A 907,007-nucleotide genomic window follows, 5' to 3' on the forward strand; every position below is an offset into this window, starting at 1 on the left:
CATCGGCGGGCGCAGATCGGCCAGCACATGGCGCACCTCGCGCACCGCCTGGTCCAGCAACTGCCCGATGCCGGTGCAGGCCCGGACCATGCCGGGGGGCAAGGTCGCGCCGAAGGTGGCATGCGCCGCTTCGAGGTTCAGCCGCATCACCGCCAGCGTCTGGCCGACATGGTCATGCAGCGACTGCGCCACACGCTGGGTGGTGAGCTTTTCCTGCGCCAGCAGACGCCGTGTCAGCTCGGACAGCTCCAGCTGGTAGGTCAGCAAGGCCCGCTCCGAAGCGCGGCGCACGCGGATGTCGCGCAGCACCAGCACATGCCGGTGTCCGTCGAGCGAGCGCATGCTGACTTCGGCCGGAAAGCGTGTGCCGTCGCGGCGCAGGTGCTCCCATTCGTCGAGCTGGCTCTGGTCGGACAGCAGCCGGCCGAGTTCCGCCGGCAGGCGTGAACGCTCGTGTTCGGCCAGCAGGGCGTCCAGCGACAGGCACAGCAGTTCTCCGCGGCTGTAGCCGAACAGCGCCAGGGCCTGGGCATTCGCGTCCAGCACCTTCAGCGTCTGGTCGACCAGCAGCACGCCGTCGGCCAGCTGTTCGAACACCAGGCGCCGGTAGGCCTCGGACTCGCGCAGGGCCTGTTCGGCCTGCTTGCGTTCGGTGATGTCGAAGGTGGTGCCGGCCATGTAGATGGCGCGGCCCTGCGCATCCCACATCGCCTGGCCCTGGGTCTGGAACCAGCGCCAGCCGCCATCCGCATGGCGCATGCGGAACTCCAGGCCGTAGTCGGCGCGCTGGCGCAGATGATCGGTGAGGGCCTGGCGGAATCGGCCGAGATCGTCCGGGTGCAGCAGCTGCTCAAAGGCCTCGCGGCTGCGGTCATCGGGCGGCGTCGACATGCCGATCGACTGCCAGAAGTCGGCCGCCACCACCAGCTGCCCGGTGTCGGCGCTCCAGTCCCAGACCTGGCCGTGGCGGGAGGCGAGCCGGTAACGCAGTTCGCTGCGCTGCAGCGCCTGTGCGCTCGCGTGGCGGGCGGTGATGTCCGAGAAATACACCGACACGCCGTGGGGCGACGGATAGACGCGGCACTCGAACCAGCGGTTCCATTTGGCGTAGAAGTCCTCGCGGACGGCGGGGCGCTGCGCCTGCAGCGACTGCAGCAACATGCGCTGGAAGCTGCTGCCCTCGATGCCGGGGAACTCGGTCCAGAACACACGGCCGAGCAGGGCCTGTGGATCGGCATGGCCCAGCACGGCCGCCCCCTTGGCGTTGACATAGGTGAAGCGCCAGTCGTTGTCCAGCACGGCAAACCCGTCGCCGATGCGCGCCAGCACATCGCGCAGCAGCGCATGCGCCCGGTCCTGCGCCTGACGGGCCTGCTCCTCGCGTTCCATGGCCCGACAGCGCCGATCCACGCCGCGCATCAGCACCACATGGAGCAGCAGCGCCGTGCAGCCGACGAACAGCCAGCCCTTGACGGCCGCGGCCACCGCCCGCAGCGCCGGGTCCGCCAGCAGGGCCGACACCACGGAATCCGACAGCGCGATCCACAGCAGCCCCGCCAGCGTGTAATAGAACACCAGCCGCCAGACTTCCGCCTCGGCGCGCGCACGGTCAGTGGCGGCAGTGGCGGCGGCAAAGTGTCCGGGCGGCTCGGGTCGATCGGCTGGTGCGTCCTGGGAAGACATCGGGGGTCAGGCTCCTCAACGGTGACCCCTTCAATTTACAGGTTCGGGGCGATTCCTCACAGGCGAACGTGCGGGCACGCGCACCCGGAATGCCGGCAACACCACGCGGAACACCGATCCCTTGCCGGGCACGCTGTCGATCAGCAGCTCGCCATCGTGGCGCTGCACGACGTGCTTGACGATCGCCAGCCCCAGCCCGGTGCCGCCGGTCTCGCGCGAGCGGCTGCTGTCGACGCGGTAGAAACGCTCGGTCAGCCGGGGGATGTGCTCCCGGTCGATGCCGGGGCCGGTGTCGGTGACACGGAATTCGCCCGTGCCATCCGCCCGGACCGACCACTGCGCCGTCACGCTGCCGCCGGCCGGCGTGTAACGCAGCGCATTGCTCACGAGGTTCCAGAACGCGCTGAACAGCTCGGACTCGGTGCCGCTGAGCTGCGCGCTGCTGTCCACATGCAGCAGGAAGCGGTGCTGCTCGCGGTCATGGGCCCGCGCGCTGACCTCGATCTGCGCCAGCATGTCGCCCACCTCGGTCCAGGTGTCGGCGGCGGGCCGCGGCGCGCCCTCGATCTGGGCCAGCGCCAGCAGGTCGGTGACGAGGTTGCGCATGCGGTCGGTCTGCTGGCGCATCAGGGTCAGCACGCGCTGGCGCTCGGCCCCGGTGAGCGGCAGATCGGACAAGGTCTCGATGAACCCGGACAGCACCGTGAGCGGGCTGCGGATCTCGTGCGAGACGTTGGCGACGAAGTCGCGGCGCATGCGGTCGCTGCGCTCGCGCACGGTCACGTCCTGCGACAGGACCAGCTTCATCGTGCCGCCATAGGGGCGCACGGTGACCGACAGCATCGCGTCGCCGCGCGGGCTGGGAAACCCCACCGCCTCGTCGAAACGCCCGGATTGCAGGTGGTCGACGAAGGCCGGCGCCCGCACCAGGCTGGTGACCCGCTGGTCGCGGTCGCGCAGCATGTCGAGGCCGAAATGGCCAGCCGCCGTCTGGTTGATCCACTGCAAGTGATCCTGCGCATCGAGCAGCAGGATGCCGTTGGGCGAGGCATCGATGGCGGACAGGAAGCTCTCCAGCCGCTGGGCGTGCTGGGCTTCGCGCGCGTCGGCGGCACGCAAGGCACGGTCGACCCGCTGCCCGATCTCGCCGAGGATGCCCGGCAAGACTGGCGCCGGCACCGCCGCCAGCATGCCGTGGCTCGTCCAGCGCAACAACATCCGCTCGCGCCGGTACAGCTGCAAGGCCCAGGCCGTGGCGCCGAGCGCCAGCAGCACACTCAACACCAGGGCCGTGGTCACGCGGCGGCCTGTCCCGTCTGGCCTGCGCTCCCGGCCACGTTCGGGCGCGCCAGCCGGTAGCCGGCACCCCGGACTGTCTCGATCAGATCGGCACAGCCGCAGGGGGTCAGTGCGGCGCGCAGGCGCTTGATGTGGACATCGACCGTGCGTTCCTCGATGAAGACATGGTCGCCCCAGACCCGGTCGAGCAGCTGGTTGCGGCTGTGGACACGCTCCGGGTGCGACATCAGGAAACGCAGCAGGCGGAACTCGGTCGGGCCGAGTGCCACTTCCTCCTGGCCGTGCCAGACACGGCGCGTGGCGGGATCGAGCCGCAGCGCGCCCGCCTCGACCGGCACATCCAGCGCCTCGGGCAGCTTGCGCCGCAGCACGGCGCGGATGCGCGCCAGCAGCTCGCCGGTGGAGAACGGCTTGGTCAGGTAGTCGTCCGCGCCGGCGTCCAGCCCCTGGATCAGGTCGCGCTCCTCGGAGCGGGCCGTCAGCATGATGATCGGCAGCTCCCGCGTGCGGGCGTCGCCGCGCCAGCGCCGCGCCAGCGACACGCCAGACTCTCCGGGCAGCATCCAGTCGAGGATGACCAGCTCCGGCAACTGCTCGGTCACCTGCCGCACGGCGGCGTCGGCGCTGTCGGCGACACGCACCTCATGGCCCTCGTAGCGCAGGTTCAGCGCGATCAGCTCGGCGATCGCCGGCTCGTCCTCGACGATCAGGATGCGTCCCATGGTGTCCAGTCCTTGCGGTGGCGGCTCACTGCACCGCGTTCTCGACGCTGTCGAGCGGCGAGTGGCGCACGTCGGCGCCCTTGACGATGTAGATCACCTGCTCGGCGATGTTCTTGGCGTGGTCACCGACGCGCTCGATCGCCTTGACGACGAAGACGAGGTCGATGGAGGCCGAGATGGTGCGCGGGTCTTCCATCATGTAGGTGATGAGCTTGCGCATCAGGCCGTCGAACTCGGCGTCGATCTCGTTGTCCTGCTTGATGACCTGCAGCGCCTGCGCCGCGTCGAGCCGGGCGAAGGCGTCGAGCGCACGGCGCAGCGAGGTCGTCGCCAGCTGGGCCTCGAAGGACACGTCGGCCACCGGCAGGCGGCTGGACATGCCGGTGGTCATCAGGCGCTGCACCGTGCGGGCGATGCGCGCAGCCTCGTCGCCGACCCGCTCCAGATTGCCGATGGTCTTGGAGGTCGCGATCAGCAGGCGCAGGTCGCGGGCGGTGGGCTGGCGGCGCGCGATGATGGTCGAGAGATCGCGGTCGACGTCGATCTCCATCTGGTTGACCCGGTGTTCCTGGCGGATGACCTGGTCGGCGGTCTCGTGGCTGAAGTGGGTCAGCGCGTAGACGGCCTGTACGACCTGGGCTTCCACGAGGCCGCCCATTTCGAGCACGCGGGTGGAAATGCCGCTGAGTTCGGCATCGAACTGGGTGGAGAGGTGCTTGTCGCTCATGGAATGGTCCTCCCTGGGGTCAGCCGAAGCGGCCGGTGATGTAGTCCTCGGTCTCTTTGCGCTTGGGCTTCACGAAGATGTCCTTGGTGGGGCCGAATTCGATGAGTTCGCCAAGGTACATGTAAGCGGTGTGGTCCGACACACGGGCCGCCTGCTGCATGTTGTGGGTGACGATCAGCACCGAGACCTTGCGCTTGATCTCGCCGATCAGGTCTTCGATGGAGCCAGTGGCGATCGGGTCGAGCGCCGAGGTCGGCTCGTCGAACAGCATCAGCTCTGGATCGGTGGCCAGTGCACGGGCGATGCACAGCCGCTGCTGCTGACCGCCGCTCAGGGCGAACGCCAGATCGTCGAGGCGGTCCTTCACCTCGTTCCACAGCGCGCCACCCTTCAGCGCCGCCTCGACGCGCCCGTCGAGTTCGGAGCGGTTGCGAATCCCGCGCACCCGCAAGCCGTAGGCCACGTTCTCGTAGATCGACTTCGGGAACGGGTTTGGCTTCTGGAACACCATGCCGATGCGCATGCGGACTTCGATCGGATCGACGTCCTTGGACAGGATGTTCACGTTGTCCGGCTTCAGGAGGATCTCGCCTTCGTAGCGGTTGCCTGGATACAGGTCATGCATGCGGTTGAAGCAGCGCAGCAGCGTGCTCTTGCCGCAGCCGCTGGGGCCGATCAGCGCCGTGACCTTGTGCTCCTCGACCGACATCGAGACGCTCTTGAGGCTCTTGAAATCACCGTAGTAGAAGCTGAGGTCACGGACCTCGGCCTTGTTGACCACAGCGGGAGTCGCCGCAGTCCGTTCGAGCGTGTCTGTCACCATTTGATGGTCTTTCGAACCTGGTAGCGCAGGTAGATGGCCAGGCCGTTCATCATGAGCGTCATGAACAGCAGGATCACGCCGGCCGCTGCGGCGTTGACTTGGAAGTCCACATTGGGTCGGGAGACCCAGTTGTACATCTGGATCGGCAAGACGGTGAACTCGGACCAGATCCACTGCATGCTCAGGAACGGGAACTCGCCCGTCACAGGCAACGGCGGCAGGAAGGCGATGAAGGTCAGCGCCCCAATGGTGATGATGGGCGCCGTCTGGCCGATGGCCTCGGCCATGCCCAGGATCACGCCCGTCAGCATGCCGCCGCGTGAATAGGGCACCAGGTGGTCGCTGACCATCTGCCAGCGGGTGGCGCCCACGCCGTAAGCCGCCTCGCGGATGTGGATCGGCACTGCACGCAGCGCCTCGCGAGACGACACGATGACGATCGGCAGGATGAGCAGGGCCAGCGTCAGGCCGGCAGTCAGGATGCTTTCACCGAAGCCGAACTGGTAGACGAACAAGCCCAGCGCCAGCAAGCCGTAGACGATCGACGGCACACCAGCCAGGTTGGTGACGTTGATCTCGATCAGGTCGGTGAACCAGTTCTTGCCCGCGTACTCTTCGAGGTAGATGGCCGCACCGATGCCGATCGGCACTGCCGCCAGCATCGTCAACAGCATCACCAGCGCGCTGCCCACCCAGGCCGACAGGATGCCCGCCTGCGCGGCACGCCGCGAGGGGAAGCTGGTCATGAAGTCCCACGACAGCCGCGGCAGACCATCGATCAAGAGGTCAAGAAAGGCCGCCAGCAGCACCAGTACCGCGAAGGCCGTGAACAGCACGCCGAAGAAGGCGAACAGGTTCTGGCGGAAGATGCCAGACTTGATGCGTGCCCGCATCGCCTGCAGATCCCGGGTCGGCGCGACGGGCGCCTGAGAGTTGACAGTGGTCATGGTCAGTACGCCTTGCGGTAACGACGGCGCAGGAAATGCCCGGTCAGGTTGAGCACCAGCGTCATGATCAGCAGAACGAGGCCTGCCGCGAAGATGCTGCGATAACCCACCGAACCGTGCTCCAGATCCCCCATGCTGACCTGGGCGATGTAGGCGGTGAGCGTAGCGGCCGCATCCAGCGGATTGAAGGTGAAGTTGGCGTTCTGGCCGGCGGCGATCGCGACGATCATCGTCTCGCCGATGGCCCGTGCCGCCGCGAGCACGAAGGCGGCCACCACACCCGAGATGGCCGCGGGCATCACGACCGTGAGCGCCGTCTGCATCTTGTTGGACCCCAGCGCATACGCACCTTCGCGCATGGCCATCGGCACCGCACGCATCGCGTCCTCGGACAGCGAAGCAATGGTCGGAATGGTCGCCACGCCGATCACCAGACCTGGCACCAGCATGTTGAACCCCGGAAGATCCGGCAGGATGGTCGCCTGCAGCAGCGGCGTGACGAAGAGCAGCGCGAAGTAGCCGAACACGATGGTCGGCACCGCCTGGATCAGCTCCAGCGCCGGCTTGATGATTTCGCGGGCGGTGTGCGGCGCAAACTCCGACAGGTAGATGGCAATCACGGTCCCCATCGGCACGGCCACGAGCATCGCGATGAAGGTGATGGTCAGCGTGCCGGACACCAGCGGCAGGATGCCGTACTGCGGGTTCTCGAACAGCGGCGTCCAGACGGTGCCGGTAATGAAGTCCCAGACCGACACAAAGCTGAAGAATCCGATCGACTCATGGACCAGGATGACCGTGATGGCCACCGTGGTGAACACGGCCACCAGACCGCAACCCAGCAGCAGCAGTTCAATGAACCGCTCTTTCAGATTGCGCGAGAACTTGTGCTTCAGCCGCGTCGGATCGACGACTTGCGCTGCGTCTGCACGGAGGGGAATGGCGACCAAGGTTCGCTCCATCTATGGTGAACTGCGACCGACCGACCCCGGTCGGCCCGGACCCTGAACACGACACCCCGTGCGGCGATCACCGCAGCGGGGCCACGTGCAATGCCGCTCCGTGGAGCGGCCAGCAGGATCACTCCTTGGCTTCGAGCGTCATCAGCTGCTCGATGGTCAGCCCCACCTTGTTTTCGCCGCCCATCTTGGTGCCGACACGGCCCTTCTGCAGCGCGGTCAGGTTGTACTCGTAGGCCTTGGCGGGCAGCGGCACGTACTTGACTTCCGCCACCAGCTTCGGGGCCTGCTTCATGTAGAAGTCGGCAAACGCCTTGATTTCGGGCTTGGCCAGTGCCTTCGCGTTGACATAGATGAAGATCGGGCGCGACAGCGGCTGGTAAGAGCCGTTGAGCACGTTCGCAGCACTCGGGGCCACGGCCTTGCCGCCCTTCCAGCTGATCGACAGACCCTTGATCTTGTCCTTGTTCTCTTCGTAGTAGGCAAAGCCGAAGAAGCCCAGCGCATTCTTGGCACGGCTGACACCCTGCACGATGACGTTGTCGTCTTCGCTGGCAGTGAAGTCGCCGCGGCTGGACTTGCTCTTGCCAGTGACGGCTTCGGTGAAGTAGTCGAAGGTGCCCGAGTCGGCACCCGCGCCGAACAGCTGCAGCGGCAGGTCCGGGAACGCCGGGTTGGCGTCGTTCCAGCGCATGACCTTGCCCTGGGCGCCCGGTTCCCACATCTTCTTCAGGTCGTCCATGGAGATTTCGTTGAGCGGGTTGTCCTTGTGCACCACCACGGTCAGCGAGTCGTAGGCCACCGGCAGCTCGACGTACTGCACGCCCGCGGCGCGGCAGTCCTTCATCTCACCGGCCAGGATCGGGCGCGAAGCGTTCTGGATGTCGGTCTCACCACGGCAGAACTTCTTGAAGCCACCGCCGGTTCCGCTGATGCCGACCGTCACCTTGAGCTGCTTGTTGGCCTTCTGGAATTCTTCTGCCACCGCTTCGGTCACGGGGAACACGGTGCTGGAGCCGTCAATCTTGACGGACTGGGCATGGGCCAGGGAAGGCAGCACGCCGGCAGCGGTCACGAGGGCAGCCACGGTGGCCAGTTGGGTCAGCTTGTTCATCAGAGATTCTCCAGAGAGACAAATCGTTGTTGCACGGTTCGCCGCGCGCTCCATCTGATCTGTGCAGATGTCACACCCGGCGTGCAGGCCACTGTAGGCAGAAGCTGTGAAAGTTTCGTGACACCGCCCGTCACAGACCAAGGGCACCCAGAGATCAGCCGCTGGAGCTGAAGCGGTAGCCGATGCCGCGCACGGTGCGGATCACGTCGCCCGCGCCAGCGTCTTCGAGGCAGCGGCGCAGGCGCTTGATGTTCTGGTCGACGGTGCGGGCATCGACATCACTGCCCTCACCCCAGACCGTATCGAGGATCTGCTGTCGCTCGATCGCGTGCTCCGGCCGCGCCATCAGGCACTGCAGCAGCTTCAGCTCCACCGGTGCCAGCTCGACCGGCGTCGTCCTTCCGCCTTGGTGCACGGTCACCAGATGACGCTCAACGTCGATCTCGATCGGCCCCCTGCGCAGGCGCCGGATGTCGTGTGTCAGCAGGTGCGTGATCCCGTCGGACAACTCGCCGGGGGCGTCCAGATCGATCAGCACCACATCCGGCCGCACCTCGCCGGCCAGCCGCCGCGCCTCCTGCGCCGACGCCGCCAGCACCGGCAGGAATCCGGCGAACCGGAAATGGGCCGCCAGCAGTTCCCGCTCCACCACGTCCTCCACCACCACCAGCACCGTGCGCACAGACATGGACCCACCCGATCACCGACAAGAAGCCGTCATGGTGGTCCGGGTGTGTGACAGCGTTTTGACAGGACACGTCAGTGGTTGAAATAAATCCATATTTCCAACAAAATGGAAACATGGAATCTGTTCAGACCCACCCCGCCGCACCCGCCCTGCTCGAATCGACGGCCATCGCAGCCCTGGCCGCGCTGGCCCAGCCGATGCGGCTGCGGGTCTTTCGCGCCCTCGTCGGCGCCGGCCCGGTCGGCATGACACCCGGCGCGCTCGGTGCGCTGCTGGATGTGCCGTCCTCGACGCTGTCGTTCCACCTGAAGGAGCTGATGCACGCCGGCCTCGTGACACAGGAGCGCGACGGCCGCCACCTCATCTACCGCGCCGCGATGGCGCGGATGAACGCCCTGCTCGACTACCTCACCGCGCACTGCTGCGAAGGCGCGGCCACGACCTGCGCCACCCCGCCCTCGCCCGATTGCGGCACCGCGTGTTGCTGAATCCCCTGACCGGAGCCCCACCATGAAGCGTTTTCACGTCCACCTCCACGTCGATGACCTGCGCCAGAGCATCGCCTTCTATTCGACGCTGTTCGCCGCCGAGTCGGCCCGCGTCGAAGGCGACTACGCCAAGTGGATGCTCGACGACCCGGCGGTCAACTTCGCCATCTCGACCCGCGGCACCCAGCCCGGCATCGACCACCTCGGCATCCAGACCGACAACGCCGACGAACTCTCCGCGCTGAAGGCCCGCGCCGAGGCCGCCGACATGGCGCTGCTTGACGAAGGTGCGACCACCTGCTGCTACGCACGCAGCGAAAAGCACTGGGTCACCGACCCGCAGGGCATCGCCTGGGAGCACTTCCACACGTTGGGCAACATCCCCGTGTTCCGCGAAGCGCCGGCCGCGGCCACGGAACCCGCCGCCGCCTGCTGCCCGCCCACGCCGCGCGGCAAGCCGATCGGCATCCCCGTGAAATCCGCTGGTTCGTCCTGCTGCTGACCCGCCCCTGTCCCTCGCGCCATGACCGTCCACATCCTGATCCTCTGCACCCACAACTCGGCACGCAGCGTGCTGAGCGAGGGCATGCTCAACCACCTCGCGGCCCGGCTCGGCCGCGATGTCCGCGCCCACAGCGCCGGCAGCGCCCCGAGCGGCCGGCTCAACCCGTTCGCGCTGCAGGCGTTGAACGCCGCCGGCATCGACACCACCGGCTACCACAGCAAGTCGTGGGACGCCTTCACCGGCCCCGACGCGCCGCCGCTGTCCATCGTCATCACCGTGTGCGACTCGGCCGCGGCGGAAACCTGCCCGGTGTTCTTCGGCGGCACGGGCCAGCAGCCCGTCAAGGTCCACTGGGGCTACCCGGACCCGTCGAACGCCGAGGGCGGCGACGCCGGCAAGGCCCGCGCCTTCGAGCTGACCCGGCAAGCCATCGGCTACCGGATGCTGCAACTGCTCGCGCTGCCGCTGGAGACGATGGACCGCGCCGCGCTGCAGGCTGCGCTGGCCACCATCGGCCAGAGCTGAGCCGGCAACCCGAAAGCCTCGCCATGAACGTCTTCGAGCGCTACCTCACCGTCTGGGTCTTCCTCTGCATCGTCGTCGGCATCGCGCTGGGACAGGCGCTGCCCGGCCCCGTCCAGGCCATCGGCGGGATGGAGGTCGCCAAGGTCAATCTCCCCGTCGGCCTGCTGATCTGGGTGATGGTCATCCCGATGCTGCTGAAGGTCGATTTCGGCGCGCTGCACCAGGTCCGCCAGCACTGGCGCGGCATCGGCGTCACGCTGTTCATCAACTGGGCGGTCAAGCCGTTCTCGATGGCGCTGCTGGGCTGGATCTTCATTCGGCATGTGTTCGCCCCGTGGCTCCCCGCCGCGCAGCTCGACAGCTACATCGCCGGCCTGATCCTGCTGGCCGCCGCGCCCTGCACCGCGATGGTCTTCGTCTGGAGCCGCCTCACCCACGGGCACCCGCTGTTCACGCTGTCGCAGGTGGCGCTGAACGACACCATCATGGTGTTCGCCTTCGCACCCATCGTCGGGCTGCTGCTCGGGCTGTCGTCGATCACGGTGCCGTGGGCGACGCTGATGACCTCGGTCGTGCTCTACATCGTCATTCCGGTGGTGATCGCGCAACTCTGGCGCCGGGCGCTGCTGGCGCGCGGTCAGGCGGCGTTCGATGCGGCGCTGGAGAAGATCGGCCCCTGGTCCGTCACCGCGCTGCTGCTGACACTGGTGCTGCTGTTCGCGTTCCAGGGCGAGGCCATCCTGCGCGAGCCGCTGGTGATCGCGATGCTGGCGGTGCCGATCCTGATCCAGGTGCTGTTCAACTCGGCGCTGGCCTACTGGCTGAACCGGCGGGTCGGCGAGGCGCACAACGTCGCCTGTCCGTCCGCCCTGATCGGCGCGAGCAACTTCTTCGAGCTGGCCGTGGCCGCAGCGATCAGCCTGTTCGGCTTCGAGTCGGGCGCGGCGCTGGCCACCGTCGTGGGCGTGCTGATCGAGGTGCCGGTGATGCTGCTGGTGGTGCGGGTGGTGAACCGGAGCAAGGGCTGGTACGAGGCGGGGCTGACGCGGTGAGCCCCGCTCCGCCGCAGCGCAACGGGCTGCCCTTCGCCTGCGTGCTGGGGGCCTGGCACGCGCACGAGGCCGAGCTGCATGGCTACCTGCGGCACCGCCTGCACGACCCGGCGCTGGCCGACGACCTGCTGCAGGACGTGTTCGTCAAGGCGATGCGTCAGGGTGAGCACTTCTGCGCGCTCGACCAGCCACGGGCGTGGCTGTTCCAGGTCGCGCGCCATGCGCTGATCGACCGCCAGCGCACCCTCCACCCGACCGAGCCCCTGCCCGACGACCTGCCGGCCGAGCCGGCGCCAGCGCCCACCGCGCTCGACCGACTGGCCGACCAGATCGGCCGGGTGCTGCCCCGGCTCGACCCGGCTGACGAGGCGGTGCTGCGCGCCTGCGACCTCGCGGGCCAGCGCCAGCAGGACTTTGCCGACGCCCACGGCCTGAGCCTGAGTGCGGTCAAGTCCCGGCTGCTGCGGGCGCGCCAGCGCCTGCGGGCCGAACTGCTGCGGCACTGCACCGCCTGTTTCGACGCCGAGGGGCGCCTCGACTGACGCAGCGGCCTGCATCCTTTTCGGCGCGACTTCGTCTTCCCGGACAAGGAGCCCTTGTCCATGCTGTCGTCATCCGCTGCGTTGTCCCTGCCACGGCGCCACCCGCAGGCCTTTCTGGTGCTGGCCACCCTGGTCTGGTGGGGGCTGTACCAGTCGCTGATCCCGGTGTCGGAGGCGCTGGTCGGCCTCCTGCCGGTCGAGCGCGACAGCCCGCTCGGAGGCGCGCTGCAGTTCTTCCTCTACGACACGCCCAAGGTGCTGCTGCTGCTCACCGGCGTGGTGTTCGTGATGGGCATGGTGAACTCCTGGTTCACGCCTGAGCGCACCCGCGCCCTGCTCGCCGGCCGCAGCGAGGGCGCTGCCAACGTGATGGCCGCCCTGCTCGGCATCGTCACCCCGTTCTGTTCGTGCTCGGCCGTGCCGCTGTTCATCGGCTTCGTGCAGGCTGGCGTGCCGCTGGGCGTGACGTTTTCGTTCCTGGTCTCGGCGCCGATGGTCAACGAGGTGGCGCTGACGCTGCTGTTCGGGCTGTTCGGCTGGAAGATCGCGCTGCTGTACCTCGGGTTGGGGCTGTCGGTGGCGATCGTCGCGGGCTGGACCATCGGCCGGCTGAAGATGGAGGCACACCTGGAGGACTGGGTGCGCGACATGCCACGGGTGCGGGCCGAAGCGGGCCATGATGGCCTCGGCCTGTCCGAGCGCATCGATGCCGGCTTCGCCAGCGTGCGCGAGATCGTCGGCAAGGTCTGGCCCTACATCCTGGCCGGCATCGCCATCGGGGCCGGCATCCACGGCTGGGTGCCGGAGGACTTCATGGCCTCGTTCATGGGCCGGCAGGCGTGGTGGTCGGTGCCGCTGGCCGTGCTGCTCGGCGTGCCGATGTACACCAACGCCGCGGGCGTGATCCCGATCGTGCAGGCACTGCTGGCCAAGGGCGCCGCCCTGGGCACCGTGCTCGCTTTCATGATGAGCGTCATAGCGCTTTCCCTGCCAGAGGCCATCATCTTGCGCAAGGTGCTCAAGGTCCGGCTGATCGCCACCTTCATGGCGGTCGTCGCCAGCGGCATCCTGCTGGTCGGCTATGTCTTCAACGCGGTGCTCTGACCGCTCCCGCAAACCAGGAGAGATTCCATGGACATCAAGGTACTGGGCACCGGCTGTGCCAACTGCAGAAACACCATCGCGCTGATCCAGCAGGTCGCCCAGGCCCGGGGCGCAGCGATCACGCTGAGCAAGGTCGAGGAGATGCGCGACATCGTCGGCTACGGCGTCATGGCCACGCCGGGGGTGGTGGTCGATGGCAAGGTGGTCCACTCGGGCGGGGTGCCGGCCCGAGACAAGGTCGAGCAATGGTTTCAAGCCTGACGACTCGGGCGCTGGTCGCCGCCACGCTGGCCTGTGCGCTGCTGCCCGCCAACGCCCAAAACAACGCACAGAGCGGCGCACAGCTTGCGTCCGACAAGGGCTGCTACAACTGCCACGGCGACCCGCCAAAGAAAAAGGCCCCGACGTTCGCGGCACTGGCGAAGGACTATGCGCAGTACCGGGGCCGCCCCGAGCAGGAAGCCGCGTTGGCCGAGAAGCTGCGCACCGGCAGCTTCTTCGGCCACATCGACGCCCACGAGCGCCTGAGCGCCGACACCGCGCTGGCGCTGGTGCGCTGGATCGTCAGCGGCAGTCCGTCACCTTGAACTCGACCCGGCGGTCGACGGCGTCCTTCAGGTCGTCGCTGCCGGTGCCGACCAGGTTCTCGCGCCAGCCGACACCCGACGCCTCGATGCGCCGGACCAGCGCCGGATTGGCCGCTTCCAGCTGCTGGCGCACCGCCTCGGCACGCTGGGCCGACAGGGCCACATTGAAATCCTCCGTGCCGGTGCGGCTGGAGTGCCCGACCACCTGCAGGCAGGTCGTGCTCTCGCCCGCCTGCTTGGCGATCTCGCGCAGCCAGTCCGGATAGGGGCGACTGATGGCGGGGTCGTCGATGTAGTCGGTGCGGCCGGGTGCGAACAGCAGCTTCACACCCATCGAGCGCGTGCCGAGCCCGAGCGTGACGATGCGTGCAAACGCCTCGCGCGACTCGTCGTCCTTGCCGGAGCGCACCGACGCCAGGTAGCGCCCGATCAGCGCCTGCAGGGTGTCCGCCCCGGGCAATGTCGCGGCCGAGCGGTACAGCTCCAGCGCACGGTCGAAGCGGCCGGTGTCATAGGCCGACCCGGCCTCGTCGAGCCGCGCGATCGGCACGGTGCGCTCGCGCTCGGTCAGGGCGCGCTCGACCTCCTGCGCCTGCGGCGGCGGCAAGGAGAAGGGGCTTTCGCGGTAGAAGGCCATCGGCGTGCCGTCCAGCGCGGGATCGGAGACCGCCGCCTGGCTGCTCGCCAGCGTGCGCCCGTCCTTCAGGCTCACCAGACGCAGCGCCAGCAGCATCCGGTCCGCCGAGCGCCTTCCGTCCGGCAAGGTGACCGCCGTCAGCGTCGAGTCCAGGCGCACCTCGCTGCCCGCGGCGGCCGCCTCGGTGTAGGGCACCAGCTCCAGCCCGCGGTGCTGGCTCTTCAGGTGGACGGCGATCAGCTCGCGCACCCGCACCGTCGTGACCGTCTGCTGGCGGCTTTCGCTCTGCAGGACCGGCGCGAGGTAGATCCGTGTCGGGCGGTTCAGCAGCCGCGCCAGGTCCAGGCCCTGCTGGCGCACCATGTGCTGCATCGCCTCATCGGCCGCCATGCCCACCGCCGACGCCAGCGGCAGCTCGGCCGTGACACGCGGCAGGGGCGGCGCCGTGGTGCAAGCGGTCAGCACCAGCGCCACCAGCAAGGTCAGGCGGACCGCGGCGCGGGCAGACAGGCGGTCACGGGTGGGGCTGGGTGGGCGGGACATGGCGGCTCCTGGGATGGGCTCGGGGGCGGGGGCGTGGGCAACGGTCAGGCGCAGGGCTCATTCACAGGCCGGATTGCGCTCGCGCTCGGTGTCGGTGGGCTCCAGCGAGCGGCGGCGCAGCCAGTCGATGCAGGCCTCCGACGGCTTGCGGCGGGCCGCCGCGGTCTGCACCGGAGCCGGCTCGGGGCGTGCCGGCGGCGTGGCGGCCGATGCGGCGGACGGACGGGGTTTCGGCTTGGTGTCCGCCGTGGCGGCCGCCTTGGTCGGCGGCGCGGCAGGCGCAGGACCGGCAGCGGACGCCGCCGGTGTGGCGGTACGGGACGGCGGCACATCGGCCAGCGCGGGAGCGGGGATTGTGGCGGACGAAGCCGGGCCTGCCGACGGCGGCGCCGCCTCCAGGATGGCCACGGCGGCCAGGTCCGCCTCCGCAGGCGACATGCCATTGATCCACAGCAGCACGAACACCGCGGTCAGGGACACCAGCAGGCCGGTCAGCGCGACGATGCTTGCGCGGCTGCGCCGGGCGGGCGCTGGCGGCGGTTCGGGCAAGGGCAACGGTGGCGGCGGTGCGCGGCGGGGTTCGGCCACCACCGGCACATGGCGCTCCGACCAGCCGAGCGCCATGCGCAGGGCGGCCACGCTGCTGAGGCGATCGGCCGGCCGCGCCGCCAGCGCGCTGCGCAAGGCGCGTCGGCGCAGCGGATCCGGCTCCGCCTGCTCCAGCGCGGTCCAGCAGTCCGGCTCCTCGGCCTGGCGGCGTGACAGGCCAGGAGGCGCGGAGCCGGTGAGGAGCCAGTAGGCCAGCACGGCAATGCCATGCACATCGGTCCACGGCCCGGTCGTCAGGCCCGCGGCCCGTCCTGCCTCGGTCTGCTCCAGCGCCAGCCACGGCGACAGCGGCTGCCGGGCCGGATCGGTGTCGGGCAGCAGCAGGCACCAGGCGCCGTTGTCGAGCACCTGCACCCGGTCCGGCGTCAGGCAGCCGTGGACCTCGCCCAGCCGGTGCAGCGCTTCGACAGCGCTGCAGCAGGCGTGCAGCCCGGCATCGACGGTGGCGCGGTCCGGCCAGCCGGGGCCATCCTCGGCGACCTGGCGCAGGCTGCGTCCACCCGGCGGCGACAGGCTCACCCAGGACGTTCCATGCGCTTCGCCGCGGTCCTCGATGGCCACCAGTGCGCTGTGGCCCAGCCGGGCGGGATCGGCTGCGCGCGCGGCACGTTGCCAGTGATCGAGCAGACGGGACCAGCGGACCAGCCAGTCGCGGAACTCGGCGTCCTCGCCGTCGAACGGCAGCACCTCCAGACCGACGCGCTGCACCAGCCCGACCGGACAGCTTTCGCGCAGCAGCACGAGGCGGCCGCTGTGGCGCTCCTCGACGGCATAGTCGAAGCCGTCGAGGTCTTCGCCAAGACAGGTCTTGATGACATAAGGGCCCACACAACTGCCTGGTGGGAGCGGGGTCGGGACGGCGGAAACTGCGGAAAATGGCGACATCAGGCGCCAGATTATGGAAACATTGCCCACGTCTGACATTGCGCTCACACGGCTTTTGCCGGGTGTGTTCAGCTGAGCCAAAGCTTTCAGGAATGTCTCGCAATGAAAAATCCATCTGGCAGCGCCTGCATGGACGGGGCATGGCAGACCCGTATCGGCACGCCGAGTGCCCACAGCGACAGCAGTTGTTTCTGCACAACGACCCGCGGGCCAACCAGCGACGCATGCCCCGACTTCCGTCTGGGGAGCCCCCACCTGCGGGAGGCCAGAATTCACGCATGCACCCGACCTGTCACCCCGCGCACCCAACGCCGACCCTCGCTGGTCGGGACGCTTCGCCGGCCCGCGCCTGCGGACGGCGCTCCCGCCACACCCGGCGCTACGTCACCACGCTGATCCATCTGGCGCGGGCGATGGACATCGGGGCCATGGACCGGCTGCAGACCCATGCCCGTCGGCAGGCGCGCGGCGCAGCACTCGGCCTCGGTGCGCTGGCGCAGACGCTGACGGCGCCTCCTCACCCCCCCTTGTTCAACCCCAGCCTCTCCACCGCCCGCTTCTCGGCGGCAAAACCTTCCTTGAGGCTGCGCCCGTAGTCCTCGGCATCGAGGTACACCAGCTCCTGGTCGTATTTCGCCAGTTCGGCGATGTGCGCCGGGTCGTTCATCGCGGCCTTGAACGCATCGTGCAGCACCGCCACCACCGCCGACGGCACCCCACGCGGTCCGACCAGTCCGTAGGGCGACGTGGCCACGATGCCGTGCCCGAGTTCCTTGAGCGTCGGCACCGCCGGCCAGCGCTTCGTGCGGTGTTCGCCGAACGTCACCAGCAGCCGCAGCTTGCCGGAATCGACAAACGGCGCGAACCCGTTGGAGTTGATGCCCACCATCACCTGCCCCGACGACACCGCCAGCATCTGCTCGGAAGTGCCCTTGTACGGCACATGCACATACGTCAGCCCGCGCTTGGCGAACAGCTCGTCGAACACCACATGCGGCGTCGTGCCCACCCCGTTGGTCGAGACCGTCAGCTCGCCAGGATGCGCCTTCGCCCAGGCAAACACCTCGTCCAGCGACTTCAGCGCGCTGCCTGCCGGCACCACCACCCCGAACGTCACCCCGGAAATCTGGATGATCGGCGTGGTGTCGCGGATCGGATCCCAGAGCACCTTCTGGATGTGCGGCGCCCGCAGCGCAGGCTGCGGCAGCTGCGCGATGGTGTAGCCGTCGGGTGAGGCCTGCTGCAGGATCGGCATCGCCAGCGTCCCGCCCGCCCCCGAACGGTTCTCGACCACCACCCGCTGCCCCAGGTGGCGCCCCGCGAGTTCAGCCAGCAGGCGCATCGTCTGGTCCGTCGCCCCACCCGCCGGCCACGGCACCCACAGCGTCACCGGCCGCAGCGGAAACCGCTCGGCCGACTGTGCCATCACCTTGGCACTGACCGGCCCGAACGCCGCCGCACACGCCACACCCAGCACCTGCCGGCGGTTCATCATTGCCATGCCATCAACTCCATCTTCATCGTTCCGCCCAGCAAGAACGTGGTGTTCGCCGGCTCGCTACGCTCCACCCGCACCAGCCCCACCCCGGGGCAGTACCACTCCAGCGTCGTCAGCGGCATGTCGCGCCAGCCTTGCACCGGGTCGGCGAACAGCCTGAGCTTGCCCTCCCCGCGCACCCGAACACATCTGTCGAAAGCACCCGCCGGCGTCTCCACCTTCTCGGCCAGTGCCTCGATCACATAGACCATCGGAATCGACGGGTGGCTGTGGCGGATCTCGGGCGGGAAGTCGGCGCGGCGGCGCAGCAGGTAGGTCGTCGTGCTCGCCTGCCAGGTCGTGCCGACAGCGATCGGCGCCTTCAGCACAAAACGCGGCTGCGGATCGGGCTTCGGCGCGTCCTCCACATCCATCTTGCTGGCCACCCGGTACACGCCCGTGCTGTCGGCGCGCAGCCAGTAGTCGATGCCCGCATCACTGCGCCGCCGGTAGGCGCTGCCCGAATCGAGCGTGCTGTCCCGGCCTGCGTTGCTGAGCACCACCGCCTCGCGGTCGGTGGTGTTGTTCTCCCACTCGGTGGTCAGGCGGTAGGTCCAGGTGCGCCCCTGCTCCAGTGGAAACAGCGAAGCACCCGGCGGCTCGCTGCACCCGACCAGCAGCGCCACCAGACCGAAGGAGGCCAACGCGGTGCGCATCATTTCTCCGGCAGCTGCGGCGCAGGCAGGTCGCGGATCTTCACGTTCTGCTCGTCCGCGCCGGGCCGCAGCCAGCTCAGGCCTTTCGGGCCGCGCTTCGGTTCGGCCGTGCCCACCTGGCTGACCCCCTGGCGCACCTTCTTCATGCCCTCGTTCAGCAGCGCGTGCAGATCCTTGGCATACGGCAGCTTGTAGGCGCGCGGCTGCGGCGCGGGCTTGCCGTTCTCGATCGCGTTGACCCAGACGTACAGGGCGCCCTCCTTGCCCTTGCTCGGCTCCTCGATCACGGCGGCCAGCAGCACGAACTTCTCCGGCAGCGCATGCCGGCTCGGCCAGCCCCAGACGTCCTCCAGCGCGGTGTCGCTCCAGAAATACAGCCCCGTCACCAGCGCCACCAGCCCCGCCTTGGCCCACACCGGCCAGCGCGAGGCCACCAGCGCCAGCCCCAGCACGAACAGCACGGCGACAAACGCCCACAGCACCGCATCGGTCGATGTCATCGCATGCACCTCATCGCGTCAGATCCTTTCCACCAGCGTCTTGGCCAGCGTGTTGACCGCCTCGACCTTGCCTTCGCGGTTCACCGTGAAGCGCACCGCCGTCACCTCGTCGCCCTTGCGCACCACGTTCACGGTGCCGTAGAACACCACCTCGGCGCGTGGATTGACCTTCACCACCGAGACGTTCACCGGCACCGGCTCGCCGTTCTTGCTGTCGTAATAGAAGACGTTGACCGTGTATTCACCCGGCGAGAAGCCGCGCACCGTCACGACTTCCTGGTTCAGCGGGTTGACCACCTGCTGGCCGTTGATGACCAGCGTGTCATTGGCCAGCCCGCGGTCGTCGCGGTCGAGGTGCATCATCCCGCCCTCGCGCTGGCGGAACCAGACGAGGTTGCGGCCGGGATCCTGGACCCAGGTGTCGATGTCGTTGGGGTTCATGTCCGGCCAGGTCACGGTGATGATGAACTCGGCCTTGGCGTCGATCACGCCGGTCTTGGCCTTCGGGTTCATCGCCACGATGGCGATGGCGAACAGCATGACGAAGATCAGCAGCGTGTTGAAGAGCAGGTCGCTGAACGGGTCGATCTCGTCGGAGCGGCGCTTGCGCAGGACGGCCATCAGCGTGCCTCGGCCAAGGTCGCCGCCGCGCCGTCCGCCAGGATGTCCGCCGCCAGCCGGTCGGCCAGCCGGTCCAGCAGCAGCAACTGCAGCCCCAGCCACAGGTTCGCGATCAACCCGACCAGCGTGGTGTAGAGCGCGATCGCCATGCCGCCGGTCATCTGCTGCAGCAACTGCTGGACTTCCGCCAGCTCGAAGCTCTGCGACTTGCCGAGCTGCGACGACATCAGGATGAAGCCGACCACGGTGCCGAGCAGGCCGAGCTTGATCGTGGCCGCCGTGAACCACCAGGCGGTCTCGTGCGGGCCGTGGGTGCGCTCGGCGAGCAAGGCGCTGGCCTCGCCCTGCTGGCGCGACAGGTCATCCAGGTACGCCAACCGCCACCCGCCGCCGCCCGGCTGCGCCTCGCGCTGCAAGCGCCACGCCCGCACGCCGCACCAACCAGTGACGACAGCCGCCAGCACAGCGATCACCACGCTGATGCCGCTCGGGTCACCATCGACCAAGGCCCGCCACCAGCCGTGGCGCTGCATCCACCACGCAGTGAACAGCGCGACGCCTGCCAGCAGCGCCCAGCCCCAGAACAGCCGCTGCGACAGTGCGGCGATGTCGGCCCGGCCCACCGCCGCCGCGCCGAACTCGACGGGCAATCCGGCCTCGACCCGGCCCTGTTCCCGCAGGCGTTGCCAGAGTTTCATCGCCGTCAGCCTCCGCCCCCGCCACCACCGGGCGGCCCGCCGCCGCCCCGCTTGGTCAGCGCGCCAAACCCCCGCTGCGGGTCATAGCCCCAGCTCGCCAGCCCGAAACACAGCGCCAGCGTCCCGAGCACGATCCACGGCGACAGGCCCGGATCCTTGTCGTACATCGCGTAGCGCATCCACTCGACCGCGTGCGTGAACGGGTTGAAGCGGGCGATCTGGTAGACCCACGCCGCGCCCGATTCCTCCAGCTTCCACAGCGGGTAGAGCGCGGTGGACATGAAGTACATCGGGAAGATCACGAAGTTCATCGTGCCGGCGAAGTTCTCCAGTTGCTTGATGTGCACGCTCAGCAGCAGCCCGAGCGCGCCGAGCATCAGCGCCCCGCAGACCGCCGCGAGCAGGACGTGCGGCGTCTGCGGCCCGATCAGCGGCAGCTCGGTGCCGATCGCCCAGGCGATCACGACAAACGCCAGCGCCTGCGCCAGCGACAGCACCGCCGTCGCGGTGAGCTTGGAGAACAGGATCCACGGCCGCGGCAGCGGCGCCGTCAGCAGCAGCCGCATCAGCCCCATCTCGCGGTCGTAGACCATCGCCAGACTGGACTGCATGCCGTTGAACAGCAGCACCATGCCGATCAGGCCGGGCGCGATGTAGACGTCGTAGGCGATGTAGGTGTCATACGGCTCGGCGATCGCCATGCCGAACACGTTGCGAAAACCCGCGGCGAACACCGCCAGCCACAGCAGCGGCCGCACCAGCGCCGACACCAGCCGCCCGGTCTGGCGCGAGAACTTGGCGACCTCGCGCCAGACGATGGCGCGCATCGCCTGGAGCGCGTGGCCGAGGCTGCCGGGGGTGCTCATGAACGGGCCTTGCAGAGTTTCTCGGGCGCGTCGCCGCCGAGGGTGTCGAGCGCATTCTTCGGGTGCAGCACGCCGTCCACCGGCGCGGTGCCGATGACGCCTTGCCCGTCAGTCAGCAGCATCGTCTGGCGCATCTGGCCGTCCCACGGACGAAAGCGCATCGCCACGCCCTTCGAGCCGTCGAGCTCCCCGTCGACCAGCGCCTTCTGCACGGCCGCTGCCGGCCCCTTCGGCGCCGCCACCGCCGCCGCGGCGAGCGCCTTGCCGCCCATCCACGCGCTCCAGTCGGCCGCCGACATCGGGCGCTGCGCGGTCCTGGTGAAGCGGCGCGAGACCTGCGGAGCGCCGAAGCGGTCGTACTGCGCGTGCCAGGCCAACGCGGTGAGACCGGCGTCACCGATCACCGGGCGCGGTGTGGCGGTGCGGTACGGCAGCATCCGGGCGAACTCGCCATCGCTGTCCACCACCCAGACCACGTCGTGCCCGCCCTGCGTGAGCAGCAGCGGGTTGGCGAGGTCACGCTCGCGCGGATCGCCGGACAGCTTGAACGGCTTGGCCCCGCTGAGCTTGAGGCCATAGCGCTTGATGGCCGCCTGCGCAGCGGCGCCGCGCACGGCATCGGCCGGCGACGGGCCGGTGAGCAGCAGCACGTTCATCCACTTGCGGCTGACCAGCGACTGCGCCAGCGCGTCGGCGCGCATGCGCTCGCTGGGGGCGACATGCAGCAGGCTCGGCCGGCAGTCCTGCTGGCGCAGCCGGTCGTCGGCCGCACTCAGGTTCAGCACCGGCAGCTTCACCGCGTCCACCGCCGCCAGCAGCCAGTCGGCCGGCAGATCGGCCAGCAGCGCCACCGCGCCGGCCTTCTCCGCTTTCTGCGCCGCCGCCTTCGCATCGGCCGGTGAGCCGACCTCGACCGTCTCGACCGCCATCGACGCACCCGCCGACTCCAGCTCCAGCTTCGCCTCCTTCAGCGCCACCTGCACGCCGTCCGTCGCCGGGCCGGTCGGGTGACCAAAATAGGCCCGCTCGACCCGCGTGCGGTCCAGCCGCGCATCGTCGGCCGGCACCAGCAGCACCGCCTTGAACGCCGCCGCCTGCGCCACCGCCGCGCCGAGCAGCAGGGCCGCGCCGACCGCCACCCCACGCCGACCACGCCCATCACGAAAAGCCCGTTCACTGCGCGCCACGGCTCACTCCACCACGGCGATGCTGTGCGGCACCCGCCCGACCGCCACCGACTTCAGCGCCTTGGCTCCGGGAACGTCGATGATCGTCATGTCGTCCGACAGCCCGTTGGCCACATACAGCCGGTCCTGCGCCTTGTTCAGCGCCAGCCCCCACGCCCGCTTGCCCGACAGCACGAGGTCCGTCGTCTTGCGGCTCGCCACATCGACGAACGCGACATGGTTCGCCTTGCCCAGCCCGACAAACGCCCGCTTGCCGTCCGCGCTCATCGTGATGCCCACTGGCGTGATGTCGGCCGCGCGGGCGCCCTTCACCTCGAACTTGATCGTGTCCAGCACGCTGTGATCGGCCGTCGAGATCACCGTCACGCTCGCCCCCAGCTCGTTCGTCACCCAAAGCTGCGCGCCGTCCGGCGTCATCGCGAAGCGGCGCGGGCGTTTTCCGGCCTTGATGTTCTTGGTCACCTTGCCGGTCGTGGTGTCGATCACATGCACGAGGCTGGCGACTTCCGACGTGACATAGACGGTCTTGCCATCGCGGCTGACCAGCACACCTTCCGGCTCCTCGCCGACCTTGATCGCCCCGGTGCGCTTGCCGCTGGCCAGATCGACGATGCCGACTTCACCGTCTTCCTCGTTGGTGACATACAGCGTCTTGCCGTCCGGCGTCAGGTCGAAGATCTCCGGGTCATCGCCCAGCCCGATCTTCTTCACCGACTTGCGCGTGGCGAGGTCGATCACGTCGGCCTGGCCCGAGTCGCCGCAGGCCACCATCAGCTGCTTGCCATCCGGCGTGATGACCATGTGCCGCGGACGCTTGCAGGTCGCGACCGTCCCTGTCACCGCTTGGGTCTTCAGGTCAACGATGGTCAGCTTGTGGTCCTTCTCGCTCGACACATAGGCCACCTGGGCCTGCGCCAGCGAGGCCAGCAGCAAGGCAGCAGTTGCCAGCGCCAGCCGCGTGGGTTGGAAGGTGTTCTTCATCGCTTGTCTCCTGATGCAATGGGCCATGTGCAATGGGCAATCTGCAATGTGCAAAAAATCAGCCGGTGGCACGGATGAACGCCGCTTCGAGCCGATCCCCGCCCAGTGCGGCGGTCACCTCACCCGGCGTGCCGTCCGCCAGCAGCTTGCCGCGGTGCAGCACCACCACACGGTCCGCCGCCTCGGCCTCCTCGACCAGATGCGTCGCCCAGAGCACCGTCGTGCCGCGCGCCGCCACATCGGCCCGGATCGCGCCCAGCAGGTCGTGGCGCGACTTCGGGTCCAGGCCGACGGTGGGCTCGTCCATCAGCACCACCTTCGGCCGGTGGAGCAAGGCGCGCACGAGTTCCACCTTGCGCCGGTTGCCGCCCGACAGCTCGCGCACCGGGCGGGCCAGATCCTTGTCCAGCCCCAGCCCGCGACAGCCTTCGAGCAGCCGCTCGGTGGCGACCGACCGCGGCAGACCGTGCAGATCGGCGTGGAACCGCAGGTTGCGCTCCACCGACAGGTCCAGGTCGAGCGACATCTGCTGGAACACCACGCCGATGTCGCGCAGCGCCCGCACCGCCGAGTGGCGCAGCGACTGGCCGGCCACCTCGACCTCGCCCTCGTCGGCGACGAACAAGCCGGTGAGCACCTGGAACAGCGTGGACTTGCCGGCGCCATTCGGCCCCAGCAAGGCCACGAACTGTCCCGCCGGCAGCGCCAGCGTCAGGCCGGCCAGCGCCGTGCGGTCGCCGTAGCGCTTGATCAGGCCCTGGAGTCGGAGCATCGGCACATCGATCGAAACATCGTCATGGGTGGTCACAGGACGGTTTGTACAGGGCCAGCTCCCTGGCGTCGCACCCGGACTTACACCGAGACTGTCACCCGAAGTGCTCCACGGCCGGCTTCAGCGGTGGTTCAGAGGTTGATCTCCATCCGGTCCGCCGCCAGCTCGACCCCGTGCAGCGCCAGCGCGCTGACCGGCAGCGTGTGCCCCGCCTCCCAGCCGGTCGTGCCCATCAGCAGCTTGCGGCGGGCGCCCAGCCGGTCGAGCTGGGCGAACATGGTCAGGTGGTCCGTGTCCGGACCGTCGTGCGCGGGCCAGACATCGACACGGTCGTCGCCGAGCAGCAGGCAGTCGGCCTGTTGCATCCACTCGACCGCCTCGAAGCCGGCCGCCGCCAGGCTGCGTGCGCAGAAGAAGCGCTGGCCCGTCACCAGATCGCGCACCGCCAGCGCGATGGTTTCGCCCACTTCGGCCGATGCGGGCTGCGTGGCATGGCGCGGCAGCGGACCGTCCGTGGCGACGGCGGTGAATTCGAGCGACGGCTGCCCCTCGATGTGGAACACGGCCTCGCGCGACTCGCCCGCCACCGGAATGACATGCCACTGCACGCCGCAGTAATGCTCCAGCAGCGGCAGCACGGGCAGCGTGTGGGTCAGCTCCTCGAACACGGCCGGCGTGGCATAGAGGTGGATCGGCGCGCCGTCGCGCAGGCTCAGCAGACCCGTCACATGGTCCACCTGCGCATCGGTCAGCACGACCGCCCGCACCGCTGCATCCGGCAATCCGCGGTGGCGCAACAGCCGTGCATCGGTCGTGAGCTGTGTCGCCACCGACGGCGACACATTGACCAGCACCCAGCGCAGCCCGTCACCCGACAACGCCACCGCGCCCGGCGTGCGGCTGGACACCAGTCCGGCACGGGCACACTCGGCCAGCGTCACCGCCTCTTCACCACCCTTGAGTACCACCAGTTTCATGAAGCCCCCCTCATGGCCTTCACATTGAACACATGACCGCATGCAAAAAGCCGGCCTCGTCCGGTTTTTGCAAGAGCCATGCCGTCGGCAAACGGGCTGCAAACGCTGTCCGCCCGTCGATAGTCTGTGACTTGTGCAAGCGTCGGGGCGATTTGCACACCAGAACCCGCACCCGGCGCTCTGCAGTGTTCCAACACGGAACACTTTCGTTTCAAACCTGACACAGGGGCAACCCCAATGCCACGAAACCGGACAGCTTCACGCGAGAGATCTCTTCGACTGCTCAACGCGGGGCTGTGGTGGCTGGGCTGGAGCACGGGCGCCGTGGCGGCCATCCCCTGCGCCGGCCCGCCGATCGTGTTGCAGCCGGTGGCCCCGCAGGTCTGGATGGTCCCGGGGGCGGACGGGGACAGCACGCCCGACAACCGCGGCGCCATCTCGAACCTGCTGGCGGTGCGCGAGGGTCGGCGGCTGTGGCTGATCGGCAGCGGACCCTCGGCCACCTATGCCCGGGCGCTGAACTGCCACCTGCAGCGCCTCACCGGCCAGCGGGTGACCGATGTGATCGCGCCGTGGCCCCGGCCGGAGCTGGTGCTGGGACAGGCGGGACTGGCAGGCGCACGGCGCTGGGCGCATGAGGACGTGGCCCAGGCGATGCAGGAACGCTGCCCGCGCTGCGTCGAGCGGCTGCGCCAGCGGCTCGGGCCGACGGCGGCCGACCTCGGCGCCAAGCCGATCGCCCTGCCCGTTCACCGCCTGCACGGCGACCACGGCACGCTCGGGCCGCTGCGCTGGTGGCGGCTGCGGCGCAGTGCGGAGACGTCGGTCACGGTGTGGTCCGTGCCGCGGGCGCGGTTGAGCACGGCGCACGGGCTGCTGTGGGCCGACGGGGCGCCAGATCTGCGGGATGCCGAATCGGGCCACCTGGACGAGGCCTGGCAGCGGCTGGATGCGCTCGGCGACACGGCGCAGTGGCTGCCGGAACAGGGGCCGCTGCTGGACAGCTCAGCGCCGCGGCAGCACCGGGCGTATCTGCAGGCGCTGCGCACTGCCGTCGATCGGGCACAGGAGCGTGGCGCGCCCGAGTCCGACCCGGCGCCCGTGCTGGACGGCGTGGACGCCCGGTTCGGCCAGGGGCAGCGGCACGCGCTCAACTGGCAGCATGTGTGGCGGGAGGCGGAGAGGCGGTGGTGACAGGGCGCGTGGCATTCCTGGTGAAGGCGATGCGGGATCGGGGCGTCGGCTGACGACGCAAGCCCCCTCCCAGCCTCCCCCGCTGGGGGAGGAGCAAGACAAACACGGCACCGCACGGCAAGGCAAAGCGCCGGCCACCGTCATCCGGTCAAGGCCGACGCCGCCCACGGCGCTTGCTCCTCGCCCCTGGACCCTCCCTGACCTCCGCGACACGCGGGCCGTTGACAGGCTGAGGTGCCGCGCTCTCGTGCGGGGGGTGCGGGCCAGCCGGAAACCAGTGTTGTTGTTCCGGTTGCCGGGGGTGTTCCTGTTGCGGTTGGCGGCGCGGGCGTTCGAGGGGTTGTTGTTCCAGCCGCCGCCGCGAAGGACACGGCGCTTCTCAGGGCGCAGGAGCCTTCACGGGCTGACCGTCCGACCATTGCGGGTCGAACCATCCGCCCTTGAAGAGGGTGTGACGCAGCCGCACCGTGTCGGCATGCCGCGCGTGGGCGGTCCAGCTCTGCACGCGGCAATGCACTTCGGGTGCGCCGATCTCGCCTTGCTGCCAGTCGCGGCGCAGGCCATCGAGTCGGCGGCGGAAGCGGCTGACGTTTTCGGGTTTCAGTCGGCGGCGGCCATCGGGCAGCAGCTCGAAGCCGAGGAAGGGCTGCGGCTGCGCGGTCGGCACCACCTGCGTCTTGTCGGGGTGCAGCCGCAGACGTCGGCCGCACAGGTAAGCATCGATGCGCGTGCGCCAGTCGTCGAGCTGCGCGGCGGCGTCGGCGAACAGGGCGAAGTCATCGACATAGCGCACATACGGCGCCCGCAGCACCTCGGTGGCCCAGTGGTCGAAACCGTCGAGGTAGACATTGGCGAAAAACTGGCTGGTCAGGTTGCCCAGCGGCAGACCCCGGCGGCGCTCGGCCACGCTGAACAGGTCATCGCCAGGGAAAAACCACTCGGCGGGTTCCTGCGCGTTCGAGCCGTCGATGATCGTGTCGCACAGCGCCAGCGTGCGCTCGCAGGCGATGCGGCGGCGCAGGTCGCGCTTGAGCACCGCGTGGTCGATGGTGGGGAAGTAGCGCCAGATGTCGGCCCGCAGCACATGGCGGTGGCGGTCGCGCAGGCGCTCGAAGCGGGCCACGGCGCGGTGGGTGCCGAAGCCGGTGCGGTTGGCGTAGCTGTGGTCGATGAAGCCGCGCTCGAAGATCGGGCCGATCACGGCGAACAGTGCGTGATGCACCACGCGGTCGCGGAACGGGGCCGCCGAAACGACGCGGCGTTTGGGGTCACGCACGACGATTTCGAGGTAACGACCTGTACGGTAGCGGCCTTCGCACAACTCACGCTCCAGGCGCAGCACTTCGCGCTCCAGCCCGAAGAGGAAGGACGCCGCGCCGGGCTTGCGGCGCTTGCCGACAGCGGCCCGCTTGGCGGCGGCGGTCAGCGCGTCGAAGCTGGCGATGCGGTCGAACAGGTCATCATGCCGGCGCACCATGGGCGGCCTCCTGGGCCGGGACCATGCCGGTGCTGCGGTCGGCCTTCAGCCAGCCGCCGACCATGCGGCCCACCTCGTCGAGCGTGCGGGCGGCATGGGCGTAGCTTTTCAGGTCGAGGTGCTTCAGGTCCTTGGCCAGCCGCACACCGAAGCGCATCTTCTCCAGCCCCAGGTTCGCGGCGCGCAGGTGCTGCTGGCGCTCGCGGCTGTAGGTGGCGTCGATCAGGCGGTCGAGCACCGCCAGGGCTTCGGTCTGCAGCCGGTCGCCGAGCAGAAACTTCTGGCTGCGGGGGAATTTCTCCAGCGTCGGGATCAGCCAGAGGGTGAACTGGTACATCGCCTCCAGCGCGGGGCCGGTGGTGCGGGCGGGGTTCTGCGGGCGCTCCTGTTTGCCGAAGGGCGTGCGCCTGGGCCGCGAGTCCCTCGGGGGCGCTGCCCCCGGACCCCCGCTGGAGTCCTGCCCATCGTTCGTATTGCTTTGCATATATTATTTAATTACGCAAGGGGTAAAGATGTAAAAGATTCAAGGGGTAAGGGTCCGGGCCAGCCGGAAACCAGTGCTGCCGTCCCGGATGCCGGGGGTGCCCCCGATGCGGCCGGCGGCGCGGGCGCCCGAGGGGCTGACGCCCCAGCCGCCGCCGCGAAGGACACGGCGCTTTTCTTTACAATTTGTTTCCCATGAAACCCCAGTTACCGGCGCACCGTTGTAATCACCATGCCAGCAATCTTGCACCCACTCCCACGCATTGCCATGTAAGTCAAAGAGTCCAAATGCGTTGGGCTTGTAAGTCTTGACCGGAGCCGTGTAGACAAAACCATCCGTGCATTCGGCAATCGTCCAATTGGGAAATTTGGCCTTTCCAGTGCGGTCAGCCACGTTCGCATATCCACACAAATCTTCCGCCTTGTCACCGAACGAGTAGCGAGTCTGTGTTTTAGCCCGCGCTGCATATTCCCACTCGGCTTCGGACAGCAGCCGATAGCCTTGGCCGGTCTTGCCACTCAGCCATTTCGCATACGCCTGCGCGTCCTCCCAGCTCACGCACACCACCGGGTGCTGGTCGGTCTGCTCGAATCCCGGCGCACGCCAGTTCTTGGCCTCATCGAGCTTCCACTCCGTACCCATGAAACCGTAACAACCGCCGCTGGTCTTGTGCCCCGTGGCACTGACAAACGCCGCGAACTGCCCCCGCGTCACCTCCGCCTCCATCACCGCCAGCGGCTTCGCGATCGTCACCTCGTGCTGCGGGCCTTCGTCATCTGAACGGCCCTCCTCTTTGGCCGGTGAGCCCATCATGAATTTCCCCGCCGGCATCACCACCATCCACGGACAGGAATCATCCACGCAATCCTGAAATCGCTTTCTCGGCGGATACGGATCGGGTTTCGGCGCAGGTGGCGGCGTGGGCACAGAAACTGCAGCCACGGGCGCGGCAATCGGTATCACAGTAGAAGGCACGGGTTTCTGATTCACCGCCCAATACCCCCCCGCCGCGCCCACCAGCACCACCGGCACCGCAACTTTCACCCACCCCGGCACCTTCAGCGGCTCCTCCATGTCCTTCGCCACCGACGCCGCCAGTTTCTCCATCCCCGCATCAAAATCCTGGTCCAGGTCCAGCCGAAAGGCGTGCCGATCCAGCAGCGGGTGCAGCTCCGGCGGCAACTCCGCCTCCTGCGGCATCTGCGCCCCGTCGATCAGCACCGGAATCACCGTGATGCCCCGCTGCAGCGCCGTCGTGATCTCCAGCCGCACCCAGTCCCGCGCATCGAACAGCCGCACCGCGCCGCTCTTGTCGTCGCGCACCTGCGCCCACTGCGGCCCCATCAGCGCCAGCAGCACCGCGCAGCCATCCAGTTGGCGCCCGATCTTGTCGCGAAACTGCTCGCCCGGCTTCAGCCCATCCACGTCCATGAACACCCGACCGCGAAACCGCTTGCGCAAGTGCTGGAAGATCAGCCGTGCGTGTGGTTTGCTCTCCTTGCGCCGGTAGCTGATGAAAATCCCCGCCATCTGGTGTCTCCGCCTCGAATTTGAATCCTGAGCGGCATTTTCACGCATGCCACGCGACACCAGTCCACGCCTCTACACTGCTCGCATGAGCGCCACTGCACTGCCCCGCCGCCCACTGCCCATCGGCATCCAGACCCTGCGTGAACTGCGCGAGGATGGTCACTACTACGTGGACAAGACCGGCATGGCTTGTGACCTCGTCGCCTCCGGCAAGACCTGCTTCCTCAGCCGCCCCCGCCGCTTCGGCAAAAGCCTGCTCGTGGACACCCTCAAGGAACTCTTCGAGGCCAACCGCCCGCTGTTCGACGGTCTCGCCGCCGAGTCGCGCTGGGAGTGGTCGAAGTCGCACCCCGTCATCCGCATCGACTTCGGTGAGGGCGAAGTCCACAGCCGGGCCGAACTCGACCAGCGCCTGCTCGAACGGCTCGACGACCATGCCCGCCGGCTGGGCATCGTGTTTCACCACCAGTCGATCAGTGGTCGCTTCGGCGAACTCATCCGCGAAGCCGCCCGACTCGCCGGTCAGCGCACCGTCGTGCTCATCGACGAGTACGACAAACCCATCCTCGACAACCTCGGGAACCACGAGGTCGCCGCCGCCCTGCGCGACGCGCTGCGCAGTTTCTATTCGGTCCTCAAGAGCGCCGACGCCGACCTGAAGTTCGTCTTCCTCACCGGTGTCTCCAAGTTCAGCAAGGTCAGCCTGTTCTCCGGCCTGAACCATTTGCAGGACATCACGCTGTCTCCCCGCTGGAGCGCGCTGTGCGGCTACACCGACCACGACGTGGACACCGTCTTCGCACCCGAACTGCCAGGGTTGGACCGCGACGAGATCCGCCGCTGGTACAACGGCTACAACTGGCTCGGCACCTCGGTCTATAACCCCTTCGACCTGCTGCTGCTGTTCCAGAACCGCCAGTTCCAGCCCTACTGGTTCGAGACCGGTACGCCGACCTTCCTGATCCGGCTGCTCGCCGACAAGCAGTTCTTCACCCCCGATCTGCAGCGCCTGCAGACCAGCTTGGCGCTGCTGTCGAGCTTCGATGTCGACCAGATCGCCCCGGAGGCATTGCTGTTCCAGACCGGCTACCTGACGCTGCACGGCGCTGTCGAGAAGTTGCCCGGGCACTGGTTCTACACGCTCGGCTATCCGAACAACGAGGTCGAGTCGAGCCTGAACGCCGCGCTGCTGTCCGGCTATGGCGTGCCGGAGCACACATCGCTGGCCTCGCGGCTGCGCCTGATCGACGTGCTGCTGACAGCCGATCTGACCGCACTCGAAGACCTGCTCAAAGCCTTGTTCGCCAGCATCCCGCACGACTGGTACCGCAACAATCCGCTGGCGCAGTTCGAGGGCCACTACGCCAGCGTCTTCTACAGCCACTTCGCCGCGCTGGGCCTGGACATCCGCCTCGAAGACTCGACCAACCATGGCCGCATCGACATGGCGCTGCTGTTCCAGCAGCAAGTGTTTGTCTTCGAGTTCAAGGTGGTAGACCACACCGCCAAGGGCGAAGCACTCGCGCAGATCAAGGCGCAGGGCTACGCCGACAAGTACCTCGGTCGCGGCGAGCCCGTCCACCTCGTCGGCATCGAGTTCAGCCGGGCGGTGCGCAACATCGTCGGCTTCGCGGCCGAAACGATGTCACCGCCCCCACGCTGAGCCGCGTCAGCGCGGCGTCTTCCAGCGCAGCTTGCGGTAGATCGTGTTGCGGCTGATGCCGAGCTGCTTGGCCGCCACCGAGATGTTGCCGCCGGCGGCGTCCACCGCGCGCTGGATGGACTGCAGCTCGATGTCTTCCAGCGAGCGTCCGGCCTGGTCATCCTGCCCACCCGCCGGGGTCGACAACGACGGGGACGCGCCCCCCGCTGCCGCGACATCGACCGGTGCCGCACGCACGGCCACCGGCTCGGGCTCGGGCGCCACCGCGGCCGGACGCTGGGCCGCCGCGCGCCGGGCGTCGTCGATGAAATCGTCCGAGAGGTGGTCGCGGGTGATGGACGTGTCGCCTGCGGCCATCACGCTGGCGGTGCGCAGCACGTTGAAGAGCTGGCGCACATTGCCCGGCCAGTGGTAGCCCTGGAACAGGCGCAGCACGTCCGGGCTCAGGCGCAGCCGGCGGTCGGGGTTCTCGCGCTCCAGGATGCGCTCGACCAATGCCATCAGGTCGCTGCGCTCGCGCAGCGGCGGCAGGCGCACCGCCAGACCGTTCAGCCGGTAGTACAGGTCTTCACGGAAGCTCTTCTGCTCGATCATCTCGCGCAGGTTGCGGTGGGTCGCGCAGACCAGCATCACGTCGACCGACACCGCCTTGGCGCTGCCCAGCGGCGTGACCTGCCGCTCCTGCAGCACGCGCAGCAGGTGGGCCTGCAGCGTCAGCGGCATGTCGCCGATCTCGTCGAGGAACAGCGTGCCGCCGTTGGCCTGCACGAGCTTGCCGACCGCGCCCTTGCGCCGCGCGCCGGTGAAGGCACCTTCCTCGTAGCCGAACAGCTCGGCCTCGATCAGCGTCTCGGGGATCGACGCGCAGTTGACCGCCACGAAGGGCTGGCGGGCGCGCTCGGAGTCCTGGTGGATGGCGCGGGCGAGCAGCTCCTTGCCGGTGCCGGTCTCGCCGAGGATCAGGATGGGGATGTCGCGGTTGATGACGCGGCGGATCTTGTCCACCAGCGTGCCGACCTGCGCATCGCCGGTGATCAGGCTCGACAGGCCCGCCCGATCGCTGGCGGCAGGGTTGCGCGCAGCGGGCTCGCGCAGGGGCGCCGCGGAGGGGGTTGCCACAGCGCCTGGGGGGCCGCCCAGGGGGGTGACGTCGCTGACCTGGGTGGGGACGCTTTCCATGCCGAGCCAGACGGGCCGGTTGAAGCGGGCGTAAACATGAAACTGCCGCCCGTTGGACAGATGCACCGGCTGCGGCGGTGGCAACGGTTGCGCCAACGGCAAGCGGAAGCGGTCGACCAGCGCCGAGACGCTGGTGCCGAACAGCGTGGACAACGAGTGCATGCGCAGCGCGGCTCCGCTCAGGCCCAGCTGCTCCAGCGCGCCGCGGTTGGCACCGACCAGCTTGCCGTCCTCGCTGACGGCGAGGATGCCCTCCATCAGCGTGCCGATGAACTCGACACGGCTGTGGAAATGCAGCCGCATCACGTTGCGGTAGTCGTCGGTGAGCCAGTGGTTCTCGATCATCCGGGCGCTCATCTTCACCAGCCCCATCGTGTGCTGGTGGTAGGTGCGCTGGTCGCCGGAGACGTCGAGCACGCCGAGGATGTTGCCGCGCGGGTCGAGGATCGGCGCAGCCGAGCACGTCAGGAAGTGGTTGGCGTGCATGTAGTGCTCGTCGGCATGGACGAGTGTGGGCAGCTCCTCAATCAGCGCCGTACCGATGGCGTTGGTGCCCTTGGTCTGCTCGGACCAGTTCACGCCGGGCTGCAGCGCCACCTTCTCCGCACGGGTCAGAAAATCGTGGTCTCCGATCGAGTGGATGACCGTGCCAGTGGCGTCGCACAGCACCACCATCGAGTTGCTGTTGATGATCTGCTCGTGCAGCATCTCCATGACGGGGGCTGCGTGGGCGTACAGACGCTGGTTGCGCTCGCGGGCCACGGCGAGGTCAGACCGACCCAAAGGCGAAAAATCCAGCCGTTCGATGCGCGACAGGCCCAGCGCGGCGCAGCGCTCATGCGAGTTGTCGATCTTGGACACATGGTTGTGGTCCAGCGGCAATGCCGAGGCGATCGGACGCCGCACATCGCCTTGGACTGCCCGCTGGCGCAACCCGGCCGATGCCGGGGTATAGGGTTTTGCCATGTCTTGTCTCCTGTATATGGTCAACCAGTCACGCGGCAGATGCACTGTCACGCACCCGCCGCTGTCATCTATTCGCACACCCGCGTCGCTTGCCTGTCACAGCCGCTATTTGCCCGCGCTGCTGCCGCGCAATTTAGAAGCAGCCAAGGCGTACTACCTCCGGACAGACCCTTGATTCAGAGCAGCAACTGCAACGTTTGCCGTGCTTGGCACAGCAATTGCAGAAACGATGCCAACTCACTTTTCAAAACACCTCTGGAGACACGAATGGCACGAGGCACATTTTTCCGCGCAGCAATCCTGGCCGCATTCTGGGTCGTGGCCGGTGGCCCGGCCATGGCGCATGGCGATGTCACCCCGCAGGCGGTGGACACGACCAGCCTGCCACAGCTGGGTGACACCTGGCGCACGGAAAACCCGTACCGCAAGAACGACAAGGCCATCGCCATCGGCTCTTCGGCCTACAACCAGAACTGCGCCCGCTGCCACGGCCTCGAAGCCATTTCGGGCGGCATCGCGCCCGACCTGCGCAAGCTGGACAACGACTGCGTCAACGTCAAGGACGAGAAAAAGCGCAACGCCTGCGTCCAGGAAATGGACGACTACTACGTGACGAGCGTGCGCCGCGGCAAGGTCCGCAATGGCGCGGTGTACATGCCGCCCTTCGAGGGCATGGTCAGCCAGGAGGCCATGTGGGCCATGAAAGCCTACCTGGAAACGCGCCGCGAGAAGCCGCTGCCCTGATCGCAGCCCCCAGGCCGATCGACCCCACGAGGCCCGGGGCCGGGATTCACTGACAGAATCCCGGCGCGGGCCTCGACTCCCTTCAGGAGCCGCTTGAACCGAACACCGGCCATCTGCCCGGGATTTCCAGGAGACAACCACATGCGCAACCCACATGCCAAGGCGACGGACCGCCGCCATTTTCTCGGCCAGACTTCCGCACTGGCGCTCGGCTCGCTCGGCGGTCTGCTGGGTGTCGGCAGCGTCACCGCCCAGGAGGAGAAGTCGGCACTGACCCGGGTCCGGGAACGGGGGCGGCTGGTCGTCGGGATCTACAACGACATGCCGCCGTTCCACGTCAAGGGCCAGGGCATCGAGATCGATCTGGCCAAGGCCCTGGCGGGCGCGCTGGGCGTGGACGTGACGATGCTGCCCTTCACGGCCGACGAGAACATGAACGATGACCTGCGCAACATGGTGTGGCGCGGGCACATGCTCGGTTACGGCCCGGCCGACGTGCTGCTGCACGTGCCGGTCGACCGTCCGCTGATGCAGAACAACCCGCGCGTGAGCATCTTCGGCCCCTACTGGCGCGAACGGGTCATGGTGGCGCGTGACCTCGGCAAGCTGCCCGCACTCGACAGTCTCGACCCGCTGCGCACCGTGCGCACCGCGGTGCCGGGCATGTCGCTGGCCGGCTGGCTGATGATCGGCGCGGAGTCGGGCATGCTGCGCGAGCAGCTGACCACGAAGATCCCCGACGGCGTCGTGGCCGCCCAGATGCTGCAGCGCGGCGAGGTTGCCGCGGCCGCCGGTCTGCGCTCGGAGCTGGAGACGGTGCTGCGCGGCGATGCCCGCTTCGCCATCACGCCGATCCCGATGCCCCGCGCACCGAAGGACGGCTGGGCCGTGGGCATGGCGGTCAAGAAGGAAGCCACGGACCTGGCCGAGGCGCTCCAGGCCGGCCTGAACGGCCTGGCCGAGAAGGGCGAGCTGAAGACCATGTTCGCCCGCGCCAACCTGGACTGGAACCGCGTCTGACGTCCGCGGCCGGGCGGGCCGCGATAATCCGCCCATGGAAACCTTTGACGTCGTCATCATCGGGGCCGGCGCAGCCGGCCTTTTTTGCGCCGGTCGGGCGGGCCAGGCGGGCCAGCGGGTGCTGCTGCTCGACCACAGCCCGAAGGTCGCCGAGAAGATCCGCATCTCCGGCGGCGGCCGCGCCAATTTCACCAACCGCGAGGTCACGCCCGCGAACTTCCTGTCGGACAACCCCCGCTTCTGCCGCTCGGCGCTGGCGCGGTTCACCCCGGGTGACTTCCTGGCACTCGTGCAGCGCCACGGCATCGCCTTCCATGAAAAGCACAAGGGCCAGCTCTTCTGCGACCGCAGCGCCGAGGACCTGGTCACGATGCTGCTGCGCGAGTGCGAGGCCGGTGGGGTGGTGCGGCGCCAGCCGTGTGCGGTGAAGGCCATCCGGCAGCGCAGCGGCTTCGAACTCGACACCGAGGCAGGCCCCGTGCAGACACCGCGGCTGGTGATCGCCACGGGCGGGCTGCCTGTGCCGAAGATTGGCGCGAGCGATTTCGGACTGCGCATCGCCCAGCAGTTCGGCCACAGCATCATCGCGCCGCGGCCGGCGCTGGTGCCGCTCACCTTCGATCCGCAGCAGTGGGCGCCGTTCGCGGCGCTGTCCGGCGTGGCGTTGCCCGTGGGCATCTCGACGGGCACCGGCAAGGCCCGGACCCACTTCCTGGAAGACCTGCTGTTCACCCACCGCGGCCTGAGCGGGCCGGCCGTGCTGCAGATCTCCAGCTTCTGGCGAGCCGGTCAGTCGCTCCAGATCGATCTGGCACCCGGCGTGGACCTGGGCGCGCGGCTGCTGGCCGCCAAGCAGACCTCTCGGCGCCAGCTCGGCAACGAGTTCTCGGCCCTGTTGCCCGCCCGCCTGGCCGACGCCTGGCTGCTGGGCGCCGGTCTGGATGCGCAGCGCCCGATGCCCGATTGCAAGGACAAGGATCTGCAGGCCGTGGCCCAGCGCGCACGCGCCTGGGATGTGTCGCCGACCGGCGACGAGGGCTGGAAAAAGGCCGAGGTCATGGCCGGGGGTGTCGACACCCGCGAACTCAGCTCGCAGACGCTGGAGAGCAAGCGCGTGCCGGGCTTGCACTTCATCGGCGAGGTCGTCGACGTGACCGGCTGGCTGGGCGGCTACAACTTCCAGTGGGCCTGGGCCAGCGCGGCGGCCTGCGCCGACGCGCTGGCCGCCGCAGCGTCTGCAACAAGCACCAGCCACACCGATTGATTTGAGCCATGGCCAAGGAAATTCGCCTATAATCTCAGGCTTTGCTGGCAAAGAAGCCTGTTCGAGTCGGCGACACCAGGGTTTCCGGAACCCCGCGTCGGCCACCGAGGGCATAACCGAAGGATCTTTCAGTTCATGACGACTATTCGAGTCAAGGAAAACGAGCCGTTCGACGTGGCACTGCGTCGCTTCAAGCGCACCATCGAGAAGCTGGGCCTGCTGCCTGACCTGCGCGCACGCGAGTTCTACGAGAAGCCCACGGCCGAGCGCAAGCGCAAGAAGGCTGCCGCCGTCAAGCGCCACTACAAGCGCGTGCGCTCGATGCAGCTGCCCAAGCGGCTGTACTGAGTCCGGTGCACTCTGCACAGAAGGCTGTGCAGAGGCCACCAGCGCTCGACGAAAGTCCAGAACCCGCGCGGGACGCCGCTGCGGGTTTTGTCGTTTTACTGACTGGATGACCCCATGACCCTCAAGGACCAGATCACCGAAGACATGAAGACCGCCATGCGGGCCAAGGACACGGCCCGCCTCGGCACGATCCGCCTGCTGCTGGCGGCCTGCAAGCAGAAGGAAGTCGACGAGCGCGTCACCCTCGGCGACGCCGATGTCGTGGCCCTTGTCGACAAGCTCATCAAGCAGCGCAAGGACTCCATCGGCCAGTTCACCGCCGCAGGGCGCATGGACCTGGCCGACAAGGAAAGCGCCGAAGTGGCCGTGCTGGAGGCCTATCTGCCGCAACGCCTGGACGCCGCTGCCATCGACGCCGCCGTGCAGGCCATCGTCGCCGAACTGGGCGCGAGCGGGCCGGGCGCCATGGGCAAGGTCATGGGCGTCGTCAAGCAGCGACTGGCCGGCAATGCGGACATGGGGCTGGTCTCGGCGGCCGTGAAACGTGCGCTGAGCTGAGTCGAGGCGCGAGGCGAGCCCCCACCTTTCTTCGATTCCCGACATTCCAGGAGACACCCCATGAGCACGTCCCTCCCCGTCCAGCGCATCGCAGCCGATGTCTGCGTCGCCCCCCAGCTCAGCCCGGCCGCGATGGCCGAGGCCGCCGCCGCGGGCTTTCGCAGCGTCATCAACAACCGCCCGGACTTCGAGCACGGCCCCGACCAGCCCACCAGCACGGCCATCGAAGCCGCTGCACGCGCCGCAGGACTGGCATACGCCCATCTGCCGGTGGCCGGCGGCTACCAGAGCCCGGACGAGATCGCCCGCTTCGCCGCGCTGATCGCCGCGATGCCACGCCCGCTGCTGTGCTTCTGCCGCAGCGGTGCGCGTTCGACGAAGCTCTACGTCGCGGCCACCCAGGCCGGCTGACCGAAAGCACCGGCGATGGAGTTCGCCAGCCCCACAGGCCAGACCGGCAACGAGCCCCGCGGTCCGCGCCGTCTGCGCAAGAAGATCCTGCTGCTGGCGGTGCTGCCGCTGCTGGCGGCGCTGCTGCTGATCGCGCTGGCGGTGCGGTTCCAGGCGCTGGAGCTGGCCAAGCAGGAACGGGCGCTGGTCGAGTCGGCCTACCTCGCCAGCAAGGAGGCCGAGCTGCGCCACCATGTCGAGATGGCGATGAACATGATCGCCCCGGTCTACGACACCGGCCGCGACGACGCCGAGGCCAAGGCCGAAGCCATCCGCATCCTCAACCAGTTCGACTACGACCGCGGCGACGGCTATTTCTTCGCCTACGACTACAGCGGACGCTGTCTGGTGCTGCCCCACCAGCCGGAACTGGTCGGCCAGAACCTCTGGGAGATCCGCGACCGCGATGGCCGCCCCGTGGTGCAGGCCCTGGTGGCCAAGGCCCGCCAGGGACAGGGCTATTTCCGCTACGTCTGGAACAAGCCCTCGGTCAGGCAGGTCGCGCCCAAGCTCGGCTATGTGATCGGGCTGCAGCGCTGGGGCTGGATGGTCGGCACCGGCATCTACCTCGACGACGTGCAGGCCACGCTCGACCAGCTCGACCAGCAGGGCAGCGCCAACATCGCCAAGACCATGGGCTGGATCGCCGGGATCGCCCTGCTGGCCCTGGCGCTGGTGGGCGGCAGCGCGCTGGCCCTCAACCTCAGCGAATACCGGGCGGCCGATGCGCAGCTGCACCTGATGGCCCGCCAGGTGGTGCAGTCGCAGGAAAACGAGCGCGCCCACCTCTCGCGCGAACTGCACGACTCCACCAGCCAGACGCTGGTCTCGATCAAGCTGCTGATGGACAGCGCGATCGGCCAGATCGGGCGCGAGAACCGCGCTCTGCCCCCGACGCTGGTGCAAGCCCGCGCCCGCATCGACGAGGCCCTCACCGAAGTGCGCGACATCTCGCACCGCCTGCGCCCCGTGGTGCTGGACACGCTCGGTCTGCCCAGCGCGCTGCGGCACCTGGGCGAGGAGTTCGCCGAACACGCACAGCTGGCCTTCTTCATGCGGCAGCACGGCCAGGCGGACGAGCTGCCCGAAGAGATCAAGACCATGCTGTTCCGCGTGACGCAGGAAGCCTTGACCAACATCGACAAGCACGCCGAGGCCAGCCGCGTGGACCTGCGCCTGATCTTCCGGTCCGGCGGCGTGCGCCTCACGGTGGCCGACGACGGCACGGGCTTCGACGTGGCGGCGATCGGCGCCGATCCGCGGCGCGGCATCGGGCTGCGCAACATGCGCGAGCGGGTCGAGTCGGTCGGCGGGGTGTTCAAGGTCCATTCGCGGCCCGGCTCCACCCGGGTCATCTCCCAGCTACCCGCCGATGCACTGCGCCGCTTCACGGCCCCGTCACCGGCCCACCCCGCCCACCCCGGACCCCATGCGCATCCTGCTCGTCGATGACCACCCCCTCGTGCGCGAAGGCGTACGCACCCTGATCCAGGGCCAGGCCGGCCATGAAGTGGTCGGCGAAGCGCCCGATGCCGCCACGGCCCTGCAGCTGGTGGCCCAGCTGCGCCCCCAGCTCGTGCTGACCGACATCGGCATGAAGCACACCAACGGCATCACCCTGACCACCCAGATCCGCGCCCAGTGGCCGGACACGGCGGTGATCGTGCTGAGCATGTACGACAACCCCGAGTACGTGCACCAGGCGATGCAGGCCGGCGCGCGTGGCTATGTGCTCAAGGACGCCCCCTCGTCGGACATCGTCGAGGCCATCGCCGCCGTCGCCGCGGGTGGCACCTTCCTCAGCGAGAGCGTGGCCCGGCCGGTGGCGCGCAGCGACGATCCGCGCCCGCTGCTGTCCGAGCGCGAGGCGGAGATCCTCAACTGCCTCGCGCGCGGGCTGTCGAGCAAGCAGATCGCCGCCGACTACGACCTCAGCGTGCGCACCGTCGAGACGCACCGCCAGAACATCCGCCGCAAGCTGCGCATCGAAGGCCAGGCCGAGCTGATCCGCTACGCCGTGGAACACTGCCGAACCGCTGGCTGATCCCGACCACGACACTGCCGCGCACGTCATGCGTAGTGCCGCGTAGTCGTTAGACCCGATGTGCCGCATCAGGGTTTTCGAGTGTGATAGCGACAAGATTTCTCACCTTCCGAAAACCCGTCCCACATTCCTGGAGACACCATCTTGACTGCCCTCTTGAGACTTTCGGGCTGGATCGATGCGTTCAATGAACGCATCGGCCGCCTGCTGTCGTGGCTGGTGCTGGCCGCAGTGCTGATCAGCGCCGGCAACGCGATCATGCGCAAGGCCTTCAACATCGGCTCGAACGCCTTTCTCGAAATCCAGTGGTACCTGTTCGCCGCCGTGTTCATGCTCGGTGCCGGCTATGCCTTCCTGAAAAACGCGCATGTGCGCATCGACTTCCTGTCGTCGAAGCTGTCCACGCGCACCAACACCCTCATCGACATCGCCGGCATCGTGGTCTTCCTGATCCCGCTGAGCCTGATCCTGATCGACCTGTCGTGGCCGCTGTTCGTGCGGGCCTACGACAGCGGCGAGATGAGCCAGAACGCCGGGGGCCTGATCCGCTGGCCGGTGCTGCTGCTGATCCCGGCCGGATTCGGCATCCTGCTGGTGCAGGCGCTGTCGGAGCTGATCAAGCGCGTGGCCTACCTGAAGGGCCTGCGCGACGAGCCGATGTCGATCGAACACGGCCCGAGCGATGAAGAGAAACTCGCTGCCGAACTCGCCGCCAAGGCCGAGCTGGTCGCCCGCGAAGGAGCGCGTCCGTGATCGAATTTGTCACCCAGAATTTTGTGCCGCTGATGTTCTGCGGCCTGCTGATGTTCCTGCTGACCGGCATCCCCGTGGCCTTCGGTCTGGCGGCCACCGGCCTCGTGTTCGGCTTCGTCGGCATGGAAGTGGGCCTCTTCGGTGGCAACCTGTTCCAGGCGCTGCCGCTGCGGATCTTCGGGATCATGCAGAACGACACCCTGCTGGCGATCCCCTTCTTCACCTTCATGGGGATCATCCTGGAGCGGTCCGGGATGGCGGAGGATCTGCTCGAAACCGTGGGGCAGGTGTTCGGCCCGCTGCGTGGCGGTCTGGCGGTCGCGGTGATCCTGGTGGGCGCATTGCTGGCGGCCACCACCGGCGTCGTCGCGGCGGCCGTGATCTCGATGGGCCTGATCTCGCTGCCCATCATGCTGCGCTACGGCTACAACCGCACCATCGCCACCGGTGCCATCACCGCATCGGGCACGCTGGCGCAGGCCATTCCGCCGTCGCTGGTGCTGATCGTGCTGGCCGACCAGCTCGGCCGCTCGGTCGGCGACATGTACGCCGGCGCGCTGGTGCCGGGACTGATGCTGGTGGGCCTGTACCTGGCCTTCGTCGCGGCCGTGGCGATCTTCAAGCCGGACTGGGTGCCCGCCCTGCCGGCGGAAGCGCGCATCTACCGCGAAGCCAACGGCGCGAGCGGTCACAAGTCGCTGCTCGCGCTGCTGGCCATCTGCGGTGCGGCGGGCTGGGCCTGGTCGCAGGTGCATGAAAGCATCATGAACCCCTGGCTCGACCGCACGCTGCCAGCCCCGGGCGACGAGACGCTGATCCTGTCGATGACCATCGCATCCTTCCTGGCGCTCGGTCTGGCGATGGTCAACCGGGTGACGAAGATGGGCCTGCTGTCGAAGCTGGCCGAGCGCTTCACCTTCGTGCTGATCCCGCCGCTGGTGCTGATCTTCCTGGTGCTGGGCACGATCTTCCTGGGCGTCGCGACGCCGACGGAAGGCGGCGCCATGGGCGCGGTCGGCGCGCTGCTGATGGCGTTCTCGCGCGGCCAGATCAACCGCACGCTGATGAACCAAGCGCTCGACAGCACGGCGCGGCTGAGCTGCTTCGTGCTGTTCATCCTGATCGGCTCGACGGTGTTCAGCTTCACCTTCAACGCCGCCGACGGCCACATCTGGGTCGAGCATCTGTTCACCGACATGCCCGGTGGCGCGATGGGCTTCCTGATCGTCGTGAACCTGCTGGTGTTCGTGCTGGGCATGTTCATCGACTTCTTCGAGATCGCCTTCATCGTCGTGCCGATGCTCGCGCCGGTGGCCGAGAAGATCCTGCCGGAACTGCTGCCGGAGGGCTATCCGGCCGAGTTCGCGCTGGTGTGGTTCGGCGTGATCCTGGCGATGAACCTGCAGACCTCGTTCCTGACCCCGCCGTTCGGTTTTGCGCTGTTCTACCTGCGCAGCGTCGCAGCGAAGAAGGACTACAAGGACCGCGTGACCGGCGAGAACATCCCCGCCGTGGCCACGTCGGAGATCTACAAGGGCTCCATCGCCTTCATCGTGCTGCAGGTCATCATGGTGGCCGTGGTCATCGCCTACCCGGGTCTGGTGTCGGGCGATGCGGCACAGGTCAGCACCATCGACGCCAACCAGGCGCTCCAGGAGATGACCATCGCCAACGAGCAAGCCCCGACCGAGCAGAACATGCAAGGTCTGGAGCCCCCGAAGGGCGCGGCTTCGGAACCCGACCCGATGGACGCCTTCAAGGACTTGCCGAAGACCGGCGAGCAGCAGTAAGCCTGCACAGGCTCCGGACAGCGCGCGGCGCTGTCATGCGGGGGCACGCATTCGTTGATAAGATGACGAAATGCGTGCCCCTTTTTCCTTCCGTTTCTCGTTTCACACCGCGCTCGCGCTCTGCGGCACCGTGCTGCTGGCGGGCTGCAGCACCCCCAGGCCGCTGGCGGCCCCGGCCTCGGTCGCCGCCACCTCCCCCGCCTGGCAAGCCCCTGTGCCCCACGCCGGCCACCCCGCGCAGCTCACCGCCTGGTGGTCGCAGTTCGACGATCCGCTGCTGCCCGCGCTGGTCGACGAAGCACAGGTCGCCCACCCCTTGCTCGCCCAGGCGCTGGCCCGCATCCAGCAGGCCCGCGCCAGCCAGCGCGTGGCGGCGTCCGCTGGCTGGCCGACCGTCGGCGCCAACGTCCAGGCCCAGCGCGGCTCGACCGCCGCCACGGGTTTCAACACCGTCAGCCAGGCCAGTGCCACCGCCGACGCCGGCTGGGAGATCGACCTGTTCGGCGGTGTGCGCCACGGCATCGAAGCGGCCCGGTCGCGCGCAGAGCAAGCGGAACTCGGCTGGCACGAGGCGCGGGTCTCGCTGGCGGCCGAAGTGGCACAGACCTATGTCGCGCTGCGCGCCTGCGAAGCGGCCGTGGCGCTCTACACCCGCGAGGCGGACTCCCTCGGCCGCAGCAGCGCGCTGGTGCAGAAAAAGGCCGACATCGGCTTCGAGGCGCCCGCCAATGCCCGCCTGGCCCTGGCCTCGGCCGCGCAGGCACGCGACCGCGTCACCGTGCAGCAGACCGAATGCGGCCTGGCGGTCAAGGCGCTGGTGCTGCTGACCGGGGCGGACGAAGGGGCGCTGCGGGAGCGGCTCGCCGCGCGCACGGCACGGTTGCCACAGCCCGCCCCGTTCGCGCTGACCACCCTGCCTGCGGCGACCTTGGCCCAGCGCCCCGACCTCGCCGCCGCGGAGCGCGACCTGCAGGCCAGCGCCGCCGAGGTGGGCGTGGCGGACGCGGCGCGCTGGCCGCAGCTGACGATCAACGGCAACCTCGGCATCGGCCTCGTGCGCACCGGGGGCAGCACCTCGGACGCCTTGACCTGGGGCTTCGGGCCGAACCTGTCGCTGCCGATCTTCAACCGCGGCCGGCTGCAGGCACAGGCCGACGCCGCCCGCGCCCGCTACGACGACACCCGCGCCGGCTACGCGCTGAAGCTGCGCGCGGCGGTGCGCGAGGTCGAGGAAGCGCTGCTGCGGCTCGACGCCAGCCAGCGCCGCGAAGCCGACGCGCGCACCGCTGCCGAAGGCCTGCGCAGCTTCCTCGGCAGCATCGAGGAACGCGCCCGTCTCGGCTCGGCCAGCGTCATCGAGACCGAGGAAGCCCGCCGCCTGACCCTCTCGGCCGAGGCCACCTTGCTGGCGCTGCAGCGTGAACAGGTCGCCGCCTGGATCAGCCTGTACCGCGCCATCGGCGGCGGCTGGACCCGCGAGGCCACCACGCCATGACCGCCAGCCCCACCCGGATCGCCAATCCCCCTCGGACGCCCGCCCTTCCCCGTCATTCCCGCGCAGGCGGGAACCCACCCCCCGCCCCCACCATGCCGTCCTGCCTCTTCAAGCCTGCCCAGACGCTGACGCTGACACTGGCCCTGCTCGCGGCCGTCCCGACCCACGCCGCCGACGCCCCCGCTTCCGCCGCCCCCAAGCCCGCGCTGACCGTCTCCGTCACCACGCCCCAGTCCGGCACGCTGCCCCAGTCGATCGCTGCCAACGGCAGCATCGCGGCGTGGCAGGAGGTCGTCATCGGCGCCGAGACCCAGGGGCTGCGGCTGGTCGAGGTGAATGTGCAGGTCGGTGACCGGGTGAAGAAGGGCCAGCTGCTCGCGCGGCTGCAAAGCGACACGCTCGCCGCCGACCTCGCCGCCACCCAGGCGGGCCTGGCCGAAGCCGAGGCGACGCTCGCCGAAGCGCAGGCCAACGCCGAGCGCGCCCGCGCCCTGCAGCCCAGCGGCGCCCTGAGCGCGCAGCAGATCCAGCAATACACGACCGGCGAAGCCACCGCCCGCGCCCGGCTGCAATCGCTCAAGGCGCGCCTGGCCGCCGACACGCTGCGGCTGAACCAGACCCGCCTCAAGGCGCCCGACGACGGCATCATCAGCGCACGCTTGGCCACGATGGGCGCGATTGCCCAGCCGGGGCAGGAGCTGTTCCGGCTGATCCGCCAGGGCCGGCTGGAATGGCGCGCCGAGGTGCCCGCCGCCGAGCTGCACCGGCTGCAGCCGGGCATGGCGGTCAAGGTCGTGCCGGCCGGCGGCAGCGCGGTCAGCGCCAAGGTGCGCCTGCTCGCCCCGACCGTCGACCCGGTCACGCGCAATGGCCTCGTCTACGTCGACCTGCCCGCAGGCAGCACGGCGCGGTCCGGCATGTTCGCCCGCGGCGAGTTCGTCCTCGGTGAGTCCTCGGCGCTGACGCTGCCACAGACGGCCGTGGTGCTGCGCGACGGCTACAGCTATGTGTTCCGCCTCGTGCAAGGCAACCGCGTGCAGCAGACCAAGGTGCAGGTCGGCCGCCGTCTGGGTGACCGGGTCGAGGTCACCAGCGGACTCGATGCCGCGGCGCAGGTCGTGGCGCAGGGCGGCGGCTTCCTCGCCGATGGCGATGTCGTCAAGGTGGTCAAGGTGGTCACGCCATGAACGTGTCCTCCTGGTCGATCCGCAACCCGATCCCGGCGATCCTGCTGTTCATCCTGCTCACGCTCGGCGGCCTGATGGGCTTCCGGGCGATGACGATTCAGAACTTCCCCGACATCGACCTGCCGACGGTGATGGTGACGGCCGCTCTGCCCGGCGCCGCCCCCGCGCAGCTCGAAACCGAGGTGGCCCGCAAGCTGGAGAACGCCGTCGCCACGCTCAAGGGCGTCAAGCACATCTACACGCTGGTGAACGACGGCTCGGTCACCGTCACGGTCGAGTTCCGGCTGGAAAAACCGACACAGGAAGCCGTGGACGACGTGCGCGACGCGGTGGCGCGGGTGCGCTCGGACCTGCCCGGCGACCTGCGCGACCCGGTGATCCAGAAGATGGACCTGGCCGGCGCACCGATCCTGACCTACACCGTCGCCTCCGACCGGATGGACGACGAGGCACTGAGCTGGTTCGTGGACAACACGGTCACCAAGCAGATGCTGTCGGTGCGCGGCGTCGGCGCGGTGTCGCGGGTGGGCGGCGTGACACGCGAGGTGCGGGTCGAACTCGATCCGGCGCAGTTGCTCGCGCTGAACGCCACCGCGTCGGACGTGTCGCGCCAGTTGCGCCAGGTCCAGCAGGACGCGCCCGGTGGCCGCAGCGACGTGGGCGGCGCCGAACAGGCCGTGCGCACGCTCGCCACCGTGCAAAGCGCCGAGGAACTCGGGCGGCTGGAGATCGCGCTGTCGGATGGCCGCCGTGTCCGGCTGGACCAGATCGCCCGCGTCACCGACACGGTCGCCGAGCCGCGCGCGGTCGCGCTGCTGAACGGCAAGCCGGTGGTCGGCTTCGAGCTGACGCGCTCGAAGGGGGCGGGGGAAGTCGCCATTGCCGCGGACGTGCGCGCCCGGGTCGAGGCACTGCGCCAGAGCCACCCGGAGATCACCTTCACCGAGGCCTTCAACTTCGTCGACCCGGTGCAGGAGGGCTATGACGGCTCGATGATGCTGCTCTACGAGGGCGCGGTGCTGGCGGTGATCGTGGTGTGGTTCTTCCTGCGCGACTGGCGGGCCACGCTGGTGTCGGCGATCGCGCTGCCGCTGTCGGTGATCCCGACGTTCGCGGCGATGTATCTGCTCGGCTTCACGGTCAATGTGGTGACGCTGCTGAGCCTGTCGCTGGTGGTGGGCATCCTGGTGGACGACGCCATCGTCGAGATCGAGAACATCATGCGCCACCTCGCGATGGGCAAGACCCCGTTCGAGGCCGCGATGGAGGCGGCCGACGAGATCGGCATGGCGGTGATCGCGACCACGTTCACGCTGATCGCGGTGTTCCTGCCGGCGGCGTTCATGAGTGGCGTGCCGGGCAAGTTCTTCGTGCAGTTCGGCTGGACGGCGGCGATCGCGGTGTTCTTCTCGCTGGTGGTGGCACGCATGCTGACGCCGATGATGGCCGCCTACCTGCTGCGCCCGCCGAAGCATGTGGAGAAGGATCCACGCTGGATGGGCTGGTATCTGGGCATGGCGAAGTGGTGCCTGCAACACCGCATCGTCACCTCGCTGGCGACGGTGGCGTTCTTCGTCGGCTCGTTCATGCTGGTGCCCTACCTGCCGACCGGCTTCATCCCGCCCGACGACCTGTCGCAGACGCAGGTGACCATCACGCTGCCGCCCGGCTCGACGCTGAAGGAAACGACCGCACTGGCCGAACAGGCGCGCCAGCTGGTCACGCGCAACCCGCACGTCAAGCTGGTCTACACCGCGATCGGTGGCGGTGCGGCGGGTGCGGACCCCTTTGCACCGCAGGGCGCGGCCAGCGTGACCAAGGCCGTGCTGACGATCAACATGACGCCGCGTGACCAGCGCCCCGGCATCAGCAAGCAGGACATCGAAGGCGAGCTGCGCAAGCTGGTCGAGGAATTGCCCGGTGCGCGTGTCAAGGTCGGCTTCGGCGGCTCCAGCGAGAAGTACATCCTCGTGCTGGCGAGCGAAAACGGCGCCGCGCTGTCCGACCACGCCAAGGTGGTCGAGCGCGAGCTGCGCAGCATCCCGGGCATCGGCAACGTCGTGTCCACCTCCAGCCTGGTGCGGCCGGAGCTGATCGTGCGGCCGGACGCGGACCGCGCCGCCGATCTGGGCGTGACGACGGCGGCGATCGCCGACACGCTGCGCGTGGCCACCAGCGGCGACTACGACCAGAGCCTGGCCAAGCTGAACCTGTCACAGCGGCAGGTGCCGATCGTCGTGCGGCTGCCGGCCGAGGCGCGGGCGGACCTGGAACTGCTGGGCCGGCTGCCGGTGCCGGGCGCGCGCGGGCCGGTGCCGCTGTCGAGTGTCGCGACGCTGGAGATGGCGAGCGGCCCGGCGCAGATCGACCGCTACGACCGCCAGCGCAACATCAACTTCGAGATCGAGCTGAACGGCGTGCCGCTCGGCGAGGTCGAGCGGCTGGCACAGGCGCTGCCGAGCCTGCAGCAACTGCCGCCCGGCGTGATGCAGACGACGGTGGGTGACGCCGAGGCGATGGCCGAGCTGTTCCAGAGCTTCTCGCTGGCGATGCTGACGGGCGTGCTGTGCATCTACATCGTGCTGGTGCTGCTGTTCAAGGACTTCATCCAGCCGGTGACGATCCTGGCGGCGCTGGTGCTGTCGATCCCGGGCGCGTTCCTGGCGCTGTTCGTCACGCACACGGCGCTGTCGATGCCGTCGATGATCGGCCTCATCATGCTGATGGGCATCGCGACGAAGAACTCGATCCTGCTGGTGGACTATGTCGTGCTGGCGCGGCGCGACCATGGGCTGAGCCGCTGGGACGCCGTGCTCGACGCCTGCCACAAGCGGGCGCGGCCGATCATCATGACGACGATCGCGATGGGCGCGGGGATGATGCCGATCGCGCTCGGGCTGGGGGTGGACCCGAGTTTCCGGGCGCCGATGGCGATCGTGGTGATCGGCGGGCTGATCACGTCCACGTTCCTGAGCCTGCTGGTGATTCCGGTGGTGTTCACCTATGTGGACGACGGGATGGCGCTGGCGGGGCGGCTGTTGCGCCTCACCAGCCGGCAGCCAGCCCGTCCCGCCTAGGATCACTCGCCGCGACATAGCCCTCCACCGCCGGATCGCCCAACCGCCAGATGAACTGCCCCGCGCCGAAGTCCTGGTAGGTGTCGCTGATGACCTCCAGTTGGTGGCCGCGGGCGGCCAGACCCTGCACGGTCGCGGCTGGCATCGTCGCCTCGACGTTGAGCGACAGGCCGGCGTTGCAGCGCCAGCGCGGCGCGTCGCAGGCGGTCTGCGGGTTCTGGTGGTGGTCGAGCATGCGCACGAGAGTCTGCACATGGCCCTGTGGCTGCATGTGGGCGCCCATCACGCCGAAGCCCATGACCGGCTGCCCGTCGCGGCTCAGGAAGCCCGGGATGATGGTGTGGAACGGCCGCTTGCCCGGCGCCACCACGTTGGCGCTGCGCGGGTCGAGGCTGAAGGCATGGCCGCGGTTCTGCAGGCTCAAGCCGTACTCGGGCAGCACCACGCCCGAGCCGAAGCCCATGTAGTTGCTCTGGATGAAGCTGACCATCATGCCGCGCTCGTCGGCGGCGGTGAGGTAGATGGTGCCACCCTTGACCGGCTGGCCGGCGCCGAAGTCCTGGGCGCGCTGCGGATCGATCAGGCGGGCACGTTCGCGCAGGTAGCCGGGGTCGAGCAGGTCGGCGGCGCTGACGGCCATGCTCGCCGGCTCGGCGACGAAGCGGTAGACATCGGCGAAGGCGAGCTTCATCGCCTCGATCTGCAGGTGCTGCCCCTCCGCGCCATCGACGGGCAGGCTGGCGAGGTCCACATCCCCGTGCTGCAGCAGGCCCAGGGCGATCAGCGCGGCGAGGCCCTGGCCGTTGGGCGGGATCTCGTGCAGGGTGTGGCCGCGGTAGTCCTGCTGGATCGGCGTCACCCACTCGGGGGCGAAGCCGGCCAGGTCCGCCAAGGTCAGCGCCCCGCCCTGCGCAGCGGATGCCCGGGCCAGCGCCTCGGCGATCTCTCCTTCATAGAACGCCCGGCCCCTTGTCGCGCCGATCGCCCGCAAGGCCCGCGCCGCGCCCGGCATTGCAAAGCGCTCGCCGACCATGGGCGCACGGCCATGCGGCAGGAACACGTCGGCGAACCCGGGCTGGCGTGTCAGGGCGTCGAGCGTGGCCGCGGCGGCCCATTTCTGCTGCACGACGACGGGCACGGCGTAACCCCGCTCGGCCACCTCGGCGGCCGGGGCCATCAGCGCGTCGAAGGGCAAGCGGCCGAACCGCGCCGACAACGCCGCCCATCCCGCCACCGCGCCCGGCACGGTCACGGCGTCCCAGCCGCGCACCGGGGGGGCGGTGGCGTCCGGGGCGTGGCGGCGGCGGAAGTGGTCGAGGGTCCACGCCTGGGGGGCCGGGCCGGAGGCGTTGAGTCCGTGCAGCTGCTGGCCGTCCCACAGGATGCAGAACGCATCGGACCCGAGCCCGTTGCTGCACGGCTCGACGATGGTCATCACCGCGGCGGCGGCCACGGCGGCGTCGACCGCGTTGCCCCCTTCGGCCAGCATGCGCAGACCGGCCTGCGCGGCCAGCGGGTGGGAGGTGGCGACGACATTGCGGGCGAACACCGGCAGGCGGGCGCTGGGGTACGGGGCCGCGTAGTCGAAGGGGGCGTGGGTGGGCATGGGGCGGGTGTCCTTTCGGCGGGCGGGCTGGTGGTCGTGCGCGGGGATCAGCCGCCGATGGGCGAGCAGAGTTCCACCAGCGTGCCATCCGGACAGCGGACATGCGACACCGTCTGGCCCCAGGGCTTGGCCTCGGGCGGGTTGAGTTCGGTGGCGCCGGCGGCCAGCGCCTTCGCGTGGGCCTCGGCGACGTGGGGCGTCACCAGGGCCAGCTCGAAACCCAGCGGCCGGGCCGATGCACTGGCCGCCACGAACCCGGCCGGGAAGTTCATCTGCGCTAGTGCCAGCGAGGCAAACGCGAGCGTGGTGTCCCCGGTGTCGAGTTCGCCGTAGTCGCCGGCTTCGTGCAGGAAACGGCGGGACAGGCCGAATGCGCGCTCGAAAAAGGACAGGGATTGGGCGACGTCGGGGACGTAGACGATGGTGTAGCCGAGTTTCATGGGGGGTCAACTCCGTGCGAGACAGTCGATTGCGCGTGCTGCGCAACCTCACCAGACGCGCCCAGCAACTCGGCATGGCGCTCGTGCCCGTCGAACCAGTCGCCAAGATCGCCTGACGGACTCATGAATACCTCATCTGATGGCTGACGATGGCTAACGCCCAGGTTAACCGGGAAAAATGCGGAGCATTTTTTCTGCGTTGAACCGCCAGTTATGTCCTGATGCCAGATGCGCAGACCAAGGCACAACTCATTCATAGTGCGACCACATGCGTAGAACCTTGACGATTCGCTGTTCTTGCAGCACTTCATAAACGAGACGATGCTGAATGTTGATTCGCCGTGAATAGGCACCGGATAGATCGCCGACCAGCTTCTCGTATGGTGGCGGGTTTTGAAATGGGTTTTCCTTGATGATGGCCAAGAGTTCTTGGGCTTTGGCCTTCAGTCCACTTGCAGCGATTTTCTGCGCGTCCTTTTGGGCATGCTTGGTGTAAACGACTTCCCAACTCACCAGTCAAGCTCCTTCGAGCAGGCATCGATCGGTTCGGCCATTCCTTCTTTGATGGACTCGCGCATACCAGGAACAGAAAGCAGATAAAGCGTTTCCTGAATTGCTTGCCAGTCCTCAGCCGCCAAAAGCACAGCGTCGTGGCGCTTGCCTGCAATGGTGATTGGCTGATGCGACTCTGCTGCCTGATCCATCAAGCGGTAGAGGTTGGCGCGTGCTTCGCTAGCGGAGAGTGTTTGCATGAGGAACTCCTAAGTTGCAAAGCGTACGTCAATTGGTACGCAATGTCAATCCCAGAGCTTTTGGCCCGCTGAGTCGGCTATGTGCGCTTATGAAAAGGCCGATGCGTTCGACACCGAACTGCACCGTATTACCGGCCGATCCCTGAGCTGGACGAGTGGATTCGGCGGCGCGTGCGGATGTGCTACTGGAAACAGTGGCGCTGGGCGCGCACCAAGATTCGCCACATGGTAAATCTGGGTGTGGCGCTCAAGGCCGCCATCCAGCATGGCGTCAGCAGCCCAGGGCAATTGCATCATCGTGTCTATCAGTAACAAGCCCATTCGCTGGCTGATTCAGGCACTCACGGTCACGCGGACGTCAGGCCAAAGAGCATCTCCAGGTAGTCAGGGCTCCAGGAGGCCCGCTTGTGCTTGAGCTTGACGCTGGCCTTGGTCGATTTCTCCTTCTTGATCAGGTTGAGCGTAAGCGTTCCGCGAAGTCGTCTTGTGGAGAAGGCCGGGATGGCGTAAGCGCACACGAGTCCACGCCATTTCAAGTGGACACGTATGCACTGCGCAATTTGAATTGATTGAGTCGGGTTGAATTCCTGGGACGACGAATTCAGCCGTCAGCCGTCAGCCGTTCAGTCGTCAGCAGGTCTGAGGCTGCCAGCGATGGGGGAGCAGCTCCGCCACCCGTGATGCCTTGTGCGTGGGCAGGCGTGTGAGCACGTCCTGGAGGTAGCGATAGGGATCGAGTCCGTTGAGCTTGGCGCTCTGGATCAGACTCATCACCGCGGCCGCGCGCTGGCCAGCCAGCAGCGTGCCGGCGAACAGCCAGTTCTTCCTGCCAGTGGCCCAGGGCCGGATCTGCCGCTCGTCAAAGTTGTTGTCGATCGGCAGGGCGCCATCGTCCAGATAGCGCGTCAGCGCCGCCCAGCGTCTGAGGCTGTAGTCGATGGCCTTGGCCGTGGCCCCGCCATCGGTCACGCGCAGCCGCTGCGCCTGCAGCCATTCGTGCCACTGCCGGGCGATCGGCACGGCCTGGCTCTGTCGCCGTGCAAGCCGCTGCCCGGCTGTCAGCTCCCTGACCTCGCGCTCGATGCCGTAGAGCTGCCCGATGTACTGCAGGGCGGTGGCCGCCAGCTCGCTCTTGTTGGCCTGGTGCAACTCCACGAACTTGCGCCGCGCGTGCGCCATGCAGCCCACCTCCAGCACGCCCTTGGCGAACAGCGCCTTGTAGCCGCTGAAGTCATCGCACACCAGCGCCCCCTGCCAGTCGCCCAGGAAGTCGCGGGCGTGCTGGCCCGAGCGGGAGTCCGCGAAGTCGTAGACCACCGCCTTCAGCTCGCCCAGCTCCCCGGCCGCATAGGCCCACAGGTACGCCCGCTGCGTCTTGCCCGTGCCAGGGGCCAGCATGGCCACCGGCGTCTCGTCGGCATGCACCACAGCGCCCTGCAGCACTTCATGCTTGAGCGCGTCCACCAGTGGCTGCAGCCGCACGCCGCACACGCCCACCCAGGAAGCCAGCGTCGAGCGGGCAATGCCCAGCCCCGCCCGCTCGAAGATGGTCTCCTGTCGGTACAGCGGCAGGTGGTCGGCATACTTGGCCACCAGCACGTGCGCCAGCAGGCCCGGCGTGGGGATGCCCTTGTCAATGACCGCCGCCGGGATCGGCGCCTGCACCAGGCGCTGGCAGTGTGCACAGGCCCACTTGCCCCGGAGGTGGCGCTCCACCGTGAACACGCCGGGCGTGTAGTCGAGCTTCTCGCTCACGTCCTCGCCGATGCGCTTGAGTTCGCAGCCGCAGCCCGGTGTGGTGCACACGGTGGTGTCCGGTTCGTGGCGGATCTCGCGGCGCGGCAGGTGCGCCGGCAGCGGCGCACGCTTCGGGCGCAGCACCTCTGGCACGGGCCTGCTGGATGACTCGCACAGCTCCACCAGCTCCTGCTCCAGCGCGGCGATGTCGGCCGCCACCGATTCCTCGAACAGGTGTCGCTGCTCGTCACCCAGCTTCTCGCTCTTGACGCCGAACTTCAGTCGGCGTAGCTGCGCGATCTCGGCGCTGAGCATGTCGATCCTGGCGTCCTTGAACACCAGGGTCTGGGCGTCGGACTCGATGCGCACCAGAAGCTGCGTGGTCAGCTCGCGCAACGCCTGCGCCGACATCCCCTCCAGGGTCTCGGCGTTCAGGTGTGGCAGGGCTGCATGCATGGCCGCCAGTCTGCCGCGACCCACGCCATCGATCCAGTCGGGCATCTGCGCATTGCCTTTGCACCCCAAGGCCCGCAAGCCTTCACACCACCGTGATCACTCCGGTATCGCCCACGCGCTGCCAGGCCACGCCCAGGATCAGCGCACTCAACTGGCTGGTGCTCAGTGGCTGACCCACCTGCGCATGCCCGTGCGGCCAGACGAACTTGCCCCGGTGCAGCCGCCGTGCGGCCAGCCACAGGCCCACCCCGTCATGCACCAGCACCTTCATCCGCGTGGCCCGTGCGTTGGCAAACACGTAGGCGTGGTGCGGGCGCGCCTCCCCGAACACCCCCACCACCCGCGCCAGCGTCGTGTCGAACCCCGCTCTCATGTCCAGCGGCGCCGTGGCCAGCCACACCGCGTCGATGCGGATCATCGGCCCCAGTCCTTCAGCGCCTGCAGGCACTGCCCGGCCGCCGACAGCGGCCAGTACAGCGTGAGCACCTGCGCACCGCTGCGCAGCTCCAGCCGAATCTCTGCAGCCGCAGGCGCGGCCGACTGCACCACCGGCAGTGACACGAATGCCGGTACCGCACTCGCTGCGCCAGCTTCCTCGGCAGGCGCGACCAGATCCGGGCCTGCCACCTCTTCGCCTCTCGACAGCGCCACCCAGCGACGCACCAGATTGGCGTTCAGCCCGTTGGCCAGCGCCACCGCAGCGGTGGAGACGCCCGGCTCTTCGCATGCCGCCACGATCTGCGCCTTGAACGCTTCGCTGTAGCGGCCTCGCCGCCGTCCGGGTGATGGCAAATTGATTTGTGATGTGTCCATGTGTCCATCTCCATTTTGATGGACACCATCGTCATCGCTGTGCTGTTGCTGCGCCAGATGACTTTGCGGAACGCTTACGGTCATTCATCCAGAGGCCGATCCGACACTACGGGCCATGGGGGAACGCGGCGACATCATCCGCACCATGCAGCGCGCCATGAGCGGCCAGCAGCGTGAGTTGGCCGTGTTCCAGCCTGGCGCGGATGGCCACACCATCGTAGGCCGCGTCGCCGCTAACTGTCATGAACCGTGCGGTTCACTCTGGATGATGGAAGAGACTTGGGGTGTGCGGGGCGGCGTGGGTAGAGGTCGGTCAATTCTTTGATGGCACTTCGACCGCGATCGCTAACTTGACCCGCTGCCGACCACTCGTACCCAGGATTGCCTGCGAGCGTTGCTTGTTCCCGTTGGGGTCAAGTACGCCTGACAGCCCACATTAAAGAGAGCCGCCGGGCTTGCCCGGCAGGCCGTTGGTCGGCGGCACCTGCGTCGCCCCGCACGCTTGTGATTGTTAATCAAGCTGCAGGAGAGCCGACGATGGATTTGACCCCGATGCACAAGCGCGTGATGGCGCTGGACGTTCACCAGGCCAAGATCACGGCGTGCGCCGTTGTCGAACACGACGACGGCCGTGTGGAGGTGACCAAGCTGGACTTTGGTGCCTTCAAACGCGATCGCCGGGCCTTGGCCCAGTGGGCGCTGCAGATCAGGCCCGAGGTGGTGGTGATGGAGAGTGAGCGGCCAGCCAATCCCCCTTGAATGAGCCTGTTCGGACAGAGACGATGGTGTCCACCTGAACTGACTGGTGGACGACATGAACGAGCAAAGCCCGATCCGAAGAAAGCACAGCGCCGAGTTGAAGGCTCGGGTACTCGGCGAGTGCCGGGAACCCGGGGCGTCGATCGCGGCGGTGGCGTTGGCCCACGGCCTGAACGCCAATCTGGTGCGCAAGTGGCTGGCGGGACGAGGGCTGGGCCGCCCGAACCTGGAGTCGGCCTGTCGTGGTCCAATTTAAACGGACACCTCGATAGGGGATTTTTGACCCGAAGAGGAAAACATGACAGACATGAGCAAACAACCGCGAAGAAAGTTCGACCCGGCCTTCAAGCTGCAGGTGGTGCGGATGATTCGAGAACAGAACGTGAGCCTGAGCCAGGTGTGCCGGGACATGGACCTGGTGGACAGCGCGGTGCGACGCTGGGTAGAACAGTACGACGCGGAGCAGGCGGGTGGGCCCGGGCAGGGCAAGCCGTTGACGGGCGACCAGCAGCGCATACGCGAGTTGGAGGCCGAGAACCGTCGCCTCAAGGAGGACGTCACGCTGTTAAAAAAAGCGTCTGCCTTCTTTGCCCGGGAACTGCGGTGACCTACGAGGTGATCAAGCAGGCGGCGAAGAAGGCCGAGGTGAGCAGGCTGTGCGCACTGCTGGAGGTCAGCCGCTCGGGGTTCTACGCCTGGCGGGTGCGTACCGGTCGACCCGAGGCCGTGTGCGCCACCGGTGTGCGGCTGAAGGCGGCGTTCGAGGCCAGCGGGCGCTGCTATGGCAGCCGCCGGCTCACGGCCGCGCTGCGTTCGCAGGGTGTCGAGGTCGGCCGCCACCGGGTGCGCACGCTCATGAGGCGCCACGCCCTGCAGGCCCGCTGGCGGCGCAAGTTCGTCCACACCACTGACAGTCGGCACGATCTGGCCGTGGCCGACAACGTGCTCGACCGGCAGTTCCAGCCCACCGCCCCCGACCGGGCCTGGGTGTGCGACATCACCTACATCCGCACCCGCAGCGGCTGGCTTTACCTGGCCGCCGTGCTCGACCTGTACTCGCGCAAGATCGTCGGCTGGGCCTGCGCGCCGAGCATGCCTGCCGAGTTGGTCTGCTCGGCCCTGCACATGGCCCTGAGCGTGCGCCGGCCTGCGCCCGGGCTCATCGTCCACTCTGACCGCGGCAGCCAGTACGCCAGCCTCGTCCACCGAGCCATGCTCCAGCAACACGGCATCGTTTGCAGCATGAGTCGCCGGGCAAACTGCTGGGACAACGCCGTCATGGAGCGCTTCTTCCTCAGCCTCAAGACCGAACGTGTCTGGCAGCGTGACTATGCCAACCACGCCGAGGCGGCCTCCGACATCGCCGACTACATCGTGCGCTTCTACAACCCTGTGCGCCTGCACTCCACCCTGGGCTATCTCTCCCCGGCTGACTTCGAGCGCCTGTCCGCCTGAACCCGCTTTTTACCTATCGGACTGTCCGAAAAAACTTGACCACGACAGCCGAGCTGGAGCCGCCGTCGTTGGCCATGAGGGCGGCGGTGAACGGTGCGCCGGGGGCTGGCCGGGCGCCGCAGGGGTCGTTCGTGGCGCTGCAGATGCCCGATGCCGGCGCGCAGGCGATCCAGATCGAGCTGAGCAGCGGCGAGCGGCGGCTGACGGTGAGCTGGCCGCAAGCGCAGGCCCAGGCGTGTGCGGCGTGGCTGCGCGAGCTGGCGGCCGGGGTGACGAAGTGATCCGGATCGACGCGCTGTGGGCGTGCACGGCGCCGGTGGACATGCGCTCGGGTGCGGACCGGCTGCTGGCGTGTGTGGTGCAGACGCTGGGGGCGGCGCAGGCCCACCACGGCTACCTGTTCGCCAACGCGAGGGGCACGCGCATCAAGCTGCTCGTCCATGACGGCTGGGGGGTGTGGTGTGCGGCACGGCGGCTCAACGCGGGGCACTTCGTGTGGCCGCGGGGGCTGGAGTCGAGCACCCCGCTGGCCCTGACGCAGGAGCAGTTCGATGCGCTGATCGTGGGGCTGCCGTGGCAGCGGCTGCACGAGCAGCGGGTGATCACGCGGGTGTGAGCGGATGGCGGGTGCGCAATTGCTGAAGTTGCCGATGGCGGGGCTGGCCTCGTGCGGGCAGCATGGGCGCATGCATGACATGGACACACTGCAGAGCCGAGATCTGAAGGACCTGACGCCACAGGCCCTTCAGGCGCTGGCGCAGCAACTGCTGGTGCGTGTGCAGCAGCAGGCACGCGAGATCGCCCGGCGCGATGGCGAGATCGTGTGGCGGGACGCGAAGATCGAGAAGATCACGTTCGAGCTGGCGCGGCTCAAGCGCTGGAAGTTCGGCGCGTGCACCGAGGCGATGGATGCGCAGCAGCGACAGCTCTTCCTGGACACGCTCGTGGAGGACGAGGCGGAACTGCAGGCGCAGCTCGCCGAGTTGCAGGCTCGACTGCCTGTGCCGGCGGCAGCGGTCGAGAAGGCGCCCAAGCCGCCGCGCCGCCAGGCGCTGCCCGAGCACCTGCGCCGCGTGGAGCATCGCCACGAGCCGGCCGACACCCACTGTCCGGCCCCGGGCTGCGGCGAGCCGATGACCCGGGTGGGCGAGGACGTGAGCGAGCGGCTGGACATCGTGCCGGCGGAGTTCTTCGTGCACCGGCACATCCGGGGCAAGTGGGTGTGCCGGTGCTGTCAGCGCCAGGGCGAGGAGCGCCTGGTGCAGGAGCCCGCCGAGGTGCAGCTCATCGAACGGGGCATCCCGGCCAGCGGGCTGGTGGCCTACACGCTCATCAGCCGGTTCGCCGACCACGTGCCGTACTACCGGCAGGAGGCGATCAATGCGCGCTCGGGCGTGCACACCCCGCGCTCGACGCTGGCCTCGTGGGCCGGTCAGGCCGGCGCGGCGCTGCACCCGCTGTACGAGGCGCTCAAGCGCTTCGTGCTGGGCAGCGCGGTCGTGCAGGCCGACGAGACGACGGTGGCCATGCTGGACCCGGGGGCGGGCAAGACCAGAAAGGCCTACGTCTGGGCCTATGCACGCGGGGAGTTCGACCCCCAGCCCGGCGTGGTCTACGAGTTCTGCCTGGGCCGGGGCGGCAAGTACCCGCTGGCCTTCCTGGGCGGGCTGCCCAGTCCGCCCGGCAGCCAGACCGACCCGCCCGCCGAGAACCGCAAGCCACCCTGGAGCGGCACGCTCGTGTGCGACCGCTATGGCGGCTATGACGCGGTGCTCGACCCCAAGGTCTTCCCGCAGCGCGTCTCGGCGGCCTGCGCCGCGCATGCCCGGCGCAAGTTCGACGAACTCGCCAAGTCCGGCAAGAGCACCCTGGCCACCCAGGCGATCGTGCGCTTCGCGGCGATCTACCATGCCGAGAAGTCGTTCGCCGGCATGGACGGCCCGACCCGCACGACGGCCCGCAAAAGCATCACCGCGCCGCTGTGGCAGGAGCTGCACACCTGGCTCAAGCTCGAACGCGGTCGTGTCGTCGATGGCGGCGCCACCGCCAACGCCATCGACTACAGCCTCAACCACTGGCCAGCGCTGACGCGCCACCTGCTCGACGGGGCGTTACCCATCGACAATAACTACCTCGAACGCCAGATCAAGCCCTGGGCCATGGGCCGCAAGGCCTGGTTGTTCTGTGGCAGCGAACTCGCCGGCCAGCGCGCGGCCGTGGTCATGAGCCTGGTGCAGTCGGCCAAGCTCAATGGGCTCGAACCCTGGGCCTATCTGCGCGACGTGCTCGATCGACTGCCCACCCACCTCAACAGCCGCATCGACGACTTGCTGCCCCATCGCTGGCAGCCTCTGCAAACCACGGACTGATCAGGGGCGCCTGACGGGGGATCGCTGGCCGCTCACGATGGAGAGCACGGGGGTGTACTGGAAGAGCCCGTTCGCGGCGCTGGAGGCGGTGGGGATCATCGCGTGGGTGGTCAACGCACGGCATGTCAAGGCCGTGCCCGGTCGCAAGACCGACATGGCCGATGCGCAGTGGCTGGCCACGCTGGCGCGTGCGGGGTTGTTGCGCGCGTCGTTCATCCCGCCCAAGGATTTCCGCGAGTTGCGTCTGGTGGCGCGTCAGCGCCAGAAGCTGGTGGGCATGTGCAGCGCCGAGAAGAACCGGCTGCACAAGGTGCTGGTGGATGCGGGCATCCGCATCAACGTGGTGGTGGCCGACGTGCATGGCGCCAGCGCCCGGGCGATGGTCAAGGCGTTGATTGCGGGTCAACCCATGCAAGAGGTGCTGGACAAGAAGGGCCGGCTGCGCGCCAGCCGCGAGGCGTTGTTCGAGGCGCTGAGCACCGAGCAGTTCAGCGCCGTTCATCGCTTTGTGGCCGATGAGATCATGCAGCACATCGAGCAGATCGAGCAGCGCATCAATCGCATGGACCAGTACCTGCTGGACGGCCTGAAAGCGTGGCAGCCGCAGCTCAACCTGCTGCAGACCATCCCCGGCATCGACATCCAGGGCGCGGCCATGCTGCTGGTGGAGATCGGGGCCGACATGAGCGTCTTCGGCAGCGCCGAGCGGCTGGCCTCGTGGGTGGGCATCTGCCCGGGCAACAACGAGAGCGCGGGCAAACGCAAGACCGGGCGCATCCGCAAGGGCAACGCCTGGGTGCGCCGGCTGCTGTGCGAATTCGCTCAGGCAGCGGCCCGAACGCGCTGCGCGCTGAAGGCCAAGTTCGACGCCTTGAACATCCGCAAAGGCCACAAGAAGTCCATCGTTGCGCTGGCGCACAAGATGCTGCGAACGCTGTACGCCATGCTGGCCAGTGGTACCCACTACCAAGACAGGACGATTGACTACGAAGCGCTGAGCGTGGCCAAAAACGCCCCGCGCTGGATCAAGATGCTGCGCAAGCACGGCTTCATCGCCGAGCCAGCGACTGCCTGATTCACCCAACCGTCGCCGCTGCACGCGTACCGGCCAGCTTCAGGCCAGGGATCGGTACGTTCGCTCGATGTTGTCTTCCACATTAAAGGGCTGGCAGACGAGCTGTACGACAAGGGCTATCTGGTCATCGACGGGACTGACGGCAAGGCTCACTACGTTGCTCTGCCACCGAGGTCGGAACTTGAGCAATACCCCACAGGCGCAGTGGTGGAAGTGAAAGGTTCTCCCGACGTGCGCGCGGCAGACCGGAACATCGCCGCGCTGTCGGAGAACGGCATCTATCGCACCGACCATCACCTAGCGCTCGCCCAAGGTCAGGCCACGCCCAATCGCGACCCGCGCGAGGTGGTGGCCGCGCATGTGCGCCGGCTCGAAGCCCTGCGCCGCGCCGGCATCGTGGAGCGCGAGGCCGAAGGCGTTTGGCGCATACCCGGTGACCTGGCCGAACAAGGCCGCCAATATGATGTCCAGCGCCTGGGCGGTGGCGTGGCGGTGGTACTGAAGTCGCACCTGCCCATCGAGCGGCAGACCCGCGTGATCGGCGCGACCTGGCTGGATCAGCAGTTGATCAGCGGTGACCAGGGACTGGGCGACCTGGGCTTCGGTGCAGAAACCAAGGCAGCCCTTCAACAACGTGCCGCCTTTCTCATTAAGCAAGGGATCGCACACCAGAAGGGTACGCACACCGTTCTGCCACGCGACCTGCTGACTACGCTTCGCGAGCAGGAGCTAGCAAACGCTGCGCAGGACATAGAAGCTGCTACCGGTCACCCATACCGTCCAGCGACGGAAGGTCAACGCGTCTCGGGTATCTATCGGCGCAGCGTTCAGCTGTTCAGTGGACGATATGCCGTCCTTGACGACGGTGTTGGATTCAGCATGGTGCCGTGGAGGCCTTCACTTGATCGGCATCTCGGCCACCCCCTTGTCGTCACAAGCAGGGGAAACTCGGTGAGCTTCGAGGTAGTACGCGGGCTCAATAGATGAAGCAAGTAGCACACTCGTTGCTGTTCAATACAAGAGCACCTTAGTCACCGGTTCTCGAAACGGTACGAAACCAGCGACTCGCCCAGGTCGTCTGCCAACAGGACTTTGCTCGCCGGCGGAAAGGCACGCTGAACGCAGTCAGCCCTTGGACAGACACGGCATCCCGGACCGATGGGCACCACATCCCGCGGCTGCTGAGGGTCGATGCCATCGGCGTAAACCAGCTCACGGGCGTGTGACAGCTCACAACCCAGGCCAATCGCGAATAGCTTGCGCCGTGACCGGAAACCGCCACCACCCCGTCCCGTGGTGCGAGCAATGCCGAAGAAGCGCATGCCGTCCGGCATCTCCAGCACCTGGGTGAGGATGCGCTCGGGTTGTGCAAAGGCCTCGTGCACATGCCACAGCGGGCATGCCCCGCCATGGCGCGCAAAGTGGAAGGCGGCGGCACTCTGACGTTTGGAAATATTGCCGGCCTGATCCAGCCGCACGAAGTAGAACGGCACGCCCCGGGCCCCAGCGCGCTGCAGGGTTGAGAGCCGGTGGCACACCGTCTCGAACCCCACATGAAAGCGCTGCTGCAGCAGCTCGATGTCGTAGCGGAACCGTCTCGCAGCGTTCAGAAAGTCGCCATAGGGCAGCAGTACCGAACCTGCAAAGTAGTGCGCGAACCCCTGCCGCGCCAGCGCCTGGGTGGCGGGGTCGGTGAAGCCACCCTCGCGCAGTTCGTCGTCGATGGTCTGCCGATGTGCCAGCAGGGCGAACTGGGTGGCCATCTGGAAGGTCTGCTGGGCGTCGCTCAGGCCCGCCGGCAACGCCAGCCTGCGTCCGGCGACGTCGAGGCGACGCAGCCAAGTACTGGCCAGTTCGTCGCCCATGGTTACCACATCCAGGCCGCAACGATCGCGCAGCAGCTCGCGCAGCGCCGGTGCTCGCTGGCCGGGTTCCAGCGTCAGCTCGGCGGCCAGCGACTCCCCCAGTCGGTCCAGCGCGTCCAGGTAGTTGTTGCGACGGTTGAAATGGTCGCGCACCTCCTCGTGCGGCAAGGGCACAGCGGCTTCGTGACGCGGACCCTCGCCCGGCACGCCGCCGCCCTGCTCACCGTAAAAGCGGTCGATGGTCTGCGCGTATTCCTCCTGCAGCCGGGCGTGCCGCTGATAAAGGGTCAGAAAGACGTCCACCAGTTCGGGAGCCTGCTCGACCAATCGCGACAGCGCAGCCGGCGGCACAGGGTCGGCACGCAGAGTACGGTCGTGTAGCGCGCAGTCCAGCTCGGCCAGTTGACGCCGGTCCTGCTCCTCGGAGAACTGGCCCACATCACCGCCAAAGACCTCGGCCAGCTTCAGCAGCACCGACGCGGTCACCGGCCGCTGATTGTTCTCGATCTGGCTCACGTAGCTCAGTGACAGCGACAGGCGCTGTGCCAGGTGCCCCTGGCTCCAGCCGTTCTGCTCGCGCAGCTTGCGCACGCGGGGTCCCACAAAGAGCTTCCGGGCTCCACTCATTTTGCAAACTTCACAAAATTCAATTCAAACATGCAAACGAATTTGCAACTTTTTCTTTTCACATCAATAACCTATTGTTGATTGTGAAACTAGCGGATAGATTCTCTGTGAAATTTCGTTCGCCGTCGAGCGGCTCTTTTTCCAGGAGACACAATGTCCAATTCCCTCATTCCCCAGGTGCCGCTGTTCATCAACGGCGAGTTCGTACAGTCCCGCACGACGCAGTGGCGCGACGTGGTCAATCCGGCCACACAGGAGGTGCTGGCGCGCGTGCCGCTGGCCACGCCCGACGAAGTCAACGCGGCCGTGGCCTGCGCTACCGAAGCGTTCAAGACCTGGCGCAAGACGCCCATCGGCACCCGCGCGCGCATCTTCCTGAAGTACCAGCAGCTGATCCGCGAGAACATGAAGTCGCTCGCCGCCACCCTCACGGCCGAACAGGGCAAGACCCTGGCCGACGCCGAAGGTGATGTGTTTCGCGGACTGGAGGTGGTGGAGCACGCCGCCGCCATTGGCAACCTGCAACTCGGCGAACTGGCGATGAACGTGGCTGGCGGTGTCGATACCTACACCCGGCTGCAGCCGCTGGGGGTGTGCGCTGGCATCACGCCGTTCAATTTCCCGGCCATGATCCCGCTGTGGATGTTCCCGATGGCCATCGCCTGCGGCAACACCTTCGTGCTCAAGCCCTCTGAGCAGGACCCCATGGTCACCATGGAACTGGTGAAGCTGGCACACGACGCGGGCCTTCCCAAGGGCGTGCTCAACGTCGTGCACGGTGCGGCCGAGGTGGTGGATGCGATCTGTGACCACCCGGACATCAAAGCGGTCTCCTTCGTTGGCTCGACCAAGGTCGGCACGCATGTGTACAACCGCTCCTCGCTGGCAGGCAAGCGCGTGCAGTGCATGATGGGCGCGAAGAACCACGCCATCGTCCTGCCTGACGCGCACAAAGAGCAGACCCTCAACGCCCTGGTCGGCGCCTCATTCGGCGCAGCCGGCCAACGCTGCATGGCCACTTCGGTAGTGGTGCTGGTGGGTGAGGCCCAGCAGTGGACTGCCGACTTGGTGACCAAAGCCAAACGCCTGAGCATCGGAAACGGCCGCGACAACCCCGACTTGGGCCCGGTGATTTCGTGCACGGCCAAGGACCGCATCGAGGGTCTGATCGCCCGTGGGGTGGAAGAAGGCGCCACGCTGGAACTCGACGGCCGCCTGCCCGAACTGCCCGGGGCCCTGCGCGAGGGCAACTTCGTGGCGCCCACCATCTTCTCTGGTGTCAAGCCCGGCATGGCGGTCTACGAACAGGAAATCTTCGGCCCGGTGCTCTGCCTGGTGGCTGCGGCCACCCTGGACGAGGCCATCGCCCTGATCAATGCCAACCCCAACGGCAACGGCACGGCCATCTTCACGCAGTCGGGCGCCGCCGCGCGCAAGTTCGAGGAAGAGATCGACGTTGGCCAGGTGGGCGTGAACGTACCCATCCCGGTGCCCGTGCCCATGTTCTCGTTCACCGGCTCGCGTGCGTCCAAACTCGGCGACCTGGGCCCTTACGGCAAGCAGGTGGTGACCTTCTACACCCAGACCAAGACCGTGACCGCACGCTGGTTCGAGGACGACGTCTCGACCGGTGTTAACACCACCATCAGCCTGCGCTGACCAGCCGGGTCTGCCATGAACTTCGAGCTGAACGAGGAACAGTCCGCGTTCCAGCAGGCAGCGCGCGACTTCGCCACGAACGAACTGGCCCCGCGCGCGGCCGAATGGGACGCACGGGGACATTTCCCGAAGGACGTGATCGCACAGGCCGGTGCACTGGGCTTCTGCGGCCTGTACGCCGACAGCGCCTACGGGGGCCTCGGGCTCTCGCGCCTGGACGCCACCGTGGTGTTCGAGGAACTGGCCGCCGCCTGCCCTTCGACGGCGGCCTTCATCACCATCCACAACATGGCCACCTGGATGGTCACGGCCTTTGCACGCCAGGACGTGGCCAGCCGCTGGGGGCCGATGCTGGCCAGTGGACAGGGCCTCGCGTCCTACTGCCTGACCGAGCCGGGCGCCGGCTCAGACGCGGCCTCGCTCAAGACCACGGCCCGGCGTGACGGTGACAGCTATGTGCTCAACGGCAGCAAGGCCTTCATCTCCGGCGCCGGCAGCACGGACGCGCTGGTGGTGATGTGCCGCACCGGAGGCCCAGGCGCGGCCGGCATATCGGCCTTGCTGGTGGGCGCCGACAGCCCCGGCATCCAGTACGGAAAAAAGGAAGAGAAGATGGGCTGGAACAGCCAGCCCACGCGCACCATCAGCTTCGACCAGGTGCGGGTGCCCGTTTCGCACCTACTGGGTCAAGAAGGCGAAGGCTTCAAGATCGCCATGAAGGGCCTGGACGGCGGGCGCATCAACATCGCCACCTGCTCGGTCGGCGCAGCCCAAGGGGCGCTGACCGCTGCACAGCGCTACATGCACGAGCGGCGCCAATTCGGCAAACCGCTGGCAGCCTTCCAGGCGCTGCAGTTCAAGCTGGCCGACATGGCCACCGAACTGGTGGCCGCGCGCCAGATGGTGCGCCTGGCCGCCAGCCGGCTGGACCACCGGCACCCTGACGCCACCACCTACTGCGCCATGGCCAAGCGCCTGGCCACCGACATCGGCTTCGAGGTCTGCAACCAGGCGCTGCAGATCCACGGCGGCTATGGCTACATCCGCGAATACCCGCTGGAGCGGCTGCTGCGCGACTCGCGCGTGCACCAGATCCTTGAAGGCACCAACGAAATCATGCGGGTGATCGTCGCCCGCCGCATGTTGCAAGACCACGCCACGGAGACCATTCGATGACTGAACCTACCTATGCAGGGCTGTTGCTTGAAAAGCGCGGCCACACCGCCATCGTGACCCTGAACAACCCGCCCGCCCACACTTGGACGGACCACAGCCTGTCCGCCCTGACCCGGCTGGTCCAAGACCTGGAAACCGACCGCGACGTCTATGCACTGGTCATCACCGGCGCTGGCGAGAAGTTCTTCAGTGCAGGCGCCGACCTCAAACTGTTCGCCCCCACCGCCACCGGCACCGACAAGGCCACGGCCGCCACCATGGCGCGCCGCTTTGGCGAGGCGTTTGAAACACTGGCCGCATTTCACGGCGTGAGCATCGCGGCCATCAACGGATACGCCATGGGTGGCGGGCTTGAATGCGCACTGGCCTGCGACCTGCGCGTGGCCGAAGAGCACGCCGTCATGGCGCTGCCCGAAGCCTCGGTCGGCCTGCTGCCCTGCGCGGGCGGCACGCAGTGGCTGGCCTGGAACGTGGGTGAGGCCTGGGCCAAGCGCATGGTGCTACTGGGTGAGCGCGCCGACGCCGCCACCGCGCAGCGCATCGGCCTGGTTGATGAGGTGGTGCCAAGGGGACAGGCGCTGGAACGCGCCCTGGCGCTGGCCGAGAAGGTGGGCCAACAAAGCCCCAGCGCCGTGCGCGCCTGCAAGCGGTTGATCCAGGGCGCGCGACACGGGTCGCCACAGCAGACGCTGGTGGCCGAGCGCGAGGCATTCATCGACCTGTTCGACACCGCAGACCGCAGCGAAGGTGTGTCGGCCTTCCTGGAAAAGCGGCCACCGCAGTGGAAGAACGGGTGATGCTCATGGCCGAACCCTCCGTTCTGTTCGATACCCTGCCTACGGCCAGCGGTCACCGCTTCGGGCGCGCCACGCTCAACGCGCCGGCCAGCCTGAACGCGTTGTCGCTGCCCATGGTGGACCTGCTGACCCCGCAACTGCAGGCCTGGGCGCAAGAAGCGTCCATCGCCGGCGTGTTACTCGATGCCGCTGGTGACAAGGCCTTCTGTGCCGGTGGCGACGTGGTCGGCCTGTGCCAGGCCATCCGCGCCCTGCCGCCGGGCCAGGTGCCGCCCGAGGCCACTGCCTTTTTCGAGCGAGAGTACCGGCTCGACCACTCCATCCACACCTACCCCAAGCCCATCGTGTGCTGGGGCCACGGCTTCGTCATGGGCGGCGGCATCGGGCTCATGGCCGGCGCCTCACACCGGGTGGTCACGCAGCGCTCGCGCCTGGCCATGCCCGAAATCAGCATCGGCCTCTACCCCGACGTGGGCGGCAGCTGGCTGCTCTCGCGGATGCCTGGAAAAACTGGTGCCTTCCTGGCCCTGACCGGCGCGCACCTGAATGCCGCAGATGCATTGTTCGCTGGGCTGGCCGACTTTCTGTGCCCGCACGAGGCGCACGCCGACTTGTTAGCCAGCATCGCGGCGGCGTCCTGGCGCGGCGAACAGGCCAGCGACGCAGCGCAACTGAGCCACCTGCTCGAACGCTTGGGCGCAGCCAGCGAGCCGCCCGCCTCAGTGCTGCGCACCCACTTCGACCGCATCAACGCCACCATCGGCCACGACGGGCTGGACGGTATTGCGCCACGCCTGGACGCGCTGGCGCAGGACGCCGACCCCTGGCTGGCTCAGGCCGGCGCCTCATTCGCCAAAGGCTCGCCCACCTCGGCCGTGCTGGGGATGGAACTGCAGCGCCGGGCCAGGCACCTGTCGCTGGCCGACACCTTCCGGCTCGAACTGCAGGCCTCGGTCGGTTGCTGCGCCCACCCCGACTTCGCCGAAGGCGTTCGCGCCCTGCTGGTCGACAAGGACAAGACCCCCCGCTGGACGCCCGCTACCCTGTCCGAGGTCACGCCCGCCTGGATCGAGGACCACCTGCGCCCGAGGTTTGAAGGCCCGCATCCGCTGGCCAACCTGAGCTGACCGACAACTTCACACCGCATTTTGGAGACAGTTATGACCACACTTCCCCGCATCGCCTTCATCGGCCTAGGCAACATGGGCGGCCCCATGGCCGTCAACCTGCACAAGGCTGGCTACACCGTCTGTGCCTTCGATCTGAGTACCGACGCGCTGGAGAAGGCCCGCGATCATGGGCTGGAAACAGCAACCTCAGCCATGGCCGCGATCGACGGGGCACAAGTGGTGGTCTCCATGCTGCCGGCCAGCCAGCATGTGGAAGCGCTTTACCTGGGTGAAATGGGTGTCATGTCCCAACTGGCACCGGAGGCACTGGTCATAGACTGCAGCACCATCGCCCCCGCCTCAGCCCAGAAAGTGGCGGCGGCCGCGCAGGCCTGTGGTCTCTCGATGATCGATGCGCCGGTTTCCGGCGGTGTGGCTGGAGCAACGGCTGGCACGCTGACCTTCATCGTGGGCGGTGACGCACCCGCGCTGGAGCGCGCCCGCCCCGTGCTGCAGGCCATGGGCAAGAACATCTTCCACATGGGCGCGGCTGGCGCCGGCCAGGTGGCCAAGCTGTGCAACAACATGGCGCTGGGCGTGATCATGGCCGTGACCGGCGAAGCCATCGCCCTGGGGGTAGCGCACGGGCTGGCCCCCCAGGCCCTGTCGCAGATGATGGCCGTGAGCACCAGCCGCAGCTGGGCCACCGAGGTCTGCAACCCCTGGCCCGGCGTCCTGGAGAACGCACCGGCCTCTCGCGGTTACAGCGGTGGCTTCGGCAACGACCTGATGCTCAAGGACCTGGGCCTGGCCGTGGAAGCCGCGATGGGCGTGGGCGCCACAATCCCGCTGGGCGAAGTGGCCCGCAACCTCTACGCCATGAACAAACAGGCCGGCCGCGGTGGGCTGGACTTTTCCAGCGTGGTCAAGCTGCTGAGCGACAAGGCATGACCGCTGCCTGATCGACGGCTCGTGGGGCGATAGCCGACATGGCGGAGTACTGAGGGGTGAGTTGGCGGTACTGACCCTGGAACTAAACAACCACCAGCTAAAGCTGGTGGGTTTTCACTACGGACTGAAAGTCCGGATACGCGTCGCCTAAACGACGCGTCCTAGTCGGGCTCCAGCTTGAACTTCTCATCGGGGTTAGGTTCGAAATGGTGCTCCAGGTAATTCTCGATCATCTCTTCTGTCATCTGCCCAACCGTCGCACAAAAATACCCTCGCGCCCAGAAATGCCGCCCCCAGTACCGCTTCTTTATCTGCGGATACTCCTCGAACAGCTTTGCTGCCGTTCGCCCCTTGATTCGCCTCATGATTTCGCTCGGCGCCATACTCGGTGGACAGCTCACCAGAATATGCACATGATCCTTGCTCACCACGCCTTTCACGATCCGAATCTCAAAGGCGTCACAGGTCTCGCGCACCAACTCCCGGACTCGTTCCGCCACCTCTCCCCGCAAAACCTTGTACCTGTATTTTGTCACCCACACAAAATGGTACTCAATCTGAAAAACCGTATGACTGCCATATCGATAGTCCATCTCTGGCCTCCTTCACAGGGCAGTCAATTATCGCAGCTAAAGCTGACCGGCTAAAGCCGGTGGTTTTAACCTTGTGATCGACAATAAAGCAAGGGCTGCACCGCAGCGACTTCAGGCTCGCCCAGCGCTTTCACTTCCCCCACCACGATCAGGTGATCGCCTGCGACATGCTCGGCGTGAATCGCGCAATCGAGCCAGTGCAGGCTATCGGCGATGACCGGGTTTCCCAGAGGTGAAGCCCGCCAATCGACGGCACTCCATTTGTCCGCGCCTTGCTGCGCAAACCGGCTGGACACATCCGCTTGGTCGGCGGACAGGATGTTGACCGCGAAGCGGCCGGCCTGGCGAATGCGGGGGTAACTGAATGAACTGGCCTTGACGCTGAAAGACACCAGCGGCGGGTGCATCGAGACGCTGTAAAACGCCGAGCAGGTGAAGCCGATCGGCTCGCCGTCCAAGTGCGATGTGATCACCGTGATGCCGGAGGCGAAGTGCCCGAGCGCTTGGCGAAAGCGCCCCGGCTCGATGGCGGTGCGATCACGCGCGTTCATCCGGCGGCCAGTTCCCGGCGGACAATGTCGGCGCCGGCGCTCAGGGCCTGCAGCTTGGCTTTGGCAAGGGCGCGCGACAAGGGCGCCATGCCGCAGTTGGTGCAGGGGTAGAGCTTGTCGGCATCGACGAACTGGAGTGCCTTGCGCAAGGTGGCGGCCACTTCCTCGGGCGTCTCCACGGTCTCACTGGCCACGTCGATGGCACCGACCATGACCTTCTTGCCGCGCAGCAATCCGATCAACTCCATCGGCACGTGCGAGTTGTGGCACTCCAGCGAGACGATGTCGATGCTGGAGGCTTGCAGCCTGGGGAAAACCCGTTCGTACTGCCGCCATTCGGCGCCCAGGGTTTTCTTCCAGTCGGTGTTGGCCTTGATGCCATAGCCATAGCAGATGTGCACGGCGGTGTCACACTGGAGCCCTTCAATGGCCCGCTCCAGCGTGGCGATGCCCCAGTCGTTGACCTCGTCGAAGAATACGTTGAAGGCGGGCTCGTCGAACTGGATGATGTCCACGCCCGCGGCCTCCAGCTCCCGGGCCTCCTGGTTGAGGATCTTGGCGAATTCCCAGGCCAGCTTTTCGCGACTCTTGTAGTGCGCGTCGAACAGCGTGTCGATCATCGTCATGGGGCCAGGCAGGGCCCACTTGATCGGCTGGCGGGTCTGCTGGCGCAGGAACTTGGCGTCCTCGACGAAGACGGGCTTCTGGCGCGAGACGGGGCCCACCACGGTGGGCACACTGGCGTCGTAGCGGTTGCGGATTCGCACGGTCTCGCGCCTGGCGAAATCGACGCCGTCGAGGTGCTCGATGAAGGTGGTGACGAAGTGCTGGCGTGTTTGTTCACCGTCGCTGACGATGTCGATGCCGGCGTGCTGCTGTTCTTGCAGCGACAGGCACAAAGCATCGCGCTTGCCATCGGCCAGCTCGGCATCCTGTAGCTTCCAGGGCGACCAGAGTTTCTCGGGCTCGGCCAGCCACGAAGGCTTGGGCAAGCTGCCGGCGGTGGAAGTGGGCAGAAATTTGTTCATGTTGGGTTGCGTGTGGCGTGTTGGGGTTGCATGTCAATGGGCGTGGTCGGCCAACCAGCGCTGAAGCACGGTCTGGTAGGGCTTGATGAAATGCTCTTCGGCGAACTTGCCTTGCTCGACGGCCAGCCGACCGCGCTCTTCGCGGTCGTACACGATGTGCGTCACCGAATGGTCCTGGTTCTTCAGGCTCGGTCGGTAGCAGGCCCCTGCACTGGCGTTGGTGTTGTAGATCTCGGGCCGGTAAATGCGCTGGAAGGTCTCCATCGTGCTGATGGTGCCGATGAGTTCAAGGTTGGTGTAGTCGTTGAGCAGATCGCCAAAGAAGTAAAAGGCCAACGGCGCATTGCTGTGGGGCGGCATGAAGTAACGCACCTGCATGCCCATCTTCTTGAAATAGACCTCGGTCAGCGAAGACTCATCGGGCAGGTATTCAAAGCCCAGCACCGGGTGCTGGTTTCCCGTGCGCTGGTAGGTCTTGTTCTCCGACACGCTCAGGCAGATGACCGGCGGCTTGCTGAAATGCTGCCGGTACGCAGCCGACTTGACGAAATGCTGGAACAGCGTGCCGTGCAGGTCGCCAAAGCGCTCGGGTACGCTGAACCCCACCTGATGCTGGTTGTGCTGCTGCAGCAGCACGCTGAAGTCATAGTCCCGAACGTAGGAAGAAAAGTTGTTTCCCACCAGGCCATCGATGCGCTGGCCGGTCTGGTGATCGACGATGGCCGTTTTCAGGATTTCAATCGCCGGGAATGGCGTTTGGCTGTGATCGCCGGCCATGCGCATCTCGGCGGTCACGATGTCGATCTGCACCGAGTAGCGGTCGGCCTTGGGGTTGTCCCAGTGCGCCAGGGCGTTGAAGCGCTGATCGATCATGCGCAAGGCATTGCGCAGGTTCTCCTGGCGCTTGTGTCCCCGGGCCAAGTTGGCAAAGTTGGTGGTGACGCGCGTGTTGTCCGATGGGTGGTAGTTCTCATCGAAACGGATGCATTTGACGGTGAATTCAAATGGCTGGCTCATGGTAGTTCCTTCGGTCATGCGGTCGTCGCCTCGGCACGCAGCTTCCTGGCGGCCGATACCATGCGCTCCAGCGACGGCGTTACCTCGGCCCACTGGCGGGTTTTCAGGCCGCAGTCGGGGTTGACCCACAGGCGTTGGGCGGGGATGCGTTCGGCCGCCAGCTTCATCAGCCTGACCATGTACGCCTCGCTCGGGATGTTGGGCGAGTGGATGTCGTACACGCCCGGGCCGATCTGATTGGGGTACTGGAAGTTCTTGAACGCGTCCAGCAGTTCCATGTCGGAGCGGCTGGTCTCGATGGTGATCACGTCGGCATCCATGTCGGCAATCGACGCGATGATGTCGTTGAACTCCGAGTAGCACATGTGGGTGTGGATCTGGGTCTCGTCGCGCACGCCGTTGGCGCAGATGCGGAAACTCTCCACCGCCCAGTCCAGGTACTCTTTCCACTGCGACTTGCGCAGCGGCAGCCCTTCGCGCAATGCGGCTTCGTCAATCTGGATGATCTTGACCCCGGTCCGCTCCAGGTCCAGCACCTCATGCCGGATGGCCAGGGCCAGCTGCTGGCAACTGAACGCGCGCGGCTGGTCGTCGCGCACGAAGGACCAGTTCAGGATGGTCACCGGGCCCGTCAGCATGCCCTTCATCGGCTTGTCGGTCAGCGACTGTGCGTAGGTGATCCACTCCACCGTCATGGCCTTGGGACGGCTGATGTCGCCGAACAGGATGGGTGGCTTCACGCAGCGCGAGCCGTAGCTCTGCACCCAGCCGAACTGGCTGAAGGCGTAGCCGTCGAGTTGTTCGCCGAAGTACTCCACCATGTCGTTGCGCTCGGCCTCGCCATGGACCAGCACATCCAGGCCCAGGGCTTCCTGCTCGCGCACGCTGCGTTCGATTTCGGCGCGCATGGCGGTCTGGTAGCGCGCATCGTCCAGACGGCCCGCCTTGTATTCGCTGCGGACATGGCGGATTTCGGCGGTCTGCGGAAAGGAGCCAATGGTGGTCGTGGGGAACAGCGGCAGCTTGAGCAGGGCGGCCTGCTTGGCGGCGCGCACCCCGTAGGCGCTTTCTCGATGGCCCAGCTGCGGCTCGATCCGGGCGACGGCAGCCCGTACCTGCGGATTGTTCACCCGGGGTGACTGGCGACGCGCCGTCAGCGCCGCCCGGTTGGCATCGAGCTCGGCCTGCACGGCGCTACGCCCCTGACGCAGCGCGGTCGCCAGCACCTGCAGCTCATCGAGCTTCTGCAGCGCAAAGGCCAGCCAGGATCGGATGTCGGGATCCAGCCTGGTTTCCTGATCCAGGTCGACCGGCACATGCAGCAGCGAGCAGGAAGGGGCGATCCACAGCTGATCGCCCAGACGCTCGGCGATGGGTGTAAGCCAGTCCAGCACGGCGTTCAGATCGGTCTTCCAGATGTTGCGACCGTTGATCACCCCCAGCGAGAGCACTTTGGTGCCCGTCAGCAGGTTGATCACGCGAAGCACGCCGTCCCGGTCGTTGACCGCGTCGATGTGCAGGCCCGCCACCGGCAGGTTGGCCGCCAGGTAGGCGTTCTCATCGAGCGGCCCGAAGTAGGTCGCCAGCAGAAGCTTGACCCGACAGGCCTTGAGCGCGTGGTAGGCCAGGTTGAAGGCGTGGCGCCAGTCTTCATCCAGTTCGGTCACCAGAATGGGCTCGTCGATCTGCACCCACTCCACACCTTGCGCGGCCAGGGTATCCAGCAAGGCCGCGTAGGCAGGCAGCAAGCGTTCCAGCAAGGCGAGCTTGTTCGATTCGTCCTTGGCCTTGCCGATGGCCAGATAGGTCACCGGGCCAACGATGACCGGCTTGGCCTTCACGCCCTGGGCGCGTGCCTCGGCCAGTTGTTCCAGCAGACGCGAGGCATCGAGCTGGAACTGCGTGTCGGCCGTGAACTCGGGGACGATGTAGTGGTAGTTGGTGTCGAACCACTTGGTCATCTCGCCAGCGGCCACACCGCCACAGCAGTCACTGTGGTCTTCGGTGCCGGCCGCCGAGCGGCCTCGCGCCACACGGAAGGTGTTGTCGAGCACATCGCCGTGAAAGCCCTGTACGCGTTCGGGCAGGTTGCCCAGCGTGAAGCTCATGTCCAGCACCTGGTCGTAGAAGCTGAAGTCGCCGACCGGCACCAGGTCCAGGGCAGACTGGTTCTGCCAGTGGCGTTGACGCAGTTGGGCGCCCACCGCCTTGAGTTCATCGCGCGTGCTCTGGCCCTTCCAGTACGACTCCAGCGCGAACTTCAGTTCGCGGCGAGCGCCGATGCGCGGAAAGCCCAGGTTGTGTGTGGTGACCATGATCGAAACCTCTTGTATGTGTCAGAAAGTCTGGCATGGTAGAGATGGAAAACCGTGAAGTAAAATGGTAATTGTTCAGATATCCATGAATTCCGTTCATAGTCAAATGCTCGAACGCATCCACATGTCCATCGTCCAGGAGGTCGAGAAGCAAGGCTCGCTGACGGCGGCGGCCGAGGTTCTGCACGTCACGCAGTCGGCGCTGAGCCACAGCATGAAGAAGCTGGAACAGCAGCTGGGCACCGATGTCTGGCTGCGCGAAGGCCGCAGCCTGCGCCTGACGCAGGCGGGCCAGTACCTGCTCGCGGTGGCCAACCGTGTGCTGCCCCAGCTGGATCTGGCCGAGGAGCGCCTGCAACAGTTCGCGCGCGGCGAGCGCGGGACGCTGCGCATCGGCATGGAATGCCATCCCTGCTACCAGTGGCTGCTCAAGATCGTCTCGCCCTACCTGGCTGCCTGGCCCGACGTGGACGTGGACGTGAAGCAGAAATTCCAGTTCGGTGGGATCGGCGCGCTGTTCGGCTACGAGATCGATCTGCTGGTCACGCCCGATCCGCTGCCCAAGCCAGGACTGCACTTCGAACCGGTGTTCGACTACGAACAGGTGCTGCTGGTGGGCGCCGATCACCCGCTGGCGCAGCAGGCTTTCGTCAAGCCCGCGCAGTTGGCAAGGGAGACGCTGATCACCTACCCGGTGAGCATCGAGCGGCTGGACATCTACACCCAGTTCCTGATGCCCGCGGCCGTCACACCCCGGCGCCACAAAGTCATCGAAACCACCGACATCATGGTGCAGATGGTGGCCAGCGGACGGGGCGTGGCTGCCCTGCCCCGCTGGCTGGCCGAGGAGTACGCTCAAAAAACCGGCGTGGCCGCCGTGCGCTTGGGCAGCAAGGGCATCGCCAAACAGATTTTTCTGGGTGCGCGCGAAGCCGATCTGGACATCGACTATCTGCGGGCGTTCATTGCGATGGCGGCCGAGTCCAGTGGCGACTGAGCATCGCGTCGTGGCCAGTCGGCGCCACCTCCCGTTCGCTCGCGCTCAGGCCATCGCCGCCGCGCCCTGCAGCGTGCGGCGCAGGGCGTCGTAACCGCCCACGTAGGCCTGCGCGCCGTCGCGTTCGATGAAGGTCTGCGGCAGGCTGCGCACTGGCTGGCCGACCTTGGCCTGTAGGTCTTCTACGCTGATGTCCTGACCCACGGTCAGATACTGGAAGCTGATGGACTGCATCTGGCACAGCAGCTTGCTCTTGTTGCATTCGACGCAGTTCTCTTTGCCGTAGATGATGACTTGCATGGACAGGGTTTCTTTCAGAGGGGATGGGGTGGAGTGGAAAGGGGTGGCGTCAGAAATCGACGTCGAACACCTGGTTTTCGTCGGTACGGGGCTTTGTTGCACAACTCCGCCGAGGCCGAGTTTCCCCTGACCCCAGACGGAGTTACGCCACAGCCTGCGTCACCGGGGTGCCCAGGTGGGTGAAGCGGTTGAGCACCGCAGCCCGCACCTGCAACTCCACCACCTGGCGCTCGAAGGTGCGTGCCATCACCCGCTCGCCCAGCAGCTTGAAGCAGCGCATCTTCGTCTCCACCAGCGAGCGCCGGTGGTAGCCGCTCCACTTCTTCCAGATCCCCCGCCCCAACCGATTCGTCGCTCTCAGGATCTCGTTGCGCGCTGCCGCCCCCGGCCGCTTGGCCTTCCACGGCTGGGCGTTCTTGCGCGTCGGTATCACCGCCTCGGCTCCCCGCTCGGCGATCGCGTCGTGGCAGTCCTGCGTGTCATACGCCCCATCCCCGCTCACCGACAGCACCACCTCCTCGTCCGGAATCTGCCCGAGCAGCTCCGGCAGCATCGGCGCGTCCCCCACGCTGTTGTCCGTCACCTCGATCGCCCGGATCTCCAGCGTCTGGGCGTCGATCCCCAGGTGAACCTTGCGCCACTGCCTGCGGTACTCCGCCCCGTGCTTCTTGGTCTTCCACTCGCCCTCGCCCAGCATCTTGATCCCCGTGGAATCCACCAGCAGGTGCAGCCCGCCCCGGCTCGGCCGCGCCGTGATCTCCACCGTCAGCCGCTTCTCGCGCCGGCTCATCGTGCTGTAGTCCGGTGCCTGCCAGTCCAGCCCCGACAGCCCCAGCACGCTCTGCACGAACCCCTGCGTCTGGCGCAGCGCCAGTCCGAACAGCACCTTCATCGTCAGGCAGCACTGCACCGCCGCGTCGCTGTACGTCGCCGGTCGCCCCGGCTTGCCGCTGACCGGCGCAGCCTGCCACGCCATGTCCCGGTCCAGCCACATCGTCAGCGAGCCCCGCGCCCTCAGCGCCTTCGTGTACGGCGCCCAGTTCTTCGTCACGTACTTCTGGTTTGCTGGCTTGCTCATCCTGTCAGCCTACCTCACCGCTCGACCATCGGCCGGCGGGGTGGGTTGTGCAACAAAGCCCAAACGCTTCTATGTCAGCGCATGCTGCGCTCGCAGGAACGTTTTCTCGACCCGCTGACCCCCAAGGAACGCAAGGAGCTGATGAGGCTCATGAAGGTTCGGGGCGACGCGAACGCCGAGCTCAGCAACACCCCAACCAAGGATTGAGGGACATGCTCCCCCACTCAGCGTCTCGCGGCTGAACGCCAACGCGAGAGCTCACTCCGATCCATACGGCGAGAACCGGCTGCGGTTCTCATCGACATCCAGCGGCTTGCCGATGAACGGGAACGCCCGCTGCGGGCAGCGCTCGCGTTCACACACCTTGCACCCCATGCCAATGGGTGTGGCCAGGTCGGGATCGCTCAGATCCAGTCCCTTGGCATAGACCAGGCGCGGCGCGTGCCGGATGTCGCAACCCAGACCGATGGAAAAAGTTTTGCGCGGTGAGCCGTAGCCGTGACGGCCGCGCGAGACCGAACGGGCGATCCACAAATACGTGCGGCCATCGGGCATGCGGGCGAGCTGCGGCAGGATGCGGTCTGGCTGGCCGAAGGCCTCGTACACGTTCCACAGTGGGCAGGTGCCGCCCGTGCGGCTGAAGTGGAAGTGGGTGGCAGATTGCCGTTTGGAGATGTTGCCTGCGCGATCCACCCGCACGAAAAAGAATGGCACACCGGGTGCACCCAGCCGCTGCAGGGTACTCAGGCGGTGGCACACGGTCTCGAAACCGACGCCGAAACGCTGGCCGAGCAGGTCGATGTCGTAATGCAACGATTCGGCCGCTTGCAGAAACTCGCCATAAGGCAGCACCAGCGCACCCGCAAAATAGTTCGCCAGGCCGATGCGCGCCAGACGTTGTGCGGCGGCGTCGGTGTCGAACGGTGGCACGGCGATAAGCCCGTCGATGGCGTCACCGGATTCGATCAGCGCCAGTTGCGTGCCCAACTGAAATGCCTGCTGGCCGGGCTCAAGCACCTCGGACAGGTATAGGGTCTTGCGGCCCACGTCGTAGCGGCGCTTGAGTTCCTGCACGTCGTCGGAATGCACCACACGCACGCCGTGCTGGCGCTTGAGCCGCTGCACCAGCCAGCCAACCAGGTGCGCCCCTCGCCCCCCGGCCTCGGTTGCCAGTGCTTCGGCCGCCCGGTCCAGTCCGTCAAAGTGGTTCTGGTGCGCAAAGAAGAAGTCCCGCACCAGTTCGAACGGCATGGCGCGGGGAACGACCATTTCCGAGCGGTCATCGCCCACCTGCAAGGCCATGGTCTCGACGCGCTCGGCGATTTCCAGGTTCTTCTGATGCAGTCTGACCAGTGCCCGGGCCACGGCCGGCATCTGCACGGCCAGCTCCCGCAATTCCGGCAGTGTCACCGGCTCCGGCGCATCCATCAGCGCCTCCTGCAGCGCCGCCACCAGACGGGCCTCCTGGTCCTCGGAAAACTCCTGCACATCGACGCCCAGCGTGCGGCTGATCTTGAGCAGCACTGCCACCGTCAGTGGACGCTGATTCTGCTCCAGCTGATTCAAGTAACTGGGCGAGAGACCCAGTGCTTGGGCCATGGCGATTTGCGACATACCGCGTTCGGCGCGCAGCCGCCGAAGCCGTACCCCCATGAAAGTCTTGCGTGTCATTCAGGTCACTCCAAAAACTTCGCAATCTTTGCAAAAACAGTCAAAACGTTCGCATTCATTGGCAATTTTAGTCCTTTACAGCAGCCTAGCACGAAGCGAAGATTGCAAATATTTAACCATCAAACAAAGGCATCGAATGAAGTGGACACAGCACCTGAACGCCGACCCGGTGCACCAAGACCTCGCTGCGAGCGCGCCCCAGGGCGCCGATGCAGCCCGCCTTGACCAGCTCACCCTGACCGAGCTGGTACTGCCCGAGCAGTCCAACCACTACGGCACTCTGTTCGGACCAAATGGTCTGGCTTTGCTGGGCAAGGCCGCCTATTTGGTGGCGACCCGGTACACGCGCCAGGCCGTGGTCATGGCTGGCGCAACGCGCATCGAGTTCCTGCGCCCGGTGCCCGTGGGCGCCATCCTCAAGATCCATGCGGAGATCGTGCGGATTGGCAGGACCTCGATGACCGCGCGCATCAGCGCGAACTTCGACGCAGCCCCCGGCACCCGGGCAGAAGGCGTGCTGCGCGGCGATTTCGAGATGGTCACGGTCGATGAACACGGCCGCCCTGTGGCCGTCAGCGCACCGTATCTGAACCCCGAGCAACTGACCGAACAGGCCATGGCCGCAGCGCGCGGCTGATTCCCCACATCCTCCACACATCCCTTTTCACAGGACCTACCATGAGCGAGACAAGCGCGCCCTTCAAACCCAAGAAATCGGTAGCCCTGTCGGGCGTCACCGCCGGCAACACCGCGCTGTGCACGGTCGGCCGCAGCGGCAACGACCTGCATTACCGCGGCTACGACATCCTGGACATTGCCGAGGTCTGCGAATTCGAAGAGATTGCCCACCTGCTGGTGCACGGCAAGTTGCCCACACGCGCCGAGCTGCGCGCCTACAAGGTGAAGCTGAAGGCGATGCGCGGCCTGCCGGCCAGTGTGAAGGAGGCGCTGGAGAAGCTGCCGGCGGGCGCGCACCCGATGGATGTGATGCGCACCGGTGTCTCGGCATTGGGCTGCGTGCTGCCCGAGAAGGACGATCACAAACTGCCCGGCGCGCGCGACATCGCCGACCGCCTGATGGCCAGCCTGGGCTCCATGCTGCTGTACTGGTACCACTGGAGCACACAGGGCAAGCGCATCAACGTGGAGACCGACGACGACTCCATCGGCGGCCACTTCCTGCACCTGCTGCATGGTGAAAAGCCCAGCGCCAGTTGGGTGCGCGCCATGCACACCTCGCTCAACCTCTACGCCGAGCACGAGTTCAACGCCAGCACGTTCACCGCCCGCGTCATCGCGGGCACGGGCAGCGACATGTACTCGTCAGTCGCCGGCGCGATCGGCGCGCTGCGCGGCCCCAAACACGGGGGCGCCAACGAGGTGGCCTTCGAGATTCAGAAGCGCTATGACAGTCCCGACGAGGCCGAGGCAGACATCCGTCGCCGCGTGGACGCCAAGGAGGTCGTTATCGGTTTCGGTCACCCGGTCTATACCGTCAGCGACCCGCGCAACGTGGTGATCAAGGGTGTGGCTAAGAAACTCTCCGACGAGGCGGGCTCGACGAAGATGTATGACATCGCCGAGCGGCTGGAATCGGTCATGTGGGAAGTCAAGAAGATGTTCCCCAACCTCGACTGGTTCAGTGCTGTGAGTTACCACATGATGGGCGTGCCCACCGCCATGTTCACGCCCCTGTTCGTGATCGCCCGCACCAGCGGCTGGGCGGCCCATGTGATCGAGCAGCGCATCGACAACAAGATCATCCGCCCCAGCGCCCACTACACGGGGCCGGAAGACCAGAAGTTCGTGCCCATCGAAGAGCGTCAGTGAAACTTGAGCCCGGCAGCGCGTCTGCGGCCGGCACGCCCGCCCACGAACAAGACCCCCCATGAATCCCCGACATCGAAAGAACCTGCCCGGCACCGCGCTGGATTACCACGACGCGCGCGAAGCCGTCAACGCCCTGCAACCCAGTGCCTGGGACAGCCTGCCCTACACCGCCCGCGTGCATGCCGAAAACCTGGTGCGGCGCGCCGACCCCGCCCATCTGGACGACTACCTGCGTCAGCTCATCGAACGCAAGCGCGAGATTGACTTTCCATGGTTCCCGGTGCGTGTGGTATGCCACGACATCCTGGGCCAGACCGCCCTGGTGGACCTGGCCGGCCTGCGCGACGCCATCGCCAAAGAAGGCGGTGACCCAGCGGCGGTGAACCCGGTGGTCCCGGTACAGCTCATCGTGGACCACTCCCTGGCCGTGGAGTGCGGGGGCGACGACCCCCATGCCTTCATCAAGAACCGCGAGATCGAGGACCGCCGCAACGAGGATCGCTTCCACTTCATCGAGTGGACAAAGAAGGCCTTCGACAACGTGGACGTGATCCCGGCGGGCAACGGCATCATGCACCAGATTAATCTGGAGAAGATGTCGCCGGTGGTCTACGTCCAGGATGGCGTGGCCTTTCCCGACACCTGTGTCGGCACCGACAGCCACACGCCGCACGTCGATGCGCTGGGCGTCATCGCCGTGGGCGTGGGCGGACTGGAGGCCGAGAACGTGATGCTGGGCCGTGCCAGCTGGATGCGCCTGCCCGACATCGTGGGAGTCGAGCTGACCGGCCGCCGCCAGAGCGGCATCACCGCCACCGACATTGCCCTCGCATTGACCGAGTTCCTGCGCAAGGAAAAGGTGGTCGGCGCCTACGTGGAGTTCTTCGGCGCGGGGGCGGACAGCCTGACCATCGGCGACCGCTCCACCATTTCCAACATGTGCCCCGAGTACGGCGCCACCGCCGCGCTGTTCTACATCGACCAGCAAACCATCGACTACCTGCGCCTGACCGACCGCACGCCGGAACAGTTGAAGCTGGTGGAAACCTACGCGAAGCAGGTCGGGCTGTGGAGCAGCGCCCTCAAGGACGTGCAGTACGAGCGCGTGCTGCACTTTGACCTCTCCACCGTCGTGCGCAACATGGCGGGACCCTCCAACCCGCACCGCCGCCTGCCGGTGACGGCGCTGGCCGAGCGCGGCATTGCCGACGCCGCCAAGCTGACCGCCGGCCGCGCCGACGAAGCGCAGGGGCTGATGCCCGATGGCGCCGTCATCATCGCCGCCATCACCAGTTGCACCAACACCAGCAATCCGCGCAATGTCATCGCGGCCGCCCTGCTGGCCCGCAACGCCAACCGGCTGGGCCTGACCCGCAAGCCCTGGGTCAAATCTTCGCTCGCGCCCGGCTCCAAGGCTGTCGAGCTGTACCTGAAAGAGGCCGGCCTGCTGGGCGATCTGGAAAAGCTGGGCTTCGGCATCGTCGCCTTTGCCTGCACCACCTGCAACGGCATGAGCGGCGCGCTCGACCCTGCCGTCCAGCAGGAAATCATCGAACGCGACCTTTACGCCACCGCCGTGCTCTCAGGCAACCGCAACTTCGACGGCCGCATCCATCCGTACGCCAAGCAGGCCTTCCTGGCCAGCCCACCGCTGGTGGTGGCCTACGCCATCGCGGGAACGGTGCGGTTCGACATCGAGCAGGACGGGCTGGCTGTGGTAGACGGCCGGGAGATTCGCCTCAAGGACCTTTGGCCCAGCGATGAGGAAATCGACGCCGTGGTACAGGCCGCCGTCAAGCCCGAGCAGTACCGTGCGGTCTATGGGCCGATGTTCGCCATCCGCGCAGATGACGGCGAGAAGGCCAGCCCGCAGTACGACTGGCGCCCCCAGTCCACCTACATCCGCCGCCCGCCCTATTGGGACGCCGAGGGCGTGGGCGCACTGGCGGCCTACCCGCGCACGCTCAAGGCCATGCGCCCGCTGGCCCTGCTGCCCGACAACATCACCACCGACCACCTCTCGCCCTCTAACGCGATCCTGGCCGACAGCGCGGCGGGTGAATACCTGGCCAAGATGGGCCTGCCGAAGGAAGACTTCAACTCATACGCCACGCACCGCGGCGACCACCTCACCGCCATGCGCGCCACCTTCGCCAACCCGCAGTTGGTCAACGAAATGGCTTTGGTGGATGGGCAGGTGAAGAAGGGCTCGCTGGCCCGCATCGAACCCGATGGTCAGGTCGTGCGCATGTGGGAGGCCATCGAAACCTATCTCCAGCGCCGCCAGCCGCTGATCGTCATCGCGGGTGCCGACTATGGCCAAGGCTCCAGCCGCGACTGGGCCGCCAAGGGCGTGCGCCTGGCCGGAGTCGAGACCGTGGTAGCCGAGGGCTTTGAACGCATCCACCGCACCAACCTGATCGGCATGGGCGTGCTGCCGCTGGAGTTCAAACCCGGCGTGAACCGCCTGACGCTGCGGCTGGACGGCAGCGAAACCTACGACGTCGAAGGCCCGCTCACGCCGCGCGCTGACCTCACACTGCTGATCCACCGCCGAAACGGCTCGATGGATCGGATCACCGTGACCTGCCGCCTGGACACGGCCGAGGAAGTCTCGGTGTACGAAGCCGGTGGCGTGCTGCAGCGTTTTGCGCAAGACTTCCTGACCTCGACCCGTTCCCCAGAAACGGAAGCACACGCATGAGCACCCGCACGAGTTCAGTTCCGCAGATCAGGATTCCGGCCACCTATATGCGCGGTGGCACCAGCAAGGGCGTGTTCTTCCGCCTGCAAGACCTGCCCGAGCGCTGCCAGGTTCCTGGCACCGCACGCGACCGCCTGTTCCAGCGCGTCATCGGCAGCCCCGACCCCTACGGCGCGCAGATCGACGGCATGGGTGGCGCCACCTCCAGCACCAGCAAGTGCGTGATCCTTAGCAAAAGCACGCGACCCGGTCACGACGTGGACTACCTCTACGGCCAGGTCGCCATCGACAAGGACTTCGTGGACTGGTCAGGCAACTGCGGTAACTTGTCCACGGCGGCCGGCGCCTTTGCCATCCATGCGGACCTGGTCGAACCGGCGCGCATCCCGCAGAGCGGCGTGTGCGTGGTGCGCATCTGGCAGGCCAACATCGGCAAGACCATCATCGCCCACGTGCCGGTCTCGGGCGGGCAGGTGCAGGAGACGGGCGACTTCGAACTCGATGGCGTGACCTTCCCGGCCGCCGAGATTGTGCTGGAGTTCATGGACCCGTCCGACGATGGCGATGAAGGCGGTGCCATATTCCCGACCGGAAATCTGGTGGACGAACTCGTCGTACCCGGCGTCGGGACCTTCAAGGCCACGATGATCAGCGCCGGCATTCCCACCGTGTTCGTCAACGCCGCCGACATCGGCTACCAGGGCACCGAGCTGCGCGAGGACATCAACGGCGACCCGGCGCAGCTGGCGCGCTTCGAGCAGATCCGCGTCGCGGGCGCGCTGCGCATGGGGCTGATCAAAACGCCCGAAGAAGCCGCCACGCGCCAGCACACGCCCAAGATCGCCTTCGTCTCCCGGCCCAAGGGCTACGTCTCGTCGTCGGGCAAGACCATCACCGCCAATGAGGTAGACCTGCTGGTGCGCGCCCTGTCCATGGGCAAATTGCATCACGCCATGATGGGCACGGCCGCGGTGGCCATCGGCACGGCTGCGGCCATTCCCGGCACGCTGGTCAACCAAGCCGCCGGTGGCGGCGAACGCCAGAGCGTGCACTTCGGCCATCCCTCCGGCACGCTGCGCGTGGGGGCCGAGGCCCAGCAGGTGGACGGCCAATGGCAAGTCGCCAAGGTTGTCATGAGCCGCAGCGTCCGCATCCTGATGGAAGGCTGGGTCCGCGTACCCGGCGACAGTTTCTGAAAGCACATCATCTGATCATGTCTACCCGCCAACAACTCAAAGCCCTGGCCGAAGCGCGCCGTGGCGTCATCGTTCCCGGTGCGTTCAACGCGCTATCCGCAAAGGTCATCGAAGACCTGGGCTTCGAGGCCATCTACGTCACCGGCGCTGGAGTGACCAACATGTGGTTCGGCATGCCCGATCAGGGTTTCATGGGTCTGGCCGAGATCGCCGACCACACGGCCCGCATCCGAGATGCCGTGTCCCTGCCACTCATCGTGGACGCCGACACCGGCTTCGGCAACGCGCTGAACGTGCGCCACACCGTGCGCACGCTGGAACGCGCCGGTGCCGACTGCATCCAGTTCGAGGATCAGGTCGCCCCCAAACGATGTGGGCATTTCTCCGGCAAGGAAGTCATCTCCACAGAAGAAGCCGTCAGCAAGATCAAGGCCGCTGTCGATGCACGGCATGACCCACATCTGATGATCATGGCCCGCACCGACGCGGCCGCCACCCACGGCTTTGAAGCTGCGGTGGAACGCGCACAGCGCTTTGCCGAGGCCGGCGCAGACATCCTGTTCGTCGAGGCCGTGACCCTGGCCGACGAGGTGCGCGCCCTGCCCCGGCGCCTGGCCAAACCTCAGTTGATGAACATGGTCATTGGCGGCAAAACGCCCATCTTCAATGCCACCGAACTCGGCGAGATCGGCTTTGGCATCGTGCTCTACGCCAACGCAGCACTGCAGGGTGCCGTGGCCGGTATGCAGAAGGCGCTGACCGTGCTGCGCGACGCCAGGGAGATGCGCGAAGACAGCGGCCTGGTCACCCCATTTTCCGAACGCCAGCGACTGGTGGGCAAACCCGAGTGGGACAAGCTGGAGCAGCAATACAGCTGAATACGTAGCCGATGACCGCAGCTCCGCTTCAATCCCAGGCGCTTTGCGAACAGCTTGCCGAACGCATTCGCGGGCAGATTTACCGTCGAGAAATGCTGCCAGGAGAAGCTGTCGACGAGGCAGCATTGGTTACGCACTACGGTGTCAGCCGAACACCTGTTCGAGAGGCGCTGCGCATCCTGCAGAATGAGGGCTTGCTCACGGCTCGGATTCGAAGAGGGATGTTCGTATCCACTCTCAGCCCGGAAGAGCACGAAGAGGCGCGGGAACTCAGTAGACTACTTCGTGGGTTTGTCGGAGCGCGCTGCGGACACGCCACGCCTCCCGAAGGCTCACTTTCCCACGCGGCTTTGTTGCACAACTCCGCCGAAGCCGAGTTTCCCCTGACCCCAGACGGAGTTACGCCATAGCCTGCGTCACCGGGGTGCCCAGGTGGGTGAAGCGGTTGAGCACCGCGGCCCTCACCTGCAGCTCCACCACCTGGCGCTCGAAGGTGCGTGCCATCACCCGCTCGCCCAGCAGCTTGAAGCAGCGCATCTTCGTCTCCACCAGCGAGCGCCGGTGATAGCCGCTCCACTTCTTCCAGATCCCCCGGCCCAGCCGGTTCGTCGCCCGCAGTATCTCGTTGCGCGCTGCCGCTCCCGGCCGCTTGGCCTTCCACGGCTGGGCGTTCTTGCGCGTCGGTATGACCGCCTCGGCTCCCCGCTCGGCGATCGCGTCGTGGCAGTCCTGCGTGTCATACGCCCCATCCCCGCTCACCGACAGCACCACCTCCTCGTCCGGAATCTGCCCGAGCGGCTCCGGCAGCATCGGCGCGTCCCCCACGCTGTTGTCCGTCACCTCGATCGCCCGGATCTCCAGCGTCTGGGCGTCGATCCCCAGGTGAACCTTGCGCCACTGCCTGCGGTACTCCGCCCCGTGCTTCTTGGTCTTCCACTCGCCCTCGCCCAGCATCTTGATCCCCGTGGAATCCACCAGCAGGTGCAGCCCGCCCCGGCTCGGCCGCGCCGTGATCTCCACCGTCAGCCGCTTCTCGCGCCGGCTCATCGTGCTGTAGTCCGGTGCCTGCCAGTCCAGCCCCGACAGCCCCAGCACGCTCTGCACGAACCCCTGCGTCTGGCGCAGCGCCAGTCCGAACAGCACCTTCATCGTCAGGCAGCACTGCACCGCCGCGTCGCTGTACGTCGCCGGTCGCCCCGGCTTGCCGCTGGCCGGCGCAGCCTGCCACGCCATGTCCCGGTCCAGCCACATCGTCAGCGAGCCCCGCGCCCTCAGCGCCTTCGTGTACGGCGCCCAGTTCTTCGTCACGTACTTCTGCTTGGTCGGCTTGCTCATCCTGTCAGCCTACCTCACCGCTCGACCATCGGCCGGCGGGGTGGGTTGTGCAACAAAGCCCCGCCAGCGCCATGCCCAGCGCACTCAGCCACAGCCACGGCGACAGCGCCACCAGCAGCGTCATCGCCGACACCACCAGCGAGCCCACCCGCACGATCAGGTCGCGGCTGTAGCGTTCGCGCAGGCTCGGGATCACCATCACCGCCACCATCGCCCCCAGTCCCATGCACGACATCAGCAGCGTGAAGCTGCCCGCCCCGCCGCCGAGCTGGCGCGCCACCAGCGGCATCAGCGCGGTCAGCGCCGTGCTCAGGAAAAAGAACACGAACACGCGCAGCAGCACCGAGCGCATGCGCGGGTTCTGCGCGACGTGCTGCACGCCGACGCGCATCGCGCCGACAAAACGCTCACCGGGCAAGGCGCTGACCCGCGGCTCGCTCTTCCAGCGCAGGATCTGCGCGAACGCCAGCAGCGACAGCACAGCGTTCAGCACGAACACCGCCGCGCTGCCCGCCGCCGCCAGCAGCGCGCCCGCCAGCACCGGGCCGATCACCCGCGACAGGTTCATCGCCATCGCCTGCAGCGCCAGCGCGCCGGACAGCTTCTCGGTCGGCACGATGTCCGGCACGATCGCGGCGAACACCGGCCAGCGCGCCGCCAGCCCGACACCGTTGGCAAACGTCAGCGCCAGCAGCAGCGGCGCACTCAAGCCCCCGCCCAGCGACAGCAGCGCCAGCACCGTCGCCACCGACGCCACCCACAGCTGCGTGGACGCGAACCAGCGCCGCCGGTCCACGATGTCCGCCAGCGCCCCGCTCGGCAGCCCGAGCAGGAACACCGGCAGCGTGGACGCCGTCGAGACCAGCGCCACCATGACGGCGCTGGAGGTGAGCTGCGTCATCAGCCACGCAGCCGCCACGTCGTTCATCCACATCGTCAGGTTGGCCGCCAGCCAGGCCAGCCACAGCATGCGGAACACGGGCAGGCGCAGCGGCTGCAGCACGGCGGGCAGGCGGTCGGGGTCGAAGACCATCGGCAAGGCTCCAGAAAGCGCCAGAAAGAAAAAACCCCACCGCGAGGGATGGGGTTTCGAGGGTAGCGGGACTCGCCGAGTCCTGCGTCATCAGCTCAGCAGGATCAGTCGGCGTCCTGGAACGCCTCTTCGCGCTTGTTCTTGATCGACGGCAGCATCACCACCACGATCATCAGCAGCGCCGCCAGCAGCAGACCAGCCGACAGCGGGCGCGTCATGAACGTCGTCCAGTCACCACGCGACAGCAGCAGCGCACGGCGCAGGTTCTCTTCCATCATCGGGCCGAGGATGAAGCCCAGCAGCAGCGGCGCCGGCTCGCAGTTCAGCTTGTAGAAGACGTAGCCGACCAGACCGAAGATCACCGCCATGTACACGTCGAAGTTGTTGTTGTTCAGCGTGTACAGGCCGATGCAGCAGAACGTCAGGATCGCCGGGAACAGGAAGCGGTACGGCACCGTCAGCAGCTTGATCCAGATGCCGATCAGCGGCAGGTTCAGGATGACGAGCAGCAGGTTGCCGATCCACATCGAGGCGATCAGGCCCCAGAAGAGTTCCGGGTTGCTGGTCATCACCTGCGGGCCGGGCTGGATGCCCTTGATCGTCATCGCGCCCACCATCAGCGCCATCACCGGGTTCGGCGGAATGCCCAGCGTCAGCATCGGGATGAACGAGGTCTGCGCACCGGCGTTGTTCGCCGCTTCAGGCCCAGCCACACCACGGATGTTGCCTTGACCGAACGGCACTTCACCGGGACGCATCCGAACCTTCTTCTCGATGGTGTACGCAGCAAACGACGACAGCAACGCACCTCCACCAGGCAGCACGCCCAGCAGCGAACCCAACGCGGTCCCGCGCAGGACAGAGGGGAAAGCATCCTTGAAATCCTGACGGGTCGGCATCAAGCCCTTGACTTCCTTGGTGAACACTTCTCGGTGCTCGGCAGGACGGCCCAGGTTGGAGATGATCTCGCCGAAGCCGAACACGCCCATGGCGATCGTCACGAAGCCGATGCCGTCGGTCAGCTCCGGAATGTCGAAGCTGAAGCGCGGCACCCCCGAGATCACGTCGGTGTTGATCTGGCCGAGCAACAGCCCCAGCAGGATCATCGCGATGGCCTTGACCAGCGAACCGGAAGCCAGCACCACCGCACCGATCAGCCCGAGCACCATCAGCGAGAAATACTCGGCAGGACCGAACTTGAACGCGAGTTCGGTCAGCGGCGGGGCCAGGGCCGCGATCACCAGCGTACCCACACAGCCGGCAAAAAACGAGCCCAGACCTGCCGCTGCGAGGGCCGGACCGGCGCGGCCCTTGCGTGCCATCTGGTAGCCGTCCAGAGCGGTCACGACCGATGAGGACTCACCCGGAACATTGATCAGGATCGCAGTGGTGGAGCCGCCGTACTGGGCCCCGTAATAAATGCCCGCCAGCATGATCAGCGCGGGGGTGGCATCCAGCGCATAGATCGAGGGCAGCAGCATCGCGATCGTCGCCACCGGACCCAGACCGGGCAACACGCCAATCAGCGTGCCGAGGATGGCGCCCATGAGCGCATAGAACAGGTTCTGGAAGGTGACGGCCGTTTGCAGGCCGAGTGCCAGGTTGTCGAACAATTCCATGGATCAGTCCCTTCTCAGGAGCCAAGGCCGAAGACCGTCGGCAGGAGCGGAATGGTCAGACCCAGGCCCTTCGAAAAGACCGCCCAAGAAGCGATGGTCAGCACCGCAGCGTTGATCGCGGCGCCCTTGAGGGTGAACTCGTCGCTGGCGCTCGCCGACATCACCACCAGCAACGGCAATGCAATGAACATTCCCATGCGCGGCAACAAGAAACCGAACAATGCCACGGCACCTAGAATGATGATCAGCGGACGCCAGGCGAAAGCGCCGACAGGGTCGCCGTCGGGGGTGTCTTTGGTCAGGGCGCCAAACAGCACCATCGCACCAAGGATCACCATCAACACGCCCAGTCCGAACGGGAAGTAGGCCGGACCCGGTCGGGCGGAGTTGCCGAAGCTGTAGTCCAGCGAGCCGACGGCAAATGCCACCCCGACCCCCAGGAACATCAACCCCGACCAGAAGTCTTTCTGGCTCTTAATTTTCACGCGTCATCTCCTCAAGAACGGATGGCCGATTCTAGGAACCGTCCCTGCGGGGTCTGCTGTGGATTCCACTTAGCGGGCAAACATCACGCCCGCACCCCCCTCACACCTGCCAGCCCGGCGTCGCGCGCAGCACCTCGTCCAGCGTGGTGCGCCCTTCGGCGACCTGGCGCAGTCCGGCCCGGCGCAGCGGCTGCAGCCCGTCGGACAGGCTCTGGCGACGCAGCTGCGCCAGATCGGGCGCCTCGCACACGGCGCCGCGCACGGCCTCGTCGACCGTGAGCAGCTCGAACAGGCCACGCCGCCCCCGGAAGCCGCTTTGCCGGCAGACCGGACAACCCACCGGGCGGTGCGGCTGGAAGGGCTCGTGCTCGCCCAGCACCGGCACCCCAGGCAAGGCGGCCTGCAGGGCAGGCAGGGTCAGCGAGAGGTCCGGCTGCCGGCAGTCCGGACAGAGCTGGCGCACCAGCCGCTGCGCGAGCACGCCGATCAGCGTCGCGCTGATGAGGTAAGGCGCCACGCCCAGGTCCAGCAGCCGGGTGATGGCGCTGGCGGCGTCGTTGGTGTGCAGCGTCGAGAAGACGAGGTGGCCCGTCAGCGCGGCCTGCACCGCCATCTCCGCGGTGGCGAGGTCGCGGATCTCGCCGATCATGAGGATGTCCGGATCCTGCCGCATCAGGGTGCGCAGGCCGCTGGCGAAGTCGAGGTCGAGCGCGGCCTGGACCTGCGTCTGGTTGAAGGCCGGCTCGATCATCTCGATCGGGTCTTCGATGGTGCAGACGTTGACCTCGTCGGTGGCGAGCCGCTTCAGGGTGGCGTAGAGCGTGGTGGTCTTGCCGCTGCCGGTCGGGCCGGTGACGAGGATGATGCCGTGCGGCTGTGCGGTCAGGCCTTGCCAGCGCTGCGCGTCCTGCGGCGAGAAGCCCAGGCCCTCGACCGGCTGCACGGCGGTCTCGGGGTCGAAGATGCGCATCACCAGCTTCTCGCCGAAGGCGGTCGGCAGCGTGGACAGGCGCATCTCGATCTCGTCGCCCTTCGGGCTGCGCGTCTTGATGCGGCCGTCCTGCGCGCGGCGGCGCTCGACCACGTCCATGCGGCCGAGCAGCTTGATGCGCGCAGTCACCGCGGCCATCACCGTCTGCGGCAACTGGTAGACGGTGTGCAGCACGCCGTCGATGCGCAGCCGGATCACGCACTGCTCGCGGCGCGGCTCCAGGTGGATGTCGCTGGCGCGCTGCTCGAAGGCGTAGGTCCACAGCCAGTCCACCACCTGCACGACGCCCTGGTCGTTGGCGTCGAGCTGCTTGTGCTTGCCGAGTTCGACGAGCTGCTCGAAGTTGACGGTGGCGCTGACCTCGCCGGTCTTCTGCGCGGCGCGCACCGAGCGGGCGAGGTTGTAGAACTCGACCGTGTAGCGCGCGATGTCGAGCGGATTGGCGACGACCAGGCGCACGGTCTTGCGGGTGTGCTGGGCGATCTCGCTGATCCAGTCGACGACGAAGGGATCGCTGGTGGCGATGACCACCTCGGCCGCCCCCACCTGCACCGGCAGCACCCGGCGGCGCTCGGCGTAGCTGACCGACATCACCTCGGTCACCTTGGCTACATCGACCTTGATCGGGTCGATGCGCAGATACGGCAGGCTCACGCGCTGGGCGAGCCAGCGGGTCAGGGTCTCCAGGTCCAGTGGCTCCAGCGTGCGGGTGTGGCGCAGGCCGGCGTTGGCCAGACGCACCAGCGGCGGCTGGGCGCTGTCGCCCGCACCGAGGCGCTGGGCCAGCAGCGCGGCGTCACCAGCACGGACGATCTCGTCCTCCACCAGCCAGTGCAGCAGGCCGCGCCAGGTCAGCGGCCCCTGGTGCGACTGCAGGCTGGGGGCGGGGCGTTGGGGGGTGAGGCTCATGTCGGGCTCCCGGGGTCTGGGGCGGCGGCCGTGGTGCCCGGCTTGCGCCGCGCCGGCGGCAGCGGTCCGAGCAGGCCCAGCCAGCGCACCGCCTTCAGCTTGCAGCGCTCGGCGACCCAGTCCGCGCGGGCACGCAGCACGGCGTCGTCGGGCCGCGGGCCGTTTTTCAGGGCGACGACGATGGTGTTGCCCTCCTCGGTCGGCGTGAGCATCAGCACCTGTCCGCCGCCGGGGGCAAACGCCGCCTCGATGCGCCGGGCACTGCGCGTGAAGCTGGCGTTGCGCCCGAACAGGTTCACCACCAGCACCCCACCCTCGGCCAGCACGGCGTGGCAGTCGCGGTAGAAGGCCTCGTCGTCGAGCACCGGGGCGGCGGCCTGGTGGTCGTAGAGGTCGATGCACAGCACGTCGGCGCTGCCGTGGTTCGCCTCGTCGGCCACCCAGATACCGGCGTCGGCCTCGACCACGTTCAGCCGCTCGTCGTTGGCCGGCAGCCGGAACCACTGGCGACAGGCGGCGATCACCTGCGGGTTCAGCTCGACCGTGGTCGTCGCCAAACCCAGTTCGGTGTGGCAAAACCGCGTCAGCGCCGCCGCCCCGAGGCCGAGCTGCACGACACGCGGGCTCGCTGCCGCCAGCGCCGCGGGCTCGCACAGCAGCAGCCAGACCATCATCCGCTGCACGTATTCCAGCTCCAGCGCGCGGTGCTTGCGCAGCCGCATGGCGCCTTGCACCCACGGCGTTTCGCCCAGGTGCAGGTAGCGCACGCCGTCGAATTCGGAAATGGAGGCGGACGGCAGCGCGCGGGCGGCGCTGCGCTTGGGGCGGGTCGGGGAGGCGGTGGTCATGCGAGATCGTAAAGCGCAAACACGTCGCGCCACGCCGCGAGCTTGCGCTCGAACGACCACCCCGCGTTGGCCGGGCTGGTCGAGGGCAGCCGATGGACCGCGAAACCGAGCGACTGCAGGTGCTGCATGACCCGGGCCGACTCCGCGCCGTTGTGCGCGACCGCGACCAGCCCTGGCGCCTGGGCGCGCAGGCCGGAGAAGTCGTTGACCTCGGCCGCTTCGATCGCCGAGTCGAGGCTGCCCTCGCGGCGGCAATGGGCGTACACGTCCCAGATACCGAGCCCCCGCGCGCGCACGGCGTCGAGCCGCTGCGCATACGGCAGGCTGCGCAGATCGATCGACCAGAGCGCCGACAGGATCGGCCAGAACTGGTTGCGTGGATGGCCGTAATACTGTTGCTGCTGCAGCGAGGCCACGCCCGGAAAGCTGCCCAGCACCAGCAGCCGGGTGTTCGGCGCCAACACCGGGGCGAAGCCGGTGAGACGGGGCGCGTCGTTCATGCGCGCCACCAGGGCGTCAGGCGTGGCAGCGCAGCGCAGGCGTTGGCCGAGGTGATCGCGGCGGTCTCCTCCAGCGTCCAGCCGCGCAGAGCGGCCAGTGTCTCGGCGATGCGGGGCAGTTCGGCCGGCTCGTTGCGGCTGCGCAGACCCTGCGCGCGCTCGGCCGCCGTGCGGTAGCGCCAGTGCGGCGGGATGTCTGGTGCATCGGTTTCCAGCACGATCGCGTCGGCCGGCAGCGTCTGCGCCAGGCGGCGGATCTGCAGGGCACGGTCGAAGGTCAGCGCGCCACCGAAGCCGAGCCGGAAGCCGAGGTCGAGGAAGGCGTGGGCCTGCTGGGCACTGCCGTTGAAGGCGTGTGCGATGCCGCCGCGCAGACCGGCGCGGCGCAGGTGCTTGAGCAGCGCATCGGCTGAGCGGCGCACATGGAGGATCACGGGCAGATCGAACTGGCGGGCCAGCGCGGTCTGCGCCACGAAGAAGCGCTCCTGCACCGCCCAGTCCAGTCCCGCGACGAAGCCGTCCAGACCGATCTCGCCGACCGCGACCAGACGCGTGTCACCGCGGTGCATGTCCAGGGCTGTCTCCAGCTGCATCAGCGCGTCCGGCGGCTGTTGGTGCACGTAGAGCGGATGCAGACCCAGGGCGTAGACACAGGCGCTCGCGCTGGCACTCGCGCTGGCATGGGCCAAGGCCCGCACCGCATCGAAGTGCGCACAGTCGACCGCAGGCATCACCAGCAGCGCGACACCGGCCGCCGCCGCACGGGCACACACGTCCGGGCGGTCCGCGTCAAATTCCGGGGCGTCGAGGTGGCAGTGCGAGTCGATCCAGGTGGGCATGGGCGGGTGGCGTGTCGGGCTGATGCGCCCGACCGCACCCCGCGCCTGGGGCCACAGGGTTCAGCGCGCAGCGTCAGCGTGGATGAGATGGCGCGAGAGCTTATCGCGTGCCTGCCGCATGGCCGAGCGCACCTGCTCGGTGTCCAGGGCCAGCGCATGGTGGTAGCGGTTCAGCACGGCCGTCAGCGCAGCGGGCTGCGCGGGCGGGGCCAGCTCCGTCACCGACACGATCTCGTTGGCGCAGCTGGCCACCAGCTTGATCCAACCCCCCGGGGTGTCCGGGCTGCGCACCTGGCGGTCGAGCGGGATCTGCCGAACCCGCTGGCGCAACGATTCGTTCAGCCCCCATAGGCGAAGGAAGGACTCCGTCAAGCCTTGCAGGTCGACACCCAGCACCGCCAGAGTCGCGGTTTCCTCGCTGAGGGGCTGGCCAGTGCCGACATCGCCAGCAGCCCGGAGTCGGGCGATCTGCTGCAGTTCCTCCGGAAAATGGTAGGCCGCCAGCAGCCGGCCAAGGTGCTGGAACTGCGCGGCCAGCATGGCGGCCTCGGCATCCATGCCCGCCGGTGCGAGGTATTCCGCCAGATGACCCGCGAGCAAGGCGCGTTGCAGGGCGCTCTCCAGTGCACGCACCCCCGCGGGCTTGAGCATGCCGGGCCAGGGCTTCATGCCACTGGCTACACGGCGCAGACCGACTGTGCCCATGAGCTGCATGGCGCGCTTCACCGTGAGAACCGGCTCCTCCGCCGTGATGGCGGCAGCATCCGCCGCATTCGCGGAGCGCAGCAACCCCAGACTGAGCGCGATGTCCTCCAGCAGCACATCGACCACCGTGTCCAGCCGCTGCTTCTCCATGCCAGCGATCGTGGTGATGCGGTTGCCCAGCATGGGGCGTGCGGGCAGGTGTCCGCCGCGCCGGATGCGCTCGGCAAACATGGCATCGAAACCATTGCCGCCCAGCAGCTGGGTCTGGCGCCAGGTCCCCAGCACCCGCTCGAAACTGCGGGCATGCACGAACCGGCGCTGCGGATGCAGGTCGATGGCGCGGTGGATGATCAGGCGCAGCGACACGGGCACGGGCTGCGGCAACTCCGCCGGCAAGCGCAGGTCGATCGTGGTCATCTGGCGCACCAGCGTGGGCATGTCCGGCTCGCCCATCGGTGCGCGCCCCAGCAGCCAGTGCTGGATCAGCAGTCCGCAGGCGGCGATCTCGCGCGACAGCAGATAGCCGAGGCTCGGCGCGGCGGGGACGGCGGTGGAGGTGTTCGGCGGGATCGCTGCGGCCCGGGGCGTCTGCGCGGCGTTGCCCAGCGCCTGCGCCAGGCCGCAGCCCCAGAGGCGCAAGCGACCGCCTGCGTCGACCATGACGGTGTGCAGACCGATGTCGCCGTGCACCATGGCCGCCTCATGGACGTACGACAGCCCGTCGAGCAGGTCATGTGCGCGCCGCACGAGGTCATCCAGACTGAGCACGCTCGCGGCGAGTGACGGTGGCTCAAGATCGATGGGATCGGCGTCGCAGACCAGATAGGGGAAACGGTCGACGCAACCCACCTCCCGCACCGGTGCGATGCGGGGGTGGACGAGTCTGGCAGCGCGCTTTGCATCGTCGACGCAACGCTCCCGCATCGCCGGCAGAGGGACCGGCTGGGTCGAGGCCAGCAGCCGGACGGGCTCACCCGTCCGGTGGTCGATGGCCAGCCACGCGATGGTCAGCGAACTGCGGCCCAGCAAGCGCAGCAGGCCGAAGTCACCAAAATTTCGCAGCACAGGCCCCAGAGCGGGCGCAGGTGCCGTCGTTGCAGCGTCGGTCATGTTGGAGTGGGAATGAGAAATGAGGCCAGAAACACGCCGATTGGACCCGCCATGCGCATCCGGTCAACGGTGGAATTGAGGACCGTTTCGGCGGCGTATCCCGTGAGGCCCCAAGACAGTGTTCGCCACTTGCTCGGGGTGGTGCGCACGGGATCTGCCTGGTTCGTGCCAAAATCAAATCCATTCAGACGGCTGATGTCAGTCCTTCAGCTCTTCAACCATTTCCCTCTCGATGGAACCAACATGAGCAGCCCCCTCATCCAAAACATCACCGACGCCACGTTCGAAACCGAAGTCCTGCAATCCGAAACACCGGTCGTGGTCGATTTCTGGGCCGAATGGTGCGGCCCTTGCAAACAGATGGCGCCCGGACTGGACCGTGTGGCCGATGACCTGGGCAGCAAGGTCAAGATCGTCAAGCTCGACGTCGACAGCAACCAGGCGACATCCGCCAAGTTCGGTATCCGCGGCATCCCGACCCTGATGGTGTTCAAGGCAGGTCAGCCCGTCGCCACGAAGGTGGGCGCGCTCGCGTTCCCCCAGTTGAAGAGCTTCGTCGAATCTCATCTATAATTCGCTCCAGTGGTGTCGGCACGCTATGCCGATGCCACCAGCGAATGCCACTGTGCGCCAGTTGTCAGCGGGTCGGTTCATCGCCACCCGCAAGCGCGTGCAGCGTCGGCTCCCCTACTCCCCTCGTTGAAATTCTCCGGATGCTTGTGCGCGACTTCCTTCAGGGAGGTGGCCGCATGGACGACCCGAGCAGCGGTGGAGCCAGGTCCCGACCACACCCGGTCTGTCCGGCTGGCACCGATCAGACCTGCTTTCAGGGTCCGCCCCTATGCATCTTTCCGAACTCAAGGCTCAACACATCTCGGCGCTGATCCAGATGGCCGAAGCGCTGGAGATCGAGTCCGCCAGCCGTCTGCGCAAGCAGGAGCTGATGTTCGCGATCATGAAAAAGCGCGCCCGTCAGGGCGAGCAGATTTTCGGCGATGGCGTGCTGGAAGTCCTGCCTGACGGTTTCGGATTCCTGCGCTCCCTGGACACGAGTTTCCTCGCGTCCACGGACGACATTTACCTGTCGCCCAGCCAGATCCGCCGTTTCAATCTCCACACCGGCGACATGATCGAGGGCGAAGTGCGCGTGCCGAAGGATGGCGAGCGCTACTTTGCCCTGGTCAAGGTGGACCGCGTCAATGAACTGACGCCCGAGGAGAGCAAGAACAAGATCATGTTCGAGAACCTGACGCCGCTCTTCCCGAAAGAGCAGTTCAGGATGGAACGTGACATCAAGGGTGAAGAAAACATCACCAGCCGCATCATCGACCTGATCGCTCCGATCGGCAAAGGCCAGCGCGCGCTGATCGTCTCGCCGCCCAAGAGCGGCAAGACGGTGATGATGCAGCACCTCGCCCACGCGCTGGTCGCCAACCACCCGGATGTGCACCTGATCGTGCTGCTGGTCGACGAGCGCCCGGAAGAAGTGACCGAGATGCAGCGCACCGTGCGCGGCGAGGTCATCAGCTCGACCTTCGACGAGCCGGCCGCACGCCATGTACAGGTCGCCGAGATGGTGATCGAGCGCGCCAAGCGCCTGGTCGAGCTGCGCAAGGACGTGATCATCCTGCTCGACTCCATCACCCGGCTGGCCCGCGCGTACAACAACGTGCTGCCCTCGTCGGGCAAGGTGCTGACCGGCGGTGTGGACGCCAACGCCCTGCAGCGCCCGAAGCGCTTCTTCGGCGCCGCGCGCAATGTCGAGGAAGGTGGCTCGCTCACCATCATCGGCACGGCGCTGGTCGACACCGGCAGCCGCATGGACGAGGTGATCTACGAGGAATTCAAGGGCACCGGCAACTGCGAGATCCACCTGGACCGCCGCATGGCCGAGAAGCGGGTCTACCCGTCGATCCTGCTGAACAAGTCGGGCACGCGCCGGGAGGAGCTGCTGCTCAAGCCGGAGATCCTGCAGAAGAGCTGGATCCTGCGCAAGCTGCTCTATCCGATGGACGAGATCGAGGCGATGGAGTTCATCCTCGGCAAGATGAAGGCCACGAAGAGCAACATCGACTTCTTCGACATGATGCGTCGCGGCGGCTGAGACCGAGGCTGCACACGCTATAATCTTTGTTTTTCCGCTGTCGGAAAGTGCGTCTGCATGGTGCAGCGTGGCTCCCGGCACACAGCGAGGACTCCCCATGAAAGACGGCATCCACCCGAACTACCGCGACGTCTGTTTCGTCGACCTGTCCAACGGTTTCCAGTTCGTGACCCGCTCGTGCGCCCCGGCCCGCGAGAAGATCACCCTGGAAGACGGCCGCGAACTGCCGCTGTTCAAGCTGGAAACCACCAGCGAAACGCACCCGTTCTACACGGGCACGCAGAAGAGCATCGACAGCCTGGGCGGTCGCGTCGAGAAGTTCCGCAACAAGTTCAAGGTCGGCATCAAGAAGTAATCCAGCCCCCTGGAACGACGCACACCGCGTGCAAGAAAAAGGCAGCTTGGGCTGCCTTTTTTTCATCCTGATCACCTCCATCGCCATCCGTGTCCGCGCATTCCCCCAATCCAGCCCTCGTGACCCAGCGCGCCGTGCAGCGCCTGCCGCGTCTCGCGCTGCTGCTGCTGTGCGCGGCCTATGTCCTGCCGGGGGTGTTCGGGCGCGATCCCTGGAAGAACGCAGACATCACCGCCTTCGGCTACATGACCAGCCTGGTGCGGGGCGAGACACCGTGGCTGCAACCCGCCATCGCGGGCTGGACCGGCACGGAGGGCGGTGTTCTGCCCTACTGGATCGGCGCAGTGTTCATGAAGGTGCTGACACCCTGGATCGACCCGGCGCTGGCTGCCCGTCTGCCGTTTGCACTGTTGCTGACGGGCACGCTGGCGCTGGTCTGGTATGCCACCCTGCACCTCGCGCGGACACAGGCCGCCCAGCCGGTCGCATTCGCCTTCGGGGGCGAGGCGCACCCGGTCGACTATGCACGGGCGGTGGCCGATGGCGCCCTGCTGGCGCTGATGGCTTGCCTGGGCCTGCTGCAACTCGGACATGAGACGACGCCGGAGCTGGTGCAGCTCGCCGCCACGGCACTGCTGCTCTACGCACTGGCCGCGAGTCCCTACCGTCCCGTGCCGAGTCGATGGTCGGCCGTCGCGTCGCTGGCCATCCTTGCGGCCAGCGGTGCAGCCACCACGGGCCTGCTGCTGGGGCTGGCCGGTGGCATCGTCTGCTGGCGATCCAGTTACCCGGATTCCCGCAAGCTGGTGCGCTGGCTGGTTGCAGCCTGTGCGCTGGCCGCCGTCATCGGCACCGCCCTGGATGCCTGGGTCTGGCGGGTCGTGCCAACCGGAAACCTGCTCGCCCTGCCCAAGTTGCTCGCCTGGTTCACGTGGCCAGTCTGGCCCCTGGTGCTGTGGACGGTGTGGCGCTGGCGGCGGCAGCTGCAAAAGCGCCATCTGGCCGTGCCATTGGCCATCGTGCTGGTGACGCTGCTGGTCAGTGCGTCGATGGGCGCCTCGGACCGCGCCCTGTTGCTGGCGCTGCCGGCGCTGGCCGTGCTCGGCGCGTTTGCGCTGCCGACGCTCCAGCGCAGTGTCAGTGCGGCCATCGACTGGTTCTCGGTCTTCTTCTTCACCGTCAGCGCCTTGGTCATCTGGACGGTCTACACGGCCATGCACACCGGCATCCCGGCCAAACCGGCCGCCAATGTCGCCCGACTGGCACCGGAGTTCGAACCCCAGTTCAGCCTGCTGGCGCTGGGCATCGCCGGGGCCGGCACGGTGGCCTGGCTGGCCTTGGTGCGGTGGCGCACCGGACGACACCGCCATGCGCTCTGGAAAAGCCTGGTCTTGCCAGCCGGGGGTGTCGCCCTGAGCTGGCTGCTGCTGATGACCCTCTGGCTGCCACTGCTGGACCACGCGCGCAGCTACCGCCCGCTGGTGCAGCGCATCGCCACACACCTGCCAGACTCCGGATGCGTGGCCACGCAGAACCTCAACCGCAGCCAGATGGCCGCGCTGGAGGTCCATGGCACCTGGCGCTTGTCGCTCGACCCGCGCACCACCGATTGCCGGTGGCTGCTGATGGGGCTCAAGGAGCACCGCAACACGCCCGCCTCGCGTCAGCAACTGCCCGATCTGCCCGGCTGGACGCTGGTGGCGCGGGAACGCCGCCCCTCCGACCGGGACGAGATCATGCTGGTGTATCGGCGCCCGTGACCTTGGGCTCCCGCCCGGACAGCACCCGCACCCGCGAGGCCGGGAAGGTGATGCGGAACACCGACCCCTTGCCGGGCTCGCTGTCCAGTTCCAGCGCGGCGCCGTGGCGCTGGGCGACATGCTTGACGATGGACAGCCCCAGCCCGGTGCCACCCGTCTCGCGCGAGCGGCTGCCGTCGACACGGTAGAAACGCTCGGTGAGGCGCGGCAGGTGTTCGCGTGCGATGCCGATGCCACTGTCACGGACTTCGAACGTGCCGCCGCCCGAAGGTCGCAGCCTCCAGCTCACCGCCACGCAACCGCCCTCGGGCGTGTAGCGCACGGCATTGCTGGTCAGGTTGGTCAGCGCCGACAGCAGCTCGCTGTGGATGCCCGCGATGTCGGCCCCCTGCGCATGCAGGTTGTCCGCGTCCGGGAACTGGATCAGGTGTCGACCGCGGGACAGACCCCGTGTCTCGACCTCGACCTGCGCCAGCAGATCCCGGGTCGACACCCACTGGTCGGCCGAAGGCTGCGGACTGCCTTCGAGTTGCGCCAGCGTCAGCAGGTCGGCGACCAGGGTCTGCATGCGATGGGTCTGCTGACCCATCATGCCCAGCACACGCTGGCGCTCGGCCTCGGACAGCGGCAAGCTGGCCAGCGTCTCGACAAAGCCGACCAGCACCGTCAACGGCGTGCGGATCTCATGGGACACATTGGCCACGAAATCGCGGCGCATGGCGTCAGCCTGCAGGCGCTCGGTGACGTCCTGCGTCAGCAACAGACGCTGGCCATCACCGTAGACCCGCACCAGCAGGGACAGGGACAGGCGGGACTGGTAGTTCGGAAGGCTGATCGCTTCATGGCTTTCACCCGCCTGCAGACCTGTCACGAAGGCCGGAGAGCGCACAAGATTGGTGATGCGCTGCCCGAGATCCCGTTGAGGATCGAGGCCGAGGTGCACCGCGCCGTTCTGGTTCAGCCAGATGATCTGTTCATCCGCGTCCAGCAGGATCACGCCGTTGGGGGACGCCTCGATCGCACGCAGGAACTCCCCCAGGCGCTGGCGCTCGGCTTTCAGCGCCTGTTCTCGCAGCCGCAGGGCGCGCTCGGTGCGGTAGGCCATCTCACCCCACAATTCGCCGTCGCGCGGAGCATCCCCCTCCAGATTGCCACGCAGCCAGGCCACCAGCCGGCCCGCCCGCCGCGCATCCCGCACGCCCGCCAGCAGCAGCCCGCACACGGCACCCGCCCAGGTGCCCAGCACCGGCGCCTCCAGGCGCAGCCCGATCAGGCCACCCACCATCGCCAGCAGGCTCATGAACAGCAATGAAACCAGCCATCGCCGCAGGACTAAGCCCATGGCAGATCCTTTTTCGTCATGGAATCCAGGAAGTCATCACCGCCGCAGCGGCACGGTCCCACCCGTCAGACGGGGGGCGCAGAGAGCGTGAACCGGTAACCGACGCCACGCACGGTCTCGATCAACTGCGCGCAATGTAACGGCAACAAGGCCTCGCGCAAACGTTTGATGTGGACATCGACCGTGCGCTCCTCGATGAACACATGGTCGCCCCAGACCCGGTCCAGCAGTTGGGCGCGACTGTGCACATGCTCGGGATAGGTCAGCAGATAGTGCAGCAGCTTGAACTCGGTGGGGCCGAGACGGCATTCCGTGTCGCCACGGCGGACGCGGCGGGTGGTCGGATCGAGCGCCAGACCAGCAACCTCGACGACGGCATCGCTGGCCAGCGGCGCGCGTCTGCGCAGCACGGCCCGCATGCGCGCCAGCAGCTCGCCCGGCGAAAACGGCTTGACCAGGTAATCGTCGGCGCCGGCATCAAGGCCGGCGATCTTGTCCTGCTCCTGGGCTCGGGCGGTCAGCAAGATGACGGGCAGCTCCCGCGACCGGATGTCGGCCCGCCAGCGCCGCACCAGGTCGAGCCCGGAGGCGCCACCGGGCAGCATCCAGTCGAGCAGCACCAGATCGGGCAGCGCGGCCGTGATCGCCGCCTGTGCCTGGTCGGCCGCAGCCGCCAGTGCCACCTCGAAACCGGCATGCCGCAGGTGGATCGCGATCAGCTCGGCGATGGCCGGTTCGTCCTCGACCACCAGGACGCGGGCCATGTCACCGCACCATGTCCGCCACCGCATCCGGCGTGTTGTGCCGCACATCGGTGCCCTTGACGATGTAGATCGTCTGTTCGGCCAGGTTCTTGGCATGGTCGCCCACACGCTCGATCGCCTTGGCCACGAACACCAGGTCGATGGAGACCGAGATGGTGCGCGGGTCTTCCATCATGTAGGTGATGAGCTTGCGCAGCAGGCCGTCGAACTCACGGTCGATCTCGTCGTCCTGGCGGATGACTTCGAGCGCCTGGTTCACGTCCAGCCGGGCAAAGGCATCCAGCGCCTTGCGCAGCGAAGCGGTCGCCAGACTGGCCTCGACCGACACGTCCGAGACCGGAAAGCGCAGCCGCCCCAGCACGCCCGACTGGACCAGCCCGATCACCGTCCGGGCGATGCGCGCGGCCTCGTCACCGACGCGCTCCAGGTTGCCGATGGTCTTGGAGATGGCGATCAGCAGGCGCAGGTCGCGTGCCGTCGGCTGGCGCCGGGCGATGATGGTGGAGAGGTCGCGGTCGATCTCCATCTCCATCTGGTTGACACGCTCCTCGACGCGGATCACCTGGGAGGCGATCTCCTCGCTGAACTGGGTCAGGGCCTGCATCGCCTGGGCGACCTGCGATTCGACCAGGCCGCCCATTTCGAGCACGCGGGTGGAGATGCCGCTCAACTCGACGTCGAACTGGCTGGAAAGATGCTTGTCCATGGTGTAGGGAACTCCGTCAAGGGGGATGCGGTGCGGCGCTGGACCGGAAAACCGTGGTCGGCCGTCCTCGTGCAATCAGTGTGCCGTGCGCCGCTTAACCGAATCGCCCGGTGATGTAGTCCTCTGTTTCCTTTTTCCGCGGTTTCATGAAGATATCGGACGTCGGCCCGAACTCGACCAGGTCGCCCAGGTACATGTAGGCGGTGTAGTCCGAGCTGCGCGCGGCCTGCTGCATGTTGTGGGTGACGATGACGACCGTGTAGTCGCTCTTGAGTTCGTCGATCAACTCCTCGATCTTGCCGGTGGAGATCGGGTCGAGCGCAGAGCACGGCTCGTCCAGCAGCAGGACCTGGGGCTTGATCGCGATGCCGCGTGCGATGCACAGGCGCTGCTGCTGCCCACCCGACAGACCCGCCCCGCTCTGGTCGAGCTTGTCCTTGACCTCGTTCCAGAGCGCGGCCTTCTTCAGCGCCCACTCGACACGCTCGTCCATCTCCACCCGCGACAGGTTCTCGAACAGCTTCACGCCGAACGCGATGTTGTCGTAGATCGACATCGGGAACGGGGTGGGCTTCTGGAACACCATGCCGACACGGGCGCGGATCAGCGAGATGTCCTCCTTGCTGGTCAGGATGTTGCTGCCGTCGAGCAGGATCTCGCCCTCGGCACGCTGCTCCGGGTACAGCTCGAACATGCGGTTGAAGGTGCGCAGCAGCGTGGACTTGCCGCAGCCGGAGGGTCCGATGAAGGCGGTGACCTTCTTCTCCGGGATCTCCATCTGGATGTTCTTCAACGCATGGAACTTGCCATAGTAGAAGTTCAGGTTGCGCACCGAGATCTTGATCTTCTCGGCCTCGGCTTGGGCAGCCTTGGGGTCCAGGGGCGAAGGCATCGGCGTCATCATTGTTTGTTGCGCAGGAACGTGCGGGCGACGATGTTGAGCGCCAGCACCCCCACAGTGATCAGGAACACACCCGCCCAGGCCAGCTTCTGCCAGTTCTCGTACGGGCTCATCGCGAACTTGAAGATCGTCACCGGCAGGCTGGCCATCGGCTCGTTGAGGTTGCTGGTCCAGAACTGGTTCGACAGTGCCGTGAACAGCAGCGGCGCTGTCTCGCCGGAAATCCGCGCGATCGCCAGCAGCACACCCGTCATCACGCCGGCCCGAGCCGACTTCAAGGTGATCGACAGGATCACCTTCCACTTCGGCGTGCCCAGCGCGTAGGCGGCTTCGCGCATCGCGTTCGGGATCAGGCTGAGCATGTTCTCGGTCGTGCGGATCACCACCGGAATGACGATCATGGCCAGCGCCAGCACCCCGGCGAAGGCCGAGAAATTCCCGACCCGGGCCACCCAGATCGAGTAGACGAACAAGCCCACCACGATCGAAGGCGCCGACAGCAGGATGTCGTTGACGAAGCGCGTGATGCGCCCCAGCCAGGTCGTCTGGCCATATTCCGCCAGGTAGACACCGGCCAGCACGCCGATGGGCGTTCCGAGCAGCGTCGCCAGCGACACCATCGTCAGCGTGCCGAAGATGGCGTTGGCCAGTCCGCCGGTCTCTGCCTGCGGAGGGGGTGTCATCTCGGTGAAGGTCTGCATGTTCAGCCCACCGAGCCCCAGGCGCACCGTCTCGATCAGGATCCAGGTCAGCCAGAACAACCCGAACGCCATCGCCGACAGCGACAGCGTCAGGGCCACCATGTTGACCAGCTTGCGTTTGCGGTGCATCGCGGCGCGCGATGCGTAGAGGGTGTCCTGACGCATCACCGACCCTCGCCTTTCTTGAGCTGCGACAGCAGCACCTTGGAGAACGACAGCACCACGAAGGTGATGAAGAACAGCACCAGACCGAGGTAGATCAGCGAGGCTTGGTGCAGACCAGCTCCCGCTTCGGCGAACTCGTTGGCCAGCGCGGAGGTGATGCTGTTGGCGGCATCGAACAGGGAAATCGAATTGAGCTGGTTCATGTTCCCGATCACGAAGGTCACCGCCATGGTTTCACCCAGTGCACGGCCCAGCCCCAGCATGATCCCGCCGACCACACCAGTCTTCGTGTAGGGCAGGACGACCTTCCAGACCACTTCCCAGGTGGTGGCACCGAGACCGTAGGCGGACTCCTTCAGCATGGGCGGCGTGATCTCGAAGACATCGCGCATCACCGAGGCGATGAACGGAATGATCATGATCGCCAGGATGATGCTGGCCGCCATGATGCCGATGCCCACGGGCGGGCCGGAGAACAGGTCGCCCAGCACCGGCACCCCGGTGAACACGCCTTGCAAGGGTTGCTGGACATATTCGGCCAGCAGCGGCCCGAACACCATCAGACCCCACATGCCGTACACGATGGACGGCACCGCCGCCAGCAGCTCGACCGCGACGCCCAGCGGCCGCTTGAGCCATTTCGGGGACAGCTCGGTCAGGAACAGCGCAATACCGAAGCTCACCGGCACCGCGATCAGCAGCGCGATGAACGAGGTCATCAGCGTGCCGTAGATCATCACCAGGCCGCCATACCGGTCCTGCACGGGATCCCATTCACTGGACCACAGAAACGACAGACCGTATTCACGGATCGCCGGCATGGCGCCGTTCAGCAGGGACACGAGGATCCCGGCCATCAGCGCCAGCGTGAGCCAGGCAGCGCCCTGGGCCAGCACCGCGAACAGCGGATCGGCCCAGGCGTGGCGCTTCACGGTCGGCGCGCTGCGCGCCTCCGAATGCGGCCCCGCGGTCACTTGAAGGCCACTGCCTTGCCGGACGCGTCCTTGATCTCGCCCCACTGCTTGCGCACCAGCGCCTTCAGCGGATCGGGCAGGGACACATATTCGAGTTCGCTGGCCATCTTGTCACCATTGGCGTAGGCCCAGTCGAAGAACTTCAGCGAGGCCGAGCCCTTGTCGGCCTTGGTCTGCACCTTGTGCATCAGGATGAAGGTCGCGCCGGTGATCGGCCAGGACTCCTTGCCGGGCTGGTCGGTCAGCACCTGGTAGAAGGACTTGTTCCAGTCGGCACCTGCGCCGGCTGCCTTGAAGTTGGCGTCGTCCGGCGCGACAAACTGCCCGTCCCGGTTCTTCAGCAGGACATGCGACATCTTGTTCTGCTTGGCGTACGCATATTCGACATAGCCGATCGCATTGGGCAGGCGCATGACAAAGGCCGAGACCCCTTCATTGCCCTTGCCACCTGCGCCCGCGGGCCAGTTCACGGCCGTGCCTTCGCCCACCTTGGATTTCCACTCCGCATTCACCTTGGCCAGATAGTTGGTGAAGAGGAAGGTGGTGCCGGAGCCGTCGGCGCGGCGCACGACCGAGATCGCCGCATCCGGCAGCGGCACGCCCGGATTGAGCGCGGCCAGCGCGGGGTCGTTCCACTTGGTGATCTTGCCGAGGTAGATATTGCCCAGGAGTTCGCCGGTCAGCTTGATCTGGCCCGGCTGGATGCCCTTGATGTTCACCACCGGCACGACACCGCCGATGACGGTCGGAAACTGGATCAGGCCATCCTTGGCCAGTTCGTCGTCCTTGAGCGGCATGTCCGACGCACCAAAATCCACCGTCTTCGCCTGGATCTGGCGGATGCCCGCACCCGATCCGACCGACTGGTAGTTGATCTTGGCGCCAGAGGCCTTGTTGTAGGCATCCGCCCACTTGGCGTAGACCGGTGCCGGGAAGGTGGCACCGGCCCCCGTGGCGTCCTGTGCACTGGCCAGCATGGCCGTGGAAACAAGCGAAACCGCCACCAGAGCCCGACCGCAAACGCTGAATTTCATGAACTGTCCTTGTAGCTGACCACGGCACTCATGCCGGCCGCACGCACTGTAATGTCATTGTGTGACATCTTTGTGACTCGCCACAAAAAACCCCCGGTACCTTGGCAGGTCCGGGGGTTTAGTGCGTGGCCCAGCACAAAGGCCAGGCAAGCATCAAGGCGTCAACGTCTGCGCCATCCGCTCCGCGCAACTGCGCGCCAATCCGGCATCACGCGCCTCCACCATGATGCGCAGCAGAGGCTCCGTGCCAGACGCACGGATCAGCACACGCCCGCTGTCGCCGAGTTCGGCCGTGATGCGCTCCTGCTCGGCCGCCAGCGCCTGGTTGCTCTTCCAGTCCTGGCCGGACGCGAGCCGCACATTGAGCAGCGTCTGCGGAAACAGCTCGACACCGTCCAGTAACTCCGCGAGAGATCGGCAGGACCGCTGCTGCGCCTGGAGCACCTGCAGCGCACTGACGATGCCGTCTCCCGTGGTGTGGCGATCGAGCGCCAGCAGATGGCCGGAGCCTTCTCCACCGAGCTGCCAGCCACGGCGGCTGAGTTCTTCGAGGATGTAGCGGTCACCCACCTTGGCGCGCACGAATTCGATCCCCTTGCGCTTGATCGCCACCTCGACGGCCATGTTCGTCATCAGCGTGCCCACGACACCCGGGACGGCTTCGCCCTGGGCCAGCCGATCGGCGACCATCACATAGAGCAGTTCATCGCCGTTGTAGAGCCGCCCGGCCCCGTCGACCACCTGCAGACGGTCTGCATCGCCGTCGAGTGCAATGCCGTAGTCGGCGCGGTGCTGCTTGACAGCGTCCACCAGCGCTTGCGGCGAGGTCGCGCCCACCCCGTCGTTGATGTTGTAGCCATCCGGCTCGCAGCCGATGCGGATGACTTCGGCCCCAAGCTCATGGAACACATCCGGCGCGATGTGGTAAGCCGCACCGTTGGCGCCATCCACCACGATCTTCAGGCCCTTGAGCGACAGGTCGTTCGAGAAGGTCGACTTGCAGAATTCGAGGTACCGCCCCGGCGCGTCGTTGAGACGGCGTGCACGTCCCAGCGCGCTGGAGTCGCCCCATAGAGGCTCGGCTGCCAGCGCCGCCTCGACCTCTTCTTCCCAGGCGTCGGGCAACTTTTCGCCTCGGGCCGAGAAAAACTTGATGCCATTGTCGGCATACGGGTTGTGCGAGGCGCTGATGACCACCCCCAGGCTCAGGCGCAGGGCACGGGTCAGGTAGGCGACACCCGGCGTGGGCAACGGGCCGGTCAGCAGGACATCGACCCCGGCGGAATTCAAGCCGGCTTCCAGCGCGGACTCCAGCATGTAGCCCGAGACACGGGTGTCCTTGCCGATCAGCACCACCGGCCGCTCATGGGTGGACCGCAGCACCCGACCCACCGCGTTGCCGAGGCGCAGCACGAAGTCTGGCGTGATCGGAAATGTGCCGACAGCACCGCGAATACCGTCTGTCCCAAAATACTTTCTGCTCATGTGAATCCCGTCCCGTCAATCCGTTCAGTCAAGCCGCTGATGTTACCGACGCCAGACGACGGTTCCTTAATGCTGCGCAGGATTGCGCGTCACCCTTCACAGCAAACCTGCCGCAGTCCACACCTTGAGCGCGTCCACCGTCGCCTCGACGTCATGGACACGAAGCACACGTGCACCGCAATGCGCGGCCGCCAGTGCAGCGGCAACACTCGCACTGAGCCGGTCGTCTGCTGCTCGGCCCGTCACTGCACCAAGCGAGGACTTGCGCGACCAGCCGGCCAGCACCGGAAAGCCCAGCTCCAGCAGCACGCGCTGCCCGCGCACCAGCGCAAAGTTGTCTTCCACGCGCTTGCCGAAACCGATGCCTGGGTCAAGCACGATGCGCGTGCGGTCAACGCCGTGCACCATCAGCAGGTCCGACCTTTCCGACAGGAAATCGCGCACCTCAGTGACCACATCGCGGTGAGAGGGGGCCAACTGCATCGTCTTCGGCTCACCCGACATGTGCATCAGACAGATGCCACACCGCGGATGGCGAACGACCACGTCGAGCGCACCTGCAGCCCCCAGTGCGCGGATGTCATTGATGACATCCGCACCGAGATCGAGTGCCCGCTGCATGACCTCAGGCTTGCAGGTGTCGATCGACAGCGGCACGCCCATCGACAGCGCGGCCAGCAGCACCGGTTCGACGCGCTGCCACTCCTGCTCCCAGGGAATCGACGCGGCACCGGGCCGACTCGACTCACCGCCGATGTCCAGCAGATCGGCCCCTTGCCGCAGCAGATGCTCGCAATGGGCAATCGCGGCCGAGGCAGCCGCGCGACCGCCGTCGAAGAATGAATCGGGCGTGACATTGACGATGCCCATGACCCGTACGGTCTGCAGGTCGAGGGAGAAGCGTGTGGTGGCCCACACGACAGGCGTGGGCGTGGGCGTGGGCGTGGGCACAGGTGTGGGTGGGGACAATGTCATTGTCGTGGCGCAATGAAAAAACGGGGCTTGCGCCCCGTTCTTCTTGTCTTGTTGGTGTGTGTCCGTGGTGATCGACCGTGGCCAGGTTCAGGCGGGTGCCGTTGCGTTGCCAGAGCTGATGGAGGGATTCGACGGTCCCCCCGGCGGCTTGTTCACCGACGGAATCCAATCCTTCGGAGGCTTGGGCGGACGCCCGTTCATGATGTCATCGATCTGGTCGGCGTCGATGGTTTCCCATTCCAGCAGGGCCTTCGCCATGACGTGCATCTTGTCCTGACTTTCCTCGATCAGGCGACGGGCCAGCGCGTACTGGTTGTCGATGATGCGGCGAATCTCGGAATCCACCTTCTGCATGGTCTGCTCGGACATGTTGGTGGTCTTGGTCACCGAACGGCCAAGGAAGACCTCGCCCTCGTTGTCCGCATACACCATCGGACCGAGTGCGTCGGTCATGCCGTAGCGCGTCACCATGTCCCGGGCGATCTGGGTGGCACGCTCGAAGTCGTTGCTGGCGCCAGTGGTCATCTGGTTCATGAACACTTCTTCCGCGATCCGTCCACCGAAGAGCACCGAAATCGTGGACAGCATGCGCTCCTTGTCGAGACTGTAGCGGTCCCCTTCGGGCAGTTGCATCGTCACGCCCAGCGCACGGCCTCGCGGAATGATGGTCACCTTGTGCACCGGATCCGTCTTGGGCAGCAGCCGTGCGACCAGCGCGTGGCCCGCCTCGTGGTAGGCCGTGTTCCGACGCTCCTCCTCGGGCATGATCATCGACTTGCGCTCGGGGCCCATCATGATCTTGTCCTTGGCCTTCTCGAAGTCGACCATCTCGACCACGCGACCATTGCGGCGCGCGGCGAACAGGGCCGCTTCGTTGACCAGGTTGGCCAGATCAGCACCAGAAAAACCGGGCGTGCCACGCGCCAGGATGTCGGCGCGGATGTCCTGACCAATCGGGATCTTGCGCATGTGGACGTTGAGGATCTGCTCGCGTCCACGCACGTCCGGCAGGGTCACGTACACCTGACGGTCGAAGCGTCCCGGGCGAAGCAGGGCCGGATCCAAGATGTCTGGCCGGTTGGTCGCCGCCACGACGATCACGCCCAGGTTGGTCTCGAACCCGTCCATCTCGACCAGCATCTGGTTGAGGGTCTGCTCGCGCTCGTCATTGCCACCGCCGAGGCCAGCCCCGCGGTGACGGCCCACTGCATCGATTTCGTCGATGAAGATGATGCAGGGCGCGTTCTTCTTGGCTTGCTCGAACATGTCGCGCACACGGGCTGCACCGACACCGACGAACATTTCCACGAAATCCGAGCCGGAGATCGAGAAGAAGGGAACCTTGGCCTCCCCAGCAATGGACTTCGCCAGCAGCGTCTTGCCCGTCCCCGGAGGACCGACCATCAGCACGCCACGGGGGATGCGGCCGCCGAGTTTCTGGAACTTCTGCGGATCCTTCAGGAAATCCACCAGCTCCTTGACCTCTTCCTTGGCCTCATCGCAACCCGCGACGTCCGCGAACGTCACCGAGTTGTTGGTGTCGTCGAGCATGCGGGCGCGACTCTTGCCGAAGCTGAACGCTCCACCCTTGCCGCCGCCCTGCATCTGGCGCATGAAATAGACCCAGACACCGATCAGCAGCAGCATCGGTCCCCAGGACACCAGCAGGCTGGTCAGCAGCGAAGGCTCGTCGCGGGGCTTGACGCGGAACTTGATGCCGTTGCTGATCAGGTCGCCGACCAGACCGCGGTCCAGATAGGTCGCCGTGGTGCGAATTCTCTTGTCGTCGGTTGTCAGCGCCTCGATTTCAGCGCCACCGGGATTTTCCTGGAGCACCACTTCGCGGATGCGCTTGGAACGCACCTCCTCGAGGAACTCGGAGTACCCGATCTGGTTACCGGCCGTGGCCGTGCGGTCAAACTGCTTGAAAACAGTGAACAGCACCAGCGCTATCACCAGCCACACAGCTACTTTGGAGAACCATTGATTGTTCACCGCGGCTCCTTCTATGATTCGAACACGCCCCAGATCGGGGCCTAGCGTGCCGCCTGGCACACATCTACGCGGTAGATGGAGACGATTCTAGTGCAGTCAACCCCCCGGCAAGCGGATGTTTGACGGGTAACCCTGACCTTGAACAGGGCGGGCGTGCAGTCTCTCACCGGAATTCAGCTTCTCTTGGACGCACTTTTCAGACCTAGACCGACCAGGAAAGTTTCCGCCGATTTGTCGCGTGAAGCCTTGGGCTTGATGGGCTTGACCACGCGAAAATGGTCCTTGAACAGCTTCACCAGCTGCCCATACCCACTGCCGTGAAAGACCTTGCACACGAGCACGCCGTCCGGGCGCAGATGCCCTTGCGCGAACTCGATGGCCAGCTCGATCAGGTGGGCAATGCGCGCCGCATCGCTCACCTCGATGCCGGAGAGATTCGGCGCCATGTCCGACACCACGACATCCACCGCCCGCCCGCCCAGCACACCGACCAGTTGCTGCAGCACGGCGTCCTCGCGGAAATCACCCTGGATGAAATGCACCCCCTCGATCGGCTCGAACTCCAGCAGATCCAGCGCGATGATCGTGCCGTTCAGCTCGCCTGCCGCAGCACCACCGATGCCCGCCTCCTTCGGCGCAAAACGTCTGCGCAGGTACTGGCTCCAGGCACCGGGCGAAGCGCCCAGATCCACCACCACCTGACCAGGCCGGAACAGGTGGAAGGTCTCGTCGATTTCCTTGAGCTTGTAGGCCGCGCGGGCACGATAACCGTCGCGTTTGGACTGCCGGACGTAGGGATCGGTCAGGTGCTCGTTGAGCCACGCCTTGTTGATCTTCTTGCTTTTACTGTCGATCTTCATATCGCAACGATAATAGCGGCATGGCTGCCATCCAATTGACCCCGGCCCAGCGCAAGGAACACCGCGCTGAGGCACACCACCTCGACCCCGTCGTCATGATCGGGTCCGAAGGACTCACTCCTGCCGTTCTCAAGGAGATCGACTCTGCCCTCAATGCCCACGGGCTCATCAAGGTCCGCGTCTTCAGCGACGACCGTGCGGCACGCGAGGCCCTGCTGAGCTCGCTCGCCGACGAACTGGAGGCCGCGCCGATCCAGCACATCGGCAAGCTGCTGGTGCTCTGGCGCCCGCTGCCGGCCAAGGAAGAGCGAGACGGCTCGGCCGACCGGCGTGCTGCAGCGCCCCGCGTGGTGAAGCTGCTGACCTTCTCCAAGAGCGGCTCGCAGCGCGCCCAGGTCAAGAAACTCACTATCTTCGGCAACCAGCGGCTGACCGCCGGCGGCATCGTCAAACGGTCCAAGAAGCGCCTCATCGGTGCCAAGAAGCGCGCCCAGAGCAGCGAATGACCCCACCGCGGGCCACACGCCCGCCCGCATCCTCGACACCTGGACCCCGACATCGGGGTTCTTTCGTTTCTTACCGCAGGTAACGCTTTCCGCAAGACGCTCAGTGTGTCCCGGCGCATCGCCAGACCAGCCCCAGCAACAACAGGCCCTTCAGCGCGAACAGCGCGCTGGAGATCCCGTGCAACACACCGAAGCTCAGCCGCCCCTGCCCTGCACGGGCGGCTTCCATCATGGGCTGCAGCGCGAAGTAGCCCAGCACGGTGCAGAACAGCGCCCCGAGCACCAGCAGCAGGTTCACCGACAGCACCGACCCCTGACCAGCCCGCACGCGCAAGGACGCCAGGCGCCGCTCGATCAGGAACAGCGCTGCAGCAAACCCCAGCGCCGCATGGGCTTCAATGCGGAACAGGTTGCCCGCCAGTCGCCCGGCATCGGCACGCTCCAGCCCGGCAAACAGCACGGGCGCCGCCACGGCTGCCAGCGTCGCCACCAGGCCCAGCCACAACGCGGCCAGCACGGTTCGGAATCGACTCAGCATGGTGGATGGCCAGATCAGGTGTAGCGCACTTCGATGACTTCGTAGTTCTTGGCACCACCCGGCGCATTCACCACCGCGACGTCGCCGGCTTCCTTGCCGATCAGCGCGCGCGCAATGGGGGATCCGACCGAGATGCGACCGAACTTGATGTCCGCCTCATCCTCGCCGACGATCTGGTAGGTCACGGCATCACCCGTCTCTTCTTCCTCCAGATCGACCGTGGCACCGAACACGATCCGCCCGCCCGCGTTGAGCGTGCTGGGATCGATCACCTGTCCGACCGCCAGCTTGCCTTCGACTTCCAGGATGCGGCCTTCGATGAAGCCCTGCTTGTCCTTGGCCGCTTCGTACTCGGCGTTTTCGGACAAGTCCCCCTGCGCGCGGGCCTCGGCGATCGCATTGATCACCCAGGGCCGCTCCACGGTCTTGAGGCGGTGCAGCTCGGCCTTGAGCAGCTCGGCGCCGCGCTTGGTCAACGGAATCGTGGCCATGGTTCTTCTAACTCTCTCGCTCGGTGATCGGATTGGAGGGACAAAAACGAGCCGCCGCCAGCTCCCCTGCGGAGTGCCGGCGGCGGCGTTGACTCAGGGCGCCGAGTTTAGATCAGTTCCGCATGCAGCTCTTGCAGGGAAACAACCGAGAGCCCGTCCTGGTGCTTGAGCGCCTCGGTGGCGGCTTCGCAGCCGGCCATCGTGGTGTAGTAGGTCACCCGGTTGGCCAGCGCGGCGGTGCGGATGTGGCGCGAATCGGCGATCGCCGTGCGCGTCTCGTCCACCGTCGTGAAGACGAGCTGGATCTCGCCCGACTTGATGGTGTCGGCGATGTGCGGACGGCCGTCCTTGACCTTGTTGACGACCTTGACCGGGATGCCGGCGGCGGCGATGGCGCCGGCCGTGCCCTTGGTCGCCACGATGCCGAAGCCCAGCGCGTGCAGGTCGCGGGCGATCGCCACGGCGCGGGGATGGTCCTTGGTCTTGACCGAGATCACCACGTTGCCGCTGCGCGGCAGGCGCGAGCCGGCGCCGAGCTGGCTCTTGAGCATCGCCTCGGCGAAGGTCTTGCCCACGCCCATCACTTCGCCGGTCGAGCGCATTTCCGGGCTGAGGATCGGGTCCACGCCAGGGAACTTGTTGAACGGGAAGACGGCTTCCTTGACGCTGAAGTACGGCGGGATGACCTCGTGTGGCACCTGGCCGTTCGGATCCTTCTGCTCGGCCAGCAACTGGCCGGCCATGCAGCGTGCGGCGATCTTGGCCAGCGGCTGGCCAGTGGCCTTCGACACGTAGGGCACGGTGCGCGAGGCACGCGGGTTCACTTCCAGCACGTAGACGGTGCAGGCATCCAGCCCGGCCGTCACGTCGCCCTGGATCGCGAACTGCACGTTCATCAGGCCGACCACCTTCAGCGCCTTGGCCATCAGCGCGGTCTGGCGGCGCAGTTCGTCCTGCAGCACGGCCGACAACGTGTACGGCGGCAGCGAGCAGGCCGAGTCACCGGAGTGGACCCCCGCCTGCTCGATGTGCTCCATGATCCCGCCGATCATCACCGCGCCGCTGGCGTCGGCGATGCAATCCACGTCCACTTCCACCGCGTCATCGAGGAAGCGGTCCAGCAGCACCGGCGACTTGTCGGAGACACGCACCGCTTCGCGCATGTAGCGTTCCAGATCCTTGTCGCCGTGCACGATTTCCATTGCCCGGCCGCCCAGCACGTAGCTCGGGCGCACGACCAGCGGATAGCCGATCTCGTTGGCCAGCGCCAGCGCGGCGTCTTCGGTGCGCGCGGTGCGGTTGGGCGGCTGCTTCAGGCCGACGGCATGCAGCAGCTTCTGGAAGCGCTCGCGGTCTTCGGCCACGTCGATCGAGTCCGGGCTGGTGCCGATGATGGGCACGCCGTTGGCTTCGAGGTCGAGGGCGAGCTTCAGTGGCGTCTGGCCGCCGTACTGCACGATCACGCCGACCGGACGCTCCTTGTCCACGATCTCCAGCACGTCTTCGAGCGTCACCGGCTCGAAGTACAGGCGGTCGGAGGTGTCGTAGTCGGTCGAGACGGTCTCGGGGTTGCAGTTGACCATGATGGTCTCGTAGCCGTCTTCGCGCATGGCGAGGGCGGCGTGGACGCAGCAGTAGTCGAACTCGATGCCCTGGCCGATCCGGTTCGGACCGCCGCCCAGCACCATGATCTTCTTGTTCGTCGTCGGCGCTGCCTCGCACTCGCCGTCCGTGTTTTCGTAGCACGAGTACAGGTAAGCGGTCTGCGTGGCGAACTCGGCGGCGCAGGTATCCACGCGCTTGTAGACGGGACGCACTCCGAGCACATGGCGGCGGCGGCGCAGGTCATGCTGGTTGGTGCCCATCAGCTTGGCCAGGCGCTTGTCCGAGAAGCCCTTCTTCTTCAGGAAGCGCATCTCGTCGGCGCTCAGGCTGTCCAGCGTGCGCGCCTTGACCAGGGTTTCGGTGGCGACGATCTGCTCGATCTGCGCCAGGAACCACGGGTCGATCGCGGTTTCCTCGAACACCTCGTCCAGCGTCAGCCCCAAGCGGAAGGCGTCGCCCACATACAGGATGCGCTCCGGACCCGCTTCGCCGATCTCCTCGACGATCTCGTCGCGGTCGGTCGAGCGCTCGGTCAGGCCGTCGATGCCGGTTTCCAGGCCGCGCAGGGCCTTCTGGAACGACTCCTGGAAGGTGCGGCCCATCGCCATCACCTCGCCGACCGATTTCATCTGCGTCGTCAGGTGCGAGTCGGCCTGCGGGAACTTCTCGAAGGCGAAGCGGGGGATCTTGGTGACGACATAGTCGATCGACGGCTCGAACGACGCCGGGGTGGCGCCGCCGGTGATGTCGTTCTTCAGCTCATCCAGCGTGTAGCCGACCGCCAGCTTGGCGGCGATCTTGGCGATCGGGAAGCCCGTGGCCTTCGACGCCAGCGCGGAGGAGCGCGACACCCGCGGGTTCATCTCGATGACGACCATGCGGCCGTCCTTCGGGTTGATCGAGAACTGCACGTTCGAGCCGCCCGTGTCCACGCCGATCTCGCGCAGGATGTCGATCGAGGCGTTGCGCAGGAGCTGGTATTCGCGGTCGGTGAGCGTCTGCGCTGGGGCGACGGTGATCGAGTCGCCGGTGTGGATGCCCATCGGGTCGAGGTTCTCGATCGAGCAGACGATGATGCAGTTGTCCGCCTTGTCGCGGACCACTTCCATCTCGTATTCCTTCCAGCCGATCAGCGATTCCTCGATCAGCAGCTCCTTCGTCGGCGAGAGGTCGAGGCCGCGCTTGCAGATGGTCTCGAACTCTTCCGAGTTGTAGGCGATGCCGCCGCCGGTGCCGCCGAGCGTGAAGCTCGGGCGGATCACCATCGGGAAGCCGCTGCCGCCGATCTCGGCCTGGATGGCCTTCTGGACCGCCAGCGCTTCCTCCATCGAGTGCGCGATGCCGGATTTCGCGGAGCCGAGACCGATCTTGGTCATCGCGTCCTTGAACTTCAGGCGGTCCTCGGCCTTCTCGATGGCGTGCTCGTTGGCGCCGATCATCTCGACGCCGTACTTCGCCAGCACGCCGTGCTTGTGCAGGTCGAGCGCGCAGTTCAGCGCCGTCTGGCCACCCATGGTCGGCAGGATCGCGTCGGGGCGCTCCTTGGCGATGATCTTCTCGACCACCTGCCAGGTGATCGGCTCGATGTAGGTCACGTCCGCCGTGTTCGGGTCGGTCATGATGGTCGCCGGGTTCGAGTTGACCAGGATGACCTTGTAGCCCTCTTCGCGCAGGGCCTTGCACGCCTGGGCGCCGGAGTAGTCGAACTCGCAGGCCTGGCCGATGATGATCGGGCCGGCGCCGATGATGAGGATGGATTTCAGGTCGGAACGCTTGGGCATGGGCTTCTTCTGAGTTCTGTGAGTTCTGGGAGTTCTGTCACGCTGAGGCGGTGTTCACGCGGACACCTGCTTCAGGACGTCCATGATTTTGGGGATGTCGCCATCACGGCTGGCGACTTCAAGCTGGTTGTGGTGTGCGGCGACACAGTGGAAGAGATCAAACGAGCGCTTGTCGAGCTTGGGCTTGCTGGCATCGCCGAGGGCCTGCACATGGGCGTAAGCGCGTGCCGCCAGCACCGCATCCTCCCGCTTGACTTCAAGTTCCAGGAATTGGTCGAGCGCGCTTTTCACCGATTCGAGCGGCTGGCGACGAACGCCGCGCAGGACTTCGTAACGGATCAGCGGCGTGATGGCCAAGCGGATGTCCGGCTCGGTCAGCAACTCGCGCAGCCGCGCGCGCGCCGCTTCATGCAGCGCATTGCCCGGCTCGGCGTCCAGGGCGCCGATGAGCAGGTTGGTGTCGAGCAGGTAGCCCGTCGTCATGACGGATCCCCATCCGCTGGCCGATCGAGCAGATCCAGGAGCGCCTGCTTGGCCGCCCGCTGATCAGACGCCAGCAGGTCCTCGCGCTTGAACTGGTTCAGGTCCACGCCAAAGGCGTCGTCCAGCACGTCGGCCAGCAACCGATTGACCGGGGTCGGGATCGGGTGCGAGCGCACCACGCCGTCGGGATCGCGCGCCAGCCGATACGCCTCACCCTCGTGCAGACGAGCGAGCACCAGCGGCGAGTGCGTGGCCACGAAGAAGGTGGTCTTCGGAAAGATCGCCTTCAGTTGCCCGAGGATGCGCGACTGCCACTGTGCGTGCAGGTGGCTCTCGATCTCGTCGATGAACACCACGCCGGGGACGTGGCGCAGGTTCACCTCATTCGTCCACGCGCTGTAGCCCGCGACGATGCTCTGGATCAGCTTGACCAGCGCGAGGAAGCCAGAGCTGAGTTCGGAGAGTTCGCGGTCCTGACCTTCAATTTTCAGGAACACGCGCTCATCGCCGTCGATCTGCAAGCCTTTGGGGTCGATGCGGGCATCTACCTCGTGCAGCGCCTGCATCACGGCGTCGATGTCCACTTGACGGGAGTCGGCAGACTTCTGGTAGCTGTTTACCGACTGCGCTCGGGTCACAAACCATTGACGCGAGTCGTGTCTAGCCCCGTAGTCCCTCAACTTATTCTCGGTCAACGCAGTGAATGCCTCTTCGAAATAGGCCGCACGACGAGAAGCAAAAGTGCCAAGCTTCTGCTTACCAGACAAAACTGCCGGCAAATAAGCGCGAGCGCCAGCAGACAAGAACACCACAGGCGTGTCAGAGAACTCGCCCTGCTGGAGTGGAAAGTCTTCCCAGACCAAGATTGAACCTAAACCGGCACTAGCCACCACGTCGCGCTCACCTACGCGAATCCTAGAAACGCCGAGTGAAGAAAATGGCCGGTCCTTCGCAACCTCAGCAAACGGACTCGAATAGACCATGAACAGCAGGTACAGCGCCTCCAGACACTTCGTCTTGCCGACCCCATTCGCACCCAGAAAAGCGAACACACGGCTGCGCGTGTCAAGCCGAAGCTCGACCCGACCGACCCCTTGCAGGCCCTCGATCAGCACATGGTTCAGCTTTTCCGGACGCATCACGCCGCCTTCTGGGCCGCCATCAACGCGGTGAACCGGTCGAACAGGTAGGCAATGTCGTGGGGGCCGGGCGACGCTTCCGGGTGACCCTGGAAGCAGAACGCCGGCTTGTCGGTGCGGGCCAGGCCTTGCAGCGTGCCGTCGAACAGGCTCACGTGGGTCGGGCGCAGGTTGGCGGGCAGCGTCTCGGCGTCCACCGCAAAACCGTGGTTCTGGCTGGTGATCGACACGCGGCCGGTGTCCAGGTCCTTCACCGGGTGGTTCGCGCCGTGGTGACCGAACTTCATCTTGAAGGTCTTCGCCCCCGAGGCCAGCGCCATGATCTGGTGGCCCAGGCAGATGCCGAAGGTCGGGATGCCGGTCTCGATCAGTTCGCGCGCGGCGGCGATCGCGTAGTCACAGGGCTCCGGATCACCAGGGCCGTTCGACAGGAAGATGCCGTCCGGCTGGTAGGCGAGCACGTCGGCGGCCGAGGTCTTCGCCGGCACCACCGTCACCTTGCAGCCCCGCTCGGCGAGCATGCGCAGGATGTTGCGCTTGACGCCGAAGTCGTAGGCGACCACGTGGAAGGTCGGTGCGGTCTGCTGACCGAAGCCGGGTTGGCCGTCTGCAGCGAACAGCTGCCATTCGGTCTCGGTCCAGACTTCCGGCGCGCGGCGCGTGACGACCTGCGCCAGATCCTGACCGGCCATGCTCGGCGCACGACGGGCCAGCGCGACGGCTTCGTCGATCATCGCCTGCGTCACAACGGTGTCAGCCGGGAAACCCATGATGCAGCCGTTCTGCGCGCCCTTCGTGCGCAGGATGCGGGTCAGACGACGGGTGTCGAGGTCGGCGATGGCGACGGTGCCTTCGCGCACGAGGTACTCCGACAGCGTCATCGACTGGCGGAAGTTGGAGGAACGAACGGGCAGATCCTTGATGATCAGACCGGCGGCATGGACTTTCGAGGCCTCGACATCCTGCGCGTTGACGCCGTAATTGCCGATGTGCGGATACGTGAGGGTCACGATCTGCCGGCAATAGCTCGGGTCAGTGAGGATTTCCTGGTAGCCGGTGAGGGCGGTGTTGAACACCACTTCACCGACCGTGTGACCGGCAGCGCCGATCGAGGTGCCTTGAAAGACCGTGCCGTCTGCGAGTGCGAGGATAGCGGGGGGCAGGACGGGCAGCACGGGAACTCCGGATAGAGCGCACCCAGCGCGGCTTCGGACCGTTCGTGTACTGCGATGGCACACGGGCGACAGGCGCCAGTCCGAAAATGACAATGAAGAGCAGACGCTGGGCGGCGTTGTTGGCGGGCAAACCTGTGGATTATAGCCGGCCGGGGGTTTTCCCGGCCAGTCCCTGTCTTCCAATGGCCTACGAGCGGCCCACGAGCGCATGGCCTCTCGTGCGGTCCTGCGCAGCCCCCCCGTGGATCAAGGGTCGCCACTGGCGCATCGGTACAAGTTGGCCACCAGCGGTGATCAGGTCACCCCCCAATGGGGGCCTCCCCATCGATGCAGGTGTTTTCATTTCGAGTCTGATTGCTAAGGTGACGACAGGAAACGACGCAGCGGGCAAACGCCACGTCAGATTCCCATCCGCAACAAACCTTTGACTGGAAGCTCACATGCAAAAGACCCTGACCTCCCTGGCCGCCGGCCTGCTGCTGGCTGCACTCGGCACCGGCGCCCAAGCCCAGAACCTGATCACCAACGGCGACTTCGAGACCCCCCTGGTCGCGATGGACTCGTTCGAGACCTTCTCCAACCTCGGCGGCTACGCCGCGACGCTGTGGGGCTCGGACTCCTCCAGCGGCACCCACAAGATCGTGGATGTGGCGGGCAACCAGTTCATGCAGTTCGGCGGCGGCGACTCGGCCTACACGTCCTTCGGCGTCACCACCGGTGGCGACTACATGCTGAACTTCGACTACAACGGATCCGGCTTCTGGGCGCTCTACAACCAGGATCTGTCGAGCTACGTCTCGCCCGGCCCGCTGGTCCAGTTCAACGGCACGGGAACCGACATGACCCTGCTGACGCTGTCGGGCAACACCAGCTACAAGCTGTTCTTCGGCTCGGTCGGCGCAGGTCTGCCGGGATTGGTCACCGGCATGGAACTCGACAACGTGTCGATCACGGCCGTGACCCCGGTACCGGAACCCGAGAGCTACGCCATGCTGGTGGCCGGTCTGGGCGTGCTGGGCTTCATGAGCCGTCGTCGCCAGCAGCGCTGAGCGGATCGATGGAGAGGCGGCGTCCGGTGACGCCGCCGCGAAGGGCGCCCTGGGGGGCGCCTTTTTTCGTTCTTCGTTCAGCGGTGTTCACGCATGGGGATGCACGACCACCTTGCCCTTGACCTGACGCGACGCCATGCGCTGGATGGCGTCGCGTGCGCCGTCCAGACCGACCCGCTCGCTGATGACCGGCCGGATGCGCCCCTCGGCAAACCAGGCCGCGAGTTGCTGCATGTTGGCCAGGTGGGTTGCCGGGTCTCGGCGCACCGCATCACCCCAGAACACGCCCAGGATCGCCCGCTCCTTGAGCAAGGTCAGATTGAGCGGCACCTTCGGGATCGCCCCCGCGGCGAAACCGACCACCAGGTAGCGCCCGCGCCACGCCGTGGCCCGCAATGCGGGCTCCGTGTAGTCGCCGCCCACCGGGTCATAGACCATCTGCACGCCCTGCCCGTCCGTCAGCGCATCCACGCGCTTGCGCAGGTCTTCAGTGCTGTAGTTGACGCACTCGTCCGCGCCGACAGAGCGGCACAGGTCCAGCTTGTCCTGGCTGGACGCGGCGGCGATGACGCGGGCACCCATCTGCTTGGCAATCTCGATCGCCGCCAGCCCCACGCCACCCGCGGCACCTAGCACCAGCAACGTGTCTCCGGCCTGCAGATGCCCGACGTCCTTGAGTGCATGCAGCGACGTGCCATAGGTCAGCACCAGCGCGGCGCCGGTGTCCATGTCCATGCCTTCGGGCATCGGCATCACCTGGCGGGCGTTGACGACGGCCTGCTCGGCAAAGGCGCCGTGGCCGCAGAAGCTGATCACGCGCTGCCCGATCCGAAGGTGGCGAACCCCTTCGCCGATCGCTTCGACCACGCCCGCCAGTTCCGCCCCCGGCGAAAACGGCAGCGCAGGCTTGACCTGGTACAGCCCCTGGACGATCAGCGCATCGGGGAAGTTGACCGCCGCCGACTCGACACGGATGCGCACCTCGCCCGCGCCAGGTTCGGGGGCCGCCACGTCGAGCACGCGCAGTTGCGCGATCGGGCCATAGGATTCACAGATCAGGGCGCGCATGGGAGGTCTCCGGCAGGTGGTTCGGCAAGGCCCGAAGTCTGCCGGGGCCGGTGCGGACGCCCTGACACCCGCGTGACAGCTCAGCCGCCGAACGCCAGCCGTCCCAGCCACCACCCCAGCGCCACCGCAGCCAGCGCGCCGAGCAGGTGTGCGGCGCTGTGCAGCAAGGCCAGCGGCACATTCCCCGCTTGCAGCAAGGCCAGCGATTCGCCTGAAAAAGACGAGAACGTCGTCAAGCCACCGAGGAAGCCGGTGACGACCAACAGTCGGCTGTTAGTAGCTTCTGGATGGAGACGGAACCAGACCAGCGCGAGTCCGATCAGGAAGCCGCCCACGACGTTGACCACCAGCGTGCCCAGCGGAAAGCCGGCGACGACGAAACCCAGCCGCAGCCCCGCCTGCCAGCGCAGCAACGCGCCGAGCGAAGCGCCCAGCGCCACCGCAGCCGCCTGCACCAGCATCGGCTGCACCACGTTCAGGCGCCGGTGGCGTTGCCGGAGACGATGCCCCAGCGCTGCAGCGCCGCGTCGTCGCTGACGCGGGCATCGACCCAGCGGGCGCCGTCGGCCGTGGTTTCCTTCTTCCAGAACGGCGCCTCGGACTTGAGGTAGTCCATCAGGAACTCGCAGGCCTGGAAGGACTCGCCGCGGTGCATCGACGTGACCGCCACCAGCACGATCTGGTCGGCGATCTGCAGCGGGCCGACACGGTGGATGACCCGCACGCCGCGGATGTCGAAGCGGCGGAAGGCGTCGTCGATCATCGCCTCGATGCTGCGCTCGGTCATGCCGGGGTAGTGCTCCAGCTCCATCGCGCTGATCGAGCCGGCGTCGGGCTGGCCGGCGTGGCGGTCGCGCACGGTGCCGACGAAGGTGGCGATGGCGCCGACGCCCGCGTCACCGTGGCGCAGCGCGGCGACTTCGGCGGAGAGGTCGAAGTCCTCGGTCTGGATGGAGACGCTGGACAGGCGGGGCGACGGCAACAGCAGCGAGGACGACGACATCGTTCAGCCTCCGGTGACGGGCGGGAAGAACGCGACCTCGGCGCCCGGCGTCAGCTCGGCCGTCTCGGCACACATCGTCTGGTTGAGCGCCGCCCGCAGCGCCCGGCCGCGCGCCAGCGCGCTGGCGTGCGGTTCGCCGCGCGCGATGAGCTGGTCGCGCAACTGGCCGACCGTCAGCGGCGCCTCCAGCGCCAGGGTTTCACCTGCGCCGAGCGACTCACGCAGCGACGCGAAATACTTGATGTGGATCTGCATGGTCATTCCGCCTCAGCCCCGTTCAGCCCAGTTCACTCAGCGGCACAAAACGCACCGTCTCGCCGCGGGCGATCACCTGCCCCGCCGCGATGTCCACCAGCCCGTCGGCCCACACCGCCGAGGTCAGCACCCCGGAACTCTGGTTCGGAAACAGCTCGACGGCGCCCTCGGCGTTCACCCGGGCACGTACGAACTCGCGGCGGCGGTCGGGTTTCGGCCAGTCGAAGGCGGCACGCAGCGGGTAGCTGCGCAGCGCCCAGCTCTCGGCGTGCGCGCCCTGCAGCCGCAGCAGCACCGGCCGCACCGTCAGCAGGAAGGTCACGAAGCTCGACACCGGATTGCCCGGCAGCCCCATGAACCACGCCTCGCTGCCGTCCTCGCGCCGCACGGCGCCGAAGGCGAGCGGCTTGCCCGGCTTCATCGCGATCTGCCACAGGTCCAGCCGGCCTTCAGCCTGCACGGCGGGGCGCAGGTGGTCTTCCTCGCCCATCGAGACACCGCCCGAGGTGAGGATCAGGTCGTTGTCGGCGGCGGCCTCGCGCAGCGCGGCGCGCGTCGCATCCAGCCGGTCCGGCACGATGCCCAGGTCGCGCACCTCGCAGCCCATCGCCTGCACCAGCCCGCGCAGCGTGTAGCGGTTGGAGTTGTAGATCGCACCGGGGCGCATCTGCTCGGGCAGCACCTCGCCAGGCATCACCAGCTCGTCGCCGGTCGAGAACACGGCCACGCGCGGCCGGCGGGCGACCTTCAGCGTCGCGGCGCCGACCGAGGCGGCCAGCCCGAGCGCGGCCGGCGTCAGGCGCGTGCCCGCCGCGAGCACGACGGCGCCGCGCTGCACGTCCTCGCCACGGCGGCGGATCCATTGCCCGGCGGGCGGCACGAGGTTGACGCGCACGGCGCCCAGCCCATCGCCGGCCACGGCCTCGCACTGCTCCTGCATCACGACGACATCGGCGCCGGGCGGCACCTGTGCGCCGGTGAAGATGCGCACGGCAGTGCCGGGCTGCAAGGGCTGGCCGACCACACCGGCCGGGATGCGCTGGCGCACGGGCAGCACGGTGCCGACCGTCGGCACGTCGGCCGCGCGCATCGCGTAGCCGTCCATCGAGGTGTTGTCGGCCGGCGGCACGTCCAGCAGCGAACACACGTCCTCGGCCAGCACGCGGCCGAGCGCGTCGAAGGTGGAGACAGTTTCGGACTGCGCCGAACAACTCGCGGACACGGCGGCCAGCAGCGTCGCCAGCGCGTCGTCCAGGCTCTGCAGCACCGGGCGGCGCGGGGCCACGGCCGTGTCAGCGGACTTCAGGGGCTCGGTAGACATAACGTTCCGGATCGCTTCGCAGGAAATCGGCCACCGCCGCCGGATCGTCCAGATCCAGCAGCGGCAGCCCGGTGGAATGGGGCACGGTGTCCGTGCGGGGGCGGGCGACCGCGACGACAAACGGGTCGTCCGGATACGCCGCCGGGGCGCCGTGGGCCGTGCGCCAGACCTCGACCTTGGGCAGGTCGGCGTGCTTGAAACCCTCGACGATCACCCAATGCTCGACCCCGAACGCGCCCAGGTCGCTCAGCTCGGCGATGAGCTGGTGGACGGACAGATCGGCCTCGACCTCGAACTCGCGCATCAGCGCCAGCCGGTGGCCGTTGGCGACGAGCACCTCGAAGGCGCCGGCCTCGCGGTGGCGGAAGCTATCCTTGCCGGGGCGGTCGATGTCGAAGCGCTTGTGGGCGTGCTTGATGACGGAGACCCGGCAGCCCTGCGCCTTGAGGGCCCGGATCAGGCCCTCGCCGAGCGTGGTCTTGCCCGAGCCGGAGGCGCCGCAGAGTCCGACGACGTTCACAGCGGCACGTGGTCGCGGACGTACTGCTGGATCACGGCGGTGTCGGCCGGCATGACCTGGAAGCGCTTCGGGCGCGATTCCAGATCGGCCAGCGCGGCCGGGCGCGGCGCCTGCACGTCGGCGCCGAGCGCCTCGGCAATCGTGCCCTCGAACTTGGCGGGCAGGGCCGTCTCCAGCACGATCATCGGCACGCCCTCTTCCCGCAGCTCGCGCGCCACCTTCACGCCATCGGCGGTGTGGGTGTCGATCAGCACGCCTTGGCCTGCGTAGGTGGCGCGGATCGTGGCGAGGCGGTCGGCGTGGGTCGAGCGGCCGGACTGGAAGCCGTAGGCCGGGATGCGGGCGAACTCGTCGGCCGACAGCGTGAAGACGCCGTCCTTCGACACCGCGTCGCCGAACAGCGCCTTGGTGCGCGCGCCGTCGCGGCCGAGCAGGTCGAACACGAAGCGCTCGAAGTTCGACGCCTTGCTGATGTCCATCGACGGGCTGGACGTTTCCCAGGTCTCGCTGCTGCCGCGCACGCGGTAGGTGCCGGTGCGGAAGAACTCTTCGAGCACGTTGTTCTCGTTGGTCGCGACCACGAGGTGTTTGACCGGCAGGCCCATCATGCGGGCGACATGGCCGGCGCAGACGTTGCCGAAGTTGCCGGACGGGACCGTGAAGCTGACCTGCTCGTCGTTCGACTGGGTCGCCTGGAAGTAACCGGCGAAGTAGTAGACGACCTGCGCCAGCAGCCGCGCCCAGTTGATGGAGTTGACGGTGCCGATGCGGTAGGCGCGCTTGAAGTCGAGGTCGTTGGAGACCGCCTTGACGATGTCCTGGCAGTCGTCGAACACGCCTTCGACGGCGAGGTTGTGGATGTTCTCGTCCTGCAGGCTGAACATCTGCGCCTGCTGGAACGGGCTCATGCGGCCGTGCGGCGAGAGCATGAACACGCGCACGCCGGCCTTGCCGCGCATGGCGTATTCGGCGGCGCTGCCGGTGTCGCCGGAGGTGGCGCCGAGGATGTTGAGCTGCTCGCCGCGGCGCGCCAGTTCGTACTCGAACAGGTTGCCCAGGAGCTGCATCGCCATGTCCTTGAAGGCCAGCGTCGGCCCGTTGGACAGCGACTCCAGGCACAGGCCTGGCTCCAGCAGCTTGAGCGGAACAATCGCCTCGGTGCCGAAAACCTCCGCGGTGTAGGTCTTGTGGGTCAGGGCGCGCAGGTCGTCGGCCGGGATGTCGTCGATGTAGAGCGACAGGATCTCGAAGGCGAGTTCGGCGTAGGGCAAGTCGCGCCAGCGGGTGAGCGTGGCGGCGTCGATCCGGGGGTAGCTCACCGGCAGGTACAGGCCGCCATCGGGCGCAAGGCCTTCCAGCAGGATTTCGCAGAAACGGCGCTCGGTCTGGTCGCCTCGGGTGCTGATGTATTTCATGCTCGAATTGTCGCAGAGCAGGCGCCTGCGCTCCCAGCGCGCCCTGCGCCGCACCTTGACTTGCCGCGAGCCCGCCCCATCTGCATTCCATCCATGCCCACCACACACCACCCCGCGCTTTCTTCCTTTCCTGCTTCTTGGCAGACCGGTCTGGCCGATGCCCTGAACCAGGGCTGCCACTGCCTGACGCTGGACAAGGACGCCCTCGCGCAAGCCCTCGACCATGCGCTGGGCGAGCCCGGTCTCTCCGTGCTGCTGCGCGAGCGCTGTCCGACGGTGTTTTCAGCCCAGCCCGTGTTCGTGGCCCCGGCGCAGATGCAGCAGATGGCCGAGGTGATCCACGCCATCGAAACCGTCACCGCGCTGCCCGCCTGGCAGACCCGGGCGCTGGCGCAGGCCCCCGAGTCCGCCCGCGAAGGGCTGGTCGGTCTGCACGGGGTGTTTGCCGGCTACGACTTTCACCTGGACGGTGACCGGCTCTCGCTGATCGAGGTGAACACCAACGCCGGCGGCGCCATGCTCAACGCGGTGCTGGCACGGGCGCAGCGCGCCTGCTGCCCCGACATGGAACACATCGTGCCGACGCTCGACAGCGTCCGGGCGTTCGAACAGGCCATCGTCGCCATGTTCCACGAGGAATGGCGTCTGGCCGGGCGGACCACGCCGCTGCGCACCGTGGCCATCGTTGACACGCAGCCGGACCAGCAGTACCTCTACCCCGAGTTCCTGCTGTTCCAGCGCCTGTTCGCGCAGCACGGCCTGCGCGCGCACATCACCGACCCGCAGGCGCTGCGCATCGAGGGCGGCCAGCTCTGGCTTGGCGACGAGGTGATCGACCTGGTCTACAACCGCCTGACCGACTTCTATCTGGTGAACCCGGCGCACACGGCATTGCGCACGGCCTGGCAGCACGGCGCGGCGGTCATCACCCCGAACCCGCGCGCCCACGCCCTGCAGGCCGACAAGCGGCACCTGATCGCCTTCAGTGACCCGGCCACGCTCCAGACACTGGGCGTTGCGGCCGAGCTGCAAGCCACGCTGCTGGCCCATGTGCCCCGGACGCAGTGGGTCGATCCAGCACAGGCCGAAACGCTCTGGGCGCAGCGCCGCACGCTGTTCTTCAAGCCGATGGATGGCTACGGCAGCAAGGCCGCCTACCGGGGCGACAAGATCACCCGCCGCGCCTGGGAAGAGGTCATCGCCGGCCACCACGTCGCGCAGGCGCTGGCACCACCGGGAGAGCGCCAGCTCGCGCAAGACCCGGCCGTTCGGCCGATGAAGTTCGACCTGCGGGTCTACGCCTACGGACACCGGCTGCTCTGGGTGGCGGCGCGGCTGTACCAGGGACAGACCACGAACTTCCGCACCCCGGGCGGCGGGTTTGCGCCGGTCTACAGCGCCGTGGACCCGACCCGTCTGAGCCGGATCCCAGGCGCGTCGGCGCCTCAGCTCGGCGCTCTCACGCCAGCTCTTCCTTGCGCAGACTGACGATCGGCGCCAGCACCGTCTCCAGCGCCTGCATCTGCGCCAGCGCCGCGCGCATCACGCCTTCCTGCGTCTCGTGCGTCAGGATGATGACGTCGGTCTGGTGCTCGCCGTCGTTGGACTCGCGCTGCAGCACGGCGTCGATCGAGATGTCTGCACCGGCCAGGATCGAGGTGATCGCCGACAGCACGCCCTTCTGGTCCGCCACGCGCAGGCGCAGGTAGAACGCGGTACGCACGTCGCTGATCGGCAGGATCGGCGTGGTGTGCAGCTCGTCCGGCTGGAAGGCCAGGTGCGGCACGCGGTGGTCCGGGTCGGCGGTGTGCAGGCGGGTGATGTCCACCAGATCGGCGATCACGGCGGAGGCGGTCGGCTCGGAGCCGGCGCCCTTGCCGTAGTACAGCGTCGTGCCGACGGCGTCACCGTGGACCATCACCGCATTCATCGCACCTTCGACGTTGGCGATCAGGCGCTTGCTCGGCACCAGCGTGGGGTGTACGCGCAGCTCGATGCCCGCCTCGCGGCGCTTGGCGATGCCCAGCAGCTTGATGCGGTAGCCGAGCTGTTCGGCGTAGCGGATGTCCACAGCCGACAGCTTGGTGATGCCCTCGACGTGCGCCTTGTCGAACTGCACCGGCACGCCGAACGCGATCGCGCTCATCAGCGTGGCCTTGTGCGCGGCGTCCACGCCTTCGATGTCGAAGGTCGGGTCGGCTTCGGCGTAGCCCAGGCGCTGCGCCTCCTTCAGCACCACCTCGAAATCGAGGCCCTTGTCGCGCATCTCGGACAGGATGAAGTTGGTCGTGCCGTTGATGATGCCGGCGACCCACTGGATCTCGTTGGCGGTCAGGCCTTCGCGCAGCGCCTTGATGATCGGGATGCCGCCCGCCACCGCCGCCTCGAACGCGACCATCACGCCCTGTTCACGGGCCGCCGCAAAGATCTCGGTGCCATGCACGGCCAGCAGCGCCTTGTTGGCGGTGACGACGTGCTTGCCGGCAGCGATCGCTTCGAGCACCAGCGCGCGGGCGATGCCGTAGCCGCCGATCAGCTCGATGACGATGTCGATCTCGGGATTGGCGATCACTTGACGGCCATCGGCGACCACGGTCACGCCGTCGCCGACGATCTCGCGGGCGCGCGCGACGTTCAGGTCCGCCACCATCGTGATCTCGATGCCGCGGCCCGCGCGGCGGCGGATCTCTTCCTGGTTGCGCTTGAGCACGTTGAACGTGCCGCTGCCGACGGTACCGATGCCCAGCAGGCCGACTTGGATGGGTTTCATGGCAATCAATCTACGTAAATACGTCTCTACGGTCAAAAAAACGGACTGAAAACGCTCAGGTACCGTGGCGGCGACGGTAGCCGTCGAGGAAGCGGGCGATGCGGCCCACTGCGTCGGACAGGTCGTCCGAGTTGGGCAGGAAGACGAGCCGGAAATGGTCCGGCGTGGCCCAGTTGAAACCGGTACCCTGCACGATCAGCACCTTCTCCTCGGCCAGCAGCTCGTAGGCGAACTGCTGGTCGTCCTCGATCGGGTACATCTTCGGGTCGAGCTTGGGGAACATGTACAGCGCGGCCTTCGGCTTCACGCAGCTCACGCCCGGAATCTCGGTGAGCAGCTTGTGCGCCAGGTCACGCTGGCGGCACAGCCGGCCACCGGGCTGCACCAGATCCTTGATGCTCTGGTAGCCGCCGAGCGCGGTCTGGATGGCGAGCTGCCCCGGCGTGTTCGCACACAGCCGCATCGAGGCCAGCATGTTCAGTCCCTCGATGTAGTCGCGGGCGTGGCGCTTGTCGCCCGACACCACCATCCAGCCGGCGCGGTAGCCGCAGGCACGGTAGTTCTTGCTCAGGCCGTTGAAGGTCAGCGTCAGCACGTCGTCGGCCAGCGACGCGATGCTGGTGTGGACGTTGCCGTCGTAGAGCGTCTTGTCGTAGATCTCGTCGGCGAAGACGATGAGCTGGTGCTCGCGCGCCACCTGCACGATCTCGCGCAGCACCGCATCCGGGTAGAGCGCGCCGGTCGGGTTGTTCGGGTTGATGACGACGATGGCCTTGGTGCGCGGCGTGATCTTGGCGCGGATGTCGGCGATGTCAGGCATCCACTCGGACTGCTCGTCGCAGACGTAATGCACCGGCTTGCCGCCCGAGAGCGCGACCACCGCCGTGTAGAGCGGGTAGTCCGGCGACGGGATCAGCACCTCGTCGCCGTCGTCGAGCAGCGCGTTCATGCTCATCGAGATCAGCTCGGAGGCGCCGTTGCCCAGGTACACGTCGTCGACGGTGACGCCCTTGACGCCCTTCTCCTGCGTGTAGTGCACGACCGACTTGCGCGGCGCGAACAGACCCTTCGAATCCGTGTAGCCGGCCGAGTGCGGCATGTTGCGGATCATGTCCTGCACGATCTCGTCGGGCGGCTCCAGCCCGAACACCGCGAGGTTGCCGATGTTGAGCTTGATGATCTTGTGGCCCTCTTCCTCCATCTGGCGGGCCTTTTCCAGCACGGGCCCGCGGATGTCGTAGCACACGTTGGCGAGCTTGCTGGACTTGGCGACGGTCTTGAGCACGAGGGGGATCCTGTTCGAATGAGGGGGAGATGTGCGACAAAAGCTAGAATTTACCGCATCCCGGGCCCATCTCCGGGCCGCCCCCCACTTCCTGGCGCCTGCGCCGCACGCCGTGAAACTCCAGCCCGACCGCATCGAAGGCGTCAACGCCATCTTTTCCACGACGCCTGACGCCGTGTCCGTGAACAACCAGGTGGGGCTGCAGCAGTGGCGCAGCAGCGTCATCGTGCCCTTCAAGGGCGAGGTACTGGCCTGGGCCTGCACCCGGTTCGAAGACCTCAGGCGCGAGGATTTCGATGCGCTGATGGTCTACCAGCCGGAGCTGGTGATCTTCGGCAGCGGGAGCAAGATCCGCTTCGTGCATCCGTCGCTGATCCGCACGCTGATCGACGCCCGCATCGGGGTCGAGTGCATGGACACGCTGGCCGCGTGCCGCACCTACAACGTGCTGGCCAGCGAAAACCGCCGGGTGGTGGCTGCGCTGCTGATGGGCTGACCGGCACCGGCTCCCGCGCGATGGCTGAGCCCATCCTGACGGATGGCCGCAATGGGCCGACTGGACTTATAATAGTCGGCTTATCCCCGTCAGGGATCCTCAGACTCAAAGAAATTGCATGACGCCCGCTCTCAACAAACCTCTTCCGGAACTTGAAGCGAATGCAACCGGCGGCGTGAAATTCACCCCCCAGGCGTTCCTCGGCAAGACCGTGGTGCTGTATTTCTACCCGAAAGACAACACCCCCGGCTGCACCACCGAAGCCATGCAGTTTCGTGACCACCACAAGGACTTCGCGAGCGCAGGCGCCGTGGTGTTCGGTGTGTCCCGCGACAACATGGCCTCGCACGACAAGTTCAAGCAGAACCTGGAACTGCCCTTCGAGCTGATCGCCGACACCGAAGAAAAGCTCTGCCACATGTTCGGCGTGGTGAAGAACAAGATCATGTACGGCAAGAAGGTCAAGGGCATCGAGCGCTCGACGTTCCTGATCGACCCGGCCGGTGTGCTACGTGCCGAATGGCGTGGCATCAAGGTGGCCGGGCATGTGGAAGAAGTGCTGAAGACTGTCAAGGAACTGAAAAACCCCGCTTGAGCACGCTTGGCGGCACAGACGCGCTGTGCATAATGGGTTCATGCGCGTAAGACATGAACCGCATCCGCCGACCAACGAGAAGCCGTACAGCTTGCTGTGCGGCTTTTTCTTTTTCCAGTGACGCCATAGCTCATGCCTCTGCCCAAACCGCCCGCCAAGCGCGGCACCATCCTCGATCCTTCCGCCTTTGATGCCCAGGCGGCACCCAAGCCGGCAAAGCGAACACTGAAGTCCTCGGCCGACGAGCCTGCCGCACTGGAACTGCAGCCTCCACCGCCGCCAGCCGCAGCACCTCCGGTCGTCAAACCCACACCGGCACCGGTCGCAGCCAAGGTCTCTGCACCCGTCGTCGCCCAGCCAGCGCGTGCACCCGCGGCCCGCCCTGCGCCACCCAAGGCTGCACGAACCCGCTCGGCCCGCACCGGTCCGGCCAAACTGTTCGTGCTCGACACCAACGTGCTGATGCACGACCCGATGTCGCTGTTCCGCTTCGAGGAGCACGACGTCTATCTGCCGATGATCACGCTCGAAGAGCTGGACGGCCACAAGAAGGGCATGAGCGAGGTCTCGCGCAACGTCCGCCAGGTCAGCCGTGAACTCGACGCACTCGCCACCAGCCAGGGCGATTCGTCGAAGTTCGACCCCTCGGCTGGCATCCCGCTGGCCCGCACCGGCCACCGCGACGCCGGCGGCAAGCTCTTCTTCCAGACCACCTTCGTCGATTTCAAGCTGCCCGATGGCCTGCCGCAAGGCAAGGCGGACAACCAGATCCTCGGTGTCGTGCAGGCCCTGCGTGGCCAGCAACCCGAACGCGAGATCGTGCTGGTGTCCAAGGACATCAACATGCGCATCAAGGCGCGTGCGCTGGGTCTGCCGGCCGAGGACTACTTCAACGACAAGACGCTGGAAGACGGTGACCTGCTCTACACCGGCGTCATGGCCTTGCCGGCGGACTTCTGGGAGCGCCATGGCAAGACCATGGAGAGCTGGCAGCAAGGCGGCTCGACCTTCTACCGCATCAGCGGTCCGCTGGTCCCCTCGCTGATGATCAACCAGTTCGTCTACCTGGAGAGCCCGGGCAACGCGCCGCTGTACGCCCGCGTCACCGAGATCACCGGCAAGTCGGCGGTACTGAAGACGCTCAAGGACTACACGCACGCCAAGCAGTCCGTCTGGGGCGTCGTGGCCCGCAACCGCGAGCAGAACTTCGCGCTCAACCTGCTGATGGACCCGGACTGCGACTTCATCACGCTGACCGGCACGGCCGGCACCGGCAAGACGCTGATGACGCTGGCAGCGGCCTTGAGCCAGGTGCTCGACGAGCGGCGCTACACCGAGATCATCGTCACCCGCGTGACCGTGCCGGTGGGCGAGGACATCGGTTTCCTGCCCGGCAACGAGGAGGAGAAGATGAGCCCGTGGATGGGCGCACTCGACGACAACCTCGAAGTGCTGGCACGGGGCGAAACGGGTGCGGGCGAATGGGGCCGCGCCGCGACCAATGACCTCGTGCGCAGCAAGATCAAGATCAAGAGCCTGAACTTCATGCGCGGGCGCACCTTCCTGAACAAGATCGTCATCATCGACGAGGCGCAGAACCTGACGCCCAAGCAGATGAAGACGTTGATCACGCGGGCCGGGCCGGGCACCAAGATCATCTGCCTGGGCAACCTGGCGCAGATCGACACGCCCTACCTCACCGAAGGCAGCTCAGGCCTGACCTTCGCCGTGGACCGCTTCAAGGGCTGGCCACATGCCGGACACATCACGCTGGCACGCGGCGAACGCTCGCGGCTGGCGGACTTCGCCTCCGAAGTCCTCTGAGGACGGCTCCCGCCGCATGAGCAGAAAGCGCCTTCGGGCGCTTTTTTCCGTTCTGGCACAGGCCACGCGGTTGACCGATCTCAATTCGTCTCTATCATCGCCCGAAAAAATTTCATTTTCAGCGGAGTTCCCACCCAAGCATGCACGGCAGCGACCATTCAGCCCCGTTCGACATCGCCCGACAGGCCCTGGTCCAAGGCCAGACCTCGCAGGCCCAGGCCGTCGCGACCGACATCCTGGAACGGGCAAAAGCCAATGGCGATCTGCTGACACAGGCGCAGGCACTCCATCTGCTCGGGCAGGTCGCCCATGCAAACGCCGAGCTGCAGGGTGCGCTGTCGCTGGCCCGAGAGGCGGCGCAGCTCTTCCATGTCCTGAACACTCCACGGGATGAGTCAGCGGCCCTGTCGCTGATCGCCCACCTGGCCACCCTCCTCGGCCTGACGGAAGAAGCTGTCGAGAGCGGCACCCTCGGCGTTCAACTGGCCGATACCTTGCCGCCCGGCCCGCACACGGTCGACGCCTACAACTACCTCGGCGTGGCCAGCACCTGGGTCGACGCGGACCACGCGGATGCGGTCCTGTGCAAGGCCATCGCGCTGGCCGAACAGCTGCTGTCACCCGCAGCGGCCGTGCGCCCGATGGCGAACCGGCTGATCAACGAGCTGTATCGGCTGGAGCTTTGCCTGCAGCGTGGCCAGCCCGCCAAGGTCCGCCCGGCAATGCAGCAGCAACTTCAGCGCTACGAGGCGCTCGCCGAGACCATCGCGCGCACGCCGCGCACACCCGCACCGTTCAGTCCAGCCATGTTGCAGGCCACCTTGCAGGCCTCGCGCGCCGGCCTGCTGGCCTTCGAAGGACAGGGCGCATCGGCCCAGGAAGCCGCTCGGCAGATACCGTTCGATTCGGTTCCGGTCTGGATGCGCGGGTTCATGTACCTGATCCAGGCCCGCTGCCAGCTGGCAGCGGGCCACTGGGACGCCGCGCTGGCCACCACGGCCCGGACCCTGGCCATCACCGAGGCCCAAGGCCAGCGCAACTTCGTCCTGCTCTCCCGTTACCAGCGCATGGAAGCGTTCAGGGCCCTGGGCGATGCAGGCCGGCTGATGGCGGAATTCCATGTCTTTCGCACCCACCAGCTCCGCCAGCACACCGAGATCCTGGTCAGCCGCGAACGTTTCGCCGCACTGCGCATGGCCTGGCGCGAGCAGACCCGCACCCTGGAGGCCATGCACAGCAGCTCCCGTGCACTCGAACGCCTGACACTCGAAGACCACCTCACCGGCTTGGCCAACCGCCGCCACCTGGAACACCGGCTCGGCGAACTGCTGCACGCCCTGGACGGGCGAGAAGCCGAGGCTCCGTGGTGCCTGGTGATGCTCGACATCGACGGATTCAAGCAGATCAACGACCGGTTCTCGCATGTGCTCGGGGACGAGGTGCTGCGGCAGGTGGCAGCGCTGCTGCGGGGCGTCATCCGCCAGCAGGATCTGGCTGTGCGGCTGGCCGGAGACGAATTCGTGCTGGTGCTGCACGACACCGGCGAATCCTCGGGCAGACAGGTTGTCACCCGCCTGCACGAAGCGATTGCACAGTTTCCCTGGCACACCGTCCAGGAGGGTCTGTCGGTGCAGGCAAGCATCGGTCTGGCGCAGGCCCGGCGCGGTGACTCCGTCGAGAGCCTGTTGCTGCGCAGCGACCTGCGCATGTACGACGACAAGACCAGCAAGCTGGTCAGCCGCCACGGGGGCGACGTCGACGCGGCACAGCTGGCCGGGTGAAAGACCCCTCAGTCGCCCCAGACCAGCAGCACGTCGCGACCCTGCACCACCAGCTCGATCTTCACACCCACCGGCAGCGTCACCTTGGTCGGCACATGGCCAAACGGCAGCCCGGTCAGCACCGGCGTGTCGCACACCGAGCGCAGGTGCGCCACCATCGCCTTGAGGTGGTAGCCACGGTCCAGCGGCGACTTCTTCCACTGGCTGAAATCGCCCAGCACGATCGCCTTCTGCGCGGCGAGCACGCCCGCCTGGTGCAGCTGCAGCAGCATGCGCTCGACGCGGTAGGGGTGTTCGTTGACGTCCTCGACGAACAGCACACCGCCCTTCACCTTCGGCCAGTGCGGCGTGCCCAGCAGCGAGCACAGCACCGTCAGGTTGCCGCCCCAGAGCGTGCCCTTCACGTCGAGCCCGTCAAAGCCGGCCTCGGTACGGAACCCGACCGCCTCCAGCTCTCCCGACATCGCCTCGCGGAAACAATCGGGGGTCACCTCGTCAAGCCCGCCATCGGCCTCGGCACGGCCGAAGTCGTCGCAGGCGAGCGGACCGGCCCAGCTCGCCGTCTTCGTGTGGGCGAGCAGACCCATCTGCAGTGCGGTCTGGTCGCTGTAGCCGACCCAGCGGGTGCCGCGGGCAGTGGCGTCGGCCAGCAAGCCCCAGTCGATGCGGTCGAGCAGCCGGGTCAGGCCGTAACCGCCGCGCGAGGCCATCGCGACCGACGGCGCCGCCTGCGCGACGCGGTGCAGCGCAGCCAGCCGCAGGTCGTCGTTGCCGGCGAAGCGCTGGAATTTCGCGGTGGCGCTCTCGTCGACCTGCACATCGAAACCGAGTGCGCCCAGGCGCTTGGCGGCCAGCTTGATCGCCGCGGCCTTGGCGACGACACCGGACGGGCTGTAGATCGTCAGGGACGGGTTCACAGCAAGGGTGTCGGCGTCGGGTTCACGCTCAGGATGGCTCATGGGGGGTATCCGGGTGCAGGTGGGGATGCAGGTCGTGTGCGTCCGGTTCCAGCTCGCTCGCTTCGCCGGCGGGAATCTGGGTCGACACATAGGCGGCGTCGGATGGTAGCGCAGCGTCCGCGTCCGCCGCCGGCGCCGACACCATCTGGCGGGCCTGCAGTCTCTGCGCCTTCTGCTCGGCCCTGCGCCGGGCGAAAAACGCACGCAGCAGGTCACCGCACGGGTCGGCCAGCACGCCACCCTGCAGCGCCGTGTGGTGGTTGAGCTGCGGCTGGGCGAACAGGTCCACCACGGAGCCGGCTGCGCCCGTCTTGGGGTCATAGGCGCCGAACACCACTCGCTTGAAGCGCGCGTGCAGCAGTGCCATCGCGCACATCGCACACGGCTCCAGCGTCACGAACAGCTCGCACTCAGGCAGGCGGTAGTTCTCCAGCAGTGTCGCGGCGTGGCGCAGCGCGACCAGCTCGGCGTGGGCGGTCGGGTCGTGCGTGGTGATGGGGCGGTTGTAGCCAGTGGCGATGACCTGGCCATCGCGCAGGATCACCGCGCCCACCGGCACCTCGCCGACCAGCGCCGCGTTCAGCGCCTGGTCGAGCGCCAGGCGCATGGCGTGTTCGTCGGCGGGAGCGGCAGCAGCGGCAGCAGCGGCAGCAGGAGCGTTCAGGGGTTCAGGCATGGGCGGGCATCATAGCCACGCGGTTGCGCCCCTGGTGCTTGGCCGCATAGAGCGCCCGGTCTGCGGCGGCGATGATCGCCTGGGCCGAGTCGCCATGCAGCGGATGGCTGGCCACGCCGATCGACCAGGTCATGGCCAGCTGCAGGTCACCGGCCGGGATCGGCTGCTGGCCCAGCTCGGCGCAGCAATGCCGGGCACGCTCCTCGGCCTGCGCATGCGGCATGCCGGGCAGCAGCACCAGGAACTCCTCGCCACCGTAGCGGCACACGGTGTCGCCCGTGCGCACCTGGGCGACCAGCCGGGCCGCGACCGCCCGCAGCACCTCGTCGCCGGTCTGGTGGCCCCAGGTGTCGTTGACCTGCTTGAAATGGTCCAGGTCCAGCAGCAGCAGGCTCAGCGGCTGGCCCTGCTGCACCGACTGCGCCAGCGCGCGGTCCATGGTCTCCACGAGGTAGCGGCGGTTGAACAGCCCGGTCAGCGGGTCGCGGTGGGCCTGGTCCTCCAGCTGGGCGTGCAGGCGCTGGTTCTGTTCGAGCTGCTGCTGCAGCGCCTGTTCGCTGGTCCGCAGCTGCTGGCGCGCCAGCTGCAGGCGGACCGAACGGTCATGCGCACTCAGCGCCACCAGCGCCACGAACACATGCAGCACCAGCACGGACAGCCCTGTGGCCAGCGCGCTCGCCTGCGGCATCCAGGTCGGATCCTGCAGGAGCAACCCCAGCAGCACACCGGCCCCCGTGGCGAGCACCGCCTCACCCAGGCCACGCACGCCACGGAAGGCCGTCAGGTTGAAACTCGCGCCGATCGGCAGCAGCAGCGTCAGCGCCAGCGGGAATCCCAGCATGGCGGTCCACAGACCAAAACCCACGCTGTCGATCAGCATGTTGATGAACTCGGCCTGGATCGGCTGGTGGGATCGGCGGGCCCACAGGTACTGCAGCTGCGGCCCGATCAGGAACTGCAGCACCAGCCCGGCCCAGGCCAGTCCCAGGCCGCCGAGCGACCGCTCCAGCAGGTGGGCGCCCAGCGCCAAGAACAGCAGCAGGAAGCAGACCGAGCGGTTGCGGTGGTTCATCCGCACGACCCAGTGCACAGTCGACTTCGGTACTGCGGTCATTGAAGGAACCAGGAGTGACAAAACCAGCAGTCTACCGTTCCACCGGACACAGGCCCCACGGCTATCCTCCTGTCCATGCCACGTGTGCCCAAGCCCATTGACCCCCTGGTCCAGGAACAGGATCTGCTGTTCTCCGAACTGGACCCTCCGCCGCGCGAACCTGCCGTGCAGCCGCAGGACGCTGACGAGGCGCTGCACACGCTGGCCCGGCAACTGTCGCCGCGCATCCACCTCGGCACCTCGTCCTAGAGTTTCCCCGGCTGGCGCGGGCTGGTCTGGGCCGGCGCACACAGCGAGACCGCCCTGGCCCGGGACGGCTTGCCAGCCTATGCCCGGCACCCGCTGCTGCGCACCGTCAGCCTCGACCGCAGCTTCTACCGCCCGCTGACCGCCGCGCAGTACGCGGCCTATGCCGCGCAGGTGCCCGAGGATTTCCGCTTCATCGTCAAGGCCCCGGCGCTGGTCACCGACGCCGTACAGCGTGGCCCGGACGGGCGCGGCCTGCAGGCCAACCCGGCGTTTCTCGACCCGCACACAGCCCTCGACACCTTCGTGCAGCCGGCGCTGGAAGGGCTCGGCCACAAGATCGGCGCGCTGGTCTTCGAGATTCCACCGCTGCCGGGCGGACTGCGGCGCGACATGCCAGCGCTGTTCGACCGGCTGGGGCGGATGCTCGCCGCCCTGCCCGCGCTGGCACCCACTGCACCGGAGGGCGTGATCGCCGTCGAGGTGCGCGATCCGGACTGGCTGGTGCCGGCGTTCCGGGACGTGCTGCGCGACCACAGCGCGCGCTACTGCCTCGGTCTGCACCCGCGCCTGCCGCCAATCGACGCGCAGCTGCCGCTGCTACGGGCGATGTGGCCGGGGCCGCTGGTCTGCCGCTGGAGCCTGAACCGGTTGCATGGCGCGCAGGGCTACGAATCGGCCAAGGCCGGCTATGCGCCCTTCGATCGGCTGGTCGATCCCGATCCGGTCACCCGCGAGGCCCTGGCGCGCGTCATCCGCGGCACCGCGGCGGCCGGACACCCGGTCTACGTGAGCATCAACAACAAGGCCGAGGGCTGCGCGCCGCGGTCGGTGATCGCGCTGGCACAGGCGGTTGAGGCACCATGCACGCCATGAACGACGACCTACCTGAACTGCCCCCCACCCCGCCGGGCCGCTACCGCCACTACAAGGGCGGCGAATACGACGTCCTCGGTGCCGCCCGCGACAGCGAGACGCTGGCGCCGCTGGTGGTCTACCGGCCGCGCTACAACGCCAGCGGCCTGTGGGTGCGCCCGCATGCGATGTTTTTCGGGGAGGTGGAGGTTGACGGGCGGCGCGTGCGGCGCTTCGAGCCGGTCAGCGGCAGCGACTGAAACCGCCCCAGCCGACGGTCACAGGCTCATTCCCACTCGATCGTCGCCGGCGGCTTGCTCGACACGTCGTAGGTCACGCGGTTGATGCCACGCACCTCGTTGATGATGCGGCTCGACACCTTCTTGAGCAGGCTGTAGGGCAGCTCCGCCCAGTCCGCCGTCATGAAGTCGCTGGTCTGCACCGCGCGCAGCGCCACGACGTAGTCGTAGGTGCGGCCGTCGCCCATCACGCCGACGCTCTTGACCGGCAGGAACACCGTGAACGCCTGGCTGGTCAGGTCGTACCAGCTCTTGCCCGTGGCCGGGTCGATGGTGGCGCGCAGCTCTTCGATGAAGATGTGGTCGGCGCGCTGCAGCAGGCTGGCGAAATCCGCCCGCACCTCGCCCAGGATCCGCACACCCAGGCCCGGACCCGGGAACGGATGCCGGTACACCATCTCATGCGGCAGGCCGAGCGCCACGCCCAGCTCGCGCACCTCGTCCTTGAACAGCTCGCGCAGCGGCTCCAGCAGCTTCAGGCCGAGCTTCTCGGGCAGGCCACCGACGTTGTGGTGGCTCTTGATCGTGGCCTTCTTGCTGGTGGTGCCGCCCGACTCCACCACGTCCGGGTAGATCGTGCCCTGGGCCAGGAAGGTCGCCCCCTTGTGACCCTGCCCCGACGCCTTCAGCTTGGCGGCCTCAGCCTTGAAGACTTCGACGAACTCGCGGCCGATGATCTTGCGCTTCTGCTCGGGATCGGTGACGCCCTTCAGGTGGCCCATGAACTGCTCGGCGGCCTGGACGTGGACGACCTTAGCGTGCAGCCGGCCGGCGAACATCTCCATCACCATCGCGCCCTCGTTCAGGCGCAGCAGACCGTGGTCGACGAACACGCAGGTGAGCTGGTCGCCGATGGCGCGGTGGATCAGCGCGGCCGCCACCGACGAATCGACGCCGCCGGACAGGCCGAGGATCACCTCTTCGTCGCCGACCTGCTCGCGGATCTTCGCGACGGCTTCGGCGATGTAGTCGCCCATGATCCAGTCGCCCCGGCAGCCGGCGATCTCGCGCACGAAGCGGGTCAGCAGCGCCGCGCCCTGCAGCGTGTGCGTGACCTCGGGGTGGAACTGGACGGCGTAGTAGCCCTTGTCCTCGTTGGCCATGCCGGCGATCGGGCAGCTCGGTGTGGAGGCCATCAGCTTGAAGCCGGGCGGGAGCTGCGTGACCTTGTCGCCGTGGCTCATCCAGACCTTGAGCATGCCGTGGCCTTCGGGCGTGGCGAAGTCCTGGATGTCCTGCAGCAGCTTCGTGTGGCCACGGGCGCGGACTTCGGCGTAGCCGAACTCGCGGTGGTCGCTCCAGCTCACCTCGCCGCCGAGCTGCACGGCCATGGTCTGCATGCCGTAGCAGATGCCCAGCACCGGCACGCCCGCATCCCACACCGCCTGCGGCGCACGCAACTGGTGGTCTTCGTAGGTGCTGGCGTGACTGCCGCTGAGGATGATGCCCTTGGGCGCGAACGACCGGATGAAGTCGTCGGACACATCGTTCGGGTGGATCTCGCAGTACACGTGCGCCTCGCGCACACGGCGGGCGATGAGCTGGGTGACTTGCGAGCCGAAGTCGAGGATGAGGATCTTGTCGTGTTGCATGTCGAACTCAGGCGACCACGTGCGCCGGGTGCGGCGGCGTGGCGGGATGGCGGCGGAAATGGCGCAGGGCGAGCACGGTGGCCGTGATCTGCAGCGCCGAACAGAGGAAGAACGGCGCGCCGATGCGCCAGTCGCCCTGGGGCAGGTGCGACACGAAGCCCAGCAACGCTGCGCCGATCACGGGCGCGAACACGGCGGTCAGGCTGTTGAGCGAGCCGAGCGCGCCCATCGTGCGGCCCTGGGCGTCGTCATCGGCCGCGTTGGAGACCAGCGTCTGCATGGCGGCCTGCACCATGAAGCCGAACACGTTCAGGCCGATGATGGCGTACATCATCCAGCCCTCGGTGGCCGCGCCCCACAGGGCGTAGGTGCAGGCCGACGAGATCAGGCCGACGACGGCGATGCGCTGCGGCGTCGTGCGCTTCAGGGCCACGCGGATCAGGCCGCCCTGCACCAGCACCGACATGACCCCCACGGCGAACAGCGACCAGCCGTTTTCCTTGGGGCCCCAGCCGAACTTGAACGTGGTGTAGAGCACCCAGGTCGTGTGCAGGATCAGCTGCGCCAGACTGGACAAGGCCATCACGACCACCAACGGCCCGATGCCGCGCAACTCGCTCAGGCGGCGCAGCGAGGCCACCGGGTTGACCTTGGTCCAGTCGATCGCCGGGCTGCGGCGCTCCACCGGCAACGACTCGGGCAGCACGAACGCGCCGTAGACCGCGTTCAGCACCGCCAGCCCGCCCGCCACATAGAACGGCAGACTCAGGTCGATCGACCCCAGCAGCCCGCCCATCACGGGTCCGAGGATGAAGCCCATGCCGAACATCGCGCCCAGCATGCCGAAGCGCTTGCCACGCTGCTCGGGCGTGCTGATGTCGGCGACGTAGGCTTGGGCGATCGACGCATTGGCCTGCAAGGCCCCGCTGACCAGCCGCACCGCCACCAGCATCCACAGCGCCGTGGCCAGCCCCGTGACGAAGAAGCTCAGCGCCAGCCCGGTGAAGCCGAGCAGCAGCACGGGCCGCCGACCATGGCGATCCGACAGCGCTCCCAGCACGGGCGAACCGAAGAAGCTGGCCACACCGAAGGCGAACGTGACCACGCCATACCAGAACGCCTGGTCCGCCTGCGAGCCGGTGAACTTGCCCACCAGCGGCGCCAGCACCGGGATGATCAGGCCGATGGCGACCATGTCGATCAGCACGGTGACCATGATGAACGGCATGGCCGCCGTGCGGCCCTTCGGCTTCTCGTCGCGATCGTCGCTCAAGCGCGTCACTCCATGCGGTAGTTGGGCGCTTCCTTCGTGATCTGCACGTCGTGGACGTGGCTCTCACGGATGCCGGCCGCTGTGATCTCGACGAACTCGGCGCGGTCGTGCATGTCGGCGATCGATGCGCAGCCGCAGTAGCCCATCGAGGCGCGGATGCCGCCGGCCATCTGGAAGACGATCGACAGCATCGAGCCCTTGTACGGCACCCGGCCTTCGATGCCTTCGGGCACCAGCTTGTCCGCATTCGGGTTGCTGGTCTCGTCGTTTTCCTGGAAATAGCGGTCGGCGGAGCCGGCCTTCATCGCGCCGATCGAGCCCATGCCGCGGTAGCTCTTGTAGCTGCGGCCCTGGTACAGCACGATCTCGCCCGGCGCCTCTTCGGTGCCGGCGAACATGCCGCCCATCATCACGCTGGAGGCGCCTGCGGCGAGGGCCTTGGCGATGTCGCCCGAGTAGCGGATGCCACCGTCGGCGATCAGCGGCACGCCCGTGCCCTGCAGCGCGGTGGCGACGTTGTCGATGGCGGTGATCTGCGGCACGCCGACCCCGGCGACGATGCGGGTGGTGCAGATCGAACCCGGGCCGATGCCGACCTTGACGCCGTCGGCACCGGCCTCGACCAGCGCCAGTGCGGCCGCGCCGGTGGCGATGTTGCCGCCGATGACGTCGACGTGCGGGTAGTGGCGCTTGACCCAGCGCACACGCTCGATCACCCCATGGCTGTGGCCGTGGGCGGTGTCGACGATGAGTGCGTCGACACCGGCGTTGACCAGCAGCTCGATGCGCTCTTCCGTGCCATCGCCGACACCGACCGCCGCACCGACCCGCAGCTTGCCGTGGCTGTCACGGGCGGCATTGGGGAAGCTGGTCTGCTTGGTGATGTCCTTGACGGTGAACAGGCCGCGCAGTTCGGACGCATCGTTCAGGACCAGCACGCGCTCCAGCTTGTGCTGGTGCATCAGCGCCTTGGCTTCGGCGAGCGAAGCCCCTTCCTTGACCGTGACCAGCCGCTCGCGCGGGGTCATGATCTCGCGCACCGGGGCGTCCAGGCGGGTCTCGAAGCGCAGGTCGCGTCCGGTGACGATGCCGACCACGCGGCCGTTCTCGACCACGGGGAAGCCGGAGATGCCGTGGGCGCGCGACAGCTCGACCACATCGCGCACGCGGGCCGCCGGCGCGATGGTGATCGGATCCTTCAGCAGACCCGATTCATAGCGCTTGACGCGGGCCACTTCGGCGGCCTGCTGCTTGGGGCTGAGGTTCTTGTGGACGATGCCGATGCCGCCCTCCTGGGCGATCGCGATCGCCAGGCGGGCCTCGGTGACGGTGTCCATCGCGGCGGACACCAGCGGCAGGTTCAGGGTGATGTTGCGCGACAGCTTGGTCGCCAGGGAGGTGTCGCGGGGCAACACCTGGGAGTACGCGGGGACCAGCAACACGTCGTCGAAGGTCAGTGCTTTGCCAAGCAGGCGCATGAGTCGGGCTCCAGACGCAAAAGGAGATTATACGGACCCGTTACAGGCGCGCCGGCCGGCCCTGTTGCAGACACACTTCAGGCGCCGGTCCCCCGCAGCCCGCCGCTACACTGGCGCCCATGTTGTCGACCCCCAAGCCCCGACCTGCGCGCCAGGTGCTGCTGGCGCTGCTGGCCGTCCTGGCTGCAGCACTGGCCCAGCCCTGCGCGGCGCAATGGAAATGGCGCGATGCCCAAGGCCGCGTGCAGTACAGCGACCGCCCGCCACCCAACGACGTGCGCGACCGGGACATCCTGATGCGGCCTGCGCCCCCGCGCAGCAGCGCCCCGCCCGCATCGGCCCCAGCGCCGTCCGTTCAGGCGCCCGTGCCCACCAGCGACGCCGCCCTCGAAGCCCGAAAACGCCAGGCCGAGTCGGCCCAGGACCAAGGCAAGCGCGACGAGGAAGCCCGCCTCGCGCGTCAGAAGGTCGAGAACTGCGCCCGCGCCAAGGAATACGCCCGCACCGTCGAGAGCGGCCAGCGCATCGCGCGCACCAACGAGAAAGGCGAGCGCGAATTCCTCGACGACGCCCAGCGCGCCCGGGAGTCGGCGCGCGCCCGCGAGATCATCGCGAGCGACTGCCGCTGACCCGCCGCCGACCCCGCTCGCCCTGCGCCCGGTAGCGCAGACGGCGTGCCTCCTTCGGATCGACGATCAGCGGCCGGCACAGCTCCAGCCGGTCCCCATCCCGCAGCACGGCGGACGGCGGCACCGCCCGCCCCCAGACCGCCACGGTCACCCGCGCCAGATCGAAGCCCGGATGCCGGGCCGGCAGGCCCGCCGCGATCACCGCCTGCGCAGCCGTTGTCCCGGCCGGCAGCACGAAGCACTGCAGATCGACCTGCCGCGGCGCGGGACTGTAGGCGACCTCGACCCGGACCGTGTCGGACGCGGACTCAGCGCTTGCCATGGACCTGCTCGGCTCGGGCGACAAACGCATCGACGAAGGTGTTCGCGATGCGGTCGAACACGGGGCTGACGACCAGCTCCAGCGGCCGGCTGGAGAAGGCATAGGACAGCTCGAACTCGACCTTGCACGCCTTGCCGTCAGGCCCCAGCGGCAGGAAGCGCCAGACGCCTTCGAGCTGCGAGAACGGCCCGTCCACCAGCCCCATGCCGACGGACTGGCCATCGACATGGGTGTTGCGGGTCGTGAAGGCGTGGCGCACACCGGCGTACGCGAGGTGCAGGCGTGCCGTCATGGCCCCCGGCTCCTGCGACAGCACTTCGGCCCGCTGGCACCACGGCAGGAACTGTGGATAGGCGGGCACATCGACCACGAGATCGAACATCTCGCGGGGCGAGTACCAAAGGAGGACGGATTTTTTGACGTGCTTCATACAATGCATGGATTGTATTGAGGCCGCACATGTCCACAGCCCGCACTGCCAGCACTCTCCAGACCACCGGCACCATCGCCGAGAACCGCAAGGCCCATTTCAACTACCACATCGAGGAGCGCCATGAGGCGGGCGTCGTGCTGGAAGGCTGGGAGATCAAGTCCATCCGCGAAGGCCAGGTCCAGCTCACCGACGGCCACGCGGTCATCAAGAACGGTGAGCTGTTCCTGATCGGCTGCCGCATCAACGCGCTGCGCAGCGCCTCGACCCACGTGCGCCCCGAGGCCGACCGCACCAAGAAGCTGCTGATGCACAAGGCCGAGATCAAGCGCCTAATCGGCAAGGTCGAGCAGAAGGGCTACACGCTGGTGCCGCTGAACCTGCACTTCAAGGGCGGTCGCGTGAAGGCCGAGATCGCGCTGGCCAAGGGCAAGGCCGAACACGACAAGCGCGACACCGAGAAGAAGCGCGACTGGGAGCGGGAAAAAGGCCGCCTGATGCGCCACAAGGTGTCGAGCCCGCGCAAGGAGGACTGAATGCGGCTCGTCGCCGACAACGCCGGCCGGGCCGACCAGCGGATCGATGTGCTGGACGGCTGGCGCGGCGTCGCGGTGCTGACGCTGCTCGCGGGCCACTTCGTCCCGCACCTGGGGCTGGACGCACCCGCCTGGTCGGCCAACTTCGGTCGGGTCGGTGTGGAGCTGTTCTTCGCGCTGTCCGGCTGCCTGATGGGCACGCTGCTGTTCGGCCGTGGCATGGCGCTGCGGAGCTTCGCCATGCGGCGCTTCGCCCGCATCGTGCCGTCGATGTGGCTTTTCCTGCTTGTGGCCTGCGGGGTCACCTGGTGGCAGGCGGATCCCTTGCCCTTCGGTGCTGTGGGTCTCGGGCTGGCGGGGGGGCTCAACTTCTGGCCGGTGCTCAGCGGCACCGCGCCGCCCGAACGCCTGGGGCATCTCTGGTCGGTCTGCGTCGAGCTGCAGGGCTATGCCGTGCTCGGCGGGCTGGCGGCGGTGTCACGGCGCTGGCGGCTCGATCCGGCTGCGCTGATCGGTGCGGTGGTGCTGCTGGCCTGGACCGCGCTCGGGCTGCAGGCAGCACTCGGCCTGCCGCTGCCCTACTACACCACCTTCTGGCGGCCGGACGGGCGGCTGAGCGCCATGTTGCTGGGTGCGCTGTTCGTGGTGGCCCATGACCACGGACGCCTGCCGCTCGGCCGCCTGCCTGGGTGGCCCTGGGCGCTCGGCGCGGGGCTGCTGCTGCAGGTGAATCTGGTGCCGGACCTGGCCAAGTACACCCTGGGCGCAGCGCTGATCGCGTTGGGCTGCGCCGGCTTGTCGCGGGCCGCAGGGCCGGGCGCGCGCTGGCTGGGCCATCCGGTGCTGGTCGCCTTCGGCACGGTGTCGTACAGCCTCTACCTGTGGCAGCAGTTGTTCTACGCGGACAGGCATGCGCTGCGCTGGCCTGTGGCGCTGACACTGGCGGTGCTGGCCGGCTTCGCGGCGCACCACCTCTGGGACCGCTGGCTCCACCAGTGGACGCAGACCCGACTGGCCCCCCAGCCGCGACGGCCACGCGCCGTCTGACCGTCTGACGCCCTACTCGGACCGCAGCGCCTCCACCGGATCGAGCCGCGCCGCCCGCCGCGCTGGCATCACGCCCGCCACCAGGCCGATCACCATCGACAGGCCCTCCGCCAGCAGCACGAAGGGCAGCGGCGTGCTCACCGGCAGCGACGGCATCAGCAGATGCGCCCCCTGCGCGATGCCGATGCCGATCACCAGCCCCAGCGCCCCGCCGACCGCCGACAGCACCACCGCCTCGCCGAGGAACAGCGCCAGCACCGTGCGCCGCCGCGCGCCCAGCGAGATCAGCAGGCCGATCTCCGCCGTGCGCTCGGTGACGGCGATGGTCATGATCGTGACGATGCCGACCCCGCCCACCAGCAGCGAGATCCCGCCCAGCGCGCCCACCGCCGCGGTCACCACATTGAGGATGTTCGACAGCGCGCCCAGCATGTCCGCCTGCGTCACGATGGTGAAATCCTCGCGGCCATGGCGCGCCGTCATCAGCGTGCGCGCCTGCGCAACGACCGCCGCGGAAGAGGTCGCGTCGGTGTAGGTCAGGTGCAGCTCCATCAGCCCCGTCCGGTTGAACAGCTCCATCGCCCGCGCCGCCGGCACATAGGCCACATCGTCCAGGTCGATGCCCAGGAACTGCCCGCGCGGCGCCAGCACGCCGATGACGCGGAACTGCTGGCTGCCGATGCGGATGCGCGCGCCCAGCGGGTTGTCCGCCCCGAAGAGTTCGCGCTTCAGGCTGGCACCGAGCACCGCGAAGTTGCGGGCGTGGGCCGAATCCTCGTCCGGCAGAAACTGGCCCGCCGACATCGACAGGCGAAACGAAGGCAGCAGCGCGGCACTCGTGCCGTAGACAAGGCTGCGGCGCACGCGGCCGTTGGCGCCCATCTCGGCGTTGCCGGTGACGCCGGGCGTGACGCCGACGAGGTGCGGGATGCGCTGGCGCAGCGCGTCGGCGTCCTCCAGCGACAGCGGGCGCACCGAGGACGGGAAGCCCGGGTTGGTGCCGCCGGTGGAGACCTTGCCCGGCGACAGCGTGACGACGTTGGTGCCGATCTGGCTGAACTCGGACAGCAGGAAGCGGTGCAGCCCCTCGCCGATCGAGGTCAGCAGGATCACGGCGGCGATGCCGATGGCGATGCCCAGCAGCGTCAGCAGGCTGCGGGTGCGCTGCGCCGTGATCGAGCGCCAGGCCATCGCGAGGGTGTCGGCAATGCGCATGGTAAGCGGCGCCTTCAGCGTTTCGAGAGCGCGGCCACCGGCTCCAGCGCCGCCGCCTTGCGCGCCGGCAGCACGCCGAACAGCACACCCGTGGACAGCGCCGTGCCGAGGGCCGCGACCACCGCCCACGTCGGCGGCCAGGCCGGAAACGCCGGATACGCCGTGCGCACCGCGAACGCGCCCGCCTGCCCGACCAGGTAGCCGACCACGGCGCCCGCCACCGACAGCATCGCCGCCTCGGTCAGGAACAGCGCGCGGATCGTCGCCGCCGGGGTGCCGAGCGCCTTGAGCAGGCCGATCTCGGCCGTGCGCTGCGCCACCGACACCAGCATCACGTTCATCACCAGCACACCCGCCACCGCCAGGCTGATCGCCGCGACCCCCGCCACGCCCGCGGTCAGCGCGCCCAGTACGCGGTCGAAGGTGGCGAGCACGGCGTCCTGCGTGATGACGGTGACGTCCTCCTCGCCGTCGTGGCGGGCCTTGATCTGCGCAGTCACCTGGCGCATCGCGGCGGGGATGGCGTCGCGGTCGCGGGCTTCGATCAGGATGCGGAACAGCGTGTTCGAGTCGAACATCGCCTGCGCCAGCGCGACCGGCACGATCGCCGATTCGTCCGAGTTCATGCCCAGGCTCTGCCCCGACGACGCCAGCACGCCGATCACCCGCAGCCGCCGCCCGCCGATGCGCACGGTCTGTCCCAGCGGGCTCTCGGCGCCAAACAGCTCCGTACGCAGCTTCGCGCCCAGCACCACCACCGGCGAGCCGCGGCCCCATTCCTCGTCGGGCAGGAAACGCCCCTGCCCCATCGCCATGCGCCGCACCGCGAGGTAGTCCGCGGTCGTGCCGAGCACCATCGTCTCGCGCAACCGCCCCGCCAGCGCCACCTCCGACAGGCCCACCGCCAGCGGCGCGACCCGCTGCACCGACGGCAGGCGCCGCAGCGCATGGGCATCGTCGATGGTGAGGTCGCGGGGCGTCGTGCCCATGGCGCTGGTGGGACTGAACCCGCCGGTCTGCGAGCGACCGGGCAGCACGATGACCAGATTCGTGCCGATCGACGAGAACTGGTCGACCACATAGCGCCGCGCCCCGTCGCCCAGCGCTGTCAGCAGCACCACCGCCGCCACGCCGATCGACATCGCCAGCGTCATCAGCAGCGTGCGCACCGGGCTGCCGGTGGCGGCGTTGCGGGCGAAGCCGAGGATGTCGAGCGGGCGCATGTCAGGGGGCCGCCGTCGGGGGCGCCGACGCTGCGGGCGGCGGGTTCGCGGTGTCGAGCTTCAGGCCGCCGTCCTCCATCATCAGCCGCCGGTGTGCCCGGGCACCGAGCGCGGGGTCGTGGGTGACGACGACCAGCGTCACGCCGCTGGCGTTGAGCGCTTCGAGCAGGCGCACCACCTCGTCGCCGGTGGCGCGGTCGAGGTTGCCGGTCGGCTCGTCGGCCAGCAGCAGCGCGGGCTGCATGATCGTCGCGCGGGCGATCGCCACGCGCTGGCGCTGGCCGCCGGAGAGTTCGTTGGGCTTGTGGTTCGCGCGGTTGGTCAGGCCGTATTCCTGCAGCGCCTTCTCGACCCGCTGCGCCCGCTCGCGCGGTGGCATGCCAGCCAGCACCATCGGCAGCGCGATGTTCTCGGCCGCCGTCAGCCGCGGCACGAGGTGGAAGCTCTGGAACACGAAGCCGATGCGCCGGCTGCGCACCGCCGCCTGCTCGTCAGGCGACAGCGTCGTCACGTCGCGGCCTTCGAGCAGCAGGTGGCCGGCGTTGGGCTGGTCGAGCAGGCCGAGGATGTTCAGCAAGGTGGACTTGCCCGAGCCGCTCGGCCCCATCACCGCCACGTACTCGCCCGCGCCGATGCGCAGGTCCAGCCCGCGCAGCGCATGCACCTCGCTGTCCCCAAGGTGGAAGACGCGCTCGATGCCCTGCAGTTCGATCAGCGGCGCGGTCACGGCTTGGCGGCGGTCGGAGCGTCGACGGTGACGCGGGCGCCGGCCTTGACGCCTTCGCGCTCCAGCGAGGTGACGATGCGCTCGCCGCCCTTCAGCCCGTCCAGCACCTCGGTGAACTCCCAGTTCGACACGCCGGCGCGCACCCGGTGTTCGACCAGCGTGTCGCCCTCGACCACCAGCACTCGCCCGCCCTCGCCCAGCGCGGCAGCCGGCACGCGCAGCACGTCCTTGCGCACGTCGAGCACGACCTCCACGTCCGCGCTGTAGCCCACCAGCAGCGGCCCGGTCTTGTCCGGCTGGTCGAAGCTCACGTCGATGTCCACCGTGCGCGCCTGCTTCTCGACCGCCGAGACGATCGGCGCGACCCGCTGGACGCGCCCGGCGAAGGTCTTGCCCGGCAGCGCGTCGATGGTGATGCGCACCGGCTGGCCCGGCTGGATGCGCGGCGCATCGACCTCGTCCATCGGCGCCTTGATGTAGAGGCACGCATCGTCGATCAGGTCGATGGCCGGCGGCGTGGGCACGCCCGGCGGCGACGGCGTCGAGTATTCGCCCACCTCGCCGACGATCCTGGCGACACGGCCGTCGAAGGGGGCGTAGAGGTGCATGCGGCCCTGCTCGACCCGGGTGGCCCCGACGCGGGCCTGGGCCGACGCCACATCCGCCTGTGCGGTCTGGCAGGCGGCGCGGCGGGTGTCGGCCTCGGCGCGGGCGGACTCTTCGCGCGAGACGGAGACAAACCCCTGCTCGCGCAACTCGGACTGTCGCCGCGCTTCCTTGGCGGAGGCCTCGGCCGCCGTACAGGCTTCGACCACGCGCCGGCGCGTCGTCTCCAGCTGCGCGGTGGCCAGCGTCTGCTGCGCCTGCTGGTCGTCGTTCCAGAGCTTCATCAGCAACTGGCCCTTGCGGACACGGTCACCTTCCTTGACGTTGAGCAGCTCAATGCGCCCGCCCATGATCGTGGACAGCCGCGTGCGCTGGCAGGCCTCGACCGTGCCGGCGCGGGTGTTGGCGATGGAGGATTCGACCAGGCCACGCCCCACCTCGACCGCGAGCACGGCGACCGGCTTGGGCTGGCGCAGCCACACGACGCCGCCGGCCAGCAAGCCCAGCACGACCGCCGCGATGACCCCGCGGCGCAGCCAAGGGAAGGAAGTCTGGGAAGGTTTCATCAAGACCATCGCGGTTCGTGCTGCACTGCACACATTCTGCGCGCCAGCCGCCGCCTTGCGTCAGCACCTCGCGGCCAGTTGATCGCGCTCAACAGGCAAACGACTCCCGGAACCGGGCGGCGGCGTCCAGCGTCCCGGTCAGGTGCTGCGCCTCGATGCGCAACATCGTCCCCGACATCAGCCGGAACTCGCAGACCACCGCGCCGCGCCGGTCCACCGGCAGCGCCGAGACATGCGCCGCCGGGCCGGCCGGTGCACCGTCCACCCGCAGCATGCCCTGCGCGATGCCGCCCAGGCACAACGCCGGCGCATCACCGCGCCAGGTGGCCCCATGGAACACCAGTTCGACCGGACTCAGATACCCCGCCACGCCCTGCGGCCCGCACCGCCCGAACGCCGCGGCGAACCGCAGGCGCAGCGTGGTCGGGCTGTCCACGGCCACCCCGGCCAGTTCAGAGTCGGGCCAGTGGAGCAGGAAGGGGGAGAAAGTGGTGTCGGGCATGGGCCACATCATCGCCGCTAGACTGGCCCGATGCGCCTGCAGATCTTCTCCGACCTCCACCTCGAACGCCACCCGCACTGGACACCGACCCCCGCGCCGGGCGCCGACGTGCTGGTCCTGGCCGGGGACATCGGCTCCTACCAGACCGGCTCGCTGCTCCAGGACGGCGATTTCGGGCTGACGCGCTTCTCGCCCGTGCACCATCCGGAGCGGTGGCGGCGGGTGCTGTTCGTGCCCGGCAACCACGAATACGACGGTTTCGAGCTGACGGAGGTCGGCGAGCAGATGCAGGCGCTGTGTGCACGGCTCGGCATCACCTGGCTGGACCGGCGCCGCGTGGTGGTCGACGGCGTGCGCTTCCTCGGCACGACGCTGTGGAGCGACTTCGACTCGATCGGCCCGCGCGCCAAGGCCTTCCGCGCAGCGAATTTCTACCTGCGCAAGAACACCTGCCTGCGCGGCGGCGAGCCGATGCTGGCCGAGTCGATGCGCGAGCTGGCGCTGGAATGCCAGCAGTGGCTGCGCGGCGCGCTGGCCGAGCCGTTCGACGGGCCGACGGTGGTGGTGACACATTTCGCGCCGACGCTGGCCAGCGCCGACCCGCGCTACGGGCTGGCGCCGGGCACGGCGGGCTTCTGCAACGCGCTGGACGATCTGGTGGCGCAGGCCGACCTGTGGATCCACGGCCACCTGCACTGCCCCGTCGACCATGTCACCCGTGGCTGCCGGGTCGTGGCCAATCCGCTCGGCTACGCGGTCAAGAACGAGCAGGCCGACTTCCGCCCGGCGAGTGTGCTCACGGTGACACGGCGCCGCTGAGGACCGGTCGCCGAGGGTCGGCGGATCAGAGGGTCAGAGGGTCGCGCTGGCCAGCGCCGACGCCGGCAGGCTGCGCCGCGCCAGCTCCAGCAGGTGGCGGTGGTGGGTGAAGACCAGCACCTGGCCGCCCTGGGCAAAATCGGCCAGCATCCGCAGCATGTACACCGCACGGTCATCGTCCGAGGTCATCAGCACATCGTCGAGCACCAGTGGCAGGTCAATGCCACGCGCCCGGTGCAACTGCAGCGCCGCCAGACGCAGTGCCAGGTAGAGCTGGTCGCGGGTGCCCTCGCTGAGGCCCTCGACGCCGAGCGTGCGCCCGTCGCGGCGGCGGACCTGCAGCACGGGTCGGTGGTCATCGGCGTCCGGCTCGCTCTGCAGACGGTCGAAATCTCCGCCGGTCATCACCGAGAAATAGCCGGAAGCCGCGCGCAGCATCGGCCCTTGCGCCCGCTCGCGAAACTGGCCGAGCGCCTGGGCCAGCAACGCCTGCGCCAGACGCGCACGCCTCCAGGGCACCAGACTCGACCGGACCGTGGCGGCCGACTGCTCCATCCGGGCGCGGGCCTGCGCGGCGGCATCGCCAGCGTCGATGGCATCCCGGGCGCGGCGGGCGGTCTCGTCCTGCCGGCGGGCCTCGTCGATGCGTGGCGCCAGCGCGGCCAGGGCCTGCTCGGCCCGCTCCAGCTCGGTCTGGACCTGTGCGGCCTCGGCGCTGCCCACCAGCGTGCGCAGTGCCGCTTCATCGCGGGTCGACACCTCGGCGAGCAGCCCGCGCACATGGTCACGCTGCTGCCGGGCCTCGCGGAGCTGCCGGGCGCGCTCCTCGGCGGCCGGCAGATCAGCCTCTGCCGAGACACCGGCCGCGGCACACAGGCCCAGCAGGGCCTCGTCCTGCTGCTGCAGGGCGGCGTCGTGCAGCAGCTGCCGCGCACGGGCGTCGGCCAGCGCCTGCGCGAGCACCTGCCGGCGCCCCTCCACGCGGCGGGCCTCGCCGAGGCGCTGGCCCAGCTCGTCGATCCAGCGGCGCAGGTCGACCGGAGGCGGGGGATCCTGCAGATCCGCAGCCAGCGCTTGTGCCTTGTGGCGCAGCTCGTCGAGCGCACCACAGGCCCGGGCATGGGCCGCCCGGGCATGGCCGAGCTGCTCCAGCAGCAGGCGCAGCTGCTCGCCTTCCTGCAGCCGCGCACGCACGGTCACCCTGTCCGCATCGGTCGGCAGCTGCAGCGCCAGACAGACCGGCGCCAGCGCGGACACAGCCGCTGCGCGCACGGCCAGCAGGCGCTGCTCTTCTTCCAGCGCGCGCGCCTGTTGCGCCAGACGCACAGCCCGCTCGGTCGTGCGCGCCAGCGCGGACTGCTCCGCCCGGGCGAAGCGGTCCTCGCGCTGGCGGGCCAGGGCCAGCAGCGTGGCCAGCGGCGTGTCGGTGTCGGGCAGATCGAGCACCGCACGCAGCCCCTGCCGCAGCTGCTCGGCCAGCGCCTCGGCGCGGGCCGCTTCGAGGGCCAGTGTCTCCGCCTGGTCGGCGGCCAGACGGGCCGCACGCAAACGCGCCTGCCATTCCCGCAAGGCCTCCGGGCTGCACGCAGGCAGTCCCGCCTCCTGCAGGCGCACCTGCCAGGCCGCCGCGCGGGCCACCTGCTCGCGCTGCAGCTGCTGGATCTCCGACTGGCGCAGGTGCTGGTCACGGACCAGGTCGGCGATCTGGCGTTGCAGCGCCTGCAGCTGCGCGGCACGGCCGGCGTCCCGCACCAGGGCATCGACCAGCGCATCCGCCTGGCGCACACGCTGCTCGACACGGTCGCGCAACCCGGCGTTGCCGAGGTCTGCGCACCAGTGCTGCCAGGCCTCGTCGCGTGTCGCGCGGGCGGTGCGCACATCGTCCGGCGTCGGCACCACGCCCTGGGCCAGCAACTGGTCGCGCTCGGCTTCGCGCCCGCGCAGGGCCTCCTCGATCTGCGCCAGCCGCAGGGTCAGCTCGTGCGCCCGGGTCCGCCCATCCCCGTCGGCGCGGACCGCGAGGTCGATGTCCACCTCCAGCACCGGACAGGCGGACCGCACCGCCGCAGGGGTCCAGACCACTGCCGGCCCCAGATCGGCCAGCGCGGCGGCCAGACGCTGTCGTGCCTGGACACACTCCGCCGGCAGCGCGAGCAGGCGCACGAGCACACCGTCCGCACGCACCACCGCGTCGCAGGCCGCGCGCAGGGCCACCCGCAGCGGATCGTCGGCGGGGCGCCAGTCGAGCGCATCGACCGCAGGCTCCGGAGCCGGATCGAGGGCGGGGGCCTGTGCCTGCATGGCGGCCCGGTGCTGTTGCAGCGCGCGCTCGGCCTCGTCGAGCGCCTGCAGCGCGGCATCCGCCTGCGCACGCAGCACCCCACCCGGCACGGCGGCCAGCAGCGACTCCGCCGGTCCGTTCGCGCCGAGGCCGGCCAGCTGCGTCTCCAGCCGCGCCTGTTCGACTTCCGCATCACGGAGTGCGCGCTGGCCCGCGTCCAGCCGCTCGCCCTCGGCCACCAGCCGATCGATCGCCGCCGCCGCCAGCAGCACCGCCGCCGAGGGCTGCAGCGCGTCCAGATCCTGCTGGTGCTGCAACATGACTTGCCGGACAGCCGCCAGGGCCTGCCGGTGCTCGGCGGTGCTGGCTTGCAGCGTCAGGCGGCGGGCGGTGGCCTCGTCGCCGAGCACGGGGGCATCGGCCAGTGCGGCGCAGCGCTGCAGTGCCTGGTCAAGCCGGGCCAGCAGCGGGCCGGCGGTCAGCCGCTCTCGCCACTCGCGGGCTGCGCGCGCCAGGCTGGCCTGGGTGTCCAGCAGCGCAGCCAGTGCCTGGCCGGACGCCTCTCCCCCTCGCTGCAACTCGGCCCACACAGTCGGGCGCAGTGTCGCCTCGCGCAGGACGGCAGCCTGTTCACCGTGCTGACGCAGCGCTTCATTGATGCGGCCCTTGCTGCCACGGGCGCCAGGCACGAAATGGCGGCGGGCTTCCTGGTCGAGCTGCGCCAGGATGTCCTGCAAGCTGCGCACACCGGCACTGGCCTCGAACAGCGCCGCCCCGACATCCCCCTCGCCCTTCAGCAGCGCTTCGCCGCCCTGGCGCAGGCGGAGGTGGTCCAGCGCATAGAGCGACTCGAAATCCGCCCGTTTCAGGCCGCCGGTGAGCTGGTACTCGAGGTCGGCGGAGGCGGGGCTGAGCGCATCGTCCGGGCCACGCACGCTCAGCGTCTGTCCCTTGCCCTTGCGGCGCACGACGCTGACCGTGTGCCCGTCGCGGTCCAGCAGCAGGGCACCCAGGCGCATCGCGGGATGGTCATGCACGAAGTCGTCGGTGCTGCGGACCTCGATGCCGTAGCGCAAGGCCGTCAGCGCCCGCAGCGCAGACGACTTGCCCGCCTCGTTCGGACCACAGATCAGGTGCAGACCGACAGCGCCGTTGCCCAGGTCGAGCCAGCGGTCGGTGAAGGGCCCGAAGGCCTGCAGGTGCAAGCGCAGCAGCTTCACGGGGTCACGCAGCGTCGTCCGGCAGCGCGGACTCCGACAGCCCTGCCCCCAGCTGGGCCAGCACCATGGCCTCGGCGTCGGCCAGCAGCGCGCGCCAGTCGTCCGGCGTGAGCCGCTCGGCGCGGACATCACCCAGATCAGCGGGCAGGACCGGCATGGACCCCAAGGCGGCCAGTGCCCACTGCGGCAGGGCGGTCGCATCCTGCGTCAGCTGGTCGACCAGCCGGACCACCTCGCCCACCGCGTCGGGGCGCGCGGCAGCGGCGGCCCGGTCCAGCGGCGAGCGCAGCTGCAGGAGCACACGCTCGATCCAGACATCGGCCAGGTCGCGCTGGTGCAGCCAGGCGTGCAGCGCAGCCTCCAGGGTGCCGGGCTGGCAGGCCTCCACACGGTGCAAGCGGGAGTCTCCCTGCAGCCGCACCCGCAGCACGTGGAGTCGGTCACGGTCTGCGGCGATGGCCGCCTCCAGTGACGCGGCAAAACGGTCGCACAGGGCGTCGATATCCTCCAGACCCTGGCAGTCGAGGCTCAGCACATGCCAGCGCACCACATCCAGCGCCACGAACTCGGTTTGCGTGATGTATCCGTCCTCGACGGTAACAATTTCGCAACCTTTTGGCCCGATTTCCTGCGCATGCCGCCCTTGCAAATTGCCGGGAAACACGATGCGGGGCGCCGATTCGCGCACGACCTGCCGGGCATGGATATGGCCGAGCGCCAGATAGTCATATCCGGTGGCGATCAGGCGATCGAGCCGGGTGGGGGCGTAGGTGCCGTGGTCGGGACTGCCGGTGAGGCTGGTGTGGAGGACCCCGATATTGAAACAGCCCGCCACCGGCGCGGGATATCCGGGCACCAGATCCTCCGTGACCGCACGGTCCGGAAAGCTGCGCCCATGCACCGCAACCCCTAGCGCGGGCAATACGCGGGTTTGGGCGCTGCGGGAACTGAAGACATGGACGTGGTCTTGCCGAGGCAGCTGCCGGGTGATGATGCTTTCCGCATCGTGGTTGCCTCTGACCACGAAGACGAGAATGCCCGGGGCCGCGAGTCGGGCGAGCTGCGCATGGACAAACAGGCCGGTGCGGAAATCGGTCCAGTCACCGTCATACAGATCGCCAGCCAGAATCACCAGATTCACCTGCTGTCGCAGCGCCAGGTCGACCAGCGCGACAAAGGCTTGTCGGGTGGCCCCGCGCAGGCGTTCCACCGGAGCCCCGTCTCGGGCATCGAGCCCCCGCAAGGGGCTGTCGATGTGCAGATCCGCCGCGTGGAGAAAGCGCAGACGCCGCATGCAGGCTCAGGTGCGACCCAGCGGCTTACTGCGCCTGGTTTTCAATCAGGAACTCGTCCTGCGTGCGGCCGCTTTCCAGGGCAGCCACCAGCCAGCGCGGCTTCAGGCCACGGCCGGTCCAGGTCGATCCCGTCGCGGGATCGCGGTATTTGGCGGCGACCTTGGAGGGCTCCTTGTCCACGCTGGGGGTCGACTTGCGTCCGGTGACGGTCAGGTCCGCAGCAGTGATGCCGTGCTGGGCCATCAGCGTCTTGATCTCGTTGATCACGCTGGAGCGCTGGGCCGACTGGAATTCAGCGATCGATTTTGCGATTTCCTGCTGCTGGCGCAGCAAAGCGTCTTTCTGTGCGATCAGTTCCTGAAGTGTCGTCATGGCTGGTATTGGATTTTGGTGAAGGAAGAGCACATGCTCGGGACGGAGTATGCCGGCTTTTCATCACGGCTAGCCCTGCCAATCCACGAAAAAATATTAATCGTCCGGTATCCATGAACGACCGGCCTGAATACGGCAACCGGATCGCGGGTTATTGGGCTGGCAACTGCGGGATTTCCAGAAGATTCTGGCGGCTTCTGGCACCGAATTGACGCGCCAGATCCGAGGGCAGGCTGGACTTGTGGCGATGGTCGGACCAGAACTGGCGCCAGAGCCGTGCGCCACGCTCGCCATTCCAGAGCCCCAGGGCGTGGCGCATGGCGGTCGGCCAGGCACGCCCGCTCTGGTGCAAACGGTCCAGATATTCGAACCACCGGGCTTCCACGGATTCCCGGCGGTCGGCGGGCCCGATTTCTCCGAAAAACCGCGCATCCCAGCCAGCCATCAGCCAGGGGTCGTGGTAGGCCTGCCGGCCCACCATCACGCCATCGACATGGGCCAGATGGAGCGCGATTTCGGCGTCGGTCCGCACGCCGCCATTGAGCACGACCGTCAGTTGCGGGAAGTCCTGCTTGAGTCGGTAGACCAGCTCCGGCCGCAGTGGCGGAATGTCGCGGTTTTCCTTGGGACTCAGGCCCTTGAGCCAGGCGTTGCGGGCATGGACGATGAACACGCTGCAGCCCGCCTCGGCCACCGTGCCGACAAAATCGCGCACGAAGTCGTAGCGCTCGACCTGGTCGATCCCGATGCGGTGCTTGACCGTCACCGGCAGATCCACCGCATCCCGCATGGCCTTCACGCCGTCGGCCACCAGCCGCGGCTCGGCCATCAGGCAGGCCCCGAACGCCCCCTTCTGCACCCGCTCGCTCGGGCAGCCGCAGTTGAGGTTGACCTCGTCATAGCCCCAGCGCGCGGCCAGCCGGGCACAGGCGGCCAGATCCGCCGGCTCGCTGCCCCCGAGCTGCAGCGCGACCGGGTGTTCGGCCGGATCGAAATCCAGATGGCGGGCCGCGTCGCCGTGCAGCAAGGCGCCCGTCGTGACCATCTCGGTGTAGAGCCGGGTCCGCCGGGTGAGCAGTCGGTGGAAATAGCGGCAGTGGCGGTCGGTCCAGTCGAGCATGGGCGCAACCGACAGGCGCCAAGGGGACTGCGCGGGCGGGCAGGAAGAAGCGAAAGGGGTGTCAGGGGTGTTCACATTCGCATTATCCCGGCAGTCCGCCGGGCCGGCTCTGGGGACAGCGCACACCTGGCCAACACCTGGCAAACGTGATGCTGTTAACGATTGCGATGCAATATTACGTAGTGTTACATTGCCGCATGCCACTCTCTCGCCCACTCTGCCTCATCACCGGCCTGGACCGAAGCGGCATCCCGTCGGCCTGGCAGGGATCCGGACAGGACCGGATCTGGCCCGAGACCAACCGCTTCACCGACCTGTGGCTGGGCGTGCTGTCCGCACTGCGACTGGACCCGGCGGCCTGCCTGCCCTACACGCTGGCGGTGGACTTCCTCGACGACCAGTGGACACAGTTCCGACCGTCGCACGATGACCTGTACACGCTGTATGGCATCGAGGTGCAGACGCTCCTCCTCTGGCGACCCCTGGTCGAACACCTGCAGGAACAGCTTGGGGCCGGGCGGCTGGTCATCGTCGATGTGCCCACCCGGGGCTTGCCGGACGGCGGCGGGGGACTGCTGCATCCCCGCCGCGCCACCGAGACCATCGTCGTCAACGAGATCGACATCGGCGGCGAGCGGCTGGGCTTCTTCCACCGCACGGACTACCGCGTGCTCCAGGGCCCCGAGTACCGGCGGCTGCTGCACCCGGCGTCGGCGCCGGAAGCCGAGGCGCTGGTCGGGCGGGCGGAGGTCATCAACCTGCACGGCATGGTGCGCCGCCCACCCGACACGCTGCGCCACCTGTCGCGCCAGCTGCTGGACAAGACACTGCAGCGTGTGCCGACCCGGCATCCGCTGCGCCGGTGGAAGCGCCGGTTTGCGCGCGAGGTGACACCGCTGCTGGCCAGCGGCCCCACCCATTACCAGCACTGGGCCGAAGCCGGACCGCACCAGCTGGGCGCCGCCTTCGAGCTGGCAGCGCTGTACCTGGTCTGGATGGCGGGCGGCAGCAGCGGCTCCGTTCACCTGCTGCAGGCGGCCGATGCGTTCCGGCAGCTCAGCGTGCTGGCGCGCTCGCTGCTGCTCAAGGGCGCCCGCGCGGTGGAATCAGGCCAGCCCTTCCAGGAATACGACCTCGTCGACCGCATGGTGCGCCACTGGAGCCGGGGCATGGCGCTGCTCGGCGCCGGCGAGATCGTGCTGGACACACCGGTGGTGCTCAGGCCAGGGCCCGCAGCGGGTGGACATGCGCCGGCCACGGGCTGACGAAGAATGCGTCCACCTCCGCCTGCACCACACCGTCCAGATGCGACGGATTCCAGCGCGGGTGGTGGTCCTTGTCGATCACCAGGGCCCGGATGCCCTCGACCGTCTCGCTGGCCGTGCCAGGGCGCAGGTGGAAACAGTGGCGCACCAGGTCACGCTCCATGCGCAGGTCGTCGGCGAGCGTCATCGTGCGGGCGCGGCGGATCTGCTCCAGCGCCACGGCCAGCATCAGCGGCGAGCGCTTGTGAAGAGCGGCCAGCGTGTGGCGGGCGAAATCGCCGGTGTCCGCCGCCAGCGAGGCGGCGATGCGCGCCAGCGTCGGCAGGCTGAAGTGCAGGTCGATGGCCTCGCGCCGAGCCGCCAGCGACGACACGCCCGGCGGTGACGCCACCGCCTCGGCACAGGCCCGCACGGCCTCGGGCGAGGACAAGCCGTCCGAGCCGAGCCGGGCAAGCAGCGCCGGCAGGTCCGCGGCCCGCACGGCGACATCGGCCAGCCCGGCCTCGATCGCCTCCGCTGCGCCCAGCGTCTCGCCCGTCATGGCGAGGTATTCCCCGACATGCCCCGGACAGCGGGACAGGAACCAGCCGCCACCCACATCCGGAAACAGGCCGATGTGGGTTTCCGGCATGGCCAGGCGGCTGTGCTCGGTGACGATGCGCAGGCTGGCGCCCTGGCTGATGCCCATGCCGCCGCCCATCGTGATGCCGTCCATCACCGCGACATAGGGCTTGGGATAGCGGTGGATGAGGTGGTTGAGGGCATATTCCTCGGTGAAAAAATCCTCCAGCCGCGGATCGCCCGCCAGAGCGGCCTGGTGAAAGAAGCGGATGTCGCCGCCCGCACACAGGGCCGGCGGCTTGCCCTCGCGGCCCTGGCCTTGCAGCACGACGGCCAGTACGGCGGGGTCTGCGGCCCAGTGCAGCAGCACGGTGGTCAGGTCACGGACCATGGGCAGGGACAGGGCGTTGAGCGCGCCGGGGCGGTTCAAGGTCAGGAAGCCGATGCGGCCTCGGACTTCGGCCCGCACATGGCCGGCGGCACACAGGTCGGGCAATGGCTGGGGCGGGGCAAACGGGTGGACAGACATGGGGGGCGCAATCCGTGCGGCAGTGGTGATGCAGCCATCCTAGCGACCCTGCGCGCGCCGCCGCGCACAGGCAGTCAATCTGGCTGACCCGGTACCGATTTGTCGCGCAGGGCCACCAGCTCATTGACGAGCAATGCGCCGAGCACCAGCATTCCGCCCGTCAGGGCGGTCGAGTCCGGTGCCTCACCTGCACCCACCCAGGCCCAGAGCACACCGAAGACGACCTCCAGCAGCCCGAGCAAGGCGATCTCGGGCGCCGGCAGAACCCGCGACAAGCCGACCACCAGCAGGCACGGCAGCGCCAGCTGGAACACGCCCAGGCCCGCCAGCAACACCAGGTCGTGCAGGGAGGCCTGCAGCGGCCAGGACAGCGGCAAGGTGCACAGCGCCGACAGCAGCGCGCCGATCAGCACCGCCGGCAGCATGTCCTGCGACTCGCCCGCCACCTCGCCGTGCGAGATGTGCTGCAGCACGGTGAAGTTGATCGCCGCCGCCAGTGGCACGGCCAGTGCCACCGCCATGCCCAGCAGGCTGCGGGCATCGGCCGCCTGCACCTCGTGGCCGAACATCCAGGCAATGCCCGCACCAGCCACCGCGATTGCCACCCAGGTGCGCCCCGGCAACCGGTGCTGCAGGAACAGGCGGGCGAACAGCGCCGTCACCAGCGGGCCGATCGCCATCGTCACCAGCACATTGGCGACGCGGGTCATCGTGAGCGCGACCATGAAAGCCGTGAACATCACCGACCAGCACACGCCCGACACCCAGACCGCCCGCGGCGACTGCAGCAGCCCGCGCCACAGCGCCGGCCCGCGCAGCACGGTCAATGCGACCGCCAGCCCGAGCGCATTGAACGCGCTGCGCCAGAACGTGACCTCGAAACTCTGCGCCGCCTCCAGATGGCGGCTGACCACGCCGGCCGTGCTCCACAGCAGCGTGACCAGCACCATCAGCGACACCGCACGCAGGTGCGACATGGCAATCCCTTCACCCTTCGTCCATGAAAAAAGCCCCGGCGAAGTTCCGGGGCTCGGCACGACCAAGGCCGAGGCGCTCGGTCGGTCAGCTGCGCAGGTGATCAGCCACGGGCCGCGCGCTTGCGCTCATGCTCGGACAGGAAACGCTTGCGCAGGCGGATCGACTTCGGGGTGATCTCGACCAGCTCGTCGTCCTCGATGAACTCGACGCCGTATTCCAGCGACAGATCGATCGGGGGCGTGATCTTGGTAGCGTCTTCCTTGCCGCTCACGCGGAAGTTGGTGAGCTGCTTGGTGCGGGTGGCGTTGACGACGAGATCGTTGTCGCGGCTGTGGATGCCGACGATCATGCCTTCATAGACGGGATCGTTCGGCTTCACGAACATGCGACCACGGTCGTCGAGCTTGCCCAGGGCATAGGTGAAGATTTCGCCCGCGTCCATCGAGATCAGCACGCCGTTCTTGCGACTGGCGATGTCGCCCTTGTGCGGCTCGTAGCCGTCGAAGATGTTCGAGATCAGGCCCGAGCCGCGCGTCAGGTTCAGGAACTCGTTCGAGAAACCGATCAGGCCCCGCGCCGGGATGCGGTACTCCAGGCGCACGCGACCACGGCCGTCCGGCTCCATGTTGACCAGCTCGCCCTTGCGCTCGCCCAGCGCCTGCATCACGCCGCCCTGGTGGGTTTCCTCGACGTCGGCGGTGACCAGCTCGATCGGCTCGCACTTCTCGCCGTTGATTTCCTGGAACACCACGCGCGGCTTCGACACGGCCAGCTCGTAGCCTTCGCGGCGCATGTTTTCCAGCAGGATGGTCAGGTGCAGTTCGCCCCGGCCCATCACCTCGAAGATGCCATCTTCGTCCGTCTCGCTGACGCGCAGCGCGACGTTCGATTGCAGTTCCTTCTGCAGGCGGTCCCAGATCTGGCGGCTGGTGACGTACTTGCCTTCACGACCGGCCAGCGGGCTGGTGTTGACGCAGAAGTTCATCGTCAGCGTCGGCTCGTCCACCTTCAGCATCGGCAACGGCGCCGGGTTCAGCGGGCTCGTCACGGTCACCCCGATGCCGATCTCGTCGATGCCGTTGATCAGCACGATGTCGCCGGGGCCGGCTTCCGTCACCTGCACGCGGTCCAGACCCTGGAAGGTCAGCACGTTGTTGACACGGCCCTTGATGGTGCGGCCGTCCGGGCCTTCCATGACCAGCACGTCCATCGCCGGCTTGATCGTGCCCTGGCTGATGCGGCCCACGCCGATGCGGCCGACGAAGGTCGAGTAGTCGAGTGCCGAGATCTGCAGCTGCAGCGGCGCCGCCGGATCACCGTTCTGCGCCGGCACGTGCTGGAGCACCGTGTTGAACAGGGCCGACATGTCGGGGCCCCACTGCTCGCCCGGTGCGCCCTCGACCAGCGAGGTCCAGCCGTTGATGCCCGAGGCGTAGACGACGGGGAAGTCGAGCTGCTCGTCACTGGCGCCGAGCTTGTCGAACAGGTCAAACGCGGCGTTGATGACAGCGTCTGGCTTCGCGCCCGGCTTGTCGACCTTGTTCACCACGACGATCGGCTTCAGACCGAGGGCCAGCGCCTTCTTGGTCACGAAGCGCGTCTGCGGCATCGGGCCTTCCTGCGCGTCGATCAGCAGCACGACGCCGTCGACCATCGACAGCGCGCGCTCGACTTCACCGCCGAAGTCCGCGTGTCCGGGGGTGTCGACGATGTTGATGTGCGTGCCTTCCCAGCTCACGGCGCAGTTCTTGGCCAGGATGGTGATGCCACGCTCGCGTTCGATGGCGTTGTTGTCCATCACGGTGTCGACGATCTTCTCGTGCTCGGCGAAGGTGCCGCTCTGGCGCAGAAGCTGGTCGACCATCGTGGTCTTGCCATGGTCGACGTGGGCGATGATGGCGATGTTGCGGATTTGCTTGCTCATGGGGTGTAACGCCAGGGTGTGGCCGTTCCGATCATTCAGGTTTCAGGATTCAGGACGGCTGCAGGGCCTGGACTTCAAGAGGACTCAGGAGCCGATCGGCGATCAGCTCGCCAGCCGTGATGTGGGCGCTGCCCAGCAGGGCGCGACCGTCGGGACCATAGACACGCACGCGCTCGGCATCGGCTTGACCCGTGCGGCGGCGCATGCCCGAGAGGAAACGACCGGCGTCTTCAGGGCTCAGATGCACCGCCGGCCAGTCCGACAGCAGCACATCGACGGGCAGCACCCGTGCATCGCGCTCGGCCTCGCCCATCGCCGTCAAGGCGTCGAGCGTGACCGAGCCGCGCAGATCGACCGGACCGCTGGCGATGCGCCGCAGTCCCGCCAGATGGGCGCCACAGCCGAGCGCTTCACCGATGTCCTCGGCGAGCGTGCGGATGTAGGTGCCCTTGGTGCACAGCACGTCGATCACCAGCGTTTCCGGCCGATCAGCCTGCCACGCGATGAAGTCAATGCGGTGAATCGTGACTTGCCGCGGCTGGCGCTCGATGGTGATGCCTGCGCGGGCGTACTCGTAGAGCGCCTTGCCGTTGTGCTTGAGCGCCGACTGCATCGGCGGGAGCTGCGAGATCAACCCCGTGAAACGCGCGCAGGCCAGGTCGATCAACGTCCGGTCCACCTGCACCGGGCGCTCCTCGACCACCTCGCCCTCGCGGTCACCACCGACCCGGCGCTGACCGAGGTGCAGCGTGGCCCGGTAGCCCTTGTCGGCCTCCAGGCTGACCTGCGAGAACTTGGTCGCCGCACCGAAGCAGATCGGCAGCAGGCCGGTCGCCAGCGGGTCGAGCGTGCCGGTATGGCCCGCCTTCTCGGCGCGGAACAGGCGCTTGACCTTCTGCAGCGCGTCGTTGCTCGACAGACCGATGGGCTTGTCGAGCAGCAGCACGCCATGCACCGCGCGGCGCTGGATGCGCACGCGGGGCGGCGGCGAGGCCACCACGTCGGCAGCCACCGGAGTCACGTCGGCAGTCATCGGGATGCGTCGTCTTTCGGTTTGCCGTCGACTGCAGCGTCCACCGGAGCGTCGTCCGGGACACGCTGCGCATTGGCCAGGGTGATCAGCGCACTCAACTCCGCCGCACGTTCGGTGGTGCGGTCGAAATGGAAATGCAGCGTCGGCACGGTGTGGATCTGCAGACGCTTGAACAGGCCGTTGCGCAGGAAGCCGGCGGCCTCGTTGAGCGCCACTTCGGTCTCGCTGGCCTCGCCGGTCAGCACCGAGAAGCGGATGCGGGCATGGGCGTAGTCCGGCGTGATGTCCACGGCGCTGACCGTGACCATGCCGATGCGCGGATCCTTGAGGTCGCGGATCAGCTCGGCCACATCGCGCTGGATCTGGTCGGCTACCCGGAAGCTGCGGTTGGGAATGGAACGCTTGTGTCGCATGGATATCGCATCGAAGCCCATGGCAATCTGCCACGGAAAAACAACGAGGCCCCGACACAACGTCGGGGCCCGGAACGTGGGGGTGCCGCCTTACAGCGTGCGCGCCACTTCCTTGATCTCGAAGAACTCCAGCTGATCGCCTTCAGCGATGTCCGTGTAGTTCTTGAGCTTGATACCGCACTCGAAGCCTTCCTTGACTTCCTTCACATCGTCCTTCAGGCGGCGCACCGAATCGACTTCGCCGGTGTAGATGACGATGTTCTGGCGCAGCAGGCGGAAGCGGCAGCCACGGCGCACCAGACCCGAGGTGACCATCGAGCCGGCAATGGTACCGATCTTGGTCGCCACGAACACGGTGCGGATTTCCGCGGTACCGATGGCCTCTTCGCGCTGCTCCGGTGCCAGCATCCCCGACATGGCCGCCTTGATCTCGTCGACCGCGTCGTAAATGATGTTGTAGTAGCGCAGGTCGACGGCGTTGTTGTCCGCCAGCTTGCGCGCACCGGCATCGGCACGGGTGTTGAAGCCGATGATGACCGCCTTCGACGCGATCGCCAGGTTGACGTCGGACTCGCTGATGCCACCGACCGCCGCGTGGACGATCTGCACCTTGACCTCGTCGGTCGAGAGCTTGAGCAGCGAGGTCGCCAGCGCTTCCTGCGAACCCTGCACGTCGGCCTTGATGATCAGCGGCAGCATCTGTGCAGCGCCCTGGCCCATGTTCTCGAACAGGTTCTCCAGGTTCGCGGCCTGGCGCTTGTTCAGCGTCACTTCGCGGTACTTGCCTTGGCGGAACGTGGCGATTTCACGGGCACGGCGTTCGTCCACCAGCACCATGAACTCGTCACCGGCGCGCGGCACCTCGGTCAGGCCCTGGATTTCCACCGGAATGGACGGACCAGCCTCCTGGGTCGCCTTGCCGTTCTCGTCGAGCATGGCACGCACGCGGCCATAACTCTGACCCGCCAGCACGGCGTCGCCGCGCTTGAGCGTGCCGGACTGGACCAGCACCGTCGCGACCGGGCCGCGGCCCTTGTCCAGACGGGCTTCGATCACGAGGCCCTTGGCCAGCGCGGCCACCGGGGCGCGCAGCTCCAGCACTTCGGCCTGCAGCAGCACCTGCTCCAGCAGCGCATCGATGCCCTGACCGGTCTTGGCGGACACCAGACAGAACGGCGACTCGCCACCGAACTCTTCCGGGATCACGCTTTCGGCGACCAGTTCGCTCTTCACGCGCTCGAGGTTCGAGTCTGGCTTGTCGATCTTGTTGATCGCGACCACGATCGGCACCCCCGCCGCCTTGGCGTGGTGGATGGCTTCCTTGGTCTGCGGCATCACGCCGTCGTCCGCCGCCACCACCAGGATGACGATGTCCGTGGCCTTGGCACCGCGGGCACGCATGGCCGTGAAGGCTTCGTGACCCGGGGTGTCGAGGAAGGTGATCACGCCGCGCTCGGTTTCCACATGGTAGGCGCCGATGTGCTGCGTGATGCCGCCGGCTTCGCCCGCCGCCACACGGGTGGTGCGGATGTAGTCGAGCAGCGAGGTCTTGCCGTGGTCGACGTGGCCCATGACGGTGACCACCGGAGGACGCGGCAGCGCCTCGCCAGCTTCCGCGGCGTTTTCCTCTTCGAGGAAGGCATCCGGATCGTCCAGCTTGGCGGCAAACGCCTTGTGGCCCATTTCCTCGACGAGGATCATGGCCGTTTCCTGGTCCAGCTGCTGGTTGATGGTGACCATCTGACCCAGTTTCATCAGCTGCTTGATGACCTCGGACGCCTTGACCGACATCTTGTGCGCCAGATCGGCCACCGAAATGGTCTCGGGCACATGGACTTCATGGACCTGGACCTCGACCTGCGGTGCAAAACGCTCGTTGCCGCTGTCCTGGCGGTCGCCACGGCGGCCACTGGAGCGGCCCGCCGGCGCACGCCAGCCAGTGCCTCCGCCGGGACGCGGCGGGTCGGTACGGCCCTTCGCGGCGGCGGAGCGCTTCTTGGCGGCGTCATCGGCCCAGCTCGACGACAGCTTCTCCGACTTGACGGCCTTCTTGTCACCCGGCTTCTCGCCCGGCTTGGCGGCCGTGGTCGTGGCCGGCGCAGCACCGGGGGTTCCCGGCTTCGGACGGTGGATCGTGCCCTTGATGCCATCTTTGCCAGCAGCACCGGCAGCCGGCACGGCAGCAGCCGGTGCAGGCTTCGGCTCTTCCGGCTTCTTGGCCACCAGAACCTTGCTCTTGCGGGACATCATGTCGCGGATCGCGGCAGCCTCCGCTTCCGCAGCCTTGCGGCGGCGGTCCTGCTCGATCTGACGCTGTGCGTCACCAGCGGCGGCATCTGCCGCCTTGACGACACGCGCACCGGCGCCGGGCAACGACGGCGCCTGCACACCACGCACTGGCGTCACGGCGGCGGGCGGCGGCGGCGCCACCACCCCACGCGGAGGCACGGGCATCGGCACGCTGGGCGCACGGGCGGCAGGGGGCGCGACAGGCTTGTCGACTGCCGCGACCACCACGGGTGCTTCCACCACCGGCGGCACAGCGGCCACGACCGGAGGGGCCACCACGGCGGGCGCAGCCACCGGAGCCGCAGCGACGCCACGTCGTGCGCCAGCCGGCCCGTTGCCACGGCGACGGGAATCCGCCGCCGCATTCAGGGCGGCCACTTCGGCAGCCGCACGGGCCTGGGCCTCGGCACGGTTACGGGCCTGGGTTTCACGGGCCAGCACGTCCTTGGCAGCCTGGGCCTGCGCCGCCAGATCGGCGTCGCTGACCACGACCGCAGCAGCAGCAGCCTGCGCACGGGCGGCCGCTTCTCGCTCGGCCGCTTCTGCCGCAGCGCGGGCAGCCGCTTCGGCCGCCGCACGGGCAGCCGCTTCGGCCGCCGCAGCAGCAGCGGCTTCCTCGATGGCAGCGCGCTCGGCGGCTTCCTGGCGGGCACGGGCCTGTTCGGCCTGGCGCTCGGCTTCGGCGGCTTCTGCCGCGCGGCGCAGCGCTTCCGCAGCCTGGTCGACGCCGTCGTCCTTGGCCGACGGCTCGAATTCTTCTGCCTCTGACGCCGCCAGTGGCTCCGAAGCCGCAGCGCCGGAAACGAAGTCATCACGTTTGACGAAGGTGCGCTTCTTGCGCACTTCCACCTGGATCGTGCGGGCCTTGCCGGAAGCGTCCGCCTGCTTGATCTCGCTGGTGGACTTCTTGGTCAGCGTGATCTTCTTGCGATCTCCGCCAACCGTGCCGTGCGAGGTGCGCAGGTACGCCAGCAGGCGCTCCTTGTCGGCCTCGGTCAAGGCATCCTGGTCGGATCCCTTGCTCACTCCGGCGTGTTGAAGTTGCTCGAGCACAGTCGATACCGAACTTTTGAGTTCGGCAGCGAACTGGGCAACGGTGGTCACAGCCATGTGTTTGTTTCCTTGGGACGTGCGTCGTGTGCGGTCGGATCGGACAGAGTGAGCGTTCAGGCGGTGAACCAGTGTTCACGGGCCTTCATGATCAGGGCCTTGGCCGCCGCTTCGTCGATGCCCGTCATCTCGGTGAGTTCATCCACGGCGAGATCAGCCAGATCATCGCGGGTGTGAATCCCCCCTTCGGAGAGCTTCGCGATCAGCTCGGGGGACAGCCCCTCCACATCGCGCAGATCCTGGGTGACTTCCTCGACGCGCTCTTCCTTGGCGATTTCCATCGTCAACAGCACGTTCTTGGCGCGGGTCCGCAATTCCTGCACCGTCTCTTCGTCAAAGGATTCGATCTCCAGCATCTCCTGAATCGGCACATAGGCCACTTCTTCGAGACTGGTGAAACCTTCGGCGATCAGGATGTCGGCCACCTCTTCATCCACGTCGAGCCTGTCGACGAAGAGCTTGCGGATGCCGTCGCTCTCCTGAGCCTGCTTGGCCACCGATTCCTCGGCGGTCATGATGTTGATGCGCCAGCCGGTCAGCTCGGAGGCGAGGCGCACGTTCTGGCCGCCACGGCCGATGGCGATGGCGAGGTTTTCCTCGTCCACCACCACGTCCATGGCGTGTTTCTCTTCGTCCACCACGATGGACTGGACATTCGCCGGGGCCAGTGCGCCGATGACAAACTGCGCGGGGTCTTCCGACCACAGCACGATGTCCACACGCTCGCCCGCCAGCTCGTTGGTCACGCCATTGACACGCGAACCGCGCACACCGACACAGGTGCCGATGGGATCGACCCGCTTGTCGTAGGACACGACGGCGATCTTGGCCCGCGAACCCGGGTCACGGGCACAGCTCTTGATCTCCAGCAGGCCCTGCTCGATCTCGGGCACTTCCTGGCGGAACAGCTCGACCATGAACGAGGGAGCCGAGCGCGACAGCACGATCTGGGGACCGCGCAGCGTCGGATCGATCTCGACCATCATGGCCCGCACGCGGTCGCCGCTGCGCAGGTTTTCCTTCGGGATCAGCTCGCTGCGCTTCAGGCGGCCTTCGACACGGCCGCTCTCGATGATGAGATCGCCCTTGTCGAGACGCTTGACGGTGCCGGTGAAGATCTTGTCGCCGCGCGACAGGAAGTCGTTCAGCAGCTGCTCGCGCTCGGCGTCGCGGATCTTCTGCAGGATGACCTGCTTGGCGGCCTGCGCACCGATGCGCCCGATCGGCACGGACTCGACCGACTCTTCGAGGTAGTCGCCCACATCGATGTCGTCGATCTGCTCCTTCGCCTCGAAGTGCAGGATCTCGGCCTCGGCCTGCTGCAGACCCGCTTCATCCGGCACGACGTGCCAGCGGCGGAAGGTCTCGTAGGCACCCGATTCGCGGTCGATGGCGACACGGATGTCGACTTCGCCCTCATAGAGTTTCTTGGTGGCCGATGCCAGTGCCAGTTCGACGGCACCAAACACGACTTCACGATCCACGTTCTTCTCACGCGAGATCGCATCCACCAGCATCAACAGTTCGCGGTTCATTCTTCGTGACCTCCGGATTCCTGTGTCGCCCCGCCCGCCGCCGTGTCTCGTCGGCCGCGCCCCTTGAAATCCACGACCGGAACCAACCGGGCATCACGGACTTCATCGAGCACAAACCCCAGCACCTGGCTTTCCTTGCCTTCATGGAAAACCAGCTCGAGACCTGCAGCAGGGTCGTCGCCCACCACGCGCAACACGCCGCGGTATTTCTTGCGCCCCTGGAAAACCACCTTGAGGGTCAGATCGATTTCCGATCCTGCAAACCGCACGAAGGCATCCAGACGCTTGAGCGGCCGGTCCAGACCAGGAGAGGAGACTTCGAGCCGCTCGTAATCGCAACCCTCCACCTCCAGCACGCGCTGAAGCTGTCGGGTCACCTGCTCGCAATCTTCCACCGTGACAAATTCGCCCGGCCCGGTCGGGTAGACGGCACCGGGTAACCGGTCGATATAGACGCACAGAAGCCCGCGCAGGCCACGCTCGACATCCACGAGTTCGTAGCCCAATCCGGTCACGGTGCGTTCGACAGCCTGCTGCCAGTTCATCAATGCAGTACAAACGGCAGCCTCTTAGCCGCGCAACCACGGTGAACACCCTGCGGTGCTTCCCGTCGTCACGCCAGCCGGCTGCCGCGCTCCTTCCGGTGCCTTGCGGCGGTTCAAGCAAAAAAAATGGGCTGGATTCCTCCGCCCATTCAGCGTTTTAGCGAAAACGCGATGATACCCGACGCCGGCCCCGCGGGCAACCACTGCACACCGACCACTCGGGTGCGTGCGAGAATCCGTTGTTTCGATCCCTGATCCACCGCTCGGAGAGTCCATGGGTTTTCTCGCAGGCAAGCGCCTATTGATCACCGGTCTGCTGTCGAATCGCTCGATCGCCTACGGCATCGCAAAGGCATGCCACCGCGAAGGCGCCGAACTCGCATTCAGCTACGTCGGTGAGCGCTTCAGGGAACGCGCCACCGAATTCGCGCAGGAGTTCGACTCGACGCTGGTCCACGACTGCGATGTCAGCAGCGACGAGCAGATCCAGCGCATGTTCGACGCACTGGGGCTCGCCTGGGCCGGTGGTTTCGACGGCTTCGTCCACTCGATCGGCTTCGCCCCGCGCGAGGCCATCGCCGGCGAATTCCTGGATGGCCTGAGCCGTGAAGCCTTCCGCGTCGCCCACGACATCTCCGCCTACAGCTTCCCCGCCATGGCCAAGGCCGCCCTGCCCCACCTGCGCGAGCGCAGCGCCCTGCTGACGCTGAGCTACCTGGGCGCAGAGCGGGTCGTGCCGCACTACAACACCATGGGACTGGCCAAGGCCTCGCTCGAAGCCAGCGTGCGCTACCTGGCGGCCAACCTCGGCCCGCAGGGCATCCGCGTCAACGGCATTTCAGCCGGTCCGATCAGGACACTGGCCGCCAGCGGCATCAAGGACTTTGGCAAGCTGATGGCCATCTTCGCGCAGAACGCCCCGCTGCGCCGCCTCGTCACCATCGAGGACGTGGGCAACGTCGCCGCCTTCCTGCTCTCCGATCTGGCAGCAGGCATGACGGCAGAGATCACCTATGTGGACGGCGGGTTCAGCCACGTCATGGTCGGCTCGTCTGATGCATGAGTCCGGCAGGCACCACACCATGACCCATCTGCGCGCCCTGCTCGCCGAAGACGACGCCATCCTGGCGGATGCGCTGTGCGCCAACCTGCGCTCGGCAGGCTTCGAGGTCGAGGTCGCCGACAACGGCGCGGTTGCCGAGTACCTGCTGACCCGCCAGACCTTCGATGTCGGCATCATCGACATCGGTCTGCCGCTGATCGACGGTCTGACCGTAGTGCAGCGGGTTCGGGTGGCCAAACCGGCCATGCCACTGCTCATCCTGACGGCGCTCGATGGCCTGCACAACCGCGTGGCCGGCCTGAACGCCGGTGCCGACGACTACCTGACCAAGCCCTTCGACTTCCCCGAACTCGAGGCGCGCATCCGGGCCGTGCTGCGCCGTAGCCAGCCCCCCGCACCCGTCGGCACACCGGCCGAGCCCTCTGACGCACTGCTGGTCGGCCAGCTGCAGTTCGACCGCGACGCCCGCCGCGTGACGATCGCCGGCCAGCCGGTCGACCTCTCGCCGCGCGAATGGTTGCTGCTGGAGCTGCTCCTGAGCCAGCGGCGCAAGGTCATCACCAAGGAACAGATCGCACAGGCGTGGTCCACCGAAGTCTCGGAGAGCGGTGGTCCCAGCTCGCTGGAGGTCTACATCCACCGCCTGCGCCGCAAGCTGGAGGGCTCGGGCGTGGGCATCCGGACCGTGCGCGGACTGGGCTATCTGCTCGAAACCCAGGACTGAGCCGGACACAGGGCACGCGGCAGATCCACCGCCTTGCGCTCGGCGCAGCCACACTGTGCTGCCATGCTGAACCTGCTCCAACCCCTGCTCAACCGGCTGCCGGTGGTCTCTCCCGGCAGCAGATCGCTGCGCCGCCACCTGCTGTCCTGGCTGCTGCTGCCCCAGCTCGTGCTGTGGCTGGCCGCGGCCGCAGTAACCTACAACGTCGCCGTGCGCTATGCCGACCGGGCCAATGACCACGGTCTCTACCTGTCCTCCCGTGCCCTGGCCCGGCAGGTCAAGCCCATCGACAGCGGCCTGCTGGTCGACTTCCCGCGCGCAGCCAAGGACATCATCGAAGCCGACCCCGACGACCGTGTCTACTACATGGTCAGCAGCCCGCCGGGCGAGTTCATCCTCGGCAACCACAAGCTGCCGCCTCCGCCCGAAGCGGCCGACACCCTCCGTCCGGACCGCCCCACCTTTTACGACGGCCAGGTGGACACCTCCGATGGCAGCAGCGTGCAAGTGCGTGTCGCCGCCATCCTGCTGGACTACGGCGAACCCAGCCTGCAGCAGCGGATGCTGGTGCAGGTAGCCAAGAGCCGGGTCAGCCGCGAGGCACTGGCGCGCAACATCCTGATCGACACGGTGCTACCGCTGTCGGTGCTGGTGCTGGCGATGTCGGCGCTGGTGTGGGCGGGCGTGCGCACCGGGCTGGCACCGCTGGCCCGACTGCGCGAGGCGGTCAGCGGACGCGGGCCGAACGACCTGGCGCCCATCGAGCTGCACTCCGCGCCCGAGGAGGTGCGCGATCTCGCGGCAGCCGTCAACACGCTGCTGGCCGCCGTGCACGCCTCGGTAGTGGAGCAGCGCCGCTTCATCAGCGACGCCGCACACCAGCTGCGCACCCCGCTGGCCGGCCTGAAAAGCCAGTCCGAACTCGCGCTGAAGGAAGCCACCGAGCCAGCCCTGCGCGCCCGGCTGGAGCGCGTCCGCGAGAGTGCCGCCCGCAGCGCCCACCTCGTCACCCAGCTGCTCACCCTGGCACGGGCCGAGCCGGAGTCGCTCGCTACGCTGGGACGCAGCCGCTTCGACCTGCGCCGCCTCGTGCAGGACCTGACGGCAGAAATGGTGCCGCGGGCGCTGGGTGAAGGCATCGATCTCGGCATGGATGGCGGAGACACGCCCGATGGCGCCTCCGACCAGGACACCGACGACGACACACCGCTGTGCCCTCTGACGATGGAAGGCAATGCACTGTTAATCCGTGAAGCAATTGTTAATCTTATCGACAACGCCATCCGCTATGCCGGTCGCGGCACGGAGATCACCGTGCGCGTGCGGCCTGATCCGGATCTGCAGGACATGGCGCTGGTGGAGGTCGACGACACCGGGCCTGGCCTGCCGGTGGCGCTGCACACACAGGTGTTCGACCGTTTCTTTCGGGGCACCAACGAGGGGCGAGGCTGCGGGCTCGGGCTGGCGATCGTCAAGGAGATCGTCGAGCGGCACCGGGGGCGGGTGCAGGTGGCGTCGCTGCACCCGCGCGGACTGCGTGTCCAGATACGGCTGCCGCAGAGCGTCAGGGCTTTCACCTAGTGTTAATTTTTTAAAGCAAAATTAATATTCGGGCTTGTTCTCACCTCACCACCGTTCTTGATTCCGGAGTGCACATGAAAAAGTTGGAGATGACCCGCCCCGCGCGTACCCTGCTGGCCCTCGTGGCTGGTCTGTCCATGGCAGGCCTGTCGCAAGCGGGCGAAGTCGAGGTCCTGCACTGGTGGACCTCGGGTGGCGAAGCCAAGGCCGCGTCCGCCCTGAAGGCCACGCTGCAGGGCAAGGGCCACACCTGGAAGGACTTCGCGGTCGCCGGCGGTGGTGGTGACTCGGCCATGACGGTGCTGAAGTCGCGTGTCGTGTCGGGCAACGCCCCGGCCGCGGCCCAGATCAAGGGCCCGTCGCTGCAGGAATGGGCTGCCGAAGGCGTGCTGGCCAACATCGACGACGTGGCCAAGGCCGAGAAGTGGGACAGCCTGCTGCCGCCGGTGGTCGCCAATGTCATGAAGTACAAGGGCAACTACATCGCCGCCCCGGTGAACGTCCACCGCGTGAACTGGCTGTGGGCCAACCCGGAAGCTTTCAAGAAGGCCGGCGCCAAGGTGCCGACCAACTGGGACGAGTTCTTCGTCGCCGCCGAAGCCCTGAAGAAGGCCGGTGTCATTCCCGTCGCGCACGGTGGCCAGAACTGGCAGGACTTCACCACGTTCGAGAGCGTGGCACTGGGCGTCGGTGGCGCCGAGTTCTACAAGAAGGCCCTGGTGCAGCTCGACCAGACCGCCCTGAAGAGCCCGACCATGGACAAGGTGCTGACCACCTTCAAGAAGGTCAAGGACTACACCGACAAGAACGCCCCGGGCCGTGACTGGAACCTGGCGACCGCGATGGTCATCAAGGGCGAAGCCGGCATGCAGCTGATGGGCGACTGGGCCAAGGGCGAGTTCGTCGCCGCCGGCAAGGTGCCGGGCAAGGACTTCGTCTGCGCCGCCGCGCCGGGCACGGCCAAGTCCTTCACCTTCAACGTCGACTCGTTCGCCATGTTCAAGCTGAAGAACGACGCCAACGTCAAGGCCCAGAAGGACCTGGCCGCCGCGATCATGTCCACCGGCTTCCAGGAAGTGTTCAACCTGAACAAGGGCTCGATCCCGGTTCGCCTGAACATGGACCTGGCCAAGTTCGACGACTGCGCCAAGCTCTCCAGCAAGGACTTCGTGGACACCGCCAAGTCGGGCTCGCTGGTGCCGTCCGTCGCCCACGGCATGGCCGTGCCGTCGGCCGCCGCCGGCGCGATCCAGGACGCCGTCAGCCAGTTCTGGAACAGCGACAAGATGACCGCTGCTGAAGCCATGGCCAAGATCGCCACGGCGGCCCAGACCAAGTAAGCCGGATCGGCCGTCACCATGGCGGCCTTCTCCCCTGAGCCACCGGCCCTGACAAGCCGGTGGTTTCGTTTGCACCTGCGGGACACACGACATGGCCTCCCCTAGCGCCGCTGCGCGTCTGGATCACTGGCTGCCCCGGATCGTTCTGGCGCCCAGTTTCATCCTCTCCTTCCTCTTCATCTACGGCCTGATCGCCTGGAACGGCTACCTGTCGGTATCCGCCTCGCGACTGCTGCCCAACTATGAATTTGTCGGCTTCCAGCAGTACACCATCCTGTTCGCGAACGAACGCTGGATGGTCGCGCTGAAGAACCTGGCCATCTTCTCGACGCTGTTCATCGCATTCTCGATGGCGGTCGGCCTGCTGCTGGCGATCCTGCTGGACCAGAAGATCCGCGTCGAAGGCGTGCTGCGCACGGTGTACCTGTACCCGATGGCGCTGAGCTTCATCGTCACCGGCACCGCCTGGAAATGGATCCTGAACCCCGGTCTGGGCATCGAGCACCTGATGCACCAGTGGGGCTTCGAGAACTTCACCTTCGACTGGCTGGTCAACCCGGACTACGCGATCTACACCGTCGTCATCGCCGGCGTCTGGCAGAGCGCAGGCTTCGTGATGGCGCTGTTCCTGGCCGGCCTGCGCGGCATCGACGACTCCATCATCAAGGCCGCCCAGATCGACGGCGCGACGCTGCCGCAGGTCTACTGGCGCATCATCATCCCGAGCATGCGGCCGGTGTTCTTCTCGACGCTGATGGTGCTGGCGCACATCGCGATCAAGAGCTTCGACCTGGTGATGGCGCTGACCGCAGGCGGTCCGGGCTTCGCGACCGACGTGCCGGCGACCTTCATGTACACGATGGCCTTCACCCGCGGCCAGATCGGCCTGGGCGCTGCGTCCGCCACCGTGATGCTGGCGACCGTGGCGGCGATCGTCGTGCCCTACCTCTACAGCGAACTGCGTTCGCAGCGCCGCTGAGCGACGAACGAGGAGCCTTTCCCCATGAAACACATCCACCGACTCGTCCTGTTCGGACTGCTCGCGCTGTTCGCGGTCTTCTTCCTGCTGCCGCTCTATGTGATGCTGGTCACCTCGCTCAAGGACATGAGCGAGATCCGTGGCGGCAGCCTGCTGTCGCTGCCCGCCGGCCTGGACTTCACCGCCTGGGGCAAGGCGTGGTCCACGGCCTGCACCGGCACCGACTGCGGCGGCCTGCAGCCCTACTTCTGGAACTCGATGACGATGATCATCCCGGCCGTGCTCATCTCGACCACGCTCGGGGCGCTCAACGGCTATGTGCTGACGAAGTGGCGCTTCAAGGGCAGCGAGTTGTTCTTCTCGCTGATGCTGTTCGGCGTGTTCATGCCGCTGCAGGTGGTGCTGCTGCCGATGTCGCAGGTGCTGGGCTGGATCGGGCTGTCGGACTCGGTGTGGGGCCTCGTCTGCGTCCACGTCCTGATGGGCCTGGCATCCACCACGCTGTTCTTCCGCAACTACTACCTCGGCCTGCCGGACGAGCTGGTCAAGGCGGCGATGCTGGACGGCGCGGGTTTCTTCCGCATCTTCTGGCGCATCGTGCTGCCGCTGTCCACGCCGATCCTGGTCGTGACGGTGATCTGGCAGTTCACCAACATCTGGAACGACTTCCTGTTCGGGGTCGTCTTCTCCGGCGCGGACTCCAAGCCGATCACGGTGGGCCTGAACAACCTGGCCAACACCTCCAGCTCGGTCAAGGAATACAACGTGGACATGGCCGCCGCGATGATCGCCGCGCTGCCGACGCTGTTCGTCTATGTCGTCGCTGGCAAATATTTCGTGCGTGGCCTGACCGCCGGCGCCGTCAAGGGTTAAGGGCTACGGCTCGAAGGATAGATTCATCATGGGCGCACTTTCCATCCGCAACGTCCGCAAGAGCTACGGCGAGACGCACATCCTCAAGGGCATCGACCTGGAGATCGACAAGGGCGAGTTCCTGATCCTGGTCGGGCCGTCCGGCTGCGGCAAGTCGACGCTGCTGTCGATGATCGCCGGCCTGGATTCGCCGACCTCCGGCACGATCCACATCGGCGAGCGCGACGTGACACACGAGCTGCCGAAGAACCGCGACATCGCCATGGTGTTCCAGAGCTACGCGCTCTACCCGAACATGAACGTGGCCGAAAACATCGCCTTCGGGCTGGAGATGCGCAAGGTGCCCAAGGCCGAGCGCGAGAAGGCCGTAGCCCGTGTCGCCAAGATGCTGCAGATCGAGCACCTGCTGGCCCGCAAGCCGGGCGCCCTGTCCGGTGGCCAGCGCCAGCGGGTGGCGATGGGCCGCGCGCTGGCGCGTGACCCGCTGCTGTTCCTGTTCGACGAGCCGCTGTCCAACCTCGACGCCAAGCTGCGTGTCGAGATGCGCGCCGAGATCAAGCTGCTGCACCAGCGCACGAAGACGACCACCGTCTACGTGACGCACGACCAGGTCGAGGCCATGACGCTGGGCGACCGGATCGCGGTGATGAAGGACGGCGTGGTGCTGCAGTTCGGCTCGCCAGACGACATCTATGCCCGCCCCGCCACGGTGTTCGTGGCCGAGTTCATCGGCTCGCCGGCCATGAACATGGTGCAGGCGCAGGCCAGCGCGCAAGGTGTCGTGGCCCATGGCGTGACGCTGCCGACCAGCGCAGCGCAGCAAGCCGCCACGAAGCCCGGCCAGAAAGTCATCTACGGCCTGCGGCCCGAGGCGCTGAACTTCGCCGACAGCGGCGTGGCCGGCGAGATCACGATGCTGGAGCCGACCGGCCCGGAAACCTATGTCAGCGTCCGGACCGCGGCCGGCATGCTGGTGGTGCGCTCGCCGGGCAAGGTGCTCTACCAGGTGGGGGACCGCGTCCACCTGGCCTGGGGCACGCACGATGTGCACCTGTTCGATGCCGAGAGCCAGAAGCGTCTGGCCGACTGAGCCGGATTGACGTAGGCGAGAAACCGACGGCGCGCTACGATGCGCGCCGTCTCCCCTTGAACTTCCCCCCTCGCCCCAGCCTGCCATGACCACTCGCTCGCCCTTTCCCCGTCTCGTGGCCGACGTCGGCGGCACCAACGCCCGCTTCGGCTGGATCGCCGAGGACGGTGCAGCCATCGACGCCGTGCGCACCCTGCCCTGCGCTGAACACGCCACGCTCGCCGACGCGGTGCGGGCCTATCTGACCGCACTCGGCCGGGGCCAGCCGGGCTCCATGGGCATGGGCATCGCCAACCCGATCACCGGGGACGAGGTGCGCATGACCAACCACCACTGGCAGTTCTCGATCTCCGGGCTGCAGGCCGAGCTGGGGCTGCAGCGGCTGGTGGTCATCAACGATTTCACGGCACTGGCGCTGTCGCTGCCTTCGCTGCAGCCGCACGAGCTGCGGCAGGTGGGCGGCGGCAGCGCGCGGGCCAACGCGGCCATGGCGCTGATCGGGCCGGGAACCGGGCTGGGCGTGTCGGGGCTGGTGCCAGCGGGGACGCAGTGGGTAGCGCTGGCCGGCGAAGGTGGGCATGTCACGCTGCCGGCCACCAACACACGCGAAGCCGCACTGATCGGATTGCTGACGCAACGCTATGGCCATGCCTCGGCGGAACGGGCGATCTGCGGCGCCGGACTGGTGGCGCTGTACGACGCGGTGTGCACGCTCGATGGGGCGATGCCGGAAGCGCTCAGCCCCGCGGATGTCTCGTCACGCGCGCTGGCGGGCAGCTGCGCCCGCTGCACCGAGGCGGTGGCGCACTTCTGCGCACTGCTCGGCAGCGTGGCGGGCAACCTGGCGCTGACGCTGGGCGCGCTGGGCGGGGTCTACATCGGTGGCGGCATCGTGCCCCGGCTGGGCGAGCTGTTCGACCGCTCGGACTTCCGCCAGCGCTTCGAGGCCAAGGGCCGCTTCAGCGCCTATCTGGCGCAGATGCCGGTGTTCGTGATCGATGCCAGCGTGTCGCCAGCGCTGCTGGGCGTGGCGCGGGCGCTCGATCAGGAACTCTGAACCCCGGACCGATCTGAAAACAAGAAAAAAGCCGCAGCGTCTGCGCTGCGGCTTTTTTCATGGGCGGCGGTTGGATACCGCCGGTCCGGTCAATCGACCAGTGCAGCCGTCCAGTTGCCCGGACCCAGCTTGGTCACCTGGACCTTGACATGGGTCTTGAGCGCACTGGCTTGCGTGAAGCCCGGCACCTCGCCGGTACAGCCCACGCAGCTGGTGGAGGGATTCTGCGACTGGCGGGCGTTCCAGGTCTTGGAGAACACTTCACCGGACTTGGCAAACGCCACCTGCAGCGTCAGGTTGGTCAGCGCAGGATTCGACACCGACTCCTGGGCGACCGAGATCTTGTAGACCCCTTCCTTGAGCACGTTTTCGTCACACGAAGCGTAGTAGTGCTCCGGACCGACCGTGGTGCTGTCTGCGTCCAGGTAACCAGCGTCGCCCTGGCGGGCTGCCGTGGTCTGACCACCACCCTTGTTGCGCTCGGCCAGGCCGTAGTAGACATGGGTGCCAGTCGGCTCGATGACGTGCAGGTCCAGATCGTTCTGGATGTCGGTGCCATCAGCCAGCTTGCCGATGGCCGTCGCCGGAACGGACCAGGACAAGGTCGCGGTGATGAAGCCCTGGTTGCTGGTCGGATTCGGGATCGTCAGCGCCGCCATGGTGGTGGTCAGCGACGTTCCCAGCGCTGAGGCGGGCGCGGTGGCCAGCACTTCCTTGCGAACCGTGTTGTCGGTCGGGGCACCCAGCTTGGTGAACGCCTTGTTGGCAAACAGCTCGCCCTGCGAATACGCCACCATCAGCAGCTTCTGGCGCTCCGTGTACAGCGCCTGCGCACGGGCCAGCTGGCGAGCAGCCAGTGTCGTGTTGTTGCCGTCGGCCAGCTGTGCGGTCAGTTCGGTGCGGACCTTGGCAGACAGCGAGTTGACCGTCCCGGGAAAACTGCTGGTGACCGCGAGGAACCGCGCGTCTGCCGACTTGGCCGCCAGCACCGACCATGCATCGGTGTTGCCGGACGCCATGTCCCAGAAGTACTCCCAGTTCTGGGTCAGCGCGCCATCGAGCAGCTTGCGGTATTCACCGGCCAGCGCCTGGAACCGCGACTCGGTCGCGCCGCTCGCGGTGCCGGCCGTGCTGTAGAAGGTTTCGTAGCGGACCGGCTCGGCCTTGCCGGCTGCGGTCGTCGCGGTTTCGGCCGCGCCGGTGTACTTGCCGTGGCGCGCGATCCGCAGCGCAGCGCGCTGGGCATCGGCGTCTTCCGGCGTGGCGAAGGTGCCGTTGTAGTACGCCACGACGTAGCCACCATCGGGCTCGCAGATCGTCGAGGCGGTCTGGGCGATGCCAGCAGTGTTGGCTGCCATCAGACCAAGGCCGACGGCAGCGCCCAGCAGGGAACGGAGGAAGGGAGCGGAGCGGAAATCAGACACAGCCGTCTCCTTCGGGTGCGCGGGCAACGGTGTCATTGACCTTCTCGACATAGGTGAGGTACGCCGTGACGCGGGCGTCGGTGTTGACAGTCACGCGGCGCAGATCGGCCACGGCCTTGTAGCCGGCCTCGATCGAATCCGCTTTCTGCATCACGCATTCCACCGCGTCGCTGGACGCCAGACGCGCAGCGCGCACCGCGGTGTCATCCGTCAGTGTCACGGTCAGCACGCTCTGGTAGGCCTTGGCCAACTGGGTGGCGGCCTTGGACTGGACGGAGGTGTAGGACTGCGCGCCGATCCAGGTCGCCACGTCGTCACGAACACCATCGCCATTCGCATCGGTTCCGGCCACCGCCGTCGAGCGGTCCAGCGTCAGCAGCGTCCCGTTGGTCTGCAACCGGGCCACCACTGCGGACGTTGCTTCAGCGGGAGGGGCTTCGCTTCCCCCGCCTCCGCCGCCACACCCCGTCAGCACACCCAAGGCGACCAGCCCCAGAAGTCGAGTTGTCTTGTTCAGCATCACTTCCACACTCTTTCGGTTTCAGTCTTGTTTGTTGTCTCTTGCCGGACAGTCTCACTGCATGAGCCCACCCACGACGTGAGCGGTTTCCCTGAACAGCGGATCCTGCTGCCCGGCAAAACACATTTTCGAACCGGTAAAGCGCGGTACACACCCTTCATTCGAGTGGTGATGAATTGAACATTTCCATTAATGCCAATTACGCAGCATTCGGCAGACCCGGCGCACCGGCACCCTGCTCGATCAAGGCCAGCAATCCCGCTTCGTCCAGGATGGGCAGGCCCAACGACTGAGCCTTTTCCAGCTTCGATCCCGCCTCGGCCCCCGCGACCACGTAGTGCGTCTTCTTCGAGACCGAGCCGCTCACCTTGCCGCCCGCCGCCTCGATCAACTCCTTGGCAGCGTCGCGCCCCAGCGTGGGCAGCGTGCCGGTCAGCACCAGCGTCAGCCCGGCCAGCGGCTGCGGTCCGGCGTCCGGTACGCCGTCGTGCTCGTCCCAGGTCAGCCCGCAGGCCCGCAACTGCTCGACCACCTCGCGGTTGTGCGGCTGATCGAAGAACGTGCGCAGGCTCTGTGCCACCACCGGCCCGACATCGGCCACCTCGACCAGCTGGGCCTCGGTCGCGTCCATCAGCCGGTCGATGCCGCCGAAATGTTTCGCCAGGGCCTTGGCCGTCGATTCGCCGACATGGCGGATGCCGAGCGCGTACAGGAAGCGGCCCAGCGTCGTGTGCCGGCTCTTCTCCAGCGCGTCGACGAGGTTCTGCGCGCTGCGCTCGCCCATGCGGTCCAGTGCGGCGAGCTTGGCCACGCCGAGCGTGTACAGCTCCGGCAGCGTCCGCACGATGCCCGCGTCCACGAGCTGCTCGACCACCTTGTCGCCCAGGCCCTCGACATCCACCGCGCGCCGGCCGGCGAAATGCAGGATGGCCTGCTTGCGCTGCGCCGGGCAGAACAGGCCGCCGGTGCAGCGCCAATCCGCCTCGCCCTCCTCGCGCACGATGTCGCTGCCGCAGACGGGGCAATGGCCGCCGAGGCGCTTGTACAGGTCGAACGGCTCGCCCGCGTCCGCCGGTCGGCGCTCCAGCACGACGCCAACCACCTCGGGGATCACGTCGCCTGCCCGCCGCACGATGACGGTGTCGCCCGCGCGCACGTCCTTGCGGCGCGTCTCGTCCTCGTTGTGCAGCGTGGCGTTGCTCACGGTGGTGCCGCCGACGAAGACCGGCTCCAGCTTGGCCACCGGCGTGAGCTTGCCGGTGCGGCCGACCTGGATGTCGATCTCGCGCACCGTGGTCATCTGCTCCTGCGCCGGGTACTTGTGCGCGACCGCCCAGCGCGGCTCGCGGCTGACGAAGCCGAGCTGGCGCTGAAGGGCCAGGTCGTCCACCTTGTAGACCACGCCATCGATGTCGAACGGCAGCTGGTCGCGCTGCGCACCGATGCGCTGGTGAAACGCTGACAGCCCGTCCGCGCCCTCCACCACCGCACGCTCGGCGCACACCGGCAGTCCGAAGGCATCCAGCGCATCCAGCACGCCGCTGTGCGTGCCCGGCAGCGCCCAGCCCTGGACCTCGCCCAGCCCGTAGGCGAAGAAGCTCAGCGGACGCTCGGCGGCCAGCGCCGGGTCGTGCTGGCGCACGGCGCCAGCGGCGGCATTGCGCGGGTTGACGTAGGTGCGCTCGCCCTTGTCGCCGCGGGCGATGCGCTCGCGTTGGCGCTCGTTGAGGCGGTCGAAGGCGTCGCGGCGCATGTAGACCTCGCCGCGCACCTCCAGCACCGCCGGCAGCGCCGTGTCCGGCACGTCGCGCAGGCGCAGCGGTATCTGGCCGATGGTGCGGATGTTCTGCGTCACGTCCTCGCCCGTCTCGCCGTCGCCGCGCGTGGCCGCCTGCACCAGCACGCCGTCCGCATAGCGCAGGTTGATCGCCAGCCCGTCGAACTTCAGCTCGCAGGCGTAGCGCAGCGCGGGCGCGTCCTCGGCCAGCGCCAGTTCGCGGCGCACGCGGGCGTCGAAGGTGCTGGCGCCGGTCGCCTCGGTGTCGGTTTCCGTGCGGATGGACAGCATCGGCACCGCGTGGCGCACCGGCTCGAAGCCGTCGAGTACCTGGCCCAGCACACGCTGCGTCGGCGAATCGGCGGTGCGCAGGTCGGGGTGCGCGGCCTCCAGCGCCTGCAGGGCCTGGAAGAGCCGGTCGTACTCGGCGTCGGGGATCTCCGGCGCGTCGAGCACGTAGTAGCGGTGGGCGTGGTGGTGCAGCTGCCGGCGCAACTCGGCGGCCTCGGCGGCCGGGGAAGCGACGCCGGGCGTGGCGTCCGGCGGCAGGGAAGGCGAGGAGAAAAGATCGGTTTGCGACATGCATGCCAGTGTAGGCGCGCCGCTTCTCCCGGCGCCCGGACCCGCGCCGAAGCCAGGGCGGAGGGAACCTTGACACATCTCAATCCCGACGCCGGAAGCGGGCACCAGACTGGCCGTTCTGCCCCTGAACGGACGGAGGAATGCTTGAAAGCGGATGCTGGATCGACCACACGAGACGCACGCAGCCCCTGGCATGCGTCCGAGAGTACCGACGTCCTGCGGGCCATGGGTTCGACCTCCCACGGGCTCGACCAGGCCGAGGTCAGCCGCAGGCTGAAGGTGCATGGCCCGAACCGCCTGGCCGAGGCGCCACCGCCGGGGCTGCTCACACGACTGGCCCGCCAGTTCAACAACCTCCTGCTGATCGTGCTGATGGTGGCCGCGGCGGTGACCGTGGCGATCGGCCATTGGATCGACGGCGGGGTCATCGCCGTGGTCGTGGTGCTCAACGCCCTGATCGGCTTCGTGCAGGAAGGCAAGGCCGAGCGGGCGCTCCAGGCGATCCGCCATCTGCTGTCGCCCCACGCGGTGGTGCTGCGCGACGGCCGGCAGCATGACCTCGATGCCGCGGACCTCGTGCCCGGTGACATCGTGCTGCTGGCCTCGGGGGACCGCCTGCCGGCGGACGTGCGCCTGCTGCAGGCGCGCAACCTGCGCGTCGATGAATCCGCCCTCACCGGCGAGTCGGTGCCGGTGGACAAGGCCACCAGCCCCGTGGCCGCCGAGGCCGCCATCAGCGACCGCCTGTGCATGGGCTACGCCGGCACGCTGGTGACCCAGGGCCAGGCGCAGGCGGTCGTCGTGGCCACTGGCGCGGCCACCGAGATCGGCCGCATCGGGCACCTGCTGGCGTGCGTCGAGGAAGACACGACGCCGCTGCTGGCGAAGATGGCCGTCTTCGGCCAGCGACTGACGACCGTGATCCTGGCGGTTGCCGCGCTGCTGTTCCTGTTCGGCACGCTCGCGCGCGGCATGCCGGCCGACGAGACCTTCATGGCCGCGGTCAGCCTGGCAGTGGCGGCGATCCCCGAAGGTCTGCCGGCCATCCTGACCATCACGCTGGCGATCGGCGTGCAGCGCATGGCGCGGCGCCATGCGGTGATCCGCCGCCTGCCGGCGGTCGAGACCCTGGGGTCGGTGAGCGTCATCTGCTCCGACAAGACGGGCACGCTCACCCGCAACGAGATGACCGTGCAGTCGGTGGTCTGCGCCGGGCAGACGCTGGAGGTGCAGGGAGCAGGCTATGCGCCACAGGGACACCTGGTGCTCGACGGCCAGGCCATCGACACCGCGCGGCTGCCCACGGCGGCCCCGGGGATGCTGCGGCTCGCCGAAGTCGCGGCCTTGTGCAACGACGCCAGCCTGCACGAAGACGGCACGGGCTGGCACCTGGCCGGCGACCCGACCGAAGGCGCCCTGCTCACCCTGGCGATGAAAGCTGGCCTGCAGCCGGGCGCGCTCAGGGCCGAACGCCCGCGCCGGGACGTCATCCCCTTCGAGTCCGAGCACCGCTACATGGCCACGCTGCAGGCACGGGGCGAGGCCATGGTGCTGCTGCTCAAGGGCGCGCCCGAACAGGTGCTGGCCATGTGCACGCAGCAACTCGGCCCCGACGGCGGCGTGCAGCCGCTGGCAGCGCAGGGGTGGCGCGACGCCATCGACGCACAGGCCCGCGCCGGTCGGCGGGTGCTGGCCCTGGCCGAGCGCACGTTGCCAGCCGACCAGCAAGACCTGCAGCACCGCGATGTCGAGCAGGGGCTGACGCTGCTGGGCATCGTCGGCATCATCGATCCGCCGCGCGCGGAAGCCGTCGAGGCGGTGGCACGGTGCCAGGCGGCCGGCATCCGCGTCGTGATGATCACCGGCGACCACGGCGTCACGGCCAGCGCCATCGCCGGCCAGCTCGGCATGGGCATGGACCACCGCGCCATCACCGGACCCGAGATCGAGGCCATGGACGACGCGGCGCTGCGCGAGGCAGTGCGCGAGGCACGGGTGTTCGCGCGGGCGAGCCCCGAACACAAGCTGCGCCTGGTGCGCGCGCTGAAGGCCAACGGCGAGATCGTCGCGATGACCGGCGACGGCGTCAACGATGCACCGGCACTCAAGCAGGCCGATGTCGGCGTCGCCATGGGCATGAAGGGCACCGAAGCCGCCAAGCAGGCCGGCGCGGTGGTACTGGCCGACGACAACTTCGCGTCGATCGCCCACGCGGTCGAAGAAGGCCGCACCGTCTACGACAACCTGAAGAAGACCGTCACCTTCCTGCTGCCGATCAACGGCGGCGAGTCGCTGACCCTGCTGCTGGCGGTGCTGCTGGGCGTGGCCCTGCCAATCCTGCCGGCCCAGGTGCTGTGGGTGAACATGGTCAGCTCGGTCGCCCTGGCGATGGTGCTCGCGTTCGAGCCGACGGAGGCCGACGTCATGCGCCGGCCACCCCGGCCTGCCGGCGAGCCGCTGCTGTCGCGCTTTCTCGTCTGGCGCATCGTGTTCGTCTCGACGCTCTTCCTGGGCGGCATCTTCGCCATGTTCGAGTGGGCGCTGTGGCACGGCGCCAGCGTGGAGGCGGCCCGCACGGTGGCGGTCAACACGCTGGTGTGCATGGAGGTGTTCTACCTGTTCAGCGTGCGCTACCTGAAGTCGCCGTCCTTCACCTGGCAAGGGGTGCGCGGCACACCGCGGGTGCTGGTCGCGGTTGGCGGCGTGTGCGTGCTGCAGCTGCTCTTCACCTATGCGCCGGTGGTGCAGACCCTGTTCCGCACCGAAGCGCTGCCCCTGGTCTGGGGCCTGCGCATCCTGGCGGTGGGCGTCGGGCTGCTGCTGCTCCTGGAGGCCGAGAAGGCCGTGCTGCGGCGCCTCGGCGCAGCAGACTGACTAGCTGAACAGCCGACGGGCGGCCGGCGAGCCCGCGGCCAGCTCGAACTCCACCAGCTTGGCGTACAGGCCCTCCAGGTCTTCCCGGATCAGCGAGAACGCCTCGGCGTTGAGCGGGCGGCCTTCGTCGTCGTTGACATCGGCGTCCAGCGCGATGGCCAGCGCCTGACCGGAGGCGCACCAGGCGTTGAAGGGCTGCTCGATCTGCGGCGTCTGCGGCACATCGAACACCAGGGACAGCTCGGACACCCAGGAGTCGTCCAGATCGTCGGCCAGCGCGGCCTGCGCATCGAACACGAGCGCCAGCACGGGCGGCGCGCCCTCCTCGCGACCGGGCAGGACCAGCGTGCCCGGCACCGGCCCGACGACGAAGCCATGCCGTCCGGCGTGCTGGTGGATCCAGCTCACGGGCCACTGGCCCTGGCGGGCGGTCAGCCGCATGGCGAGCTGGGCATCGTGGTGCACGGCCACACGGTCGAGCGCACGCGCCCGGGCCACCACGTCCAGCATGTCCGGGAACTCGGCCTCGGCCGACAGCGGCTCGGCAAAGCGCTGGATGATCTGGACAAACTCCGAATACTCGATCTCGTTGACGGCGCCCAGCCGGTTGGCCATCTGCAGACCCGCGTGCAGCTCGCCATAGGTCTGGCCAGCCACGGGCACTTCCCATTCCCGGGTCTGGCGGTTGCACGCCTCGATCAGGAAGGGCTTGCCGCCAGCACGGCGGGACGGCGGCCAGTGCGCCAGGATCGCCTCGCCGGACAGCGGCTGCTCGGGCACGATCCGGGCGATCGCGTCGATCAGGCCGTCGATGCGCGGTGCCAGGGACGTGCGCCGCGCCAGCAGATTCAACGCCGCGGGGACATCTGCCAGCCGCTGCTCGATGGCCTCCACCGGTGCGGCGGCGGCGGCCACCCGGCCCCGGTTCTCGTCATCAAGCGGAATCGGCTCGGTCGGTGCGTGGTCCGGCTCGAAGCTCGGCTCCCGGTAGACCGGCGAAACACCGGCCAGCGCGGCCGTGGCATCGGATGCCTCGGGTGCGACGTCCGTGGCGTCGGCCGGTTTCGGCAGGCGCGCCTTGCCCCCGGCGCGGCGGGTCTGCCAGGCGCCATGCCCGACGACAGCGGCGAGCACCAGCCCTCCGACGATGGCCAACCAAACTTGCAATGAATTCATCGGTCCCCGGGTTCCTGGTCATGGCCTGAACAGTGTGTCGCCCACTTCACGGTGGCTCAGCCAGTGAGACGGCTGCCTCCATGTCCACCGCGACGATGCGCGACACACCCTGTTCCTGCATTGTCACGCCGATCAATTGCTCGGCCATCTCCATCGCGATTTTGTTGTGCGAAATGAAAAGAAACTGCGTGCCGGACGACATTTGACGGACCAGCCGGGCATATCGCTCGGTATTGGCGTCGTCCAGTGGCGCGTCCACCTCGTCCAGCAGGCAGAACGGCGCCGGGTTGAGCAGGAAGATCGCGAACACCAGCGCGATCGCCGTGAGCGCCTTCTCGCCGCCGGAGAGCAGGTGGATGGTCGAGTTCTTCTTGCCGGGCGGCTGCGCCATGACCTGCACGCCGGCGTCCAGGATCTCGTCGCCCGTCATCACCAGCCGCGCCTGACCGCCGCCGAACAGGCTCGGAAACATGCGCCCGAAACCGTCGTTGACCTGGTCGAAGGTGGTCTTCAGCAGGTCGCGGGTCTCCAGGTCGATCTTGTGGATCGCGGCTTCCAGCGTCTGCATCGCCTCGGTGAGGTCGGCGACCTGCGCATCGAGAAACTGCCTCCGCTCGCGGGCCGCGCCCAGCTCGTCCAGCGCCGCCAGGTTCACCGCGCCCAGCGCGTTGACCTCGCGCTGGATGCGGTCGATCTCGCCCTGCAGCCCGTGCAGGCGCACGCCGTCCTGCGCGATGCCGGCGGCCAGCGCTTCCAGGTCCACGGCGGCCGCCTGCAACTGCTCCAGAAACTGCGCGCCGCCGAGCTGCGCGGCCTGCGCTTCGAGCTGGAGCTTGGTGATCTCGTCGCGCAGCGGCTGCAGGCTGCGCTCGTGCGCGGCGCGCTGCTCGTCGGCGCGGCGCATCTGCAGCGTCAGGTCGTCCCAGGTCTGGCGGGCCGACGACAGCGCCTGCTCGCGCTCGACCCGCAGCGCCAGCGCCTCCTGCAAGCCGCCTTCGGCCGCGGCGTCGTCGAGCCCGGCAAGTTCGGCGGCGAGCTGCTCCAGCGCGCGTTCGTTGACGGTGAGCTGCTGCGCGGCGGTTTCCAGCCCGCGCTGCAGCTCGCCGCGCCGCGCCAGCAGCGAGCGGGCCGCGAACTGCGACTCCTGCGCCGTGCGCTCCAGCCCGCGCAACTGCTCGCGCGCGTCGGCCAGCCGCCGCTCGGCGCCGATCACCGCGTCTTCCAGCTCGGCGTGGCGCTCCTGCTCGGTGGCGAGCTGCAGGTCGAGTTCCTCGAAACGCGCCTCGCCCGTCATGCGGCGCTCTTCGAGTTCCTCGGTCTGGGCCTCGACCTCGGCCAGCTCGGCGTCCAGCTGGTCACGGCGGCGGGTCACCTGCTCGGCCTGCTGCGTCAGGCGCAGCACCTCGACCTGGAGCTGGTGCGCCCGCGTCTGGCTGTCGGCGGCGTCGCGGCGGGCGCCGGCCAGCCGCTGCGCCGCGTCGGTGTACGCCGCCTCGGCGCGGACCAGCGCGCTGCGGGCTTCGTCGGCCATCAGCGCCTGGGCGCGGACCTGGGTGTCGAGGTTCTCGATTTCCTGCGCACGCGCCAGCAGCCCCGCCTGCTCCGAATCCGGCGCGTGGAAGCTCACCGCGTACGCGCTCACCGCGTGCCCGGCCGGTGTCAGGATCAGCTCGCCGTGGGTCAGCCGGCTGCGCAGCGCCAGCGCTTCCTCGACGTTCGCCGCCGTGTAGACGCCTTCGAGCCAGTCGTTCAGCAGCGCCACCAGCCCCGGGTCGCCCACACGCAACAGGTCGGTCAGCCGCGGCAGCGTGCGGTGCGTGTTGGCGATGGCGGTGGTCGGCGGCGAATAGAAGGCGAGCTTGGCCGGCGGCGGATCAAGGTCGAAACCGCGCACCGTCTCGATCCGTCCGACTTCGAGCGCCTGCAGCCGCTCGCGCAGCGCCGACTCCAGCGCGGTTTCCCAGCCCGGCTCGATGTGCAGGCGCCGCCACAGCCCCTGCAGCCCGTCCAGCCCGTGCCGCGTCAGCCACGGCCGCAGCTTGCCTTCGGTCTGCACCTTGTCCTGCAGCGCCCGCAGCGCGTCAAGCCGCGCCGTCAGCGCCGACTGGCGGGCAGACTCGCCGTTGGCGGCGTTCTGCTGGCCTCGGCGCTGCTCGTCCAGCGCCGGCACGAGGTCGGAGAGTTCGTGCAGCCGCGCCTCGGCGAGTGCCTGCACCTCCTGCGCTCGTTCGAGCTGGGTGCGCAGGTCGGCGAGGCGGTGGTCGTCGGGCGTGCCGAGCTGGCGGCGCTCGGCGGCCAGGCGCTCGCGGCGGCCCTGCAGCTCGCGGCCGCGCTCGTCCAGGTGGCGCGACTGCGCGGCCAGCAACTGGATCTGCTGCTGCACCTCGCTGGCGCGGGTGCGCTGGGTGGCGGCGCGCTGGCTGACCTGGCGCAGCGTGTCCTCGGCGGCGGGCAGCGCCATCGAACGTTCTTCCACCTGCGCGGCGAGGATCTCGCCTTGCTCCTCGGCCTCGGCGAGCTGCTCGGCCAGCGTCTCCAGCTCGGCCTCGGCGTGTTCGCGGCGCAGCGTCCATTGCTGCGTCTGCGCGGCGATCTCGACTTGCCGCTGCAGACCGCGCTGGCGCGCATCGACAACATGGCGAATGCGCTCCTCCAGCCGGCTGACCTGCATCGACGCCTCGGCCAGCGCCCCTTGCGCGGCGTGCAGCGTGTCGCTGGCGTCGTAGTGCGACTGGCGCAGCGACTCCTGCTCGGCCTCGGTCTGGCGCAGCTCGGCGATGCGCAGCTCCAGCGCGTTCGTCGCCGCCAGCTCGGCCAGCCGCACCCGCTCGCGCTCGCTGGTGGCGTCGCGGTGCTTCAGGAACCAGAGCTGGTGCAGCTTGCGCGTGCCCGTCTCCTGCAGCGTGCGGTAGCGCAGCGCGACCTCGGCCTGCGCTTCGAGCTTCTCCAGGTTCGCGGTCAGCTCGCGCAGGATGTCGTCCACGCGGGTCAGGTTCTCACGCGTGTCCTTCAGGCGGTTCTCGGTCTCGCGGCGGCGTTCCTTGTATTTGGACACGCCGGCCGCTTCCTCCAGGAACAGCCGCAGCTCTTCGGGGCGCGACTCGATGATCTTGCTGATCGTGCCCTGGCCGATGATGGCGTAGGCACGCGGGCCCAGGCCGGTGCCGAGGAACACGTCCTGCACGTCGCGGCGGCGCACCGGCTGGTTGTTGATGTAGTAGGTGCTGGTGCCGTCGCGGGTCAGCACGCGCTTGACGGCGATCTCGGCGTACTGGTTCCACGAGCCACCCGCACGGCCTGCGTCATTGCTGAAGGCGAGTTCGACGCTGGAGCGGCTGGCGGGCTTGCGGTTGCCGGAGCCGTTGAAGATCACGTCCTGCATCGACTCGCCGCGCAGCTCGCTCGCCTTCGACTCGCCCAGCACCCAGCGCACGGCGTCCATGATGTTGGACTTGCCGCAGCCATTGGGGCCGACGACGCCGACGAGCTGCCCGGGCAACTGGAAATGCGTCGGATCGGCGAAGGACTTGAAGCCCGAGAGCTTGATCGAGTTCAGACGCATGGTGCTGGGGGGTTGGCGCGCCGCGCCTTTGTGCTAAGTCTTTGATTTATATTGAAATATTGACAGGTAGCCATGCCTGCGAGCGGCGGCGATGATAGCACCGACCCTGCGCCCGTCCGCCAACTTGGGCACACTGTCGGGCTACCCCCACCAAGCCCCCGATGCCTGACGCCCCTGCCCTGACCCCGCGCCGTGAACGCGCCATGCTGCTGACGCTCGCCGCCGTGCAGTTCATCCACATCGTGGACTTCATGCTGATGATGCCGCTCGGCCCGCAACTGACACAGTTGTTCGGCATCAGCGATGCGCAATTCGGGCTGCTGATTTCCGCCTACACGCTGGCCGGCGGTGCCTCCGGGCTGGCGGCCACGGCCTACATCGACCGCTTCGAGCGCCGTCGGCTGCTGCTGATCCTGTTCGCCGGGCTGGCGGTGGCGACACTGGCCTGCGGACTGGCGCCGACCTTCGGGACGCTGATGGCGGCGCGCGTCGCGGCCGGACTGTTCGGCGGCGTGCTGGGCGCGCTGGTGCAGACCATCGTGGCCGACACCATCCCGTTCGAACGGCGCGGTGCGGCGATGGGCATCGTGATGTCGGCGTTCTCGATGGCGACGGTCGCGGGCGTACCGGCGTCGCTGTGGCTGGCGAGCCTGCTGGGCTGGCACGCGCCGTTCGTGGCGATCGCGGGCGTGTCGGCGCTGGTCTGGGTGCTCGCGCTGCGCCAGGTGCCCACGCTGACCGCCCACCTCGGCCCGAAGCAGACCGCCGAGGGCACACTGCACCACCTGCGCGCCGTGCTGGCCGAGCGCAACCACTGGCGCGCCTTCGGGCTGTCGATGCTGATGATGGCGAGCAGCTTCGCGATGATTCCCTACATCACCATCTTCACCACCACCAACCTCGGCCTGACCGCGCAGCAGGTGCCGCTGATCTACCTCGTCGGCGGTGCGGCGACGCTGTTCACCGCGCGGCTGTGGGGCCGGCTGGCCGACCAGTGGGGCAAGGCGCCGACCTTCCGGCTGATCGCGCTGCTGGCCTTGGTGCCGATCCTGACGCTGCCGCAGCTGGCGGGGGTGTCGCTGGTCGGCGTGCTGGTGGTGACGACGCTGTTCTTCGTGCTGGTGTCGGGCCGGATGGTGCCGGGCATGGCGCTCATCACCTCCGCCGTCGAGCCACGCCGGCGCGGAGCGTTCATGAGCCTGAACAACTCGCTGCAGTCGGCGGCGATGGGGGTCGCGTCGCTGGTCGGCGGGCTGATGATCTCGCGCGATGCGCAGGGGCTGGTGCAGGGCTATGAGCGCACGGGGTGGCTGGCGCTGGGCTGCACGGTGGCGATGGTGTGGCTGGTGGGGCGGCTGCAAGTCGTCGCGGGCAACCGCACCGCCTGAAGCCCCCCCGACGGCCAGCCGGCTTGCGCTCAGCGGGTCTGCCGTGCCGTCGAGACCACCACGTTCGGGATGGGCACGCAGCCCAGCGCGCTGGAGACGAACCCCGTGATCGTCTGGCACGGTGCACTGGTCATCGCCGACACCACGTCGGTGCCAGCGGTCACATTGGCGAACACGGCATAACCGGCATTGGCGGTGGTCTTGTCGAGCGAGGCGCTGTTGTCCTTCAGGTTGATGAAGAACTCCGAGGTCGCGGAATTGGCCGCCGAAGTGCGCGCCATCGCCACGCTCCACTGCACATTGCTCAGCCCGTTGCCGGCTTCCAGCGTGATCGCGGCGTTGGTGGTCTTGTGCGTCGGCACGGTGCCGGCCACGACCGGCGACGGATAGCCGCCGCCCTGCACGACGAAGTTGGTCTGCACGCGGTGGAAGACCGTGTTGTCGTAGAAGCCGCTGCGCACATAAGCCAGGAAATTGTTCACTGTGATCGGCGCCAGATCGGGGCGCAGCGTGAACACGACATCGCCGTTGACCCCCGCGCCATTGCTGACCGCCATCGTCACCTGCGGCAGCGACACGGTGAAGTTCAGCGTGTGCAGCACGGCGCCGGTGTCGGTGCGGCGCAGCTCCATTGTCTGGTTGCCGACCGACTGCACATCGCAGAGGTAGTGCAGGGTCGTCGCGCTGCTGGCGTACTGGGTAGTGGCGGCCGGCTGGAGGGTCTTGCAGGCGGTCGAGACGGGGGTCAGGCCCTGGTCGAGCAGCTCGCCCTGGACGGTGATGTGCAGCGATTGGCCGTAGACCGGCGTCTCGGCGCTGGCCGAGGTCACGCGCATCGTGGTCGGGACCGGGGTGACATCACTGTCACTGCCACCGCCGCCACAGCCGGCGAGCCAGGCGGTGCTCAGCAGGGCCAGCGCGGCAGGCCGGGAAAGGAAGGGAGAGAAGGAATTGAAGGGAATGGGCATGATTTGTGGTGTTTATAGCGTCCCCAGGGAGGGCGAACCAGTGTATGCAGCCGCCACCCAAACGCCCCGAGCCCCCGGGGCAATCGACCCGAACCGAGAGAAAAGTCGCGATGTCGCGGGGCAGCGCCGGTACTTTCTGGACTGGCTGCGGATCGACATACTGGTCGAATCCGACGGGCCGGCAACAGCGGCGCGCTTCTTCGGGGTGCAGTTCTATCCGGAAGACCTGCTGAAATCGCCGCGCAATTCAATTCATGCCGCCAGCGCCATCGACTGCTGTGCCTGCCAGCCGACACAGGCCAGCCACACCGTCTTCGGAATAGGCCGGGCGCCCGACAGGTAGTAGCCGAGCATCCGGCGCGAGATGCCGATGGCGTCCGCTGCGGCCGATTGGGTCAGGCCCGTGGCGTGGAGCCAGTGCCACAGGCGCTCGTGGCCGATGCCGCCCGCCTGCTCGGTGGCGAGGTGGCGCAGGTTGTCGGCCGCCAGTTCCAGTTCGTCGTCGATCCAGATGACATAGCCGCCTCGGGCATCCAGGCGAGCCCGGGCGAAGAGGGTCGGGTCGGCGAGTGGCCGCAAGGCCGGGTGAGCGGCGATCACGGGGGTCAGGTCGAGGGGGAGCGTGGCGCCATCGGCGAATGTCAGGCGCAGGTGCTGTGGGTCGGTGAGGCGCAGGGCCGTGAGCGTGTGCTGGGGGTCGTGGATCATGACGGGTTGTACTCCTTGAAGGCGGCCAGGGCGTGGTCGCGGTGGGCAGCAATCCAGGCCAGCGCCTCGGGAATCTCGGCGATGCGTTCGGTGCGGCTGGTCACGGCCAGCGTCGCCAGATCGACCAGCGCGTCACGGCGATCCGCCAGCACGACATGCACATGTGGTGGCGGGTGATCGGGGACGTTGACTCGGATGGTCATGTTGGGCAAGCGGTGGAGGAGTGGCATCTTGGTGTGCTGATGTGCAATGGTTGCACAATCTCCATCGGATTGTCACCGAAAGCCCAAGAATGATGCACGTCCCCATGCCCGATAATCCCGCCCCATGAACCCGCTGCTCTCGCGCCTCCAGCCCTACCCCTTCGAGCGGCTGCGCGCCCTCGTCAAGGATGTCCGCCCGAACCCGGACTTCACGCCCGTCAGCCTCGGCATCGGCGAGCCCAAGCACCCGACGCCCGAGTTCCTGAAGCTCGCGTTGACTTCGTCGCTCGACGGGCTGGCGGCGTACCCGGCCACCGCCGGTCTGCCGGCGATGCGCCAGTCGTGCGCCAGCTGGGTGCAGCGGCGCTATGGCGTGGCGCTCGATCCGGCCACGCAGATCCTGCCGGTCAACGGCTCGCGCGAGGCGCTGTTCTCGCTGGCGCAGACCGTCATCGACCCGACCCGCCACGCCGACCAGGGCGGCCCGGTCGTCGTCTGCCCGAATCCGTTCTATCAAATCTATGAAGGCGCGGCCTACCTCAGCGGCGCCACGCCCGTCTTCGCCAACAGCGACCCGGCGCGCAACTTTGCCGCCGACTGGTCGCAGATCGACGACGCCACCTGGGCGCGCACGCAACTGCTGTTCGTCTGCTCACCCGGCAACCCGACCGGCGCGGTGGTGCCGCTCGAAGAGTGGGCCGAGCTGTTCGCGCTGTCGGACAAGCATGGCTTCGTGATCGCCTCGGACGAGTGCTACTCCGAGATCTACTTCCGCGACGACGCTCCGCTCGGCGCGCTCGAAGCTGCGCAGCAGCTCGGCCGCGACGACTTCCGGCGCCTGATCGTGCTGACCAGCCTGTCCAAGCGCTCGAACGTGCCGGGTCTGCGCTCGGGCTTCGTGGCCGGCGACGCGCAGATCCTCAAGTCCTTCCTGCTCTACCGCACCTACCACGGCAGCGCCATGAGCACGACCGTGCAGCAGGCCAGCATCACCGCTTGGGATGACGAAGCCCATGTGGTCGAGAACCGCGCGCTGTACCGCCAGAAGTTCGCGCAGGTCACGCCCGTGCTGGCCGAAGTGATGGACGTGGCGCTGCCCGACGCAAGCTTCTACCTGTGGGCCAAGGTGCCCGAGACCGTCTTCGGCGGCAGCGACACCGCGTTCACGCGCGAGCTGCTGGCTCAATACAATGTCGCGGTGCTGCCCGGCAGCTACCTGGCGCGCGAGGCGCACGGCGTGAACCCCGGCGCCGGCCGCGTGCGCATGGCGCTGGTGGCGGGGGTCGAGGAATGCCTCGAAGCCGCCCACCGCATCGCCGACTTCGTGCGCGCCAACAGCCACCGTGCCGCCTGAACCCCCTGCGCCCCACCGAATTTCAACCGAATTCCAACCGAATCCGAGAACCCTCCATGTCCGACCTCAGCCAACTCCAGAACGTCATCGAAGCCGCCTGGGAAGACCGCGCCAACCTGTCCATCGCTTCGGCACCGGCCGAAGTGCGTGACGCCGTCAACCACGTCATCGACGCCCTGGACACCGGCAAGCTGCGCGTGGCCGAGCGCCAGGGCGTGGGCCAGTGGCACGTCAACCAGTGGGCCAAAAAGGCCGTGCTGCTGAGTTTTCGCCTGAACGACAACGTGCCGATGGCCTCCGGCGACCTGAACTTCTTCGACAAGGTGCCGACCAAGTTCGCCGGCATGAGCGAAGCCCAGCTGCGCGCCACCGGCGTGCGCGTGGTGCCGCCGGCCGTCGCACGCCGCGGCAGCTTCATCGCCAAGGGCGCGATCCTGATGCCGTCCTACGTCAACATCGGCGCTTACGTCGATGAAGGCACGATGGTCGACACCTGGGCCGCTGTTGGCTCCTGCGCGCAGATCGGCAAGAACGTGCACCTCTCGGGCGGCGTCGGCATCGGCGGCGTGCTGGAGCCGATGCAGGCCAACCCGACCATCATCGAAGACAACTGCTTCATCGGCGCCCGCTCCGAAGTGGTCGAAGGCGTGATCGTCGAGGAGAACTCGGTGCTGTCGATGGGCGTCTACATCGGCCAGAGCACCAAGATCTATGACCGCGCCACCGGCGAAGTCACCTACGGCCGCATCCCGTCTGGCTCGGTCGTCGTCAGCGGCAACATGCCCAGCGCCGACGGCAAGTACAGCCTGTACTGCGCCGTCATCGTCAAGCGCGTCGATGCGCAGACCCGCGCCAAGACCAGCATCAACGATCTGCTGCGCGGCTGAACTGGAACCACGCGATGAGCAGCAAGAACATGGAGCGCATCCTGCGCCTGATGGCCGAAAAACGGGCGTCGGACGTCTTCCTGTCGGCGAACATGCCGGTGCTCATCAAGATCCACGGCCAGATCCTGCAGCTGACGCAGGAGCCGCTGGCCCCCAACCAGCCACGCGTGCTGCTGGGCGAGGTGATCACGGCCGCACAGATGGAGGAGCTGGAGGAGACTGGGGAGCTGAACCTCGGCATCCAGATCACGGGCGTGGGCACCTTCCGCCTGTCCGGGTTCAAGCAGCGGGACTCGGTCGCGGCCGTCTTCCGCTTCATGCCGACCGAGATTCCGGCGCTGGACTCGCTCAACCTGCCGGAGATGCTGAACACGCTGTGCCTGGCCAAGCGCGGGCTGGTGCTGATGGTCGGCGCCACCGGCACCGGCAAGAGCACGACGCTGGCCTCGATGCTCCAGAACCGCAACAAGCAGGTCGCGGGCCACATCCTGACCATCGAGGATCCGATCGAGTTCCTGTTCACCAACTACAAGTCGGTGGTGAACCAGCGCGAGGTCGGCCGCGATGTGCAGTCGCTGCAGATCGGCCTGAAGAATGCGATGCGGCAGGCGCCGGACTGCATCTTCATCGGCGAGATCCGCGACCGCGAGACGATGAGCGCGGCGCTGTCGTATGCGCTGTCCGGTCACCTCGTGCTGTCGACGATGCACGCCAACAACAGCCACCATGCGCTGAGCCGGATCCTGTCGTTCTACACGCCGGAGTCGCGGCCGGCGCTGCTGTCGGACCTGGCCGCCGGGCTGCGGGCCGTGGTCTCGCAGCGGCTGCTGCGTTCGACACAGGGCGGGCGGGTGCCGGCGGTCGAGATCCTGCTGAACACGCAGTTCGTCGCCGAGCTGATCGAACAAGGCAATTTCTCGGGCATCAAGGAAGCGATGGACCGCCTGATGGCCGAAGGCTCGCAGACCTTCGAGCAGGACATCGCCCGTCTCGTCACCGAAAACGTCGTCACCCGCGACGAGGGCATCAGCCACGCCGATTCGCCGACCAACCTGCTCTGGCGTCTGCAGAACGACCAGGTCAGCAGCAAGCGCCAGCAGGAAGAGGAGAAGGAGGCCGAGCCGGGACCGTCCTTCACCGAGATCACGCTGGATGTGGTGCCCGGACAGAACCCGCACGCCCGCGGCAGCTTCACGCCTGCGCCGACGCCGACCAGTCCGCCCTTGCCGGCGCCCCCGAGTTCGGCCTCCATCAAGCCGCTGCCCTTCCTGTCCAAGAAGCGCTGACCGGCGCCGGACCCTGAACACCGCCGCCGGACGCGGCCACCCGACATGCACCTGCCCACCCTCGCCCTGGTCGAGCAACTCATCGCTCGCCCCTCCCTCACCCCGGACGACGCCGGCTGCCAGGCGCTGATCGCCGACCGGCTGCGCCCGCTGGGCTTCGACTGTGTCGACCTGCCGTTCGGCCCGGACGATTTCCGGGTCAGCAACCTGTGGGCGATCCGCCGCGGCGCCGCCGAAGGCCCGACGCTGGTCCTCGCCGGCCACACCGACGTGGTGCCCACCGGCCCGCTCGACCAGTGGACCTCCGACCCCTTCGTGCCCACGCACCGCGACGGCTGCCTCTACGGCCGCGGCAGTGCCGACATGAAGACCTCGCTGGCCGCCATGGTCGTCGCGGTGGAAGAGTTCGTCGCCGCCCACCCGGACCACCGCGGCGCCATCGCCTTCTTGCTCACCAGCGACGAGGAAGGCCCGGCGCACAGCGGCACGGTCAAGGTCTGCGAATGGCTGGTCGAGCGTGGCGAGCGGCTGGACGCCTGCATCGTCGGCGAGCCGACCTCCGTGCGCAGCGTCGGCGACATGGTCAAGAACGGGCGGCGCGGCTCGATGTCGGGCCGGCTGACCGTGCGCGGCGTGCAGGGCCACATTGCCTACCCGCAGCTGGCGAAGAACCCGATCCACCTCGCCGCGCCCGCGCTGGCCGAGCTGTGCGCGATCGAGTGGGACCGCGGCAACGACCATTTCCCGCCGACGAGCTGGCAGATGTCCAACGTCCACGCCGGCACGGGCGCGACCAACGTCATCCCCGGCACGATGGTGGTGGACTTCAACTTCCGCTTCTCGACCGAATCGACGCCGGAAGGCCTGCAGGCGCAGGTCCACGCCGTGCTGGACCGCCACGGGCCGGACTACCGGATCGACTGGAGCCTGAGCGGTCGGCCATTCCTGACGCGCCCCGGCCCGCTGGTCGATGCGCTGGCGGGTGCGATCCGCGCGGTGACCGGGCTGGAGACGGAGCTGTCCACCACCGGCGGCACCTCGGATGGCCGCTTCATCGCCCAGATCTGCCCGCAGGTGGTCGAGTTCGGCCCGGTCAACGCCACGATCCACCAGATCGACGAACACTGCGCGCTGGCCGCCCTCGGTCCGCTCAAGGACATCTACCGCCGCACGCTGGAGGCGATGCTCGCATGACCCCGATTCCCACCAACCTCCCCCGGGCCATGACGGTGCTCGACGTGGTCAACGCCATGGCCGAGCGCCTGACGCAGGCCGGTGTCAGCTTCGGCCACGGCACCACCAACGCCTTCGACGAGGCGGTCTGGCTGACGCTGTGGAAGCTGGGACTGCCACTGGACGAGCTGGACGCGGTGGCCGCCTCGCCGGTGACGCCCGGGCGCCAGGCTGATGTGGAGGCGGTGGTCGCGCAGCGCATCGCCACCCGCAAGCCCGCCGCCTACCTGACCCGCGAGGCGTGGCTGCAGGGTGTGCCGTTCTATGTGGACGAGCGGGTGATCGTGCCGCGTTCGTTCATCGCCGAGCTGCTCGCGGACCCGGAGCTGGGCGAGGCGCTGGACGCCTGGCTGTCCGTCGACACCGACCGGGTGCTGGACCTCTGCACGGGCAATGGCAGCCTGGCGGTGCTGGCGGCGATGGCCTATCCGCAGGTGCAGGTCGATGGCGCCGACCTGTCCACCGACGCGCTGGAGGTTGCGCGCATCAATGTGCGCCGACACGGGCTGACCGAGCGCATCACGCTCATCGAGAGCGACGGGCTGGCGGCCTTGCACGGGCCGTACGACCTGATCCTGTGCAATCCGCCGTATGTGAACGCCGCGTCGATGCAGCAGCTTCCCGCCGAATACCGCGCCGAGCCGGAACTCGCGCTGGCCGGGGGGGCGGACGGCATGGACTTCGTGCGCCGGCTGCTGCAGGACGCGCCGGCGCGCATGCAGCCGCAGGGCGTGCTGGTGCTGGAGATCGGCAACGAGCGCGCCCACTTCGAGGCGGCGTTTCCGACGCTGGAGGTGGTCTGGCTGGAGACGAGCGCTGGCGAGGATCAGGTGCTGCTGGTCACGCGGGAGGCGTTGCTGGGGGCGCTGAGCTGAGCTGAACTGCGCTGTCTTGGGTTGCAGCCGGCTGGCGACGGCCGGACAGACTCGGCTGACGAATGGATCCCCTAGGCACTTCTTCCAGCAGGGTCCGCAGCAGGCCTGCTTTTAAGCCGCGCTGCTCAGTGACCGGTTGTAGTTTCTTCCGCCCGCACCCTGCGCACTGCATCAACAAGCCGCAAGCACCTCGCGGTGGACTTTTATTCGACTGAAAGACATGAAATGAATCGCTGTCGCAATTCATTCGGGATACGTGTCGCTTGACAGAAGGGGAAACCCTTGTAGTTCGAGTTAGGTATCTTCGCTGGGTGCAGCATTGAATTGCTCTGCCTCCATGCGCTTACGGCGATCGTCCAGCAGTTCTTCCTCGTATATCCAGTACTCTGAGCCACTTGCTGCGGTGGTCTGATATCCGAGGCTGTGCAGCACCATCAGCGCAGCTGCTGACAAGCTCATGGTCTGGCCTTGGATAAAGACCCTGCCGCCATCAACAACGGTGGCTGTAATGTTCTCGTCTCGCGAGAAGGCGAGGGTGGCGCCTGGATAGATTCCTAATGCATCGAGCTTAATCCGAGGTCTACGCGCCTTGGCCTTCTCCAAGGCGGCTTTGTCCTCCTGGTCCAAAGGCGCATAGCCTAGTGTTATTTCCTTGAAATCACCGATGCCAATCGCCAGTACAACTTTCTCCGGATCGACGCTGAAAAACTCTCTCTTTGGGTTTAGCCGAGCATCTGCAAACAGTTGGTGAAGGATCTTCTCTAATTTTACGCAGTCCTTCACCTCTGCAGCAAAGTAACACTCGAAGGGCAGTGGGACTCCGCTTGCTGCGCTCAGACTCGCCATACGTGCTTCCACAGTGTCACCGGTACGGCCGATCTTCACTAGGCCGGGCATTGCTTCGTTTGTAAGGAGGTAGATGGTATCGGGCATGAAGTGCCTCTAAGATGCCTAACGCCTTAGTTAACCGGCGCCGGAGCACGAAGTGCGTAGGATACCAACACAGGCCATGAAAATGCCGAAGGCATGGCCTGTGTTGGCGTCCGCGTTGAACGCCCAGTTAGGCTCTGAATTTTTAACTGACTTGTTGACCTTCACTGTTGATGCCTGTCCGCCGATAACTACTGAACGATTTGACTGCTGGTGCAATAATAATCATTTTGCCTTATCGAGCAAGGAGTGTTCCGCCAGTCCAAATATGACAGATATTAACCCAAGTAGTGAAATAATAGAAAACCACAGAGCTATCCATGCGGCCAGCACCAAGTAAATGGATGTGGGTGCGGCTTGTTGAATGATGCCAATTACTAAGGCGATTACAAGTGCGAGAAGCGGCAAGGCTAAGTCTACGTTTAACATCAATTCAGACCCAGTCAACCTGCTGCCCGCTGTCTTTTGCGCAGCAATCTTTTCATGAACATCTTTAACGAAGGCAGCGCTTAATGTAAATATTAGGGCATAGACGCCAATCCCAAATCCTAGTGTGCTAGGAACTATTGATGCCGCGAGGGCGCCTGGCTTGCAATAAGCAGTTTCAAATAAATTTAATACTTAAAATTTAAGCTCAAACTTCTTTCCTTTTCCAAATCCATCAATTATTTCAGTCACATCCTGCTCTAAAATTATCTTGTCCCGACGTTTAGCCTTCATCCATGCGTACTTCATTTTGTGCCAAAGCCGCTCGATTCGATTAAGTTCAGGACTATAGGCCGGAAGGCGATAAAAACTCACACCTTTCTCCGCGAGAGCGGCCATGACATTTATCATTAGCTTGCTCGTATGAATCGATGCATTATCCATAACAATAGTCAGTGGTTTTCCAACATGATGAACAAGATTTTCAATAAATGCAGAAAAAGCGGCTGAGTCAGTAGTCTTCCATAGTTTGTGCGCGTAAAGCTGGCCGGTCGATAGCATTGCCCCAATCACATTGAGTCTGCTTCCACGATCTGCCTGTATCAGGTGCCTCTCTCCTTTGGGACTCCATGCATATTGGTTTGGATGTACCGCATCGAACCCAGTCTCGTCTACATATGCCAGAACCAGCTCTTCGTCTTCTGCCTTCTTCCTCAACTCTGTAAGTTCTTGTTTTGCCTTGATAAATTTGACTTCATCCCGTTTTTTTTAATGACGCCCTTGTTCTCTTCCACACAAAACCAACTGATTTTAGTGCATTACTCAGTGTCGCCGGATGCACCGCATCTCCACCGCATTCAATATGAAAAGCCAATAATTGTTTGGCTGAACTTGGCTCCGCGCGAGCTTTGTTCACAATATTCTGCAACTGTGCTTCTGTGATCTTCGATGGCGCACCACTTCTTGGGCGGTCCACCAAGCTTTCGTAGCCGCGAGCAACCCAATCTCGTTTCGTCAGTCCAACAGTTCGGTCATGGATTCCGACCAGCAAGGCTGTTTCAGCAGTTGACTTGGTCTGATGCAGTGTCAAAAGTGTCCTCGCCCGTTCTCTTTTTCGCCAGTTCTCATCCCTGGCTTCGATTTTGCGAAGTTTTTCCAGATCTTCTGGGGCGAGAGAGAATTCACGGCTCTTGAGCATGATTCAAAATCATTGATGTGGTGTCGCAACTATACACGCAGCGATGAAAATTTAAAAACAATCAAATTTGATTGAGGCTGCTTAGCGGCAAAAGTTAAGGGGGCCTCGCGGGAATCAAAAGTGGCTTTCTTTACAACACCACTAACCGCGCCAGGTTGTTGAACAAAGTAGGTTATTTTGCTCTGCCCCAATGAAGATGCTGCCCTCAAAAGTTCTTTGATAAATTCAGGAACCTTTGACATTCTGCCTTTCGGGCCTGCAGAAGCGCGCACAGATATTTGATGTGTTTTGCTTTCCTAGGACTTACGCAAGTTGAACTCAGTTAGCACAGAGCTTGGACTTTTGTAGCCATCTCAAATGTACGCCATCGGCACTGACGGTCGAGCTATTTCCTGCCGCATGTAATTCGACATCATCGCCTTCTTGATGCTGTAGATATTCGTCCTCATGTCTCTGGCCAGCGCGGACAGATGGTTCCACGCCAAGATGACACAGGCAATGTGATTCCTCTGCGCCCTGGCAGATCGACACTGGCATTTCTCCATGCCCAGCACCTGCTTGACCTCCCGGTGATACTGCTCGATCTTCCACCTGATCGCGCAGATCTCTCGCGTGTCGTCCACCGAAGTCTGTTCCAGATCATTGGTCACCACCCATTCCGTGCGACCGTTTCCCGTCGCCACCCGAAACAGCTTGACCTTGAGGCTGCCTGGAAACTTGTTCACCTTGACGAGCTTGCCGTGCGCGGCGCCTTGGTCGCTCCACTGCAACTCACTGACGGCCTGATAGGGCGCCTGCGCCTGACTGTCATCGACCAGGCGATTGCTCTTGAGCGGGCAGTAGAAGATCTTGCCCGCACGATGGATGTGCACCATCAGCTCCTTGGTGGCGTACCAGGAGTCCATCAGCACCACGCGGAATGGCAGCTTCTTGCCCGTCATGGCCTCGTCGAACATCTCCTGGACGTGCTGGAGCTTGGTCTTGTGGTCCACCTGCGGGGCGAACACTCGCCAGTCGATGATCCAGTAGCGACCGCTGCGGGGGTTGACGTACAAGCAGTTGACCACACCGATGCCCTTGATCAGGCCATGGGCATTGCCGCTGTACTGCCGCCGCACCAGCTCGATCGCATGGGAGTGGTTCTTGTCCGAGACGCTGTCGTCGAACAGCAAGAAAGCGTTCGGATCAGGTTCGATGGATTTCTCCACCTGCTCCCAGACGATGGCAGGCGTTATGTTTTCGTCTTGCAGGTAACGGTTGATGGCGTCATGCGAGAAATGCGGGTGATGGTCGGCGAAGTAGGTTTGGGTATAGTTGGTCTGGGTGGAGATCAGAAACTGACAGTAGTCGCGTCTTGTCGGCTTCATCATGGCTCCTGTTGAGTTGAGGCAAGCCAATTGTAGGCATATTTAATGAATCCGAACAGCCAGTTGAAACAAGATATTTCAGTGCACATCGGGTGCCGGATCAATCCATGGATCAGAATATGGCACTCAAAACTCAGTTGAGTTTGAAAGTTTCTTTTGCGTAAGTCCTATTTCCTTAAGTTCTGCAAGTAATGCATCGGATGCGGGGCCATTGCGGAAACTTAAATTCAACGTTACGACCTTATACGAAAGCGCAGTTTGGAAAACTTCTTCGATAGCATTTGCTCTTGATACAAGATTGACCGTAAGTTCGTGATTGGGAAACGAGGCTTCCTGCACAGGTAAAAAAAAGCGAATGAGCGCATCGACGAAAAATTCTGACTTTGGAAGCGCCGCGCCATCTATTGCCAACAGATGGCGGTCCGTGTCGAATACATATGGGATTTTTATGATCCCACTTACTTCCTTGCCGCTTCGATGCGCACGATAAAGAGTCTTTCCAGTTCTTAATTCGGTTACCTCTGAAGCCTTGGCATATTTAACAAAATATCCATATACATAGCCGCTTGGAAATTTGAAGTCATAAGGGCCAATAAATTTATCTGGGGCAACTTTGTAATGGTAGCTCGTGTGTGTGCTCGCTCTTAAGTGGTTACTGTTTAGCGTTTTCAGCTTTGAGAACAGTTTTCTGTACCCTGATCGCCCTACTTCATTGATGCCATCTTCGTTTGGCAACAGTTGCACATTGAAAATCCTGAATTTCGCCATAATTTATTATTCCTTGATGCCTGTTTTGAAATTGATAGGCGACTGTTGCCGGTTTCCGGAAGCGCTGTCTTTTCCTAAAGTAGTACGTTGATCAATCTGCTAGTTCTACGTCAGTAATTTTCGACATGTGGCTCTGGTGCTGGTTTATGCGGCCTAACGTTGCCGGTTTCCGGAAGCGCTGTCTTTTCCTAAAGTAGTACGTTGATCAATCTGCTAGTTCTACGTCAGTAATTTTCGACATGTGGCTCTGGTGCTGGTTTATGCGGCCTAACGAATGAAAGGGCCATCCCCAAGCCCGCCGCCCCTGCGCCTGAGGTTTTCCCTCATGCACCGAGGCCGGCCCGGATCGACCATGGGGTTGCGTGATTCCAGTCCCGACCCGGTTGCACCAAGGAGATGACCATGAGCACCATTGTCTTTCTCGGCATCGATCTCGCCAAGAACGTGTTTGCCCTGCACGGTGTCGATACCACCGGCCGGGCGTGTCTGGTGCGCCCGAGCGTGCGACGCGACCAGTTGCTGGAGATGGTGGCCAAACTGCCGCCGTGCACGATTGGCATGGAAGCCTGCTCGGGTGCGCACCACTGGGCGCGGCAGTTCGCCAACTTCGGCCACACCATTCGGCTGATGGCCCCCAAATTCGTCGTCCCGTATCGCTTGAGCGGTCGCCGTGGCAAGAATGACGCCGCCGATGCTGCGGCCATCTGTGAAGCCGTGCAGCGGCCGTCCATGCGCTTCGTGCCGGTCAAGTCCGAGTTGTCGCAGTGCCGACTGGCCATTCACAACGTCCGCCAAGGCTGGGTAACCGCTCGCACCGCCACCATCAACCGCCTGCGCGGCCTGATGAGCGAGTTCGGCATCGTCTTGCCGCTCAAGGCTCAGACCGTACGCCGGCAAGCCGCCGAGCACGCCGACAGATTCCCTGGCTGGATGAAGACCGCCTGCATGGACCTGCTCGACGAATTGCGCCGACTCGATGAACGGGTGGCCGAGTACGACGAGCACATCCGCGCGATGGCCCAAGCCGACGACCGATCGAAGGCACTGATGCAAGTGCCCGGTATCGGTCCCACCACCGCCAGCGCGCTGCTGGCCAGCATCGGCCACGGTCACGACTTCGCCAATGGCCGCCAGCTCGCCGCCTGGCTCGGTCTGGTGCCGGGGCAATACAGCTCCGGCGGCAAGCAGCGGCTCGGCAGCATTACCCGGGCCGGCAACCCATACTTGCGCTCGCTGCTGATTCTGGGCGCCCGGGCCACGCTGGCTGCGGCGACGAAGAAGAAGGACCGGATCAGTCGCTGGGCAGTGGCGTTGTCCGAGCGGCGGGGTTACTGGAAGGCTGTCGTGGCCATCGCGGCCAAGAATGCCCGCATGGCCTGGGCGATGCTGGCCAAAGGTGAGGCATTCAAACCCGTGACGTGAGCCGATCCGGCCAGTCGAACCGATTTCGAATCTCTCATCCGACACCGTGAAGGAAGAATCTGCCACCGCGTGATGCCTGCGTTGATGGAACAAGGTCAGACCTGCGTGGGGAGTGCTCGGCTATATTTCGGAGGCAAGCTCGCAAGAGCAACCTCGGCTAACGAATGGAGCCCCCACGCGCGTCTTTCATCAGGGTCAGCGGCATAAGAAGCCGCAGTAAAGACCGGTTGTAGTTTTGCAGTCCGCACCTTGTTCTCCCTGTCGACAAGCTGGTTTCGTGTGCGTTGGCCAGATCGTTTTAACACTGCTCAGGCGGGTTTCAGAGGAATCCGCCCGGAGAGGTTTTGTTGACTTCGCGGGGATGCCCTTGTAGTAATTTAGACCTCACGGCCCTGCCGTCTAACTTGGCCTCTGACGCCTAACACGTCGCGGCGATGCCGTCCAAGTGGTTGTCGGTATTGAATTTTTTCTGCACTCTGCATGGTTTCACTCCCCTAAAAACAGACGCAAACCCTGCAATGCCGAGTTTCGCCGATGCGCCGTCTTGGTCACGGGCGTCAGCATACAGACTGGGGATTTTTCGTCTACGGGGAGTTCCGTGCGACGTGCAAATGCCCGCGGGCGCGGGCATGTTCGGGACAGTTTTCTGTGCGGAATATCACGGCCACGCACAGGAAGCGGCCGGCGGGCAAGCCGCCCGCCCGGTGGATCACTCGGTCGTGGTGACCGCCACCTCAGCACCCGCCTCGGGCACCACCGCCTCGTCGGCCTCGGCCACCGGCAGCGTCCAGCCATCGACCCGCTCGAACACCGCGATCGACTCCACATGCGCCGTGTGCGGGAACATGTTGACCACGCCCGCCGCCACGCAGCGATACCCAGCCTGATGCACCAGCAAGCCCGCGTCCCGCGCCAGCGTGGCGGGGCTGCAGCTCACGTAGACGATGCGCTGCGGCGGCGTGTAGCCGTCGATCGGCGTCTGGCGCACCTCGGCCAGCGCCTTCACCAGCGCAAACGCGCCCTCTCGCGGCGGATCGACCAGCCAGCGCGTCGCCGAGCCATACGCCGCCAGATCGGCCGCGCCCATCTCGAACAGGTTGCGCGCCTCGAACCCCGTCTTCGCGGACAGTCCGTTCAGCGCGGCGTTCTCGCGCGAGCGTTGCACCAGCGTCTCGCTGCCCTCGATGCCGAGCACCTCGCGCGCCTGCGTGGCGATCGGCAGCGTGAAGTTGCCCAGCCCGCAGAACCAGTCGATCACGCGCTCGTCCGCCTGCGCCTCCAGCAGCTTCAGCGCCCGCGCCACCAGCACGCGGTTGATGTGGTGGTTCACCTGCGTGAAGTCGGTCGGCTTGAACGGCATCGTCACGCCGAACTCCGGCAGCGTGTAGGCCAGCACCGGCCCGGCCTTGTCCGCCGCTTCCAGCAGGTGGACCGTGTCCGGCCCCTTCGGCTGCAGCCACCACTGCACGCCGTGCGCCGCGGCGAAGTCGCGCAGCTTCTGCACATCCCCCGCGCTCAGCGGCTCCAGGTGGCGCAGCACCAGCGCGTTCACCAGCCCCTCAGGCGATTCGCCCAGCGCCAGCTCGATCTGCGGCAACCGGTCACGCGCCTCCATCGACGCGATCAGCCCGCGCAGCGGCACCAGCATCGCGCTGATGTGCGGCGGCAGCACCGGGCAGGTCGTCATGTCGGCCACATAGCGCGACTTGCGCTCGTGGAAGCCGATCAGCACCTGGCCCTTCTTGACCACATGCCGCACCGACAGCCGCGCCCGGTAGCGGTAGCCCCAGGTCGGCCCCTCGATCGGGCGCATCACGCGCTCGGGGCGCACCTTGGCGAGGTGCCAGAGGTTGTCCTCCAGCGTGCGCTGCTTGACGGCGACCTGCGCGGACGGGTGGAAATGCTGCATCTTGCAGCCCCCGCAGGCGCCCGCATGCAGGCCGAAGTTCGGACACCCCGGCGTGACCCGCTGCGCACTCTCGCGGCGGATCTCGACCAGCGCGGCCTGTTCCCAGTTGTTTTTGCGGCGGCCGGTCTGGACCCGCACCTTCTCACCGGGCAGCGCGCCGTCGATGAAGACGACCTTGCCCTCGGCATTGCGGGCCACGCCCTGGGCGTCGAGGTCGAGCGCGTCGACCGTCAGCCATTCGTTGATATCGGTCATGAAGTCTCGGGAACGTCTCAGCGGGCCGGCAGCACCTTGGTCGGATCGATCGGCTTACCGCGGCGGCGCACCTCGAAATGCAGCTTCACGCGGTCGGTGTCGCTCGACCCCATCTCGGCGATCTTCTGGCCACGGCGCACGACCTGGTCCTCGCGCACCAGCAGCGACTGGTTGTGGGCGTAGGCGGTCAGCAGCGTCTCGTTGTGCTTGACGATGACCAGATTACCGTAGCCGCGCAGGCCGGAGCCGGCGTACACCACACGACCGTCCGCGGCGGCATAGACCGGATCGCCCAGCTTGCCGCCAATGGCCACACCCTTGCTGCGGGTGTCCTCGAACGAGCCGACCACCGCACCCTGTGCCGGCCACATCCAGTTGACGTTGTCGTCGCCTTCACGGGCGGGCACGGCCGCCGTGGCGGGAGCGGGGGCTGGCGTTGCCGCAGGCGCCGGAGTGGCGGGCGTGGTCGCGGAGGCCGCCGGGACGGCGGGCGTTGCAGGAGCGCCCGGAACGGGCACCGCAGGCGCCGCCACGACCGCAGGCGCAGGCTTGGCGTCGAGGGGACGGGGTTCGATCCGCGGCGTGACGACGGGGCGGGTGGCGACCTGGGTCGGATCCTGGCCCGGTGGCACCACGCGCAGCACCTGCCCGACCTCGATCAGGTCCGGGTTGTCCAGCTGGTTCCAGCGCTGGATGTCGCGCCAGTTCTGGCCCGACTCCAGCCCGACCCGGATCAGCGTATCGCCGGGCTTGACCGTGTAGTAACCGGGCTTTCCGGCGTTCTCGGCACCGGGCGGCACGCGCTCGGCTTCGCCAGCCGTGGTGGCCGGACGGCCCGCACCGCCGCGGTAGTCCACCGGCGCCGGCGGACGCAGATGGGACGCACAGCCGGTCAGCGTGATCGCCAGTGCGGCACTGATGAGTGCCCGAGAGCCGGGCACCTGGAATGGGAAAGTCTTCATGGAGTGATCGGGGAGAACCCGCAGCCTCAGGGTGTGTCGGACGGGGATGAGCGTCACCTCGGAATGGTCCGCAATCGCTGGTCATCGCCGGCGGTCGCTGGCCGTCGCTAGCCCGTGCTAGCCATCACCAATGCCGGATTCTAAAGGGACGAACCGTACCGCTTCATGGATGCGTTGCACGATGCTGCCATCGGAGAGCTTGTCGACCACCATCAGCACCTGGGTGCCCAGCGCAGGATCCTGCACCGGCGCGACCAGACGCCCGCCGCGGGCGAGCTGCTCCAGCCAGGCAGCGGGCAGATCACGGCCGCCCGCCGCGGCGATGATGCCGTCGTAGGGCGCGGCCGGGGCGTGGCCGAGGCGGCCGTCGCCATGGACCAGGGTGATGCCGGGCAGTTGCAGCACGCCGAGATGGCGCTGCGCACGCTCATGCAGCGCCAGCAGCCGCTCGATGGACACCGTCCGCTGCGCGACATGCGCCAGCACGGCCGCCTGGTAGCCACAGCCCGTGCCGATCTCCAGCACGCGCGACAGCGCTGGACCGCCCGGGCGCTGCCGCAGCAGCTCGATCATGCGTGCAACGATCGAAGGCTTGGAAATCGTCTGCCCGAGGCCGATGGGCAGGCTGGTGTCCTCGTAGGCCTGCGCAGAGAGCGCACTGTCGAGGAACAGATGCCGCGGCACCGCCTGCATGGCAGCCAGCACACGCTCGTCCTGACAGCCCGCCGCGCGCAGACGGACCACCATGTTCTGACGGAAGGCCAGCAGATCGCTCTGCCCGGCCGGAACGGAACGCGCCCGGCTGGCCTCGCGGTGGGCGTCGGACAAGGGCCGCTGCGGGCGCAGGGTCTGCGCGTCGGCGGTCGTCATGACGCGCCCGCCTTCGGTGGCGCTGGCCGGTCGCGGCATGCGTTCCAGGCTGAGCGGCCAGCGCCGGGAAGATCCCGGGCGGGGCTTACGCGTGGCCGAATCCGACATGCCGACCCGCGCCCCGCTCAGCCGCCGGAAGGGGACGCGGCCGCCGCGCCGGCCACCCAGCGTGTCCATTCGGGCGTGGCAGCGTGGTGGGTGAGGTCGATCTGCAGCGGCGTCACCGAGATGCAGCCATTGGCGGTGGCATGGAAGTCGGTGCCGACACCGGCTTCGCGGACATCGCCCTGGGCGCCGATCCAGTAGATCGGATCGCCTCGGGGGCTGAACTGGCGCACGACGGGCTCGCTGGCATGGCGCCGGCCAAGCCGCGTGACCTGGATCGGCAAGCTGGCGGCATCCGCCCGGCTCGGGATGTTGACATTCAGCAACCATGGCGCGGCCGCGGGGGGGCGCTGGATCACATCCGCAAGCAAACGCCGTGCGGCGGCCGTGGCGGCCTCCAGGTGCTGCCAGCCGTGCCCGACCAGCGAGAACGCAATGGCGGGCACGCCGAACAGGTAGCCCTCCGTGGCCGCGGCCACGGTGCCGGAGTAGAGCGTGTCGTCGCCGAGGTTGGCACCGTTGTTGATGCCCGAGACGATCAGGTCGGGCCGGGCGTCCAGCAGGCCGGTCAGCGCGACATGGACACAGTCCGAGGGCGTGCCATTGACCACCTGCACGCCATTGGACGCCTTCCACGCCGACAGCGGGCGGTGCAGCGACAAGGCATTGGACGTGCCACTGGCGTTCTGTTCAGGGGCGACGACGTCGACGTCGGCGAACTCACGGCACACCTGGGCCAGGGCCAGCAGCCCCGGTGCAAGGTACCCATCATCATTGGCTACGAGAATGCGCATGCGAAGGATTGTAGGCAGTGTGTCCCGCTGACGCGTGGTCGCCACCCACCTTCTTTCGCGTCGCCGACCCTGTACCCGAGGGACACCTTCGGCCCGCTCACCACGGATAATCGGGCTTCAAGATTCCGTGTCCCACGTCAAGGATTCCATTCATGTCCATCCGCGCGCTGATCGTTGAAGACAACGCTGTCGCCCGCAGTTTCCTGACCCGGGTGGTGCGGGAAAGCTTCAGCGACGAGATCCGCTTCAGCGAAGCCAGCGATCTGGAGTCCGCGCGCGCCTTGCTGGGCGTCAGCGCTGGCGAGATGGCACGCGCCGATGCGGATGGTTTCCGTCTCATCCTGTGCGACCTGGAGCAACCTGACAAGGCCGGACTCGAACTGCTGGCCCAGCTGGGCGACTATCCGGCCATCAAGATCGCCACCACACTGCATTCGGACGACGAGCACCTGTTCCCGGCGCTGCTCTGCGGCGCCAATGGCTATCTGCTCAAGGAGGACCGGTTCGAGGTGCTGGTGGAGGAACTGCAGCGCATCGTGCGCGGCCAGCCGCCACTCTCGCCCGCCATGGCGCGGCGCCTGCTGGGCCATTTCCGGCAGCACGACAGCCGGTTTGCACCACTGGACGCCGCAGACCCCGGCACGCTCGACAGTCTGAATGTCCGCGAGCATGAGGTGCTCAACTACCTCAGCAAGGGCTACACGATCAAGGAAATCGCCCGCCACATGGGCATCAAGTGGCAGGCCGTGAACGACCACATCCGCGTGGTGTACCGCAAGCTCGCCCTGGCGAGCACGCCGGAAGAAGGGCTGCAGGTCGGGCGGCAGGCCGATGCCTGAGTGAGTGACAGCAGGCCTGATTGACTTGCGTGGCCTGCACAATGAAAAAAGCCAGCTTGTTGCCAAGCTGGCCTTTTTGCTGCGTCAGGTGGGGTGGCTAATGGGACTCGAACCCACGACAACCAGAATCACAATCTGGGACTCTACCAACTGAGCTATAGCCACCGCAGAGAAAGAAATTATAGGCCAGGAAATTCGTCCTGTGTCGACTTTCAGGGACTTTTATTTTCAGCCCCTGACACGGGCCCAAGTCATCACTTCGCCGGTGCGGATGCCGGAGCCGATTCGTCGGTCGCCTTGGCCTTGGCGCTGTCGAGCACCACCGCCTTGTAGCGCGTGCGCAGCGCGGCGTAGTACGCCTCGCTTTCGGCCTGCGCCCACAGCTGCGAGACCTGTTCACGGGCATTGTCCAGCGACCCGGCCTCTGCCAGATCGGCAGGCAGCACCTTGTCGATGACGGCCACGGCATACCCTTCGTCGCCCAGGTCCACCCCGATCCATGCCGGCAGCGCATCCGCCTTCGCCTTCAGCACCGCATCCACCACCGCCTGCGGCAGGTTCTGCGGCTTGACACGTGACAGCGTGACCGCAGCGGGCAGCGTGGCGGCGGTCGGCTGTGCCTTCCACTGCGCCAGACGCGCACTGCCTTCCTCACGGGCCGCCTGTGCCGCCTTCGACTGCTGCACGCTGGCACGGATCCGCTCGCGCACTTCGGCCAGGGCCTGCTTGCGCGCCGGCTGGTGCTCGGTGACACGCAGCGACAGCATCTGGTTCGTGCCGATTTCCAGCGCCAGTGCATTGCGCTTGCTGCGCAGGTTGTCGGTCAGAAAGGCCGCTTCGGCGAGCTTCGGGTTGGCCAGCACGCTGCCAGGCTCGGCCTGGAAGCCACGGGTGTAGCGCTCGGCCCGCTGGACAGTCAGCTTGAGCTGGTCGGCGACCGGCTGCAGGGTGTCTTCCTGCTCGACCAGATTGGAGAATTGCTCAGCCGCTTCCACATAGCGCTTCTGCGCCAGGGTCTTGCGCACCTCGTCCTCGATCTCGGCCCGGACCGACTCGAAACTGCGCTTCTCGCCACCCCGGACATCGTCCAGCCGGAGAATGTGGAAGCCGAAATCGCTCTCGACCACGCCACTGACCTCGCCCTTCTTCAGTGCGAAGGCCGTGTCCTCGAAGACCTTGACCATGGCGCCCCGGCCGAACCAGTCCAGATCGCCGCCCTGCACGGCAGAGCCCGGATCTTCGGAGTTCTGCTTGGCCAGCTCGGCAAATCCGGCCGGGTTCTTGCGCACTTCGGCCAGCAGCGCTTCGGCGCGGGCCTTGGCCTTGGCCTTGGCCTTCGTGTCGGCACTGGCCCCCGCATCGACCTTGATCAGGATGTGGCGTGCACGCCGCTCCTGGGGCTGCTCGTAGCGGGCGGCGTTTTCGGTGTAGTACTTGCGCAGGTCGTCTTCCGCCACGCTGATGCTCTTCGCGATGGTCGGCAGATCGAGCACCACATAGTCGAAGCTCACCGATTCGGGCGACTGCAGGCGCGCAGCGTTCTTCGGGTCGTCGTAGTAGGCCTGCAGATCGGCGTCGCTGACCTGCACCTTGGCCAGGTGGTCCTTGGCCGGGAAGGTCTGCACGCGCACTTCTCGGCGCTGGTAGAACGCATCCACCGCCGAGCGCGCCACGGCGTTCGGCACCACGCTCGTCGCGCCCACGCCCAGCAGCACCTGGTTCAGCGCCATGTCCTGGCTGAGGCGCGCGGCGAACTGCTGCGAGGTCAGGCCTTGCGCAGCCAGCAGCTCCTTGCGGACCGTGCCATCGGCATTGCGCAGGCTGGCAAATTGCGGATCGGTCTCGAACAGGCGCTTCAGGCGTGCGTCGGTCGGCACCAGATGCAGGTCACGCGCAGCCGCGAACAGCACACGCTGGCGGATCAGGTCGTCCAGCACGCGCTGGCGCACCTCGGGCGTGTCCAGCAGCTTGACGTCGACATTGGGCATCTGGCTGCGCAGGCGCTCGACCTGGTTGCGGTGGGCCTGCTCCCATTCGGCGCGGGTGATGGCCTGGCCGTCGACCTTGGCCACCTCGTCCTTGCCTTCGGAGAACTGGTCATAGCCCTGGATGCCGAACACCACGAAGGACGGCACGATCAGCAGCAGGAGCAGGAACTGCAGGATGCGGGTATGGCGACGGAAAAAATCGAACATCTGAGCTTCCTAGGGTGCACTGCCAGCAGCAGCGCCAGACACGACAAAGGCGAACCAGGGTTCGCCTTTGAAGAGAAATGACCGCAACGCATCACGGCAGACCACGTGACCGGAACCCGTGTGGTGGGTGCTGAGGGGCTCGAACCCCCGACCTACGCCTTGTAAGGGCGCCGCTCTACCAACTGAGCTAAGCACCCGGGTACCGTCCGTTCGGCAAGTCCGCAACTGTATCAGCTCAAGGCGTCGAGCAACACCTTGCCCGGACGAAACCGCGGGATGCGCGCCGCACGGATGTGGACCGGGGCGCCCGTGCGGGGATTGCGGCCCTCGCGCGCCGCCCGCGTGGAGACTGCAAAGGTACCGAATCCGACCAGCGCGACCGGCTCGCCCTTCTTCAGCGACTGCGTCACACCGGAGACCATGGCATCCACCGCGCGGGCGGCGGCGGCCTTGGAGATGTCGGCCTGCAGCGCGATGTGCTCGATCAGTTCGGTCTTGTTCACGTGGAGCCCCTGAAGCCTCGTTGGAAAGGGAGCGGATTCTAGGAGACAGGTCCGGCCAGTGGATTCAGCGCACCTTGGCCCGGATCTCGGGCAGCGCCTTCTGCAGGTAATACACCATCGACCAGACGGTGAGCACCGAGGCGACCAGGATCAGCACGGTTCCCCACTGCCGGGTGTGGACCACGCCGAACACCAGACCGTCATAGAGCAGGAACGGGATCGCCACCATCTGCGCCATCGTCTTGAGCTTGCCGATCATGTGGACGGCCACGCTGCGCGAGGCGCCGATCTGGGCCATCCACTCGCGCAGCGCCGAGATGGCGATCTCACGGCCGATGATGACCAGCGCCACCAGCGCGCCGACCCGGTCGAGCTGCAGCAGGATCAGCAGCGCCGCGCAGACCAGGAACTTGTCCGCCACCGGGTCGAGGAAGGCGCCGAACGACGAGGTCTGGTTCAGTCTGCGCGCCAGCCAGCCGTCGAGCCAGTCCGTCAGCGCCACGACCACGAACAGCACGGTCGCCATCAGATTGCGCGTCGGCATGTCGATCGGCAGCTCGTAGATGCCGACGATCAGCGGAATGGCGACGATGCGCGCCCAGGTGAGCAGCGTGGGGAGGGTCCAGAACATCCACGCATTGTGCATGGTGTAACGAAACGCCGGCGTTTTGGTCCCTCAACGCAGGGCCCGGTAGATCTCTTCTGCCAGTTCGGACGAGATGCCCTCGACCCCGACGAGGTCTTCCACTGACGCTGCAGCCACCCCGCGCACGCCCCCGAAGCGCTGCAGCAGGCGCGCCCGTTTCTTCGGCCCGACACCGGCGATGTCCTCCAGCCGGCTGCCGCCCGTGCGCACCGAGGCGCGCTTGGCCCGCATGCCGGTGATGGCGAAGCGGTGCGCCTCGTCGCGGATCTGCACCACCAGCATCAGCGCGGCCGAGTCGTGACCAAGGTAGACCTTCTCGCGCCCGTCGGCGAAGACCAGCTCCTCCAGACCGACCTTGCGCCCCTCGCCCTTTTCCACCCCGACCAGCAGCGACAGGTTCAGCCCGAGCGCCGTGAACACCTCGCGCGCCACGCCGATCTGGCCGCGCCCGCCGTCCACCAGCACCAGGTCCGGCAGGCGGCCCGTGCCCTGCTGCACGGCGTCGACCAGCTTGGCGTAGCGGCGCGTGAGCACCTGGCGCATCGCGGCGTAGTCGTCGCCGCCGGTGATGCCGGTGATGTTGTAGCGGCGGTACTGGCCGGACTGCATCTTGTGGCCCTCGAAGACCACGCACGAGGCCTGCGTCGCCTCGCCCGCCGTGTGGCTGATGTCGAAGCACTCGATGCGCAGGCCGTCCAGCCCCGCGTCGATGCCCTCGGGCGCCAGATCGAGCGCCTCGACCAGCGCCCGCGTGCGCGCCTGCTGCGAGCCCTCTTCGGACAGCAGCCGCGCCAGCGCCAGCTCCGCACCCTTGATGGCCATGTCGAGCCAGGCGCGGCGGTTCTCGCGCGGCTGGTGCTGGGCGCTGACCTTGTGGCCACGAGGATCGGTCAGCGCTGCGACCAGGCCGCGCGACACCGGGTGGCTCGTCACCAGCACCGGCGGGCAGTCGGCGCCAAGGTAGTGCTGCGCGATGAACGCATCGAGCACACGGACCTCGACCGGCAGGGCCACCTCGGCGGCCTCGCCCTCCACGGCGCCCTCCGCGCCGGTGCCCTCCTCCGAGACCTCGTCGCCGACATCGACCGCCACCGCATCCTCGACATGCGCCGGAAAGTACGCCCGGTCGCCCAGGTGCCGCCCGCCGCGCACCATCGCCAGGTTCACGCAGGCCCGCCCGCCCTGCACCTTCACGGCCAGGATGTCGGTGTCGCGGTCCTCCTGCGTGAAGACGGACTGCTGCTGCAGCACCTTGGACAGCGTGGCGATCTGGTCGCGCAGCTCGGCCGCCTTCTCATAGTCGAACGCCTCGGCGCAGGCCATCATCTGCGCCTGCAGCCCGTCGAGCACCTCCTGCGTCTGCCCGCTCAGGAAGCGCGTCGCGTTGCGCACGTCCTCGGCGTAGTCCTCGCGCGAGATCAGGTCGACACACGGTGCCGAGCAGCGGTGGATCTGGTGCAGCAGGCACGGCCGGGTGCGGTTGTGGAACACCGTGTCCTCGCAGGTGCGCAGCAGGAACACCTTCTGCATCAGCTGGATACCCTCCTTCACCGCCCAGGCGCTCGGGTACGGGCCGAAGTAGCGGTGGCGACGGTCCACGGCGCCGCGGAAGTACACGACGCGGGGGAACTCGTGCGACACGAACTTCAGGTAGGGGTAGCTCTTGTCGTCGCGGAACAAGATGTTGAAGCGCGGGTTCAGCGACTTGATGAGGTTGTTTTCCAGCAGCAATGCCTCGGCCTCGGAGCGCACCACCGTCGTCTCCATCCGCACGATCTTGCTGACCATGTGGCCGATGCGGGTGCCGCCGTGGTCCTTCTGGAAATAGCTCGACACGCGGCGCTTGAGGTGCTTGGCCTTGCCGACGTAGAGCAGGCCGCCCTCGGCGTCGAAATAGCGGTACACGCCGGGCAGCGCCGGCAGCGCGGCCACCTCGCTCAGCAGCCGCTCGCGGGCGGCGGCGGCCGGCGTTTCGAGCGCGGGTTCAGGGGTCAGGAGGGCTTCGGCCTCGTCGGGGGTCAGGCGGCGCGTCATGGTCGGCGATTGTGCCGCCACCGATAATTCCGCGATGAGCGCCGACACCAACGCAGACACCCCCTCCGCCTTTTCCTTGTCGCCCGTGCTGACGGTTCCGTCGGCGCTGCAGCGCTGGGACGTGTTCTGCCGCGTCATCGACAACCACGGCGATCTGGGCGTGTGCTGGCGCCTGGCGCGCGACCTCGCCGGACGTGGCGCGCAGGTGCGGCTCTGGGTCGACGACGCCAGCGCCCTGGCCTGGATGGCACCGGATGGCGCACCGGGCGTGCGGGTGCTGCCCTGGCGCGACCCGCTGGCGGACGAGGTGCCGGCCGACGTGGTCATCGAGGCCTTCGGCTGCGACCCGCCTGCGGCCTATGTCAGCCGCATGGTCAGCGCCGCCGAGACCGGCACGGCGCCACTGTGGATCAACCTCGAATACCTCAGCGCCGAGCCACACGTCGAGCGCCTGCACGGACTGGCCTCGCCGCAGTGGAGCGGGCCGGGGCGCGGTCTGACCAAGTGGTTCTTCTACCCTGGCTTCACGGCCGCCACCGGCGGCCTGCTGCGCGAACCCGGCCTGCTCGCCCGCCGCGACGCCCACCACCCGGCCACCACCCTGACACGCCTGGGCATCCACCTCGGCGCCGACGACCACCCCGACCATGCGCTGATGCTGCTGTTCGGCTACACGCAGCCGCTGCTGGCGGCCTGGCTCGACCTGCTGGCCGATGCGCCCCATGCGCGCGGCGACCGGCGCGTGCGCACCACGCTGCTGGTCACGCCCGGCTTCAGCGCGCAGCAAGTGCGCGCCTGGCTGCACCAGCGCGGCGCCACCGGCCCCGGCCCGGTGGTGGGCGCGCTGCGGCTGCACTTCCTGCCACACGTCACGCAGGTCGAGTTCGACCGCCTGCTCTGGGCCAGCGACCTCAACCTCGTGCGCGGCGAGGACAGCCTGGTGCGCGCGCTCTGGGCTGGCCAGCCGCTGCTGTGGCAGCTCTACCCGCAGGACGATGGCGTGCACGCCGACAAGCTCTCGGCCTTCCTGGACGTGGCCCTCGACCGGGCACCACCCGCGCTGGCCGCACCGCTGCGGGCGATGGCTCGGCTGTGGAATGGCGCAGGAGATCCCGCCGATCTGCCACGCACCTGGGCGGCGCTATGGCCGGCACTGCAGCAGGCGTGGGGCGCGGACACCGCCAGGCGCCAGCGCCGCTGGGCCGAGCAGCCGGACCTCGTCAGCAGCCTGCTCGCCTGGGCCGAGGCCAGGCAGTCGGGCGGGCTGGGCTAGAATCGAGGGCTTTGCGGTGTGGCGGCTTGCTCACCGCCCCTCACGCACCCTTTAGACCGACACCGAGTCCTCCCGCCGGGACATCGGTCTCCAACGGAAACTCACCCATGAAGATCGCTCAGGAAATCCGCGCCGGCAACGTCATCATGCACGGCAAGGACCCGATGGTCGTGCTGCGCACCGAATACAGCCGCGGCGGCCGCAACAGCGCCACCGTGCGCATGAAGCTCAAGAGCCTGCTGAACAACTCCGGCACCGAAGTCGTCTTCAAGGCCGACGACAAGATGGACCAGATCATCCTGGACAAGAAGGAGTGCACCTACTCCTACTTCGCCGACCCGCTCTACGTGTTCATGGACGGCGAGTACAACCAGTACGAAGTCGAAGCCGAGAACATGGGCGACGCGCTGAGCTACCTCGAAGACGCGATGCCGGTCGAAGTGGTGTTCTACGAAGGCAAGGCGATCTCGGTCGAACTGCCGACCTCGCTGGTGCGCGAAGTCACCTGGACCGAGCCGGCCGTCAAGGGCGACACCTCGGGCAAGGTTCTGAAGCCCGCCAAGATCTCGACCGGCTTCGAGATCCCGGTGCCGATCTTCGTGGCCCAGGGCGACAAGATCGAAATCGACACCCGCACGCACGAGTACCGCAAGCGCGTCTGATCCGACGCCGCGACATCGCGAAACCGGATACCAAGACGGCCCTGCGGGGCCGTTTTTCATGGGGAAATGCGCAAAAATAGCAACATCAAACCACCCAACCGACTGCCCCCGTCAGAGTGGGTCTACTCGTTCTTCGAGATGTCGACCGAGCGCCTGACGGGTCTCACGCTGCAGGTGGGCGCCCTCGGCGGTCCGCACAACAGCCAGATGCTGGCACCGGATGCAGGCCCGGGCACCGACTATTTCACCAGCTGGAACCTGCGCCTGACCTTCGCCCAGGCGGGCAGCTACCAGTTGGCAGCGGACGCCGCCATCACCCAGGACAAGATCGTGCGGCGCGGGGACACGCACGGCACCCGTGAATGCATCGGCTTCGACAACTCGCTGCAGTGCAGCCACTGGACATTCACCGACCGCCTCCACGAAGACAGCGCCTGGACTGAGGTCACCAGTGCCACCAGCCTGCCGATCCAGGTGCAGGTGCAGGCGGTACCCGAGCCCGCCACGCTGGCCCTGTGGCTACTGGGCGGCGGGCTGCTGGGCTGGCGGCGGACGACAAGCGGCAGTTCGGCGAGTCACCCTCGGCCACGCTGAAGAGCGCCCTCTGCCCTCAACGGGCTTGCGCCAGCGCCATCCGGTGCTTCAACTCCGGCAGCAGATCCCGCGCGGCCGCTTCCCCTGCCGCCTGCACCTGCACGAAATAGCGCGTCCAGGGGCTAGTGTCGTGTCACAGCTGACTTGACGGACAGCCTGCGCGAACACATCACCGTCATGCCCGCGAAAGCGGGCACCCACGCAGGGACATGACCGTCTTTGGCGGGCGTAGATCCTCGCATTCGCGAGGATGACGGCACTTGGGGTGCGACAGTGGATCGTTGACGCAACACTAGGCCGCCCGCACTTCGCAGGGCAGACCCAGACCCAGACCGATGCGCGCCATCACGTCGCCCGCCAGGGCCGGCTCCACACCGGGCGCCAGTTGCAGATGCTGCATGACATCGGCCTGGGTGATGCTGGCCATGCCGTGCAGCGTGGACCAGATGAACAGGGCCTGGCGGTCAACATGCGCCGGGGCGTCGGGCTGGTCGCGGTGCAAGGCGCGCAGGCTCTCGCGCAGCAGGTCGAAGGCATGCACGGCGTGCTGCACCAGCTCGGGGTGCTGCGCCGGCTCGGGCCAGGGCGTGCCGAACATCAGGCGGTATTCGAGCGGCTTCTCGCGGGCGTAGGCCAGGTAGGCGTGTCCCATGGCCTCCAGATCCGCCTCGGGCTGGCCAGTGCGGGGGCGCCCGTCCAGGTGCCGGGCGAAGTCGGCGAAACAGCGGCGCATGATCTCGGCCAGCAAGTGGTCGCGGCTCTCGAAGTGGCGGTAGGGCGCCTGGTGCGAAATGGCCAGCTTGCGCGCCACGTCGCGCATGCTCAGGCTTTCCACGCCGTGTTCGGCGATCACCTCGCGTGCCGCCTGCACGCAGGCTTCCTTGAGCGACGGAGCAGGGACAGATTTTTTGTTCATGGGTGCATATTCTGCCTGAGCCGCAGTCAGTAGTTGACAGCGTCTACATGGCTCCAGCACACTGGTTGACACCGTCAACTCAAGAGTCCGACCATGTCCCCTACGTGGCCCTCCCCCTTCCTGGCGCTGCACCGCACGCTGAGCGCACGCCAGCCGCTGCTCACCTGGTTCGCGTGGCTGATGGTGGCGTGCATGGTGCCTGCCGCCGGCCTGCTGGTGCTGGACGATCGCATCTGGCGCGACGTGGCCATCTGGGCCAAACCCTTGAAGTTCATGGCGTCCACGGCCCTGTTTGCGGCCACCACTGCCTGGTGCGTGGGTCTGCTGCCCGAGGCGCGGCGCGGCAGCCGCACGGTGCGGGCGCTGGTCTGGACGGTGGTGCTCACATCGAGTTTCGAGGTCGGCTACATCAGCCTGCAGGCCGCCCTGGGCGAGGGCTCGCACCACAACGTGGGCGATCCGCTGCACGCGGCGCTGTTCGGTCTGATGGCCGTGGCGGCGGTGATGCTGACGGCGACCCAGGCGGTGCTGGCCTGGCTGATCGCACGCCACAGCGCGGACCGGGCCAGCACGCTGACCCGGTCGGTGGTGATCGGTCTGGTGCTGACCTTCGTGCTCGCCACCGTCAGCGGCTTTCTGCTTGGCGGTCAACAGCCCCCGGCCGGCACAGGACTGCCCTTGGTGGGCTGGCACCTCGGCGGGCCCGACGCACGGCCGGCGCATTTCCTGGGCGTGCATGCCCAGCAGTTGCTGCCGCTGGCGGGCTGGATGCTGCAGCAGGGGCGTTTTCAGCGCCCCGATGTCTGGCTCACGGCGGGGACGGTCGGCTATGTCGGGCTGTGGGCTGCGCTGATGCAGGCGGCGCTGGCGTAGCCCTCAATCTTCCCGGACGCTGACCTCGAACATCACCTGCACCTCCTCCGCCCCGCTGGCCTGGCACTTGAAGCGCCGGGCCGCCTGCGTGACGAGGCGGTGGTATTCCTTCGGGCCGGACAGCGGCGTGACGTCGACGATCTGGCTGCCCCGCACCAGCATGCGCACGCGCACGACGCCGGTGATGCCGTAGCGGTCGAACGCGCCAGCCATCGCGTTCTGCATGGTGTCGACGTAGCCCGGACAGGCCAGCCCGACGTCGACACGGGCCGGCGGGGCGGGTGGCGCAGGCGGCACCGGGGGGGCCGGCGGCGCGGGCGGCGCGGGGGGTGGTGGCGGCTTGATCTCAAGCTGCTTCGGCGGCGGCTCGGCCTGCACCGCCTGGATCGCGGGGGCGGGGGGTGTCGGCGCCGGGGTCACCTCAGGTGGCGGCACGTAGGCCTTGGGGGCGGGGGCCGGCGGCGGGGGCGGGGCGTCCTGCAGTTTCACCACCTTCGGCGGTGGCGGTGGCGGTGGCGGCGGGGGGGGCGGAGGTGGTGGTGGCGGTTTCACCTCGTCGAGGATCGCCATCTCGATCGGCTCGCGCACCACGTCGATCGCCTTGCGCGCCAGCCCCGACACCAGCGCCCAGCCGACCAGCACATGCAGCCCGACCACTGCGCTCACGCCAATCCAGCGCGGTGCGCCGGCTTTCGGATCGAACTCCGGCAGGCTGCCCGGCCTCACTGAAACTGCTCCCCACCAACCACGCCGAGCTTGCGCAGGCCGAGCTTCTGCGCCGACACCATCACCGCGGCAAACGTGTCATAGCGCGACTGTGCATCCGGACGGATGTGGATCTCGGGCGGCTCGGCCTGCGCGGCGACGGCCTGCAGCTTCTCCTCCAGCGCCGCCCGGTCGGCCAGCGCCACGCCCTGCCAGTACACGACGTTGGCCGGGTCGATGTCGATCTTCACCACCTCGGGCGGCACGGCGTTGACCGGCGGTTTGCCAGTCGGCAGGTTCAGGTCGGTCGAGTGCAACTGGATCGGGATCGTGATGATGAGCATCACCAGCAGCACCAGCATCACGTCGATCAGCGGCGTGGTGTTGATCTCCATGATCGGCTCGGGATCGCTGCCGGGGGCCAGCCCGTCGCCGGGGCCGAGGTTCATCGCCATGGGGTGTCTCCTGGGCTGTGCGCCGGCTTCAGTTCAGTTCAGCGCCGGCGGCTCGGTGATGAACGACACGCGCGCGATCCCGGCCCGCTGACACGCCAGCACCACCCGCCCGACCGGCGCGTACACCGCCGCACGGTCGCCGCGGATGTGGACCTCCGGCTGCGGCGACTGCACCGACACCTTCTTCAGCCGCTCGACCAGCGCCTCGGCGTTCGGCAGCGGCGTGTCGTGCCAGTAGACCACCCCGCGCGCATCGACCGAGAGCACGATGTTCTCCGGCTTGCTCTGGCGCGGGTTCAGGCGCTCCTGCGGCAGATCGACCTTGACCGAGGTCGTCACGACCGGGATCGTGATCAGGAAGATGATGAGCAGCACCAGCATCACGTCCACCAGCGGCGTGGTGTTGATGGTGGCCATCACCTCGTCGTCGCCCGCCGGGGCGTCGAACGGGCCGGGTGGCAAGGCCATCTCAGCCCTTGGACGGCGAGGCCGGCGCAGCCTTCGCCGACGCCTGCGCCAGCAGCACCGCGTGCAGGTCTGCCGCGAAGCCGCGCACCTCGTCCATCACCGCCTTGTTGCGCCGCACCAGCCAGTTGTAGCCGAGCACCGCCGGCACCGCGACCGCCAGCCCGATGGCGGTCATGATCAGCGCCTCGCCCACCGGCCCGGCCACCTTGTCGATGCTGGCCTGCCCGGCCACGCCGATGGCGGTGAGCGCGTGGTAGATGCCCCAGACGGTGCCGAACAGGCCGACGAACGGCGCGGTCGAGCCGACGGTGGCCAGGAAGGCCAGGCCGTTCTGCAGCCGGCCCTGCACCCGCTCGATGGCGCGCTGGATCGACATCGTGATCCAGGTGTTCAGGTCGATCTGGCCGAGCAGGCCGGCGTGCTTGAGCGAGGCATCGGCACCCGCCTGGGCGATGAAGCGGAAGGGGCTGCCGGCGGCCAGCGTGTCCACGCCCTGCGCGACGCTGGCCGCTGTCCAGAAGGCCTCAGTCGCCTTGGCCTGCGTGAGCATGCGCCGCTGCTCGATCCACTTGACGACGAGCAGGTACCAGCTGCCCACCGACATGATGACCATGACCAGCAGCACGGCCTTGGCGACGAGATCCGAGCCGCTCCAGAGCGCGGCCAGGCCGTAGGGATTGCTTGCGTCCACCGAATGCTCTCCAGAGTCTTGTGGTCCTGTGCGAATGCGGCGCGACTATAGGCCATCCCGGCCGGGTCAGTGCTGGTGCTGCTGCATGGCCGGCCTGGCGTTTAGGGCACGCACCTCGGCGCTCACATCCACCTGGATCCGCTTCTTGTCCTTGCCTTCGAGCACCAGCGTCAGCGGCACCTTGTCGCCCGCGTTCAGCGGCTTGACCACGTCGATCAGCATGACGTGGTAGCCGCCCGGCTTCAGCTCCAGCGTCTTGCCCGGGACGATGTCCAGACCAGGCACCGCCTGCATCATCATGCGGTCCCCTTCCATGCGCATCTCGTGGATCTCGACGATCTTCGCCGCGCCGGACCTGGCCTCGACCAGCCGAACGGCTTCGGTGGTGGTCAGTTGCATGAAGGCGCCGGTGGCCTTCTGGCTCGCCACGGTGCCACGGACCCAGGGCTCCTTGACGGTCACCTGGGCGTGTGCAGCGGTGACGCTGGCCAGGGTCAGCGCAGCAAAAGCGGTGGTGGTCAGGATCGAACGAGAAAACTTCATGGGGAACTCCTTCAGTGGGGAAAACTCAGGTCAAAACGAAAAGTGGGTGAGACAGCGCAACGGACAGCGCATGGTCGGAACTGTCTCATGCGGCCCGGGCATGGGCGGCACTGGTGCGGCTGCGCGTCATGCCGGCTGGCATCTCGCCCGCCCGCAGGTGCATCAGCGGCCCGATCTGCACCGACCGCTGCGGCTCGGCATCGCCACCGGACGCGATGAGCCCGCTGCGGCGCAGGCTGGAGAGCACCCGCGAGGCCGTCTCGGGCGCGGTGTCGGTCAATGCGGCGATGTCGCTCAGGCGCGGCAGTTCGCAGGACATCGGCTCGTCCGCCATGCGTTCGTGCTGCGCCAGCATCAGCAGCAGCGCCCGGATTCGCTCGGACGCAGGACCGAAGCGCAACCGCCCCTGTTCCGCGGCGCGGCGGTGGCTGGCCGCAAGTTGCCGGATCAGCAGTTCCTGCCGCAGCCCCTCCGGCACCACACCCAGCGGGGCGATCACCGTCTCGACGATCGCACGGCAGCAGGTGCTCTGTGGCTGGCCGATCAGGTGCTCGACGCCGAGCAGATCACCGGGCAGCGCGAGGTGCAGCGCACTGTCATCGCCTGCCGGCAGGTCCAGCCGCATCGCCCCGGCCACGACCACGAACGGCCACTGGAAACGTCCAGCCCGGAACACCAGCGCTCCGCGGCGGAACCGCTCGCGCTCCGGGCTGCACCAGGCCAGCAGGTCGTCGTGGCGGGCAGAAGAAACAGGGCTGGAGATCGTGATCATGTCGGGATCCTCGAAACAAGCGTCGGAAGTGTCGGAAGCGTCGGGGGGCACCGCGGGCGCGGTCGTCAGTGGGCCTTGTGCTGGCCGTGGCCTTGGGCGGCATCACTGGCGGGCGGGTGCTGGCCATGCGCGTCCATGCGGACGATGCCGTCGAAGGTGGCGAACTTGGCGCGCTGTGCCGCGGGCAGCTTCGCTTCGGCGGCGGCCAGATCCCGGGCCAATGCCTGCGCGTCCGTGGCATTCAGGCCGGCGTCCTGCAGTGCGGGCGCGTGGCGGATGCCATCCCCCGCGCACAGCACGACACGCCAGCTCCCGTCGCCGTTGCGCGCCATCAGCGCACGGCCGCCGCGCTCGCCCTGCGTCCAGCCCGCCACCGCATGGGCGCCGCGCAGCACGACCGGCGCGACCTGCAGGCGCGCCTCGGGCTTGTCCCAGGTTTTCATCATCACGCGGCGGATGGCATGGGCGTCATCGGCCGCATGGACGGCGACCGGGGACAGCAAGGCGACGATCAGGGCGGCGGCAGGCACCAAGCGGCTCAGGTTCACGTTCAGGTTCAGGTTCAGCATGGGGATCTCCGGAAACAACGGGGTGATGACACAAGGTGAGGTCATCGTGGAAACGAGGCCTGCGTGATCAGGCGCAGCCCGACCCAGCGCAGCGTGCGTTCGGCGCCTCGCTCGGCGCCGGCCTCGGCGATCACGCGCCAGCCTTCGGACGGCTGCAGCGCAACGCTGCCGGCGAGCCGGTGCATCGGCTGGTTCGTGGCGAGACCGGCGTCCAGGGCCACGCCAGTGGCGCCCGGTCCTTCGAGGCGGTGGCGGGCGACCAGCCGCTCGGCGCGCAGTCCAAGCTGCCAGCGGGCATCCAGCGACCAGACGGCGTCGAGCCAGCCGCCCGTGGTGCGACCGCGGTAGGCCGCCGACCCGCTCATGGAATCCAGCGTGCCGCGCTCCTGCTGCGACAGGCCCGCCAGCGTCAACGTCAGCGGCAGGTCGTGCGGCGTCCAGCGCAGGCTCGCCCCGAGCACCACGCTGCGCCCGTCGAAGCAGGTGACGCCGACCAGGCTGCGGGCGCAGTCCGGCTGCGCGTGGGTGTGTCCGGCCGTGGAACTCGCCGCGTAGGCGCCGCGCGACCGAGGCGCCAGCCGCGTCGCGAAGCCGTCGGCGGTCCACTCGCCCTGTCCTGCGCGCAGGTGCAGGCTCGGCGCCACCGCGGCGTCGGCCGAGCCGGGAAAAGCCTTCGCGCGCCACAGGCCGACGCCCACGGTCTGCAGCCCGTCGTCCTGCCCATCGCCACGGCGCCAGCGCAGGTGAATCCCGTCGTCGATCCAGTCGCTATCGGACACCGCGCGTCGGATCAGTGGCGTCTGCGCATGACGGTCGAGGTGACCGGCCTCCGTCAACGCAGCCCCCATCGGCATCGCCATGCGTCCGGCCGACAGGCCGATCTGGTCATCGCCGACAAGGTAACGCGCCTCGCCGGTGGCGGCTTCGACGTGGGCGGCGCCCTGACCGTGCCAGCCCACCGCCAGCCGTGCGCCGAGCTGCACGCCGCTGGCGGTGTCCGCACGGAACGCCCCGCCCGCCATCGCATGTTCGACATGCAGGCCGCGCCGGTCATCCACCGTCTGCCCGCTGCCCAGCACACCAGACCAGCGCGGCATCGGCCAGGACGACTTCGCTTCTATGGCGGAGAGGGCCGCCGCCGCGTTCAGCCGCCAGCCGGCCGTCCCGGGCATGGTGTCTTCCTCGGCCTCGTGGGCGCGGACAACGCCGCTGCCCAGGACACCCGCCGCGATCAGCACGGACACCAGGACACCAAGCGGCCCGCCGCGCAGGATTCGGTTGTTGCACATCGGGCGCCTCATTGGAACGGGTCCGAGAAACGCGGATCGGTCAGCAGATCCTCGTCGGTGAGCGTCTTCAGGAAGGCCACCAGGTCGGCCTTGTCCTGCGCGGTCAGGCTGATCGCGGCGACCAGGTCGCTCTTGAACGGGTTGTTGCGGCCGTCGCCCGCGTGCGGACCGCTGGTGATCACGCGCCCGCCCGCAGCGTAGAAATCGAGCACCTCTTCCAGCGTCGCGATGCTGCCGTCGTGCATGTAGGGGGCCGTCACCGCGATGTTGCGCAGCGTCTGCGCGCGGAACTTGCCCATGTCCTCGGGCTTGCCGCTGAGTTCCAGGATGCCGCGGTTCGGGAACGGAAACTCGCCACGGCCGTCGATGTTGTAGAGCCCCGTGTTGTGGAAGGGCGTGTCCACCAGCCGCAGGCCGAGGTGGCGGGTCTGGTCATTGAAGTTGAAGCTGCCGTGGCAGTGGAAACACTCCGCCTTCTCGCCGTTGAACAGGTTCAGGCCGCGGGTCTCGGCCGCCGTGAGCAGCACCTCGCCGCGCTGCGCCCGGTCGAAGCGGCTGTTGACGGACAGGATCGAACGCTGGAATGCGGCGATCGACTTGATGATGTTGTCCCAGGTGACCGGCTGCGCCTGGCCGGCGTAGACGCTGGCGAAGCGGGCCGGGTAGTCGGCGTCGGCGCGGATGCGGTCCAGCACCTCGGCCTGGTTGCGGTCGTTGACGCCCATCTCGACCGGGTTGTCGCCGAACAGCGGCGCCAGCATCTGCCGCTCCAGGTCGGTGAGCGAGAAGTTGGCCCAGGTCAGCGTGGCGTTGTAGGCGACATTGGCGAGCGGCTGGGCGTTGCGCGGGTGGGCCTCGCCGGTCGAGCCGAGCGAGGTGGTCCGGCCATCGGTGAAGGCGAGCGACTGCAGGTGACAGCTGACGCAGGCCTGGGTGCCGTTGCCCGACAGACGCTTGTCGTGGAACAGGAATCGACCCAGTTCGACCTTGGCGTCGCTCATCGGGTTGTCGTCCGGCACCACCGGCACCGGGAATCCGGCCGGCAGGCGCCAGGTCCAGGACGAGGTGCTCAATCCCGTGTCGATGGCCTGCGTGCCGCCCCCGCCACAGCCGGACAGGCTGGCCACAAGGACCAGCGCCAGCGTGGCGGGGCGCACGCAAGCCACCTTGAGTCGGTTCAGCAGGCGGCTTGCAGCAGTCATGGGGCAGTCGCTCCGCGGGTCACTTGGCGATGGCGCGGAAGATGGTGCCGCCCGACTTGGCACCGGTGAGCGCGGTGAACATCGCCGGGCACTGCGGATCGTCGGCGGCCGACATGCAGCCTGCGGCGGTGCTGACGGTGTTCTGCGTCGCGTTGTTGCCGGCGAACAGCGCCTGCAGGTCCATCGTGATGCGCTGGCTGGTCGGGTTGAACGCGGCGATCGTCACCGGCACCTGGTTGTTCGTGCTGCAGGTGTAGCCGCCCGTAGCCGTGGCCGCCGCATCCGCCACACAGCCGGTGTTGCCCAGGTGGTAGACGAAGGCGTTGGTGTTGGCGACGTTGGTGGTGACACCGGCCGTCGTCGTTGTGGCCTGTGCGCCCGCGGCGGTGATGGTCTGCACGCCGCCGGTGTAGGTGCCGGCCGTCGTGGCGTTCTCGGGGCTGAGTTCGATCTTCAGGAACTTGCGGCCCGCCTGCCATGACCAGGCCATGCCGGGCACGCTGGCGTCGATCGGCTTGGGCGTGGTGGCCAGCGCGGGATTGGTGTGGTTGAGCGCGTTGGGCACGCCCAGCACGAAGGACACGCCGACATAGGTGCCGCTGGGGACATTGCCGGTGAGCTTGGTGTTGGTGCCGCCGGTGGCGCCGCCGTTGGTGCAGGTGCCGTCCTCGAAGTCGATCAGCGCCAGCGAGTCGGTGCCGGCATTGGCCTGCCAGGTGCTCTCGTCGAGCGTGACGGCCACGGCGGTGCCGTCCGCCTTCAGCAGCTTGACGTTCGAGACGTAGAAGCGCAGGTCGGTGAGCTTGGCGTTGACCGCCGCGCCGCCGCGGGTGGCGATGCCGTTGACCTGCGTGTCCGCGCACTTGCCGATGTTCAGCACCGTGCTGCCGACGGTGGCGGCGAAGTCGATGGAGACGCTCTGCGTGGTGGTGGTCGGGGTGGTGGCCGTGGTGTCGTCACCGCCGCCGCAGGCGGTCAGTGCGGCAACAGCGAGCAGGGCAATCGGGAAACAGATCGGGAAACGGAATTCACGGGCGAAAGCGAACGAAGTCATGGTCGTATCCAGACAGGAGATGAGAAGCGGAATGCAGGAAATGCAGCCAGCCATGCCGCGCGGCCGAAGCCCGCCCACTCCTCACGGAGCAGACAGCGTTCGACAACGGGATGACAGACGGTGAAGCGGCGGGACGGAGAACCCGTCAGGCGGACAGCGGAGGTGCTCGGGGAGGGATCTGTGGCCCGACGGGGCGGGGGCGCGGCGCGCGCAGCGGCTCTTCCACCGGGCGCAGGCGCAGCACCGGCCGGTCGAAATCAGCCCGGCGATCCGGTGTCGGCACGTCCACCTGCAGCACGGACACCACGCAGGCGGCGCAGTGCACACCGCCCATGACATCGCCCGGGAGGGCCCGGTCTTCCCCGCGGTCGCGGCTCGACACCGAACAGACCTCGACCATCATTGCCGCACGCACTGGATCGGCGGCGGCGATCAGCCGCGACAACGTCGGCAGGCACGCCGCGACCAGGAGCAGCCAGCAGGCCATCCGGGTCAGTCGTGCCAATGAACGTCGAGGCAATGTCATCCGATGATTATCCAGAAAATTAATACCCGATGACAACACATGCTGAATTTTATTGACTGTTAAACAACAAAAGACAACACTTGTGCGCCCATGCTGCAACCAGTCTCACACGGATCCAAGCGATGAAGACGTTTTTCAAACCCGCGCGCCGCCAGTGCCTGGTGACAGCCATGGCCCTGGCCCTGCCCGGCACGGTGCTGGCCCATGACTTCAAGGCCGGCGACATCGTCATCGACCACCCGTATGCCACGCCCTCGCTGCCGGGCGCCCGCACGGGGGCGGTCTACTTCCGTGGCCTGCGCAACACCGGGCGCCTGCCGGATCGCCTGGTCGGTGCGCGCACCGCCGCAGCGGGCTCGGTCGAGGTGCACCGGATGGTCATGGACGGTGATGTCATGCGCATGGGGGCACTGGACACGCTGGCCATTCCTGCAGGTGGAGCGCTGCCGTTTCGACACGGCGGGCAGTACCACCTGATGCTGCTGGACCTGAAGTCACCGCTGGTGGCCGGTGACCGCTTCAAGCTGACACTGCGCTTCGAGCGCGGGGGCGAGCAGGAGGTGACAGTCTGGGTGCAGCAGCCACGCGAACGCGACGGCAGCCACCGGCACTGACCAGATCAGGGGCCAGGGCCAGGGGTCAGGCTTGGGCGGGAGGCGCCCGGGATGGCGCAGACGGCCAGACGGGCGCACGTCCAGGTGGCAGCAGCGACGCCGTGGTGGGCCGCAGGTGCGGGGCCGGCGGGGCATGGTCCGCGCGGCGATCGGACTCCGGCCAGGCGACGGCCATGGCAGCGGAGAGGCACAGCAGGCAGTGCGCACCACCGGCGGCCTCCGGCCCGGACGAGTCGGACAACGGCTGCACCAGCACGGCCATGCTGGCCGAGCAGATCTCGGCCAGCGCAGCAGCACGGACCGGATCACTCGCCGCCAGCAGGCGCGACGCCGTCGGCGCGACCGCCACGGCCAGCAAGGCCGCGAAGGCCAGCCAGACGAAGCGCATCAGGGAACGACGGACGAGGTGCATCCCGGCACTGTAGCGGGGCGGCCCGCCGAAGGCAACGCCAGCGGTCAGAACCGCCAGTTCACCCCGACCTGCAGCGCCCGCCCCTCGGCGCTGGCGTAGCGCGGGTCATACCCGAGCATGTGCGCCCCCACCGTGCGCAGGGTCAGCGGCGGGCGGCGGTTGAACACATTGCGCAGCCCGATCGACACCTCGGCGCTGCGGGTCGGGCGCCAGGTGCTGGTCCAGTCGACCGTCCAGTGCGCGGCGACGCGGCGCTGCACAGCGGTGCAGGTCAGCCCGTCCGGCGTCGTGACGGCGCAGTCGTTCTCGCTCTGCGGCTGGTCGGCGTAGCCATTGCGCCAGTGGAGCCGGGCCTGGTGCGACCAGCCGCCCCGGTCCAGCGTGGACGACAGTGCCACGATGTGCCGGAACGCCACCCGGTCGTCCACCCCGAAGCGGTTCAGGCTGGAGGCCCAGCGGGTGTCGTCGCCAGGCACCGTGTAGCGCGAACGCAGCAGCCAGGTGCCCTGCAGTTGCTGCGTCCAGCGCCCGACCGGCGAGCCGTGGCGCCAGGCGGCACGCCAGTCGATGCCCTGCGCCTCGATGCGGCCGATGTTGACGGGCAACAAGCGCACGGCCAGCGCATCGGCCCCGGCCGATGCCTTGTACTTCGTGGTGTACAGCGCCGCGTAGCGCACGGGATCCGCCAGGATCAGCCGCTCGCTGACGGCCTGCACCGCGTCCCGCACCTGCACCGACCACAGATCCGCCCCGACGCTGAGCGATCCGGCCGGCTCGAACGCCCCGCCCAGCGACCACTGCCGCGAACGCTCCGGACGCAGGGCTGCATTGCCGCCCTTGACCGCCTCGACCTGGTTCGCGCCTGGCCAGCACAGCGCCGCATAGGGGTGATCGGCCAACCCGTTGGCCGCCGTGAAGGGACAGGCATAGGCGCCGGCCGTGACGCCGGCGTCCTCCTGGGTGCGGGTGATCTGCAGCAGGTCGGGCGCACGGAAACCGGTGCCCGCCGACGCACGCCACAACAGCCCGGGCCGCACCTGCCAGCGCCCGCTGAGCTGCGAGGTGAACTGGCCCGCCGTGTGGCCGATGCGCAGACCGCGCAACCGGTCGTGCGCAGCGCCGAGGTGGTCATAGCGCAGCGCGCCGGTCAGGTTGACCGCCGGGGTGACTGGCAGCAGCAGCTCGGTGTAGGCGCCCAGGGTGTCACGCTGGACATCGTGCGCCTGCTGCACATCGCCGGACAGCAAGGCACCGCTGCGCGCCACGTCCGACAGGGTGCGCCGCCACAGCGTGCGGCGCCACTCGCTGCCCACACCCCACTGCGCCGGGCCACCGGGCAGCGTGAACGGCTCGGTGGTGGCGCGCAGCTCGGCGCCGAAGAGGTCGCTGCGTGTGGTGTCGTAGCGGCCCTGCACCCCGGCGCCGGCCAGCGCCGCTTGCCCGGCCGCGCTCTGCTGGCCGGGTGTGGCGAAGGGGTCGATCCGCCCATCCGCCACCGCCGCCATGAAGGGCTCGCCGAGCAGCCAGCCGCTGCCGTGGTCCTGGCGCTGTTCGCGGGTCGACCAGGTGAGCGCGGACCGCAGGTGCCAGCCCCCCGTGTCGCCCTCGACCCCGGTGCTCAGGTGCAGCGCGTCGTTGGTGTAGTCCACCACACGGCCGCCAAGCTCCTGCAGGCGGTAGTAGGCGGTCGCGCCGCTCAGTCCTGCGCGCTGTTCGTCGGTCAGCCAGGGCTGGATGTGGGAGGTGAATGCAGCGGAGTCGGTCGCCACCGCCACGTCCGCGGGATACGGCGCCAGCCTGATGCGGGTGCGCGAGCGGGCCAGCAGCGCGTCGCCGCGCCAGTCGAAGCCCGACGTGCCCAGCCGCAGCACGCCGCTGGCCATCAGGCTGCCACGCTCGACCTGCGGCTGGTCGACGACCGAGGCGGCGTAGTCGAAGTAACACAGCCCCCCGGCGTCCAGGTGTGCGCCCGGACACTGCCCGCTGGCCTGCAGGCCGGGGTTCAGGTAGACCGACTGCGCATCGCCCGCGGCGTCGGTGTAGTCGACGGCCACGTTGGCGGGTGCGCCACGCAGCGAACCGTTGAAGAACAGCCGCTCCTGGCCCGACGGGTCACGGAAGCGGATCAGGCCGCTGGCCGACACGCGGCGGTCGCTGGCCTGCCGCGCGCGGGCACGGTCGAGGCTGGCCACCCAGGTCAGCGCATGGCCGTCCCGCGCGAGGTCGCCCAGCCCCTGGCCGAGGGCGAGCTGCCAGCCGCCGCCGCCCGGACCCTGCGGCGCCGTGACGCGGGTGTTCACGAACAGCGGCGTCTCGTCTTGCCGCAGGATCAGGTTCACCACGCCGCCGATCGCGTCCGCGCCGTAGACCGCCGAGGCACCATCGCCCAGGATCTCGATGCGCTCCAGCGCCGCCAGCGGCAAGGTGCCGAGGTCGACCACCGAGCCACCATCGCTGGAGGCCATGCGCTGCCCGTTCAGCAGCACCAGCGTGTACTGGGCGCCCAGGTTGTGCAACGAGACGCTGGTGATGCCGTTGCCGTCGTTGCCGACACTCTCGGTGAGCGCCTGGTGGCCTTGCGCCATCGGCAGCCGCTGCAGCAGCTCGGCCACCGAGGTGGCGCCGGATCGTTCCAGTTCAGAACGGCCCATGACCTGCAGTGGCAGGCCGGCATCGGTGATGCTGCGGCGCAGCTGGCTGCCGGTCACCTCGACCCGCGGCAGCGCCTCGGCGGGTTGCGCCGTGGCACCTCCCGCTTGCGCCGCCCCTCCCAACACCACACCGGCGACGAGTATCCGGCTGCGTTCCCAATGCCCGGCCTTCGGAGCGGCACGCCCCCGAGGTCTGCTGTTCATGTTGCTGCTTTCTGAAGTTTTGTAGCGAAAAACTTCAGATTATGAACAAACCGTTCAGCTTATTTGAATAAACGCGCCATCCTCAGCGCCACATCGGCAACCAGGGCACGCGCCAGCATCTGCTTGTCGCAGCGGCTGCCGTCCTCGGGCAGCGCGCGGGCGCCGTCGGCATCGACCAGCAGCAGCGCGTTGTCGTCGCGGCCGAAGGTGGCCGGGCCGAGGTTGCCGACGATCAGTGGCACCTTCTTGCGCAGCAGCTTCTCGCGGGCGTGGTGTTCGAGCTTCTCGCTCTCGGCCGCAAAGCCGACGCAGTAGGGACGGTCCGGCAAGGCGGCCACGGCGGCGAGGATGTCGGGGTTCTCGCTGAGCTCGAAGGTCGGCGCGATCTTCTTGCCGTCCTTCTTGATCTTGTGCGCGGACAGGCTGGCCGGGCGCCAGTCGGCCACCGCGGCCGTGGCGATGAAGAGGTCGTGCAGCGGCGCGGCCGGCAGCACGGCGTCGTGCATCTGCTGCGCCGAGCGCACGTCGATGCGGCGCACGCCGCGCGGCGTGTCCAGGTGCACCGGGCCGGCGACCAGCGTCACCTCGGCGCCGGCTTCGCGGGCCGCGCGGGCCAGCGAGAAACCCATCTTGCCGCTCGACAGGTTGGTGATGCCGCGCACCGGGTCGATCGCCTCGAAGGTGGGGCCTGCCGTGATCAGCACGCGCTTGCCGGCCAGCGGCTTGGGCGACAGCGCAGCGATCAGATCCTCGACGATGGCCTCGGCCTCGATCATCCGGCCATCGCCGATCTCGCCGCAGGCCTGCGCGCCCGCCTCCACGCCCAGCACCAGCGCGCCGTCGGCCTGCACCTGCGCCACATTGCGCTGCGTGGCGGGGTGCGACCACATCTCGCGGTTCATCGCGGGGGCGAGGATCAGCGGCACCGGGCGCGCGTCGGCTGCGCCGCTGGCCAGCGGGCGCGCCAGACAGGTCAGGCTCAGCAGGTCGTCGGCCCGCCCCTGCGCCAGTCGGGCGATGAAGTCGGCGCTGGCCGGGGCGATGACCACGGCGTCCGCACCGCGGGTCAGGTTGATGTGGGGCATGCCGTTCGGTTCGCGGGCATCCCAGGTGTCGGTGGTGACGGGGTGGCCGGACAAGGCCTGCAGCGTCTCGGTGGTGATGAAGCGCTGCGCGCCGTCGGTCATCGCCACATGCACCTCGGCACCGGCCTTGACCAGCAAGCGCAGCAGCTCGGCACTCTTGTAACAGGCGATGCCGCCAGTGAGGCCCAGCACAAGGCGGCGGCCGGCGAGATCGGGGCGGGAACGCAGGGTTTCAGTCATGGGCGGGGAGTCTAAACGGCCCTTTCGCACACCGTGTCCGGGTTCGACCCTGCGCCCCATCCGGGTGCAGCAACGGCGAGACAATGCGGCCCATGCGCACCTTCACCGCCCTCCCGCTGCCCTTCCCGCTGCTGCTGATCGCCAGCGCCGTCCACGCCCAGACCGCGGCCCCCGCCACCGCGCCCGGCACAGAACCCGTGACCCCCACGGCCCCCTCCGCGACACTGGAACGAGTCGAGATCCGCCGCACGGCGCCGTCCGACACCGTGCAGCGCCAGCAGTCCACCGCCGCCAAGACCGTGGTCGGCCGCGAGGAGATCGAGCGCATGGGCGACGCGACGGTCAGCGAAGTGCTCAAGCGGCTGCCCGGCGTGACGCTGGACGGCGGGCGACCCGGGCGGGGCGGCAACGTGCGCATGCGCGGACTGGGCAGCGGCTACACGCAGATCCTGCTCAACGGCGAGCGCATGCCCTACGGCATGTCGCTGGACGCGCTCACGCCCGACCAGGTCGAGCGCATCGAGGTCACCCGCGGCCCCACCGCCGAGACCGGCGCGCAGGCCATCGCCGGCACGATCAACATCGTGCTGCGCGAAGCGGTGCGCCAGCGGCTCAACAACGTCCACCTGCGCCTCGGCCACGACAACGGGCTGTGGACACCGGACCTGAGCTGGACCCGCGCCGACCAGCAGGAAGCGTTCAGCTACAACCTCTCGGCCAACCTGCGCAGCGGACGTGACAGCGACCACGCCGACGTCCGCACCGTGGAAACCCGGCTGGCCGATGGCAGCACGGTGCTGGACGAGCAACGCCTCACCGACGAAGCCTCGCGCCGCCAGACCCTCCACGCCGGCGGGCGCATGCAATGGCGCCTCGGCGCGGGCGAGACCTTCGCGCTGATGCCCTTCGTGATCCTGTCCGAGTCGCGCAGCCAGAGCACGCAGACGCTGCAGTCGCTGACCCCGACCGCCGTGCCGGACTACGCCACCGCCGACCAGGCCGGCACGGGCCGCTTCGCGCTCGGACGGCTCAACGCCCAGTGGCAGACCCGCCTCGACAACGGCCTGCGCCTGGAGCTGAAGGCCGGCGGCAGCCTGAGCCGTTCAGCGGGGGACAGCGTGCGCAACGAGCGCGATGGCAGCCGTGCCGTGCTGCGCCGCGTCGACGACGAGCGGGCGGGCGAAGACCGCGGCCTGAGCACGGGCGGCAAGCTCAGCCGCACCGCGGCCGACGGCGCGCACCTGCTCTCGCTCGGCTGGGAAGCCGAGCACAACCGCCGCGACGAGACCCGCACCACGCTGGAGACCAGCGCCACCGGCACCCGCTCGCTCAACGGCGAAGTCGGCGACACGCTGCAGGCACGCACGCTGCGCACCGCGCTGTGGGCACAGGACGAGTGGACGCTGACACCGCAGTGGTCGCTGCAGGGCGGCCTGCGCTGGGAGGCGATCGACACCACCAGCGACGCCGCCGACGGCCGGATCAGCAGCAGCAGCCGTGTGCTGACGCCGCTGTTCCACGCCGCCTGGAAGCCGGTGGAAGGCGGCAAGGACCAGGTACGCCTGAGCCTGACACGCAGCTACCGCGCACCGACCCTCACCAACCTGATCGCCCGCCGCAGCGAAGCCACCGGCACCAACCTCGAAACCAACCCCGACCGCGCTGGCAACCCGCAGCTCCAGCCCGAGCTGGCCACCGGGCTGGACCTGGCGTTCGAGCACTACCTGTCAGCCGGCGGCGTGCTCAGCATCGGCGTGTTCGAGCGCCGCATCGACCAGCTCATCCGCCCGCAGACCACGCTGGAGACGGTGGGCGGTGTGTCACGCTGGGTGTCGCGCCCGCAGAACATTGGCGACGCAGTGACCCGCGGCGTCGAGCTGGAAGCGAAGTTCCGGCTGAGCGAGGTGATGACTGCGGATGCGCCGCCGGTGGAGCTGCGCGCCAACGTGAGCGCCTTCCGCTCGACCGTGCACAGCGTCAGCGGGCCGGACAACCGCCTCGACCGGCAACCCGACTGGAGCGCGAACCTGGGCGGTGACTGGCGCCTGCGCGGTCTGCCGCTGACGCTGGGGGCCAGCGTGAACTTCACGCCCGGCTACGCCATCCGCCTGAGCGAGCAGCAGCGCAACACCGTGGACACGCGCCGCGTGATCGACGCCTACGCGCTGTGGCGGTTCTCACCCGAGCTGCAGCTGCGCGCCTCGGTGAGCAACGCGCTGCCGCTGGACAACGTCAGCAGCAGCACCGTCACCACCGCCACCACGCAGCAGGTGGCCACCAGCAGCAACCCGAGCACCACCGCCTGGGCACTGCGGCTGGAGATGAAGCTCTGACCCTGGCGCCGCTGGCACGGGTTCAGACCTCGCAGACGACCTGGCGCAGCTTGCCGCTGCGCGGGTCGATCGCCGGCGCCTCGTCGCTGAGGTTGAGGTGCAGGCCGGGCAGTCCCTGCTTGGCGAAATACGCCTGCAAGGCCTGCAGAGACGCCGCGCGCAGTGCCGCCGGATCGGCGCTCAGGCTGACGTCCAGGCGCAGCTCCAGCGCGTCCGCGGTCGTCTGGCGGAGCTGGAAGCGGTGCACGTCGGCGCCCTCCTCCAATGCTGTCGTCACCGCCATCGGCGACAGGTGGACCACCTCGCCCGCCGCGTTCGGGAACCGCAGCGTGTCGTCGCAGCGGCCTTCGACGGTGAACGAGGGCCGGTGGTTGCCACAGGGGCAGTCGTCCGGGTGCATCGTCACGCTGTCGCCGAGGCGGTAGCGGATCAGCGGCTGCACACGGTTGGCCAGATTGGTCAGCAGCACCGCATGCGACGCGGTGCCGGCCGGCACCGGCTGGTCCTGTGCATCGACGGGCTCCATCAGCACCCAGTCGTCGTTCAGGTGCAGGCGGCCATGCGGGCACTCGAACGCGATGGCCAGGCACTCGGAGGCGCCGTAGTCGTTGATGACCGGCGCGCCGAACACCGATTCGATCCAGTCGCGTGTGCTCGCTGCCAGCCCCTCACCGCCGGACCACAGGGCCAGCGGCATCAGGCGCAGACGGCCGGCTTCCTGTTGCCGGGCCAGCTCGACCAGCATGCTCGGGTAGCTGGCCAGAAACGCCGGACGCCAGGCCTGCAGCGCGTCGCAGAGCTGGCCGATCGGCGCCGTGACGGAAAACGCACGCGACTCGCTGCCCGTCACCGGGTTGAAGCGGCACTGGCGCGACCAGAACGAAACGCCCGCGTAATGCCCATCGAGTGCGGCCACCAGCGCGCTGCGCGGACGCAGGCCCCACGGCCCCATCGCACCGGTCGCGGCCAGCGCCCACCAGCGCTGGGTGGCGAAGCGGCGGTCCATGCGGCTTTCGAGCAGCGTCGAATAGACGGCCAGCGCCGCACTGTCCTGCACGAAGATGCCCGGCTCGCCACTGGTGCCCGAGCTGGTCCAGACCGCGTAGCGGCGCAGGAAGTCTTCGCCGATCCGGGCCGGATCGCGCAGGAAGGCCTGCACGCCCTGCAGCGTGATGGCAGGGTCGGTCACCCACTCGTCGAAGGCCTGCATCAGCACCGGCTTGGTGACCGGCGGCAGGTCGGACCACACCAGCGGCGCGGACCGTTCGGTCACGCCGTGGTGGCGCCGGTAGAACGCGCTGCGGGCGTGGGCATGCTGGAGCAGCGACTGGCGGCGCTGCGCCACCAGGCTCGGCTCGGCTGCCCGAGGGCCGAGGGTCGCGCGCGCCCACGGGGTCATCCAGCCCGCCCAGGGCTCGTCTTGTTGCAGGGCCATCGGTTTTGTCTCCTTCATCCGTGTCGACATCTTCGCCCTCATGGTGAGGGCGTCGGCTGACAGGGATCAGACAAACCGGTGCTTCAGGACTGTACCAATCAGGACCAAGCGGCGGCAATCACGGGCGCCAGCGCATCCTGGTAGGCCTGCGACAGCGTGGTCGTGCCGCCCGACGGCGGGCTGAAGGCCGCCATGGCACTGATGAGCCCCTCGACCTGGGCGCTTTGCAGGACACGGCCATCAGCGGTGCGGAACTGCTCGATCTGGCTGGCCGGACCGGCGTCCCAGTCCATCACGTAGACGCGGTCCCAGGTGCCGATGACACTGACTTCGAGGAAGCCGTCGAGCCGCTGGAACCAGAGCTGGTCGGTGGCGATGCCCGCACCGAACTCGACCGTGTCCAGGTTGCCTTCGGTCTCGTCATAGTCCCAGACCACATCCAGTCCCGTGCCACGGCCGACGCGGTACACATCGTTGCCCAGACCGCCCGCCATCGAGTCTGCACCGCCGCCACCCAGGATCGTGTCGTTGCCGGCCGAGCCGAAGATCACGTCCGTGCCGCCGCTGCCATCGATGACGACGCGGTTGCCGAGGATGCTGGCATTGCTGAAGTCCAGCCAGTCGTCCGACCAGCTTCCCAGCAGACGTGTCTGTCCGACCACGGCGGTGGTGTCGATGACCTCGATGCCGTTGTCACCGTCGAAGCCCATCAGGCCGATGTCCACATCCCCGGCGCCCTGCGCGCGGAGGGTGTCCACGCCGCTGGTGCCACTGTCACGGTAGACGTCGAAGCCCTGGAAGGAGCGCCAGCCCCCGGCCAGGTTGCCGGTCACCATGTAGGTGTCGCTGCCGTCGAAGCCGTCGAGGGTGTCGTCACCAGCGCCCCCGACGATCTGGTCGTTGCCCGCGCTGGCGATGATGCTGTCGTTGCCCCCGGCCCCGTCGATCAGCAGGTTGGCGCCCGTCAGCGTGGTGGTGCTGAAGTCGAAGACGGTGGCGCCGTCGCCGCCAAGCAGGCGCACCGTGCCGGTGACGCCCGTGCCGTCGATGGCCTCGATGCCGGTGTCCAGCCAGCCCGACAGACCGATGTCGACCGCACCGGTGCCGGCGGCGACGACGCGGTCGGTGCCGGCGGTGCCGGTGTCGCGGTAGGTGTCATAGCCGTGGAAGCTGTTCCAGCCGCCGGCGAAGTTGCCGGTGACGCGGTAAGTGTCACCCGCCCCGCCGCCGTCGAGCAGGTCGTCATTGCCGGCACCCACGATCGTGTCGGCCCCCGCGCTGCCGAAGACCGTGTCGTTGCCGTAGCTGGCGTCGATCACCAGGTTGCTGCCGGTCAGCGTGGTGCCGCGGAAGTCGAGCACGTCGGCACGGTCGCGGCCCAGCAGGCGCACCGTGCCGGTCGCCCCCGTGGCGTCGACCACCTCGATGCCGGTGGTCTGCCACCCGGCCACGCCGATGTCCACATTGCCGGTGCCCAGCGCGACGACCTTGTCGGTGCCAGAGGTGCCCGTATCCCGGTAGGTGTCGTAGCCGTGGAAGCTGGACCAGCCGCCGGCCTGGTTGCCGGTGACCCGGTAGATGTCGCTGCCATTGCGGCCGTCGAGCAGATCGTCATTTCCCGCGCCCAGGATCAGATCGGCGCCTGCGCTGCCCGTGATCGTGTCGTTGCCATAGGCGCCGTCGATGAGCATGTTGCCGCCGACGAAGCTCACCGTGCTGAAGTCCAGCACGTTGGCCGTGTCGTTCGCCCAGAGCCGGACCGTGCCGGTGGCGCCCGTTCCATCGATCACCTCGATGCCGGTCGACTGCCAGTCGTTGATGCCGATGTCCACGTCGCCGGTGCCGAGCGCAACGATCTTGTCCGTGCCGGTGGTGCCAGTGTCGGCATAGGTGTCGCGCCCGCTGAACACACTCCATCCTGCGGCGAAGCTGCCGCTGACGCGGTAGAGGTCACTGCCTTCACCACCGTCCAGTCGGTCGTCCCCACGGTTGCTGAGGATGGTGTCAGCACCGGCACTGCCCAGCACCGTGTCGTTGCCGGCCCCGGTCTCGATGACGAGGTTGCTGCCGACCATCGTCACGCTGCGCAGGTCGAACAGTTCGGCGCCGCTCTCTCCCAGGAGACGCACCGTTCCCGTGGCGCCGGTGCCGTCGATCACCTCGATGCCCGATCCTGCGTTGAACCCGCCGCGCAGCCCGATGTCCACGTTGCCAGTGCCCACCGCCACGATCTTGTCCGTGCCGCTCGTGCCGCTGTCCTTGAACGTGTCGTAGCCGTGGAAGCCGGCCGTCGTGTTGCCCGTGACACGGTAGAGATCTCCACCGCCTGCGCCGTCCAGCGTGTCCTCGCCGTTGTGGCTCACCAGCGTGTCCGCTGCATCACTGCCGTACACCACGTCATTGCCGTTGCCGCCGTCGATCACGAGGCGCGTGCCCGTCAGCGTCACGCCACGGAAGTCCAGCGTCTGCGCGCCGTTGTCGCCCAGCAGGCGGACATTGCCTGTCGCGCCGGTTGCATCGATCACCTCGATGCCGCTGGCTGGGCCGAAGTTGCCCTTGAAGCCGATGTCCACGTCGCCCGTGCCCAGTGCCACGATCCTGTCCGTGCCGCTCGTGCCCGTGTCCTTGTAGACGTCGTAGCCCTGGAAGTCCTTCGTCGTGTTGCCCGTGATGCGGAAGGTGTCGCCGCCGCCGGCGCCGTCCACCGTGTCGTCGCCCCAGCCGCTGACGATCACGTTGTCCTGCGCGCTGCCGAAGAGCACGTCATGGCCGTAGGCGCCGTCGATGACGATGTTCGTGCCCGTCAGCGTCACGCTGCGGAAGTCCAGCGTCGAGCTGCTGCCGTCGCCCAGCAGCCGCACCGTGCCGGTGGCACCCGTCGTGTCGATTTCCTCGATCCCGCTGGCCGACCCGAAGCTCGCCAGCAGGCCGATGTCCACATTGCCCGTGCCGAGGGCCACGATCTTGTCCGTGCCGCTCGTGCCGCTGTCCCGGTAGGTGTCGAAACTGTGGAAGCTCGCCCAGCCGCCCGCCTCGTTGCCCGTGACGCGGTAGGTGTCGCCGCCGGCACCACCATCCAGCAGGTCGTTGCCACTGCCGCCCACGATCGTGTCCGCCGCCGCGCTGCCGTACACCGTGTCGTTGCCGTAGTTCGCGTCGATCACCAGGTTGCTGCCCGTCAGTGTCGTCGTGCGCAGGTCGATCAGGTTCGCGCTTCCTGTGTCCAGCAACCGCACCATGCCCGTCGTGCCAGTCGCGTCCACTGTCTCGATGCCGGTGGCATCCCAGCCCCGGATCCCGATGTCCACCGCGCCGGTCGTCGTGCCGGCCACCACGATCGTGTCTGTGCCCGACGTGCCGCTGTCCTTGAAGGTGTCATGGCCGTGGAAGCCAGTGGTCGTGTTGCCCGTGACGCGGTACACGTCGCTGCCGCCCGCACCGTCCATCAGGTCATCGCCCGACGAACTCAGCAGCGTGTCGCTGCCCGCGCTGCCATACACCGTGTCGTTGCCGCTGCCCGCGTCGATCACCAGGTTGCTGCCCGTCAGCGTCACGCTGCGGAAGTCCAGCGTCTCCGCTGCGCCCTCTCCCAGCAGGCGCACCGTGCCGGTCGCCCCGGTGCTGTCGATCACCTCGATGCCAGACCCGGACCCGAACCCGCCGCGCAGCCCGATGTCCACATTGCCGGTGCCCACCGCCACGATCCTGTCCGTGCCCGTGGCACCACTGTCCTGGTACCGATCGTAGCCCTGGAAGCTGGCGGTCGTGTTGCCCGTCACGCGGTACACATCGCTGCCCCCGGCACCGTCCAGCACGTCCTCACCAAAGCCGCTCAGCAAGGTATCGCTGGCAGCGCTGCCATACACCGTGTCGTTGCCACTGCCGGCGTCGATCACCAGGTTGATGCCCGTCAGCGTCACGGTGCGGAAGTCGAGCGTCTGGGAACTGCTTTCGCCCAGCAGACGCACAGTGCCGCCGGCCCCCGTCGCGTCGATCACCTCGATCCCGCCGGCTGCGCCGAAATTGCCCCTGAAGCCGATGTCCACGTCACCCGTGCCCACCGCCACGATCTTGTCCGTGCCGCTGGTGCCCGTGTCCTGATAGGTGTCGTGGCCGTGGAAGTTCGACGAACCCGCTGCCTCGTTGCCCGAGATCCGGTAGATGTCACCACCTGCGCCACCGTCCACGATGTCGTTGCCCACGTTGCCCACGATCGTGTCAGATCCGGCACTGCCGTATACCGTGTCATTGCCATGGTTCGCGTCGATCACCAGGTTGCTGCCGATCAGCGTCGTCGTGCGCAGGTCGATCAGGTTCGAGTTGCCCGTGTCCAGCAGCCGCACCACGCCGGTCGTGCCCGTGGCGTCCACCTGCTCGATGCCGGTCGCGTTCCAGCCCAGGATTCCGATGTCCACCGCGCCCGTCGTCGTGCCCGCGACCACGATCTTGTCCGTGCCCGACGTGCCGCTGTCCTTGTAGGTGTCATGGCCGTGGAAGCCGGAGGTCGTGTTGCCCGTGACCCGGTACACATCGCTGCCGCCCGCGCCGTCCACCAGGTCATCGCCCGAAGAACTCAGCAGCGTGTCATTGCCCGCGCTGCCGTACACCGTGTCGTTGCCACCCGCCGCGTCAATCACCAGGTTGCTGCCCGTCAGCGTCACGCTGCGGAAGTCCAGCGTCTCCGCCGCGTTCTCGCCCAGCAGACGCACCGTGCCGGTCGCCCCCGTGCCGTTGATCACCTCGATGCCCGATCCTGCGCCGAACCCGCCGCGCAGCCCGATGTCCACATTGCCGTTGCCCACCGCCACGATCTTGTCCGTGCCGCTCGTGCCGCTGTCCTTGAAGGTGTCGTAGCCGTGGAAGCCGGCCGTCGTGTTGCCGGTGACACGGTAGGTATCTCCGCCACCCGCGCCATCCAGCGTGTCCTCGCCGTTGTGGCTCACCAGCGTATCCGCCGCACCACTGCCATACACCACGTCGTTGCTGTTGCCCGCGTCGATCACGAGGCGCGTGCCCGTCAGCGTCACGCCGCGGAAGTCCAGCGTCTGCGCGCCGCTGTCGCCCAGCAGGCGGACCGTGCCTGTGGCACCGTTGGCATCGATCACCTCGATGCCGCTGGCTGGGCCGAAGTTGCCCTTGAAGCCGATGTCCACATCTCCCGTGCCCGCGGCCACGATCCTGTCCGTGCCGCTCGTGCCCGTGTCCGCGTAGACGTCGTAGCCCTGGAAGCCCCTCGCCATGTTGCCCGTGATGCGGTAGGTGTCGCTGCCGCCGGCGCCGTCCACCGTGTCGTCGCCCCAGCCGCTGACGATCACGTTGCCCTGCGCGCTGCCGTAGATCACGTCATGGCCGTAGGCGCCATCGATGACGATGTTCGAGCCCGTCAGCGTGACGCTGCGGAAGTCCAGCGTCGAATTGCTGCCGTCGCCCAGCAGCCGCACCGTCCCGGTCGCCCCCGTCGCATCAATGACCTCGATGCCGCTGTTCGATCCGAAATGTCCCTTCAACCCGATGTCCACGTTGCCCGTGCCGAGTGCGACGATCCTGTCCGTGCCGCTCGTGCCCGTGTCCTGGTACGTGTCGTAGTGGTGGAAGGATTTCCAGCCACCCGCCTCGTTGCCCGTGACCCGATAGGTGTCACCGCCCGCGCCGCCGTCCAGCACATCGTCACCGCTGCCGCCGACGATCGTGTCCGCCGCCGCGCTGCCGTACACCGTATCGTTGCCGTAGTTCGCGTCGATCACCAGGTTGCTGCCCGTCAGCGTCGTCGTGCGCAGGTCGATCAGGTTCGAATCGCCGTTGTCCAGCAGCCGCACCATGCCCGTCGTGCCCGTGGCGTCCACCACCTCAATGCCGGTGTCCTTCCAGCCCTTGATGCCGATGTCCACCGCGCCGGTCGTCGTGCCCGCCACGACGATCGTGTCGGTGCCGCTCGTGCCGCTGTCCTTGTAGATGTCGTGGTGGTGGAAGCCGGCCAGCGAGTTGCCCGTCACCCGGTAGGTGTCGCTGCCGCCCGCGCCATCCACCAGATCATCGCCCGAAGAACTCAGCAGCGTGTCATTGCCCGCGCTGCCGTACACCGTGTCGTTGCCGCCCGATGCGTCGATCACCAGGTTGCTGCCCGTCAGCGTCACGCTGCGGAAGTCCAGCGTCTCCGCCGCGTTCTCGCCCAGCAGGCGCACCGTGCCGGCCGCGCCGGTGCCGTCGATCACCTCGATGCCCGATCCTGCGCTGAACCCGCCGCGCAGCCCGATGTCCACGTTGCCAGTGCCCACCGCCACGATCTTGTCCGTGCCGCTCGTGCCGCTGTCCTTGAAGGTGTCGTAGCCGTGGAAGCCGGCCGTCGTGTTGCCCGTGACACGGTAGAGATCTCCACCGCCTGCGCCGTCCAGCGTGTCCTCGCCGTTGTGGCTCACCAGCGTGTCCGCTGCATCACTGCCGTACACCACGTCGTGGCCGTTGCCGCCGTCGATCACGAGGCGCGTGCCCGTCAGCGTCACGCCACGGAAGTCCAGCGTCTGTGCGCCACCGTCACCCAGCAGGCGCACGTCGCCCGCAGCACCCGTCGCGTCGATCACCTCGATGCCGCTGGCCGAACTGAAGTTGCCCTTGAAGCCGATGTCCACATTGCCCGTGCCCAGTGCCACGATCCTGTCCGTGCCGCTCGTGCCCGTGTCCGCGTAGACGTCGTAGCCCTGGAAGTCCTTCGTCGTGTTGCCCGTGATGCGGTAGGTGTCGCTGCCACCGGCACCGTCCACCGTGTCATCGCCCCAGCCGCTGACGATCACGTTGTCCTGCGCACTGCCGAAGAGCACGTCGTGTCCGTACGCGCCGTCGATGACGATGTTCGAGCCCGTCAGCGTCACGCCACGGAAGTCCAGCATCGAATTGCTGCCGTCGCCCAGCAGCCGCACCGTCCCCGCAGCCCCCGTCGCGTCAATGACCTCGATGCCGCTGGCCGGACCGAAACTGCCCTTGAAGCCGATGTCCACATTGCCCGTGCCCACCCCCACGATCCGGTCCGTGCCGCTCGTGCCCGTGTCCTGGTAGGTGTCGTAGTTCCGGAAGCTCGTCCAGCCGCCCGCTTCATTGCCCGTGACCTGGTAGGTATCCCCGCCGGCACCGCCGTCCAGCACGTCGTCGCCACCGCCGCCGACGATCGTGTCCGCCGCCGCACTGCCGTACACCGTGTCGTTGCCGTAGTTCGCGTCGATCACCAAGTTGCTGCCCGTCAGCGTCGTCGTGCGGAAGTCCAGCAGGTTCGCGTCCCAGGTGTCCAGCAGCCGCACTGCGCCTGTCGTGCCCGTGGCGTCCACCTGCTCGATGCCGGTCGCGCTCCAGCCCCGGACCCCGATGTCCACCGCGCCCGTCGTCGTGCCCGCCACCACGATCTTGTCCGTGCCCGACGTGCCGCTGTCCTGGTATGTGTCGTGGCCCTGGAAACTGCTCCAACCTGCCGCCTCGTTGCCGGAAACCCGGTACGTGTCGCCACCTTCACCACCGTCCACCTGGTCGTTGCCGCTCCCGGACACGATCGTGTCGGCTGCCGCGCTGCCGTACACCGTGTCGTTGCCGTAGTTCGCGTCGATCACCAGGTTGCTGCCCGTCAGCGTCGTCGTGCGGAAGTCCAGCAGGTTCGCATCCCCGTTGTCCAGCAACCGCACCACGCCCGTCGTGCCGGTTGCGTCGACCACCTCGATGCCGGTGGCGTTCCAGCCCTTGATGCCGATGTCCACTGCACCGGTCGTCGTGCCGGCCACGACGACCGTGTCGGTGCCACTCGTGCCGCTGTCCTTGTAGATGTCGTGGTGGTGGAAGCCGGCCAGCACGTTGCCCGTCACCCGGTAGGTGTCGCTACCGCCTGCGCCATCCACCAGGTCATCGCCCGAAGAACCCAGCAGCGTGTCGTTGGCCGCGCTGCCGTACACCGTGTCGTTGCCGCTGCCCGCGTCGATCACCAGGTTGCTGCCCGTCAGCGTCGTCGTGCGGAAGTCCAGCAGGTTCGCGTCCCCCGTGTCCAGCAACCGCACCACGCCCGTCGTGCCCGTCGCGTCGACCACCTCGATGCCCGTGGCGTTCCAGCCTCGGATGCCGATGTCCACCGCACCCGTCGTCGTGCCCGCTACCACGATCTTGTCCGTGCCCGATGTGCCGCTGTCCTTATATGCGTCGTAGCCATGGAAACCCGCCGCCGTGTTGCCCGTGACACGGTAGAGGTCGTCACCGCCTGCGCCGTCCAGCGTGTCCTCGCCGTTGTGGCTCACCAGCGTGTCCGCGCCCGCGCTGCCGTACACCACGTCGTTGCCGTTGCCCGCATCGATCACGATCCGCGTGCCCGTCATCGTCACACCGCGGAAGTCCAGCGTCTGCGCGCTGCTGTCTCCCAGCAGGCGGACATCGCCAGCCGCACCCGTCGTGTCGATCACCTCGATGCCGCTGGCCGGTCCGAAATTGCCCTTGAAGCCGATGTCCACATTGCCCGTGCCCAGCGCCGCGATCGTGTCGGATCCCGTGGTGCCGCTGTCCGCATAGATGTCATAGCCGTGGAAGCCAACGGCCGTGTTGCCGGTGATGCGGTAGGTGTCGCTGCCCTGGCCGCCGTCCATCTGGTCGTCGCCACTTTCACCGATGAGCAGGTCATTTCCGGCGCCACCCAGCAGAGTATCGTTGCCCGAACCACCCCAAAGGGTGTCATCCCCGTCGCCCGCATTGACCAGATCCGCCTGCCCGTAAGCGAACAACTCGTCGACGCCGGCAGTGCCGCTCAAGGTATCGGCGGTATCTGCTCCGGATACCACGTTGCGCGCTGCGACTGCGGCGGCGGCGATGGCGGCGCGGAGATTGGTCGCGGAATTGACCGTGGTAGCGGCCGTGGCAGTGGCCGTGGTAGTGGCCATGATCTCAGTGGAACGCATGAAAGAACCTTGTCGCCTATTTGAACCAATCCCGCCCCGCAGGATTTCCCGGATGTATGGCCGGATATTCATTTCGACCCCCTAGGCAATTCAGTTTCAGTTGAAGGTTCTGAATCAGAGGAAAATGAAAACCGGCAGTGCTTTATAAACGAAGGCCCCCTGCTTGTAAGGGGAGAGACTCCTGCAATTGGGGGGTTGAGTGACAATTTTTGGTGAATTGATCACACCGAATCAGCCAAGTCCTCGACAGAACTTTGGCAGAACCGTGAAAGCCTGCCGCCATGCGCAGGGACACCGCTGCCGCCCGATCGCCCATCGACGGCACGGCGGCACAGTCGCCTCGACTGGCGCCTGGCTGTTTCAAGGCGCCAGCCTTTTGTCAGAAAAAAGTCAGTGTTGACGAATATCACACCGTCAGCCTGCCGATTATATGTAATTTATCCGTCAGATATTTATGATCCAAGGGTCAGTATTTGGTCAGAATCGACTCCTAGACTGCACTTCGAATTATTCTGATTCAATGGTATCTAGTAGGAGACCTCAATGGCAGATCCTGTCATCTCTCGCATTAGGGCAAACCCTAAATATGCGGAACTCAAACAAAAACGCGGCGGTTTCGGCTGGATGCTGACACTGCTGATGATGGTCGTGTACTACGGCTACATCGCGCTGATCGCGTTCAACAAGGAATTCCTCGCCCAGCCCATGGGCGCGGGCGTGACGACGATCGGCATCCCCATCGGCATGGGCATCATCGTCTTCACGATCATCATCACCGGCATCTACGTGCGTCGTGCGAACGACGAGTTCGATCGCCTGACCCGCGAAATCCTGCAGGAGGTCTCCAAGTGAGCCGTACGTTCAAAACCCTGATGGCCCTGGTCGGGCTGCTGGGCGCAGGGGCCGCGCTGGCCGCTGGCGCCGACATGGGCCAGATCGCCAAGCAAGCGACCAACTGGACCGCGATCGGCATGTTCGCGGCGTTCGTGGCGGGCACGCTCTACATCACGAAGTGGGCAGCCAGCAAGACCAAGTCGGCGGCTGACTTCTACACCGGCGGTGGCGGCATCACCGGCTTCCAGAACGGTCTGGCGATTGCGGGCGACTACATGTCGGCCGCCTCCTTCCTCGGCATCTCCGCCGCCGTGATGGCCACCGGCTACGACGGCCTGATCTACTCGATCGGCTTCCTGGTCGGCTGGCCCGTCATCACCTTCCTGATGGCCGAACGCCTGCGCAACCTCGGCAAGTTCACCTTTGCCGACGTGGCCGGCTACCGCTTCAAGCCGGGTCCGATCCGCGCGTTTGCGGCTTCGGGCACGCTGGTCGTGGTGGCGTTCTACCTGATCGCCCAGATGGTCGGCGCCGGTCAGCTGATCAAGCTGCTGTTCGGTCTCGAATACTGGATGGCGGTCGTGATCGTCGGCGCGCTGATGATGGTCTACGTGCTGTTCGGCGGCATGACGGCCACCACCTGGGTGCAGATCATCAAGGCCTGCCTGCTGCTGTCGGGCGTGACCTTCATGGCCATCATGGTGCTGTCGCAGTTCGGCTTCTCGCCGGAAGCGCTGTTCGCCAAGGGTGTCGCGGTCAAGACCGCCATTGCCGTGAACGCGCAGGCTGCTGCCGTGGCCGCCGCCGCCGCATCCGCTGCCGCAGCCGCCACGCCGGAAGCCGCTTCGGCCGCTGCCGCTGCGCTGGCCAAGGCCGAAGCGATGAACCCCGAGAAGACCGGCCTGTCGCTGATGGGCCCTGGTGGCTTCATCAAGGATCCGATCTCCGCGATCAGCTTCGGCATGGCGCTGATGTTCGGTACCGCTGGTCTGCCCCACATCCTGATGCGCTTCTTCACGGTGCCGGATGCCAAGGAAGCCCGCAAGTCGGTGTTCTGGGCGACGACCTGGATCGGCTACTTCTATGTGCTGATCTTCATCATCGGCTTCGGCGCGATCACGCTGGTGCTGACCAACCCCGAGTACGCCAATGTCGCCAAGGGCGTCATCAACGGCGGCGCGGGCACGGCCAACATGGCGGCCGTGCTGGTGGCCAAGGCCGTCGGCGGCAACGTGTTCTACGGCTTCATCTCGGCCGTGGCCTTCGCGACGATTCTGGCGGTGGTGGCCGGTCTGACGCTGTCGGGCGCCTCGGCGGTGTCCCACGACATCTACGCCACGCTGATCAAGAAGGGCAAGGCGGACAGCAATGCGGAGCTGAAGGTCTCGCGCATCACCACGCTGTGCCTGGGTGTGCTGGCCGTGACGCTGGGCATCGTGTTCGAGAAGCAGAACATCGCCTTCATGGTGTCGCTGGCCTTCGCGATCGCTGCTTCGGCCAACTTCCCGGTGCTCTTCATGAGCGTGCTGTGGAAGGACTGCACCACCAAGGGTGCTGTCGCTGGTGGCTTCATGGGCCTGATCTCGTCGGTCGTGCTGACCGTCGTGTCGCCGTCGGTGTGGGAAGCCACGCTCGGCAACCCGAAGGGCTCGGCCTGGTTCCCGTACAGCTCGCCTGCGCTGTTCTCGATGACCATCGCCTTCGTGGTGATCTGGATCGTGTCGATCATGGACCGCAGCGCGCAAGCGACTTCGGAACGTGCGGCCTTCGAAGCACAGCAAGTGCGCTCGGAAACCGGCCTCGGTGCCGACGGCGCTTCGGGCCACTGACCCCCCGCCCCGTCATTCCCGCGCAAGCGGGAACCCACAAGAACCCGGCAACCCTGCCGGGTTTTTTGTTGGCTGTTTCAGATGCTCAAATGCTCAGATGCCGCAACTTGATGAAGGCCAGCGCCGCCATGACCGCGTCGTTGAGCGCGTCATGGGCATCCCGCCGCGGCAGCTCCAGCTCGGCCATCAGCGTGTCGAAGCGCAGGTCGATGTGCGGGTTCTGCACACGCCCCGCCTGCTGGCGGGTCTTGTAGTCGTGGAACAACGCCGAGATCTCGATCTTCGGCTGCGGCAGCCCGACTCCCAGCATCGGAAACAACACCCGGTTGATCATCGCCACATCGAATTCGAGGAAATACCCGACCAGTGGCCGGCTGCCGATGAAGGCCAGCAACTGGCGCATCGCCTCCTCCGGCTCCAGCCCCTGCGCAACATCCTGCTCGCGCAGGCGGTGGATGCGCACGCTGTCCGCGGTGAAGGCCTTGCTGGGTTTCACCAGCAGCGACAAGGCCTCGCTGGTCATCACCCGGTCGCCGACGATGCGCACGGCGCCGATGGCGATGATCTCGTCCCGCCGGGTATCCAGTCCGGTGGTTTCACAGTCGACTGACACCCATTCATTCGGCGGCGGCGCATCGTAGAGGTAGCGCAGGCCCGGATCCGCCAGATGCCACAGCATCCACGCCCGCTTGAGTGCCGCCCAGCGGCCGGAGATTGGGGCCATGCCGTCCATGCCGTGCGTTCCATGCTGACCGGCGGACATCAGATCACGTCCAGGTGGAAGTGCAGCCGCAAATAGGCCTTGAAGCGCTTGACCACGGCCAGGGTGTCTTTCAGCAGGTCACGGTCCAGGCTACCGAGCTTGTCCAGCGCGATGCCGGCGCTGACCGTACGGCCCTGCTCCAGCGCCTGCAGCCCCGCGCGCAGTTTCAGCCCCATGAAAAAGTGCAGGCTGTCGACCAGGTCCGTGCCCAGGTCGGCGGGCAGATGCCCGCCTGCGAGCAGGGCCTCGATCCGCTCTGCCGTGCCGGTGGCGGCGATCCGGTGCTCGAACGCCAGACTGCGCACACCGTGCACGATCGGGAAGATGCCGGCCTTCTTCAGATCGAGCAGATCCTTGCCCCCATCGCCCAGGTGCAGCAGGCGGTTCCACCAGCCGCTGTCGGTGCTGAAGGCGTCGATGGCCCCGGCAAAGCGCCCGAGCGTGCCGGCGTTGTCATGGGCAAAGCGCCAGACCTGCTCGCGCACGCTCTCCAGAAGCGCCGCATCGCCCGCCACGCTGTGCGCATCCAGGAAGATCGCGAGCGACATCAGATGGTCGGAGGTCGGCGCGAACAGCCATTCGCGCACGGTCCGCGCGAACCCGTCCTCGCTGTCGCGCCAGTCCGGGTTGCTGACCATGATGCGGCCCGGGCACGGCGGATACCCGAAGGTGGCCAGTGCCGCAGAGAACCGGTCACACAGCGTGCCGAGGTCGTGCAGGCATTCATAGCCGTTGCGCAGGATCAGCCCGTTGTCCTGGTCGGTCTTGAGCAGCTGCTCGCCGCGCCCCTCGCTGCCCATGACGAACAGGCAGCTGTTGGCGACCAGATCCGCCGGAGCGATGAGTTGCCAGGCGCGCTCGAACAAGGTCGCATTCAGCTCCTGCACCAGCCGGGCGATCATGCCGACCTTGGTGCCGCTGTGCTCCAGCACGCCGATGAGGCGCGTGATCTGCTCGGCCGCGGCCTGGAGTGCGGCCAGGTCGTTCGCCTCCAGGATCTGCAGCGTGATCAGGTAGGAGTGGTTGGAGAGATAGCTCAGCAGGTCGAGCTGCTGCAGGAACCCGAGGATGTGCTCCCCCTCGGCCACCACCAGCCGGTGGATGCGGTGGCGGATCATCAGCGCCAGCGCGTCGAACAGCGGTGTGCTCGGGCGAATCGTCACCAGCTTGAAATTGGCCAGCGTGCGCACGGGCAGCTGGTCCAGCGGCACGCCGGTCATGATGGCCTTGGGCAGGCTGGTGACGGTGAAGATGCCGAGCCGGGGCGGGCTGGCCGCGGTGTCGCGCACGAGCACATTGGTCGTGCGCTGTTCGTGGAAGACCCGGGCCACCGAGGCCACATCCTGGTCGGCATCGACAAAATGTGCCGCCCGCAGGTACGCCTGGTCGACCCGCGCCATGGTCAGCGACTGGAGTTCATGCTGGCTGCGCCGCTCGGCCAGCGCACCGAGCTTGTTCGACAGATCGGCGAACAGCAACGCCCCGAACGTGGCATTGCTGGCGATCAGCGCCAGGACAGTCGCCCGGGCCAGCCGGTACAGCACCACTTCCTCACTGGCCACGAAGCGGCTGCTGGTCCGGCCCGCCACCAGCCCGCGACCGTCGAAGCAGTCGTCGGGACCAAAGGTGGCCTGGTGCTCGTCGCCCTCCCATTGCTGGACATGGCCCTTGATGACCACGAACAGGTGGGTCGGCTCCACGCCGGGAGCCAGGATGACAGCGCCCTCGCGGAAATACTCGATGTCCACGCTGCGCCGAACGCGCTGACGCTCCTCGGCCTGGAGGGCGTCGAAGGGCGACGCCGAAAAATTGAATGCACTGGGCACGGAACAGGCCTTTCACAGCCAACAGATCCCGTGATTCTCATGGGCACGCCCGGCTCCCGGGCTGCGCGATGTCAAAATTTCGGTGCAGGCAAATCGTCCGGCGAAACCGGCTGGCAGTCCATGCGCAGGTTGCCGAGCAGGTCGCCCTCGGCGTTGAGCAGTTCGCCCTGCAGCACGGCGGTCTGCCGGTCGATCGACAGGCGAGTCTCGGCCAGGCGCTTGAGATCCGGCAGCCAGACAAAAATCTGGCCGCTGAACCAGTCCCTCACGATGTGGCTGCGGGCCTGTGGTGTTCGATAGGTCAGCGTGTAAGCCACCTCGGTCTTCACATACTTCATGCGCTCACCGACAGGCAGCAGGTTGGACTTCTGGATCAGCGCGGTGAGATTGTTGTCCCTCATTGCCAGTTGCAGGTGGGCATCATGGGCAATGCCCCGAGAAGCCACCTTGCCCTGGCACTGCAGATACAGGTGGAACTCCGCCGCCTGCACAGCCCCACCCCACAGGCCCAGCGCCACCACGACCACAGTCGCAGCATGGGCGACGCCCGAACGCTCCCCTGCAGCCAGCGTGCGGTTCATTTCTTTTTCGCCTTCTGATCAACCGCGCGGGACGATTCGGTCGCACCGCCAGACACCCCCAGCGTGCCACCTGCGCCCAGCCCGCCCTTGACGGTCTGGGCCTTGTAGTTGCGCAACGCAGGAACCAGTTTGTTGTAGGCGTCCGCGAAGGCTTGCAACATCACGGTGGAGGCCTGGGTCTTGTTTTCTGTCTTGATCTGTCCTCCACCAAACCGGCCCAGCACCCCGCTGGCCAGACTGGTGTTCTTTCCAGAACCCGCTCCTTGCGCCACAGCCAATTGGATCTTGGCACGGACATCGGACAGCACCAGTTGGACATTGGCGGTTGAGGTCGACTGGCCTGTGCTCAGCCCACCCAGCATGGGAATGGGCAGCAGCGACCCCACATTGAAGCTGCTTGTCTGCTCGGTACCGGCCGACAACACGACCGCACGCAGCACAAAATCGGCGGCCACTTCCTGACCCTGGCCCATGTTGGCACCGTCCCGAACCTCTCCGCTGGTACGAGTACGCCGCTTCTCATCACTGGAGGCGCCCTCTGCCGCACCGCGGTCCACGATGACGAGGCAATTCGATTGCTGAATCAACAGTCGCAACGAATCGATCGAGAACCCGTCGGACTGCCCCTTGCCTTTTGGACTGAAATCCTTGAGATCCTGGAGCAGCAGTCGCAACGACTGGACCGTCGCGTTAGAGGCTGTTTCATCATTTCGGGTATCCGCCGAGGCATTGCCATCCTGCAACCGGACCGTACCGACCGGTTGTGCACACGTCTCCAGCTTGTCGTCGGCACCCACGGCAGCTCCGCCACCAGCCGCGCCAGTGGATGCGGGCGGCGGCGGTGACGTCGGCGCAGTGGCACACCCTGCCAAGGCCATCACGACGCAGGCAGCAGGCCAGATGAGTCGCCCACCTCCGTGTTGGGCGTTGAGCTTGTTGGTTGACAGCACTTCACCGATCGACTTCATTTGCTTACCCCGGTCACCAGAACGTGATTGACATGAATGTTCCACCGGTGAAGCGCCGTGCATGCAGCCACCTGACGACGCAGCAGACTGGGCAATCGCGCTGCGCGCGACACATCACCGTGTGGCAATGTTCATGCACAAAGCGATGCGTGGCAGGTGCCGAAAGTCAGGCTCAGGCCGCTGTCACCTGGATATCGCCCGCCACCAGCGTGCGGAAGCCCGAGGCCAGCGTCGCCACCACGGTCGTACCACCGGCGCCCGTGCCGTTGCTGTCGAAGGTCAGCACGCCGGTCGTCGAGTTGTAGAGGAAGACTGCATTCGCATCGAGCGCAGTCGGTGTTCCCCCCGACACGAACCGGGTGCTCGCCAGCGTGCCCACCGGCAAGGCACCGAAGTTCGCGCTGACGACCTGGATCTTGTCGCTGCCGCTGGTGAAGTCCGTCAGCGTGTCGCCGCCCTGCGCGGTGGTGACAAAACGGAACACGTCCGCGCCCGCACCACCGGTCAGCGTGTCCGCCCCGGCGCCGCCCGTGAGCGTGTTGGCCACCGCGTTGCCGATCAGGGTGTCGGTCTGCGCGGTGCCGATGGCGTTCTCGATGCGGCTGTCGACCGTTGCGGTCACCACGTCGAAGGCGATGCCCAGGCTGTCGCGCACCTGGGCGGCCTGGTTGGAGTAGCTGGAGCCGATGGTCGACCAGGTACCACCGTTCAGGTTGAGCGTGACGCTCAGCGTCTGGCTGCTGGCGTCGATGGTGTCGATGCCGCCGGTGTCCCAGAGGCACTCGTAGACCTTGCTGCCCGCGGTCCAGGTGTAGACGGTGTTGCCCTGGTTGGTCGCGCCGTTGATGCCGTACATGTACTGCAGCGCAGCGATGTCGTTGAGCATGTACGAGGTCGGGAAGTACGAGGAACCGTAGCCGTCGTTGGTGTCGGTGGCGTTGTCCTTGTAGCTCATCACGCTGTATTTCAGCTGGTCCTCGCCGACGACGGGCGCCGGCGAGCCATCGTGCGGGTGTTCCAGTCCCACGGCGTGGCCCAGTTCATGGATGAAGGTGTGGTAGCTGTAACCACCGACCACGGGCGTGGTGTAGGAGCCGCTCGGGCCGAACCAGATGTCGCCCCCTGCCGCTGCCGTCGACGGGTAATAGGCGTGGGCCGTGGACAGCGCCGCGTTCTGCGACAGGGTCCAGCGGATGTCGCCGGCACCGATCGAGGTGTCGGCCACCTCGGTGAAGGTGATGTTGCAGACCGAGGACAGCGCATTCATCGCCATGCGGGCGGCGGCCTGCTGGTTGGCGTTGAGTTCGGTGAAGGGGTTGTGGGTCAGATTCGAGTAGGTGAAGACCGACGCGGATGTCGAGAAGCTGTAGGTGAGCTGCGCACCGGTGCCGATCGCGCCGCCCCATTTGGCCCCGTCGACCAGGTTTTCGATGTTGTCGGACACCGAGGTCGGCACGGTGATGTAGGTGACCTGCGAGATCGAGCTGTTGAGGCCGCCCACGCCGCCCGAGTCGTCGTTGCGGATGGTGCCCGCGGCAGTCGAGGTGCTGATCGTGGCGTTGCTGGCCCCGGACAAGGTGACGCTGAAGGTCTCGTTGCCCTCGCCCACCGTGTCGCCCAGGACATTGAGCGTGATGACCTTGCTCGTCTCGCCGTCGGCGAAGCTGACGGTGCCGCTGGTCGTGCCGCTGAAGTCGGCGGCGCTGGTGGAGCCATGCACCACGGCGTAACCGACCGACGACACCCCCGTGCCGACGTTGCGGGTCACGGTGAAGGTGAAGGGCGTCGTGCCGCTGCTGCCCTCGACCTTGTCGGCGCTGGTCGCCGACAGGCTCAGCACCGGCACGTCATCGTTGACGAGGCGGCCCGCGGCGGTCGCCGTGCCGAGTGTCGCGCCCGTGGGGGCCGACAGCGCGACGCTGAAGGTCTCGTTCCCCTCGATCACCGCATCGGCCACCGCGTAGACCGTGATGACCTTGCTGGTCTCGCCGGCAGCAAAGCTCACGGTTCCCGCGGTGGTGCCGCTGAAGTCGGCGGCGACCGTCGTGCCATGGACCAGCGCGTAACCGACGGACGCGGTGCCGACCCCGCTGCTGCGTGTCACCGTGAAGGTGAACGCGGTCGTGCCGCCGGCCGAGCCTTCGGCCTTGTCCGCGCTGGTGGCAGCGATGCTCACCGTCGGCAGGTCGTCGTTGGTGACCAGGCCGGCTGCGGTCGAGGTGCCAAGCTTCGCGCCCACGGCCGACGACAGCACCACGTTGAACGCCTCGCTCAGCTCGATCGTGGTGTCACCCACCACATTGAGCGTGATGACCTTGCTGGTCTCGCCGGCCAGGAAACTCACCGTGCCGCTGGTCGCGCCGCTGAAATCGTCCGCGCTGGTGCCGACATGCGCCACCGCATAGTTCACCGACGACGTCCCGACCCCGCTGCTGCGCGTGACCGTGAACGTGAACGGCGTCGTGCCAGTCCCGCCTTCGACCTTGCTCGCACTGGTGGCGGCGATGCTCACCGTCGGCAGGTCGTCGTTGACGATGGTGCCCGCAGCGGTGGCCGTGCCCAGCAGGGCGTTGGTCGGGCTGGACAGCACGACGTTGAACGCCTCGTTCAGCTCGATCGCCGTCTCGCCCACCACGTTCACCGTGACGACCTTGCTTGTCTCGCCGGCCAGGAAACTGACCACCCCGCTGGTCACACCCGAGAAGTCGGCCGCCACCGTGTCGACGTTGGCCACCGCCCAGTTCACGGACGACGTGCCCACGTTGCTGGTGCGGGTCACGGTGAAGGTAAACCCGGTCGTGCCGGAGTTGCCCTCCGCCCGGTTCGCGCTGGTGGCGGCGATGCTCACGGTCGGCAGGTCGTCATTCGTGACCAGGCCCGCTGCGGTCGAGGTGCCAAGCTTCGCACCCACGGCCGACGACAGCACCACGTTGAACGCCTCGTTCAGCTCGATCGTGGTGTCGCCCACCACGTTCACCGTGACGACCTTGCTCGTCTCGCCGGCCAGGAAACTCACCTTGCCGCTGGTCGCGCCGCTGAAGTCTGTGGCGGCGGTCGACGTGTGGGCCACGGCCCAGTTCACCGATGACGTCCCGACCGCGCTGCTGCGCGTCACGGTGAAGGTGAACGGCGTCGTGCCGGTGCTGCCTTCCGCCCGGTTCGCGCTCGTGGCGGCGATGCTCACGGTCGGCAGGTCGTCGTTCACGACGGTGCCGGTGGCCGTCGCCGTGCCGAGCTTGGCGCCGACCGGGTTGGTCAAGACCACGCTGAAGGTCTCGTTCAGCTCGATCGTGGTGTCGCCCACCACATTGATCGTCACCACCTTGCTGGTCTCGCCGGAGGCGAAGCTCACCGTGCCCGACGTGGTGCCGCTGAGGTCATCGGCGGTGGTCGTGCCATGCACCAGCGCGTAGTTGACCGACGAGGTGCCCAGGCCGCTGCTGCGGGTGACGGTGAAGGTGAAGCCGGTGGTGCCGGTGCTGCCCTCGGCCTTGCTCGCGCTGGTGGCGGCGATGCTCACCGTCGGCACATCGTCGGTCTGGATGACGCCGGCGGCGGTGGTCGTGCCGAGCAGCGCATTGGTCGGGCTGGACAGCACGACGTTGAAGCCTTCGTCGAGTTCCACCGCCGTGTCGCCGACCACATTGAGCGTGAGCACCTTGCTGGTCTCGCCGGCCAGGAAGCTCACCGTGCCGCTCGTCGCCCCGGAGAAATCGGCCGCCACCGTGCCCACATGGGCCACGGCCCAGCCGACCGCCGCGGTGCCCACGCCGCTGGAGCGGGTGACGGTGAAGGTGAACGGGGTCGTGCCGGTGCTGCCCTCGGCCTTGCTCGCGCTGGTGGCGGCGATGCTGACCGTCGGCAGGTCGTCATTGACGAGGGTGCCGGTGGCCGACGCCGTGCCGAGCTTGGCGCCCACCGGGGTCGAGAGCACGACGTTGAACGCCTCGCTCAGCTCGATCGTGGTGTCGCCCAGCGCCGTGACCGTGATGACCTTGCTCGTCTCGCCCGCGGCGAAGGACACCGAGCCCGACAGCGCGCCGCTGAAGTCATCGGCGGCCGTGCCGACATGCGCCACCGACCAGTTCACCGACGAGGTGCCCACGCTGCTGTTGCGGGAGATGGTGAAGGTGCGGGATGTCGTGCCAGTGTTGCCTTCGGCGAGGCTGGCGGAGGTGGCGGCGATGCTGACGGTCGGCAGGTCGTCGTTGGCGATGGTGCCCGTGGCAGTCGCCGTGCCGAGCAAGGCACCGACCGGGTTCGACAGCACCACGCTGAAGGTCTCGGCCAGCTCGATCGTGCTGTCCGCGACGACATTGACCGTCACCGTCTTGCTCGACTCGCCAGACGCGAAGCTCACGGTGCCGGTCGTGGCGCCACTGAAATCGTCGGCGGTCGCCGTGCCGAGCACCAGCGCGTAGTTCACCGACGAGGTGCCCAGCGTGGTGTTGCGGCTGACGGTGAAGGTGAAGCCGGTCGTGGCCCCGGCGGTGGTGGAGGTGCCCTCGGCCTTGCTTGCGCTGGCGGCGGCGATGCCCACGGTCGGCAGGTCATCCGCCCGGATCAGGCCGGCAGCGGTCGCCGTGCCCAGCTGGGCGCCACCAGGCGCCGACAGCACCACATTGAAGGCCTCGTCCAGCTCGATCGCCGTTTCGCCGACCGCTGTCAGCGTGATGACCTTGCTCGTCTCACCGGCCAGGAAGCTCACCGTGCCGTTGGTCGCGCCGGTGAAATCGGCTGCGCTGGTGCCCATGTGCTGCACCGCCCAGTTCACGCTCGACGTGCCCACCCCGCTGCTGCGGGTCACGGTGAAGGTGAACGGCGTCGTGCCCGTGTTGCCTTCGACATTGTTCGCGCTCGTGGCCGCAATGCTCACCGTCGGCAGGTCATCGTTGATGACGGTGGCCGTGGCCACACTGCCGGTGCCCAGCGAGGAACCGCGCGTCCCGGACAGGCGCACGCTGAAGCTCTCGTTCAGCTCGATGGTGCTGTCGGCGACCACATTGACGGTGATGGTCTTGCTGGTTTCGCCTGCCAGGAAGCTGACCACGCCGCTGGTGGGGCCGCTGAAGTCGGCGGCTGTGGTCGTGCCGTGCAGCACCGTCCACGACACCCGGGAGGCGCCGAGCGCGTTGTTGCGGTTGACGTTGAACGTGAACGGCGTCGTGGTGCCAGCCGCCCCCGTGCCTTCGGCCTTGCTGGCGGCAATCGCCACGATGGACACCGCCGGCAGGTCGTCGTTCAGGATCATGCCAGCAGCCGACGCCGTGCCCAGCGTGGCACCGACCGCGCCCGACAGCACGACATTGAACGTCTCGTCCGACTCGACCAGCGTCTCGCCGAGTGCGCTCACCGTGATCAGCTTGACCATCTCGCCGGCCGCGAAAGTCACCGTGCCGCTGGTGGCGCCCGAAAAATCCGCCGCCACGGTGCTGCCGTGCGCCACCGCCCAGTTCACCGACGCGGTGCCGACATCGGTCGTGCGCGTCACTGCGTAGGTGAAGGCGGATGCGCCGCTCTGCCCTTCCTGGCGGCTGCCGATGACGGCGGCGATGCCGATGCTGCCGACATCGTCGTTGAGGATGGTGCCGGTGGCAGTCGCCGTGCCGAGGGTGGCGCCTTCCGGGCCCGACAGCATCACGCTGAACGTCTCGTCCAGTTCGATCACCGTGTCCCCGACGACGCTCACCGTGATGACCTTGCTCGTTTCGCCGTCGGCGAAGTTGACCTCGCCACTGGTGGCCCCGGTGAAGTCCTCGTCCACCGTGCCGCCATGGATCAGGGACCAGCTCACCGACGAGGCGCCGAGGGCGCTGTCGCGGCTCACGGTGAAGGTGAAGGCGGTCGTGCCGGACGGCCCTTCGGCCTTGCTCGCGCTGGTGGCAGCGATGCTGATGATGGGCACCACGGGATCGGCTGCCACCGGCTGCAGCGAAACAGCCGCCGTGGCCAGCGCATCACCGGAAACGGTGGGGACCAGCGGGCGGGCAACGGCGGAGGGAAGGCTGCGGTTGTTCATGGGCGGCAATCGTGGGAACAGCGGGGGAAAGAGGGACGTTTTTACACAATCTAGCTCCATTTTTTTACTTTTGGGCGTCGTACAAACGGTTGCACCAAAACCCCCTCAAACAGGGGGCGTCGGTTCTCCCTGCAGTGATGCGGGACAATCCCCCCATGTTCTCGACCCTGATCCCTGCACCCGACCAGCCGACGCCCCGCGCCCGGTTCCTGCAATTGCTGGGCACAGCGCTGGCCAGCCGCCAGTTCGTGCGCCTGACGCTGGGCAAGTACCGCGGCGGTGAAGCGGGGCTGGAGCGGCTGCTGGTGCGGCCGGTGATGCTGCGCGGCGCGGCCAGCCTGCAGCTCGTCTACCGCCACACCACCAAGGACATCACCAAGAACCACCCGGTCGCCGAGGCGCTGGCAGTGCTGGACGGGCTGATCGGGCCGGCGTTCCAGAACGCCCACCTGCACACCCGCACGCAGGAGGTGCAGCTCACCGTCAAGGAAAAGGGCGGGCGCGACAAGAGCCTGCTGCGCGTGGGCAAGGCGGCGCCGGCCGAAGGCGCGTCCGCCGAGGACACCGCCGACGACGGAGACGGGGACGGCCGCGACAGCGCCGGCACGGCCACCGCGCACAACCGCGAGAAACACCGCCTGCTCTCGCTCGACCGTCCGTTCTGGGCCGACCTGGGCGTCACCACCGCGCAGCACCAGCTCATCCCGGCCATGTCACGCAAGTGGCGCCAGATCAACAAGTTCACCGAGGTGTTCGCCAGCGCGATGGCGGCCTCCCCGCTGGCGGGGGCGCCCAAGGACCGGCCGGTCGGCGTGTTCGACTTCGGCTGCGGCAAGGGCTACCTGACCTTCGCGATGCACGACTGGCTGCGCGCGCAGGGGCGTGTGCCGCAGGTGACCGGGGTGGAGCTGCGAGAGGAGCTGGTGGCGCTGTGCAACGACGCAGCGGCGCGGCACGGGCTGGACGGGCTGCGGTTTGATGCGGGCGACGTGCGCCACTACACGCCGGTCGGGCTGGACGTGATGGTCGCGCTGCACGCCTGCGACATTGCCACCGATTACGCGATCGACTTCGGGCTGCGCGCCGGGGCGTCGATCATCATGTGCTCGCCCTGCTGCCACCAGCAGGTCCGCCCGCAGATGAAGACGCCGCCGCTGCTGCGCCCGATGCTGCAGCACGGCGTCCACCTGGGGCAGGAAGCCGAGATGGTCACCGACAGCCTGCGCGCGCTGCTGCTGGACGCCGAGGGCTACGACACGCAGGTCTTCGAGTTCGTCTCGCTGGAACACACGAACAAGAACAAGATGATCCTGGCGGTGAAGCGCACCGAGACACCGGAAGGCCACGCCGACACCGTGCGGGCGCAGATTCGCGAGATCAAGCAGTTCTACGGCATTCGAGAGCAGTGTCTGGAGACGCTGATCGCAGCACGTGGTCGGACGTAGCCCGGCACCAGCCTCAGTCCAATGGATTCAGACAACGGCCAAGACCACGGAGCGCGGTACCGGGGTCAATGGCCTGCAGGAGCCCGTGCGGACTTCGACTCGCTGATCACCGTTGCAAGTGCAAGTGTTCAGCACAAGCCCGCGTAAACGGCACCCTCACCGCCTGGATCGTCACGTGCTCAATGCCGAAGTGTTCATGCAGTTCATCGGACGCATGCTTCAGGAAGGTATCGTCGGCATGGCCCTGGGGCATCACCAAATGCGCAGTCATCGCGATCTGGGATGTGCCCATCGCCCACACATGCAGGTCATGCACCCGTTCCACGCCGGGCAGCGACTCCAACAGCATTTGTACGGCATGCAGGTCCACACCTTCAGGCACGCCGTCGAACAACAGGTGCAGCGATTGCCTGAACAGGCTCCAAGTGCCCACCACGATGATCGCTGCGATCAGCAAGCTGACCACCGGGTCCAGCCAAGTCCAACCGAACCACAGCGCCAGGCCACCCGCCACCACCACACCAGCCGATACCAACGCATCTGCAGCCATGTGCAGGAAAGCACCGCGGATGTTGAGGTCGGTCTCACGACCTTGCATGAACAGCCATGCGGTGGTCGCATTGACGGCGATACCAATACCAGCGACCACCATGATGGCAATGCCCTCGACCGCCTGCGGTGTCTGCAGGCGGTGCACCGCCTCCCAGGCCAGCGAGCCCATCGCCACCAGTAGCAACAGGGCATTGATGAAAGCCGCCAGGATGCTGGCGCGCTTCCAGCCGTAGGTGTGGCGGGCATCGGGCTGCAGGCGGCCAGCCAGCGTGCCTCCCCAGGCCAGCACCAGCCCGATCACATCGCTGAGGTTGTGGCTGGCATCGGCCAGGAGGGCCAGCGAGTCGATCTTCAAGCCATAGAAGAACTCGATCGCGACAAACGCAATGTTCAGCGCAATCCCGATGCCGAAAGCACGGTCGAAGTTGGCCGGCTGGTGCGCATGCGCGTGTCCTGCACTCATGGCCTGACCTCGCAGCAGCTTGCCTCAATGGTCTGCGCATCCATCACGGCGTTCCCGGTGACGGAAAACCCTTTGCGTGCGTACTGGGCCAGGCCAGCACCTGCAATCGCTCCTGGTGCATCGCTCAGGCAGCAATCCACTGTTCCACCTTGGTGCGGCTGGGCACGCCACCGGCATGCACCACCTTGCCGTCCACGACCACACCGGGGGTAGACATGACGCCATAGCCCATGATGTCGCGCAGCTCTTCGACCTTGGTCAGCGTGACCGGCACACCTTTTTCCCTGGCGACCTGTTCGATCAGCGCGATGGTGTTCTTGCAGTTGGCACAACCCGTGCCGAGTACCTTGATGTCCATGAGAGTCTCCTGAATGAAGTGGATGACGTGGGTGAAGTGATCGGGATCGGTCGGGCGCGAGCAGAGCGCTACTCGCGCTCCAGTTCGAGGTAGGTTCGACTGGCGTTGCCTGGCATCAATTCGGCTGCGTTCAACAGCCGCATGAACGGCTTGGCGTCGAAGGATTTCACGGCTGCCGTCACGTCGGCGCCACCGTCCACGGCCTGTTTCATGTGCGCACGCAGCGCCAGCAGATAGGCCTGGGTATCGGCCTGTGCGATGGCCAAGTTCGCCACCCGGCCATGCCCAGGCACCAGCACGGGCGGTTTCAGTGCCTCGATGACCGCGAAAGTGGCCAGCCACTGCCGTGTATTGCTCACAGGCAACACACCCAGCATGCGGTCAACGTACACCACGTCGCCCGTGAACAGGACTTCCTTTTGCGGCAACCAGACCATCATGTCACCGGGTGTATGCGCACCACCGCGGTACTTGAACTCGAACACCACACCACCGAGTTCCAGTCGCTCATCGTTGCCCTGCAACCAGCGCGTCGGCAGTGTCGGCACCGTGCCATCGGCCTTCGACCCCAGCACAGTCTTCAGACCCTGCAGGTGATCGTTCCCGCGGCTCTTCATGTCGGCTTCGGCCTGGGCATGTGCAATCAGTTCGATGCCCTGCGCCTTGTACCAGCCGTTGCCCAGCCAGCGATGGTCCTGACCGCCGGTGTTGATCACCCACCGGACAGGCTGTGAGGTCACACGGCCCGCTGCCCGTGCAATGTCCGCAGCACTGCTGGACGTGGCGCCGCTGTCGATCAGCACCGCGCCCGCCGATGTGACGACCAACCCGATGTTGGCGTTCAGTCCCTCGTTCTGAGCAGTGCGTGCGCCGGTGTCGCCCACATGGGCGTAAACACCGTCGCCCACCGGGCGGAATTCGACCTGCACGGCGTGCGCAGTCAGGCTTGCGGCGCTGAGCAGCAAGGCGGTGATCCAGTGGGAAAAACAGCGTTGCATGGCATTCAGACGACAGCGTTGAACACGAAACCGACCAGCAGGATGCCGGTGGCCACGACCGCCCCGAAGGTAGCGATCAGCCGCACCTTGAGCACCTTGCGCAAGATGATCATCTCAGGCAACGACAGCGCGATCACGCTCATCATGAACGCCAGCACCGTCCCCAGCGCCGCGCCCTTGGCCAGCAGCGCCTGCACGATGGGGATGACACCGGCAGCGTTGGTGTACATCGGCACACCCATCAGCACCGCCAGTGGCAGCGACCACCACGGAGCCTCCTTGCCCATGATCGAGGCCATGAAGTCCTCCGGCACCCAGCCGTGGATGGCCGCACCGATGGCAATGCCGGCCAGGATGTAGGGCCAGACCTTGCCGACAATCTCGCGCACGCTGGCAAAACCGGCGTCGATGCGTTCGGCCAGAGTCAGGCCGGCCTCACCCGCAGCAGCGTGCACCTTGGGCATGTCGCGCACCCAGTCTTCCAGGTGCGCCTCCATCTTCAGCCGGCCAATCACCCAGCCGGCGACAATGGCCACCGTCAGCCCCAGACCCAGGTACAGCGCCGCAATCTTCCAGCCGAACAGGCCGAACAGCAGCGCTAACGCCACTTCGTTGACCATGGGCGCCGAGATCAGGAACGAGAAGGTCACGCCCAACGGCACGCCAGCCTGCACGAAACCGATGAACAGCGGCACCGCCGAACAGGAACAGAACGGTGTGACGATGCCAAGGCTGGCGGCCATGACATTGGCCACACCTTCGCTGCGTCCGGCCAGCAGTGCGCGGGTGCGCTCGGGCGTGAAATAGGAATTGATCATCCCCATCACGAACACGACGGCTGTCAGCAACAACAGCACCTTGGGCGTGTCATAGAAAAAGAACTGCAGCGCGCCCCCCAGGTGGCTGTTGCGGTCCACCGGCAAGGCTGCGACCAAGGCCTCTGACGCCGGAATCAGCGACTGGTAAAGCCCCCACCAAATGGCGGCGGCCACCACCAGGAAAGTACGCGGGTATTGCTGCGGCCACTGCTGCGTGCGCTGGGACAGGGTGAGGCTGTTCATGGGAGTTCAAGAGGTTCCTATGGTGGTGAAGACGAACTCCCCACCAAAAGGATGCGCGGCCATCAATTGCGCCCGCAGCACGCCTTGAATTTCTTGCCGCTGCCGCACGCACACGGGTCGTTGCGCCCGGGCTTGATGCCCTCGCGGCGAAAGGTCAGCGCCTGACGGTCGGCGCGGGACGCGGCGCGGCGGGCGGGCGCGAAATGGCGGTAGAGCTGCGCCGCACCCATCACCATCGCCTCGATCACCTCGCTGCGCACTGCGTCATCGAACGGCGGCGGGCGCAGCGCCGCGTCGGGGTCGTGCTCGTGGTGCAGCATCATCATCGGCACCAGCACCTCCCCGGCCTCGTCATCGCCAAGCACCTCCTGCCAGCCTTCCGGCGACACCTGCATGCCGCGCGTGAAGCCGGTGGCCCAGGCGTTGCCGGCGACGCGGCCTTGTGCATCGGCGCTCAGGCGCGGCACGCGGGGCGTGTCCGAGGCATCGGTCCGAACGAGTTCCTCGGCCACCGCGCTCCAGTGGCGCGTGACCAGCCCGACGATCGTGCGGGCCTGGCCTTCATCTTCGAACGAGGCTTCGGCGTCCGCGGTCTCGCCCCAGACCAGCGGCAGCCACACGGCCGGGCCGACCAGATCGGGCGTGCAGTGCAGCGCACAGAAGAAACCGTCGAGCATCTCGACGTTCATCGCCCCGGCGGGCAGGCTGGCGAGGAAGGCGTCGAGTTGGTCGAGTTCGGCCGAGGTCAGGGGGGCGGTCTGGGTGGGGTCGTTCATGACGGGGAGCGTATCACCGCGCCACAGGCATCCGCACGCTGACCACCAACCCCGGCTCGGCCGCCCGCGCCACCAGCCGCCCGCCATGCGCCTGCGCCACCAGCCGGCACAGGTACAGCCCCAGCCCGACCCCGCCGCTGCTGCGCCCACGCGCCGCATCGGGCCGGTAGAACGCCTCGCCGAGCTGGGCCAGCGCCTCGGGCGCCACGCCGGGGCCGTGGTCGCGGACAGTGAAGACCAGCTCGTCTCCCTCGCGGGCCAGGCGCACGTGGAGCGGCGGCTGGCCATGGCGCAGCGCGTTGCCGACGAGGTTGCGCACCAGCAGCCGCCAGCGCGCCGGGTCCACCGCCACAGTGCCGAGGTCGGCGTCCAGATCGAGCGTCAGCGCCACATCCGCCGGCACCTGCTCATGCACCGCCACCTCGACCAGCGCGGCCAGATCGACCGGCTCGCGCTGCAGCGCCGCGTGGCCGGCGGCCAGCCGCTCGCTCTCCAGCAGGTCGCTGATGAGTTCGCGCATCTCGCCCAGATCGCGCAGCAGCGCATCGCGGGATGGCCCTTCCTCGACCAGTTCCGCATTCAGCCGCGCCCGCGTCAGCGGCGAGCGCAGCTCGTGGCTGATCGACAGCAGCAGCGCCCGCTTGGCATCGAGCATGTGGCGCAGCTCGCCCGCCATCGTGTTGATCTGCCCGGCCAGCCGTCCCAGTTCATCGTCGCCGCGCACGGGGATCGGCGCATCGAACTGTCCCTGTCCATAGCGCACCGCCCCGGCCCGGATGTCGCCGAGCGGGCGCAGCCAGTGCCGCATCACGGCATAGGCCACCGCCGTCAGCCCCAGCAGCAGCGCGAGCGTGAACCAGCCGATCGAGCGCGGGCGCTGGCGCCAGGGCACGTCGCCGAGGCCGAAATGCACCGTGTGCCCATCGGCCGTGGTCCGGGTCAGCAGCAGCCAGCCGCGCCCGGAGTCGTCGCCGGCATCGGGCGCGTCGTCGTCCTCGGGATGCATCCTGCGGTGCATCGGGGCACCGCCGTGATGGGGACCGCTGGCGAGCCAGGGCGGCCCCTCGCCGCGGCGCTGTTCGCGCAGCGCGCGCAGGTGCGGGTGCGAATCCCAGTTCACCGCCGGCCCCTGGATGCGCACCGACAGCGGCAGCCGCTCGACCAGCGCCTTGGCTCGCTCGACGTCGGGTGGCGCGCCCAGTTCGTCGGCGAGGCGGTCCACGTAGTCGGCCACCAGCGGTCGCACCAGCGCGCGCCAGCCACCGCCGATCGCCCGCTGCATCCCGCCCGTGAACACCGCCGTCAGCGCCAGCGCCAGCACCAGGAACAGCAGCACCAGCCGCATGCCCAGCGCGCCGGTGAAGCGCCGCCACGCCGGCACGGCCGTGCCCATGACGGTCATGGCCGACGCGCCCCGGCGAAGGTGTAGCCGGCGTTGCGCAGGGTCTTGATGCAGTCGAGCGGCTCCAGCTTCTTGCGGATGCGGCTGATGAGGATGTCGATGGCGCGGGTGTAGACATCGGCGTCGTGGCCGCGCAGCCGGGACAGGATCTCGTCGCGGGTGAACACCTTGTGCGGCTCGCCGGCCAGCAGCGCCAGCAGCTCGAACTCGGTGCCGGTCAGCTCGACCTCGGCACCGTCGCGCAGCACCTGCCGGCGGTCCAGGTCGATCTCGATGCCGTCGAACACCAGGCGGCGGCCGTTCTCCGCGGGCGCAGTCGCCGCGGGGGCCACCGGCTGGCGGCGGCGCAGGATGGTCTGCAGCCGCGCGGCGAGTTCACGCGGCTCGAAGGGCTTGGGCAGGTAGTCGTCGGCGCCGAGTTCCAGGCCGATGACCCGGTCCATCACGTCGCCGCGCGCGGTGAGCATCAGGATCGGCAGCGTGGCGAGTTGCGGGTCGGCGCGGACCGTGCGGCACAGCGCGAAGCCGTCCATCTCGGGCAGCATCACGTCGAGGATCGCCGCATCGAAACCGCCCTCGCGCAGCTTCGCCAGCCCCACGCTCGGGCGCAATGCGCTCTCCAGCGTGAGGTCGAAGCGTTTCAGGTAGGCCGCCAGCGGGGCGGCCAGGTGTTCGTCGTCGTCGATGAGCAGCAGGCGGGGCATGGCCGGATCCTAGCGCCGTGTGTCCGCCTGCTGCCGGTGACGTGTGATGTGCGACGGATCAGCCGCGGTGGCCACCCATCATGCCGCGGCGCATCGGGCCGCGTTCCATGAAGGCGCGGACCTTGGCCTGCTGCTCGGGGTTGAGGCTGTCGTAGAAGTCGCCCATGGCGGTGATGACGTCGGGAGAGGCGGTGCGCAAGGCGTTGGCCTTCTGGTCGATGAGGGCCTGGGCGCCAGCGCGGTCGAACTTGTCGCCCTTGATGAGCGCCTGCATCTCGGCGCGCGGCATCATGCCGCCGCCCATGCCACCACGACCGCCGTGGCCTTCATGGCCCTTCATGTCGCCCTGGCCCTTGCCTTGGCCCTGGCCCTGGCCCTGGCCTTGCCCCATCTGCCCGCCATTGGCGGCCATCATGGCCATGCGCTTGGCGTGCATCGTGTCCATCAGGGTGACGAGCTTGGCCTTCTGGGCGGCGTCGAGCGAGAGTTCGCTGGTGGCGCGCTCCACCATCTTGTCGCGGCGCTTCTGCATGTCGGCTTCGCTGTGGCTGTGGCCCATGCCCATGTGGTGGGCGCCACGGTCGCCACGGCCTTCCCCGCGACCTTCGCCGCCAAACGGGGTGTGACCACAGGCGGACAGGCCGAGCACGAGACCAGCGGTGGCGAGTGCGAACAGGGAGCGCTTGATGAGGGGACGCATGGTGGGGTTCCTTTTGAGGGAGGGAATCGGGTGCAACATGGGATCCATCGTGCCCGTCGCCTGCTGCGCTGTCCTTTCCCGCAGGTATCGGCGTGTTTCGTTTTATGTCGCGGCAGGCTTGGCGTGCGTACCGTGGCGGGCCATGAAGCCCCGGTCGATGCGGTCCTTCCAGCGCCAGACCCAGCGGCCCTGCACCGCCAGCGGCCCCCAGGCGGCGATGGCGCTGCGCTCGCCGAGCGACAGCAGGTTGAGCGTGCGCACCGGCGCAGCCCACGGCTGCGGCGCCCGCCCCGCGAGCCGGCCCAGCACGTTCTCCGCCAGCGCGGCACCCGCCCGCACCGCGTAGACGCCGCTCTTGGGCAGCGGCCCGTCCAGCCGGCTGGCGACATCGCCCGCAGCGAACACCTCGGGATGGGACACGCTCTGCAGCGTCGCCCGGGTCGCCAGCCCGCCGTCCGGCGCCAATGCCAGCCCGCTGCCCTGCAGCCAGCGCGGCGCGACCGTCCCGACCGCCAGCACCACCTCGTCCGCCGCCTGGCGCTGCCCGTCCGCCGTCACCACGGCCTCGGCCGACACCTCGCGCGCCGCAGCCTCGATGCAGCGCACGCCCCGCGCCGCCAACGCCTGCCGGCCCAGCCGGCGCACGGCAGCCGGGTAGTTCGCCAGCAGGCCGGAGCGGCCGGTGACGATCGACACCTCTGCCGCCGCCTCCAGCCGGTGCCGCCACGCCAGCGCCAGCTCGAACCCCGCCGCCCCGCCGCCCACCACGACCACCCGCCGCGGCGGCACCTCGGCCAGCCGGCGCGTGGTGCGGGCCAGCCAGTCCTCGATCGGACGCAGCGTCGGCACAGCGGTCTGACCCGGCACGCCCCAGGCCGCCGGATCCTGCACCGGGCCGGTGTTCACCGACAGCACGTCATAGCCGAGCACGCCGCCATCGTCCAGCCGCACCGTGCGCGCCGCCGCGTCCAGCCCGACCGCCGCCGCGCGCCGCAGCGTCACGCCCGCCGCCTCGGCCAGCGGCGCCAGCGCGATCACGCACTGCGCCTCGGTGTAGTGGCCCGCCAGCCAGCCGGGCAGCATGCCCGAGTAGACCTGCCGCGGCGCAGGCGTCACCAGCACGACCTCGACGTTCGCTGGCCGCTGTTGCGCCAGCGCCTGCAGCACCGCCAGTTGCGCGTGGCCGCCGCCGAGCAGCAGCAGGCGCTGTGGCCGCGGCGCTGTCATCGCTGCAGAGCCACGCTGGCGACGTAGCCGAGGCTGTCTGCGCCGGTGTTGTCGGCGTCAGCCGAGACGGCGATGGCGGTCAGCGGCGGCAGCGCCTCCCCGGCCCCGCCCAGCTCGTCGCCGAACAGTCGGCGCAGATCGGCCGCCACGTCGCGCCGCTCGTCCGCCCAGGCACCGAGCGCATCGCCCTGCCCGCGCACGACGACCATGCGCAGCCGGCGGCTGTAGGCGTTGTCCAGCACCGTGCCCGCCGGCAGCGACGGATCCCAGACATAGCAGACGGTGGCGGCCGGCAGCGCCTGCCCGGTGCGGCTGCGCGCCAGTCGCAGCACCTGGCGCTCGACAAACGGCACCTGCGCCAGCGGCAGGTCGAACGAGGCGCAGACCTTCAGCGCCACATCATCACCGGCCTTCTGCCGCAGGTCGGCCCGCGCATTGGGCCGGTCCAGCCGCCAGCGCCAGACAAGCTGCCCGGACGTCGGCGCCGCGTGCGGCGGCAGGTCGTGGACGAGGTGGCCGTAGCTGCCCTGCGCCTCGACCCGCAGCACGCGCTGGCCATCCAGCAGCACGCTGTCATAGCGGGTGCGCGGCAGTTTCTGCTCCGGCAAGCCACTGAACTGCCAGCCCGGCCCGACCCGCTCCCCCACCAGCAGCGGCGGCACGCCCGCTGGCTGCGGCTGCGCCTGCGCACGCCCCACGCCCCCGACTACCCCGACCACCGCCACCGTCATGCTCGCGAACGCGAGCACCCACCCCAGACGCAGCCCCTGCGATCCCGTCCAAGCCATCTCACCCTCCCCGCCGCCAGGCGTGGTAACGCGCCACCCACCGCAACACCGCCTCCGGCGAGTGCGCCGCCTTCCACCGCCCCGCCGTCAGCTTGGCCGCATCCGACCAGCTCGGGTAGGGATGCACCGTGCCGAGGATCTTGTTCAGCCCCAGCCCGTGTTTCATCGCCAGCGTGAACTCGGCCAGCAACTCGCCCGCGTGCGCCCCAACGATGGTCACGCCCAGGATCCGGTCGCGCCCCGGCACGGTCAGCACCTGGATGAACCCAGCCGTCTCGCGCTCGACGATGGCGCGGTCCAGGTCGTCGAGCGGGTAGCGCGTGACCTCGAACGCCACGCCCTGCGCCACCGCCTCGCGCTGGTTCAGGCCGACGCGGGCGATCTCCGGGTCGAGGAAGGTGATCGCCGGCATCACGCGGCCGTCCACGCGGAAACGTTTGAAGGTGCCGAACAGCGCGTTCACCGCCGCCGACCACGCCTGGTGCCCGGCCGCGTGCGTGAACTGCCACGGGCCGGCGACGTCGCCACAGGCGTAGATGTTGGGGTGCAGGGTTTCGAGGTATTCGTTGGTTTCAATGGTGCGGCCGACCGGGATGCCGAGCGCCTCCAGCCCGAAACCCTGCAGCCGCGCCGAGCGCCCGACCGCCACCAGCAGCCGGTCGAAATCCACGGCCGTGCCGTCCGCCAAGTGCAGCGTGCCCTCGGGCGCGCCGGGGGTGCGCGCCTCGGCCCGCTGCACGGCCACGCCCAGCCGCAGGTCCACACCCGCGGCGCGCAGGCTGCCCGCCGCGAACGCGCTGACCTCGTCGTCCTCGCGCGCCAGCAGGCGCGGCGCCTGCTCCACCAGCGTCACGCCGCAGCCCAGCCGCGCCAGCGCCTGCGCCAGCTCGCAGCCGATCGGCCCGCCGCCCAGCACCGCGATCCGGCGCGGCGCCGCGCGCAGCCCCCACAGCGTGTCGCTGGTCAGGAAGGCCACGTCCTGCAGGCCCGGCAGCGGCGGCACGGTCGGCGCCGCGCCGGTGGCGATGACGATGGCGCGGGTGCTCAACACCTCGCGGGTGCCGTCGGCGGCGGTGATCTCGACATGCCAGGGATCGAGCAGCCGGGCGTGGCCTTGCCGCACGTCCACGCCCAGCGCCGTGTAGCGCGCCACCGAGTCGTGGGGCGCGACACCCTGCACCGCCTCGGCGACCCGGTCCATCACGGCGGCGAAGTCCACCGTCGTCGGCGCCGCCGTCAGGCCAAATTCGCCCGCCCGCGTGACCTCGTGCGCCAGCCGGGCGGCGCGGATCAGCGCCTTGCTCGGCACGCAGCCGGTGTTCAGGCAGTCGCCGCCCATCTGGTGCCGCTCGACCAGCGTGACCTTGGCGCGCACGGCGGCGGCGATGTAGCTCGTCACCAGCCCGGCAGCCCCGGCGCCGATCACGACCAGGTTGCGGTCAAACCGCTTCGGTCGCTGCGCCGCCCAAGGCCGCTGCACGCGGCGGGCCTTCCAGGCGTCCAGCCCCGCCCGCGCGAGCCACGGAAACACCGCCAGCAGCACGAACGCCCCCAGCAGGCTCGGCGACACGATGCCCGAGAGCGACTGCAGCCCACCGAGCGCCGTGCCCGCATTCACATAGACCAGCGTGCCGGGCAGCATGCCGAGCTGACTCACCCAGGCGAAGCGCCGCGCCGGCATCTTCGTCAGGCCCATCACCAGGTTGATGACAAAAAACGGCACCAGCGGCACCAGCCGCAGCGTGAAGAGGTAGAACGCCCCGTCGCGCTCGATGCCGCGGTGGACCTCGTCCAGCCGTGCGCCGAAGCGGCGGGTGACGCTGTCGCGCAGCAGGTAGCGCGCGGCCAGGAACGCCAGCGTCGCCCCGGCCGTGGACGCGAACGACACCACCACCAGCCCGGTCCACAGCCCGAACAAGGCCCCGCCCGCCAGTGTCAGGATCACCGCGCCGGGCAGCGACAGCGCGGTGACCGCCACGTAGACGGCGAGGTAGCCCGCGACCACGGCGGCGGGGTGCGCGGCGTAGAGCGCGGCCAGTTCGGCCTGCCGCGCCTTGAGCGTCTCCAGGCTGAGCCAGTGGCCGAGGTCGAAGAACCAGAACGCGGCGGCGGCGGCCACCACGGTCAGCAGGATCAGCCAGGTGCGTCGGTTCATGGTGTCGTGTCCTTGTCGGGGGCTGCCTGGAGCAGCGTCCACCCGGCACTCAGCCGGGTGAGCAGGGTCAAGCCGCACAGCGCGGCAAAGCCGAACGCCAGCGGCGCAAACGCCGCCGGCCACAGGCACATCGCCGCGAAGCACAGCAGTGTCTCGGTTCCTTCGGTCAGACCACCCAGGTAATAGAAGCCCTTTTGCGGATAGGCCGCGCTGTCCAGCCCCTGCCGCTCGGCCAGGATGGCGAAGGCGAGGAAGCTCGACCCGGTGCCGATGAACGCGGCCAGCAGCACGGCGGCCGCCAGCGCGTTGCGCCCAGGGTCCAGCACCGCGAAGGCCAGCGGCACGCTGGCGTAGAACAGGAAATCGAGCGTGATGTCGAGGAAGGCGCCCCGCGCCGTCGGCGTGGTCAACCGGGCGATGGCGCCGTCCAGCCCATCCGCCAGCCGCCCCAGCGCCATCAGCACCAGCCCCGCCAGCGGGTGCCCCAGCGCCACCAGCGCGCTGCCCGACAGACCCACCGCCGCCCCCGCCAGCGTCACCGCGTCCGCCGTGGCGCCGCGCTGCACCAGCGCCGACGCGAGCCGCTGCACGGTCGGTGCGAGCACCGCGAGCATCAGTCGGTCAAGCATCGGCGTCTCCCAGCGCCAGCACCTGCGCGTTCGGCGGGATGTCGGCCGGGTCGTGCGTGACCAGCACGGCGGGCAGGCCGTGGCGCGCCAGCGTCTGCCACACCACGGCGCGCATCGCCGCACGCCGCGCCGCGTCCAGCCGCGAGAACGGCTCGTCCAGCAGCAACGCCCGCGGCGCGGCCAGCAGCGTGCGCAGCAGCGCGACACGCTGGCGCTGGCCGCCGGAGAGCTGGTGCGGGCGGTGCGCGGTGTGGTCGGCCAGACCGGCTTCCGTGAGTGCGGCCTCGGCGCGGGCCACCCGGTCGGCGCGGCGGCCCGCGGGCATCGCGAACAGCAGGTTGTCGAGCACAGTCATGTGGGGAAACAGCAGATCGTCCTGGAACATCAGCCCGAGCCGGCGCGCCTCGACCGGCAGCGCATGAAGCGGCACCTCGCCCAGCCACAGCCCGCCCGTGGCCTGCAGCGGCGGCGCGGCCAGCCCGGCCAGCGCCTGCAGCAGCGAACTCTTGCCGCAGCCGCTCGGCCCGGTCACGGCCAGCACCGCGCCGGGAGCGACCTCGGCGTTCACCGGCCCGACCAGCACGCGGCCGTGCAGCGTCACCGTCACGTCCACCAGGCGCAGCGCCGTCATGCCCGCCCCGCCTGCGCCCGCCCGACGGCGCCCGCCAGCGCAAACCCCAGCAGCGGCAGCAGCGCTTGCAGCACCGCAAACGCCGCGCCCGTGGCCCGCTGGCCGCCAGCGGACAGCGTGACCGCTTCGGTCGTCACGGTGGCGAGGCGGCCGGCGCCGAGGAACAGCGTCGGCAGGTACTGCGCCACGCTGACCGCGAAACCCACCGCCAAGGCCGAGGCGATGGGCGCGGCGAGCAGTGACCGCTTCACCTGCCACGCAAACGCCAGCCGCGAGCGGCCGAGCGCCTGCGCCACCCAGGCGTGGCGCGGGTCGAAACGCCGCCACGCCGGCAGCAGCGTGACCAGCGCATACGGCAGCGCCATCCAGACATGCACGCCGATCAGTCCGGCGAGCGTCCCATCCAGCCGCAGCGCCAGCGCGATCCGGTAGGCCCCGACCATCAGCAGCAGCCCCGGCACGACCACCGGCACCAGCGCGACGGCGGTGGCCGCGCGGTCCCAGATCGGTGGCGTTGCCTCCAGCCACAGCACGGCGAGTCCGACCGACAGCACCGAGGCCGCCAGCGCCACGACCAGCGTCGTCCACAGCGTGCCGGCGGCGGCGCCGACCTGCGCCCAGGCGTCCAGCGTCCACACGGCCGGCCACAGCGCGGGGAAGCGCCAGACGCCGCTGACCGACGCCAGCACCAGCGCCAAGCCCGCCGCCAGCCAGAGCAGCGCCACCCCCCCCTCCGTCATTCCCGCGAAAGCGGGAACCCACTGTGTCCACCGGCCGCGCCGTGCGTGGGTTCCCGCTTTCGCGGGAATGACGGATGTTGGGCGCGTGCCGCGGACGCGCCGAGCCTGCAGCGCGGGCCGCGCGACGCGGTGCAGCACCGCCAGCACACCCGCCACCGCGGCCATCACCAGCACCAGCGCACACGCCGCCGCTGCCCCCTGCGCATTGCGCGCCGGGTCCGCGTCCATCAGCCACTGCCACGCCAGCACCGCCAGCGTCGGCGGCGCCCCCGGCCCGAGGATCAGCGCCATGTCCACCACCGTCAGCCCGTAGGCCGCCACCGCCGCGACCGGCCACACCAGCGCCCCTCCCCACGCCGGCCACACCACACGCCACCAGACCTGTGCGACCGAATAGCCGAGGCTGCGGCCGAGCGCGAGCTGCTGGCGCACCCGCGGCGCCACGTCCGGCCGCGCCAGCAGCGCCGCGATCGTCCACAGCAGGAACGGCGTTTCCTTGAGCACCAGCGCCAGCGTGAGCGCCAGCGCCTGCGGGTCGTTCACGGTGGTCCAGTCCGGCGGTGCGTCCCAGCCCGCCAGCGGCGCGACGAGCCGGGCGATCCAGCCGCCGGGCATCCACAGCAGCAGCAGCCCGATCGCCAGCGCCGCGTGTGGCACCGCCAGCATCGCCGGCAGGCGCCGCTGCAGCGCCGACCACGCCGGGTGGTCCCACAGGTGCGTCGTCCACCACAGGCTCAGCGCGGTGGCGAGCAGCGTGCTGCCCAGACCGGACACCAGCGAGGCCCGCAGCGCCGGCCCGGTCTGCGGATCGTCGCGCAGCGCCTGCCAGGCCGCTGGTTGCGCCGCTTCGCCGAGCGCAGCCACCAGTGCAACCCCCAGCGGCAACGCCACCAGCCCGACGCCCGCACCCCGCGCCGCCCAGCGCGCCAGCCGCCACGCAAGCGGCGACGGCGCGTTCAGCGAACGTAGCGCCGCAGCCATTCCTGCTCGATCGGATCGACCCAGGTGCCGTGCGGTTCCGGCCACACCGGCGCCACGCGCTGCACGGTGCCCGGCAGCGGATTGGCCTGGAACGCCGCCCGCTCGGCCGGCGTCAGCCGGTCCATCGCCAGCACCGTCGGGTCACCCCACTGCCGCACGTCCGCCTTGCGCGCCTGCGCGGCGGGCGAGAGCAGGAAATTCGCCACCACCTGCGCGCCGGCCTTGGCGCGGGCGTTGAACGGGATGGCGACGAAGTGCGTGTTGCCGACCGTGCCGCCGCTGTGCTGGTAGCTGACCACCGACGACGACAGCTTGCCGGCCAGCATCTCGCTGGCGGCTTCGTTCGGGTTGAAGGTCAGGCTGATCCACAGCTCGCCGTCGGCCAGCATCTGCCGCGCCACCGAATCGCTGGCCGGGAACTGCCGGCCCTGGCGCCACAGGTGCGGGTGCAGTGCGTCGAGCGCCTTCCACAGCGGCGCGGTCACGCGGGCGAAGGCCTCGGCGCTGTAGGGCCGGCCCAGCGCGGCGCGGTCGGCGGTGGTTTCCATCAGCGCCTGCTTGACGAAGGTGGTGCCGTGGAACTGCGGCAGGCGCGGGTAGGTGAAGCGCCCCGGGTGGCGCTGCGCCCAGGCGGTCAGCTCGGCGAGGTTGTCGGGCGGCGTGGTCACGCGCTGGCCGTCGGCGAAGAAGGTGAGCTGCGCCATGCCCCACGGGGCTTCCATGCCGTCCACCGGCTCCGAGAAATCGAGCCGCGTCGTCGGCTTGCCCACGACATCGACCGCCGCGAACGACGGCAACGCCTCCGCCCACGGCCCGAACAGCAGCGCCTCGCGCTTCATCGTCAGGAAGTTCTCGCCGTTGATCCACAGCAGATCGACCGAGCCATCGGCCAGCCGCCCGGCCGCCTTCTCCGCCCGCACGCGCTTGACCACCTCGGCCGCGTCGGTGATCTTGACGTGGTTCAGCGTCACGCCGTGCAGCCGCTTCACCTCGCCGGCCACCCACTGCAGGTAGGCGTTGATGCGCTCGCTGCCGGCCCAGGCGTTGAAGTAGACGGTCTGGCCGCGGGCATCGGCTTCGACCCGTTTCCAGACCGCCGCGTCCGCCGGGGCGGCCCAGGCAAACGGAGCGCCAGCGGTCGCGGTGCAGGCGGCAGCGGACAGGAAGGTGCGACGGGACAGCGAGGGGGAAGCAGGCAGTGGGGACACGGAATCCTCGGAAGTGAACACATTGATCCTGACGGACAGCCGGACGATCATGCCAGCACAGGACGTCTGGCCGGCAGACGCTGCCCGATGACCGCATCCAGCGACCACCGACCCGGCCCCCACAGCACCAGCCCCGCCAGCAGGCTGCCCCAGAAGACATGCAGCGCCAACGCTGGCTCCGGCATCTCGGGCACGCTCAGCACGGCCACGATGTTGACGACGGACAGCCCCAGCGCCGCGATGCGTCCGCCCAGTCCGAGCACCAGCAACACCGGCAACACCAGCTCGCCCGCCGTGCCCAGCGCCGCGGCCAGTGCGGGCGACAGCAGCGGCACCTGGTATTCCTCGGTGAACAGCAGCAGCGTCGTCTCCCAGTCACGCAGCTTGGTCAGCCCGGCGAGGAAAAACACCTTGGCCACGAACAGCCGCGCTGCCAGTTGCGCCAGCGGCTGCAGGGATTCGAGCAGCCCGACCAGCCGGGCATGGGCACGGCGCACGGGATGGAACAGGGGCACGTCGGTCAGCATGGGAATCTCCTCGGGTCGTCAAGTCTTCAGGTCTTCAGGTCGTCACGTCGATGCGCACCAGCAGGCCATCGGCCACCGCGGGCGCGAGCCATCGCTCGACATCGAAGCCGGGCACGCCGAGCGCCGCGGCCAAGGGTCGCGCCTGCCCGAAGGCAAGGCGCAGGAATGCGGCGGTCTGTGCATCGACCTCGGCCACCCGCACCGTCCAGCCCTGGCGCCAGACCAGCGCGGTCTCGGCGCGCCGGGCCGCCAGCGCCGCACGGGCGTCGGCAAACGGGTCGGGCTGCGCGGTCTGCTGCGGGTCGTGGTGGGCGCGCCAGACCGTCACCACCGGATGCGCGCTGGCCACCAGCGCCAGCCCCGGCGCGGGCCGCAGCACCAGCCGGTCCGGCTCGGTGTCGCCCAGGCGCATCAGCGTGGACAGCTCGGCCTCGACCTCCTCCGCCCCCTCGGCCTGGGCCACCGCGTCGTCGAGACGGGCCACGTCGGCCAGGTACGGCAGGTCGGCCAACTGCTCGGCCTCCGCCAGAAAGGCCGGCAAGGTGTCGCCCCACTGCGCCAGATCACCCCGCCCCGGCGGCGACTGGCGCCAGAACGCCCGGGCCATCGGGCCGAAGGTCTCGGCGCCGAGCATGGCCTGCACCGTCGGGTAGCGCGCGCCCAGCGCCCGCTCGGCGTTGACGGCGGCGTTGGCGGTGTAGACCGCCAGGCCGCGCGCCAGATCGGCGCGTTTCGGCGCCCGGGTCCAGCCCGCCAGCGGCGCGGCCTGCCCGCTGCGCAGCGCCTGCATCAGCAGCCGCTGGCGGATCTGCTCGCGCTGGAACGCCTCGGTCGAGATCGTGTCGGTCGTGCCGGTGGCGCTCATGCCTGGGCCTCCTGCTGCACGGCGTCGGCCTGCGCGGCTTCGTCCAGCAGCACCTCCAGCGGCGGCAGGTCGGTGTCCCATTCGATCAGCGTCGGCACCGGGCCGTGGCGCCGCATGGCATGGGCGTAGACCTGCCAGACGGGCGGGTGGACGCGGCTGCCGTGGTCGTCGATGACGAGGGTGTCGGTCTCGACATAGCCGGCCAGGTGGACCTCGCCCGCCACCCCGGGCGCCAGCCGATCGACCCAGGCACAGGCGCGGCGCACGGCGGCGGCCTCGTCGTCGCCCGCGTTCAGCGCGTTGACGACGAGGTTGTTGACATCGAGCAGCACGCCGCAGCCACTGCGCCATGCCAGCTCGTTGAAAAAATCCGGCTCGGCCAGCCCGTCGTCGGCCCAGCCGAGGTAGGCGCTCAGGTTCTCGACCAGGATCGGCCGGCGCAGGTGCTCCTGCACCTGCTGCACGTTGCGGACCATGATCGCGAGCGAGGCGTCGGTGAAGGCGATCGGCAGCAGGTCGCTGCCGTGCCAGACCGGCGCGCCGCGTCCGGGATCGACCCGGGCGAAGCTGGCGTGGTCGGACACGCGCACCGGCTCGGTGGCCGCCACCAGCGCGGCCAGCCGGTCCAGGTGCCACGCATCCAGCCCGCTGGCACTGCCGAGCGACAGGCCGACACCGTGCAGGCTGATGGCGTAGTCCTGGCGCAGATCGGCCAGCACAGCGCGGGCCGCGCCGCCCGGCGCGAAGTAGTTTTCGCTGTGGACTTCGAGGAAGCCGAGCGGCGGGCGCTGCTGGCGCAGCCGAGCGGCGTGGGGTTGGCGCAGGCCGATGCCCGCAGAGGTCAGTGCAGGCATGGCGGACGCCTTACTTCTTCATGCCCATCTTGGCTTCTTCGGCGGTCATGCCCTTCATGTCCTTGCAGGTGCCCTTCGGCACGTATTTCCACTCGCCGGCGTCGTTGTCCATCTTGCTTTGGCCGGCGCAGGAGTGGGTGCCCGAGAGGTTGGCGCAGTCGTTCTGGCCGGCCTTGGCGATGCCGTAGCACTTTTCCTTGGCCTTGTCCTGCGCAGCGGCCGGGGCGATGACGCCGAGGGCCAGGACGGAAGCGAGGGCGGAAGAGAGGATGAGGCGCTGGTTCATGTGGAATCTCCGAAGTCGCGACGACGCGACGGGTTGGGGGTAGGAACGCATCTCGCTGGGCCGCCCGGACGGCGGTGTTGTGCAGCGGACAGGACTCTGTCGCACGGACCGGCCAAGTCCTTACACTGCCGACAAACTTTTTTCGGATCGCCCCCGATCCCGCCACCCATGAGTGACATGAGTGACTTCGCCCGACAGGTCCAGGCCCTGCGCCCCCAGCTGCTGCGCTATGCCCGCAACCAACTGCGCAACGACGCCTGGGCAGAGGACGCGGTGTCCGAGACACTGCTGGCCGCGCTGGAAAAGCCGCAGGCCTACACCGGCGCGGCGCAGCTCAAGACCTGGCTGATCGGCATCCTCAAGCACAAGGTGATCGACCAGATCCGCCGCCACCGGCGCGAGGTCTCGACCACCTCGGACGACGACGACCGGGAAGACCTCGACGACCTGATGTTCCGGGCCGACGGCCACTGGCAGGAAGCGCCCGCCGACTGGGGCAATCCGAGCGCGGCGCTGGGGCAGCGGCAGTTCTTCGAGGTGCTGGAAGCCTGCATGGAACACCTGCCGGGCCAGCAAGGGCGGGTGTTCATGATGCGCGAGTGGCTTGAACTCGACACCGACGAGATCTGTAAGGAAACCGGCATCAGTTCGACCAACCTGTTCGTGCTGCTGCACCGGGCGCGGCTGCGGCTGCGCGACTGCCTGCAGGTGAACTGGTTCAGCCGGCCACGGACACAGCCCTGACCACGATCCGATACGCCCCGACCGAGCCCACGCCATGCGACTTCGCCTGACCTGCAAGGAAACCACCCGCCTCGTGCTCGAAGGCGAGGACCGCGCACTGCCGCTCGGCGAGCGGGTGCTGGTGCGGATGCACCTGGGCATGTGCAGGGGCTGCACGCGCTTCTCGCAGCAGGTGCGGCTGATGCACGGGGCGCTGGACGGCTGGCGCCGCTATGCCGATGGCAAGGACGACACCCCGCCCAGATCCTGAATCAGCGGACGCGCGACCGCGGGAGATCGCCCAGCGCCGTGTCGGTCACCGTCTGGCCATCGCCGGGCACCGGGTGCCGTGATGCCGAAGGGTTCCACACACGACGCAGCCCCTTGCGCAGGGCCGTGGCAGGCGACAGCCGCCCCGTGAACAACCGCCCCAGGACATCGGTGCCGCGCATCCAGCCGCGGTAGAGCCGGCCGGCCATGGCATCCGAGGGCGCCAGCTGCGCCAGCACCAGCCTCGGCCAGGCCGCCCACAGTCCCCGTCGCCAGGCGGTGGCCTGGCGCAGATAGCCGATGGCCTCCTGCCGAAGCCCGAGCGCCAAGGCCCGGTGTCCGACCGCCAGACAGTAATGGCGGCGCAGGCGCAGCGTCTCCTCGTCGGTGCAGTCCGGCCCGGCGAACAGCTCGTCGAAGAAGCCGAGCTTGTTCACCTCGAAACGGTAAGCCCCGCTGCCGGTGGCCAGATGGGCCTGCGCCAGCGGCTGGTTGCCGGCAGCACGTTCGTACTTGATCGCCGAGGGCACCGCGATCATGCTGGCCGGAAAGGCCCGCGCCAGCCGTGCGAGGAAGTGGTAGTCCGCCGCGCTGCGGGTGTGGGTGGCGAAGGGACCGATGTGGTCGATGGCCTCGCGTCGGCACAGGGTGACGGGCAGCCAGTTCAGGTAGCCCCAGCGCATGTGGGGAAAGAGCTGCCCCTGGTAGAGCATCGCGTCGGGGCGGCCGATCGACTCGACGATCTCGCGCCCCCAGTCGCCGACGATGCGCTTGCGCTCGTAGACGCGCAGGTAATCGTCCCGCACACCGGGCGGCAGCAGCAAGGCCCGCGAGCCGATCGCCCGCGCGAAACCACAATAGAGAACACCGATGTCGTGGCGGTCATGCTGAATCGGCGCCGAACCATCGCCCAGGTCTTCCGTGAACTCGGTGGTCACCCATTGCCGGTCGGGATGCGCCCGCAGAAATGCCGTGGTCAGCGCCAGAAAATGCGGCAACCATTCATCGTCGGAATCCAGAAAGGTAATGAAGCGCCCGCGGGCGGCCTGCAATCCGGTGTTGCGGGCAACATACACACCCTGGTTGGCCTGCTCGATGTAACGCAGGCGCGGATCCAGGCCTTCCAGGCGGGCACGGGTGCCATCCGTCGATCCATCGTCGACCACCAGCAGCTCCCAATCTTCAAAGGACTGCTTCAGAACACTGGCAACCGCTCGGCCGACCACATCCACTCGGTTGAACGTTGGCAAAACGATAGAAACTTCAGGCATTTGTCAAGGATCAACCCATCAATCACACATGAATTTACGCAACCTGATCACGGATCGGGTCGCATTGATTGTTCACATTGATCGTAGTCGCAACAAATGGGGCGGTCTACAATGTTCCGACGTTGCGAGAGGCGCTTCATTTTGGATTCAGACTGGCGACGACCAGCCGGGGCAGTCCCAAGCGCGAAAACCCACTTCAGACCATGCAGACTTCCACGACGACATGCCACCGCAGACGCGGGCAGGCGTCACAATACGCCGCGCCATGCCGGCATGGCGTTTTCAGTACGGGAACACTGGGACTGGTTTTCTGCATGAATCCTTGTCGATCAGCGCTGTCCTGCAGGCCCGAACACGTAAATCCCTTTTACTTCGCAGACCACTGCAATTCGGTGCCCGTATGGCGGGTTGGACACCCACCCCGATGGAAACAATAAGTTACGTTGCAGATAATATCAACGCCACGGGAACACTACCCGGGGAGTGGGAGTAACTCGAATGATCAGGATTTCTCGTCCGATTGCGCGCTGGTTCGTACAGGCCCGGTATCCATCGGGGACCAACTTGCTGCCCATCCTGATGTACCACAGGGTGCTGGCCGAGCCGGATCCGCTGCAGCCGGATGTGCCGCACCAGGCCTTGCTGGCCGAACAGTTCCGCACGCTGGCAGGCGCCTTCAATGTGCTGCCCCTGCACGAGGCTGCGGCGCTGCTCCAGCAGGGCCGACTGCCTCCGGGCGCGGCCTGCATCACCTTCGACGACGGCTACCGCGACAACCACGACCTCGCGCTGCCGCTGCTGCGCGAGTTCGGTCTGCCGGCCACCGTGTTCGTGGCCACCGGGTTTCTCAATGGCGGCCGCATGTTCAACGACTCGGTGGTCGAGACCGTGCGCCGACTGGACACCGGTGCCATCGACCTCTCGCGTGTCGGACTCGGCACGCGCCTGGTGAGTGACATCGCCTCGCGCCGCACGCTGATCAGCGACCTCACCAAGGCGGTGAAATACCTCGAACCCGCCGAGCGAGACGACTTCTGCGAAACCCTGTGCCACCGTGCAGGATCCCGTCTGCCCACCGATCTGATGATGGACGACCGACAGGTCAAGGCCATGTCGGATGCCGGCATCGACATCGGCGGCCACACCGTCAACCACCCGATCCTGGCCCGTGTCGACGCGGACGCAGCCCAGCGCGAGATCGACTCCAACCGCGACCAGATCACGGCCCTGACGGGCAAGCAGCCCCTGTGCTTTGCCTACCCGAACGGCAAGCCCAATCTGGACTACACCTCCGCGCATGCGCGCATGGTCAGCAAGGCCGGCTACCTGGCCGCGGTCTCCACCGCCGTCGGCGTGGCGTCCGATGATGCCGACCCCTTCCAGCTCCCCCGTTTCATGCCGCGGGAACGCAGCGCGGCGCAGTTCGTTGCGCGCATGGTGCGCATGGCGACACACCGCCATCGACAGGTTGCAGATTGACTTTCACATCAGAATACAATTTGTCACGTATCAGGTCTGCGGACAGCATCGGATCCGAACGATGACAGAAACTTCTATCGCAGCGGGTCTGCTCCCCCTGCCGCACAGGGCATCCAGATGAGCAACCAGTTCGGTGCCAAGGCCATGCTGCGCTCGGCATTGCTGATGACCGGCTCCACCTATGTCGCCTACGCGGCCGGTCTCGTGGCCAGCATGCTGGTGGCCCGCGCACTGGGCCCGGCAGACTTCGGCCGCTATGCCTACCTGATCTGGCTTTCCGGGGTGCTGGTGATCCTGATGAACCACGGACTCACCACGTCCGCGATCCGGTTTGTCTCGGAGTCGCTCGGCCGCAACGACCACGCCGGCGCGCAGGCGCTCCACCGCTGGTTCCAGAAGCGCCAGGGCTGGTCGATCCTCGTCGTCGGCGCCGTGTTTCTGGCGGGGCTGCCCTTTCTCAAGCCGGCGGGCTGGGAAGGGCATCTCGCCTTGTTCGCGCTGGTCGCGCTGCTGGCGTCCGCCACCAAGGCCTGGTACCTGTTCAGCATCTCGGTCGCAAAGGGCCACGGCCGTTTTGGCGTCGAGGCCGGTTCGGTCAGCGCGCTGAGCCTGGTCAATCTGGCGGGCGCCGGCATCCTGGCCTGGATTGGCGTTCCGCTCGACGGGTTCATGCTGCTGTTCCTGGTGGTGTCGATCGCCCATCCTGTCCTGGCGACCATCCAGTTGCGGCGCGCCAACATCCGCAAGGGCGGACGCGAATGCGAGGAAACGCTGCTGCAGCGGGTGCGGCCGCACCTGTTCTGGACCATGGTGAGCACCTTCGTGTTTGCCTTCAGCAACAAGTCGGTCGAGACTTTCCTGCTGAACAAGCTTGCCGGACCGGAGGCGGTGGGTTTCTTCACCATCGCGGCGACCTTGACCCGCGGTGGCGTCGAACTGCTGTCGGCCGGGCTCATCACCGTGCTCATGCCGATGATGGCGAATGCCTTTGGTGCGGGCGGCCGTGACCGCGTCAACCGCATCGCGGGCGATGCGGTCCGCTATTTCCATTTTCTCGGGCTGCTGCTGGCGGGCATCGGCTTCTTCTGGGCAGCCCCCGCGATCACGCTGATGTACGGCGACAAGTACGCACCGGCGGCCTTCGCCCTGCAGATGATGGTGATCATCCGCGGCCTCACGTTGTCACACGCGGCATTCGGCGCCCTGCTGTCGATCACCGACAACCAGCGCCTGCGGGCCGCAGAGTCCATCTTCGCCGTGGTGGTGAGTGCGGCGACCGCCATGTGGCTGGTGCCGCGCCACGGGCTCACGGGCGCGATCTTTGCCCACATGCTCTCGACCGCCTGCGTGTTCATGTTTTCGTATGCCTGCGTGCGGATCGTGCTGAAAGTGCCCTTGCCGTACGGGGACACCCTGCGCATGACCGCGGCAGCGCTGAGCGCAGCCGCGGTGTCGATGGGGGCCCTCATTGCCACCGATGCCCCGTCATCGCTGCACCAGATACTGGTGGGCGTGCTGTACGTGCTGACGTATCTGGCCTGCTCCCTGATCTTCAAGGTCTGGAATCAGCACGACCTGGCCATGCTGGGCAAGCTGGGCAACCGCATACCCGCCTTCAAGCGTCTGGCATTTCTGCTGATTCCATGGGCGCGGCATGTCTGATGCCTGAATGGACCGAGACTTGAGTAAAACTGAACACGGCGACTGACCGTGTTTGATCCAGGCTCATTCCAGGTGGGAAAACTTCCCTTTTCTTGCGGGTTCTGAAATCATGCGGGAAACCACGGAGCCCAGCCCATGTCAGGAGCCCCTGTCAGACCACCCGGCCTGATCAGCGTCGTCATACCGGCCTACAACGCCCAGCATTCCTTGCGCTCCACACTGGACAGCGTCCTTGCCCAGACCTGGCCAGACCTCGAAATCATCGTGGTGGACGATGGATCGACCGACCACACGGCGGAACTGCTGGCCACCTACAGCGATCGGGTGCGTACCATCCACCAGCCGAACGGAGGGCTCGCCAGTGCGCGCCGCACCGGTGTTGCAGCAGCCCGTGGCGAGTTGATCGCCCTGCTGGATGCGGACGACCTCTGCCGGTCGGAGCGTCTGGCCGTGCAGGCCCGCGTGCTGCAGCGCTGGCCGGATGTGGTGCTGTGCTGCAGTGATTTCGATGCGTTCGACGGGCATGGCCGGGTCGAACAGGCCTTCGCCGCACGCTACTACGCCGCCGTGCAACGGGCGCCGAATGGCATGCGGACGCTGCTCGACCGGGTCGACACGCTGGACCTGCAAGGCTGCTTGCCGGAAGGCTCGGACGAGACGGATCCACACGTGACCGTGTGCAGGGGCAAGGCCTACCGCGCGATCGCCCACGGCAACTTTGTCCACCCGCCCACCATCCTGTTCCGCCGCAGCCTGCTGGCACAGGTCGGCAGTTTCGACCCTGACGCAGGCTCGATGTGCGACTGGGACTGGGTGGCCCGTGTCGCCGGAGCCGGGCAGATCGCCTTCGTGGAGCGCGCCTTGCTCGACTACCGGATTTCGCCGACGCAGATGTCATCGCCGCGCCACCGCATCCGCGCCAGCACCGACACCTTGCGGGTGGCCGAGCGCATCTGCCGGCGCGACGAGGCGCTCTACCTGGCCGAACTGCCGCGCTTCCGGTCCGATCTTGGCTTCTTTTGTGCCGATGCAGCCGACGCCGCGGTCGAACACGACAAGCGCCGGGCAGCGCGGCTGCTCTGGCGCAGCGTGTTCCGCTTCGGCCGGATCGATGCGCTGACGCTGCGGGTCTTGCTCAAGCTGATCGTGCCGGGCTGGCTGCTGCTGGCCAGCCGCCAGCGACGCCTGACCAGTAGTCCCTGAGCGCCGCCAGTCCCCTTGGCAGGCCCTGGGCTGCTCAGTCAGCAGCAGGCGGCGACGGTGTCACCGGCGCTTGTGCCGTGGCGGCAGCCGCCGCGGCGATCTGGCGCTGTCGCCGACGGCGCAGCGCTGCCTCCAGATCAAAGCGCCAGGCCGGCGTGCGCAGTGTCGTCCAGGTCATCTGCTCCTCCAGCGTGGCCAGATTGACCTTGTAGCGCGACTCGCCCGCCATGAAGTCATAGACTTGGTGGCCCTGGCTGGCGTTGTACTGCGCAGCCAGCACATGGGCCACCAGACCGGGACGGGCATGCTTCTCGATCAGCCCGTACTCCAGCCCCGACTGGTAGAAATACACCCGCCCTCCTCGGACGAAGCCGTAGAGGAACGCGAGGTCGTGCTCGCCCACCGCCACCCGCAGCAGTTGCACCCCGCCGTCCAGCAGGTGCCGCTCCACCAGGGTGCGGTGGAAGCGGGTGAAGAAGGCATTGCTGAACGCACCCGGCTGACCCTGCGCCACCCAGTGCGCCTGGTGGAGCGCGGCCAGCCGGTCCAGCCAGTCCAGGCCCTGCGCCACGGTGGACGCTGCCTCCAGCGTGATCGCGCCCAACTGCCCGTATTCCTTCATGCTGCGGCGAATCTGCGAGCGGGTGTTGGCGCTGATGCATTTCAGGAAATCCCCCCCGGCGTCACGCACGGCCTGCAGGTCCACGGCATAGGAATGCCGGACCCAGTCCTCGCGTGTCACCTTGCGCCGCCCCGACAGCTCCACCCCCACCGGCCAGCCGGCACCTGCCAGCCCCGGCAGGCTCACCTCGGTCACGCCCCGCAGCGCGGCCAGCCAGTGGCCCAGCATGGCGGCGCGCACCGCGTCGGCCTGTGTCCGGTCGAGCAGGAAGTCGTTGTGCTCGACGGTGAGGATGTCGCAGTCCGGACGGCCTGTGGCGTGCAGGTGGGCCGTGGCGCAGAACCGCAGGCCGAAGCGCTGGCGCGGTGGTCCGTCGACGACCAGCGCCAGCCCGACGGTCTGCTCGCCTTGACGGGCTTGCAGCAAGCGCGGCTGGACATCGGGCGGCAAGGTGTCGAGCCACACCCCGATCCAGGCCCACGACGTGAAAAAACTGGCGTCCGAACGGGAATCGAGGTCCAGCCATTGCGCCTGCAAGCGGGACCGCTCCGGGAGCGGCGTCAGGGACAGGGTGTACGCGGTTCGGGAATCGGAGGGCGAGGAAGGGGAGGTCCGAACGGTCATGCGCGATGGGGATGAAGTGGGGCCGAAGAGGACAGGAGACAACCTGGCAACGTAGCTGCATTGTCGCCGCCTCGCCCGTCACGCCGATGACGGGCCGCTTGGCCGCCCCTCGGACTCGCCAGATCCCCGGCGCGAAACCCCTCAATTGCGCATCACTTGCGCATCAGCGTGCTCTTGCCGAACAGGCTTTCGATCAGATCGACCGCGAGTTCGGCCGTCCGGTTGCGCAGGTCGAAGGCCGGGTTCAGCTCGACGACGTCCAGCGAGGCGAGTCGTCCGGTGTCGGCGATCATCTCCATGCAGAGCTGCGCCTCGCGGTAGGTCGGCCCGCCAGGCACCGTGGTGCCGACACCGGGCGCAATGTCCGGATCGAGGAAGTCGACGTCGAAGCTGACATGCAGATGGGTGTTGGCATCCAGCGTGGCCAGGGCCAGCTCCATCGCATGGCGCATGCCCATCTCGTCGATGAAGCGCATGTCGAAGACTTCCAGATCCTGCTGGTGCACGAAGCGCTTCTCGCCCTCGTCCACGCTGCGGATGCCGATCTGGCGGATCACCTTGGGCGAGATGGCCGGCACATGCCCGCCGATGTGGGTCAGCTCGTCCGGGCCAAAGCCGCAGAGACAGGCCACCGGCATGCCGTGGATATTGCCGCTGGGCGTGATGGTGCTGGTGTTGAAATCCGCGTGGGCGTCGAGCCACAGCACACGCAGCTTGCGGCCCTGCGCGCGGCAATGGCGCGCCACGGCGCTGATCGAGCCGATGCCCAGACAGTGGTCACCGCCCAGCATGATCGGCAGACGACCTGCCTGCAGTTCCGCCAGCACGGCCTCGTGCGTCAGGCGGTTCCAGTGCGCCACTTCGGCCAAGTGGCGATAGCCGTTCACCGGGGGCTGCCACGGGTTGGCCGGGCCAGACAGGTTGCCGGTGTCGCGCACCGTCAGCCCATGCGCTTCGAGCCGCTCGCGCAGACCGGCCACACGCAGCGCCTCCGGCCCCATCGACGCCCCCCGAGCGGACGCGCCCGCGTCGGTCGGCACGCCGATCAGGGCCACTTCCGGTCTGTGCAGCAGGGCCATGCTCACATGTCCTCGGCGAACTTGCCGGTCTGGGTGTCGGGCAGGTCGAAGCCGTAGTGGGCCGACAGGCAGGCCCAGGCCTCCTCCGCGGTCTCGACAAAATGGAACAGCTCGGTATCACGCGGGCCGATCATGCCGGTCTCGATCAGCCAGTCGAAGTCGATCAACCGGCTCCAGAACGCACGCCCGAACAGCAGGATCGGCCGGCGGCGGGACTTGCCGGTCTGGACCAGCGTCATCGTCTCGAACAGCTCGTCCAGCGTGCCGAAGCCGCCCGGGAAGCACACCAGCGCGATGCTGCGCATCAGGAAATGCATCTTGCGCAGCGCGAAATAGTGGAACTGGAAGCACAGCTCGGGCGTGATGTAGGCGTTCGGCTCTTGCTCATGCGGGAGCACGATGTTCAGGCCGATGCTGCGTCCGCCGACCTCGTGTGCACCGCGGTTGCCCGCTTCCATGATGCCGGGGCCGCCGCCGGTCACGACATGGATCGGCGTCTCCAGCCGACCGGATTCGCGCGTGACGATGCCGGCAAAGCGGCGTGCCTCCTCGTAGAAGCCGCTCATCTGCACCTGGGTGGTGGCGCGGGCGATGGCAGCAGCGTCTCCCGTGGCCTGGGCTTCGGCAAGCCGCGCCGCCGATACCTCCAGCGGCAGGATCCGGGCACTGCCGAAGATCACGACCGTGGCTTCGATGCCCTGCTCGCGCTGCACCAGCTCTGGCTTGAGCAGCTCCAGCTGCATGCGCACAGGCCGCAGCTCGTCGCGCAGTAGGAACTCGTTGTCCGTGAAGGCCAGCCGGTAGGCGCTTTCCGGTCCGCTGTAGCGGGAGGCCGGCTGGGCGGCGAGGGCCTCTTCCTCCGCGCTGGGGAAGTTGCGGGCGATCAGGTCAGGGTGTTGTTGGTCCATGGTGTGCAGTGTGTCGACCCGCGCAGACAGGACACGCGGGGTCGCGTCCCAGGCGGATCTCGGTCCATTCCATGCGGCGTACGTCGAGCATCTGCAGCCGTCCGGCCAGCGACGTGCCGAAGCCGGCGAGGATCTTCAACGCTTCCGCGGCCTGCACCGTGCCGATGATGCCGACCAGCGGCGCGAACACGCCCATCGTGGCGCAGCGCACCTCCGGCACCTCCGCAGACGGCGGAAACACGCAGGCATAGCAGGGATCGGCCGCGCCGCGCGGATCCCAGACCGAGACCTGCCCGTCCAGCCCGATCGCCGCGCCCGAGACCAGCGGCTTGCCATGCCGCACGCAGGCGGCGTTGACGGCGTGCCGGGTCGGGAAGTTGTCGCTGCAGTCCAGCACGACATCGGCCTGCGCCACCAGCGTGTCGAGCAGCGCAGCGTCTGCGCGCTCGGCGATGGTGTGCACGCGCACCTCCGGGTTGATCTCCGCCATCGACGCTGCGGCCGACTGCACCTTGGGCTGGCCGACACGCGCCTCGGTGTGGGCGATCTGGCGCTGCAGGTTGGTGCGGTCCACGGTGTCGTGGTCGACCACGGTGACCGTGCCGACGCCTGCGCTCGCCAGATAGAGCAGCACCGGCGAGCCCAGCCCGCCCGCGCCGATCACCAGCGCATGGCCCGACAGGATGCGCTGCTGCCCCTCCACGCCAATCTCGTCGAGCAGGATGTGCCGGCTGTAGCGCAGCAGCTGGTCGTCGTTCATGTCCAGCTCGACTTCAGTTCGACTTCGGTGTTTCGGGTTTGCGCTCGACCTGCGTCTTCGAGGCCATCACCGGCTTGCCCTTCAACCGGTTGAGCGCCTGCTGCAGCGGGAAGTCATCGGGTGCGCCGTACTCGGGCAGAGCCGAGACGGGCCGGTTCTTGTCACGCGCTTCCTTGGCCTTCGTGTTGGCCTCTTCCAGCTTCTTGAGCGCCTCTTCGCGGGCCTTTTCGCGCGCCGCATCCTTCTTTTCGGCTTCCGGGCCGTTCACGAGGTGCTTGTCCAGATCGGCCTCGCGCAGGCGCAGCGCGGCATACGGGCTGCCTTCGGCGGTCTCGTCGACGGGGATGTCCGGCAGGATGCCCTTGGCCTGGATCGACTGGCCCGACGGCGTGTAGTAGCGCGCCGTCGTGATCTTCAGCGACGTGTTGGGCATCGGCAGGCGCGCCATCTCGCTCTGCACCGAGCCCTTGCCGAAGGTCTGCGAGCCCATGATGACGGCGCGCTTGTGGTCCTTCAGCGCGCCCGCCACGATCTCGCTGGCCGACGCCGAGCCTTCATTGACGAGCACCACCACCGGCACCGTCTTGACCAGCGCCGGCAGCCCGGCCAGCACATCGTTGCCATCGCGCGAATAGAACATCGGCGACGCCTTCAGCACGCTGCGCGACTCGGCGATCTGGCCGTTGGTGGAGACGACCACCACGTCCTTCGGCAGGAAGGCCGCCGACACGCCGACGGCGCTGTCGAGCAGACCACCCGGATCGTTGCGCAGATCGAGCACCAGGCCCTTGAGATTCGGCTCGGCGCGGAAGATCTCCTTCAGCTGCTCGGCGAAATCCCGCAGCGTCGGCTCCTGGAACTGGTTGATGCGGATCCAGGCATAGCCCGGCTCCATCACCTTCGAGCGCACGCTCTTGGTCTTGATCTCCTCGCGCACGATCGGCACGGGGAAGGTGCGGTTCTCGGCCTTGCGGTAGACGGTCAACAGCACCTTGGAGCCGCTGGGGCCACGCATGCGCTTGATCGCCTGGTCCATGTTCAGGCCCTTGACCGGCGTCTCGTCGATGCGGGTGATGAGGTCACCGGTCTGCAGGCCGGCGCGGAAGGCGGGCGAGCCCTCGATCGGCGAGACGACCTTGACGAGGCCCTCCTCCATCTCGATCTGGATGCCGACCCCCGTGAACTTGCCGCTGATGCCTTCGTGGAACTCCTTGTAGGCCTGTCCCTCGAAATAGGCCGAGTGCGGGTCGAGCCCGGACACCATGCCGCCGATCGCGTCACGGATCAGCTTCTTCTCGTCCACCGGCTCGACATAGGAGCGCTTCACCAGGTCGAACACCGCGGCGAGCTGCTGCATGTCCTCCAGCGGCAGGGGCGACAGCGCACTGCGCGCCGTGGCCTGCAACTGCATCGTGGTCAGCGCACCGGCAATGGCCCCAACCGCCACCCAACCCGCAACCTTCAATTTGCTACCCATCTCGGACACCTCTTGCGTTGCAGGCCATGCCAGCCTGCACACCATGAATTGATCGGCCAGTATAGGACCGGCCATGTGCGCCACCGCTGAAGGATCCGCCAAGCCCCTGCACGCATCCGGCGAGAAGCGGGAAATCCGGCCATTCGCCGCACGGGCGCAGGAACCCGGCACGGCCAGCAGGACTGTGCGCGGAAGTGGCTAAACTGCGCAAACACTCCCGCCCGTCCTGCCGAGTCCCCTCTGATGCACACCGCCAGCCTCTCCAGCAAAGGCCAGATCGTCATCCCCAAGGCGCTGCGCAACGAGTTGAACCTGCTGCCCGGCACCCGGTTCGAACTGAGCGTAGACGCCGGGCGTCTCGTGCTGGAGCCGCTGCGCGAGCCCGAATTCGACCTGGAGGCCATCCACGCCGCGGTCGACGTGCTCGCCGGCTGTCTCCACCGCCCGGATGCCGTCGCCACCAGCGCGCCCGAGGACGCAGCGGCCATCGTCGCCCTGCTCGGCGCCGAGGACCGCCGAATGGGGCGGGGCCAGCCATGATCTTCCTCGACAGCTCGGTGCTGGCGCGGCTCATCCTGCGCGACCAGCCTGCCGCCTACCTCGCCGCACGCGAACTGCTGCGCCAGCCCAAGCGCTACGGCGTCACCGGCACGGTACTGCTGGAGCTGGTCTGGCTGCTCAAGAGCAAGCGCATCGGCAACAACGACCTCAGCCGCGCCATCGCCGCCATCCTGGCGCTGCCCAACCTGCACTGCCCCGACATCGAAGCCGTCTGGACCGCCCAGATGGCACATACCGCCGGCATGGACTTCGCCGACGCGCTGCACCTGGCGATCAGCGCCGAGGCCGGCGCCACGGCGTTTGTCACGGCCGATCCCGTGCTGGCGCGCCACGCCGAGCGGCTCGGGCTGCAGCCGCCGGTCACGCTGATCGCGTCTGGATCCGCCCTCGACGCGGCGGCGCCGTCAGGCGGCTGAGGCGGCGCGGATCTGCTGGCGGAGCTGGTGGATCTCGGCGATGCCGTTGGTGTCGCCCATCGTTCGGAAACCGCCTTCGGCTGTGTCCAGCACCGTCAGGGCTTCCTCCGGCAAACCGCCCACGGCGAGCACCTGCGCCAGACATGCCCCGATCGGCGCAATGAAATCGGGCCGCTGCAGCTTCAGACTCAACCCGAACGCCTCCGCCAGTTCATCGTGTATCCCCTGCAACGCCTGCGGGTCACGGACATGATCCCCACGCTGCAGACGCAACAATGCAGTGCGGAAGCGGATGTGCGCCAAGCTGTCGATGTCGCCCAGCCGCTGTGCGACCGGCAGGCGTTCCAGATGCAGCGCCAGCGCCTCATCGAGCTGCCCGCGCGACTGCAGGATGTCCGCAATCTTGCCCTGCGTCACCGCCTTCGAGCGCACATCGCCCAGCCGCTCATACACCGGCAACTGTTCTTCCAGCCGGATCCGCAGCGCCTCATCGAGCTGCCCGCGCGACTGCAGGATGTCCGCAATCTTGCCCTGCGTCACCGCCTTCGAGCGCACATCGCCCAGCCGCTCAAACGCTGACAGCACCTCTGCCTGCAGGATCCGCAGCGCCTCATCGAGCTGCCCGCGCAACTGCAGGATGTCCGCAATCTTGCCCTGCGTCACCGCCTTCTCGCGCACATCGCCCAGCCGCTCATACACCGGCAACTGTTCTTCCAGCCGGATCCGCAGCGCCTCATCGAGCTGCCCGCGCGACTGCAGGATGTCGGCGATTTCTCCATGGGCAATGGCGGCTTCTCGGTCCATGTCGGTGGCGAGGAACAGGGTCACGGCGTGGGTGAACTGTCGCAGCGACTCCTCCGGTTCGGTCGCTTTCAGCAGACGGGCTTGGTACAGGACGGCGGCGGCTTGCTCCTGTGGACTGGTCGCGGTGGCCTGCATGGCGCGGGTGGCGTCCTGTTTCATCCGGTGCTTGCCGAGGCGATTGGCGCAGTCCACCGTGATGTGTGAGAGGCCGTGGCTGGCGGTCGCACCCAGGGCCGCCAGCTTGTCATGGGCCGGGGTCAGCACACTGGCCATGGCCCGCGAAGCGTCGTGGTGCATGGAAAACAGCACCCGCGCCGCCGCTTCCGCCACGCGGTTCAACAGCGTGGCCGCTGGTGCCGGCGCAGCCAAGGCCAGCCGGCAGAAACACAGCGCCCGGGTGTCCTGGGGCACAGCGCCGTTTTCCGTTCGCCAGAGCCGGTCCAGCGGCTCCAGCGCGGCAGCGGACAGCGCCGCCACCTCGGACTCCGGCAGCGCCGGGCACAGCGGCCGGGCCAGCGGGTTGACGGCGGCCTGGGGCGCCGGCGCGCCGCCGAGCTGGCCGAAGTCGTCGAGCAGGCCGAGGTGAATCAGCCGGTCCAGCGCCGCCGCCGCGCCCGTGACACCCGCCGCCGCCGCCACGGCGTCGAGCGCCGGCCGGGGAATCGGCACGCCCGTGTCAAACAGCGTGGCGGACTGCAGCGCACGCGCCTGGTTCGGTGTCAGGCCGTCGCGGTAGACCTCGAACGCCATGCGGTGAAAGAAGTCCAGCAGCGCGTTGTCGGAGTCGGCCGACGCCTGCGCCGCACCGGGGACGTGCTGTTGCAACCGCGCCCGCAGCGCCTCGGGCGGCTGGCCGTGGACGTTGAAAAACGTGATGGCCGCGAGGGCGCGTTCAGCCGCCGCCACCTCGCCAGCCAGCAGCGGGCGGGTCAGCGTCTCCTGCAGGCCCGGATTGCCGGCGGCCAAGTCCAGCGCCTGCTGTTTCAGGCGTTGTAACGCGTCCGAATCCTGCGCCGGCTGCGTCAGCAGGCGCTCGGCGGCGGCGAGCTGTTTCTCGCGGTCGAGTTCGTTCATCGGCTGCAGCGGTACACGGGTCAACCGCGCGGCGAGGTCGCCGCCGCGCTCGTCGGCGAGGCGGAACACATAGCGGCTGGTGAGCAGCAGGCGCGACGCCGTGCGCCCCGATACCCGGTCAAATGCCTGCAGCACGGCCAGCAGCGCCGCCCGCCACTGCGGGTGTTTCACCTCGGTCAACACGCCCGCTTCCTCGGCCCTGGGCGGGGTCAGCACCTGCTCCAGGTCGTCGATGACCAGCAGGATCGGCTGGTCGTTCAACCACCCGGTCAGCCAGTCCTCCAGCGCATCCGCGAGCGCCGTTGGATCGGCCTGCACCTCCTCGCGCCACCGCGCCTTGGCTTCGCGGACCTCCATTGCGCGGGGCAGGCAGTCCTGTACCCGGTCCAGAATTTCCAGCGCGTCATAGCGCCCGAACACCACCGCCACCCGGTGCCGCGCCAGCCGGCTGGCAATGCGCGCCGCGACGCTGGACTTGCCGAGGTTGCCCATGCCGTGCAGCAGCACGCCGGACGTGGTGCCTTCGTCAAAGGCCCGAAACGCCCGGAACACCGCCTGCATGACCCGGCGCCGCCCGACAAAGGCCGACCGGCCCGCCACGGGCACCCGCTGGCGGTGGTCATCGAGAAACGCCTTGTCGTTCGCGCCCCCCGCCAGCGCGTGCGCCGGCCGACGCCGGTCGATCAGCGGCACCGAGCCGCCGTGGGCACCGACGTACAGGCGGGCCAGATGCCAGTGCTGGCCGGTTCGCGGGTCGGCCCGGTGCTGGACCAGCAACGCCGTGCGCGCCCGCGCGGCGGCATGGGGCACGGTGTTGGCCAGCGACAGTTGCCGGTAGAACGCTTCGGCATAGGCCCGGGCATCCCGGTCGTACACCGATCCGTCCCACCCCAGCACATGCGCAATCCCGGACCGGACCAGGCTGCGCACCATCGACTCGACCGGCGTGGCCACCCGCGCCACGCCGCCGGCTGGCCGGGTCTGCGCCGTGACCTGTTCAGCCGTGCGACAGGCCGACAGGAACACCAGAGGCGGTCGGTCACCGCCGCCCAACGCGCCGGACAGTTGTCCGGCATCGACGAGACTCCGCCGGCCGCCATCGTCTTCCAGCGCCAGCAACGGACCACGCTTGGCGTCGATCGTGCCGTGACAGGACAGGTGCAGCACCTCGAACGGCTTGTCGTCGGCCAAGCGACGTTGCAGCGGCTCCAGCGCGCCGGACTCTTCGACCAGCAGGTGCAGCGCCGCGCCCCGTGTGGCCTGCAGGATCGCGCTTTCCTCGCTTTCGAACGACAGTACATGCTCGCCATCGGGCGCTGCGGCCATGAACAGCATCTGCAGGTCGCGGTGAAGCGCGGCCCAGGGGCTGCCCGCCGCCGCCAGCCGCCGCACCACCTCGAACACCTGCACGGTGTCGGCCGCCAGTGGTGAGCCCTCCTGCACCAGCAGCTCCCACGGCGCATCCAGCAGCGCGTCGGCCAGCGGATGGCGCGGCTGGTCGACGAGGATGTCCAGGCACCGCGCCTCCGGCTCGTTCGCCCACGCCGACGCCCACCCGCCGTCCTCGTCCAGCCACTGCCACATCTCGGTGCCGATCTGCTGCAACACCGCCGCCGCCCCGGCGTCGTGCCGCGCCACGGCCTCGTCATAGGCGCGAGCCCACGCCTGCAGCCGCCCGCGCGCGGTAGCGCCGTCGAGGCGGCGTTCGGACCGCGCGGCGTTGTCGGCGCGGCAGTACACGTCGTCGCCCAGGATTTCGATCGTTGCTTTCATGGATGCTCCCCCTCGTCGTTGTCTTCAATCCGGCTTCAATCCGGCTTCAATTCAATCCTGCATCACCCCAGCACCAGCCCGGCCAGAAAGTCCTGCGACGCCACGCCCAGCTTGTGCCGCACCGGCTCGCGCACGGCGGCGTACTGGTCGGTATTGAGCGTGAGTTTCTGCGCCGCCGTCCAGAAGGTCAGCGCCTGCGCGCCCCAGCCGGTAAACAGCACGCGCCGGCGCCGGTCATCGCAGCGAAAGTGAAATGCGCCGAGCGCCATCGACAGCGCGCCATTGGCCGAACGCTGCACGGCGCCGATCTGGAAATTCCCGCCCGTGTGCGACTGGCTGTGGAAGTTGAAGAGCTGCATTGAGCCGTTCTCGTCCGCCAGCGCCTCCAGCGCGCCCAGCGCCTCGGTCAGCACCGCCAACTGGTTCTGCGTCGCCACTGCCGCGATCACGGCCAGCGCCGCCTTGTCGAGCCGCAGTTCGCCCTCGGTCTGGCGGAAGGTGGCGAAGGCGAGCTGCTCGGCGGTCCAGCCGACGGACTCCAGGATCTGCACGTACAGCCCGTACCAATCGGCCACCTGCGTGTGGCGGTCGAATCGCCCGCTGGCCCCGCGCTGCGCGAGCTGCACCGAATAGAGCACGTCGTCGCGCGCCTGCACGCCCACCCCGTCGACGAACGACAGCACGCTGCCCACGTCCACCGCCGCCTGCAAGTCCGCCGGCAGCGCGAACGCAGGCAAGTCCGGAGCCGGTGCCGGCGCCGCAGCCGACGCATCGCGAGTGACCGTGCGCCGAAGGTGGACCGGCACGGCGCGGGACAACACCAACTGGTCGATGAACTCGTGTGCGGACATGGTGTCTCCCTGTGCGAAGCGGGCGCTTGGTGGGGGGTTGGCCCAGTGATGGCGAATTATGCAGATCGGCGCGCCCGCGCCCGCTTCGCTACCATCGCGGCATGACTTTCGTCCACACCGACCCCGACGCCTCTCCACTGGGCAAACCTGTCGCCACCTACCGCGACACCTACGCCCCCGAGCTGCTCTACCCCCTCTCGCGCACCCCCAAGCGCGAAGAGATCGGCCTCACCACCACGAACGCCGACGGCCGCCTGCCCTTCATGGGCGCCGACCTGTGGACGGCATTCGAGCTGTCATGGCTGACGCCGCGGGGTAGGCCGGAGGTGGCGCTGGCGACGTTCACGGTGCCGTGCGAGTCGCCCAACATCATTGAGAGCAAGTCGCTCAAGCTCTACCTCAACAGCTTCAACATGACGCGTTTCGAGTCGCCGGACGCCGTGCGCGAGGTGCTGGTGCGCGACCTGAGCGCGGCGGCTGGCGTGCGGGTGGGCGTGCGGCTGGTGCTGCCGGAGGCGTTCGATGCGCAGCCGATCCACGAGCTGTCCGGCCTGTGCCTGGACCGGATGGACATCGACTGCGACGTGTTCCAGCCGGCGCCCGAGCTGCTCACCGCCGCCTTCGACGAGCTACCCGTCACCGAGACGCTCACCTCGAACCTGCTCAAGAGCAACTGCCTCGTCACCGGCCAGCCCGACTGGGGCAGCGTGCAGATCAGCTACAGCGGCCCGCAGATCGACCAAGCCGGCCTGCTGCGCTACCTCGTCAGCTTCCGCGGCCACAACGAGTTCCACGAGCAGTGCGTCGAGCGGATCTACATGGACATCCTGACGCGCTGCAAGCCGCTCAAGCTGCAGGTCTACGCGCGCTACACCCGGCGCGGCGGCCTCGACATCAACCCCTGGCGCACCAGCCACCCCGCCGCCGCACCGGCCAACGTCCGCAACGCCCGCCAATGAGCAGCACCGAGTTGATGCTGTACGGCATCCCGAACTGCGACACGGTCAAGAAGGCCCGCGCGTGGCTGGCCGCGCAAGGGGTGGCCGTCACGTTCCACGACTTCAAGAAACAAGGTGTGCCCGAGGCGGCGCTGGACGGCTGGATCGCGGCCGTGGGCTGGGAAGCGCTGGTCAACCGCAGCGGTACGACCTGGCGCAAGCTCGACGACGCCACCCGGACCGCCGTCACCGACGCAGCCAGCGCCCGTGCGCTGATGGTCGCGCAGGCCAGCGTCATCAAGCGCCCGGTCGTGCAGTGGCCGGACGGCAGTGTCTCGGTCGGCTTCAGCCCGAAGCGCTTTGCCCAGACGCTGGGGTAAGGCCGAGCAGCTCGAACGCCGCGTCCGCCACCACCGCACCGTTGACCTGCAGCGCCACCCGGTGCTGGCCGGGATAGTAGACGCGGGTCGTGATCGGACGGACCGCGTGCTGCTTCACCAGCGTGCGTGTTTCGCCCGGCGCCAGTGTCAGGTTCCAGCCCTTGAAGACCTTGGGCGAGGTGCTGCCATTGGCCTTCACATGGTGGATGACATAGTCGACCACCAGCGCCTGCGGCCGGCGGGACAGCGAGGTCAGCGTCGCCGACAGGGCGACGCGCTCGCCCAGCGTGATCTGCGCCGGGGTGACGGCCAGGTCCGCACAGCCCTCCAGCGCCGCGCCCTGCCCCCAGGCCACCAGCACCGCCACATCACCCGCCTTGACCAGCGACCGGCTGGCATGGCGCAGCAAGGCGCGGCGCTCGGCCGAGGCCTCCGGGAGGTAGCGCCGCAGCCAGTCCGCGACCACGGCAGGGTGGTCCTTGGCGATGTCGTTGAGGTGGTTCGCCACCGAGCGACGGACATACGGGCTCGGATCATCCTGCAAGGCCGCCAGCAGTGGCAGCGTCGGCGTCGGATCGGCGATCAGCGGGCGCAGCTGCAGCCCCCAGGGCAGACGCGGCCGGCTACCCTCGCTGACGAGGCGGCGCACATGCGGACTGGGGTCGTCGCACCAGCGGCGCAATGTGGCGAACACGGTGTCCGGGTGCCGTAGCAGCAAGGGTCGGATCGCCCATTCGGCCGTGAAGCGCTGGGTCAAGGCATGCAGCGCCTGCAGCGCCCGGTGTGGATCGTCCAGCCCGCGGCGCGCCACCCATTCGCCCAGCGGCCACAGCGCCCAGCCGGCCAGCCCGTCCGGCCCGGTGCGCAGGCTGCCCAGCTCGGCATCGAGGGTGACCGGCGCGAGCGTGGCCTCCAGGATCGCTGCGCCGGCCTCGAACCCGGCGGGCAACGTCGCCTCCAGCGCGTCGGCGATCTGCATCGCCCGGGCCTTCAGCTCCAGCGCATCCAGCCCGTCGAGCGCCAGTTGCTCGAAACGGACACGCTCGACCGAGGGCGCGACCCGCTGGAGGTGCATCCCGATCGCCCTGACCACGGCAGGGTCCAGCAACATCTTGAAAGGTTCAGCCATCGACTCAGACGGAAAATGGCCCCCAGTGTGCACTGAACATTCCCCTTCCCATTCCTTAGGCGAGGATCGGCCCGCGAGGTCGGCCGCTACAGTCTGCGGGTCCACCCACTCCTGCCGCGCCGCACGCCCCTCGCCGTGAAGTCGACTCTCCCCCCGCACCGCCGCCGCTGGCAGGCCGTGCGCACGACAGGCAAGGTGCTGTTCGGTCTGGTGCTGGCCGTGGTGGTGCTGGTCTGCGCAGCGCTCGGCGTGGCCGTTGCCCACCTGTGGCAAGAGCTGCCGCCGCTCGACAAGGTCACCCACTATGAACCGCAGCAGCCCCTGATCGTCTACACCGCCGATGGCGTGCCGATCGGTCAGTTCGGTGCCGAGCGGCGCCAGTTCATGCCGATCGCCGAGATCCCGGCGATGCTGCAGGGCGCCGTGCTGGCCATCGAGGACACGCGCTTCGAGCGGCACATCGGCATCGACCCGATCGGCATCGCGCGTGCGGTCCTGGCCAACCTCGGCGGTGGCATGCGCCAGGGGGCGTCGACCATCACGCAGCAGGTGGCGCGCAATTTCTTCCTCTCGCCCAGCCGGACGCTGGAGCGCAAGCTCAAGGAAGCCCTGCTCGCCCTGCAGATCGAGCAGCGCCTCGGCAAGGCGCAGATCCTGGAGCTGTACATGAACCAGATCTACCTCGGCCAGCGCGCCTACGGCTTCGCTGCCGCCGCCCAGGTGTATTTCGGCAAGCCGCTGTCGGCGCTGTCGATCGCCGAGTCGGCCATGCTCGCCGGTCTGCCCCAGAACCCGAGCTACGCCAACCCGGTCACCAACCTCGCCCGCGCCCGCGCCCGGCAGGCATTGGTGCTAGGACGCATGGAAAAGGTCGGTCTGATCACACCGGAAGAGCGCACCACGGCGCTGGCCGAGGCGCTGGCGATACGGCTGCCCACGCACACCGAGGTCCATGCCGAGTACCTGGCCGAGATGGCGCGCCAGGCCGTGGTCGCCCGCTTCGGCGAGACCGCGAACGCGCAAGGCTACCGGGTCTACACCACCGTGCGGGCGGCCGAGCAGCAAGCGGCGTATGCGGCGCTGCGCGCCACCGTGCTGGACCATGAGCGCCAGCAGCCCTGGCGCGGCCCTGAAGCGCACGAGCCGCTGCCCTTCCTGCGCGGCGCAGAGCTGGAACGGGCAGCCGCCCAGGCCCTGCGCGACCACCAGGACGACACCGACCTGCGGCTGGCCATCGTCACCGAGACCGGCCCGCGGGGCGTCACCGCGCACATGGCCAGCGGCGAGACCGTCCAGCTCACCGGCGCCGGCCTCGCACGGGTGCGGGATGCACTGCTGCCGGATGCACCCCAAGCCTTGGCCGTTCGCCGTGGCGCCGTGGTGCGGCTGGAGCGGCTGGAGGCCGGATGGGCCATCGCCCAGTGGCCGCAGGTGCAAGCCGCCTTCGTCGCGCTGGAGCCGGGCAACGGACGGCTGCGCGCGCTGGTCGGTGGCTTCGACTTCACGCGCAGCCCCTTCAACCGGGCGACACAGGCCTGGCGGCAGGCGGGCTCCAGCATCAAGCCCTTCCTGTACTCGGCCGCACTGGAGCAGGGCATCATGCCCGACACCCTCGTCAACGACGCCCCGCTGCTGGGCGGTGACACCGGCGACGCCAACACCGGAACCGAAACCGAGGCCGGGACCGCCCTCAGCGGCTGGCAGCCACGCAATGCGGACGGCCGCTTCGATGGCCCGGTCACCGTGCGCCAAGGGCTGGTGCGCTCGAAGAACCTCGTCAGCCTGCGGCTGCTGCAGCAGATCGGGCTCGACAGCGCACGGGACTGGATCGGCCGCTTCGGCTTCGACGCTGCACGCCTGCCGAACAACCTGACACTGGCCCTGGGCTCGGGCAGCACCACGCCGCTGCAGCTCGCGCAAGCCTATGCCCTGCTCGCCAACGGCGGCCAGGACACGACCCCGGTCTTCATCGACCGCATCACGGATGCGCAGGGGGTGGTCGTCTTCCAGCCTCCGCCCCTGCCGCCCCACGAAGCCGACAGCCACGCCATCCCGGCACGCAATGCCTTCCTGGTCAACACGATGCTGCAGGACGTCACCCGCGCCGGCGGCACCGCCGCCCCCGCCCAGCGCACCTTGCAGCGCAACGACCTCTACGGCAAGACCGGCACCACCAACGACGCCGTCGACGCCTGGTTTGCCGGCTTCCAGCCCGGTGTCGTCGCAGTGGCATGGGTCGGATTCGACACCCCGCGCAGCCTGGGAGAGCAGGCGTCCGGCAGTTCACTGGCCTTGCCGATCTGGATCGGCTTCATGGAGCAGGCGCTGGCGGGGCGCCCCGAATCGACTCCGGTCGTGCCAGATGGCGTCGTGCGGGTCGGCGACGACTGGCGCTACGCCGAGTGGGCGCTGGGTGGACAGGTCCGCGAGATTGGTCTGGCGCCGCTGCCTGGTCCGGTCGAGCCACCAGCCATGCCCGCGTCCTCGCCCTTGCCCGCGCTCACGCCGGCGCTGTGACCGCCGTTGCGGCCGTGGCCACCTGGTCCAGGTGCGTCAGGTACAGCCGCAGATCGAACTCCAGCTGGTGGTAATCCGGCTCCATGTGGCAGCACAGCGCGTAGAACGCCTTGTCGTGCTCGCGCTCCTTCAGGTGCGCGAGTTCATGCACCACGATCATCTTCAGGAACGCCGCCGGCGCGTCGCGGAACAGGCTGGCCACCCGGATCTCGCGCTTGGCCTTGAGCTTGCCGCCCTGCACGCGCGAGATGGTGGTGTGGGTGCCGAGGGCGTGCTGGATGACCTTGAGCTTGGGGTCGTAGACCACCTTGGCCAGCGGCTCGGCGCTGCGGAGAAAGCGGCTTTTCAGTGCCTGCGTGTAGTCGTAGAGAGCGCGGTCGGTGCGGACCTCATGCGGCTCGGGATGGCGCTGGGCCAGCAGCGCGCCGAGCTTGTCCTGCGCGACCAGCGCCAGCACCTGCGCCTGCAGGTCGGCCGAGTAGCCGCGCAGGTAGTTCAGCGTGGTCACTTGCTGCCCTGGTAGACGTCGCGCGGGTCGTCGAGCGACGCCGCGTTCAGCACCTTGCCGTTGAAGTCGTAGGTGACGCGGAACACCTTGCGCGTCTGGCCATCCAGCCAGCGCCAGTCCCAGACCTCTTCCTTCTTCAGCTGGAAGGCCTGCTTCTCGGCGGGTTGCCCCAGCAGTCTGCGCACCTCCGGCACCGACATGCCCGGCTGGACCTTGGCGAAGTAGCTCGGGTGCAGCACCTGGCGCAGGCCGGTCATCTTGCCGTCCGGACCGATGGTGATGAAGTAGTTGGTGCTGCCCTCGGGCTGGCGGGTGTACTCGAAGACCCGCGTGCCGTCTTCGAGGCGCTGGATGTCGAGCGGCGTGCCGAACTCGCGCATCACGTCCATCTCGCTGGCCACGCCCTCTTCGAGCTTGGCGATCTTCTGCTGGTCACAGCCGACCAGCGCCAGCAGCGCAGCGGCGAGCACGAGCGGCAGCGCGCCGCGGGGGAACAGGTGTCTCATGGCAGTGGTCGCTCCTCGTTCAGACCGTTCAAACCGTTCAGAAAGATGCAATCGGCTTCAACGGGCCGGTGAACGATTCTCGCGCCGCTGGCGCCGGCAAAGGTTCGAAGTCGATGAGCGGCTCGGGCACATCACAGTCGGGCAACTGGTCGAGCAGGTGGCGGATCAGCGTCAGCCGGCCGCGCCGCTGGTCGTTGAAGTCCACCAGCGTCCACGGGGCGTGCTTCGTGTGCGTCGCCTCCAGCATCGCGTCGCGGGCGGCGCCGTATTCGCGGTATTTCAGGCGCGCCTTCAGGTCGATCGGCGACAGCTTCCAGCGCTTGAGCGGGTCGCTGCGCCGCTCGGCGAAGCGCTCTTCCTGCTCGGCCTGGTCCACGGTGAGCCAATACTTGAACAGCAGGAGGCCGTCGTCCACCAGCAGCTGCTCGAACGCAGGCGCCTGCCTCAGAAAGCGCTGCACCTCGTCCTCGCTGCAGTAGCCCATCACCTGCTCGACCCCGGCGCGGTTGTACCAGCTGCGGTCGAACAGCACGATCTCGCCAGCCGCAGGCAGGTGCGCGGTGTAGCGCTGGAAGTACCACTGCGTGCGCTCGACCTCGCTCGGTTTGGGCAGCGCGACGACACGGCATTGGCGCGGGTTCAGGCAGTCGCTGACCGCGCTGATCGCGCCGCCCTTGCCGGCGGTGTCGCGGCCTTCGAAGATGACCAGCACCCGCTTGCCGTGGTGCGCCACCCAGCGCGCCAGCCGGTTGAGTTCGACCTCCAGCGGCGCCAGCGCGTCGGCGTAGCCCGACTTGCCGAGGCGGTCACCCTTGGCGTCCTTGCTGTCCTTGCCGTTCTGACCGTTCTTGTCCTTGCCCATCGCCTCGTTTCCTCGTCTCCTGGTGCAGATGCCTGCGGGTGCATCAGCCGCGTGCCGCCGACTCGGCCAGCACGTCCTTGAGCAGCCGCGCCTTCGCCTTGCGGCCCTTGAGGTTGCCTTTGCTCAGCCGGTCGGCGGCCTGCCGGGCGACCTTGGTGTCCACAGCGACGTAGGTCTGGAACTCGGTGACGTTGATCTTGCCGATCTGGTCCGCCTTGTAGCCCGCCTCGCCCGTGAGCGCGCCCAGCACGTCGCCGGGGCGGATCTTGTCCTTGCGCCCGCCCAGGATCTGGATGGTCTGCATCGGCGGCACGAGCGGCGCAGCGTCCTCGACCTCAGCGCAGAACAGCTCCGCCAGCGGCGACCACACCGTCTCGCGGCCCTGCAGCACCTCGATGCGCCCGACACGCCCCATCTCGTCGAGGCTGGCCAGACTGAACGCCAGCCCTTCCTCGTCCGCTCGGCCGGTGCGGCCGACGCGGTGGGTGTGGACCTCGGTGTCGGGCGTGATGTCCACGTTGATGACGGCTTCAAGCTGCGCGATGTCCAGCCCGCGCGCGGCCACGTCGGTGGCCACCAGCACCGAGGCGCTGCGGTTGGCGAACTGGATCAGCACCTGGTCGCGCTCACGCTGCTCCAGGTCGCCGTGCAGCGCCAGCGCCTCGAAGCCGGACGCGGTCAGCACGTCCACCAAGTCGCGGCAGCGCTGCTTGGTGTTGCAGAAGGCGATCGTGCTCTCGGGGCGGTATTTCTTCAGCAGCAGCGCGACGGCGTGCAGGCGCTGCGACTCGGTGACCTCGTACCAGTGCTGGCGGATCTTGGTCGGCGCGTGGGCCTCCTTGAGCGTGACCTCGCGCGGGTTGCGCAGGAACTCGCGGCTCAGGCTGGCGATGCCCTCGGGGTAGGTCGCCGAGAACAGCAGCGTCTGGCGCTGGCGTGGGCATTGGCGGGCGATCGAGGCGATGTCGTCGTGGAAGCCCATGTCGAGCATCCGGTCGGCCTCGTCCAGCACCAGCGTGTTGAGCACGCCCAGCACCAGGCTGCCGCGCTCCAGGTGGTCGCCGATGCGGCCGGGGGTGCCGACGACGATGTGGGCGCCGTGGGCGAGGCTGTCGACCTGCGGGCGCATGGTGGCGCCGCCGCACAGGGTCAGGATCTTGATGTTGTCCTGCGCCCGGGCGAGGCGGCGGATCTCCTGCGTGACCTGGTCGGCGAGTTCGCGGGTCGGGCACAGGACCATGGCCTGCACGTCCTGGCGCGCGACGTCGAGCCGCGCCAGCAGCGCCAGCGCGAAGGCTGCCGTCTTGCCGCTGCCGGTCTTGGCCTGCGCGATCAGGTCGTGACCGGCCAGCGCGAGCGGCAGGCTGGCGGCCTGGATCGGGGTCATGCGGGTGTAGCCAAGCTGCTCCAGGTTGGCCAGCATGGCGGGCGACAGCGGCAGGCGCGCGAAGGAGTCGGTGGCATTCGGGGTTTCTTGCATGGGCGGATTATCCGGGCAGGCGACAATCCGCGCCCATGCACCGCACCATCTTCGACACCCCCGGGGTCAACACCGTCTTCAAGGCGCTCTCGACCCGCTTTCTGCGCCTGACCGGCTGGCGCGTCGAGGGGACTCTGCCACCCGGCGTCACCAAATGCGTGGTCATCGCCGCGCCGCACACCAGCAACTGGGACTTGCCCTACACGCTGATGGTGGCGTTCGTGCTGGACCTGCGCATCTACTGGATGGGCAAGTGGCAGATCTTCCGCGCGCCGTTCGGCGGGCTGATGCACTGGCTGGGCGGGATCGCGGTGCGCCGGGAAACGTCGAACAACCTCGTGGCGGCCTCGGCGCAGGCGCTGGCCGAGGCCGAAGGGCCGGTGCAGCTGATCGTGCCGCCGGAGGGCACACGCAGCAAGGTGCGCTACTGGAAGACCGGCTTCTACTACATCGCGCTGCAGGCCCAGGTGCCGATCGTGCTGGCCTATCTCGACTACCACCGCAAGGTCGGCGGCCTCGGTCCGGTGTTCCACCCGACCGGCGACATCGAGCGCGACATGGTGGTCATCAAGCAGTTCTACGCCGGTATCCGCGGGAAAAACGCGGACCAGTTCGATGCGCAGGGTTGAACGCAGCGGCCGAGCCGTGCTGATGGCGCTGGTGCTTGCGCCGTCGCTGGCGGTGGCCGGACCACGGGTGCGCTGCCACGTCGACTACGGCGGCGAAACCCGGACCATCGACGCCCGCCCGGTCGCCAGCCCGCTGGCCGTCGCGCCCGTCGAGGTCGGCTCCTACTTCCGTTTCCGGCTCGTGGTGCTGCGCGCAGCGGGCCTGCCGGACGAGGTGCGCATCGAGACGTTCTCGGACCGGGATGACGGGCCGGTGCTGATCCACCAGAGCCGCTACCCCTTGCCGCGCCGCGCAGGCGAGTTCACGGGACATCAGACCGTCTACGAGCCGGTGCGCGATGGCGAACTGCAGTACCGCTGCGAATGGACAAGCCCCTGATGAACCCCCTGCGCAAGACCCTGCGCCCGCTCGCATGGGCCACCCTGATGCTGCTGGCGAGCGCCCCTGCCCTGGCCGCCAGACCTGCGGCGGACACGCCCGTCCGGCTGATCTTTGCAGGCGACGTGATGCTGGACGACGGCCCCGGGCAGACGATCGCCGCCGGTGGCGACCCACTGGCCGCGTTCGACGCCGTGCTGCGTGACGCGGACTTCACCATCGGCAACCTCGAATCCCCGATCGCCACCGTCGGCGAGCCGATGGACAGCAAGATCTTCAACTTCCGCGCCCACCCACGGGTGATCCCGGTGCTGAAGGGCCGCTTCGACGCGCTCGCCGTGTCGAACAACCATTCCGGCGACTACGGCCGTGCGGCGTTCATGGAAACGGTGCAGCGCGTGCGCGACGCCGGCATCGCGGTGTTCGGCGGCGGCGAGAACCTGAAGGCTGCGCATGCGCCACTGTGGATCGAACGCGGCGGCCTGCGCATCGCTGTGCTCGGCTACAACGAGTTCAAGCCGCGGGCGTTCGAAGCCGGCGCCAACTGGCCCGGCATCGCCTGGAGCGACGACCGGCAGGTGGTCGCCGACATCCGGGCAGCACGCAGGGCGGGTGCGGATGTGGTGATCCCGTTCATGCACTGGGGCTGGGAACGCGAACCCCACACCACCGTCCGCCAGCAACAGCTCGCCCGCCGCATGATCGACGCGGGCGCCGACGCCGTGGTGGGCGGCCATCCGCATGTCACCCAGGGCGCCGACACCTACAAGGGCCGGCCGATCATCTGGAGCCTGGGGAATTTCCTGTTCGACGGCTTCGACCTGCCGCCGGCGCGCATTGGCTGGGTGCTGCGCATGACAGTGGACCGCCGCGGCGTGCGGACCTGGGACACGGTGGAAGCACAGATGGATGACGCAGGAACGCCCTTCCCGCGCTGGGACCGTCTGACACCCTGCGGATGGCGGGGTGAACCGACGGTCATGCGCTGTCAGGCACCGCCGCCGCGCTGACTCTCGAAGCTGACCCGCGGTCCTTCGGGCAACTCGATCTTGACCTCCAGCACTTCGAGGTTGTCGTGGCGCTCCAGATGGACCTTGATGTCGTTCGGGTGGATGGCGACGTACTTCGTCACCACGGCCAGCAATTCGCGCTGCAGGGCCGGCAGGTAATCCGGGCTGGCACTGCGCGAAGTGCGCTCATGGGCCAGGATGATCTGCAGGCGTTCCTTGGCGACGGTCGCGGATTTCTGCTTTTCACCGAGCATGAATGATAGAAACCCCATGGGGTCACCTCGCGCCAAACAACCGCTTGAAGAATCCCGGCTTCACCAGTTCGATGAAGCGCATCGGTTTCTCCTCGCCCAGGAACCGTGACACGACATCCTTGTAGGCCTCGGCAGCATCGGCGCCAGCCATGTGGATCACGGGCACGCCCTGGTTCGACGCCTGCAGCACCACCTCCGACTCCGGGATCACGCCGATCAGCTTGATGCGCAGGATCTCGTGGATGTCCTCGATCGACAACATCTCGCCGCCCTGGACACGGGTGGGGTTGTAGCGGGTGATGAGCAGATGCTCCTTGACGGGCTCCCGACCTTCGATGGCCCGCAGTGTCTTGGACGCCAGCATGCCGAGGATGCGGTCCGAATCGCGCACGGAGGACACTTCGGGATTGGTGACCACCAGCGCCTCGTCGGCAAAATGCATGGCCATCATCGCACCCGTCTCGATGCCGGCCGGCGAATCGCAGACGATGTACTCGAACTCCATGTCCGACAGTTCCTGGAACACGCGGCCGACGCCCTCCTTGTTCAGCGCCTCCTTGTCCCGGGTCTGGGAAGCCGCCAGCACGAAGAGGTTCTCGCAGTGCTTGTCCTTGATCAGGGCTTGCTGCAGATGCACTTCGCTGTTGATGACATTGATGAGGTCATACACCACACGGCGCTCGCAACCCATGATGAGGTCGAGATTGCGCAGGCCCACATCGAAATCGATGACGACGGTCTTGTGCCCCCTGATCGCCAGTCCTGACGCAAAGCTGGCGCTGGTGGTGGTTTTGCCGACTCCGCCCTTTCCGGAGGTCACCACAATGATCTTGGCCATCCGTCGAGGTCCTTTCTGTTGATTTGTTTGTTATTTGCCGATTGGGGAAAACATCAGACCTTGATGGGCTCGATGATCAAGGTGTCGCCATCCAGTCGCACCTGAGCGGATTTTCCCCGAACCTCCACCGGCAGCGGCGGATCGGTGGTCTGGTAAATACCCGCGATCGAGATCAATTCAGGTTCCATGCAGGTGGTGAATATGCGGGCATTCACATCTCCGGTGGCCCCTGCAATTGCCTTGCCTCGCAGCGGGGCATAGACATGGATGCTGCCGTCGGCGATCACCTCGGCGCCATGGTTGACCAGCGCCAGCACGACCAGATCGGAACCCTTGGCATAGATCTGCTGGCCCGAGCGCAGCGGCCGGTCGATCACCATCACCGATGACGTGCGAGGCTGCACGGGAGGTGGTGCGGCAACCCGCGCCGGCGGCGGGCCTTCCTGGGGAGGCACTTCGCACAGGCCGGCGTCCCGGGCGGAGGCCATCTGGGCAGGGGATCCACCGCGCACGGCCACCGGCACCATGCTGTAGCTGCGCAGCAGTCCGATCAGACCCTGAAAATCCAGCGCCTCGGCAGAATCCTGAATCTGCGCCAGATCGATGAGCACCGGATCCTGATTGAAAAATTCCGTCGATGGCCCGAGTCGGACCCGCAGTTGTTCGGCTAACTCCGACAAGCGCGGGGACTTCACCACGAGAGCCACCAGCGTGAGCGATGCGCTTTTCAAATCAAACACGGCGGGCAGGTTACCCGTAGAGGCTAGGGCCATGTGACAGCAATCGACATCCGGTAATTCGACAAGTGTACCCACTGGATGCCGGCCCCAAGTCACCGAACGGCACCTTATGGAGAACTGTAGCGGGATCCCATGATTGAATGGTCAAACTGGTGAATTTTCACCGACACATTCAGTTTCATCTTCACCCAGGAATCCACCGCTCTGGCGCGCCCAGAGGCGGGCATAGAGGCCGCCCTGCGCGAGCAGGCTGCGGTGGTCGCCCTGCTCGACGATGCGGCCCTGGTCCAGCACGATGAGCCGGTCCATCGCGGCGATGGTGGACAGCCGGTGCGCGATGGCGACGACGGTCTTGCCCATCCCATTACACACAAGCCCCCATCTCCTTAGCGAAGCGCACGCCCCGCACGAAGGTGTTGACCTCGTGCATGCCCAGCCAGAGGGTCTTCGCACCGGGTTCACCGTCATGCTTGCGCCCCAGGAAGCCGCCGAGCTGAGCGATCAGGCGCACCACGGTGTTGAGCTTCGGGCGCTCCTTCGGGGGCTTCTTGCGGTTGAGGATGAACGCCGCCTGCCACTCGATGTCCTCGAAGAACAGCTCGGCCGGCAACTCGGGCAACTGCCGGCCCAGCCGCATCAGCCGGTTGATGCGCCAGGCGATGATCAGGTACATCGCCAGGGCCGTCTCCAGCCGATCGATGTGACCGAGCTGCAGCCGCTCGACCCGGCAGCCCTCCTTGAGCACCAGGAACAGCAGCTCGATCTCCCAGCGGGCTCGGTACCACTCCACCATCTCGGCCGCCTGCTCCAGCGTCTGGACCGCTCGGTTGCTCAGCAGCCGCCAGATCACCGGCTTGGCCCCGACCGGCACATTCACCTCGCTGGCGATCACGCACGTCATCTCGATGGCTGGCCGCCCCGGCTCACCGGCCTTGTCCGGCCCCGCCGCCTTGAGCACCACGCGCTGCGCCCGCAGCTCCTGCTGCACCACTCGCGCCTTGCGCCCTCGCCCGGCCGGCATCTCGAACACCACCGTGCCCAGCGACTCGCTTGCCATCACCTTGGACCACAGCTTGCCCGCCTGCTTGCCCGGCAGCACCCGGTCATGCTGCGCCCTCACCAGCACGTCCACCGCCCAGCCGCTGCACTGTCCACGCTCGAACAGCGCCATCGTGTCCGACTCCCGGTCCCCCACGCACACCAGCCTCGTCTCGGGCAGCCCCTCTGCCAGCCCCACCAGGTGCGCGTAGCTCTCCACCCAGCGCACTCCCTCGTCGATCTGCCCGTCCTGCCCCTTGGGCTGCCGGGCCCAGTTCCACGCATTCACCAGCCCCAGCGGCTCTCGATGCGGCGTCACCGCGTATGTCGGATGCACGTACAGCCCCCGCCGCGCCTCGTAGTTCAGCCGCCCCAGCCCCTGCGCGCTCTGCCCGTCAAACTCCAGCTCCGTCGTGTCCTGCAAGCACAGCACCACCGCCTGCGCCTGCATGCGCCGAACGCTGGCCTGCGCGTGCGCCTGCAGCACCGCTTCCCCGCTCGTGTCCTCGTGCCCCAGGAACCGGTACGCCGCCTGCGTCTGGCCCCAGTCCCCGCACGCCTTCGGAATGCTCGCCCCAGGGCTCTGCGCCAACTGCTCCGCCAGCAGCACCGCTCGCTTGTCCAGCCTCGCGTCGCCCAGCGACAGCGTCCTCAGTTCTTCTTGCGCCCACTTCGTCATCCCGACAGTTTCCCTCACGTCTCCCCGTCACCTCACCGGACAGACTTGTGTGTAATGGGATGGGTCTTGCCCTCCATCAGCGCATACAGGCTGGCCTGGATCGCCGCCTCGACCTCGGAATCGAGCGCGCTGGTGGCTTCGTCGAGCAGCAGGATCGGCGCGTCCTTGAGCATCACGCGGGCGATGGCGATGCGCTGGCGCTGGCCACCCGACAGCTTCACGCCCCGTTCGCCCACGTGGGCGTCGTAACCCTGACGTCCCGCAGGGTCACTGAGCGTGCGGATGAACTCGGTGGCCTCGGCACGCCGAGCGGCATCGACCATGGCCTCGTCGCCAGCCTCTGGGCGGCCGTAGAGGATGTTGTCGCGCACCGAGCGGTGCAGCAGCGAGGTGTCCTGCGTCACCATGCCGATGTGCTCGCGCAGGCTGTCCTGGGCGACACCGGCGATGTCCTGGCCGTCGATGAGGATGCGCCCGGACTGCACGTCGTAGAAGCGCAGCAGCAGGTTGACGATGGTGGACTTGCCCGCCCCCGAGCGCCCGACCACGCCGATCTTCTCGCCGGGGCGGATGTGCAGCGAGAGGTTGCGGATCACCGGCGGGCGCCCGTCGGTGGCGCCGTAGGAGAAGGTCACGTCCTCGAACACGACCTCACCGCGCGGCACCTCCAGCGCCGGCGCGTCCGGCCGGTCGACCACCGTGCGCGGCCGGGACAGCGTGCCGATGCCGTCCTGCACGGTGCCGATGTGCTCGAACAGCGAGGTCATTTCCCACATCACCCAGTGCGACATGCCGTTCAGGCGCAGCGCCATCGCGGTCGCCGCCGCCAGCGCGCCGACACCGACCTCCCCGCGCATCCACAGCCACAGCGCCACCCCGGCCGTGGCCGCGATCAGGCCCATGCTCAGCACATGGTTGACGACCTCGAAGCCGCTGACGAGCCGCATCTGGCCGTGGACCGTGCCGAGGAACTCGCCCATCGCGCTGCGGGCGTACCCCGCCTCGCGCCGGCCGTGCGAGAACAGCTTGACGGTGGCGATGTTGGTGTAGGCGTCCGAGATGCGCCCGGTCATCAGCGAGCGCGCGTCCGCCTGCCGCTGCCCGATGCGCGCCAGCCGCGGCACGAAGTAGCGCACCGACAGCACATACAGCGCCAGCCAGGCCATGAACGGCCACAGCAGCCACGCATCCAGCCGCCCGGCCAGCGTCGTCATCGTCACGAAGTAGATGACCACGAAGACCAGGATGTCGCAGGTGATCAGCGCCGTGTCGCGCACCGCCAGCGCCGACTGCATCACCTTGGCCGCCACCCGGCCGGCGAACTCGTCCTGGTAGAACGACAGGCTCTGGCCGAGCATCAGGCGGTGGAAGTTCCAGCGCAGCCGCATCGGGAAGTTGCCGGCCAGCGTCTGGTGCTTGAACAGCGTCTGCAGCGCCACCAGCACCGTGCTGCCCATCACCAGCGCGGCGAGCCCGAGCAGCTGGCCGCGCTGCTCCGCCCACAACTGCTGCGGTGGCGTGTGGCTGAGCCAGTCGACCATGTCCCCGAGCAGCCCGAACAGGAAAGCCTCGAACGCGCCGATGCACGCCGTCAGCAGCGCCATGGCCAGGATGTACGGCCGCACGCCCTCGGTGCAGCACCACATGAACGCCAGAAAACCGCGCGGCGGCGGCGATATCTCGGCAGACGGAAACGGATCGACCAGTCGCTCGAAGGCGCGCAGCAGGCGGTTCAAGGCTCAACGTCCCTTCTTGGGGCCGGGCTTGGCGCTGCCGGTGACCCGCGGGGGCAGGCCCGTGTGCTGCGTCAGGATGCGACCCGCGCCCGGCACGACGATCTTCGCCTTGCCCGCCGGCTTGGCGACCGAGGTCTTGATGCCGACCGGCGTCGAATTCTTGCGCCGTGCGCTCTGGTAGCTGCCGTCGGTGGTGGGCTGGTAGGTCGGGATCAGGTGGTGCTTGCCGTTGCCGATCAGGTCGGCGCGGCCCATCTCGGCGAGCGCCTCGCGCAGCAGCGGCCAGTTGTTCGCATCGTGGTAGCGCAGGAAAGCCTTGTGCAGTCGGCGGCGGCGGTCACCGCGCACGATGTCCACCTTCTCGGCACGGCCCGCCTCGCGGCTCAGGCCCTTGAGCGGGTTGAAGCCGGAGTGGTACATCGCCGTCGCGGTGGCCATCGGGCTCGGGTAGAAGGTCTGCACCTGGTCGGCGCGGAAACCGTTCTTCTTCAGCCAGACGGCCAGGTTCATCATGTCCTCGTCGCTGGTGCCGGGGTGGGCGGCGATGAAGTACGGGATCAGGAACTGCTTCTTGCCAGCCTCTTCGCTGAACTTCTCGAACAGCTGCTTGAAGCGGTCGTAGGTGCCGATGCCCGGCTTCATCATCTTGGACAGCGGGCCGCCCTCGGTGTGCTCCGGCGCGATCTTCAGGTAGCCGCCGACGTGGTGCGTGACCAGCTCCTTGATGTACTCGGGCGAGCGGATCGCCAGGTCGTAGCGCAGGCCCGAGCCGATCAGGATCTTCTTCACGCCACGCAGTGCGCGCGCCCGGCGGTACATCTGGATCAGCGGGTCGTGGTCGGTGTTCAGGTTCGAGCAGATGCCGGGGTAGACGCAGCTCGGCTTGCGGCAGGCCGCCTCGATCTCGGGCGACTTGCAGCCGATGCGGTACATGTTCGCCGTCGGCCCGCCGAGGTCGGAGATGACGCCGGTGAAGCCCTTCACACGGTCGCGGATGTCCTCGATCTCACGGATCACCGAGTCCTCGGAGCGGCTCTGGATGATGCGGCCCTCGTGCTCGGTGATCGAGCAGAAGGTGCAGCCACCGAAGCAGCCGCGCATGATGTTCACGCTGAAGCGGATCATCTCCCAGGCGGGGATCTTGGTCGCGCCGTCGTGGCCGCCGTGCTCGTCGGCGTAGCTCGGGTGCGGGCTGCGGGCGTAGGGCAGGTCGAACACCAAGTCCATCTCGGCCGTGGTCAGCGGGATGGGCGGAGGGTTGATCCAGGCGTCGCGCTCACCGTGGCGCTGCACCAGCGCGCGGGCGTTGCCGGGATTGGTCTCCAGGTGCAGCACGCGGTTGGCGTGGGCGTAGAGGACCGGGTCGCTCTTGACCTGCTCGTAGGCCGGCAGGCGAACCACGGTGCGCTCGCGCGGCGGCAGTTGCACGCGGCCGGCGGCGCGGGCGATCGGGATGAAGCGGATCGGCTGGGCGCCGTCCGGCAGCGCGGCGGCGGCCGACGCGCCCTGCCCGTCATCCTTGGCGCAGGTCGTGCCCTGGGCCTCGGCTTGTTCGGCGGTGGTCTGGTAGGGGTTGATGTGCGCGTCGATGCGGCCCGGCAGGTCCACCTCGGACGAGTTCAGCTCGAACCAGCCCTCGGCCGACGGATCGCCGGTGCGACGCATGAAGGCGGTGCCGCGCACGTCGGTGATCTGCTCGACCGGCTCGCGCGCGGCCAGGCGGTGGGCGATCTCGACGATGGCGCGCTCGGCGTTGCCGTAGAGCAGCAGGTCGGCCTTCGAGTCCACCAGGATCGAGCGGCGGACCTTGTCCTGCCAGTAGTCGTAGTGCGCGATGCGGCGCAGCGAGGCCTCGATGCCGCCGAGCACGATCGGCACCTCGTTCCACGCTTCGCGGCAGCGCTGGGCGTAGACCAGCGAGCTGCGGTCCGGCCGCTTGCCGCCGAGGCCGCCGGGGGTGTAGGCGTCGTCGCTGCGGATCTTGCGGTCGGCGGTGTAGCGGTTGATCATCGAATCCATGTTGCCGGCGGTGACGCCGAAGAACAGGTTCGGCTTGCCGAGCGCCTTGAACGGCTCGGCGCTCTGCCAGTCGGGCTGGGCGATGATGCCGACGCGAAAGCCCTGCGCCTCCAGCATCCGGCCGATCACCGCCATGCCGAAGCTCGGGTGGTCGACGTAGGCGTCGCCGGTCACCAGCACGATGTCGCAGGAGTCCCAGCCGAGCTGCTCCATCTCGGCGCGGCTCATCGGCAGGAACTTGGCCACACCGAAGCGCTTGGCCCAGTACGGGCGGTAGCCGTTGAGGGCTTTCAGGGCGCGGGGCATGGCGGGGGCGGTCAGGGTGGCGGCCAAGGCGGGGCTCTCGATGCGTGAAGAAATCAACCCTCGATTGTCTTCTGTCAGCGCCCACACCGCCAGCACGGCCTGCATTCACCTTCCGAAGCGGCGGTCACCCACCGCCACTGGCTCAGAAGCAGCTCAGACGCAGAGGTGCCGGCGCATGCGCGCCAGGCGCTTCTCGCCCACGCCGTTGATGTCCAGCAGCTCGTCGATCGAGGCGAACGGGCGCGCGGCAACCACCGCCTTGGCCAGCGAGCGGTTGAGACCATCGATGGCGACCAGTTGCGCCTCGGTCGCCAGGTTCACGTTCAGCAGGTGCGCATTGCGGGCCTTGGGCTTGGCCGCAGCGACAGTGGCAACCGGTGCCAGCGCTGGTGCTGGTGCTGGCGCCGGGGCGGCGAGCACCACGGGGCGGTGATCGCGGGTCAGCAACCCGTCCTGCGTCCATTCCCGCAGCATCAGCACCAGCGCGGCAGCCGGATCCGTCGGTGCCGACCAGGCACCAGCCAGCCCCTCGCAAGCCGCCTGCCCGCCAAGTTGCCCCACCTCGACACGCCCGAGGCACTCCCCGGCAAACGCCCCGCCGGTGTAAGGCTGCCCCAGCGCCCACAGCTCCAGGCAAAGACTGCCGCTGAGGTTGTCCGCTGCACGGGGGTTGCTGACCGCGACCCTGTCGAGTTCCAGCGCCACACCGACAGGATGCGCCAGCAGCGGCCGGTCGAGCACGAGCGTTGGCTGCAGGAACGACTGCGTCTGCGCAAAGACCTGCTCGTCGTGCACGGACAGCTGCCCGTCGGCCTCGACAGCCGACAGCGTCATCACCATCCGCCAGTCCGACACACCCGACGGCACCGCCGCAGAGGCCACCCCCTCGATCCTCGCCGTGGCGCCATTCGCAGACCCCGGGAAGGTCGAGTGGACCTGTGCGACCAGGATGCGCGGCGCGGTCTCGGCCGCCTCGACGGGCTGCGCCCACAGCATCAGCCACACCTCCGCAGGCCCGCCGCCAACCTCCGCCCAGAGCGTGATCTGGTCTGCGTCGAGGCGGTAGCCGCAGGCGCCCGCGATCTGCAGTGCGCCGTCAGGGGTGGCAATGTCCGAAGGGTGGGGGTTGTTCAGGAGAGTCATGTGCGGAAAGGTACGGAGTCGAGCCAGTGGGCCACCGAGCAGTGTCAATGGCGCGTCAAAGCGCTCAAGGGTAATCCCGAAGCACCAAATTTTCCATGACATTGCAGGGACTGGATTCAAATAAATGCCTCCTTCAAGCACCAAAAAAGTGCCAACTGTCGCCAAAAACAAGCCATTGCACCCAAATGCACTAATAGTGTGCGCAGCCGGCGCAGGCGTCCCCGCGCCTGTCCGGTTGTCGCGTCGAGCATGTCCGGATCAGATCGCTGGCGATGCCTTATGCTGCGAGCCACTTTTCGGCATCTCGCACGCGGCCGGCCGACCGGCTGACGCCGCGTTCCGACCACGGATCGCGACGCCGATGCAGCGTCGGCTCATCCGGGGGATGTCCCGTCCACGCCACGCTCAGGAGCACAGCACGCCATGGCAACACCCAACTATTCCTACGAAAAACGTCAGCGCGAACTTGCCAAGAAGCGCAAGACGGAAGAAAAGCGCAACCGCAAGAACAACCCGGGACGCGAGGACAGCGCCCCCGGCGCCGACGGGGCCGGCCCGGCACTGAACGACGCTGGCCTGCCGCCGCAAGCCGGCGCAGGCGAGCCGGCCAACGCCGGCTGAAGCCTGCACGGGCCGCGTTCGCCTGCGCGCCCGCTCAGGCGGTGCGGCCTGTCCGGTACCGGACCCCCGCCACCAGGCCGAGACCGGCCATCAGCATGAGCGCGGAGGCGGGCTCCGGCACCGCTGGCACGGCATCCCCGATGACCAGCACCTGCCCCACATCCCAGCCCGTCTGCTCCAGCCATGCACGGCCGGAAAATCCATCACTGAAGTGCACCTCGACATAGGCATGGCGCAGCGATGTCCCGCCGTAGTCCAGGTTCTGGCTGTCGACCTCGCCGGTGGCGGCGTGGACGATGCGGTCCAGATCCAGCCCGTCGAAGGTCCAGGTGGCATGGTGCTCCAGCTGCAGCCCGGTCCAGACCTGTGACGAATAGTGGGTGCTGCTGCCGGGCAGGCGGTCTTCGCGTCGTCCATCGGACAGATAGTCTTCCCAGACCGCCACACCGTCCTCCTGCGCGCCCATCGCATACACCAGCCCCGTCACCAGGATGCCGGGCGCGGAATGGTTGACGACTTGCCCCGCCTGCAGATACCAGTCACCGTCCAGCGTCACCGTTGCCGAATGGCCCGCCGCCCAGGCCGGCGCGGCCAATCCCACCCAACCCGCAACTATTCCCGCGATCATTTTCCTGTTCATACCAGTTCCCGTGTTTTCTCAGGGCTGCGTGGCTCAGCACCCGAGCTATTTATGCTTGAAAATCCGAGGTTGCCAACAGGACGAACCGTAACGGGAAGATGCGTCTGGGCCACACCTGATACACCCCCCGAACATGGGGTAACCGCAAGCCAGATATCCGCCAAACACCGAAGAATGCACGGCCGTAACCCCCTGTTTCCCGGGGTTTCAGACATGTTATCAGGTGTTATTTTCTACTTCTGGATGGATTTGCGGCATTCCTGCACACTCGCCGGAATGCGCCACGACAGCACCATTAAGCTCACCGGATGAGCCATTCGTCGCGAAGACGTCGCAGGAATTCCTCTGCAGGCACCGGTCGGCCGAGCAGATAGCCCTGCGCCACATCGCACTGCTGCTGGGCCAGGAACCGGAGCTGGTCCTCGGTTTCCACGCCCTCGGCCACCAGCCCGACCTCCAGGCTGCGGGCCATGGAAATCATCGCGCTCACCAGGCGCGAGCTGCCCGCATCGCGCGGCACATTGACCAGGAAGGACCGGTCGATCTTGAAGCGCTGCACCGGCAGATCGCGCAGATAGGACAGGCTCGAATACCCCACCCCGAAATCGTCGATCGAGACACCGACCCCCAGCTCGGCCAGACGGTTGAGCAGTCCGCGGGCCTGTTCGGTGTCCGTGACGGCCGCGCTCTCGGTGATCTCCAGCTCCAGGGACTGCGCCGGCAGCGCATGCCGGGCAAGCGACTCGCGCACGGCCGTCACGATGTCGTCGTCCGCCATCTGCCGGGTCGACAGATTGACCGCCACCGACAGCGGCCGGCCGGTCTGCTCCTGCCAGACATGCGCGTGGCGACAGGCCTCGTCCAGCACCCAGCGCCCGATCGGCACGATCAGGCCCGACTCCTCCGCCATCGGAATGAACTCGGCCGGCGAAACCATGCCCTGGCTCGGGTGGTTCCAGCGCAGCAGCGCCTCGGCGCCGACCAGCGCGCGGGTCCGGCAATCGAACTGGGGCTGGAAATACAGCTCCAGCTCTCTGTTGTCCAGGGCACGGTGCAGGTCGACCTCCAGCTGCAGCTGCACCGGCGAGTGCTGGCGGTCTTCACGGCGGTGCACATGCAGCTGGCTGCGACCGGCATTCTTGGCCAGGTACATGGCGGAATCCGCCTGGCTCATCATCTCCACGCCATCGACACCCGCCATGCTGTCGTGGGCCGCCAGCCCGGTGATGCCGATGCTGCCGCTCACCCGCAGCCGGTGCCCGTCGACCTCCAGCGGCTCAGACAGCAGCTTGAGTATCCGGCGCGCCACCCGCTCGGCATGGGCCACGGCATCCGGCGCGATCAGCAGCACGGCGAACTCGTCTCCCCCGAGTCGGGCCAGCACCGTCTCCTCGTCAAGCTCGCCACGCAAGCGGGCCGCGATCTCGAGCAGCACCCGGTCTCCGACCAGGTGGCCCAGGGTCTCGTTGATCTTCTTGAAACGGTCCAGGTCGATGATCATCATCGCCAGGGATGCCGGCACGCCGCGGTCGACGCTGAGGCGCCGCTCCTCCAGCGCCTGCACCAGACGCCGCTGGAAGGCCTCGCGGTTGATGAGGCCGGTCAGCGCGTCGTGCTGGGCCAGCTTGCGCATGGCTGCCGCCGCACGCTGACCGGCACTCATGTCCCGCAGCATGCCCAGGCACACACCTTGGGCCCACGCCGTCACCAGCGGCCGGCAGACCAGCGAGAGCGGAAAGCCGCTGCCGTCCGACCGCACGGCCCGCAGTTCGATGCGCAGGCCGGCCTGTGCGGGACCGGCGCCCGCCAGCCCGTCCAGATGCGCCCGCAGAGCCGGCTGCTCGGAGGCCTCGACCAGATCGAACAGGGAATGTCCGGCCAGCGCGGTCCGGCGGAACAGGGCCAGGGCCGCCGGGTTGGCCGCCAGCAGCACCCCCTGCGCATCGAAGGTGATGATGCCCTCGGCGCTCTGGTCGATCACGCCACGCAGGCGGGCATCATCGAACGCGGACTGTTGCTCCTTCAAGCGGACGGCCTTGGCCGACAGGTCGACCCGGCGCTGCTGGTGCCGCAGCAGCAACGCCAGTGACAGCGTGCCCAGCGCACCCGTGAGCAGCACCAGCAGGGCTTCGGGGTGCAGACCGTACACGGTGGGCGGCTGGTGGATCGAGAGCATCCACAGGCGTTGCCCGACCTCGATCACGAAGCGCCGGTCCGGCACGACCACCGCCCAGGCACGCTCCCACGGGGTCACCGCCCCCCGTGCAAGACCGCCACCTTGGTACACCACGGTCTCCGACTGATCGGCGCCGTCGACCGTGCCGATGTCGCTCACGCGCACCCGATAGGGCAGATTGACGCCTTCCGGCATCACGGTGGCGACGAGACGTGCCAGGTCGATGGCCACATTCACCTGGCCCAGGAACGCCGCGCGGCGCCCCTCGACCGTACCCGGATCACCCGGGCCGCCCGTCTGCCGGTAGACCGGCACACCAATGTCGACGCCCAAGAACCCCTCCGGCAGGTGGTGCGGCGGCGTCAGGACACAGAGGTTGCCGTCCCGCGACGCTTCGATCCAGCGCGCACGGTCTCGGTCCACCACCGGGTCGCGCCACTGGCCGGCGGCGGCGGGTTCACGGAAACGGGTGACAAGACCCTGCGCCGGCGTGGGCCAGCCGTCCAGACGCACCGACACCACCTCCGGCAGGTTGGCCTGGATCTGGAGGATCTCGTAGTGCGTCCGGAACTCCTTGCCGGAGACGTCTTCGCTGGCCAGGAACAGCCCCTGGAAACTGCGGGCCACATCGACCAGACGCTTCACATGGCGGTCGAACAGCAGCTCGCGCGCTTCACCGAACACATCGAAGCGGGCCTGCGCATCCGCAGCCAGGCGCCCGGCGATCGCATGCCAGGCGTACAGCGTGACCACACACCCCACCAGCACCAGCACGTGCCCGAGCCAGCGACCTGTGCGGGTATCGCCGGACACCGCGTGCCCGTCTTGTTCGGTGGTCGATTGGCTCAAGGACTTCTTTCCGCGGAACTGGCTGCTGACTGACTGCAACGGGACATCGGCAGCACAGGAAGAACCTGAAGTGCACGAGTCCGGAGTGTAGGCACGCCCTGCCGTCAAGCCCCTCGATCGCAGCCCAACGCCAGATCTGCAACAGGGTTGAGCGGGCGGGCGCAAGTGCTCCACAACTTAAGACGGTGCCGCATATTCACAAAAAGTCACACATTTCGGGTTAATCTTACAAATAGACACCAATAGCGTCCTCCCTCCACCTCGGCCGAATCGCCCCGAACTGCACATGTCACCCACCCACTTTCGCCCGCTGCGCACCCTGTTTCGATGTGGCACGAACGGCACAGGCCTGTTGCTGCTCACCAGCAGCGCGCAGGCGGCGGACGCATCGGCGTGGATGCGTCTTTCGCTGGAAAGCCCGCTCGGCGCCGCCTGGGCGTGGGCACTGGTGGCGGTGATGATGACCATCGTGCTGCTGCTGGCGGCCTACACTTTCCGCCACTACTGGTTCTCGCTGAACCGGCTCTTCGGCGACCAGCGCCACCCCTACGCCAGCATCGTCAGCGCCGACTGGCCCCGCGTGACCATCTTCGTGGCCGCCCACAACGAAGAGGCGGTGATCGAGGACTGCCTGGTCAACCTGATGGGCGTGGACTACCCCGCCGACCGCATGCTCGTGGTGCCGGTGAACGACCGCTCGAAGGACCGCACGCGGGAGATCGTCGACGAGGTCGTCACCCGCTACCCGGGGCGCATCCGGCCCTTCCACCGCGTGGACGGCAAGCCCGGCAAGGCCGCCGCGCTGAAGGACGCCACCGAAACGGTGGACACCGAATTCATCATCGTCTTCGACGCCGACTACCTCCCCTCGCGCGGGCTGATCCGGCGGCTGATGGCACCCTTCTTCGATCCGGAGGTCGGCGCAGTGATGGGCCGCGTAGTCCCGCAGAACTGCGGCGCCAACCTGCTGACGCGGCTGCTCGACCTGGAGCGCTCGGGCGGCTACCAGGTCGACCAGCAGGCGCGCATGAACCTGGGACTGGTGCCGCAGTACGGTGGCACGGTGGGCGGGATTCGGCTGTCGGCGCTGCAGGCGGTGGGCGGCTGGCACGACGATGTCCTGGCCGAGGACACCGACCTGACCTACCGCCTGCTGCTGGGCGGCTGGAAGACCATCTACCAGAACCGCGCCGAGTGCTACGAGGAAGTGCCGCAGAACTGGTCCGTGCGCACCCGCCAGATCAAGCGCTGGGCCAAGGGCCACAACCAGGCGATGTGGCGCCACACGCTGGCGTTGCTGCGGCAATCCGATCTGAGCTGGCGCGAGCGCATCGATGGTGCGCTGCTGCTGGGCGTCTACATCATGGCGCCGGTGCTGATCATCGGCTGGGTGGTGAGCCTGCTGCTGTACTTCACGGTGTCGGTGCAGTGGATCGCGCCGGCCCTGCTGCTGCTGGCCTTCATGTCCCACGGCGCGCTGGGCAACTTCGCTGCCTTCTTCGAGATCGCCGCGGCCACGCACATGGACCGCTCGCGCAACCGCATCCGGCTGCTGGCGTTCAACTGGCTGGGCTTCATCGTCAGCGCGGTGGCGATCGCCCGCGGCGCACTGGAGCAGATGGTGCTCGACCGCATCGGCACCTCGACCTTCCATTGGGACAAGACCATCCGCTACCGCAGCGCCACGCCAAAACCGGGGGCACAGCCATGAAGTTCGCGCTGCTGCTGACCTTGCTCACGCTGGCCGTCATCCTGCTGCCGCTGCTGCCGGCTTTCCGGGAATGGTGGAAGCCGACCGACGTGACGCCGCTGCCCATCGACGAGACCGACGCCCTGGAGCCGGCCTACCTCGCCCGGCGCTTCTCGGAGATGATCGGCCCGGCGCTGGACAAGGGCCTGATCGCGCTGGGCGGCGTGCCGCTGGTGCACCTGCCGGCCCATGCCGTCCACGCGCCGTGGCCCCTGAATGCCCAGGAAGTGCGCACCCAGCGCACCCGGCGCATCTGGCACACCGATGGCGACTGCGTGCTGCCCGAGCGGCTGCACTGCCTGGCCGAGATGTCCGCCCGCGGCGCACTGCGCACCGCGGCAGGCCGCACCTACCGCGCGCTGCTCAGCGGCGCGCAGCTCACCCTGGCGCCGCACACGCGGGTCATCCGCTGGGCGCATGCGCAGAGCCTGGTGATCGGCGACCACTGCCAGCTGCCTGCCCGCATCAGCGCCACAGAGGTGCTGATGCTCGGCCGCGAGGTGAGCTTCTCCCTGCTGCATGCGCCCGCCATCCGCTTCACGGGCCAGGTGCCGATGGACTGGCCAGTCCCGCCCGACGGCCGCTGGTCGATCGGCAGCACGGACGGCGTGCGCTGGGACGCAGCCAGTGGCACAGGCCACGTGCCGTATGCGCTGCATGTGCCACCTCTGCGGCGCTGGCGTGGCGACCTGCACGGCGCCAGCCACCTCTCGCTGGGCGAGGGCTGCGAAGCCGAAGGCAGCCTGCGCTCGACCGGCACGCTGAGCCTCGGCGCCGGCAGCCGCGTCCACGGCGGCCTCATCGCGCGCGGCGAGGTCTATCTGGCGGCCGGCACCACGGTCGGATCGTCCATCGTCTCCGAGACGCTGGTGGTGCTCGGGGCTGGCTGCGTGGTCGGCGTGCCCGGTGCGCACGCCACCGTGCGCGCGCCGCGGGTGGAGATCGGCAAGGGCGTGGTGGTGCACGGCACCGTCTGGTCCGGCCAGCACATGCGCAGGGTCGGGCTGCCGCAGGACGAGGATCTCGATCCGATGGACCCCGCCGGTCTCGGTCCGGCCGTGCGCTGGAACCCGGTGTCCGGCCGCGGTCTGGCCAACGCCGACCTGAAGGTGCCGCCGCTGCGGCAGTGGAGCGGCGATCTGGTCTGCCAGGGTGACCTGGAACTGGGCGCGCGCTGCCAGGTCGACGGCAGCCTGAAGGCCTACGGCGATCTGGGCCTCGGCCCGGGCGTGCGGGTCGAGGGCAGCGTGGTGGCGCAGGGCGACGTGCTAGTAGGCGCGGGCAGCCAGGTGCGCGGCTCGGTGGTGTCGGAGACCGCGGTCGTGCTCGGCCCGGGCTGCACCATCGGCTCGCCCGAGCGGCACGCCACGGTCTGCGCGCCGCGCATTGAGGTCGCCCTCGGCGTGGTGGTGCACGGCACCGTGTGGGCTGGAGCCAGCGGAGATGCCATGGGCGCCTTGCAGATCGACTCGGATGTCGATCCGGAGGACCATCTGCCCGAGCTGCCACCGCTGTCGGCCCTGCCGGGGAGGGCTGCAGCATGAGCGGCGGTTTCCTGTCCCGCACCATGGCCCGGATCGCGACCTGGAACTGGGGGCGCGTGCTGATGGCCGCCCTGCTGCTCGGCGCGGCCGGGGCCACCTGGTGGCAGGCCCGCGCCGACCGGCTGCCCGACAACGTGCAGCAGCTGGTGCTGCTGCTGCCGGATGCCGAGCTGAGCGACCCCGTGCCGGTGCGGGCCTGGCAGGACGCCGCCGAGGAGCTGGGCCTCCACCTGGAGACCCGGACCGCCTCGCAGGTGATGCGTGCCGGCCGGCAGGCGCAGGGCACGGCCTTCATCCTGCCGGACACGCTGCACCGCCGCATGAGCGACGTGCTGATCGGCCACCTGCGCGAGCGCGTGCGGGCCGGGGACACATTGATGCTGGTGCACGACGCCGGGCTGTCGGACATCGACGGGCGCTACCGTGAGGACCGCTCGCGGCTGTCCGACCTGGCCGGGGTGCACTACGGGCTGTACGGTGAACTCAAGACCGGGATGCTGCGCGACGCACCGGCCTGGGTCGAGCCGGCACAGGTCCGGGCGCTGGGCATTCCGCCGGGCAAGCTGGTGCGGGGTGCCGAGGGCCGCCCGTTCACCAGCGCGCAGGCGGCGTCCGACACCGCCGAGCCGCTGTCGATCGCCGGCTACATCTACGGCGAGCTGAAATACCCCACCTTCATCACCCGCGGCTCCTACGACGGCACCCGGCTGATGAACGCTCCGGATGGCAGTCTGGTGGCAGGCCTGCACCGCTACGGTGCCGGGCAGGTGCTGTTCGTCAACCTGCCGCTGACGCAGCTCAAGGTGCGCACGGACGGGCTGCTGCTGCACAGCTTCCTGCAGTTCTTCGCCGAGCGGGTGGTGGGTGTGCCGCAGCTCTCGCCGATGCCCCAGGGACGCGGCGCGGTGGTGATGAACTGGCACGTCGACGACCTCAAGGCGCTGCCAGCGCTGGAGCGGGCCGCCGAGATGGGCGCCTTCCAGCAAGGCCCGTACTCCATCCATTTCACCGCCGGCCCCGACGTCAACGAGGAAGGCGACGCCAAGGGCATGCACCTGAGCAACAACCCCCAGGCGCAGGACTGGGTGCGCCGCCTGGGTGCGGCCGGCCACGAGATCGGCAGCCACGGCGGCTGGATCCACAACTGGTTCGGCGCACGGGCCGACAAGCTCGACCGAGAGGTCGTGGCCTCGCTGATCGAGCGCAACTCGGCACTGCTGCTGGAGGTGGGGGGCCGGCCGGTGCGCGAATACTCCGCGCCGGTGGGCAACCACCCGGCGTGGACCACCGCCTGGCTGCGCAAGCGCGACATCCGCTCCTACTATTTCACCGGCAACACCGGCATGGCCCCGACCCGCAGCTACCAGGACGGCGTGCAGCCACTGCCGGACAGCTGGTCCTACCCGGTGCTGAACTTCGGCGTCTATGCCTCCTTCGAAGAGGCCAAGGCCGACCAGTTGCCTGAAATCGAGGTTGCCGCCTGGCTGAGCGACGTCAGCCGCTTCTGCGCCGAGCAGCGCACGCTGCGGCTGGTGTATTTCCACCCGATCGGGCTGGTGATGTATCCGCAGGCCTTCCAGCGCTGGCTGGAGACCAGCAAGGCACTGGCCGACCAGGGCCAGCTGCGCTGGACGACGATGGCCGACCACAGCGCGTTCGCCAACCAGCGCCTGCGCACCCGCTGGACGCTGACCGACTCCAGCCGCAGCGCCAGCACCCCCAGCCAGCAGCTCGAAGCCCACCACCCGCAGTCCCTCGACGGCATGACCTGGCTGCTGCCGCGCAGCCGCTATGCCCAGCCGGTCGTCACCAGCGGCGAAGCCGTGGTCGACGCCGTGGACGGCCAGTGGCGTGTCGTCGCCAAGGCCGGTGTCGGCCTGCGCCTGCACCTCCCGCTGGAGCCGCGCCGCCCCGGCATGCCGCCCTGAGCCGCTTCAGACCCTGCCTGTCCACATCCCCCTCCCTCCCCTGCCCACGCCATGCAACGCCCCATCCTCATCTCCGTCGGCACCCGCCCTGAAATCATCAAGATGGCGCCCGTCCACCACGCACTGCGGCGCCAAGGCCTGCCGGTGGCTTGGGTCCACACCGGCCAGCACCGCGAGATGGCCCAGCCGCTCTACGCCTTCTTCGGCATCACGCCCGAGCACGAGGTGACGTTGGAGCGCCGCAACGGCCAGCTCTCGCACCTGAACGCGCTGCTGCTGGAGGGCCTGTCGGCCGTGTTCGAGCAGGTGCAGCCCCGCGCCGTGCTGGTCCACGGCGACACGACCAGCACGCTGGCCTCGGCGCAGGCGGCGTTCTACCAGGGCGTGCCGGTCGGCCATGTCGAGGCGGGGCTGCGCACCTTCAACCACCGCGAGCCCTTCCCCGAGGAGATGAACCGCGAGCTGACCGCGCGCCTGGCGCACTGGCATTTCGCGCCGACCGCCCAGGCGGCGGCCAATCTGCGCAACGAGGGCGTGCAGGCGCCCGCCATCCACACCGTCGGCAACACCGCCGTCGACGCCGCCCTGGCGGGCACGGCGCGGGTCACGTCCCTGCTCGCCGAGGGCCACGCCGTGCTGCCGGCCGAGCTGGACCTGCTGCGCGAGGGGCTGGAACAGCGCCACTGGCGCCTCGTCACCGTCACCGCCCACCGCCGCGAGAACTGGGGCGAGGGCATCGAGAACATCGCCCGCGCGGTGTCCGACCTGCTCGATGCCCACCCGGATCTGGCGGTGGTCTGGCCGGTGCATGGCAACCCGGCGGTGAGCGATGCGGTGCAGGCCGCGCTGGGCGACCAGGCACGGCGGCTGGAGGGCCGGCTGACGCTGTGCGCGCCGCTGGAATACCCGGCGCTGCTCTGGTGCCTGCACCGCAGCGTGCTGGCGCTGACCGATTCCGGTGGCATCCAGGAAGAAGGGGCCGCGCTGTCCTGCCCGGTGCTGGTGCTGCGCAACACCACCGAGCGGCCCGAGCTGATCGAGGCCGGCGCCGGCGTGATCGTGGGCACCGACCGGGCCCGCATCGTCCAGACCGTCTCTCGCCTCCTGGGCGACAGTGCCGGCCTGCAGGCCATGCGGGACGCGGTCAATCCCTTCGGAGACGGCACCACGGCGCAGCAGATCGCCGCGGTGCTGCAACACGACCTGGGAGTCTGAGATGCAACGCCATGGCTCCCTTGTCGCCGCGTCCTTGCTGCTGCTCGCCGGCACCGTCGCCGCCCAGGACACCCCCACGCCCGCCCGCAGCGGCCAGATCGAACTCACCCAGCGCCAGAGCCGCTACAGCGCCGGCCTGCCCAGCGCACAGGCCACCAGCCTGCGCGGCAGCTGGGCCCTGGGCCAGGACACCGTGCTCAACGCCGAGCTGCTGTCGGAGAAGAAGTTCGACGCCCGCGGCGGGGTCGCCGCGCTGGGCGCGACCCGCAACCTGGACGCCGACTGGTTCGTCAGCGCCAACCTGACACGGGGCTGGGGCGGCCCGAACTGGGCACGCAGCCGGCTGGATGGCACCGTCTCGCGCAAATGGGGCGCCGACCGCCAGCTCGTGACCACGCTGGGCCTGTACCGCGCCAACTTCGACGCCGGCCGCAGCGACCGCGGCCTGCGGGTGTCGGCGAACTACTACCTGAACCACTTCGTGGTGCTGGAGGGCGGCGCGACCTTCAACAGCAGCCACCCGGGCAAGGTCCGCTCGCAGATGCCCTATCTGGCCGTGACGCTGGGCACCGAGGGCCTGCAGTTCCTGAGCCTGCGCGCCAGCCGCGGCAGCGAGGCCTACCAGAGCGTCGGCACGGCGGCACAGCTGGTCGACTTCGACAGCCAGTCGCTGAGCCTGGACTGGCGCTACTGGCTGGCGCCGGACTGGGGCATGCACCTGCACGCCGAGCGCTACCGGAACCCGAGCTACCGCCGCACCACCGTGGGCGGCGGGCTGTTCCTGCAGCTCTGATCCGTCCACAGCGAGCCCACGGAGTCCTCACCCATGTTCCGCAGATCCCCTCCGGCGAACCGGCCCGATTTCCAGCACTCGGTGCTGCACGCGGTGCTGGGCGAACTCACGCCCCGCGGTGCCCGTGGCGGCCGGGTGCAGATGCACCGCTCGATCTGGGGCCTGCACCTGCCGCCACACCGGCTGGCCGGCTCGGTGCTGCTGGCGCTGGTGCTGACGGCGCTGCTGGTGCTGCTGCGGCCGACGATCGCGGCGCTGTGGTCGACCGAGCTGCTCTGGTGGGTGACGCGCATGGAGCTGTCCGGGCGTTTCACGGCCATCACGGAACACAGCCACCTGCCCTTCCAGATCGCCACCCCCACCCTCATGCTCTTCGTCAATGCACCGCTGCCGACGACGCTGATGTTCAACGCCATCGGTGTGGTGGCGGCCTGGTGGCTGGCAGGGCTGCTGCCGGATGTGGCCCGACCGGGCTGCTACCTGCTGCGCTTCGCCGCGGTCATCCATGGCGCGGCGGTGCTGTTCTTCTGGATCTGGCCAGCGAGCTTTCCGCACTCGGTCAACGAGCACATCGGCAACGGCCTGCAGCAGTGCTGGGCGCTGATGCTGCTGGCGCCGTGGATCCACCTCTGCACCTATTACCTGTTCGCCGTGACCTGGCTGCAGCGCCTGGCGCTGACGCTGCTGACCTGGGCCTACCTCTTCGTGCTGGCGCCGCTGCTGTTCGCGCTGCACGCGCTGGTGCTGCACGCCTGGGGGCCGCTGGCCATGCCGCTGCTGCACCTGCTGTTCGGCGTCATGGTGACCATCATCGGTTTCGTGGCGCTCTATGGCTGGGCCATGGGCTGGGCCAACGCACGCCTGCAGCCCGCCCCCATCCCCTGAAGGAGCACCATGCCCCGCCACACGCCACACCAGCCACACCAACCACACCAGCGCCTGCGAAACGCCCTGACCGCCCTCGCCGGCGCCGCCTGCATCGGCCTCACGCCCGCCAGCGCGCAGGTCAGCGCCAGCACGCCGCCGATGGACAGCCTGTGCCCGCCAGGTGCGCTGGTGGACGCGGCCTTCCGCGACGCGGCGGTGCTGACGATACGCCAGCTGGTCGTGCGCGCCCCGGGCCAGGCCAGCCATGGCGCCGTGCGCCGCGCACTCGCCGCCGCACACATCGACAGCCAGCGCCGCCCCTGGCACCACATCGCGGCTTACGAAGGCAACCTCGGCCTGATCGGCGCGCTGCGGATCGATCCCACCCTGCGCACCGAGGCCGCCGACTGGCTGCGCTGGCAGGTGCGCAACCTGCCCTTGCGGGGTGTGGACCAGGGGGTGCTGCACGACCGCTGGGTGCTGGCCGACGGGTCGCTGCAGTCGACCTGCCCGCCCGACATCGACGCCCGCCACTGCAAGCAGATCGACGCCACCGACAGCACGATCGCCTCGCTGTTCCTGATGGCCAAGGCCTATCTGGACAACGGTGGCGACGCGGCCCTGTTGCGCGAGCCGGCAGTGCGCCTGGCGCTGGAGCGCGCCGCGGTGACGCTGGCGCGGCTGCAGCAGCCCAACGGCCTGAGCTGGGCCAAGCGCAGCCACCCGGTGGCCTACCTGATGGACGCGGTGGAGGTGGCCGCGGGCTGGCGGGCACTGGCCCATGTGCAGGACACCGTCTGGGCCCAACCCCAGGCCGCACAGACCAGCCGCGCCCGCGCCCAGCGCACCAGCAGCGGCGTCGAGCAACAGCTCTGGGATGTGGACACCGGCCTCTGGCGGGTCAGCCTGGACTCCGGCCCGGCGCAGACCCGCCACTGGTATCCCGACACGATGGCGCAGGCCTGGCCGTTGCTGTGGAGTTCACCCGGCCAGCCGGCCAGCTTCAGCGCCTCGCGCGCAGCCTGGCCACGGGCCGCCGCCCGGTGGCGCACCAACGACACCGCCTGGCAGACCCGCAACGTCGATCCGGCCGGCTTCTGGTGGCCGGCCGCCGCGGTGGCCGCGCACTGTGTCGGCGACACGGCCGCGGCGGTGGACTGGGTGGCGCGCGCCCGCGCTGCCTGGCTCCGGCCGGAAGCGCCATTTGCCTGGCCCTTCCAGGTCAGCGACCTGCTCTGGCTGCTCTGGCTCGCTGAACCCGGACCACCGCAGGCCCCGCTGCCCGCACCGACGGCCGCCCCTGCCGACCGACCGGGCGGCTGAAGCACGCCGCCCGTCTTGCTCTTGCCCCCCATTCCGTTCCAACCAACCCCAAGGAGAGTCCCGATGCCAACGAAGCACATCCCCCGAACCCTCACCGCCCTCACCACCGCGCTGGTGCTGGGCCTGGGCCTGTACACGCCCACCGCACACGCCACCTTCATCACCAGCAAACCGGCCCGCGACACGCTGGTCATGCTGGTGCCGGACGGCGCCAATCTGGGCGCCTGGCCGGTCAAGGTCTGGACCGATTCGGCCGCCGAGGAAGGCATCCGCCTGCAGACCATGACCGACTCGGCCTTCCTCGCGCTGGGCAACACCGCCGCGACGAAGATCGCCGGCCTGATCCTGCCCGACAGCGCCCATCTGCAAGCCAGCGACGCTGTCGTGGCTGCCGTGACGCAGTACACCAACCTGGGCGGCAAGCTGATGCTGGTGTATGACGCCGGCGCCCTGACCCCCACTGGCTTCTATGCCCCGGGCAAGTCGCGGTTCTCGGCGCTGGCCGGCGTGGACTACACGCTCTATGACACGCTGCGGGAGCGCCTGGTGGGCTTCGGGCCGGTGGTCAGCGATGCGGCCACGCTCGACTCCCTGCGCTTGCCCCCCGGCAAATACATGACCTGGACCCCACCCACCACGCTGGCCCGCACCGCCAGCACGAGCAGCCAGTTCGTGCAGACCAGCGCCTCAGACCCGGTGGGCACGCAGGCCATGCGCAGCTACATCGAGGCCCGCGCGCTCAAGCGCATCGACGAAAGCTCGCGCAATGTGCGCACCGGCCAGACCCTGGGCACCCAGGCCGTGCGCGATCTGCTCGGCCTCAACAGCCTGCCCGCCACGTCCAGCATCACGCTGGCGCCCAAGGTCAGTGACACGACCCCGGTGAGTGGCACGACCACGACCACGTCCACGACCACCGCGCGGCTCGCCACCACCGCCCCCGCCACCGCCCCGCTGAAGGCCATCAGCAGCTACGGCTACGGCTACCTCGACTATTTCAGCTTCGTCACGCAGGGCACCTACACCGGCACCGCCCACCTGACCTCCCCGGACCACGGCCTGGTCGCCGGCAGCCGCCAGGTCGGCAGCGGCAAGGTGCTGTTCGTCAACATGCCGCTGGGCTATTTCAAGGCCATCGGCACCGACAGCGCGCCGCTGCACGGCTTCCTGAACCTCTTCGCCCGCCAGCATGTGCAGATGCCGACCATGTCGGTGCAGCCCAAGGGCGTCGGCGGGCTGGTCTACAACTGGCACATCGACGACGGCGACGACCTGACCTCGGACGCCAAGTTCCTGCTGGACTCGACCAGCCTGCTCAAGCGCGGGCCGTTCTCGGTCCACTTCACGGCTGGCCCGGACACCGTCACGCTCGGCGACCGCCGCGGCATGAGCCTGGACACCAACACCGCCTCGCAGACCCAGTTCCAGCGGATCAAGCAGCTTCCCGTCAAGCACGAGCTGGCCTCGCACGGCGGCTGGAACCACGACCTCTTCGGTCTGGGCGCCGACGAGACCAATGCCGCCACCTACCTGCCCTGGCTGGAGCTGAACTTCGCGGCGGTCGAGCGCCTGTACGGCAAGAAGACCACGGAATACTCCGCACCCCAAGGCAACAACCCGACCTGGGCCGTCAACTGGCTGGACAGCCGTGGCGTCGTCGGCATGTACTTCGTCGGCGACACCGGCTCGGCCGCGGTGCGGTCGTGGCGCGCAGGCAATCGGCTGAGCAACAAGGTCTGGAGCTTCCCGCTGTCCCCGTTCGAGAAGTACGGCACCTTCGAGGAATTCGAGGAGTTCGGCATCCCCGACACCGCCTCGGGCCAGTGGCTGCTGAATCTGCAGAACTTCGTCGTGAACAAGCGCACCAACCGCATGTTCTACAACCACCCGCCCGGCGCACGCGGCCATCTGCCCGCCCTCAACCCGCTGATGACGGCCGCCGACCGGCTGCAGGCGGCGGGCAAGTTCCGCTGGTACACGATGACGCAGCTGGCCCAGTTCAACGAGCGCCGTCTGGCCACCCGCTGGAGCGCCGCCAGCAACTTCGGTTTCTCGACCTTCACGGTCACGCATCCCAGTTCGCTGGCCGACCAGACCTGGCTGCTGCCCAAGGCGCGCTACGCACGGCCGATCGTCGTCAGCGGCCGCGGTTCGGTCCTCACCACCGACAGCAGCGACTGGGTCGTCACCGCCAGCAGCGGCACCACGATGAGGTTCATCGCCGCCGAACGCTGAGCACTGGACGCCGGGCGCTGCATGGAGCCGCGCCTCCACACGGCGCCGTCATCCCCGGTGGCCGCTGCTGCGTTACGGGCGGACCGCCGGGGATCCCCGACACAGAACTTGAGTCCAGGTACCGGGTGGATTTCTGTCGCAGAATCCGGACGCTCGTCGTCCTTTCCGGAGGTGAAACATGTGGAAACGTATCGCGGTCGTGTGGGCCCTCATCAAGACAGATGCCCGGGTGCTCTGGTATGCCCTGCAGCATCCGCAGTCGCCGCGCTGGCTGAAGTTCGGGGCGGTCGGCATGGTCGCCTACCTGCTGTCGCCGGTCGACCTGGTGCCAGACATGCTGCCGATGCTGGGCCTGGTCGATGACATGGTGCTGATTCCGCTGGTCATGCGCTGGCTGCTGGGGCGTCTGCCGGCCTCGATCCGCGACTATGCCGAGCGGCGTGCGCGCGGCGAGTCGGTGGACAAGACGGGGCGGCCGACGGTTGTGCGGATCGTCGACTGACGTACGATCGGGTCATGAACCTGATCGACTTTGAACTGCGTGGCGAATTCATTCCTCTGGATGCCCTGCTGAAGGCCACTGCGGTGGCCCACAGCGGCGGGGCCGCCAAGACCCTGGTCGCCGAAGGTGCGGTCCAGGTGGACGGACAGCCGGAGTCGCGCAAGACCTGCAAGATCCGGGCGGGGCAGGTGGTCACGGTCGCTGCGGCCCACACCCGCATCCGGGTCCACCGTCCCGCACTCTGAGAGCCCCTGCGGGCAGCTGGAACTTTTCGGCGATCCTGCAGTCTCAAGCTGCACGCTCCACCCAACCCCCACCATTGAGGAAACGATGAACCACTTCTGGCGTACCGCGGTCTGCGTGCTCGCGCTGAGCACCGCCTTGGCTCCTGCACTCTCCGAGGCCAAGCGCCTTGGCGGCGGCAGCTCTTCCGGCATGCAACGCAGCGCGCCGTCCAAGGGCACACCGGCACAGAACACGCCCGCCCAGACACCGCAGACTCCGCAACAAGGCGCCACAGCCGCAGCGCCGATGGCAGGGGCGGCCGCGACCGGCGCCGCAGCCGCAGCGGGCAAACGCTCGTGGATGGGGCCGATCGCCGGCCTCGCCGCGGGCCTCGGCATCGCAGCACTGATGAGCCACCTCGGTCTGGGCGAAGCCTTCGGCAACTTCCTGATGATCGCCCTGCTGGTCATGGCCGCATTGGCCGCCTTCGCCTGGTTCAAGCGCCGCTCGAACGGCTCGGGCCAGCGCCCGGCCCTGGCGGGTGCCGCCGCGGGTGCTGGAGCCGGCGGTGGTTTCGGCAACGCAGCCTCGCAGCCTGACGGCGCCATGCAGCGCTCTGCGCACAGCGTGAGCTGGCCCGGCGCCACCAGTGCCGGCACCCAGGGCAGTGCAGCCGCCAGCTTCGGTCAAGCTGCCGCGGCACCGGCCGCAGCCAGTTTCCCGGCCGATTTCGACCGTGCTGGCTTCGAGCGCATCGCCCGGATGATCTTCATCCGCATGCAGGCCGCCAACGACCGCGCCGACCTGAACGACCTGCGCGAGTTCACGACGCCCGAGATGTTCGCCAGCATCCGCGCCGATCTGCAGGACCGTGGCAGCAAGCCGCAGGAGACCGACGTGGTCGAGGTGCGGGCCGAGATCATCGATTTCGACCGCGAAGCGCAGCGCGACGTCGTCAGCGTGCGCTACACCGGCCTGATCCGCGAGGAAGCCGGTGCGCAGGCAGCGCCGTTCGACGAGGTCTGGCACCTGATCCAGCCGAGCGACCGCAGCCGCAACTGGGCCATCGCCGGGATCCAGCAGGCCGGCTGACGCCCGGCGGGCGCAGCACAGGGGCCGCGGTCAGCCGATCACGACCCTGTTGCGCCCCAGACGCTTGGCCTGGTACAGCAGGTCGTCGGCGCTCCCGTAGAGCAGTTCCAGGGTAGTGCCATGCTGCTCCAACGCAGTGTGGCAGACCGCCACGACACCCACAGAAACGGTCACGGCCAGCGGCTGACCGCCTTTGCCGGGCAACACCAGCGCTTCAGTGGTCTGGCGTAACGCCTCGGCCAGCTCGATGGCCCCGGCCCGATCGGTCAGCGGTAAACCGACGCAGAACTCCTCGCCACCCATCCGGCCGAACACATCCGACGCCCGCAGCCGCAGCCGGACCGCCGCCGAGAAGCGCCGCAGCACCTCATCCCCGATCTGGTGCCCGTGCTCGTCGTTCACCCGCTTGAAGTGGTCCAGATCGAGCAGCAGCAACGCCATCGGCGTACCCTCGCGCCGACAGCGGTCCAGCAGATGGCCAAGCATCGTCCGGGCGGTCGCCCGGTTGTAGCAGCCGGTCAGGTCATCACACGACGCCAGTCGTTGCATCTGCCCCTGTGTTCGCTCGATGTTGGCCAGCAGAAAGCCGAAGCTCGATCCGATCACAGCCAGGAACGCCGTCAGCAAGGTCAGGCTCTGCACCCAGTCAGGATGCAGCAGATGGCGGTAGCGGTCCGGCTCCTGCAGCGCGTGCACCCCTCGCACCACCAGCGCAGTCCAGCACACCATCAGCGTGATGGCCATGGTCCGCAGGGATGGCTCCAACTGCCATCCTTTCCGCAGCAGCACTTGCAGCGTGGGCACCAGCAGCCATGTGAACCAGAAGCTGACCATGGCCGCATAAAAAGCGTAGGGCGTGGTGCGCAGCGCCATCCAGGCCAGCAGCAGCACGCCAGCACCGTAGACCAGCCACCCCGTCAGCGGCGCCTTCTGTTGGTGAACGAACTGGTGCACGGCATGTCCATAGAACACGATCCCCGCACCCAGCAGCGCGTTGCTCAGCAGGATGGCCGGCCCCATCGGCATCCACAGGCGCAGCGGCATGCTCACGAAACCCAGCAGCGCCAACAAGCTGCCCCATGCCCAGATGCGCAATTCGGGCCGCTCCGCCATGAGGGAACGCCGCGCCAGCCACAAGTCCAGCACCAGCATGGCGTAGCTGGTCACCAGGGCGATCAGAACGGTCGGCGAATGGATGTCCATACTGCGGTCTCCACGCGGTGAGGGCGCCGCGTAGCCCCCTGCCCCGCGATCCTTCCGCCCACCCCGTTCACGCTGACCAGTATCTCACCCACCGAAAGTGAAAATACGCCACATGCCATCCGTCACTGCCCCTGACTCGCCGTCCTCTCCTGCCCCCGTACCAATGTCACACCTCGACCGGAGTCTGCTGGATCTGTTGCACCGCCGCCGCACAGCCGCGCTGGGCACACGAACGGTGGAGGGGGAGCCGGCCCTGTCGATAGTCCCGTACGCGATAGACCCGGCGAGCGGCGTCTTCGTGCTGCTGATCAGCGGACTCGCCGCACACACCCGGCAGCTCCAGGACCATCCACGCGCCAGCCTGCTGGTCTGCGACAGCGAGGACCAGGCCGACAACGTGCACGCCCTCGCCAGAGTCAGCCTCGACGTGGAGGCAGACTGGCCGATCGTGGATTCCGGAGACGCCCAGGCCGCGTCGGCCACCTATCTGGCCCGGCACCCGGCAGCGGAGCTGCTCACGCAGTTGCCCGACTTCCGCTGGGTGCGCCTGCGTCCGCTTCAGGCCCGGCACGTGGCCGGCTTCGGTGCCGCACGCACCCTGGATCAGACGCGCCTCTCCGCATTGATCAGAAATAACCCAGACCAAAGACGGTAGATTTAATTCCGGAATTCCTTCACAGTTGCAGCGTGCAATTTTGCACATAGCGACTGAGGACTTCCGCGATGGACATGACTTCGATCCAGAACTTCCTGAGCACGACCGCTCTGGACCTGGGCATCAAGATCCTGGCAGCGATTGCCTTCTGGATCGTGGGCCGGTGGCTGATCGGCAAGGTGGTGGGCTTGATCCAGGCGGGCATGAACCGCAACTCGATCGACCCGACGCTGACCAAGTACCTCGGCTCGATCATCACGATCGCCCTGAACATCACCCTGGTGCTGGGCATCCTGGGTTACTTCGGCATCCAGACCACGTCGTTCGTCGCGATGCTGGCCGGTGCCGGTGTGGCCATCGGGGCGGCCTGGAGCGGCATGCTGGGCAACTTCGCAGCCGGCGCGTTCATGCTGGTGCTGCGTCCGTTCAAGGTCGGTGACTTCGTGAGCATCGGCGGCATGACCGGCACGATCCACGAACTCGGCCTGTTCGCCACCACGATCATCACGCCGGACAACGTCATGACCCTGGTCGGCAACGGCAAGGTCTTCGGCGACACGGTGCAGAACTTCTCCGCACTGCCGGCCCGCCGCGTCGAGCGCACCGCGCAGCTCGCCCAGGGCGTCGACCCGCTGGACGCCATCGCACGCCTGAAGGTGGCAGTCGCCAAGATCCCGAACGTCGCCGCCAGCCCCGCGCCGGAAGTCCACCTGCTCGACTTCAAGCTCGAAGGCCCGGTGATCTCGGTGCGCCCGTACACGCACACCGACAACTACTGGCAGGTCTATTTCGACACCAACGAAGCCATCATCAAGGTCTGCCAGGAAGCCGGCTGGCCGGTGCCTGCTGCCTACCACAAGGTGGTTCAGGGCTGATCGGATCCTGCTGCGGCCAGTTGGCTGGCCATCTGCCGCAGCAGCAGACGTGCCGTGCTCACATTCGTGGCGCACGGCACGTCGTGCACATCGCTGGCCCGCACCAGTGCATTGATGTCCGGCTCGTGCGGCTGCGGCGTCATCGGGTCACGCAGGAAAATCACCACGTCGATCTCACCGACCGCCAGACGTGCACCGATCTGCAGATCCCCGCCCAGCGGGCCGCTGAGCAGCCGCTCCACCGCCAGACCGACTTCAGCCTGCAGCCGCGAGCCCGTGGTGCCGGTGGCACACAAGGCACAGGTGTTCAGCAGACTGCGGAATTCCGTGGCAAGCGCCACCATCTCGTTTTTCTTGCCATCGTGGGCAATCAAGGCAACACGGCAGGGTTGGGGGTCCATCACAGGGAATTCCTCGCTCAAAAGCCCATCGTAGCCAGCGGCAGTTACACCCCCGTCTCAGTCTGTGTTCAATTTGATGATGCGGCGCAACATCAACTCCGGGAATACGCTACAATCGCAGCTGCTGTCTCTGACGCAACTGCCGCGACGTCCTCAACGACCTTCGCATGGCAGCAACGACAACAGGCACAGCTGTTTCGTTCATCCCCTCTGACCTTCCTCTTTCCCCTCATCCCTCCGGCAGACCTGTTTGGTTCTGCGGGGCTGCAGGCGCGGTCGGCGGCGATGCTGTTCGACCCGGGCGGGCTATTTCTCCACCCCCTTAGAAGCTTGCGAGCGTGGCGCGTTGACGGATGACGCCCCATGGACGCTGGCCCGCCATTGCGTTTGTCGCACGTGTTGTGCTGACGGCGCTAGCCTGAACGGCGCCCATCGACGGTGCCAGATGAGAACCCATGAGCTTTGATACCCTTGGCCTGAACGAAGTCCTGCTGAAGTCCCTGACCGATTCCGGTTACGAGACCCCGACCGAAGTCCAGGCACGCACCATTCCCGCCGCCCTCGCCGGCTCCGACCTGCGCGTGTGCTCCAACACGGGCAGCGGCAAGACCGCCGCCTTCGTGCTGCCGGCACTGGAGCGCGTGCTGGCTGCCCGTGCCGATGCCGCCGCACGCGGCGTCAAGGGATTCCAGCCCAACAAGGGCCCCCGCGTCCTGATCCTGACCCCGACGCGTGAACTCGCCCTGCAAGTCTCGAAGGCCGCGATGACCTACGGTCGTCACGTCCAGGGCCTGCGTGTGGCCACGGTCGTCGGCGGCGTGCCTTACGGCGCCCAGCTCGCCGCACTGCGCGGCCAGCTCGACCTGCTCATCGCCACCCCGGGTCGCCTGATCGACCACCTCGACAGCGGCAAGGCCATCCTCGGCCAGGTCGAACTGCTGGTGCTCGACGAAGCCGACCGCATGCTGGACATGGGCTTCATCGAGGACATCGAGCGCATCGCCGAATCGCTGCCGGCCGAGCGCCAGACCGTCATGGTCAGCGCCACCTTCGCCGGTCAGGTCGGTCGTCTGGCCGACCAGATCCTCAAGGACGATGCCCAGCGCATCGAGGTCGCCAACCACACCGACAACCACGCCAGCATCGAGCAGCAGCTCCTGTGGGCCGACAGCCTGGACCACAAGTCCGCGCTGCTGGAGCACATCCTGACCGACAAGGACATGCAGCAGGCGGTGATCTTCACCAGCACGCAGCGTGATGCCGACGATCTGGCGGCCCGCCTGTACGACCTCGGCCACGCCGTGGCACCGCTGCACGGCGGCATGCCGCAGGGCCGTCGCACCCGCACGCTGATGGCGCTGCGCCGCGGCGAGCTGCGCATCCTGGTGGCCACCGACGTCGCCGCGCGCGGCATCGACGTGCCCACCATCAGCCACGTCATCAACTACGGTCTGCCGATGAAGGCCGAGGACTACGTGCACCGCATCGGCCGCACCGGCCGCGCTGGCCGCACCGGTCGCGCCATCACGCTGGCCGAGCGCCGTGACGTGTCGATGATCCGCCGCATCCAGCAGTTCACGACCCGCGCCATCCCGATCAGCATCATCGAAGGCCTGGAGCCGACCCGTGCCGCGCCGGAGATGTTCCCGAACCGTGGCCCGATGCGCGAAGGTGGTCGTCCGCCGTTCCGTGGTGCCCCGGGCCGTGGTGCGCCGGGTGGCGGCTACCGTGGCGCCAACGCGGGTTATGGCGCCCCGCGTCATGATGGTCCGCGTCAGGACAGCCGTTTCGACGGTCCGCGTGGTGGCGATGCTCCGCGCTTTGACAACGACCGTGGGGCTCCGCGCAGCGCGCCCCGCTTCGACAACGACCGTGGCGCTCCGCGCAGCGGCTTCGGCGCCGGCCGTCCGGCCATGCGTCCGCGCAGCACTGGCCCGCGCTGAACGTTCCGTGCAGGCGAAGCCCGCCTCTCCATGAAAAACCGGCCGACCTCGGCCGGTTTTTTTTCGTCCGGGCCCGACCACGTGCGGCTGTGTCGCCAAGTCCGTTCAGTGCCGACGCCACTCGCCACCGCGCCGTGCCCATCCCCGCTGACCACGCTCCCAGCGGTGCGGCTCCCAGTGCTGTCCCGGACGTCGGGCCTCCCAGCGCCCGGGGATCCAGACATGGCGTCCGCCGGACCAGTTCCAGAATCCATCGATCCAGAGATAGCCCACCGCCGGTGGAGGGCCTGGCCGCTCGGTGCGCACCGGCGGCGGCTCGACCACCACCACGACACCGTCGTCATGGTGGGCATGCCGGGGATAAGGGGCGATCACGCAGCCCGCCATGCTGGCCCCCAGCGCCAGCATGGCCAAGCCAAGCATGCGCCGTACCCGAAAAGTCACTGTGGTCGTGGTCATGGCATCGCAGCGCACGGCGGCACTGAAGTGGTCAACATGCCCATGCAACGTGCGGATCACCGCTTGCGCTGACGGCAAGCGCCGGCCGGCACCCTTCAGCGCACGAACTGCCGTCGGACAAAGGCCCAGATCAGCGCCGAAGCATCCGGCCCGGATGGTTCGCTGAACGGGAGCGACCTGGCCCCGCCACTCCAGGCATGGCCCAGACCCGACACCAGACACTGGCTCACCACCACCCGCCGCCCGACCAGATGGTCCGTGACCTGCATGGGCCGCCGCTGGCCGCGCTGGACACGGCGCTCCGCCGTGGCACGGGCCCCCAGCGCCTGCGCCCACAGATTCGCTGCGGCGACGCCATTGTTCGGCGACACCACACCGTCCAGACTGCCGTGGATCACCAGCAAGGGCGGCCAACTGGCCGCGGCCGAACCCGGCGCCTGCGGCTCGGCCCCCCCGAACATCGCGCGCAAGGCGGACAGCGAGGAATCCGCCACTCCGGGCGCCAGGCCCGAATGCATGGCTACGGCCACGAAACGGTCGGGCGACCGGGCGGCCAGCAATGCCGCCATGCTGGCGCCCGCCGACAGGCCGGCGACCGCCACCCGCGCGCCATCAAGCGGGTGCCGCAGCAGCACCTGGTCCAGCGCCAGCAGCAAGGTGGCGGCTTCGGCGTCGGCCAGATGGCTGCGGGTGCCGTACCAGTTCCAGCAGCCCTGCGGATTGGCCAGCCGGTCCTGTTCCGGGTAGAGCACCGCGAACCCCTGCCGGGCGGCCAGGCGGTTCATGCCGGTCAGCGTCGCGAATCCGTCGGCGTCCTGCTGGCAGCCGTGCAGCATCACCAGCAAGGGCACCCGTGCGCTGGCATGCACGCCGGGCGGAAGGTACAGCCGGAAACGCCGTGCACCTGCCGGGCCGAACACCATCCCGCTCGTCCAGTCGCCCGTCCTGGGTGGCCGGTGGCTCTGCGCGGCAACCTGACGGGCCGCCTGCTTGACTGCGCGGTGGACCATCTTGCCCGCCACGGCGCCCATGCGCCGCGCAGAGGCCAGCAGGGGCGACAGCCGGACACGGGTGCGGGCCATGCCTCAGGCACCCTGGGCGCGGATCGGCTCCAGCGTCACCGTGACACCGCCCTCCGTCACCTTGAGGGCACCCGGCCGCAGCCCCATCCGGGCCGCCTGGTCGATGGCGCTCTGCTCGACCTTGTGGACCACCGCACCTTCGAGCAGTTCTTCGGCCAGCAATCCGCCCCAGCGGTTGAGATTGGAGGCCAGCAGGCTCGGCAGGCCGTCGATGGCGAGGTTTTCCCGGCGGACACGGGCCAGGCGGACCGTCGAATCGCCTGCGTCGAAGCGCAAGCCACTGCTGAACATCAGCGAGCCCTTGAAGCTGCGCGAGGTGAGCATGCGCTCCTGCACACCGAGATCGAAGCCCAGCATCAGCCGGTCTTCCGTCGGCAGCAGCCGCAGTTTCGGCGAAGCCAGTCGCACGTCGAAGATCTCCAGCACCCGGCGATTGGCCGGAAAGCGCTCGCTGAGCGCGGCCAGGATCTGGCGTTCGCTCAGCGTGAACTCCCGCGGCCCGGGTGTGGCGCAAGCCGACAGCAGCGCCACGGCCCCCGCCAGACTGCCGGCCCTGCGCAGCCAGTCACGCCGGTTCGGCCAGTGCGGCGCGGTCGCTCGGACCGCCTCGGTGGACACGGTGGATGCAGACAAGTCGAACTCCATTGCAGGACTCCAGGAACAGGACAGGCAGAACAGACAGGCCACGCCACGTCATTCCGCGGACTATACCGATTGACCGAGTGCGCAAAACCCGTCTACATTAACATTACTGACCGGTTAGTCACTTAAAACCATCCCCCTGATCTTGACCTTGACACCGAGCCCCGAGTCCCCCGCGCCCGTTTCGCACCAGCGCCGCAAGGCCGAACGCCCGCAGGAACTGCTGGATGCGGCGCTGAGCCTGTTCGTGGAGAAAGGCTTTGCGGCCACCCGCATCGACGAAGTCGCCACCCGGGCGGGTGTGTCCAAAGGGACGCTCTACCTCTACTACGCCAGCAAGGAAGAGCTGCTCAAGGCGGTCATCGCGCAACGCCTGTCCAGCCAGATCGCCGAAGGCGCACGCCAGGTGGCGCAGCACCAGGGCTCCTGCGCCGAATTGCTGCTGGACGTGCTGGCCACTTGGTGGGAAAACGTCTTCGACAGCGATGCCTCGGGGGTGTTCAAGCTCATCATCACCGAGGTCCGCAACTTCCCCGAGATCGCCGAGTTCTATTTCCGCGAAGTGGTGGAGCCGGGCCAGAACCTCATCGGCGGCGTCGTGCAGCGGGGCATCGAGCGGGGCGAGTTCCGGCCCGTGCAGGTCGACATGGTCGTGCATTCGCTGGTGCTGCCGATGGTGATGCTGTGCATCCACAAGCACTCGCTGGGCGCGTGTGGTGGCATGCAGGCCATGCCGGCGCCACGCCTGTTCATCCGCCAGCACATCGCGCTGCTGCTGAGCGGACTGTGCACCTCCGTCCCGACATCCCCTTTGCCGCTCCACACCCCGGCCACGCCATGAACCGTCCTGTCAAGATTGCCGTCACCGTGCTGGCGGTCGCCGCCGTGGTCCTGGGTGCGCGGCTGTTGCAGAGCCGCAAAGCCGATGCCGCCGCCAGCCCGACGGCCGCCGCCTCGGCCCCGGCGCCTGCCGCGCTGGATCTGCGCGACAGCGATCTGGTGCTGGCCGCCAGCGCCGACCTGGCCCGCACGGTCACCCTGTCCGGCAGTGTCAAGGCGGTGAGCACCGCGCTCGTCAAGGCGAAGGTGGCCGGCGAGCTGCGCAACCTGGGGCCGCGCGAGGGCGACACGGTGCGTGCAGGCCAGGCCGTGGGTGACATCGACGCCACCGAGTTCGCGCTGCGGGTGACGCAGGCCGCGCAGCAGGCCGAGGCCGCGCGCGCGCAACTGGACATCGCCCGGCGCCAGCTCGACAACAACCGCGCGCTCGTCGAACAGAGCTTCATTTCCGCCACGGCGCTGGACACGTCGGTCGCCAACCACGCCGCCGCCCAGGCCAGCCTGCAGGCCGCGCTGGCCGCCGCCGACCTGGCGCGCAAGGCACAGGCCGACACCGTGCTCAAGTCGCCGATCAACGGCACCGTCTCGCAGCGCCTGGCCCAGCCGGGCGAGCGGGTCGCCGTGGATGCGCGCGTGCTGGAGGTGGTCGATCTGAGCCAGCTGGAGCTGGAGGCCGCGCTGCCCGCGGCCGATGCGGGTCTGCTGCGCCCCGGTGCCACGGCCGAGCTGCAGGTCGAGGGGCTGTCCGACCCGGTCAGTGCCCAGGTCGCGCGCCTGAATCCGGCGACGCAGGCCGGCACCCGCGCCGTGCTGGTCTACCTGAGTCTGCAGCCGGCGCAAGGCCTGCGCGTGGGCCTGTTCGCCCGCGGCACGGTGGCGCTGGAGCAGCGCCGCGTGCTGAGCCTGCCGCTGTCGGCGGTGCGGCTGGACGACGCCCTGCCCTACGTGGTCGTGCTCGACGGGTCAGCACTGCGCCGCCGCACGGTGAAGACCGGCGGACGCGGGCTGGTCGAGCGGACCGAGTCGGTCGAGATCACCGACGGTCTGCGCGAAGGCGATCGTGTGCTGCGCGGCAGTCTGGGCACCGTGCGCGACGGCACCCCCGCCCGGCTGGTCGCCGCGGCACGCTGAGCGGAGCGCGCCGCCATGTGGTTCACCCGCGTCTCCATCACCAACCCGGTGATGGCCACCATGGCCATGCTCGCGCTGGTCGTGCTCGGCCTGTTCTCGTTCCAGCGGCTCAAGGTCGACCAGTTCCCGAGCGTCGAATTCCCGACCGTGGTGGTCAGCCTGGAATACCCCGGCGCCTCGGCCGAGATCGTCGAGACCGAGGTCACGCGCAAGGTCGAGGAAACCCTCAACGCCATCGCCGGCGTCAACCAGCTCTATTCGCGCAGCTATTCGGGCACATCGGTCGTCATCGTCCAGTTCAACCTCGACCTCGACAGCCGCAAGGCCGCCGACGACGTGCGCGAGAAGCTGGCCGTGCTCAAGCCGCTGCTGCGCGAGGAAGTGAAGGAGCCCAAGGTCCAGCGCTTCGACCCGTCGAGCCGGCCAATCTGGACGCTGGCGGTCAAGGCGAGCGATCCGGCCCAAGTCAACGCGGTGCAGTTGTCCACCTGGGCCGACCAGACCCTGCGCAAGCGGCTGGAGAACGCGCGCGGCGTCGGCTCGGTGGCGCTGGTCGGGGCGGTGAAGCGCGAGATCAACCTCTACCTGGACCCGCAGAAGCTCGAAGCGCTGGGAGTCGGCGCCGACCAGGTGATGGCCGCGGTGAAGACCGAAAACCAGGACCTGCCCGCCGGCACGCTGCGCGCGGCCGACAGCGAGCGCGTGGTGCAGATCCGCGGCCGGGTGCAGCGCCCGGAGGACTTTGCGCAGATCGTCGTCGCGCGCCGCGGCGCCACGCTGATCCGGCTCGGCCAGGTCGCCCGGGTGGTCGATGGCCCCGAGGAGATCGACTCCCTCGCCCTCTACAACGGCCAGCGCACCGTCGCCCTCGAAATCCAGAAGGCGCAGGGCGAGAACACCATCGAGGTGGTGGACGGCCTGAACAAGGCGCTCGCGGCGGTGCAGGCCAGCGGCGAGGTACCCCCCGGTGTCGAACTCAGCGTCGTGCGCGACAGTTCGCGGCCGATCCGCGCCTCGGTCAACAACGTGCGCCAGACCCTGATCGAAGGGGCCGCGCTCACCATCCTGATCGTCTTCCTGTTCCTGAACTCGTGGCGCTCGACGGTCATCACCGGCCTGACGCTGCCGATCGCGCTGATCGGCACCTTCCTGTTCATGCAGCTCTTCGGCTTCTCGATCAACATGATCACGCTGATGGCGCTGAGCCTGTGCGTCGGCCTGCTGATCGACGACGCCATCGTCGTGCGCGAGAACATCGTGCGCCACGTCCAGATGGGCAAGTCGGCGCATGACGCCGCGCTCGACGGCACGGCGGAGATCGGGCTGGCTGTGCTCGCCACCACGCTGTCGATCGTCGCCGTGTTCCTGCCGATCGGCTTCATGGGCGGGATCATCGGCAAGTTCTTCCACGAGTTCGGCATCACCATCGTGGCGGCGGTGCTGATCTCGATGTTCGTCAGCTTCACGCTCGACCCGATGCTCAGCTCGGTCTGGCACGACCCGGCCATCCACGACGAAGGCAAGCCCTTCCAGCCGCGCACCCTCTACGACCACACACTCGGCCGTGTCACGCACGCCGTGGACCGGTTCTCGCACGGGCTGGGCGAGTGGTACCAGTCGGCACTCGGCTGGTCGCTGCGGCACCCGCTGGCGACACTCGGCCTGGCGCTGGCCACGTTCATCGGCAGCCTCGCGCTGGTGAAGTCGCTGGGCACCGAGTTCGTGCCGAAGGCCGACTACTCGGAAACCTTCGTCAGCTTCAACACGCCAGTCGGCTCGTCGCTGGAGGTGACCGAAGGCAAGGTGCGCGAGGTCGAGGCGATCATCCGCGAGCGGCCCGAGGTGCGCTACACGCTGACGACCATCAACACCGGCCAGGCGCAGGGCAAGATCTACGCGCAGATCTACATCCGCCTCGTCGATCGCAAGGACCGCACCCTCAACCAGGACCAGCTCACCGGCCCCTTGCGCGAACGGCTGGCGCGCATCCCCGGCATCACGGTGACCCACGTCGGCCTGCTCGACGCCGTGGGAGGCAACAAGCCGCTGCAGGTGTCGATCCAGGGCAGCGATCTGGCCGATCTGCAGCGCCGCAGTGCCCTGATCGCCGACAAGCTGCGCAACATCCCCGGCCTGGTCGACCTCGACACCAGCGCCAAGCCGAACCAGCCGACGGTGGCGATCGACGTGCGGCGCGACGTGGCGGCGGACCTGGGCTTGAGCGTGGGCAGCATCACGAACGGCCTGCGCGCGCTGGTGGCCGGGCAGACCATCGGCAACTGGCGGGCGAGCGATGACCTGAACATCGATGTCAAGGTACGGCTGGCACCGGACGCCCGCGACGACCTCGGTGACCTGCAGCGCCTGACGTTCACGGCCGGCCAGAACGCCGATGGCAGCCCTCGCCTCGTCCGCCTCGGCCAGGTCGCCGACGTGCGCGCCGACAGCACCGCCAACCAGATCAACCGCCGCGACCTGACCCGCGAGGTCGAGATCACCGCCAATGTCTACGGCCGCTCGCTCGGCGAGGTCTCGGCCGACGTGCGCAAGGTGCTCGAAGCCGAGACGCTGCCGCCCGGCATGCGCTGGCGCTTCGGCGGCTCGACCAAGGACATGGCCGAGAGCTTCGGCTACGCGGTGTCGGCGCTGGCGATGGGCGTGATCTTCATCTACATGATCCTGGCGTCGCAGTTCCGCAGCTTCCTGCAGCCGATCGCGCTGATGAGTTCGCTGCCGCTGACGCTGGTGGGCGTGGTGCTGACGCTGCTGGCCTTCGGCTCGACGATGAACCTGTTCTCGATCATCGGCGTGGTGATGCTGATGGGGCTGGTGACCAAGAACGCGATCCTGCTGCTGGACTTCGCCATCCGCGCCCGCAGCGGCGAAGCGACCGGAACCCCGATGGACCGGCACGCCGCGCTGCTGCTGGCCGCCAAGGTGCGGCTGCGGCCGATCCTGATGACCACGCTGGCGATGATCTTCGGCATGGTGCCGCTCGCGTTCGCGCTGTCGGAAGGCTCGGAGCAGCGCGCGCCGATGGGCCAGGCGGTCATCGGCGGCGTGATCACCTCGTCGGTGCTGACGCTGGTGGTGGTGCCGGTGATGTACGGCTACATGGACGATCTGGCGGCGTGGCTGCGGCGCCGATTTGCGCCGCCGTCGGCAGTTCGTCAGATCGACGACACAGCCAGCTCCTAAAATGGCAGGTTTCGTTGCGCATGATCCCGAGGAAATCAAGATGAATGTCGAACAAGCCCGCTTCAACATGATCGAGCAGCAGATCCGCCCTTGGGACGTGCTCGATCAGTCGGTGCTGTCCCTGCTGGCCATCGTCAAGCGCGAGGATTTCGTGCCCGCCGCCCACCGCAGCATCGCGTTCACGGACCTGGAGATTCCGCTGCCCGGCGGCCAGGTGATGCTGGCGCCACGCCTGGAGGCCCGCCTGCTGCAGGAGCTGGAACTGCACCGCCACGAGAAGGTGCTGGAGATCGGCACCGGCTCGGGTTTCATGGCGGCGCTGATGGCCCACAAGGCCCAGCAGATCGTGGGCTACGAGAAGCGCCCGGAACTGGTCGCGATGGCACGCGAGAACCTGCGCCAGGCCGCGGTGATGAATGTCGAGGTGCGCCAGGGTGACGGCGCCAAGGGCGATGCCGCCCGCGGCCCGTGGGACGCGATCGTGCTGTCCGGCTCGGTGGCCGAGATTCCGCAAGGCCTGCTGCAGCAGCTCAAGGTCGGTGGCCGTCTGGTCGCGGTGATCGGGGACGAGCCGATGATGCGCGCCCTGCGCGTGCGCCGTCTGAGCGAGCGGGACTTCGCCACCGAAGTGCTGTTCGACACCGTGGCGCCGCGTCTCGAAGGCTTCTCCCAGCCGTCCTCCTTCAAGTTCTGACCACGGACCCACGGACATGCAGCCACTTCGAGTCGAGGCAGTCGCCGCGCTGGTCCAGGCCTGCCAGGCGCAGGGCCAGCGCCCGGTGCTGCTGGACGTGCGCGAACCCTGGGAGATCGCCACGGCGCGGATAGTGCTGGACGGCGCGGCATCGGTCACGGTCCCGATGCAGCAAATTCCCTCCCGATTGGCCGAAATCGATCGGAATCAACCCATCCTTGCGCTCTGCCACCACGGCATGCGCAGCCAGCAGGTGGCGCTGTTCCTGGACCGGCAGGGATACCCCATGGTGTATAACATCACAGGGGGTATCGATGCCTGGTCCCGCCAGATTGATCCATCGGTGCCCGTGTACTGAGTTCCCGTTCCAGTTCGAGGAAGCGTCCATGTCCGTGTTGAAAACTCCCCTGCCCTTCGGCCGTCTGGCCCTTGCCGCTGCTGTCATGGCGGGCCTGTGTGCGCCCGTCTCGGCCCAGAGCCTCAAGGAGGTCTACGAGGCGGCCAAGGCCTATGACGCGACCTACCTGGCGTCCCGTGCCGCGGCCGAGTCCAGCCGCTACAAGGCGGCGCAGGCCGATGCGCTGACACGTCCGACCGTCAACCTGCAGGCCGGCGCCACGCAGGCCGGCACCGATACCCCCCTGTTCGGCACCCGCTCCACCAGCACCGGCTCGCTGGGTCTGGTGGCCGTGCAGCCGCTGTACAACCGCCCCAACGGCTTCACCATCGACAAGGCACGCAAGGCGCTGGACATCGCACAGGCCGACCTCGCCAGCGCCGAGCAGGATCTGGTGGTCCGTGTCGCGCAGGCCTACTTCGATGTGCTGGCCGCACAGGACACCCTGTCCACCGCCCGGGCGTCCAAGACCGCCATCAGCGAGCAGCTGGCCTCGGCCAAGCGCAACTTCGAGGTCGGCACCGCCACCATCACCGACACCCGCGAAGCCCAGGCCCGCTTCGATCTGGCCACGGCCCAGGAAATTGCGGCCGACAACGACGTGCGCACCCGGCGCCTGGCGCTGGACCAGATCGTCGGGCGGCAGGGCCTGCAACCCAACGGCCTGTCGATGCCGGTGAACCTGCCAGTGCAGGCCGACGCGGTCGACGCCTGGGTGGAGCGCTCCGAGGGCAACCCGTCGGTGCGCAAGGCCCGTCTGGCCTATGACATCGCCAAGCTCGAGACGCAGCGCACCGACGCCGTGCGCTCGCCGACCGTCGATCTGCAGGGCCAGATCGGTGGCGCCTACAGCCGCGGCTCCGGCGCCAGCTCTTCCGGGGGCGCCGGCACCTCGCTCAACCACTCGGTCGGCGTGACCCTGAAGGTGCCGCTCTACACCGGCCAAGCGATCGAGAACCAGATCCGCGAGGCGGTCTCGCTCGAAGAAAAATCCCGCAACGAACTGGAAGCGGCGCGGCGCGCCGTGGCGCAGGCCACCCGGCAGGTCTACTTTGGCGTGCAGTCCGGCGCCGCACAGGTCAAGGCACTCGAAGCCGCGGAAGCCTCCAGCAAGCTCGCGCTGGATGCCACCAAGCTCGGCTACCGGGTTGGCGTGCGGGTCAATCTGGATGTGCTGAACTCGCAGACCCAGCTCTTCTCGACCCAGCGCGATCTGGCCAAGGCGCGCTATGACGTGCTGGTCAACAGCCTCAAGCTGCGCCAGGCCGCCGGTGTGCTGACGGCGGACGACCTCGACGCTGTCAACGGGCTGCTGTCGGCGAAATGAGCCGGCGCATGGCTTCGGCCATGCGCAGCGCAGCGCCCTGGTCCTGTCCGGCATAGGCCCGGGCGGCAGTGCCGGCCTGTGCCCGCGCGCCACTGCGCTCTGCCAGCGCGCACGCGGCGGCCACCGCCACGTCCAGGTCTGCACAGCGCCACGCAGCACCCGCCGCGATGGCCCCTTCGGCCGCCTGGACAAAGTTGAAGGTGTGCGGCCCCATGAACACAGGACACGCACAGGCCGCTGCCTCGATCAGGTTCTGCCCGCCCAATGGCGCAAAGCTTCCGCCCAACAGCGCCGCATGGGCGCAGGCGTAGTAGGAGGGCATCTCCCCCAGCGAATCGCCCAGCCAGACCTGCGCCTGCCGTGCCAGCGCACCTGGTCCGCCGCCGCCCCAGGTGCTGCGCCGCACCAGTGTCAGGCCAGCGTCGCTCACCAGCCGGGCCACTTCGTCGAAACGCTGCGGGTGACGCGGCACCAGCAGCAGCAGGGGCTCCGGCTGACCCTTGTCGGCCGCTGCACGCCGGTCCAGCAGCCTGCGCCAGGCCGCCAGCAGCGGTGCGTCTTCGCCCTCGCGCCAGCTGGCCGCCAGCACCACTGGCCGGGCCAGACCTGCGCTCCAGCTTTCACCCGCGGCCAGCAGCTCCGGTGAAGGCCGCTGGTCGAACTTGAGGTTTCCGGCGACCCGCACGTGGCGCACGCCCGCCAGCCGAAGGCGCAGCGCATCGGCCTCCGTCTGGGCCAGCGCCTGGGCCAGCGACGCGGCAGCCGGCCGCAGCAGCGCATCGAAACGCAGCGACTGGCGCAGGCTCTTCTCGGACAGCCGCGCGTTCGCCAGCACCACCGGCACCGCGGCGCGCTGTGCCTCGTGCAGCAGGCGGGGCCAGACCTCGGTTTCCATCAGGATGCCCAGCGCCGGCCGGTGGCGCTGCAGAAACCGGCGCGTCGCGCCCGGCGTGTCCAGCGGCAGCCAGCACTGGTGGTCCGCAGGCCCCAGCAGCGTGGCACCGGCCGCCCGCCCGGTGGCGGTGCCATGCGTGAGCAGCAGAGGCACTTGCGGATACAGCTGCCGCAGCGCCTGGATCAGCGGCTCGGCGGCACGGGTTTCCCCCAGCGACACCGCATGCAGCCAGACCGCCCCAGGCGGGGTGGCCGGCCCGAAACCCAGACGCTCGGGCATCGCCTGGCCATAGAGCGGCTCCTGCCGGGCCCGCCACCACAGACGCATCAGCAGCGGCGGCACCAGCAGCCGCATCAGCACCCCGTAGGCCAGCAAGGCCAGCCGCTGCGGCATGTTCAAGGCGACACCCCACGGGCCATCGCCACACGCTGCCAGGCGGTATCGACCACCTGCAGCGTCGGCACGCGGTCCCCTCCGACGCAGACCTGGTGCGCGTGTCCGTGTTCGGGCAGCGGGCCCGTGCGCCAGGCGGTCGGGAAGTTGTAGAGCTGCACATGCGGCAGATCGAGCGCCACTGCCAGGTGGGACAGACCGCTGTCGACGCCGACAACCCCCTGCGTGCCGCCCATCCAGTCGACCAGCGCATCCAGCCCCATGCGCGGCCAGAGATCGCAGGAGGCAGCGCCGACGCCCGCGGCGATCCGCCCCGCCCGCCGCGCCTCTTCCTCGCTGGCCTGCGGCAGGGCGATGCGCCAGCCGCGCTGCACCAGCGACTGGCCGAAGGCGATCCAGTGCGCCTCGGGCCAGAGCTTGTCGTCGCGGGAGGTGCCGTGCACGAAGACCAGCGTGCGGGACTGCGCCGACGGGGCCACACGGGCCCGCAGACCGAACCGCGGTGGCCCGCTCACCGCGTAGCCCAGCGCCTCGGCCGCCATCTGGCGCGAGCGGTCGACGACGTGGATGTGCGGCGCCAGCGTGATGGCACGGTCAGCCAGCCAGCGGGTGGGCGCTTCCCAGCCCGAGCCATCGGTCCGGTTGCCCAGGGCGTAGCGCAAGCCGCCCGGTGCCATCCGTGCCCGCCGTGCCACCAGCGCGGATTTGGTCAAGCCCTGCAGGTCCAGCACCGCGTCATAGCGGTGCTGCTGCAAGCGGGCGCGGAAGGCCCGCGTCTCGCGCCGCACGTCCGCCGTCCACCAGCGCTTGCGCCAGCGCCGCTGCGCACAGTCGATCACCTCGCCGACGCCCTCGACCCGGCGCACCAGCGGCGCGAAGCCGGGCTCGACCACCCAGTCGATGCACGCATCGGGCAGCGCGGCGCGCAGGTCCGCCACCACCGGCATCGCATGGATCACATCGCCCAGGGACGACAGCTTGACGATCAGGACACGCCGCACGGTCAACAGGAGCCGTCCGCCCTCAGTGTGCAGAGGCCTGCACTTCGGCTTCCGGCATCACCTTGCGCAGCGCGGCCATGAAGTCGTGCTCGATGCGGGCCAGCGCCTCGGCGGTGTGGCCCTCGAAGCGCAGCACCAGCACCGGCGTCGTGTTCGACGCCCGGATCAAGCCGAAGCCATCCGGGTAGTCACCGCGCAGCCCGTCGATGGTGCCAATCTCGGCACCCGGGAAATCGGCCTGGGCGATGAGCTGGTCGACGATGGCGTGCTGGTTGCCCGCCGGCACAGCCACGTTCAGCTCCGGTGTGCTGTAGCTGGTCGGCAGCGCCTTGAGTACCGCGCTCGGATCGTCGAAACGCGACAGGATCTCCAGCAGACGGCCGGCGGTGTACATCGCGTCGTCGAAGCCATACCAGCGCTCGCCGAAGAAGATATGCCCGCTCATCTCGCCAGCCAGCGGCGCACCGGTCTCGCGCAGCTTGGCCTTCATCAGCGAGTGGCCCGTCTTCCACATCATCGGCACGCCGCCCGCCGCACGGATGCCCACCGGCAGGCGCTGCGAGCACTTGACGTCATAGATGATCAGGCAATCGGGGTTGCGCGTCAGGATGTCCTGCGCGAACAGCAGCATCTGGCGGTCCGGGAAGATGATCTCGCCGTCCTTGGTCACGAGGCCGAGGCGGTCGCCGTCGCCGTCAAAGGCAAGACCAAGCTCGAAGTCGGTGGCATGCACGACCTTGATGAGGTCGGACAGGTTTTCCAGCTTGGAGGGGTCCGGATGGTGGTTCGGGAAGTCGCCGTCGACGCGGCTGTACAGCTCGACCACCTCGCAGCCCAGCGCCTTGAGGATGCCGGGCGAGGACGCACCGGGGATGCCGTTGCCGGAGTCGACCACGATCTTCATCGGGCGCGCGAGCTTGCAGTCGCCGGTGATGCGGGTGGTGTACTCGGGCAGGATGTCGTGGGCGGTGATGGTGCCCGGCGTGGCGGCGGTGGTGTAGGTCTCGGCTTCCATGCGGGCACGCAGGCCCTGGATCGTGTCGCCATAGATGGCCACGCCGGCCAGCACCATCTTGAAGCCGTTGTAGTCCTTGGGGTTGTGGCTGCCGGTGACCTGGATGCCGCTGCGGCAGCCGAGGTCGCCGCGCGTGGCCGCCACGTAATAGAGCATCGGCGTGGTCACGGCGCCCAGGTCGATCACGTCGATCCCGGTGGAGGCCAGCCCGCGCATCAGGGCGGCGCTGAGGTCGGGGCCGGAGACACGGCCGTCACGGCCGACCGCCACGGCGCGCTCGCCCAAGGCCAGGGCCTCGGTGCCAAATGCACGGCCCAGATGTTCGGCGAACACGACGTCGAGGGCTTGGCCGACGATGCCACGGATGTCATAGGCCTTGAAGGCGGAAGCGATCACTTGCATAAAGGGGAATCCTGGTTCGATAGAAGAAGCCTGCGCATTGTAGGCAGTGGCCCGTGTCGTTCCACCACCGGCATGGTGGTAAATCCCCGGTGCAGTTCATCAACGCAAAAGTTATCCCGAAAAACAAAAAGCCCGCTCATGGCCATGAACGGGCGATTTTTCATCATCTGACGACAAGTGGCGGAGTGGACGTCCGGGCCGCTAAGGGGTCAGAACGTCTCACCAAAGATCAAATGTTAGCCCAGATTTTGCGGGCAGCACAAGCGATCACTTCTTAACGTCCCACGAAAACTCATCAAATCCCTGTCGCATCCGGGGGTCGTCACGGGGGTCGTCAACTTGGGCGGAGAGCTCTGTAGGGCGGAGCATGCCTCCGTTGAACTGCCGACCCCCGGCCGACCCCCGACTTGTGGGACTGTACCGTGCAAGCAGGGCCCGGTCGATTTGACTGTGCTGCCCCCCAGCCTGTCCAGCGCCGGGGCCACGGGGTCATTCGATGATCGGCACCGGCTCCCGATCCTCGAACGCGGACTGCACGGCCTCGACTGCGCGCAATGCCAGCGCCTTGTCGGCGAGCATTTGGTACTCGTTCGCGAGCTTGCCGGAGACTCGCCAACCGCTTTCCTTGATTGAGCGGATCATGCGGACCGCGTCCTGATGCGGCATCTCGAGCACCTCCTTGAGACGCCGCTCCGCCCGATCAAAGCGCATCAGGACGCGCGCCTCGTCCGCCATCTCGTGACGGATCGTGTGCGCGACGAGTTGGGCGGTGTAGATCGCGTGCTCGGTGAGGTCCGGGTAACGCCAAGCAAGGCTGGCATCCTCGTAGGCGTCAAACGCGAGGTTCGACCGTACGCCGTCCTCGTAGGTGATCATGTCTCCAAAGCGGTAGGCCGTGTCGTATCGCCGCATAAAGGGCCGCGAGAAGGCCTCCAGCACGCGGTCGTACCCGTGGCCGAACTCGCGCACGCCGGTGATGGTCGCCGACACGGGAAGGATTACGCCAGCCGGAATGGCCTTGTCGCGCTGCAAGGTGTCGTTGATCAGGAAGCGGTGGATGCGTCCGTTGCCGTCGCTCATTGGGTGGATGTAGACGAAGCCGAACGCGATGGCGGCCGCCCGCGCCAGCGACTCGCGCCCGCGCGTCGCCTCCTCGAAAACCTTCAGCCCATCCATCATGTCGTTGAGCACCGAGCAGTGCGGACCGATGTAGTGGACGATGTCCTCGCGAATGGTGGCCTGGCCGACGAAGACCGGCGAGCGGCGCACGCCAAGCCGAAGCGCGCTCTCGCCAAGGATTCCCTTCTGCAGCACGGTCAGGCCGTCGCTGCCGAGCGGCTCTTCGAGCTTGCCGCAGTGCTCCGCCATGACGTGGGCGAACCGCTTGACGCGATCGGTCTGGTCCGCCTCACGCTCGATCAGGAAGCTTGCGCGCGATTCCTTGAGCGTGAGCCAAGCTGCGGCGCGCATCAGCACGTCCTCGCCGAACTGGCGATCCAGTTCCGTGATTGCAGCGGAAGGATCGAACTGCATCGCCTGGGCGAGGGCCTGCGAGCGTCGAACGAGGGGGCAGAAGGCCGGTGTACCCGGCAGGTTGTTGTTGACCCGCCAGCGCCGTTCGCGAACGGCCTGCGTACGCGTCAGGTAGGCGCCGCCCGAGACAGCATCGACATAGGTCCCGCCGGTCAGATCTGGAACGTCCAGGCGGCGTCCCGTGAGCCACTCGTAGAAGAAGCCGGCCCGGCGTGCGTAGCGCCCGAACGGCTCCGCACGACACCACGCTTCAAGCGGCTCGGGCCCGCAGGCGGCAAACAGCCTCGCGAAGAACTCGAGGTGGATCTCCTCGTACTTCAGGCCGAACTCGAAGTGCCCGGCAAAGGTATCGGCCGGCCTGTAGACGGCCGGATACTGGTTCTCGATACGCTGCGGCGACTCCCGCGCTGCACGGGCGGTCGCAATGGTGGACTCCACGCGCAGCGGTTGAACCAGCACGATGCCGAACCGGGACTCCAGGGTCTTGAAGCCGATCTGCATGTTACAGAAAACCCTTCCTACCTCCGCAGAAACGTGAACAGATCCGTCCTGCGCCAGGAAAATCGTTGACGCGCAATGGTTACATAAAATCATCTACAGGGGAAGAAAAATGGTGACGGTCGGAGAAATTGCCTAAAAATCGCTTCACCCACCTGGCCAAGACGCCGCGGGCAGCATCGACGTGTAAAGCGTCGCGAGGATGGCCAGCGCACCGCGCGGCCTGTCGGGGCGACAGAGCGCCGGCCATGGTCCCACACCGCCTGCGCGACGTCCGCGACGACCACCACCTTGCGACCATGCACGGCCCCCGGACGCGCCACGCCGCCACGGATCGGCGCGACACAGGACTCCGGCGACATCCTCCGCGACACCTTTCCTCGGCTTCGTACGGGCGCACATCCCGTCCGTACCTGGCAGCGAAGGGCCGCTCTTTGACCTCGAGATGATCGATGTGCCGCGCGAACACAGCTATCGAACGGCCTCCTTCTGGCCGACCCATCGCCGATGATCCTCAGGTTTCGCCGGCCGGCCCAGCGTCGCCATCGGCATCCGCGACCTCAACTCCAGGCTCGTCGCCCTCATCCGCGGCGTCCACCGGATCCGGCTGAACAACGGCGCACCAGGCCGCCCAGTCTTGCATCAGCGCACGGCGACGTTCGAAGAGATCAGAGCGCCGGTAGGCGTTCTCGACGGCATTCCCCACGGTATGCGCCAGCGAGAGTTCGGCCAGTTCCTTCGGGTACTGGGTCATCTCCGCTGCCCAGTCCCTGAAGGTCGAACGAAACCCGTGAACGGTCAGATCCTGACGGCTCATCCGTCGCAGCACCGTCAGCATCGACATGCTCGAGAGCATTGTGTCTTCCCTTGCCCCCGGGAAGACGAGCACCGAGTGCAAGCCCCGGAGCTTCTTCAAGGTCTCCACCGCAGCATCGACCAACGGGATGCGGTGCTCCTTTCCGTTCTTCATCCGCTCCGGGGGAACGATCCAGACTTTCGCCTTGAAATCGACCTCACCCCACGTCGCCCCAAGCACCTCACCCGTCCGGCTGGCCGTGAGAATGGTCAGTTCAAGGGCCCGAGCCCCGATGCCCTTCTGCAGCCGCAATTGCGCGAAGAACGCACCGGCCTCCCGATACGGCAGGGCCGGGTGATGCTTCACCTTCTTGAGCTTCGCAGGTTTCGGCAGCAACTCTTCCAGGTGGCCATGCCACCGCGCCGGGTTGTCCCCCTCGCGGTAGCCTTGCCTGGCGGCCCAGGACAGCACGCGCTCCATCCGTTCCCGGATCCGCGAGGCGGTTTCAGTCTTGGTCTTCCAGATCGGCTGCAGCACCTTCAGCACCATGGGGGTGTCGATACGCCGGACGTAGAGCCGCCCGACGTGCGGCGACACATACGTGCTCAGCGAAGCCTCCCACTGCTTCTTGTGCTTCTCGTTCTTCCAGGCGTCCTGGTGACTCTTGATGTACTCCGCTGCGCAGCGGTCGAAGTCGAGGTTGCTCAGTTGCTCAGCCCTGGTCGCGACGACGAGCGCGTTTCGAACCTCAAGCGGGTCCTTGCCATGCGACAAGCAAACGCGCGCCTCTCGCGCCAGTTCCCGCGCCTCGGCGAGACCCACGGTATGTGTGGCACCGAGGCCCATGTAGCGCTCCTTGCCGTCCCGCTCGTAACGGAAGATCCAGCTCCTCACCAAGGCCTTGGTGATCTGGAGATACAGCCCCTTGCCGTCGGCATAGCGGCCCGGCTTCGAGAGCCGGGCAACCTTGATCGCCGACAGCTTCTCAATTCCACCTGCCATTTCGAATGTCCTCGCGTGCTGCCGGGAAGGACGCTCCCCGATCCAATGCATTCATGAAAACATCCGAAGTTGCGGCTTCAACCCCTCGGAAACAGAGCATCGAAAGCACCCCGGGTGGGGTGGCGGCTCGGGTAGTGGAACCAAGCCCGCGAGCATCAACGGGCGCCGACCGGTTCACGAGCCGTGCCAGAGATCTCCAACCTGCTGAGCTTGGTCGCGATGCGCGACTCCATCGTCGGGCGATCCGCCGCCACGATCGTCACCTTGCCGTCGCAGACGACTTCGTGGTCATCGTGGGCTCGCACGCAGAATGTCGCGCTGCGTTCCCCGACCTGTTCCACCCAGCCGGTCAGCCGAATCGTCGTACCGGGCGGGATCGGCCCGCGGTGCACGAGCTGAATGTCGTGTCCGACAGGCACTTCGACCAAGCCATCGATGTGCCGCTGCATCTCCAAGATGCAGATCGATTCGACAACGGCGATGAGATAGCCCGTGGCGAGGCACTCGATCAGGGTGTCGGCGTAGCCCCTTCCATGCGGAAGCCGCGTGAACAGCGCGCGCGCCGTTTGATCTGATGGAACGACGTAGACCTCGCTAAAGCAAATTTCACTGACACGTTGGTGATCCATTGAGTAGCTGCCGAGCATGAGCCCCGATCAAGTCAAAGGACTGGGAGCCGGCAACGTCACCAAGACCATTGCAGCCGCAGCTGCCGTGGCGACGGCGCACGACTCTTCGGGGTTGGGTTGTAAGGCCCTCCAGCATCGGCAAGTCGAAGTGATCGCGCCACGCAAAATCGCCGAGTCAAATGGCCGATTTCGCGGTCAGCTTCGCCAGTCGACTGGACGGACGCTCATCGCGCGGTGCGCCTATCGCCGCGATGGCGACCCATGGTCTGATCGACGACATTCGATCGCGAAAGCGCAGTGGGCACAGAGACCCGAGTCGCGCGCAAGCGCTGCCTGCGCGTTCCCCGACAGAATCGCCTCGCGCCGAGCAACGAGCGCGAGCACCTGCGCCTCCGACAACAACTCGACGCGGTGCGTCGAGGTCCGCCTTGGCCCTTGCACCAGGACGTAGGCGTAACGAGCCACCGACTCGCCCGTCTCCGACATGAGCACCAGGCGCTGCACCGACAGCTCAATCACGTCGGACAGGTAGGGCCGATGGATACGACGGGTCTTGAGTTCGGCCGGCGTGACGACACCGTTCTGCGCCCGGTACGCCCTATCCACCCTCGCGCTGAGCCTGATCTGCGGCAACTCCAAACGGAACGTCCGTTCCGCATACGCGAGTTCCGCGCCCAACAGTTCGTCCGGCAGTTCACACGCCGCGCCAATCCGCCGGTACGCCCACCGACAACACCATGCGCCGGCGAGCGCAATGAGGACAGTCGCGACAATGTCAGCGGACACGGAACAGCATCCTGAGCCACCGGCCCTGCGAGCGCAGGTACCGCCACGCACTGCGCAGCTTCGCGACGAAGCCACGTGCATTGCAGACATGCCCTGCTGGCCGGAGCGGTTCATCCCCCGGCGCTCGCTTGCCTTCCCGAAGGAACCGCGCGTGAGCACGTCGTCCACGTGCCGTCGCAGCCAGCCCGGCCACCGACAGACGCTGACCGAACCGATGTTCCAGGACCACCATGCGCTCGCACAAACCCATCCGCGCCAGCTCTGAAGCGCTGACGATCGGCTTGAGGGTGGCGGGTTGATTCGCGACGCGTCGGGTCATGGTTGCTCCCCGTCAAACGATGAAGACCGCGGCGCCGCGACGCCTGTTCTCTCGTCCACCTCGCGGCGCCGAGCCTCGACGTCGAGCAACCGATCCACTCTTTGCGCGAAACGCTCCCGGCACCACCAAGGAAAGAGGCCGGCAAGCAGCTCATACAGACTTGCCATCAACCCGAACGGCAGCAACCCATCGACGCCAAGCGCCGAAATCGCGCCGACGAACGCCGCGGACACCAGGATGCCATCCCATGCGTCCGGCCGCCGCCGAGCCGTCAACCGCACGTAGTTTTCGCCGTCGATAGCGGTGTGGTTCACGAGGCCGACCACGGGGTTGGCCCTCGCGCGGGCGATGAGGATGACGCTGATCTCTTCCCCACGCTGCACTGGCAGCGTCCTGGCCGGCAAGGAGCACGGCACCAGCACACCGTCTCGCCTTCGCAACACGCAACCCGTCCCGATCGCACTCTCCACGATCCCACGCACAACCAGCAGCGGGCGATTCAGTGTGAACATCATTGATTCCTTTCCTTCAAGTCTTCCAGCGCGTGACGGTCAGCCGGCGCACGACTGGTCTATTCGTCAACGACGCCGCCGTCGAACATGCTGGCGGTCACGTTGCCGCTCGGCGCAATTTCGTCAAGGCCGTGGTTCCCGGCGGCCAGCGCAAATGCTGCGCTGCCACGCGAGGCCACCCCGCCCTGGGCCAACGTTTGGGCGACCATGCCTTCGTGCGCGAGGAAGCGCAGCCGGTTGATGCGCTTCGTGCCTTTCTTGAAGCGAACCATGTCGTCATAGAGGCTGGGGTCATCGTCCCTCGACAGCTCGAACTGCATGCGCAGCGGCCCCTCACTGGTCGCGGCCTTGTGGTTCACGATTCACCCTCCCCTGATCTCGCGTCCTCCTTCGCCGCTGGCTGCGTCGCGGCCTGCCGCTGCATGTAGGCCATGCCGGCGATCTGGAACCCGCGCACATTGGAGTGCAGCGGGTCCTTGATCCCCAGGATGCGCAACTGCGGAAACGCCTGCTTGACCGCCTTCTTGAACAGATGCGCGCCACCGCCGACCAGCACCACGTTCTGGAAGCTGTAGGTGCCGTCGAACCAGTTCACCATCGACGCCACGGTGCGCTGAGCCCGGGTCTGCAGCATCGGCATCACGCTCGACATGTCGTAGGCTTTCTGGAACACCATCGGGTTCTTGCCGGTGCGCAGCGCAAGGTCGATGGTGTCGAGGTCCTCGTAGGGCATCCCGATGCTGGCGCTGATGTCCTCGGCGACCGCCCTGACCAGCTTGTACACGCCGCCGTTGAGCGAGTGGCTCTTGTTGAGCACCAGGCGCATGCCCCGTGCCACCAGCCAGTCGAAGGTGCGCCAGCCCGGATCGATGATCAGGCTGCGTTCGTTCTCGATGCTGTCGCCCTTCTGATGCTGGGCGACGAAGTCGGCAAGGGCTCCGTGCGGCTGCGCCACGGCCAGCGCCTTCTTGACCACAACGGTCCTGCCGCCGCCGATGTCGTGAGTACCGCTGACGGCACGCTCGAGCGCAGCCTTGTTGACGGCGAACAGCGACACGGGCAGGCCCACGACCAGCAGATCGATGTGGCGAAGCTTCATCATCGCCAGGGCACCGCGCACCAACGCCATGTAGTCCGGCGTGTGGATGTACTGGTCGTGCATCTGCGTGGCGCGGAAGCTGTCGGCCGCCAGGTCGACGTCCGGCCCCACCTCATAGAACATGCCGTCGATGGGAATGACGACGGTCTTGCGCCGCTCGAAAGCCGGATTGAGCGTCGGGTCACGCACTGTGGGGTAGGTGACTGACGGGAAGCTGGCGCAGCGGATCTCGTTGCCGACGACGCTGCTGACGTATTTGGTGTTGCCGTAGCCGACATCCACCGCTCTGACGACATAGTCCATGAAGGGCTCCAAACTCAGGTTGGCAAGTGGTCAGCATCGATTGCCCGCGCCGACCGTTCCACGCAAAAGTCCCCGGCAAAGAGCACCATTTCGACGGCGGCTCGATGCCGGTTCGCTTTGCAACCGGATCCGCGCGGGCTCGATTTCGAGCCGTGCTCGCAGACCGACGCGTAACCCTTACGTGTCGGAGCAGACTTGCACTCGAACCGGCTGCGTCAAGGGTGCCTTCCGCATCGGCACCGTCGAACCGCGGCCGCGCCAGTCGGGTTCGGAGCCAGAGGTAGAAGGAAGCCTTGTCAACCCCAGGTCGAATCCAGGCATTCGCCTCTCACGGCGCGCTAATCGGCACTTTTTGCGCTTGCAAGGGCAAGGTTTCGGGTAGACACTGGCGCTGCTTCGGCACGGTTCAGTTGGCGTACCCGCGTGCATCGCGCACCCAAACGCAAGCCCTTCAAGTGGTGGTCTTCACCTTGGCACCTTCGGTGCCTGTTCCCCCGGGACGCGTCGCGTTCTCCGGTGTTTTCTTCTCAGCGGCGTGGCCCATGGCTTGACGATGGAGCCCGTCCCGACCTTCGCGCTCGACGCAGGGTCCGGATGCAACGCCTTGGACATCAACCGCCCCGAGCGGTGATGTCGTTGCCGGTGGCTCGACCACCGGTGCCTTGAGCATCTTGCCGAGGTCAACCCCTTGGCCTCTCCTCTCGCGCCCGATCAAGGCGCGAATCGCGTCAGCTCTGCGGAGCCGGCGTTCGAGTTCCCCTCCCTCGCACTCACGCACCGACCACTTGGTCGGCCGTGCATGCCCGCACTTCGGTGCGGCGGCACGGCTCGCGTGAACGGCATTGCGCGCCCGTCGCGGAACGGGCGCAGCCAGTCAGGCCGGTGCAGGGAGTGAATTCGCGGTGCCGTTCGGGCACTGCACCGGGGGTCATGCCTCCGGGATTGCCTCGGGTTCCTCGAGAACCTGGTTCGCTGCGGCGAACGCCACATTGCGCAAGACGCGTGCTGGCTGGCGGTCACTTTTACGCACCTCCGCGCGGCCGTCGTCCAGGCGACGGTCGCAAGCCTCTGGCCTGGCGTCGGCGCCCGAATCCCGCCGATGCACGAACGACAGGGTTCCGCTCAAGCAGTCAACGGCACGCCACGACATGGAAACGCACATCAACAACCGACCACCTGACAAGCCCAAGCCTTCGGCATCGCGCGCCCCGCGTGATGGGCCACATCGCACCTATGAACACCCGGCGCTCGACACCGTTCCCCTGAATCCGCGCCGGTGCAGCCATGTGCTGCAGTTGATCCTGAAGGAGCACAACTGGCGCCACAGCAGCAAGCCCAAAGGCGTGAGCCACAAGACCGTCGCCGAACGGGCGCGCTTCTGCTACTGGTTGTTCGACTTCCTGCGCGACCACCCCAAGCACTTCAAGCTCGACCCGCGGTCGTTCAGCGGTCGGCACGTCGAAGCCGTCACTCGATACTGGCAGGACGAAGCGAAAGCCGATCGCATGAGCCCGGCGACGATCCAGACCTACTTCAGCTTCATGAAGACCTTCGCCGGCTGGATCGGCAAGGCGAAGCTGCTGAAGCCGATCGGATGCTACTTCGACGATCCCGCGCTCTACCAGCGCGGTCTGTTCAGCGGCGTCGACAAGTCATGGAAGGCCCAGGGTGTGAATGCGGCCGCAGTGATCGCCGAAGTTGAGGTGTACGACGTGCATGCTGCGGCCTCGCTGAAACTGATGCAGGCGTTCCAGTTGCGCTTCAAGGAGAGCGTGATGTTCCGGCCGCACAGCGACGTGATCACGGCGGCGCAGGCGGGCAAGCCAAATGACGGTGTCGAGTCCTTTCTTGACACGCATCGGGGCACCAAGGGTGGACGGGAACGGCTGTTCCCCATCGACAACGCGACTCGCCAGGGCGCCATCGCCTACGCGCGGCGGGTCGCTGTGGGCGTCAATGACAGCGTCAGCGACCCACGCCTGACGCTGCTGCAAGCGATGCGCCGGCTTCGCTACGTGATGGAGCGGTTCGGCATCACGCGCGCGGGCCTGGGTGTGGTGCCACATGGCTTGAGGCATCAGGGCGCGGCCGAGGACTTCGAGCAGATGACGGGCTCGCCGCCGCCAATTGCCGGAGGCCCTTGCGTCGATCTTGAGCTTGATCGCAGAGCCAGGTTCGAAATCTCTCAACGCCTCGGGCACGGTCGCCTGCAGATCGTGGGGACCTACGTCGGCCGCCCCCTCACGCGGCCGCCGGGCGCGACGGCAAGCCCTCCGGTGACGGAGTTGCTGTCAGAGCAATCTGGCGACAGTGTGGCTGCGGTCAGCAACTGATCGATCAGGACCACCAGCGACCGCTCGATGGCGGGCAGCGCAACTACAAATGGCGCGAACGTCGAGCAGATGGACCGGCCGTCTCATCACAGCGGATCAGCAGTCACCCTGGTGGACTTTGGCATGCAGCGCTGTCAGGCGCTGGCGGACATCCAGCGTGCGTGCTTTCGACATCGTTCCCCCTTCAAGCGGGTCGCGCACGGAATGTGCGGATGGCAGGATTGCAGGAGCATCAGTTGCCGGGTCTGGCGCGACGATGGGCTGCCTCGTAGACGCTCGGCCCGGCCATTCGCTGTGCCGGCAGTATTGGCAACAACGCAACATCCCATGGGGAGTCGCTCGCCATGGCGTCATGCCACGCTTGCGGCACTGCGGGCAAGGGCCGCGCCGCGGCTTCGGCGACCCGTAGCTCTGGCCGGCGGATGCCCATGTCACGCCACCGTGGCAGCGTCAGTGTCGGCCGCAGCCAGGTCGCCCGCGTCATTCCCCGAGCCCGCGTTGTGCACGCTTGCCGGCTTCGGCACCTGCGTCCGCAGGCAGGCCGGCAACCATCCTGATTCCGCCATCGCCTGCACGGCGCCGGCCACGACGGCGTCCTTCTTCAGCCCGACCAGGGGGCTGGCGGCATTGGCGTCGACCGCCTCGGTCACGACTTCGATGACCCGCGCCCTGGACACGTGATCGAGGTACGAGGGGCCGGTGGCCGACCACCAGCGGGTCATGTCCAGCCCAAGGGCTTGGGCGATGGCCCCGTTGCAGGGTTGGTCGGTTTCGGAGCCAGAGATACCTTTGACGGTAACTGCGACGACGAACGTCAGCAGTTGCAGCGCGGTGGCCTGGTCCTGCGCCAGCACCCAGCCGAAGATCGCCTCAGGCTGCTTCGGCAGCCGCTCGATCCAGGCCGCGCGTTCGGCCTGCAGTTGGGCCCACGCCGGGCTGGTCTCCATGTCCTCGGCGGCGGCGCGCAGGTCCGTCGCGCCGTCGGTGGCGGAGATGGACAACACGTCGCTTGCACGGTAGTCGAAGCGCAGCTCGTGCTGGAAGATGTTGCCCGCGAGGTGAGCGGTGACGGCGGCGAGCGCCACGTCCGGCCGCGCCAGCAACTCGGCTTGCACGGCGGCGACGCGGTGGGCCGTGAGCCGGCGCATCAGCTTCTCGGAGTGCACGGGCCGGGTTTTCGCGGACGGCAGCGACACCAGCGATCCGTGGTCACCATCCTCGCTGGCCTGTCGTGCAGCCTGTGCGATGTCAGCGCGATCCTCCGGGCGCAGGAGGCCGCGCTTCACGGCGGCCGTGCCGTCGTTGTCGACGTAGACCACGCAACCGGCTTGCGCCATCAGTTCGGGTGGCCAGACGCTCAGCGAGTCCTCGATGGCGCGGATCTGCTGACCCAGCGCGTCCGCCTCTGATTCCAGCCGGCAGTACGCCTCGTCCCGCGCCGGATCATCGTCCTCTTGGTCGCACAAGGCTTCCCATCTGATCGTTCAGGCCGGTCTGCTGCGCCTGAAGCTTAGCGAGCTGGGTCGCCTCGTCGCCGGTGGGCGCGCGGCGCGTCTTCCGCAGCTCGCCGAACTTGACGAACTCGTCGTAGACGTATCGCGTGCGCACGGCAACCCACTTCCAGCCCTCGACGGCAATCTGCCTGGCCTTCTTCTGCAGCTTGTCGGTGGCCAGCCGCTCCAGCAGCGGAATGTCCAGCAGGTAGGCCTTCCGATCGTTGTCGCAGAACAGGTCGCGCCGCAGTACGCCGCCAGCTTTCTCGTAGGCCTTCAGCGTCACGTAGCGGGCCACCGGATCGCGGTCGGACTCGGCCTCGCCCTGGGTCAGCAGTTGGCGCAGGTGGTCGGCGCGGCGGTTCCACTGCGGCAGCCCGGCCCAGGCCTGTTCCTGCTTGTCGTGATCGTCGACCGAGGCCAGCACCATCAGGCAGTCCAGGCCGATGCCGCCTTCGCGGTACTGCGCCATCAGTTTGGGGCTGACCGCGGCGAGCTTCATACGGCGCTTGACCGTGACCGGGTAGACACCAAATGCAGCGGCCACGTCCTCGACCGCCTTGCCCTGTTCGATCAGTTTGGCGAAGGCGACGAACTCGTCGGCCGGATGCATGGGGACGTGGAAGCAGTTCTCCGACAGGCTGGCGATCAATCCTTTGTCCGCCGGCACGATCAGCACCGGCACCGGATAGTTCTCGGGGATGTCGCCGTTGGCGACCAGCAGCGTCAGCGCTCCGAGGCGACGCCCGCCAGCGCAGACTTCATAGCGACCGCGAGCGCCCTGTACCACGATCAGGTTCTGCAGAACGCCGCTGTCCTTGATCGAGGCCGCGAGTTCGGCAACGCTCATCTTCGGCGTGTTGCCGCCGCCGCGGGCCTGGTGGTCCTCGGACAGGACCAGCTTGTTGAAGGGGACGAAGGTGCGGGGTGACGCTTCGATGATGGCGTCGATCTCTTGTTTGGTGAACTTCATCAGGGGCTCCTGAATGCGGTGGGTGGATCACGCGGGCCGCGTGTCCTTGCATTCAGAATCTCATCGGCCGCTCCGTCTTCAAGGCCGCGATCCGCACTCCCATCGGAGTGGAATGCGTCGGACAACCACGCAATGCAACGTGCTTCGCCAGCGATCTGCCTTTCCTCTATGCCAGCAGCGCTCCGGGAAGAATCCACTCGCCTGCTCTGCGCTCGACGGAGCCGCTTGGTGGAGACCGGCCGGCACGACCTGCCAGCCACTGCGACCAGGGGCCAGCAGCGGCGATGGAAGGCCTCCGGCGCATGACGTTCCTGGTCGCCATCCACGCGGGCAGTTATGTCCTATTGGCAGCAGACAAGATGGAGAGCGTGCGCGTCTTCGATCAGAGCCTTCCGCTGCACAGCACGGCCTCCAAGATCGTCGATACCCCGTTGGGCGCCATCACCGGCGCCGGATTGGTGTCTTTGCTGGATGCTGTGAAGGCGCGGATTCAGGCTGAACCGGTTTCGCACACGGACCAGGTGCTGTCCATCATCCACGACGAGCGAGACCGCGCCCGCGGGCAAGGCAGCGCGAGCGAACAGGATCTCGCCTACACGAGTTGGCTCCTGACCTACCGCGCGCCGGTCGGCGGCGACATCGCGGTGCGATGCGTTGGTTTCCTGCCTGTGCTGGAGGGTCGGCGGTTCGTCGTCGTCGAGCAAGGCATGGTCATGCCGGTCTTTCCTCTCGACACGCCGCCGGAAACCGTCCATCGGGTGACAGGCGACCTGCGCTCCGACGTTCGCGTTGCGGATGAAGGCACCCGTGCGGACAGCCTTCGGCACCACCTCGGCTCGGTGTGCCGGGCACTGTGCGACGTGGCGGCCAGCAGCTCGCAGGTGTCCACGACGTTCGACTTCGCCGTCACCACGCGAGAAGGCACGTGGTGCGCTGCCAAGCGCATTGACGCCTTGCATCCGGCGCTCGATGAGTGGCCTGGGATGGATGACCCATGACGCGATGGCAGCTTGATCCGGCCACCCCGGCGGTTCGAGACAGCGATGCCGCTCCCGGTGCCGTACCTTTGAAGTGGGCGCACGACGCCACCACCGGCGAGCCCCGGTACATCCACGACCAGGAGGTCGTCAGCAAATGCGGCACTTGCGTTTGCCCGGCCTGCCACCTCGAACTGACGCCGGTGCTGGCCGGCCAGCCGATGCGCGTGCGACCGACGGCCCACTTCAGGCACCCGGCCGGAGCGCAGCGGGACGACTGCGTCCTGGTCGCGGCACGTGTGGCGGCGGCGCGCCACCTCGCGGAGCGCGGGTTCATCGACCTGCCTCGCCGGAGAGTCTCCGCCAACGCGCGCGGTTTCAGTGGCGAGGACTACGAGGTCTGGGTCGAAGAACCGGCCGAGCGTGTGCGCGTCTCGTTGGCCCGCATGCGCGACCACGCCACGGCCGTGCTCACCCTGGACGACGGGCGCGAACTGATCGTCGACCTCACGGGCACACGCGCACCAACGGACGATGGCCCTGGCGTGGCCATCGTGACCATGGCCTTGTCGGACCTGGCACTGGCCATGCTGGACGCCCCGGCGATCCGGGCGCGGCTGCGCGTGCTCCCCGATCTGCGCTGGTGTTCACACTGGAAGGACGACGAACTCCAGGCGCAAGGCCGGTCGAGGGCGGAAAAGGCGGCCAGCGACGCGATGGATGGTTGGACCGCTGAAGACGAGGCCGAGTTTGTAGGCACGCTGCCGACCGGCACAGCACCCGCGCTGGCTCAGACCTACCGCCGGGAGACCCTGCTGCATCGCGAGGCCAAGGCCGCGATCGAGCAAGCCGGGGCCATCGACACGCCTGGCCTGGAACTGATCGTCACGCGCCATCCGCCGGATGAACTGGCCGGGGATTGGGACGACCAGACGATACGCAAGGTCTAGATGACCGGCCGGCGACGCCTCGAACTGGACGAGGTTTGCCTGGAGCGGCGGCTTGGTCGCATCGTCCCGGACGTGATCGCCACGCTGGGCGGCCGGCAAAGCTACGTGCACGGCGGCACGCGGACCACGGTGGGTGAGGTGTTCGATGAGGACGCCGAGGACGGCCATTCGCCGGCCTGGCCGGCCACACTGCTGGTTGAAGTGACCGTCACCCACGGCATCGACCACGAGAAGCTTCAACGCATCCGGAAGTTGAACCTTCCCACCCTGGAAGTCGACCTGAGCGCCATGGGCGGCCGCCTCACACGTGAGCAGTTTAGGGATCTGGTGGTCGACCAGATTGTCGGCAAGCGCTGGGTTCACCACCCCGCCCTCGCCGGCAAGTACCGGGTGCTCGAGGCCGAGATCGACGCGCATTCGGTGCGCGCCGATTGGGCCGCACGGATGCGAGAGCTCCACCGCCCACGCTGGCTTGCGAAGCCGGTCGAACACTGGGCGGCCGAGTACGTCGAGGCTGCGACCGCCCATCACGACGGCAACGTGCGGGTCAGGCGTGCGCTGCGATCAACGGAGGCTGCCGAAACGCTGCAGTCCGAACCCCGCGTGGCCGACACCACGTGGCAGCGCCTGGCTGAGGCCGCAGAAGCGCTGCGTGCGCACGGCCTGCCGGGTGGGCTGGACCCGGACATGATCAGCGATACGGGGCTCGTCCCCCGCATCCTGTCGATCCGGCACAACCGGGGCATCGGCTACGCGGTCGACAGCGGCTTCCAGGTGCTCAATGCCATCATGCAAAGCGGTGAAGACAACCGGCGCTGGCACACGCTGTACACCATGGCCGTGAAGACCTACGACCTCCCGCAACACTTCACGCAGAAGCAGGCCGCGCTCTACGCAAGCTGGCGAATGAGCATTGTTGACGGGGTGCAGGCCAAGGACGAGTCCTACCTCCGCCCCAGCACTTACGATGACCTCCTCTGCGCGCTGTTTCCGGACATGGCGGCACGCATCGCAAGCGGCTACGGCGTGCGTGCGGTGCGATAGCGAGCGTCACCTTGCTCGACGACAACCCGCCATACGGCCGGCCTGGCACGCAAACCACCGTCGATTCCAGTGCACTGAGCGCAGGCGCGTGTTCGACGCGCTCAGGTGCCCTGGCGGCCTGATCAACCTGGCGCCCAGGGGCTTCACCGTCCAGCGACACGAGATCCGCTACTCGGTCGCTGCGACCGCTGCGACCGCTGCGAACCACCGCATCGCCGCATCGCCGCATCGCCGCATCGCCGGGCTGCGATGCGGCCGGACGCTGACCCGAGTTGCACTGGATGACGTTTCGCCCGGCGGCTTCGAAGCCGAGCCGATGTCGAAACCCCATCCACAAACGCTCCATTCCGGCTCGACGCCGCCGCCCACGGGCCGTCGAATCAGGCTCCGTCGAACTCGGAGCCCTCCATGAACGCACCGTCGAATCTGCGCCGCCTGCGTGGCGCCCGTATGGCTCTGACTGTCCCAGGCCGCATGCTCAGCCACCTCGCACGGCCCGAAGCCCGGGCGCGAGAAGCTGATGCGCTTGCCGGCCTGCTGGCGCCCTACGAAGGCTTCGACTTCGGGACGTTCCAGATCGTCGAGCACGATGCCAGGACGACGCCGGCCATCGATGAAGTCAGTGCTTTCGACGACTGGCCCGCGCCCGACATCGAGTGGCACTTCGTCCTGTCGTCGGTACTTGAGACCTTCATCGCCGCCGGCCTCGACGAGATCGACGTGCAGATGTACCTGCGACGCCAGCTCGGCATCGACAGCCCCCCAACGTACGAACCCTGGACCGGCTTTGCGCAGGCGCTCGGCCCCAAGCCCGCCGGCATGTTCGCCCTGCCCGGCTTCGAACTCGTCGTGTTCACCCTTGAGGTCCGCGGCCGGCGAAACATCCCAGCCGCCCGCCGCTGGCTGGCCGAGGTCTTCATCCCGCGGTGGCTCGAACCGCTGCTGCGCGGTGCGTCCCGGCTGCCCCGGCACTTCATCGAGCTGGGATTTCGCGACATCCGCCCGAGCTGAAACGCCGCACCCACGATGCGCGGACCTCGACCCGTGCGGTCGGCATCGATGCGCATGCGCACGCCGGCGTCTTGCCCCGCGCCACCGCCTGCCCATACTGCGAACTGCTACCCGTGGATATCGCGTCCACACAGCCTTCACCGCCGCCTGTCGTCAGGCGACCTGAAGTCCAGCCTCGGCTGGCGTTGCGGCCGTTAACCGCCTTGAAGCGACCCGGTCTCGTCCGGGTCATGCCGCCATCGCGGCGTCGAGTTCTGCCCGGCTTTCGCAGTCGGGCGTAGCACCAGGTCCGGATCTTCCGATCCGCGGCCATCGCGCCCTGCCCTTGTGGCGAGGCACCCCGAACGGGAACCCTGTTTCCCGTGCCGGGTGGTGGGTGTTCCCTTTTCCCGAAGGAGAACACCCATGTCCTGTTCGACGAGAGCCTCGCGCTGCACCTGCGTGCTGCTGGGAGGGAACGGCCGCGCCGCGCCCAACCTGGTTCAAGCACGCCCGGTTGCCGCGCTGCTGCAGGCCGCCCCGGTGACTTGCCCCCGCATGGCGCAAGCCATCGAGTCCCTGCGCGCGGAAAGCTGACGATGTTGGTCGGCGTCTACCGCAAGCGCATTGCCGCGACGGCCGTTCAACTGGCCATCGACGACCCCAAGCTGGTCAAGGCAGTGATCGCCCGACTGCGCAAGTCCGGCGACATCGAACCCGACGATCTGGTCTACCTGGACCGCATCGCCGACAACTGGATCAGGATCGCCGAGCAGAACCGCCGGCCCCAACGAGCCTGAGTGGGTGCCACGCACCCCTCGGCCCGCGAAGGCCACGTCAAGCGATGGTGATCGTGATCGATAGATCGGGCCCCGCGTTGATTGGCGTGTCCACCACCCGGTGGACACCTGATCAGCGCCAGCCCGTGTTCCTGCGTGCCGAGTGCCTTCCAAGGTGCCTGCCCACGCCCTTGCAACCCCTGGGGAGTCCATTCCGTCTCCCCAGCCGGGGATGGGTGTTCCCTCTGCACTTCACGGAGATGCACCATGTCCTTCGAGAAACCACGTCCTCGTCCGCGCCGTTCCGGCGTCCTCGACGAGGAAGAGCGCGCCTGGGTGGACTTCTACCGGCGTGTCGGGCGCGAGCCCGCCATCGCTGCTGAAGTCCTGGCCCAGCTGGATGACGATCCGGAGATGAAGCGTGCCCACCTCGCGCTGTACCTGCGTTGCCGGCAATCGCTGGGCACGCAGCAGTTCAGGCAGGCACGCCACCAACGGATCGGGCAGTTCGTCCGCTGGCTTTGCCACGGACTGTTCGTCGTGCCGGTGCAGGCCCTGCACCGCGCATGGCACCTGGGCGGCGATCTGGCCGCCGAATGCCTGCCGGAGCGGATTCCCGTTCCGGTGGAGCCGACGCTGCGCCCGACCCGCAAGGCGACGCCGCGACCGAAGACCGCTGTTGTGACCACGGTAGTTGCCGCCGCACCCGCGGCAGCAGGCGTCGAGGAATCGTCCTCGCGCCAGATCCGGCCCGATGCCGTCGCCAAGGCGGCCGGGCCTGCGATGCCAGGAAGCTCTGCTCCAGGCATGGGCGCGACAACGCTCAGCGTCGTGCCCTGATCGTCGAACCCTCGCGCCCGCCTCCCAGGCGTTGCGCGAGGCGGTCGACACCCTCCTCCGAGCCCACGCCTGTCGCGGCGCGTGCCAACGGTCAGCGTCGAGTCCCTTATGACAACGCGGACCACCCCACTTCACCGACTTGCCCGCGGCAGGTCGCCCCTCACGAAAGGACTTCTTCCCATGACTTCTGCCGCCGACACCCTGCGCGCCATCGAGGCACGCGCCGAACGCGCCATCGTCCAGGAACTGCACCTGATGACGCAGGAGATCCTGCGCCTGCGCACGCACCTGGTCCTCGAAGACCGTGCGCATGCCGACGCCCTGCTGATGAAGCTCGACCACCTCGGGCGCGAACAAGTGGTGGCGCCCCGCGCTGCCGACGAGGCCACAGCCTTCCTGATGCCGCTGCTGCGGCTCGATCCGCTGACCATGGCCGAACCCAAGGCCTACAAGGCCTCGTTCTACAACCGCGAGTACGGCGACCTCGAAGACGTGGTCACCGTCGATGCGTTCGAGACCGGCGTGCAGGTCGTTCGCGACAGACTGCCCGCCGATGGCGAACACGTCATCGAAGCCACCTGGGCCAACGGCCACGGCCTGCTGACCGTGGCCTCGCCGCACGGCAGCGTGCTGGCTCGCCTCGAAACGCTGGACGACGCGATGCCTGAGGCATTGCCGCCGGTGCTCGACGCCTGCCAGGCGCTGCGCCACGGCGACGCTTCGTCCGTCGCGCGGCTGTTCGAGCATGTGCCGAACGAGCGAACGCTCGAAGCAGCCTGACCTTCCGGGTCCGGCCCGCGCAACGCGAGAGAGTTTTTCAACCCCGAGGGGCACGCCTGCCCTTCGGGGGAGGTCGTGCCCCTTCTTGTTCATGAAGAAGTACCGAGCATGACCACCGATTCAACGGCATCCGACGACCAAGCCATCGTCGAGCCGACTCCCCCGGCGCTCGACGAAGCGTCGATCCTTGGGCGCAACAAACGCCTCCTGCTGTCTGCGCTGCGCCAGGTCGGCATCGCCCAGGTCACCATCACCTACGTGGGCATGGGCGACTCGGGCGGCGTGGAAGGCGTCGAAGCCGCAATGCCGGAAGGCACGTGCTTCAAAGCCATGGCACCCGTCACCCTGCATACACAGCGCGCCACCTACAGCGATGGTGCGTGGCAAACGACCGAGGTCGAGCACTCGGTGCCGATCGAGCAAGCGCTGAGGGATTTCGCCGACGAGATCGTCGACTGGCTGCATGGCGGCTGGGAGAACGGCGACGGCGCCTCCGGCAGCGTGGTCTTCGACTGCGCGAAGGACAGCGTGCGCATCGAGCACACCGCGTACTTCACCGACTCCGACTACGAGGAAACGGTGCTGTGACGGCGGCGGCGCCCACGATGCACCGCTTCGCGGTTCACGTGTCGCTGGCCTGCTGGCCGGGGCTGCGCCACGAACAGGCTGCACAGCACTTGTCCGAAGAGATCAGCGAGCCCATGTTCGGACCGCTGTCGACGGCGCACGTGCAACTCGTCCCGCAGAGCTTCGGCATCATGACCGAGGATCTGGCCGATCAGTTGATGTCGGCCTTCCCGCAGGTGCGGTTCAGGCTGCACGCCAACGTGCGCGTGCTGCCCGAGCATCGCGTCGCCGATCTGTCGGGCTTCCAAGTCCAAGCGGATTGGTTTCGGCAAGCCGCCCGCATCAGCCGACGCTTGTCGGCCCCGGCCTACACGGCCCATGCCGGCCTGCGTTCGGAATCGACGCTGCCGGCGATGCTGGACAACGCGCGGCGCTGTGCCGACCTGTTCGGCTGCCCGGTCGGCGTCGAAGGCCTGTACCCGGCCCGCGGCGACGCGTGGCTGGTGTCGAGCTGGGCCGAGTACCGGCAGCTTTTCGAGTCCGGCGTGCCCTACGCGCTGGACCTGTCGCACCTGAACATCCTGGCCACTGCCAGCGGTGTTCGCGACGACGCCCTCGTGCGCGAGATGCTGGCCTGCGAGCGCTGCATCGAAGTGCACGTCAGCGCCAACAACGGGCGCGGCGACTGGCACCAGGTCTGCGATCAAGCGCCCTGGTGGCATCCGCTGCTCGACTCCCTTCACCCCCACGCGGTGGTCTTCTCCGAAGGCAATCACCGCAGAAAGCGATCCACCCCATGAGTTCCATCACCCCGGCCCCTGCGGCCGACTACCGGCTCGGCGCGTCTGGCCAGATCGAGTTGACCGAAGAGGGCGAGGCCGTCGTGCGCGCCTTCCGCGAGGCCGAAGCAGCATTCGATGCCCTGGAGCCGAGCTGGGCCGGCGCCTACCTGGCCAGCCTGTTCGTGCGGCATCCCTGGCTGCAATCGCTGCGCATCGCCCTGCGGGCGTCGGCCGAGTACGACGATCAGGGTGGCAGCTATCGCAGTATCAGCAACAGCGTCTCCGCTGTGAGTTCGATTCCGGGAGCCGCGCTGCCCGAGGATCTGACCGACGACGGTTGATTCGACGAGACCGCTGCGATCAGTGTGATCGAAGCCGATCTGGACGAGAACGACTACTGCCTGTACAGCGCGATCAGCGACGGCCCCGACGGCTGGACTGAGCACGTCCTCGACGTGAGCCGCGACGCGATCTGCGAGTTGCTGGCCTGCACGCCCATCAGCGGGAGCTTGGTGTACCGGGCCGTGTGCCCGTCCCCGGTTGCAGACACGGCGACGCCGTAGCGCCGAGTCCACGTTGATGAAATGAGCGGCGATAGACGCCGCTTCGATATCCACCCCGCGGGGCTGCCCCTGCCGGGTGGCCCCGCCTTCTTTCGGAAGGCATACCTCATGACCACGATCAAGCTGGATCCCCAGCGCGGGCACTACGTGCTCCAACACGCCGATGGCGTCAGCTGCTTCGGCTTTGACAACGCGCGCGACCACACGAACCAGATCGCCGAGCGCCTGAACCGTCCCGACCTTCACTTCGCCGATTCCGACCACGGCGCCGAGAGCGGTTACCGCAAGTACCGGCTGGCCGTCGACGCCTGGTCGACCTCTCCGCAGCACGAGCACACCTACTTCGATCCGGGCACGCACCCCGACGCGCAACGGGCGCTGGAGACCTGCCGCCGGCGAGGCACGATGTGCCGGCTGATCCTCGGTGACCCCGAGACCGGCGAGTCCTGGTTCGACGAGAACGACGTCGTCGGCCGAGTCGGACGCTCCTGCGGCGCGCTGAAGGTGCCGCTGCTCGTGCCACCCGGCGAAGACGGCGGGCCGGCGATTCTCACGGCTTGTCTGTTGGCAGTCATCGATTGGAAGAGCGGCAAGGCGGTCTTCCGCCACCCGCTGTACTGTGAGCCCGAGCTCGGCTTGTTCCCCGAGACCGACGGTCGGTATCGATGGAGCGTTCGGCATCGCGACAAGACGCTGGCGCGCTTCGCCGACTTGACGAAGGCGGCGGCCTACCTCGCCTTCATGCGCGGTGCGACGATCGAGCCGAGAGTGTTCGCGTAGCAGGTCGTTCGGGACGTGCGTCCCGCTCGTCATCGTCGGCACGCACAACCACGCGCGCGCCAGGCATCTGCTTTGCGCGCACCCCCAGGCCCTGCACTGCAGATCCGTCCGACCCAAAAAAAGGACGCCCAAGCGTTGAGGCTCGGGCGTGAATGCACTCTCGTGCACAGGCACAGGGAGGAAGATGCCTGGCTCGGCCGCAGCGTGAGCCGCGCGAGCAGGTTCATTGTCCAACAGCGGGCAAGAGCCTCAACCCCGGCCTCCACGGATGCTGCGCGCACAGCGGTCGGCCTACGGAACATGGGCGCGGCTCGTCGAACAGTCGGCGCGCGAGCATCCAGGCGCGCGCCACACTGTGAGCGCTCCGAACGCTGCATCGCGCAGCGCCCCTGGTGACAAGCCAGCGTCGCAGTCGTCACCTGCCCCATAGCGGCCCAGGCCTGACCTGAGCCCCCCGATCCGGGAACGTCGTTCCCGAGCGGGTCGGCGTTCCCTCTTCCATTCGATTCACAGAGGAGAACGCCATGCACATGGCACAACTGTCCAACGAGGCACTGGCGCGCGAGCTGCTCGCGCCGGTGACCATCGCCAAACCTGGCGTCTGCGTGCTGACCGCCCGCGACGTAGAGAACGATCCCACCAACGGCCTCATCGTCCACGGCCATCCCGCGCTGAAACACAAGCTCGGCATCGCTCGCGAACTGCTGCTGCGTGACCTTGCAGCGGCGATGCAGCGCGGCCCGGTCTTCGACTCGCCGCAGGTGCTGCGCGAGTGGCTGCGGCTGTACTGCGCCCGCATCGAGCACGAGGTGTTTCTCGTGCTGTACCTGGACGCGCACCACGCGCTGTTCGAAGCCGAGGAGATGTTCCGCGGCACCTTGACGCAGACCAGCGTCTATCCGCGCGAGATCGTCAAGGGCGCACTGAGGCGCAACGCTGCCGCCGTGGCGTTCGCCCATCCGCACCCCTCATCGGGATGCGCCGAGCCCAGCCGGGCCGACGAGTTCCTCACCTCGACTCTTCGGCACGCGCTGAATCTTGTGGATGTGAGGGTCATCGACCACTTCATCGTCTCCGGCAACGCCGTGCTGAGCATGGCCGAACGCGGACTGGTGTAGAGCCATGGCAACCGCGTCGCAACCGTCATGCCCGATGTGTCCGGGGCAAGGTCAACTGCTGGGGCAACTCGGCCGACTGCGCTGGTACCGCTGCCGAGACTGCGGCTGGGACTTCAGCCGCGCAGCCCCGAATCGCCCTCAACGCAAGCCCGACTCATCCAACCGTGGAGAACAAAGTCATGCCTGAAGCCCTCGCCGCCCGGCCGCTGAACCTCGCTGAGCCGATGGCCGCGATCTTCGACCTCGCATGCCGTGCAGGCCTCGTGTGGCTGAAGTTCGATGCCGATGCCGGCCTCATCTATTGCCTGCCGACCGGCCGCGATACCGAGGCAGCGGCATGAGCAGGCACCATGTCCAATCCGAGTTCGACAGCCACCCAGTCGTCGTCGTGGCCGGCTACGACCGGCCGACGAAGGAGTTCTTCCTGCAGGTGTTGCCCGACGACGGTGACACCGAAGGCGAAGAGGTGGTCTTGTACAGCAGCCTGCACGAGCCCCAGCGCGACTGGCGCGATCCCGACACCCTGCACGTGGTCGTGGCCGAGTTGCGCCTGAGCTTGCCGCCCGGGATGCTCGATGCAGTGAGCAACGACCGGGCTTCGAACACCGGCAATCGCATCGTCGTTCACCACTTCGATCAGCCGCCGGAGGTGCTGCTGGCTGGTTGACTGTTTCACCCTCACTCACCCCACCCTACTTCACTGATGTGGGGCACCGTGCTGCCAAGCCGGTGCCCCGCTCTCCCTTTCCGGCACCTGCAGCGCTCACCCCGCCGAAGCGCAGCCCAGGGATCAGATCCGCGGCCGCCGATTGACCGATTGACCTTGACACGGGGGCAAGGCCTACGCTGCCAACACTCGGGGCAGTGGTGCCCCGCTTGGAGGCCTGCTATGAACAGCGACCTCGGATCCTGCCTTCGCCTCGCGCGAGGCCTTTTGCAGCTCTACCGTCTGGCCGTCGCGAGTGAGCACCGCGGCGTTGCTGATCACTTGTTGTGCGCCCTGGAGCAGCTCGCGAAGAGCGAAGCTGCGTGCGAGCGCCTGCTCGATCAGGCATACCTGTGGGGAATCAGTCACCATGATTCGACCGACCCGCGCACGCCACGCGCCGAGCCGCAGTGATCGATGCCGGCGCCGGCGGCGGCTTGGGGGAGGCGCGGCCGCTATGCCGCGACCACGAACCTTTGCGCCTCGACTCCGTCCACCTTGAGCGCGTCGAGGTCGATCACGGCGTCGGCCATCGCCGTCAGCTCGGGCGTCTGCGAGACGAAGAACTCGCGCTCGTAGCCACCGAGGCGCAGCACTTCACGCTTCATCGCCATGAACATGCGCTTGCGTTGCGGGTCCAGCGCGCCGTCCGCCTCGTCGGTGAACAACGTCGTGTAGCGGCGGCCGGTGTTTCGCGCCAGGTACAACGCGATCGCGCGGGTCAGGCATGACTCCACGAACGTGCGCTCGCCGCCGCTCATCAAGCTGACGCTCTTGCTTTCGCCGGTGTCGCCGTCGTGCACGACGATGTCGAATCCCTCCTTCTGCTCGCCCTTGGTCGTCTCCAGCAAGGTGTGGATCGACAGCGTGAAGCGCGGCCCATAGCAGGCCAGCAGCAGGTCGTTCGCCAGCGCCGAGAGCGCGGGCCCCGCATCGTCGATCGCCAGTGCGATCAGCCCGTCATTGCTCATGCAGCGCGCGAAGAGGCTCCAGTTGCCCAGCTCGTCCTCGACGCGAGCGCTGCGCGCACGAACCTGCTCGCGGCGCTCTGCCAGCCCGGCTTCTTGTTTGGAGACTTCTTCCAGCGTCTGCATTTCGCGCACCGCCGTCAGCATCGCTTGCTCGGCGGCGCCGAGGGCTTCCCGAGCGGCGCCCAGTGTCCGTGAGGCTTCCGTCACCTGCCGCTCGTCGAAGGCAGGCGACAGCGACGCGAGCGCGTGATCCAGGCGCGCCAGCGCTGCCCCGGCCTGGCTCGCCTGCCGATCCAGTTGCTGCTCGATCGTCTGGCGTGACGCGGCAACCTGTTGGCGTTCGGCGCGCTCGTCGGGTGTTTCGGCAACTGCATCGGCAGCCGCCTCGGGGCCAAGCTCCTGCAACTCCCGTTCGGTCTCGATCAGAGTCGTCTGCGCTTGGGAACACGCCGGTGCCTTCGAGCGCAGCACGGCCAGGCAACTCACCCGCTCGCGTGCGATGGCCTCGTGTCGTTCGGCCCGCGCCAGGTTCTGAGGTGCGCCGGCCAGCGCTTCGCTGCGCAGGCGCGCGGCAATGAGTTCCTGCTGCGCCTCCGACTTCTCGCCCGCCAGCCGAGCCACCTGGGCCTGGGCGCTCGGGATCAGCGCCTGCGCCTCGCGCGCATCGCCCAGCAGCTTGCAGCGGCCCTGCAGATCGGTACCGGCACAAGGCACCTCGCCGGCCAGGCCGAACCGGCACGCGAGTTCCTCGGCCCTGAGCGCTGCGCGGCCTGCCTCCCGCTCGATGCCGGCCACGCGCTGTTCCGCAAGCCGCACCGCCCCTTGGCACTGCGTCAGCGCATGGATCTTCTCGCGACAGGCCTCCGTGCGCGCGCTGCGCAGCACCTGCACGTGTTGCGCCAGCGGCAAGCGCCGGTCCGCACGCTGCACCTCGCCAGCCTCGGCAAGCACCGCCAGGCATCGCTGCCTGGATTGGGTCAGGGCCTGCCGCCGCGAGCGTTCCTGCTGCAGGCGTCCGGCAACCCGCTGGCCGAGCCGCCCCAGCCGCTGCCGCTCGGCCTGATCCTGGGTCTGCAGCGCGCGGCGTGTCTGCGCACTGGTGTCCAACGTGGTTTGGCGCTCGGCGATGAGCTGCACGCGGCGAACCTCGGTGGCCTGAGCCTGCTCGCGCTCGACCACCACGCGGGCATGCAGCGCCTGCACCGCCTCCAAGGCGGCATGCGCCGCCGTCTTGGCACGCTCAGCCGCGAACACGCGCTCGCCCGCTCCTTCGAGTCGCCGGCGCGTCGCCTCGAGGCGCTGACCCTCCGCATCGAGTCCGGACAGGTCCTGGCGGATGGTGGCCAACCCCGCCTTCAACAGGCGCACCGTTTCCGCGGCCTTCTGACCCAGGGCGCGGATTTCCTCCTGCCCGAGCAGATCGGCCAGCAGCGACTTGATCTCGGCGTTGCGATAGGTGCTGAGCTGCCGCTTACCCTGTGCCGCGAACACGGAGGTGAAGAAGGTCTCGGCGCTCCCGCAGATGGCCTCGACGCAGCAGGTGTACGTCTCGACCCGGCCGTCGGACACCGTGCCGTCATCGAGCCGCACCGGCCGCCACACTCCGGCGTCGTCGAGCATGTGCAGGTAGGCCTGGGTGCGTAGGCGGCCATTGAGGCGAATGACGATCTGTGATCGATAGCTGCGACCCTCGTGGGCCCAGGTCAGATCCTTCAAGCTCTCGGGCAGGTACACATGGTCGTAGTAGGAGAAGCCGCCCGCCCCCGCCAGGGCGGCCCGGCTCGGCAGTCCGATGAAGGGCACGAGGCAGTCCATGATCGTCGACTTGCCGCTGCCGTTCGCCCCGACGATGGCGATCAGCTGCGCGTCTTGCGTCAGGCGCTCGAGGTCGAGCGTGATTTCGTCGCGGCCCAGGCCGTCGCGGATGCCGCGGAATCCCTTGAGGGTGAGTGCGAGAGGTTGCATGGTGAGCCTTCAGGAAGCAGGTGTGCTCAGGCTCCCATGCACCGTCACCCCTTCAAGCCCCTGCCCTTCTGCAAGCGACATCCTGGCTCAACTCGACCGAGGTGGAGACTCCCCGCTATGCCGCCGACGGCGAGTCCGCAGTGCGGAGAATGACTCTGGGGCCCGATCCGGACGCGGCCGTCACGCCCTGCCTGCCTCGCGCTCGCGCCGCCTTCGCCGCAGGAGCCAGAGATATGCCGCCGCCAACGCCGCGTAGTTCGCGGCCATGAACCCCGGCGAATTCCACGCCAGCCCGTCGAGGCCCTCGCGCGTGATCGGCCACAGCACCGGCGACGGGTAGTAGTCGTTCGAATGCGTGAACACGTCGATGACGACGTGCGACCACCAGCCCAGCAGCGGAATCCACAACTGCCTCGTCCACAGCCACAGCAGCAGCGTGACCACGCCCGCCGCGATCGCGCTGTGCGTGACGCAGTGCAGGTTGTGCGACAGCCACTCGACCCAGAATGGCAGCGCCGGCTCCTGGCCTGGCGCAGCGATCGCGTAGCCCCGTACTGTTGCCGCGCTGCCGGACCCGAACACCGACCAGCCCACGATGGGAAGCAGATGCGGAACGTCCGGCGCCACCGCGAGCGCCACCGTCGCCGTCGCGGCACGCGACGAGATCGCCCAGCGGCGACGTGCAATCATCACGCCGGCGCCGACCCACAGTGCATGTGCCAGTACATCCATCGACGGCCTTTCCTCTACCGCCCTGCGCGCAGCGCGTCGGCGCGGTCCAGCGACGCGAGGAACTGCTCGGGCGGCTGGAACCCGATCACGCGCAACGCCACCTCCCGGCCCGCGCGGTCGAAGAACACGATCCCCGGCGGCCCGAAGAGATCGAATCGGCGCAGCATGGCCTGGTCGTCGGCGCTGTTGGCGGTCACGTCGGCGCGCAGCAGCAGCGTGTCCTTCAGGCGTGCCTGCACGCGCGCATCGCTGAACGTGAACCGGTCCATCTCCTTGCACGACACGCACCACTCGGCCCAGAAGTCCAGCATCACGGGGCGGCCGCGTGCGGCCTGCAGCCGGGAGTCCAGGTCAGGCACGCTGCGCACCGTCTGGAACGGCAACTCGCGCGCGGCGCCGCTGCGGGCCTCGGCGCGCAGGCCGGCCAGGGGCTGCAGGATGTCGCGATGCCCCGACAGTGCACCTGCCAGCAGCGCCGCCCCCGTCAGCAGGGCCAGCACCCCAAGGCCCTTGAACAGTCGACGATGGCCGGGCGCGTCGACCGGCAGGGGGTCCAGCGCGTGCAGGTAGATCGCCGCGACGATCAGCAGGGCGGCCCACAGCAGTTGCTGCGCGACGACCGGAATCACCGCGCTCAGCATGTAGATCGCTACGCCGAGCATGGCCACGCCGAAGAGCCGCTGCACCGCCAATGTCCACGGGCCTGCCTTCGGCAGCAGAGCTGCCGCCGTCGTGCCGACCGCGATCAGCGGGACACCCATGCCGACGGCCATCGCGAACAGCGCCGTTGCGCCCAGCACGACGTCGTGCGTCTGGCCGATGTAGAGCAAGGCGCCGGCCAGCGGCGCGGCCACGCAGGGCCCGACGATGACGGCCGACAGCACGCCCATCAGGAAGACGCCGGCCGCGCGGCCGCCGCGAACCCGGCTGCCGGCTCCGGCCAGCCGGTTGCGCAGCGCGGCGGGCAGCTGCAGCTCGTACAGGCCGAACATCGACAGCGCCAGCAGCACGAAGACCAGCGCGAAGCCGCCAAGCACCCACGGCGTCTGCAGGTACGCCGACAGCAGCGTGCCGGCAAGGCCCGCGGCCACGCCCGCCAGGGCGTACGTGATCGCCATGCCCAGCACGTAGAGCGCCGACAGGCCGAGCGCATGCCGCCGCGTCGTGTGCCGCCCCTGCCCGACGATGATGCCGGAAAGGATGGGGATCATCGGCAGCATGCAGGGCGTGAAAGCCAGCAGCACGCCGAAGCCGAAGAAGGCCGACACCAGAAGCCAGCGGCTGCCCTGGGTGAACAACCCTCGCACGGCATCGGCGTCCGACGGATCCGGCGCTGCCGGCCGCGCGCGAGTCGCCGAGACATCCGACGCGCCCGCCGCGGGAGCCCAGGCGACCCCGCCAGTCCCGGTCAACGCGACCGTGACCGTCTTCTCGATCGGCGGATAACACACACCCAGCGGCTCGTTGCAGCCCTGGTAGGAGGCGCGCAACTGGACCTCCCGTGCGAGACGGTCCGGGTGGCGTAACGCGACCAGCGCCTGGAACGCGCGGTGGTAGACCTGCACGGTGCCGAAGGTCGGGTCGGCCTTGGGTTCCCCCGCCGGCAGTTCGACGCCGGCCACCGACACCCCGGGCGGATCGGCGACGCTGAAGCTGATGCGGTCGCGATAGAGGTAGTAGTCCTTCGCGGGGGTCAGGGTGGCGACCAGCGTGTTGGCGTCGCGTGCCGCGACAACGATCTGGAAGGCCTGGTCCGGCGGCAGCAGTTCGCCAGGCAGCTTCGTGCCTCCCAGCAAGTTGCGCAGCGAATCCAGGGGGCCTGGCGCCGTGGAACTCGACGGGGCGGGCTGCGCGCGCGCCGTGCCGCCGACATCGGGGATCTGCGCCCACGCCACGGCCGACACGCCGAAGGCCAGGCCGGCCCACAGCATCGTGCGGCGGAGCCGGAGCGCGGCAGCACCGCTCATGCCGCGCTCACCTTCGAGGCCCCCAGCGCACATCCACCGCCGCCTGGATCTTTGCGGCATCGGTGATGCCCTTCTCGCTCATCTCGAAAGCGATCTCGGCCGTGCCCAGGCACACGGCGCAGTCCTCGGCCATCCGGTCCTCGAAGCATTGGAGGCTCGAGCGGTGCACGCCGCGGTTCTCGCACCCGCACCAGCAATAGAGCCGGTTCAGCAGCGCCGGGATCTTCGCCGCGATTCGATAGCCGCGCCGAACCTCGGGCCGCGAAAACTGATCGGCATCAAGCACCGCCGACGCATCGCTGCGGCCGCTGACGACGATGCGAAGTCCGTCGGCGCGCAACATGCCGACTCGCCATCCGTTCGCGCCGGCGCTCGGCACCTCGGCCCGAGAAGCGCCGACGTTTGCGTCTCGCGGCGGCGTCGGGACGAGCCATGTCATCAGCGCAGCCACGCAGACCACCGCCAGCACGGCCAGCAGTGCCAGTACAGCGTTGCGCGCGGTCCCGGGCCTGGCGACGACGCTCGAACTGCGGTCGTGGCCGTTCCGGATCGAGCACTTGTCGTGGGCACGTCGCTTCATGGGCATCTCCTGAAAATGGTCCTCAGGGCTTGGACGCGCGCCGGAGCTCGGCTTCGAGTTGTGCGCGCGGCACCGCGCCGACGAGCCGGGTGCCATCGGCCAGCACCAACGTCGGCGTTCCGTTGATGCGGTGCCGCTTGGCGAAGGCGGCGATCTCGGCGATCGGGTCGGCGCAGTTGGCCGTCCCCACCGGCGCGACGCCGGCCCGCATCACCTCGGCCCAGGCCTTGGTGCGGTCGGGGGCGCACCAGACGGCGCGCGACTTGGCGGCAGCCTCCGGGTGCAACTGGTCGATCGGATAGAGAAAGACGTACACGGTCAGGTCGTCGATCTCCTTCAAGGTCGTCTCGAGGGCCTTGCAGTACGGACAGTCGGGATCCTCGAAGATGGCCAGCTTGCGCGCCCCGCTTCCCTGCACCCACGAGATTGCCAGCCGGGTGTCCAGCGTGTCGAAAGCAATCCGGTTGATCTGGGCCAGCCGTGCGTCGGTGAGGTTGCGCTTTGCCCGGACGTCGACCAGCGGACCGCCGAGCAGATAGCGGCCATCCTCGGTGACGTAGAAGACCTGGCCGTCGACCGCCGCTTCGAGCAGGCCGGGGATCGGCGTGCTGGCGACGGTCGGCGCCTCGGCGTTCGGGAACAGGCGCTGCACCGTCGCGCGCACGGCGGCTTCATCGGCGTATGCCGCAGTGGCCAGCCCGGTGGCCACGAGCGCGATCAGGCTTCGCGATCCCATGCTTCAGGCCTTGACGAGGTAGTTGCGCATCAGGCCCGTGTCCTCGTGCTCGAGCATGTGGCAGTGATAGAGGAACAGGCCCGCGTGGTCCTCGAAGCGCAGCAGCACGCGCACGCGCTCGCCGGGCATCACGAGCACGGTGTCTTTCCAGCCTTCGTCGACGAAACCGGCGCTGACGGTGGTGTACTCGCGGGCGTTGCGGCGCAACAGCGCGCGCGACAGGACCCGGAACTGCAGGCCGTGCACGTGCATCGAGTGCGGCATGGCCATGCCCATCATCGAGCCGCGCCCTTCGTTGCGGAACTCCCAGATCTCCTGGGTGCCGAGCTTGACGGTCTCCAGCTCGCTCGCGCCGAGCATGTCGAAGCCCCGGCCGTTGATGCCCCAGACCATCATCCCCATCGTCGGCTCGAAGACCTTGGGGCGCGCGGCGTTGACCGCCGCGCCGGGATCCGCGGGCGCGATCTGCGTCAGCGCTGCCGGCAGCGTGCCCGGCTGCGCAGGGCCGCCGTCCACCCGGAAGCGCTGCACGTCGAACGCCGCGCCGTCGGGCAGGCCGGCCTGGGCGCCACCCATCATGCCGCCCATCATTCCGCCCATGTTCGTGCCGCCTTCGAAGGCGAGGCTGCGCAGCGTCACCTCGCTGCCCGCCCGGCGGCGGCCGAAGTCCACCCACAGGTCGACGCGCTCGGCCGGCGCGAGCATCACGTAGTCGCGCTGCACGGGCGCGGCCAGCAGGCCGCCGTCGCTGCCGATCACGGTGAGTGGCGAGCCGTCGCTCCAGGCCAGCTTGAGCGTGCGCGTGTTCGCCCCGTTGAGCAGGCGCAGCCGGTGCGGGCGGCGCGCGACCTCGCGCACGACGTGAGTGCCACCGTTGACGAGGATCTGGTCGCCCAGCACGCCCATCATCGAGCCCATGCCGCCGCCCATCATGCCGCCGCCGCCCGAGCCGCCACCCATCATCCCGCCGCCGCCCATCATGCCGCCGCCCATCGTTCCGCGGTCTCGCACACCCGGGCTTGCGGCGCTGCCGCCGGGATAGACGAACTGGTTGTCGCCGTCGAACTCCCGGTCCTGGACGACCAGCGGCAGGTCGTGCGCGCCGCCGGGAAGCTCGAGCGCCGCTTCCTCGTCGTCGCCGACGATGAACAGGCCGGCCAGCCCGGCGTACACCTGCGCGCCGGTACGGCCATGCGGGTGCGGGTGGAACCAGTAGCTGCCGGCGCGGTTGCGCACCGTGAACTCGTAGACGTAGCGCGCACCCGGCGCGATCGCGAAGCGCGGGTGCCCGTCCATGTCGTCGGGCACATGCAGGCCGTGCCAGTGGATGATGGTCGGCTCGGACAGCCCGTTGACCAGGTCGATGCGCACGCGCTGGCCGCGCCGCACGCGGATGAGGGGGCCGAGGTATCCAGCCGCCATGTCATCGATGGCCGCGTGGTCGCCGCGCAGCAGGCGGCCGTGGTAGCGCCACACGCGCGTCGGCGTGCCGGGCCGGATCGACACCTCGCCGGGCTCGGCGCGCAGTTCGAGGTGGACATCGGGCCGCGATCCTGCTTCGGCGCTGCGCGCGGTGCCGGGCCAGCCCAGCGCCGCTGCGGTGAGCCCCGCCAGCCCTCGAGACGATCGAACCAGCACCTCGCGTCGATGGGGGTCTGCGGGCATCGAGGATCGCCCCTGCGGGTTCGCGCCGTGGTCACTCATGGCTTGCTCCGTGGGTGGCGATCGGCTTCCAGGTGCGGCCCGCGTCCCGGCTGAGGTAGACATTGCGCTTGAAGCTGGCGATGGCGATCTCGCTGCGCCGCGCCGGGTTCTGCGCGATGTAGGCCACCGCGTCGTCGCTGAGCGCCGGGATTGCCAGCGCCTGCGGTTTCGCGCCGGCCGTCAGCGCCAGGCGCGCCAGCGCCGCCTGGCCCGCGTAGCTGCTGAACCACAGCTGCGTGCCGTCCAGGTCGAAGGTGACGCCGAGCACCTGGGCTCCGGCCACGAGCCGCTCGAAGCGCCCGCCCGCATCGCGCGACAGGTACAGGCCGTCGGCTGTGCCTACGGCGACGATGCGCGCGGCGCCGGGGTGAACGGCCAGGCTCCTGATCTCGCCGCCCAGGCCGTTGGCCGCGGCGCGCGTCCACTTCATGCCGTCGTCCTCGGTGTGGTACAGGCCCGGCTCGCGCATGCGCGAGTTCGTGCCGGGGTTGACGACGTACACGGAGTGTGTGCCGTAGCTCGTGGCCAGCAGGTGGAAATCCGACTCGCCCTCCAGGCCGAGCATTCGCCAGGTCTTGCCGCCGTCGACGCTCTTGATGAGGCCGAAGGGGTTGGTCAGCCCCGAGCCCGGCGCCGGATGCCCGCTGCTGTACAGAGCGTCGCGCGCGGCCGCGAAGCCCATGTAGTCGTGCGCGGGGCCGTCGGCCTTGGACCATCGGCCCTTGTCGCCGGTCTCGTAGATCGCCAGGCCGTGGTGGCTCGGGATCATGAGCCGGCTGCCGTCGGCGCTGAAGGCGAGGCCGTGCACATGGGTCAGCGTGACCGCGTCGCCGGCGCGCGCGGCACCCATCGCGCCGCTGGCGAACGCCAGCGCGAGCATGAGGGCAGGAAGGTGCTTCTTCAGGTTCGATCGCATGACAGTCCTTGTCGGGTGATGAAGTGGAATTCGTCGGCCACGGGCCGCGTCACTGCGCGAGCAGCCGCGCCACGTCGGCGGCCATCGCCGCGACGTCGCGCGGGCCGCTCATCAGCAGGCGCCGCCGCCCCTGCGGGCCGTAGACGTAGATCGCGCTGCCGTGGTCGACGGCGTAGTGGCCGTGGGCGTCGGGGGCATGCGCGGCGTGGAAGAACTTGAACTCCCTGGCGAGCGCCGCGGTGTCGGCCGGATCGCCGCGCAGGCCGAGGAAGTCCGGATGGAAGGCCGTCACGTATTTCGCGAGCACGGGTTCCGTATCGCGCTGCGGATCGACCTTCACGAACAGCACCTGGACGCGCGCGCCGTCGGCGCCCAGCCGCTGGATCACGCGGGCCAGGTCGGCCAGCGTGGTCGGACAGACATCCGTGCAATGCGTGAAGCCGAAGAACAGCATCACCGCCTTGCCGCGGAAGTCCTGCAGGCTGCGCGGCTGGCCATGGTGGTCGGTCAGGTGAAAGTCGCGCCCCCACGCGACACGGGTGATCTCGGTCGCGTTGAAGGGCGAAGCCGGTGCCCGCCAGGCTGCTTCGATGCGCCCACGGATCAACCCGACCAGGCCCGGGTCGTCCCAGGCGGCGGGGCCCAGCTTGCGGCCGATCTCGTTGCCGTCGCTGTCGATGAGCAGCGTCAACGGCACACCGGCGGTGGCGAGCACGGACAGGGCCGCGCCCGCGCTATCCAGGTACGGCCGCAGGTGCTTGATGCCGGCGCGCTCGAAGAAGGGCCGCACGGCGGCCAGGCCGGTCGGGTCGACCGACAGCGCGAGTACCTCGAAGCCCGGTCCGCCCAGCAAGCCCTGCAGGCGGTCCAGCGCCGGCATCTCCTCGCGGCAGGGCAGGCACCAGGTGGCCCAAACGTTCAGCAGCACGACGCGCCCGCGGAAGTCGTCGAGGGCCAGGGTGCGGCCCGCGGCGTCGGCGAATGGCAGCGCCGGCACGGGGCGTGGCGACGCGTGCAGCTCGATGCCGCTTGCCTTCCCTCGCGCCTTCAGGACGTGCCACGCCAGCGGCGACAGCGCCAGCAGGCCGCCGACGACGCCGAGCGCGAGCCAGGTCCTGCGCCCTGTGGCCGGGCCTGAAGCGGGGGGTGCCTCGACAGGTCTCATGGGCACTGCCGGCGCACGAACGTCGAGATCTCTTCGGGCCGCGAGAAGATGACCGCCGCGCGGTCGCCCTGCATGCCGCTGTCCACCAGGACCGGCTTGCCGGCGGCCGGCCCGTTCGCGCTGCCGTCGGTCTTGAAGCGCAGGTTGAACTCCCACCAGGTCTGCGTTGCGCCGTCGGCGGTGGACACGCGATAGGCGTCGCCGCAATAGCGAATGGCGCTGACCGTGCGCGAGGCCGGCGCGCGTTCGAGGTCGGGCGGCGGTTGGTCGGGCACGGCGATTCGGCCGTCCGAGGCGGCCTGGAGAAAAACCAGCAGGTCGGCGCGCAGGGCGGCATCGGGAACGCCGCGAAAGGCCATCGTGTTGCCCGGAACCAGCGCCTGCGGATTGCGCAGCCAGGCATCCAGCGTGTCGCGTTCCCAGACGATGCCGGCGCCCCGCAAGGCCTCGGAGTAGCGTCCGAATCCCGAAGCGGTCCCGGCCCGTCGACCCCACAGCGCCGCGAGGCTGGGTCCCGTCATGTGGCGGCCGGGTGCGAACGAATGGCAGGCAAAGCATTGGCGGGCCGCCTGCGCGCCTCGTTGCACGTCGCCTGCCGCCAGCACCGGCGCGGCCGCCGACAGGCCCAGGAGCAGCCCGGCCATGCCGAGCGCGCAGCGCCCGGAGCGGACCGGAGCATGGCAAGTCGCTCGGCGACGCATGACCGCCCTACGCTTCCTGCACGACATCGGGCGTCTCGCGCGGCGCTGGCATCTCGGCCTTTGGCTTGGCGTCCGCTGCATTCGCGCCATGGCCGCGCATGGTCAGCATCATGACGATCATCGTCACGGGACAGATCAACGCCAGCAGGATGGGCGCGGATGCCACTACGAAGCCCTGTGCCGCGGGAAAGGCGACATAGGCGGCACCCAGGGCGGCCAGAAGCGTTGCGGCCAGAGTGACCATGGTTTTCAGACTGCACTTCATGGTTTCGATTCCTTGTGGTCTGACGCCGCATCGCTTCCGGCGCGCAGGTGCTGGAACGCCTCGACCGGCATGACTGCCGCGACACCGGCGCCGGGCACGTCGGAGGCGCTCGCCCTCAGGGCATCGAGCAGCGCCGCGACGTGGGCGTCCTCGACGAAGATCTCGAGCTTGGTGTGCTCACTCAGCCAGTCGTCGGAGAAGAAGTTCTTGTATTCGCCGAAGCCCTTCACGCGGCTCAAGGTGATGCCGCTGACGCCCAGTTGGGTCAGCTTCCTCTCCAGCGGTGCCACGCTGTCCGGCCGGACGATGGCGATGACGTACTTGTAGGGCATGAGAACCTCCGGAACAGCCGGCCCCGTCGGGGCGGATGAGGGGCGGCTCAGTGCCAGCGCGTCGATGCGCGCGGGCGAGTGCGCCCCGCCGAATGCCGAGAGCCGCCCAATGGGCGCTCAGCAGCCTTCGCAGCGTGAGGTCAAATGCGGAAGCAGCAGTGCAGGATGGCGTGCGGTGGATCCGCCATGGGCGGCGGATCATCCGGTGCCGCAACGGCGCGAGGGGTCCGAACGGGGAGCACCACGGGCACCAGCGGATACAGGCTTACCGGTACGGCCGTCGGCAGGTCCGGCATGGCCTTGGCGCCGGCATTCTGCTGGCCGGATTGGCAATGCGCCGCGCACAGATTCGGATCCATCGCGCCGCGCCCGGCGTCCTCGGAGGCCATCCCGGCCATCGACGCGTCGGCCATCATCGCTTCTGCCCCGGCAGCACCGGCCCCGACCATCGCCGCTCCGCCGCTGCAGGCGTAGGCTGCCACCGCGATCTGGGCGAACAGCAGCACACCCACCATCAGGCGGGCGATGAACCGGCTCAGGGCGCGCGTTATCGACACAGTACTTCGTTTCGACGGCCGCCGCGGAAGTTCCACGGCGTGGAGGCAAGCATAGCGCGAAGCGCGCCCTTGGTGCACCGGCACGCGACAGGCGCTGTCGCGACTGCCGGGACGCGGCCAGGAGGGCCGACAGCGACAACAGCAGCGGCGCCGTCCTCCTTGCGGCGGATCGGATCGGCCTTCAAGCGGGCGGCCCTTCGCCGATCACGAGCAGGTCATCGGCGCGGCAGTGGTGCGGCGGCACCTCGAGATTGCTCGGCGCGGGAACGTTCCTGAAGACACGCCCGGCGAGATCGAACCTGGAGCCGTGGCAGGGGCAAAAGAATCCGCCCGGCCAGTTAGCCCCGATATCCGCCGCGCCCGGCCCGGCCCGGGCCGGAAGGTCGGGATGCAGCCGAGGTGGGTGCAGATGGCGACCAGCACCGCAAGGTCCGGCCGGATCGAGCGGGTGTCGTTGCGCGCGTCGTCGGGCTGCTGCTCACGCCGCGCCGAACGCGGGTCGGCCAGCAGGTCGTCCTGGCCACGCAAGGCCTGCAGCATCGGCGGCGTCCGGCGCAGCACCCACACCGGCTTGCCGCGCCACGCTACGGTGAACAACTCGCCTGGCCGGATCGTCCGGACATCGACCGGTACCGCCGCCCCGAGCGCGCGCTCGCTCGCTCGCTGGGCGCCAGCGAAGCGACGAACGGCACGCTCGCGGCAACCGCTCCGACGCCGCCCGTGACGGAGGCGACCATGACCCATCGGCGGCGCTCGGCGTCGTTCGCGGAGGATCTGTCAATCAAGCACTCCAGTCGAGCCCGGTCCGCCGGCCAGCTTGTCTAATTCGTCACCCGGCTGGCAGCGCCAGTGATGCAGATCCCAGCCTGTCAGTCGCCGACCCAGCCCGCCGCCCGCCGGGGCTGCGCCTGCCGCTCGAAGAATCCCCAGGGCAGGCTGCGCTGGCGGCTGACGACCGCACGCATGAGCAGCGCGATCACGAGCACGCCAGCGTGCCAGGCGGCCGCGTCGGCCCGCGTGGCATCGGGCGCCACCAGCGCGCGCCAAACGACAAAGCCGAGCGTGCCGTGGACCGCGGTGAAGAGGCCGAGGACGGCATTCACGTGCCAGCTGAGCCACCACCGCGGGTGCAAGGGGGTACGCGACCAGGCGAAATGGAGCATCGCGACGCCGTAGGCCAGGCCAACCCACGACAGCACCGCGGCCACCGGATCGCCCTTGACCAGCCCCGCAGCCAGCACCACGGCGCCGAGCACCGCGACCAGCGGTCCAAGCAAGCGGAAGTGCAGGCCGCGAAAGCGCTCAGGCTGGTTCTTCCAGCGGATGGACGTCCAGGCCACGGTGACCACGGTGCCCACACACGCTGACAGGTACACCAGAGAGACGATCCAGCCAGGATCGAAGGGCACGGGTCGCAGCAGCACCACCGGCAGCACGGTGAGCACGGTGGCCAGCAGGGCCAGGAAGAAGGTCCGGCCTGTACGGCGATGCCCGACGCTGCCCTTGACGCTCAGCAGCGTCCACCAGAAGAGCGCCATGGCCAGGGTGCCGATGCCGATGTGGGCCCAGAGAGAATGGTCGTAGCGCATGCGTTACTCACTCGAAGTTTACGCATGTAAAATAGCATGAAAGTTTACGCGCGTAAAGCGATGACGGAGTCATGACCAAGATCGGCGACGAAACGCGGGCCGGCATTCTTGAAGCTGCCTGGGACCTGATGGCCGAACAGCGACGGCTGGACGCGGGCATGGCCGAGATCGCGGCGGCGGCTGGCGTTTCCCGGCAGACGCTGTTCTATGCCTTCGGCAATCGGGCCGGGGTGCTGGTGGCGATGGCGCGGCACAAGGACACGCAGGGCGACCTTGTGCTGCGCATGCGGCAGATTGCGGCCACCGGGCGCGATGCCCATGCACTGCACGCCTTCGTGGACGCCTGGCTGGACTACCTGCCCGTTGTCTACCCGGTAGCGATCCAGCTGGAATCGGGCTCGCTGTCCGATCCCGACGCCAATGCCGCCTGGCAGGACCGCATCTTCAGCCAGGGCGTGCGAATGGGGCTGGACCGGATCCTCGGCCAGATCGCATCAAACGGCGGTCTGCGCGCGGATCAGGACCCGTCGCGCCTGGCCGACCTGTGCCTGACCCTGCTGGTGCCGTCGGCCTGGCGCTACCTGGTCGTCGAACGGGGCTGGACCGCCCGGGACTTCCGGCGCTCGCGCCACGCGCTGATCGATGCCCTGCTGATCGACGCCTCGCCCGCGCAGCCGCGCCGCGGCGCGCGGGTGGTGCGCCGCTGACGACCGGCCGCGCGCGGGACGGCCCGCACCGCGGCGCAAGGCCGGCCGCATTTGCAACCCCAAGTCGGTGAGCCTGGGGTGGTCGGCGGGCCGGCGGATCAGCAGCAAGCCACGCCCGGGCAGGTGGGCCGGCCAGTCCGTCCCTCGAAGGCCTACCGACACCAGCGCGAAGCTCGAGCAGGCGATCAGCACGTCGCCCGCCGTGCAATGGAGGATGGCCCAGGCGATGCGCAGCCGGTCGGGCTCGTGCCACAAGGTGTACAGCGGCAGCTGCGCGACTTCCCAGCCGAGATGAAACGGCAGCGACAGGCCCGCCCCGACGAGCAAGGCCGCGGCGACACGCCGAACGGTGGGTGGGTCACGGTGCACGGGAAGCTGGAATCTGCGCTTCGACATGGCTCGCCTCAAGGCACCTGCGGCGCCTGCTCGTTGAACTTGTCGTGCCGTGCCCGGACGTCGTCCGGCCACCGGGATTTGATCCACGACAGCGCCGCGACGATCTCGTCGTCGCTGAGCACACCCTCGAACGCCGGCATCGCCGTCGCATAGTTCTCGAGGTTCGCCGCCTTGGCGACGCCGAACTTGGTGATGCGGAACAACAACTCGTCGCGATGGTGCCAGGTGTGCCCGCTGGCATCGTGCGGCGGCGCGGGCAGCAGGCCGTCGGGTCCGCGCGCACGCCAGTTCGGCTGGCCCTGCAGCTGCGCGCCGTGACAAGCCGCGCAACGTGCCTGGTAGACCTCGCGGCCGAGCGCAACCGTGCGGGCGTCGGTCGGACGCAGGGCGTGGGAGCCTGGCGGCTGCAAGGCGAGCTTGCCGAAGAGCACCCAGGCCAGGCCGGCGACCGCCAGCAGGCCGGTGAAGGCAAAGACCAGGCGGCGCTTCGTGGTCGGGACGCCATGGCGCGCGTTCATTGCGGCGCCCCCGTCACCGTCGCGAGGGCGGGGCTGGATGCGCTCGCGGAGGCCGCGCGCGCCGCGCGCCGCCGCCGCATCAGCCGGTACGCCGCCGGGATCACGAACATCGACAGCAGCGGCGCGCTGAGCATGCCGCCGACCATCGGTGCGGCGATGCGCTGCATCACCTCGCTGCCCGTGCCCGCGCCCCAGAACAGCGGCAGCAGTCCGGCAATGATCACGGCCACCGTCATCGCCTTCGGGCGCACGCGCAACACGGCCCCTTCGCGGATCGCGTCGAGCAGGTCGGCGTCGCCGTCGAGACCGGCATCGAGCCGGCTGCCCCAGGCCTGCTTCAGGTACAGCAGCATGATCACGCCGAACTCGGCGGCCACGCCGGCCAGTGCGATGAAGCCCACCGCGCTGGCCACCGACAGGTTGTGCCCCAGCAACCACAGCAGCCACACGCCGCCCACCAGCGCGAAGGGCAAGGTGGCCATGATCAACAAAGCCTCGTCGAAGCGCCGGAACGTGAGGTACAGCAGCACGAAGATGATCAGCAGCGTGAAGGGCACGACCAGCTTCATCTTGGCGGTGGCGCGCTCGAGAAACTCGAACTGGCCCGACCAGCTCACCGAGTAGCCCGGCGGCAGCTTCACCTGCTCGGCCACCGCGCGCTGCATGTCGAGCACGGTGCCGCGCAGGTCGCGGCCGCGGATGTCGACATAGACGAAGCCCGCCAGGCGCGCGTTCTCGCTGCGCAGCATCGGCGGGCCGTCGCTGATGCGCAGATCGGCCACGTCGCCGAGCACCAGGCGCTGGCCGCGTGGCGTGACGATGGGCAGCGCACGCAGCTTGGTCATCGAATCGCGCAGCTCGCGCGGGTAGCGCAGGTTGATCGGATAGCGCTGCAACCCCTCGACGGTCTCGCCGATGTTCATGCCGCCCACCGCGCCGGCCACCACCTCCTGCACGTCGGCGATGTTCAGGCCGTAGCGGGCGGCGGCGTCGCGGCGGATGTCGATGTCGATGTAGCGTCCGCCCGTCAGGCGCTCGGCCAAGGCGCTGGTCACGCCCGGCACATGTTTCACCGCCCGTTCGACCTGGCCGGTCAGACGGTCGATGGCGGCGAGGTCAGGCCCCGCCACCTTCACGCCCACCGGGCTCTTGATGCCGGTGGCCAGCATGTCGATGCGGTTGCGGATCGGCGGCACCCAGATGTTCGCGAGGCCCGGCACGCGCACGATGCGGTCCAACTCCTCGACCAGACGGTCCGGCGTCATGCCGGGCCGCCACTGTTCGCGCGGCTTGAACTGGATCGTGGTTTCGAACATCTCCAGCGGCGCGGGGTCGGTGGCGCTCTCGGCACGGCCGGCCTTGCCGTAGACGCTGCGCACCTCGGGCAGGGTCTTGATCAGGCGGTCGGTCTGCTGCAGCAGCTCCGTCGCCTTGCCGGCCGACAGGCCGGGCAGCGCGGTGGGCATGTACAGCAGGTCGCCCTCGTCCAGCGGCGGCATGAACTCGCTGCCCAGGTGCTGCAGCGGCCAGAGGCTCGCGACGAGCAGCAGCAAGGCCGCCGCGAGCGTCAGCTTCGGGACCTTCAGCACCGCGTCGAGCAGCGGGCGGTACAGCGCGATCAGCGCGCGGTTCAGCGGGTTGGCGGTCTCGCTCGGGATGCGGCCGCGGATCAAGTAGCCCATCAGCACCGGAACCAAGGTGACCGCCAGCGCCGCCGCGGCCGCCATCGCGTAGGTCTTGGTGAAGGCCAGCGGCGCGAACAGCCGTCCCTCCTGCGCCTCCAGCGTGAAGACCGGCACGAAGCTGAGCGTGATGATCAGCAGCGAGAAGAACAGCGCCGGGCCCACCTCGACCGCTGCGTCGCCGACCACGCGCCAGCGTGCCTCGCCTTCGAGCACGTGGCCGGGATGATCGTGCACCCAGCGTTCGAGATGCTTGTGGGCGTTCTCGATCATCACGATGGCCGCGTCGACCATCGCGCCGATGGCGATCGCGATGCCGCCCAGCGACATCACGTTGGCGTTGATGCCCTGCTGCTGCATCACGATGAAGGCCGCCAGCACGCCCAGCGGCAGCGAGACGATGGCCACCAGCGCGCTGCGCAGGTGGAACAGGAACACCAGGCACACCAGCGCGACGACGATGAACTCCTCCAGGAGCTTGCCGGTGAGGTTTTCGACCGCACGCTCGATCAGGTTCGAGCGGTCGTACACGGGGACGATCTCGACGCCTTCGGGCAGGCCGCGCTGCAGCTCGGCCAGCTTGTCCTTCACGGCCGCGATGGTCTGCAGCGCGTTCTTGCCCGAGCGCATCACGATCACGCCGCCGACGGCCTCGCCCTCGCCGTCGAGTTCACCGATGCCACGGCGCATCTCCGGGCCCATCTGCACACGCGCCACGTCGCCCAGCCGCACCGACACCCCGGCATCGGTGGTCATCAGCGGGATGGCGCGGAAGTCGTCCAGCGTCTTCAGGTAGCCGCTGGCGCGCACCGCGTACTCGGCCTCGCCGATCTCGACCACCGAGCCTCCCGCTTCCTGGTTGGCACGTGCGACCGCGTTGCTGACCATCATCTGCGAGATGCGGTAGGCGGCGAGCTTGTCCGGGTCGAGCACGATCTGGTACTGCTTGACCATGCCGCCCACGCTGGCGACCTCGGCCACGTCGGGCACGGTCTTCAGCTCGAAGCGCAGGAACCAGTCCTGCAGCGCGCGCAGTTGCGCCACGTCGTTGCGGCCACTCCTGTCCACCAGCGCGTACTGGTAGATCCAGCCGACGCCAGTCGCGTCCGGCCCGATCGACGACTTCGCCGCGGCCGGCAGGCGCGACTGCACCTGATTCAGGTACTCGAGCACCCGCGAGCGCGCCCAGTACAGGTCCACGCCGTCGTCGAAGATCACGTAGACGAAGCTGTCGCCGAACATCGAGAAGCCGCGCACCGCCTTCGTGCCCGGCACCGACAACATCGTGGTCGTCAGCGGATAGGTGACCTGGTTCTCGACGATCTGCGGCGCCTGTCCTGGCCAGCTGGTGCGGATGATCACCTGCGTGTCCGACAGATCGGGCAGTGCATCCAGCGGCGTGCGCAGCAGCGAAACCACTCCCCAGGCGGTGATCATCAGGCTGGCCAGCAGCACCAGAAAGCGGTTGGCGATGCTCCAGCGGATCAGGTGCGCGATCATTTGGCAGCTCCAGGTGAGGGCGCCGGCGCGACGCGCTGGATGGCGGTGATCTGCGGCATGTCGCCGTCCTGCATCCGGAACTCAACCTGCACCTGGTCTCCCGGCGCCAGATCGCGCGGGCGCTGCGCGCGCAGCGGCAGGCGGAAGTCCATCACCATCGGCGGCCATTTCAGGGAGGCGATCGGCGGGTGATCCAGCGTGACCGTGTCGCCATCGATCGCCTTGATGCGCGCGCCGGTTCGGTGCGCGGGCGCAGCGGCCGCCTCGGGCTGCTGGTTGAGCTTGGCTTCCAGGCCGCGCAGGCTGGCTTCCGAGTCGATCAGGAACTGCCCTGACAGCACAACGCGCTGGCCAGTCGTGAGCCCCGCGGCGATCTCGGTCTGCCCTCCCGACTCGAGCCCGGTCCTGACCTCGACCGGGCGGAAGCCGCCGCCGCTCTCGGCCAGCATGACGACGCTGCGCCGCCCGGTGTGGATCACCGCGTCGGTTGGCACGAGCAGCGTCTTCTCGCGCTCGGGCCGGGCGAAGCGCATCTGCACGAACATGCCGGGCACCAGGCGCGCGCCGGGGTTGGCGAGCTCCAGGCGTGCCTTCAGCGTGCGGGTGCTGGCTTCCACTTCGGGCAGCAGTGCCTGCACGCGGCCCTCGAAGGTCTGGCCGGGTGCAGCCGGGCTGGTGGCGCTCACGCGCACGCCGGGCTTGAGCAAGGCGGCCTGGCTCTCGGGCACTTGGCCCTCGGCCCAGACCGTGCCGGTGCCCTGCAACCGCATGAGCGGCATACCCGGCATCACGGTGGCGCCTTCGCGCACCATCAGCTCGCTGACCACGCCGCCGACCGGCGCAGTAAGCGTCACGCGCGCCAGCACGCGGCCCTCATGCACCACACGTTCGATCAGCGCCTCGTCCATGCCGGCCTGGCGCATGCGTGCGCGGGCCGCGTCGCGCAGCGCGTCCACACCCGGGCCGGTCATGCGCGCCACGGCCAGGTACTCCTCCTGTGCCGCCACCCAGTCGGGGATGTGCAGTTCCACCAGCGGCGCGCCAGCGGCCACGCGGTCCAGCGTTGCGCGCACGTGCAACTTCTCGACGAAGCCCATCGCGCGGGCCGAGACGATCTCCTGCAGCCGCTCGTTCCAAGTCACGCTTCCGACGGCGCCGACCTCGCTGGCCAGCGCGCCTTCGACCACCGGCGCGGTGCGCAGGCCGAGGTTTTGCTGGATGCGCGAGCTCACCGTGACGCCGGAGGCGTCCTCGCCGCCAGCGGACCCCGCATAGCGCGGCACCAGCATCATGTCCATGAACGGCGACTTGCCCGGGGCGTCGAAGTTCTTGCCCGGCACCATCGGGTCGTGATAGTTCTGGATGCGCAGCCCGGTGACGGGGTCGACGTCGCCGGCCTTGAGACCGGCGCGGATGTGCCGGCGCGTCGCATCCTCACCCTGCGGGATGCTCCACTGCGACGGGTCGGCCGGCGCGACCGCCGCGGCCTGCGGGGTCGCAGCCATGCCCATCCCCTGCTGCATGCCCAGCCACCAGGCCAAGGCGCCGACGCTGGCGGTGACGGCCAGTGCGGCCGCGCCGAGGATCTTGGTCTTGCGGTTCATCGTGTCACCCCTTGCGTGTGGCCGGCACTGGCCGGCGCGGCAGCGTTCGGGATCGGTTGGCTGTCCGGTTCGGGGACCAGGAACTCGAGCCGCGCCCACAGGCGCGCGGTCTCGAGTTCCACGTCGATGCGCTCCATGCGCAGCGCCAGCGCCGTGCGGCGCGCTTCAAGCACCGAGGCGAGCGCCGCGCTGCCGCCGCGGTAGGCGCCCAGCGCGGCGTCGATGCGCTGCTGCGCCAGCGGCCCGCGCTCGCGGTCGATCAGCGCCAGCCGTGCCAGGCCGGAGCGCCACGCGTCGAGCCAGCCTTCGGTCTGGGCGAGGTGCTCGCGCGACAGTTCCTCGCGCTCGGCGCGCAACGCCTCGGCTTGCGCGAGCCGGGCGGCGAGCTCGCGATCCTGGCGCTGCGGCCGGTCCCAGGGCAGCGGCAGCGAGACCGCGAACGACACCATGTTCGAATAGCGCGATCCGCGCTGGCTGAACATCAGCTCGGCGCTCCAGTCCGGCTCGCGCTCGGCGCGGGCGACGGCAGCCTCCGCCGTCGCCGTGGCCTCGCGTGCAGAGAGCTGCACCAGGGCGGGGTGGTGTTCCAGGCGATCCGCCACGGGATGGGCGACGAAGGCGTGGCGCTCGAGCGCCGGTGCCTCGGCCAGCGGCTGCTCGTCCGGGCCCCCGGTCCAGCGCGCCAGCATGCGGCGCGTGTTGGCTAGCTCGGCCCGGGCGGCCAGCAGGGCCTGCTCGAGTTGCGCCAGCGCGTCGCGTGCTGCGATCACGTCGGCGTTGCCGCCGCGCCCGCCGCGCAGTGCGGCCTCGGCGGCCTCGGCCTGCAGCCGCGCCTCGTCACGCTGGGCGTGCAGCAGCGCCAGGCGCTGCTCGGCCGCGCGGCGTTCGAACCAAGCGGTGGCGACCTCGCGCTGCACTGCGGCGACACGCACTCGGCGTTCGGCCTGTGCCGCCTCAGCCTCGCGCACGAACCGTTCGGCGCGCGAGCGGCGCTTGTCCTCGCGCGTGAACATCTGCATCAACGCGACCGATCGCATCGTCATGAAGTCGCGCGTGGTGCTGAAACGGTCGGGGCCGTCGATCGGCAGGTTGTCGAGCGAAAGGCGCAGCACCGGGTCAGGGCGCTGCGCAGCGGCGACCGCCATCTCGCGCGCGGCCCGCGCGGTGGCGTCGGCGGCGGCGGGTGATGCAGCGCGATCGACGGCGGCCCGCACCGCGTCGCGGACCGACAGCGGCGCGGCGAGCCCCGCTGATGTTTGCGGCTGCGCGCCTGCCGTGATAGCCAACAACGCCGCCGCGAGCAGGGCGCGCGGCGACAACGGGCGGCTGTAGAGCGGGCGCAGGCACGCCCGCGCACGAGGGGAATGAGGCATGAACCGAACTCCGGAGCACACGTTGCGGCGAACGAGCGCCGGCAACGCGAAAGGCTTGATTGACCTGGCGCTGAAGGCGGCAGGTCACGAGCGCGCCAAAGGCGCGCAAACGCGGGTCAGTTCCCCGCCGGAGGTCGCCAGGGCGTGGCGGTCGGCGCCGAGTGGGTCGAGGTGGGGCTTGCCTCCGGCCCGGTGGACGCAGCGGCAGCGACGGCAGTGCTCGGCATGGACACCGGCGAAATGGCCGGCGGCGCGTTGCAGTCGGTGCCCGACTTGCACAAGTGGCCGGTCGCGGCGTAAGTCTGCAGGTCGTTGCAGCAGTCGGCCAGATCGGTCGGGTCCAGATCGCCTGCAGTCAGCATGGTCTGCATCGCCGCTTCCATCGGGCAAGGCTGCTTCTCCAGCGCGCGCACGGCCTCACCCTGAAGGGCAAGGCCAAGGCACACCAGGATGAAGAGGATGCGACGGATCACAGTCGCAGTTTATCCAAGTCGGGGACGCCCGCCAGACCACCGCGGCCGAGGCCACCGTGACCCAAGCAACGGCGGGAGCCTGCGCGGCGGGGCCGTCGCCACCGATGGCACACGCTTCATCCGGCGCAGCAGGACAGCTGCGAGACGTCTTTGGTGAAGGTCTGCGCGCACAGCTTGAGCCCTTCGACCGTGGTCAGGTACGGGAACAGCTGATCGGCCAGATCGTGCACCGTCATGCGCGCGCGCATCGCGATCGCGGCGCTCTGGATCACCTCGCCCGCCTCGGGCGCGACGGCCTGCACGCCCAGCAGCCGCCCGCTGCCGGCTTCGGCCACCAGCTTGATGAAGCCGCGGGTGTCGAAGTTGGCCAGCGCGCGCGGCACGTTGTCCAGGGTCAGCGTGCGCGTGTCGGTCTCGATGCCCTTGGCGCGAGCCTGGCTTTCAGTCAGCCCGACGGTGGCCACCTGGGGGTCGGTGAAGACCACGGCCGGCATCGCGCTCAGGTCGAGCGTGGCATCCTCGCCGGTCATGTTCAGCGCCGCGCGCGTTCCCGCGGCCGCGGCCACGTAGACGAACTGCGGCTGGTCGGTGCAGTCGCCGGCGGCGTAGATGTGCGCGGCACTGGTGCGCATCGCCGCATCGATCACGATGGCGCCCTGCGTGCTGACGGTCACGCCCGCCGCGTCGAGTCCGAGGCCGCTTGTGCCGGGCGTGCGGCCGGTGGCCACGAGCACCCTGTCGGCTCGCAGTTCGCCGTGATCGGTCGCGAGCACGAACTCGCCGTCGATGCAGTTCACCTGGCTGGCCTGCGTGTGTTCGAGCACTTCGATGCCTTCGGCACGGAATGCCGCCGTGATGGCCTCGCCGATCGCCGGATCGTCGCGGAAGAACAGCGTGTGGCGCGCGAGCACGGTCACCTGGCTGCCCAGCCGCGCAAAGGCCTGCGCAAGCTCCAGCGCCACCACGGACGACCCGATGACCACCAGACGCGGCGGGATCATGTCGCTGGCCAGTGCTTCGGTGGAGGTCCAGAACGGTGTGTCCTTCAGACCGGGGATAGTCGGAATCGAAGGCTGCGCCCCGGTGGCAATCAGGCAGCGGTCGAAGGCCAGTTCGCGCTCGCCACCGTCGTTGAGTTTTACGGCAAGATGGCGGCTGTCCTTGAAGCGCGCCTCGCCGTGCAGCACGGTGATCGCCGGTGTGCTTTCGAGGATGCCCTCGTACTTCGCATGCCGCAGTTCGTCGACACGGCCCTGCTGCTGCGCGAGCAGGCGACCACGGTCGATGGCAGGCGCGCTCGCGGCGATCCCGCCGTCGAAGGGGCTCTCGCGCCGCAGGTGCGCCACGTGCGCCGCGCGGATCATGATCTTCGACGGCACGCAGCCCACGTTGACGCAGGTGCCGCCGATCGTGCCGCGCTCGATGAGCGTCACGCGCGCGCCGCGCTCGGCGGCTTTCAGCGCCGCGGCCATCGCGGCGCCGCCGCTGCCGATGACGGCGATGTGCATCGCTTCGCCGCCGCCAGCTGCCTTCTGGCCGCCGCCGAGCCAGCTGCGCGCCTTGTCGAGCAGGCCGTCGCGCGGCCGATCGGGCGCAGCGTCTGCGGGACGCGCCCGGTAGCCCAGCGCGGTCACCGCCGCCACGAGCGCCGTCATGGGCGTTTCGGGGGCGAGCGTGAGCTTTGCCGTGCCCTTGGGGTAGGACACCCGCGCGGAGTACACGCCGGGGACTTTTTCCAAGGCCTGGCGGACATGCGTCGCACACGAGTCGCAAGTCATGCCGCCGATCACGAGTTCGGTCATGGGGTCGCCTTCAACAGAGAGCTTGTGCAGAGGCTTCAGGCCTGCTTGGCCGGCACCGCACAGCCGTCCGGGCCGCAATGCCGATTCGCCGGCGCGACGAAGTCCCACACCGACACCGCGACCATCGTCGCGAGGCCCGCATAGAGCAGCTTCTCGGCCACCGTGAAGCTGGCGACCAGCACGATGGCCGGCCCGACCATGCCGAGCACGCTGCGATGCCACTGGCGATGGCTGAACCAGCCCAGCGCATTGGCCAACAGCGCAAGCCCTGCGAACAGCGGCAGCAGCACGGTGACGAACAAGGCCTCGAACTGGCTCAGGAAGCCGAGCCCGAGGGCTGCGCCCAGGCTGGCCAGGGCCGGGAAGCAGGCTCCGCAGCCCATCGCCGAGACGATGCTTCCCAGCGAGCCGGCCTTGTCGGCAATGCGCGTCATGACGTTCATGGTGTGGTCCCTCGTTCGCTGCAACGGTTCAGCGCTTGACGCTGGACGGGTAGCCCGCGTTCTCGGTGGCCTGGGTCAGCTTCTGCACGCTGGCCTTGGCATCGTCGAAGGTCACGACGGCCTGGCGCTTCTCGTAGCTCACGTCGACCTTGCTCACGCCGGCGACCTTCGAGATCGCCGTTTTCACGGTGATCGGACAGGCCGCGCAGGTCATGCCGGGCACGTCGAGCGTGACGGTCTGGGGCGACGCTTGCACGGTGGCGGCGCCGACCGTGAGGATGGCGGTCAGGAACAGCTTCTTCATGGGGAACTCCTGGTCAATAGAACAACGGAAGAACATAGGGAAAGGCGAGCGCGATCAGCACCAGCGCGCCGACGATCCAGAAGACGGCCTTGTAGGTGGACCGTACCTGGGGAATGGCGCACACCTCGCCCGGCTTGCATTCCTGTGCCGGCCGATAGATGAGTCGCCACGCGAAGAACATCGCGACGAGCGCGGCGCCGATGAAGAACGGGCGATAGGGCTCCAGCGCCGTGAGGTTGCCGATCCAGGCGCCGCTGAAGCCCAGCGTCACCAGCACCAGCGGCCCCAGGCAGCAGGTAGATGCCAGGATCGCGGCCAGTCCGCCGGTGAAGAGGGCACCGCGCCCGGTTTGTGTTTCGGTCATTCGTTTTTCCTCGGCAAATCTGGAGACCATGGCGTAAGCTTATTGCCGTACTCATGTACGGAGTCAAGCGGCATGGAGAGCGATCAGAACGGACTGATGAACGGCATCACCATCGGGGGCGTCGCCAAGGCGGCCGGGGTCAACGTGGAGACGGTGCGCTTCTACCAGCGCCGGGCTCTCCTGCCCGAGCCGGACAGGCCTTATGGCCGCATTCGGCGCTATGGGACCGAGGACGTCGCGCGCGTGAAGTTCGTGAAGGCCGCGCAGCGCCTGGGCTTCAGCCTCGACGAGGTGGCAGGCCTGCTGACGCTCGATGACGGCACGCACTGCGACGAAGCGCGCCAGCTTGCCGAGATCAAGCTGGCGGACGTGCGCAAGAAGCTGAAGGATCTGCGGCGCATCGAGTCGGTGCTGGCCTCCCTCGTGCGCGACTGCTGCACAAGCCGTGGCACCGTGTCGTGCCCGTTGATCGCTACCTTGCAGAAGCAGTGAATCGCTCGGCGATTCGGTTCGTTGTTGACACGGCGAAATCGACATGCGGCTGATCAACACCGTCGCGCTGCAGCACACCCTCGGCAATCGCCTCCGGCGATTGGCTGCGCATGCTGGCCAGACAGGCGATCAGGGGTTCTGCCCGCACGTCCGCGACCTCCGCCCATCGGCTCACCTTGTCAGCAAGCTCACGCAGTTGGGAGATGCCCGCCGCCCGTGTGCGCACCACCGGCACGATGCGCCCCTCCAGCTTCACCTCTGCGGCTTCCGCCAACGCCGCCTGCAGCGCGGCGCGGTCCACAGCCGATTGATCTTCCTCGGCCACCGTCCACCGCACCCGCACGCTGGCACCGGCCAGTCCCTGCGCGCGCACCGCATCGCGCAACGCATTCACGTCAGGCCGGCCCTCGAACACGATGTCCACGGTGCGCCGCGCCGGCGTCTGCACCAGGTGGCAGCGCGCCGAGTTGGCTTCCACCTCCCACAGCAGAAACCCCTTCGCACCCTCCTCGCCGAAGTGGAACCGCCCGATCGAGCCGGGGTAGGCGATGCACTGGCGGCCCACAGCGCTTTCGCGCGTCCACGCCTGGTGCTTGTGGATGTGGCCGAGCATGAAAGCCTGGGCCTCGGCATCGAATAGCGCACCACTGGTGAACTCGTGGTCGAAGCCAGCCATAGGCACGCCGTGCTCGCTGAGGCTTCCGAACACCGTGCCGTGGGATACGCCAATGGTTGGCGCGCCGCCTGCACGCGCTGATCGATGCATGGGCGCAAAGCCCCGCAGCAAGGCGGTCAGTTGCTCGCCGACCTCTGCCGCCGCCGCTACGCCGCCCACGACCGCCGCAACCGTCGCCTTGTTGACCGTGGGTATGCAGGAGAACAAGGCTGCCGTTCGATCCGGCAAGGCGTCGAAACACCAGCCTGCCGACGGCAGCCACTGCCCTTGCGTGCTCAACGCCACCTGCTCGATGCGCTCGGCGACGTAGATCGCATGCCGGGCACCCAGCAGCCGGAAAGCACCCAATGTCCCCGGCGGCTCGTGCGAGAAGGTGCCCTGCAGCATCAGCACCGGGCAGTGGTCGGCCAGCCTGCGCACCTGCGCCAGCAGCCGCAGCGCCGCCGGCGCGTGCAGGTCCAGCGCGTGATCGGTGCTGTCGCCGGAGATCACGGCCACTTCGACGCCCGCGCCGATGGCGTGGTCGATGGCTGCGCCGAAGCACCTGTCCGCCTCGGCCAGCGTCTTGTGCCCATAGTGCAGATCGGAGAAGTGCGCCACGCGGATCATGCCGCGCTCCCGTCGGCCAATGCCAGCTCGCTCTCGATCTTGTCGCGGTAGCCCTCGGGATCGTGGCGGTAACGCTCGGCCATCTCGTTCCAGGCCTGGCGGCGGCCGTGCCGGTTGAGCTTCCAGCCCGCGCCCCAGCGCCGGGCGGCATACGCCTGGTAGCGCACGGGATCGATGCCGCGGGCCTCGGCCTGGGCGAGCAGTTGCTGGAGCGATGGCGCGCCATCGTCGGGCGCGGGCTCAGGCCCCGGCAGCCCGCCAGTTGCAGGCGCCGAAGCGGCGACCGACCCGGGCGCTTCACCGCCCAGCAGCTGCGTCGCCAATTGGGCCTGCCGGAGCGCAGCGTCTTCGTCCTCGCGCTCCCGGAGCAAGGCCGTCACGTCCACCGGCGCTTCGAGTTCGATGATCCATTGCGGCATGCGCACCGGCTTGCCCTGTTCGTCGATGTGCGCCACCTCCATCAGCTTCTTGGTCAGGAAGAACGTCGCATGCTGCCGATCCAGGAAGCCCGAGATGCGCCCACCGCGAAGGAAGCTCACGGTCTCGAACTTCTGGATCGCGCCGTTCATTGCGTAGAAGCTGTTGGTGTGCAGTTCGAAGGCGCTGATCGAGCGGATGCCCGGGATGAAGAACAGGAAGCGCCCGCTGAGATTGCACTGTCGGTGCTGGTATTCGGGGCAGCGCTCGGGCTCGCACAGGCCGCCGTTGGTCTCGCGTGCCATGGTCTTGCGTCCGCCGAAGATGCGGATCGTGCGCCGGCCGGTATCGTCCATGGGAACCGGCGCGTGGGTCATGCAGTGGCGCACACGGCCATCGGGCGAGTATTCGGACCAGTAGCGCTTCTCGTGCGTGCTCCATGCGGCGAGTTCGTGCGGCATCACGGTCTGCCAGCGGTCGGACGGGAACACCACCGGAAAGCGGTACAGCCGGCGCCCCTCGCCACGATCCTCGGCGTAGGCGTCGAGAATCTGCCGGGCGATGGCCGGGTTCGGAAAGTCCTGCGGCCGCACGGTGAACCAGGCCACGTTGCGCGGTGCGAGCGGGTTCTTCAGTTGCGGCAGCGCCTCGGTGATGGCGTGCTCGATCTGATCGAAGGACTGACCGGCGGCCACGCCCTGCTCGTAGAGCGATTGGGCTCGCGGCTGCGCGGCGGCCTTGGCGGTGAGCACCTTGATACCGGCGCGGATCTTGCCGCCGATGGGGATGCGTGCGTGCGCCTGGCCGAGCACCGTGGGCGGGCCGGCGCTGGCGCTGTCGTTGATGATGGTGGGAACAGGCATGGAGTCGCTCCGTTGGAGAGGTCCATCCATGCTCCACCAGGCTTTTCCCCGTGCAACCCCGAGGCCCCGACACCAGACGCCGGCCAACGCGCACGCACGGCGCGATTCCTGACCGCTCAAATCCCGCGGGCCTGGCGTGCACCACCTGGATGGCGCGGCGCCACCGGATCAGGTACCGGCCTCGTTGCAGGCGGCAGCCTGACGCTCACTGACGCCGTGCCCACGTGGGAAGCTGCGCCACCTCGGTGGCCCCCGGTCGCTTCGAGCCTCAGGGCACGTCCGCCAGCAACCCCCGCTGCTCCATCAGCTCGGCGAGCACGGCCTCCTCGATCGCGTACACACCGCGTGCGGCCCGCCACACCAGCGCCTTCTCCTGCAGCGCAAGGAGCGCCTGCTGCACTGCCGGAACATCCGCCCTCGCCTCGCCCGCGGGGTTGGCCGCCTGCAGCACGGCTTGATAGGCCTGCAAGGTGGCACCCTCAAACGGCGCGTAGTCGGCACCGCGGCGTGCCAGCACCTTCAGCACCGCCGCCTGCAGCGGTGTCAGGCTGTGCACGACACGAAGCAGTTCATCGTTGCTGGCATCGATTTGTTCCTGCACCGCCGCCGCGAAACGCCCCGGCACATCCTGAGGTGCCAGGCCGAACTCGAAGCGCAATGCGTCGGCCGCGGCACCCAGCAGTTCGGGCCGGAAGGCCGCGTGCGTGAACAGTTCCTGCACCACCATCGGATCCAGCGGCGCAGCCAGGCCCACGCGCTCGCAGAACCAGGCCACGTAGTCCGGCCCCAGCGGCGGGAAGTTGACCAGCGGTGCACCGTAGAAAGCCTGGTCGCGGCTGTTGCGCAGCATCGCGAGCTTGTCGCGGTTGGAGCCGGTGGCGACCACGCGCAGGCCCCTGTGGCGGCTGCTGTTGAGCTCGTCGCGCGCGGCCTTGAGGGCGAACAAGGCGTCGTTGCCACGCTCGCTGGTGATGGCGTGCTGCGCTTCGTCGACGATCAACACGATGACCTGATTCGTCTCGTCCGACAGTGCGGCAAGTGCCGCCGACAGCGACACCCCCTCGCCCAGCCCGACGCGGTCGAGCGAGAACGCCACGCCACCGACGGTCACCTTTTCCATGCCGGCGGAGCGGGCCAGGCGCTTGACCACGCCGTCGTGTCGCGACAACTCGGCCCGAACCGCATGCACGATCACATCGCCGGGGTCGGCGCGCCGGTCTTCCCACAGGTCGACGTAGACCACCAGCGCGCCTTGCTTCTCAAGTTGCGGCCGCAGGTCTTCGCGCAGGAAGGTGGATTTGCCGGTGCGCCTGGGTGCCGCCAGGAACAGGCCCGATCCCGACGCCGAGGTCGGCGCCACGAAAAGCACCTTGTTGGCCAGGTCGGCGGCGAGCGCTTCGCGATGGAACACGTCCATGACCGCTCCTCGGCAAGTGTTGAATTACAGTCAATTATAGACAACTATAGAAAGCGAGACTCTCATGGCAGCAGCCAGGCCATCCAGGGCCAGATCGGCTGCCCCTTGCGGTCTGGCTGTTGCACCACCAGCGCCTTCGAGAGCGTGTCGTCGATCGTCGCCTGCAAGCACTCCAGCTGATCGACCAGGTCGCTCCGGGCGTTGAACTCGCGCTCCCAACACAGTTCCTCACGGCAAGCCAGCACCGCGGCCCGCTCGGCCAGTACTTTCGAGTGCTGGAACAGCCAGCGCACGAAGGCGACGAAGTCCGGCCGACGCGACCACAGCGCGCCGTAGGACGAGACATAGTCACGCGCGGTCTCCGGCTCGGCCAGGTTGCTGCCATGCCAGATTGCCAGCGGCATGGGCTCGGCCGTGCCGCACAACACCTCGGCAATGTAGGCATTCGCGAAGAAGCCTCGGCGCAACGCTGTCGCGGCCTGCACCCATTCACCGGCCTGCAGGTGCAGCAGCGCCAGTTCATAGTGGTAAGGCGGGTAGTTGCCGCACTCGGCCTCGATCACCGCCTTGGCACGTTCCGCTTCACCACAGCGAATCAGCTCCGAACCCAGCAGGAAGCGAACGCCCTGGTTGTCGTTCGGGTTGAACGCGAGCATCCGGTCGATGAGCGCCGCCGCATCCTTGTGCCGGTGCAGCCGCAGGGTGCCCAGCACCGCACCGTGCATGGCCCGCAGGTAGGGGCGGTTGTCCAGGTGGCCCCACGCGATGCGCCCGCCAAAGCCCTCCGGGATCAGCCGGTTGGCGCGAGCCAGGCCTGCCAGGCTCGCGTCCAGCGCCTTCTTTGGTTTGCCTTGCTCGATCCACGCGTACGCGAGATGGGCGTGCGCGTCGATGAAATCGGGGGCCTCCTCGATCAGCCTCTGCAGGCCCGACACGTAGGCTGCCTCGCTCGACACGCGCCGTTCGCGTTCGTCGAGCAGCATGTCCAACGCCGCGACCAGCCCGTCGAACGGATCGTCCGGGAAAACAAAGACGCCGGTACCGGCATCCAGAGATTCGAATCTGGCAGACATCTATTTCCTCAGTTTCTTCGAAGCGGCGCAGCAGCGGGTGGTCGCCGGCCCACCGGCAATGCCTGTGACCGCGACGCCAGTCGGCAACGAGCGCGGTCTGCGTCAACGCCATTGTGGGCGACGGATCGCCAGCCACCCGGCCTGCGCCGGCAGGCCATGGCGCGCAGTCACCGCAGTCGCCACACCTCGCCATACACCGGCCCGGCAGACCACTCCTGCGCTTTCGAAGGTGCAGGCCTGCGGGCCGCGTGCCAGCGCCGCACTTGCATCCAACCCGCATGGGCGACCACGACGCACGGCGAAGTCGTTTCCCAAACGGCAACGCGCTCGAACATCGCTTGCAGGCACTCGCCGCCACCGGGCGCCGTGCGCGCAAAGTCCGCGCACCAGGCATCGACTTCCGGCTTTGAGATGGAGTGCCAGGGCCGCCCGTCCCAAACACCGAAGTCCATTTCCAACAACCGGCTGTCGATGCAGTGCCGCCATCCCCAGCGCCGCAGCCAACGCCCCACGTCGGCACAGCGCCGCAATGGCGACGTGTGCACCACGCGGGGCAGACCGTGGCGGCTTGCCGCCGCCTGGATGCGTCGAGCAAGGCGCTTGGCTCGACGGGGATCGACGGGCAGATCGGTGCGGCCGACGCAGCGTCCCTGCGCTCCTTCGGGTCGAGGATGGCGCCAGGCCCAGATCAGCGGCGCACTCTCAACCACCGGCCAACACCAGCAGCACGGCAATCTCGCTCAACTGCTCGGCCGCCCCCAGCGTGTCGCCGGTGTAGCCACCCAGGCGGCGAGCGAGCCACCGGCGCAGCAGACGCACGACGATCACGCAGCTCAGCGCCGCAAGCGGCCAACGAAATACCCATCCCGGGTCACCTGCGCCGGTCAGCTGGCCCGCAGCCATCAGAGCCGCAATCAGCAGCAGCGCCCACCCCATCGCGGCGACCACGCTGCCTCGCGGGACTGCAGTGGCCAGAGCTTTGGCCTTCGCATGCTCAGCGTCGCCGGCATAGGGTAGCCGTGCCATTAACCCAACGGCTGCGGCGCGACCCAACGCATGCGACCCGATCATCACGAGGCATGCGTGCAAGGGATCGCGCTGCGCCAGCGATGCCAGCAGCATGACGCGCAGGCCCAAGCCAAAGACCAGCGCCACCGCCCCGTAGGTGCCGATGCGCGAGTCCTTCATGATGACCAATGCACGCTCGCGAGGCACGTTCCCGCCCAGCGCGTCGAAGGTGTCGGCCAGGCCGTCCTCGTGGAATGCCCCCGTGACCCACGCCGTGGCCGCCACGGCGAGCGAGGCAGCGACGAGCGGTGGCCACCACAGGCTGGCGAGCGCGAGCATGGCTGCGCCGCAGGCTCCGACCAGCACGCCCACCAGCGGAAAGTAGCGCACGCAGGCGTTCAGCCAGCGCGGATCGAACCCGTCGTCCTGGCTGACCCAGGCGGGTATGGGCAGCCGGGTCAGGAACTGCAAGGCGACGAGGAACAACCGCAGTTCGTGGACCACGAAGCACCACGCCGTCATGAACCGCGCTCGCTCACCCCCGCCGAATCGAAGCTCGCCATCTCCTTCAATACGCGGCAGGCCGACTCCAGCAGCGGCCAAGCCAGCGCGGCGCCTGACCCTTCACCCAGGCGCATGCCCAGGTTCAACAGCGGCTCGGCACCCAAGCGTGCCAACCAGCGCGCATGCCCGCTCTCGGCCGAACAATGAGCGAACACGCAGCGCTCCAACACGGCAGGTGCCAGTGCTGCGGCCACGGCCACCGCCGCAGTGGTGATGAAGCCATCGACCACGATCACGCGGCGTTGACGCGCGGCTTGCAGTACCGCACCTGTCATGGTGGCGATCTCCAGGCCGCCCAGCGCAGCCAGAACGTCCAACGGTTCGGTCACCGCGGCGTTGGCTGCCAGCGCTTCGCGCAGTACCGCGAGCTTGCGCGCCAGGCCGGCGTCGTCCAGGCCGGTGCCGCGCCCTACGCAGGCCTGCAGCGGTTCGCCGCTCAGGCGAGCCATCAGCACAGCGGCTGCCGAGGTGTTGCCGATCCCCATCTCGCCCAGCAGCAGCGCATTGCCCGGCAGGCCACTGACCAACGCGGCACCGTGCTCCATCGCAGCCTCGCAGGTCGCGCCGCTCATCGCAGGCCCCTGCGAGCTGTCGGCACTGCCAGCGCCCGTTTTGGCAATCACCAAACCAGGCCGTGGCGCAAAGTCGTGCCGCGCACCGCAGTCCACCACGGTGACGGCCAGGCCATGCTGACGCGCCAGCACGGACACGGCAGCGCCGCCGGCACAGAAGTTCTCCACCATCTGCCAGGTCACGTCGCTGGGGTAGGCGGAGACACCCCGCGCGGCAATGCCGTGGTCGGCCGCGAACACCACAAGCTGCGGCGACACGAGCTGCGGTTGCTCGCGCCCTTGAATCAGCGCCAGCTGTAAGGCCAGCGTTTCGAGCCGGCCGAGCGATCCCTGCGGCTTGGTCTTGCGGTCCAGCGTGTGCTGCACGCGGGCCGCGAGCGCCGGGTCGTGCAGGCTTGCAACGCTCAGGTGCGCCGCTGTCATGTGCGCGCCTGTCATGTGCGGGCCTGCGCGCAGTGGCGAGCCTCCATCGGGCTCTCGTCACGGGCCTTGGTTCCGGCAGCGTGCATGCCCAGGCGCGCCAACAACTGCAGGTCGCCGTCGGTGTCCGGGTTGCCGGTGACGAGCAGCTTGTCGCCGTAGAAGATCGAGTTGGCGCCGGCAATGTAAGCGTTCAGCGAACCCCATCCTTGCGCCGTGCTCGGCGCTGTGGTGAGTTCGGCTACGTGGCTGCGCAGACGGCTCCAGGACAGGGGTCGGCGATGGCTTTGGCCGGCTGCCAGTTGTGCGGCAACAGCTGCGCCAGGTCGCGGTTCTTCAGCGTTGGCAGCCGCTCGAAGACGTCCTTCAGATAAGCCCAAGGGTCATGCCCGTTGAGCTTGGCCGATTCAATCAGGCTCATCAGCACCGCGGCGCGCTCGCCGGCCATCTGCGAGCCCACGAACAGCCAGTTCTTGCGCCCCACGGCCAGCGGGCGAATGGCGTTCTCGGCCGCGTTGTTGTCGATGGGCACCGCCCCGTCGCCCAGGAAGGTCGTCAGTGCTGGCCAATTGCTCAGCGCATAGTCGATGGCCCTGGCCGTGGCGTCGGCCTTGACCAGCAGTTGGCGCTGACCTGTCAGCCAGGCATGCAGCGCATCGGCCACCGGTTTTGATCGTTGCTGGCGCGCCAGCAGCCTGTCGTCGTTGCTGGCGCCCTGGACCTCGCGCTCGATCTCATAGAGCTTGGCGATCAGCGCGACGGCTTGGCCCGCGATCTGGCTGCCGTTGAGCTCGAACGCCTCGAACAGCTTCCTGCGGGCGTGCGCCATGCAGAACGCGGGGGTGATGCCCCGCCTGTGCAGCGCGTGGTAGCCCGAGAAGTCGTCGCTGACCAGCGTGCCGTTGAACCCGGCCAGCACGCGCTGCGGGTGCTCTCCCGCACGGCTGGCGGTGAAGTCGTAGAGCATCGCACGGCCTCGGCCCTGGGCCCCCACGAAGTTCGTCGTGTGGTACACCCAGACATAGGCCTTCTTGGTCTTGCCGCGCCCCGGCGCCAGCAGCGCCACCGGTGTCTCGTCAGCGTGCAGCACGGCGTGGCCGAGGATGAAGTCGGCCAGCGCCGCGGCCAGCGGCTGCAGCCGCACCCCGCAGATGCCCAGCCACTGGGCCATGCTCGAGCGCGGGATGTGCACACCACTGCGGGCGTAGATCTCGGTCTGGCGGTACAGCGGCAGATGGTCGTCGACCTTGGCGATGGCGACTTGGGCCAGCAGACCTGCAGCCGGGATACCCTTGTCGATCATCTGCGCGGGCATGGGTGCGGCCTGGATCGTCTGGCAGCACGCGCAGGCGTACTTGCCGCGGATGTGGCGCAGCACGAAGAACTGGGCGGGCACGCAGTCCAGTTGCTCGCTGACCTCTTCGCCGATGCGCTGCAGGGCCTGGCCGCAGGCGCAGTGCGTAGCGCCGATGTCGTGGTGGCGCTCGACGCGCGGCAGGCCAGCGGGCAGCGCCTGGCGAACGGCCTGGCGCTTGGTACGGGGCGCTGCCGCAGGCGTGCTGCCTTCTGTCTTGGCCGCATCGTCCTCCTGCGCGGTGTCGGCCAGGATGGCGTCGAACAGCACGGCCTGAGTGCTCGCATCCAGGCTCTCGGCCGAGGTGCCGAAGCGCCAGCGCTTCAGGCGTGCGACCTCGAAGTTCAGCGCCTCGATCCTGGTCTGGCTGAACTTCAGCTCGGCCTGCATGCGTTCGATCTGATCGCGCAGCGCCTGCAGCGAATCGCTTGCCGGCACACCATCCGCGGCGGTGTCCAGGGCGGGCGCTGGCGGAGCATCGAGCATGACCAAAGTATGTCCCTCGCGCGTGCGCGCGAGAAGCCAGACATTCACCCATGGACAAACGAGCCAAGCGACCTCCGCGATGCAGGCGGCTCACACCGTGGTGATCGCCCGGGGTGCGGGCATGCTCAGGCGCTGCCACGGCAGGCCGGCCACCAGCCAGTCGAACTGCGCCACGCTCAGCGTCATTGAGCCGCCAGCCTGGGTCGGCCAGACAAGACCACCGCTCTGCAGGCGCCGCGTGCACAGCCACATCCCCATGCCGTCGTAGACCAGCACCTTCAGCCGGTCAGCGCGCCGGTTGGCGAACACATAGGCGTGGTGCGGCTGCGCGCCGCCGGCAAAGCCGCGCACCACCTGCGCCAGCAGCACATCGATGCCCCCGCGCAGGTCGCTCGCCCCCAGCGCCAGCCAGATCGTCTCGATGCGGATCACCGGCTGAACTCACGCAGCCACGTGGCCAGTTCCCGAGCGTGGCTCAGCGGCCAGTGCACATCGACACGGCCCGCGCCCAGGCTCAGCTCGACGCGGATGCTTGCTGCCGTCGGCGCCACCGGCACCCGCACGCCAACAAATCCACCAGCCTGCAGGGGCAGCGCCGCCGCGACCCCATCAAGCCGCGCCCGCCACCGCCCAGCATGCGAACACCAGCTCTGCAACTCCTTGAGTTCAACCCCGTTGACCGCTGCCCACGCCTTGGCCTTCAGCCCAGACTTCCGAAACGCAGCCACCTGCGCCAGGCACCGCTCCAGCCGTTCCCGCTCCATCTCCGCCTCGCCTCCTTCGCCTCTGCAATGGCTGCGAGATTGCCGGGCTCAACATCGGATGGAAAGATGGGTTCGCGGAACGCTTACGATCCTTCGGTGCTGCCGCAGCTGTCGTGCGACGAACGCGCACCCAGGCACTGGCCGGCGCCGACGGCAACACCTGGAAGCGCGCCGGGCCTGTACGCCATCGTCGACAGCAGCGAACGCCTGCGCGCCGTGCTGGCCGCCGGCGTGCGCACAGTGCAGTTGCGCATCAAGCAGCCGCCCGGCGAAGCGGCCCTGCGAGAGATCCTGCGCGACGGCCTGGCTGCGGCTGCGCCCCATGGCGCAACGCTCTACATCAACGACCACTGGCAACTGGCGCTGGAACTCGGTGCGCCCGCACTGCATCTTGGCCAGGAGGATTTGCTCGGCCTGACGGCCGGCGAACGCGACCGGCTGCGCGAGGCACAGGCCCGCGGCCTGCGGCTCGGCCTGTCCAGCCACAGCCTGTGGGAACTGGCGCGCGCGGCGGCCTGGTGCCCGAGCTACATCGCCTGCGGCCCGGTCTGGCCCACCACGACCAAGGCCATGCCGTGGCGCCCGCAGGGGCTGCACAACCTGGCGTGGTGGGTGCGCATGGCTCCTGCGCCCGTGGTGGCCATCGGCGGCATCCTCGGGCCGGCGCAGTTGCAGGCCGTCGCGGCGCAGGGCGCAGAAGGCGGCTGCGTGGTGCGCGGCCTGGGCGACGACCCGAGGCGCACACTGAGCGCATGGCAGGCCGCGTGGCAGGCCGGGCTCGCGCAGCGCGGCCAAACGCAAGCTGCGCCGGTCGATTGGCCGCGGCCCAGCCTTTGATGGCGCGGCGCCGGTCCGGCCGCTGCCTGGCTCACCTGGCCGCCAGCCGAGCGCGCCGCTTCTTCGCCCACACCACCACCCCGGTGATGCTGAGCATCGCCACCACCAGACCCATCAGCGTCACGAACACCCGAAACGGCAGCCCCCACACCTGCGCGATGTGCAGCGTCACGAGCCAGGTGGTGATGGTGTCGCCGGCATGGCGCCCGCTCGGCAACCAGCTGCGGCGCAACTCGCCGGTGTTCGCGTCGAACCACAGCCGCGTGCTGCCGAACTTCTCACGCACGTCGGCGCTGCTGCGCACGCTGTAGCGGTACAGCGCCTTGTGCGGGTCGTAGCTCAGGGCTTGCGGCTCGACCACCTCGAAGCCCAGGCGCCGGCCTTCGGCTGCCATGTGCGCTTGCGCCATGCGATGCGCCTGGCGCCAGGGGATGCCGGGCTCGATCTGGTCGGCCTTGGGGCGTGGCCCGGGCACCGGGCCATCGTCGGTGGCGAAGAAGAGCTTCATCACCGGGCTGTACACGGCGTTCAGGTTGAAGGCAACGCTGCTCCAGGCCAGCACGAACAGCATCGCCCACAGCCACAGGCCGCCGGCGCGGTGCAGGTCGAAGTTGAGCTTGTAGGCGCCGCCGCGCCAGCGCACACGCCACGCCGGCATCCAGCGCTGCCAGCCACGGCGCGCGGCGCGCAGGGCTGAGGTGGCGTGCGACCGCGGCGCCTTGGGCGGCAGCGTCAACCACGCGCCGACAAAGCAGTCCAGCGTCCACAGCAGCGCCACGATGCCGAACACCCAGGTGCCCACCGTGCCCAGCGCAAGTTGCTGGTGCAGCTGGTAGATGAAGGGCAACAGGTTGTGCCAGCCCTGCGAGATGGCGCCCCAACGCCGTTCGCCCACGATGCCGCCGCTGAGGGGATCGATGAAGACTTCGTCGTTGGGCAACATCCGGTGCTCGCGCGATCCCGGGGGAATGGCACCTTCGATGAAAAACACCGCCGAACGGCCGGGCTCGAGCGGACGCAGATCGACATAGTTCACCCAGGCCTTCGGGTAGGCCGCCGCCACCCGCTCGCGCAGGTCGAAGCGGTCCGGCGCTGTCGGTTGCGCCGGTGGCGCGGGCCGCGTTGGCAGGTGGTGAAGCTCGGCAGCCACCACCGCATCCAGCTCGTGGTACCAGACGATGAGACCGCCGGTCAGGCCGGCGAGAAGCAGAAACCCGGCGATCACCAGGCCCACCCAGCGGTGAAAGAGCAACCAGGCGCGGCGACTCATGGGCGGCGACAGCGGCGACACGCTGGCTGATCGACAAGCATCAGAACCTCAGCGCCACACCGAGACGGATCTCCCGCCCGGGCTCGCGCGCGCCGACCACCCCCGCGAAATCCGGGATCGCCTGGAAGTCTTCGTTGCTGCCGTGGTCGAGGTAGTTCTTGTCGAACAGGTTCTTGACGACGAGCGAAACCACCACGCGCTCGTCCGCCCCCGAGCGCCAGCGCGCGTAAACGTCGTTGACGCCGTAGCCCGGCTTGCGCACGGTGCCCTCGCCGGTCTGCAGTGCTGCGATGCGCTGCACGTAGCGCCCCAGCCAGCCGAGGTCGATCTGCGGCGTCACGCGCCAGTCGGCACTGGTGGTCAGGGTGTTGCCCTGGCTGATGCCCAGGCCGTAGTGTTCGTAGCCGTTCAGCCGCGCCCCGTTGAGCGTGGCGCGGTTGTGATGCAACCCGGCACCCACGCTCAGGTTCTGCCAGGTGTAGGTGCTGTGCAGCAGGGCGCCGCGCGACTTCACGTCACCCACGTTCAGCCACAGTGTCGGCCGGCCCACCGGGTCGTTGATGGCGTCGGCGATCACCGTGTCGTAGGCCTTGCCATTGAAGCGCCACGCGCCGCTGGCGTATTCGAAGCCGAGTTCGCTGGTGCGCGCCTTCTCGGCCTTGAGCTGCGGGTCGTATGCGATGCCGTCGAGCTTGAAGGCCTCGCGCACGCCCGGGCCACGCAGTGCGCGAGCGTGGCCGGCCAACAGCGTGAGCTGGGGCGTCAACGCATGACGCAGGCTCAGGTTGGGGCTGAACCCGCTGTCCTTCAGCTGCTGGCCGTTGGGGTCGGTGAGCGCATAGCGGTCGTAGCGCGCGCCGGCACCCAGCTGGGTCTGCGGCGTCAGCATGAAGCGGCCCTGCGCGTACAGGCCGGTGACGGTGCCGCGCTCGATGTCGGTTTCGGGCGCGCTGTCGGGGCCGAGCGTGATGCGGTCGCTGCGCCGATCTACGCCGTAGGTGATCTCGTGCGTACCCGCGCTCGCAGGAAAGCGGCTCGTGTTGCGCAGGTCGAGCCCGCGTGATTCGACGCGGCCGCGATACGGCCCGAAACGCGCGTTCTGGTCGAGCACGATGTCGGTGTCGAACAGGTTCAGCGCCAGGTCGATCAGGCCACCGTCGGGCTGCCAGGCGTAGTTCAGGTTCCAGGTGGCGCGCTCGCTTTCGATGGGGTAGGCGCGGTTGAAGCTGCTCACCACCCACTGTGGGCGCTGGCTGCGGATGCCTTCGTCACCATGGCGCTCGTGGCTCAGGCGCAGCGTCTGGTCACGGCCGATCTGGCCCATCAGCTTGACGAAGTCGAACTGCTGTTGTGAACCGGTGGCGGCGACGGGTTGCCCGGCGCCGTCGTCGTAGTCCTTGCGGTCCTGGCGGGTCAGCGCCGCCAACAGCGACCAGTCGTCGGTGAGTCGCCCGAACACGCTGCCGAAGGCCTTGTGACCTTCGCCGTTGCTGAAGTACTCGGCCTTCAGCAGCGCCCCGGCGCGTTCGCCGGCGCGCAACAGGTCCAGCGGATCCTTGGTCACGAATCGCAGCACGCCACCCAGCGCACCGGGGCCGGCCGTCGCGTCGCCGGTGCCGCCCAGCGCCTCCACCCGCTTGAGCAGTTCCGGCTCGAGCTGCACACGCGCGCTGTGGTGGAAGGTCTGGCCCGCCTGTGGCGCGCCATCGACAGTGATGTTGAGCAACGTGTCCTCAATGCCGCGCAGGTAGATCTTCTGCGCGATGGCGTGTCCGCCACCGACCGCCATCTCCGGCTGCTTGGCGAACACGTCTTCCAGATCGCCGGCCGCGTAGCGGGCCAGCGCGTCGGCGGTGACGACGCCAGGTTCCACCGGCCCGGGCCGACCGCGGTTGCCGAAGATGCCGCGCTCGGGCTCGGCGCGCGCGCGAACCTTCACCTCGCCCAGCGTGGAGGTCGTTGCGCCCGCCGCGGCGGGCGCCGGCGCGGCCACGATCACCCAGGCGTTGCCGTCCTGCCGCGCCGCCAGGCCGCTGCCGGCCAGCAGGCGGTTCAGCGCGTCGGGCAGCGTCATGCGCCCTTGCACGGCAGGCGCCGCCTTGCCGGCAAGCTGTTCACTGTTGGCGACGATGGCCACGCCGGCCTGTCGCGACAGCGCCGCGATGGCCTGCGAGAGCGGCTGTGCCGTGATTTCGACGTTCACTGTTGCCGGCTGGGCCAGCGCCGCGCCAGCGAACGACAGCACGCACAAGGTGCCGAGCGGCGGCAGGGGCTGGGCCAGCGGCGCGCACAAAACTCGGGCTGCGGCTGCGATGGCGATACGGGAAAGGCGGTGATTCAAGTCTGGACTCCGTGCGGTTGAAACTCAACCTCGCGCGGCAGGCAGCCAATGCCTCCGGCAGTCCTTGGAGGACAGCCGGAGATCGCGAGGGACCGCGCGGAAGACGCACCCCACGCCGAAGTCCGGACAGAAATCTTTTCGGCCGCCGGCCAACGCCCGCCGGGCTTCAGCGCCCGCCGCTGTCGCCCCGCCCCGCATTCGTCAGCTTCACGCGGTAGTGCAGCGGCCCGCGTTCCACACGCACCGGCAGCACCGCTGGCAGGCTCTCGACGAAGATCTTCGGTGCCCTGGCGTCGAAGCCTCCGCTGACGCGCAAGGCACGCAGCCGGGGATGCTCGGCCAGCTCGATCGGGTGCTGCAGGTAGGCGTTGAAGGCGGCCACGGCTTCGGCCAGCGGCGTGTCGTTGAAGCTCAACCAGCCGCTGCGCCATGCGGCGGCATCCTCGACGCTGGCCGGCCGCACTGGCCCCAGCCAGGGTTGCGCGCCCGGCTCGGTGTCCGAAGCGTCGACCGAGCGCAGTTCGATCTGCTGGCCCGCCCGGAGCAAGGCCTGCTCGGGGCCCGAGCGCACCTGCACCCGCCCTTCGGCCACCAGCACCCGCACGGCCCCGCCGCGATCGCTGACCGAAAAGCGCGTGCCCACCACCCGCACTTCGCCGGCGCGGGTGAACACGGTAAATGGCCGACCGGCATCCGACGCCACGGTGAACAGCGCGCGGCCATGAAGCAGCCGCGCCTCGCGCCGGTTGCGCCACAGGCTCAGCTCGACGGCGCTGTCGGCGTCGAGCGCCAGCGTCGAACCGTCGGGCAACGTGACACCTGGCATCAACTGCCCGATGCCGGTGGCGAATCGGCGGTCGAACAGTGCCTGCTCGCCGTGCCAGCGCCACAAACCCAGCCCCGCCAGGGCCGCCAGGCCAAGCGCCGTGCCGCCGCCCAGGCGTGACAGGGCACGACGGCGATCCGCGCGCGCGGGAGGCAAGCGGTCGTCGGCAGCGGGCAGCGAGATCGCGTCGCGCGAGGCCGCTGCCAAGTTACCCAGGCCGCCCCACAACTGTTCGGCCTGCTGCAGGGCGCGACGATGCTCGGCGCCAGCCTCGCTCCAGCGCCGCAGTTGCGAGGCCGCCTTGTCGCGGCCTGCCGCGTCGGCTCCGTCGCGCCGCGCCAGCAAGGTCAGCGCCCTTTCGAGCAGCGCCTCGGGCACGGGCGTCGCGCCGGCAGCGTCGGATACATCCACGGCCGTCACGCTGCGCACTCCGCCGTGACGGGCGCAGACGGCAGTGTGCGCGCGGGCGCCACGTCAGACCCCGGCTGCAGGCCCGCCAGGTCGCGCAGGTCCAGCGCGGCCCGCACGACGTTCTTTTCGACGGCAGCCACGCTCGATCCGAGCCGTGCCGCAGCCTCGGCGTGCGTGCAGCCAAGCACGCGCACCAACACGAAGGCGTCGCGGCGCCGATGCGGCATGCGGGCCAGGCGGTCCAGCAGCCGTGTGACCGCTTGGCGACAGATCGATTCGTGCTCGGCGCTGGGCGCCGGCTCGGCGGGGGCGGCGCCGAGCCGCCGCAGCGCCTCGTCCTCCACGGCACGGCGGCGCGCCATGTCGACGCACAAGTTGCGCGCCACCCCAAAGAGCAGCGCGCGCGGGTTGTGGACCACACTGCCCTGCCCGGGTCCCGCCTGGGCGTGCACGAAGACCCGCTCGAAGCTGGCCTGCGTCAGGTCGGCTGCATCTTCGGCATTGCGCAGGCGGCGCTGCAGGTAGCGCTTGAGCTCGCCGTAGTGCGCCAGGCAGTCGGCAAACCAGGTGGGCAAGGCGAGATCCATCCGCGCCGCCTTCTTCAGCGTGCCGAGCAGACGAAGCGCGCCTCGTCCTGGATCGGCGCGTGCTGCGCGGCCATGCGTGCAGCGATCTGGAGCGGTGTACGGCTGTGTGGATCGTGCAGGTTCTCGGCCATGCCGGCTCCGTCTTGCGTGGCCCGGATCGGGCAACAGGGTGGGCGCGGCTGGCGACGGGCTGGCGGCTCGGGACATGAAAGCGGGCACGCTTGGCACCGCAACGACAGACCGCATCATAATGCGACTCGTTCGCATTACACGCAACCCAGAAGGAGCCTGCCGACATGTCCCGTACCGCAACGATTCGCGCCACTCTGCTCGCCTTCGGCCTTGCCGCCGGTGCAGTGGCCGCCCAAGCCCAGGACGCCAAGGTCCTGCGCCTGTACAGCGCCCGGCACTACCAGACCGATGAGGCGCTGTACGCCAACTTCACCAAGGCGACGGGCATCCGCATCGACCGTGTGGATGCCGACGACGCCGGCATCCTGGCGCGCCTGAAGAGCGAAGGCGCGGCCAGCCCGGCCGACGTGGTGTTGCTCGTTGACGCGGCCCGCTTGTGGAAGGCCGAGGCCGACGGACTCTTCGCCCCGGTACGGTCCGCCGTGCTCGAGCAACGCCTGCCCGCCACCTTGCGCGGCAAGGACAGCGGCCAGGGTTCGGCCTGGTTCGGCTACTCGACACGCGCCCGTGTCGTCGTCTACAACAAGGCCGGCGTGAAGAAGGAAGACGTCGACACCTACGCTGAACTGGCCGACCCGAAGAACAAGGGCCGTGTCTGCACACGTTCCGGTTCGCACCCCTACAACCTCTCCCTCTTCGGCTCGATGCTCGAACGTGTCGGCCCCGAAAGGGCCGAGGCCTGGCTGCAGGGCGTGGTGGCCAACATGGCTCGCGCGCCCAAGGGAGGCGACACCGACCAGATCAAGGCCGTGGCATCCGGAGAGTGCCAGGTGGCCCTGACCAACAGCTACTACCTGGCGCGGCTGATGCGCTCCGACAAGGCCGAGGACCGCGCCGTCGTCGACAAGGTCGGCGTCGTGTTCCCCGACCAAGACGGTGCCGGCACGCATGTCAACGTCTCAGGCGGCGGAATGGCGGCCCACGCCAAGAATCGCCAGGCTGCCGTGCAGTTCCTCGAATACCTGGCCAGCGACGAGGCGCAGAGCTACTTTGCCAACGGCAACAACGAGTGGCCGGCGGTGCGCGGCGTCAAGGTCGCCAACCCCGCGCTCGATGCCTTCGGCTCTTTCAGGCAAGAAGCCGTGCCGGTGGCCGCAGTAGGCGCCAATCAGGCCAAGGTGCAGCAGATGCTGGACCGCGTCGGCTACAAGTGACCGGCCGACGCGTCGCCGTTGCGTGAGATCGTGCGCGCCAGCAGGATGACCGGCGCCAGGCCCACGGCAACGATGGCCAGCGATGGCAGCGCCGCCTCGGCCAGGCGCTCGTCGCGCGCCAGGTTGTAGGCCACGACCGCCAGGGTGTCGCTGCCGAACGGGCGCAGCACGAGCGTCGCCGGCAGTTCCTTCATCGTGTCGACGAAGACCAGCAGACCGGCCGCCAGCGCCGAACGCCGCAGCAGCGGCAAGTGCAGGCGGCCAAACAGGCGCAGCGGACCCCCACCCAGCATGCGCGAGGTCTCGCCCACCGCCATCGGGATGCGCGCGTAGCCGGCCTCGACGCTCTGCATCGCCACCGCAGAAAAACGCACGAGATAGGCGAACATCACACCCGTCACGGTGCCCGTGAATAGCGACGACACGCCGCTGTCTGGCCAACGCGACTGCAAGCATGCCACCGGCAGCAGGATGCCGATGGCTACCACCGCACCCGGTATCGCGTAGCCCAGCGACAGCACCCTCGCCGGCAGTGACCGCCGGCCGCGCCAGCGGCAAGGCCACGTCGGCGGTGCGGCGCAGCGGGCCGGCGCCGAGCAGACGCGCGGCTTCGAGCAGATGCTGCGCGCGCTCGCCAAGCGCCGTACGCGTGAGCAGGTAGACATACGGGTAGAGGCTGAAGACGAACAGCAGCATCGCTCCGGGCAGTCTGCGCACGTCCGGCCACAACGGCGCCTGCCCCCCGAACGCGTGGCGCAGCGCGCTTTGCACCGGGCCGCTGAACTGCAGTGCATCGGTATAGGCATACGCCATCACGTAGGCCGGCATCGCCAGCGGCAGCAGCAGTGCCCACTCGAACACGGCCCGCCCGGGAAACCTGCTCAGCGCGACGGCCACTGCCGTGCCCATGCCCAGCAGCGCCACACCCGCCGCGACGCCGAGACACAGCCACAGTGACTGCGTTGCGCATCCGGCAAGTACCGTTTCGGCCTGGTGGCGCAGCAGCGCGTAGGCATGGGCATCGAAGGCCAGCCACGAGGCGAAGATCGCGACCACCGGCAAGGCCAGCAACGCGCAGGCGAGCGTCAGCAGGCCGCGCACGAACCGTCCCCTCGCCCAGACTCGGCGCAAGGCCCGCTCCGCGCTTGCGCAAACAGAATGGGAACGATTGTTGTTGTCATTGGCGTCGATGTCATAGGTGAATGCAACTCCAGCTCGATGGCGTCGACGTCCGCTACGCACGCGGCCGCGGGGAGCGGGGCGCGGTTGATCAGGTCTCGCTCGACTTGCCGGCCGGCCGGATCGGCGTGCTCGTCGGTCCTTCGGGCTGCGGCAAGACCTCGCTGCTGCGCGCCATCGCCGGCCTCGAGCGGCTGGCCGGCGGCAGCATCGCAATGGAAGGGCATTTGCTCGCCGACGCACGCGAAGGCCTGCACGTCGCCGCCGAGCAGCGACGCATCGGCATGGTGTTCCAGGACTACGCCCTGTTCCCGCACCTGAGCGTCGCGGACAACGTGGCCTACGGGCTGCACCACATGCCTCGCGCACAGCGGGCCGAGCGTGTGCGCCGGGTGCTGGACCTGCTGGGGCTTGCCGATGCCGCCGCGCGCGCTCCGCATCGGCTGTCCGGCGGCCAACAGCAACGGGTCTCACTGGCGCGGTCACTGGCGCCGTCGCCGCGGCTGCTGCTGCTGGACGAGCCGTTCTCCAGCCTCGACCCGGACCTGCGCGAGCGCCTTGCGCAGGACGTTCGCAGCATTCTGCGCGAGCACGGCACGACGGCGCTGGTCGTCACGCACGACCAGTTCGAGGCCTTCGCGCTGGGCGACTCGGTCGGGGTGATGAACCACGGCCGGCTCGAGCAGTGGGCCGATTCGTATACCGTCTACCACCGCCCGGCGACACGCTTCGTCGCCGGGTTCATTGGCCAGGGCGTATTCGCACCGGCCCGCATCGTGAGCAACGGCGATGGCCGGCTTGTGCAGACGCCGCTGAGCACGTTGCACCAAGCGGTCGCGCCGCCAGACGATCCTGAAGGCAGCTGCGAGGTGCTGCTGCGTGCTGACGACGTGGTGCACGACGATCAAAGCCCCGTGAAGGCGCGCGTCGAGCGCAAGATCTTCCGCGGCGCGGAGTTCCTCTACACGCTGCGCCTGGGCAGCGGCGAGCAGGTGCTGGCGCTTGTGCCGTCGCACCACGATCACGCGGTCGGCGAGTGGATCGGCATCAGGCCGGACATCGGCCACGTCGTGACCTTCGCTCACCCGGCGCAGACCTGAATCGACGCAGACGGCGCCGGCCGGACAGTGCGCTGGCTCCTGGCGCGCGAACCCATCTTGTAAATGCGAACGCGTCGCATTACACTGCAAGCCTCCGTCCCGCGCATCGACGGCTTGTCCTTCGAAACGCCCCCATGATCGTCTGCCTCTGCCATCGCGTTTCGCACCACGACATCGCCTCGGCCGTGCGGCGCGGCTGCGCCACCTTCGATGCGCTGCAGGACGAGTTGCGAGTGGCCACGGGCTGCGGCGCCTACGAGCCGTGTGCACGCGAGCTTCATGCCGCGTGTGCGCGTGCCCCGGGCCAAGCCCCCGTCCTCTTTGCCGTTGCGCCGCGAGGCCGAGTGCCGGAGACCCTGCATGCCTGACGTCCTTCCCCTGCGACAGCCGACGGCGCCACGTTCCAGTCACGCCCTGACTCCGACCCCTGCCGCGGGATCGCCTGCCCCGTCGCCGGCATCCGATACGCCTCGACTGAGCAGCGCGCAGCTCTTCGGCCAGGGCAGCGAGGTGCACATCGAGCATGGCGACGCGCTGTACCGGCTGCGCATCACCTCGCTCGGCAAGCTGATCCTCACGAAGTAGAAGGAAGCACAAGAGTACACCGCACCTCCTTCTCCGCCCACCCCGCACCCGCCAGCCGGAGCCAGCACCTGCAACACCTCGCCAGGACCACCACGTGCTCACCAAGAACAACGAGATTCCCGGCCTGTCCCCGCTCGCCCTGGCCCTTGGCCTGGCGTGGAGCTTCGCGCCGCTGACTGCTGCCGCGCAGAGCCCCGCAACACCGGTCGCCAAGGCCGACGAAGCGCTGCCCGAGATCAGCGTCACCGCCACGCGCACGCCGCGCAAGGTGGACGAGGTTCCGGTGACCGTCACCGTCACGCCGGCCAGGGACATCGAGAAGTCCGGCGCACGCGACATCAAGGACGTGTTCCGCGACGAGCTCGACGTCACCGTGCGCCAGCAGGCCAACCGCTACAACCAGTCGGGCGGCGCGGCACGCGCCGGCAACGAAGGCATCAACGTGCGCGGCCTCGAAGGCAACCAGGTACTGATGCTGGTGGACGGCATCCGCGTGCCGTCGAGCTTCAGCTTCGGCCCCATCGGCACCAGCCGCGGCGACTTTCTCAACATCGACAGCGCGCAGGCCATCGAGGTGCTGCGCGGGCCGGCCTCCACGCAGTACGGCAGCGACGGCCTGGCCGGTGTGGTCAGCCTGGGCACGCCCGACCCGGTGGACTTGCTGAAGAAGGGTCAGTCGCTCGGTGGATTCGCGCGTTTCGGCTATTCGTCGGTGGACAAATCCTTCAACGTCACCGCTGCCGGTGCGATCAAGAGCGGCGACTGGCGCGCGCTGCTGATGGCGACCCAACGCCAGGGCCATGAGCCGGACAACCAGGGCACGGCCGATGCGCAGAACGCCACCCGCACCACGCCCAACCCGGCCGACACCTCTGCGCCTGCGGTGCTGGGCAAGGTGTTCTACACGCTCGGCCTCACACATGAGTTGGGACTGACGCTCGAAGCCCAACAGCGCAAAACCGACACCGAGGTCTACAGCGGCCGCGGCACCACCACCTCGCGGGGCGTGACCACCACGGTCAACGACATGGACGCGCACGACAAGCTCGAGCGCAAGCGCGTCTCGCTCGAACACCGTTACGAAGACGATGGCGGCGCCTATGTCCAGCGCGCCCACACCCACCTCTACACGCAAGACTCGACGACGCGCCAGTTGACGCTGACCGACCGCACCGTCGCCGGCGCCGCATCACCGCTGACACGCGACTACGACTACCGCCAGAAGCTCACTGGCCTGTCCACGCAACTTGAGAGCAACTTCAGCACCGCTGCCGCGCGCCACAAGCTGAGCTACGGCGGCGACGTCAACCGCAGCGAAGAAACCGCGCTGTTCCCCGGTGTGGTGGCCACCGGCAAGCTCTTCCCCGACACCACCTACACGCTGGCCGGCGCCTTCGTGCAGGACGAGATCGAGTGGGGCGCGTTCAGCATCATCCCCGGCCTGCGCTACGACCGCTTCAAGCTCTCGGCCGACCCGGCCGGCTTCAGCGGCACGGTGGTCTCGCTGTCCGACTCGGCGGTGACGCCGCGGCTGGGCGCGATCTGGAAGATTACGGACGCCTTCAGCCCCTACATTCACTGGGCCAAGGGCTTCCGCGCGCCGACGCCCAGCCAGGTCAACAACGGTTTCGAGAACACCGCCGCCGGCTACCGCAGCATCGGCAACCCGAACCTCAAGCCCGAGCGGGCCGACAGCATCGAAGCGGGCCTGCGCGGGCGCATCGGCGGGCTGCGCTACCAACTGCTCGGCTACGACAACCGCTACGAGGACTTCATCAGCCAGCAGGTCGTCAGCGGCACCGGCATCCCCGGCGTGGACCCGTTGGTCTTCCAGTACGTCAACTTCAGCAAGGCGCGCATCCGCGGCCTCGAGCGCGAGCCGAGTGGCGCCTCGACCCGGCGTGGTCCGTCAAGGCCGGCACCGCACTCGCGCGCGGGCACACCGAGGCCAATGGCGTGAAGACGGCGCTGGACACCGTCGAGCCGCTGCGCACGGTGCTCGGCCTGCGCTACGAGGCGCCCACCTGGGACCTGCGCGCCGACGCGCCGCATGTGCAACACAAGCAGGCCAGCCGCATCTCAACCTCCAGCACGGCAAGCACCGCCGACGACTACTACGCGACGCCGGCCTACACGGTGCTCAACCTCGGCGCGAGCTGGAAGCCCCTGCCCAACCTGACGCTGAACGCCAACCTCAACAACGTCTTCGACACGAAGTACTGGAACTGGTCGGACGTGCGCGGCCAGCTTGCCAGCAGCACCGTGCTCGACGCCTACACCGCACCGGGCCGCAACGTGCAGGTCTCGGCGCGCTACGAGTTCTGACCATGCCCGCCCCCCATCGATCCAACCCAGGAAGCCAGCCCATGGACCTTCAGCACCAAGCCCTCCGCAGCGGATTCCGCCAGGCGCGGCAGACGCCGCGCTCGCGCCACCGCGACATCGCCCAGGCCCTGGGCGTCAGCGAGGGTGAGCTCGTCGCCGTGCACTGCGGCGTGTTCGATCCCCTGGAGTCGCCGCTCAAGGCACGCCGCCTGCGCGGCGAGTGGCCGCAAATCGTCGCGGCACTCGAGGCGCTGGGCGAGGTGATGGCACTCACGCGCAACGAGTCCTGCGTGCACGAGAAGCTCGGCGTTTACAGGAACACCAGCGTCAACGGCCCACCCGGTCACCGGATTGGCCTGGTGCTGGCCGGCGCCATCGACCTGCGTGTGTTCTACGAGCGCTGGGCACACGGCTTCGCGGTCGAGGAGCGCCTGGCCGACGGCGCGGAGCAGCGCAGCCTGCAGTTCTTCGACGCGCAGGGGCAGGCCATCCACAAGGTGTTTCTCAAACCCGCCAGCGCGGTGGCGGCGTACTTCGACCTCGTCGAACAGTTCGGCGACGGCAAGCTGGAAGCCAACATCGAATGCACCGAAGGGCCGGCACCCAAGGCCGAGCGCGCCGACGCCGACGTGGACGTGGCCGGCTTCCACGCCGCCTGGACCTCGATGCACGACACGCACGAGTTCTTCGGCATCCTGAAGAAGTTCGGCCTCACGCGCACGCAGGCGCTGCGCCTGGCCCCGCCCGACTACGCGCACGAGGTCAGCACCGCCAGCGCGCACGAGGTGCTCAACCGCGCCGCGCAGGATGGCACCTCGATCATGGTCTTCGTCGGCAACCCGGGGATGATCCAGATCCACAGCGGCCCGGTGAAGCGCGTCGAGGTCATGGGCCCGTGGGTCAACGTGCTCGACCCCGGCTTCAACCTGCACCTGCGCGAAGACCACATCGCCCAGGCCTGGCTGGTGAAAAAGCCGACCAGCGACGGCCTGGTGCACTCCGTCGAGCTGTTCGACGCGCAGGGCGAGACCATCGCGATGTTCTTCGGCGAACGCAAGCCCGGCCAGGCCGAGCGCTGCGACTGGCGCAACCTGCTGACCTCGCTGGGTTCGGAGTCCGGTGCCGAGGTGCAGGCGTGCTGACGGCGCCCGATCGACGTCGGCGCCGTGCCGTATTCGGCGGTGCCGCAGCGCTGGCATCCGTAGCACTCGGCGCGGGTCGCGATGCGCATGCTGCGGCAGCACGCATCATCAGTGTCGGCGGGGCCTTGACCGAGACGCTGTATGCGCTGGGCGCGCAGGGCGATCTGGTGGGCGTGGACACCACCTCGTTCTACCCCGAGGTGGCGAAGAAGCTGCCGAGCGTCGGCTACCAGCGCACGCTGTCAGCCGAGGGCGTGCTGTCGCTGGCGCCCACGCTGCTGGTGGCCACCGAGGACGCCGGCCCCCCAGCCGTGCTGCGCCAGATCGAAGCGGCTCAGGTACCCATCCACATCCTCGACTCGGGCCACAGCTTCGAAGGCGTGCTCGCGCGCACCCGGCGCCTGGCCGATCTCGCTGGCCGCACTGCAGCCGGCGTCGCACTGATCGAGCGCCTGCAAGCCGAGTGGCAGGCTGCCCGCGCCAAGGTGGCGACGCTGGCCCCCAAAGACCCGACCAAGGCGCCGCGTGTGCTGTTCCTGATGGTGCAGTCGCCCAGCCAGATGCGCGCGGCCGGCATCGGCACCGGCCCCGATGCATTGATCGCCTACGTCGGCGCGCGCAATGCCTTCGCTGGTGTGGATGGCTACAAGCAGTTGTCGCCCGAGGCCGCCGTAGCGGCGGCGCCCGACGTGATCGTCACCACCGACCACGGGCTGGCCAGTGTCGGCGGGCCGGCCAACCTGTTGCGCGCGCCGGGGCTGGCACAGACACCCGCCGGCCGCACGCAGCGTGTGGCCAGTGTCGAGATCCTGCTCGCACTGGGCTTCGGCCCGCGCCTGCCCTTGGCGGTCAGCACCTTCGCCGAGGCGGTGCACAGCCGCACCACGAGTTGAACGAGCGAGCCGCGCAGGACATGGAAGTCTCGCAGTCCCTGGCCTCACCCGCTGAGCAGCGGACCGCGCCCGTCCTCGCCGTTCGTCCGCCGCTCACTATGGGCATCTGGCTGTTCATCACGCTGCTGCTGATGCTGGCGCTGTCGGTGCAGTTCGGTGCCGTGCGTGTGGGCTGGCGCGACTGGCTGGCCCCGTTCACCGCAACGGGCGACGCGCCGCTGGCCGGCGGTGCCTACGTGCTGTGGGATCTGCGCCTGCCGCGCGCCCTGCTGGCCGTGGCGGTGGGCGCTGCGCTCGGCCTGGCCGGCGCGCTGGCGCAAGGGCTGTTCCGCAACCCGATGGCCGACCCCGGGCTGCTCGGTGTCACCGCCGGTGCGGCCTGCGCCGCCGCCTTGGTGCTGACCGTCTTCGCCAGCCTGCACCTGGCGCTGCCGCCGGCATGGCGCTTGTGGGTGCTGCCGGCCAGCGCTTTCGGCGGCGCGCTGGCGGTGTGCTGGGGCCTGGACCGGATGGCACGCTGGCTCACGCCCGGCTCGGTGGCCGGCCTGCTGCTCACCGGCCTGGCGCTGCAGGCGGTGACCATGGCTGTGGTGGGCCTGTGCACCTACGTCGCCACCGATGAACAACTGCGCAGCCTGACCTTCTGGACCCTGGGTTCGCTGGCCGGCGCGAGCTGGCTCGTCGTCGGCGTGATGGCAGCCGCGCTGGCGCTGGTGAGCCTGCGCCTGAACGCGCTGGCCCGCGCCCTCAACGCGCTGGCGCTCGGCGAGGCCGCCGCCGGCCATGTCGGCATCGACGTGCAGCGCCTGCGCACGCGCATCGTCGTGGTGTTGGCGCTGCTGTCGGCGCTGGCCGTGGCCTGGTGCGGCGTGATCGGCTTCATCGGCCTGATGGCGCCGCACCTGGTGCGCGTGGTGGCCGGCAGCGACCAGCGGCGCGTGCTGCCGCTGTCCATGGGCACCGGAGCGCTGCTGCTGCTGCTGCTGGCCGACACGGTGGCCCGCACCGTGGTCATCCCGGCGGAGATCCCGGTGGGCATCTTCACCGCGTTGATCGGCGCGCCGGTGTTCCTGGCGATGCTGCGCGGCGCCGCGCGCAGCCGTGGGGGTGCCGTGTGAGCGAGTCCTTTGCCGAGCGCCTGCCGCCCGAGATGTTTCTGTCGGAGATGAACTGCATGCATGAAGCCGATTCACCGCCGTTCGATCCCCACGCTGTTGTGGCCCCCACCTTGAATGCTCTGCTCGCGCTCGATGCCGCCGTCACCCGGCTGCCCGGCCATCGCATCGGCCCCTTCACCTTGCGCCTGGACGCAGGTGAACGCATCGCCATCCTCGGCCCCAGCGGCGCCGGCAAGTCCACGCTGCTGAAGCTGATGGCCGGCGAGCGGGCGCCGCACGAAGGCCAGGTGGCGCTGGCCCGCCGGCCGCTGCAGCGCTGGGCCCTGCCCTCACTGGCCCGGCGCCGCGCGGTGCTGCCGCAGTCGCACGCGGTGGCCTTCGGCCTGCCGGTGGAACTGGTGGTGGCGCTGGGCCGCGTGGCGCGTGAGCCCGATCCGCAACAAGCCGGCATCGTCGCGCAGGCGCTGCAACTGGCGAGCGCCGCGCACCTGGTCGGGCGCCGCTTCGACACGCTCTCGGGCGGCGAACAGGCCCGCGTGCAACTGGCACGTGTGTTTGCCCAACTGTGGGACGAGCGCGAGGCCTTGCTGCTGGTGGACGAGCCCCTGTCCGCGCTGAACCCCGGCCTGCAGTTCGAACTGATGGACGCGATGCAGGGCTTCTGCCTGGCGCGCGGCCATGCCCTGGCGGCCGTGCTGCACGACATCAACCAGGCGCTGGCCTCGTTCGACCGCCTGTGGCTGTTGCGCGAAGGCCGCCTGGTCGCCGACCTGCCCAGCGGCCGCACCGCCGTCGAGCCGCTGGAAGACCTGTACGGCATCGGGCTGCGCTGTGTCGAAGACGAACACGACGGCCTTGCGGTAGTGCCGGTGCGGCGCGCTCCCGCCCTCATTGCCGCATGAACATCACTGCAGCGAGCCTGATGACGCTCCAGTCCTACAGCCTGTCGCGCCGCGTCCACCGGCAACAGATGATCCGGCACCGCCGCGAGCGCAGCCTGATGCTGGGCCCGTGCATGCGGCTGCAGTTCGAAGACGAGCTGACCATCCGCTACCAGATCCAGGAGGTGCTGCACGCCGAGCGCCCCGAGCTGCCAGATGCCGGCGCCGACGAGATCGCCACCTACGCCCACCTGGTGCCCGACGGCAGCAACTGGAAGGCCACGCTGCAGATCGAGTTGCCCGATGCCGCGCAGCGGCGGCGCGAGTTGCCGCAGCTCAACGAAGCCGCGCACCGCATCTTCGTGGACGTGGCACGCCACCCGCGTGTGTTCGCCTTCGCCAACGAAGACCTGCCCGACCGCCACCGCACCCGACCCTCGGCCGTGCACTTCCTGCGCTTCCAGTTCCCCGAGTCGCTGCGCGCGGCGCTGCTGGGCGGCGCCACCGCCACGCTGGGCTGCGCACACGACCACTACGAGTTCCGCCGCGTCATCCCGCCGGCCAGCATCGAACGGCTGCGGCGTGACCTGGTGCTGCCCACCCACAAGCTCGACCACGCCGTGGCCGAGCGCCCGACCTGACACGAGGTGCCCCAATGTCTCATCCCGAACCCGAAGACCACGGCCCCGGCCTGCTGCTCGCCCGCAGCGACATGGGTGCCATCAGCGTGTGCGGCTGCGGCGTGCTGACCTTGACGCTGCAGTACCTCAGCCTGCGCTTTGAACCCGGCGCGTTCCGCGAACTGCAGGCGCTGCTGAGCGTCGCGCAGCGTCGACTGGACGGCGACCCCGCGATGGGGATCGCTCCTGCCTCCGCGTCGAGCGACGCGCCCGCCGTGCACTGAACCCTTGAAAGGACCATTTCATGTGCAAGTCCGATCCCAATCAGCTCGAAACCCTGGTCCGGCAGGCCGTGGCCGGCACCGGCGCCGTCGTCACCGGCATCGAAGCGCCATCGCTCTGCAACCACGGCTCGCGCCGCAAGCGCCTGTGGGAGCTGGACGGCCACGCACACTGCCCCGTGGTTGGCGTGTGCCTGCCGATCAGCCTGCTGCGCAAGGTGGTCAACAAGGCCCTCGGCGGTCAGGCCGTGGCCGACGACTACGAACTGCACTGCGGCGCGGTGGCCGACTGCAAACAGCGCGGCGCCGTGGCCGAAGCCGTGCAGCGCGAACTCGAGCGCCGCTATGTGCTGGCCGTTCAGAAGGCCGGCAAGCTCAAGACCACCGAGGCCCTGGCGGCGTGGTGGGACGAGGCGCTGCGTTGCCAGGACATCGCCGGCCCGTTGTGGGCCACGCTGACCCACGCCCGCTGCACGCCCGAGCTGGCGCATCGTGTGGAAGGCCAGGTGCACATGCTGCAGCACCAGGTGGGCATGGCCACCCGCATGGACTTCGACCGCTTCGAGGCCCTGCTTGACGAAAACGCCCTGCTCACGCGTGAGCTCGCCGCCGCGCAGCAGCGCAGCACGCGTCAGGTCGAGGAACACACGCGCCGCCAGGACGCTCTGCAAAGCCTGGTCATGCAGCTGCGGGCGCAGCTGATGGCCCGCGACACCGCGGTGGCCGCGCTTCAGGCCGATCTGCAGACACTGGAAGCCGCCTCGCCAGGGCTGAAGACGCGCTTCGAGATGGCGCGTGAATTGGAACGACTGGTCGAACACAACCACAGCCATCAACGCGCCCTGCTGCACGCCCAGCAGGAGTCCGAGCGCCAGCGCCGACGTGCCGACGATCTGGCCGCCGAACTGGCCCAGCGCGACGCCATCGCGGCCGACGCCACAGCCGACACGACCACGCCTGAACTGCCCGCGCGCCTGGATGACCAGGCCGTGCTGTGCGTCGGCGGGCGGCCGGCCAGCGTGCCAATCTATCGCCAGTTGATCGAAGGCACCGGCGGGCGCTTCATGCACCACGACGGCGGCGAGGAAGACAGCGACGCCAAGCTCGACGCCACGCTGGCCGCCGCCGACCTGGTGATCTGCCAGACCGGCTGCATCAGCCACAACGCCTACTGGCGCGTGAAGGACCACTGCAAACGCACCGGCAAACGCTGCGTCTTCGTCGAGAGCCCCAGCCGTGCCGGCCTTGGCCGTGCGCTGCGCTCGCTGGCGGTGGTCGAGGCGCCTTCGCCCGGCAAGGCGTCGAGCACCGCATGAGCGCCTTGCGGCTCGATCCCCTCCCACCCCACACACCTCGGAGACTGGGGATGCACGAACGCCTGCGCACCCTGCTCGAAGTCATCGCCTTCGTCGCGATCGTCTCGCTGATCTGGTTCGCCATTCCCCTGCCTGCCCGCGCGCACGAGGTCGACTGCGCCGGCCGCACCGGCATTGCCCTGGCGCGCTGCGAACGCCACCAGAAGATGGCCGCACAGTGCGGCCCGATCCAGGGCGAAGCGCACTTCGCCTGCGACCGCCAGTTCCTGCTCGACCACCTGCTGGACTGCAAGGCATACGCCGGCGATGCCGCAGCCCAATGCACGGCCGAGACCGCAGCATTCAAGGCCTGCGAGTCCAAGCCGGGCTTGGAATTCATGCGCTGCGTGCGAGGTGCGCTGCAGACCAGTACGATGGGCGCTCGATGACCGCAGAGCGAGTGCAAATGCAGGTGCAATCGCGCCGTCGGCGTTGGCGCCTGGTGTGGATGGCCCTGGCCGCGACGCTGATCGCCCTGTGGTCGTGGCGCACGCCGGCCGCTGAGCCGCCGCCCTGCCCTGCGCAGCCCGGCACGTTGGGTGCAGCGCTGTGCGAGCGCGCGAGGTTGATGGACGAGCTATGTGGTCCGGTCGAGGCTGACATGCGCGGCCACTGTCAGGCCTGTCTGCTCGAAAACAACCCGCTGCCCTGCGAAGACCTCACCGCGGCCGAGGCCCCGCGCTGCCGCGTTGTGCTCGCGGCCATCGACCGCTGCGTCCTGGCGGGACCCACCCGCATCGATGCCTGCCTGCGCCGATCAACGGCCTCGCGAGTCCTTCTCACCACGTTCATAACGCAAGGAAACACCCCATGAAAACCATCGGCGACAAGCTCGAAGCCTTCAGCGTCACCGGCGTCAAACCCGGGTTCAACCAGCATGAGGAGATTGGCGTCTCGGCCTTCGAGCTCATCAACGAGAAGAGCTTCGCCGGCAAGTGGAAGGTCATCTACTTCTGGCCCAAGGACTTCACCTTCGTCTGCCCGACCGAGATCACCGGCTTCGACAGGTTGGCCAAACAGTTCGAGGAACGCGACGCCGTGCTGCTGGGCGGCAGCACCGACAACGAGTTCTGCAAGCTCGGTTGGCGGCGCGAGCACAAGGACCTGAACAAGCTGGCGCACTGGAGCTTCGCCGACGTGACCGGCAGCCTGGTGGACCAGCTCGGCGTGCGCGACCGGGCCGCGGGTGTAGCGCTGCGCGCCACCTTCATCGTCGACCCCGACAACACCATCCAGCACGTCAGCGTGAACAACCTCAACGTCGGCCGCAGCCCGGAAGAAGTGCTTCGCGTCCTGGACGGGTTGCAGACCGACGAGCTGTGCCCCTGCAACCGTTCGGTCGGCGGCGCCACGCTGTGACGGCCTCGGCCTGATCTCCGCATCCCCCACCACAACAACGACAAAGCCCCCGTGCCGCTGCGCGCCCAGCCCGCGCAATGGCCCTGCCCCATGCACAACAAGAACCTCCGCACGCGCCGCCGCGCCAGCGCTGCCCATCCCTCGAACTTTCGCCTGACCGCCATCGCCGCCTGCCTGCTGGCCGGCGCGGCCCAGGCGCAACAGCCACCCTCCGCAAACACCGGCCAGCCGGAACAGGAGACACAGTCACTGCAGGCCGTGGTCGTCACTGCCACCCGCGGCAGCAAGGCGGTGGAGAAGATTCCCGGCGCCATCAGCGTGATCACGCGCAGCGAGATCGACACCCAGGGCCTGATCAGCGAAGACCCGAGTCAGCTGTTAGCCGCCCAGGTACCGGGTTATGCGCCGGCGCGGCAGAAGCTGTCCAACTTCGGCGAGAGCCTGCGCGGGCGCAACGCGCTGCTGCTACTGGACGGCATCCCGCAGACCAATCCGCTGCGCTTCGGTGGCCGCGAGGGCTACTTTGCCGACCCGATGCTCGTCGAGCGCATCGAAGTCGTCAGCGGCGCCTCGGCCGTACAGGGCATGGGCGCCACCGGCGGCATCATCAACACCATCACGCGGCGGCCCAGCCGGCCCGGCACGCGGCACATGGTCGAGCTGAAGTACAGCACCCAGGGCCACGCCGACACGCAGGGCTGGAAAACCGGCTACATGCTCGAACACAAGGGCGAAGGTCCGGACGCCTTCGACGCGCTGGCCTACCTGGGCATGCGCAGCCAAAGCGTGGGCACCGACGGCGACGGCCGCAAGCTCGCCACCGAATCGCTGCACGAGGCCGCCGACGCCTTCGTCAAGATCGGCCGCGACTTCGGCCCCCAGCGTGTGCAGCTGATGCTCAACCGCTTCCGTGCCGATGGCTTCGACGACTGGCTCGACGTGGCCGGCAACCGCAGCACCGGCATTCCCACGAGCGCGCAGCGCGGCAGCCTGGCCTGGGACTCGCCGCGCAACAACGTCACCTCGGCCAGCCTGGAGTGGACGCATGCCAGCTTGGCCGGCGGCTACGCCAGCGCCCAGCTCTTCAAGCAGGACTTCGCCGCGCGCTACAGCGGCGGCATCATCAGCACCTTCCAGGACACCCGCATCGCGCCGGCCAACACGCTGATCGACCAGAGCGAGATCGTGGCCGACAAATGGGGCCTGCGCACGAGCTGGGTGCGGCCCGACCTGGGGCTGGCCGGGCTGGAGTTCACCGCCGGCATCGACCTGCTGCACGACACTTCGTCGCAGCAGCTCACGCAGACCGGGCGCACCTGGGTGCCGCCGCTGCGCTACAAAAGCCTGGCGCCGTTCACGCAGCTCGAGTACGAGATCGGCAACCTCACGCTGCGCGGCGGGCTGCGCGACGAGCGCAACTCGCTGTCGGTGGACAGCTACCGCACGCTGGCGTTCTACGGCAATCGCGAAGTGGCGGGCGGCACGCGCGAGGCGCACGAACTGGTCAAGAGCCTGGGCGGCGTCTGGCGCTTCGGCCACAGCGGCTGGTCCAGCTTCGTGTCGTACAACGAAGGCTTCGGCCCGCCTGATGCCGGGCTCATCCTGCGCGCCGTGCGCACGGCCGGGCAGTCGGTGGACAAGCTGGTCGACCTGCAGCCCGTGGTCACCGAGAACCGCGAACTGGGCATCGCCTGGCGCGGCACGGCGGGCGGCCTGAGTGCGTCGGTCTACGAGTCGCGCTCCGAGCTCGGCAGCCAGATCATCGTGGCCAACGGCATCGGCACCGTGCAGCGTGTGCCCATCGTCGTGAAGGGCTTCGAGTTCAGCGGCCAGTGGCGCCCCACCGGCACGCTGCGGCTGGACGCCACCTACGCCCGCACCCGCGGCCGCACCGCCAGCGCCGCCGGCCAGCCGCTGGAGCTGGATCTGGGCGCGCGCTCGCAGGGGCCGGACAAGCTGGTGCTGGCAGGCCAGTGGGCCTTCGCGCCGGCCTGGAGCGCGCAGTTGAACGTGGCGCGCTGGTCCTCGCGCGACGCCAACGTCGGCAAGTTTTCGGGCACCACCAGCCTGGAGGAGCACTTCAAGGGCTACACGGTGGCCGACCTGGCGCTGCGCTGGGCCTCGCCCTGGGGCGACGTCGGCGCCGGCATCGAAAACCTGCTGAACAAGCAGTACATCACCTACTACAGCCAGAGCCACTACGCCGGCACCAACGACGACTACTACGCCGGCCGCGGCCGCACGCTCACGCTGAGCTGGCGGCGCAGTTTCTGAAGGCCGACGATGCGTCGAACCTTCGCGCTGCTACACCGCTGGGTGGCCCTGCTGGCCGGGCTGCTGCTGGCCCTGCTGGGCCTGACCGGCAGCCTGATGGTCTGGCAGGCCGAACTGGACGCAGCGCTGAACCCGGCCTGGTTCAGCGCCCGGCCCGGGCCCGGCGGGCCGGGCGAGCCCGGCGCCTGCGCAGCGACGCAGCGCCCGGTGGCCGACACGCTGGCCGTTCTGGCCGGTGCCGCGCCCGGCGCGAAGCCGGCGCTGGTGCTGGCCCCGGCGCACCCGGGTGCCGCCTACCAGGTGTGGGAACGCAGCGACCCGGGCAACGGCTTGCGGCGCGAGCACTTCATCGACCCCGCCTGCGGGCGCTACCTCGGCACGCGCCTGCGCGGCGCCTGGCAGCTCGACCGCGCCCACGCCGTGCCTTTGCTGTACGAACTGCACAGCAAGTTGCTCGGCGGCGAAACGGGCCACCTCGTCGTTGGCAGCGGCGCCCTGCTGCTGTTCGGCCTGGCGCTCAGCGGAGTCTGGCTGGCGTGGCCGAAGCGCTTCTCGGTCGAGGCCTGGCGCCGCGTGCTGACGATCAAGGCCGGCGCCTCCGCGCAGCGCTGGTGGTTCGACCTGCACCGCGCGGCCGGCCTGTGGCTGGCGCCGCTGTGCCTGCTGCTGACCCTGACCGGCGCGGCGCTGGTCTTCGACGCCAGCGCGCGCGCCGTCGTCGCGACCGTGTTGCCGGTGGAGCGACTGCCGCGCATGCCGCAGGCGGCGCCAGACAAGTCCGGCCCAGCGGCCGATGCACGGCCGGCGCCCGACGATCTGGTTGCCGGCGCGATGGCGCGGTTTCCGCAGGCGACCTGGTCGCGGCTGACGCTGCCGGCCGGCAAGGACAGTATTGCCGAAGTGCGCCTGCTGCAGCCCGGTGAACCACGCGCCGACACCGGCAGCACCCGCGTGCGGCTGGACGCCGCCGGCCGCATCGTCGCCGTGCAAGACCCCCTGCGTGCCCCCGCCGGCAGCGTGCTGCTGGACTGGGTGTTCCCGCTGCACAGCGGTGAGGCGCTGGGCCTCATGGCGCGTGTGCTGTGGTCGGCCTTCGGCCTGGTGCCGGCGCTGCTGCTGGGCAGCGGCCTGTGGCTGTGGTGGCGCCGAACGCGCAAGGGCCAGGCTGCTGCGACACAGGCGGCGGCTCGTCCGATCCACGTCATCAAACCCCAACCCGAAGAAGCAACACCATGGAACGCCCCAACGCCCTGACAACATCGCAGACGCAGGCGGCGGCGCTGCTGCGCCGCTGGGACCGCATCGGTGTCGGCGTGCGCTGCGGCTACAACCCCAGTTGCCCCTGCGCCGTACGGCACTACCTGGACGCCGGGCGGCGCGTCGTCATCGCCGGGGTGCGGCCCGAACAGCAGGTGATGCAGCGCCTGCTGACGGTGCTGCTGCAGACTGCCCACGACGAGGCGCTGCCCTGGTACTGGCGCAGCGTGTGCCTGGAGCACACCACCCTGCCGATGGCGCGGCTGACCTCGCTGCTGCAGCAGCACGACCCGGTGGCGTGCCACGCCATGCACTGCGCCGTGCAGGCTGCCGGCGATGCACTGGATGCAGCTCCGCGTCGCTCAGAGCGCGCCGAATGACGGCCTGGCAGACCTTGCGCGACACCCTGCCCGACTCGGCCAAGGACATCCGCCTGAACCTCGATGCGGTGGTCGAACGCTCCAACCTGGCGTTGCCCGAGGCGCTGAGTTGCGCGCTGGCGGCGGCGTTTGCTGCGCGTTGCCCACCGCTGGTGGCGGCGCTGCGCGAACGCCTTAAACCACGCGACGCCGAAGCCGCGCTCCCTGCCGCCGCGCTGATGGGCATGAACAACACCTGTATCCCTTCGTCGAGATGGCCGGCGACGAGGCGTTGAAGACCCTGCGGCCCGAACTGCGCATGAACGCCTATAGGTCGCAGGGGATGGGGGATCCGCCTCCGCCCGACCAGTGCCAGGCCCAAGCAGGGCCTACTACTAAAATAATGGTCGATGCACGCATTCCGTACCTACCGCCGATTCCCCAGTTGGATTGCCGCCATGGCGATCCTGCTGGCATCGCTCGCGCCATCGTTAAGCCATGCGCTGGGCTCGGCCAAGGCAGCATCCTGGATCGAGATCTGCACGTTGCAAGGCTCGAAGTGGATCGCGGAAAAGACCGACGATTCGCCGTCGGCGCCGACCGTCAGCCACGTGTTCGAGCATTGTTCGTTCTGCTCGATGCATGCGGCGACCCTGGGCCTGCCACCATCTGCTGAACTCGTGCCATTGCCGATCGAAGGTCATGGCGAGTTTCCTCCTGCCTTCTACGCCGCTCCTCGCACGCCGCATGCGTGGGTGAGCGCGCGTCCACGAGCACCGCCGCAACTCTCCTGATCGTCTGGATGCCGTTCGTCGGGCTTGAGCCCGCAGACGGGTCATCGACCGCCACGGCACGCCTGCCGGGCATCAGGAGAACTTTGTGAATACCTTCGAACGCGTCATGCGTGGACCGAGGCGCGGCAACCGATGCCACGTCCGCCTCTTCGTCGCTGCACCCCTTGTCGCCGTGGGTCTCAGCTACGGCATGGCACTCGAGGTAGGCGCCGGATTCGCGCCGCCACCGTTCCCGCCGGATGATCAAGTCGCGATGCGCGCGCCTGCGCGTCACGTCGAGGGACCTCCCGTCTCGGTGATCACTTCCGGTCGGGCAGTCGCAGGAAGCGAGTTGGAACCCCTGCCGGAGCGCCAGGACGCCGAGCCGCCTTGGCGCTTCGACAACCGCGACGAGTTGCCCATGCGGGACCACTGAGCCGCTCACATCACCGACGCTGCTGACTGCGGCCATGTATCGAACACCCAGGAGAACACCACCATGAAACCCCGCCACCCCGGCCGCAAGACCCTGATCGCCAGCGCCGTCCTGTTCGCGATGACCGCGCAGGCCCAGACCGAACTCCAGCGCGTGGAGATCACTGGCACGTCCCAGCCCTACCAGGCGCCGCCGACCTCCGCTGCAACGAAGACCGACATGCCGATCTTGCTGACGCCGCAGTCCGTGCAGGTCGTGCCACGCGCGGTGCTGAACGACCAGAAGGCCCTGACGCTGACCGACGCGATCCGCAACGTCGCGGGCACAGGTGGCGACTTCGGGTTCAACGGCAGCTCCCAGCCCTTGATCCTCTTGCGCGGCTTCCAGACCGAGTCGATGACCGCATCGGGTCCGATGTCGGGCATGTCCACCTACTACATCAACGGCGTCAAGGTAAAGGGCGTGCCGGTCAACATGGCCAACGTCGATTCGGTGGAAGTGGTCAAGGGCCCGGCCTCGGTACTGTATGGCCGCTCCGAGCCGGGCGGGCTCATCAACGTCGTGCCGCGCGCCCTCTCGGCCACGCCGAGCTTCGGCTTCGAGCAGACCATTGGCCAGTACGCCCAATCGCGCACCATCCTCGAAGGTGGCGGTGCGCTGAACGCCGACAAGACGCTGCTCGGCCGTGCCAACGCTTCGTACGACACCGCGAAGTCCAACCGCGAATTCGTCGAGAACCGCATGGCAGCATTCAGCGGCTCCATCGCGTGGATTCCCGACGCCGACACGCGCGTTGCGCTGACCTACGACCGCAACGCACAGAAGTATCGCAACGACTTCGGCGTCTATGCCGACGGCGACCGGCCGGCCGAGGTGCCGCGTTCGCGGCAGTTCAACAATGCGCCTGAGTTGTCGTCGTTCGACAACCAGTCGCTGACGCTGGAGGCGCAGACCCGGTTGTCGACGGCGTGGACGCTGAAGGCCCGTGCGGTCACGATGCGTGCAAAGGTCAAGGAGCTCGACATCTGGCCGTACCGGGTCGATCTCGGCGCGGGCAGCGGGCCGGCCGACAGCTGCGTGGAGACGAACCCGCTGCAGACGATGTGCCGTTACTACCTGTCCAACCGGCCAGACGGCCGGGTGCGGCTGGATCAGGCGACCTTCGACCTGCAGGGCGACGTCACCTGGGGCGGGCTGAAGCACAAGCTGTTGTTCCAGCTGGACCACTACGAGAACAGCCGTACCGGTGCGCTGGTGTTCGCACAGATCAATGCCGTGGATGTGCGCAACCCCGACTTCGGCGGCACGCCGACGATTGCGCAGACGGGCGCGCCGGGTTCCGACACGCGCGACGTTCAGCGCTGGACCAGCCTGGTGGCCCAAGACCAGATTGCCTTCGGCAACGGGTGGCATGCGGTGTTCGCACTGCGTCACGACCGCACCGCCGGCATCTACACCTCGGACCCGACTCTAGATCTGAACCGGCAGAGCTTCACGACGCCGCGTGTCGGCGTGGTGTACGAGTTCGTGCCCGGCCAGACGCTCTACGCGCAGTACCAGGACGCGGTGGCCGCCAACAATGGCCGCAACCCGGACGGCTCGCCGCTGGCGGCCGAACGTGCGCGGCAGTTCGAAGCCGGCTGGAAGAGCACCGCGCTGGAAGGCCGGCTGAACACCACGGTCGCGGTCTTCGACCTCGTGAAGCGCAACCGCGCCGACTACACGCTGTACCCAGTGATCACGACGATCGGCGAGGCCCGCTCGCGGGGACTGGAGATCGACATGTTGGGCCAGCTCACGAGGCAGCTCGCCGTCATGGCCTCGTACGCCTACCTCGACGCGAAGATCACCGACAAGGCCGCGTATGCCGGCACGCGCCTGGCCAACGCAGCACGCAACTCCGGCAGCCTGTGGGGCCGGTGGATGTTCGATGGGCAGTGGGCGGCCGGCGCCGGCGTTTTCTTCCAGAGCCAGCGCGAAGGCGACCAGTTGAACAGCTTCCAGTTGCCAGGCTACGGCCGGGTCGATGCGATGCTGTCGTACGCGTTCCGTGCCGGCTCGGGCAAAGGCTCGGTGCAGTTCAACCTGAAGAACGCCTTCGACAAGCTCTACTACAGCGGCAGCCACCCGGGAGCGCGCGACTGGATCCAGCCCGGCGCGCCGCGCACGGCGTCGCTGACACTGCGCCTGGACTACTGATGGAGAAGGTCATGACGCACCCAAGACGCGACTTCCTGCGCAATCTCGCAGCAGCCAGCCTGGCGGGCTCTGCCGCAGCGGCAACGTCGGCTGCGGAGCCGGCGGCATCGCAGCCCGAAGTGATGCACGACATGAGCACCATGCCCCCGCAGTGGCAAGGCAAGGAGCAGATCGCGATGCTGCTGTACCCCGAGTTCACCGCGCTCGATCTGGTGGGGCCTCACCACATGTTCACCAGTCTCTGGGGGGCGACGGTGCACCTGGTGGCGGCCACGAAGGAGCCCGTCCGCGGCCAGAACGGGATCACCTTCATGCCCAGCATGACCCTGGATGAAACACCGGCCGACCTGGACATCCTGTTCGTCCCCGGAGGAGACGTGGGCACGCTGAAGGCGATGCAGGACCCGAAGCTGATCGCATGGGTCGCCGACCGCGCACGCCGGGCCAAGCTGGTGGCCTCGGTCTGCACCGGCTCGATGATCCTCGGCCAGGCGGGCCTGCTGCGCGGCAAGCGGGCAACGAGCCACTGGGCCACGCATGCGCTACTGAAGGAGTTCGGTGCCATCCCGGTGGACCGGCGGGTGGTCTGGGACGGCAAGCTCGTCACCGGTGCGGGCGTGTCGGCTGGGCTCGATCTCGGGCTGGCCGTCGTCGCCAAGCTGCGCGACAAGACCTATGCACAGGGCGTGCAGTTGATGGCCGAGTACGCCCCGCAGCCACCGCTGCACGCTGGCACGCCGAAGACGGCGCCGCCAGCGGTGCACCGGATGATGGATTCCATGTTCGACACCCTCCGGGCCGGCATGCGCGCTTCGGCGAAGTCGGCACTCGGCGCCTGACTGCCTCCGCCATTCCGCTGCCGCAGGCTCGTCCAGTTACGTCCGGTCGCATCGGGCGACGCAGACTTTTTGCACCGAAGAACGTCTGCAATCGTGTCGGCCGGAAGTCCGCTTTGGGGTCGACAGTGACGCCGAGAACATGGCCGCAGGGTCCGGCGTTGCGCACAGCAGCGCGCAACGCCTACGGATCGTTGATGCCAGTCGATTAGTAGTGCGACTCATTCGCATTACAATGCGTTGCTCGCAAGGTTGGCTGCCGCTCCAGTGGCGCCGCGCGAACACCCGAAGCCAGCCGCCGCCAGCCTTCGCCCACTGACTTGGCCTGCACGTTGCCCTGACGCGCAGCCGCGCGAGGACACGATGCAAGCTGCCGACGAAGACACCGACCTGCCCCTGCCCAGCCTCGAAGCGCTGGTGGCAGGCACCGTGGCCCTGATGACGTCCTGGGCCGACCCCTGCGTCGACGCACGCATCACGCGGGCCGACCAGCGCTCCCTGCTGGCGCGCAAAGTGGTCTCCAACCTGTTCTTCATGCAGAACCACCCCTGCGCCAGCCCGGCGCTGCGCCAGGTGATGGCCAATGCGCACCAGCGCTGGGTGGGGCTGGCGCAGGTGCCGGCCACCGACAGCCTTGGTGACCACGCTGGCGAACGTTCGGCTGCGTTGCATTGACATTGCACACATGGTCGCCCGCCCCGAGAGCCCCCTCCAGCGCCACATGCGCGGTCCTTTCCACAATCACACGCAACGGGTCACAACGATGAAAAGACAAAAACTGGTGATGAGGGCCTGCGCGATCGCAGCCTCTGCGGCCCTGGGCCCCGTGCACGCCCAAGAGGCGTCGACCGAGAAGACGGAAGCCACACTCGAGAAGATCGTCGTGACGGGCAAGCGTGCCAACCGTGTTTCCAAGGGCGCCACCGGCCTGGCGATGGAGATCAAGGACACGCCGCAGTCCATCAGCACGCTCGACAAGGAGGAGATGGCCGACTTCGGCCTCACCAGCAGCAACGAAGCGCTGGGCCTGGCCACCGGCATCAACGTCGATCTGTGGGAGACCAACCGCGCGAGCTTCAATTCGCGCGGGTTCGAGATCCAGCTGACGCAGATCGATGGCCTGGGCATGAGCAACTCCTACGGCGTCGCGCTGGGCCGCGAAGACACCTTCCTGTTCGACCGCGTTGAGGTGATCCGCGGCGCCAACGGGCTGCTCACTGGCGTGGGCAACGCGTCGGGCACGGTCAACTACGTGCGCAAGCGCCCCAAGAATGCCGACGGCGGCGAGGCCAACCTGAGGCTCGGCTCCTACGGCCTCAAGCGCGTGGCGTTGGACTACAACAAGGTGCTGACCGAGGACGGCAGTTGGGCCGGCCGGCTGGTGGTGGCCCACGAAGACGCGGATTCTCACCTGCGCGCCCTGCACAACAAGCGCACCAGCCTCTACGGTGTGGTCGACGGCCAGATCGGCAGCAACGGCACCCTGACGCTGGGCATCACCAACGTCGATGCCAAGCAAGACTCGCCGATGTGGGGATCGCTGACCCTGCGCCGCTCCGACGGCACCCAGGCCGAATTCCCCGTGGGATCGTCAACCTCTCAGGACTGGACCTACTGGAACAACAAGTACACCAATGCCTTCGTCGAGTACACCCACCGCCTGGGCATGAACTGGGAGGCCAAGCTCACCTACAGCCACCGGCAGAGCGACGAAGCGACCAAGATCCTCTACGCCTACTCGCCGACGGGCACGCTGAACGCGGACAACACGGGCCTGCTGGGCTGGGCCTACCGCAGCGTAGGCGACTCGACCGATCGCATCCTGGATGCCAACCTGAGCGGCGAGTTCTCCGCGTTCGGGCGCCAGCACAGCCTGCTGGTCGGCCTGAGCCAGTCACGGCAGGAGACGGCCGTGGACACCTACGAGCCACAGACCAACTTCCTGGCGTTTCCGGCATTCCCCTTTGGCGGCAACGTCTATGCAGAACCAGCCTGGGACCCACGCGCGCCCAGTACCCGCGGCGAGCAGACGCTGACGCGGCTGTACGGCGCATCACGACTGGCCCTGAGCGATGCGCTGAAAGCCATCGTCGGCGTCAATGCGGTGCGGCTGGAGCGCAGTGGCGCCTCCATCTACGGCAACGCCGCCACCAACACCGTCTATCCCGACACAAAGGAGGTCAGCCCCTACGTTGGCCTCACCTACGACATCACGCCAGAAGCCATGGGCTACGTGTCGTATTCGGACATCTTCCAGAACCAGGATCAGACCGACATCATTGGCGAGTACCTGGCGCCCATGAAGGGCGTCAACGCCGAAGCCGGTGTGAAAGCCGAGTGGCTGAACAAGTCTCTGCTGACCACTTTCGCCCTGTTCACCGCGAAGCAAAAAGGCCTGGCGACCTACGCCGGCATCATCAGCGATCCGGGTGGCCCTCTGGACGGCAAGTACTGGTACGAGCCCAAGGACGTGAAGTCCAGGGGCTTTGAGTTCGAAGCCACCGGCCGCATCAGCAAGGATGCCAAGGTCACCGTGGGCTACACCCAATTGAAGCTGACCGGCCCGGACGGCAACGACATCTATGAGTGGATCCCCCGCAAGACCATGAACTTCCGCTTCGACAGCCGGGTGCCGATGCTGCCAGCCCTGCGCCTGGGGCTTGGCGGGCGCTGGCAGTCCGAGGTGAGCAAGGCCGGCAGCGCCACCCAAGGTGCCTATGTGGTGGCCAACGCCTTCGCCGCCTACGAGATCAACAAGGCGGCGACGCTGCGCCTGAACGTCAACAACCTGTTCGACAAGAAGTACATCGGCGGCATCACCTACGGCGCGATCTACGGGGCGCCACGCAACGGTTCCGTGTCGCTCGAATACAAGCTCTGACGTGGATGCCGGACGAGGCTGCTGCGAAGGGTCGTCGAAGGTCGGTCATGAGCCAGAGCCTGAGCCGCATCTTCCGCGTGCCCGGTCTGGTGGCTGCCGCCAGCGTCGTCGGCCTCGTCTCGGCGCTGGTCGCCAACGGCCCATGGGACCTGCTGTCCTGGCTGGCGCTCGGCCTGGGCGTGGTCATCGCCGCATGGCACGCAATCCCCTGGCGCCGTGCGCAGCAGGCGCATTCGGCAGACTCAGCAGCACTCGCAGACCCTTCGACTCGTGGCTGATCCCGTGAACAATGACGCCCTCTTCCCGCCCCCCGCTCCACCGCAGTCCGACGACTACGACAGCACATCGCCCCTGGCCCGCCGCACGCTGGTCGCGGGCGTGCTGGGTGTTCACCTGCTGGGCGCCTGGGGCTTGCTGCAGGTCGAATCGGTGCGCCAAGCCGTCGGCGAAGTGGCCCCAATGATGGTGGACCTGATCGCCCCGCCGACACCGCCAGCGCCCCCTCCACCGCCGCCACCCAAGTTGGTGAAGCCGCCGCCGGCGCCACCGCCCATCGTTGCCGCAGCGCCCTCGCCCTCACCGGCGCCGCCCGCCTTCGTCGTGCCACCAGCGCCGGCCGAGCCACCGCCGCCCGCGGTGGCCGAGGCGCCCCCGCCACCACCCGCGCCCCCCGCCCCACCGGCCCCGCCGCCACCTCCCAGGACCGTTCCGGCCACCGCAGTGGAGTACATCGATCCGCCCGCGCCCACCTACCCGGCCGCGTCTCGTCGACTCAACGAAAGCGGCCGCGTGCTGATCCGCGTCGAGATCGACGCGCACGGCCGTGCGCGCCAGGTGCAACTCACCCGCTCGTCGGGCTCGAACCGGCTCGACGAAGCCGCTCTGGCCGCCGTGCGCGCCGCGCGCTTCAAGCCCTACACCGAAAACGGCCAGCCCCTGGTTGTCTGGACCACGGTACCCATCGTCTTTGAACTGGAAAGCTGACCATGAACGAACCCACCTCCCTGGGCATCGCCCACTTCCTGTCGCAGAGCGACGCCGTCGGCAAGACACTGCTCTTCATCCTGCTGGCGATGTCGGTCATCTCCTGGGTGCTGATTGCCGCCAAGGGCCTGGCCCAGTGGAGCCGGCGCAGGCGTTCGCAGCAGTTTCTCGGCCTCTTCTGGAAGGCGCGCACGCTGGAGCAAGTGCAGGCGGAGATCGATGCGCGTGGTGTGCGCGATCCGTTTGCCAACCTCACGGCGCACGCCATGCATGCGCGCGGTCATCACGCCAAGTACGGCAGCGCCGAGCTGAGCCAGGCGGGCACGGAAGAAGAGTTCCTCACGCGCACCATCAAGACCAAGCTCGACGAGGAGACCACGCGCCTGGAGAACGGCCTGACAGCGCTGGCCACCATCGGCGCCACGGCGCCCTTCGTCGGCCTGTTCGGCACCGTGTGGGGCGTATACCACGCGCTGGTGGCCATCGGCATGAGCGGCTCGGGCACGCTCGACAAGGTGGCCGGCCCGGTGGGCGAGGCGCTGATCATGACCGGCGTCGGCCTGGCCGTGGCCATCCCGGCCGTGATGGCCTACAACTGGCTCACGCGCAGCAACCGCGTGCTGCTGGCCAGGCTCGACGCTTTTGCTTTCGAGCTGATGAACTTCCTGCAGATGGGGCGCACGCTGCGTGGCGTGGCATCGGCCAACCAGGAACAGGCCGCTGCGGCCAGGCCCGTGCAGACCACCCGCGCTGCGGCCTGAGCGAAGGAACCACGATGGCCTTCGCCAGTTTCGACAACCGGGGCAGCAGCGCGCCCGTGTCCGACATCAACATGGTGCCGCTGATCGACGTGATGCTGGTGCTGCTGGTGATCTTCATCGTCACCGCGCCGCTGCTCACGCATGCCGTCAAGCTCGACCTGCCCAAGGTCAGCTCGCAGGCCAACCAGCTCAAACCCGACAAGGTCGAGTTCGCGATCGACGGCGCAGGCCAGCGCTTCTGGAACGGTGAACCGGTGGCGCGCGACGAGGCCGCGCGCCGCTTCGCGGCCGAGGGCAAGAAGCAGCCGCAGCCCGAGGTGCACCTGCGTGCCGACCAGTCGGTGGCCTACCGCGCCGTGGCCGAGACGCTGGCCGATGCCTCGAAGGCAGGCTTGAGCAAGATCGGCTTCGTCAGCGAGCCCGAGCGACCCTGAAGCGTCACCCCGTCGTCGCATACAATGCGAACGCTTCGCATTTGTGTCTGCGCTTTGATTCGACGCGCACGAGCAGCATAGCCAGCCACGCACCACCTCGCCGCCCGGCCTGGAACGCACCGCCAGCCAATGAACAACACGCGCCACCGCACAAGCGGCAGGCGCCTATCTTGGGCTGGAGGAATTCATGGGTTTGGAAGGGAAACGAGCGGCGACCCGCGCGGTGCTGCTCAACGTGCTGTTTGCAACAGGGCTGGGCCTGGCCGCCTGCGGCGGCGGCGGGGACTCGGATTTGCAACTCGGAAGCGCCGCTGCCGGCAACGAGGCCAAGGGCAACGGTGTGGTGGCGGTCGGCGACCCGGTGGCCAACGCCATGCTGCAGATCACCTGCGCCGGCGGCACGCCGTTCAGCGTGGCGGCCGATGCGAATGGTGCCTTCACCTTCCCGGCCGAGAAGCAGGTGCTGCCCTGCGCCGTGCGCGCCAGCGGCGGCACGGTGGCTGGCGTGGCCAACACGCAGACCCTGCATTCGGTCTTCTACACCTTCGGTCGCGTCAACGTCACGCCGCTGACCGATTTGCTGGTGGCGCGCCTGGCGGCCGAGGACCCGGTGGCCTATGTCGACAGCTTCACCAGCGGCAATCGCAGCGGCAAGATCAGTGCCGACACGGCCGCCGCCGCGAGTTCGGAACTGCAGCAGTACCTGGCGGCGCTCGGCGTGGACACCACCTCGCTCACCAGCTTCAACCTCATCACCGGCAGCTTCACGCCCGCCACCGGTGACGCGCATGACGCGGTGCTCGAATCGCTGGCCGCACGTCTGAGCGCCAATGCCTTGACGCTCACCACCGCGCGCGCGGCGTTGGTGAGCTTCACCCTGCCCGGCCCCTGCTCCGATGCCACCGGCTTTTGCTGGCCGACCACGAGCTACAAGTTGCTGGCCCAGGGCCGCGTCAACGAAAAGGGCGAGCCCGAAGCCAAGTTCCACGAGCACGATGTCGACCTGGCGGTGAAGGCCGATGGCAGCTGGACCAAGACCGTCACACTCAAGAGCGACAAGGTCGGCAAGATCCTGAACTACGACATCGATGTCGCCGCGCGCGGGCTGCGCTTCACCGGCAAGTACCAGAGCGGCAACCCCGGCAACTGCGGCTACGCGACGCCTGCCAGTGAGGCCTGCTACGAGGCCCTGTACGCGTCGATGGTGATGGTGTGCGGCGCCAACGCGGGCGACGACTTCATCCTGATGCCCTACGCCACGGTGCAGAAAGACAGCGCGGCCGAGGTGAAGAAGGAGGCCGTCACGCCCTTGTACGGCCTGACCTTCGGCCGCATCGTGGCCTGCGGCAAAGCCGACACCGTGTTCGCGGTCAGCGCCACGGGGCAGGTCAGCGACGGCTCGGACGCCAGCATCACCGGCCTGATCTCAGCCCACATCGGCAAGGACTGGTCGGCCAAGAAGGTGGAGCGCAAGTTCTGGAAAGTGACCAGCGGCACGCAGACCAAGTACATCGGCATCGAATCGGGCACCAAGAACGGCCAGCCGCACTTCGTGGTGCTGGTGTCGCAGTGAAGCGGGACAAGAAGAACATGAACCAGCGCCACTTTGCGCAGCACGCCGTGCGCCCCACCCTGCTGGCCGTCGCTCTGCTCGCGGCCTTCGCCACCCAAGCCCAGCAGACCGTCAAAGTCAAGGAAACCGTGCTCGACGTGGTGCGCGTCAAGGCCGCCCGCGAGGAAGTCGAGAAACGCATCGAGGCACCCAATCCGGTGGTCGTGATCGGGCGCGAGGACATCGAGAAGACCAACGACCTGACGCTGGGCGACTTCCTGCGCCGCCAGCCCGGCATCAGCTTCACCGGGCCGGCCGGCAACATCAAGGACATCCGCATGCGCGGCCTGGACAAGGGCTACACGCAGATCCTGGTCGACGGCGAGCCCTGGCTGGGCAGCACCAAGGAACGCCAGATCCAGGTGGACCAGTTGCCGATGAGCATGGTCGAGCGGGTCGAGATCATCCGCAGCCCGCTGCCCGACATGCCGGCCGACGGCATCGGCGGCACCATCAACATCGTGCTGCGCCGGGCCAACGCCGACGAGCTGAACGTCAAGCTCGGTGCCGGCGCGGTGTGGTTCAACGGCACGCGGCAGCCGCAGGCCTCGCTGCAGGTGAACTACGCCAAGGTGTGGGACACCGGCCTGTCGCTGGTGCTGCCGATGAACATCAACCACCGGCACGAGCTCAAGACCAAGCCCAAGATCGTCGAGGCCTTCGACGCCAGCACCGGCACGCGCACCAGCCTCACCGAATCGCGCGAGGTCGAGAACAACCGGGTGCGTGAATTCACCCTGGGCCCGCGTCTGACCTACAAGCCCGACGCCATCGACACCTTCACGCTGACCGCCTTCTACAACCTCAACGACGGCCAGAAGCACAAGACCACTGACAACTGGACCTCGCTGTCGCCGGCCGACGGCAGCAGTTTCATCGGCAGCGGCAGCAGCGTCGAAGACGAAGACAAGGATCGCAGCAGCCTGATCGTCGGCGGCCAGTGGCAGCGCAAGCTGTCCGATGTACTGGTGGGCACCGTGGGCCTGGGCACCCAGCGCGCCACCGAGGACAAGCTCAAGCCGAAGACCAGCTACGACCTGCTGGGCAACACCACGGCCACCGAGTTGGAAGACGCCACCGTGCGCGGCAGCAGCCACAAGGCCTATGGCGGCCTGCGCTGGGCGGCCACGCCCGAGCACCTGCTGGCCACCGGCGTAGAACTGCGCGTGGACAACCGCAAGGACAAGAAGCTGAAGGACGGCGTGCAGCAGACCGGCCTGGGCGACCGCTTCGACATCGACGAAACCAGGGCCACGCTCTACCTGCGCGATGACTGGCAGATCGCACCCGAGCACCTGCTGGTACCCGGATTCCGCTACGAGCGCCGCCGTACGGAATCTGTTGCCGGCGACGGCAGCCAGCGCAGCGGCAGCAGCGGCGCCTTCAACCCGAGCGTGGCCTACCGTTGGGAATTCGCCAAACACTGGCGCGCCCGCGCCGCCGCCGCGCAGACGCTGCGCACGCCGAAGTTCGAGAACCTGAGCACCGCGGTCGCCAGCGGCAGCGGCACCAGCACCAGCCCCTACGTCTCGGGCAACCCCGACCTGAAGTCGGAAAGCGCCAAGGGCTTCGACCTGGGCGTGGAGCACGACTTCTTCGGCCGCACGGCGTTCGCGGCGCTGAACTACAGCCAGCGCTTCATCACCAACGCGGTCGAGAAGCAGACCTATCAGGAAGCCGACGGCTTCTACTACCAGCGGCCCTACAACGTGCCCGGCACCAGCCGCACGCGCGCGATCGAGGTCGATGCCCGCCTCGACCTGCGCACCATCGGCCTGCGCGAGGTGACGCTGCTGGCCAACTACAGCCGCTTCTTCTCGCGCAAGGCCGGCAGCACCGACCCGCTGGGCGACCAGCCGCACTATGTGGTCAACACCGGCATGGACTGGCGCGTCAGCGCCATCAACACCCTGCTGGGCTGGCGCTACAACTACCAGGGCCGCGTCTACAAGGCCAGCGGCGAGACCGAGTCGCCGCAGCACCTGCTGGATGCCTTCGCGTACTGGGACATCGACCGCACCTGGTCGCTGCGCGTGTCGGGCAGCAACCTGCTCAACACCAGGAAGACCAAGTACAAGCCGACCACCAACACCTCGGGCGTGCTCACAGGGTTGACGCGCGAGCAGGAGATGAGCGGGCGCGGCCTGCTGCTCACGCTCGAAGCCCGGCTCTGATCCGGCGCCCGACGCAGCGCTGACCCCATGCCCTCCACACCCCACCACCTACACCAGGAGCCCTCGATGGACAAACCCCGCCTTTCCCTCGGCAGCGTGCGCGGCTGGCACCTGTGGGTGAGCATTGCGCTCAGCCTGCCCATCCTCATCGTCGCGCTGACGGCCATCTTCATCACGCACGGCAAGTCGCTGGGCCTGAAAGAGATCCAGGTCAATGCCGGCTGGCTGCCGGGCATGGGTGCGGGCAAGGCCGAACAGGCCGAGTTGCGCGCGTACTGGACGGCGCCCGATGGCGTGCAGTGGCTGGGCACCAAGACCGGCCTGTACCGCGTGCGCGGCGAGCAGGTCGAGCGTGTGGAAGACCTGGGCCGCGCCGACGTGCGGGCGCTGCAGGCCATGGGCTCGCACCTGGTCGTTGCCACCACCAAGGGGCTGTACCGCGTGGCGGTGGACGCCGGCTCGGGTGAGCGCGTGGCGCGCGGTGACTTCTGGTCGCTGGCGGTGGGTCCCCAAGGCTTGCTCGCGGTGGGCAAGGACGACGCGCTGCTGTTGAGCGCCGACGGCGGTGCCACCTGGAGCGAGCACGCGCCGGGGCTGGCCGCCAGCGATCGCGTGGCCGCGGGCATGGGCAGCACGGCATCAGACGGTGCCGTGCCCCTGTCAAAGCTGGTGCTGGACCTGCACACCGGCAAGGCCTTCCTCGGCAAGCAGTACGAATGGCTGTGGATCGACGTCATCGGCGCCACGATGGCCTTGCTCACGATCACGGGGCTGCTGATGTGGTGGCGTGGTCAGCGGCGCAAGGCCGCTGCGCTGTTGGCGCAGGCACAGAGCCAGGTCCAGTCGGCGCTGGAACCCGCTGCGGTCGTGCCCCCGTCCGCACGCCCCGCCTAACGCCGTGATCTGGGGGGCAGCCGCGGCGCTGGCAGGCGGTGCGTTGGTACTGGTCGCAACCGCGATGTTTGGCATCGGCCTGCGGCAAACGCTGCGGGCCACGGCCCTGGCTCGGCGGCACCGCCCCGCGCCGCTGCGTCTGGTGGTGGCCGCGCGCCGCGACCATGGCAACTGCTTCCAACTCACGCTGCGCCGACCCTGGCTCAGCCTGTGGCGACCCTTGCCACGCTTCAACGCCGGGATGTACGTGGCCTTGCAGGCCCCGCTCGGCACACGCGGCAACGCCAGCCGGCGCTACTCGCTGGCCGGCTGGCGGCGCCTGCCCTGGCGCTACGAGCTGGCCATCAAACGTGAACCGAAGGGCCTGATCTCCAACTGGGCGGGCGACACGCTGCTGCGCGGCCACCGCGTGTCGATCCTGCCGCCAGCGGGTGATTTCGTGCTGCCTCGAGGCCTGGGCGGAGAAGTCGTGCTCGTGGCCGCCGGCATCGGCATCACGCCGCTGCGCGCGATGGTGCAGGCATGGGCGGCCGGTCGTCGCAGCACGCCCATGACCCTGGTGTGGTCGGTGCGCCAGCGTGCCGAACTGATGGACTACGACACCGAGTTCCGTGCGCTGGCGGCGGCGCAGCCCGCGCTGCGGTATGTGCCGGTGCTGACCGGCGACGACGCCACCTGGCACGGCGAACGCGGCCGCGTCGACGCATCCCGGCTGCTGGGCTGGTGCCAGACGCGCGACGCACAAGGCGTCTGGATGTGCGCCAGCGCGCCGATGATGGACGCCCTGCGCGCCGGGCTGGTGGCGCAGGGCGTGGACGATGCGCGCATCCACCACGAGGCCTTTGCCGCCGCTGCGAATCAGGACCAGCAATGCTATCGACTGGAACTGCAGCCCTCGGGGCGCGAGCTGACCTTCTGCGGAGAACCTTCGCTGCTGGCGCTGCTGCAGGCCGAGGGGGCGCCGATCGTCAGCGACTGCCGCAACGGCACCTGTGGCAGCTGCATCGTTCAGCTGCGCGCCGGGAGCGTGCGCCAGGTCATCAGCCCCGAGTTCGCAACGGCGCCCAACGAATTGCTCGCCTGCTGTTGCGTGCCGACCAGTGATCTGGTGCTGCGCTGCGCCGCGGCGTGACGCCCTGCTTTCTCAACCACCGAAAGGACTTCACGATGAACAAGCTGTTGCCCCTCCTCGCCCTGACCCTGGCCCTGCAAACCGGCGTCGCATGGTCTGCGGACGGCCCGAAGGGATCGAAGCTGGACCGCATGACCAAGGAGTTGAACCTCAGCGCCGATCAGCAGGCCAAGGTGAAACTCATTCTCGATGCCGAGCACGAGAAGAAGGAAGCGCTGAAGCGCGAGACGCAGGACAAGCTCAAGGGCGTTCTCACGAAGGAGCAGTTCGGCAAGCTCGAGCACAAGTAACCCGACATGCCGTGGCGCCTGCTGGTCATTGCGTTCGTCGGCCCGGTACTGCTCGCCGCCTGCGCCACGACGAGTGCACCCTGGCCCACGACGGTAGTGAGCGTGGACACGATGCGCCCGCTCGTCCCCATGCGCACCCGCGTCGAGTACCGCCGCCGCGACGGCCCGCCGTCCGGCACCGTGGTGCTGCGCATGCTCGTGGACGAGTCTGGCCGGGTCGTTCGCTCGGCGGTGCTGCAGAGCAGCGGCCACGCCGGGCTCGACGAATCTGCGCTGCACGCCGCGCGCGAGGCGCGCTTCGCACCCCACCGCGTGAACGGCGTAGCCACCGCTGTCACCGTGTTGACGCCGATGCACTTCGGGCAGCCATCCCAGTCCCAGGGCACCGAGCCCGCCGCGCCGTGACTACCAGCACCCTTCCCACCCGCGCGCCCCTGCTGGCAGGTGACTTCGAATCCAGCTACCCGGACCTGGTGCGCCTGCTGACGCGCCACGCCGGCAGCGCCGACGCTGCGCGCGAGCTCCTGCACGACACCTGGCTGCGGCTGGCACAGGCCGAGATGCCGCCAGCCGCCAATGCGCCAGCCTATGCCTATGCCACTGCGCGCCACCTGCTGGTGGACCAGCACCGCCAACGGTCCACCGCGCGAGCCGCCGAGGCCACCGCCGCGCAGCCGATGGCCACCGATGCCGACACCATCCCGCGTGCTGCCGCGCATCGCCAGGCGCTGGCAACGGTGGAACGTGCACTGGCGGCGCTGCCGCTGCGCACGCGCGAAATCTATCTGCAGCACCGACTGCTCGACACCACGCAGGCCGAACTGGCCGCAGCGCACGGCGTGTCGCTGGCCACGGTCGAGCGCGAAGTGGCGCGTGCCGCAGCCACGGTGCAGCGTGCGCTGGCGCCCCGGCAAGGCCAGCCTGAGGGTGCGCTACCGTCCGCGCGCCGCCGCGGCCTGGGCGCGCTGCTCGGTTTGGGCGCCTTGCTGGGCAGCGGTGGGCTCCTGTGGCGCCTGTGGCAGGAACAAGTGCCGCATTGGCAGGTGGCGTGGCGCACGCTGCGCGGCCAGCAGGCCCGGCACACCCTGCCCGACGGCAGCCGCGTGACGCTGGATGCGCAGACCATACTCGAGCTGAGTTTCTACGGCGCCCGGCGGTACGGTGTTCTTCACGGCGGAGCCGCGTTTTTCGACGTCGCGCGCGATACGGCCCGCCCATTCGCGCTGGACTGCGGCACGCTGCGCGTCACCGTGCTGGGCACGCGCTTCGCCGTGGAGCGACAGGCCGGCCAGGTGCGGGTGGAGGTGGAGCATGGCCGGGTGCGCGTCGAGCGCATGGATGCAAGCCCTGGCGCGCTTGGCGGTGTCGTCGAACTGGACGTGGGCGACAGCCTGCTGGTCGACACGACCGACGCTGGCGCGCCCCTGCCCGCGCCGCAACGGACCGCCGCCACGGCGCCCTGGCGCGAAGGCCGCCTGGGGTTCGACCGCGCCACGCTGGCCGAGATCGCGGAGCGCCTGTCGCGCTACCACCCGCGCACGCTCGAGGTCGATCCGCGCGTCGCCGGCTGGCGCGTCACCGCCGAGGTGCGCATCGGCCTGGCCGACGAATGGCTGCGCCACGTGCTACCGCGTGCGCTCAAGGTGCGCGTGGTGGACACGGCCGCGGGGCTGCGCATCGGGCCTCGGCGCTGACGGCGAAGAAATCGGTGAGGGTTCGCGCGGGCGCCGCGCGTCATGGTGGTTTTCAACCGCAAGAGCCCCGCAGCCGGGGCACCACCACACCATGACAAGCAACAAGCGCCACAAGCCCGAGTCCCCTGCCCACAAGGATTGCCATAGCCGTGCCTCACCACGGCGCCGCTCATCCTTGGCCATCGCCGCCGCGCTGCTGCTGGCCACCAGCGCTGCGCTGGCCGCGCCGGTAGCCTTCGACGTGCCGGCCCAGCCGCTGGACCGCGCGCTGGCGCTGTTCGCCCGCCAGGCCGGCCTGCAGCTCGCGCTGCCGCCTGCGCTGGCGGCCGGCCTCAGCAGCGCCCGCGTGAGCGGCACGCGCGAGCCGGCCGAAGCGCTGGAGGAGCTGCTGCGCGGCAGCGGGTTGCGAGGGCGCATCGACGGCACGGCGTTGATCGTCGACCAGGCTCGCGCCACCGCGATGGAGGATTCCACACTGCCGGCAGTGAAGGTGACGGCCACCGCGGACAGGGGTCGCGACGGCCATGCGATCGAAGGCTATCGCGTCTCCGACAGCGCCGTCGCGGGCTTTTCCACCCGGCCCATCAAGGACTCGCCGTTTTCGGTCAAGGTGGTTCCCGGCGAACTGCTCGTCAATCGCGGCGTGAACGAGATCAACGAACTCGACAAATACGACGCGAGCGTCGGCAACACCTCGACCACCGCCGGCTGGTTCAGCGCACCCACCGTGCGCGGGTTCGATCTGCACAACTGGAGCAACTATCGCTACAACGGCCAGACCATCTCCAACCAGGTCGCGATGGGCCTGGAGAACAAGGAGCGCGTCGAGATTCTGAAAGGCCTGTCCGCGTTGCAGGGCGGCTTCTCGGCGCCCGGCGGACTCTTGAACTACGCGACCAAGCGGCCGACGGATGTGACGGCGCTGCACCTGCACGCAAACCAGTTCGGCAACTTCGGCGTGCATGCGGACGTAGGGCTCAAGATCGACGACACCTTCGGCATCCGCGTGAACCTTGCGGGCGAAGACGAACGCTCCCACGTCGACCACGTGGACGGGAAGCGGCTCTTTGCGAGCCTGGCGGCGGACTGGCGCATGGGCCCCCAGACGCTCGTGCAACTGGATGTGGAGCATGAGCGCCGCAACCAGCATTCGACACCGGCCTTCAGCCTCGACAGCAACGGCAAGCTGCCCGATGTCGACCCCACCACATTCCTCGGCCAGCGCTGAGCGCGCTTTCCGAGCGAGACCACGACGATCAGCTCCCGGATCGAGCACCGACTTGACCAGCGCTGGTCGGTCACCGGCGCGTTCAACTACGCCGATCAGCGGCGCGACCAGAACAACATCTACCTGCAGGCCATCCAGCCCGACGGCAGCGCAGATGTCTACCTCTACTATGCGCCAGACCAGTCACGCAAGCCGCTGAACGCGAATCTGACCTTCAATGGCCGCTTCGACACGGGGGATGTACGGCACGACCTGTCGTTCGGCTACGCGCACTCGAGGATGTCGGCTCGCTGGGGTGATGGGTTCTGGGGCCAGATCGGCTCGACGAATATCCACAACCCCACCGCGATCAACCAACCGGGCCTGAGCGACAGCGCCTATCCTGCCGCACGCTGGCGCGAGCACGGTGTGTTCGTGAACGATGTCCTCGCCCTCAGCCCCGAATGGGACCTGCACCTCGGCGGCCGCCACGCTCGCATCGATCGCCGCTTCTTCAATGCCGACGGATCGACCTACGGCGCTTATCAGAAGTCCCGGTTCACGCCATCCGTCGCGGCAGTGTTCAAGCCCATTCGCTCGTTGTCCGTGTATGCGACCTATGCCGAAGGACTCGAGCAAGGCGGCACGGCACCGTTGGGCACCACCAATGCCAACGCGGTCATGGCGCCGTTGGTCAGCAAGCAGTTCGAAGCTGGGCTGAAGGGCGAAGTCGGCCAGATGAGCTGGGAGGCAAGCCTGTTCCGCATCGCCAAGGCGGCCGAGTACACGCGAAGCAACGCGGACAGCTCCAGCACCTTCGTGCAGGACGGCCGGCAGGTGCATCAGGGGCTCGAACTGTCGAGTTCCGGCAAGTTGTCCCGGGAACTGACAATGTTCGGCAGCGCCATGTGGCTGGACGCGAAGCTGGCCGACACCGCCGACCCCACGGTCAGCGGCAAACGCCCTGCAGGCGTTGCAGCGCATCGCCTGGCGATGACCACGGAGTACGCACCGCATGGCCTGGCGGGCTGGACCTTCGTCGCCAACTGGTCGCGCACTGGCAAGCGTGCCGTGACGGCGGCCAACTCGGTTTTCGCACCGGACTACGACGTGTTCGGCCTGGGCATACGCCATGAAGGCCGGCTGGGAGGCTATGAAGTGACCGTCCGCGTCAGCATCGACAACCTGTTCGACAAAAGCTACTGGGGAACCGTGTACGACGACTACCTCGTGCCCGGTGCTCCGCGTACGGCATGGGCCAGCATGAGCCTGAGTTTCTGAGGCAACGCACCCATACATAGCTCATCACCAGCCACGGTGCGTCGGATGCCGGGAGCGCTCCGGCACAATGACCGGCGATGTCGTGACTCTCAAGGCCACCCCGCCGCCTCTGCATGCCCTCTCCCACCATCCACCCACTTCGCCCGCGCGACCATGAAGACGCGGCCCGCATCTGCATCCGTTGGCTGGAGGATCGCCACCGCAAGGGCTGGCGCAACGCCTTCGGCGAGCTGTTCGACCTCTGGCGCCCAGATGACGCCGGTGCCGAAAACGCGCTCGACGACGACGGCATCACCATGCTGTCGATCAACGTCGGCGAGTGGCTGATCGCGCGCGGCGAGATCCACGCGCGCGGCGGGCTGCGCGACATCAACGCCTACCTGATCGGCCGCGACGGGCCTTACCTCACACCGGGCCAGCAGCGCTGGATCGCGCAGCTTCGCGAACGCCCGCTGCGCCTGTACCGCGTGACCGGCGTGCGGCCCGGCGCCGGGCTGACGCTGGTGGACGAGTTCGACGCCGACGTGCCCCCGCTCGAGGTGCGTGAGATCAGCGGCAGCCGCAGCGCGACGCCGGGCATGCTGATGGGCGCGCGTGTCATGGCGGTGGGCGAGCCGCCGCACGAACACCTGGAGCTGTCGGGTGCGATCTACCCGTTCACCAAACTGCACGAACCGGCTGCGCTGGCGGCCGTGCGCGACGCACTCGAAGGCTCGGCGGCGCTGGCGCTGCACCAGGACAACCAGCGTGATCTGGCCGAGCGCGAGATCGCCCGCTGCTGGCTGGCGCAGTGGCTCGCCCCGGCGCCGCGCCCGCAGTTGCGCGACGCGGGCACTGGCGAGCCCATGCTGCTGGTCACCGACCACTACCGCGTGCTTGACGCTGCGGCGCTGGCCGCAGCGCTGGCGAAGGAAGCCGACGTGAGCGGCGACGCCGAGCACGGCTGGGTGCGCGGCACCGACATCGGCGGTGGCGCCATGCGCAGCCTGGCGGCCATCAACCCGGGCCAGGCGGCCGACCGCATCTCGGTCTTCTACCGCACGCAGGGCCTGGCCGACAGCGGGCGCGCGTGGTTCGAGCGCGTGACCGCAGGGGCGGTGCGGCACCTCACCCGGGAGATCGTCGACCCCACGTCGGTCATCGGCCGTCCAGACCCTGGCCTCGGCGCGGGGTCGGCCGCGCCTGACCTGCCGCCCGAGGTGTTGGCCCAGGCCATCGAGCAGGTGATGCACCGGCACTACGCCCACTGGTGCGACGAGCCGATCCCGGCCCTGGCCGACCAGACTCCGCGCCAGGCCATCGCCACGCCCAGCGGGCTTGAACGTGTCAAGGGCCTGCTGCGCGAGTACGAAGCCGGCGAGGCACACCAGGCCGCGGCGCAGGGCCGCCGCGCCGTGTCGTACCGCTTCCTGTGGGACGCGCTGGGCATCGCGCCGTGAACACGGCCGGGCCACCCGCCGACGATGCGGCCTTGCGGCCGCTGACCATCGACCTGGACGACCTGGCCTTCGCCTTGACCTGGCACGACGACTACCAGGGCAGCAGCCACTGGCTGAACCTCGACACCGGCGAGGTGGTGTTCGTCGCCGACCCCGGCGACCTCGATTCGATGGCCGAAGACCCGCGCGATGATCAACGCTTCGTGCGCATCGATGCGATCGATTCGTGGCAGTCTTTCCGCATCATGGAGGACTTCGTTGAACAGCTCGGCGATGCCGCGCTGGCGCGGCGCCTGGGCCGTGCGCTCGCGCAGCGCAAGCCCTTCCGGCACTTCAAGGACGAACTGGCGCGCCACCTCGCGCAACGCGAGGCCTGGTTCGCCTTCGAGCACGCGGCGCTGGAGCGGCTGGCGCGGCAGTGGTGCGCCGCTTGCGGCGTGGCGCCGCACTGGACGAGCCGGCGCAAGCACGCCGCGCCCGATGGCGAATCGTGAAGCCACCACCGCGATGGAACACCGACAGCTCGACATCTTCGAAGACGCCCGCGACGTGGCGCTGCGCAACGACCTGGCAGGCGCCGTCGAGCGTTGCGACTCCGACGCCGCGCGTGCAGCCACGGCCGCGCTGCGCAGCGAGTTCGGCGACGACCCGGTGCTGCCGCCGGCGCAGCGCCTGGTCGCGCACATCGAGACGCAGCAGGGCGCGCAGGCGCGCTTCGACGCGGCGCAGGTGTTGGCGTGGCGCGGTGAGCTCGAAGGCGAGATCGATGGAGCCGCCCACGCCCTGCTGGGCGCGCAGGCAGCGCGGGCCTGGCTCGCCGCGCAATGGCGCTGGCTCGCCGACCGGGCACACACGGTGCCTTGGCACACCAGCCACGCCGACGCACACGCCGCGCCGCTGTACCTGCGCGCGGGCGATTGGGCCGCGGCGGCCGAAGCCGCGGTGGCCATCGAATCCTGGCGGCGCATCCCGCTGCCCCTGCTGTGGGTGGTGCACGCGCACTGGCGGTTGGGCCGCATGGACGGGCCCACCGGCGCCTGGCCGCTGCTGGCCGAGGCGCTGTGGCTGGCGCCAACGCGCGCCGCGGCGTTGATCCCGCAACTCGCCGACCCGCGCCTGGACAGGCTGGCAAGCGGCTTCGAGAGCGATTTCGACCCTGCCACCGACGACTGGGCCTGGTTGCCGGCCTGGGCGCTGGTCGATCAACCCGGCCTGCTGGCAACGCTGGCCCCGGCCGATGCGCCCGCGGACTGCGCACCGGCCGATGGCTACGGCCTGGTGGCCGCCTTGCTGCGCCTCGAGCGCCAGGGCAGGCACCACGAGATCGTCGCGCACAGGCGGCGGCTGAAGGCGCTGTCGCAGACGTTGTTCGTGGTCTACATGCGCACGCGTTGACGGCGCACGCAGGCTCGCTGTGAGTTCAGGGCGCTGGTGCCTCGTGCCAGTTCTCGGAAACCAGGCCAGGCACGCGCTCGAACTCGCGCAGGTTGCGCGTGACCAGCACCAGCCCACGGGCGCGGGCCTGCCCGGCAATCAGCAGGTCGTAGGCGCCGATGGGCGTGCCTTGTGCCGCCAGCCAAGCGCGGATCTCACCCGCGTGGCGGGCGTCTTCGGTGTCCAGCGGCAGCACCTCGAAGCGCAGCGCATCCACGAGGGCCATGTTGCGTTCGCGCCGCTGGCTCTTGTAGGCGCCGAAGTACAGCTCATGCATGACGACGGCGCTCACGCCCACGTCTGCCGGGACCAGGGCGCGCAACCGCACAGACACCAGGCCGGCCGGCTCATTGAGCGCGGCGATGACCGCGTTGGCGTCGAGCAGGTAGCGCATGCGGCGGACGCTCAGTCGAACAGCGCGCCGAGTTCGGGCCGCTCTTGCGCGGCGGGCTGCTCACGGGCCGCTTGCTGGAAGTCGGCATCCAGCGGGCCAGCCAAGGCGTCCAGCCAAGCCCAGTCGTGAGCGATGGGTTCCAGGATCACGGCAGCACCGTGGCGGCGGATGCGAACTTCGCTGCCTTCGATGCGAAAGTCCTTGGGCAGCCGCACGGCCTGCGAGCGGCCGGACCAGAAGATTTTGGCGGTCTCCATGCGAGGACTCCAGGGTCGGTTGATGTATAGCAAAAAGATATATCAATCGTCGCCGCGAGTCAATCTATCTCCGCCAGTGCTGGCAAGCACGGAGGCCCGCCCCGGCCCGACCCGCCCTTACCTCGCCTCCATCCGGGCTTGCCCGTATACTGCGATTGGGAACCATTCGCATCATCTGCGCGCGACGCCGCAGGCCCATCATTTCCACCAAGAGACTCCCGTGACCGCCACACACATCACCAGCCGCATTGCCGCCAGCCTGCTCGGCGGCTGGGCTTTCGTCTGGGGCTTTTCCACGCTGGGCATCACCGGCCTGGTGGCGCTGGGCCAGCCCTACGACGAAGCGCGCACGGCTGTGATGCTGCTGGCCTTCCTGGTCTTCCTGACCGCCTTCTGCTGGACCTTTGCCGCTGCGAGCATGGCGCGCGTGTGGGCGGTGCTCGGCGGCGGTGCGTTGCTGATGACCGGCGCGGCTTGGCTGCTGCAACGCAGCCTGGTCTGAACACCTGCCGACGACTGCCGGAGACCCCGATGTTCCAGAACTTCCGCCTCTCGATGGCCTGGCTGCACACCTGGTTCGGCCTGGTGCTGGGCTATGTGCTGATGGCCTGCTTCTTTTTCGGCTCGCTGTCGGTGTTCGACCGCGAGATCGACCGCTGGGCGATTCCGGAGACGCGCTTTGATCCGCAACCCATGCCGTCGTTCGACAAGCTGCTGCTGCCGATCTTCGCCAAGCTTCAACCCAACGAGAAGGGCTATGAAGACGCGCTGAAGCTGTTGATGGACCCGGCGGTGCTGGCCCAAGGCCCGATGCCACCGCGCGCCAGCCTGAAGGCCGAAGAATACTGGGCGTACACGACCCATCGCGACCCGGTTCTGCGCATGGGCGCCGACTTTGGCGTGCCAAATCCCAAAGACCCCGATGGCCACAACCACATCGGTGGCGACATCACCATCGACCCGCGCAGCGGCGCCACCCTGCCCTCGGACAAGCTGAAGATCGGCAGCGACTTCTTCTACCCGATGCACTACAGCCTGCACCTGCACTGGAAGGACCTGGGCTACTGGATCGTCGGCCTGGCCGCGCTGGTGATGCTGGCGGCCCTGGTCAGCGGTGTGGTGATGCACCGCAAGATCTTTCGCGAGTTCTTCACTTTCCGGCCCAAGAAGAGTACCCAGCGCAGCACGCTGGACCTGCACAACCTGACCGGCGTGGTGGCCCTGCCCTTCCACTTTTTCTTCGCCTTCACCGGGCTGGTGATCTTCTCCGGCATCTACCTGCCGGTGTCCGAAACCATGCTGCGTCCACTGGCCCAGGCGCACGAGGTTCAGGAATCAGCCCGCACCGGGCTGCCGCACAAGGCGGCCGGCGTGGCCGCGCCCATGGCCTCGGTGGACGCGATGGTGGCCGAGGCCAAGCGCCGCTGGGCCGCACGCGACATGCCCGGCGAGGTGGGCTTCCTCACCGTCAACCACGTGGGCGACAGCAATGGCTACGTCAGCATCTACCGCGCCGGCAGCGACAGCGTGGCCCTGGTGGGCTACGGCGTGCACTTCAAGGCCGCCACCGGCGAGCTGCTGCGCGAAGACCCGCCGCGCACCGCGGTGGGCAGCATCAACGAATTCCTGACCGGCCTGCACCTGCAGCACTTCGAGCACTGGCTGCTGCGCTGGTTCTACGTGCTGGGCGGCCTGATCGGCTGCGTGTGCATCGCCACCGGCTTCATCTTCTTTGTCGAGAAGCGCAAAAAGCAGCATGCCAAGGCCGGCCTGCAGGGCAGCCGCGTGGTGGACGCGCTGGCCGTGGCCACCGTCACCGGCATGCTGGTGGCGACGCTGGCGATCCTGGTGGCCAACCGCCTGCTGCCGGCCGACCTGCCCGCGCGCGGCGACTGGGAAGAGGCCTGCTTCTGGGGCGCCTGGCTCGTCGCGCTGGCGCATGCGCTGTGGCGCACGGCGCCGGTGCGCGCGGCACGCATCGCGCCCGCCTGGCGTGAACAGTGCTGGGCTGTGGCGGCGCTGGCCGTGCTGGCGGTGCTGCTGAACTGGGCCAGCACCGGCCACCACCTGCTGCACACGCTGGGCCAGGGTAATTGGCCGGTGGCCGGCATGGACCTGAGCCTGCTCGCCACGGCGGCGCTGGCCACGCTGGCCGCACGGCACTTGCGCCGACGCGAGAGCGGGCAGGGTCAGCCACAGCGCGCCGAAGAAGCAGAGCACGACGAGGCCACGACATCGGGCGCTTTGCCCCTGGCGGGTGCCGCCGTGGCCACGAAAGCCGCCCATGGTTGAAACCGCCACGATGAAGCCCCTGCTGCTGCTCGCGGCCTACCTGAGCTGCGTGCTCGGCTGGGCCTGGGTGGCACTGGCGATGGAGTCGCACTGGCAGCAGGTCCGCGCGGACACGAGCTTGCCCGCCGGCACGGTGCGTTTGCTGCGCGCGCTGGGCACGCTGGCTGTACTGGCATCGCTGCTGCTGTGCCTGCGCGCCGACCACGCGTCGATGGCCTCGCTGGTGTGGGTGTTGACGCTGACGGCCGCGGCGCTGACCGTCGCGTTCACGCTGGCCTGGCGACCCCGGTTGCTGGTGCCGCTGGTGGCCTGGGTGCATACCGGCGCCTGACCGGCCCGGGCGCCGGCAATTGCCTCAACTGCAGTGCGCCTTCGACTCATTCTCAACAACAAGGGATCGCCATGCCGCCCGCTCCGGCCGCCGACGCTGCGCTGGCAGCGTTTCCCGACCACTACTGCGGCCTGCTTCGCTTCCTGACACGGCGCACGGGTTGCGCCGAGACGGCCCGTGAGCTGACGCACGACACCTGGCTGCGCCTGGTCGAAGGCAGCCAGTACCAAGGTGTCTCCGAACACGACAACCGGCCGGCGCCGCCCGATGCAGCACCAGCGCCGGGCGACTCGATGCCGCCACACGACCCACGTGCCTACATGTACACGGTGGCCGCGCACCTGGCGGCCAACCTGCACCGGCACCAAGCGCGCGGCGCCCGCTGGTTCGTGCAGCCCGGTCACGCCGACGCATCGGCCGCGGCAGCGGCCGGCGACGTGGCACGCACCCATGCGCTGAGGCAAGCCGTGGCCGCCGTCGAGCAGGCCTTGCATGAGCTGCCGCCGCGCCGGCGCGACATCTTTCTGGCGCATCGGCTGGATGGTGAAGGCCATGCCGCCATTGCCACGCAGCATGGCATCTCGATCAAGACGGTTGAGCGCGAGGTGACGGCCGCGATGGACGCCGTGCACGCCGCCATGCTGCGCTGGCGCGGCGACCCACCGGCCACCACGCCGCTGCGCGGCCGGCGCAAAGCCCTGGCCGGCCTGCTGGGGCTGGCTGGCATCGGCGTCGGCACGGGCGCCACCTGGTGCGCCTGGCAGTTGTGGCGCGAACTGGCGGCCCAATACGAGCTGGCGCTGACCACGCCGCGCGGCCGGCGCCTGAGCCAGCCGCTGCCCGACGGCAGCCGCCTGGTGCTCGACGCCGCCAGCCGCGCCGAGGTGGTGTTCGGCGCCACGCGCCGCACGGTGCGCCTGCTGGCCGGCAGTGCCTTTTTCGCCGTGGCACGCGATGCCGAGCGCCCATTCATCGTCGAGACGGAAATGGCGCGAGTCACGGTGCTGGGCACGCACTTCAGCGTCGAGCTGGAAGACGGCAACGATGGGCGCACCGCCGCGCTCGCCGTGGCGGTGGAGCGGGGACACGTCCGCGTCCAGGGCCTGGCATCGGCACAGGCTGTGGACCTGCACGACGGCGACCGCTGGCGCATCGAGGCCGACGGCAGCGCCCGCGTGTTCCGTCGCACGGACGCCGCCACGGATGACGACGTGGCACCCTGGCGCGACGGCTGGCTGGATTTCCGCGGCACGCCGCTGGCGACGGCCGCGCGCCGGCTGGCGCGCTACCACGCGCAGACTATCCACGTTGACGAGGCGGTGGCCGGACTGCCGGTGCTGGGCCGGGTGCACATCGCCGACGCCCTGGCCTGGCTGCGGCTGTTGCCAACGTCGCTGCCGGTGCGCGTGGGCGTCGCGGCCGATGGCGGCGTGGTGATCGGGCCGGCGCCACGCGCACGCGGCCCGCGCTGAACGAATCGGCCCGCCGCGACTTCGCGTGAGGGAATCGTCGCGTTCAGGTGTTCAGCCTTGTGAGCACGTCCGGATCGTCCGTTGGGGCCATCCGTTCGCACGCCTTCGCATACCCCACAGACCTCACAGGAAGAACCGCCCATGCACCCGCACCCGCACCCGTCCACACGGCGCCATGCCGCCCGCACCCACCGCCGCAGCGCCACCTCCGCCGCGGCCTGCGCCGCTTTGATGGCGCTGGCCCTGCAGGCGCCGACTCCGTCGCTCGCCCAGCCCGCCACAGGCGTTGCCGCCGCCGCCTTCGAGCTGCCGGCCCTGCCGCTCGACGAAGCGCTCGCCCGCCTGGCACGCCAGGCCGGGCTGCAACTGGTGGCCGCCGACAGCCTCGCCAAAGGCAAGACCGGCCGTGCCGTGCCTTCCACCGCCAGCCTGCAAGGCGCGGTGGACCGGCTGCTGCAGGGCACGGGCCTGCGCGGGCGGGTTGACGGCAAGACGCTCGTGATCGAGCCGGCGCCCGTTGCCGCCAACGCGGATGAGGTCACGCTGCCAACGATCAAAGCCACCGCCAAGGCAACGTCTCAAGACTCTTCACTGAGCTATCTGACCAAGCAGAGTGCAAACGGCGCTCTGGGCACCAAATCCGTTCTCGACACGCCGTTCTCCGTCACCGTCGTTGACAGTGAACAGATGCTGGAGCGGGGCGCCAAGTCCATCGGCCAGATCTTCTTCAGCGACCCTTCGGTCTACACCCCGACCTCATCGCGGTCCACCGACTGGTGGGGGACGCAGATCCGCGGGCTGGGGGTTCGCAACAACTACATCGACGACATCCCGGTGCTGCTGTACTGGGGAGGCGATTTCCCCACCGAGGTCGTCGAGAGCGTCACGGCGCTCAAGGGGCTGACCGGCTTCATGTACGGCTTTGGCGACCCCGGCGGCGCGCTGAGCTACAAACTGAAGCGTCCGACCAAGACGCCGGAGACCTCGGTGACCGTGGGCTACAGCAACCCGCGGCTGCTCTCTGCCCAGGTGGACACCAGCCACAACTTCGGGGACGAGCTCGGCGTGCGGGCCAACCTGGCCACCGAGCAGGGCACGGCCTACAACACCAGCAAAATCAACCGCACGGTGGCGTCGGTGGCCGTGGACAAGCAGTTCGGCGCCGCACTGAAATGGCAGTCCACGCTGGTCTATGAAGATAGCAAGACCACTGGCGAACCGCTCCAGTTCTACTTCGACAGCTACGACGTCGCGGGCAGCGGCGGTCAGTTGCCGCAGGTGACCTACGACTACGACAAGATCAACGTCGACAACGCGTACTACAAGACCCAGACCTTGTTGGCCGCCACAGGCGTTGAATGGCGCATCGACGATCAATGGAGCCTGAAGGCCCAGGTCGGCTTCTCGCGCAAGGACCATCGCTCGAACAAGGCCTTTGCCAACCTGCTGGACAAGGAAGGTGACTACAGCGGGGCGATGTACAACTTTGCCGGGCAGCTCGACACCACTTTCACTCAGGCGATGCTGCAGGGCACGGTGTCGGTCGGCGGCATGAAGCATGAACTCGTCGGCGGGCTGGGCCTGCAGCGCAGCACGGACAAGTGGGGCAACGAGTGGTACTGGGAGAATGACTTCAACGGCAACCTCCAGGTGACGCAGACCTTCGTGACCACGCGCACGCCGGACTTCTCGCTGACGCCGGTCAGCGCCGACACCCGCCAGTCGTACGCCTTTCTCAGCGACACCGTGCACTTGGGCCAACACTGGCAGGCCATTGCCGGCCTGCGTTTCACCCACTACGACATGAAGGACCTGGATGGCGACCCCAGTGTCGATTCACGCTATCAAACCCGCAAGGCCAGCCCGACCCTGGCGCTGATTTACAAGCCCGATGCGCAAACCAGTCTCTACGGCAGCTATGTCGAGGGCCTGGAGGCCGGCTCGCGTGTTGGGGGCACGTATGCCAACGCCGGCGAGTTGCTCGGCGCCACCGTCTCCAAGCAGTCGGAGGTCGGCGTCAAACACCAGTCGGGCGCCATCGACTACAGCGCTGCCGTTTTCCGCATCCAGCGCGCCAACCAGATGGATGTGCTCAGGGGCAGCGACCGCTATCTCACGCAAGACGGCCAGGTCTTGTACCAAGGCCTGGAACTGTCGGGCGCCTATCAGGCCACCCGGAACTTGAACCTGGGCCTGGGCGCGATCTATCTCGATGCATCCATTGACAAGGTGTCGGTCGACAACGCCGCTCTGGCAGGCAACACGCCCGCCAATGCGCCAAAGTGGCAGGTCATTGGAAATGCGCAATACAGGGTGCCCGGCATCGCAGGCCTCAAAGTGCACGGCAGCGTTCGCTACTTCGGCGCCACCTACGTGAGCGACAACAACCTGCTCAGCGTGCCCGCCCGCACCGTGGCCAATGCCGGATTGAGCTACGACTTCAGAATGCAGGGCCAGGACTTGACGCTGTTTGCCAACCTGAACAACGTCTTCAACCAGAAGTACTGGGCCAGCGGCGGCTGGTCTGCGGGCAATGTCGGCGAGGCGCGCAATCTGTCGGTCACGGTGAGGGCGCAGTTCTGACGGCGGTGCAGATCGGTGTGCGGCGGCAGTGCGACGAAGCGCAGCCGCTGACTGCTCGCGGCTTGGGTACCCGTGACGGTATCGGCACACTGTTGAAGCCGGCTCGTACTCGAGGAGTCGTGCGACCGCTGCGCTTGATTGGCCTGGGGGCCGCGACTGGCCTGCTGCTGTGGAGTGGGCCGCTGCATGCCGGCGAACCGTCCCCCGTTCAGGCCGTTCGCGTCGCCGCCCCGCCCCGCATCGACGGCCGGCTGGACGACGCCCTTTGGCGCGAGGTGCCGGCCATCGAGACCTTCACCCAGGCCCAGCCGCTGGCCGGCACCCCACCGACGCGCCGCACCGAGCTGCGGCTGGCGCACGACGGGCGCATGCTCTACGTGGCCCTGCGTGCCTACGATTCAGCGCCGCAAGCCATCGCCGCGCGCACGCTGCGCCGCGATGCCGAGGCCATCGAGGGTGATGACCACTTCACCCTGGTGCTCGACCCGCAAGGCGGGGCCCGCCACGGCTTCGTGTTCATGGTCAATGCGCTGGGCGCGCAGCGCGACGGCCTGGTCTACGACGGCCTGGAGGCGCGCTACGAGTGGGATGCCGTCTGGGACGCTGCGGCGGCCATCGACGGCGAAGGCTGGACGGCCGAACTGGCCATTTCCTTGGCGGCGCTGGCCGTGCCGGCCGACGGCCGCGCCTGGCGCATCAACGCAGAACGCTGGGCGGCCAACGGCAGCGAGCTGATGCGCCTGCACGGCGCCGCCGGCGACAAGGCCGTCACCTCGCTGGCCGATGCCGGCCCGTTGGCCGGTGTGCAGCCCGAGCGCAGCGGCTGGGGCCTGCGCCTGCGGCCCACGCTGCGCTGGGTAGCGCAACAGCAGGGCGGCAGTGGCGCGGCCCGGCGCTCGCGCATCGAGCCGGGCCTGGATGCGCTTTACCAGGTCAGCCCCGGCGTCACCGCCGCGCTGACACTGAACGCCGACTTCGCCGACGCCGAGGTCGATGACCGCGTGGTCAACCTCACGCGCTTCAACCTCTTCAAGCCCGAGAAGCGCGCCTTCTTCAACCAGGACGCCGCACGCTTCGCCTTCGGCGGGCTGGACAACGGCGACACCAGCCTGCTGCCCTTCTTCTCGCGCCGCGTCGGCCTGGGCGCTCAGGGCCAGGCGCTGAACCTTGACGCCGGCCTGAAGCTCGGTGGCAGCGCGGGCCCGGTGGAGTTCGGCGCCTTCGCGGCGCAGGTGGAAACAGGCGACGGCCAGGACCGCGCCGCCCGCGTGGGCGTGCTGCGTGCCGCCACCTCGCTGGGGCAGGCGCACCGCGTGGGCGCCATTGCGACGCAAGGCCACCCCGACGGCCTGCGCGGCAGCAGCTTGAGCGGGCTGGACTACCAGTTCCGCAGCAACGACGTAGGCGACGGCCGCAGCCTCAATGCCTTCGTCTGGGCCCTGCAATCCCGCAACGCAGCCATCGGCAGCGGGCAGGCGGTGGGCGCGAGCTACAGCTTCCCGAACCTGGGCTTCTTCAGCGACGCCAGCTGGCAGCGCATCGATGCCAACTTCGAGCCCGCGCTGGGCTTTGTCAGCGAGACGGGTGTGGAGCGCGGTTCAGGCGCCGTAGGCTGGTGGCACAAGAGCGACGACGGCGGCGACCGCGTTGCCCGCGTCGAGTGGAGCGCCCGCCGCCGGCTGGACGGCAGCGAGCGCAGTGGGCTGCTGTCGCCGGTGTGGAAGTGGGGCAATGCGGCCGGCGACTACCTGCGCCCGCAGATCAGCTTCGAGCAAGACCGGCTGTCCGGCCCCTACGCGCTGCTGCCCGGGCTGACGCTGGCTGCCGGTGAGCATCGCTCTCACTATGCCCTGCTGATGGCCGGCACCTCGCCCGCGCGCGAGTGGTCGGTCGATGGCTACCTGCGCTCTGGCGGCTTCTACGGCGGCCAACGGCACGACCTGGAAGCGACCGTGAACTGGAAGCCCAGCCCGCACTGGGGCTGGACCCTGGGCGGCACCGTCAACGACATCCATCTGCCGGCCCGGGCCGACCAGGGCATTGCCGGCGGCCACTTCACGGTGCGCAATCTGTCGCTGCGCCTGGACCACGCCAGTTCCACGCTCAGCAGCCAAAGCCTGCTGCTGCAACACGACAACGTATCCGACCAGTGGGGCCTGAGCCTGCGCGCGCGCTGGACGCTGGCGCCGGGCCGCGACCTGCTGCTGGCCCTGGACCGCGTGCACCCGCGGCCTACCGACGCGGCCAGCCTGCACACGGTGGCGGCGGTGAAACTGGTGTGGAACTGGGAGCGGTAGGGTGTTTGCCAAGACTTGCTCTGGCACCTGCGAACCTGACAGCCTGCATCCGAAGCGCGGACACCAGCAATCCACCGAACGCCCATACCGAGTTGCGCCGCCGAGTCAAGCGACAGGGGCAGGCGCTGCGGCGCACGCGGCCGTGGATTCGGGGCCAGACGCGGTCGGGTGGGTTGGGGCATGGGGGAGCTCTCTCGCGTTGGCGTGAAGACGGCTCGCTTGTCTTCATTGCCCCGCGAGATCGCAAAAGGGATCAGCCATGGGGGGCCGATTTCCGGAAATGCGCGCCCGGCAACTCCTGGAGAATCGGGTGGATCAGGTCGGTCCGCGATACCGCGCAGCCCGGGCCCGCAGCACCGCATGCCGGTGCTCGAACAACCGGTGAACAAACCAGGCCACCAGGCGCCTGGCCAAGCGGGGCCGGAAGTTCAGTTCGTCCACCAGCAGCACGGTCCCCGGGCCCCCTGCGTCGACCACGATGCGGCGCTCATGGCGCCACAGGGCCATCGAGCCCATGGCGGACTGTTCGACGAAGCCGTGGCCGGGGTTGATCTCCTGCAGGGTCAGGTCGGAATGGTCGATGGGCAGCACGCCCGCCAGCAGGATCCAGCTGCGGAACAGCGGAACCCCCGGTGTCGCCGGCAGGTCGGCGAGCGACCGGACGCCGCGCGGCAGCGTCATGCGCATCAGCGGCCACAGCTCGGCGCGAATGCCTTCGACCGACGTGATCCATTGCCACAGCAGGCTCTGCGGCACCGGCAGCCGCGATTCAAAGCGCAAGGTGACATGGCCCTTGTTCATCATGATGAGCGCCTCACCAGCACCACCACTGCCCCACCCCACCAGCGCCGCTGCACTTGGGCGCGGATGGGCAAGGCGGTTTGCAGCATGTTCAGCAGCTTGTCGCGGTCGGCCAGCGGATAGGTGCCGGTGACCCGGAGCGCGGCCACGGCGGGCTCGCACACCCAGCGGCCGGCGCCACCCGGCTCGGCCTGGCGGTTGACCTCGGCGGCAAAGTCGGCCAGCGGCATGTCTTGCGCGACGATCATGCCCTGGGTCCAGGCTGTGGCGGCGGGGTCGGCCTGGCCGGCGCCGAGCACAGAGTCGATCCTGAAGCGGGCCGATTCGCCGGCACGCAGCAGGTGGCCGGCTTCGGGCGCCAGCCCATTTGCGCCGGATGGGCTTCGCGGGAGGATGGACACCGCCCCCTCGTACACGCTGACCAGGCTGGCATCCGGATCACCGCCCCCGGCCAGCCTGCGCACCGCGAACCGGGTGCCCAGGGCCTGGATGCGGCCGTTCGCCGTTTCGACGACGAAGGGCCGCGCAACCCGGCCGACGGTGGCCAACGGGCCGGGCTCGTGTGCAGTGGTCACCAGGATCTCGCCTTGCACCAGGCGCAGCAGCCGCTCGTGCGCCCCGTAGCGCACGTCGAGCGCCGTGCCGGCGTTCAGATCCACCCGGGTGCCGTCAGCCAACGCCAGGCTGCGCCGCTCGCCCGGGCCGGTGCGCTCGTCGGCCACCCACTCGGGCCAGGGGGTGGCCTCGCGCAGCGCCCAGGCCGAGCCACCCGCAAACAGCATCAGCGCCAGCGTCTTGATGGCCTGGCGGCGCCGTGGCGGGTGGGTCTCGCCCGATGCGGCCAATGCGGCGCGCGCCAGATCGGCCGGCATGGCCTGCAGGCGCAGGCCAAAGGCTTCGACATGCTGCCACGCGCGCTCATGGTCAGGGTGCGCGGCCCGCCACTCGCGCAGGCGCACCTGCGTCGCATCGTCGGCCGTGTCGGCCTGCAATTCGACCAACCACTCCGCAGCGCGTTGCCGCACATCGGGCGGGATGGTTCCCCCAGGGACCGGCGGGCTATGCCTCATCGGCAAAGCAGCACAACACCAGCGCACGCGCCACGTAGCGCTTGACCGTCGGCACGGAGACCCCCAGCCGCAGCGCGATCTCGGCCTGCGGCAGGCCGTCGAGCTGGGACAGCAGAAAGGCTTCGCGCACGGCGGCCGGCAGCGTGTCGAGCAGGCGGTCGATCTCGACCAGGGTTTCGAGCAGGATGGCGCGCGTCTCGGGCGACGGCGCCATCGGCTCAGGCAAGGCCGCCAGCGCCTCGGCCCAGGCCAGCTCCAGCTTCTGGCGCCGGTAGTGGTTGGACAGCAGACCCTGGGCGATGGTGCTCAGGTAGGCGCGGGGCTCGCGGATAGCCTCGATGCCTGCGTCATCGCGCCGGGCCAGGATGCGAACGAAGGTGTCGTGCGCCAGATCCGCCGCCTGGTGCGTGCAGCCCAGCTTGCGGCGCAGCCAGCCATGCAGCCAGCGGTGGTGGTCGCTGTAGAGCGACCCCACCTGCTGTCGGACGGCTGGATCGGCAGCGAACACGGAGGAACCTCACACCAGGGTCGGCGCGGGTGCTCGGCACCTTTTGCGCGAATGGGAACTGTTCGCATCTTATCGCAGCGGCCACGCACTCACCGCCGCGTCAGAAGCGGTACGTCGCACTGGCCACCACGTTGCGCCGTGCACCGAGAAAGCAGTCGCCCCGGGTCATGCATGAACTGACGTAATACCTGTCGCCGGCATTGTTGATGTTGAGGGCATAACGCCAGCGCTCAATGTCATAGGCGAACACCAGGTCGACAAGGGCGACGGACGAGACTTGGGGGCTGACACCGCCATTGGCCGTATCGTGGAAGGAGTTGAAATAGCGCAAGCCTGCGCCAGCCGAGAATCCAGTCAGGCCGGCCATACCGAATCGGTATCTCGCCCATACGCTCGCTTGCTGGCGAGGTTGCCCGTCAAGTTGCGAGTCGATCTTCACGTAGTTGTAATTGGCAATCAAATCGAGATCCCGGCCAATGCTGCTCCTCGCTTCCAACTCTACGCCGCGGTTCTTGATCTTGCCCAATTGCTCGTACTCGTCCACGCGGGTTTCGCTGATCCTGTTCTTTTCCTTCAGGTCGAAGATGGCGGCATTCAGTGCAAATGTGCCGCCGGCAGGTGCGTACTTGACACCAGCTTCCCATTGCATGCCTGAAAGCGGCTTGAAGATCCTGCCATTGATGGACGACTGCGGCGTGAACGACTCGGCGTAGCTCAAATAGGGAGTCCATCCCGAATCGAAGCCGTGCATGACCGCCAGCCGCTTGGTGGTGGCCGACGATTCATCCGTGGGCCCTCCTTGCGCGGAGGACTCTACGCGGTCATGGCGCAGCCCTGCCAGCACCGTCCAGGCCGCCATCTTGATCTGGTCTTGGGCGTAGAAGCCGAGCTGGTGCTCCTTGGTCATCGGATTTGCCTTGCGGACCCCTGCCACGGGCGTGCCATACACGGGCGCGTAGGCGTCAATGGTGCTGGATCCGTAGGTGCTCGCGCTTCGTTCACGCTTGCCTGTGTAGTCCGTGCCAAAGAGCAGTTGGTGCTGCAGCCCGCCCGTGCTCACAGACCCTTCCACATGGGTGTCGACGGCCGTGACCCGTTGCTTCGTCAGGCCACTCCACCAGTAGCGGCGCAGCATGCGCTTGTTGACGGGATCGATGCTCCAGCCTCCGGGGCCTGCAGTGGTTCCATTGCCGTAGAAGTCAGCGAAGTGGTAGACGGTGTCGTTCTCGTTGTTCGCGATGCGGAAGTTCTGGCGCAGCGACCATTCCGATCCGAACTTGTGTTCGAGTTGCCAGCCAATGGTTCTGCGCTGGCTATCGTAGTAATCCGTCGGTTCTCCAATGAACAGGCTGTTCGACAGGCGGCCGTTTGGATTTTCGAGCACTGTTCCTTCCCAGGGAAAGAATTGCGAGGTGACGCCGCTCTTGTCGTCCTGGTAGAGACCCAACAGCGTCAGAGAGGTCGACGCGTCGGGCCGCCAGGTGATGGATGGCGCGAGGAGAGTGCGGTTGTCCGGCACGTGGTCCACCTGGGTGTCGGCCTGGCGCACCACGGCAACCAGGCGATAAGCCAGGATGCCGTCTTGGCCGATGGCTCCGGTGAGGTCCATCTGCAGTTGGCGCCGGTTGAAGCTGCCGTACTGCACAGCCACTTCCCGCTGCGTTTCGAACAGCGGCTTTTTGCTCACCATGTTCACAACCCCTGCCACCGTGCCCGCTCCATAGAGCGTGCCAGCAGGTCCGCGAAGAACCTCAAGGCGCTCCAGGGTGTAGGGATCGGCGCGTGCGCTTCGAGTGCCAAAGGCATGGCGCAAGCCGTCCAGGAAGACTGTGGGGTCCGCGCCGCGCACGCGCATCCAGTCCGTCCGTGTGTCCACGCCGTAGGGGGTAGAAAGCACGCCCGCAGCGTAGCTCAAGGCGTCCTGCATGCTGACGGCGCCTGTGTCAGTGATCAGATCCTTGGTCACCACGGTCACGGACTGGGGCGTGTCGAGCAGACTGGTATCGGTTTTCGTGCCGGTCGCGCTGCGCCGAGCCACATACCCAACCACCGGCCCGGTCGCGGTCTCGCGCTCGACGCCTGCCTTCACCCTCACCACCGGCAACACCGTCTCGTCGGCCGCGCGCGGCGCTGTTAATGGCGCCGGTGGCAGGCGCCTCACCAGCAGCCAGCCGCCGTTGTCCTGCCGCATGGCCGCCAGCCCGCTGCCGGCCAGCAGTTGCGCCAGCGCTTCACGCAGCGTCATGCGGCCTTTGAGCGCGGGGGCGCTCTTGCCGGCGGTGAGTGCGGCGTCTGCCGTCAAGGGCGCGCCCGCTGCCGACGCAGCACGGGTCAAGGCGGTGGAAAGCGCGCCGGCCGGGATGTCGAACTCGTGCAGGGCCGGCACCGGCGCCTGCGCAGCGGCTTGCGCCTGCGCCGTGGACGGCTCAACGCTGACTGCCAGCACAGGCAGCGCCACCATGGCGGTGCGGATGGCCAGCGCCAGCAGGCTCGGCCGGGGGGATGCGATGCGGGATGGGCTGCGGGAGGGAGTGCGGGATGGGCTGCGGGAGGGAGTGCTTGATCGGTGATGGTTCTGCACGGTGTTGGGCTCCGGATGAGGTTGTGAGGTCTTCATCCGGTTTGCCCCGCTGCCGCGCAAAAGGGGAACTGGTGCGGCCGTTCCCGCCCATGAAAAGTGGCAGCGCCACCTGCCGTCAGCGCAAACCGATGTGCACACCCCCTGCCGGTGTGCGCTGCACCCGCACCGGCAAGGCACTCTCCAGCGCAGCCAGTACCAGGGGAACGTCGCGGCCGGGGTTGGCGATGGGGTAGACACCGACCAGGCGCAATGGCGCGGCGGCTGGGCTGATGGTGATGGGCACGGTGGTGTAGCGCGACAGCTCGGCCACGAAGGCCGCCAGCGGCACGTCGTCGGCCACCAGTTGCCCGCGCGACCAGGCCTCGCGCGCCGTGTCGGCGTGGCCGTCGGCTGTGATGCCATCGGCAGAAAACCGGGCTTGCCGCCCGGCGGGCACCTCCAGGCTGTCCACACCGCTCTCTACACCGCTGACCCCACCGCTGAGCGCAACGCGCACGCTGCCCTGGAACACGGCGACGTGGCCGCCGCCTGCGTTGCCGCGCACCGCAAAGCGGGTGCCCAAGGCCGTGAGCCGGGCGAACGCGGTGTCGACCACCAGCGCCCGTGCGGGCGACTGCGTGTCGGGCGCAGTCTCGACCAGGATCTCGCCGTCATGCAGCACGATGCGCCGCAGCGCGCGCCCGAAGTCCACGTCCACCGCAGTGGCGGTGTTGAGGGCCAGCCGCGTGCCGTCCGGCAGGCTCAGGTGCCGCTGTTCGCCGGCGGCGGTACGGTGGTCGGCACGGGCCATGGCAAGCTCATGCAGCCAGCCTGGCCATGGCAGGGCCTGGCGCGCCAGCAGGCCCACGCCGGCAACCAGGCCACCCAGGCTCAGCAGGCGCAGCGCCCGGCGGCGCCCGGCATCCTGTGCCCTGGTGAGGGTGTCGCGTAGCGCCTGCGCAGGTGCTGCCTCGGCCGCGTCGGCAAAGGGCTGACTGATGGCCCTGACCCGCTCCCAGACACGGGCGTGCGCGGCGTCGGCGGCGAGCCACTCGCGCCACCGCGCACGGTCGGCATCGCTGGCGTCTTCATCATGCAGCAGGGCAAACCATTCGGCCGCCGCGCGCAGCAGGGCAGGCTCGTTGTCGTGGGCCGCGCTCTCAGCGGCCATCGGTCTGGGCACCGGCAGCGCCGCCTTGCGGGCCGTCGCCAGCCTGCAGGCAACACAGCATGGCCTGCGCCATGTATTTCTTGACCATGCGCTCGCCCACGCCCAGCCGCTCGCCGATCTGCTGGTAGGTCAGGCCGTCAAGCTGCGAGAGCAGGAAGGCCTCCCGGACCTTCGGTTTCAGGGTGTCGAGCAGGCGGGCTATCTCGACCAGGGTTTCGAGCAGGATGGCGCGCGTCTCGGCCGAAGGCGCCATAGCCTCAGGCAGGGCTGACAGCGTTTCACCCCAGGCTTGCTCCAGCTTCTGGCGCCGGTGGTGGTTGAACACCAGGCCCCTGGCCACCGTGGTCAGGTAGGCGCGGGGCTCGCGGAGGTCGTCCAGCGCCAGCGCCTCGCGCTTGGCCAGCAGGCGCACGAAGGTGTCGTGCGCCAGGTCGGCCGCCTGGTGCGTGCAGCCCAGCTTCCTGCGCAGCCAGGAGTGCAGCCAGCCGTGATGGTCGCTATAGAGCGACTGCACATGCTGTTGAAAGACTGACTCGGTGGCGGACACGAAAAAATCCCATCCTGGGCGCCGCCGAAGGGCTGGCGCACAAATATCGAATACGACTCGTTCGCATCTTATCCCGAGCCACAGGAAACGAGCACCGATAGAATCGATGCAACTACTTCTCACTTGCATTTGGTCGCGCGCGTCGTTTTGCTCATGGCACCGCCTGCCCTCGCCGCTCTTCTCGCCAATGAGGCCGATGCTCCACAGGATCCGGCCACGCTGTACCGCCATCACCATGGCTGGTTGCGTGGCTGGCTGCGCAAGCGCCTGGGCAACGCCGCCGATGCCGCCGACCTGGCCCACGACACCTATGTGCGCGTGATCAGTTCGGGCCGGCTGCCGCAGCCGCAGCAATCCCGCCAGTTTCTGACCCAGGTGGCCAACGGCCTGGTGGTGGATCTGGTGCGCCGGCGCCGCATCGAAGCGGCCTATCTCGGCGCCGTGGCCCACCAACCCGAGGCGCAGGCGCCCTCGCCGGAAACGCGCGCCATCGTGGTCGAGGCCTTGATGGCGATCGACAGCCTGCTCGATCGCCTGCCTGCCAAGGCGCGTCAGGCCTTCCTGCTGTGCAAGCTCGACGGGCTGACCTACGCACAGATCGCAGCGCAGCTCGGCGTCTCGGTCTCGTCGGTGGAGAAGTACATCGCCACAGCGCTGCTCGCCTGCCACCTGGCGGTGAGCGCCCAATGAAGGCGCAGCCCGCCGACGACGGCGATACGCTGGCGCTGGCCCAGGCCGCCACGTGGATGGCCCGGCTCTGGTCCGAACAAGCGACCGACCAGGACCGGTCCGCCTGCGCCGCATGGCGCGCCCAGCAGCCTGAACACGAGCGGGCCTGGCAGGCCTTGCACGCGAGCCATGCGCGCCTGGACGGCCACATCGCGGCAGCCTCGCCGGCGGCGGTGCGCAGCACGATCCTGGACCCCGGGCGCGGCGCACGGCAGCCCAACCGTCGCCGCGCCCTGCAAGGCCTGGGCCTCTTCGTCGCCACCGTCGCCACGGGGTACGGCTACCACGTCATCGGCGAGCCGGGTGCGCTGCGGTCGGCGTTCGCGGCGCATCGCACGGGCACGGGCGAGGTCCGCGACATCCAACTGCCCGACGGCACCCAGGTGACCCTGGACACGGCCAGCGCCATCGATCTGTACTTCTCGGCCGACGAACGCCGTGTCCGCCTGCTCGCCGGCCGCGTCCACGTGACCACGGCACACGACCCTGCCGCCCGCCACCGGCCCTTTGTCGTGCAGACGCGGCAGGGCTTGGTGCGCGCGCTGGGCACGCGCTTCACGGTCCGGCAGGAGGGGGATGTGTCCCACGTTGCGGTGCTGCACGGCGCCGTCGAACTGGCGCCCATCGGGACACAAGGCAACGTGGCTCGGCTGGACGCGGGTCAACAAGCATCTTTATCGATGCAAAGCGTGGGCGAACACTACGCGCTCGACGACGCTGCCGCCTGGACCCAGGGAACCCTGATGGCCGAGCGCATGCGCCTGGCCGACCTGCTGGCCGAGTTGGGCCGCTACCGCCAAGGCGTGCTGCGCTGTGACGCCCGAGTGGCCGAGCTGCGGGTCAGCGGCGTGTTCCCGCTGCGCGACACCGACCGGGCGCTGGCCAACCTGACGCTGGCGCTGCCGGTGGAGGTGGTGCGGCGCACGCGCTGGTGGGTGACGGTGCAGCCGCTGCCCTGACTTGACTGCGTTTGTGTCACGCGGCACATCCATGCCGGGCGCGCACTTCAACAGGCGCCAACGCGCCAGGAGCAGCAGTTCATCGTTGACGCGCCCCCGATGGCGCGCACGCCCATCCGTTGAGGGTTTCGCGTCCTCGTTCGGGAACCTTGATGAGAAGCCATCAAAACCCGCAACCTCGGACGCCAGACCCACCATGCCCAAGCACCGACACAACATCGCGAAACAACCCCGGCCCCGCCAGGCAGCGCTGCGCAGGGTGCGCGCCTTCGCCCCCGCCCGGCACCCCTTCGCAATGCTGGGCCTCGCGCTCGGCTGCCTGGCGGGCACCGCTACGCCGCCTGCGTTCGGGCAACAGCCAGCGCTTGCCGCAGCAGAAGTGGCGCGCAGCTTCAGCATCCCGCCCGGCACACTGGACCAGGCACTGAACCGCCTGGCCGCGGCAGCCGGTGTCGAACTGGCCGTGGACGCCGCGTTGACGCGCGGCAAGACCAGCACCGGCCTCAGTGGCGCGTACACCGTGCCCGAAGCTTTTGGGAAACTGTTGCGCGGGCATGGCCTGCAGGCGGTGCGCGGCACGGGCGGGGCGTGGTCGCTGCGGGCGATGCCCGCGCCCAATCAGACAAGCTCCACCACGAGCCCCGCTCCCAACAGTACCAACGACACGATGCTCCCCGTCGTTCGCGTCAAGGCAGATGCCTTGCGCGAGTCCGCAACAGCGCCGGTGACAGGGTACGTTGCCGCACGCAGCAGTTCGGGCAGCAAGACCGACTCCGCGACCCGGGAGATTCCGCAGGCCATCTCGGTGGTGACGCGAGACTCGCTGGATGAACGCGGCGTCTCCAGCCTGGCCGAGTCACTGGAGTACGCCCCCGGGTTCACGGCGCTTGCCTACGGCCATGATGATCGCTACGACTGGTCGATCGCCCGCGGAATCGGCGAGACCGTGGGCAGCAACTTTCGCGATGGCCTGAAGGAGGCGGGATCGGTCTACGCCATCCCCAAGCTGAATCCTTATGGCGCGGAACGAGTCGAGTTCTTGCGCGGCCCGGCATCAGTGCTGTTCGGCAGCAACATCCCGGGCGGCGCGGTCAATTTCATCACCAAGCGACCGACGCGCGAGTCACAGCACGAGTTCCGAGTGCGCGGCGGCGACCTCAACCGGTTAGGCGTCGCAACCGACCTCTCGGGCCCGGTGGACCAGAGTGGTCAGCTTCTCTATCGCCTGGTGGCATCGCAAGAGCGGTACGACCTGCCGACACCCGGGGCAACAAAGTCCGAGCGCTACTTCGCCCCGGCATTGACGCTCAGGCCCGGAAACGATACCGAGATCACATTGCTGGCCAGCTATCAGCAAGACCGAATCGACGGCGACGCCTACCCGTACTCGTACTACGAGCCGCTGGGCAACGCCTACATTCCGGTCGTCGAGAAGGGTTGGGACCGGTTCAACCGGGACCAGTGGTCCGCGGGCGTCCTGGTGGACCATCGAATCAGCGCGAACCTGGCGCTGCACAGCCGCACACGCTACAGCAGGGCACGCCTGGACTATCGGATCAACTTCGCCAACGATCTGCTGGACAACGGCCTCGTCGAGAGAGCGGCTCAACACATCAAGGACGACGGCAAGGTCTGGCAGACCGACAACTACCTGGAGGCCAAGTGGTCGCTTGGCCAATGGAAGAACACCACCATCGCCGGGCTTGATCTCAGCCTGGTCAGGGGTGCCGAGTTCCTGGGGTACGGCATCGCGTCGCCCTACGATCCGGCAACGGGTCAAGGCGTGGGCAGCTTCGTCCCGCCCACGCCGGCGCCGACCTACGTCGCGGACACGCGGCAGACAGGCCTCTACGTTCAGAACCAGGCCAAGCTCGATGAGCGCTTCGTGCTGCTCGTGGGTGGCCGCCAGGATTGGCATCGCATCGACAACAAGACCGACCCGACGGCCACAACGCGCGAGAAGAGCGACGCTTTCACCGGTCGCATCGGTGGCGTCTGGCTGCTGCCTCTGGGCATCTCGCCCTACGTCAGCTACTCGACTTCGTTCCAGCCGCAGGGAGGCGTCAACTACGCCGGTGAGCGCTTCAAGCCGACGACAGGTCGGCAGTACGAGGTTGGCCTTCGCTATGAGCCCGTCGGCGTCAACGCGCAGCTCTCGGCGGCGGTGTTCGACATCCTGCGTCAGAACGTCCCCACCACCGACCCGGACCATCGCGACTTCAGCGTCCAGCGTGGCGAGATCGGTTCACGCGGCCTCGAGCTCGAAGCCAGCGCGAGCCTGCCCAAAGGCATCGACCTGACGGCCAGCTACAGCTACACGGATGCTCGCGTCAAACGGGACACCGACCCCGACCTGGTCGGAAAATGGAACGGCTCCGTTCCACGCCACAAATTCGGCGCCTGGGTGAACTGGCGCCTGCCGTCCGACATGGTTGACGGATTGAGCATTGGCGTCGGCGCTCGCCACAGCAGCAAGATCCCCGACTACGACAACACGCGGTGGGTGGCTGGCGTCACACTGTTCGATGCCCGGGTCGCGTACCGATACGCACAGTGGGAGTTGGCGGTCAACGCGCGCAACCTCCTCGACAAGGTGCACCTCGTCAATTGCAGCTATGGTTCTTGCTACCCCGGAGACAGACGAGAGATCCTCGGCACGCTGACCTACCGTTGGCAATAGCGAGCTTGGCGCCGTATTCACGCCTCGGCATCGCGGGCTTTCATTCACCATTGCTATTGCGACTCATTCGCATATAGACTGCGGCCTTGCATCGGGCGGACAGAAGACAGAAAGCAAGCCGACTGCCCGCCCCGCACGCCAGCCTGCTGCCAGCCGGTGCACCCCCTGCCAAACGGAGGCGCCTCGCCATGTCAGCCTGCCACCCTGCCCGCCCTCGCCGGCGGCCCAAGTTGATCCCATTGCGCCACTCCATCGCCTGGAGACGGCCATGAGAGACAGCGCCCTGCGCGCCTGGGCCGAATGGCTGGCGTTCGCAGCCATGGTCGCTGCCGTGTACGTCTTCGTCCCCGTGTCCGCCTGAGCGCCATGCCCGCTGCGCAACCGCTCGCCGCCACGGCCACGCTCGACGACTGGCACCGCCTCGGCCTGCAGATTCGCCTGGCGCTGCAACCCGACAGCCCGGGCCTGGTGCGTACCTACCTCCTTCACGCCGAGGCGCTGATCGCCCAGGGCCTGCAGCCGCCGTGGCGGGCCCACGAACGCAGCCTCACGCTTCTGCTCGACACCGCGTACGACGCACTGCTGCCCATCGTCTGGCGCATCACCTGCCTGGACGCCTGCTGCCGCCCGCTGGGCCAGCTCGGCCCGCTGGTGCACGACAACGTCACGGCCACCCGCCTGCGCACCCTGGCCTGGCGCCTCGCTTCCTTCTCCTACCGCCCTCAAGAAGCCTCTCGACCATGACCCAGACTGCCGCTCCCGCGTCCACCGCCTCGCGCATCGAACGCGACTCCATGGGTGACATGGACGTACCCGCCGGTGCGCTCTACGGTGCGCAGACCCAGCGCGCGGTGCTCAACTTTCCCATCAGCGGCCGGCCGATGCCGCTGGCCTTCGTGCGCGCGCTGGTGTCGATCAAGGCCGCTGCGGCACATGCCAACGGCGCGCTGGAGACCATCCCCGAGCCCGCGGCGCGCGCCATCGCAGCGGTGTGCGGGGACCTGTTGGGCGCCACCGATGCCGAGCTGATGCACCACTTCCCGGTGGATGTGTTCCAGACCGGCTCTGGCACCAGCAGCAACATGAACGCCAACGAGGTGGTGGCCACACTGGCCAGCCGCAAGCTGGGCAGCGTGGTCAACGCCAACGACCACGTCAACGCCAGCCAGAGCAGCAACGACGTGGTACCCAGCGCCATCCACGTGGCTGCGGCGCTGGCGCTGCACAGCCGGCTGCTGCCCGCGCTCGCACATCTGGTGGAGACCACCCTCGCCAAGGCCGGCGCCACGCGCCAGCACGTCAAGACCGGCCGCACCCACCTGATGGACGCGATGCCGGTGCGCCTGAGCCAGGCCCTCACCGGCTGGGCCGCGCAGGTGCAGGCCGCGATGGACCACCTGAAGACCGTGCAGCCCGCCTTGCAACGCCTGGCGCTGGGCGGCACCGCGGTAGGAACCGGCGTCAACGCCGACCCGCGCTTCGCGCGCCGCTGCTGCGATGCACTCACCGAGATCACCGGCCTGCCCTTCCAGCCCGGTGCGGACCGCTTTGCGTTGATGGGTGCACAAGACGTGGCGGTGGCCGCCTCCGGCGCGCTGAAGACCCTGGCCGTGGCCCTGACCAAGATCGCCAACGACCTGCGCTGGATGAACAGCGGCCCGCTGGCCGGCCTGGGCGAGATCGAGCTGCAAGCCTTGCAGCCGGGCTCGTCCATCATGCCCGGCAAGGTGAACCCGGTGATCCCGGAGGCCACCGCGATGGTCTGCGCGCAGGTGATCGGCAACGACGCGGCCATCACCATCGCCGGCCAGTCGGGCAACTTCGAGCTGAACGTGATGCTGCCGCTGGTGGCGCGCAACCTGCTCGAGAGCCTCGAGTTGCTGGCCGGAGTGGTGCCGCTGCTGGCCGACAAGGCCATCGCCACTTTCACGGTGAACGAGGCGCGTCTGAAGGAAGCGCTGGCGCGCAACCCGATCCTCGTGACCGCGCTGAATCCGCTGATCGGCTACACCCGCGCGGCCGACATCGCCAAGCAGGCCTACCGCGAGGGCCGGCCCATCGTCGACGTGGCGGCCGAACGCACCGACATCCCGCGTGCCGACCTCGAACGCCTGCTCGACCCGGCGCGGCTCACCGGCGAAGACTGAACGGAGCGCGCCCGCCATGCACACCACCACCACGCCAAGGTCATCGTTGTTGCGCTGCCGCGAGCGGCTGCGCTCCCGCTGGGAGCGGCTGCACATCGACGTGCGCTGCGCCCTGCACGCCGGCGAGCCCGCGCGCATCCGCCAGTACCTGCACTGCGGGCACAAGCTGGCCGCGCTCGGCGCCATCGACGAAGTGGCCGCGCAGGCGCAGATGCTGCAGACGCTGCTGCACACCGCGCGCGACGCCGAGCTGCCGAACTTCTGGCGCAGCGCCTGCCTGGAACTGACCGCGGTGCCGCTGCTGCGCCTGCGCCACCTGATCGGGCTGCACGACCCGCTGGCGATGCAGGCCATCGAAGCCGCCGTCAACACCTGCGCCCGGCGGTTGCCCCTTCCTCGCCAACACCTCGGCGCCCATGCCTGATCATGTCTGACCCGCATCGATCACCGCCGGCGCAGAAACAGCCTGTCGGCGTCAGCCACGAATGGAAGCAGCTGACGTTGCACGCGAACATGCTGTTCGAGCACGGCGCCCTGGACGACGCGATCGAGGCCTACCTCAGGGCACGCGAATGGGCGCTCGAACACTTCAACCAATGGCCGAACGCCGACGATGCGGTGACGGCGCTCGTCGTGAGCTGCCTGAACCTGTCGGAAGGGCTGGCCCGCGCCGAACGCATTGCGGAGGCCGCGGCCACGTTGTGCAGCGTGCACGGCGGCATGTTGCGCGCCGCTGGCGATCAGCGGCTGCCGCAGGCGGTGCGCCATGCGTCGCGCAGCCGGCTGCGCGAGACCTACGTCGCGCTGCTGCGCTTCCAGGCCGTGTACGGCGAGCGGCCCGAGATCGCGCGCTGGCTGCACCAGGGCTGCGCTTGTGCCGCACGCACCTCGCGCAGCGCCGATGGCGATGGCGATGGCGATGGCGATGGCGATGGCGATGGCGATGGCTGCGACACCGAATACCCCACCACGGTGCACTGACACCATGCCCACCGTTGCCTCCGCTCCCCAAGTGCTCCCCGCCCTGCTGGCCCTGGGCCTGGCGCTGTTCGCCTGCACGGCGCTGGCGCTGGCCGGCGAGCGGGTGCAGCATGCCCTGTTCGGCCGCAGCCTCACGCCGGCCCGCCGCAGGCTTGTACGCTGCGCCGCGCTGGCCTGCCTGGCAGGCGCCAGCCTGGGCGGCGGCTGGGCCGTGGCCGGCGCGCCGCTGGTGGACCTGCTGACGACCACTGCGCCCCGGCCCCTGGTCCTGCTGGGAGAGGTGCACGACAACGCCCAGCAACATGCCCTGCGCCTGCAGGCCTTCGAGGCCCTGCTCGCCAGCGGTGCCCGCCCGGCGCTGCTGATGGAGCAGTTCGACCGCGAGCGCCAGGCCGACCTGGACCGCTCCCGCGCACAGCCTGGCGCCAATGCCGATGCGCTGATCGCCGCCGCCGCAACGGCCGGCGCGCGCTGGCACTGGCCCTTCTACAAGCCCTTCATCGCGCTGGCTCTGCAGAACGGCCTGCCCATCGTGGCGGCCAATGTGTCGCGCGCCGATGCGCGCCGCGTCGTCGCCGAGGGCCTGCAGGCCATGCGCTTCGACGAGCGCGTGCCGCCCGACATCACGGCGGCACAGGCCGAGATCATCGTCGCCTCGCACTGCGGCGCGGTGGATGCCGCGCAGGGCCTGCGCATGGCCGCCGCCCAGGTGGCACGCGACCAGTTCATGGCCAGCCTGGTCGAGCGGTACGCCGAACGCGGCGTGGTGCTGCTCGCCGGCAACGGCCATGTGCGGCGCGACATCGGCGTGCCCCGCTGGCTGGGCGCACCGCTGCGCTCGCGCGTGCTGGCCATCGGCCTGCTGGAGGAAGGCGACGACTCGCACGCAGCCTATGACCGGACCCTGACCACACCGCGCCAGCCGCGCGAAGACCCATGCGCAGCGCTGCGGCCAGCGCCGCGGCCTGCCGGCGCCACCACTTGATCCACACGCCTTTACATCAAGCCAACCCACGAGCAGAAAACTTCATGAAGACCCGCCGACACCCGCTTCCCCTGCTTGCCGCCCTGCTGTGTGCAGGCCTCGCCAACACGCCCGCGGCAACGGCCGCCGAACACATCGTCAAGATGTTGAACAACGGCAAGGACGGGGCCATGACCTTCGAGCCCACGTTCGTGAAGGCGGCGGTCGGCGACACCGTGGTCTTCACGCCCACCGACAAGGCCGCGCACAACAGCGCCTCGCTGCTGCTGCCCGCCGGTGCCAAACCGTGGAAGGGCGCCGCCGACACCGAAGTGAAGGTCAAGCTGGAGAAGGAAGGCGTCTACCTCTACGCCTGCGAGCCGCACAAGGTGATGGGCATGGTCGGCGTCATCCAGGCCGGCAAGCCGGTGAACCTGGCCGATGCCAAGGCCGCCGCGGCCAAGGAGCAGGCGAGCTTTGTGGTCGGCAAGGACCGCTTCGACAAGGCGCTGGCTCAGGTCAAATGAGGCACCGGCCCGAGGCAGCGCGATCAGCGCCGGCAACCACCGTGCGCTTCGCTGCGAGCCGTCCGTGCACCTTGTCAAACGACACTTCGAGGAGAGACCCGTGATCAACCCCAAGACCCTCGGCGCCGAATTCATCGGCACCTTCTGGCTCGTACTCGGCGGCTGCGGCAGCGCCGTGCTGGCCGCAGCCTTTCCGCAACTCGGCATCGGCCTGCTCGGCGTGTCGCTGGCCTTCGGCCTCACGGTGCTGACCATGGCCTACGCCGTGGGCCACATCTCCGGCGGGCACTTCAATCCGGCGGTGTCGGTGGGGCTGTGGGCGGGCGGTCGTTTCCCGGCGGCGCAGCTGCTGCCCTACATCGTCGCCCAGGTGCTGGGCGGGCTGGCCGCCGGCGCGGTGCTGTACGCCATCGCCAGCGGCAAGGCCGGCTTCGATGCAGCCGCCGGCTTCGCCTCCAACGGCTTCGGTGAACACTCGCCAGGCGGCTACTCGATGCAGGCGGCGCTCGTGTGCGAGGTGGTGATGACGGCGCTGTTCCTCGTGGTCATCCTCGGCGCCACCGACGCCCGGGCGCCGCAGGGATTCGCGCCGATCGCCATCGGCCTGTGCCTGACGCTGATCCACCTCATCAGCATCCCGGTCACCAACACGTCGGTGAACCCGGCGCGCAGCACGGGCGTGGCGGTGTTCCAGGGTAGCTGGGCGCTTTCGCAGCTGTGGTTGTTCTGGGTGGCGCCCATCGTCGGCGCGCTGCTGGGGGCCGGCATCCACCGCGCCCTCGGCCGCGCCCCGGACGCCGCCTGACGGTGGCGGTGCGGCACGCGATGGAAGCGGTGGCGACCCCGGCCGACGCAGGCCGCGCCCTACTGGAGCGGCTGCTGGCGCGGCACTCGCCGTGGCCCCTGGCCGCCCCCGAGCCCACGCCCGCGCAACTGGACCTCGTCTTCGACCTGGCCCTGCGCGCGCCGGACCACGGCAGCTTGCGCCCGTGGCGCTTCGCCGTCGTGCGTGGCCCCGCGCGCGAGGCGCTGGGCGAGGTCTTCGTGCAGGCCGCCCGCGCGCGCGACCCGCAGGGCGACGCCGAGCGCTTCCGTTCCAAGGCCATGGCTGCGCCGCTGATCATCGCGATGGCGGCGCGCGTGCGCATGGGGCACAAGGTGCCCGAGGCTGAGCAGGTCATGGCCGTGGCCGCCGCGGCGATGAACATGCTCAACGCCCTGCACCTGCTGGGCTACGGCGGCTTCTGGGCCACCGGCGCCAACGTGCGCGATGACGTTGTGCGCCGCGCGCTGGGCTTCGGCGGCAGCGACCGCATGGTCGGTTTCCTCTACGTCGGCACGCCGCCGCCGGGCTCGCGCCCGCCGCAGCGGCCGTCGCGCGAGGCGCATGTGCGCGAGTGGGTGGGGCCTTCCGCAGGCCGCGTGGAGCGTGGACTAGGCGTCGGAGGCGACCTCGACAACGTGCGGCCGCGCTGATCTCGACGCGCACACGCACAGAACCCGCGCCGCGCGACGCATCGCGCGACAGGCCTCATCGCGCGAGCACCTGCGTACGACCAGGCACACGAACAATGACCCATACAATGCGAATGCTTCTCATATCCGACATTGCCTGACGCCATCGTGCCCACCACCGACCGTTTCCCGCAGGATGGCTGGGCATCGCTCTACGGCGCGCATCGCTCCTGGCTCGTCACGTGGCTGCGCCGCCGCCTGGACTGTCACCATGCCGCAGCCGACCTGGCGCAGGACACCTTCGTGCGCGTCATCACGGCCCAGGTCAGGCCGGAGCTGATCGAGACGCCGCGCGCCTACCTGTCGGCCATCGCCGGGCGCCTGGTCAGCAACCACTACCGGCGCCAGTCGCTGGAGCGGGCGTGGCTCGAAACCCTGGCCGCGCTGCCCGAGGCTCTGGTGCCGTCCGCGGAGGAACGCGCCCTCGCGTTCGAAGCGCTGCGCCAGCTGGACGCCGCGCTTGCGCGGCTGCCCGCTGCGGTGCGCCAGGCCTTCCTGCTGGCGCAGCTGGACGGCCACTCAGCGCCCGAGATCGCGCGCGATCTCGGAGTCACCGAACGCACGGTGCGGCGCTATCTGGAGCGGGCCTTTGCGGCCTGCATCCTGGAGCTGGCGTGACCACCGGCCGCGCATCGGACCTGCCGATCCGGCCTGCGGTGGCCCGCGCAGCCGCGCGCTGGCTCACCACCCTGCTGCTGGATGGCTTCGACGCGCGCCAGGCCGAGGCCTGCTGCCGCTGGCGCGAGGCCGACCCGGAGCATGCGCGCGCGTGGCAGCGGGCCACCGCGTTGCAGGCATCGCTGCAGCGTGTGCCTGCGGCACTGGCCCGTGACGCCTTACGGCGGCACGCCGACACCGCCCACGCTGCCCAGGCGCAACGGCGGCAGACGCTGCGCCTCGTCGGCGGCCTGCTGTTGGCACCGCCATCCGTCTGGGTGGCCTGGCAATGGAACGCGGCGCCGAGCGCGGACCGGCTCGCCACCGGCACCGGCGAGCGGCGCGACGCCACGCTGCCGGACGGGTCGCGCCTGTGGCTGAACGCGCGCACCGAGTTGCGCGTGGCCTACGGCCCCCACGAGCGCCGGGTCGAGCTCGCACAGGGCGAACTGCTGGTGCAGACGGCGCCCGACCCGCAGCGCAGCTTCCTGGTGCAGACGCGGTCGGGCCTGCTGCGGGCGCTGGGCACGCGCTTCCTGGTGCGTGACCTTGCGGGCGCCGCAGGGCCGGCCGTGCACCTGGCGGTCCATGAGGGTGCCGTGGAGTGGACGGATGCCGCGGGGCGCCGCACCGTGGTCGCCGCCGGGCAGGCCCTGGACCTGGCCGGCGACGCGCCAGCCGCGCGGCGAAGCGACACGGAGACCGACACCGCGTGGACACGGGGCATCCTGGTGGCGCGCGACCTGCCGCTGCCCGAGTTCGCGGTGCGCCTGGCGGTCCACCGGCCCGGCTGGCTGCGCTGCGACCCGGCCCTGCAGGTCTTGCGCATCAGCGGCGTGTTCCAGCTCGATCAGACCGATGCCGTCCTCGACGCGCTGCCGCGCACGCTGCCCGTGCGCGTGGTCTGGCGCACGCGCTGGTGGGCGAGCATCGAGCCGGCGCATGCGCGCGGCGCCTGAGGCCGTCCAGCAGCGCCGCCGGCACCAGCGCCTGACGCGGCCACGCCCGAGCCGCCGTCTGGCGACGGCCCTGCTGTCGGCGGCCCTTGGCCTCGGTGCCGCGCACCTCGGGTCTGCCCATGCGCAGGGCTCGGACGCGCCGACCAGCCCAGGACGCGGCGCGCGCCTGGCCTGGCCCATCGACATTCCGCCAGGCCCGTTGCTCGACGCGCTGGCCGCGTTCGCCGAGGCGGCCAGCGTCACGATCCAGCTCGACGCGCGCCTGGCCGGCGGCCGCAGCTCGCCCGGCGTGCGCGGCGAGCAGGACGTTGCCACGGCGCTCGCCCGCCTGCTGGCGGGCAGCGGGCTGGAGGCGACGTCCACGGACGGCCGCACCTACGTCGTCGTGGCCCGTGCCGGCACCGCCCTGCCGAACCCGCAGCCGCGCGGTGCGGCGTCGCTCACCACCCTGCCCGCCGTGCGGGTGCGGGCACGCCCGATCGATGGCGGCTGGCAGGCCGCCGAGCCGGCCGAGGCCACCCGCCACGCGGGGCCCGACCTGACGCTCGCGCAATCCACTCGCACGCTGCCGCGCGAGTTCATCGACGACCTTGGCGCCGCGCGACTGGACGCGCTGCTGCCCTACGTGGCCGGGGCCAGCCGGCAGAACGACTTCGGCGGCACCTGGGACAACATCGCGCTGCGCGGTTTTGCCGGCCATGAGGACACCGGCATGAGCCTGCTGCGCAACGGCATGGCCGCCAACCGCGGCTACAACGCGCCGCGCGACACGGCCAACGCCGAGCGCTTCGAGTTCCTGCGCGGCCCGGTGGCTGCGCTGATGGGCGCCAGTGAGCCGGGCGGCACGCTCAATCTCATCACCAAGAGCCCGCCCTGGACCGAACGGCGCAGCGCGGAGGCCGGCACCGGCAGCTTCGGCCGCATGCGCCTGACGTTCGATCTGGGTGGACCTTGGCGCGTGCAAGGTGACGCCGGCCACGGCGACGCCTTGGGCGAAACCTCGAGTGACGCCCCCTCCGCAGCATGGCGGCTCAACGCCGTGCGCGAAACAGCAGGCAGCTTCCGCGACCACGTGCGAACCCGGCGCGAACTGCTCGCGCCGGCGCTGGCCTGGAAGCCCGCTGCCGGCACCCTGCTGCGCTACGACGGCGAGTGGCTGCGCCAGCGCGCGCCGCTGGACCGCGGCGTGGTGGCCATCGGCGGCCGGCTCGGCGCGGTGCCGCTGTCGCGCTTCTACGGCGAGCCCGGCGACGGCGACATCACCATCGTCAACCGCACGCACCAGTTGCTGCTCGACCACGACCTCGGTGCCACGCTCGCCGAGGGCTGGGCGCTGCACGCCGGGCTGATGGCGCGCAGCGGCAGCTATGGCGGGCTGACCACCTATGGCCACGGCTACGGCGCCGGGCTGGCATCGCTGAACGACACCGGCTGGCTGTGGCGCCAGCGCCGCGCACGCGACTTCCGTTGGGACGACCGCTCGATGCAGGCCGAGATCGGCGGCCCCCGGCGCACGGCCGGCGGGGAGCACCGTCTGCTCGTGGGGCTGGAGGCGTTCCGCTTTCGCATCGACCAGCGCATGCAGCGCACGCCGCCCTCGCAGTGGCAGGCCGATGGCATCGACGTCTACGCGCCCGCCTACGGCAACGCTGGCGGCATGCCGCAGGACTTCATCGACACGCGCGAGCAGCAGCAGGGCCTGGGCCTGTACCTGCAGGACGAGTGGCAGTTCGCGCCAGCCTGGACGCTCACGGCCGGATGGCGCGCCGACCGCTTCGAGCAGCAGGTGTCGGACCACCTGAGCGGCAGCAGTCGCGCCCGGGCCCTGCAGGCGCGCACGCCGCGGCTGGCGCTGAACTGGCGCTTCGCGCGCGAGGCCTCGGCCTATGCCACGGTGGCGGCCTCGTTCCGGCCCAACGTCGGCGTCGACGCGCAAGGCCACGCGTTCGAGCCCGAGCGTGGGCGCGCCCGCGAGATCGGCCTGAAGTGGGATTCCAGCGGAGGGCAACCCGGCGATGCTCGGCTCACCGCCACCGTCGCGGCCTTCGACATCGTCAAGCGCCACGTGCTGCGCGCCGACCCGGAGCACCCGGACTTCAGCGTCGCGGCCGAGCGCGTGGGCAGCCGCGGCGCCGAGGCCGAATTGGTCGGGTGGCTGAACTCCCGCTGGCGCATCGCCTTCAGCGCCAGCCGGCTCGAACGCGCGCTGCCGCAGTTCGCCCGCGCCAGCGGCTCGCTGCTGCTGATGCACCAGCAGCCCACGTTCGGCGGCGTGCTCGCGCTCGGGGCCGGGCTGAGCCACGTCGGCCCGCGCACCGGCGACGGCGGCAGCCCGCGGCTGCCGGCCTACACGCTGGCGCGGCTGCTGGCCCGCTGGCGGCCGACGCCGCGCTGGAGCATCGACCTCGACCTGGACAACGCGTTCGACCGCCGGCATTACCTCAGCGCCTACAACGACGCCTGGGTCACCCCCGGGCCACCGCGCACCTGGCGGCTGACATGGGGATGGACGCCGTGAGCATCGCCATTCGCCGCCCTTCGCCGACACACCTCGTAGCAATTCCGCGCGCTGCGGCTGTCCGCAAACGACCCGTTGCGTGTCCTCCAGCATGAAGCGGCACCAAGCCGCCGACGCATCCGATCAACCTGGAGGACAGTTCCCATGCACCACCGCTTCCCGAGGCCACGCCTCACCCATGTCGCCACCGCCATCGCAGCCTGGCTCGCCGCCTCGACCCCGACGCTCGCCACGGCGCAGTCCGCGCCGGCACCGAGCACCGAGGCACCTGCAGCCGCCGCGCGCACGTCCGCCGAGCCCACGCTGCCCACCGTGCAAGTGGTCGGCCGCCGCCAGTCGGGTGCCTACCACGACGGCCAGTCCGCCGGCGCCACCAAGACCGACACGCCGCTGCTCGAAGTGCCGCAGGCGGTGCGCGTGCTGCCGCGCCAGCTGCTCGACGACCTGGGCGCGCTGCGCCTGGACGACACGCTGGACTTCGTGGCCGGCGTGAGCCGGCAGAACAACTTCGGCGGCACCTGGGACAACGTGGCCATCCGCGGCTTCCAGGGCCACGAAGACACCACGATGAGCCTGCTGCGCAACGGTATGCCCTCCAACCGCGGCTTCAACGCGCCGCGCGACACGGCCAACCTCGAACGCATCGAGTTCCTCAAGGGCACCCTGGGGGCGCTGTACGGTGCCAGCGAGCCCGGCGGCAGCGTCAACCTCGTGACCAAGCAGCCGCGCTTCACGGCGGGGCACTCGGTGGAAGCCTACTTCGGCAGCTTCGGCACCAAGCGCCTGGCGCTGGACAGCACCGGGCCGCTGAACGGCGGCAGCGCTGCAAACGTCAGCGGCAACGAGCCCACCACGCAGGCCTACCGGCTGAACCTCTCGGTGGAAGACAAGGACGGTTTTCGCGACCACACGCACAGCCGGCGCGAGCTGCTGGCGCCCGCGCTGACCTGGAAGCTGAGTCCCGACACCCAGCTTCGCTACGACGGCGAAGTGCTGCGCCAGCGTGCGCCGCTGGATCGCGGCGTGCCGGTGATCAACGGCCAACTCGGTGCCGTGCCCAGCACGCGCTTCTACGGCGAGCCGGGCGACGGCGACATCACTATCGTCAACCAGACCCACCAGCTCTTCGTCGACCACGCGCTCGGCGCGGACTGGCTGCTGCGCGGCGGCCTGCAGCTCAAGCGCGGCACGTTGGAGGGCCGGGCCACCGAGCCGCACCAGTACGGGCCCGGCGCCCTCGGCTGTTCGACCTCGATGAACACGCAGGACTGGCTGTGCCGGCGCGTGCGCTGGCGCGACTACAGCTCCGATGAAACCTCGCTGCAGCTGGAGGCCACCGGCAAACTGCGCACGGGGGGCATCGAGCACACGCTGCTGGTGGGCGCCGAGGCCGCGCGCTTCGGGCAGGACCGCACGCTGCTGGACCACGCGGGCGGTCAGCGTTACGCCGTGGGCATCTCGGTGTCCAACCCGCAATACGGCCAGGTGCCGGCGCAGACCCTGGGCCCCGTGCTCGCGGCATGGAACGGCGAGCTGAAGGACCACCAGCAAGCCGTCTACGTGCAGGACGAGATCGCGCTCGGCGCGTCGTTCAGGCTGCTGGCCGGGCTGCGCCACGACCGCGCCAGCAGCCGCTTCGAAAGCCGTGTCGATGGCTCGGTGGCCGAGCAGGACACCAGCGCCACCTCGCCGCGCGTGGGCCTGACCTGGCTGGTCCAGCCCGGCTTGTCGGCCTACGCCAGCGTCGGCCGCTCGTTCCGCGCGCAGACCGAGACAGACGCGAGCGGCCAGTTGTTCGCACCTCAGCGCGGCACCGCCAAGGAGCTGGGGCTGAAGTGGGAATCGGCCGACGGCCGCCTGGGCGGCAGCGTGGCGCTGTTCGACATCACCAAGCGCCACGTGCCCCAGTACGACGCCGACACCGACTCCTACATCGAGCTCGACCAGGTGCGCAACAAGGGCGCGGAGATCGAACTGGCGGGATGGATCGCGCGCGGCTGGCGCGTGGCGCTGGCTTATGCCTACCTGGACGCCGACCGCCACCTGACGCAGTACGCGCGCCACAGCGGCAGCCTCTTCGTCGTGCACGAAATGCCGCTGGCGGGCGGCGGCCTGGTCGGCCTGGGCGGCGGCCTCACGCACGTGGGCGCGCGCACCGGTGAAGACCCCTACTCCACGCCGCCGCAGCTGCCGGCCTACACCACCGCCAAGCTCACGGCCTACTGGCGCGCCACGCCCGCACTGCGGCTGTCGCTGGACGTGGACAACCTGTTCGACAAGACCTACTACGCCAGCGCCTACAACCGCGTGTGGGTCACGCCGGGCAGCCCGTGCACCGTGACCGCGGGCCTGCAATACAAGTTCTGAAACGCACCAAGGACAATACGATCATGAACGCACCGAAGCAACTCATCCTGGCGGCCATCGCCGCCTCGCTGTGCGGCCTGGCCCAGGCCCACGGCATCTGGTTCGCGCAGCGCGCCGACCGGCTGGCGATGGTCTATGGCGACGGCGCCGAAGACCTCGACGTGGTCAAGCGGCTGCCCAAAATCAGCTCGGTCGGCGGCACCGACGCGGCCGGCAAGCCGGTGTCGGTGAAGCTGGAGACGGAAGGCCGCATGGCCTTCGTCGACCTCACGCACAAGCCAACCGTTCTCACCGCGACCCTGAACAACGGCCTGTGGTCGCGCGACGCGGCCGGCAAGTGGCACGGCAAGGGCAAGGACGAGGTGCCCGGCGCCACGATCAGCGGCCGCTACCTGAAGTACGCGACCCACCTGGTCGCGCTGCCCGCCGGGGGCGTGGCGCCGGCGCCCGGGCTGGCCTTGCAGATCGTCCCCGTGGGCACGAAGTTTCCGCGCAACAAGAACGAGCCGCTCAGCGTCCAGGTGCTGTTCGACGGCAAGCCGCTGCCGCGCGCGAAGGTCTGGCAGGACGTGGTGACCGACCCCGACGGCGAGCCCCTCGTGGCCGATGCCGACGGGCGCGTCACGCTGCCGGTGCGCAACCAGGGGCTCAACGTGGTTCGTGCCGAGCACGAGAGCGCTTCGGTGGACCCGGGCAAGACCGATCGCACGCATCACTTCGCGACGCTGAGCTTCATGCTCGAGCACGCGCCGGAGTGAGGAAGTGAGGCTGCCGGCAGGCCGAGGGCCGCTGGGCGCGAGGTCCCGGCTTGCGCAACGAGGGCATGACGAGGTCCGGTTCCAGGACAACGGTTCAAAGCCGGCCTCCTCCTGCGCTGGCGGCGACCCGCCGATGGACAATTGCGCTCCATGAGTACCGGCCGGGTCGAGATCGAGTACTGCCGCCAATGCCGCTTCCTGCTGCGCGCGGCCTGGCTCGCGCAGGAGCTGCTCACCACCTTCGAGTCCGAACTCGGCGAGGTGGCCCTCCTGCCAGGGCAGGGCGGCGTGTTCGAGGTGCGGCTTGACGGCGAAGTGATCTTCGCCCGCAGCGCTGCGGGGCGCTTCCCCGAGAGCAAGGAACTCAAGCAGCTCGTGCGCGACGGCATCGCACCGGGCAAGCCGCTGGGCCACAGCGACCGCGCGGCGCCATGAGCCGCTGGTGACCCGAATGCCTCAGCGGGAAATCATATAATGAGAGTCATTCGCATTTAGTCACCCGGGCGCCGAGTTTGCGCCTGCCAGCGCCCAGTGTCCACAGATTCGCTCGTCCTCCCATCGCCGGCCACATTGCCCGCTGCGCCACCCGGCGGAGCGCAGTCGCCGATTGGGCAGCTCTACGCGGACCATCACGGCTGGCTGCTGGCCTGGCTGCAGCGCAAGCTGGGCAACCGGCACGACGCGGCCGACCTGGCGCATGACGCCTTCCTGCGCATCCTGGCCGGCCGCGACCTGCAGACCATCCAGCAGCCACGCGCCTACCTCACCACCGTGGCGCGCGGACTGATGATCAATTGGTGCCAGCGCCAGGCACTGGAGCGCGCCTACCTGCAGGCCCTGGCCGCGCTGCCCGAACCGCAGGCTCCCTCCCCCGAGCAGCGGCTGCTGATCCTGCAGACCTTGCACCAGGTCGATGCCATGCTCGACACCTTGCCGCCTGCCGCAAAGCGCGCTTTTCTGCTCTCGCAGATCGAAGGCCTCACCTACGACGACATCGCGCTGCGCCTGAAAGTATCTCTAGCCACCGTCAAGCGGCACATGAAGCTGGCTTTTGTGCAATGCCTGGCGCTGATGGATTGATGCCGTGAGCACTCAGCACGCCACGTCTGCCATTTGCAACGGCGCCCTGCCCGTTGCCGACGCGCTGCCGGCCCACGTGCTCGACGAAGCTGCCGACTGGCTGGTGCGATTGCAGTCCGGCGCGGCCACCCACGCCGACCGGGCCGCCTGCGAACGCTGGCGCGCGCAAAGCCCCGATCACGCCCGCGCCTGGGCGCGCGCCGAGCGGCTGCTGTTCACACTGGGCGGCCTGCCACCCGCGCTGGCGATGCCCGCACTGGACCGCCCTGCCGGCAGTTCGCGCCGCGCGGCCTTGGGCAAACTGGCGATGCTGATCGGCGCTGCGCCGGCCACCTGGGCGGCCTGGGCCGGCTGGCAATGGTGCGAGGGCCCCGAGGGCTATAACTTTGGCGCCGACCAGCGCACGGCCACCGGCGAGCGGCGCCAAGTCGTGCTGGCCGACGGCAGCCGCGTCACCCTGAACACCGGCAGCGCCATCGACGTCCGCTACGACAGCGAGCAGCGCCTCATCCAGCTGCGCGCCGGAGAAATCCTCGTGCAGTCCCACGCCGACCCGTCGCCCCGCCCGCGGCCGCTGCGCGTGCGCACTGCGCATGGCACGCTGCAGGCACTGGGCACGCGCTTCACGGTGCGGCACTTCGATGGCCGCACGCATGCGGCGGTGCTCGAGGGCGCGGTGCTCGTCACGCCGGTGGCACCGAGCGGTATGCCGCCCGCCTTGCTGCAGGCCGGCGAGCAGGCATCGTTCACACCCAACGCAGTAGGCGCCGTCTCGGCGACGCACGACACCCAGGCAGCCTGGACGCAAGGCCTGCTGCTGGCTGACCGCATGCGCCTGGCCGACCTGGCCGCCGAATTGCAGCGCTACCGCGGCGGCTTCGTGCATTGCGATCCGGCAGTGGCCGACCTGCGGGTCTCAGGCGCCTATCCGGTGGGGACTATGGCCGACACCGAGCGTGCGCTGGTGATGTTGGTGACAACCTACCCGGTGCAGGCCCACAAGCGCCTGCGCGGCCATTGGCTGACTTTCGTGCCGCGCTGACACTTTTTGGCGGCTCGGCTGGCAAGGGCGGTGAACCCCTTCACTCCCAACTCGCCAGGACCAACACCGTGCCCGCATCACACGCTCTTTCCAGCAGCCGCGCCGCCGCGCGCGAACACGCGCTCAGCCCACTCACGCAAGCCCTGCAGGCAGCCCTGCTCGGCCTGGCCGTGGTGGCCGCGTCGGCCGCCCTGGCCCCTGCCGCCCACGCCGCCGAACCGCCGGCGCTGGACAACACCGCAACCAAGACCTACCGCATCGAAGCCGGCCCGCTCGGCCGCGCACTGTCGGCCGCCGCCGTGACATCCGGCCTCGCGCTGTCGTTCGACCCCGCGCTGACCGAAGGGCGCAACAGCCCCGCGCTGGCGGGGAACCTCACCGCACGCGAAGCGTTCGCACGCCTGCTAGACGGCAGCGGCCTCGAAATTGTGCTGCGCTCGGACGGCAGCTACACGCTGCGCCGTGCAGCGGCGCCCACAGTACTGGCCGCGTCGGCCGCGAGCGCAACGACCGCAACGAAGGCTGCAGCCGGTGCGGGCGAGACGGTGCTGCCGGTGGTGCGCGTGCAGGCCGCCGCCATTGAAGGCAGCGCCGACAACGCCTATCGACAGAAGAGCGCCCGCGTCGGCGTGCTGGGCGACAAGAGCCTGAAGGACACGCCCTACAGCATCGAGGTCTACCCGCGCGACCTGATCGACAACCTGCAGGCGCGGTCCCTGGCGGACCTGACCAAGGCCGATGCCGCCGTCAGCCTGGGCTCGGACAACCTGGTGACCGAGAACAACTCGCTGGCCATCCGCGGCATCAGCCCGGACTTCTACACCGGGCAAAAGATCGACGGCCGCAACGTGCGCGCGCGTGCCAGCGACCTGCCGCTGGAGCACTTCGAAAGCGTCGACATCCTGAAGGGCGCAGGCGCGTTTCTGTATGGCTTTGGCGCGCCGGGCGGTGTGTTGAACTACACGCTCAAGCGGGCTGGCAACGAGCCCGTTCGCCAGCTCAATGCCCAGCTGATGGACAGCGGCCTGATGCTGCTGCATGGCGACCTGGCTGGGCGCTTCGGCGATCAGCAGGCCTTCGGCTACCGCGTCAACGCCGTCGGCGAGACCGGTGACACCTATGTCGAGGGCGGCAGTTCGCGCCGTGCCTCGGCCTCGCTGGCGCTGGACTGGCGCATCACGCCCGGCCTGGTGTGGCGCGTCGACGCACTGGCCGCCAAACACGTGCGCCGCGGCGGCTACTGGGCCCTGATCCCCAACTCGGACGGCAGCACCGGCAACTGGGACCCGGGCGCGCCCCTGGCGCCCATCGACGGCAGCAAGCGGCTGGCGCCCTCGTTCACCCGCTATGGGTCCAAACAGCAGACCTGGGGCACCGACCTGAGCTGGCAGGTCGCGCCCGACTGGTCGCTGTCGCTGGCCCATCGCCGCTCGGAAAGCGGCCGCGAGTTCCTGGCGCCGGCCATCTTTGCCGATGCGCAGGGCAACTATTCGATGACTTTCTGGAGTTACGCCAACCGCTTCCAGAGCAGCGACACACAAGCCCTGCTGACGGGCAAGCTGCAGACCGGCCCGGTGCGGCATGACCTGAGCTTCGGGGCCTCGCGCACGCACACACGCAGCCTGTACACCAGCGGCGACGACGGTGGCGACGTCGGCTCAGGCAATCTGGCCCGGCCGGTCGATTTCGCGAACCCCTTCGTGCTCTACACCACGCGCGACGTGGACACCGAATACGACAAGGTGAACCTGCATGAAGTCTTCGCGTCCGACACCTTGCACCTGGGCCCGGACTGGGACCTCATCGCCGGTCTGCGCCGCGGCACGCTCGACGACCACTACAGCGGCTACAAGCGCAGCGCTACCACGCCAACGCTGGCCGCCATCTACCGGCCGCTGCCGGGGCTTTCGGTCTACGCCAGTTATGTCGAGGCGTTGGAACAGGGCGCCACCGCCCCTGACACCGCAGCGAATGCACGCCAGGTGTTTCCTCCGCTGATCAGCAAGCAGCATGAGGTCGGCATCAAGGCCGAAGGGGCGCAGTGGTCGGCCACGGCGGCGCTGTTCCGCCTGCAACGCGGCCTGACCTACACCAGCGCCGACAACGTCTTCAGCCAGGACGGCGAAGCGCGCTACCAGGGCGTCGAGCTGGCGGGCAAGGCGCGCCTGAGCCGCCAGTGGCTGGCCACCGCCAGCGTCATGTGGCTGGACGCCACCGGCCAGAAAACCAGCGGCGGTGCGCTCGACGGCAAGCGCATCCCGGGCGTGGCCCGCCAGCAGATCGGCAGCCTGGTCGAGTACCGGCTGGCCGGCATGCCGCTCACCTTCTCGGCCGGCGCGCGCTACATCGGCAAACGCCCGCTGGATGCCGACAACCAATGGCAGGTCGGTGCCGTCACGCTGCTCGATGCCGGTGCCCGCTTCGAAACCCGATGGGCCGGCACGCCGGTCACGCTGCGCCTGAACATCGACAACCTGGCCGACAAGGCCTACTGGGTGACGCAATCGGAAAGCAGCGGCCTGATGCAGGGAGGCCCGCGCACCGTCAAGCTCGGCGCGCAGTTCGACTTCTGACCATGCGCCCGACCCTGGTGAGGTTGCACCGCTGGTTCGGCCTGGTGATGGCCGGCTTCCTGGTGATGGCCGGCGTGACGGGCAGCCTGCTGGCCTGGAACGACGAGTTGGAGGCCCTTGTCAGTCCGGAACTGTTCGTCGCGTCGCCCGCAGGCCCCGGGCCTGCGCTGGACCCGCTTGAACTGCGGCAGCGCGTGCAGGCTGCCTTTGCGCAAGCCTTCGTGCCAAGGGCACCCTTGCAGATCGAACCTGGCCGGACCTTGGCGTTCCGCCTGCGCGCGCTGCCACCGCCTGGCGGCGGCACAGCGCCGGAACTGGCCGACGACCAGGTGTTCATCAACCCCTGGACCGGCCGCATCCAGGGCCAGCGCAAGTGGGGCGACATCGGCCAGGGCACGAAGAACCTGATGCCCTTCGTGCTGCGCCTGCATGACTCGCTGGCACTCGACATCGTCGGCAGCTACCTGCTGGGCGTGGTCGCGCTGTTGTGGACGCTGGACTGCTTCGTCGGCGCCTGGCTCACGCTGCCGGCACGCGCCTCACGCAACGGCGGGCCCTCCTGGCTGCGCCGCTGGCGGCCGGCCTGGGGCCTGCGCTGGCGCGCCGGCGCGCACAAACTGAACTTCGACCTGCACCGCGCAGGCGGCTTGTGGCCGTGGGCGATGCTCTTCGTGCTGGCCTGGAGCAGCGTGGCCTTCAACCTGCGCGAGGTCTATGAGCCCGTGATGCGCACGCTGTTCACCTTCCAGCAGGACGATGCCCCCCGACGCAGCGGCCCGCCGTTGCTGCAGCCCCCGGTCAACTGGCGGCAGGCCCGCGACATTGGCCGTGCGCGGCTGGACCAGGCAGCACAGGCGAACGGCTTCGCGGTGCTCGGTGAGTACATGCTGATCTACGACCCGCGCACGGGGCTGTACGGCTACTACGCGCGCACCAGCCGCGACGTGTCCGAGCGCTGGGGCATCACCCACGTGGGCATCGACGCCAGCACCGGCGAGATGACCGGCTTGCGGCTGCCTACCGGCGCAGCCAGCGGCGACACCGTGCACACCTGGCTCACCACGCTGCACATGGCCGCCGTGGGCGGCACTGCGATGCAGGTCTTTGTGAGCCTGATGGGCTTGGCGGTGGCCATGCTCAGCATCACCGGCGTGCTGGTCTGGTGGAAGAAACGGCAGGCGGCAGCGCGACGGCGCAGTACCGCAATGGCAACTGCCCCGAACCGGACTGCGCCTTCATCAGCGCCTTGAAGGCTGATACCTGCTAACTGCGACCTGCTGCTCACGGCACTTGCACCTTCCTGCGCCGTCGGCGCAACCCCGTCCACAGCATCAGCAGCGGCACCAGGCCTGAGAGCAGAGCCAAGGCCTCGCCCGGCAGGCCCAGGATGCCGCCCCCATGCACGGGCTCCAGCAGCGCGACGAAACGGTCGATGCCTTGGCGGCCGCCCTCGTCGCGCACACGCAGCACGCGCCCGGAGTGCGCGTCGACAAACAGCTCCACCGTCTGCCCGGCATGCGGCCCCGATGCCGGCACCAGGTCGACTCGAAACGTCCCGCCTTCGGTGAACGGCGCCATGATGAGGCGTGCCTGGGCGCCGGGATACTGCCGCTCAGCGGCCACCCACGCCGCCTGCAGCGGCAGCCTGGGCTGGCCCTCGGCCCCGTCTTCTGATCGATAGCTGAACGATGGGTCGAGCACCGTCTCGAACTGCAGCGCCAGCCCGCTGGTCAGCAAGACCGCCAGCACGAAGGCGCTGGCCAGCCCCACGCCTCGGTGCCAGCGCGCCGCTGCGCTGTCAAAGACAAGGTGTGCCGGCTTGCCGTGCAGTGCGCGCCGCCGGTTGACCCAGTTGGCGATGCCCGCCGCCAACAGCACCAGCAAAGCCATCGCCGCGCCGATCTGGATCAAGCGGCCCACTGCACCCAGCGTCAGGTTCGAGTGCACGGCATACAGAAAACCCAGCGCGTCGTAGCGCGTGCGCGGCCAGTCGCCAAAGGCCTGCACCGCCACCGCGTCGCCGCTGCCGGGATGCAGGCGGGCCAGGCGCCAGCGCCGCTCAATCGGGATCAGCGGGTCGGGTTCGGGCCAGAAGCCCATGATGAGCTGGCCGGCGTCGTCGCCCTGCTTGACACCCAGGCCCACCGCACCCGGATGCTGCCGCTCCAGCCGCTCGGCCATCGCCGCCAGACTGCTGCGCTGCGCTGCGGGCACCGCCATATCGGGGTTGAGCCAGGCGTCCAGCGGGCCGCTGACCACCAGCAGGCTGCCCGACAGACCCTGCAGCACAAACAGGGCGCCAAAGACGTAGGCCAGCCAGCGGTGCAGCTGGCGCCAGACACGCGGTGCCCGCGGCCGGGTCACAGCCGTGGCGGCGGGCGTGGCTGAGGGCGCAGCAACAGGGGCCATCAGAACCTCGTCCGCAACTGCAGCACCGCCTCGCGTGCGGCACCGAGCTGGGCGCCGGCCGCATCGGCATAGGTGCGGTACAGGGTGTCGCCGGCATTGCGCACCAGCAGGCCCAACTCCAGCGCCGGTGTGGCCGTCCAGGTGAGCCCGGCATCGACCACGGTGTAGGCCGACTGGCGCAGCGTGTTCTCGGGGTCGAACCAGTAGCCCCCCACGCGGCGCAGCGTGACCTGCGGCTGCCAGGCACCGCTTTGGCCCCAGCGGGCCGACCACGACAGCCGCAGGCTGTGCGTGGGGGCATAGGGCACATCGCGCCGGCCCAGGTTGCCGGCGGGGTTGCTGTAGTCGTCGTAGCGGCTGCGGTTGACCATGCCACCCACACTGATCTCGTGGGTGCTGCCGAGCGGCATGGCCAGGTCGAACTCCAGGCCACGGCTGGTCGCGTTGCCGACGTTGGACAAGGTTTGCAGGCCCAGCGGGCCGACCCAGCCCTGCACGTCCCGGCCATGGACCTGGTAGATCGTCACGCCGGCATGCTGGCGGCCGCCACGGGCAGCCCACTTCCAGCCAGCCTCCAGGCTGGTGGCCGTCTCGGCACGGTAGGCAATGGCGTCGGCCGTGGAGCTGCCCGCCTTGTTGAAGCCGCCCGGCTTGAATCCTCTGCCGATGCCGGCGAACAAGCGCTGGTCCGGTGCCAGCTGGTAAGTCAGCGCCACGCGCGGCGTGACGGCGCCGTTGCTGTCGCTGCCGCGGTAGGTCACCTCGGTGCCTGGCGTGCCGCCCGTGCGAGCCATGTCCACCTCGGCCCGTTCGCGCGCCCAACGGACGCCGGCCGTCAGCTCCCACGCCGGGGCCAAGCGCCAGGTGCCATCGGCAAACAAGGCCAGGTTGTGCACGTCGTTGACCGAGCGCGCATCACCGAAGGTGTAGGGGCCGTAGACAAAACTGGCCACCTTGCGCTCGAAGCGCAGTTGCTGGTCGGCCACGCCCAGCACCGCGTCGAACACCTCGCCACGGTAGGCGGCGCGCGCCTCTGCAAAGCGGCTGCGCTGGGCCTCGGGCGTGCTGATGCCATAGCTGCCGATGACGCGGTCCAGGTCCACCTGCTGCCAGCCCAGCACACCACTGAGGGTCCAGTGCTTGCCGATCACGAATTGCACGTCTGCAGCCACGTCGTCCACACGGCGGTCGATCAGCGGCTGCATGACCACCGGGCCGACCGCGGCGCGCGACATCGGCGAGAAGGGCACGTAGTACTCCTCGTTGGACCGATAGCGCTCACTGCCCAGCTTGACGCGCGCCTCAAGCGGCAGCGTGGGCGACAGCCAGCTCAGCGCGACACGGCCACCGCGGTTGTGGCGGTCATCGACGTGGCGACCACCGGTGGCCGGGTCGTCCAGCGTGCCGTCCTGGCGTGCGTCGGCCAGGCCCGCTTGCAGCGCCCAGCCGCTGTCGCTGACGCCGGTGCTCGCGTTGCCCGTCACGCTGTGTCCGCGCGGGCCCAACTCAGCGCTTGCTTCAGCTGTCGGCTTGCCGCCGGGCCGGGCGGTCTGCACGCTCAAGACGCCACCGATCGCGCCGCGCCCGTAGATGGCGCCCTGCGGCCCTTTGAGCAGGTCCACCCGCGCGACATCGAGCAGGCCCTGGGCGTAGGCATGCGGCAGCTGGGGCACGCCGTCCACCACCAGCAGCAGCCCCGGGCCATAGAAGTCGGCCGACGCGGCGCCGCGCACGGTGAAGTTGTTGTAGATGCGGCTGCTGCGCCCCATCGACGCAAGCTCGGGGAACACGGCGTCGAGCGCATCGGTGGCCTGCACGCCGGCACGTTGCAACTGATCCGCCGTGGCGCTGCTGACCGCAGCGGGCACGTCCAACGTGGCCTGGGCGCGCTTGGCGGCGACCACGGTGACGGTGGGGAGTTGTGCCCCACCCGGTGCCGACGCCGCCTGCGCTGGCGCGGGCGCTATGGGCACTGCCGCCTGCGCCAACACGTCCGTCGTTGCGATCAGAAAGGCCGCCACGGCCCCGCACCAATTTTTGTTCATGTCGCGCCTCATGCCCGCTTTGTTTTGAATCAGCGAGGCTAGGCGGCACGGCGCTGTGCACGAAACACGATCCGTCGGCACCAAACACGAATGATCTATTTAATAATGATTCTTGTTCGCAAAATTCCGCGCACCCAGCGCACCGTTCCGCCGACCCCTGTTCTTGCCATGCTCAGCACTGCGCCGCGCCGCCTTCGAGTGGAGCACCCCAACCCCCTGTCGCTGGACGATCCGGCCGAGGTGCCCACTCTCGCCGGCATGCGCTGGGCGACGGTGGGCGATGGCCTGCGCGCCGCCGTTGTCGACGGTCAGACCGAGCAGGACATCTGCATGCCCAGTCGCGCCGCGCCACACTTGTCGCTGGCGCTGATGCTCGACGGCCAGGGGCACTTCGCGATGGGTCGCGACTCTCGTGGCGCGCGCTGCGAGTTCGCCGCGGGCCACGCCTTCCTCAGCTGGTCGGCCGAGCACTTCGAGGGGGTGGACTTCATCCCGGCCGTCACACGGTTCCGCTGCGTGATCCTGCAGTTCCGCCCAGGGTTGCGCCGGATGTTCGACAGCGAGACACCGATTGCCCACAGCGGTGCAGAGTTGTGCCGCCATGCCACGGCGCGCGCCTGGGTCGCACGGCTGCCGCTCGATGCTTTTCAGAAGACCATCATCGACGAACTGATCGCGTCGGGCTTGCCGGCTTCGGCACGCGATGCGCTGCATTGGGAGTGTCGTGCGCTGGATCTGCTGCGGCAGGTGACAGAGCGGCTGCGCACGCCGGTTCCACCGCTGGAAGCCGGCCCGTCCAGCCGTCTTTCAGCACGCGATCGGCGCGCCTTGCTCGCGGCCCTGAGGCACATCGAGCAAGCCTATGCCGACCCCTTGCGCGTCGACGACCTGGCACGCATCGCCGGGCTGGGCGTCGGGGCGCTGCAGGATGGCTTCAAGGCGCTGTTCGGCCACAGTGTCTACGCGGCGGTGATCGAACAACGCGTTGCCGAGGCCTCGCGCCTGCTGCGCGGCAGCGCAGTGCCGGTGCACGAAGTCGCGGCACGCTGCGGCTTCAGCAACCCCAGCCACCTGGCGCGGCACTTCAAGCGGCGGCAAGGGATGACCCCTGCGGCCGACCGCGCGACCGGCGCTACCTGACGTTCCACAGCACGGCATGCCCGCAACATCCCACTCGCCCACGCTGCTGGCCGCGCTCGAGCACCACTACGACGAACTGGTGGACTACGTGCGCCGCCGCTTTAACGGGCGCAGTGGTGACGGCGGCTTCGCTCGCGAGGTGGTGCACGACGTTTGCGTGCAGTTGCTGGAAGCGCCGCCGACGCAAGCCGTGCATACGCCCCTGGCCTGGTTGCGCGTGGCGAGCAGCCACCGCGCGATCGACCGCTGCCGTGCTGACGCGCACCGCCTGGCGCTGATCGAGCCGGTGGCCGAGCTGCCGGACGTTCATGCAGACCACCACGACGGCGCCTCGGCATTGGCCTTTCAGCAGCATCTGGCGTCGCTGGTGCGCATCGTCGAGGCACTGCCGCCGCGCGCGCGCCAGGTGTTCCTGCTGCAACGCATCCACGGCGTTCCGCAGCAAGAGATCGCCGAGGCCATGGGCATCTCGCGCAACATGGTGGCGCAGCACCACAGCCGGGCGATGCGCACCATCGCTGCCGAATGGGAGCCGGCGCGCGAGTGGGCGTGTCACGCCGTGCGGGCGGCGGCCCGCGCCGAGCAAGGCCACGGAGTGGGCATCGAATGAGCGCTGACGGCACCGCGGCCACCACGGCCGCCGCCACCGACACACACGGCGCAGCGCCCGCATCGACGCCCCGCGCTGACGTGGCCGCCAACGACGCGCTCGCTCCCTATGACAGCGCGCTGCGCGCCGCGTTTCCCGATCGCGAGGCCTTGCTTGCCGAAGCGCGGACACAGACCCGGCAGCAGCAACGCCAGAGCGCGCGGCGCCGGTCGGCCGCCGGCAGCGCACTGGCCATCGCGCTGCTGTCGGCCGCGTGGCTGATCGACCCCGCCTGGCGCAGCCAGGAATTGCGCACCGCCATCGGCGAGCGCAGCACGGTCACGCTCAGCGATGGCAGTCAGGTGCAGCTCAACACCGGCAGCGTGCTGCGGGTGCAAAGCCACTTGCGCAGCCGGCAGCTGACCCTGGTGCAGGGTGAAGCGCTGTTCACCGTGTCGCATGGCTGGCGGCCGTTCATCGTGCACGCGCCAGGCGCGACCATCCGCGACATCGGCACCGTGTTCAACGTGCGCCAGTCAGCCGCCGGCCTGCAGGTGACCGTGGTCGATGGGGCGGTTGAAGTCAGCAGGGCCAGCGCCACCGAAACAAGCACGCCGCAGGAGGTTCGGGCCGGGCAGGTGTGGTCCTCCAGCGGCACCGGCACCGGCACCAGCACCAGCGCCGCGCGCACTCAGGTGGCGGCAGCGGACGCAACCACCACCACGGCCTGGCGTCACGGCAAGCTCGTTTTCGACGGCACGCCGCTGAGCGACGCGCTGGCCGAGGTGCAGCGCTATCGGCGCGCGCCGATCCGTGTGGCAGACCCGGCTGCGGCGCGCATGCGCATCTCCGGCGAATACGACCTGGCCGGCATCGAAGCCCTGATCGACGCCCTGCCCGCCACGCTGCCAGTGCGGGTGGAGCGGGCGGCCGACGGCAGCGTGAGCGTCGTCAGCCGGCGCTGATGTTTTTTTCTTGCTGCGGACCTCAACAACCCGCTCGCTCAAACGCCATGTCCTGTGAGGCTGCCGATCTGACGGCAGCAGAGGCTTCACAAAGGACACCATGGCCCACCGAACCCGACCGAATCACGCATCTCCCACTGACCACCCACGCGGCCCGCTGGCCCGCCCGGCCGGCGGGCTGTGGCGGCCGCGCCTGAGCGCCCTGGCCGCCAGCCTGCTGCTGGCCGGCGCCGCGCTGGCGCAGACCTCTGCCCCAACCGTCGAACGTGCCTTCGATATCCCGGCGCAGGCGCTGGACAAGGCCCTGAGCGCGCTGGCGCGCCAGGCGGGCGTGCGCATCCTGTTCAGCACCGATCTCACCGACGGCAAACAGGCCGCGGCGCTGAAGGGCACGCTGACGCCGCAGCAAGCGCTGGCGGGTCTGTTGGCCGGTTCCGGCTTGGTGCTGAAGGCGCTGCCGGATGGCGGCTACACGGTGGCATCGCAGCCGGCTGCGGCCGAGAAGGAAACGACGTTGCCGGTGGTACGGGTGACAGCGCCAGTGGGGCGGGAAGCGGCGGCGGGACCGGTGGCGGGCTATGTCGCAAAACGCACCGCGACCGCCACCAAGACCGACACGCCGGTGCTTGAGGTGCCGCAGTCGATCTCCGTCATCGGTCGCGAGGAGATGGACGCGCGCGGCGCGCAGGACGTCATGGATGCCGTGCGCTACACACCCGGCGTGACGACCAACACCTACGGCCCCGACAACCGCGGCTGGGAATACATCCTGCTGCGCGGCTTCGACGCCAGCGTCACCGGCATCTACCGCGACGGGCTCGGCCAGCCGACATTCTTGCCCACCTACTATTTGACCGAGCCTTACGCACTGGAGCGCGTGGAAGTGCTCCGCGGCCCATCGGCGATGGTTTTCGGCAGAGGAGATGCAGGCGGCATCGTCAACCGCGTGAGCAAGGAGCCCGGCGAGCGGGTTCGCGAGATCGAAGTCCAGTACGGCAGCTTTCAGCGCAAGCAACTGGCGTTCGACCTCGGGGATCAACTGGCCGGCAACAGCGACCTGAGCTATCGCCTGACCGGTGTCAGCCTCGACAGCAACGACCAGGACAAATACCCCGACGGTCACAAGCTGAACCGCAAACGCAGCTTCATCGCGCCGTCCGTGCGGTGGCAGCCCAGTTCGACCACCTCGTTGACGGTCTTCGGCGAGTTCCTCCATAACACCACGGCTGAAGACCCGTACTACGCCACCGCAAACTACGTTCTCACCGACATCAAGGTGGGCGACTACAGTTTCAGCCACATGAAGCAGACCCAGAGCGCGATCGGCTACCGCTTCGAAACCGCGCTGAACGCCGTCTGGACTCTGCACCAGAACTTCCGCTACAGCGACATCGACATGAGCCGGCGCGTGGTCTGGGCCGACTCGCTCGGTGACGACGGCCACACGCTCTCGCGCATCGCCCGGACCTGGAACGACCCTGTGAGACAGACATCGCTCGACACGAACGTTCAGGGCAAGCTGCAGCATGGCGACGTGCAGCACACGGTGCTGCTGGGCATCGACTACAGCGACCAGAAGGGCCAGCGGCGGCGCTTCATCGGCACGGCACCCGACCTCGACCTGCTCGCCCCTGTCTACGGCCAGGCCGTGGCCCTGCCCACCACCCCGCTGAGCAATCTCGACCAGTCGACGCGCCAGACCGGCCTGTACGCCCAGAACCAGATCAAGTTCGGCGAGCGCTGGGTCGTCACCCTCGGTGGCCGCCACGACCACGTGCGCCAGATTACCGACGACATCCTGAACACGAGCCTGACCCGGCAATCGGACAACGCGTTCAGCGGCCGCGCGGGCCTCACGTACCTGCTGGGCAACGGCTGGGCGCACTACGTCAGCTACGTCACATCCTTCCTGCCCAACAGCGGTGCCGACGCGAACAACAATCCCTTCGACCCCAGCCGCGGCAAGCAGGTCGAGGTGGGCGTCAAGTTCCAGCCCGCGGGTTCGCGCACCTTGTTCACCGCGGCAGCCTTCGACCTGCGCAAGACCAACGTGATCACCTCCGACCCGGCCACCTTTGAGCAACGCCAGATCGGCAAGCAACGCTCGCGCGGTATCGAGCTGGAAGCCAAGGGCGAGATCGCGCCGGGGCTGAACATCGCCGCCGCCTACACTTGGCTGGACATGAAGGTGCTCGCCAGCGCCGATCCGAATGAAGTCGGCAAGATCCCGCCGCTCGTGCCGAAGCAGTCCGCCTCGCTTTGGTTCGACTACCTGCTCGGCAACGGGCTGGGCTTTGGCGGCGGCGTGCGCTACATCGGCGAACGGCAGGATGACGAGTACAACACCACGGCCCGCAGCGGCATCACGCTTTTCGATGCCGCCCTGCACTATGAGACCGGTTCGTGGCGCTTCGCCCTCAATGTCGGCAACGTCGCGGACAAGAAGTACAACACGATCTGCTACCACGGCGAGTGCTACCAAGGCGCCTGGCGAGCGGCCACACTGACTGCCCGCTACAAGTTCTGATATCGGCGCGAGAAGACTCGAGAACCCGGGCGCCCCGGTGCCTCAAACGGACAAGACCGACGGCGTTCGTTCACGCTGGGCTCAGCCAGTTGATGATCGTCGGTTGTTTCCGCGAAAACAGCGCCACATGCGCATCAACCACCTCGCGCACGCGCTGCAGGCTTGCCGCGTCGTCAACGCTCAGCAGCACGGCAAGCCCACCCTCCACCACCTCGAACTCGCACCGCCCCCACGGGAACAGCACCTCGCCCTGCACCTCGTCGTGCCGGGCCTGCACCTTGCGGCTGAAGTGGAAGCACAGACGCGCCATCACGCGCCGGCTCGGCGGCGAGTGTTGCAGCGAAACAGGCACGCAGCGGTTCAGGCGCGCGTTCCAGGTGCGGCCAGTGGTCACGCCGGCATCGAAGTCACCGCGGCCTTCACACCTCGCCCACCCGCCTCAACACCGTGGTGATGACCTCCGGCGCAATGCGAAAGTCCGTCGCATGGAGCCGGCCGAACACGTCGCGAGCCGAAGTGATGATGCCGCGCGCCTTGGCCATGCCGATCACCGCGGCCGTGCCCGCGACACGCAGGCCGTGTTCGGCCGCGATGTGCCGCCCGGCCCGTTCGTCCATGAGCAGCAGCGCTGGGGCGCCTGCTGCGCCCCGCGCCCGATGCGCGAGCGCAATGCGAATGCACGCCGCCTCGCCTTCGTCCAGGTCGGGCAGCTCGGGCAGGGCCGGGGCCGGCTCCGTCAAGCGCAGCCAGCCGGCGGTCTCTGCAGCGGCAATGGCGGCCTCGCCCGGCAAGCCCTGCCCGGTGAGCACCTCCAAGCGCACCTGTGCCGGCCACCAGACCGCACCGAACAGGTCGCTCATCCACGGCAAGCCATCGACGCGCGCCAGCCCGATCAGCGGGCTGGCGTCGGTCAGGACGAGGCCAGCCACTCGTCGAGCGTGTCCATGTCGCGCGCGGTCTCGCGCTCGTCGAGCCGGATGACGGGGATGCCCAGGCGCGACACATGATCGACAAAGCGGGCCACCGGCATCTGTGCCAACCGGGCGGCGCGCACCAGCGAGAGCTGACCATCGCGGAACAGCGCGGTGGCCAGGGCGGGCCGCACGCCCGGCGCTTCAAGAACGCCGGCCGCCTCGATGCCGACCATCAGCGCATCCGGCCGATCGCGGTTCATGACGATCACCACATCCTTGCGCGCCATGCGCAAGGCTTCGCTCGGGTTGTTCTTCAGGCTGCTGACATTCACCGTTTCCATACCCACCTCTCATGGGAATATTGGATGGGATGAATGCTAACACGCCAGTGCGAACAAGCGCTGCACTTCGGCAGCCCGCCGCGAACGTCAACCCATAGCGCGCGCTCAATCCGGCGCCGATCCCGTACCGACCCGCCGTGCCCCGCGCTTCTTCAGCCAGATCCACACCCCGGTGCCCGCCAGCATCGCCACCACCAGCCCCAGCGCGCACACGAAGATGCGCCACGCAAGCCCGAACACGTCGGCCTTGTGCAGCGCGTACAGCCATTCGGTCACGGTGTTGCCGGCGTGCCGGCCGCTGGGCTGCACGAACAAGCGCTGGGCGCCGGTGTCGGCGTCGAAGTACAGGTCGGTGCGCCCGCGCCGGGCCTGCACGTCGGCACTGCTGTGCACGCGGTAGAGCCAAGCCCCGTGCTGCGGCACGTAGCGCAGGGTCGCGGCACGTTCGACGACCAGGCCTGCTGCACCTGCCTGCGCCGCCATCAGGGCCTCGCCGCGTTCCTGTGCCTGCCGCCACGACAGGCCCGGCCGCTCGCGTGGCACCGGCAGCGGCGGCAGTTCGGTCCACACCGTGCGGTACTCGGGCACACTGCGCGTCACGGCGGTATAGACCGTGTCCCACAGGTTCATGTAGACGCTGGACCAGGCGAAGCCCAGCAGCACCAGCCACAGCCACAAGCTGGTGGCGCGGTGCAGGTCGAACACGCGCCGAAAACCCGTCGCCGGGTGCTTGATCTGCCAGGACGGCATCCAGCGTGCCCAGAAGCCGCGCCTGGCGGATGCCGATGCCGATGCCGATGCCGAACGGCGCGGCGCGGGCAGGGTCAGCACCAGGCTCCACAGGCAGTCCAGCGTCCAGGCCAGGGCCACGATGCCCAGCGTCCACAAGCCCACGCTGTCCAGCGCCAATTCGTAGTGCAGCCGGTAGACGAAGGGCATCAGGTTGGTCCAGCCCTGCCCGAGGTCGCCCCAGCGGCGGCGGCCCAGTTCGTTGCCCGTGTACGGGTCGAGCAGGAGGTTGTCGAAGTCGAGCGTCGTCGTCGCGCCCGCGGCCTGCGCGGGCCAGGGCCGCACACGCGCCTCGGCCTGGTGGGCACTGCGCAGCGTGATCTCGGTGACCTGCGCTTGCGGCGCGAGCGCCTGCGCCCGCTCGGCCAGGGTGGCCAGATCGAGCGGCACGGCCCCGGGCCGCGCGGGCACCGACAGGTGGGGATTGATCAGCGCGTCCAGTTCCTCGTAGAAGGCCAGCAGGCTGCCGGTGAGGCCGACCACGACCAGAAAACCTGCCGTCGCCAGGCCCACCCAGCGGTGCAGCTACAGGCAGGCACCGCGCAGCGTCAGCCCGTGCTTCACAGGTCGACCTTCAGCGTGGCGCGCAGGGTGCGCAGCGCGGCCGGCAGGTTGGTCCAGCGAGCGCGCATCGTGTAGTAGCGCGTGTCGTTGGCGTTGTCGAGGTTGAGCTGCGCCGTGGCGTGGCTTGCGGCCAGACGGAAGGCATAGGCCGCCATCACGTCCAGCCGCGCGTACTTGCCGTCGCTGCAGCTGTTGGCCGCATCACCGTAGCGGGCGCTGGCCGCGTACACGCCACCGCCCAGGCTGAGGCCCCGCCAGGCTTCGTCTTGCAGCGCGTACTTCAGCCACAGGCTGGCCTGGTGGCGCGGCGCATTCGGCAGGCGGTGGCCCTGGTTGCCGCCGTTGTCGCGCGTGATCACGGCGTCGGTATAGGCGTAGCTGGTGATCGCGTTCAGGCCGGGAGACAGTTGGCCTTGCAGGTCGAACTCCAGGCCGCGGCTGCGGGCCTCGCCGATCGACACCGTGAGCTGCGGGTTGTTCGGATCGGGCGTCGGCAGGTTCCGCTTGATCAGCTCGAACACGGCCAGGGAAGCCAGGACGCGGCGATCCAGAAGCTCGGCCTTGAAGCCTGCCTCAACCTGCCGGGCCTTCTCGGGCTCGTACAGCGCGCTCGGCTCGTACGAGAAGCCCGGGCCAAAGGAGGTGCCGTAGCTGACGTAGGCGGACAAAGTCGGCGTCAGCTTGAACAGCGCCGCGAGGCGCGGGCTGGTCTGGTGATCGCTGCGCCGGTCGGTCGCCAGCGGCGAGTAGTACGCCGCCTCCAGCTCGCGCTCGAGCCGGTCGTGGCGCAGGCCAATCAGCAGGTGCAGCGCGTCGCCGATCTGCATCTGGTCCTGTGCGAAGACGGCCAGTGAGCGTGTACGCTGGTTGGCGATGAAGTCCGGTGCCTCGTTGCCTGCCGCGGCGTCCAGCGCGGCAATGTCAACGGTCGATTGCGCAGGTCGATAGGCGTAGAGGTCGATGGTGTCGACGAAGCGGTCGATGGCGTAGTCGCGCGCCTTCAAGCGCGTGGCCTCCGCGCCGATCAGCGCCTTGTGCTTCACGCCCGCGGTGTCGAAACTGCCGGCCAGGTGGGCCCACGCCGTGTGGCTGTCCAGCTTCTCGCGGCCGAACCACGCGTAGCGGTCGGCATCGCGGTCCCCCGGCTGCAGCGCGTTGGCGTAGACATAGAAGCTGCGGAAGGTCTTGCGATTGCTCGACGACAGCAAGCCACCGGAGAGCTGCCAGCGCTCGTCGATCCGGTGCGAAGCGTTCAGGTCCAGCAGCCGGTTGTCGTGCGTGTCGCCCAGCCCGCTTTGGTTGAAGGTGCGCTCGATCGGCAGGTCTGCGAGGCCCCGGCCCACCGCCGGAACGCCGGTGTCGTACACGGCCTTGGCATGCGACACCTCCAACGACAGGTTCACGCGCGTGGCCGCGCTCGGCTGCCAGCTCAGCGCTGGCGCCACGAACAGGTTGCGGTTGTCGGCCAGTTCGCGGTAGCTCCCTGCCGAGAGCGCGGCGGCATCGAGCCGATAGCTCAGCGCGCCGTCGGCATCGAGCGCGCCGGTGGTGCCGGCACGCGCGCGGTAGGCATCGTGCGCCCCGATGCCCAGTTCGACCTCATGGGCCGGCGCACGAGCGGGTTGCCTCGTGACGACGTTGATCACGCCGCCAGGGTCGCTGGCACCGTAGAGCATGGCGGCCGGGCCCTTGAGCACCTCCACGCGCTCGGTGTTGGCCAGCTCGAAACGCGCAAACGGCACACGCACGCCGTTGCGGTATGTGGCCAGGCTCTGCTCGAAGCCGCGCACCACGAAGCGTTCGTAAGCACCGCCCAGGTAGTACATGCTCTGAACGCCGCTGACGTTGCGCACGGCTTCGCCCAGCGTGGTGACCTGCTGGTCGCGCAGCGTGGTCTCGTCGATCACCTGCACGGCCATGGGCGCGTCCAGCAGCGCGGTGTCGGTTTTCGTGGCCGTGCTGGCAGCACGCGGCACTTCGCTGCGCTGGCCCTTGACGGTGACGGTCTGCAAGACGGCCTCGGGTGTGGACTGGGGCGCGGTCTGGGCGCGCGCAACGGGTTGGAAGGCGCAAAGGCCTGCGGCGCACAGCGCGGCGGTTACCGGCGCAAGGCGGGTCGTGTTCGGGGTCATGTCGGTTCTCTTGATACCTGGTGCGCGTTACACGGCCACCGGCGGCGCCTCGTCCAGAGGCAGCGGTGTGGGGTGGACGCAGCGGGATGGCTTGGCGACGGACGCGCGCTTCAGCCACGGCAAGCCGAACCAGGCACGGGGGTGCGCGGCGCGGTCGGCAAGGATCAGGAGAAGCTCGGTGGTGCGCGCGGTTGCGCGCTGACCCACACGTGCGGCGTGCGGGGTGCGCTGAGGAAACGCCCGGGGTGCGCCTGAACAGCCATCGGCGCCCAAACAGTCACCAGCGGCGCCGGCGGCATCCCCAGAACGGCGCTGCGCAGCGAGCAGTACGGGCAGTGCTCGAGCACATGGCCCGGCACAGGCTTCGATGCTGGATCGTCTTGTACCGGTCCGGTCGCGCGAAGGCGCAAGCCGTTGGCGGCCGAACAGACCTCGATCCAGCCGGGGCTATCGCCGGCACGCAGGGCGTGGGACAGCGCAGGCGCCAGCCCCGCCAACAGCAGCGCGATCCCCACGATCCACGTGGTGAAGGCCTGGGTGCTGCGCCGCGAAAACATGCATCCAGTGTAGGTGGGTGGTCGGGCGACGGATCCGCCCCCGACCCGCCCCGGCTCGCCCCATGCGCAACGCTCAGCGGTGGTGCGTCACCTGCCCCCACTGCACCGCCAGCGGCTGCCTGCGCGAAAACAACGCCACATGCGCATCAACCACCTCGCGCACGCGCTGCAGGCTTGCCGCGTCGTCATCAGCGCTCAGCCGTACAGCGAGCCCACCCTCCACCACGTCAAACTCGCACCGCCCCCACGGGAACAGCACCTCGCCCTGCACCTCGTCGTGCCGGGCCTGCACCTTGCGGCTGAAGTGGAAGCACAGCCGCGCCATCACGCGCGCCGGCTCCGCCACGTCGAGCCGGCCCATCTGCTGCAACGCCATCGCGGCACCGCGGGTCAGAACTGCCAGCCCAGTTCCACCCGCACATCGCGCCCAGGTTCGGGGTAGCCCAGCACCTTGGCAAAGCCGGTGTGGTAGGCGTAGGTGGCCTGGTCGAAGTAGAACTTGTCGAACAGGTTGTGCACGGCCAGCTTCAGCTGCGGGCCGCGCGCGCCCGCCGGCTTCCACACGGCGTGCACGTCGTGCACCGCGTAGCCGGCCTTGGTGAGGCGCTGGGTGGGGTCGCTGGCCGGGGCGTAGCTGAGCGACTCGATCACGCGCGTGGTCCAGCCGAAGTCCAGCCCCTGCGCCGGCAGCGCGTAGGCCAGGCGCAGGTTCCAGGTGCGGCCGGTGGCCACGCCGGCACCGAAGTCACCGTCGGACAGCGGCACGCCGTTCAGCTGCGGCTTGCTGTGCGCCACGCTGGCGCCGGCCTGCAATGCACCCACGCGCGTGTCCAGGCCCAGTTCGTAGCCGGTGCTGCGCAACTCGCCGCCGTTGTGGCGGATGGCGTTGTCGTCGGCGTCGAAGGCGTAGGCGATGTAGTGGCCGATGGTCTGGCGGAAGACTTCGCCGCGCAGCACCACCGGGCCGAGCGCGGCGTCGAAGCCCAGTGCCAGGTTGCGGGCGCGCTCGGCCTTCAGGTCGGCCACGTTGCGGTAGCCGGGGCCGTTGTCGAGCAGGAAGGTCTCTTTCAGCCCGGCGCCGCGCAGCGTGCTGCCAGCGCTGGCGTGCAGGTTCAGCGCCTCGGTGGCGGCGTAGTGCAGACCCAGGCTGGGGCTGGCGCCGGTGCTGGAGAAGCGCTGTGCGTGGTCGTCGCGGTAGCGGTAATGGTCCAGCCGCAGCCCGGCGGACAACTGCCAGCGCTCGGTCAGCGCCACGCTGTCTTCGATGAACAGGCCGCTGACGCTGGCCGTCTCGCTGCCGTTGCCGTAGGGCGCCACGCTGCGGTTGGCGGGGTTGAGGGCATCGGCCTCGTAGGCGTGGTGGTTCAGGCCCAGCTTGAGCCGGTGGTTGCCCCAGCGCTGGCTCAGCATCGCGTTCACGCCGCGGCCGGTCACCTGCTCGCCGTAGGTGCGGCCGGTGGCGGTGACGGTGCGCTCGTTGCGGTTGTCGTCGTTGAACAGCGTGGCCTCGATGGCCGGCGCATCGGCGCTGCCGGCGTGGCGGTAGCCCAGCGTGAGCTGGTCGCGCGCATAGGTCTGCGGCATGGGCGCGCCGCTGCGCGCGAAGTCCACCATGTTGGGCCGCAGGAAGCGCACGCCCTCGTCGTTGAAGTGGTTCAGGCCCAGGCTGAACTGATGGCCCGGTGCGGGGCGCCAGTTCAGCTTGGCCAGGGCCGAGTCCTGCGTGGAGCCGCTGTGGATCACCTGCTGGCCCTGGCCGTCCTGGTATTCATCGATGTCCTGCCGCGCCACGCTGACGAGGCCGTCGAAGACCTTGTCGGCGCTTTGCCCGTAGCCGGAGAGCGATGCCTTCCAGCCCTTGTTGCTGAAGCCGCCCAAGCCGACGCGCCCGCCCAGGTTCTGGCCGGCGACCAGCAGGTCGGCGGCGTCGAGGGTGGTGAAGTTCAGCGCGCCGGCCAGCGTGCCTGGCCCGGCGCTGGCGCTGGCCACGCCCTTTTGCACCTGCACTGATTTCAGCAGGCCGGGGTCGATCAGCAAGCGGCCCTGGTGGTGGTACAGGTAGCCGCCCTGCGGCGCGCCGTCGAGCGTGATGCCCAGCAAAGTGTCTTCCAGGCCGCGCACATAGACCTTCTGCGCGATGGCGTTGCCGCCGCCGCCCACGCTGATACCGGGCACCGACTGCAGCGCCTCGCGCGCGTCTTTGGCCTGCGCGTCGGCCAGGGCCTTGGCACTGATCACGTCGCCGTCTTCGACGGGGCGGGCCTTGACGGTGACCGGCGCCAGCGTGGTGTCGGCAGGCGCTACCGCCGTCTGCGCCCATGCGGCCTGGGCGCAGGACAGCACGGCCGCCGTGGCGAGCGGCGTGACTCGCAGGTACAGCGTGCTGGGGCGGTGGGGGGTCATCGAACGGGGCGTGGTGAGGTCAGTCATGGTGGGTGAGATCTGCGAGAATACGTATTCGAGATTGCGAATCATTTGCGTCCCGGCGCTTTGGCCGCAAGCATCCCATGGGTTCGTTCCCGCCGCCTTTGCGCGGCACAGTGCTTTGTTTGAGACACCCGACATCACCGTTGCACCCGGCGCCGAAGGGCCGCAGCCACGCAGCAGCGCCACCTACGACGCCGGCTTTCTGGCGCGGGCTTTCGCGCACCTGGGCGGCAGCTACAGAGTGAACGGGCCGGGCCTTTGCGCGCGTGCGCCGGTGCTGGCCGGTCGGTTTGACCTTCGGCAACTGCGCCACGGGATGAGCCTTCACTGCACCGATACGCAGGACCTGCAGACCCTGAGCACCGAGGTCGAGCAGGAGCCGGGGCTGGGCATCGTGATCCTGCTGGCCGGCCGCATCGACGCCAGCCTGGGCGCGCGGGCGCTGCGGCTGGACGACAGCAGCGGCCCGACGGCAGCGCTGACCTCACTGGCCGAGCCCGACCGCTTCGTTCGCCACGCCCAGCGCGGCCGCCATGCCCGCAAGGTGAGCATCGGCATCGACGCCGCGTGGCTGGAGGCCAACGGCGCCGCAGCAGGCCCGGCCGGCGCGCAGGCCCTGGCCCTGCTGCGCACGCACCTGGCGCAGCGCGCATGGCGCCCTTCGGCCCGCGCGGCGTCGCTGGCCGAGCAACTCGTGCACCCGCCTGCGCTCGAACCGCTGCTGCTCAACCTCTACCTGGAAAGCCGCGCGCTGGACCTGGTGGTCGAGGCGCTGGGCAGCCTGGCCGAGGCACCGAACCGCCCGTCTGCCGCCCTGCGCCCGCGCGATCTGCGGCGCCTGCAGGACTTCATCGCCTGGCTCGACAGCGGTGAGGCAGACGGCCTGTCACTGTCCGAGATGGCACACCGTGCCGGCCTGAACACCACCACGCTGCAACAGCGCTTTCGCGACGCGCGCGGCTGCAGCATCGTCGAGTTCCTGCGCAAACGCCGCCTTGCAGCAGCCCGCCACGCGTTGGAGCAGCAAGGCCTCACGGTCGGCCAGGCCGCTGAGCTGGCGGGCTATGCCAGTGCCGCCAACTTCGCCACCGCCTTCAAACGCCAGTTCGGCCTGCAACCGCACCGGTGCCGCGCCAGCCTCTGATCTGAAGTACCCAGACTCTTCCATCCGTCCGCCCATGAACTCCGCCATCGCCCCGTTCCCCCGGTCGGTACGCCGACTCCTCGCATCCATGTTGACTCTGTGCTGCACGCTGCTCGCCACCTTCGCAATGGCCCTGGTGCCCACCGCCACGCAGGCGGCACCCGAGACGGCCGCCGCAGCAGACGCCGGCCCCACCGTAGTCCACCTGCTCGACTACGTGGGCGTGGACTACCCCGGCACCGTGAAAGACGGCAAGGTCACTGACGCCGGTGAGTACGAAGAACAGCGCGAGTTCGTCACGCAGGCCATCGCGCTGCTGGGCCAGATGCCGCCCAACCCGGCCCAGGCCGGGCTGCAGGAAAAGGCCCGCCGGCTGCTGGCCCTGGTGGAGGCCAAGGCCGCCGGTACCGAGGTGAGCAGCGCCGCCGCCGCACTGCGCTGGGACACCATCCGCGCCTACGGCATCACCGTGGCGCCCAAACGCGCACCCGGCATGGCCACGGCGGCCAAGCTTTATGAGGCGCAGTGCGCTGCGTGCCACGGTGCAACCGGCCGCGGCGATGGCCCGGCCGCCAAGGGCATGGACCCGGCGCCGGCCAACTTCCACGACGCCGAGCGCATGCGCTCGCGCAGCGCCTACGGCCTGTACAACACGCTGACGCTGGGCGTGGCCGGCACGCCGATGCCGGCGTTCAAGGCGCTGTCCGACGACGAACGCTGGGCTCTGGCGCTGCTGGCGGCCAGCATGCGCTTCGGGCCCGAACAGTTGCAGGCCGGCGAGCACGCATGGCGCGATGGCGGCAACCGCGCCGCCTTCGCCGGCCTCAAAGACCTGGTCACGCGCACGCCGGGCGAGACCGTCGCCCGACACGGCGAGGCGATGGAGTCCGTGCAGGCCTACCTGAGCACCCACCCCGAGGCGCTGCAAGCCGCCGGCCCCGACCCGCTGACGCTGGCGCGCGAGAAGCTCGACGAAAGCCTGCAGCGCTATCAGCGCGGAGACCGCGAAGGGGCACGCCAGCTCGCCATCACCGCCTACCTGGAGGGCTTCGAGCTCGTCGAAAACAGCCTGGACAACGTGGACGGCCCACTGCGCGTGGAGATCGAGCGCGAGATGATGGCGCTGCGCGGGGCCATCGGCGACGGCCAGGCTGCTGACCGCGTGGCCGCCCAGGTCGGCCACATCCACGGCCTGCTCGAACGTGCGCAGAGCAAGCTGTCGTCCGAAGGGCTGTCGCCCACCACCGCCTTCCTGAGTTCACTGCTCATCCTGCTGCGCGAAGGCCTTGAGGCGGTGCTTGTGCTGGCCGCCATCATCGCCTTCGTGCGCAAGACTGGCCGGCGCGATGCGCTGGTGTACGTGCACGTGGGCTGGATCGCGGCGCTGGCGCTGGGCGTGCTCACCTGGTGGGTCGCCAGCCGGCTGGTCAGCATCTCCGGGGCCAACCGCGAGTTGACCGAAGGCGTCACCGCGCTCATCGCCTCGGGCATGTTGCTGTACGTGGGCTACTGGCTGCACAGCAAGTCGTACGCGCAGGCCTGGCAGCACTTCATCCGCGACCAGGTCAACGCGGCGCTGGGCAAGGGCACCTTGTGGGCGATGGCGGCCGTGTCGTTCCTGGCCGTCTACCGCGAGTTGTTCGAGATCATCCTCTTCTACCAGGCGCTGTGGGTGCAGGCCGGCCCGGCCGGACACACGGCGGTGCTGGCCGGCATAGGCGCAGCGGCGGCGGCGCTGGCGGTGCTCACCTGGGTGATCCTGAAGTACAGCGTGCGCCTGCCCATCGGCCCCTTCTTTGCGGCCACCGCAGGCCTGCTGGCCTTGCTGGCCGTGGTCTTCGCGGGCAACGGCGTGGCCGCCTTGCAGGAGGCGGGTGTGATCGGCGCCAGAGCCGTCAACTTCGTTGCCATTCCGCTGCTGGGCGTGCACCCCACGGCCCAAGGGCTGGCTGCGCAGGCCTTCGCGCTGGGACTGGTGATGCTGGGGTGGCTGCAGGCCCGGCGTTCAGCGGCGGCGAAGGCGTAGCCCGCGCCGGGCGATGACAAAGATCAGGGCTTGGCGCCCCGGCAGGCCGGGTCGGCACACAGGCCGTACATCGCCAGCGAGTGCTCATGCAGCTCGAAGCCGTGCTGCGCGGCCAGCTCGCGCTGCCGCTGTTCGATTGCAGCGTCGAAGAACTCCTGCACCTTGCCGCAGCGCAGGCACACCATGTGGTCGTGGTGCCGGCCTTCGTTCAGCTCGAACACCGCTCTGCCTTCCTCGAAGTGCTGGCGCGACAGCAGGCCTGCCTGCGTGAACTGCATCAGCACCCGGTAGACGGTGGCCAGGCCGATGTCGGAGCCCTCGGCCAGCAGCAACTTGTAAACGTCTTCGGCAGAGAGGTGGCGCTGCGCGGTGCGCTGGAAGACTTCGAGCACCTTCAGGCGCGGCAAGGTGGCCTTCAGGCCGCTGGTCTTGAGTTCTTCGACTCGGGGGCTCATGCCTGCCTCCATGTGCCTGGCTTGCCGCATTGTCACGCCGGCGCTTCGAGGTTGGCCGCCACCGCGTTGCAGCTGGGTGCGCAGACGCAGTGCGACTTGCCCAGCAGGCTGCGGCTGCGCAGCATCGAGCGCGGGCGGTGCCGGCCGCACAGAAAGCAGGACATGGGCTGCCCGTGCAGGCCGGAGCCGCGACTGAAGGGCGAGCCGCCGGGCTTGTGGTGGTAGGTCAGGCCATCGGCATTGATCCGGGCACGGGTCGAGGTGGTAGCGGTGTCGTCAGGCATGAGTCGGGCATGAAAGGGCACCGGTCGGTTCCGGCGCGGTAGGTGAGGCTCAACGATTGCGAGTGGTTCTCATTTACATTATGGACTACCGCTCATTCATGGGCAAGCCGCGCAGCGCTCAGCCCGGCGAACGGCCACACCCAACCCACCGCACAGCCTGCCCCATGCCACCGCACCAGTCCCTCGCCGCCAAGCGGCTCGCCAAGCAGGCCGCGCTCCAGTGCCTTTGCGGCTGTGGTGATGCCACACGGCCGCGGCTCGCCAGCCATCGGGCGCTCCGCGCCGCAACGACAGCACGCCCCGAAGTTGCCGAGAACTCCCGAACCTCGGCGCCTGCCTTGCATGCCAAGCCCAAGGACACCGCATGACCGACCGCGTCGTCGAGATCAAGGCCTTCGTGCCTGCCCGGGACTACGCGCTGTCGCTGCGCTTCTACGCCGACATGGGCTTCACGCTCGCCTCCGACACCGCGGGCGTCGCCTACTTCCTCCACGGCAACGCCTCCTTCCTGCTGCAGGACTTCTACGACGAGGCCCATGCACGCAACTTCATGATGCATCTGCTGGTCGAGGACGTCGACGCATGGTGGCAGCGCCTGCACGACGCCGGCCTCGCGCAGACCTACGGCGTTCGCCTGGACCGCCCCGAACTGCGCCCCTGGGGCATGCGCGACTTCGTGCTCACCGACCCCAGCGGCGTGCTTTGGCGCATCGCCCAGAACGTGCCCACGCAGCGCCCGAGCCACTGACATGCAGTCAACGCCTCCAGCCACCCAAGCCATCTGGTTCGACGAGTTCGCGGCCACCTCCCGCGACCTGCTGCACTTTCTGCGCCGGCGCACCGGCAGCGACGACACCGCGCGCGACCTGGCCCAGGATGCCTGGCTGCGTGTTGCCGAAAATCACGCGTCCGGTGACGGCAGCGCCTGCGCACCGGCCACGCCGGACCACGCCCGCGCCTGGCTGTTCACCGTGGCCGAGCGCCTGGCCATCGACCATCTGCGCCGCCAGCACCACTGGCAGGCCGAACTCGCGCCGCGGCTGTCGGCCACGCAGGGGCATGCGCCCGACGTGGCCGAGTCGCACGCCTACGCGCAGGCGCTGCACGCGGTGGACCGCGCGCTGGCCACCATGCCCGCTCGCATGCGCGAGGTGTTCGTCGCACACCGGCTGGAGGGCGTACCGCACGACGAACTGGCGCAACGCCATGCCGTTTCACGCAAGACCATCGAGCGCGAGATCACCCGGGCGATGGATCTGGCACAGGCGGCACTTGCGCAAGATGCCGTCGCGCCCGTTGGCAAGGTCCACGCGCTGGCGGGTGCGAATCAGGCTGCACCCCGCCAGGGTCGCCGCAAAGCCCTGGGCGCCCTGCTCGGCGTGGCCGGGCTGGGCAGTTCGGCCAGCGTGGCCTGGCAGCTGTGGCGCGAGTGGGTGCCACAGTGGCAGACCGCGTTCGCCACGTCCGCCGGGCGCATTGGCCGGCTGCCGCTGCCCGATGGCTCCGAGCTGACGCTGGACGCCGACAGCGCCGTGAACGTGCGCCTGCTGGCCGGCCGCCGCGAAGTGCAGTTGCTGCGCGGCGGCGCGTTCTTCGACGTGGCCCGCGACACGGCCCGGCCCTTCATCGTGCTGGCCGGCCCCGCGCGCGTCACCGTGCTCGGCACCCGCTTCTCGGTCGAGATGGGCCCGCGCGGCGTTGATGTCGCCGTCGAATCCGGCCGCGTTGCGGTGCAGGGGCTGGCGCAAGGCCCTGCGCCGCAACAGCCGCTCGAACTGCGGGCCGGCGAAGCGGCCCGCGTCGGTGCCGGCGGCACGCTGGAAGCTGCCCCCGCGCGCGCGGCCGAATCGGTGGCGCCATGGCGCACCGGCTGGCTGGCCTTCGACAACCTGCCGCTGGGCGAAGCCGCCGCGCGGCTCAACCGCTACCGGCCCGGCGCGCCCGTGCGTGTGGGCCCGGCTGCCGCCGCGCTGCCGGTGCTGGCGCGCGTCAACATCGCCCGCAGCAACCAGTGGCTGCAAAGCCTGCCAGCGGTGCTGCCCGTGAGCTTCAGCGCCGACGCCGATGGCGGGGTGACGCTGCGGCGGCGGTGATCGGTGGTGAGCCGTTGCCTGACGCCGGGTGCCGCGCGCCGTGCAGCCCTACGCCGCCACCAGCCGCAATGCGCTGCAGCCGGCGATGGCCTCGAAGTCCCGGTCCTTCGTCAGCAACACCAGCCCGTCGCGCAAGCACAGCTGGGCGATCAGGCAGTCGATCGTCGATCGGATCGTGAATCCCTTGGCGCGGCATTGGCGGTACAGGCGCGCCGCAGCCACGTAGTCGCTGCGCGCAGGTTCCGCCACCGCGTCGAACGCGTCCAGCAGGCCGAGCACCTTGGCGGCTTCGGCATCGCTCTTCAGGCCCAGCAGGATCTCGGTGATCACCAGCCCGGGCAGCGCGATGGGTTCGCCATCGGCAATGGCGGCGGTCAGCCGCTCGGCCTGGGCGGACGCATGCCCGTTGAAGAAGTCGATCCACACCGAGGTATCGACCAACATCACACGCGCCTGTCGCCGCCGCCGCGCTGCGCGCGCCCTTCGCGCTCAGCCGGCGCCACGCGCCCTGCCCGGTCTGCCCGCAACTGCCCCAGATCACCCTGCCACGCGATCTTGCCCCTGAGCGCCAACAACTTCTGCCGCTTCATAGCCTTCACGAACTCGGCCAGAGCGGCGTGGATGGCGGCCTTCTTGCTGGGAAAACCCCCTAGCGCCACCACCTGATCGATCAGCACTTCGTCGAGATCAACATGGGTTCTCATGCACACGCTCCGAACCATTTCGTGGCCACGGATATTAGCAGATCATGTGCATGCCCTGGCGATGCAACTCGGCGGGCCGGGCGCACCTGAACCCAAACGGTTGAGCGCACCGTGAGGGATTCGTGCCGCCCGTTCGTAGTGCAGGGTGAACCCCTTCATTCACCCCGCACTCCGTCGAACCGCCATGCCAACCTTCACGCGCACCAACACGCCTCGCACTTCGCAACGGCACCTGACCCACATTGCTTCGGCCGTCGCGTTGCTGCTGGCCTGCCAGGCCGCCATCGCGCAGACCGCGCCTGCAGCCGCCCCAACATCGGTAACCTTCAATGTGGCCACCCAGCCGCTGGACCAGGCGCTGGCCCGGTTCGCGCGCCAAGCGGGGCTGCAACTGGCCGCCTCGCCAGACTTGCTGCGGGGCCTGCAAGGCCGGGCGGTCAGCGGCGCGCTCGGCGTGCAGGCCGCGCTGGATGAACTGCTGCGCGGCAGCGGGCTGCGCGGTCGCATTGCCGATGGCTTGTTGACGATAGAACGCGGATCGCAGAGAGCCGAAGCGGAGACCACCATGCCGGTGGTGCGCGTGAAGGCCGATGCGGTGCGAGAGACGGCCACCGGGCCGGTGGCGGGCTATGTGGCCAAACGCAGCGCGACGGGCACGAGGACGGATACGCCAATTGTCGAGACGCCGCAGTCGATCAGTATCATCACCGCCGACCAAATCAAAGATCAGGGAGCAGGGACGCTCACCGAAGCACTCCGCTATTCTGCCGGTGTCCGTGCGGAAGCATTTGCGCTCAACAATCGGGATGACTCATTCCGACTACGCGGCGGCAGCGAAGGATCCACTCTACTTAACGGACTTCGCTCGTCCCAATCACATCCGTTCAACCCCTACCTGACAAACGAGCCGTTCGGACTGGAGCGTATTGAGGTGCTGCGCGGGCCTGCCTCCGTAATTGCAGGGCAAAATGGCCCTGGTGGTGCGGTTAACCTAGTGTCCAAACGGCCACAAGCTGACGCCAGCCGCAACGTGGAATTGCAGGTCGGCAACTACGACCACAAACAAATCGCCGTCGACCTCACGGGGCCCCTCGGTGACGATCAGAACCTGTTGTACCGCTTCATCGCGCTAGGCAAGGACAGCAACTACAGCGTAGACCATGCCAAGAACAACCGCACGTTCGTTGCCCCCTCGCTGACCTGGAAAATCCTGTCGGCAACCCAACTGACGCTGTACAGCGAGTACCAGAAGGACGATTCCGGAACGACCATCAGCTACCTTCCCTATCAGGGAACAATTCAGTCGGCCCCGCATGGAAGAATCTCCCCCTCCTTATTCACCAGCGAGCCAAGCTGGGATCGGAACGGTGGCGAGCGTACCCGGTTTGGATACGAGTTCTCGCACGAGTTCTCACCCAACTGGAAGCTACGCCACAACCTACGCCACGATCGAACCAAGGGTGGATATCTGCAGCTCTATCCAAACTGGTGGGAGGGGTTCGTTGACTCCAGTGGCGCATCGGATCCGAATGGAACCTACCTGAATCGCAGCCAATTCGGCTTCGACAACAAGACAAATGTCACCAACGCTGACCTACTGCTTCAGGGGAACTTAGTCTGGGGTCGAACCCAACACACACTCCTGCTGGGTGTTGACGCGATGCGCGCCAATGTCAGCTACAGAACGCTCGACGGCAGTGCGACGCCCTTGGATGTGTACAACCCAGTATATGGCACATTCCCCGAACCCAGTTTTGATGGGCAACAAACCACCAAAGGGAGCATGCGAAATGCCGGGGTTCTCGTGCAGGACCAAATCAAGATTGACGAGCGCTATGTGGTCGTTGCCGGATTACGGCATGACCGCGCCAAGACGACGGACGGCGACCAGGTCACTGACAGTAGTGCAATCTCGCGAAATATTGGCTTGGTCTATCTCGCAAATGGCGGGTGGGCTCCTTATACCAGCTATACCGAATCCTTTGAACCACAGGCTGGTTCAGACAAAACCGGAACTGCGTTCAAACCCAGGCGAGGCAAGCAAGTTGAACTCGGGGTTCGTTGGTCTCCAAACAAGCAGGTAACCGCGAGTGCCGCTGCCTACCAGTTAAAGGAGAACAATCGCCTTGCTACCGACCCTGCTGACCCCAACTACTCCATTCAACGGGGCGAAGTGACAGCAAAGGGCGTCGAGTTGGAAATTGCTGGGCGCTTTAGAGACTGGGATTTGACCACCAATTACACCCATACCCAAGCCCGGGTCACCCGCACAACGCCCGACGACATCGCGGCTCTCGACAAGCAACTTGTGAGCATCCCGAAGCACAGCGCCGCAGCTTGGGCAGTTCATAAGTTTGGCTCTTTCGGGTTGCCAGAACTTAAGGCTGGTTTCGGCATTAGATACGTTGGAAAAACTGGTGATGGGTACGACGATGTGACAGCCCCCTCATACACCTTGATGGACGCCATGGTTGCCTATGAGCCCCATAACTGGCGTATCGCCCTGAACGTCAGCAACTTGACTGACAAGACATATCTCGGCGTTTGCAACTACGGCTATTGCAACTACGGCCCAAGACGGCAGGCAGTGCTGACCGTTGGGTATCGGTGGTAATGACGAGTCCAATCAAGAACAACTCACATGTAGCGGGCCGGCCGCTGCTGCGCTGAGGGCGCGAAGGTGGTCAGCTCTGCGCTGCAAGCTCGCCCACTCGCGCCAGCACGGAGGCCACGACGTCGTTGCCGATGAAGTAGCCGTTCGAGCGCATCCCGGCGAGGATGGGGCCCGCGAGCGGAACCAGACCTTGCAGCTTCGCCAGGCCGACCACCGCCGCCACGCCCATGACGGTGAAGCCACGCATGCGTGCTTCGGCGCGGCCTGCCCGGTCGTCCATGATCAGCAGGGCCGCGGGGTGTATCGCCGCCAGCAGCAAGGCGCTGGCCTCGCCGTCATCCACGCCCGGAAGGCGGGGCTGCCATGGCGCAAGGTCGATCGCGTGACAGCGCAGCCATCCGGCCTGCAGCGCGGCGGCGATGTCGCCCTGGCCGGGGAAGGCGCCGCCATCGAGCACTTCAGCCCGGATCTGTTCGGTAGTCTCCACAGCGCCGAACAAGCCGCGCAACAACGGCAACTGGCCCACGCGGGAGAGCGCGATCAGCGGGCCCGCATCCGCGATGACGACGCGGGTCAGCGCTTCGGCGCCAGCCATCGGGCACCGGTGTCCATTTCCTGCACGGCATCGGCAGGCGAACCGCCGTACAGCGGAATGCCCATGGCGGAGAGCAGGCTCAGCATGTCGGCCAGCGGCACCTGTGCCACCTTGGCCGCCGTGGCCGCCGAGATGTCACCGCCGCGAAACAGGGAAACCGCCAACGCGCGGCGCACGTGCGGCAGATCTGCGATGCCCAGCTGCTCGATGCCGACCAGCACGGCATCCGGCGTATCGCGGTTCATCACGACGACGAGGTCGTTCTTGGCCTCACGCAAAGCCATGGAGGGGTTGGACTTGAGTTGGCGGACGTTGACCGAATGCATGCTTGTTCTCCCCGCTTGTAGGAACATGCAGCACTATACGCCGGATCGCGGGGACGACGGATGAAGGACGCTGTGCGCGCCACCTGACCCCTGGGCTTGGCTGCTGCTGGATTCCGGCGCCGGACACCCGGCCTATAAACGCGAACGGTTCGCATTCACATGTAAACTGGCGAGCCGCCATCCAAGATCCGCCATGAGCGCATTCAACGAAGAGCAGGTGCTGAGCGTCCGCCACTGGACGGACCGGCTGTTCAGCTTCACCACCACCCGCGACCCGGGCTTCCGCTTCCAGAACGGCCACTTCACCATGATCGGGCTGAAGGTGGCAGGCCGGCCGCTGCTGCGCGCCTACAGCGTGGCCAGCGCAAACCATGAAGACAGCCTCGAGTTCTTCAGCATCAAGGTGCCCGACGGGCCGCTGACCTCGCGGCTGCAGCACCTGCGTGAGGGCGACGCCATCCTGGTCGGGCGCAAGCCCACCGGCACCTTGTTGATCGACTATCTGCGCCCCGGCAAGCGCCTGTACCTGCTGGGCACGGGCACCGGGCTGGCGCCCTTCCTCAGCCTGATCCGCGACCCACACACCTACGAGCGCTTCGAGCACGTGGTGCTGGTGCACGGCTGCCGCCACGTGTCGGAGCTGGCTTACCAGGATCTGATCCAGCATGAACTGCCGGCGCACGAATTCCTGGGCTCCATGGTGCGTCGCCAGTTGCACTACTACCCCACCGTCACGCGCGAGCCCTTTCGTCACCAGGGGCGCATCACAACGCTGCTGGCGCACGGCGCGGTCGAGGCCGAATTCGGGTTGCCGGCGCTCGATGCCACCACCGACCGCGTGATGATCTGCGGCAGCCCGGCGATGTTGCGCGACCTGAAGACGATGCTGGAGACACGCGGCTTCCACGAAGGCACGACGCAGCACGCAGGCGACTTCGTGGTCGAGCGCGCGTTCGCCGAGCAATAGCCCGACACGACCCGGCCCGGCCCCACCCCACCCTGCCCGCGTCCACGCCCATGCCTCCCAGCGCAGCCCCTACCTTGCCCGCACCCACCACCGCCGCCGCGGACGCTGGCAGCGGCCTGCTGACGGCACACTTCCCGGCGCTGTACCGCGAGTTGGTGCGCTTCATCGCCCGGCGCACCGGCAACGACGACGAAGCGCGCGACCTGGCGCACGACACCTGGCTGCGGCTGGCCGAGCACGAACGCGCCCCTGGTGCCACCGCCCCGGGCAACACACGCGCCTATCTGTTCACGGTGGCGCACCATTTGGCGCTGGACCATCTGCGCCGCAACCGGCTTCAGCGTGGCGAAGCCTCGGGGCTCGACAAGGTGGCGCCCGACGTGGCCGACAGCGTGATGTACCGGCAGGCGGTGCAGACCGTCGAAGCAGCCCTGCAGGAACTGCCTGCACGAGCGCGTGACGTGTTCCTGCAGCACCGCCTGATGGGTGTGGGGCAAGCCGAATTGGCCGAGCGCCACGGCCTGTCGCGCAACATGATCGAGCGCGACGTGATGCTGGCGATGGACTGCGTGCAGGTGGCCATGGAGCACTGGCGTGGCGCCACCATGGCCGATGGCCAGGTCGCGGCACGCAAGGGCCGCCGCCGCTCGCTGGCCGCGCTGCTGGGGGTGGCCGGCTTCTGCGGCAGCGGCGGCCTGGCGTGGCAGTTGTGGCGCAGCGAGGTCCCGCAGTGGCAACTGGCCTTGGCCACACGGCGCGGCCAGACGCTGCGCCAGCCGCTGCCCGACGGTTCGGTGCTGTCGCTGGACGCCCTGAGCGCCGCAGAGCTCACCTACTACGCCGCCCGCCGCAGCGTGGCGTTGCGCGCCGGCGCCGCCTTCTTCGACGTGGCGCGCGATGCCGACCGGCCTTTCGTCGTCGACGCGGGCAACGCGCGCATCACCGTGCCGGGCACGCGTTTTGGTGTGGAGATCGCCAACGACAGGGTGGACGTGCAGGTCGAAAGCGGGCGGGTTCAGGTTCAGGCCCTCGCCGGCCACGATGGGCGGGCGGCCGAGCCTGTGCTGCTGGGCGCCGGGCAAGCGCTGCGCGTCGTGAGTTCTGCTGCCGCAGGCGGGGCGGCAAGCTACGCAGCGCTGCCCCATGTCGCCGCCGGTGCCGTGGCGCCTTGGCGCAACGGCGCGCTGTGGTTCGACGCCACGCCCCTGAGCGACGCGGTGCAGCGCCTGGCGCGCTACGGCAGCGGCGCGGTGACGGTGGCGCCCGAAGTCGCGACCCTGCCCGTCAGCGGCCAGGTGCGCATCAGCCAGGCGCAAGACTGGCTCGCGGCCCTGCCGGCGGTGCTGCCGGTGCGGGTGTCGCAAAGCGCCGAGGGCTGGCACATCGCGGGGCGGTAGGCGGGTGCCGCCGAGGTCGCCGCAAGGTCCGCGCCGATTCAGGAACTTTCGCACTGCTTCGTCTTGGAAAGGTGCGGCACCACGCCGCGTTCTTTCCTCAGCCAACGAAAGCAACTCGATGAACCTCACTCCCGCAGCGCTCCAGCACCGCCCCTGCCTCAAACCCACGGCCCAGCAGCACGGCCCCGCGCGAGCCCGGCTGCGCTGCACAGCAGCCGCGGCGTTGGCCGCGCTCGGCACGGCCTTGGTCGGCCTGGCGCCGCCCTCGGCTTCGGCGCAGACGCCCTCGGCGGTGCCGTCCGCCGCGGCAACGTTCAACATCCCCGCGCAGCCCCTGGCGCCGGCGCTGGCCGAGTTCGCGCGCCAGTCCGCCCTGCAGCTCGTCTACGCACCGGAGGTCACCCAAGGCAAGCAGAGCCGCACCGTCACGGGCGCAAGGGACACCGCGACCGCGCTGCAAGAACTGCTGCGCGGCACCGGTCTGCGCGCGCGCCAGCTGGGCAGCACCTGGGCCATCGATGCCGCTCCGGCCGGCGCGGCCGCCGAGGCCGAGACGACCTTGCCGGTGGTCCGGGTCAAGGCCGACGCGGTGCGCGAGACGGCCACCGGGCCGGTGCAAGGTTATGTTGCGAAGCGAAGCGCGACGGGCACCAAGACCGACACGCCCTTGATAGAGACACCACAGTCGATCTCCGTGGTGACGGCCGACCGGATCGAGGCCATCGGCGCAACCCGTCTGAAAGAAGCCCTGGCCTACACCCCCGGCGTGAATGCTTCGCCCTGGGGGGACGAGTCGCAATACGACTGGATCTACCTGCGCGGATTTGATGCCTACTCGCCCGGGTTCTACAGGGACGGGCTTCAGCTCCGCAACACCGGAAGCTGGGGCGTGTGGCAGACGGAGAACTACGGCATGGAACGCCTGGAAGTCTTGCGCGGCCCTGCGTCGGTGCTGTACGGTCAAAACGGTCCTGGCGGCATGGTCAACGTCGTCAGCAAGCGGCCTACAGCGGAGCCCATTCACGAACTGCAAGTGCAGATCGGCGACCATGCCCGGCGCCAGTTCGCAGGTGACTTCTCGGGCCCGTTGAACGAGCCTGGCACGCTGCAGTACCGCGTCACCGGCTTGCTGCTCGATGCCGAATTGTCCAGCGGTGGGCTGCAGAATGATCGGCTGTTCATCGCACCGTCGCTGACGTGGAGGCCATCGAGCGCCACCTCGCTGACGCTGCTGTCGGAGTTCCTGCGCATGCGCACAGGCTCGGTGTGGAACTCCTACCCCGCGGCCGGCACCTTGCTGCCCAACCCCAACGGAAAGATCCCGGTCGGGACCTTCATCGGTGAGCGCGACTTCAATCGCTACAACCAGGACCAGTGGATGCTCGGGTATCTGTTCGAACACCACATCGACGACACGCTGGCGCTGCGGCAGAACGCACGCTATGGCCGCTTCGACACCGACTACAAGACCTTCTACAACGGGCAGTTCGCGACGGTGAATGCGGGTGCCCCAGACGATCCGGCGAACTTCCGCCTGATGGATCGCACGCCATTTTCGAGCCGAGAGAACGCCAGGTCGCTCGTCGTCGACAACCAGGCGCAACTGAAGCTGACGCAAGGTGACTGGAAGCACACCCTGCTGTTCGGGCTGGACCTGCAGCGCACGCGTTTTGACGTTGTCGCGCACTATGGGGGAAGCGCCGCGCCGATCGATCTCTACGCGCCCACCTATGGCAGCGCGGTCACAGTGGCGCCATCGCCGTTCCTGGACTCGGCCACCACGCTGTCGCAAACCGGCGTCTACGTGCAGGACCAGATCAAGTTCGGCGACCGCTGGGTGGCCACACTCGGTGGCCGCCACGACAGCGCCACGGTCGAGACGAACGACCGCCTGTCGAACTCGGATTCGCGGCAATCCGACCGCAAGTTCACCAGCCGGGCAGGCCTGGTCTACCTGGCCCCGGAAGGCTGGGCACCCTACGTGAGCTACTCGGAGTCGTTCGCTCCGACGACCACTGTGGATCCGGGCACCGGGCGTCCCTTCAAACCCGAGGCGGGCAAGCAAGTGGAAGCCGGCCTGCGCTACCAGCCGCCCGGCAGACGAGACAGCTACAGCGCAGCCATCTTCGACGTGCGGCGGCAGAATTACGTGAGCTACGACGCGGCCTTTTCACCCCGACAAACGGGCGAAGTTCAGGTGCGCGGCGTCGAACTGGAAGCCCTGCTACAGCCCACAACGCGGATGAACCTGACGGCCGCCTACACCTGGACGCCCAAGGCGGACGTAGCCGCCAGCAACAACCCACTGGAAGTCGGCAAACAGTTGAACGTTGTCGCCAGGCACCAACTCGCGCTGTGGACCGACTATCGCTTAGGTACCAGCCTGACGCTGGGAATCGGCGCTCGCCACACCAGTTCGACTCGCGGTAGCCAGGAAGCGGCGCCCGCCAGCATTCCGGCCTACACCTTGGTGGACGCATCGATCCGCTACGACACGGGGACGTGGGTGCTGGCGCTGAACGCGCGCAACCTCGGCGACAAGACCTACGTCGCCACCTGCGACGGCAGCGGCACCAGTTGTTCATACGGGGAGCCGCGCAGGCTGACCGCAACCGCCACTTATCGCTGGTGAACGGCGCGATTCACCGCCCCTTCGCCTTGCCCGCCCCACACTTGGGGCACAGCCCGTACAGCGCCAGCCGGTGGTCCGTCAGCACATAGCCGTGCTGGTTGGCCACTGCCTGCTGGCGGGCCTCGATGGTGGTGTCGGTGAACTCGTCGACCCGGCCGCAGTTGATGCACACCAGGTGATCGTGGTGCGAGCCCTCGTTCAGCTCGTACACCGCGCGGTCTTCGCTGAAGGCGCTGCGCTCGATCAGGCCCGCTTGCTCCAGCTGCGACAACACGCGGTAGATCGTGGCCATGCCGATGTCGCCGTCCTGCTGCATCAGGTTGCGAAACACGTCGTCGGCGCTCAGGTGGCGCGTCTTGCTGGAGCGGAACACTTCCAGCACCTTCAGGCGCGGCAGCGTGACCTTCAGCCCGGCGCTGTGCAGGCTGGCTTCCTCGTCAATGGCGGGAGGCTTGCGGGTCTTTGTGTTCGACATGAATCGGTAGGCGGCAACGATTTGCCCTGGACGTCCACCTCACTGGCGAAGGGCTAGAGGCGGTCGGTGCCATTGTGGCACCGCAAACCGCAGGCTAGCCAGGTTGGTTAACGCCAGTGCGAATGGAAACGCGTCGCGATTCGAGCACCGACGCTGCGTACTCGGGTATGCGGGTTTTCAGCGCAGGCTCGCACAATGAGCACACGCAAACAACAAGGATCAAGCCATGCAAGGCGATGCCAAGGTTCTGGAGTACCTCAACCTCCAGCTCAGGAACGAACTCACCGCGATCAACCAGTACTTTCTGCACTACCGCATGCTGAAGAACTGGGGTTTCGCCAGACTCGCGAAGCACGAGTACCAGGAGTCCATCGAAGAGATGAAGCATGCCGACAAGTTGATGGACCGCATCCTGATGCTCGAAGGCCTGCCCAACCTGCAGGACCTGGGCAAGCTGCTGATCGGCGAGACCGCGGTGGAAGTGCTGCACTGCGACCTCAAGGCGGAACTCGGCGCCCACGCGGTGCTCAAGGACGCCATCGCCCACTGCGAGTCGGTGCGCGACTATGTGTCGCGCGACGTGCTGCAGGACATCCTGGACGACACCGAGGGCCACATCGACCACCTCGAAACGCAGATCGAACTGGTCGCCAAGGTCGGCGAGCAGAACTGGCTGCAGTCGCAGATGGGCGATGGCGGGGGCGCGTCATAGCGCCACGAAGTGCGGCGTCGGAGCACAGTTCGCCCCAACGACGCGCGCCTCAGGGTCAAGCCGAGCGACGCGGTGCCGCTGGCGTCCCTGCGCGTTGCGCAGCAGGCGTTCGGCGCTTCCTGGCGCAGCCTGCGCAGAGCCCACGCAGCATCAACGGCTCGTCGCTCACGTCGAAGCCGTGCTCGTCAGCGATCTTCTGCCGGCGCAGCCGGATGGCGCGGTCCTGGAAGTCGTCCACCCGGCCGCAGCTCACGCAGACCAGGTGGTCATGGCAGTCGCCGCCGTCGAGCTCGAAGACCGACACCCCTGCCTCGAAGACGTGCTTGCGCAGGGCCCCCGCGGCTTCGAGTTGCGCCAGGATCCGATAGATCGAAGCGAGTCCAACCCGGGAACCAGCGTCGACCACGCGGCGATGGATATCCTCGGCCGAGAGGTGCCGCTTCCGGCTGGAAAGCAAGGCCTCCAGCACGCGCAGGCGAGGTCGTGTGGCCTTGAGCCCGAGTTCGTTCAGTCGTCTGCCGTGCATGGACGTGGTGATCGCGATGTTCAGCTGGCGGGCCGCCGAAACCGTCCCGTGCGCCGCTCGGTCGGAGCAATTGCAGTGCCTGCCCGTTCGGCCCCCGTGTCAACTGGAGCGGGAGCCTGACCGAAGACGTGTGGCCGATCAATCGGTGATTCGACCGGTTTTGCTTGCGCATTGCCTGCGGAGCCGCCAGTGCGCGCAGCGCCCACTCGATACCGATCGACGGCTTATATGCCGTGGCCTCGAAGGTAGCACAGCCGGCACCCTCGGTCGGTGCCGAGCGACAAGACTTACAACCCACTACGTGCCAGCGGCACCCGGAGAGCGACATCCTTCGACCCCGCGGTCGCGCGCGCCTTCGCCGACGTGATCCGCGGTGAGCGCGTGCAGCGCCAGATCGCCCAGGACCAGTTCGCGCTGCTCGCCAACGTCGACCGCTCCTACTACGGCAAGCTCGAACGCGGCGAACGCCAGCCCTCTCTGGCCTTGCTGCTGCGCATTGCCAAGGCCCTGGGTCTGACAGGCGCCGATCTGGTGGCCAAGGTCGAAGCCGCTGCCGCCCGACGCTGATGGCCCGTCACCGAGGTCGAAATCGCCGCGTCTGACGGCGACTTCTCCATCGCGCGAACGCGAGCACCGAGCCGACCATCGGTGGCGTCCCGCCAAGGCATTCTCGCCCGCCGGTCGACTGGTCAACGCCGTGGAACATCAGCACTTCCTGATCGACGGACAGAGCTACGCCGAGTCCGACCTTCGCCTGCAAGCTGCGCTGGCCGCGGCGTACGAGGCATCACGGCGTCCGCGCTGCCTCTGCGTGCCCGATGGCGTGGAGATGTACATCGCCAGGCACCGCGCGTTCATCGTCAAGCGGATGCCGGAGACCGGGCATCTCCACCATCCCGCGTGCCCCTCGTTCGCGCTGCAGGCACAGCAATCGGGCCTCGGCGAGTTGCTGGGCCAGGCCGTGATCGAGCACGCGCCGGATGCCGTCGAACTTCACGTGGACTTCGCGCTGGAGCGCTCACCCGGACGCGCTGTCGCCAGGGGGGAGCCTCATCCACCCGGCGAGGTGCGCGTTCAGCCCAAGCGCATGTCGCTGCGCGCCCTCACCCACTACCTCTTCGAGCGAGCAGGTTTCAACCGCTGGACACCCGCGATGGCCGGCAAGCGTGGACAGGGCGTGATCCACAAGTACCTCGGCGAGGCTGCTGCCGAGATCCGCCTCAAGGGCATGCGGCTCGTTGACCGTCTCTACGTTCCCGAGCCTTTCCATCAATCCACGCACGCCGCAGCTGCCGAGCGCCGCCGCCGCAGGCTGGCCTTCCTGCTCGAGAACCGGAGCGAGCGTCGATTCGCGATGGCACTCCTCATCGGCGAATTGAAGGCCAGCGAAACGACGCACCAGGGGCAGCGGCTGTGGGTGAAACACATGCCGGATGTCCCCTTCTTGATGCCCGCCCAGGCCTGGCAGCGAGCCGAACGCATGTACGGCCCGGCGCTGGAAGCGCGCCACGCCGACGCTTCAGTTCCGCCCAGAGTGGTACTGAGCGCACTGATCTTCGCGCGACGGGAATTCACCTACCAGATCGATTCGCTCAGCCTGATGCTGGTCCACCCGCAGTGGGTCCCTCTGGAGGGTGTTCACGAACTCGCCCTCATCGACGCCTTGATCGCGCAACAACGCCGCTTCCTCAAGCCCCTGCGTTACGACGCGAGGTCGGCCGCGCAGTTTCCGAACGCGCTGCTGCTGGACGCTGGCAACGAACCCGTGGCGCTGCACGTGTCCAGTGACTTCGTGGAGCCGAAGGACAAGGCGGCCAAGGCGCGAGTCCTCGAGGTGCTCGGGCCATCGGCATGGGTGTGGCACACGGGCGAAGCGATGCCAGCGTTCCCGCGGTCCATCGGCAGTTGATGCCGGACCTTAGACCAGCCCGCTCATCAAGTCCTCGGGCTTGCGGGAAGATTGCGGTAGCAGGCCTCGGACGGCCTTGCGCTCGTAGATCCCCAGGATCTCGCCGATCTGCTTCTCGTCGGCGCCGCGCTCCGCCAGGCGTGCCGCCACCGTGCGGCGCACGGTGAGCGCCGACACCCCGGGCATCGCGATGCGGCCGAACACCTTTCGGCACGTCACGAGCATGGCCCGGCACAGGTACCGTGTCTTCCCACGTGCCCCCATGAACTGATCCACGTTGTAGGGCTGCCACTGGTCGTTCAGCAGCAGACGTTCCTCGGGATCGAAACCCAAGTAGGTCGCGTTCCTCGTGCCGATGGAACCGGTGACCCGCCGCCGCTCCTCCAGGTAGGCATCCAGGGCCCGATGCAGACCGGGGCTCACGAAGTACAACGGCCGATTCTTGCGGTTCACCGATACCTCGGCCCGCAACAGCGATATGGCGCGCACACTGCCATCCGCGCGCAGGTAGTCGCCGACGGTCATGCGCGCCAGTTCCAGCGGCCGCACGCCGGTAGCGAAGAGCAAGGCCACCAGCGCCACGTCGCGCGTGGGCATCGGGCTGCGCAGGCGTGCACGCTGCAACGCCAGGCGCACGTCCGCGTCGGACAGCACCGGCGGACTGGGCCTCGGCGCCGGCCGCGACGGCTCGAACCGTGCCAACACCGCCTCGACTTCCGCGTGCCACAGGCGCAACCGCCGCACGTGAACGACACCATCGTCGCCCACGCCCGGCAGATTCAACTCCTGATGCAGCCGCACCGCCAAGGTCTTGACGCGACGCTCGACCGACGTCCTCGCCAGCCCGTGCTCGGCGGCCACGTCCGAGTACGACCGACCCGCCACCACGGCACGGAGCATCGCCACCGAACGCGTGATCGATTCGCTGTTCATGATTCTGCCGACTCCTGTGATGCGCTGCGCCCATCCTCGACGCGCAGCGCGCGATGCGCCACTCAAAAATGGCCACCGAAAACAACCGCATTCACCGCTGGCGTCAGCGTCGACCGATACACCTGCTGCGGGCACACGCATCGTTTTCGGCCATCGCGATCTAATCGTAAGTGGTTCTCATTCACGATTTCTTGCGAACTGTAAGAATCAACCGCAACCGAGCCAGCGCGTGTGCGAGGCGGTTCCTGGCCGGAAGTGAACTTTCCGCACCCACGCCTCCCGGAGGCGGCACCGTGGGTGCGGCGATTCATCGGGCTTCGCCACCTGCAGCCAATCGCTGCGCCAGACTGGCGCCGCATCTCGGCCATTGCGCCGTTGCCCGCCCTCATGGGCGGCCCTGAATGATTCAGGCGTAGCGGTCGTTACCCGCATCGACGTCCTCGGCGCGCAACCGGTCCACCGGCCCGCTCGCCAGCAACTTCATCCATCCCAACCGGGGAGCCCACTCCCCGACGGCGGACGTGCGTGCTCCCCATTTCCACGGAGCACACACCGATGGTTCATCCCATTGCCCCGTCCACGTTGCATCGCGGCTCGATGCCGGAGCGCGCTGGACTCCCCAAGCTGCAGGCCGAGCAGATGTGTCTGTTCGCTGCCGACGCGGCGGCCGAGGTCACTGCGCCGCAAGAGGCGCAACACGCGTCGCAGGACGACACCGGTACGACTGCTGTGCCAGCACAGCGAACGCCCTGGCGTCCCGCAGATCGGCCGGTCGATGCACTCGCAGGTGCACCCCAAATCTCGTGGCCCCGCCTGACCCATGCCGACCTGCTCGGCCTGACCGGCGCCGCCACCAAGTTCGAGGCCAACGTCGCGGCCATCGCATTGCTGCGGCAATGTGAAGCCGAGGATCGCGCCCCGACGGATGCTGAACGCCGCATCTTGCTGCGCTACAGCGGCTGGGGCGGCCTGCCGGCAAGCTTCAACCTCGAAGGCGAAGACCCGTCATGGGTCGAACGTGCCCGGCAGCTGCAAGCGCTGCTGTCAGCCGAGGACCACGAGTCCGCACGTGCGTCGGTCAACAACAGCCACTACACCGAGGTCCATCTGATCGAGGCGATGTGGCAGGCGGTCGGGCGCTTCGGCTTCTCCGGCGGGCGCGTCCTGGAACCCGCCGCCGGCATCGGCCACTTCGTCGGTGCGATGCCACGCGGGCTCGCCGAGCGCAGCACGGTCACGTCCATCGAGATCGACCGGGTTTCCGGACGGATGCTCGAGGCGCTCTACGCGCCGCACGGCGTGGACGTGCGCATCGCGCCGTTCGAGAAGGTGGCACTGCCCGAGCAATGGTTCGACCTGGTGATCGGCAACGTGCCCTTCGGCAAGTACAAGGTCGCCGATCCGAGCAACCGGCCCTATGGCCGCTTCAGCATCCACAACTACTTCTTCGGCCGCGCGCTCGACCTGGTGCGGCCCGGTGGGCTGGTGTGTCTGATCACCAGCACCCACACCCTGGATGCGCGGTACGACGCGGTGCGCGAGTACATCGCTTCGCAGGCCCACCTGCTGGGTGCCATTCGCCTGCCGCAAGGTGCGTTCTCCGGACTCGCAGCGACGGATGTGCAAACCGACATCCTGTTTCTGCGCAGGCGGCATCGCGCGGAGAAAGTGGCGAACGAATGGGTGGAGTTGGGCGCCGTGCCCGATGGTTTGCGGCACCCGCATTGCCATGCGCGCTACCTGCAGATCAACGCCTGGTACGCACAGAACCCCCGGTTCTGCATCGGCCAGGTTCGCCTGCAAAGCAACGGCTACGAGGAAGTGCCCACGCTGGTGTTCGAAGGCAATCTCGAGGTCGAGTTGCGTGAGCGCATCGCGATGCTGCCTGAACACGTCTACGAACCCGCAGCGGTGAAGGCCGCCTCACAGCGGGTGATCGTTCCGGCCGAGCCCGGCGTGCGACCTGGCAGCTACCGCCTTCACCGGGGACGTGTCCATCGCGTCGACGGCGGCGAGATGGTCGATGTCCATGAACAGCTCAACGCCACTCAACGAGCTCGTGTTACCGGCCTGTGCGCGGTCCGCGACCATGCCCGTGCGCTGCTCGACGCGCAACTGGCAGATAGCGGCGACAGCCGTATGGGTCACCTGCGGGCGATGCTGAACGGCACCTACGACCGCTACGTCGCGAAGTACGGATGCCTGTCGACCCGGTCCAACGCGCTGGCGTTCCGGCGCGATGCGGACTACCCGCTGCTGTTGTCGCTGGAGCACTACGACGACGAATCGGGCACGGCACGCAAGGCGGCACTGTTCACTCGACGCACGCTGACGCGGGTGATCGAGCCCAGCACCGCCAGCGAGCCGACCGAAGCGCTCGCGGCATCCGTGCATTGGCGCGGTCGTGTCGATCCTGACTACATGGCGGGCCTGCTGGCTGCACCCGTACCGGCCGTGCTGGACACGCTCGCCGAGGCGGGCCAGATCTTTGCCGATCCGGCCGATGACGAGTGGAAGACAGCCGACGAGTACCTGTCGGGCAACGTCAAGGCGAAGCTCAAGCAGGCGGCCCTGTCAGGAAGCCGGTACCTGCGCAACGCCAACGCGCTGCAGCAGGTCCAGCCAGAAGACCTGCCGCCCGCGGCCATCGAGCCGCGCCTGGGCGCCGTGTGGATTCCGGCGCTCGACGTCGAGACCTTCATCCAGCAGGTGCTGGAACTGAAGGACAGCCAGGTGAGCTACTCGGCCGAGGCCGGCGCCTGGTCCGTGAAGTACAACGATTGGGCCGCGCGCCAGACCGTGAAGGTGACCCAGGAATTCGGCACCTCGCGGATGAACGCAATCGAGTTGGTGCAGTGCGCACTCAACGTACAGGTGCCCACGGTGCGGGACCGTGACCCGGAGACCGACCGCTACTTCGTCAACCCCGACGAGACGTTGGCGGCCCGCGAGAAGCTGGGCCTGCTCAAAGAGCGCTTTGCCACCTGGGCCTTCGAAGACACCGAGCGCCGGGAACGGCTTTGCGGCATCTACAACGCGCTGTTCAACGCGACGCGGCCCCGCCGCTTCGACGGCTCACACCTGAAGCTGCCGGGATTCTCGCGCTGCTACGAACTGCACCGGCATCAACTTGATGCCGTGTGGCGCATCGTGCAGTCGGGCAACACCGGCCTGTTCCACGTGGTCGGCGCCGGCAAGACAGCCGTGTGCGTGATCGCGAGCATGGAGCTGCGTCGCCTGCGTTTCGTCAGCAAGCCATGCCACGTGGTCCCGAACCACATGCTGGAGGCCTACACGGCGGAGTTCGTCCGGCTGTACCCGAACGCCTCGGTGCTGATGGCGAGCAAGGAGGACCTGGAAGGCGATCGCCGGCGCGAGCTGGTATCGCGCATTGCCACGGGCGATTGGGACGCGGTGGTCATCACGCACTCGAGCTTCGAGCGCATCAAGATGTCGCCGCAATTCACCGAGAGATTCATCAAGGAGATCATCCATGAGATCGCGATGGCGATTCGCGCCGAGAAGAACGGTGACCGGTCCAACCGGATCATCAAGCAACTCGAAACGATGAAGAAGAACTGGGCCACGCGGTTGGAGAAACTGCTGGCCGACAAGAAGAAGGACGAGCAACTGACGTGGGAACTCCTCGGCATCGATGCGCTGTTCGTGGACGAGGCGCATCTCCACAAGAACCTCTACCGGTTCACCAAGATGACGCGGGTGGCAGGCCTGCCCATGACGAGCTCGGAGCGCGCGTTCGACTTGTTCCTGAAGACGCGCTACACGATGCAGATTCACGGGCATGCGCAGCGCGGGGTGGTGTTCGCGACGGCGACGCCGGTGGCCAACACCATGGCCGAGATCCACACGATGATGCGCTACCTGCAGCCCAGAAGGCTGGAGGAACTCGGGCTGCAGCAGTTTGACGCCTGGGCGGCAACGTTCGGCGAGAGCGTCACGGCGCTGGAGATCGCACCGGACGGCAGCGGCTACCGCATGCACACACGGTTCGCACGTTTCATCAACGTGCCAGAGCTGATGGCCGTGTTCGGCGAGGTCGCCGATATCCGCACGGCGCAGATGTTGAACCTGCCGGTGCCCAAGCTGCGCGGCGGCAAGCCACGCATCGTGACCTGCCCGTCCAGCAGCGCGTTGAAGGCCTTCGTGCAGACGCTGGTGCACCGGGCCGAAGCGATCCGCGCGGGTCGTGTGAAGCCGCAGGACGACAACATGCTGGCGGTGACCACCGATGGGCGCAAGGCTGCGCTGGACTTCAGGCTGGTCGCACCCGCCGCGTTCTTCGACGGCCAAGGAAAAATCGCTGCCTGCGTTCGCGAAGTGCTGGCCATCTGGCAACGGACGGCGCAGTTCCGCGGCGCGCAGATGGTGTTCTGCGACCTGTCGTCACCCAAGGGTGGCAAGACCTTCAGCGTCTACGACGACCTGCGGCAACGCTTGATCGACACCGGTGTCCCCGAGAAGGAGGTCGCATTCGTGCACGACGCCGAGACAGATGCTCAAAAGGCCTCGCTGTTCAAGGCAGTTCGTGAAGGCCGGGTCCGTGTGTTGCTCGGATCGACAGCGAGGATGGGCATCGGCACCAACGTGCAGACCCGGCTGGTCGCACTGCATCACCTCGATGCGCCGTGGCGGCCCTGCGATGTCGAGCAACGCGAAGGCCGCATCCTGCGTCAGGGCAATGAGTCAGAGGACGTGGAGATTTTCCGTTACGTCACGAAGCAGAGCTTCGATTCCTACAGCTGGCAAACGCTGGAGACCAAGGCCCGCTTCATCGCCCAGGTGATGAGCGGGGACCAGGGCATCCGGTCGCTGGAAGACGTCGAACTGGCGGCGCTATCGTATGCCGAAGTGAAGGCGCTGGCCTCGGGCAACCCACTGGTGATCGAGAAGGCCGGCGTCGATGCCGAAGTGGCCAAGCTCTCGACCCTGTTCTCCGTGTGGCGCAACCAGCGCTACGCCAACGAGAGCGAGGTGGGTCGTTTGCCGATGAGCATTGCGGCGCTGGAGAAGAAGGTCGCGGCGTATGCGCTGGACTTGCCCCGGATCGAAGCACAGACCCTGCAGGGCATCTGCCTGGAACTGGGCGGACGCAAGATCGTGGGACCGGATGCCGTCGGCGATGCGCTGCGCGGTGTCGTCAAAGCCGCCAAGGAAGAGGTCAGTGCCGGCAGCCGAATGATCGAGCGGATCGTGGGCCACTTCGGTGGCTTCGAGCTCGGCCTGTTGGCTTCGCGCGGCGAAGAGATGCCAAGCTTCTACTTGGCGGGGCATTGCCTGTACAACGCAGAGCCCTTTCAAACGGGACCGGCGCTGGTGGCCGCTTTGTTGGCCACGCTGAACTCGGTGGCCAAGCTGCATGCCGATGCGCAGGCTCAACTGCTGACACGCCGCAAGCGCCTGGATGACATCCAGATGGAACTGGCACGACCGTTCGAGCACGAAGCGCGACTTGGTGATCTGATCGCCAGGCAACGTGGACTGCTCAGGCAACTCGACCTGGACAAGGACGAGGCAGGCACGGCGGCAACCGAGGCCGAAGAAGCCTTGCAAGCCGCCTAATCTCGTTTGGATTTCATTTGGACCCCATCACTCTCGCGGTGATGGGGTCTTTTCACGGCCGTCATGCTCGACCGCTGTGTGCAAAGTCGTCAGGCCTTCTTGGCCTTCACTGCCTTCTTGCTCGGCCCTGCGCCACTGGCCTTCGCAAGCTTGCGAGCAGCCGCCTTGGGATCGACCGCCGCCTTGAACGCGGTGCCGGCCGTGAACTTCGGCAGCTTCGCCGCAGCGATCTTGATCTTGGCGCCGGTGGACGGGTTCACGCCGTTGCGGGCCGCGCGAGCGTGCTGCTTGAACGAACCGAAACCCGGGATGACCACTGCCCCGCCCTTCTTGACGGTGGTCACGATGGCATCGAGCAGGGTGTGCACGACGCGACCGGCCTCGGCCTTGGTGAGGGCGTGCTGGCCAGCCAGGTGTTCGATCAGTTCGGCTTTGTTCATGGGTAGTCGGTGCAGTGGCTCCCGCACATGCGGGCGGTGCAATTGTCCGCTACGCCGACCCACCACGCCCCGCTGGCCGGCGACACGCGCGACACGGCCACGCGCATGCCTGATGCGTCAGGAACTGGGCACCTGCTGCGCGATCCAGCGCCTGATCTCCTCGGCCCGCCAAACGGTGACCCGTGGCGAGAGCTTGACCGGCGGCGGGAACGTCCTCGCCTCGACCCGGCGCCATAGCGTGGACTTCGAGATCGGCACGAACTGCAGGACCTGTGACTGACGCAGAAACCCCGTGTCAGGCAGGCGAAGGCTGGTGGGTGGAGGTGGCACCGCCACGGCTTGTGCAGCGGCAGTGGATGGCAATGAGGAAAGCGGTGGTGAACGCATGATCTGCCCCGTTGGCGGCTGGCGCCGCACGAAGGTCATGACCTGCACTGTTGCGGCCGCGCTAGGTCAGGGTTGCGCCAAGCCGATAGGGAACGTCAGCAAGCTCCGCAACACACTCCTCGGAGTCCCGCCGGGAGGTGTGGATCAGGTACACGCGGTCTTCGCAACCGGGATGCCGATGCAAACATGCGGCAATCAGGCATCGGCACAACCGGGCACGGCGCGAGGCGCCGGGATTGGCCGCGAGCGGCACAGGCAGGTGACGACTGCTACGCCGCCTCGCTCAGAGACGGAAGCACCCGAGGTGCGAGCCGCGACGTGATGCGACCTGTCGAGACGGTAGCGTCCTCGGGCCCATGCATCAAGGCGCGCAGCGGCGCGTCGATCACTTGCCGCGCCCGCAACCGGTCTTTGGGCGGATCGTTCGCACGGCGAGGCCATGCGGCGGCGATCAAGCCTCTTTCACTGCGTCCCCGCGCTCGTCCGTGTCCACCGGGTTCGCTTCGCGTTGCGGTTCCTCCTCGGCGCCGTCAAGACCCGCTTCGTCGCCCGACAGAGGGGTGCGTCCATCATCCAGGTCTGCCATCACGCCAGGTGCGGGCTCGGACGCGGCATCAAGCACGGGTGCGAGATCGAGCGAGCCTTGCTCATCCGGTGACGCCGCCGAGCGGTCGCCGCGTCGGCCGGGTACAGCGCCGCCGGCCTGCGCCGCAGCGGCGGCGTCCATTCGCTTGCGCAATTCCGTCGCGAGACGCCGCGCGGCGTTGGCAACGTCACGCACCTGCCGCTTCTGGCCCGCGCGTTGAGTGTCCACCGCTCGCGAGGTGATGACATCGTGGATCTCCAGCGTCTGCAGCAGCGGCATCAGCTGATCCAGCTTGCCCAGTACCTCGAGATAGCGCCGCCCGATCGACGAGAGGATGCCGACTTCGATCTCCAGCGGCTGCGTGTCGTAGGTGGCCACGCCTTCGATGCCATGCGCCTTGAACAGGGCTTCGGCGCCATCGATGGCCTGGTTCAAGGCCTCGGCCGACGCGTCCACCATGTCGCGCAGCACCTGCTCCACCTTGGCCACGCCGTCAGAGTCCAGACGCGTACGCGCGATCACCGAGATGAAGTGCGCGTTCAACTGCAGGGTGTTGAACAAGCGCACGAAGAGTCGTTTGCCCTCGGCGCTGGTGAAACGCGCCATGATCTTGATGCTCGCACCTTCGACGCGCCGGAAATCGGTCTTGGCCTCCCGCGCCAGGATGCGCTCGTTCACTCGGCCTTGGTCGACCTTCACGATGGCGGTCGTTGCTGGTGTCGCTGTCATGGGCATGCTCCGGTCGTGGTTGTGATCGATCGTGGACAGGACCGCGCGGCGCCGCCACTCGAAATTCCCACGCTGCCGACGCCAATTCGCGGTCGGTGACCTGCGCAGCGGCCTCACCACTGTCCGCACCCACGATGTCGTGAATCCGGCAACGTGCTTGTGGCATGCGAGGCCTGGCCCGCCGATGACGTTGACCCGGTAGGCATCAAGCTCTACTGTCCGTTCACGCAGCAGCTGGCCCTGCACCCACTTCGGCAAGCCTTGGAGTTGATCGCCATCGCCGTCGGCGTCGCACCAACCTCGCACGGTTGAGACGACCAACCCGGCGTCCACAGGCCGGCAACCCGACCGGCGAGTTCACCGCATCGACGAAATCTCTCGGGGCGCGACCTTCACCGCGCGCCGACAGCTTTCTCGATCGGCCGTTGGCTCCGATCAGGCGGCTCGTGCCGCCATTCACCCAGCCAGCCCAGGTCGCAAGACCAGAGCAATACCTCAAGCCGTCGGACTCGATCCGACGATCGTCACCCACCGTGGGCACGCCCCCGCCACGGGAAGCCGTGCCTTCATCTCACTCATGGAGGCAGCGATGCCCGACATCAACGCACACCGTCAGGCCGACGGGCCCTACACCGACATGCCCCACCTCGCAGCAGCGCCGGCTTGGTCCGCGCAGTTGGGCACGCCCTGGCTGTTCGATTCGGAAACCACGCCCTGCACGTCCCATCTGCTCGGCAACGACGAGAACCCGGTCGACTGGACGGAGGAAGACGTTGTCTATCTGCATTGGCGGTTGCTGCAGGACGTCAGCAGCCTGAGCGATCCGGACACACCGCTCGAAGACAAGCTCGACACCCTGCGCTGGGTGTTCACCGAGCGCGAGAAGGACGGGCGTCCGTTCTCGTTCACCAGTTGCCTGCGGGTGGTTGGCTGCAGCCCGTTGTCGCCCATTCCCTACTGCGGCCTGGTCGACCCGGAAGAGATCCGCGATCACATCCGCGCAGGCCTCAGGGTCTGGATGAGCGAGACGCTGGCGCGCTACCCGCAGTGGGTGCGCGACGCCGTGCAGCGCAATCCCGAATGGGTCGAACAGCGGCTGACCAAGAACCCGCAGTGGATCAACGAACAGCTCAAAAAACTCACCGTGCAGTCCGACCTGTTCGCGTAAGGCCCTCTGCCGTAGCGCCATCCCGGAGCGGGTGGCGCACTCTTCCCAAGGACAGCCCATGCCGTCGATCAAGAACACGTTCTGCCTCCTGGCAATCCTCGCCGCCTACGGGCTGGCGGCGTACTGGGACGCGAATGAAGAACAGGAAGAGATTCATGCCAGCGCAGCGTTGCCCCCGACGGCATCCGATGGATCGCCACCGCACGGCAACACCCCCACACCCCATGGAGTTCAACATGCTCAGCACTGAACACCGTCAACGCACCGACCAGCCGATGTTCCGTGTCGCGCAGGCCGGTGACATCGAGTACCTCGTCAAGGAGTGCGAGGTGCTTACCGGCCACGCGGGCCGTACCTTTGTCATCGCTGGCGCCGAACGCCTGACCTACCGGCTTCAGTGGCACGCACTGGGCTGCAAGGTGCAGCGCCTCGGCGACGACGACAAGGCGCTGAGCACGCAGTTTCTGCTGCTCCCCGAGTTTCACGACCACAGCTTGTGCGAGGCCCTGCGGGCCGGCCAGCTCTACACGCACCCGGTCACGCGCTGATTCACAGCCGTGCGCCGATCTCATCGCGGTTCGCCCTCATCCGACACAGGACAGGTCGACCGCCCCCACCTCTGACCATCGAGGATTCCATGAAGATACGCATTCGAATCAACGAAGACGGCGCGCTGCGCAACCAACGCTTCGCCTTCTCCGACCGGTTCACCCTGGTCTCCGAATTGCTGCAGAACGCCCGCCGCGCGGGTGCCAGCTTGATCCAGATTCAGCACGACGCCGAAGCCCGAACCCTGCGCGTGCAGGATGACGGTGCCGGCATCGAAGACTTCCAGAAGCTGCTGACCTTCCACGAGTCTGGATGGGACGACGCCACCTGCCAGGAGGAACGCCCGTTTGGTGTCGGGTTCACCAAGTGCCTGTACGCGGCCACGCATTGCACCGTGGCGTCGCGTGGCCATCGCATCGACTTCGACACCGAGAATGCGCTGGCCCGCGCGTCCATCGACGTGCAGCGGATCAATGAACATGCCAGCAGCGCCGTCGACGGCTCCATGGAGCGCGGCACCCGTGTCCAGCTCCAAGGTGTGGACCTGCCCGACCTCGCACAACGCATCCAGACGCTGTGCCGCGGCTTCGAGGTCCCCGTCGAGTTCAACGGCCAGATGCTGATCCGTCCCGACGCGAAGGGCGCACTGCACTTCGTGCGAACGACCATAGGCGAAGTGCACCTGGTCGGCACCCTGAACGGCGAGCACAGCACCGAACTGCAGGTCTACCTGCAGGGCTTCTGCGTCATGCGCCGCCCCAGCTACCCGCTGAGCCACCGCGTCAACGTCATCCACCTCGACCCGAAGGAGTTCATGGCTCGCCTGCCAGACCGCGACACGCTGATCGACGCCGACAAGCAGGAGCAGCGCATCCGGGTCGAGTTGCGGGCCCTGTGGCGTGAGGTGCTGCTCGAGCGCAAGGCAGAACTGTTGCCCGAGCGCTTTGTGGCCGACTTCTACGCCGTCATGCGGTCCTGGTCGCATCTGGACCTTCTCGACGATGTTGACGTGCTGCCGGCCGAGAGCTGCGAGGCCGTCGTCGGCTACCCGATCCAAGTCGATTCGACCGAGCGAAGCTATCTGCAGACGATGACGCGCGCACCGGCAAGGCAAGACATCGAGTCGGGCAAGGTCACGCTGGTCAGTGTCGAGGAAATCGGTGAAGACAACGCCGGGCGCTGGATGTACGCCCGCGCCAAAGGACTCGTCGTGTTCTCGCCCTACCTGTTGGGGCCGACGCACTGGGTGCAGGCGCACGTCCGCTACCTCGACGACGAGGACGTGACCGTGGAGCCGATCGGCGTGCAGGCCAGCACCACGCTGGAAGGCCGCTGGGTCTGGCCGGAATTGCAGTTGTGCCGCAGCGTCCGCGTGACGGTGGGCGGCGATGCGGTGGAGATCACTGATGCCGGCGTCTACAGCGACGGCAGGCTCTACATCCCCGAGGGCGAGACCAGCGGCGACGCCGTGCGCCAGGCCTCGAACTTCATCGACTCGAACGAACAGTTCCGCGAGGACGATCTGGAGGCCGACCGCGAGGCCCTGGCCGATCTGATCCGGCTGCTGCGGTCAGTGAACCCGAAGGACACGCTGAACACACTGCTGGCCGAACTTCGGCTGGAGAAGTACCCCTTGCTGCATGGCAAGGCGTTTCGGGTGACGGTCGGGCAGGTCGCGGGCGAGCACGCCATCGAGCTGATCGACTGATCTCGTTGCGCCTGGGGAGGAAGCTGCGGCTTCCTTTCCCGAACTGGTCGTGCGCCTTCGCCGCATTGCCCGCTCCGGAAAGTCTTCCCCACAGGTAGCTGACACACCTGGCCCGCATCGGCGAGCACCAAGTCAGCCTCGGAGTTCCCTCGCGATGTCCTGAGCCCGATCGACGGGCCGGGTCACTTTCGCCCATCGATGGCGCCCTGCCATTCGCCCGCCTGCTGCATTGGAGTCACACCGGACTGTTCCGGCGCGTCCTTGCCTCGCGGGTTCACCCACAAGGAGTTCACCATGACCAAGGACGAATGCGACGTGCGCGTCCAACACGTCAAGCAACGCGCCGCCGGCCGCTGGACGGAGATCCTGCGCAGCCTGACCGGAGACCACCCCTGCCTCAAGGGCAGCAACCAGGGCTGCCCCGTCTGCGCCAAGGGCAAGGACCGCTTCCGCTACACCGACAAGGACGGTGAAGGCACCTACTTCTGTCACGGCTGCGGACCCGGAGGGCCCTTCAAGCTGTTGCAGGCACTGACGGGCTGGGACTTCGTCAAGGCCCTCGGCGAAGTGGAGCGCTGCGTCGGTGCCATGCCGGCAACCACGCAGTTCAGTGCTGCTCCCCTGGCCGAACGCATGAAGAAGCTCGCCCGCAAGATCTGGGATGAGGCCGTACCCGTGACGCCGGGCGACGAAGTGGACCGCTACCTGAGTGGCCGTGGACTGTCGCTGCCGACCCATCCGGTCGCGCTGCGATTCCATCCGGCGCTGGGCTACTTCGAGAAGACCGAGGGCGGCAAGTCGCGCAAGGTCGCCGAGTACCCGGCCATGCTGGCCCGCATCGATGGCGCCGACGGCCAAGCCGTCACGCTGCACCGGACCTACCTGAGCGGCGGCCGCAAGGCTATGGTTCCGGATGCCAAGAAGGTCTTGTCCTCCGGCATCAACGGCGCGTCGGTGAGGTTGTTCGCAGCCACCGACGAACTCGGCGTCGCTGAGGGCATCGAGACCGCGCTCGCGGTGCATCTGGCCACCGGCAAACCGGTGTGGGCGGCCTTAAGCGCGGGCAATCTGGAGAAGCTCTCTCTGCCGGACTCGGTGCAGCGCGTCTGCATCTACGCCGACAACGACGCTGACTCCCAGTTCGACGGCCAAGCCAGCGCCTTTGCGCTGGCGCGCCGCCTGATGAAGATGGCCCGTCACGTGCCGCGCCAGGTGCAGGTCTTCCTGCCCAAGCAGCCCGGCAGCGACTGGGCGGATGTCTGGTGGGCCCGCGTGAGCGCCGTCAGGCGCGCCGCATGACTCGCCATGTGCTGACGGCCGCTCTCGCCGCCGACGGCATCTGAACCCGCGCGACCTCTCGCGCGTCCCTGAGTTGGGCCTGCTGCCCTTCTCCTCGTCAACCCCACGGGGACGTGCACCCCGCGGATGGGTCGTGCCGTCTCCGTTCCTTCCAATCCAATGGAGTTTGAAATGAAGAACGGACGTTCTCTCGTGAGCCTGGCCCAGGAACTGGAGCGCCAGTTGCACTCGAAGAAGGATTTGGTGGTGTCGTCGTCGCTGTTGCGGCACGACACCGACGATCGCGGTGACACCCGTCTCGTGATCGAAGAGAACAGCGGCGCGGTGCGCTACGGCGTCACGCCGCTGGCGCGCCGGCAACTCGCCGACAAGCTGAAGATTCCGTACGCGTATTTCGAGCGCATGCGCGAAGAGCAACCGGTGCTGCTGGACCGCAACGTCAACACCTGGCTGCAGAGCGACGACGACCGCCGCATGATCCGCACGCTGGATGGTCAAGTGCGCGCGGTGCTGTCGGACCGCTACCGCCGACTGGACAACTTCGACCTCGCCGAGAGCGTGCTGCCCATCCTGCAGCAGTTGCCAGAGGTGCGTTTCGAATCGGTGGAACTCACCGACACCAAGATGTACCTGAAGGTCGTCACGCCGCGCCTGACCTACGAGATGGCGCCCGGCGACATCGTGCAAGCCGGCCTGGTGATCTCCAACTCGGAGGTCGGACAGGGCATGCTGTCGGTGCAGCCGCTGGTCTTCAGGCTGCTGTGCCGCAACGGCCTGATCGCCGCCGACCGCTCGCTGCGCAAGACGCACGTCGGCCGCACGCTGGCCACCGAGGACGAAGGCATCGCCGTCTACCAGGAGGACACGCTGCGCGCCGACGACAAGGCCTTCTTCCTGCGCGTGCGCGACGTGGTGCAGGCGGCGGTGTCGGAGACCACGTTCCGGCAGACCGCGATCAAGATGCAGCGGACGCTGAACATCCCACTCATCGGCGATCCGGTGAAGACGGTCGAGGTGCTGGCCCAGCGCTACACGCTCAACGACAGCGAGCGCAGCGGTGTGCTGCGGCACCTGATCACCGAAGGCGATTTGTCGGGCTACGGCCTCGTCAACGCCGTCACGCACTTCTCGCAGGAGGTCGAGGACTACGACCGGGCGACCGAGTTCGAAGCCTTGGGTGGCAAGCTGATCGAGCTGCCTGCCACCGAGTGGAAGGGGCTCGCCGAAGCGGCGTGATGAACGCCTCATCGTGAGTTCCTGGGGGAGGGACAGCCATGAGCTGCCCTCCTTCTTTTATCAATCCTGCCCGCGCAAACGCTGCTTTGCCTGTCGAGTCAACCGGACCGCCAGAAGCGCTTCAGCCCGATTCCTCCCAGCACCCTTGCCAATCACCCTCAGACCCATCGCGGCGAGCAGCCGGTCCCGGATCATCGGGCGCAGTTTCAGCGCCGCGAGCTTTCCCGCAACGTGGTCGGGCTTTGCGGCCTTGTCGGCAGTGCCTCGCACCGCAGCAGTTCGTGCAGTTGCCTTCATGGCCGCTCCGATAGTCGGTTAGCCATTGCCTCTGGTTGGGGTGATTTGCCGGGGTGCTTCACCGGCAGCACGTCGTGTCCGAGCCCACGAGTTGCCCACCTGGAGTTGTGGGTGCTGCATGGTTGACGGTCAGGATAAATTGATCTTGACCTGGCCTCCTGCTGAAGAATAACTTCCACCTACGGGCATGCAAGGCATCTTGCGACCGATGGCAGACGTTGGTCCGCAGGAGGCGACATGGGGTCAATCGACGGTCTTTCCGAGGTTCAGATGGCAAACCTGTGCCTGCTGATGACGATCCGCGACTGCGTCCTGAAGAACGCCGTCGCCGCCTGCTGCCAATTCGGCATTGCAGAAGACCTGGGCCAGTTGGTCACGGCGCTGTCGCACGCACAGATTTTCTCCATCATCGTGAATCTCGGCAACGAATGCCTGTTTCTGCCTCGCCAGAATCTGAGCCAGCTGCTCTCGCTGCCCCTGCCGCTGTTGGCCCCTCTCTTTGCGGTTCACCCGCCGCGCCCAGCCCCGCTGCCGGAAGCGTCCGAAGCCCTCGCCAGCACGACAAATCAGGCACCGCAGTCTCGCTCGGCGACATGAGGCATTCATGCGCACCGCCCGGAGCAACGCAGCCGCCGAACGCCACATTCGCGCGCTGGAGCTGGCCCGCGACTGCGTACAACTGGGCGCACGCACCCGCACCGTCGAAGTGCTCACCGGGCTGAGTGCCTCGCAGATCAACCGCTTGTTTCACGGCCACCCCAGGCCCTCGCAGCGTGGCCGGCCGCCGGATTCGCGCGAGTGGTACTACACCACCGACCTGCCGAATCGCATTCAGTCTTGCATGTTGGTGTCGATCTACCGGCGCTTGTGCAAGGTCGGCATCGACCCAGCGCGCGCACTGGTACAGGGCTACGCACACTACGTCGCTGCCTGCAAGGGCCGCCCTCGACTGAACATGGATCGCGCCTTCGATCTGGTCTCGCACTTCGACGGCCGCTGGGTGGCATCGCAGCGCAGTTTCTCGCTCGCAACTTGCCCCGCGTGCGCGTCGCAATTCCTGACCGGCCTGCTGGCCAGCAACGGCGCGGCGGCTGAGTGCCCTTTTTGCAAGCTGCTTGAGCGCTTCCCGCGCGATCCCCGCATTCAGGACTCGTTTGCGGCCGTGGAGGTGGGCGAACCACCCGAAGTTCTGCTGCCTATCGGTTTGGTGCTGCGCGCCATGCGCTGAGCCGCCACCTTCGATATGGAGCTACCAGAGATCGACTTTTCAGTGGCATGGGCGCCAGAGATGCGATGACGATGGAGGCCCCAAACGCCGGTGCACACTACATGTCCAATCCTGCCGGCGCTACCCAGACTTCTCCACCAACCCACGGCGCGGGCCCCGCCAACTGGACGCCTTCGGCGCGCGGCGGTGACATCGCCGCGCTGCCCGTGGACCAGATCCTGGCCCCGCACGGCGAACTGCTCGATCGCATCAGGATCTGCTACGGCGTGGATCCACCGAGTTTCGAGCGCGACATCCTGGCCGTCGTGCGTGGCTACGCGGCCTATGTCCACCTGCTGCCGGCCACCGCCAACAACTACTTCAGCGATCCCGGCGGATTGCTGCAACTGGGGCTGGAAGTTGCCTTCTTCGCACTGCAGGGCACCGACGCCCACATCTTTTCCGGCAGGGCCACGATCTCTGCGCGCCGTCATCTGGAGCCGCGCTGGCGGCTGGCCACGTTCATCGCGGGCATGTGCTGCGAGCTCCACTGCACGTTGAACCAGCTCACGGTGTCGGATCCGGCGGGGCAGCGCTGGCCGAGCTGCATCACACCACTCGCGCGCTGGCTCGGGGATGCACGGATCGAGCGCTACCAACTCGGCTGGCAGCCTGGCGCGCCGAGTTGCCGCGCTGCAGGTGTATTCGCCTTGCGCCTCATGCTGCCACCCGACGTGCTGCAGCACTTGGCCGATGGCAATGCGGTCGTCGTGCCTCATCTGTTGTCCAGCATCTCGGGCATGCCGCTGTACGGCCAGCACAACGTGCTCGACGAATTGGTTCGCCGCTCCGCCGCCCTCGTGATCGACCGTCACCTGCGCGCGCGTGCCGTACGAAGTGGGTCGCCGACGCCAGGCCAGCATCTGGGTCAGTACCTCGTCGACGCGATGCGTCGCCTCGTGGCATCGAACGCAGCCTGGACTGCAAATGCCGAGAGATCCCGCGTCTGGTACGCCTCAGACGGCCTGTTCATCGTCTGGCCAGGTGCCGCCCACGACATCCGCAAGTTGTTCGACACCGACCAGATGCCGGGCATGCCGCGCGAACCGCAAGCCATGCTCGACGCCCTGCTGATCGCCGGCGCGGCACAGCCACAGGACGACGGCACTTCGCTGTGGCCTGTCACGCCTCCAGGCGCCAAAACGCCCGTCGAGGCGATGAAGCTCTCGTCGCCGGCCATCCTCTATGTGCCGCCTGTCGAGCCACCGGCGCCTCTGGGCTCGCTGCTGCATCTGTCGGTCGAGGGCCATACCGGACCCAACGTTCGACCCGCCGAAGCAGCTCCGGCCTCGATACCAGCGCTGTCGCTGGCCGCGCCCATGCGACTGGATGTCGCCGTGCGCAAGGCCCTGGACGACATCGTCGCTGAACTCAACGGCCGCGCAGGAGCAGCAGCCGCACGCCGCGTCCCCACCGGGCTGTTCGTCCCTCTTGCCGAACTGCAGGCGCGCGGCATCCAGACCCCGCACGCGATCCGCGCGCTGAGCGACGTCCGGATGCTGGCACCCGGCGATTTCGCTGCGATCCCCATGGCGCATCGCGACGTGGATGGAGCGCCCGTCCCCGGAGTGATCATCGCCGCGCGCCACGTCTCGGGATTCATCGCGCCCGAGGACATTGACCCGCACGAGGGCAGCTGACATGCTGATCCGCCCCTACGAGATGCCGTGGCGCCGGGCCTACGAGGCCTATGCGGCGACCGTCTGGCTGCTCGCCGCGCTGGGCAGTGCCTGGGCGGCCCAGCGTGCCGGCGTGCCAGTCCGGGTGTCGCTGCCGCTGGCGCTGTGCTGTCTTGCGCTGGCGGCGCTGCGCGCACTCCAGTCCCTGCGCATCCTGGTCGCACGCGCGTCGCTGACCGGACGCGCCATGGAAGTCATGCCACCGGACCAGCTGGAGCGTCTGACGCGCGATCCGGATCAAGTCTTCCTTGGCTTCGGCTTCGAGTGGCAGCCGCACCATTCACAGCGTCTCTACGAACTCTCCAAGATCGACCACCGCCAACTGGCCGTTTCACCTCGCCTGCTCAACCTGCTCGGCCATGACGTGCGGCCACAGCCTGATGCGGAGATCGGTCTGCCCTACATCCACGGCGTCGAGCCCATCGAACATCCACAACACCGACCGCTGCAGAACTTCGAGGGCGGCACACTGCTGGTTGGCACGACGCAATCAGGCAAGGGGGTGGCCCTGGCCAACCTGATCGGCCAGGCCATCCGCCGCGGCGATGTGGTCATCGTGATCGACCCCAAGAACAGCGTGCGCCTCAAACGCGCCGCGATGCGCGCCTGCGAGCTGTACCGCGAGCGGGGTTGCTTTCTCGAGTTCCATCCGGCCTTCCCGGAGCGGGGCGCCCGCCTGGACTTCACGTTCAACTGGCAGAAACCGACCGAGCTGCCATCTCGCATCCAGGCCATCCTGCCGCCCGACACGGCCGGAGCCTTCGGCGCCTTCGCATGGGACGCGGTGAACGTCGTCGTGCAGGCGCTGGTGGACCTGGAGGAACGGCCCAACCTCGCCAAACTGGCCCGCTACATCGAGGGCGGCATCGAGCCCGTGCTGGAACAGTCGCTGCGCCGCTTCTTCGAGGCTGAGCTGGGGGCCCAATGGCGCGAGCAGCCCGAGATGAAGCGTCTGCTCAACGAGGCCCACCGCGGCAACATGAGGCGGCCGTCGGAGGCGACCACCGCCGACCTGATGGCCTTCGCGTCCTACTACGAGCACCAGGTGCCGCAGTCGCAGCGCAACAAGGTGATCGACTCGCAACTGCGCGTGTTCCGCCACAACCGCGAGCACTACCAGAAGATCACCGCCAACCTGCTGCCGGTGCTGTCCATGCTGACCTCCGGCGATCTGGGTCGCAGCCTGAGTCCGGACCCCTTCGATGCCGATGACGTGCGCCCGATCATGAACTTCGAGAAGATCGAGCGCGGCGGCCATGTGCTGTACATGTGCCTGGATGCATTGCCTGACCCCTCAGTCGCCTCCGCGATCGGCGCGCTCGCGCTGGCCGACCTGGCTGCGCGCGCCGGCATGCGCTACAACCTGGGCGGCTATCGCCGCATCTCGCTGTTCGTCGACGAGGTGTCGAACGTCATCAACCAGCCCTTGATCGAGATCCTCAACAAGGGCGCCGAGGGTGGCATCTACACCACCTGTGCGATGCAGACACTGGCCGACTTGGCCAAGCGCCTGGGCAGCGAGGACGCTGCGCGCATGGCGCTGGGCAACCTGAACAACCTGATCGCATTGAGGACCAAGGATCGGCCGACACAGGACTTTGTCGTTGAGACCTTTGGCAAGACGGCCATCCACACCGTTCGCGTGGGGCTGAGCCACGGCGGCGACGCGCATCTGGGCGACTTCTCATCCAGCCACTCGACCCAGCTCACCGAGAGCTTCGAGGAGATCGTGCCGGCCGACGTGCTGGGACGCTTGCCCAACCTGCAGTACTTCGCCTCGATCTCCGGCGGCCGGCGCATCAAGGGGCGGTTCACCATCCCCGACACGAGCGCACCCGGCTCGGCGCAGCCAGCAGCGGCGGCAACCGCAACCGCAACCGCAACCGCCAGCGCACCATGATTCGGCTGACCGCGATCGCGTCGTTGACCTTGCTGCTGGTGCTCGTGCTGTACCTGCCTGCGGCCATGCCGCCCGAACGCTTCGTCGCGCAACTGCGCTCGGAACAGCTGATGAACGAGCGCTTTTGGGGGCAACCGCATGCGCTGCGCATCCTGAATCGCATGCTGGATCTGCAGGCGGGCATGGCGGGCGTGAACCCGGTGCCGTCCGGCGCGAACGCCCCCTCGCCCGACCAAGTCCACGCCGCCGTCGCCGACGAGATGGGCCGCGTGAACCAGCGCCTCTTTCAAAACGTCTACTTCCGCTCGATCGACGCGCTGCTGGCGCTAGCCACCTACCGCTTCTGTGCGCTGCTCGAATGGTTGCCCGCGCTCTGGCTGATCGTGGCGGCGCTGTTCGCGGACGGCCTGCTGACGCGGGTAATCCGGTCCATGGAGTTCAAGCAGCACAACCCGGAGGTCTTCGCGCTGCATGCGTGTGCCGCCATTGCCGTCGTTTGCGGCACTGTGCTGGCATTCGTCCTGCCGATCCCAATCGATCCGATGGTCTGGGGCTCGGTCCCGCTGGTCGTTGCGATATTCGTTCGAGGCAGCACGGCGAGCTATCACCGACGGCCGTAAGCCCAGCCGCCGACCGTTCGCGCGCCGATGGCGAATTCGACCTGCCTTGCCCCGAATTGCCGCGCGACGGGAACGACGCCGATGTCTACGCTGGAGTCCATCAAGTCACCGGCCGAGACACACGCCATGCAACCAACCACGCCGATCCAATCGACCACCGTTTCGACTGCGATGCCCGGCCGCACGGACACCGGCGACACGATCGAAACCTTCGTCTGGGTCGAGGAGCATGACTGGCTCTACGCCCTGCTTCAAAGTGGGTTGAACGTGTCGCCGAAGTTCCGCGTGCCCGACTTGATCAGCGCCTGCGTATCCCAGCTCCTCGCGCAAGAGGACGCCTCGGATCGCCTCTTCGGCTACCTCGGCGCTGAGCTGATCATGCGTGCACCCGGCACGCCGCGTCGCAAGGAGTCGATGTGGCGTGACCAGTACCAGCAGTTGCAGGCCCTGCAGCGCTCACCCAGCAACCGCTACCCCAACCCACAATTTCAACTCGACCAGTTGACCACGGCCTGTGTGGCCTTGGCGTGCCGAGAGGACCGGAGCGGCGCGACGACGTTGCGACATGCACGCATCAACATCGTGCGCCGCTCGGCCATCGGCAAGGTGATCCTGTCCGCGTGATCGCGCGCACCCTGGCCAACGGCCATACCCGATTTCAACCCGCCCTCCACCCGTTCCCGACCTGCACACGCGCCAACCCCCCGGAGCCTCATGCCGGGCACGGCATCGTTGACTGACCCCGCCCGGGCTGCACCCGGACTCACCCGCCTCCGACCCCGGCCGCCCCGAGCGACCTCACCCACGTCTCCGCGCTTTGCGGAGTGGTTCGGATCCTACGAGGTGAGCCATGCCGCTTTTGCACGTCGCTACATCGATTCTGCTGATCGCGCTTCCCGGCTGGGCCAGCGCCTGCTGGGACGAGGCTGGCCAACGTTACGGCGTGTCGCCGCAGTTGCTCTACGCCATCGCCCGCGTCGAGTCAAACCTCAATTCGGCGGCCGTCAACCTCACCCATCGTCAGCGCACCGGCAGCTACGACATCGGGCTGATGCAGATCAACAGCTCGAATCTGCCTGCCTTGGGTCGGCACGGCATCACCGAGCGCGATCTGCAGGACCCCTGCACCAACATCCACGTCGGCGCCTGGCTGCTCGCGCAGAACTTCGCGCAGCACGGCGTCAGCTGGCAAGGCGTCGGTGCCTACAACGCCGCCTGCACGCAGCTCAAGGGCAGTGCCTGCGAGTCGGCGCGCAGCCGATACGCCTGGCTGGTCTATCGCCGCCTTCCACGCAGCGGGCCTGTGCAGGCGCAACAGGGCCAAGCCGCTATCGCCTCGGCACGCCCGATCCTCGCCGCACGGGTGTCGCCATGAGCCGAACCGCATTGATGCTCGGCGTGCTCGTCGCCATGTTCTGCGGCCTGTCGCTCGTCGCCTGCGGGCTGTTCGGGACCGACGTCGCGAAGCTCGACTCGCCGCACGCACCAGGGTCCGCATCCGCCACCCACCGGATCACACAACTCGACTTTGCACGCGAGGCCCGATACGCCCATTGCGTGGAGCCCGCCTGTCCCACCGTGACATCCAAGACGCTCGCGGCGCTTCCTGCTCCTGCCGCATCGCGCGTCGTTCCCCAGGCCATCGCCCAAACCGCCAGTGCGGCGCCGGGCAGGGACACCACCCCGCCACCGTCCACGCTGCTCACAACCCCGGCGCCCCACACGCTGGTCCTGCACTTCAGGATCAACAGCGCCGCACTGACGACCGCTCACAAAGCCCTGCTGCGCGACGCGCTGGCAGACCTGCAGCGCACCGATCGAATCGTGATCGCCGGCCGCACCGACGATCTGGGCAGCGAGGCACTCAACCAGTCGTTGGCCTTCGCACGGGCTCTCGCCATTCGCGATCACCTGCTGGACTTGGCGCCGGATTTGCCCGCCCGCATCTCGATCGACGCCAAGGGGCGCTGTTGCTACGCCGTTGCGAACGACACCGAGCCGGCACGCGCGCAGAACCGCCGCGTCGAGATCAGTTTCACGCCGCGAACGGGAAGGACGCCATGACGCCCTGCCCGCCGTTCGAGAGTACCGAGCCACAGCCACCGCGCTGGCTCACGCCGGCCGCAGCCCGTGCGCCGCCGCGCGGCGACGTCGGCCGCACTCTGCGCCGCCCTCAACACCGCATTCGCACCCTGTGTTCCCCTCATTTGGAGCCTCTTCATGAGCACTGCTGTCCTTCGCCCCGTTGTCATCAACCGCAAGCCGCTGGCCGCCTTCGCGCTGCTGGCCTTGCTCACCCTCGGCCTGGGCATCGCGATGCCCGGCTACGCCCTGGACCTGGTGGCCTTCACCGGCATCACCGGCCCGATGGTCTCCGCGCTCACGCAAATCGCCGCGCTCGGCCCAGGCATCAAGGCCCTGGTCGGCTTCGTGGGCTTCGTCGTCGCACTGATCTCGCTGTCCGCGCTGCGCAACTTCGGCCCGGTGCTGTTCTACGTCGGCCTGGCGATCTTCGCGGCGGTCGGTCTCGTGATCGCCGGCGCCATCATGGGCGCGGTGATCTGACGCTGCGGCACCGACGCTTCCTGGAGGCCGCATGCAAGCCAACACCTACATCCCGCGTCGCCTGGACGACCAGTGGAAGATCGGCTTCTGGGACGTCGACGTCGCCGCGCCACTGCTGTTCGGCCTGTTCATGGGCTACATGTCGGGATCGAAGCTGTCCTTCGTCGCATGCCTGGCCGCGGGCATGTTCAGCTCGCGCTGGATCGCCCGCATCAAGGCCGACAAGCACCCGGCCTTTGCCGTGCACTGGCTGTACTGGCACCTGCCCACCAGCCCGATGACGATGTTGCGCGCCACGCCGCCGTCGCACCTGCGGCGCATGGTCGGCTGAAGCCTCGAGGAAACGACCATGGACTTCGACCGGCTCAACGGCGACCTCAAGGAACTGCGTCGCCGCAACCGCGGGCTCGGCCTGGCCGTCGGCGCCCTCGCCATCGGCCAGATCGTCGCGCTGGTCGTGATCCTGAACCTGCTCGGTTCGGTGCGCACGCTGGTCGTGCCGCCGTCGCTCAACAAGTCCTTCTGGGTCGAGCGCGACAAGGCCAGCAGCGAATACCTCGAACAGATGGGCAGTTTCATCGCCTGGCTGGTGCTGGACGTCACACCCTCGTCCATCGACTGGAAGAAGGACATCTTGCTCGGCTACGTCGAGCCTGAACAGCACGGTGCGCTGAAGACCCGCCAGGAACTGGAGGCCGCGCGCCTGAAGCGCATCAACGCCAGCACCGTCTTCGCTCCCCAGCAACTGGTGCCGAGCGAGGACGCGCAAAGCGTGGTCGTGCGGGGCCGATTGCGCACCCTGGTCAACGGCCTGGAGACCGCCAACGACGCCAAGGCCTACCTGGTCGAGTTCAGCTACGCCGGCGGACGCATGCACCTGAAGACCTTCAAGGAGATTCCCAATGCTGCTCCGTAGCTCCGGCAAGCGATCGGGCGGCCACGCCACGCGGCGATGGCTGAACCGGTCGGCGGTCCTCTTCCTCGCCGCGGTCCCCGCCCTGCCTGCGTTCGCGCTGCAGGTGATCGAAGCCCGCGACGGCGTGGCCGTCGAGGCCATCGTGTCGATCAAGGAAGCGACCCGCATCCGCATCGAAGGCGCGCCGATCACCGACGTGTTCGGCAGCATCTATTCGAGCAACTGTGGCGTGCCGCCCCAGGCGTTGGCGGGAACGAGCCCCGGCGTCTCTACGCCCGGCGGCAACGCAGGCCCGCTCGTGAATCCCGCCGGCGAGATCGTGCTCGAGTGCGACCGCGACAAGGGCGAGATCTACGTGCGGCCAATGGGCGAGACATTGGATGGGAAGGGCAAGCCCGTCAACCTGTTCATCTCGTCGGCCCAGGCCACCTACACGCTGCTGCTGCGCCGCGCCGACACGCCGGCCGACACCATCGTCATCCGCGACAAGACCGCGCGTACGGCAGCCGCCGTCGGATCGCCGGCCACCCAGGGCCCCCAAGGCACTTCGGCGAACCACGTCCGCGCGATGAAGGCCCTGCTGGTGGCCATGGCCTCGGACCGCGTAACTCCGGACATACGCGTCGATGAGATCAACCAACCCGTCCAACTCTGGGCGGAAGCCAGGCTCCTGCTGCTACGGCGCTACGAAGGCCGCAGCCTGGTCGGAGAACACTACCAGTTGCACAACGTCAGCTCGACCGTGATGGTGCTGGCCGAGCAGGAATTCGATCGCCCCAACAGCGCCGATGGCGGCCAGGTGCTTGGCGTCGCGATCGAGCACCACAACCTGCGCCCTGGCGAGAGCACCAGCGTGTTCGTCATCCGTCGTGGAGGCACGCAATGAACAGTGCCAACTTCAAACCCGCCGCTGCGCTGCGTAACGGGCTTCGGGATGCACTGCGGCGCATCGTCGAGCGCCTGTCGCCGAAGCAGCGCCAGGTCGCGATGCTCGGTGGCGTGCTGCTGGGCGGCATCGGGCTGCTCTGGCTGGTTTTTGCGGCCAACGACAACAGCGGCAAGGACAAGGCCATCAAGACCGGTACCGGCACGCCCAGCGCCGTCACCAACATCGGCGTGATGCCACCCGGCCAGCAAGTCAACCCGGTGGACCAGTGGGTCGGCACGGCGGGCAGCAAGCTCGCGCAGTACGAGACCGAACGCGAGGAACAGGGCCGGCTCAATAAGGACCGGCAGGCCTTCGAGGCGCGCACGATGCAGCGCTTTTCCGAGTTGGAACAGCGGCTGACTTCGGCAACGCAGGCGGCGGCATCCAACGCGCCGCCGGCAACAGCGCCGGCGCCGATGCCACCCGCGCCGCAAGGCATGCCACCCGCAGCCAGTCTTCCGCCGCCGCTGGCTCGGCCCGGCGCCATGCCGCCAGGCGTGCCGGGTGGTCTGGCCACGCCGACCGCGCCGGCGCCGGCAGCCCCGGTGCTCACCCGCATCACGCTGAGCGACCGAGCCAAGGCGGCGGAGACCTCACCGGCGGGCACAAGCCCCGGCGCGGCTGCGACCAGCGACGCGCGCACCGTCTCGACCTTCCTGCCCGTGAGCTTCACGCGCGGCACGCTGCTGGGTGGTCTGGATGCACCCACCGGCGGCCAGTCGCAGTCGAACCCGCACCCGGTACTGATCCGCCTGTCGGACAACTCGGTGCTGCCCAACCGTTTCCGGGGCGAGTACCGCGACTGCTTCGTGATCGCCGCCGGCTACGGCGACATCAGCTCCGAGCGCGCGTACCTGCGCACCGAGAACCTGTCCTGCGTGCGCGCCGACGGCGCGACCCTGGAGGTCAAGGTCCAGGGCAGCGTCTACGGCGAAGACGGCAAGGTCGGCATGCGTGGGCGCCTGGTCACCAAGCAAGGTCAGATGCTCGCCAATGCCTTGCTGGCCGGTGTGGTGAGCGGCATCGGCCAGGGCGTGTCCAGCGCATCGACCACCTACAGCACCTCGGCACTCGGCACCATCGCCAGCGCCTCCGGCGCCGAGGCCTACCGCGCCGGCATCGGCAGCGGCGTGGGCAAGGCGTTGGACCGGCTCGCCCAGTACTACATCAAGCTGGCCGAGAACACCTTCCCGGTGATCGAGATCGACGCCGGCCGCGAGATCGACGTCGTGATCACCAAGGGCGTGCGCATCGATGTGCCGATGACCGCCTCGGTCGCCACGTCGGTCGAGGCGCCTCGCTCCAACCCACTTCCCACCTCCCGCTACCAGGAGCCTACCGATGATGGCGACTACTGATCGCATGCGCCGCGCATGCTGCGCAGCGCTGCTGCTGACCGTACTCGCGGGTGCCATCGCACCAGCAACCGCGGCCACGCCCGACGAGACCCGACTGCTCGAACGCCTGCGCAAGGCCAACCCCGGCACGCGCTTCACCGAGGTCACGCGCTCTCCGGTGGACGGGCTCTACGAAGTCTGGATGAACGGCAACGTCGCCTACGTCTCGGCCAGGAACCCGCGCTATTTCGTCTTTGGCCGCGTGTTCGACACCCAGACGATGCGCGACCTGACGGGGCCCAAGCTCGCGTCGGCATCGCGCTCGGCACCCAGTCCGGCAACCGAGGTCGCGGTGGACAAAGTGGAGTTCGACCAGTTGCCGCTGGCCGATGCGATCAAGACGGTGCGCGGCAATGGGCAGCGCAAAGTGGCGATCTTCAGCGACCCGGGTTGTTCGTTCTGCCGCCGGCTCGAACCCGAACTGGCCGGCATCGACGACGTCACGGTCTACACCTTCCTCCTGCCCTTCCAGGGAAGCGCCAAGCCGATCGCGATCTGGTGCGCCGCCGACCGCGCACTGGCCTGGCAGCGCTACATGCTTCAGGGCGATGCGGCGTCGCTGAGCCAGACCGCCACCTGCGAGCACCCGGTGGAGCGCAACCTGGCGCTGGCACACCGGCTGGGGGTGCAGGGCACGCCGACCTTGATCTGGGCCGATGGAACACGCACCGACGGCTACGTGGAGCGCAGCGTGCTCGAAGCGCGCCTGAAGCAGGCATCTGCGGAGGTGCGGCCATGAACCGAGCCCATCGCCTGCCGCAGGCCTGCGGCCTGACCGGGCTCATGCTGGCCATTTGCAGCGGCATCAGCGGCTGCATGAACCTGTCCGGCCTGAGCGGCAGTTCGAGCTACGCCTGCAAGGCCCCCGACGGCGTGACCTGCGACTCCGTGTCCGGCACCTACGCCAACGCAGTGCAGAACAACCTGCCCAGCCAGCGTCGACGCGCGAACACGCCGGCGGCCTCCGGCAGCCCGCCGGCATCGGCTCCCACGGCCAGTGTGGTCACCCCCGCCGCTATGACCGAGAGCATCCCGGCCACTCCCGTCTCGCTGCGCTCTTCACCGCGCATCCTGCGCCTATGGTTCAAGCCCTGGGAAGACGCGGATCACGACCTGTACGACCAGGGCTACGTCTACGTGCAGGTCGATGCCGGTCAATGGCAAATCGAGCACGTGCAGCGGCAGATCCGCGCCACCTATGCGCCGTTGAAGCCACCACCACGCGCCGCAGCCACCGAGGCCAAAGACGGCGCCGCGCTGCCCACCAACCTCAAGAGCCTGCCTCGTCCAGTGGACGGTGCATTTCCTGGAACTCCGTCTCCGGTCGCCCCTGCCCCGCGCAGTGGCGACAACAACGAGTAGGGATGAGCACCATGCAAGCAACCACCACCGCTCCTCAGCCAAGCCAACCTCAGCGCCCACCGCTGTTCGGCTTCGGCCAGACCACCAACACCCCGGCCGAGCAGTTCGCGTCCTGGCTGCCCTACTCGGCCTACCTCGCCCCGGAGAAGCTCTTCGTCAACCGCGACAGCCTGGGCTTCATGCTCGAGGTGATGCCGCAGTCGGGCGCCGACGAGCGCATGGCCGAGGTGCTGATGTCGCTGTACGCCAACTGCCCGCCCGGTACCGGCTTGCAGTTCCACCTGTTCGCGTCACCGCACATCCGCGAACAGTTGCGCCGCTACACCAATCTGCGCGTCGAGGACGAAGACCAGACCGAGAAAGCCCAGCGTTGGGGCCGGCCCGCGCGCAACGACAACCTGTTCCGCCGCCTCGCGCGCCAGCGCGTCGGTCACTTGCTGCACGGTGCACAGCATTCGTTGACCACGGGCTTCCACTACACGATCCGGGATTTCCGGCTGATGCTAAGCGTCAGCCTACCCGGCGACGCCGAGGATCTCAATCGCCGCGACGCGGTTCTGGCGCTGCGCGAGTCGATCGCCTCGACGCTGCGCTCGGCCTCGCTGCCGAACCAGGTCTGCGACGCTGCCGACCTGATCAACTGGTGCGCGCTGTTCACCAACCCGGATCGAATTTCTCAGACGGACGCGCCGAACCTGCACTACGACGATGGCCGCGAGATCCGCGACCAGATCGTCGACTTCGACACCATCCAGGATGCGCAGCCCGGCGGGCTGCGGCTGTGGAAGGAGAGCAGCCCGGACGTGTTGGAGGCGCGCTTCTATTCGATCAAGAGTTTCCCCGAACGCTTCGCGCTCTGGCAGATGGGCTCGCTGATTGGCGACCTGATGCAGCCGGCGCTGCAGTACACCGCGCCCTTCCTGCTGACCATGGGTGCTCACGTGCTCGACCCCAACGTCACCAAGTCGGTGGTCACCGCCAACCACGTGCGGGCGACGCAGAACGCCAAGAGCAAGATGGCCGAGGTGATGCCCGACGTGGGCAAGAAGCTGCAGGACTGGACCGCCGCGGCCGAGGCCATCGACACCGGCGGCAGCCTGGTCAGCCTGTACCACCAGCTCGCGATCTTCTCCAGTCCGGCCCGGGCGGTGTCTGCGCACGAGACCGCCAACGCGATCTGGCGCGGACGCGGATTCCAGCTCAACGCCGACACCTACATGCACCGGCAGGCGCTGCTCGCCAGTCTGCCGATGACGCTGTCGGAGCGCTTCCACCGCGACCTTGCCAAGATGCGCCGCGTCTCGCGCAAGACCATGGCCAACGCCATTCACCTGGCGCCACTGATCGGCGAATGGCGCGGCACGCGCACGCCGGCGCTGGTGTTCGGCGGCCGGCGCGGCCAGCTGATGACCTTGGACCTGTTCGACAACGACCTGGGCAACTACAACTTCGCGATCATCGGTGCTCCGGGCTCCGGCAAGTCGGTGCTGATGAACGAGATGGCCTGGTCCTATCGCGCCATCGACGCCAAGGTCTGGATGCTGGACCTCGGCCGTTCGTTCGAGAAGCTGTGCCGCAAGGCCAAGGGCACCTACATCGAGTTCAAGCCCGAAGTCGACATCTGCCTGAACCCGTTCACGCACATTCTCGACATCCAGGAAGACATCGACATGCTGGTGCCGGCCATCTCCAAGATGGCCTCGATGTCGCGGCCGCTGGACGAGGTCCAGTACAAGGCAATCTCGGCGATGGTGCTCAAGCTCTTCCGCCAGTACGGCAACGACCTGACCGTCACCGCGCTGCGCGACGCCTTCAAGACCGGGACCATCGAAGAGCTGGGCGTGCGCGACGACCCGCGCATCCGCGATCTCGCGGTCATGCTCAATCCCTATGCGCGTGGCGGTCAGTACGAGCGCTTCTTCGAGGGGCGCAGCAACGTCGATTTCAGCAACGACTTCATCGTCATCGAGAACGAGGAGCTGAAGCGCCGGCCCGATCTGCATGCGGTGGTGAACATCCTGCTGCTGCACCAGATCACCGGCGAGATGTACCTGACGCGCAACCGGCGCAAGGTGCTTTTCATCGACGAGTTGAAGCAGCAGTTGGGTGACATCGGCGCCGACGATCCGGTCAAGGCCGCGGTGGTCGAGGAAGCGGCCAGGCGCGCCCGCAAGTACGGCGGCTCGCTCGGCACCGCGACGCAGAGCGCCGACGACTACTACGGCTCGGCGCAGATGGAGGCGGCCTTCAACTGCTCGGACTGGGTGTTCCTGCTGCGGCAGAAGCCCGAATCGATCGAGATGCTCGACCGCAAGGGGCGACTCTCGATGGATGAGCCGAAGAAGCGGCTGCTGAATTCCCTTCGCACCGAGCCGGGTGTGTTCTCCGAGCTCTACATCTCGTCGCCGGTCGGCGAAGGCGTGGCGCGCAACATCCTCGATCCGGCCACGCACCTGCTGTTCTCGAACAAGCTGGAGGACAACGCGCCGATCGACGAGCTGCGCGCACAGGGCTACAGCATCGACGACGCGATCGCCGAGTTGCTGCGCCGGCGGGGACACGCGGTATGAGAGCCGCCGTGTCTTTGTCGCTCCAAGCTGCGGCCACGCTGTTCACCGCCGCAGCGATGCTCGCCGCCTACGACCACTGGGTCGTGCGCCCGGCGCTGCGCGTCGGCATCGTCGACGTCGGCGAGGTCTACCGGCAGAAGGAAGCCGAGTTCACGCTGATCCTGACCAAGGCCGGCTCCGACGACGAGCGCCAGAAGGCGATGGCGATGGCGCGCGTCTTCGCGCAGCGGCTGCCGGCAGCGCTGGACGAGCTGCCGCGCGAGTGTGGTTGTCTGGTCGTCCTCAAGAGCGCGGTCGCCGGCGCAACGCCACGCACGGTGGATCTGACGGCCCACCTCAGGCACAAGGTGGAAGCGCCATGATCTTGCGCGACTCCCCCAAGGTCCAGGCACTTGTTCTCTTGCTGCGGCACATGCGGCAGCGCTGGTACCTGTACCTGCCGGTTTTCGCGATCTGGGCCCTTGCCTACCTGCGGCTCTTCGTCGATCCGACGCCGCGCGTGCCGGTGTTGTTCAACTGGACACCCAGCCTGCCGTGCCGGATCGCCTGGCTGCAGCACGGCGCCCACGAACTGAAGCGCGGTGACTACATCGTGTTCGCCTTCGATGGCGAAGCCCGGGCGGCCTACCCCGGCCTGCAGGGGCAGCCCTTCTTCAAGGTCGTGCGTGGCCTGCCCGGCGACCACGTGACCGTCGCCGGCCGCATTGTGTCGATCAATGGCGAGGTCGTCGGCACGGCCAAGACGCACGCCTTCGACCGGCGGCCGCTCGAGCCGATCGCCGAAGTCGTGATCCCGCCGGGGCGCTACTACGTGCAGGGCACCAGCCCCGATTCCTTCGACTCGCGCTACCGCGCCAGCGGTCTGGTGCGCGCCGACCAGGTGCTGGGCACCGTGGTCCCGCTGCTTTAGGGAGGCACGAATGGCACGCTTGCTCGTACCGGTGTTGGCGCTGTGGGTCGCCATTGGTGCGCACGCCCAGCCGGCGTCCGCACCGGTATCCACGCCTACCGCCGGCGAGATTCCGATGGCCGACTACCTCGGCCTGCTCGCCCAGATCTCGCCTGCGGCTCGCGAAGGCACCGAGCTCTACCTGCAAGCCGTCGAGCGGCACTGCCGACGCAGCCTGACCACAGCGGAACTGCGCCGTGCGATGTCGGACGGCAGTGGCGATCCGGTGTTGATGGGCCTGATCCGCGCCAGCCAGCTGCGCGACGCCAAGGCGATGGCCGAACTGGGCCAGCGCATCGAGTGCGGGGGCCGGCGATGACGCAACTCGCACCCTTCGCATTCGCAACGCTGCTGCTGTTCGGCGTGACCGCCCGCGCCGTCGACCTTGGGACCATCGGTCCCACCTACGGCATCACCGAGCCGCACCTGCTCGCCGACATCGAGCGGCGCCTGCGCGAGAAGGAGCGCAGCGGGGAGTTGCAGCGCCTCATCGACGAGGCCCGCGCGCGCGGCGTTGAGGCGGTGAGGCAGCCAGCGCCGGTAGAGGGCCTGCGCGCCACCGAGACCGCAAGGACCTTCTACGTCGACCCGAGCTTCACGCTCGACCGCAACATCGTCGATGCCGGTGGTCGGTTGCTGTTTGCCGCCGGCACACGCAAGAACCCTCTTGACGTGGTGTCGCTGTCCAAGCGGCTGCTGTTCTTTGATGCGCGCGACCGTCGCCAGGTCACGCGTGCGCGCGAGCTGATGGCCGGCAACGGCGCGCCCATCAAGCCCATCCTGACGGGTGGCTCGTACCTGGACCTGATGAAGTCCTGGCGCGTCCCGGTCTACTACGACCAACAGGGCGTGCTGACCCGGCGATTCGGCATCCGGCAGGTGCCGGCGCTGGTCTCGCAGGAAGGACTTCGCCTGCGCATCGACGAGATGGTGACGAGATGAACGCCATCCATCGCGCCACTCGCGCCTTCATGCGCTTTGCCATGGCATTGACGCTACTCGCTTCAGCGGGCCTGTCCGTGGCGTCGGACAGCCTCACCTGCACCGGCAAGTTCCCGAACCCGATCACCGACATCTGCTGGAGCTGCATCCTGCCGATCAGCATCGGCAGCGCGACGATCGCCAACTTCGACGGCCAGGAGGACATCCCGAATCCGTCCAGCCCAGTGTGCAGCTGCGGCGTCAATCCGACCATCGGTTTGTCGATCGGCTTCTGGGAGCCGGCGCGGCACGTCGAGGCAGTGCGCAAGCCCTTCTGCCTGGCGTCCCTCGGCGGCATCGACCTCGACCCGGGCATCAGTGCACCGTCGGCCGCGCGTTTCACGCGACCGGAAGGCGATGGCGACGGCGGCAGCTTCTACCAAGCGCACTTCTACATCAACCCCGTCCTGTACTGGTTGGAGGTCGTCACCGACTTCCCTTGCCTGGAGCGCGGTTCGTTCGACCTCGCCTACATGACCGAGGTCGACCCGCTTTGGAACGACGACGAGCTGACGCTGATCCTCAACCCCGAGGCGGTGCTGTTTGCCAACCCCGTGGCCATCGCTGCCTGCGCGGCCGACTGCGTGGCCGCGACGGCCGGCTTCGGCATCGCCGAGATGTTCTGGTGCGCCGGCTGCCAAGGTGGCCTGTACCCGATGGACGGCCGCGTGCCCTACCACATGGGGGGCGTGCGCACCGCGGCGCTGCTGGCCCAGCGGCTGACCGCCAAGATGCATCGCGAGTTGCTGGCCTGGGGCTGGCACGGCCAGGCGGGCCTGTGCGGGCCCTACTTCCTGCCGGCCATGGACAAGACGGCCTACAAGACCCAGCTCACCTACCCCACCGCCAACACCGCGAAGGACGGCGGCCGCTGTTGCCAGCCCTTCGGCCGCTCGACCATCGTGTGGGGTGCGGGCAAGGAGTACCCGGTGCGTGGCGAAGACTTCGCCTTCATGTTGTTTCGCAAAAGGAACTGCTGTGTGGGTTACTGATCGCCATCGTTTCATGGTCGCGGCGGCGCTGGTGGTTCTGCACACCGCACATGCCCGGACGCCGCCAGTCGTCACCGACGCGGACATCGAGCGCGCCAAGCGCTCGCAGCCCAGCGTCAGCGAACAGGACATGCAGCGGGCGCGCGAGCGCAACCGCATGCCGACCGACGCAGAACTGCGCCGCGTGCCGGTGCCCTCGTCGCCGCGGATCGACGCCTTGCCAAAACCCGCCACCCAAGCTCCGCTGGATCTGGAGGCTTTGTCGCGTGGCTTCGATGCCCATGCCGGTCAACCCGCGCTGGGGGCGCAGCCCGGTCCCGCACTCCTGGTGTTCATCAGCTTCGCGATGCCTGAGGCAACGCTGAGCCGGCTCGTTGACCAGGCGGGCCGCGCCCAGGCCTCGCTGGTGCTGCGCGGTTTGGTCGACGGCTCGCTGGTCCACACCGTCACGCGCGTGCAGCAGTTGATCGGCTCGCGCAAGGTTGCGGTGCAGATCGATCCGCAGGCCTTCGACCGCTACGCGATCACGCAGACGCCATCCTTCGTGCTGGTGCGCGACGGCGCACCAGCGCAGCCCTGCGCCGGCGGTCTGTGCGCACCGGGCGATGCCTTCGTCCGCGCTGCCGGCGACGTGAGCCTGGACTATGCGCTGGCGCACTTCCAGCGCGCGGCGCCGGCGTTCGCGAAGGACGCGGGCAGCTTCATCAAGCGGCTCAAGGGCTGAGGTGGGGCCATGGACACGTTCATCCGCAAACTCATCGTCTGGTTCACGCTGTTCTGCTTCGTCACGACCCAGACGGCAGTGGCCGCAGACCCGCACGCCGAGGGTGTCGCCGCCGGCCAGGCGGCCAACCCGGTCGCACGCGGCAGCGTGACCACGCCCAGCGCCACGGCCGTGATACCCGGCTACACGACCGCACCGCCCGAATCGGCCTACTACAAGAAACCCAACCTCGCCGCCCAGGGCAACGCCCGGCTGGCGCTGTGCGCCACGATGCCGAACGACCCGGTGTGCCAGGCGCAGCGAGGGGCGCTGAACTCTGCCAACACGCCGCGGCCCGCCGTCAGCGCCAACGATCCCGCCGTGCTGGCGGCCCAGGGCATCATGCGCAGCCCCTCGTCGGTGCTCGAGGACCTGGCCTCGTACTACAGCGGCTGCACCACGACCACCACCACCGTGCCGGCGGGCACGCAGCCGCGCAGTTGCCTGCGCTTTGAGGGCGTCGGCAACTACAGCTGCGCGAACACGCTCTCGGTCGGGATCGAACGCAGTACCAACTGCACGCCGGGCGAGTGGTTCGCCCACGCAGCCTCTGGCAGCACGGGACTCGATGCCCAGTGCACGCCGGACCGTCCGGAAACGGCCCAGCATTTCCGAGTCACGCAGGACGGCTCGCCGCTGGTCTTCTTCGACGTCGACATGACGACGCCGGTGGTCTTCCCTCAGATGGTGGCCGTGCTGAGCACGAGCTACTCGATGATCACCGGCCAGCCGATCCGCACCGGCGTCTGGGTGGCCGACAAGTCGTGCTCGGGCACCACCTGCAGCTTGACCGCGATGATCGCCTCCGAACTGCAGGAAACCTGCACCGGCGGCGGCGACTCGGGCACCACCTGCACCGACGTCGAGCCTTTCCTGAAGCACTACGCCGCCTGCCGCGCCGGCACGCAAAGCGGCGACAACATCCAGGACACCGTCTGCCAGGGCGACAGCGGGTGCACGACCACCGTGCTCGACGGCACCAAGTGCTACGCGCCGGCCGGAGGCTGGACGCCCTACGCCGGCTACGACGTCACCGGCACCTATCCGGGCTACTACTGGAACCTCGACAGCGACCGCGCGGTGATCGGCTGGGAGCCGAACCCCGACTACGGGCCGATTCCGACGATGCACTTGAGCTACACCCGGCCGCTGACCAGTGCCACGGCATCGGACCATTGGGACGACCAGTGCCCCGCGCTGGCCGATGGCGGCCGCTGCACGGTCAACTCGGCCGCCGTCTGCATCGACGGGCCGGCCACCAAGGTGATCGATGGCGTCGCAGTGACCCGCGACTGTTGGCAATACCAGAGCACGATGAGCTGCAGCAGCGGCGCGCCGGCCGATCAGTGCGCGCCACTCGTTGCGCAGGGCTGCACCGCAACCGGCTCGGCCTGCCAGCGCACCAACGCCGCCACTGGCGCCTGCGAGGTCTATGAGGACAGCTACAGCTGCCCGGTCGCGGCGCACACGGTCACCAGTGCCAGCAACTGCCCGTCGAGCGTGTTCTGCTTCCAGGGCAGTTGCTTCGATACCTCGTACACCAACGACGCCGACTTCGGCCGCAGCATGTCGATGCTGGAAGCCGCGCGGGAATCCGGCGTCTACCTCGACACCGATCGCATGCAGGTCTTCAAGGGCGAGGACAACCGCTGCCGCGATCGCCTGCTCAAGAACTGCTGCTACTCCGACGGCGCTGGCGCGGGCATGACAAACCAGAGCCTGTTCGGGACTGGTTCGCGCCTGGTTTACGACGTCCTGATGAATTCGGAGAACCAGCAGTTCATCTACCAGGGCATGTCAGCGCTCTTGATGGGCGGCGGGTTCAGCGGCACTTTCACAAGCTACGGAGTGACCGTTGCAGTCAACGGTGCAGCGATTCCCGCAGGCTCGGTAGCGGTCTACTCCAGCGAGACCATGATCGTTGCCTTCGACCCCTGGTCGCTGGTCATCGCCGTGATCATCTACATCATCATGTCGATGATGTCCTGCAACGAGGACGAGGGCAAGCTGGCCATGAAGGAAGGCGCCAAGCTCTGCCACACGATCGGCACCTGGTGTTCGTCGTGCATCCGCATCCTCGGCGCCTGCGTGTCCTGCATCGAGCACACGACCTCCAAGTGCTGCTTCAACTCGATGCTCGCGCGCATCGTCAACGAACAGGGCCGTGCCCAGATCGGCAAGGGATGGGGCGGCGCTGAGAGCCCGGACTGCTCGGGCTTCACGGTGGCCCAGTTGCAGTCGTTGGCCTTCGCTGCGATGGACCTGTCGGAGTTCTACGCGTCACTGGTCCCCACGCTGCCCGACGTCGGTGCGCTGCAGTCCAACAGCGCCGGCCGCGTCCCCACCTGCTACTACGGCCAAGGGAGATGCCAATGAAGGTCGTGCTCCTCGCTTTGCTAGCGGCATGGCTGCCAGCCGCCAGCGCGGCCCAGCAGCGCGTTGCGGTCACCGATGCCCGCCCGCTGCTCATCGCGGCCATCGACGCAGCCGACGGCCAAGCCCGCGGTGTGCTCACCGGCCAACTCGCCGACGCGATCACGCAGCGCTTCAAGGCCACGACGCCGATCTACATCGACGTCGACACCGAGCGGCGCTACGTGCAGGCGGGGTGCCGGCGGCTGAAGGTGCGCTTCTGGCAGGACGGCGTGCAACTGCCCGGTGTGCCCGTGCCGCGCCGGCAGACGGTGGACTTCGGCATCAACTACTGCCGCGACGGCCTGCCGCCGAAGTCGCCGAAGGAGATGCCGTGAACGCGCGCACCCTGCTCGCGATCGCGCTGTGGCTCGTGTCGGCGCTCGCCTCGGCCCAGGAGCCGCCGAGCCGCTTCTGGGGCGATGCCTGGCGCGGCTGGCACTTCTATGAAGACCCGGAGGTCGATCCCGATCGACCGGCGGCACCGCCCAAGACTGCCGTCGCGCCCTCCAAGTCCCTACCAACCGCTCCGGCACGTCCGCCCGAGTTGCAGGAGTTCGAGCGCCTGCAGAAGACGCTCGAGGACGTGCGCAACGTCGCGATCATGCGGCCCACCGAGGCCAACGTGCGCCGCTACATGGAGCTGGAGTCGCAGGTCGTGGCGCGCGCCTCGACCTTCGCCGACGTGGCCCAGCGCGTCGCCTGGTCGACGCCTGAGCTCGATCCGACGGTGCAGGGCCGGCCCGTCAATGCGAAGGCACTCGAGGTGTTCGAGCAGCAACAGCTCAGCGACCGCTCGCGCTCGGTCGCGGACCTCGGGCGTGACCACGTGCTGATCTTCTTCTTCCGCGGCGACTGCCCCTACTGCCACGCCTTCGCGCCGACGCTGGATGCGTTCCAGGCACGCCACGGCATCCGCATCGAGGCAGTCAGCGTCGACGGCGGGTCGATGCCGGGCTTCCCCTTCGCGCGACGCGACAACGGCATCGCGACCGCGTTGCGCGTCACGCAGGTCCCCGCCGTCTACCTCGCCCAGCCCTTCACCGGAAAGATCACCCCGATCGGCTTCGGTGTGCTGTCCGAAGCGCAGCTGCTCGAACGCATCACCGCCGTCTCCGCGCCCGGCTACGACGCGATGCTGCCCAGCGCCACGCGGCAGGTCGCCCTTCCATAGTTTCCCAGGAGTGCTCTCATGACCCACTCGCTCCTCCGTCGCACTGCTGTCGCTGGTGCCTGCATCGCCCTAGCGCTGCAGCCGTTGTCGCTGCATGCCGGCGACCTCAACACCGAGGTGAACAACATGTTCAACAACCTCGGCGCGATCGGCAACTACACAGCACCCGGCGCCTTCCGGGGCCAGACCTTCAACACCTACACCGGCGGCAGCTTCTTCATGCGCTCTCCGAACAAGGTGTACCAGCTGGCGGCCATCCAGTTCCCCAGCGCGAAGGCGGGCTGCGGCGGCATCGACGTGTTCGGTGGCAGCTTCAGCCACATCTCGGCCGAAGAGTTCAAGAACATGCTGAAGAACATCACGGCCGCGCTGCCCGGCATCGCCTTCCAGCTCGCGCTCGAAGCGGTGTCGCCCTTGCTGGGCGGCCTCACCAAGTGGGCCAAGGGCCTGGAGACCTGGATCAACAACGCGCGCATCAACTCCTGCGAGACGGCCAAGGCCATCGTCAGCACGGCGGCCGAATCCGCAGGCTACAGCTCGCAGGAAGCCTGCGCCGACCTCGCGGTCGACATGGGCCTGGAAAGCGACCGCGATGCCGCGCGCCGGCGCTGCGCCACCGACCGACCGAGCATCCTGGCCTCGGCGCGCTCTTCGTCGGATCCGAACCTGAAGAACAAGGCACCCTTCGTCGGCAACCTGACCTGGAAGGCGCTGCAGCGCACCGGGACCTACCTGGACGATGCGGAGCGTGAGCTGAACATGAGCGTCGTCGGCACCGTCATCTTCTATCCGGAAGACGCGGCGCGCGATCCGGAACCGATCGCGCCGACCATCACGTCGATCAGCCAGTTGCTCTACGGCCAGGCCACCGGCGCGGGAACCAACGTGACCCAACACCTGCTGCGCTGCAACGACTACAGCAACTGCGACGTCGTGACGCTGAACACCGGCTACACCAGCACGCCGTTCACGGCGCTGGTCGAGAACATGATGCGCTCGATCGCCGACAAGATCGCGACCCGCACCGCCATCGCGAATAACTCGGCCGAGGTGGGGTTCGTGAACCAGACCACTGAGCCGGTCTACAAGATGCTCTCGATCGGCTCCAGCATCCCGGGCTCGGGGCTGACCGACAGCCTGATCGCGCAGTACCGCGACGTGATCGCTGCCGACTACGCCTACGTCTTCCTCGAACGCAACCTGCGCCTCGGCATGGCCGCACTGGACAAGGACTACCTGCTGCAACAGGGGCAGCGCGAACAGGCCAACGTCGTGCGGCAACGGGCGCAGGCGGTGCTGCAGCAGATCGCGCAGGAGAAGAACGCGCTGTACCAGAAGGTGGGCTCGTTCCGCGCCGTGTCCAGCCACCTCGAGCAGTTGGAACGGCAACTGCGCTCCAGCATGCCGCAGCACGTGATGGACATGCTGGGCCATCAGGCGGCCTACGCCGCCCGCTGAATCGGCTCGCGTGTACTGAGCCATGTGGGAGATCTACGCCTACCAGAATGCCGACAGCCTGTTCGGCATCTTCAACGCGGCTGCGGCGATCCATGCGTCGAGCGACTACGCTGCGGCGCTGGCGGCGGTGGCCTTCTGCGGCTTCGTGGCCGCGCTGCTGGCCTACGCTTTCGCGCCGGAGAAGTTGCAGGGCTGGAAATGGCTCGCAAGTGTCGTGCTGGTCTTCGGCCTGCTGATCGTGCCGAAGGTGACGGTGGGCGTCGTCGACAAGACCGGCGGCTCGGCCGTCAAGGTGGTCGGCAACGTGCCCTTCGGCGTTGCGGTGCTGGGCAGTTTGACGAGCACGATCGGCCACACGTTGACGGGGCTGTTCGAGACCGCCTTCCAGGTCATCCCGGGCATCGGCAGTTTGCCGAGCGAACTCACCTACGAACAGCACGGGCTGATGTTCGGCAATCGGCTGATCCGCGACACCGGCAAGGTAGTGTTCCAGGATCCGAACTTCCGCACCGACCTGATCAACTTCATCAACAACTGCACGATGTACGACTTGGTCGACGGCACGCTCGACCCGGCGACGTTCTCGGCGTCGGCCGACGTGTGGGCGCTGATGGCCACGCCCAACCCGGCGCGTTTCAGCACGCTGACCGGCGGCGGCGCGGTCAACATCGACACCTGCCCGAACGTGTACACCAGCCTCAATGGGCGGCTGCCGGCGCAACTCACCAAGATCCAGGGGCAGTTGGCCTTCGCGCTGAACCCGACGCTGCCAGCAGCCACGGCCGCCGGGGTGATCGCTGGGCAGATTCAGCAGGCCTACCTGAAGAACAGCATCGCCGACGCGGCGGCCACCGCCGCCGACCTGATCCGCCAGAACGCGGTGATCAACGCGATCAACGACACCAGCACCATCATCGGCCAGAAGGTCAACGACCCGGCGGCGATGGTGTTGGCCGTCGGCCGCGCGCAGGCGACAGCGCAGCAGAACGCGACCTGGCTGAACTACGGGAAGGTGGCCGAGCAAGCCTTGCCAGTGTTCAGGAACGTGATCGAGGCGGTGACCTATGCGCTCTTCCCGCTGCTGGTGTTGCTGCTCCTGCTGACCAGTGGGCGCGAGACGATGATGGCGTTCAAAGGCTACGCCGGCATCCTGATCTGGATTCAGCTATGGCCGCCGCTGTATGCGGTGCTGAACTACATGGCCTCGGTGTATGCGGCCTATGACCTGGCGGCGGCGGCCGATCTGGGGACAGGCGTGAAGGCTTTGTCGTTGCAGACAGCGTCGCCGATCTACTCGGGGGCGATCTCGGGCGAAGCGATCGTCGGGTACCTGGCGATCAGCATCCCGTTCATTGCCTGGGCGGCGCTCAAGCGGATGGAAAACTTCGGGACGGCGCTGGTGGGTGGGCTGTCGGGGCTGCAGGGGACGTTGTCGGGGAGCACCGGTTCGGCCGCGACGGGCAACGTCAACATGGGCAATGTGGCGATGGACCAGATGCAACTGGCGCCGAATCGCACGTCGGCGTTCATGGGCAGCCTGCAGAACGATCTGAGTGGGAACACGTTCTCGTCGAATGCGTTGACCGGAAGAACGGCAGTCAGCTTGCTGCGGAATCAAGGGTTCGCGTCGCGTGTGGTGTCGATGCGGGTGTCGGAGCAGGATGTGACCGAGGCGAGTCGTCAGGCAGATGCGGCGCGCAGTGAGGTAGTCTCCGCCGGACAACAGCGCTCTGCTGTACTCACCGAAGCCTTCACCCGTGGTCTGGCCAAGATCCGCTCGGCGCGAAGTTCGTCCGGGTCGACTTCCAGCAGCTTTGAGCAACTCGGCGAGACGATGAACCGGCTGGATCAGATCACACGCGGCGTGTCCGACAGCACTGGCCTGTCCCAATCTCAAGTCGCCAACATCGCCTTTGGGGCAGCCGCACATCTCGGCCTGAGTACGCCTTCCATCAGCCCGGTGTCGGCGGGTGCGTCCGTAAAAGCAAACGCGGGCAAGAACTACCAGACGTCCTTGTCTGCTGAGGAGCGAAAGGTTCTGGGTTCGTTGACCAGCGATCAGATCGCGGAGTTCAAACAGTTCGGCGACCGCGTGTCGAAGGACACCAGCTTCAGCAACGCTGTCGGCAGTGATTCACGCGAGGCCCGGGAGTTGTCTTCACGACTTGCGACAACGGCCTCTCGCTCCGAACGGGCAGACGCCAGCTTCGCGGAGCGCACCGCCCGGGCCGAGCGCTTGTCGTCGGCTCGTGAACATGGCGAAACCTTGTCGATCGACATCGCCCAGGATCCGCGCAACCTGGAGATGTTCATGCGCTACGCCGAGCAGTACGGTGGCAACAGCGCAGCTGCCGGCGCCATGTTCGATGCAGAAATCGCTCGTCAGGGATTACGCCCCACCCGCGTCTTCTCGAACGGGTCAGCCCTGCCAACCTCGTTCGAAGACCTGCATCGTCTCCACGAGCAAGAGGCCCACGAACCGGCCTTCAATCCTGATGTTGTCGGAACGGGGCGTGGGCACGGGCGCCAAGTCAAGCGCTTCAGCAACACGGCGCCCGTCGCCGAGCCGCCGCCGACGGCATCACCCTTGCGCGGCGAGGTTCAAACCCACGCAGCGGACCTACGCCAACAAGCGGGGGCCGCGAGGGACGGCTTCGACTCCAAAGCCGAGATCGTCCCAACGGCTGACGGAACGCTCACGTCGAAGAAGTCGCTGCTGAAGCAGACGGCAAAGCAGGTCGGGAGCGACGCTAGCGCCTCAGTCGAGGTCGCCAAGGATGCGGTCAAGGATCTGTTCAAGAAGAAGCACTGATCAGTCCTGTCGATCCGGGTCGAACATGTGGTGATCGAGTTCCGCGTTCGATGGCTTCATGAACGGCGGATGACCCTTGTCGCGCCAGTAGTTGCGATCCAGTTCCTCCAGAGGAGTGCCGTCAAACGCGTCTTCTGGTTCGACACTTCTCCGCGCGCGCGATCGTCTACCCATGCCGGTCAGCGCTCCACCCAACACGGTGCCGACGACCGCGCCGATCGTCATCATCACAGCCTTGACGCCCCAGTCGTCGTGCAGGGCAGAGAACAGCCCGACGGCCGCGCCGAGCACGATGAACGAGATGAAGATGAGTTTTCGCATTTGAATATCTCCGGCGGAAAGGCTACACGGCTTCCGAGCGTTGGCAACCCCATGCGCTCATCGACATGGCCCCTGCTTTGCTGCCACCGAAATCCTTCGGCTTCTCGCGCCCTCTCGTGTCCTCCGGCCGTACGCCGTGGACATACCGAGATCGCGACGCGAGTCGGCGGTCGCCACCCCAGCAAGTCGCCGCCCAGCAGCGAGAACCGGGACCCGAGGCCGCGAACTCGGGCCAAGCACCTACTTCGCCAGGGACAGCATCGTCAGGACCGTGCTGTCGGGCAACTTGATGGACTGCGACTCGATCGTGAGCCGATACGCACCACCGCCCGAGAGCCAGCGATCGGCGGGTTCCTTGCAAGGGCGAGACAGACCATTCGCGGCGCCGAATGCGATCCCGAACGCATCCGTCTCCTGGTGCAACTCGCCGAGAACAAAGAAGTCGCTGGGGAAGGCTCCATTACGCTGATGCCACAGAAGCCGGGTCTGGTTGTGGCACACGATGCACGCAGGCACCGTCGCTCGCTTGGCCAGCTTGATCGCAGCAGCAGTCAGGCTCGCGTTGAAGTCGTTGGCCAATGTCTTGGCCACATCAAGGTTCGTGCGCTTGCCGAGCGCCCAAGGCACGACCAAATAGTCAGGGAGGATCAGTTGGCTGGCATACGCGTTGGCATGAGCCTCGACCGACTTGGCCTCGGCGTTCTGCGGCCCGATGACCTCCTTCGCACACTGAAACGAGCCCGTCTTGCGGTCGCAGATCCAGTGTGCCAGCTCGTGCGCCAGGGAAAACCTGCGCCGGCCTTCGTAGCCACCCGTGGTGTTGACACTGATCACCGCCTGCTCGGCACTGGCAACCAAGCGTGCCTCGCAGCCATCGAGGTGGCGATGTACCACGCGCGCTCCGCGCGCATTCGCGATGGCTTCCAGGTCGATTTGGTCAGGTTCAACGACACCGTGCGACCAAAGCAGCCGCTCAGCCGGCGACAGCCGCGCAGCGTCAATCCTCACGCGACACCGGATCGATCTTGCCCAAGGCCACCAGATCGTCGTACAGGCTCTCCCAGTCGGCGTCCGACTGCCGTTTGCCGTCACGGAACGCGAGCCCCAAACTGCGGTCGCTGGCGAACGCTTCGTGAATCAGCTGCTTCAGCCGCTCCAGAGGTGGCCGCGCTGGCTGGCCCGGCCTCTGCACCGGGCGGACAGTCATGCGCGCCTTGGCCTGGCCCAATCGCTGCCTGAGCGCCGCCGCGGCGGCGTCCCGCATCGCCGACTTCAGGCCCGCCGCGATCGCCGCGACATCCTCACCATCTTCGACGGCCTCCTTGCGCAGTTCGGCATCGGACGTGTTCAGGATGTCCTCCAGTGCGATGACCCGCAGCGCTGCCAACTCCGCTCGATGGTTGGGCGTGGTCATGCAGACCTCCTTCCGGGAAACAACTTGGCCGCGCCGCGGCGCAGGCGTTTCCTGATGGTTTCGTACTCGGTGGTGTTGAACCCTGCCAGCTCGCGCGCCTTGGCCGGCGACTTGCCCTCTTTGATGCACATCACGAGCCAGGCGACCTGCTGGTCGTCGGCAAACATCGCCTCGATGCGGTCAGCATCCACCTTGGCACGCGCGATCGCTGCGGCCTCTTCTTCGGCATCCAGCGCCTCGCCCTCAACGCTCTGGGTCGAGAAGCCGAGGTAGTCGAGCACGTGATCAGCGCCCTCGCCCTCGAGGGCCAGGCCTTCGAGTCGGTCAGTCCTCGACATGAGGTGCGACTCGCGCGATCCGTCAGCGATGCTCATCATCGTCATGATCATGAACGCGACGAACGGCACCCGCCGCTTGGGCCAATGGCGCCCCTGGTTGCCCACGGCGGCGCCCATCGCGCGGACCACGGCCTCGTTGATGAGCTCGTTCGCGTCCTGGTACTCCGTCCCAAGCAGGAACCCCTGGCCGGCCTTGCGCAAACGAAGGGCGTCATCTTCCGTCAGCGCCTCGATGGCGTCGCGAATATCGTCATCTGTGGCCGGGTCGTCATTCGGCGCGTCGCCTGTTTCCACGGACTCTCCCCGATCTTGATGTATGCGGGTCAAACCCGAAAACCGGACATGTCACCACCCGTGTCCGGCTTCGGAAGGTCGCCCGCATATCTGTATGGAGGGCAATTGTGCCGCCCCGGATGGCATCGCTGCCAGCGAGAACGGCCCCAGGCCGGGACCGATGGCAAGGCAGCCGCACAGAGTTTCGGTCAAGCAGGAACCTCGCCCCATGGAGATCTTCACACTCAACGTCGGACAAGGCCAGTTCGTCATCGTGGCCGGCAAGAAGGAGGCCTTCGTCATCGACACCTTTGTGCCCCTGAGTTCAGGGCAGGACACCGTGTTCGTGAAGGCGGCTTTGAGTTCGATCCTGGCCGGCCGCAAACTTGTTGGCTTGGTCGTGACCGGCTTTGACGCCGACCATTTCTGCGAGGCCGGCATGAAGATGGTGCTGAACAAGTACCGACCGAACTGGCTGATGTACCCCAACTACCGCAAGCGCACGCGCACCGCCGATTTCTGCTTCGACGCGATCAAGGTGCTGGACCAGCAGAAGGACATCGACCACGTGTCGGTGGCCCTGGGCGACAACAACGAGCACTTCTATCAGAAGCTGTGCGCCGAGTTCTCGTTCAAGATCTTCTCGCCGCACCGCGAGGACATGAACTCCTCGAACAATTGCTCGATCGTGTGCAAGGTCACCGAACATGCGACGGGCGGCAGCTACCTCGTCACTGGCGACACCGAGGTCGACCGCTGGGATTCGATCGTGCGCTACTTCGGCCGCTCGCTGCAGTCACATGTCCTGGCGGCCCCGCACCATGGGTCCGAGAACGGCATCTCGGCGGCGGCGCTGTCATGCATCCAGCCGCACACCATCCTGGTCAGCGCCGGCGTGCAAAGCCAGTACGGTCACCCGCACCTGGCTGCGCAGCGACTTTTCCGCGATCACTCCCGTGAGTGGTATGCGACCAACGGCAACCAGGGACAGTCCATTCATACCGTCGTCGACTCGGCGGGCGTGAAGAGCTACAAGTTCGAATAGTAGAAAGGCACGACATGTCTGAAACGCACAAGGTGATCTTCTATCCGGTGGGCAACGGCGACACGAGCCAGATCGTGTTGGACAACGGTCGCCGCGTCCTCTTCGACTTCTGCCACCGCGACAAGGCCGAGGACGACGACACCCCGGAGATCGACCTCAAGAAGCGCTTGCGCGGGGAGCTCAAGGACGCCAAGCGGGAGGATTTCGACGTCGTCGCCTTTACGCACGCCGACAAGGACCACATCCAGGGCAGCACCGACTTCTTCTGGCTGGAACACGCCGAGAAGTACCAGGACAAGGACCGGATCAAGATCAAGGAGCTCTGGGTGCCGGCGGCTATGGTCGTTGAGTCGGCCAGCAACGACGAGCAGAGTGCCGAATTCGTCGTCCTGCGCCAGGAAGCGCGGCACCGGCTGCTGGCCGGCAAGGGCATCCGCGTGTTCTCGAAGCCTCAGGATCTCGCGGACTGGCTGGAACCCGCCCTCAAGGCGCGCGGCGAGAAGCCAGACGCGCGTGATCACCTCATCGTCGACGCCGGCACACTGGTCCCCGGTTTCAGCCTGGACGCCGATAAGGTCGAGTTCTTCTGCCACTCGCCGTTCATCAAGCACTGCGACGACGGTGACATTGTCCGCAACAGCGCGGCGCTGGTGTTCAACGTGCGCCTGAAGTCGGGCAAGGAACTGTTCGACTACCTCGAGGTGGGCGATGCCGAGTGGGAAGACCTCGAAGATATCGTCACCACCACGCGCGAGCACAAGAACGATGATCGCCTGAAGTGGGACCTGTTCAACATCCCGCACCACTGCAGCTACAAGGCCCTGAGCGACGAGAAGGGCGACAAGGAGACCGTCCCCAAGCCCTTGGTCAAGGAACTGCTGCTTGAGGGGCGCGCCGGGGCGTACATCGTCAGCTGCAGCAAGCCGATCAACGACGACAAGAGCGCCTATGAGCAGGTGCAGCCGCCGCACATCCAGGCGCGCAAGGCCTACGAAAGCCACTTGGCCAAGGTGGATGGCCGCAAGTTCCTCGTGACCATGTCCGAGCCGAACGCCAGTCAGCCCAAGCCGCTGGAGTTCGAGTTCACGTCGTCGGGCTTGGCGCTGAAGAAGAGCGTCGTGGTCGGCAGCGCGGCCATCATCACCAGCACCGCACCACGGGCCGGTTGATGCCGTTGCCGTATCACAAACTCGCGGCATTTGCGCCGGCGGATCGTGCGGCGCTGCGTCTGCCGCGCACTATCGAGTTGTGCCAAGTCATCGACCGAACTCGAGACATCTCGCTGCTGCAAGTGTTGAGGTCGATCGACGGCTCGGACCGCGAGGCCTTGGTGGTCGATGTCGAGTGCGACGAGATCCCCAACCGCAATCCGGTCGGCCTGCGCAGTCCCGAGAGGTTGGCGATCGTGGTAGGTGCCGGAGGCAACAGCCCGCCAACGGTGCTGGCATTGCGCCAGGATTTCCCGGGGGTCATGCACCTGAACGCCACGCCGACGGGCGAGCCCCGAAGCCTGTGCCTGTACTTCGAACCCCATCGCTCTGTGATGCGGACCTGGACGGCGCCGAAGTTTCTGCGCCGAATCCAGTGGTGGCTGCTGAAGACCTCGCAGGGGGCGCTGCACGCGGCCGATCAGCCACTGGAGCTGCCGTTATTCGACACCGGCTGGGAACTCGTGATCCCGGCCGATTTCGATCAGTTGCGGCAGCGAGCTGCCCTGCGGTTCTTCGCGTCCTTCATCGAACCGGCGCACCTGCGCGGCACATCGACGTTGATGCTGAGAGCCGTCGTCGGCGGCGATGCCAAGCTCGAGGGACTGGGCGTGGCGATCATCGACTGCCCGCCCATCGTCCAAGGCGGTCGAACGGACATTCCCTCGACGCTTGGTGCCGCAGCCGACGAACTGGCGGGGCGCGGCCTGGATCTACCCGCGATGCTGCGCGACAAGCTGTGGCAGCAGATTCACGCCAAGGGCGAGGCCCTGATGGGCGCGAGCGACCGTTTCGTCGTGATCCTCAACATGCCCGTGTGTCGTGAGCCTGGCGCCCCTGCAGAGCGGACGCAACGGCTAGCGTTGTTGACCGCTGTGGGCCGCCTCGAACTCGGCTTGCGCCTGGGCGCCTACACGCGCGTTGAGGGCCAGGTCTTCAAGGACACACCCATTGGAGGCCGTGCGCCCGCGGAAGGAGATTGGCGGAGTCTGCTGACCCTCCCCGCGGCGGTTCTCGAAGCGCCGAGTCGCCAGGCATTCCGAGCACTGTCCGCAACCCTCAACGATGGACCCGACGCGGCGGTCCTCGTTGGGGCTGGCGCCTTGGGCAGTGAGCTGCTGAACCTGTGGACACGGGCGGGTTGGGGATCTTGGACGATCATCGACTCCGACCACGTGAAGCCGCACAACCTGGCCCGGCACGCGGCGTTCTTCCACCAGGTCGGACAGCCCAAGTCCAGCGCATGCCAGACCCTAGTCGAACGCGTCCACGGCAATGCAGGAGTGGCGCGCGCCATCGTCGCGGACGCGTGTGACCGCAACAGCGCAGAGGTCGACGCTGCGCTCGCCGCCGCCGGCCTGGTCGTCGACTGCTCGACAACGGTGGACTTTCCGCGGCTGACCAGCGCCAGCGCTCACACGGCACGCCATGCATCCGTCTTCCTGACACCCAGCGGCAAAGGCTCAGTGCTGTTGCTCGAAGATCGGGCCCGCCAACGTCGGCTGCGCACCCTTGAAGCGCAGTACTACCGGGCACTCCTGAACCACGCTTGGGGCCAGCACCACCTGGATGGTCACCTGGGCTCGTTTTGGAGCGGCGCGAGTTGCCGCGACATTTCGTACAAGCTGCCGCATTCCAGTGTCGTCGCGCACGCGGCGACACTGGCCGAGCAATTGATCCGCCGATACGTGCAACCGCAGGCGGTCATACAGGCCTGGCATCGCGACCCGGAGACCGGCAGCGTTGAGGTCTTCGACGTGCCGGTTCATGAGCCCATCGTGCAGCTGCGTGGCCAACTCACCGTGCATCTGGACAAGGGCCTGGAAGACAAGCTGCGGCAGCTGCGCGCTGAGAAGCTGCCGGCAGAGAACGGCGGCGTGCTCTTGGGCTACCACGATCTCAACCTGGGCGAGGCCGTCATCGTCGATGTCCTGCCACCGCCACCGGACAGTCGTCACAGCACCGGATATTTTGAGCGGGGCGTCGAGGGGCTGCTGGAGTCGTACAGCGAAGTGCAAAGGCGAACCGGCAATGTCGTGGGTTACCTGGGAGAGTGGCACAGCCATCCCCCAGGGCATAGCGCTCGGCAAAGTCCCGACGACCTGCTGCAGCTATTCAAGCTCGCACTGGGCATGGCCGACGATGGGCTTCCTGTCATCCAGCTCATCGTCGGCGAGCATGAACTCGAACTCTATGCAGGCGAGGTGATGGCATGACAACAACCGCCGCGCCACCCATTGCATTGGCGCTGTCCGGGGGCGGTATTCGGGCCATGGCCTTCCACCTTGGTGTGCTCAAGCGCATGGCCGAGCGCAGCTTGCTCGAGCGGGTCGCTCGCCTCTCGACCGTCTCGGGCGGCAGCCTGTTGATGGGGCTGATCTACAGATCCTGCGACTTCCGGTGGCCGACGTCGCAGCAGTTCTTGGACAAGACCTACCCGTGGGTGGGCGAGCAACTGTGCTCCCGCAGCCTGCAGGCTGGCGCCTTCTTGCAGTTGCTTCGGCCTTGGAACTGGCGCTTCTGCCTGTCGAGGGCCAACCTGCTCGCGCTCGAGCTGCGAAAGAACTGGGGGCTGGACGTCCCGTTGTCGGCGATCGGTCCCAGCCCCGAATGGTCGATCAACGGAACCACGGCCGAGAACGGCAAGCGGTTTCGGTTCAAAGGCGCCGAGATCGGTGACTGGGAACTCGGCTACGCGCAGGCGCCGAACTTTCCGCTGGGCAGTGCGTTGGCGGTGTCAGCTGCCTTCCCTATTGGCTTCGGTCCACTCGCCTTACGCGCTGATGCCTACACCTGGAAGAAGCGGGTCTGGGATGCCCCGAAGGGGAGTGAGCAGGTCGTAGAGGTCGGCACCAAGCGGCTGCACCTCTACGACGGCGGGCTGTATGACAACCTCGGTGCCGAGCCGTTCTTTCATCCGGGCAAGCAGCAGGCCAAGAACGCCGGCGACTACATCATCGTCAGTGACGCCGGGGCACCTCTACCCCCTGGACTTCGCTCGGGCCCGCTGAATCCGTTTCGCGTCAAACGGATGATGGACATCATGTCCGAGCAGTCGAGATCCCTGCGCATCCGAGCCTTCACCAACTACCTTCAGACCAACCCCGGCGCTGGCGCGCAACTTTTCATCGGCACACCCGTCACGGGACCTGATTGCGCGGAAGCTCGATTTGCCCGCTCGTTCCCGACCAGTCTCAAGCGCCTGAGCCGCACCGATTTCGAGCGGCTCGCGGGGTACGGGCACGATGTGGCCAGAGATACAGATACGCACTTCGGTCTTGCCTAGTGCAGTCGCTGCACCGACCGTGGACGCGTTGAGTTGCACCAAACAGCCGCCCTCCGGATCGCCCGTCGATCTCCGTGCAAGCGGCAGTTCTGCTGCGTCGGGCGCAATCCTTCAGAAGGCATGGCACAGCAAAGAAAAACCCGCCACATTGGACGGGTTCGCCAAGGTAGAGGCGCGGACCCTACTCGACAGCCAGTTGCGGGTAGTCGCGGCGCTTGCTGCTCGGGGTTCGCGAGGCCGCTTCCAGTCGTGCCTTGGCCTGCGCGTCCACCCGAGGGATGCCCTTCAGCGAGATCGCGAAGACACGACCAGCCGACGCCTTGGTAGCGAGCCTGGGCGTTTCATCGGGCTTCTTGAGAGCCGAGGCGGTCTTAGCCATGAGCATCTCCGGTTGATACCTTTTCACTGGCATAGGGTACCAGCTTTTGCCAGGACGCGCTGTCGGCCGCGAGGGCAAATGTCATGCGGCGCTGCGAACCATTTTCGTCCCACCACGCCAGATCGGTGGCCAGGACGTCCTGAACTGTTTGGCACTCCTGCAGATTCGGCGCCGCATCCGTCTCCCCAGGCAGGAGTTCGGCATCGAACCCGAGCCTCGGCCAGACCTTGTAGCCGATGTGCCGCGGGCTGAACCCCTTGCCACCGGCGGCTACGAGCGAAATGTGGCCAAGGCCGGCCAGGTGGGCCGTGATCGCGCATAGCGTGAATGCGAAGGTTCCCAGGCTCGGTGGAGTCCTACGCTCGTTCAGGAAGAAGTGATCGACATGCAGACCTTGAATGAACAGGTCCGTCGCCCCTGCTTCTTCGACGAAGAGCCCGGATCTGTTCTTGTGCTGGCTCTGGATGATCTTGTTGTTGATCACCGTGAAGTACAGGCCTGGAGGGGCGTCATCAAGACTTGGACGCTTCTCGGCCTGCTGATGCACGCGGCTGCCGTCGAAGACAGAGAACAGGTGAGCGAACTCCAGCGTGGACAGTTCGCCGAATGGCAGGGCGAAGCGATCCGCCGGCGCCAGATCCGCACCATCGAACCGTATGCCCGTGCCGGTCAGGTACGCCTGCGTGACGCTGTGGTCGAGCAGCCGCTGATGCAGCGTGGCGAGGTGCGCGCGATAGTAGTCGGTGGGTGCAAGCGGCACAGGCGAAGATCGTTCCGAAAGTTCGGATTGTCGACTACGCGCCTGCGCTTCCCATCACTTCGCCGCGACCGTGCCATAGGTACGCTCATCGGAGCGCCGGCGCGCGGGCGCGGTCGAAACGCCACATTGAAAGCGATGCTTGCACCCCGCACAACGGGATCACTCGACAATCAAGTTGGGCGGAGAAAACTTGCGAAAATCTGGCCACAGATGCGCATTCGCCGTCGTCTTTGCGCTGTTCGACTTCAAGAAGTCTCACAGAATCCAACTCACAACCGGGGGTCGAGACGGGGATCGGGCAACAAAAAAGCCGCCTCGCGGCGGCTTTCTCTTTTAAAATCAACAACTTACGAGAAGTTATTGGCGGAGTGGACGGGACTCGAACCCGCGACCCCCGGCGTGACAGGCCGGTATTCTAACCAACTGAACTACCACTCCGCAGTGGCAAAGCGCTTGTGAACGCTTCTGAAACTTGGCGACTCCTAGGGGATTCGAACCCCTGTAACGACCGTGAAAGGGTCGTGTCCTAGGCCTCTAGACGAAGGAGTCAGCAACAAAAATGTCTTGCGACTTGGCGGAGTGGACGGGACTCGAACCCGCGACCCCCGGCGTGACAGGCCGGTATTCTAACCAACTGAACTACCACTCCGCAGTGGCCAAACACTTCTGAAACCTGGCGACTCCTAGGGGATTCGAACCCCTGTAACGACCGTGAAAGGGTCGTGTCCTAGGCCTCTAGACGAAGGAGTCAATTGACTGACGACTGACAACTTGAAATTTGGTGGAGGTAAGCGGGATCGAACCGCTGACCTCTTGCATGCCATGCAAGCGCTCTCCCAGCTGAGCTATACCCCCAAATACATCTTGCGCAACTTGTGGCGGAGTGGACGGGACTCGAACCCGCGACCCCCGGCGTGACAGGCCGGTATTCTAACCAACTGAACTACCACTCCGCAGTGGCACAAAACTTGGCGACTCCTAGGGGATTCGAACCCCTGTAACGACCGTGAAAGGGTCGTGTCCTAGGCCTCTAGACGAAGGAGTCTTCAAACTTTTCCGATGAACCGCGAAGCGCTGTGATGGTGGAGGTAAGCGGGATCGAACCGCTGACCTCTTGCATGCCATGCAAGCGCTCTCCCAGCTGAGCTATACCCCCTTCAGGAAACAATCGACTTGTTTCTTAAATCAGGCGCTTCGTTGTTCAAGCGAGAACGAGATTATGGGATGAATTCAAACGCCTTGCAAGCGTTTGAGCACAGTATTTTTATCGAACAGCGCCAGCACCGCATCGATCGACGGTGTCTGGGCACGCCCGCACACCAGCACACGCAGCGGAATCGCCAGTTGCGGCATCTTCACCTTCAGCTCGCCGATGGTGTTCTTGATGGCCTGGTTGATCGAGGGCGCATCCCAACCTGGCAGTTCTGCCAGACGATCCCGCAGCGCAACCAGGGCAGGACGCGACACCGCATTCAGGTGCTGCGCCAGATCCGCTTCGCTCGGCTGCACATCGACGAAGTAGACCGACAGCCAGTCCGCCAGCTCGACCGTCGTGCTGCAGCGGTCCTTGAACAGCGCGCACATGGCCACCAGTCGTTCGTCGGCGGGCACGCTCAGGCCACGGCTGGCAAACTGCGCCGCCACCAGCCCCGCCAGCACCGCGTTGTCGCACACCTTCATGTGCTGCGCATTCACCCAGCGCAGCTTGGCTTCGTCGAACTGCGCGGCGCTGCGACCCAGGTGGTCGAGGTTGAACCAGGCCACCAGTTGCTCGCGGCTGAACACCTCGTCGTCCCCATGGCTCCAGCCCAGCCGCGCCAGGTAGTTCACCACGCCATCAGCCAGATAGCCTTCGTCGCGGTACTGGGTCACAGGCTTGGCACCGTGGCGCTTGCTCATCTTCTCGCCCTGCTCGTTCAGCACGGTGGGCAGGTGGGCATAGACCGGCGGCTCGACGCCCAGCGCGCGGAAGACGTGGATCTGCCGCGGCGTGTTGTTGACGTGGTCATCGCCGCGGATCACGTGGGTGATGCGCATGTCGATGTCGTCCACCACGACGCAGAAGTTGTAGGTCGGCGTGCCATCTGGCCGCGCGATGACCAGATCATCCAGCTCATCGTTGCTGATCTCGATGCGGCCCTTGACCTTGTCTTCCCAGACCACCGAGCCGCCCTTGGGCGTCTTGAAGCGCAGCACCGGCCTCACACCCTCCGGCACCGGCGGCAGCACCTTGCCCTCTTCCGGCCGCCAGGTGCCGTCGTAGCGCGGCTTTTCCTTGTTCGCCATCTGCCGCTCGCGCAGCGCGTCCAGTTCGGCCATCGACATGTAGCAGGGATAGACCCAGCCCTGCTCCACCAGCTGCGCCAGCACCGCCTTGTAGCGGTCCATGCGCTGCATCTGGTAGAACGGGCCTTCGTCGTGGTCCAGGCCAAGCCACTGCATGCCCTCGATGATCACGTCGACCGCCGCCTGCGACGAACGCTCGACGTCGGTGTCCTCGATGCGCAGCACGAAGACACCGCCGGTGGCGCGCGCCCAGGCCCACGGGTAGAGGGCCGAGCGGATGTTGCCGAGGTGGATGAAACCCGTGGGTGACGGGGCAAAGCGGGTGCGTACTTGACTCATGGTGTGCTCAGATCAGTGACCGACCAGTGACAGGCCACGCTGCAGGTCGTCGGTGATGTCGTCGACATGCTCCAGACCGACCGCCAGACGGACCAGGCCCTGGCCGATGCCCGCCGCTTGGCGCTGAACCTCGGTCAGGCGGCCGTGCGAGGTGGTGGCCGGGTGCGTGATGATGGTCTTGGTGTCGCCCAGATTAGTGGCAATGCTCAGCACGCGGGTGCTGTCGATGACCTGGAACGCCGCGGCACGCGCCGCCTCCGGCGTATCCGCCCGGACATCGAAGGACACCACGGCGCCCCCCAAGCCCGACTGCTGCGCCATCGCCAGTGCGTGCTGCGGGTGCGAAGCCAGACCGGGGTAATACACCCGCGCCACCGCCGGGTGCTGCTCCAGCCAGCGGGCCACCGCCAGCGTGGACTCGCTCTGCGCCTTCATGCGCAGGTTCAGCGTTTCCATGCCCTTGAGCACGACCCAGGCGTTGAACGGCGCCAGCGTCATGCCAGCGGCGCGCATCGTCGCACCGAACACGTCCACGATGAGTCGGTTGGCGCCGCACAGCGCGCCCGCCATCACGCGGCCCTGGCCGTCGAGGTACTTGGTGGCGGCGTGCATCACCAGATCGGCACCCAGCGCCAGCGGTCGCTGCAGCGCCGGCGTGCAGAAGGTGTTGTCCACCGTCAGCAGCGCGCCCGCCTCATGCGCCAGATCGGCCAGCGCCCGGATGTCACAGACCTCGGTCAGCGGATTGGTCGGCGTCTCGGCGAACAGCAGCTTCGTCGTCGGACGGATCGCGGCACGCCACTCGGCGATGTCGGTCTGTGAGACAAAACTGGTCTCGACGCCGAACTTGCCGAACTCCTTGGCGAACAGGCCGATGGTCGAGCCGAACACCGAGCGCGAGCACACCACATGGTCACCCGCCCTGAGCAGGCCCATGATGAGCAGCAGGATGGCGCTCATGCCGGTGGCGGTGGCAATCGCCCCTTCGGCCCCTTCCATCGCGGCCAGCCGCATCTCCAGGCTGCGCACCGTCGGATTGCTGGTGCGCGCGTAGGTGAAGTCCTCCATGTTCGCGAAGCGGCGCGCCGAGGTCGCGGCGTCGGGCTGCACGAAAGTACTGGTCAGGAACAGCGCCTCGGAGTTCTCGCCGTGCTGGCTCGGCGGCAGCGCGGTGCGCACCGCCAGCGTCTCGGGCCTCAGCCCTTCCGGCAGGCTGCGGTCGTCACGCACACCCATGGTCAATCCCCCCGGTTCGGCAGGGCCAGGCGGGAACGGTCGGCTGCCGCGCCCTCCTCTTCCTGCGGCTGGCTGGCACGCTGGGTCTTCATCGCCTCGAAATCGGCCGGGCTCACGTCGCCGGTGATGTAGTGGCCGTCGAAGCACGACGCCTCCAGCCCCGCCAGCGACGGGTTCAGCGACGACACCGCGCGCTTCATCGCGTCCACGTCCTGGTAGATCAGCGCATCGCAGCCGATGTAGTCGCGGATCTCGTCCATCGTGCGGCCATGGGCGATCAGCTCGGCCGAGGTCGGCATGTCGATGCCGTAGACGTTCGGGTAGCGCACCGGCGGCGCGGCCGAGGCCATGTAGACCTTGTTCGCGCCGGCCTCGCGGGCCATCTGCACGATCTCGCGGCTGGTGGTGCCGCGCACGATCGAGTCGTCGACCAGCAGCACGTTGCGGCCCTTGAACTCCATGCCGATGGCGTTGAGCTTCTGGCGCACGCTCTTCTTGCGGGTGGCCTGCCCCGGCATGATGAAGGTGCGGCCGACGTAGCGGTTCTTGACGAAGCCTTCGCGGTAGGGCTTGCCCAGACGCTGCGCGAGCTGCATCGCCGAGGGCCGGCTCGACTCGGGAATCGGGATCACCACGTCGATGTCGGACGGCGGCATCGTGCTGATGACGCGCTGCGCCAGCGTCTCGCCCATGTTGAGCCGGGCGTGGTAGACCGAGATGCCGTCGATGACCGAATCGGGACGGGCCAGGTACACGTACTCGAAGACGCAGGGATTCAGGGACGGCGACACCGCGCACTGCCGGCTGTGCAGTTCGCCGTCGAGCGTGATGAACAGCGCTTCGCCCGGCGCCACGTCGCGCACGAACTGGTAGCCATTGCCTTCCAGGGCGACGGATTCGCTGGCCACCATCCATTCGGCGCCACCGCCAGGGGCCTCGACCGTGCCGAGACAGAGCGGACGGATGCCGTTCGGATCGCGGAAAGCCACCAGCCCGTAGCCGGCGATCAGCGCCACGACGGCGTAGGAGCCCTTGACGCGGCGGTGCACCGCGCTGACCGCCTTGAACACCTCCACGGACGTGAGCGGCAAGTCCTGCGCCGCCGCCTGCAGCTCGTGGGCCAGGATGTTGATCAGCACCTCGGTGTCGCTCTCGGTGTTGAGGTGGCGGCGGTCGATGTCGATCAGCTCGTTCTTCAGCGCATGGGCGTTGGTGAGGTTGCCGTTGTGGACCAGCACCACGCCGAACGGCGCGTTGACGTAGAACGGCTGCGCCTCTTCCTCGCTATAGGCGTTGCCGGCGGTCGGGTAGCGCACCTGGCCGAGGCCGAGCGTGCCGGGCAGTGCCCGCATGTTGCGGGTGCGGAACACGTCCCGCACCATGCCACGGGCCTTGTGCATGAAAAATTTCGTGCCCACGGCCGTGACGATGCCGGCGGCATCCTGACCACGGTGCTGCAGCAGCAGCAAGGCGTCATAGATCAGCTGGTTCACGGGGGACCTGGAAATCACACCGACGATGCCACACATCGCTCACTCCATCTTTTCAAGAAATTCCCAACGGGCACCGGGCCGGACGACGCGGTGTCCTCGTACTTCGTGTTCGTGTTGCGTGTTCGTGCTTCAGGTCACCGCCACAGCTCAGCCGGATGCCGAGGCCGCCGGCTCGGGCGGCATGACCGAGCGCGGGCGCCAATCCCCCGGCAGCCACGGCGCGAGCACCGCCTGCGCCACCGTCAACCAGCGCACTCCGTCCGACAGCTGCCAGGACGGCTGACGTGCCATCGGCGTCAGGCCCAGCATCATCACCGCCACCAGCAGGATGAGCCCGCCGCGCAGCGCACCGAACACCGCGCCCAGCAAGCGGTCGACAGGCGCCAGCGGGGTCGCGTGGATCACCTGCTGCAGCAGCCAGGTCAGGACGCGCCATGCCAGCAAGGTCGCCACGAACGTGATCACCAGCCCCGACAGGCGGGCGATCTGTCCACCCGGCTCGCCGATGTGCAGTGCCGCGGCCACGTCCAGCGCCCAGGCCTGCGACAGCAGCCACGCCACAACCCAGCCTGCCAGCGACATCACTTCACTCACCAGCCCGCGCAAGGTGCCCGCGACCACCGACAAGGCCAGCACCGCCAGCATCGTCAGGTCGATCCAACCGAGGTCACCGAGCACGTGTCACCTTCAGAGCGGCAGCACCGCAGCGTTGAACCCGGCCGCCTTGAGCCGCGCGGCAGCCCGCACCGCCTCTTCCTTGGAATTGAACGGCCCCAGCCGCACCCGTGTGCGGGCCGCACCAGAAGCGGTCACGACGCGCTGTTCGTGCGAGTCCAGTCCCAGCTTGTCGATGCGCCGGCCCAGGTCTCGGGCGGCCGAGGCGTCGGCGAAGGAACCTGCCTGGATCACATAGCGACCGGCCTTGTCGCCGTCGCTGCCCGGCTTGGTGGCTCTGGCCTCCTTGGCATCCTTAGCCGCCTTCGCCTCCTTGGCCGCCTTCGCCTCTCTGGCGTCTTTCGCGTCTTTCGCGGCCTTGGCCTTGCGCACGGCCGCGGCCGCATCACGCGCTTCCTGGGCCTCGCGAGCGGCCTTGGCTTCCCGGGCTTTCTTCGCCAGACGTTCCTGCCGGGCCTTTTCCGCTTCGCGGGCTTGCTCCGCTGCACGGGCTTCACGGACCTTGTCCGCCTTCAGCTTTTCTGCCCTGATCCGCTCGGCCTGGGCCTGGGCCTGGGCCTGGGCCTTTTCAGCGCGCAGCCTGTCCGCCTCCACCTCTGCCTTGGTCTCGGTGATGATGGTGTCCTCGACCTGGGGCTTCTTGCCTGTCCCCGGGAGCATGCCGACCACCGCCGCAGTCCCGGCCGCCGCGGCCGTCGCGGCGACCACCGCAGTGCTGGAGGCGCCCAGAGACGGCGGGGCCAGCTCGACAGGGCCTTGACGCACCAGCGCCGCAGACCCCGCCGCCGCAGGGGAATGGGCCGAGACCGTGGTCGTGCCATCCTCGGTGGTCATGCGGACCTTGAAGCTCTGCGCGACGGGACGCGGGGGCTGGTCGAACAAGGTCGGCAAACCGACCACTGCGCCGCTGACCAGCACCGCCGCGCCGATCAGACGCCGACGCGCACGGGTGCGCAGGGCCTCGACGTTGGCAGGATCCTGGGGCGGCGGCGTGCGCTTGCGGGTCTCGGGAACCGGCGTTTTCTTGCGCTGGAGAAAAGAGAACAAACCCATCTGTTTCAGCCATCAGGCCGCGTTGCTCGGGGAGTGGTGAAGCCGGGGGCGTGTCAGCCGACGTGTGCGGCGCCCAGACGTGGCAGCCCGTGTTGCAAGACACCGCCGACGGTCAGGAAGGATCCGAAGACCACGATTCTATCAGTGGGGTCTGCACCCTTGAGCGCAGCCCCCAGCGCTTGCTGCGGATCGGTGCTGCACTGCACCACGGCGGCCGGCAGCGGCGCAGCGCCCGTCGGACGTGCTGCACGGCTTTGTTCGAGCACCTGACGCAGCCCGTCGGCGGTGGCAGCCCGCGCGGTCGGCAGGTCACAGAGGTGCCAGACGTCGACCAGCGGCAGCAAGGGGCCAACCAGTCCGGCGAGATCCTTGTCGGCCATGGCCCCGAGCACGGCATGGGTGCGCGGGAAATAGCCCATCTGGTCCAGGTTCTGGGCCAGCACCGCAGCAGCATGCGGGTTATGCGCGACGTCCAGCACCAGCGTCGGCTGGCCGGGCACCACCTGGAAGCGCCCAGGCAGTTCGACCAGCGCCAGCCCGTTGCGCACCGCCTGCGCTGGCACCGACAGTCTCGGGCGCATGGCATCCAGCGCCGCCAGCACGCCCGAAGCATTGAGCAGCTGGTTCGCCCCGCGCAGCGCCGGATAGGCCATCGCGTTGTAGCGGCGCCCGCGCCCGCTCCAGTTCCACTGCTGGCGGTCCCCGGCGTAGTTGAAATCGCGACCGAACAGCCACAGGTCAGCGCCCAGCGCCTCGGCGTGTGCGACCACGCTGCGCGGCGGCACCGGGTCGGACACGATCACCGGCCGACCGGGGCGCATGATGCCCGCCTTCTCGCGGCCGATGGATTCACGGTCCGGACCGAGGTAGTCCATGTGGTCCAGATCGACGCTGGTGATGATGGCGCAGTCGGCATCGACGATGTTGACAGCGTCCAGCCGCCCGCCCAGACCGACTTCGAGGATCACCACGTCCAGCGGCTGTGCGGCCATGCAATGCAGGATGGCCAGCGTCGTGAACTCGAAATAGGTCAGCGATTCGCCCTGGCGTGCCGCTTCGACTGCGGCGAAGTGCGGCAGCAGCACCTCGGCCCGGACCACGTCGCCGTTGAGTCGCAGCCGTTCCTCGAAGTGCACGAGGTGCGGCGAGCCGTAGACCGCGGTGCGGTAGCCGCCCTGCTGCAGGATGGCTTCGAGCATCGCGCAGGTCGAGCCCTTGCCGTTGGTGCCAGCCACCGTGAAGACCGGCACGTCGAACTGCAGTCCGAGGCGTTCACGCACACGCTGCACCCGGTCGAGACCGAGTTCGATGGTCACGGGATGCAGGCGCTCGCAGTGGGCGAGCCAGTCGGACAGGGTCTGGGGCATGGTGGACAGGGGATTCTCGAAAAACCGAAGGGGCGTCTCGCGACGCCCCTGTGTGGCATGGCGGCCGTCTCCTGGCGTCAGGACACCGCGTCCGCGCTCTGCCGCTGCAGCATGGCCAGCAGGCGGGCGACGGTCTGGCGCAGCTCGCGGCGGTCCACGATCATGTCCAGCGCGCCCTTCTCGATCAGGAACTCCGAGCGCTGGAAGCCCTCGGGCAGCTTCTCGCGCACGGTGTTCTCGATCACGCGCGGGCCGGCGAAGCCGATCAGCGCCTTGGGCTCGGCAATGACCACGTCGCCCACGAACGCGAAGCCCGCCGACACGCCGCCCATCGTCGGGTCGGTCAGCACGCTGATGTAGGGCAGCTTCGCCTTGCCGAGGCGGGTCAGCGCGGCATTGGTCTTGGCCATCTGCATCAGCGACAGCAGACCTTCCTGCATGCGTGCGCCACCCGTGGCGGTGAAGCAGACGAACGGCACCTTCTGCTCGATCGCCGTCTCGACCCCGCGCACGAAGCGCTCGCCGACCACCGAGCCCATCGAGCCGCCCATGAAATCGAACTCGAAGGCCGCGGCGACCAGCGGAATGCTCATCACCGAGCCGCCCATGCACACCAGCGCGTCGGTCTCGCCGGTGGACTCCATCGCCTCTTTCAGGCGCTCGGGGTACTTCTTGCTGTCCTTGAACTTCAGCGCATCGACCGGCAGGACTTCCTGGCCGATCTCGTAGCGGCCTTCATCATCGAGGAAGCCGTTCAGGCGGGCGCGGGCGTCGATGCGGTGGTGGTGGCCGCACTTGGGACAGACGTTGAGATTGCCCTCCAGGTCGGTCTTGTAGAGCACCGTCTCGCACGACGCGCACTTGACCCACAGGCCCTCGGGCACCGTGCGGCGTTCGCTGGGTTTGGTCTGCTGGATCTTCGGGGGCAGCAGCTTGTCGAGCCAACTCATGCGCGTTCTCCTGGGGTTGTTCCTGGGGAGGGTTGGAGCGTGTCCAATGCCGCACGGATCTCGCGGAGGAAACCGGAAGCGACCGGCACCACCCGCTCGCGCGGTTCGTTTTCAATCAGCTGGATGATACGGGAACCGATCACGACCGCGTCCGAAACCCGCGCCACCGCCACGGCGGTCGCAGCGTCCCGGATGCCGAAGCCGACGCCCACCGGCACGTTCACCTGCGCCCGGATGCGCGGCACCATGCGCGCCACCGCGTCGGTGTCGAGGTGACCGGCGCCGGTCACGCCCTTGAGCGAGACGTAGTAGACATAGCCGGTGGCGATGCGGCCGACCTCGGCCATGCGCTGGTCGGTCGAAGTGGGCGCGAGCAGGAAGATCGCGTCCATGTCCGCCGCGCGCAGCCGGGCGGCGAAGGCCTCGCACTCCTGCGGCGGATAGTCCACGACGAGCACGCCGTCCACCCCTGCCCGCTTCGCGTCGTCAACGAAGCGGTCTGGGCCGTAGCACTCGACCGGGTTGGCGTAGCCCATCAGCACGACTGGCGTCGTCGCATCCGTCTCGCGGAAGGCGCGCACCATCTCCAGCACATGCGCCGTGCTGATGTGCCTGAGCAGCGCACGCTCGCTGGCGCGCTGGATCACCGGGCCATCGGCCATCGGGTCCGAAAACGGCACACCGAGTTCGATCACGTCGGCGCCGGCGGCGACCATGCCGTGCATCAGCTCGACGGTCACGTCCGCATACGGGTCACCGGCGGTGACGTACGGAATCAGCGCCTTGCGGCCCTGCGCGGCCAGGCGGGCGAAGGTGGTCTGGATGCGGCTCACAGCGCACCTCCCTTGACGCTCTGCCCGCGGCACGACGGGCGGCAGTAGAAATCGGCGCCCGACAGGTCGGCGACGGTGCCGATGTCCTTGTCGCCGCGGCCGGACAGGTTGACCAGGATGTGCTGATCCGGCCGCATCGTCTTCGCCAGCTTCATCGCGTAGGCGACCGCGTGGCTCGACTCCAGCGCCGGGATGATGCCCTCGGTGCGGCAGAGGTAGTGAAAGGCCTCCAGCGCCTCCTTGTCGGTGATGCCGACGTACTCGGCGCGGCCGATGTCCTTCAGGTAGGCATGCTCCGGGCCGACACCGGGGTAGTCCAGACCGGCGGACACGGAGTGCGTCTCGGTGATCTGGCCGTTGGCGTCCTGCAGGATGTAGGTGCGGTTGCCGTGCAGCACGCCGGGCTTGCCGAGCTGCAGCGAGGCCGAGTGCTTCAGCGTGTCCAGGCCCTCACCCGCCGCCTCGACGCCGATCAGGCGCGTGCCCTCGAACGGGATGTACGGATGGAAGATGCCCATCGCGTTGCTGCCACCGCCCACGCAGGCGATCACGGCGTCTGGCTGACGGCCTGCAGGGCCGCCGAGTTCCGCGATCATCTCGGGCATCTGCGTCAGGCACTCGGTGCCGATCACGCTCTGGAAGTCGCGCACCATGGCCGGGTACGGGTGCGGACCCGCGACCGTGCCGATGATGTAGAAGGTGTTCTCGACGTTGGTGACCCAGTCGCGCATCGCTTCGTTCAGCGCATCCTTCAGCGTCTTGCTGCCCGACTCGACCGGCACCACCTTGGCGCCGAGCAGGTGCATGCGGTAGACGTTCGGGCTCTGGCGCTTGACGTCCTCGGAGCCCATGTAGACCACGCACTCCATGCCGTAGCGCGCGCAGATCGTCGCGGTGGCCACGCCGTGCTGACCCGCCCCGGTCTCGGCGATCACACGCGGCTTGCCCATGCGCTTGGCCAGCAGCGCCTGGCCGATGGTGTTGTTGACCTTGTGCGCGCCGGTGTGGTTCAAGTCTTCGCGCTTGAGGTAGATCTGCGCGCCACCCATTTCGCGGCTCATGCGGTCGGCGTGGTAGACCGGGCTGGGGCGGCCGACAAAATGCTTCAGCTCGCGCCGAAATTCGGCGATGAACTGCGGGTCGTGGCGGTAATGCTCATAGGCGCCGCGCAGCTCATCCAGCGCGTGGCTGAGGGTTTCAGCGACAAAACTGCCGCCGTAGACCCCGAAATGCCCGCGGGCATCGGGTTGGTCGTATGCAAACATGGTGACTCTCGGGAGATTCTGAAGAATCAGGTTCTTCAATATCCGCTGTCGGCGTCTGCCCGTCGGGCATCGGCTTCGCGGACGGCTTCGCAGAACTGGTGCATCAGCGCGGCGTCCTTGACGCCCTTGCCGATTTCAACGCCGGAACTCACATCCACGGCACAAGGCCGCACGCGAAGCACGCCATCGGTCACGTTGGCAGCATTCAACCCACCAGACAAAACGACCGGACGGTGTACGCCTGACGGAATGAGCGACCAATCGAAAACCTTTCCACCTCCGCCATACCCCTCGACGTGGGCGTCGAGCAGGATGGCCTGGGCACTGGAGTAAGACTGTGCAAAGTCTAACAAATCGAAGCCGGGCACCATGCGCGCGGCGCGCAGATAGGGGCGTGCCGGGGCTTCGCACTGGGCGAGTGTTTCATCTCCGTGGAACTGCAGCAGCAGTGTCGGGATGGCTGCGCAGGCTTCGGCGATCTGCGCCGGCTCGGCGTTGACGAACAGCCCGACCGGCGTCACGAACGGCGGCAGGCGCCGCGCCAGTTGCACCGCGCGGTCCAGCGACACATGCCGCGGACTGCGGGCGTAGAACACCAGGCCGATGGCATCGGCACCCGCCGCCACCGCCTCATCGACATCCCGCTCCCGGGTCAGGCCACAGATCTTGATGCGGGTACGGGCGGCAGACGCCACCAGCGACAGGTCATTCGAAGCGCTCATCAGGCGTCACCAGCGAAAGGGAAATGGAACATCGCACGCGGCGGCCAAGCCAACCAGCGGCGCGCAGCGTTCAGCGCGAACTGCCGCCGGGCAACCAGTCGAAGCCGGCCGTGCGGGTCGGCAGACCGTGGTGCGCATCGTAGCGGGGCCCGAGGAAATAAAGTCCGTCAGGGGCAAAAGTGGGCGCTGCACGCTCCCGGCTGCGCGAGGCGAGCACCTCGGCCACCCAGTCGCTCGGGCGGGTGCCGGTGCCCACGGCGATCAGACAGCCCATGAGGTTGCGGATCATGTGGTGCAGAAACGCCACTGCCTCGAAATCGAAGCGCCAGTAGGCGCCGTGGCGCTCGATGGTGATCTCGCGCATCAGCTTGACCGGCGACAGCGCCTGGCAGTCGGCGGATCGGAACGCGGAAAAATCGTGCTCACCGATCAGGTGTGCGGCAGCGCGGCGCATGGCCTCGCCGTCCAGCGGGCGGAAGGTCCAGCCCACCGAGCCGCGGTCAATCGAGGGTTTGACGGGAGACTCGACCACGATGTAGGCGTAGCGCCGGCCTCGGGCGAGATTGCGTGCATGAAAATCGTCCGCCACCGGCACGCACCACTGGACCGCGATGTCGCCCGGAAGATAGCGGTTGGTGCCACGGACCCAGGAGAACGGGTCGCGGCCGCGGTCGGTGTCGAAATGGACGACCTGGTTGAGGCCGTGGACACCCGTGTCGGTGCGGCCAGCGCACACGGTATGTATGGGCGCCACCGCGAACTGGGTGAGCGCCTTTTCCAGATGGTCCTGAACCGTGCAACCGTCGGGCTGGCTTTGCCAGCCGTGGTAGGCGGTGCCGCGGTAGGTGATGCCTAGCGCGAGGCGCAAGGCGAATCACCCACCCGAACCATCGCCCGCCAGCGCATCACGCCAGCTTGTCCAGCATGGCCTGCGCCTTGGCACGCAGGTCACCGTCGGACTTCTCGACCACTTCCTGCAGCATGTCGCGTGCCGATTCGGCGTCGCCGAAGTCCAGGAACTCCTTGGCCAGCTCGATCTTGCGCGCCAGCGGATCACTGTCTTCGCCATCACCCAGAATCGGGAAGGCATCGACTCCGCCGGGCGATGTCGTGGGCTGCAGGTCGAAATCGAGCGACAGCCCATCCATGTCGATCTTCTGCAGATCGCCGGCTTCGGTGATCGGCTCGCTGATCTCGGGCAGATCATGCAGTTCGAAGTCCAGACTGCTATGCCCGAAGTCACTGGCAGCAGCCGAAGTCGAGGCCCCCGCCGCGACCGCCCCGCCCACAGCCGCACCCGCGGCCGCGCCACCAGCAAGGCCCTGCTTGAGCGTACCGAATGGACTCGACACCGGGGGCAGAGAATCCATCGGACCCGGCACCGAAATGTCCAGGTCGATGGAAGCCGAGCTACCCGACGGCGTATCCGCACCCAGGTCGAAGTCCGGGATCGCGCTGTTCTCGAAACGGGACGGAGACGGCACGACCGACTGCGGCATGGTGCTGGCGCCCAGCATCTCGCCACCACCAGATTCCGCGGCGTACCCCGAATTCGGCTGGCCGCCCTGTTCGTACAGAGGATTTTCCGGGTCGATCGAACGACCCAGTTCCTGCGCCCGGACCCAGTCTTCGCCCTGGCCACCGGTCAGACCGTACAACTCGCCGGCCAGCAACTCGTAGCCCTTGGTATCGCGCCGCTTGGCGTAGACCTCCAGCAGCTTGGTGCGGATGGCGAGGCGCTCCGGATTGGCACGCATCGCTTCCTTGAGGATTTCCTCGGCCTGCAGGTCGCGCCCATAGGCCAGATAGACGTCAGCTTCGGCGACGGGATCGACGTCACCGATGGCATCGATCTGGCTGAGCGAGTAGCTCATCGACGAGGGCGTGCCAGCAGCATCGCGGGTATCCACGCGCTGCCCACCGCTCGCACCGAAGAACGAGTCTGGCTGGAGACGGCTCTCCAGGAAGGAGGTGACGCCAGCCTCGTCCTTGCTCTTGCCGCGCAGCCGGTAGTAGCCCAGACCAGCCAGGATGGCCAGGATCAGGCCGGCCCCTGGCAGCAGCAGCGGGTTCTCGGACAGCGAATCGATCAGCGACGGCTCTTCGACCGGCGCAGCATCCATGGGCATGGCCGGGCGTGATGCCGCGGCCATCACGGGCGCAGGAGCACTGGCGGGCACGGGGGCAGGAGCGGAGGCCACGACAGGCAATGGCTCTGCCGCCGAGGCAGGCACCACCACGGCCGGCGTCGAAGCGGGCGCCGACACCACCGGTTTGGCAGGGACCGGAGCGGAGGCCGATGCAGGAGGCTCGGTGGGCTTGTCCGGCGTCTTGCCCGCCACGACCAGTGATCCAGCAGCAGAGGCCGACTTGCCGGTGCCCGTTGCCGCAGCACCCGACGCCGCCTGCAGCTTCTTCAGCTCGTCCAGGTTACGGGCCAGCTCATTGACACGCGAGCTGGCTTCCTTGTCGGCAAGCTGCTTGACCACCGCCTCTTCTGGCGCAGTGGACTGGCCCTTGCCAGCGGTCTTGGGCTTGTCGAGCTGCAAGCGATCCGGCTTGGCAGCACCGGCCGAGCCGCTTTCCACGACCTCGGTGCGGACTTGTCCGCCAGACTTGCGGGCAGGTTCGGCCGCCTTGGTCTGCTCCGGCACGGCGGCGGCCAGACGCTGCCGGTACGCATTGAAGTTCGCGCTCTGCACCTGCACCAGACGGCGGGCCTCCTTGGGATCGATCCCCCCGAGCTTGTCCGCAGACGGCACGTTCAGCACAGCACCCGACCGGAGCCGGTTCATGTTGTTGCCAATGAACGCCTGCGTATTGCCCTGGTACAGGCCGACCAGCATCTGGTCCAGAGAGAAGCCCTCGACCTGCAGCTTGCTGGCGACATTCGACAGGGTGTCGCCTGGCTTGACACGGTATTCCCCCCCGGACGACGCACCACTGCCAGCAGAGCCCTCGGCAGCAGCGGGTGGCGGCGTGGGCGCAACGGGGCGACGGGTGGGCGCCTTGGCCAGCGGCACGGGCTCGGGAGCCTCGGTCAGCACAGGAGGAGACTGCTTGACCGCCTCTGCACGGGCCGCCACCTCGGACGCTGCCTGCTCAGCCTTGCCCGGACGGGCAGGCGCCGCCACGACGGCGGGAGTGGCTGGCGCTGCTGGTGCGCGGGCGACCGACGGCGGATCAAACAGCAGCGTGTATTCGCGCAGCAGGCGGCCGCTGGACCACGACAGCTCCAGGATCACATCGACAAATGGCTCCTGGACGGAGCGATCGCTGCTGATCCTCAGGTACGGCGTACCGTCGGCGCGGCGCTGCAGCGATACAGCCGTGGACGGCAGGACCGCGTTGTAATCGACACCGGCAATGCGGTAGGCATCCGGCGGTGCAACCCGCACGCGCAGGTTGGCGGCTTCGTCTGGCGTGAGGCTGGTGACGTCAATTTCGGCCCGCAGCGATTCGCCCAAGGCAGATTGGACGCTCAAGCGACCGAGACTCAAGGACCATGCTGATGGCGCAGCACCCAGTGCTGCCACCACCGCGACCACGGCCGCGACTTCTCTCAGAGCCAAACGCCCCGTGCGCTTCGTCTGGGTATTCAAGGCGTCTCCCAAGCTGCGAATCGTGGAACCATTCCGTTTTTTCGCACCAGTCAATACGAGCAATAAGCGCTCAAAATGTTCGAAAAGACAATAGCATCAAGCAGATACAAAGACAAGCTCATGCTCTGCCTGACATTCCGAGCATCTCGCACGATTACCAGCATTGAAAATATGCCCGTTGCCACTCGGCAACGGGCATGGTTCAAACCGGATCAGGCATCGAGCAGGATGCGCAGCATGCGACGCAGCGGTTCCGCCGCGCCCCACAGCAGCTGATCACCGATGGTGAACGCACCGACATATTCCGGCCCCATCGCCAGCTTGCGGATGCGCCCGACCGGGATCGTCATCGTACCGGTCACCGCCACCGGCGTCAGGTCACGGACCGTGGCCTCGCGGGTGTTCGGCACCACTTTCACCCACTGGTTGTCGGCCGCGATCATGGCCTCCAGATCGGCCACGGGCACGTCCTTCTTCAGCTTGAAGGTCAGCGCCTGGCTGTGGCAGCGCATCGCGCCGACGCGCACACAGAACCCATCGACCGGGATCGGTGCCGAATCGAAACCCTCGCCCAGACCGAGGATCTTGTTGGTCTCGGCCATGCCCTTCCACTCTTCCTTGGACTGGCCGTTGCCCAGGTCCTTGTCGATCCACGGGATCAGCGAGCCGCCCAGCGGCACGCCGAAGTTCGCGGTTTCGGCCGACGTCAGCGCACGCTGCTTGGCGATCACCTTGCGGTCGATCTCCAGGATCGCGCTCTTCGGATCGTCCAGCAGCGCGCGCACTTCGGCGTTGAGCGTGCCGTACTGCGTCAGCAGCTCGCGCATGTGCTGCGCGCCGCCGCCGGAGGCTGCCTGGTAGGTCTGGGTGCTCATCCACTCGACCAGACCGGCCTTGTAGAGCGCGCCCACGCCCATCAGCATGCAGCTCACCGTGCAGTTGCCGCCGACCCAGTTCTTGCCACCCTTGGCCATCGCATCCTGGATGACCGGCATGTTGACCGGATCCAGGATGATGACGGCGTCACCGTTCATGCGCAGCGTCGAGGCCGCGTCGATCCAGTGGCCGTTCCAGCCCGCCGCGCGCAGCTTGGGGAACACCTCGGAGGTGTAGTCGCCACCCTGCGCCGTGATGATGATCTCGCAGCGCTTGAGCGCGTCGAGGTCATAGGCGTTCTGGAGTTTCGTCTCGTTCTTCGCCATCGCGGGGGCAGCGCCGCCCGCGTTGGACGTCGAGAAGAACAGCGGCTCGATGAGGCCGAAATCGCCCTCGGCCTGCATGCGGTCCATCAGGACGGAGCCGACCATGCCGCGCCATCCGACCAATCCTACGAGTTTCATGTGATGCCCTTTCCGGATATTCGACCTTCCCCGCCGACTCGCATCGCCGGGGTTGAGAGGTCTGGGCGAGACGAGGCGGAGCCGATCAGCTCTTGGTAATGCCTTTAATGCCCTGGGTGACGGCGGCCACGACCGCATCACCCATCTCGCGCGTGCCCACTCGCGTCGTTCCCTCCGACCAGATGTCGGGCGTGCGATAGCCCTCGGCCAGCACAGCGCGGACAGCCGACTCGATGCGGTCGGCGGCCTCGGGCTGTTGGAGTGAATATCGGAGCATCATGGCAGCGGACAGGATTGTAGCCAGTGGATTGGCGACTTCCTTACCGGCGATGTCAGGTGCGCTGCCGTGGCTGGGTTCGTACAGGCCCTGGCCCTTCGCGTTCAGCGACGCGGAGGGCAGCATGCCGATCGAGCCGGTGAGCATCGCGGCCTCGTCCGAGAGGATGTCGCCGAACATGTTGCCGGTGAAGAGCACGTCGAACTTCTTCGGCGCCTTGACGAGCTGCATGGCGGCGTTGTCCACGTACATGTGGTCGAGCGCGACATCCGGATACTCTTTGTGCACCTCGGTCACCACATCCTTCCAGAACTGGAAGGTTTCGAGCACGTTGGCCTTGTCCACGCTCGTCACACGCTTGCTGCGCTTGCGGGCGGCCTGGAAGGCGACGTGGGCGATGCGCTCGATCTCCGGGCGGCTGTAGCGCATCGTGTCGAAGGCTTCCTCGGCGCCGGGGAAGTGGCCATCGGTGGCGATGCGGCGTCCGCGCGGCTGGCCGAAGTAGATGTCGCCGGTCAGCTCACGGATGATCAGGATGTCCAGCCCCGCGATCAGCTCGGGCTTCAGGCTGGACGCGCCGACCAGCTGCTCGTAGCAGATGGCCGGGCGGAAGTTGGCGAACAGGCCCAGGTGCTTGCGCAGACCCAGGATCGCCTGCTCCGGGCGCAGCGAACGCTCCAGCGTGTCGTACTTCCAGTCGCCGACGGCGCCGAACAGGATCGCGTCGGAAGCCTTGGCGAGGTTCAGCGTCGACTCGGGCAACGGGTGGCCGTGGGATTCATAGGCGGCGCCGCCGACCTTGGCCTCTTCCAGCTCCAGGGGCAGGTCGAGCACGTTCAGGACGCGCACCGCTTCAGCGACGATTTCGGTGCCGATGCCGTCACCGGGGAGAACTGCGATTTTCAGGGTCATGGGACAGTCTTTCTTGAAGAGATTCAGCGCGGTTCAGCCCACCAGACGGTGGTTGAGCCACGGCTTGGCGGCCAGGCGCTCGGCCTCGAAGGCGCGGATCTTGTCGGCATGGCGCAGCGTCAGGCCGATGTCGTCGAAGCCGTTGGTCAGGCAGAACTTGCGGAAGGCCTGCACCTCGAACGGGATCTCCTCGCCGTCGGCCTTGATGACCACCTGGCGCGGCAGGTCGATCGTGAGCTGGTAGCCGGGGAAGGCGTGGACCTCGTCGAACAGTTTGGCGATCACGCTCTCGGGCAGCACGATCGGCAGCAGCCCGTTCTTGAAACAGTTGTTGAAGAAGATGTCGGCGAAGCTCGGGGCCAGGATGGCGCGGAAGCCGTATTGGTCGAGCGCCCACGGCGCGTGCTCGCGGCTGGAGCCGCAGCCGAAGTTCTTGCGCGCCAGCAGCACCGAGGCGCCCTGGTAACGCGGCTGGTTCAGCACGAAGTCCGGGTTGGGCTTGCGCACGACGTGTTCCTGGCCGGGCTGGCCCACGTCGAGGTAGCGCCACTCGTCGAACAGGTTGGGGCCAAAGCCGCTGCGCTTGATCGACTTGAGGAACTGCTTGGGGATGATGGCGTCGGTGTCGACGTTGTCGCGGTCCATCGGCGCGACCAGTCCCTTGTGAACGGTGAAGGCTTGCATGGTGGGGTTCCTTGAATCCGGTGAATCCGCCGCTCAGGCGAGGTGGCGCACGTCGACGAAGTGGCCTTCCAGCGCAGCCGCGGCGGCCATCGCCGGGCTGACGAGGTGGGTGCGGCCACCGGCGCCCTGGCGGCCTTCGAAGTTGCGGTTGCTGGTCGAGGCGCAGCGCTCGCCCGGCTCCAGACGGTCGGCGTTCATCGCCAGGCACATCGAGCAGCCCGGCTCGCGCCACTCGAAGCCGGCCGCCTTGAACACCTGGTCCAGCCCTTCACGCTCGGCCTGCGCCTTCACCAGACCCGAGCCCGGCACGACCATCGCCACCTTGATGTTCGCCGCCACCCGCTTGCCGAGCTTGCGCACGACAGCGGCGGCTTCACGCATGTCCTCGATGCGGCTGTTGGTGCAGGAGCCGATGAAGACCTTGTCCACATGCAGGTCGGCCAGCGCCTTGTTCGGCTCCAGGCCCATGTACTTCAACGCACGCTCGATCGCGTCGCGCTTGACCGGGTCGCGTTCCTTGTCGGGATCGGGGACGCGCTGGTCGATCGGCAGCACCATCTCGGGCGAGGTGCCCCAGGTGACCTGCGGGATGATCTGCGCCGCGTCCAGCTCGACCACGGCGTCGAACACCGCGTCCGCGTCCGACTGCAGCGTGGACCAGTAGGCCACCGCCTGCTCCCACTCGACGCCGGTCGGCGTGAACGGGCGGCCCTTGACGTAGGCGATCGTCTTGTCGTCCACGGCGACCAGACCGGCGCGGGCGCCGGCCTCGATCGCCATGTTGCACACCGTCATGCGGCCTTCCATGCTCAGCGCGCGGATGGCCGCGCCGCCGAACTCGATGGTGTAGCCGGTGCCGCCGGCGGTGCCGATCTTGCCGATGATGGCCAGCACGATGTCCTTGGCGCCGCAGCCGAAGGGAATCTGCCCATCCACGCAGACCAGCATGTTCTTCGCCTTCTTGGCCAGCAGCGTCTGCGTGGCCAGCACGTGCTCGACTTCGCTGGTGCCGATGCCGTGCGCCAGCGCGCCGAACGCGCCGTGGGTGGAGGTGTGGCTGTCGCCGCAGACGACGGTCATGCCGGGCAGCGTGGCGCCCTGCTCCGGGCCGATGACGTGGACGATGCCCTGGCGGCCGTCCATGAAGGGGAAATAGGCCGCCGCGCCGACCGCCTTGATGTTGGTGTCGAGCGTGGTGATCTGCTGGCGCGAGATCGGATCCTTGATGCCGTCGTAGCCGAGTTCCCAGCCGGTGGTGGGCGTGTTGTGGTCGGCGGTGGCGACGATGGAGCTGGTGCGCCAGACCGGGCGGTTGGCCAGGCGCAGGCCCTCGAACGCCTGCGGGCTGGTGACTTCATGCACCAGGTGGCGGTCGATGTAGAGCACCGAGGTGCCGTCTTCTTCGGTGTGGACGACGTGCTCGTCCCAGAGCTTGTCGTAGAGGGTGCGTCCGGTCATGGGGGGCTCTCGTTCGTGGGTGGACAAAGGAATTCGACAAAACGGCGCACGACGGCGGGCAGGACTTCCTGCTCGCGCACGCCGACGAGGTATTCGCGCTGCGCCCAGGGCTCGTCCAGCGCGATCCGGTGCAGGCGGAACAGCCGCGCCAGCCGCTCGGCCACCGCCGAAGGCATCAGCGCGATGCCCAGACCGGCCTCGACGAGCTGCGCGATGGCATCGAAGCCGCGCACCTGCATGCGCGTGCGCAGCGCGCGGCCCTGCTCGGTGGCCTGGGCCAGGATCATCTGCTGCAGCGCGGCGCCGGTGTGCTGGCCGACGAAGTCGAAGTCGAGCAGCTCGGCAAAGCGCACAGAAGTCTGCGCGGACAGCCCGTGTCCGTGCGGCGTGATGAGCACCAGCGTGCCTTCGCGGTAACGCCAGGTCTGCAGTCGCGACTCCAGCCGCGGCGGCACGAAGATGCCCACATCGGCCCGCCCCTCCGCCACTGAGCGCTGCAGCTCGGTGCTGGTCTGGTCTTCGAGGCTGATGCGGATCTCGGGGTGGGCGCGGGAAAACGCCGCCAGATCGGGCGGCAGGCACTCGGCGATCGCGGAGGCGTTGGCGACGACACGCAGGTGGCCGCGGATGCCGCGCGAATATTCAGCCACCTCGTCTTCCATCGCGTGCAGCGATGCGTGCAGGCTGCGGATGTGGCGCACCAGCGCGTGGCCGGCGGCGGTCAGCTCGACGCCGCGCGCACGCCGCTCGAACAGCAGCACGCCGAGGCGGGACTCCAGATCGCTCAGCCGCTTGCTCGCCGCCGCCAGCGCCAGGTGCTCACGCTCGGCGCCGCGCGTGATGCTCCGCGTCTCGGCGATCGCGAGGACGAGGTTGAGCGTGACGAGGTCGAAGCGCATGGGGCGCCTATCTTGCCCCAAGCCGACCGGAGCCACGGTCGGCAATCGACGAGTGAGCCTTCGCCCACAGCGAAGGCTCCGGATCCATGCGCATGCCCCACCCCGCACGGCACACGTCGGCGCAGGCACAACGGAAAAAGCCCTGAAACCACAAGCATTCACTTGCAATTTCAGGGCTTACCCGTTCTGGCGGAGACGGAGGGATTCGAACCCTCGATGCACTTTTGGTACATACTCCCTTAGCAGGGGAGCACCTTCGGCCACTCGGTCACGTCTCCGGCGAAGAAGCGAGACTATAGCCTAGTTTCGCTCGATCTGCAAACTGATCGCGTTCGTCGCCGTGGTCAGGCGTCCAGCCCGAACGCCTTGTGCAGCGCGCGCACGGCCAGTTCCATGTACTTCTCGTCGATCACGACCGAGGTCTTGATCTCGCTGGTGGTGATCATCTGGATGTTGATGCTCTCGTCGCTGAGGGCGCGGAACATCGTCGAGGCCACGCCAGCGTGCGAGCGCATGCCGATGCCGACGATCGAGACCTTGCAGATCTTGGTGTCGCCCACCACGGCGGCGGCGCCCAGCGCCGGCACCACTTCGGACTTCAGCAGGTCGAAGGCGCGCTGGTAGTCGTTGCGGTGCACGGTGAACGAGAAGTCGGTCTTGCCCTCGTGCGAGACGTTCTGGATGATCACGTCCACGTCGATGTTGGCCTCGGCCACGCGGCCCAGGATGCCATAGGCGATGCCGGGCTTGTCCGGCACGCCCAACACGGTCAGCTTGGCTTCGTCGCGGTTGAACGCGATGCCCGACACAACGGCTTGTTCCATCTTCTCGTCTTCCTCGAAAGTGATCAGGGTGCCCGACTTGGCCTCTTCCTCGATGGCGATGTCCCACGGGGTGAAGCTCGACAGGACACGCAGCGGCACACGGTACTTGCCGGCAAACTCGACCGAGCGGATCTGCAGGATCTTGGAGCCCAGCGAGGCCATCTCCAGCATCTCCTCGAAGGAGACGGTGGCCAGACGCTTGGCCTCCGGCACGACGCGCGGGTCGGTGGTGTAGACCCCGTCCACGTCGGTGTAGATCAGGCACTCGTCGGCCTTCATCGCCGCGGCCACGGCGACCGCCGAGGTATCAGAACCACCACGGCCGAGCGTGGTGATGTTCATGTCCTCATCGACGCCCTGGAAGCCGGTGATCACGACCACGCGACCAGCGTCCAGATCGGCGCGCACGCGGGCATCGTCGATGCTCTGGATGCGCGCCTTGGTGTAGGCGGAGTCGGTGCGGATGGGCACCTGCCAGCCGGAGTAGCTGACGGCGTCCATGCCTTCGGCCTGCAGGGCCAGTGACAGCAGACCGACCGACACCTGCTCGCCGGTACAGGCGATCATGTCGAGTTCGCGGGTGACGGCATCCGTCTGGACCGCCGGGGACACTTCACGGGCCAGGCCGAGCAGGCGGTTGGTCTCGCCGCTCATGGCGGAGGGCACGACCACCATCTGGTGGCCTGCGCGGGCCCACTTGGCCACGCGCTTGGCGACGTTGCGGATGCGCTCGGGCGAGCCCATCGACGTGCCGCCATACTTGTGAACGATCAAAGCCATGGGGTTGTGGCTCGCTAGGGAGTCGAAAAGCTCACGATTTTAGCCGGTTCCCGGCCCTGCGGAATCCTCGGTGTCGCGTTCACGCCAGTGCAGCGCAAGCTGCGGCTCGCCAGCGGGCGCCAGCACACGGGCATCCAGCCCCAATCCGGGCACGAACACGAGCCGGTCGCCACAGAACAGCAGCGGCCCGCCGCGTGCCTCGGCGGGCACGCCCGCAAGCTGGTACTGCTTCTTGAGCGACCGGGGCGGCGTGCCGGCTGCACGCTGGAACTGCTCGCCGCCTGAACGCGGTCGGGCCGTCAATGCCACCAGACAATCGGGCGCGACACCGCCCTGCGTGACCGGCTCGATGTGCAGGACACCCCCGTAGGCCGGCAGCGCAACATACCGCTCGGCGCGCAGATCCGGCAAGGCCACCGGAACCGCCAGTCCGGCCACCGGCGCCACGGAAGCCCAGCGGAGCACGCCGCGCCACAGGCGCAGCTCACCCCCCCTGGCCATCGGCCAGCGGGCGTCAAGGCATGTCGGCAGTTCCTGCGACAAGCGGTCCAGCCAGCTCGCCCGCGGCGACTCGCCCACCGTGCGCTGCAGCCACAGGTGCAGCAGGTTGCGCAGCCGCGCACCGCCCAGCGCCACCGCCGCAGCAGCGTCCAGGCCATCCTCCACCGCCACCGCACCGAGGTCGATCTCGGCCAGCGCCTGCAGACATTCGGCCGCATCCTGCGCATGGCGGGCAGCGTCGCCCAAGACCTGGGGCGCCTGCGGAAACGCCTGCGTCAGCGCCGGCCACAGCTGCAGGCGCAGGCGGTTGCGGGCATGGCGGGGATCGGCATTGCTGTCGTCCTCGATGTGTCCCAGGCCGTGCTGCCCCACATAGGCATCGATGGCGGCCCGCGGATGGCGCAACCACGGGCGCCGCCAGCAGATGCCGTCGCGCCAGATGGAGGCCGGCATCGACGCCAGCCCGGCCGCCCCGGCGCCACGCAGGGCCTGCAGCAGGAAGGTCTCCGCCTGGTCTTCCCGGTGGTGGGCGAGCAGCACGGTGTCGCAGCCGGTGGTGCGGGCCATGTCCGCCAGTGCACGGTAGCGCCCGCTGCGCGCCAGCGCCTCGATGCTGTCACCGGTCTTCGGCACCAGATCCAGATGGCGTGCGTGGAACTGCAGATCGGCGCCCTGCGCTTGCCACTGCGCGCAGTGTTCGGCGCAGTGCGACAGCCAGTCGTCGGCGTGTCGGCTCAGTCCGTGGTGGACATGGAACGCATGGATCGGGTGTGGCTGGCCGGTGGCATCGGCCAGCGCCTGCGCTGCGCGCCAGGTCGCATGCAACAGGGCCATCGAATCGCGCCCGCCGCTGCAGGCCACAGCCAGCGGGCGGGGCGTCACGGGCAGGTCAGGCCAAGCGATCAGGCCTTGGTGTCGGTGAACCGACCGTAGCTGCGCAGGCGGTTGTAGCGGTGGTCCAGCAGCTCCTTGGTGGGCAGATCGACGACCTGGCGCAGCGCATCGTTGAGGGCGCGCTTCAGGTAGGCGGCCATCTGCTTGTGGTCGCGGTGGGCGCCACCGACCGGCTCGTTGACGATCTTGTCGACCAGCCCGAGCGCCTTCAGGCGGTGGGCGGTGATGCCCAGGGCATCGGCGGCGTCACTGGCACGCTCGGCGGTCTTCCACAGGATCGAGGCACAACCTTCCGGGGAGATGACCGAGTAGACCGAAAACTGCAGCATCAGCACCTGGTCGGCCACGCTGATGGCGAGCGCACCACCGGAGCCGCCTTCACCGATGATGGTGGTGATGATCGGCACCTCCAGCTGCGCCATCTCGAAGATATTGCGGCCGATGGCCTCGGACTGGCCGCGCTCTTCGGCGCCGATGCCGGGGTAGGCACCGGGCGTGTCGACGAAGGTGAACACCGGCAGGCCGAACTTCTCGGCGACCTTCATCAGGCGCAGCGCCTTGCGGTAGCCCTCAGGGCGGGCCATGCCGAAATTGCGGGCCGCGCGCTCCTTGGTGTCGCGGCCTTTCTGGTGGCCCAGCACCATGCAGGCGCGGCCATTGAAACGGGCCAGACCACCGACGATGGACTGGTCGTCGGCGAACGAGCGGTCGCCGTGCAGCTCCTGGAACTCGGTGAAGATCTCGTTGACGTAATCCAGCGTGTAGGGACGCTGGGCATGGCGCGCGATCTGCGTGACCTGCCACGGCGACAGGCTGGAGTAGATGTCCTTGGCGAGCTGCTGGCTCTTCTTGGACAGGCGGTCGATCTCTTCGGAGATGTCGACGGCCGACTCGTTTTGCACGTAGCGCAATTCCTCGATCTTGGTTTCGAGTTCGGCGATCGGCTGCTCGAATTCGAGGAAATGTTTCTTGCTCATATGCATTGATCCTTCTGGGTCAGTACTTAAGTTTAGTACGTGACGGGCAACGGGTCGAGACTTCTCCAGACATACCAGGTCGCCACCGACCGGTACGGCGCCCACGCATCGGCCACTTCGCGGGCCTCAGCGCGCGAGACAGGTTCGCCGCTGAAGTAGTTCAGGCTGATGCCCTTGATCAGGCCGACATCGTCCAGCGGCAACACATTCGGGCGCATCAGGTAGAAGATCAGGAACATCTCGGCCGTCCAGCGGCCCACGCCGCGGATCGCCACCAGCTCGTCGATGATGGCTTCGTCACCCATGGCATCCCACTGGATCTGCTGCAGCCCGCCCTCGGCGAAATGGCGCGCCAGGTCGCACAGGTACTCGACCTTGCGCGCCGACAGCCCCGCGCTGCGCAGCACCGGCTCCGGCAGCAGCAGCACGGCGGCCGGCGTGATCAGGTAGCGCGAGCCGACACCGAGTGCCACGAACCGCGTCCAGACCGACTGCGCCGCCTTGACCGAGATCTGCTGGCCGACGATCGAGCGGGCCAGCGTCGTGAACGCATCGCCGCGGCTCTGCAGCCGCACCGCACCGAAGCGCTCGACCAGCTTGTTCATCACCCGATCGCGCCGCGACAGATGACCGCAGGCGTCATCCCAGTAGGGCGGCGTGACCAGCAGCGGCTCGCCGCCCTCGTCCACAGGGGTTTTGCGCATGGCGGGCGACTCGGTGGCGATGGCGGGAGCGGACGTCAGGCCTGGACCCACGTCGTGCCCTGGGCACTGTCCTTGAGGACGATGCCCTGCGCGGCCAGTTCGGCACGGAGGCGGTCCGCCTCGGCGAAGTTGCGCGCGGCCTTGGCGGCTGCACGGGCGGCGATCTGCGCCTGGATGTGCGCCTCGTCGACGGAAGACGGACCGACACCGGACTGCAGGAACTGCCGCGGTGGCTGCTGCAGCACCCCCAGCACGCCGCCCAGGCGCCACAGCAGCGCAGCAGTCTCGGCAGAGCGGCTGCGGTTGACCTCGCCCGCCAGATCGAACAGCACCGACACGGCGATCGGCGTGTTGAAGTCGTCGTCCATCGCGGCCTTGAAGCGGGCGGCGGCGGGGTGGGTCCAGTCGATCTCGGCCGGCGCTGTGTCGGGTGCCACGGCGTCCAGCGCGGTGTAGAGCCGGCGCAGCGCGCTGCGGCCGTCATCCAGACCCGCGTCGCTGAAATTGAACGGGCTGCGGTAGTGCACGCGCAGCATGAAGAAGCGCAGCGTCTCACCGTCGTAGGACTTCAGGACATCGCGGATGGTGAAGAAGTTGCCCAGCGACTTGGACATCTTCTCGTTGTCGACGTTCAGGAACCCGTTGTGCATCCACGTCCGCACGAAGGGCTGGCCGGTGGCGCCTTCGCTCTGGGCGATCTCGTTCTCGTGGTGCGGGAACTGCAGGTCCAGTCCGCCGCCATGGATGTCGAAGGTCTCGCCAAGCAGCGCACAGCTCATCGCCGAGCACTCGATGTGCCAGCCGGGACGTCCCGGACCGTAGGCCGAGGGGTACTTGGCATCCGCCGGCTCTTCGGGCTTGGCGGATTTCCACAGCACGAAGTCAAGCGGATCGTCCTTGCCATCGGCAACGGCGACACGCTCGCCAGCGCGCAGGTCGTCAAGCGACTTGCCCGAGAGCCGACCGTAGCCGGGGAAGCGGCGCACCGCGTAGTTCACGTCGCCATTGGCGGCCTGGTAGGCCAGGCCCTTGTCCTGCAGCCGCCCGATCATCGACAGCATCTGCGGCACATACTCGGTGGCACGCGGCTCGTGCGTCGGACGCTCGATGCCCAGCGCACCGATGTCGGCGTGCATGGCGGCCGTCATCTCGTCGGTGAGCTGGCGGATGGTGATGCCGCGCTCGACGGCGCGGCGGATGATCTTGTCGTCGATGTCCGTGATGTTGCGCACATAGGTGACCTGCCAGCCACTGGCGCGCAGCCAGCGCTGCACGACATCGAAGGCCATCATCATGCGGGCATGGCCGATGTGGCAGAAGTCATAGATGGTCATGCCGCACACGTACATGCGCACGTGGCCGGGGTCGATGGACTGGAAGTCTTCGAGCGAACGCGTGAGGCTGTTGTGGATACGCAGGGTCATCGATCGGGTCGCTTGGGGCGCGGAAGCTCAGGAACGGCGGGGCAGTATAGCCCCGGACTTCTGCGCCGGCGCGGCCGGTTCGACCGAGTCCCAAGGACAGGCCGGACTTCAAAATATGCACAATCCGCCCATGAACACACTCCTGGCGCACCGTGCTGGCTGGCTTCTGATGGCCACATTGGCTGCAGTCTCGCTCCCCGCGGTAGCGACCACGGCCTCGGCAGAACCGGTCGCGGTGGCGGCGCTGGAGGAGCGTGTCCAGCGCGAACCAGACAACCCGGAGGCACTCATCGACCTCGGTGTCGCCCTGGCGCGCCTGGGCCGGCTGCCGGAGGCGCGCCAGCGTTTCGACCAGGCACTGCGCACCAGCCCCGTCCACGCACTCGCCCACGACAACCTGCTGCAACTCCAGCTCAACATGGCCCGCCACGCCTACGCCGCCGCGCTGGGCTCCGACAGCACCACGCTGCCCCCGGCCGACAGCGGCCTACAGTGGAGTCCGTCCTACGGCACATCTGCGTCGGCGGCCTCCCGACCCGCCTCCGGGACCAGCCAGGCGCTGGCGGTGGAGGTGCTGCTGGCGTCCGCGCCGCCGGCCATGGTCGCCGCACGGCACGACCGCGCGGCCTGGCTGCGGCCCTTGCTGGCAGCGGTCGTGCTGCTGGCCCTGGGCGCCACTGCGTGGGCCTGGAGCCGGCGTCCGGCTCCCGCTGCTCCGGCAGCGTCGCCGGCATCCACCCTGTCCCCGCCGGCCACGGTCGCCGTGCCGGAACATGAACGCGCCGTGCCCGAAGAGCGCCTGATCGAGGTCTACCGCCTGATCGGACAGGGCCGCTGGACACAGGCGCTGGAGAACGCTGAATCCCTGGTGGCCGACCAGCCCCGCTTCACGCTGGCACAGCTGGTCTATGGCGATCTGCTGCTGGCGCACAGCGGCGTGCTGCGCGGCTTCGGCCGTGGCTCGGCGCAAGTGCCTGGCGGTCAGGAACGGCAGATCACCCCATTGCAGCTGGAGGCACGGCAGCGCCTGAACGCCTGGCGGGAGCCCCCGCCACCGGGCACCGTGCCCAGACAGGCGCTGCTGCTGCCGACCTCGGTGCGCCAGCTGGTGGTGGTGGACGGTCTGCGCTCGCGGCTGTTCGTGCTGGAACACCGTGCGGGCCAGCTTGTCGTGACAGCCAGTCTGTACGCCGCGATCGGCCGCCTCGGCGTGGGCAAGCAGGACGAGGGCGATCTGCGCACGCCCCTCGGTGTCTACGACATCACAGGCCGGCTCGGCCGCCAGCAGGTGGGGGACTTCTACGGTGCCGGCGCCCTGCCACTGAGCTATCCCAACGAGCACGACCGGCGCCTGCGCCGCACCGGCGCCAACATCTGGCTCCACGGCACCCGCGCCGACCGCCATGCCGACGCGCCCTTCTCCAGCAACGGCTGCATCGTGCTGTCCGATCCAGACATGGAGCGCCTGTTGCAGGATCTGGTGCCGCGCCGCACACCGGTGGTCATCGCCGAACGGCTGGAGTGGGTCGCGCCGAAGTCCCTGGCCGAGCCCCGCCATGCCGCGGTGGCTCTGACCGAGTCGTGGCGCCAGGCGCGGATGCAGGCCAACCCGGAGCGCCTGCTCGGACTGTATGCGCGGTCCTTCGACAATGGCCTGCAAGGCTGGGCAGAATGGCAGCAGCAGCTCGCCCGGGAATCGGCCGGCAACGCAGACCGAGAACGCCAGCTGCTCGACCTGACCATCCTGGACGGCTCGGATGGTGCCAACGGCCACCCCGCGCTGTTCATCACCTTCCGCGAGGTGCTGCGCGGCAGCACTGGCGGAACCCTGCGCCGCCAGTACTGGGCCCGGGAGCGTGGACAATGGAAGATCTTTTCAGAAGGAGTGTTGGAATGAGTTCATCTCAGCTTGTGCGCGCTGCGGCGGCCCTGGCCCTCGGTCTGGCCCTCAGCGGGGGCGCCAGCGCCGAGAAGGTGCGCTTGGTCACCTCGATGGGCGACATCGTCGTCGACCTGGACGCCGCCAAGGCCCCGAAGTCGGTGGCCAACTTCGTCGAGTACGTCAAGGCCGGCCACTACGACGGCACCGTGTTCCACCGCGTGATCAGCAACTTCATGATCCAGGGTGGCGGCATGGACCCGGCGATGAAGGAAAAGCCGGTGCGCGCCCCGATTCCGCTGGAAAGCCGCAACGGTCTGAGCAACACCCGCGGCACGCTGGCGATGGCCCGCACCATGGTCCCGGATTCGGCGACCTCGCAGTTCTTCATCAACGTGAAGGACAATCCCTTCCTCGACCAGCCCAACTCGCAGGACGGCAACGGCTATGCGGTGTTCGGTCGTGTGGTCGAAGGCATGGACATCGTGGACAAGATCCGCGCCGTGCCGACCGGCAACGCCGGACGCCACCAGAACGTGCCCGTCGAGCCGGTCCTCATCAAGAAAGCCTCTCTGGAGAAATAACCATGGCAGCCCCCCAAGTCGATCTGCAGACCACCCTCGGCACCATCCGCATCGAACTCGATGCCGAGAAGGCGCCCCTCTCGGCCGCCAATTTCCTGAGCTACGTCAAGAGCGGCCACTATGACGGCACCGTCTTCCACCGCGTCATCAAGGGCTTCATGGTCCAGGGCGGCGGCATGGAAGCCGGCCTGAAGCAGAAGCCCACACAAGGCGAGATCCGCAACGAGGCCAACAACGGCCTGAAGAACAACAAGTACACGCTGGCGATGGCGCGCACCAATGCCCCGCACTCGGCCACGTCGCAGTTCTTCATCAACGTCGCCGACAACGGCTTCCTGAACTTCACCGCCGAAAACGCATCGGGCTGGGGCTACGCCGTGTTCGGCCGCGTGGTCGACGGCACCGCCGTGGTGGACCAGATCGAGAAGGTCCGCACCGGCAAGCGTGGCTTCCACGACGACGTGCCGGTCGAGGACGTGGTCATCACCCGCGCCGTGGTCGTGGAGTGAGCCTGCGCCCGGGGCCGGTCCGCACGCTGCACGCCGCGCCGCACTGGCGTTGCGTGGACCTCGTGTCCGATCTGCACCTGGGCCCGGCCACACCGCGCACCGCCGCGGCGCTGGCCGATTACCTGGGCCGCACCTGCGCCGACGCGGTCCTCGTGCTCGGCGACCTGTTCGAGGTCTGGATCGGTGACGATGCGCTCGACACGCCGGCCGACACCCAGGCCGAGGCCGAGGTGCTGCACCGGTTTGCCGATTTCGCCCGCCACCGCACCCTGGCGATGCTGGTGGGCAACCGCGATTTCCTGCTCGGGGCACGGGCCGCCGCGCTGGCGGGCTGGCAGGTGCTGGACGAGGTGTGCGTGCTGGACGCCTTCGGGCGCCGCACGGTGCTGGTCCACGGCGATGCGCAGTGTCTGGCCGATCAGGACTACCAGCACTTTCGCCAGCAGGCACGCAGTCCGGCGTGGCAGCAGGCGTTTCTTGCGCAGCCGCTCGCGCAGCGCCGCGTGTTTGCCCGTGGCCTGCGCGACGGCAGCGAACACCGCAAGCAGACGCTGGGCCTGGCCGCCTACCCGGATCTGGACCGTGACGCGATGTGCACCCTGCTGCGCGACGCCAACGCCACCACCCTCGTCCACGGCCACACCCACCGCCCCGGCGATGAATCCATCGGTGACGGCCTGAGGCGCCATGTGCTGACCGACTGGGATCTGGACCATGACCCGGCGGCTCCGCGCGCCGAAGTGCTGCGTCTGAGCGCCGGCGGCGCCACCCGTCTGTCTCCCGAGCGCGCCGACCAGCCCCCATGCTGACCGGCTGGCTGGCCCGCTGGTGGACGGCTTGGCGCCTGCAGCGCCAGCAGCGTGTGCTGGCCGAGCGGGCCATCCCGGACGATCTCTGGCTCGACACGCTGCGCGCATACCCGTTCCTGACGCGCCGCCCGCTGGCGGACCTGCTGCATCTGCGGGAACTGGCCACGCTGTTCCTGGCGCGCAAGGAGTTCAGCACGGCGGGCGGCCTCGCACTCGACGACACCATGGCCGTGGCCGTGGCCGCGCAGGCGTGTGTGCCGGTGCTGAAGCTGCCGGGCGGGCTGGACCTGTACGACGGCTTTGTCGGCATCGTGCTGCATCCGCAGGAGGTGGTCGTGCCGCGGCAGTGGAGCGACGAGGCCGGTGTGGTCCACAGCGGCGACGAGGTGCTGGCGGGCGAGGCGATGGAAGGCGGGCCCGTCATGCTGTCCTGGCAGGACGTGCAGATGGCCGGTGACCGCGCCCGGGCCGAGGACGGCTACAACGTCGTGATCCATGAATTTGTCCACGTGCTCGACATGCAGCACGGCGGCGTGGACGGTCTGCCAGCCTTGCCCGACCGGGCGATGCAGGCCCGCTGGCAGGACGTGATGCCGCGCGCGCTGCTGCAGCACCAGGCCGAGGTGGACGCCGAACAAGCGACCTGGCTCGACCCCTACGCCGCGCAAGGGCCCGAGGAGTTCTTTCCCGTCACGGCCGAGGCGTTTTTCGTGGCCCCGGAGGGGCTGCAGGCCGAGTTTCCCGAGGTCTACGCATTGCTGAGCGCCTACTTCGGTCAGGATCCCGCACGTTTCCAAGGCGCACGGGCATGAAAAAAGGGCCGTGAGGCCCTTTCAGAGGCAATGCCCGCCAGCGCTCAGGCGGTTGCCGGCTCGGCCTTGGGCTTGTCGCTCTTGTCGCGTGGCTCGATGTCGAGCTGCACTTCGCCGGCTTCGTTCACGTCGACCGTCAGGCGGCCGCCATCGGTCAGGCTGCCGAACAGCAGCTCATCGGCCAGCGCACGGCGGATCGTGTCCTGGATCAGGCGCTGCATCGGGCGCGCACCCATCAGCGGGTCGAACCCCTTCTTGCCCAGGTGCTTGCGCAGCGCGTCGGTGAAGGTGACCTCGACCTTCTTCTCGCTGAGCTGGCCTTCGAGCTGGAGCAGGAACTTGTCCACCACGCGCAGGATGATGTCCTCGTCCAGCGCCCGGAAGCTGACGATCGCATCCAGCCGGTTGCGGAACTCGGGCGTGAACATGCGCTTCAAGTCGCCCATCTCGTCGCCGGTCTCGCGGGCGTTGGTGAAGCCGATGGTGGCCTTCTGCATGGTCTCGGCGCCCGCATTGGTCGTCATGATGATGATGACGTTGCGGAAGTCGGCCTTGCGCCCGTTGTTGTCGGTCAGCGTGCCGTGGTCCATGACCTGCAGCAGCACGTTGAAGACATCCGGGTGGGCCTTCTCGATCTCGTCAAGCAGCAGCACGCAGTGCGGCTTCTTCGTGACGGCCTCGGTCAGCAGACCGCCCTGGTCGAAGCCGACATAGCCCGGAGGCGCCCCGATCAGGCGGCTGACGGCGTGGCGCTCCATGTACTCGGACATGTCGAAGCGCAGCAGGTCGATGCCGAGGATGTAGGCCATCTGCTTGGCCACCTCGGTCTTGCCCACGCCGGTCGGACCGCTGAACAGGAAAGCACCGATCGGCTTGTCCGGCTTGCCCAGACCCGAACGCGCCATCTTGATCGCGCCGGCCAGCGCGTCGATCGCGTTGTCCTGGCCGAACACGACGCTCTTCAGGTCGCGGTCGAGCGTCTTGAGCTTGCTGCGGTCGTCGCTGGTGACGCTGGCGGGCGGGATGCGGGCGATCTTGGCGACGATGTCCTCGACCTCGCTGCGGGTGATGCGCTTTTTCTGCTTGTTCTTGGGCAGCACGCGCTGCGCCGCACCCACCTCGTCGATCACGTCGATCGCCTTGTCGGGCAGGTGGCGGTCGTTGATGTACTTGGCCGACAGCTCGGCCGCCGCCTGCAGCGCGCCCACGTCGTACTTGACGCCGTGGTGTTCCTCGAAGCGCGACTTCAGGCCCTTGAGGATCTCCACCGTCTGCTCGACGGTCGGCTCGGCCACGTCCACCTTCTGGAAGCGGCGGGACAGCGCCGCGTCCTTCTCGAAGATGCCGCGGTATTCGGTGAACGTGGTCGCGCCGATGCACTTGATCTGGCCGGAACTCAGCGCCGGCTTGAGCAGGTTGCTGGCGTCCAGCGTGCCGCCCGACGCGGCGCCTGCGCCGATCAGCGTGTGGATCTCGTCGATGAACAGCACCGCGTGCGGATGCTCCTTGAGCTGCTTGAGCACGCCCTTGAGCCGTTGCTCGAAGTCGCCCCGGTACTTGGTGCCCGCCAGCAGCGCGCCCATGTCGAGCGAGTAGACCGTCGACTCGGCCAGCACGTCCGGCACTTCGCCCTGCGTGATGCGCCAGGCCAGACCTTCGGCGATCGCCGTCTTGCCCACGCCGGCCTCGCCGACCAGCAGCGGGTTGTTCTTGCGGCGACGGCAGAGGATCTGCACGACGCGCTCGACCTCATGCTCACGCCCGATCAGCGGGTCGATGCGTCCGTCGCGCGCGGCCTGGTTGAGGTTCTGGGTGTACTGGTCCAGCGGCGAGCCCTTGCCGCCGTCGCCCTCGTCCTTCTCGCCTTCGGAGGAGGACGAGGACTCGCCCGCGGCCTTGGTCGGCTCGGGCGGATCGGACTTGCGGATGCCGTGCGCGATGAAGTTCACGACGTCCAGCCGCGTCACGCCCTGCTGGTGCAGGTAGTAGACCGCATGCGAATCCTTCTCGCCGAAGATCGCCACCAGCACATTGGCGCCGGTGACTTCCTTCTTGCCGTTGCCGGTGGACTGCACATGCATGATCGCCCGCTGGATCACGCGCTGGAAGCCGAGCGTGGGCTGGGTGTCCACCTCGTCTGCACCGCCCACGGTGGGCGTGTTTTCCTTGATGAACTGCGTCAGGCTCTTGCGCAGGTCGTCCAGGTTGGCTGCGCAGGCACGCAGGACTTCGGACGCCGACGGGTTGTCCAGCAAGGCCAGCAGCAGGTGCTCGACCGTGATGAACTCGTGGCGCTGCTGGCGGGCCTCGACGAACGCCATGTGCAGACTGACTTCCAACTCTTGCGCAATCATGCGACCTCCATAATGCATTGCAGCGGGTGTGCCGCCTGCCGTGCAGCTGCCAGAACCAATTCGACCTTTGTCGCTGCGACATCCCGGGTATACACCCCGCAGACCGCCCTGCCCTCATGGTGGATCTTCAACATGATCAAGGTGGCGGCGTCGATGCCGTGGTGAAAGTGCTCCTGCAGCACCATGACCACGAACTCCATCGGTGTGTAATCGTCGTTGAGCATCACGACTTGATAGGCGCGTGGTGGTTCGACCCGTTGCTGCTGGCGCTCTTCGACGACAGCGCCCTGCCCATCGGCAGGCGGGGTGGGAGATTTGGGTGTTTCCGGCGTATTGCTGGCCATGGATGCATTCTATCGGTCGCTCGGAAATCCCGCGCTGTGCGGGACAAGCAGCTTGGGTCGGGAGGGTTCCACACAGTGGCGGGCAACCCCAAGAGCGTCACGACTATTGCCGCAACAAGCTCACCTGATTCTTGACAGCTTTTCTCACGATCCCCAAAATCTTGACAAAATTGTTGGGATTTTCGTTGGGAAACTGGAGAACAAAACGATGGCTATTGGCATGGTCAAATGGTTCAACGATGTGAAGGGTTTCGGCTTCATCGAACCCGACGGCGGCGGTGAAGATGTGTTCGCACATTTTTCCGCCATCCAGATGGATGGCTTCCGCACCCTCAAGCAAGGCGCGCAGGTGAGCTACGAACTGGTCGACGGCCCCAAGGGCAAGCTCGCACAGAACATCTGCGCCATACAAGGTGTCTCACCACGGACGGTGCCGCTGGCCCAAGCCGACAACGCAGAGGCCTGACACCACGGACACACGTCCCACATCCAGCCAGGTTCCGCTCCACCAGAAGGAGACGATTTCCTGGGAGTCGCCCTCCATCAGGAGGGTCGACCAAGCTCCCGCAGCTTGCGATAGAGCGACCGCTCGCTGATGCCGAGCTTTCGCGCCAGCTCGGCCCGGCTGCCGCGGTGGGCCTTGAGCTGGGCCTGCAAGGCGGCACGTTCCACACTTCGCAGCGAAGCGTCCGAGGATGGCATCGGCGCATCTTCGGGCGTCAGAGCGGTCACTGCAACGGACGCCGCGGGCAAGGCATCCGAGCCGAGTGCGCGCTCCACGTGCAGGGGTTCGATGTGCGTGCCGTCGGCCAGCAGGGCGGCGCGTTCGAGCACGTTGCGAAGCTCGCGCACATTGCCGGGAAACGTGTGCCGCTGCAGGCACGCCAGCGCGGCGGGAGCCACGGCCATGCGCCGCTGCGGCACCACTCTGGCCAGCAGGGCCACAGCCAGCAGGGGAATGTCGTCCACCCGATCCCGCAGTGGCGGCAACGCGATCGGAAACGTGCTGAGCCGGTAGTACAGGTCTTCGCGGAAGCGCCCGTCGGCCACCATGGCCTTCAGATCGCGGTGCGTCGCGGCCACCACGCGCACATCGGTGCGCCGCAGCTCGGTGCTGCCCACGCGCCGGTAGGTGCCACTTTCCAGCAGACGCAGCAGCTTGACCTGCATCGGCAACGGGATGTCGCCCACCTCGTCCAGGAACAGGGTGCCACCGCTGGCGGCCTCCACCAAGCCTGGCTTGCTGGTGCTGGCGCCGGTGAAGGCGCCACGCTCATGGCCGAAGAGTTCGCTCTCGAACAGCGTCTCCGGCAGGCTGGCGCAGTCCACCACCACCAGGGCATGGGCCGCGCGGGCGCTGGCCTCATGCACCGCCTGCGCCACCAGCTCCTTGCCGGTGCCGGATTCGCCCAGCAGCAGCACGCTGGCCTGCGACGGCCCGACGCGCGACACCAGTTCCAGCATGCGCTGGAAAGCGGCCGAGCGCCCGATCAGGCCCTGGGTCGCGGGCTGCCCCTGCGCCACGCGCAGGGGTTCCATCTTCTCGATGTAGTAGGCCTGCTCGCCGCTGGCATCGCGCAGCGGTGCCAGCTCGATGTTGATGTAGGACTCGCCCTGGGGCGTGTGGTGCAGGTGCAGGACACGCTCTCGCTGCCCCGACTCGCGGGAGCGGGCCAGCGGGCAGCTCTCGCCGGCCTGGTCGCACGGCACGCTGATATGGTGCGAGACCTCGTAGCAGGTGCGTCCGATCACCGAGGCGGTCGGGCTGAACTGGCGTCGGTAGGCGGCGTTTGCAGCCAGGATCCGGTACTGGCGATCGAACAGAATGTGAGGCTCCGGCAGCCCCTCCAGGTACGACACCAGTTCCGGCAGGATTGTGGCCATGGTTCATCCGTTCTGCTGTTTGGCCCTGGGCCACGGGTTGCGGAGGGTCGGCCGGCAGCATGCCCCTTGCCCTGCCTGATTTTGCCATTTTGGCAGTTCTCCGCCATTCTGGCATGCAGGCTTGCCACCATCACGGACAGCAGCACCAGCAGCCTGATCGCAAGCTGTTGATTTTCCAGAACATTTTCCTGATCCGAGCGGTGGCACGCGTCTTGATAACCATCACGGCATGAAGACCCTCCGTGATCCGCTCGTCCGCCACCTCGCCATCGCCGTGGCGTTGAAGCTGGCCGTGCTGTGCGCACTCTGGTGGGTCTTCATCCGGGACGAACGGGTCAGCGTCGACATCGATCGTGCCGCTGCCCATCTGGTCGTCTCTGGCGCCTCTGTCGACGCGCCCTCCCGGCCTACGCCACCCAGCGGAGCACAACCTTGATCTCGGAACAACTCGTCGACCTGTCGCGCCTGCAGTTCGCTGCAACCGCGATGTACCACTTTCTCTTCGTGCCGCTGACGCTGGGCATGGTGTGGCTGCTGGTCATCATGGAGAGCGTCTACGTGATGACCGGCCAGGTCATCTGGAAGGACATGACCCGCTTCTGGGGCAAGCTCTTCGGCATCAACTTCGCGCTCGGTGTCACCACGGGCATCACGCTGGAGTTCCAGTTCGGCACCAACTGGGCCTACTACTCGCACTACGTGGGCGACATCTTCGGCGCCCCGCTGGCCATCGAGGGGTTGATGGCCTTCTTTCTGGAGAGCACCTTCATCGGCCTGTTCTTCTTCGGCTGGGACCGCCTCACCAAGACCCAGCACCTGATGGTGACCACGCTGATGGCGGTGGGCACCAACCTCAGCGCGCTGTGGATCCTGATCGCCAACGGCTGGATGCAGAACCCGGTGGGCGCCGAATTCAGCTACCAGACCATGCGCATGGAAATGACGGACTTCTGGGCCGTGGTCTTCAACCCCGACGCGCAGGCCAAGTTCGTGCACACGGTCTCGGCCGGCTATGTGACGGGCGCGATGTTCGTGCTGTCGGTCAGCAGCTGGTACCTGCTGAAGGGCCGCGACATCGAGTTCGCCAAGCGCAGCTTCCGCGTGGCCTCGGCCTTCGGGCTGGCCAGCGTGCTGAGCGTCATCGTGCTCGGCGACGAGAGCGGCTACACCGTGGGCGAAGCGCAGCAGACCAAGATGGCCGCGCTGGAGGCGATGTGGGAGACCGAGCCCGCGCCTGCCGGCCTGAAGCTCATCGCCGGCATCAACGAACAGGCCCAGAAGAACGACTGGGAGGTCGAGATTCCCTACGTGATGGGTCTGATCGGGACGCGCTCGATCAGCAAGCAAATCCCCGGCATCCACGAGATCAAGGCCAGGAACCGCGAGCGCATCGTCAACGGCATCACCGCCGTGACCGCGCTGGAGACCTTGCGCAAGAACCGCAACGACGAAGAGGCCAGGCGCGTGCTGGAAGCCACCAAGGGCGACCTCGGCTTCGGCCTGCTGCTGAAGAAATACACCACGGACGTTCGCCAAGCGACGCCCGAGATGATCGACCGCGCCATGCACGACACGGTGCCGCGGGTGACGCCGATGTTCTGGAGCTTCCGCATCATGGTGGGCCTGGGCTTCGCGATGCTGCTGCTCTTCGGCCTGAGCTTCTGGAGCACGCTGAAGGGTGAATGCCGCGCCCGGCCCTGGCTGCTGCGCGCCGCGGTGTGGATGCTGCCCGCGCCGTGGATCGCCTGCGAACTGGGCTGGGTGGTGGCCGAATATGGCCGCCAGCCCTGGACCATCTACGGCGTGCTGCCCACGCACATGAGTGTCTCCACGCTCAGCGTGGGCAGCCTGTACGGCTCGCTGGCCGGCTTCATCGGCTTCTACACCGTGCTGCTGGTCGTCGAGGTCTACCTGATGCAGAAGTTCGCCCGGCAGGGACCGGGCTCGCTCGGCACCGGCCGCTACCAGTTCGAATCCGCTCACGCCTGAGGTCCACATCATGATCGACTACCCGACCCTCAAGGTGATCTGGTGGCTGCTGGTGGGCGTGCTGCTCGTCGGCTTCGCCATCATGGACGGCCACGACATGGGCGTGGGCACGCTGCTGCCCTTCGTCGGCCACGGCGACGACGAACGCCGCGTCGTCATCAACACCGTCGGCCCGCACTGGGATGGCAACCAGGTCTGGTTCATCACCGGCGGCGGCGCCATCTTCGCGGCCTGGCCGCTGGTCTACGCCACCGCGTTCAGCGGCTTCTACTGGGCCATGCTGGCGGTGCTGTGGGCATTGTTCTTCCGCCCGGTGGGCTTCGACTACCGCAGCAAGATCCACCACGCCACCTGGCGCAGCACCTGGGACTGGGGCCTGTTCATCGGCGGGTTCGTGCCGCCGGTGATCTTCGGGGTGGCCTTCGGCAACCTGCTGCAGGGCGTGCCCTTCGGCTTCGATGACTACCTGATCAGCACCTACACCGGCACGTTCTGGCAGTTGCTCAACCCGTTCGCGCTGCTGGTCGGCGTGGTGAGCAGCGCGATGATCACGATGCACGGCGGCATGTACCTCGCGCACCGCACCGAGGACGCGGTCCAGCAGCGCGCCGTGCGCGGCGCGGTGGGCGCGGCGCTCTTGATGGTGCTGGCCTTTGTCGGGGCCGGGGTGTGGCTGAAGTTCGGCGGCATCGAGGGCTTCGTCATCACCTCGGCCATCGACCCCGGCGCCCTGCCCGACCCGCTGGCCAAGACCGTGGTGCGCAGCGCCGACGGCTGGTGGATCAACTACGGCAAGCAGCCGATGCTGTGGGCGCTGCCGGCACTCGGCATCGCCGGCGCCCTGGCTGCGGCCGCCCTGGTGCTGGCACGCCACACGCTCAGCGCCTTCGTGGCCTCGGCGCTGGCCATCGTGGGCGTGATCGGCACCGCCGGCGCCGCGATGTTCCCCTTCGTGATGCCCTCGTCGAGCCAGCCCGACGCCAGCCTGACCGTCTGGGACAGCGTCTCCAGCCACCTCACGCTGGGCCTGATGTTCTGGGCCACGCTGATCTTCATGCCGCTGATCGTGCTGTACACCTCCTGGGCCTACCGGGTGATGCGCGGCAAGGTGACGGTGGAGCACATCCGTGCCAACGCGCACACCGCGTACTGAGCAGGCATTCAGCCCCTGCCACCCCCGTTGCCTGGAGCACGCCATGCACCCCACTCTGCACGATCCAGAGATCGCGCCGCACCGCTGCGCCGGTGTGATGCGCGGAACCCCATCGGCGACGCCGCCAACGGAAAGGAACTGACCATGTGGTATTTCGCCTGGATGCTGGGAGTCGGCTTTGCCGTGCTGCTGGCCGTGATGAACGCGATGTGGGGCGAGAACGAAGCGGCCCGCGCCCAAGCCCGACGCGATGGCGATGACGGAGCGCGGCCATGACCGCCACGGCCGTGCCCGCAGAGCCTTGCGTGCCCCGCACCCAGTGGCCCAGCCTGGCCGCAGCGCTGGTGATCATGGTGGCAGGCACGCTGTATCCGCCAGCGATGGCCGATGCGGCCGGCAAGGCCGACCACCCCCTGGCCATGGCGCTGTTCTGGGCCATGAGTGCGGGGTTCGTGCGCGGTGTGGGGTTCGTGCCGCAGCGGTGGGTCTGGCGCGCGCTCTTCTCTGGGTGGTCGTGTGCCGCCGCGCTGTTGCTGGCGGCCGTGCTGAAGCTGCAGCACTGAACCGCGCCCTGAGGGCCACACGCCGAACTCCCGAACTCCCGAACGCCGAACGCCGAACGCCGAACGCCGAGAATCGCGACCATGACCGAAGCCCCGGACTCCCCCGCCGTCGCGACCGATGCATCGTCCACACGCACCGGCATGTCCCGCGATGTCGGGCGGCGCTTGCCACAGCCGGTGCGTGCCGCGCTGCAATGGATGCTGCTGCGCGGCTTGCGTGCGCCTCGACTGCCACACGCGCCGACCTGGACCGAGGGCAGGTTGGGCGTCGGGAGCATGACGCCGTTTCAGGTTTGCGGAGCCCGCGGGCAACAGCTGGCGGCTTGGGTGGCTCTGCCGCAGACGGCCTACGCCGCCCAACCCGTGCCGGTGGTCGTGGCGGTCCACGGCTGGGGCGCCAACGGCTCGACGCTGGCCCCCATGGTCGAGCCGCTCGTGCGCGCCGGCATTGCGGTGGTGTTGTTCGACGCCGCGAACCATGGCGACAGCTCGGCCGAGGCATTCAGCTCGCTCCCTCGTTTCGCCGAGGACCTGGCCGCGGTGCGGAACGCACTGCGCGACCATCCGGCCCTCGACACGGGCCGCATCGCCCTGCTGGGCCACTCGGTCGGGGCAGCCGCCGTGCTGCTGCACACGGCCCGCAACGGCGGTGTGCGGGCCGTCGTCAGCCTGTCGGCCTTCGCACACCCACGCGAGGTGATGGAGCGCTGGCTGCAGGAGCACCACATCCCTCGTCGATGGATCGGTGCGGCGATCCTCGAACAGGTGCAGGAGGTGATCGGCGAGCGTTTCGACCACATCGCACCGGAACACCAGCTGGCCCACATCCCCTGCCCGGTGCTGCTGGTGCATGGCAAGCAGGACCAGACCGTGCCGCTGTCGGACGCACATCGGCTGCAGTCGTTGCTGCGCTGCGGCGAGCTGCTCGTCGTCGGGGGTGACCACGACCTGCGGGCGTCACTGGCCCCGCATGCGGATCAGCTCGTGCGCTTCTTCAACACCCACCTCAAGGCCATCGCATGACCATGTTCGAACGCATGAAACGCCGGCTGCTGCCCGCAGCGCCCGCCCAGCCCGACACCGCAGAGCAACACCCCGCCGCGCACCTTGCACCGCAACCCGTGCCCACCAGACCGCCGGGGCCCCTGGTCATCGACGTGCGCTCGGAACGCGAGTTCCACGCCACGGCCGTCGCGCAAGCCGTCAATGTCCCATTGCCACAGCTGGCGCACCGCATCGGCGAGCTCGCCCCAGACAAGACCACGCCGCTGGTGCTCTACTGCGCCAGCGGGACGCGGTCCGGCATCGCCTGCGGCGTGCTGACGCAGCTGGGCTACGCCCATGTCACCAACGCCGGCAGCTTGTACGCAGCCGCCGAACGTCTGCAGCGCGAGGTGCGCAGATGAACTCCGGCGCCGTGCCAGTGCCGCGCACGCCTCACCCGGCCTGCAGGGCGTCAAGAGGCCCGGCGGGACGGCTTCATGTCACCGCACCGCACAGCGCATCACATGTGTTCGATCATCACCTGCCCGAACCCCGAGCATGACACCTGGGTCGCGCCCTCCATCAGGCGGGCGAAGTCATAGGTGACCCGCTTCGAGGCAATGGCGCGCTCCATGGACGCCAGGATCAGGTCGGCCGCCTCGGTCCAGCCCATGTGGCGCAGCATCATCTCGGCAGACAGGATCTCGGAGCCGGGGTTGACATAGTCCTTGCCAGCGTACTTCGGCGCGGTGCCGTGGGTAGCCTCGAAGCAGGCGACCGAGTCCGACAGGTTGGCACCCGGGGCGATGCCGATGCCGCCGACCTGCGCCGCCAGCGCGTCGGAGATGTAGTCGCCGTTGAGGTTCAGCGTGGCGATGACCGAGTATTCGGACGGACGCAGCAGGATCTGCTGCAGGAAAGCGTCGGCGATCGAGTCCTTGACGGTGATGTCCCGCCCCGTCTTCGGGTTGCGGAACTTGCACCACGGCCCGCCATCGACCAGCTCGGCGCCGAACTCCTTCTGCGCCAGCGCGTAGGCCCAGTCACGGAAGCCACCCTCGGTGTACTTCATGATGTTGCCCTTGTGCACGATGGTCACGCTGGGCTTGTCGTTGTCGACGGCGTACTGCAGGGCCTTGCGCATCAGGCGCTCGGTGCCTTCGCGGGAGACGGGCTTGACGCCGATGCCCGAGGTACCGGGGAAGCGGATCTTGGTCGCCCCCATCTCGTCCTGCAGGAACTTGATCAGCTTCTTCGCCTTGTCCGACTCGGCGGCGTACTCGATGCCGGCGTAGATGTCCTCCGAGTTCTCGCGGAAGATGACCATGTTCACCTTCTCGGGAGCCTTCACCGGGGACGGGACGCCCTTGAAATACTGCACCGGGCGCAGGCACACATACAGGTCAAGTTCCTGGCGCAGCGCGACGTTCAGCGAGCGGATGCCGCCCCCCACCGGCGTGGTCAGCGGCCCCTTGATCGAGACGACATATTCGCGCAGCACCTCCAGCGTCTCGGCCGGCAGCCAGACGTCGGGGCCGTAGACGCGGGTGGCTTTCTCGCCCGCGTAGATCTCCATCCAGTGGATCTGGCGCTCACCGCCGTAGGCCTTGGCCACCGCGGCGTCCACCACCTTGATCATCACGGGCGTGATGTCGTAGCCGGTGCCATCGCCTTCGATGAAGGGAATGATGGGGTGGTTCGGGACGTTCAGCGAGAAGTCCGCATTGACGGTGATCTTCTGTCCGTCGGCAGGTACCGTGATGTGCTCGTACATGGTTCCGTCTCCGTGAAGCGGTGGGCGATCTTGTCGTGATCGGGGTCAAATCGGGGTCGAAAATGATTCTATGTCAGGCACACCAGGCAGCCAGGGTATCGGTCCAGAGCGTGTGCGCGAAGGACCAGCCCACCAGCACCACGATGGTCGCCCCCGCCATCCGCAGCGACAGGGACGCCGGCGACACCTCGCCACGAACGCCCGCGGCACGCAAGGCGGCAGGCACCCAGCGCAGCCAGAGCGCAGGCCCCACGAGCAGCCCGAGCGCACTGGTGCAGGCGAAGACGGCCATGACGGTGGCACCCTCGGCGGGTGTGGAAGCGACCGACGCCATCAGCAGCGCCGCATGCAGCAGACCGCAGGGCACGGCCGGCCAGAGCAGACCCCAGGCGGCGGCTTTCACCTCGCCCGGCATGCGGATGCGGGCTGCGCCGTCCGGCAAGGCGGGACGTCCGCGCCGCTCCAGCCAGACCGCCAGACTCTCGGGCAATGCCCCCTTGAGCAGCATCCACAGCCCCAGCAGCAGCAGGAAGAACTGAAGTCCCGTCCAGACCGGCCGCAGCCAGTCCGCCGAGGTGGCCAGCCAGCGCAGCCCGCCCACCAGCGAAGCCGCCAGCGCACCCGCCACGGCATAGGCCACCACACGCCCCACGAGCAGTCCCGCCACGGCGCCCGATGGCTGCTCCGGTTTGCAGCGCCGGGCAATCGCCGCACAGCCAGCGCCGCACATGGCGGCGCAGTGCGGCGTGCCAGCCAGCCCCATCAATGCCGCGGTCAGCAGCAACGCACCCGTCATCCGATCACCTCGACACCCTCGACACCCTGGATCTGCCTCAGATCACCTTGGAAAAACGCTCCCGGCTGCGGTCCGCCCGCAGATGCCGGTCGAAGACCATCGCCACCGAACGCACGAAATACCAGCCCAGCGGCGTGACCTCCAGCCCGTCTTCGTGCAGCACGACCAGTCCGTCCCGGGCCAGTCCCTGCAGATCCTGCAGTTCCTGGGCGAAGTACTGGCGCACGTCGATGAGGTGCGACAGGGCCACCGACTCGTAGCTCAGCCGCCCGTGGCACATGATGGACATGATCACGGCCCGCCGCACCAGATCATCGCGCGTCAGCGCCAGCCCGCGCACTACCGGCAGCGCATCGCCCTTGAGCAGGTCGTAGTACTCGTCCAGCGTCTTGGCATTCTGGCTGTAGGTGGCACCAATGCGGGAAATGGCCGACACGCCCAGCCCGATCAGGTCGCAGTCCGGCTGGGTGCTGTAGCCCTGGAAATTGCGGTGCAGGCGACCCTGGCGCTTGGCCTGCGCCAGCGCGTCCTCGGGCAGCGCGAAATGGTCCATGCCGATGTACTGGTAACCATGGCTGACAAAGCCGGCCAGCGCCTGCGCCAGCATGCCGACCCGGTCCGCTCCGCTGGGCAGTTCGGCCGACACGATGCGCCGCTGCGGCTTGAAGCGCGCCGGCAGGTGGGCGTAGCCGTACATCGCGATGCGGTCCGGCCGCAGCAGCGCGACCTGGCGCACCGTGCGCTCGAAGCTCTCGGGCGTCTGGCGCGGCAGGCCGTAGATCAGGTCGACATTGATCGACTCGAAGCCCAGCTCCCGCGCGTCGCGCATCAGCGCCTCGACCTGCGCATGCGGCTGCACCCGGTGGACCGCCTGCTGCACCGCCGCGTCGAAGTCCTGCACACCGAAGGAGACCCGGTTGAAGCCGAGGTCTTTCAGCAAGGCCAGCCGGTCGCGGGTGACGGTGCGCGGATCGATCTCGATGGAGTGCTCGCCCTGGGGCAGCAGCCGCACCCGGGAGGCGATCATCCCCACCACATGGCGCAGTTCGTCGTCGTCCAGATAGGTCGGCGTGCCGCCGCCAAAGTGCAGCTGGGACACCTGGGGCGCTTCGCCGAGCGCCTGGCAGACCAGGTCCAGCTCATGCTCCAGCGCCTTCAGGTAGGCCGCCACGCGGCTGTGGTCGCGCGTGACGATCTTGTTGCAGGCGCAGTAGTAGCAGACCGACTCGCAGAACGGGATGTGGACGTAGATCGACATCGGCACCCCCGCGCCACCCACGCCCCCCAGATCCCCGCGCTGGGCCAGCGCCTGCACGCTGTGGCCCGCGGTGAACGCCTCGACGAACCGGTCGGCCGTCGGATAGGAGGTGTACCGCGGCCCCGGCATGTCCATCCTCGCCAGCAGCGCCTCGGTCAATTCCGGCGCCGCCGTGGTGGTCGTTCCCGGACCCGGCGCTCCGGATTCGATCGAAGTGTCAGGGCGGCCACGGAAAAGTGTCGTATGTTCCATCCCACGCACTGTGCCGTCACGGCGCCCGCCAGCCTTGACGCAGCTCAAGTGTGCTGCACAGTGGATGCACAAGAATCAACCAAGCTTGATCAACCGGGTTTGCAACATGCACGAAACGTCTACCACTCCCCGCCTGGACGCCCTCAAGGTCGCCTGCTCGGCCTGCAACCTGCGCGAGCTGTGCCTGCCGGTGGGCCTGTCCGACGAAGAGCTGACCTCGCTGGACAACATGATCGGCACCCGCCGCACCGTGCGCCGCGGCGAGAGCCTGTTCCACGCCGGCGAGACCTTCGCCGCGCTGTACGCGGTCCGCACCGGCTTCTTCAAGACCATCGTCTCCGCGTCGGATGGCCGCGAGCAGGTCACGGGCTTCCAGATGGCCGGCGAGCTGCTCGGCCTGGACGGCATCAGCACCGACCGCCATTCCTGCGACGCCATCGCGCTGGAAGACTCGCAGGTCTGCATGATTCCCTATGGCCAGCTGGAGACACTCTCACGCGAGTTCACGCTGCTGCAGCACCAGTTCCACAAGATCATGAGCCGCGAGATCGTGCGCGACCACGGCGTGATGCTGCTGCTCGGGAGCATGCGGGCGGAAGAGCGCCTGGCGGCCTTCCTGCTGAACCTGACACAGCGGCTGCAAGCACGCGGCTTCTCCGCCTCCGCGCTGGTGCTGCGCATGACCCGCGAGGAAATCGGCAGCTACCTGGGGCTGAAGCTCGAAACGGTCAGCCGCACCTTCTCGAAGTTCCAAGACGACGGCCTGCTCGAAGTGAAGCAGCGCGACATCCGCATCCTGAACCAGCCAGCACTCCAGCTGGTCGTCAACGCGGCCAACTGCTGAGCACCGAGCGCTGAACGGCCCTTCCCGGACTGTTCGGCGCCCGCCTCCTCAGACACTGGTGCGGCGGGCCCTGTCGTGCGGGTCCGACTCGGCCAGCATCATCTGCGTCAGGGCACTGCCCAGCGCGACCGCCCCCCAGAAGACAAAGAAGCCCAGGGTGTAGACCAGCATGCGGTCGGCCTCCAGCACGGGTCCGCCCGGCCAGTGCAACATGCCAGGGTCGACCAGCGAAAACACCAGCACCTCCAGCACGCCCGCCATCAGGAATGCGGGCCACACCACCGCCGCAAGACGGCGCATCGGACCCGACATCGGCGGCACCACATCCGCTGGCTCGCCCGCCTCGAAGCGCTCGACCTCGTCGTCGGGCTCCACGGCCTGCCGCGGATCGCTGGCACTCACTTGACGCCCCCGGTGGCCGCATGGTTGCGGCCCTGCATGGCCGGCAGGTGGGCGGCACCGGACCGGGCCGACGACGCCGTGTCCAGCACCGGATCGGGATTCTGGATCGCCAGTGCGAGCGTGATGAAGCTGGCCACGACCACGACCAGCGGACCACCGATCACCAGCCAGACCATCCTGTACTTCCACCAGGGCATCGTGTCCGAGCCGGGGACGGGGGCGGGCATGTGTTGTGTCGTCATGGAATAGCTCCTGGGTACAAGGTGGTTCGACGGAATTCGCGGGACTGGCGGACTCAGCGCGGCACGATGAAGGTCGATTTCTCGCGCACCACCGCTGGTGCACCGGAAGCCTCCACCCGCTCGACATCGAAATGGATTTCGTGCGAACCCGGGCCGGCCTGGGCCGCCACCTCGAACGCCGCCTGGACCGAGACGGTCACCCAATGGGCTTCCGCCGGGCCGATCTCGACGGCATTGCCCGCGTCCACCTTCAGGCTCGGCAGACCGCTGGCGGTGATGCGGAAGCGCTGTGTCTGCTCGGTGGCGTTCATGATCTGCAGACGGTAGACATTCTCGATGTTGCCTTCGTCGACAATGCGGGCCAGCGATGCCCGGTCGCGCACCACGTCGACCCGGAACGGCGAACGCAGCCACAGACTGGCACCCACCGCGCCGACGATCAGCACCAGGATCACCGTGTAGATCAGCACCCGCGGCCGGAAGGCACGGCGCCACATCTGGGCGCGCGTGAGGTGCTGCTGCAGGCTGTGCTGCGTGGCGTAGCGGATCAGGCCGGGCTCGTAGCCCATCTTGTCCATGATGCCGTCACAGGCGTCGATGCACGCCGAGCAGCCGATGCACTCGTATTGCAAGCCGTTGCGGATGTCGATGCCCGTCGGGCAGACCTGCACGCACACGCCGCAGTCGACGCAGTCGCCCAAGCCCTTGGACTTGGGATCGACCTTCTTGCCACGCGCGCCACGCGGGTCACCGCGTTCGGCGTCGTAGCTGATGATGAGCGTGTCCTTGTCGAACATGGCGCTCTGGAACCGCGCGTAGGGGCACATGTACTTGCACACCTGCTCGCGCATGAAGCCGGCATTGCCGTAGGTGGCGAATGCATAGAACAGCACCCAGAACCACTCCCACGGGCCCAGACCCAGCGACAGCACCGAAGCACCGAGCGAACGGATCGGGGTGAAATAGCCGACGAAGGTGAAACCTGTCCACAGCGCGAACAGGATCCAGACAAGTTGCTTGCCGCCCTTGCGCAGGATCTTCTCGCCGTTCCAGGGTGCCTCGTCCAGGCGCATGCGCTTGGCACGGTCGCCCTCGAAGCGGTGTTCGAACCACAGGAAGATCTCGGTGTAGACCGTCTGCGGGCAGGCATAGCCGCACCACAGCCGACCCGCCACCGCGGTGAAGAGGAACAGCGCGTACGCCGAGATGATCAGGAGACCCGTCAGGTAGATGAAGTCCTGCGGGTAGAGCACCAGCCCGCCGATGTAGAAGCGGCGGGTGAGCAGGTCGAACAGCACCGCCTGGCGGTCGTTCCACTGCAGCCACGGCGTGGCGTAGAACACGATCTGGGTGATCCAGACGAGCGCCCATCGCCAGTTGGAAAAAAACCCGCTCACCGCACGCGGATAGATCTTCTGGGTCTTCTGGTACAGGGCGACGGTTTTCACCGCCGCCTGTTCAGTCGTGGAGGTCTCGGTGCGGCTGTTCATGGCTAATTCTCGGACTGACGCGGACGGCTCGCCTTGATCCGCATCACTGCGGCGTAGCCATTGCGGTCTGCTTGTCACCCTTGTGGGACAAGCTCCAGACATAGGCGGCCAACACCTTGGTCTGCTCGGGTGACAGGCGGGTGGCATGCTGCGGCATCACGTTCGACATGCCGTTGTTGATGATCGAGATCACCGCCGCTTCGCCCCAGCCGTGCAGCCACACCTTGTCGGTCAGGTTGGGCGCACCCATGACCTGCAGACCCTTGCCGTCAGCCCCGTGGCACGCGGCACACGCACCGAACTTGCTCTTGCCGAGTTGTGCGGCAATGGCGTTGTGGGCACTGCCCGACAGGCTCAGCACGTAGTTGGCGACGTTCTTGACGTCTTCCGGCGTGCCGACCGCCGCGGCCATCGGCGGCATCATGCCCTGGCGACCTTCGGCGATGGTCTTGGCGATGTACTCGACGCCCGTGCCACCCAGCCAGTCCTTGTCGGTCAGGTTGGGGAAGCTCTTGCTGCCGCGTGCATCCGAGCCGTGGCAACCAGCGCAGTTGTTGACGAACAGGCGCTCGCCGATGCCCATGGCCTGCTTGTCCTGCGCCAAGGCTTCCGGGGTCATCGCCATGAAACGCTCGTACAGCGGCGCCATGGTCTGGCGGGCCTTGGCATGTTCCGCCTCCAGCTGACCAGCAGAACTCCAGCCGAGCGAGCCCTTGAGGTGGCCCAGACCCGGATACAGCGCCAGGTACAGGGCCGCGAACACGACGGTCAGGATGAACAGGCCCATCCACCAGCGCGGCAGCGGGTTGTTCATCTCGCGCAGATCCACGTCCCAGGTGTGGCCGGTGGAGTTGTCATCGGCCATCACGGTGCGCTTGCTCGCCACCGCCAGGATGAAGACGCAGAAGGCGAGCCCGCCCACGGTGATCGCGATCACGTACCACGACCAGAAGCTCGAAGTGAAGTCACTCATTGGGTGCCTCCGTTGGATGCGTTGGATGTCTTGTTGTCGTCGTCCAGGAACGGAAGCGCGGCGGCTTCGTCGAACGCGGAACGGTTGCGGCTGGAATAGGCCCAGGCAGCAATGCCCAGGAACAGCAGGAAGAAGCCCACAGTCACGAAACTGCGCAGGTCATTGACGATGTCCATGGCCTGCTCCGCTCACTTGGCTGCGACCTTGCCTGCGGTGCCGAGCACCTGCAGGTAGGCAATGACGGCGTCCATCTCGGTCTTGCCCTTGACTTCGTCCGCGGCCTTGGCGATCTCGTCATCGCTGTAGGGCACGCCGACCTTGCGCAGCGAGGCCATGTTGGCGCCGATGCCTGCGTTGGCCGGGGCGTTCTCCAGCCACGGGTAGGCGGGCATGTTGGACTCGGGCACCAGATCACGCGGGTTGATCAGGTGCACGCGGTGCCACTGGTCGCTGTACTTGCCGCCCACGCGGTGCAGGTCGGGACCGGTACGCTTGGAACCCCACTGGAAGGGGTGGTCGTAGACGAACTCGCCAGCCTTGGAGGTGTCGCCGTAGCGCAGCGTCTCGGCGCGGAAGGGACGGATCATCTGCGAGTGGCAGTTGTAGCAGCCCTCGCGCAGATAGACGTCCCGTCCGGCGAGCTGCAGCGCGGTGTAGGGCTTGAGGCCCTCGACCGGCTGGGTCGTCGAGGTCTGGAAGAACAGGGGGACGATCTCGACCAAGCCACCGAACAGGATGGTGACCAGGGTCAGGACGATCATCAGGAAGTTGCTGGTCTCGATCTTCTCGTGACCAGACACGGGGCGGTTAGCGTGTGCCATGGTGTGCTTGTGCTCCGGTTCAGGCGTGGGCCACGACAGGCGGGATGGCAACGGGTTCCACCTTGCCGGCCTGGATGGTCTTCACCACGTTCCAGGCCATGATGAACATGCCCGACAGGTACATCACGCCGCCGCCGAGGCGGATGACGTAGAACGGATAGGTGGCCTTGACGCTCTCGACGAAGCTGTAGACCAGCGTGCCGTCCGGGTTCACCGCGCGCCACATCAGACCCTGCATCACGCCGGCAATCCACATCGCGGCGATGTACAGCACGATGCCGATGGTGGCGATCCAGAAATGCAGCTCCATCGCGCGGATGCTGTACATCTGCTTGCGGCCGAACATGCGCGGGATCAGGTGGTACAGCGAGCCGATCGACACCAGACCCACCCAGCCCAGGGCGCCGGAGTGCACGTGGCCGACGGTCCAGTCGGTGTAGTGCGACAGGGCGTTCACGGTCTTGATGGACATCATCGGACCTTCGAAGGTCGACATGCCATAGAACGACAGCGAGACGATCAGGAACTTCAGGATCGGGTCGTCACGCAGTTTGTGCCATGCGCCCGACAGGGTCATGATGCCGTTGATCATGCCGCCCCAGCTCGGTGCGAGCAGGACCAGCGAGAAGATCATGCCGACCGACTGCGTCCAGTCCGGCAGCGCGGTGTAGTGCAGGTGGTGCGGACCCGCCCACATGTAGGTGAAGATCAGCGCCCAGAAGTGGACGATCGACAGGCGATAGGAATAGACCGGGCGGCCCGCCTGCTTCGGGATGTAGTAATACATCATCCCCAGGAAGCCCGCGGTCAGGAAGAAGCCCACCGCGTTGTGGCCGTACCACCACTGCACCATCGCGTCCTGCACGCCGGCATAGGCCGAGTACGACTTGGTCAGGCTGACGGGGATCGCAGCGCTGTTGACGATGTGCAGCAGGGCCACGGCGATGATGAAGGCGCCGAAGAACCAGTTGCCCACGTAGATGTGGCTGACCTTGCGGATGCCGACGGTGCCGAAGAACACCACCGCGTAGCTGACCCACACGACCGCGATCAGCAGGTCGATCGGCCACTCCAGCTCGGCGTATTCCTTGCCTTGCGTGAAGCCCAGCGGCAGCGAGATCGCCGCGGCCAGGATGACGAGCTGCCAGCCCCAGAAGGTGAACTGGGCGAGTGCGGGCGCGAACAGGCGCGTCTGGCAGGTGCGCTGCACCACGTGGTAGCTGGTCGCGAACAGCGCGCAGCCGCCGAAGGCGAAGATCACCGCATTGGTGTGCAGCGGTCGCAGGCGACCGTAGCTGAGCCACGCGATGCCGTCCGTCAGTTCAGGGAATGCCAGCTGGGCCGCGATCACGACCCCGACCAGCATCCCCACAATGCCCCATAACACCGCGGCGAGGGCGAATAGCCTCACGACCGAATCGGTGTAGACGGGGCCAGCCGTCTGTGTGTTGATTGCCATTGGTTGCTCCTAGGAAACTCTCTCGATCCTCGGCGTGGATTCTTTGGCAGCCGGGATCGCACTGGATTGATCGGCATCAAGCTCGTCACGGTCCGTACGCAGGATGCGTTCGCCCTCGCGCTCGATGTCGTCGAACTGACCACTCTTCAGGGCCCAGGCAAAGACCGCGATGATCAGGAAGACCAGCACCACGGACAGCGGGATCAGCAGGAACAGGATGTCCATGGTTCAGGCCTTGTCCGCCGTGGGGGATGCGTTGCGCCGGGTGAGCCGCAGCGCGTTGAGGACAACGACCAGCGAACTCAGCGCCATGCCGAGACCCGCCAGCCAGGGCGGCAGCCAGCCCACCAGCGCCAGCGGCACCGAGGCGGCGTTGTAGGTGAGCGACCAGCGCAGGTTCTGTCGCACAATCGCAACAGTGCGCCGGGCTGTGTCGAGCAGCACGGGCAAATCCTCGATGCGGTCCGACAACACGATCACGTCGGCGCGGGCCTGCGCGAGCGCGGCAGCAGTGCCCAGCGCGATCGAGACATCGGCGCGGGCCAGCACAGGTGCATCGTTGATGCCGTCACCGACCATGGCCACGACACGGCCCGCGCCCTGCAATGCCTCGACACCGGCGAGCTTGTCCTGCGGCGTGCAGCGGGCACGGGCGTCGGCGATGCCCAGGCGGCGGGCCATGGCCTCGACGCTGGCGGTCTGGTCGCCGGAGAACAGGTGCAGCGACAGGCCGGCCCGCGCCAGTCCCGCGACCCCCGAGATGGCATCCGGGCGCAGCACCTCGTCGAACTCGAACACGGCCACAGGCACCAGACACGGCGTGCCGTCTCCGTCCCCGTCCCCCGTTGCTGCGGCGTCCTGCTCGACACCCAGCCAGACCGCCGGCCGCGCGGGCAGGTCCACCTCAGGCGCGACGCCGCACCAGCCCGGCCCACCCAGACGGACCCGCCGCATCCGGCCGCCGACCTGCGCCAAGGCGTCCATGCCCTGCCCCGGCTGTTCGGTCACCGCCTCCAGCGTCCACCCGGAGGTCGGCGCGGACAGTGCCAGCGCACGCGACAGCGGATGGCGTGACTGCTGCGCCAGACTGCGTGCGAGCCTCTCCAGCGACGCGCGGTCCAGGTCGGGGACCGGCTGCAGCACACGGGTTTCGGCCAAGGTCAGCCGGTCTTCGGTGACGGTACCGGTCTTGTCGAACACGACGTCCTGCACGCGGGTCAGGATCTCCAGCGCATCCAGCCGCTGCACCAGGATGCCGCGCCGCGCCAGCTCGCCCGCCGACGCCAGCAGCGCCACCGGCGCCCCCAGCGACAGCGCGCACGGACAGGTCACGATCAGCACCGACACCGCCACCCACAGCGCACGGCTCGGGTCGATGAACATCCAGGCGCCCCAGGCCAGCGTCGCCAGCGCCAGCACCGCCCACAGGAACGGCCCGGCAATCCGGTCGGTCGCCAGGATGAAGGCAGGTCGCTCGGTCAGCGCACGCTCGACCAGCGAGACGATGCGCTGGTAGCGGGTCTGCGCGCCGAGCTGCAGCACCTGCATCACCACCGGCGCGCTCAGGTTGATGCAGCCGGCCGACACCTCGTCGCCCACCGTCCGGTCGACCGGACGTGATTCACCGGACAGCATGGCCTCGTCGACCAGCGTCCGGCCCTCGACCACACAGCCATCGGCCGCGAACGCCTGCCCGGCATGCACCCGCACCCGGTCGCCCACCGCCAGCACAGACGCGGGCACCAGTTCCCCCTGCCCTTGCGCATCGAGCCGCTCGACCGCGTCCGGCAGGCGCCGCATCACGCCGTCGAGCGACTGCGCCGCACGCTGCCGTGCCCGGGCCTCCAGCACGCGGGCCGCGAACAGGAAGCTGACGAACATGGTCAGCGAATCGAAATAGACCTCGGACCCGAAGATGCCGCCCGGATTGAAGGTGGCCGCCGAACTGGCGACAAAGGTCACCGCGATGCCCAGCGCCACCGGCAGGTCCATGCTGATGCGCCGCTCGCGCAGACCGCGCCACGCGCCGCGGAAGAACGGCCCCGCCGCGAACACGATCACCGGAATGCTCAGCACCCAGCTCGCCCAGTTCAGCAACTGCAGCATGTCCGGCGTGATGTCGCCCGGGCCCGCCACATAGGCCGGCGTGGCGTACATCATCACCTGCATCATGCAGAAAGCCGCCACGAACAGCCGCCAGATCGACTGGCGCGTCTCCCGGGTCGCCAGCGCCACCGCCTGCGCGCCGGTGTCGGGGAAGGCGCCATAACCGGCGCGGCGCACCGCCTCGATCAGCGTCGACACCTGCGTGCGCTTCGGATCCCAGGTGACCACCGCGCGCTGGGCGGCACCGCTGACCTCGGCGGCCTGCACGCCCTCGACGCGGCAGAGCGCATCCTCGATCAGGCCGGCACAGGCGGTGCAATGCATGCCGCTGAGCAGCAGGCGCGACTGTCCCAGCTCACCGCCCTGCCCGTCGTCGATCCATTGGGTATAGGCGGCCTGCTGCTGGGCGTCGTTGACGGCGGCGGCCTGGGTGGGGCTGAGTGCCGGTGCCGCAATGGGCGAGGGAGTGGCCGAGGCGAGCGTGGACATGGATGCGCTATTCTTGAAGCTCAACGTCCAGCACAACATGATTCAAATCAAGTTCTATCGGTTGACCCGACACATGGCACAGAGCGCGCTCGCTGTCCTGGGCTTGTTGTCGCTCGGTGCCAACGCCCAGACTGGCCCGCAGAAGCTGCCCACCACCCAGCTCACGGCCGGCATGCACCTGATCCGCGCCGAAGTCGCCGACGATGATCTGGAGCGCCAGATCGGGTTGATGCACCGGCCGAGCATGGGCGCCAGCGACGGCATGGTCTTCGTGTTCGAGCGGCCGGAGGTGCAATGCTTCTGGATGCGCAACACGCTGATCCCGCTGTCGGCGGCCTTCATCGACGACAGCGGCACCATCGTCAACATCGCGGACATGAAGCCGCAGTCGGACGATTCGCACTGCTCGAAGAAACCCGTGCGCTTCGTGCTGGAGATGAACAAGGGCTGGTTCGACAAGCGCGGGCTGAAGGCCGGCAGCGTGATCGGCGGCGCGGTGTTCAAGCCGGCGGTCACGCGCTGAACCGGCCGGCAATGTGAACCGCAACCTCTGGCTGCTGGCCGCCGCACAAGGCCTGTTCCTCACCAACAACGTCGCCTTCATCGCGATCAACGGGCTGGTGGGGCTGGCGCTGGCGCCACTCGGCTGGATGGCGACGCTGCCGGTGATGGGCTATGTGCTCGGCGGGGCGATGTCGACCTCCCTCGTGGCGCGCACGCAGGCACGGTTCGGGCGCAAGACCTCGTTCCAGATGGGCGCGGCGGTGGCGTTCCTGTCGGCGCTGGCGTGCGCCTGGGCGGCGGTGGGGCGGCATTTCGAGCTGCTGTGCCTGGCCACGGTGGTCGCGGGGTATTTCAACGCCAACGCACAGCTCTACCGCTTCGCCGCCGCCGAGCTGGCCGGGTCCACGGGGCCGGAAAAGGCCGTCTCGATGGTCATGGCCGGGGGGCTGATCGGTGCCATCGCCGGCCCGAACCTCGCGGCCCAGACGCGCACGCTGATGGCCGTGCCGTTTGCGGGCGCCTATGTGGCGCTGGCCGGGGTGGCGTTGCTGTCGATGCTGGTGCTGGCGGCGATCGACTTTCCGCCGCCACCCGTGAAGAAGACGGCCAGCGGCGGCCGCCCGATGGCCGAGATCGTGCGCCAGCCGGTGTTCATCGTCGCGGCGCTGTGCAGTTCGCTCGGTTACGGGGTGATGAACCTGCTGATGGCCTCGACGCCGATCGCGATGGACCAGTGCGGCCTGCCGTTCTCGGACACCGCGCTGGTGCTGGAGTGGCACGTCATCGGCATGTTCGCGCCGGGTTTCTTCACCGGGCAGCTCATCAAGCGCTTCGGCGTGATGCGGATCATGGCGGTCGGCGTGGCGCTGAACGCGCTGTGCATCGCGGTGGCGCTGACGGGAGTGGACCTGCACCGTTTCCTGATCGCGCTGTTCGTGCTCGGCGTGGGCTGGAACTTCCTGTTCACCGGCGCCACGACGCTGTCGCTGCAGGCGTATGCGCCCGAGGAGAAGGACCGGGCGCAGGGGGCGCTGAACTTCTGCGTCTTCGCGGTGCTGGCGGTGACGTCGTTCGCGTCGGGGTTGCTGGTGACGACGCAGGGGTGGGCGCTGCTCAATGTGGGGTCGCTGGTGCCGGTGGCGATGACGGCGGGGGCGCTGGTGTGGATGGCGCGGCGGCGGGCCTGAGTCACCAGCGCGGTCACGCCGAGTGCCGGTGCCGATCTCTACTATCGCAGCGCCCGCATCACCACCTGCGGCTCCCGGTCGATCAGGTTCAGCAGCACGAGCGCTGCTCCCTGCGGCCGGCGGTCGCCGCGCTCCCAGTGCCGCAGCGTCGCCACCGAGAAACCGAAACGCGCCGCGAACTGGTCTTGTGTCAAACCCAGCCGTGCCCGCACGCCCGCCACATCGACCGGGACTGGCCGGTAGACCGTGACGCCGTCTGTTTCGCCACGGGCGTGGGCAGCGGCCTCCTTCAGGCCCTGGCGGATGCTCTCGAATGCGGTGCTCATGGGGTTGCTGTCCTTACTTTGTGGTCCGTTCAAGCCAAATGTCCACCAGCAGATCGACCAGCCCGGCCAGTGCATGGCACTCGGCACGGGTCAAGTTCGCCCGCTCGTTCTTGGCGAACATTGTCAGCAGATACAGCGGCATGACATCACTGTGAACGTAGTAGATCACTCGAACGCCGCCACTCTTGCCCCGACCATCACGTCCCCAACGCAGCTTGCGAACGCCGCCGGTGCCTTCGATCAAGTCACCCGCTCTCGGGTGCTCAGCGAGGTAGGTGACGATGGCGCGACGGTCCTCCTCCGAAAGCAGCTTGGCAGCGCGCTTCTGGTATTCGGGCAGTTCGGCGACGGTCTGCATGGCAATCGAGTGTAATCCAATGGATCAGTCGATTGCCAAGGAAACGCGGTCATGGTTCATCGCGAGGAGGTTTCATCGGTGGCGCGATGGTCCAGAAAACCGGGTTCTGAATGGGGGGCCAACCTGCGCACCAACCGTAGACTGACCTTGCCCTCGGAAACCGTCTCCCATGCTGAGTGATGCAATGTCAGCAAGGAGAACGGAAATGACGAAACCGAAGGCGGCGCCAAGGGCGCGCTACACGTTGGAGTTCAAGCAGGAAGCGGTACGCCTGGTCGAGGGCGGGCAGAGCATCGCGGCGGCGGCCCGTACGCTGGGCGTGGTCGATCAGACCTTGTTCAACTGGGTCAAGGCCAAGCGGCAGGGCAAGCTCACGGGTGCGGACAGCAAGCCCGTGAGCGCCGAACAGATGGAGATTGCCCGGCTGCGTGCCGAGTTGGCGCGGGTGACGATGGAGCGTGACATTCTGGGAAAAGCGACGGCTCACACGAAGCAAAGGCTGCGAAGTGAAGTACGCCTTCATCCAGCGCCACCGGCGCGTGTGGCCAATCTCGGTGCAGTGCCGGGTGCTGCAGGTCAGCGTGGCGGGGTACCACGAGCACTTCGTGCGCCGCGCCAGCAACGCCCAGCGGCGCCACCTCAGCGACGACGCGCTGCTGGTGCACATCAAGGCGATCCACGCTGAGACACGCGCTGGCTACGGCTGGCCGCGGACCTGGAAGGAACTGCTGGCCCGAGGCATCCGGGTGGGCAAGGACCGGGTTCAAAAGCTCATGCAGCAGCACGGCATCCGTGCCAAGGGCAAACGGCGCTTCAAGGTCACCACCGACAGCAAGCATGACCTGCCCATTGCACCGAACCTGCTCAACCGCGAGTTCACGGTGGCCGAGCCCGACAAGGCTTGGGTGGGCGACATCACGTAGATACCGTCGGCGAATTCAAACGCCCCCCGGAGTCAATCGAGCGAAGCGGGAGAGGCGAGTGGCAGCCCGTCTGGGCCTGTCGTCGAGCCAGGCAATGACACGAGTTGTGTTGATGCCGACGGCTGCCAGGACCTGTTGCAACCCTGTCTTGGCCATGCCGATGTAGCGACTGCGACGCATGCCAAATGCCCGCACACCCTGCGACAGGGTCCCCTCGATACCGGCACGAACACGATACCGCTGTTTCCAATCGGGATCGTGCATGCGTGCCCGCGCGGCGTTGAGTGCCTCGTACTGCTCGCGGGGATGGAAGAACAACGTTCGGCGGGCCGCCTTGGACGTCGTGCAGGACGGCCGTGCCTCACAGGCGCCGCAGTCGGCTCGGCCGAACCGGACATGGATGCGCGTCTGCCCGGTCGGGTCTGACTTGGTGGTCCATCCGACCGAGACGTTGCCTTGAGGGCAGGTAACCTGCTCCCGCATCCAGTCGATCGCGAAGTGCGGCAGGTCGTATCCCTGCTCGGCCTTGACAGCCTTGGTTGACAGCCCTCGCACAGGCCCCTGCAGCGAGACACCATGATCGCGCCGGCTGGACACGAGCAGTTCCGCGTTGACGTAGCCCGAGTCGACGAAGTGCTCGTCGGGCAGCAATTCCCGCTGTGCCAGCCGCGCATGAATGCCCGCCAAGGCGTTCATGTCAGGCTCCATGGCCGGGCGCGTCTCGACATGGGTGATCAGATTCACTGCCGTGGCTTCGCAGGTCTCGGTCACATGCACTGAGGTAGCCTGACTTCCGTGGACACCCACTTGACCCGGTGACACGACGAGAAAGACGATGAAGAAGAACCAAAGCTACACAGCAGAGTTCAAGGCGGAAGCGGTAAAGCTGGTGCTGGAACAGAAGCTGTCACACCAGGAAGCAGCCCAGAGAGTGGGCATTCCGAAGGGCTCGCTGAGCAACTGGGTGGCGAGCAGCCAGCGCCGGGGAGCGCAGGCGCTGAAGGCGGCCGAGCCTTCGGTGGCGGAACTGAAGGCCGAGGTCAGCCGGCTGCGCCGGGAACTGGCGCGGGTGGAGATGGAGCGCGAAATCGTAAAAAAAGCGGCCGCGTACTTTGCGAGGGAGTCGCTGCAAGGTACGCGGTCATGAAGGAGCTGCAGGCTCGACACGACTATCCGGTGGCGGTGCTGTGCTCGGCGCTGGGGGTCTCGCGCAGCGGGTACTACGCCTGGTGCGAGAGGCCAGCCTCGGCCCGTCAGCGCGACGACGAGCGGCTGAAGGTGGCCATCCGAGGGGTGCATGCGGCCAGCCGCCAGACCTACGGCACGCGCCGGGTGCTGGCGGAGTTGCGGGCGCAGGGCTTCGAGGCCGGGCGGGACCGTGTGGACCGACTGCGCCGCACGATGGCGCTGCGTTGCCGGCAGAAGCGCTGCTTTCGCGTCACCACGGACTCCGAGCACCTGCTGCCCGTGGCCGACAACCTGCTGCTGCAGGACTTCACCGCCAGCGCCCCTGATCGGATCTGGCTCACCGACATCACCTACATCCGCACCGACGAGGGCTGGCTCTACCTGGCCGGACTCAAGGACATGTGTACCCGAGAGATCGTCGGCTATGCGATGGACGAGCGCATGACCCAGCAGCTCTGCCTGCGCGCGCTGGGCCACGCCCATGCCCGGCGCCGACCCCCGCCCGGGCTGATCCACCACTCCGACCGGGGCAGCCAGTATTGCGCCCGCGACTACCGCCATGCGCTCGATGCACTGGGCATGCGGGCGTCGATGTCACGTCGCGGCAACTGCTACGACAACGCCCCGATGGAGAGCTTCTGGGGGAGCCTGAAGAACGAACTCGTCCACCACCGGCGCTTTGCCACCCGCGCTCAGGCCATTGCCGAAATCACCGAGTGGATCGAGGTCTTCTACAACCGCCAGCGTCGCCACAGCGCCATCGGCAACCTCCCGCCTGCCGTCTTTGCTCGGCAGTTCTATCAACAACTGCGCTCTGCGCATTAACTTCGACTGTCCACGGTTGACAGGACACCTCACACCTTGTAGCCCGACCATTCCATGCCGCGCTTGGTGCTGTAGTGCATCTCTGGGTCGTAGGGCGTCTGGATGCGCTCGCCGACCGGTGGCAGTTCTGCGCCGTCACGCCAGCGCAGCGTGCCGTCGGCGCCTCGGTCGAAATAGGTCCACAAGACCTGCCGCAGCAGGGGCAGTGTCGGTACCTCGCCTGCTGCCGGCGGGGCGGAGGGTTCGTCCAGTGCTCCCAGCAAGCGCACTCCGTCCGCGCCGACTTGCTGCGCGTAGGCCTCCCGTTTGGGTCGGCTCCCGCCAGGCAGTCGCCAATCTTCGGCTCGACGCGCATAGCGTTCGAACCACTCCGGCTGTGCCACTTCGCCGAGCCACTCAGGTGCTGCAACCGCCAGCTCGTTCAGCGTGGCCCGCAGCGTCTCGGTGATCAACTCCAGTAGCCGCAGATCGCGCACTGCCGCCAGCACATGTGTGCTGTCCGTGCGCTGCCGTCCACGGGCCTTGAGCAGCCCGCGGGCCTTGAAATGCGCGAGCATCCTGTCCAGCAACAGGTGCTCGGCCTCTGCCTTGAGCAGCCGGTCGCGGAACTCTGTCAGCACGCTGAAGTGAAATCCAGGATCCGTCAGCTCCAACCCCAGCGCGTACTTCCAGTCGATGCGCGAGCGCACTGCATCGGCCGCCTGGCGGTCGCTCAGATGCTCCAGGAACTGGAAGACGGTCACCAGGGCCAGCCGCCAGGGTGCCAGACCGGGTTGCCCTCGACGGGGGTAGAGCGAGGCGAAGTCTTCATCGCGGTACAACTCGGTGAACTCGTCGCGCAGGCGCGTGATCGTCGTGCCACGTGGAAACGCCGCTCGGGCCACACGTTCGGTCTCGGCAGGGATGCCTTCTATCGGGCTGGGCTTCAGGCTCATCTTCGGGATGCTGTCGCATCGCTGTACTTCGATCCGCAAAGCTTGCCCACCGTCATCGGATTTTGCAATTCGCCGACGGTATCTCACGTACATCGCCACCGACGAGGGCTGGCTGTTCCTGGCCGTAGTGATCGACCTGTTCAGCCGCCAGGTGGTGGGCTGGGCGCTGCGCCAGGACATGGCGCGCGAGCTGGTGATCGATGCGCTGCGCATGGCCTGGTTCAAGCGGCATCCGGGCAAGGACGCCGGCCTGATCTTCCACAGCGACCGAGGCAGTCAGTACGCCAGCAAGGACTTCCGCGACGCGCTGGCCGACTACGGCATCACCGCCTCGATGAGTCGGCGTGGCAACTGCTGGGACAACGCCTGCAGTGAGACCTTGTTCGGCTCACTGAAGGTCGAGCGTCTGCACGGCCAGCGCTTCGAAAGCAGGCGCCAGGCCAAGGATGAAATCATGGCCTGGATGCTCTGGTACAACCGGGCGCGATTGCACTCGACGCTGGCTTATGTCAGCCCGATGCAGTTCGAAGAAAACTGGCTCGCCGGCCAACCCAGGCAAGCCAGCGCGTAGTCCAGCTATGGGATACGGAATCCAGGGGCAAGGTCAGCCTCGCACATGACAGCCCGCATCTCGTCGTCCCAGCGCAGCAGCTCCAGCCGAAGCCGCCCGGCGAACTCACCGTCCCGCTGAAGTTCCGCAATGGTCTCGACGACCTTGCGCCTCGCCGCCTGCGTGTCCGCGCTCGGCGACGCAAGAAAGATCCGAACGGTCGCAACCTCTGACGCTGACATTCCCCATCTCCTGGCTTTTTCTGTCCCACCTGCGCGAGGATGCCAGATCCGGACGACAGTTCCTCAGGTGGCACCGGGAATTCCCATGAAAATCAACCATTGAACGGCTGATATTCAACCACTAAACTCCCTCCATGCACCCCCGCCACATCGCCCCGCGCCTGACCGATGCCCTGGCCGACACCCCGGTCGTCCTGCTCAACGGCGCCCGCCAGACCGGCAAGAGCACACTCGCCCAGACGCTCGCCGAGCCGGGCCGTCGCCGCTACCTGACGCTCGACGATCCGGCGGTCCTCGCCGCCGCACGGCACGATCCCGCCGGTTTCATCCAAGGCTTGAGCGGCCCGGTCGTGCTCGACGAGGTGCAGCGAGCGCCGGAAATCTTCCTGCCGATCAAGGCGGCCGTGGACCGCGACCGCACGCCCGGCCGTTTCCTGCTGACCGGCTCGGCCAACGTGCTGCTGTTGCCGCAGATCGCGGACTCGCTGGCGGGGCGGATGGAGATTCTGTCGCTGTGGCCGCTGTCCAGCGCCGAGCGCGCCGACCAGCCGGCGCGCAACCTCGCCGAGTGGCTGGTGGACGGTGGCCCCGAGCGCGTCGGCACCCTGCCCTGCCCTCGCCCTGCGCTGATCGACATCCTCGTGCGCGGCGGTTTCCCCGAAGCGGCCCAGCGGGCGACAGCGGCACGGCGGCGGGCGTGGTTCGACAGCTACCTGCAGGCGGTGATGCAGCGTGACGTGCAAGACCTCGCCCGGGTGGAGCAGTTGCAGGCGCTGCCGAACCTGCTGCACCTGCTCGCGCTGCGCAGCGGCGGCCTGCTCAACTTCGCTGAACTCGCGCGCGTCAACGGCCTGCAGCAGACGACGCTCAAGCGCTATTTCGCGCTGCTGGAGACGCTGTTCCTCGTTCACCGCCTGCTGCCCTGGGAGCGCAACGCGGGCAAACGGCTGGTGAAGACGCCCAAGGTCTACCTGCCCGACAGCGGCCTGCTCGCCCACCTGACCGGGCAGGACGCCGCATCACTGGACAGTGCGCTCGGCCTGCCCGGCGCACTGATCGAGACCTGGGTGCTGACCGAACTGCTCAAGCACCTGGCGTTCAGCGACCAGGGTCTGACGCTGTGGCACTACCGCACGCAGGCCGGGCAGGAGGTGGATTTTGTGCTGGAGACCCGACAGGGCGCGCTGACCGGGATCGAGGTCAAGGCAGCCGTGTCGCTCGGCGCGAACGATTTCAAGGGGCTGCGCCACCTGCAGGAGACAGAGCCGGCGCGATTCCGGCGCGGCTACGTGCTGTACGCCGGGCAGGAAGTGGTGGCGTTCGGGCCAGACCTCTGGGGCGTGCCGCTGGCGATGTGGTGGACCCCGCTCACCGCGTCTTCGCCGCAATCTTCCCCTTGATCTCCGCCAGCATCGCCAGCCCCATCTCCCGCCCGGCCGCGATCGAGCGCTTGCGGGCGGCGAAGTCGGCGCTGGAGATGCCGTTGAGCCGGGGGCGCAGCACGATGTCGGCCTCCTTCAGCTCGAAGTTGTTGATGCTGCGGCCCATGATGGAAAACGTCTGCAGCAGCATGCGCATCGCGTCGCCCGTGGCCGCGCCGTCCGGTGGCGACGAGATGTCGACCGCGATGACGAACTCGGCGCCCATCTGCTTGGCGAACCGCACCGGCACCGGCGCCACCAGCCCGCCGTCCACATACTCGCGCTCGCCGATCTTCACCGGCTGGAACACGGCCGGCACCGAACTCGACGCCCGCACCGCCGTGCCGGTGTCGCCGCGCCGGAACAGGATCGGCTGGCCGTCGGCCAGGTCGGTGGCGACGATGCCGAGCGGCAGCTTCATCTGCTCGATGGTCTTGCCGCCGGTGTTCTTGCGGATGTAGGTGGCCAGCGCCTCGCCACGGATCGCGCCCCGCAGCGGGAAGGCCCAGTCGGTGATCGTCGCCTCGTCCATGCCGTCGGCCAGCGTGGCGAGCTGCGCGCCGGTGTGGCCCGAGGCGTAGAGCGCGGCGACCACGCTGCCGGCCGAGGTGCCGACGACGAGGTCGGGGCGGATGCCGTTTTCCTCCAGCACCTGGATCACGCCGATGTGCGCAAAGCCGCGCGCCGCGCCGCCGCCCAGCGCCAGCCCGATGCGGGGGGCGCGCACCGCCGGGCGCGGCACGTCGCCGAGGTCGATCGACGGGCCCGTCGGAGCGGTCGGCGCCGTCGTGCAGCCGGTCAACCAGGCCGCCGCCATCCCGCTACCCAGCCCCAGCCACCGCCGCCGATCCACACGCGCCAGGGCTTCAGCGGGCATGGTTTGCGTTTCTTTTTTCATCACAGTTATAAGCTACCTACTTTTATGTACTTTGAAGTAATAAGAGGCGCCGTTAGGATGCGCCCCCTATATGAAGATCCGTGACCTAGACCTCTCCGACAACCCGATCAACGCCGAGCACCAGGCCCTTGGCCTGCCGCCGGTCGAGAACGCGCTGACGCATTCTGCCGATCATCCCGTGCTGCGCTTCGCCATGTGGTCGGTGGTGTTCCTGCTCATGGGCGTGACCATCTACCTCGGCACGCGCCTGTTCAACCAGCCCGATGGTCACACGGGATTCCAGATCATCGCCCAGACCCTGGAAAGCCGCGCCTTCTGGAACGCTGTGGCCGTGGGGCTGCTGGCCCAGACCGTGGACGGCGCCCTGGGCATGGCCTATGGCATCACCTCCACCAGCTTTTTGCTCGCCACCGGCAGCAGCCCGGCTGTCGCCAGCGCAGCGGTCCACATCGCCGAGGTGTTCACCACCGGCGTGTCCGGCATCACCCACATCAAGCTCGGCAACGTCAACAAGAACCTGTTCCTTCGCCTGCTGGTGCCGGGCATCATCGGTGCCAGCACCGGCGCGTGGATCGTCTCCAGCGTCGACGGCAATGCGATCAAGCCGTTCATCGCGGCCTACCTGCTGGTGATGGGCCTCTATGTCATCAGCAAGATCTTCCGCAAGATCCGCACCCGCCACGAGGAGCCGCGCCATGTCGCCAAGCTCGGACTGCTGGGCGGTTTTGTCGATGCAATCGGCGGTGGCGGCTGGGGGCCGGTCGTGACCACGACGCTGGTGGGCACCGGGCACGACCCCCGCATGACCATCGGCTCGGTCAACCTGGCCGAGTTTTTTCTCACCTTCGTCAGCGCCGGCGTGTTTGCCATGCTGGTCGGGGAAAGCCCCTGGCCGACCGTCGCAGGCCTGGTGATCGGCGGCCTGTTCGCCGCCCCGCTGGCCGCCATGCTGACCAAGCGGCTGCACACCAAGGCACTGCTCGCCCTCGTGGGCACGGTCATCTCGCTGATCAGCCTCTACAACCTCTACCAGGCGCTCCAGTAAGCCATGTACCAGTACACCGATTTCGACCGCCAGTTCGTCCACGCCCGCGCCGCGCAGTTCCGCGACCAGCTCGACCGCCACTTCGCCGGCAAGCTGGACGGCGACGACTTCAAGGCGCTGCGACTGCAGAACGGCTGGTACATCCAGCGCCATGCGCCGATGCTGCGCGTGGCCGTGCCCTACGGCGCGATCAGCAGCCGCCAGATCCGCGCGCTGGCCGAGATCGCCCGCGTCCATGACCGCGGCTACACCCACTTCACGACCCGCCAGAACGTCCAGTTCAACTGGATCCCGCTGACGCAGGCCGCCGACGTGATGGACAAGCTGGCCGCGGCCGACCTGCACGGCATCCAGACCAGCGGCAACTGCATCCGCAACACCACCACCGACGGGCTGGCCGGTGTCGCCGCCGACGAACTCGTCGATCCGCGCCCCTACTGCGAGCTGCTGCGCCAGTGGAGCACGCTGCACCCCGAGTTCGCCTTCCTGCCGCGCAAGTTCAAGATCGCCGTCTCGGGCGCCGTGGAAGACCGCGCCGCGATCGGCTGGCATGACGTGGGCCTGCAGTTGCTGAAGAACGACGCGGGCGAGATCGGCTTTCGTGTGCAGGTCGGCGGCGGCATGGGCCGCACGCCGATCATCGGCAGCGTCATCAGCGCCTTCGTGCCCTGGCAGCAGATCCTCGTCTACCTGGAAGCCATCGTGCGGGTCTACAACCGCTACGGCCGCCGCGACAACGCCTACAAGGCGCGCATCAAGATCCTCGTCAAGGCCGAAGGCCAGAGGTTCTTCGACGCCGTGAACGCCGAGTTCGCCGCCATCCTGGCGCACGACACCGACGGTGACGCGCAGATCATCCCGCAGGCCGAGTTCGACCGTGTCGCTGCCTGCTTCACCCGCCCAGCCGCCGTCACGCCGCAGCCCGAGGTGGGCCTGCCCGCCGACCTGCCGCTGGCCTACCAGCGCTGGATCCAGCGCAACGTGCATGCGCACCAGGTGCCGGGCTGGCGAGCGGTGACGCTGTCGGTCAAGCGCGCCGGTCAGGCGCCGGGCGACGTGACCGACGTGCAGATGGACCAGGCCGCCGATCTGGCCGACCGCTACTCCTTCGGCGAGCTGCGCGTGACGCATGACCAGAACCTGCTGCTGCCGTGGATCAAGGCCAGCGACCTGCCCGAGGTCTACGCCGCCGCCAAGGCCGCCGGCTACGCCACGCCGAACATCGGCCTCGTCACCGACATGATCGCCTGCCCCGGCGGCGATTTCTGCGACCTGGCCAACGCCCGCTCCATCCCGGTGGCGGCCGAGCTGACGGAGCGGTTCTCGGATCTGGACGAGGTGTTCGACCTCGGCGAGATCGACCTGCACATCAGCGGCTGCATCAACTCCTGCGGCCACCACCACAGCGGCCACATCGGCATCCTCGGCGTCGACAAGGATGGATCCGAGTGGTACCAGGTCACGCTCGGCGGCTCGGACGGCTCGGCGCACGCCCCGATCGCCGTGCCCGGCAAGGTGATCGGCCCGTCGTTCGCCGCCAGCGAGATCACCGACGCGGTGGAGGCCATCCTGGAGACCTACCGCAGCGAACGCGAGGCCGGCGAGAAGTTCATCGACACGCTGCACCGCCTCGGCCTGGAGCCGTTCAAGGCCGCCGCCAACGCCCAGCGCACCGCCACCGCCCGCCACGCGGCCTGATCCGACCGGACACGACCATGAAATTCATCGACACCCCTCACGACCCGTGGCACACCGTCGGCGGTGAAGACGGCCCCTCGCCCCACCCCGTCGCCCGTGACCACCAGCTGCTGACGCTGGCGCAGTGGCACGCCGTGCGCGAGACCTGGCCCGCGGGCCTGCTCACCGGCGTGATCGTGCCCAACACCGTGGACATCGAGACGCTGGAGGCGGACCTGCCGCGGCTGTCGCTGGTCGTGCTGCAGTTCCCCAAGTGGGTAGACGGCCGCGCCTACACGCAGGCCCGCCTGCTGCGCCGCCGCTACCGCTTCGCGGGCGAGGTCCGCGCCACCGGCGACGTGCTGGTGGACATGGTGCTGCTGCTGCAGCGCACGGGCTTCGACGCTGCCGTGCTGCGGCGCGACCAGTCGCTGGAAGCGGCCGACCGCGCCCTGATGTTCTTCCCCGGCCACTACCAGGGCGATGTGCGCGAGCCGCGCCCGGTCTTCGCCCGTCCGGCCGCCGAAGCGGGCGCCACCGAGTACCTGAACGCAGGAGCCGCGATATGAGCGCCATTGCCCTGTACGGCCGCAAGACGGCCGGCTTCGACGAGCGGCTGGCCGCCACGGTCCAGATCCTGAAGGACGCCGCCGCCGCCCACCCCGGCACGATCCTCCAGTCCACCAGCCTCGGTGCCGAGGACATGGTCGTCACCGACCTGATCGCCAAGCTGGGTCTGCCGATCACGCTGGCCACGCTGGAGACTAGCGCGCTGCACGCCGAGACTGCGGCGCTGATCCCGCGCATCACCGAGCACTACGGCCTGGCGGTTGAGGTGTATCGGCCGGTCGAGGAATCGGTGATCCAGTTCGTGCGCACGAACGGCGAGAAGGCGATGTATGAGAGCCTCGCCCTGCGCAAGGCGTGCTGCGGCATCCGCAAGATGGAGCCGCTCGGCCGGATGCTCGCCGGGCGCACCGCGTGGGTGACCGGGCTGCGCCGCGACCAGTCCAACGCCCGCAGCGAAGCACAGGCCGTGGAGACCGACGACAACGGCCGTGCGAAAATCAGCCCCCTGGTGGACTGGAGCTGGAACGACGTGTGGCACTACATCGCGACGAACGGTGTGCCGTACAACCCGCTGCACGACCAGTTCATGCCCAGCATCGGCTGCGCTCCCTGCACCCGCGCCATCGCGGTCGGGCAGGAGTTCCGCGCCGGCCGCTGGTGGTGGGAGGACGAGTCGGCCAAGGAATGCGGCCTGCACGTCAAGTCCACCGCCGCCTGACCCGATCCGACGAATGAACGCCCCGACGACCATGACCCACCTGCTCCCCGACGTGGACCACCGCCACCTCGACGCGCTGGAAGAAGAAGCGATCTTCATCCTGCGCGAAGTCGCCGGCGCCTTCGAGCGCCCCGGCCTGCTGTTCTCCAGCGGCAAGGATTCCTGCGTGGTGCTGCACCTCGCGGAAAAAGCCTTCAAGCAGAAGCTGTCGAAGCCCGGCGAGCGCCCGGTGTTCGCCGGCAAGCTGCCCTTCCCGCTGGTCCATGTGGACACCGGCCACAACTTCCCCGAAGTCATCGAGTTCCGTGACGCCCGCGTGGCCGAGATGGGCGAGCGGCTGATCGTCGGGCACCTCGAAGACTCGATGCAGCGCGGCACGATCCGCCTGGCGCACCCGCTGGAGTCGCGCAACGGCCACCAGACGGTGACGCTGCTGGAGACGATCGAGGAGCACCGCTTCGACTGCATGATCGGCGGCGCCCGCCGCGACGAAGAGAAGGCCCGCGCCAAGGAACGCATCTTTTCGCACCGCGACAGCTTCGGCCAGTGGCAGCCCAAGGAGCAGCGCCCGGAACTCTGGAACCTGTTCAACACCCGCATCAAGCCGGGCGAGCATTTCCGCGCCTTCCCGATCAGCAACTGGACTGAACTCGACGTGTGGCTCTACATCGCCCGCGAGAATATCCCGCTGCCCGACATCTACTACACGCACAAGCGCGAGATCTACCGCCGCAAGGGCCTGCTGGTGCCCGTGACGCATGTGACGCCGCCGAACGCGAGCGACACGGTAGAGACTGTGGACGTGCGCTTCCGCACCGTGGGGGACATGACCTGCACCTGCCCGGTGGAGTCGGACGCCGCCACCACCGCCGACATCGTGGCCGAGACGCTGCAAGTCACCGTCTCCGAACGCGGCGCGACCCGCATGGACGACCGCACATCGGAAGCTTCGATGGAGCGCCGCAAAAAAGAAGGTTATTTCTGATGAGCACCGTGGAACACATCGACGCTGGTGAAGAACTGGCCCACAAGGCGCTGCGCTTCCTGACCGCCGGCAGCGTGGACGACGGCAAGAGCACGCTGATCGGCCGCCTACTGTTCGACAGCCGAGGCATCCTGGCCGACAAGCTCGACGCGCTGGAAAAGCGCGCCGCCGGTGCGCCGATCGACCTGTCGCTGCTGACCGACGGCCTGGAGGCCGAGCGCGAACAGGGCATCACGATTGACGTGGCGTATCAATATTTCGCCACCAAGTCGCGCAAGTTCATCATCGCCGACGCCCCCGGCCATGAGCAGTACACGCGCAACATGGTGACGGCTGCGGCCGGCTCGGACGCCGCCGTGGTGCTGGTGGACATCACCAAGCTCGACACGGCGGTGGACGAGGTCGTGCTGCTGCCGCAGACGCGCCGCCACAGCCTGCTGGCCCGCCTGCTGCGCGTGCCGAGCATCGTCTTCGCGATCAACAAGCTCGACGCGATCGAGGTCGGCACGCAAGCCGCCTTCGACGCCGTCGCCAAGGCGCTGACCCGGTTCGCCGAGGAAGCCGGCATCACCGTGCGCGGCATCGTGCCGGTGTCCGCGCTGCGCGGCGACAACGTGGCCACGCCTTCGGCGAACTGGGACTGGTACACCGGCCCGACGCTGCTGCAACTGCTGGAGACGCTGCCGGTCGCGGATGAAGCGCACGACGGCAACCTGCTCGTGCCGGTGCAGTACGTCGCCCGCGACGAGGGCCAGGGCACCGGCCACCAGCACCGCGTCATGTGGGGCCGCATCGCCCACGGCTCGGTCAAGGCCGGCGACACCGTGCAGATCTTCCCGAGCGGCGAGACCGCCATCGTCGCCGCCGTGCGCCACGCCGGCAGCGTGGTGGACGCCTGCACCGCCGGGCAGTCCGCTGGCATCGTGCTGGACCGCCAGGTCGATGTCTCGCGCGGCGACTGGGTCTTCACGCCCGGCAGCGCCCCGACGCAGCAGACCTTCTCCGGCACGCTGGCGTGGCTGGACACCGAACCGGCCGTCCTGGGCCGCAAATACTGGGTGCGCCACGGCAACCGCTGGGTGCAGGCCCGCATCACGGCCATCGACCACCGGCTGGACATCAACACGCTCGAAGAAGTCGACGCGCACGAGCTGGCCGTCAACGAGATCGGCCGCGTGCAGATCCAAACCCAGCAGGCGCTCCCCGTCGAGGCCTATGCGGACAACCGCGTCGGCGGCGCGCTGATCGTCGTCGATCCGACCACCAACCGCACCAGCGGCGCGCTGCTGGTCGGCGCCTGAGGCGATGGCGCAGCCTCCCGTTCGCGTGGTCTTCATCGGCGCCGGCCCCGGCTCGGCCGACCTGATCACCGTGCGCGGGCTGAACCGGCTGCGCGCAGCCGAGGTCGTGCTGGCGGACGCGCTGACCGACCCAGCCCTGCGCGATGAAGCCCTGCAGGCCGAGTGGATCGACGTCGGCAAGCGCGGCTTCAGCGCCGAGAGCACCGGCCAGACGCGCATCAACGCGCTGCTGGTCGCGTGCGCGCAGCGCTCGGCCCGGGTCGTGCGGCTCAAGGGTGGCGATCCGAGCGTGTTCGGCCGGCTCGAAGAAGAGCTGGAAGCGCTGCACGCGGCGGGCATCGGCTGCGAGGTCGTGCCCGGCGTGACCTCGGCGCTGGCCGCCGCCGCCGTGTCGCAGCAGCCGCTCACGCGGCGTGGTGTCGGCCGCAGCGTGGCCTTCAGCACCGCGATGACCCGCACCGGCGACCTCGAAGCACGCCGCAGCGCCGACACCGAAGTGTTCTACATGGCGGGCCGGCAACTGCCCTCGCTGGCCGAGCGGCTGCTGGAGGTCGGCTGGGAGGCCGACACGCCGGCGGTGGTGATCTCGCGCGCGGGCTGGCCCGACGAGTGTTTCAGCCGCCACACCATCGCCACCCTCGCCGAGGCTGACACGCTGCACTTCGGCCGGCCCACGCTGGTCACGGTCGGCGCCGGTGCACGTGCCGTGGCACATACGCCTTAAAATCTCGCGTTTCCCCGAACGTCTTCCATCCAACTTACCCGAGTGAAAACCGCGTCATGACACACGTCGTCACCGAAGCCTGCATCCGCTGCAAGTACACCGATTGCGTGGACGTCTGTCCCGTCGATTGCTTCCGCGAAGGCCCCAATTTCCTGGTCATCGACCCTGACGAGTGCATCGACTGCGCGGTCTGCATCCCCGAATGCCCAGTGAACGCCATCCTGCCCGAGGAAGACGTGCCCGCCGACCAGCTCGCCTTCATCAAGATCAACGCCGACCTGACGCCCAAGTGGCCCAGCATCACCAAGCGCAAGGCCCCGCTGCCGGACGCCGACGACTGGAAGAATGTCAAGGACAAGCTCGGCGAGCTGATCCGCTGATCCGCGGATCCGGGACGATGCCCGTGCCCGCCGTGCCTGACACCGTGATCGAGACCGACGCGCTGGTGATCGGGGCTGGTCCGGTCGGGCTGTTCCAGGCCTTCCAGCTCGGGCTGCTCGGGCTGTCGGCGCATCTGGTGGACGTGCTGCCGCAAGCAGGTGGCCAATGTGTCGCGCTCTACGCCGACAAGCCCATCTATGACATCCCGGCCGTGCCCGTCTGCACCGGCCGGGAGCTGACCGAGCGCCTGCTGTCGCAGATCGCTCCCTTCCGGCCTGGGCTGCACTTCGGCCACGAAGTGCAGACGCTGCAGCTGCTGGACGATGGCCGCTTCGCGGTCGGCACCGGATCCGACTGTGGCGCGGGACCGCAGTTCCTGGCCCGCAGCGTGTTCGTCGCAGCCGGCGTCGGCGCCTTCACGCCGCGGCGCCTCAAGGTGCCGGGTCTGGAGGCACACGCGCAGCGGCAGGTCGTTCACCACCCCGAAGACGTGACGCCCTTCGCCGGACAGCGGGTGCTGGTGGTCGGTGGCGACGAGGCCGCCCTGCTGCGCGCGGCGCAGCTCGCCGAACACCCGTGCGCAACCCAGGTGATCCTGTTGCACCGGCGAGACCAGTTCAGCGCCGACGCCGATCTGCTGGCACGGGTGGCCGCGCTGCGGGCGGCAGGCCGTCTTCAGGTCGTGATCGGCCAGATCTCGGCCGCACACACTGCGGATGATCGCCTGCAGGCAGTGACCGTCCTGGGGGTCCAGGGCGATGAAGTCCTGTGGCCGCTGGACGTGCTGATCGTCTGCCTTGGCCTGAGTCCGCGGCTCGGACCGATCGTCGACTGGGGCCTGGAGATGGAGCGCAAGCTGCTGCGGGTCGATCTCGCCACGTTCGAGACCCGCCTGCCGGGGGTCTACGCGGTCGGCGACATCAACACCTATCCCGGCAAGAAAAAGCTGATCCTCTGCGGCTTTCATGAAGCGACCCTGGCGGCCCATGCGGCCCACGACCGCCTGCGCCCGCAGGAGCACGGGCCGCTGCTGTACACGACCAGCAGCGCGCTGCTGCACCGCCGCCTCGGGCTCACCTCCTGAGCCGGGCCTCGCATCGCCCAGGACACCGGCCTCGTCCGGGTGACAGGCCATGGCTGTGACCGCTCGGGGACAGGTCTGTGCGCATTGCCTCACGGCAAGCGGCAGGAATGGCACCGCGCGGCTTCAGCGCACCTGTGGTTGACCGAAGGCGCCCTCACACTTCCAGTGTCAATATTCGCATCTTTGCGGTTCTGGCTTTAGGCTGGTTGTCGGCTGGTGGTTGCACAAGGCAGGTTCAAGATGAGGCAGATGGTTCGGATGACACGGGGGCTGGTCGGCTGGATCCTGGTGGGGCTGTGCGCGGGCACAGCATCGGCCGGCGACGTGCTGGACCGGGTGACCCGCACCGGTGAATTGCGGGTTTGCGTGTGGCCGGACTATTACGGCATCAGCTACCGCAACCCCAAGACCCGGCAGTTCACGGGCCTGGACATCGACCTGTCCGCAGAGTTTGCGCGAGAACTGGGCGCGCGCTTGCGCCACGTCGACTCCTCGTTCGCCACGCTGATCGATGATCTGCTCCAGGACCGCTGCGACATCGCGATGTTCGCGGTGGGCGTGCTGCCGCAGCGGGAGCAGCATCTCCGTTTCAGCCTGCCTTACCTGCAGAGCGACATCCATGCCGTCACCAGCCGCAGCAGCCGGGTCGTGCGGCGCTGGGAGGACATCGATCAGCCGGGGGTCCAGGTGGCGGTGCAGGCCGGCACCTTCATGGAGCCGGTGATGCGCAGCGCCCTGCGCCAGGCGACCATGGTGGTGATCCGTCCGCCCGCCACGCGTGAACAGGAACTCGAAGCCGGTCGGGTCGATGTCTTCATGACGGACTATCCCTACAGCCGCCGCCTGCTGGACAACGCAGAATGGGCACGGCTGGTCAGTCCACCACAGCCCTTCCATGTCGTGCCGTATGCCTACGCCATCCGTCCGGGAGATGATGCATGGCTGGCCCGCATCAACCGTTTTGTCACCGACATGCGCCAGGACGGCCGGCTCGAAAGCGCCGCCCGCCGCCATCGCCTGTCCGAGACCGTGATCCGACCCACCGCCCGCTGAACTGTCCATGCGCCCGAAAGAAGCCACCACCCGCACGACCTGGCTGAGCAGCACACACCTGGTGTGGGCGGGATGCTTGCTGGCCACGCTGCTGGTGCTGCTGGCCAGCGCATTCGCGGTGGTCCAGCGCCAGGACACGGTCGAGCAGGAAATCCGGCGCACCCAGTTGCTGGCACGGCTGCTGGCCGACGAAACCACCCGGACACTGGATGCCGCCAGCCTGACGCTGGCGATGATCAGCCAGCGCATGCAGAGCCGGGATGCGTCCAGCAGCGATCTGCCGGAACGTCTGGTGGAGTCGGTGCGCGGACTGCCGTACATGCGCAGCCTGTCGCTGCTGGATGCCAGTGGCAAAGTGCTGGCAAGCTCGAATCCTGCAGCAGTCGGCGCGGTCATCGATGTGCACCTCCTCGGCCAGCCCGTCAGCGCTGGCGAAGCCTGGCTGGGGCCCTGGATGCCCGGACGCGATCTGACAGACTCGAAACGCAGCCCGTCCGCCACACCAGCGCCACCCGCCCGCGCCCTGCCGGGCGTCGGCATCGTCACCCTGGTCCAGCGCGGCACCACCTCCGACGGTCAGACATTTCTGGCCGTGGCGGCCCTGAACCCGGATTACCTGTCCAACCACTTCCAGCAGATCCTGGGCGAGCGGTCGCTGACCGCGGCCCTGCTCGACTACCAGGGCCGCATGCTGACCGGGACCGAGGGCGTGCTCCGCTTGCCAGGCACCAGCGTACCGAGCCACCGCGCTCTGCAGGAGTACCTGCCGGAGCAGGAGTCCGGCAGCTACGAGGGCCAGGGGCTGGACGGAACAGCCGTGATCACCTCGTTCCGGGCGAGCCGCAAACATCCGCTGCTGGTCGTGGTCGAGGAGCCGATGGTCCAGGTCATCGAGGCCTGGCGCCAGAAGCTTGGCTGGCTGCTGGTGGCCAGCCTGGCCGGTCTGCTGACCATCCTCGTGGCCACTGTCAGCGCCTGGCGCAGCCTGCGCACGCACGAGCACATGGCCGCTGCCCTCGACCGCACGCGCAATCGTCTGGAGGAAAGCGAACGCCACCTGCGCGCGGTGATCGAGGCGGCACCGGCGCCGATGTTCGTGCTGGATCCGCTCGGGCGCTATGTGCTGGTCAACCAGGCATTCGAGGATTTCCTCGGCGTGCGCCGCGATGACCTGATCGGTCAGCGTGCGGACACCGACCCCACCTTGAGCCATCTCGCCTACCACCCAGTGCGGGACGTCGCGCTCTGGGCGGGCGCAGGCCAGAGCAACTACATGGAGAACATCGTCCTGCGCAGCGGCGCCTGCCGGCAGGCCCTGATCGCCAAGGTGGCACTGACCCGCCCGGACGGGCGCCCGGGTGGCGTGATCGGCAGCATCACCGACGTGACCAGCTTCCGCGAGGCCGAGCAGCGTGCGGCCGATGCCATGACCGCATCCGCCAAGGCCCACCAGGCCGAATCGGAATTCATCGGCAATCTCAGCCACGCCTTGCGCACGCCCTTGCAGTCGATCATCGGTTTTTCCGAGCTGGGGGTCATGCGCAGCCGGCACGACAGCCTCCAGCACGAGCTGTTCACCCACGTCCAGAGCGGCGGGCAGCGCATGCTGTCGGTCGTCAACGACCTGCTGGACCTGTCGCGGGTGAAGAACGCGACAGGCACGCTCCACCGCAACAACCTCGATACCCGCGACCTGATCGAGGAAGTCATTCGGCACGCACGCATCGACGCACGCGCCCGCCAGATCGACATTGACGTCCAGCCCTGCGCCAACACCATGGCCAGCGTGGATGCGCTGCGCTTTCAGCAGGCGGTGCGCACGCTCATCGAACGCGCGGTGCGGGTATCGCCGCCCGGAAGCCAGATCGAAGTTCGCGCCTCGCGTGACAACGCAGGCACATTGCACTGGTGGGTGCATGACGCCGGCCCCGGCTTGCCCGACAGCGAATGCGAAACGATGTTCTCTGCCTTCATCCAGCAGCGCAGAGCCGAGGAGGGCTCCCGAGATGGCAGCGGTCTCGAACTGGCCATTTGCCAGCAGATCCTGCGCGGACTGGATGGCGATGTGCGGTGCAAGGCCCACCCCAACGGCGGCAATGTCTGCCAATTGAGCCTCCCTGCCCGGAACCTGACCACCGCCGTCTTGCCAGCCGATAAAGTTGCCTGAAACCATTGCATTACATCAGATGGTTCGACTACAATAGCGGTCTTGTCAGTTGACGCCAAAGCGCAACGCGATTCCCTGATAGCTCAGTTGGTAGAGCGACGGACTGTTAATCCGCAGGTCCCTGGTTCGAGTCCAGGTCGGGGAGCCAAATCACGTAGCGTCAAAGCACTGTCAAGCATGCAATTCCCTGATAGCTCAGTTGGTAGAGCGACGGACTGTTAATCCGCAGGTCCCTGGTTCGAGTCCAGGTCGGGGAGCCAGATACGCAGCACCAAGGCCTGCACTTCCATGAAGTGCAGGCCTTCTTGCTTTCCGGACTGACATGCCACGGACTGTGTGGACTGCGGGCACTCCTCAGTCAGCGGGCTCGGACGCTGATGCTGCAGGCTGGCTGGCCGCTGGCCTCAGCTCGTCGACGGTATAGCCTTCCTTGATCAAGGCATCTCGCAACCATTGCGGTTGCGAACCTTGGCCATCCCAGACCTCCTGGGTGATGGGGTGGCGGTACCGGACTTCAGCACTCACTTGTGGCCGCACCACCGGAATCGGGCGCCCCCGCAATTCGGAAGGCGCGATCCGCCAGAACTCCATGAGCTTGCGGATCTTGCGGATGGCGGCGATTTTCTCGATGTTGTCCTCGTGGTCGACAACCGGGCGTTCGGAGTATTTCATCAATGGCCGACAGCTTGGCACGCTGTAACAAGAGCCGAATAATCGCACAGAACGCCGTCAGGTTCAGCGCCCTCGGCAAGTCGACTATAATTGACATCGACGGGCCTCCCTGCATGGGGGCGCGGCCAAACGGGTCAGGTCGGGAACGAAGCAGCCCTAACCGTTAGCCTCCAGTGCCAGGGTTCAGGCTCGTCACCCCCACCCTACTTGACGACCAGCTGCCAGAGTGCCGTGACCTCCGCGGAACGCGCAGCGTGCAGAGCATCCGCCACATCAGCTGCCTTCGGATGTCGCGGCAGGATCGTCGGACACGCCAAGACACGCAATCCCGCGTGATCGATCCACTCCAGCAATTCTTCGCGTCGACGCAGACCCAGGTGCTCGGCCAGATCGGACAGGATCAGCCACCCCTGCCCGCCCGGTGTCAGATGCGCGGCCAGTCCACGCAGAAAGCCCCGCAACATCCGGCTGTCCGGATCGTAGATCGCGTGCTCGATCGAGGAACTGGGCTTGCCAGGCAACCATGGCGGGTTGCACACCACCAGCGGCGCCCGTCCAGGTGGGAACAAGTCTGCTTTTGTCAGCTCGACCTGCCCCGCAAATCCGAGACGCTGCAGATTGTCAGCGGCACAGGCCAGCGCACGTGCATCCAGTTCGGTGGCCACGATCCGCTGCACACCACGCTGCGCGAGCACGCAGGCCAGCACACCCGTGCCGGTCCCGATGTCGAACGCCAGCGTCCGAGAGGGCAAGTCCGCAGCCGCCACCAGGTCGATGTACTCCCCGCGCACCGGCGAAAAGACACCGTAGTGGGCATGGATCCGACCGCCCACAGCAGGAATCGGCACGCCTTTCTTGCGCCACTCGTGCGCCCCCACCAGTCCCAGCAACTCCCGCAGCGAGACAACCGAGGTCTGACCATCCGGCGCACCATACGCCTCTTCGCAGGCGAGGCGCAGGTCGGGTGCCCGGCGCAGATCCAGGGCGTAGTCCGCCTCCAGCACCATGGTGAGCGCAGACAGCAGGCGCGAGCGCTGAGCCTGCGCCTGGCGGTTGCGATGGAAGAGGTCCGTCACCGCGCCGCCATTCGCCTCGGACACGGCGCCGCGGCGCCCACCAGCCGCCCGGTCCAGGCGACGGCCCATGGCCTGCAGCAACAGCCTTGCGCTGTGGAAATCCCCGCGCCAGAGCAGCACACCCCCGCTGCGTGCGATTCGCAGGGCATCGTCGGCCCGGGTCTGGTCCCCCGCGACCACAACCTGCGACGGAACGGCAGCTCCGTTCTCGGACCTCCAGCGCGCCGTGTGGACACGGTCGGCTTCGGTCCAGGTCAAGGTCGGGAACGCAGGGGACTCAGGCATGGGCATCGGCATGGGTGACAGGCTGTCGACTGGCAAGAAGGCCGGCAGTATCGCCCGAGTGGCAGTAGCATTCTCGGCACACCCACCCGAAATCCTGACAGGAGTCACCCGATGATCCGCACCCTATTGCCCATCGACGGAAGTCCGCAGGCGCTGGACGCCGTGCGGCAGGCCTTGCAGCTGCGCGCACTGGGACTCGACTTCACCGCAGTCCTGCTGAATGTGCAGGAGCCGCCGCATCTCTATGAAGTGGTGCTGGCACCCGATGTCGACGTGATCGAAGGCGCACGCCACGCCGCGGGCGAGCACGCCTTGCTGGCCGCACATGCCCTGCTCGATGAAGCGGGCGTGGCCCACGAATCGCTGGTGGTCACCGGCGATGTGGCGCAGCAGGTGGTCGAACAGGCCGATCTGCTGGACTGCGACCTCATCGTGCTCGCAGGTCGTGGCCAGGAGGTGACGCAGGCCGTGGAGCGCCACAGCCACGTCCCTGTGCTGCTGGTGCCACAGCGGCGCTCGGACCTGGAGGCAGAAGACCTCGATGATCCGGGCGGCGAGCCGACGGATCAGCCCCAGCCCTGACCCTCGCCCTGCCCGCCCGCAACCGATGCGCTCACTTGCGCATCCGGTTCGGATGCCAGAAGAGGAACTTGGCGTAGATGTCGACGTCCTTGGTTTCGCGGATGAAGAGCATGCCCACCACGAAGGTCAGCGCCGCGACCGCGATCGGATACCAGAGGCCGTGGTACATGTCCCCGTTCTGCGCCACCATCGCGAACGCGATGGTCGGCATCAGACCGCCGAACCAGCCGTTGCCGATGTGGTACGGCAAGCTCATCGAGGTGTAGCGGATGCGGGTCGGGAACATCTCGACCAGCGTGGCCGCGATCGGGCCGTACACCATCGTCACCAGCAGCATCAGCACCACCAGCACCGCGACGACACCGACATGGTTGATCTTGTCCGGATCGGCCTTGCGCGGATAGCCAGCCGCTTCCAGGGCATCCGGCAGATCCTGCTTGCGGAAATGGGAGATGTCGACCAGGTTCTCGGACTCGAAGTTGTCCCCTGCCGCGTTCAGGCGCCCATTGGGCGGCTTCAGCACAGTGGTCCCGACATGCACTTCGGTGGGTGATCCCGACGGAAGCGACACATTGGTGTAGCTGGCGGACAGCTGGGCCAGCGCACGCTTGGCGATGTCACACGAGGAGGTGAAATCCGTTTCCGTCGCGATGGGGCTGCCCTGGAACGAGCAGGTCATCGGGTCGGCCTTGACGACGATCTGTACCCGCGCCTGCGCTGCAGCCAGGTCCGGATTGGCCAGCGAGGTCAGCATCTTGAACAGCGGGAAGTAGGCCACGCAGGCGATCAGCAGCCCGGCCATGATGATCGGCTTGCGGCCGATGCGGTCCGACAAGGTGCCGAACACGACGAAGAACGGCGTGCCGATCAGCAGCGCGATGGCAATCAGGATGCTGGCAGTGTTCGGTTCGACCTTGAGCACGCCGGTGAGGAAAAACAGCGCGTAGAACTGCCCCGTGTACCAGACCACGGCCTGACCTGCCACCAGACCGAACAGCGCCAGCAGGATGATCTTGAGGTTCTTCCACTGCCCGAAACACTCGGCCAGCGGGGCCTTGGACGTCTTGCCCTCTTCCTGCATCTTGCGGAAGGCGGGCGACTCGCTCATGGACATCCGGATCCACAGCGACACCCCCAGCATCACGGCCGAGAGCGCGAAGGGAATGCGCCAGCCCCACTCGGCGAACTGCGCCTCGCCCAGCACGCTCCGGGTGGCCAGGATCACGACCAGCGACAGCAACAGCCCGACGGTGGCGGTCGTCTGCACCCAGGCGGTGTAGGCGCCGCGGCGGTTCTGGGGCGCGTGCTCGGCCACGTAGATGGCTGCACCACCATACTCGCCCCCGAGCGCCAGGCCCTGCAGCATGCGCAGCACCACCAGCGCGATCGGCGCGAAGGCGCCGGCCGTGCTGTAGGTCGGCAGCACCGCGACCAGCGCAGTCGAGACCCCCATGAGGATGATCGTGGCCAGGAAGGTGTACTTGCGCCCCACCATGTCGCCCAGGCCACCGAAGATCACGGCCCCGATCGGTCGCACGATGAAGCCGGCCGCAAAGGCCAGCAGCGCGAAGATGAACGCGGAGGTCGGATCCAGCGCGGTGAAGAACTGCTTGGCGATGATCGCCGCGAGCGCACCGTAGAGGTAGAAGTCGTACCACTCGAAGATGGTGCCGAGCGAAGAGGCCACAATGACCTTGCGCTCCTGCGCAGTCATCGGAGTCGGGGCATCGTGGTAATCCGCGGCGTTGTCGTTGTCGACGGCGCCATCACGGACATCTTGCGGGTTGGACATGCTGTTCTCCTGCCGGGGCGAGCGGTGCAAGCGCCCGCGCACGCGGCGCTGTGGTCAATGCAAGGCAGCAGGCGGCGGCACGGTGCCGGGCGCGCCAGCGATGGGGGTCAGATACGCAAGCCCTTGATGGTGGCCAGCAGGCGCCGGGGCGAAAACACCGCGGCTTCCGGAACGGCCTCGGCCACATCCAGTCCACGCTTGAGCACATGGTCTGCACCGGCGCGGCCGAAGGCGTCGCCCAGCGCCAGATAGACCACCCGCGTCAGTTCGGCCAGATCGGCGTGTGTGCCGGGCAGCTGCCAGTCGTGCTGCAGGGCTCGGCTCCAGCCACTGCGGAACTGCTGGCGCACTGCCGGGGCGGCCATGCACTCCTCCAGGCGCTGCAGGGCATCCTTGCGCACCTCGTCCAGCGCTTCCCGGTGGTGCCGGTACACCTCGTCCACGATGGCCCGCATCAGCGCACCAAAGATCACGGGAGGCTCCTCGGGCACCTGTGACTGCACGGGTGCGGCGGCCTGTGCAGCGGCCAGCGCCACCGCGACCGGATTGATCACGGGCGCAACAGCAGCAGCAGCAGCCGCCGCGACGGGGACAGGGACCAGCGCCGGTGCAGGCGGCGCAGGAGGACGGGCCGCGGCGCGCGCAGCCTGCATGGCAGGCCAGGGATCCAGCGGCAGCCGGTCGGAGCTTTCGCGCAGCGCCTTGTAGAAACTGTTGTAGAGCCGCTTGACAGAAGCCACATCCAGCAAATTGCGCTGGGCCACCGCGTCGACGAACGCGATGATGTCCGAAACGTTCTCGCCCCGCATCGTCTCGTGCTGCAGCCAGAGTGCCTCGGTCAGCGCAGCTTCATCGAGAAGGTCCGAAAAGACGGACACCGCTGCGCGGCGTCGGGTTGCTTGCATGTCGGCCATGTTCAGACACCCCCACGTCGGTCTTGAATTGAAAATTTCATGCTATCCCGTCGAATGCAGTCGGATCGGCCTCTGACCTGTCAAGAAAGATGCTCAAGAATTATCCGAAAACATCAAATCCTGACATAAATTCACGCGACTTTTCAGGCTGCCCCCCGATTGATGGATCGGTACTGCAGCGTTTTTCACATTGACGCCGACTACAGGGCTATATCGACAGAAGCACAATACTTTCAAGCCGTAACAACAGGGCGAGAACAGCAGGGCGAGGAGTGTCCTCGCCGGGCGCGGTCAGCCTCTTCGGCGCAGACAGGCCGACAGGAAGTCCGAAAGGATCGGACTTCCATCCAGCTGGGTGGCATGGCTCACCCGCTGCGCCATGAACTCCGGATGCCACTGCATGCCGAACACATAGCTCGGACCGTTCCAGCGGATGGCCTCGACCAGTCCGTCCGGCTGCGCGCGCGCCTCGACGGTGAGGTTGCGCCCGAGATCCTTCACTGCCTGGTGGTGGATGGAATTGATCACCGTGGCCTGCACCCCGGGGTACAGCGCTGACAGCCGAGTCCCCGGCACGATGGCCATGGCATGGAACTGCTGGTCGTACTGCTCCAGGTGCAGGTGGCGGACCGAGGATGGCGCCTGGGTGGGGATGTCCTGGTAGAGCGTGCCGCCCAGCGCCACGTTGATGAGCTGGCAGCCCCGGCAGATGCCCAGCACCGGCTTGCCCGCCGCCACGAACGCCTCGAAGAGGTCGATCTCGTAGCGGTCGCGGATGCGGTCTCCGCTCCATTCCGGGCGCATCGGCGTCTCGCCGTAGCTCTCGGGCGCGATGTCGTTGCCGCCCTGCAGCACCAGCCCGTCCAGGTGGCTGGCGTACTCGGACAGGCTCATCTCGCTGCGCGCGATCATGCCGTCCGACTCGATGGCCGGGATCATCACCGCCAGCGCCCGCCCGCCCAGCACCCAATGGGCCACCGACTGCTCCAGATAGTGCAAGGTGCGGGTGAAGACACCGCCCAGATCGGCCACCGGGGTGTTGGGAAAATAGATGCGGGCGGAAATGCCGATCAGCGGGGGGCGTGACATGGAGACTCCTGAGGTTCCGATCCGATGCGTCCATTCTTGCAAACCCTAGGTCGCAGGCCGCGGCAATGTTGCGGATTTGTCCGGGCAAATCCATCCGCAACCGCATGCGGGCATGAAAAAACCGGGCCTGCTAGCATTTGTCACCACTCCGGAAGCCCACGACCGATGAACAGTCCCGCCCACCCTCCTGCCAGCACATCGTCCGGCGACCCAGAACAAGACGCACACCTGGCGACGGGCCGACCGATGTCGGCCGTCATCCGTGACCGCATCCAGTCCTCCGGTCGCCGCTTCCATGCCAACGACAACATTGCCGACTACATCCGGCCCGGTGAACTGGACGCCCTGCTCGACGAGGTGCAAGGCAAGATGACCGGTGTGCTCGACAGCCTCGTCATCGACACCGCCAGCGACCACAACACCCAGGACACCGCGCGCCGTGTGGCCAAGATGTATCTGCAGGAGGTCTTCAAGGGCCGCTATGTCCAACAGCCGCCGGTCACGCAGTTCCCGAATGTGGAGCACCTCAACGAGCTGATGATCGTCGGCCCGATCACCGTGCGCAGCGCCTGCTCGCACCACTTCTGCCCGATCATCGGCAAGCTGTGGATCGGCGTGATGCCCAACGAGCATTCGGCGCTGATCGGCCTGTCCAAGTACGCCCGCCTGGCCGAATGGATCATGAGCCGCCCGCAGATCCAGGAAGAAGCGGTCACGCAGGTGGCCGATCTGCTCAACGACAAGATGCAGCCCGATGGGCTGGCCGTGATCATGGAGGCCGACCATTTCTGCATGGGCTGGCGCGGCGTCAAGGACATGGACTCCAAGATGATCAACAGCGTCATGCGCGGCTCCTTCCTCAAGAATTCCGACCTGCGCCGAGAATTCCTCTCACTCGTCACCCACCGCAAAGGCTGAAGCACCATGCTCGTCCGTCTGCTCTATGCAAGCCGCGCCGATGCGGTCACGCCCGAGATGATCGATTCGATCCTCGCCCAGTCACGCACCCACAACCCAGGCCTCGGCATCACCGGCATCCTGTGCCACGGTGGTGACGTGTTCATGCAGGTGCTCGAAGGCGGCCGGGACGCCGTGAACGGGCTGTACAACGCCATCGTCCGCGACAACCGCCACCACCATGTCATGGTGCTGCACTACGAGGAAATCACCGAGCGGCGCTTTTCCGGCTGGACGATGGGCCAGGTCAATCTGGCCCGCCTCAATCCGTCGATCGTGCTGAAGTACAGCGACCGGCCGATCCTCGACCCCTTCAGCGTCTCGGGTCGCGCCTCGCTGGCCATGCTGGAAGAATTGATCGCCACGGCGTCCATCGTCGGCCGCACCGCTTGAACCCACTGGCCTCGCCCGCCACGCCACCGCCAGCGCCACCGCGGTGGTCGCTGCGCGGGGTGGACTTCACCAGCCGCCCGACCCCGCGCAAGCCCATCGTCCAGGCCGAGGGCGAGCTGGCAGGCCAGGTGCTGCGGCTGACGCGGCTGCGCGCATTCCCCGACGAACGCACATTCGCCGACAGCCTGCGCGAACCCGGACCGTGGCTGGGCGGTTTCGATCTGCCCTTCGGCCTGCCGCGCGAACTGGTCCATGCGCTGGGCTGGCCGGTGTCCTGGGATGCACTGATCGCGCATTACCGGCAACTCGACCGCGCCACGGTCCGCGCCACCTTCGCGGCGTTCTGCGACGCGCGGCCCGTCGGCTCCAAGTTTGCCCACCGTGCCTGTGACCGGCCGGCGGGCTCTTCCTCGCCCATGCAGTGGGTGAATCCGCCTGTGGCCTACATGCTGCACGCCGGCGTGCCCGCACTGCTGGACGCGGGATGCCACCTGCCGGGATTGCACGCCGGGGATCCGGACCGTGTGGCGCTGGAGGCCTATCCCGGGCTGCTGGCCCGCGAAATCCTGGGGCGCCGCTCCTACAAGAGCGATGACCCGGCCCGCCAGACACCGGATCGCCTGCTGGCCCGGCGCGACCTGGTCGATGCGCTGGAGCAGGGCCGTACCCGGCTCGGCCTGCGCCTGAAACTGAGCGTCGCCCAGCACGACGCCCTGGTCGCCGACCCGAGCGGTGACCGGCTCGACGCGGTGCTGTGCCTGCTGCAGGCCGGCTGGGGCGCGCTCCAGCCCCGCCACGGCTGGCCTGAAGTGGTCGACTGCCTCGAAGGCTGGATCCTGACCGCCTGAACGTGGCCCCTGGACGGAGGGCGCGCCAGTGCGTGAAGGAGTTCACAATCCGTGCATGCCTTCCTCCCCTGGCCTGTCCACGATGCTGATGCCCGCCGCAGACCTCGACCACCCGGTCACGATGCGCCATGCAGGACGCGAGTTGCTGTCGCTGGCGCTGATCGACGCACGCAACCGCAGTCTGCGGCTGTTCGCAGCCTTCGAGGATGCGGCACGACCCGACGCGCTGGATGGGACGCCCGCGCCCCTGCAAGGCTCGCCGCGGTGGTGGCTCGGTCAGCTGGGGTGGTACCAGGAAGTCTGGATCGCCCGCAATGTGCAGCGCCACCGCGGGCGGCGCTGCGATGCGCGCGGCATCCGGCTCGCGTCCATCGATCCCCGGGCCGATCTCTGGTGGGATGCGCGCCTGCGCTCGCCGGTCGAGCGTGGCCATGCCGACCTGCCCCCGGCGGCAGCGATTCGCCAGTACCTGGTCGACACGCTGGAAGTGACGCTGGAGCTGCTGATGGACACGCCTGAGCAGGACGCGACGCTGTATTTCTTCCGGGATGCGCTGTTCCATGAGGACCAGCAGGCCGAGCGCCTGATCGAGGCGGCCCAGATGCTCGATGTCCCGCTGGCCGAGGCGACGGCGCCGGGGGTCTGGGTGCCCCACCAGCCGCTGGCGGTCGCGGGCGGACACTGGCACATCGGCATCTCCCCCACGGAGGGTGGCTATCTGTTCGAAAGCGAACGCGGTCGGCGCCTGCAGTCCTGCCCCGACCACGACATCGACGCGCAGCCCGTGTCCTGGCAGCAGTTCCTCGAGTTCGTGGCGGACGGCGGCTACCGGCAGTCCCGCTGGTGGAGCCCGGCCGGCTGGGACTGGGTCTGCCAGACACGGCGCCAGGGACCGGCCATGGTCGAAGACCCCAGCGACGGGCTGACCCAGACCCGCTTCGGCCGCACAGTGCGGGTCCATCCGCAGCACCCTGTCGTGCACGTCAACCTGCACGAAGCCCACGCCTGGTGCCGCTGGGCCGGGCGCCGCCTGCCCAGCGAGGCCGAGTGGGCCCATGCGGCCGAGCGCCTGGGGGGCCACGGCTTCCGCTGGGGCGAGGTGTGGGAATGGACAGCCGACCGGCTGGTCCCCCTGGAGCAGGACCTGGGCGACTGCAACCTGCCACAGCGTGAAGCGTTTCTGGCCGCCTGTGCACGGCAGCGTGTGCTGCGGGGCGGCGCCACCGTGACCCGTGCCCGCCTGCGCGACGCACGGCACCGCAGCCACCGCCTATCCGAGGAGTGCCACGGCCTGACCGGATTCCGCAGCTGCAGCCTGTGAGCCGGCAGGCGGGTGTGCCGTGGTCCACTCGCGCACGAACGGCAGCACCGCCTCCACCCGCAGCGGGCGGGACACCAGATAGCCCTGCACCTCGGCACAGCCCTCCTCGCGCAAGGCGGACAGCTCGGCCTCGCGCTCGACCCCCTCGGCCAGTGTCTTCATGTGCAGGCCGGTGGCCATGTCGATGATGGCGTGCACGATCACCCGGGCATCCGGCTCGGTGGCCAGTGCCTTGACAAAGCAGCGGTCGATCTTCAGCTTGTCGAAGGGGAACCGGCGCAGGTAGGCCATCGACGAATAGCCGGTGCCGAAGTCGTCCAAGGCGATGCGCACGCCCAGCCGGTTCAGCCCGTGCAGCTGGGCCAGCGTGGCCTCGGTCTCGTTGAGCAGGACCGACTCGGTGATCTCCACCTCCAGCCGTGCCGCCGCCAGCCCGCTGGTCGCCAGCACGCGCCCGACCAGTAGCGGCAGATCCTGCGTCATCACCTGCACAGCCGAGAGATTGACCGCCACCGACAGGTGCTCCGGCCAGGTGCTCGCCTCCAGGCAGGCCTGCTCCAGCACCCAGGCGCCGATCTCGTTGATGAGCCCCGCCTCTTCCGCGACCGCGATGAACTCGTCCGGCCGCACATCACCCAGCTCCGGGTGTCTCCAGCGCACCAGCGCCTCGAAGCCGGTGATGGCGCTGCTGGCCAGATCGACCTGCGGCTGGTAGACCACCGAGAGCTGGTCGAGCGTGATCGCCGAGCGCAGCGCCCGCTCCAGCTGCAAGCGCCGCACGACCCCCTCGCTCATGCCCGCATCATAGAAACAGGCCCGTCCGCGCCCGCCCGCCTTGGCGCCGTAGAGCGCAAGGTCGGCGTTCTTCAGCAGCTGATCGGGCTGATCGCCATCCCGCGGTGCCAGCGCAATGCCAATGCTCACCCCCATCGACACGGTCCAGCCCTCGACGTCCACCGAGGTGCACAGCGCTGCCAGCACGCGGTCGGCGATGCGCTGTACCTCCTGGCGGTCGGCGACGTCCCGCAGGACCATCGCGAACTCATCGCCGCCCAGCCGCGCCACCATGTCCCCCTCGCGGGACACTGCCGTCAGGCGCTGGCCGACCACCGTGAGCAGCATGTCGCCCACGTCATGGCCCAGCGCATCGTTGACTGTCTTGAAGCGGTCCAGATCCAGGCAGAGGATGGCAAAGGGATGGCCGGACACACGGGCCAGCGCCTCGTCCAGCATCAACCGGAAGTGGTGCCGGTTGCTCAGCCCGGTCACGGCATCGATGTGGGCCAGCGTGAACAGCCGGGCCTGCTGGCGCTGCAACACCGTTTCACGGGCCTCCAGCTCGCCCAGCAGCCGGTTGAAGCCTTCGTAGAGCGCGCCGACTTCGTCGCTGCGCTGCATGCTGACACGGGTGGTGTAGGAATGGGTCCGGGAGACATCGTGCATCACGTCGGCCAGATCGGCGATCGGTTGGACCATGCCATCCTGCACCTTGACGGCCACCGCGCTGGCCAGCAGGCCGATGACGGCAGCCCCCAGCAGCACCAGCACCGCCCGCGCCAGCGTGGCACTGAACGCAGGCGAGGCATCGGTGCACACCACGAGCTGCCCGACCACGGCACCGTCCACCCGGACCAGCTCCACCACGCACACCAGCGCATGGAACAGCGCATAGGCAGGCGTCTCGGCCGTGAGCCGGCCGATCTCGACAGACGCCGGTACCGACGCGCCTTTCTGGGCGAAGGCAGCGAACACAGCGGCGTGCACATCGAGCAGCGCCGCCCAGCGCACCTCGGGCACGGCGCCCAGTCCCTCCAGCACCCGCTGGGCCGCGGCCGGATCCTCGAAGGACAACGGCGCGCGCACGTTCTGAGCCAGTACCCGCGCCAGGCCACGGGCGCGCTCCTCGACCCGGTGGCGCGAGTCGTGGTATTCGAGCACGGTCACCGCCGCGAACAGCAGCAGCGAGGCCATCAGCGTCGACGCGATGACCACCAGGCTCAGTTTGGTGCGCAGGCGCAGGTTGTCCAGCAGACGGGCAATCACAGGCCGCCCTCTCGCCGGGCGGGGCCCTCGACCACGCGCATCGCCAGGGACAGCAGATCCGCCGACAGCCGCAGGCCAGCCGCCTGCGCAACACCACGGTTGACCTCGAACCGCAGGCGTCCGCTCTGGCGCACCAGGCCGATCACCCCACCCTGCTGCACGAAGTCGGGCAGATCGCTCACCGTGAGCACGGGCAGTCCGCCCAGCGGGCCCAGCGGCAGCCCGGCCTCGGCGATGAAGAGCACATGGCAGCCGCGCACCTCGTCGACCCGGCTCACCCTGCGCCATTGCACAGGCACGCCCTGCAGCGAACGGCCTTCCAGCGCCCGCAGCGCCTGCGCCAGTTCGTCGCGTGCACCGAACTGGCACAGCTGCATCGCACCCGACTTGCCGGGCTGCCCCGTCGGGGGCCACTCGGTGAACTTGGCAAAGTTCAGCACATAGGCGGCCTGCAGCACCGACTCTTCAGGGGCCGCGTCGGCGGGTGGCGCCCAGCCGAGCACGCTCAGCACGGCAGCACCCGCCAGCCGGACGGTCCAGCCGGCACAGCGGGACCGTCCGCACCAGCGTAGCGGCAGAAGCATGGGGACAGCCATGTCGGGGATTGAAGAAGTGTGGTGCGGCGCGTCGGTCGGTCAGTGGCTGAGCTCGACGCGTAACCCGACGCCAGGCGCCACCTCGACCGGCTTGGAGTAGCCGATGTCCGGGTGGATCTCCACCCGCCGCGGCCCGCCCAGGTTGTAGGCCCGGGCGCTCAGCACCACATTGCGGGCCACCGACCAGCGTGCGCTCAGGTCCAGTACCTTGCGAGCCGGGAGATAGCTAGGCGAGGCCGGATCCTGGCCGCGGGAGCCAATGTAGCGCGCCCAGGCATCCACGCTGAGGTGGGGCGAAACGTCATAGGACAGGCGCAGCGTGAGCAGGTGCTTCGGGCTCTGGCTCAGGGCATTGCCGTTGCGGGAGACGGTTTCCGGCACCTCGGTCGACAGCCAGGTGTAGCCAAGCTGCTGGCGCAGCGAAGGCAGGGGCCGCCAGTCAGCCGACAGCTCCACCCCACGCACGACAGCCCGTCCGGCCACCCGGTCCAGCGAAGCGTCGATGTACGGGTTCTGGGCCATCACGACCTGTGGATTGACGGGCACCGAGTAGTGGAAACTGAGCGGGTCGTAGACCTGCCGGAACACGGTCGCGTCCAGCGCCAGCCGCTCGTCGACACGGCTGCGCAGCCCCGCCTGCAGTGCCTCCACCGACTCGACCAAGGTAGGCGCACCGGAGCCGGATCGCAGCAGGATGGGCAGTGGATTGCCCGCCCGACCCGGCGGAATCACGGCCACGGCCAGATCGGCGTCCTCTTCGCCGCGCGACGGCACACGGATCGCCCGCGACAGCGAGGACCACAGCGTCGTGTCGGGGGTCTGTTTCCAGGCCACGGCCAGACTCGGCTGGCTGCGGGTGCCCGCGAAATAGGTGTGGTCCACGCGCAGCCCGCCCACCACCGACAGCCGGTCGTCGAACCCCACCCAGCGGTCCTGGGCGAACAGGCGCCAGTCCAGCAGGCGCCGACGCGCCGGCGTGAATTGCCCGAGACCCTGCGTCTGGTTGTGGTCCGCATACAGGCGGGTGCCCAGCCCCCAGGTGATCTGGTGCGCCGATGCCGCTGGCCGGAACGCATGGGCGAGTTCCAGATCGGCCGTCTGGCTGTCGATGCTCAGCGAGCCACGTTCTTCGCCGGACTCGATGACGAGCATGCCGGCAACCGTGAGCTGGGCGTCGGGCGCCAGACGGCGGGTCAGCGTCGCATGGGCGTGGGCCCGGCTGATGGTCTGGGTCGTCGGAGACTGCAGCAGATACGGCGCCACCACCACGGGCCGCAGGCGGGTGTCCTCGCTGCGGGAGTGCAGCAGCTGCGCCTGGGTGCTGATCCGGGTGTCGGCGTCGATCTCGCGGTCGTGGCGCAGTCCGGCGGTGCGGACGATCGAGGCATCGTTGGCCTCGCCGCCCGAAGGATCGGAGGACTGTCCGGTCCCGTCGATCTGGGCGTACAGGCGCCACGCCCCCTGCGCCGCATTGCCGCTGCTGTGGCTGCCGTGGATGACCGCCGCGCCCTCGCTGCCAAGCTCCACATCGACCTGCCGGCCCAGGCTGTCCTGTGCCTGCCGGGTGATGATGTTGATCACCCCGTTGACCGCATTGGCCCCCCAGACGGCCCCCGCCGGTCCGCGGATGATCTCGATGCGCTCGATGTCGGTCATCGGCACGCGCTGGGTTTCCCACATCACGCCGGAAAACAGCGGCGAGTAGATGCTGCGCCCGTCGATCAGCACCTGCAGCTTGTTGGAAAACCGGCCCGCATCCCCACGCACACCCACCGCCCAGCGGGCCCCGGACAGGCGCGCCACGTCCACCCCCGGCGCGAGCCGCAGCGCTTCCGGCAGCGAACGCACGCCGGTGCGCAGGATGTCGTCGCGGGTGATGACGAACACGGGCGCGGCCACATCGCCCAGGCGGTCGCTGCCACGGCTGGCGCTGACCACCTCGACCCGCATCAGGTCTTCCAGCGACAGATCGGCCAAGGCACGCACCCCGCTGGCGTTCTGTCCCATGGCCAGCGGCGAGATCAGGGCAAGGGACACCAGGGCGGCGAGTGGTCGGATGGCATGCATGAACGTCCGGGGCCACCGTGGGCCCCGCTCCAGGAGAGGTTCTCGCTCATATCGGGCGCGCCGGGGATGAACTTGAGCTGGTGGCGCACTGTCACTTTCTGGCGCAGCGACCACCCCGGACCGGGTAAATGCCGACTGGCAGAGGTCGGTACCGCACGGGTACATCTCCACCCTGGGACCACAGCGCTTGGCCCTGACCGATTCCTCCCACCGAACCGACCATGACCCCGACTGCCCGCTCCGCCGCTGCTGCTCACTCCCTCCGGCCACGCCTGCATCCGATCGCGGCCGTCGCCGCCCTCGCCTGCCTGTGGACCGGCATGCCCGACGCCGCCCGCGCCCAGACGCCCGCAGACGCCTCGCTGGACACCGTCGTCGTCACCGGCTCCCCCCGCGAGCGCCGACTGACCGAAGTGCCCTACGCCATCACCTCGGTGGGCAGCGAGGCGCTGCGCAACAGCGGTCCGATGGTCAACCTGTCCGAGTCGCTGGCCCGCGTGCCAGGGCTGGTGGTGGCCAACCGCAACAACTACGCCCAGGATCTGCAGATCAGCTCGCGCGGCTTCGGCGCCCGGGCGGGTTTTGGCGTGCGCGGGCTGCGGCTGTATGCGGACGGCATTCCCGCCTCCATGCCGGACGGGCAAGGTCAGGTCGCACACTTCGACCTCGCCGGGGCCGAGCGGGTCGAGGTGCTGCGCGGGCCGTTCTCGGCGCTGTACGGCAACTCCTCGGGGGGCGTGATCGCGCTGTTCTCGAAGCCGGTGCGCGAGCGGCAGTTCGAGCTGGGCGTCGATGCCGGCAGCTTCGGCCTGCGCCAGGGGCGGGTGTCGGTGGCGGCACCGCTGGGCGAGGGATTCGACGTGTCCGCCAATCTGTCGCGCCTGTCGGTCGATGGTTTCCGTCCGCAGAGCGGCGCCGATCGCCAGCTCGCCACCGCCCGGCTGGGCTGGAAGGGCGAGCGCGACCGCGTGAGCTTCACCGTCAGTGACCAGAACCAGACCGCCGCCGACCCGCTCGGTCTGTCGCGTGCCCAGTTCGAGGCCGATCCGGACCAGACCACCTCCGTCGCCAGCCAGTACGGCACCCGCAAGGTCATCCGCCAGACCCAGGCCGGTGCCAGCTGGACCCACCAGTTCCGCGACGCCGGCCCGCTGGCGCACACGCAGCTGAGCGGCTACACGGGCTCGCGGGGCGTGATGCAGTTCCTCGCGATCCCTCCGGGGACACAGGCCAATGTGCGCCACGGCGGCGGACTGATCGATTTCGACCGCAAGTACCAGGGGGTCGACGCCCGCGCCCTGTGGCGCTGGGACACGGTCGACCTGACCACGGGGGTGAACGTCGAGACACAGACCGACGAACGCCTCGGCTACAACAACTACACCGGCACGGCCGCCGCCCCCACCGCATTGGGCGTGGCCGGCACCTTGCGCCGCGACGAAACCAACCGTGCCAGCACCCGCGAGGCTTATGCACAGGCCGACTGGGCCTTCGCCTCCGACTGGCAGGCAAGCCTGGGCGTGCGCAGCGGGCAGGTCCGCATGCGTGTGCAGGACGCTTACCTGGCCAACGGGGACGACTCGGGCGCGCTCGACTACCGCTACACCAACCCGGTGGCCGGCCTGCGCTGGCGTGCCAGTTCCGCGCTGACACTGCACGCCGCCGCCTCGCGCGGACATGAATCGCCGACGCTGGGTGAGCTGGCCTACCGCCCGGACGGCACCAGCGGCTTCAACACCGACCTGCAGGCCCAGACCAGCCGCCAGGTCGAACTCGGCGCCAAGTGGCGCGAAGGCGGCCTGGCGCTGGACGCCACCGTGTTCCGCATCGACACCGACCAGGAGATCGGTGTGGCGACCAATGCCGGCGGACGCTCCTCGTTCCGCAACGTCGGCCGCACCGAACGCTGGGGCGCCGAACTCGCGGCCGGCTGGCGCGTGGTGCCGGGGCTGCGGGCGCAGCTGGCCGTGACGCTGCTGCACGCCCGGTACGCCGACGCCTTCGTGACCTGCACCGGCATCCCCTGCACGCTGACCGCCACGACCAACACCACCACCGTGCCGGCCGGCAACCGCATCGCCGGCACCCAGCCGGCCTCCGCCTATGCGGAGCTGGCCTGGGTCACGCCGTGGAGCCCGGACGCCGAAGCCGCCGTCGAATGGCGCGCGCAGGGCCGCACGGTGGTGAACGACACCAACACCGACCACGCCGCCGGCCACGGTCTGGTCAACCTGCGCTACAGCCACCGCTGGCCGGTCGATGCCGCGGCCGATCTGCAGCTGCTGGCGCGGCTGGACAACGTCGCCGGCCGGCGTGTCGTCGGCAGCGTCATCGTCAACGACGGCAACGGCCGCTTCTTCGAGCCCGCCGCGCCGCGCAATGCCCTGGTCTCGCTGCGCTACCTGCGGCGTTTCTGAGCCCACGCCAGAACAGGAACTGGAACAGGAGTCCCACGCCATGCCTAGCCGCCCGATCCTGACCGCCACCGCGCTGCTGTCGCTGTCGCTGTGGCTCACCCCGGCCACCGCGGCCCCGGGTGCCGACCCGTTCGAGGGGGATCCTTACCAGTCGCACCCCTGGGTCGACATGCGCAAGGAATTCCTCGGTCCGACGGCCAAGGCCGTGTTCGACGACCGGGTGCAGGTGCGCGGCCCGGCGTTCGCCGAAGACCCGATGAATGTGCCGATCACGGTCTCGGTGAAGGACTTGCCGGGCGTGGACCGCATCATCGTGCTGGTGGACCGCAACCCGATCCGCAAGGTGCTCGAATACCAGCCGCTGACCGCCCTGCCCAGTGTCTCGTTCCGCTTCAAGCTGGAACAGGCCAGCCCGATCCGTGCCGCTGCGCGCACGGCGGACGGTGTCTGGCATGTCGGCGGCACCCTGGTCGACTCGGCCGGCGGTGGCTGCACCGTCTCGGGCGCGACCCGCAAGGACGGATCCTGGACACAGACGCTCGGCCTGGTCAGCGCGCGGGTCTTCGATGCCACGCCCATCCCGGGCGAACCCGCTGAGACCGCCACCGGTTCGCGCCTGCGCCTGAAGGTCATGCACCCGATGGACACCGGCCTGGTCGGCGGCATCCCGGCCTTCTATGTCAACCGGCTGTCGGTGCGCGACACACAGGACAAGGAGCTGCTGCGCCTGCAGACCTTCGAGCCGGTCAGCGAGAACCCGGTGTTCTCGTTCGACTTCCCCGTCAAGCCGGCCGGCGCCCTGCGCATCGTCGGCACCGACAACAACGGCAACCGCATCGACGCGCGGCTGGAGTGAACGCATGAGCAGACCGTCCACCTTCTCGGTCCAGACCTTCTTGCTCGCAGTGGCCCTGGCGCTGCTGGCGGCGGTGCCGGCCCTGGTCTTCGCCGAGGCGCCCAAGGTCGATCTGGCCCGTTTCGACTACGGCCTGCGCGCCCGCGCGCTGGCCGAGGGTGTCTATGTCGTCGAAGGCGCCAACGACGATTTCACGGTGGCCAATGGCTGCAACATCATCAACACCGGCTTCATCACCACGGGCGCCGGTGTCGTGGTCATCAACACCGGCACCAGCAAGCGTTATGGCGAGCAGCTGCGGGCGCTGATCGCGCGCACGACGCAGGAGCCGGTCGTGCAGGTGGTGCAGCTCAACCTGCACCCCGACTATTTCCTCGGCAACCAGGGCTTTGCGGATGTGCCGCGCGCCGCCACACCGCTGACCCGCGCCGGTGTCGCCCGCGAGGCCGCCGCCTACGAGACCAACCTCTACCGCCTCTGCGGCGACTGGATGCTCGGCACCGAGACCGTGGCACCAGACCGCGACACGCCCGCCACCACCGCAATGGCCCCGGCCGGCAGCGTCTGGACGGTCGGCCAGCGCAGCTTCGAGCTGCGCGAGTTCAGCGGCCACACGGCGTCGGACCTGGTGCTGATCGACCGCACGAGCGGCGTGGCCTTCGTCGGCGGGCTGGTGTTCGTGCAGCGCATCCCGACGACGCCGCACGCGCTGGTGCCGGCGTGGCTGAAGTCGCTGGACGCGCTGGAGGCGCTGAACCTGCGCACGCTGGTGCCGAGCCACGGACCGGTGCAGACCACGGCCGCCGCCGCCCGCGACGGCATCGGCCAGACCCGGCGCTACCTGCAGTGGCTCGACCAGCACTTCAGCCGCTGGGCGGCACAGGGCTGGGAGATGAACGAGGTGCTGCGTGCGCCGGTGCCGGCCGAGTTCCGCGACTGGGCGGCGTTCAGGACCGAGTACGTGCGCAACGTCGCGCACCTGTACCCGGTCTACGAGCAGCAGGTGCTGGGCACGCGGTAGCGGTCGATCGGCCCGGAGACCCGAGATGGGCAGCCTGGACCTGCAAGTACTTCAACAGGCGCGCGACTGGCGCGCCGCGTGCCACGCCGTCTGGCTGGTGACGGTGATCGAGACCTGGGTCTCGGCGCCCCGCCCGCCCGGCGCGCTGCTGGCGGTGATCGACCGCGTGGATCGACGAGGTGCGGGCGCTGTTCGGGCCGCGCTGGCGGATGCTGGTCATCGGCGCGGAGCAGTTGTCGCGCGCGGTGGCGCAGATGGCGCTGATGCTCGACTTCGAGGTGATCGTCTGCGACCCGCGCGAGGAATACCACCTGGGCTGGGACGTGGCCGGCACGACGTTCAGCACCGCCATGCTCGACGACCTGGTGCTGCTGGAGGCGCTGAAGTCGCCGGCCTTCTACATCGGCGCGCTCGGCTCGCGCAGCAACACGGCCAAGCGCAAGGAGCGGCTGGCGCTGTTCGACCTGTCGGCCGCCGAGATCGACCGGCTGCACGGGCCGATCGGGCTGGACCTCGGCAGCCGCACGCCAGCGGAGATCGCGGTGTCGGTGGTGGCTGAAGTGATCGCAGTGCGCAATGGGGTGGTGTTGCAGCAGAAGAAAGTGGGATCGGCGGTGGCCGGGATGGGGCCTGGATCGGGGTCAGGGTGTGCGCTGACGGCCGCCTCGTGATCTGCGGCCTGCTGCTGGCCGCCGGCCGCGGCGAGCGCTTCCGGGCCGCGGGCGGTGACGACAAGCTCACGGCGCGGCTGCCGGACGGCACGCCGGTCGTGCTCGAATCGCTGCGACGGCTGCAGGCGGCGTTGCAGCGGCTGAACGGCGGGCCGGTCATCGCCGTGGTGCGCGAGGGCCGCGACGACCTGGCTGCCCTGCTGCGCGCACAGGGCGCCGAGGTGGTGGTCAGCGCCCGGGCGGCACGGGGCATGGGCGCGAGTCTGGCCGACGGGGTGGCACATTCACCGGCGGACCGCGCCGTGCTGGTCGCGCTCGGGGACATGCCGGCCATCGCGCCGGCCACGCTCGTCGCGGTTGGCGAGGCCTTGCAGGCCGGCGCGTCGATCGTGCGGCCCCGGCACCATGGGCAGGCGGGGCACCCGGTCGGCTTCGCGCCGCGCTGGCTGGCGTCGCTGCAGGCGCTCGACGGCGACCACGGCGCCCGCGACCTGCTGCGCCAGCAGCCGGATCAGCTCACCTGGCTGGCCGCAGACGAGGACGCGGGCTGCTTGCGCGACATCGACACGCCGGACGACCTCGACCCCTTGAGCGTCCACCACGGCAGCGCCCGCGTCAGCGACAGCACCTCGCCGATCTCCTCCGCCACCTCGTAGCCCGGCAGGGTCTTGAGCGCCTGCTGCCAGCGCTGCCCCTGCAGCACCTGCCGCAGCCGCAGCACGGCCGGGTGCTCCAGCGTGTCCTTCAGGCAGACCAGGAAATAGTCCTCCGCCACGATCGGCACGAACGACAGCCCGAAGGCCTGCGCCGCCGCCTCGATGCCCAGCCCCACGTCGCCCAGCCCGCTGGCGATCGCGGCGGCCACGGCGAGGTGGCTGTCCTCCGGCGGGTCGAAGAAACTCGTGATCGCGGCGGCGTCCACCGCCGCCTGCTGCAGCAGGTGGTCGGCCAGCAGCCGCGTGGCCGAGCCTTCCTGCCGGTTGACGAAGCGCACCGGCCGGCTCGCCAGATCCTGCAGCGTGCGCAGGCCCAGCGGATTGCCCGGCGCGACGATCAGCCCTTGCATGCGCCGGGTGCAGCCGATGAGCTTGTGCAGGCCGGGCTTGAGCAGCGGCTTGAGGGCCTGCGAGAACAGCGGCGCGGCGGTCTGGATGCGCGGCACGTGGAAGCCGGCCACCAGACAGCGTCCCTCGGCCAGCGCCCGCAGCGCATCGACGCTGCCGGCGAAGCGCAGGTCGATGTGGAGCCGCTCGTCCGCGCTGGCCAGTTCGCGCAGCCGCGGCAGGGCCACGTCATGGCTGGCGTAGACGGTCAGCACCTGCTGCGAGCCGTCGAACGCCTCGGTCAGCACCCGCTCCAGCTCGACCCGCAGCGCCTCGATGTGCGGCGTCAGCCGGGTGCGGGCACGGGTCTCGGCCCACAGCAGCCGGTCCGCGAACGGCGTCAGGCGCGAAGGCTGCCCCTGCGTCCAGGTCACGAGTGACTCGCCCAGGGCTTCTTCCCATTGCTTGAGTGAACCCCAGACGTGGCGGTAGGACGCGCCGAGCGCCTTGGCGGCGTGCTGGATCGATCCGTATTCGCGCACGGCGCCCAGCAGGTCGAACAACGGGTTGCGCAGATCGGCGCCGCGCTGGTCGGGTTCGCCGAAGGTGTATTGCAGGTGGATGCCGCGGGTTTTCATGCCCGCGACGATACCGCACACCAGCGCGCCGCCTCAGCCGCCGCCGCGCTGCATGTAGAGATCGAAGTAGCGCATGAAGCGCTGCCGGGCGTCCTCGTCCACCCCGACGAAGCGGAAGCGGATCGCCAAGCGCGGCAGGCGCACCAGCGCGATCTGGCGCGGCGGCAGTGCATGCCACGCCAGGTCGAGCGTGCCTGTGTCGATGTCCACGCGCGCGCCGCCCCCCGGACGGGACAAGGTCAGCGCATGGCCCCGCACCGCCCCGGGCAACCAGGCCAGCCACTCCGCCTCGGTGCACCCCTGGTCGCGCTCGAACTCCGCCGCGTAGTGGCCGATCACAGCTCAGCCCCCCGCGATCGGCGGCCAGATCGCCAGCACATCGCCATCGACCAGCGTGCGTGTGGCCCGGTCCGCCGGGTAGACATAGACGCCGTTGATGAGCACCAGGTGCACCAGGTTCATCGGCAGGTTGAACGGCGCGATGATGGTGGCGATGGTCGAGTCGGGCGCGATCTCCAGCGCCATCCAGTTGCTGGTGCGCCGGTCGGCCGGCAGGTAGTCGGTCAGCGAGGCGTAGAGCTTGAACGTGATCTGCACGGCCCTGACCTCACCACTTGCCGGCGACGAATTGGTGCTGCCCCTGCGCACAGGCGATGTAGGCCTCCATCAGCAGCGTCGGATCGGCCATCAGCTTGTCCTTCCACTCACCCAGGCGAACCTCGCCCTCCACCAGCCCGCGCATGACACCCACATGCTCGGTCCAGCCGATCGAGTTGCAGCCGACCATCTGGTCGCCGTCGAACTGCAGGCTGAGGTGGCGGCCTGCGGCGAGGTCCGTGAGCTCCACATGCTGCCCACCCGGCACGCCGTCCCATTTGCCGAACGACGCCGAGATCATGCCCAGCGTGTCGAGCACGTTGATCTGCGTGACGCCCTTCAGCTCGGCCTTCTGGCCAACCATGTTCAGCGCCGCCACACGCGCCTGCTCGGCGGCGTTGGGCTGGATGGCGCTGACGATGGTGGTGCCGCTGACCTTGTCGAAGGCTTCGGCGCAGTCACCGGCGGCGTAGATGCCGGGCACATTGGTCTGCAGATGTTCATCCGTCAGCACGCCGACCAGGCAGGTGATGCCCGAGTGCTCCAGGAATCCGATGTTCGGCCGCACGCCGGTGGCGCTGATGACCAGATCGGCCTCCAGGTGTTCGCCCGTGGACAGGCGCACCGACATCGGGGCCACCTTGTGCGCCGGCTTCAGGCCGGCCATGTCGGCCATGATGTCGGCCAGCTTGTCGAGGATGCCAGGCTCGGGCCGTTCGATCGCCTCGACGCGGGCGCCGGTGTGGACCTTGACGTGCTTGGCCTCGCACCAGTCCTTGATCATGGTCCCGGCCGTCGGGCCCATCATGCGCGGCACCATCCGGTCGCCCATCTCCACCACCGTCAGCTCGACGCCGCGCATCGCCAGCGCCTCCATGATGATGCAGCCGATGAAGCCGGCGCCCATCTGCAGCACCTTGGCCCCGGGCTGGGCCAGTTCCATGATGGCGCGCGCATCCTTCAGCGTCCAGCAGGGGTGGACGCCGCGGCCGTGGATGCCCGGGATCGGCGGCGTGGCCGGCGAGGAGCCGGTGGCGATCAGCAGGCGGTCGAAGACCACCGTGGTGCCATCGTCCAGATCGACCGCGCGGCCTTCGACGTCGACATGCTTGGCGCGGGCGCGGCGCAGCGTGATGCCCAGCTTCGCGTAGTGATCGACGCCGTGGCGCAGGTAGGTGCCCTCTTCGCCGACCTTGCCGATCAGCAGGTAAGGAATCGCCATGCGCGAATACGGCGCCTCAGGCTCATCGCCGATCACGAGGATCTCGTCGTTCGGCGCGTGCTTGCGGATGGTTTCTGCGGCGATGATGCCGGCCGGCCCGGCGCCCAGGATCACATGTTTCATGTTCGGTCTCTTCAAAAAAACAAGGCGGTCGTCGACCGCCTTGTTGTTCAGTTCAGCACAAGCCGGTCACAGCCCCAGGCGCTCGCGCGTGGCGGCCTTGAGCTGGCCGTCGCCGTCCCAACCACGGATGTCGTAGTACTTGGGCAGCATCTCGGGCAGCTTGTTGACCAGGCCCTTGGCGGGGCCCGTCTTGGCCGGCTCTTCCAGCAGGCGCTTGGGCAACGTGTCGTCCTTGCTGGTGAAGCCGGCGCGGTTGTTGAAGTCGCGCTCCATGTTCCAGATCCGCTCGCCGATCAGCGACAGGTTCTCCAGCGTGAACTCCTCGCCGCAGGCGGCCGCCACCTGCGGCTGCACATCGGCCAGGCCCCAGGCGAAGCTGGTGAAGATGCAGATGCCGGCCGAGTCGAACGCGGCGGTGGCGTCCTGGAAGGCCATCACGAGTTCGGGCTTGCCATCGGCGGTCAGCGGATCGGTCTTGACCGGGATGCCCAGCACTTCCGAGGCGACCGTGTAGCTGCGCAGGTGGCAGGCACCGCGGTTGGAGGTGGCGTAGGTCAGGCCCATGCCCTGGATGCCGCGCGAGTCGTAGGCCGGGAATTCCTGGCCCTTGACGCTCATCGACAGCTCGGGGTGGCCGTACTTGGTGCACAGGCGCTTGCTGCCCTGGCCGATCTCGATGCCGAAGCCTTCGCCGCGGGCGGTGATTTCCGCGAAGTGGGCCAGTGCCTGGGCCGAGCCGAACTGGGCGTCGATGCCGAGCTGCTCCTGGGTGAGCACGCCCATCTGGTACAGCTCCATCACCGCGCCGATGGTGGCGCCGAAGGTGATCGGGTCCATGCCCTGCTCGTTGCACAGCACGTTGGCGTACTGCAGCGCGTCCAGATCCTTGACGCCGTTGGCCGCGCCCAGCGCCCAGGCCGCCTCGTATTCCAGGCCGCCCGAGGCGCCCCAGTACTGCGGCTTGTTGTCCACGGTGAAGTGGTTCTGGTCGATCTTCTGGATCCGGCCGCAGGCGATGGTGCAGCCGAAGCAGGCCTGGTTGGTCACCAGCGGCTTCTTGCCATCGGTGGCACGCGGGGTGGCCATGGCTTCCGCACCGATGTCCTTGGCGCCTTCGAAGGCCACGTCCTGGTGGTTGCGGGTGGGCAGCGCGCCCATCTCGTTGATGACGCTCATCAGCACCTGGGTGCCGTAGGTCGGCAGGCCGGCGCCGGTCACGGCGTTGTCCTGCAGGATCTTCTTCTTCTCGAAGGTGACCTTCATGAACTCCTTGGGGTTGGCAATGTTGCCCACGCCCTTGGTGCCGCGCACGGCGATCGCCTTGAGGTTCTTGCTGCCCATCACGGCGCCGACGCCGGAGCGACCAGCGGCACGGTGCAGGTCGTTCACCACGGCGGCGAACAGCACCTTGTTCTCACCGGCCAGACCGATGGACGAGACGCGCACCAGCGGATCCTGGTGGCTCTTCTTGATGATGCCTTCAGTCTCCCAGACCGACTTGCCCCACAGGTGTGCAGCGTCCTTCAGTTCGGCCTTGTCATCCTCGATCGACAGGTACACCGGCTTGGCCGACGTGCCTTCGAAGATGACCATGTCCCAGCCGGCCATCTTCAGCTCGGCGCCCCAGTAGCCGCCCGAGTTCGAGCAGGCGATGGCACCGGTCAGCGGGCCCTTGGTGACCACCGTGTAGCGACCGCCCGTGGAGGCCATCGTGCCGGTCAGCGGGCCGGTGGCCCAGATGATCTTGTTGTCCGCCGACAGCGGATCGACCTTCGGATCGATCTCTTCGACGAGGTATTTGGAGGCCAGACCTCGGGAGCCGAGGTACAGCTTTGCCCAGTCCATGCGCAGCGGCTCGGACGTGACGGTGCCAGCGGTGAGGTTGACGCGGAGGATTTTTCCTGCCCAAGACATGTGTGTGCTCCTTAAGCAGTGGGGGTCAGGCGGCCTGGTTGCCCAGCTTGTCGGCCCAGGCCTGCATCTTGTTCAGACCGGTCCAGTTCGAATCGATGAAGGTGATAGCGCCGGTCGGGCAGGCTTCGGCACAGGCCGGCTCGCCGCCGCACAGGTCGCACTTCTGCACCTTGCCGGTTTCCTGCACATAGTTGATCGTGCCGAACGGGCAGGAGATCGTGCAGACCTTGCAGCCGACGCAGGTGGTGTCGTTGACGACCTTGGCGCCGGTGACCTTGTCGAGCGTGATCGCCTCGACCGGGCAGGCGTGCAGGCACCAAGCCTCGTCACACTGCGTGCAGGTGTAGGGCACCTTCTTGCCGGTCTCGTGGAAGTCGAACACCTTGATGCGCGACTTGGCCGGCGCGAACACGCCGTAGTTCTCGTACGAGCAGGCCATTTCGCACTGCAGGCAACCCGTGCATTTGTCCGGGTTGATGTGAAGGCTCTTCTGCATGATCGGTTCTCCGCAGTCGTCCGTTGGGTGGGTGCCCCGAGCGGGCGAGGGCGCACACCGGGGAGGGGTCTATGCAATCATCTGCATAACGGATCGACTGGAAAACCTAGGCTTAACCCTGAAGAGCCCTTCAAAAGCTGGGGATTTTGGGTGGCTGGCTATGAACGGGCTTGCAGATGTACCAGCCTGACACGCTGAAACCCATCGGTATCAGCTGCCAGGAAACGCTGGCACAGGCAGATTTCGGGATGGCATCACCTTTGATACCATTTCGTGATGCTTGTGGTTATCGACACCAATGTCTTCGTCGGCGCCTGCCTTGGTGCAGGGGCAGCCAATCAAGTCGTGGCCGCCTGCCTGACGGGCCGACTCCAGCCCTTGATCGGTTCCACCTTGATGAACGAGTACGAGGATGTGCTCGGACGCTCCGCCTTGTTCCAGCACAGCCGCCTGAACGCCCACGAGCGCAGCGAATTGCTCGACATTTTTCTGGCGCGTTGCCGTTGGACCCGGATCTATTTCGGCTGGCGCCCGAACCTGCGTGACGAAGGCGACAACCACCTGATCGAACTGGCCGTGGCCGGTGGTGCCGCCGCCATCGTGACCCGCAACACACGGGATCTGCTGGCGCACCAGTTGAAGTTTCCGGGCCTTCAAATCATCACCCCAGAAGCCCTTCTGCGCGAGGAAATGCCATGACCGCTCTGACCATCCGCCTGCCCGACGACAAGCACCAGCGCCTGAAAGAGCTGTCCCGCCGCCGCGGCACCAGCATCAACCGCTTGATCGACGAGATGACCACGCTGATGCTGGCCGAGTTCGACGCGGAAACCCGCTTTGCGCTCAGGTCCGAGCGTGGGCAAGGCCAAGAGGCACGCGGGCTCGCCCTGCTGGAGAAGGCCAAAGGCACCCACGAGCAGCCGTGATGCCGCCGGCGCCTGCCTCACCGGCAGGCTCCTGTCGCAAAGAATCGACGCCCTCGCTGGCGTCTCAGAACCTTCAGCGCCCCGCGTTCGGAAAGAACAACTGCTCCCCACCGATCTTGTACGACGCGATCACGCCCTGCCCCGCTGGCGACACCACCCAGTCGGCGAAGGTCTGCGCCAGCGCCTGTTTCACATGCGGGTGCTTGGCGGGATTGACGACCATGACCCCGTACTGGTTGAACAGCGCCTTGTCGCCTTCGACGAGGATGGCGAGGTCGGCGCGGTTCTTGAACGCCAGCCAGGTGCCACGGTCGGCCAGCACGTAGGCGCCGGTGCTCGCCGCCATGTTCAGCGCCGGACCCATGCCGCAGCCGCATTCCTTGTAGCCGGCCGGCTTGGCGACCGCGAAGTCGGCGCCCGCCTGCTTCCACAGGCGCAGCTCGGCCGCGTGGGTGCCGCTCTTGTCGCCGCGCGAGATGAACGACGCCTTGGCTGCGGCCACACGCAGCAGCGCTTCGGCGATGCTGCCGCCCTTGACCTTGGCCGGGTCGCTGGCCGGGCCGATCAGCACGAAGTCGTTGTACATGACGGCCTGGCGCTTCAGGCCCCAGCCGTCGGCGACGAATTTTTCCTCGGCCACCTGGTCGTGGACAAACACCACGTCGGCATCACCGCGACGCGCCATGTCGAGCGCCTGGCCAGTGCCGACGGCGACGACGCGGAGGTCGATGCCGCTGGCCTGCTTGAACGCCGGCAGCAGGTGGCCGAACAGGCCGGACTGGTCGGTCGAGGTGGTCGAGGCCATGACGATCGACTTGTCCTGCGCCTGCACCGTGGCAGCCGGCAGGACCAGCGCCACCGTGAGGGTCGCCACCGTGGTGAAGGCCAAGCGTCGTTTCAGGTCCACGGCAATTCTCCTTTGAGGAACTGAGCCGCCTCCAGCGGCAGCTCGTCATTGAAAAAACGGTCCACCGGCCGGTCGACGACCAGCCGCCCCGCCTCCAGATACGCCACCCGGGTCGCCAGGCGCTTGACCTGCCCGAGGTTGTGGGTGGACATCACCAGCGTCATGCCCGCGCGGGCGAAGTCGTCGATCAGCGCCTCGACCTCGCGCTTGGCGCTGGGGTCAAGGCTGGCGGTCGGCTCGTCAAGGAAGAGGATGTCGGGCTGCAGCGCCCAGGCCCGCGCCAGCGCCAGCCGCTGCTGCTGCCCGCCGGAGAGTGAGCGCGCCGGCCGGTCCGCCGTCGCCTGCAAGCCCACCCGCGCCAGCGCGTCCAGCCCGCGCGCGCGCCGCTCGGCCCGCGGCACGCCGCCCAGCCACAGCGCCAGCATCAGGTTGCGCCACACCGACAGGTGCAGCAGGAACGGCCGCTGGAACAGCATCGCGGCGACCGGCAACCGACCCTGTCCGCGCAGTTCGTGCGTCTGCCGCCGTCCCTCGCAGGGTTGCAGCCCGTGCATCAGCCGCAGCAGCGTCGTCTTGCCCGAGCCGTTCGCGCCGACCAGCGCCAGCCGGTCGCCCCGGCACAGGTGCAGCCGGATGTCGCGCAGCGCGGTCACGTCGCCGAAGCGCACTGTGGCGCCGTCCAGCGTGAGCAGGGTTTCGGCGGCCGAGATCGTGGTCACAGCAGCGCCTCCTGCGACGTCCCGGCGCGCCACTGCACCAGCCCGATCGCCGCATTCAGCGCCCCGACCACGCCCAGCAGCACGATGCCGAGCGCCAGCGCCAGCGGCAGATCGCCCTTGCTCGTCTCCAGCGCGATCGCGGTCGTCATCACGCGGGTCAGGCCGTCGATGTTGCCGCCGACGATCATCACCGCCCCCACCTCGGCCACCGCCCGCCCGAACGCCGTCAGCAGCACCGTCAGCACCGCGAAGCGCTGGTGCAGCAGCACCAGCCCCGCCGACAGCAGCGGCCCCGCGCCCATCGAATGCAGCTGGTCTCCGCCCTCGCGCAGCCCGTCGAGCACCAGCCGCCGCGACAGCGCCGCGATCAGCGGCAGGATCAGGATGCTCTGCGCCACCACCATCGCCGTCGGCGTGAACAGGATGCCCAGCGACCCGAGCGGCCCGGAACGCGACAGCAGCAGGTACACCGACAGCCCCACCACCACCGACGGCAGCGCCAGCAGCGTGTTCAGTCCCCAGATGACCACCCGCCGCCCGGGAAAGGTCGCCACCGCCAGCCACGCCCCCAGCGCCAGCCCGACCACCGCACCCACGGCGCAGGCCAGCGCACTGACCCGCAGCGACAGCCCAGCAATGGCGAACAGCGCAGCATCGACCTCGACGATCAGGCGCAGGGCGGTGGAGAAACTCTCAGTGACAGTGGACATGGCGGCGCGATTCTGTCGCCTGAGGCGGATGCTGGCGATATGTCGCCGCTTGCATAGTGGTCCACCCCGGGGACGCGGCGTCTCCACCCGCCGGCCACTATGATCGCCGCCATTCCCTGCATTCCCTGAACAGACGGACCCTGCCCACCATGTCGGAACTCGGCCCCTCCCCCCTCTCTTCTGGCGACGACCAGCTCAGCGTCGACGCCGCCCGCGCCGCCATCGCCGCCGCGCTGCAGCCGATCACGGACACCGAAACCCTGCCGCTGATCGCCGCACTCGGCCGCGTCCTCGGCGCGGACATCGTCTCGCCCATCAGCGTGCCCGCGCACGACAACTCGGCGATGGACGGCTACGCGCTGTGCGGCAGCGACCTGCGCACCGACGCCGACACCGTGCTGGCCATCGTCGGGACGGTCCACGCCGGCGACGTGCCGGACCTGGCGCTCGCCGCCGGCGAGTGCGTGCGGATCATGACGGGCGCCGTGATGCCCACCGGGCTGGACACCGTCGTCCCGCAGGAGCTTTGCCAGACCGCTGACGGCACCGTGCAGATCCGCCCCGGCACCCTCCGCCCCGGCGACAACCGCCGCCTGCAGGGCGAAGACTTGCGCGCCGGCCACCCCGCGCTCACCGCCGGCCAGCGCCTGCGCCCCGCCGACCTCGGCCTGATCGCGTCGCTGGGCATCGGCGAGGTCACCGTGCGGCGCCGGCTGCGCGTGGCGCTGTTCTCGACCGGCAACGAGCTGCGCACGCTCGGCCAGCCGCTGGACGCCGGCTGCGTCTACGACAGCAACCGCTACAGCCTGATGGGCGCGCTGGCCCGGCTGGACATGGAGATCATCGACCTCGGTCTCGTGCGCGATGACCCGGCGGCGCTGGCCGCCACGCTCGACGAGGCGATCGCGCGGGCGGACGTGGTCCTCACCAGCGGCGGGGTCAGCATGGGTGACGCGGACTACACCAAGGACCTGCTGGCCAGCCGCGGCGACGTGGCGTTCTGGAAGGTGGCGATGCGCCCGGGGCGGCCATTTGCGTTCGGCCCGCTGCACCGCGGCGAGGGACGCACACCGGCCTGGCTGTTCGCGCTGCCGGGCAACCCGGTGGCGGCGCTGGTGACGTTCTACGCCTTCGCCCGCGACGGGCTGCTGCAGCTGGCGGGCGCACGGCCGTCGCCGCTGCCGACGCTGCGCGCGCGCTGCACCACCGCCATCCGCAAGCGCCCCGGCCGCAGCGAATTCCAGCGCGCCATCGTCAGCCAGGCGGCGGATGGTCAGTGGGAAGTGCGCCTGACCGGCACGCAGGGCGCGGGCGTGCTGCGCAGCATGAGCGAGGCGAACGCGCTGGTCGTGCTCGGCCACGGGCAGACCTCGGTGGCCGCGGGGGACGCCGTGGAGGTGTGGCTGTTCGACGGGCTGGTCTGAACACACCCACCCCCTGCATGGCGCACTGCCGACGGCGAGTGTTCGCTCCTGGTACACCGCACGGGGAGATACCCTGATCGAAGCGCTCGCTGCACGGCCTCCAAGGGGGGTGTGAGGGGTCTGCAGCTAGTAGGATCCCCAAGGTTTCCTAGCACAGACGAGGTGGCACAGTTGTTGCCCGGGATTAGTTCCCGAACGGCATCTGTTCCAGCCGTTGTGACATCCACCTCACTGAGGAGACCAACCATGCAGAAGAAACTGTTGAGCTTGCTGGTATGCGCCGGCCTGGCGTCCATGGCCAACGCCACCGTGACCGACCAGATGATCGACAACGACGCCAAGTCCACCGGTGACGTGCTGAGCTGGGGCATCGGCACCCAGGGCCAGCGTTACTCCCCCCTGAAGCAGATCAACCCCTCCAGCATCAACAAGCTGGTGCCGGTGTGGAGCTTCTCCTTCGGCGGCGAGAAGCAGCGCGGCCAGGAGTCGCAGCCGGTGATCCACAACGGCAAGATGTTCGTGACGGCGTCGTATTCGCGGATCTTCGCGCTCGACGCCAAGAGCGGCAAGAAGCTGTGGAAGTACGAGCACCGCCTGCCCGACGGCATCATGCCCTGCTGCGACGTGATCAACCGCGGCGCCGCCCTGTATGACAACCTCGTCATCTTCGCCACGCTGGACGCGCAACTGGTGGCCCTGAACCAGGACACCGGCGAAGTGGTCTGGAAGGAAAAGATCGACAACTACGCCGACGGCTACTCGGCCTCCGCCGCACCGCTGATCGCCGAAGGGCTGCTGATGACCGGCCTGTCGGGTGGCGAGTTCGGCGTCGTCGGCCGCGTCGAAGCGCGCGACCCGAAGACGGGCCGCATGGTCTGGTCCCGCCCGGTGGTCGAAGGCCACATGGGCTACAAGTTCGACAAGGACGGCAACAAGACCGAGATCGGCATCTCCGGCGAGCAGGGCAAGACCTGGCCGGGCGACCTGTGGAAGACGGGTGGCGCCGCGCCCTGGCTGGGTGGCACCTACGACAAGCGCACCGGCCTGGCCTACTTCGGCACCGGCAACCCGGCGCCGTGGAACAGCCACCTGCGCAAGGGCGACAACCTGTTCTCGACCTCGACCGTCGCCATCGACGTGAAGACCGGCCAGATCAAGTGGCACTACCAGAACACGCCGAACGACGGCTGGGACTTTGACGGCGTCAACGAGTTCATCACCTATGACGAAGGTGGCCAGATCCTCGGCGGCAAGGCCGACCGCAACGGCTTCTTCTATGTGAACGATGCCCGCACCGGCAAGCTGGTCAACGCCTTCCCCTTCGTCAAGAAGATCACCTGGGCCACCGGCATCGACCTGAAGACGGGCCGCCCGAACTTCGTGCCGGAAAACCGTCCCGGTGATCCGACGCTCGGCGCCGATGGCAAGAAGGGCACCTCGACCTTCGCTGCCCCGTCCTTCCTGGGCGGCAAGAACCAGATGCCGATGGCCTACAGCCCAGACACCAAGCTGTTCTACGTCCCGGCCAATGAATGGGGCATGGAAATCTGGAACGAGCCGATCAGCTACAAGAAGGGTGCTGCCTACCTGGGCGCCGGCTTCACGATCAAGACGCTGGGCGACGGCCCCATCGGTGCCCTGCGCGCCATCGACCCGAAGACCGGCAAGATCGTCTGGGAAGCGACGAACAACGCCCCGCTGTGGGGTGGTGTGCTGACCACCGGCGGCAACCTGGTGTTCTGGGGCACGCCGGAAGGCTACCTGCAGGCCGCGGACGCCAAGACCGGCAAGATCGTCTGGAAGTTCCAGACCGGCTCCGGCGTCGTGGCACCGCCGGTCACCTGGAGTGAAGGCGGCGAGCAGTATGTCGCGGTTGCCTCCGGCTGGGGCGGCGCCGTGCCGCTGTGGGGTGGCGACGTGGCCAAGAAGGTCAACTACCTGGAGCAAGGCGGCTCGGTGTGGGTGTTCAAGCTCATGAAGTGAGCTGAACCCCGTCCTGCCGACTGCGCATGACCCGAAGCCCCGCCCTGGCGGGGCTTTTTTCATGGCTGCGGTGACCGCTCCGTCAGCGCGGCCAGCGCCTCGACCCCGACCGGCGCCACCGCCTGCCACGGCACGGCGCAGGTCAGCCGCGTCGACAGCCCGTCGGCGATGCGCGCCGCCTGCCGCCGCTCGCCGGCCAGACGCCCGGCCAGCAGCGGATCGGTGGTCCCCGAGGCCAGCAGGCTGCGGTTGAGCACCCAGGCCGCTGGCTCGATGCGGGCGCGGCGCAGGTCGTCCTGCAGCGCCGCCGCCTGTGACACGGGCGTCGATTCCGGCAGCGTGACCAGCACGACGTGCGTGTACGACGCATCCTGCAGTCGCATCAGCGGCGTGACCATGCGGCCGGCGGCGGCGGTGCCATCGAACTCCCGCACCATCTGGCGGTGGTAGGCGCCGGTGGCGTCCATCAGCAGCAGCGAATGCCCGGTCGGTGCCGTGTCGAGCACGACAAATGCGCTGCGCGCCTCGCCCACCACGCGCGAAAAGGCGTGGAACACGGCGACCTCCTCGGTGCAGGGCGACTTCAGATCCTCGCGCAGCAGGGCGAGCCCGGCCGCATCCAGATCCTTGCCCCGTGCCGCCAGGATCTTGTCGGTGTAGCGCTGCGTCTCGGCCTGCGGATCGATGCGGTCCACGCGCAGGCCGTCGAGCTGCCCGTCCAGCGTCGAGGCCAAGTGGGCGGCCGGGTCGGTGGTGCTCAGGTGGACGGTGTGGCCGCGCTGCACCAGCGCCACGGCGAGCGCGGCGGCGATGGTCGTCTTGCCGACACCGCCCTTGCCCATCACCAGGATCAGGCCGCGGCCGGGCGCCGCGAGGTCATCGACCAGATCGGCCAGCGGGTGCCAGGTCGCTTCGCCCTGCCCCGCTGCGGCCAACGCAGGCGCCGGCCCTGCCACACCGGGCCGCAGCAAGGCCCGCAGCGCCGGCAGTCCCACCGTGTCGAACGGCCGGAGCAGCACCTGGTCACTCGGCAGCGCCCGCAGCACCGCCGGCATCGCCGCCAGCGCCTGCGCGCCCTGCGCCTCGACGGCGAGCGCCACCGGGTCGTCGCGCCGGCTGGCGTGGAACACACCGTTGATCGCCAGCCGCTGGTGCCCGAGCCCGAGTTCGGCCAGCTCCACCGACGTGCGCGCTGCCTCGGCGATGGCGCCGGTCTCGGCCCGCGTGACCAGCACCACCGTGGTCAGCGCCGCGTCGCCCAGCGTCTGCAGCGCCTGCCGGAAGCGCAGCTCCTGCATCTTCAGCCCCGAGTGCGGCCCGAGGCAGGACGCGCCGCGGTCGTTGCCGGCCAGGAAACCGGTCCACGCCTTCGGCAGGCTGAGCAGGCGCAGCGTGTGGCCGGTCGGCGCGGTGTCGAAGACGACGTGGTCAAAGCCCTCGGCGCCACCCGCCAGCAGCGCGGTGAACTCGTCGAAGGCGGCGATCTCGGTGGTGCAGGCGCCCGAGAGCTGTTCGCGCACGGTGGCGCGTTCGGTGTCGTCGGCCTCGGCGCCCATCTGGCCGATCACGCGGGCGCGGTAGGCCTCGGCCGCCGCCTGCGGGTCGATGTTGAGCACCGACAGCCCTGGCGCGCCGGGCACCGGCACCGGCGTGTTGCGCAAGGGGATGCCCAGCATCTCGTCGAGGTTGGACGCGGCGTCGGTGCTCACCAGCAGCACCCGCCGCCCCGTGTCCGCCAGCGCCAGCGCACTGGCCGTGGACAGCGAGGTCTTGCCCACGCCGCCCTTGCCGGTGAAGAACAGGTAGCGCGTCGGGGTGCGCAGCAGACCGAGATCGGGGAGGGGGGTGGCGATGGTCATCGGCAAGGCCTTTCGGGGAGTCGGCCCCATCTTGCGCCAGAAGCCACCACACCGACCTTGCGCCGCATCAGCGGTATAACGCCAGCCTCCACCATCCCGCGAGAACACCCCCATGAAAGCCATCTGGAACGGCACCACCGTGGCCGAAAGCGACGACACCGTCGTCATCGAAGGCAACCACTATTTCCCGGCCGCCTCACTGCGCCAGGACTGCGTGCTGTCGAGCAACCACCGCACCATGTGCTCGTGGAAAGGCGAGGCCCGCTACCTGAGCCTGTTCGTCAACGGCGAGGTCAACCCGGACGCCGTCTGGTTCTACCCCGACCCGAAGGAAGCGGCGGCGGAGATCAAGGGGCGGGTGGCGTTCTGGAAGGGTGTGCGGGTCACGGATTGACTGAGCGCAGCAGTTGGCTGCGATGGCCTGTGGCCCAATGCGCATCAATCGCGCCGATTCGAGCCAGGTTCGCGGCGTCAGGCACTCGATTTCGTAGGATTCGCGCGTGATGCGGCGGATGGGCGCCATGGCCCCATCACCTGTCACCAGACCAGTGCGCAAGCCAAACGTGCGTGCGGTCTGTGCCCAGTCGGCTGCCAATGCGGCGGGCAGAGGCCGGTCGTTCGAAGGCAGAACAGCCGCTCCCAGCCGCGCCGGCGGCCAGCACCACACCACCGCTCAGCAGGCGGATGAAGTGGCGGCGCGAGGTCGGAATGGGGGTCGGATGCAGGTTCGTGTTCATGGTTGGCTCCAGCGTGGTTGGCAGATGCATCCCATGATGGGTATGGGGACGGAGCCGATCCAGATGCACCCAGGCATGCCAGCCATGCAAAGGTGCATGACGCTGTTGTCAGGAATGAACGAGTCGGCAGTGGTACGGCCTGAACGTGCCCGCCAGCCTGCCGCAGGCAGCCATCGCCGTCGGCAGCACGCCGACCGACTACACCAAGTTCATCGACGCCGAGCAGAAGCGCTGGAAGCCGGTGATCGCGCGGGCGAAGATCAAGCCGGATTGAGGCGGTGACGCTGCGCAGCGATTGACATGGGTGGCGCGGAATATATCCGGTCGGATATAGTTCACCCATGAAAGTGCTTCGTTTTCTCGGCGATTCGCTCAAATGCGTGCGCGAGTTTCCGATGGGTGCCCGGCAAGATGCTGGTCGGCAACTGGACCTCGTGCAGCGCGGCTCGCAGCCCAACGACTGCAAGCCGATGCCATCGATCGGTCGAGGTGTCGAGGAGATCCGGGTGTGGGATGACCACGGCACTTTCCGGGTCATCTACACGGCCCGGCTGGCGGATGCGGTGTATGTCCTGCACGCCTTCCAGAAGAAGACACAAGCCACTTCGAAACGGGACATCGACACCGCCAAGGCCCGCTACCACCAATTGATGAGAGAGCGAGACGCGACATGAACGACACCACCCAACCCACGGTCGAGAGCTTCACCAGCGTGTGGGACGCCATCGCAGACACGCCGGAGGAGGCGGCCAATCTCCGACTGCGCTCGGAGCTGATGGACAAGATCACCGCACTCATCGACAGCAAAGGCTGGACGCAGGCCGAAGCGGCGGGGCGCTGCGGGGTGACGCAGCCGCGCATCAACGATCTCTTGCGGGGTCGGATATCGCGGTTTTCGCTCGATGCACTGGTGAACATCGCTGCGGCGCTTGGGCAGCGGGTACATGTCGAGCTGGAGGCGCTTTGAGTGGAGGCACCGTGTTCGGTTTCGTGAAAAATCGCACGACTCACGATGCTGACCGGTGATTTTCCACAGGTGATTCCTCTGTGCGCATTTGTTCAAATCGCACTCAGGGAGAGTCACCGCCATGCCAGAACGTCAAGCCGCCACCCGTTGGCCCCAGCGGCCAGTCCACGCCGGGAACCTGTTGAAACCGCTGCCCGCCGCGCTGGCGGCACTGACCCTGCTGCTGGCGCTGCCGGGGGGTGTTTCGTCCGCATGGGCGGCGACGGCGACGGTGGCGACGGCACCCCCGTCGGCCGATCAGGACGCCGCCACCGCCGATCTCGTCCAGCGGCTTGTTCTGGACCGTGCGGCCTCGCTGGCGCGGGTGCAGAAGAAGGCGGACGAGCGCGAGCAGCAACTGCTCGACCAGCTTGAGGGCAAGGACCGCACACTGCGGCGTGCCTTGAAGGAAGCGCAGGAGGGGGGGCGTCAGACGGCACAGTTGCGCGCGGACCTCGCGGGCGTGACGGCCGAACGGGCGCGGCTGGTGGAGGAGCTGACGCGGCGGGACACGGTGTTCAAGGGCGAGCTGGCCGAATACCGCCGACTGGTCGCGGAACTCGCCAACTCGCCCAATCCCGAACGCCGCCAAGCCCTCGAACGCTACGCCGACGGCGACCGTGTCGGCGCTTTCGCGACGCTGAAGGAGCTGACGCGCATCGAGGAAGCGGCGGGGGAGAAAGCCGTCAAGCTGCGCGCCGCCGCCCGCTACCGCGAACAGGCGGCGCTGGCGGCGGACATGAAAGACCGGGGCGATCCGGGGGTGACGACGCTGATCGTGCTGGCCGAGTGGGAAGCGGCGGCCGAGCGCGATGCAGGGGACTTCGCGACATGGGGCTATATCAGCCGACTTCGGCATGAGGCGGGGCAGACCGGACAGGCCATCGACGCCGCCCGCGAACTGCTGCGGGTCGCCGCGACCGACCGGGAACGCTCGGTGGCCTTGAACGAAATGGGGGATCTGCTGCTCCCCGCCGGCGACCTGCCCGGCGCTCGGCGCAGCTTCGAGGAGAGCCTACAGGTGGCCCGGCGACTGGCCGCCGCGAACCCGACCTCGGCCGAAGCGCAGCGCGATGTGTCGGTCAGCCTGGACAGGCTCGGGGATGTGCAGGTGGCGGCAGGCGACCTGCCCGGCGCTCGGCGCAGCTTCGAGGAGAGCCTGCAGGTGGCCCGGCGACTGGCCGCCGCGAACCCGACCTCGGCCCAAGCGCAGCGCGACGTGTCGGTCAGCCGGAACAGGCTCGGGGATGTGCAGGTGGCGGCAGGCGACCTGCCCGGCGCTCGGCGCAGCTTCGAGGAGAGCCTGCAGGTGGCCCGGCGACTGGCCGCCGCGAACCCGACCTCGGCCCAAGCGCAGCGCGATGTGTCGGTCAGCCTGATCAAGCTCGGGGATGTGCAGGTGGCGGCAGGCGACCTGCCCGGCGCTCGGCGCAGCTTCGAGGACAGCCTGCAGGTGGCCCGGCGACTGGCCGCCGCGAACCCGACCTCGGCCCAAGCGCAGCGCGATGTGTCGGTCAGCCTGAGCAAGCTCGGGAATGTGCAGGTGGCGGCCGGCGACCTGCCCGGCGCTCGGCGCAGCTTCGAGGAGAGCCTGCAGATGGACCGGCGACTGGCCGCCGCGAACCCGACATCGGCCGAAGCGCAGCGCGATGTCGTGGTGTCGCTGGTCAGGCTGGCGCGCCTCCCGGATTCCGGTGTGCGTTGGTCGGATGCCTTGCGCGAGATGCAAGCCATGCAGGATCGTGGGGTGCTGGCCCCGAGTGACGAGCATTTCCTGGAGGCGCTTCGGAAGATCGTGGCCGCCGAGAAGTGACGATGGGCGCCGACGTTTTCATCAGCCACAAGTCCGAAGACAAACCCCGCCTGCGCCCGCTGCTCGACGCACTGCGGGCCGAGGGGCTGAGCGTCTGGTGGGACGAGGACACGAGCGGCGGTGCGTCGTGGCGGCAGACGATCGAAAATGAGCTGAAGGCGGCGCGCTGCGTCATCGTCTGCTGGAGCACACTCTCGATCGACTCGGACTATGTATTGGAAGAAGCTGAGGTAGCGAAGAAGCGCGGCGTGCTCCTGCCGGTCGTGATCGACGCTGGCCCCCTGCCATTTGGTTTTGGCCTCCGAGAAACACAAACCCGCGACCTGATCGGCTGGCGCGGTGACACGGGCGACGTTCGCTGGCAGCGGTTGCTGTCGGACGTGCGACGGATCGTCACCGATGGACCACACCGACCCCTCGCCCCACCCCTGCCGCCGCCCGCATGGCACCGCGTCGCGAAGATCGGCGGCGCGCTGGCGCTGCTGGTGATGCTGGGACTCGGGCTGGTGAACAACCTGTTCGGCTGGCCGGCGGCGCTGTGTCGGCAGGGCTGGGCGAAGGCGGTGTGCCGCGAGACGGGGCTGAGCCGCGTGATCTGGCAGGACGACGACGTGGCGTGGCTCGGCGTGATGCGACACCACCAGAAACCCGAGGCGGACGGCGCAGCACTGCGCGACTACCTCGCCCGGTTCCCGGAAGGCATGTTCGCCGACGAAGCCCGCACGCGCCTGGCCGCCTGCACGACACGACCGGTCGAGCACTGGGTGCCACGCGACGAAGTGCTGCCGCTTTACCTGTCGGCCACCGTTCAGGCAGACAACGGCCCGGCGGCAATGGCGCCGCGCGTGCAGGAAGAGGCCGAGCGGCTGTGCGCACCGTTCGCCAAGAGCGGGATACACCGGCTCGAACAGGCCGTGTTCAACGCCGATGCCATCGCCTGCGACCGCAGCCCAGCCGCAAAGTCGTGGCGTTGTCGCTTTGACGCGCCGGTGACGTGCCGGCTGCAGGTGCGGCAGACGGTCGAACGGGAGGTCTGTCCGTGAGCCCCGGAAAGCGCTACGTCAACCCGACCCCACCGATCAGACGATCCGCCCCTTGTCGATCCGCAGAATCCGGTCACACCGCCCCGCCAGCTCCGGGTCATGCGTGACCAGCACGAACGCCGTGCCGCGCTCGCGGGCCAGCGCCAGCATCTGCGCAAAGACACCGCCCGCCGTCTCGCGGTCGAGGTTGCCGGTCGGCTCGTCCGCCAGCACGCAGGCCGGGTCCGTCACCAGCGCCCGCGCGATCGCCACGCGCTGGCGCTCGCCGCCGGAAAGTTCGCCAGGCCGGTGCTCCAGCCGCTCGCCCAGGCCCATCAGCCGCAACTGCTGCGCCGCCCGCTCGCGCGCCTGCGCGATCGGCTGGCGGCGCATCAGGAGCGGCATCGCCACGTTGTCGATCGCCGTGAACTCGGGCAGCAGGTGGTGGAACTGGTAGACGAAGCCGAGGTGCTGGTTGCGCCAGCGGCCTTGTTCGGTGGCGTCCATCGTCGCCAGATCGCGGCCGGCCAGCGTCACGCGACCGGCGTTCGGTGCGTCGAGCCCGCCCAGCAGGTGCAGCAGCGTGCTCTTGCCCGAACCGGATGCACCGATGATCGCCACCGTCTCGCCTTTGTGGATCGCCAGATCGACGCCGTGCAGCACGGTGACATCCAACCCGCGCGGCCCGCCTTCCTGGAAACGCCGCACCAGGCCGGTGGCCTGCAGGATCACAGCCGATGCTTCATTCATAGCGCAGAGCCTCCGCCGGTTTGACGCGGCTGGCGCGCCAGCTCGGATACAGCGTGGCGACGAACGCCAGCACCAGCGAGATCACGCCGATCGGCACGATGTCGCTGGCCTGCGGGTCGCTGGGCATGCGCGAGATCAGGTAGACGCTGCTGGGCAGGAAACTCGCGTTGAACAGGCTCTCCAGCGCCGGCACGATCACCCCGACGTTGAACGCGATCAGCAGCCCCAGCGCCAGCCCGGCCAGCGTGCCCATCACGCCGGACGCCGCGCCCTGCACCATGAAGATGCCCATGATCGAGCGCGGGCTGGCGCCGAGCGTGCGCAGGATGGCGATGTCGGCCTGCTTGTCGGTCACGGTCATCACCAGCGTCGAGACGAGGTTGAACGCCGCCACCGCCACGATCAGCGTCAGGATGATGAACATCATGCGTTTCTCGATCTGCACGGCGTCGTACCAGGCGGCGTTGGTGCGGGTCCAGTCGCGCACCAGCACCTGCGGGCCGAGCGCGGCGGTCAACTCGGCCGACACCTCGCGGGCGCGCTGCTGGTCCTGCAGGCGCAACTGCACGCCCTGCGGACCGCCGGTGCGGAACAGCCGGGCCGCGTCGTCGATGTGCATCAGCGCCAGACCGCTGTCGTATTCATAGTGACCGGCGTTGAACACGCCCACCACCGTCATCTGCTTCAGACGCGGCACGACGCCGGCCGGTGTCGTCTGGCCACTCGGCGTGACCAGCGTGACCGAGTCGCCCTCGACGACGCCCATCGAGCGCGCCAGTTGCGCGCCCAGCACGACGCCCCACGAACCAGGCTGCAGCTTGGTCAGCACGGTGTCCTTGAGCTGCGCGGCCAGCGGCGTCACCGTCGCTTCCTCGGCGGGCGAGATGCCGCGGACCATCACGCCGTGCATGTCTTCGCCCCGGGCCAGCAGCGCCTGCGCAGCGACAAATGGCGCGGCGGCGGCGACCTGCGGGTTCTTCTGCGCCGCCTCGGCCAGCGTCTGCCAGCGGTCGAGGCCATTGCCGGTGGTGTCGAAGATCTCGACGTGGGCGATGACGCTGAGCATGCGGTCGCGGACTTCCTTCTGGAAGCCGTTCATCACGCTGAGCACGATGATCAGCGCCGCCACGCCGAGCGCGATGCCCAGCATGGACACGCCGCTGATGAAGGAGATGAAGCCGTTGCGTCTTCCGGCGCGTCCTGCGCGGGTGTAACGCCAGCCGATGCGTACTTCGTAGGGCCAGTTCATGGGCGCGGATGCTACCCGTTCTGCGATGTTCATCCTCCAAAGGGTGGATGACAGCAAAGGACCGGTCCTCCACATTGGCGGCATGGACACACCTACTTTCACCCCATCCACTTCCTCCTCGACAGCATCTTGGCGCAGGCGGATTTCTGCCTTCAGCATGCTGAGCTTCGTCCTGCTCGGCCTGGCTGGCTGCTCACCTTTGATGCCCACGCGCAAGGCTCACTACACGCAGTCTCCGTCGGAATGCCGCGCCACTTACGAGCGGCATGCGGCTGGCCAGCCCATCGCCGACACGCAAGACGCATGCTGGCAAAGGTCGCTGGAGCAGATGCCACACTACGACCTGGCGTTCACCGAATTCGACGAACAAGGATGGGTCGCTCGGCAAGAGGGAGAAACCACCGATCGATTGACCGAGACGATGTCGGCCTTGCACCGCCTCCAGCAGCAATCGCCAGGACGACGGATCTCGCTTGTCGTGTACGTCCATGGCTGGAAACACAATGCTGCGGCCAATGACAGCAACGTTCGAGAATTTCGCGCACTGCTCCAGTCGCTGGCGATTCAGGAGCGCGAACGGCCGCAGGCAGAGCAATACCGTGTGGTCGGCCTGTACGTGGGCTGGCGTGGCGGATCGATCGACATGCCTGTTTTGCAGGAGCTGTCGTTCTGGGACCGGAAATCCACTGCAAAACGCGTTGCGGGAGGGTCTGTTCAGGAGCTTTTTGCCCGCCTTGATCGCTGGCGTGATGGAGAGAGCAGCAGCAGGCGCCGAAGCACTCCCTCTGGCGTCACCGAAGAGCCGGCCAAGGAGAATCTTGTCCGAATGCTCACCATCGGGCATTCGATGGGGGGCCAGATCCTGATGGAAGGCCTCACGCAGACATTTGTGCATGCCGCGACCCGCCCAGGGGACGCACACCTGTCGCGGTATGGCGATCTGGTGATCGTGGTCAATCCGGCGATTGAAGGCACCCGCTACGAAGCGCTGCACGCCGCCGCGCGCCGCCTCGGCAACACCTACCGATCGGACCAGCTGCCCGTGCTGATCAATGTCACCGGTGAAGCCGACTGGGCCACGGGCAAGGCTTTCCCCGCCGCACGTTTTCTGAACACATTGCTGGAAAGCACGGCCTCGCCGGAGCAGTACAAAGCCAACTTGCTGCCACCCGGCCACGACGCCAGGTACCAGACGCACCGCCTAACAGCCTGCAAAGCAGAAGACCCCGATTGCATTCCGTCGGTTTGCAAAGACGCCTCTTCGCTCGCCCGCAACACCCCATCCTCCACGGACCCGGTGAACATGCCGGAGGACGCACTGCTGAAAGGTGAAACACGGTTGGTCGACTCGAAAACGCTTCCGGGTCGCACCAGCTACGGCAACGACGAGCGCTACTGCACGGGAGCGCATCTGCAAGCCGAATCGAACTGGCAACCGGACTGGAACCCGTTCTGGACTGTCAAAGCCTCCGAAGACGTGATCAACGGACACAACGACATCTACAACCACCACCTGCAGGGCTTCATCCGGGTCATGCACGGACTGGTGAAACGGGCCGTGCACTGACCCCTTGCACGGAGGGTGGGACTCAGTGCCGGTGGGCCAGCCACCGAGCATCGACTTGCTCTTGCGATCCCGTCGGCAGCGGCACTTCACGCTTGCCGACCTCCACCAGGGCGGGCACCTTCACATGCGGTTGCCGGGTCAGCCGCTGGCCCAGCGCCACCATCGGCGCCTCGACCAGGTGGTACGCCGCCACTGCAGCCAGCCCGGACAGCAGCAGATACGCCAGCAGGCCGACCACCAGCGACTGCATCCCCCAGCGGTGGAACAGCAGCCACAGCACCGGCACATGGAGCAGGTACAGCCCGTACGAGTAGCGGGCAATCCACTGCGTCAGGGCGTCCAGGCGGGGCCGGCGGCTGTCCTCGAACACCAGCACCCCCAGCGCCAGCGCCAGCGAAAACACCCAGCCCAGCGGGGCGGAGGGCTTGTCGGCGCGCAGGTGCAGCACGGCATAGCCGGCAAACAGCACCACCAGCAGCACGATCCAGCCAGCACTGGGCCAGCGTGGCCGCCATCCCCGCTGTCGCAGCGCAAAACACAGCACGCCGCACAGGAAACACGGCAGATAGGCCGCCATGTTCAGCCGACCACCGGTGTATTCCCCCAGCACCAGCGCCCCCAGCACCGCCGCCCCCAGCAGGGCACACAGCCAGCGCGGGCCTCGGGCCAGGGAGGCGATCAGGTACAGCCCCGGGAGCACGCCGTACATCTGCACCTCGTATGGCAGGCTCCACAGCGGCCCCAGCACGCTGCGCCCGGTCACCAGGTTCTGCACCAGCCACTGGTTGGCCAGCACCACCTGCGGCGTCAGCGGCGGGTTGTCGCGCCAGGTCATGGCGGGCAGATCGAGCACCACCACCAGCGTGATGCAAACCAGCGCCAGCGGGTAGATGCGCAGGAAGCGCCGCAGATAAAAGCGCAGCACCACCCCGCGCTGCAGCGGCTGGCCGCCGGACAGGCGCTGCAGCGACTCCATCAGCACCAGGCTGGTGTGCACGAAAAAGGCGAGCACGCCCGCCTGCCCGATGTGGGCCGTCGCCAGCATGACACCCTGCGGCACACCGAGACCGCAGTAGCGCCAGGTCGGCACCAGGTGGTCCACCATGACGGCGAGCACGGCCAAGGTGCGCAAGAGATCCAGGTTGGTCTCAGGGCCGCTGGCCTGGACAGGCAAGGACATGGTGGGAACCTTTTTTTCGTGCATGACCGCTGTTCTTCTGTTGTCTTCAATTGAAAAAATCGTACGCAACCCGGCGCATACCCGAAACCAGCGCACCGGGGGGACGCACGCAGAGGCGATCCCGCTTCGCCAACATTTCCCGCGCCGGATCGAGGGGGGTCGGATAATCCGCCCGCCATGCCAGACCACATCCCTGCCCGCCCCCCTTCTCCCCCCGGCCTGCTGATCGCCCATGCCAGCGCCGCCTCGGCCGCCGGGCTGGCCGCGCTGAAGGCGCTGCAACTGCCGCATCTGGATGCGCTGCTCGGTCGCCTGACACCGGCCAGCGGCGCCAGCCCGCGCCCGGACGACGACGAATACACCCTCAGCGCCCCGCACGAGCGCGTGCTCGCCGAAGCGCACGGCTGGCAGGGCAGCGACGGCCGCTGGCCCTGGGCAGCGGCCAGCGCCGCAGAAGACGGCCTGCGCGCCGACAGCGACACCAGCGGCGATCCGTGGGGCCTGATCACGCCCGTCCACTGGCACGTCGGCAGCGACCAGATCGCGCTGGTCGACCCGGCCGCGCTCGCGCTGACCGAGGCGGAGTCGCGCACGCTGTTCGACCTGCTGAAGCCCTCGTTCGACGCAGAAGGCTGGTCGCTGCAGTGGGGCGCGCCGCTGCGCTGGTATGTGCGCCACCCCGCGCTGGCCGAGTTGCCGACCGCCTCGCTCGACCGCGCCATCGGCCGCAACCTCGACCTCTGGCTCAGCGATGCGCCGCAGACGCGCAAGCTGCGCCGGCTGCAGGTCGAGGCGCAGATGCTCTGGCACGAACACGACCTCAACGAGGCGCGGGAGGCCGCCCGACAGCTCACGGTGAACTCGTTCTGGCTCAGCGGCTGTGGTCCGGCGCAGCCGCGCCGTCCTCTAGCGGCCTCGGGCATGGAGGTGGACATGCGCCTGCGCGCGCCGCTGCTCGCCAACGAGTGGGCGGACTGGGTGGCGGCGTGGCACGCGCTGGACGCCGGGCCGATCGCCGCGCTGCTGCGGCGCGCCGAGGCGGGCGAGCCGGTCACGCTGACGCTGTGCGGCGAGCGGGTGGCGCAGACCTGGGCGCCGCGGGCGCAGGGCTGGCTCGGCCGGCTGCTGCGCCGCTCGCGTCCGGCCAGCGCCGTCGCCATCCTGCAAGCCCTCTGACCCGGCCACCACGGCCGCCCCGACCGAACTGACCATGAGCACCCCACAGATCGACATCCGCGACGTGCCGCCGCGCACCGCCTGGGCGCTGGAGCAGGCCGGGGTCCACCCGCTGCTCGCCCGCCTCTATGCCGCCCGCGGCATCCGCAGCGTGGAGGAACTGGACGATGGCCTGACCCGCCTGTTGCCCCCGTCGGCGATGGCCGGCACCGACGCCGCTGCCCGCCTGCTGGCCGACACGCTCGACGCGGGGGGCCACATCGTCGTCGTCGCCGACTACGACTGCGACGGCGCGACCGCCTGCGCCGTCGCGCTGCGCGGGCTGGCGATGCTGGGCGCGCAGCCGGGCACGCTGCACTACGTCGTGCCGGACCGCGCCATCCACGGCTACGGCCTGACGCCCACCATCGTCGACCTGGCGCTGGTGCACCGCCCCGCCCTGCTCGTCACGGTGGACAACGGCATCGCCGGCCATGCTGGCGTGGACCGGGCGCACGCACTCGGCATCCGCGTGCTGGTCACCGACCACCACCTGCCCGCCGTCGATGCCCAAGGCGAGCCGACGCTGCCGGACGCCGACGTGATCGTCAACCCGAACCAGCCGGCCTGCCCCTTCGAGAGCAAGGCGATCGCCGGGGTCGGGGTGATGTTCTATGTGCTGCTGGCGCTGCGGGCGGAGCTGCGCCAGCGCGGGCATTTCGACGCGGCGAACCAGCCACGGCTCGACGCCCTGCTCGATCTGGTCGCGCTCGGCACGGTCGCCGACGTGGTCAAGCTCGACCCCAACAACCGCCGCCTCGTCGCGCAGGGGCTCAAGCGCATCCGCGCCGGGCGCATGCAGGCCGGTGTGGCCGCGCTGTTCGCCGCTGCCGGGCGCGATCCGCAGCGGGCCAGCGCCACCGACTTCGGCTTCTCGCTCGGGCCCCGCCTGAACGCGGCCGGGCGGCTGGCCGACATGACGATCGGCATCACCTGCCTGCTCACCGACGACCCGACGCAGGCCGCCGAACTCGCCCGCCTGCTCGACAGCATCAACCGCGAGCGGCGCGAGGTCGAAGCCGGGATGCGCGAGCAGGCCGAGGTGCTGCTGGAGTCGCTGATGCCCCAGGGTGAGCCGCCCGCCGCTGTGGTGCTGTTCGATCCCGAGTTCCACGAAGGCGTGGTCGGCATCGTCGCTGGGCGGCTGAAGGACCGGCTGCACCGCCCGACCTTCGTGTTCGCGGCGGGTTCAGACGGGCTGCTGAAGGGTTCGGGGCGGTCGATCCCCGGTTTTCACCTGCGCGACGCGCTGGACCTGGTGACCAAGCGGCACCCCGGTCTGCTCAAGCGCTTCGGCGGGCATTCGATGGCGGCGGGCTGCACGGTCGAGGCCGACGATTTCGGCACCTTCGCCGAGGCACTCAGGGCGGTCGCCGAGGAAGGGCTGGACGCCGCGACGCTGGACCACCGGCTGGCCACGGACGGGCCGCTCGACCCGCGCTGGTTCGATGCCACCACGGTCGGGCTGCTCGACCAGCAGGTCTGGGGCCAGGCCTTCGAGGCGCCGCTGTTCGCCGACGAGGTGGAGGTGCTGCGCCAGCGGCTGGTGGGCGAGCGGCACCTGAAGCTCAGCGTGCGGCTGCACGGGCAGGTGCGCGACGCGATCTGGTTCGGGCAGACCGAGCCGGTGGGCGAGCGGGTGCGGCTGGCCTACCGGCTGGCGCTCGACACCTGGCAGGGGCAGATGCGGGTTCAGATGCTGGTGGTCGGCGTCGGCTGAAGCACCGGCCGCAGCTTGATCGACGCCACCGAGGTGCGCAAGGAAGCCGCCTGCGTCGCCAGCGACTCTGCTGCCACCGAGGTCTGCTCGACCATGTCCACGTTCTGCCGCGTGATGACATCCAGGTCATGGACGCTGCTGCTGACCTGCTCCAGGGCCGTGTTCTGCGCCTGACTGGCCATGGTGATGCCGACCAGCCGCGCCGAGATGTCGTCCACGCCGCCCATGACCGAGGTCAGGCGGGCACCAGCGTCCTCGATGGAACGCCGCGAGTGGCCCGTCTGCTCGGTCGTGGACTCGATCAGGACACGCACCTCGCCTGCCGCCTCTCCGCAGCGGTTGGCCAGCTGCCGGATCTCGCCCGCCACGACCGAGAAGCCCTTGCCCGCCTCCCCCGCACGCGCCGCCTCGATCGAGGCGTTGATGGCCAGCAGATTGGTCTGGAAGGCGATGTCGTCGATCACCGCATTGACTTCGGCGACCCGGTTGACGCTCTCCTCCAGCGTGTGCATGGCCTGGATGGAGTCGTGCATGGCTGTGCCACCGAGGGCGGCGTCTTCGCGCAGGTGTGCGGTCAGCCGCTGCAGCGCGTCCGCCGCGACCGTGTTGTTGACGACCGCCTGGCTGAGCATCTCCACCGTCAGCAGGGTGCGCCGCAGGCTGCCGGCCTGGGTGTCGGTGCGCTGCGACAAGGCCTGTCCGTCGCCGGCCACCGCCACCCCCGCCTGGTCCACCCCCACCGCGCTGCTGCGGATCTCGCCGACCAGTGAGGACAGCCGCGCACTCATGCGCTCCAGCGCCGCCCCGACCGCGCCCAGTTCGTCCCGCCCCTCGATCCGCACAGGTCGGGACAGATCGCCCTGGGCCACCGCCACCAGGCTGCCCATCACCTGCCGCAGCGACCACATGAAGCTGGCATAGAAGCTCAGCCCCAGATAGAACACCCCGAGCAGGCCGACGACCACCGCCACGCCCTGCAACCACAGCCGCTGCTGCAGCGCCTCGATGCGCTCGCCTAGCCGGAGGTCGAGCTGGACCCACAGTTCATCGCTGAACCTGGCCAGCGCCTGCAAGGCCTCCTGGCCAGCTGCGTGGTGGGCCGAGGCCTCTCCGCTGATGGCCTCGGCATCGAAGCTGGCGCGGGTCATGCGCATCAGGCGGCCCGTCGCTTCGGAGGCGGGTCGCAGGTTCTCGGAGACCTCCACACCCGCACGGGTCAGCGCCTGCAACTGCAGCACCACGGATTCGGCCGTGCGCTGCGCATCGTCGGCCAGGCCGAGCATGAGCGTGCGCTCGCGGACCGACGCATCGCGCTGCAGCAGCTCTCCCCCCTGCACATCCAGCCGGCCGATCGCGTCCAGCCAGGGCAGCATCCTCTCCACCCCCAGATCCATCAGGAAAAAGGTGTCGGCACGTGGATCGAACAGGAGCTGCGAGCGCTCGCCGATCAGCTTGAGCAGGCGGTGCAGGCGTTCGGCCTGGACACCGTGCGCCGCGGCGGTCTCGGCGCGCCGCTCGGCATGCTGGCCATCCGCCAGCGCCAGCAGCCGGGTGCGTTCGGCGGGCCAGAGGTCTTCCAGGGAAAAGCGCGTCGTCTGGGCCAGGATCTCGTCGGTGCGCTGCACCGACTGGCGCAGCCTGGCGCGCAGCGCGTCGCGCGCGGCCGTCACCGCCAGATTGCCTGCAGCCACCTGGTTGGACAGGCTGCGGTGCGACTGCACCAGCAGGGCCAGCTCTGTCACCTGCCGTGCCAGCACCGCCCCTTCGCGCTCGGATTGCGCCACCCCGATGTCCGCCAGCGCGTCCAGCATGGCCAGCGCCAGCAGCAGGAACAGGGGAATCACCAGCATGGCCCCCAGCAGCCCCATCTTGGCGGGCATGCGCAGGATGCGCATCAGGCGCAGGCCCGGTCGAAGCAGCCGTGACCCGGCTGGATCGGTGGCAAGCGTGTGGTCGAGGTAGGTCATGTCAGCCCCTGGGCGTCATGTGGTCGAGCGACAGGCGCAGGGCATCGCCCTCGTGCTCAAGGGCGTCGCAGGTATCGGCCAGCTGCTGGACGAGCTGGTCCTGCTCGACCGTCGCGGGCACCACGGCACGGAAGATCTCGCGCACCCGCATCGACTGCTGGTGACTCGCACGGGTCAGCTGCAACAGCATGACCGCGTGCAGGTCCAGCGTCTGGCAACTGTCGGCGGTGTGCGCCACGGCACGACTGGCACGGTCGCTCCTCTGCCGGCCGTCGTCGATGTCGGCGACGGACTGGTCGACGAGGCCACGGATGGTGCGGGCCGCGTCTTCGCTGCGCTGTGCCAGTGCCCGCACCTCCTGCGCCACGACCGCAAAACCCCGTCCGGCACTGCCCGCCCGTGCCGCTTCGACCGAGGCGTTCAGCGAGAGCAGCTTGGTCTGGAAGGCCGCCGTCTCCACCAGCCCGATGACACGGGTGATCTCGCGGCTGCGGGCCTGCAGTTGCGCCATGCGCTCTCCCAGGCCCAGCACCGCCTGGTGGCTGCGCCGGGCGTCGACCTGCAGGCTGCGCACCCGCTCGGCCCCCTCGGCGGCCTGCTCGGCACATTGCCCGAGCGCCGTGTCGAAGGCCCGGACCAGCTGCGCCCCCTCCTCGATCTGCTGGCGGCTCTGGCGGCTGCTGTCGCGCAGGGCCGCATGGCGGGACGACAGTGCAGCCGTCTGGTGCGCCATGGCCGACACGCTGCGGTCGAGTGTGGCGAATATCCGGGCCATGCCCGCTGTCGAGCGTCCGACCATGTTCAAGGCCAGACCGATCTCGTCCTGCCCCCAGCCGCGGGGCTGGGTCGACAGGTTGCCGCGGCCAATCTGCTCCAGATGCAGGCACAGCGTGGCCAGCCCGCCCGCCATCACGCGGTGCAGGCACACCATCAGGTACAGCCCGAACACCGTCAGCAGCACCACCAGGCTGACACGCCCGGCCAGATGGACCGCGTACTGCTGCTGGTCGGCCTGCACCCGCGCGCCCATGGCGGTCAGCGCGAGGGCCTGCAGGCGGGCACTCGCCTCCACGGCCTCTGCGGCCTTGCGCGCGTACGTGGTCGCCTCGATCTCGCTGCGCAGGGCCAGCTCGCTGCTCGGCCCACCCTCAGCGACACGCAACAGCCGGTCGGTCGTGCGCAGGAACCCCTGGATTTCCGCCATCCGGTGCTCGGCTTGCTCAGAGTCGACCAGCCTCTGGCGGCGGACCTCGTCGAACATCGGCTGCGCCTGGTCGAGCAGCAGCTCGGACTTGGCCACCAGCCGCTCGATGTCGCGGACCTTGACGTCGTTCGGGATCGCGGCTTCCGTGTACAGCCGCTGCCCAACACGGCCGATGCGGCTCAGGTTGGCCATCAGCAGGAACTGCGGATCCGCCAGGCCCGTGCGCAGCAGGCGAACACCGGCATCGCGGTCCAGCAGGGGCGCATGGGCATTGGACACGGACATGCGCAGCGCCTGCAGATCCTGCCCATAGGCGATCACGGCTTGCCAGCGTGGCGAGGGCATGCCCGGCGCGGCGGCGGACGCATCGTTGTCCAGATGCGCCAGCATGCTGTCGCGGCTGACCGACAGCCGGTGCGCCGAGCGCACGACCGCATCCGGCGCCGTCTCGGACAGCTGCTGCACCAGCCGCTGGTACTGGGTCGCTTCCTGGGCACGCAACAAGGACAGGCGCTCCGCGGGCAGTTGCTGCTCCCGGCGCAGCAGCTGCAGGAACAGCGCGTCCTGGGTGATGTTCAGCTCCGTGAGCGCCTGGTACTGGGCGAAGCTGCCCAGGGCGTCCTGGTGCAGCGTGTGCCGGTCTTGCCACAGCTCCAGGGTGTCGTGCACCAGCATGCCGCCGGGCAGCGACAGCGCCAGCGCCACCAGTGCGGTCTTGTGGGCCATGCGCAGGTTGCGCAGCAGTCCGATGCCCAGTGACCAGATGCCGTGGTGCCCCCACACGGTGCGACGCAGCGCCACGGCCACGGTCTGCCGCGCGGTCCACCACTGCCGGACACCGTGTGACATGGTGTGTTTCAGGCGGTCGACCGGACCTGTCAAGTGTTCTGCGGGCATCCCGTTCCTCTCTCGCTGCGCCCATGGAGGACGGTTGGACGTGTCTTTTCTGCAAAGTCTGGCGGGATGATAGGGAGCGCACCGGCGGTCGACCGCCGAAGAAGGCGCGGCATGACCGCCTTATCCGCGGCTGGACACCGGGCGGAATTCTCCACACTCGACGGCACCACTTCATGGCGTTTGCGCACCACCTGCGCACGCCTCGGACTTCACCCAGTGCCGAGAACCCGCATGCCGCCCCCTTCACCGACGCCCCCGCAGATGGCTCCGACGCTGGACGATCCGGCCGTTGCCGGGCGCCTCCATGGGGGGCTGGCCTTTGCCGCGGCCGCACTCGCCGGCGCCGCCGCGCTGCAGGCCGGCGGCTGGATCGGGCTGATGCCCGTGGTGCTGGCGCTGGGATTGCTGGGCGGCTGGCTCGCGGGCAGGGCCGGCTCCGCGGCGCGGCCCGCCGGTGGCAGACCCAGCCGCCGCAGCGACAAGGCGGCAGCCCGACTCGTGGAGCCGGTGGTGTCGCGCTGGCAGGAACTCTTCGGCAAGGCCATGCGCGACACCCACCAGCATCGGCGGCAGCTGGACACACGCCTGCAGTCCATCGACCACCAGCTGCAATCGACCCTGAACCTGCACGCCACGGCCGCCGCCGCCGCCCCGCTCACCGACGACCTGATGGGCCGCCACCGCAAGGTGCTCGACGCGCTGCTCCACCACAGCCGATCGACCGCCCGGCTGCGCCACGAACTGCTGACGCTGGCACGCTCCACGACCGAGGCCATGGGAGCGTTGCGCCTGCTCGCCCGCGAGGTGCAGACCATCAGCCGCGCCACCCACCTGCTGGCCCTGAATGCGTCCGTCGAAGCGACCAGGGCCGGCGAGCGGGGCGGCGGCTTTGCCGTGGTCGCGCAGGAGGTGCGCCACCTGGCGGCCCAGTCGCGGCAGGCCGGGCTGCGCATCACCCGCCAGATCGACCAGATGCAGGCCCCACTGGACGCCATGCTGCAGCACACCGGACGCGACGACGTCGACCCCGAGGCCAGCGAACACGATGTCGGCGCCCTGGCCGAGGAGCACGCCCGGCGGGTCGTGCATGCGGTGGCGGCGGAGATGGGCGATGTGCGGCAGGGTGCGCGTGCGCTCTACGCGCAGTGCCAGCAGCTCCAGGACGAGCTGCAGACACTCCACGCCGATCTGCAAGGCGCGGACCGCACGGCACCCGCCGCACAAGCCCTGCAACTGGACATGCAGCGCCTGCGCCACTGGCTGCTGGGCGCCGAAGACCCGGCAGCGGACCAGGCCACGGACTGGCTGCTGCGCCTGCACGGCGACATCGACGCAGCGCAGCGCGAACGCCCGTCCCGGCCGCCGTCCCAGACCCAGACCTAGACCCAGCCCCTGCACTCCGACCCCGGTCCCCACTGACATGAGCATCGACGACGAGATCCTGGCCACCGCGCGGGCGGGCTTCATGGACGAAGCCCTCGACACCCTGCGCCAGCTGGAGCAAGGCCTGCTGCGCATGGAACAGGATCCAGGCGATGGCGAAGCCGTGCACGAGGCCTTCCGCGCCGCGCACACGCTCAAGGGCGCCGCGGGCATGTTCGGCCTCGACGCCCTGGTGCGCGAGACCCACACGCTCGAAGGCATCCTCGACGCACTGCGCGACGGCAGTCAGGCACTCACCGACGCGACGATGGTGACGCTGCTGCAAGGCGGCGACACCCTGGCCGCCCTGGTGGCGGCGCTGCACACGGCCCAGGAAATGCCTGACGCCCCGCCCGCCCGGCACGACACCGGCGCGGTCGCCCGCGCCGCCAGCGCCAGCGTCGCCACCAGCACCGGACACTGGCAGATCTCGCTGCAGATGGGCCCGGACGCCCTGCGCAACGGGCTGGACCCCCTGTCCTTCATCCGCTACCTCGACACCCTGGGCACCGTGCGCGCGGTGCACACACAGCACACCCGACTGCCCACGCTCCAGGCACTCGACCCCGAAGGCTGCTGGCTCGACTTCGACATCACGCTGGAGAGTCCGGCCACACGCGCCGCGATCGAGGACGTGTTCGACTTCCTGCGCGACGACTGCACGCTGACCGTGCAGGCCACGCCACACGCCGCGGAGGCGACCGTGCCACCGGCGCCCCCACCACCCGCCGAGGTGTCCGCGGTGGCCACCGCAACGGCATCTCCATCGGCCTCGGGGCCCCGCTCCACCGACGAAGTCCGCTTCATCCGCGTGCGCGCCGACAAGCTCGACCGGCTGGTCGACCTGATCGGCGAGCTGGTGATCGCCGGCTCGGGCGCCACCAGCGCAGCGCGCGAATCGCGCGCACCGGCCTGCATCGAGGCCAGCCAGCGGGTGCATGCGCTGGTGCAGTCGGCGCGGGACGGCGCGCTGGCGCTGCGCATGGTGCCGATCGGCCAGACCTTCAGCCGCTTCCAGCGCGTCGTGCGCGACATCAGCCGGGGACTGGGCAAGGAGGTCACGCTGGAGATCCTCGGCGGCGACACCGAACTCGACCGGATCATGGTCGACGCCATCGCGGATCCGCTGATGCACCTGGTGCGCAACAGCCTGGACCACGGCCTGGAAACCCCAGCCGAACGCACCGCGCACCACAAGCCCGCGGGCGGACTGCTGCGCCTGCAGGCCCGCCAGGAAGCCGGCAGCGTGGTGATCGAGGTCTCGGACGACGGCCGTGGCCTCGACCGCGGGCGCATCCTGGCCAAGGCCGTGTCGCGGGGTCTCGTCGCTCCCGGGACGATCCTGGACGATGCGCAGGTGCACGAGCTGCTGTTCGCACCCGGTTTTTCCACCGCAGAGCAGGTGACCGACCTGTCCGGACGCGGGGTGGGCATGGACGTGGTGCGCCGACAGGTGGAGTCGCTGCGCGGCCAGATCCTGCTGCGCAGCCAGCCCGGCGAAGGCACGCTGGTGCAGATCCGTCTGCCGCTGACGCTGGCCATCATCGACGGCTTCCTGACCCGCGTCGCTGACGTCGGCTATGTGCTGCCGCTCGACATCGTCACCGAATGCATCGAGACCCCCGCCGGTCTGGGTGCACGGCGGCCATCCGGTATGCCCGCGGCGAGCGGTTGCCTGGACCTGCGGGGCCAGGTGCTGCCCTACCTGGACCTGCGGGTGTGTTTCGGCCTCGGCGGTGAACGCCCGGGACGGCAGAGCCTGATCGTCGTGCGCAGCGGCATGGGGCGCATCGGGTTGCTGGTCGACCGCCTGCTGGGCGAGCACCAGACGGTCATCAAGCCGCTCGGACCGCTGTTCCGCCACCTGCCCTGCATCGCGGGATCGACCATCCTCGGCAATGGCGAGGTGGCCCTCATCCTCGATGTGCCCGCGCTGGCCCGCCTGCACACCGACTCTCCACGGTCGCCCCGTCTCGCATCGGAAGCCCCATGAACACTGCCCGGACATCACCGCTCTCGCTGCTGTTTTCTCCCGTCACCGCGCTGACACGGCAACTGCGCCTGGGGGTCAAGCTCGGTCTGGTCGTGGCGCTGCTGCTGGTGCCGCTGGTGCTGCTGCTGGTCACCCTGGTGCGCAAGGAGAGCGAGGCCGTCGCCTTCACGCGCGCCGAACTCTCCGGCATTCCCGTCGCCCACGGACTGATGGATGTGGCCCTGCTGCTGCACCGCTGGCACAGCGAACAGACGCTCTCGGCAACATCCGCGTCCGCCCGCACCGCCACGGAGGACTCCCGGCAGGCGCTGCGCAAAGCCCTGGCGGGCGTGGATGCCCAGATCCAGGCGTCCGGGCTGAACCTGAGCGGCCCCTGGACCAGTCTGCGCGACAGCCTGCTGCACCACACCCGTGCGGGCGAATCGGGCGATGCCATCGCGCAGCGCCACGATCGGCTGGTGCACGACACCCAGGCCATGGTGGACCTGGTGGCCGAGGCCAGCGGGCTGATGCTCGATCCGGAAGCCCCCAGCTATCTGCTGATGGACCTGACCTTCAGCCGCATCGGCGGCCATGCCGAGGCCGTGGCACAGCTGCGGGACTTCACGGCCCAGTCCCTGGCGCGGGACGGCTGGCAGCCCGGCGATGCCGCAGCACTCGCGCTGGTGCGGCGGCGTCTGATCGACAGCCAGATGGACGTCCAGGCACGCTTCGACGCCATGGCGCGGGTGGGTGAACACATGCCGGCGGGCTGGAAAGAAGCGGGGGCCACGGTGGGGCGCTACCTGGCCCAGGTGGACACGCTCGCCACCCAGCACGACATGCTGCGCCGCGACCCGATGGCCATGCTGCGCAGCGGCTCCGAGGCACTCGACCAGATCGACACCGTGCACAACACCAGCATCGTGCGCCTGCAGACCCTGCTCGCGGCGCGCGAGGAGGCGCTGACCCGCTCGCGCAACCTCATGGCGGCAGTGGCCATCAGCGGCGTGCTGCTGGCGGTCTATCTGTCGGTGGGCATCGTCCGTGCCATGGGGCGCACCGCCCGGCGCATCGGCGAACAGGCCGCGGCAGCGGCACGCGGCGAGCTGGACGCAGGCCAGGAGCTGCACGGCCGGGACGAACTCGCCCACATCGCCCGCTCGTTCGAGACCGTCCGCCTGACGATACGTGCACTGCTGTCCGAACTGCGCCGCCTGTCGGACGCCCACGCCCGCGGCGACATCGACACCTGGATCGATCCGGCCGGCTTCCAAGGCGAGTACCGGCAGGTGGCCGAGCTGGTGAACGCCACCGTGCACGACCACATCCAGGTCCAGCGGCAGGCGCTGGAGGTGGTGCGGGCCTTCGGGTGTGGCCAGTTCGACGCGCCGCTGGCCACCCTGCCGGGGCAGAAGGTGTTCATCAACCAGGCGATCGAGCAGGTCCGCGCCCATCTGCAGACGCTGGTCGCCGACACGGACGGGCTGGTGCGGGCGGCGCTGGCCGGTCGCCTGGACGCGCGGGCCGATGCGGGGCGCCACGAGGGGGACTTCCGCCGCATCGTCGAAGGCATCAACCAGACGCTGGACGCCATCGTCACGCCGCTGGACGCCGTCCGCGCGACGATGGCCGCGGTGGAGCAAGGCGATCTGACCCGGCAGGTCGAAGGCCGGTACCAGGGCGCATTCGCCGAACTGCAGGGCGCGGTCAACAGCACCGTGATGCGCCTGGCCTCGACACTGGCCGAGGTCAGTCTGGCGGCACAGGCGCTCAGCGTCGCGGCGCACCAGGTCTCCAGCACCTCCCAGACCCTGTCGCATTCGGCGTCGGAGCAGGCCGCCAGCGTCGAGGAGACCACCGCCTCGCTGCTGCAGATGGCCAGCTCGATCCAGCTGACCTCGACCAACGCCGGCACCACCAACGCCATGGCCGCCGAGGCCTCCCGCGAAGCGCAGGACGGCGGCCAGGCCGTCTCCCGCACGGCCGAGGCGATGACCTCGATCGCCGCCCGGATCTCGATCATCGACGACATCGCCTACCAGACCAACCTGCTGGCGCTGAACGCCGCCATCGAAGCCGCCCGCGCGGGCGAACACGGCAAGGGCTTCGCCGTGGTCGCTGCCGAGGTGCGCAAGCTGGCCGAGCGCAGCCAGATCGCCGCGCAGGAGATCGGCCAGCTCGCAGGCTCCAGCGTCCGGCTCGCGGAACAGGCCGGAGCCGTGCTCACGCGCATGGTGCCGGGCATCGCCCGCACCAGCCAGCTCGTGCAGGAGATCTCCACCGCGTCGGGCGAGCAGGCCCAGGGCGTGCAGCAGATCACCACGGCGATGCACCAGCTCAACCACACGACCCAGCAGAACGCGGCGGCCTCCGAAGAGCTGTCGGCCACCGCGGAAGAGTTGTCCGGCCAGGCCATGGCGCTCAAGGACATGATGGCCAGCTTCCGGCTCACCCGCTCCGAACCCGCCGCCATGCCTGCGCTGCGGGTCTCCCACGACAGCGTTCCACGGCGCAAGCCCGTGTCCGAAGACCACCAGTTCAGCGCGTTCTGAACAGCGCGTTCTGAATCACCCTCTCGATGCCCCGGGACACCGACCATGCTTTCCAAGAATTCCTTCCAGGCCGTCACGACCATGTTCCGTCAGGTCTCCGGCATCCAGCTCTCCGACGCCAAGCAGGCCCTGGTCGCCGGGCGGCTGCAGAAGCTGGCCCAGGCCCGCGGCCTGCGCGATGTGGACGCCTATGTCGACCTGCTGATGCGCGAGGGTGACGCACAGGAAATGGTCAAGGTGGTCGACAAGTTGACCACCAACGAAACCTACTTCTTCCGCGAGCCGCAGCACTTCGAGCACCTGCGCCGCCTGCTGGCGGAGCGCCGCAGCAGCACGGCCTCGGGAGACTTCCGGGTCTGGAGCGCGGCCAGCTCCTCCGGCGAAGAGGCGTACAGCATCGCCATGGTGCTGGGCGAACATTTCGGTCTGAAAGGCTGGCAGGTGATCGGCACCGACCTCTCCACCGCGATGGTCGACACCGCCCGGCGCGGCCTCTACCCCATCGAGCGTGCCCGGCTGACGCCCACGCCGCTGCTCAAGCGCTGGTGCCTGAAAGGCCAGGGCGACAACCTCGGCAAGCTGATGGTGGCGCCCGAGCTGCGCCAGCTGGTGCGCTTCGAGTGCGCCAACCTGACCCGCACGCTGCCCGAGATCGGGCAGTTCGACCTGATCTTCCTGCGCAACGTGCTGATCTATTTCGACAACCCCGGCAAGGCGGACATCGTCAAGCGGGTGCTGACGCGGCTGAAACCGGACGGACTGCTGTTCACCGGCCACGCCGAATCCATCGCCAATCTCGGCATCCCGACGGTCGGCATCGCCCCGGCGGTCTACCGCCACGCCTGAGTCCACAGGACACCCACCGCGTGGCACCGCACCTGTTCCTCATCGACCCGTCCGCCGTCGGACGGCTGCATCTGCACCAGTCGCTGGCCGCGGCCGGCTTCGAGATCACGGGCACCGCAACCGACCCCGGCTTCGCCTGGCCGAAACTGCAGGCCCGCTGGCCGAATGTCATCGTGCTGGACATCGAGTGGCCGCGGCTCGACATCACCGGCTTCCTGAAGCGGCTCCATGCCGAGCGTCCGACACCCGTCGTGGTCTGCGCCGCCCACCTGGAGCCGACAGACCCGGTCGTGCAGAGCGCCCTCGCGGCCGGTGCCGTGGCCTTCGCCGTGCGGCGCTCGCCGACAGCGGCCCGGGCGGCGGCGGCCTCGGGCAGCGCGGGCGACTCGGACCAGGCGCTGGTCACGGCGGTGCGCCAGGCTGCGCGCGCGGCCGTGTGCGCACCGGCTGGGCGCCCCCATGCGACGGTGTCCCCACCGCACGCAACGCCCCTGCACACGGCACCAGCCACCCAGGGCATGCCCATGCCCATGCCCATGTCACCGGTCGCCACCAGCCCCCGGACCTCGGCGGGCCGTCCGTCTTCCCGGGTCGTCGCGATCGGGATCTCCACCGGGGGCGTGCAGTCGATCGAAGCCGTGCTGCGCCACCTCGGACCGGAAAATCCCGGCATCGTCCTCGTCCAGCACATGCCCGAGAAGTTCACCGCCTCGTTCGCGGCACGGCTGAACAGCCAGTACGCGCTGGAGGTGCTGGAGGCCCGCGACGGCGACGTGGTGCACGACGGGCGGGTGCTCATCGCACCCGGCGGCAAGCAGATGACGCTGCGCCGCCAGGGCAGCCAGTACGCCGTCGAGGTCCGGGACGGCCCGCCGGTCAACCACCACCGGCCGTCGGTGGACGTGCTGTTCTCGTCCGTGGCGCGCTGCGCGGGCCGGCAGGCGGTGGGCATCATCATGACGGGCATGGGAGCCGACGGCGCGCGCGGGCTGCTGGAGATGCGCGAGGCCGGGGCCGCGACGGCCGCGCAGGACGAAGCGAGCTGCATCGTCTTCGGCATGCCGGCCGAAGCGATCCGGCTCGGCGCCGCACAGGAGGTGCTGCCACTGGGCCGGATCGCCGACTGGATCACCAGCACCAGCCACCGGTCCGGGCGCCCTCATGGTGTAACGAACTGAAACTAGAATGTGCGCCGATGAAGCGCACGTCCTGCCCTCGCTGTCCTCTCCCGTCCGGGCCGTCACCGGACAGCCACCGCAGCACACCGCGACGCATGCGGTGGCGCCTGTGGCAAATCCCGCTGCTGTGGCTGCCGGCCTGCCTGCTCGGCACGGCGCTGTCGGCACAGCCGCGCCCGCCCATGCCCTGCCTGCAGGCGGCGCAGCCCTCGGCACACCTGACCAATCTGCTCGATGAAGCCTTGTGCGCCGACAGCCGCACACGGCTGGCCTGGCAACAGATCCAGCTCCAGTCCGCCCGCCTGGAGGGCCAGCTGGCCAGCGCACGTCCGGAGCTGGCCCTGCGGCTGGAGGCCGGACGCGAATCCGGCGCACTGGCATCCAGCAACAGCCGCAGCCGCACGGCGACGCTGGAGCTGGGCTGGCTGCTGCTCGACGGCGGGCGCCAGGAAGGGGCCACCCGCGTCGCCCGGCTGGCCGTCACGGAAGCGATGGCACAACGGGACAGCGCCTTCCAGTCCGTGCTGCTGGACACCGCACAGGCCTACCACGCCGTGCTCGATGCGCAGCAGGCCGTGCAGGCCCGACAGGCCTTGCTGGACGTCCTCGCAGCCCTGCACCCGGCGCTGCAGCAACGCCACCGCGCCGGCCGGACCGAACACACCGAACTGCTGGAACTGCGCCAGGCCCGCACCCGCAACCAGATCGGCCTGCGAGACGCTGCGCTGGCGCTGGCCGTGGCACATGCCCGCCTGTCCGCCTTGACCGGCCGTGCACCGGATGCGGCATGGCCCGTGTTCGCCGGCACCTCTGCGCTGGAGCCGGACAGCAGCACCTTCGGCGCACTCGCCACGGCGGACGCACTGAGCGCCACCGAACGCAGTCTGGCGCAAGCCCTCGACCAGCACCCGGAGCTGGCCGCAGCGCGTGCACGGGCCGGCGCTGCCCGCGCCTCGCTGGACCAGTCGGAACGTGCCGGACGGCCGACCCTCGGGCTGAGCCACTCGCTCGGCCGTGGCCGGCGCACTGGGGACAGCGCCGACGGCGCGCCGCTGTCCGGCTCCGCGCGCCAGACCACGCTGGCGCTGAGCTGGCCGCTGTTCGACGGCGGCGTGCGCCAGGCGCAGCGCCAGGCGGCCCGCGTGGAACATGAAGCCGCCCTCACCGCGCTGGACGACCAGCGCCAGCGGCTCGCGACCGGCGCATGGGAGGCCTACCAGGAATGGCGGACCGCCACCGCGCTGCAGGCCGAGTACCAGGATCTGGTCCGGCTTGCGCGCGGGCTGCTGTCCGCGGAAACGGCGCGCTACCAGAGCGACGACGCGGAGGCCAGCCTCGCCGACCTGCTGAGCGTGCGCCAGGACTGGACGGACGCCCTGATCGAACAGCAGCAGGCCCGCTCGCGCCAGCGGCTGTCGAGCTGGCGGCTGGCAGCCAGTCTCGGTCGGCTCGAACGGGATGCGCTGCGCTCCACGGAGCCGCTGGTGTCGGGAACCACATCCCCGGTCGTCCGGCCGCCCGCCACCGGTCCCAGTCCCGGTCCCACCACCGGCAGTGGCTGCCAGCCCGGCACGTTCGCCACGGGAGCGGTCTGGTGCGTGCCACGCTGAACACCGCGATGGCACAGACTTGTCGCGGAACAACCCTGCACAGAAATATTACATAAGGTTACTTTTAGACGCATTTTTGATACTACATGTCCACCGCAGCAGGAAGGAACGGACATGACACCCCCTCTCACCCCCACCTCCCATTCCCTTCACAGCACCCACGGCACCCAGGGCACCGTGCCGGGCACCGGCACCAACGACCGCTCGGTCTTCCTGCGCCGCGAATCGGCCGCGCGCGGGTATTGCCGCCGCTTCGACACGGTCTTCACTTCGGCCCGCGGCAGCCTGATGCGCGACGAAGCCGGCCGCGAGTACATCGACTTCCTCGCCGGCTGCGCCGCGCTGAACTACGGCCACAACGACCCGGCCATGCGCGAGGCGCTGCTGGCGCACATCGGCGCCGACGGCCTGGCGATGGGGCTGGACCTGCACTCGACCGCCAAGCGGGCCTTCCTCGACACCTTCGAGTCGGTGATCCTGAAACCGCGTGGCCTGCCGCACCGGGTCCAGTTCACCGGACCGACCGGCACCAATGCGGTCGAGGCCGCGATGAAGCTGGCCCGCAAGGTCACCGGGCGCCACAACATCATCGCCTTCACCAACGGCTACCACGGCGTGACGCTGGGCGCGCTGGCCGCCACGGGCAGCGCCTACAACCGCATGGGCCTGCCGCTATCGGGCGTGACGCGGGTGCCGTTCGACGGCTACATGGGTCCGGACGTGGACACGGCCGACCTGCTCGCGCGGCTGCTGGACGACCCCTCCAGCGGCGTGGACGCGCCCGCGGCGATCCTGCTGGAAACCGTGCAGGGCGAAGGCGGCCTCAACGCCGCCTCGGTCGGCTGGGCGCAGCGCATCGCCGCCCTCGCCCGCCGCCATGGCGCGCTGCTGATCGTCGACGACGTGCAGGCCGGCTGTGGCCGCACCGGCACCTTCTTCAGCTTCGAGCCGATGGGCATCGTGCCGGACCTGGTGGCGATGTCGAAGTCGCTGTCGGGTTTCGGGCTGCCGATGGCGCTGGTGCTGGTGCACCCGGACCACGACCAGTGGCGTCCGGCCGAGCACAACGGCACCTTCCGCGGCAACACCCACGCCTTCGTCACCGCCACCGCCGCGCTGCAGACCTACTGGCGCGAACCCGGCTTCGAGGCCGAGATCGCCCGCCGGGCCGCGCTGACCCATGCCCACCTGGAGCGCATCGGCCGCGAGGTGCCGGGCTCCATCCTCAAGGGCCGCGGGATGATGCAGGGACTGGACGTGGTCAGCGGCGAGCTGGCCGGGCAGGTGTGCAGCCTGGCCTTCGCACGCGGGCTGGTGATCGAGACCTCGGGGGCGCACGACCAGGTGCTCAAGGTGCTGGCGCCGCTGAACACGCCGCTGCCGCTGCTGGAGCACGGCCTGTCCATCCTGCACGGCGCGGTCACCGACACGCTGGCGACTTCGCTGCGCCACGCCGCCTGAGCCGATGGACCTCGCCCACCCGTCGCCCACCCTCCTGCAGCAGCCCGACGCCGACCACCGCCTGCGCTGGCAACCCGGCGAGCGGCTGCACCACCTCTTCGAAGCCCGCTGTGACGCGCTGGCCCGCGAGGGCTGCGCCGACCGCATCGCCCTGTGCAGCGAAGAGGCCACGCTCAGCTACGCCGACCTCGACCGCCGCGCCAACCAGCTGGCGCGGCACCTGCTGGCCACGGGCGACGTGCGGCCCGGCGACCGGGTGGCGCTGCTGTTCGACAAGTCGGTCCACAGCCACATCGCCATGCTGGCGGTGCTCAAGCTGCACGCGGCCTACGTCCCGCTCGACCCCGGCTTCCCCGACGACCGCTGCGCCTTCATCTGCGAGGACGCCGGGGTGCGCCGGGTGCTGAGCGTGTCGCGCTATGCCGAGCGGCTGGGGGCGCTGCCGGTGCCGGGACTGTGCGTGGACCAGCTCGCCTGCGACACCTCGGGCGAGCGGCTGAGTGCGCAGGATCTGGCCGACACCATGCCGGACGGCGCCGGCTGCGACGACCCGCTGTGCTACGTGATCTACACCTCCGGCTCGACCGGCCGGCCCAAGGGCGTGCCGATCGAGCAGGCGCAGATCTGCAACTTCGTGCGCGTCGCCGCCGAGACCTACGGCTACCGCCCGGATGACCAGGTCTACCAGGGCCTGACCATGGCCTTCGACTTCGCGGTCGAGGAGACCTGGGTGCCGCTGTGCGTCGGCGCGACGCTGCACCCCAACCAGAGCGGCACCAGCCTGCTCGGCGAAGACCTGGCGCAATTCCTGGCAGCGCGGCGCATCACGGCGCTGTGCTGCGTGCCGACGCTGCTGGCGACGATCGAGGCGGACCTGCCCGACCTGCGGCTGCTGATCGTCTCGGGCGAGGCCTGCCCGCGTGACCTCGTGCAGCGCTGGGCCACGCCGACACGGCGCATGCTCAACGCCTACGGGCCGACCGAGACGACGGTCACCGCGACGCTGGAGGTGCTCGACCCCGCTGCGCCGGTGGTGACGATCGGCCGGCCGCTGCCGACGTACACGGTGCTGATCCTGGCGCCGGACGAGCGCCGGGTGCTGCCGCTGGGCGAGGTCGGCGAGATCGTGATCGCGGGCGTCGGCGTGGCGCAGGGTTACCTGAACCGGCCGGACCAGACGGCGCGGGCGTTCATCGACGACTTCGTCGGCGTGCAGCCGAACCCGTCCGGCCGCCTCTACCGCACCGGCGACCTCGGCCGGCTGCGCGACGACGGCCGCGTCGAGTACCTCGGCCGCATCGACACCCAGGTCAAGATCCGCGGCTACCGCATCGAGCTGTCCGAGATCGAGTCGGTGCTGATGCAGCAGGCCGGCGTGCGCCAGGCGGTCGTGCAGGCGCATGCCTTCGCGCCGGGGGCGGTCGAGCTGGTCGCCTACTACACGCTGCGGCCTGGTCATACCGCCGTAGACCCCCAGGCCCTGCGCCGCCGCCTGCGCGAGCAGTTGCCGGCGTTCATGGTGCCGAGCTGCTACGAATGCCTGGCCGAGATGCCGATGCTGGCCAGCGACAAGGCCGACCGCAAGGCATTGCCACCGCCCACCGGCCGCCTGCCCGCCGAGTCGGCCGCCGAGGACGATCCGCCCGAAGGCCCGACCGAAACCACCATCGCCGCGACGCTCACCGAGGTGCTGCAGCTGGACCGGGTACCGGCCAGCGCGCATTTTTTCGACGATCTTGGCGCCAATTCGCTGCTGATGGCGGGGCTGGGCGCACGGCTGCGGCGCACGCTGGCGCGGCCGGCGCTGTCGATGGCCGATCTCTACCAGCACCCGTCGGTGCGCCTGCTGGCCCGGCACCTGGACGGCACGGCCTCCGCCGCTGCCGCTGCTGCCGCCCCCTCGGCGACGACGGCCGCGGCGACTGCAGCGGCGCCCCACCACGCCCACCGCCTCGCCTACCTCGGCTGCGGCGTGGCGCAGGTGCTGATAGTGCTGGCCTATGCCGCAGCGCAGTTCTGGCCGATGCTGGCCGGGCTGGACTGGCTGCTGGCCGAGACCGACCCGCTGCGCGCCTTCGGGCGGGCGATCGGGCTGGGGGCGGGCCTGTGGCTCTGGGCCGTGGCGCTGCCGGTGGTGCTCAAGTGGCTGCTGATCGGCCGCTGGACGGCGCGCGAGTTCCCGGCCTGGGGCGGCACATACCTGCGCTTCTGGGCAGTGCGCCAACTGCTGCGCTTCAACCCGGTCGTGCTCTTCGCCGGCTCGCCGCTGTACAGCGCCTACCTGCGCCTGCTCGGGGCACGCATCGGCCGCCGCGTGCTGGTGGCCACGCCGCTGATGCCGGTCTGCACCGACCTGCTCACCGTCGGCGACGACAGCGTCATCGGCCGCCATGTGCTGCTCAACGGCTACCGCGTCGAGGCCGGCCGGGTGCGCACGGGCGCGGTCACGATCGGCCGGGGCTGCTTCATCGGCGAATCCACCGTGCTCGACATCGACACCGCGATGGCCGACGGCAGCCAGCTCGGCCACAGCTCGGCGCTGCTGCCCGGCCAGCGCATCGCCGCCGGCCAGCGCGCCCACGGCTCACCCGCCCAGCCCACCGACACCGACTACCGGCGCCTACCCGACGGCCCGCCGCCCGGGCGCTGGCGACTCGGGCTGTTTACCCTGGCCCAGCTCGGCCTGCTGGTGCTGGTGTCGCTGCCGCTGCCGCTGTGGGGGCTCTACCTCGTCAGCAGCGAACAGGGCCAGCGGCTGGAGGAGCGCTTCGGGCTGCACCTGCTCGGCCATGCCCACCCGAGCCACTGGGAGTCGCTGGGGCTGGTCGCCCTGGTCGGCGCCGGGGGGCTGCTGGCCGGCGCGGCGGTGTGGGCGCTGGTGATGGTGACGCTGCCGCGCTGGCTGGCGCGCCTGCTGACACCAGGCCGGAGCTATCCGCTCTACGGCCCGCAGTACCTGCTGCTGCAGTGGATCACCGCCTGGAGCAACTCGAAGTTCCACAACGCGCTGGCGGGCGACAGCCAGTTCGCCACCACCTGGCTGCAGGCCATCGGCTACCGCATGCCCGCGCTGGAGCAGACCGGCTCGAACTTCGGCATGAGCCAGACCCACGACGTGCCGACGCTGTGCACCTTCGGCAGCGGCACGATGGTCTCCGACGGCCTGCTCGTCAGCAACACCGACCTGTCGGCCGGGCAGTTCCGGGTCGGGCAGGCCGAGATCGGCGCGCGCAACTTCATCGGCAACGGCGTGCTGTTCCCGGCCGGCGCGCGCACCGGCGACAACTGCCTGCTCGCCACGCGGACGATGGTGCCGATCGACGGGCCGCTGCGCGAGAACGTCGGGCTGCTCGGCTCGCCGTGCTTCGAGATCCCGCGCTCGGTGCTGCGCGACCAGCCGGATGCGCGGCTGCTCGACCCCGTCTGGCGCGCCGACGCGCTGCGGCGCAAGCGGCACTCGAACGGGCGGACGATGGCGCTGTTCCTGGCCGCACGGGCCGGCGGCGCGGCGCTGGCGGCCGTCGTGTTCTACGGCGCCTATGTGGGCTTGCCGCTGCCGGGGGCGCTGTCGCTGGCGATCGGCTCGGTGGTGGCGCTGGTCGTGCAGGTGCTCTGGTTCGTCGGGGTGGACCGGGCCAGCCTGCTGGGGCGGGCGCTGGTGCCACGCACCGACGCGGTGCTGGACCCGGCGTTCTGGCGCCATGAACGCTTCTGGAAACTCGGGCTGGCCGGCGACAGCGTGCTGATGGTCCTGCTGCGCGGCACGCCGTTCATGGGCCTGGTGTGGCGGGCGCTGGGCGTGCGGGTCGGGCGGCAGTTGCTGGACGACGGCGGCTCGATCACCGAGAAGACCCTCACCACGCTCGGCGACCACGCCACGCTGGGCGAGACGGCGCTGATCCAGGGCCATTCGCTCGAAGACGGGCTGTTCAAGTCGGACCACATCCGGCTCGGCGACGACGTGACGCTTGGCACGCGGGCGTTTGTCCACTACGGCGTGGTGGCGGGGGACCGGGTGGTGTTCGACACCGACACCTTCCTGATGAAAGGCGAGCAGCCCGCGCCAGACTCGCGCTGGCACGGCAACCCGGCGCGCCCGGTCACCGACTGAGCCGCACCCGCGCCGCTTCGTACTCGCGCCGCAGCCGCGCCACCCGCTCGGCGGCGGGCACCACGGCGTCCACCGCCCCGATGCCCTGCCCGCAGCCCCAGATGTCCTTCCACGCCTTCTTCGCGTCACCGCCGAAGTTCATCTTCGACGGGTCGCTTTCCGGCAGGTGGTCCGGGTCGAGCCCGGCGGCGCGGATCGACGGCTTCAGGTAGTTGCCGTGGACGCCAGTGAAGAGGTTGCTGTAGACGATGTCGTCGCTGTTGCCGTCCACGATGGCCTGCTTGTAGGCGTCGCTGGCGCGGGCCTCCTCGGTGGCGATGAAGGCCGAGCCGATGTAGGCGAAGTCGGCGCCCATCGCCTGCGCGGCCAGCACGGCGCCGCCGGTGGCGATCGCGCCGGACAGCGCCACGGGGCCGTCGAACCACTGGCGGATCTCCTGGATCAGCGCGAACGGGCTCTTCACCCCGGCGTGTCCGCCCGCGCCCGCCGCGACCGCGATCAGGCCATCGGCGCCCTTCTCGATCGCCTTGTGGGCAAAGGCGTTGTTGATGATGTCGTGCAGCACGACCCCGCCCCAGGCGTGGACGGCGTCGTTCACGTCCGTGCGGGCGCCGAGCGAGGTGATGACGATCGGCACCCGGTACTTGGCGCACAGGGCCATGTCGTGGTCGAGCCGGTCGTTGCTCTTGTGGACGATCTGGTTGATGGCAAACGGGGCGGCGGGCGCGTCCGGGTGCGCGGCGTTGTGGGCGGCCAGCGCCTCGGTGATCTCGGCCAGCCAGTCGTCGAGCTGGGCGGCCGGGCGGGCATTGAGCGCCGGCATCGAGCCGACGACGCCGGCCTTGCACTGGGCGATCACGAGCTTCGGGTTGCTGATGATGAACAGCGGGGAGCCGATGATGGGCAGCGGGAGGTTGGCGAGGATGGGCGAGAGGGGCAAGGCGGGCTCCTGGTCGATGGCGGATCGGGGGAGTGTGCCGCGCGCCAGGGGCGAGACCTGTCGCTCAAGTGCCTGCGGACTAGAGTCGGGGGTCTAGTCTCTGGTCAGCGGTAGACCTCGCGCCGATGGCCGATGCGCACGACCATGATCCGCAGCACGCCGTCCTCGATGTGGCAGACGATGCGGTGATCGCCGACCCGGTATTTCCAGAATTCGCCCAAGGCAGAGCCCTTGAGCGCCTCGCCGAGGCTGCGGGGATCGTCCAGCCCGGCCACCCGCTGATGCAGAAAGCCCAGGATGCGCCGCGCCACGGGCCCATCCAGCTTGTCCAGCTCCTTGGCAGCGTGGGGCGAAAACTCAATCCGCCAGACCATGGCGCTTCATCAGCTCTTCCAGCGGCACGGCCTGATCGTCACCTCGGCGCAGCGCCTGCAGCCGCGTTTCCGCCAGGTACAGGTCTTCCAGGTCATCCAAGTGTTCCAGGATGGCCTCGCGGGCGTAGAAGGTCTTGGTGCGGCCGGTGCGCTGGGCCAGGGCGTTCAGTCTGTCCTCGATGTCCGGGGGAAGGCGCAGGGCGAGCATGGGGGCTCCATCGGTTTGCTATACAAGTCTAGCAACGGCACTGTAGCACCGTGTCGCCAGCAAGCCGACAATCGGGAACTGCACCCGGCTGTGCTTGATGAAGGAGGCTTCGAATGGGTACGCCGTATGAAAAGGATGTCGTGGCATCGACGATAGAGCAGGTGCTGTCGGCTGCGTTTTTCCCCGAGGCTTGAGACTTGACCACCACGATCACCCCGCTACGCACCGCCATCGTCCTCGGCGGCTCCGGCTCCGTCGGCGGCGCATTGCTCCACGCCTTGTTCCACGACGAGGGTTTCGGGACCGTCATCACCCTGTCGCGCCGGTCGCTGCCCGAGGCGGTCGCGCTGGCCCGCGCCACGGGCCGCCGGTTGGTGGAGAAACTCGTGCCCGACATGGCACCAAAGTCCCTCGCCGCCGCGACCCTGGAGGTGGCGCGGGAGGTCGGCGGTGAGCTGGAAGGGTTCAGCGTGCTGGGTGTCGGCGCCGACACCGCGAAGCTCACACTGGAAGCGCATCGCGCGGTCGATGTGGCGCTGAACGAGGCGTTCGCGCGGGCGCTGCGAGCGTCGGGCCAGGTCCGGCACCTCGCGTTCATGAGCGCCGCAGGGGCAGACCCGACGGCGAAGACCAGCGGCAGTGGCGCGGCCGGCATGGCGCGTTACAACCGGGTGAAAGGCGAGGCCGAAGAAGCCGTGCGCGCCAGCGGGCCGGCGATCGTGAGCGTGTTCCGGCCCGCGATGATCATCGGGTCGCGGCACACGCCGTGGCTGCTTGAAAAGGCGCTGCCCTTGTTTTCGTTCGTGACGCCGGGGAAGTTTCGGTCGATACGGGTGGAGCAGATTGCGCAGGCGATGATCGCGGCGGCGAAGCGGCATCCGGCGATCAGTGCGACTTAGAGCGGCTAACAAAACCAAACACCCGTCACGTCAGATCCGAGCGATGCTGAGGGGATGAAACAGCAAGAAATCAGTGCGGAGTTGTGGGAACACATCCGCCCGCTGCTGCCAGAGCCCAAGCCCGCCAGTCCTCGCGGAGGGCGCCCCCGTATTGCCGACGAACTCGCGCTCAACGGCATCGTGTACGTCCTGCGAACGGGCATCCCATGGGAAGAGCTGCCTCAAGCGCTGGGCTGGGGCAGCGGCATGACGTGCTGGCGACGACTCCAGCAGTGGCACGAGGCGGGTGTGTGGCACGGGCTGCACATGCTGCTGCTGGAGCATCTCAGGCGCAACGACGCGCTCGACTACAGCCGCATGTGCATCGATGGCTCCAGCGTGGCCAGCCCCCGGGGGGCCGCACACTGGGCCGAACCCGACCGACAGGGGCAAACTCGGCTCCAAGCGCCATGTGCTGACTGACGCCAACGGCACGCCGGTGATGTTCTGCGTCACGGGCGCGAACCGGCATGACTCGGTGGTGTTCGAGGAGATGATCGATGCGCTGCCAGCGATCAAGGGCAAGCCCGGCAGGCCCCGGCGCTGGCCCGACAAGCTCCATGCGGACAAGGCCTACGACTGCAAACGCTGTCGCCAGCATCTCAGGCGGCGGGGCATCCGGGTGCGCATCGCCCGCAAGGGCATCGAGAGCAAGGAGCGTCTGGGCCGTCACCGCTGGGTGGTCGAGCGCACGCATGCGTGGCTGGCGGCCTTCGGCAAGCTCCGGGTGCGCTTCGAGCGCAGCATCACCACCCATGTGGCTCTTTTGTCCCTGGCCTGTTCCATCATCTGTCTGCGGACTCTGCGCAGGTTGTGTTAGCCGCTCTTATCACTATCCGGAAATGATGGGGCTGATCGCAGGCGGACGGTCCTGAAGGGGCCATGTTTGCACGCCATACGTCATTGACGTACAGTTAACCTCATGTACACCATCGCAGAAACGCCGTCCTTCATCGAAGACGCGAAAACACTGTGGACTGAAGAAGAGCGGGCCGCCTTCTGCGTGTGGCTCGCCGGCAACCCAGAGGCGGGCGATGTCATCCCCAGCAGTGGAGGCTGCCGCAAGGTTCGCTGGTCTCGTCCAGGCATGGGCAAGCGCGGAGGTGTCAGAGTGATCTACTTCACTCGCCTGCCATTCGGCAAGATCTGGCTCCTCGTCATCTACGCCAAGGCGGTCAGAGGCAACATCCCTGGCCATATTCTCAAAGCCGTTCGTGAGGCCATTGAAAATGAAGAATCGTCGCCAACCCACTGACACCCTGTCCGGCACCGAACTCGGCCTGAAACTCCTTCAATCCGTCAAGGAAATGCAGGCCGGCCAAGCCGCCAGAACCACCCAAGTCGCGCTGAACGAAGTCGCAGACGCCCGCCAGCAGACGGGGCTGTCGCAAGCTCAATTTGCCGAAGCGCTGTGCATTTCAAAACGCACGCTGCAGGAGTGGGAGCAAGGTCGGCGCGCCCCTTCCGGAGCCGCGCAGGCACTGATCCGCATCGCCCGCAAACACCCTGAGGTCTTGCTGGAATCTCTCGGGTAAAAACAAGACGGGCAGCCACCCCATCAGGCTGGCTGCCCGTCACTGCCGGTCAACCGGCCGATCAGAACGCGTCCAGCGCCATCGCACACACCGAATCCGCGCCCGCGACGATCGCATCCCGCAGCCCCGGCACCTTCACCAGGATGTGCTCGGCATAGAACTGCGCCGTGACCAGCTTGGCCTGCATGAAGGCCACGTCCTCGCCTTCGTTCAGGCAGTCCTGCGCCGCCAGCATCGCGCGGCCCATCTGCCAGCCAGCCATCAGGTTGCCGGTGAGCATCAGGTACGGCACCGAGCCGGCGTACGCGGCGTTCGGGTTGGCGCGCCCGTTGGCAGCGATGAAGTCCACCGCGTCGAGGAAGGCCAGCCGCGCCGCCTTCAGGCTGCGGGCGAACGACTGCGCCGCCGCGCTGTCACGGGCCTGCAGCAGGGCTTCGGTCTGCTCGATCTGCCCGGCCAGCGCCTTGGCGGTCTGCCCACCGTCACGCCCGGTCTTGCGCCCCACGAGGTCGTTGGCCTGGATGGCGGTCGTGCCTTCGTAGATGGTCAGGATCTTGGCGTCGCGGTAGTACTGCGCCGCGCCCGTTTCCTCGATGAAGCCCATGCCGCCATGGACCTGCACGCCCAGGCTCGTCACCTCCAGGCTCATCTCGGTCGAGTAGCCCTTCACCAGCGGCACCATGAACTCGTAGAAGGTTTGGTTGACCTTGCGCGTCTCGGCATCGGGGTGGTGGTGCGCGGCGTCGTACGCGGCCCCGGCCACCAGCGCCAGCGAGCGGCAGCCTTCGGTGTAGGCGCGCATCGTCATCAGCATCCGGCGCACGTCGGCGTGGTGGATGATCGCCGCCGCGCCCGGGGTCGAGCCGTCCACGGGCCGCGACTGCACGCGGTCACGGGCGTACTGCACCGCCTTCTGGTACGCACGCTCGGCCACCGCGATGCCCTGCACGCCGACCGCGAAACGGGCCGCGTTCATCATGATGAACATGTATTCGAGGCCGCGGTTCTCCTGACCGACCAGGTAGCCGACCGCGCCGCCGTGGTCACCGAACTGCAGCACCGCCGTCGGACTGGCCTTGATGCCCATCTTGTGCTCGATGCTGACGCAGTGGGCGTCGTTGCGCGCACCGAGCGAGCCGTCCGCGTTCACCATGAACTTCGGCACGATGAACAGGCTGATGCCCTTCACGCCCTCCGGCGCACCGACCACACGGGCCAGCACGAGGTGGACGATGTTCTCGGCCATGTCGTGTTCGCCGTAGGTGATGAAGATCTTGGTGCCGAAGATCTTGTAGGTGCCGTCCGGCTGCGGCTCGGCCTTGGTGCGCACCGCCGCCAGATCGGAGCCGGCCTGCGGCTCGGTCAGGTTCATCGTGCCGGTCCAGCGGCCTTCGACCATCGGCGTCAGGTAGGTCGCCTTCTGCTCGTCGGAGCCAGCGGTCAGCAGCGCCTCGATCGCACCGTCCGTCAGCAGCGGGCACAGCGCGAAGCTCAGGTTGGCGCTGTTGATCATCTCGATGCAGGCCGCGCCGATCGCCTTCGGCAGGCCTTGGCCGCCGAATTCCTCGGGGTGCTGCAGGCCCTGCCAGCCGCCTTCGCCCAGTTGGCGGAAGGCGTCCTTGAAGCCGGGCGTGGTCGTGACGACGCCGTCCTTGAACCACGACGGGTTCTTGTCGCCTTCCCAGTTCAGCGGGGCGACGATGTTCTCGTTGAACTTCGCGCACTCGTCGAGCACGGCCTGGGCGGTGTCGAGTCCGTGGTCCGCGAAGGCGGGGATCTGGGTGAGCTGCTCCAGGCCGGCGAGTTCCTTGAGGCCGAACATGAAGTCCTTGACGGGGGCGCGGTAGGTCATTTTTCGGAGTCCTTCTGGGGCTTTTGTGGTCGTTTAATGGCGGAATGCGGTCGAAACGTCGAAAAAAAGGCGCCGCATCGAGTGGGGCGCCCTTCGGGACGGGTGTTACGTCGGTGTCGGTGCCGGTTTAGAGCGCCTTCACCAGCTCCGGCACGGCGGTGAAGAGGTCGGCTTCGAGGCCGTAGTCGGCGACCGAGAAGATCGGCGCCTCGGGATCCTTGTTGATCGCGACGATCACCTTGGAGTCCTTCATGCCGGCCAGATGCTGGATCGCGCCGCTGATGCCAGCCGCGATGTACAGGCTCGGCGCCACGATCTTGCCGGTCTGACCGACCTGCCAGTCGTTGGGCGCATAACCCGCGTCCACCGCCGCGCGGCTCGCGCCGAGCGCCGCGCCCAGCTTGTCCGCCAGCGGGATCAGCACTTCATTGAACTTGTCGCTGGAGCCCAACGCGCGGCCACCCGAGACGATGATCTTCGCGGCGGTGAGTTCCGGGCGGTCGCTCTTGGTGACTTCGCGGCAGACGAACTGGCTCTTGCCCGAGTCCGCCACGGCGGCGACCGATTCGACCGCAGCCGAGCCGCCCGTGGCAGCCGCGGCGTCGAAGCCGGTCGTGCGCACGGTGATGACCTTGACCGCGTCCGTGCTCTGCACAGTGGCGATGGCGTTTCCCGCGTAGATCGGGCGCTCGAAGGTGTCGGCGCTGATGACCTTGGTGATGTCGGTGACCTGGGCCACGTCGAGCTTGGCCGCCACGCGCGGCGCGACGTTCTTGCCGCTGGCGGTCGCCGGGAACAGCAGGTGGCTGTAGGCGCCGGCCACGGCCAGCACCTGGGCCGCGAGGTTCTCGGCCAGACCATCGGCGAGGCTGGCGCCATCGGCGTGCAGCACCTTGGTGACGCCAGCAATCTGCGCCGCGGCAGCCGCTGCGCCCGCCGCGTTCGCACCGGCCACCAGCACGTGGACTTCACCGAGTTGTGCCGCCGCAGTCACGGTGTTGAGCGTGGCGCCCTTGATGGACGCATTGTCGTGTTCAGCAATGACGAGTGCAGACATCTCAGATCACCTTCGCTTCGTTCTTCAGCTTGGCGACCAGCGTCGCCACGTCCGCCACCTTGATGCCCGCGCCGCGCTTGGCCGGCTCCGCCACCTTCAGCGTCTTGATGCGCGAGGCCACGTTGACACCCAGCGCGTCCGGCTTGATGACTTCGAGCGGCTTCTTCTTCGCCTTCATGATGTTCGGCAGCGTCACGTAGCGCGGCTCGTTCAGGCGCAGGTCGGTGGTGATGATCGCCGGCAGCGACACCGACACCGTCTCCAGACCGCCATCCACTTCGCGGGTCACCACGGCGCGGCCGTCGGCGACCTCGACCTTCGACGCGAACGTCGCCTGCGGCAGGTCGGCCAGCGCGGCCAGCATCTGCCCGGTCTGGTTGCAGTCGTCGTCGATCGCCTGCTTGCCCAGGATCACCAGGCCCGGCTGTTCACGGTCCACCAGCGCCTTCAGCAGCTTCGCCACGGCCAGCGGCTGCAGCTCGTCCGCGCACTCGACCAGGATGCCACGGTCCGCGCCGATGGCCATCGCCGTACGCAGGGTTTCCTGGCACTGCGTGACACCGCACGACACGGCGATCACCTCGGTGACCACACCCTTCTCCTTCAGCCGGACCGCTTCTTCGATCGCGATCTCGTCGAAGGGGTTCATGCTCATCTTGACGTTGGCGATGTCCACCCCCGTGCCATCGGACTTCACGCGGACCTTGACGTTGTAATCGACGACCCGCTTGACGGGTACGAGTGCCTTCATGCGAGGTTCTCCAAGTTGAGTGCGAATAAGAAACAGGAAACGAGAAAAGGCGGGATTCGGGAGCGCGATTTTAGGGGCCGCTTCCACCCGAATTGCGACGGATTGTGGCATCCGGCGCGGATGGAAGCCCTAAAAAAGCACGATCGTTCGATTTTAGCCAGACTTGCCGCACTGCACCATCACGGCGCAAGCTTTTTGCATCAGGGAACACCCTTGGTCCGGCGAAAAACATGGCAATGGGCGCTGCTAGACTGGCGCTCCACCGCCGCTCCCGCCTGCATGACGACCCCTGCGCCCCTCTTCTCTCCACGCATCGGCGTGTTCGATTCCGGTCTGGGCGGGCTGTCGGTGCTGCGGTCGATCCGGCAGCGGCTGCCACACGCGCAACTGCTGTACGTGGCCGATTCGGGCCACGCGCCCTATGGCGAGCGTGGCGACGACTACGTCTGCGACCGCTCGCTGGTCATCGCCGATTTCCTCTACCGCCAGGGCGCGCAACTGCTCGTCATCGCCTGCAACACCGCGACGGCCGCCGCCGCCACCGCCGTGCGGGCACGCTACCCTGACGGGCGCATCGTCGGGGTCGAACCTGGCCTGAAACCCGCGGCCACGCAGACCCGCAACGGCCGGGTCGGCGTCATGGCCACCAACGGCACACTGCGCAGTGAGCGCTTTCGCCTGCTCGCCCAGGCCCACGCCGCCCACCTCGACCTGCGGCTGCAAGCCTGCACCGGGCTGGCAGCGGCGATCGAGGCTGGCGAGGTGGACTCGGACGCCGTGCGCGAGCGGGTGGCCACGCACTGCGCCGCACTGCGCGCGCAGGATGTGGACACGGTCGTGCTCGGCTGCACGCACTATCCCTTTGTCGCCCACCACATCCAGGCCGAGATGGGGCCAGACGTGGCGCTGATCGACACCTCCGACGCCGTCGCCCGCCGCACGGCCACGCTGGTCGAGTCGCTGGCAGCGTCCGACCAGACCGACGCCGAGCCGACCGCAGCGGCGCTGTGGACCACCGGCGACCTGCCGACGCTGCAGGGCTTCGTGCAGCGCTGGCTCGATTTCCCCTGCACGCTGGCCACCGAGCCCGCGTAACGCGAAAAATCCGGTGATCGTTTATAGTCGCCAGCGCCTGATTAGCGCCCATTTTTCACGAAAAGGACGACCGATGCGACCCACCCTGACCCGCCGCCTGTTCACCGGAGCGCTGATCGCCACCGCACTCGCCAGTGGTGCCGCCCAGGCGCAGACCAGCGCCGTGCGCGTCGGCTCCAAGATCGACACCGAAGGCTCGTTGCTGGGCAACCTCATCATCCAGGTGCTCGAAGCCGGCGGCATCCGCACCGAAAACAAGGTCCAGCTCGGCAACACCAAGATCGTGCGCGGCGCCCTCACCGCCGGCGAGATCGACCTCTACCCGGAATACACCGGCAACGGTGCGTTCATGTTCTCGGTCGAGAAGGATCCGGCGTGGAAGGACGCCAAGGCCGGTTACGAGAAGGTCAAGGCCCTCGACTTCCAGGCCAACAAGATCGTCTGGCTGGAGCCCGCCCCGGCCAACAACACCTGGGCCATCGCGGTCCGCAAGGACGTGGCCACCGCCCACAAGCTCAAGACGCTGGACGACCTGGGCCGCTGGATCGCCGGGGGCGGCAAGTTCAAGCTCGCTGCGTCGGCCGAGTTCGTCGAGCGCCCGGACGCCCTGCCCGCCTTCCAGACCGCTTACGGCTTCAAGCTCAAGCAGGACCAGTTGCTCACGCTGGCCGGCGGCGACACCACGGTGACCATCAAGGCCGCCGCCGAGCAGACCTCGGGTGTCAACGCTGCGATGGCCTACGGCACGGACGGGCCAGTGGCTGCCCTCGGACTGGTGGTGCTGGACGACACGAAGGGCGTGCAGCCGATCTACGCGCCCGCGCCGATCATCCGCGCCGAGGTGCTGGACAAGCACCCGAAGATCCGCGACCTGCTCGCCCCGGTGTTCAAGACGCTGGACGGCCCGACGCTGCAGTCGCTGAACGCCCGCATCGCGCTGGGTGGCGAGGACGCGAAGAAGGTGGCAGCCAGCTACCTGAAGTCCAAGGGCTTCATCAAGTAAGTCCGCCCGTGCCCGGAATGCGCCGCCGACTGGCCAACCCGGTGCTGGCAGTGCTGCTGCTGGCCGGGCTGGCTGCGGCAGTGGGCCTGTCGTTCGTGACGCAGGCACCGAACCGGTTGATCTCGGGGGTTGGCGTGCCGATGGCCGAGGTGATCGGCGCGGGGGGCTCGCGTGCCTGGGCGCTGACACCGGCGCTGCTGCTGGTCGCCGCCGCGTTGGGCACACCGACACGGACCTGGGTCCGAGGGCTGACGCTGCTGGGCGCCACCGGCGGTCTGGCGGGCCTGACCTGGCTGGCGGGCACCCACGCGAGCGCCCTGCTCTCCGACGACCTGCCGCTGGCCCGCACCTCGCTGGGCGGCGGTTACTGGGCGATGGCCGTGCTGTGCGGGCTGGCGGCGGCCGAGGCGCTGCGGGGTTGGTCGGCGCGGGCAGCGGCGTCGCTGATCGGCGGCGCATTCGTCGCCGCACCCATCGTCGCGCTGCTGTTGAGTGGTCACCTGGACGCGCTCTCGCTGCTGAAGGAATACGCCAATCGGCAGGACGTCTTCGACGCCGCGCTGCAGCGGCACCTGCTGCTGGTCGGTGCCACGGTGATCCCGACCGTGCTGATCGGGGTGCCGCTGGGGGTGTTGGCGGCGCGGCGGCCCGGGGCACAGCCGGCGCTGCTGTCGGCGCTCAACCTGATCCAGACGGTACCGTCGATCGCGCTGTTCGCATTGCTGATGGTGCCGCTGGCGGCGCTGGCCACGCGCTGGCCGGTGCTGGCCCAGTGGGGTGTGAGCGGCATCGGCGTGGCGCCGGCGGTCGTGGCGCTGACGCTGTATGCGCTGCTGCCGATGGTGCGCAGCACGATGGCCGGGCTGGGCCAGATTCCGCCCGATGTCCTCGACGCCGCGACCGGCATGGGCATGACCCGTGCGCAGCGGTTCTGGCGCGTGGAGGTGCCGCTGGCGTGGCCGGTGTGGCTGTCGGGGCTGCGGGTCACGACGGTGCAGGCGATCGGGCTGGCGATGGTGTCGGCGCTGATCGGCGCGGGCGGGTTCGGGGCGGTGATGTTCCAGGGGCTGCTGAGCAGTGCGGTGGATCTGGTGCTGCTCGGGGTGGTGCCGGTGGTGGTGCTGGCGGTGGTGGCGGACGGGCTGTTCAAGGTGCTGGCGGAATGGACGGGCCGGTGAAGGGGCACAGGCGATGAACGCCATGATCGAATTCCAGCAGGTCGGCAAGTCCTTCCACGGCCAGGCGGTCGTCGATGACTTCTCGCTCGCCATCGCGCCGGGCGAGTTCGTGGTGCTGATCGGCCGCTCCGGCTCGGGCAAGTCCACAACGCTGAAGATGGTCAACCGGCTGGTCGAGCACGACCGGGGCCGCATCCTGTTCGCCGGGCAGGAGATCCGCGCGTTCCAGCCGGAAGACCTGCGGCGGCGCATGGGCTACGCGATCCAGTCCACGGGGCTGTTCCCGCACTGGACGGTCGAGCGCAACATCGCCTGCGTGCCCGAGTTGCTGAAATGGCCGGCGGCGCGGATCCGCGACCGCGTGACCGAATTGCTGGAGTTGCTGCAGCTCCCGCCGGACGTCTACCGACGCCGCTATCCGCACGAGTTGTCCGGCGGCCAGCAGCAGCGGGTCGGCGTGGCGCGGGCGCTGGCGGCGGACCCGGACGTGCTGCTGATGGACGAGCCCTTCGGCGCACTCGACCCGATCACGCGCGAAGCCCTGCAGCTCGAAATGCGCCGCATCCACCGGCTGTCGGGCAAGACCATCGTGCTGGTGACGCACGACATCGAGGAGGCGCTGCGGCTCGGCAGCCGCGTCGTGCTGCTCGACCACGGCCGCATCGTGCAGGCGGGCACGCCGCGTCAGTTGCTGGCCGAGCCCGCCAGCGATCTGGTGCGCGACTTCATCGGGCGCGCGGACCTCGGCCTGCGCCTGCTCGCGCTGGACACGGTGGCCAGCCGGATGCGGCCCGGGCCGATCGAGCCGAACAACGCGCCGGCGCTGCGCGACACCGACTCGCTCCGGGAGGCGCTGTCGACGCTGATCGCACGCGGCACGAGCCAACTGCCGGTGGCCGACGCCACGGGCACGCTGTGCGGGCTGCTCCATTTGTCCGATCTGGTGCAGCCCTCGGCATGAAACGCGCTCGCCTGGCGGATCCGCTGCTGTGGGCGCTGCTGGCCTTGATCGGCCTGACCTGGGGCATGCCCGCGCTCAAGCCACTGTTCGCCGCGGGCTTTCCGGCGCTGGACCGCCCGATGTACGAACAGGACAGCTTCGTCGCGCTGATGGTGGCGCACATCGGGCTGGTCGCCGTGTCGAGTGCGGTGTCGGTGCTGCTGGGCTGGGCGGCGGGGGTATTCGCCACCCGATCGGCCGGGCTGGCGTTTCGTCCGTTGATCGAAACCGTGGTCGCGATGGGGCAGACCGTGCCGCCGGTGGCCGTGCTGGCGGTGGCCGCGCCGCTGATCGGCTTTGGCGAGACACCGGCGCTGATCGCGCTCGCGCTCTACGGGTTGCTGCCGGTGGTGCAGCAGACGCTGGCAGGGCTGTCGTCGGTGCCGACTGGCGCACTGGAGGCCGCCACCGGGCTGGGGATGACACCGCTGCAGCGACTCTGGCGCGTGGAGTGGCCGCTGGCGTGGCCGGTGATCCTGTCGGGGGTGCGCACGTCGGTCATCATCAACATCGGCACTGCAGCGATCGCATCGACTGTCGGCGCCAAGACGCTGGGCTCGCCGATCATCGTCGGTCTCAGCGGGTTCAACACCGCCTATGTGCTGCAGGGCGCCGTGCTGGTGGGCCTGCTGGCAGTGGTGGTGGATCTGGGATTCGAACGCCTGATGCCCAAGCGCTGAAAACTGACAGCTGAAAAGCAGAAAAGCCGTCACGGTGGACGGCTTTTCTGCTTTGTACGGACTGTACTGGAGCGGGAAACGAGATTCGAACTCGCGACCTCAACCTTGGCAAGGTTGCGCTCTACCAACTGAGCTATTCCCGCAAAATCTTTCAACTGACCAAAGCTTGCCAATCTGGTGCCCGGGACGGGAATCGAACCCGTACGCCCCCTCTCGGGAAAGCGGCGGATTTTAAGTCCGCAGTGTCTACCAATTTCACCACCCGGGCCGATTCAAAACCGAAACTACCCGACGCGACAAAAACTGGAGCGGGAAACGAGATTCGAACTCGCGACCTCAACCTTGGCAAGGTTGCGCTCTACCAACTGAGCTATTCCCGCATGCACAAAGACAACCGGATTCTGGAGGCGCGGAGTGGAGTCGAACCACCCTAGACGGATTTGCAATCCGCTGCATAACCGCTTTGCTACCGCGCCACAGAGACCAAAAAACTGGAGCGGGAAACGAGATTCGAACTCGCGACCTCAACCTTGGCAAGGTTGCGCTCTACCAACTGAGCTATTCCCGCGTCGCCTTCTGACTTTTTGCACCGCATTGGTGTTGGGTGCATCGCGTCGAGAACGAAAGTATAGAACATTTCGTTCTCGACGCACAAGCCTTTTGGGCCTGTTTTTTAGTGCTTGGTCGCCGCCTCGACCACAACGGCAGCGGCCTCCACCTTGGCCGCCTCCACCACCACCTTGGGCTCCTCCTCGGACAACGGCTGCGGCTGACGTTCCAGCGCAATCTCCAGCACCTTGTCAATCCACTTGACGGGGATGATTTCGAGCTGGCTCTTCACGTTGTCGGGGATGTCCTGGAGATCCTTGGCGTTCGCTTCGGGGATCAGCACGGTCTTGATGCCCCCGCGGTGCGCCGCCAGGAGTTTCTCCTTCAGGCCACCAATCTCCGTGACCTCACCCCGCAGCGTGATCTCACCCGTCATCGCCACATCGGCCCGCACCGGAATCCCGGTCAGCGCCGACACGAAGGCCGTCGTCATCGCAGCACCTGCGCTCGGGCCATCCTTGGGTGTGGCGCCATCCGGCACGTGGATGTGGATGTCGCGCTTCTCGAACAGCTCTTCCTTGATGCCAAGCCGCGCCGCACGGCTGCGCACCACCGTGCGTGCCGCCTCGACCGACTCCTTCATCACGTCGCCGAGCGAGCCGGTGCGGATGATCACGCCCTTGCCGGTCATGATCGCCGCCTCGATGGTCAGCAGGTCGCCACCCACCTCGGTCCAGGCCAATCCGTTGACCTGCCCGATCTGGTTCTGCTTCTCGGCTTCGCCGAAGCTGTACTTGCGCACGCCCAGGAAGTCGTTCAGGTTGGCCGCCTCGACCGTGACACGCCCGTCGTACTTCTTCAGCGACAGCCCCTTCACCACCTTGCGGCAGATCTTGGAGATCTCGCGTTCGAGCGAACGCACACCGGCTTCGCGGGTGTAGTAGCGGATGATGCCGCGGATCGCGTCTTCCTCGACCGTCAGCTCCTCGTCCTTCACGCCGTTGTTGGTGCGCTGCTTGGGCAGCAGATAACGCTGGGCGATCGAGACCTTCTCGTCCTCGGTGTAACCCGCCAGGCGGATCACTTCCATCCGGTCGAGCAGCGCCGGCGGGATGTTCAGCGAGTTCGACGTCGCGATGAACATCACGTCGGACAGGTCGAAATCGACCTCGACATAGTGGTCACCGAAGGTGTGGTTCTGCTCGGGGTCCAGCACCTCCAGCAGCGCCGACGACGGATCACCCCGGAAATCCGTGCCCAGCTTGTCGATCTCGTCCAGCAGGAACAGCGGGTTGCGCACGCCGACCTTGCTCAGCGACTGCAGCACCTTGCCCGGCATCGAGCCGATGTAGGTGCGGCGGTGGCCGCGGATCTCGGCCTCGTCGCGCACGCCGCCCAGCGCCATGCGGACGAACTTGCGGCCCGTGGCACGCGCCACCGACTGCCCCAGCGAGGTCTTGCCCACGCCCGGAGGGCCGACCAGGCACAGGATCGGCGCCTTGACCTTCTCGACACGCTGCTGCACCGCAAGATATTCAAGGATGCGTTCCTTGACCTTGTCGAGGCCGTAGTGGTCTTCGTTCAGCACACCCTCGGCGAACGGCAGGTCGTGCTTGACCTTGCTCTTCTTCGCCCACGGCAGGTTGACCAGCGTCTCGATGAAGTTGCGCACCACCGTGGCTTCGGCCGACATCGGCGACATCAGCTTGAGCTTCTTCAGCTCGCCATCGGCCTTCTTGCGCGCTTCCTTGGACATGCGCGCCGCGGTGATCTTCTTCTCCAGCTCCTCGAAGTCGGCGCCTTCTTCGCCTTCGCCGAGTTCCTTCTGGATCGCCTTGACCTGCTCGTTCAGGTAGTACTCGCGCTGGCTCTTCTCCATCTGGCGCTTGACGCGGCCACGGATGCGCTTTTCCACCTGCAGGATGTCGACCTCGTGCTCCAGCAGCTCCAGCAGCTTTTCCAGCCGCTTGGCCACGGGCACCAGGTCCAGGATGACCTGCTTGTTCTCGAGCTTGAGCGGCAGGTGCGCGGCGATCGTGTCGGACAGCCGGCCCGCGTCGTCGATGCCCGCGATCGAGGTCAGGATCTCGGGCGGGATCTTCTTGTTCAGCTTGACGTACTGGTCAAACTGCTGCGTCACGGCGCGGCGCAGCGCTTCGATCTCGGGCGTGCCCTGGTCGGGCACGGGCACCGGCGAGACGACCGAGGTGAAGTACTCGCCGCTGTCGTCGATCGTCACCGTGTTGGCGCGCTGCAGGCCCTCGACCAGCACCTTCACGGTGCCATCGGGCAGCTTGAGCATCTGCAGGATGCTGGAGACGCAGCCGGTCTCGAACATGTCGTCCGACTTGGGCTCGTCTTTCCCGGCAGCCTTCTGGGCCACCAGCATGATCTGGCGACCGGCATCCATCGCGGCTTCAAGCGCCTTGATGGACTTTGGCCGGCCCACGAACAGCGGGATGACCATGTGCGGAAAGACCACCACATCGCGCAGCGGCAACAGCGGCAGCGTGATCGGATCGGTGGGGAGAATGGGGTGGCCTGACATCAGAACCTCTCTTTCTGCGCTCACAGTTGGGAGCGCACCGCCGGTTTGCAAGAGTCAGTGGCGTACCGGCGTGGATGAACTCAGGCGCTGGCCTTGGCCTGCTCGTGGTAGACGAGCAGGGGCTTGGTGTTGTCCTCGATGGTGTGCTCGTCGATGACGACCTTCGCCACACCGTGGAACGTGGGCAACTCGAACATGGTGTCCATCAAGGCCTGCTCGATGATCGAGCGCAGCCCGCGGGCACCGGTCTTGCGATTGAGCGCCTTCTGGGCGATGGCGGTCAGCCCGGAGGGACGGATCTCCAGGTCCACGCCGTCCATCGCGAACAGCTTCTGGTACTGCTTGACCAGCGCGTTCTTGGGCTCAGTGAGGATCTGGACCATCGCGTCCTCGGTCAGCTCGCCCAGCGTGGCGATCACCGGCAGGCGGCCGATCAGCTCGGGGATGAGGCCGAACTTGATCAGGTCTTCCGGCTCGACCTCGCGGAAGGCTTCCCCGGCGCTGCGCTCGGACTTGGCCTTGACCGACGCGCCAAAGCCGATGCCCGATTTCTCGGACCGGTTGGCGATGACCTTTTCCAGCCCGTCGAAGGCACCGCCGCAGATGAACAGGATGTTGGTCGTGTCGATCTGCAGGAAGTCCTGGTTCGGGTGCTTGCGGCCACCCTGCGGCGGCACCGAGGCCATCGTGCCCTCGACCAGCTTCAGCAGCGCCTGCTGCACGCCCTCGCCGGACACGTCTCGCGTGATCGACGGGTTATCCGACTTGCGGCTGATCTTGTCGATCTCGTCGATGTAGACGATGCCGCGCTGGGCACGCTCGACCTCGTAGTTGCAGTTCTGCAGCAGCTTCTGGATGATGTTCTCGACATCCTCGCCGACATAGCCGGCTTCGGTCAGCGTCGTGGCGTCGGCGATCACGAACGGCACGTTCAGCAGCCGGGCGAGTGTCTGGGCCAGCAGCGTCTTGCCGGAGCCGGTCGGGCCGATCAGCAGGATGTTGCTCTTGGACAGCTCGACCTCGTCGCTCTTGGCCTTGCCGGCCATGTGCTTGAGGCGCTTGTAGTGGTTGTAGACCGCCACGGCCAGCGTGCGCTTGGCCTGGTCCTGACCGATGACGTACTGGTCGAGGCTGGCCTTGATGTCGCTGGGCACCGGCAGGTCGTCGCGGCTGGTCTTGCCAGGCACGTCCGTGGCGGGCGCCTCGTCACGGATGATGTCGTTGCACAGTTCGATGCACTCGTCGCAGATGAACACCGACGGACCGGCGATCAGCTTCTTGACCTCGTGCTGGCTCTTGCCGCAGAACGAACAGTACAGCGTCTTTTCGCCGGAGGAGCCTTTTTTCTCGGGCATGGAATGCGGCCTTGTCGAATCGGAGAAAGGTGGAAGTCGGTGCGGATCAGGCGCGCTTGCTGATGACCTGGTCGATCAGGCCATAGGTCTGGGCTTCGGCAGCGGACATGTAGTAGTCGCGCTCGGTGTCGGCCTGGATCTTCTCCAGCGGCTGCCCCGACCGGTCGGCCAGGATGCGGTTGAGCTGCTCGCGGGTCTTGAGGATCTCGCGGGCGTGGATCTCGATGTCGGTGGCCTGACCCTGCGTGCCGCCGAGCGGCTGGTGGATCATGATCTTGGCGTTCGGCAGGGCGAAGCGCTTGCCCTTCTCGCCAGCCGTCAGCAGGAACGCGCCCATGCTCGCGGCCATGCCCATGCACAGCGTGGAGACCTGGGGCTTGATGAACTGCATCGTGTCGTAGATCGACATGCCGGCCGAGACACTGCCGCCGGGAGAGTTGATGTAGAGGGAGATGTCCTTGTCGGGATTCTCGCTCTCCAGGAACAGCAACTGGGCGACCACCAGATTGGCCGTCTGGTCGTTCACCGGGCCGACCAGGAAGATGACCCGCTCGCGCAGCAGGCGCGAATAGATGTCGTAGGAGCGCTCGCCGCGTCCGGATTGTTCGATGACGATGGGCACCATGCCCAGGTTCTGCGTGTCGATTGCGCTCATTGGAGACCCTTGAAACATCACTGTGTCGCGCTGATGACCGCTCGGTACGGGTCGGCCGTCAGCGATGAACCCGATTATGGGGGTTGCCGGCATTCAACGCCGGACACGGGGGAGGCCATCATGTGACAAGGGGCGCTCGTGGCGCCCCTTGTTTGTGCTTTACCGACTCCGGAAGTCGGCTAGTGCCGAAGCACCTCAGGCACCCATCAGCTCGTCAAACGCCAGCGCCTTGTCGGTGACCTTGGCCTGGCCCAGCACGAAGTCGGACACGTTGGCCTCGATGACCACCGCCTCGACCTCGGCCAGACGCTGCTGGTCGCCCAGATACCAGGCCATCACGTCGGCCGGACGCTCGTAGCTCTGCGCCATTTCCTCGATGTGGGCGCGGATCTGGTCCGGCGTGGCCGACAGCGAGTGGGTGCGCACGACCTCGGCCACCGTCAGGCCCAGGCGCACGCGACGCTCGGCTTGCGGCTGGAACACTTCGTTCGGGATCGGGGCCTTGTCGGCATCCTTGACGCCGCGCTGCTTCAGGTCGGCCCGGGCGTTCTCGACCAGACGGCCGAGTTCGTTGTCCACCAGCGCCTTGGGCAGGTCGAACGAGGTCGCCGACTCCAGCGCCGCCATCACGGCCTGCTTGTTGCGGGCGGCGACGCGGAACTTGACTTCGCGTTCCAGGTTCTTCTTGATGTCGGCGCGCAGACCTTCGACGGTCGCGTCGGCGATGCCCAGCGACTCGGCGAACGCGGTGTCCACGTCCGGCAGGTTCTGCTGCTCGACCTTCTTCAGCGTGACGAGGAAGTCGGCTTCCTTGCCGGCCACGTCTTCGCCGTGGTAGTCGTCAGGGAACTTCAGCGGGAAGGTCTTCGACTCTCCAGCCTTCATGCCACGCACCGCCGTCTCGAAGGCTTCGAGCATGCGGCCTTCGCCCATCAGGAACTGGAAGCCTTCGGCCTGGCCGCCCTGGAAGCTGTCGCCGTCGATCTTGCCGTCGAAGTCGATGGTCACGCGGTCGCCGTCGGCGGCCACGTCATCGGCGGCGCGCTCGGTGAACGTGCGGCGCTGCTTGCGCAGGATGTCGATGGTGCGGTCGATGGCGGCGTCGGTGACCTCGGAGGACACACGCTCGATCTCGACGGCGGTCAGGTCGCCGACCACCACGTCCGGGTACACCTCGAAGGTCGCGTCGAAGGCGACTTGCCCTTCAGGCGCTTCTTCCTTCTCGGTGATGCGCGGCGTGCCCGCCACGCGCACCTGGGCTTCGGTCACCGCGTCCTGGAAAGCCTGACCGACCTTGTCGTTCATGACTTCGTACTGGACCGAGTAGCCGTAGCGCTGGGCGACGACAGACATCGGCACCTTGCCGGGACGGAATCCGTCGATCTTGACCGTGCGGGCCATGCGCTTGAGGCGGTTCTCGACCTCGGTCTGGAGTTCGACGGCCGACAAGGTCAGCGTGATACGGCGCTCGAGCTTGTCGAGGGTCTCCACAGTAACAGCCATGTTCTGAAGCTCTTTAGGTTGCTTGAATCTGGGGGAGTTGCGTGCCTGATGTGGTGCGCGGAGCCGGACTCGAACCGGCACGCCCGTGAAGGCGTCAGGACCTAAACCTGGTGCGTCTACCAATTTCGCCACCCGCGCGGCACGCGTCGGAAATTCCCGGAACCTTGAATTCTAACCCGATCGGACTGGCGCCCTTTTCAGGTCAGTTTCAGGCCGGCGCAGACCGGCGTCACGCCTTCTTGACCCGGAACCACGCCGCGTACATCGCCGGCAGCGCCAGCAGCGTCAGCGCCGTGGCGACGATCAGCCCGCCCATGATCGCCACCGCCATCGGCCCCCAGAAGATGCTGCGCGACAGCGGGATCATGGCCAGCACGGCGGCCGCGGCCGTCAGCACGATCGGCCGGAACCGCCGCACCGCCGACTCGACCACCGCGTTCCAGTCCGGCACGCCCGCCGCCCGGTCCTGCTCGATCTGATCGATCAGGATCACCGAGTTGCGCATGATCATGCCCATCAGCGCGATCACGCCCAGCAGCGCCACGAAACCGAACGGCCGGTCCAGCAGGATCAGCGCCGCGGCCACGCCGGCAATGCCCATCGGGCCGGTCAGGAACACCAGCATGGCCCGCGCGAAGCTCTGCAACTGCAGCATCAGCAGCGTGAACGTGACGAACAGCATCACCGGCACGCCGGCTGCGATCGAGCCCTGCCCCTTGCTGCTCTCGGCCACGGCGCCGGCGATCTCGATCGCATAGCCCGGCGGCATGCGCGCCTGGAGCTTCTCCAGCGCCGGCCACAGCTCGTTCGTCACGGTCGGCCCCTGCATGCCTTCTGGCACATCGCCCTGCACCGTGATGGCGTACTTGCGCCCCTCACGCCACATCACGCCCGGCTCCCAGACATGGTCGATGCGCGCGATCTGCGTCAGCGGGATCGGCTTGCCGCTGCTGGTCGGCACGTAGGCGCTGCCCAGGTCGGTGATCGCGTCACGCTCGCTGGTCGGTTGGCGCATCACGATGTCGATCAGCTTGTCGCCCTCGCGGAACTGGCCCACCGGCGTGCCGCTGAGCAGCATGCGCGTGGCCTGCGCGATCGACTGGCTGGTCACGCCGAGCGCGCGCGCCTTGTCCTGGTCGATCTGCAGGCGCAGCACCTTGACCGACTCGTTCCAGTTGTCGTTCACGCCCAGCATGTTCGGACTGGCGAGCAGGATGTCCTTGGCCTGGTCGGCCCAGACCCGCACCGTCTGCGGATCGGCGCCGACGACACGGAACTGCACCGGGTACGGCACGGGCGGCCCGCTTGGCAGCAGCTGCACCCGCCCGCGCACCTCCGGGAACTCGTCGGCCAGCAGCGTCGGCAGCCGCTTGCGCAGCGCCTCGCGCTCGGCCATGCCCTTGGGCAGCACGATGGACTGGCTCACGTTGGTCTGCGGGAAGATCTGGTCCAGCGGCAGGTAGAACCGCGGCGTGCCGCTGCCGATCCAGGTCGTCACCGTCTCGACGCCGGCTTCCTGCTGCATGCGCTTCTGGAAGCGCTCGGCCACACGCTCGCTCTCCTGGATCGTCGAGCCCTCCGGCAGCCACAGGTTGACCATGATCTCCATGCGGCTCGAATCGGGGAAGAACTGCTGCTGCACCTTGCCCATGCCGGCCAGCCCGAGCACGAACACGCCGATCGTCAGCGCGATCGTGACCCAGCGGTGGTCCACGCACCAGCCCACCAGGCCACGGAAGCGGTTGTAGAACGGCGTGTCGAACAGGTCGTGCGACTGCCCCTCGGCGTGTGGCTTCACCCGCAGCAAGCGTGCGCCCAGGTACGGCACGAAATACACCGACACCACCCACGAGATCACCAGCGCCGCCGAGGTCACGGCGAAGATCGCGAAGGTGTACTCGCCCACCGTCGACTTGGCCATGCCGATCGGCAGGAAGCCGGCGGCGGTGATGAGCGTGCCGGTGAGCATCGGCATCGAGGTGGCGTCGTAGGCGTAGGTGGCGGCGTAGAGCTTGTCGTGGCCTTCCTCCAGCTTGCGCACCATCATCTCGACGGCAATGATCGCGTCATCCACCAGCAAGCCCAGCGCGATGATGAGCGAGCCCAGCGAGATCTTGTGCAGGCCCACGCCCCAGTAATACATGGTGATGAAGGTGATCGACAGCACCAGCGGGATCGTGATCGCCACCACCAGCCCCGGCCAGATGTCGATGCGCAGTGGCTTGAAATGCAGCCCCAGGCTGATGAAGCTCACCGCCAGCACCACCGCGATCGCCTCGACCAGCACCTTGACGAACTCGCCCACCGACTGCGACACGGCCACCGGCTGGTCCTGGATCTGCGACAGCGTGATGCCGGCCGGCAGTTCGGCGCGGATCTGCTCGACACGGGCATGCAGCGCCTGCCCGAGCGCGATGATGTCGCCGCCCTTGGCCATCGACACGCCCAGCGCGATCACCGGCTCGCCCTGGTGGCGCACCTTGACGGCCGGCGGGTCGCTGTAGCCGCGCTTGATCGTGGCGACATCGCCCAGCTTGGTCATGCTCGCCACGCCGGTGGCCGGGTTGACGACGCGGATCGGCAACTGGCCGAGTTCCTCGACCGAGCGGAACTGGCCGCCCACCCGCACCTGCAGGTTCTGGCTGTCGGCGTTGAGCACACCGGCGCTCTCGACCGCGTTCTGCGTGCCGATCTGCGCGATCACCTGGTTCAGGTCGAGGCCGAGCTGCGCCAGGCGCTTGCCCGACAGCTCGATGAAGACCTTCTCCGGCTGCGCGCCGAAGGTCTCCACCTTGGCCACGTCCTGGACCTGCAGCAGCTTCGAGCGCACGTCGTCGGCGAACTCGCGCAGCTCTTCCTGGCTGAAGCCGTCGGCCGACAGCGCCACGATCGAGCCGTAGACATCGCCGAACTCGTCGTTGAAGAACGGGCCGATCACGCCGGCCGGCAGCGTGCCGCGCATGTCGCCGATCTTCTTGCGCGTCTGGTACCAGATCTGCGGCACGTCCTTCGGCGGCGAGCTGTCCTTGATCTGGAAGATCGTCACCGACTCGCCGGGCTTGGTGTAGCTGCGGATGATGTCGGCGTTGGGGACTTCCTGCAGCGTCTTCTCGATCTTGTCGGTGACCTGGTCGGCCATCTGCTGGGCGGTGGCGCCGGGCCAGACGGCCTGCACGACCATCGCGCGGAAGGTGAACGGCGGATCCTCGTCCTGGCCGAGCTGGAAGTACGCGGCGCAGCCGAGCACCATCAGCACGACCATCAGGTAGCGGGTCAGCGCCGGGTGTTCCAGCGCCCAGCGCGAGATGTTGAAGCCCGAACGCGAGCCGGTGTCGTGGGTGTGCGGTTTCATGGCGCCGACCTCACCGCGACGCCGCCGGGCGCACCGGCTCGATGTAGCGCTTGACCTTCATGCCGGCCGTCAGCACATGGACGCCGGCCGTGACCACCTCCTGCCCCGGCTGCACGCCGCCCCCGACCAGCACCAGATTGCCGTCCGCACCGGCGATCTGCACCGGCTGCGGCTTGACCGTCATCGTCGCCGGGTCGAGCAGCCAGACGGCGCTCTTGCCGCCCTGCTCCACCACGGCCGCCAGCGGCAGGCGCACCACCGCGTCGCGCTTGACGAGGTCGAACGCCACGGTGGCCGTCTGGCCCAGGCGCACCTCCGCGGCGGGCACGTTCAGGTCGGCCTTGGCGACGAAGGTGCGCGTGGTCGGATCGGCGGCGGCAGCGAGTTCACGCAGCGTGGCGCGCACCGGCTCGCCGCCTGCGCCCCAGAGGCGCACCTGCAGCGCGCCCGGCTGCTTCAGCAGCGCCCGCGCCGAGGCCACCCGGTCTTCCGGCACGTTGAACACCACATCGCGGGCGCCGGCCAGCGCCAGCCGCACGATCGACGCACCCGTCCCGACCACGGCGCCCGGCTCGGCATCCACACCGGTCACGACACCGGCCGCATCGGCGATCAGGCGGGTGTACTGCGCCTGGTTGCCCTGCACGCCGACCTGGACGCGGGCCTGGTCGAGCGTGGCCTGGGCCGCCTTGACGGCGGTTTCGCGACGCTCCAGCTCGGCCCCGCCGATGAAGCCCTGGCCATGCAGCTCGCGGTAGCGCTTCAGGTCGGCATTCACCTGGTCCCAGTTCGCCTGCGCGGCGCGCAAACCGGCGGCCGCCGCGTCCTGGCCGAGCTTCAGATCCGACGGATCGAGCTGCGCGATCACCTGCCCCGCCTTCACCTCATCGCCCAGGTTGACCGCGCGGCTCATCAGCTTGCCCCCGACCCGGAAGCCCAGCCGCGTCTCGGTGCGCGCCTTGATCTCGCCGGCGTACTCCTGCTGCGCGGTGGCCGACTCGGTGCTCACCTTCTGCGTGCGCACGGCGCGGATCGGCTCGGGCGCAGGCTCCGGCCGCGAACAGGCCGCGAGCAGGGTGAGCATCGACAGGCCGGCGGCCATCGACAGGGGGCGGCGGGCGCGATCGGGAAGGGGTCGCATGGGGGGTGGCTCCGAACTGACTGACTGGTCAGTAATGTACGAGTCGGTCTTCGCCGTTGTCAATTCCTGCGGCCGTCCGTGGCGATAATCACGCACCTTGCGCCCCGGACCCACCATGAGCGTCGACCACTACGAAAACTTCCCCGTCGCCTCGGTGCTGTGCCCGCCGGCGCTGCGCCCGGCCGTGACGGCGATCTACTGGTTCGCCCGCACGGCCGACGACATCGCCGACGAGGGCGACGCGACGCCCGAGCAGCGCCGGGCCGACCTCGACGCCTACCGCGAAGACCTGCGCAGCGTCGCCCGCGGCCATGCGCCAACGCCACGCTGGGAAGGCGTCTTCGTGCCGCTGGCCGCCATGTTCCGCAGGCACCACCTGCCCTTGCCGCTGCTGGAGGCGCTGCTCTCCGCCTTCGAGCAGGACACGCACCAGCGCCGCTACCCGGACCGCACCGCGCTGCTCGACTACTGCCGGCGCTCGGCCAACCCGGTCGGGCGGCTGCTGCTGCACCTCTACGGTGTGCGCGACCTCGACTCGCTGACGCAGTCGGACGCGATCTGCACCGCGCTGCAGCTCATCAACTTCTGGCAAGACCTGAGCGTCGACCTGCCCCGCGACCGGCTGTACGTGCCGCTGACCGACTGCGCGGACGTGGGCGTGACGGTGCCGGACCTGATGCGCCAGCGCGACACCGGAGCCACGCGGGCACTGGTGGAGAAGGAGGTCCGCTGGGCGCGTGAGCTGATGCTGTCCGGCGCACCGCTGGCCACCCGGTTGCCCGGGCGCGCAGGCTGGGAGCTGCGGCTGGTGGTGCAAGGCGGCTTGCGCATCCTCGACAAGATCGAGGCGATGCATTTCGAGACGCTGCAGCGGCGACCAAAGGTCGGTTTGCTGGATGCGCCGGGGCTGGTGTGGGGCGCCATGCGCATGTGAGCGGCGCGTTCGCTGAGACAATCCCGCCCCATGACCACCTCGCCCGCGCAATACGTCCAGGAGAAGGCCGCCAGCAGCGGCTCCAGCTTCTATTACGCTTTCCTGTTCCTGCCCCCGGAACGCCGGGCCGCGATCACCGCGTTCTATGCGTTCTGCCGCGAGGTCGATGACGTGGTGGACGAGACGAGCGATGTCGGTGTGGCCGCGACCAAGCTGGCGTGGTGGCGCGCGGAAGTCGCCAAGGCCTTCGCCGGCCAGCCCTCGCAGCACCCGGTGCTGCAGGCGCTGATGCCGCACGCGCCGCTCTACCAGATCACCGCCGCGCACCTGCACGCCGTGATCGACGGCTGCGAGATGGACCTGCAGCAAAGCCGCTACCTCGACTTCCCCGGCCTGCAGCGCTACTGCCACCTCGTCGCTGGCATCGTCGGCGAGGTCGCGGCCCGCATCTTCGGCCAGACCGATCCGCAGACCACCGCCTACGCCCACAAGATGGGCCTGGCCTTCCAGCTCACCAACATCATCCGCGACGTGGGCGACGACGCGCGGCGCGGGCGGATCTACCTGCCGGTGAACGAGCTGAAGCAGTTCGACGTGAAGGCCAACGAAATCCTGAACCGCGGCTACAGCGAGCGTTTCACCGCGCTGATGCAGTTCCAGACCGAACGCGCCCACCGCACCTACGACGAAGCCCTCGCCTTGCTGCCCGACGCCGACCGCCGCGCGCAGAAACCGGGGCTGATGATGGCCAACATCTACCGCACATTGCTGCGCGAGATCGAGGCGAACCAGTTCCAGGTGCTGCACCAGCGCATCTCGCTGACGCCGGTGCGCAAGCTCTGGATCGCGATGCGGACGAACTGGCGCGGGCGGTGATGGCCAAGACAGTGATCACCAAACCGATCACTGCGGCTTAAAATCCGGGTTCATGTTCAATATTCTGGACTTTGGCCTCGCCTCTTCTGACGAAATCTGCCAGACCCTGGGGCATCGCCTCAAGGGTGTGCGGCTGACGCGGGGCTGGACGCAAGCCGAACTGGCGCGCCGGGCCGGGGTGTCGCGGGGCACCATCGTGACGCTCGAAGGCCATGGTCAGACGACCCTGGCCTCACTGGTGCGGGTGGTGCAGGTGCTGGGTCTGGAAAACGAGCTGCAATCGCTGTTCGTGCAACCGCCCCCTCGCTCCATCGCCGAGCTGGAGCGCCGCGCAGCCCCCCGTCAACGCGCCCCTCGCCAGCGACCGCCTCGGCCATGATCCGCAAAGTCCTGGTGCATTACGTCGGCTGGGGTGAGCGGTGGCGGCTGGGCACGCTGGCCCACGACGGACGTGATCTCCTGTTCGAGTATTCGGCCGATGCCTTGCGACAAGGTCTGGAGCTGTCACCGCGCCACCTGCCGCTGCGACCGGGTGTCTTCAGCGGATTCCCCGGGCATCAGCAGCACCTGCCGGGCCTCATCGCCGATGCGCTGCCCGATGGCTGGGGGCTGTTGGTGATGGACCGGCTGTTTCGCCAGAACGGCGTGAACCCGGCCATGGTCTCGCCGCTGGACCGCCTGAGCTTCCTCGGCGAGCGGACGCTGGGCGCGCTGACGTTCGAGCCGGCGCAGCCCCAGTCGAACACCCCGGACGACCTGCGGCTGCTCGACCTGGCGCGTGAGGCCCGTGCGGTGGTGCATGACCGGGACAGCGTGGCCTTGCGCCAACTGGCACTGCTGGGCGGCTCCCCGCAAGGCGCCCGGCCCAAGGTGCTGGTCCACCACGACCCGCGCACGTCCGACATCAGCACAGCGCCCTTCCCGGGCAGCCAGCCGTGGCTGGTCAAGTTCCAGGCGCGCAGCGAGCACAAGGAGGTCTGTGCGCTGGAAGACGCCTATGCGCAACTGGCGCGGGACGCAGGTCTGGACATGCCCGACACCCGCAGCTTCGACCTCGACACGCGCCTCGGGGCGTTTGGCATTGCCCGCTTCGATGTGGAGGCCGGGCTGCGCGTGCCGGTGCATACGCTGGCGGGGGCGCTGCAGGTGGATTTCCGGCTGCCGTCCGCCGTCGATTACACGACGCTGCTGCGGGCCACCCGGCTGTTCACGCGGGACGAGCGCGAGGTGTGCAAGGCCTACGAACGGGCGGTGTTCAATGTCGTGTTCCACAACCGCGACGACCATGCGAAGAACATCTCCTTCCGGCTCGGGCGGGATCGGCACTGGCGGCTGGCGCCGTGCTACGACCTGACGTTCTGTGAAGGACCGGGGGGCGAACACCAGATGGACGTGTGCGGCGAGGGTCGGGACATCACCCGCCGCCACCTGCTGACGCTGGCCGGTCAAGGTGGCGTGGACCGAGGCTGGGCGGCGGCCGTGGTAGACCGGATGGTCGATCTGGGCGGGCGTTTCACGGCCATCGCCGCCGGTCGCGCCATCAGGACGACCACGCTCAAGCGCGTGCGCAGCGCCATCGACGCCAATCGGCTGAGGCTGGCATGAGCACGGCCACCACCTCCACGGCGGTGATCGGCGCGGGCTGGGCCGGGCTGGCGGCGGCGGTGGCCGCGGTCGAGGCGGACGAGCGCGTCACGCTGTTCGAGATGGCGCCGCAAGCCGGTGGCCGCGCCCGCAGCCTTGCCGCCGAGCCGGGTGGCCTGCGGCTGGACAACGGCCAGCACATCCTGATCGGCGCCTACACCGCGACGCTCAGCCTGATGCAGCGCGTGGGTGTCGATCCCGAGGCGGTGCTGCTGCGCACGCCGCTGGCGCTGCTGGACCAGGACGGCGTCGGGCTGCGGTTGCCGAAGGGGCACCCGGTCATCGCGTTCACGCGGGCGGTGTGGGCGATGCGGCACTGGTCGCTACGCGAGCGGCTGGCCTTGAGCCATGCGGCGGCGGGCTGGATGCTGCGGCGCTTTCGTTGCGATGCGGCGCTGACGGTGGCGCAACTGACGGCCGGATTGCCGGCGCGGGTGCGGGCCGAGATCGTCGATCCGCTGTGCGTAGCGGCGCTGAACACGCCTGCCGACGCCGCGAGCGCCACGGTGTTCCTGCGCGTGCTGCACGACGCGCTGTTTGCCGGGCCGGGGGCGAGCGACCTGCTGATTCCGCGCAGGCCGCTGGCGGAGCTGCTGCCTGAGCCGGCGCTGCGCTGGCTGGCGCGGCACGGCGCGACGCTGCGCATCGGGCAGCGGGTGCAGCGGCTGGAGGCGCGGACGGACGGCGCGGGCTGGACGGTGGACGGCGCGGCGTTCGACCGCGTGGTGCTCGCCTGCAGCGCCAGCGAGGCGGCGCGGCTGACCCGCGACATTGCGCCGGCGTGGTCGGCCAGCGCGGCGGCGTTCGGGTATGAGCCGATCGTCACCGGCTATGTGCAGGCGGCCAATGCGCGACTCGCCGCCCCGATGGTGGCGCTCGCCGAGGGTCCGCAGGCGCCGGCACAGTTCGCGTTCGACCACGGCGCGCTGGGCATGACGCCGGGGCTGTTCGCGTTCGTGGTGAGCGGCGCGGCGCCGTGGGTCGCGCAAGGAATGGACGCGACTGGCGCCGCCTTGCTGGCACAGGCGCGGGCGGTGCTGCGCGGCGAAGGGGCCGCCGACGCCGTGCTGGTGAAGCTGGTGGCGGAGAAGCGGGCGACGTTTCGCTGCGTGCCGGGGCTACAGCGGCCCGCCGCCCGAGTGGCAGACAAGCTGAGCGCGGCGGGGGACTATGTTGACGGACCGTATCCCGCGACGATCGAAGGGGCGGTGCGCAGCGTACGTTCAATGTACTAACATTGCGCACCACCTCCCGGGACTCGCTCCATGACCACCGCCACCCGCTCCGCCCGCCTTGGCCTGCGCGCCACGCCCGACCAGGAAGCCGTGCTGCGCCGCGCCGCCGAGGTGGCGCACAAGTCGTTGACCGAGTTCATCCTGGACAGCGCCTGTCGCGCAGCAGAGCAGACGCTGCTCGACCAGCGGCTGTTCATCGCGTCTCCCGCGCAAGGCCAGGCCCTGCTCGATCTGCTGGACCAGGCCCCGGCCGACAACCCCGGCCTGCGTGCGCTGTTTGCCCGCAAGGCGCCATGGGAAACCGCGTGACGCTGTCGGCCCCGCAGCCGCTCGGTGCGGCACACGGGCTGGACGATTTCCACTGCGGCCAGCCCACGCTTGATGACTGGCTGGTTCGCCACGCCCGCCAGGCACAGGCCAGCGGCTCGGCGCGCACCTTTGTCGTCACGACGGACGCTGGTGCAGTGGTGGGCTACTTCGCACTCACCGTCGGACAGATCGACACGCTGGAAGCCCCCGAGCGCATACGGCAAGGCATGGGGCGCTATCCGCTGCCGGTCGTGGTGCTGGCCCGACTGGCGGTGGACCAGCGGTCGCAGGGGCTGGGCGTTGGGGTCGGGCTGCTGAAGGACGCCATCCGGCGCACGCTGCTCATCGCCGATCAAGCCGGCATCCGGGCGATGCTGACCCACCCGATCGACGCACCTGCTGCAGCGTTCTACCGCCGCTTCGGGTTTGTCGATTCGCCGCTGGGGGCGCCGCAGATGCTGTTGCTGCTCAAGGATGCGCGGCGGGTGGTCTGAACGCCGCGTCGCTCCCTCGTGTCGCTCGAATCGCCTCCCCTCACGGCAGGCGGAATGTTCAATCAGAAAAGCAACCAGAAAAGCAAAAAGCCGACCCACAGGCCGGCTTCCATCCCACGAGGGCGAACCCTCAGTGGCACAGTGGATTCAGGTTCAGGCGAAGTTCGCTTCCGCGAACGACCAGTTCACCAGGCTGTTCAGGAAGGTCTCGACGAACTTCGGACGCAGGTTGCGGTAGTCCACGTAGTAGGCGTGCTCCCACACGTCGATGCACAGCAGGGCCTTGTCGCCGGTCGTCAGCGGGGTGCCGGCAGCGCCCATGTTGACGATGTCCACCGAGCCGTCGGCCTTCTTCACCAGCCACGTCCAGCCGGAGCCGAAGTTGCCCACGGCGGAGGCCTGGAACGCCTTCTTGAACTCGTCGACCGAGCCCCACTTGGCGTTGATCGCGTCGGCCAGCGCGCCGGTCGGGGCGCCGCCGCCGTTCGGGCTCAGGCAGTTCCAGAAGAAGGTGTGGTTCCAGACCTGCGCGGCGTTGTTGTAGACGCCGCCGGCCGGAGCCTTCTTGACGATGGCTTCCAGGTCGAGGTCGGCGTAGTCCGTGCCCTTGATCAGGTTGTTGAGGTTGGTGACATACGCCTGGTGGTGCTTGGCGTAGTGGTATTCGAAGGTTTCCTTCGACATGTGCGGGGCCAGGGCGTCCATCGCGAACGGCAGTGCGGGCAGGGTGTGTTCCATGTGCTTCCTCGTGTGCAGCGACCAGGGGCGGTCGAAGTGAAAAACGGCTGGGCGGATTGTAGGCAAGGCGCTCAATCCGCGCTCGGATGGGGCTGGTTCGGCTCGATGGCGGTGACCGTGGTCTGCACCCGGCCGTCGCGCAGCACCGCCGTCAGCGCCGCACCCGGCTGCACCTGCCCGACCGAGACCAGCGCGCGGCCAGTGTCGTCGGTGACCCAGGCGTAGCCGCGCTGCAGCACACGCGCCGGGTCCAGCGCCTGCAGCCGCGCGGCCAGCAGGTCGAGCCGCTGGCCACGCCGCTGCAGCGTCTGCGGTAGCGCGGCGGCGTGGCGCTGGGCGAGCAGGGCCAGTCGCTGCTGGTGCTGGCGCAGCGCATCGGTCGGCCGCGACAGGCGCAGGCCGGCGCGGTCCAGACGCTGCACCTCGCGGTCCAGACGGCGCTGCAGGCCCTGGCGCAACTGCCGGTCACGCTGCGCCAGCGTCTCCAGACACGCTGCCCGCTCGGGCGCGGCCAGCTCGGCCGCCGCAGTCGGTGTCGGCGCGCGCAGGTCGGCGGCAAAGTCGGCCAGCGTGAAATCCGTTTCATGGCCCACGCCGCACACCACCGGCACCGGCGACGCCTCGATCGCCCGCACCACCGCCTCGTCGTTGAACGCCCACAGGTCTTCCAGCGAGCCGCCGCCCCGGCAGACGATCAGCGCGTCGACTTCGCCCCGCTGCCCGGCCTCGGTGATGGCCCGCACCAGCAGCGGCGGCGCCTCGGTCCCCTGCACGGGCGCCGGGTAGACGATCACCTCGACATGCGGCGCACGGCGGCGCAGCGCGGTCACCACGTCGTGCAGCGCCGCCGCCGCCAGCGAGGTGACGACGCCGAGGCGGCGCGGGAAGGCCGGCAACGGGCGCTTGCGGTCGGCATCGAACAGCCCTTCGGCTTCAAGGCGGGCCTTCAGGCGCAGGAATTGCTCCATCAGCGCGCCCTCGCCCGCCGGGCGCATCGCCTCGACGATCATCTGCAGCTCGCCGCGCGGCTCGTAGACCGCCAGCTTGCCCCGCAGCTCGACCGCCTGCCCGTCGCGCGGCGAGAAATCGAGGTACCCGGCCGCCCGCCGGAACATCGCGCAGCGCAGGCCTGCGCTGCCGTCCGGCGCGCGCAGATTGAAGTAGCAGTGGCCGCTGGCCGCCCGCGTGAACCCGGCCAGCTCGCCCCGCACGGCCACGGCGCCGAAGCGCGTCTGCAGCGTGTCACCAATGGCTTGCACCAGCAGGGCCACATCCCAGACCCGGGCGCCGTTTGCAGTGTTCATGCGGAATTCAAAACTTCACGGTTGATTAAAAAACAGGCAATCCAACAAAACATCTGCCCTGACAAGCACTTGGCGCCGCTGTCCTCAGCTTTTCCCCAACCTTATCCACAGCCACCGGGGAGAAACTGGAGTCCTTGTCCCGCACTGGCAGAAGGTTGACGCCGGCGCCTTGAGGCCATAATCATCGGCACTGCGCCGCGCCGCGCTCGGCTGCGGATGTCCACCTCACACCGGGGAACGACCCTTGTTTTCGATCATACAAGCCGCTGGCTGGCCGATCTGGCCGCTGATCCTGTGCTCCATCGCCGCTCTGGCCATCATCATCGAGCGCTTCATGAGCCTGCGCGCCGCCAAGGTCGCACCGCCCAAGCTGCTCGACGAAGTGCTCGCGGTCACCCGCAGCAGCCTGCCCTCGGCGGACGTGGTCGACAAGCTGCACGGCAATTCGGTGCTCGGCACCGTGCTGGCGGGCGGCATCCGCGCTGCGATGGCCGACCCGCGCTGCGACGAGACCCAGCTGCGCAACGCCTTCGAGAACGCAGGCCGCATCGCCACCCATCGGCTGGAGCGCTACCTCAACGCGCTCGGCACGATCGCCTCGGCCGCGCCGCTGCTGGGCCTGCTGGGCACGGTGGTCGGCATGATCGAGATCTTCGGCGCCCAGTCGCCCACCACGGGCAGCAATCCGGAAGCCCTTGCGCACGGCATCTCGGTGGCGCTCTACAACACCGCGTTCGGCCTGATCGTGGCGATCCCGGCACTGATGTTCTACCGCTATTTCCGCGGGCAAGTGGACGAGTTCGTGCTGACGCTGGAGCAGGCGGCCGAGCGGCTGCTGCCGCAGCTGCTGTCGCGCACGCCGCGCCGCTGAGCCGGGAGTCGCACGATGGCCATGAACTTCCGCCACCGCCGCCCCGAGGAACCGGAGATCAACCTGATCCCGTTCATCGACGTGCTGCTGGTGGTGCTCATCTTCCTGATGCTCACCACGACCTACGCCAAATACACGCAGCTCAAGATCACGCTGCCGGTGGCCGAGTCGAACCGGATCGACAGCCAGCCGCGCGAGATCGTGGTCGGCGTGTCCTCGGACGGGGTCTACACGATCAACAAGCTGCCGGTGGAGGGCGTGGGCATCGAGGTGCTGACCAATGCGCTGACCGTCGCGGCGCAGGGCGACGTCAACCGGACGGTGATCGTGTCGGCCGACGCAATGGCGGCGCACCAGAGCGTCATCAACGTCATGGACGCGGCGCGCCGCGCCGGGCTGGTGCAACTCACCTTTGCCACCCAGAGCGCCCGCAGCGGCGGCAAGGGTCCGTGAACCGGTGACCGCAGCGGCGCGGCTAGAGGCGGTCTGGCGCGAGGGCGGGCCGGCGCAGTGGGCGCTGCGGCCGCTCGGGGCGCTGCACGCGGCCCTGGTCGGGCTGCGGCGCTGGCAGTACCGACAGGGCTGGAAGCACACGGTCCGGCTGCCCTGCCCCGTCATCGTCGTCGGCAACCGCGTCGCGGGCGGCGCCGGCAAGACACCGACCACGCTCGCCCTGATCGGCGCGCTGCAGCAGGCCGGCTGGCGCCCCGGCATCGTCTCGCGGGGACACGGCAGCCGGGAATCCGGCCCGCGTCCGGTCGGTCCGGACGCGCAGGCGGTCGCCGTGGGCGACGAGCCGCTGCTGATGCAGCGCCGCACGGGCGTGCCGGTCTGGGTCGGCCGCGACCGCGCCGCCGCCGCGCACGCGCTGCTGGCGGCCCATCCCGAGGTGAACGTGCTGGTCTGCGATGACGGGCTGCAGCACCTGCGGCTGGGCCGCGACATCGAGGTCGTGGTGTTCGACGAACGCGGGGCGGGCAATGGCTGGCTGCTGCCGGCGGGGCCGCTGCGCGAGCCGATCGACGCGCCCGCCTCTGCACCCCACCAGTTCACCCTGTACAACGCGGCGCGTCCCAGCACCGCCCTGCCCGGCGACTGTGCGACACGGCAGCTCGCCGGAGCGGTCGACCTCGCCGGCTGGTGGTCTGGCGCGCCCGCCACGCCCGCACAGCTTGCGGCGCTGCGCGGTCGGCAGTTGCTCGCCAGCGCGGGCATCGGGCAGCCGCAGCGCTTCTTCGACGCGCTGCGCACCGCCGGCCTGACCCTCGACACCCTCGCGCTGGACGACCACCACGACCACGCCCGCCTGCCCTGGCCAGACAGCGTCACCGAGGTGGTCGTGACCGAGAAGGACGCCGTCAAGCTCGCCCCGCAGCGCGTGGCCGCCGAGCGTCCGGGGCTGCGCGTGTGGGTCGTGCCGCTGGTGCTGGGACTGCCGCCGGTGTTCATCCGGCGCGTGCTGGACGCGCTCGGCCCCGCGCCGGCAAGGTAGCATCACGCCCCATGGACACCCGCCTGATGCAACTGCTCGTCTGCCCGCTCTGCAAGGGGCCGCTCAACCATGACCACGCCACGCATGAACTGGTCTGCCCGGCCGACCGGCTGGCGTTTCCGATCCGCGACGGCATGGCCGTGATGCTCGAAAGCGAAGCGCGCACGGTCGATCCGGATGCCCCGCCGCCGTCGCCACTGCCCTTCCCCGCCGACACCGCTGCGCCATGACGATGGACTGCACCGTCCTCATCCCGGCACGACTCTCGTCGACGCGCCTGCCGGGCAAGCCGCTGGCGGACCTGGGCGGTCTGCCGATGATCGTGCGCGTGGCGCAGCGCTGCGCCACCGCTGGTGCGCGGGACGTGGTGGTCGCCACCGACGCACCCGAAGTGGTCGCGGCCTGTGCGGCGCACGGCGTGCGCGTGGTGCTGACCCGCGCCGACCACGCCACCGGCAGCGACCGGCTGGCCGAAGCCTGCGCACTGCTCGGGCTCGACGGCAATGACCTCGTCGTCAACGTGCAGGGCGACGAGCCGCTGATCGACGTGGCGCTGATCGCCGCCTGTGTGCAAGGTCTCCTGCAACAGCCGGACTGCGTCATGAGCACGGCCGCGCACGCCATCGACAGTGTCGAGGAGTTCGTCAACCCAAACGTCGTCAAGGTGGTCTGCGACGCGGTGGGGGGCGCGCTGTACTTCTCGCGCGCGCCGCTGCCGTGGTGGCGCGATGGCAATGCGGACGGCATCACCGCGCTGCCGACCGATCCCGCCCCGCTGCGCCACATCGGCATCTACGGCTACCGCGCCGGGTTCCTGCGCCGTTTCCCCACGCTCAGCGCCAGCCCGGTGGAGCAGGTCGAGTCGCTGGAGCAGTTGCGGGTGCTGTGGCATGGCGAGCGCATCGCGGTGCATGTCAGCGACACCCGGCCCGGCCCCGGCGTGGACACGCCGGACGACCTCGAACGGGTGCGCCGCCACTTCGACACCGTCGCGACGGGCTGAATACCCCAGATTCCGCGCCAGCAAAACCCTGGGCAGACCCTGACGTTCGACCGACACGACGCACCCCGTCGAGTCAGTTTCAACTCAGGGGAGGCATGGTATTCTCAAAACGAACCTCAGAATTCGCAGTACCTTTCACGCTTTCACGACAGCTTTAGGCATCACGCCATCAGCATCACCTGCTGACAGACAGAGACCGAGGAGATCCATGAGACTGATCCTGTTGGGCGCCCCCGGCGCCGGCAAAGGCACGCAAGCGGCCTTCATCTGCCAGAAATACGGCATTCCCCAGATCTCCACCGGCGACATGCTGCGCGCAGCCGTCAAGGCGGGCACGGAGATGGGCCTGGCGGCCAAGAAGGTGATGGACGCGGGCGGCCTCGTCGGCGACGACATCATCATCGGCCTGGTCAAGGAACGCATCACGCAGCCCGACTGCGCCAGCGGCTTCCTGTTCGACGGCTTCCCCCGCACCATCCCGCAGGCGGACGCGATGAAGGCTGCGGGCGTCAAGCTCGACTACGTGCTGGAAATCGACGTGCCGGATGCGTCCATCATCCAGCGCATGAGCGGCCGCCGTGTCCATGTGGCCTCGGGCCGCACCTACCACGTCGTCTTCAACCCGCCCAAGGTCGAAGGCAAGGACGACGTGACCGGCGAAGACCTGATCCAGCGCGCCGATGACGCCGAAGACACCGTGCGCAAGCGCCTGGAGGTCTACCAGAGCCAGACCCGTCCGCTGGTCGACTACTACTCGCAGTGGGCCGCCACCGGCGACGCCGCCGCCCCCCAGTACCGTGCCATCAGCGGCACGGGCACGGTCGACGAGATCACGGCCCGCGCGTTCGCCGCACTGGGCTGACACGGTGGAACAGCATCGGGTGCACCGTGTCGATCAGAAACGGTAACCGATGCGCAACCCACCCCAGTGCCGGCCCTGGACCAGGATCGGCGCTGCCACTTCCTTGAGCAGCACGAAGTTGCCGCCGCCCATGTCGCGCCGATAGGTCTGCACGAGGAACGGCCGGCGGTTGCGGGCCGAGGCCAGACCGGTGCGGTCATTGAAGATGCGCCGGTAGCGGCTGTTCGCGGTGTTCCACACCACGTCACCGCGGCGCTGCGCCTGGCAGTAGATGCGGTTATGGGTGGCCACATAGCCGTTGCGGTCGACCGCAATGCAATAGACCACCTTGTCCCCGCTGGCCAGGACATGTTCCTGCACATCGGGAAACAGCCGATCCGCCAGCGGCACGAAGCGGGTCAGGAACTGCGGTGGATCGGTCTGCGCGATGGGCTGGTACTGCTCGTCGAACAGCGCCTTCAGATCGATCTGGCCACTGGCGAGCGCTTGCTCCAGCAAGGTACTGATGCGCTGCGCAGCGGCCTGTGCCGAACGGATCAGCGGTGTGTCCTCGGTCTCGACGCCACAGCCCGCCAGCTCGTCGATCAGACGCTCCGACACGGCGAGAAAGCGGTTGCTGCAGTTCATCGCAGTGTCCAGCCCGCCGATCGCCCCCTGGATTTCCTTGCCCAGCCGCTGCGTCTTGTCGATCACTTGCTGCGCGATCGTGCGGCTGATGTCGGCTGCAGCATCGATGCGGTGCACCGCAGTCTCCACATCGGCGAACGCCCGGTGGATCTGTCCCTGGTGCTGGCGCTCGACAGCGGGGTCGACACGGATGTCGCGCGAAAACGCCTCGATGCGCCGGTCCAGGTCGTCGAGTGTGCCCATGATGGTGCGGGAGGAGGTCTCCACGCGTCCGGCCAGATCTTTCACCGCATCGGCCACCACACCGAAGCCGCGGCCAGCCTCTCCAGCCCGCTTTGCCTCGACCGAAGCGTTGAAAGCCACCAGCCGGGTCTGCAAGGCGATCTGTCCGATGTCGCTGGCCGCATTGGCCACCTGGTGCAGGGTCTCGACGATGCCTGTGACCTCGCTGGCCACCTGCTCGACCTGCTGCCGCGCGCGGACCACCGCTTCCCGGCTCGCACCGGTGGCCTCACCGATCGCGTGCTGCGTTTCCTGCACGCGCCCCAGGTCCAGGTGGAGCAGCTGCATGGCGTCGAGCTGGGCGGCGACGATCTTCTGCGTGTCCTCGATGACGCCGCGGGTTTCCGCGGCATCACGCCCGATGTTGGACACCTGGCTCGACAGGCGCTGCACGACATCCGCGGGATTCGCCGTGGGGAGGACAGTGCCGTCGGCGCTCTGCGCGTCGGCCTCCGCGTCAGCGGGTGCGGTACGCCGTGAGCGCAGCAGGTTCAGCATGGGAAGGTCTCCAGATGTCGGGGCGGAATCACCAGGTGCGCAGCTTGGCGCGCAGACGGGCGATCGACTGGCTGTGCAGCTGGCAGACCCGCGACTCGGTGACGCCCAGGACCGCTGCGATTTCCTTGAGGTTCATGTCCTCTTCGTAATACATGCTCATCACGAACTGCTCGCGCTCGGGCAGGTGCTTGATGGCATCGACCAGCGCCTCGCGCATGCGCCGATCGTTCAGCCGCGCCAGCGGGTCAGCATCGTTGTCGGCCACGACATGGCGGTCCAGGTAGTCGTTCTCGCCCTCGTCTCCGCTCATGTCTTCGAGGTAGACCAGCTGGGTGCCGCGCACGCGGTTCAGGAGGTCCTGGTAGTCGGTGAGCGACAGGCCCATCTCGATGGCGATCTCGCTTTCGTGCGGTGCCCGGCCCAGGCGCTGTTCCAGCCGGTGCACGGCCGCCTCGATGTCGCGCTGGTGCTTGCGGTTGCTGCGGCTCATCCAGTCGCCGCCGCGCAGCTCGTCCAGCATGGCGCCGCGGATGCGCTGGGTGGCGAAGGTCTCGAACTGGACCCCCTGCTTCACGTCGAAGCGCGTGAGAGCGTCGGTCAGTCCGATCATGCCGACCTGGATCAGATCATCCAGTTCGACATTGGCCGGCAGCCGGGCAATCATCTGGTGCGCCAGACGCCGAACCAGCGAGCTGTATTGCTCCAGCATCTTGTTGGCTTCGAGTTGGCCCTTGGAGGTGTACATCAGGTGGCTCCGGATCGGTTCAGACCATCGACTGCAAAAGGGGTGACGAGGTCACCAGCGCCGGGCTGCGGCGCCCCAGCTCGGGCAGGACAAACGCCGCCGCGGCGTTCAGCGAGGCGTCCATGAAGGCCATGAGCGTTGCCGAGGCCGTGGTGGACAGCGCCGCGGCACGGGGGTCGATGTCGACCACGTCGTGACGGACACCGCCGAGAAACAGTGCGGCACACTGGGCCAGCCGGTCCTTGACCAGCCGGATGCCGGCCGAGCCGGTGGTGGCGCTGACCAGCAGGTCATGCGCCCGCCAGTCCGCGCGCTGCGACAGCACTTTCAGTGCGGCATAGGCGTGTGTCATCGACTCGGGCTGTTCGCCACAGATGACGATGGGGCGCGGGCGGCTCAGGTGCAGCTCCCCTCGCCCGAAAAGACGTGCCAGTTCGCTCGCCGAACCGTGCACCACCACCGCCTGCGACAACGGCGCCGCTTCGACGACTGCGCGCAGGAAACCCTGCGCATGCGGCGAACCGCTGCCGCTGGTCCAGCGGGCTGGCAGGCCCTGCGCGGACAGACTGGCCGTGCGGTCCGTCAGCACCTGGATGCGGCTGCCCAGATCGTCTGGTGTGCGCACCGGGGCCTGGACCGGATCACAGACATCGACCACCAGCGTGTAGAGCCCGAGCTGCTCCAGCGCCGCACAGATCTGCTGGATCAGCACGGACTCCTGGGCGACAAACGGATTCGACACCACGGGGATGAAGCGGACCGTGTGCGTCGAGAAAAGGCGGCGCAGACCATCGGCCTGGTCACCGGGTTGAGCACGACGAACTTCAGAAGGAACTGCCATCAGCGACTCCGTCGGCCAGTCCGGGCTCATGCACCCAGGTCTCGCGAGGTGTAAGCACTGCGGCGCAGCACCGGCCCGGTCGTGGCACCCGGCCGGGCAAAGGCCATGCTCACATCGCCAGGACTCATGCGCCATGCCTGGGAAGCGCTGCCACGCAGGGCGCGCTGGACCAGTGTCTGGCTGTTCAGGTGGTGCCAATCCTCGGGCACACGCTGCCCGGTGGCGACGGCCAGCACCTTCAGACGGTGGCGGATCATGGCGTCCAGCGCCGGCCCGAGCTTCACCGCTTCGTCGAGTTTCGACAGGATGATGCCCTTGGCCTGGTTCGCCTTGTAGGCGGTGATCACGTCCTCGATCGTCTCGGCCTGCTGCGCAGCATTGACCACCAGCAGGCGCTTGATGCTGCGGTGGGTCAGCATGTCCAGCAGGTCGCGGGTGCGGGCATCGCGCTGGGCCAGGCCCGCGGTGTCGATGAGCACCATCTTCTTGCCCGACAGCAGGTCCAGCAGGTCTTCCATCGCCGCCCGGTCATGGGCCGTGTGCACAGGCACGCCGAGGATGCGGCCATAGGCACGCAGCTGCTCGTGGGCGCCGACGCGGTAGGCGTCCAGCGTGATCAGGCCGAGCTGCGACGGGCCGTGGCGGGTGGCGAAGGCGGTGGCGAGCTTGGCGGTGGAGGTGGTCTTGCCGACGCCGGTCGAGCCGATCAGTGCATAGACACCGCCCTCGTCTTCCAGATCGGCCTCGTCCTCGCTGGTGAGCAGGTTGCGCTGCAGCAGATCGGCCACAGCACCCATCTCGTCCGCCTCATCGCCGGGCATGCCATCGACGATCTCGCGCACCAGCGCCGGCGAGAAGCCGCATTCCAGCAGGCGGGTGCTCAGTTGCACCTGGCGCGGACTCTTCTGCAGCCGGTCCATGAACGCCATCATCGTGAAACGCTCCTCGATCAGGCTCTTCATCGAGCGGATCTCGGCCAGCATGTCCGCGTCGGCCGCGGGAGACGAGGCGATCTCGGGTTCGTCGTCGAAGCCCTCGTCCACCGCCACCGAGCGGGTGTCCGCAGGGGGCGCAGCGAACGCCGCGGGACGTGCGGCAGCAGAGGAACGAACAGGCGCCGACGGGCTCAGCAGGAAGGGACGGATCGAGCCCTCCTCGGCACCTGGCGAGACCGGCGCCGGGGCCGGCGCGGACATGCGGGCACTGTCGGGCGGCAAGGACCAGTCCCCGTAGCTGGGCTCGGACAGCGGCGCCGAGCGTGCGGACGGCGGATCGCGCCGGGCATCGTGGCGCAGATCCGCCCGCGGCGCGGCCCGGGATTCGGCAGCGGCGGCACGGGCATCGGACTCGGAAGCCTCGGCACCTTCACGCCCGCTCAGCTCGGCCTTGCGCTTCTTGAGCATGCGCTCGCGCACATAGTCCTGAAAGGACAAGGTGCTCATCGCCAGCGTGCCGACATCGTCCTGCACCGGCGTGGACGGTGGCTCGGGAACGGCAGGTGCCCGAGGAGCCGCTGCCGCAGCGGCAGGCGGCGCGGAGGCGGCGGCCAGCGAGCGGGGCGCCGGCCGGCTCGGCTGAGGCGCAGGGGGAGCGGGCTGTGGCGCAGGGGCCGCAGGAGGGGCATCGTGGCGATCCAGCGCCTCGATGCTCTCGGATGGCATCGCCACCACCTCGACACCGTCACTGCTCGGCTTGGTCGACAGGATCACCGCGTTGTCGCCGAAGGTCTGACGCACTTTCTGCATCGCTTCGCGCGAGTTGCGCCCGAAAAAGCGCTTCACATTCATGAGTGTGCTCCGATGATCGAACCGATGCGGATCGAGTGGGTGTCAGGTATTTCGCTGTGCGCCAGCACCTTCAGGCGCGGCGCAGCGCGGCGCAGCAGGCGTGACAAGGTCGGGCGCAGCGCATCGGGCACCAGCAGGCAGGCCGCCTGGCCGAGGTCTTCCTGGCGGCGGGCCGCGTCGAAGGCGCCACGGCTGAGCTGGTCGGCCACGCTCGGGTCCAGCACCGGGCCGTTGGCGGCGGTCAGCGCCTGGGTCAGCAGCCGCTCCAGCTCGGGCTCCAGCGCGATCACGTCCAGCTCGCGCTGGGTGCCGTAGATCTGCTGGACGATGGCAGGGGCCAGCGCCACGCGCAGCCGCCGGGCCAGTTCGGCCGGATCGGTCACCCCGGCAGCCGACTGTTCTGCCAGCGATTCGACGATCGAGCGCATGTCGCGGATGTGCACGCCCTCTTCCAGCAAGGACTGGAGGATTTTCTGCAGTGGGACGATGCCGATCATCTTGGGGATCACGTCTTCGATCAGTTTGGGGGCCAGCTTGGTCACATGCTCGACCAGCGCCTGGGTTTCGGTGCGGCCCAGCAAACGGGCCGCGTGTTGTTGCATCAAGTGTGAAAGATGGGTCGCCACGACGGTCGAGGAATCAACAACGGTGTACCCGGCCATTTGGGCAGTTTCTCGCTGGCGCTCGTCGACCCACACCGCAGGCAGTCCAAAGGCCGGATCGACCGTGAGCTGACCCTGCAGCGCAGGCTGTGCATTGCCAGGATTGATGGCCAGAAACATCCCTGGATAGGCTTCGCCTTCGCCCACGACCGCGCCGCGCAGGGTAAGGCGGTACATGCTCGGCTTGAGTTCCAGGTTGTCACGGATGTGAACTGATGGCGGCAAAAAGCCCACCTCTTGCGCGAATTTCTTGCGCACGCCCTTGATGCGGTTCAGCAGATCTCCGCCCCGCTCCTTGTCCACCAGCGCGATCAGGCGGTAGCCGACCTCCATGCCGAGCGTGTCCACCGGCTGCAGATCGTCCCAGCTCGCCTCTTCACCCGGGGCGCGCAGCGCGGGCTCGTCGTCCGCCAGCTGGCCAGCGGCGTCGGATGCGGCGAGCCGGTCGCCCCGACCGCGCATCGAGTAGGACAGGTAACCCAGCCCGCCGGCCACGGTCAGGAACACCAGGTGCGGCATGCCCGGAATCAGCCCGAGCAGGCCGATCACCCCGGCCGCCATGCCCACGGCCTGCGGCGTGCGGAACATCTGGCCAATGATCTGGGTGCCGACGTCCTGCTCCTTGCCGACCCGCGACACCACCATCGCCGCCGCCACCGAGATCAGCAGGCTGGGGATCTGCGCCACCAGCGCGTCGCCCACCGCCAGCAGCACATAGGTGCTCGCGGCAGCCGAGGCGCTCATGTCGTGCTGGGCCACGCCGATGATGAAGCCGCCGATGATGTTGATGAACAGGATCAGGATGCCGGCGATGGCGTCGCCCCGCACGAACTTGGACGCACCGTCCATCGAGCCGAAGAACTCCGCCTCGTTGCCGACCTCGATGCGGCGGCGCTTGGCTTCCTTCTCGTCGATCAGGCCGGCGTTCAGGTCGGCGTCGATCGCCATCTGCTTGCCGGGCATGGCGTCCAGCGTGAAGCGCGCACCAACCTCCGCGATCCGCTCGGCGCCCTTGGTCACCACGACGAAGTTGATGACCACCAGGATCGCGAAGACGATGAAGCCGACCGCGAAGTTGCCGCCGATCAGGAAATGGCCGAAGGACTCGATCACCGCGCCCGCCGCGCCCGGCCCCGTGTGGCCTTCGAGCAGCACGACCCGGCTCGACGCCACGTTCAGCGACAGCCGCAGCAAGGTCGTCAGCAGCAGCACCGACGGAAAGGCCGCGAAGTCCAGCGGCTTGACCATGTAGGACGCCACCACCATCACCATCAGCGCCGTGGCGATGTTGAAGGTGAACAGCAGGTCGAGCAGGAAGGTCGGCAGCGGCAGCACCATCATGGCCAGCACCATGATGATCATCACCGGCGCCGCCATGCCCTGCAGCCAGGCGGTGTTGCGGCCGAACAGGCGTTGCAGGTTCAGGGTCAGGGCGTTCATGGCGTGGGGGCTCCACCGTGGCGGGCGGCGTGCCGGTTGTGACGGGGATCGGCCGGATCCAGCTCTGGCGGCACAGGCACCAGATCAAGCGATGCCGGGTACGGTGCGCGACCGGCCATGGCCTCGCGCAGACGGAACACATGGGCCAGCACCTGGGCGACGGCGCTGTAGAGCGCCACGGGAATCTCGCGGTCCAGCTCCGTCGTGGCGTAGAGCGCGCGGGCCAGTGGTGGCGCCTCCAGCACCGGGACACGTGACGCAGTCGCCAGTTCGCGGATCTTCATCGCCACCAGATCGGTGCCCTTGGCCACCACCTTGGGCGCGCCACCGCTGGCCTCGCTGTACTGGATCGCCACGGCGTAGTGCGTCGGGTTCATCACGACGAGATCGGCGGAGGGCACGGCCGCCATCATCCGGCGCTGCGAGGCCTCCCGCATGCGCTGGCGCAGGCGGCCCTTGATCTCCGGATTGCCCTCCTGCTGCTTGTGCTCTTCCTTGACGTCCTGGTGGCTCATCTTCAGCTTCGAGGCGTGCAGGAAGCGCTGCAGCGGCAGGTCGATCACCGAGAACAGCGCCAGCACGATCACCAGCAGCCACAGCCCGGACAGGATCTGGCCCCCCGCCTCGTGGAACGCCGCGCTCAGCTCGACACGCTGGCTGCGCACAAAATCCTCCCGGTGCGCCCACATCCACAGCGCCCCCACGGTGGCCAGCAGCAGCGCCAGCACACAGGACTTGAGCGTGTCGCTCAGCCGCTCCTTCGACAGCAGATTGGCCAGGCCGCTGAGCGGGTTGAGCTTGCTGAACTTGGGAGCCACCGCCTTCATCGTGAACACCCAGCCCCCCGACACGAGCGAGGCGGCCACCGACATCAACCCGACCACGCAGCCCAGGAAGAGACTCAGCAACAGCATGTCCGGCACCACCACCCCCAGGCGTTCGACCATGGAGGCAGGGCTGGACACCGTCACGCTGTCAAAGCGCAAGGCCGCCGCCAGCAGGTCACGCAGGCGCTGCGTGACCAGCGGCGCCACGGCGGACATCACGCCCAGACAGGCGGCCACCACCGCGAAGTGACCGAGGTCGCGTGAACGCACGACCTGGCCTTCCGAGCGCGCCTTCTTCAGGCGCTGCTCGGTGGCGGGTAGTTGCTTGTCTTGTGCGCTGTCGCCGGACATCTGGGGGGTGGAATCGGAACGGTCGGGCCGTGGACACGGGGTTCGCCGCCATTCTTCCGCCCGGAACCGGGAACTGGAATCCGATAAGCGCAGCCTTTCGCGGCGTATTCCCCCCCGGTCACCCCCACCCACAACCCCGCCTGCGGCAAGCACAAAAAAGGCGGCCCGTGGCCGCCTTGATCCCGTCTTGGGTCCGCGCTCAACGCGGCGCCACGCTCACCCATTGCCATTCCAGCCAGTTGTCCGCGCGGTGCACCACGGTCACGTTCTGGCGCGCCGCCCAGGGCACGAACTGGCGGTGCAGCGGGATGTGGTGGACCTGCGCGTTGTGCTCGGCGAAGACCTGCTTGATGAGCGCCTGGCGCTTGGTCACGTCGGCCTCCTTGCTGGACGCCGCCGCCAGCGCATCGAGCTTGTCGTTCTTCACATTGCCGAAGTTCCAGTCGCCCACGCCCTTGTCGGCGCGGCTGCGGTAGATCGGGGTGAAGGTCGTCTCCGGGTCGGTGATCGAGCCGCCCCAGCCGAGCAGGTACAGGCTGGTGTCGAGCTTCTGCAGCTTGGGGAAATAGGTTGCGCGCGGCATGGCGTTGACCCGCACCTTGACCTTGAGCTGCGACCACATGCCCGCCAGCGCGACACAGAGTTCCTCGTCGTTGACGTAGCGGTTGTTCGGGCAGTCCAGGCCGACCTCGAAGCCGTCGGCGTACCCTGCGTCCGCCATCAGCTTGCGCGCAGCGGTCAGGTCGAACGGCAGGCGCTTCTCGATCTCCGGATCGTTCAGGCTGCCCAGCGGGCTCGGCACCACGGCACCCGTCGGGATCGCCTGTCCGTTCATCAGCTTCGACTTGATCGCCTCGATGTCGATGGCCTGGTAGAGCGCGCGGCGCACGCGCACGTCCTTGAACGGATTGGCGTCGCCCGGCACCTGGCCGTAGAGCAGCTTGTCGCGCGACTGGTCCATGCCGATGAAGAGCACGCGGTTTTCCATGCCCTCGATGACCTTCACGCCTGCGGTCGACTTCAGCCGCGCCACATCGCGCGGGGCCGGGTCGAGCACGAAGTCGACCTCGCCGGACACCAGCGCGGCGAGCCGGGTCGCGTCGCTCTTGATCGGGGTGTAGACCACTTCCTGCAGGTTGCCCTCGAACTTGCCCCACCACGCCGGGTTGCGCTTGTAGGCGGTCTTGATGTCGGGCTGGCGGCTGACGAGGAGGAACGGGCCAGTGCCGTTGGCGTTCATCGCCGCGAAGCTTTCTTCCTTGTTCTTGAAGTCCTGCGGCTTGGTGACGCGGTTCTTCTCGGCCCACGCCTTGCTCAGGATGAACAGCGTGTTCATGTGCTGCAGGAAGACCGGGTTCGGCTGCGCGAGCTGGAACTCGACCGTCAGCGCGTCGATCTTCTTCGGCTCGCCGACCTGGTTGGCGTAGGCGATCAGGTTGGAGCTGGGCTCGCGGGCGCGCAGGATGGAGAACACCACGTCGTCTGCGGTGAAGGGCGAGCCGTCGTGGAACTTCACGTTCGGCCGCAGCTTGAAGCGCCACGTCAGCGGCCCGGTCTGCTGCCACTCGGTGGCGAGCTGCGGCACGATGCCGAGCTGCTTGTCACGGCCGACCAGCGTCTCGTAGACCTGCGCGTTCATCTGGTTGGTGAGCGACTCGTTCTGCGAGTGCGGGTCCATGGTCTGCGGATCGCCCTGGGTGGCCCAGCGCAGCGTCTGGGCGGAGGCGGGCAGGCCGAGCGTCGCCGCGAGCACGGCAGCAGCGACAGTGGGCAACAGGGAACGGACAGTGGCAGCGGACATCGGACGAACTCCTGCAAACAGCGGTGGGGTCGAGAACCGGAACAGTGTAGGCGGATCGACCGTGCAGAGTGCCCACACCGCCTGACTTGACAGACATCAAACCAGACCGGGCCAATCCGGGCACAGTCGCGCCATGGACACCGCCTTGAAGCCTGACGAACCCGCCCTGTGCGAATGGACCCTGCCGATCGACGGCATGACCTGCGCCTCCTGCGTGACACGGGTCGAGAAGGCCTTGAAAAAGGTGCCGGGCGTGGTCGAGGCCGAGGTAAATCTCGCGATCGAGCAGGCCCATGTCGTCGCCCGCGCCGACACCGCCACCCGCGAGGCGCTGCAGGCGGCCGTGAAGCGCACGGGCTTCAGCGTGCCAGACGAGGTCGCGGAGGGTGCGTCAGCCCCCGTCGTCGCCGAGCCCTGGCTGAACGAGGGCCGGCGGGTGGCGATCGCGGCGCTGCTGTCGGCGCCGCTGGTGCTGCCGATGCTGGCCGAGGTGTTCGGCGGGCACTGGATGCTGCCCGGCTGGCTGCAGTGGGCATTGGCCACCCCGGTGCAGTTCTGGCTCGGCGCCCGCTTCTACCGCGCCGGCTGGGCAGCACTGCGCAACGGCAGCGGCAACATGGACCTGCTGGTCGCACTGGGCACGACAGCGGCCTACGCGCTGTCGGTCTGGCTGCTGCTGAACGACCCTGCCGGCATGCCGCACCTCTATTTCGAGAGCGCCGCCGTGGTCATCACGCTGGTGATGCTGGGCAAATGGCTGGAGTCGCGTGCCAGGCACCACACGGTGGACGCCATCCGCGGGCTGCAGGCCCTGACCCCCGCGTTCGCCCACGTCATCGGCCCGGACGGCACCGAAGCCGACCGGCCACTGGCCCGGCTGCGGGTCGGCGACCGGGTGGTGGTGCGGCCCGGCGAGCGCATCCCGGTCGATGGCGAGGTGCTCGACGGCAGCAGCCATGTCGATGAATCGCTGCTGACCGGCGAGAGCCTGCCGGTGGCGCGTGAACCCGGGCAGCGCGTGACGGGCGGCGCCGTCAATGGCGAAGGCCGGCTGGTCGTGCGCACGCTGGCGGTCGGCGCCGAGACCACGCTGTCGCGCATCGTGCGGCTGGTCGAGTCGGCGCAGGCGAAGAAGGCGCCCATCCAGCGGCTGGTCGACCAGGTGAGCGCCGTGTTCGTGCCGGCGGTGGTGGTGATCGCCCTCATCACGCTGCTGGGCTGGGGCCTGACGAGCGGCGACTGGACGATGGCCGTGCTGCGGGCGGTGGCGGTGCTGGTGATCGCCTGCCCGTGTGCGCTGGGGCTGGCCACGCCGGCAGCGATCATGGTCGGGACCGGCGCAGCGGCGCGCCACGGCATCCTCATCAAGGACGCACAGGCGCTCGAACTCGCCCATGCGGTGCGCACCGTCGCCTTCGACAAGACCGGCACGCTCACGGCGGGCAAGCCGGCGCTGGTCGGCCATGTCGCCGCGCCGGGGCAGGCGGATGCGGACGTGCTCCTCTGGGCCGCCGCGCTGCAGTCGGGCAGCGAGCATCCCCTGGCCCGCGCCGTGGTGACGGCCGCCGCCGGCTTGCCCGTCCCGCCGGCCGAGCGGATGTCGGCGCAGGCTGGCCGCGGCGTGATGGGCATGGTGCAGGGCCGTGCGCTGCGGCTGGGCAGCCGGCGCTGGATGGAGGAGCTGGGCGTGCCGGTCGCGCCGCTGCAGAGCAGGGCCGAGCAGTGGCAATCGCAGGGCCGCACGCTGGCCTGGTTGGCACAGATCCCGGCGGACAGCGCGCCAGGAACACCCTGCGCTCCCGAACTGCTCGGCCTGCTGGCCTTCGGCGACACGCTCAAGCCCGGCGCGCGGGAGGCGATCGACCAGCTGCACGCACTGGGCGTGCGCACACTGCTGGTCAGCGGCGACAACCGCGATGCGGCGGGTGCGGTGGGTCGGGAACTCGGCATCGACGAAGTGCGGGCCGAGGTGCTGCCCGGCGACAAGGCCGGGGTAATCGCGGCCTTGCGTGCGGATGGCACGCGGGTGGCGATGGTCGGGGATGGCCTGAACGACGCGCCGGCGCTGGCCGCCGCCGATGTCGGCATGGCGATCACGCACAGCGACGGCACCGGCACGGACGTGGCCATGCACGCAGCGGGCATCACGCTGATGCGCGGCGACCCGCGTGCCGTGGCCGACGCGATCGACATCTCGCGTCGCACGACGACCAAGATCCGCCAGAACCTGTTCTGGGCGTTTGCCTACAACGTGGTGGGAATTCCGCTGGCGGCCTTCGGGCTGCTGAGCCCCGTGGTGGCGGGTGCAGCGATGGCCGCCAGCAGCGTGAGCGTGATCAGCAATGCCCTGCTGCTGGCCCGCTGGACGCCGCGCAAGACCTGACGACCGCAGGCCTCGCGCATCGGCAGACCGCTCCGACCGTCAGCGGAACTTCGCGTTCGTGACGGTCGACAGGTCGCCGGGCATCGAACCGATGTAGTTCGCCATCGCCTTGAGTTCGGCGTTGGTGAAGGGCTTGACCATGCCGCCCATGATCGCGTTGCCGCGGCCGATGCTGGCGTTGTTCTCGGTCTTGTAGGCCTTGAGTGCCACGAACAGGTAATCGGCGTGCTGGCCGGCCAGCTTGGGGTAGCTGCCGTCGATCGGCTTGTTCATGTTCTCGCCGTGGCAGGACGCGCAGTTGCCCTTCTTGAGCAACTCGGCCACAGCGGCACTCGGCACCTTGGCAGCGGCAGCCGCCGAGGCTGGCACCGGATGGGCGGCGTAGTAAGCGGCGAGGTCGGCCATGTCCTGATCCGACAGCGAGGCGGCGATGCCACGCATCGTCGGGTGCTTGCGCTCGCCCTTCTTGTAGGCGTTGAGTGCCGACACGATGTATTTGGCACCCTGGCCCGAGATCATCGGCACCTGGTGGATTTCGGGGAAGCTGGCGCGGTAGTTCGGGATGCCGTGGCATCCGATGCACATCGCAGCCTTCTTCTGGCCGCTGGCCGCATCTCCAGCCGGATTGTCCTGAGCATGCACGGACGACACACCGGCGGCAAGTGCAAGAGCGGAAGCGACCGTGGCAATTATCTGTTTGCTCATATGTAGTGTTTGATGACGATCAAGCAAAAACGCCGCGAATTATAGATACGCATCACTGACATCCGCCCCGTTTTCGGGTTGACGAAAACCCGGCCGATGCCCACGCGCCACATTTTCACCCAGCATGGCAAGGCGGTCATCCGGGCACGCACCATGACACGCGACCCGGTTTTTTGAGGACAATCCCGCGAGTGCGGCATCTTCGCCGCATGTCTCCGGGACTTGCCATGACCCTGACCGAACTGCGTTACATCGTGGCTGTCGCACGCGAGCGGCATTTCGGTCGGGCCGCCGAAGCCTGCTTCGTCTCCCAGCCCACGCTGTCCGTGGCCATCAAGAAGCTGGAGGAAGAACTGGAGGTCAAGCTCTTCGAGCGTGGCGGCAGCGAGGTCAGCGTCACGCTGCTCGGCGAGGAGATCATCCGGCAGGCGCAGGCCACGCTGGAAAGTGCCGCCTCGATCAAGGAGATCGCGCGGCGTGGCAAGGATCCGCTGGCTGGCCCGCTGCGGCTGGGCGTGATCTACACCATCGGCCCCTACCTGCTGCCCGACCTGGTGCGCAACACGATCGCGCACCTGCCTCAGATGCCCCTGATGCTGCAGGAGAACTTCACCGTGCGGCTGCTGGAGATGCTGCGCACTGGCGAACTCGACTGCACGATCCTGGCCGAGCCCTTCCCGGACACCGGTCTGGCCATCGCGCCGCTCTACGACGAGCCGTTCATGGTCGCCGTGCCGCGGCACCACCCGCTGGCAGAACGGACCTCGATCTCGTCGGCGGAGCTGAAGCAGCAGACCATGCTGCTGCTGGGCACCGGCCACTGCTTCCGTGACCATGTGCTGGAGGTCTGCCCGGAGTTCGCCCGCTTCTCCAGTGACACCGAGGGCATCCGCAAGAGCTTCGAAGGCTCCTCGCTGGAGACCATCAAGCACATGGTCGCCTCGGGCATGGGCATCACGGTCGTGCCGCAGCTGTCGGTGCCGGTCGGGCATGCGCTGGCCGAGCCGCATGCGCTGCTGCGCTACATCCCCTTCAGCGACCCGATCCCGACCCGGCGCATCGTCCTCGCCTGGCGGCGCTCCTTCACGCGCTACGAGGCCATTGCCGCACTGCGCAACGCCGTCTACCAGTGTCCGCTGCACGGGGTACGCCGCGTGACCGACTGATCCAGGAGCGTCGGCGGCGCCCCCCGCCCGCTCAAGCTGCCCGCATCGCTGCCGAAATCAGCAACGGGGACATGGTCCGACATGTCCGGTTGCGAGTTTCCCGATGCCCTCCTCCCCGAAAACGAGCCGCACTTCCCCGACGTCACCGCGTCGCCGCGAGGCGGAACGCCGCAGCAAGGACCGCCGGAACTCCGTGCAGTCGTCCGAAGCCGCGGTCGAGGCCCGGGTGCGCCTGCGCCAGCACGCGGCCGTGCTGCGCACCCTGCCGTTCATGGCCGGCATGTCGCTGATGAGTGCCCTGCTGCTGGCCTTCTCCGCCTCGCCGCAGATTCCACAGGCGCTGCTGCTGGTCTGGCTCACCGCCATCGTCGCCCTCACCCTGGCCCAGCTGCAGTTCTGGTTCAACCACCGCCGCCACCGCGCCTCGGCGGTCTCGTCCCGGCGCATCACGGCCTATGACCTGCATGCCGCGCTCATCGGGGCCGTCTGGGGACTGGCCCCCACCACGCTGATCTTCGACCACGGGCCTTCGCACCAGCTTGCCATCGGCCTGACCATGGTGGCCATGCTCAGCGCGGGGGCGTTCACGCTGCTGTCACTGCCCAGAGCGATGAACGCCTTCGTCGGCGCCATGGGTGTGGGCACGCTGGTGTGCTATGTCGGCTGGGGCTCGACGCTGCAGACCCACGGCACAGCGCAGTGGATCCTGCTGGCGGGACTGGCCATCGGCGCCTCGCGCGGGGTGCGACGCAATCTGCAGGCCCGTGTCAGCGCCGAGGTCAAGGCCGAGCACCAGAACCAGCTCATCGGCCTGCTGCTGCGCGACTTCGAGGAACACGGCAGCGACGTGCTGTGGGAAATCGACTCGGCTGGCCGCCTCAAGCATGTCTCCAAGCAGTTCGCGGGCGCGCTGGGCCTGACGGTGGAAGACCTCAACGACCATTCGCTGCTCGCGCTGCTGGCCGATCTGCAGAAGAAGCTCAGCGAGGCCGACCGTGAATCCGCCAACACGCTGCACGAGCGGCTGACCCAGGGCCACCCGTTCCGCGACGTGCTGCTGCCCATGGTGGTCCAGGGCAAGCAGCGCTGGTGGTCGATGACCGCCAAGCCGCTGGTGGACGAACGCGGCAGCGCCATCGGCTGGCGCGGCGTGGCCCGTGACGTGACCCAGGCCCGCATCGCCGACCGGCGTCTGGCCTGGCTGGCCCACTACGACACCCTCACCGGCCTGACCAACCGTGCGCACTTCCGCGTGCTGCTCGAAGGTGCCTTGCAGAACAGCCGCACACGCCTCAGCCAGGGCGCCGTGATGTGCCTGGACCTGGACGGCTTCAAGAACGTCAACGACACCCTCGGCCACGCCACGGGCGACGCGCTGCTGGTCGAGGTCTCGCGGCGCATCAAGGAAGCGGTCGGGCGCAACAATGTCGTGGCGCGGCTCGGCGGCGACGAGTTCGCCGTGCTGCTGCGTTCGGTGCGCGAGGAGGCCGAGATCGGCACCACCGCCCAGCGCATCGTCGACGCCATGCGCGCACCCTGTGAGGTGATGGGCGCGGCCGTGCCGGTGCGCGTGAGCATCGGCATCGCGCGCTTCCCGCAGGACGGCACCACCGTCGACGAGATGATGCAGAACGGCGACCTCGCCCTCTACGACGCGAAGGCGAATGCCACCGGCTCGATGCGCTTCTTCGTTGCCCGGCTGGGCGAGCAGATCCGCCGCCGGCTGGTGCTGGAGCGCGACCTGCGCGAAGCGATGGAGAAGAACCAGCTCTCGCTGCACTACCAGCCCAAGGTCAGCCTGCACGACTGGGAAGTCATCGGCTTCGAAGCCCTGCTGCGCTGGAACCACCCGGAACACGGCCCGATCCCCCCCGCAGAGTTCATCCCGGTGGCCGAGGAAAGTGGCCTGATCCTGCCGATGGGCGAGTGGGCGCTGACCGAGGCCTGCTGCCAGGCGGCCCGCTGGCCGGATCCGCTGCAGGTGGCGGTCAACATCTCGCCGGTGCAGGTCATGACGCACAACCTGCCCGAAGCCGTGCAGCGCGCGCTGCGGACCAGCGGTCTGGCACCGGGCCGGCTGGAGCTGGAGATCACCGAATCGGTGTTCATCAACGACAACCGCGGCACGGTGGAGCGGCTGCACGCGCTGCGCCGGCTGGGCGTGCAGATCGCGCTGGACGACTTCGGCACCGGCTACTCCTCGCTGGCCTATCTGCGCCGTTTCCCGTTCGACACGCTGAAGATCGACCGCGCCTTCGTGCGCGAGCTGCTGATCAGCCGGGACGCGCGCTCGATCGTGCGCAACATCCTGGCGCTGGCCAAGTCGCTGCGCATGTCGACCGTGGCCGAGGGCGTGGAAGAGCCGCTGCAGGTCAATGTGCTCGAAGCCGAGGGCTGCAACATGGTGCAGGGCTACTTCGCCTCGCGCCCGATGCCGGCCGACCAGGTGCTGGAGTTCGTCCTCAAGTGGCGCGAGCGCGACCGGCCGCAGCGTCCGCGCGAGCTGGAACTCGAGGACACCCGCACCGCCGAGCTGATGCCCTCGCTGCCCGAGACCATGCTCTGAATCCGGCAAGGCGGTGCGGTGACGCGAGACAATCGACGCCATGAACGCCACCGCCCCCCGCCCCGCCGACCGGCTTGCGCTGTACCTCGACCTGATCCGCTGGAGCCGGCCCGCTGGCTGGCTGCTGCTGCTGTGGCCCACGCTGACCGCGCTGTGGCTGGCCGCGAACGGGTTTCCAGGACTGCACCTGCTGGCCGTGTTCACGCTCGGCACCATCCTGATGCGCAGCGCCGGCTGCTGCATCAACGACGTCGCCGACCGCGACTTCGACCGCCACGTCAAGCGCACTGCGCAGCGCCCGGTCACCAGCGGTGCGGTGTCGGTCAAGGAAGCGCTGGCCGTAGGTGCCGCCCTGGCATTGGCAGCGTTTGCACTGGTGCTGACGACCCATCCGCTGGCGATCGCTTGGTCCTTTGGTGCGCTGGCCGTGACGCTGGTCTACCCCTATGCCAAGCGCTTCGTGTCGATGCCGCAGGCGGTGCTGGGCGTGGCCTTCAGCTTCGGCATTCCGATGGCCTTCGCGGCGACACGCGGCGAGATCCCGCCGCTGGCCTGGGGGCTGCTGGCCGGCAACCTGTTCTGGGTGCTGGCCTACGACACCGAATACGCCATGGTCGACCGCGACGACGACCTGAAGATCGGCATGAAGACCTCGGCCATCACGCTCGGCCGCTGGGACGTGGCGGCGATCATGGCGTTCTACGCGGTCTACCTGGCGGTCTGGACCTGGCTGGGTCTGCAAGCGGGGCTGGGCACCATGTTCCTGGCCGGCATCGCGGTCGCCGCTGCGCAGGCACTGTGGCACTGGACGCTGATCCGCGACCGCTCGCGCGACGGCTGCTTCCGCGCCTTCCGCGAGAACCACTGGGTGGGCGCGGCGGTCTTTGCCGGCGCCGTGCTCGACTACGCGCTGCGCTGAGCCAGTCGCCGCGCCATCGCCAGCGCCGCCACCAGACTGGACGCATCCGCCACCCCACGCCCGGCCACGTCGAAGGCCGTGCCATGGTCCGGGCTGGTGCGCACGAAGGGCAGGCCGAGCGTGACATTGACGCCCTGCTCCACCCCCAGGTACTTCACCGGGATCAACCCCTGGTCGTGGTACATCGCCAGCACCACGTCGAACTCGCCGGTGCGGGCGCGCATGAACACCGTGTCGGGCGCGTAGGGGCCGCGGGCGTCGATGCCCTCGGCGCGGGCTGCGGCGATGGCCGGCGCGATGACCTCGATCTCCTCGCGGCCGAACAGCCCGCCCTCGCCCGCGTGCGGGTTCAGTCCGGCCACGGCGATGCGCGGCACCGGCTGGCCCCAGCGCGCCGCACTCGCGTGCGCGATGCGCAGCGTGGACAGCACGGCGTCGAAGGTCACCCGCTCGATGGCCTCGCGCAGCGCGCAGTGCACCGTCACCAGCACGGTCTTGAGTTCCTCATTGGCCAGCATCATGCGGACGTCCGCCGGCTGGCCGTGCAGCGCGCTTTCGGCCGCCAGCATCTCGGTGTGGCCCGGATACGGCTCACCCGCGGCGAACAGCGCCTCCTTGTGGATCGGCGCCGTGACGATGGCCGAGACCTCGCCGCGGCTGGCAAATGCCACCGCGTCGCGGATGCACACCGCCGCGAGCCGGCCGCAGCGGGCGTCCACCGTGCCCCACGGCGCCTGCGCCAGCTCCGGACAGCGCCAGCTCGGCAGCAGCACCGGCAGCGCGCCGGGCGGCACCAGCGGCAGGTCGGCAACCGAATCGATCACGGCGATGGGCAGCTCGGGCACATCGGCCCGCTGGCGCCACACCGCCGCCGCGCGGCGCAGCACCGCCGGCTCGCCGAGCACCAGCGTCTGTCCGGCCGGGCCAGTGCGGCCATCGAGGAAGGCGCGGACGATGGTTTCCGGGCCGATGCCCAGCGCGTCGCCGAGCGTGATCACCACAGGGGGCGTGGCGAGGGATTGAACAGGGTCAAGGTGTGCCATGGGGCAATTGTCACGGAACGCGCGGAGCGGTCATGTCCGGTTGCTACACTCCCCCGCATGAACTGGCTGGACAAGATTGCATGGACTGCGGAGGGCCTCGTGCCCGTGATCGCGCAGGAAGCGGGCACGCACGACGTGCTGATGTTCGCGTGGATGAACCGCGAGGCGCTGGCGCTCACCGCCGAGCGCGGCGAAGCCGTCTACTGGAGCCGCTCGCGCAACCGGCTCTGGCACAAGGGCGAGGAGTCGGGCCATGTACAGCAGGTGCACGAGATCCGTCTCGACTGCGACCAGGACGTCGTGCTGCTGAAGGTGACGCAGCGCGGCCACGAACCCGGCATCGCCTGCCACACCGGGCGCCATTCCTGCTTCTACGAACGCCTGCTGCCGGGCGAAGACGGACAGCCCGCGTGGCAGCCGGTCGAGCCCGTGCTCAAGGATCCCCACACCATCTACGCCAAGCCATGACAACGCCGACGACGTCCATGACCTCCCAGGACAGCCTGGCCCGCCTCGCCGAGGTCATCGCCACGCGCCGTGGCGGCGACCCGGACAAGAGCTATGTCGCACGCCTGTTCCACAAGGGCACCGACACCATCCTGAAGAAGATCGGCGAGGAGGCCACCGAGGTGGTGATCGCCGCCAAGGATGGTGACGCGCAGAAGATCGTCTACGAAGTGGCCGACCTGTGGTTCCACAGCCTCGTGGCGCTGGCACAGTTCGGCCTGACGCCGGCCGACGTGATCGCCGAGCTGGAGCGCCGCGAAGGCCTGTCCGGGCTCGCCGAGTTCGCCAGTCGCCCGAAGACCTGATTCGCCCCCCCGCTCTGACTCCATCTCCATCGACTCTTAACCCCCGCAGTGCCATGAGCCACGATCCGAACTGCCTGTTCTGCCGCATCGCCTCCGGCGAGATCCCCGCCCAGAAGGTCTACGAGGACGATGAACTGATCGCGTTCAAGGACATCCGCCCGGTCGCCCCCGTGCACCTGCTGATCATTCCGCGCCAGCACATCACCGGCCTCGGCGACGTGACGGCAGAGCACGAAGCGCTGCTGGGCCGCATGGTGGCGCTGGCGCCGCGGCTGGCGGTCGAGCAGGGTGCCACCAACGGTTTTCGCACGGTGATCAACACAGGACCGGACGGCGGGCAGGAGGTCTACCACCTGCACATGCATGTGATGGGGGGCCCCCGGCCCTGGAAACACGGCTGACCCTAGAATCCCGCGATTGAACGATCCACCGAACAATCCATCCAACGCCTCACACACCGTACCGGAGCACCACCATGGGCCTGTCCACCACCCACCTGATCATCTTCCTCGTCATCATCGTGCTGGTCTTCGGCACCAAGAAGCTCAAGAGCATCGGCTCCGACCTCGGCTCGGCCGTCAAGGGGTTCAAGGATGGTGTCAAGGACAGCGACAAGACGGACGCAGCCACCACCGCAGCAGCCGCGAACACGGCGGCACCGGCCGCCCAGGTCGTTGCCGAGAAGCGCCTCGACAGCCAGACCATCGACGTCGAAGCCAAGACCAAGTCGTGATGGCCACAGTGACACGTCTCGGCGCCTGACCCATGCTCGACATCGGCATTTCCAAGATCATGCTCGTGGCGGGCATCGCGCTGGTCGTGATCGGCCCGGAGCGGCTGCCCAAGGTGGCCCGCATGGCCGGCACGCTGATCGGCCGGGCGCAGCGCTATGTCGCCGACGTCAAGGCCGAGGTCAACCGCTCGATCGAGCTGGAAGAACTCACCAAGGTGCGCGAACAGTTCGAGACCGCCGCCCGGGACATGAGCCAGTCGGTCTCCGGCGGACTGCATGACGCCACACGCGACGTCAATGCCGCCCTCGGTCAGGGTGTCGATGGCGACACGCCCACCTACGAGCCCTACAACTGGGACAGCGCGCCTGCGCCCACCGCCTACAAGCCACCCAAGAAGAACTGGCGCATCAAGCGTTCCGCGGTGCCCCAGTGGTACAAGAAAAGCGAGAACGTGCGCCGCCATGTGCAGTCGGGCGCCGCCCGGGTGGCACGCTTCCGCCCTGCACGCTCGACGCGATCGTTCTGATCCCCTGGTTCCATGCCCACACCCACCGATGAGCTGCAAGGCACCGAAGCGCCTTTTGTCAGCCACCTGATCGAACTGCGCGACCGCCTGCTGAAGACCGTGTACGGCGTCGGCGCGATCTTCGCACTGCTCTGCCTGTTTCCCGGCCCGTCGCGCATGTACGACCTGCTGGCGTTGCCACTGGTCAAGGCGCTGCCCGAGGGCTCGAAGATGATCGCCGTCGGCGTGGTCTCGCCCTTTCTCATCCCGATCAAGGTGACGCTGCTGATCGCATTCGGCGCGGCCTTGCCGTGGGTGCTCTACCAGATCTGGGCCTTCGTGGCACCGGGCCTGTACAAGCACGAACGCCGGCTGGTGCTGCCGCTGGTGACGAGCAGCACCCTGCTGTTCTATCTGGGTGTCTCGTTCTGCTATTTCTTTGTCTTCGGGCAGGCGTTCCCGGCCATCCAGTCGATGGCGCCTGCCTCGGTGGCCGTGAGTCCGGACATCGAGGCCTACCTCGACTTCGTCATCACGATGTTCATCGCCTTTGGCGTGGCATTCGAGGTGCCGGTGGCCGTGGTGGTGCTGACACGGCTTGGCGTGCTCACGGTCGAGCAGCTGCGCGAATTCCGCCGCTATTTCTGGGTGGCGGCAGCGGCGGTGGCGGGTCTGGTCACGCCGCCGGATGCCGTGTCGATGATCGCGCTGCTGCTCCCGATGGGGCTGCTGTACGAGGTGGGCATCGTCGCGTCACAGTTCTTCCTGAAGCACACGCAGCCACCGGCGGAAAACAGTCCCGACAGCCCGAGCAGTCCGGGCTGATGGCGGACGCCCGATCCATCATTCCTGCGCCGGATCGCGGACAACCACCTTCGCCTTGGGGCGTTGCGCCACCCTGACCTTCAGCTCCAGCGCCTGATCGCCCCGCTGCACGGTGATGACGGCAGGCGACAGCGGCTTGAGTGCCGCCACCGCGTTGAGCAGCTGCGCCGTGCTGGCCACTGGCACGGCGCCCACCTTCAGCACGACGTCACCGGGCTGCATGCCTGCGGCGCTGGCCGGGCCGCCCTGCAGCACGCCCGTGATCAGCACGCCGTGGTCCACCTTGAGCTTGAAGGACTCGGCCATGTCGGCCGTCAGGTCGCTCGGCTGCACGCCGATCCAGCCCCGCATCACCACACCCTCGGTGATCAGCCCCTCCATCACCTGCCGCGCCGTGGACACCGGGATCGCGAAGCCGATGCCCATGCTGCCGCCCGAACGCGAATAGATCGCCGTGTTGATGCCCAGCAGCTGACCGGAGGCATCGACCAGCGCGCCTCCGGAGTTGCCCGGGTTGATGGCGGCATCGGTCTGGATGAAGTTCTCGAAGGTGTTCAAGCCCAGTCCGGTGCGGCCGACGGCACTGACGATGCCCGAGGTCACCGTCTGTCCCACATTGAACGGATTGCCGATCGCCAGCACGATGTCGCCGACCTGCAGGGCATCCGCGTCTCCGAACGTGATCGCCGGCAGGCCTGTGAGGGCCACCTTGAGCACGGCGAGATCGCTGTCCGGGTCGGTGCCGACCACCTTGGCCGCCACGCGCCGACCGTCGGCGAGCCCGATCTCGATCTGGCCGGCGTTCTCGACCACGTGGTTGTTGGTGAGCAGGTAGCCGTCGGGCGAGACGATCACCGCCGAACCGGTGCCACTGGACGGCCCGTCCTGGTCACCGAAGTCGCGGTGGAACCAGGGCTCGGCCGGATTGGGCTTGGACTTGCGCCGCGTGTTGACCGCCGCGCTGGTGACCACGCTGACCACGGACGGCGAGGCACGGCGTGCTGCGGGCGCGAAACTGCCCGGGCTGGCCGGGATGCCGGCTGCGCTGGCCGCTGCCGGCGGCGCCTGGGCGATGTTGAACTGCACCGGCGCGCCGGTGGCGGCGGCCGGCGGGCCGATCCATTGCGGCTTGAGCGTGGCCAGCACGAAGACCATGGCCAAGGCGACCGTGACCGCTTGAGAGAATACGAGCCAGAGCCTGCGCATGGACAAGGAGCGATGAATGACGGAACACGTGGCACACCGAGCCGAACTGACCAGCCATCTGGAGCAATGCCTGGAACCCGCCCGGTTCACGGATTATGGTCCCAACGGCTTGCAGGTGGAGGGCCGTGCCGAGGTGCGCCGCCTCGTCAGCGGCGTGACCGCCAGCCTGGCGCTGATCGAGGCCGCAGCCGCAGTCGGCGCCGACGCCCTGCTGGTCCACCACGGCCTGTTCTGGCGTGGACAGGACGGGCGCGTCACCGGCTGGATGAAGCAGCGCCTGGCCGCGCTGCTGCGCCACGACATCAACCTCTACGCCTACCACCTGCCCCTGGACGCCCACCCCACGCTGGGCAACAACGCACAGCTCGGCGCCCATCTCGGTCTGGTCACGGAAGGTACCTTCGGCGACAAGGCCCTGGGCGTGATCGGTCGGCCGGACGACGGCGCCTGCACGCTGGAGGCCTTTGCGGCCCGGGTCGGCACGCGGCTGGGCCGCACCCCGGTGGTCGCACCCGGCGATGGGCGCACGCTGCAGCGCGTGGCCTGGTGCACCGGCGGCGCGCAGGGCTGGTTCGACTCGGCGATCGCCGCCGGGGCCGATGTCTACCTGACCGGCGAGATCTCCGAGCCACAGGCCCACATCGCCCGCGAGACCGGCGTGGCGTTCCTGGCCTGCGGACACCACGCCACCGAGCGCTACGGCGTGCAGGCCCTCGGCGCACATCTGGCCGTGCAGTTCGGCCTCGCACACCAGTTCATCGACATCGACAACCCGGGCTGAGCAGGAGCGGGTACGGATCGGGTTCAGGCGAGTGCTGCTGCCAGCACACCGGCCTGTGGCCCGAACGCGAAGCTGTCCATCGCCAGCACACCCGCATCGACACTGCGGTGGATGCCCACGGCGGGTGACGCCTCCCCCCCGGCCCCCGCGGCGATGTAGAACGGCAGCCAGTGTTCGTCCGTCGGGTGCTGCAGCGCGGCGCCGGGGGCCTGCTGGCGGTAGTCCAGCAGCGCGGGCCAGTCGCGCGCCGTGCCGCGGGCGTGCACCCAGTCCTGGAAGGCGACCACGTCCGGCTCGATCTGCCCTTCCGGCACCGAGCGCGGGCCGAAGAAGCGCCGCAGGTTGTGCGTCATCGCGCCACTGCCGATGACGAGCACGCCGTCCTCGGCCAGTGCCGACAGCGCACGGCCCGCCGCCCAGAGCTGTGCTGGCGTCCAGGTCGGTACCAGCGTCAGTGGTACGACCGGCACATCAGCCCCCGGCCAGGCGCGTTTCATCACCGTCCAGATGCCGTGGTCGAGGCCGCTGGCGTCCACCGCCTGCGTCGGGATGCCGGCCTCGCCCAGCCGCCGCGCCACGGCATGGGCCAGCAGCGTGTCACCGCGGGCGTCGTAGCGCTGGGCATACAGCTCGGCCGGAAACCCACCGAAGTCGTGGATCGCCTCATGGCGGGCGGCTGCCAGTACCATCGGCTGCCGCGTCGACGAATGCGGCGAGACCACCACGGCGGCCCGGGGACGGCCGAAGGTGCGGTCGATGGCGGGGCCGAGGCGGTCGAGGAACTGCGCCGCAGGCGAGTCTTCGAGGGCGATCATCGGCGAGCCGTGCGACAGGTAGAGCGGGGGCAGGGAGTGTGTGGGCATAGTGGACTCGATTGAAACGCCGCTTTCGACCAGCGCCATTCTGTGCCTTTGCACACAGCGTTCGGACAGGCGTCACGGGCTGGTGTACCTTGGCGCCATGAACACCGAAGACGTCCTGTCCGCCCCCGTGCCGAAAGCGGCCAACATCCCCCCCTCCGTGCTGCGACTGGCTTGGCGGCAACTGCTGCGCGACTTGCGGGCGGGCGAGCTGCGGCTGATGCTGGTGGCCGTGGCGCTGGCCGTGGCGTCGATCTGCAGCGTAGGCTTCTTCGCCGACCGCCTGCAGGCCGGGCTGGCCCGCGATGCGCTGACCCTGCTGGGCGGGGACGCCGTCATCGCCAGCGACCAACCGCTGCCCGAAGCCTTCGAGCGCACCGCCCGCGAGATGGGCCTGAAGTCCGCCCGCAATGTGCGCTTTCCCAGCATGGCCCGCGCGCCCGAGGCGCAGGGCGGTGCCTCGAAGCTGGTGTCGGTGAAGGCGGTGTCCGCGGGCTACCCCTTGCGGGGCACGCTGGGCGTCAGCGACAGCGCCACCGGCGTGGTCCGCGAGCAGACCAGCGGCCCGGCGGCGGGCACCGTCTGGGTCGATGCCGCCGTGCTGGACGCACTGGCCGTGCAGGTCGGCGACACGCTGCACCTGGGCGACGCGCAACTGCGCATTGCCCAGGTGCTGCGGATCGAGCCGGACCGGGATGCCGGCTTCATGAGCTTCGCCCCCCGGGTGATGCTGGCCGAGGCCGACCTGGCCGCCACCGGCCTGATCCAGCCGGCCAGCCGTGTGAACTGGCGTCTGGCCGTGGTCCCGACGGACAACAGCCGGCGTGCCACCGCCCTGGCCGCCGTGCGCGGCTATGTGGCCTGGGTGGAGGCCACGGTCGAGCGTGATCGCCTGCGCGGCACCCGGATCGAGTCGATGGACAACGCCCGCCCGGAGATGCGCCAGACGCTGGACCGCGCGGGGCAGTTCCTGCAGCTGGTGGCCGTGCTGGCAGCCCTGCTGGCGGCCGTGGCGGTGGGCATCGCGGCGCGTGGCTTCGCGGCGCGGCACCTGGACGCCTGCGCGATGCTGCGCGTGCTCGGCCTGCCGCAGCGGCGCATCGCGGCAATCTACGGGCTGGAGCTGGGGCTGGTCGGCGTGGCGGCGAGTGCGCTGGGCGTGCTGATCGGACTGGCTGTGCACCAGGTGTTCGTCGTGCTGCTGGCCGGACTGGTCGAGACGAATCTGCCGGCACCGGGACTGTGGCCGGGCGTGTTCGGGCTGGCGGTGGGGATGGTGCTGGTGGTGGCGTTCGGACTGCCGCCTGTGCTGCAGCTGGCGCAGGTGCCGCCGCTGCGGGTGATCCGACGGGACATGGGCGATCTGCGGGCAGCGTCGCTGGTGGTGCTGGTGGCCGGGCTCGCGGGTTACGCGGCACTCCTGATGGTGGTGGCACAGGATCCCAAGCTCGGCCTCATCGCCGTCGGTGGTTTCGGCGTTGCCTGGGCGGTGTTCGCCGGTGGCGCATGGCTGGCGGTGCAGGCGCTGCGGCGGGCGGTGCCGGAGGTGGGCGCACCCCGCTGGCTGACGCTGGCCACGCGCAGCCTGAGTGCACGGCCGGCGCTGGCGGTGCTGCAGGTCAGTGCGCTGGCACTGGGGCTGATGGCGCTGATGCTGCTGGTGCTGCTGCGCACCGACCTGATCTCCAGCTGGCGCGCAGCCACACCCGCGGATGCGCCGAACCGCTTCGTCATCAACATCCAGCCAGACCAGGGCGAGGCCTTCCAGCGCTCGCTGGCCGATGCGGGGGTCGCACGCTACGACTGGTACCCGATGATCCGCGGCCGGCTGCTGGCGGTGAACGGCCGGCAGGTCGGCCCGAACAGCTACGCAGAGCCCCGCGCGCAACGGCTGGTCGAGCGCGAATTCAACCTCAGCCACAGCGCGGCGCTGCCCGGCCACAACCAGGTGGTGGCCGGTCAGTGGACCGCCGACGAGACGGACGGCCTGAGCGTGGAGGAAGGTCTGGCGCAGACCCTCGGCCTGAAGCTCGGCGACCGCCTGCGCTTCGACATCGCCGGCGTGCCGGTCGAGGGCCGCATCAGCAGCCTGCGCAAGGTCGACTGGAGTTCGATGCGGGTGAACTTCTTCGTGATGTTCCCGCGCAGCGCCATGCCGGACCTGCCTGCGACCTACATCGCGGCCCTGCGGGCGCCCCAGACACCGGGCTTCGATGCCGCACTGACACGCGACTATCCCAACATCACCAACGTCGACGTCTCCGCCCAGATCGGCCAGGTGCAGCGGGTGCTCGACCAGGTGATCCGGGCGGTGGAGTTCCTGTTCGGCTTCACGCTGTGTGCCGGGCTGCTGGTGCTGTTCGCAGCCGTCAGTGCCACACGGGAGGCACGGGCACGGGAATTCGCGCTGCTGCGGGCGATGGGCGCCGGCAGCGTGCTGCTGCGGCAGGTGCAACGGGCCGAGCTGCTCGGCGTGGGCGCCCTGGCGGGCTTGCTGGCCTCGGCGGCAGCACTCGCCGTGGGCTGGGCATTGGCACGGGAGGTGTTCGCGTTCCAGTGGAACCCGCCGCTGTGGGTGCCGCTGTTCGGCGCCTTGGCGGGCGCGCTGCTGGCACTGGGCGCCGGGTGGTGGAGCCTGCGCGAGGTGCTGCGCCGCCCGGTGAGCGAGACGCTGCGGCAGGCCGCAGCGTGAGGCCGGCCGCTCAGCGCCGGCCGACCAGTGTGCCCACGTCCAGGATCAGCGCCACCTTGCCATTGCCCAGGATGGTGGCACCGGACACGTCGGGGATGCGCCGGAAGTGGGTCTCCAGGTTCTTCACCACCACCTGCTGCTGCCCGACCAGCTCGTCGACCAGCAGGGCCGCACGCAAGCCCTCGGACTCCACGATGACCATGATGCCGGGTGCTGGCTGCCCCTCGGCCGCGGGCGAGCCCAGCAGCTCGGCCAGATCGACCACTGGCAGATAGTCCTCGCGCACCTTGGCCACCCGGGCGCCACTGCCGAGCGAGCGGATCGAGTCCGGCCCGACCAGATCACTCTCGACGACCGAGGCCATCGGCAGGATGTAGACCTCGTCGCGCACTGCGATGCTCATGCCGTCCATGATGGCCAGCGTCAGCGGCAGGCGCACCTTGACGCTCATCCCGCAGCCGGGCGCCGAGTCGATCTCGACCCGCCCGCCCAGACCGGTGATGTTCTTCTTCACGACGTCCATGCCGACCCCGCGGCCCGAGACATCGGTGACCACTTCCGCAGTGGAGAACCCCGGCTCGAAGATCAGGTTCCAGACCTGTGTGTCCGTCAGCGAATCCGGCGCCGGCAGACCCCGCTCGCGTGCCTTCGACAGCAGCTTCTCGCGCGACAGCCCCTTGCCATCGTCGCGCACCTCGATCACGACCGAGCCGCCCTGGTGCCAGGCGGACAGGGTGATGGTGCCGTGCGCGGTCTTGCCGCTCTGGGTGCGGACCTGGGGCAGCTCGATGCCGTGGTCGCAGGAGTTGCGCACCAGGTGGGTCAGCGGGTCGGTGATCTTCTCGACCAGACCCTTGTCCAGTTCGGTGGCCTCGCCGATGGTGACCAGCTCGACCTGCTTGCCCAGCTTGCCCGACAGGTCACGCAGCATGCGCGGGAAACGGCTGAAGACGGCCGACATCGGGATCATGCGGATCGACATCACGGCGTCCTGCAGATCCCGCGAATTGCGCTCCACCAGGCTGATCGACGACAGCAGCGCCTGGTGCGCGACCGGGTCGAGCGCACGGCTGCTCTGGATCAGCATGGCCTGCGTGATCACCAGCTCGCCCACCAGGTTGATGAGCTGGTCGACCTTGTCCACCGACACGCGCAGCGTCGTCGCGTCCACCGAGGCCCCCGCCCCACCGGACCGTGTCGTCGGGGCGACCGGTGCAGCAGACGGCAGCGAGGGGGCCAGCGCAGCGTTGGCGACGGCCTTCTGGACCTCTTCCGATGGCGCGCCGGGATTGCCATCGTGGAATCCGTAGCCGAGACCGAGCACGCTCAGGTGCACCAGCTTGCGGTCGACGTGGAAGCTGAACAGGTCGAGCAGCTCGGAGTCGGTGCAGCCGGTGGTCACGCTGAAGCGGCGCATGCCGTCGACAGCCTCGCCGAAGTCGAGCGGCCGCATCTCGCCCAGGCCGGGAATTTCCTCGAACAGCTCGTGCAGGTGGTTGGCGCCCCCGCCGTGCTGCAGCGGCCCGATGCGCACCTCCAGTTCACGCTGACCCGCCGCAACAGGCTTCCTGACCGGAACATCCGCCACGGACGGTGTCGGATCCGGCACCGTCGGGGCATTGGACAAGCGGGCCAGCTGACGGATGTCGGCCACCAGCGCCTGCGTGGACGGAGACTCCGGCGACTGCCCCTGGCGGAACGAGAGCTGGCCCCAGAGCGCATCGCCGCCGCGCAGCAGCACGTCGACCATGGGCGGCGTCGGCGCCAGCTCATGGCGCCGCAGCCGGTCCAGCAGCGTCTCCATCTCGTGCGACAGTTCGGCCACTTCGGAAAATCCGAAGGTGGCTGCACCGCCCTTGATCGAATGGGCCACGCGGAAGATGGCGTTGAGGGTCTCATCGTCGACGGCCGTCGGGTCGAGCGCGAGCAGCAGCTGCTCCATGCGCTGGAGGTTTTCCGCGGCCTCCTCGAAGAAGGTCTGGTGGAACTGCTGCAGATCGAGACCCGCATCGCTGGAGCGGCTGGAGGAGTCCCGCTGGTCCTGGTATGAATCGGACATGTAGTGCGCCTGAAAAGTGGCCGCGTTCAGCGGATGACCATGCGAAGGACTTCGAGCAGCTTGATCGCGTCGAAAGGCTTGACGAGCCAACCAGTCGCCCCCGCCTCCCGACCCGCCTGTTTCATCTCGTCACCCGACTCGGTGGTGAGGATGAGGATCGGCGTGGACTGGTACTGCGAGGTCTCGCGCAGCTTGCGCGTGAGCGTGACACCGTCCATGCGGGGCATGTTCTGGTCGGTGAGGATGAGGTCGAAGCTCTGCTTGCCGGCCTTGTCCCAGGCATCGGTGCCGTCGACGGCCTCCACCACCTGGTAGCCGGCGCTCTTGAGCGTGAAGGAAACCATCTGCCGCATGGAGGCAGAGTCATCGACGGCGAGGATCAAAGGCATGAGGCGCTACTCCGGCAGGGGCCAGACGCTTCCTGCGGGCAGGGGATGCGTCAACTGCCTCATTTTTTCTCACTACCGGGTAGCGGCGGTGCAAGGATCACGCCGCAAAATCCAGCCCAGTTTTCAGGAGACGCCCCATGTACCGCCCGCCTCCACCGCGCCGCCTGCGCATCCTGCACCTCGAAGACTCGGACATGGACCACCAGCTGGTCCTGGTCCACCTGCGCCGCGGCGGCATCGAGGCCACCATGCACCGCGTCGACACGGAGGGCGCCTTTCTCGCCGCCCTGGGCCAGAGCTGGGACGCCGTCATCTCGGACTACAACCTGCCGGGCTTCTCCGGGCTGATCGCGCTGGAGCTGCTGCGCGACCGCGACACCCTGCTGCCCTTCATCCTCGTCTCGGGCGAGATCGGCGAGGACACCGCGGTGGAGGCCATGCGCAATGGTGCCTCCGACTACCTGCTCAAGAGCAACCTGAACCGCCTGGTGCCGGCGCTGCTGCACGCGGTCGAGGTCTGCGAGGGCCAGCGCGCCCGCCAGCGCACCGACGCGGAGCTTGCCCGCTCGCGCAAGCGCCTGTCCGAGCTGGCCCAGCACCTGCAGACCAGCATCGAGATGGAGCGCGCCGCCATTGCGCGCGAGGTCCACGACGACGTCGGCGGCTCGCTCACCGCGGTCAAGTTCGACCTGGCCTGGATCGCCCGCCATGCCCCGAACGGCCCGATGGCCGAGCGTGCGCAGCAGGCGCTGGAGTCGGTCAACCACGCCATCGAGGCCAGCCAGCGGATCATGCACAACCTGCGCCCCGCCATCCTGGAGCAGGGGCTGGTGGCCGCGCTGCAGTGGATGACGCAGCGCTTCGAGCGCCGCACCGGCATGCGCACCACCTTCCGCACCAGCCACGACCACCTCAGCCTCTCGCCCGGAGTGCCGCTCGTCGCCTACCGCACGGCCCAGGAGGCGCTGACCAACATCTCCAAGCACGCCAAGGCCACCCGGGTGCAGGTCGACCTGACCGTGGCGGCCGGCGTGCTGTCGCTGGAGATCAGCGACAACGGCCGCGGACTCGCCAATGGCGACCTGGGCAAGGACCATTCGTTCGGAATCCGCGGCTTGCATGAACGAGCGGACACCGTCGGCGGCTGGATTGACCTGAGCAGCTCGCCGACCGGCACGACCCTGATACTCTCCGTGCCTCTCGACCTGGGCGGCGAGATGTCTCGCGCCGGCGATGCCGAGCCGGACCCTCCGCTGACCAGCAGCCCGCATGATCCTTCTACCTGGGGCGCCCTATGACCCGCGTGATTCTCTGTGACGACCATGCCCTGATCCGCCGCGGCATCCGCGACACGCTGGCCGAGCAGCCCGACATGCAGATCGTCGGCGAGGCCGGCGAATACGGCGAACTCCGCAACCTGCTGCGCACCACCACCTGCGACGTGCTGGTGCTCGACATCAACATGCCCGGCCGCAGCGGGCTGGACGTGCTGCACGCGCTCAAGGACGAGGGCTCGCCGATCCGGGTGCTGATCGTGTCGATGTACCCCGAGGACCAGTACGCGCTGCGTGCGCTGCGGGGCGGTGCCTACGGCTACGTCAACAAGGGCGGCGACACCGCGCAGATCGTCACCGCCGTGCGCATGGTCGCCCAGGGCCGCAAGTACATCACTGCCGAGATGGCGCAGATGCTGGTCGAAAGCCTGACCACGCCAGCCCCGGAAGCTGCGCACGACAAGCTCTCCGACCGCGAACTGCAGACGCTGACGATGATCGCCTCCGGCAAGCGCCTCTCGGACATCGCCGAGCAGCTGTCGCTCAGCCCGAAGACAGTGAGCGTCTACCGGGCGCGGGTGCTGGAGAAGCTCGGGCTGACGAACAACTCGGAGCTGACGGTCTACGCGATCCGCAACGAGCTGGTGTGACATCCGGGGCATCGTGGGCGTGTCTTAGGAGCGGCTGAACACCCACCCATTCCCCGCGCGCAGGCGCAGCACAGAGCTTAAAAACACCACAAAATGTAACCAATGTCACAGCATTGGCGCATTTTGTATCCACCTCTTCCACCCCCCGCCTGCAGTTCCGCCGGCATCGCCGCCAAGGTTGGCCAGGCCCACCTGGCACGTGAGCCGTTCAGGCGAGAACTGACGAGCACCGAACCGTCGTCCCCAGTGCGGCCTGGGGCGGGTGTGCCCCCTGCGACGGATTGGCTGCCAGGCAGTTGTGCCGAGCCGAACCACTTCTACCTGCCCATGCTGCTGCAGCCGGCGCTGGAGCACCTGCGGGAGGAAACGGTCCACTGCATCGAGCCCCGCCTGGACGGCGTGCCGATCGCCCTGCTGCCAGTCACGGTCGGCCAGCGCCACAGCCGCTTCCCGGCCGCCCATTGCGCCAACTGGATTCACCGCCACGGCTTCTACGGCGCCCCCTTGCTGCGCAAAGGCCACGAAGACGCCGGCTGGGAAGCTGTGCTGGCTGCACTGGATGCGGCGCCCTGGTCCGGCCACTTCCTGCACCTGCGCCGCATCGCGGCGGACGGCCCCGCGGCGCAGGCACTGGCGCGGGTCTGTGCCCGACAAGGACGGCGCCTGCAGGAGGTCGGGCGTTCCCAGCGGGCGCTGCTGCACAGCGCGCTGGATGCCAAGGCCTATTGGGAGCAACAGGTCCGCGCCAAGAAGCGCAAGGAGCTGCGCCGCCTGATGACCCGTCTGGGCGACGAAGGTCCGGTGCAGACCCGTGTCTTGCGCGACGCTGCCGAACTGCCCGAGTGGATCGACACCTTTCTCGCGGTCGAGCGCGCGGGCTGGAAGGGCGAGCGCGGCACCGCACTGGCCTCCAGCCCCGCGGACACTGCATTTTTCCGGACCGGCTGCGCGGCGGCCATGGCGAGCGGCACCCTGGATCTGCTGCGGCTGGACTGCGGCGACCGCACCATCGCGATGCTGCTCAACTTTGTCGGCCCGGACGGCGCCTTCTCGTTCAAGATCGCCGTCGACCCCGCCTTCGCCCGCTATTCGCCGGGCGTGCTGATCGAGCAGTTCAACCTCACACGGGTACTGGACGACCGCGTGGCGCCCTGGATGGACAGCTGCGCCGCACCCGACCACCCCATGATCGACAGCCTCTGGGGCGAGCGGCGGACCATCGCCCACTACCGCGTGGCCTTGCGACATGGCGGGATACGCGGCGCGGCCGGGCGTCTGGTGCTGCCCACGCTCTCGGTCCTGGAGGCCGGATTCCAGAGACTTAAGCGCAGGATCACACCATGACTCCCACCGGCACCGCCTCCGCTGCCACGCCGGTCTTTCCGACCACGGCGCTCCAGGCCATCCAGCAGGCCTACCCCGACCGCCATGCCAGGCTGCTCCACCAGTTGCTGGGCCATCCCTTGCTCACGCGCGATGCATTGGCCGCTCTGGCCACCCGCCTGCCCGAGGCGTCGATGGAATACAACCTCGGCACGCTGCCCGTTGGCCTCGACCCGCACGACACTCCGGCCAACGGGCTGTCAGCCGCCGAGACGATCCGCTCGATCGACGAGAACAGGAGCTGGATCGTGCTGAAGAACATCGAGCGCGACCCCGCCTACGGCGCCTTGCTGGACAGCGTGCTGGCCGAACTGGCGCCGCTGGTGATGCCGGTGACCGGGCCGATGGTGCGCCGCGAGGCCTTCCTCTTCCTCAGCTCACCCGGCAGTGTCACGCCGTTCCACATGGACCCGGAGCACAACATCCTGCTGCAGATCGAGGGCCGCAAGGTGATGAACCTCTTCCCGGCCGGCGATCCGGTGCTGGTCCCGCCCACGCAGAGTGAAACGTTCCATGCCGGCGGCCACCGCAACCTCGCCTGGGACGAGGCCTTCCGCGACCAGATGGACCCCGTGACCCTGACCCCCGGCGATGCGGTACTGGTGCCGGTGAAGGCTCCCCATTTCGTGCAGAACGGCGACGGTGTGTCGATCAGCCTGTCCATCACCTGGCGCTCGGCCCGGTCGGGTGCCGAAGCGGACCTGCACCGCTTCAACCGCTTGCTGCGGGCACGCGGCTGGCCACTGGTCCGCATCAGCGGCCAGCCGGAGCGACAGCGCTTGGCGCGGGCGGGCTACCGCATCACGTGCAAGCTGGTGGGCGAAACCTGACCCTGTCGATGGCGAGCCTGGAAGACGCCCGTCAGATCCGCACCGGAATCCCCCGCGCCGCCATCAGCCGCTTGGCCTCGCCGACCGTGTGCTCGCCGTAGTGGAAGATGCTGGCGGCCAGCACGGCATCCGCCCCACCCTGCTGCACACCGTCGGCCAGATGGTCGAGGTTGCCGACACCGCCCGAGGCGATCACCGGCACCGGCACCGCGTCCGCCACCGCGCGCGTCAGCGCCAGGTCGAAGCCGATCTTGGTGCCGTCGCGGTCCATGCTGGTCAGCAGGATCTCGCCCGCGCCCATCTCGGCCATCTGCCGCGCCCAGGCCACCGCGTCGAGGTGCATGTTCTTGCGCCCACCGTGGGTGTAGACATCCCAGCCGGGGCCCTTGCTCGCCAGGTCTTCGCCGACACGCTTCTTGGCGTCGATCGCCACGACGATGCACTGCGCGCCGTACTTGTCCGAGGCGTCGCGGATCACCTGCGGATTGGCCACCGCCGCCGAGTTGAAGCTGACCTTGTCCGCGCCCGCGTTGAGCAGCCGGCGCACGTCCGCCACCGTGCGCACGCCGCCGCCCACCGTCAGCGGGATGAACACCTGCGACGCCACCGCCTCGATGATGTGCAGGATCAGGTCGCGGCCGTCGCTGGTGGCTGTGATGTCGAGGAAGGTCAGCTCGTCGGCGCCCTGGTCGTTGTAGCGGGCGGCGATGTCCACCGGATCACCCGCATCGCGCAGACCGACGAAGTTGACGCCCTTGACGACCCGGCCGCCGGTCACGTCGAGGCAAGGGATGATGCGTTTGGCGAGCATCAGACGCCCGCGCCGTTGCGCTCGTCGGCGAGCCGCTGGCCCGCCGCGAAGTCCAGATCGCCGGTGTAGATCGACCGGCCGCAGATCACCCCCGTCACACCTTCCGCCTCCACCGCGCACAGCGCCTCGATGTCGGCGATGTTCGACAGCCCGCCCGAGGCGATCACCGGAATCGTCAGCGCCTGCGCGAGCTTCACGGTGGCCTCGATGTTGATGCCGGTGAGCATGCCGTCGCGGCCGATGTCGGTGTAGATGATGCTCTCCACCCCGTAGCCCTCGAACTTCTTCGCCAGGTCGACGACTTCATGGCCGCTGAGCTTGCTCCAGCCGTCGGTGGCGACCATGCCGTCCTTGGCGTCCAGGCCGACGATGATGTGGCCGGGGAAGGCGGTGCAGGCGTCGCGCAGGAAACCGGGATTCTTCACCGCGGCCGTGCCGATGATGACGTAGGTGATGCCGGCATCGAGGTAGCGCTCGATGGTGTCGAGGTCGCGGATGCCGCCGCCGAGCTGCACGGGGATGGTGCCGTCCACCTCGGCCAGGATGGACTGGATCGCCCCGGCGTTGACCGGCTTCCCGGCGAAGGCGCCGTTCAGGTCCACCAGGTGCAGGCGTCGGCCGCCGGCATCGAGCCAGCGGCGGGCGACCACCGAGGGGTCCGCGCCGAAGGTGGTGGAGTCGTTCATGTCGCCTTGTTTGAGGCGCACGCATTGACCGTCTTTGAGGTCGATTGCCGGAATCAGCAGCATGTCAGGGCTTCCAACCAAGGAAATTGCGGTACAGCGCCAGACCGTGGTCGGCGCTCTTCTCGGGGTGAAACTGGGTGGCAAAAATGTTGTCGCGGGCCACGGCGCAGGTGAACGGAGCGCCGTAGTCGGTCTCGCCCGCGGCGTGGCGCAGGTCGTCCGGCGTCGTGTAGTAGCTGTGGACGAAGTAGAACCACGCCCCGTCCGGCACCCCCGCCCAGACCGGATGCACCACCCCTTCGTGGGCGATCTGGCGCACGCGGTTCCAGCCCATCTGCGGCACCTTGAAGCGGCTGCCGTCGGGCTGCAGGCGACCTTCGAGCTGGAAGCGTTTCACGCGACCTGGGATCAGGCCGAGACCCGGCGTGTCCTGCTCCTCCGAGTGGTCGAGCAGCATCTGCATCCCGACGCACACGCCCATCAGCGGCTTCGTCGCGGCGGCTTCGAGCACAGCATCCTTTAGCCCCGAGTCGTGCAGCTCGCGCATGCAGTCACGCATCGCGCCCTGCCCCGGCAGCACGACGCGCTCGGCGGCCCGGACTTCGTCGGGCCGCGACGTGACGACCACCTCAAGCCCGGAGTCCTGCGCGACGTGCAGCACTGCCTGCGACACCGAGCGCAGGTTGCCCATGCCGTAATCGACGACTGCAACCGTCCGGGCCATCACAGGCACCCCTTCGTCGAGGGAATCACCCCGGCCGAGCGCGGATCGGGCGTGATCGCCATGCGCACTGCGCGGCCGAAGGCCTTGAACATCGTCTCGCACTGGTGGTGGGCGTTGTGGCCCTTGAGGTTGTCGATGTGCAGGCTGACCAGCGCGTGGTTGACGAAGCCCTGGAAGAACTCGTAGACCAACTGGGTGTCGAGCGCACCGATCATCCCGGAGGTGAACTTGACGTCCATCTCCAGCCCCGGGCGCCCGGAGAAGTCGATCACGACCCGCGACAGCGCTTCATCCAGCGGCACGTAGCTGTGCCCGTAGCGCGTCAGGCCCTTCTTGTCGCCCACCGCCTTGGCCACCGCCATGCCGAGCGTGATGCCCACGTCTTCGACCGTGTGGTGGCCGTCGATGTGCAGGTCGCCGTCGGCCTCGATCTCCAGGTCGATCAGGCCGTGGCGGGCGATCTGGTCGAGCATGTGGTCGAAGAAGCCGATGCCGGTGGCGAGCTTGGAGGTGCCGGTGCCGTCGAGGTTGACCCGCACACGGATCTTGGTCTCGTTGGTGTTGCGCTGGATCTCGGCGATCCGAGGGGTGAAGTCAGGGCTGACGCTTGGAGTGCTCATGCTGTTCATGGGGCTCATCTTCAGACCGACGCCCGCAGCGCGTCGACCATGCGGGTATTTTCTTCCGGCGTGCCGACCGTCAGGCGCAGGCAGTTGTCCAGCAGCGGGTGCAGCGCCGCGACATGCTTGATGAGCACGCCGCGCTGCTTCATGCCCTCGAACGTCGCCTTCGCGTCGGCCACGCGCACGAGGACCATGTTCGCCTCGCTCGGCCACGCCTGCACGCCGGGAATGCCGGCCAGCGCCGCCTGCAGCCGCTCGCGCTCAGTGCGCAGCACGGCGGCCTGGCGGGCGTATTCGTCGGCGTGCTCCAGCGCGAACAACGCGGCCTCGGCGTTCAGCACGCTGACGTTGTACGGCGGGCGCACCTTGTCGATCTCGGCGATCAGCGCGGCCGGCCCGACCATGTAGCCGAGCCGGATGCCGGCCAGACCGAACTTGCTCAGCGTGCGCATCACCAGCACGTGGTCGAACTCGCCGGCGCGCGCCATCCACGAGCGCGACGAAAACGGCTGATACGCCTCGTCGAACACGACCAGCCCGTTCTGCGCGCCGACGGCGGCCACGATCTTCTCGATCACGGCGTCGTCGAACAGGTTGGCGGTCGGGTTGTTCGGGTAGGCGAGGTAGGTGATGGCCGGGCGGTGCTGCGCGATCGCGGCCAGCATCGCGGCCTCGTCGAGTTCAAAGTCGGCGGTCAGCGGCACGCCGACGAAGTTCAGGCCCTGCAACTGCGCCGACATCGCGTACATCACGAAGCCCGGCACCGGCGCGAGGATGGTCGCCCCCGGCACATCGCAGGCCAGCGCCAGCAGCGAGATCAGCTCGTCCGAGCCGTTGCCCAGCATCAGCGTGCAGCCCTCGGGCATGGCGATGTGCTCGGCCAGCGCGGACTTCAGCGCGTCGATCCGGCCACCCGGATAGCGGTTGATCGCGACCGCGCCGAGGCGTTGGCCCAGTTCGGCCTGCAGCGCGGGCGGGAGCTGGAAGGGGTTTTCCATCGCGTCGAGCTTGATGAAGCCGGCGCTGGGCTGGACGGCGTAGGCGTGCATGCCCTGGACATCGGCGCGCAGGGTCTGGGACAGTCGATTGTTCATGGGGTCGATCCGATGGCGATGGGTTCAGTCAGCACGTTTCAGGCGGAACTCGGCGGCCAGCGCATGCGCCTGCAGCCCCTCGCCATAGGCCAGCTCGGCCGCGATCACGCCCAGCGTCTGCGCGCCCTGCTCGCTGACCTCGATCAGGCTGGAGCGCTTCTGGAAGTCGTAGACGCCCAGCGGCGACGAGAAGCGCGCCGTGCCTGACGTGGGCAGGACGTGGTTCGGGCCGGCGCAGTAGTCGCCCAGCGATTCGCTCGTGTACGCCCCCAGGAAGATCGCCCCGGCGTGGCGCAGCAGCGGCTCCCAGCGGTGCGGGTCGGACGAGCTGACTTCGAGATGCTCCGGCGCGATGCGGTTGCTGATCGCGCAGGCCTCTTCCATGTCCTTCGTCAGGATCAGCGCCCCCCGCCCTTCCAGCGAGGCGCGGATCACGTCCCGGCGCGGCATGCCGTCGATCAGGCGGTCGATCTCGGCCTGCACCTTGGCGATGTAGTCCGCGTCCGGGCACAGCAGGATCGACTGCGCCAGCTCGTCATGCTCGGCCTGGCTGAACAGGTCCATCGCGACCCAGTCGGGCGGCGTCGTGCCGTCGGCCAGCACGAGGATCTCGCTCGGGCCGGCAATCATGTCGATGCCGACCTGCCCGAAGACACGGCGCTTGGCGCTGGCGACGTAGGCGTTGCCGGGGCCGGTGATCTTGTCCACACGCGGCACCGTCGCCGTCCCATGGGCCAGCGCGCCAACGGCCTGCGCGCCGCCAATCGTGAACGCACGGCTCACGCCGGCCACGTAGGCGGCGGCCAGCACCAGCGCGTTCTTCTCGCCCTTCGGCGTCGGCACGACCATGATGATCTCGCCGACGCCCGCGACATGCGCCGGGATCGCGTTCATCAGCACCGACGACGGATACGCCGCCTTGCCGCCGGGCACGTAGATGCCCACACGGTCCAGCGGCGTGACCTTCTGGCCGAGCAGCGTGCCGTCCTCGTCGCGGTAGCTCCACGACAGGCCGCAGGCCTGCAACTGCCGCTCGTGGTAGCTGCGCACGCGCTGCGCGGCAGCTTCGAGCGCGTGGCGCTGCGCGGGCGTGATGGCCTCGAACGCGGTTTTCAGCTCCTCGCGGGTCAGCTCCAGCGCCGCCATCGACTCGGCCTGCATGCCGTCGAAGCGGTTGGTGTACTCGATCACCGCCGCGTCGCCGCGCTGCTGCACGTCCTGCAGGATGGCCGCGACCCGCTCCTCGATCGCATGGTCCGTCTCCGCCGACCAGTGCAGCACGCGCTGGAACTCGGCTTCGAATTCGGGCGCGGCGGTGTTCAGGTGGCGGATGGCGACGGGGGACATGGCGGGTCTTTCTGGGGTTGCGGGACGGTCAGTCTTTGGGAATGGCGGAGGCGAAGGCGTCGATCAGCGGGCGGAGCTGGTCGCGCTTGAGCTTGAGCGCCGCCTGGTTGACGACCAGGCGCGACGAGATCTGCATGAACGGCTCGACCTCGACGAGGTGGTTTGCCACCAGCGTCTTGCCGGTGGAGACCAGATCGACGATGGCGTCGGCCAGCCCGGTCAGCGGCGCGAGTTCCATCGAGCCGTACAGCTTGATGAGATCGACGTGGACGCCCTTGTCGGCGAAGTGCTGGCGGGCGATGGCGGTGTACTTGGTCGCCACGCGGATGCGCGAGCCCTGCTTCACCGCGGCGGCATAGTCGAAACCTTCACGCACGGCCACGCTCATGCGGCACTTGGCGATGTTCAGGTCCAGCGGCTGGTACAGGCCCTGGCCGCCGTGCTCGATGAGGATGTCCTTGCCCGCCACGCCGAGGTCCGCGCCGCCGTATTGCACATAGGTCGGCACGTCGGTGGCGCGCACCAGCACGACCTGCACATCCGGCCGGTTCGTCGGCAGGATCAGCTTGCGGGACTTCTCGGGGTCTTCCAGCACCTCGATGCCGGCCGCCGCCAGCAGCGGCAGCGTTTCCTCGAAGATCCGGCCCTTGGACAGCGCCAGCGTGAGCATCCCGTTCATGCCGAGACCCTTTCGATGTCGGCGCCAATGGCGCGCAGTTTGACTTCCATCGCGTCGTAGCCGCGGTCGAGGTGGTAGATGCGGTCCACGGTGGTCGTGCCGTCGGCGACGAGGCCGGCGATCACCAGCGAGGCCGAGGCCCGCAGGTCGGTGGCCATCACGGTGGCGCCCGACAGGCGGGCGATGCCTTCGACGATGGCGGTGTGGCCGTCCACGGCGATGTGCGCGCCCAGGCGCACCAGCTCGTTGACGTGCATGAAGCGGTTCTCGAAGATGGTCTCGGTCACCCGCGCCACGCCCTCGGCGATGCAGTTCACGGCCATGAACTGCGCCTGCATGTCGGTCGGGAACAGCGGGTGCTCGCTGGTGCGGAAGCTGACCGCCTTCGGCCGAGCGCTCATCTGCACGCGGATCCAGTCGGCGCCGGCCTCGACCGTGACGCCGGCTTCGCGCAGCTTGGTGATGACGGCGTCCAGGTGGCTCGCGTCCGCACGGCGCAGCGTGACCTCACCGCCCGCCGCCGCCACGGCGCACAGGAAGGTGCCGGCCTCGATGCGGTCCGGGATGATCTGGTGCGGCACCTTGGGCGCGTGCAGGCGCTCGACGCCGGTGATGCGCAGGCGGCTGGTGCCGCGGCCTTCGATCTGGGCGCCCATCGACACCAGCAGGTCGACGAGGTCGGTGATCTCGGGTTCCTGCGCCGCGTTTTCCAGCACCGTCTCACCCTCGGCCAGCGTCGCGGCCATCAGCAGGTTCTCAGTGCCGGTGACGGTGACCATGTCGGTGGTGATGCGCGCGCCCTTCAGGCGCGGCGTGGCAGTGGCGTGGATGTAGCCGTGCTCGACGCGGATCTCGGCGCCCATCGCGCGCAGGCCCTTGATGTGCTGGTCCACCGGCCGCGAACCGATCGCGCAGCCGCCCGGCAGCGAGACGCGCGCCACGCCGAAGCGCGCCAGCAACGGCCCGAGCACGAGGATCGACGCCCGCATCGTCTTCACGAGGTCGTAGGTCGCCTCGGTGGAGGTGATGTTCGAGGCATCGACCGTCACCACGTCGGGCTGGTCCGCGCTGCGCTGCGACGTGGCGCCGAGCTGCGCGAGCACCTTCAGCGTCGTCGAGACGTCCTTCAGGCTGGGCACATTGGCCAGCGTAACCGGCTCGGCCGTCAGCAGCGTCGCGCACAGCTCCGGCAGGGCGGCGTTCTTGGCGCCGGAGATCGTGACCTCACCCTGGAGGGTGCGGCCGCCGCGAATCAGGAGCTTGTCCATGGGGTTGCGTGTGCTGTGGCGAGGGGCTCATGCCGCGGTGCGGGCTGGCCTGTCGCACACCGGGGCCGGCATGCACACGCCCGCGCCGCAGCCTGGGGCCGCGCGCGGTGGTCAATGGTGGTGGGTGACGGGGCTGGTCGGCGTGGTGCCGGCCTTGGCCCATTCGGCGGGGGTGAGCGTCTTCATCGACAGCGCATGGATCTCTTCGCGCATGCGCTCGCCGAGCGCGGCGTAGACGAGCTGGTGGCGGGCCACGCGCAGCTTGCCTTCGAACTGGCTCGACACGATGGTCGCGAAGAAATGGCGGCCGTCGCCTTCGACTTCCAGGTGCTCGCAGGACAGGCCGGCGGCAATGAAATCGCGGACTTGGGTGGGGGTGGGATCGGCCATGGTGCGTGAGATTGTAGCGGTTGCCGCCGCTTGCCTCGGTGCCGCGCCACAAGGAATGCGTCCGGAAGCCCGGACTTATCGCCGGCTACCCCTGCGCCAGGGCCGGCATATTCCAGTGAAGCCCGTCACCCTGACCCTGTGGAAACGCCGTCCGTGCCAGCCTTCCCTCGCCCCTCGCCTCGCTGCAGCCCCCGGGGCTTCACGCTGATCGAACTGATGGTCGCGGTCGCTCTGGTCGCGATCCTGGCCGCCGCCGCAGTGCCGAACTACCGCGAGCACGTGCTGCGCAGCCAGATCACCGACGCCACGCAGGCCCTCGCCGACGCGCGGGCTGCGATGGAGCAGCACTACCTGAACCAGCGCGCCTACACCGGTGGCCCCTGTGCCACGGCGCTGACGGTCGGCATGTTTGCCATCGCCTGCACCACGGCACCGACCGCTGAAACCTACACGATCACCGCCACCGGCAGCCAGACCACCGCCGGGTTCACGTTCGCGGTCGATCACCACGGCACGCAGCGCACGCTCGCCCTGCCCTCCGGCTGGGGCAGCGTACCCAGCGGCGGCCATCCCTGCTGGATCGGCCGCAAGGGCCAGACATGCTGAACCTGAACCCCAGGGGGTTTACGCTGGTCGAGCTGATGGTCACGCTCGCGCTGATGGCCATCCTGCTGTCGATGGGGGCTCCGCTGCTGACCACGTGGACCGCCAATGCGCGTGTGCGCGCCGTGGCCGAACAGCTGGGCAACGACCTGCGCCTGGCACAGTCGGAGGCGCTGCGGCGCAACCGGCAGACCGTGTTCGCGCTGACGAATGCCACCCCGGAACTCAACGCCACCGCCACCGACGATGGCAGCCGCTGGTTTGCACAGGCCCTGCCCCTGATGGCGGGCGAGACGCTCTCCGACCAGCACTTCATCCTGGCCTCTTCCAATGCCCGGCAGAACAAGGTCAGCCTCACCGGCCCGGCCGTCACCTGCTTCAACGCGATCGGGCGACCGACCAGCAATGCGTCCACCGGACTGGGCGAGACCTGCACCGCCCCCACCAGCGCGACCACGCCCATCCAGTATGTGGTCAGCGCCACCAGCAGCGACCGTCCGCTGCGGGTGTCGGTGTTCATGGGGGGACAGGTCCGGCTGTGCAATCCGGCACGCTCGCTTGCTGCGGGCGCAGCCGATGGATGCTGACCATGACCCTTCGCATTCGTAACCTCACCCGCTGCCGCGGCTTCACGCTGATCGAGACCCTGGTGGCCCTGCTGGTGCTGTCGTTCGGTGTCATGGGGCTGGTGGCCCTGCAAGGCCGGGCGCTGCAATACGCCATTGACGCCGAAGACCGCAATCGTGCCTCGCTGCTCGCAGACGAACTGGTCAGCGCGATGTGGCTGTCGCGCACCGTCACGCTGCCCGCCGCGACGGTGACCCGATGGAAGGCGCAGGTGCAGGACGCCAGCACCTCCGGCCTGCCCCAGGCCGGCGCCACCATCAGCGACCCGGACGCGCTGGGCGTGGTCACCATCACGATCACCTGGCGCCCGGTCTCGCGCAAGGCCGCCAGCGGTGATCTGCGCTACACGACGAAGGTGGCCATCCCATGAAGCCGGCGCGGGGGATCACGCTGATCGAGGTCATGGTGTCGCTGGTGGTCAGCGCGTTCATCTCGATCGTCGTCGTCGGCGTGATGAGCATGGTCGAGACCAGCAAGCGCCGGACCATCTCAGGCAGCGACCTGGGCCAGGTGGCCGCCTATGTGCAGGCCGTGCTCGACCGGGCATTGCGCAATGCCGGCTCGGGCTTCACACAGGCCGCCGCCCACGCCTTCGGCTGCCAGCTCCACGCCGCCCGCAGCGGAACACAGGTCTTGCCGCGGACCAGCGCCAATCCGCTGCCCGCTCCGTTCGCCAGCGTCAACACCGGCACCACCGGTGTCTTCCGGCTGGCCCCGGTGGTCATCGCCAACGGCCAGACCACACCGGGCATCAGCGGCCAGCCCTCGGACGTGCTGATCGTCATGTCGGGTCAGTCTGGCCAGTCGGAAACCGCCATGTCCTTCGCCGCAGACGCCCAGCTCGGCACCCTGCTGCTGCAGAACAGCGTCGGACTGGCGCCCAATGACCTGCTGCTGGTCACCGACCGCCAGCCAATCTCCAGCGGCATGGCGCCGTGCCTGTTCGAGCAGGTCGCCTCCAGCTTCAACCCCGCCACCGCCGGCGGCACCGTGGCGCTGACCGGCACCTACGCCGCCAACAGCGTCGATACGGCAGTCCTCACCGACTACTCGATCGTCAGCCAGGTGCTCAATCTAGGCAACGTGGCCAACGGCAACCCGCCCTCGCTGCAACTGGTCGGTGTCGGCGACGACAACACGCTCTACAGCTACGACCTGCTGCAGACCAGCGGCGCCCCGCTGCAGCCGATGGGCGATGGCGTGTTCGAGCTGCAGGCGCTCTACGGCCTCGACACCAACGGCGACCGGCGCATCGACCAGTGGGCCGCGCCGACCGGCGACTACGCCGTCGCCAGCCTGATGGACGGCAGCGCTGCCGCCAACACCCGGCTGCGCACCATCGTGGCGGTGCGGATCGGGCTGCTGCTGCGCACGTTGATGCAGGAAGGCTCGGCGGTCGCCCCGGCCAGCCTGCGCCTGTTCACCGAACTCGGCGACGACCTGACCTACACCCGCACCCTCAGCACGGCCGAACAGCGCTACCGCTACCGCACGCTGGAGTCGACGGTCCCCCTGCGCAACCTGCTGCTCACCCCATGACGCACCGCCGCCGCCCGGCCCAGTCCGGCTTCATCCTGCTGTTCACCCTGGTGGCGCTGGTGGTGGTACTGGTCGCGGCCCTGTCGCTGATCAAGGCCATGGATGTCGGGTTGCTGCAGGCCGGCAACCTCGGTTTCCGGCGCGACTTGGTGAACCAGGCCGAGCGCGGCATGGCGCAGGCGATGGCCCGCTTCGGCAGCACGGGCGCGCTGGCCACCGAAGCGCTGCGCAACGCCCACGCCCCCACCGTCAACTACTCGGCCAGCCGGCTCGCCACCAATGCCCAGGGCATTCCCACGCTGCTGCTGAGTGACGCGGCCTTCACCGCAGCCGGCATGACCGGCTCCGACCTGACCGACAGCGGCAACGGCGTGACCGTGCGCATCGTCATCGACCGGCAATGCACCGCGGTCGGCGACATCGCCGGCAACGCCTGTGCGCTGGCCACCACCGACGGCGACCGGGCCGCCGACGACCGCTACCGCCAGGTGCGCGGCGAAGCGCAGCCCATCTACCGCATCAGTGTGCGAGCCACCGGCCCCCGCAACACGCAGGCCTATTTCCAGTCCACCGTGGCGCGCTGAACCATGACCCACCTTCGCACCCACCTCCACCACCTGGCCGCCCGGCTGCTGCTCGGGATCTCCGGCCTGCTCGCCCTGGTCACCGGCCCGGCGCAGGCGCTGGACCTGGCCGACACGCCGCTGTTCTCCTCGGTCAGCGTGCCGGGCAACCTGCTGCTGGCGCTCTCCGTCGAATGGCCGACCGCCAGCACGCCCGCGTACCCGAACACGACTGCCTACGCCCCGGCGACCGCCTACGTCGGCTACTTCGACCCGGAGAAGTGCTACCGCTACAACAACGACACCGTCACGCCCGCCAACAGCTACTTCGTGCCGCACAGCATCGCGACCAGCCACACCTGCGCCTCCACCTCGACCCTGTCACTGTGGAGCGGCAACTGGCTCAACTGGGCGTCCACCCAGACCATCGACGCCTTCCGCTGGGCCCTGACCGGCGGCCCGCGCATGGCCGGCTTCGATACACCGACGCTGACGGTGCTCCAGAAGACTTACCACAACGGGTCAGGCGGTCGGACTGGCATCTATCCGGACAAGGTCATCACTACATCCGCCACGGTCGGCGGGGCCACGCCCTTCACCTGGAACAGCGCGGTCGCCCGCATCCACAACATGGGCCACGCGATGATCGTCAGCGCCGGGCTCGACCTGCGCTGCAAATTCTGGCCAAGCGGAACCACTGTCACGCACGCCTGCGACGGCTTTGCCAGTTCGCAGCAAAGTTGCACCACGTCCACCCCCAACGCCACCTGCACACAGACGGTCGCCAACCCGGCTTACACCGTGACCTGCGGCTACACGCGCAACGCGAGCGACTACATCTACACCTGCGTCGGCACCCCGACCGGCGGCGTCTCCAGAACTTGCACGGTAACCGTCAACAACACCAACGCCACCAGCTGCAATGCCGCAGACCCGACCTTCACCCATTACACCGGCCAGTCCTCGGCCGCCGGCACCGCCAGCACCAGCGCCTTCTACCGCGTCTACATCCAGCTCAAGGCCTGCGACGCCGCCGTGGGGCTGGAGACCAACTGCGTGCCCTACGCCAGCAGCAGCAAGCCCGAAGGGTTGATGCAGAAGTACGCGAACAAGCTGCGCTATTCCGCCTTCGGCTACCTGAATGACAACAACGGACTGCGCGACGGTGGCGTGATGCGCTCACGCATGAAGTACATCGGCCCGAGCAAGCCGGTGCCGGGTTCGGTCGCGCTGTCCAACACGGCGGCCGAGTGGAGCGCCTCCACCGGGGTCATGCTGAGCAACCCGGACGCGACCGACGCCACCGCCACCGTCGCCAACGCCCTGACCCAGACGGGCTTGACCATCACCGTGGCCAACAGCGGCGCGATGAACTATGTCAACAAGTTCGGCCTGATCTCGCGCACCCTCAAGAGCTACGACCCGGTGAGCGAGCTGTACTACGCCGGCCTGCGCTACTTCCGCAAGCTGGACCCGGTGGCCAGCTACAGCAGCTTCGCCGGCATCACCAGCGCGGGCACGCTGTCGGCCGTGATCGACGACTTCCCGGTCATCACCACCTGGGACGACCCCATCCTGTACTCGTGCCAGAAGAACTTCATCCTTGGCATCGGCGACATCAACACCTGGAACGACGCCAACCTGCAGGGCAGCACGATCCGCACCAGCGAGCCAACCATGCCCGCAGAGGTGACCGCCGACACGGAGGTCAACGTCAAGACGGCCACCGACATGGTCGGACAGCTCGAAGGCCTGTCCAGTCTGGGCAGCTACTCGTCCGGGCGCAACAACAGCTTCTTCATCGCCGGCATGGCCTACGACGCCCACACCCGCGACCTGCGCAGCGACCTCTCCGGCACGCAGACGGTCGCCACCTACTGGGTGGACGTGCTCGAAGGCCAGAGCTACACGCACAAAAACCAGTACTGGCTGGCGGCCAAGTACGGCGGCTTCGAGGTGCCCGCCGGCTTCAGCCCCTACGCGAGCACCAACACCACCACCACGCTGCCCCAGTCTTCCTGGTACACCAACACCGACACGCTGCCCAACGGCGGCACGACCCAGCTGAGGCCCGACAACTACTTCACCGGCGGGCAGGCAGCGCGCATGGTGTCCGGCCTGAACAGCGCCTTCGCCAAGATCGCCTCCGAAGCCTCGGCCGCCACCTCGACCGCCTTCGCGTCGGCCTCGCTCAACGAGGCCGTCAGCGGCAACGCCAGCTTCGCCGCCAGCTACGACCCGAAATACTGGACCGGCACGCTGGTCGGCGCCTCGGTCAGCTACGCCGCCGACGGCACGCCCTCGGTATCGACGGCCTGGAACGCCCGCGACCTGCTCAACGCCGCCGTGCCGGGTGACCGCAAGATCGTCACCTGCTGCACCACGGCCGGCGCCGGCCTGCCATTCCGCCTGAACAGCCTGAACAGCGCCTCGCTGTCCGCGCGCACCGCCTGGACCACCTTCGCCAACGTGCCCGGCGTCGCCACGGCCTCGCAGTCGAGCGCCAACTTTCTCGACTACCTGCGCGGCGTGCGGACAAACGAGGTCGCCAATGGCGGCGTCTACCGCACCCGCAACAGCCTGCTCGGCGACATCGTCAACGCCAAGGTCACCGTCGTGGCTGCGCCGCAGAGCACCTACTACGACGTGACCAACCCGGGCTACAACGCCTTCCGGCGGACCTACTCGGCCCGCCAGAGCGTCGTCTATGTCGGCGCCAACGACGGGATGATGCACGCCTTCGACGGCAGCCTGACCAGCGCGACCAAGGGCACCGAGCTGATGGCCTACATGCCCAGCTTCCTCTACGGCAGCGCGGCCACCGCGCCGACCACCGGCCTGGCAGCCCTCGGCAATCCGACGTTCGAGCACCGTTTCTACGTGGACGCCACGCCCCTGGTCTTCGACGTCGATTTCCGCCGCACCAACGGCCAGACAACCCCCAGCGCCAGCGAATCCGACTGGCGCAGCGTGCTGATCGGCGGACTGGGCAAGGGCGGCCGAGGCTACTACGCGATCGACGTGACCAACCCGACCGCGTGGACCAGCGAGACCGCCGTGGCCGGCAAGGTGCTGTGGGAGTACACCGACAGCACGATGGGCTACAGCTACGGCGATGCCCGCGTCGTCAAGACCTCCAAGCACGGCTGGACGGTGGTCATCCCCTCGGGCTACAACACCCCGGACGGCAGTGCCGCGCTCCACCTCGTCAACCCCAGGACTGGCGCGTTGCTGGAAAAGATCACCCTGCCCGGCGGCAGTGTCAGCACCCCGCTGAACGTCGCACACGTCACCGCCTTCATTCCCGACCTGACCGACTACACCGCCACCGCACTCTACGCGGGCGACATGCAGGGCCACGTCTGGCGCGTCGACGTCAGCGCCGACAGCGGCAGCTACCCGACACCGCTGGTGCTGGCACAACTGGCCGACTCGACCGGGGCGCCACAACCGATCAGCACCCCGGTGCGAGTGATGGTCGAGCCGAACTCGGGCAAGCGCTATGTGCTGGTCGGCACCGGCCGCCTGCTCGCCGACAGCGACATCGCCAGCACGCAGACGCAGAGCTTCTACGCGATCATCGACGGCACCAGCAGCGAGATGTACACGGCGGCCACGCTGCCCACCGGCGTGAGCTTCCCCGTGACCCGCAGCAAGCTCAACGCGAACAGCGACCTGCTCACCGGCATCGGCAGCTCACCGAGCCAGCCGATGGGCTGGTACCGCGACCTGGGCACCGACAGCACCTCCGGCATCGCCGAGCGCATCACCGTGGCGCCGGTCGTCAACAACGGCCTGGTGGGCGTGGCGATCAACCTGCCCAATGGTGTGGCCTGCTCTCCCTCGGGCCAGAGCACGGTGATGGCCCTCAGCTTCGCCGATGGCAAAAGCGTGCTGACCGACAGCGCGGGCCTGTCGGTGGCGCTCAGCCCGTACAGCAGCGGCGTGGCGTCGGACCTGGCGTTCAAGAACATCGGCGGAAAGATCCGGCTCATCTCCGGCCGCAGCGATGGCAGCGTCAGCAACCTGCCGGGCACCTATGGTGGCAGTGGCACGCTGCGCCGCATGAACTGGCGTGAAGTCCCGATCGCGAACTGAGCGGTGGCCCCGGCGGGTGGCGTGGGGCGGGCTGACGCTGGCCGTGGTGGCGCTGCACGGTCTGGCGCTCGACACCTGGTCGCCGGCAGGCGCCTTCACTGGTGGGCGCGCGCAGCCGGACGCCCACGTCTCGGTCCGGGTGGTGTCGGTGCCACCCGTCCTGACCCGTGCCGCGGCGGTGATGGTGCCGACTCCCGCCGCTCGGCCATCGTCCAGCAGGCCCCCGCCCGCACCACGGCCAGCACCCGACGCGCCCCCAAGCCCCTTCCTGCACGCCGACCGTCTGGACCGGCGCCCGACGCCTGTGTCCGCGCCAGATGCCCGGTGGCTGGACACGCTGGCGAGCCAGCCGATCAGCGGACTGCCGCTGCGGCTGCGGCTGTTCATCACGGCGGCCGGGGACGTCGTCGCGGTCGAGCCGATCGAGGTCAGCGAACTGGATGTGTTCGCGCTGCCGGCGCTGGAGGCGATGTTCCGCGACACCGCCTTCCTGCCCGGCCGCCATCAGGGCCGGGATGTCGCCAGCCAGATCGAGCTGGAGCTGCACCTGGACGGCGCAGGGCCATGAGCGACCCGATCAATGCCGCAGCTTGTAGCCGCTCGCCAGCAGCCGCAGCGCGATGGCCGCGATCACCAGGAAGCTCGCCGACACCACGCCCAGGCTCACCCACGGCGACACGTCGCTGACGCCGAAGAAGCCGCGTCGGAAGCCGTCGATCATGTAGAAGAACGGGTTCAGGTGGCTGACCTGCTGCCAGAGGCTGGGCAGCGAATGCACCGAATAGAACACGCCCGACAGGAAGGTCATGGGCATGATGATGAAGTTCTGGAACGCCGCCATCTGGTCGAACTTGTCGGCCCAGAGGCCGGCGATCAGGCCCAGGCTGCCCATCATCCCCGCGCCCAGCACTGCAAACACCAGCGCCCACCACGGCTCGGCCATGCGCAGCGGCGCGAACCACACCGTCACCGCGAACACGCCGAACCCCACCACCACGCCGCGCACCAGCGACGCGCCCACATAGGCGACGAGCCACGCCCAGTGCGACAGCGGCGTGACGAGCAGGAAGACGAGGTTGCCGGTGATCTTGCTCTGGATCAGGCTGGAGGAGCTGTTGGCGAAGGCGTTCTGCAGCACGCTCATCATCACCAGCCCGGGGATCAGGAAGCTGGTGTAGCTGACCGAGTCGTAGACCTGCACATGGTCTTCGAGCACGTGGCCGAAGATCAGCAGGTACAGCACCGCGGTCAGCACGGGTGCTGCCACCGTCTGGAAGCCGACCTTCCAGAAGCGCAGCACCTCCTTGTAGAACAGCGTGCCGGCGCCGGCGAACAGCGGGTTGGCGGCGGTCGTTGCGGACGTGCTCATGCGCGACCTCCTTGCATGATGTCGAGGAACACGTCCTCCAGGTCGGCGCGGCCGATCTCGAGGTCTTCGATGCGCACGCCGGCCGTGCGCAGCGTGGCCAGCGTCTGCTCGACGTCGGCGGCGTCGCGGGCCTTGACCTGCGCGATGCGGCCGGTGACGCGGGCGTGGGCGGCGATGGCGGGCGGCAGCGTGTCATCGGTCTTGAAGCGCAGCATCGTGCTCGACGTGCCGGCCAGCAGGTTGCTGGTGCGGTCCAGCGCCACGATGTGGCCCTGCTTGAGCATGGCGATCCGGCCACACAGCGCCTCGGCCTCTTCGAGGTAGTGCGTGGTCAGCAGCACGGTGTGGCCTTCCTTGTTCAGCCGGGCGATGAACTGCCACAGCGTCTGGCGCAGCTCCACGTCCACGCCCGCCGTCGGCTCGTCCAGCACGATGACGGGCGGCCGGTGCACCAGCGCCTGCGCCACCAGCACCCGGCGCTTCATCCCGCCCGAGAGCTGGCGCATGTTGGCGCCCGCCTTGTCCGCCAGACCCAGGCCGCTCAGCAGCTCGTCGATCCAGGCGTCGTTGCCCTTCACGCCGAAGTAGCCGCTCTGGATGCGCAGCGTCTCGCGCACCGAGAAGAACGGATCGAACACCAGCTCCTGCGGCACGATGCCGAGCGCCTTGCGGGCCGAGGCGTAGTCGTCCACCACGTCGTGCCCCATCACGCGCACCCGGCCCGTGGTCGCCCGCGACAGGCCCGCCAGGATGCTGATGAGCGTGGTCTTGCCCGCACCGTTGGGGCCGAGCAGACCGAAGAATTCACCGGGCGCGATGTCAAGGCTGACACCGTCGAGGGCCTGCAATGCACCGCGCGGGGTGCTGAAGGTCTTGCTGACCTGCTGGAAGGAGATTGCCGGAGTCATCGGCGGCGGATTGTAGGGATCCGGCGCCAACCTTGCTGTCATGCTGGCGCCCGCGCCGCCGACACCGCCGCCCGCAGCCCCAGCAGATAGCTGTCCACCCCGAACCCCGCGATCTGCCCGCGCGCGATCTCGGCGATGACCGAGTGGTGGCGGAACGCCTCGCGGGCGTGGATGTTGGACATGTGGACCTCGATGATCGGGCACTGGAGGATGGCCAGCGCGTCGCGGATCCCGTAGCTGTAGTGCGTCCACGCCCCCGCGTTGATCAGCACGCCGTCCACGCCTTCGCCGTGCGCACGGTGGATGCGCTCGGCCATCTCGCCTTCGAAGTTGGTCTGGAAGCACTCGACCTCGACACTCAGCTCCGCCCCCAGCGCCAGCAGCTGCGCGTCGATCTGTGCCAGCGTGGTCGTGCCGTACTGCTTCGGGTCGCGCTTGCCGAACATGTTGAGGTTGATGCCGTTGAGGACGAGGAACTTCATGGGGAGACTCCGCTGTGCGAGGATGGATGACGGACTGACTGACTGACTGAAAAAACGGTGCGAAGGATAGTGGATCGGCCACCGCCCACCACGCCCCCCCATGCGCTGAACGGCGTGACCTGACCCCGAAAGGCCCGCATGAACCTGAACCCGATGCCCTTCCTGAAGCGCCAGCTCGCCAAGGCCAAGGCACTGCTGCACCGCCTCGGGAACGACGCGGCGGACACCCTCCCCGCAGGCGCCCCCGCCCCGGCGACGGCACCGACGGCAGACCGTGTCGCCAGCGCAGCGCAAAGCCTGGACGGGCGCTTTCAGCACCGGTTCGGGACACGGGATTACCGGCTCTACCTCCCGCCACGCGCGGCCGGCCAGCCCCCGGCCCTGCGTCCGCTGCTGCTGATGCTGCACGGCTGCAACCAGACCCCCGACGACTTCGCCACCGGCACGCGCATGCACGAGGCGGCCTGCGCGGCCGGCTTCCTGGTGCTCTACCCGGCGCAGAGCGCGTTCGCCAACCTGCACCGCTGCTGGAACTGGTTCAAGCGCCACCACCAGCAGCGCGACCGCGGCGAGGCCGCGCTGCTGGCCGATCTGACCCGCGAGGTGCAGGCGGCCCATGGGGTCGATCCGGCGCGGATCTGCGTCGCCGGACTGTCGGCCGGCGGCGCGATGGCGGCGGTGCTGGGCGACGTGTATCCCGAGCTGTTCGCCGCCGTGGGACTGCACTCGGGCGTGCCGACCGGACTGGCCAGCGACATGCTGTCGGCGATGGCGGTCATGAAGACCGGGCCGCGCGCCCCGGCGGTGCGCACGTCCGCCCCACCGCCCACCATCGTCTTCCATGGCGACCAGGACACGGTGGTCCACCCCGCCAACGCGGACGCGGCGATGCGGCCCTTCGCCACGCTGGGAACACGAGAAACCCGCCAGGGCCTGACAGACCAGGGCGCCGCCTACACCGTGCACCGCATCAGGACCCCGGCAGGGCGCGTGGTCGCCGAGCAGTGGATGGTGCGCGGCACCGGCCATGCCTGGTCAGGCGGCAGTGCGGCCGGCAGCTACACCGCCCCGAGCGGCCCGGATGCCACGGCAGCGATGGTGGCGTTCTTCCAGGGGCAGGCGGCAGCAGCCTCCCGGCAATTCCCGTAGGCTTCCCAGCTCACCCACTTCGCCCACTGCGCCAACCGGAGCACCACCCATGACCGACCCCACGCCCTACACCCCGCCGAAGATCTGGACCTGGAACAAGGCCAACGGCGGCCAGTTCGCCAGCATCAACCGCCCCATCGCCGGCCCGACGCACGACAAGGCGCTGCCCGTCGGCCGCCATCCGCTGCAGCTGTATTCGCTGGCGACACCGAACGGCGTGAAGGTGACGGTGATGCTGGAAGAGTTGCTCGCCCTCGGCCACACGGGCGCCGAATACGACGCCTGGCTCATCAAGATCGGCGACGGCGACCAGTTCGGCAGCGGCTTCGTCGAGGTCAACCCGAACTCCAAGATCCCCGCCCTGATGGACCGCAGCGGCCCGGAGCCGATCCGCGTGTTCGAGTCCGGCGCGATCCTGGTGTACCTGGCCGAGAAGTTCGGCGCCTTCCTGCCCACCGAGCCGGCCCGGCGTGCCGAGTGCCTGTCGTGGCTGTTCTGGCAGATGGGCAGCGCGCCCTTCCTGGGCGGCGGCTTCGGGCATTTCTACGCCTACGCGCCGATCAAGATCGAATACGCGATCGACCGCTATGCGATGGAGGTCAAGCGCCAGCTCGACGTGCTCGACCGCCAGCTGGCTGAGCGGCCCTACATCGCGGGCGAGGACTACACGGTCGCGGACATGGCGATCTGGCCGTGGTACGGCGCGCTGGTGAAGGGCCTTGTCTATGGCGCGGGCGAGTTCCTGCAGGTGCAGGAGTACCAGCACATCCAGCGCTGGGCCGACCAGGTGGCCGAACGGCCGGCGGTGCAGCGCGGCCGCAAGGTCAACCGCACCTTCGGCGAGCCGGCGAGCCAGCTGCACGAACGGCACGAGGCCAGCGACTTCGACACCCGGACGCAGGACAAGCTCGGCAGCGCCTGAGACCTCCCTGAGCAGCCCCGGAACCGCAGGCAAACCCGCGGCGGCGGTGCTCGCCGCTGGTGCCAGAATCGCCGCATGACCACTCCCGACCGGGCCAAGAAAGCACCACGCCGCACCGCCGAGCGCATCCTCGACCACTCGCTAGCCCTGTTCAACCGCTACGGCGAGCCCAACGTCTCGACCAACGCGATCTCGGCCGACCTGAACATCAGCCCGGGCAATCTGTATTACCACTACCCGGCCAAGGAGGCGCTGGTCAACGCGCTGGTCAGCCGCTACGAGCAGGCGCTGACCGAGACCCTCGCCGCCGCCGGCCCGGCCGATGACGCGGAAGGGGCATGGAACCTCGTGCCCGGCCTGCTGCGGCTGGCCTGGAACTACCGCTTCATCTTCCGCGACCTCAACGACCTGCTGACCCGCAACCGGCAGCTGGAGACACGCTGCCAGGCGGCGCTCGCCCTGCAGCAGGCGGCGATACGCGAACGGGTGGTGCGGCTGTGCGTGATCGACGGCGAGTCCCTGTCCGCCGAGGATGCGAGCGCGCTGTCGGTGTCGATCGTCGTGCTGCTGACCTACTGGCTGAGCTACGAGTACGTGCGCGACCCACGCCACGCGCTGGAGCCGGACAACGCCGACGCGGCGGTGCGCAACGGGACGCGGCAGGTGATGGCGCTGCTGTGGCCGTATCTGAGCGCGGAGCGGCGGCGGCAGTTGCGGCCGGGGGCGGTCAAGTCGGCCGGGCCTGCCACCTGAGGCCGGGCGCATCAACCAAACGGGTCGAGCACCTTCGCCCCGGTGCCCACAAAGTCCGCCACGTTGCGCGTCACCACCGTCAGGTCGTTCATCAGCGCCGTGGCCGCAATTCGCCCACTGTCACCACCGACAGTTACATCGCCGACCCCTGCTGCCGCGCACATCGGAAGAAGGACTGGACGCGCTCGAAGTCGCTGTCCCGCCCCACATCCGGCATCGCGGCCAGCACATCGGCCAGCGAGCGCCGCTGCGGGCGCATCAGCGCGGCGGCCAGGATGTCGCGGTGCTCGGCCTCGGCGCTGCGGCCGTGGGCCGCGGCGCGGGCTTTCAGCGAACGCACCAGCGATTCGTCTACACCTCGAACCAGCAGGTCAGGCATGGGGAGTCTCCTTGGGCAGGGCCATTCATTGCTATCAATGACAGCCCTCTACATCAACCCCGCCTCCTGCAACCGCTTCACCCACACCCGCCGCTGCCCATGCCCGCGCATCAGGATCGCCAGCCGCTGCCGGAATTCGTCCTGCTGCCCGGCCAGCCGCATCGCGTCGGACAGGTCGCGCACCTGGGTCAGCGCCCGGTCGTAGGCAGACGCCGAGCCGCGTGACAACTGCGTCTCCACCTCGCCCCAGATCGCCCCGGCTCGCGGGAGGATCTCGCGGCGGAGGTACTCAGCACGCTGCTGGGCCTCATGCTGGCGTTGCGCGTCGAGGGCCTGCTGTTCTCGGGCCTGTCGGGCGGCGCGGGCCTCGTCCAGGCCTGTGCGCAGTTGGGCCACCGTGCGGCGTGGCGTGTCGGCTGGCGTGGTGCCCTCGGCCGCAGACCACGCCCGCGCCGACTCGTTGTAGTGCTGCCGGACCACCTGCGCCGCTTCGGGCAGGTGGCCTTGCACCAGCAGCCGCACGACGCCGCGCAGCTCGTCCGTGCTCAGGCTGTCGAGCCAGCGGGTCTGCAGCGGCGTTTCATCCACTGCCACGGCCTCCAGGTCGGCGCTGGCCTGCGCGGCGACGGCGAGCCAGTCGCAGTCGAACTCGACGAAGCGCAACAGGGCCTGCTGGGCGGTGCTGAGCGTGCGCAGGCCGGGCGGCACGGGGGGTTCGAGCGCATCGTCGTCCAGCTCGTCCAGATAGGCACGCATCAGCCAGCCGAGGTAGAGCGCCCGCCGGTCGCCGCGCAGGATCTCCTCGCGCAGCGCCAGCAGCTCGGACAGCCAGCCGGGGCCATCGTCCATGCCGAAGCGGTCCAGGCTGTGGTCGTCGGTGCTGAAGGCCCAGTCCAGCACCCAGGCATGGCCGACATCGAAGAGGGAAAAGCCCTGTGTCTCGTCGCCATTGAACCGGTAAGGCTGCAGCGCCGCTTCGTCCAGCACCGTCTTCGGCACGCGCAGCATCAGCCGGCAGTGTCCCCAGTTGGTGCTGTACAGGTGCGCGTCGAAGTACCGCTTCATCCAGTCGAGCGCACTGCCCTTGAGGTCGCCCCAGTGGTACTCGTTGACGAAGCCGCCCGGCGTGATGCGGGCGCGGCTGGAACGCTCGCGCAACTCGGCCTGCTGCTGCGGGGTCAGCGGGCGGTCGAGGGCGGCGAATTCGTAGTATTGGTATTCGCTCATGAGAAAAATGATGTGTCGCCTCGGGAGGGGTCGTGCCGTCATCCTCGCGGATGCGAGGATCCACGTTCGCCAAGACCCGTCATTTCCATGCGTGGGTGCCCGCTTTCGCGGGCATGACGGGATTGTTCGCAAACGCTGGCCGCGCATTGTGTGCCCCAAGGGCATCACTCAAGCTCACGCCTTCAGAAACTCCATCTTCCCCCCCAGCCACCGGCTGATGTGCGCCCGCGCCGCGTCCGGGTGCGCATCGAGCAGCCCCGGCGCCGCCGCCTTGGCGCGCTCCAGCAAGGTCTCGTCCTGCGCCAGATCGGCGAACTTCAGCAGCGCATCGCCCGACTGCTTCGCCCCCATGAACTCCCCCGGCCCGCGGATCTCCAGATCCCGCCGCGCGATCTCGAAGCCGTCCGTCGTCTCGGCCATCGCCTTCAGCCGCTCGCGGCCGGTCTGCGACAGCGGCGAGGTGTAGAGCAGCACGCACACGCTGGCCACCGCGCCGCGCCCCACCCGCCCGCGCAACTGGTGCAACTGCGCCAGCCCGAAGCGCTCGGCGTGCTCGATCACCATCACGCTGGCGTTCGGAACGTCCACCCCGACCTCGATCACCGTCGTCGCCACCAGCACGCTCATGCGCCCCGCCGTGAACTCGGCCATCACCGCCGCCTTGTCCGACGCCGACATCCGCCCGTGCAGCAGCCCGACCGCCACGCCGTCGAACACCGCCGAGAGCTGTGCGTGCGTCTCGGTGGCGTTCTGCAGGTCGAGTGCTTCCGACTCCTCGATCAGCGGCACGACCCAGTACACCTGCCGGCCCTTGCCCACCTCCTCGCGCACGCGGCCGATCACGTCATCGCGGCGGCCATCGGCGAAGACGCGGGTGACGATGGGCGTGCGGCCCGGGGGCAGCTCGTCGATGGTGCTCACATCGAGATCGGCGAAGTAGGTCATCGCCAGCGTGCGCGGGATCGGCGTGGCGCTCATCATCAGCAGGTGCGGCTCCAGCTTCTGCTCGGCCAGCTTGTGGCGCAGCTCCAGCCGCTGCGCCACACCGAAGCGGTGCTGCTCGTCAATCACCGCCAGCCCGAGCTTCGCAAAATGCACATCGCTCTGGATCACCGCGTGCGTGCCGACGATCAGCCGGGCCTCGCCGGACGCGATGCGCTCGACCATCGCGGTGCGCGCCTTGCCCTTGCGGCTGCCGGTGAGCCAGGCCACCCCGATGCCCAGCGGCTCCAGCCACTGCAGCAGCTTGCGGAAATGCTGCTCGGCCAGGATCTCGGTCGGCGCCATCAGCGCGCACTGCCAGCCGGCGTCGATCGCCACCGCCGCCGCGAGTGCGGCCACCACTGTCTTGCCCGAGCCGACATCGCCCTGCAGCAGGCGGTGCATCGGCTGCGGGCGGCGCAGGTCGGCGGCGATCTCGTTGGAGACGCGGTGCTGCGCGCCGGTGAGCGAGAACGGCAGCGCGGCGAGCAGTTGCTCGTGCAGGCCGCCCGGCTTGGCCTTGAGCGACGGGGCACGCAGGCGGGCGCGTTCGCGCTGGGCGGTGAGCTGGGACAACTGCTGGGCGAGCAGCTCCTCGAACTTGATGCGCTGCCACGCGGGGTGCGTGCGCTCCTCCAGCGCGGCGAGGCTGGCGCTCGACGACGGGTGGTGCAGGAAGGTCAGCGCCTGCCGCAGACCCGGCAAGCCCTTGGGCACGACCCCGGGCGGCAGCACCTCGTCCAGCGGCGCGCGCTTCAGCCCAGCCGCCACCGCCTTGCGCAGATACGCCTGCGGCAGTTGTGCGCTGGTCGGGTAGACGGGGGTGAGCGCGTCGGACAGCGGCGCGCCGGGCTGCACGACCTTGAACGCCGGGTGGACCATCTCGCGGCCCAGAAACCCGCCGCGCACCTCGCCGCGCGCCCGCACCAGCGCGCCGGGCACCAGCGCCTTCTGGTGCGACGGAAAGAAATGCACGAAGCGCAGGAGCAGCTCATGGCGCCCCTCGACCAGCCACACGACGAGCTGGCGCCGCCCGCCCTGGACCGACGCCTCGCGCACGACCGCCTCGACCTGGACCGTCTCGCCGTCGCGCAGCGCGGACATCGGCGTCAGGCGGGTCTCGTCCTCGTAGCGCAGCGGCAGGTGCAGGGCCAGGTCGATGTCGCGGACCAGGCCGAGTTTCTCCATCGCCCGCTGGGGGGCGGACTTCGCGGCCGTGGCCGGCGCGGGCGCGGGGTCTTTAACGTCCACGGGGGCTGAGGTGCTCGCGCAGCCAGGCGGCGAATTCGTCCTCGCCCATCTCGCCCGCGGCCAGGTGCAGCATCGTGATCACGCAGGACGCATCGTCAGCCTGCAGTGCATGCCCGTTGAGCAGCAGGAACAACTCGACCGCGACGAAAGCGGTGCGCTTGTTGCCGTCGATGAAGGGATGGTTGCGCGCGAGACCGTAGCCATAGGCGGCCGCCAGCAGCGCGATGTCCGGGTCGCCGTAGCAGGCCAAGTTCTGCGGCCGCGCCAAGGCGGACTCGAACAGGCCGGCATCCCGAATCCCCGGCGCGCCACCGTGCTCGACCAGTTGTTCTTCGTGCACCGCGTGCAGCACCTGCGCATCGATCCAGACCCAGTTCGTGTTGGCCGGTGTCATGGCGACTCCTGCCGAATCACTTGGCCAACTCGTGCAGCACCGCGCGGCGCGACTTCATGACGTCGCGCGCCAAGGCCATCTGGGCCTCGAACACCGGGTCATGGGGCGTCAGGCGCAGCCCGTCGGGGCAATCGGTGACGAAGAGGGTGTCCCCTTTTTCAAGCTTCAAACGCGTCAACATCTCCTTCGGCAGGATCACCCCCACCGAGTTTCCGATCTGGGTAAGCTTCAAGGCGTGCATGACGGGCTCCTGGTTATAACCACTGTTATATTCTGCACCCCGTCGCCTCTGACCGCAAGCCTTCCGCCGAGCCCCGCCCGTGTCCTACACCGTCGCCGATTTCGACTTCGACCTCCCGCCCGAACTGATCGCGCAGCACCCCGCCGCCGAGCGCAGCGCCTCCCGGCTGCTCGACGGCCGCGCCCTGCCCGCCACCGAGCGCGTGTTCCGCGAACTCCCCGCGCTGCTGTCGCCCGGCGACCTGCTGGTCTTCAACGACACCAAGGTGATCCGCGCCCGGCTCCACGGCGCCAAGGACACCGGCGGCAGCGTCGAGGCGCTGGTCGAGCGTGTGCTGCCCGGGGCGGCGGACGGGCGGCACGAGGTCTGGGCGCACCTGCGCGCCAGCAAGTCGCCCAAGGCGGGGCAGACGGTGCATTTCCGGGATGACCGCGGCGCGACCTTCGCCGCCGAGGTGCTCGGGCGCTGCGGGCCGGAGAACGGGCTGTTCCACCTGCGCCTGCCGGGTGACGCGCTCGCGCTGCTGGAACGCTTCGGCCACATCCCGCTGCCGCCCTACATCACCCACGCCGACGACGCCGAGGACGCGCGCCGCTACCAGACGGTGTTCGCGCGCCACCCCGGCGCCGTGGCCGCCCCGACCGCCGCGCTGCATTTCGACGAAGGCGTGCTCGCGGCGCTGGACGCGCGCGGTGTCGGCCGGGCCAGCGTCACGCTGCACGTCGGCGCCGGCACCTTCCAGCCGGTGCGTGTGGAGGCCATCGCCGACCACAGGATGCACAGCGAGTGGTTCGAGGTGCCGCAGGCGACGGTGGACGCCATCGCCGCGACCCGCGCCCGCGGCGGTCAGGTCGTCGCGGTCGGCACCACCACGCTGCGCTCGCTCGAATCGGCGGCACTCGGCGGCACGCTGCAGGCCGGTGCCCGCGAGACGGACATCTTCATCACGCCGGGCTTCGAGTTCCAGGTCGTCGACCGGCTGATCACCAACTTCCACCTGCCGCGCAGCACGCTGATGATGCTGGTCAGCGCCTTCGCTGGCTACGACACGGTCCGGGCGCTCTACGCCGACGCCATCGCGCGGCGCATGCGCTTCTTCAGCTACGGCGACGCGATGCTGCTCCAGCGTGCAGCAACGTCGGTCAATCACGGCGATCCAGCACGCAACAGCGCTGTACCAGGCTGACAAAAGCGCGTGGCAGCTTGATCCTGCGCAACTCGGCGGCGCGGCGTGGTCGTACCTTGGCGGCATCTGATCCCGTCCCCAGGAGCCTCCATGAAGACCGCCACCTCCCACACCTCCCACGCCCTTCCCGTCGCAGCAGCCCTCGCGCTGCTGCTGGCCGCTGGCGCCGCCCAGGCCGACAAGGCCAAGGACGACGCCATGCTGCACCTCGCCTCGAAGAGCGGCTGCATGACCTGCCACCACATCGAGCCCGGCGCCAAGGGCCCAGACGGCCTGGCCCCGATCGGCCCGGCCTGGAAGGATGTCTCGGCCAAATACAAGGGCGACAAGAAGGCCGCGGAGACGCTGACCCAGATCGTGCTGAAGGGCTCCAATCCTTACGACAGCCACTGGAAGGGCAAGGCCTCGGGTCTGGCGATGCCGCCGAACGCCGTGGCGATCAAGGAAGCGGACGCCCGCGGCCTCGTCAAGTGGATCCTGGGCATGCAGCCCGGCTAACCCGTCCGGCGCGGCGGGCGGGTCTGCGATGATCCTGTCCGCCAATGAACGCCGCTACCGTCCGATTCCTTGCCGCTGTCCTGCGCCTGTTCGCGCTGGCCGGGCTGCTCGCCCTGCCCGCTGCCTGCGCAGCCCGCGCGAACCCGGCACCGGGCGCTGCCGCCATCGAGTTGCGGGAAGCACTGTTCACCAGGGATCTGCGCTCGGCACCGTCGACCGTGCCCCTGCCCGACACCTGGACTGCCCGCGGTCTGGACGATGCCGGCATCGGCCACTACCAGGGTCGGATCCTGCTCGACACAGCGCCCACCACGATGTGGGCGCTGTGCATGGCACGGCTCAGCGATGTGCACGAAGTGCGTCTGAACGGCTGGCTCGTGAGCGGCGCGGCGCTGGGCCGGATCCATCCCGTCACGGCAGGCGGTCACCCGATCACCCAGTGGATCAGCGTGCCGCCGCACCTGCTGCGCGTCGGCGTGAACCACCTGGAGATCTCGGTGGCCCACAACAGCCGCGGCGGGCTGTCGACCGTGCTGGTCGGGCCCGCCGACACGATGGCCAGCGGCCACCTGACGCGGTTGCGCCTGTCGGTGATGCTGCCCATCTGGCTGAACGTCGCGGGCGTGGCGCTGGCGGTGTTCCTGCTGCTGATCTGGTGGAGGCGACCGGGCGAGCGCCTGCTGGGCAGCTTCGCCGCCATGTGGCTGCTGATCGCGGTGTGCAACATCGCGCACTACAACATGGAGAACACCGCCTCCACGCAGGTGGTGGCGGTGTACTTCGCGCTGCAGGTGGTGTCCGGGGCGCTGCTCTGCCGGAGCGCGATGGTGCTGTCCGGACAGCGGGAGTCGATCGCCTACGGGATCCTGCAGGTCGGCACCGCCGTGCTGCTGGCACTGGCGGCCTGGGGCGGGTTGACGGATTCGCTCGACAAGGTCCGCGCCGGCAGCTATCCCATGCTGTTCACCGGCATGGTGCTGTCGCTGCTGCCCCTGTGGCAGCAGACCCGCCGGCTGCGCCTGCCGCTGCGCACGGCACTGGTGGCGGCTGTGCTGGGCTCGACGCTGGCTGCGCTGCACGACTACCTCTACTGGCGCGGCATGACGTCCGTGATGGACGCCTACTGGCTGCCCTATGCGCTGCCGGTCTCGCTGGCCATCGTGGGCGGCGTGATGATCAAGCGGCTGGTCGGGGCGCTGCACCAGGTGGAGCAGCTCAACGCCGACCTGGAGCGCCGCGTCGTCGAGCGCACCGAAGCCTTGCAGCAGGCCAATCTGGCCAAGACCCGCTTTCTCACCGCCGCCAGCCATGACCTGCGCCAGCCGGTCGTGACGATCGGGCTGCTGATCGACCTGATGCGCGAGCAGGTGCCCCTGGCGCTGCGGCCGATGACCGACCGGGTGAACGAAGCCGTGTCCTCGATGGAAGACCTGCTGAAGGGGCTGCTGGACCTCTCGCGCCTGGAGGCCGGCACCGTGCGCCCGCGCCTGCAACCCGTGGCCCTGCAACCCTTGTTCGACGCCATCGCCAGCCACGACGGAGAGACGGCGCGGCGCAAGGGGATCGTGCTGCGTTTCCGCCCGACCGGCGAATCGGTGCTGTCCGACCCGGTGATGCTGGAGCAGATCCTGCGCAATCTGGTCAGCAATGCGGTGCGCTACACGGACAGCGGTGGCGTGCTGGTGGCTGCGCGGCACCGCGGACCGGATCTGCGCATCGAGGTCTGGGACACGGGCCACGGCATCCCGGCCACCCACCAGCGCGCGGTGTTCGAGGAGTTCGTGCAACTCGCGGACGCGCACGGCGAACGCCCGGTGGCGCGCCGCACCAGCCACGGCGGTGATGGCAGCCGCGGGCTGGGTCTGGGGCTGTCGATCGTGCAACGCAGCGCGGCCTTGCTCGGCCACCGCCTGCACCTGCGCTCGCGGCAGGACCACGGCAGCTGCTTCTCGGTCCTCGTCCCGCGTGCGCAGCCACGCCAGCCGCCCCTGGCCAGCATGCCGAGCGACCCGCAACCGCTGAAGGGGCTGCGCCTGACGGTGGTGGAAGACGAACCCGCCGTGCGGGCTGCCCTGCGGGCACGGCTGGAGGCATGGGGCGCGGTCGTCGACACCCACGAGGGCCTGACACCGCTGCGGCGCAGCCTGGCGGCCCGGCCGCGGGGCCATGTCGGCATCGACCTGCTCATCACCGACCACCGCCTGCGGGGCGCCACGGGCATCGAGGTGATCGAGGCCGTGCAGCGCTACGGCGGACCGGTGCCGACGCTGGTGATCACGGGCGACACGGCGCCGGAAGACATTGCCCTGATGGCGGCACGCGGGCTGCAGGTGCTGCACAAGCCGTTCCGGGCTGATGCGCTGCTCGCCGCCATCCAGCGTACACGCCGCTGAGGCTGCTCAGGTCAGAACTGCGCCCGCAGGCCCAGGGACACCGACACGACCCGGCGGGTGCTGCTGGTGGAACGGGCGTTGTAGAGCATCGGCACTTCGCCCAGCATCTGGCGGTGCATGTATTGCCCGCGCAGCACCACGGCCAGTCCCGGATGGACGGTGTGGACCGCCTCGCTGACCAGCAGCGCATTGCGGGTCTGGCGCTCGGGAGCACCTCCGTCGCGCTGCCATTGCTGCAGTTCAGCCCCCAGCGCCAGCCGCCAGGGAGCAGCGCGCCAGTGCACGGCCGCACCGGCGTGGCCGTAGACCGCCCGGTAGCGGGTCTCGTCCAGCGCGTCGACCGCCAGCAGGCGATTGGGCACGCTGACGATCAGCCCTTTGGGACAGTCCGCCATCGGCAGTGCGTTGAGCCGCTCGTCGCCGAACTGCAGCTGGTAGGTGCACCCTGAGATGGTCGCCTTGCCGCTCACGACCGAGCGGCTGATGGCACTGGCGCCAGCGCCCGCAAAGCCGCTGACGTGCCAGCGCGCATCCGGCGGGGTGAACCGACCGATCCAGTCCAGCTGCCACTGCAGGTCGCGGGGACGCACCAGCTCCATCTCGACGAGCCGCGCCTTGAGGCCGCTGACCTTGAGCGAGCGGTTGGTGCTCTGGCGCAGATGATCGGCCTGGTTGCCCCAGACCCCGAGCCGCACACCCCAGCGCCAGGCATCGGCCGCGGAGGCCTGTCCTGGCTCGAACTGGACCGCCCCGTGCCAGCTCTGCACGCGGTAGTCGTTGAGCTTGTCGTGCAGCGCCCGCTGGTGGCCGCCCAGTGCAAACGACCACGGCCCTGCGGCACCCTGCACGCGCAGGGTGTCGGCCTGCCCGGCACGCCGCTCGATGCCCGTGGCATCGAACAGCGGCTGGGTCACGTCGCCTGTGGCCTCGACCGTCCAGCGGGTCGGGCCTTGCGGATCGTCCTGCAGGTCCAGCAGGGCATCCAGCGGAGCGGCACCGGCCAGACCGGCGAAGCCACCGCCGCCGACAGCCATGGCGGCAGCGGCAAGCGCTTGCCAGGCGAGGCGCGGCGCCACGCGATCAGAACTTCACGAAGCCAGACACGGCGACACCCTGCACGGCCCGGGCCACACCCAGGTTGCCCGGCACCTGGACGGACACCTTGCCGGCGGCCAGTCGCGTGCCATCGGCGTAGCGGAAGTCCATGTCGGCCACGACGACCTTGATCTCGAAGGTACCGGTCTCTTCCAGCACCTTGTTGATGAGCGAGGTGTTGTCCGGGAAATGCTTGCGCATGCCGCTGGCGAGTTTCTGCAGGTCGATGCCCAGGCCGTCGGCGCCGTTGGTCAGCAGCGGCGTGCCGACGCCTTCGAGCGGCTGGGTGCCGGTGCCGAACTGGATGTCCGACGCGGTCTTCATGAACAGGTGCAGCTTCGAGTTCTCCAGGATGGTCGCGCTGACCGCACCGTTCTCGCCGCGGGTCAGCTTGACCTTGTCGATGGCCCCTTGCATCACGCCACCAGTGACGGTGTTGCGGATCTCCAGCGCCAGCGCCACCACGCCGCCCGCGCGCGGCAGCGCCATCGTGGTGCTCGACAGCGGTAGCGTCACATGGCTGAGGGTCGACAGCGTCTGACCGGACAGGTCCACACCCGAAGCGCTGGCGAACTGGGTCAGCGTGTAGGACGCGCTCTTGCCCTCCATCGGCGCAATGGTCACGGAGTCGTCCACGACAGAGACGTACTGCGCCTTGGTCAGCTCGGTGGCATCGCCGGCCTTCGTGCGGCTCTCGGCGACCTTGTTGTCGTCGTTCAGATCGGTGTCGCCGACCAGGTGCACGGCCGAGCTGTTGCCCAGGTCATTGAACGCATCCTTCAGCGAGGTGCGCTGCTTGATGCTGCCGGCCAGCGTGGTGATCGCGGCGGAGGCCAGCGACTTGGCATTGCCCAGTTCCTTGTCGGTCCAGACCGGGGTTCCGTCGCTCTTCTTGTTGCCCTCGCGCAAGCCCGCCTCGGCGGCGGCGCTGACCAGGTTGCCGAGGTCCGTGGCATTGGCAAAGGCGGGGCCGGTGCTGTTCTTCGCGTGCGTCGCCATGGCGATGGTCGCGGCCTTGAAGGCGGCAGTCGCATCGCCACCGGCGCCGGCCACGATCTCGGAGATGTCGTTGAGGATCTTGGCCAGGGCGGCGGCCGTCGTGGCGCGGGCGGTATCGGTCACCGGGTTGAAGGTCGCGACGTCGACGCCGTCCAGGCCCAGCTTGGTCAGCACGGCCTTGAATTCGGCGTCGCTCAGCCCGCTGACGGCGCGCATGGTCGTGAACGGCGACACCACCTGGCTGCCCGCCAGCGCGCGGTACTGGCCCTTCGGGATCTTCATGGTGCTCTTGTCATAGCCGGTTCCGGCGACGGTGACGATCGGCGCGAAGCAGGCCTTGTCGAAGAGGTATTTGCCGTCGTCGTCGGTGGTCGCGCTGGACTCGCCAGCGTCGAGGGCACCGTTTTCGTTGCCATCGCAGAAGATCGTGGCACCGACGATCAGGTCATCGACCAGCACACCGCTCACCGCACTGGCGGAGGTACCGGGCGTGCCGGCATCGGGCGTGGACGTGGGGGCATCGCCACCACCGCCGCAAGCGGTCAGGCCAAGGGCGAGGAGGATGGAAGCGGACAGCAGTCGGAGTTGGGGCATGGCGAGATCCAGAGTGAGGGAACGGTCCCTGACTGTCGCCGCTGGGCGGATCTCGCTGTGCCTGCAAAAGCAGCGGAGTCCCGCCCTTGTTCTGGACTTCACCCCGGCCGCTCACCCCGACCGTTGCGCTGCGCTCGCACGGCTGGTTTGGTCGAGCGTCCTGGCACGGCTCGTCACCAGGCCGACCAGATCGGACATCTTGGCGCCAGCCCCTTCCATGGCAGCCGCCAGCGCGGCCAGCACCTTGTCGTGGGCATTGCCCCGCTGGACAGCCGAGGCTGCCACCAGCGGCTGGGCGAGCACATCGGTGATCGGCGCCGGATTGACCCCCATCAACTGCAGTACGCGGCCGACGGCCCCGTGGGCCTGGGTGATGTTGGTCGGCGTGATGGTGGCGCCCAGGGCACGGGTGCTCGCCTTGACCATGAAACTGGACGGCGCTACGCCGGCCAGTTGTGCCACCAGCAGCTCCGTCAACGGGGTGATGTGCGCTGTCCTGGGTCTGGCGGCGGCACTCGGCGAGGCCTCTTCCGGTGCGGGAACGACCGAATGCAGGCGCCAGGCCCCGTCTGCGGACACGGCTTCCAGTACGCAGGGCAAGGCGTCCTCACCCACTTCCATCGCATAGGCACCGCTGGACCCGCTGATGGCCGACACCGCGGGGCCGGCCGCACAGCGCGCCGTCACCTTGGCCTCGACCAGTGCCCCGCCCCGCGCCACCACGCCGCGGATCTGCACCGCCGGCCCCGCACTGCCGGCCCCACCCGACTCCCCGAGCAAGTCCCCCCCGCCACCACACGCCATCAGCACCAGCAGACTGCCGGCTGCTCCTAGCCATCCGATTGTGTTCAACACCGCTCCTCGTGCCTCCCGTGAACGCCCACTGCGGGCAACCGTGCGAATGGACACGGTCATGGTTCACGTTTCGGAAGCGCAGGATGCAGAGCCAGGTCAGGGGCAACAACCGTTCATTCGGTCGGTGGCCGTGGCGATTTTTCCGGTTACGCCGGGCATTTCCGGATTGGATGGGCAAGCGCCGGGCGGAGCCCCCTCATTCCCTGTGTCGGGGCAGCGGCGCCCGCCTGTCAGCGCATCACCCAGCCGCCGCACACCGGGAACACCTGCCCGACAAAACACGCCGCGGGCTCGCTGCACAGGTAGGCGGCGAACTCGGCGTCCTCCTCCGCGCCGACCAGCCGCCCCAGCGGCACCTCGCGCTTCAGGCGCTCCTGGAAGCGGGGATTCGCCTGCACCTCGGGCGGGAAGTAGGTCGGGTTGTCCACGAAGTTCTGCGCGATGGCATTGACCTGGACGTTATGGGGCGCCACCTCCACGCCGACCGCCTGCACATAGGCGAGCTGCGCGCCGCGGGCAGCGCTGTAGGTCGAGGCGCGTTTCATGCCGCGCAAGGCCGAGGCGCTGCCCATGACGAGGATCCGGCCGCTGCGCCGCGCGGTCATCGCGGGCAGCACCGCGCGGAACAGCCGCGGCAGCGGGTCCACGAGCGCGGCGAAGGTGTCGCGCCACTCCGCGTCGGTCACGTCCGCGGCGGGTGTCGTCGGCGCCGGCACCCCGAGGTTGACCAGCAGGATGTCGATCGACCCGGCGGCGGCCACGGCGGCGGCCGGGGCGTCGGGGTGGACGAGCGGGTCGGTGCTGGCGATCACGGTGGCGCCGTGCCGGGCGAACACATCGCACAGGACCGGGCCCATGAACACATCGGCCTGGGTGATCAGCACGCGCTGGCCGGCGAGGCGTTGGTCGGACATGGTGGGAGGCTCCTGAAATGCTGCATGAGCGACCACCTTAGCGGCAGGGCGTCAGGCTGCGCAGAGATGGAACCCGAAGCCCGCCATGCCCCCCGCCACAAACCCGACCACGACTTCCGCCAGCGTGTGCCGACGCAGCACCAGCCGGGACCAGCACACCCCGACCGCCAGCGCCAGCAACCCGAGGGCCACCGGCCCCGGCCACGACAAGCCCGCGGCGAACACGGCGAAGCCGGCGTGCAGCGACACCTTGAGCCAGCGGCGCAGCAGGTGCCCGACCACCACGAGTCCACCGCCCAGCGCCAGCCCCAGGAACACGGGCCGGGGCTGGCCGCTCCACCACAACGCGCCCGCGGTGCCGAAGAGCAGCAGCGCCAGGAACAGGTTGAGCTGGCCGCGCTCGCGGGGAACGGACGCATCCACATGGCCCCAGCGCCCGGCGCGGACCTGCACCACGCTGTAGACACCGACGCAGAGCGCCACGAACACCGAGGCACCCGCCGCGGTGAACAGCACGGACGGTGGCGCGTTCCGGGCGATCGACGCCCAGACCACTGCGCCGGGCATCAGCAGCGCGGGGTGGCCGAGGATGGACAGCGCCCGGGCCGCACGGGTGGGCAGCGTGGCAGCGTGTGTCACAGGCGTGCCAGCAATACGTCCACCCCCACCCACCCGGCCCGCTCGACCGCGAACTTGCGCGTCCCGCCCTTGAGCGCCTGGCCGGCCATCAGCGCCGACAGGCACGCCGCCGGATCCGTCACCCAGGTGCCGCCCACCATCGTCACGCCGCGAGCGAACAGCGCGTCCGGCAAGCAGCCCGCGCTCGGCCCGACCATCGCGAACCAGCGGGCGTCGCGGCAGTGGGCCAGCGTCGCCTCCAGCGTGTCGTTGAGGAGGACCGTGCTCGTGCAGAGCACCTTGGTGCAGCCGTCGAGTTCCGCCGGGTCGTTCGTCAGGCGCAGGCCGGGCCGGGCGTCCTGCAGGTCCGTGCGCAGCTCCACCACCGTCAGCCGCGCGCCCGCCGCCAGCACGCGGTCGATCAGCGGCGTGAAGAAACCGACCATGCCGATGCGCTCGCCGGGCACGATCGGCAACTGGCCGAAGGAGTCGCGGCTCTCGGGCGGCACGTAGCCGGCGCGGTCGTACAGCCAGCGTGTCATCGCGTTGACCGCCGCCCAGCCGAGCACGCGGTTCACGCCCTGCGGCCCGAGCAGCCCACGCGCGGTGTCCAGCGCCGACGCGCCGACCAGCCCGTCCAGCCCCTGCCCTTCGCGCAGCGCGTCGCTGTGGTCGTCGAGCAGCACATAGGCCAGACCGAGCGTGCCGTCCGCCAGTTCCAGCGCGCAGAACTCGCCGCGCCCGGCGATGCGCGAGGCGGCCACGGCGTGCGGCGGCGGCAGGTGCAGCGCCTTGACACGCGGCACGGCGGCGCAGGCGTCCAGGCGGATGAGCTGATCGAGCAGGTCGGGGATGACGGTCATGGGGGCCTCGGCCGGTGACAAATGGGGGACACGGAGTGCAAGTTTCCACGAATACCCGCGCCGCGGGCCGCTGCTACAGTCGCCCGCGACACCGAGACCCCCATGCACGACACCCATTGGCCCCACGGCGCCGCGCTGATCGTCGACGACGAACCCGGCATGCGCAACTTCCTCGAAAAGGCGCTTGCCCCGCGCTTCGGTCAGGTCCACGCCGCTGGCAGCGCCGAGGACGGCCAGACCCTCGTCGGCGCCCACCGCTACGACCTCGTCATCCTCGACATCACGCTGCCCGGCAAGAGCGGGCTGGTCTGGCTGCGCGAGCTGCGGGAGCAAGGCTACGGCGGCGAGGTGGTGCTCATCACGGCGTTTGCCGACCTGGACGTGGCAATCGAGGCGCTGCGGGCCGGCGCGTCGGACTTCATCCTCAAGCCGTTCCGGCTGGCGCAGATCCTCAACGCCGTGCAGCAAGGCATGGAGCGCTCGCGTCTGACGCGCGAGAACTACCTGCTGCGCCGCTCGCTGCAGTCGCTGCAGCCACAGCCGCCGGCCGAGCTGCCGCTGGTCGGCCATTCGCTGGCGATGCGCCGCCTGGGCGACGCGCTCGGGCGGGTGGCGCAGGTGAACAGCCCCGTGCTGCTGCTGGGGGAATCGGGCACCGGCAAGGAACTCGCCGCCCAGATGGTCCACGACCGCAGCGCGCGCGCGGCCGGTCCGCTGGTCCACATGCACTGCAGCGGCCTGTCGCCGGAGCTGCTGGAGAGCGAGCTGTTCGGCCACGCGCCGGGCGCCTTCCCCGGCGCGGCGCAGGCCCGCGACGGCCTGTTCCACTACGCGCAGGGCGGCACGCTCTTCCTCGACGAGGTGGCCGAGCTGCCGCTGTCGGTGCAGGCCAGCCTGCTGCGCGTGCTGGAGGAGCGCCAGGTGCGGCCGATGGGCAGCCAGCAGAAGAGCCCGGTGGACGTGCGCATCGTCGCCGCCAGCACACGCGACCTGTCGCAGGAGGTCGCGGCCGGCCGCTTCCGCAAGGATCTGTACTACCGGCTGCAGGTGGTGGAGATCACCCTGCCCCCGCTGCGCGAGCACAAGCACGACCTCGGGCTGCTGTTCGCGCATTTCGTGCAGCTGCTGGCGCCGCAGCTCGGCGCCGCGCCGCTGGCCCTGAGCGAGGAAGACCTCGCCTACCTGCGCCAATACGACTGGCCGGGCAACGTGCGCGAGCTGCGCAACTTCGTCGAGCGCTCGCTGATCCTCGGCAAGCTCAATGTCACCGCGCTGTACCAGGCGCCCGAGCCGGTCGAGCCGGCCCCGCCGACGCGCGGTGGCGGGGCCGCCGCCCGCCCCCCGGCCACGACCGACCTCCACACGCTGGAGAAGCAGCACATCCTGAGCGTGCTCGCCTCGGTGGACGGCGACAAGGGCCGCGCCGCCGAGCTGCTCGGCATCTCGCGGCGCACGCTGGAGCGGCGGGTCGCGGAGTGGGCCAGCGCGGGCTGACACCACGATGGTCCAGTCGATCCGCCACCGCCTGCTGGCCCTCACGCTGGTGCCGCTGCTGGGCGTGCTGCCGCTGCTGGGGCTGATCCTGCTGCTGTGGGGCGACACGGCGATCGACGGACTGCTGATCGGCAAGATCCGCAGTGACCTCGCCGTCGCGCAGGGCTACTTCGACCGTGTGCTGGCCGAGGTCGGTGGCGGCACGCAGGCGGTGGCCGAGTCGTACCGGCTGCAACGCGCGCTGGCCATCCCGGCGCCGGAACGGGCCGCCGCACTCGACGGCCTGCTGACCCAGGTGCGGCACGAACGCGGGCTGGACTTCCTGCAACTGCTCCCCCCGGACGCGGCCGGGGTCGCCGACAACAGCACCTCGGTCGCCGTGCTGCCCGCGGCGGAGCTGGATGCGCTGGCGCCGGGGCTGTCCGAGCAGTCCCGCATCACGCTGGTCGCCACCGACGGCGCTGCCCCCACCGACCGCACCACCGAAGACCGCGGCCTCGTGCTCGTCGCCCACGCCCGCGTCACCGGCGCGGCGGGCCAGACGCTCGGCTGGCTGCGCGGCGGCGTGCTGCTCAACCGCAACCTCGGTTTCATCGACCACATCAACGAGATCGTCTACCCCGCCGGCTCGCTCGCCTTCGGCAGCCAGGGCACCGCCACGCTCTTCCTCGACGATGTGCGCGTCAGCACCAACGTGCGGCTGTTCGGCGACCCGGCGGCGGAGCGGGCGATCGGCACCCGCGTGTCGGCGGTCGTGCGCGAGGCGGTGCTCGGGCGCGGCGATACCTGGCTGGGGCGGGCGTTCGTGGTCAAGGACTGGTATGTCTCGGGCTACCTGCCGCTGGCGGACGTGGGCGGGCGGCGGGTCGGGATGCTCTACGTCGGGTTTCTGGAGCGGCCGTTCGTCACGGCGAAATACGCCGTGCTGGCCGGCATTGGGGTGGTGTTCTTCGCGGTGATGCTGCTGGCGGCGTGGTGGTCGCTGCGGGCGGCGGGGCGCATCTTCCGGCCGCTGGAGCGCATGACCGAGACGATGCGCCGCGTCGAATCCGGCGAGGCCACCGCCCGTGTCGGCCCGGTCACGCCGCCCGACGAGATCGGCCGGCTGGCGACGACGCTGGACCACCTGCTCGACACGGTGGACGACAAGACCCGCGCGCTGCAGCACTGGGGCGACGCGCTGGACCACAAGGTCGCCGAGCGCACCGCCGAGCTGCAGGCCGCGCAGCAGCAGCTCGTGCGCAGCGAGAAGCTCGCCGCCATCGGCCAGCTCACCGCCAGCATCGCCCACGAGATCAACAACCCGATCGCGGTGATCCAGGGCAACCTCGACCTGATGCGCCTGACGCTGGGCGCGCACGCCACGCCGGTGCAGGACGAGATCCGCCTGATCGACGCGCAGGTCGAGCGCATGCGGCTGATCGTCACGCAGCTGCTGCAGTACGCGCGGCCGAACGAATACGCCGGCTATGTCGAGCGGCTGGACGCGGCCGAGGTGGTGCAGGACAGCCTGGTGCTGGTGCGCCACCTGCTGGAGCGCGAGCGGGTGCGGCTGGACAACCGCTGTGCGGCGGGCTGCGCGCCGACGGTGGCGATCAACCGGCAGGAGCTGCAGCAGGTGCTCATCAACCTGATGGTGAACGCCGTGCAGGCGATGGCCGGCGGGGCGGACGGCCGGGAGCGGGTGCTGACGCTGGCGATTCGGGTGGCGGACAACGACGACGGCGGCGCGGTCTGCATCGACGTGATCGACACCGGGCCGGGGCTGGACGAGGCGACGCGGGCGGCGCTGTTCCAGCCGTTCTTCACGACCAAACGTGACGGGAACGGGCTCGGGTTGTGGATCAGCCGGGGGTTGCTGGAGCGGTATGGCGGCGAGCTGCATGCGATGAACCGGGAGGCAGACGAAGACCTGGGCGCCAGGTTCACCATTGAACTGCCAGCAGGCCGGCTGTGAATGCACCAAACCGCACCTGAACTCGTTGAAAATCGGCGTCACCCGGCGCACGCCCCCCTCCCCTGATCAAACGGCAAAACGAGATGCAGATCACCCGCCTGAGGCTGAAGAACTGGCGCAACTTCCGGACCTTGGACATTCCGCTGCGGGAGGTCACGTACCTGCTCGGTCCCAATGCCTCGGGGAAGTCCAATCTGCTGGATGTGTTTCGCTTTCTGCGAGACATCGGGAAGACCAAGGGTGGAGGGTTGCAGACCGCCGTGGAAGACCGAGGCGGCATCAGCAAGCTGCGCTGCCTGCATGCGCGCAACGACAACGAGGTTCTGATCGACGTCGAACTGGGGGTATCGCCCGACGCCCCCCGGCAGTGGCGCTACGTTCTCGGCTTCAAGCCCGAAGGCAAGGGCGCACAGCGCATCCTGATTTCCAGCGAAGAGGTCTGGCAGGGGGAAACGCGTCTGTTCAGCCGCCCCGACAAATCTGACCGCCGTGACACCATGCTGCTGACGCAGACACGTCTGGAGCAGATAGGCGCCAATGCCGAGTTTCGCGATCTGGCGGATTTTTTTGGTTCCACGGTCTATCTGCATCTCGTCCCGCAACTCCTGAAGTTCTCCGACAAGATGGGTAGCCAGCGACTGGAGGACGACCCGTTCGGACAGGGTTTCCTCGAACGGCTGGCCAAGACAAACGAACGCACCCGTACCGCCCGGCTGGCCAAGATCAACAAGGCGCTGGCAATGGCCGTCCCTCAGTTCAAGGAACTGCGTTTCAAGAAGGACGACATGGGGCACCCCCATCTCGAAGCCCTGTACGCGCACCACCGGCCCAACGCTGGTTGGCAGTCAGAAGAACAGTTCTCGGATGGCACCTTGCGCTTGCTAGGTCTGCTGTGGTCCCTCATGGAAAGCCATGCCTTGCTGCTGCTGGAGGAACCCGAGATTTCCCTGAACGACGCCATCGTCAAACAGATCCCGTTGATGCTGAGCCGTTTGCAGCGTGACAAGAAAGTGCGCGGACAGATTGTCGTCAGCACGCACAGTGAAGCGCTGCTGAGCAATCCGGGCATCGACGGTCGTGGCGTGATCTTGCTCCAGAGCAGTCCCGACGGATCCCGGGCACGCACGCTGGATGAAGACGAGAGCCGCATGATCAGACAGGGCTTTTCAGTGGCCGAGATCGTGCTCCCGAAGACCCGACCGACTTCCGTGGATCAACTGGGACTGTTCTGATGGTCGGGATTGCGATTGCGACCGAAGACGAGTTGAGCGAGGCGGTGGCGCGGCGGCTCGTCGCCGAAGTGCAACCGGCACTGGAGGTCTCCCAGACGCTGCGTCGCAACGGCTTCGGCTACCTGCGCTCGCGCATGTCCAACTGGTGTGAATTGGCCAGATTCCAGCCGATCCTGTTGCTCACGGACCTGGACCGGGTCGCCTGTCCGGTCGAACTGCTGAGGCAGTGGCGCGGGACGCTGGTGCTGCCAGACGACTTGCTGCTGCGGATCGCCGTCAGAGAAGTGGAAGCATGGCTGCTGGCGGACCAGCCAGCCATGCGCGTACTGTTGGGCGAGCGAGGCAGGCTCCCCGTCGAGCCCGATGCGTTGCCGGATCCGAAGGCGACCTTGTTGCAGCTTGCTGCCCGCCATGCCAGCCGAGACGTGCGCGCCGATCTGGTCCAGCAGAGTGGCGCCATGGCCAGCCAAGGCATTGGGTACAACGCCCGTCTGGTGCAGTGGGTGCAGGACCACTGGGAGCCTGCACGGGCAGCCGACAGCTCACCCAGCCTGCGCAGGGCCCGCATCCGCTTGCAGGATCTGGCCGTCAGAGTGACGCAGTGACGGCCGGGGCACGTTGCTGCCGCTTCGCGCTCGACCCCACCTTGATGAGCGCCTCCCCATCGATCACCACCGTGCCGCGCACCGTGCAGGTCGTCTCCAGCAGCACCCGCCCGCGCTCGGGCATGACCTCCTTCACCCGCACGGTCGCATGCACCGTGTCGCCGGGACGCACCGGGGCCTTGAAGCTCATGCGCTGGTCGAGGTAGACCGCGCCGGGGCCGGGCAGCTTGTTGGCGACCGCCGCCGAGATCACGCTGGCGGTGAGGAAGCCGTGGGCGATGCGGCCCTTGAAGACCGTGCCCTGCGCGAATTCCTCGTTGGTGTGGACCGCGTTTCCGTCGCCGGAGACGCCGGCGAACAGCACGATGTCGGCTTCGGTGATGGTCTTGGAGAAGGTGGCCGTCATGCCGACCGAGAGGTCTTCGACGTCGTAGCCGTTGAGGTCGTTCATGGTGGGTGTCCTGCGTCCGGTGTCAGTTGATCCGCGCCCGCAGCGCCTTGAGTTCGCCGACGATGCCGCGCCGGAAGGCCAGCACGCAGAGCACGAAGATGCCGCCCATGATGACCGTGACCCAGGAGCCGACCTTGTCCGCGAGTTCGTTCTCCAGCGCCACGATCACCGCCGCGCCGACGCCGGGGCCGAGGATGGTGCCGAGCCCGCCGAGCAGGGTCATCAGCACGACCTCGCCGGACATGTGCCAGTGCACATCGGTGAGCGAGGCCAGCTGGAACACCAGTGCCTTCATCGAACCGGCCAGCCCGGTCATCGCGGCCGAGATGACAAACGCCACCAGCTTGTAGCGCTCGACCTGGTAGCCCAGCGAGACGGCGCGCGGCTCGTTTTCGCGGATGGCCTTGAGCACCTGCCCGAAGGGCGAATGCACCGTGCGGTAGATCAGCGCGAAGCCGGCGAAGAACACGGCGAAGACGAAGTAGTACATCGCGGTGTTGTCGCTGAGGTCGATGACGCCGAAGAGCTTGCCGCGTGGCACGCCCTGCAGCCCGTCCTCGCCGCCGGTGAAGGGCAGCTGCAGCGCCAGGAAGAACACCAGCTGCGCCAGCGCCAGCGTGATCATCGCGAAGTAGATGCCGGCGCGGCGGATCGCCACCCAGCCGAAGAGCGCGCCCAGGCCGCCCCCGACCAGCGTGCCGGCGATCAGCCCCAGCTCCGGCGACCAGCCCGCTTCCTTCACCAGCCAGGCGCAGACATAGGCCGCACCGCCGAAGAAGGCCGCGTGGCCGAACGACAGCAGCCCGGCAAAGCCCAGCAGCAGGTTGAAGGCGCTGGCGAACAGCGCGAAGCACAGCAGCTTCATCAGGAAGGTCGGGTACGCCATGAAGGGCGCGACCAGACCGGCGACCAGCAGCAGGCCGAACATCAGGCCAGCGCGGGAGTTGGTGGTGGCAACGACGGGTTTCATCGAATGGATTCCTTGAAGGCGGACGTGTGCATCACGCCTGCTTGCCGAACAGACCCGCCGGGCGCAGCAGCAGCACCACGACCATGATCACGAAGATCACCACCGCCGAGGCCTCGGGGTAGACCACCTTGGTCAGACCCTCGACGATGCCCAGGCCCAGCCCGGTGACGATGGAGCCGAGGATCGAGCCCATGCCGCCGATCACCACCACGGCGAAGACGACGATGATGAGGTTCGAGCCCATCAGCGGATTGACCTGCACCACCGGCGCGGCCAGCACGCCGGCAAACGCCGCCAGCGCCACCCCCGCGCCATAGGTCATGGTCACCAGCACCGGCACGTTGATGCCCAGCGCCTGCACCAGCTGCGGCCGCTCGGTGGCCGCGCGCAGCGTGGCGCCGAGCCGGGTGCGCTCGATCAGGTACCAGGTGATGGCGCAGACGCTCAAGGCAGCGACCACGACCCAGCCCCGGTACAGCGGCATGAACATGAAGCCGAGGTCCACGCCGCCCTGCAGGATCTCCGGCACCGGGTAGCTCTGGCCCGAGCTGCCGTAGAGGTTGCGGAACACGCCCTCGCCGATCAGCGCCAGCCCGAAGGTCAGCAGCAGGCCGTAGAGGTGGTCGAGCTTGTAGAGGTGCTTGAGCAGCAGCCGCTCGATGACGATGCCCAGCGCGCCGACGACCAGCGGCGAGACGATCAGCGCCGCCCAGTAGTTCAGGCCGAAGTGCTCCAGCCCGAGCCAGGCGACGAACGCCCCGACCATGTACAGCGCGCCGTGCGAGAAATTGATGATGTTGAGCAGGCCGAAGATGACGGCCAGGCCCAGGCTCAGCACGGCGTAGAACGAGCCATTGATGAGCCCGAGCAGCAACTGGCCGAACAGTGCCTGGGACGAAATACCGAAGATTTCCATGACGACTTTCCGTGGTGATGGAAGAAAGGAATGCCGTCCCCGGCCCCACCCGTCATGCCCGCGCAAGCGGGCACCCACGCAGACAGCAGACAGCGGCCGGCAGTGGCGGGCGTGGGTTCCCGCTGGCGCGGGAATGACGGGGCGGGGCGGGCCGCTTGCGCGTGGGTTCTGTTACTTCTTGGCGACCAGCGGGCACTTCGACGCCGACAGCGGCTGGAAGGCCTCGGCCGCCGGGATGGTGGCGCGCACGTGGTAGTAGTCCCAGGGCGTGGTGGACTCGGCCGGCTTCTTCACCTGCAGCAGGTACATGTCGTGGACCATGCGGCCGTCGGCGCGGATGGTGCCGTTCTTGGCGAAGAAGTCGTTGACGGGCGTCTTCTTCATCTGGGCCATGACCTTGGTGGTGTCGTCGGTGCCCGCGGCCTTGACGGCCTTCAGGTAGTGCATGACGGAGGAGTACTGACCGGCCTGAACCATCGTCGGCATGCGCTTGTGCAGGTCGAAGAAGCGCTTGGACCAGGCGCGGGTCTCGTCGTTCAGGTTCCAGTAGAACCCTTCCGTCAGGTACATCGACTGCGTGGTCTTCAGGCCGAGCGAATGCACGTCGGTGATGAACATCAGCAGCCCGGCGAGCTGCTGCTTCGGGGTGATGCCAAATTCAGCGGCCTGCTTGATCGAGTTGATCGTGTCGCCGCCGGCGTTGGCGAGACCAATGATCTGCGCGCCCGAGGACTGTGCCTTCAGCAGGAAGGACGAGAAGTCCGAGCCGGGGAACGGATGGCGCACGGTGCCGACGACTTCACCGCCGTTGGCCTTGACCACGTCGCCCGCGTCCTTTTCCAGCGAATGGCCGAAGGCGTAGTCGGCGGTCAGGAAGAACCACTTCTTGCCACCCGACTTGGTGACGGCCTTGGCGGTGCCGTTGGCGACCGCGTAGGTGTCATAGGTCCAGTGGACGGTGACGTCGTTGCAATCTTCGTTGGTGACGCGGGTCGAGGCGGCGCCCGAGATCAGCGCGATGCGGTTCTTTTCCTTGGCGATCTTCTGCACGGCCAGCGCGACTGAGGTCGTCACCAGCTCGGAGACGGTGTCGACCTTGCCTTGCTCGAACCACTCGCGGGCCTTGTTGGCGGCGATGTCGCCCTTGTTCTGGTGGTCAGCCGAGACGATCTCGATCTTGAAGGAAGGCTTTTCCTTGGCGTTGAAGTCGTCGATGGCCATCTGGGTGGCGACCACCGTGCCCTTGCCGGCCACGTCGGAATAGACGCCGGACAGGTCGGTCAACACGCCGATCTTGACGGTGCCGTCGGACACCTGGGCAGAGGCTGCGCCGATGGTGGCGAGGGCGAGGGCAACCGCTTGGAAAACGGGCTTGAACTTGAGTGTCATGGGATGTCTCCTGAAGGGGATCGTGGTGTTTCGGGGTCAGACGCCGAGCATCTGGTGCAGCATCTCGGTCTTGGAGGACAGCTCGTCCTTGGTCACGGTCGCGACGATGGCGCCGTGCTCCAGCACGATGTGGCGGTCGGCCAGCGGCGCGGCGAAGCGGAAGTTCTGCTCGATCAGCAGGATCGTGTAGCCGCGGGTCTTGAGCAGGCGCAGCACCTCGCCGAGCTTCTTGACGATCACCGGGGCCAGCCCTTCGGTGATCTCGTCGAGCAGCAGCAGCTTGGCGCCAGTGCGCAGGATGCGGGCCATCGCCAGCATCTGCTGCTCGCCGCCCGACAGCCGCATGCCGGGGCTGTGGCGGCGCTCGTGCAGGTTGGGGAACAGCGTGTAGATCTCGTCCAGCGTCATGCCGCCCGAGGCCACCTGCGGCGGCAGCATCAGGTTCTCCTCGGTGGTCAGGCCGGAGAAGATGCCCCGCTCTTCCGGGCAGAAACCGATGCCGAGCCGCGCGATGCGGTGCGGCGCCATCGCGGTGATGTCGGTGCCGTTGAACATGATCTGGCCGGTGCGGCGGCCGACCAGTCCGAGGATGGACTTCATCGTCGTGCTGCGCCCAGCGCCGTTGCGGCCGAGCAGCGTGACGAGTTCGCCCTTGTTCACGGTCAGGTCGATGCCGTGCAGGATGTGCGACTCGCCGTAGAAGGCGTGCAGGTCGGTGATGCGCAGCAGCTCGCCGCCGGGCTTGAAGGCGCTGGCGCCCGAGGGAATGGCCGTCATGCTTCGACTCCGACGTAGGCTTCGAGAACGCGGGGATCCTTGGACACGACCGCATACGGCCCTTCCGCCAGGATCTGCCCGCGCTGCAGCACGGTGATGCGGTCGCACAGCGTCTCGACCACCGACAGGTTGTGCTCGACCATCAGGATGGTGCGGCTCTTGGAGACCTTGCGGATCAGCTCGGCAACACGGTCCACGTCCTCGTGGCCCATGCCCTGCGTCGGCTCGTCCAGCAGCATCAGCTCCGGGTCCAGCGCCAGCGTGGTGGCAATTTCCAGCGCACGCTTGCGGCCGTAGGGCATCTCGGCGGTGACGGTGTTGACGTACTCGCCCAGGTCCACCGACTCCAGCAGCTCGACCGCCCGGTCGTTGAGCGAATTCAGCGTGCTCTCGGACTTCCAGAAATGGAAGGAGTTGCCCACCTTGCGCTGCAATGCCACGCGCACGTTCTCCAGCACCGTCAGGTGCGGGAAGGTCGCCGAGATCTGGAACGAGCGGATCACGCCGCGCCGGGCGATCTGCGCCGGCTCCTCGCGGGAGATGTCGATGCCGTTGAAGGTGATGGTGCCGCGCGTGGGCTGCAGGAACTTGGTCAGCAGGTTGAAGACCGTCGTCTTGCCGGCGCCGTTGGGGCCGATCAGCGCGTGGATGTGGCCACGCTGCACGTTCAGGTTCACGTCCTGCACGGCGGCGAAGCCCTTGAATTCCTTGGTCAGACCGACGGTCTGGAGGATGAAATCCGACTTGGCGGACTTGGCGGGAGTGGTTGACATGCGTACGTCCCTCAACCGATGGCCGAAGCCGATTGCATCTGCTGGCGCAGCATGAACTTCTGGATCTTGCCGGTGGACGTCTTGGGCAGCACACCGAAGACCACGCGCTTGGGCACCTTGAAGCGCGCCATGCCGAGGCGGCAGTGTTCGATGATGTCGGCCTCGGTCACGTCCGAGCCCTCGCGCACCTCCAGGAAGGCACACGGCACCTCGCCCCACTTCGCATCCGGCGCCGCGACGACGGCGGCGACCAGCACGGCCGGGTGGCGGTACAGGACTTCCTCGACCTCGACGCTGGAGATGTTCTCGCCGCCGGAGATGATGATGTCCTTGCTGCGGTCCTTGATCTTGACGTAGCCGTCCGGGTCTATCACGGCCAGATCGCCGGTGTGGAACCAGCCGCCGCGGAAGGCTTCTGCCGTGGCGTCCGGGTTCTTCAGGTAGCCCTTCATCACCACGTTGCCGCGGAAGAAGATCTCGCCCATCGTCTGGCCGTCAGCCGGCACGGGCTGCAGCGTCTCGGGGTCGAGCACGGCAATCGCTTCCTGCATCGAGTGCGTGACACCTTGGCGGGCGTTCAGCCGGGCGCGCTCGCCGATCGGCAGGCTGGCCCACTCTTCCTGCTTGGCGCAGACCGCCGCCGGGCCGTAGACCTCGGTCAGGCCGTAGACGTGGGTGATGTCGAAGCCGATGCGCTCGCAGCCTTCGATGATCGCAGCCGGCGGCGCGGCCCCGGCGATCAGGCCGTTCACGGTGTGCTCGATGCCGGCGCGCAGCGACTCGGACGCATTGATGAGCAGGCCGTAGACGATCGGCGCGCCGCACAGGTGGGTGACGTGGTGCTCGCGGATCAGCGGGAAGATCAGCGTCGGATCGACCCGGCGCAGGCAGACGCTGGTGCCAGCCTGCAGCGCCATCGTCCAGGGGAAGCACCAGCCGTTGCAGTGGAACATCGGCAGCGTCCACAGGTAGACCGCGTGGCGCGGCATGGCCCAGGTGACGACATTGGAGGTGGCGTTCAGGTAGGCGCCGCGGTGGTGCGTGACGACGCCCTTGGGGTTGCCGGTCGTGCCGCTGGTGTAGTTCAGCGCGATGGCGTCCCACTCGTCGCCGGGCAGCGACCAGGCGAATGCGGCGTCGCCTTCGGCCAGGAAGTCGTCGTATTCCTTCTCGCCGAGGAACACGCCCGCGTCGTATTCGGCGTCCGCCACGTCGATCACCAGCGGTTTCGGGCCGGTCATCAGCGCCAGCGCCCGCTTGATCGTGGACGAGAACTCGCGGTCGGTGAACAGCACCTTGGCTTCGCCGTGGTCGAGCTGGAAGGCGATCGCCTCGGGGTCGAGCCGGGTGTTGAGCGTGTTCAGCACGGCGCCCGACATCGGTACGCCGAAATGGCACTCATACATCGCCGGCGTGTTCGGCAGCATCGCGGCCACCGTGTCACCGACCTGCACGCCGCGGCGCTGCAAGGCACTGGCGAGCTGGCGGCAGCGGGTGTAGGTCTGGGCCCAGGTCTGGCGCAGCGCGCCATGGATGACGGCGATCCGGTGCGGATAGATGTGCGCCACGCGTTCCAGAAAACTCAGCGGGCTCAGGGCGACGTGGTTGGCGCGGTTGCGCTCCAGTCCCTGGTCATAGGCAGTCACTCGCATGTGTCGGCGTCTCCATCAAACTCGGGTCGGCAGGTGGTCCAGCCGTTGGAGCGCGATGATCGGACGTGACTTTTGCATCACCTCGGAGCGAATGTATCGAATGTTTGCGTCCCGGCGCAGGGCTGGCAGCCGCTCCTAGAATGAACCGATGAGCCTGCCCGACACCCCCGATGCCCTGCGCGAACAGCAGCGCCACGAGTTGCTGCAGGCCGGTCTCGACCTGCTGGACCAGGGCATCACGGTGTTCGACGCCGACCTGCGGCTGGTGGCATGGAACCAGGCGCTGCTGCGGCTGCTGGAGTTCCCGGAGAACCTGACCTATGTCGGCGCGCCCTTCGAGAGCTTCATGCGCTACAACGCCGAGCGGGGCGAATACGGGCCGGGCGATGTCGAGACGCTGGTGGCCGAGCGGGTCGGCATGGCGCGCACCTTCCAGCCCCACCGCACCGAGCGCGAGCGCCCGAACGGCCAGATCATCTCGGTGCGCGGCGAGCCGCTGCCGCACCACGGCTTCATCGCGCTCTACACCGACATCACCGCCCAGCGCCGCTACGAGCGCATGATCCGCGAGCAGAACGCCGAGCTGGAGCGCCGCGTCGCCCAGCGCACCGCCGAGCTGCAGACCAGCAACCGCCAGCTGCGCAATGCCCACGAGGCCAACCAGCAGATCACCGCCGCGCTGCGCCGCAGTGAAGAGCGGCTGCGGCTCATCACCGACACGGTGCCGGCCATGATCGGCTACTTCGACCGCGACGAGGTCTACCGCTACGTCAACAAGGGCTACGCCGACTGGTTCGGCCACAGCAAGGACCGCGTGCTTGGCCGCTCGATCGCGGAGGTGGTCAGCCCCGAGGTCTACGCCGCCGTGGCGCCGCAGGTGCGCGTGGCGCTGCAGGGCCAGCGCGTCAGCTACGAATACGCCACGCCCGGGCTGCAGGGCCGCACCATGCACGCCCGCAGCGAACTGGTGCCCGAGATCGGCCCGGACGGCGAGGTGCTCGGCTGCTTCGTGCTGTCGGTGGACATCACGCAGCTCAAGGACGCGCAGGCCGCCGTCGTGCAGGCGCAGAAGATGGAAGCCGTCGTGCAGCTCACCGGCGGGCTGGCGCACGACTTCAACAACATGCTGGCCGTGATGATCGGCAACCTGGCCGCGCTGCGCGACCGCCACCCGGGCGACCCCGACATGGCGGAGTTCCTGGCGCCCGCGCTCAAGGCCGCGCACAGCGGCGCGGAGCTGATCCGCCGCCTGCTGACCTTCGCGCGCCAGCAGCCGCTGGCGCCGCAGCCGGTCGAGGTCGGGGCCCTGATCGAAGAGGCGGTCCACCTGCTGCGGCGCTCGCTGCCGGATGCCGTGCGGATGGTGGTGGTGCCGCCCGAGCCGGGCGTGCCGGTGCGTGCGCTCACGGATGCGCACCAGCTGGAGAGCGCGCTGGTCAACCTCGCCATCAACGCCCGGGACGCCATGCCCGAGGGCGGAGAGCTGCGCCTGGAGGCCCACCCGGTCCACCTCGGCCGCCTGGCCGCCCTGGCGGTCGATGTGGCGCCGGGCGACTATGTGCGCATCACCGTGTCCGACACCGGCATCGGCATGGACGCGGCCACCCAGGCCCGCGTCTTCGAGCCGTTCTTCACCACCAAGCGCTTCGGCAGCGGCAGCGGGCTGGGGCTGTCGATGGTCTACGGCTTCGCCAAGCAGAGCGGCGGCGGCGTGGTGCTGCACAGCCGCCCTGGCGAGGGCACGCAGGTCAGCCTGCTGCTGCCGCGGTCCGGCCACCCGGGCCTGGACGATGACCCCGCCGAGGACAGCGCCGCCCTGCCCCACCCCGCCGCCCCCGCCGAACCGGGCACGGGGCAGACCGAACGCCCGCTGGTCCTGCTGGTGGAGGACAACGACGAACTGCGCCGCGTCATCCGCCGCCAGCTGGTCGGCATGGGCTATCCGGTCATCGAGGCCTGCCACGCCCAGGAGGCGCTGGACCTGCTGCAGACGGTGCCCGACATCGGCCTGCTCATCAGCGACATCGTCATGCCCGGCCGGCTCGACGGCCGCGCGCTGAGCCGGCAGGCGCGCCTGAGCCATCCCGACATGCGCATCCTGCTCATCAGCGGCTATGCGGACGCCATGAACCTGCCGCCCGAGGAGGACGGCCCGCTGCTGCTGCGCAAGCCCTTCTCCAGCAGCGAGCTGGGGGACGCGCTCGAACACCTCGACCTGCCATGACCGCCCGCATCTTCATCGTCGAGGACAACCCGGAAGTCGCCCGGCTGCTGAACACCGTGCTGCGCGATTTCGGCTTCGACACCGACATCTGCCGCAACGCCGCCGAGCTGCGCCAGCGGCTGCGCGTGGGCAAGCCGGACCTGTGCATCATCGACCTCGGCCTGCCCGACGCCGACGGCATGGACCTGGTGCAGGAAATCCAGCGCCGCCACGACTGCGGCCTGCTCATCCTCACCGGCCGCGCCTACCTGGGCGACCGGGTGATGGGGCTGGAGCTGGGGGCGGACGACTATGTGACCAAGCCCTTCGAGCCGCGCGAGCTGGTGGCGCGGGTGCGCAGCATCCTGCGTCGGCGCGGCGGCGCAGGCCCCCTGCCCCACGACGAACACCGCCCGGCCGAAGCGCATTTCAGCGGCTGGGTCTTCCACCCCGACACCAACACCCTGCGCGGCAGCGACCAGCAGGAATGGACGCTCAGCTCGGGCGAAGCCAAATTGCTCTGCACCTTCCTGCAGCGCCCGAACCGCATCCTGGCGCGCGAGCAGATCTGCGGCGACCCGGACCTCTCGCCGCTGGACCGCAGCATCGACGTGCGCATCTCGCGCCTGCGCCGCAAGCTCGAAGTCGATGCGCAGAACCCGAAGCTGATCCGCACCGTCTACGGCGCGGGGTATCTGTTCGCGAGCGAGGTCACGTGGGCGTGAAACCGCTGTCCCGCCACACCCTACCCGCCGTCATCCTCGCGAATGCGAGGATCCACCCACGCCACCCGGCGTTCTTGGCGTGCGTGGGTGCCCGCATGCGCGGGCATGACGAGGTCGCAGACCTCAACGCGCTGCGGTGACACGCTCCGGGTGGGCATAGACCGTCGCCCGGTCCCCGCGCACGAACCCCGCCAGCACCAGCCCGGCCGACTCCGCCGTGCGCACCGCCAGCCCGGTCGGCGCGGACACCGCCGCCAGCAGGCCCACGCCCGCGCTCGCCGTCTTGTAGACCATCTCGTAGCTCGCCCGGCTCGTCACGGCAATGAAGCCGTCGGCCGGATCGACCTCGGCCAGTGCCATCGCGCCGATGAGCTTGTCGAGCGCGTTGTGGCGGCCCACGTCCTCGCGGACCAGCCGCACGGCGCCGTCCAGCCCGCACCAGGCGGCGGCATGGGTGGCGCCGGTGGCCTGCGACAGGGTCTGGTGCGCCGGCATCTCGGCCATCGCGCGGGCCAGCGCCGCCGCGGCCACGACCACCGGTGCCACCTCGCGCCGCACCGGGCGGATCGCCTCGGCCAGGCTCTCGGTGCCGCACAGGCCGCAGCCGGTGCGCCCGGCCAGCGTGCGCCGGCGCTCCTTGAGCCGCATGAAACAGCGCAGCGTCACCTTCAGCTCCAGCGACAGCCCCTGCTCCGGCACCCCGGCCAGCGACTCGGACACGCTCAGATCGCTGGGCGTGGTCTCGCAGTCGAGCAGGTCGTCCGCGCGGTCGATGATGCCCTCGGAGAGCGAGAAGCCGAGGGCGAAGTCCTCCAGGTCCTGCGGCGTGGCCAGCATCACGGCGTGGGAGATGCCGTTGTAGACGAGGGCGACGGGGACTTCCTCGGCGAGGCAGGCCGATACATCTTGTTGCGAATCAGGTGACTGGCGCCAAGCCGGTCGTCGGACCGTGGACGTCAGCACAGCAGGGGACGGGTCAGGAGAAGGCATGGCGGGATTCTGGCATCGCTACCTTGTCGACAAAGCAAACTGCAGCCCGCCCCCCCGACCAAAGGATTGACAGCACAACTCGCAATAAAACTATCATTTTCCATTGTGCAGTTGTGTTCAGATTCCACGTTACCCTCCATTCAAGTGTTGAAGAACTGACGGGGGAACCTACAATGAAAAAAGTCGATCCTTACAAACCCGACCTCCGGCAATTGTAAAATCGTGTAATCGAAGTGACTTTGTAATAAAAATAACTCAAATCGTCTTATCGAATGGCTTTCCGTTTTTTGAGCAAATTCAATATAAGCAACCAAGGGACTCTGCCGTGTTATCACTGATCCTCTGTTCTTTCCTGACGTCGCTCTGTGTCACCTGGCTGCTGGTCCGCTATGCAGACCGCCATGCCCACTACTCCGGCGATTCGGACAAAGCACAGCCCCAGAAATTCCACACCCGGGTCGTGCCGCGTGTCGGTGGCATCGGCATCGCCCTGGGCATGGTGTTGGGCTGCGCCGCCGCCGTGGTAGCGGACGAAGCCGACTGGCGCTTCTTCGCCGCCATCCTGGGCTGCAGCATGGTCGCCTTCGGCGCAGGTCTGATCGAGGACTTCACCAAGCGCGTGACCCCGGCCCAGCGCCTGATCGCCACCATCGTCGCCGCGGCGCTGGCCGCGTGGCTGGTCGACGCCATGATCGTGCGCACCGGCATTCCCGGCCTTGAGACCCTGATGCTCATCACCGGCTTCCCGCTGCTGCTGACGGTGATCGCGGTGGCGGGCGTGGCCCACTCGGTCAACATCATCGACGGCTTCAACGGTCTGGCCTCGATGTGCGTGGCGATCATGCTCGCCGCCATCGCCTTCATCGCCTACCAGGTCGATGACACCGCTATCCTGTACTGCGCCCTGGCCAGCCTGGGCGCGGTGCTCGGCTTCTTCGTCTGGAACTTCCCCAAGGGCCACATCTTCCTGGGCGACGGTGGCGCCTATCTGCTGGGGTTCTGGGTTGCGGAACTCTGCATCCTGCTGGTGTACCGCCACCGCGACGTGTCGACGATGCTGCCGCTGATGGTCTGCGCGTACCCGATGTTCGAGACGCTGTTCACCATGTACCGCCGCCGCGTCGTGCGGGGCCTGCCGATGGGCCTGCCGGATGCTACGCACCTGCACAGCCTGATCTACCGCCGCCTGATGCGCTGGGCGGTCAACAAGCCCAGCCCGGCCGTCCAGCTGCGCCGCAACTCGATGACCTCGCCGTATCTGTGGGCGCTGTGTCTGCTGTCGGTGCTGCCGGCGCTGGTCTGGTGGAACAACAGCCGGCTGCTGGCGCTGTCGCTGCTGGTGTTCTGCGTGGTCTATGTGCTGCTTTACCGTTCGATCGTTCGATTCAGCACGCCGCGCCTGCTGGTGCGCAAGTCCCGCTCGGTCCCGCCAGTGCAGCGCACGCCGGCCGCCCTGCCGGTGCAGGAAGCCGATGCCACGCGCGGCTACATGACCTCGGAATTCAGCCGCCTGTCCAAGTTGGACAGCTACTGACCTCTCGCGCCACAAGCGCTGCAACAGCAATGAAAACGGGGCCTTCAAGGCCCCGTTTGTCATGGCGACACCGCCGCCCCGATGGCATCCGCACGCGGCAGATTCTCCAAGCTCAGCAGCCGCACGTCGTATTCATGCATTGCCTCGTCTTGGTCCACCTCGGGATCGTGCACGAAGACCTCGACTGGCTTGCAGGTGGAGGCGGCAAAGCTCACTTGCAGCATAGTATCTAATTCGATACGATGCACGACATGAACGAGCCGATTCTGAGCGTTGCATTCTTCCGCACCGACGCCGGCAACGAGCCAGTGCGAGCCTTCCTGCTGGACTTGACGGTAGAAGACCGCAAGGCGATTGGCACGGACATCGAGACCGTTAGTTCGGCTGGCCGCTAGGGATGCCCCTGGTGCGCAAGATGGCGCCCGGACGGTGGGAGGTGCGCAGCAACATCGCCGACGGCATTGCCCGCGTGCTGTTCACAGTTGTGACAGGGCAAATGGTGTTGCTGCACGGCTTCGTCAAGAAGTCCCAGAAGACCCCCGCCGACGATCTCAAAACCGCGCTGGTCCGCCTGCGCAAACTCTGAAGGAACACCATGAGCAGCGAGCACATCGGCAGCAACTTTGACGACTTCCTGGCCGAAGACGGTTCACTGGAAGAAGCCACCGCCATGGCGGTGAAGCGCGTCATCGCCTGGCAGTTGGCCCAAGCCATGAAGGCACAGCACATCAGCAAGACCGAAATGGCTGCCCGGATGCACACCAGCCGCATGGTGGTCAATCGCCTGCTCGACGAGCGCGACACCAGCGTCACGCTTGCCACCCTGGCCCGCGCCAGTGTGGCCGTGGGGCTGCCGCTGCGGTTCGAGTTGGCGGGTGCGGTGGCCTGATCGAGACCTGGGCTATTCCTCAGTTCACAGCCGCCAGACGCGCAGCCCCGCCGTGGTCAGCACGGCCGGATCAAAGGCCGATTTCACGTCGATGACGCAGCCGCCCTTGACCAGCTTGCGCGCCAGGTCTTCGACGCCCAGCGTGTTGAAACGGCGATGCGATACCGCCGCCACGATGGCATCCGCACGCGGCAGGTCGTCCCAGCTCAGCAGGCGCACGCCGTATTCGTGCATCGCCTCGTCCGGATCCGCCTCGGGGTCGTGCACGAAGACTTCGACACCATAGGTGCGCAGCTCGTTGATGATGTCCACCACCTTGCTGTTACGCAGGTCGGCGCAGTTTTCCTTGAACGTCAGCCCGAGCACGTTGACCCGCGCGCCCTTGATGTAGCTGCCCGCCGCGATCATCTGCTTGACGGTCTGCTCGGCGATGTACTTGCCCATGCCGTCGTTGATGCGGCGGCCGGCCAGAATCACCTGCGGGTGGTAGCCGAGCATCTCGGCCTTGTGGGTCAGGTAATACGGATCGACGCCGATGCAGTGGCCGCCCACCAGACCGGGACGAAAGCGCAGAAAGTTCCACTTGGTTCCCGCCGCTTCGAGCACTTCGGTCGTGTCGATGCCGATCTTGTCGAAGATGATCGCCAGCTCGTTCATCAGCGCGATGTTCAGGTCGCGCTGGGTGTTCTCGATGACCTTGCAGGCTTCGGCCGCCTTGATGCTGGAACAGCGGTGTACGCCAGGCTCCACGATCGTTTCGTAGAGCGCCGCAACCTTCTCCAGCGTGGCGGGTGAATCGCCGGCCACGACCTTGATCACGTTGGTCAGGCGGTGCTCACGGTCGCCGGGATTGATGCGCTCGGGACTGTAGCCGACGAAGAAGTCACGTTGCCAGACCTTGCCGGACACGCGCTCCAGTTCGGGAATGCAGATTTCCTCCGTGGCGCCCGGATAGACCGTGGACTCATAGATCACCACAGCGCCCGGCTTGAGATGGGCGCCGATGCTGCGGCTGGCGTTGAGCAGCGGGCGGAAATCCGGGATATGGGCCTCGTCCACGGGGGTGGGCACAGCCACGATCACGAAGTCGGCACGCTCCAGATCCGTCGGATCGAAGCTGTATTCGGCGTGTATGGCCAACGCCATGTCCTCATCCGGGATCTCGCGGGATGGATCCTGGCCTGCTCGGCATTTCTGGATCTTCTCGCGAGAGACGTCGAAGCCGATCGTCTTGAAATGTTTGCCGAACTCGATGACGAGGGGAAGGCCGACATAGCCGACGCCAATGACCGCGACTGTAGTATTAGATTGCATCGCTAGAGACAATTGAATTTTCAACCAATAAGATTCTAGACGCGAGTCAAAGAAACGCGTTCAAGGATGCGAAGCATCCGATGTGCCAAGATCGAACGGTCATAGTTCTTGGCACCCTTTGGACCGTTTGCCTTGAGTTCTGCATACAACGCATGGTCTTGATCCAGTCGCAACAGTCCATCACACAGTGCCTTGGCATTCTGTGGCTCGAACACCAATCCGACCCTTTCCTGTTCAATGATGCGCGCCGACTCACCCTGCACTCCATGCAGAATCGGAATCGTCATGCCCATGCACTCGAACATCTTGGACGGAATGACAGTTTCGAAAAGTGGGGTCGCCTTCAGATGAATAAGCGATGCATCTAGCAATGACCAGTACCGCACTACTTCATCCTTGGACACGGTATCGACAAAAATGACATTGTCGATACCCTCTGCCTGTGCGCGGGACATCAGCGCTGCCTTGCAAGCACCATCCCCCAACAACAGGAACCGATATCGATCTCCACCCGTCATGGCCTTGCACAATTTGGCAGCATCCAGAACTGTATCCAGTGCGTGGGCCAATCCATGCGTACCAATGTAGCCCGCCACAAACTTGTTGCCCAATTGATGCCGGTTCACCAACTCCACATCCTTGGGACGCGGACTGAAACGACTCACGTCGACGCCATTGGTGATGACATCGATCTTGTTTCCCTCAATTCCGCGGTGAATGAGTGAATCACGGAAAGACTGGGTGACAGAAACAATAGCTGATGCTTTCCGATACAGAAATAACTCGATTTTTTCCAAAAAATCCAGAGTCGCCGACTCTTTCATTGCACCCACCGCGCGAATGGATTCCGGCCAGATGTCGCGCAACTCGAACACCCAAGGTCGACGCTTGAGTGCACCCACCATGTATGCAGCACAAGCAGTAAAAAACTGGGGCGAGGTTCCAACCACTACATCAATTTTTTTCACAAAAATGGCGGCAACCGTGCCCGCGACCATGAAACTGATGTAATCCAGTATTCGCTTGACAAAACCCTCATTTGCCGTGATGTAGGACCACACTCGCACCACATGGATGCCTGCCATCTCTTCGCGCTGGATCAATTTATTGGCATAACCATCGAACACTCTGCCCTTCGGGAAATTCGGAGCACAGGTGACCACAGTAACCTTATGACCCGCTTTTACCCACTCTTTGCAATGCTCGAAGGTTCTACTAGCTGGCGCATTAACTTCTGGCGGAAAATTATCAGTAAGGAATAAAATATGCATAGGAAATATATATAAAATCAGTTCCAATAAACAACGAGCCCAGAAAGCCCCTTATTCATTTCTAACACCAAACATTTATTAGGCACAGAGGCACCGAACCTTGGGTGCCAAGTGGTGTCTTCTAAATGTGCGCGTCCATGATTGGTGATCCACTGAACAGTACTTCCATCAGGCAGTAGCGCCCGGCCGCTTGTTCCACCTTGATCAATGCTGAGCACAACATCCGAACTGAAGTGGTATCTCGCCTGAGCAGTCTGATATGGACCAGAAATCTCATCCAAGATCACCAATTGATTCGATCGCATCTGCCATTGGCGCTGGTGAAACGGGCGTCCTGGCAAACGGGCATATCCGTCGTGCCCACAGGAGACTTTCACCGTATCACCGTCAGCCGACACTTGCGGATTTACAGGTCGGGCGCGCCGCGCCACACGAAACCCCCCCCAGACTTCGGAGGAATTCTCACCGTTGATCAGAACAGTGTTGTGTGCGGACGTGCCACGCTGCCGTAACCGTTCCGGGCCCGCTCCATAACATGAAGTTCCTGAGTTCACCAATACGCGAAATCCATTCACTGACAGTTCGAAACTCAACGTATCCGCGTGCGCATGGCCCGGAAGATAATCCGGTCCTACAGGGCCGATATCCATCAGCGCTACGGCACTGTTGGAGGCGAGACGCACATATCCCGTTTGCTCCATCCATAACGCGTCGACCTCACCTACGTGCATACCGGCCGGCGGACTATCGACAGCCAGACCAAGCCGCTGTGCATAAGCGCGGATCTCTTCACACGAAGGGGCAATCCCGATCGCAGCATCATTGAAAAGACTGATTTCTCCATCTGGATGGCACATGGCCAACAGCCAAGCGTGCATCCGGATTGCCACAGGGCGCCATCCCTCAACGGTCCGGCGAGACGAGGCACTCAATGCATCCGTGCCATAGCACCCGAACAAATTGCAAAGATCCAGCATGTCTTCCAGCGCCAAAGCGTGATACATCGTGGTTCTCTCAAAATGCCCCCCATCAACCAGAATTTGCTCCGGTACTTCACGCGCCAAGATACCGAATCCCTTGGATAGCCATTTCTCAGCTTCAGGACCGCTGAAAAACATGCCGGCAAACACCAATGCCTTGGCATTCGCAAAAAGATGGTTGCCCAGCAGGTGGATCTCCAGCCTGTGCATCAACCATCGGGCCTGGACCGCAAGACTATGAATGCAGACTTGGGGTAGCGGGTTCCCCGTCAAGGCCCATTTGATCCAGTTGACCATTCGCAAGGAGGTAGGATAGGGCTCCCATGCGTTACCGGCACTCGACTGATTCTGTTCGACCCAATCGACCACCAGCGCCTTGTGCCATTCACGTCGGTCTTCGGCTTGCAGGGCATTCAGATCGTCAAAGTAATGCTGGTTATAACGCCAGAGTTTTTCGCGCTGGTCGCCATCCCAGCCGATTTCCATCAGCTTACCGGGCTCTCCCAGAAAGACAAACTCACCTGGCCCACACATACTCGGCGACCGACCGGCCGATCGATACCATCGGCCTGGCCGATAGCGCAATGCAGGGGGAGTCGTGCGATCGAGACGAGTTTTAGCGAGTTTAAACCATACCCGCCCATATATTTGAATAGGCTTCAAATACTTTATGGTATTAAAATATTTAACAAAACTCACGATATATAAATATTTTTGATGAATTTTGCAGGCACACCAGCAAATACAACATTAGAAGGAACATCTCTAATAACTACCGAATTTGCGCCAATTTTAACATTATCCCCGATTGTGATTGGCCCTAAAATCTTAGCTCCTGCTCCTATATATACGTTAGAACCTATTACTGGCACACCAAATTTTGTCCCGTTACCTCCTATTGTAACATGCTGATCAATATGCACAAAAGATCCAAGCACTGCATCTTTATGTATAACCACCCCAAGTCCGCCGTACCCCAAAACGAGACCTTTACCCACAACAACCGTATGAGGAAACCAACAACCAAATACAAGCCTAATAATATAATCAATAAATTTTGCCAAGAACTTCAATTTGTATCGGGAAAATAACTTTGCGAACCTCTGCAATTCAACAGGACCGACGACCATCAATCACACTCCTCATAGTAATCACAATGTATTTTCGCCACGCTAGACCAGGAATACTTCTCCATCATATCCTTAAAAGCCAAGTCACCAAGATACTCTAATTTATCATGCCCCGTAGAAACAACTCTCTTAATTGAATCACAAACACCAGCAATGTCAGCATTTTTAATTTCAAAAGCGTATTCTTTATTATTAACTAAATCAGACAATCCACCAGACTGAGTAGAAATAATAACTCTGCCATTAGAAAGAGCCATCGTAGCGACACCACTTTGAGAATGAAAATCTACATATGGCAATAAAATCGCGTGCGCATTTGAGAAAAATTTCTTCAACTCATCATCACCAACATATCCCTCATGCACCAATATACCATCAGGACTACCATCTATTGCCTTCTTACACTCAACCCAATAATCCAATTCACCTTTACTTGCAGCTCCAGCAATAGTCAAAACCACAGGAAAACCCTGCTCTCGTAGTGCCTGAACAGCTTTTATCGCCAAAATAACGCCTTTATTTTTTCTAATTGCACCAAAGCACAATAAATTATATTCATCTTCTTTTTTGTATTTTAAAGGCGCACTTGACAAGCCAAACACTCCATGCGGGGCTATTTTTATTTTTTTAGCTTCCATGCCAAATTTTTTAATTAAATCAACCCTTTGACTTTCATGATGAACAATAATAATATTAGGTATCTTGTAGAGCATTTTTAATAACAAAAACTCAACGCCCCTCAAATAATCAGGAAAAAGCCACTTATGCGGCAAAACATCGTGGACAGTAAAAAATAATCTTACATTTTTATTCTTTACGCTAATAAACTGCAGTATAGATAATGCAGGCAAACCGGGAAAATTAAAATGAAGGATAATTTTTTTATTTGCGCTATTTTTTACAATCTCATTAATTTTGATTGTCGAATCAAAAAACTGCTTTATCATCGAGAAAGTCTTTTTGACTTTTCCTTTTTTTACGTCCAATTCTCTATACGGGACAAGGTTTTCAACCAAGTGCAAAAAATCAAAATTATTCGGCGCAATCAAAATAGAATCATTTTTGATCTTTGATATCTCATTGTGCAACTCATAAACATACCTAGCAGCACCTGATTTTGAGGCTTGAGTACAAGATATTACCAGCATGACATTATTTTGAATTTAATTGATAAATCGGAACATACAAAGCAACAATCAAAGCTGCCCCAGCAAACGATATAAAATCAACACTGGCATTTGCATACCCAATTATGCCCCCATGCTCAAAAAAACCACGAATCACGAGCAGCGAAATAAACAATGGGGAAACAGCCGCCAGCTTTCTATCGAAAATATTCATATTATATCTCTCTGAATACACAACTATGGAGCTTCTATATATAAAAAATAAAAAACTAGCCATTATAAAAAAACCAACCAACCCCTTCTCCGCAAGAACAGTTAGATACGCATTATGGAATGCACCAGATGTCAATATATCAAATCGACCAATATCACTAGATATTAAAATTAAATACTTATCTAAATCATAATCCCAAGAAGAGGCTCCCCACCCAAAAACAGGCCTATCATAAAATTTAGCGATGGCAGCAAGCCATAACTCAAGGCGTCCCGTAGTCGCATCACTAACTTCATACATATACTTTATTTTTTCAACTTCATCCAGGTTAATATAATACAAGAAACCAAGGAAGCCAATTAATAAAATAGCATATGAAAATAATTTTCTGGAAACTTCATCTTTAACAAAAAAAACAAACGATAAGCCAAAAAAAAGCATCGCAATAGTAGCTCTCGCACCACTTATCATCAAAGCAACCATGGAAACAATAACAAATATTATATTTAAATAACTGTTTTTATATATAGAGTAACACAGGATAAAACCAAGTAACATAGCAAACGACAATGGATTGGTATTAACACCAAACTCTTGATTCATCTGAAATTTAAAATATGCAGAATCATCGAAATTAAACGACGCCAGTCCACCCATAACCGAATTATAACCAAATATAATCAAACAAGCAGAGAATATTATATAAGGCATCAATCCATAAACAAAGTACATTCGCGCCTTACAATCCCTAAAATGAATTAGCATTCCAAAAGACACTAAAAATATATACAACTGCCTAAATACATCATAAACCGCCAACTCCATCTTTACAGCAAACAGTGCCGTGAAAAAACTACCCCCTATATATATAGCTCCTGCCAATAACCAAATATACTCAGCTTTTGCGATAAAAAAACTACGGGAAAAATTTCTCTCCAAAGAAATTATCGCAGAAATTACTAGCAATATACGCGCCAGAACGCCAGCCCAAGAAGTTGGCAAGGCGAGCAAAAGAAAAGATAATCCATACATGTACGATAAATACATTAATCTATCACCGTCCTCTCCAAATCATTGCACACATAATTAAACTCACCAAACCCTCAAATAACACAGAAACCCACAATACATTTATAAAATTATCGCTAAAAATATACTTCCCCAGTGAGGCAAAAATGTATGCAAAAACCATCAGTCTAACATAAACCGCACCTTTATTAAGTGCAAAAAAATGTCTTGCTGCAAGTTGATTTATTGACATAACCACAAAATAAGCAGCATAAGGAGTCAATAATTCAACAACCTGAGCTGTATTTTCTTTCGAAAAATTACCTCTTTCGTATATTAATTTAATTATTTCACCTCCAAAAACAATCATAAAAATAGCTATCACCACTCCTGGCAAACACATAGCAAAAAACACTTTTCTAGATGGTCTTTCCTCTAGCGTAATTTTTTTTCCAATCCACGTTTGATATATATTTCCAAGCTGCGAAGATATTATTCCAAGTGGGAGCATTGCAACACGCATTGCATATGCATTGCTAGCAACCACTCCTGCACCGGCAATGGCCGCAAAATATACAGTTGTCGATTGATTTATATTAAAAAACACATTCTCAACCGAAGAAGACGACAAGCTCTTGATAAAAGATTTATCAATATTTTTTAAGTTTATATTTGGCGCTAAATATTTCCTCCCAACCAAAAAAACCAATAAAAAAGACAACAAAGTACCTATCAGATATGAAAATGGAAGTGCGTATAAAAAATCTTTCTTCTCCTCACCCGCACTCAACACCCAATAAAATAATAATGTAGCAAGCATCCCAACTGTCATTGCAATGCCTATAAAATTCGCAAGGTAATGCCTACCTTCAGCGTGGAATACCGCATATGCCAGACCTACAATTAACGTAGGCACAACAGAATACGACATTATTTCAACAAAATCACCAAGCAAATCAGTGACGGGAAATATTTTTATATAACCATTAATCCAAAAAATTAGCACACCATTGATCAAAACACCAATACCCAACAACAACAAAAAAATTACGCCGGAAAAAAACTTCTCACTATTTTTTGATTTTAATTTTATGTAGTGCGGCACAAAAGCCATGTTGAACGCACCAAACACATAATTTGAAATTATCAAAAAAACCTGTTGCGATGCAAAAAATGCATCCGTCACATGGGATACACCATACATGCCAGCAACGAGAACCTCCCTTACAAAACCCAAAAATTTCCCAAACCCACTTATAAAAATAGCTACTACAATTTTTTTAATTCCTTTAAGTGACATTATTTAACTCACAATTCACTCAATATTTTTTTATAAAATGTCTCGGCACTATTTTTGGACAACTCTTCTTTAAAAAATTTATGGCAATTATTTCTGATGGAAATTTTATCTGCGTCACATTTCTCAAAATGTCTGCTCATTGCATTAAATATTAAAATTGGGTCACTATTTTCAATTATATATCCATTATAATCATTAACAATCAAGTCAGGCAGAGCACCCACTGCAGTAGCCAACATCGGCACACCGCTTCTCATAGACTCTACAAAAACATATGGAAAAGCCTCCGCATAAGATGGAAGAATTACCATGTCAGCAGAGGAGTACATATTCTGCAAGTCTTCTCCAGCCAAATAGCCATGAAAAACTACATTATTTATAGACAAACTTCTAATTATTGACTTAAGTGAATCGATAGCATCACCCTCCCCGACAAAGTCGAGCTGGAATTTATTTTTTTCGCCCTTAGTTAACTCGACAAAACTATCAAGAACCTCAAATACCCCCTTCTCTTTTGTTATTCGACCGACAAACAGCAATCTATGAAAACCACTCTCACCAATATAGTAAGGCACAACATCACTGCACATAGAATAATTTCTATAACGCTCACAAATGGCATTAGCACGTAATTCTAAAAACTCTTTTTTTTGAATTTCAGAAAGAAAAAATAATTTATCAATAAAGGCAAAAAATGGTAGTACAGCCTTGACTATTGCACCATTACTATTTTTTACTCGCTTAAAACTTCCTCCATGAAAAAAAATTATTATTTTATTATTTTTTTTAGCAAGAAGAAAAATTTGAATGCAAAGCTTTGCGATTGATCCCTTATATATGGAAGCATTTATTATTACAATAGATTTATTGATTTTTATTAATTTTAATGCGTCAATAAAAATATTAATCAACGATTTAATTGGATTACTACCGAGGCTATCAATTTTAATAAAATTAGCGCCATCGAAAACCTTTAAGGTCGACAAAAATTTTACGTGCGTGACAACCCCGCCAGCAATTTTTGACTTTAGACTTGGTCCAATTATGTATGTCGATTTCAAACAATACCTCATTTATTCAAATAAAAAACAATTCCCCCAATTTATGGGGGAATTGCCTTCTTTAAGACTTACGACGCCCAAACGCCTCTAGTATCTATGACAATTTTTTGCATCAGCAGAGACCGCTCCATCTCATAAAATTCTTTATGATTAACCAACAAGAGAATTATGTCGCATTCACGCAATGCTTCATCGAGAGAGACCAAAGAAACATTATCTGCAATCAATTTACTCGGCAAAGAATTTATGTAGGGCTCGACCACAAAAATATCCCCTACGCCTTCACACTTCAAATGCTCTACTATCTCCATCGCAGGACTTTCACGCAAATCATCGATATCAGCCTTAAAAGATAATCCAAGGCAAGCGATACGCGGCACACGGAATTTAGCTGCCGCAGCCTTAACCTTTTCTATAACCACATGCGGCTTAGCATCATTAATTTCACGAGCAACCTTTATTAGCCTGGCCTCTGCAGGAGTCTTACTAACAATAAACCAAGGATCAACAGCAATACAATGCCCGCCGACTCCCGGACCTGGTTGAAGTATATTTACGCGCGGGTGACGATTGGCCAGCCTTATCAACTCCCACACATTTATATTTAATTTATCACAAATTACTGAAAGTTCATTGGCAAAAGCAATATTGACGTCACGGAATGAGTTTTCCGTCAACTTGCACATCTCTGCAGTACGCGCATTAGTAGGAATACATTCTGCAGTGACAAATGTTTTATACAACTCTGTTGCGCGTCTCGAACAACGCTTTGTCATCCCCCCAATAATTCTGTCATTATTTACAAGCTCACTCACAACCTTACCAGGCAAAACTCGCTCGGGACAATACGCTATACTGATATCCGACAGTTCTCCTTTTTGCTGTGGAAAGCTAAGATCAGGCCTCATTTCTGCCAGCCAACTTGCAAGTTGCTCAGTTGTCCCGACTGGCGATGTTGACTCCAAGATAACCAAGTCGCCGGCCTTTATAACAGGAGCAATCGATCTTGCCGCTGTTTCCACATAGGAAATATCAGGCTCATGGTCCCCCTTAAAGGGCGTCGGAACAGCTATCAAAAATGCATCCGCTGGCTCGGGCTGAGTAGTCGCTCGAAGGTACCCCTGCGACACCGCGGCATGAACAATCATATCCAAGTCGGGCTCGACGATATGAATTTCACCCCGATTAATGGTATCGACCGCATGTTGATTGATATCAACACCGACAACCTTGATCTTGCGCGACGCCAGCATCGCAGCGGTGGGGAGGCCAATATACCCGAGACCAATCATCGAAGCCGAGTTAAAACTTTTATTCACGATCAATTCCCCTTAAAATATTCAACAATTCTACTAGAAGCAAGCCCATCACCATACGGATTATGGGCATGACTCATACGCTGATATTCAGCAGCATCCTTCAGCAGTGTTTGTACCGCATGGACAATGGTGCCGCGATCTGTTCCAACCAATTTGACTGTACCCGCCAGAACAGCCTCAGGCCGCTCGGTGGTATCCCGCATCACCAAGACCGGCTTCCCCAGAGATGGAGCCTCTTCCTGGATTCCGCCAGAATCCGTCAAAATGAGGTAACTGCGCTTCATCAGATAGACAAAGGGCAGATAGTCAAGCGGGTCAATCAGATGCACATTGGAAGCATCCCCAAGGATTCGACGCACTGGCTCTTGGACGTTTGGATTCAGGTGAACAGGGTAGACGACCTGCACCCCAGGTTCAGCCGCAATGTCCTTGAGCGCTTGGCACATCGCCTCGAAACCAGCGCCAAAATTTTCTCGCCGATGCCCTGTAACCAGAATCAGCCGCTTCGCCGAATCCAGAAAAGGAAACCGAGCCGCCAGCATTCCGTTCAATTCATCATCGGTCTCGATTTTTTTGCTGACTGCGAGCAACGCATCAATGACGGTATTGCCAGTCACATGAATTTTCTTCGAATCAACACCCTCTTTCAGAAGATTCTGGCGAGCTTCTTCAGTGGGCGCAAAATGGAGACCAGCCAGCCGCCCGGTGATTTGGCGATTGGCTTCCTCAGGCCATGGGGAATAGAGATTGTGCGTACGCAACCCAGCTTCGACATGGGCAACGCCTATCTGTCGATAGTAGGCGGCTAAACTGGTGCCAAGCGTTGTGGAAGTGTCCCCATGCACCAGCACCCAGTCCGGCTTGCTATCGGCCAGAACGTGATCCATGCCCTGAAGAATGTTGCACGTGAGTTGTGTCAGCGTTTGCCCGGGCTGCATCAAATCCAGATCGAAGTCGGGCTTGATCTCGAAAAGACTCAATACCTGGTCCAGCATCTGCCGATGCTGAGCTGTCACGCAGACCTGCAGATCAACTGAGCCAGAGGCCTGCAAGGCCTTCACCAGCGGAGCCATCTTGATGGCTTCTGGTCGAGTTCCAAAAACTGCCAATAATTTCATATAAAGACGGTACGCCCTATTGATTATTCATGATGATCAAACGCCTGAAACCCCGCCAGCTTCACAAGACTGTCCTTGCGCGCCGCCGTGTAATCAGCCTCGACCATTTCCTTGACCAGTTGCTCGAACGTGATCCGCGGTGTCCAGCCGAGTTTTTCCTTGGCCTTTGACGGATCCCCCAGCAGCGTCTCCACCTCGGTCGGCCGGTAGTAGCGCGGGTCCACGCGGACGATGACATCGCCCACCTTGACCTTGGCCTGCTTGCCATGGACCGCGGCGACGATGCCGACTTCCTTCTCGCCCTCCCCTTCGAACACCAGCGTCACGCCCAGCTCCGCGGCCGCGCGCTCGACAAACTGGCGCACGCTGTATTGCACGCCGGTGGCGATGACAAAGTCCTCGGGCTTGTCCTGCTGCAGCATCAGCCACTGCATTTCCACATAGTCCTTCGCATGCCCCCAGTCGCGCAGCGCGCTCAGGTTGCCCAGGTACAGGCAGTCCTGCAGCCCCAGCGCGATGCGCGCGATGGCGCGCGTGATCTTGCGGGTGACGAAGGTCTCGCCGCGCAGCGGGCTTTCATGGTTGAACAGGATCCCGTTGCAGGCGTACATGCCGTAGGCCTCGCGGTAGTTCACCGTGATCCAGTAGGCGTAGAGCTTGGCGACCGCGTAGGGGCTGCGCGGATAGAAAGGCGTGGTTTCCTTCTGCGGAATCTCCTGCACCAGACCGTACAGCTCCGAGGTGCTGGCCTGGTAGAAGCGCGTCTTCTTCTCCAGCCCGAGGATGCGGATGGCCTCCAGGATGCGCAGCGTGCCGATGCCGTCCGCGTTGGCGGTGTACTCCGGCTCCTCGAACGAGACGGCCACATGGCTCATCGCCGCCAGGTTGTAGATCTCGTCGGGCTGCACCTGCTGGACGATGCGCACCAGACTGGTCGAGTCCGTCAGGTCGCCGTAGTGCAGCACGAAGTTGCGGCCGTCGACATGCGGATCCTGGTACAGGTGGTCGATGCGGTCGGTGTTGAACAGGCTGCTGCGGCGCTTGAGGCCGTGCACCTCATAGCCCTTGCCCAGCAGCAGCTCCGCCAGATAGGCGCCGTCCTGGCCGGTCACACCCGTGATGAGCGCAACTTTTCTCTTCTGTTCTGTCATGGGGGAATGGGAATGCATCAATCAGACGGGGGACGGGGTGGCATGGAACGGCGCGGCGGCATAGGCCAGGCGCATGCCATCACGCAGGGTAGTGCGGGCTTGCCAGCCCAGAGCGGTCAGACGGCCGACATCAAGGAGTTTGCGCGGCGTGCCATCGGGCTTGGTAACGTCGAATGTGATGGTGCCGCGGTAGCCGACCACCTCCATGACAGCTTCGGCGAGTTCGCGGATCGACACATCCTGGCCAGTGCCGATGTTGAGCAGCGGGCCGTCATAGCCGGATTCCATCAGGAACACGCAGGCATCGGCCAAGTCCTCCACATAGAGGAATTCTCGGCGCGGCGAGCCGGTTCCCCACACGACCAAAGACGGGTCCGCGCGCTCGCGGGCCTCGTGCGCCTTGCGCAGCAGCGCCGGCAGGACGTGGCTGTTGGCGAGGTCGTAGTTGTCGTTCGGCCCGTAGAGATTGGTGGGCATGACACTTACATACTGTCGGCCATATTGCCGGTTGTAACTCTCGGCGAGCTTGATGCCGGCGATCTTGGCGATTGCATAGGGCTCGTTGGTCTGCTCCAGCGGGCCGGTGAGCAGGTAGTCCTCGCGGATCGGCTGGGCGCAGTCGCGCGGATAGATGCAGCTCGACCCCAGGAACATCAGCCGCTGCACGCCCGCGAGGTGGGCCCCGTGGATCAGGTTGGCCTCGATGAGGAGGTTCTGGTAGAGGAAGTCGGCGCGGTAGAGGCTGTTCGCCCGGATGCCGCCGACCTTGGCCGCTGCGATGAAGAGATAGTCGGGCCGCTCCGCCTGCAGGAAGGCCTGCACGGCGGCCTGGTCCAGCAGGTCGAGTTCATCGCGACCGCGGGTGATGATGTTGCGGTAGCCACCCGCCTGCAGGCGGCGCACCAGAGCGCTGCCGACCATCCCCCGGTGGCCAGTGACGAAGATTCTTGAAGTCGAGTTGATCACAGGGATGGAAGGAGACATGGGCCAGAAGGCACCGGACAGGCTGGCCGCCATGACACGGCAAACCAACAGATGTGGATTTGTTACTCTTATTTACTTATTGACCCGATACTGGCGCTCAAGTCCGACACGACAAGAACGACCAAGTGCACCGAGTAGACGGGACACAACACCAGACTGTCCAGTGCGCGCATCCGGATAAGTACGGCGAATGCGGCGTTTTTCTCAAGATGCCGGCGCATGGACGGAAATGGCGCAGGCCGGCCCCCTGCAGCGGTACATTCCAGAACCAATCTGGGCACGCCGCCCGGCTTGTCAGGACGTCTGTCACCCCACCTGCCACACGATCACGGGGTTGAGATCGTGGACAAAAGCCCTCAAACTCGTGCTAGAAGTGGGCTAAACTTTTCACTTCAGTCCCCTGCATCAGCAGTTGACTCATATTTTTTCAGGAGCAGAAGCATGACTTCTCAGTTCAAAGTTCAGGGATCGATCAAGGGGCTGCTGCTGGCAGTCGCCACCGTGGCGGTCACCATGACGTCCTTCCAGGTCAGCGCACAAACGGCGCCCCGCGGCGCCGGCCCGCGCGGCACGCCGCCGGCAGTTCGCCCGCCGATCCGCGTGGCGCCGCCGCCGCCGGTGGTGGTCGTGCCGCCGTGCAAGCGCGGCGGCCCTGGCATCACCCCCTGCTGAGCCACAGCAGCACTGCGCAGCAGGTTCTTCGTTGAAGAAGTTGCCATGGGCCCGGCAGGCCGAGCGAGGCCTGCTGGGCCTTTTCATTGTGGCGCTGACATGGCTGCCACTGCCGCTGGGCAGCAACCGCCAATGGGCGATCTCGCTGTTCGCCGCCGTGGTCTGGCTACTGCTGGCCACCTGCGGGCTGCTGCGCCTGCGCGCGCCCGCACACGCCCCGGCGGATCCCTTTTCGCGCACCAGCTGGGGTGGGCACGCCGTGCTGGCGCTGCTGGTGCTGTTCACTGCCTGGACCAGCGTCCAGCTGACCCCCTTCGGCTACACGGATGACCCGCACGAGACGCGCATCTACGTCTTGCGCTGCATCGGCTACGTGGGCGCGTTCTGGCTGGTCCAGCTGCTGGTGACCTCGGACCGCAGGCGCATGGCGCTGCTGGTCGGCCTGCTGGGCGCTGGCGTGATCCAGGCGCTCATCGCGATGGTGCTGTTCTCCAGCGCGGGCAGATACGAATACCTGGGATTTGATTTTGCACAGGGCATGCGTGCCACAGGCACCTTCCCGCAAGCGGACGCCCTGGCCAACTACATGCTGCTGACCTTCTCGGCGGGTCTGGCCGTGATGCTGACGCAGATGGGCCACCCAGGCGCGCCCGTCAAGGCAGCGCAGCGACACCGCCGCATCCAGGCGGCGCTCGAATTCATGATGTCCGGCAAGATGGTCGTGCGCCTGATGCTGGTCACGCTGGTGATCGCATTGGTGCTGACACGCTCGCGCATGGGCAATGGCGCGTTCTTTCTGGGCCTGTTCATCGTGGCGGTCTGGGTCATGGCCAGATCCACGAACCTGCGCAAGTCGGCAGGGATCCTGGTGGTCAGCCTGCTGGTGGTGGACCTGATCGTGATCGGGCAATGGGTGGGCCTGTCCAAGGTGCTCAGCCGCATGGAAGCCACCGAGATCGCCGCGGACGCCGCCTCCGCCAGCCAGACCCCGGTGACAGGACAGCCCAGCGCACCACCGCCGCGCCGCGAGGAAACGCTGGAAGAGCGCACACGTCCAGTGCGCGATGCGATGGCGATGCTGCAGGAGCGGCCGTGGACCGGTTTTGGCGGGGGGGCGTTCTACAACGCCTTCACCCGGTACAAGGTCGAGTCGCTGACGCTGCCCTACAACCACGCCCACAACGACTATGTCGAGATCGCGGCGGATGTCGGGCTGTCGGGGCTGCTGCTGCTCGCAGGGGTCGCGCTGCTGACTGCCGTGCGCGCCTATCGGCTGATGCAGGATGGCCATTCGCCGCATGCACGGGGTGTTGCGGCGGGTGTGGGCATGGCATTGTTGTGCGCCCTCCTACACGCACTGGTGGATTTAAATCTCCAGATAAACGCCAATGCAATGACGCTCACCGTACTATTGGCCGTGGTCTGGAGCGTACCGACAAAGCGCACAACCACGTCACTTCGGTCTAGGTAGTCCACTCCATGAATCAAATCCAAGTAGCTGCGTCGGCCGTGCCGGCGCAGATGGCTCCTCCCTTTGCGCCGGTACAGTTGGGCTTGTCCGAGGAAAGCAAGCTCGCACTGCTGGACCACTGGCGCAGCATCAAGAAACGCAAGTGGCCCGTGCTGGGCCTGGCGACCGCACTGGCGGCACTGGGCGCCGCGGTGGCGTTCTCGATGACACCGGTCTACCGCTCGACCGCGACCGTGCTGATCGAGCCGGGCAAGCCGAAGTTCCTGTCGATGGAAGACATGCTCGGCGGCGCGATGCAGACCAAGGAGCACTACCAGACCCAGGTGGAGATCCTGAAGTCGCGCGAGGTGGCACTGCGCACGGTGACCACCATGAAGCTGTGGAACGATCCGCTGTTCGATCCGCGCAAGAGCGACGAAAGCGTCAAGACCAAGATCAAGTCCATGGTCGGCCTGACGGAAGCGACCACCGAGTGGACCGAGGAAACGCTGGCCGACTCCGCGGTGAAGCCGCTGATGCAGGGCCTCAGCATCGAGCCGGTGCGGCTGAGCCAACTGGTCAAGGTCAGCTTCGACTCGCCCGACGCCAAGCTGGCCGCCCGGGTGGCCAACGACATCGCCTCCAACTACATCGACGCAGACCGCGACGCCAAGTTCAAGCTGGCCCAGGGCCTCAACGGCTGGCTGGAAAAGCGCGCCACCACCCTGCGCGAGAACCTGCTGGAGTCCGAGAAGGCACTGCAGGCCTACCGTGAAGAGAAGGGCCTGATCAACCTGAGCGGTTCGGCCCAGGGGCTCGCCGGCATGCAGATCGGCGAAGCGAACCAGCGGCTGGCCGAGGCACGCGCCAAGCGGATGCAGCTGGAAGGCACCTACAACATGGTGGCCAATGCGGGCAGTGGCGACTACAGCAATGTGCCGGCCGTGGCCAACAACTCGACGGTCCAGGACGCGCTGCGCCAGGAAGCGGCAGCGCAGAAGCTGGTGGCCGAGCTGTCGGAGAACCTCGGGCCCAACCACATCAAGATGCAGGAAGCGCAGTCGTCGCTGGCTTCGGCACAGCGCTATCTGGCGCAGCAGCGCCGCTCGGTGGCGCGCAGCATGGTGCAGGAATACAACCTGGCGCGGCAGGCCGAGAAGTCCCTGGAGTCGGCACTGGCCTCGGCCACGGGCGGGGTGCAGGACGTGAACCGCAAGGAATTCCAGCTGCAGGTGCTGGAGCGTGAAGTCAGCTCCAACAAGCAGCTCTATGACCTGTTCATGGGCCGTGCCAAGGAAATGGACGCCGGCAGCGACCTGCAGGCGGCAGTGGCCCGCGTGGTCGATCCGGCAGTGGTGACCACGAACCCGGTGCGCCCCAACAAGGGACAGATCATCCTGGTGGCCTTCGTGCTGGGGCTGATGCTCGGCGCGATGGGGGCTGTGCTGCTGGAGCGCATGGACAACACCATCAAGGGCAGCGAATCCGCCGAACTCAAGCTGCAGCAACCGGTGCTGGCCGTGCTGCCCTCGCTGACTGGCGAGGCCCTGGAGAACGTGGCCACCATGTTCATCCGCGAGCCGAACTCGCACCACGCCGAAGCGATCCGCACGGCGCGCACCGGCATCCAGCTGTCCGATGTCGACCAGCGGCACCGCCTGATCATGGTCACGTCCAGCGTTCCGGCCGAGGGCAAGACCTCGACCTCGATCAACCTGGCGCTGGCGCTGTCCCAGACCAAGCGCACGCTGCTGATCGACGCCGACATGCGCCGCCCGCAGGTGGGTGTGCGGCTGGGGCTGCCCGCCAATGCCAAGGGCCTGTCCAATCTGGTGACCGGCTCGGCCACGCTGAAGGAATGTGTGCACCAGATCGAGGGCAGCTCGCTGCTGGTGATGCCGTCGGGTGATGTGCCGCCCAACCCGCTTGACCTGCTGGTGTCGCAGCGCTTCAAGGACGTGATCCGCCACCTGCAGCCGCAGCTGGACTTCATCCTGATCGACACGCCGCCGGTGGAGCTGGTGAGCGACGCCGTGGCAGTTGCGCCGATGGCGACCAGCACGATCTACGTGGTGCGCGCCACCGAGACGCCGGTGCCGGTGATCCGCAAGGGTCTGAGCCGCCTGCAGCGTTCCGGCGCCAACATCATGGGCGTGATCGTGAACGGCCTGAACTTCGAGGATGCACAGCGCTACTACGGCGAGTCGGTCAACGGCGGTTACGGCAACACCTACTATCACGGTTATTCTCAGCAATCCAAAGCCTGAGACGCTCCGAGCCCATGTTAGATCTGCACGTACACGTTCTGCCTGGCATTGATGACGGCCCGCGCACGCTGGAAGATGCCCTTGCCCTGGCGAAGGCCTTGGCGGACGATGGCATCGAGCACATCGTCGCCACGCCGCACATCTACCCGGGCGTGTTCGACAACTCCGCCGCACGCATCGGCGAGGTCTTTGACGAGTTTCAGTCGGCCGTGTCGGACGCGGGCATCGCACTGACCATGACCTGGGCGGCCGAAGTCCGGATCTGTCCGGAAATCCTCGACTGGATCGAGGCGCGCCGGCTGCCGATGCTCAATGGCAGTCTGGTCGGACCGTCGACCGCGCTGATCGAGTTGCCAGACGGGCAGATTCCCGTCGGCACCGACAAGCTGATGGGGATGATGCTGGAGCGGGGCATCACTCCGCTGATGGCCCATCCCGAGCGGAACAAGGCGGTGATGGAACAACCTGCGCGGCTCGAAGCGCTGCGCCGCATCGGTTGCAAGTTCCAGGTGACGGCAGGGTCCGTGCTGGGAGATTTCGGCACCCGGGCCCAGACGACGGCGCAGAAGCTGCTGGAAGCGGGCTGGGTGGACGTGATCGCCACGGACGCCCACAACCGGTCGAGCCGCCGTCCGCGCATGGGGGCGGCCCGAGACTGGCTGGCCGAACATTTCGACGAGGCGCTGGCATTGCGCCTGACCAAGACCCAACCGACGGAAATCGCGGGGCTGTCCTCGTTCACGGTGCAGGCCGGTGCGCAGCGGCTGGTCTTCCGCGATCTGCCGGCGATGGCACCGCTGAACCTGGCGGACCAGTGGTCCGTCGACCTGATGCTCGGCCCCGAAAGTCCGCAGAAGGGAACCGCACAGGCCATCCCAGCGGCCCAGTCCGATGCCGCCTGGTCCCTGATCGACTTCCGCATCGATGCGGTGGTGAATGAGCTGCACAGCGCCTCGCTGCGCAACGATCTCTACGCCGACGGCGAAATGCCGCCACCGGCGCAACCCATGCAGTCGGCACAGCCGGCCGAGACAGCAGAAGAGCCCGAAGACTGGCAGCTGCCGATATTCGGCGCCCCCAGCACGGTGGCAGCCCCGACAGTCGCCAGGACAAGGGAACCCGTACCGCCCTCTGCTGCTGCAGCATCACCTGCACCTGCACCTGCACCTGCACCTGCACCTGCACCTGCACCTGCACCTGCACCTGCGCCCGCGCCCGCGCCCGCGCCCGCAGCAGCATCCGTGCGGGCCCCGGTTCTGACATCAGTGCCAGCACCGACGGTCGTGGCCATGCGATTGCCGGCGCCATTGGCGGTGGCATCGGTGCAGTCGACCGCCGCAGTGACGGCCGCCCACCCAGAAGTCGTCGAGGCCGCAACAGCTCCAGCCGTCCCGAGAGGCATGCGGCTGGAAGAAGTCTCGCCCCGCGCCGTCGCTTCGCCTGCTGCGCACCTGCCGGCGCAGGCCACTCCGCTGGCCCGGAACGGTTCGATGGCACAGGCAGGATCCCAGGCGGCACCCAGCATCGCGGCCATCGCCAAGTCGATCACGGCGGCCGCGCGGCGTCAGACCCCAGAACCAACGCCACCCGCCATCACCCCAGATGGCGTGCGGAGAGGCTTCCGTCTGAGCGATCTGAATCCTCTGCCCAATCGCCGCCGCTGACCCCCGGGTTGCCCGCATGGCCCTGACAACCCGACACAAGTGGCTCAACCGATTGCTGGCCGGCACGCTCTGCGTGGTGGCTGTCTGCGTCGTGCAGCAGGCCTCCGTGCTGATGGCGGCCGATTGGTCGTCGTCCGTGGCACGCAACGCACTGGACAAATGGGTGACGGGCAAGACACCCTACACGGCAGCACAGCGGGATCAAGCCCGCAGGGCGCTGGAAAACGCCATTGCCCTGACGCCCAAGGATGCCACCCTGCACGATGCGCTGGCGCAGTTGTACAGCCTCGATGGCCGCGAACTGTGGACCACCGGGGCACCGGACTCGCCTGAAGTCGCCGCCTACCAGACGGCCATGCGGCACCAGAAGGTGTCCATCGCCTTGCGCCCGACCCACGCCATGGCTTGGGCCAACCTCGCGCTGATGCAGTACGCCGTCAATGACACGCCGGAGGCTCTGCTGGCGTCCTGGCGGGAGGCCGCTCGCCTCGGACCACGCGAGGCCGCGGTCACCGAGACGCTGACATACGTCGCCACGCAAATCTGGCCGATCGCGCCGGACGACGTCCGTCAGTGGGTGGAAGAACGCAAGCCTGGCACCGCCGAAAAGCTGGCGTCGACGGCTGCACCGCAGCAGTAAAACGACAAGGCCGCCTGCAGAAGCAGGCGGCCCGGGCTCAGTCAGTCACCCAGCAGAACGATCACTTGCTCTTGCGGGCGGCACTGCGGCGGCGCGCCACCAGGCCCAGCACACCCAGCCCTGCCAGCATCATGGCGCTGGTTCCGGCTTCCGGCACAGGCGTCACCGGGGCAGCCTCGTAGTCCAGCGCGACGATCGGGCGGTTGTACAGGTTGTCGGAGAAGATGATCGGGTTCGTCGCCACGTTGTTGATCTGGACCATCAGCGACTGGGTACCGAACGGCACGGCAAATCCCTTCCAGCCCGAATCCGTGTTCAGACCACCGTCATCGGCCATGGTCTGCACCGACAGGGTGTCGCTGTTCAATGCCGAAGCGGAGCTGGCACCGAAATAGGAGACCGTGACGGAGTCGTTGTAGTCGGCCGGAAGGTAGTCCGCCGTGAACAGGCGCAGCCACAGGATGTCGCCGACATTGGACACCGGACCACCCAGGTTGAACGAGAACGCCACGTTGCTGGCGCAGTCCAGGGCTGCCGTGGAGGCGGGGCAGGTTTCGAGCAGGCCGAAATTGTTGCCGCTCACCGCGTCAACGCTGCGCGCGAGAATTTCCGTCGGGGCAGGAAAGTATGCATCGTCGATGACGCGCACCGTGGTGCCGCTGGCCACCGACGTCACGGTGCCCAGGGGCGTGATCCAACCGGCCGGATTTGCACCGACACCAGCCTCGAAACCGGGGTTGTTCAATGCAAAAGCGGGCGAAAGGGCAAAGGTGGCCAGACCGGCGACCACTGCAGTGGAAAAGGACTTCCTGATCATTTGTGACTCCTTGGACAAGTAAAAGGTAACGCGGTTGACTACAACTGCAGCCAAGCTTCCCACGCCAAGTCATCGTAGCGACTGGATTGGTACAAGCAAGGACCAACCTTGAACCAAGGGGTTCCTAAAATGAAAAAGGCACCTACTTGAGTAGGTGCCTTGAAAATACCGAATACTGTTGTCAAGTCACTGGGAATCTCGCCCAGCATCCGGTCTGGTTGCGCTCAATCAGGCGGCGCGCTTGGAACGGCGGCGAGCCAGCATGCCCATGACGCCCAGACCCGCCAGCATCATCGCCGAGGTTTCGGCTTCCGGCACGGGCGTCACCACCGCAGCGGCGTAGTCCAGCGCGACGATCGGGCGGTTGTAGAGGTGGTCAGACGCGATGACCGGGAAGTTCGCGACGTTGTTCAGCTGAACGGTCAGCGAGTTGGTGCCGATCGGCACGGCAAAGCCCTTCCAGCCCGAATCGGTGTTCAGACCTTCGTCGTACATGGTCTGCACCGACAGGGTGTCGACTTGCAGAGCGGAGCCGGAAGACACGCCGTAGTAGGACACCGACACGGAGTCGTTGTAGTCAGCCGGGATGAAGTCGGCCGTGAACAGACGCATCCACAGCACGTCGCCGTAGTTGGACACCGGGCCGCCCAGATTGATGGAGAAGGCCACGTTGCTCGTGCAGTCCAGAACGGCGGTCGAGGCCGGGCAGGTCTCGAGCAGACCGAAGTTGTTGCCGCTCATCGCGTCAACGCTGGTTGCGTAGATTTCCGTCGGGGAGGCGAAGTAAGCGTCGTCGATGACGCGGACCGTGGTGCCACTGGCGACCGCGGTCATGGTGCCCAGCGGCGTGATCCATCCGGTCGGGTTTGCGCCCAGACCGGCTTCGAAGCCCGCGTTGGTCAGTGCAAATGCCTGGCCGCTGGCCAGACCGGTAAGAGCCAGTGCATAAACGATTTTCTTGAGCATGGAGATCTCCTGAATTACGACTTGCCATCGTCGGTGGTGTGGGTGGCAGATTTCATTTTTACTATAACGATCATTTTGATCCAATCACACCATCCCCCCCCAGATCCAGGGGCAGCAAGGCAACCCGAATCGGATCAATTCCAAGGCTCCCCGGCAGGACGTTTGTGTTAACCCACTGCGCATCCAGGGTTTGTCTGGCCCGGCCTATCCCCACAAGCGCAGCCCATATGTGAATTTTTCAATCAGCTCTGCACGCAAACCCCCTTGTACGAGGGGTTGCGATGTCCAGATTCGAGCACCAAGGAAAAAAGGCGCTTCGCCAATCCTGTAACAGATTCGCGAAACGCCTCGTCACACATTGGTCCGCCAAGCGGACCTGCTTCGTACCGCCGACTCAACGGCGCAACACTTACCAGCTCACCTCGCGGTCCGGAGTCGAACCAATCTTGTGGATCGACAGGTCAGCGCCCTCGAACTCTTCTTCCTGGCTGAGGCGCAGCCCGATGAAGGCCTTGATGCCGCCGTAGACCACAAAGCCCCCCACCAGCGCCCAGACCACTGCCATCACCGTGCCGATGGTCTGGCTGGCCAGGCTGACACCGCCCAGGCCGCCCAGCGCGGTCTGGCCGAAGATGCCGCAGGCGATGCCGCCCCAGGCGCCACACAGGCCGTGCAGCGGCCACACGCCCAGCACGTCGTCGATCTTCCAGCGGTTCTGGGTCAGGGTGAAGAGCTGCACGAAGATGGCACCGGCAATGCCGCCCACCACCAGCGCCCCGGCCGGGTGCATCAGGTCCGAGCCCGCGCACACCGCCACCAGACCGGCCAGCGGGCCGTTGTAGGCAAAGCCCGGGTCATTGCGGCCCATGAGCGTGGCCACCAGCGTGCCGCCGACCATCGCCATCAGCGAGTTGACCGCCACCAGACCGGAGATCTTGTCCAGCGTCTGTGCGCTCATCACGTTGAAGCCGAACCAGCCCACCGCCAGGATCCACGCGCCCAGCGCCAGGAAGGGGATGCTCGACGGCGGATGGGCGCTCATCGCGCCGTCCTTGCGGTAGCGGTTGCTGCGTGCGCCCAGCAGCAGCACCGCCGCCAGCCCGATCCAGCCCCCCACGGCATGGACCACCACGCTGCCCGCGAAGTCATGGAACTCGGCGCCAAACGCGCCCTTCAGCCATGCCTGCACCCCGAACCGCTGGTTCCAGGCCACCCCTTCGGACAGCGGATAGATCAGGCCCACGATGATGGCCGTCGCCAGCAGCTGCGGATTGAAGCGCGCCCGCTCGGCGATGCCACCCGACACGATCGCCGGAATGGCCGCGGCAAAGGTCAGCAGGAAAAAGAACTTCACCAGCTCATAGCCATTCTTCGCGGCGAGCGTCTCGGCGCCGGTGAAGAAGTCCACCCCATAGGCCACGGAGTAGCCCACGAAGAAGTAGACGACCGTCGACACGGAAAAGTCGACCAGGATCTTGACCAGGGCATTGACCTGGTTCTTCTTGCGCACGGTGCCGAGTTCCAGAAACGCGAATCCGGCGTGCATGGCCAGCACCATGATGGCGCCAAGCAGAATGAAGAGCGCATCAGCGCCCTGTTTCAAGGTATCCATGGGGTCTCGAAGGAGGTGGGGGGATTGAGTTGCACCGCAACGACGCACCAGCCGCACACAAAGGGCGCACAACGGGCATACAGCGGGCAGATAAAGGGCACCAATCAAGCACGTTTTGTGCCGAGTTGGTGCGTTTCTTCACATCCTTGTGCGCACCAAACCAACGCATCCGCAGACCACTTCAGCCAGGACCGCCCCGGGTTCGCCCACGTATTGGGCACATCAGCACCAACTCAGTGCATATAGAGATCCTGCGCCAGACTTGCCCTTCGGAAGACCGCCAGTTCTTCTGTCGCCACGCCCCACCCCGCCGCTACAATCGCACTGCAGCATTCGCACCAGTCAGAACGCTGCAGTCACCTCTGACGCCCTCTCCAATCCCGCGCCACCCTCGACTGGCCGCCTCGCCCGAGGCGCTGCAGGCGGCGCGACAAGCACCCCGACACGGGTGCCACTTCATGACGTTTGATGATCTGGGCCTGGCCCAGCCGATCCTTCGCGCCATCCGCGAACAAGGCTACGAAACCCCCACCCCCATTCAAGCGCAAGCCATCCCGGCGGTTCTCGCCGGTGGTGACCTGCTCGCCGGCGCGCAGACCGGCACCGGCAAGACGGCCGGCTTCACGCTGCCGCTGCTGCACCGCCTGGCCGCTGGCCAGCCCGCCAAGGACAGCCGTGGCCGCTACGCCATCCGCGCCCTGATCCTCACCCCCACCCGCGAACTCGCCGCCCAGGTCGAGGAGAGCGTGCGCACCTACGGCAAGCACCTGAGCCTGAAGAGCATGGTGATGTTCGGCGGCGTCGGCATGGGTCCGCAGATCGCGCAGCTCAAGCGTGGCGTGGACATCCTGGTGGCCACCCCCGGCCGCCTGCTCGACCACCACCAGCAGGGCATGCTCGACCTGACGCAGGTCGAGTTCTTCGTGCTGGACGAGGCCGACCGCATGCTCGACATGGGCTTCGTGCACGACATCAAGAAGGTGCTGGCGATGCTGCCGCCGAAGAAGCAGAGCCTGCTGTTCTCGGCCACCTTCAGCCCGGAAATCAAGGCGCTGGCCGACCGGCTGCTGAATGCGCCGCAGGTGATCGAGGTCGCCCGCAGCAACGCCACCGCCGAGAACATCGCCCAGCGCGTGATCAAGGTCGGCCGCGAGAAGAAGAAGGATCTGCTGATCCATCTCATCAAGTCGCAGGACTGGCACCAAGTGCTGGTGTTCACGCGCATGAAGCACGGCGCCAACCGCCTGTGCGAACACCTCGTGAAGGCCGGCATCACCGCCATGGCGATCCACGGCAACAAGAGCCAGGGCGCGCGCACCAAGGCGCTGGCCGAGTTCAAGACGGGCGAGCTGTGCGTGCTGGTGGCCACCGACATCGCGGCCCGCGGCATCGACATCGACCAGCTGCCGCACGTCATCAACTTCGAGCTGCCCAATGTGTCGGAAGACTATGTGCACCGCATCGGCCGCACGGGCCGCGCCGGCGCACAGGGCGAGGCGCTGTCGCTGGTGTGCCTGGACGAGGAAGCCTTCCTCGCCGACATCGAGAAGCTGATCAAGCGCAGCATCCCGCGCGAAGTCGTGGCCGGCTTCGAGGCCGACCCGGGCGAGCGGGCCGAGCCGATCCAGATCGGTCGCCGCACGCTCGGCGGTGCCGGTGGTGGTGGCGGCGGCGGCCGTGGCGCCGGTGGTGGCCGTGGTGGCGAACAGCGCCGACCGGCCGCGCCCGGTGGCCAGCCACGCAGCAACGCACCGGCCCGTCCCGGCAGCGCGCCGCAGCGCCCGGCCGCCCCGCGCGGTGGACGCCCGCAAGGCGCTGGCAGTGGCTCGGGCACCGGTGCCGGCCCCAAGCGCCCGGCCCTGACCTCCGGTCGCCGCGGCGGCTGAGCGCCGGCTGGCCGTTCTGCTTGATCCGGATCAATGCCGGATCGGGTGCCCGGGGTGTCTGCTGATGCCTTGCAGCGCGGGCCGTGCCAAGCTGGTGCGGTCCGCATTGCAAGGAGCTTGTCATGGAGATCCAGTTCCTGGGCGCCACCGACTGCGTCACCGGCTCACGCCATCTGGTGACCAGCGGCCCGCACCGTGTCCTGCTCGACTGCGGCCTGTTCCAGGGCTGGAAGATGCTGCGCGAGCGCAACTGGTCGGCGCTGGCCGTGCCACCCCACGAGATCGACGCCGTCCTGCTCAGCCACGCCCACCTGGACCACAGCGGCTGGCTGCCCGCACTGGTGCAGCAGGGATTCCGCGGCCACATCTGGTGCAGCGCCGCGACACGCGATCTGGCGGCAGTGCTGTTGCTGGACGCCGCCAAGCTGCAGGAAGAAGACGCCCGCCGCGCCAACAAGGGCGGCTGGTCGCGCCACACCCCGGCCCGGCCGCTCTACACCGGCAAGGACGCCCGCCGCACCATCGAGCGGCTGCGGCCGGTGGCAACGGGCAAACCGTTCGAGCCGCTGCCCGGTCTGCGCGCCGAACTCACGCCCGTGGGTCACTTGCTGGGCGCCTGCGCCGTGACGCTGCGCGATGCCGACCATGCCTTGGTGTTCTCGGGTGACGTCGGCCGCTGCGACGACCCGATGATGCCGGCCCCGCTGCCGATGACCGCCCCCCTGTCGACAGCGCCCGACCTGCTGGTGGTGGAGAGCACCTATGGCAACCGGCTCCACCCCGCGGACCACACGGCCGCGCGGCTGGGCGAGATCATCCGCCAGACCACCGCACGCGGCGGCAAGGTGCTGATCCCGACGTTTGCCATCGGGCGGGCGCAGACGCTGATGTTGCTGCTGCACCGCCTGCGGGCCGAGGGCAGTCTGCCCGCTGATCTGCCGGTCTACCTCGACAGCCCGATGGCGCAGGAAGCGACCGCCATCTACGGCGCGCACCGCCACCTGCTGCGCCTGTCCAAGGCCGAGGCACATGGCTTCAGCGAAGGGATCAAGCCGGTGCCCAAGGCGCAGGACTCGGCCCGGCTGTCGCATTTGCGTCGGCCGGCCGTGATCCTGTCGTCGAGCGGCATGGCCACGGGGGGTCGGGTGCTGGGCCACCTCGCGGCACTCGCACCGGACCCGCGCAACGCCATCGTGTTCCCGGGCTTCCAGGTTCCGGGCAGCCGCGGGGGCAAGCTGGTCCACGGGGCCACGGACATCAAGGTCATGGGCCAGTACGTGGCGGTGAACGCACAGGTCCACCACCTCGAAGGCCTGTCCGGGCACGCCGACGCGGACGGCCTGATCGCCTGGATGCGCCAGATGCCGACCGCGCCCAGGCAGGTGATGGTGGTGCACGGTGAACCGGAAGCCTCCGACGCCCTGCGCATCCGCATCCAGGAATCGCTGGGCTGGCCAGCCCGCGTGCCTCAGGTGGGGGAGCGCCTGAGGCTGGGCTGATCGGCTGCGCTCAGGGGCGCGAGCCGTCGTTGATGGCCTTGGGGGCCACTGCGCTGGCCTTGGCCCTGGCAGCAGCCGCCTCCTTGCGGGCCTGGCGCTGGGCAGCGCGGCGTTCCGCCTTGGCAGCGGCCGCCAGCTTCGCGGCGGACGGATCTGCGCGCTTGCCGGCTTTCTGGGCCGCCAGGCGTGCAGCACGGCGCTCGGCACGCTTGGCGGCCCGCTCCTCGGCGCTGGCCTTGCCGGTCTTGCCGGCCTTGGCCAGTTTCGCCTTGCGGGCCTCGGCGGCCTGTGCGCGCGCTGCCTGGCGGGCGGCCCGACGCTCGGCAGCGGACTGCACGGGCGCAGCAGCCTTGGCCGTGTCCGCCTTCTTCATGGCCTCGGCCTGGCGCGTGCGCCGCGCCTCCAGCGCCTTGTCCAGCTGTTCGACCTTGCGCTCGGCCGCGCCCGTGGTGGTCGTGGCGGCGGCCGCAGCCGGTTCGCGCAGCGTGGCCGGATCCGGTACCGCCGGCACGGCCGCCGGGGCCGCAGGCATCGTGATGGGCTTGGGGGTCTGGCCGGTGCTGGTCTGGGCCTGCGCAACAGCGCCGGCGGTGAGCATCACGGCCGCGAGGGCGGCAATCAGCGGTTGCATGGGAGCGTGTCTCCAAGTTGAGGGGGAAATGTAGCCGCAGGAAACCGAACCGTCGATTTTTTCAGCCTTGGGGTGCGCTCAATCAAAGCGCCGCTCGCGCAGCCACTTGGTCGCGACCCACTTTTCCCCTGCGATCACGGGCGCGCCGCCATGCAGGGAGCGGCTGCTGGGATGCGCACGGTCGTAGCTGAAGAACACCGCATGGCCCTGGACGGGCGCAACGTCGAGCTGGACATCGGGAAAGGTCGTCCCACCACCCGCCTCGGGCGTGTTCAGGTACATCACCAGCGTGCCGACGCGCTGGCCACCGCGCTTGAGGATGGTGGCCGAGCCGGGCTGTGCGGGGTCGAAGTAGTCGTAGTGCGGCTTGTATTCGGCACCCGGAAGGTAATGCAGCACTTGCAGGCCCTCGCCGTTCTCGATGGGCCAGCGCAGCAGCGCCGCGATGCGCTGCTCGATGCGCTCGATCAGCGCCGTCTCGCCGCGGCCGAAGAACATGCCCGCGCTGGTGCGGGCCGCGTTGACCTCGCTGCCGCCGGTGGAGTTGTCGACGGTCTCGGAGCGGGCCAGACGCGGTGCCGCCAGCTGGCGCAGCGCCTCGCACTCCGCACGGGACAGGAAATCGGCGAACACCACCACCCGCGGATCGCGCATCGACACCACGACCCGCACCACCTGGCCGTCCGGCAGACACACCACGGCCGGCGAGCGCGCCAGATCCGGCTCGGGCACGGGCGTCGCGGACGGCAGCGCCTGCTGGCGGGCGTGTTCGGCGAGGAACCCTTCCAGCGTCTGCTCCAGCGCGGCCAGGGCCACCTCCTCTTCCCAGCCGGACTGCCGCATGGCCTGCAGCACCGCGTCCGGCGCATGGCCGGCCCGCGCCTGTTCGAGGATCCAAAGCCGCAGTTCCGGGGTGGCTGTCTGGGTGCTCATGGTGGTGCTCATGCGGTGTCAGGCGATGTCAGGCGGTGTTGTGCTCAGGCGGCGGCACGTCGGCGGAAGACCCAGCGGTCGGGGTCGGAGGCCGCGGCGTCGAAGCCGTAGCCGCCGAGCGCGAAGGCTTGCAGGGCCTCGGGCACATGGACACGCTGGGTGATGGCGTGGCGGGCCATCAGACCCCGCGCCTGCTTGGCGTAGAAGCTGATGACCTTGTAGCCGTGGTCCTTCCAGTCCTCGAACACGCACTCGACCACCCGGGCCTGGGCCAGCAGCGCCGGGCGCAGCGCAGCCTTCGCGTATTCCTGCGAGGCCAGGTTGACGACCACCGGCCTGGCCTGTCCGGCCCCGGCCTTGCGGGACGACAGGCGGTGCAGCAGTTCCTCGGCGATGCGGTCGCCCCACCAGGCGTAGAGATCCTTGCCACGCGGATTGGTCCAGCGCGTGCCCATTTCGAGCCGGTAGGGCTGCAGCGCATCCAGCGGCCGCAGCACGCCGTACAGCCCGGACAGGATGGCGACATGGTCCTGCGCCCAGGTGAGATCCTCGGCGGACAAGGTCGGTGCGGCGAGTCCGTCATAGACATCGCCATTGAACGCCAGGATCGCGGGCTTGCTGTTGCCGGGCGTGTTGCGCGGCCGCCAGGCCTGGTAGCGGGCCACGTTCAGGGCCGCGAGCTTGTCGGACAGGGCCATCAGGGTGGCGAGCTGACCGGGGGACTGCGTGCGCAGCTGCTCGATCAAGGCGGCGGCTTCGCCCATGAACACCGGACGGCTTGCATCGACCGTGGTCGGCGTCGGTGTGTCGAAATCCAGGGACTTGGCGGGCGAAAGCAGCAGGAGCATGGGGCAACGAACATCAGGGTCGGCAAGCCTGCAAGCGTACCAGCGCCGCGGCGTGCCAGAAAATGGGCACATGATGACCACCTCCTCCCCCGCCTGCCCGTGTGGCAGCGGACACCCGCTGCCGGCCTGCTGCGGCCGGTTCCACCCCGGCGGCACGCTGGCCGGACAGGCGCCCACGGCCGAAGCGCTCATGCGCTCGCGCTACAGCGCCTTCGTGCTGGACCAGCTCGATTACCTGCTCGCCACCTGGCACCCCAGCACCCGTCCGGCGTCGCTGACCCCGAACGAGCCGGGGCTGCGCTGGCTTGGTCTGACGGTGCGGCAGCACACGGTGCTGGATGCCACGCACGCGCAGGTGTCGTTCGTGGCCCGCAGCAAGCTGGGCGGGCGGGCGCACCGTCTGGAGGAAGTCAGCCGCTTCGTCCGCGAGGAGGGGCGCTGGTATTACGTGGACGGCACACTGGGCGGGCCGCTCAATGGTCGTCCTTGACCCGCCCATCGGACAGCGGCGGCAGATCGGCCCGTACCGCGTCGAGATCGGCCTGCGCGAACGCGCGGCCCACCGGCGGCGACACCAGCCACAGCAGCAGCGCCGACGCGACGAGCAGGCCGCCGAGGGTGGGGTGCAGGCCCGTGTGGTGCTCCAGCCGGGCGGCGGCCCAGGGCTCGATCAGCAGCACGCGCACCGGGTGCCAGTCCGCACCGCCCGGCCAGGCCACGGCCACGAGCAGCACCGCCAGCACCGTGATGGCCAGCCTGCGCGCCCAGGCCATCGCACGCCACAGGCCCGCGGCGATCGCCAGCAGCAGCCAGGGCAAGGCCTGCGTCCACAGCAGCCCGTCGTCGCCATTGAACGACACCATCGACAGGCCGAGAAACAGCAGCGCCGCCAGGGGTGGCTCGGGTCGACGGCGGCGGTGCAGCACTTCTCGCATGGGTCGGATTCTGCGCAAACCGCCGGTCCGGGTCGCGTGCCTTCTCTGCCCAACCCCCGGATTTCTGGGGCCAGAATCCCACGGACATGACCCCAGACGCCATCCACCGATTTTTTGTCACGCTGCGCGACGCCAATCCGCACCCCGCGTCGGAGCTGGAATACACCTCGGTGTTCGAGCTGCTCGCGGCGGTGCTGCTGTCGGCGCAGGCCACCGACATCGGCGTGAACAAGGCAACACGCCGCCTGTTCCCCGTCGCCAACACACCGCGCCAGATCGTGGCGCTCGGCACCGAGGGACTGGAAGCGCACATCCGCACGATCGGCCTGTATCGCAACAAGGCGAAACATCTGTATGAGACGAGCCAGATCCTGCTGGCGCAGCACGGCGGCCAGGTGCCGCGCAGCCGGGAGGCGCTGGAAGCCCTGCCGGGGGTCGGGCGCAAGACAGCCAACGTGGTGCTGAACGTGGCCTGGGGCGAGCCGACGTGTGCGGTGGACACGCACCTGTTCCGCGTCGGCAACCGCACCGGGCTGGCGCCGGGCAAGACGCCCTACGCCGTGGAAATGCAGCTGCTGCAGCGCATCCCGCCCGAGTTCCGGGTCGATGCCCACCACTGGCTGATCCTGCACGGGCGCTATGTCTGCCAGGCGCGCAAGCCGCGCTGCTGGGACTGTGCGGTGGCGGACTGCTGCGACTTCACGCCGAAGACACCGGCGCCGTGAGGCCGCGCCGGTGTCAGCTCAGGCGTGCAGCGCCGCCCAGCCGAGCAGGCGCTTCTGGATCTGGCGCACGCCGTCGGTGAGGCAGGCGGGGCCGGGCTGCAGGATCTCGCTCGACTTGATCTCGAACACCTGCCCGTGCACCACCGCCGGCACCGCCTCCCAGCCGGGCCGGGCCATCACCGGCTCCGGCCGGAACTTGCGCCCGCACCACGAGCCGAGGATCACGTCCGGCGCGCGCCGCACCACCTCCAGCGGATCGGCGACGATGCGGTTCTTGCCGAGCGACTGTCCGGCCAGCTCCGGAAAGCACTCCTCGCCCCCGGCCAGCACGCTCAGCTCGCTGACCCAGCCGATGCCGGTGATGATCGGGTCCATCCACTCCTCGAAGTAGACCCGCGGCCGGCGCGGCAAGGTGCGCCCGATCGCCTCCACCTCGTCCAGCCCCGCCTGCAGCTCGGCCAGCAGTGCGGCGGTCTTCTCGTGCGCGCCGACCATCGCCCCGACCATGGCCACCATGCGCAGGATCTCGGCCACGCTGCGCTGGTTGAACACATGCACCGCGACGCCGGCGCGGATCAGCTGGCTGGCGATGTCGGCCTGCAGGTCCGAGAAGCCGAGCACCAGGTCCGGCTCCAGGTCGAGGATCTTGTCGATCTTGGCGGTCAGGTAGGCCGACACGCGCGGCTTTTCCTGTCGGGCGCGCGGCGGGCGCACCGTGTAGCCGGAGATGCCGACGATGCGGTGCTCCTCGCCCAGCAGGTACAGCGTCTCGATCGTCTCCTCGGTCAAGCAGACGATGCGGCGGGGGAACAGATCGGCCATCACCTCACTCCGTTCGGCGCAGCGGCGAGGTCTGCGGCGGGTTCTCGGGATGGGCGCGCAGCTCTTTGATGCGGTTGGCCTCGTCCATGAACACGAGCTTGGGCTGGTGCGTGGCGACCTGGTCCTCATGCACCTGCGCAAAGGCGGCGAGGATGACGAGGTCACCCGTGCTGGCGCGGCGGGCGGCCGAGCCGTTGAGCGAGATGATGCCGCTGCCGCGTGGCGCCTTGATCACGTAGGTGACGAAGCGCTCGCCGTTGTTGATGTTCCAGACGTGGATCTGCTCGTTCTCGCAGAGGTTGGCCGCGTCGAGCAGGTCTTCGTCGATGCCGCAGGAGCCTTCGTAGTGCAGCTCGCAGTGGGTCACGGCGGCGCGGTGGATCTTGGATTTCAGGAGGGTGCGGAACATGACGGCAGCGCCTTGTAGTCGTAATTCAAAATGCAGAATGGGCGAACGCGGGCCGCATGGTAACGGCTCGGCGGTGAAGTTGCCCGTACCGGGGAGATGGAGGCCACGCCGAAGGCGTCAGGGCCGGGGCGTCGAGCAGCGCCCAGGCGCTCATCCAGCCGGCATGGCCGACCACCAGCCGAGGCCCCTCGCCCGCCGCCACGCCCGCCAGCCAGTCGCGCACCCGGCCCTGCAAGCGCTGCAGCGACTCGCCGCCGCCCGGCGCGTGGTGCTGGAAATCGGCCTCCCAGGCGGCCACCTCGGCGTGGGCGATCGCCGACCACGGCTGGCCGTCCCACGCTCCGAAATCCAGCTCGATCAGCCGGGCATCGACCACATGCCGCCAGCCCCAGCGCCGCAGCCAGCGGCCGACGTCGGCGCCTCGGCGCAGCGGGGATGTGGCGATGGCATGTGGCAGGCCGACGCGGCGGGCGTGCTGGCGGATGCGGTGCGCCAGCCGCTTGGCGCGGCGAGGGTCAACCGGCAGGTCGGTCTGGCCGATGCAGCGGCCCGCCGCCCCGATCGGCTTCGGGTGGCGCCAGACGCAGAGTTCCCGCCGCGCGTCCGTCTCAGCCATGCAGCACCGCCAGCCAGCCCAGCAGCGCCGCCAGTTCGCTCAACTGCTGCGAGGCGCCGAGCGTGTCGCCCGTGTAGCCGCCCAGCCGCCCGTGGAACCAACGCCCGCACCACAGCACCATGCACGCCAGCCCGAGCAGCCCGGCCAGCACCGGGCGCAGATCGCCCAGCACGGCCACCGCCGCCACGCTGACCAGCCCTGCCCAGCCCAGCACCACCAGCAGCCCGCGCCCGGAGATCTGCTGTGCCATCGGCTTGGCCTTGGTGTGCTCGAGATCGCCCGCGTACGGCAGCACCCACAGCAGCACGACCGGCGCGACCCGCGACAGCGCATGCGCCCAGACGGTGGCGACCATCGCCGGCAGCAGGTCCACCGTGACCAGCCCGTGCAGCGCCACCGCCTTCAGCCCGAGCACGCCGACCAGCCCGAGCGCGCCGTAGCTGCCCAGCCGCGAGTCCTTCATGATCGTCAGCGCGCGCTCACGGCTGACGGTGCCGCCCAGACCGTCGCAGGTGTCGGCCAGGCCGTCCTCGTGGAAACCGCCGGTCATCCAGACCGTTGCCGCCATCGACAGCCCGACCGCCACCGGCAGCGGCCAGCACGCCGCGCCCAGCGCCAGCACTGCCGCGCCCACCGCGCCGATGCACAGCCCGACCGCCGGGTAGTGGCGGGCGCTGGCGTGCATCCACTCGGGTGTCCAGCCGACCCAGCCGGGCACGGGGACACGGGTGAAGAACTGCAGCGCGATGAAAAAGAGGCGGAATTCGTGGACCACGGCGTGCATCAGCCAGCGCATCGGCGGCTCAGCCCGCGCGGTCGCTGACACCGGCCGAGGCGAAGCTCGCCATCTCGGCCAGGATCCGGCACGCCGAGTCCAGCAGCGGCCACGCCAGCGCCGCGCCGGAGCCTTCGCCCAGCCGCAGGCCGAGGCTCAGCAGCGGCTCGGCCTCCAGGCGCGCCAGCATCAGCCGGTGGCCTGATTCGTCCGACTGGTGCGCGAACACGCAGCGCTGCAGCACGTTGGGCGCCAGGCGCGCCGCCACCAGCACCGCGCTGCTCACGATGAAGCCATCGACGACGATGACCCGCCGCTGCGCCGCCGCTTCCAGCACCGCGCCGACCAGCATCGCGATCTCGAAGCCGCCGAAAGCCGCCAGCGCATCCAGCGGCGCCGCCGCGGCCTCGTGTCGGGCCAGCACCTTGCGCAGGATCTCGGTCTTGCGCACCAGCGCCGGTCCGTCCACGCCGGTGCCCCGGCCGGTGCAGCGGTCGATGGCCTCGCCCGTCAGTCGCGCCATCAGCAGCGAGGCCGACGAGGTGTTGCCGATGCCCATCTCGCCGAACAGCACCACATTGCCCGGCAGGCTGCGCACGACGCCCGCCCCCGTCTCGATCGCCGCCGCGCATTCGGCGGCCGTCATCGCCGGACCTTCCAGCGCGTCGGCCGTGCCCCAGCCAAGCTTGCGCTGCAGCAGGCCCGGGCGCGGCGCGAATTCGTGCTTCACACCCGCATCGACCACCGTCAGCGCCAGCCCGTGCTGCCGCGCCAGCACGCTCACCGCCGCGCCGCCCGCGAGGAAGTTCTCCACCATCTGCCACGTCACGTCGCTCGGGAAGGCCGACACGCCGCGCGCGGCCAGCCCGTGGTCCCCGGCGAACACGATCATCTGCGGGTGTTCCAGCGCCGGCTGGTCGCGGCCCTGGATCTGGGCGAGCCGGAGCGCCAGCGCTTCGAGGCGGCCGAGCGAGCCCTGCGGCTTGGTCTTCTGGTCGAGTGCGGCCTGGACGCGGGCGGTCAGCGCGGCGTCGTGCAGATCGTCGATCTGGGGAATGGTGAAATCGGGTGCAGTCATCGGGACACTTGTCGGGACATGTTGTCGTTGTCATGGTGGAGCAGGGACAGCAGCACGCCTTCGGGCACATGCTGGTCCAGAAAATCGGCGAGGCCGTCGAACACGGCGTCCAGCGTGCGCACCTCGGCGCCGAACAGCGCGCGCAGCACCGCCGGCGACTCGAACAGGCCATGCGCATACAGCCCGAGCACAGCGCCGTGCTGCCAGCCGAGCACCTCGCCCGCCGCGTTGTGGACGGCTTCGGCGGCGGCGGGCAGGTCGGCGTGCTGCGCGGTGCGTCCGTGGTGGATCTCGTAGCCGTCGAATTCGACGCCGGACAGCGCCGACCACGGCCCGGTCAGCGCGCCGAAATGCGCCTGCGTCGGCGCCAGCCGCTTCTCGGGCTCGAACACGGTCACCAGCGGCAGCAGCCCGAGCCCCGGCGCATTGCCGCCGAGCGGGTTATCCACGGCGTGCAGGTCGATCAGCGCCTCGCCGAGCATCTGCAGCCCGCCGCACACGCCCAGCACCGCCCCGCCCTGCGCCGCATGGCGCGCGACCGCCAGGTCCAGCCCCTGCGCGCGCAGCCAGGCCAGGTCGGCGCTGGTGTGCTTCGAGCCGGGCAGGATGACCCAGTCGGCGCCGTCGAGGTCCGCCGGCCCGCGCGCCCAGACCAGCCGCACGCCGGGCAGGTTGCGCAGCGGCTGGAACTCGTCGAGGTTGCTGATGCGCGGGTAGGCGACCACGGCCACCCGCAGCGGCCGGACCGACGACGCGCCGCCCATGGACAGCGGGCTGCGGTCGTCGAACACGCCGTCCTCTTCCGGCAGACCGTGTTCGCGCCACATCGGCAGCACGGCGACCGTGGGCACGCCGGTCAGCGCTTCGAGCTGCTCGGGGCCGGGCGCGAGCAAGGCCGCATCACCGCGAAAGCGGTTCAGCACGAAGCCGCGGATCAGCGCCCGCTCCGCCTCGGGCAGCAACTGGTGCGTGCCGTAGAGGTGGGCGAAGGCGCCGCCGCGGTCGATGTCGGTCACCAGCAGGCAGGCGGCGTCCACGGCCAGCGCGGTGCGCATGTTCACGTAGTCGCTCGCGTGCAGGTTGATCTCGGCCGGCGAGCCGGCGCCTTCGATGACGACGACATCGTTTTCCGCCATCAGCTCGTGCAGCGCCTGCCGCGCGAACGGCCACAGCGCCTCGCTGCGCTCCCGCCACGGCACGGCGCCCAGGTCGCGCCGCACGGCGCCCATCACCACCACCTGGCTGCGCGTGTCCGCCTCGGGCTTGAGCAGCACCGGGTTCTGGCGCACCTCGGGCACGGCGCGGGCGGCCAGCGCCTGGAAGTACTGCGCGCTGCCGATCTCGCCCATGCGGCCGTCGGGGGCGGGCACGACGCGGGCGTTGTTGCTCATGTTCTGCGCCTTGAACGGCGCGACCTTCAGGCCCCGGCGTGCATACCAGCGGCACAGCGCCGTGGCCAGCCAGCTCTTGCCAGCGCCGCTCGTCGTGCCGAGGACCATCACTGCGCGTGCCATGTCGTTCCTGTTCCTCGATGTTCAGTAAGTCGACAGGCTCTGGAACCCCGACTGGCGCACCGTCGGCACAAACCCGCCATCGCCCACCGTCTGGCGCCACAGCAAGGCCAGCGCCTGCTGCGTCGGTGGCGCCTGCACGCTCACGCGGACCCAGCCCGGCAGGCCCATCGAGGTGCAGTCGCGCAGCTTGACACCGAGCGCGCGCAGCTCCGGCAAGACCTGGGACGGGTGCAGCGGATCGGACGCCGCGTCCTCGCCCGGCGTCCACTGGCCCCAGCGGGCGATGTAGAACGGCGTGACGCTGGTCAGGCAGGTCCAGCCGAGACGCTTCTGGCACAGGTCGAGCTGCTGGCGACGCCAGCTGCGCAGGATGTGCAGGCTGGAGCGCACCCAGCTCTGCGCATCCTCGCTGGCCCAGCACTGCAGCATCGCCACCGCGTGCGCGCCCAGCGGCCACGACGGCGCCAGTGCCTGCAGCCGCCCGGTCAGCCAGTCGGTGAGCGCGGCCGACTCCGGCACCCGGGCCGGCGCGATCGCATAGGCGCCGCGCACGCCGGTCAGCCCGAGCGCCTTGTTCGGTGACCAGAGCTGCCAGGCCTGGTCGGGCACCGGCGGCGCCTCGCCGTCCAGCCGCAGCGGCGCGTAGGCGCGGTCCACCACCAGCACCGACTCGCCCGGGTTGAACGGCGGCGCGGCGCGGGCGTCGCCGACCGGGCTGCCGGGCTCGGTGTGCCAGATCAGCCAGGCGGGGTCGCGGGCGTCCAGGTCGTCGATCTCGCGCACGACACGCAGGCCAAGCGCCTCGGCCGCCGCGGCGTATTCCCCGTAGGCGTAATCCGGCACACGCACCCGCGCCCCCGGATGCAGCAGCGCGATCGCCAGCGTCATGCGCCGGATGAACTCGCTGGCGCTGGCCGCCACGACGATGCGTGCCGGCTCGACGCCGTGCAGCCGTGCGAGCTGCTGGCGCAGGACCGCATAGCTCGGGTCCGGATAGCGCCGCACATCGACCTGCCGCACCTGCTCCAGCGCCACAGGCGCCGGCCCGCAGGCGTTGGCATTGGTGGAGAAGTCCCAGCGCGGAACACCGAGGGCATCCGGCCCTCCATGCGTATGTGCGAGGTCGTGCGGGTCCAGGCGGTCGTGGATCGACGTCATGTTGTGCTCGTTCAGGCTGGCCCCCCGGCCACCCCCATCAGCGCCCACCCCAGCCAGCCACCCGCGAGCATGGTCATCCACCACCGGGTGGCCGACTGGGTACGCCGCAGCGCGGTATCCACGTCTGCAGCCTCGGGTGCTCGGCCTCGGGGGTTCAGAGCATAGACCCCCGGCTTGCCCAGACAGATGTCCAGACGTAACGCCATCGCCCCCATCGGCCAGCCGCCGTTGGGCGACGGCGTGCGCGCCGCCTCGCCGCGCAGCCGCGCCCAGTCCGCCGCCCGCCACGCCGGGCGCAGCAGCAGCGCCGTCAGCCGCGCCGTGGGCCAGGACAGCCCGTCGTCCGCCCGCGCCGCCCACTTGCCAGCCCATTCCCAGTCGCCCCGGTAGCCCCACATCGCGTCTGCCGTGTTGGCAAACCGGTACAGCACCGCGCCCGGCAGCCCCGCCACGGCGAACCACGCCAGCGGCGCGATCACCGAGTCGTTGAGGTTCTCGGCCAGCGTCTCGATCGCCGACTCGCGCACCTGCGTGGCCGAGAGCGCGCGCACGTCGCGGCTGACCAGCCAGGACAAGCGGCTGCGGCCGGCGTCCAGCCCCTGCTGCAGCGCGACCTCGACCGCCCGCACCTCGTCGCACAGCATCCGCGCCGCGAACAGCGGCTTGAGCAGCAACGCCAGCAGCGGCACGGCCAGCACCGCCGGCAGCGTGCGCAGCCACGCCTGCAGCGCCCACGCCCCCGCCACCAGCCCACCTGCCAGCACACACCAGACCAGCGCCCCGCCCACGAACGCCGCCCAAGGCGGCCGGCCGCGCAGCCACCGCCCGAGCGGCCCCAGCACCGACCCGAGCCACGCCACCGGATGCCAGGCATTCGGCGGCTCGCCGAAGCGGCGGTCCAGCGCCCAGGCCAGCAGCAGCGCGCCGGCCTGCAGCACGGGCCACGGCGCCGGCTCGGTGGCGAGCGCCGCCAGCGGGGTCAGCGACAGGGACACGGTCACGGCGCGTCGGCGAGTTGCAGTTCGTCGAACACCAGCGTCGTCGGGCGCATCGGCGGGCGGGCGAAGACGGTGCGGGGGCCGACGCTGACCAGCGCCAGCGGGGCGGACATGCCCGGCGCGTCCACCACGACGGTGTGGAATTCGCCGTCCTCGCCGCAGACACACACGCCGTCCGGCAGCTCGGCCAGCAGCGCGGCGTCGTAGTCGCGCCCGCAGAACCGGGCGTCCAGCCGGCCCGTGTCCACGCAGACCAGCCGCGCCCGGATGCCACGGTCGAGGATCTCGCGGGCCAGCGCCGCACGCGACAGCCCCCACAGCGGAAACACCGCCTGCAGACCGGCGCGGGCGCAGGCCGGCTCCAGCCAGTCTCGGTGCGCCTGCAGGTCGATGTCGCCGAAGACGACATGGGTGTGGCCGCTGTCGTGCAGCGATTGCAGCGCGGCGTCGAAGCACAGCGCATAGGCGCCGGGCACCCCGTCCGGCACAGCCACCGCACGCCACACGCCGCCGAAGGCCGCGACCTGCGCGGCGATCACCCCGGGCGCCAGCGCGTGCGACTTGCTGAATCCGTCGGCCTCGCACATCGTCAGGAAGGTCTGCACGTCGTGGCCGGCCTCGCGGGCGCGCAGCAGCGCCAAACACGAGTCCTTGCCGGCGCTCCAGCTGATGGCGGTTTTCATCATCGCCTCAGTCCTCGATGCCGCGCTGCGCTGGCACGCCCGCCCGGAAGTGGTGTTTCACCAGCGTCATCTCGGTCACGGTGTCGGCGAGTTCGACCAGTTCCTCCGGCGCGTTGCGGCCGGTGAGCACGACGTGGACCTGCGCCGGCCGTTCGCGCAGCGCCTGCAGCACCGGCTCCAGCGGCACCCAGCCGTAGCGCAGCGGGTACATGATCTCGTCGAGCACGACGAGGAAGTGTTCGCCGGCGCGGATCGTCGCCTCGGCCTTGGCCCAGCCGTCGCGGGCGAGCTGGGCGGAGTGTTCCAGATCCTTGCTCTTCCACGAGAAGCCGTCGCCCAGCCCTTCGATCGGGATGCCGATCCGCTCGAACAGCCGGTGTTCGCCGAAGCGTGCGCTGGGCACCTTCATGAACTGGTAGACCTTGACCGCCTTGCCGCGGCCGTGGGCGCGGATGGCCAGCCCGAAGGCGGCCGTGCTCTTGCCCTTGCCGTCGCCGGTGTGGACGAGAACCAGGCCGCGCCGCTCGCCGTCGGGGACGATGCGCTGGCGGTCCACGGGAGGCTGTTCGATGTTCATGGTGGGGGTTCCTGCAAATCCTGGGAGACATCCCGGAGGGAATGGAGCTGCGGCAGCGCGACCCACTGCGGGCCGACACGCGCGATGCGGATCGCGCCGCCGAAGACCTCGACCAGCGCGGCGTGGACCGCCGGATCGTCGCGGTCACCGACCGCCCGCACGGCGCCCGCCGCCAGCACGACCAGCCGGTCGGCCGCCAGCGCGAGGCTCAGGTCGTGCAGCACGCTGATGACCACCTGCGTGCGGCCGAGGCGGGCCATCTGGCGCACCAGCGCGACCTGGTGCGGCGGGTCGAGGTGGGTGGTCGGCTCGTCGAGCAGCAGCACCGGCGCCTGCACCGCCAGCGCCCGCGCCAGCAGCACCCGCTGGCGCTCGCCGCCGGACAGCGCGGACAGGCGGCGGTGCTGCCAGGCGTGGCATTCGGTGTCGTGCATGGCCTGCTGGACGATGGCCTCGTCCTGCGGGCCGGGGGTGGCGAACAGACCGAGCTGCGGCAGCCGGCCGAGGTGGACCACGTCGCGCACCGTCAGTTCGCCACTCGCCTCGGCCTGCTGCGCCAGCCAGGCAAGCTGTCGCGCCCGGTCGCGGGCCGACCACTGCCCGAGCGGACGGCCAGCCAGCGTGACCTCGCCCGCCGCCAGCGGCTGCAGGCCGGCGAGTGCGCGCAGCAGCGTGGACTTGCCCGCGCCGTTCGGGCCGACGATGGCGGTCCAGCCGCGCTCGAACACGAGGGTGACGCCGTGGAGGACGGGGCGGGCGCCGAGGTGGACGTGCAGCGCCGTGGTGGACAGGGGTGGCGAGGGTGGGTGCCCGCCATCGCGGGCATGGCGGAAGGGGGTGGGCGTGCTCATCCGTGGATCTCCCGGCGGCGCAGCAGCCACAGCAGGTAGAACCCGCCCAGCACGGCGGTCAGCACCCCGACCGGCAGCTCCTGCGGCGCGATCAGCGTGCGCGCCAGCACGTCGGCCACCAGCAGCAGCGCGCCGCCCATCGCCGCGCTGGCGACGAGCCGGTAGCCGTGCGTCGCGTGCACGAAGCGCCGGACCAGGTGCGGCGCGACCAGCCCGACGAAGGCGACCATGCCGGCCTGCGACACCGCCGTGCCGGTGGCCAGCGCCATCAGCACGACCAGCACCAGCCGCAGTGTCGGCAGCGGCAGGCCAAGGCTGGCGGCGCTGTCCTCGCCCAGCGTCAGCGCGTCCAGCACCCGCGACAGCCGCCAGCCCGGCGGCAATACCAGCAGCAGCACGGCGCCCAGCACCGCGCAGCTCGACCAGCCCAGAAAGCCCGTCGTGCCGAGCAGGAAGGCCTGCTTGCCACGCAGCGCGTCAGGTGCGAGCGTGGTCAGCAGGTCATTGAGCGCGCCCAGCACCACGCCGACCACCACGCCGGCCAGCAACAGCCGCGTCGTGTGCTGCGCGCCACGCGCCAGCGACAGCGTCAGGCCGACCCCCACCAGCGCGCCGACAAACGCCGCCGCCACCAGCCCGAAGCGCGACAGCAGCTCGGCCGTCGCCAGACTCAGCCCCACCCCGGCGAGCGAGCCCGCCGCCAACACAACCACCACGCCCAGCGACGCGCCCGCCGCCGAGCCGAGCAGGTAGGGATCGGCCAACGGGTTGCGGAACAACCCCTGCGCGATCGCCCCGGCCAGTCCGAACAGCGCGCCAGTCAGCCACGCGCCCAGCGTGCGCGGGGCGCGGATCTGCCACAGGATCAGCTCGGCCGAGCCATCGGCGAGCAGGGTGTGGAACGCGGTGAGGCTCCAGCCTTCGCTGCCGGCGACCAATCCAGCCGCACCGCCCAGCAGCGCGACCAGCGCCAGCGCCCAGGCCAGGCGACTGCGGCGGCGCTGCTCGTGTTCGCTCATCGGGCGGTCACCGCAGCGCCTGCAGGCAGTCGGCCACCAAGTCGGCCGCCTCGCCCAGCCGCGGGCCAGGGCGCACGAGCATCTCGTAGCGGCTGGCCTCGAAGGCACAGGTGCGGCCGGTCTGCAGCGCCTTCAGCGTGGCCCAGCCGGGGCGGCGCGGCATGTCGCGCAGGTTGCGCTCGACGGCCATCACCAGATCGGGCTGGGCCTTGACGATGAATTCGGGATTGAGCTTCGGGAACGGCCCGAGCGCGGGCGGGACGATGTTGCCCAGCCCGAGCTGGGTCAGCAGCTCGCCGAGGAAGGAGGTGCTGCCAGCCGCGTAAGGGGCCGAGTCCACCTCGAAATACACCTTCTGGCCACGCAACGCCGCCGGCACGCGGGCCGCGGCGCGCTGCACCTGCTGGTCGATGCGCGCCCACAGCATGGCGCCCTGCTCCGGCCGTCCCATCAGCGTGGCGATGGTGGCGACCGTGCGTTTCGCCTCGGCCTGGCTGCGCGGCTCCAGCACGACCACCACCAGCCCGAGGGACTCCAGCCGCTCGACCGCACGGGTCGAGCGCGCCGCCAGCACGACGTCCGGCCGCAGCGCCACGAGGCGCTCGACCTGCGTGTCGTCCATGCCGCCGAGCTTGGGCAGCGCCGGCACGCTGGCCGGCCAGTTGGAGTAACGGTCGATGCCGACCAGCCGCTCGCAGAAGCCCAGCGCACAGAGCGTCTCGGTCAGCGACGGCAGCAGCGAGACGACCCGCTGTGGCGGCGCGGCGAGCCGGATCGTCGCGCCACGGTCGTCGCGGACGATGACCTCGGCCCGGGCCGACAGGGTCCACGAAGCCAGCACCACGGCCCATACCGCCCACACCGCAGCCAGCCTCCAGCGCCGGCCGATCATCGCTTCACCGCCGATTTCACTGTCATCTCCAGCCCCGCCACCATCAGCGTCACCTGCGGGCAGCGCGCCGCCACCCGCTGGTGCAGCCGCCCGAGTGCATCGACATAGCGCCGCGCTTCACGCGACATCGGCGCCAGCCCCAGGCCAATCTCGTTCGAGACGAGCACGACCGGGCCGGGCGCCGCCAGCAAGGCCGCGTCCAGGTCGGCCAGCACGGCAAGCCAGCGGGTGTCCTCGACCGGCTCGCCTTCCAGCGGCATCAGCCACTGCGTGAGCCACAGCGTCAGGCAATCGACCAGCACGAGGCAATCCAGTGCACTGTGCCGGCGGATGGCGCCGGCCAGATCGTGCCGCACCTCGTCGAGCGCCATGGCCGGCACCCGCTCGGCACGGTCGGCCTGGTGGCGACGGATGCGCGCGCGCATCTCGTCGTCGCCGCCGATCGCGGTCGCCAGCAGCACGGCGCGGTGACCGGGCTGCGCGGCCAGCCAGTCGGCCGCGCGCTGCTCGCCGCAGCGCGACTTGCCGCTGCGCTGGCCGCCGAGGATGAACTCGCTGCAAGGGTGCATGGCGCGGCTCCGGTGTCGCGGGCAGACGGCTCAGCGCGGCGCGTAGCGCAGCGTCACATACAGCTCGCGACCCGGCTGGTTGTAGCCCAGCGCGGTCTCGTACGCCCGGTTGGCGGCATTGTTCAGCCGTGCGCCCAGCGCCCAGTCGCGCTCGAACTGCCACTGCGCATGCAGGTCCACCGTGGCGTAACCGGCCAGGCGCTGCGTGTTGGCGGTGTTGTTGAAGCGGTGGCTGTAGGCCTGCAGGCCGGCGCCGACCGTCCAGGCACCCAGATCGACATCGGCGCTGAGCTTGGCCGCATTGCGCGCCCGGCGCGGCAGCAGATTGCCCTGGTTGGTGCTGCCGTCGGTGTCGTTCTTCGGCGTCAGGTGGTCCAGCGCCGCGCCGACCTTGAACAGACCGAGCTGCCCGTCATAGCCCAGGCTGACGCCGTTGCTCTGTGCGTACGGCAGGTTCACCGGATTGGCACCCTGCGTGATGTAGCCGCGGATGCGGTTGCTGAACACGGTGGCACTGAGCTGCTGCTCGCCGGTCGTGTAGCGCAGGCCGACTTCGGCGTGCTTGCCCTTTTCCGGCGCCAGCAGCGGGTTGCCGTAGGAAGGCCAGTAGAGCTGGTTGAAGCTGGGCGCGACGAAGCTGGTGCCGACCTGCGCGGTGGCGCGCAGGCCGTCCATCAGCGCGAGGCCGTAGCCGATGGTGCCGGTGGTGGGGTTGCCGTACTGCGAGTTGCGGTCGTGGCGCAGGCTGGCCTGGACGGTGTGGACACCAACCGTGGCGTGGTAGCCGAGGGCCAGGCTGTTGACCGTGCGGTTCGTGATGTCGTAGTTGCCGGCGGGCTTGGTCACCTTCTGCTTGAGGTGTTCGGCGACAACCAGCAGCGTGCCGACCGGCAGGCTGAAGGTGTTGTCCCAGCTCAGTTGCTGCTGCACGGTGGCGATGGTGCCCAGATCCGCGTACGGCGAGGCGGAGGCGATCGTCTCGTAGTCGTTGGCGCTGCGGGCGACGCGGAGCTGCGTGCGCCAGCCGGCGGTGACCGCGCCCGACGCATCGACCGACATCACGCGGGTCCGCAGACCGGCCTTGGCGTCGGCTCCCGCGCCGTCGTCATAGCCAGAAACGGCGTCCGCGTTCAGCAGGTGGGCGCCGACCTGCCAGCCCTGCGGCAGCTTCAGGCCGAGGTGGGCGCTGGCGGCGTTCTGGCGGAAGCCGTCGGTGTCGGCGTTGTGGCTGCCGAACTCCGCCTGTGGATTGGTGGCCGAGAAGCCGCGGTTTTCGGTGTGGAGCGCCTGCACGGCGCCGCTCCACACGCCGTCATTGAAGCTGAGGCCTCCGCTGGCCTGGCCGTAGCGGTGGCTGCCGGCGGTGATGGCGCCGTTCGCACGGGTGCCTTCGCTGGCGCTGGCGCGGCGCGTGAAGACCTGGACCACGCCACCCACCGCATCGCTGCCGTAGAGGCTGGACAGCGGGCCGCGCACGATCTCGATGCGGTCGATGTCGCCGAGCGGCAGGTTGTCGAGTTCGGGCGTGCCGGTCGTCGCCGAGCCATAGCGCACGCCGTCGACCAGCAGCAGCACATGGCGCGCCTCCAGACCACGGATGAAGACCGAGCTGGTCTTGCCCAGACCGCCGTTGGCCGAGAGCTGGATGCCTCCCTGCTGACTCAGTACCTCGCTGAGCGTGCGGCCGGTGGCGCGCTCCAGGTCATCGCGGGTCAGGACGGTGACATCGGCCACGGTCTGGTCGGCGCGCACCGGCGTGCGGGTGGCCGTGACGACCACGCTGGGCAGCGAGGCCGCGGCGGCCGTGGTGTGGGCGGCGCTGGATTGCGCTGCAGCCGCCGTCGGGAGGAGGGAGAACGCGCACAGCGCGGCGGCCAGTGCAACGGGACGCACGGACAGGCTGGACCGCGAAGCGGCCCGGAATTCGGAGGTCATAGGAGAACACAACGCGGAAAGATCGTGGCGCCAGCTTCCCCGCAGGCGCACACCTAAATGGCAAACGACCTGCGTCGTTCACCCCCCGTTGGCCGGTATCCGGGCTGACGGACGAACCCCGAGCGACCTTCCCGGTGTGCCGATGACACCAGTGGCATGTGCGCCGAGGCAGAGAGCGCGAAGCTCCCGTCCGCTTACCGTTGCGGGGGCAGCGCAGGTTGAGCGTGGCCCGAAAGGGCGGTAACTTTCCTGCTTCCCGTTTAACCGTGCCGGCGTGAAGGCCGGCACGAGCACCAACAGCGTGAATTGTAAACGGTGCGTGCCCGGACCACTACAATCGACGCTGCCAGGGAGCGCGCACTGTCGCGCGAATCACCACGACCTTCGCCAACCGACAACGCGCAATGTCCACACTAGAAGACCTCGCCGACCGGGTAGAACGGCTGCTTCTGCGCCATGAAGAGCTTGTGCAAGCGAACGCGCAGCTCGCACAGCAGCTCACCGCGGTCGCCGCCGAACGCGACAACCTGCGCTCTCGGCTGGCGGCAGCGCGGGCGCGCATCGATGCCCTGATCGAGCGTCTGCCGGCCGGCGATGTCGACACCCATGACCGCGGCGCATCGGGAGGCGGCGTATGAAACAGCTGGACATCAGCATCATGGGCCAGAGCTACATCCTGGCCTGTCCGGACGGCGGCGAGGCCGTCCTCACCGCCGCCGTGCGCCAGGTCGATCGCGAGATGTGCGCCATCCGTGATGCGGGCCGGGTGAAGGCGCGCGAGCGCATCGCCGTGCTGGCGGCACTCAATCTGGCCTATTCGCTCATCGAGCAGCGCACGAAGGACGGCTACGCCACCCCCGCAGCGCCCATCGCCGAGGCGGTGCCAGCCACCACCCCGACCGCGGCCCCCATCACCATCGACGTCGACAGCCTTGTGCAGCGCATCGACGCCGCACTGGGTGACGAGGATCACACCCCAGCATGAATCGGCAGATGCGGATCGGCATAGAATCGTAGCGTCCGCTGCATTCGCGGGGGTTTTTATTTCCTTGAACCGATGCTCTCGCGAGCCCGGGCTTGGAACATCGACCAGCTGGTGTGATCGTCTCGCGTCAGATGAACCCGAAGCCGGTCTGACCTCGCCCACCTGAATCCCCTGGGTTCAGGAATGCGGCCCTCGGCTTGCAGCGGACACCCCACATGCCTCTCGATTTCCTCCTCGTCGCCGAACTGCTCGCCCTCGGCACGTTCACCGGCTTCCTGGCCGGCCTGCTTGGCATCGGCGGTGGCATGCTGATGGTGCCGTTCATGACGCTGATCCTCTCCGCACGCGGCGTGGACGCGGCGCTGTCGGTCAAGATGGCCATCGCCACCTCCATGGCGACGATCCTGTTCACATCGATTTCCAGCGTGCGTGCCCACCACAAGCGCGGCGCCGTGCGCTGGGATCTCGTGCGCACCCTCGCGCCCGGCATCGTGCTGGGCGGGCTGCTCGCAGGGGCCGGGGTGTTCTCGCTGCTCAAGGGCACGACGCTCGCGCTGGTGTTCGCTGTCTTCGTCGCCTTTTCGGCCACCCAGATGCTGCTGGACCGCAAGCCCGCCCCGACGCGCCAGATGCCCGGCACAGCAGGCAGCCTCGGTGCCGGCGGCGTGATCGGATTCATCTCCGGGCTGGTCGGCGCTGGCGGCGGCTTCCTCTCGGTGCCGTTCATGGGCTGGTGCAACGTGGCGATGCACAACGCGGTGGCGACCTCGGCAGCGCTGGGGTTTCCGATCGCGCTGGCAAACACGGTGGGCTATGTGGTGGGCGGGTGGTCGATGCCGAACCCGCTGCCCGGGGCGCTGGGGTATCTGTGGCTGCCGGGGCTGGCGATCATCGCCACTGCCAGCGTCACCACCGCCCCGCTCGGCGCGCGCACCGCGCACGCGATGAACATCAAGCAGCTGAAGAAGGTCTTCGCCTGCACCCTGTACGGGCTGGCGGCCTACATGTTCTACAAGTCGCTGGGCTGACTGCCGCCCTGCCGCGCCACGCCGCGTTTCAGTTCACCGGCAACATCTCGCCGAGCCGGATCGAGGCCAGCGCCACCCGGTTGCCACCCCGCTGGCGCGCATCCGCAAGCGCCCGCACGGCGGCCTGGCTCAGATCGGCCAGCGTCGCGGCGGTGTGCGGAAAGCTTGCCACGCCGATCGAGACCTCGAAATTGAAGCCCTGCCCGTTCACCACCACCACTTCCGTGGCACAGGCGCGGCGCAGGTGCTCCATGCGCGAATGGGCCGTCGCCAGCCCGACACCCGACAGCAGGATCGCGAACCGGCCATCCCCGAGCTGCGACAGCACGTCCATGGCGCGGGTGTTGGTGCGCATCAGGTGGCCCATCGACTGCGTGACCGCCTGCACAGCCGGCTCGCCCAGCGTCTGTCGCATCGACTCGACCCGGTCCAGCGCCAGCAGCACCAGCGCAAATTCACGGTGTTCGCGCTGCGACAGGGCGGCCTCGCGGCGCAGGTGCTCCTCGAAGTGTTCGCGGCGGAACAGCTCGCTCGGCCGGTCCAGCCCCTGGGCATGCTGGCGGCGCAGCATCTCGACGGCACGCTGCTGGCGCTCGATCTGATCGAGCGCGGATTGCAGGCGCGCGGCGTCGCGCCGGCCCTGGGTCACATCGCGCCACAGCATCAGCAGCTGGCGCGGGCCGTCGGGCGGTGTCAGGACATGGCGCACGGCGTGAAACTCGGTGCGCAGACCCTGGCGCTCGAAGCGGTGGTCCTCGACCACGACCGCCTGCCCGGCCGCCAGCGCACGGGCGTCGGCCGCCTGCAGCGCGTTGGCCTCGGCCTGTGGCAGCAGCTCCAGGTCGGTGGCGCCCACGACCTGTGCCGCCTCGGCGCCCAGCCACGCCAGACACGGCCCGTTGGCCCAGAGATAGCGCCCGCTGTCGGCCTCCTTGAGGGCCAGCAAGGCGCCCTCGGACTGCAGCAGATCAAGCAGTCCGCCGGCCAGCAAAGCCGGCGGCGCCACAGGGACAGGCGTGTCGAGGGTGTTCATCCGGCCATGATAGGCAGCGTGTGCGTTCACCGGCTGCGACCGAACTCACACAAGGTAACCCCTCGTCCCCAGGACGTGAAGTCCGTCACCGTCCCCATCCCTTGACCGGGCGGGTGCTCGGGCGGGCGGGTCGGTCCAGCGGCGCCCTCGGCGCACAGCGGATCAACCCATCAGCAGCTGCATGCTCTGCTCATACTCGCGTGTCAGCCGGTCGAACAGCTCCAGCAAGGCCTCGCTCGACGCCGCCAGCGTCAGCCGCGCCGCCGGTGTCGCGCCCGCCCGTACCGCCTGCAGCATCTCCTGCCAGCGCAAGTCGGCGGTCCCCAGGGCCTCGCGGATGAGCGGCGTGGACAGCGGAATGCCCTTCAGGTAGGCCAGCCCGTGCTCGAACGCCTCGGCGGTCGGCGCCAGTCCGGGGGCCAGCGGCTCGCGAGCCGACAGGGCCGAGCCGTCCTGCTGCAGCGCCAGCTTGGCCAGCCGCTGCGCAAGCATGCGCTGGCGGCCGGAGACGTTGATGACGTGCAGCGTCGGCGCCAGCCCAGCGTTTTCGAGCGACTGCGTCAGCCGGTCGGCCAGCGCCAGCAGCCGCTCGGCCTCCTCGTCCAGCCCGGGCACCTTGACCACGGCCGGCACGCCAGTCAGCCCCGCCTGCAGCCCCGCCCAGCAGCCCTGCACCGCGTCGAGCAGATCCCCGAACGTGGGCCGCGACAGCGAGCGCCCGAGCAAGCCCAGGCTCTGGTCGATCTGCGCCGCCGAATCCGCCAGCAACGCCCGCGAACCCGCCGCCTCCACCCCCATCGCCGCCAGCGCGTAGAGCTTGACCACCCGCTGCGACAGCATGCGCAGACGGCCGGCGCGGTTGATGGCCTCGGCATAGTGGGCGGCGTCGATGACCTGCTGCGAGACCTGCCCGATGCGCTGCTTGGCGTGCATCGAGGCCGAGCGCAGCAACCGGAAGGCCTCATCCTCGCTGACCTGGCGCGCCGACATCAGGATGCCCTTGGCGCGGTCGACCAGCTTGCGCTCCTCGAAACGGCGGCTCAGCTCGTCGCGCTCCTCGCGCATCTGGCGGCTGCGGCGGTGGCGCGCCAGCGTGAGCTGCACCAGCGGGCGCAGCCGCCCGGCCGCGTAGCCGTTGACCACCCACCCTTCGATGCCCACGTCCAGCGCCGCATCCATCGGCTCGGCCCGGACATCGCTGGTGAAGACCAGCACCGGCGTCGGCGTCGGCATCACCCGGGCCAGCAACCGCACCGCCTCGAACAGCGCCTCGCCCGGATGCGGCTCCCAGACCACGATCAGGTCCGGTGCATGCCGCACCGCTTCATGCACCAGATGCGTGCTTTCACAGCGCGCACGGACGGACAGTCCATTGGCTTCCAGGTCGGCCACCAGGGTCGGGGCATCGGGCAAGGCCGGGGCAACAGCAAGGAGATGGATCACGTCGGCAGGTTCTCGGTTCACAGGGCACATCACGGACACGGCAAGCCGCAAGCATGCCTCGGGCCAGGTCAGGCCCGGAACTTGCGAAGTGCTTGGCATCCACGGACATCGATCAACGACGACCGCCCCGTCCCGAGTCGCCGGCGAACACGCCCGCCACGCCAGACGTCCGCGCATCGACGCGCCGGGCCGTCCCCGCTCCCCCGCATTGCAATCATCCATCCCGATCGACGACGACCGGCGGGCGCCCCGCGTCCGGTCCGGCCCCTGAGGAGTCCGCCATGAAGAAGATGAAACTCGTGCTGATCGGCAACGGCATGGCCGGCGTGCGCACGCTGGAAGAGTTGCTGAAGATCGCCCCTGACTTCTACGACATCACCGTGTTCGGCGCCGAGCCGCACCCCAACTACAACCGCATCCTGCTCAGCCCCGTGCTGGCCGGTGAGCAGACGATCGACGAGATCATCCTCAACCCGCTGAGCTGGTACGCGGACAACGGCATCACGCTGCACCTGGGGGCCAAGGTGACCGACGTGAACCGCGCCCGCCGCACCGTCACCGCCGTGAACACGCAGGGCGAGACGATCGAGGCTGAATACGACCGTCTGCTGATCGCCACCGGCTCGAACCCGTTCATCCTGCCGGTGCCGGGCAAGGATCTCGACGGCGTGATCGCCTACCGCGACATCGCCGACACGAACACGATGATCGAGACGGCCAAGACCCACCAGCACGCGGTCGTGATCGGCGGCGGCCTGCTCGGGCTGGAGGCGGCCAACGGGCTGATGCTGCGCGGCATGCAGGTCACGGTGGTGCACATCTCGGACTGGCTGATGGAGCGCCAGCTCGACAGCGTCGCCGGCAAGCTGCTGCAGAAGTCGCTGCAGGACCGGGGCCTGAAGTTCGAGATGGGTGCGCAGACCGCGGCTCTGATCGGCGACCAGGCCGAGGGCAAGGGCGGGCGCGTGCTGGCGGTGCAGTTCAAGGACGGCCGCGAGATTCCCGCCGATCTGGTGGTGATGGCCGCCGGCATCCGCCCCAACACCGATCTGGCGAAGAAGATCGGCCTGCTGTGCGACCACGGCGGGCGCGGCGGCATCGTCGTCACCGACACGCTGCAGACGGTCACCGATGCGCGTATCTACTCGATCGGCGAATGCGCCAGCCACCGCGGCATCGCCTACGGGCTGGTGGCGCCGCTGTTCGAGCAGGGCAAGGTCTGCGCCACGCACCTGGCCGAGTTCGGCATCGGCCGCTACACCGGCAGCCAGACCAGCACCAAGCTCAAGGTCACCGGCATCGACCTGTTCTCGGCCGGCAACTTCACCGGCGGCGAAGGCTGCGAGGAGATCCTGCTGTCGGACCCGGTCGGCGGCGTCTACAAGAAGCTCGTGATCCAGAACGACAAGCTGGTCGGCGCCTGCCTCTACGGCGACACGGTGGACGGCAGCTGGTATTTCAAGCTGCTGCGTGAGGGCCGCAAGGTCCACGACATCCGCGACCGGCTGATGTTCGGCGAGTCCAACATCGGCGACGTCGGCCACGAGGGCCACAGCAAGGCCGCCGCGATGGCCGACACGGACGAGGTCTGCGGCTGCAACGGCGTGACCAAGGGCGCCATCTGCAAGGCGATCAAGGACAAGGGCCTGTTCACGCTGGACGAGGTGCGCAAGCACACCAAGGCGAGCGCCTCCTGCGGCTCCTGCACCGGGCTGGTCGAGCAGCTCATCATGTTCACCGCCGGCGGCGACTACAGCGCCACGCCCAAGAAGAAGGCGGTCTGCGGCTGCACCGAGCTGAGCCACCAGGACGTGCGCGACGCGATCCGCAAGGAACATCTGACCAGCCTGGCCGGCCCGGACGGTGTCTACCGGCGCCTGGGCTGGAAGACGCCGAACGGCTGCACCACCTGCCGCCCGGCGCTGAACTACTACCTGCTCAGCACCTGGCCGAAGGAGGCGCAGGACGATCCGCAGAGCCGCTTCATCAACGAGCGCAGCCACGCCAACATCCAGAAGAACGGCACCTACTCCGTCATCCCGCGCATGTGGGGCGGCGAGACGACGGCGGCCGACCTGCGCCGCATCGCCGACGTAGCCGACAAGTACGCCATCCCGACCGTCAAGGTCACCGGCGGCCAGCGCATCGACCTGCTGGGCGTGAAGAAGGAAGACCTTCAGGGCGTGTGGGCCGATCTGGGCATGCCCTCGGGATTTGCCTACGCCAAGTCGCTGCGCACCGTGAAGACCTGCGTCGGCAGCGAGTGGTGCCGCTTCGGCACGCAGGACTCGACCCAGATGGGCAAGGACCTGGAGCGCGCACTGTGGGCCATGTACTCGCCGCACAAGGTGAAGCTGGCCGTCTCGGGCTGCCCGCGCAACTGCGCCGAGGCCGGCACCAAGGACGTCGGGATCATCGGCGTCGATTCGGGCTGGGAGCTGTACGTCGGCGGCAACGGCGGCATCAAGACCGAGGTCGCGCAGTTCTTCGTCAAGGTGAAGACCCCGGCCGAGGTGCTGGAGTACGCCGGTGCCTTCCTGCAGCTCTACCGCGAGGAAGGCTGGTACCTGGAGCGCACCGTGCATTACATCGACCGCGTCGGGCTGGACTACGTCAAGGCCAAGGTGGTCGAGAACGCCGAGCTGCGCCGAGAGCTGTGGGAGCGGCTGCAGTTCGCGCTGGACGGCGCGGCGGACCCGTGGCTGGAGTCGGCCAGGGCGAGCGTGGACACCCGGCAGTTCACGCCGGTGGCGGTGAGCTGACGGCCATGCCGGGGTGGATCCCCGCCTGCGCGGGGATGACGAAATGAATGCTGTATTCGAGGCTTTTTGACATGACTGACTGGACATCCATCTGCACCGTTGACGACATCCCCGTGCTCGGCGCCCGCCGCGTGGCCCGGCCGGGGTCGTGCGATGTCGCCGTGTTCCGCAACGGCGAGGACAAGGTCTTCGCGCTGCTCGACCGCTGCCCGCACAAGGGCGGCCCGCTCAGCCAGGGCATCGTCTTCGGCGAGCATGTCGCCTGCCCGCTGCACAACTGGGCCATCGGCCTGAACGACGGCTGCGCCCGAGCGCCCGACGAGGGCTGCACCCCGCGCTTCGCCGTGCAGGTGGTGGACAACGAGGTCTTCCTCGACGCCGCCGAGCTGCGCACCGTCGCCGTCGGCGACCTCGGCTGACGCGGACAGGGCCCCCCCGATGACGACGCCCCTGACCGACACCAGGTCCACCTGCCCCTACTGCGGCGTCGGCTGCGGCGTCATCATCGAGTCCGATGGCGCGCAGATCACCGGCGTGCGCGGCGACCCGGACCACCCGGCCAACTTCGGTCGGCTCTGCACCAAGGGCAGCACGCTGCACCTGACCGCCAGCGCCCCGGTGACGATGGCCACGCGGCTGCTGCAGCCGCGCCTGCGCCGGACACGCCGCGGGCCAGCCGAGGTGATCGACTGGACCTCGGCGCTCGACCTCGCCGCCGACCGGCTCGCCGACATCGTGCGCCGCGACGGGCCGGACGCGCTGGGGATCTACCTCTCCGGCCAGTTGCTGACCGAGGACTACTACGTCTTCAACAAGCTCGCCAAGGGCCTGCTCGGCACCAACAACGTCGACACCAACTCGCGGCTGTGCATGTCGAGCGCAGTGGCCGGCTACAAGCGCACGCTCGGCGCCGACGCCCCGCCCTGCAGCTACGAGGACTTTGCCCATGCCGACACCGTCTTCATCAGTGGCAGCAACACCGCCTGGGCGCACCCGGTGCTGTTCCGCCGGCTGGAGGACGCCCGCAAGGCCAAGCCGGACCAGCGCTGGATCGTCGTCGACGTGCGCCGCACCGAGACGGCCGAGACGGCGGACCTGTTCCTGCAGATCCAGCCCGGCACCGACGTGGCGCTGTACCACGGGATGCTGCACGTGATGCTGTGGGAGGGGTTGATCGACCCGGCGTACATCGCCGCGCACACCACCGGCTTCGACGCCCTGCGCGACACCGTGCGGGGCTGGACGCCGAAGGACGCCGCCCGCGTCTGCGGCATCGCGGAGAACGACCTGATCCAGGCCGCCCGCTGGTTCGCGCAGGGCGCCGGCCGCACGCCGGGCGAGCGCGGCCGGACGCTGTCGCTGTACTGCCAGGGTCTGAACCAGAGTGCGGCGGGCACCGACAAGAACGCCGCCCTCATCAACCTGCACCTCGCCACCGGCCAGATCGGCCGCGCGGGCGCCGGCCCCTTCTCGCTCACCGGCCAGCCGAATGCGATGGGCGGGCGCGAGGTGGGCGGCCTGTCCAACCTGCTCAGCGGCCACCGCGACCTCGGCAATGCGCAGCACCGCGCCGAAGTCGCGCGCCTATGGGGCGTGGCCGATGTGCCGGCGACACCCGGCAAGAGCGCGGTCGAGATGTTCCAGGCCGCCGCCGATGGCCAGATCAAGGCGCTGTGGATCGTCTGCACCAACCCCGCGCAGTCGCTGCCGGACCAGGCGATGGTGCGCCGCGCGCTGGAGCGCGCCGAGTTCGTCATCGTGCAGGAGGCGTTTTCGACCACCGCGACCGCCGCCTACGCCGACCTGCTGCTGCCGGCAACCACCTGGGGCGAGAAGGTCGGCTCGGTCACCAACTCCGAGCGCCGCATCAGCCTCGTGCGCCCCGCAGTGAAAGCCCCGGGCAGCACGCGCCACGATTGGCAGATCGCCGTGGACATCGCCCACCGGCTGGAGGCCCGCCTGCCCGAGCGGCTGAACGGTCAAGACGGCCAGACCACCCTCTTCCCCTACGACACGGCCGAATCGGTGTGGAACGAACACCGCGAATCGACCCGTGGCCGCGACCTCGACATCACCGGCATGAGTTTCGACCTGATCGACCGCGACGGCCCGCAGCAGTGGCCGATGCCCGAAGGCGCCCTGACCGGCAAGGCGCGCCTGTACGAGGACGGCGTGTTCCCGACCGACGACGGCCGCGCCCGGTTCAGCGCGGCCGAGTTCCGCCCGGTGGCCGAGCCGCGCGATGCGCGCTACCCGTTTTCGCTGACCACCGGCCGGCTGCGCGACCAGTGGCACGGCATGAGCCGCACCGGCACGCTCGGCCGCCTGTTCGGCCACGTCGCCGAGCCGGTGGTGCAGCTGCACCCGACCGACGTGGCGCGGCGCGGCTTCAAGGACGGCGAGCTGGTGGAGGTGCGCTCGCGGCGCGGCAGTCTGGTGCTGCCGATCCAGGTCAGCGACACGGTGGCGCCGACGCAGGCCTCGATCCCGATGCACTGGGGCGAGGAGGTGCTGGGCGGCACCGACGCCAAGGGCGTGGCCCGCCTCGGCGTGAACGGTCTGACGCTGCCGACGTACTGCCCGACCTCGAAGCAGCCGGAGCTGAAACACTGCGCCGTGCGCATCGAGCCGGCCCAGCTGCCGTGGCGGATGCTCGGGCTGGCGTGGCTGCCGCAGGCGGAGGCGCTGCAGGCCCGCGAGGCGCTCAAGGCGCTGATGCCGCAGTTCGGCCACGCGATGGTGCTGCCCTTCGGCCGCGAGCCGCATGGCGAGGGGCTGGCCGGGCTGGTCTGGCGCGCGGCGGCGGCCGAGCCGATGCCGGAGGACGTGGTCAAGCAGATCGAGACGCTGCTGGGCCTGTCCGGCGGCGACACGCTGGTCTACCACGACCGCCGACGCGGCCAGTACCGCGCCGTGCGGATGCAGACGCAGGGCGCCGACCGCGTGCTGCGCGGCGTGCTGCTGGCCGGCGACACGCAGGCCGAGTCGTGGATCCGCACGCTGCTGCAGGACGAGCTGCCGGCGCAGTCCTATGGCCGCGCGCTGCTGGCCGGCAGTCCGACCGCGCCGGGGCCGGTGCAGGACAAGGGCCGGCAGGTCTGCACCTGCTTCAACATCACCGCGCCGCAGATCGTGCAGGTGCTCGGGCACTGCCAGGGCAGCCCCGAGGCCCGGTTGACGCAGTTGCAGGGCGAGCTGAAGTGCGGCACCAACTGCGGGTCGTGCCTGCCGGCGCTGCGCGGGCTGGTCAACGGGGGGATGGCCATGGCGTGACAATCTGCACCATGACCGACCATGTCCGCCCCTACATCTACCAGGACCGCGACCGCACCGTGCGCGCCCTGCACTTCTCGCTCAGCGAGATCCAGAGCCGCATGCGCATGGACGACCCCGACGGGCTGGACCTGGCCTACACGCAGCGGATGATGGGCTTTCTGCTGTGGCAGCCGCGACCGACCAGCATCGCGCTGATCGGCCTGGGCGGCGGCTCGCTGGTGAAGTTCTGCCACCGGCACTTGCCGGACAGCGCGCTGCGGGTCGCCGAGATCAACCCGCATGTGATCGCGCTGCGCGACGACTTCGGCATTCCGCCGGACAGCGCCCGCCTGTGCGTGGTCTGCGAGGACGGCGCGGTGCTGGTGCGCGATCCGCCGCAGCGTTTCGACGTGCTGCTGGTGGACGGCTTCGATTGGGAAGGCCTGCCCGACGCCCTGTGTTCGCAGGCCTTCTACGACGACTGTGCAGGGGCCTTGACCGACAGCGGCTGGCTGGTGGCAAACCTGCCCAGCAGCGCCAGCCAGCCGCTGTTCGCCGTGCATGTGGCCCGCATCCGGCAGACCTTCGGCGCGGACGCGGTGCTGGTGGTCGGCGATGGCGAGCGGGGCACGAACAGCGTGGTGCTCGCCTGCCGCCACGCGCAGGCACTGCAGCGGCGCGACATCACCACACGCGGCCCCGCGGGCTTCGATGCCGCCGCCTGGCGCGCGCTGCAGCCGGCCATGGCCGCGGTGCGGCGTGCGCTGCTGGAGCAACAGGCCGACACGGGCACCGCCTGAACCGCACCCGACGACGACAATTCCCCCATGACCATCGCCCCCTACCTCAAGACCATCGGCCGCGGCAAGGACGGCGCCCGCGCGCTCGACCGCACCCAGGCGCTCGACCTGATGACACGCATCCTCGACGGCCGCGTCAGCGACCTCGAACTCGGCGGCTTCGCGCTGGCGATGCGCATCAAGGGCGAGTCGGCGGACGAACTCTCGGCGTTTGTCGAGGCCGCCATGGCGCACACGCTGCCGCTGGTCGCGCCCTCGCCGGCCGTGCTGCTGCCGTCGTACAACGGCGCGCGCAAGCTGCCGAACTTCACGCCGCTGCTGGCGCTGCTGCTGGCGCGCGAAGGCGTGCCGGTGCTGGTCCACGGCCCGGTCGACGATCCGGGGCGGGTGACCAGCGCGGCAATCTTCACCGCGCTCGGCCTGCCGCCCGTCGCCGATGCCACCCAGGCCGCGGCGCAGTGGGCGCGCGGCGCGCCGGTGTTCATGGCCATCGACACGCTGAACCGGCCGCTGGCGGCACTGCTGGCGCTGCGCCGCGTGCTCGGCCTGCGCAACAGCGGACACACGGTCGCCAAGCTGCTGCCCGCCGTGCCGGGCGCGCTGCGGGTCGTCAACCACACGCACCCGGAATACGCGGTGAGCCTGTCGCAGTACCTGCAGGGCAGTGGCGCCGACGCGGTGCTGATGCGTGGCACGGAGGGCGAGCCGGTGGCGGATGCGCGCCGGCAGCCGCGGCTCGATGTCTACCGGGCGGGTGTGCTCGATGCAACCTGTTCGGTGGCGCCGCAGGAAGGGGTGCTGGTCGAACTGCCCGTGCTGCCCGACGCGATCGACGCTGGCACCACCGCGGCCCACCTCCGCGCCGTGCTGGCCGGTCAGGTCGCGCTGCCCAGCCCGATCGCACGCCAGGTGCAATGCCTGCGCGACGCGCTGCCGCGCTGAAGCCGCCTCAGCGCGGCGACCGGGTCAGCGGATGCACGTTGCTGGTCGGCCGTTCGGTGCGCAGGTCGTGGCTCTCGGTGCCGGATTCGCGCTGGATCCGGCCCTCCTTGACGACGATCACGTCGGTGCCGGTCAGGAAGGCCATCTGCCGGGCGATCTCGGCCGAGCGCTTCAGCGCCGCGTAGGCGCCCAGCACCTCGGGCGCGAGGTAGACCTGCGTCAAGGGGCCGCTGTTCGTGCCCGTGTTCATGCGCCGCTCCAGTCCACCAGCTTCGGGACCGGGCCCGCATTGTCGAAGTGCACCCACAGATCCACCAGATCCTTGTAGACCGTGTGGAAGTTGTGCAGCCCCGTCTCGAACCGGCGCTGCACCACGTCCTTGCCCATGCGCAGCCCACCCTGGCGCGTGCGTTCATTGACCCGGTGCTGCGCCACCTCCCAGCTCGGCAGCGACAGGAACACCAGCTGCACCACATAGCCCTTGTTGCGCCAGTCGGGGATGTGGCTGGCGTAGTCGCGGCTGCGCAGCGAGGTCTCGAAACCGAAGGTCTCGCGCAGCCGCAGCATGTCCTGGATGGTCATCTGCATCAGCTTGCTGGCGCGCATCGCCATGCGCTCCGGCGCGAACGGCGACAGGCCATTGGCGATGAGGTCCGCGTCGATGAAGTTCTTGCAGGCACCTTCCTGCGGCAGATATTCCTTGGCGAAGGTGGTCTTTCCTGCGCCCGGCGGGCCGGCAATGATGTGGATGCGGGGCATGACCAGTTCCTTCCTTCAGGGCTGTCTTGAGGCGATTTTCAAATCATTATGTAACTTTTCGTGATTTCCTTTTCTTGCTATTCTGAAGAGTCGCTGACCTTCAGACGAAAAAAAGCCCCGCTCGAATGGGCGGGGCTGGTGTCCCGAATCACCGCGCGGAGGCGGCAATTCCGGAAAAGTCGAGACGCGGTCAGCCGGTGACCAGATCCTTGATCTGCATGAGCGCCGCCGGGTCTTCCATCGTCGTCAGGTCGCCGGCATCGCGGCCTTCGCAGACGGCCTGGATCGCGCGGCGCAGCACCTTGCCCGAGCGGGTCTTGGGCAGCACGGTGACGAAGCGCACCGAGGCCGGACGCGCCACCGCGCCGAGCTGGTTGTCCACCACCTTCATGATCTCGGCTTCCAGCGCCTTGGCGTCGGCCGCGTCCACCACCTTGCTCGGATCCTTCAGCACGGCAAACGCCACCGCGACCTGCCCCTTGAGCTGGTCGGCCACGCCCACCACGGCCACTTCGGCGACGTTGGCGTGGCTGGAGATGCTTTCCTCGATCTCGCGGGTGCCCAGGCGGTGGCCGGCGACGTTGATCACGTCATCGGTGCGGCCGAGGATGAAGAAGTAGCCGTCCGCGTCCTTCACGCCCCAGTCGAAGGTGGAGTACATCACCTTGTTGTGGATGCTGGTCCAGTAGGTGCTGACGTAGCGCTTGTCGTCGCCCCAGACGGTCTGCAGGCAGCCCGGGGGCAGCGGGCCGTTGACGGCGATGACGCCCTTCTTGTTCGGCTCGGTGATTTCCTCGCCGGTGGTCTCGTCGATCAGCTGCACGTCGTAGCCGTAGACCGCCTTGCCGGGCGAGCCGAACTTGGTCGGGGCCGGCTCGACGCCGTTGCAGATGGCCATGATCGGCCAGCCGGTCTCGGTCTGCCAGTAGTTGTCGATGATGGGCTTGTTCAGCGCGCCGCCGATCCAGGTGGCCGTCGGCTCGTCGAGCGGCTCGCCGGCCAGGAACAGCGCCTTCAGGCTGCTCAGGTCGTACTTGCTCAGGTAGGCAGGATCCTGCTTCTTCAGGACGCGCGCGGCGGTCGGCGCCGAGAACATCACGGTGACCTTGTACTTCTCGACCAGGCTCCACCAGATGCCGGCGTCCGGACGGGTCGGCAGGCCTTCGTACATGATCGTGGCCATGCCGTTGATCAGCGGGCCGTAGATGATGTAGCTGTGGCCGACGACCCAACCGATGTCCGAGGTGCTGAAGTACGTCTCGCCCGGGTTGCCCATGTAGATGTGCTTCATCGAGGCGGCCAGCGCCACGGTGTAG

Annotated in this window: 837 protein-coding genes, 19 tRNA genes, 2 other RNA genes, 20 pseudogenes and 1 riboswitch (2 of these 879 cut by a window edge); of the genes and pseudogenes, 414 read left to right on the forward strand and 464 right to left on the reverse strand. The window is 67.9% G+C overall.

Translation table 11 applies throughout. The features are described from left to right. From U5O44_RS04320 to U5O44_RS04360, 9 genes are all read right to left on the reverse strand, one after another. Nucleotides 1–1,683, reverse strand: the 5' portion of a protein-coding gene (locus tag U5O44_RS04320) for a PAS domain-containing sensor histidine kinase (protein ID WP_322587241.1). 435 nt of this gene lie to the left of the window's left edge; the window shows 1,683 of its 2,118 coding nt (coding positions 1–1,683); it begins with the start codon at nt 1,681–1,683; its stop codon lies beyond the left edge, outside the window. Between the two features lie 30 nt (nt 1,684–1,713). Then, nucleotides 1,714–2,982, reverse strand: a complete 1,269-nt coding sequence (phoR, locus tag U5O44_RS04325) for a phosphate regulon sensor histidine kinase PhoR (protein WP_322587242.1) — start codon at nt 2,980–2,982, stop codon at nt 1,714–1,716. Further along, nucleotides 2,979–3,704 carry a phosphate regulon transcriptional regulator PhoB gene (phoB, locus tag U5O44_RS04330; RefSeq protein WP_322587243.1) on the reverse strand — a complete coding sequence of 242 codons (726 nt, stop codon included), beginning with the start codon at nt 3,702–3,704 and terminating at the stop codon, nt 2,979–2,981. Before phoB (U5O44_RS04330) ends, phoR (U5O44_RS04325) begins: the two co-directional genes overlap by 4 nt. 25 nt (nt 3,705–3,729) lie before the next feature. Beyond that, complete coding sequence (gene phoU, locus U5O44_RS04335) at nt 3,730–4,431, reverse strand: phosphate signaling complex protein PhoU (protein ID WP_322587244.1); 702 nt, start codon at nt 4,429–4,431, stop codon at nt 3,730–3,732. 19 nt (nt 4,432–4,450) lie between these two features. Further along, entirely contained in the window at nt 4,451–5,254 is an 804-nt protein-coding gene (gene pstB, locus U5O44_RS04340; RefSeq protein WP_322587245.1) for a phosphate ABC transporter ATP-binding protein PstB, read from the reverse strand. Further along, nucleotides 5,248–6,201, reverse strand: coding sequence for a phosphate ABC transporter permease PstA (pstA, locus tag U5O44_RS04345; RefSeq protein WP_322587246.1), 954 nt, complete (start codon nt 6,199–6,201; stop codon nt 5,248–5,250). Before pstA (U5O44_RS04345) ends, pstB (U5O44_RS04340) begins: the two co-directional genes overlap by 7 nt. 2 nt (nt 6,202–6,203) lie before the next feature. Continuing rightward, nucleotides 6,204–7,151: a phosphate ABC transporter permease subunit PstC gene (gene pstC, locus U5O44_RS04350; protein WP_322587247.1), complete on the reverse strand. Its 948-nt coding sequence runs from the start codon at nt 7,149–7,151 to the stop codon at nt 6,204–6,206. Nucleotides 7,152–7,281: 130 nt separating this feature from the next. Beyond that, the gene (locus U5O44_RS04355) at nt 7,282–8,274 is read right to left on the reverse strand and encodes a PstS family phosphate ABC transporter substrate-binding protein (protein WP_322587248.1); all 993 of its coding nucleotides are present in this window, start codon (nt 8,272–8,274) and stop codon (nt 7,282–7,284) included. 154 nt (nt 8,275–8,428) lie between these two features. Continuing rightward, the gene (locus U5O44_RS04360) at nt 8,429–8,962 is read right to left on the reverse strand and encodes a winged helix-turn-helix domain-containing protein (protein WP_322587249.1); all 534 of its coding nucleotides are present in this window, start codon (nt 8,960–8,962) and stop codon (nt 8,429–8,431) included. Between the two features lie 113 nt (nt 8,963–9,075). On the opposite strand from U5O44_RS04360, the gene U5O44_RS04365 reads away from it, so the two are divergent. From U5O44_RS04365 to U5O44_RS04400, 8 genes are read left to right on the forward strand one after another with little or no spacing between them, the layout of a single operon-like run. Next, nucleotides 9,076–9,450 carry an ArsR/SmtB family transcription factor gene (locus tag U5O44_RS04365; protein ID WP_416222122.1) on the forward strand — a complete coding sequence of 125 codons (375 nt, stop codon included), beginning with the start codon at nt 9,076–9,078 and terminating at the stop codon, nt 9,448–9,450. Nucleotides 9,451–9,472: 22 nt separating this feature from the next. Next, nucleotides 9,473–9,952, forward strand: a complete 480-nt coding sequence (locus U5O44_RS04370; protein ID WP_322587250.1) for an ArsI/CadI family heavy metal resistance metalloenzyme — start codon at nt 9,473–9,475, stop codon at nt 9,950–9,952. A gap of 21 nt (nt 9,953–9,973) precedes the next feature. Further along, entirely contained in the window at nt 9,974–10,480 is a 507-nt protein-coding gene (locus U5O44_RS04375) for an arsenate reductase ArsC (protein ID WP_322587251.1), read from the forward strand. A 23-nt stretch (nt 10,481–10,503) separates the two neighbouring features. Then, complete coding sequence (gene arsB, locus U5O44_RS04380) at nt 10,504–11,532, forward strand: ACR3 family arsenite efflux transporter (RefSeq protein ID WP_322587252.1); 1,029 nt, start codon at nt 10,504–10,506, stop codon at nt 11,530–11,532. After that, on the forward strand, nt 11,529–12,074 hold the full coding sequence (locus U5O44_RS04385) for a sigma-70 family RNA polymerase sigma factor (protein WP_322587253.1): 546 nt from the start codon (nt 11,529–11,531) through the stop codon (nt 12,072–12,074). Before arsB ends, U5O44_RS04385 begins: the two co-directional genes overlap by 4 nt. Nucleotides 12,075–12,134: 60 nt before the next feature. Beyond that, nucleotides 12,135–13,178 (forward strand): permease, encoded by a 1,044-nt coding sequence (locus U5O44_RS04390; RefSeq protein ID WP_322587254.1) that lies wholly within the window; start codon nt 12,135–12,137, stop codon nt 13,176–13,178. 27 nt (nt 13,179–13,205) lie between these two features. Continuing rightward, nucleotides 13,206–13,439, forward strand: coding sequence for a thioredoxin family protein (locus U5O44_RS04395; RefSeq protein ID WP_322587255.1), 234 nt, complete (start codon nt 13,206–13,208; stop codon nt 13,437–13,439). Further along, nucleotides 13,424–13,765 (forward strand): c-type cytochrome, encoded by a 342-nt coding sequence (locus U5O44_RS04400; RefSeq protein WP_322587256.1) that lies wholly within the window; start codon nt 13,424–13,426, stop codon nt 13,763–13,765. Before U5O44_RS04395 ends, U5O44_RS04400 begins: the two co-directional genes overlap by 16 nt. Here U5O44_RS04400 and U5O44_RS04405 read toward each other — a convergent pair. Further along, nucleotides 13,743–14,945: an OmpA family protein gene (locus tag U5O44_RS04405; RefSeq protein ID WP_322587257.1), complete on the reverse strand. Its 1,203-nt coding sequence runs from the start codon at nt 14,943–14,945 to the stop codon at nt 13,743–13,745. The genes U5O44_RS04400 and U5O44_RS04405 overlap by 23 nt on opposite strands. Nucleotides 14,946–15,002: 57 nt before the next feature. Next, a complete protein-coding gene (locus tag U5O44_RS04410) occupies nt 15,003–16,382 on the reverse strand; it encodes a serine/threonine-protein kinase (RefSeq protein WP_322587258.1) in 1,380 nt (459 codons plus the stop codon). Nucleotides 16,383–16,717: 335 nt separating this feature from the next. Between U5O44_RS04410 and U5O44_RS04415 the strand changes: the two genes are divergently transcribed. Continuing rightward, nucleotides 16,718–17,035, forward strand: coding sequence for a hypothetical protein (locus tag U5O44_RS04415; protein WP_322587259.1), 318 nt, complete (start codon nt 16,718–16,720; stop codon nt 17,033–17,035). Here U5O44_RS04415 and U5O44_RS04420 read toward each other — a convergent pair. The 10 genes from U5O44_RS04420 to U5O44_RS04465 all read right to left on the reverse strand — a co-directional run bounded on the left by U5O44_RS04420 (nt 16,957) and on the right by U5O44_RS04465 (nt 25,234). Next, nucleotides 16,957–17,940 (reverse strand): Bug family tripartite tricarboxylate transporter substrate binding protein, encoded by a 984-nt coding sequence (locus U5O44_RS04420; protein ID WP_416222123.1) that lies wholly within the window; start codon nt 17,938–17,940, stop codon nt 16,957–16,959. The genes U5O44_RS04415 and U5O44_RS04420 overlap by 79 nt on opposite strands. Beyond that, complete coding sequence (locus tag U5O44_RS04425; RefSeq protein ID WP_322587260.1) at nt 17,931–18,632, reverse strand: hypothetical protein; 702 nt, start codon at nt 18,630–18,632, stop codon at nt 17,931–17,933. The genes U5O44_RS04420 and U5O44_RS04425 overlap by 10 nt, the downstream gene beginning before the upstream one ends. Next, complete coding sequence (locus U5O44_RS04430; protein WP_322587261.1) at nt 18,632–19,132, reverse strand: hypothetical protein; 501 nt, start codon at nt 19,130–19,132, stop codon at nt 18,632–18,634. Before U5O44_RS04430 ends, U5O44_RS04425 begins: the two co-directional genes overlap by 1 nt. An 18-nt stretch (nt 19,133–19,150) precedes the next feature. Further along, nucleotides 19,151–19,753, reverse strand: coding sequence for a hypothetical protein (locus U5O44_RS04435; protein WP_322587262.1), 603 nt, complete (start codon nt 19,751–19,753; stop codon nt 19,151–19,153). Continuing rightward, entirely contained in the window at nt 19,753–20,451 is a 699-nt protein-coding gene (locus tag U5O44_RS04440; protein ID WP_322587263.1) for a MotA/TolQ/ExbB proton channel family protein, read from the reverse strand. The genes U5O44_RS04435 and U5O44_RS04440 overlap by 1 nt, the downstream gene beginning before the upstream one ends. 5 nt (nt 20,452–20,456) lie before the next feature. Then, the gene (locus tag U5O44_RS04445; protein WP_322587264.1) at nt 20,457–21,317 is read right to left on the reverse strand and encodes an ABC transporter permease; all 861 of its coding nucleotides are present in this window, start codon (nt 21,315–21,317) and stop codon (nt 20,457–20,459) included. Then, nucleotides 21,314–22,504 carry a type 1 periplasmic-binding domain-containing protein gene (locus U5O44_RS04450; protein WP_322587265.1) on the reverse strand — a complete coding sequence of 397 codons (1,191 nt, stop codon included), beginning with the start codon at nt 22,502–22,504 and terminating at the stop codon, nt 21,314–21,316. Before U5O44_RS04450 ends, U5O44_RS04445 begins: the two co-directional genes overlap by 4 nt. 3 nt (nt 22,505–22,507) lie before the next feature. Next, nucleotides 22,508–23,485 (reverse strand): PQQ-dependent catabolism-associated beta-propeller protein, encoded by a 978-nt coding sequence (locus tag U5O44_RS04455; protein WP_322587266.1) that lies wholly within the window; start codon nt 23,483–23,485, stop codon nt 22,508–22,510. A gap of 58 nt (nt 23,486–23,543) precedes the next feature. Then, nucleotides 23,544–24,257 carry an ATP-binding cassette domain-containing protein gene (locus U5O44_RS04460; protein ID WP_322587267.1) on the reverse strand — a complete coding sequence of 238 codons (714 nt, stop codon included), beginning with the start codon at nt 24,255–24,257 and terminating at the stop codon, nt 23,544–23,546. Between the two features lie 131 nt (nt 24,258–24,388). Further along, nucleotides 24,389–25,234 (reverse strand): MBL fold metallo-hydrolase, encoded by an 846-nt coding sequence (locus U5O44_RS04465; protein WP_322587268.1) that lies wholly within the window; start codon nt 25,232–25,234, stop codon nt 24,389–24,391. Nucleotides 25,235–25,471: 237 nt separating this feature from the next. Between U5O44_RS04465 and U5O44_RS04470 the strand changes: the two genes are divergently transcribed. Further along, nucleotides 25,472–26,428, forward strand: coding sequence for a hypothetical protein (locus U5O44_RS04470; protein WP_322587269.1), 957 nt, complete (start codon nt 25,472–25,474; stop codon nt 26,426–26,428). A gap of 270 nt (nt 26,429–26,698) precedes the next feature. On the opposite strand, the pseudogene U5O44_RS23005 reads toward U5O44_RS04470, so the two are convergent. The 4 genes and pseudogenes from U5O44_RS23005 to U5O44_RS04485 all read right to left on the reverse strand — a co-directional run. Then, nucleotides 26,699–26,818, reverse strand: a pseudogene (locus U5O44_RS23005) (hypothetical protein); the annotation flags it as partial. Continuing rightward, nucleotides 26,808–27,905, reverse strand: coding sequence for a reverse transcriptase/maturase family protein (locus U5O44_RS04475; RefSeq protein WP_322587270.1), 1,098 nt, complete (start codon nt 27,903–27,905; stop codon nt 26,808–26,810). The pseudogene U5O44_RS23005 and the gene U5O44_RS04475, both read right to left, overlap by 11 nt. After that, complete coding sequence (gene avd / locus U5O44_RS04480) at nt 27,889–28,389, reverse strand: diversity-generating retroelement protein Avd (protein ID WP_322587271.1); 501 nt, start codon at nt 28,387–28,389, stop codon at nt 27,889–27,891. Before avd ends, U5O44_RS04475 begins: the two co-directional genes overlap by 17 nt. A 39-nt stretch (nt 28,390–28,428) precedes the next feature. Beyond that, nucleotides 28,429–29,919 (reverse strand): SUMF1/EgtB/PvdO family nonheme iron enzyme, encoded by a 1,491-nt coding sequence (locus U5O44_RS04485; protein WP_322587272.1) that lies wholly within the window; start codon nt 29,917–29,919, stop codon nt 28,429–28,431. Nucleotides 29,920–30,004: 85 nt separating this feature from the next. On the opposite strand from U5O44_RS04485, the gene U5O44_RS04490 reads away from it, so the two are divergent. Beyond that, nucleotides 30,005–31,582 (forward strand): ATP-binding protein, encoded by a 1,578-nt coding sequence (locus U5O44_RS04490; RefSeq protein WP_322587273.1) that lies wholly within the window; start codon nt 30,005–30,007, stop codon nt 31,580–31,582. A 6-nt stretch (nt 31,583–31,588) separates the two neighbouring features. On the opposite strand, the gene U5O44_RS04495 is transcribed toward U5O44_RS04490, so the two are convergent. After that, nucleotides 31,589–33,727 (reverse strand): sigma-54-dependent Fis family transcriptional regulator, encoded by a 2,139-nt coding sequence (locus U5O44_RS04495; protein ID WP_322587274.1) that lies wholly within the window; start codon nt 33,725–33,727, stop codon nt 31,589–31,591. A 267-nt stretch (nt 33,728–33,994) separates the two neighbouring features. Here U5O44_RS04495 and pedF point away from each other — a divergent pair, with 267 nt between their 5' ends. From pedF to U5O44_RS04560, 13 genes are all read left to right on the forward strand, one after another. Further along, nucleotides 33,995–34,471 carry a cytochrome c-550 PedF gene (pedF, locus tag U5O44_RS04500; protein ID WP_322587275.1) on the forward strand — a complete coding sequence of 159 codons (477 nt, stop codon included), beginning with the start codon at nt 33,995–33,997 and terminating at the stop codon, nt 34,469–34,471. Between the two features lie 141 nt (nt 34,472–34,612). Continuing rightward, entirely contained in the window at nt 34,613–35,491 is an 879-nt protein-coding gene (locus tag U5O44_RS04505; protein ID WP_322587276.1) for a substrate-binding periplasmic protein, read from the forward strand. Nucleotides 35,492–35,525: 34 nt separating this feature from the next. Next, nucleotides 35,526–36,755: a BaiN/RdsA family NAD(P)/FAD-dependent oxidoreductase gene (locus tag U5O44_RS04510; protein WP_322587277.1), complete on the forward strand. Its 1,230-nt coding sequence runs from the start codon at nt 35,526–35,528 to the stop codon at nt 36,753–36,755. A 135-nt stretch (nt 36,756–36,890) separates the two neighbouring features. Next, entirely contained in the window at nt 36,891–37,103 is a 213-nt protein-coding gene (gene rpsU, locus U5O44_RS04515) for a 30S ribosomal protein S21 (protein WP_179635735.1), read from the forward strand. A gap of 114 nt (nt 37,104–37,217) precedes the next feature. Beyond that, complete coding sequence (locus U5O44_RS04520; RefSeq protein ID WP_322587278.1) at nt 37,218–37,661, forward strand: GatB/YqeY domain-containing protein; 444 nt, start codon at nt 37,218–37,220, stop codon at nt 37,659–37,661. 60 nt (nt 37,662–37,721) lie between these two features. Then, nucleotides 37,722–38,072 (forward strand): TIGR01244 family sulfur transferase, encoded by a 351-nt coding sequence (locus U5O44_RS04525; protein ID WP_322587279.1) that lies wholly within the window; start codon nt 37,722–37,724, stop codon nt 38,070–38,072. 15 nt (nt 38,073–38,087) lie between these two features. After that, nucleotides 38,088–39,563, forward strand: coding sequence for a cache domain-containing protein (locus tag U5O44_RS04530; RefSeq protein WP_322587280.1), 1,476 nt, complete (start codon nt 38,088–38,090; stop codon nt 39,561–39,563). Continuing rightward, entirely contained in the window at nt 39,541–40,155 is a 615-nt protein-coding gene (locus U5O44_RS04535; protein ID WP_322587281.1) for a response regulator transcription factor, read from the forward strand. The genes U5O44_RS04530 and U5O44_RS04535 overlap by 23 nt, the downstream gene beginning before the upstream one ends. 144 nt (nt 40,156–40,299) lie before the next feature. Continuing rightward, complete coding sequence (locus U5O44_RS04540) at nt 40,300–40,908, forward strand: TRAP transporter small permease subunit (protein WP_322587282.1); 609 nt, start codon at nt 40,300–40,302, stop codon at nt 40,906–40,908. Next, nucleotides 40,905–42,698 (forward strand): TRAP transporter large permease, encoded by a 1,794-nt coding sequence (locus tag U5O44_RS04545; protein WP_416222124.1) that lies wholly within the window; start codon nt 40,905–40,907, stop codon nt 42,696–42,698. Before U5O44_RS04540 ends, U5O44_RS04545 begins: the two co-directional genes overlap by 4 nt. A gap of 70 nt (nt 42,699–42,768) precedes the next feature. Continuing rightward, entirely contained in the window at nt 42,769–44,193 is a 1,425-nt protein-coding gene (locus U5O44_RS04550) for an efflux transporter outer membrane subunit (RefSeq protein WP_322587283.1), read from the forward strand. Between the two features lie 92 nt (nt 44,194–44,285). Next, a complete protein-coding gene (locus U5O44_RS04555) occupies nt 44,286–45,380 on the forward strand; it encodes an efflux RND transporter periplasmic adaptor subunit (RefSeq protein ID WP_322587284.1) in 1,095 nt (364 codons plus the stop codon). Next, nucleotides 45,377–48,457 (forward strand): efflux RND transporter permease subunit, encoded by a 3,081-nt coding sequence (locus U5O44_RS04560; RefSeq protein WP_322587285.1) that lies wholly within the window; start codon nt 45,377–45,379, stop codon nt 48,455–48,457. Before U5O44_RS04555 ends, U5O44_RS04560 begins: the two co-directional genes overlap by 4 nt. On the opposite strand, the gene U5O44_RS04565 is transcribed toward U5O44_RS04560, so the two are convergent. From U5O44_RS04565 to U5O44_RS04580, 4 genes are all read right to left on the reverse strand, one after another. Then, nucleotides 48,426–50,063: a gamma-glutamyltransferase family protein gene (locus U5O44_RS04565; protein WP_322587286.1), complete on the reverse strand. Its 1,638-nt coding sequence runs from the start codon at nt 50,061–50,063 to the stop codon at nt 48,426–48,428. The genes U5O44_RS04560 and U5O44_RS04565 overlap by 32 nt on opposite strands. Before the next feature lie 47 nt (nt 50,064–50,110). After that, nucleotides 50,111–50,503: a VOC family protein gene (locus U5O44_RS04570; protein ID WP_322587287.1), complete on the reverse strand. Its 393-nt coding sequence runs from the start codon at nt 50,501–50,503 to the stop codon at nt 50,111–50,113. Nucleotides 50,504–50,752: 249 nt separating this feature from the next. Then, on the reverse strand, nt 50,753–51,016 hold the full coding sequence (locus U5O44_RS04575; protein ID WP_322587288.1) for a Txe/YoeB family addiction module toxin: 264 nt from the start codon (nt 51,014–51,016) through the stop codon (nt 50,753–50,755). Further along, complete coding sequence (locus U5O44_RS04580) at nt 51,013–51,255, reverse strand: type II toxin-antitoxin system Phd/YefM family antitoxin (protein WP_322587289.1); 243 nt, start codon at nt 51,253–51,255, stop codon at nt 51,013–51,015. The genes U5O44_RS04575 and U5O44_RS04580 overlap by 4 nt, the downstream gene beginning before the upstream one ends. A gap of 123 nt (nt 51,256–51,378) precedes the next feature. Between U5O44_RS04580 and U5O44_RS23010 the strand changes: the two are divergent. Then, a pseudogene (locus U5O44_RS23010) lies at nt 51,379–51,567 on the forward strand (group II intron maturase-specific domain-containing protein); the annotation flags it as partial. A 35-nt stretch (nt 51,568–51,602) separates the two neighbouring features. On the opposite strand, the gene U5O44_RS04585 reads toward U5O44_RS23010, so the two are convergent. From U5O44_RS04585 to U5O44_RS04600, 4 genes are all read right to left on the reverse strand, one after another. Further along, complete coding sequence (locus U5O44_RS04585; RefSeq protein ID WP_322587290.1) at nt 51,603–51,773, reverse strand: hypothetical protein; 171 nt, start codon at nt 51,771–51,773, stop codon at nt 51,603–51,605. Between the two features lie 112 nt (nt 51,774–51,885). Beyond that, the gene (tnpC, locus tag U5O44_RS04590; protein WP_322587291.1) at nt 51,886–53,448 is read right to left on the reverse strand and encodes an IS66 family transposase; all 1,563 of its coding nucleotides are present in this window, start codon (nt 53,446–53,448) and stop codon (nt 51,886–51,888) included. Nucleotides 53,449–53,530: 82 nt separating this feature from the next. Further along, nucleotides 53,531–53,866 carry an IS66 family insertion sequence element accessory protein TnpB gene (gene tnpB / locus U5O44_RS04595; protein ID WP_322587292.1) on the reverse strand — a complete coding sequence of 112 codons (336 nt, stop codon included), beginning with the start codon at nt 53,864–53,866 and terminating at the stop codon, nt 53,531–53,533. Next, nucleotides 53,863–54,261 carry a transposase gene (locus U5O44_RS04600; protein WP_322587293.1) on the reverse strand — a complete coding sequence of 133 codons (399 nt, stop codon included), beginning with the start codon at nt 54,259–54,261 and terminating at the stop codon, nt 53,863–53,865. Before U5O44_RS04600 ends, tnpB (U5O44_RS04595) begins: the two co-directional genes overlap by 4 nt. Nucleotides 54,262–54,343: 82 nt before the next feature. On the opposite strand from U5O44_RS04600, the pseudogene U5O44_RS04605 reads away from it, so the two are divergent. From U5O44_RS04605 to U5O44_RS04645, 9 genes and pseudogenes are all read left to right on the forward strand, one after another. Beyond that, nucleotides 54,344–54,496 (forward strand): annotated as a pseudogene (locus U5O44_RS04605) (DUF3363 domain-containing protein); the annotation flags it as partial. A gap of 302 nt (nt 54,497–54,798) precedes the next feature. Then, nucleotides 54,799–54,996, forward strand: a pseudogene (locus tag U5O44_RS04610) (IS110 family transposase); the annotation flags it as partial. A 79-nt stretch (nt 54,997–55,075) separates the two neighbouring features. After that, nucleotides 55,076–55,276 carry a transposase gene (locus U5O44_RS04615; RefSeq protein WP_322587294.1) on the forward strand — a complete coding sequence of 67 codons (201 nt, stop codon included), beginning with the start codon at nt 55,076–55,078 and terminating at the stop codon, nt 55,274–55,276. Nucleotides 55,277–55,318: 42 nt separating this feature from the next. After that, a protein-coding gene (locus tag U5O44_RS04620) for an IS3 family transposase (RefSeq protein ID WP_416222125.1) occupies nt 55,319–56,475 on the forward strand; the annotation gives its coding sequence in 2 pieces (ribosomal slippage) (nt 55,319–55,601 and nt 55,601–56,475; 1,158 coding nt in all). Between the two features lie 35 nt (nt 56,476–56,510). Continuing rightward, on the forward strand, nt 56,511–56,756 hold the full coding sequence (locus tag U5O44_RS04625) for a hypothetical protein (RefSeq protein ID WP_322587296.1): 246 nt from the start codon (nt 56,511–56,513) through the stop codon (nt 56,754–56,756). Further along, nucleotides 56,753–57,091, forward strand: a complete 339-nt coding sequence (gene tnpB / locus U5O44_RS04630; RefSeq protein ID WP_322587297.1) for an IS66 family insertion sequence element accessory protein TnpB — start codon at nt 56,753–56,755, stop codon at nt 57,089–57,091. Before U5O44_RS04625 ends, tnpB (U5O44_RS04630) begins: the two co-directional genes overlap by 4 nt. A gap of 205 nt (nt 57,092–57,296) precedes the next feature. Continuing rightward, the gene (tnpC, locus tag U5O44_RS04635; protein ID WP_416222154.1) at nt 57,297–58,844 is read left to right on the forward strand and encodes an IS66 family transposase; all 1,548 of its coding nucleotides are present in this window, start codon (nt 57,297–57,299) and stop codon (nt 58,842–58,844) included. A gap of 31 nt (nt 58,845–58,875) precedes the next feature. Beyond that, a pseudogene (locus U5O44_RS04640) lies at nt 58,876–59,919 on the forward strand (IS110 family RNA-guided transposase); the annotation flags it as partial. An 84-nt stretch (nt 59,920–60,003) separates the two neighbouring features. Beyond that, a pseudogene (locus U5O44_RS04645) lies at nt 60,004–60,906 on the forward strand (DUF3363 domain-containing protein); the annotation flags it as partial. Between the two features lie 44 nt (nt 60,907–60,950). Here U5O44_RS04645 and U5O44_RS04650 read toward each other — a convergent pair. Next, nucleotides 60,951–62,375: a helix-turn-helix domain-containing protein gene (locus U5O44_RS04650; RefSeq protein WP_322587299.1), complete on the reverse strand. Its 1,425-nt coding sequence runs from the start codon at nt 62,373–62,375 to the stop codon at nt 60,951–60,953. 189 nt (nt 62,376–62,564) lie between these two features. Here U5O44_RS04650 and U5O44_RS04655 point away from each other — a divergent pair, with 189 nt between their 5' ends. The 5 genes from U5O44_RS04655 to mmsB are packed head-to-tail and all read left to right on the forward strand — an operon-like array spanning nt 62,565 to nt 68,103. After that, nucleotides 62,565–64,070 (forward strand): CoA-acylating methylmalonate-semialdehyde dehydrogenase, encoded by a 1,506-nt coding sequence (locus U5O44_RS04655; RefSeq protein WP_322587300.1) that lies wholly within the window; start codon nt 62,565–62,567, stop codon nt 64,068–64,070. Nucleotides 64,071–64,085: 15 nt separating this feature from the next. After that, nucleotides 64,086–65,246 (forward strand): acyl-CoA dehydrogenase family protein, encoded by a 1,161-nt coding sequence (locus U5O44_RS04660; RefSeq protein ID WP_322587301.1) that lies wholly within the window; start codon nt 64,086–64,088, stop codon nt 65,244–65,246. After that, nucleotides 65,243–66,043: an enoyl-CoA hydratase gene (locus U5O44_RS04665; protein WP_322587302.1), complete on the forward strand. Its 801-nt coding sequence runs from the start codon at nt 65,243–65,245 to the stop codon at nt 66,041–66,043. Before U5O44_RS04660 ends, U5O44_RS04665 begins: the two co-directional genes overlap by 4 nt. A gap of 5 nt (nt 66,044–66,048) precedes the next feature. Next, the gene (locus U5O44_RS04670) at nt 66,049–67,170 is read left to right on the forward strand and encodes an enoyl-CoA hydratase/isomerase family protein (protein WP_322587303.1); all 1,122 of its coding nucleotides are present in this window, start codon (nt 66,049–66,051) and stop codon (nt 67,168–67,170) included. Nucleotides 67,171–67,203: 33 nt separating this feature from the next. After that, nucleotides 67,204–68,103, forward strand: coding sequence for a 3-hydroxyisobutyrate dehydrogenase (gene mmsB / locus U5O44_RS04675; protein ID WP_322587304.1), 900 nt, complete (start codon nt 67,204–67,206; stop codon nt 68,101–68,103). Nucleotides 68,104–68,264: 161 nt separating this feature from the next. Here the strand turns inward: mmsB and tnpA are convergent, their stop codons facing one another. The 5 genes from tnpA to metE form a co-directional block, all read right to left on the reverse strand. Next, nucleotides 68,265–68,696 (reverse strand): IS200/IS605 family transposase, encoded by a 432-nt coding sequence (gene tnpA / locus U5O44_RS04680; RefSeq protein ID WP_322587305.1) that lies wholly within the window; start codon nt 68,694–68,696, stop codon nt 68,265–68,267. Between the two features lie 65 nt (nt 68,697–68,761). After that, complete coding sequence (locus U5O44_RS04685; protein ID WP_322587306.1) at nt 68,762–69,247, reverse strand: flavin reductase family protein; 486 nt, start codon at nt 69,245–69,247, stop codon at nt 68,762–68,764. Then, nucleotides 69,244–70,275 carry a methionine synthase gene (locus tag U5O44_RS04690; RefSeq protein WP_322587307.1) on the reverse strand — a complete coding sequence of 344 codons (1,032 nt, stop codon included), beginning with the start codon at nt 70,273–70,275 and terminating at the stop codon, nt 69,244–69,246. Before U5O44_RS04690 ends, U5O44_RS04685 begins: the two co-directional genes overlap by 4 nt. 33 nt (nt 70,276–70,308) lie before the next feature. Continuing rightward, a complete protein-coding gene (locus U5O44_RS04695; protein ID WP_322587308.1) occupies nt 70,309–71,292 on the reverse strand; it encodes a DUF1852 domain-containing protein in 984 nt (327 codons plus the stop codon). Between the two features lie 14 nt (nt 71,293–71,306). Further along, nucleotides 71,307–73,607 (reverse strand): 5-methyltetrahydropteroyltriglutamate--homocysteine S-methyltransferase, encoded by a 2,301-nt coding sequence (gene metE / locus U5O44_RS04700; RefSeq protein WP_322587309.1) that lies wholly within the window; start codon nt 73,605–73,607, stop codon nt 71,307–71,309. Nucleotides 73,608–73,713: 106 nt separating this feature from the next. Between metE and U5O44_RS04705 the strand changes: the two genes are divergently transcribed. Then, entirely contained in the window at nt 73,714–74,604 is an 891-nt protein-coding gene (locus U5O44_RS04705) for a LysR family transcriptional regulator (protein WP_322587310.1), read from the forward strand. 45 nt (nt 74,605–74,649) lie between these two features. Here U5O44_RS04705 and U5O44_RS04710 read toward each other — a convergent pair whose 3' ends face one another. After that, complete coding sequence (locus U5O44_RS04710) at nt 74,650–74,904, reverse strand: glutaredoxin domain-containing protein (protein ID WP_322587311.1); 255 nt, start codon at nt 74,902–74,904, stop codon at nt 74,650–74,652. Between the two features lie 142 nt (nt 74,905–75,046). Next, on the reverse strand, nt 75,047–75,982 hold the full coding sequence (locus tag U5O44_RS04715; RefSeq protein ID WP_322587312.1) for an IS5 family transposase: 936 nt from the start codon (nt 75,980–75,982) through the stop codon (nt 75,047–75,049). 81 nt (nt 75,983–76,063) lie between these two features. Between U5O44_RS04715 and U5O44_RS04720 the strand changes: the two genes are divergently transcribed. Beyond that, nucleotides 76,064–76,189 (forward strand): hypothetical protein, encoded by a 126-nt coding sequence (locus tag U5O44_RS04720; protein WP_322587313.1) that lies wholly within the window; start codon nt 76,064–76,066, stop codon nt 76,187–76,189. Between the two features lie 51 nt (nt 76,190–76,240). On the opposite strand, the gene U5O44_RS04725 is transcribed toward U5O44_RS04720, so the two are convergent. Continuing rightward, a complete protein-coding gene (locus U5O44_RS04725) occupies nt 76,241–77,653 on the reverse strand; it encodes a short-chain fatty acyl-CoA regulator family protein (RefSeq protein WP_322587314.1) in 1,413 nt (470 codons plus the stop codon). Here U5O44_RS04725 and U5O44_RS04730 point away from each other — a divergent pair. From U5O44_RS04730 to U5O44_RS23015, 6 genes are read left to right on the forward strand one after another with little or no spacing between them, the layout of a single operon-like run. Beyond that, nucleotides 77,634–78,290, forward strand: a complete 657-nt coding sequence (locus U5O44_RS04730; RefSeq protein WP_322587315.1) for an acyl-CoA thioesterase — start codon at nt 77,634–77,636, stop codon at nt 78,288–78,290. The two genes, U5O44_RS04725 and U5O44_RS04730, sit on opposite strands and share 20 nt — an antisense overlap. Before the next feature lie 41 nt (nt 78,291–78,331). Then, the gene (gene prpC, locus U5O44_RS04735; protein ID WP_322587316.1) at nt 78,332–79,483 is read left to right on the forward strand and encodes a bifunctional 2-methylcitrate synthase/citrate synthase; all 1,152 of its coding nucleotides are present in this window, start codon (nt 78,332–78,334) and stop codon (nt 79,481–79,483) included. Nucleotides 79,484–79,541: 58 nt separating this feature from the next. Beyond that, nucleotides 79,542–82,187: a Fe/S-dependent 2-methylisocitrate dehydratase AcnD gene (gene acnD, locus U5O44_RS04740; protein ID WP_322587317.1), complete on the forward strand. Its 2,646-nt coding sequence runs from the start codon at nt 79,542–79,544 to the stop codon at nt 82,185–82,187. Beyond that, on the forward strand, nt 82,184–83,383 hold the full coding sequence (prpF, locus tag U5O44_RS04745) for a 2-methylaconitate cis-trans isomerase PrpF (RefSeq protein ID WP_322587318.1): 1,200 nt from the start codon (nt 82,184–82,186) through the stop codon (nt 83,381–83,383). The genes acnD and prpF overlap by 4 nt, the downstream gene beginning before the upstream one ends. Before the next feature lie 17 nt (nt 83,384–83,400). Next, the gene (locus U5O44_RS04750) at nt 83,401–84,261 is read left to right on the forward strand and encodes an isocitrate lyase/PEP mutase family protein (protein ID WP_322588464.1); all 861 of its coding nucleotides are present in this window, start codon (nt 83,401–83,403) and stop codon (nt 84,259–84,261) included. Between the two features lie 11 nt (nt 84,262–84,272). After that, nucleotides 84,273–84,671, forward strand: a complete 399-nt coding sequence (locus tag U5O44_RS23015; RefSeq protein WP_416222126.1) for a GntR family transcriptional regulator — start codon at nt 84,273–84,275, stop codon at nt 84,669–84,671. Here the strand turns inward: U5O44_RS23015 and U5O44_RS04755 are convergent. The 9 genes and pseudogenes from U5O44_RS04755 to U5O44_RS04795 all read right to left on the reverse strand — a co-directional run bounded on the left by U5O44_RS04755 (nt 84,661) and on the right by U5O44_RS04795 (nt 94,635). After that, on the reverse strand, nt 84,661–85,596 hold the full coding sequence (locus U5O44_RS04755; protein WP_322587319.1) for an IS5 family transposase: 936 nt from the start codon (nt 85,594–85,596) through the stop codon (nt 84,661–84,663). The genes U5O44_RS23015 and U5O44_RS04755 overlap by 11 nt on opposite strands. A 55-nt stretch (nt 85,597–85,651) precedes the next feature. Then, nucleotides 85,652–86,629, reverse strand: a pseudogene (locus U5O44_RS04760) (MFS transporter); the annotation flags it as partial. A gap of 104 nt (nt 86,630–86,733) precedes the next feature. Continuing rightward, nucleotides 86,734–88,248: a tripartite tricarboxylate transporter permease gene (locus U5O44_RS04765; RefSeq protein ID WP_322587320.1), complete on the reverse strand. Its 1,515-nt coding sequence runs from the start codon at nt 88,246–88,248 to the stop codon at nt 86,734–86,736. 14 nt (nt 88,249–88,262) lie between these two features. Beyond that, the gene (locus U5O44_RS04770; RefSeq protein ID WP_322587321.1) at nt 88,263–88,733 is read right to left on the reverse strand and encodes a tripartite tricarboxylate transporter TctB family protein; all 471 of its coding nucleotides are present in this window, start codon (nt 88,731–88,733) and stop codon (nt 88,263–88,265) included. A 100-nt stretch (nt 88,734–88,833) separates the two neighbouring features. Then, nucleotides 88,834–90,633 (reverse strand): GspE/PulE family protein, encoded by a 1,800-nt coding sequence (locus U5O44_RS04775; protein WP_322587322.1) that lies wholly within the window; start codon nt 90,631–90,633, stop codon nt 88,834–88,836. Next, nucleotides 90,630–91,481 (reverse strand): spermine/spermidine synthase domain-containing protein, encoded by an 852-nt coding sequence (locus U5O44_RS04780; RefSeq protein ID WP_322587323.1) that lies wholly within the window; start codon nt 91,479–91,481, stop codon nt 90,630–90,632. The genes U5O44_RS04775 and U5O44_RS04780 overlap by 4 nt, the downstream gene beginning before the upstream one ends. After that, nucleotides 91,478–91,981, reverse strand: coding sequence for a DNA-deoxyinosine glycosylase (locus tag U5O44_RS04785; RefSeq protein ID WP_322587324.1), 504 nt, complete (start codon nt 91,979–91,981; stop codon nt 91,478–91,480). Before U5O44_RS04785 ends, U5O44_RS04780 begins: the two co-directional genes overlap by 4 nt. Further along, nucleotides 91,978–92,820, reverse strand: coding sequence for a TatD family hydrolase (locus U5O44_RS04790; protein ID WP_322587325.1), 843 nt, complete (start codon nt 92,818–92,820; stop codon nt 91,978–91,980). Before U5O44_RS04790 ends, U5O44_RS04785 begins: the two co-directional genes overlap by 4 nt. Nucleotides 92,821–92,880: 60 nt before the next feature. Further along, nucleotides 92,881–94,635, reverse strand: coding sequence for an HDOD domain-containing protein (locus tag U5O44_RS04795; RefSeq protein ID WP_322587326.1), 1,755 nt, complete (start codon nt 94,633–94,635; stop codon nt 92,881–92,883). A gap of 243 nt (nt 94,636–94,878) precedes the next feature. Here U5O44_RS04795 and trxA point away from each other — a divergent pair, with 243 nt between their 5' ends. From trxA to U5O44_RS04815, 4 genes are all read left to right on the forward strand, one after another. Then, entirely contained in the window at nt 94,879–95,208 is a 330-nt protein-coding gene (trxA, locus tag U5O44_RS04800; protein WP_322587327.1) for a thioredoxin, read from the forward strand. A gap of 268 nt (nt 95,209–95,476) precedes the next feature. Beyond that, nucleotides 95,477–96,739: a transcription termination factor Rho gene (gene rho / locus U5O44_RS04805; RefSeq protein WP_322587328.1), complete on the forward strand. Its 1,263-nt coding sequence runs from the start codon at nt 95,477–95,479 to the stop codon at nt 96,737–96,739. Between the two features lie 97 nt (nt 96,740–96,836). Beyond that, on the forward strand, nt 96,837–97,094 hold the full coding sequence (locus U5O44_RS04810; RefSeq protein WP_179635755.1) for a type B 50S ribosomal protein L31: 258 nt from the start codon (nt 96,837–96,839) through the stop codon (nt 97,092–97,094). An 89-nt stretch (nt 97,095–97,183) separates the two neighbouring features. After that, complete coding sequence (locus U5O44_RS04815; RefSeq protein WP_322587329.1) at nt 97,184–98,854, forward strand: hypothetical protein; 1,671 nt, start codon at nt 97,184–97,186, stop codon at nt 98,852–98,854. Here U5O44_RS04815 and phoR (U5O44_RS04820) read toward each other — a convergent pair. The 11 genes from phoR (U5O44_RS04820) to U5O44_RS04870 form a co-directional block, all read right to left on the reverse strand. Next, the gene (gene phoR / locus U5O44_RS04820) at nt 98,829–100,196 is read right to left on the reverse strand and encodes a phosphate regulon sensor histidine kinase PhoR (protein ID WP_322587330.1); all 1,368 of its coding nucleotides are present in this window, start codon (nt 100,194–100,196) and stop codon (nt 98,829–98,831) included. The two genes, U5O44_RS04815 and phoR (U5O44_RS04820), sit on opposite strands and share 26 nt — an antisense overlap. A gap of 65 nt (nt 100,197–100,261) precedes the next feature. Beyond that, on the reverse strand, nt 100,262–100,960 hold the full coding sequence (phoB, locus tag U5O44_RS04825; RefSeq protein WP_322587331.1) for a phosphate regulon transcriptional regulator PhoB: 699 nt from the start codon (nt 100,958–100,960) through the stop codon (nt 100,262–100,264). A 1-nt stretch (nt 100,961) separates the two neighbouring features. Then, complete coding sequence (phoU, locus tag U5O44_RS04830; protein WP_322587332.1) at nt 100,962–101,666, reverse strand: phosphate signaling complex protein PhoU; 705 nt, start codon at nt 101,664–101,666, stop codon at nt 100,962–100,964. A 94-nt stretch (nt 101,667–101,760) separates the two neighbouring features. After that, nucleotides 101,761–102,558, reverse strand: coding sequence for a phosphate ABC transporter ATP-binding protein PstB (gene pstB, locus U5O44_RS04835; protein WP_322587333.1), 798 nt, complete (start codon nt 102,556–102,558; stop codon nt 101,761–101,763). Between the two features lie 8 nt (nt 102,559–102,566). Next, entirely contained in the window at nt 102,567–103,433 is an 867-nt protein-coding gene (gene pstA / locus U5O44_RS04840; RefSeq protein WP_322587334.1) for a phosphate ABC transporter permease PstA, read from the reverse strand. Continuing rightward, complete coding sequence (pstC, locus tag U5O44_RS04845) at nt 103,433–104,407, reverse strand: phosphate ABC transporter permease PstC (protein WP_416222127.1); 975 nt, start codon at nt 104,405–104,407, stop codon at nt 103,433–103,435. Before pstC (U5O44_RS04845) ends, pstA (U5O44_RS04840) begins: the two co-directional genes overlap by 1 nt. Further along, nucleotides 104,404–105,441, reverse strand: a complete 1,038-nt coding sequence (pstS, locus tag U5O44_RS04850; RefSeq protein WP_322587336.1) for a phosphate ABC transporter substrate-binding protein PstS — start codon at nt 105,439–105,441, stop codon at nt 104,404–104,406. The genes pstC (U5O44_RS04845) and pstS overlap by 4 nt, the downstream gene beginning before the upstream one ends. A 153-nt stretch (nt 105,442–105,594) precedes the next feature. Next, nucleotides 105,595–106,926: a phosphoglucosamine mutase gene (gene glmM / locus U5O44_RS04855; RefSeq protein ID WP_322587337.1), complete on the reverse strand. Its 1,332-nt coding sequence runs from the start codon at nt 106,924–106,926 to the stop codon at nt 105,595–105,597. Between the two features lie 96 nt (nt 106,927–107,022). Next, entirely contained in the window at nt 107,023–107,901 is an 879-nt protein-coding gene (folP, locus tag U5O44_RS04860; RefSeq protein ID WP_322587338.1) for a dihydropteroate synthase, read from the reverse strand. Nucleotides 107,902–107,988: 87 nt separating this feature from the next. Then, complete coding sequence (gene ftsH / locus U5O44_RS04865) at nt 107,989–109,896, reverse strand: ATP-dependent zinc metalloprotease FtsH (RefSeq protein WP_322587339.1); 1,908 nt, start codon at nt 109,894–109,896, stop codon at nt 107,989–107,991. 173 nt (nt 109,897–110,069) lie between these two features. Beyond that, entirely contained in the window at nt 110,070–110,756 is a 687-nt protein-coding gene (locus U5O44_RS04870; protein WP_322587340.1) for an RlmE family RNA methyltransferase, read from the reverse strand. A gap of 20 nt (nt 110,757–110,776) precedes the next feature. Between U5O44_RS04870 and U5O44_RS04875 the strand changes: the two genes are divergently transcribed. Next, entirely contained in the window at nt 110,777–111,262 is a 486-nt protein-coding gene (locus tag U5O44_RS04875) for a YhbY family RNA-binding protein (RefSeq protein ID WP_322587341.1), read from the forward strand. Between the two features lie 100 nt (nt 111,263–111,362). Here the strand turns inward: U5O44_RS04875 and U5O44_RS04880 are convergent, their stop codons facing one another. From U5O44_RS04880 to carA, 6 genes are all read right to left on the reverse strand, one after another. Then, the gene (locus tag U5O44_RS04880) at nt 111,363–111,800 is read right to left on the reverse strand and encodes a DUF4149 domain-containing protein (protein WP_322587342.1); all 438 of its coding nucleotides are present in this window, start codon (nt 111,798–111,800) and stop codon (nt 111,363–111,365) included. 14 nt (nt 111,801–111,814) lie between these two features. Next, nucleotides 111,815–112,291: a transcription elongation factor GreA gene (greA, locus tag U5O44_RS04885; protein ID WP_322587343.1), complete on the reverse strand. Its 477-nt coding sequence runs from the start codon at nt 112,289–112,291 to the stop codon at nt 111,815–111,817. 107 nt (nt 112,292–112,398) lie between these two features. Continuing rightward, nucleotides 112,399–115,677 carry a carbamoyl-phosphate synthase large subunit gene (gene carB / locus U5O44_RS04890; RefSeq protein ID WP_322587344.1) on the reverse strand — a complete coding sequence of 1,093 codons (3,279 nt, stop codon included), beginning with the start codon at nt 115,675–115,677 and terminating at the stop codon, nt 112,399–112,401. Nucleotides 115,678–115,731: 54 nt separating this feature from the next. Then, nucleotides 115,732–116,160, reverse strand: coding sequence for a type II toxin-antitoxin system VapC family toxin (locus tag U5O44_RS04895; RefSeq protein WP_322587345.1), 429 nt, complete (start codon nt 116,158–116,160; stop codon nt 115,732–115,734). Then, nucleotides 116,157–117,299 (reverse strand): AAA family ATPase, encoded by a 1,143-nt coding sequence (locus U5O44_RS04900; protein ID WP_322587346.1) that lies wholly within the window; start codon nt 117,297–117,299, stop codon nt 116,157–116,159. The genes U5O44_RS04895 and U5O44_RS04900 overlap by 4 nt, the downstream gene beginning before the upstream one ends. Continuing rightward, the gene (carA, locus tag U5O44_RS04905) at nt 117,299–118,474 is read right to left on the reverse strand and encodes a glutamine-hydrolyzing carbamoyl-phosphate synthase small subunit (protein WP_322587347.1); all 1,176 of its coding nucleotides are present in this window, start codon (nt 118,472–118,474) and stop codon (nt 117,299–117,301) included. The genes U5O44_RS04900 and carA overlap by 1 nt, the downstream gene beginning before the upstream one ends. 440 nt (nt 118,475–118,914) lie before the next feature. Between carA and U5O44_RS04910 the strand changes: the two genes are divergently transcribed. Next, complete coding sequence (locus U5O44_RS04910; RefSeq protein WP_322587348.1) at nt 118,915–119,523, forward strand: PEP-CTERM sorting domain-containing protein; 609 nt, start codon at nt 118,915–118,917, stop codon at nt 119,521–119,523. 87 nt (nt 119,524–119,610) lie between these two features. Here the strand turns inward: U5O44_RS04910 and U5O44_RS04915 are convergent, their stop codons facing one another. The 7 genes from U5O44_RS04915 to thrC form a co-directional block, all read right to left on the reverse strand. Next, nucleotides 119,611–120,591, reverse strand: coding sequence for an NADPH:quinone oxidoreductase family protein (locus U5O44_RS04915; protein ID WP_322587349.1), 981 nt, complete (start codon nt 120,589–120,591; stop codon nt 119,611–119,613). Nucleotides 120,592–120,671: 80 nt separating this feature from the next. Next, on the reverse strand, nt 120,672–121,052 hold the full coding sequence (crcB, locus tag U5O44_RS04920; RefSeq protein ID WP_322588465.1) for a fluoride efflux transporter CrcB: 381 nt from the start codon (nt 121,050–121,052) through the stop codon (nt 120,672–120,674). Between the two features lie 14 nt (nt 121,053–121,066). Further along, nucleotides 121,067–121,594: a molybdenum cofactor biosynthesis protein MoaE gene (locus tag U5O44_RS04925; protein WP_322587350.1), complete on the reverse strand. Its 528-nt coding sequence runs from the start codon at nt 121,592–121,594 to the stop codon at nt 121,067–121,069. A 3-nt stretch (nt 121,595–121,597) separates the two neighbouring features. Beyond that, entirely contained in the window at nt 121,598–121,849 is a 252-nt protein-coding gene (locus U5O44_RS04930; RefSeq protein ID WP_322587351.1) for a MoaD/ThiS family protein, read from the reverse strand. Nucleotides 121,850–121,871: 22 nt separating this feature from the next. After that, nucleotides 121,872–123,170, reverse strand: coding sequence for a molybdopterin molybdotransferase MoeA (locus U5O44_RS04935; protein WP_322587352.1), 1,299 nt, complete (start codon nt 123,168–123,170; stop codon nt 121,872–121,874). Further along, nucleotides 123,142–123,690 carry a molybdopterin-guanine dinucleotide biosynthesis protein B gene (gene mobB, locus U5O44_RS04940; RefSeq protein ID WP_322587353.1) on the reverse strand — a complete coding sequence of 183 codons (549 nt, stop codon included), beginning with the start codon at nt 123,688–123,690 and terminating at the stop codon, nt 123,142–123,144. Before mobB ends, U5O44_RS04935 begins: the two co-directional genes overlap by 29 nt. Continuing rightward, nucleotides 123,687–125,105: a threonine synthase gene (gene thrC / locus U5O44_RS04945; RefSeq protein ID WP_322587354.1), complete on the reverse strand. Its 1,419-nt coding sequence runs from the start codon at nt 125,103–125,105 to the stop codon at nt 123,687–123,689. Before thrC ends, mobB begins: the two co-directional genes overlap by 4 nt. Before the next feature lie 93 nt (nt 125,106–125,198). On the opposite strand from thrC, the gene U5O44_RS04950 reads away from it, so the two are divergent. Continuing rightward, nucleotides 125,199–126,593: a hypothetical protein gene (locus U5O44_RS04950; protein WP_322587355.1), complete on the forward strand. Its 1,395-nt coding sequence runs from the start codon at nt 125,199–125,201 to the stop codon at nt 126,591–126,593. On the opposite strand, the gene U5O44_RS04955 is transcribed toward U5O44_RS04950, so the two are convergent. Both U5O44_RS04955 and U5O44_RS04960 read right to left on the reverse strand, forming a co-directional pair. Next, nucleotides 126,565–127,875 carry a homoserine dehydrogenase gene (locus tag U5O44_RS04955; protein ID WP_322587356.1) on the reverse strand — a complete coding sequence of 437 codons (1,311 nt, stop codon included), beginning with the start codon at nt 127,873–127,875 and terminating at the stop codon, nt 126,565–126,567. The two genes, U5O44_RS04950 and U5O44_RS04955, sit on opposite strands and share 29 nt — an antisense overlap. Nucleotides 127,876–127,930: 55 nt before the next feature. Next, a complete protein-coding gene (locus U5O44_RS04960; protein ID WP_322587357.1) occupies nt 127,931–129,160 on the reverse strand; it encodes a pyridoxal phosphate-dependent aminotransferase in 1,230 nt (409 codons plus the stop codon). A gap of 112 nt (nt 129,161–129,272) precedes the next feature. Between U5O44_RS04960 and U5O44_RS04965 the strand changes: the two genes are divergently transcribed. The 4 genes from U5O44_RS04965 to U5O44_RS04980 all read left to right on the forward strand — a co-directional run bounded on the left by U5O44_RS04965 (nt 129,273) and on the right by U5O44_RS04980 (nt 133,856). Beyond that, complete coding sequence (locus U5O44_RS04965; RefSeq protein WP_322587358.1) at nt 129,273–129,656, forward strand: Mth938-like domain-containing protein; 384 nt, start codon at nt 129,273–129,275, stop codon at nt 129,654–129,656. Nucleotides 129,657–129,774: 118 nt separating this feature from the next. After that, nucleotides 129,775–130,251 carry a peroxiredoxin gene (locus tag U5O44_RS04970; RefSeq protein ID WP_322587359.1) on the forward strand — a complete coding sequence of 159 codons (477 nt, stop codon included), beginning with the start codon at nt 129,775–129,777 and terminating at the stop codon, nt 130,249–130,251. A gap of 132 nt (nt 130,252–130,383) precedes the next feature. After that, nucleotides 130,384–132,075 (forward strand): PhoH family protein, encoded by a 1,692-nt coding sequence (locus U5O44_RS04975; RefSeq protein ID WP_322587360.1) that lies wholly within the window; start codon nt 130,384–130,386, stop codon nt 132,073–132,075. 140 nt (nt 132,076–132,215) lie between these two features. Then, entirely contained in the window at nt 132,216–133,856 is a 1,641-nt protein-coding gene (locus U5O44_RS04980) for a GGDEF domain-containing protein (RefSeq protein WP_322587361.1), read from the forward strand. Between the two features lie 8 nt (nt 133,857–133,864). Here the strand turns inward: U5O44_RS04980 and U5O44_RS04985 are convergent, their stop codons facing one another. The 3 genes from U5O44_RS04985 to U5O44_RS04995 are packed head-to-tail and all read right to left on the reverse strand — an operon-like array spanning nt 133,865 to nt 136,563. Next, the gene (locus U5O44_RS04985) at nt 133,865–134,815 is read right to left on the reverse strand and encodes an LD-carboxypeptidase (protein WP_322587362.1); all 951 of its coding nucleotides are present in this window, start codon (nt 134,813–134,815) and stop codon (nt 133,865–133,867) included. Beyond that, nucleotides 134,802–135,491 carry a tRNA adenosine(34) deaminase TadA gene (gene tadA / locus U5O44_RS04990; RefSeq protein WP_322587363.1) on the reverse strand — a complete coding sequence of 230 codons (690 nt, stop codon included), beginning with the start codon at nt 135,489–135,491 and terminating at the stop codon, nt 134,802–134,804. Before tadA ends, U5O44_RS04985 begins: the two co-directional genes overlap by 14 nt. Continuing rightward, the gene (locus tag U5O44_RS04995; protein WP_322587364.1) at nt 135,484–136,563 is read right to left on the reverse strand and encodes a sensor domain-containing diguanylate cyclase; all 1,080 of its coding nucleotides are present in this window, start codon (nt 136,561–136,563) and stop codon (nt 135,484–135,486) included. Before U5O44_RS04995 ends, tadA begins: the two co-directional genes overlap by 8 nt. A 117-nt stretch (nt 136,564–136,680) precedes the next feature. Here U5O44_RS04995 and U5O44_RS05000 point away from each other — a divergent pair, with 117 nt between their 5' ends. From U5O44_RS05000 to U5O44_RS05010, 3 genes are all read left to right on the forward strand, one after another. Beyond that, nucleotides 136,681–136,854 (forward strand): hypothetical protein, encoded by a 174-nt coding sequence (locus U5O44_RS05000; protein WP_322587365.1) that lies wholly within the window; start codon nt 136,681–136,683, stop codon nt 136,852–136,854. A gap of 69 nt (nt 136,855–136,923) precedes the next feature. Beyond that, nucleotides 136,924–137,727 (forward strand): DUF72 domain-containing protein, encoded by an 804-nt coding sequence (locus U5O44_RS05005; protein WP_416222128.1) that lies wholly within the window; start codon nt 136,924–136,926, stop codon nt 137,725–137,727. Then, nucleotides 137,724–137,966 (forward strand): DUF1653 domain-containing protein, encoded by a 243-nt coding sequence (locus U5O44_RS05010; RefSeq protein WP_322587366.1) that lies wholly within the window; start codon nt 137,724–137,726, stop codon nt 137,964–137,966. Before U5O44_RS05005 ends, U5O44_RS05010 begins: the two co-directional genes overlap by 4 nt. A gap of 26 nt (nt 137,967–137,992) precedes the next feature. Here the strand turns inward: U5O44_RS05010 and guaA are convergent, their stop codons facing one another. Genes guaA through guaB form a run of 3 tightly spaced genes read right to left on the reverse strand, consistent with a single transcriptional unit; the run spans nt 137,993 to nt 142,348 of the window. Beyond that, nucleotides 137,993–139,597 carry a glutamine-hydrolyzing GMP synthase gene (gene guaA / locus U5O44_RS05015; protein WP_322587367.1) on the reverse strand — a complete coding sequence of 535 codons (1,605 nt, stop codon included), beginning with the start codon at nt 139,595–139,597 and terminating at the stop codon, nt 137,993–137,995. A 7-nt stretch (nt 139,598–139,604) separates the two neighbouring features. After that, complete coding sequence (locus U5O44_RS05020; RefSeq protein ID WP_416222129.1) at nt 139,605–140,879, reverse strand: TCR/Tet family MFS transporter; 1,275 nt, start codon at nt 140,877–140,879, stop codon at nt 139,605–139,607. Then, a complete protein-coding gene (gene guaB, locus U5O44_RS05025) occupies nt 140,876–142,348 on the reverse strand; it encodes an IMP dehydrogenase (RefSeq protein WP_322587369.1) in 1,473 nt (490 codons plus the stop codon). Before guaB ends, U5O44_RS05020 begins: the two co-directional genes overlap by 4 nt. Nucleotides 142,349–142,467: 119 nt before the next feature. Here guaB and U5O44_RS05030 point away from each other — a divergent pair, with 119 nt between their 5' ends. Beyond that, a complete protein-coding gene (locus U5O44_RS05030) occupies nt 142,468–142,977 on the forward strand; it encodes a DUF4124 domain-containing protein (RefSeq protein WP_322587370.1) in 510 nt (169 codons plus the stop codon). Here the strand turns inward: U5O44_RS05030 and U5O44_RS05035 are convergent. Then, nucleotides 142,955–143,299 carry an RnfH family protein gene (locus U5O44_RS05035; RefSeq protein ID WP_322587371.1) on the reverse strand — a complete coding sequence of 115 codons (345 nt, stop codon included), beginning with the start codon at nt 143,297–143,299 and terminating at the stop codon, nt 142,955–142,957. The two genes, U5O44_RS05030 and U5O44_RS05035, sit on opposite strands and share 23 nt — an antisense overlap. Then, nucleotides 143,286–143,729 carry a type II toxin-antitoxin system RatA family toxin gene (locus tag U5O44_RS05040; protein ID WP_322587372.1) on the reverse strand — a complete coding sequence of 148 codons (444 nt, stop codon included), beginning with the start codon at nt 143,727–143,729 and terminating at the stop codon, nt 143,286–143,288. Before U5O44_RS05040 ends, U5O44_RS05035 begins: the two co-directional genes overlap by 14 nt. A 29-nt stretch (nt 143,730–143,758) precedes the next feature. Between U5O44_RS05040 and smpB the strand changes: the two genes are divergently transcribed. Both smpB and U5O44_RS05050 read left to right on the forward strand, forming a co-directional pair. Continuing rightward, the gene (gene smpB, locus U5O44_RS05045) at nt 143,759–144,265 is read left to right on the forward strand and encodes an SsrA-binding protein SmpB (RefSeq protein ID WP_322587373.1); all 507 of its coding nucleotides are present in this window, start codon (nt 143,759–143,761) and stop codon (nt 144,263–144,265) included. Next, complete coding sequence (locus U5O44_RS05050) at nt 144,266–145,312, forward strand: acyltransferase family protein (protein WP_322587374.1); 1,047 nt, start codon at nt 144,266–144,268, stop codon at nt 145,310–145,312. A gap of 12 nt (nt 145,313–145,324) precedes the next feature. Here the strand turns inward: U5O44_RS05050 and U5O44_RS05055 are convergent, their stop codons facing one another. The 5 genes from U5O44_RS05055 to U5O44_RS05075 all read right to left on the reverse strand — a co-directional run bounded on the left by U5O44_RS05055 (nt 145,325) and on the right by U5O44_RS05075 (nt 150,151). Next, a complete protein-coding gene (locus U5O44_RS05055) occupies nt 145,325–146,527 on the reverse strand; it encodes an ABC transporter permease (RefSeq protein WP_322587375.1) in 1,203 nt (400 codons plus the stop codon). 14 nt (nt 146,528–146,541) lie between these two features. Continuing rightward, a complete protein-coding gene (locus U5O44_RS05060; RefSeq protein ID WP_322587376.1) occupies nt 146,542–147,750 on the reverse strand; it encodes an ABC transporter permease in 1,209 nt (402 codons plus the stop codon). Nucleotide 147,751: 1 nt separating this feature from the next. Continuing rightward, nucleotides 147,752–148,477 (reverse strand): ABC transporter ATP-binding protein, encoded by a 726-nt coding sequence (locus U5O44_RS05065; RefSeq protein ID WP_322587377.1) that lies wholly within the window; start codon nt 148,475–148,477, stop codon nt 147,752–147,754. Further along, nucleotides 148,474–149,649: an efflux RND transporter periplasmic adaptor subunit gene (locus U5O44_RS05070; RefSeq protein WP_322587378.1), complete on the reverse strand. Its 1,176-nt coding sequence runs from the start codon at nt 149,647–149,649 to the stop codon at nt 148,474–148,476. The genes U5O44_RS05065 and U5O44_RS05070 overlap by 4 nt, the downstream gene beginning before the upstream one ends. 88 nt (nt 149,650–149,737) lie before the next feature. Then, complete coding sequence (locus U5O44_RS05075) at nt 149,738–150,151, reverse strand: hypothetical protein (RefSeq protein ID WP_322587379.1); 414 nt, start codon at nt 150,149–150,151, stop codon at nt 149,738–149,740. Between the two features lie 30 nt (nt 150,152–150,181). Between U5O44_RS05075 and U5O44_RS05080 the strand changes: the two genes are divergently transcribed. Beyond that, a complete protein-coding gene (locus tag U5O44_RS05080; RefSeq protein ID WP_322587380.1) occupies nt 150,182–150,970 on the forward strand; it encodes a metallophosphoesterase in 789 nt (262 codons plus the stop codon). Between the two features lie 33 nt (nt 150,971–151,003). On the opposite strand, the gene U5O44_RS05085 is transcribed toward U5O44_RS05080, so the two are convergent. The 4 genes from U5O44_RS05085 to dusA all read right to left on the reverse strand — a co-directional run bounded on the left by U5O44_RS05085 (nt 151,004) and on the right by dusA (nt 157,258). Then, nucleotides 151,004–154,471: an ATP-binding protein gene (locus U5O44_RS05085; RefSeq protein ID WP_322587381.1), complete on the reverse strand. Its 3,468-nt coding sequence runs from the start codon at nt 154,469–154,471 to the stop codon at nt 151,004–151,006. Between the two features lie 4 nt (nt 154,472–154,475). Then, complete coding sequence (locus U5O44_RS05090; protein ID WP_322587382.1) at nt 154,476–155,765, reverse strand: metallophosphoesterase family protein; 1,290 nt, start codon at nt 155,763–155,765, stop codon at nt 154,476–154,478. Nucleotides 155,766–155,790: 25 nt separating this feature from the next. Then, nucleotides 155,791–156,138 (reverse strand): H-NS histone family protein, encoded by a 348-nt coding sequence (locus tag U5O44_RS05095; protein WP_322587383.1) that lies wholly within the window; start codon nt 156,136–156,138, stop codon nt 155,791–155,793. Nucleotides 156,139–156,289: 151 nt separating this feature from the next. Further along, nucleotides 156,290–157,258: a tRNA dihydrouridine(20/20a) synthase DusA gene (gene dusA, locus U5O44_RS05100; protein WP_416222130.1), complete on the reverse strand. Its 969-nt coding sequence runs from the start codon at nt 157,256–157,258 to the stop codon at nt 156,290–156,292. 197 nt (nt 157,259–157,455) lie between these two features. Between dusA and U5O44_RS05105 the strand changes: the two genes are divergently transcribed. Beyond that, the gene (locus U5O44_RS05105; RefSeq protein ID WP_322587385.1) at nt 157,456–158,523 is read left to right on the forward strand and encodes a DUF1839 family protein; all 1,068 of its coding nucleotides are present in this window, start codon (nt 157,456–157,458) and stop codon (nt 158,521–158,523) included. Here U5O44_RS05105 and U5O44_RS05110 read toward each other — a convergent pair. From U5O44_RS05110 to rimP, 8 genes are all read right to left on the reverse strand, one after another. After that, nucleotides 158,477–159,613 (reverse strand): enoyl-CoA hydratase/isomerase family protein, encoded by a 1,137-nt coding sequence (locus U5O44_RS05110; protein WP_322587386.1) that lies wholly within the window; start codon nt 159,611–159,613, stop codon nt 158,477–158,479. The genes U5O44_RS05105 and U5O44_RS05110 overlap by 47 nt on opposite strands. A gap of 74 nt (nt 159,614–159,687) precedes the next feature. After that, nucleotides 159,688–160,590: a DMT family transporter gene (locus tag U5O44_RS05115; protein ID WP_322587387.1), complete on the reverse strand. Its 903-nt coding sequence runs from the start codon at nt 160,588–160,590 to the stop codon at nt 159,688–159,690. Between the two features lie 101 nt (nt 160,591–160,691). Beyond that, on the reverse strand, nt 160,692–162,515 hold the full coding sequence (typA, locus tag U5O44_RS05120) for a translational GTPase TypA (RefSeq protein WP_322587388.1): 1,824 nt from the start codon (nt 162,513–162,515) through the stop codon (nt 160,692–160,694). Nucleotides 162,516–162,564: 49 nt separating this feature from the next. Then, a complete protein-coding gene (gene truB, locus U5O44_RS05125) occupies nt 162,565–163,548 on the reverse strand; it encodes a tRNA pseudouridine(55) synthase TruB (protein WP_322587389.1) in 984 nt (327 codons plus the stop codon). Then, entirely contained in the window at nt 163,545–163,961 is a 417-nt protein-coding gene (gene rbfA, locus U5O44_RS05130; protein WP_322587390.1) for a 30S ribosome-binding factor RbfA, read from the reverse strand. The genes truB and rbfA overlap by 4 nt, the downstream gene beginning before the upstream one ends. A gap of 90 nt (nt 163,962–164,051) precedes the next feature. Continuing rightward, on the reverse strand, nt 164,052–167,360 hold the full coding sequence (gene infB / locus U5O44_RS05135; RefSeq protein ID WP_416222131.1) for a translation initiation factor IF-2: 3,309 nt from the start codon (nt 167,358–167,360) through the stop codon (nt 164,052–164,054). Between the two features lie 56 nt (nt 167,361–167,416). Then, nucleotides 167,417–168,895 carry a transcription termination factor NusA gene (nusA, locus tag U5O44_RS05140; protein ID WP_322587392.1) on the reverse strand — a complete coding sequence of 493 codons (1,479 nt, stop codon included), beginning with the start codon at nt 168,893–168,895 and terminating at the stop codon, nt 167,417–167,419. Continuing rightward, the gene (rimP, locus tag U5O44_RS05145; RefSeq protein ID WP_322587393.1) at nt 168,892–169,440 is read right to left on the reverse strand and encodes a ribosome maturation factor RimP; all 549 of its coding nucleotides are present in this window, start codon (nt 169,438–169,440) and stop codon (nt 168,892–168,894) included. Before rimP ends, nusA begins: the two co-directional genes overlap by 4 nt. A gap of 274 nt (nt 169,441–169,714) precedes the next feature. Between rimP and fabI the strand changes: the two genes are divergently transcribed. From fabI to U5O44_RS05185, 8 genes are all read left to right on the forward strand, one after another. Further along, nucleotides 169,715–170,503: an enoyl-ACP reductase FabI gene (fabI, locus tag U5O44_RS05150; protein ID WP_322587394.1), complete on the forward strand. Its 789-nt coding sequence runs from the start codon at nt 169,715–169,717 to the stop codon at nt 170,501–170,503. A 19-nt stretch (nt 170,504–170,522) separates the two neighbouring features. Then, nucleotides 170,523–171,227 (forward strand): response regulator transcription factor, encoded by a 705-nt coding sequence (locus U5O44_RS05155; RefSeq protein WP_322587395.1) that lies wholly within the window; start codon nt 170,523–170,525, stop codon nt 171,225–171,227. 63 nt (nt 171,228–171,290) lie between these two features. Continuing rightward, nucleotides 171,291–172,808 carry a sensor histidine kinase gene (locus tag U5O44_RS05160; protein ID WP_322587396.1) on the forward strand — a complete coding sequence of 506 codons (1,518 nt, stop codon included), beginning with the start codon at nt 171,291–171,293 and terminating at the stop codon, nt 172,806–172,808. Nucleotides 172,809–172,897: 89 nt separating this feature from the next. Next, nucleotides 172,898–174,148 (forward strand): ABC transporter substrate-binding protein, encoded by a 1,251-nt coding sequence (locus U5O44_RS05165; RefSeq protein ID WP_416222155.1) that lies wholly within the window; start codon nt 172,898–172,900, stop codon nt 174,146–174,148. A gap of 91 nt (nt 174,149–174,239) precedes the next feature. Next, a complete protein-coding gene (locus tag U5O44_RS05170) occupies nt 174,240–175,127 on the forward strand; it encodes a carbohydrate ABC transporter permease (protein ID WP_322587398.1) in 888 nt (295 codons plus the stop codon). Between the two features lie 24 nt (nt 175,128–175,151). Beyond that, a complete protein-coding gene (locus tag U5O44_RS05175; protein WP_322587399.1) occupies nt 175,152–176,000 on the forward strand; it encodes a carbohydrate ABC transporter permease in 849 nt (282 codons plus the stop codon). A gap of 28 nt (nt 176,001–176,028) precedes the next feature. Beyond that, nucleotides 176,029–177,090, forward strand: coding sequence for an ABC transporter ATP-binding protein (locus tag U5O44_RS05180; protein ID WP_322587400.1), 1,062 nt, complete (start codon nt 176,029–176,031; stop codon nt 177,088–177,090). 85 nt (nt 177,091–177,175) lie between these two features. Next, nucleotides 177,176–178,147: a glucokinase gene (locus U5O44_RS05185; protein WP_322587401.1), complete on the forward strand. Its 972-nt coding sequence runs from the start codon at nt 177,176–177,178 to the stop codon at nt 178,145–178,147. Nucleotides 178,148–178,236: 89 nt separating this feature from the next. Here U5O44_RS05185 and U5O44_RS05190 read toward each other — a convergent pair whose 3' ends face one another. From U5O44_RS05190 to ligA, 3 genes are all read right to left on the reverse strand, one after another. Next, complete coding sequence (locus U5O44_RS05190) at nt 178,237–179,571, reverse strand: hypothetical protein (protein ID WP_322587402.1); 1,335 nt, start codon at nt 179,569–179,571, stop codon at nt 178,237–178,239. After that, nucleotides 179,564–180,091: a hypothetical protein gene (locus U5O44_RS05195; protein WP_322587403.1), complete on the reverse strand. Its 528-nt coding sequence runs from the start codon at nt 180,089–180,091 to the stop codon at nt 179,564–179,566. Before U5O44_RS05195 ends, U5O44_RS05190 begins: the two co-directional genes overlap by 8 nt. 199 nt (nt 180,092–180,290) lie before the next feature. Continuing rightward, nucleotides 180,291–182,450 (reverse strand): NAD-dependent DNA ligase LigA, encoded by a 2,160-nt coding sequence (gene ligA / locus U5O44_RS05200; RefSeq protein WP_322587404.1) that lies wholly within the window; start codon nt 182,448–182,450, stop codon nt 180,291–180,293. Between the two features lie 144 nt (nt 182,451–182,594). Here ligA and U5O44_RS05205 point away from each other — a divergent pair, with 144 nt between their 5' ends. Beyond that, the gene (locus U5O44_RS05205) at nt 182,595–185,324 is read left to right on the forward strand and encodes a cation-transporting P-type ATPase (RefSeq protein ID WP_322587405.1); all 2,730 of its coding nucleotides are present in this window, start codon (nt 182,595–182,597) and stop codon (nt 185,322–185,324) included. Here the strand turns inward: U5O44_RS05205 and U5O44_RS05210 are convergent, their stop codons facing one another. Next, nucleotides 185,325–186,500: a cell division protein ZipA C-terminal FtsZ-binding domain-containing protein gene (locus tag U5O44_RS05210; protein ID WP_322587406.1), complete on the reverse strand. Its 1,176-nt coding sequence runs from the start codon at nt 186,498–186,500 to the stop codon at nt 185,325–185,327. A 46-nt stretch (nt 186,501–186,546) separates the two neighbouring features. Then, nucleotides 186,547–190,062 carry a chromosome segregation protein SMC gene (smc, locus tag U5O44_RS05215; protein ID WP_322587407.1) on the reverse strand — a complete coding sequence of 1,172 codons (3,516 nt, stop codon included), beginning with the start codon at nt 190,060–190,062 and terminating at the stop codon, nt 186,547–186,549. 161 nt (nt 190,063–190,223) lie between these two features. On the opposite strand from smc, the gene U5O44_RS05220 reads away from it, so the two are divergent. Further along, complete coding sequence (locus tag U5O44_RS05220) at nt 190,224–191,450, forward strand: MFS transporter (RefSeq protein ID WP_322587408.1); 1,227 nt, start codon at nt 190,224–190,226, stop codon at nt 191,448–191,450. Nucleotides 191,451–191,479: 29 nt separating this feature from the next. Here U5O44_RS05220 and U5O44_RS05225 read toward each other — a convergent pair whose 3' ends face one another. The 3 genes from U5O44_RS05225 to U5O44_RS05235 all read right to left on the reverse strand — a co-directional run bounded on the left by U5O44_RS05225 (nt 191,480) and on the right by U5O44_RS05235 (nt 193,356). Next, nucleotides 191,480–192,418, reverse strand: a complete 939-nt coding sequence (locus tag U5O44_RS05225) for a peptidylprolyl isomerase (protein WP_322587409.1) — start codon at nt 192,416–192,418, stop codon at nt 191,480–191,482. Nucleotides 192,419–192,670: 252 nt separating this feature from the next. Next, nucleotides 192,671–193,126 carry a DUF2442 domain-containing protein gene (locus U5O44_RS05230; RefSeq protein WP_322587410.1) on the reverse strand — a complete coding sequence of 152 codons (456 nt, stop codon included), beginning with the start codon at nt 193,124–193,126 and terminating at the stop codon, nt 192,671–192,673. Then, nucleotides 193,123–193,356, reverse strand: coding sequence for a DUF4160 domain-containing protein (locus tag U5O44_RS05235; protein ID WP_322587411.1), 234 nt, complete (start codon nt 193,354–193,356; stop codon nt 193,123–193,125). Before U5O44_RS05235 ends, U5O44_RS05230 begins: the two co-directional genes overlap by 4 nt. 97 nt (nt 193,357–193,453) lie before the next feature. Between U5O44_RS05235 and dapC the strand changes: the two genes are divergently transcribed. The 5 genes from dapC to prmB are packed head-to-tail and all read left to right on the forward strand — an operon-like array spanning nt 193,454 to nt 198,964. Then, entirely contained in the window at nt 193,454–194,683 is a 1,230-nt protein-coding gene (gene dapC / locus U5O44_RS05240; protein WP_322587412.1) for a succinyldiaminopimelate transaminase, read from the forward strand. A gap of 56 nt (nt 194,684–194,739) precedes the next feature. Then, the gene (gene dapD / locus U5O44_RS05245) at nt 194,740–195,570 is read left to right on the forward strand and encodes a 2,3,4,5-tetrahydropyridine-2,6-dicarboxylate N-succinyltransferase (protein ID WP_322587413.1); all 831 of its coding nucleotides are present in this window, start codon (nt 194,740–194,742) and stop codon (nt 195,568–195,570) included. A gap of 14 nt (nt 195,571–195,584) precedes the next feature. Next, a complete protein-coding gene (locus tag U5O44_RS05250; protein ID WP_322587414.1) occupies nt 195,585–196,856 on the forward strand; it encodes a PilT/PilU family type 4a pilus ATPase in 1,272 nt (423 codons plus the stop codon). Nucleotides 196,857–196,901: 45 nt separating this feature from the next. Then, nucleotides 196,902–198,050, forward strand: coding sequence for a succinyl-diaminopimelate desuccinylase (gene dapE, locus U5O44_RS05255; protein ID WP_322587415.1), 1,149 nt, complete (start codon nt 196,902–196,904; stop codon nt 198,048–198,050). A 29-nt stretch (nt 198,051–198,079) separates the two neighbouring features. Further along, nucleotides 198,080–198,964, forward strand: coding sequence for a 50S ribosomal protein L3 N(5)-glutamine methyltransferase (gene prmB / locus U5O44_RS05260; RefSeq protein WP_322588467.1), 885 nt, complete (start codon nt 198,080–198,082; stop codon nt 198,962–198,964). 294 nt (nt 198,965–199,258) lie between these two features. On the opposite strand, the gene U5O44_RS05265 is transcribed toward prmB, so the two are convergent. The 5 genes from U5O44_RS05265 to U5O44_RS05285 all read right to left on the reverse strand — a co-directional run bounded on the left by U5O44_RS05265 (nt 199,259) and on the right by U5O44_RS05285 (nt 203,653). After that, nucleotides 199,259–199,897 carry a GIY-YIG nuclease family protein gene (locus tag U5O44_RS05265; protein WP_322587416.1) on the reverse strand — a complete coding sequence of 213 codons (639 nt, stop codon included), beginning with the start codon at nt 199,895–199,897 and terminating at the stop codon, nt 199,259–199,261. A 618-nt stretch (nt 199,898–200,515) separates the two neighbouring features. Continuing rightward, nucleotides 200,516–201,037 (reverse strand): IS630 family transposase, encoded by a 522-nt coding sequence (locus U5O44_RS05270; protein ID WP_322587417.1) that lies wholly within the window; start codon nt 201,035–201,037, stop codon nt 200,516–200,518. Between the two features lie 37 nt (nt 201,038–201,074). Then, on the reverse strand, nt 201,075–201,518 hold the full coding sequence (locus U5O44_RS05275; protein ID WP_322587418.1) for a helix-turn-helix domain-containing protein: 444 nt from the start codon (nt 201,516–201,518) through the stop codon (nt 201,075–201,077). Between the two features lie 353 nt (nt 201,519–201,871). After that, a complete protein-coding gene (locus U5O44_RS05280) occupies nt 201,872–202,885 on the reverse strand; it encodes an IS701 family transposase (RefSeq protein ID WP_322586630.1) in 1,014 nt (337 codons plus the stop codon). Between the two features lie 126 nt (nt 202,886–203,011). After that, nucleotides 203,012–203,653, reverse strand: a complete 642-nt coding sequence (locus tag U5O44_RS05285) for a DUF4747 family protein (RefSeq protein ID WP_473964706.1) — start codon at nt 203,651–203,653, stop codon at nt 203,012–203,014. A gap of 402 nt (nt 203,654–204,055) precedes the next feature. Between U5O44_RS05285 and U5O44_RS05290 the strand changes: the two genes are divergently transcribed. Continuing rightward, on the forward strand, nt 204,056–205,075 hold the full coding sequence (locus U5O44_RS05290) for an IS110 family RNA-guided transposase (protein ID WP_322587420.1): 1,020 nt from the start codon (nt 204,056–204,058) through the stop codon (nt 205,073–205,075). 709 nt (nt 205,076–205,784) lie between these two features. Here U5O44_RS05290 and rlmD read toward each other — a convergent pair. The 4 genes from rlmD to surE all read right to left on the reverse strand — a co-directional run bounded on the left by rlmD (nt 205,785) and on the right by surE (nt 209,970). Continuing rightward, nucleotides 205,785–207,239: a 23S rRNA (uracil(1939)-C(5))-methyltransferase RlmD gene (rlmD, locus tag U5O44_RS05295; protein WP_322587421.1), complete on the reverse strand. Its 1,455-nt coding sequence runs from the start codon at nt 207,237–207,239 to the stop codon at nt 205,785–205,787. 17 nt (nt 207,240–207,256) lie between these two features. Continuing rightward, on the reverse strand, nt 207,257–208,201 hold the full coding sequence (locus U5O44_RS05300; protein ID WP_322587422.1) for a peptidoglycan DD-metalloendopeptidase family protein: 945 nt from the start codon (nt 208,199–208,201) through the stop codon (nt 207,257–207,259). Between the two features lie 117 nt (nt 208,202–208,318). After that, a complete protein-coding gene (locus tag U5O44_RS05305; protein ID WP_322587423.1) occupies nt 208,319–209,071 on the reverse strand; it encodes a protein-L-isoaspartate(D-aspartate) O-methyltransferase in 753 nt (250 codons plus the stop codon). A gap of 125 nt (nt 209,072–209,196) precedes the next feature. Next, a complete protein-coding gene (gene surE, locus U5O44_RS05310) occupies nt 209,197–209,970 on the reverse strand; it encodes a 5'/3'-nucleotidase SurE (protein ID WP_322587424.1) in 774 nt (257 codons plus the stop codon). A 152-nt stretch (nt 209,971–210,122) separates the two neighbouring features. Here surE and U5O44_RS05315 point away from each other — a divergent pair, with 152 nt between their 5' ends. Then, nucleotides 210,123–210,809, forward strand: a complete 687-nt coding sequence (locus U5O44_RS05315) for a response regulator transcription factor (protein ID WP_322587425.1) — start codon at nt 210,123–210,125, stop codon at nt 210,807–210,809. 89 nt (nt 210,810–210,898) lie between these two features. On the opposite strand, the gene U5O44_RS05320 is transcribed toward U5O44_RS05315, so the two are convergent. From U5O44_RS05320 to uvrC, 6 genes are all read right to left on the reverse strand, one after another. After that, a tRNA-His gene (locus tag U5O44_RS05320) sits at nt 210,899–210,974 on the reverse strand. Nucleotides 210,975–211,063: 89 nt separating this feature from the next. Then, the gene (locus U5O44_RS05325) at nt 211,064–213,004 is read right to left on the reverse strand and encodes a SurA N-terminal domain-containing protein (protein WP_322587426.1); all 1,941 of its coding nucleotides are present in this window, start codon (nt 213,002–213,004) and stop codon (nt 211,064–211,066) included. Nucleotides 213,005–213,125: 121 nt separating this feature from the next. Beyond that, nucleotides 213,126–213,201 (reverse strand) — tRNA-Val (locus U5O44_RS05330). 33 nt (nt 213,202–213,234) lie between these two features. Beyond that, nucleotides 213,235–213,507: an HU family DNA-binding protein gene (locus tag U5O44_RS05335; protein WP_322587427.1), complete on the reverse strand. Its 273-nt coding sequence runs from the start codon at nt 213,505–213,507 to the stop codon at nt 213,235–213,237. A gap of 64 nt (nt 213,508–213,571) precedes the next feature. Further along, nucleotides 213,572–214,138, reverse strand: coding sequence for a CDP-diacylglycerol--glycerol-3-phosphate 3-phosphatidyltransferase (gene pgsA / locus U5O44_RS05340; RefSeq protein ID WP_322587428.1), 567 nt, complete (start codon nt 214,136–214,138; stop codon nt 213,572–213,574). Nucleotides 214,139–214,183: 45 nt separating this feature from the next. Then, nucleotides 214,184–216,187: an excinuclease ABC subunit UvrC gene (uvrC, locus tag U5O44_RS05345; RefSeq protein WP_322587429.1), complete on the reverse strand. Its 2,004-nt coding sequence runs from the start codon at nt 216,185–216,187 to the stop codon at nt 214,184–214,186. A 34-nt stretch (nt 216,188–216,221) separates the two neighbouring features. On the opposite strand from uvrC, the gene earP reads away from it, so the two are divergent. The 3 genes from earP (at nt 216,222) to U5O44_RS05360 (ending at nt 218,716) form a co-directional block, all read left to right on the forward strand. Beyond that, complete coding sequence (gene earP / locus U5O44_RS05350) at nt 216,222–217,460, forward strand: elongation factor P maturation arginine rhamnosyltransferase EarP (protein WP_322587430.1); 1,239 nt, start codon at nt 216,222–216,224, stop codon at nt 217,458–217,460. 107 nt (nt 217,461–217,567) lie between these two features. Next, nucleotides 217,568–218,122: an elongation factor P gene (gene efp, locus U5O44_RS05355; protein WP_322587431.1), complete on the forward strand. Its 555-nt coding sequence runs from the start codon at nt 217,568–217,570 to the stop codon at nt 218,120–218,122. A 138-nt stretch (nt 218,123–218,260) separates the two neighbouring features. Then, entirely contained in the window at nt 218,261–218,716 is a 456-nt protein-coding gene (locus U5O44_RS05360) for a PEP-CTERM sorting domain-containing protein (protein ID WP_322587432.1), read from the forward strand. 292 nt (nt 218,717–219,008) lie between these two features. Here U5O44_RS05360 and U5O44_RS05365 read toward each other — a convergent pair whose 3' ends face one another. Next, complete coding sequence (locus tag U5O44_RS05365; RefSeq protein ID WP_322587433.1) at nt 219,009–219,632, reverse strand: TetR/AcrR family transcriptional regulator; 624 nt, start codon at nt 219,630–219,632, stop codon at nt 219,009–219,011. A gap of 93 nt (nt 219,633–219,725) precedes the next feature. Between U5O44_RS05365 and U5O44_RS05370 the strand changes: the two genes are divergently transcribed. Next, nucleotides 219,726–220,505, forward strand: coding sequence for a hypothetical protein (locus tag U5O44_RS05370; RefSeq protein WP_322587434.1), 780 nt, complete (start codon nt 219,726–219,728; stop codon nt 220,503–220,505). 3 nt (nt 220,506–220,508) lie between these two features. Here the strand turns inward: U5O44_RS05370 and U5O44_RS05375 are convergent, their stop codons facing one another. The 11 genes from U5O44_RS05375 to U5O44_RS05425 all read right to left on the reverse strand — a co-directional run bounded on the left by U5O44_RS05375 (nt 220,509) and on the right by U5O44_RS05425 (nt 228,740). Continuing rightward, nucleotides 220,509–221,231 carry an energy transducer TonB gene (locus U5O44_RS05375; protein WP_322587435.1) on the reverse strand — a complete coding sequence of 241 codons (723 nt, stop codon included), beginning with the start codon at nt 221,229–221,231 and terminating at the stop codon, nt 220,509–220,511. Continuing rightward, nucleotides 221,228–221,665 carry an ExbD/TolR family protein gene (locus U5O44_RS05380; RefSeq protein ID WP_322587436.1) on the reverse strand — a complete coding sequence of 146 codons (438 nt, stop codon included), beginning with the start codon at nt 221,663–221,665 and terminating at the stop codon, nt 221,228–221,230. Before U5O44_RS05380 ends, U5O44_RS05375 begins: the two co-directional genes overlap by 4 nt. Before the next feature lie 33 nt (nt 221,666–221,698). Further along, nucleotides 221,699–222,133 carry an ExbD/TolR family protein gene (locus U5O44_RS05385; protein WP_322587437.1) on the reverse strand — a complete coding sequence of 145 codons (435 nt, stop codon included), beginning with the start codon at nt 222,131–222,133 and terminating at the stop codon, nt 221,699–221,701. 1 nt (nt 222,134) lies between these two features. Further along, nucleotides 222,135–222,860, reverse strand: a complete 726-nt coding sequence (locus tag U5O44_RS05390; RefSeq protein ID WP_322588468.1) for a MotA/TolQ/ExbB proton channel family protein — start codon at nt 222,858–222,860, stop codon at nt 222,135–222,137. Nucleotides 222,861–222,890: 30 nt separating this feature from the next. Next, complete coding sequence (locus tag U5O44_RS05395; protein ID WP_322587438.1) at nt 222,891–223,367, reverse strand: copper chaperone PCu(A)C; 477 nt, start codon at nt 223,365–223,367, stop codon at nt 222,891–222,893. Between the two features lie 85 nt (nt 223,368–223,452). Beyond that, nucleotides 223,453–224,139, reverse strand: a complete 687-nt coding sequence (locus tag U5O44_RS05400) for a Crp/Fnr family transcriptional regulator (RefSeq protein ID WP_322587439.1) — start codon at nt 224,137–224,139, stop codon at nt 223,453–223,455. A 65-nt stretch (nt 224,140–224,204) separates the two neighbouring features. After that, complete coding sequence (locus U5O44_RS05405; protein ID WP_322587440.1) at nt 224,205–224,708, reverse strand: copper uptake system-associated protein; 504 nt, start codon at nt 224,706–224,708, stop codon at nt 224,205–224,207. A 41-nt stretch (nt 224,709–224,749) separates the two neighbouring features. Then, nucleotides 224,750–225,997: a hypothetical protein gene (locus U5O44_RS05410; protein ID WP_322587441.1), complete on the reverse strand. Its 1,248-nt coding sequence runs from the start codon at nt 225,995–225,997 to the stop codon at nt 224,750–224,752. An 8-nt stretch (nt 225,998–226,005) separates the two neighbouring features. Further along, nucleotides 226,006–227,199: a methanobactin export MATE transporter MbnM gene (locus tag U5O44_RS05415; RefSeq protein ID WP_322587442.1), complete on the reverse strand. Its 1,194-nt coding sequence runs from the start codon at nt 227,197–227,199 to the stop codon at nt 226,006–226,008. A gap of 19 nt (nt 227,200–227,218) precedes the next feature. Continuing rightward, the gene (locus tag U5O44_RS05420) at nt 227,219–228,253 is read right to left on the reverse strand and encodes an MbnP family copper-binding protein (protein WP_322587443.1); all 1,035 of its coding nucleotides are present in this window, start codon (nt 228,251–228,253) and stop codon (nt 227,219–227,221) included. 145 nt (nt 228,254–228,398) lie between these two features. After that, the gene (locus tag U5O44_RS05425) at nt 228,399–228,740 is read right to left on the reverse strand and encodes a DUF2946 family protein (RefSeq protein ID WP_322587444.1); all 342 of its coding nucleotides are present in this window, start codon (nt 228,738–228,740) and stop codon (nt 228,399–228,401) included. 161 nt (nt 228,741–228,901) lie between these two features. Here U5O44_RS05425 and U5O44_RS05430 point away from each other — a divergent pair, with 161 nt between their 5' ends. Next, entirely contained in the window at nt 228,902–229,393 is a 492-nt protein-coding gene (locus U5O44_RS05430; RefSeq protein ID WP_322587445.1) for a copper chaperone PCu(A)C, read from the forward strand. A 25-nt stretch (nt 229,394–229,418) separates the two neighbouring features. Here the strand turns inward: U5O44_RS05430 and U5O44_RS05435 are convergent, their stop codons facing one another. The 3 genes from U5O44_RS05435 to coaBC are packed head-to-tail and all read right to left on the reverse strand — an operon-like array spanning nt 229,419 to nt 233,985. Further along, nucleotides 229,419–229,805 (reverse strand): DUF2946 family protein, encoded by a 387-nt coding sequence (locus U5O44_RS05435; protein WP_322587446.1) that lies wholly within the window; start codon nt 229,803–229,805, stop codon nt 229,419–229,421. Nucleotides 229,806–229,849: 44 nt separating this feature from the next. Continuing rightward, a complete protein-coding gene (locus U5O44_RS05440; RefSeq protein WP_322587447.1) occupies nt 229,850–232,660 on the reverse strand; it encodes a TonB-dependent receptor domain-containing protein in 2,811 nt (936 codons plus the stop codon). 59 nt (nt 232,661–232,719) lie between these two features. Further along, nucleotides 232,720–233,985 (reverse strand): bifunctional phosphopantothenoylcysteine decarboxylase/phosphopantothenate--cysteine ligase CoaBC, encoded by a 1,266-nt coding sequence (coaBC, locus tag U5O44_RS05445; protein ID WP_322587448.1) that lies wholly within the window; start codon nt 233,983–233,985, stop codon nt 232,720–232,722. A gap of 92 nt (nt 233,986–234,077) precedes the next feature. Between coaBC and U5O44_RS05450 the strand changes: the two genes are divergently transcribed. Then, nucleotides 234,078–236,318, forward strand: coding sequence for a TonB-dependent receptor plug domain-containing protein (locus U5O44_RS05450; protein WP_322587449.1), 2,241 nt, complete (start codon nt 234,078–234,080; stop codon nt 236,316–236,318). A 22-nt stretch (nt 236,319–236,340) separates the two neighbouring features. On the opposite strand, the gene U5O44_RS05455 is transcribed toward U5O44_RS05450, so the two are convergent. After that, nucleotides 236,341–237,753, reverse strand: a complete 1,413-nt coding sequence (locus U5O44_RS05455; RefSeq protein ID WP_322587450.1) for a phenylacetate--CoA ligase family protein — start codon at nt 237,751–237,753, stop codon at nt 236,341–236,343. A gap of 98 nt (nt 237,754–237,851) precedes the next feature. Then, nucleotides 237,852–246,650, reverse strand: a complete 8,799-nt coding sequence (locus U5O44_RS05460; protein WP_322587451.1) for a calcium-binding protein — start codon at nt 246,648–246,650, stop codon at nt 237,852–237,854. Nucleotides 246,651–247,211: 561 nt separating this feature from the next. On the opposite strand from U5O44_RS05460, the gene U5O44_RS05465 reads away from it, so the two are divergent. After that, nucleotides 247,212–247,520 (forward strand): DUF485 domain-containing protein, encoded by a 309-nt coding sequence (locus U5O44_RS05465; RefSeq protein ID WP_322587452.1) that lies wholly within the window; start codon nt 247,212–247,214, stop codon nt 247,518–247,520. A 20-nt stretch (nt 247,521–247,540) separates the two neighbouring features. Further along, on the forward strand, nt 247,541–249,331 hold the full coding sequence (locus tag U5O44_RS05470) for a cation acetate symporter (protein ID WP_322588469.1): 1,791 nt from the start codon (nt 247,541–247,543) through the stop codon (nt 249,329–249,331). 85 nt (nt 249,332–249,416) lie between these two features. Here U5O44_RS05470 and U5O44_RS05475 read toward each other — a convergent pair whose 3' ends face one another. The 5 genes from U5O44_RS05475 to U5O44_RS05495 form a co-directional block, all read right to left on the reverse strand. Further along, entirely contained in the window at nt 249,417–250,094 is a 678-nt protein-coding gene (locus U5O44_RS05475; RefSeq protein WP_416222132.1) for a 3'-5' exonuclease, read from the reverse strand. Continuing rightward, nucleotides 250,094–251,920: a putative nucleotidyltransferase substrate binding domain-containing protein gene (locus tag U5O44_RS05480; protein ID WP_322587453.1), complete on the reverse strand. Its 1,827-nt coding sequence runs from the start codon at nt 251,918–251,920 to the stop codon at nt 250,094–250,096. Before U5O44_RS05480 ends, U5O44_RS05475 begins: the two co-directional genes overlap by 1 nt. A gap of 71 nt (nt 251,921–251,991) precedes the next feature. Then, nucleotides 251,992–252,501 (reverse strand): hypothetical protein, encoded by a 510-nt coding sequence (locus U5O44_RS05485; protein WP_322587454.1) that lies wholly within the window; start codon nt 252,499–252,501, stop codon nt 251,992–251,994. Further along, nucleotides 252,498–253,298: a hypothetical protein gene (locus U5O44_RS05490; protein ID WP_322587455.1), complete on the reverse strand. Its 801-nt coding sequence runs from the start codon at nt 253,296–253,298 to the stop codon at nt 252,498–252,500. Before U5O44_RS05490 ends, U5O44_RS05485 begins: the two co-directional genes overlap by 4 nt. A gap of 343 nt (nt 253,299–253,641) precedes the next feature. Then, a complete protein-coding gene (locus U5O44_RS05495) occupies nt 253,642–259,488 on the reverse strand; it encodes a Calx-beta domain-containing protein (protein WP_322587456.1) in 5,847 nt (1,948 codons plus the stop codon). Between the two features lie 155 nt (nt 259,489–259,643). Here U5O44_RS05495 and U5O44_RS05500 point away from each other — a divergent pair, with 155 nt between their 5' ends. Then, nucleotides 259,644–260,933, forward strand: a complete 1,290-nt coding sequence (locus U5O44_RS05500; protein WP_322587457.1) for a class I SAM-dependent methyltransferase — start codon at nt 259,644–259,646, stop codon at nt 260,931–260,933. A 106-nt stretch (nt 260,934–261,039) separates the two neighbouring features. Here U5O44_RS05500 and U5O44_RS05505 read toward each other — a convergent pair whose 3' ends face one another. The 19 genes from U5O44_RS05505 to U5O44_RS05595 form a co-directional block, all read right to left on the reverse strand. Then, entirely contained in the window at nt 261,040–261,948 is a 909-nt protein-coding gene (locus U5O44_RS05505) for a cation diffusion facilitator family transporter (protein ID WP_322587458.1), read from the reverse strand. A 124-nt stretch (nt 261,949–262,072) separates the two neighbouring features. Then, on the reverse strand, nt 262,073–262,306 hold the full coding sequence (locus U5O44_RS05510) for a thioredoxin family protein (RefSeq protein WP_322587459.1): 234 nt from the start codon (nt 262,304–262,306) through the stop codon (nt 262,073–262,075). A gap of 68 nt (nt 262,307–262,374) precedes the next feature. Next, complete coding sequence (locus tag U5O44_RS05515; protein ID WP_322587460.1) at nt 262,375–263,304, reverse strand: MBL fold metallo-hydrolase; 930 nt, start codon at nt 263,302–263,304, stop codon at nt 262,375–262,377. 5 nt (nt 263,305–263,309) lie between these two features. Beyond that, complete coding sequence (locus U5O44_RS05520; RefSeq protein ID WP_322587461.1) at nt 263,310–264,365, reverse strand: permease; 1,056 nt, start codon at nt 264,363–264,365, stop codon at nt 263,310–263,312. Between the two features lie 62 nt (nt 264,366–264,427). Then, the gene (locus U5O44_RS05525; RefSeq protein ID WP_322587462.1) at nt 264,428–265,141 is read right to left on the reverse strand and encodes a UPF0149 family protein; all 714 of its coding nucleotides are present in this window, start codon (nt 265,139–265,141) and stop codon (nt 264,428–264,430) included. 13 nt (nt 265,142–265,154) lie between these two features. Continuing rightward, the gene (locus tag U5O44_RS05530; RefSeq protein ID WP_322587463.1) at nt 265,155–266,543 is read right to left on the reverse strand and encodes a HAMP domain-containing sensor histidine kinase; all 1,389 of its coding nucleotides are present in this window, start codon (nt 266,541–266,543) and stop codon (nt 265,155–265,157) included. Then, nucleotides 266,540–267,247 carry a response regulator transcription factor gene (locus U5O44_RS05535; RefSeq protein ID WP_322587464.1) on the reverse strand — a complete coding sequence of 236 codons (708 nt, stop codon included), beginning with the start codon at nt 267,245–267,247 and terminating at the stop codon, nt 266,540–266,542. The genes U5O44_RS05530 and U5O44_RS05535 overlap by 4 nt, the downstream gene beginning before the upstream one ends. A 58-nt stretch (nt 267,248–267,305) precedes the next feature. Then, on the reverse strand, nt 267,306–267,947 hold the full coding sequence (locus tag U5O44_RS05540; RefSeq protein ID WP_322587465.1) for a Spy/CpxP family protein refolding chaperone: 642 nt from the start codon (nt 267,945–267,947) through the stop codon (nt 267,306–267,308). A gap of 102 nt (nt 267,948–268,049) precedes the next feature. Continuing rightward, nucleotides 268,050–269,174 carry an FAD-dependent oxidoreductase gene (locus U5O44_RS05545; protein ID WP_322587466.1) on the reverse strand — a complete coding sequence of 375 codons (1,125 nt, stop codon included), beginning with the start codon at nt 269,172–269,174 and terminating at the stop codon, nt 268,050–268,052. Continuing rightward, nucleotides 269,171–269,962, reverse strand: coding sequence for a DUF3047 domain-containing protein (locus tag U5O44_RS05550; protein WP_322587467.1), 792 nt, complete (start codon nt 269,960–269,962; stop codon nt 269,171–269,173). The genes U5O44_RS05545 and U5O44_RS05550 overlap by 4 nt, the downstream gene beginning before the upstream one ends. A gap of 1 nt (nt 269,963) precedes the next feature. Beyond that, nucleotides 269,964–272,117 carry an FAD-dependent oxidoreductase gene (locus U5O44_RS05555; RefSeq protein WP_322587468.1) on the reverse strand — a complete coding sequence of 718 codons (2,154 nt, stop codon included), beginning with the start codon at nt 272,115–272,117 and terminating at the stop codon, nt 269,964–269,966. After that, nucleotides 272,114–272,746: a CDP-alcohol phosphatidyltransferase family protein gene (locus U5O44_RS05560; protein WP_322587469.1), complete on the reverse strand. Its 633-nt coding sequence runs from the start codon at nt 272,744–272,746 to the stop codon at nt 272,114–272,116. The genes U5O44_RS05555 and U5O44_RS05560 overlap by 4 nt, the downstream gene beginning before the upstream one ends. Further along, the gene (locus U5O44_RS05565; RefSeq protein ID WP_322587470.1) at nt 272,739–273,377 is read right to left on the reverse strand and encodes an ATP-binding cassette domain-containing protein; all 639 of its coding nucleotides are present in this window, start codon (nt 273,375–273,377) and stop codon (nt 272,739–272,741) included. Before U5O44_RS05565 ends, U5O44_RS05560 begins: the two co-directional genes overlap by 8 nt. Continuing rightward, entirely contained in the window at nt 273,374–275,098 is a 1,725-nt protein-coding gene (locus U5O44_RS05570) for an ABC transporter permease family protein (RefSeq protein ID WP_322587471.1), read from the reverse strand. The genes U5O44_RS05565 and U5O44_RS05570 overlap by 4 nt, the downstream gene beginning before the upstream one ends. After that, nucleotides 275,074–276,306, reverse strand: a complete 1,233-nt coding sequence (locus U5O44_RS05575; RefSeq protein ID WP_322587472.1) for an ABC transporter substrate-binding protein — start codon at nt 276,304–276,306, stop codon at nt 275,074–275,076. The genes U5O44_RS05570 and U5O44_RS05575 overlap by 25 nt, the downstream gene beginning before the upstream one ends. A 47-nt stretch (nt 276,307–276,353) precedes the next feature. Continuing rightward, a complete protein-coding gene (locus tag U5O44_RS05580; RefSeq protein ID WP_322587473.1) occupies nt 276,354–276,833 on the reverse strand; it encodes a DoxX family protein in 480 nt (159 codons plus the stop codon). Nucleotides 276,834–276,867: 34 nt separating this feature from the next. After that, nucleotides 276,868–277,698 (reverse strand): DNA-binding domain-containing protein, encoded by an 831-nt coding sequence (locus U5O44_RS05585; RefSeq protein ID WP_322587474.1) that lies wholly within the window; start codon nt 277,696–277,698, stop codon nt 276,868–276,870. Further along, nucleotides 277,695–278,552 carry an MbnB/TglH/ChrH family RiPP precursor modification enzyme gene (locus U5O44_RS05590; protein WP_322587475.1) on the reverse strand — a complete coding sequence of 286 codons (858 nt, stop codon included), beginning with the start codon at nt 278,550–278,552 and terminating at the stop codon, nt 277,695–277,697. Before U5O44_RS05590 ends, U5O44_RS05585 begins: the two co-directional genes overlap by 4 nt. A 10-nt stretch (nt 278,553–278,562) precedes the next feature. Next, the gene (locus tag U5O44_RS05595) at nt 278,563–278,838 is read right to left on the reverse strand and encodes a BufA1 family periplasmic bufferin-type metallophore (RefSeq protein ID WP_322587476.1); all 276 of its coding nucleotides are present in this window, start codon (nt 278,836–278,838) and stop codon (nt 278,563–278,565) included. A 177-nt stretch (nt 278,839–279,015) separates the two neighbouring features. Here U5O44_RS05595 and U5O44_RS05600 point away from each other — a divergent pair, with 177 nt between their 5' ends. Both U5O44_RS05600 and U5O44_RS05605 read left to right on the forward strand, forming a co-directional pair. Continuing rightward, nucleotides 279,016–279,582, forward strand: a complete 567-nt coding sequence (locus tag U5O44_RS05600) for a sigma-70 family RNA polymerase sigma factor (RefSeq protein WP_322588471.1) — start codon at nt 279,016–279,018, stop codon at nt 279,580–279,582. A gap of 34 nt (nt 279,583–279,616) precedes the next feature. Beyond that, nucleotides 279,617–279,832 (forward strand): zf-HC2 domain-containing protein, encoded by a 216-nt coding sequence (locus U5O44_RS05605; RefSeq protein WP_322587477.1) that lies wholly within the window; start codon nt 279,617–279,619, stop codon nt 279,830–279,832. A 1-nt stretch (nt 279,833) separates the two neighbouring features. Here U5O44_RS05605 and U5O44_RS05610 read toward each other — a convergent pair whose 3' ends face one another. Then, nucleotides 279,834–281,102 (reverse strand): glycosyltransferase family 2 protein, encoded by a 1,269-nt coding sequence (locus U5O44_RS05610; RefSeq protein ID WP_322587478.1) that lies wholly within the window; start codon nt 281,100–281,102, stop codon nt 279,834–279,836. Nucleotides 281,103–281,666: 564 nt separating this feature from the next. Here U5O44_RS05610 and U5O44_RS05615 point away from each other — a divergent pair. The 3 genes from U5O44_RS05615 to U5O44_RS05625 all read left to right on the forward strand — a co-directional run bounded on the left by U5O44_RS05615 (nt 281,667) and on the right by U5O44_RS05625 (nt 285,446). Then, on the forward strand, nt 281,667–282,581 hold the full coding sequence (locus tag U5O44_RS05615) for a polysaccharide deacetylase family protein (RefSeq protein ID WP_322587479.1): 915 nt from the start codon (nt 281,667–281,669) through the stop codon (nt 282,579–282,581). A gap of 117 nt (nt 282,582–282,698) precedes the next feature. Further along, nucleotides 282,699–284,243: a lipopolysaccharide biosynthesis protein gene (locus U5O44_RS05620; protein ID WP_322587480.1), complete on the forward strand. Its 1,545-nt coding sequence runs from the start codon at nt 282,699–282,701 to the stop codon at nt 284,241–284,243. A 135-nt stretch (nt 284,244–284,378) separates the two neighbouring features. Then, nucleotides 284,379–285,446, forward strand: coding sequence for a glycosyltransferase family 2 protein (locus U5O44_RS05625; RefSeq protein ID WP_322587481.1), 1,068 nt, complete (start codon nt 284,379–284,381; stop codon nt 285,444–285,446). 34 nt (nt 285,447–285,480) lie between these two features. On the opposite strand, the gene U5O44_RS05630 is transcribed toward U5O44_RS05625, so the two are convergent. The 5 genes from U5O44_RS05630 to U5O44_RS05650 form a co-directional block, all read right to left on the reverse strand. Then, entirely contained in the window at nt 285,481–286,605 is a 1,125-nt protein-coding gene (locus U5O44_RS05630) for a GNAT family N-acetyltransferase (RefSeq protein ID WP_322587482.1), read from the reverse strand. Between the two features lie 239 nt (nt 286,606–286,844). Beyond that, the gene (gene rocF, locus U5O44_RS05635; protein ID WP_322587483.1) at nt 286,845–287,771 is read right to left on the reverse strand and encodes an arginase; all 927 of its coding nucleotides are present in this window, start codon (nt 287,769–287,771) and stop codon (nt 286,845–286,847) included. 2 nt (nt 287,772–287,773) lie between these two features. Next, nucleotides 287,774–288,679: an LOG family protein gene (locus U5O44_RS05640; protein WP_322587484.1), complete on the reverse strand. Its 906-nt coding sequence runs from the start codon at nt 288,677–288,679 to the stop codon at nt 287,774–287,776. After that, entirely contained in the window at nt 288,660–289,439 is a 780-nt protein-coding gene (locus tag U5O44_RS05645; RefSeq protein WP_322587485.1) for a HesA/MoeB/ThiF family protein, read from the reverse strand. Before U5O44_RS05645 ends, U5O44_RS05640 begins: the two co-directional genes overlap by 20 nt. Nucleotides 289,440–289,452: 13 nt before the next feature. Beyond that, complete coding sequence (locus U5O44_RS05650) at nt 289,453–290,916, reverse strand: S41 family peptidase (protein ID WP_322587486.1); 1,464 nt, start codon at nt 290,914–290,916, stop codon at nt 289,453–289,455. A gap of 243 nt (nt 290,917–291,159) precedes the next feature. Between U5O44_RS05650 and U5O44_RS05655 the strand changes: the two genes are divergently transcribed. Both U5O44_RS05655 and U5O44_RS05660 read left to right on the forward strand, forming a co-directional pair. Further along, entirely contained in the window at nt 291,160–291,456 is a 297-nt protein-coding gene (locus tag U5O44_RS05655) for an AbrB/MazE/SpoVT family DNA-binding domain-containing protein (protein WP_322587487.1), read from the forward strand. Further along, nucleotides 291,453–291,893: a type II toxin-antitoxin system VapC family toxin gene (locus U5O44_RS05660; protein WP_322587488.1), complete on the forward strand. Its 441-nt coding sequence runs from the start codon at nt 291,453–291,455 to the stop codon at nt 291,891–291,893. The genes U5O44_RS05655 and U5O44_RS05660 overlap by 4 nt, the downstream gene beginning before the upstream one ends. Here U5O44_RS05660 and U5O44_RS05665 read toward each other — a convergent pair. Together U5O44_RS05665 and U5O44_RS05670 are read right to left on the reverse strand one after the other, a co-directional pair. Continuing rightward, the gene (locus U5O44_RS05665; RefSeq protein ID WP_322587489.1) at nt 291,882–295,544 is read right to left on the reverse strand and encodes a CHAT domain-containing protein; all 3,663 of its coding nucleotides are present in this window, start codon (nt 295,542–295,544) and stop codon (nt 291,882–291,884) included. The genes U5O44_RS05660 and U5O44_RS05665 overlap by 12 nt on opposite strands. A gap of 62 nt (nt 295,545–295,606) precedes the next feature. Further along, nucleotides 295,607–296,395, reverse strand: a complete 789-nt coding sequence (locus tag U5O44_RS05670) for a hypothetical protein (RefSeq protein ID WP_322587490.1) — start codon at nt 296,393–296,395, stop codon at nt 295,607–295,609. A gap of 101 nt (nt 296,396–296,496) precedes the next feature. Here U5O44_RS05670 and queF point away from each other — a divergent pair, with 101 nt between their 5' ends. Continuing rightward, entirely contained in the window at nt 296,497–297,354 is an 858-nt protein-coding gene (gene queF, locus U5O44_RS05675) for an NADPH-dependent 7-cyano-7-deazaguanine reductase QueF (protein ID WP_322587491.1), read from the forward strand. Next, nucleotides 297,351–297,713: an ArsC family reductase gene (locus tag U5O44_RS05680; protein ID WP_322587492.1), complete on the forward strand. Its 363-nt coding sequence runs from the start codon at nt 297,351–297,353 to the stop codon at nt 297,711–297,713. Before queF ends, U5O44_RS05680 begins: the two co-directional genes overlap by 4 nt. Here U5O44_RS05680 and U5O44_RS05685 read toward each other — a convergent pair. Continuing rightward, nucleotides 297,679–298,842, reverse strand: coding sequence for a DNA alkylation repair protein (locus U5O44_RS05685; protein ID WP_322587493.1), 1,164 nt, complete (start codon nt 298,840–298,842; stop codon nt 297,679–297,681). The two genes, U5O44_RS05680 and U5O44_RS05685, sit on opposite strands and share 35 nt — an antisense overlap. Nucleotides 298,843–298,977: 135 nt before the next feature. Here U5O44_RS05685 and U5O44_RS05690 point away from each other — a divergent pair, with 135 nt between their 5' ends. Further along, nucleotides 298,978–301,359, forward strand: a complete 2,382-nt coding sequence (locus U5O44_RS05690) for a penicillin-binding protein 1A (protein ID WP_322587494.1) — start codon at nt 298,978–298,980, stop codon at nt 301,357–301,359. Here the strand turns inward: U5O44_RS05690 and U5O44_RS05695 are convergent. Genes U5O44_RS05695 through dbpA form a run of 4 tightly spaced genes read right to left on the reverse strand, consistent with a single transcriptional unit; the run spans nt 301,343 to nt 304,715 of the window. Next, the gene (locus U5O44_RS05695) at nt 301,343–301,858 is read right to left on the reverse strand and encodes a M48 family metallopeptidase (RefSeq protein ID WP_322588472.1); all 516 of its coding nucleotides are present in this window, start codon (nt 301,856–301,858) and stop codon (nt 301,343–301,345) included. The two genes, U5O44_RS05690 and U5O44_RS05695, sit on opposite strands and share 17 nt — an antisense overlap. 5 nt (nt 301,859–301,863) lie before the next feature. After that, entirely contained in the window at nt 301,864–302,373 is a 510-nt protein-coding gene (locus U5O44_RS05700) for an outer membrane protein assembly factor BamE (protein WP_322587495.1), read from the reverse strand. A 37-nt stretch (nt 302,374–302,410) separates the two neighbouring features. Continuing rightward, nucleotides 302,411–303,235: a polyphosphate kinase 2 gene (ppk2, locus tag U5O44_RS05705; RefSeq protein WP_322587496.1), complete on the reverse strand. Its 825-nt coding sequence runs from the start codon at nt 303,233–303,235 to the stop codon at nt 302,411–302,413. Between the two features lie 43 nt (nt 303,236–303,278). Then, nucleotides 303,279–304,715 (reverse strand): ATP-dependent RNA helicase DbpA, encoded by a 1,437-nt coding sequence (gene dbpA / locus U5O44_RS05710; RefSeq protein WP_322587497.1) that lies wholly within the window; start codon nt 304,713–304,715, stop codon nt 303,279–303,281. A 35-nt stretch (nt 304,716–304,750) separates the two neighbouring features. Here dbpA and U5O44_RS05715 point away from each other — a divergent pair, with 35 nt between their 5' ends. Genes U5O44_RS05715 through U5O44_RS05725 form a run of 3 tightly spaced genes read left to right on the forward strand, consistent with a single transcriptional unit; the run spans nt 304,751 to nt 306,733 of the window. Then, nucleotides 304,751–305,344 carry a 1-acyl-sn-glycerol-3-phosphate acyltransferase gene (locus U5O44_RS05715; RefSeq protein ID WP_322587498.1) on the forward strand — a complete coding sequence of 198 codons (594 nt, stop codon included), beginning with the start codon at nt 304,751–304,753 and terminating at the stop codon, nt 305,342–305,344. Continuing rightward, the gene (locus tag U5O44_RS05720) at nt 305,331–305,723 is read left to right on the forward strand and encodes a hypothetical protein (protein ID WP_322587499.1); all 393 of its coding nucleotides are present in this window, start codon (nt 305,331–305,333) and stop codon (nt 305,721–305,723) included. The genes U5O44_RS05715 and U5O44_RS05720 overlap by 14 nt, the downstream gene beginning before the upstream one ends. Continuing rightward, nucleotides 305,708–306,733: a CapA family protein gene (locus U5O44_RS05725; RefSeq protein ID WP_322587500.1), complete on the forward strand. Its 1,026-nt coding sequence runs from the start codon at nt 305,708–305,710 to the stop codon at nt 306,731–306,733. The genes U5O44_RS05720 and U5O44_RS05725 overlap by 16 nt, the downstream gene beginning before the upstream one ends. Here the strand turns inward: U5O44_RS05725 and minE are convergent. From minE to U5O44_RS05765, 8 genes and pseudogenes are all read right to left on the reverse strand, one after another. Then, nucleotides 306,712–307,005, reverse strand: a complete 294-nt coding sequence (gene minE, locus U5O44_RS05730) for a cell division topological specificity factor MinE (protein WP_322587501.1) — start codon at nt 307,003–307,005, stop codon at nt 306,712–306,714. The two genes, U5O44_RS05725 and minE, sit on opposite strands and share 22 nt — an antisense overlap. Nucleotides 307,006–307,009: 4 nt before the next feature. Further along, on the reverse strand, nt 307,010–307,825 hold the full coding sequence (minD, locus tag U5O44_RS05735) for a septum site-determining protein MinD (protein ID WP_322587502.1): 816 nt from the start codon (nt 307,823–307,825) through the stop codon (nt 307,010–307,012). Nucleotides 307,826–307,878: 53 nt separating this feature from the next. Then, entirely contained in the window at nt 307,879–308,598 is a 720-nt protein-coding gene (gene minC / locus U5O44_RS05740) for a septum site-determining protein MinC (RefSeq protein WP_322587503.1), read from the reverse strand. A gap of 111 nt (nt 308,599–308,709) precedes the next feature. After that, a pseudogene (locus tag U5O44_RS05745) lies at nt 308,710–308,922 on the reverse strand (multidrug ABC transporter ATP-binding protein); the annotation flags it as partial. 7 nt (nt 308,923–308,929) lie between these two features. Continuing rightward, nucleotides 308,930–310,300 (reverse strand): IS4 family transposase, encoded by a 1,371-nt coding sequence (locus tag U5O44_RS05750; protein WP_473964707.1) that lies wholly within the window; start codon nt 310,298–310,300, stop codon nt 308,930–308,932. Nucleotides 310,301–310,314: 14 nt separating this feature from the next. After that, nucleotides 310,315–312,009: an ABC transporter ATP-binding protein gene (locus tag U5O44_RS05755; RefSeq protein WP_322588473.1), complete on the reverse strand. Its 1,695-nt coding sequence runs from the start codon at nt 312,007–312,009 to the stop codon at nt 310,315–310,317. Between the two features lie 12 nt (nt 312,010–312,021). After that, on the reverse strand, nt 312,022–314,343 hold the full coding sequence (locus U5O44_RS05760; protein WP_322588474.1) for a YgiQ family radical SAM protein: 2,322 nt from the start codon (nt 314,341–314,343) through the stop codon (nt 312,022–312,024). A 153-nt stretch (nt 314,344–314,496) separates the two neighbouring features. Further along, the gene (locus U5O44_RS05765; protein WP_322587505.1) at nt 314,497–315,486 is read right to left on the reverse strand and encodes a ComEA family DNA-binding protein; all 990 of its coding nucleotides are present in this window, start codon (nt 315,484–315,486) and stop codon (nt 314,497–314,499) included. Between the two features lie 423 nt (nt 315,487–315,909). Between U5O44_RS05765 and U5O44_RS05770 the strand changes: the two genes are divergently transcribed. After that, nucleotides 315,910–316,107: a hypothetical protein gene (locus U5O44_RS05770; RefSeq protein ID WP_322587506.1), complete on the forward strand. Its 198-nt coding sequence runs from the start codon at nt 315,910–315,912 to the stop codon at nt 316,105–316,107. Nucleotides 316,108–316,141: 34 nt separating this feature from the next. Here U5O44_RS05770 and U5O44_RS05775 read toward each other — a convergent pair whose 3' ends face one another. Together U5O44_RS05775 and U5O44_RS05780 are read right to left on the reverse strand one after the other, a co-directional pair. Then, a complete protein-coding gene (locus tag U5O44_RS05775; RefSeq protein WP_322587507.1) occupies nt 316,142–316,747 on the reverse strand; it encodes a PEP-CTERM sorting domain-containing protein in 606 nt (201 codons plus the stop codon). Nucleotides 316,748–317,048: 301 nt separating this feature from the next. Further along, nucleotides 317,049–319,772, reverse strand: coding sequence for a bifunctional diguanylate cyclase/phosphodiesterase (locus U5O44_RS05780; RefSeq protein WP_322587508.1), 2,724 nt, complete (start codon nt 319,770–319,772; stop codon nt 317,049–317,051). 286 nt (nt 319,773–320,058) lie between these two features. On the opposite strand from U5O44_RS05780, the gene U5O44_RS05785 reads away from it, so the two are divergent. From U5O44_RS05785 to U5O44_RS05835, 11 genes are all read left to right on the forward strand, one after another. Further along, a complete protein-coding gene (locus U5O44_RS05785) occupies nt 320,059–321,483 on the forward strand; it encodes a glycosyltransferase family 2 protein (RefSeq protein ID WP_322587509.1) in 1,425 nt (474 codons plus the stop codon). Further along, nucleotides 321,480–323,066 carry a polymer-forming cytoskeletal protein gene (locus U5O44_RS05790; protein WP_322587510.1) on the forward strand — a complete coding sequence of 529 codons (1,587 nt, stop codon included), beginning with the start codon at nt 321,480–321,482 and terminating at the stop codon, nt 323,064–323,066. The genes U5O44_RS05785 and U5O44_RS05790 overlap by 4 nt, the downstream gene beginning before the upstream one ends. Continuing rightward, complete coding sequence (locus U5O44_RS05795) at nt 323,063–324,994, forward strand: polysaccharide deacetylase family protein (protein ID WP_322587511.1); 1,932 nt, start codon at nt 323,063–323,065, stop codon at nt 324,992–324,994. The genes U5O44_RS05790 and U5O44_RS05795 overlap by 4 nt, the downstream gene beginning before the upstream one ends. 51 nt (nt 324,995–325,045) lie before the next feature. Beyond that, a complete protein-coding gene (gene wecB / locus U5O44_RS05800; RefSeq protein ID WP_322587512.1) occupies nt 325,046–326,209 on the forward strand; it encodes a non-hydrolyzing UDP-N-acetylglucosamine 2-epimerase in 1,164 nt (387 codons plus the stop codon). A 1-nt stretch (nt 326,210) separates the two neighbouring features. After that, entirely contained in the window at nt 326,211–327,002 is a 792-nt protein-coding gene (locus U5O44_RS05805; protein ID WP_322587513.1) for a YaiO family outer membrane beta-barrel protein, read from the forward strand. A gap of 33 nt (nt 327,003–327,035) precedes the next feature. After that, nucleotides 327,036–327,887, forward strand: coding sequence for a hypothetical protein (locus U5O44_RS05810; protein WP_322587514.1), 852 nt, complete (start codon nt 327,036–327,038; stop codon nt 327,885–327,887). Between the two features lie 9 nt (nt 327,888–327,896). Continuing rightward, nucleotides 327,897–329,192: a hypothetical protein gene (locus U5O44_RS05815; RefSeq protein ID WP_322587515.1), complete on the forward strand. Its 1,296-nt coding sequence runs from the start codon at nt 327,897–327,899 to the stop codon at nt 329,190–329,192. Nucleotides 329,193–329,255: 63 nt separating this feature from the next. Next, nucleotides 329,256–331,427 (forward strand): polysaccharide deacetylase family protein, encoded by a 2,172-nt coding sequence (locus tag U5O44_RS05820; RefSeq protein WP_322587516.1) that lies wholly within the window; start codon nt 329,256–329,258, stop codon nt 331,425–331,427. A gap of 178 nt (nt 331,428–331,605) precedes the next feature. Continuing rightward, nucleotides 331,606–331,929 (forward strand): YkvA family protein, encoded by a 324-nt coding sequence (locus U5O44_RS05825; protein WP_322587517.1) that lies wholly within the window; start codon nt 331,606–331,608, stop codon nt 331,927–331,929. Between the two features lie 14 nt (nt 331,930–331,943). Next, nucleotides 331,944–332,174 carry an RNA-binding S4 domain-containing protein gene (locus U5O44_RS05830; RefSeq protein WP_322587518.1) on the forward strand — a complete coding sequence of 77 codons (231 nt, stop codon included), beginning with the start codon at nt 331,944–331,946 and terminating at the stop codon, nt 332,172–332,174. A gap of 85 nt (nt 332,175–332,259) precedes the next feature. Next, nucleotides 332,260–333,246 carry a Tim44 domain-containing protein gene (locus tag U5O44_RS05835; protein WP_322587519.1) on the forward strand — a complete coding sequence of 329 codons (987 nt, stop codon included), beginning with the start codon at nt 332,260–332,262 and terminating at the stop codon, nt 333,244–333,246. A gap of 30 nt (nt 333,247–333,276) precedes the next feature. Here the strand turns inward: U5O44_RS05835 and U5O44_RS05840 are convergent, their stop codons facing one another. Then, nucleotides 333,277–334,398: a GGDEF domain-containing protein gene (locus tag U5O44_RS05840; RefSeq protein ID WP_322587520.1), complete on the reverse strand. Its 1,122-nt coding sequence runs from the start codon at nt 334,396–334,398 to the stop codon at nt 333,277–333,279. Nucleotides 334,399–334,612: 214 nt separating this feature from the next. On the opposite strand from U5O44_RS05840, the gene U5O44_RS05845 reads away from it, so the two are divergent. Both U5O44_RS05845 and U5O44_RS05850 read left to right on the forward strand, forming a co-directional pair. After that, the gene (locus tag U5O44_RS05845; RefSeq protein WP_322587521.1) at nt 334,613–335,104 is read left to right on the forward strand and encodes a HugZ family pyridoxamine 5'-phosphate oxidase; all 492 of its coding nucleotides are present in this window, start codon (nt 334,613–334,615) and stop codon (nt 335,102–335,104) included. A 68-nt stretch (nt 335,105–335,172) separates the two neighbouring features. Next, nucleotides 335,173–335,979, forward strand: coding sequence for a mechanosensitive ion channel family protein (locus tag U5O44_RS05850; protein WP_322587522.1), 807 nt, complete (start codon nt 335,173–335,175; stop codon nt 335,977–335,979). Here U5O44_RS05850 and U5O44_RS05855 read toward each other — a convergent pair. Then, nucleotides 335,970–336,380: a methylglyoxal synthase gene (locus U5O44_RS05855; protein ID WP_322587523.1), complete on the reverse strand. Its 411-nt coding sequence runs from the start codon at nt 336,378–336,380 to the stop codon at nt 335,970–335,972. The genes U5O44_RS05850 and U5O44_RS05855 overlap by 10 nt on opposite strands. Nucleotides 336,381–336,835: 455 nt before the next feature. Between U5O44_RS05855 and U5O44_RS05860 the strand changes: the two genes are divergently transcribed. Continuing rightward, on the forward strand, nt 336,836–338,323 hold the full coding sequence (locus U5O44_RS05860) for a DEAD/DEAH box helicase (protein WP_322587524.1): 1,488 nt from the start codon (nt 336,836–336,838) through the stop codon (nt 338,321–338,323). A gap of 105 nt (nt 338,324–338,428) precedes the next feature. Here U5O44_RS05860 and U5O44_RS05865 read toward each other — a convergent pair whose 3' ends face one another. The 3 genes from U5O44_RS05865 to U5O44_RS05875 form a co-directional block, all read right to left on the reverse strand. Beyond that, a complete protein-coding gene (locus U5O44_RS05865; protein WP_322587525.1) occupies nt 338,429–338,746 on the reverse strand; it encodes a hypothetical protein in 318 nt (105 codons plus the stop codon). A gap of 131 nt (nt 338,747–338,877) precedes the next feature. Beyond that, nucleotides 338,878–339,864 (reverse strand): extracellular catalytic domain type 1 short-chain-length polyhydroxyalkanoate depolymerase, encoded by a 987-nt coding sequence (locus U5O44_RS05870; RefSeq protein WP_322587526.1) that lies wholly within the window; start codon nt 339,862–339,864, stop codon nt 338,878–338,880. Nucleotides 339,865–339,867: 3 nt separating this feature from the next. Further along, nucleotides 339,868–340,497, reverse strand: coding sequence for a hypothetical protein (locus U5O44_RS05875; RefSeq protein ID WP_322587527.1), 630 nt, complete (start codon nt 340,495–340,497; stop codon nt 339,868–339,870). A gap of 160 nt (nt 340,498–340,657) precedes the next feature. Between U5O44_RS05875 and U5O44_RS05880 the strand changes: the two genes are divergently transcribed. The 6 genes from U5O44_RS05880 to U5O44_RS05905 are packed head-to-tail and all read left to right on the forward strand — an operon-like array spanning nt 340,658 to nt 348,093. Next, nucleotides 340,658–341,347, forward strand: a complete 690-nt coding sequence (locus tag U5O44_RS05880) for a TetR/AcrR family transcriptional regulator (RefSeq protein ID WP_416222156.1) — start codon at nt 340,658–340,660, stop codon at nt 341,345–341,347. Beyond that, entirely contained in the window at nt 341,344–342,477 is a 1,134-nt protein-coding gene (locus U5O44_RS05885; protein WP_322587529.1) for an efflux RND transporter periplasmic adaptor subunit, read from the forward strand. Before U5O44_RS05880 ends, U5O44_RS05885 begins: the two co-directional genes overlap by 4 nt. Before the next feature lie 15 nt (nt 342,478–342,492). Then, nucleotides 342,493–345,675: an efflux RND transporter permease subunit gene (locus U5O44_RS05890; RefSeq protein ID WP_322587530.1), complete on the forward strand. Its 3,183-nt coding sequence runs from the start codon at nt 342,493–342,495 to the stop codon at nt 345,673–345,675. A 40-nt stretch (nt 345,676–345,715) separates the two neighbouring features. Beyond that, nucleotides 345,716–346,369, forward strand: a complete 654-nt coding sequence (locus tag U5O44_RS05895; protein ID WP_322587531.1) for a protein-L-isoaspartate O-methyltransferase family protein — start codon at nt 345,716–345,718, stop codon at nt 346,367–346,369. Between the two features lie 16 nt (nt 346,370–346,385). Beyond that, nucleotides 346,386–346,727, forward strand: a complete 342-nt coding sequence (locus U5O44_RS05900; RefSeq protein ID WP_322587532.1) for a rhodanese-like domain-containing protein — start codon at nt 346,386–346,388, stop codon at nt 346,725–346,727. Nucleotides 346,728–346,755: 28 nt separating this feature from the next. After that, nucleotides 346,756–348,093 (forward strand): TolC family outer membrane protein, encoded by a 1,338-nt coding sequence (locus tag U5O44_RS05905; protein ID WP_322587533.1) that lies wholly within the window; start codon nt 346,756–346,758, stop codon nt 348,091–348,093. On the opposite strand, the gene U5O44_RS05910 is transcribed toward U5O44_RS05905, so the two are convergent. From U5O44_RS05910 to U5O44_RS05960, 11 genes are all read right to left on the reverse strand, one after another. Beyond that, nucleotides 348,068–349,381 (reverse strand): 3-deoxy-D-manno-octulosonic acid transferase, encoded by a 1,314-nt coding sequence (locus U5O44_RS05910; RefSeq protein ID WP_322588475.1) that lies wholly within the window; start codon nt 349,379–349,381, stop codon nt 348,068–348,070. The two genes, U5O44_RS05905 and U5O44_RS05910, sit on opposite strands and share 26 nt — an antisense overlap. 2 nt (nt 349,382–349,383) lie before the next feature. After that, nucleotides 349,384–350,382 (reverse strand): lipopolysaccharide heptosyltransferase I, encoded by a 999-nt coding sequence (waaC, locus tag U5O44_RS05915; RefSeq protein ID WP_322587534.1) that lies wholly within the window; start codon nt 350,380–350,382, stop codon nt 349,384–349,386. A gap of 22 nt (nt 350,383–350,404) precedes the next feature. Beyond that, the gene (locus U5O44_RS05920) at nt 350,405–351,799 is read right to left on the reverse strand and encodes a phosphomannomutase/phosphoglucomutase (RefSeq protein ID WP_322587535.1); all 1,395 of its coding nucleotides are present in this window, start codon (nt 351,797–351,799) and stop codon (nt 350,405–350,407) included. Between the two features lie 489 nt (nt 351,800–352,288). Further along, nucleotides 352,289–353,833 (reverse strand): Fic family protein, encoded by a 1,545-nt coding sequence (locus U5O44_RS05925; protein ID WP_322587536.1) that lies wholly within the window; start codon nt 353,831–353,833, stop codon nt 352,289–352,291. Nucleotides 353,834–354,344: 511 nt separating this feature from the next. Then, a complete protein-coding gene (locus U5O44_RS05930; protein WP_322587537.1) occupies nt 354,345–355,628 on the reverse strand; it encodes a tyrosine-type recombinase/integrase in 1,284 nt (427 codons plus the stop codon). A 155-nt stretch (nt 355,629–355,783) separates the two neighbouring features. Further along, on the reverse strand, nt 355,784–356,275 hold the full coding sequence (locus U5O44_RS05935; protein WP_322587538.1) for a thioesterase family protein: 492 nt from the start codon (nt 356,273–356,275) through the stop codon (nt 355,784–355,786). 222 nt (nt 356,276–356,497) lie between these two features. Continuing rightward, on the reverse strand, nt 356,498–357,043 hold the full coding sequence (locus U5O44_RS05940) for a hypothetical protein (protein ID WP_322587539.1): 546 nt from the start codon (nt 357,041–357,043) through the stop codon (nt 356,498–356,500). After that, nucleotides 357,033–357,362 (reverse strand): hypothetical protein, encoded by a 330-nt coding sequence (locus tag U5O44_RS05945; RefSeq protein ID WP_322587540.1) that lies wholly within the window; start codon nt 357,360–357,362, stop codon nt 357,033–357,035. Before U5O44_RS05945 ends, U5O44_RS05940 begins: the two co-directional genes overlap by 11 nt. Next, nucleotides 357,359–357,874: a hypothetical protein gene (locus tag U5O44_RS05950; protein WP_322587541.1), complete on the reverse strand. Its 516-nt coding sequence runs from the start codon at nt 357,872–357,874 to the stop codon at nt 357,359–357,361. Before U5O44_RS05950 ends, U5O44_RS05945 begins: the two co-directional genes overlap by 4 nt. A gap of 59 nt (nt 357,875–357,933) precedes the next feature. After that, nucleotides 357,934–358,233: a hypothetical protein gene (locus tag U5O44_RS05955; protein ID WP_322587542.1), complete on the reverse strand. Its 300-nt coding sequence runs from the start codon at nt 358,231–358,233 to the stop codon at nt 357,934–357,936. Next, the gene (locus tag U5O44_RS05960) at nt 358,230–359,276 is read right to left on the reverse strand and encodes a PRTRC system protein D (RefSeq protein ID WP_322587543.1); all 1,047 of its coding nucleotides are present in this window, start codon (nt 359,274–359,276) and stop codon (nt 358,230–358,232) included. The genes U5O44_RS05955 and U5O44_RS05960 overlap by 4 nt, the downstream gene beginning before the upstream one ends. Before the next feature lie 1,148 nt (nt 359,277–360,424). Here U5O44_RS05960 and U5O44_RS05965 point away from each other — a divergent pair. Beyond that, nucleotides 360,425–361,609, forward strand: a complete 1,185-nt coding sequence (locus U5O44_RS05965) for an integrase domain-containing protein (protein WP_322587544.1) — start codon at nt 360,425–360,427, stop codon at nt 361,607–361,609. A gap of 431 nt (nt 361,610–362,040) precedes the next feature. Here U5O44_RS05965 and U5O44_RS05970 read toward each other — a convergent pair whose 3' ends face one another. Together U5O44_RS05970 and U5O44_RS05975 are read right to left on the reverse strand one after the other, a co-directional pair. Further along, on the reverse strand, nt 362,041–363,075 hold the full coding sequence (locus U5O44_RS05970; RefSeq protein WP_322587545.1) for a hypothetical protein: 1,035 nt from the start codon (nt 363,073–363,075) through the stop codon (nt 362,041–362,043). Then, nucleotides 363,053–364,075, reverse strand: a complete 1,023-nt coding sequence (locus U5O44_RS05975; RefSeq protein WP_322587546.1) for a ParB/RepB/Spo0J family partition protein — start codon at nt 364,073–364,075, stop codon at nt 363,053–363,055. Before U5O44_RS05975 ends, U5O44_RS05970 begins: the two co-directional genes overlap by 23 nt. Before the next feature lie 302 nt (nt 364,076–364,377). On the opposite strand from U5O44_RS05975, the gene U5O44_RS05980 reads away from it, so the two are divergent. From U5O44_RS05980 to U5O44_RS06060, 17 genes are all read left to right on the forward strand, one after another. Beyond that, nucleotides 364,378–365,073 (forward strand): hypothetical protein, encoded by a 696-nt coding sequence (locus tag U5O44_RS05980; protein ID WP_322587547.1) that lies wholly within the window; start codon nt 364,378–364,380, stop codon nt 365,071–365,073. After that, on the forward strand, nt 365,070–366,002 hold the full coding sequence (locus U5O44_RS05985; RefSeq protein ID WP_322587548.1) for a hypothetical protein: 933 nt from the start codon (nt 365,070–365,072) through the stop codon (nt 366,000–366,002). Before U5O44_RS05980 ends, U5O44_RS05985 begins: the two co-directional genes overlap by 4 nt. After that, on the forward strand, nt 366,003–367,046 hold the full coding sequence (locus U5O44_RS05990) for a hypothetical protein (protein WP_322587549.1): 1,044 nt from the start codon (nt 366,003–366,005) through the stop codon (nt 367,044–367,046). Between the two features lie 408 nt (nt 367,047–367,454). After that, nucleotides 367,455–368,057, forward strand: a complete 603-nt coding sequence (locus U5O44_RS05995) for a hypothetical protein (RefSeq protein WP_322587550.1) — start codon at nt 367,455–367,457, stop codon at nt 368,055–368,057. 405 nt (nt 368,058–368,462) lie between these two features. Continuing rightward, nucleotides 368,463–368,633 carry a hypothetical protein gene (locus U5O44_RS06000; protein ID WP_322587551.1) on the forward strand — a complete coding sequence of 57 codons (171 nt, stop codon included), beginning with the start codon at nt 368,463–368,465 and terminating at the stop codon, nt 368,631–368,633. A gap of 2 nt (nt 368,634–368,635) precedes the next feature. Continuing rightward, nucleotides 368,636–368,836, forward strand: a complete 201-nt coding sequence (locus U5O44_RS06005) for a hypothetical protein (protein WP_322587552.1) — start codon at nt 368,636–368,638, stop codon at nt 368,834–368,836. A gap of 246 nt (nt 368,837–369,082) precedes the next feature. Beyond that, complete coding sequence (locus tag U5O44_RS06010; RefSeq protein WP_322587553.1) at nt 369,083–369,655, forward strand: hypothetical protein; 573 nt, start codon at nt 369,083–369,085, stop codon at nt 369,653–369,655. A gap of 180 nt (nt 369,656–369,835) precedes the next feature. Beyond that, nucleotides 369,836–370,435, forward strand: a complete 600-nt coding sequence (locus tag U5O44_RS06015; protein WP_322587554.1) for a hypothetical protein — start codon at nt 369,836–369,838, stop codon at nt 370,433–370,435. 108 nt (nt 370,436–370,543) lie between these two features. Then, nucleotides 370,544–371,023: a DUF6878 family protein gene (locus U5O44_RS06020; RefSeq protein ID WP_322587555.1), complete on the forward strand. Its 480-nt coding sequence runs from the start codon at nt 370,544–370,546 to the stop codon at nt 371,021–371,023. 17 nt (nt 371,024–371,040) lie between these two features. Next, nucleotides 371,041–371,802, forward strand: a complete 762-nt coding sequence (locus U5O44_RS06025) for a hypothetical protein (protein WP_322587556.1) — start codon at nt 371,041–371,043, stop codon at nt 371,800–371,802. Continuing rightward, nucleotides 371,799–372,125 carry a hypothetical protein gene (locus tag U5O44_RS06030; protein WP_322587557.1) on the forward strand — a complete coding sequence of 109 codons (327 nt, stop codon included), beginning with the start codon at nt 371,799–371,801 and terminating at the stop codon, nt 372,123–372,125. Before U5O44_RS06025 ends, U5O44_RS06030 begins: the two co-directional genes overlap by 4 nt. A gap of 24 nt (nt 372,126–372,149) precedes the next feature. Continuing rightward, on the forward strand, nt 372,150–372,347 hold the full coding sequence (locus U5O44_RS06035; protein WP_322587558.1) for a hypothetical protein: 198 nt from the start codon (nt 372,150–372,152) through the stop codon (nt 372,345–372,347). Nucleotides 372,348–372,455: 108 nt separating this feature from the next. Continuing rightward, on the forward strand, nt 372,456–373,127 hold the full coding sequence (locus tag U5O44_RS06040; RefSeq protein WP_322587559.1) for a hypothetical protein: 672 nt from the start codon (nt 372,456–372,458) through the stop codon (nt 373,125–373,127). Between the two features lie 524 nt (nt 373,128–373,651). Beyond that, entirely contained in the window at nt 373,652–374,245 is a 594-nt protein-coding gene (locus U5O44_RS23020) for a JAB domain-containing protein (protein ID WP_416222133.1), read from the forward strand. Nucleotides 374,246–374,424: 179 nt separating this feature from the next. Further along, nucleotides 374,425–374,586 (forward strand): hypothetical protein, encoded by a 162-nt coding sequence (locus U5O44_RS06050; RefSeq protein WP_322587560.1) that lies wholly within the window; start codon nt 374,425–374,427, stop codon nt 374,584–374,586. Next, nucleotides 374,583–374,912, forward strand: coding sequence for a hypothetical protein (locus U5O44_RS06055; RefSeq protein ID WP_322587561.1), 330 nt, complete (start codon nt 374,583–374,585; stop codon nt 374,910–374,912). Before U5O44_RS06050 ends, U5O44_RS06055 begins: the two co-directional genes overlap by 4 nt. Before the next feature lie 222 nt (nt 374,913–375,134). Continuing rightward, nucleotides 375,135–375,365 carry a hypothetical protein gene (locus U5O44_RS06060; protein ID WP_322587562.1) on the forward strand — a complete coding sequence of 77 codons (231 nt, stop codon included), beginning with the start codon at nt 375,135–375,137 and terminating at the stop codon, nt 375,363–375,365. Nucleotides 375,366–375,406: 41 nt separating this feature from the next. Here U5O44_RS06060 and U5O44_RS06065 read toward each other — a convergent pair whose 3' ends face one another. The 14 genes and pseudogenes from U5O44_RS06065 to U5O44_RS06130 all read right to left on the reverse strand — a co-directional run bounded on the left by U5O44_RS06065 (nt 375,407) and on the right by U5O44_RS06130 (nt 389,131). Then, on the reverse strand, nt 375,407–377,887 hold the full coding sequence (locus tag U5O44_RS06065) for an AAA family ATPase (protein ID WP_322587563.1): 2,481 nt from the start codon (nt 377,885–377,887) through the stop codon (nt 375,407–375,409). Between the two features lie 180 nt (nt 377,888–378,067). Beyond that, nucleotides 378,068–378,619 carry a metal-dependent hydrolase gene (locus U5O44_RS06070; RefSeq protein WP_322587564.1) on the reverse strand — a complete coding sequence of 184 codons (552 nt, stop codon included), beginning with the start codon at nt 378,617–378,619 and terminating at the stop codon, nt 378,068–378,070. 14 nt (nt 378,620–378,633) lie between these two features. Continuing rightward, entirely contained in the window at nt 378,634–380,586 is a 1,953-nt protein-coding gene (gene dsbD / locus U5O44_RS06075) for a protein-disulfide reductase DsbD (RefSeq protein ID WP_322587565.1), read from the reverse strand. Between the two features lie 7 nt (nt 380,587–380,593). Continuing rightward, complete coding sequence (locus U5O44_RS06080) at nt 380,594–381,166, reverse strand: PCYCGC motif-containing (lipo)protein (protein WP_322587566.1); 573 nt, start codon at nt 381,164–381,166, stop codon at nt 380,594–380,596. Nucleotides 381,167–381,188: 22 nt separating this feature from the next. After that, the gene (locus U5O44_RS06085; RefSeq protein ID WP_322587567.1) at nt 381,189–381,902 is read right to left on the reverse strand and encodes a DsbC family protein; all 714 of its coding nucleotides are present in this window, start codon (nt 381,900–381,902) and stop codon (nt 381,189–381,191) included. Between the two features lie 3 nt (nt 381,903–381,905). After that, complete coding sequence (locus tag U5O44_RS06090; RefSeq protein ID WP_322587568.1) at nt 381,906–383,606, reverse strand: multicopper oxidase family protein; 1,701 nt, start codon at nt 383,604–383,606, stop codon at nt 381,906–381,908. Further along, a complete protein-coding gene (locus tag U5O44_RS06095; RefSeq protein ID WP_322587569.1) occupies nt 383,599–384,522 on the reverse strand; it encodes a F510_1955 family glycosylhydrolase in 924 nt (307 codons plus the stop codon). The genes U5O44_RS06090 and U5O44_RS06095 overlap by 8 nt, the downstream gene beginning before the upstream one ends. A gap of 49 nt (nt 384,523–384,571) precedes the next feature. Further along, on the reverse strand, nt 384,572–385,687 hold the full coding sequence (locus U5O44_RS06100) for an SCO family protein (protein ID WP_322587570.1): 1,116 nt from the start codon (nt 385,685–385,687) through the stop codon (nt 384,572–384,574). Continuing rightward, nucleotides 385,684–386,331, reverse strand: a complete 648-nt coding sequence (locus tag U5O44_RS06105; RefSeq protein WP_322587571.1) for a c-type cytochrome — start codon at nt 386,329–386,331, stop codon at nt 385,684–385,686. The genes U5O44_RS06100 and U5O44_RS06105 overlap by 4 nt, the downstream gene beginning before the upstream one ends. A 64-nt stretch (nt 386,332–386,395) precedes the next feature. After that, complete coding sequence (locus tag U5O44_RS06110) at nt 386,396–386,653, reverse strand: DUF2933 domain-containing protein (protein ID WP_322587572.1); 258 nt, start codon at nt 386,651–386,653, stop codon at nt 386,396–386,398. After that, complete coding sequence (locus U5O44_RS06115) at nt 386,650–386,985, reverse strand: P-II family nitrogen regulator (protein ID WP_322587573.1); 336 nt, start codon at nt 386,983–386,985, stop codon at nt 386,650–386,652. The genes U5O44_RS06110 and U5O44_RS06115 overlap by 4 nt, the downstream gene beginning before the upstream one ends. A gap of 140 nt (nt 386,986–387,125) precedes the next feature. Then, nucleotides 387,126–387,497: a hypothetical protein gene (locus U5O44_RS06120; protein ID WP_322587574.1), complete on the reverse strand. Its 372-nt coding sequence runs from the start codon at nt 387,495–387,497 to the stop codon at nt 387,126–387,128. A gap of 226 nt (nt 387,498–387,723) precedes the next feature. Beyond that, nucleotides 387,724–388,279, reverse strand: a pseudogene (gene petA / locus U5O44_RS06125) (ubiquinol-cytochrome c reductase iron-sulfur subunit). A gap of 132 nt (nt 388,280–388,411) precedes the next feature. Beyond that, nucleotides 388,412–389,131: a hypothetical protein gene (locus U5O44_RS06130; RefSeq protein ID WP_322587575.1), complete on the reverse strand. Its 720-nt coding sequence runs from the start codon at nt 389,129–389,131 to the stop codon at nt 388,412–388,414. 71 nt (nt 389,132–389,202) lie between these two features. On the opposite strand from U5O44_RS06130, the gene U5O44_RS06135 reads away from it, so the two are divergent. Further along, complete coding sequence (locus U5O44_RS06135) at nt 389,203–389,838, forward strand: TetR/AcrR family transcriptional regulator (protein ID WP_322587576.1); 636 nt, start codon at nt 389,203–389,205, stop codon at nt 389,836–389,838. A 404-nt stretch (nt 389,839–390,242) separates the two neighbouring features. On the opposite strand, the gene U5O44_RS06140 is transcribed toward U5O44_RS06135, so the two are convergent. The 9 genes from U5O44_RS06140 to merT form a co-directional block, all read right to left on the reverse strand. Beyond that, complete coding sequence (locus tag U5O44_RS06140) at nt 390,243–390,752, reverse strand: c-type cytochrome (protein WP_322587577.1); 510 nt, start codon at nt 390,750–390,752, stop codon at nt 390,243–390,245. Further along, nucleotides 390,749–393,934 (reverse strand): efflux RND transporter permease subunit, encoded by a 3,186-nt coding sequence (locus tag U5O44_RS06145; RefSeq protein ID WP_322587578.1) that lies wholly within the window; start codon nt 393,932–393,934, stop codon nt 390,749–390,751. The genes U5O44_RS06140 and U5O44_RS06145 overlap by 4 nt, the downstream gene beginning before the upstream one ends. Next, a complete protein-coding gene (locus tag U5O44_RS06150) occupies nt 393,931–395,538 on the reverse strand; it encodes an efflux RND transporter periplasmic adaptor subunit (RefSeq protein ID WP_322587579.1) in 1,608 nt (535 codons plus the stop codon). Before U5O44_RS06150 ends, U5O44_RS06145 begins: the two co-directional genes overlap by 4 nt. Continuing rightward, complete coding sequence (locus tag U5O44_RS06155) at nt 395,535–396,857, reverse strand: TolC family protein (RefSeq protein ID WP_322587580.1); 1,323 nt, start codon at nt 396,855–396,857, stop codon at nt 395,535–395,537. The genes U5O44_RS06150 and U5O44_RS06155 overlap by 4 nt, the downstream gene beginning before the upstream one ends. 170 nt (nt 396,858–397,027) lie before the next feature. Then, a complete protein-coding gene (locus U5O44_RS06160; RefSeq protein WP_322587581.1) occupies nt 397,028–397,384 on the reverse strand; it encodes a hypothetical protein in 357 nt (118 codons plus the stop codon). A gap of 116 nt (nt 397,385–397,500) precedes the next feature. Then, a complete protein-coding gene (merA, locus tag U5O44_RS06165) occupies nt 397,501–399,186 on the reverse strand; it encodes a mercury(II) reductase (protein ID WP_322587582.1) in 1,686 nt (561 codons plus the stop codon). A gap of 35 nt (nt 399,187–399,221) precedes the next feature. Continuing rightward, nucleotides 399,222–399,629: an organomercurial transporter MerC gene (gene merC / locus U5O44_RS06170; protein WP_322587583.1), complete on the reverse strand. Its 408-nt coding sequence runs from the start codon at nt 399,627–399,629 to the stop codon at nt 399,222–399,224. A 28-nt stretch (nt 399,630–399,657) separates the two neighbouring features. Further along, a complete protein-coding gene (gene merP, locus U5O44_RS06175; protein ID WP_322587584.1) occupies nt 399,658–399,933 on the reverse strand; it encodes a mercury resistance system periplasmic binding protein MerP in 276 nt (91 codons plus the stop codon). A 13-nt stretch (nt 399,934–399,946) separates the two neighbouring features. Beyond that, on the reverse strand, nt 399,947–400,297 hold the full coding sequence (gene merT, locus U5O44_RS06180; protein WP_322587585.1) for a mercuric ion transporter MerT: 351 nt from the start codon (nt 400,295–400,297) through the stop codon (nt 399,947–399,949). Nucleotides 400,298–400,369: 72 nt separating this feature from the next. Here merT and merR point away from each other — a divergent pair, with 72 nt between their 5' ends. Next, nucleotides 400,370–400,789, forward strand: coding sequence for an Hg(II)-responsive transcriptional regulator (gene merR / locus U5O44_RS06185; RefSeq protein WP_322587586.1), 420 nt, complete (start codon nt 400,370–400,372; stop codon nt 400,787–400,789). Here merR and U5O44_RS06190 read toward each other — a convergent pair. From U5O44_RS06190 to U5O44_RS06240, 11 genes and pseudogenes are all read right to left on the reverse strand, one after another. Then, the gene (locus tag U5O44_RS06190; protein ID WP_322587587.1) at nt 400,770–402,074 is read right to left on the reverse strand and encodes a metallophosphoesterase family protein; all 1,305 of its coding nucleotides are present in this window, start codon (nt 402,072–402,074) and stop codon (nt 400,770–400,772) included. The two genes, merR and U5O44_RS06190, sit on opposite strands and share 20 nt — an antisense overlap. Further along, nucleotides 402,071–403,354 (reverse strand): recombination directionality factor, encoded by a 1,284-nt coding sequence (locus tag U5O44_RS06195; RefSeq protein ID WP_322587588.1) that lies wholly within the window; start codon nt 403,352–403,354, stop codon nt 402,071–402,073. Before U5O44_RS06195 ends, U5O44_RS06190 begins: the two co-directional genes overlap by 4 nt. Nucleotides 403,355–403,622: 268 nt before the next feature. After that, the gene (locus tag U5O44_RS06200; RefSeq protein ID WP_322587589.1) at nt 403,623–404,771 is read right to left on the reverse strand and encodes an ATP-binding protein; all 1,149 of its coding nucleotides are present in this window, start codon (nt 404,769–404,771) and stop codon (nt 403,623–403,625) included. A gap of 62 nt (nt 404,772–404,833) precedes the next feature. Next, nucleotides 404,834–405,844, reverse strand: a complete 1,011-nt coding sequence (locus tag U5O44_RS06205) for a tetratricopeptide repeat protein (protein ID WP_322587590.1) — start codon at nt 405,842–405,844, stop codon at nt 404,834–404,836. 167 nt (nt 405,845–406,011) lie between these two features. Then, nucleotides 406,012–406,554 carry a histidine phosphatase family protein gene (locus U5O44_RS06210; protein ID WP_322587591.1) on the reverse strand — a complete coding sequence of 181 codons (543 nt, stop codon included), beginning with the start codon at nt 406,552–406,554 and terminating at the stop codon, nt 406,012–406,014. Beyond that, nucleotides 406,547–407,356: an adenosylcobinamide-GDP ribazoletransferase gene (gene cobS, locus U5O44_RS06215; RefSeq protein WP_322587592.1), complete on the reverse strand. Its 810-nt coding sequence runs from the start codon at nt 407,354–407,356 to the stop codon at nt 406,547–406,549. Before cobS (U5O44_RS06215) ends, U5O44_RS06210 begins: the two co-directional genes overlap by 8 nt. A 14-nt stretch (nt 407,357–407,370) precedes the next feature. Next, nucleotides 407,371–408,411 (reverse strand): nicotinate-nucleotide--dimethylbenzimidazole phosphoribosyltransferase, encoded by a 1,041-nt coding sequence (gene cobT, locus U5O44_RS06220; RefSeq protein WP_322587593.1) that lies wholly within the window; start codon nt 408,409–408,411, stop codon nt 407,371–407,373. 11 nt (nt 408,412–408,422) lie between these two features. Continuing rightward, nucleotides 408,423–408,596 (reverse strand): annotated as a pseudogene (locus U5O44_RS06225) (hypothetical protein); the annotation flags it as partial. Nucleotides 408,597–408,649: 53 nt separating this feature from the next. Then, nucleotides 408,650–410,248, reverse strand: a complete 1,599-nt coding sequence (gene tnpC / locus U5O44_RS06230) for an IS66 family transposase (RefSeq protein WP_322587594.1) — start codon at nt 410,246–410,248, stop codon at nt 408,650–408,652. A 90-nt stretch (nt 410,249–410,338) separates the two neighbouring features. Further along, a complete protein-coding gene (tnpB, locus tag U5O44_RS06235; RefSeq protein WP_322587595.1) occupies nt 410,339–410,680 on the reverse strand; it encodes an IS66 family insertion sequence element accessory protein TnpB in 342 nt (113 codons plus the stop codon). Then, entirely contained in the window at nt 410,677–411,012 is a 336-nt protein-coding gene (locus tag U5O44_RS06240; RefSeq protein WP_322587596.1) for a hypothetical protein, read from the reverse strand. The genes tnpB (U5O44_RS06235) and U5O44_RS06240 overlap by 4 nt, the downstream gene beginning before the upstream one ends. A 66-nt stretch (nt 411,013–411,078) precedes the next feature. Here U5O44_RS06240 and U5O44_RS06245 point away from each other — a divergent pair, with 66 nt between their 5' ends. Next, a complete protein-coding gene (locus tag U5O44_RS06245; protein ID WP_322587597.1) occupies nt 411,079–411,849 on the forward strand; it encodes a thiamine phosphate synthase in 771 nt (256 codons plus the stop codon). A gap of 31 nt (nt 411,850–411,880) precedes the next feature. Here the strand turns inward: U5O44_RS06245 and U5O44_RS06250 are convergent, their stop codons facing one another. The 4 genes from U5O44_RS06250 to U5O44_RS06265 all read right to left on the reverse strand — a co-directional run bounded on the left by U5O44_RS06250 (nt 411,881) and on the right by U5O44_RS06265 (nt 417,272). After that, nucleotides 411,881–413,119 carry a PepSY-associated TM helix domain-containing protein gene (locus tag U5O44_RS06250; protein ID WP_322587598.1) on the reverse strand — a complete coding sequence of 413 codons (1,239 nt, stop codon included), beginning with the start codon at nt 413,117–413,119 and terminating at the stop codon, nt 411,881–411,883. Between the two features lie 40 nt (nt 413,120–413,159). Further along, nucleotides 413,160–415,460 (reverse strand): TonB-dependent receptor, encoded by a 2,301-nt coding sequence (locus U5O44_RS06255; protein ID WP_322587599.1) that lies wholly within the window; start codon nt 415,458–415,460, stop codon nt 413,160–413,162. A gap of 166 nt (nt 415,461–415,626) precedes the next feature. Then, nucleotides 415,627–416,697 (reverse strand): FecR family protein, encoded by a 1,071-nt coding sequence (locus tag U5O44_RS06260; protein ID WP_322587600.1) that lies wholly within the window; start codon nt 416,695–416,697, stop codon nt 415,627–415,629. Nucleotides 416,698–416,702: 5 nt separating this feature from the next. Further along, nucleotides 416,703–417,272, reverse strand: a complete 570-nt coding sequence (locus U5O44_RS06265) for an RNA polymerase sigma factor (protein WP_322587601.1) — start codon at nt 417,270–417,272, stop codon at nt 416,703–416,705. 308 nt (nt 417,273–417,580) lie between these two features. On the opposite strand from U5O44_RS06265, the gene U5O44_RS06270 reads away from it, so the two are divergent. Continuing rightward, nucleotides 417,581–418,630 (forward strand): extracellular solute-binding protein, encoded by a 1,050-nt coding sequence (locus U5O44_RS06270; RefSeq protein ID WP_322587602.1) that lies wholly within the window; start codon nt 417,581–417,583, stop codon nt 418,628–418,630. Here U5O44_RS06270 and U5O44_RS06275 read toward each other — a convergent pair. Continuing rightward, nucleotides 418,621–419,692 (reverse strand): annotated as a pseudogene (locus tag U5O44_RS06275) (ABC transporter permease). The gene U5O44_RS06270 and the pseudogene U5O44_RS06275 overlap by 10 nt on opposite strands. A 140-nt stretch (nt 419,693–419,832) precedes the next feature. Between U5O44_RS06275 and U5O44_RS06280 the strand changes: the two are divergent. From U5O44_RS06280 to U5O44_RS06480, 41 genes and pseudogenes are all read left to right on the forward strand, one after another. Then, nucleotides 419,833–420,909, forward strand: coding sequence for an ABC transporter ATP-binding protein (locus U5O44_RS06280; protein WP_322587603.1), 1,077 nt, complete (start codon nt 419,833–419,835; stop codon nt 420,907–420,909). A gap of 134 nt (nt 420,910–421,043) precedes the next feature. Continuing rightward, on the forward strand, nt 421,044–421,277 hold the full coding sequence (locus U5O44_RS06285; protein ID WP_322587604.1) for a (2Fe-2S)-binding protein: 234 nt from the start codon (nt 421,044–421,046) through the stop codon (nt 421,275–421,277). After that, nucleotides 421,270–421,494 (forward strand): hemin uptake protein HemP, encoded by a 225-nt coding sequence (hemP, locus tag U5O44_RS06290; RefSeq protein ID WP_322587605.1) that lies wholly within the window; start codon nt 421,270–421,272, stop codon nt 421,492–421,494. The genes U5O44_RS06285 and hemP overlap by 8 nt, the downstream gene beginning before the upstream one ends. A gap of 94 nt (nt 421,495–421,588) precedes the next feature. Continuing rightward, nucleotides 421,589–423,454: a TonB-dependent receptor plug domain-containing protein gene (locus tag U5O44_RS06295; RefSeq protein WP_416222134.1), complete on the forward strand. Its 1,866-nt coding sequence runs from the start codon at nt 421,589–421,591 to the stop codon at nt 423,452–423,454. Beyond that, the gene (locus U5O44_RS06300) at nt 423,451–423,819 is read left to right on the forward strand and encodes a TonB-dependent receptor domain-containing protein (protein ID WP_416222135.1); all 369 of its coding nucleotides are present in this window, start codon (nt 423,451–423,453) and stop codon (nt 423,817–423,819) included. The genes U5O44_RS06295 and U5O44_RS06300 overlap by 4 nt, the downstream gene beginning before the upstream one ends. Before the next feature lie 41 nt (nt 423,820–423,860). Next, nucleotides 423,861–424,961 (forward strand): hemin-degrading factor, encoded by a 1,101-nt coding sequence (locus U5O44_RS06305; protein ID WP_322587606.1) that lies wholly within the window; start codon nt 423,861–423,863, stop codon nt 424,959–424,961. Then, entirely contained in the window at nt 424,955–425,854 is a 900-nt protein-coding gene (locus U5O44_RS06310; RefSeq protein WP_322587607.1) for a heme/hemin ABC transporter substrate-binding protein, read from the forward strand. Before U5O44_RS06305 ends, U5O44_RS06310 begins: the two co-directional genes overlap by 7 nt. After that, a complete protein-coding gene (locus U5O44_RS06315; RefSeq protein WP_322587608.1) occupies nt 425,851–426,972 on the forward strand; it encodes a FecCD family ABC transporter permease in 1,122 nt (373 codons plus the stop codon). Before U5O44_RS06310 ends, U5O44_RS06315 begins: the two co-directional genes overlap by 4 nt. A 110-nt stretch (nt 426,973–427,082) precedes the next feature. After that, a complete protein-coding gene (locus U5O44_RS06320) occupies nt 427,083–427,874 on the forward strand; it encodes an ATP-binding cassette domain-containing protein (RefSeq protein ID WP_322587609.1) in 792 nt (263 codons plus the stop codon). After that, the gene (locus tag U5O44_RS06325) at nt 427,871–428,494 is read left to right on the forward strand and encodes a DUF3501 family protein (protein ID WP_322587610.1); all 624 of its coding nucleotides are present in this window, start codon (nt 427,871–427,873) and stop codon (nt 428,492–428,494) included. The genes U5O44_RS06320 and U5O44_RS06325 overlap by 4 nt, the downstream gene beginning before the upstream one ends. A 14-nt stretch (nt 428,495–428,508) precedes the next feature. Next, a complete protein-coding gene (locus U5O44_RS06330) occupies nt 428,509–428,757 on the forward strand; it encodes a hypothetical protein (RefSeq protein WP_322587611.1) in 249 nt (82 codons plus the stop codon). 20 nt (nt 428,758–428,777) lie between these two features. Continuing rightward, complete coding sequence (locus U5O44_RS06335; RefSeq protein WP_322587612.1) at nt 428,778–430,070, forward strand: DUF2325 domain-containing protein; 1,293 nt, start codon at nt 428,778–428,780, stop codon at nt 430,068–430,070. Between the two features lie 50 nt (nt 430,071–430,120). Further along, nucleotides 430,121–430,498 carry a hypothetical protein gene (locus U5O44_RS06340; protein ID WP_322587613.1) on the forward strand — a complete coding sequence of 126 codons (378 nt, stop codon included), beginning with the start codon at nt 430,121–430,123 and terminating at the stop codon, nt 430,496–430,498. Continuing rightward, nucleotides 430,495–430,923, forward strand: a complete 429-nt coding sequence (locus U5O44_RS06345) for a hypothetical protein (protein ID WP_322587614.1) — start codon at nt 430,495–430,497, stop codon at nt 430,921–430,923. Before U5O44_RS06340 ends, U5O44_RS06345 begins: the two co-directional genes overlap by 4 nt. Continuing rightward, on the forward strand, nt 430,920–431,468 hold the full coding sequence (locus U5O44_RS06350) for a peroxiredoxin (RefSeq protein ID WP_322587615.1): 549 nt from the start codon (nt 430,920–430,922) through the stop codon (nt 431,466–431,468). The genes U5O44_RS06345 and U5O44_RS06350 overlap by 4 nt, the downstream gene beginning before the upstream one ends. Nucleotides 431,469–431,558: 90 nt before the next feature. After that, on the forward strand, nt 431,559–433,742 hold the full coding sequence (locus tag U5O44_RS06355) for a TonB-dependent receptor (RefSeq protein WP_322587616.1): 2,184 nt from the start codon (nt 431,559–431,561) through the stop codon (nt 433,740–433,742). 9 nt (nt 433,743–433,751) lie between these two features. Further along, on the forward strand, nt 433,752–434,996 hold the full coding sequence (locus U5O44_RS06360; RefSeq protein ID WP_322587617.1) for a PepSY-associated TM helix domain-containing protein: 1,245 nt from the start codon (nt 433,752–433,754) through the stop codon (nt 434,994–434,996). Then, a complete protein-coding gene (locus U5O44_RS06365; protein ID WP_322587618.1) occupies nt 434,975–435,379 on the forward strand; it encodes a hypothetical protein in 405 nt (134 codons plus the stop codon). Before U5O44_RS06360 ends, U5O44_RS06365 begins: the two co-directional genes overlap by 22 nt. Further along, the gene (locus tag U5O44_RS06370; protein WP_322587619.1) at nt 435,376–435,654 is read left to right on the forward strand and encodes a hypothetical protein; all 279 of its coding nucleotides are present in this window, start codon (nt 435,376–435,378) and stop codon (nt 435,652–435,654) included. Before U5O44_RS06365 ends, U5O44_RS06370 begins: the two co-directional genes overlap by 4 nt. Nucleotides 435,655–435,816: 162 nt before the next feature. Further along, nucleotides 435,817–436,152, forward strand: a complete 336-nt coding sequence (locus U5O44_RS06375) for a DUF2946 domain-containing protein (protein ID WP_322587620.1) — start codon at nt 435,817–435,819, stop codon at nt 436,150–436,152. 85 nt (nt 436,153–436,237) lie between these two features. Beyond that, entirely contained in the window at nt 436,238–436,567 is a 330-nt protein-coding gene (locus U5O44_RS06380) for a hypothetical protein (RefSeq protein ID WP_322587621.1), read from the forward strand. A gap of 63 nt (nt 436,568–436,630) precedes the next feature. After that, entirely contained in the window at nt 436,631–438,766 is a 2,136-nt protein-coding gene (locus U5O44_RS06385; RefSeq protein WP_322587622.1) for a TonB-dependent siderophore receptor, read from the forward strand. Nucleotides 438,767–438,777: 11 nt separating this feature from the next. Beyond that, a complete protein-coding gene (locus U5O44_RS06390) occupies nt 438,778–439,605 on the forward strand; it encodes a DJ-1/PfpI family protein (protein WP_322587623.1) in 828 nt (275 codons plus the stop codon). Nucleotides 439,606–439,965: 360 nt separating this feature from the next. Beyond that, the gene (locus U5O44_RS06395; RefSeq protein WP_322587624.1) at nt 439,966–440,277 is read left to right on the forward strand and encodes a hypothetical protein; all 312 of its coding nucleotides are present in this window, start codon (nt 439,966–439,968) and stop codon (nt 440,275–440,277) included. Nucleotides 440,278–440,428: 151 nt separating this feature from the next. Next, nucleotides 440,429–442,483, forward strand: a complete 2,055-nt coding sequence (locus U5O44_RS06400) for a TonB-dependent siderophore receptor (RefSeq protein ID WP_322587625.1) — start codon at nt 440,429–440,431, stop codon at nt 442,481–442,483. 47 nt (nt 442,484–442,530) lie between these two features. Next, nucleotides 442,531–442,761, forward strand: coding sequence for a hypothetical protein (locus U5O44_RS06405; protein WP_322587626.1), 231 nt, complete (start codon nt 442,531–442,533; stop codon nt 442,759–442,761). A 4-nt stretch (nt 442,762–442,765) separates the two neighbouring features. Further along, on the forward strand, nt 442,766–443,467 hold the full coding sequence (locus tag U5O44_RS06410; RefSeq protein ID WP_322587627.1) for an energy transducer TonB: 702 nt from the start codon (nt 442,766–442,768) through the stop codon (nt 443,465–443,467). A 2-nt stretch (nt 443,468–443,469) separates the two neighbouring features. Further along, on the forward strand, nt 443,470–444,228 hold the full coding sequence (locus U5O44_RS06415; RefSeq protein WP_322587628.1) for a MotA/TolQ/ExbB proton channel family protein: 759 nt from the start codon (nt 443,470–443,472) through the stop codon (nt 444,226–444,228). 14 nt (nt 444,229–444,242) lie between these two features. Beyond that, nucleotides 444,243–444,662, forward strand: a complete 420-nt coding sequence (locus tag U5O44_RS06420) for an ExbD/TolR family protein (RefSeq protein WP_322587629.1) — start codon at nt 444,243–444,245, stop codon at nt 444,660–444,662. A 187-nt stretch (nt 444,663–444,849) separates the two neighbouring features. Continuing rightward, entirely contained in the window at nt 444,850–446,235 is a 1,386-nt protein-coding gene (locus U5O44_RS06425; RefSeq protein ID WP_322587630.1) for a hypothetical protein, read from the forward strand. A 17-nt stretch (nt 446,236–446,252) separates the two neighbouring features. Further along, the gene (locus U5O44_RS06430) at nt 446,253–448,448 is read left to right on the forward strand and encodes a TonB-dependent receptor plug domain-containing protein (protein WP_322587631.1); all 2,196 of its coding nucleotides are present in this window, start codon (nt 446,253–446,255) and stop codon (nt 448,446–448,448) included. 66 nt (nt 448,449–448,514) lie between these two features. After that, complete coding sequence (locus U5O44_RS06435; protein WP_322587632.1) at nt 448,515–449,342, forward strand: PepSY domain-containing protein; 828 nt, start codon at nt 448,515–448,517, stop codon at nt 449,340–449,342. Between the two features lie 4 nt (nt 449,343–449,346). Beyond that, entirely contained in the window at nt 449,347–450,474 is a 1,128-nt protein-coding gene (locus U5O44_RS06440; protein WP_322587633.1) for a 2Fe-2S iron-sulfur cluster-binding protein, read from the forward strand. 35 nt (nt 450,475–450,509) lie between these two features. Beyond that, the gene (locus tag U5O44_RS06445) at nt 450,510–450,764 is read left to right on the forward strand and encodes a hypothetical protein (protein WP_322587634.1); all 255 of its coding nucleotides are present in this window, start codon (nt 450,510–450,512) and stop codon (nt 450,762–450,764) included. 111 nt (nt 450,765–450,875) lie between these two features. Continuing rightward, the gene (locus tag U5O44_RS06450; RefSeq protein ID WP_322588477.1) at nt 450,876–451,169 is read left to right on the forward strand and encodes an energy transducer TonB family protein; all 294 of its coding nucleotides are present in this window, start codon (nt 450,876–450,878) and stop codon (nt 451,167–451,169) included. Beyond that, nucleotides 451,166–452,458: a sigma-70 family RNA polymerase sigma factor gene (locus tag U5O44_RS06455; protein ID WP_322587635.1), complete on the forward strand. Its 1,293-nt coding sequence runs from the start codon at nt 451,166–451,168 to the stop codon at nt 452,456–452,458. The genes U5O44_RS06450 and U5O44_RS06455 overlap by 4 nt, the downstream gene beginning before the upstream one ends. 175 nt (nt 452,459–452,633) lie before the next feature. Next, the gene (locus U5O44_RS06460; RefSeq protein WP_322587636.1) at nt 452,634–453,686 is read left to right on the forward strand and encodes a TonB-dependent siderophore receptor; all 1,053 of its coding nucleotides are present in this window, start codon (nt 452,634–452,636) and stop codon (nt 453,684–453,686) included. 24 nt (nt 453,687–453,710) lie between these two features. After that, a pseudogene (locus tag U5O44_RS06465) lies at nt 453,711–454,946 on the forward strand (TonB-dependent receptor); the annotation flags it as partial. A 113-nt stretch (nt 454,947–455,059) separates the two neighbouring features. Then, on the forward strand, nt 455,060–456,385 hold the full coding sequence (locus U5O44_RS06470) for a hypothetical protein (protein ID WP_322587637.1): 1,326 nt from the start codon (nt 455,060–455,062) through the stop codon (nt 456,383–456,385). After that, nucleotides 456,382–456,879 carry a UPF0158 family protein gene (locus U5O44_RS06475; RefSeq protein WP_322587638.1) on the forward strand — a complete coding sequence of 166 codons (498 nt, stop codon included), beginning with the start codon at nt 456,382–456,384 and terminating at the stop codon, nt 456,877–456,879. The genes U5O44_RS06470 and U5O44_RS06475 overlap by 4 nt, the downstream gene beginning before the upstream one ends. Beyond that, on the forward strand, nt 456,866–457,780 hold the full coding sequence (locus U5O44_RS06480) for a hypothetical protein (RefSeq protein ID WP_322587639.1): 915 nt from the start codon (nt 456,866–456,868) through the stop codon (nt 457,778–457,780). Before U5O44_RS06475 ends, U5O44_RS06480 begins: the two co-directional genes overlap by 14 nt. Before the next feature lie 25 nt (nt 457,781–457,805). Here the strand turns inward: U5O44_RS06480 and U5O44_RS06485 are convergent, their stop codons facing one another. Both U5O44_RS06485 and U5O44_RS06490 read right to left on the reverse strand, forming a co-directional pair. Then, entirely contained in the window at nt 457,806–458,213 is a 408-nt protein-coding gene (locus U5O44_RS06485; protein ID WP_322587640.1) for a type II toxin-antitoxin system VapC family toxin, read from the reverse strand. A gap of 11 nt (nt 458,214–458,224) precedes the next feature. Further along, a complete protein-coding gene (locus U5O44_RS06490) occupies nt 458,225–458,470 on the reverse strand; it encodes an antitoxin (RefSeq protein ID WP_322587641.1) in 246 nt (81 codons plus the stop codon). 220 nt (nt 458,471–458,690) lie between these two features. Here U5O44_RS06490 and U5O44_RS06495 point away from each other — a divergent pair, with 220 nt between their 5' ends. The 6 genes from U5O44_RS06495 to U5O44_RS06520 all read left to right on the forward strand — a co-directional run bounded on the left by U5O44_RS06495 (nt 458,691) and on the right by U5O44_RS06520 (nt 467,445). Further along, nucleotides 458,691–458,972, forward strand: coding sequence for an iron uptake protein (locus U5O44_RS06495; RefSeq protein WP_322587642.1), 282 nt, complete (start codon nt 458,691–458,693; stop codon nt 458,970–458,972). Nucleotides 458,973–459,001: 29 nt separating this feature from the next. Next, nucleotides 459,002–460,762: a PepSY-associated TM helix domain-containing protein gene (locus U5O44_RS06500; protein WP_322587643.1), complete on the forward strand. Its 1,761-nt coding sequence runs from the start codon at nt 459,002–459,004 to the stop codon at nt 460,760–460,762. After that, entirely contained in the window at nt 460,755–461,093 is a 339-nt protein-coding gene (locus U5O44_RS06505; protein ID WP_322587644.1) for a DUF3325 domain-containing protein, read from the forward strand. Before U5O44_RS06500 ends, U5O44_RS06505 begins: the two co-directional genes overlap by 8 nt. A gap of 71 nt (nt 461,094–461,164) precedes the next feature. Next, nucleotides 461,165–462,565: a FecR domain-containing protein gene (locus tag U5O44_RS06510; RefSeq protein ID WP_322587645.1), complete on the forward strand. Its 1,401-nt coding sequence runs from the start codon at nt 461,165–461,167 to the stop codon at nt 462,563–462,565. Nucleotides 462,566–462,706: 141 nt separating this feature from the next. Further along, entirely contained in the window at nt 462,707–465,148 is a 2,442-nt protein-coding gene (locus tag U5O44_RS06515) for a TonB-dependent siderophore receptor (RefSeq protein WP_322587646.1), read from the forward strand. 119 nt (nt 465,149–465,267) lie between these two features. Continuing rightward, nucleotides 465,268–467,445, forward strand: coding sequence for a carbohydrate binding family 9 domain-containing protein (locus U5O44_RS06520; RefSeq protein ID WP_322587647.1), 2,178 nt, complete (start codon nt 465,268–465,270; stop codon nt 467,443–467,445). 315 nt (nt 467,446–467,760) lie between these two features. On the opposite strand, the gene U5O44_RS06525 is transcribed toward U5O44_RS06520, so the two are convergent. The 6 genes from U5O44_RS06525 to U5O44_RS06550 form a co-directional block, all read right to left on the reverse strand. Further along, nucleotides 467,761–468,246 carry a hypothetical protein gene (locus tag U5O44_RS06525; protein WP_322587648.1) on the reverse strand — a complete coding sequence of 162 codons (486 nt, stop codon included), beginning with the start codon at nt 468,244–468,246 and terminating at the stop codon, nt 467,761–467,763. Then, a complete protein-coding gene (locus U5O44_RS06530) occupies nt 468,246–469,271 on the reverse strand; it encodes a FecR family protein (protein WP_322587649.1) in 1,026 nt (341 codons plus the stop codon). The genes U5O44_RS06525 and U5O44_RS06530 overlap by 1 nt, the downstream gene beginning before the upstream one ends. 34 nt (nt 469,272–469,305) lie before the next feature. Next, entirely contained in the window at nt 469,306–469,824 is a 519-nt protein-coding gene (locus U5O44_RS06535) for a sigma-70 family RNA polymerase sigma factor (protein WP_322587650.1), read from the reverse strand. Between the two features lie 100 nt (nt 469,825–469,924). Then, nucleotides 469,925–472,285, reverse strand: a complete 2,361-nt coding sequence (locus U5O44_RS06540) for a TonB-dependent siderophore receptor (protein ID WP_322587651.1) — start codon at nt 472,283–472,285, stop codon at nt 469,925–469,927. A 235-nt stretch (nt 472,286–472,520) separates the two neighbouring features. Next, nucleotides 472,521–473,555, reverse strand: coding sequence for a FecR domain-containing protein (locus U5O44_RS06545; protein WP_322587652.1), 1,035 nt, complete (start codon nt 473,553–473,555; stop codon nt 472,521–472,523). Continuing rightward, nucleotides 473,545–474,102 carry a sigma-70 family RNA polymerase sigma factor gene (locus tag U5O44_RS06550; RefSeq protein ID WP_322587653.1) on the reverse strand — a complete coding sequence of 186 codons (558 nt, stop codon included), beginning with the start codon at nt 474,100–474,102 and terminating at the stop codon, nt 473,545–473,547. Before U5O44_RS06550 ends, U5O44_RS06545 begins: the two co-directional genes overlap by 11 nt. Before the next feature lie 153 nt (nt 474,103–474,255). On the opposite strand from U5O44_RS06550, the gene U5O44_RS06555 reads away from it, so the two are divergent. The 21 genes from U5O44_RS06555 (at nt 474,256) to U5O44_RS06655 (ending at nt 497,808) form a co-directional block, all read left to right on the forward strand. Beyond that, complete coding sequence (locus U5O44_RS06555; RefSeq protein WP_322587654.1) at nt 474,256–474,792, forward strand: sigma-70 family RNA polymerase sigma factor; 537 nt, start codon at nt 474,256–474,258, stop codon at nt 474,790–474,792. Beyond that, entirely contained in the window at nt 474,789–475,790 is a 1,002-nt protein-coding gene (locus U5O44_RS06560) for a FecR domain-containing protein (protein ID WP_322587655.1), read from the forward strand. Before U5O44_RS06555 ends, U5O44_RS06560 begins: the two co-directional genes overlap by 4 nt. A gap of 196 nt (nt 475,791–475,986) precedes the next feature. Further along, nucleotides 475,987–478,470: a TonB-dependent siderophore receptor gene (locus tag U5O44_RS06565; RefSeq protein WP_322587656.1), complete on the forward strand. Its 2,484-nt coding sequence runs from the start codon at nt 475,987–475,989 to the stop codon at nt 478,468–478,470. A gap of 366 nt (nt 478,471–478,836) precedes the next feature. Beyond that, nucleotides 478,837–479,214 carry a hypothetical protein gene (locus U5O44_RS06570; protein WP_322587657.1) on the forward strand — a complete coding sequence of 126 codons (378 nt, stop codon included), beginning with the start codon at nt 478,837–478,839 and terminating at the stop codon, nt 479,212–479,214. Continuing rightward, nucleotides 479,211–480,617, forward strand: a complete 1,407-nt coding sequence (locus U5O44_RS06575; protein ID WP_322587658.1) for a class II fumarate hydratase — start codon at nt 479,211–479,213, stop codon at nt 480,615–480,617. Before U5O44_RS06570 ends, U5O44_RS06575 begins: the two co-directional genes overlap by 4 nt. Before the next feature lie 16 nt (nt 480,618–480,633). After that, nucleotides 480,634–481,041 (forward strand): hypothetical protein, encoded by a 408-nt coding sequence (locus U5O44_RS06580; RefSeq protein ID WP_322587659.1) that lies wholly within the window; start codon nt 480,634–480,636, stop codon nt 481,039–481,041. A gap of 2 nt (nt 481,042–481,043) precedes the next feature. Continuing rightward, on the forward strand, nt 481,044–481,598 hold the full coding sequence (locus U5O44_RS06585; RefSeq protein WP_322587660.1) for a hypothetical protein: 555 nt from the start codon (nt 481,044–481,046) through the stop codon (nt 481,596–481,598). A 4-nt stretch (nt 481,599–481,602) separates the two neighbouring features. Then, a complete protein-coding gene (locus U5O44_RS06590) occupies nt 481,603–482,583 on the forward strand; it encodes a ChaN family lipoprotein (RefSeq protein ID WP_322587661.1) in 981 nt (326 codons plus the stop codon). A 44-nt stretch (nt 482,584–482,627) separates the two neighbouring features. Continuing rightward, entirely contained in the window at nt 482,628–483,089 is a 462-nt protein-coding gene (locus U5O44_RS06595; RefSeq protein ID WP_322587662.1) for a pseudoazurin, read from the forward strand. Nucleotides 483,090–483,189: 100 nt separating this feature from the next. Continuing rightward, a complete protein-coding gene (aqpZ, locus tag U5O44_RS06600) occupies nt 483,190–483,894 on the forward strand; it encodes an aquaporin Z (RefSeq protein WP_322587663.1) in 705 nt (234 codons plus the stop codon). Between the two features lie 20 nt (nt 483,895–483,914). Next, nucleotides 483,915–484,565: a nitroreductase family protein gene (locus U5O44_RS06605; RefSeq protein WP_322588479.1), complete on the forward strand. Its 651-nt coding sequence runs from the start codon at nt 483,915–483,917 to the stop codon at nt 484,563–484,565. A 147-nt stretch (nt 484,566–484,712) separates the two neighbouring features. Beyond that, nucleotides 484,713–485,222 carry a sigma-70 family RNA polymerase sigma factor gene (locus tag U5O44_RS06610; RefSeq protein WP_322587664.1) on the forward strand — a complete coding sequence of 170 codons (510 nt, stop codon included), beginning with the start codon at nt 484,713–484,715 and terminating at the stop codon, nt 485,220–485,222. Further along, the gene (locus tag U5O44_RS06615; protein ID WP_322587665.1) at nt 485,219–486,220 is read left to right on the forward strand and encodes a FecR domain-containing protein; all 1,002 of its coding nucleotides are present in this window, start codon (nt 485,219–485,221) and stop codon (nt 486,218–486,220) included. Before U5O44_RS06610 ends, U5O44_RS06615 begins: the two co-directional genes overlap by 4 nt. Continuing rightward, nucleotides 486,204–488,738: a TonB-dependent siderophore receptor gene (locus U5O44_RS06620; RefSeq protein WP_322587666.1), complete on the forward strand. Its 2,535-nt coding sequence runs from the start codon at nt 486,204–486,206 to the stop codon at nt 488,736–488,738. Before U5O44_RS06615 ends, U5O44_RS06620 begins: the two co-directional genes overlap by 17 nt. Before the next feature lie 144 nt (nt 488,739–488,882). Next, nucleotides 488,883–491,105: a TonB-dependent siderophore receptor gene (locus U5O44_RS06625; RefSeq protein ID WP_322587667.1), complete on the forward strand. Its 2,223-nt coding sequence runs from the start codon at nt 488,883–488,885 to the stop codon at nt 491,103–491,105. A gap of 23 nt (nt 491,106–491,128) precedes the next feature. Beyond that, nucleotides 491,129–491,863 (forward strand): DUF4198 domain-containing protein, encoded by a 735-nt coding sequence (locus U5O44_RS06630; protein ID WP_322587668.1) that lies wholly within the window; start codon nt 491,129–491,131, stop codon nt 491,861–491,863. A gap of 150 nt (nt 491,864–492,013) precedes the next feature. Further along, complete coding sequence (locus U5O44_RS06635) at nt 492,014–492,298, forward strand: Rdx family protein (RefSeq protein ID WP_322587669.1); 285 nt, start codon at nt 492,014–492,016, stop codon at nt 492,296–492,298. 135 nt (nt 492,299–492,433) lie between these two features. Continuing rightward, nucleotides 492,434–492,943: a sigma-70 family RNA polymerase sigma factor gene (locus U5O44_RS06640; RefSeq protein ID WP_416222157.1), complete on the forward strand. Its 510-nt coding sequence runs from the start codon at nt 492,434–492,436 to the stop codon at nt 492,941–492,943. Nucleotides 492,944–492,947: 4 nt separating this feature from the next. Continuing rightward, on the forward strand, nt 492,948–493,985 hold the full coding sequence (locus U5O44_RS06645; protein ID WP_322587670.1) for a FecR family protein: 1,038 nt from the start codon (nt 492,948–492,950) through the stop codon (nt 493,983–493,985). A gap of 68 nt (nt 493,986–494,053) precedes the next feature. Beyond that, nucleotides 494,054–496,558, forward strand: a complete 2,505-nt coding sequence (locus U5O44_RS06650) for a TonB-dependent siderophore receptor (RefSeq protein WP_322587671.1) — start codon at nt 494,054–494,056, stop codon at nt 496,556–496,558. A gap of 2 nt (nt 496,559–496,560) precedes the next feature. Further along, nucleotides 496,561–497,808: a PepSY-associated TM helix domain-containing protein gene (locus U5O44_RS06655; RefSeq protein WP_322587672.1), complete on the forward strand. Its 1,248-nt coding sequence runs from the start codon at nt 496,561–496,563 to the stop codon at nt 497,806–497,808. A 31-nt stretch (nt 497,809–497,839) separates the two neighbouring features. Here U5O44_RS06655 and U5O44_RS06660 read toward each other — a convergent pair whose 3' ends face one another. Next, a complete protein-coding gene (locus U5O44_RS06660) occupies nt 497,840–498,967 on the reverse strand; it encodes a PepSY-associated TM helix domain-containing protein (RefSeq protein WP_322587673.1) in 1,128 nt (375 codons plus the stop codon). Continuing rightward, nucleotides 498,967–501,012 carry a TonB-dependent receptor gene (locus U5O44_RS06665; RefSeq protein WP_322587674.1) on the reverse strand — a complete coding sequence of 682 codons (2,046 nt, stop codon included), beginning with the start codon at nt 501,010–501,012 and terminating at the stop codon, nt 498,967–498,969. Before U5O44_RS06665 ends, U5O44_RS06660 begins: the two co-directional genes overlap by 1 nt. Nucleotides 501,013–501,117: 105 nt before the next feature. Between U5O44_RS06665 and U5O44_RS06670 the strand changes: the two genes are divergently transcribed. The 4 genes from U5O44_RS06670 to U5O44_RS06685 all read left to right on the forward strand — a co-directional run bounded on the left by U5O44_RS06670 (nt 501,118) and on the right by U5O44_RS06685 (nt 506,233). Then, a complete protein-coding gene (locus U5O44_RS06670) occupies nt 501,118–502,152 on the forward strand; it encodes an AraC family transcriptional regulator (RefSeq protein WP_322587675.1) in 1,035 nt (344 codons plus the stop codon). Nucleotides 502,153–502,168: 16 nt separating this feature from the next. After that, nucleotides 502,169–502,762: an RNA polymerase sigma factor gene (locus U5O44_RS06675; RefSeq protein ID WP_322587676.1), complete on the forward strand. Its 594-nt coding sequence runs from the start codon at nt 502,169–502,171 to the stop codon at nt 502,760–502,762. Then, nucleotides 502,759–503,706: a FecR family protein gene (locus tag U5O44_RS06680; RefSeq protein ID WP_322587677.1), complete on the forward strand. Its 948-nt coding sequence runs from the start codon at nt 502,759–502,761 to the stop codon at nt 503,704–503,706. Before U5O44_RS06675 ends, U5O44_RS06680 begins: the two co-directional genes overlap by 4 nt. A 100-nt stretch (nt 503,707–503,806) precedes the next feature. Then, the gene (locus tag U5O44_RS06685; protein ID WP_322587678.1) at nt 503,807–506,233 is read left to right on the forward strand and encodes a TonB-dependent siderophore receptor; all 2,427 of its coding nucleotides are present in this window, start codon (nt 503,807–503,809) and stop codon (nt 506,231–506,233) included. A 70-nt stretch (nt 506,234–506,303) separates the two neighbouring features. Here U5O44_RS06685 and U5O44_RS06690 read toward each other — a convergent pair whose 3' ends face one another. From U5O44_RS06690 to U5O44_RS06725, 8 genes are all read right to left on the reverse strand, one after another. Beyond that, nucleotides 506,304–506,627: a DUF2218 domain-containing protein gene (locus U5O44_RS06690; protein WP_322587679.1), complete on the reverse strand. Its 324-nt coding sequence runs from the start codon at nt 506,625–506,627 to the stop codon at nt 506,304–506,306. Nucleotides 506,628–506,652: 25 nt separating this feature from the next. Next, a complete protein-coding gene (locus tag U5O44_RS06695; RefSeq protein ID WP_322587680.1) occupies nt 506,653–507,162 on the reverse strand; it encodes a PIN domain-containing protein in 510 nt (169 codons plus the stop codon). Beyond that, on the reverse strand, nt 507,144–507,488 hold the full coding sequence (locus U5O44_RS06700; RefSeq protein ID WP_322587681.1) for a UPF0175 family protein: 345 nt from the start codon (nt 507,486–507,488) through the stop codon (nt 507,144–507,146). Before U5O44_RS06700 ends, U5O44_RS06695 begins: the two co-directional genes overlap by 19 nt. A 105-nt stretch (nt 507,489–507,593) precedes the next feature. Continuing rightward, on the reverse strand, nt 507,594–508,790 hold the full coding sequence (locus U5O44_RS06705; RefSeq protein ID WP_322587682.1) for a PepSY-associated TM helix domain-containing protein: 1,197 nt from the start codon (nt 508,788–508,790) through the stop codon (nt 507,594–507,596). 47 nt (nt 508,791–508,837) lie between these two features. After that, entirely contained in the window at nt 508,838–510,973 is a 2,136-nt protein-coding gene (locus tag U5O44_RS06710; protein WP_322587683.1) for a TonB-dependent siderophore receptor, read from the reverse strand. A 164-nt stretch (nt 510,974–511,137) separates the two neighbouring features. Next, nucleotides 511,138–511,530: a DUF2946 domain-containing protein gene (locus U5O44_RS06715; protein ID WP_322587684.1), complete on the reverse strand. Its 393-nt coding sequence runs from the start codon at nt 511,528–511,530 to the stop codon at nt 511,138–511,140. Nucleotides 511,531–511,603: 73 nt separating this feature from the next. Further along, a complete protein-coding gene (locus U5O44_RS06720) occupies nt 511,604–511,906 on the reverse strand; it encodes a DUF2218 domain-containing protein (RefSeq protein ID WP_322587685.1) in 303 nt (100 codons plus the stop codon). Between the two features lie 14 nt (nt 511,907–511,920). Further along, nucleotides 511,921–513,960, reverse strand: a complete 2,040-nt coding sequence (locus tag U5O44_RS06725) for a TonB-dependent receptor plug domain-containing protein (protein WP_322587686.1) — start codon at nt 513,958–513,960, stop codon at nt 511,921–511,923. Nucleotides 513,961–514,075: 115 nt separating this feature from the next. Between U5O44_RS06725 and U5O44_RS06730 the strand changes: the two genes are divergently transcribed. Next, nucleotides 514,076–515,101 (forward strand): helix-turn-helix transcriptional regulator, encoded by a 1,026-nt coding sequence (locus U5O44_RS06730; protein WP_322587687.1) that lies wholly within the window; start codon nt 514,076–514,078, stop codon nt 515,099–515,101. Nucleotides 515,102–515,189: 88 nt separating this feature from the next. Next, nucleotides 515,190–517,127, forward strand: a complete 1,938-nt coding sequence (locus U5O44_RS06735; protein ID WP_322587688.1) for an FTR1 family protein — start codon at nt 515,190–515,192, stop codon at nt 517,125–517,127. Between the two features lie 23 nt (nt 517,128–517,150). Here the strand turns inward: U5O44_RS06735 and fur (U5O44_RS06740) are convergent, their stop codons facing one another. Then, nucleotides 517,151–517,582 (reverse strand): ferric iron uptake transcriptional regulator, encoded by a 432-nt coding sequence (gene fur, locus U5O44_RS06740; protein WP_322587689.1) that lies wholly within the window; start codon nt 517,580–517,582, stop codon nt 517,151–517,153. A 32-nt stretch (nt 517,583–517,614) separates the two neighbouring features. Then, nucleotides 517,615–517,866 (reverse strand): hypothetical protein, encoded by a 252-nt coding sequence (locus U5O44_RS06745; RefSeq protein ID WP_322587690.1) that lies wholly within the window; start codon nt 517,864–517,866, stop codon nt 517,615–517,617. A 364-nt stretch (nt 517,867–518,230) separates the two neighbouring features. On the opposite strand from U5O44_RS06745, the gene U5O44_RS06750 reads away from it, so the two are divergent. Beyond that, nucleotides 518,231–518,614, forward strand: coding sequence for a VOC family protein (locus tag U5O44_RS06750; protein ID WP_322587691.1), 384 nt, complete (start codon nt 518,231–518,233; stop codon nt 518,612–518,614). A 1-nt stretch (nt 518,615) separates the two neighbouring features. Next, nucleotides 518,616–519,959, forward strand: coding sequence for a sigma-70 family RNA polymerase sigma factor (locus tag U5O44_RS06755; RefSeq protein ID WP_322587692.1), 1,344 nt, complete (start codon nt 518,616–518,618; stop codon nt 519,957–519,959). Nucleotides 519,960–520,007: 48 nt separating this feature from the next. On the opposite strand, the gene vapC is transcribed toward U5O44_RS06755, so the two are convergent. After that, nucleotides 520,008–520,403: a type II toxin-antitoxin system VapC family toxin gene (vapC, locus tag U5O44_RS06760; protein ID WP_322587693.1), complete on the reverse strand. Its 396-nt coding sequence runs from the start codon at nt 520,401–520,403 to the stop codon at nt 520,008–520,010. After that, a complete protein-coding gene (locus U5O44_RS06765) occupies nt 520,403–520,663 on the reverse strand; it encodes a type II toxin-antitoxin system VapB family antitoxin (protein WP_322587694.1) in 261 nt (86 codons plus the stop codon). Before U5O44_RS06765 ends, vapC begins: the two co-directional genes overlap by 1 nt. Before the next feature lie 184 nt (nt 520,664–520,847). Here U5O44_RS06765 and U5O44_RS06770 point away from each other — a divergent pair, with 184 nt between their 5' ends. Further along, nucleotides 520,848–523,277 carry a TonB-dependent siderophore receptor gene (locus U5O44_RS06770; RefSeq protein WP_322587695.1) on the forward strand — a complete coding sequence of 810 codons (2,430 nt, stop codon included), beginning with the start codon at nt 520,848–520,850 and terminating at the stop codon, nt 523,275–523,277. Between the two features lie 70 nt (nt 523,278–523,347). On the opposite strand, the gene U5O44_RS06775 is transcribed toward U5O44_RS06770, so the two are convergent. Together U5O44_RS06775 and U5O44_RS06780 are read right to left on the reverse strand one after the other, a co-directional pair. Further along, nucleotides 523,348–523,872 carry a PIN domain-containing protein gene (locus tag U5O44_RS06775; protein WP_322587696.1) on the reverse strand — a complete coding sequence of 175 codons (525 nt, stop codon included), beginning with the start codon at nt 523,870–523,872 and terminating at the stop codon, nt 523,348–523,350. After that, nucleotides 523,851–524,198 (reverse strand): UPF0175 family protein, encoded by a 348-nt coding sequence (locus tag U5O44_RS06780; RefSeq protein ID WP_322587697.1) that lies wholly within the window; start codon nt 524,196–524,198, stop codon nt 523,851–523,853. Before U5O44_RS06780 ends, U5O44_RS06775 begins: the two co-directional genes overlap by 22 nt. 193 nt (nt 524,199–524,391) lie before the next feature. Here U5O44_RS06780 and U5O44_RS06785 point away from each other — a divergent pair, with 193 nt between their 5' ends. The 3 genes from U5O44_RS06785 (at nt 524,392) to U5O44_RS06795 (ending at nt 529,194) form a co-directional block, all read left to right on the forward strand. Continuing rightward, nucleotides 524,392–525,165: a ferredoxin--NADP reductase gene (locus U5O44_RS06785; RefSeq protein WP_322587698.1), complete on the forward strand. Its 774-nt coding sequence runs from the start codon at nt 524,392–524,394 to the stop codon at nt 525,163–525,165. A gap of 74 nt (nt 525,166–525,239) precedes the next feature. Next, entirely contained in the window at nt 525,240–526,562 is a 1,323-nt protein-coding gene (locus tag U5O44_RS06790; RefSeq protein ID WP_322587699.1) for a sigma-70 family RNA polymerase sigma factor, read from the forward strand. 118 nt (nt 526,563–526,680) lie between these two features. After that, nucleotides 526,681–529,194: a TonB-dependent siderophore receptor gene (locus U5O44_RS06795; RefSeq protein WP_322587700.1), complete on the forward strand. Its 2,514-nt coding sequence runs from the start codon at nt 526,681–526,683 to the stop codon at nt 529,192–529,194. 10 nt (nt 529,195–529,204) lie between these two features. Here U5O44_RS06795 and fur (U5O44_RS06800) read toward each other — a convergent pair whose 3' ends face one another. Further along, on the reverse strand, nt 529,205–529,636 hold the full coding sequence (fur, locus tag U5O44_RS06800; RefSeq protein WP_416222158.1) for a ferric iron uptake transcriptional regulator: 432 nt from the start codon (nt 529,634–529,636) through the stop codon (nt 529,205–529,207). Between the two features lie 259 nt (nt 529,637–529,895). Here fur (U5O44_RS06800) and bfr point away from each other — a divergent pair, with 259 nt between their 5' ends. Next, on the forward strand, nt 529,896–530,381 hold the full coding sequence (gene bfr / locus U5O44_RS06805) for a bacterioferritin (RefSeq protein ID WP_322587702.1): 486 nt from the start codon (nt 529,896–529,898) through the stop codon (nt 530,379–530,381). Nucleotides 530,382–530,436: 55 nt separating this feature from the next. Here bfr and U5O44_RS06810 read toward each other — a convergent pair whose 3' ends face one another. Continuing rightward, nucleotides 530,437–530,907, reverse strand: a complete 471-nt coding sequence (locus tag U5O44_RS06810) for a Fur family transcriptional regulator (RefSeq protein WP_322587703.1) — start codon at nt 530,905–530,907, stop codon at nt 530,437–530,439. Between the two features lie 363 nt (nt 530,908–531,270). On the opposite strand from U5O44_RS06810, the gene U5O44_RS06815 reads away from it, so the two are divergent. Continuing rightward, a complete protein-coding gene (locus U5O44_RS06815) occupies nt 531,271–531,474 on the forward strand; it encodes a helix-turn-helix domain-containing protein (RefSeq protein ID WP_322587704.1) in 204 nt (67 codons plus the stop codon). Between the two features lie 130 nt (nt 531,475–531,604). Further along, nucleotides 531,605–532,816, forward strand: a complete 1,212-nt coding sequence (locus U5O44_RS06820; RefSeq protein WP_322587705.1) for a DUF1173 family protein — start codon at nt 531,605–531,607, stop codon at nt 532,814–532,816. Nucleotides 532,817–532,825: 9 nt separating this feature from the next. Here the strand turns inward: U5O44_RS06820 and U5O44_RS06825 are convergent, their stop codons facing one another. Then, nucleotides 532,826–533,749: a site-specific integrase gene (locus U5O44_RS06825; protein ID WP_322587706.1), complete on the reverse strand. Its 924-nt coding sequence runs from the start codon at nt 533,747–533,749 to the stop codon at nt 532,826–532,828. Nucleotides 533,750–534,304: 555 nt separating this feature from the next. On the opposite strand from U5O44_RS06825, the gene U5O44_RS06830 reads away from it, so the two are divergent. Further along, on the forward strand, nt 534,305–539,329 hold the full coding sequence (locus U5O44_RS06830; RefSeq protein ID WP_322587707.1) for an Eco57I restriction-modification methylase domain-containing protein: 5,025 nt from the start codon (nt 534,305–534,307) through the stop codon (nt 539,327–539,329). A gap of 89 nt (nt 539,330–539,418) precedes the next feature. On the opposite strand, the gene U5O44_RS06835 is transcribed toward U5O44_RS06830, so the two are convergent. The 3 genes from U5O44_RS06835 to U5O44_RS06845 all read right to left on the reverse strand — a co-directional run bounded on the left by U5O44_RS06835 (nt 539,419) and on the right by U5O44_RS06845 (nt 541,792). Further along, nucleotides 539,419–539,769: an HU family DNA-binding protein gene (locus tag U5O44_RS06835; protein WP_322587708.1), complete on the reverse strand. Its 351-nt coding sequence runs from the start codon at nt 539,767–539,769 to the stop codon at nt 539,419–539,421. A gap of 117 nt (nt 539,770–539,886) precedes the next feature. Then, nucleotides 539,887–540,195, reverse strand: a complete 309-nt coding sequence (locus U5O44_RS06840) for a helix-turn-helix transcriptional regulator (RefSeq protein ID WP_322587709.1) — start codon at nt 540,193–540,195, stop codon at nt 539,887–539,889. Between the two features lie 412 nt (nt 540,196–540,607). Then, a complete protein-coding gene (locus tag U5O44_RS06845) occupies nt 540,608–541,792 on the reverse strand; it encodes an AcaB family transcriptional regulator (RefSeq protein WP_322587710.1) in 1,185 nt (394 codons plus the stop codon). Between the two features lie 268 nt (nt 541,793–542,060). Between U5O44_RS06845 and U5O44_RS06850 the strand changes: the two genes are divergently transcribed. From U5O44_RS06850 to U5O44_RS06875, 6 genes are all read left to right on the forward strand, one after another. Beyond that, the gene (locus U5O44_RS06850; RefSeq protein WP_322587711.1) at nt 542,061–542,639 is read left to right on the forward strand and encodes a hypothetical protein; all 579 of its coding nucleotides are present in this window, start codon (nt 542,061–542,063) and stop codon (nt 542,637–542,639) included. A gap of 58 nt (nt 542,640–542,697) precedes the next feature. Beyond that, complete coding sequence (locus tag U5O44_RS06855) at nt 542,698–542,889, forward strand: hypothetical protein (protein WP_322587712.1); 192 nt, start codon at nt 542,698–542,700, stop codon at nt 542,887–542,889. Then, the gene (locus tag U5O44_RS06860) at nt 542,876–543,187 is read left to right on the forward strand and encodes a hypothetical protein (RefSeq protein WP_322587713.1); all 312 of its coding nucleotides are present in this window, start codon (nt 542,876–542,878) and stop codon (nt 543,185–543,187) included. Before U5O44_RS06855 ends, U5O44_RS06860 begins: the two co-directional genes overlap by 14 nt. An 89-nt stretch (nt 543,188–543,276) precedes the next feature. Beyond that, nucleotides 543,277–544,896, forward strand: coding sequence for an ATP-binding protein (locus U5O44_RS06865; RefSeq protein WP_322587714.1), 1,620 nt, complete (start codon nt 543,277–543,279; stop codon nt 544,894–544,896). 294 nt (nt 544,897–545,190) lie between these two features. Continuing rightward, entirely contained in the window at nt 545,191–546,195 is a 1,005-nt protein-coding gene (locus tag U5O44_RS06870; protein WP_322587715.1) for a DUF7146 domain-containing protein, read from the forward strand. 171 nt (nt 546,196–546,366) lie between these two features. Next, the gene (locus U5O44_RS06875) at nt 546,367–547,431 is read left to right on the forward strand and encodes a DUF932 domain-containing protein (RefSeq protein WP_322587717.1); all 1,065 of its coding nucleotides are present in this window, start codon (nt 546,367–546,369) and stop codon (nt 547,429–547,431) included. A 60-nt stretch (nt 547,432–547,491) separates the two neighbouring features. Here the strand turns inward: U5O44_RS06875 and U5O44_RS06880 are convergent, their stop codons facing one another. Continuing rightward, the gene (locus U5O44_RS06880) at nt 547,492–547,728 is read right to left on the reverse strand and encodes a hypothetical protein (RefSeq protein ID WP_322587718.1); all 237 of its coding nucleotides are present in this window, start codon (nt 547,726–547,728) and stop codon (nt 547,492–547,494) included. Nucleotides 547,729–547,965: 237 nt separating this feature from the next. Between U5O44_RS06880 and U5O44_RS06885 the strand changes: the two genes are divergently transcribed. From U5O44_RS06885 to U5O44_RS07015, 27 genes are all read left to right on the forward strand, one after another. Then, entirely contained in the window at nt 547,966–548,325 is a 360-nt protein-coding gene (locus U5O44_RS06885; RefSeq protein ID WP_322587719.1) for a hypothetical protein, read from the forward strand. A 7-nt stretch (nt 548,326–548,332) separates the two neighbouring features. Continuing rightward, nucleotides 548,333–548,956 carry a FlhC family transcriptional regulator gene (locus tag U5O44_RS06890; RefSeq protein ID WP_322587720.1) on the forward strand — a complete coding sequence of 208 codons (624 nt, stop codon included), beginning with the start codon at nt 548,333–548,335 and terminating at the stop codon, nt 548,954–548,956. Nucleotides 548,957–549,057: 101 nt separating this feature from the next. Continuing rightward, a complete protein-coding gene (mobH, locus tag U5O44_RS06895; RefSeq protein WP_322587721.1) occupies nt 549,058–550,635 on the forward strand; it encodes a MobH family relaxase in 1,578 nt (525 codons plus the stop codon). A 1-nt stretch (nt 550,636) separates the two neighbouring features. Continuing rightward, nucleotides 550,637–552,574 (forward strand): conjugative transfer system coupling protein TraD, encoded by a 1,938-nt coding sequence (gene traD / locus U5O44_RS06900; RefSeq protein ID WP_322587722.1) that lies wholly within the window; start codon nt 550,637–550,639, stop codon nt 552,572–552,574. Further along, the gene (locus U5O44_RS06905) at nt 552,571–553,194 is read left to right on the forward strand and encodes an IncC plasmid conjugative DNA transfer DtrJ family protein (RefSeq protein ID WP_322587723.1); all 624 of its coding nucleotides are present in this window, start codon (nt 552,571–552,573) and stop codon (nt 553,192–553,194) included. Before traD ends, U5O44_RS06905 begins: the two co-directional genes overlap by 4 nt. A 126-nt stretch (nt 553,195–553,320) precedes the next feature. Continuing rightward, nucleotides 553,321–553,818 carry a hypothetical protein gene (locus U5O44_RS06910; RefSeq protein WP_322587724.1) on the forward strand — a complete coding sequence of 166 codons (498 nt, stop codon included), beginning with the start codon at nt 553,321–553,323 and terminating at the stop codon, nt 553,816–553,818. Nucleotides 553,819–554,044: 226 nt separating this feature from the next. Then, on the forward strand, nt 554,045–554,569 hold the full coding sequence (locus U5O44_RS06915; protein ID WP_322587725.1) for a lytic transglycosylase domain-containing protein: 525 nt from the start codon (nt 554,045–554,047) through the stop codon (nt 554,567–554,569). Next, nucleotides 554,566–555,258, forward strand: a complete 693-nt coding sequence (locus tag U5O44_RS06920) for an OmpA family protein (protein WP_322587726.1) — start codon at nt 554,566–554,568, stop codon at nt 555,256–555,258. The genes U5O44_RS06915 and U5O44_RS06920 overlap by 4 nt, the downstream gene beginning before the upstream one ends. Nucleotides 555,259–555,414: 156 nt before the next feature. Continuing rightward, nucleotides 555,415–555,759 (forward strand): hypothetical protein, encoded by a 345-nt coding sequence (locus U5O44_RS06925; protein WP_322587727.1) that lies wholly within the window; start codon nt 555,415–555,417, stop codon nt 555,757–555,759. Nucleotides 555,760–555,790: 31 nt separating this feature from the next. After that, nucleotides 555,791–556,090, forward strand: a complete 300-nt coding sequence (gene traL / locus U5O44_RS06930; protein ID WP_322587728.1) for a type IV conjugative transfer system protein TraL — start codon at nt 555,791–555,793, stop codon at nt 556,088–556,090. 18 nt (nt 556,091–556,108) lie between these two features. Then, nucleotides 556,109–556,675, forward strand: coding sequence for a type IV conjugative transfer system protein TraE (gene traE, locus U5O44_RS06935; RefSeq protein ID WP_322587729.1), 567 nt, complete (start codon nt 556,109–556,111; stop codon nt 556,673–556,675). Further along, nucleotides 556,662–557,561 carry a type-F conjugative transfer system secretin TraK gene (locus U5O44_RS06940; RefSeq protein ID WP_322587730.1) on the forward strand — a complete coding sequence of 300 codons (900 nt, stop codon included), beginning with the start codon at nt 556,662–556,664 and terminating at the stop codon, nt 557,559–557,561. The genes traE and U5O44_RS06940 overlap by 14 nt, the downstream gene beginning before the upstream one ends. Continuing rightward, on the forward strand, nt 557,558–558,961 hold the full coding sequence (locus U5O44_RS06945) for a TraB/VirB10 family protein (RefSeq protein ID WP_322587731.1): 1,404 nt from the start codon (nt 557,558–557,560) through the stop codon (nt 558,959–558,961). Before U5O44_RS06940 ends, U5O44_RS06945 begins: the two co-directional genes overlap by 4 nt. After that, nucleotides 558,948–559,739: a DsbC family protein gene (locus U5O44_RS06950; protein ID WP_322587732.1), complete on the forward strand. Its 792-nt coding sequence runs from the start codon at nt 558,948–558,950 to the stop codon at nt 559,737–559,739. The genes U5O44_RS06945 and U5O44_RS06950 overlap by 14 nt, the downstream gene beginning before the upstream one ends. Beyond that, a complete protein-coding gene (locus U5O44_RS06955; protein WP_322587733.1) occupies nt 559,736–560,362 on the forward strand; it encodes a TraV family lipoprotein in 627 nt (208 codons plus the stop codon). Before U5O44_RS06950 ends, U5O44_RS06955 begins: the two co-directional genes overlap by 4 nt. An 11-nt stretch (nt 560,363–560,373) precedes the next feature. Next, the gene (gene traC, locus U5O44_RS06960) at nt 560,374–562,932 is read left to right on the forward strand and encodes a type IV secretion system protein TraC (RefSeq protein WP_322587734.1); all 2,559 of its coding nucleotides are present in this window, start codon (nt 560,374–560,376) and stop codon (nt 562,930–562,932) included. An 8-nt stretch (nt 562,933–562,940) separates the two neighbouring features. Then, nucleotides 562,941–563,294 carry a hypothetical protein gene (locus U5O44_RS06965; RefSeq protein ID WP_322587735.1) on the forward strand — a complete coding sequence of 118 codons (354 nt, stop codon included), beginning with the start codon at nt 562,941–562,943 and terminating at the stop codon, nt 563,292–563,294. Continuing rightward, nucleotides 563,291–563,842 (forward strand): conjugative transfer signal peptidase TraF, encoded by a 552-nt coding sequence (gene traF, locus U5O44_RS06970; protein ID WP_322587736.1) that lies wholly within the window; start codon nt 563,291–563,293, stop codon nt 563,840–563,842. The genes U5O44_RS06965 and traF (U5O44_RS06970) overlap by 4 nt, the downstream gene beginning before the upstream one ends. 10 nt (nt 563,843–563,852) lie before the next feature. Beyond that, nucleotides 563,853–564,200: a hypothetical protein gene (locus U5O44_RS06975; protein WP_322587737.1), complete on the forward strand. Its 348-nt coding sequence runs from the start codon at nt 563,853–563,855 to the stop codon at nt 564,198–564,200. Then, a complete protein-coding gene (gene traW, locus U5O44_RS06980) occupies nt 564,197–564,823 on the forward strand; it encodes a type-F conjugative transfer system protein TraW (RefSeq protein ID WP_322587738.1) in 627 nt (208 codons plus the stop codon). The genes U5O44_RS06975 and traW overlap by 4 nt, the downstream gene beginning before the upstream one ends. Continuing rightward, complete coding sequence (locus U5O44_RS06985; RefSeq protein ID WP_416222136.1) at nt 564,820–565,854, forward strand: TraU family protein; 1,035 nt, start codon at nt 564,820–564,822, stop codon at nt 565,852–565,854. The genes traW and U5O44_RS06985 overlap by 4 nt, the downstream gene beginning before the upstream one ends. Next, nucleotides 565,841–566,578, forward strand: coding sequence for a type-F conjugative transfer system pilin assembly protein TrbC (gene trbC, locus U5O44_RS06990; protein ID WP_322587739.1), 738 nt, complete (start codon nt 565,841–565,843; stop codon nt 566,576–566,578). Before U5O44_RS06985 ends, trbC begins: the two co-directional genes overlap by 14 nt. A gap of 9 nt (nt 566,579–566,587) precedes the next feature. Further along, entirely contained in the window at nt 566,588–568,993 is a 2,406-nt protein-coding gene (gene traN, locus U5O44_RS06995; RefSeq protein WP_322587740.1) for a type-F conjugative transfer system mating-pair stabilization protein TraN, read from the forward strand. Next, nucleotides 568,990–569,367 carry a hypothetical protein gene (locus U5O44_RS07000; RefSeq protein ID WP_322587741.1) on the forward strand — a complete coding sequence of 126 codons (378 nt, stop codon included), beginning with the start codon at nt 568,990–568,992 and terminating at the stop codon, nt 569,365–569,367. The genes traN and U5O44_RS07000 overlap by 4 nt, the downstream gene beginning before the upstream one ends. Continuing rightward, a complete protein-coding gene (gene traF, locus U5O44_RS07005; RefSeq protein WP_322587742.1) occupies nt 569,364–570,203 on the forward strand; it encodes a conjugal transfer protein TraF in 840 nt (279 codons plus the stop codon). The genes U5O44_RS07000 and traF (U5O44_RS07005) overlap by 4 nt, the downstream gene beginning before the upstream one ends. A gap of 18 nt (nt 570,204–570,221) precedes the next feature. After that, complete coding sequence (locus tag U5O44_RS07010) at nt 570,222–571,661, forward strand: conjugal transfer protein TraH (protein WP_322587743.1); 1,440 nt, start codon at nt 570,222–570,224, stop codon at nt 571,659–571,661. A gap of 22 nt (nt 571,662–571,683) precedes the next feature. Then, on the forward strand, nt 571,684–574,473 hold the full coding sequence (locus U5O44_RS07015; protein WP_322587744.1) for a conjugal transfer protein TraG N-terminal domain-containing protein: 2,790 nt from the start codon (nt 571,684–571,686) through the stop codon (nt 574,471–574,473). Here the strand turns inward: U5O44_RS07015 and U5O44_RS07020 are convergent, their stop codons facing one another. From U5O44_RS07020 to U5O44_RS07035, 4 genes are all read right to left on the reverse strand, one after another. After that, nucleotides 574,474–574,794 carry a hypothetical protein gene (locus U5O44_RS07020; protein ID WP_322587745.1) on the reverse strand — a complete coding sequence of 107 codons (321 nt, stop codon included), beginning with the start codon at nt 574,792–574,794 and terminating at the stop codon, nt 574,474–574,476. Nucleotides 574,795–575,034: 240 nt separating this feature from the next. After that, nucleotides 575,035–575,802 (reverse strand): ImmA/IrrE family metallo-endopeptidase, encoded by a 768-nt coding sequence (locus tag U5O44_RS07025; protein ID WP_322587746.1) that lies wholly within the window; start codon nt 575,800–575,802, stop codon nt 575,035–575,037. After that, nucleotides 575,792–576,208 carry a hypothetical protein gene (locus U5O44_RS07030; protein ID WP_322587747.1) on the reverse strand — a complete coding sequence of 139 codons (417 nt, stop codon included), beginning with the start codon at nt 576,206–576,208 and terminating at the stop codon, nt 575,792–575,794. The genes U5O44_RS07025 and U5O44_RS07030 overlap by 11 nt, the downstream gene beginning before the upstream one ends. Next, nucleotides 576,205–576,840, reverse strand: coding sequence for a hypothetical protein (locus tag U5O44_RS07035; protein WP_322587748.1), 636 nt, complete (start codon nt 576,838–576,840; stop codon nt 576,205–576,207). The genes U5O44_RS07030 and U5O44_RS07035 overlap by 4 nt, the downstream gene beginning before the upstream one ends. Nucleotides 576,841–577,048: 208 nt before the next feature. Here U5O44_RS07035 and U5O44_RS07040 point away from each other — a divergent pair, with 208 nt between their 5' ends. Genes U5O44_RS07040 through U5O44_RS07055 form a run of 4 tightly spaced genes read left to right on the forward strand, consistent with a single transcriptional unit; the run spans nt 577,049 to nt 582,358 of the window. Further along, the gene (locus tag U5O44_RS07040) at nt 577,049–577,864 is read left to right on the forward strand and encodes a ComEC/Rec2 family competence protein (RefSeq protein ID WP_322587749.1); all 816 of its coding nucleotides are present in this window, start codon (nt 577,049–577,051) and stop codon (nt 577,862–577,864) included. Nucleotides 577,865–577,878: 14 nt separating this feature from the next. Then, entirely contained in the window at nt 577,879–579,033 is a 1,155-nt protein-coding gene (locus U5O44_RS07045; protein ID WP_322587750.1) for a ComEC/Rec2 family competence protein, read from the forward strand. Then, on the forward strand, nt 579,033–581,288 hold the full coding sequence (locus U5O44_RS07050) for a ThiF family adenylyltransferase (protein WP_322587751.1): 2,256 nt from the start codon (nt 579,033–579,035) through the stop codon (nt 581,286–581,288). Before U5O44_RS07045 ends, U5O44_RS07050 begins: the two co-directional genes overlap by 1 nt. Continuing rightward, entirely contained in the window at nt 581,285–582,358 is a 1,074-nt protein-coding gene (locus U5O44_RS07055; RefSeq protein WP_322587752.1) for a patatin-like phospholipase family protein, read from the forward strand. The genes U5O44_RS07050 and U5O44_RS07055 overlap by 4 nt, the downstream gene beginning before the upstream one ends. Nucleotides 582,359–582,539: 181 nt before the next feature. Here the strand turns inward: U5O44_RS07055 and U5O44_RS07060 are convergent, their stop codons facing one another. The 33 genes from U5O44_RS07060 to cysS all read right to left on the reverse strand — a co-directional run bounded on the left by U5O44_RS07060 (nt 582,540) and on the right by cysS (nt 610,992). After that, complete coding sequence (locus U5O44_RS07060) at nt 582,540–582,737, reverse strand: hypothetical protein (protein ID WP_322587753.1); 198 nt, start codon at nt 582,735–582,737, stop codon at nt 582,540–582,542. Beyond that, nucleotides 582,730–583,497: a hypothetical protein gene (locus U5O44_RS07065; protein ID WP_322587754.1), complete on the reverse strand. Its 768-nt coding sequence runs from the start codon at nt 583,495–583,497 to the stop codon at nt 582,730–582,732. The genes U5O44_RS07060 and U5O44_RS07065 overlap by 8 nt, the downstream gene beginning before the upstream one ends. A gap of 361 nt (nt 583,498–583,858) precedes the next feature. Next, nucleotides 583,859–583,935 (reverse strand) — tRNA-Asp (locus U5O44_RS07070). A gap of 35 nt (nt 583,936–583,970) precedes the next feature. Then, nucleotides 583,971–584,046: transfer RNA gene (locus U5O44_RS07075), tRNA-Glu, on the reverse strand. A 23-nt stretch (nt 584,047–584,069) separates the two neighbouring features. Beyond that, nucleotides 584,070–584,146: transfer RNA gene (locus tag U5O44_RS07080), tRNA-Asp, on the reverse strand. A 25-nt stretch (nt 584,147–584,171) separates the two neighbouring features. After that, a tRNA-Glu gene (locus U5O44_RS07085) sits at nt 584,172–584,247 on the reverse strand. 29 nt (nt 584,248–584,276) lie between these two features. Beyond that, nucleotides 584,277–584,352 (reverse strand) — tRNA-Ala (locus U5O44_RS07090). Between the two features lie 21 nt (nt 584,353–584,373). After that, nucleotides 584,374–584,450, reverse strand: a tRNA-Asp gene (locus U5O44_RS07095). 16 nt (nt 584,451–584,466) lie between these two features. Then, nucleotides 584,467–584,542: transfer RNA gene (locus U5O44_RS07100), tRNA-Glu, on the reverse strand. A 35-nt stretch (nt 584,543–584,577) separates the two neighbouring features. After that, nucleotides 584,578–584,653: transfer RNA gene (locus U5O44_RS07105), tRNA-Ala, on the reverse strand. A gap of 74 nt (nt 584,654–584,727) precedes the next feature. Continuing rightward, the gene (gene gltX / locus U5O44_RS07110; protein ID WP_322587755.1) at nt 584,728–586,122 is read right to left on the reverse strand and encodes a glutamate--tRNA ligase; all 1,395 of its coding nucleotides are present in this window, start codon (nt 586,120–586,122) and stop codon (nt 584,728–584,730) included. 12 nt (nt 586,123–586,134) lie between these two features. Then, complete coding sequence (locus U5O44_RS07115) at nt 586,135–587,358, reverse strand: O-succinylhomoserine sulfhydrylase (RefSeq protein WP_322587756.1); 1,224 nt, start codon at nt 587,356–587,358, stop codon at nt 586,135–586,137. Between the two features lie 2 nt (nt 587,359–587,360). Further along, nucleotides 587,361–588,887 (reverse strand): amidophosphoribosyltransferase, encoded by a 1,527-nt coding sequence (gene purF / locus U5O44_RS07120; RefSeq protein ID WP_322587757.1) that lies wholly within the window; start codon nt 588,885–588,887, stop codon nt 587,361–587,363. A 111-nt stretch (nt 588,888–588,998) separates the two neighbouring features. Then, nucleotides 588,999–589,529 carry a CvpA family protein gene (locus U5O44_RS07125; RefSeq protein WP_322587758.1) on the reverse strand — a complete coding sequence of 177 codons (531 nt, stop codon included), beginning with the start codon at nt 589,527–589,529 and terminating at the stop codon, nt 588,999–589,001. A gap of 9 nt (nt 589,530–589,538) precedes the next feature. Continuing rightward, nucleotides 589,539–590,579: an SPOR domain-containing protein gene (locus tag U5O44_RS07130; protein WP_322587759.1), complete on the reverse strand. Its 1,041-nt coding sequence runs from the start codon at nt 590,577–590,579 to the stop codon at nt 589,539–589,541. Between the two features lie 53 nt (nt 590,580–590,632). Next, nucleotides 590,633–591,955: a bifunctional tetrahydrofolate synthase/dihydrofolate synthase gene (folC, locus tag U5O44_RS07135; protein WP_416222159.1), complete on the reverse strand. Its 1,323-nt coding sequence runs from the start codon at nt 591,953–591,955 to the stop codon at nt 590,633–590,635. Nucleotides 591,956–592,023: 68 nt separating this feature from the next. Further along, nucleotides 592,024–592,896 carry an acetyl-CoA carboxylase, carboxyltransferase subunit beta gene (accD, locus tag U5O44_RS07140; protein ID WP_322587761.1) on the reverse strand — a complete coding sequence of 291 codons (873 nt, stop codon included), beginning with the start codon at nt 592,894–592,896 and terminating at the stop codon, nt 592,024–592,026. Further along, complete coding sequence (gene trpA, locus U5O44_RS07145) at nt 592,893–593,729, reverse strand: tryptophan synthase subunit alpha (protein ID WP_322587762.1); 837 nt, start codon at nt 593,727–593,729, stop codon at nt 592,893–592,895. Before trpA ends, accD begins: the two co-directional genes overlap by 4 nt. Further along, a complete protein-coding gene (gene trpB, locus U5O44_RS07150; RefSeq protein WP_322587763.1) occupies nt 593,726–594,994 on the reverse strand; it encodes a tryptophan synthase subunit beta in 1,269 nt (422 codons plus the stop codon). Before trpB ends, trpA begins: the two co-directional genes overlap by 4 nt. Nucleotides 594,995–595,029: 35 nt before the next feature. Continuing rightward, nucleotides 595,030–595,716: a phosphoribosylanthranilate isomerase gene (locus U5O44_RS07155; RefSeq protein ID WP_322587764.1), complete on the reverse strand. Its 687-nt coding sequence runs from the start codon at nt 595,714–595,716 to the stop codon at nt 595,030–595,032. Between the two features lie 70 nt (nt 595,717–595,786). After that, on the reverse strand, nt 595,787–596,584 hold the full coding sequence (gene truA, locus U5O44_RS07160) for a tRNA pseudouridine(38-40) synthase TruA (RefSeq protein ID WP_322587765.1): 798 nt from the start codon (nt 596,582–596,584) through the stop codon (nt 595,787–595,789). A gap of 37 nt (nt 596,585–596,621) precedes the next feature. Then, nucleotides 596,622–599,264 (reverse strand): motility hub landmark protein FimV, encoded by a 2,643-nt coding sequence (locus tag U5O44_RS07165; RefSeq protein WP_473964708.1) that lies wholly within the window; start codon nt 599,262–599,264, stop codon nt 596,622–596,624. Between the two features lie 266 nt (nt 599,265–599,530). Continuing rightward, nucleotides 599,531–600,658, reverse strand: coding sequence for an aspartate-semialdehyde dehydrogenase (gene asd / locus U5O44_RS07170; protein ID WP_322587767.1), 1,128 nt, complete (start codon nt 600,656–600,658; stop codon nt 599,531–599,533). 85 nt (nt 600,659–600,743) lie between these two features. Next, nucleotides 600,744–601,841 carry a 3-isopropylmalate dehydrogenase gene (leuB, locus tag U5O44_RS07175; RefSeq protein ID WP_322588482.1) on the reverse strand — a complete coding sequence of 366 codons (1,098 nt, stop codon included), beginning with the start codon at nt 601,839–601,841 and terminating at the stop codon, nt 600,744–600,746. Nucleotides 601,842–601,880: 39 nt separating this feature from the next. Beyond that, nucleotides 601,881–602,531 carry a 3-isopropylmalate dehydratase small subunit gene (gene leuD, locus U5O44_RS07180; protein WP_322587768.1) on the reverse strand — a complete coding sequence of 217 codons (651 nt, stop codon included), beginning with the start codon at nt 602,529–602,531 and terminating at the stop codon, nt 601,881–601,883. Nucleotides 602,532–602,564: 33 nt separating this feature from the next. Further along, the gene (leuC, locus tag U5O44_RS07185) at nt 602,565–603,989 is read right to left on the reverse strand and encodes a 3-isopropylmalate dehydratase large subunit (RefSeq protein WP_322587769.1); all 1,425 of its coding nucleotides are present in this window, start codon (nt 603,987–603,989) and stop codon (nt 602,565–602,567) included. Then, nucleotides 603,986–604,888: a LysR family transcriptional regulator gene (locus tag U5O44_RS07190; protein ID WP_322587770.1), complete on the reverse strand. Its 903-nt coding sequence runs from the start codon at nt 604,886–604,888 to the stop codon at nt 603,986–603,988. The genes leuC and U5O44_RS07190 overlap by 4 nt, the downstream gene beginning before the upstream one ends. Nucleotides 604,889–605,075: 187 nt before the next feature. After that, nucleotides 605,076–605,166: transfer RNA gene (locus U5O44_RS07195), tRNA-Ser, on the reverse strand. Between the two features lie 66 nt (nt 605,167–605,232). Then, the gene (locus U5O44_RS07200) at nt 605,233–606,492 is read right to left on the reverse strand and encodes an aspartate kinase (protein ID WP_322587771.1); all 1,260 of its coding nucleotides are present in this window, start codon (nt 606,490–606,492) and stop codon (nt 605,233–605,235) included. A gap of 39 nt (nt 606,493–606,531) precedes the next feature. Continuing rightward, nucleotides 606,532–607,875, reverse strand: coding sequence for a tRNA lysidine(34) synthetase TilS (tilS, locus tag U5O44_RS07205; protein ID WP_322587772.1), 1,344 nt, complete (start codon nt 607,873–607,875; stop codon nt 606,532–606,534). Nucleotides 607,876–607,895: 20 nt separating this feature from the next. Further along, entirely contained in the window at nt 607,896–608,864 is a 969-nt protein-coding gene (locus U5O44_RS07210) for an acetyl-CoA carboxylase carboxyltransferase subunit alpha (protein WP_322587773.1), read from the reverse strand. A gap of 32 nt (nt 608,865–608,896) precedes the next feature. Further along, a complete protein-coding gene (locus U5O44_RS07215) occupies nt 608,897–609,568 on the reverse strand; it encodes a DNA-3-methyladenine glycosylase family protein (RefSeq protein WP_322587774.1) in 672 nt (223 codons plus the stop codon). A gap of 35 nt (nt 609,569–609,603) precedes the next feature. Further along, nucleotides 609,604–610,992: a cysteine--tRNA ligase gene (cysS, locus tag U5O44_RS07220; protein ID WP_322587775.1), complete on the reverse strand. Its 1,389-nt coding sequence runs from the start codon at nt 610,990–610,992 to the stop codon at nt 609,604–609,606. Nucleotides 610,993–611,122: 130 nt separating this feature from the next. Here cysS and U5O44_RS07225 point away from each other — a divergent pair, with 130 nt between their 5' ends. The 5 genes from U5O44_RS07225 to U5O44_RS07245 are packed head-to-tail and all read left to right on the forward strand — an operon-like array spanning nt 611,123 to nt 615,585. After that, nucleotides 611,123–612,889 (forward strand): L,D-transpeptidase family protein, encoded by a 1,767-nt coding sequence (locus U5O44_RS07225; RefSeq protein WP_322587776.1) that lies wholly within the window; start codon nt 611,123–611,125, stop codon nt 612,887–612,889. Further along, on the forward strand, nt 612,886–613,455 hold the full coding sequence (locus U5O44_RS07230; RefSeq protein ID WP_322587777.1) for a peptidylprolyl isomerase: 570 nt from the start codon (nt 612,886–612,888) through the stop codon (nt 613,453–613,455). The genes U5O44_RS07225 and U5O44_RS07230 overlap by 4 nt, the downstream gene beginning before the upstream one ends. Before the next feature lie 2 nt (nt 613,456–613,457). Next, entirely contained in the window at nt 613,458–613,964 is a 507-nt protein-coding gene (locus U5O44_RS07235; RefSeq protein WP_322587778.1) for a peptidylprolyl isomerase, read from the forward strand. Further along, nucleotides 613,961–614,773, forward strand: coding sequence for a UDP-2,3-diacylglucosamine diphosphatase (locus tag U5O44_RS07240; protein WP_322587779.1), 813 nt, complete (start codon nt 613,961–613,963; stop codon nt 614,771–614,773). The genes U5O44_RS07235 and U5O44_RS07240 overlap by 4 nt, the downstream gene beginning before the upstream one ends. Then, nucleotides 614,767–615,585 carry a M90 family metallopeptidase gene (locus U5O44_RS07245; RefSeq protein ID WP_322587780.1) on the forward strand — a complete coding sequence of 273 codons (819 nt, stop codon included), beginning with the start codon at nt 614,767–614,769 and terminating at the stop codon, nt 615,583–615,585. The genes U5O44_RS07240 and U5O44_RS07245 overlap by 7 nt, the downstream gene beginning before the upstream one ends. 44 nt (nt 615,586–615,629) lie before the next feature. Here the strand turns inward: U5O44_RS07245 and clpA are convergent, their stop codons facing one another. Next, nucleotides 615,630–617,939 (reverse strand): ATP-dependent Clp protease ATP-binding subunit ClpA, encoded by a 2,310-nt coding sequence (gene clpA, locus U5O44_RS07250; RefSeq protein WP_322587781.1) that lies wholly within the window; start codon nt 617,937–617,939, stop codon nt 615,630–615,632. Next, the gene (gene clpS, locus U5O44_RS07255) at nt 617,936–618,283 is read right to left on the reverse strand and encodes an ATP-dependent Clp protease adapter ClpS (protein ID WP_310463554.1); all 348 of its coding nucleotides are present in this window, start codon (nt 618,281–618,283) and stop codon (nt 617,936–617,938) included. Before clpS ends, clpA begins: the two co-directional genes overlap by 4 nt. 208 nt (nt 618,284–618,491) lie before the next feature. On the opposite strand from clpS, the gene U5O44_RS07260 reads away from it, so the two are divergent. Continuing rightward, nucleotides 618,492–618,749 carry a cold-shock protein gene (locus tag U5O44_RS07260; protein WP_322588483.1) on the forward strand — a complete coding sequence of 86 codons (258 nt, stop codon included), beginning with the start codon at nt 618,492–618,494 and terminating at the stop codon, nt 618,747–618,749. Nucleotides 618,750–618,826: 77 nt separating this feature from the next. Here U5O44_RS07260 and U5O44_RS07265 read toward each other — a convergent pair whose 3' ends face one another. Further along, nucleotides 618,827–620,167, reverse strand: coding sequence for a sigma-54 interaction domain-containing protein (locus U5O44_RS07265; protein WP_322587782.1), 1,341 nt, complete (start codon nt 620,165–620,167; stop codon nt 618,827–618,829). A gap of 59 nt (nt 620,168–620,226) precedes the next feature. Between U5O44_RS07265 and U5O44_RS07270 the strand changes: the two genes are divergently transcribed. From U5O44_RS07270 to U5O44_RS07305, 8 genes are all read left to right on the forward strand, one after another. After that, a complete protein-coding gene (locus U5O44_RS07270; protein ID WP_322587783.1) occupies nt 620,227–620,400 on the forward strand; it encodes a hypothetical protein in 174 nt (57 codons plus the stop codon). After that, the gene (cydP, locus tag U5O44_RS07275; RefSeq protein WP_322587784.1) at nt 620,397–620,603 is read left to right on the forward strand and encodes a cytochrome oxidase putative small subunit CydP; all 207 of its coding nucleotides are present in this window, start codon (nt 620,397–620,399) and stop codon (nt 620,601–620,603) included. Before U5O44_RS07270 ends, cydP begins: the two co-directional genes overlap by 4 nt. Beyond that, complete coding sequence (locus U5O44_RS07280; RefSeq protein ID WP_322587785.1) at nt 620,600–622,156, forward strand: cytochrome ubiquinol oxidase subunit I; 1,557 nt, start codon at nt 620,600–620,602, stop codon at nt 622,154–622,156. The genes cydP and U5O44_RS07280 overlap by 4 nt, the downstream gene beginning before the upstream one ends. A 10-nt stretch (nt 622,157–622,166) precedes the next feature. Then, nucleotides 622,167–623,309 (forward strand): cytochrome d ubiquinol oxidase subunit II, encoded by a 1,143-nt coding sequence (gene cydB, locus U5O44_RS07285; RefSeq protein ID WP_322587786.1) that lies wholly within the window; start codon nt 622,167–622,169, stop codon nt 623,307–623,309. Nucleotides 623,310–623,453: 144 nt separating this feature from the next. Then, nucleotides 623,454–623,585, forward strand: a complete 132-nt coding sequence (gene cydX / locus U5O44_RS07290; RefSeq protein ID WP_322587787.1) for a cytochrome bd-I oxidase subunit CydX — start codon at nt 623,454–623,456, stop codon at nt 623,583–623,585. Then, complete coding sequence (locus U5O44_RS07295) at nt 623,582–623,872, forward strand: cyd operon YbgE family protein (RefSeq protein ID WP_322587788.1); 291 nt, start codon at nt 623,582–623,584, stop codon at nt 623,870–623,872. Before cydX ends, U5O44_RS07295 begins: the two co-directional genes overlap by 4 nt. Before the next feature lie 81 nt (nt 623,873–623,953). Then, a complete protein-coding gene (locus U5O44_RS07300; protein ID WP_322587789.1) occupies nt 623,954–624,895 on the forward strand; it encodes an alpha/beta hydrolase family protein in 942 nt (313 codons plus the stop codon). Then, entirely contained in the window at nt 624,892–625,278 is a 387-nt protein-coding gene (locus tag U5O44_RS07305) for a rhodanese-like domain-containing protein (RefSeq protein WP_322587790.1), read from the forward strand. Before U5O44_RS07300 ends, U5O44_RS07305 begins: the two co-directional genes overlap by 4 nt. 98 nt (nt 625,279–625,376) lie before the next feature. Here the strand turns inward: U5O44_RS07305 and icd are convergent, their stop codons facing one another. The 3 genes from icd to hemN all read right to left on the reverse strand — a co-directional run bounded on the left by icd (nt 625,377) and on the right by hemN (nt 628,936). Next, nucleotides 625,377–626,630 (reverse strand): NADP-dependent isocitrate dehydrogenase, encoded by a 1,254-nt coding sequence (icd, locus tag U5O44_RS07310; RefSeq protein WP_322587791.1) that lies wholly within the window; start codon nt 626,628–626,630, stop codon nt 625,377–625,379. A 73-nt stretch (nt 626,631–626,703) separates the two neighbouring features. Continuing rightward, nucleotides 626,704–627,426: an urease accessory protein UreH domain-containing protein gene (locus U5O44_RS07315; protein ID WP_322587792.1), complete on the reverse strand. Its 723-nt coding sequence runs from the start codon at nt 627,424–627,426 to the stop codon at nt 626,704–626,706. Between the two features lie 37 nt (nt 627,427–627,463). After that, on the reverse strand, nt 627,464–628,936 hold the full coding sequence (hemN, locus tag U5O44_RS07320; protein WP_416222137.1) for an oxygen-independent coproporphyrinogen III oxidase: 1,473 nt from the start codon (nt 628,934–628,936) through the stop codon (nt 627,464–627,466). 106 nt (nt 628,937–629,042) lie between these two features. On the opposite strand from hemN, the gene fnr reads away from it, so the two are divergent. Next, complete coding sequence (fnr, locus tag U5O44_RS07325) at nt 629,043–629,780, forward strand: fumarate/nitrate reduction transcriptional regulator Fnr (RefSeq protein WP_322587793.1); 738 nt, start codon at nt 629,043–629,045, stop codon at nt 629,778–629,780. Nucleotides 629,781–629,828: 48 nt separating this feature from the next. On the opposite strand, the gene U5O44_RS07330 is transcribed toward fnr, so the two are convergent. The 9 genes and pseudogenes from U5O44_RS07330 to U5O44_RS07370 form a co-directional block, all read right to left on the reverse strand. Next, nucleotides 629,829–630,182 carry a hypothetical protein gene (locus tag U5O44_RS07330; protein ID WP_322587794.1) on the reverse strand — a complete coding sequence of 118 codons (354 nt, stop codon included), beginning with the start codon at nt 630,180–630,182 and terminating at the stop codon, nt 629,829–629,831. Beyond that, nucleotides 630,179–630,424, reverse strand: a complete 246-nt coding sequence (locus U5O44_RS07335) for a hypothetical protein (protein WP_322587795.1) — start codon at nt 630,422–630,424, stop codon at nt 630,179–630,181. Before U5O44_RS07335 ends, U5O44_RS07330 begins: the two co-directional genes overlap by 4 nt. A gap of 53 nt (nt 630,425–630,477) precedes the next feature. Continuing rightward, nucleotides 630,478–631,914, reverse strand: a complete 1,437-nt coding sequence (gene ccoG / locus U5O44_RS07340) for a cytochrome c oxidase accessory protein CcoG (protein WP_322587796.1) — start codon at nt 631,912–631,914, stop codon at nt 630,478–630,480. A 43-nt stretch (nt 631,915–631,957) separates the two neighbouring features. Continuing rightward, nucleotides 631,958–632,887 carry a cytochrome-c oxidase, cbb3-type subunit III gene (ccoP, locus tag U5O44_RS07345; protein WP_322587797.1) on the reverse strand — a complete coding sequence of 310 codons (930 nt, stop codon included), beginning with the start codon at nt 632,885–632,887 and terminating at the stop codon, nt 631,958–631,960. Next, nucleotides 632,884–633,063, reverse strand: coding sequence for a cbb3-type cytochrome oxidase subunit 3 (locus tag U5O44_RS07350; protein WP_322587798.1), 180 nt, complete (start codon nt 633,061–633,063; stop codon nt 632,884–632,886). The genes ccoP and U5O44_RS07350 overlap by 4 nt, the downstream gene beginning before the upstream one ends. 12 nt (nt 633,064–633,075) lie before the next feature. Then, complete coding sequence (ccoO, locus tag U5O44_RS07355) at nt 633,076–633,708, reverse strand: cytochrome-c oxidase, cbb3-type subunit II (RefSeq protein WP_322587799.1); 633 nt, start codon at nt 633,706–633,708, stop codon at nt 633,076–633,078. Nucleotides 633,709–633,727: 19 nt separating this feature from the next. Beyond that, nucleotides 633,728–635,167 (reverse strand): cytochrome-c oxidase, cbb3-type subunit I, encoded by a 1,440-nt coding sequence (gene ccoN, locus U5O44_RS07360; RefSeq protein ID WP_322587800.1) that lies wholly within the window; start codon nt 635,165–635,167, stop codon nt 633,728–633,730. 90 nt (nt 635,168–635,257) lie between these two features. Continuing rightward, nucleotides 635,258–635,392: pseudogene (ccoS, locus tag U5O44_RS07365) on the reverse strand (cbb3-type cytochrome oxidase assembly protein CcoS); the annotation flags it as partial. Between the two features lie 3 nt (nt 635,393–635,395). Next, the gene (locus U5O44_RS07370) at nt 635,396–637,762 is read right to left on the reverse strand and encodes a heavy metal translocating P-type ATPase (protein ID WP_322587801.1); all 2,367 of its coding nucleotides are present in this window, start codon (nt 637,760–637,762) and stop codon (nt 635,396–635,398) included. A gap of 73 nt (nt 637,763–637,835) precedes the next feature. On the opposite strand from U5O44_RS07370, the gene U5O44_RS07375 reads away from it, so the two are divergent. Next, complete coding sequence (locus U5O44_RS07375) at nt 637,836–638,285, forward strand: DUF192 domain-containing protein (protein WP_322588485.1); 450 nt, start codon at nt 637,836–637,838, stop codon at nt 638,283–638,285. A gap of 13 nt (nt 638,286–638,298) precedes the next feature. After that, a complete protein-coding gene (locus tag U5O44_RS07380; RefSeq protein WP_322587802.1) occupies nt 638,299–639,453 on the forward strand; it encodes an MFS transporter in 1,155 nt (384 codons plus the stop codon). Nucleotides 639,454–639,494: 41 nt separating this feature from the next. Here U5O44_RS07380 and U5O44_RS07385 read toward each other — a convergent pair whose 3' ends face one another. Then, nucleotides 639,495–639,779, reverse strand: coding sequence for a helix-turn-helix domain-containing protein (locus U5O44_RS07385; protein ID WP_322587803.1), 285 nt, complete (start codon nt 639,777–639,779; stop codon nt 639,495–639,497). 13 nt (nt 639,780–639,792) lie between these two features. Next, complete coding sequence (locus tag U5O44_RS07390; RefSeq protein ID WP_322587804.1) at nt 639,793–640,137, reverse strand: type II toxin-antitoxin system RelE/ParE family toxin; 345 nt, start codon at nt 640,135–640,137, stop codon at nt 639,793–639,795. 205 nt (nt 640,138–640,342) lie between these two features. On the opposite strand from U5O44_RS07390, the pseudogene U5O44_RS07395 reads away from it, so the two are divergent. Further along, nucleotides 640,343–641,057, forward strand: a pseudogene (locus U5O44_RS07395) (IS3 family transposase); the annotation flags it as partial. A gap of 18 nt (nt 641,058–641,075) precedes the next feature. Here U5O44_RS07395 and U5O44_RS07400 read toward each other — a convergent pair. Next, on the reverse strand, nt 641,076–641,804 hold the full coding sequence (locus U5O44_RS07400; protein WP_322587805.1) for a transposase: 729 nt from the start codon (nt 641,802–641,804) through the stop codon (nt 641,076–641,078). A 91-nt stretch (nt 641,805–641,895) separates the two neighbouring features. Here U5O44_RS07400 and U5O44_RS07405 point away from each other — a divergent pair. After that, nucleotides 641,896–643,073, forward strand: a protein-coding gene (locus U5O44_RS07405) for an IS3 family transposase (RefSeq protein WP_322586503.1) whose coding sequence is annotated in 2 segments (ribosomal slippage) — nt 641,896–642,163 and nt 642,163–643,073 — 1,179 coding nt in all. Because the reading frame shifts where the segments join, the coding sequence is not laid out codon by codon here. 29 nt (nt 643,074–643,102) lie between these two features. Here the strand turns inward: U5O44_RS07405 and U5O44_RS07410 are convergent. Then, complete coding sequence (locus tag U5O44_RS07410; RefSeq protein WP_322587806.1) at nt 643,103–644,008, reverse strand: transposase; 906 nt, start codon at nt 644,006–644,008, stop codon at nt 643,103–643,105. A gap of 82 nt (nt 644,009–644,090) precedes the next feature. Between U5O44_RS07410 and U5O44_RS07415 the strand changes: the two are divergent. After that, nucleotides 644,091–644,579: pseudogene (locus U5O44_RS07415) on the forward strand (IS3 family transposase); the annotation flags it as partial. A 355-nt stretch (nt 644,580–644,934) separates the two neighbouring features. Then, nucleotides 644,935–646,200: an ATP-binding protein gene (locus U5O44_RS07420; RefSeq protein WP_322587807.1), complete on the forward strand. Its 1,266-nt coding sequence runs from the start codon at nt 644,935–644,937 to the stop codon at nt 646,198–646,200. On the opposite strand, the gene U5O44_RS07425 is transcribed toward U5O44_RS07420, so the two are convergent. Continuing rightward, on the reverse strand, nt 646,169–647,098 hold the full coding sequence (locus U5O44_RS07425; protein WP_322587808.1) for a patatin-like phospholipase family protein: 930 nt from the start codon (nt 647,096–647,098) through the stop codon (nt 646,169–646,171). The two genes, U5O44_RS07420 and U5O44_RS07425, sit on opposite strands and share 32 nt — an antisense overlap. A 91-nt stretch (nt 647,099–647,189) precedes the next feature. Here U5O44_RS07425 and U5O44_RS07430 point away from each other — a divergent pair, with 91 nt between their 5' ends. From U5O44_RS07430 to U5O44_RS07490, 13 genes are all read left to right on the forward strand, one after another. Next, nucleotides 647,190–648,164: a sulfite exporter TauE/SafE family protein gene (locus U5O44_RS07430; RefSeq protein ID WP_322587809.1), complete on the forward strand. Its 975-nt coding sequence runs from the start codon at nt 647,190–647,192 to the stop codon at nt 648,162–648,164. A 3-nt stretch (nt 648,165–648,167) separates the two neighbouring features. Beyond that, nucleotides 648,168–649,862, forward strand: a complete 1,695-nt coding sequence (locus tag U5O44_RS07435) for a nitrite/sulfite reductase (protein ID WP_322587810.1) — start codon at nt 648,168–648,170, stop codon at nt 649,860–649,862. 17 nt (nt 649,863–649,879) lie between these two features. Continuing rightward, nucleotides 649,880–650,410: a DUF934 domain-containing protein gene (locus tag U5O44_RS07440; protein WP_322587811.1), complete on the forward strand. Its 531-nt coding sequence runs from the start codon at nt 649,880–649,882 to the stop codon at nt 650,408–650,410. After that, nucleotides 650,407–651,129 (forward strand): phosphoadenylyl-sulfate reductase, encoded by a 723-nt coding sequence (locus U5O44_RS07445; protein WP_322587812.1) that lies wholly within the window; start codon nt 650,407–650,409, stop codon nt 651,127–651,129. Before U5O44_RS07440 ends, U5O44_RS07445 begins: the two co-directional genes overlap by 4 nt. A 13-nt stretch (nt 651,130–651,142) precedes the next feature. Continuing rightward, on the forward strand, nt 651,143–652,114 hold the full coding sequence (cysD, locus tag U5O44_RS07450) for a sulfate adenylyltransferase subunit CysD (RefSeq protein WP_322587813.1): 972 nt from the start codon (nt 651,143–651,145) through the stop codon (nt 652,112–652,114). Further along, a complete protein-coding gene (locus U5O44_RS07455; protein WP_322587814.1) occupies nt 652,114–653,415 on the forward strand; it encodes a sulfate adenylyltransferase subunit 1 in 1,302 nt (433 codons plus the stop codon). Before cysD ends, U5O44_RS07455 begins: the two co-directional genes overlap by 1 nt. A gap of 4 nt (nt 653,416–653,419) precedes the next feature. Next, nucleotides 653,420–654,139, forward strand: coding sequence for a uroporphyrinogen-III C-methyltransferase (gene cobA, locus U5O44_RS07460; protein WP_322587815.1), 720 nt, complete (start codon nt 653,420–653,422; stop codon nt 654,137–654,139). Between the two features lie 56 nt (nt 654,140–654,195). Then, nucleotides 654,196–654,519: a ferredoxin FdxA gene (gene fdxA / locus U5O44_RS07465; RefSeq protein WP_322587816.1), complete on the forward strand. Its 324-nt coding sequence runs from the start codon at nt 654,196–654,198 to the stop codon at nt 654,517–654,519. Between the two features lie 17 nt (nt 654,520–654,536). Continuing rightward, on the forward strand, nt 654,537–655,604 hold the full coding sequence (locus U5O44_RS07470) for an NAD(P)/FAD-dependent oxidoreductase (protein WP_322587817.1): 1,068 nt from the start codon (nt 654,537–654,539) through the stop codon (nt 655,602–655,604). Between the two features lie 258 nt (nt 655,605–655,862). Next, on the forward strand, nt 655,863–656,657 hold the full coding sequence (locus U5O44_RS07475) for an ABC transporter substrate-binding protein (protein ID WP_322587818.1): 795 nt from the start codon (nt 655,863–655,865) through the stop codon (nt 656,655–656,657). Between the two features lie 7 nt (nt 656,658–656,664). Beyond that, nucleotides 656,665–658,824 carry a sensor histidine kinase gene (locus U5O44_RS07480; RefSeq protein ID WP_322587819.1) on the forward strand — a complete coding sequence of 720 codons (2,160 nt, stop codon included), beginning with the start codon at nt 656,665–656,667 and terminating at the stop codon, nt 658,822–658,824. 72 nt (nt 658,825–658,896) lie between these two features. Beyond that, nucleotides 658,897–658,972: transfer RNA gene (locus U5O44_RS07485), tRNA-Asn, on the forward strand. A gap of 36 nt (nt 658,973–659,008) precedes the next feature. After that, a tRNA-Asn gene (locus U5O44_RS07490) sits at nt 659,009–659,084 on the forward strand. A 94-nt stretch (nt 659,085–659,178) separates the two neighbouring features. Here U5O44_RS07490 and U5O44_RS07495 read toward each other — a convergent pair. After that, nucleotides 659,179–659,496: an H-NS histone family protein gene (locus U5O44_RS07495; protein WP_322587820.1), complete on the reverse strand. Its 318-nt coding sequence runs from the start codon at nt 659,494–659,496 to the stop codon at nt 659,179–659,181. Nucleotides 659,497–659,594: 98 nt separating this feature from the next. Between U5O44_RS07495 and ffs the strand changes: the two genes are divergently transcribed. Then, nucleotides 659,595–659,693: signal recognition particle sRNA small type (gene ffs, locus U5O44_RS07500), an RNA gene on the forward strand. A gap of 6 nt (nt 659,694–659,699) precedes the next feature. Here ffs and U5O44_RS07505 read toward each other — a convergent pair. Beyond that, complete coding sequence (locus tag U5O44_RS07505; RefSeq protein ID WP_322587821.1) at nt 659,700–660,857, reverse strand: class I SAM-dependent methyltransferase; 1,158 nt, start codon at nt 660,855–660,857, stop codon at nt 659,700–659,702. A 111-nt stretch (nt 660,858–660,968) separates the two neighbouring features. On the opposite strand from U5O44_RS07505, the gene U5O44_RS07510 reads away from it, so the two are divergent. Further along, nucleotides 660,969–661,439, forward strand: coding sequence for a universal stress protein (locus tag U5O44_RS07510; RefSeq protein ID WP_322587822.1), 471 nt, complete (start codon nt 660,969–660,971; stop codon nt 661,437–661,439). A gap of 31 nt (nt 661,440–661,470) precedes the next feature. On the opposite strand, the gene U5O44_RS07515 is transcribed toward U5O44_RS07510, so the two are convergent. The 3 genes from U5O44_RS07515 to U5O44_RS07525 all read right to left on the reverse strand — a co-directional run bounded on the left by U5O44_RS07515 (nt 661,471) and on the right by U5O44_RS07525 (nt 665,234). Then, on the reverse strand, nt 661,471–663,153 hold the full coding sequence (locus U5O44_RS07515; protein WP_322588486.1) for an MFS transporter: 1,683 nt from the start codon (nt 663,151–663,153) through the stop codon (nt 661,471–661,473). A gap of 185 nt (nt 663,154–663,338) precedes the next feature. Further along, nucleotides 663,339–664,136 (reverse strand): hypothetical protein, encoded by a 798-nt coding sequence (locus tag U5O44_RS07520; RefSeq protein ID WP_322587823.1) that lies wholly within the window; start codon nt 664,134–664,136, stop codon nt 663,339–663,341. A gap of 300 nt (nt 664,137–664,436) precedes the next feature. Further along, nucleotides 664,437–665,234 (reverse strand): gamma-glutamyl-gamma-aminobutyrate hydrolase family protein, encoded by a 798-nt coding sequence (locus tag U5O44_RS07525; RefSeq protein WP_322587824.1) that lies wholly within the window; start codon nt 665,232–665,234, stop codon nt 664,437–664,439. 165 nt (nt 665,235–665,399) lie between these two features. Here U5O44_RS07525 and folE point away from each other — a divergent pair, with 165 nt between their 5' ends. The 4 genes from folE to U5O44_RS07545 are packed head-to-tail and all read left to right on the forward strand — an operon-like array spanning nt 665,400 to nt 668,753. Continuing rightward, nucleotides 665,400–666,152, forward strand: coding sequence for a GTP cyclohydrolase I (folE, locus tag U5O44_RS07530; protein WP_416222138.1), 753 nt, complete (start codon nt 665,400–665,402; stop codon nt 666,150–666,152). Nucleotides 666,153–666,158: 6 nt separating this feature from the next. Then, nucleotides 666,159–666,584 (forward strand): BLUF domain-containing protein, encoded by a 426-nt coding sequence (locus U5O44_RS07535; protein WP_322587826.1) that lies wholly within the window; start codon nt 666,159–666,161, stop codon nt 666,582–666,584. Nucleotides 666,585–666,589: 5 nt separating this feature from the next. Next, nucleotides 666,590–667,432, forward strand: a complete 843-nt coding sequence (locus tag U5O44_RS07540; RefSeq protein ID WP_322588487.1) for a DUF429 domain-containing protein — start codon at nt 666,590–666,592, stop codon at nt 667,430–667,432. Nucleotides 667,433–667,487: 55 nt separating this feature from the next. Then, nucleotides 667,488–668,753, forward strand: a complete 1,266-nt coding sequence (locus tag U5O44_RS07545; protein WP_322587827.1) for an SUMF1/EgtB/PvdO family nonheme iron enzyme — start codon at nt 667,488–667,490, stop codon at nt 668,751–668,753. Here U5O44_RS07545 and U5O44_RS07550 read toward each other — a convergent pair. From U5O44_RS07550 to U5O44_RS07560, 3 genes are read right to left on the reverse strand one after another with little or no spacing between them, the layout of a single operon-like run. Beyond that, nucleotides 668,703–670,796 carry a putative bifunctional diguanylate cyclase/phosphodiesterase gene (locus U5O44_RS07550; RefSeq protein ID WP_322587828.1) on the reverse strand — a complete coding sequence of 698 codons (2,094 nt, stop codon included), beginning with the start codon at nt 670,794–670,796 and terminating at the stop codon, nt 668,703–668,705. The genes U5O44_RS07545 and U5O44_RS07550 overlap by 51 nt on opposite strands. Beyond that, complete coding sequence (locus U5O44_RS07555) at nt 670,793–671,380, reverse strand: YfiR family protein (protein WP_322587829.1); 588 nt, start codon at nt 671,378–671,380, stop codon at nt 670,793–670,795. The genes U5O44_RS07550 and U5O44_RS07555 overlap by 4 nt, the downstream gene beginning before the upstream one ends. Before the next feature lie 51 nt (nt 671,381–671,431). Further along, nucleotides 671,432–673,459, reverse strand: coding sequence for a TonB-dependent receptor plug domain-containing protein (locus U5O44_RS07560; RefSeq protein ID WP_322587830.1), 2,028 nt, complete (start codon nt 673,457–673,459; stop codon nt 671,432–671,434). A gap of 221 nt (nt 673,460–673,680) precedes the next feature. On the opposite strand from U5O44_RS07560, the gene U5O44_RS07565 reads away from it, so the two are divergent. The 6 genes and pseudogenes from U5O44_RS07565 to U5O44_RS07585 all read left to right on the forward strand — a co-directional run. Continuing rightward, nucleotides 673,681–675,876 carry a TonB-dependent receptor family protein gene (locus tag U5O44_RS07565; RefSeq protein WP_322587831.1) on the forward strand — a complete coding sequence of 732 codons (2,196 nt, stop codon included), beginning with the start codon at nt 673,681–673,683 and terminating at the stop codon, nt 675,874–675,876. A gap of 40 nt (nt 675,877–675,916) precedes the next feature. Then, a complete protein-coding gene (locus U5O44_RS07570) occupies nt 675,917–676,732 on the forward strand; it encodes a quinoprotein dehydrogenase-associated SoxYZ-like carrier (protein WP_322587832.1) in 816 nt (271 codons plus the stop codon). 4 nt (nt 676,733–676,736) lie between these two features. Beyond that, nucleotides 676,737–677,753 (forward strand): quinoprotein relay system zinc metallohydrolase 1, encoded by a 1,017-nt coding sequence (locus tag U5O44_RS07575; protein ID WP_322587833.1) that lies wholly within the window; start codon nt 676,737–676,739, stop codon nt 677,751–677,753. Between the two features lie 25 nt (nt 677,754–677,778). After that, a pseudogene (locus tag U5O44_RS23025) lies at nt 677,779–677,874 on the forward strand (hypothetical protein); the annotation flags it as partial. 67 nt (nt 677,875–677,941) lie between these two features. After that, nucleotides 677,942–678,424: pseudogene (locus U5O44_RS07580) on the forward strand (XdhC family protein); the annotation flags it as partial. After that, a pseudogene (locus U5O44_RS07585) lies at nt 678,421–678,918 on the forward strand (nucleotidyltransferase family protein); the annotation flags it as partial. The pseudogenes U5O44_RS07580 and U5O44_RS07585, both read left to right, overlap by 4 nt. A 17-nt stretch (nt 678,919–678,935) precedes the next feature. On the opposite strand, the gene U5O44_RS07590 reads toward U5O44_RS07585, so the two are convergent. The 6 genes from U5O44_RS07590 to U5O44_RS07615 all read right to left on the reverse strand — a co-directional run bounded on the left by U5O44_RS07590 (nt 678,936) and on the right by U5O44_RS07615 (nt 684,457). Continuing rightward, nucleotides 678,936–680,105 (reverse strand): substrate-binding domain-containing protein, encoded by a 1,170-nt coding sequence (locus tag U5O44_RS07590; protein ID WP_416222139.1) that lies wholly within the window; start codon nt 680,103–680,105, stop codon nt 678,936–678,938. Nucleotides 680,106–680,138: 33 nt separating this feature from the next. Then, nucleotides 680,139–680,444: a hypothetical protein gene (locus tag U5O44_RS07595; protein ID WP_322587835.1), complete on the reverse strand. Its 306-nt coding sequence runs from the start codon at nt 680,442–680,444 to the stop codon at nt 680,139–680,141. 3 nt (nt 680,445–680,447) lie between these two features. Continuing rightward, nucleotides 680,448–680,702 carry a sulfur carrier protein ThiS gene (gene thiS / locus U5O44_RS07600; protein ID WP_322587836.1) on the reverse strand — a complete coding sequence of 85 codons (255 nt, stop codon included), beginning with the start codon at nt 680,700–680,702 and terminating at the stop codon, nt 680,448–680,450. A 10-nt stretch (nt 680,703–680,712) separates the two neighbouring features. Beyond that, the gene (locus U5O44_RS07605; RefSeq protein ID WP_322587837.1) at nt 680,713–682,047 is read right to left on the reverse strand and encodes an NAD(P)/FAD-dependent oxidoreductase; all 1,335 of its coding nucleotides are present in this window, start codon (nt 682,045–682,047) and stop codon (nt 680,713–680,715) included. 66 nt (nt 682,048–682,113) lie between these two features. Continuing rightward, the gene (locus U5O44_RS07610) at nt 682,114–683,961 is read right to left on the reverse strand and encodes an aldehyde ferredoxin oxidoreductase family protein (RefSeq protein WP_322587838.1); all 1,848 of its coding nucleotides are present in this window, start codon (nt 683,959–683,961) and stop codon (nt 682,114–682,116) included. Between the two features lie 25 nt (nt 683,962–683,986). Continuing rightward, on the reverse strand, nt 683,987–684,457 hold the full coding sequence (locus tag U5O44_RS07615) for a 4Fe-4S dicluster domain-containing protein (RefSeq protein ID WP_322587839.1): 471 nt from the start codon (nt 684,455–684,457) through the stop codon (nt 683,987–683,989). 276 nt (nt 684,458–684,733) lie between these two features. Between U5O44_RS07615 and U5O44_RS07620 the strand changes: the two genes are divergently transcribed. After that, complete coding sequence (locus U5O44_RS07620; RefSeq protein ID WP_322587840.1) at nt 684,734–685,156, forward strand: putative toxin-antitoxin system toxin component, PIN family; 423 nt, start codon at nt 684,734–684,736, stop codon at nt 685,154–685,156. Further along, the gene (locus U5O44_RS07625) at nt 685,153–685,383 is read left to right on the forward strand and encodes a toxin-antitoxin system HicB family antitoxin (protein ID WP_322587841.1); all 231 of its coding nucleotides are present in this window, start codon (nt 685,153–685,155) and stop codon (nt 685,381–685,383) included. The genes U5O44_RS07620 and U5O44_RS07625 overlap by 4 nt, the downstream gene beginning before the upstream one ends. A gap of 73 nt (nt 685,384–685,456) precedes the next feature. Here the strand turns inward: U5O44_RS07625 and U5O44_RS07630 are convergent, their stop codons facing one another. The 3 genes from U5O44_RS07630 to U5O44_RS07640 are packed head-to-tail and all read right to left on the reverse strand — an operon-like array spanning nt 685,457 to nt 687,719. After that, a complete protein-coding gene (locus U5O44_RS07630; RefSeq protein WP_322588488.1) occupies nt 685,457–686,242 on the reverse strand; it encodes an ABC transporter substrate-binding protein in 786 nt (261 codons plus the stop codon). A gap of 38 nt (nt 686,243–686,280) precedes the next feature. Next, nucleotides 686,281–687,009 (reverse strand): ATP-binding cassette domain-containing protein, encoded by a 729-nt coding sequence (locus U5O44_RS07635; protein ID WP_322587842.1) that lies wholly within the window; start codon nt 687,007–687,009, stop codon nt 686,281–686,283. Continuing rightward, a complete protein-coding gene (locus tag U5O44_RS07640; RefSeq protein ID WP_322587843.1) occupies nt 687,006–687,719 on the reverse strand; it encodes an ABC transporter permease in 714 nt (237 codons plus the stop codon). The genes U5O44_RS07635 and U5O44_RS07640 overlap by 4 nt, the downstream gene beginning before the upstream one ends. A gap of 149 nt (nt 687,720–687,868) precedes the next feature. On the opposite strand from U5O44_RS07640, the gene moeA reads away from it, so the two are divergent. Both moeA and U5O44_RS07650 read left to right on the forward strand, forming a co-directional pair. Then, nucleotides 687,869–689,143, forward strand: coding sequence for a molybdopterin molybdotransferase MoeA (moeA, locus tag U5O44_RS07645; RefSeq protein WP_322587844.1), 1,275 nt, complete (start codon nt 687,869–687,871; stop codon nt 689,141–689,143). Nucleotides 689,144–689,389: 246 nt separating this feature from the next. Then, entirely contained in the window at nt 689,390–691,126 is a 1,737-nt protein-coding gene (locus U5O44_RS07650) for a PQQ-dependent methanol/ethanol family dehydrogenase (protein WP_322587845.1), read from the forward strand. Between the two features lie 59 nt (nt 691,127–691,185). On the opposite strand, the gene arsA is transcribed toward U5O44_RS07650, so the two are convergent. Further along, a complete protein-coding gene (gene arsA, locus U5O44_RS07655; RefSeq protein WP_322587846.1) occupies nt 691,186–692,985 on the reverse strand; it encodes an arsenical pump-driving ATPase in 1,800 nt (599 codons plus the stop codon). A 112-nt stretch (nt 692,986–693,097) separates the two neighbouring features. Between arsA and U5O44_RS07660 the strand changes: the two genes are divergently transcribed. Further along, nucleotides 693,098–693,379, forward strand: coding sequence for a DUF427 domain-containing protein (locus tag U5O44_RS07660; RefSeq protein ID WP_322587847.1), 282 nt, complete (start codon nt 693,098–693,100; stop codon nt 693,377–693,379). Between the two features lie 136 nt (nt 693,380–693,515). Here U5O44_RS07660 and U5O44_RS07665 read toward each other — a convergent pair whose 3' ends face one another. Next, entirely contained in the window at nt 693,516–693,722 is a 207-nt protein-coding gene (locus U5O44_RS07665) for a hypothetical protein (RefSeq protein ID WP_322587848.1), read from the reverse strand. A gap of 145 nt (nt 693,723–693,867) precedes the next feature. On the opposite strand from U5O44_RS07665, the gene U5O44_RS07670 reads away from it, so the two are divergent. The 5 genes from U5O44_RS07670 (at nt 693,868) to U5O44_RS07690 (ending at nt 697,584) form a co-directional block, all read left to right on the forward strand. Continuing rightward, nucleotides 693,868–693,996 (forward strand): hypothetical protein, encoded by a 129-nt coding sequence (locus tag U5O44_RS07670; RefSeq protein WP_416222140.1) that lies wholly within the window; start codon nt 693,868–693,870, stop codon nt 693,994–693,996. A gap of 67 nt (nt 693,997–694,063) precedes the next feature. Continuing rightward, a complete protein-coding gene (locus U5O44_RS07675) occupies nt 694,064–694,396 on the forward strand; it encodes a type II toxin-antitoxin system RelE/ParE family toxin (RefSeq protein ID WP_322587849.1) in 333 nt (110 codons plus the stop codon). Beyond that, entirely contained in the window at nt 694,393–694,689 is a 297-nt protein-coding gene (locus U5O44_RS07680) for a helix-turn-helix domain-containing protein (protein WP_322587850.1), read from the forward strand. Before U5O44_RS07675 ends, U5O44_RS07680 begins: the two co-directional genes overlap by 4 nt. A gap of 121 nt (nt 694,690–694,810) precedes the next feature. Continuing rightward, the gene (locus tag U5O44_RS07685) at nt 694,811–696,541 is read left to right on the forward strand and encodes a hypothetical protein (protein ID WP_322587851.1); all 1,731 of its coding nucleotides are present in this window, start codon (nt 694,811–694,813) and stop codon (nt 696,539–696,541) included. A 2-nt stretch (nt 696,542–696,543) separates the two neighbouring features. Then, the gene (locus tag U5O44_RS07690; RefSeq protein ID WP_322587852.1) at nt 696,544–697,584 is read left to right on the forward strand and encodes a toll/interleukin-1 receptor domain-containing protein; all 1,041 of its coding nucleotides are present in this window, start codon (nt 696,544–696,546) and stop codon (nt 697,582–697,584) included. A 36-nt stretch (nt 697,585–697,620) separates the two neighbouring features. On the opposite strand, the gene U5O44_RS07695 is transcribed toward U5O44_RS07690, so the two are convergent. Further along, entirely contained in the window at nt 697,621–698,313 is a 693-nt protein-coding gene (locus tag U5O44_RS07695; protein ID WP_322587853.1) for an ABC transporter ATP-binding protein, read from the reverse strand. After that, a complete protein-coding gene (locus U5O44_RS07700; protein ID WP_322587854.1) occupies nt 698,306–699,562 on the reverse strand; it encodes a lipoprotein-releasing ABC transporter permease subunit in 1,257 nt (418 codons plus the stop codon). The genes U5O44_RS07695 and U5O44_RS07700 overlap by 8 nt, the downstream gene beginning before the upstream one ends. A gap of 157 nt (nt 699,563–699,719) precedes the next feature. Between U5O44_RS07700 and U5O44_RS07705 the strand changes: the two genes are divergently transcribed. Then, the gene (locus U5O44_RS07705) at nt 699,720–701,129 is read left to right on the forward strand and encodes a hypothetical protein (protein ID WP_322587855.1); all 1,410 of its coding nucleotides are present in this window, start codon (nt 699,720–699,722) and stop codon (nt 701,127–701,129) included. Between the two features lie 22 nt (nt 701,130–701,151). Here the strand turns inward: U5O44_RS07705 and U5O44_RS07710 are convergent, their stop codons facing one another. Then, nucleotides 701,152–702,309: an acyltransferase family protein gene (locus U5O44_RS07710; RefSeq protein ID WP_322587856.1), complete on the reverse strand. Its 1,158-nt coding sequence runs from the start codon at nt 702,307–702,309 to the stop codon at nt 701,152–701,154. Nucleotides 702,310–702,486: 177 nt separating this feature from the next. Between U5O44_RS07710 and U5O44_RS07715 the strand changes: the two genes are divergently transcribed. Both U5O44_RS07715 and recJ read left to right on the forward strand, forming a co-directional pair. Further along, the gene (locus U5O44_RS07715) at nt 702,487–703,485 is read left to right on the forward strand and encodes a hypothetical protein (RefSeq protein WP_322587857.1); all 999 of its coding nucleotides are present in this window, start codon (nt 702,487–702,489) and stop codon (nt 703,483–703,485) included. A gap of 34 nt (nt 703,486–703,519) precedes the next feature. Further along, on the forward strand, nt 703,520–705,244 hold the full coding sequence (gene recJ / locus U5O44_RS07720; RefSeq protein WP_322587858.1) for a single-stranded-DNA-specific exonuclease RecJ: 1,725 nt from the start codon (nt 703,520–703,522) through the stop codon (nt 705,242–705,244). Here recJ and U5O44_RS07725 read toward each other — a convergent pair. Continuing rightward, nucleotides 705,217–707,211 carry a methyl-accepting chemotaxis protein gene (locus U5O44_RS07725; RefSeq protein WP_322587859.1) on the reverse strand — a complete coding sequence of 665 codons (1,995 nt, stop codon included), beginning with the start codon at nt 707,209–707,211 and terminating at the stop codon, nt 705,217–705,219. The genes recJ and U5O44_RS07725 overlap by 28 nt on opposite strands. Nucleotide 707,212: 1 nt before the next feature. Then, on the reverse strand, nt 707,213–709,264 hold the full coding sequence (locus U5O44_RS07730; protein WP_322587860.1) for a methyl-accepting chemotaxis protein: 2,052 nt from the start codon (nt 709,262–709,264) through the stop codon (nt 707,213–707,215). Nucleotides 709,265–709,543: 279 nt separating this feature from the next. Between U5O44_RS07730 and U5O44_RS07735 the strand changes: the two genes are divergently transcribed. From U5O44_RS07735 to U5O44_RS07770, 8 genes are all read left to right on the forward strand, one after another. Next, nucleotides 709,544–710,695, forward strand: coding sequence for a methyl-accepting chemotaxis protein (locus U5O44_RS07735; protein ID WP_322587861.1), 1,152 nt, complete (start codon nt 709,544–709,546; stop codon nt 710,693–710,695). A gap of 37 nt (nt 710,696–710,732) precedes the next feature. Continuing rightward, on the forward strand, nt 710,733–712,727 hold the full coding sequence (locus U5O44_RS07740) for a chemotaxis protein CheA (protein WP_322587862.1): 1,995 nt from the start codon (nt 710,733–710,735) through the stop codon (nt 712,725–712,727). After that, complete coding sequence (locus U5O44_RS07745) at nt 712,724–715,261, forward strand: methyl-accepting chemotaxis protein (protein ID WP_322587863.1); 2,538 nt, start codon at nt 712,724–712,726, stop codon at nt 715,259–715,261. Before U5O44_RS07740 ends, U5O44_RS07745 begins: the two co-directional genes overlap by 4 nt. A 45-nt stretch (nt 715,262–715,306) precedes the next feature. Further along, a complete protein-coding gene (locus tag U5O44_RS07750; RefSeq protein ID WP_322587864.1) occupies nt 715,307–716,107 on the forward strand; it encodes a CheR family methyltransferase in 801 nt (266 codons plus the stop codon). Nucleotides 716,108–716,127: 20 nt separating this feature from the next. Beyond that, a complete protein-coding gene (cheB, locus tag U5O44_RS07755; RefSeq protein WP_322587865.1) occupies nt 716,128–717,285 on the forward strand; it encodes a chemotaxis-specific protein-glutamate methyltransferase CheB in 1,158 nt (385 codons plus the stop codon). A 95-nt stretch (nt 717,286–717,380) separates the two neighbouring features. Continuing rightward, complete coding sequence (locus U5O44_RS07760; RefSeq protein WP_322587866.1) at nt 717,381–718,895, forward strand: TolC family protein; 1,515 nt, start codon at nt 717,381–717,383, stop codon at nt 718,893–718,895. Nucleotides 718,896–719,009: 114 nt separating this feature from the next. Further along, nucleotides 719,010–720,356, forward strand: a complete 1,347-nt coding sequence (gene ectB, locus U5O44_RS07765) for a diaminobutyrate--2-oxoglutarate transaminase (RefSeq protein WP_322587867.1) — start codon at nt 719,010–719,012, stop codon at nt 720,354–720,356. Between the two features lie 4 nt (nt 720,357–720,360). Beyond that, the gene (locus tag U5O44_RS07770; protein WP_322587868.1) at nt 720,361–724,467 is read left to right on the forward strand and encodes a Pls/PosA family non-ribosomal peptide synthetase; all 4,107 of its coding nucleotides are present in this window, start codon (nt 720,361–720,363) and stop codon (nt 724,465–724,467) included. On the opposite strand, the gene U5O44_RS07775 is transcribed toward U5O44_RS07770, so the two are convergent. The 3 genes from U5O44_RS07775 to relB form a co-directional block, all read right to left on the reverse strand. Continuing rightward, complete coding sequence (locus U5O44_RS07775; RefSeq protein ID WP_322587869.1) at nt 724,457–725,407, reverse strand: NAD(P)H-dependent flavin oxidoreductase; 951 nt, start codon at nt 725,405–725,407, stop codon at nt 724,457–724,459. The genes U5O44_RS07770 and U5O44_RS07775 overlap by 11 nt on opposite strands. 104 nt (nt 725,408–725,511) lie before the next feature. Next, a complete protein-coding gene (locus tag U5O44_RS07780; protein ID WP_322587870.1) occupies nt 725,512–725,781 on the reverse strand; it encodes a type II toxin-antitoxin system RelE family toxin in 270 nt (89 codons plus the stop codon). After that, nucleotides 725,765–725,989, reverse strand: a complete 225-nt coding sequence (gene relB / locus U5O44_RS07785) for a type II toxin-antitoxin system RelB family antitoxin (RefSeq protein ID WP_322587871.1) — start codon at nt 725,987–725,989, stop codon at nt 725,765–725,767. The genes U5O44_RS07780 and relB overlap by 17 nt, the downstream gene beginning before the upstream one ends. 197 nt (nt 725,990–726,186) lie before the next feature. Between relB and U5O44_RS07790 the strand changes: the two genes are divergently transcribed. The 4 genes from U5O44_RS07790 to U5O44_RS07805 all read left to right on the forward strand — a co-directional run bounded on the left by U5O44_RS07790 (nt 726,187) and on the right by U5O44_RS07805 (nt 728,462). After that, a complete protein-coding gene (locus tag U5O44_RS07790; RefSeq protein WP_322587872.1) occupies nt 726,187–726,888 on the forward strand; it encodes a Rossmann-fold NAD(P)-binding domain-containing protein in 702 nt (233 codons plus the stop codon). A 54-nt stretch (nt 726,889–726,942) separates the two neighbouring features. Continuing rightward, nucleotides 726,943–727,747, forward strand: a protein-coding gene (locus tag U5O44_RS07795; protein ID WP_322587118.1) for an IS5 family transposase whose coding sequence is annotated in 2 segments (ribosomal slippage) — nt 726,943–727,277 and nt 727,276–727,747 — 807 coding nt in all. Because the reading frame shifts where the segments join, the coding sequence is not laid out codon by codon here. A gap of 102 nt (nt 727,748–727,849) precedes the next feature. Then, nucleotides 727,850–728,182: a transcriptional regulator gene (locus tag U5O44_RS07800; RefSeq protein WP_322587873.1), complete on the forward strand. Its 333-nt coding sequence runs from the start codon at nt 727,850–727,852 to the stop codon at nt 728,180–728,182. Then, complete coding sequence (locus tag U5O44_RS07805; RefSeq protein WP_322587874.1) at nt 728,157–728,462, forward strand: helix-turn-helix domain-containing protein; 306 nt, start codon at nt 728,157–728,159, stop codon at nt 728,460–728,462. The genes U5O44_RS07800 and U5O44_RS07805 overlap by 26 nt, the downstream gene beginning before the upstream one ends. Nucleotides 728,463–728,523: 61 nt before the next feature. Here the strand turns inward: U5O44_RS07805 and U5O44_RS07810 are convergent, their stop codons facing one another. From U5O44_RS07810 to U5O44_RS07820, 3 genes are all read right to left on the reverse strand, one after another. Beyond that, the gene (locus U5O44_RS07810; RefSeq protein ID WP_322587875.1) at nt 728,524–730,314 is read right to left on the reverse strand and encodes an acyl-CoA dehydrogenase; all 1,791 of its coding nucleotides are present in this window, start codon (nt 730,312–730,314) and stop codon (nt 728,524–728,526) included. Nucleotides 730,315–730,441: 127 nt separating this feature from the next. Beyond that, nucleotides 730,442–731,371: an electron transfer flavoprotein subunit alpha/FixB family protein gene (locus U5O44_RS07815; protein ID WP_322587876.1), complete on the reverse strand. Its 930-nt coding sequence runs from the start codon at nt 731,369–731,371 to the stop codon at nt 730,442–730,444. Nucleotide 731,372: 1 nt separating this feature from the next. Beyond that, a complete protein-coding gene (locus tag U5O44_RS07820; RefSeq protein WP_322587877.1) occupies nt 731,373–732,122 on the reverse strand; it encodes an electron transfer flavoprotein subunit beta/FixA family protein in 750 nt (249 codons plus the stop codon). A 279-nt stretch (nt 732,123–732,401) separates the two neighbouring features. On the opposite strand from U5O44_RS07820, the gene murI reads away from it, so the two are divergent. The 5 genes from murI to U5O44_RS07845 all read left to right on the forward strand — a co-directional run bounded on the left by murI (nt 732,402) and on the right by U5O44_RS07845 (nt 737,078). After that, complete coding sequence (gene murI, locus U5O44_RS07825) at nt 732,402–733,217, forward strand: glutamate racemase (protein WP_322587878.1); 816 nt, start codon at nt 732,402–732,404, stop codon at nt 733,215–733,217. Between the two features lie 73 nt (nt 733,218–733,290). After that, on the forward strand, nt 733,291–734,220 hold the full coding sequence (osmF, locus tag U5O44_RS07830) for a glycine betaine ABC transporter substrate-binding protein OsmF (protein ID WP_322587879.1): 930 nt from the start codon (nt 733,291–733,293) through the stop codon (nt 734,218–734,220). A 17-nt stretch (nt 734,221–734,237) separates the two neighbouring features. Beyond that, complete coding sequence (locus U5O44_RS07835) at nt 734,238–735,398, forward strand: ABC transporter permease (protein WP_322588489.1); 1,161 nt, start codon at nt 734,238–734,240, stop codon at nt 735,396–735,398. Nucleotides 735,399–735,420: 22 nt separating this feature from the next. Then, nucleotides 735,421–736,359 carry an ABC transporter ATP-binding protein gene (locus U5O44_RS07840; protein WP_322587880.1) on the forward strand — a complete coding sequence of 313 codons (939 nt, stop codon included), beginning with the start codon at nt 735,421–735,423 and terminating at the stop codon, nt 736,357–736,359. After that, nucleotides 736,356–737,078 carry an ABC transporter permease gene (locus tag U5O44_RS07845; RefSeq protein WP_322587881.1) on the forward strand — a complete coding sequence of 241 codons (723 nt, stop codon included), beginning with the start codon at nt 736,356–736,358 and terminating at the stop codon, nt 737,076–737,078. The genes U5O44_RS07840 and U5O44_RS07845 overlap by 4 nt, the downstream gene beginning before the upstream one ends. 67 nt (nt 737,079–737,145) lie before the next feature. Here the strand turns inward: U5O44_RS07845 and U5O44_RS07850 are convergent. From U5O44_RS07850 to U5O44_RS07905, 12 genes are all read right to left on the reverse strand, one after another. Then, nucleotides 737,146–737,221, reverse strand: a tRNA-Gly gene (locus U5O44_RS07850). Nucleotides 737,222–737,253: 32 nt separating this feature from the next. Then, nucleotides 737,254–737,346 (reverse strand) — tRNA-Leu (locus U5O44_RS07855). A gap of 36 nt (nt 737,347–737,382) precedes the next feature. Then, nucleotides 737,383–737,458: transfer RNA gene (locus U5O44_RS07860), tRNA-Gly, on the reverse strand. A gap of 22 nt (nt 737,459–737,480) precedes the next feature. Next, nucleotides 737,481–737,554: transfer RNA gene (locus U5O44_RS07865), tRNA-Cys, on the reverse strand. 16 nt (nt 737,555–737,570) lie between these two features. After that, nucleotides 737,571–737,646 (reverse strand) — tRNA-Gly (locus U5O44_RS07870). 105 nt (nt 737,647–737,751) lie between these two features. After that, complete coding sequence (gene lon / locus U5O44_RS07875) at nt 737,752–740,175, reverse strand: endopeptidase La (RefSeq protein ID WP_322587882.1); 2,424 nt, start codon at nt 740,173–740,175, stop codon at nt 737,752–737,754. Between the two features lie 80 nt (nt 740,176–740,255). Continuing rightward, nucleotides 740,256–741,530 carry an ATP-dependent Clp protease ATP-binding subunit ClpX gene (gene clpX / locus U5O44_RS07880; protein ID WP_322587883.1) on the reverse strand — a complete coding sequence of 425 codons (1,275 nt, stop codon included), beginning with the start codon at nt 741,528–741,530 and terminating at the stop codon, nt 740,256–740,258. Between the two features lie 46 nt (nt 741,531–741,576). Then, nucleotides 741,577–742,185, reverse strand: coding sequence for an ATP-dependent Clp endopeptidase proteolytic subunit ClpP (clpP, locus tag U5O44_RS07885; RefSeq protein ID WP_322587884.1), 609 nt, complete (start codon nt 742,183–742,185; stop codon nt 741,577–741,579). A 195-nt stretch (nt 742,186–742,380) separates the two neighbouring features. Further along, on the reverse strand, nt 742,381–743,688 hold the full coding sequence (gene tig, locus U5O44_RS07890; protein ID WP_322587885.1) for a trigger factor: 1,308 nt from the start codon (nt 743,686–743,688) through the stop codon (nt 742,381–742,383). A 51-nt stretch (nt 743,689–743,739) separates the two neighbouring features. Then, nucleotides 743,740–743,826: transfer RNA gene (locus U5O44_RS07895), tRNA-Leu, on the reverse strand. A gap of 91 nt (nt 743,827–743,917) precedes the next feature. Next, entirely contained in the window at nt 743,918–747,040 is a 3,123-nt protein-coding gene (locus tag U5O44_RS07900) for an efflux RND transporter permease subunit (RefSeq protein ID WP_322587886.1), read from the reverse strand. Nucleotides 747,041–747,050: 10 nt separating this feature from the next. Further along, nucleotides 747,051–748,181, reverse strand: a complete 1,131-nt coding sequence (locus tag U5O44_RS07905) for an efflux RND transporter periplasmic adaptor subunit (RefSeq protein ID WP_322587887.1) — start codon at nt 748,179–748,181, stop codon at nt 747,051–747,053. A gap of 115 nt (nt 748,182–748,296) precedes the next feature. Between U5O44_RS07905 and hpnC the strand changes: the two genes are divergently transcribed. From hpnC to U5O44_RS07940, 7 genes are read left to right on the forward strand one after another with little or no spacing between them, the layout of a single operon-like run. Next, entirely contained in the window at nt 748,297–749,115 is an 819-nt protein-coding gene (gene hpnC / locus U5O44_RS07910) for a squalene synthase HpnC (protein ID WP_322587888.1), read from the forward strand. A gap of 30 nt (nt 749,116–749,145) precedes the next feature. After that, nucleotides 749,146–749,991 (forward strand): presqualene diphosphate synthase HpnD, encoded by an 846-nt coding sequence (gene hpnD, locus U5O44_RS07915; protein WP_322587889.1) that lies wholly within the window; start codon nt 749,146–749,148, stop codon nt 749,989–749,991. Between the two features lie 52 nt (nt 749,992–750,043). Continuing rightward, on the forward strand, nt 750,044–750,370 hold the full coding sequence (locus U5O44_RS07920) for a helix-turn-helix domain-containing protein (protein ID WP_322587890.1): 327 nt from the start codon (nt 750,044–750,046) through the stop codon (nt 750,368–750,370). Then, nucleotides 750,367–751,596, forward strand: a complete 1,230-nt coding sequence (locus U5O44_RS07925; RefSeq protein WP_322587891.1) for a type II toxin-antitoxin system HipA family toxin — start codon at nt 750,367–750,369, stop codon at nt 751,594–751,596. Before U5O44_RS07920 ends, U5O44_RS07925 begins: the two co-directional genes overlap by 4 nt. Beyond that, a complete protein-coding gene (hpnE, locus tag U5O44_RS07930; RefSeq protein WP_322587892.1) occupies nt 751,593–752,870 on the forward strand; it encodes a hydroxysqualene dehydroxylase HpnE in 1,278 nt (425 codons plus the stop codon). The genes U5O44_RS07925 and hpnE overlap by 4 nt, the downstream gene beginning before the upstream one ends. Nucleotides 752,871–752,900: 30 nt before the next feature. After that, nucleotides 752,901–753,179 carry a type II toxin-antitoxin system TacA family antitoxin gene (locus tag U5O44_RS07935; RefSeq protein ID WP_322587893.1) on the forward strand — a complete coding sequence of 93 codons (279 nt, stop codon included), beginning with the start codon at nt 752,901–752,903 and terminating at the stop codon, nt 753,177–753,179. Beyond that, the gene (locus U5O44_RS07940; RefSeq protein WP_322587894.1) at nt 753,164–753,673 is read left to right on the forward strand and encodes a GNAT family N-acetyltransferase; all 510 of its coding nucleotides are present in this window, start codon (nt 753,164–753,166) and stop codon (nt 753,671–753,673) included. Before U5O44_RS07935 ends, U5O44_RS07940 begins: the two co-directional genes overlap by 16 nt. Nucleotides 753,674–753,826: 153 nt before the next feature. On the opposite strand, the gene U5O44_RS07945 is transcribed toward U5O44_RS07940, so the two are convergent. Both U5O44_RS07945 and xseA read right to left on the reverse strand, forming a co-directional pair. Then, on the reverse strand, nt 753,827–754,411 hold the full coding sequence (locus U5O44_RS07945) for a superoxide dismutase (RefSeq protein WP_322587895.1): 585 nt from the start codon (nt 754,409–754,411) through the stop codon (nt 753,827–753,829). 71 nt (nt 754,412–754,482) lie between these two features. After that, the gene (xseA, locus tag U5O44_RS07950; protein WP_322587896.1) at nt 754,483–755,715 is read right to left on the reverse strand and encodes an exodeoxyribonuclease VII large subunit; all 1,233 of its coding nucleotides are present in this window, start codon (nt 755,713–755,715) and stop codon (nt 754,483–754,485) included. Nucleotides 755,716–755,959: 244 nt separating this feature from the next. Here xseA and U5O44_RS07955 point away from each other — a divergent pair, with 244 nt between their 5' ends. From U5O44_RS07955 to adk, 6 genes are all read left to right on the forward strand, one after another. Beyond that, nucleotides 755,960–756,586: a MotA/TolQ/ExbB proton channel family protein gene (locus U5O44_RS07955; RefSeq protein WP_322587897.1), complete on the forward strand. Its 627-nt coding sequence runs from the start codon at nt 755,960–755,962 to the stop codon at nt 756,584–756,586. A gap of 21 nt (nt 756,587–756,607) precedes the next feature. Continuing rightward, a complete protein-coding gene (locus U5O44_RS07960; protein WP_322588490.1) occupies nt 756,608–757,039 on the forward strand; it encodes an ExbD/TolR family protein in 432 nt (143 codons plus the stop codon). A gap of 4 nt (nt 757,040–757,043) precedes the next feature. Beyond that, nucleotides 757,044–758,078 carry a tetraacyldisaccharide 4'-kinase gene (lpxK, locus tag U5O44_RS07965; protein WP_322587898.1) on the forward strand — a complete coding sequence of 345 codons (1,035 nt, stop codon included), beginning with the start codon at nt 757,044–757,046 and terminating at the stop codon, nt 758,076–758,078. 11 nt (nt 758,079–758,089) lie between these two features. After that, nucleotides 758,090–758,308, forward strand: a complete 219-nt coding sequence (locus U5O44_RS07970; RefSeq protein WP_322587899.1) for a Trm112 family protein — start codon at nt 758,090–758,092, stop codon at nt 758,306–758,308. 2 nt (nt 758,309–758,310) lie between these two features. Continuing rightward, nucleotides 758,311–759,081 carry a 3-deoxy-manno-octulosonate cytidylyltransferase gene (kdsB, locus tag U5O44_RS07975; RefSeq protein ID WP_322588491.1) on the forward strand — a complete coding sequence of 257 codons (771 nt, stop codon included), beginning with the start codon at nt 758,311–758,313 and terminating at the stop codon, nt 759,079–759,081. Between the two features lie 208 nt (nt 759,082–759,289). Then, nucleotides 759,290–759,943, forward strand: a complete 654-nt coding sequence (adk, locus tag U5O44_RS07980; RefSeq protein WP_322587900.1) for an adenylate kinase — start codon at nt 759,290–759,292, stop codon at nt 759,941–759,943. 33 nt (nt 759,944–759,976) lie between these two features. On the opposite strand, the gene U5O44_RS07985 is transcribed toward adk, so the two are convergent. The 7 genes from U5O44_RS07985 to U5O44_RS08015 all read right to left on the reverse strand — a co-directional run bounded on the left by U5O44_RS07985 (nt 759,977) and on the right by U5O44_RS08015 (nt 769,804). Beyond that, on the reverse strand, nt 759,977–761,350 hold the full coding sequence (locus U5O44_RS07985) for a methyl-accepting chemotaxis protein (protein ID WP_322587901.1): 1,374 nt from the start codon (nt 761,348–761,350) through the stop codon (nt 759,977–759,979). Between the two features lie 28 nt (nt 761,351–761,378). Next, entirely contained in the window at nt 761,379–762,095 is a 717-nt protein-coding gene (locus U5O44_RS07990) for an RNA polymerase sigma factor FliA (protein WP_322587902.1), read from the reverse strand. A gap of 19 nt (nt 762,096–762,114) precedes the next feature. Continuing rightward, nucleotides 762,115–762,936, reverse strand: a complete 822-nt coding sequence (locus tag U5O44_RS07995) for a flagellar biosynthesis protein (RefSeq protein ID WP_322587903.1) — start codon at nt 762,934–762,936, stop codon at nt 762,115–762,117. Nucleotides 762,937–762,962: 26 nt separating this feature from the next. Then, complete coding sequence (gene flhF, locus U5O44_RS08000; protein WP_322587904.1) at nt 762,963–764,723, reverse strand: flagellar biosynthesis GTPase FlhF; 1,761 nt, start codon at nt 764,721–764,723, stop codon at nt 762,963–762,965. Next, nucleotides 764,720–766,825, reverse strand: coding sequence for a flagellar biosynthesis protein FlhA (gene flhA, locus U5O44_RS08005; RefSeq protein WP_322587905.1), 2,106 nt, complete (start codon nt 766,823–766,825; stop codon nt 764,720–764,722). The genes flhF and flhA overlap by 4 nt, the downstream gene beginning before the upstream one ends. Next, nucleotides 766,822–768,003 (reverse strand): flagellar biosynthesis protein FlhB, encoded by a 1,182-nt coding sequence (gene flhB, locus U5O44_RS08010; protein WP_322587906.1) that lies wholly within the window; start codon nt 768,001–768,003, stop codon nt 766,822–766,824. Before flhB ends, flhA begins: the two co-directional genes overlap by 4 nt. Before the next feature lie 199 nt (nt 768,004–768,202). Next, nucleotides 768,203–769,804 carry an ABC transporter substrate-binding protein gene (locus U5O44_RS08015; protein ID WP_322587907.1) on the reverse strand — a complete coding sequence of 534 codons (1,602 nt, stop codon included), beginning with the start codon at nt 769,802–769,804 and terminating at the stop codon, nt 768,203–768,205. Between the two features lie 133 nt (nt 769,805–769,937). Between U5O44_RS08015 and U5O44_RS08020 the strand changes: the two genes are divergently transcribed. Continuing rightward, entirely contained in the window at nt 769,938–772,187 is a 2,250-nt protein-coding gene (locus U5O44_RS08020) for a heavy metal translocating P-type ATPase (protein WP_416222141.1), read from the forward strand. 39 nt (nt 772,188–772,226) lie between these two features. Here U5O44_RS08020 and U5O44_RS08025 read toward each other — a convergent pair whose 3' ends face one another. Further along, nucleotides 772,227–772,892, reverse strand: a complete 666-nt coding sequence (locus tag U5O44_RS08025; protein WP_322587909.1) for a c-type cytochrome — start codon at nt 772,890–772,892, stop codon at nt 772,227–772,229. Between the two features lie 227 nt (nt 772,893–773,119). On the opposite strand from U5O44_RS08025, the gene U5O44_RS08030 reads away from it, so the two are divergent. The 3 genes from U5O44_RS08030 to ubiA all read left to right on the forward strand — a co-directional run bounded on the left by U5O44_RS08030 (nt 773,120) and on the right by ubiA (nt 777,543). Next, nucleotides 773,120–774,058: a hydrogen peroxide-inducible genes activator gene (locus U5O44_RS08030; RefSeq protein ID WP_322587910.1), complete on the forward strand. Its 939-nt coding sequence runs from the start codon at nt 773,120–773,122 to the stop codon at nt 774,056–774,058. Nucleotides 774,059–774,251: 193 nt separating this feature from the next. Then, on the forward strand, nt 774,252–776,624 hold the full coding sequence (locus U5O44_RS08035; RefSeq protein ID WP_322587911.1) for a putative bifunctional diguanylate cyclase/phosphodiesterase: 2,373 nt from the start codon (nt 774,252–774,254) through the stop codon (nt 776,622–776,624). A 40-nt stretch (nt 776,625–776,664) separates the two neighbouring features. Then, entirely contained in the window at nt 776,665–777,543 is an 879-nt protein-coding gene (ubiA, locus tag U5O44_RS08040) for a 4-hydroxybenzoate octaprenyltransferase (RefSeq protein WP_322587912.1), read from the forward strand. On the opposite strand, the gene pdxA is transcribed toward ubiA, so the two are convergent. Beyond that, a complete protein-coding gene (gene pdxA, locus U5O44_RS08045; protein ID WP_322587913.1) occupies nt 777,528–778,586 on the reverse strand; it encodes a 4-hydroxythreonine-4-phosphate dehydrogenase PdxA in 1,059 nt (352 codons plus the stop codon). The genes ubiA and pdxA overlap by 16 nt on opposite strands. Before the next feature lie 57 nt (nt 778,587–778,643). Between pdxA and hisI the strand changes: the two genes are divergently transcribed. The 6 genes from hisI (at nt 778,644) to tatC (ending at nt 781,462) form a co-directional block, all read left to right on the forward strand. Beyond that, complete coding sequence (gene hisI / locus U5O44_RS08050) at nt 778,644–779,054, forward strand: phosphoribosyl-AMP cyclohydrolase (protein WP_322587914.1); 411 nt, start codon at nt 778,644–778,646, stop codon at nt 779,052–779,054. Then, nucleotides 779,051–779,398 (forward strand): phosphoribosyl-ATP diphosphatase, encoded by a 348-nt coding sequence (locus U5O44_RS08055; RefSeq protein ID WP_322587915.1) that lies wholly within the window; start codon nt 779,051–779,053, stop codon nt 779,396–779,398. The genes hisI and U5O44_RS08055 overlap by 4 nt, the downstream gene beginning before the upstream one ends. Nucleotides 779,399–779,451: 53 nt before the next feature. Continuing rightward, nucleotides 779,452–779,799, forward strand: coding sequence for a histidine triad nucleotide-binding protein (locus tag U5O44_RS08060; RefSeq protein WP_322587916.1), 348 nt, complete (start codon nt 779,452–779,454; stop codon nt 779,797–779,799). A 74-nt stretch (nt 779,800–779,873) separates the two neighbouring features. Continuing rightward, nucleotides 779,874–780,131 carry a Sec-independent protein translocase subunit TatA gene (gene tatA / locus U5O44_RS08065; RefSeq protein ID WP_322587917.1) on the forward strand — a complete coding sequence of 86 codons (258 nt, stop codon included), beginning with the start codon at nt 779,874–779,876 and terminating at the stop codon, nt 780,129–780,131. A gap of 32 nt (nt 780,132–780,163) precedes the next feature. Continuing rightward, entirely contained in the window at nt 780,164–780,658 is a 495-nt protein-coding gene (gene tatB, locus U5O44_RS08070; protein WP_322587918.1) for a Sec-independent protein translocase protein TatB, read from the forward strand. Between the two features lie 12 nt (nt 780,659–780,670). After that, on the forward strand, nt 780,671–781,462 hold the full coding sequence (gene tatC, locus U5O44_RS08075; RefSeq protein WP_322587919.1) for a twin-arginine translocase subunit TatC: 792 nt from the start codon (nt 780,671–780,673) through the stop codon (nt 781,460–781,462). An 18-nt stretch (nt 781,463–781,480) separates the two neighbouring features. On the opposite strand, the gene U5O44_RS08080 is transcribed toward tatC, so the two are convergent. Beyond that, on the reverse strand, nt 781,481–782,668 hold the full coding sequence (locus tag U5O44_RS08080; protein ID WP_322587920.1) for a S1C family serine protease: 1,188 nt from the start codon (nt 782,666–782,668) through the stop codon (nt 781,481–781,483). Nucleotides 782,669–782,684: 16 nt separating this feature from the next. Between U5O44_RS08080 and U5O44_RS08085 the strand changes: the two genes are divergently transcribed. Then, nucleotides 782,685–783,449 carry a Nif3-like dinuclear metal center hexameric protein gene (locus U5O44_RS08085; protein WP_322587921.1) on the forward strand — a complete coding sequence of 255 codons (765 nt, stop codon included), beginning with the start codon at nt 782,685–782,687 and terminating at the stop codon, nt 783,447–783,449. A 23-nt stretch (nt 783,450–783,472) separates the two neighbouring features. Here U5O44_RS08085 and U5O44_RS08090 read toward each other — a convergent pair whose 3' ends face one another. After that, a complete protein-coding gene (locus tag U5O44_RS08090; protein ID WP_322587922.1) occupies nt 783,473–784,312 on the reverse strand; it encodes a DODA-type extradiol aromatic ring-opening family dioxygenase in 840 nt (279 codons plus the stop codon). A 97-nt stretch (nt 784,313–784,409) separates the two neighbouring features. Here U5O44_RS08090 and U5O44_RS08095 point away from each other — a divergent pair, with 97 nt between their 5' ends. Continuing rightward, entirely contained in the window at nt 784,410–787,001 is a 2,592-nt protein-coding gene (locus U5O44_RS08095; protein WP_322587923.1) for an ABC transporter permease, read from the forward strand. 10 nt (nt 787,002–787,011) lie between these two features. Here U5O44_RS08095 and U5O44_RS08100 read toward each other — a convergent pair whose 3' ends face one another. Further along, entirely contained in the window at nt 787,012–789,060 is a 2,049-nt protein-coding gene (locus U5O44_RS08100; RefSeq protein WP_322587924.1) for a chemotaxis protein CheW, read from the reverse strand. Nucleotides 789,061–789,086: 26 nt separating this feature from the next. Next, nucleotides 789,087–789,449, reverse strand: coding sequence for a response regulator (locus tag U5O44_RS08105; RefSeq protein WP_322587925.1), 363 nt, complete (start codon nt 789,447–789,449; stop codon nt 789,087–789,089). A gap of 137 nt (nt 789,450–789,586) precedes the next feature. Here U5O44_RS08105 and U5O44_RS08110 point away from each other — a divergent pair, with 137 nt between their 5' ends. The 4 genes from U5O44_RS08110 (at nt 789,587) to U5O44_RS08125 (ending at nt 793,586) form a co-directional block, all read left to right on the forward strand. Further along, nucleotides 789,587–790,747 (forward strand): hybrid sensor histidine kinase/response regulator, encoded by a 1,161-nt coding sequence (locus tag U5O44_RS08110; RefSeq protein WP_322587926.1) that lies wholly within the window; start codon nt 789,587–789,589, stop codon nt 790,745–790,747. Then, entirely contained in the window at nt 790,744–791,373 is a 630-nt protein-coding gene (locus U5O44_RS08115) for a response regulator (protein WP_179634686.1), read from the forward strand. Before U5O44_RS08110 ends, U5O44_RS08115 begins: the two co-directional genes overlap by 4 nt. Nucleotides 791,374–791,700: 327 nt before the next feature. Continuing rightward, nucleotides 791,701–792,717 carry a GNAT family N-acetyltransferase gene (locus U5O44_RS08120; protein WP_322587927.1) on the forward strand — a complete coding sequence of 339 codons (1,017 nt, stop codon included), beginning with the start codon at nt 791,701–791,703 and terminating at the stop codon, nt 792,715–792,717. Continuing rightward, nucleotides 792,714–793,586 (forward strand): cupin-like domain-containing protein, encoded by an 873-nt coding sequence (locus U5O44_RS08125; protein WP_322587928.1) that lies wholly within the window; start codon nt 792,714–792,716, stop codon nt 793,584–793,586. The genes U5O44_RS08120 and U5O44_RS08125 overlap by 4 nt, the downstream gene beginning before the upstream one ends. A gap of 31 nt (nt 793,587–793,617) precedes the next feature. On the opposite strand, the gene hisF is transcribed toward U5O44_RS08125, so the two are convergent. The 9 genes from hisF to U5O44_RS08170 all read right to left on the reverse strand — a co-directional run bounded on the left by hisF (nt 793,618) and on the right by U5O44_RS08170 (nt 801,208). Further along, nucleotides 793,618–794,397: an imidazole glycerol phosphate synthase subunit HisF gene (hisF, locus tag U5O44_RS08130; RefSeq protein WP_322587929.1), complete on the reverse strand. Its 780-nt coding sequence runs from the start codon at nt 794,395–794,397 to the stop codon at nt 793,618–793,620. Further along, nucleotides 794,397–795,146: a 1-(5-phosphoribosyl)-5-[(5-phosphoribosylamino)methylideneamino]imidazole-4-carboxamide isomerase gene (gene hisA / locus U5O44_RS08135; protein ID WP_322587930.1), complete on the reverse strand. Its 750-nt coding sequence runs from the start codon at nt 795,144–795,146 to the stop codon at nt 794,397–794,399. The genes hisF and hisA overlap by 1 nt, the downstream gene beginning before the upstream one ends. 1 nt (nt 795,147) lies before the next feature. Beyond that, complete coding sequence (gene hisH / locus U5O44_RS08140) at nt 795,148–795,807, reverse strand: imidazole glycerol phosphate synthase subunit HisH (protein WP_322587931.1); 660 nt, start codon at nt 795,805–795,807, stop codon at nt 795,148–795,150. After that, on the reverse strand, nt 795,807–796,427 hold the full coding sequence (hisB, locus tag U5O44_RS08145) for an imidazoleglycerol-phosphate dehydratase HisB (protein ID WP_322587932.1): 621 nt from the start codon (nt 796,425–796,427) through the stop codon (nt 795,807–795,809). Before hisB ends, hisH begins: the two co-directional genes overlap by 1 nt. 20 nt (nt 796,428–796,447) lie before the next feature. Then, nucleotides 796,448–797,524 carry a histidinol-phosphate transaminase gene (hisC, locus tag U5O44_RS08150; RefSeq protein ID WP_322587933.1) on the reverse strand — a complete coding sequence of 359 codons (1,077 nt, stop codon included), beginning with the start codon at nt 797,522–797,524 and terminating at the stop codon, nt 796,448–796,450. 24 nt (nt 797,525–797,548) lie between these two features. Then, a complete protein-coding gene (gene hisD, locus U5O44_RS08155) occupies nt 797,549–798,871 on the reverse strand; it encodes a histidinol dehydrogenase (RefSeq protein ID WP_322587934.1) in 1,323 nt (440 codons plus the stop codon). A gap of 28 nt (nt 798,872–798,899) precedes the next feature. Further along, nucleotides 798,900–799,541: an ATP phosphoribosyltransferase gene (gene hisG / locus U5O44_RS08160; protein WP_322588492.1), complete on the reverse strand. Its 642-nt coding sequence runs from the start codon at nt 799,539–799,541 to the stop codon at nt 798,900–798,902. Between the two features lie 5 nt (nt 799,542–799,546). Continuing rightward, nucleotides 799,547–800,818: a UDP-N-acetylglucosamine 1-carboxyvinyltransferase gene (gene murA, locus U5O44_RS08165; RefSeq protein ID WP_322587935.1), complete on the reverse strand. Its 1,272-nt coding sequence runs from the start codon at nt 800,816–800,818 to the stop codon at nt 799,547–799,549. 111 nt (nt 800,819–800,929) lie between these two features. Next, nucleotides 800,930–801,208, reverse strand: coding sequence for a BolA family protein (locus U5O44_RS08170; protein ID WP_322587936.1), 279 nt, complete (start codon nt 801,206–801,208; stop codon nt 800,930–800,932). A gap of 153 nt (nt 801,209–801,361) precedes the next feature. Here U5O44_RS08170 and U5O44_RS08175 point away from each other — a divergent pair, with 153 nt between their 5' ends. The 7 genes from U5O44_RS08175 to U5O44_RS08205 are packed head-to-tail and all read left to right on the forward strand — an operon-like array spanning nt 801,362 to nt 809,206. After that, nucleotides 801,362–801,814 (forward strand): type IV pilin protein, encoded by a 453-nt coding sequence (locus tag U5O44_RS08175; protein WP_322587937.1) that lies wholly within the window; start codon nt 801,362–801,364, stop codon nt 801,812–801,814. Then, nucleotides 801,808–802,398, forward strand: a complete 591-nt coding sequence (locus U5O44_RS08180; RefSeq protein ID WP_322587938.1) for a pilus assembly FimT family protein — start codon at nt 801,808–801,810, stop codon at nt 802,396–802,398. The genes U5O44_RS08175 and U5O44_RS08180 overlap by 7 nt, the downstream gene beginning before the upstream one ends. Before the next feature lie 2 nt (nt 802,399–802,400). Continuing rightward, entirely contained in the window at nt 802,401–802,808 is a 408-nt protein-coding gene (pilV, locus tag U5O44_RS08185) for a type IV pilus modification protein PilV (protein WP_322587939.1), read from the forward strand. Beyond that, entirely contained in the window at nt 802,805–803,977 is a 1,173-nt protein-coding gene (locus U5O44_RS08190; protein WP_322587940.1) for a PilW family protein, read from the forward strand. The genes pilV and U5O44_RS08190 overlap by 4 nt, the downstream gene beginning before the upstream one ends. Beyond that, complete coding sequence (locus U5O44_RS08195; protein WP_322587941.1) at nt 803,974–804,561, forward strand: hypothetical protein; 588 nt, start codon at nt 803,974–803,976, stop codon at nt 804,559–804,561. Before U5O44_RS08190 ends, U5O44_RS08195 begins: the two co-directional genes overlap by 4 nt. A gap of 3 nt (nt 804,562–804,564) precedes the next feature. After that, complete coding sequence (locus tag U5O44_RS08200; protein ID WP_322587942.1) at nt 804,565–808,638, forward strand: pilus assembly protein; 4,074 nt, start codon at nt 804,565–804,567, stop codon at nt 808,636–808,638. After that, nucleotides 808,616–809,206, forward strand: coding sequence for a hypothetical protein (locus U5O44_RS08205; protein ID WP_322587943.1), 591 nt, complete (start codon nt 808,616–808,618; stop codon nt 809,204–809,206). The genes U5O44_RS08200 and U5O44_RS08205 overlap by 23 nt, the downstream gene beginning before the upstream one ends. Nucleotides 809,207–809,215: 9 nt before the next feature. Here U5O44_RS08205 and U5O44_RS08210 read toward each other — a convergent pair whose 3' ends face one another. The 3 genes from U5O44_RS08210 to aroQ are packed head-to-tail and all read right to left on the reverse strand — an operon-like array spanning nt 809,216 to nt 811,397. Then, nucleotides 809,216–810,007, reverse strand: a complete 792-nt coding sequence (locus U5O44_RS08210) for an ABC transporter permease (RefSeq protein WP_322587944.1) — start codon at nt 810,005–810,007, stop codon at nt 809,216–809,218. Beyond that, nucleotides 810,004–810,915 carry an ABC transporter ATP-binding protein gene (locus U5O44_RS08215; protein ID WP_322587945.1) on the reverse strand — a complete coding sequence of 304 codons (912 nt, stop codon included), beginning with the start codon at nt 810,913–810,915 and terminating at the stop codon, nt 810,004–810,006. Before U5O44_RS08215 ends, U5O44_RS08210 begins: the two co-directional genes overlap by 4 nt. A 38-nt stretch (nt 810,916–810,953) precedes the next feature. Further along, nucleotides 810,954–811,397 carry a type II 3-dehydroquinate dehydratase gene (aroQ, locus tag U5O44_RS08220; protein ID WP_322587946.1) on the reverse strand — a complete coding sequence of 148 codons (444 nt, stop codon included), beginning with the start codon at nt 811,395–811,397 and terminating at the stop codon, nt 810,954–810,956. Between the two features lie 138 nt (nt 811,398–811,535). On the opposite strand from aroQ, the gene U5O44_RS08225 reads away from it, so the two are divergent. The 3 genes from U5O44_RS08225 to U5O44_RS08235 all read left to right on the forward strand — a co-directional run bounded on the left by U5O44_RS08225 (nt 811,536) and on the right by U5O44_RS08235 (nt 814,221). Beyond that, on the forward strand, nt 811,536–812,546 hold the full coding sequence (locus U5O44_RS08225; protein ID WP_322587947.1) for an extracellular catalytic domain type 1 short-chain-length polyhydroxyalkanoate depolymerase: 1,011 nt from the start codon (nt 811,536–811,538) through the stop codon (nt 812,544–812,546). Nucleotides 812,547–812,595: 49 nt separating this feature from the next. Next, entirely contained in the window at nt 812,596–813,468 is an 873-nt protein-coding gene (gene yghU / locus U5O44_RS08230) for a glutathione-dependent disulfide-bond oxidoreductase (protein WP_322587948.1), read from the forward strand. A gap of 75 nt (nt 813,469–813,543) precedes the next feature. Continuing rightward, nucleotides 813,544–814,221, forward strand: a complete 678-nt coding sequence (locus U5O44_RS08235; protein WP_322587949.1) for a TetR/AcrR family transcriptional regulator — start codon at nt 813,544–813,546, stop codon at nt 814,219–814,221. A gap of 11 nt (nt 814,222–814,232) precedes the next feature. Here U5O44_RS08235 and U5O44_RS08240 read toward each other — a convergent pair. From U5O44_RS08240 to U5O44_RS08265, 6 genes and pseudogenes are all read right to left on the reverse strand, one after another. Next, nucleotides 814,233–814,331, reverse strand: a pseudogene (locus U5O44_RS08240) (VapC toxin family PIN domain ribonuclease); the annotation flags it as partial. A 23-nt stretch (nt 814,332–814,354) separates the two neighbouring features. Beyond that, nucleotides 814,355–814,600, reverse strand: coding sequence for a FitA-like ribbon-helix-helix domain-containing protein (locus tag U5O44_RS08245; RefSeq protein ID WP_322587950.1), 246 nt, complete (start codon nt 814,598–814,600; stop codon nt 814,355–814,357). 48 nt (nt 814,601–814,648) lie between these two features. Beyond that, a complete protein-coding gene (locus U5O44_RS08250; protein WP_322587951.1) occupies nt 814,649–815,827 on the reverse strand; it encodes a hypothetical protein in 1,179 nt (392 codons plus the stop codon). Between the two features lie 174 nt (nt 815,828–816,001). Beyond that, a complete protein-coding gene (gene recG / locus U5O44_RS08255; RefSeq protein ID WP_416222142.1) occupies nt 816,002–818,059 on the reverse strand; it encodes an ATP-dependent DNA helicase RecG in 2,058 nt (685 codons plus the stop codon). After that, entirely contained in the window at nt 818,049–818,453 is a 405-nt protein-coding gene (locus U5O44_RS08260) for a type II toxin-antitoxin system death-on-curing family toxin (RefSeq protein ID WP_322587952.1), read from the reverse strand. Before U5O44_RS08260 ends, recG begins: the two co-directional genes overlap by 11 nt. 16 nt (nt 818,454–818,469) lie before the next feature. After that, on the reverse strand, nt 818,470–818,694 hold the full coding sequence (locus tag U5O44_RS08265; protein ID WP_322587953.1) for an AbrB/MazE/SpoVT family DNA-binding domain-containing protein: 225 nt from the start codon (nt 818,692–818,694) through the stop codon (nt 818,470–818,472). Nucleotides 818,695–818,773: 79 nt separating this feature from the next. Here U5O44_RS08265 and queA point away from each other — a divergent pair, with 79 nt between their 5' ends. The 3 genes from queA (at nt 818,774) to U5O44_RS08280 (ending at nt 822,771) form a co-directional block, all read left to right on the forward strand. Beyond that, complete coding sequence (gene queA, locus U5O44_RS08270; protein WP_322587954.1) at nt 818,774–819,880, forward strand: tRNA preQ1(34) S-adenosylmethionine ribosyltransferase-isomerase QueA; 1,107 nt, start codon at nt 818,774–818,776, stop codon at nt 819,878–819,880. A 90-nt stretch (nt 819,881–819,970) separates the two neighbouring features. Further along, nucleotides 819,971–820,378 (forward strand): c-type cytochrome, encoded by a 408-nt coding sequence (locus U5O44_RS08275; protein ID WP_322587955.1) that lies wholly within the window; start codon nt 819,971–819,973, stop codon nt 820,376–820,378. A gap of 44 nt (nt 820,379–820,422) precedes the next feature. Then, nucleotides 820,423–822,771, forward strand: coding sequence for an ATP-binding response regulator (locus tag U5O44_RS08280; RefSeq protein ID WP_322587956.1), 2,349 nt, complete (start codon nt 820,423–820,425; stop codon nt 822,769–822,771). A gap of 11 nt (nt 822,772–822,782) precedes the next feature. On the opposite strand, the gene U5O44_RS08285 is transcribed toward U5O44_RS08280, so the two are convergent. The 6 genes from U5O44_RS08285 to U5O44_RS08310 form a co-directional block, all read right to left on the reverse strand. Further along, the gene (locus U5O44_RS08285; protein WP_322587957.1) at nt 822,783–823,847 is read right to left on the reverse strand and encodes a hypothetical protein; all 1,065 of its coding nucleotides are present in this window, start codon (nt 823,845–823,847) and stop codon (nt 822,783–822,785) included. Nucleotides 823,848–823,851: 4 nt separating this feature from the next. After that, nucleotides 823,852–825,459, reverse strand: coding sequence for a hypothetical protein (locus tag U5O44_RS08290; RefSeq protein WP_322587958.1), 1,608 nt, complete (start codon nt 825,457–825,459; stop codon nt 823,852–823,854). A gap of 111 nt (nt 825,460–825,570) precedes the next feature. Beyond that, nucleotides 825,571–826,311 carry a hypothetical protein gene (locus U5O44_RS08295; protein WP_322587959.1) on the reverse strand — a complete coding sequence of 247 codons (741 nt, stop codon included), beginning with the start codon at nt 826,309–826,311 and terminating at the stop codon, nt 825,571–825,573. Between the two features lie 233 nt (nt 826,312–826,544). Beyond that, nucleotides 826,545–827,228, reverse strand: a complete 684-nt coding sequence (locus U5O44_RS08300; RefSeq protein WP_322587960.1) for an SDR family oxidoreductase — start codon at nt 827,226–827,228, stop codon at nt 826,545–826,547. A gap of 51 nt (nt 827,229–827,279) precedes the next feature. Beyond that, nucleotides 827,280–827,867: a phosphatase PAP2 family protein gene (locus tag U5O44_RS08305; protein ID WP_322587961.1), complete on the reverse strand. Its 588-nt coding sequence runs from the start codon at nt 827,865–827,867 to the stop codon at nt 827,280–827,282. Next, a complete protein-coding gene (locus U5O44_RS08310) occupies nt 827,864–828,709 on the reverse strand; it encodes a Rossmann-like domain-containing protein (RefSeq protein ID WP_322587962.1) in 846 nt (281 codons plus the stop codon). The genes U5O44_RS08305 and U5O44_RS08310 overlap by 4 nt, the downstream gene beginning before the upstream one ends. A gap of 102 nt (nt 828,710–828,811) precedes the next feature. Here U5O44_RS08310 and U5O44_RS08315 point away from each other — a divergent pair, with 102 nt between their 5' ends. From U5O44_RS08315 to U5O44_RS08330, 4 genes are all read left to right on the forward strand, one after another. Beyond that, nucleotides 828,812–830,203 carry a sigma-54-dependent transcriptional regulator gene (locus tag U5O44_RS08315; RefSeq protein WP_322587963.1) on the forward strand — a complete coding sequence of 464 codons (1,392 nt, stop codon included), beginning with the start codon at nt 828,812–828,814 and terminating at the stop codon, nt 830,201–830,203. 7 nt (nt 830,204–830,210) lie between these two features. Then, complete coding sequence (locus tag U5O44_RS08320) at nt 830,211–832,160, forward strand: sensor histidine kinase (protein WP_322587964.1); 1,950 nt, start codon at nt 830,211–830,213, stop codon at nt 832,158–832,160. An 83-nt stretch (nt 832,161–832,243) separates the two neighbouring features. After that, nucleotides 832,244–833,392, forward strand: coding sequence for an AAA family ATPase (locus U5O44_RS08325; protein ID WP_322587965.1), 1,149 nt, complete (start codon nt 832,244–832,246; stop codon nt 833,390–833,392). After that, nucleotides 833,392–833,997, forward strand: a complete 606-nt coding sequence (locus U5O44_RS08330; RefSeq protein ID WP_322587966.1) for a hypothetical protein — start codon at nt 833,392–833,394, stop codon at nt 833,995–833,997. Before U5O44_RS08325 ends, U5O44_RS08330 begins: the two co-directional genes overlap by 1 nt. Here the strand turns inward: U5O44_RS08330 and U5O44_RS08335 are convergent. The 7 genes from U5O44_RS08335 to U5O44_RS08365 all read right to left on the reverse strand — a co-directional run bounded on the left by U5O44_RS08335 (nt 833,981) and on the right by U5O44_RS08365 (nt 840,925). After that, nucleotides 833,981–834,448 carry a MaoC family dehydratase gene (locus U5O44_RS08335; RefSeq protein WP_322587967.1) on the reverse strand — a complete coding sequence of 156 codons (468 nt, stop codon included), beginning with the start codon at nt 834,446–834,448 and terminating at the stop codon, nt 833,981–833,983. The two genes, U5O44_RS08330 and U5O44_RS08335, sit on opposite strands and share 17 nt — an antisense overlap. Before the next feature lie 22 nt (nt 834,449–834,470). Next, on the reverse strand, nt 834,471–835,418 hold the full coding sequence (locus U5O44_RS08340; protein ID WP_416222143.1) for a branched-chain amino acid ABC transporter permease: 948 nt from the start codon (nt 835,416–835,418) through the stop codon (nt 834,471–834,473). A gap of 31 nt (nt 835,419–835,449) precedes the next feature. Next, entirely contained in the window at nt 835,450–836,334 is an 885-nt protein-coding gene (locus U5O44_RS08345; RefSeq protein ID WP_322587968.1) for a branched-chain amino acid ABC transporter permease, read from the reverse strand. Between the two features lie 171 nt (nt 836,335–836,505). Then, nucleotides 836,506–837,723 carry an ABC transporter substrate-binding protein gene (locus U5O44_RS08350; protein WP_322587969.1) on the reverse strand — a complete coding sequence of 406 codons (1,218 nt, stop codon included), beginning with the start codon at nt 837,721–837,723 and terminating at the stop codon, nt 836,506–836,508. Nucleotides 837,724–837,759: 36 nt separating this feature from the next. Further along, nucleotides 837,760–838,500, reverse strand: a complete 741-nt coding sequence (locus tag U5O44_RS08355; RefSeq protein ID WP_322587970.1) for an ABC transporter ATP-binding protein — start codon at nt 838,498–838,500, stop codon at nt 837,760–837,762. Next, nucleotides 838,497–839,273 (reverse strand): ABC transporter ATP-binding protein, encoded by a 777-nt coding sequence (locus tag U5O44_RS08360; protein ID WP_322587971.1) that lies wholly within the window; start codon nt 839,271–839,273, stop codon nt 838,497–838,499. Before U5O44_RS08360 ends, U5O44_RS08355 begins: the two co-directional genes overlap by 4 nt. Nucleotides 839,274–839,284: 11 nt before the next feature. Then, nucleotides 839,285–840,925 (reverse strand): acyl-CoA synthetase, encoded by a 1,641-nt coding sequence (locus U5O44_RS08365; protein WP_322587972.1) that lies wholly within the window; start codon nt 840,923–840,925, stop codon nt 839,285–839,287. A 148-nt stretch (nt 840,926–841,073) separates the two neighbouring features. On the opposite strand from U5O44_RS08365, the gene U5O44_RS08370 reads away from it, so the two are divergent. Together U5O44_RS08370 and U5O44_RS08375 are read left to right on the forward strand one after the other, a co-directional pair. Continuing rightward, nucleotides 841,074–843,149 (forward strand): PAS-domain containing protein, encoded by a 2,076-nt coding sequence (locus U5O44_RS08370; RefSeq protein ID WP_322587973.1) that lies wholly within the window; start codon nt 841,074–841,076, stop codon nt 843,147–843,149. Continuing rightward, a complete protein-coding gene (locus tag U5O44_RS08375; RefSeq protein WP_322587974.1) occupies nt 843,146–843,853 on the forward strand; it encodes a response regulator transcription factor in 708 nt (235 codons plus the stop codon). Before U5O44_RS08370 ends, U5O44_RS08375 begins: the two co-directional genes overlap by 4 nt. 123 nt (nt 843,854–843,976) lie before the next feature. On the opposite strand, the gene fdhD is transcribed toward U5O44_RS08375, so the two are convergent. Further along, entirely contained in the window at nt 843,977–844,843 is an 867-nt protein-coding gene (gene fdhD, locus U5O44_RS08380) for a formate dehydrogenase accessory sulfurtransferase FdhD (protein ID WP_322587975.1), read from the reverse strand. Between the two features lie 325 nt (nt 844,844–845,168). Here fdhD and U5O44_RS08385 point away from each other — a divergent pair, with 325 nt between their 5' ends. Next, a complete protein-coding gene (locus U5O44_RS08385) occupies nt 845,169–846,377 on the forward strand; it encodes an MraY family glycosyltransferase (protein WP_322587976.1) in 1,209 nt (402 codons plus the stop codon). Between the two features lie 59 nt (nt 846,378–846,436). On the opposite strand, the gene U5O44_RS08390 is transcribed toward U5O44_RS08385, so the two are convergent. After that, on the reverse strand, nt 846,437–846,625 hold the full coding sequence (locus U5O44_RS08390; RefSeq protein WP_322587977.1) for a hypothetical protein: 189 nt from the start codon (nt 846,623–846,625) through the stop codon (nt 846,437–846,439). Nucleotides 846,626–846,628: 3 nt separating this feature from the next. Between U5O44_RS08390 and U5O44_RS08395 the strand changes: the two are divergent. Further along, nucleotides 846,629–846,963: pseudogene (locus U5O44_RS08395) on the forward strand (type II toxin-antitoxin system RelE/ParE family toxin). A gap of 9 nt (nt 846,964–846,972) precedes the next feature. Beyond that, nucleotides 846,973–847,266 carry a helix-turn-helix domain-containing protein gene (locus tag U5O44_RS08400; protein WP_322587978.1) on the forward strand — a complete coding sequence of 98 codons (294 nt, stop codon included), beginning with the start codon at nt 846,973–846,975 and terminating at the stop codon, nt 847,264–847,266. 24 nt (nt 847,267–847,290) lie between these two features. Here the strand turns inward: U5O44_RS08400 and U5O44_RS08405 are convergent, their stop codons facing one another. The 12 genes from U5O44_RS08405 to U5O44_RS08460 all read right to left on the reverse strand — a co-directional run bounded on the left by U5O44_RS08405 (nt 847,291) and on the right by U5O44_RS08460 (nt 861,243). Continuing rightward, a complete protein-coding gene (locus U5O44_RS08405) occupies nt 847,291–848,580 on the reverse strand; it encodes a nucleotide sugar dehydrogenase (RefSeq protein WP_322587979.1) in 1,290 nt (429 codons plus the stop codon). 35 nt (nt 848,581–848,615) lie between these two features. After that, nucleotides 848,616–849,851 carry a glycosyltransferase family 4 protein gene (locus U5O44_RS08410; protein ID WP_322587980.1) on the reverse strand — a complete coding sequence of 412 codons (1,236 nt, stop codon included), beginning with the start codon at nt 849,849–849,851 and terminating at the stop codon, nt 848,616–848,618. 17 nt (nt 849,852–849,868) lie between these two features. Further along, the gene (locus tag U5O44_RS08415) at nt 849,869–851,317 is read right to left on the reverse strand and encodes a heparinase II/III family protein (RefSeq protein ID WP_322587981.1); all 1,449 of its coding nucleotides are present in this window, start codon (nt 851,315–851,317) and stop codon (nt 849,869–849,871) included. Between the two features lie 209 nt (nt 851,318–851,526). Further along, nucleotides 851,527–851,961, reverse strand: a complete 435-nt coding sequence (locus U5O44_RS08420; protein ID WP_322587982.1) for a serine O-acetyltransferase — start codon at nt 851,959–851,961, stop codon at nt 851,527–851,529. Continuing rightward, the gene (locus U5O44_RS08425) at nt 851,961–853,109 is read right to left on the reverse strand and encodes a glycosyltransferase family 4 protein (RefSeq protein ID WP_322587983.1); all 1,149 of its coding nucleotides are present in this window, start codon (nt 853,107–853,109) and stop codon (nt 851,961–851,963) included. The genes U5O44_RS08420 and U5O44_RS08425 overlap by 1 nt, the downstream gene beginning before the upstream one ends. A 4-nt stretch (nt 853,110–853,113) precedes the next feature. Beyond that, nucleotides 853,114–854,313 carry an O-antigen ligase family protein gene (locus U5O44_RS08430; protein ID WP_322587984.1) on the reverse strand — a complete coding sequence of 400 codons (1,200 nt, stop codon included), beginning with the start codon at nt 854,311–854,313 and terminating at the stop codon, nt 853,114–853,116. Nucleotides 854,314–854,356: 43 nt separating this feature from the next. Further along, a complete protein-coding gene (locus tag U5O44_RS08435) occupies nt 854,357–855,610 on the reverse strand; it encodes a lipid II flippase MurJ (protein ID WP_322587985.1) in 1,254 nt (417 codons plus the stop codon). An 8-nt stretch (nt 855,611–855,618) separates the two neighbouring features. Beyond that, complete coding sequence (locus U5O44_RS08440) at nt 855,619–856,671, reverse strand: glycosyltransferase family 4 protein (RefSeq protein ID WP_322587986.1); 1,053 nt, start codon at nt 856,669–856,671, stop codon at nt 855,619–855,621. A gap of 68 nt (nt 856,672–856,739) precedes the next feature. Next, nucleotides 856,740–857,990 carry a UDP-N-acetyl-D-mannosamine dehydrogenase gene (wecC, locus tag U5O44_RS08445; RefSeq protein ID WP_322587987.1) on the reverse strand — a complete coding sequence of 417 codons (1,251 nt, stop codon included), beginning with the start codon at nt 857,988–857,990 and terminating at the stop codon, nt 856,740–856,742. A 2-nt stretch (nt 857,991–857,992) separates the two neighbouring features. Beyond that, nucleotides 857,993–859,108: a non-hydrolyzing UDP-N-acetylglucosamine 2-epimerase gene (wecB, locus tag U5O44_RS08450; RefSeq protein WP_322587988.1), complete on the reverse strand. Its 1,116-nt coding sequence runs from the start codon at nt 859,106–859,108 to the stop codon at nt 857,993–857,995. A gap of 23 nt (nt 859,109–859,131) precedes the next feature. Next, entirely contained in the window at nt 859,132–860,259 is a 1,128-nt protein-coding gene (gmd, locus tag U5O44_RS08455; RefSeq protein WP_322587989.1) for a GDP-mannose 4,6-dehydratase, read from the reverse strand. 21 nt (nt 860,260–860,280) lie between these two features. After that, complete coding sequence (locus tag U5O44_RS08460; protein ID WP_416222160.1) at nt 860,281–861,243, reverse strand: GDP-L-fucose synthase family protein; 963 nt, start codon at nt 861,241–861,243, stop codon at nt 860,281–860,283. 441 nt (nt 861,244–861,684) lie between these two features. Here U5O44_RS08460 and U5O44_RS08465 point away from each other — a divergent pair, with 441 nt between their 5' ends. Genes U5O44_RS08465 through U5O44_RS08485 form a run of 5 tightly spaced genes read left to right on the forward strand, consistent with a single transcriptional unit; the run spans nt 861,685 to nt 867,936 of the window. Next, entirely contained in the window at nt 861,685–861,915 is a 231-nt protein-coding gene (locus U5O44_RS08465; protein WP_322587990.1) for a hypothetical protein, read from the forward strand. A 31-nt stretch (nt 861,916–861,946) separates the two neighbouring features. Further along, nucleotides 861,947–863,386 (forward strand): O-antigen ligase family protein, encoded by a 1,440-nt coding sequence (locus U5O44_RS08470; RefSeq protein WP_322587991.1) that lies wholly within the window; start codon nt 861,947–861,949, stop codon nt 863,384–863,386. Between the two features lie 8 nt (nt 863,387–863,394). After that, on the forward strand, nt 863,395–865,632 hold the full coding sequence (locus tag U5O44_RS08475) for a GumC family protein (protein ID WP_322587992.1): 2,238 nt from the start codon (nt 863,395–863,397) through the stop codon (nt 865,630–865,632). Between the two features lie 14 nt (nt 865,633–865,646). Continuing rightward, a complete protein-coding gene (locus U5O44_RS08480; RefSeq protein WP_322587993.1) occupies nt 865,647–867,296 on the forward strand; it encodes a CpsB/CapC family capsule biosynthesis tyrosine phosphatase in 1,650 nt (549 codons plus the stop codon). Between the two features lie 16 nt (nt 867,297–867,312). Next, complete coding sequence (locus U5O44_RS08485) at nt 867,313–867,936, forward strand: hypothetical protein (RefSeq protein WP_322587994.1); 624 nt, start codon at nt 867,313–867,315, stop codon at nt 867,934–867,936. Nucleotides 867,937–867,997: 61 nt separating this feature from the next. On the opposite strand, the gene U5O44_RS08490 is transcribed toward U5O44_RS08485, so the two are convergent. From U5O44_RS08490 to U5O44_RS08500, 3 genes are all read right to left on the reverse strand, one after another. Continuing rightward, nucleotides 867,998–868,753 (reverse strand): PEP-CTERM sorting domain-containing protein, encoded by a 756-nt coding sequence (locus U5O44_RS08490; protein ID WP_322587995.1) that lies wholly within the window; start codon nt 868,751–868,753, stop codon nt 867,998–868,000. Between the two features lie 228 nt (nt 868,754–868,981). Then, nucleotides 868,982–869,719 carry a PEP-CTERM sorting domain-containing protein gene (locus U5O44_RS08495; protein WP_322587996.1) on the reverse strand — a complete coding sequence of 246 codons (738 nt, stop codon included), beginning with the start codon at nt 869,717–869,719 and terminating at the stop codon, nt 868,982–868,984. Nucleotides 869,720–870,128: 409 nt separating this feature from the next. Next, entirely contained in the window at nt 870,129–871,331 is a 1,203-nt protein-coding gene (locus tag U5O44_RS08500) for an ammonium transporter (RefSeq protein ID WP_322587997.1), read from the reverse strand. Between the two features lie 458 nt (nt 871,332–871,789). On the opposite strand from U5O44_RS08500, the gene U5O44_RS08505 reads away from it, so the two are divergent. Together U5O44_RS08505 and U5O44_RS08510 are read left to right on the forward strand one after the other, a co-directional pair. Continuing rightward, a complete protein-coding gene (locus U5O44_RS08505) occupies nt 871,790–873,217 on the forward strand; it encodes a DEAD/DEAH box helicase (RefSeq protein WP_322587998.1) in 1,428 nt (475 codons plus the stop codon). Between the two features lie 122 nt (nt 873,218–873,339). Beyond that, on the forward strand, nt 873,340–874,716 hold the full coding sequence (locus tag U5O44_RS08510) for an MBL fold metallo-hydrolase (RefSeq protein ID WP_322587999.1): 1,377 nt from the start codon (nt 873,340–873,342) through the stop codon (nt 874,714–874,716). A 10-nt stretch (nt 874,717–874,726) separates the two neighbouring features. Here U5O44_RS08510 and U5O44_RS08515 read toward each other — a convergent pair whose 3' ends face one another. The 3 genes from U5O44_RS08515 to yaaA form a co-directional block, all read right to left on the reverse strand. Beyond that, nucleotides 874,727–875,347 (reverse strand): hypothetical protein, encoded by a 621-nt coding sequence (locus U5O44_RS08515; RefSeq protein ID WP_322588000.1) that lies wholly within the window; start codon nt 875,345–875,347, stop codon nt 874,727–874,729. Nucleotides 875,348–875,425: 78 nt separating this feature from the next. Next, nucleotides 875,426–876,280 (reverse strand): 2OG-Fe(II) oxygenase, encoded by an 855-nt coding sequence (locus U5O44_RS08520; protein ID WP_322588001.1) that lies wholly within the window; start codon nt 876,278–876,280, stop codon nt 875,426–875,428. Nucleotides 876,281–876,324: 44 nt separating this feature from the next. Continuing rightward, on the reverse strand, nt 876,325–877,128 hold the full coding sequence (gene yaaA / locus U5O44_RS08525; protein ID WP_322588002.1) for a peroxide stress protein YaaA: 804 nt from the start codon (nt 877,126–877,128) through the stop codon (nt 876,325–876,327). A gap of 73 nt (nt 877,129–877,201) precedes the next feature. On the opposite strand from yaaA, the gene U5O44_RS08530 reads away from it, so the two are divergent. Then, nucleotides 877,202–877,618: a YchJ family protein gene (locus U5O44_RS08530; RefSeq protein WP_322588003.1), complete on the forward strand. Its 417-nt coding sequence runs from the start codon at nt 877,202–877,204 to the stop codon at nt 877,616–877,618. Here the strand turns inward: U5O44_RS08530 and U5O44_RS08535 are convergent. After that, nucleotides 877,602–878,063 carry a hypothetical protein gene (locus tag U5O44_RS08535; RefSeq protein ID WP_322588004.1) on the reverse strand — a complete coding sequence of 154 codons (462 nt, stop codon included), beginning with the start codon at nt 878,061–878,063 and terminating at the stop codon, nt 877,602–877,604. The genes U5O44_RS08530 and U5O44_RS08535 overlap by 17 nt on opposite strands. A gap of 86 nt (nt 878,064–878,149) precedes the next feature. Here U5O44_RS08535 and nth point away from each other — a divergent pair, with 86 nt between their 5' ends. Then, on the forward strand, nt 878,150–878,788 hold the full coding sequence (nth, locus tag U5O44_RS08540) for an endonuclease III (RefSeq protein WP_322588005.1): 639 nt from the start codon (nt 878,150–878,152) through the stop codon (nt 878,786–878,788). Nucleotides 878,789–878,806: 18 nt separating this feature from the next. Here the strand turns inward: nth and U5O44_RS08545 are convergent, their stop codons facing one another. From U5O44_RS08545 to U5O44_RS08615, 15 genes are read right to left on the reverse strand one after another with little or no spacing between them, the layout of a single operon-like run. Beyond that, a complete protein-coding gene (locus tag U5O44_RS08545) occupies nt 878,807–879,610 on the reverse strand; it encodes an ABC transporter substrate-binding protein (RefSeq protein WP_322588006.1) in 804 nt (267 codons plus the stop codon). A 4-nt stretch (nt 879,611–879,614) separates the two neighbouring features. Further along, nucleotides 879,615–880,019 (reverse strand): aspartate 1-decarboxylase, encoded by a 405-nt coding sequence (gene panD / locus U5O44_RS08550; RefSeq protein ID WP_322588007.1) that lies wholly within the window; start codon nt 880,017–880,019, stop codon nt 879,615–879,617. Between the two features lie 25 nt (nt 880,020–880,044). Then, nucleotides 880,045–880,635: a histidine phosphatase family protein gene (locus U5O44_RS08555; RefSeq protein WP_322588008.1), complete on the reverse strand. Its 591-nt coding sequence runs from the start codon at nt 880,633–880,635 to the stop codon at nt 880,045–880,047. Then, nucleotides 880,628–881,431 (reverse strand): adenosylcobinamide-GDP ribazoletransferase, encoded by an 804-nt coding sequence (cobS, locus tag U5O44_RS08560; RefSeq protein WP_322588009.1) that lies wholly within the window; start codon nt 881,429–881,431, stop codon nt 880,628–880,630. The genes U5O44_RS08555 and cobS (U5O44_RS08560) overlap by 8 nt, the downstream gene beginning before the upstream one ends. A 7-nt stretch (nt 881,432–881,438) precedes the next feature. Beyond that, nucleotides 881,439–882,488: a nicotinate-nucleotide--dimethylbenzimidazole phosphoribosyltransferase gene (gene cobT, locus U5O44_RS08565; protein ID WP_322588010.1), complete on the reverse strand. Its 1,050-nt coding sequence runs from the start codon at nt 882,486–882,488 to the stop codon at nt 881,439–881,441. Then, entirely contained in the window at nt 882,485–884,002 is a 1,518-nt protein-coding gene (locus tag U5O44_RS08570) for a cobyric acid synthase (RefSeq protein WP_322588011.1), read from the reverse strand. Before U5O44_RS08570 ends, cobT (U5O44_RS08565) begins: the two co-directional genes overlap by 4 nt. A 21-nt stretch (nt 884,003–884,023) precedes the next feature. Further along, nucleotides 884,024–885,160, reverse strand: a complete 1,137-nt coding sequence (locus tag U5O44_RS08575) for an aminotransferase class I/II-fold pyridoxal phosphate-dependent enzyme (protein WP_322588012.1) — start codon at nt 885,158–885,160, stop codon at nt 884,024–884,026. 11 nt (nt 885,161–885,171) lie between these two features. After that, the gene (gene cbiB, locus U5O44_RS08580) at nt 885,172–886,155 is read right to left on the reverse strand and encodes an adenosylcobinamide-phosphate synthase CbiB (protein WP_416222161.1); all 984 of its coding nucleotides are present in this window, start codon (nt 886,153–886,155) and stop codon (nt 885,172–885,174) included. Nucleotides 886,156–886,157: 2 nt separating this feature from the next. Further along, nucleotides 886,158–886,841: a Dph6-related ATP pyrophosphatase gene (locus U5O44_RS08585; protein WP_322588013.1), complete on the reverse strand. Its 684-nt coding sequence runs from the start codon at nt 886,839–886,841 to the stop codon at nt 886,158–886,160. Nucleotides 886,842–886,848: 7 nt separating this feature from the next. Continuing rightward, nucleotides 886,849–887,418 carry a cob(I)yrinic acid a,c-diamide adenosyltransferase gene (gene cobO, locus U5O44_RS08590; protein WP_322588014.1) on the reverse strand — a complete coding sequence of 190 codons (570 nt, stop codon included), beginning with the start codon at nt 887,416–887,418 and terminating at the stop codon, nt 886,849–886,851. Then, the gene (locus tag U5O44_RS08595) at nt 887,415–888,269 is read right to left on the reverse strand and encodes an ABC transporter ATP-binding protein (RefSeq protein WP_322588015.1); all 855 of its coding nucleotides are present in this window, start codon (nt 888,267–888,269) and stop codon (nt 887,415–887,417) included. The genes cobO and U5O44_RS08595 overlap by 4 nt, the downstream gene beginning before the upstream one ends. Continuing rightward, nucleotides 888,266–889,288, reverse strand: coding sequence for a FecCD family ABC transporter permease (locus U5O44_RS08600; protein WP_322588016.1), 1,023 nt, complete (start codon nt 889,286–889,288; stop codon nt 888,266–888,268). Before U5O44_RS08600 ends, U5O44_RS08595 begins: the two co-directional genes overlap by 4 nt. A gap of 7 nt (nt 889,289–889,295) precedes the next feature. Next, nucleotides 889,296–890,180 (reverse strand): ABC transporter substrate-binding protein, encoded by an 885-nt coding sequence (locus tag U5O44_RS08605; RefSeq protein ID WP_322588017.1) that lies wholly within the window; start codon nt 890,178–890,180, stop codon nt 889,296–889,298. Further along, the gene (locus U5O44_RS08610; protein ID WP_322588018.1) at nt 890,177–890,749 is read right to left on the reverse strand and encodes a bifunctional adenosylcobinamide kinase/adenosylcobinamide-phosphate guanylyltransferase; all 573 of its coding nucleotides are present in this window, start codon (nt 890,747–890,749) and stop codon (nt 890,177–890,179) included. The genes U5O44_RS08605 and U5O44_RS08610 overlap by 4 nt, the downstream gene beginning before the upstream one ends. Before the next feature lie 30 nt (nt 890,750–890,779). Further along, nucleotides 890,780–892,684: a TonB-dependent receptor domain-containing protein gene (locus tag U5O44_RS08615; RefSeq protein WP_322588019.1), complete on the reverse strand. Its 1,905-nt coding sequence runs from the start codon at nt 892,682–892,684 to the stop codon at nt 890,780–890,782. A gap of 73 nt (nt 892,685–892,757) precedes the next feature. Next, nucleotides 892,758–892,997, reverse strand: a riboswitch (cobalamin riboswitch). 91 nt (nt 892,998–893,088) lie between these two features. On the opposite strand from U5O44_RS08615, the gene U5O44_RS08620 reads away from it, so the two are divergent. The 4 genes from U5O44_RS08620 (at nt 893,089) to U5O44_RS08635 (ending at nt 894,697) form a co-directional block, all read left to right on the forward strand. Beyond that, complete coding sequence (locus U5O44_RS08620) at nt 893,089–893,322, forward strand: DUF904 domain-containing protein (RefSeq protein WP_322588020.1); 234 nt, start codon at nt 893,089–893,091, stop codon at nt 893,320–893,322. Next, a complete protein-coding gene (locus U5O44_RS08625) occupies nt 893,319–893,669 on the forward strand; it encodes a cell division protein ZapA (protein ID WP_322588021.1) in 351 nt (116 codons plus the stop codon). The genes U5O44_RS08620 and U5O44_RS08625 overlap by 4 nt, the downstream gene beginning before the upstream one ends. A gap of 29 nt (nt 893,670–893,698) precedes the next feature. After that, a non-coding RNA gene (ssrS, locus tag U5O44_RS08630) (6S RNA) lies at nt 893,699–893,882 on the forward strand. A gap of 2 nt (nt 893,883–893,884) precedes the next feature. Further along, the gene (locus tag U5O44_RS08635; RefSeq protein WP_322588022.1) at nt 893,885–894,697 is read left to right on the forward strand and encodes a sulfite exporter TauE/SafE family protein; all 813 of its coding nucleotides are present in this window, start codon (nt 893,885–893,887) and stop codon (nt 894,695–894,697) included. A 28-nt stretch (nt 894,698–894,725) separates the two neighbouring features. On the opposite strand, the gene U5O44_RS08640 is transcribed toward U5O44_RS08635, so the two are convergent. After that, complete coding sequence (locus U5O44_RS08640) at nt 894,726–895,730, reverse strand: GGDEF domain-containing protein (RefSeq protein ID WP_322588023.1); 1,005 nt, start codon at nt 895,728–895,730, stop codon at nt 894,726–894,728. Between the two features lie 162 nt (nt 895,731–895,892). After that, on the reverse strand, nt 895,893–897,173 hold the full coding sequence (locus U5O44_RS08645; protein ID WP_322588024.1) for a type IV pili methyl-accepting chemotaxis transducer N-terminal domain-containing protein: 1,281 nt from the start codon (nt 897,171–897,173) through the stop codon (nt 895,893–895,895). A 281-nt stretch (nt 897,174–897,454) separates the two neighbouring features. On the opposite strand from U5O44_RS08645, the gene nirB reads away from it, so the two are divergent. The 5 genes from nirB (at nt 897,455) to ybiB (ending at nt 904,932) form a co-directional block, all read left to right on the forward strand. After that, nucleotides 897,455–899,935, forward strand: a complete 2,481-nt coding sequence (gene nirB / locus U5O44_RS08650; protein WP_322588025.1) for a nitrite reductase large subunit NirB — start codon at nt 897,455–897,457, stop codon at nt 899,933–899,935. 71 nt (nt 899,936–900,006) lie between these two features. Continuing rightward, on the forward strand, nt 900,007–900,354 hold the full coding sequence (nirD, locus tag U5O44_RS08655) for a nitrite reductase small subunit NirD (protein WP_322588026.1): 348 nt from the start codon (nt 900,007–900,009) through the stop codon (nt 900,352–900,354). A gap of 31 nt (nt 900,355–900,385) precedes the next feature. Beyond that, nucleotides 900,386–903,208, forward strand: coding sequence for a nitrate reductase (locus tag U5O44_RS08660; protein WP_416222162.1), 2,823 nt, complete (start codon nt 900,386–900,388; stop codon nt 903,206–903,208). 11 nt (nt 903,209–903,219) lie between these two features. Continuing rightward, entirely contained in the window at nt 903,220–903,990 is a 771-nt protein-coding gene (locus U5O44_RS08665) for a class I SAM-dependent methyltransferase (protein ID WP_322588028.1), read from the forward strand. A 27-nt stretch (nt 903,991–904,017) separates the two neighbouring features. Then, the gene (gene ybiB / locus U5O44_RS08670; protein ID WP_322588029.1) at nt 904,018–904,932 is read left to right on the forward strand and encodes a DNA-binding protein YbiB; all 915 of its coding nucleotides are present in this window, start codon (nt 904,018–904,020) and stop codon (nt 904,930–904,932) included. A 7-nt stretch (nt 904,933–904,939) separates the two neighbouring features. Here the strand turns inward: ybiB and U5O44_RS08675 are convergent, their stop codons facing one another. The 3 genes from U5O44_RS08675 to U5O44_RS08685 form a co-directional block, all read right to left on the reverse strand. Further along, nucleotides 904,940–905,182, reverse strand: a complete 243-nt coding sequence (locus U5O44_RS08675) for a hypothetical protein (protein WP_322588030.1) — start codon at nt 905,180–905,182, stop codon at nt 904,940–904,942. Next, entirely contained in the window at nt 905,179–905,691 is a 513-nt protein-coding gene (locus U5O44_RS08680; RefSeq protein WP_322588031.1) for an ATPase, read from the reverse strand. The genes U5O44_RS08675 and U5O44_RS08680 overlap by 4 nt, the downstream gene beginning before the upstream one ends. 190 nt (nt 905,692–905,881) lie before the next feature. Next, on the reverse strand, nt 905,882–907,007 hold the 3' portion of the coding sequence (locus U5O44_RS08685) for a propionate--CoA ligase (RefSeq protein ID WP_322588032.1). The gene runs 770 nt beyond the window's last position; 1,126 of the gene's 1,896 nt are visible here — the last part of the coding sequence; its start codon lies off the right edge, out of view; it ends in the stop codon at nt 905,882–905,884.

Origin of the sequence: Sphaerotilus sp. (genome assembly GCF_034519685.1) — a bacterium.
Lineage (GTDB): Bacteria > Pseudomonadota > Gammaproteobacteria > Burkholderiales > Burkholderiaceae_C > Sphaerotilus.

Excerpts from the sequence above, each read along its gene's own strand:
- crcB (WP_322588465.1), bottom strand. The coding sequence starts at position 121,052 with ATGCTGGTGCAGGCGGCTGCGGTGGCGCTGGGCGCTTCGCTCGGCGCG.
- U5O44_RS06795 (WP_322587700.1), top strand. The coding sequence starts at position 526,681 with ATGAACCTCACTCCCGCAGCGCTCCAGCACCGCCCCTGCCTCAAACCC.
- U5O44_RS06190 (WP_322587587.1), bottom strand. The coding sequence starts at position 402,074 with ATGATCCGCGTGGCGCACTTCTCCGATCTGCACTATGGGCACAAGACG.
- U5O44_RS04875 (WP_322587341.1), top strand. The coding sequence starts at position 110,777 with ATGGCTGCCATCCAATTGACCCCGGCCCAGCGCAAGGAACACCGCGCT.
- U5O44_RS05810 (WP_322587514.1), top strand. The coding sequence starts at position 327,036 with ATGTTCCGCAGATCCCCTCCGGCGAACCGGCCCGATTTCCAGCACTCG.
- efp (WP_322587431.1), top strand. The coding sequence starts at position 217,568 with ATGAAGATCGCTCAGGAAATCCGCGCCGGCAACGTCATCATGCACGGC.
- ccoO (WP_322587799.1), bottom strand. The coding sequence starts at position 633,708 with ATGGCACACGCTAACCGCCCCGTGTCTGGTCACGAGAAGATCGAGACC.
- U5O44_RS07515 (WP_322588486.1), bottom strand. The coding sequence starts at position 663,153 with ATGACTGCGCAGGAGCGCAAGGTCATTGTGGCCTCTTCGCTCGGCACC.
- trpB (WP_322587763.1), bottom strand. The coding sequence starts at position 594,994 with ATGTTTGCATACGACCAACCCGATGCCCGCGGGCATTTCGGGGTCTAC.
- U5O44_RS05315 (WP_322587425.1), top strand. The coding sequence starts at position 210,123 with ATGTCCATCCGCGCGCTGATCGTTGAAGACAACGCTGTCGCCCGCAGT.
- U5O44_RS04925 (WP_322587350.1), bottom strand. The coding sequence starts at position 121,594 with ATGTCGTCGTCCTCGCTGCTGTTGCCGTCGCCCCGCCTGTCCAGCGTC.
- U5O44_RS05050 (WP_322587374.1), top strand. The coding sequence starts at position 144,266 with ATGCGGCTCGTCGCCGACAACGCCGGCCGGGCCGACCAGCGGATCGAT.
- U5O44_RS05430 (WP_322587445.1), top strand. The coding sequence starts at position 228,902 with ATGAAGACGTTTTTCAAACCCGCGCGCCGCCAGTGCCTGGTGACAGCC.
- U5O44_RS05785 (WP_322587509.1), top strand. The coding sequence starts at position 320,059 with ATGTCACCCACCCACTTTCGCCCGCTGCGCACCCTGTTTCGATGTGGC.
- U5O44_RS06345 (WP_322587614.1), top strand. The coding sequence starts at position 430,495 with ATGACCGCAGAGCGAGTGCAAATGCAGGTGCAATCGCGCCGTCGGCGT.
- U5O44_RS05845 (WP_322587521.1), top strand. The coding sequence starts at position 334,613 with ATGTCACACCTCGACCGGAGTCTGCTGGATCTGTTGCACCGCCGCCGC.
- U5O44_RS06785 (WP_322587698.1), top strand. The coding sequence starts at position 524,392 with ATGAGCGCATTCAACGAAGAGCAGGTGCTGAGCGTCCGCCACTGGACG.
- U5O44_RS06365 (WP_322587618.1), top strand. The coding sequence starts at position 434,975 with ATGGAACGCCCCAACGCCCTGACAACATCGCAGACGCAGGCGGCGGCG.
- U5O44_RS07505 (WP_322587821.1), bottom strand. The coding sequence starts at position 660,857 with ATGCCTGAGTCCCCTGCGTTCCCGACCTTGACCTGGACCGAAGCCGAC.
- U5O44_RS05995 (WP_322587550.1), top strand. The coding sequence starts at position 367,455 with ATGAACGCACCGTCGAATCTGCGCCGCCTGCGTGGCGCCCGTATGGCT.
- U5O44_RS07555 (WP_322587829.1), bottom strand. The coding sequence starts at position 671,380 with ATGCTTCTGCCGCTACGCTGGTGCGGACGGTCCCGCTGTGCCGGCTGG.
- U5O44_RS05765 (WP_322587505.1), bottom strand. The coding sequence starts at position 315,486 with ATGACTCTCCTGAACAACCCCCACCCTTCGGACATTGCCACCCCTGAC.
- U5O44_RS07060 (WP_322587753.1), bottom strand. The coding sequence starts at position 582,737 with ATGGCTAAGACCGCCTCGGCTCTCAAGAAGCCCGATGAAACGCCCAGG.
- phoU (WP_322587332.1), bottom strand. The coding sequence starts at position 101,666 with ATGGACAAGCATCTTTCCAGCCAGTTCGACGTCGAGTTGAGCGGCATC.
- pedF (WP_322587275.1), top strand. The coding sequence starts at position 33,995 with ATGGCACGAGGCACATTTTTCCGCGCAGCAATCCTGGCCGCATTCTGG.
- vapC (WP_322587693.1), bottom strand. The coding sequence starts at position 520,403 with ATGTTGGTCGATACCTCGGTGTGGATCGACTTCTTCAACGGGCATGCG.
- U5O44_RS07435 (WP_322587810.1), top strand. The coding sequence starts at position 648,168 with ATGTACCAGTACACCGATTTCGACCGCCAGTTCGTCCACGCCCGCGCC.
- U5O44_RS05700 (WP_322587495.1), bottom strand. The coding sequence starts at position 302,373 with ATGAGACACCTGTTCCCCCGCGGCGCGCTGCCGCTCGTGCTCGCCGCT.
- U5O44_RS08500 (WP_322587997.1), bottom strand. The coding sequence starts at position 871,331 with ATGGATACCTTGAAACAGGGCGCTGATGCGCTCTTCATTCTGCTTGGC.
- U5O44_RS05585 (WP_322587474.1), bottom strand. The coding sequence starts at position 277,698 with ATGAGCGCCACCGGCACGACCGACACGATCTCGACCGAGGCGTTCCAG.
- U5O44_RS05530 (WP_322587463.1), bottom strand. The coding sequence starts at position 266,543 with ATGACCGTCATGGGCACGGCCGTGCCGGCGTGGCGGCGCTTCACCGGC.
- U5O44_RS06100 (WP_322587570.1), bottom strand. The coding sequence starts at position 385,687 with ATGAGACCTGTCGAGGCACCCCCCGCTTCAGGCCCGGCCACAGGGCGC.
- U5O44_RS05035 (WP_322587371.1), bottom strand. The coding sequence starts at position 143,299 with ATGGCAAGCGCTGAGTCCGCGTCCGACACGGTCCGGGTCGAGGTCGCC.
- U5O44_RS04750 (WP_322588464.1), top strand. The coding sequence starts at position 83,401 with ATGTCTACCCGCCAACAACTCAAAGCCCTGGCCGAAGCGCGCCGTGGC.
- cydB (WP_322587786.1), top strand. The coding sequence starts at position 622,167 with ATGATCGACTACCCGACCCTCAAGGTGATCTGGTGGCTGCTGGTGGGC.
- U5O44_RS06065 (WP_322587563.1), bottom strand. The coding sequence starts at position 377,887 with ATGCAACCTCTCGCACTCACCCTCAAGGGATTCCGCGGCATCCGCGAC.
- U5O44_RS06585 (WP_322587660.1), top strand. The coding sequence starts at position 481,044 with ATGTCTGACCCGCATCGATCACCGCCGGCGCAGAAACAGCCTGTCGGC.
- U5O44_RS04415 (WP_322587259.1), top strand. The coding sequence starts at position 16,718 with ATGCACCCGACCTGTCACCCCGCGCACCCAACGCCGACCCTCGCTGGT.
- U5O44_RS05510 (WP_322587459.1), bottom strand. The coding sequence starts at position 262,306 with ATGGACATCAAGGTACTCGGCACGGGTTGTGCCAACTGCAAGAACACC.
- U5O44_RS08345 (WP_322587968.1), bottom strand. The coding sequence starts at position 836,334 with ATGGAAATCTTCGGTATTTCGTCCCAGGCACTGTTCGGCCAGTTGCTG.
- hpnD (WP_322587889.1), top strand. The coding sequence starts at position 749,146 with ATGACCACCTCGCCCGCGCAATACGTCCAGGAGAAGGCCGCCAGCAGC.
- hemN (WP_416222137.1), bottom strand. The coding sequence starts at position 628,936 with ATGGAACATACGACACTTTTCCGTGGCCGCCCTGACACTTCGATCGAA.
- U5O44_RS06775 (WP_322587696.1), bottom strand. The coding sequence starts at position 523,872 with ATGGCTGGCGCCGAAGCGCTGACCCGCGTCGTCATCGCGGATGCGGGC.
- U5O44_RS05685 (WP_322587493.1), bottom strand. The coding sequence starts at position 298,842 with ATGGCTGAACCTTTCAAGATGTTGCTGGACCCTGCCGTGGTCAGGGCG.
- U5O44_RS04465 (WP_322587268.1), bottom strand. The coding sequence starts at position 25,234 with ATGAAACTGGTGGTACTCAAGGGTGGTGAAGAGGCGGTGACGCTGGCC.
- rocF (WP_322587483.1), bottom strand. The coding sequence starts at position 287,771 with ATGGCCCTGCTGCACAGACCGGAAGTGGCCCTGATCGGCGTGCCGACC.
- U5O44_RS07565 (WP_322587831.1), top strand. The coding sequence starts at position 673,681 with ATGACCCCGACTGCCCGCTCCGCCGCTGCTGCTCACTCCCTCCGGCCA.
- U5O44_RS06510 (WP_322587645.1), top strand. The coding sequence starts at position 461,165 with ATGCCGCCCGCTCCGGCCGCCGACGCTGCGCTGGCAGCGTTTCCCGAC.
- U5O44_RS05545 (WP_322587466.1), bottom strand. The coding sequence starts at position 269,174 with ATGACAGCGCCGCGGCCACAGCGCCTGCTGCTGCTCGGCGGCGGCCAC.
- U5O44_RS08350 (WP_322587969.1), bottom strand. The coding sequence starts at position 837,723 with ATGACACTCAAGTTCAAGCCCGTTTTCCAAGCGGTTGCCCTCGCCCTC.
- U5O44_RS04995 (WP_322587364.1), bottom strand. The coding sequence starts at position 136,563 with ATGAACCACCGCAACCGCTCGGTCTGCTTCCTGCTGCTGTTCTTGGCG.
- U5O44_RS06015 (WP_322587554.1), top strand. The coding sequence starts at position 369,836 with ATGACTTCTGCCGCCGACACCCTGCGCGCCATCGAGGCACGCGCCGAA.
- U5O44_RS06500 (WP_322587643.1), top strand. The coding sequence starts at position 459,002 with ATGTTCCAGAACTTCCGCCTCTCGATGGCCTGGCTGCACACCTGGTTC.
- U5O44_RS06605 (WP_322588479.1), top strand. The coding sequence starts at position 483,915 with ATGGAAGCGGTGGCGACCCCGGCCGACGCAGGCCGCGCCCTACTGGAG.
- U5O44_RS07805 (WP_322587874.1), top strand. The coding sequence starts at position 728,157 with ATGAAGAATCGTCGCCAACCCACTGACACCCTGTCCGGCACCGAACTC.
- U5O44_RS05990 (WP_322587549.1), top strand. The coding sequence starts at position 366,003 with ATGACCGGCCGGCGACGCCTCGAACTGGACGAGGTTTGCCTGGAGCGG.
- pdxA (WP_322587913.1), bottom strand. The coding sequence starts at position 778,586 with ATGGCACACCTTGACCCTGTTCAATCCCTCGCCACGCCCCCTGTGGTG.
- tnpC (WP_322587291.1), bottom strand. The coding sequence starts at position 53,448 with ATGCATGCAGCCCTGCCACACCTGAACGCCGAGACCCTGGAGGGGATG.
- U5O44_RS23020 (WP_416222133.1), top strand. The coding sequence starts at position 373,652 with ATGCACATGGCACAACTGTCCAACGAGGCACTGGCGCGCGAGCTGCTC.
- avd (WP_322587271.1), bottom strand. The coding sequence starts at position 28,389 with ATGCAAAGCAATACGAACGATGGGCAGGACTCCAGCGGGGGTCCGGGG.
- U5O44_RS06030 (WP_322587557.1), top strand. The coding sequence starts at position 371,799 with ATGAGTTCCATCACCCCGGCCCCTGCGGCCGACTACCGGCTCGGCGCG.
- U5O44_RS05980 (WP_322587547.1), top strand. The coding sequence starts at position 364,378 with ATGACGTTCCTGGTCGCCATCCACGCGGGCAGTTATGTCCTATTGGCA.
- U5O44_RS07705 (WP_322587855.1), top strand. The coding sequence starts at position 699,720 with ATGCTGAGCTTCGTCCTGCTCGGCCTGGCTGGCTGCTCACCTTTGATG.
- U5O44_RS07155 (WP_322587764.1), bottom strand. The coding sequence starts at position 595,716 with ATGAGCGCTTCGAATGACCTGTCGCTGGTGGCGTCTGCCGCCCGTACC.
- arsA (WP_322587846.1), bottom strand. The coding sequence starts at position 692,985 with ATGACCATCGCCACCCCCCTCCCCGATCTCGGTCTGCTGCGCACCCCG.
- U5O44_RS05425 (WP_322587444.1), bottom strand. The coding sequence starts at position 228,740 with ATGGCCTGCTGGCTGCTCCTGGTCGCGGCGTGCCTGCCGACGTTGTCG.
- U5O44_RS04370 (WP_322587250.1), top strand. The coding sequence starts at position 9,473 with ATGAAGCGTTTTCACGTCCACCTCCACGTCGATGACCTGCGCCAGAGC.
- U5O44_RS05280 (WP_322586630.1), bottom strand. The coding sequence starts at position 202,885 with ATGAAGCCGACAAGACGCGACTACTGTCAGTTTCTGATCTCCACCCAG.
- U5O44_RS08665 (WP_322588028.1), top strand. The coding sequence starts at position 903,220 with ATGACCGACCATGTCCGCCCCTACATCTACCAGGACCGCGACCGCACC.
- U5O44_RS06330 (WP_322587611.1), top strand. The coding sequence starts at position 428,509 with ATGTCTCATCCCGAACCCGAAGACCACGGCCCCGGCCTGCTGCTCGCC.
- U5O44_RS06000 (WP_322587551.1), top strand. The coding sequence starts at position 368,463 with ATGTCCTGTTCGACGAGAGCCTCGCGCTGCACCTGCGTGCTGCTGGGA.
- pgsA (WP_322587428.1), bottom strand. The coding sequence starts at position 214,138 with ATGTTCTGGACCCTCCCCACGCTGCTCACCTGGGCGCGCATCGTCGCC.
- U5O44_RS06715 (WP_322587684.1), bottom strand. The coding sequence starts at position 511,530 with ATGTTTTCGCGGCGCAGCACCCAGGCCTTCACCACGTGGATCGTGGGG.
- U5O44_RS07350 (WP_322587798.1), bottom strand. The coding sequence starts at position 633,063 with ATGGACATCGTCAATGACCTGCGCAGTTTCGTGACTGTGGGCTTCTTC.
- U5O44_RS05830 (WP_322587518.1), top strand. The coding sequence starts at position 331,944 with ATGAACCTGATCGACTTTGAACTGCGTGGCGAATTCATTCCTCTGGAT.
- U5O44_RS06750 (WP_322587691.1), top strand. The coding sequence starts at position 518,231 with ATGACCGACCGCGTCGTCGAGATCAAGGCCTTCGTGCCTGCCCGGGAC.
- U5O44_RS08215 (WP_322587945.1), bottom strand. The coding sequence starts at position 810,915 with ATGACTCCGGCAATCTCCTTCCAGCAGGTCAGCAAGACCTTCAGCACC.
- U5O44_RS07700 (WP_322587854.1), bottom strand. The coding sequence starts at position 699,562 with ATGAACTGGCCCTACGAAGTACGCATCGGCTGGCGTTACACCCGCGCA.
- cobO (WP_322588014.1), bottom strand. The coding sequence starts at position 887,418 with ATGAACATCGAACAGCCTCCCGTGGACCGCCAGCGCATCGTCCCCGAC.
- U5O44_RS05890 (WP_322587530.1), top strand. The coding sequence starts at position 342,493 with ATGTGGTTCACCCGCGTCTCCATCACCAACCCGGTGATGGCCACCATG.
- U5O44_RS07370 (WP_322587801.1), bottom strand. The coding sequence starts at position 637,762 with ATGTCCACGCTCGCCTCGGCCACTCCCTCGCCCATTGCGGCACCGGCA.
- U5O44_RS05975 (WP_322587546.1), bottom strand. The coding sequence starts at position 364,075 with ATGAAGTTCACCAAACAAGAGATCGACGCCATCATCGAAGCGTCACCC.
- osmF (WP_322587879.1), top strand. The coding sequence starts at position 733,291 with ATGCGACCCACCCTGACCCGCCGCCTGTTCACCGGAGCGCTGATCGCC.
- nth (WP_322588005.1), top strand. The coding sequence starts at position 878,150 with ATGACCCCAGACGCCATCCACCGATTTTTTGTCACGCTGCGCGACGCC.
- U5O44_RS07925 (WP_322587891.1), top strand. The coding sequence starts at position 750,367 with ATGATCCGCAAAGTCCTGGTGCATTACGTCGGCTGGGGTGAGCGGTGG.
- traN (WP_322587740.1), top strand. The coding sequence starts at position 566,588 with ATGGACACGTTCATCCGCAAACTCATCGTCTGGTTCACGCTGTTCTGC.
- U5O44_RS06140 (WP_322587577.1), bottom strand. The coding sequence starts at position 390,752 with ATGAACGCGCGCCATGGCGTCCCGACCACGAAGCGCCGCCTGGTCTTT.
- U5O44_RS07820 (WP_322587877.1), bottom strand. The coding sequence starts at position 732,122 with ATGAAGGCACTCGTACCCGTCAAGCGGGTCGTCGATTACAACGTCAAG.
- U5O44_RS08420 (WP_322587982.1), bottom strand. The coding sequence starts at position 851,961 with ATGGTCGTCGGTCCTGTTGAATTGCAGAGGTTCGCAAAGTTATTTTCC.
- U5O44_RS08490 (WP_322587995.1), bottom strand. The coding sequence starts at position 868,753 with ATGATCAGGAAGTCCTTTTCCACTGCAGTGGTCGCCGGTCTGGCCACC.
- U5O44_RS07780 (WP_322587870.1), bottom strand. The coding sequence starts at position 725,781 with ATGGTCTGGCGGATTGAGTTTTCGCCCCACGCTGCCAAGGAGCTGGAC.
- U5O44_RS07735 (WP_322587861.1), top strand. The coding sequence starts at position 709,544 with ATGCCGCCCCCTTCACCGACGCCCCCGCAGATGGCTCCGACGCTGGAC.
- U5O44_RS05640 (WP_322587484.1), bottom strand. The coding sequence starts at position 288,679 with ATGGACCAACAACACCCTGACCTGATCGCCCGCAACTTCCCCAGCGCG.
- U5O44_RS06580 (WP_322587659.1), top strand. The coding sequence starts at position 480,634 with ATGCACACCACCACCACGCCAAGGTCATCGTTGTTGCGCTGCCGCGAG.
- U5O44_RS05460 (WP_322587451.1), bottom strand. The coding sequence starts at position 246,650 with ATGGCCACTACCACGGCCACTGCCACGGCCGCTACCACGGTCAATTCC.
- U5O44_RS08090 (WP_322587922.1), bottom strand. The coding sequence starts at position 784,312 with ATGCCCACACACTCCCTGCCCCCGCTCTACCTGTCGCACGGCTCGCCG.
- U5O44_RS05505 (WP_322587458.1), bottom strand. The coding sequence starts at position 261,948 with ATGAGTGCAGGACACGCGCATGCGCACCAGCCGGCCAACTTCGACCGT.
- U5O44_RS05525 (WP_322587462.1), bottom strand. The coding sequence starts at position 265,141 with ATGAACGACCCCACCCAGACCGCCCCCCTGACCTCGGCCGAACTCGAC.
- U5O44_RS06515 (WP_322587646.1), top strand. The coding sequence starts at position 462,707 with ATGCACCCGCACCCGCACCCGTCCACACGGCGCCATGCCGCCCGCACC.
- U5O44_RS05515 (WP_322587460.1), bottom strand. The coding sequence starts at position 263,304 with ATGCAACGCTGTTTTTCCCACTGGATCACCGCCTTGCTGCTCAGCGCC.
- U5O44_RS05680 (WP_322587492.1), top strand. The coding sequence starts at position 297,351 with ATGAGCAGCACCGAGTTGATGCTGTACGGCATCCCGAACTGCGACACG.
- U5O44_RS05900 (WP_322587532.1), top strand. The coding sequence starts at position 346,386 with ATGCAGCCACTTCGAGTCGAGGCAGTCGCCGCGCTGGTCCAGGCCTGC.
- U5O44_RS08325 (WP_322587965.1), top strand. The coding sequence starts at position 832,244 with ATGCAGATCACCCGCCTGAGGCTGAAGAACTGGCGCAACTTCCGGACC.
- U5O44_RS04530 (WP_322587280.1), top strand. The coding sequence starts at position 38,088 with ATGGAGTTCGCCAGCCCCACAGGCCAGACCGGCAACGAGCCCCGCGGT.
- U5O44_RS08335 (WP_322587967.1), bottom strand. The coding sequence starts at position 834,448 with ATGAACGACCTCAACGGCTACGACGTCGAAGACCTCTCGGTCGGCATG.
- leuD (WP_322587768.1), bottom strand. The coding sequence starts at position 602,531 with ATGCAAGCCTTCACCGTTCACAAGGGACTGGTCGCGCCGATGGACCGC.
- U5O44_RS05500 (WP_322587457.1), top strand. The coding sequence starts at position 259,644 with ATGTTCTCGACCCTGATCCCTGCACCCGACCAGCCGACGCCCCGCGCC.
- U5O44_RS06855 (WP_322587712.1), top strand. The coding sequence starts at position 542,698 with ATGCCGTCGATCAAGAACACGTTCTGCCTCCTGGCAATCCTCGCCGCC.
- U5O44_RS04775 (WP_322587322.1), bottom strand. The coding sequence starts at position 90,633 with ATGAGCCTCACCCCCCAACGCCCCGCCCCCAGCCTGCAGTCGCACCAG.
- U5O44_RS07260 (WP_322588483.1), top strand. The coding sequence starts at position 618,492 with ATGGCTATTGGCATGGTCAAATGGTTCAACGATGTGAAGGGTTTCGGC.
- U5O44_RS08180 (WP_322587938.1), top strand. The coding sequence starts at position 801,808 with ATGCTGAACCTGAACCCCAGGGGGTTTACGCTGGTCGAGCTGATGGTC.
- U5O44_RS06280 (WP_322587603.1), top strand. The coding sequence starts at position 419,833 with ATGCAACTCCAGCTCGATGGCGTCGACGTCCGCTACGCACGCGGCCGC.
- merA (WP_322587582.1), bottom strand. The coding sequence starts at position 399,186 with ATGACCGAACTCGTGATCGGCGGCATGACTTGCGACTCGTGTGCGACG.
- tnpC (WP_322587594.1), bottom strand. The coding sequence starts at position 410,248 with ATGCTCGATGCTCCGCCAGCGCCCGCCCTGGACACCGCCGCGGATGGT.
- tatB (WP_322587918.1), top strand. The coding sequence starts at position 780,164 with ATGCTCGACATCGGCATTTCCAAGATCATGCTCGTGGCGGGCATCGCG.
- U5O44_RS05625 (WP_322587481.1), top strand. The coding sequence starts at position 284,379 with ATGTCAGGAGCCCCTGTCAGACCACCCGGCCTGATCAGCGTCGTCATA.
- U5O44_RS08435 (WP_322587985.1), bottom strand. The coding sequence starts at position 855,610 with ATGTCACTTAAAGGAATTAAAAAAATTGTAGTAGCTATTTTTATAAGT.
- U5O44_RS06115 (WP_322587573.1), bottom strand. The coding sequence starts at position 386,985 with ATGCCCTACAAGTACGTCATCGCCATCGTCCGGCCGGACAGCGTGGCA.
- U5O44_RS08115 (WP_179634686.1), top strand. The coding sequence starts at position 790,744 with ATGACCCGCGTGATTCTCTGTGACGACCATGCCCTGATCCGCCGCGGC.
- U5O44_RS06350 (WP_322587615.1), top strand. The coding sequence starts at position 430,920 with ATGAAAACCATCGGCGACAAGCTCGAAGCCTTCAGCGTCACCGGCGTC.
- U5O44_RS05090 (WP_322587382.1), bottom strand. The coding sequence starts at position 155,765 with ATGCGGCGTCTGCGCTTTCTCCACGCGGCGGATCTGCACATCGACAGC.
- U5O44_RS04355 (WP_322587248.1), bottom strand. The coding sequence starts at position 8,274 with ATGAACAAGCTGACCCAACTGGCCACCGTGGCTGCCCTCGTGACCGCT.
- U5O44_RS04705 (WP_322587310.1), top strand. The coding sequence starts at position 73,714 with ATGCTCGAACGCATCCACATGTCCATCGTCCAGGAGGTCGAGAAGCAA.
- rho (WP_322587328.1), top strand. The coding sequence starts at position 95,477 with ATGCATCTTTCCGAACTCAAGGCTCAACACATCTCGGCGCTGATCCAG.
- U5O44_RS05250 (WP_322587414.1), top strand. The coding sequence starts at position 195,585 with ATGAGCAGCAAGAACATGGAGCGCATCCTGCGCCTGATGGCCGAAAAA.
- U5O44_RS07650 (WP_322587845.1), top strand. The coding sequence starts at position 689,390 with ATGCAGAAGAAACTGTTGAGCTTGCTGGTATGCGCCGGCCTGGCGTCC.
- U5O44_RS06745 (WP_322587690.1), bottom strand. The coding sequence starts at position 517,866 with ATGCCTGACGACACCGCTACCACCTCGACCCGTGCCCGGATCAATGCC.
- uvrC (WP_322587429.1), bottom strand. The coding sequence starts at position 216,187 with ATGACGCGCCGCCTGACCCCCGACGAGGCCGAAGCCCTCCTGACCCCT.
- U5O44_RS05795 (WP_322587511.1), top strand. The coding sequence starts at position 323,063 with ATGAGCGGCGGTTTCCTGTCCCGCACCATGGCCCGGATCGCGACCTGG.
- U5O44_RS04980 (WP_322587361.1), top strand. The coding sequence starts at position 132,216 with ATGCACGGCAGCGACCATTCAGCCCCGTTCGACATCGCCCGACAGGCC.
- U5O44_RS07040 (WP_322587749.1), top strand. The coding sequence starts at position 577,049 with ATGGAGATCTTCACACTCAACGTCGGACAAGGCCAGTTCGTCATCGTG.
- U5O44_RS08595 (WP_322588015.1), bottom strand. The coding sequence starts at position 888,269 with ATGAGCACGCCCACCCCCTTCCGCCATGCCCGCGATGGCGGGCACCCA.
- U5O44_RS07410 (WP_322587806.1), bottom strand. The coding sequence starts at position 644,008 with ATGAGCCTGAAGCCCAGCCCGATAGAAGGCATCCCTGCCGAGACCGAA.
- U5O44_RS04685 (WP_322587306.1), bottom strand. The coding sequence starts at position 69,247 with ATGAACGCGCGTGATCGCACCGCCATCGAGCCGGGGCGCTTTCGCCAA.
- U5O44_RS07235 (WP_322587778.1), top strand. The coding sequence starts at position 613,458 with ATGGCAGCCCCCCAAGTCGATCTGCAGACCACCCTCGGCACCATCCGC.
- U5O44_RS07685 (WP_322587851.1), top strand. The coding sequence starts at position 694,811 with ATGCCAGAACGTCAAGCCGCCACCCGTTGGCCCCAGCGGCCAGTCCAC.
- U5O44_RS07445 (WP_322587812.1), top strand. The coding sequence starts at position 650,407 with ATGAGCGCCATTGCCCTGTACGGCCGCAAGACGGCCGGCTTCGACGAG.
- U5O44_RS05410 (WP_322587441.1), bottom strand. The coding sequence starts at position 225,997 with ATGTGCAACAACCGAATCCTGCGCGGCGGGCCGCTTGGTGTCCTGGTG.
- U5O44_RS05895 (WP_322587531.1), top strand. The coding sequence starts at position 345,716 with ATGAATGTCGAACAAGCCCGCTTCAACATGATCGAGCAGCAGATCCGC.
- U5O44_RS04670 (WP_322587303.1), top strand. The coding sequence starts at position 66,049 with ATGGCCGAACCCTCCGTTCTGTTCGATACCCTGCCTACGGCCAGCGGT.
- U5O44_RS05230 (WP_322587410.1), bottom strand. The coding sequence starts at position 193,126 with ATGATCCACGACCCCCAGCACACGCTCACGGCCCTGCGCCTCACCGAC.
- ccoG (WP_322587796.1), bottom strand. The coding sequence starts at position 631,914 with ATGAACAGCCGCACCGAGACCTCCACGACTGAACAGGCGGCGGTGAAA.
- U5O44_RS04460 (WP_322587267.1), bottom strand. The coding sequence starts at position 24,257 with ATGCTCCGACTCCAGGGCCTGATCAAGCGCTACGGCGACCGCACGGCG.
- ccoP (WP_322587797.1), bottom strand. The coding sequence starts at position 632,887 with ATGAGTGACTTCACTTCGAGCTTCTGGTCGTGGTACGTGATCGCGATC.
- U5O44_RS05495 (WP_322587456.1), bottom strand. The coding sequence starts at position 259,488 with ATGAACAACCGCAGCCTTCCCTCCGCCGTTGCCCGCCCGCTGGTCCCC.
- cydP (WP_322587784.1), top strand. The coding sequence starts at position 620,397 with ATGAAGACCCTCCGTGATCCGCTCGTCCGCCACCTCGCCATCGCCGTG.
- fdhD (WP_322587975.1), bottom strand. The coding sequence starts at position 844,843 with ATGCCTTCTCCTGACCCGTCCCCTGCTGTGCTGACGTCCACGGTCCGA.
- U5O44_RS04420 (WP_416222123.1), bottom strand. The coding sequence starts at position 17,940 with ATGGCAATGATGAACCGCCGGCAGGTGCTGGGTGTGGCGTGTGCGGCG.
- U5O44_RS08465 (WP_322587990.1), top strand. The coding sequence starts at position 861,685 with ATGACTTCTCAGTTCAAAGTTCAGGGATCGATCAAGGGGCTGCTGCTG.
- U5O44_RS08300 (WP_322587960.1), bottom strand. The coding sequence starts at position 827,228 with ATGTCCGACCAACGCCTCGCCGGCCAGCGCGTGCTGATCACCCAGGCC.
- U5O44_RS04565 (WP_322587286.1), bottom strand. The coding sequence starts at position 50,063 with ATGCCCACCCACGCCCCCTTCGACTACGCGGCCCCGTACCCCAGCGCC.
- U5O44_RS05180 (WP_322587400.1), top strand. The coding sequence starts at position 176,029 with ATGGGCGCACTTTCCATCCGCAACGTCCGCAAGAGCTACGGCGAGACG.
- U5O44_RS05305 (WP_322587423.1), bottom strand. The coding sequence starts at position 209,071 with ATGACGACCGCCGACGCGCAGACCCTGCGCCCGCAGCGGCCCTTGTCC.
- U5O44_RS07270 (WP_322587783.1), top strand. The coding sequence starts at position 620,227 with ATGCCCCTTGCCCTGCCTGATTTTGCCATTTTGGCAGTTCTCCGCCAT.
- U5O44_RS07840 (WP_322587880.1), top strand. The coding sequence starts at position 735,421 with ATGATCGAATTCCAGCAGGTCGGCAAGTCCTTCCACGGCCAGGCGGTC.
- U5O44_RS05550 (WP_322587467.1), bottom strand. The coding sequence starts at position 269,962 with ATGGCTTGGACGGGATCGCAGGGGCTGCGTCTGGGGTGGGTGCTCGCG.
- fur (WP_322587689.1), bottom strand. The coding sequence starts at position 517,582 with ATGAGCCCCCGAGTCGAAGAACTCAAGACCAGCGGCCTGAAGGCCACC.
- U5O44_RS05945 (WP_322587540.1), bottom strand. The coding sequence starts at position 357,362 with ATGACCCGACGCGTCGCGAATCAACCCGCCACCCTCAAGCCGATCGTC.
- infB (WP_416222131.1), bottom strand. The coding sequence starts at position 167,360 with ATGGCTGTGACCACCGTTGCCCAGTTCGCTGCCGAACTCAAAAGTTCG.
- flhA (WP_322587905.1), bottom strand. The coding sequence starts at position 766,825 with ATGAACGCCCTGACCCTGAACCTGCAACGCCTGTTCGGCCGCAACACC.
- U5O44_RS07935 (WP_322587893.1), top strand. The coding sequence starts at position 752,901 with ATGACCACCGCCACCCGCTCCGCCCGCCTTGGCCTGCGCGCCACGCCC.
- U5O44_RS07990 (WP_322587902.1), bottom strand. The coding sequence starts at position 762,095 with ATGTACACCTCCAAGGGCCAACTCGAAGCCAACAAGATGCTGGAGCAA.
- U5O44_RS07745 (WP_322587863.1), top strand. The coding sequence starts at position 712,724 with ATGAACACTGCCCGGACATCACCGCTCTCGCTGCTGTTTTCTCCCGTC.
- U5O44_RS04975 (WP_322587360.1), top strand. The coding sequence starts at position 130,384 with ATGCCTCTGCCCAAACCGCCCGCCAAGCGCGGCACCATCCTCGATCCT.
- U5O44_RS07760 (WP_322587866.1), top strand. The coding sequence starts at position 717,381 with ATGCGGTGGCGCCTGTGGCAAATCCCGCTGCTGTGGCTGCCGGCCTGC.
- U5O44_RS07815 (WP_322587876.1), bottom strand. The coding sequence starts at position 731,371 with ATGTCTGCACTCGTCATTGCTGAACACGACAATGCGTCCATCAAGGGC.
- U5O44_RS06780 (WP_322587697.1), bottom strand. The coding sequence starts at position 524,198 with ATGCATTCGGTCAACGTCCGCCAACTCAAGTCCAACCCCTCCATGGCT.
- U5O44_RS07495 (WP_322587820.1), bottom strand. The coding sequence starts at position 659,496 with ATGAAATACTCCGAACGCCCGGTTGTCGACCACGAGGACAACATCGAG.
- U5O44_RS08410 (WP_322587980.1), bottom strand. The coding sequence starts at position 849,851 with ATGCATATTTTATTCCTTACTGATAATTTTCCGCCAGAAGTTAATGCG.
- U5O44_RS06675 (WP_322587676.1), top strand. The coding sequence starts at position 502,169 with ATGCCCGCAACATCCCACTCGCCCACGCTGCTGGCCGCGCTCGAGCAC.
- merP (WP_322587584.1), bottom strand. The coding sequence starts at position 399,933 with ATGAAGAAGCTGTTCCTGACCGCCATCCTCACGGTCGGCGCCGCCACC.
- U5O44_RS04895 (WP_322587345.1), bottom strand. The coding sequence starts at position 116,160 with ATGACGACGGGCTACCTGCTCGACACCAACCTGCTCATCGGCGCCCTG.
- U5O44_RS05450 (WP_322587449.1), top strand. The coding sequence starts at position 234,078 with ATGCGCACCTTCACCGCCCTCCCGCTGCCCTTCCCGCTGCTGCTGATC.
- U5O44_RS07190 (WP_322587770.1), bottom strand. The coding sequence starts at position 604,888 with ATGCGCTTCGACCTCGTCACGCTCAACCTCGTCCTCGCGATCGCCGAG.
- U5O44_RS06010 (WP_322587553.1), top strand. The coding sequence starts at position 369,083 with ATGTCCTTCGAGAAACCACGTCCTCGTCCGCGCCGTTCCGGCGTCCTC.
- U5O44_RS05325 (WP_322587426.1), bottom strand. The coding sequence starts at position 213,004 with ATGTTCGATTTTTTCCGTCGCCATACCCGCATCCTGCAGTTCCTGCTC.
- U5O44_RS04985 (WP_322587362.1), bottom strand. The coding sequence starts at position 134,815 with ATGAGCCATCCTGAGCGTGAACCCGACGCCGACACCCTTGCTGTGAAC.
- surE (WP_322587424.1), bottom strand. The coding sequence starts at position 209,970 with ATGCGCATTCTCGTAGCCAATGATGATGGGTACCTTGCACCGGGGCTG.
- U5O44_RS04715 (WP_322587312.1), bottom strand. The coding sequence starts at position 75,982 with ATGAGCAAGCCAGCAAACCAGAAGTACGTGACGAAGAACTGGGCGCCG.
- mmsB (WP_322587304.1), top strand. The coding sequence starts at position 67,204 with ATGACCACACTTCCCCGCATCGCCTTCATCGGCCTAGGCAACATGGGC.
- U5O44_RS06735 (WP_322587688.1), top strand. The coding sequence starts at position 515,190 with ATGTTGACTCTGTGCTGCACGCTGCTCGCCACCTTCGCAATGGCCCTG.
- U5O44_RS07835 (WP_322588489.1), top strand. The coding sequence starts at position 734,238 with ATGCGCCGCCGACTGGCCAACCCGGTGCTGGCAGTGCTGCTGCTGGCC.
- rpsU (WP_179635735.1), top strand. The coding sequence starts at position 36,891 with ATGACGACTATTCGAGTCAAGGAAAACGAGCCGTTCGACGTGGCACTG.
- U5O44_RS05620 (WP_322587480.1), top strand. The coding sequence starts at position 282,699 with ATGAGCAACCAGTTCGGTGCCAAGGCCATGCTGCGCTCGGCATTGCTG.
- U5O44_RS06195 (WP_322587588.1), bottom strand. The coding sequence starts at position 403,354 with ATGCCTGTTCCCACCATCATCAACGACAGCGCCAGCGCCGGCCCGCCC.
- U5O44_RS06450 (WP_322588477.1), top strand. The coding sequence starts at position 450,876 with ATGCGCCCGCTCGTCCCCATGCGCACCCGCGTCGAGTACCGCCGCCGC.
- purF (WP_322587757.1), bottom strand. The coding sequence starts at position 588,887 with ATGTGTGGCATCGTCGGTGTGATTTCCAGGTCCCCCGTGAACCAGCTG.
- U5O44_RS06390 (WP_322587623.1), top strand. The coding sequence starts at position 438,778 with ATGACGCACCCAAGACGCGACTTCCTGCGCAATCTCGCAGCAGCCAGC.
- U5O44_RS06020 (WP_322587555.1), top strand. The coding sequence starts at position 370,544 with ATGACCACCGATTCAACGGCATCCGACGACCAAGCCATCGTCGAGCCG.
- U5O44_RS08520 (WP_322588001.1), bottom strand. The coding sequence starts at position 876,280 with ATGAGCACCCAGACAGCCACCCCGGAACTGCGGCTTTGGATCCTCGAA.
- U5O44_RS05790 (WP_322587510.1), top strand. The coding sequence starts at position 321,480 with ATGAAGTTCGCGCTGCTGCTGACCTTGCTCACGCTGGCCGTCATCCTG.
- U5O44_RS06355 (WP_322587616.1), top strand. The coding sequence starts at position 431,559 with ATGCACAACAAGAACCTCCGCACGCGCCGCCGCGCCAGCGCTGCCCAT.
- U5O44_RS05850 (WP_322587522.1), top strand. The coding sequence starts at position 335,173 with ATGGACATGACTTCGATCCAGAACTTCCTGAGCACGACCGCTCTGGAC.
- hisD (WP_322587934.1), bottom strand. The coding sequence starts at position 798,871 with ATGTCCCCCGTCGCCATCCGCCACCTGAACACCGCCGCGCCCGAATTC.
- U5O44_RS07510 (WP_322587822.1), top strand. The coding sequence starts at position 660,969 with ATGATCCGCACCCTATTGCCCATCGACGGAAGTCCGCAGGCGCTGGAC.
- U5O44_RS05725 (WP_322587500.1), top strand. The coding sequence starts at position 305,708 with ATGGACAAGCCCCTGATGAACCCCCTGCGCAAGACCCTGCGCCCGCTC.
- U5O44_RS05160 (WP_322587396.1), top strand. The coding sequence starts at position 171,291 with ATGCTGAACCTGCTCCAACCCCTGCTCAACCGGCTGCCGGTGGTCTCT.
- traE (WP_322587729.1), top strand. The coding sequence starts at position 556,109 with ATGGACTTCGACCGGCTCAACGGCGACCTCAAGGAACTGCGTCGCCGC.
- U5O44_RS05590 (WP_322587475.1), bottom strand. The coding sequence starts at position 278,552 with ATGCCTGCACTGACCTCTGCGGGCATCGGCCTGCGCCAACCCCACGCC.
- U5O44_RS04600 (WP_322587293.1), bottom strand. The coding sequence starts at position 54,261 with ATGGACACATCACAAATCAATTTGCCATCACCCGGACGGCGGCGAGGC.
- U5O44_RS04360 (WP_322587249.1), bottom strand. The coding sequence starts at position 8,962 with ATGTCTGTGCGCACGGTGCTGGTGGTGGTGGAGGACGTGGTGGAGCGG.
- U5O44_RS05475 (WP_416222132.1), bottom strand. The coding sequence starts at position 250,094 with ATGTCCGCCGGTCAGCATGGAACGCACGGCATGGACGGCATGGCCCCA.
- pstA (WP_322587246.1), bottom strand. The coding sequence starts at position 6,201 with ATGACCACTGTCAACTCTCAGGCGCCCGTCGCGCCGACCCGGGATCTG.
- dapD (WP_322587413.1), top strand. The coding sequence starts at position 194,740 with ATGTCCGACCTCAGCCAACTCCAGAACGTCATCGAAGCCGCCTGGGAA.
- U5O44_RS04440 (WP_322587263.1), bottom strand. The coding sequence starts at position 20,451 with ATGAAACTCTGGCAACGCCTGCGGGAACAGGGCCGGGTCGAGGCCGGA.
- ectB (WP_322587867.1), top strand. The coding sequence starts at position 719,010 with ATGACACCCCCTCTCACCCCCACCTCCCATTCCCTTCACAGCACCCAC.
- hisI (WP_322587914.1), top strand. The coding sequence starts at position 778,644 with ATGAACTGGCTGGACAAGATTGCATGGACTGCGGAGGGCCTCGTGCCC.
- U5O44_RS04580 (WP_322587289.1), bottom strand. The coding sequence starts at position 51,255 with ATGCAAACACTCTCCGCTAGCGAAGCACGCGCCAACCTCTACCGCTTG.
- kdsB (WP_322588491.1), top strand. The coding sequence starts at position 758,311 with ATGGACTGCACCGTCCTCATCCCGGCACGACTCTCGTCGACGCGCCTG.
- U5O44_RS08120 (WP_322587927.1), top strand. The coding sequence starts at position 791,701 with ATGCTGCTGCAGCCGGCGCTGGAGCACCTGCGGGAGGAAACGGTCCAC.
- flhF (WP_322587904.1), bottom strand. The coding sequence starts at position 764,723 with ATGAATGTGAAGCGCTTTTTCGGGCGCAACTCGCGCGAAGCGATGCAG.
- U5O44_RS08535 (WP_322588004.1), bottom strand. The coding sequence starts at position 878,063 with ATGCGAGAAGTGCTGCACCGCCGCCGTCGACCCGAGCCACCCCTGGCG.
- U5O44_RS07610 (WP_322587838.1), bottom strand. The coding sequence starts at position 683,961 with ATGTCTTGGGCAGGAAAAATCCTCCGCGTCAACCTCACCGCTGGCACC.
- U5O44_RS06245 (WP_322587597.1), top strand. The coding sequence starts at position 411,079 with ATGGGTTCGCGGAACGCTTACGATCCTTCGGTGCTGCCGCAGCTGTCG.
- U5O44_RS05380 (WP_322587436.1), bottom strand. The coding sequence starts at position 221,665 with ATGGCGATGAACCTCGGCCCCGGCGACGGGCTGGCCCCCGGCAGCGAT.
- U5O44_RS08330 (WP_322587966.1), top strand. The coding sequence starts at position 833,392 with ATGGTCGGGATTGCGATTGCGACCGAAGACGAGTTGAGCGAGGCGGTG.
- U5O44_RS06870 (WP_322587715.1), top strand. The coding sequence starts at position 545,191 with ATGACCAAGGACGAATGCGACGTGCGCGTCCAACACGTCAAGCAACGC.
- U5O44_RS07015 (WP_322587744.1), top strand. The coding sequence starts at position 571,684 with ATGTGGGAGATCTACGCCTACCAGAATGCCGACAGCCTGTTCGGCATC.
- U5O44_RS05965 (WP_322587544.1), top strand. The coding sequence starts at position 360,425 with ATGGAAACGCACATCAACAACCGACCACCTGACAAGCCCAAGCCTTCG.
- U5O44_RS04470 (WP_322587269.1), top strand. The coding sequence starts at position 25,472 with ATGCCACGAAACCGGACAGCTTCACGCGAGAGATCTCTTCGACTGCTC.
- U5O44_RS05040 (WP_322587372.1), bottom strand. The coding sequence starts at position 143,729 with ATGAAGCACGTCAAAAAATCCGTCCTCCTTTGGTACTCGCCCCGCGAG.
- U5O44_RS06375 (WP_322587620.1), top strand. The coding sequence starts at position 435,817 with ATGGCGATCCTGCTGGCATCGCTCGCGCCATCGTTAAGCCATGCGCTG.
- U5O44_RS04365 (WP_416222122.1), top strand. The coding sequence starts at position 9,076 with ATGGAATCTGTTCAGACCCACCCCGCCGCACCCGCCCTGCTCGAATCG.
- U5O44_RS07690 (WP_322587852.1), top strand. The coding sequence starts at position 696,544 with ATGGGCGCCGACGTTTTCATCAGCCACAAGTCCGAAGACAAACCCCGC.
- merR (WP_322587586.1), top strand. The coding sequence starts at position 400,370 with ATGGAGAGCGATCAGAACGGACTGATGAACGGCATCACCATCGGGGGC.
- minE (WP_322587501.1), bottom strand. The coding sequence starts at position 307,005 with ATGGGGTTTCTATCATTCATGCTCGGTGAAAAGCAGAAATCCGCGACC.
- U5O44_RS04405 (WP_322587257.1), bottom strand. The coding sequence starts at position 14,945 with ATGTCCCGCCCACCCAGCCCCACCCGTGACCGCCTGTCTGCCCGCGCC.
- U5O44_RS06240 (WP_322587596.1), bottom strand. The coding sequence starts at position 411,012 with ATGGAGCGGGAACGGCTGGAGCGGTGCCTGGCGCAGGTGGCTGCGTTT.
- phoR (WP_322587330.1), bottom strand. The coding sequence starts at position 100,196 with ATGGGCTTAGTCCTGCGGCGATGGCTGGTTTCATTGCTGTTCATGAGC.
- U5O44_RS04660 (WP_322587301.1), top strand. The coding sequence starts at position 64,086 with ATGAACTTCGAGCTGAACGAGGAACAGTCCGCGTTCCAGCAGGCAGCG.
- U5O44_RS05565 (WP_322587470.1), bottom strand. The coding sequence starts at position 273,377 with ATGACGGCGCTGCGCCTGGTGGACGTGACGGTGACGCTGCACGGCCGC.
- U5O44_RS07800 (WP_322587873.1), top strand. The coding sequence starts at position 727,850 with ATGTACACCATCGCAGAAACGCCGTCCTTCATCGAAGACGCGAAAACA.
- U5O44_RS06985 (WP_416222136.1), top strand. The coding sequence starts at position 564,820 with ATGAACGCCATCCATCGCGCCACTCGCGCCTTCATGCGCTTTGCCATG.
- leuC (WP_322587769.1), bottom strand. The coding sequence starts at position 603,989 with ATGACCGGACGCACCCTCTACGACAAGCTCTGGGACGAGCACGTCGTC.
- U5O44_RS06925 (WP_322587727.1), top strand. The coding sequence starts at position 555,415 with ATGAGCACTGCTGTCCTTCGCCCCGTTGTCATCAACCGCAAGCCGCTG.
- U5O44_RS06490 (WP_322587641.1), bottom strand. The coding sequence starts at position 458,470 with ATGGAGACCGCCAAAATCTTCTGGTCCGGCCGCTCGCAGGCCGTGCGG.
- fnr (WP_322587793.1), top strand. The coding sequence starts at position 629,043 with ATGCACGAAACGTCTACCACTCCCCGCCTGGACGCCCTCAAGGTCGCC.
- U5O44_RS08100 (WP_322587924.1), bottom strand. The coding sequence starts at position 789,060 with ATGTCCGATTCATACCAGGACCAGCGGGACTCCTCCAGCCGCTCCAGC.
- wecB (WP_322587988.1), bottom strand. The coding sequence starts at position 859,108 with ATGAAATTATTGGCAGTTTTTGGAACTCGACCAGAAGCCATCAAGATG.
- U5O44_RS06090 (WP_322587568.1), bottom strand. The coding sequence starts at position 383,606 with ATGAGTGACCACGGCGCGAACCCGCAGGGGCGATCCTCGATGCCCGCA.
- U5O44_RS05360 (WP_322587432.1), top strand. The coding sequence starts at position 218,261 with ATGTCGACCGAGCGCCTGACGGGTCTCACGCTGCAGGTGGGCGCCCTC.
- fdxA (WP_322587816.1), top strand. The coding sequence starts at position 654,196 with ATGACACACGTCGTCACCGAAGCCTGCATCCGCTGCAAGTACACCGAT.
- clpP (WP_322587884.1), bottom strand. The coding sequence starts at position 742,185 with ATGAGCGCAATCGACACGCAGAACCTGGGCATGGTGCCCATCGTCATC.
- cysS (WP_322587775.1), bottom strand. The coding sequence starts at position 610,992 with ATGACCCTGCGTATCCACAACAGCCTCACGCGTTCGCTCGAAGACTTC.
- U5O44_RS07545 (WP_322587827.1), top strand. The coding sequence starts at position 667,488 with ATGCCTTCCTCCCCTGGCCTGTCCACGATGCTGATGCCCGCCGCAGAC.
- U5O44_RS06570 (WP_322587657.1), top strand. The coding sequence starts at position 478,837 with ATGCCCGCTGCGCAACCGCTCGCCGCCACGGCCACGCTCGACGACTGG.
- panD (WP_322588007.1), bottom strand. The coding sequence starts at position 880,019 with ATGTTCCGCACCCTCCTGAAATCCAAGATCCACCGCGCCGCCGTGACC.
- U5O44_RS06950 (WP_322587732.1), top strand. The coding sequence starts at position 558,948 with ATGGCGACTACTGATCGCATGCGCCGCGCATGCTGCGCAGCGCTGCTG.
- thrC (WP_322587354.1), bottom strand. The coding sequence starts at position 125,105 with ATGAAATACATCAGCACCCGAGGCGACCAGACCGAGCGCCGTTTCTGC.
- U5O44_RS08245 (WP_322587950.1), bottom strand. The coding sequence starts at position 814,600 with ATGCCTGACCTGCTGGTTCGAGGTGTAGACGAATCGCTGGTGCGTTCG.
- U5O44_RS05720 (WP_322587499.1), top strand. The coding sequence starts at position 305,331 with ATGCGCAGGGTTGAACGCAGCGGCCGAGCCGTGCTGATGGCGCTGGTG.
- tatC (WP_322587919.1), top strand. The coding sequence starts at position 780,671 with ATGCCCACACCCACCGATGAGCTGCAAGGCACCGAAGCGCCTTTTGTC.
- U5O44_RS08485 (WP_322587994.1), top strand. The coding sequence starts at position 867,313 with ATGGCCCTGACAACCCGACACAAGTGGCTCAACCGATTGCTGGCCGGC.
- nirD (WP_322588026.1), top strand. The coding sequence starts at position 900,007 with ATGACTGACTGGACATCCATCTGCACCGTTGACGACATCCCCGTGCTC.
- U5O44_RS06405 (WP_322587626.1), top strand. The coding sequence starts at position 442,531 with ATGAGCCAGAGCCTGAGCCGCATCTTCCGCGTGCCCGGTCTGGTGGCT.
- U5O44_RS06910 (WP_322587724.1), top strand. The coding sequence starts at position 553,321 with ATGCAACCAACCACGCCGATCCAATCGACCACCGTTTCGACTGCGATG.
- U5O44_RS05165 (WP_416222155.1), top strand. The coding sequence starts at position 172,898 with ATGACCCGCCCCGCGCGTACCCTGCTGGCCCTCGTGGCTGGTCTGTCC.
- U5O44_RS05985 (WP_322587548.1), top strand. The coding sequence starts at position 365,070 with ATGACGCGATGGCAGCTTGATCCGGCCACCCCGGCGGTTCGAGACAGC.
- U5O44_RS05715 (WP_322587498.1), top strand. The coding sequence starts at position 304,751 with ATGCACCGCACCATCTTCGACACCCCCGGGGTCAACACCGTCTTCAAG.
- U5O44_RS08575 (WP_322588012.1), bottom strand. The coding sequence starts at position 885,160 with ATGACGTCGATCCACGACCGCCTGGACCCGCACGACCTCGCACATACG.
- U5O44_RS08275 (WP_322587955.1), top strand. The coding sequence starts at position 819,971 with ATGAAGACCGCCACCTCCCACACCTCCCACGCCCTTCCCGTCGCAGCA.
- U5O44_RS07525 (WP_322587824.1), bottom strand. The coding sequence starts at position 665,234 with ATGTCACGCCCCCCGCTGATCGGCATTTCCGCCCGCATCTATTTTCCC.
- U5O44_RS08225 (WP_322587947.1), top strand. The coding sequence starts at position 811,536 with ATGAACCTGAACCCGATGCCCTTCCTGAAGCGCCAGCTCGCCAAGGCC.
- smpB (WP_322587373.1), top strand. The coding sequence starts at position 143,759 with ATGTCCACAGCCCGCACTGCCAGCACTCTCCAGACCACCGGCACCATC.
- U5O44_RS06655 (WP_322587672.1), top strand. The coding sequence starts at position 496,561 with ATGCGCCCGACCCTGGTGAGGTTGCACCGCTGGTTCGGCCTGGTGATG.
- U5O44_RS05560 (WP_322587469.1), bottom strand. The coding sequence starts at position 272,746 with ATGCTTGACCGACTGATGCTCGCGGTGCTCGCACCGACCGTGCAGCGG.
- U5O44_RS04455 (WP_322587266.1), bottom strand. The coding sequence starts at position 23,485 with ATGAAGAACACCTTCCAACCCACGCGGCTGGCGCTGGCAACTGCTGCC.
- asd (WP_322587767.1), bottom strand. The coding sequence starts at position 600,658 with ATGAAACTCGTAGGATTGGTCGGATGGCGCGGCATGGTCGGCTCCGTC.
- U5O44_RS06435 (WP_322587632.1), top strand. The coding sequence starts at position 448,515 with ATGGACAAACCCCGCCTTTCCCTCGGCAGCGTGCGCGGCTGGCACCTG.
- truB (WP_322587389.1), bottom strand. The coding sequence starts at position 163,548 with ATGACTGCCGACGTGACTCCGGTGGCTGCCGACGTGGTGGCCTCGCCG.
- U5O44_RS07695 (WP_322587853.1), bottom strand. The coding sequence starts at position 698,313 with ATGAATGAAGCATCGGCTGTGATCCTGCAGGCCACCGGCCTGGTGCGG.
- U5O44_RS06200 (WP_322587589.1), bottom strand. The coding sequence starts at position 404,771 with ATGGACGTGTTCCATCGCGAAGCGCTCGCCGCCGACCTGGCCAACAAG.
- U5O44_RS08310 (WP_322587962.1), bottom strand. The coding sequence starts at position 828,709 with ATGACCGTCATCCCCGACCTGCTCGATCAGCTCATCCGCCTGGACGCC.
- U5O44_RS06835 (WP_322587708.1), bottom strand. The coding sequence starts at position 539,769 with ATGAACAAAGCCGAACTGATCGAACACCTGGCTGGCCAGCACGCCCTC.
- aroQ (WP_322587946.1), bottom strand. The coding sequence starts at position 811,397 with ATGAAGTTCCTCGTCCTCAACGGCATCAACCTCAACATGTTCGGCAAG.
- U5O44_RS06720 (WP_322587685.1), bottom strand. The coding sequence starts at position 511,906 with ATGGCGTTGCAGCAGATGGGCCGGCTCGACGTGGCGGAGCCGGCGCGC.
- U5O44_RS07480 (WP_322587819.1), top strand. The coding sequence starts at position 656,665 with ATGCGCCCGAAAGAAGCCACCACCCGCACGACCTGGCTGAGCAGCACA.
- U5O44_RS04395 (WP_322587255.1), top strand. The coding sequence starts at position 13,206 with ATGGACATCAAGGTACTGGGCACCGGCTGTGCCAACTGCAGAAACACC.
- U5O44_RS05070 (WP_322587378.1), bottom strand. The coding sequence starts at position 149,649 with ATGAAACCTTCCCAGACTTCCTTCCCTTGGCTGCGCCGCGGGGTCATC.
- mobH (WP_322587721.1), top strand. The coding sequence starts at position 549,058 with ATGTCCAATCCTGCCGGCGCTACCCAGACTTCTCCACCAACCCACGGC.
- U5O44_RS06150 (WP_322587579.1), bottom strand. The coding sequence starts at position 395,538 with ATGAACCGCAAGACCAAGATCCTCGGCGCGGCCGCACTGGCCGTCACC.
- murI (WP_322587878.1), top strand. The coding sequence starts at position 732,402 with ATGACGACCCCTGCGCCCCTCTTCTCTCCACGCATCGGCGTGTTCGAT.
- U5O44_RS07560 (WP_322587830.1), bottom strand. The coding sequence starts at position 673,459 with ATGCATGCCATCCGACCACTCGCCGCCCTGGTGTCCCTTGCCCTGATC.
- U5O44_RS05185 (WP_322587401.1), top strand. The coding sequence starts at position 177,176 with ATGACCACTCGCTCGCCCTTTCCCCGTCTCGTGGCCGACGTCGGCGGC.
- U5O44_RS06955 (WP_322587733.1), top strand. The coding sequence starts at position 559,736 with ATGAACCGAGCCCATCGCCTGCCGCAGGCCTGCGGCCTGACCGGGCTC.
- U5O44_RS05405 (WP_322587440.1), bottom strand. The coding sequence starts at position 224,708 with ATGCTGAACCTGAACCTGAACGTGAACCTGAGCCGCTTGGTGCCTGCC.
- tnpB (WP_322587292.1), bottom strand. The coding sequence starts at position 53,866 with ATGATCCGCATCGACGCGGTGTGGCTGGCCACGGCGCCGCTGGACATG.
- U5O44_RS08015 (WP_322587907.1), bottom strand. The coding sequence starts at position 769,804 with ATGTCCGCTGCCACTGTCCGTTCCCTGTTGCCCACTGTCGCTGCTGCC.
- U5O44_RS07050 (WP_322587751.1), top strand. The coding sequence starts at position 579,033 with ATGCCGTTGCCGTATCACAAACTCGCGGCATTTGCGCCGGCGGATCGT.
- U5O44_RS08615 (WP_322588019.1), bottom strand. The coding sequence starts at position 892,684 with ATGACCTCCGAATTCCGGGCCGCTTCGCGGTCCAGCCTGTCCGTGCGT.
- U5O44_RS06840 (WP_322587709.1), bottom strand. The coding sequence starts at position 540,195 with ATGACCTTCGTGCGGCGCCAGCCGCCAACGGGGCAGATCATGCGTTCA.
- U5O44_RS08510 (WP_322587999.1), top strand. The coding sequence starts at position 873,340 with ATGGAGATCCAGTTCCTGGGCGCCACCGACTGCGTCACCGGCTCACGC.
- U5O44_RS06630 (WP_322587668.1), top strand. The coding sequence starts at position 491,129 with ATGAACGCACCGAAGCAACTCATCCTGGCGGCCATCGCCGCCTCGCTG.
- U5O44_RS07295 (WP_322587788.1), top strand. The coding sequence starts at position 623,582 with ATGACCGCCACGGCCGTGCCCGCAGAGCCTTGCGTGCCCCGCACCCAG.
- U5O44_RS06905 (WP_322587723.1), top strand. The coding sequence starts at position 552,571 with ATGATTCGGCTGACCGCGATCGCGTCGTTGACCTTGCTGCTGGTGCTC.
- U5O44_RS07625 (WP_322587841.1), top strand. The coding sequence starts at position 685,153 with ATGACCGCTCTGACCATCCGCCTGCCCGACGACAAGCACCAGCGCCTG.
- U5O44_RS07535 (WP_322587826.1), top strand. The coding sequence starts at position 666,159 with ATGCTCGTCCGTCTGCTCTATGCAAGCCGCGCCGATGCGGTCACGCCC.
- U5O44_RS07605 (WP_322587837.1), bottom strand. The coding sequence starts at position 682,047 with ATGAAACATGTGATCCTGGGCGCCGGGCCGGCCGGCATCATCGCCGCA.
- U5O44_RS07375 (WP_322588485.1), top strand. The coding sequence starts at position 637,836 with ATGGCACAGAGCGCGCTCGCTGTCCTGGGCTTGTTGTCGCTCGGTGCC.
- pstB (WP_322587333.1), bottom strand. The coding sequence starts at position 102,558 with ATGCCTTCGCCCCTGGACCCCAAGGCTGCCCAAGCCGAGGCCGAGAAG.
- pstA (WP_322587334.1), bottom strand. The coding sequence starts at position 103,433 with ATGCGTCAGGACACCCTCTACGCATCGCGCGCCGCGATGCACCGCAAA.
- nusA (WP_322587392.1), bottom strand. The coding sequence starts at position 168,895 with ATGAACCGCGAACTGTTGATGCTGGTGGATGCGATCTCGCGTGAGAAG.
- U5O44_RS05600 (WP_322588471.1), top strand. The coding sequence starts at position 279,016 with ATGAGTGACTTCGCCCGACAGGTCCAGGCCCTGCGCCCCCAGCTGCTG.
- hisF (WP_322587929.1), bottom strand. The coding sequence starts at position 794,397 with ATGCTCGCCAAACGCATCATCCCTTGCCTCGACGTGACCGGCGGCCGG.
- U5O44_RS06270 (WP_322587602.1), top strand. The coding sequence starts at position 417,581 with ATGTCCCGTACCGCAACGATTCGCGCCACTCTGCTCGCCTTCGGCCTT.
- U5O44_RS08530 (WP_322588003.1), top strand. The coding sequence starts at position 877,202 with ATGACCACCTCCTCCCCCGCCTGCCCGTGTGGCAGCGGACACCCGCTG.
- U5O44_RS07520 (WP_322587823.1), bottom strand. The coding sequence starts at position 664,136 with ATGCAAGCAACCCGACGCCGCGCAGCGGTGTCCGTCTTTTCGGACCTT.
- U5O44_RS08415 (WP_322587981.1), bottom strand. The coding sequence starts at position 851,317 with ATGGAAATCGGCTGGGATGGCGACCAGCGCGAAAAACTCTGGCGTTAT.
- U5O44_RS06665 (WP_322587674.1), bottom strand. The coding sequence starts at position 501,012 with ATGAACAAAAATTGGTGCGGGGCCGTGGCGGCCTTTCTGATCGCAACG.
- U5O44_RS06425 (WP_322587630.1), top strand. The coding sequence starts at position 444,850 with ATGGGTTTGGAAGGGAAACGAGCGGCGACCCGCGCGGTGCTGCTCAAC.
- U5O44_RS07215 (WP_322587774.1), bottom strand. The coding sequence starts at position 609,568 with ATGCGCAAAACCCCTGTGGACGAGGGCGGCGAGCCGCTGCTGGTCACG.
- U5O44_RS05960 (WP_322587543.1), bottom strand. The coding sequence starts at position 359,276 with ATGGACTATGTCGTCAGAGCGGTGGATGTCGGCTACGGCAACACCAAA.
- U5O44_RS06005 (WP_322587552.1), top strand. The coding sequence starts at position 368,636 with ATGTTGGTCGGCGTCTACCGCAAGCGCATTGCCGCGACGGCCGTTCAA.
- U5O44_RS05400 (WP_322587439.1), bottom strand. The coding sequence starts at position 224,139 with ATGATCACGATCTCCAGCCCTGTTTCTTCTGCCCGCCACGACGACCTG.
- U5O44_RS08320 (WP_322587964.1), top strand. The coding sequence starts at position 830,211 with ATGGTCCAGTCGATCCGCCACCGCCTGCTGGCCCTCACGCTGGTGCCG.
- U5O44_RS07970 (WP_322587899.1), top strand. The coding sequence starts at position 758,090 with ATGGACACCCGCCTGATGCAACTGCTCGTCTGCCCGCTCTGCAAGGGG.
- U5O44_RS06975 (WP_322587737.1), top strand. The coding sequence starts at position 563,853 with ATGGCACGCTTGCTCGTACCGGTGTTGGCGCTGTGGGTCGCCATTGGT.
- xseA (WP_322587896.1), bottom strand. The coding sequence starts at position 755,715 with ATGAACACTGCAAACGGCGCCCGGGTCTGGGATGTGGCCCTGCTGGTG.
- ccoN (WP_322587800.1), bottom strand. The coding sequence starts at position 635,167 with ATGGCAATCAACACACAGACGGCTGGCCCCGTCTACACCGATTCGGTC.
- U5O44_RS05435 (WP_322587446.1), bottom strand. The coding sequence starts at position 229,805 with ATGCACCTCGTCCGTCGTTCCCTGATGCGCTTCGTCTGGCTGGCCTTC.
- U5O44_RS04915 (WP_322587349.1), bottom strand. The coding sequence starts at position 120,591 with ATGCGCGCCCTGATCTGTGAATCCTATGGCCCGATCGCGCAACTGCGC.
- U5O44_RS07335 (WP_322587795.1), bottom strand. The coding sequence starts at position 630,424 with ATGACGACACAACACATGCCCGCCCCCGTCCCCGGCTCGGACACGATG.
- U5O44_RS06920 (WP_322587726.1), top strand. The coding sequence starts at position 554,566 with ATGAGCCGAACCGCATTGATGCTCGGCGTGCTCGTCGCCATGTTCTGC.
- U5O44_RS08235 (WP_322587949.1), top strand. The coding sequence starts at position 813,544 with ATGACCACTCCCGACCGGGCCAAGAAAGCACCACGCCGCACCGCCGAG.
- U5O44_RS08680 (WP_322588031.1), bottom strand. The coding sequence starts at position 905,691 with ATGCCCCGCATCCACATCATTGCCGGCCCGCCGGGCGCAGGAAAGACC.
- yghU (WP_322587948.1), top strand. The coding sequence starts at position 812,596 with ATGACCGACCCCACGCCCTACACCCCGCCGAAGATCTGGACCTGGAAC.
- U5O44_RS04880 (WP_322587342.1), bottom strand. The coding sequence starts at position 111,800 with ATGCTGAGTCGATTCCGAACCGTGCTGGCCGCGTTGTGGCTGGGCCTG.
- U5O44_RS06850 (WP_322587711.1), top strand. The coding sequence starts at position 542,061 with ATGCCCGACATCAACGCACACCGTCAGGCCGACGGGCCCTACACCGAC.
- U5O44_RS04930 (WP_322587351.1), bottom strand. The coding sequence starts at position 121,849 with ATGCAGATCCACATCAAGTATTTCGCGTCGCTGCGTGAGTCGCTCGGC.
- U5O44_RS04970 (WP_322587359.1), top strand. The coding sequence starts at position 129,775 with ATGACGCCCGCTCTCAACAAACCTCTTCCGGAACTTGAAGCGAATGCA.
- tadA (WP_322587363.1), bottom strand. The coding sequence starts at position 135,491 with ATGCCTGAACCCCTGAACGCTCCTGCTGCCGCTGCTGCCGCTGCTGCC.
- U5O44_RS07420 (WP_322587807.1), top strand. The coding sequence starts at position 644,935 with ATGCACCCCCGCCACATCGCCCCGCGCCTGACCGATGCCCTGGCCGAC.
- U5O44_RS06055 (WP_322587561.1), top strand. The coding sequence starts at position 374,583 with ATGAGCAGGCACCATGTCCAATCCGAGTTCGACAGCCACCCAGTCGTC.
- U5O44_RS07315 (WP_322587792.1), bottom strand. The coding sequence starts at position 627,426 with ATGACGGGTGCGTTGCTGCTGACCGCGGCATTGATGGGGCTGGCTGGC.
- U5O44_RS05265 (WP_322587416.1), bottom strand. The coding sequence starts at position 199,897 with ATGCCCGATACCATCTACCTCCTTACAAACGAAGCAATGCCCGGCCTA.
- U5O44_RS07620 (WP_322587840.1), top strand. The coding sequence starts at position 684,734 with ATGCTTGTGGTTATCGACACCAATGTCTTCGTCGGCGCCTGCCTTGGT.
- U5O44_RS06525 (WP_322587648.1), bottom strand. The coding sequence starts at position 468,246 with ATGAACAAGGGCCATGTCACCTTGCGCTTTGAATCGCGGCTGCCGGTG.
- U5O44_RS08545 (WP_322588006.1), bottom strand. The coding sequence starts at position 879,610 with ATGGCCGATCTGTTCCCCCGCCGCATCGTCTGCTTGACCGAGGAGACG.
- clpA (WP_322587781.1), bottom strand. The coding sequence starts at position 617,939 with ATGATTGCGCAAGAGTTGGAAGTCAGTCTGCACATGGCGTTCGTCGAG.
- U5O44_RS04495 (WP_322587274.1), bottom strand. The coding sequence starts at position 33,727 with ATGGCAAAACCCTATACCCCGGCATCGGCCGGGTTGCGCCAGCGGGCA.
- U5O44_RS08505 (WP_322587998.1), top strand. The coding sequence starts at position 871,790 with ATGACGTTTGATGATCTGGGCCTGGCCCAGCCGATCCTTCGCGCCATC.
- U5O44_RS07265 (WP_322587782.1), bottom strand. The coding sequence starts at position 620,167 with ATGGCCACAATCCTGCCGGAACTGGTGTCGTACCTGGAGGGGCTGCCG.
- U5O44_RS07730 (WP_322587860.1), bottom strand. The coding sequence starts at position 709,264 with ATGTCACACGGTGTCCGGCAGTGGTGGACCGCGCGGCAGACCGTGGCC.
- U5O44_RS08250 (WP_322587951.1), bottom strand. The coding sequence starts at position 815,827 with ATGAGCGAATACCAATACTACGAATTCGCCGCCCTCGACCGCCCGCTG.
- pstS (WP_322587336.1), bottom strand. The coding sequence starts at position 105,441 with ATGAAATTCAGCGTTTGCGGTCGGGCTCTGGTGGCGGTTTCGCTTGTT.
- U5O44_RS05580 (WP_322587473.1), bottom strand. The coding sequence starts at position 276,833 with ATGCTGACCGACGTGCCCCTGTTCCATCCCGTGCGCCGTGCCCATGCC.
- U5O44_RS07715 (WP_322587857.1), top strand. The coding sequence starts at position 702,487 with ATGCCAGACCACATCCCTGCCCGCCCCCCTTCTCCCCCCGGCCTGCTG.
- U5O44_RS08405 (WP_322587979.1), bottom strand. The coding sequence starts at position 848,580 with ATGCAATCTAATACTACAGTCGCGGTCATTGGCGTCGGCTATGTCGGC.
- U5O44_RS07425 (WP_322587808.1), bottom strand. The coding sequence starts at position 647,098 with ATGCCCGCTGAAGCCCTGGCGCGTGTGGATCGGCGGCGGTGGCTGGGG.
- U5O44_RS04720 (WP_322587313.1), top strand. The coding sequence starts at position 76,064 with ATGCTGCGCTCGCAGGAACGTTTTCTCGACCCGCTGACCCCCAAGGAA.
- coaBC (WP_322587448.1), bottom strand. The coding sequence starts at position 233,985 with ATGACTGAAACCCTGCGTTCCCGCCCCGATCTCGCCGGCCGCCGCCTT.
- U5O44_RS06095 (WP_322587569.1), bottom strand. The coding sequence starts at position 384,522 with ATGCGATCGAACCTGAAGAAGCACCTTCCTGCCCTCATGCTCGCGCTG.
- traW (WP_322587738.1), top strand. The coding sequence starts at position 564,197 with ATGACGCAACTCGCACCCTTCGCATTCGCAACGCTGCTGCTGTTCGGC.
- U5O44_RS04520 (WP_322587278.1), top strand. The coding sequence starts at position 37,218 with ATGACCCTCAAGGACCAGATCACCGAAGACATGAAGACCGCCATGCGG.
- U5O44_RS06085 (WP_322587567.1), bottom strand. The coding sequence starts at position 381,902 with ATGGGATCGCGAAGCCTGATCGCGCTCGTGGCCACCGGGCTGGCCACT.
- U5O44_RS06445 (WP_322587634.1), top strand. The coding sequence starts at position 450,510 with ATGAACAAGCTGTTGCCCCTCCTCGCCCTGACCCTGGCCCTGCAAACC.
- U5O44_RS04510 (WP_322587277.1), top strand. The coding sequence starts at position 35,526 with ATGGAAACCTTTGACGTCGTCATCATCGGGGCCGGCGCAGCCGGCCTT.
- accD (WP_322587761.1), bottom strand. The coding sequence starts at position 592,896 with ATGAGTTGGCTCGACAAGCTGCTGCCCCCGAAGATCCAGCAGACCAAA.
- U5O44_RS06415 (WP_322587628.1), top strand. The coding sequence starts at position 443,470 with ATGAACGAACCCACCTCCCTGGGCATCGCCCACTTCCTGTCGCAGAGC.
- U5O44_RS06305 (WP_322587606.1), top strand. The coding sequence starts at position 423,861 with ATGGACCTTCAGCACCAAGCCCTCCGCAGCGGATTCCGCCAGGCGCGG.
- U5O44_RS07575 (WP_322587833.1), top strand. The coding sequence starts at position 676,737 with ATGAGCAGACCGTCCACCTTCTCGGTCCAGACCTTCTTGCTCGCAGTG.
- guaB (WP_322587369.1), bottom strand. The coding sequence starts at position 142,348 with ATGCGCCTGCTTGGCAAAGCACTGACCTTCGACGACGTGTTGCTGGTC.
- cysD (WP_322587813.1), top strand. The coding sequence starts at position 651,143 with ATGAACGCCCCGACGACCATGACCCACCTGCTCCCCGACGTGGACCAC.
- U5O44_RS05290 (WP_322587420.1), top strand. The coding sequence starts at position 204,056 with ATGAGCACCATTGTCTTTCTCGGCATCGATCTCGCCAAGAACGTGTTT.
- U5O44_RS06565 (WP_322587656.1), top strand. The coding sequence starts at position 475,987 with ATGCCCAAGCACCGACACAACATCGCGAAACAACCCCGGCCCCGCCAG.
- U5O44_RS08125 (WP_322587928.1), top strand. The coding sequence starts at position 792,714 with ATGACTCCCACCGGCACCGCCTCCGCTGCCACGCCGGTCTTTCCGACC.
- flhB (WP_322587906.1), bottom strand. The coding sequence starts at position 768,003 with ATGTCCGGCGACAGCGCACAAGACAAGCAACTACCCGCCACCGAGCAG.
- U5O44_RS05555 (WP_322587468.1), bottom strand. The coding sequence starts at position 272,117 with ATGAACCGACGCACCTGGCTGATCCTGCTGACCGTGGTGGCCGCCGCC.
- typA (WP_322587388.1), bottom strand. The coding sequence starts at position 162,515 with ATGAGCAAGCAAATCCGCAACATCGCCATCATCGCCCACGTCGACCAT.
- U5O44_RS08425 (WP_322587983.1), bottom strand. The coding sequence starts at position 853,109 with ATGCTGGTAATATCTTGTACTCAAGCCTCAAAATCAGGTGCTGCTAGG.
- ybiB (WP_322588029.1), top strand. The coding sequence starts at position 904,018 with ATGACCATCGCCCCCTACCTCAAGACCATCGGCCGCGGCAAGGACGGC.
- U5O44_RS04765 (WP_322587320.1), bottom strand. The coding sequence starts at position 88,248 with ATGGAATTGTTCGACAACCTGGCACTCGGCCTGCAAACGGCCGTCACC.
- U5O44_RS05665 (WP_322587489.1), bottom strand. The coding sequence starts at position 295,544 with ATGAAAGCAACGATCGAAATCCTGGGCGACGACGTGTACTGCCGCGCC.
- U5O44_RS04425 (WP_322587260.1), bottom strand. The coding sequence starts at position 18,632 with ATGCGCACCGCGTTGGCCTCCTTCGGTCTGGTGGCGCTGCTGGTCGGG.
- U5O44_RS05285 (WP_473964706.1), bottom strand. The coding sequence starts at position 203,653 with ATGGCGAAATTCAGGATTTTCAATGTGCAACTGTTGCCAAACGAAGAT.
- fabI (WP_322587394.1), top strand. The coding sequence starts at position 169,715 with ATGGGTTTTCTCGCAGGCAAGCGCCTATTGATCACCGGTCTGCTGTCG.
- U5O44_RS06205 (WP_322587590.1), bottom strand. The coding sequence starts at position 405,844 with ATGTCTGCCAGATTCGAATCTCTGGATGCCGGTACCGGCGTCTTTGTT.
- U5O44_RS07680 (WP_322587850.1), top strand. The coding sequence starts at position 694,393 with ATGAACGACACCACCCAACCCACGGTCGAGAGCTTCACCAGCGTGTGG.
- glmM (WP_322587337.1), bottom strand. The coding sequence starts at position 106,926 with ATGAGCAGAAAGTATTTTGGGACAGACGGTATTCGCGGTGCTGTCGGC.
- U5O44_RS04695 (WP_322587308.1), bottom strand. The coding sequence starts at position 71,292 with ATGAGCCAGCCATTTGAATTCACCGTCAAATGCATCCGTTTCGATGAG.
- U5O44_RS06360 (WP_322587617.1), top strand. The coding sequence starts at position 433,752 with ATGCGTCGAACCTTCGCGCTGCTACACCGCTGGGTGGCCCTGCTGGCC.
- U5O44_RS06915 (WP_322587725.1), top strand. The coding sequence starts at position 554,045 with ATGCCGCTTTTGCACGTCGCTACATCGATTCTGCTGATCGCGCTTCCC.
- U5O44_RS04780 (WP_322587323.1), bottom strand. The coding sequence starts at position 91,481 with ATGACCACCGCCTCCCCGACCCGCCCCAAGCGCAGCGCCGCCCGCGCG.
- U5O44_RS06505 (WP_322587644.1), top strand. The coding sequence starts at position 460,755 with ATGGTTGAAACCGCCACGATGAAGCCCCTGCTGCTGCTCGCGGCCTAC.
- U5O44_RS06105 (WP_322587571.1), bottom strand. The coding sequence starts at position 386,331 with ATGGCCGGGCTGCTCCTGGGCCTGTCGGCGGCCGCGCCGGTGCTGGCG.
- tig (WP_322587885.1), bottom strand. The coding sequence starts at position 743,688 with ATGGCTGTTACTGTGGAGACCCTCGACAAGCTCGAGCGCCGTATCACG.
- U5O44_RS04935 (WP_322587352.1), bottom strand. The coding sequence starts at position 123,170 with ATGTCTACCGAGCCCCTGAAGTCCGCTGACACGGCCGTGGCCCCGCGC.
- U5O44_RS08260 (WP_322587952.1), bottom strand. The coding sequence starts at position 818,453 with ATGACACCGGCCAACACGAACTGGGTCTGGATCGATGCGCAGGTGCTG.
- U5O44_RS07210 (WP_322587773.1), bottom strand. The coding sequence starts at position 608,864 with ATGAGCAAGAAACATTTCCTCGAATTCGAGCAGCCGATCGCCGAACTC.
- U5O44_RS05935 (WP_322587538.1), bottom strand. The coding sequence starts at position 356,275 with ATGCTCGGCAGCTACTCAATGGATCACCAACGTGTCAGTGAAATTTGC.
- U5O44_RS04375 (WP_322587251.1), top strand. The coding sequence starts at position 9,974 with ATGACCGTCCACATCCTGATCCTCTGCACCCACAACTCGGCACGCAGC.
- U5O44_RS05770 (WP_322587506.1), top strand. The coding sequence starts at position 315,910 with ATGGCAACACCCAACTATTCCTACGAAAAACGTCAGCGCGAACTTGCC.
- bfr (WP_322587702.1), top strand. The coding sequence starts at position 529,896 with ATGCAAGGCGATGCCAAGGTTCTGGAGTACCTCAACCTCCAGCTCAGG.
- U5O44_RS05385 (WP_322587437.1), bottom strand. The coding sequence starts at position 222,133 with ATGGCCTTGCCACCCGGCCCGTTCGACGCCCCGGCGGGCGACGACGAG.
- U5O44_RS04710 (WP_322587311.1), bottom strand. The coding sequence starts at position 74,904 with ATGCAAGTCATCATCTACGGCAAAGAGAACTGCGTCGAATGCAACAAG.
- U5O44_RS07845 (WP_322587881.1), top strand. The coding sequence starts at position 736,356 with ATGAAACGCGCTCGCCTGGCGGATCCGCTGCTGTGGGCGCTGCTGGCC.
- U5O44_RS06470 (WP_322587637.1), top strand. The coding sequence starts at position 455,060 with ATGCCCTCTCCCACCATCCACCCACTTCGCCCGCGCGACCATGAAGAC.
- U5O44_RS05455 (WP_322587450.1), bottom strand. The coding sequence starts at position 237,753 with ATGGCCCTGCAACAAGACGAGCCCTGGGCGGGCTGGATGACCCCGTGG.
- U5O44_RS06070 (WP_322587564.1), bottom strand. The coding sequence starts at position 378,619 with ATGGATGTACTGGCACATGCACTGTGGGTCGGCGCCGGCGTGATGATT.
- U5O44_RS05175 (WP_322587399.1), top strand. The coding sequence starts at position 175,152 with ATGAAACACATCCACCGACTCGTCCTGTTCGGACTGCTCGCGCTGTTC.
- U5O44_RS07010 (WP_322587743.1), top strand. The coding sequence starts at position 570,222 with ATGACCCACTCGCTCCTCCGTCGCACTGCTGTCGCTGGTGCCTGCATC.
- U5O44_RS08625 (WP_322588021.1), top strand. The coding sequence starts at position 893,319 with ATGAAACAGCTGGACATCAGCATCATGGGCCAGAGCTACATCCTGGCC.
- tnpA (WP_322587305.1), bottom strand. The coding sequence starts at position 68,696 with ATGGACTATCGATATGGCAGTCATACGGTTTTTCAGATTGAGTACCAT.
- U5O44_RS06755 (WP_322587692.1), top strand. The coding sequence starts at position 518,616 with ATGCAGTCAACGCCTCCAGCCACCCAAGCCATCTGGTTCGACGAGTTC.
- hisH (WP_322587931.1), bottom strand. The coding sequence starts at position 795,807 with ATGGCCCGGACGGTTGCAGTCGTCGATTACGGCATGGGCAACCTGCGC.
- U5O44_RS05910 (WP_322588475.1), bottom strand. The coding sequence starts at position 349,381 with ATGCCGCAGCGGCTGGCCTTGCTGGCCTACGGGGTGCTGATGCGGCTG.
- U5O44_RS04525 (WP_322587279.1), top strand. The coding sequence starts at position 37,722 with ATGAGCACGTCCCTCCCCGTCCAGCGCATCGCAGCCGATGTCTGCGTC.
- U5O44_RS05930 (WP_322587537.1), bottom strand. The coding sequence starts at position 355,628 with ATGGCAGGTGGAATTGAGAAGCTGTCGGCGATCAAGGTTGCCCGGCTC.
- U5O44_RS08475 (WP_322587992.1), top strand. The coding sequence starts at position 863,395 with ATGAATCAAATCCAAGTAGCTGCGTCGGCCGTGCCGGCGCAGATGGCT.
- U5O44_RS08055 (WP_322587915.1), top strand. The coding sequence starts at position 779,051 with ATGACAACGCCGACGACGTCCATGACCTCCCAGGACAGCCTGGCCCGC.
- U5O44_RS05605 (WP_322587477.1), top strand. The coding sequence starts at position 279,617 with ATGCGACTTCGCCTGACCTGCAAGGAAACCACCCGCCTCGTGCTCGAA.
- folP (WP_322587338.1), bottom strand. The coding sequence starts at position 107,901 with ATGACATTGTCCCCACCCACACCTGTGCCCACGCCCACGCCCACGCCC.
- U5O44_RS06420 (WP_322587629.1), top strand. The coding sequence starts at position 444,243 with ATGGCCTTCGCCAGTTTCGACAACCGGGGCAGCAGCGCGCCCGTGTCC.
- U5O44_RS05210 (WP_322587406.1), bottom strand. The coding sequence starts at position 186,500 with ATGAATTCATTGCAAGTTTGGTTGGCCATCGTCGGAGGGCTGGTGCTC.
- lon (WP_322587882.1), bottom strand. The coding sequence starts at position 740,175 with ATGTCAGGCCACCCCATTCTCCCCACCGATCCGATCACGCTGCCGCTG.
- U5O44_RS06880 (WP_322587718.1), bottom strand. The coding sequence starts at position 547,728 with ATGAAGGCAACTGCACGAACTGCTGCGGTGCGAGGCACTGCCGACAAG.
- U5O44_RS04400 (WP_322587256.1), top strand. The coding sequence starts at position 13,424 with ATGGTTTCAAGCCTGACGACTCGGGCGCTGGTCGCCGCCACGCTGGCC.
- U5O44_RS07920 (WP_322587890.1), top strand. The coding sequence starts at position 750,044 with ATGTTCAATATTCTGGACTTTGGCCTCGCCTCTTCTGACGAAATCTGC.
- yaaA (WP_322588002.1), bottom strand. The coding sequence starts at position 877,128 with ATGCTCCTGCTGCTTTCGCCCGCCAAGTCCCTGGATTTCGACACACCG.
- U5O44_RS05470 (WP_322588469.1), top strand. The coding sequence starts at position 247,541 with ATGGCCCTGGTCGGGCTGCTGGGCGCAGGGGCCGCGCTGGCCGCTGGC.
- rbfA (WP_322587390.1), bottom strand. The coding sequence starts at position 163,961 with ATGCGACACAAGCGTTCCATTCCCAACCGCAGCTTCCGGGTAGCCGAC.
- U5O44_RS07455 (WP_322587814.1), top strand. The coding sequence starts at position 652,114 with ATGAGCACCGTGGAACACATCGACGCTGGTGAAGAACTGGCCCACAAG.
- U5O44_RS06110 (WP_322587572.1), bottom strand. The coding sequence starts at position 386,653 with ATGAAGTGCAGTCTGAAAACCATGGTCACTCTGGCCGCAACGCTTCTG.
- U5O44_RS06660 (WP_322587673.1), bottom strand. The coding sequence starts at position 498,967 with ATGGCCCCTGTTGCTGCGCCCTCAGCCACGCCCGCCGCCACGGCTGTG.
- U5O44_RS05835 (WP_322587519.1), top strand. The coding sequence starts at position 332,260 with ATGAACCACTTCTGGCGTACCGCGGTCTGCGTGCTCGCGCTGAGCACC.
- U5O44_RS08030 (WP_322587910.1), top strand. The coding sequence starts at position 773,120 with ATGACCCTGACCGAACTGCGTTACATCGTGGCTGTCGCACGCGAGCGG.
- U5O44_RS05535 (WP_322587464.1), bottom strand. The coding sequence starts at position 267,247 with ATGCCCCGCCTGCTGCTCATCGACGACGACGAACACCTGGCCGCCCCG.
- U5O44_RS04560 (WP_322587285.1), top strand. The coding sequence starts at position 45,377 with ATGAACGTGTCCTCCTGGTCGATCCGCAACCCGATCCCGGCGATCCTG.
- U5O44_RS05950 (WP_322587541.1), bottom strand. The coding sequence starts at position 357,874 with ATGTTCACACTGAATCGCCCGCTGCTGGTTGTGCGTGGGATCGTGGAG.
- rimP (WP_322587393.1), bottom strand. The coding sequence starts at position 169,440 with ATGAACTGGCAGCAGGCTGTCGAACGCACCGTGACCGGATTGGGCTAC.
- U5O44_RS05540 (WP_322587465.1), bottom strand. The coding sequence starts at position 267,947 with ATGCGTCCCCTCATCAAGCGCTCCCTGTTCGCACTCGCCACCGCTGGT.
- U5O44_RS05235 (WP_322587411.1), bottom strand. The coding sequence starts at position 193,356 with ATGCCACTCCTCCACCGCTTGCCCAACATGACCATCCGAGTCAACGTC.
- adk (WP_322587900.1), top strand. The coding sequence starts at position 759,290 with ATGAGACTGATCCTGTTGGGCGCCCCCGGCGCCGGCAAAGGCACGCAA.
- greA (WP_322587343.1), bottom strand. The coding sequence starts at position 112,291 with ATGGCCACGATTCCGTTGACCAAGCGCGGCGCCGAGCTGCTCAAGGCC.
- U5O44_RS04435 (WP_322587262.1), bottom strand. The coding sequence starts at position 19,753 with ATGGCCGTCCTGCGCAAGCGCCGCTCCGACGAGATCGACCCGTTCAGC.
- cobA (WP_322587815.1), top strand. The coding sequence starts at position 653,420 with ATGGCGCAGCCTCCCGTTCGCGTGGTCTTCATCGGCGCCGGCCCCGGC.
- U5O44_RS06560 (WP_322587655.1), top strand. The coding sequence starts at position 474,789 with ATGAAGGCGCAGCCCGCCGACGACGGCGATACGCTGGCGCTGGCCCAG.
- U5O44_RS04550 (WP_322587283.1), top strand. The coding sequence starts at position 42,769 with ATGCGTGCCCCTTTTTCCTTCCGTTTCTCGTTTCACACCGCGCTCGCG.
- U5O44_RS06710 (WP_322587683.1), bottom strand. The coding sequence starts at position 510,973 with ATGACCCCGAACACGACCCGCCTTGCGCCGGTAACCGCCGCGCTGTGC.
- U5O44_RS08315 (WP_322587963.1), top strand. The coding sequence starts at position 828,812 with ATGCACGACACCCATTGGCCCCACGGCGCCGCGCTGATCGTCGACGAC.
- U5O44_RS06540 (WP_322587651.1), bottom strand. The coding sequence starts at position 472,285 with ATGGTGGCGCTGCCTGTGCTGGCAGTCAGCGTTGAGCCGTCCACGGCG.
- U5O44_RS04475 (WP_322587270.1), bottom strand. The coding sequence starts at position 27,905 with ATGGTGCGCCGGCATGATGACCTGTTCGACCGCATCGCCAGCTTCGAC.
- ppk2 (WP_322587496.1), bottom strand. The coding sequence starts at position 303,235 with ATGGGCAAGGACAAGAACGGTCAGAACGGCAAGGACAGCAAGGACGCC.
- folE (WP_416222138.1), top strand. The coding sequence starts at position 665,400 with ATGAACAGTCCCGCCCACCCTCCTGCCAGCACATCGTCCGGCGACCCA.
- U5O44_RS08675 (WP_322588030.1), bottom strand. The coding sequence starts at position 905,182 with ATGAACACGGGCACGAACAGCGGCCCCTTGACGCAGGTCTACCTCGCG.
- U5O44_RS08460 (WP_416222160.1), bottom strand. The coding sequence starts at position 861,243 with ATGTCTCCTTCCATCCCTGTGATCAACTCGACTTCAAGAATCTTCGTC.
- dsbD (WP_322587565.1), bottom strand. The coding sequence starts at position 380,586 with ATGAGCGGTGCTGCCGCGCTCCGGCTCCGCCGCACGATGCTGTGGGCC.
- U5O44_RS06480 (WP_322587639.1), top strand. The coding sequence starts at position 456,866 with ATGGCGAATCGTGAAGCCACCACCGCGATGGAACACCGACAGCTCGAC.
- icd (WP_322587791.1), bottom strand. The coding sequence starts at position 626,630 with ATGTACGAGCACATCACGGTACCTGCCGACGGACAGAAGATCACCGTC.
- cydX (WP_322587787.1), top strand. The coding sequence starts at position 623,454 with ATGTGGTATTTCGCCTGGATGCTGGGAGTCGGCTTTGCCGTGCTGCTG.
- hisC (WP_322587933.1), bottom strand. The coding sequence starts at position 797,524 with ATGAACAATCGACTGTCCCAGACCCTGCGCGCCGATGTCCAGGGCATG.
- U5O44_RS07045 (WP_322587750.1), top strand. The coding sequence starts at position 577,879 with ATGTCTGAAACGCACAAGGTGATCTTCTATCCGGTGGGCAACGGCGAC.
- U5O44_RS07430 (WP_322587809.1), top strand. The coding sequence starts at position 647,190 with ATGAAGATCCGTGACCTAGACCTCTCCGACAACCCGATCAACGCCGAG.
- carB (WP_322587344.1), bottom strand. The coding sequence starts at position 115,677 with ATGCCCAAGCGTTCCGACCTGAAATCCATCCTCATCATCGGCGCCGGC.
- U5O44_RS05595 (WP_322587476.1), bottom strand. The coding sequence starts at position 278,838 with ATGAACCAGCGCCTCATCCTCTCTTCCGCCCTCGCTTCCGTCCTGGCC.
- murA (WP_322587935.1), bottom strand. The coding sequence starts at position 800,818 with ATGGACAAGCTCCTGATTCGCGGCGGCCGCACCCTCCAGGGTGAGGTC.
- U5O44_RS07230 (WP_322587777.1), top strand. The coding sequence starts at position 612,886 with ATGAGTTCATCTCAGCTTGTGCGCGCTGCGGCGGCCCTGGCCCTCGGT.
- U5O44_RS06325 (WP_322587610.1), top strand. The coding sequence starts at position 427,871 with ATGAACATCACTGCAGCGAGCCTGATGACGCTCCAGTCCTACAGCCTG.
- phoU (WP_322587244.1), bottom strand. The coding sequence starts at position 4,431 with ATGAGCGACAAGCACCTCTCCACCCAGTTCGATGCCGAACTCAGCGGC.
- U5O44_RS05650 (WP_322587486.1), bottom strand. The coding sequence starts at position 290,916 with ATGGGTAGCAAATTGAAGGTTGCGGGTTGGGTGGCGGTTGGGGCCATT.
- U5O44_RS07245 (WP_322587780.1), top strand. The coding sequence starts at position 614,767 with ATGCTGACCGGCTGGCTGGCCCGCTGGTGGACGGCTTGGCGCCTGCAG.
- prpC (WP_322587316.1), top strand. The coding sequence starts at position 78,332 with ATGAGCGAGACAAGCGCGCCCTTCAAACCCAAGAAATCGGTAGCCCTG.
- pstB (WP_322587245.1), bottom strand. The coding sequence starts at position 5,254 with ATGGTGACAGACACGCTCGAACGGACTGCGGCGACTCCCGCTGTGGTC.
- U5O44_RS05855 (WP_322587523.1), bottom strand. The coding sequence starts at position 336,380 with ATGGACCCCCAACCCTGCCGTGTTGCCTTGATTGCCCACGATGGCAAG.
- U5O44_RS08080 (WP_322587920.1), bottom strand. The coding sequence starts at position 782,668 with ATGCGCAGGCTCTGGCTCGTATTCTCTCAAGCGGTCACGGTCGCCTTG.
- U5O44_RS05370 (WP_322587434.1), top strand. The coding sequence starts at position 219,726 with ATGTCCCCTACGTGGCCCTCCCCCTTCCTGGCGCTGCACCGCACGCTG.
- U5O44_RS06575 (WP_322587658.1), top strand. The coding sequence starts at position 479,211 with ATGACCCAGACTGCCGCTCCCGCGTCCACCGCCTCGCGCATCGAACGC.
- U5O44_RS05820 (WP_322587516.1), top strand. The coding sequence starts at position 329,256 with ATGCCAACGAAGCACATCCCCCGAACCCTCACCGCCCTCACCACCGCG.
- U5O44_RS06555 (WP_322587654.1), top strand. The coding sequence starts at position 474,256 with ATGGCACCGCCTGCCCTCGCCGCTCTTCTCGCCAATGAGGCCGATGCT.
- U5O44_RS05520 (WP_322587461.1), bottom strand. The coding sequence starts at position 264,365 with ATGAACAGCCTCACCCTGTCCCAGCGCACGCAGCAGTGGCCGCAGCAA.
- U5O44_RS07200 (WP_322587771.1), bottom strand. The coding sequence starts at position 606,492 with ATGGCTTTGATCGTTCACAAGTATGGCGGCACGTCGATGGGCTCGCCC.
- U5O44_RS06395 (WP_322587624.1), top strand. The coding sequence starts at position 439,966 with ATGCAAGCTGCCGACGAAGACACCGACCTGCCCCTGCCCAGCCTCGAA.
- U5O44_RS08195 (WP_322587941.1), top strand. The coding sequence starts at position 803,974 with ATGACGCACCGCCGCCGCCCGGCCCAGTCCGGCTTCATCCTGCTGTTC.
- U5O44_RS05465 (WP_322587452.1), top strand. The coding sequence starts at position 247,212 with ATGGCAGATCCTGTCATCTCTCGCATTAGGGCAAACCCTAAATATGCG.
- U5O44_RS06080 (WP_322587566.1), bottom strand. The coding sequence starts at position 381,166 with ATGAAGCGACGTGCCCACGACAAGTGCTCGATCCGGAACGGCCACGAC.
- nirB (WP_322588025.1), top strand. The coding sequence starts at position 897,455 with ATGAAGAAGATGAAACTCGTGCTGATCGGCAACGGCATGGCCGGCGTG.
- U5O44_RS06885 (WP_322587719.1), top strand. The coding sequence starts at position 547,966 with ATGGGGTCAATCGACGGTCTTTCCGAGGTTCAGATGGCAAACCTGTGC.
- U5O44_RS04505 (WP_322587276.1), top strand. The coding sequence starts at position 34,613 with ATGCGCAACCCACATGCCAAGGCGACGGACCGCCGCCATTTTCTCGGC.
- U5O44_RS04730 (WP_322587315.1), top strand. The coding sequence starts at position 77,634 with ATGAAAGTCTTGCGTGTCATTCAGGTCACTCCAAAAACTTCGCAATCT.
- U5O44_RS06485 (WP_322587640.1), bottom strand. The coding sequence starts at position 458,213 with ATGCGCTACCTGCTCGACGCCAACGCGGTCATCGCCGCGCTCAATGAG.
- U5O44_RS04725 (WP_322587314.1), bottom strand. The coding sequence starts at position 77,653 with ATGACACGCAAGACTTTCATGGGGGTACGGCTTCGGCGGCTGCGCGCC.
- phoB (WP_322587331.1), bottom strand. The coding sequence starts at position 100,960 with ATGGCCCGCGTCCTGGTGGTCGAGGACGAACCGGCCATCGCCGAGCTG.
- wecB (WP_322587512.1), top strand. The coding sequence starts at position 325,046 with ATGCAACGCCCCATCCTCATCTCCGTCGGCACCCGCCCTGAAATCATC.
- U5O44_RS05080 (WP_322587380.1), top strand. The coding sequence starts at position 150,182 with ATGCGCCTGCAGATCTTCTCCGACCTCCACCTCGAACGCCACCCGCAC.
- U5O44_RS07740 (WP_322587862.1), top strand. The coding sequence starts at position 710,733 with ATGAGCATCGACGACGAGATCCTGGCCACCGCGCGGGCGGGCTTCATG.
- U5O44_RS07770 (WP_322587868.1), top strand. The coding sequence starts at position 720,361 with ATGGACCTCGCCCACCCGTCGCCCACCCTCCTGCAGCAGCCCGACGCC.
- U5O44_RS07570 (WP_322587832.1), top strand. The coding sequence starts at position 675,917 with ATGCCTAGCCGCCCGATCCTGACCGCCACCGCGCTGCTGTCGCTGTCG.
- U5O44_RS08570 (WP_322588011.1), bottom strand. The coding sequence starts at position 884,002 with ATGGCACGCGCAGTGATGGTCCTCGGCACGACGAGCGGCGCTGGCAAG.
- U5O44_RS08085 (WP_322587921.1), top strand. The coding sequence starts at position 782,685 with ATGACGGAACACGTGGCACACCGAGCCGAACTGACCAGCCATCTGGAG.
- U5O44_RS06130 (WP_322587575.1), bottom strand. The coding sequence starts at position 389,131 with ATGCGCTACGACCATTCTCTCTGGGCCCACATCGGCATCGGCACCCTG.
- U5O44_RS06725 (WP_322587686.1), bottom strand. The coding sequence starts at position 513,960 with ATGACTGACCTCACCACGCCCCGTTCGATGACCCCCCACCGCCCCAGC.
- queF (WP_322587491.1), top strand. The coding sequence starts at position 296,497 with ATGACTTTCGTCCACACCGACCCCGACGCCTCTCCACTGGGCAAACCT.
- U5O44_RS05420 (WP_322587443.1), bottom strand. The coding sequence starts at position 228,253 with ATGACTTCGTTCGCTTTCGCCCGTGAATTCCGTTTCCCGATCTGTTTC.
- ubiA (WP_322587912.1), top strand. The coding sequence starts at position 776,665 with ATGAACGCCACCGCCCCCCGCCCCGCCGACCGGCTTGCGCTGTACCTC.
- gmd (WP_322587989.1), bottom strand. The coding sequence starts at position 860,259 with ATGACAGAACAGAAGAGAAAAGTTGCGCTCATCACGGGTGTGACCGGC.
- U5O44_RS06865 (WP_322587714.1), top strand. The coding sequence starts at position 543,277 with ATGAAGATACGCATTCGAATCAACGAAGACGGCGCGCTGCGCAACCAA.
- U5O44_RS07385 (WP_322587803.1), bottom strand. The coding sequence starts at position 639,779 with ATGAGCACCGCATTCGAGAGCATCCGCCAGGGCCTGAAGGAGGCCGCT.
- cobT (WP_322587593.1), bottom strand. The coding sequence starts at position 408,411 with ATGACAGCGGCGCACCTGAGCGTTGCAAGCCTGCACGACCCGGCGCTC.
- U5O44_RS06685 (WP_322587678.1), top strand. The coding sequence starts at position 503,807 with ATGGCCCACCGAACCCGACCGAATCACGCATCTCCCACTGACCACCCA.
- dapC (WP_322587412.1), top strand. The coding sequence starts at position 193,454 with ATGAACCCGCTGCTCTCGCGCCTCCAGCCCTACCCCTTCGAGCGGCTG.
- U5O44_RS08340 (WP_416222143.1), bottom strand. The coding sequence starts at position 835,418 with ATGAAACCCGTCGTTGCCACCACCAACTCCCGCGCTGGCCTGATGTTC.
- U5O44_RS06250 (WP_322587598.1), bottom strand. The coding sequence starts at position 413,119 with ATGAGTCGCCGCGCCTGGTTGCTCTTTCACCGCTGGGTGGGCCTGGTG.
- U5O44_RS06025 (WP_322587556.1), top strand. The coding sequence starts at position 371,041 with ATGCACCGCTTCGCGGTTCACGTGTCGCTGGCCTGCTGGCCGGGGCTG.
- U5O44_RS08635 (WP_322588022.1), top strand. The coding sequence starts at position 893,885 with ATGCCTCTCGATTTCCTCCTCGTCGCCGAACTGCTCGCCCTCGGCACG.
- U5O44_RS04485 (WP_322587272.1), bottom strand. The coding sequence starts at position 29,919 with ATGGCGGGGATTTTCATCAGCTACCGGCGCAAGGAGAGCAAACCACAC.
- U5O44_RS05870 (WP_322587526.1), bottom strand. The coding sequence starts at position 339,864 with ATGGCCCGCACCCGTGTCCGGCTGTCGCCCCTGCTGGCCTCTGCGCGG.
- trxA (WP_322587327.1), top strand. The coding sequence starts at position 94,879 with ATGAGCAGCCCCCTCATCCAAAACATCACCGACGCCACGTTCGAAACC.
- U5O44_RS08025 (WP_322587909.1), bottom strand. The coding sequence starts at position 772,892 with ATGAGCAAACAGATAATTGCCACGGTCGCTTCCGCTCTTGCACTTGCC.
- U5O44_RS05925 (WP_322587536.1), bottom strand. The coding sequence starts at position 353,833 with ATGCAGATCGGCTTCAAGACCCTGGAGTCCCGGTTCGGCATCGTGCTG.
- U5O44_RS07905 (WP_322587887.1), bottom strand. The coding sequence starts at position 748,181 with ATGCGACCCCTTCCCGATCGCGCCCGCCGCCCCCTGTCGATGGCCGCC.
- U5O44_RS08640 (WP_322588023.1), bottom strand. The coding sequence starts at position 895,730 with ATGAACACCCTCGACACGCCTGTCCCTGTGGCGCCGCCGGCTTTGCTG.
- U5O44_RS08095 (WP_322587923.1), top strand. The coding sequence starts at position 784,410 with ATGAACACCGAAGACGTCCTGTCCGCCCCCGTGCCGAAAGCGGCCAAC.
- U5O44_RS06875 (WP_322587717.1), top strand. The coding sequence starts at position 546,367 with ATGAAGAACGGACGTTCTCTCGTGAGCCTGGCCCAGGAACTGGAGCGC.
- U5O44_RS06135 (WP_322587576.1), top strand. The coding sequence starts at position 389,203 with ATGACCAAGATCGGCGACGAAACGCGGGCCGGCATTCTTGAAGCTGCC.
- U5O44_RS08360 (WP_322587971.1), bottom strand. The coding sequence starts at position 839,273 with ATGTCAACCACTCCCGCCAAGTCCGCCAAGTCGGATTTCATCCTCCAG.
- U5O44_RS07900 (WP_322587886.1), bottom strand. The coding sequence starts at position 747,040 with ATGAAACCGCACACCCACGACACCGGCTCGCGTTCGGGCTTCAACATC.
- U5O44_RS07390 (WP_322587804.1), bottom strand. The coding sequence starts at position 640,137 with ATGCAGACCGTCGCCGAACTGCCCGAATACCAGAAGCGCGCTGCCAAG.
- acnD (WP_322587317.1), top strand. The coding sequence starts at position 79,542 with ATGAATCCCCGACATCGAAAGAACCTGCCCGGCACCGCGCTGGATTAC.
- U5O44_RS08265 (WP_322587953.1), bottom strand. The coding sequence starts at position 818,694 with ATGCACGCCTTGAAGCTTACCCAGATCGGAAACTCGGTGGGGGTGATC.
- U5O44_RS08020 (WP_416222141.1), top strand. The coding sequence starts at position 769,938 with ATGGACACCGCCTTGAAGCCTGACGAACCCGCCCTGTGCGAATGGACC.
- clpS (WP_310463554.1), bottom strand. The coding sequence starts at position 618,283 with ATGGCCAGCAATACGCCGGAAACACCCAAATCTCCCACCCCGCCTGCC.
- U5O44_RS04790 (WP_322587325.1), bottom strand. The coding sequence starts at position 92,820 with ATGCCCACCTGGATCGACTCGCACTGCCACCTCGACGCCCCGGAATTT.
- U5O44_RS08210 (WP_322587944.1), bottom strand. The coding sequence starts at position 810,007 with ATGAGCACGTCCGCAACGACCGCCGCCAACCCGCTGTTCGCCGGCGCC.
- U5O44_RS05805 (WP_322587513.1), top strand. The coding sequence starts at position 326,211 with ATGCAACGCCATGGCTCCCTTGTCGCCGCGTCCTTGCTGCTGCTCGCC.
- U5O44_RS08355 (WP_322587970.1), bottom strand. The coding sequence starts at position 838,500 with ATGACGGCCATTCCCTCGGGCGCCAGCGCCTTCAAGCCCGGCGGCGAG.
- U5O44_RS07810 (WP_322587875.1), bottom strand. The coding sequence starts at position 730,314 with ATGACCTACCGCGCCCCCGTCAAGGACTTCATGTTCGGCCTCAAGGAA.
- U5O44_RS06285 (WP_322587604.1), top strand. The coding sequence starts at position 421,044 with ATGATCGTCTGCCTCTGCCATCGCGTTTCGCACCACGACATCGCCTCG.
- U5O44_RS05885 (WP_322587529.1), top strand. The coding sequence starts at position 341,344 with ATGAACCGTCCTGTCAAGATTGCCGTCACCGTGCTGGCGGTCGCCGCC.
- U5O44_RS04900 (WP_322587346.1), bottom strand. The coding sequence starts at position 117,299 with ATGCGTCCGGAAAAGCTGAACCATGTGCTGATCGAGGGCCTGCAAGGG.
- guaA (WP_322587367.1), bottom strand. The coding sequence starts at position 139,597 with ATGCAACACGACAAGATCCTCATCCTCGACTTCGGCTCGCAAGTCACC.
- U5O44_RS07475 (WP_322587818.1), top strand. The coding sequence starts at position 655,863 with ATGACACGGGGGCTGGTCGGCTGGATCCTGGTGGGGCTGTGCGCGGGC.
- U5O44_RS05865 (WP_322587525.1), bottom strand. The coding sequence starts at position 338,746 with ATGCTTGGCTTGGCCATGCTGGCGCTGGGGGCCAGCATGGCGGGCTGC.
- U5O44_RS07130 (WP_322587759.1), bottom strand. The coding sequence starts at position 590,579 with ATGGGTTTGTTCTCTTTTCTCCAGCGCAAGAAAACGCCGGTTCCCGAG.
- hisA (WP_322587930.1), bottom strand. The coding sequence starts at position 795,146 with ATGCTGCTGATTCCGGCAATCGACCTCAAAGACGGTCAATGCGTGCGC.
- U5O44_RS06670 (WP_322587675.1), top strand. The coding sequence starts at position 501,118 with ATGATTCTTGTTCGCAAAATTCCGCGCACCCAGCGCACCGTTCCGCCG.
- U5O44_RS08060 (WP_322587916.1), top strand. The coding sequence starts at position 779,452 with ATGAGCCACGATCCGAACTGCCTGTTCTGCCGCATCGCCTCCGGCGAG.
- U5O44_RS06890 (WP_322587720.1), top strand. The coding sequence starts at position 548,333 with ATGCGCACCGCCCGGAGCAACGCAGCCGCCGAACGCCACATTCGCGCG.
- U5O44_RS06770 (WP_322587695.1), top strand. The coding sequence starts at position 520,848 with ATGCCAACCTTCACGCGCACCAACACGCCTCGCACTTCGCAACGGCAC.
- traC (WP_322587734.1), top strand. The coding sequence starts at position 560,374 with ATGCAAGCAACCACCACCGCTCCTCAGCCAAGCCAACCTCAGCGCCCA.
- U5O44_RS07115 (WP_322587756.1), bottom strand. The coding sequence starts at position 587,358 with ATGGGTGTGCGTGACGACCGCAGCCTGCCGGAAGGGCTGAGGCCCGAG.
- phoB (WP_322587243.1), bottom strand. The coding sequence starts at position 3,704 with ATGGGACGCATCCTGATCGTCGAGGACGAGCCGGCGATCGCCGAGCTG.
- U5O44_RS06765 (WP_322587694.1), bottom strand. The coding sequence starts at position 520,663 with ATGAGAACCCATGTTGATCTCGACGAAGTGCTGATCGATCAGGTGGTG.
- U5O44_RS06595 (WP_322587662.1), top strand. The coding sequence starts at position 482,628 with ATGAAGACCCGCCGACACCCGCTTCCCCTGCTTGCCGCCCTGCTGTGT.
- U5O44_RS05365 (WP_322587433.1), bottom strand. The coding sequence starts at position 219,632 with ATGAACAAAAAATCTGTCCCTGCTCCGTCGCTCAAGGAAGCCTGCGTG.
- U5O44_RS07940 (WP_322587894.1), top strand. The coding sequence starts at position 753,164 with ATGGGAAACCGCGTGACGCTGTCGGCCCCGCAGCCGCTCGGTGCGGCA.
- U5O44_RS08605 (WP_322588017.1), bottom strand. The coding sequence starts at position 890,180 with ATGATCGGCCGGCGCTGGAGGCTGGCTGCGGTGTGGGCGGTATGGGCC.
- smc (WP_322587407.1), bottom strand. The coding sequence starts at position 190,062 with ATGCGTCTGAACTCGATCAAGCTCTCGGGCTTCAAGTCCTTCGCCGAT.
- dusA (WP_416222130.1), bottom strand. The coding sequence starts at position 157,258 with ATGCTCGACTGGACCGACCGCCACTGCCGCTATTTCCACCGACTGCTC.
- U5O44_RS04490 (WP_322587273.1), top strand. The coding sequence starts at position 30,005 with ATGAGCGCCACTGCACTGCCCCGCCGCCCACTGCCCATCGGCATCCAG.
- U5O44_RS05155 (WP_322587395.1), top strand. The coding sequence starts at position 170,523 with ATGACCCATCTGCGCGCCCTGCTCGCCGAAGACGACGCCATCCTGGCG.
- U5O44_RS04555 (WP_322587284.1), top strand. The coding sequence starts at position 44,286 with ATGCCGTCCTGCCTCTTCAAGCCTGCCCAGACGCTGACGCTGACACTG.
- dapE (WP_322587415.1), top strand. The coding sequence starts at position 196,902 with ATGCACCTGCCCACCCTCGCCCTGGTCGAGCAACTCATCGCTCGCCCC.
- U5O44_RS07985 (WP_322587901.1), bottom strand. The coding sequence starts at position 761,350 with ATGCTGAACCTGCTGCGCTCACGGCGTACCGCACCCGCTGACGCGGAG.
- hemP (WP_322587605.1), top strand. The coding sequence starts at position 421,270 with ATGCCTGACGTCCTTCCCCTGCGACAGCCGACGGCGCCACGTTCCAGT.
- U5O44_RS05055 (WP_322587375.1), bottom strand. The coding sequence starts at position 146,527 with ATGCGCATTGCCGACACCCTCGCGATGGCCTGGCGCTCGATCACGGCG.
- minC (WP_322587503.1), bottom strand. The coding sequence starts at position 308,598 with ATGGCCCTAGCCTCTACGGGTAACCTGCCCGCCGTGTTTGATTTGAAA.
- traL (WP_322587728.1), top strand. The coding sequence starts at position 555,791 with ATGCAAGCCAACACCTACATCCCGCGTCGCCTGGACGACCAGTGGAAG.
- cobT (WP_322588010.1), bottom strand. The coding sequence starts at position 882,488 with ATGACTGCACCCGATTTCACCATTCCCCAGATCGACGATCTGCACGAC.
- U5O44_RS05115 (WP_322587387.1), bottom strand. The coding sequence starts at position 160,590 with ATGTCGCACCTGCGTGCGGTGTCGCTGATGGTGCTGGTCACGCTGCTG.
- U5O44_RS06625 (WP_322587667.1), top strand. The coding sequence starts at position 488,883 with ATGCACCACCGCTTCCCGAGGCCACGCCTCACCCATGTCGCCACCGCC.
- U5O44_RS06700 (WP_322587681.1), bottom strand. The coding sequence starts at position 507,488 with ATGGAAACGGTGAATGTCAGCAGCCTGAAGAACAACCCGAGCGAAGCC.
- U5O44_RS05840 (WP_322587520.1), bottom strand. The coding sequence starts at position 334,398 with ATGCTGGTGCTGGACTTGTGGCTGGCGCGGCGTTCCCTCATGGCGGAG.
- U5O44_RS04955 (WP_322587356.1), bottom strand. The coding sequence starts at position 127,875 with ATGAAACCCATCCAAGTCGGCCTGCTGGGCATCGGTACCGTCGGCAGC.
- U5O44_RS06825 (WP_322587706.1), bottom strand. The coding sequence starts at position 533,749 with ATGAACAGCGAATCGATCACGCGTTCGGTGGCGATGCTCCGTGCCGTG.
- U5O44_RS05075 (WP_322587379.1), bottom strand. The coding sequence starts at position 150,151 with ATGCCCGACACCACTTTCTCCCCCTTCCTGCTCCACTGGCCCGACTCT.
- relB (WP_322587871.1), bottom strand. The coding sequence starts at position 725,989 with ATGCTCGCCCTGCGCCTTCCCCCGGACATCGAGGACAGACTGAACGCC.
- U5O44_RS05010 (WP_322587366.1), top strand. The coding sequence starts at position 137,724 with ATGAACGACGACCTACCTGAACTGCCCCCCACCCCGCCGGGCCGCTAC.
- U5O44_RS08610 (WP_322588018.1), bottom strand. The coding sequence starts at position 890,749 with ATGCACCCTTGCAGCGAGTTCATCCTCGGCGGCCAGCGCAGCGGCAAG.
- merC (WP_322587583.1), bottom strand. The coding sequence starts at position 399,629 with ATGAACGTCATGACGCGCATTGCCGACAAGGCCGGCTCGCTGGGAAGC.
- U5O44_RS06370 (WP_322587619.1), top strand. The coding sequence starts at position 435,376 with ATGACGGCCTGGCAGACCTTGCGCGACACCCTGCCCGACTCGGCCAAG.
- U5O44_RS04795 (WP_322587326.1), bottom strand. The coding sequence starts at position 94,635 with ATGACCGACGCTGCAACGACGGCACCTGCGCCCGCTCTGGGGCCTGTG.
- U5O44_RS06335 (WP_322587612.1), top strand. The coding sequence starts at position 428,778 with ATGTGCAAGTCCGATCCCAATCAGCTCGAAACCCTGGTCCGGCAGGCC.
- U5O44_RS06590 (WP_322587661.1), top strand. The coding sequence starts at position 481,603 with ATGCCCACCGTTGCCTCCGCTCCCCAAGTGCTCCCCGCCCTGCTGGCC.
- U5O44_RS08110 (WP_322587926.1), top strand. The coding sequence starts at position 789,587 with ATGTACCGCCCGCCTCCACCGCGCCGCCTGCGCATCCTGCACCTCGAA.
- U5O44_RS05610 (WP_322587478.1), bottom strand. The coding sequence starts at position 281,102 with ATGCCTGAAGTTTCTATCGTTTTGCCAACGTTCAACCGAGTGGATGTG.
- U5O44_RS07960 (WP_322588490.1), top strand. The coding sequence starts at position 756,608 with ATGAACTTCCGCCACCGCCGCCCCGAGGAACCGGAGATCAACCTGATC.
- U5O44_RS05060 (WP_322587376.1), bottom strand. The coding sequence starts at position 147,750 with ATGCGCCCGCTCGACATCCTCGGCTTCGCCCGCAACGCCGCCACCGGC.
- U5O44_RS08480 (WP_322587993.1), top strand. The coding sequence starts at position 865,647 with ATGTTAGATCTGCACGTACACGTTCTGCCTGGCATTGATGACGGCCCG.
- U5O44_RS04570 (WP_322587287.1), bottom strand. The coding sequence starts at position 50,503 with ATGAAACTCGGCTACACCATCGTCTACGTCCCCGACGTCGCCCAATCC.
- U5O44_RS04755 (WP_322587319.1), bottom strand. The coding sequence starts at position 85,596 with ATGAGCAAGCCGACCAAGCAGAAGTACGTGACGAAGAACTGGGCGCCG.
- U5O44_RS23015 (WP_416222126.1), top strand. The coding sequence starts at position 84,273 with ATGACCGCAGCTCCGCTTCAATCCCAGGCGCTTTGCGAACAGCTTGCC.
- U5O44_RS04430 (WP_322587261.1), bottom strand. The coding sequence starts at position 19,132 with ATGACATCGACCGATGCGGTGCTGTGGGCGTTTGTCGCCGTGCTGTTC.
- U5O44_RS05670 (WP_322587490.1), bottom strand. The coding sequence starts at position 296,395 with ATGTCCGCACACGAGTTCATCGACCAGTTGGTGTTGTCCCGCGCCGTG.
- U5O44_RS07000 (WP_322587741.1), top strand. The coding sequence starts at position 568,990 with ATGAAGGTCGTGCTCCTCGCTTTGCTAGCGGCATGGCTGCCAGCCGCC.
- U5O44_RS07995 (WP_322587903.1), bottom strand. The coding sequence starts at position 762,936 with ATGGCAGTTCCTTCTGAAGTTCGTCGTGCTCAACCCGGTGACCAGGCC.
- arsB (WP_322587252.1), top strand. The coding sequence starts at position 10,504 with ATGAACGTCTTCGAGCGCTACCTCACCGTCTGGGTCTTCCTCTGCATC.
- U5O44_RS04615 (WP_322587294.1), top strand. The coding sequence starts at position 55,076 with ATGAACGAGCAAAGCCCGATCCGAAGAAAGCACAGCGCCGAGTTGAAG.
- U5O44_RS05095 (WP_322587383.1), bottom strand. The coding sequence starts at position 156,138 with ATGACGACACTTCAGGAACTGATCGCACAGAAAGACGCTTTGCTGCGC.
- U5O44_RS04445 (WP_322587264.1), bottom strand. The coding sequence starts at position 21,317 with ATGAGCACCCCCGGCAGCCTCGGCCACGCGCTCCAGGCGATGCGCGCC.
- U5O44_RS06810 (WP_322587703.1), bottom strand. The coding sequence starts at position 530,907 with ATGCACGGCAGACGACTGAACGAACTCGGGCTCAAGGCCACACGACCT.
- U5O44_RS06430 (WP_322587631.1), top strand. The coding sequence starts at position 446,253 with ATGAACCAGCGCCACTTTGCGCAGCACGCCGTGCGCCCCACCCTGCTG.
- U5O44_RS06040 (WP_322587559.1), top strand. The coding sequence starts at position 372,456 with ATGACCACGATCAAGCTGGATCCCCAGCGCGGGCACTACGTGCTCCAA.
- U5O44_RS07710 (WP_322587856.1), bottom strand. The coding sequence starts at position 702,309 with ATGTCCTTGCCTGTCCAGGCCAGCGGCCCTGAGACCAACCTGGATCTC.
- U5O44_RS08190 (WP_322587940.1), top strand. The coding sequence starts at position 802,805 with ATGAAGCCGGCGCGGGGGATCACGCTGATCGAGGTCATGGTGTCGCTG.
- U5O44_RS05760 (WP_322588474.1), bottom strand. The coding sequence starts at position 314,343 with ATGCCCCGCGCCCTGAAAGCCCTCAACGGCTACCGCCCGTACTGGGCC.
- U5O44_RS06620 (WP_322587666.1), top strand. The coding sequence starts at position 486,204 with ATGCGCGCGGCGCCTGAGGCCGTCCAGCAGCGCCGCCGGCACCAGCGC.
- U5O44_RS07615 (WP_322587839.1), bottom strand. The coding sequence starts at position 684,457 with ATGCAGAAGAGCCTTCACATCAACCCGGACAAATGCACGGGTTGCCTG.
- U5O44_RS06060 (WP_322587562.1), top strand. The coding sequence starts at position 375,135 with ATGAACAGCGACCTCGGATCCTGCCTTCGCCTCGCGCGAGGCCTTTTG.
- earP (WP_322587430.1), top strand. The coding sequence starts at position 216,222 with ATGAGCGCCGACACCAACGCAGACACCCCCTCCGCCTTTTCCTTGTCG.
- U5O44_RS04390 (WP_322587254.1), top strand. The coding sequence starts at position 12,135 with ATGCTGTCGTCATCCGCTGCGTTGTCCCTGCCACGGCGCCACCCGCAG.
- U5O44_RS05920 (WP_322587535.1), bottom strand. The coding sequence starts at position 351,799 with ATGCAAGTGATCGCTTCCGCCTTCAAGGCCTATGACATCCGTGGCATC.
- prmB (WP_322588467.1), top strand. The coding sequence starts at position 198,080 with ATGACGGTGCTCGACGTGGTCAACGCCATGGCCGAGCGCCTGACGCAG.
- U5O44_RS07660 (WP_322587847.1), top strand. The coding sequence starts at position 693,098 with ATGAAAGCCATCTGGAACGGCACCACCGTGGCCGAAAGCGACGACACC.
- U5O44_RS08365 (WP_322587972.1), bottom strand. The coding sequence starts at position 840,925 with ATGCGAGTGACTGCCTATGACCAGGGACTGGAGCGCAACCGCGCCAAC.
- U5O44_RS06385 (WP_322587622.1), top strand. The coding sequence starts at position 436,631 with ATGAAACCCCGCCACCCCGGCCGCAAGACCCTGATCGCCAGCGCCGTC.
- U5O44_RS06860 (WP_322587713.1), top strand. The coding sequence starts at position 542,876 with ATGCTCAGCACTGAACACCGTCAACGCACCGACCAGCCGATGTTCCGT.
- U5O44_RS04785 (WP_322587324.1), bottom strand. The coding sequence starts at position 91,981 with ATGAACGACGCGCCCCGTCTCACCGGCTTCGCCCCGGTGTTGGCGCCG.
- U5O44_RS08280 (WP_322587956.1), top strand. The coding sequence starts at position 820,423 with ATGAACGCCGCTACCGTCCGATTCCTTGCCGCTGTCCTGCGCCTGTTC.
- hpnE (WP_322587892.1), top strand. The coding sequence starts at position 751,593 with ATGAGCACGGCCACCACCTCCACGGCGGTGATCGGCGCGGGCTGGGCC.
- U5O44_RS04535 (WP_322587281.1), top strand. The coding sequence starts at position 39,541 with ATGCGCATCCTGCTCGTCGATGACCACCCCCTCGTGCGCGAAGGCGTA.
- U5O44_RS05825 (WP_322587517.1), top strand. The coding sequence starts at position 331,606 with ATGTGGAAACGTATCGCGGTCGTGTGGGCCCTCATCAAGACAGATGCC.
- hisG (WP_322588492.1), bottom strand. The coding sequence starts at position 799,541 with ATGCTCACGCTGGCGCTGTCCAAGGGCCGGATCTTCGAGGAAACGCTG.
- U5O44_RS08400 (WP_322587978.1), top strand. The coding sequence starts at position 846,973 with ATGAGCAGCGAGCACATCGGCAGCAACTTTGACGACTTCCTGGCCGAA.
- U5O44_RS07945 (WP_322587895.1), bottom strand. The coding sequence starts at position 754,411 with ATGGAACACACCCTGCCCGCACTGCCGTTCGCGATGGACGCCCTGGCC.
- U5O44_RS07590 (WP_416222139.1), bottom strand. The coding sequence starts at position 680,105 with ATGAAAACCCGCGGCATCCACCTGCAATACACCTTCGGCGAACCCGAC.
- U5O44_RS06050 (WP_322587560.1), top strand. The coding sequence starts at position 374,425 with ATGCCTGAAGCCCTCGCCGCCCGGCCGCTGAACCTCGCTGAGCCGATG.
- U5O44_RS05275 (WP_322587418.1), bottom strand. The coding sequence starts at position 201,518 with ATGCTCAAGAGCCGTGAATTCTCTCTCGCCCCAGAAGATCTGGAAAAA.
- U5O44_RS07665 (WP_322587848.1), bottom strand. The coding sequence starts at position 693,722 with ATGAACACGAACCTGCATCCGACCCCCATTCCGACCTCGCGCCGCCAC.
- pilV (WP_322587939.1), top strand. The coding sequence starts at position 802,401 with ATGACCCTTCGCATTCGTAACCTCACCCGCTGCCGCGGCTTCACGCTG.
- U5O44_RS06830 (WP_322587707.1), top strand. The coding sequence starts at position 534,305 with ATGGTTCATCCCATTGCCCCGTCCACGTTGCATCGCGGCTCGATGCCG.
- merT (WP_322587585.1), bottom strand. The coding sequence starts at position 400,297 with ATGACCGAAACACAAACCGGGCGCGGTGCCCTCTTCACCGGCGGACTG.
- U5O44_RS05170 (WP_322587398.1), top strand. The coding sequence starts at position 174,240 with ATGGCCTCCCCTAGCGCCGCTGCGCGTCTGGATCACTGGCTGCCCCGG.
- U5O44_RS05030 (WP_322587370.1), top strand. The coding sequence starts at position 142,468 with ATGTTGTCGACCCCCAAGCCCCGACCTGCGCGCCAGGTGCTGCTGGCG.
- U5O44_RS05300 (WP_322587422.1), bottom strand. The coding sequence starts at position 208,201 with ATGAAGACTTTCCCATTCCAGGTGCCCGGCTCTCGGGCACTCATCAGT.
- U5O44_RS05105 (WP_322587385.1), top strand. The coding sequence starts at position 157,456 with ATGCCACTCTCTCGCCCACTCTGCCTCATCACCGGCCTGGACCGAAGC.
- U5O44_RS07225 (WP_322587776.1), top strand. The coding sequence starts at position 611,123 with ATGAACACACTCCTGGCGCACCGTGCTGGCTGGCTTCTGATGGCCACA.
- U5O44_RS08515 (WP_322588000.1), bottom strand. The coding sequence starts at position 875,347 with ATGCAACCGCTGATTGCCGCCCTCGCGGCCGTGATGCTCACCGCCGGC.
- traD (WP_322587722.1), top strand. The coding sequence starts at position 550,637 with ATGCTGATCCGCCCCTACGAGATGCCGTGGCGCCGGGCCTACGAGGCC.
- U5O44_RS05110 (WP_322587386.1), bottom strand. The coding sequence starts at position 159,613 with ATGTCTGTCCACCCGTTTGCCCCGCCCCAGCCATTGCCCGACCTGTGT.
- U5O44_RS08495 (WP_322587996.1), bottom strand. The coding sequence starts at position 869,719 with ATGCTCAAGAAAATCGTTTATGCACTGGCTCTTACCGGTCTGGCCAGC.
- U5O44_RS06545 (WP_322587652.1), bottom strand. The coding sequence starts at position 473,555 with ATGGCCGCTGAGAGCGCGGCCCACGACAACGAGCCTGCCCTGCTGCGC.
- U5O44_RS05395 (WP_322587438.1), bottom strand. The coding sequence starts at position 223,367 with ATGAAGTTTTCTCGTTCGATCCTGACCACCACCGCTTTTGCTGCGCTG.
- U5O44_RS05220 (WP_322587408.1), top strand. The coding sequence starts at position 190,224 with ATGCCTGACGCCCCTGCCCTGACCCCGCGCCGTGAACGCGCCATGCTG.
- U5O44_RS04870 (WP_322587340.1), bottom strand. The coding sequence starts at position 110,756 with ATGAAGATCGACAGTAAAAGCAAGAAGATCAACAAGGCGTGGCTCAAC.
- U5O44_RS08600 (WP_322588016.1), bottom strand. The coding sequence starts at position 889,288 with ATGAGCGAACACGAGCAGCGCCGCCGCAGTCGCCTGGCCTGGGCGCTG.
- minD (WP_322587502.1), bottom strand. The coding sequence starts at position 307,825 with ATGGCCAAGATCATTGTGGTGACCTCCGGAAAGGGCGGAGTCGGCAAA.
- U5O44_RS07725 (WP_322587859.1), bottom strand. The coding sequence starts at position 707,211 with ATGACCTACCTCGACCACACGCTTGCCACCGATCCAGCCGGGTCACGG.
- traF (WP_322587736.1), top strand. The coding sequence starts at position 563,291 with ATGATCTTGCGCGACTCCCCCAAGGTCCAGGCACTTGTTCTCTTGCTG.
- U5O44_RS05440 (WP_322587447.1), bottom strand. The coding sequence starts at position 232,660 with ATGAACAGCAGACCTCGGGGGCGTGCCGCTCCGAAGGCCGGGCATTGG.
- U5O44_RS04665 (WP_322587302.1), top strand. The coding sequence starts at position 65,243 with ATGACTGAACCTACCTATGCAGGGCTGTTGCTTGAAAAGCGCGGCCAC.
- clpX (WP_322587883.1), bottom strand. The coding sequence starts at position 741,530 with ATGCCCGAGAAAAAAGGCTCCTCCGGCGAAAAGACGCTGTACTGTTCG.
- U5O44_RS04655 (WP_322587300.1), top strand. The coding sequence starts at position 62,565 with ATGTCCAATTCCCTCATTCCCCAGGTGCCGCTGTTCATCAACGGCGAG.
- U5O44_RS06635 (WP_322587669.1), top strand. The coding sequence starts at position 492,014 with ATGAGTACCGGCCGGGTCGAGATCGAGTACTGCCGCCAATGCCGCTTC.
- U5O44_RS08555 (WP_322588008.1), bottom strand. The coding sequence starts at position 880,635 with ATGGCTGAGACGGACGCGCGGCGGGAACTCTGCGTCTGGCGCCACCCG.
- U5O44_RS08200 (WP_322587942.1), top strand. The coding sequence starts at position 804,565 with ATGACCCACCTTCGCACCCACCTCCACCACCTGGCCGCCCGGCTGCTG.
- U5O44_RS06940 (WP_322587730.1), top strand. The coding sequence starts at position 556,662 with ATGCTGCTCCGTAGCTCCGGCAAGCGATCGGGCGGCCACGCCACGCGG.
- U5O44_RS05655 (WP_322587487.1), top strand. The coding sequence starts at position 291,160 with ATGCACACCGCCAGCCTCTCCAGCAAAGGCCAGATCGTCATCCCCAAG.
- U5O44_RS07020 (WP_322587745.1), bottom strand. The coding sequence starts at position 574,794 with ATGCGAAAACTCATCTTCATCTCGTTCATCGTGCTCGGCGCGGCCGTC.
- U5O44_RS05660 (WP_322587488.1), top strand. The coding sequence starts at position 291,453 with ATGATCTTCCTCGACAGCTCGGTGCTGGCGCGGCTCATCCTGCGCGAC.
- recJ (WP_322587858.1), top strand. The coding sequence starts at position 703,520 with ATGAGCACCCCACAGATCGACATCCGCGACGTGCCGCCGCGCACCGCC.
- hisB (WP_322587932.1), bottom strand. The coding sequence starts at position 796,427 with ATGAGCACTCCAAGCGTCAGCCCTGACTTCACCCCTCGGATCGCCGAG.
- U5O44_RS08585 (WP_322588013.1), bottom strand. The coding sequence starts at position 886,841 with ATGAAAACCGCCATCAGCTGGAGCGCCGGCAAGGACTCGTGTTTGGCG.
- U5O44_RS04690 (WP_322587307.1), bottom strand. The coding sequence starts at position 70,275 with ATGAACAAATTTCTGCCCACTTCCACCGCCGGCAGCTTGCCCAAGCCT.
- U5O44_RS05570 (WP_322587471.1), bottom strand. The coding sequence starts at position 275,098 with ATGGCTGCGGCGCTACGTTCGCTGAACGCGCCGTCGCCGCTTGCGTGG.
- U5O44_RS05645 (WP_322587485.1), bottom strand. The coding sequence starts at position 289,439 with ATGAACGACGACCAGCTGCTGCGCTACAGCCGGCACATCCTGCTCGAC.
- U5O44_RS04910 (WP_322587348.1), top strand. The coding sequence starts at position 118,915 with ATGCAAAAGACCCTGACCTCCCTGGCCGCCGGCCTGCTGCTGGCTGCA.
- U5O44_RS05815 (WP_322587515.1), top strand. The coding sequence starts at position 327,897 with ATGCCCCGCCACACGCCACACCAGCCACACCAACCACACCAGCGCCTG.
- U5O44_RS06945 (WP_322587731.1), top strand. The coding sequence starts at position 557,558 with ATGAACAGTGCCAACTTCAAACCCGCCGCTGCGCTGCGTAACGGGCTT.
- U5O44_RS04950 (WP_322587355.1), top strand. The coding sequence starts at position 125,199 with ATGCCCACCACACACCACCCCGCGCTTTCTTCCTTTCCTGCTTCTTGG.
- U5O44_RS05415 (WP_322587442.1), bottom strand. The coding sequence starts at position 227,199 with ATGACTGCTGCAAGCCGCCTGCTGAACCGACTCAAGGTGGCTTGCGTG.
- U5O44_RS08290 (WP_322587958.1), bottom strand. The coding sequence starts at position 825,459 with ATGCCCCAACTCCGACTGCTGTCCGCTTCCATCCTCCTCGCCCTTGGC.
- U5O44_RS05195 (WP_322587403.1), bottom strand. The coding sequence starts at position 180,091 with ATGCTGAACAAGACAACTCGACTTCTGGGGCTGGTCGCCTTGGGTGTG.
- U5O44_RS07030 (WP_322587747.1), bottom strand. The coding sequence starts at position 576,208 with ATGACCACGCCCAACCATCGAGCGGAGTTGGCAGCGCTGCGGGTCATC.
- U5O44_RS07750 (WP_322587864.1), top strand. The coding sequence starts at position 715,307 with ATGCTTTCCAAGAATTCCTTCCAGGCCGTCACGACCATGTTCCGTCAG.
- tatA (WP_322587917.1), top strand. The coding sequence starts at position 779,874 with ATGGGCCTGTCCACCACCCACCTGATCATCTTCCTCGTCATCATCGTG.
- U5O44_RS06340 (WP_322587613.1), top strand. The coding sequence starts at position 430,121 with ATGCACGAACGCCTGCGCACCCTGCTCGAAGTCATCGCCTTCGTCGCG.
- U5O44_RS08370 (WP_322587973.1), top strand. The coding sequence starts at position 841,074 with ATGAGCCTGCCCGACACCCCCGATGCCCTGCGCGAACAGCAGCGCCAC.
- U5O44_RS08375 (WP_322587974.1), top strand. The coding sequence starts at position 843,146 with ATGACCGCCCGCATCTTCATCGTCGAGGACAACCCGGAAGTCGCCCGG.
- U5O44_RS08170 (WP_322587936.1), bottom strand. The coding sequence starts at position 801,208 with ATGGCCGATCCCACCCCCACCCAAGTCCGCGATTTCATTGCCGCCGGC.
- gltX (WP_322587755.1), bottom strand. The coding sequence starts at position 586,122 with ATGAGTCAAGTACGCACCCGCTTTGCCCCGTCACCCACGGGTTTCATC.
- moeA (WP_322587844.1), top strand. The coding sequence starts at position 687,869 with ATGTCGGAACTCGGCCCCTCCCCCCTCTCTTCTGGCGACGACCAGCTC.
- U5O44_RS05775 (WP_322587507.1), bottom strand. The coding sequence starts at position 316,747 with ATGAACAGGAAAATGATCGCGGGAATAGTTGCGGGTTGGGTGGGATTG.
- U5O44_RS08105 (WP_322587925.1), bottom strand. The coding sequence starts at position 789,449 with ATGCCTTTGATCCTCGCCGTCGATGACTCTGCCTCCATGCGGCAGATG.
- rlmD (WP_322587421.1), bottom strand. The coding sequence starts at position 207,239 with ATGACCGATATCAACGAATGGCTGACGGTCGACGCGCTCGACCTCGAC.
- U5O44_RS07300 (WP_322587789.1), top strand. The coding sequence starts at position 623,954 with ATGACCGAAGCCCCGGACTCCCCCGCCGTCGCGACCGATGCATCGTCC.
- prpF (WP_322587318.1), top strand. The coding sequence starts at position 82,184 with ATGAGCACCCGCACGAGTTCAGTTCCGCAGATCAGGATTCCGGCCACC.
- U5O44_RS07470 (WP_322587817.1), top strand. The coding sequence starts at position 654,537 with ATGCCCGTGCCCGCCGTGCCTGACACCGTGATCGAGACCGACGCGCTG.
- U5O44_RS07440 (WP_322587811.1), top strand. The coding sequence starts at position 649,880 with ATGAAATTCATCGACACCCCTCACGACCCGTGGCACACCGTCGGCGGT.
- U5O44_RS05485 (WP_322587454.1), bottom strand. The coding sequence starts at position 252,501 with ATGAACCGCACGCTGGCTGCAGGGGAGCGTTCGGGCGTCGCCCATGCT.
- ligA (WP_322587404.1), bottom strand. The coding sequence starts at position 182,450 with ATGTCGCAAACCGATCTTTTCTCCTCGCCTTCCCTGCCGCCGGACGCC.
- U5O44_RS07305 (WP_322587790.1), top strand. The coding sequence starts at position 624,892 with ATGACCATGTTCGAACGCATGAAACGCCGGCTGCTGCCCGCAGCGCCC.
- U5O44_RS05000 (WP_322587365.1), top strand. The coding sequence starts at position 136,681 with ATGCCACGTGTGCCCAAGCCCATTGACCCCCTGGTCCAGGAACAGGAT.
- U5O44_RS04810 (WP_179635755.1), top strand. The coding sequence starts at position 96,837 with ATGAAAGACGGCATCCACCCGAACTACCGCGACGTCTGTTTCGTCGAC.
- U5O44_RS07640 (WP_322587843.1), bottom strand. The coding sequence starts at position 687,719 with ATGTCCACTGTCACTGAGAGTTTCTCCACCGCCCTGCGCCTGATCGTC.
- U5O44_RS08620 (WP_322588020.1), top strand. The coding sequence starts at position 893,089 with ATGTCCACACTAGAAGACCTCGCCGACCGGGTAGAACGGCTGCTTCTG.
- U5O44_RS05225 (WP_322587409.1), bottom strand. The coding sequence starts at position 192,418 with ATGCCCATTCCCTTCAATTCCTTCTCTCCCTTCCTTTCCCGGCCTGCC.
- U5O44_RS07055 (WP_322587752.1), top strand. The coding sequence starts at position 581,285 with ATGACAACAACCGCCGCGCCACCCATTGCATTGGCGCTGTCCGGGGGC.
- U5O44_RS06680 (WP_322587677.1), top strand. The coding sequence starts at position 502,759 with ATGAGCGCTGACGGCACCGCGGCCACCACGGCCGCCGCCACCGACACA.
- cobS (WP_322588009.1), bottom strand. The coding sequence starts at position 881,431 with ATGCGCTGGCTGATGCACGCCGTGGTCCACGAATTCCGCCTCTTTTTC.
- U5O44_RS05905 (WP_322587533.1), top strand. The coding sequence starts at position 346,756 with ATGTCCGTGTTGAAAACTCCCCTGCCCTTCGGCCGTCTGGCCCTTGCC.
- dbpA (WP_322587497.1), bottom strand. The coding sequence starts at position 304,715 with ATGCAAGAAACCCCGAATGCCACCGACTCCTTCGCGCGCCTGCCGCTG.
- U5O44_RS07675 (WP_322587849.1), top strand. The coding sequence starts at position 694,064 with ATGAAAGTGCTTCGTTTTCTCGGCGATTCGCTCAAATGCGTGCGCGAG.
- hpnC (WP_322587888.1), top strand. The coding sequence starts at position 748,297 with ATGAGCGTCGACCACTACGAAAACTTCCCCGTCGCCTCGGTGCTGTGC.
- metE (WP_322587309.1), bottom strand. The coding sequence starts at position 73,607 with ATGGTCACCACACACAACCTGGGCTTTCCGCGCATCGGCGCTCGCCGC.
- U5O44_RS05860 (WP_322587524.1), top strand. The coding sequence starts at position 336,836 with ATGAGCTTTGATACCCTTGGCCTGAACGAAGTCCTGCTGAAGTCCCTG.
- U5O44_RS06145 (WP_322587578.1), bottom strand. The coding sequence starts at position 393,934 with ATGATCGCGCACCTGATCCGCTGGAGCATCGCCAACCGCTTTCTGGTG.